The organism is Phaeobacter italicus (genome assembly GCF_001258055.1).
GTDB lineage: Bacteria > Pseudomonadota > Alphaproteobacteria > Rhodobacterales > Rhodobacteraceae > Phaeobacter > Phaeobacter italicus.
The window spans coordinates 171131-953738 of record NZ_CVRM01000011.1 but is presented as its reverse complement, the minus strand read 5'-3'; the positions used below and the strand labels follow the sequence as shown (position 1 = coordinate 953738).

Below are 782608 nucleotides of genomic sequence, written 5' to 3'. Positions count from 1 at the left end.
AGGGTGGGTCAAATCTCGGTGAAAATACCGGGTCAGTTCTCAGTGACAATCAACAAAAGGCCCTTGCGCTGTTGGTTGGGGGCATCTCTGTCACATTTGCGTAAGCAAGGGGGGCTCATGCAGCGGGGTGGCGGATCTAGGCCAGTGTTGTCGGTTTCTCATGCGGTGGGGTTGTCGTGCGTTATCTTATAACATATCACAGTGCGGGGCGGGTGGCTGTATAACGCGTCCTTGCCCCTTTCTCTGGCCCTTGCAGGATTTGACTGATGAAAACCACATTTTCTCTTATCGCGCTTCTGGCAGCAGCCCCGGCATTGGCAGAGGAGAGCCGACAGCTGGGGACCCACGAACATGGGGTTGGCCTGCTGAATATGGCGATTGATGGCGATGTTCTGGCGATTGAATTGAATGTGCCCGGTGCTGATATCGTCGGATTTGAACATGCCGCAACGGCGGAGGCGGATCGCGCCACTGTTGAGCGTGCGCTTGCTGTGCTGGCGGATCCTGCCAATCTGATTGCCCTGCCAGCGGCCGCAGCATGCCGCATGGATGAGGCCGTGGCCCATCTGCTTGGCGACACCGAGGCGGCGAGCGATGAACATGCCGCCCACGACGACCACGACCACGCCAACCACGACCACGCCAGCCACGACAACGCCAGCGAAGGGCACGACGACCATGAACATGACAGCCACGACCACGCCGCACATGACCATGACAGCCATGAACACGTTGACCACGGCGAAGCGGCCCACGCAGACCACGACGAGGCGCACCATGCTGAGCATCATGACACGGCCGGTGGGCATACCGAATTCCATGCGGCCTACAGGTGGACATGCACGAACCCGACAGGATTGACCTCTCTTGCGTTCCCGTATTTCACTGCCTTTGAAAACGCACGCGAGTTGGAGCTGCAGGTCATCACGCGCTCTGGCGCGCAGGCGTTCGAGGTGATGCGGGACACCCCGCAAGTGCAGTTGGATGGCCTGTTCTGAGGGCCTCAGACGGGGGATCTGCGGACATGGCGGCACCGGTACTGGCGCTAGAGGGGCTGGAGTTTCAATGGCCGGGCCGCGCGGGATTTGCCCTGCAGGTGCCCGGGTTCCAACTGCTGCCTGGCGAAACGGTCCTCCTGCTGGGAGAGAGCGGCTCTGGCAAATCAACCCTGTTGCCGCTGATCTGCGGCACACTTCTCGCCACCCGCGGCACGGTCCGCGTGGCGGGCACGGATTTGGCCGATCTGTCCGGTGGCCAGCGCGACCGGTTCAGGGCCGAGCAAATCGGTGTGATCTTTCAGCAGTTCAACCTGCTGCCTTTTGGCACTGTGGCTGACAATATCCTGTTGCCACTGCGCTTTGCCCCAGATCGACGGCGGCGGGCAGGAGACGGGCGGGCCAGGGCCTTGATGTTGTGTCGGGCGCTTGGCCTTCCAGAGGCGGTTTTGTCCGCCCGTGCAGGGACGCTCAGCGTGGGGCAGCAACAGCGTGTTGCGGTGGCGCGCGCGCTGATTGGAGAGCCGCCGCTGCTGGTCGCGGATGAGCCGACATCGGCCTTGGATGCCGGAACTCAGGCCGCGTTTCTTGATCTTTTGTTTGAACAGGCCCGCGCCTGTGGCAGCGCGTTGTTGATGGTCAGCCACGATCCCAGGCTGGCCGCGCGGTTTGACCGTGTGCTGCAAATGGAGGATATCGCCCACAGCAAAAGGGGGGGCGCATGATCCTGCGTCTTGCAATTGCGTCGCTTTTTGCCCGCGCCCTGACGGTGGGCATGACCATCCTTGCCATTGCCCTGTCGGTGGCGCTGTTTCTGGGTGTGGAAAAGGTCCGAACTGGCGCCAAGGCGAGCTTTGCGGACACGATCTCTGGCACCGATCTGATCGTGGGCGCCAGATCGGGAGCGGTGCAGCTGTTGCTGTATTCGGTGTTTCGGATCGGCAATGCCACCAACAACATCACCTGGGAGAGCTATCAGGACATCGCAGCGCGACCAGAGGTGAAATGGAGCGTCCCGATCTCGCTGGGTGACAGCCACCGGCAGTTTCGCGTGATGGGCACCACCACGGGCTTCTTTGACCATTACAGATACCGGCAGGGTCGTGCGCTCGCCCTGCGCGATGGCGCCGTGATGACTGATCTTTTTGATACGGTGATCGGGGCGGATGTGGCCGCGACGCTAGGCTATCGTCTGGGGGATCCGATCGTCGTGGCCCATGGGCTTGCATCCTTCGCAGAACATAAGGATCAGCCGTTTCGGGTCGCAGGCATTCTTGAAAAGACCGGTACGCCGGTTGATCGCACTGTCATTGTCAGCCTCGAAGCCATCGAGGCCATTCACGTCGACTGGCGCAGCGGCGCCAAGATCCCCGGACAAACCACGTCGGCCGAGGTTCTACGCGGCATGGACCTCCAGCCCAAGGCGGTGACGGCGGTTCTTTTGGGCGTTGAAAGCCCGCTGCGCACTTTTGCGTTGCAGCGCGCCATCAATGACTACCCCCAAGAGCCGCTGCTTGCGATCCTGCCGGGGGTTGCCCTGCAAGAGCTGTGGGGCATTGTCGGCATTGCCGAAACGGCCCTGCTGGCGGTGTCGGCGATGGTGGTGGTGACAGCGCTCATCGGGATGATGGCGACGATTTTCTCAAGCCTGAACGAACGCCGTCGCGAAATGGCGATCTTTCGGGCGATGGGGGCGCGGCCTGCGGTTATCCTTGCTCTTTTGGTGCTGGAGGCTGTTCTTATGGCCGCTTGCGGCGCAGGGGTTGGCCTTGGGCTGCTTTATGCCGGGCTGATTGTCGCCCAACCGATGGTCGATAGTGCTTTTGGCTTGTGGCTGCCGATCGAGGCACCGACACTGCGCGAACTCTGGGTGATGGGGGCGGTGGTCTGTGCTGGCGCAATTGTGAGCACGCTGCCTGCGATCCGGGCGTATCGGCTGTCGCTGGCCGATGGTATGATGGTCAGGACATGACACGCCCGATGTTTGCAGGCCCCGCAGCGCAATTTGCATTCGACCCAGAAACACGATCACAAAGACAAAGGAGCCGCCAAATGACCAACAACAGGCCCCTGACACGCCGCTCGGCGCTGGGTTTGATCGGGGCCGTGTCGACGATCCCCGCAAAGGGCTGGGCGAGCGCTGCGCGCGAAATCACCTGGGACGATCTGATCCCGCCGGGCGTGCCCTATTCGGAAATCATCGGTGAAGGCGAGATGGATGAGGCCGCAGACACCTGGTTTCCCGTCTATGACGAAAACGCCACCAAGCTGAACGAGACGCTGGATGGCGCGCGCATCCGGATGCCCGGCTTCATCATCCTCTTCAACGTCGCCGCGGATGGGGTGCGGGAATTCATGCTTGTGCCTTATGTCGGCGCCTGCATTCATACGCCGCCACCGCCCGCAAACCAGCTGGTCATGGTCAGCACGCAAACCCCTTGGCCGGGGGATGAGCTGTGGGATCCGGTCTGGGTCACGGGGGTCATGCACACTCAGTTGCAGTCGACATGGCTGGGGGAAACAGGATATGCCATCACCGCAGAGGAGATGGAAATCTACGAATGGTAAGCCGCACACCGCTTGATCGCCGATCTGTTTTGACGGGGCTTTTGGCAGGCCCTTTCCTGTTGACCAGCCCGATGTTGGCAGGCCCGGCGATGGCGGATGACGTGATCGACCTGAATTGGGAGGATCTGCGCCCGGATGCAGTGGACAGTTTGCCCAAGGTCCTGCGCGGCGTGCTGCAGCATGAAGAGGCCTCCCGCGTCAGTCAGCAGCCTGCGTCGACCGGCGTGCGCACGGACTGGAACGGTCAAACTGTGCGTCTGCCCGGCTATATCGTTCCGCTGGAATACAAAGGCAGCGGCGTCACTGCGTTTCTACTGGTTCCATTTGTTGGCGCCTGTGTGCATGTTCCGCCACCACCTGCCAATCAGCTGGTGTTCGTGACCACCCAAGATCCCTATGAATCCGCCGGGCTGTTTGAACCAGTCTATGTCACCGGCATGTTCGGCGTCTCGTCCCTGTCCACGCAGCTGGCCGATGTGGGCTATGCGCTCTCCGCAGATGAGATCGTGCCCTATCAGTTCTGATCGCCGCGCTTTCAGGGGGGGCATGAAGGGTCGGGCCGGCTGTGGGCTCACAGGCTGGGCTTACAGGGTCGGCTGTCAGGACAGGAGGGGGGCTCGCATCGCTGTGTGCGACAGCGCCGCTGATGATCCCTTTGGCCGTGACAGAAATGCACGAAGATGTCGAGCGGCCTGCGGGTAAAACCTCCCAGAATGGGCGCAGGCCGCTCCAATCCCGCCCCGGAAGTATCGGGATACGAGGACTATAGGGCACGCTTATCAGTTGTCATAGTGCTGGCAACACGTCCAATGCGTGTTTTCTGTGGATAACCGGCGAAAGCCTGCGCTGGGGGACAGCGCAGGCTTTGCGGCGGCAGAGCCGAGGCTCATGCAGATCTTTCACGAGTCAGTGTCACACACCGGATTTCACCGGCCAGGATTTCACCAGGCAGAATTTCACCGGCCAAATCAGGATGTGCGACAGGTCACGCGCTGCGGGGCAGGGCGGCCAGGTCATCCCAGCCCGCGTCATCGGACCAGCCATGTGCACTGTGGCTTTGCTCGGTCTCCCAGGCAGCGGCTCCGGCCGGGCGTTCCAAGGTAAAGCCCGATACCACGTCCACCAAGGTGCGGGCTTCGTCGCGCAGCATCTGGCCTGCGGCGGCGGTCTGCTCCAGCATGGCAGAGTTTTTCTGCGCATTCTGATCCAGGCTGACCATCGCGCCATTCACTTCGGACAGACCGTTCGACTGCTCCACGGTGTTGGCGGCGATTTCGTTCACCTTGTCCACCACCTCCTCGACAGAGGACTGGATGGAGTTCAGCGCTTCGCCGGTTCTGCCAACCAGCTGCACGCCCTGTGCAACCTCGTCGCCGCTGACCTGGATCAGGGTGTTGATCTCCTGCACGGCGTCGGCTGATCGCTGGGCAAGGCCGCGAACTTCGCTGGCGACCACTGCAAATCCACGACCCGCCTCACCTGCACGTGCGGCTTCCACCCCGGCATTCAGCGCAAGGAGGTTGGTCTGGAACGCCAGATCCTCGATCAGGTCGGTGATCTTGGCAATGGCGCCAGAGGAATCTTCGATCCGTCGCATGGCCTGTGCGGTCTGCTCTGCCAGATCCGACGTTGTGCGGGCCTTGGCATGGGCCTCGCGTACGATGTCCTTGGCAGCAGAGGCACCGCTTGCGGTGCCGCGCACAGTGTCATCCAGCGTCTGCAGCGCCGCCGCAGTTTCCTCCAGTGATCCGGCCGAAATCTCCCCCCGTTTGGAGGCATCCGCCGCCGCCGCCGCGATCTCTTCGGCGGTGGAGTTCAACACCGTGCTGGACTGCGACAGCTGGCCGACGATGGCGCGCAGATTGTCGGTCAGATTGTCGACAGTCTGTGCAATCTCGCCAAAAACGCCACGCTGACCTTCAGCCATGCGATGGGTCAGATCCCCGGCAGCCAGCTGTTCCAGGACGCGGCGGATATCGCCCAGCCCGGTTTCTGCGGCCTCACCGATGGAATTGACACCGCGCCCTAGCTCCGCAAATGAGCCGGAGGCAGAGCCAACCTGCAGGCGTTTGGAGAAATCCCCATCCGCGCAGGCCTGAATGACCTCGCCGATCTCGCGGGTAAGACGGTCCTTGACTTCATTGTCGGCGCGCAGCTCTTCGACCACAGTTGCGATGCCATGAACCTCTTTTAGGCGGGATTTCGGCGCCGAGGTAGAGAAATCTCCCTTCATGATCTTCTGCAGAACGATGTTCACCCTTTGCAGGGGCCGTGCGATGCCAAAGGCCAGCAGGAAGGCCACAACCACGAACAGCCCCAATCCGCCGGAACCAGCCAGCTGGGCGTTGGAATTGGCCTTTGCGATAGCGGTCTTCGCCTCTGCGTGGATCGCATTCAGTCGCGCTTCGCTCTGGGCGTCCAGGGCGGCCAGCAGCGGCATGGTTGTCGCTTCGATCTCTTCGAGATTGGCGTATTGCACCTCGTTGCGGGCAACCTCTTCGGCATAGGCGTTAAAGGCGTTCTGATAGGCTGTCAGCAGGCTGCCGATGCGGGCACGCTGCGAGATGTTCTTGTAGTAAGATCCGGGAAATGCACGAAACTCCTCCACACGTGCATTGAGCCGGTCCACATATTTCGCGGTGCGACGCATGATGAAATCTTTCTCATGGCGGCGCATCATCAGCATCTTGACCTGCATCTCCAGCGCTTCGCTCCCCTCGAGCGCCTTTTCGATCCCCTGAACAGAGCTGCGCAGGTTCCCCTGCAGGCCGGTCGTTTCATCAAATCCAAGCTGTTTGCGGCTGGCAACCGCAGCAGCGAACCCTTCCTCATAGGCAGCGATTGCCCCGGCAAAGGCCGTCAGCTCTGCCTGATCGAGCCCCATTTTCGCCAGTTCGGCCCCCTCTGCCTGAACTGCGGCCAGATCGGTTTTCAACTTTGCCATGGCAGCGGCATGTGCTGCGAGTTTTTCATCGCTCGGCCGCAGGCGAAAGCTCATCTCGATGAGGCGGGCATTTTGAAATTCGGCTTCCACAAAGCTCAGATGGCGCGAGAAGTCTTCGATGGCGGTGACATCCGCCTCGATTTCGGCGCGCAGCATGTCGGTATAGCGAGAGATGCCGATCAGCGCAGCCATCACCGCCGTTGCTAAGATAACGATCCCGAAGATCGCTGTCTTGATGGAGAGTTTTAAGGTCATTTTTGTTTCCAGTTTTGAGGAAACTTCTCTCTAGCGGATCGCCCTTAACAACTGGTGGATGGCGCGTGGGCTTGGCCCGGGAGCCGCTGGAAATCGGCCGCTTGGGGCCTAGATTTGCAGAATAATTGCGGGAAAGTGCCCATCAACCAACGATCCGCCACCTACACGGCTGGGCTCTGTGCAAGGCGGCACAGGTGCTGTGTGGCTGTGCAGGTCTGCAAGCGGGGGGTGAGTCGGGTTTTGGCGGCCTGAGGGGGTGTTTTTCAGGCCGAAACGCAGGTCTGTCAGGTCGATTGCGTTCTCCAACGGCGCCTGCGCCCGCGCGGGGCCTCAAATCACGAACACGAAGTGGCGAAATTTCGGGCAAACACTGGCAACGGGCAGGACGCGACATATTTCAAGTCTACAGCCCCGGATTCTGGCGTGATAGCCGCGGCTGTAGGTCAGAACCTCAGGGATGGAGAGGGATCTGGCCAAAACTCGATAGGAGTTTCTCCTCATGAACACCAAATTTGTAACTCAAATCGGGGTCACTGCCCTTGTTGCCGGTCTCGGCGCACCTGCATTTGCGGGCCCCACTTATGAAAATGCTTCTGGCGGGACGTTCCGTTTTTACGGTCAGTTCAACCTGCCTATCAATCCTTTGATGACGGGGTAGAGAGCTATGACGCGCTGGTGGACAGTGCGTCGTCCAACTCCCGCATTGGCTTCTGGCTGGTTCAGCCGTTTGGCGAGAACACGCTGCGCTTCAACTTTGAAACCGCGCTTGGCTTGCGCTCGTCTGATGGGGTGGACCAGAACGGCCGCCCCCAGAACATCAGCTGGGATCGCACACGGATCCGCAAGATCGATCTGCAGTATGAAACCGCACGCTATGGCACCTTCTCCTTTGGTCAGGGCGCGATGGCCTCTGACGGTCTGGCAGAAGAAGACCTGTCCGGCACGGGTGTTGTCCAGACCTCCTCGGTTGCCGATGCAGCGGGTGGTTTCCGGTTCCGCACCAGCGCGGGCGTTCTGTCCAATGTCACCATCGGCGACGCATTTGCGAGCCTGGATGGCGGACGTCTGGGCCGCATCCGCTATGACAGCCCGGAGGTCAGTGGTTTCACCATTTCCGCCTCTTACGGCGAGGACATCCTGAGCGACAACTCCGATCGCGAAGCCTATGATATCGCTGTGCGTTACGGCAATGATGACCTGGGCGACTTTGCGGTTCGCGGTGCGCTGGGTGTGGTCTGGAATGAAAACGGTCCGGGCACCAAAACCCGCGATGTCGTGGCCTCCTTTGCGGTTCTGCATGAACCCACCGGCCTGTCCTTTGCCGCAGCGGCAGGGGATCGCGACACGGGTGGCGACTATGGCTATGTGAAACTGGGCTATTCGGCAAATCTCGTCCCGGTCGGCGCAACCTCTGTTGCGGTCGACTACTATGACGGGTCCGACATGGTGAGCGCCGGGGATTCCTCTGATAGCTGGGGCATCACCGCGGTGCAGAACTTCGATCAGCAAAACGTCGAGGCGTATATCTCTTACCGCGACTACTCTTATGCGGATACCACCACCACCTACCTTGATGGGTCGTCCATCTTTGCAGGGGCACGCTGGAAATTCTGATCCTGCGGGGCTGGTCGGGGTCTGAACACCCCCGATCAAGCCGCAGCGCAGCAATGCCAAAAAACCGAAAACACGCCCCAAGCGGGCGTGTTTTTTGCGTCAATTCCCTCAAAAAACCGCGTCTTCCTGCCCATCCGCCCCTTCCTGCGGCCAATCCCCCTTGCGCCGCCGCGTTTGTGCAAATAGAAGGCCCCAAATTGTCTGGGGGAGTGCGTGCGCGCGCGCCCCGAATCTCTATGGGGAATATGATGCAGGTCACCGAGACGCTGAACGAAGGTCTGAAACGCGGCTACGCGATCACCGTTACCGCCGCCGAGCTGGACGAGAAGGTCAACGAGAAACTGGTCGAAGCACAGCCGGAAATCGAAATGAAAGGTTTCCGCAAAGGCAAAGTGCCGATGGCTATGCTGAAAAAGCAGTTTGGCCAGCGTCTGATCGGCGAAGCGATGCAGGAAACCATCGATGGTGCGATGAACAAGCACTTCGAGGAAACCGGTGATCGCCCGGCGATGCAGCCTGACGTCAAAATGACCAACGAAGACTGGAAAGAAGGCGACGACGTCAACGTCGAAATGTCCTATGAGGCACTGCCGGAAATCCCCGAAGTCGACCTGTCCGGCGTTGAGCTGGAAAAGCTGGTTGTCAAAGCAGACGACGCAGCCGTTGACGAAGCGCTGGCAAACCTGGCTGAAACCGCAACCTCGTTCGAAGCCCGCGAAGAGGGCGCCGCTGCTGAAGATGGCGACCAGGTCGTGATCGATTTCGTCGGCAAGATCGACGGCGAAGCGTTCGACGGTGGCGCAGGCGAGGACTACCCGCTGGTTCTGGGCTCCAACTCCTTCATCCCCGGTTTCGAAGACCAGCTGGTCGGCACCAAAGCCGGTGAAGAAAAAGACGTGACCGTTTCCTTCCCGGAAGAGTACGGCGCAGAGCACCTGGCAGGCAAAGAAGCTGTCTTCTCCTGCACCGTCAAGGAAGTCAAAGCTCCGAAAGCGGCTGAGATCAACGACGAGCTGGCACAGAAATTCGGTGCAGAAGACTTGGCCGGCCTGAAAGAGCAGATCTCCGAGCGTCTGGAAGCAGAATACGCCGGTGCTGCCCGCGCCGTGATGAAGCGTGGCCTTCTGGACAAACTGGACGCGCTGGTCTCCTTCGATCTGCCGCCGTCGCTGGTTGAAGCAGAAGCCAAGCAGATCGCACACCAGCTGTGGCACGAGGAAAACCCGGAAGTGCAGGGCCACGACCACGGTGAGATCGAGCCGACCGAAGAGCACAACAAACTGGCAGAGCGCCGCGTCCGTCTGGGCCTGCTGCTGGCCGAGCTGGGCCAGAAAGCCGAGGTCGAAGTGACCGACGCCGAAATGACCCAGGCGATCATGCAGCAAGCGCGTCAGTATCCGGGCCAGGAACGTCAGTTCTTTGAGTTCATCCAGCAGAACGCTCAGATGCAGCAGCAGTTGCGCGCACCGATCTTTGAAGACAAAGTTGTCGACCACATCGCCGAGCAGGCAAAAGTGAGCGAAAAAGAAGTCTCCAAAGACGATCTGCAGAAAGCTGTGGAAGCTCTGGAAGACGAATAAGCATCCGGCTGATCTGCCTCGTGCAGATCACCGATTGCTCAGATCGAAAGGGTCGCCTTTGGGCGGCCCTTTTTTTGTTTTGCTGATTGGGGACTGTGTGTTTCCCGCCCGATCACAGAACATGAAAAAGCCGCCTCCGGTTGGGGGCGGCTTTGATCGTTATTCGGGGCAGGGCGACTAGAACAGGAAGTTGTCGCCGCTTGTGAGCTGGTCGACCGTGACATTCTCGATGGTCACGACAGTGTTTTCAAAAGACATCACGACGTGGTTGTTCACGGTTTCAAACGTCAACTGGTTGATATTGTTGGCTCCGTTCAGGATGCTGATCTGGTCTTCACCCAGTTCAAAATCCTTGATCCGGGCGCGTCCGTGGTTTCCACCAAAACAGAAGCAGTCTTCGCCAGCTCCGCCAATCATCCGGTCGTTGCCTGCGCCACCGATCAGTTTGTCGTTGCCCGCACCGCCGCGCAGGGTGTCGTTGCCATATCCGCCACGCAATGTGTCGGCACCCCCAAGTTCGTCGTGACCATTTTGGCCGTTTACCCGATCCTTGCCGCCGCCGCCGCGCAATTCGTCATCGCCTGCGCGCCCGGAAAGTTTGTCATGGCCGGCCAAGCCCCGGATCACATCATCCGCGCCAGCGCCTTCCAGATCATCGCGGCTGCTGGTCCCAACCAGTGTCTGCCCGACAAGGACCAGCCCGGTGTCTGGCGTCTCGGGCTCTGTGCCCATGTCCAGTTCAGCCGTGCCACCGTTCTTGCGGTCCTGCCAATAGGTCATGAAGGCATCAATCGTGGGGCTGTCATAGCCGCCGAATTTCTCCATGTATTTGAGGATGGAGGTGCCGTATTCATCCGCCGAGGCGCCATCTCCGATCAGCAGCTGTGCAAGACCCCAGGCGCCTTGCAAATGGGCCGAGGCCAGCATTCCAGTCAGGGACAGCGTGACCTGCACCATAGACCCATCGACATCGGTGAATGTCTTGGTCTGCCCGACAAACTCCTCGATGCTGCGGCCTTCGCGGCCGAGGAAATAGTCAAGCAAGGTCAGATTGTAGCCAAAGGCCTCGTTGATGGCGGTGTCCTGAACCTCCTTGGTCATGAAGTCATCCAGACTGTTCACGCCATTCTTGCCGGTCCAGCTGCCGTCCCAGCGGTTCATCGTATCACCGCCTAGGTAGTAAAAGTCGTCCTGATAATAGCCAAGATCTATCAGCAGCGCCTCGCCGAACTGATAGCCCACAAAGCCGTAGCTGTTCATGGAGCGGTAGGCCATTGCCTCCCACTCGCTGTCGCTCAGCTGGCCCCAGCTGCTGTAGCCATCGTAAAAGTCGCTCACCGGGCCGCCGACCCATTGGGTCAGCTGTGCATCAGTGATCTGGCCCGCATCATAGCGGTCGCGATCCCAGCCAGATTCAAAGGCCAAAAGCGCACTGCGAAAGTCATAAAAACTGCCTGACGACATCTCAACTGCTCCTTCAACTCGTCAACCGTCTTGCTGCGGATCGCCGTTGGGCCAGCGTTAACTGACACTACACATCCAAGGGAAGGATGGTGCAAGAAATGGGCAGATTTTTGGCAAACAAGTGCTTAATTCGGGCAGGGCTCGGCGCCATTCCGCTCGAATTTTGTAAAATTTGAAGGCTAGATGGGGTCGCAACCGGTTGTGTATGTTTAAAGTGTGCAACTCTAGATCTGCTGCCCGACTGCGATTTTGGCGGGCAGCAGGATGGTTCGGATTTTCCCTAAATCAGAAACACACCGTTAAAGCGTGATCCGATAGCGTGCAAAGCCATCCGGCCCTTCACCCGCAGGTTCAATGCGGATGCTTTCCACGCTGTCGACATAGCTTTCGGCCTTGGGGCCCGTGTCAAACAGCACCGACGTGTCCTCCAACGGAGCAAAGCGCCAGTTGGCATCGGCGCGCGGGCTGATGGTGCCTTTCTCCACGATATAGCGGACAATGACGTCGCGGTTGGTGTCTGGGCCTTCAAACACGATGGTGTCGCCCATCGCCCCCGGAAACGCGCCACCGCCGCCTGCGCGGTAATTATTGGTGGCGATGATAAAGCTCTGCTCGGGATCAATCGGCGCCCCGTTGAAGCTGAGATTGACGATGCGGTTTGCCTCCGGATTTTCCAGTTCACCCTTGGGGCCGAACTTTGACGGCTGCGACAGGTCGATTTCATAGGTGACGCCGTCGATCACGTCAAAGTTGTAGCTGGGGAAGCTGGGATTGAGCAGAACCTGATCCACCTCACCGGGGGTGATCTGGTTGAACATCCCGGCAGAGCGTTCCAGCCAATCCTTGACCTGGGCGCCAGTGACTTTCACCGCCCGCGCGGTGTTGGGATAAAGATAGAGATCCGCGACATTCTTGATCGCCACATCGCCCTTGGGCACATCGGTATAATATTCGGGGCCACCGCGGCCACCGGCCTTGAACGGCGCGGCGGCGGACAGGATCGGCAGGCCCTCATATTCCGTGCCCTTCAGCATCTGCTCGATGTACCAGGTCTGCGCGATCGACACGATCTGAACAGATGGATCATCAGCGACCAGCGCAAAATAGCTGTGCAGCGGGGCATCCGTCTTGCCAACCGCGCGCCGGACATAGGCGAGTGTTTCGTCATGCTCGGTCTGCACAGATGCCAGAACCGCAGGCACGCTCTCGACCAGCGCAGTGATAGAGCGGTCCTCGTTGCGTTTGGAGATCGGGCGTGCTTGCGAGGCATGGCCGACCACGCGCCATCCCGCGCCATCGCGTTCCAGCATCAGATCGATCAACCCCATATGGCTGCCCCAGAACCCGCCCATCGTGGCGGGCTTGCCGTGGATGGTGCCCTGCTCGGCATCCACGCCCGCAAAGTCAGCATAGCCAGAGGAGGGGAAAACCAGATGCGAATGACCGGTCATGATGGCGTCGATGCCCTCAATCGATGCCAGCGGAACAGAGGCGTTCTCCATCCCGTCACTTTCCTGCGCACTGCCAATGCCGGAATGGGACAGGGCAATGATGATATCTGCGCCCTGTTCCTTCATCTGCGGAACATAGGCCCGCGCGGTCTCTAGGATGTCACGGGCCTGAACGTTGCCTTCCAGATGGCGACGATCCCAGTTCATGACCTGTGGTGGCACAAATCCGATAAGGCCGATCTTGATCGGATGGCGGGTGCCCGCCCCATCTGTCAGCTCCCGTTCCAGGATGACATAGGGCGGCAACAGGGTGGTGTCTTCACGTGGGCTGGCGCCCAGCTTCTTTGCGACATTGGCACAGACCACCGGAAAGCCGGCACCGGCGAGGGATTTCATCAGAAAGTCGAGCCCATAGTTGAACTCATGGTTGCCCAGGGTAGAGGCATCATATCCAACCGCATTCATGGCTTGGATGACCGGGTGGCTGTCGCCCTCCTTCATCCCGCGCTCATAGGCGATATAGTCGCCCATCGGATTGCCCTGAAGAAAATCACCGTTGTCCAGAAGCAGCGAGTTCGTGGCCTCGGCCCGGATATCGCCGATCAGTGCCGCAGTCCGCGCCAGACCAACAGTGTCGCGGGGTTTGTCGGCATAATAGTCATAAGGAAAGACATGCACGTGCAGGTCGGTGGTTTCCATCAGTCGCAGGTGCACCTGATTGGCAGCCGCCTGAACAGAAAACGGATGCAGGGCAATGAGGCCCGCAGACCCGGCCAGAAAGGACCGGCGATCGAGTTGAATTGGCATTTGTTCACTCCAAAGTCTTGGTCAGTGGCGCAAAGCTTAGCAGGGTTTCGTCACAACGCATGTGACAGTTTTGCGCTAACACCATGACAGGCCACTTCCCGCCCGCCGTGCCTGTTGTGCAGGTACAGGGCAGGCGGGCGCTGGCGGAGCTGGGGACCCGGGGCCGGTATGGGCCCGTCAGAGGTTGGAGATTGGGCTGACCCATCGGGGCCCGGGGCGTGTCATCACGGGCGCAGGCCTGTTTCGCGCAGCATCCCGCGGCGTTTGGCGGCGTAATAGTAGCCCCGCGAATAATGTTTGACCGCGGTGTCGAAACTGCCATCCGACAGCAACCAGGCGCCGCGCAGATATTTGACCGCGTATTTCAGATTGACGTCCGCATCGAGCAGATCCTTGGGTTTGCCCTGAAACCCCATAGAGCGTGCGGTGGCCGGAAGAATCTGCAACAGGCCATAGTAGGGCCGGTTCACGGCCCAGGGGCGATGGGTGCTTTCCCGCACCGCCAACCGGTGCACAAGCGCTCTTGGCACCTCGTAGTGGTCGGCCCAATAGTTGATTTTTTTGCGCAGCTCAGGTGTTTCGTTGGGAAACAGCGGCGGCTCTTTCTGGTCGGGGCGGGCCACAGGCCGCTTGGCGGCATCTGCGCAGGCCGAAAGGGCCGGTGTGCTCAGGATCATCGCCAGAGCGGTTCGTCGATCAATCATGCTGTCATGCCTGTCAGGGCCCGCAAGGCGGGCTATCGCGCAGAGCCTATGCGTGCAGCAGGCGGGCAGCAAATGTCTTGCCATGCCATAGGCGGATATCCCCCGCCTGCCGCGCAGCTGATGTCAGGCAAAGATCACCCGCTCCGGATAATGCTCGCGCAGCTCTCTGGTGATCAGTTCGGGCGGGACCAGTTCATTGATCGGTTCCCCCCTGAAACGCGGATTTTCAAAGCTGAACCCCCGCAACATGCGCAGCAACAGGCGCCGCCGCAGCGCGCGCTCTTCTCTCATCAATCTGTCTTCCATGAAGACCCCCCACAGGTTTCACACTCCGGCCCGTTAGCGAACCGCAACCCAGACTGCGCAAGAGGAGGAAAGGCGAGGTTACCGGCTGGGGGAAAAACTGCGCCGCATTTGAGCGGCATTTTCACGGCCTGCCGGGAGCGCGCAAAAAGAAAGGCCGCCCCGAAGGGCGACCTTTCAAAGTCGTAAAGGGTCCAAAGCCGATTAGGCGTTGGTTTCCTCGTCGCCTGCGGCCGGAGCTGCATCGTCGTCGTCGGATGCGGCAGAGCCGATATCGTCGAACAGTTCGGAGATCTCGAATTCAGCAGCGGCTTCCTCTTCGGCGGCCAGCTCTTGAATCGATTTGCCCGACGCCTGCAGTTCTGCCTCTTCGGCGGAACGTGCAACGTTCAGCTTGATTTCGACTTCAACTTCAGGGTGCAGTTTCACAGTGACAGAGTGCAGGCCCAGTTCCTTGATCGGGGAGATCAGAACAACCTGTTTCTTGTCGACGGAGAAACCTTCAGCAGTTGCGGCTTCTGCGGCGTCACGGGGGGTGACGGAACCGTAGAGAGCGCCGGCGTCAGACGCAGAGCGAATCACGACGAACTGCTGACCGTCCAGCTTTTCTGCCAGAGCTTCTGCTTCTTTCTTGGTCTCCAGGTTGCGCGCTTCCAGCTGCGCTTTCTGGGCTTCGAAAGAGGCGATGTTGCCCTGCGACGCGGTCAGCGCCTTGCCTTGCGGCAGCAGGAAGTTACGCGCGTAACCGGGCTTAACGTCAACGACGTCGCCCATTTGGCCCAGCTTGGCCACACGTTCCAGAAGGATAACTTGCATGTGCCTAACTCCTTACTTCACGGCGTAGGGCAGCAGGGCGAGGAAGCGGGCGCGCTTGATAGCACGGGCCAGCTCACGCTGCTTCTTGGCCGAAACGGCGGTGATGCGCGAAGGCACGATCTTGCCGCGTTCGGAGATGTAGCGCTGCAGAAGACGGGTGTCTTTGTAGTCGATTTTCGGCGCATTGTCGCCCGAGAACGGGCATACTTTGCGACGGCGGAAAAACGGTTTGGCTGCCATGGTTTAGCGTCCTTTTCTCAAGCGTTGATCAGCGGCGCTCACGACGCGAGTCGCGCTCGTCGCGCTTCTGCATCTGAACCGAGGGGCCGTCTTCGTGTGCGTCGACCTTGATGGTCAGAACGCGCATCACGTCGTCATGCAGGCGCATCAGACGCTCCATTTCCTGGATCGCCGCTGCGGATGCATCGGTTTTCAGGAAGGAGTAGTGACCCTTGCGGTTTTTGTTGATCTTGTAGGCCATGGTTTTCACGCCCCAGTACTCACTGTCGACCAGCTTACCGCCGTTGTCGGACAGAACAGCACCGAAGTGTTCGATGAGGCCTTCTGCTTGCGAGTTGGACAGGTCCTGACGCGCAATCATGACATGCTCATAGAGTGGCATGCGAACTCCTGTTTGTGTCTAGGCGCATTTCATAGACGGGGCATTTTGGCCTTCCGCTGCCCTGTCACGAGAGTCTGCGCGGATCGATAGTGTCGCGGAAGGATGCCCCCATATACAGGCTCGCGCCAAAAGGGCAAGGCTCGATTGCCGCGGGCGGTCGCACCGGTGAGGCCTGGGCGTGGCCTGTTGTGCGCCCCTGCATATGACGGCGGCTGGGAAGAGGGGGAGAGAGGGGTAGGATATTGTTAATGATTGCACGTTAGGGTTGTGGGTGCAGGCATTTCCCTGTGCGGCCCCGCAGGCCATTCCACATGAATATCCGCACGGATCAGGATGGGCACCTTTGCCTGATCTGCTGCAACTGCCGGGGCCGCTTTGCCGCAAATCCCTACGCGGCCTGCATTTTTCCTAACTCTGCCTCATTTCAGCCCGAATTTCGGGGTCAATGTTGGTTAACAAATCATTAATGCGTGGCGCAATGGCCACCTTGATACGACCGGACCGACCCATGTGCTGGACTGGACGGGCATCAAATCAGGGTCAGGCCGCCGGCATTGGCAACGGGCATGTGAAAGGAAAGCGGATGAGCATTCTGGAACCAAGCGAATTTGGATACCAACCAGTGGGATCTACGCCCAAATCGGCACGCTCATCCAAGCATGCGGCCAGCCGGGTCGACATTCTGCGCCAGCCTGTCGGCCCCCTTGCGGATGCGGCGGCGGCAAATCTTGGGGGCCGCGCCAGCCAGCGGATCGCCCAAATGGCACGGACCGCGCCCATGCATCTGCGACTTCAGGCCAATTGGCAGGTCCGCTCTGTGCTGCTGCGTTTGCTGGGGTTGTCGATGGTGCTCGGCTCCACCGGGCTTTGGCTGATGCCTGACGCCGGGGTCGACCCGCAGATGTCGCTGATCCGGATCGGGATTTCGGTGGCTTTCCTGTTTCTTGGTCTGATCCTGCTCACAACCCACAGCCGCGACCCCCAGCCAGAGGCCTGCTTTGACCCAATCCGCCGCGAACTGCGGATTTTGCGCAAAGGGGCAGATGGAACCCCACGGGTTGTCATGCGCCGCAGCTACCAGAGCCTCGGCGGCGTGCGGCTGAGCGCACGCTCCATCGCGGTTCTGGACGCCGATGGCTCCACCCTGATGGAACTGCCAATCGACAGCAACGAAACCCGGATGCGCCTGCGCGACCAACTAAGCGGGGCGCTTCAGATCGTCAGCTGATTGATCGCTGCGGGGGCGATTTCGGGCAGGGTTGAACCCGTCGATTCCGGCAGGGCAATCCGCACCAGGTTTTAAACCGGGGTCGAAACAGGGTTCTAAACTTGGGGCGAAACTGGGATCCGCACCGGGATCTGCGCCCCGGATCGGAAACGCTGAACTTTTTGAGACGCCTGACCTGCGATCTGACAAGCTGCCTGCACAGGCAGCATCACAGGCGGCATCGCCAATCCGGGCGTTCACATCTGCGCGAGAAAACGCCGAGTGCGGCGGGATGGCTTTGGTTGTTCATTTTAACACAGATAGTGTTGGCTTTTGTGGGCTTCCCTTTTGGGGCCCGTCGCCCTCAACTGTGATCCGATGCAATCTGGTCCAATGGAGCCATTATGATGAAAAATACTCTTTTCGCCGCTGCCCTGATGGGCGCCGCCGCCACCACCGCATTTGCCGCCCCCGAAGCCTACACCCTGGATGCAAGCCACAGCCAGATCGTGTTCAGCTACAACCACCTCGGTTTCTCCACCACCTATGGCATGTTCTCGGGTTTCGAAGGGGAAATCTCCTTTGACCAGGAAAACCCCGAAGCCTCCAGCGTTTCCGTCTCCATGCCAGCACGCTCCATGTTGACCGGTTGGGAAGGCCGCTTTGATCATTTCATGTCCAAGGATTTCTTTGGCGCAGACGATTCTGAAATGATCACCTTCACCTCGACCGGCATCAACGTGACCGGCGAAAACACCGCAGAGATCACCGGCGACCTGACCCTCAATGGCGTCACCAAATCCGTTGTTCTGGACGCCAAGCTGAACCAGACAGGCCAGCACCCGATGGCAGGCAAGCCCTGGGCCGGTTTTGACGCCACCACCACGCTGCTGCGGTCTGACTATGATCTGGGCAAATTCGCCCCCTTCGTCTCTGACGAGGTTGAGGTCAAGATCTCCATCGAGGCGATGAAAGCCGAGTAAGCCCGCCAACCGCAGGCGGGTGCGGCTCAGGCGCCCGCCACGTCAAACCAGAAACCGCTGCTTCGACCGAAGCGGCGGTTTTTTTGTGGGGCAGGTCCTTGCAACCGAAGACGCAGATACCGAAGGCGCAGTTATGGACAGGCAAATGGCTGCGGCGCTGACGGGGCGTTGGATTGGGCCAACTCCCTGAAACAGTTCCGCCTTTATCCGTGCGGGCTCTATCAGTGTGGCCCTGTATCAGTGTGGCCTGTACCAGTACGGCCTGTATCAGATCGCACCCAAGATGTTGAAACATCGCCGCGCTGCCGGATGGCAGAGAAGAAAATCGCCCTCCTGCAATCGTTCAAATGAGAGGAGGGAAAACCCTCGCTGGGGGCTGAGGGCGGGGTTCTGGGGGGGGCGCTGAGGTCCGGGCGCGGCGTGCCTTTGAACGCAAAAGACCCGGCGCATTGCGCCGGGTCCATAAAGCGGGATCTGTGCCCTGAGTTATTCGCTGCGGGTCGCTGTCAGATCGACGGAGATCTGCACCGCATAGGCCAGCGATCCCTCGTCCTGAACGCCCTGACCGATGTTGAAATCAAGCCGGTTGACCTCTGCCGTGCCCGACATGACGGCGGTATCGCCTGAAAGCTCCAGCGTGAAGGGCAGGCTCAGCGGCACCTCCTGGTCGCGAATGCGCAGCGTGCCGTTGGCCACATAACCCTCGGAGAGTTTCTCGATGTCGGCGGCAAACACAGCTGTGGGGTAGGTGGCGCTGTCGAAATAGTCCGGCCCCATTGCCTGATCGGTCACGGTGCCAAGCGACAGGGAGGCAATCGCGATCTCCACCTCGACACGGCCCGCAGGCCCCGGCGTCGCGGGCTCGTCAAAGCGGATGTCTGCCTGCCACTGGCTGAACTCGCCGCTTACGGCGCTGCCCATCTGGGTGATGGAAATGGCAAGCGTGCCGTCCTGAACAGTCCAGTTTCCGGTCGTCGCAGATCCGGCAGGCGCGGTAGGGGCCGGTGCTGTGTCAGCGGGTGCAGACCCCGCCGCCACCGCCGCCCCGTGCGGCGCCTTGGAGTAGACACCAAAGGCGCCACCGCCTGCCAGCACCAGAACCCAGATCGCAAGCGCGACAAAGGCGGGGGCCTTGCTGTGGTCTGCCCCGATCGAGGCGGCATCGACGGTCGGGGCCTTTCCTGGCAGCATTCGGGCCAGGGTGGCGTCCTTGTCGATCACCTGATGTTTCAAAGCCCCGGCAATATGCAGCCCCAGCGCAGCCGCAAGGGTCCAGACGAACAGCCAGTGCAGCCCGCCAAACACATCCGCAACGGCCTGAGATTTCGGCACAAACAGCAGATCCTGCCCAAAGGGCCACCAGATCGGTGCATAGCCCGTTGTGGCGGCGTGGTGGATCCAGCCGCTCAGCGGCGCAAGCACGAGCGACCCATAAAGAAGCCAATGCACCACCTCAGCCGCCAGCACCTCTGCCTTGCGGTCCGGGTGCAGGGGCGCAGGTTTTGGCTGGCGCAGCGCCCAGAGGATGCGCAGCAGCGCGGTGGCAAACAACGCCAGCCCCAGCGTCTTGTGCAGCGAGAACAGCAAAACAGCCCGTGAAATCACCGCCTGATCGCCGTTGAACTCCGGCCCGGTGATCTGATGCGCCAGATCGTTGGCAAAATAGCCCAGCGGAAAGACCGCAAACATCAACAGGGCGGTCAGCCAGTGAAAGGTCTTGGCGACGCTACCATAATAGAGTGAGGAGTTATGTCGGGGCACGGTTCGCACACCTTTTATCTGAGAGAGACATGTCACATCCTATCTGTGCGCTGATGTCACACAACCGCGAACTCTGTCCCTCAGCGCACAGAGCTGGTGCACAGGCGCAAGCCTTTGCTTGTACGCAGCGTCACCTGCGTCTAAACCCCTAGCAACGCATATGTGCAGACAGAAGAGGTCTCAGATGACAATTGCATTCGTGTTTCCCGGCCAGGGCGCGCAGACCATCGGGATGGGTAAGGCTCTCGCAGAGGCCTATCCGGCGGCCAAAGCCGTCTTTGACGAGGTGGACACCGCATTGGGCGAGGCGCTGAGCCAGCTGATCTGGGAAGGGGATATCGAAACCCTGACCCTGACACAGAACGCGCAACCGGCGCTGATGGCCACCTCGCTGGCCGCGATGCGCGCGCTGGAGGCCGAGGGCGTCTCTATCGACAAGGCAGGCTATGTCGCGGGTCACTCGCTGGGCGAATATTCGGCTCTGGCGGCGGCTGGTGCGATTTCTGTTGCCGACACTGCGCGCCTGCTGCGCACCCGTGGTCAGGCCATGCAAAGCGCCGTGCCGGTGGGCGAGGGCGCGATGGCGGCGATCCTTGGTCTTGATCTGGAAGCGGTGCGCGCCGTTGCAGAAGAGGCCGCACAGGGTGAGGTCTGTCAGGCCGCCAATGACAATGACCCGACCCAGGTTGTGGTCTCAGGGGCCAAGGCTGCGGTGGAACGCGCGGCCGAGATCGCAAAGGCCAAGGGGGCCAAACGCGCGGTCATGCTGCCTGTCTCGGCACCGTTTCACTGTGCGCTGATGCAGCCTGCTGCTGATGTGATGGCCGAGGCGCTGGCCGGTGTCGACATCAAATCCCCTGCCGTGCCGCTGATCGCCAATGTGCGCGCCGATGCGGTGAGCGACCCTGCCGAAATCCGCCAGCTGCTGGTGGAACAGGTGACGGGCTCCGTGCGCTGGCGTGAAAGCGTGCAGACCATGGCCGCCAAGGGCGTGAGCGAATTCTGGGAAATCGGCGCGGGCAAGGCGCTGTCTGGTATGATCCGCAAGATCGACCGCAGCCTGACCTGCCGCCAGGTTGGCACCCCCGAGGATGTCGCCGCCGCCACCTCGGCCGAGTAAGGCACGGCCAAACAAACACCTGCGGATCGCGCCCTGGGCCGCGGTCCGATGCAGAACATAAAGGACAAGACAATGTTTGATCTGACAGGAAAGACCGCGCTGATCACGGGCGCTTCGGGTGGTATCGGTGGCGAGATCGCCCGCGCCCTTCATGCCGCAGGCGCAACTGTTGCGCTCTCCGGTACGCGTGAGGCACCGCTGCAGGAGCTGGCGGCAGAACTGGGCGAGCGTGCGCATGTGCTGCCTTGCAACCTTTCGGATGCGGATGCCGTCGAGGCGCTGCCGAAACAGGCAGCAGAGGCAATGGGCTCTGTCGATATCCTGGTCAACAACGCAGGCATCACCCGCGACAACCTGTTCATGCGGATGAAGGATGACGAGTGGAACAGCGTTCTCGACATCAATCTCACCTCCACCATGCGGCTGTGCCGTGGCGTTCTGCGCGGCATGATGAAGGCGCGCTGGGGCCGTATCATCAACATCTCGTCCATCGTGGGCGCAACCGGCAACCCCGGTCAGGGCAACTATGCGGCGGCCAAGGCAGGCATGGTCGGCATGTCCAAATCGCTGGCCTATGAGGTTGCAAACCGTGGCATCACCGTAAATGCCGTTGCACCGGGCTTTATCGCGACAGCCATGACCGACAAGCTGAACGATGCCCAGAAAGATGGGATCCTGACCCAGATCCCGGCGGGTCGTATGGGTTCGCCCGAGGAAATCGCCTCTGCCGTGCTGTATCTTGCAAGCGCAGAGGCCGGGTATGTGACCGGCACCACGCTGCACGTGAACGGCGGCATGGCGATGCTCTGAGGCTTTTGCCTGTCTTGGGCGGCTGCGGTGATGGTGCACCGCGCTTGCCTTGGAATTTGCCCGCAACCAGATGGCTGGTTGCGGTTTTTTTCATGGCCCGCAGCAAGCGCGCCCGCACAGATGGGCGCAGACAGGTGGCCGCAGACAGGAGGGCACGCACAGGCGGGCACAGACAGCGAAAACACAAACGGGCGACGGGGCCAGATTCTCTGGCGGGCTGCGCCGTGCAAGCCCTGCAAGGCGGATATGTCAGGGGAGGTCCTGAGGTGTCTGCCGTGGCCTCTCACCCCGACCCGCGCCGCAATCTGATGCAGGGCGGGAACGCAAAACAACGGGGGTTCCGTCGGGTGACAGGGTGGTTTTCTGATAGGCTGGCCTGTAGGGGCTTGCCCCAAGTTGCGGCGAAGCTCTTGAGTTTGTGCAAAAATCTGCCATCCTCCGCACCGTGGCGCAAAAAACAGGCAGCCGGGACTTGCAGTTCGCGTCCGGGATGGCCAAATGCCCACTCTGCTGCGGCGATTTCCGCTAGGGCAGGTTCGAGGTGGTCGCGCGGCACTGATGCTGCGAAATCGTTTGCCTCAGCGTTCGTCTGTGTTATAGGCGGCGCATCTTTGCCAGCGGTCCCTCTGTTCTGGGGTGCCTTGGCATTCCCGCAGTGCGGGACACAACCGCCCGCTTCGGGCACAACCAAGCCGCCCCGAGCGGGCAAGGGCAGAACCGGGCACATGCCCTGAAATGATGAGGAATTGACATGAGCGACGTCGCAGACCGCGTAAAAAAGATCGTTGTGGAACACCTGGGTGTTGAAGAAGACAAAGTGACCGAAAACGCGTCGTTCATCGACGACCTGGGCGCAGACAGCCTGGACACCGTTGAGCTGGTCATGGCCTTCGAAGAAGAGTTCGGCATCGAGATCCCCGATGACGCGGCAGAGACCATCCAGACCTTTGGCGATGCGGTGAAGTTCATCAGCGAAGCGTCCTGATCCGATTTATCGATCAGAGATTTTCGAACGGCGTCTTCTGCGGAAGGCGCCGTTTTTCTTTGCTTGAGGGCGGTCAGATGCCGCCGCTATCCATGTGCCCGTTTCGCCGGATCCGGGTTCACCTTGCCATCGCTGTCTGATCAGGGTCAGTGGCGGCGTGCGCCCTGTTCGCCCTTGTCCATATCGGCACCATCGCTGGCAATCATCGCCGGGTCCGGATCCGGGGCGTAGGGGTCAAACACCTCTGACAGTTCGTTTTCGGCAATCGCCTCGACTTCGGTGCGCGACAGGATGCGCGAGAATTTGATGCCGAAATGATCGGCATTGACCCACAGGATCCGCCCCTCAAGTCGAGCGGGGTCAACCCCGTCGGGCATCTCCAGCGTGATCTTGGCGCCAACCTGGCTGTTGCAGTGGGCTTCGATCTTGGCGCCTTCCTGGCTGATGTCGAGGATTGCAGCCTCGGTTGCGACACCGCCGTCATGCAGGGTGCATTCCAGCGCACAGGTATAGCGTTTGCGCCGCGCATTCAGCATACGTGTGCGCCGCTCTGTGGCGATGAAGGCAAGGATCGCCAGAACCACCAGCCCCAGCGCGCCCGCGGTTGCCGTGCCTGCAGGAACGCCGCCGATAGACGGCAGCTGGCCGACAACGGTTGTCACGCCTTGCAGCTGGTTTTCATTGTAGCAGGCCGTCAGGGTCAGCGCCTGACGATAGGCGGCCAGGTTGCCATCGGCATTCATCCGCTGCGATGTCTGCAACGCCGCCTGGCGCCCCTGGCTGCGGTCGATCTGCAAGAGGGTGTTCTGCTGGGCGAGCAACCCGTCCGTGTCACGGGTCAGCTGGCCCATGTTGCCGGTGCGCAGCCCATTGTGCAGCTCGCGGCGGGATGTGCCCGCAATCACCCGCTCCATCTGTTGGGCAGTATCGGGGGCAAAGCCGCTTTGCAGGTAGCCGAGATAATTCTCGCTGACAGAGGTGAGGGTCATCAGATCCTCAAACACCTGACAATCAGCCGCCTCTGCGGTGGTGGCGAGTGGTGCAAGGCTTGCGCCTGCGAGCAATGCGGCTGCCACGCCCCGGCGCATCCGCGCCATCAGGCTGCAGCGCCCTTGCAGTGAAAGAGATGAGGTGCACGAGGGGGAGGGGTGTGCCCTCCGCACTCCCCCCCGCAGATACGAACCACGCAAACCGGGAATTTTCCCGCTGAAGTAAGAATGTGTCATCAACAAAGAACCGTCCCAATTTCCGTCATTAGCGATCTGGCGCCCGATCGAGTTTGGCGCCGCAAATCGGCCCGTCTGCGGTCATATGTGCCTGAACGCAGGCAAGGCGCGAAAACAACCGCAAGGTAGCACCCAAGTCTTAATGCCAGCCTAAAGGGTCCGCAGGTCAGCATAAAACCTGTCAGGATCAGGCCGGGGCAGCGGGCTCTTGCACCTTTGCGCCAATCCAAGCTATTTGGGGACAAATTGCCGAGGCAAAGGAGGGCAAGAAATGCGTCGAGTAGTTGTTACCGGACTGGGCTTGGTCACACCGCTGGCCAGCGGCGTCGAAGAAACATGGTCGCGGTTGCTGGACGGGCAGTCCGGCGCGGGGCCGATCACGCATTTTGATGCGGTCGAAAGCGGCGTGGCCACCACCTACGCCTGCGAAGTGCCCCGTGGCGACGGAACCGAAGGCACCTTCAACCCGGATGACTGGGTGGTGAAGAAAGACCAGAAAAAGATTGATGACTTCATCCTTTATGGCATCGCGGCTGCGGAAATGGCGGTCAAGGATGCGGGCTGGACGCCCGAGGACGAAGAGAGCCTGCTGCGCACTGGCGTGATGATCGGCTCTGGCATCGGTGGTCTGTCCTCGATTGCGGACACGGCCGTGATGATCAAGGAAAAAGGCCCCCGTCGGGTATCGCCCTTCTTTATTCCGGGCGCGCTGATCAACCTGATCTCTGGTCAGGTGTCGATCCGTCATGGCTTCAAGGGGCCGAACCATTCGGTTGTGACGGCCTGTTCCACCGGCGCTCATGCGATCGGGGATGCGGCACGTCTGATCCGTTCGGGTGATGCGGATGTCATGGTTGCCGGTGGCGCCGAAGCGGCCATCTGCGAGATCGGCATTGCGGGCTTTAACGCGTGCAAGGCGCTGTCCACCAAACGGGCAGACGACCCCAAGGCGGCATCGCGGCCCTATGATGCGGATCGTGACGGGTTTGTCATGGGCGAGGGTGCGGGCATCGTGGTTCTGGAAGACTACGATCACGCGGTGGCCCGTGGCGCCAAGATCTATGCCGAAGTGCTGGGCTATGGCCTGTCGGGCGATGCCTATCACATCACCGCGCCCTCCGAGGACGGTGAAGGTGGCGAACGCTCCATGCGGGCCGCGCTGAAGAACGCCGGGCTGGAGCCTGCCGACATCGACTATATCAACGCGCATGGCACATCGACCATGGCCGACACCATCGAACTGGGCGCGGTAGAGCGCATGATGGGCGACGCTGCGGGCAAGGTCACCATGTCCTCGACCAAATCCGCCACCGGCCACCTGTTGGGTGCGGCTGGCGCGATCGAGGCGATCTTCTCGATCCTGGCGATCCGCGATCAGGTGGCACCGCCCACCATCAACCTCGACAACCCGGCCGTTGAAACCGCCGTTGACCTGGCCCCCAACGCCAAGCGTGAGCGGGAAATCAACGTGGCGCTGTCCAACTCCTTTGGCTTTGGCGGCACCAACGCATCGGTGATCTTCGGGAAGCCCAAGTGATGTGGCGCAGCCTCGCCTCTAACATGCTGACAGTCCTGGTGGTGATGCTGTTCCTTTTGGGCGGCGTCATCCTCTGGGGCAAGTCGCAATACACCTCCGAAGGCCCGCTGGAGAGCGCGATCTGCCTGCGGGTGCCGTCGGGCACCAACATGACGCGGGTCAGCCGCAATCTGGCAGAGCAGGGCGCCATCAGCTCTGATGCGATGTTTCGCATTGGCGCGCGTTATGCGGACAAGACCAGCCAGTTGAAGGCCGGCAGCTACCTGCTGCAGCCGGGCGTGTCGATGGCAGAGATCACCGATCAGATCACCCGTGGTGGCGCCAGCAGCTGTGGCACCGAAATCGTCTATCGCGTGGGTGTGACCCGCGTGCTGGCAGAGGTGCGCGAGCTGGATCCTGCGACCAACAGCTTTGTCGAACGCGCCGAATTCGTGCCCGGCACTGATGAGGTTCCGGCGATCTACAACGAAAAGAAGGCCGAGGCCGACACCCGGTATCGGATCGCGCTGGCCGAAGGTGTCACCAGCTGGCAGGTGGTCGAGTCGCTCAAGGCGATGGATATCCTGCAAGGGGATCCCGGTGAGCGCCCGGCAGAGGGGCTCTTGGCGCCTGACAGCTACGAAGTGGCCCCCGGCGACAACCGCGCTGACATTCTGGCAGAGATGCAGGAACGTCAGATCCTGCGCATCAACGCCGCCTGGGAATCACGCTCTGATCGGGCTGCGGTCAATTCGCCCGAAGAGATGCTGATCCTTGCCTCGATCATCGAAAAGGAAACCGGCGTTGCAGAGGAACGGCCAGAGGTGGCAGCGGTCTTTACCAACCGCCTCAACCGCGGCATGCGTCTGCAGACGGACCCGACGGTGATCTATGGCGTCACCAAAGGTGAAGGTGTGCTGGGCCGCGGCCTGCGTCAGAGCGAACTGCGCCGCGCAACCCCTTGGAACACCTATGTGATTGAGGGATTGCCACCCACCCCGATTGCCAACCCCGGTCTTGCCAGCCTGCAGGCGGCGGTGAACCCGGCGGACAGCGACTATATCTTCTTTGTGGCCGATGGGACCGGCGGACATGCCTTTGCCGTCACCCTGGAAGAGCACAATCGCAATGTCGCCAAATGGCGCCAGATCGAAGCCGAGCGCAACAACAACTGATGCGCTGTGCATCGTTAAACCATTGGAAAGGGACGCCGTTGCGTCCCTTTTTTTATCTGCGATGCCTGCGCGTCGGGTTAACGACTTGGCAATGGGCTGACAGGAAAACCTAAGTGTTTCAATGCTCTGCGGTCTGTTGCTGGGTCGCTGAATTTGACGGATCTGCCGGGCCATGACAGTCTGATAGGGCAGCAGATCCGGACGGAGGCCCCCAACCAAAGAGGCCCCGACAGATGACAACCTACCACTCCAACAGCGGCCATAGGCCCCCGTCGCGCAGTGCGGCCCCGGCCCATCGCTCTGGGGCGCCCAGCATGCGCCCGGAGCACCGGCTGGCCAAGACCTCCGGCCTGTTGATGTCGCTCCATGATTCCATCGAACGGCTCCGTCAGGAGGCCGAAGCGATGCTCTACCGGTTGCAATGTGACAGCGAAGAAGAGGCGCTCAGCACGCCGCGCATTGCCAAGCTGGAAAGCCTGATCCGTGACAGTCAGAAAGTGGAGAAGACCCTTGTCGAACAAAGCCACGACCACCAGGCCGCTGCCGGTCTCGACCTTGATGCCGCCCGCGATGAAATCGAAAGCCGCCTGTCTCGCCTCGGCGCCAGTCTCGGCGCAGCAGGCCTTTCTGAACGGGCTGAGCGACCATGATCTTGCCGCGATGCCTTATGTCTTTGATCTGTGGTCCCTGCCGCATCAACGCGCCCCGAAAGGAGACTGGCGCAGCTGGGTCATCCTTGGTGGACGCGGCGCAGGAAAGACACGCGCAGGCGCCGAATGGGTGCGTGCGCTGGCCGAAGGGTCAACACCCCTGTCCGCAGGCCGCGCCCGGCGTATCGCCTTGCTTGGGGAAACCTACGATCAGGTGCGCGATGTCATGGTGCAGGGCGACAGTGGCATTCTCGCCTGTACCCCACCAGATCGCCGTCCCCAATGGAAAGCGACGGAGCGGCGGCTGATCTGGCCCAATGGTGCCACCGCGCAGGCCTTTTCCGCCCACGACCCGGAGGCCCTGCGCGGCCCGCAGTTTGACGCTGCCTGGGCGGATGAACTGGCGAAATGGAAGCGCGGGCAGGACAGTTGGGACATGCTGCAGTTTGCGTTGCGACTGGGCACGGATCCGCGCGTCTGTGTCACCACCACGCCGCGCAACGTGTCTGTGCTGCGGGATCTGCTGGCGAGCCCGTCCACCGTGCAGACCCATGCCGCAACAGAGGCCAATCGCGCCAACCTCGCCACCTCCTTCATCGAAGAGGTGCGCAACCGCTACGCGGGCTCACGTCTGGGGCGGCAGGAACTGGATGGGGTCCTTTTGCAGGATGTAGAGGGCGCATTGTGGTGCAACGCCGGTCTGGTGGGCGCGCAGGTGCGCAGCGCCCCGCCGCTGGACCGTGTGGTTGTGGCGGTTGACCCGGCGGTGAGCGCTGGCAAATCCTCTGACGCCTGCGGCATTCTCGTTGTGGGGGCCGTGCTGCAGGGGCCGCCACAGGACTGGCGGGCCTATGTGCTTGCTGATTGCACGGTGCAGGGGGCGCGGCCATTGGTCTGGGCACAGGCCGTGGTGGATGCCGCCCATCGCTTTGATGCGGATCGGGTGGTGGCGGAGGTCAATCAGGGCGGGGCGCTGGTGGAAAGCCTGCTGCGCCAGATTGATCCGCTGGTCCCATTCCGCCCACGTCACGCCGCGCGCAGCAAGGGCGCCCGCGCAGAGCCGGTGGCCGCCCTCTATGAACAGGGGCGGGTCCGCCATCTGCCGGGGCTTGGCGCGCTGGAGGATCAGATGTGTCAGATGACCCCGCGTGGCTATCTCGGGCAGGGCTCCCCGGACCGGCTGGACGCGCTGGTCTGGGCGGTGGACGAACTGCTGCTGACCCCGGCCGCACAGCACCGGATGCCACGAGTTCGGATGATCTGATAGCGACCCGTCCCTGACCCTCTGGCCCTGTGCCTGCACCTCTGGACCTGAGCCTGCCCCGGAACCACGCCTTGAAACGCCCGCCATGCAACGGGCGTTTCATGCGTTTTATCAACGGTTTGGGCCGGGTGTTGCATGGGGTGCGAACGCATCGCTCAAATTTCATTCAAATCTGCGCGGCATAAAGGTCTCACTCAAGACGCAACCGGCTCTCCGGCGATCAGACGCCCCGGACAGCCCGCCCGGCAAAAGGAATGGACCATGGTCTTTGACGTCCTGCGGCGCAAACCCAAGCCCGTTGAAACGAAGACAGCCGCCCCCGCGCGTGTGATCGGCTGGCACGGTGCATCTGCTCCGGGGTGGAGCCCACGGGACGCAGGGGCGCTCACTCGTAATGGCTTTGCTGCCAATCCCGTCGGCTACCGCGCGGTCAAGATGATCGCCGAGGCCGCCGCCGCCCTGCCGCTGGTTCTGCAGGATGACAATCGCCGCTATGACAGCCACCCGATCCTGGCCCTGTTGGACCGCCCCAACTGCGGGCAGGGCCGGGCCGAATTTCTGGAAGCGCTGTTTGGCCATCTGCTGCTGAGCGGCAATGCCTACATCGAAGGCGCGGGCAGTCAGGACATGGCGCAGTCCGCACTGCCGACTGAGCTGCATATCCTGCGCCCCGACCGGATGAGCGTGGTGCCCGGTGCCGATGGCTGGCCGGTGGCCTATGACTACGAGGTTTCGGGTCGCAGGCACCGCTATGATGTGCGCTCTGCCAGCGCGCCCATTTGCCATCTGCGCAGCTTTCACCCTCAGGATGACCACTACGGGTTTTCAGCGATGCAGGCTGCGGCGATGGCGGTGGATGTGCATACGTCGGCGTCGCGCTGGTCAAAGGCGCTCCTCGATAATGCAGCGCGTCCTTCGGGCGCGTTGGTGTGGAGCGGTGGTGACGGCCAGGGCCTGATGGCAGAGGATCAGTTCCGCCGCCTGAGCGAAGAGATCGAGGCCAACTATCAGGGCGCACGCAACGCCGGTCGCCCGATGGTTCTTGAGGGCGGGCTGGACTGGAAGCCGATGGGCTTTTCCCCGTCGGACATGGAATTTCAACAGACCAAAGAGGCCGCCGCCCGCGAGATCGCGTTGGCCTTTGGGGTGCCGCCCATGCTGATGGGGCTGCCGGGGGATGCGACCTATGCCAACTATCAGGAGGCCAACCGCGCCTTTTATCGCCTGACGGTTCTGCCCCTTGTGGCGCGGGTGACGGCGGCGCTGTCGGACTGGTTGTCGCGGGGTGGGGACGCTGCGCTGCGGCTGCGACCCGATCTTGATCAGGTGCCTGCACTTGCCGCCGAACGCGAGGCCCAGTGGCGCCGCGTCAGCAGCGCCGATTTCCTGACCGCCGCCGAAAAACGCAGCCTGCTGGGCCTGCCTCCCATAGCGGAGGGTGCAGGTGATGACTGACCTCAGCCCGCCGCCATTCGAATGCGCCCCCGGTCTGCGCCTCAGCGCCCATGAACGGATTGCAGAGGTGCAGCAGCAGGCCATGACGCGGCGCCAGGAACAGCTGGAAATGATGCTGGAGCGGATGGAGCGGCGGCTTTGGCTGACGGTCTATGGCGTTGCCGCAGTGATCCTTGCCCAGGCGTTTCAGTCCTTTTTGGCAGTGCAGTAATGCACATGGTTTCAATGAGATAACAGGAGAAGGTGATGCAGTTCTGTCCGCATTTGGAACATAAATTCGCACGCTTCGGCAGCGATCTCAGGATTGCAGAGGCGGCGGATGACACGGTGGAAATCACGGGCTATGCCAGCCTGTTTGGTCGTCCCGATCAAGGCGGTGATGTGGTGCGCCCGGGGGCCTATGCCGCCTCTCTCAAGGATCGCGCCGCGCTTGGCTCTTCGGTCAAGATGCTGTGGCAACATGATCCGGCCCAACCGATTGGCGTGTGGGACGAGATCACCGAAGACAGCCGTGGTCTGCATGTGAAAGGCCGCATCCTGACGCGCACCCACAAGGGCGCAGAGGCGGCGGCCCTGATCGCGGCGGGCGCATTGGACGGGCTGTCGATCGGCTATCGCACCCGCAAATCCAGCCCGCGGCCTGGCGGCGGGCGCGAACTGTGCGAGGTGGACCTTTGGGAGGTCTCGCTGGTCACCTTTCCGATGCTGTCATCTGCCCGGCTGAACCGCACGGACACCCAGCAAAAGGCCGCGCGACAGACCACGGAGCCGGACCCGCGCGAAACCCGGCTGTGGCTTGAAATCTGCGAGCTGCTTCGTGGCGCCTGCACTGGCACCACACGGCCCCAACCGGGCTGAGCGCGCTCACAAGCCCCTTCGGATCTGGCGCAATCAGATCCCCATGCTGCCCTGAAACCGCAAAGGACCATCGCGATGACCCACCATCCCCCAACACCGCAGTCGCCCGAAGCCAGCCTGCCACCCCTTCAGGAGGTGAAACAGGCGGTGGGTGAATTCATTCAGGAATTCAACGGCTTCAAAGGTGATGTTGCAGCCCGTTTGAAACAGACAGAGGACCGAATGACCATGCTGGATCGCAAATCCCATACCCCGCAGCGTCCACCGCTTGCCAGTTCCGAAATGGCCGCCGCGCCGCATCAAAAGGCCTTTGATGCCTATCTGCGCTCTGGCGATGATGGCGATCTGCGCGGGCTTGACCTGGATGCCAAAGCCATGAGCACAACCGTCAACGGCGATGGCGGCTATCTGGTCGACCCGCAGACAGCCGAGACGGTGAAATCCGTGCTCAGCAGCACCGCCTCCATCCGCGCCGTTGCGTCGGTGGTGACGGTTGAGGCGACCTCTTATGACGTGCTGATCGACCATGGCGATATCGGTCATGGCTGGGCCAATGAAACCGGCCCCGTGGCCGAAACCGCAACGCCGGTCATCGACCGGGTGACCATTCCGCTACATGAGCTGTCGGCGCTGCCCAAGGCGTCCCAGCGACTGCTGGATGACAGCGCCTTTGACATTGAGGGCTGGCTGGCGGGTCGGATCGCCGACAAATTCTCCCGCGCGGAGGCGGCCGCCTTTATCAACGGCGACGGCAACGACAAACCGACCGGCATTCTGTGGCACCCGACCATCGCCAACAACAGCTGGAGCTGGGGCAACATCGGCTACACGACCACCGGCGTCGAGGGCGACATCGGCAATGGCGATGCGATCATCGAGCTGGTCTATGCGCTGGGGGCGCAGTACCGCGCCAATGCCAGCTTCTTGATGAACTCCAAAACCGCGGGGATCCTGCGCAAGCTGAAGGACGCGGATGGCCGGTTTCTGTGGTCCGATGGTCTCGCCGCGGCAGAGCCTGCGCGGCTGATGGGGTATCGCGTGGTAATTGCCGAGGACATGCCGGACGCCGATGCAAATGCCTTTGCAGTGGCCTTCGGGGATTTTGCGGCAGGCTACACCATTGCCGAACGCCCCGACCTGCGGGTGCTGCGGGATCCCTTCAGCGCCAAGCCCCATGTTCTGTTTTATGCCACCAAACGGGTGGGCGGTGACGTCAGCGACTTTGCCGCGATCAAGCTGCTGAAATTCGGGCTGAGCTGACGCGCAGCCTGATGGCGGGGCACGACCCCGCCACCGGATGCGCGCGATCTGGGCTGGTGGTCTTGCTGCTCCTCCTTCGTCCGTCGCTGGTTCAGCGCGCGCATCCATCCCCCGCTTTTTTTCTGAAAACCGAAACCTGACAACCGTTTGGAGTGTGAAGATGATGTTGAGTGAACTGACACCCATCCCGGAGGAGGTGCTGCCCAAAGAGGCGTTCAAGGCGCATCTGCGGCTGGGGACAGGGTTTGACGAAAGCGGGCTGCAGGATGAGGTTCTGCTGGGCTATCTGCGCGCGGCGATCACCGCGATCGAGGCACGCACCGCCAAGGTGATCCTGGCCCGCGATTTTGCCCTCTTGGTCAGCCGCTGGCAGACACCGGCGGTGGATGTGCTGCCGCTGGCCCCGGTTCAGACCGTGGCAACCCTGACCGCGGTTGACGCCCAGGGCGCAGAGACAGAGATCCCCGCCAGCCACTACCGGCTGGAGCCGGACAGCCATCAGCCGCGCCTATGTGCAACCGGCACCACCCTGCCGGCCATTCCCCGCAACGGACAGATCCGCATTACGCTGCGCGCGGGGCTTGCCGGCAGCTGGGCCGCAGTGCCCGGCGATCTGGCACAGGCGGTCTTGATGCTGGCGGCGCATTACTACGAATACCGCGATGATCTGCGCCTGCAGGGGGGCTGTATGCCCTTTGGCGTCAGCTCCCTGATCGAACGCTATCGCCCGCTGCGGGTGACACTGGGCGCGCGTCCTATCCTGAAAGGAGGGCAGTGACATGGCTGGCAAACCCATCCCCTATCGCGCCCCGTTGAAACCCCGGCTGTCGCGCCGCCTGATGCTCGAAGATCCCCGCCGCACCTCGGATGGCGCGGGCGGTCATGTCGAGGCCTGGCAGGTGCTTGGTGAACATTGGTGCGAGATGCGCGCGCTCAGCGGGCGCAGCACCGATCGGCTGGGCACCAGCCTGTCGCTGCAACGCTACCGCATCACATTGCGCGCGGCTCCGGTGGGCCACAGCGCCAGACCACGCCCGGATCAGCGGTTTCGCGACGGGGGCCGGATCTTTCGCATTGATGCCGTGGCAGAGGGCGACCCCGATCAACGCTACCTGACCTGTTTCGTGACAGAGGAGACCACCGCATGACCTATGCCTTGGCCCTGCCGTTGCAGCAGGCAATCTATCAGCATCTGAGCACTGACGCCGCGCTTGCGGCGCAGGTGGGCACGGCGATCTATGATGCGCTGCCGGCCGGGGCGCTGCCCCAGACCTATGTGACCCTCGGCCCGGAGGATGTGCAGGACCGCTCTGATCGCAGTGGCGCAGGCGCGCGCCATCTGGTCGAGATCGCAATCCACACCGATACCGCAGGCTTCGCCGGGGCAAAGGGCATCGCAGCCACCATCTGCGACAGCCTGGCCGCGGCGCAGCTGACGCTCAGCCGGGGGCGGCTTGTCGGTCTCTGGTTTGACCGGGCCGTCGCCAATCGCACGAAATCCGGGGGCCGCCGCATCGCCCTGCGCTTTGCCGCACGGGTAGAGGACGGCTGACGCCCGCTGCCGGAAACTATGAAATCAAACCAATGGCTTGGCGCTCAATGTTCAGCTGAATTTGGCGCCGGTCAGACATCGCTAGATCAAAGGAGAACACCATGGGTGCCCAGAACGGCAAGGATCTGTTGGTCAAGGTGGATATGACCGCCGATGGCCAGTTCGAAACCATCGCAGGGCTGCGCGCCACGCGTATCAGCTTTAACGCCGAAAGCGTCGATGTCACCAGCCTGGAAAGCCAGGGTGGCTGGCGCGAGCTGCTGGCGGGGGCCGGGGTGCGCTCTGCCAATATTTCGGGCTCGGGTATTTTTCGCGATGCGGGCACGGATGAACGGGCCCGCCAGCTGTTCTTTGACGGGCTGACACCCGCCTTTCAGGTGATCATCCCGGATTTCGGCATCGTCGAGGGCCCGTTTCAGGTGACGGCGCTGGAATATGCAGGCAGCCACAACGGCGAAGCCACCTATGAGCTTTCGCTGGCCAGTGCCGGTGCGCTGGTCTTTACGGCGATTTGATGGGGGCCGGCATGGATCAGACAGCCCCCCGTAGCTTCGCCGCCCACAGGTTTATGTCCGCTGGGACACAGGCCAATCCCCACGCCGGAGAGGTCGCGCTGGAGATCAATGGCGTGGTGCATGTGCTGCGCCTGACGCTGGGTGCGCTGGCCGCGCTTGAGGCGCAGCTGGAGGAACCCTCTCTCATCGCGCTGGTTGCTCGGTTCGAAGAGGGTCGGTTTTCTGCCACCGATGTGCTGGCGCTTTTGGTGGCGGGGCTTCAGGGCGGTGGCCAGCCGCTTGATGCGGTCACTCTTGCCGAGGCCGAGATCACCGGCGGCCCTGTCCGTGCGGCGCAGGTTGCGGCCCAGCTGCTGGCGTTGAGCTTTGGCACCGGGGCAGCGGCATGAATGACGCCCGCGATGCACCGGCCCTGGACTGGCGTGCGCTGATGCGGGCGGGCCTGTGTCACCTGCGTCTGCCCCCTGCGGTGTTCTGGGCGCTGACCCCGGCAGAGCTGCGGCTGATGCTGGGGCAGGACAGCGGCGACAGGCCGCTGGCGCGCGACGGGCTGCAGGCGTTGATGCGCGCCTTTCCGGACGCAGCCCAAATGGATGATGACCCCGACCGCGATACCACACCACGAAAGGAGCCCGAGACATGGCCGACAGCGACTTGAGCGAGCTGGAACAGCGCAGTGATGCCCTTGGGGCAGCGCTGGGGGATGCGGCCTCTATGGCGGCAAGTTTCGATGCAGAGCTGCGCCGGGTGCGCGCGGCCTTTGCTGCCACCCAGCAGGATGCCCAGACCCTGGAACGCGGCATGTCCAAGGGGCTGCGCCGCGCCTTTGACGGGGTGGTCTTTGACGGCATGAAGCTGTCGGACGCGCTGGACACAATGGCGCGTTCGATGATCCAGACCACCTATTCCGCCGCCATCAAGCCCGTGACCCAACACGTCGGCGGGCTGCTGTCTGATGGCATGCAGTCGCTGGTTGGCGGTTTGCTGCCTTTTGCGGACGGGGCGGCGTTTTCGCAGGGGCGCGTGATGCCCTTTGCCCGTGGGGGCGTGGTTTCGGGGCCTGTGTCCTTTCCCATGCGCGGCGGAACCGGGTTGATGGGCGAAGCCGGACCCGAGGCGATCCTGCCGCTTGCGCGCACGGCGGATGGCGCGCTTGGAGTGCGGGCCGGGGGCGGTGGCACAACGCAGGTGGTGATGAACATTCAGACGCCCGATGTGCAGGGGTTTCAGCGCAGTCAGGGCCAGATCGCCGCCCAGCTGAGCCGCGCCCTGAGCCGGGGCAGTCGAAACCGCTAGCCTGCCAGATACGGCCCAAACTGCACGGCCCGGTCACCGCCCGGCCACCGCCCGGTCGCGGGCTTGCCCCTTCTTTCCACCGTATTCCGGAGATCTGACATGGACCAGACCGCCCCAATCGCCCCCAGCTTTCACGACGTACGCTTTCCCGCATCGCTGAGTTTTGGCTCCATCGGCGGGCCAGAGCGGCGCACCGATGTGGTGACGCTTGCCAATGGGTTTGAAGAACGCAACACCCCTTGGGCCCATTCGCGCCGCCGCTATGACGCGGGACTGGGGCTGCGCAGCCTCGAAGACATCGAGGCCCTGATCGCGTTTTTCGAGGCGCGCCAGGGCCAGATGTACGGGTTTCGCTGGAAAGACTGGTCCGACTACAAATCCTCTGCCGCGTCGCAGGAGGTGCGTTTTGACGATCAGGTCATCGGCATGGGGGATGGGGTCCGGCAGGATTTCCAACTGACCAAGAGCTATCGCTCTGGCGCACAAAGCTATGATCGCCCGATCAGCAAACCCGTGGTGGGGTCGGTGCGGGTGGGTGTCGAACAGGACGCGCTGCAGGAGGGGGTGGATTACACCCTTGATGCATCGACCGGCCTGATCCGGTTCACTCACCCGCCGGAATCCGGCCTCGCGGTGCGGGCGGGGTTCGAGTTTGACGTGCCGGTGCGGTTTGACACGGACCGCATCCAGACCAGCGTTGCCTCCTTTCAGGCCGGTGATGTGCCCAACGTCCCGGTCGTGGAGCTGCGGGTATGAGCGGGCCAGAGACACCAACCGCAGCCAAGGGCGGCATGAGCGCGGCGTTCCAGGCCCATCTCGCCACCGGGCTGACGACGCTGTGCCGCTGCTGGGCGGTGCGCCGCGTGGACGGGGCGCGCTATGGGTTTACCGATCACGACTGCGATCTGCAGTTTGGCGCCACTGGCGCGGATGCGGCGGGCTTTGAGGATCTGCGCTTTCGGGCGGGCACCGGGCTGAACGCGCGCAGTCTGGAACAGGCGACGGGGCTCGCCATCGACAACAGCGAGGCGCTTGGCGCGCTGAGCGATGTGGCGATTTCAGAAGCAGAGATCGACGCGGGCCGCTTTGATGGCGCCGAGGTGCGCTGCTGGCTGGTGAACTGGACGGATGTCTCGGTGCGCTGGTTGCAGTTTCGCGGCCATTTCGGCCAGATCCGCCGTGCAGGTGGTGCTTTTGAGGCAGAGCTGCGGGGCCTGACGGAGGTGTTGAACCAGCCGATGGGGCGGATCTACCAGAAACCGTGCACTGCGGTTCTGGGCGATCGGCAGTGTGGCTTTGATCTCAGCACGCCGGGGTATCGGCTGGAGACGACGGTTGCGGGTCTTGAGGATGCGCAGTTTCTGACGTTTGCAGCGCTTATGGGGTTTGAACCGGGCTGGTTTGCAGGCGGGCGCCTTGATGTGCTGAGCGGCGAGGCCCGTGGGCTCTGGGCGATGATCAAGAGCGACCAAACTGTGGCAGGCAGTCTTGGGGATGCGATCACCGCGCCTGACCCCCAGGGCAGCCACCGTCGTCTTACCCTGTGGGAGCCGATCCGCGCCGCGCTGAGGCCCGGAGACGCGATCCGCCTGACGGCAGGTTGCGACAAGCGGTTTGCCACCTGCAGGGCGCGATTTGACAATGTCACGAACTTTCAGGGGTTTCCCGACATTCCGGGCGAGGACTGGGTGATGAGCGTGCCGCGCCAGAGCGGCAGCAACACCGGGGGGAGCCGCAGATGAGCCAGCCAACAGGTGACACGATCGTTGCGGCTGCGCGCCAATGGCTTGGCACGCCTTATGTGCATCAGGCCTCTGCGCTGGGGGCCGGGTGCGACTGTCTGGGGCTGATCCGGGGTGTCTGGCGCAGCTGCTACGGAACAGAGCCCGAGCATCCGCCCGCCTATACAATGGATTGGTCCGAACCACAGGGCGAAGAGGCGCTGTGGCAGGCGGCTTTGCGCCATCTCGCGCCGAAACCGAGTGAGGCGGAGGCCATCGGGGATGTGATCCTGTTTCGCATGCGCGCGGGTGCAGTGGCCAAACATGTGGCGATCCAGACCGCCGTCGATGCGCCCGCGCGGTTCATCCACGCCTATTGCGGCCATGGCGTGGTGGAAACCGCGCTCAGCAGGCCCTGGCAGCGGCGGATCGTGGCGCGCTTTGCCTTTCCGATGCAGGTGCCTGCGGGGTGCAGCAACACGCGCGGCGAGGGCGATGCAGACAGTGACGCAGTTGGTGAAGAGGTGATGTGATGGCGACCATTCTTTTGTCGGCAGCGGGTGCTGCGCTTGGTGGATCTGTGGGTGGGGCTGTTGCGGGCCTGTCCTCGGTTGCGATTGGCCGCGCCCTTGGGGCCACTGTGGGGCGCGCCATTGACAGCCGTCTTTTTGGGGCAGGCAGCGAACCGGTAGAGACCGGCCGCGTCGAACGCTTTCGCCTCACCCATGCCAGCGACGGCCAGCCGGTGGCGCAGGTCTTTGGCCGGATGCGGGTTGGCGGGCAGGTGATCTGGGCCTCGCAGTTTCGCGAAACCACTACCACCACCGGGGGCGGCGGCAAGGGCGGCGGCGCGCGCCAGCCCCAGGTCACCAGCTACAGCTATGACGTCTCACTGGCGATTGCGGTCTGCGGGGGAGAGATTACCCATATCGGCCGTGTCTGGGCCGATGGCGAAGAGGTGGCGCCCAAGGATCTCAACATGACGGTCTACCGGGGCACCATGGATCAGGCGCCCGATCCGGTGATGGAGGCGATAGAGGGAGCAGGGCAGGTGCCAGCCTATCGCGGCACCGCCTATGTGGTGATGGAGAACCTGTCGCTGGAGCGCTTTGGCAACCGGGTGCCGCAGTTCTCGTTCGAAGTGCTGCGCGCCGAACAGCCCGACAGCAGCAGCTATGATCTGGACCTGCCACAACTGGTGCAGGGGGTGGCGCTGATGCCGGGCACGGGCGAATATGCCTTGGCCGCCACTCCGATGCATTACGATCACGGCCCCGGACAGGCCAAGCCTGCCAATTCTCACAGCCCCTCGGGAGAGAGCGACCTTGTCACCTCTCTCGATACGCTGGAGGCAGAGCTGCCAAACTGCGGTGCGGCCTCGCTGATCGTGTCGTGGTTTGGCAATGACCTGCGATGCAGTGCCTGTCAGATCCGCCCCAAGGTAGAACGGCACGAGGTCGAAGGCGCCAATATGCCGTGGGGCGTTGCCGGGATTGGTCGGGCCGAGGCAGAGTTGATCGCGCGGGTGGAAGACCGGCCCATCTATGGCGGCACCCCGACCGATCAGGCAGTGATGGAGGCCATCCATGCGCTGCAGGCGCGCGGCCAGCGGGTAATGTTCTATCCCTTCATCCTGATGGACCAGCTCGCAGGCAATGACCTGCCCGACCCCTGGACCGGTCAGACCGGCCAGCCGCATCTGCCCTGGCGGGGGCGGATCACCCTGTCTGTGGCTCCGGGGCAGACCGGCAGCCCCGATGGCAGTGCCGCTGCGCAGAGCGAGGTTGCGGCCTTCTTTGGTCAGGTGACAGCTGCGGATTTCACCATCACCGTGGGCAAGGCTGCGCAGAACGGCCAGCCTGCCAGCCCCGGCAGCGTCACCTATAGTGGCGATCCAGAGGATTGGGGGCTCGCGCGGTTCATCCTGCACAACGCCGCACTTTGTGCAGCGGCGGGTGGGGTAGAGGCCTTTTGCATCGGCTCAGAGATGCGCGCGTTGACCCAGATCCGCGATGATCAGGGCTTTCCCGCGGTTGCCGCGCTGCGCGATCTCACCCAGCAGGTGCGCCAGATACTGGGGGCAGAGACCAAGATCGGCTATGCAGCGGACTGGTCCGAATACTGGGGCTACAAAAGTCCGGAGGGAAACCGCTATTTCCACCTCGACCCGCTCTGGGCAGATCCGGAGATCGATTTCGTCGGGATCGACAACTACATGCCCCTGTCCGACTGGCGCGCAGGCGAGGATCATCTGGATGCTGAGGCCGGTGCGCCCAGCATCTATGATCTCGACTATCTGCGCGGCGGCATTGAAGGGGGCGAAGGCTATGAGTGGTATTACCACTCAACCGACGCCGAAGCGGCCCAGATCCGCACCCCGATCACCGATGGCGCCCATGATGAGGCCTGGGTGTGGCGTTACAAGGATATCCGCAACTGGTGGTCCAATCCCCATCATGACCGGATAGACGGAATGCGCGCAGCCTTGCCCACCGAATGGGAACCCAAAAGCAAACCCATCTGGTTCACCGAACTGGGATGCGCCGCCATCGACAAGGGCAGCAATCAACCCAACAAGTTTCTCGATCCCAAAAGCTCGGAATCCAAACTGCCAAAACATTCGGACGGTCAGCGTGACGACCTGATGCAACTGGCCTATCTGCGGGCCGTGTTGGGCTATTGGCAGGAAGAGGGCAGAAATCTGATCTCGGACATCTACGGCGGGCCCATGCTGGATATGTCCAATGCCTATGTCTGGGCCTGGGACGCGCGCCCCTTTCCCACCTTTCCCAATGCGCTGGGCATCTGGAGCGACGGAGATAACTATCTGCGCGGCCATTGGCTGAACGGACGGGTAGGGCAGCGCAGCCTTGCCTCGGTTCTTGAAGAAATCTGTCTCGGGGCCGGGCTCTCCCGCGATGCGCTGGCCCTGACGGGGGTCGAGGGTCTGGTGCGGGGCTACACTGTCAGTGACATCGCAGAGGCCCGCGCGGCCTTGCAGCCCTTGCTGCTGCGCCATGGGGTCGATGCCATCGAACGTGACGGGCTCTTGCAGTTTCGCGCACGATCAGGTCGCGGGGCGCAGCCGCTTGCTCTTGCCGCGCTGGTTGACGGCGAGGAGATCGACGGCACGGTTGAACGCACACGCGCCGCTCAGGCAGAGCTGTCCGGTCGGGTACGGCTGCGGTTTGTCGACTGGGGTGGCCCCCATGATCTGCGGGTGGAAGAGGCGATCCTGCCGGATGAAGCCACACATGGCGTGAGCGATACGGAATTGCCCATGGCGCTGTCCCGCACAGAGGGACGCCAGATCGTCCAGCGCTGGCTGAGCGAGGCCCGCATTGCCCGTGACAGCCTGCGCCTTGAGCTGCCGCCCTCAAAGATGCGCATCGGTGCGGGAGACGTGATCACCCTGCCGGTCCAAGACCCTGCCGCGCTGGGCCGGGATGGTCAGCCCCCCAATCCCACAGCGCAGTATCGCATCGACCGGGTGGAGCAGGGCCAGACCCAGCTGATAGAGGCGGTGCGGATCGACCCGGAGATCTACACCCGCCCCGCGCTGGAGGAAGAGCTGCCGGGCGTGACCCCCTTTGCCGCGCCCGTGCCGGTTTTGCCACTGTTCCTTGATCTGCCGCTCATCAGCGGGGACGAGCTGCCACATGCGCCCCATCTCGCGGTGGTCGCTGACCCCTGGCCAGGCCGCGTTGCGGTGTATGCTGCGCCCGGTGATGCAGACTATGGGCTGGAGGACATTCTGGCCGCGTCTGCCACGGTCGGGGTGACAAACACCGCCCTTGCGGCCGGGCCTTTGGGGCGGTGGGACCGGGGGGCTGCGCTGGAGGTCGACCTGATCCACGGCCAGCTTCATGGCCGCGACCCGCAGGCGGTCTTGAACGGGGCCAACCTGATGGCCATCGGGGATGGCAGCCCGGCCAACTGGGAGCTGTTCCAATTCACCACCGCCGAGCTGATTGCGCCCGGGCGCTATCTGCTCTCAAACCGTCTGCGCGGGCTGCAGGGCAGCGATGCCCGGATGCCGCCGCTTTGGCCCAAGGGGTCCTATGTCGTGGCCATGAACGGCGTGCCGGATCAAATCGAGCTGAGCGCCAATCAGCGCGGGCTCAATCGTCATTATCGCATCGGCTCTGCGGCGCGCCCCTATGATGATCCAAGCTACACCCATCTTGAGGCGGCTTTTGGTGGCGAGGGCCTGCGCCCCTACGCACCCGTGCATCTGCACCAGAGCGGCGCGCTGGGCGCAGGCGACGTGACCCTCAGCTGGATCCGGCGTGGACGGATCGACGCGGACCGCTGGGAGGGTGAGGACATTCCGCTGGGGGAAGATCTGGAACGCTATCGCCTGCGTCTGCTGCGCGGGGACAGGGTGCTGCGCGAAGAACGGCTGAGCCAGCCATCCTGGGTCTATGCGGTGTCTGATCAAACCACCGATGCCGTGGCCCCCGGCGACCAGATCGAAGTGGCGCAGATATCGGCGCGTTACGGCGCTGGGGCTGCGGGCCGTCTGAGGCTCTTGTGATGCGCCGTCCGGTTATGCCGATCGATGTGACCTCTGTTGCGCGGGCCCTGCTGGCGGTGGCCCCGGCGCAACGGCAGCGGCTGTGCAGGCGGATCTTTGCCGGGGCCGGGCTGGCGTTGCGCCACCACCAGCACACCGGTCGCTGCTGTCGCCTCTGGGGCGATGGCTCGCTCTCGGGAGCGGCGCGCCGCTTTACCCTCGCCGATGAACCCTTTCTGGATCATCCCGGCTATCTCGCCTGCACCCGCATGGTGCTGGCACATCTTGCAGATCATGCAAGCGCGGACCCATCACCGCCCGCCTGATGGGCCGGAGCACCGGGCACAGGGGCGCGTTCGTCCTGGGCGCGACCGTCATTGTCATCTTTCTGAAAATACTCAAAAAAACTCAAACCCCGGTCCGGTCGATCTGCACAGGGGGCGTGCAACGATGCACATGTCTCGGGTGAATGCTAATTAATCGCTTTGAAAACAATGGGTTGCGGTCGCTTCCGGAAGGAAATCCCCACCGCCGCATCTGCCCCCCCGTGCCGATTTCCCGACATATGAGCGTCGCTGATCCCCCTGATCACAATATTGCGGTTGGTGTTTTTTCGCTTAGATAGCTATCCTGCGAAGAGCACAGGAGGCCAAGCCATGCTTGAGACGCGCCAAGCCGTCAGTTCAGTCGACCCCGTCTGGGACAAGATCACCACCGAGGCGCAGGACGCCGTGACCCGTCAGCCGCTGATGGGTGGGTTGATCCACGCCTGTATCCTGCACCATAAGTCGCTGGAAAAGGCGCTGTCGTATCGGATCGCCGCGAAACTGTGCTCCAACGAGATGTCGATGGTGATCCTGCGCGAGATCGTCGATCGGGCCTATGACGAAAATCCCGATCTGGTTGCTGCAGGACGGGCCGATCTGATGGCGGTCTATGAACGCGATCCCGCCTGCCACCGGCTGTTGCAGCCGATCCTCTACTTCAAGGGCTATCAGGCGGTGCAATGCTATCGCGTGGCCCATTGGCTGTGGACGCAGGGAGATTACGACCTGGCCTATTTCTTCCAGATGCGGATCTCGGAGATTTTTGGCGTTGATACCCCCCCCGCCGCTCGCATCGGCCGCGGGATCATGATCGACCACGCCCATTCCATCGTGATCGGCGAAACCGCCGTGGTGGGGGACAATGTGTCGATGCTGCATTCTGTCACGCTTGGCGGGACCGGCAAAGAAGAGGAAGACCGCCACCCGAAGATCGGCGACGGTGTGCTGATCGGGGCAGGGGCCAAGGTGCTGGGCAACATCAAGATCGGCCATTGCTCGCGGATCGCTGCAGGCTCTGTGGTGCTGCAAGAGGTTCCTCCCTGCAAAACGGTTGCTGGCGTGCCGGCCAAGATCGTCGGCGAAGCAGGCTGCGATCAGCCCGCAGTCAGCATGAACCAGGTGCTGACAGGCGGCAGCAAAGACAGCTGACCCATCGCGCCCAGTCGATTCGAAAAGCCCGGATCTGATGATCCCGGCTTTTGTTTTTTGGGCGGTGGTTTTTGAGTATTTTTTGGAAAGATGACGGCGCTGGGGGCTCGGGCGGCGGTGTTTTTTGCGGGCGGGGTTGGCCAAATAAAAATGCTCCGGGATGAACTCCCGGAGCATTGAGGGGCGGGCGTGGTGCCTGCGGTTTTACAGCGGCTGATCAGGCCAGCATCGTCATCGGGTTTTCGAGGTTTTCGACGATGGCTTTCAGCAGGTCCGCGCCAAGGGCACCGTCGATGACACGGTGGTCAACGGACATGGTGACGCTCATGACGGTTGCGACTTTCAGCTCGCCGTCTGCCCCCACCACAGGTTTCTTGACGCCGGAGCCGACGGCCAGAATGCCTGCATGCGGCGGGTTCACGATGGCGTCGAAGTTGTCGATGCCGAACATGCCGAGGTTGGAGATCGCAAAAGAGCCGCCCTGGTATTCATGGGGCGCCAGTTTGCGGTCGCGGGCGCGCTTGGCGAGGTCTTTCATCTCGGCCGAGAGGGTCGAGAGGGACTTCATGTCGCTATCCTGCAGCACCGGTGTGAACAGCCCACCTTCGATGGCGACAGCAACCGCCACGTCGGAGGATTTCATCTTGAGCACGCGATCACCGGCCCAGACGGCATTGGCATCCGGCACGGCCTGCAGCGCCAGCGCCACGGCCTTGATGATGAAGTCGTTGACCGAGAGTTTCACACCACGGCCCTCGAGCTGCTTGTTCAGCTCAGCGCGGAACTTCAGCAGGGCATCCAGCTGGATGTCGCGGCGCAGGTAGAAGTGCGGGATGGTCTGCTTGGCTTCGCTCAGGCGCGCGGCAATGGTCTTGCGCATTCCGTCAAGCGCCACTTCCTCGTAGTCGCGGCCTTCGTACATGCGGGCCACCTGATCGGCTGTGGGCCCGGAAGCTGCGGCAGCGGCAGCCGGGGCTGCGGCTGCTGGCGCTGCGGCGGCGGGGGCTGCTGCGGCGGCCTTTGGTGCGGCGGTTGCGTTTTCTACATCGGCCTTGACGATACGACCGCGGGGGCCGGAGCCTGAGATATCCGCAAGGTCCAGACCCTTGTCAGCGGCAATGCGGCGCGCCAGGGGGGATGCGAAGATGCGCGAGCCATCTGCGCCAGCCGGAGCAGCCGGGGCAGGGGTCGCCGCGGCGGCGGCCTGTGCGGGGGCTGGGCTTGCGTCTTTGGACGCTGCCGGGGCGGTGTCTTCTGCTGCAGCCGGGGCCGCCGGGGTGGCGCCGATGTCATCGGCGCTTTCGCCGTCTTCCAGCAGGATGGCGATGGGGCTGTTGACCTTCACGCCTTCGCTGCCTTCTGCGATCAGGATCTTGCCGATCACGCCTTCGTCGACGGCCTCGAATTCCATCGTGGCCTTGTCGGTTTCGATTTCCGCCAGCAGGTCGCCGGAGGCGACAGTGTCGCCTTCCTTCACGAGCCATTTGGCGAGCGTGCCTTCCTCCATCGTGGGAGAGAGGGCGGGCATCAGGATTTCGGTGGGCATCGCTGTCTCTCCTTACCGGTAGGTCACTTGCTTCACGGCGGCGATCACCTCGTCGGTGGTGACCAGCGCGTGTTTTTCAAGGTTGGCGGCGTAGGGCATGGGCACGTCCTTGCCGGTGCAGTTGATGACGGGGGCATCAAGGTAGTCGAAGGCTTCCTGCATCACGACAGAGGAGATGTAGGAGCCGACAGAGCCTTGCGGCCAGCCTTCTTCAACGGTGACCAGGCGGTTGGTCTTCATCACCGATTTGATGATGGAGCCGGTGTCCATCGGGCGGATGGTGCGCAGGTCGATGACCTCGGCGCTGATGCCTTCCTCGGCCAGTTTGTCCGCCGCCTCAAGGGCGTAGGTCATGCCGATGCCGAAGGAGACAATCGTGACATCGCTGCCCTGGCGCCAGATGCGGGCTTTGCCGAAGGGCACGGTGAAGTCATCCATCTTCGGCACGTCAAAAGAGCGGCCATAGAGGATTTCGTTTTCCAGGAAGACAACGGGGTTGTTGTCGCGGATCGCGGTTTTCAGCAGGCCCTTCGCGTCAGACGCGGAGTAGGGCATCACCACCTTGAGACCCGGAACCTGCATGTACCATGCGGCGTAGTCCTGGCTGTGCTGGGCGGCAACGCGGGCGGCGGCACCGTTGGGGCCACGGAACACGATCGGGCAGCCCATCTGACCGCCGGACATGTAAAGCGTCTTGGCGGCAGAGTTGATGATGTGGTCAATGCCCTGCATCGCAAAGTTGAAGGTCATGAATTCCACGATCGGACGCAGCCCGCCAAAGGCGGCGCCAGAGGCGATGCCGGCAAAGCCATGTTCGGTGATCGGGGTGTCGATCACGCGCTTGGCGCCGAATTCGTCCAGAAGACCCTGCGAGATCTTGTAGGCGCCCTGGTACTCGGCGACTTCCTCGCCCATCAGGAAGACGTCTTCGTCACCGCGCATTTCTTCGGCCATCGCGTCGCGCAGAGCTTCGCGGACGGTGGTCTGCACCACCTCTGTGCCTTCGGGCCAGTCGGGGCTGTCGTCCACTTCCGGTGCGGCGGGCGCTGCTGCGGCTGCCGGGGCCGAAGCAGGCGCCGCTGTTTCAGCGGGGGCCGCGGCCGGGCTGTCAGCCTCTGCTGCTGCAGGTGCGGCGATATCGTCTGCGCTTTCGCCTTCCTCGACGAGGATCGCGATGGGTGCGTTGACTTTCACGTTTTCGGTGCCTTCGGCGACCAGGATCTTGCCAACGATGCCTTCATCGACGGCTTCGAATTCCATCGTGGCCTTGTCGGTTTCGATTTCGGCCAGGATATCGCCGGAGTTTACGGTGTCGCCCTCTTTGACCAGCCATTTGGCCAGGGTGCCTTCCTCCATGGTCGGCGACAGGGCGGGCATCAGGATTTCAGTTGCCATGTCTTGTTCTTCCCTCTCAGGCGTTGTCCTGCGGCAGCTCGTCCGCATAAATGTCGGTCCAGAGTTCCTCGAGCGCGGGCTCCGGGCTTTCCTTGGCGAAATCGGCGGACTTGTTCACGATGTCCTTGATTTCCTTGTCGATCGCCTTGAGGTCGTCTTCGCTGGCGTGGTTGCCGGTCAGCAGCATGTCGCGGACCTGCTCGATCGGGTCACGTTCCTCGCGCATTTTCTGCACCTCTTCACGGGTGCGGTACTTGGCGGGGTCGGACATGGAGTGGCCGCGGTAGCGGTAGGTTTTAACCTCAAGGATGTAGGGGCCTTTGCCTGCGCGGCAGTGGGCGACAGCGCGTTCGCCTGCCTCTTTCACGGCCAGGACATTCATGCCGTCCACTTCCTCGCCTGCGATGCCATAGGCTTCGCCGCGCTTCCAGAGGGCGGGGGATTTGGTCGAGCGCTGCACCGAGGTGCCCATGGCGTACTGGTTGTTCTCGATCACGAAGATGACCGGCAGATCCCAGAGCTGCGCCATGTTGTAGGTTTCATAGACCTGACCCTGGTTGGCCGCGCCGTCGCCAAAGTAGGTAAAGGTCACACGGTCGTTGCCTTTGTACTTGTCGGAGAAGGCAAGACCTGCCCCCAGGGGCACCTGTGCGCCAACGATGCCGTGGCCGCCGTAGAAATGTTTCTCCTTGGAGAACATGTGCATGGAGCCGCCTTTGCCCTTGGAGTAGCCGCCTTCACGACCTGTGAGCTCGGCCATGACGCCGTTGGGGTCCATGCCGCAGGCCAGCATGTGGCCGTGGTCGCGGTAAGAGGTGATGCGTTTGTCGCCTTCCTCGGCTGCGGCCTCCAGGCCGACAACCACGGCTTCCTGACCGATGTAGAGGTGGCAGAAGCCGCCGATCAGGCCCATGCCGTAGAGCTGGCCGGCCTTTTCCTCGAATCGCCGGATCAGAAGCATCTCGCGGTAGTATTCCAAGAGCTCTTCGGCAGAAACGTTTGGTTTCTTGACACTTTTTCTCGCAGCCATAGTGGCGGGCTCCCCCTTAAGGCTAGATAGTTTAATGCTAAACTAATTCATAAATCATTTTGCCAGATCATGCGAGCGTTATTATTACGCACCGTCACCAAGGGGTAAACCCGCGGTTTGTGGGGCGTTGCAAGGTATGGGCTGGGGCGCATGGTGGGGCAATTAAGCAGGGGTTTTGAGCGCGCGGAACTGGCGGGGTCAATTTCAAGCGGTCAAAGCCGCTGCTTCGCTGCGCTCCCTGCGTTTGCAAGATCAGGAAAACCAGTGGTGCCAGATCAATGCATCCTGACCCTACGCACCGTCACCAAGGGGTAAACCCGCGGTTTGTGGGGCGCCGCAAGGCATGGGCTGTGGCGCATGCTGGGGCATGGATCTGGGCGGAGGTTTGCCCGGCCCGGCAGGCGCATGATGATGATCCGAACCCAGATCTGCAACCAGATGCGTGAGGGCGGGCAGGGCTGTCTGCCGGGTCTTCGATGATGTTGGGATGCATTGCGCGGGGGCCAGGTGGAGGTATCCCTGGAGGGCGGGCACCTGGCCCTGCGCGAGCGGTGCGGCGGATGGACGCCGCAAGCCCCCGATCAGGTATCGGGTTGATCTGACGCCTGTGTCGGGGCTGCGCGCCCGGCGTCAGGTCGTAATCTTAGCGGATGACGATTTCATCCGCGCGCAGCAGGCCCAGAACGGTGCGGGCCTGTTCGTCCAGGAGGTCGAGGTCGAGATAATTATCCGACAGGCGGTGCGTCAGGTTCTCCATCCGCGCGGTTTCGCGCTTCAGCTCGTCAAGATCCTGGCGCAGGGCCTCTGCCTCTGCCTGAATTTCTACCCTGCGAAACAGCCCGAAATCGCCCTGCACGGCGGCAAAGGTGAAATACGCGCTAAGCGCGAATGCAATCGTGGAAAACGCGAATGCGCCAAGAGATGGCCGGGTGCTACGGGTCACGGTAGGTTTGCCTGTATGATCTTCTGCTCAATTTCTGTGCCGGTTGGTCCGGCATCTGCATTAATCATGACACAGGATTTCAGATTTTGGAAACCGAAAAAGTGCAAATAATGAACATTTACTGACAAAAAAGCGCCCCGATCCGGTGGGATGGGGCGCAATTGGTTAATTTTCTGTTAAGGTTTCTGTGGCTCCGCATCCGGTCTGGAGTGCGGTTTTGGCCTCGATCCTCAGCCTTCCAGAGCGGCGACGCCGGGCAGGGTTTTGCCTTCCATCCACTCAAGGAACGCTCCACCTGCGGTAGAGATATAGGTGAAGTCTGCCGCTGCACCGGCCTGATTGAGGGCGGCTACAGTGTCACCACCGCCTGCAACGCTGACGAGCTGGCCGGATTTGGTCAGGCTGGCGGCCTGTTGGGCGGCGGCATTGGTGGCCGCATCAAAAGGCGCGATTTCAAAGGCGCCCATCGGGCCATTCCAGATCAGCGTTTTGGAGTTGGCAAGCGTGTCTGCCACCGCAGCAACGGTTTCAGGGCCCGCATCAAGGATCATCGCATCGGCCGGGCAGGCATCGGCGGCTACGGTTTCGTTTTCGGCGCCTGCCTTGAACTCGCGTGCGACCACGACATCGACGGGCAGCAGGATCTTGCAGCCGGTCTCTTCTGCCTTGGCGAGGATCTCACGGGCGGTGTCGGCCATGTCGTGTTCACACAGCGATTTGCCAACATCAATGCCACGGGCCGCGAGGAAGGTATTGGCCATGCCGCCGCCGATGACCAGATTGTCGACCTTGCCGACGAGATTGCCCAGAAGCTCCAGCTTGGTCGACACCTTGGCGCCGCCAACAACAGCTGTGACCGGGCGTTCTGGCTGGCCCAGTGCGGATTCCAGCGCGGTCAGTTCGGCCTGCATCAGACGGCCGGCACAGGCGGGCAGCAGGCGCGCCAGTGCTTCGGTTGAGGCATGGGCGCGGTGGGCGGCAGAAAAGGCGTCGTTGCAGTAGATATCACCCAGTTGCGCCATTTCGGCGGCCAGATCTGCGTCGTTCTTTTCTTCACCCGGATGGAAGCGGGTGTTTTCCAGCAAAAGAACCGCCCCGTCCGCCAGCGCGGCAACGGCAGCTTCGGCAGCGGGGCCACGGCAATCGGCGACAAATGTGACCGGCGCGCCAAAGGCGGTTTCAAGCGCAGGCACCAGCGGGCGCAGGGACATGTCTTCGACAACCTTGCCCTTGGGGCGGCCGAAATGGGCCAGCAGGATCGGCTTGCCACCTGCGGCCAGGATATCCTTGATCGTGGGGGCGACGCGTTCGATGCGGGTGGCGTCGGTGACGCGGCCGTCTTCCACCGGGACATTGATGTCAACGCGCACCAGAACGCGCTTGCCTGTCAGGTCCATCGTGTCGAGTGCGTTCCAGCCCATGGTCGTATCCTTTTTGGTCGTGGTTTGTCGTCATCTCTGTGGCCGCGCGGGACCCTGTTGGCCCCGGTGGCGTCGGCGCGATGTTTCGGAGCTTTTTGCCGCTCAGTCAATGGCGCTGTGCAATGCTCCCTTGGCAATCTGGGGCTTGAGGCTTAACTATCGGGCAAATGCAAAGAACAGGAGGGCCTCATGGCCGAGATCAAAGATCCCGAAAACACCGTCATCATCGAACTGAAAGACGGCAATGTCGTCATCGAGCTGCTGCCCGATATCGCGCCGATGCACTGTGACCGGATGAAAGAGCTCGCGCGGGAAGGTCAGTATGACAACGTGGCTTTCCACCGGGTGATCGATGGCTTTATGGCGCAAACCGGTGACGTGCAGCACGGCGACATGGAAGACGGCTTTAACCTGCGTATGGCGGGCACCGGTGGCTCCGACAAGAAAGACCTGCCTGCGGAATTCTCTGGCATTCCCCATGACCGTGGCACCCTTGGTGCGGCACGTTCGGCCAACCCGAACTCGGCCAACTCGCAGTTCTTCATCAACTTCAAGGACAACCATTTCCTTAACCGTCAGTACACCGTCTATGGCCGTGTGATCGAAGGTATGGAACATGTCGATGCCATCACCCGTGGCGAGCCGCCTGCGAACCCGGATCGCATGATCTCGGTCAAGGTGGCTGCTGATGCATAAGGCGCTGTCTCTGGTGGCTCTGCTTGCGGCAGGGCCTGCCTTTGCCTCTGGCCTGGAGATCCAGGTCGAGGGGGAGGCCAATGGCACCATCAAGATCGACCTGTTTGAGGATGTTGCGCCCAAACATGTTGAGCAGATCACCGCACTGGCGGCAGAAGGTCAGTATGATGGCGTGGTGTTCCACCGGGTGATCGACGGTTTCATGGCGCAGACCGGCGACGTGCAATACGGCAAGCTGGGCGAAAACATGAGCTACGCGGGCCGTGGCGGTTCCGAGCGTCCCGACCTGCCGGCCGAATTCTCGGACCTGGCGTTTGATCGTGGCGTGGTCGGCATGGCCCGCTCGCAGAACCCCAACTCGGCGAATTCCCAGTTCTTTATCATGTTCGCACCGGGTCATTTCCTCAACGGTCAGTACACCGTTGTGGGTCAGGTGACCGAGGGCATGGATGTGGTTGACGCGATCAAGCGCGGCACCGGCGGCAATGGCGCCGTTGTCGGCCAGCCGGATCTGATGAAGACCGTGACTGTCACCGACTGAATTGTGGGCGACTGAATTGGGACTGATTGACCTCTGACGGTCTGAGCGGTCCCGTTCACGAGACAAACAAAAACGGCCTGCACCCAATTGGGCGCGGGCCGTTTTTTCGTGCAGCTGACCTGTGGGGCCACGCGTTGGCAGTTGAGATCAGCCAAGCCCCCGTTAGAACAGGAAATTATCCGCATCCATCAGGTCGGAAAGCGTCACGTTTTCTACCAGGATGGATACATTGGCAAAGGAAATGCGCACGTCACCGCCCAGTTCCTGAAAACCCAGTTGCTGCAGTCCGTTTGCGCCTCGGGTGATTTCGATCACGTCTTCGCCAATGCGGAAATCGGTGATGGTGTCGTGGCCATGGCCGCGGGAGAAGACAAAGGTATCGGCATGGCTGCCACCGGTCAGGCGGTCGTTGCCTGTCTGACCGATCAAACGGTCCGCACCGTCGCTGCCAAACAGCGTGTCTGCGCCGCGCCCACCAAGGATCAGATCATCGCCACCGTCGCCACGCAGCACGTCGCGGCCGTTGTTGCCCATGAGCGTGTCATCACCAGCATCGCCCAGAACCGTGTCGTTGCCCTGGCCTGCGCGCAAGAGATCGGCGTCAGCCCCGCCATCAAGGTGGTCGCGCCCGCGGCCTCCATCCAGCGTATCAGACCCAGCGCCGCCCAGCAGGTGATCGCGGCCATTGCCAGCCAGCAGCAGATCAGCCCCGTGATCACCGCGCACCACATCGCGGCCGCTGTTGCCGATCAATGTGTCATCGCCAAAGCCCCCTTCGATCAGGTCATGGTTGCTGCCGCCAGCGATACGGTCATGTCCTGCGCCGCCAATGAGAAAATCCTGACCTGCGCCGCCGGTGATGGTGTCATCTCCGTCGCGGCCGTGGATCATGTCGCGCATCCCACGGGGGGCGTTGATGGAGCTGGTCAGCAGATCATCCCCATCGCTGCCTTCGCGCAGGTGGAGCGTCTGGCCACCGATCTTCAGGATCTCTACCCCAAAGAGCATGTCGCGGCCTTCGCTGGTGGTCACGGTCGCACCAACGATGTCATTGAAGGCAAAGCTGTAGCCGGGCAGGCTGGGGGTGATCACAAAGCTGTCGATCCCCGCGCCGCCAAAGATGGTGTCATCGCCGCTGCCTGCACGGATGGTGTCATTGCCGTCAAATGTGATGATCCGCTCGCCACCATTCCAATGGGACGTGTAGCTGTCATCCCCGGCAAGGCCGATCTGCAGCAGCTCTGCGAAACTGCTGGTGGCGATCTGGGCGGAGGTCAGCATCAGATCGGTTGCTGAGATCAGCAGGCTGCTGTCGTGAAAAAGTTCGAAGCTGTGAACCGTGCTTGTCGGGGTCAGATTGCCCGCGCCGTCATAGCCAAGGACCCCCTGAAAGCGCAGTACATGAACGCCAGAGGCAAGAACGACCTGCGTGTCAGAGGCCGACAGGACCGTGACTTGGGTGAAGTCGAAGGATGAGAAATCAAAAGACGGTGCCGTATTGGCCGCCGCTGTAACGGTGACTTGTGCCATTGTCTGCCCTGATCTTTGCCTGCTGCACCTTAAGATGCTTTGGCAAGACCCTAGAGCGGTTCACTTTTTTCACAAAGTCATCGTTAATGTTTTGTTAACCAGTTGCCCCATCCTGTTGCACAGAGGGCGCAGAACAGGTGGTTGCGACGGCAAAAGGCGCCCGCTGTGGGGCGCCTTGCATGTCTTTGGTCTGGTCAATGCGGCGGCTGGCCGGGTCCGTCAGAACAGGAAGTTGTCGGCACTGTCCAGCTCTGCCAGGGTGGTGTTTTCGACCAGAATTGTCACATCCGCAAAGGTGATCTGGATGTCATCACCCGAGGTGTTGAACGTCAGATCATCCAGCCCATTCGCCCCACGGCCGATCTGAATGCGGTCCTGACCAACCGAGAAATCGGTGATCGTGTCGTTGCCATAGCCCTGGTGGAAGACAAAGGTATCGGCATAGGCGCCGCCGGTCAGTTGATCATCCCCGGCCTGACCCAGTAGTCGGTCGCGCCCGGTGCCACCCAGAAGGGTGTCGTTGCCACCACCGCCAAACAGAAGATCGTTGCCGGAGCCGCCATTCAGGAGGTCGGTGCCGGTGCCACCCTTGAGGGTGTCATTTCCGCCGCCACCAAGAAGACGGTCAGCATGGGCGCCGCCGTCCAGCACGTCAGCGCCACTGTGACCGGCAAGGTAATCGCGGCCATTGCCGCCACGCAGGAGGTCCCTGTCAGCCCCACCCAGGAGGCGATCCCAGCCGTTTCCGCCAAGCAGCGTGTCCTGGCCTGCATCTCCGCGAAGCGTGTCCTTGTCGATGCCGCCATTGAGGTAGTCAGCGCTGCGCTGGCCGACCAGCAAGTCCTTGCCAGCGCCCCCGTAAAGGCGATCGGCGGAATCGCTGTCGACGCTGTTTTCAAAGTCAGCGTAAAGCGTGTCGTTGCCAGCACCGCCATAGATGGTGTCACTGCCGCTGAACCCCCGGATTTTGTCGTTGCCAGCTTGGCCGTGCAGGATGTCGTTGCCGTCGCCGCCGGAAATGTAGTCGTGATTGGCCCCACCCTTGATCAGGTCATTCCCGCGCTCTCCGATCAGAAAGTCCCGGCCGCCACCGCCCTGAATGGTGTCATCGCCGCCCCGACCGTTCATCATGTCCCAAAGGGAATTTCCGATGACTGTCTGCGTGCTGATCAACCGGTCGTTGCCTGCGCCACCTTCAGCGATGAGGGCGGTTTGATCCTCGAACTGAACGCGTTCGACGTTCAGAAGCGTGTCTTCGCCATCCGGGGAGGATACCTCGACCCCGCGGGAATACCCCCAGGAGATCGACCATTCGTTACCTGTTGCCCGAACCATCACCGTGTCATAGCCCGTGCCACCATCGATGGTATCGTTTCCGCTTCCTGCGCGGATGGTGTCGTTGCCGCCCAACGTTTCGATATACTCGCCAGAGTTCCAGGCGGAGGTGAAGGTGTCGGCGCCTGCCATCTCGCGTGTGATCAGCGTGGCAAAGTCGTAACGGGAAAGGTCATAGCCACTCAGGCTGAACCCTGTCGCGGTGACGATCTGGCTGCCGCTGTACTGGAACGAGAACCCGCGTACCACACTGCTTTGTGTGAGCGCGCCATTGAAATCATATTGGAAAGAGCCCGTCAGCGTCAGGCTGAAGTCCCCGAACGCGGCGGTGATGGCCGAAGAGGTGGTGGAGACCAGCCGGACAGCGTCCAGATCAAGATTGTACAGGTCGTACTCTGGCACATAATTTGCGGTCGCTGTGACGACGATATTGACCATTCCCAAATTTCCTAAAGTCGAATGTTTTGAAGCTGTAAACGCTTATGGTTGAATTGTGGGATATCGTAAACTTTTCACAAAATAAATCGAAAACTGCACCCAACATGTGGGGATTTCAAAACAAAACGCCGCAGGGGGCCTGCGGCGTTTGATCTTGTGGGGGACATCCAGCGCCCTGCAGTGTGCAGGTCGGTTGCCCTGATGTTGCTTTTCCTCAGCCTTCGGCTTTGGGCGCCGGTGCGGCAGCGGGGGCTGCGGCGGGTGCAGCCGGGCGAGGGGCGGCGGCTTTGCCGGGGTTCAGCGGATCGTCCTGACGCTGAACAGAGCCCTCGAAATGCGCACCGCTTTCGATGGCGATGGTCTTGTGGATGATGTCGCCTTCGACCCGCGCGGTGGAGGTCAGACGGACCTTCAGACCACGTACACGGCCCACGATACGGCCGTTGATCACCACGTCATCGGCGGTCACTTCGCCCTTGATGGTCGCGCTTTCGCCGATGGTCAGCAGGTGGGCGCGGATGTCGCCTTCGACGGTGCCTTCGACCTGGATATCGCCGGTGGTCTTGAGATTGCCGGTGATGTGCAGATCAGAGCTGAGCACGGAGGCCGGCGGTTTGGCCTTGGGGGCTGTTGCCTTGAAATCGCTGGCAGGGGGCACCGGTGCCGAAGACGGCGCGGGGGCCGCAGGGGTTGCTTCAGCCGTTTTCTGGCCGGGCTCGTTGATTTTGCTCTTAGAAAACATTTCTCGCAGCCTTGATATAGATCATGGGGTTTACGGGTTGGCCGTTGACCCTGACCTCGTAATGGAGGTGGGTCCCGGTGGACCGTCCGGTGTTACCCATATCAGCAATGTGATCCCCGCGCGAGACCCTTTGGCCGACTTTGACACGCAGGTTGGAGTTATGGGCATATTTCGTCTCAATGCCGAAGGCATGTTTGATTGTGACCAGCTTGCCATAGCCGGATTGCCAGCCTGCATGGGTCACGACGCCATCCGCCGTGGCATAGATGTCGGTGCCTGTTCTGCCAGCAAAATCAGCGCCTTTGTGCAAACGGCGGCCGCCGGTCTTGGGGTCGCGGCGATAGCCAAAGCCGGAACTGCGGCGGACCAGGTTCTGATTGACCGGTGCGGCAAAAGGCGCCTTTTGTGCGGCCAGGCGATAGAGGTTCAGCTGATCCATCTGTTTCAGCAGCTCATTGGCGCGCACTTCCTCGCGGGAGGGTTCCTCACCGCGAGTGGACAGGGATAAAGGGGTCAGCGGACCGCCCTGACCGCTATAGCCGCGTCGCACCTGTTCTAGGATCCGGTCGGTGGGCATGCCGGCGCTGCGGAACATCTTGTCCAGCGGCTCTACGGAGATTTCCATCGCCTCTTCGAGCTGGCGGAAGATCTGGTCGTTGCGCTCGTCCATCAGGCGCAGTTCCAGTTCCAGTGCGTCGCGTTCATCAAGGGCCGATTGTGCATCTGCCTCGATCTGATCGCGTTCTGCTGCGGTTTCCGCCAATGCCTCGGCCATGAAGCCCATTTGCACAGGCGCGCTGGCCGCCATCAGCTGAGCAGGGCTGTCGGCGGCGGTTTCCTGTTTCAGCGCCACAAGCGCCTCGCGGGCGTTTTCACGCTCTTTCATGGTTTTGCGCAGGGTGGTCTGGATCACTTCGATGCCGGTTTCCAGCTCGCGGCGCCGGGTTTCAGAGGCCAGCAGTTCGGATTGCATCACCGAAATCTGCGTAAGGGCAGCGTTAAACCGTTCCTGCGCAGCCAGCGCCTCTGCCGCGCGGTCATCGCGTTCGACGGACAAGGCATTGAGACGGGCGCGATAGGTGATCTGATCGCGCTTGGCCTGTTCGCGGAAATTCCCGGACCCGATGCTGTCCATCAAGACGATGGCGGTTGCGACAATCGACCAGGCGACAAAGGCCGCGATGCCCACAAAAGCAAGCAGCTGGGTTTCAGAGCGCAGGCGGATGAACCGCGTGTCAGAGTCGGATTTCAGAAAGACGCGCCGTTCCGGAAAACGGCGTTCGAGAAACGAGTGAATTTTGATCGCCAGACGTGTGCGCACGCTTTGATCCCTGTCTTGTCCCAGTCTTTTGGCCATCCCTCAGGTCGGCCGAAGTCGCGGATGCGTGAGGCACCAGACAGGACAACGCGACATGGCGCAGGTCCCGCTGCGGCCAAATCCTCGCGTATGCAGTCCTCCTCGGTCTGGTCTGTGCCGCCGGGCGGCAACAGGCCAATGCCGCTGCATCCGGCGCGGGTCAGACCACGCCATGGCGAAAGGGAATAGCCAGCCGGGTCCAATTGGGCAAGCCTGTTGACCCAGTGCAGGGCGGTTGCGCGGCCCTTGCTGGCGGGCGGCGGCGCAATTGGCGGGGATATCAGCGAAAATCCGCTTATCCACAGGCTGCCGGTCGCGGGTGCGGGCAAAGACGGGACACAGGCAAGGCGCGTGGCACGCCTATCATGTCCATGCCCATTTTTGGGTCGTTTCCAGTGCCTGCTGGCGGTTCGATCGGCGTTTGATGCCGCGTGCAGGTCAGCGCAGGGCAGCGGGTTTTTCGGGGATTTCGTCCGCGAGCGGCCAGTAGAAATCCGGTGGCAAACCGGCTTCGGCGCGTTTTTCCTCGTTGAACGGGGGCTTCAGATGGCCGTGGAAGTATTTTCCGACAAGCTGGTGGAAGACCTCCTTGGGGTCGAGGTTGTCGCGCCCGCACAAAAAATGGAACCACTTGGACCCATAGGCGACGTGGCTTACCTCTTCGGCATAAATCACCTCCAGCGCGTCAACCGCCTGGGTCAGGTTGGCCTTGCGGAAAATTTCGATCATGCCTGGGGTAACATCCAGTCCGCGCGCCTCGAGCACCATCGGCACGACGGCCAATCTGCCCATCAGATCCTCGGCGGTGTCTTCGGCTGCGCGCCACATGCCTGCATGGGCAGGAAGGTCGCCATAGAAGCTGCCGAGCGCTTCAAGGCAGTCACACATCAGATTGAAATGTTTGGATTCTTCGTCAGCTGCCTTAACCCAGTCATCAAAGAAGCCAAGCGGCATCGGGACATGCGAAAACCGCGCGATGATATCCCAATGGAGATCAACGGCGTTCAGTTCGATATGGGCCACCGCATGCAGAAGCGCCTTGCGACCGGCCTCGGATCCGGGACGGCGACGGGGCACATCGCGGGGGTTCAGAAGTTCGGGTTTGTCCGGGCGCGCAGGGTGCAGCGGTGGGTTGGCCGTGCCGATGTCGATCTGGGGCGCATCTCCATTACGATAGGCAAACCAGCGCGCGGCGTGGCGGCGGGACAGGGCGGTTTTCTCGCGTCCGTCCGCGGTTGTCAGCACCTCCTGCGCCATCTGCGCAAGGCTGAGGGGGGGCGTGTCTGCTTGGTTCGAGGTGGCGGCGCTGGTCATGGTGTCGGGTCCGTTTCGGCGGTGTTCTGGTCTTGGCTGGATGGGGCCATTCCCTGCCACCCGGCGCGCTGAGCTGCAAGCGGATTGGTGCCTCTGCGCAGTGACGCGGCGCAGAGGTCAGGGATTTGACGCGATCAGAGCGCCTTTGCGGCCTCCAGAACCTCGGCAACATGGCCATCGACCTTAACCTTGCGCCAGATCTGGGCGATATTTCCCTCGGCGTCGATCAGGAAGGTCGAACGCTCAATCCCCCAATGTTTCTTGCCGTACATGTTCTTTTCTTTCCAGACGCCATAGTCCTCGCAGGTGGTGCCGTCTGCGTCAGACAGAAGCGGCGTCGTGAGGCTGTGTTTGGCGACGAATTTGTCGTGTTTTGCGACCGGATCCTTGGAGATGCCGTAAACCAGCGCCCCGGCATCGGCAAAGGCCTGCAGATGCTCTGAAAATCCGATGGATTCCTTGGTGCAGCCCGGGGTATCATCGCGCGGATAGAAGAACAGGACGACGGCCTTGCCGCGCAATGCCTCAAGCGAGACGGTTTCGCCGCCGTCGCGGGGCAGTGTGAACAGGGGCGCAGGGTCTTTGGGAGCGAGCATTATTGAGGTCTCCAAACGGTTTCGCAGGGTTTGCGTGCCATACATAGGCCATCACGGGCAAAGGGAAAGCAAGGATTAAACCGGCCTCATCCAAAGCGGCCGATCCTTCGCAGGTGACGAAGGAGACGGCAACCGACGCGGCTGCTGACACGGCGCGTGATCCGGCCCCTGACAGGGGCGCGGAGGAGGTTGCCGTGGCGGTGCCTGTTGCTCCGCCTGAGCTGGAGTTTGTCGACCCTGCCAGTGTGGTTGACGGGGCACCGGAGCAGGCCGAGCCTGCCGCGGTTGCAACACCTCTAGAGGGGCCGGGCGATGGGGACGGGATTGGAGCCGGTGATATCGCCGCCCGCGTCGAAGCAGAAGATCCTGCGCGGCAACCGCCCCTGAAACCTGCGCGCCGCAGACGTGGGATCGGCCACAGGATCCTGCGGGGGGTCACGGTTGTTGCGGTGGGTTTTGCCCTGCTGTTCGGCAGTTTCGTCTATCTCGGAATGGACACGCGCTTTAACGCGCCTGACTGGTTGCGTGAGCGGGTAGAGCGCCGGATTGAGCAGCACCTTGGCGGGCTGACCATCGAATTTGGTGGCATTCATCTGGTGGTGAACCGGGGCTGGCGACCGCGCGTCAGCCTGCGGGACGTGACATTGCGCGATGAAAACGGTGCGCGGGTCGCGCGGCTTGCGGATGCGCAGGCCTCTTTGGCGATGCGTCCGTTGTTGCGGGGGCAGGTCCGGCCCAAGTCCATCAGTCTCAGCGGTTTGTTTGGCACCTTGCGGCGCGGCGCAGACGGCAGCCTGCAGCTCAGCCTGGCCGAGGGAGAGGCGCCGCTGCGGCAGGCGGCGAACCTTGCGGATCTGATCGAACAATGGGAAAGCCAGCTGGAGCTGCCAGTCCTGTCAGCGCTGATTTCCGTCGAGACCGAGGCGCTGACCCTGCGTTATGAAGACGACCGGTTGGGGCGCGTCTGGACCTTGGATGGCGGCAGCGTCCGGATGAGCCGCGTGGGGCAGGACATTGACCTTGCAGGTGTTTTTTCCATTCTCAGTGGTCGGGGCTATGTCGGATCTGTCGAGGCCAATTATGCGTCGGCCATTGGCTCCAAGGCGGCTGAGTTTGGCATCCTGATCGATTCAGTCGCCAGCGAAGATATCGCGGCGCAGTCAGCGGCCCTTGGCTGGCTGGAGCCGCTGCGTGCGCCGATCTCGGGCTCGTTGCGTGGTGGGGTCGCGGCAGATGGCGGGCTGTTGCCGCTCTCGGCCAGTTTGCAGATCGGGGAGGGCGTGATCCAGCCGACCCCGACCGCACGGCCCGTTCCGATCAACGGCGCGCAGAGCTACTTTACCTATCTGCCCGACGTGCAGGAGCTGCAGTTCAACGAACTATCGGTGAATACCGGCTGGGGCTCTGGCGCGATGGAGGGGCGCGCGCGGCTGATGGGGGTCGAGGATGGCCAGCTCACCGATTTGGTGGGGCAGCTGCGGTTTCAGGATCTCAACCTCAACGATGACCGCCTGTTTCAGGTGCCCGTGGATCTGCAGGGGGTGAGCGCGGATTTCAAACTCGAAATGGACCCCTTCCGCCTGCGGCTTGGCGAAATGCTGGTGCGGGACGGTGAAACCCGGATCCTTCTGGATGGTCAGATCACCGCAGATGAGGGCGGATGGGAATATGCGCTCAACGGGTCGGCCAACAGGATCTCTGCCGAGCGGGTCAAACAGGTCTGGCCCCTGACAGCCCCCCCGAAACCGCGCGAATGGGTGCAGGAAAATCTGCTGGAAGGCTATGCGCGGGACGTCAATTTTGCGCTGCGCGGCAGTGGTGCGCAAAAACCGTTCGTCTATCTGGATCTTGCGTTCGAGGATGCTGCGGTCAAATTCCAGAAGTCGCTGCCCCCTTTGCGGGATGCGTCGGGTCAGTTCAGCCTTTATGGCAATCGCCTGGTGGTTATGGCGACCAAGGGCTGGGTCACTGCCGATCAGGGCGGGCGTGTGGATGCGGCCGGCACCTCGTTCATCATTCCCGACACATCGGTCAAGGATGGGGCGCCGGGGATTGCGCGGATCGTTGCAAACGGGTCGGTCACCGCGGCCCTGTCGCTGCTGAACCGCGAACCTTTGAAAGTGATGGACAAGGCGAACCTGCCGGTGGACATCGCGGATGGTCAGGTTGCGCTCGGCGGGACGCTGTCGCTGGCGCTGCGTCAGGGGCTTGCGCCAGAGGAAATCGACTATCACTACACCGGCCGGATCCGGAATGTCGGCAGTGATACGCTGGTGCCGGGTCAGTCCCTGTCTGCGCGGGAGCTGGCCATCAGCGGTGATCAGGATCATGTGCTGATCGAGGGTGCGGGGGCTTTGTCCGGGGTGCCTGCGACCGCACGATGGCGCCATCCGGTTGGCCCTGCGCTCAGCTCTCAGGAGGGCGGTGGCGCGGCGGTCCCCGTTCGCATCAGCGGCACAGTCGAGCTGTCACCGAATACGGTTGATGCGCTCAATATCGGTCTGCCTGCGGGATCCGTCTTTGGCGAGGGAGACGGGCAATATGAGGTTGTCATCGCCAAGGGGGCAGCGCCAAAGCTGAGCTTGACCAGCGATCTGGCCGGTCTGGGGCTGCGCATTCCTGCGCTCAGCTGGCAGTTGGGCGAGGGGGGGACAGGGCGTCTCGCGCTTGAGGCGACGCTGGCAGAGCCCCCGCGCGTGGATGCGCTGCGGCTAGATGCGGCGGGACTGGTGGCGGAAGGCACTGTAAGTCTCGCGGACAACGGCGGGCTGGAGCGTGCGCGTTTTGGCGCCGTCAATCTGCGCAACTGGTTCCGGGGCGCCGTCGATCTGATTGGTCGCGGTGGGCGGGCGCCTGCCATCAACGTGCTGAGCGGTGTGCTTGACCTGCGGCAGATGCCGGATGGGGGCGGTGCTGGTGGGGGCGGTTCGGCTGGCGCATCTGGTCCGATCACGCTTTCTCTTGATCGCATGCAGGTCACCGACAGCATCGCGCTCACCGGGTTTCAGGGGCGGTTTTCCACCACTGGGGGGCTGAACGGCGATTTCACTGCCGCGCTGAATGGCCAAACCCGCGTCAGCGGTGTGGTGGTGCCAAAGGACGGTGGGTTCGCCACGCGTATCCAGTCAGAGGATGCAGGCGGCGTGTTCCGTGCAGCGGGTGTGCTGCGGCATGGCTCGGGTGGGAGTTTCGACATGTCACTGGTGCCCGCTCCGGGCCAGCCGGGAGAATACGACGGTCAGATCCTTGTGCGGAACACCCGGATCAAGGACGCCCCTTCCATGGCGGCCCTTGTCAACGCGCTCAGCCTTGTGGGGCTTGTGGATGTTCTGGCCGGTCAGGGGATCCTGTTCACCACGGTCGAAGCGAACTTTCGCCTTGGGGCGACCCATCTCATCGTGCGCGAAAGTAGTGCAGTGGGCCCGTCGATCGGCTTGTCGATGGATGGCAACTACGACCTGAAGACAAGCGCGTTGAACATGCGGGGGGTATTGTCGCCCGTCTATATCCTGAATGCGATCGGCAGCGTTCTCACCCGCAAGGGGGAGGGGCTGATCGGATTCTCCTTTACTCTCAAGGGGACCGCTGACGACCCGAAGGTGCAGGTCAACCCATTGTCGGGTCTTGCACCTGGCATGTTCCGTGAACTGTTTCGCGGCCCCGCGCCAAGTCTTGCCGGGCAGGAGCCTGCAGAACCATCCCCGCCAAGCACAGAAGAGGTGAAGCCGCCTTACTCTGTCTCTCCGGGCGAGGATCGTTAAGCCCTGTGAAAGTGAGAGACATGGCCGCGTTGGAGGGGCTGTGAAAACCTGTTGGCCAAGCGCAGGACAACACCCTATATGGCGGCTCATGAAACTCAGTGATTTTGATTTTGACCTGCCCGACGATCTGATTGCGACACGCCCGGCGGTGCCGCGGACTTCTGCCCGCCTTCTTGTGGCCGAGGCAGATCAGATCAGTGATGCAACCGTTGCCGATCTGGGCCAATGGCTGCGGCCTGGCGACCGGCTGGTTTTGAATGACACCAAGGTGATCCCGGCGCGGCTGAGCGGGCAACGTCATCGCGACACCGCACAGGGGCCGATGGCCGCGAAGGTCGAAGTTACCTTGTTGGAACCTGGTGCCGATGGCAGCTGGAGCGCGCTTTTGAAGCCTTTGAAGAAGGTGAAGCTGGGTGAAGAGATCATCTTTTCCGATCAATTGAGCGCACGTCTGGACCGTGTAGAGGACGGGCAGGGCTATCTGGCATTCAATCTGAGCGGCGATGACTTTGACACTGCGCTGGCAGAGGCCGGAGCGATGCCGCTGCCGCCGTATATCGCGGCAAAGCGTGCAGCGGATGAGCAGGACAAGACCGACTATCAGACGGTATGGGCGCGTAATTCCGGTGCGGTGGCTGCTCCGACGGCCTCGCTGCATTTCGACGAGACGTTGCTGGCGCAGCTGCGCGAGATGGGTGTGAGTTTCAGCTATGTGACGCTGCATGTGGGGGCGGGTACGTTCCTACCGGTCAAGGTCGAGGATGTGACGACCCACAAGATGCACTCTGAATGGGGGCGGGTCAGCGCTGACGCAGCCGCAGAGATCGCCGCGACCAAGGCAGCTGGTGGCCGGGTGATCCCTGTGGGCACCACGGCGCTGCGCCTGATCGAGAGCGCTGCGCGCAGCGGTGCAATCGAGCCATGGGAAGGGGATACGGATATCTTTATCTACCCCGGCTTTACCTTCAACGTCGCGGATGCATTGATGACCAACTTTCACCTGCCGAAATCCACGCTGATGATGCTGGTCTCTGCGCTGATGGGTCAGGAGCGGATCCGCGAGATTTATGAACATGCGGTGTCACAACGATATCGCTTCTTCTCTTACGGGGATGCGTCGCTTTTGATCCCTGCGAAGACGCGGGTTTGACAGAAGAGCGGATGGCGATCTGCGAAGTGTGGAAAAGCCGGAGGTGATCCGGCCGTGGTCTGGCCCGCCGATGCGCGCTGGACCTTTGCCATTTTGGCAGGCTGCATGTTTGGCCTGTCACCGGCCACCGGGCCATGCCGCATGATGTATCCGCACCAGAGCCGACCCCGACTGCAACAAACTGTGCCCGCCCTGCGTTCCTCACTGGAAAAGGCGCGACACAGATAGCCAATGGCATTCATCGAGTGCAGAAATTTGCGTTGGGTCATGAAACTGCAATCAAATTCCCGCAGATGCGGGCCGGGGCGGTTTGCCGCTGATTTGACAATCGACATAGACTGGACCGGCGTTTGCCGGGGCGGCCATCAGATGGTCGTTGACTGAGAAAGACATAGGAGAGACGGGCAATGTGGCAGGTTCTTTCGAGCGCATGGGCTTTGTTGTTGGGCATGGGCATGCTGATGGTGGGCAACGGCCTGCAGGGCACGCTCTTGGGTGTGCGCGGCGATATCGAGGGGTTTTCGACCCTTGAGATGTCTTTTGTGATGTCTGCCTATTTTGTCGGCTTCCTTGGGGGCTCGCGCCTTGCGCCTGAAATGATCCGGCGGGTTGGCCATGTGCGGGTCTTTGCGGCGCTTGCGTCGTTCATTTCAGCCGTGATGATCCTGTATCCTGCGATCACCAGCCCCTGGGCCTGGGTTCTGGGGCGCGTTGTTATCGGCTTCTGTTTCTCTGGCGTGTATGTGACCGCCGAAAGCTGGCTGAACAATGCGTCTGACAACGCCAACCGCGGAAAGGCGCTGTCGCTTTACATGATCGTGCAGATGATCGGCATCGTGTCGGCGCAGGGCCTGTTTCTGGTTGCGGACCCGGCTGGTTATGAGACCTTTGTCATCGCGTCCGTTGTGGTTTCGGTCTCCTTTGCGCCCATTCTGCTGTCGATTTCGCCCACCCCGGCGTTTGATACGACCAAGCCGATGACGCTGAAGAACCTGATGAAGGCATCGCCGCTTGGCTGTGTGGGCATGTTCCTGCTTGGTGGTGTCTTCTCTGCCCAATTTGGCATGAGCGCGGTTTATGCGGCATCTGCGGGGCTGACCCTGACCCAGATTTCGATCTTTGTTGCGACCTTCTACGTCGGTGCGCTGCTGCTTCAATATCCGCTCGGTTGGTTCTCTGACCGGATGGACCGCCGTGTGCTGATCCTGTTTGGGGCTGCAAGCGGGGGTGGTGCTGCGTTGTTTGCCATGCTGATGGGCGGAAACTTTCTCTTCCTGCTGGCGGCGGCCTTTGTGATTGGCGGCATGACCAACCCGCTTTATTCGCTGCTGATTGCCCATACCAACGACTATCTCGACTACGATGACATGCCCGCCGCCTCCGGTGGTCTGGTGTTCATCAACGGTCTTGGTGCCGTTGCGGGGCCGGTCATCACCGGTTGGCTGATGGGGGACGGGGTGTTTGGCGCGCCTGGTTTCTTCCTGTTCATGGCGGTGCTGCTGCTGGCGCTTGGCATTTACGCGACCTACCGGATGACCCAGCGGGCCGCGATTCCGACCGAGGAAACCGGGACGATTTCGCCGATGTCGCCGACGGCCTCTCCGGTTGCGGTGGAATTTGCTCAGGAATATGCCATCGAAACCGAGATCGAAGAGCAGGAAGCCGCCAGCGAAGCCGCTGCAGAGGCGCGCTGATTGCGCTAACCTGTGGATTTCGCGCCCATATCTTCACAAAGATGTCGGGTCTGACGCAAAACGTGACGGGAAGCCTATTGTAAAAGATGCACAAAACGGACTGAATTTCAGGACGATGTTATCTTTGGAGGCTTCCCAATGACGGGTCCCGACGAAATCCTGGACTTCTGGCTCAACACGGTGGGCGAGCAGGGCTGGTACAAACAGGATGAGGCGCTGGATCAAGAGATCCGCACCCGGTTTGAAACCACCTGGGAGGCCGCATGTGCCGGTAAACTGAACCATTGGCGCAGCGGCCCCGAGGGTGTGCTGGCCTATATCATCCTGACGGATCAGTTTCCCCGCAACATGTACCGGGGCAAGGCGGCAGCCTTTGCCTCTGACGCGCTGGCGCTTGCCTCTGCCAAATGCGCGATCAGCAAATCCTGGGACATGAAGATCGCCGAGCCTGAGCGACAGTTCTTCTATCTTCCGCTCATGCATGCCGAGAACCTCTGCGATCAAGAGCGCTGTGTCCGGCTGATGCTGGAGCGGATGCCGCTTAGCGGGGCGTCGAACCTGCTGCATGCGCGGGCCCACCGCGAGGTGATCCGGCTGTTTGGTCGCTTCCCCTATCGCAACGAGGCGCTCGATCGCTCCAGCACGGCACCTGAAATGGATTATGTGATGGCAGGCGGTTACGGCAGCACCGTGCGGAGCCTGCAGGCCGTCAGCTGACCCTGCCAAAAACAGCGACAGCATCTTTCCCCCGCATCCTTATGGGTGCGGGGTTTTGTTTGGTCATCGCGCGGCGACAACCCGCCAGCAGCCACAAGGAGGGGGCGCCGCGGTTGATTGGGGGCCTTGAATGCGGGCAGGGGCGCTGGCATGGTTCCTGCATCCACAGGTTGCCGAGGGGGCAAAGGCGTCTTTGCGCCGCGCGTCCAACAGGGGCATTTTGCGTCATTGCCGCAGCGGCATGTGGGTGATTGCAGTGCAGAGAAAATTAGTTTAACGGTAAACTAGTTTTTGATCCAGTTTGGCGAGGAACCACCATGGCCGCAGAAACCTATGACGTGATCGTAATCGGCGCAGGCCCCGGCGGCTATGTGGCTGCCATCCGGGCAGCGCAGCTTGGCCTGAAGACCTGCGTGGTCGAGCGCGAGCACATGGGCGGCATCTGCCTGAACTGGGGGTGCATCCCGACCAAGGCATTGCTGCGCTCCTCCGAGGTGTTCCACCTGATGGAACGGGCCAAGGATTTCGGCCTGAAGGCGGAAAACATCGGCTATGATCTTGACGCGGTGGTGAAACGCTCGCGCGGGGTGGCAAAACAGCTGTCTTCGGGCATCGGCCACCTGATGAAGAAGAACAAGATCGATGTGGTGATGGGCGAGGCAACGATCCCCGCCAAGGGCAAGGTGTCGGTCAAGACCGACAAGGGCACGCAGGAGCTGTCGGGCAAGAATATCGTTCTGGCCACCGGCGCGCGCGCACGGGAACTGCCGGGGCTGGAAGCGGACGGCGATCTGGTCTGGACCTACAAGCACGCGCTGCAGCCTGTCCGCATGCCGAAGAAACTCCTGGTGATCGGCTCTGGCGCGATCGGCATCGAATTCGCCAGCTTCTACAACACGCTTGGCGCCGACACGACCGTTGTCGAAGTCATGGACCGGGTGCTGCCGGTTGAGGATGCGGAAATCTCCGCCTTTGCCAAGAAGGCCTTTGTCAAACAGGGCATGAAGATCATGGAGAAAGCCATGGTCAAGCAGCTGGATCGCGGTAAGGGCAAGGTAACGGCCCATATCGAGGTTGGCGGCAAGGTCGAGAAGCAGGAATTCGACACCGTGATCTCTGCCGTGGGCATCGTCGGCAACGTCGAAGGGCTGGGGCTGGAAGGTCTGGGCGTCAAGATCGACCGCACCCATGTGGTAACTGACGAATTCTGCCGCACCGGTGTTGATGGACTTTATGCCATCGGTGATATCGCGGGTGCCCCCTGGCTGGCCCATAAGGCATCGCACGAGGGCGTCATGGTGGCAGAGCTGATCGCAGGCAAGCACGCCCATCCGGTAAAACCCGAGAGCATCGCAGGCTGCACCTATTGCCATCCGCAGGTTGCCTCTGTCGGTTATACCGAGGCGAAGGCCAAGGAACTGGGCTACGATATCAAGGTCGGGCGCTTCCCCTTTATCGGCAACGGCAAAGCCATCGCGCTGGGTGAGCCAGAGGGTATGGTCAAAACCATCTTCGACGCCAAAACCGGTGAATTGCTGGGCGCCCATATGGTCGGTGCCGAAGTGACCGAGATGATCCAGGGTTATGTGGTGGGCCGTCAGCTGGAAACCACCGAAGAAGACCTGATGAACACTGTCTTCCCGCACCCGACGCTGAGCGAAATGATGCATGAAAGCGTGCTGGACGCCTTTGACCGGGTGATCCACATGTAAGCGGATCTGCACAGCAGAACGACAAGAGACCCCGGCCCGGTGCCGGGGTTTTTTTCGTTCCGGTGGGCTGGGGATTGTCGGTAGAGCACGGGATGCCTTCATTTTTAGAAGTTCAAAGTTGAACACTGGGTCGCAGTTTGGCGCGGCTGTTGCCACCGTCTTGCCCGAATTGGCGGGCGAATTGGACCTGTCCCCGCTGGCAGTGGGGCGGCGCTCAGAACGAGCTTGTGTTTCAACTGAGTTAGGCCCGGATTAGGGTCAGTATGGATTGATTTGGCACCACTGGCGCAGGAAGAGCAACTAAGCAGGGGGTTTGAACGCGCAGGAACTGGCGGGGTCAATTTCAAGCGGTCAAAGCCGCTGCTTTGCAGCGCTCCCTGCGTCTGCAAGATTTACCTGATCTTGCTCCTGAGCTGCGTTACATCACCTTGAAATACAACCAGTATTTCTGCGTTGATTTGCCTTGTCAGGAACAGGATCAGGTAAACCAGTGGTACCGAATCCATCCATACTGACCCTAGGGCGGAGGTTTCCAAATGAATTTCGAGAATGTTCTGAACTGGGGTTTCCTGCTGAGCTACAACCCGTTTGATGGCGCGACACAGACCAAGGGCGCGCAGCGTTAAGCAGGGCGCGATTGCGGACAGGGTCGTCTGCGCGCAAAGGCTGGTAACTTTGCCAAAGGGGGCGTAAGCACGGGGCTCGCATTTTAATCTGCCCCGGACCAGCCCCATGACCCAGACAGCTGAGAAACAGGCCCTTTCTGCCACGCGCTGGAGTGTGGTCTTGATTATCTGGGCAGCCGGTCTTGGGGCTGGCGCCCAATATGGCAAGATCAGCATTGTCTTTGATCGCCTGTCGGAGATGTATCCGGAGGCGGGAAACTCGTTAAGCCTGACCATGTCGATGGTCGGACTGATGGGGATCCTGCTGGGCGTGGTCGCGGGCGGCTTTGTCGCTGCATTTGGCTATCGCCGCAGCCTCGTCTGGGCGCTGTGGATCGGGGCGGCCATGTCGGCATTGCAGGCCATCCATCTGCCCTATGGGCTGTTCCTGGCCACCCGGCTGATCGAAGGTCTGTCGCATCTTGGGATTGTCGTGGCGGCGCCAACGCTGATCCCGCAGATCTGTATCCCGCGCCACCGCGGCACCGGGCTGTCGATCTGGAGCACCTTCTTTGGTGTATCCTACGCGCTGCTTGTCTGGTTTGGCCTGCCGCTGGTGGCGGGTTGGGGTGTGGCGGCGCTGTTTGCGGCCCATGCCGGGTTGATGGCGGTGCTTGCGCTGGTGCTGGGGCATATGCTGACCTCGGTTCAGGTGCCGCCTCGAGAGGCCTATCCGCGCCTGCAGGGGCTGCCACATCTGCATCTGTCGATCTACCGATCTCCCTTTCGGATCGCTCCAGCGGCGGGGTGGCTGTTCTACACCACCTGTTTTGTGGCCTTTCTGACGGTTTTGCCGCCGCATCTAGACCCATCGGTGCGCGTCAGCGTCATGAGCGCGCTGCCGCTGGTCAGCATCGCAACCTCCATGACGCTGGGTGTCTGGCTGCTGCGGCGTGTCGCGGCGGTCAAGGTGATCCTGACCGGATTTGCCCTGGCGGCGGCTGCCGCGGTGTGGCTGTGGATGATGCCGGGCCTGCCGCTGGCCTGCATGGGGCTGGCCGTGGCCTTTGGCCTTGTTCAGGGGGCAAGCTTTGCCTCGGTGCCACAGTTGAACGCGGACCCTTCCGAGCAGGCGCAGGCAAATGGCGCCATGAGCCAGGCAGGCAATCTGGGCAATGCGCTTGGCACTCCGCTGATGGTCGGTGCGGTGGCCTTTGCGGGCTATGATGGGTTGATGATGACGGCGCTATTGCTGTTCATCGGTGGCTTTCTTGTGCACCTCGTGCTGGGCCGGATGCGCCGCGAAACAGCGCCGATCTGATATTGTTCGCCTTTCGTTCTGATTTTTCTGTTGGAGACTCGCGCAGCAGTCCCTATCTGTAGGGCGAACATCACCCGCAGGGGTGGGTGACGTTGGATTTGGGGGCAGTATGGCTGAGTTGAAATCGATCGAAGTTCGCGGTGCGCGGGAACATAACCTCAAGGGCATCGACGTGGATATCCCGCGCGATCAGCTGGTGGTAATCACCGGCCTGTCCGGTTCGGGCAAGTCCAGCCTGGCGTTTGACACGATCTATGCAGAGGGGCAGCGCCGCTACGTCGAAAGCCTCTCGGCCTATGCGCGCCAGTTCCTCGACATGATGGAAAAGCCGGATGTGGATCACATCAGCGGCCTATCGCCTGCGATCTCCATCGAACAGAAAACCACCTCCAAGAACCCGCGCTCGACCGTGGGCACGGTGACAGAGATCTACGACTACCTGCGCCTGCTGTTTGCGCGTGCAGGCACGCCCTACAGCCCTGCAACCGGCATGCCCATCGAGGCCCAGCAGGTGCAGGACATGGTCGACCGGATCATGACCCTTGAGGAAGGCACGCGCGGCTACCTGCTGGCGCCCATCGTGCGCGACCGCAAGGGCGAGTATCGCAAAGAGTTTCTGGAACTGCGCAAGCAGGGGTTCCAGCGTGTGAAGGTGGATGGCGCGTTCTACGAGTTGGACGAACCGCCGACCCTGGACAAAAAGTTCCGCCATGACATCGACGTCGTGGTGGACCGTATCGTGGTGCGAGAGGGGCTGGAGACACGTCTGGCCGACAGTCTGCGCACTGCGCTGGATCTGGCCGACGGGATTGCCATTCTGGAGACGGCCCCGAAAGAAGGCGATCCCGAACGGATCACCTTTTCCGAGAATTTCGCCTGTCCTGTCAGCGGGTTCACCATCCCGGAAATCGAACCGCGTCTGTTTTCGTTCAACGCGCCCTTTGGGGCCTGCCCGGAATGTGATGGTCTGGGGGTCGAGCTGTTCTTTGACGAGCGGCTGGTGGTGCCGGATCAGACACTGAAAATCTATGACGGGGCGCTGGCCCCCTGGCGCAAGGGCAAATCGCCCTATTTCCTGCAGACCATCGAGGCCATCGCCAAACACTATCAGTTCGACAAGAACACCAAGTGGAAGGATCTGCCGAAAAAGGTGCAGCAGGTTTTCCTGCATGGCTCCGGGGATGAGGAAATCAAGTTCCGCTATGACGAGGGCGGTCGTGTCTATGAGGTCACGCGCGTCTTTGAAGGGGTGATCCCCAACATGGAGCGCCGCTACCGCGAGACCGACTCCAGCTGGATCCGCGAAGAATTTGAACGCTACCAGAACAACCGGCCCTGCGGCTCTTGCGGCGGCTATCGTTTGCGTGAAGAGGCGCTGGCGGTCAAGATCGGCTCTGGCGATCAGCTGCTGCATGTGGGGCAGGTGGTGCAGATGTCGATCCGCGAGGCGCTGGCCTGGATCGAGGATGTCCCGAACCACCTGTCTGCGCAGAAACAGGAAATCGCCCGCGCCATCGTCAAGGAAATCCGCGAACGTCTGGGGTTCCTCAACAATGTGGGGCTGGAATATCTGACGCTGAGCCGCAATGCGGGCACTCTCTCTGGTGGTGAAAGCCAGCGGATCCGTCTGGCATCGCAGATCGGCTCTGGCCTGACGGGTGTGCTCTATGTGCTGGACGAACCCTCGATCGGCCTGCATCAGCGCGACAATGATCGCCTGCTCGGCACGCTGAAGAACCTGCGTGATCAGGGCAATACGGTGATCGTGGTGGAGCATGACGAGGACGCCATCCGCGAGGCGGACTATGTATTTGATATTGGTCCCGGCGCTGGTGTTCACGGGGGGCAGGTGGTCAGCCACGGCACCCCGCAGCAGATCGCAGAGGATGCGGCCTCCATCACCGGCCAGTATCTCTCTGGCAAGCGCGAGATTGCAGTGCCAAGCGAGCGTCGCAAGGGCAACGGAAAGTCGGTCGAGGTCGTAAAGGCGACGGGCAACAACCTCAAAGAGGTGACCGCAAATTTCCCCCTTGGCAAGTTCCTCTGTGTGTCGGGCGTGTCGGGCGGCGGGAAATCGACGCTGACGATTGAAACGCTGTTCAAGACCGCCTCCATGCGGCTGAACGGTGCGCGCCAAACCCCGGCGCCCTGCGAGACCATCAAGGGGCTGGAACATCTGGACAAGGTGATCGACATCGACCAGCGCCCCATCGGCCGCACCCCGCGTTCGAACCCCGCCACCTACACCGGCGCCTTTACCCCGATCCGCGAGTGGTTCGCGGGCCTGCCGGAGGCCAAGACACGCGGTTACAAACCGGGGCGGTTCTCCTTCAACGTGAAGGGCGGGCGCTGTGAGGCCTGCCAGGGTGATGGTGTCATCAAGATCGAGATGCATTTCCTTCCCGATGTCTATGTGGAGTGCGAAACCTGCAAAGGTGCGCGCTATAACCGCGAGACGCTTGAAATTCAGTTCAAGGGCAAGAGCATTGCCGATGTGCTGGACATGACGGTGGAGGACGCCCAACAGTTCTTTAGCGCCGTGCCATCCATCCGCGACAAGATGGATGCGCTGATGCGGGTCGGGCTGGGCTATATCAAGGTTGGGCAGCAGGCGACCACCCTGTCCGGCGGCGAAGCGCAGCGGGTCAAACTCTCGAAGGAGCTGGCCAAACGCTCCACCGGACGCACACTCTATATTCTGGATGAGCCGACGACGGGTCTGCATTTCGAGGATGTGCGCAAGCTTTTGGAAGTGCTGCATGAACTCGTTGAGCAGGGCAATTCCGTCGTGGTGATCGAACACAATCTCGACGTGATCAAGACCGCAGATTGGATCATCGATATCGGTCCTGAGGGCGGCGATGGCGGCGGTGAGATTGTTGCCGAGGGAACGCCCGAGGATGTTGCGGCGGAGCCGCGCAGTCACACGGGCAGGTATCTCAAGGATATTCTGGCAGCACGCAAGGTTGCCGCAGAATAGGGGGCTGAGCGCCGCGCGGAGCCAAGGGGCGCTGCCCCTCTTGGCCGTTGGCCAATTCACCCCGGAGTATTTTTGAAAAGGTGATGGGTGCAGATTTGGCCGCAGCAGGCCGAAGACGGGCGGGATCGACATCATAAAGGGGCCGAGAGGCCCCTTTTCCGTTGCGGTGGCGGACGTGGGGGAGGCTTGTCGCGCGGACCTGGCACGCGGAGCTGGCGCGCAGACTTGGTGTGGGTGATCTTGCGGTTCGGAGGTTGGCCTGAAACGACAAGCACCGCCAACGTTCTGTCAGCGGTGCTCTCCACAGAGCTGGATCGGGACGGTGTTGGCCCTCGCCTGAGGGGGTGGGGGGTACATCTGCGAGACCTGAGGTCGCAGAACTGGAGGGCCGACCAATTTCAAAATCCAATTGGTGTGGATGTCTTCGTCATTTGGAGGGTCTGCCGCCGGGACCAAACCCCTGCCACATGTGGGGACCTGTGGCAGCGGATCAGCTGGTTGCAGATTTTGAAACAGATCCTTTCTTGCAAGGTGTGTTCAGTTTCAAAGTGGTCACTGTCCTCGTAACCGGGGTCACTTCGCAGCTGCCAGTTGCTGGGGGTGCAACCGTGAAAGATGCAGCCTGTGAAATGTCCGAATTTCTTTCGGATGGTTGGGCCTTTCTGGCCTCCAAGGCTCAGCAATTTTGTCATTCAGGTAGTGATGAAAAGGTGCCACAACAGCTATTTCGGGTCCATATGTAAGTTAATGCAACCTATGCGATAGTCTTGAAAATTTTAAAGACCTTGCTGTTTTGGTTTACCTCCTGGCCGGATCTGGCCGCCAGGATTTTCATGTAACATGCTGGTTTTTCGACGGTTTTTTGGGTGGCTGTGGGGGCATCCCCGATCTGGAAATGGAAAAATCCGCAGCCCCTTGGCAGAGCTGCGGATTTGTGAACCCTTTACGGAAGGGCCTGGATGTCTCGCTGGGGCCGGGTCAGGCTCAGCGGTCGTGTCGGCTGCTTTTTTCGAACCGGGGCAGCATGGCGCTGAAGTCTTTGCCCTTGCCATCCTCGTCCTCGACAAAGACCGCATAAAGCGCCTGGGCCAGAGCGCCCATCGGCGTGTCGGCATCCACGCTGTCAGCTGCCTGTTGGGACAGGCGCAGGTCCTTGAGCATCAGTTCCGAGGCGAAACCGGGCTTGTAGTCGTTGTCAGCGGGAGACTGCGGGCCAACACCCGGAGCGGGGCAGTAGGCGTTCATCGACCAGCTGTAGCCGGAGGAGGTGGAGACCACGTCAAACATCTTTTGGCGATCAAGGCCCAGCTTGTCAGCCAGTGCAAAGGCCTCGCAGGTACCGATCATGGTGATGCCAAGGATCATGTTGTTGCAGATCTTTGCTGCCTGACCGGCCCCTGCATCACCGCAATGCACGGCCTTTTGGCCCATGATATCAAACAGAGGTTTGGCCGCTTCAAAGGCGCCCTGGCTGCCGCCCGCCATAAAGGTCAGCGTGCCCGCAGCCGCACCACCAATGCCGCCAGAGACAGGGGCATCGACAAACTGCAACCCGGCGTCGGCGCATTGCTGGGCCACGGCCCGCGCGCTGTCGACATCAACGGTAGAGCAATCCACCAGCGTGGCGCCTTTTGTCATTGCAGGCACCAGATCCTCTGCGACTGAACGCAGGATCTGGCCGTTGGGCAGCATGGTGATCACCACATCGGCACCTGTTGCGGCCTCTGCCCCGGAGCCCGCCATCTGCACGCCATCGATCTGCACATCGGCCATGTCAAAGCCCATGACCTCGTGGCCCTCCTTGGCGAGGTTGGCGGCCATCGGCCCCCCCATGTTGCCAAGGCCGATAAATCCGATTTTCATGTGTTATTCCTCCTCAAATCGCAGCGTGTCTGCGCCAAGCGGCATCAGCATCTGGCTGACGGCGGTGGTGGGCACGTCGCGGTCGGCATATTGCCACTTGGGCTGGCGATCCTTGTCAATGATCTGGGCCCGAATTCCTTCCAGAAAGTCACCTTTTTCCATCGCGCGGTGGGTAAAGCGATATTCCAGTTCCAGCGCCTTGCGGATGCTCATGGTGCCTGCACGCAGCCGGTGCAGCATTTCGACGGTGGCCGCCATGGACAGGGGCGCATTGCGCTGCAGCAGTTTGAGGGTGTCCTGGGCAAAGGCGCTGTCAGCGTGGTCAAGGTCGGTCAGGATATCGCCAAGGGCTTCGCCACCGAAACAGCGATCGATCTCGGTCTGCTGGGCGGCAAGGGGGCTTTCGCCTGCGTCTTTGGCGGCCTCAACCAGGTTGTCGGTGCGACCTGTCTCCTCCAGTTGGCGGATCAGATCGGGCCAGGCGTCTTCGGGGATGTAGTGATCGGCAAACCCGGCATGAATGGCGTCTGCGGCGGCCATCCGGGCGCCCGTCAGGCCGAGGTATTCGCCAAGGCGGCCGGGCGCGAGCGCCAGCATCAGGGTGCCGCCCACATCCGGGATCAGACCAATGCCGACCTCGGGCATGGCAATCTTGGTGCTGTCGCCCACCACGCGATGGGTGCCATGACAGCCAAGGCCGACGCCGCCGCCCATCACAAACCCCTGCAGAAAGCTGACCACGGGTTTGGGATATTCAAAGATCCGCGCGTTCATGCGGTATTCATCGCGCCAGAACCGACGGCCATAGTCAAAATCGCCCTCGCGGCCGGTCTGGTAAAGCTCGGCAATGTCGCCACCCGCGCAGAAGGCTTTTTCACCCTCCGCATCCATGACCACCAGATCAATGGCGTCATCTGTGGCCCAGTCCTTTAACGCGGCATCCACCGCAAGGCACATGTCATAGCTTAGCGCATTGAGCGCCTTGGTGCGGGTCAGGGTGATCCGCCCGGCGCGGCCGGTGACACGGATATCAATGTCGCTCATGTCTGCCTCAGCGGTTTTCGGCCAACAGGTGGCGCGCGGTGATCACCCGCATGATTTCATTGGTGCCTTCCAGGATCTGGTGAACCCTGAGGTCACGCACCAGTTTTTCGATGCCGTAGTCCGCAAGGTAGCCGTAGCCGCCATGAAGTTGAAGGCATTGATCCACAATCTTGGAGCCTGCTTCGGTGACGAATTTCTTGGCCATCGCACAATGTTTGGAGGCATCAGGCGTGCCCTGATCCAGCTTCCAGGCGGCCTGGCGCAGAAAGACGCGGGCAGCTTGCAGTTCGATTTCCATATCAGCGAGGCGGAATTGCAGCCCCTGGAACTGATCGATGGATTTGCCGAAGGCCTTGCGCTCGGACATGTATTGCAGCGTCATGTTGAGCGCCTGCTGCGCGGCACCAAGCGAGCAGGACGCAATATTCAGACGCCCGCCATCCAGCCCCATCATCGCATATTTGAAGCCGCTGCCTTCTTCACCGACGAGGTTGTCCGCCGCGATCTTGCAGTCGTCAAACTGGACCTGGGCGGTGGGCTGGCTTTTCCAGCCCATCTTGTCCTCAAGCCCGCCAAAGCTGAGACCGGCTGTGCCGTCTTCGACATAGACCGTGGAAATACCCTTGGGGCCGTCTTCGCCGGTGCGCACCATGCAGACATAGGCGTCAGAATAGCCCCCGCCAGAGATGAACGCCTTGGTCCCGTTGAGCGTGTAGCCCTCGTTTGTCTTGGCTGCACGGGTCTTCAGGGCCGCAGCGTCAGAGCCGGAGCCCGGTTCGGTCAGGCAGTAGCTGAGGACAGTGTTCAAAGACAACACATCGGGCATGATGCGCGCCTTCATCTCGTCGCTGGCAAAGGTGTCCAGCATTTTGGCGCACATATTGTGGATGGACAGAAAGGCCGCAACGGACGGGCAGGCCATCGACAGCGCTTCGAAGACCAAGGTCGCATCAAGACGCGACAGGCCCGCACCGCCGGTTTCTTCGGACACGTAGAGCCCGCCGAAACCCAACTCTCCCACCTGCGGCCAGAGCGATTTCGGAATGGTGCCTTCGGCCTCCCACTGGCGGGCAAATGGCGCGATATTCTCCTGCCCAAAGGCATAGGCCATATCGAAGATGGCGGTCTGTTCCTCGGTCAATGCGAAATCCACGGCGTGTCCTCCCTCGTGTGAACGCAGCCCGGCCGGGATCTGACCCGGCGGGTCGTCATGAATTGAACGGTTGTTTATTTCTTAGCGGGGGATTGTCCACAGAGCAAGCGGCAGCTGCGCAAAGTAGCAGTGCAGAAATGTCGATATCCGCTCGCGAAGCCTGCTTTGATGCCTGCAGCGATGGAAGAGACTGGTGAACCGTTTCTTAGGTTTTTTCCGCCAAACTGATGGAAATTTGTCATAAGGCCGGAGCTTGAAGCCTCTGTGGCCATGTCAGCTGAGGGCAGACCGTCAATGAACAAACCATTGCGCAAGAACCAACTTTCCAAATCAGCGCGTCGGAAAATGGCAGCGGCACCTCCGTCTCCCGTGGATGTGTTCAAGGCCGAAGCTGCGAAGGCTTTTGTCGAAGGCGACTACCCGCGTGCGCGCCAGTTCATCACGCAGGCCCTGACCCTGGCACCTGAAGATGCGCTTCTTCATGCTGAACTTGCCTCCAATTTCATGCAGGAGGCAAAATATGATCTCGCTTTGCGGCACCTGATGGGGGCGCTGAAACGAGAACCGACCAACCCCAAATGGCTAAGCGGGATTGGCACCATTTTGATGCTTATGGAACGCTATGAGGACGCGGTCGGCTTTTTCGAGGCGGTCTATCAGCTGGACCCTGAAAACGCGATGAACGTGTCGCGGCTGGTGCAGCTGCAGATGGATCTCTGCAAGTGGGAGGTCTACGAGGATCAGAAAAACAAGCTGCGGATCCTGGATAATGATCCGGCGAATGGCGATCCCTTTACCACCCTTCTTTACGTGGATGATCCGGCCTTTCAGAAAAAACGGGCTGTGACAAAGATGAAAAAGCAGCTCCGGCTTGCCGATTTCAAACAGCGGAACGCTTTTGACCGGACCGCGACAGCAGGTCGCCGGATCCGTATCGGCTATTTTTCCAACGACTTTTTCAACCACGCCACCATGCTTTTGATGGCGCAGCACTTTGAGCTGCACAATTCAGACCGCTTCGAAGTGTTCATCTATGACTACAGCAACCAGCCGACCAACGCCTACCTTCAGAGGGTCGTGAAAGCGGCGGACCACTACAAGCCAGTTCACGCGATGAGGGATGAGGATGTCGCTGAACTGGCCCGGGACGATCAGCTGGATATCGCAATCGACCTCAAGGGCTATACCAAGGGCGCGCGCCCCGCGATCTTTGCCTTCCGCGCGGCGCCGGTTCAGATTTCCTATCTGGGGTACCCAGGCACGACGGGTTTGCCGACGATGGATTATTTTGTCGCGGATGCTGTCACCGTCCCGAAGGAAGGCCGCCGACATTTCTCTGAGAAAATCATTTATATGCCGGACTGTTACCAGGTGAACGACAACAGTCGTCCCCGCCCAGAACAGACCCCGACCCGCGCTGATATGGGACTGCCGCAAGACGGCGTGGTGTTTTGCGCCTTCAACAACCACAACAAGGTGTCGCCAGCGGAATTCGATATCTGGATGGATCTGCTGAAACAGGTTGATGGCAGCGTTCTGTGGTTCCTTGCTGGCGCGGAGCCACTGCGCGCGAACATCCGCAAGGAGGCAGAGGCGCGCGGCGTCAGCGCGGAGCGGATTGTCTTTGCGGATCGGTGCAGCACGCCGGATCACATCGCGCGGCTCCCCCTTGCAGATATCTTTCTCGACACTTTTGCCTGTAATGCCCACACCACCGCGAGTGAACTGATGTGGTCGGGCGTGCCGGTCGTGACGATGCCGGGCCAGCAATTCGCTGCTCGGGTGGCCGCCAGCATCGTATCGGCGGTGAACTGTCCCGAGCTGATCGCGCAGTCGGTTGATGAATACCGTGATATTGCCCTGCGTCTGGCACAAAACCCAAGCGAGCTGGCGGCCCTGCGCGCCAAGATCACACAGAACATCCCCCAGACGCCGCTTTATGATTCCGAAGGGTACATGAAGAACTTCGAAGCCCTTCTTGAGCTGGCAATCGAACGATATGACAACGGGCTGAAGCCCGATCATCTACACCTCGACTGACATCACCAGCCCCGCCTGCAAGCAGTGGTTAAACAGAGCGCAGGCAAGCACAAAAACAAAACGCGCCCCTGATTTCAGAGGCGCGTTTTTTGCGCGTCTTTGGCGGCAGTCAAAACCTGCCACCAAATGCGTATACCGGGGCCAGATCAGAGCAGGCGGATTTTGGTGCCAACCTGAACCAGGTCGTACAGCTCTTCCACGTGTTCGTTGTAAAGGCCGATGCAGCCAGAGCTGCTCTGCCGGCCGATCTTGCGGGTGTCATGGGTGCCGTGAACCAAATAGGCAGGCCAGGTCAGATACATGGCGCGCGTACCAAGCGGATTGCCCGGAACCCCACCTTCGATCCGGGTGGGGAGGCTGGGGTCACGTTCCCGCATGGATGCGGTCGGGGTCCAGCTGGGGTTTTCGCGCTTGCGCACGATTTCGGAATAGCCACGGCGGGTCAGTTCCTCGCTCATCGGAACGGAGGAGGGGAACAGGCGATAGGTTTCCCCGTCGCCACCCCAATAGTGCAACGCACGCGAGGAGATATCAGCCAGAATGCAGCCAACGCCCAACTCGTCAAAATGGTCACGCCAGTCCTGCTGCTGAAATGACGAAATGTTGCGGCGAACGGTGACCTCATCCTCGATCGGGGCCTCGTCGGCCGGGAACGCATCGCTCGATTGCGCGCGCAGGAGGGACGGGGTGGCAAGGGTGGCGCCAAGCCCGGTAAGGGCCGCGCGGCGGGTCATACGGAACGTGCTCATTGTGTCCTTCGCATCTTTGTTCGGCTTCAGACCACTCCGGTCTGCGTTATTTGCTCGAACATAGGGTTGCAGGGGCGCAGACCCAAGAGGGGGCAGACATGATTTGCCCCGCCTCACAGGGATGTGTAGCGGGGCTGTGGTGGGTCTGGGCAAATTCCCGCCGAATGTGGCGGACTATATAGTCAGAGGGCGCGGGCCTGAGAAAAGGACACCAGCCGCTTGGCGTCTTCGTCCCACAGATGCAGGCGCGCATTTGCAAGGCTTTCGCGGATGGTCATGCGGTTGCCCTCTGCCAGTTCGGCATGGTCGCGCAGCACCTGCGGCAACCGGTAGAACGGGATCCGGCTGTACAGGTGATGCACATGGTGGATGCCGATATTGGCGCTCAGCCATTGCAGCACCGGGGGCAAGACATAATGAGAGCTGCCGTGCAGAGCGGCGTCATGCAGCTGCCAGTTGCTGTCGTCTTCCCAGGTGGTGGCCTCGAACTGGTGCTGAACATAAAACAGCCACAGCCCCGCAGTGGCCGCAATCAGCGTTGCGGGCACAAAGATCAGCAACAGCGGCATCAAGCCGCCGAAATACCAGATCGCGGCAAGAGCCAGAACAATGGTCAGATTGGTGCCCATCGCGCTGATCCAGTAGCGGGCCTGACCCATCAGACCATAGGGGATCCGGTTTTGCAGGAAGAAAAGATAGCCAGGCCCAAAGCCGAACAGCGTGATGGGATGGCGGTAGAGCCGGTACATGAACTGGCCCCAACGCCCGGAGGCGCGGTATTCGGCCACGGTCATGGTGTGGATGTCGCCCATGCCACGTTTGCCGAGGTTGCCATGGGTGCTGTGGTGGATGGAATGCGTCCGGCGCCAGACATCATACGGGGTCAGCGTCAGCACGCCGATAATGCGGCCCACCCAGTCGCTGACATGGCGGTTGCGGAAAAACGAACCGTGGCCGCAGTCGTGCTGGATGGTGAACAGGCGCAGCAGAAACGCCGCGATCGGAAGGGACAGCGCAAGGGTGAGCCAATAGCTCACCGAAAGCGACCACCAGGCAAGCGCCCAAAGGGCAAGGAACGGAACCACAGTCACTGCCAGCTCAAAGCTGCTGCGCAGGTGGTTGGGTTCGCGGTATTGCGCGAGGATCTTGACCCAGTCGCGTGCGGATTTTCCAGCCGCCTTTGGCTGGGGGGATATCTCGGGTGTGCTCATCTGCCTGCCGTCGTTCTTTCTATGCTTCAAACCGGATAGACGACCCTAGGTAATGAGCAAGCAAAATTACGGTGATTGGCCAGAAAAATGGGCAAAAACTGCCCAAACGGCAGGGTTGGCGGGGCAGGCGACGGCGGCAGAGGGCGGGTATGAAAGAAAGGCCCCGGACATTGCCGGGGCCTTCGTGTTTGGGTGGTGATACCTATGGCGTGCGGCCAGATATCAGTCCATCGCCTTGAAGTTGAACTCGCCACCTTCCTTGATGCCCGAGGGCCAGCGGGAGGTCACGGTTTTGGTGCGGGTGTAGAACTTGAAGCTGTCCGGGCCATGCTGGTTCAGATCGCCGAACATGGATTTCTTCCAGCCGCCAAAGGTGTGGTAGGCCAGCGGCACCGGGATCGGCACGTTGATGCCCACCATGCCGATGTTCACGCGGGAGGCAAAGTCACGCGCAGTGTCGCCGTCACGGGTAAAGATCGCGGTGCCGTTGCCGTACTCGTGATCCATCGCCAGTTTCAGCGCGTCCTCATAGGTGGCTGCGCGGACGGTGGACAGAACCGGGCCAAAGATCTCTTGCTTGTAGATATCCATGTCGGTGGTCACGTTGTCAAACAGGTGCGGACCAACAAAGAAGCCGTCTTCATAGCCCTGCAGTTTGAAGTCGCGATTGTCGACAACCAGTGTCGCGCCCTGTTCCACACCAGAGTTGATGAGACCCAGAATGCGTTCCTTGGCGGCTGCGGTCACAACCGGGCCGAGGTCGACATCATCACCGGCGGTATAGGGGCCAACCTTGAGGTTTTCGATACGCGGGATCAGTTTTTCGATCAGCTTGTCGGCGGTTTCCTCGCCAACCGGAACCGCAACCGAGATCGCCATGCAGCGTTCGCCGGCCGCGCCGAAACCTGCGCCGACCAGCGCGTCAGCGGCCTGGTCCAGATCGGCGTCGGGCATCACGATCATGTGGTTCTTGGCGCCGCCAAAGCACTGGGCGCGCTTGCCGTTGGCGGTGGCGCGGGAATAGATGTACTGCGCAATCGGGGTGGAGCCCACAAAGGACACGCCCTGAATGATTTCGCTGTCCAGAATGGTGTCGACGGCTTCCTTGTCGCCGTTCACGACCTGGAACACGCCCTCGGGCAGGCCGGCCTCAACGAACAGCTCTGCGAGCATCAAGGGCACAGAGGGGTCACGCTCGGACGGTTTCAGAACAACCGCGTTGCCGCAGGCCAGCGCCGGGCCGACGTGCCACAGCGGCATCATGGCGGGGAAGTTGAACGGCATGATGGAGCCGACAACACCCAGCGGCTGGCGCATGGAGTACATGTCGATGCCGGGGCCTGCGCTGTCGGTGAACTCACCTTTCAGCATCTGGGGCGCGCCGACGCAGTATTCGATCACTTCCAGACCGCGCTGCAGATCGCCTTTGGCGTCGGGGATGGTCTTGCCGTGCTCGCGGCTCAGTGCCTCAGCCAGCTTGTCCATGTCGCGGTTCATCAGCGCGACCATCTTCATCATCACGCGGGCGCGTTTTTGCGGGTTGGTTGCGCCCCACTGCGGCTGAGCTGCGGCCGCTTTTTCAATGATGTCAGTGGTTTCTGCCGCACTCGCCATCGCGCATTTGTACTGCACTTCGCCTGTTGCGGGGTTGTAGACGTCGTCGCTGCGGCCAGAGGTGCCTGCGGTGATCTTGCCGTTGATAAAGTGACCGAGTTCTTCCATCGGATCCTCCTCTATTTGAGTTGGGGCAATCCTAGGCTTGCAAAAATCATCGCAAAAGAGGAAAGATCTCAAAGAGGCTTTGCAGGAACGCAAAGGGTTAACAGCGGATTAATGATCGGCTGTGGCGCAATGAGGAGAACAGGCTCATGGACCCACAATGGGATGATATGCGGGTGTTTCTAGCAGTGGCGCGCGAAAGCAGCCTGTCCGGGGCTGGTCGCGTCTTGAAGATGGACCCCGCAACTGTGGGCCGGCGCATTTCCCGCTTTGAAGAGGCACTGGATACGCCGCTGTTCGTGAAATCCCCACAAGGCTATGCGCTCAGCGCGGCGGGTGACAGGTTGCTGGGCCATGCCGAGGCGGCAGAGCAGGCGATGCGGGCCGGGCAGGAGGCGCTGGCGGGGCCCAGTGATACCCTGTCAGGCCAAATCCGGATTGGCGCACCGGACGGCAGCGCCAATTACCTGTTGCCACAGGTCTGCGCGCGCATCAGCGAGGACAACCCCGATCTTGATATCCAGATCGTCGCCCTGCCGCGCGTCATCAACCTAAGCCGCCGCGAGGCGGACATGGCTGTCACCGTCAGCGCGCCCACCGCAGGCCAGCTGCTGGTACAAAAGATCACCGACTACAAACTGCATCTCGTCGGCTCACGTCACTATCTGCGCGACCACCCCCCAATCGAAAAGTTGGAAGACCTGAAGAAACACAAAATGATCGGCTACATCCCGGACATGATTTTCGACCGGGAGCTGGATTATCTCAACAACCTCGGCATCGAACGGGTGGCGCTGGCGTCAAATTCCGTATCGGTACAGATCAAACTGGCCGCAGAAGGCACGGCTCTTTGTGTTGCCCATGATTTCACGCTGCCTGCGCATCGGTCGTTGCGCAAGGTTCTGACCGACAAGATCAGTCTCACGCGGAGTTTCTATCTTGTGCGCCATCAGGGCGATCAGCGCAGCGAGCGGCTCAACCGGTTTGCACAGGCGCTGTCAAAAGGGATCCGCGACGAGGTGATCCGACTGGAAGGCTTGACTTGATGTCGGGATCCGGCAACGCTTGGGTTACGCAATAAAATTACAAAAACAGAGGAGCGCCCATGCTGATTCAATTCATTCTGAAATCCAAGGCAAGCTCTGGTGTGGTGACGATTGCACCAAATGCGACGATTTCTGAAGCGGCCAAGCTGCTGGGTGAGCACAAGATCGGGACCGTGGTGGTGTCGAGCGACGGAGAAACCGCAGAAGGGATCCTGTCCGAACGTGATATCGTGCGTGAATTGGCGCGCACGGGCCCCAGCTGCCTGAGCGACTGCGCCAAGAATTACATGACGCGCAAGCTTGTGACCTGTACCAGCCAATCCAACGTGGAAGAGGTGCTGCAGCAGATGACAGAGGGCCGTTTCCGCCACATGCCAGTGGTCGAAGAGGGCAAGCTGATCGGGCTGGTGTCCCTTGGGGATGTGGTCAAGGCCCAGCTGGCTGAGGTCGCGATGGAGAAGGACGCGCTGGAAGGCATGATCATGGGCCACTGATGGCGCATGGCCCCGGGGCGCTGACACAGGCGTGGCGCCCCTGGCCGAGGATTGCATCCTGACGTTGCGGCGTTGCAGCAATTGCCTAAGACTTCGGTATTTTCACGCTCTTGCGCCCGGCGTGTAAAACATGTTTGCCTGCGCGCAACCAACCAGCAGGCAGGAGGGGCCCTATGCGTATTGGCTTGTATCCCGGAACATTCGACCCGATTACCCTGGGACATATCGACATTATCCGCCGTGCCAGCGCGCTGGTGGACAAACTGGTGATCGGCGTTGCGATCAACCGCGACAAGGGACCGCTGTTTTCGCTGGAAGAGCGTGTCGCCATGATCGAGGCGGAATGCGCCAAGCTGAGCGAACAGACCGGCACAGAGATCGTGGCCCACCCGTTTGAAAATCTGCTGATTGATTGTGCCCGCGACGTGGGTGCACAGATCATCGTGCGCGGCCTGCGGGCGGTTGCGGATTTCGAGTATGAATTCCAGATGGTTGGCATGAACCGCGCGCTCGACAGCTCGGTTGAGACGGTGTTTCTGATGGCAGAGGCGCGCCATCAGGCGATTGCCTCAAAGCTGGTGAAGGAAATCGCGCGCCTTGGGGGGGATGTGTCGAACTTTGTCACCCCTCTGGTCGAGGAAGAGCTGAGCAAACGGTTGAACGGCTGATCAGATCACATTCCGCTGTCGCAAGAGATCAGGGCGGCGTCCGAATGGGCGCCGTCTTTTGGTGTTGTGGGGGGCGGAAAGCGGGCCAAAAGGTCAACGCCAGAAGGCAATCCAGTCGATCAGTTCGAGCATACGTTTGCCGAGGAAGATCATGTGCACATCGCCAAACAGGGCGATGTCGATGGCGATGGCCGCAATCAGAAAACCGCCTAAAACAACTGCAATTGTGTTGGTCATCCATCTGGCCCAAAAGAGAAAACGCCCGCCCAGATATGCCTGAGCGAGCGTTTCAAAACAAGGGCTGCGTCTGCCAGGGGTCAGCTGAAGATCAGCTGAGGCGCGCCATCGCAACCGCAACATCAGCCATGCGGACAGAGAAGGCCCATTCGTTGTCATACCACGCCAGAACGCGCACCAGCTGGTCTTCGACAACGCGGGTCTGATCCGGCGCAAAGATAGAGCTCTGCTCTGTGTGGTTGAAATCGATCGAAACCAGCGGTGCAGGCTCGTAGCCCAGCACGCGGGACATGTGCCCATTGGCCGCTTCGCTCATGATCGCGTTGATTTCGGTCACCGAGGTCTTCTTGGACGCGCGGAAGGTCAGATCCACAGCCGAGACATTCGGGGTGGGCACGCGGATGGCAGAACCGTCAAGACGCCCCTTTAGGTTCGGCAGCACCTCACCCAGCGCCTTGGCTGCACCCGTGGAGGTCGGGATCATCGCCATGGCTGCCGCACGCGCGCGATACAGATCGCTGTGGCGGCGGTCCAGCGTCGGCTGGTCGCCGGTATAGGCGTGGATCGTGGTCATGATGCCGCTTTCGATACCGACGGTCTCGTCCAGGACTTTGGCAAGCGGGGCAAGGCAGTTGGTGGTGCAGGAGCCGTTGGAAACCATCACGTCGCCCGCTTCCAGCTTGTCGTCGTTCACGCCGAAAACGATGGTCTTGTCGACGTTCTTGCCCGGTGCCGACAGCAGCACCTTCTTGGCACCGCGCTCCAGATGCGCCTTGGCTTTTTCGCCGTCGTTGAATTTGCCGGTACACTCCAGAACAACGTCACAGCCGGACCAGTCCAGCTCGTTCATGTCGTAGGTCGAGAACATCTGCATGTCACCGCGGCCCAGGTTCATGGTGCCTTCGCCGATGGTCACGTCGTTTGGAAAACGACCGTGCACGCTGTCATACTTCAGCAGGTGGGCTGCAGTTTCCAGGGGGCCAGTGGCATTGACCTTGACCACTTCGATATCGTCGCGGCCCGAGGCTGCGATATGCGCCAGAGTGCAGCGCCCGATGCGGCCGAACCCGTTGATCCCGACTTTGATGGTCATGTGCGTCTCTCCAAACGTGCAGAACTTGCCCTCGCTATAGCGGTCATTTCCCGTCACCAAAAGTGCGAAAAGGTATATAAAACCAGACTGTTAGCGCAAAACATGGATGGTTGCGGTAACGAAAATCACTGGTTGCGTTAACAGATTTTGCCGCCACCGCGCGGGCGCTTTTGCCCTGCGTCATTCGCATCGGAATTTGCGACAGGTGCCTGGACCGGTGTCAGTCCGGTCATATGGATCTGGGAACAATCCGGGGCTTGCGCGACTTGTACCTGAAAGGCGAATGGTTACTGTGGGCGCAACACGCGCAAGATGAAGAGGATCCCCCATGAGCGGTTTGTTGGCTTTGCTGGATGATGTCGCAGGCATTGCCAAGGTTGCGGCAACATCGGTTGACGATGTGGCGGCAGCTGCGGGCAAGGCCGGGGCCAAGACGGCGGGGGTGATCATCGACGATGCAGCCGTGACCCCGAAATATGTTCAGGGGTTCGAGCCCGCCCGCGAACTGCCGATCATCTGGCGCATTGCGCGAGGGTCGTTTTTCAACAAGCTGATCCTGCTTCTGCCGGTCGCGATGCTGCTCGCGAATTTTGCCCCCTGGCTGATTACGCCCCTCCTTATGCTGGGGGGCAGTTACCTGTGTTTTGAGGGGGCCGAGAAGATCTTTCACGTGCTCTTTCCCCACGCCAGCCACGAGATCGAAGAAGACATGTCGGTAAAGGATCCGGGCCATCTGGAAGAGCAGAAGGTCAAGGGGGCGATCAAAACCGATTTCATCCTGTCGGCGGAAATCATGACAATCGCGCTGGCCGCGATCGAGGCGCCCAATGTCTGGATGCAGGCGGCGACCCTTGCGGTTGTCGGCATTGGCGTGACCGTTGCGGTTTATGGATCTGTGGCGCTGATCGTGAAGATGGACGATGTGGGGCTTTACCTCACCAACAACGCACTGACCCCGGTTGGGCGGGGAATTGGTCGCGGGCTGGTGAAATTCATGCCGGTTCTGATGTGGATCCTGTCGGTGGTCGGAACCGCTGCGATGCTGTGGGTCGGTGGCTCCATCATCATCCACGGGCTGGAAGAGCTGGGCTTTGGTTGGCTGGGTCACCACATTCACGACTGGGCCTATGCCGTCGGTCACGCGGTCCCCGCCGCATGGGAGGGTTTTGCCGAATGGGTCGCCAAGGCCACGATGGACGGCGTGTTTGGGCTGGCCTACGGTCTGCTGCTGATCCCGCTGGCGACGAAGGTTGTGGGACCGGTGATTGCGGCAGTGTCAGGGAAGAAGGCTGCGCACTGATCGCCAATCGGTGATTGGAAAGATGTCTGTTGTGAGCCCAGAGTGACGGATGCTGCAATTCTCTCCAACGTCCGGTATCCCGATGGCGAACACGTTTGAAATCCTGAACGTAGGGCGAAAGTTAGACCAAATTTCGGAAATCCATTGATTAAAGGATAGCTGATGACATTTGCTGATTTCGGCGAACCAGAAATTCCGGACGATCTTTTTGAATGCGCGCTGCTTTTAAAAAACAACTGCGTTGGTCTTACGACCGAGGGTGGTTCGGAGCGTGAGTACAAAATGGCCAGAAAGAAGTTGATGGACGATCCAGCAAGCAAACGGCTTCTGCCAGATTTTGTGCGCTTTTCGAATGATGCCGCATCGGTGCGGTCTGCATTGTCAAGCGTTGCAAGTGGCTCAGGTTCCTGGGCTATACGTCGAGGACATGTAGAAGATTCTTTTAAACCGCTATTGGCCTTCCTTGAGTCAGGAGGTGGTGCGGCAGATGCCGTGATCACAGAAGGTCTTGATGTCTATGATGCTCCTGCCGTCCAAGCTTTTTGGGCCAAAGCGCTAGAAAGGCGATCAACGGACCCAGACGGTGCCGTGACCGCCTCAAGTACGCTACTTGAAGAGGTCTGCAAACACATCATCGAGGACAGCGGCGCAACTTGGGAGCCAAAATGGAATGTGCCGAAGCTATACTCTGAAGCGTCAAAGGTGATGAACCTGGCACCATCGCAGCATCAGGAAGAAGTGTTTAAGACGATTTTGGGAAACTGCCAAAGCGTCGTTCAGAGTATTGGTTCTTTACGCAACAAAGGTGGTGATGCCCATGCTGGAGGGCGCTCACGAGTTTCATTTAAGCCACGTCATGCCGCCTTGACGGTTAACCTTGCTGGGTCAATGGCTTTGTTTTTGATTGAGACTTGGCAAGCGAGAATTGAAACAAAAAAGAGCGGCGATCAATAGCCGCAGCATACTCCCACGCAGCCCTTCGCGCAACCGCAGCGAATTCACACTTTGTCCGCACAGCAGCCATTCCACGACAAAAAGGGCACCCGGTTGGGTGCCCTTCCTCTTTTTGCATTGTAGCGAGACTTAACCCAGCAGTTCTTTCACCTTCGCAACGGTGTTGTCGGCCGTGATGCCGAACTTCTCGAACAGCTCGCCCGCGGGGGCGGAGGCGCCGAAGCGGTCCATGCCGACAAATGCGGCTTTCTTCTCCTGGCCGCGCTCGCCCAACAGCCAGCGGTCCCAGCCGCCTGCGCGCATGGCGGCTTCGATACCAACGCGCACCGGACCTGCGGGCAGGACCTTGCGGCGGTAGGCCTCGTCCTGCTGTGCGAACAGCTCCATGCAGGGCATGGAGACCACACGGGTGCCGATGCCTTCTGCTTCCAGCTTGGCCTTTGCGTCCATTGCAACCGACACCTCGGAACCGGTGGCGATCAAGATGACCTGACGCTTGCCCTCGGCCTCTGCCAGAACATAGGCGCCCTTGGAGGTGAGGTTGTTCAGCTTGTGCTCGGTGCGCACGGTCGGCAGGTTCTGACGGGTCAGCGTCATGACCGAGGGGGTTTCTTTCTCGGTCAGGGCGATTTCCCAGGCTTCTGCGGTTTCCACGGCGTCAGCGGGACGGAACACATAGGTGTTCGGGGTCGCGCGGCAGATGGCCAGATGCTCAACCGGCTGGTGGGTCGGGCCGTCTTCGCCAACACCGATGGAGTCGTGGGTCATCACGAACACCGACGGGATCTTCATCAGGGCAGCCAGACGCATTGCCGGGCGGGCGTAGTCGGTGAAGCAGAAGAAGGTGCCGCCATAGGGGCGAATACCACCATGCAGCGCCATGCCGTTCATCGCCGAAGCCATGCCGTGCTCGCGGATACCCCAATAGACGTAACGACCCTTGCGGTTGTCGATGTCAAAGATACCCAGATCGCCGGTTTTGGTGTTGTTGGAACCGGTCAGGTCCGCAGAGCCACCGACAGTTTCAGGCATAAGCGGGTTGATGACGGCCAGCGCCATTTCCGATGCCTTGCGGGTTGCGACCTTGGGCTGGTCTTCGCTCACCTGCTTTTTCAGCGCTTTGACAGCGGCGGACAGCTTCTTGGGGGCGTCCAGCGCATAGGCGCGGTTAAAGCGGTCCTGCTTCTGCTGGGAGGCTTCGGCAAAGCGCGCTTCCCAGGCTTCACGCTCGGCTGCGCCGCGCTGGCCGATGGCTTCCCACTGGGCTTTGATGTCTGCGGGCACCTCGAATGCGCCGCCGGTCCAGCCATAGGCGTCCTTGGCCGCTTTCAGCTGTTCCGCGTCCGTCAGGGCGCCGTGGCCTTTGGATGTGTCCTGCGCTGCGTGCCCCAGGGCGATGTGGGTTTTGCAGGCAATCATGGACGGCTTCTTGGTCTTTTTCGCGGCTTCGATCGCGGCATCAATCGCCTTGGGATCGTGACCGTCGATTTCCTGAACATGCCAGCCCGACGCCTTGAAGCGCTGCACCTGGTTGGTGCGGTCCGACAGCTCAACAGTGCCGTCGATGGTGATGTTGTTGTTGTCCCACAGAACAATCAGCTTGCCGAGCGAGTGACGACCAGCAAGACCGATGGCTTCCTGGCTGACACCTTCCATCAGGCAGCCGTCGCCTGCGATCACATAGGTGTGGTGATCCACCAGCTTGCGGCCGTACTGGGCGCGCTGCATTTCCTCTGCCATGGCAAAACCAACGGCATTGGCGATGCCCTGGCCCAGCGGACCGGTGGTGGTTTCCACCGCATCGATAAGGAAGTTTTCCGGGTGGCCTGCAGTCAGGGCGCCCATCTGGCGGAAGTTCTTGATCTGCTCAAGCGTGACCTGTGCGTCGCCCATGAGATAGAGCAGCGAATAGATCAGCATGGAGCCGTGACCGGCGGACAGGATAAAGCGGTCGCGGTCCGGCCACTTTGGGTTCGCCACGTCGAACTTCATGTGTTTTTCAAACAGGACGGTCGCGACATCGGCCATGCCGATGGGCATGCCGGTATGGCCCGAATTGGCCGCAGCAACGGCATCGAGGGCCAGGGCACGGATGGCCGCAGCCTTGGTCCAATGTTCGGGGTTTGCGTTGCGCAGGGCAGTCAGATCCACTGGATTTTTCCTCTGGGTTTTAGGCAGACTGGTGGCTCAATAACAGTGATGTGGCAAAGATCAAGCGTTTGCGCGGCTTCTTGCGCGAACTATGTGCCGCAAGTGCTTGAAAGCAAACAGGGGGTAATTTATCCCTGCATGAACTAAGTTGGTTGCACAGCCGCTGGTCCGTTCTGATTCGCGCAAATTGCGCCTGAATCGGGCGATGTTAGCGCTGTAGACGGAACCGGCAGATAAATACCGGCAGATACATCACGGGGTCGCAAAGGGACAGGCATGGAGCAGATCGAAGAATTGCAGGGTCGGATCCTGGCCGCGATGGAGCGGATCGGTGCGGGGGCCGCAGCCTTGCAGGAGACTGCACGCACCGCAACCGAAGCACGCGTTCAGGCCGAAGCAGAGGCGCAGTCGCAATCCAACGCTGCCCATGAAACGCTGAGCCGTGAACTGGATGAAGAACGGCTGGCCAACGCCCAGTTGGAAGAGCGGTTGAAAGTCCTGCGCAATCAGCTACAGGAAGCCGAGGCCAAGACCGCGGCACCGGCCACCGACGATGTTGGAGAGCTCGCAGCCCTTCAAGCCGAGGTGGAGCTGCTGCGCAACGAGGTTGGCAACACCGCTGAGCGCGACGCATTGCAGGCCGAAGTGGCCAGGTTGAAACAGGAACTTGAAGTCCACGGCAACGAGGCCGCCTCGGCCCGCGAGGCGCTGCAGGATCAGCTGGACGAAGCCCTGGCAACCAACGCCCGTTTGAGCGAACAGCTGCAGGAAGAACCCGACGATCTGGGCGCGGCTGTAGATGCGGCGGCCCTGAATGCCGAGGTCGAAGCGCTGCGTCACCAGTTGGAGGAGGCCAACGCCGCGGTTTCAGCGGCTCAGGCGGCGGAACAGGCCGCGAGAGAGGCCGCTGCAGTTGGCCCCAGCGCCGATGAATTCGCCAATCAGAACGATATGTTGGTGCAGCTTGACCATGCCCAGCAGGAGCTGCGCGCGACAGCGGATCAGCTGCGCGCCTCGAACGCCGCCCTGCGAGATGCAAACGCCGAAGGTGTCGGCAATCCTGACCTGATCAACGCGGCTCTGCAGTCCGAAGTGGACACATTGCGCGCGTCTTTTGCCGCCGAGCAGGCGCATGTGACGGCGATCCTTGCAAAGCTGGAGCCGTTGCTGGCGCAAGCCGGACAAGAGGGCAGCGATCAGCAAGACAGCCCGGCAGAAGAGCCCTCGGTCGAGATCCCAATGATGGATGGCGCGCCGGTTGACACGCTGGCTGACACGATGGCGAGCGCCCGAACAGCCCAACCGATGCCCGAAGGAGAAGATATCTGATGCCCGAAGTCACAATTCACATCGGCGGTCGCGGGTTTGAAGTATCCTGTCAGGAGGGCGAAGAAAGCTATCTGCATTCTGCGGCCAAGATGCTTGACGATGAGGCGCAGGTTCTGTCCGATCAGATCGGTCGGATGCCCGAATCCCGGATGCTGTTGATGGCGGGGTTGATGCTGGCGGATAAAACGGCAGCGGTCGAGGACCGTATCAAAGAAGTCGAAGCCGAGCTGGCGGCGCGCGATGCCGAACTGGCCGAGCTGCGCGCCGCGCCCGCGCCAGAGCCTGAACGGATCGAAGTGCCGGTTGTTCCGCCGCTTGTGACCGAGACGCTCGCAGAGCTGGCCGCCCGCACAGAGGCGCTGGCGCAGGAGATCGAAGAGCAGGCCGCCAGCTGATCAAGCGGCCTCTGCACGGGTTGGAAATATAGGTTCAAATCACCCCGTAACCCCATGCGGTTGCGGGGTTTTTTGTGTCTCGCCACCCGATAGATACACGAGCATCAGCTCGCCCATGATCTGGGCCAGGACCTGCTCTGATCGGGTCTCTCCCACGATTGCGGCCACCGCGCCGCGATAGGCGGAAAGCGCCAGCTGCATGGCCTCATCCTGGGCAATCTCTGCTTGGGATTTTCCCCTGAGATAGTCGAAAATCAACGCCATTTCAGCGGCAAAATCCTGTCCCATCATCTCCTTCAAGGCCTGCAAACGGTCCGTTTCGCTACCGGTGGCGTTTTGGGGCAGGGCGTCCTCGCCCGGCATCACCTGCCTTGTGCAGGCAAGAAACAGCGCCTCTTTGGTGGGAAAGTAATGATAGAGCGCGCTTTTGGACAGGCCGAGGTGTTGCGCGATCTTGCGCATGCTCGTCCCGCCATAACCATGCTGAGAGAAATACGCCGCAGCCCGGCGGGCGAGGTCCTGGCTATGGGCGTCGTGATCGATGATCTTTGGCATCTAATTTCGTCCGTTTGGTCGAAATAGAATTGACATGGAACCGCCCTCCCGTCCAATTGTTTAAATAGTCCAGTTGGACGAAAACAGTTTGGACGAAAATGGATTGACGCATCAAGGGGTGACAAGAATGGCTGGCAAAGCAGGTGGGGTGGACCGCACACATGGGCGGTCGATTGAGGTGAAACTTGGGTTTGCAGCCTTGCATGGGCTGTCGGTGTTGGTCTGTCTTTGGCTTGCCTTTGGCAGATGGGACTGGCCGGATCCGATGCGCGCTAAGGTCATGGCAGGGGCGGCGGTTTTGTATTTTCTGCGCCATCTCGTGACCCTCTTCGTGCTGCTGCATCGCAGGGTGGAGCTGTCCGAGGGGTTGGGCCTCGCGGCATTTATCGCGAGTTTCGAAATCGGGTTTCTCCTTCTCGGCGCCGGGGTTGTGGCGGGGGAGGCCCGCGCCTTTGACCTATGGGATGTGGTTGGGGGGTCCCTTTTGCTGATTGGATCTGCGATCAACACCGGTTCAGAACTGCAGCGTTGGGCCTGGAAAAAACAGCCAAGCAGCAAGGGGCATTGCTATACCGGCGGGCTGTTTGCCTATTCGATGCATGTAAACTACCTCGGTGACAGCATCCTGTTCACAGGCTGGGCAATTCTCGCGGCCTCCATCTGGGCTGGAGTGGTGCCGCTGATGATGACCCTGATGTTTGTCTTCTATCACATCCCCGCGTTGGACCGGTATCTTGCCGACCGCTATGGGGCCGAGTTTTCGGCCTATGCCGCGCGCACCGCCAAATTTGTTCCGGGGATTTACTAGGCGGGGCACAGCGCAGCCCCTTCCACAGAAAAAGCCTGCCACGATGATCGCGGCAGGCTTTTGTTTTGTGACGGGTGCCCGGCAAGCGCCAGGCCGTCAGGTCAGCCGTTGGCTTCGCGGATCTTGTCCGCAGCTGCCTTGTCAAAGGCGACGCCGTTTTCTTCAAACATGCCGTCCAGCTCGCCCGAGAGGGTCATCTCGGTGATGATGTCGCATCCGCCCACGAACTCGCCCTTGACGTAGAGCTGGGGAATGGTCGGCCAGTCGGAATAGTCCTTGATACCCTGACGGATTTCTTCGTCAGCCAGAACGTTCACGTCGGTGTAGTCGACACCGATGTAGTTCAAAACGCCAGCAACGCGCGAGGAAAAGCCACACTGCGGCATATCCTTGGTGCCCTTCATGTAGAGCACAACGTCGTTGCTTTTGACGGTTTCGTCGATGCGGGTTTTTGCGTCGGTCATGTTGCGTTTCCTTTCGGCGGGTGGGCCGTTGTTCCGTTAGCCGAGATATAGGGAAAATCGAGGGGAATGCCAATCCGGACTGATCCGGGCTGTTGGCAGGGGCGGAAGAGGGTTATTTCTTGCCCTTCGGGACAAAGAAACGGGCGTATTCGTCCGGGTCTTTGGGCACCTTCCAGGTCCGCATGGATCCCCCGCCCATACCCGACTGATAGTCAGATCGCAGGGTGTGGTAGTTGGGATCGTTGTCATCGTCCTCCAGCGGTGCCCGGCGTTGACCGATGACCGCGACAATCGCGGTCATGACGATGATGCCGAAGATGAGGAGCGACAGAAACAACGACATCTTGGGTTACTCGGGCGCTTTGGTCGTCAGGGCGAGCGCGTGCAGCTCACCGTTGGAGCCATCCATCTTGCCCTTGAGAGCGGCGTAGACCGCGCGCTGCTGCTGGACGCGGTTTTTGCCGCGGAAGCTCTCGTCGATGACCATCGCGGACATATGCACACCGTCGTGGCCACCGACCTGAATTTCCGCATCCGGAAAGCTCTGGCGCAGCAGCTCTTCGATTTCGTGGGCTTGCATCGGCATGGGTGAAGTATCCTTATTTCTAGCTGATACAAAATGTAGGGTGCGGTCGGGGCCTCTGCAAGCAGATTAGGCGGTCAGATGGCCGGGTCTTTGCGCACGTATGGGGCAAGGCGGGGAACGAAGTCGGGAACAGAGGCGAGCGCCTCCTGCACCTCGGCTTCCTCAAAATCCCAGATCGTGGTCCCATCGGCAACCGCAAGCGTCGTCATCAATCCATTCAGCGCGTGGCGAATGTCTTGGGGCAGATCCAGATTTGACGCCTCGCGCAGGATCAGCAGGGCCTCGTGGATGGGGCGCAGAACCCGCAGCGCGTGGGTCATATGGGGCAGAAGATCGGGATCGTCCCGCCAGGTTTCGCCCGCAAACAACACCTGCGTGACCCGCTGGCCGGCACCTGCACAGGAATAGGCGATGCAGCCGCCAAAACCACGGCTGTTCAGATCGGCATGGATGGTGCAGCCAAAACAGGATTGAGAAAGGTTGGGGCAGGGGTGATCCGCCTCCTTCAGGATCGCGAAATCCTCACCCTCCTCAAACGGGTAGGCCACACAGCACAGCGCAGCGCAGCGGCTGCAATCGGCTGTCAGGTCGAGAGCAGGCGAGGAGGAACTGGCAGGCTGGGAATGGGTCATCGGATCACCTGTGAGATCTCGAAACAAAATGGGTGGGGTGACAGCGCCACCCCACCCGATATGTCGTGTTGAGGACCAAGCCCCAACGCAGTCCAGTCCTTAGGCCACAGCAGCGGCAAAGCTGGAGCGGAAGATCTCCGACAGCTCTGCCAGCGGTGCTTCGGAGCCACCGATTTTCACGGTGTCGCCGCCGAATTTGCCAACGGTTGTCACGGTCACACCCGCCTGACCTGCGGCCATCATAAGACCCTCGGCCTGATCAAAGTTGCAGGCCACCAGATAGCGTGCCTGATCTTCGCCAAACAGGGTAGGGGTATCGCCCGCATCGATCTGAACGCCAACGCCTGCGCCTTCGGCCATTTCAAATGCCGCCAGAGCAAGGCCGCCATCACCAAGGTCGGTGCAGGCCTTGATCAGATCGCGGTTGGCGCGGATGAATTCGCCGTTGCGCTTCTCTGCTGCCAGATCCACGGTGGGTGCGTCGCCGTCCTCGCGGTTGAAGACCTCGGCCAGAAGGGCCGACTGACCAAGGTGGCCGATGGTGTCTCCAATGAGCAGGGCAATATGGCCGTCGCGGGCTTCGCCGATGATCGGCTCTTCGTCCGCGGCAATCAGGCCAACCGCACCGATGGTCGGTGTTGGCAGGATCCCCTGACCGTCGGTCTCGTTGTAAAGCGAGACGTTGCCAGACACGATTGGAACGTCCAGCGCCGCGACCGCTTCGCCGATGCCTTTGATGGCGCCGACGAACTGGCCCATGATTTCGGGCTTTTCGGGGTTGCCAAAGTTCAGGTTGTCGGTTGTTGCCAAGGGCTTGGCGCCAACAGCGGTCAGGTTGCGATAGGCCTCAGCCACCGCCTGTTTGCCGCCCTCGAACGGGTTTGCCTTAACGTAGCGCGGGGTCACGTCAGAGGTGAAGGCCAGCTGTTTGTCGGTGCCATGCACGCGCACGATGCCAGAGCCTGCACCGGGCCGGCGGGCGGTGTCGCCCATGACCGTGGTGTCGTATTGTTCATAGACCCACTGCTTGCCTGCGTAGTTCGGGCTGGAGATCAGCGCCTTGAGACCGTCAATCGGGTCGATTGTCGGCACATCTGCGTCGGTCAGCGCCTCAGGGGCCGGTGTCTCGATCCAGGGGCGGTCATATTCCGGCGCAGAGGAAGACAGCTTTGACAGCGGCAGATCGGCTTTGACCTCGCCGTTGTGCATGATGAGGAAGCGGTCTTCGGCGATGGTTTCACCGACGATGGCAAAATCCAGATCCCATTTCTCGAACACGGCCTTGGCTTCGGCCTCCAGTTCGGGCTTCAGCACCATCAGCATCCGTTCCTGGGATTCCGACAGCATCATTTCATAGGCTGTCATGTCCACTTCGCGCTGCGGCACGTTTTCAAGATCCAGACGAACCCCAAGGCCGCCTTTGTCACCCATCTCGACTGCCGAACAGGTCAGACCAGCGGCCCCCATGTCCTGGATGGAGATCACGGCGCCGGTCTGCATCAGCTCCAGCGTCGCTTCCATCAGGCGTTTTTCGGTGAAGGGGTCGCCAACCTGAACAGTTGGGCGCTTTTCCTCGATGGTGTCGTCGAATTCGGCCGATGCCATCGTCGCACCACCCACACCGTCGCGACCGGTCTTGGCGCCAAGGTAGACAACCGGCATTCCGACGCCGGAGGCCGCGGAATAAAAAATGCCGTCGGTCTTGGCCAGACCGGCGGCAAAGGCATTCACCAGACAGTTGCCGTTGTAGGCCGGATGGAAACGGACCTCGCCACCAACGCAAGGCACACCGAAACAGTTGCCGTAGCCGCCGATGCCCTCAACCACACCGTTGACCAGCTGGCGGGTCTTGTGGTGGGAGGGCTCGCCAAAGGACAGCGCGTTCATCGACGCGATGGGGCGGGCACCCATGGTGAACACGTCGCGCAAGATCCCGCCAACCCCGGTCGCCGCACCCTGATAGGGTTCGATGTAAGAGGGGTGGTTGTGGCTTTCCATCTTGAAGACAACCGCATCACCATCGCCAATATCAACGATGCCTGCGTTCTCACCGGGGCCACAGATCACCTGCGGACCATCGGTGGGCAGGGTGCGGAGCCACTTTTTGGAGGATTTGTAGGAACAGTGTTCGTTCCACATGGCTGAGAAGATGCCCAGCTCGGTGAAGGTCGGCTCCCGCCCGATGATTTCCAGGATAAGATCGTATTCCTCGGGCTTGAGCCCGTGGTTGGCAATCAGTTCAGGCGTGATGGCAGGTTCCTGCATCCGTTTTACGTCCCCAATGGCTGCGATTGCGCGCCTTTTAGGGCAAGGAGGGCTGGGGGGGAAGAAAAAAGAGCAGGCATTCGTGCGCGCGCAGCATTGCTGCGACCCGATCACGCATCACAGCGCGTGAAGCCGGGGGAAATGGCACGAAAAAACAGGCCAGAGTGGCTCTGGCCTGTTTTTGGACTGCGCGTCTGCGCGGACGGGTCGGTTATTTGTTCAGGATCGACTCGTCGTGCAGTTTGTCAGGGTTGTTCTGGGCGTAGGTCTCCAGCATGGTTTCCAGTTCGTCAGTGGTCTGACCCATCTGCAGCACGCCGTCGGTTTCCCACATGCCGTCCAGCGTGAACAGCATACCGCTCAGCTCGTCAGAAAAACCTTCGGTAAAGTTGACGAGGATCTTGCGCTGTTCGCCCGGTTCTGCGGTGACTTCGATCACGGTGCCGATAGGCGCGCCGTTTACGTCAACCACGGGGGCACCGATGAATTCGGCGTTTTCTTCAATGAAGCTCTCGCCCTTGTCGTTTGGAGTCGCGCTTTCAGTCAGCACCAATGCATTTGCAGCACCGGTCATGGCGATAAGGGCGGCGATAGAGGTCATGCGAAGCATATCCAAGTCTCCTGTCTGTTCCGTGTTTTGCATCTTCATGCGGTTCGCTGACACAACGATCGCTGTGCGTGATGGTTCCGAAAAATTTGAGACAAGGCGGCGGAATGGTGATGATGTTAACGTGGTATTTACCGTTCAACCTGTTGATATAGCGCAAGGAACCATTTTCGGTTTTGGGCTATGTTTGCCGCATCCCTGACCGGTGACCGGGTCCACTGCATTCCTGTCCTGCCTAATTTGGCGGCAGGTGGAAGCCGGTCAGCTGATCCTTTGGGCAGGGGGAGTGGATGTGAAGGGGATATTGGCGCAACAGGTTGATCTCGGGCCTGCCGCAGTGCAGCGTTAGCGCATCAGGAAATGGAACGGGCCGGATCCCGAGTTGGATCAACGTCCCGGCAGGATGGAAACTGTCGGAGGACAGCAGGGCAATGCGTTTGGCCAAAAAAAGGCCGAGCACTAAGCTCGGCCGAAGTCCAACAGGGAGGTATGAAGGGCGACAGTGTCGCTGCCTTCGAGATGTGATTTAGGGGCGCATGCCCCCCGGATCAAGGGTAATCCTGCACACGTCATGGCATTCCTGCCATGCAATTTTTGCATGGCTAGATTTTGCCGAGCTCTTTCATGTGCTTGCGGTGGGCGATAATTTCGTTCTGAACGAAGTCCCGAAATGCCGAAATGCGACGTGAATGGCGCAATTCTTCTGGGTAGGCGAGGTAGACAGGCACATCGCTGGTGTCCTCATCCGGCAGGACCGGAACGAGGTCGGGGAAGTCCTCTGTCACGTAATCTGGCAGCACGCCGATGCCCAGATCGTGGATAACGCCCTGCAAAACCCCAAAGTAGTTGTTCACGGTCAGCAAAGAGGACGGGTTATGTGTCATCAGTTTCTGCACCAGAACCGCGGCTGAGCCGACCTGGGCCGAACGCGGGTTCTGGCAGATCAGCCGGTGGGCGCCGATGTCTTCGATCACCTCGGGCATGCCATTACGTTCAACATAGTTGCGCGACGCGTATAGCTTCATCTGAACGGACATCAGCCGCTTGCGGATCAGATCGGCCTGGCTCGGCTCTTTCATGCGGATCGCCACGTCGGCTTCGCGCATCGGCAGGTCCAGAACCCGCTCTTCCAGCATCAGATCAACCTTGAGGTCGGGGTATTGCTCGTAAAGCTTGGTCAGACGCGGGGCCAGCCAAAGGGTGCCAAAACCAAAGGTGGTGGTCACCCGCAATTCGCCAAAGACCTCTTCCTCGCTGTCGCGGATGCGCGCTGAGGCGGCTTCGAGCCTCTTGGACATGGATTTGGTGGCATCAAACAGCAGTTCACCCTGCTCGGTGAGAATCAGCCCCCGGGCATGCCGGTGAAACAGGGTCGAGTTCAGGCTCTCCTCCAGCGCCCGGATCTGACGGCTGACCGCCGATTGCGACAGATTCAACTTGTCGCCCGCATGGGTCAGGCTGCCTGCGTCAGCCACTGCGTGAAATATTCTTAGCTTGTCCCAGTCCATACCTGTCACTTTCGATGCCTCAATCCAACCCTATATGAAATGTATCGATACTTTCAATTTCATAGGGCCAAGTGAAACACATTCTGACAGAAAACAGTATACAGGTCAGCAATTATGACCTATTATTGAGCGCAGATGAGCAAGCTAGTCATGGTTGGGGAGGCCAAGAATGAGCACGCAGAAGATTTCACTGAACGACAAATATGACCTGACCAAATCGCCGGTCATGCTGAATGGTACGCAGGCGCTGGTGCGGCTGATGCTGATGCAAAAACACCGTGACGTTCAGGCCGGTCTGAACACCGCAGGTCTGGTGACGGGGTATCGCGGCTCGCCTCTTGGTGCGGTCGATATGCAGATGAAGCGGGCAGAGAAACACCTGACCGCCAGCGATATCACCTTTCAATACGGTCTGAACGAAGATCTCGCCGTGACGGCCCTGTGGGGCGCCCAGCAGGCCGAAGTCCGCGGCGAGGGCAAATACGACGGCGTGTTTGGCCTGTGGTACGGCAAGGGGCCGGGCGTTGACCGCTCTGGCGATGCCATCCGCCATGCCAATATGGCCGGCTCGTCCAAATACGGTGGCGTCCTGATGGCGATGGGCGACGACCACACCGGCGAAAGCTCTACCGTGCTGCACCAGTCCGAATGGTCGCTGATGGATTGCTACCTTCCCATCGTCAGCCCGGCAGGCGTTCAGGAAATCCTGGATTACGGCATCTACGGGATTGGTCTCAGCCGGTTCTCGGGCCTGTGGACGGGGCTCAAAACCATGAAGGATACGATCGAGGTGACATCGGTCGTGGACGGCAATCCCGACCGGATGCAGCTTGTCACACCCGAATTTGATATGCCGGCGGACGGGTTGAACATTCGCCTGGATGACGACCGTTTCCGCCAGGAAAACCGCATCATCGACTACAAGCGCTTTGCGGCAGAGGCCTACAGCCACGCCAACAAGATGGACAAGCGGATGTGGGGCAAGCCGGGCGCCAAGATCGGTTTTGTTGCGGCTGGCAAGAACTGGCTGGATCTGGTCCATGCGATGTCGCTGCTGAACATCGACGAAAACATGGCCGAACGGCTGGGCATCACCACCTATAAGGTGGGCCAGACCTGGCCACTGGACATGAAGGGCTTCAACGATTGGGCGGAGGGGCTGGACCTGATCGTAGTGGTCGAGGAAAAGCGCAAGCTGATCGAGATCCAGATCAAGGAAGCCATCTTTGATGACCGTCGGGGCCGCCGGGTTTATGGCTGGTACAAGGGCGGCGCAGGCGGCATGCACCGCGACGAGCTGTTCCCGACCAAATACGCGCTCGACCCGATCATGATCGCTGAAAAACTGGGGCAGATCCTGATCGAAGAGGGTCGCGAGACCGAGGCAATCCGCGCCGGGCTTTCGGCGCTGGAAGATGCCAAGCGCGCAGACAATGCCGAGGAGATCGCCGCGCGTCTGCCGTACTTCTGCTCGGGCTGTCCGCATAACTCCTCCACCAAGCTGCCTGATGGCTCGCGTGCTTATGCGGGGATCGGCTGTCACTTCATGGTGCAGTGGATGGACCGCGAAACGACCGGCTTTACCCATATGGGCGGCGAGGGCGTGAACTGGGTCGGCGAGGCGCCGTTCTCGAACCGCAAACATGTGTTCCAGAACCTCGGCGATGGCACCTACAACCACTCAGGCGTGCAGGCTATCCGCGCGGCGCTGGCTGAGGGCACCAATATCACTTTCAAGATCCTCTATAATGACGCGGTCGCGATGACCGGCGGGCAAGAGGCCGAGGGCGGGCTGACAGCGCAGCAGATCGCGCATGAGCTGACAGCGATGGGGGTGAAAACCATCGCCGTGGTCTATGATGAAAAGGAAGACGTCGACGCCAAGCTGTTCCCGGCAGGCATGCGGATGCACGAACGCGCAGAGCTGATGGTGGTGCAGAAGGAGTTTGAGCAGGTCGAGGGCGTCTCTGCCATCATCTATATTCAAACCTGCGCCGCCGAAAAACGCCGCCGCCGCAAAAAGGGCCTGTTCCCTGATCCCGACCAGCGGGTGTTCATCAACTCTGATGTCTGCGAGGGCTGCGGCGATTGCGGGGTGCAATCAAACTGCGTCTCTATCGTGCCCAAGGAAACGGAGCTCGGCCGAAAACGGGCGATTGACCAGTCCTCCTGCAACAAGGATTTCAGCTGCGTCAAAGGCTTCTGCCCGTCGTTCCTGACCATCGAAGGGGCAAAGATCCGCAAGGAGCCAACCGCCGCACTGGACCTGCCGGACCTGCCCACGCCTGAGCTGCCAAGCATCAATGGCACCCATAACGTGGTCATCACCGGCGTGGGTGGCACTGGCGTTGTCACCATCGGTGCAGTGCTGGCGCAGGCCGCGCAGATTGATGGCAAGGGGGCTGGCATGATGGAAATGGCCGGTCTCGCCCAGAAGGGTGGCGCGGTCCATATCCACTGCCGTATTGCCAACACGCCCGAGGACATCAGTGCGATCCGCGTTGCCACCGGCGAATGTGACGCGCTGATCGGGGGTGATCTGGTGGTGTCGGCGGGGGCCAAAACCATTGGCCTGATGAAGACCGGCAAGACCGGTGCGGTGGTCAACAGCCATGAAATCATCACCGGCGACTTTACCCGCGACACGGAATTCCAGATCCCGAGCGACCGTCTGCAGGTGGCGCTGGAAGCGCGTCTGCGCGAGCGTCTGGACCTGTTTGACGCCTCTGAACTGGCGCGCGCCAGCATGGGGGATTCCATCTTTTCCAACATGATGGTCTTTGGCGCGGCCTGGCAGCGCGGCTTGCTGCCGATCAGCCTGGAGGCGATCCAGGAGGCGATCACCCTGAATGGCGCGGCGGTGGAACGCAACCTGCGCGCCTTCGATATCGGTCGCTGGGCCGTGCTTTACCCGCAGGAGGCCGCGCGCCTGGCAGAGCCCAATGTGGTCGAACTGCCCAAGACGCTGGACGAGAAAATCACCTTCCGCAAGGCGCATCTGACCGACTATCAGGGCCCGCGCCTGGCCAAGCGTTACGCCAAGATGCTGGATGGCATTTCCGACAAGGCGCTGAAGGAAGCGGTGGCCAAGGGCTATCACAAGCTGTTGTCCTACAAGGACGAATATGAAGTCGCCCGTCTGCTGCTGTCGAGCCGACAGAAGGCCGAGGCCGAATTTGAGGGTGATCTCAAGATCTCCTACAATCTCGCGCCGCCGATGCTGACAGGCACCGACCCCAATGGCCGCCCGAAAAAGCGCAAATTCGGTCCGGGTATGGAACGTTGGTTGCGCCTGCTGGCGAAGTTCAAAGGACTGCGTGGCACCCCGCTGGATCTGTTTGGCTACACTGCCGAGCGCAAGATGGAGCGGGCGTTGATCAAACAGTATGAGAGCGACATGAAGGAATGGCTGCCCAAGGCATCGCCTGAGATCATGGAACCTCTCATCGCACTGGCAGAGCTGCCGCTGGAAATCCGTGGCTTTGGCCCGGTCAAGCAGGCCAATGAGGCAAAAGGCGCGAAAAGGCGCGAGGAAATCCTCTCGGTGTTGCGCCAAGGGGGCGAGCCGATGAAAACCGCCGCGCAGTAAGCCATGCGGCGAGCCGGATGATTTTTCAGGGCGCTCCCACGTGGGGCGCCCTGATGTGTTTGATGGCAGTTTGCCGCGCCCTGTCACACCTTTGTCATGGATCTGTCGCATAGAGCGCTTCCGGTCTAGACAGACCCTGCGACATCAGACGGAGACGCGACAATGCAGGCTCAGCGCCATCTTGCCCGTGACATTTCCTACGCGCATTCCGCCTCGACCCGCGCCGGGCGCGCGATGATCCGGCTCATGGAAAACTCGACTGGCCGGCTCAGCCTTATCCGGCGCGCAGCAGGCTACGAGCAGGAGGTCGCTGCCGGGCGGAGTTTTTGGGGCGTGATGGCAGAACGCTATGGGCTGACGCTTGATGTCGTTGGCGGTTCGCTGAGCCATATCCCCACCGACCAACCTGTCATCCTGATCGCAAACCACCCCTATGGCATTCTTGATGGGTTGATGATGGGGCATATTCTGGCGGAAACACGCGGCGACTTTCGCATTCTTGCCCATCAGGTGTTTCGCCGGGCCGAAGATCTCAGCAAGGTGATCCTGCCGGTTGATTTCGCTGAAACCAAAGATGCGCTACGCACCAATCTGGCGACCCGCAAGACTGCGCTCGACTATCTGGGGCAGGGCGGCGCTATCGGCATTTTCCCGGGCGGAACGGTCTCCACCGGTGTGACGCCTTTTGCACATCCGATGGATCCGGGCTGGCGGGGGTTCACGGCCCGGATGATCGCCAAATCAGATGCGGTGGTGGTGCCGGTGTTTTTTGACGGTCACACCTCGCGGCTGTTCCAGATTGCCAGCCACATGCACGCAACACTGCGCATGGGTTTGTTGATCCAGCAGTTCAAAAAGCGCGTGGACACGCCGGTTCGCGTGGTCATCGGCAGGCCGATCGGGCGCGATGTGCTTGATCCGCTTGCAGGTGAGACAAAAGCAATGATGGATTTCCTGCGCAAAGCAACGTATGAGCTGTCTCCGACGCCGCTTAAATCCGTGGACTACGGGTATGAGTTCGAGCAAAAACACCGCGCCTGAGCGGGCAATGAGAGAGACAGATGGCTGTAGGTATCTTCGATTCCGGCCTGGGCGGGCTGACCGTCCTGGATGCCGCGCAACGGCGGCTCCCCGATGTGGATTTTCTCTACTATGGTGACAACGCGCGCGCGCCCTACGGCGTGCGGGACGCAGAGGATGTGTTCCAGCTCACCAACAACGCGGTCAATGCGATGTGGGAGCGCGGCTGTGATCTGGTGATCCTGGCGTGCAACACCGCCTCGGCGGCGGCGCTGCGCCGGATGCAAGAGGCAGGCGTGCCCGAAGGCAAGCGTGTGCTGGGGGTGTTTGTCCCGCTGATCGAAGCGCTGACCGAACGGGAATGGGGCGACAATTCCCCCCCGCGTGAAGTTGAAACAAAACATGTCGCGCTGTTTGCGACCCCGGCAACCGTGGCCAGCCGCGCGTTCCAGCGTGAACTGGCGTTTCGCGCCATTGGCGTTGACGTCGAGGCGCAGTCCTGCGGCGGTCTGGTGGATGCCATTGAAGATGGCGACATGATCCTTGCCGATGCGCTGGTCAAAAGCCACGTTGATGCGCTGCTGCGCAAGATGCCCAACCCGCAGGCGGCCATTCTGGGCTGTACCCATTATCCGCTCATGGAGGACGCCTTTCAGGCCGCACTCGGCCCCAAGGTCAAGGTCTTCAGCCAGGGGGCATTGGTTGCCGAAAGTCTCGCCGACTATCTGACCCGCCATCCGCAGATGCTGGGCACCGGTGGCAGTGCCTATCTGACCACGGGCGACGCAAATCGCGTCAGCACCCGCGCAACGCAGTTCCTGCGACGAGAAATCACCTTTCAGGCGGCCTGATCCGGGCGTTCCCGCACGGATTTTCTGCCGGTCCTTGACCTCAGACAAATCCGGTCGGGACCATTCCCTGTTATCACCGCCGCAAGCCTGCGTTTGCGGACACTGCATTTACCCACAGGTCAAAGAGGTCTCACATGACCCATAAAGTAGCTATCCTTGGTGCCTCCGGATACACTGGCGCCGAACTGGTGCGGCTGATCGCCCAGCACCCGAACATTGAAATCGCGGCCCTGTCTGCGGAACGTAAGGCCGGTATGACCATGGCCGAAGTGTTCCCGCACCTGCGCCACATGGATCTGCCTGTTCTGTGCAAGATCGATGAAATCGACTTTACCGGCATCGACCTGTGTTTTTGCGCACTGCCGCACAAAACCAGCCAAGAGGTGATCGCAGCCCTGCCAAAAACGCTGAAGATCGTCGATCTGTCAGCGGACTTCAGGCTGCGCGACCCGGCAGAGTATGAAAAATGGTACGGCAACGCCCATGCGGCCCTCGACCAGCAGAAAGAGGCGGTTTATGGCCTGACCGAATTCTACCGGGAAGAGATCAAATCCGCCCGGCTCGTTGCGGGCACAGGCTGCAACGCGGCCACCGGTCAGTTTGCGCTGCGCCCGCTGATTGCGGCTGGTGTGATTGATCTGGACGACATCATTCTCGATCTGAAGTGCGCGGTTTCGGGGGCGGGGCGTTCGCTCAAGGAAAATCTGCTGCACGCAGAACTGAGCGAGGGCTACAACGCCTACGCGATTGGTGGCACCCACCGGCATTTGGGCGAATTCGATCAGGAGTTCTCCAAACTCGCAGGCCGCCCGGTCAAGGTGCAGTTCACGCCGCATCTGGTGCCCGCCAACCGCGGCATTCTGGCGACTGTCTATGTCAAAGGCGATGCACAGGCGATTTATGACACCTTTGCCAAAGCCTACGCGGATGAACCCTTTATCGAGCTTTTGCCATTTGGCGAGGCGCCGTCCTCGCACCATGTGCGCGGCTCCAACTTCTGCCATATTGGCGTGACACAGGACCGGATCGAAGGCCGCGCCATCGTGATTGCGGCGCTGGATAACCTGACAAAAGGTAGCAGCGGTCAGGCCTTGCAGAATGCCAACCTGATGTTAGGTGAGGATGAAACAACCGGCCTGATGATGGCGCCACTGTTCCCGTAAGGGGACAGCCGCCATGTCAGTGCCGTTTGCAAACAGGACAAAGAGGCCCCGATGAAGTCGCTCAAGAAACAACGCCGGATCCAGGTCATCGCGCTGACGGTTGTCGCGCTGGTGGTTGCGACGGGGCTGATTGGCTATGCGATGCGCGACGGGATCAACTTCTTCCGCTCGCCCAGCCAGGTTGTTGCCGAACCGCCCGCGGCGAGCGAGGTTTTCCGTATTGGCGGTCTTGTCGAGGAAGGCAGCATCGTGCGCGGTCAGGGCGAAACCGTGCGGTTTTCCGTCACCGACGGCGGGGCCAGCGTTGCGGTGTCCTACACCGGCGTCCTGCCTGATCTGTTTTCCGAAAACGAGGGCATGGTCGGAACCGGCCGCTACGTGAACGGTGTGTTCGAAGCCTCTGAAATCCTTGCCAAACATGACGAAACCTACATGCCGAAGGAAGTGGTCGACGCGTTGAAGGAACAGGGCGTCTACAAGGAACCCGAAGGCAGCTAGCGCCCGCCAATTCCTACCCGTTGCCATATGAGCGTACGCCCTGGTCGGAGTACGCTCATTTTTGTTTGCGATCCTGTCTGTCTCACCCCGTTTGAAAGGGACAGAACATGCAGGACATCAAGGCAATTGCCGAAGACATCATCACCCGCGAAGGCGGCTATGTGGATGACCCCGATGATCCGGGCGGCGCGACAAAATACGGCGTCACCCTTGCGACGCTGCGCAGGCTGGGGCTGGATTTGACCGGTGACGGGCAGGTGGACAGGCGCGACGTGGCCTCTGTGAGCCGGAGCCAGGCTGTTGATCTTTTCATCCGACATTTCTTTGACAAGCCCCGCATCTCGGCCCTGCCGGAGGTTCTGCAGCCATCGGTGTTTGATATGTATGTGAACGCAGGTGACAACGCCGTGCGCATCCTGCAGCGGTTGCTGGCGACGATGGGATATGAGGTGGCGGTCGACGGCCGCATCGGCCCGCAAACCGCAAGCGCGGCCCGCGCCGCCGCAGAGATCGGGCGAACTTCGCTGCGCGATGCCTATGGCGTGGCCCGGCGCAATTACTACTTTCGCATCGCCGATCGCAGACCCGCCAGCCGCAAGTATGCCCGCACCCGCAAAGGGGGCAAAGGCGGCTGGATCTTGCGGGCCGAGGCATTTGTTTCGCCGCGCTATCATCTCAGCCCGGCTGAATTTCAGGCCCGTGTGGCAGAATGGGAGTAGGGGTGATGCGGCTGTTGTCCGGACTGATTGCCGACACGCTGCGGGCGCTGTTTGGTGGGGGGCGCAATGTGGTGGCTGAAACGATCGAGGTGTTTCGCGAAAACGCCGAAGGGGCAGCGCTGCGCAGTGAGGCCCGCCATGGGGCCGCGATGGAGCAGTTCGCGGCCGAGTTTTCCCGCGACCGGCGCAGTTGGTTTGACCGGCTGATGGATGGGATGAACCGCCTGCCGCGCCCTTTGCTTGCGCTGTCGACCCTGGGGCTCTTGGCGGCTGCGATGGTTGATCCCTTGTGGTTTGCAGCCCGTATGCGCGGCCTTGCGTTGGTGCCAGAACCCCTGTGGTGGCTTTTGGGCGTTGTGGTGTCGTTTTACTTTGGCGCGCGCCAGCAGGTGAAACACCAGAGCTTTCAGCGCGATATTGCCGCGCAACTGGCACAGGCCCGCCGCGTGGCAGACGATATCGCCGAGATCGACACCCTTCGCACAACCGCGAAAGACGCAGCAATGCCGCCGCCGCCGCAGGCGCCGATAGCCGCTGCCAATCCCGCCCTTGGCCAGTGGTTGCGAGACCGCGATGAGACGAGATGACCCGCCTGTACCACCCGGCAAGCTGTGCTAAATTACGCGCAATGGCCAACCCCTTGTCCGGGGTTGGTTCCCTCTCACTGCGGCGTGAGGACGCGCCGATTGCGATTGGCGGCCATTTCGCTTCGCCCTATAGATAGCCCATGATTACAGAACTCGGTCACTTCGCCCTCATCCTCGCTTTTGTGATTGCCATCGTTCAGATGGTGGTCCCGCTTATCGGTGCGCATTTCCGCTGGCCCGGCTGGATGTCGGTAGCAGAGCCCGCTGCGCAGGCGCAGTTTTTCTTTACGGCCTTCGCCTTTGGCGCGTTGACCTGGGCGTTTGTTACCTCGGATTTTTCGCTGCGCTTGGTGACGCTCAACAGCCATTCCGCAAAACCGATGCTCTACAAGATCTCGGGCACTTGGGGCAACCACGAGGGCTCCATGCTATTGTGGGTGCTGATTGTGAGCCTGTTTGGCGCGGTCGCGTCGGTGTTCGGCGGTGGCTTGCCACCCACGCTCAAGGCGCGGGTGCTGGCGGTGCAGGCCGCGATTGGCGTGGCGTTCTTTGCCTTTATCCTGTTCACCTCAAACCCGTTTCTGCGGCTGGCGGTGCCGCCCTTTGACGGGCAGGATCTGAACCCGCTGTTGCAGGATCCCGGTCTCGCCTTTCACCCGCCGTTTCTGTACCTCGGCTATGTGGGCCTTTCGATGGCGTTTTCCTTTGCCGTTGCGGCCCTGATCGAGGGGCGCGTGGATGCTGCATGGGGGCGTTGGGTGCGTCCCTGGACGCTGGCGGCGTGGATCTTTTTGACCATTGGCATCGCTCTTGGCTCGTGGTGGGCCTACTACGAGCTGGGCTGGGGTGGCTTCTGGTTCTGGGATCCCGTGGAAAACGCGTCCTTCATGCCCTGGCTATTGGCGGCGGCGCTGCTGCATTCCGCGATTGTGGTCGAAAAACGCGAGAGCCTCAAAAGCTGGACCATCCTCTTGGCGATCCTCGCGTTTGGCTTTTCGCTGATCGGGACATTCATCGTCCGTTCCGGCCTTCTGACGTCGGTTCACGCCTTTGCCAACGACCCGGAGCGCGGTGTCTTCATTCTGATCATCCTGGCGTTCTTTACCGGTGGCGCGCTGACCCTGTTCGCGGCCCGCGCGCAGGCCATGCAGGCCAAAGGCGTCTTTGGCGTCGTGAGCCGGGAGACAGCGCTGGTTGCCAACAACATCCTGCTGGCGGTCAGCTGTTTCGTGGTGTTCTTTGGCACGCTATGGCCGGTGGTGGCTGAAATGGCCTTTGACCGCAAGCTGAGCGTTGGCCCGCCGTTCTTTGATGCAGCCTTTACCCCCTTCATGGTGGTTTTGGGGCTGATCCTGCCTGTGGGCTCCATGTTGCCGTGGAAACGGGGCGTGCTGGGGCGCACCATGTGGCGGTTGCGGTTTGTCTTTGTGCTGGCTGTCGCGCTTGGTGTGCTGGCCTGGGCGATGCAGACCGGACGCTCCGGGCTTGGGCCAATCGGGCTGTTCCTGGGCGCCTGGGTGGTGTTTGGGGCGTTTGCCGATCTTTGGCTGCGGGCGGGCAGCTCCAACCGGTTGGGGCGTCTGATCCGGATGCCGCGCGCTGACTGGGGCAAGGCGGTTGCCCATGCTGGCCTTGGGGTCACGATCTTTGCCATTGCGGGTTTGACCGCATGGGAAGCCGAAGATATTCGCGTGGCTGAGCTGAACAAACCCTTCAACGTCGGCAGCTATACGCTGGAGTTGCAGGACGTGCGCCGGGTCCGTGGCCCGAATTACATCAGCACCATGGCCGATATCGAAGTCACCCGCGCAGGCAAATTCGTGGCGTTGCTGAACCCGGAAAAACGCGACTATCCCGTCGCGCAGATGCCCACGACAGAGGCGGCCATCGATTACCGTTTCCTGCGGGATCTTTATGTCGTCATCGGCGATCAGCAGGACAACGGCGGCTGGACCGTGCGGACCTATATCAAACCGCTGGCCAACTGGATCTGGGGCGGCAGCCTGTTGATGGCGCTTGGCGGTCTGCTGAGCCTGAGTGACCGGCGTTTCCGGGTTGCAGCTGGCGCCCGCCGCAGCCCCCGCGAAGGAGTACCTGCAGAATGATCCGTTCTCTGTTGCGTGCCGCGGCGGTTGCCGCGCTTGTCCTGCAGCCGATCGCACCTACCTATGCCGTCCAACCCGATGAGGTGCTGGCAGATCCCGCGCTAGAGGCGCGGGCGCGGGAACTGTCCAAAGACCTGCGCTGTCTGGTCTGCCGCAATGAAAGCATCGACGAGAGCAACGCCGATCTGGCCCGCGACCTGCGGCTTTTGGTGCGTGAACGTCTGGTGGCAGGCGACAGCAATGAAGAGGCGATGGACTTCATTGTGGATCGCTACGGTGAATATGTGCTGCTGAGCCCACGCGCGACCGGTGCCAACTGGCTGCTTTACGCAGCCGGGCCGATCATGCTTGTGCTGGCGCTGATCATGGCGGGCGTGTACCTGCGCGGGCGCAGCAATACCAAAGCCGAAGAGGACGCGGTGCAGGCGCTGAGCGAACAGGAAAAAGCACAGCTTGATCGCATCCTGAAGGACTGAGGGCAGGGCGATGTTGGGCCAAGTTGGGGCCGCCGTGACAACGGCGGCTCTTTTCGGTTGGGGTTACGCGGCGTTTGCCTTTTCCTGCCGGGCTCCTTAGGCAAATCTGCGACAAACGATTAACGGCGAGGCCCATTGATGGATTACAAGGAAATTCAGTATTCGCTGGCGGATGGTCTGGCCATCGTCACGCTGAACCGCCCGGCAAAGATGAATGCGTTGACGGGCCTGATGCGGGCTGAAATCACCCATGCGATGCAACGCGCAGGCAAGGAAGCACGGGCGGTGGTCATCACCGGGTCCGGCAAATCCTTCTGCTCCGGTCAGGATCTGTCGGATGCTGCGAGCCAGGGCAAGCTGGATCTGGAACGCACACTGCGCGATGAATATACCCCGATGCTGGAGGCGATCTATAACTGCCCGGTTCCGACCATCGCCGCCGTCAACGGCCCGGCTGCGGGGGCAGGTGCCAACCTTGCCCTTGCTGCGGATGTGGTGATCGCCAGCGAGAGCGCCTATTTCATGCAGGCTTTTGCCCGTATCGGCCTGATGCCTGATGCGGGGGGCACCTGGTTCCTGCCGCGTCAGATGGGTATGGCCAAGGCGATGGGCGCGGCGCTGTTTGCCGACAAGATCACGGCCCAGCAGGCCAGCGATTGGGGAATGATCTGGGAAGCTGTGGCTGACGACAGTTTTGACGCCCATTGGCGCGCCCGTGCGGCCTATCTTGCTGGTGGTCCGACGCGTGCCTTTGCTGCGATCAAAACCGCGATCCGCGATGGCTATGGCAACTCTCTGCCGGAACAGCTGTCCGAAGAAGCCCACCTGCAGGGGGAATGCGGCAAGACCCGTGACTTTATGGAAGGTGTCACGGCCTTTATGGAAAAACGGCCCGCGAAATTCGAAGGCCGCTGATCCGGGATCAATTCAGCGCTGAACAAAAAAGCCGCCTTTCCAGCTGGAAGGGCGGCCTTTTTTATCTTTAGCTGCTGGTTGGATCAGGATGCGAGCTCAACCAGGGAGACGTGATCTTCGACGTTGAAGTCGCTGCCTGCATTGACCAGGCGGACCACTTCCACACCATCGGCAACAAGGAATGCGTCGGTGCCGCCGTCGTCGTTGTCGCGTGTCACGACGTCCAGCTCGGGTGCGGCTTCGCCAGCGACATAGTAATAGATCATCCGGTCATCACTGGCGGTGAAATCCGTGATGGTGGCCTGATCGCTCTCGTCATTCATCCAGACGCCTGTCTCAAAGACATCATCGCCCAGACCGCCTGTTACGGTGTCGTCCTTGCCAAAGACCACGGCATCATCGCCAGCACCGGCATTGATGGTGTCGCCCTGATCGTCGGTGTCATTGCGAATGTCATACTCCAGCGTGCTGATGACTTCTTCCTGGGATGACGCCGTCAGACGACCCTGAAGCAGGTCCTCATATTTGCCTTCGTCAAAAATGCCCGAGCCAACGATGGTGTCATTGCCCTGACCGCCCACCAGGTGGTCTTCGCCGCGGCCATCAACGAGGATATCGTCACCGGCATTGCCGCGCATGAAATCATCACCGTTGCCACCGACGATCACATCATTGCCCTCGCCGCCAAACAGATTGTCATTGGCAGAGCCGCCATCAATGGAGTCGTTGCCTTCGCCACCTTCAACGGTGTCGTTGCCGCCGCGTGCGTCTATGTTGTCGTCGCCTTCGCCGCCCGAGATGACTTCGTTACCGGAGGTGCCCAGCAAGAGATCACCAAGCTCGCTGCCGTTGATTGCCGGGCTCTCGTTCTGGCCGGTTTCGGATTCATTATTGCTGGCGTCGCTGGTATCGTCATCACCGCTTTCGTGAAGAATGATACCCGCAAGAAGGCCGACACCAAGCATGGTCATGAGTGCAATCACCGGAGCATCTCCCGCTAAGGTTTAAATAAAAATGTACCTAGGTGGTAAGGTTGTTCTGCCCTGCAGTCAAAGAAAACGGGGCGTAAGCCCCTAAAATCGTGGAAAAGAGGTTAATCAGGTTTCCAATCTGCGAACAATATTGCGGCCGCACGGGGATTGTTTGGGTTTATCTTTCCTGATGTCCGCTCACCCACAGATTGAAGGGTGAGGCATAAAAAAACGCTGCCCCAAACAAGGGACAGCGTTGCAATCAAATCGGGGTCGAAACCTTAGCGGTTTTCGATGTCCACGTAGTCGCGCATGGTTTCGCCAAGATAGAGCTGGCGCGGGCGACCGATCTTGTTCTGTGGGTCTGCGATCATCTCTTTCCACTGCGAGATCCAGCCGACGGTGCGCGACAGCGCGAAGATCGGGGTGAACATCGAGGTCGGGAAACCCATCGCTTCCAGAATGATGCCGGAATAGAAGTCGACGTTGGGGAACAGTTTCTTCTCGATGAAATACTCATCGTTCAGGGCGGTCTGTTCCAGTTCCTTGGCGACCTGCAGTAGCGGGTTGTTTTCGACGCCCAGCAGTTCCAGAACCTCGTCGGCGGACTGCTTCAGCACCTTGGCGCGCGGGTCGGTGTTTTTGTAGACGCGGTGACCAAAGCCCATCAGGCGGAACGGATCGTTCTTGTCCTTGGCGCGGGCGATGAACTCAGGGATGCGATCGACGGTGCCGATTTCCTTGAGCATTTCCAAGCATGCCTGGTTCGCACCACCATGTGCCGGACCCCAGAGGCAGGCAATACCGGCAGCAATACAGGCAAACGGGTTCGCCCCGGACGAGGACGCCAGACGCACGGTCGAGGTCGAGGCGTTCTGTTCGTGATCTGCGTGCAGGATAAAGATGCGGTCCATCGCGCGGGCGAGGATCGGATCAACATGGTATTCTTCTGCGGGAACAGAGAAGCACATGTGCAGGAAGTTTGCCGCATAATCCAGATCGTTGCGCGGATACACGAAGGGCTGGCCGATCGAGTATTTATAGGCCATGGCGGCAATGGTCGGCAGCTTGGCGATCAGACGGATCGCAGCCACTTCGCGCTGCCAGGGGTCGTTGATGTCGGTGGAGTCGTGGTAGAAGGCAGACATTGCACCAACAACGCCAACCAGGGTCGCCATCGGGTGCGCATCCCGGCGGAAGCCGCGGAAGAAGTTGTGCATCTGCTCATGCACCATTGTGTGACGGGTCACACGGGTTTCGAAATCTTCCAGCTGCGCTGCGGTCGGCAGTTCACCGTAAAGCAGCAGATAGCACACTTCGAGATGATGGGATTTGGATGCCAGTTGGTCGATCGGGTAGCCGCGGTGCAGCAGCTCGCCCTTGCCACCGTCGATGTAGGTGATGGTGCTGTCGCAGCTCGCGGTCGAGGTAAAGCCCGGATCGTATGTGAACACACCGGCCTGGCCATAGAGCTTGCGGATATCCAGAACATCGGGCCCGGCGGTCGGCGAGAAAATGGGAAGCTCGTAAGTTTCGCCATTCAGGCTGAGCTGGGCGGTTTTCTGTGTATCGGTCATCGATATCCCTTCCTGATACAGGCACGAAGGCGGCGTCAATTCCGCCTCGTGCAGGCGCACCTGCACGATAATTCGCGCAGGTGAGGTCATAGCGGCCACAGCTTACCCGGCAGTTAATGCGGTGGGCTCAGCCGGTGGCGTCGGAGAGTCGGGCCAGCGTTTCGTCCTGGCCCAGAATCAGCATCATGTCGAAAACTGAAGGGGTTACCGCACGACCGGCCAGCAAAGCCCGCAAGGGGGCGGCCAGCTTGCCGAACTTGGTTCCCTGCGCTTCTGCAAATGCGTTCAGCAGCGCCTCCAGATCGTCTCGGGTCCAGCTAGCATTTTGCAGCTGCGGCGTCAATTCTTTCAGTATACCGTCGGATACATTTGCCAGCGCTTTTGCCGCTTTCTCATCCTGCTCAACCGGGCGGGATGTCAGGAGAAAATGCGCCTTTTCAAGGAGCTCTGGGAACGTCTTGGCGCGATCCTTCAAGCAGTACATGCCCCGTTCAATATCATTTGACTGAACGTCACTCAGTTGTGGCTTGCCTGCCGCTGCGAGATAGGCCTGAATTTCATTCCGCAACGCAGCATCGTCGCTGATCGCGATGTGCTGACCGCAGAGATTTTCCAGCTTCTTGGTGTCGAAACGGGCAGGGCTCTTGCCGATGCCGTCGAGGTCAAACCATTCGCGTGCCTGGGCATCGGTGAAGAATTCATCGTCGCCGTGGCTCCAGCCCAGACGGGCCAGATAGTTGCGCATACCAGCGGCTGGATAACCCATCGCCTGATATTCCTGCGCGCCAAGTGCGCCGTGGCGTTTGGACAGTTTCTTGCCATCGGGGCCGTGGATCAGGGGGATATGGGCCCAAACCGGGATATCCCAGCCCATCGCCTGATAAATCATCATCTGGCGCGCCGCATTGTTGAGATGGTCATCGCCGCGGATCACATGGGTGACACCCATGTCATAGTCATCCACGACAACCGCCAGCATATAAACCGGTGTTCCGTCCGAACGCAGCAGGATCATGTCGTCCAGCTGGTCATTGCGGATGGTCACATCACCCTGCACTTCGTCCTTGATGACGGTGACGCCATCCTGCGGGGCCTTGATGCGGATCACGTAGGGCGCATCTGGGTGATCGGCCTCTGCCGCATCCCGCCAGGGCGAACGGTAAAGCGTTGATTTGCCTGCGGCCTTGGCCTCTTCGCGGAAGGCGGCAATTTCGTCCTGCGTGGCAAAACACTTATATGCCTTGCCTTCAGCCAGCAGCTGCTTGGCCACCTCGGCGTGGCGGTCTGCGCGTTCAAACTGGCTGATCACCTCACCATCATGATCCAGACCCAGCCAGGACATGCCTTGCAGGATGGCTGCTGTCGCTTCCGGGGTTGAGCGTTCACGGTCGGTGTCTTCGATCCGCAGCAGGAACTTGCCGCCGCGACCACGGGCGTACAGCCAGTTGAACAGCGCAGTGCGCGCGCCACCGATGTGCAGATAGCCGGTGGGAGAAGGGGCGAAGCGGGTGACGACCGGTTTGGACATTTGGGTGATTTACCTTTTGGAAACCATAAGAGAGCTAGTTTTGTCGCCTGTCTACCGAGCCAAACGGCAAGGAGCAAGCATGGGCGCCCTGAGTGGTCTGGAACGGCTGCTGCAATCCCAGCGCGGGGACCTGTTTCCTTGGGTTCCGGTCCTGTTCGGCTGCGGCATTTTGTGGTTCTTCTCGCTTAAGCATGATCCAACACAGACAGAGCTGTGCCTTATTGCAGCGAGCGCCGCGCTGGCCTGTGTCGTCCTGGCAATTCGTCGTGGTCGCGGGCTCAGCGCCTTTGCTGCCATGGCGCTTTTGGTGGGGGTGGCGGGCTTTGGTGCGGCCCAGCTGCGCGCCTCCCTGGTTGCCGCGCCAGTTCTGGAGTTCCGGCTTTATGGCGCGGTAGAGGGCAGGGTGGTCGGCACCGATCGCTCTGTTCGTGACCGTCTGCGGGTAACGCTCGATCAGCTCCGTATCGATCGGTTGTCGCCGCAGGATACCCCCGCGCGTGTTCGGATCAGTCTTGCTGACGGGGTTTTTGCGCCTGCAATTGGCGCCAGGGTGATGACCACCGCCCATCTGATGCCACCGCAAGGCCCGGTTGAACCGCGCGGGTTTGATTTTCGCAGGCATGCGTGGTTTCAGAAATTGGGGGCGGTCGGCTACACGCGGGTGCCTGTTTTGCTGGTGGAGGAACCGGGGGCCGATCTTGCCATTGCGCGGATGCGGGCGGCGCTCTCTGGCGCGATCCGCAGCCGCATGGCGCCCGAGACCGCAGGTTTTGCCGCAGCAATCACGACGGGCGAGCGTGCAGATATACCGCAAGCAGAGCTCGACGCCCTGCGCGCCAGCAATCTGGCCCATCTTCTGGCGATTTCCGGCTTGCACATGGGTCTGCTGGCTGGGGTGGTGTTTGGCGGGATCCGTCTGGGCTTTGCCCTGATGCCGCCAGTTGCGATGCGTCTTTCTGTCAAGAAACTGGCGGCTCTTGTGGCCCTTGCAGCGGCCGCATCCTACCTGCTGATCTCTGGGGGTCAGGTTGCTAGCACGCGGGCTTTTGTCATGGTTGCGGTCATGCTGTGCGCGGTGGTGCTGGATCGTCGGGCGCTGTCCCTGCGGGCCGTGGCCCTGGCGGCGTTGCTGATCCTTGCGTTACGCCCCGAGAGCCTGCTGGGCCCCGGCTTTCAGATGAGCTTTGCCGCGACAACGGCGTTGATCGCGGTGTTTTCGGCCCTGCAGGCATGGCAGTTGCCGCCCTCTCTGTGGTGGGCGCGGGGTGCTGTCGGCGTTGTTCTGTCGTCGGTGGTGGCCGGGATCGCAACGGCGCCCTTTGCTGCGGCCCATTTCAACCAGCTGTCGCAGTTCGGGCTGCTTGCCAATGTTCTGGCGGTGCCGGTGATGGGGCTTTTGGTGGTGCCCTCTGCGGTTCTGGCGCTGTGTCTGGCGCCTATTGGTGGTGGCTGGATTGGTCTGTGGGGCATGGACCTTGGGATCCGCTGGATCCTGTGGGTTGCGGGTTGGGTCGCGGGCATGGATGGCGCGGTGCGACCGGTGGAAATGCCGCCCCCATCGGTGCTGGGGCTGATTGCATTTGGGGGTATCATGCTTGCCGTCTGGCGCGGGCCTTTGCGATGGAGCGGCACCATCGCCATCTGCGGCGGGTTGCTGATCTGGGCGCAGGCCGGCCGACCCGTCGTGCTGATTTCTCCGGAAGGCGGGTTGGTTGGCGTCATGACAGAGCAGGGGCGCGCACTGTCGCGCAGCCGTGGGCAGGGGTTTGCGGCGAGCCGTTGGGCAGAAAACGACGGGACCTTGTTGACACAAGAGGATGCCGCCGCGCTTTGGCCTGATCCGGCTGTGGTGCCGGATTGGGGCCATACCCTAAAGGGGCGGCACGCGGTTCTGGCACTGCCTGATGGGGCGTGGCTGATCCACGTCATGGGAAAGGCCGCCCACGCAGCGCCAATTCCCTGCGTGCCTGACATCATCTTGGTCAGCGATCGGGCTGATAAATTGCCGCTGACTGGCGGCTGCCGAGTTATGGATGCGATCACGCTTCGAAAAACCGGATCTCTCGCGCTGCTTGCAGATGGGCGCTGGCTGACCGCGCGGGAGGTTGCCGGTGATCGGGCCTGGACGCTGCGCGACCAAGGAGAGTGAGGCGTGACCACGGTGAGCGGTACAAAGGCGCGCCAATAGGACGGCACCGCGGGCCGTTTGCTGCAGTTTGGCTGTGGCGGGGCAAGGGCGGATGACGAACAAAGCGCGGATGACGACCGCTGTGTCAGGATGCCGGACTGCTGCGCCAGTCACAGCAGTCTTTATCGCCCTGCAGGCAGATCGTCCCAGCTGCCTGCGCATTCTATCCGCCAACTCCGCGGCCGCAGAAATCAGCGCGGGCTGTGAGCAAAACCAATCAGCCCCAATCAGCCAAGGGGCAGATCAATAGGTTCGGATCAATCCGACAAGACGGCCCTGCACCTTGACCTGATCCTGACGATAGCGCCGGGTTTCATAGGCGGGGTTGGCCGCTTCAAGGGCGACAGACGTGCCTTTGCGATAGATCCGCTTCAGCGTGGCCTCTTGCCCCTCAACAAGGGCAACAACCACATCGCCATCATCCGCGACAGAGGTTTCGCGGATCACCACGATATCCCCATCATTGATGCCCGCCTCGATCATGGAATCCCCCCGTACCTCCAGCGCAAAGTGCTGGCCCTGGGCCGACAACATAGAGGCAGGTACAGCGACCTGATGCGAAATCTGGTTGATTGCCTCGATCGGGACACCGGCAGCGATACGGCCCATCACCGGCAGTTCCATCGCTGCAATGGTTGCAGCGGCGGGCGCGGTGCCCTGATTTGCGGGGGTGGGTGCCTCGGCCACGTCTTCGACCGTGCCGCCCAGACTGTCCGGAAGGCGAATGATCTCAATCGCGCGGGCGCGATGGGCGAGGCGGCGGATAAAGCCCCGCTCCTCCAACGCGGTGATCAGCCTGTGTATCCCCGATTTTGATCGCAGGTCCAGCGCAACCTTCATCTCGTCGAAACTGGGCGGAACACCATCTTTTTGCAGGCGGGTGTGGATGAAATCCAGCAAATCCAATTGCTTCTTCGTCAGCATGACGTTCCTCTCACAGCTCGATGTTTCCTTTTGTTCTACGCATGTTCCCGTTTTGTGTCAACGCCTGCCGCCAGAAAACCTGCACAAAAGCGTGCAGTTGACCTGCGATCCTGCGGGTCATTCTGTGGTTCAGGCGGGGATAGAGGCGCGGCGCCGGCAGGTTTTAAGGATCGGCGCTGGCGTCTGGCGTTTAGATCGGCAGGTAATTGACGCGCTCGCCAGTGGCGCGGGCGCCATCCTTGGGCGGGCGGACAACCAGCACATTTGCCTCTGCCAAAAGGGTCAGTCGCGCGCTGTCCTGATCGTCGAATACGTGCACTGACTGGCCATCGAACCGACCACGCATATAATGCTGTCGCGGGCCGTTTTCCGATACGGGATGGGCAAGCGGTGCGGTGAGCAGCGCAGGTGTATCTGTCGCGAGACCGAGCATGGCGCGCAACATCGGCAGGATGAAGATGTGGCCGCAAACCATTGCTGAGACGGGATTTCCGGGCAATCCCACCATGGCGCTTTGGCCAAGTGTTCCGGCCATCAGTGGTTTGCCCGGCCGCATCGCCACCTTGTAAAAGGCGCGGGACATACCAAGGGTTTCGGTGACACCCGCGACCAGATCGTGATCGCCGACAGATGCACCTCCGATGGTCACGATCAGGTCCGCGTCCTGCGCCAGTTCAAATGCAGTGCGAAGATCGCTTTCCGTGTCCCGTGCAATGGGCAGGATGCGGACCCGCGCCCCTGCGGCTGTCAGCAATGCGTCAAGCCCAAAGGTGTTGGACGCGATGATCTGATCCGGTCCGGGTGTGTCGCCAGGCAGGACCAGTTCGTCACCGGTAGAGATGAGGGCGACCGTTGGCTGTTTGCGCACCGGCACCTGGGCAATGTTCATGGCAGCGAGCAGGGCGATATCGGCCGAGCCCAGCACACGGGGGGCATCCATGGTGGTGCCGATCTGGAAATCGCCGCCCTTGGGGCGAATGTTGGTCGATGTTCCCGGGTGATCTGCGATGGTGATCAGGTTTCCGCTTCGGCTGATATCTTCCTGAATGACAACGAAATCCGCCCCTTCAGGAATTGGAGCGCCAGTGAAAATCCGAACGGCCTGACCGGCGCCGACACGCCCGGTAAACCCGTGGCCCGCCGCGCTTTCGCCAATGACCTTGAACATCGCGTCTTTCTCGACCTCAGCCGACTTGAGCGCGTAGCCGTCCATGGCTGATGCGGCGAATGGGGGTTGATCGCGCTTGGCCGAGACGGGCTCTGCCAGAACCCGACCTGCGGCAGCGCGCAGCGGCACAGTCTCTGCCGCCATCGGGGAAACCAGATCAAGAAGCGTGTCGAGGGCGTCGGAAACTGAGATCATTTATGCCTCGTATCGTCCTGATTTTCCGCCATCTTTTAGGATCACGCGGATGCCGCCAATCTCCATCGCCTTATCAACCGCTTTGGCCATGTCGTAGACTGTCAAGGCTGCGGTTGAGACGGCGGTGAGGGCTTCCATCTCAACTCCGGTTTGGCCGGTGGTTTTTACGGTGGCTTCCACGCGCACACCGGGCAGATCTGGGTCGAGGGTCAGCTCGACCGCAACCTTGGTCACCGGAAGCGGGTGGCAGAGCGGGATGAGATCCGGCGTCTTTTTTGCACCCATGATCCCCGCGAGGCGGGCAACAGACAGAACATCGCCTTTTTTCGCGCGACCTTCTGAAATGATATCAAAGGTTTCTTGCGCCATCGTGATGTGGCCTTCGGCAGTAGCGATGCGGGACGTCACGGCCTTGTCCGAGACATCAACCATATGGGCATCGCCCTTGCCATCAAAATGGGTCAGCGCCATCACATTGCTCCCGGCATCAGCGGATTGGCAAGGATTTCGCGGGTGGCGGCGGTCACGTCGTCTTTGCGCATCAGGCTTTCACCGATCAGGAACGTGCGTGCGCCATAGCGGGCCATATCCGCCAGATCGGCGGGAGTGGACAGCGCGCTTTCGCACACGATTGTGCGGTCCACCGGAACCAGGCGCGACAGCGTGCGGGTGGTGTCGAGCGTTGTCTCAAATGTCTTGAGATTGCGGTTGTTGATGCCAAGCAGAGGTGATTTCAGTTTGCAGGCCCGATGCAGTTCTTCCTCGTCATGGACCTCCAGCAGGACATCCATATCCCATTCAAAGGCAGCGGCTTCCAGTTCAGCGGCCTGGGCATCGGACACAGAGGCGAGGATGATCAGGATACAATCCGCCCCCAGCGCACGGGCCTCTGCGACCTGATAGGTATCATACATGAAATCCTTGCGCAGGGCTGGCAGAGAGCAGGCATCGCGCGCCTCGGTCAGGAAGGATTTGGCCCCCTGAAAGCTGGGCGTGTCGGTCAGGACAGACAGACAAGTGGCACCACCGGCTTCATAGGCCTTCGCAAGCGCAGCCGGATGAAAATCCTCGCGGATCAACCCCTTGGAAGGGCTGGCCTTTTTGATTTCGGCAATCAGACCATAACCGTCGCGGCTGGCGTTCATCAGCGACTTGGCAAAGCCGCGAACGGGGCTGGCCTCGCGGGCTTCTGCCTCAACCGCTTCGAGCGGTTTGGCGGCCTTGTCGGCGGCGACCTCTTCCAGCTTGTAGGCCTTGATCTTGTCCAGCACTGTTTCAGTCATCTTGACGCCTCCGGTCACGCGTTCCAGTCGATGGTTGGCTGATCCTGCTCTGTCAGCCAACGGTTTACTGTCGAAAAGGGGCGCGAGCCAAAAAAGCCGCGCCGGGCTGACAGCGGTGAGGGGTGAGCGGTCCTCAGGATCAGGTGATCGCCCGGTTGAATATATTTTTCAAGCCCTTGGGCCTGTTTCCCCCACAGAATATAAGCGGTTGGGCGGCGACTGGACAGGGCCAGCACCTCATGTGCGAGCCGCTGCCAGCCAAGCGCCTTGTGCCCGTTGGCTTCCCCTGCAGGCACCGACAGAACGGTGTTGAGCAGCAAGACACCTTGGCGGGCCCAGCCGCGCAGGTCGCCAGACGGTTTCACGACACCAACATCATCCTGCAACTCTTTGAAAATATTATTCAAAGACCGGGGGAGCGGGCGCACGTCAGGCGCAACGGAAAAGGCCAGCCCGTGGGCGTGGCCGGGGGTCGGATAGGGATCTTGGCCCAAGATGACAACGCGGGTTGCCTCGGGCGGTGTCAGGGACAATGCCGCGAGCCGCTGCTCTGTCGGTGGCAGGATGACGCGCGGATCTTCAGCTACCGCTTGCGCGATAGCTGGGTAACTCTCGGTGAAAAACGGCAGTTCGGACCAGCCGCCCAGGCCCGCCAGCTCGGCGCTCATTTGTTGGCGGCGGCCGTGGTGATGCGGGCGACGGCCTCGATCTTGCCGCGAGCAGCGCCGCTGTCGATGCTGGTGCGGGCCATCTCGGCGCCGGTTTTCAGATCGCTTGCTGCACCCGCAACCACCAAGGCCGCGGCAGAGTTCAGCAATACGGCATCGCGATAGGCCGAGGGTTCACCAGCCAGAAGGGCCTCAAACGCCTTGGCGTTTTCTTCGGGCGTTCCGCCGATGATGGCCTCGAACGGGTGGGGCGGCAGGCCTGCGTCTTCGGGATGGATTTCCATTTCTGTCACGCTGCCATCGGGGTTCAGGGCGGCAACCCAGCTGACGCCGGTGATTGTCAGCTCATCTGTACCATCCGAGCCATGCACCAGCCAGGCCTGCTCTGATCCCAGTTTGCCGAGCGTTTCAGCCATCGGGCGGATCAGATCGCGGCTGAACGCGCCGGTCAGCTGGCGTTTGACACCGGCTGGGTTAGTGAGCGGGCCAAGAATGTTGAAAATCGTCCGCGTGCCAAGTTCCTGCCGCGTCGGCATCACATGGGCGATGGCCGGGTGATGCATGGGCGCCATCATGAAACAGATGCCCGCTTCGCGCAGGGCCTGTTCGGCCACCTTTGGCCCGACCATGACGTTGATGCCCATCTGGCCAAGCGCATCCGCTGCGCCGGATTTCGACGACAGGTTGCGGTTGCCGTGTTTTGCAACAACGGTCCCGGCCCCCGCGACGACAAAGGCGGTCGCGGTTGAGATATTGAGCGTGCCCTTGCCATCACCGCCAGTGCCGACGATGTCCATCGCACCCGCTGGGGCCACGACAGGGGTGCATTTGGCGCGCATCACGGCGGCGGCGGCGGCATATTCATCCACCGTTTCACCACGGGTGCGCAGGGCCATCAGCAGGCCGCCCATCTGGCTGGGTGTGGCGTTGCCTTCAAACAGGTGTGTAAAGGCGGCTTCGGCTTCGTCGCGGCTCAGAGCGCGATCCGCTGCAGCGTCGATCAGCGGCTTCATCTCATTGCTCATGCGGGCACCTTCATCACATCGAGGAAATTCTGCAGCAGCTTGTGGCCGTGCTCTGAGGCGATGGATTCCGGGTGGAACTGCACGCCGTGGATTGGCAGGCTCTTGTGCTGGAGCCCCATGATGGTGCCGTCTTCCAGCTCTGCCGTGATTTCCAGACTGTCAGGCAGCGTGTCGCGGTCCACCACGAGAGAGTGATAGCGCGTGGCCTCAAACGGTGTGGGCAGACCCGCAAACAGACCGATGTTCTTGTGGTGCATGGTTCCCATCTTGCCGTGGACGATGTCCTTGCAGCGCACAACATTGCCGCCAAATGCCTGACCGATGGTTTGATGGCCCAGACAAACCCCCATCAATGGTGTCTTGGTTTCTGCTGCGGCTTCGGTCAGAGCCAGGCAGATGCCCGCCTGATCCGGATCACAGGGGCCGGGGGACAGCAGGATGCCCGCTGGCTTCAGCGCCATCGCCTCCTGAACGTTGAGCGCGTCATTGCGGTGGACCTGCACATCAGCGCCCAGTTCCCCCAGATAATGCACGAGGTTGTAGGTAAAGGAGTCATAGTTGTCGATCAGCAGCAGCATAGTCGCGGGGCTCGTTTAAGGGCTGGCGGGCCGGGGCCGCGCCGCAGTATAGTGGTCGGGACATACATGTTCAGGGTTGCGCGGCAGCGTCAAGTCCACATCACTGCATCTGGGGCCGCATCGGGGTTCTTGACGCAGAGGTGAGCGTCTGACCAAAAGAACGCAACCGTTCCAGAAGGCAGCGAGAGGCAGATCAGACATGCGAGGGTTTCTTGGAGGCGTGAGTTTCGGGGCCTTGGTGGCCGCAGTTGGTGCGGTTGCCTGGTCGCTGTCGGTGCCGCTTCCGCAATCCGTTGAGGTGAGCGTTGCCGAACCTGCCCGCGCACCGGTGACAGATCCGGCAGACAGCAGCCCGGTCGAGGATGTGGGCGCAGATCCTGATCTGGTTGAAACGCCTCCCGCGGCGCTGGATCCGCAGGTGGTGGGCGATGATCTGACAGCCCTTTCTGAGGCCGAGACCGCAGGTGCCGCGCGCCCGCAGGTCGGCACCACCGCAGGAAGCGTTGGCGACGCGCCTGGTGGCGTTGGCGCGCCAGCGATCGATATCGCCCGCGATGCCCCCGTGACCCCCGTTGATGCACTGCCCGCGCCAGATGCTCCGGGGCAGGAGCAGGATCTGGTGGTCTCTACCGAGCCCGCCCAACCCCCAGCACCGACAAGCCCGGCGCAGGATCAAAACCCGCTTGGCGAGACCACGGCGGAACCACGGCCAGAAAGCCCCGGTGAGACGGTCACTGATCCATCGACATCACCAGCGTCATCTGATGGCACCCAGGGTGCGACGGCCTTGCCCGCGCCGGATGTGGCGAGCAGCACCCCCGGTCTGGCCGCGCCTGATCTTGGCGGGCCGAGCCTGGGCTCTGCGCCCGATCCGACCGCGACGCCGCTTTTGCCCGGCCAGGGCCAGCCCGCACCTGAACAGGTGGGCACCCAGACACCAGAGGTAGCCGCGCAGGAGAGCGATGACAGCGGTGCCCAGCCGAGCCGGATCGCCGCCCTGCCGACCACAACCAATACCGGCGAAGCGGTAGAAACCACGCGCCCCCGCATCGGGACGCCTGCCGGTTCGCTGGTGGACCGCGACCGGACGGACGAGGGGACAGAGCCTGCAAGCGTCTCGCCCCGTGGGCTTGATCCATTTGTGGCCAATGCCGAAGCGTTTACCCCCGAAGAGGGTCGCGCCCTGATGTCGATCGTCTTGATCGATGATGCCGATGCCATCGGCGCCGAGGCGCTGCAGGATTTCCCCTATCCGCTGACCTTTGCGCTGGATCCCAACGATCCGCGCGCAGTGGAAAAGATGCGCGCGCACCGCGCTGCGGGGTTTGAGGTTATGGTGATGGCGGATCTGGCGCGTGATGCCTCTCCGCAGGATGCAGAGACGGCACTGGCTGTCTGGCTGGATCAGCTGCCGTCCTCCGTTGCGGTGCTGGAAGGCGTTCAGACCGGCTTTCAGGGCAATCGCCCGCTGGCAGACCAGATGGCGGCAGCGCTGGATGCAATGGGCTACGGAATGGTGACGCAGGATGCTGGGCTGAACACTGTCCAGAAACTGGCGCTGCGCAACGGGATGCCGGCAGGTGTAGTGTTCCGCGACTTTGACGGGGCTGGGCAGGATCCGCGTGCAATCCGCCGGTTTCTGGATCAGGCCGCGTTTCGTGCGGGGCAGGAGGGGGCTGTGATCATGCTGGGGCGTGTGCAGCCCGATACGATTTCCGCGCTCTTGCTTTGGGGGCTGCAGGATCGGGCGAGCCGGGTGTCCCTTGCGCCGGTGTCCGCCAGTCTGCGGGCGAAGCTGCCCACCGAGTAAATCGGCTGTTGTCCGTGCGGATGACAGTTGGACCAGATCGACCAGAAAAAAGGCGCCGCTCCGATTGGAGCGGCGCCTTTTGCCTTCGGCGAGAGTATTTGGGGAAAGATGACAGGGCGCCGGCGTGGCCCCTGTCAGCCTTGTGTCTCAGCTATTTCCGTTGCCGGTAAAGCGCGCGGCATCTGCCGCGGCGCGGCGGATGGCGTTGGATTTATGGACGGTCTCCATATACTCGGCCTCCGGGTCGCTGTCGTAGACGACACCGCCGCCAGCCTGGATGTAGAGGTTCTGATCCTTGACGATGGCGGTGCGCAGCGCGATGCACATGTCCATGTCGCCGCCTGCCGAGAAATAGCCGACGCCGCCGCCGTAGATGCCGCGTTTTTCCGGCTCCAGCTCGTCGATGATTTCCATTGCGCGGACCTTGGGCGCGCCGGAGACGGTGCCTGCGGGCATGCCCGCGAAGAATGCGTCCAGCGCGTCCTTGTCCTCTGCCAGTTCGCCCACGACATTGGAAACGATGTGCATCACGTGGCTGTAACGCTCGATGATGAACTTTTCGGTCGGGCGGACGGTGCCGATTTTGGCGACCCGTCCGGTGTCGTTGCGGCCCAGATCCAGCAGCATCAGATGCTCTGCCAGCTCTTTCTTGTCGGCCAGCAGATCGGCCTCCAGCGCCTTGTCCTCTTCCGGGGTGGCACCGCGGGGGCGGGTGCCTGCGATGGGGCGGATGGTGACCTCCTGCCCGAAGACGCGGACCAGAATTTCAGGGCTTGCGCCAATCACCTGAAAGCCGCCGAAGTTGAAGTAGAACATGAAGGGCGACGGGTTGGTGCGCCGCAGCGAGCGGTAGAGCGCAAAGGGCGGCTGGGGGAACGCTTGCGTCCAGCGCTGTGCCGGCACCACCTGGAAGATGTCGCCTGCGCGGATATAGCCCTTGGCCTTTTCCACCGCAGCCATATAGCCATCCTTGGTGAAGTTGCTCACCGGTGGGGCCACCTCATGGGCATCGCCCAGATCGCGGCTTTCGGCGGGCATGGCGCGTTCAAGATCACGCACGGCATCCATCACCCGCTCAGCGGCCTGGGCGTAGGCGGCCTTGGCTGTCTGGCCTTCGCTGACCCAGGCAGGAGAAACCACCGTGACCTCGCCCTTGACGCCATCCAGCACCGCAATCACCGAGGGCCGCAGCATCAGCGCATCAGGCAGGCCAAGCGGATCGGGGTTCACGTCGGGCAGATGCTCTACCAGACGGATCATGTCGTAGCCAAGATAGCCAAAGAGGCCCGCCGCCGCCTGAGGCAGGTCATCAGGCAGGTTGATCCGGCTTTCAGCGATGATGTCGCGCAGCCGGTCCAGCGGGTTGCCGTCCAAGGGGGTAAAGGCATCGGCATCAAAGCGGGCATCGCGGTTCAGTTCAGCCAGCTCGCCCCGGCACCGCCAGACCAGATCGGGTTTCATGCCGATGATGGAGTAACGTCCACGCACCTCTCCGCCGGTCACGGATTCCAGCATGAAGGCGTCTTTCTGCGCGCCTGTCAGCTTGAGCATCAGCGACACAGGTGTGTCGAGATCGGCGGCAAGGCGGGTGTAGACAACCTGGTTTTCACCGGCCTCGTAGGCTTTGGCGAAAGTGTCGAAATCGGGGGTCAGGGCCATGGGTCGCGTGCCTTGATTACTGGAAGTTCGCGTGAACAGCGCTCAGCGCCTGCGGGTCAATGCGCGGCGCGGCGCGGGTCTGGACATCCTGCACGAAGGCTTCGAACAGGGCCTGAGCCAGCGCCTGATCCAGCTGGGTGCCCATCGCCTCGGAGAGAGCCGCCATTTCCGGGGTTTCGGCCACCGGCAGCTCTTCGATCAGACGGACCACAGCAGTGGCGCGCGGGTCGGAGACGACGGCCACATCGCCCGGTGCCATGTCAAAGACACGGATCATCATTTCCTGTGGTGCTGCCTCGATAAAGGCGGTTCGTGTCAGCCCCTCTTCTGAGGTGAGGATCAGATCTTCGGGCAGGTCGTCACCGCTGCGCAGAAGAGCGGCCACGCGGTCTGCTTCGGCCTTCATCGCCTCTTGCAGGCGGTTGTCCTGCCAGGCCGCGCGCAGCTTGTCCTGTGCGTCCTCAAACGGTTCGGGGCGCGGCTCCAGCTCTTCGTCAAGGCGCAGGGCAAACAGGCTGCCATCTTCGAGGAACTCCACTTCGGGGAAGTCTTCGATGGTGACAGCGGAGGCCACGCTGCGGAAGCCGTCATAAGCTGCGATGCCATCCGAGCTGCCTGTGTGCCAGTCGATCTGGCCCAGTTCCATGCCGGGTTCCTGCTCCAGCTCTTCCAGCGTGGCGCCACCGGCCAACATGTCGTTGATGTCTTCGGCACGGGTTTCGATCAGGCGGCGGGCGCGGTCGGTTGCCAGTTCTGCGCGCAGTTCGTCGCGCACATCATCAAGCTGGGTCACGCGGGCCTCAAGACGGCCGTTGACCCGGTAAAGCGCGGGGCCAAGGTCGCTGTCGAGAGGGCCGACGACAGTGCCGACCTCAGCGGAAAAGACATCCTGCGCAGCCGTGCCAAGATCGCCCATGGTCACATCGCCCATGTCGATATCCTGCAGGGTCAGACCGCGGTTTTCGACCAATGCCTCAAAGGTGGTGCCGTTGATATCAAGCTGGGCCTTGGCGCTGGCGGCGGCGTCCTGATCGGCGAAAACAAGACGTTCGACGAGACGGCGCTCTGGCACCTGGTATTCGTCGCTGCGGTCGTTGAAGAGCTGCTGAAGGGCGGCCTCATCCACCTCGATTTCATCGACCAGCGCATCGGGGCGCAGGGCGGCGTAAGTGATGACCTTGGTGCGGGGCAGGGTGAACTGGTCGATATTGGCGTCATAAAAGGCGCGCAGCTCTTCCTCGGTCGGCTCAACCGCTGTCAGGGCGATGGAGGCAGGATCGATCACCAGCCAGTCAAAGCTGCGGCGCGCACCGATGTAGTTGGTCAGGGTATCGCGCAGGGTGTCGGGCATCTCGGTTCCAACCATGACGGCGCCTTGAACCAGCGTGCGTGCGGACTCGCGGCGCAGATCCGCCTCAAAGGCGCGTTCGTTCAGGCCGATGTTTTCCAACGCGAACTGATAGTTCTCGCGGCTGAAGTTGCCCGCTGGATCCTGAAAGGCCTCAATGCGGCTGATTTCTTCAAACAGGTTTTCGTCACCGATGGACAGGCCAAGATCGCTGCTTTCCTGATCAAGCGCGGCGATTGCGATCAGCCGTCCCAGAACCACACGGTCAAGGCCAAGGGTGGTCAGCTGGGCGATGGGCATACGCTGGCCTGTCTGCGCCTCGAGCGCGCGCTGTTCCCGCTGCAATTCGCGGGCATAGTCATCAACCGAGACCTCTTGCTCGCCCACGACGGCAACAGAGCCGACGGACCCGGTGAAATTCACCGCGCCAAACCCCGCGAGGCCGACAATCAGCATCCCCATCAGGATCCAGACAAAGGTTTTTGATAGTTTTTTCATGCCTGCGGCCATGCTGTCCTCGTAAGTCGGTCTGCGATCTGCGCGGGGCAGATGGAATGCCAGAATATGTTTGGCTCTGAATACGCTGCGGGTCGGTCCGGGGCAAGTGACCTCTGCCTTGGGCGCGATCAGAGAAAAGGGAGCGGGCGGGGAAAGCCCGATCAGGTGGGTGCTGGTTCTAGGGGTGCCAGCCCGCCAATCGATCAAACAGCATCTGGATGCCGTCTTCATCGACATTGGCAAAGGCGATGCGGAACTGGCGGTGACCGGCTGTTTCACTTTTGGGTGTGAACATGCTGCCGGGCAGCATCATGACCCCCAGTTCGCGCACCAGCCGTTTCGCCAGATCCTCGGAATGCTGCGAAAACGGGTGTTCGACGTAGGCGAAATAGGCACCACAGCCCAACAGCTTCCAGCCGCGCTCTGCCAGGGGGCCAAAGCCTGTTTCGATGGCGGCGCGCCGGTTCAGGAGTTCTTGCCGTTCCCCCGCCAGCCAGTCGTCCAGGTTCTGCAACCCCCAAAGCGCACCAACCTGGCCGAGCTGTGCGGGGCAGATGGCAACGGTGTCCAGGAACTTCTCCATCTCGTAGAGGTGATCCGGATGGGCTGCGATCGCGCCAAGGCGGTGGCCCGTCAGGCGATAGGCCTTGGAAAAGGAATAAAGGTGGATCAGCGTGTCGGACCAGTCGGGAACCTGAAACAGCGCGTGGGGCGCACCGTCGCGGCTGTCGAAATCCCGGTAGGTTTCATCCACGATCAGCGTCAGGCCACGGTCACGCGCCAGGTCAAAGAACCGGCGCACCAGCCCGTCGGGGAATTCCACACCGCAGGGGTTGTTCGGTGTGACCAGAACGATGGCGCGGGTGCGGTCGGTGATCAGTTCTGCCGCGGCATCCGGGCAGGGAAGCATGGCCTCGCCAACGGGAAGCGGGCAGGTTTCGACCCCTTCCAAATCGAGCCACATCTTGTGATTGAAGTACCACGGCGTCGGCAGGATGACCTGATCGCCGTCCTTGCAGATCGCGGCGATGGTGGCCGCAAAGGCCTGATTGCAACCTGCAGTGATCGCCACCTGCTGGGCTGAAATCTCGGCGGCGTAGTGGTCGGACATCTTGCGCGCAAGCTCTGCGCGAAGCGCGTCCTGACCGAGAACAGCACCATAAAGATGGCTTGCGTCATCGTTCAGCGCGGCCTCGGCAATGGCGCGGCGCAGCCCTTCAGGCGGTGGGTCGGCAGGGGCGGCCTGACTGAGGTTCAGCAGCGGCAGATCATCCGGCAGAGACAGCCCCTCCAGCCATCGGCGCGACTCCACGATGGGGGACACGAATGTGTCCATGGTGCGGGAGTGCTGTCGCGTTGGTCCCTTCTGAACAGAGGAGCTGCGGGTCTGGGCCATAATTCGGATGTTGCCTTATGTGATCGTGGGTCTTTTCGGCCCGGGGTTGGGCAGGGCCGCGCATACTCCGCCGCAAGCGGTAGGGATTTGCAAGGGCAGAAGCGTGCATCGGGCGATTTTTCCACTCATGGACGGGCCGATTGGGGCAGGGCCATGAAAAAAGGCGCGCCCGATTACTTCGGTGCGCGCCTTTGTGGTCTGGCGTTGGGGGTCGATCAGTCGGTCCCGCGGTAGGGCTCGACGTATTGCAGCGCCATGTCCCACGGGAAGAAAATCCAGGTGTCCTGGCTGACCTCGGTGATGAAGGTATCAACCATCGGGCGGCCCTTGGGTTTGGCGTAGACGGTTGCAAAATGTGCTTTGGGATACATTTCCCGCACCAGTTCCAGGGTTTTGCCGCTGTCGACCAGATCGTCGATGATCAGCACGCCTTCTCCGTCGCCCATCAGCTCGGCGTCCGGGGCTTTCAGCACCTCGGCCTTGCCCTGTTCCTGGTGGTGGTAGGACTTGACGCCGATGGTGTCGACCACCCGGATGTCCAGCTCGCGGCTGACGATCATCGCGGGCGCCATGCCGCCCCGTGTGATCGCCACAACAGCGCGCCATGCGCCATCATCGGGGCCTTGGCCATCCAGACGCCACGCCAGCGCACGGCTGTCGCGGTGGATTTGGTCCCAGGAAATATGAAAGCCTTTTTCATGAGGCAGACGGTCGGTCATTTTTGATGCTCCTGCTTGGATCCGGCGGGCGTCAGACGGCGGCGATCTTGACGCCGAGAGCAGCCAGCAGGCCGCCAAAGATCCGGTCGATCACATGTTTGAGGTTGATATACCCGCGTCGCGTTTTCTCAAAGGAGAAGATGCGCGCGACAAAAGTGTTCCAGGTGACTTCACCCAGAAAGATGCAGAACAGAAGCGCGGCGAGGGCCAGCGCGCTGCTGTCTTCGGGGACGGTGCCGACAAAAACGGCACCAAAAAATGCGGCGGGCTTTGGGTTTGACATCTGGGTCAGGATCCCGAGGCGGAACGCGGCAAATGCGGTTTGGGGCAGGCGGGCGTCGCTTTCTTCCGACATGGGCTCGCTCGCGTGACGCCACATGTTCCAGGCCATGTAGATCAGAAACGCAGCGCCGCCGATCTTGAGAAGCGTCAACAGGAAGGGGGCGTAATCAAACAGGAGGTTCAGCCCAAACAGCGCGGCGCCTGCCCACATGATGGCGCCGGTGCCGATACCAACGGCCAGCGCCAGTCCGCTGCGCCAGCCGCGCGCAAGGCCAACGCGTGCGGCCATCAGGACGGCTGGGCCGGGGCTGATCGCAGCCATGAAACACAGCAGCACAGAGGCTGTAAAAGCGGCAAAGGTCATGGCCTGTCAGTCCTTGTTGTGGGCGCGGTTTTCTGCGGCGCCTTCTGTATGTTTCATCATATCCCAGCGGGCCGCCCATCCAAAGACGGCTGGATGGCCCGGGGGTTTGCGCAGATGGACGGTTATTTGCGTCCGGTGGCGGCCTCGATGTCGGGTGCATCAACGGCCTTCATGCCAACAATGTGATAGCCCGCATCGACGTGCAGGTTTTCGCCAGTGACACCGGCAGACATGTCCGACAGCAGGTAAAGCGCGGAATTGCCCACATCATCAATGGTCACGTTGCGGCGCAGAGGCGAATTCAGCTCGTTCCACTTCATGATGTAGCGGAAATCACCGATGCCCGAAGCGGCGAGGGTCTTGATCGGCCCGGCCGAGATGGCATTGACACGGATACCGTCCTTGCCCAGATCTTCGGCCAGATACTTGACCGATGCCTCAAGCGCGGCCTTGGCGACGCCCATCACATTGTAATGCGGCATCACCTGTTCTGCGCCATAATACGTGAGCGTCAGGGCACTGCCCCCGTCGGTCATCAGCTTTTCTGCACGCTTCATCACGGCGGTGAACGAAAAGACGGAGATATCCATCGTCATCTGGAAGTTCGACCGGCTGGTGTCGACGTAGCGGCCGCGCAGTTCGTTCTTGTCAGAAAAGCCGATGGCGTGGACCACAAAGTCCAGCTTGCCCCATTTTTCCTCCAATGCGTCAAACAACGCATCGATGGATCCTTCGTCGGACACATCGCAGGGAAGAACGATATCGCTGCCCAGTTGCTCTGCCAGCGGATCGACGCGCTTTTTCAGCGCCTCTCCCTGATATGAGAATGCCAGATCTGCCCCGGCATCGGCACAGGCCTTGGCAATGCCCCACGCAATGGATTTGTCGTTGGCCAGGCCCATGATAAGGCCGCGTTTGCCGGCCATCAGTTGACTAGACATGCAGGATCTCCGCCCCTGAACTGTGAATTTGATGACCTTTAATATGTCGCGCGCGGCGCATCAAGGGCGCAGTCCCTTGTCGCGGCAGCGAACCGGCCCTAGGTTGCCGCAGACGCAGATGAAATTCACCAACACAACGAAAGAGGTGTGCCATGTCCGATCGCAGCGGGATCTTTGCCGGAGACGACCCATTTGCCATTGCGCGCAGCTGGTTGAGCGAGGCCGAAGAAAGCGAGATCAATGATCCCAACGCGATTGCCCTGTCGACGGTCGATCCTGACGGTCTGCCCAATTGCCGGATGGTGCTGTTGAAGGAAATCGAGGACGGCGCCTTTGTCTTTTATACCAACTATGAAAGCGCAAAAGCGGGCGAGCTGGACAGCGCGGGCAAGGCGGCGTTTGTGATGCACTGGAAGTCGCTGCGGCGTCAGGTCCGTGCCCGCGGCATCATCACCCGAGAAGATGGCCCGCAGGCGGATGAGTATTACAAATCCCGCTCGTTGAAGTCGCGCCTTGGGGCCTGGGCCTCGGCGCAGTCGCGCCCGCTGTCGAGCCGGGGGGCATTGATGGCAGAGGTGGCCAAAGTCACCGCAACCAAGGGGTCCAACCCCGATCGGCCGCCATTTTGGGGTGGATACCGGCTGACACCTTTGGAGATCGAGTTCTGGGCTGACGGTGCATTTCGCCTGCATGATCGCTTTGTCTGGCGGCGTGAAAGCCCTGACTCTCCCTGGGCAACCACCCGCCTATGCCCCTAGGTCAAGAGCGAAGAATAGCAGAATTGTGACAATGATGTTTGTTTTTGGCTTGAACTTGGCTTGGAGATTAGAGCATCACACACGGACCTATAAAAAAATCAAATGGTGGTAAACGACCGTGGCAGAAGACTTGAGCAGTTTGCAGCAGATACGCGGACTGGTGAAATGGTTCGATCCAACAAAAGGTTTCGGCTTTGTCGTCTCCGATGAGGGCGGGCCGGATATTCTTTTGCATGTCAACGTGTTGCGCAATTTCGGGCAGAGCTCGATCGCGGATGGCGCGCAGGTTGAACTGGTTACGCACCGCACAGAGCGCGGTGTTCAGGCCGTCGAGGTGATCTCTATCACCCCGCCTGAGCGTGACGACAGCCCAGTCCTGAGCGATTTCGCGGAAATGGACCCAAAGGCCCTCTATGCAGAGCCGCTGCTGCCCGCGCGGGTGAAGTGGTTCGACAAGGGCAAGGGGTTTGGTTTTGCCAATGTATTCGGGCGCCCCGAAGACGTGTTCCTGCATGTCGAAGTGCTGCGCCAGTCTGGCTTGTCCGAACTGCAGCCCGGCGAAGCGCTGGGAATGCGCGTGATTGAAGGCAAACGAGGTCGGATGGCTGTCGAAGTCCTGGCCTGGGAGGCCGCACTTCAGGCCGATCAGGAGTAACACAACGTGCCCAGCCTTTGGTCCCGACTGACGCAATTCGTGACTACCGGGGCCGGGGCTGTTGTTCTGTCGCTCTCTCTGAGCGGGGCAGTCGCTGCCGAGACAGCCTGCAACCCGGATCAGATTTCGCTGCGCGGTCCCTGGGGATCCGCGCAGTTTTCCATTGAAATAGCCGACACTGCCGAGGAACGGGCGCAGGGATTGATGCATCGCGCGTCGATGCCGCGTGGGGCAGGGATGTTGTTTGTCTACGACTATCCCCAGCGCACGGCGTTCTGGATGAAGAACACCCTCATCCCGTTGGATATGTTGTTTATCGACAAATCCGGCGTGGTGACTCGCATTCATGAAAACGCAATTCCCGGTGATCTGACCCCGATTGAAGGGGGCGACAAGGTGTTTGCCGTCCTCGAAATCAACGGTGGACTGGCTGCGCGCTATGGCATGACAGAGGGTACACAGACCCGGCACGAAATTTTTTCCAAATTTGGTGCGATTTGGGCCTGTTAGGGCTTTTCAAATCAGAAAGTCGGCGGTAGGAAGGCGCACGGTCCGGGGCGTGGCGCAGTCTGGTAGCGCACCTGTTTTGGGTACAGGGGGTCGTGAGTTCGAATCTCGCCGCCCCGACCATTTCCTCTAACGAGGATCAAAAACACCGCGCGTTATGCGCGGTTTTTTTGTGTCTGTTTACCTGGTTGAAAGGGGTTCGGGGTCACGCCTCAGAATCGCGTTCTCCGGTTTCCGGGCCGCGATCTTGACGGTGGTTTTCCTCCGCAGGCGGGGTGGCGTTAATAGACTGTTAACCAACTGTTGCGGGTTGGCGTCGGATCGGTTTTACGGTAGCGCCTGCTTGGCGAAAAAAGTGGCGGAAGAAACGCTGTGCGACCTAGGGGTGAATTGGGATTTTGCCAATCATCTTTAAGGGTATGACCTGTGGATGAAACCACTGCAGGTACGCGCGGGTTTGATGGGTATAATTGGGGCAAACCCCTCTCTGCCCGTCAGAAATTTGTCGCGGCTTCACCTGCCGCTGTTGCGGAAACCTGTGGATGAAATCGAGCTGAATCGAGCGCGTTCGTCTTTCAAAAAAACCGTTAAAACAACGTCAATAGAAAAGATGCTCACAGAGCCCTAACTTTTGCGTTGACCCCCTATGGTCGAATACGTCAAATTGTGGATGTCAGAGCGTGCAGCACAAAATATGGTGGGTTCCACCTCCTCCCTGCACCAGAGAGACACCTATATCATTGGCCCGCGTCGCGGAGGCAGCCGCCTCGGTTCGCATCTTTCACAAGGTGCGTCAGCAGCGTTTTTCGGAGTCCTGTGATGCTGCCACGTCGCCGCAGAAAGGCGCGTTTTGTGAAATTTGGACTGCAAGAAAGAGGCAGACGGCATGAAGATTGAACGGAAATTCACAAAATCTGGGCAGGACGCTTACGCCGATCTGGAATTTGTTCCAGCCACATCGGAGATCCGAAATCCCGATGGCACCATCGTGTTCCGTCAGGAAAACATCGAGGTGCCCGCGAGCTGGAGCCAGGTCGCAAGCGACGTCATCGCACAGAAGTATTTCCGCAAAGCCGGCGTGCCGAGCAAACTGAAAAAGGTCCGTGAAAAAGGCGTGCCTGAGTTCCTCTGGCGCTCGGTCCCGGCTGAAGACGACACCCCCTGCGGTGGCGAGGTTTCTTCCAAACAGGTGTTCGACCGTCTTGCCGGTGCCTGGGCATACTGGGGCTGGAAGGGGGGCTATTTCTCTTCCGAGGATGATGCGCGCGCCTATTTCGACGAGATGCGCTATATGCTCGCAACCCAGCGCGCGGCGCCGAACTCTCCGCAGTGGTTCAACACCGGTCTTCACTGGGCTTATGGCATCAACGGTCCGGCGCAAGGCCACCACTATGTGGACTACAAGACAGGCAAGCTGACCAAGTCCGATAATGCCTATGAACACCCGCAGCCGCATGCCTGCTTTATCCAGTCGGTCGAAGATGATCTGGTCAATGAGGGCGGCATCATGGACCTGTGGGTGCGCGAGGCGCGCCTGTTCAAATACGGCTCCGGCACTGGCACCAACTTCAGCCATCTGCGTGGCGAAGGCGAGGCGCTGTCGGGGGGCGGAAAATCCTCGGGTCTGATGGGTTTCCTCAAGATTGGTGACCGGGCGGCCGGCGCGATCAAATCCGGCGGCACCACACGCCGTGCCGCGAAAATGGTGATCGTTGACGCGGATCATCCAGATATCGAGCAGTTCATCGAATGGAAAGTGATCGAAGAGCAGAAAGTGGCGTCCATCGTTGCTGGCTCCAAGATGCACGAGAAGATGCTCAATGGCCTGTTCGAGGCCATCCGCAGCTGGGACGGTGCAGAGGCAGACGCCTATGATCCCGCGGTGAACGAAGGTCTGAAAAAGGCAATTCGCGAGGCCAAGAAGGTTGCGATCCCGGAAACCTATATCAAGCGGGTTCTGGATTACGCAAAACAGGGTCACACCTCGATCGAGTTCCCGACCTATGACACCGATTGGGACAGCGACGCCTACAGCTCTGTTTCGGGTCAGAATTCCAACAACTCCATTCGCGTGACCAACGCGTTCCTGCATGCGGTGCAGAAAGATGCCGATTGGGAACTGATCAACCGGGTGGACGGCAAAGTTGCCAAAACCGTGCGGGCCCGTGACCTGTGGGAAAAGGTCGGCCATGCGGCCTGGGCCTGTGCCGATCCGGGCATCCAGTTCCATGACACCGTAAACGAATGGCACACCTGTCCGGCGGACGGAGAGATCCGTGGCTCCAACCCCTGTTCGGAGTACATGTTCCTTGACGATACCGCCTGCAACCTCGCATCGCTGAACCTGCTGACCTTCCTCAAGGACGGCGAGTTCCAGGCCGAGGACTACATGCACGCCTGCCGTCTGTGGACCGTGACACTGGAAATTTCGGTCATGATGGCCCAGTTCCCGTCCAAGGAGATCGCGCAGCGGTCATATGATTTCCGCACGCTGGGTCTGGGTTACGCCAACATCGGCGGGCTGCTGATGAACATGGGCTTTGGCTATGACAGCATCGAGGGGCGCGCCCTGTGTGGGGCCCTGACGGCGATCATGACCGGCGTCTCTTATGCGACTTCGGCTGAAATGGCGTCAGAACTGGGCCCGTTTGCCCGCTACGAGGCCAACGCCAACCACATGCTGCGGGTGATCCGCAACCACCGCGCAGCGGCGCATGGCTCTGTGGATGGCTATGAAGGTCTGGCAGTCAAACCCGTGCCGCTTGATATCGCGAACTGCCCGGACCCGCGTCTGGCGGAACTGGCGATGAGCAGCTGGGACGAAGCGCTGGATCTGGGTGAAAAGCACGGCTATCGCAACGCACAGGCCACCGTTGTGGCGCCGACGGGCACCATCGGTCTGGTGATGGATTGCGACACCACCGGGATCGAACCTGATTTTGCGCTGGTGAAGTTCAAAAAGCTCGCAGGTGGCGGCTATTTCAAGATCATCAACCGCTCTGTTCCTGCCGCTCTTGAAGGGCTGGGCTACAGCACGGCGCAGATCGGCGAGATCGTGTCTTATGCGGTGGGCCACGGCTCTATCGGCAATGCGCCGGCGATCAACCACACCTCGCTGGCCGGACACGGCTTTGGCCCCAATGAGCTGGCCAAGATCGACGCCGCCCTGGAGAGCGCCTTTGACATCCGTTTCGTGTTCAACCAATGGACCCTCGGTGAAGATTTCTGCACGGGCGTTCTGGGTATTCCGGGCACCAAGCTGAACGATCCGACCTTCGATCTGCTGCGCCACCTTGGCTACACCAAGGCAGAGATCGAAGCCGCGAATGATCACGTCTGTGGTTCCATGACGCTTGAGGGTGCGCCGCACCTGAAAGAAGAGCACTACAGCATCTTCGACTGCGCGAACCCGTGCGGGAAAAAAGGCAAGCGTTATCTGAGTGTTGATAGCCACATTCACATGATGGCAGCGGCCCAGTCGTTCATCTCTGGGGCGATTTCCAAAACGATCAACATGCCAAATGACGCCACCATCGAGGACTGTCAGGCCGCTTATGAGCTGAGCTGGTCGCTGGGGGTGAAGGCAAATGCGCTTTATCGTGATGGCTCCAAGCTCAGCCAGCCGCTGGCGGCTGCGCTGGTCGAGGATGATGACGAAGCGGCTGAAATCCTTGAAAGCGGTTCGCAGCAGGAAAAGGCTGTGACGCTGGCAGAGAAGATCGTCGAAAAGGTTGTGGTGAAGGAAGTCATCAAATCCCACCGCACCAAGATGCCGCAGCGCCGGAAAGGGTACACCCAAAAGGCGGTTGTGGGCGGTCACAAGGTCTATCTGCGGACCGGCGAATACGAAGACGGCAACCTCGGCGAGATCTTCATCGATATGCATAAGGAAGGTGCTGGCTTCCGGGCGATGATGAACAACTTTGCCATCGCGGTGTCCGTTGGCCTGCAATACGGTGTCCCGCTGGAAGAGTTCGTGGATGCCTTCACCTTCACCAAGTTCGAGCCGGCAGGCATGGTTCAGGGCAACGACTCGATCAAGAGCGCGACGTCGATCCTCGACTATGTGTTCCGCGAGCTGGCGGTCAGCTATCTGGATCGCACCGACCTGGCACATGTCAAACCGGAAGGCGCGACATTTGACGACCTGGGCCGGGGCGAAGAAGAGGGCGTGTCCAACGTCTCCGAGCTGAGCGAAACCGCGGCAACCCGTTCGCTGGAAGTGCTGAAGCAGATTTCTTCGACCGGATATCTGCGCAAACGTCTCCCGCAGGAGCTGGTGGTTCTGCAAGGTGGCCAGACCGCAAGCGACCTCTTGGCAAGTGGCACGGATACTGTCGCGGCCCTGCAATCGCTGGTGCCTGAAACCTCTGCTGTTGCGGCGCAGGCTGTCACCGGCGGTATGGACGCACGGACAAAGGCCAAGATGCAGGGCTATGAAGGCGAGGCCTGCGGGGATTGCGGCAACTACACGCTGGTGCGCAATGGCACCTGCATGAAGTGCAACACCTGCGGGGCGACCTCTGGCTGCAGCTGATCCGGCGGATCAGCCCTGCACAAGGCAAGAACATCGATCTGCGCTGCATCGGTTGGCGCGGGTCAGCTAACTCGGGATGGGTGCGCTCGTCCCGCCACGGACCGGGCACAGGCAACGACCTCGGGCGGTAATCAAAACCACCGGTTCCGTGTACCTCGAAGGGGAGACACAGGCTGTCTCCCCTCTTTCTTTTGGATGAGGTGCGCTGTTTAATTAATTGATCTTGTGAGGTTATACCCGTGCGGGCGCGACGGCGTGCGCCGGTCTTTCTGCGCAACTGTCTGCCTGCATTTCGCGAAGATGCACGCCAAGCATCACAAGACCCGGCCAAAGCATGTAGGCTTCGATCTCGATATTCTCGCCAAAAGACAACAGCACCATGGTCATCAAGATACCAAGCGGCAGGCGCCCTCGGGGATTGCGGGCAGCGTCAGCCATCACAACGCAGATGTGCAGGCCTAATGGCACCGCAAGCGCGAGAAACCCGACCACGCCCTTGACGAACAGCAGGCCGAACCAGGTGTGATGGCTGCCGATGGGCATGTATTCCACCAGATGCGGACCGGGCTGGACGGTGCCGTGACCAAACCAGAAGGCATCGTTCTGCCAGCGTTCCTCGGCGATGCGCTGAAGGGTTTCGCGCACCCGCGTGCTGTCTGCGCGCGCCTCTTTGAAGGCGGTGATCCCGTTTTGCACAAAACTCAACAGCGCGGTGCCCACCACAGCAAGCGAAGCGGTCAAGGCAGCGGTGACATGCCAGGCCCATCCCTTGAGAACAAGAGGCAAGAGCCGCGGGCCAACTGTACAGGCCACCAGCCCGACCAGCCCCATTCGCGATTTTGACGCCAAGATCATCAAGACGCCTGCGGCAATCCCCGCCGCCTTCCAGTTGCGGTTCTCCTCTTCGATCGCGAACAGCACCATAATGACCCCCAGCAAGGCGGCAAAGGGCGACCAGGGGGCGTAGAACTGCCAGCGCGGTGTCCAGCTGGAGGGGTCATAGGTGAAGAAATAGACGCTGAAATACTCTGGTCCCGGTCCCCCCAGCACCTTGAAGGGAGAGGTGAAGATTTTCTCCGGCAGACCAATGTATGGCGCAATCAACAGGATCGGCGCGAGCGCGAGTGTCCAGGCTCCGACAACACATTGGCCACGGATCAGGAGCGTGCGGCGGATCGGCAGGATTGCCCCAACCAGTGGAAACAACGCCAAAAGCGCCCAGCCTTTTGCCCAGCCGATGCTTGATTTGATGGTCTGCTTGGTGCCAAGGCCCCAGTCCAGATGGCCCACCCAAAGCGCCAGCAACATGACCGCCATGCCCAGCCCCCAGATCCAGATCAGACCGGGCACTGTGGTTGCGGGCTGCAGGTCCTCTCGCATTGCAGGCCCAAGGTAGGCCGCGAGCAGCGCCAGTGCCCCGGCCGTCCAGCCCAGCACCGGGCCGACGGCGTAGAGGGCACCAATGGCATAGAACGGCCAGGTCCAGATCAGCGCCTTGTAAAGGAGGCTCTCTGCCGGGTTTTGCGGGCTCATCCTGCAACCCCCTTGGTTTTTTCGCGCCGCATGATCAGCTTGTCGATCAGTGCAGAGCGGCCCCAGCCAAGCGCCAGACCAATGATCAGCATCAACGTGGCGGCGCCTCCGGCAGCCAGCGCCAGTTTGCGATTGGGCGAAGAGGGGCGATCAGGCAGGGACGGGTTTTCCAGAACCTGCACCAACGGGTAGGAGGCATAGACATCCGATTTGGTCGATTGGCTACGTGCGATAGCGCTGGCAAACACCGCCTCTGCAACGGAAAAATCCCTTTGCAGATCTTCAAGCCGGGCCGCAGCTGGGGCAAGACGCGCGAGGGTGGCCTGTTCCTGCTGCAGGCGGGTTTTCATGGTTTTCAGCTGTTCGGCTGTGCCTGCACGGGTGGCATCCAGCTGAACGAGGCGCGACAGCAGTTCGGCCCTTGCCCCGGCGGGGGCCACGTCCAGCGTGGCCAGTTGGCTAAGGGGCAGGCCGGTCACGGCACTGGCGCGGATCCGTGCTGTCTTGAGGGCGGTTTCATGGGCCTGGAAAGCGGTACGCACCTTGGGGTGTTGTTCACCGAAACTTGCCCGCGCTTCGGCCAGCGCCGCAGCATGGGTGCCGACCTCGTCGATCAGGGCCACAAATTCACTGTCGGCATATTGTTTAAGTGTTGCAGCGGCGGCTGCAGCGCTGAGACCAAGGCTCGCCTCAAGGGCTGCGACGCCTTCAGTTGCATCATTCAACTGCGCGATCAGATCCTCGACACGGCCGCTCAGGCCGCGGGTGGCCTCTGCCATTGCGTCGTAGTCCTCGGCGGACAGCAGACCGGTTTCGTTCTGCAGGGCAACGATTTCCTGCCGGGTCCCGGCAACTGAGGTGCGGTATTCATCAATCGCCCCCAATCCGCTGTCCTCGCGGGTGTTCTGTTCATCGGCGCGCAGGGCATCCAACTCGCTCAGGAAGGCCGCAATCAGCGCATCGCCTCGGGCCTGTGCGTCCTCTGGCGAACGGCCCGTGACCTCCAGATGGATCAGGCCCGTTTGATCGACCAGTTTGATCCGGGGCTTTCCAAACGCCTCACGGCTGAGATCGAGCGAAGCCGCCGCCGCCGCGAGAATGCGATCGGCGCCAAGCAGACGCTTGTAGGTTTCGGTTGGGCTGACGGAGTTGGAGGCAAAGGCCGAATTCGCATAGGACGTGGCCTGACCGATCCCGTTGAGGTTCAAGGAGGCCGAGGCACCGGACCCCGGCAGGATCAGTGAGGTGTGCGAACGAAAGGTCAGAGGCGCCGTTTTAAGATATCCGCTGATGGGGGCCCAGATCAGCGCAGAGCCCAAAATCAGGCTGGCGGTGTAGCGCGGCAGGCGCCCCAGATCGTTCAGACGCCCCCCTTTCAGGGCGCGGATCGCGTTGTGGCGAAAGCTGTGCTTTGGCTTGGCGAGAAAGTTGTAGCGAAGCTGTTCGGGGGTCATTGCGGCTCTCCTTTCTCTAAAGAATACAGGAAGCTAAGCCGCGTTTCGGCAACCCCGATGGGCAGTCACGCAGGGCGTTTGTGCGCGCGCCTATCCGTCTGGATAGTCAAAACAACCCTTTGTCACGAGCAACCAGCGCTGCCTGCGTTCGGTTGCTGACCTTCATTTTGCGATAAAGCGACTTCATGTGCAGTTTGACAGTGGGTTCCGCGATATTGAGATCACGGGCGATTTCCTTGTTGGCCTTGCCTTCGCTCAAACCCCGCAGCATCTCGATCTCGCGAGGAGAGAGTGTGGAGGTCAGCGGGCAGGGCGTGTCTTCGACTGCGGTCATAAAGTCGATGGGCGCATATTGTTCGCCCATTGCCATGAACCGGACAGCATTGATCATTGATTTTGCGGGCAGTGTCTTGGGCACAAACCCTGCGGCGCCCGCATCCAGCGCCTGTTCCGCAACCTCGCGGCTGGCCTGGCCCGAGATCAGCGCAACCCGCTGGCCGCCGTTCATGGCCATCGTGTCAAACAGACCTTGCAGCCCATCCATCCCCGGCATGTTGTAATCCAGCAGGATCAGATCAAAGGGGCCATCTGTCTCCATCCGTTCCTGCGCCGCAGGCAGGCTATTGGCGGCGCATGTGCTCATGCCGCCTTCGCTTTCGAGAAACATCACCAATGTGTCTCGCAGAAGGTCGTGATCATCGGCAATCAATACGCGCATGCTGGGTCTCCCTCGCTGTGCAATCCGTTCAGATGCCCGGATCCGGTCGGGCGCGGTTTGTCTTTTTAGATTAGGCGCGGGCCGGGCCATCGCACCAGCGCGAAAGGGGAGAGCCTGCTGTCTCTTTGGTATGGGGCATACCCCCTTGGATAGGGGCCCTGTTCGAAGTTGAAAATCGCTGTCCCTATGTCCTCCAAACCTGTCCGTCCGCTGCGTTGAGCCACTGCGCATCATTCGACACCCTGAAGACAACCAACGTCTTATCAAGGAGTTGCATGATGAGCTTCCAGTTCCCTTTGCTGCACACCACACCGGTGACACCTGTGTCCCGCCCCGCTCTGGCAACCCAGTATCTGCCAGCGCTTGACCTTAACCTGGTTGATGAAACCGCCGACAAAACCGTTCGGGCTCTGCTCGCTCCGGGCCGTCGGCGGGTGTTCTTCATGAACGCCCATTGCTGCAACATTCGCCGCCAGGATCGTGGCTATGCAGATGCGGTGGCGCGCGCGGACATGTTGTTGCCCGATGGCGCGGGCATCGAACTGGCGGCCCGCTTTACCGGGCAGAAACTGGCCGCGAACCTCAACGGGACCGATCTGCTGCCAAAGCTGCTGGAGCAGGCCGCGACCCGCGGCAAGTGGGTCTATCTGTTTGGTGGCAAGCCGGGTGTCGCGGATGCGGCAGCCACGCAGTTGATCCTGAGCACGCCGAACCTGCGCATTGCCGGGACACGGGATGGCTACGGCGGCGCAGCGGACCCCGAGGCGGTGATTGCAGATATCAACGAGAGTGGCGCAGATATCGTGCTGGTCGCAATGGGCGTGCCGCTGCAGGAGATGTGGCTGGATCGTTACGCCGATCGCCTGGCGGCTGACCTGACGCTGGCTGTTGGCGCGTTTCTTGATTTCAGTGCAGGTGTCATTGACCGGGCTCCGCGCCTTGTCCGTCAGGCCCGGATGGAATGGGGCTGGCGCCTGATGAAAGAGCCGCGCCGTCTCGCCAAACGGTATCTGGTGGGGAATTTTACCTTTGTCGCCAATGCCGCAAGACGCGCCTTCGCCACTGCCGAAAACCGGGCAAAGCGGCGCATCGCGGCCAAACGGGTGCTGGACGTGGCAACGGCCGCAACTGCGCTGGTTCTGCTGGCACCTGTCTTTGCCCTGACAGCCCTTGCCATTCGCGCCGAAAGCCGGGGGCCCGTTATCTTTCGCCAGACCCGTGTAGGTCAGAACGGTGAGACATTCACGATGTTCAAGTTCCGCTCCATGAGCCAGGACGCCGAGGCCCGCAGGGCGGCCGTCCTGTCGCAATCGGATCGCGATGGTGTGTGCTTCAAGGCCAAGGCGGATCCGCGCATCACCCGGGTTGGACGGTTCATCCGTCGCGCCTCAATCGACGAGCTGCCGCAAATCTTCAATGTGCTGCGCGGGGATATGTCCATTGTCGGTCCCCGTCCGGCCCTGCCGGTCGAGGTCGATGCCTATCCGCCGCGGGCGCTGCGCAGGCTGGCGGTAAAGCCCGGCATCACGGGTGTGTGGCAGGTCTCTGGGCGCGCGGATGTCGGGTTTGACGAGATGGTCGAAATGGATATCGCCTATGCCAAAGAGGCCTCTGTCGGGCTGGATCTGGCGCTGATGTATCGCACGATCGGAGCTGTTCTGTCGGGTCGGGGGGCCTACTGACAGACCGCGCATCCGAACGGTCGCGCCCTGCAAGCCACCTGCTGGTGCTTGCGGGGCGCGCTAGGTTTTTGCGGGCAGATCACGGTTTCTTGTGCAGAAGATACCCCGCAGACTATCCTTTAGGATAGGGCACGATACCTCTGTCCACGTGCAAGGTGGTCCATCTCATGGAATAAATTTCCCAGACACCAAAAGGGATGCGCCATGTTTCGTTTTCTGATGATGACTGTTTTCGCCGTTGCCTTCACCGCAACCCCGATCGCTGTGCCTGTCGCGGCCAAGGATCTTGGCAAGCCGCAGGAAGAGGTTGTTCTGACCGTATCCAACGCAGCTGTGACCAACATGGACGGCGCAGCGGTTCTGGATCTGGCGATGCTGGAACAGCTGGGTGCCCGCAGCTTTGAAACCACGACAATCTGGACGGATGGCCCGCAGCAGTTTGACGGTGTGTCCCTGGCCACGTTGATTGATGCCTTGGGAATGCAGGGCGATGCGCTCCGGGCGACTGCGATCAACGACTATTCCGTCACCATCCCGCTTGAGGACATCTCGGACGAGGGCGCGATGATCGCCTTTCGCATGAACGGGGCCCCGATGTCGGTGCGCGACAAGGGTCCGCTTTGGATTGTCTATCCTTATGACTCCGATCCTCGCTTTCAGACAGAGATCATCTATTCCCGCAGCATCTGGCAGCTGGATCGGTTGGAAGTGCTGAACTGATCCCGCCAGACAGCCCGACCCACAGACGTTCCCAAGACAAAGAGACATCACCACACGACTGAACCCACCCAGCAGGAGGCGGCAGCATGACTGGCAGTGCACCTATGACACCGCGCGTACGCATCCTGATTCCGGCAGTGTTGTTTTCCCTGGCCTTTGCAGCTGTCGCGGTCTTCGGCTCGCACATCTTGCGGGATGTGCAGGATCTGAACGCAGCCCATAAGGACAACCTGCAATGGTCGCTCTCGCAGACCGATGTGGAGTTCCTGGAATTCTACACCGCGCTGGTGGCGGCCGAGGGCGACGGTGATGGCGATCTCAACACACTGCGCCGCGAGTTTGATATATTCTACAGCCGCATCCGGATCTTGAACGAAGCAGAACTGTACGCGCCGCTGCGCGAGTTGCCGCGCCTTCGCACGGCATTGGGCCGGGTGGACGGGTTTCTGCAAGCGGCCCTGCCAGCGATTGATGCGAGCAACGTCGAGCTGAGGCAGAACCTCCCCGACCTTGCGGAACAAGCGGCTGAAATACGCCCGGTGGTCCGTGATCTTTCGATCTCTGCGCTGGGGCATCTTGTGGCACTGACGGACGCGCGCCGCGAACAGACGGGTCGGACGCTGGTGTGGCTTGGCCTTTCCGTGGGCGGGCTGATTGTGGCCCTGCTTGCACTGGCAGGATATCTCAATCACCTCAACTCCCAGAACGTGCGCCGGCGCGCCGAAGTTGTCGAGGCCAGTCGCCGTATGAATGTGGTCATGGGGACGTCGCTTGATGGGGTCATCATAAGCGATACAACTGGCCGCATCCTTGAGTTCAACGCGGCAGCTGAGCAGATCTTTGCAATCCCCGCGCAAGAGGTGATTGGCCGGGATCTGGCGGATGTGATCGTGCCGGACCACCACAAGGCAGCCCATGCCGCAGGCATGGCGCGGCTGCGCAACGGGGGCACCCGGCGGGTTGTTGGCTCTGGCCGAGTCCGCCTTGAGGCCAAGCGCGCGACCGGCGAGGTCTTTCCGGTCGAGCTGGCCATTCAGAGCGCAGAAACCGCTCAGGGTGAGATCTTTGTCGCCTTTCTGCGCGATATCTCCGCTCAGGTCGCGGCAGAAGAAGAGCTCGTCTCCGCCCGCGATTTGGCGCTGGCTGGCGAAAAGGCCAAAACCAACTTTCTTGCGACCATGAGCCATGAAATTCGCACGCCGCTGAACGGTCTTCTAGGGAATCTGACGCTGCTGCAGGACACGCGGCTCACGGCACGTCAGCGCCGTTATATCGGCAATATGGAAACCTCCGGCAAACTCTTGCTGAGCCACATCAATGGCGTTCTTGATATCACTAAATACGATGCAGGGCGCCTGCATCTGCGACCCGTTGTGATGAATATCAGTGATCTGGTTCAGGACATCATCGACAACCAGAGCGCCTCTGCCGCTGCCAATCAGTCGGTTCTGGAGTGGCAATGGGATGGACCGGCCAAGAACTGGATCCGTGCTGACAAGGACCGTCTTCAGGACATATTGATGAACCTCGTGGGTAACGCGGTCAAGTTCACCCACAACGGACGCATCCGTGTGACGCTGGCCTGCCTGGGGCGCGAAAACGGGTTGCAGATCGTGGTGGAGGATACCGGCATCGGGATCACCCCTGACCAGATCCGCCATGTGTTTGAGGATTTCGTGACGGGCGACAGCTCATATGCGCGAAATGTCGGCGGGACCGGACTTGGGCTGGCGCTGACCAAACGCTTTGTCACCGCGCTTGGCGGACATATCGATGTCGAAAGCACGCCGGGGCAGGGCAGCAGCTTTATCGTGGAGCTGCCGGTGGAAGAGGCCGAGCCGCCGCAGCCTGCCGGTCCGATCCACGCAAGGCAGGCCCGTGGCAATCCGATCACCGGCCCCCGCAAGGTGTTGCTGGTCGAGGATAACCCGATCAACCGTGACGTCGCGCGGGAGATGCTGCGCGCCGCCGGGCACTATGTGGTCGAGGCACATAACGGGCGCGAGGCGGTTGATTTGGCCAGGGCCGGGCGGTTCGATCTGATCCTGATGGATATCAGCATGCCGGTCATGGACAGACGCAGCGCCACAAGGGCAATCCGCGCCTTGAACGGACCGGCCAGCCTGACCCCGATTGTTGCGCTGACAGCCAATGTGATGGCAGAGGAGCAGGCCGCCTTTCTGGAAGACGGGATGGACGGCATTCTGACCAAGCCTCTGTCCAAAGATGCCTTGCTGGGGCTGTTCAGCAGCGGCGCCTTGCCGGAGCAGGTGGACGAGATCTGCGACCAGAAGGAGCCCGCGGTCTCAGACGAGCATTTGCAATCCCTCAAACAGGCGCTGAGCCCGGATGGCGCCCGCGTGATTGTCGCCCGGTTTTGCAAAGAGATAGACGAGTTGATTGGCTGGCTCGGGCAAGAAGAGGGCGAGCAGCGGCAGGATTTGCCGCGCATCGCGGCCGAAGCCCACAAAAGCGCGGGCAGCGCCGCAACGATCGGTGCGCTGTGCCTGCGTCGTCAGCTGATCGCCATTGAAGAGGCGGCCAAATCTGGTAGCCCGACTGATCTTGCACTGGCGATTGACGGCCTGCCAGCGATCTGGCTGGCCACGCAATCTGCTCTCAAGTCAGCGGCATGACCTCCGCGCTTCAGCGCGCGACAAGCCCCAGAACCCGGCCGATTTCGCCGATATTGGTGATAGTGCTGTCATAGCACGCGATGGAGTCGCCAGGAAGGAGATAGGGGTCATAATCGTCCCGATCCGCCCGGCGCAGCATGTTTTCAATGCCGCGTTCGATGACGACCGAAACTTTGGTCACCGGATTGCGTGAAAACAGGACTGCAGAGCGGTTGGCCGATGTGGCGCGCGCCCCGCCAACGCAGTTGGTGTCAATCACGGCCTGCATGTAGCGCGTCCCATACGGGATTTCACGCACTTCACGCCCGATGGCAGAAGGCGCGTTGCCGGTTGCGGGCTGGGTGAGATTGGACAGGAACAAGGTAACCCCCGGCGGGCTGATCGGACTGGGGCGCATCAGATCATCCTGAAAACAGCCGCGGCTTGGGACGTTGATTTCATCGCCTGTCAGCAGCATCACATCCACGGCATTCTGGCCCTCGAAAACCCCGCGCATATCAAGCGTGTAAACCTTCGAGCCCCGGCGCAGCTGGATCGCTGAAATGTCAGCGTCGGGGCGCACGCCGCCCGTCGCCCGCAAGGCGGCTGAGAGATTGCGGGCCTCGGTTGATGCCCCCAGCGCCTCTTGTCTGCGGCTGTCGACCTGATCACCCGCGATCCCGCCAATTTCCACGGCCTTGGGCTCAAACACCGCGCCGGAAACGCCGACGGTCACAGATGCAAAATCCGCAACCCGAACGGAGATCCGGGGGATCGCATCATAAAACCCGTTCTTCACCAGCTGGGTTGCAAGATCGGCCTCAACGTCGCGCACCAGCCGCCCTTGTGCCCGGATGGGCCGCAGGTAAGGCAGGTTCAACGTGCCGTCGCGTGAGACCACATAATCACCGCTAAAGGTGTCGTCTTCTGCCACGCGGATATCGATCAGATCGTTGCGCGACAGCCGCTCTCCCCGCAAAGAGGCGCTGGCAAGACCGCCGAATTTGCTGCCATTGCCCTCGGCACCGCCGATAAGAGGGCGGCATTTGAGACGGTTGATTTCTTCGGACCGCAGGAACGTCTGTTCGCGGATGTCACGTTTTGGTTCGCGGTATTGGGCCTGATACCCGTTTCCGACCGCAACCGGTTCCAGGTTGCGGGGCTGGTTGATGGCGGTACAGGCGGCCACGCTCATCAGGGCCAGCAGGGCAGTTCCGGTCCGTAGCGTTGAATTCATTTCGCGATCCAAACGGTTAGCTGTTCTGACCTTGATAAGACAAGCGCACTCATCTTGCGAGAGATTTTGACGGGGATCGACCTCTCCTTTGGTGTAGGTCTGTGATCTTTCGCCCCGTGATCCTGTCCGGGGGTGCGCAGGACACAGCCAAGGGGGCTGGGCTACCAAGGAAGGGACCGAAAATCATGGACCTTTCCGATGGCACAGCCCCGTTTCTCAAAAGCACTGTTTCCCACCCGGTTGCCCAAGGTGCCGGCGCTTGCGCAGAACGTCTTTGCCTATGTCGGCTCCGAGGTTGCCAGCAAGGCGTCTCGCCTTTTGGTTGTCGTAACCGTCGCACGCACACTGGATCTGGCGCATATCGGGATCGCAGCCGCGGCACTGGCGGCGGCGGACATTCTGAAATCGCTGACTGAAAACGGGATCGGCCAGCGCATCATGGCCGCGCGGGACGAGGATCTGGAGGCGACCTGCAAGACGGCTCATCGGCTGTTCTGGATCTGGTGCACCGGGCTGTTTGTGTTTCAGGCGCTGGTTGGCGTGGCACTTTATGCCCTTGGAGGCAGCACAATGCTCTTGCTGCTGATCCTGCTTTTGGCGGGGGAATACCTGTTCATGCCGGCCGGTCTGGTGCAATGCGCGCTTGCCATGCGGGCCGGGCGGATGAAACGCACGGCGTTGATTGCCGGGACACAGGTTGTTGGTGCCAACCTTCTGTCGGTTGCGCTCGCTCTGGTTTGGGCATCGCCACTTGCGCTGATCCTGCCCCGCCTTGTGACCGCGCCTTACTGGTTGCTGGCAATGCGACGGCTGCACCCCTGGACCGCCAACCCCGAGGTTCACCCAGCGCCGGTGCGTCCGTTTGTGCGGTTTGGGGCAACTGTCCTGGGGGTGGAACTGGTCAAAGCGCTGCGCCTGCAGATCGACAAGGTGATCGTCGGGGCGTTGATGGGGGCCGAGGTGCTGGGTCTTTACTTCATGGCGTTCAACGCGGGTCTGGGGCTTGCGAATTCCTTCTCCACAGCGTTTGCGACGGTTCTGTTTCCGCATCTGTGTGCAAGCAAAGACAAGCTCGCGGCGCTGAGCCAAAGCATCCTGCTCGCGCTTGGGATCATCACCCCGGCGGTGATCCTGCAAGCGCTGTTGGCCCCCGTCTATGTTCCGGTCCTCTTTGGGGCGGGCTGGGAGGCGCTGGATGGGATCGTGTCGATCCTGTGCCTCGTGGCAATTCCGACGACGCTCTGGTCGGCCTGTGCAGGCTACCTGCGTGCCACGGGGCGGGCTGGGCAGGAGTTTCGGATCACGGCGCTTCTGACTGTCGCGCTGTCGCTCAATACCGCGCTTCTGGCGCCTCAGGGATTGTTGGCAGTTGCCATTGGCTATGCGCTTGTTGCGTCGGCCGTGATGATCCTTGGTTCTTTTCCCCTCGTTCAACGTGCCTTCGCGCACAAACTGGCAAAGGTCTGAAACGATGATGAAATTCTCTGTAGTCATTCCCTGCTTCAACGCCGCGAAAACCATCACGGGCACCATCGAAAGCCTGCAGGCCCAGTGCTATCCGAATTGGGAAGCAATCTGTGTAGATGACGGGTCGACCGACCCGACCTGGGTGCAGATCCGCTGCATGGCCGCCGGGGACAGCCGGATCAGGCTTTATCGCAACCCTAGCAAGGGGCCGAGTGCGGCGCGCAACTTTGGTGCCTTGGACATCGCAGACGGTGACGTGATTGCGTTTTGCGACGCGGATGACGAATGGGCCCCATCCAAGCTGCGCGAGCTGTCGATGATCTTTGCTGATCCTTCGGTTGCGGGGGCCTATGGTCAGATCGCCTTTTTCTCGCACCGACCGTGCGATGCCAGAACCCTGTCCACGGTTCCGGAGACAGACCTGAGCGTTGACATTCTGATGGGGGAAAACCCGGTCTGCACCATGTCCAACATGTCGGTGCGCCGTGACGTGATGCAGAGCGCGGGCGGCTTTGACGAAACCATGCTGCACAACGAAGATCTGGAGTGGCTGATCCGCCTTGTCGCGCAGGGCGCGCGGATTGTGGGGATGCCGATGCTGCAGACCTACTACCGGCGCAGCACCGGCGGCCTGTCAACCGATCTGGACGCGATGGAGGCGGGGCGCGAACGGGCGCTGCAAACGGCCATCGCCATGGGCCATCGCCCGTCGCGGCGTTCCCATGCCATCTATCACCGCTATCTGGCCCGCCGCGCCCTGCGGCTCGGGATGGGGCGCACGACTGCCCTGCGACACGTGCTGTTGGGGCTGGGCCAGTCTCCACGCGGGTTTCTGTCCCCTGTGCGCCGTGGCGCGCTCACGCTGCTTGGCTCGGTCTGTGCCGCGCTCATCCCGCGCCGCTTCAGCCGCAGCCTGTTTTCCTGACCCCGCAGAGGAGAAGTTTCATGACATTTGCTTCGATCATTGTTCCTGCATTCAACGTTGCTGACACTCTGCCGCAGACACTGGATGCGCTCTTAGCCCAGAGCTGGCGGGATTTCGAAATCATCGTGGTGGATGATGGATCCACCGACGCCACGGTGCAGGTGGTGAAATCCTATAGCCATGATCGTCGTCTGCGTCTGATCAGCCAGGCAAACCGGGGGCTGGCCGGGGCGCGCAACACGGGGATCTACGCGGCGAAGGGAGATGTCATCGGGTTTTGCGACGCCGATGACCTGTGGGAGCCCACCAAACTGGCCGAACATATCTGGCATCTGCGTGAAAATCCGCATGTCGGAGTGAGCTACTCGGGCTCTCTTTTGATTGATGATGATGGTCAGCCCACCGGTCATGCACAGCGCCCACGGCTGAGCCGTGTCAGTGCCGCTCATGTGTTCAAGCGCAACCCTGTCGGCAATGGCTCGGCGCCGGTGATCCGTCGGGCTGCGCTGGCAGATGTGTCCTACATGCCACCAAGCGAGAGCGAGCGGCCGTGGTATTTCGACGAGACCTTTCGCCAGTCCGAAGACATTGAAATGTGGCTGCGCATGGCGCTGGTGACGGATTGGGCGTTCGAGGGCGTGCCGGGTCTGCTGACACGCTATCGGGTGAATTCTGGCGGGTTGTCGGCGGCGACGGATCGCCAGCTGGAAGCCTGGGAGCGGATGGTGGCCAAGCTAACCCCCCTTGCGCCCGAGTTTTTTGCACGCCACACCCGCGAAGCGCGGGCCTATCAGCTGCGCTACCTCTCCCGTCGCGCAATTGTCGAAATGGACCGGGGGCGCACGCTCACCTTGACCCGCCGCTGGTTGGAACAGTCAAAACTGCCGCTCATCAAGGAGCCGGTGAAATCCACGGCAACCCTCGCAGCGGCTGCGGTTCTGGCGCTGTGCGGTGAGGGGTCGCTGCGCCGCCTGATGCAGCTGGCCTCGAAATTCAACCGTGCCGGAGGGCAGGCGTGATGCTGAACGAAACCCGCCCCCGTGTTCTGCACCTTGTTGACGATACCACCGCAGGTGGCGTCATGCGCGTCGTGGACTTTATCCTGTCCTCACCCGAACTCAGCGTCACCGCTGACCACCAGTTGGCCGAAGTCGGTAATCACCCGCTGACCTTTGGCCGCTACGAGGCGGATGTGATCGTGTCCCACCTGTCGATCAACTGGCGCAACCTGCCGCGGTTCCTTGCGCTTCGGGGGCAACATCCGATGAGCCGTCTCATTCATGTCGAACACAGCTACACCGAAGAATTCGTTGCCTTGAACGTGCCGTCCAAGCGGCGCTTTGCTCAGCTGCTGCGGTTGTCTTATCGCGTGTTCGATACGGTTGTCGGCGTCAGCGATGCGCAGTCCAGCTGGCTGGTGGACAGCGGCTTTGTCAGCCCCGACGCAATCACAACGATCCGCTCTTGTGTAGATCTCTCGGCCTTTCGCAAGGTGAGCCCGGCCCAGGGAAAGCCACGGATCATCGGGGCCATCGGGCGGCTGCATCGGCAAAAGGGGTTTGATGTGCTGATCAAGGCGCTGCGCAAATGCCGACGGGCGGACATCGAACTGCATGTTTATGGCACCGGCGAAGATGAACCCTACCTGCGTCGGCTTGCAGCGGGTGATGAACGGATCCACTTCAAGGGGTTCGCGGCTGATCCGGTTGCCGCCATCGGCGCGGTGGATGTTGTGGCGATGCCATCCCGCTGGGAGGCATACGGCCTGGTGGCGATCGAAGCTCTGGCTGCAGGTCGGCATCTGTTGGTGAGCGAGATAGACGGTCTGCGCGATCACCTCCGCATTGGGGCGGCACCGGTTTGCGATCTGACGCCGGATTGCTGGGAAGCGGCGCTGGAAGGGCTGTTTGAGCGGGCAGAGGACTGCACCGCGACACGCGCAGATCCTGCGCTGGAGCGGGATTTCATCCGCGGCTGGCGGGCGCTCCTTGCTGGATGACAAGAAAAAGCGCCGGCCCCCACGCGACAAAGGGGCCGGCGCTGCGCCCACATCCGGTTGACAGAGCAGGGGCGTCAATCCGGTCTTGTGATGCGCACAACCGCAGTTGCGGCCTGTCGGGGCAGGCAGAACGCGGCTGTATTGGGTCGGGCGAACCTGCACACCAAAGGTGGAAGACAACTTGCAAGGCTCGCCCGGGCACAGGCAGGGGGACTGCCGTGTCGGGGGGCTACTGGGCCGCGTTGAACTCTGAGGTCAGGGCCTTGAGTGCTGAGGCATGACAGGCGCAGACCGGCGCGACTTGGCCACCATCAATCAGCGATATCGTCGGGCGACCGACCAATGTGTCCGCCGTTGGCGAGGGGCTTGCGTAGGCAGGGGCCGAGAATGTCAGCGCCATGACGACGCCACCGGTTGCCAGTGCAGCCGCAGCTGCGGTGATGAGGAGAGAGGTCATGTCGTTCATGGCGAATTTCCGGGCAATTGATGGAACCAAAACGCGGTTCCGTTGGGAACAAATGGCCCTGAAACACGGGCCGGGTGAAATCTGTCGGATCCTGCGGCAGGCCGGTGGTGGAGGTCATTGCCAGCCGACCTGCCCGTCGTCTCCGTAACTCATGTCTAGCAGGCATTCATCTGTGCGGTCTTGGCAGGGCCTGCCAGGGTTTTGGCAGTTCCGGCCATCCCGGCCGGGGCTGCAGCAAGCGCCGGTTTTCGCGGGCTTGTGACCGCCGCACGAAACTGCGCGGGCGCCTGTCCTACATGACGTTTGAACGCACGGCTGAAGGTGCTTTGTTCGGAAAACCCGGTGAGAAAGGCGATCTCGGCAATGCTGCAATCGCCCCCCTGCAACAGGGATTGGGCAAGGGTCATCTGTGCCTCTGTCAGCACATCGCGGTAGCTGCGCCCTTCGGCGGCCAGGCGACGATAAAGCGTGCGCTCACTCATCCCCATGTCGCGGGCGATCTCGCTTGCCTGCGGCGCGCCGTTTTGCAGCAGGTGGGTCATCCTGCGCAGAAGATCGCGCAGCAGCGGTGGCTCTCGGCGCAGTCGGCCATAGCTTTCCTGCAGGTGGGCCAGCATATAGTCCGACACAGCCGCATCCCCCAGCCGATTGGACAGATCAAGCGCGGAGCTGGGCAGGGTGATGGCATCGAATTCCGCGCCAAAGACCACATCACACCCAAACACAGCCTGGTATTCCTCAGGCGACGCGGCAGGGGCGTGGCGGAACGAGACCTGGCTGACTGCAAGCGATCCGTCCAGCAACTTGCGCAGGTTGCTCAGGACACCCGCAAGCGCACATTCGTTGCGAAAGCCAAGGGCGGGATGGGGGGCACAGCGCCCTTCGATGCGAAAAACAGACAGTTCGCTGCCTTCGTCCAAACGATAGATCGCGGTTTCCGTAATCAGCCGGTAGTAGCGTTCAATCAGCTTGAGAGAGCTGCGCAGATCCGGGGCGGTTTTGACCGCAAGGCCCAGAACCCCCAGCGCATCCGGAGAAATGGAGCGGGCGTAATCGGCAACCAGACGGGCCTGATTGGGATGGCCTGCGCGCACGCGCTCGATCAGGTCCATATACTCGCTGTTGGCAATATAGCCGTCCGCTTCCGCGTGCAGCTGTCCGATGGGCGTGCCGTCAGACAAAAGCGTGCCCTCGTCGGTCAGGCTCCAGCCGTTCGCGCGCGCCATGGCTTTGGCAAATGCAATGGTAACATTGGTCATGATGGCCTCCCCTCGTGACGTTTCGGGGATGCTTTTGGCCCCCGTTTCGTGGGCGGAACCGGGACAGGCAGGCAGTCCGGTTCCGCCGATGGGTCAGGGCAGGTCTGCCCCGACCGCAGTCAAGCGCGTCTCCAGCTCCTGGATGCGCCGTTCAAGACGGGTGCGATCCTCGGCGTGGATGTGCGCGTATTCTTCTGCCGTAAAGCGCAGGGGCAGATGCTGGGGGCAATTCCAGTCAAAGGCCTCCACGCGGATCAGCACAGCCCGTTCCGCCGACGCCTGATCTGCGCTCTGCAATTGGCGGATCACCTCAGCGTCCTCGACCAAAACAGCGCGCCCCCAGATCTTCAGCCGCTTGCGTCGGCTCCAATCCACCAGGATCAGCGACACCCGGTCGTTGCCCCGCAGATTGCCGGTGGAGATATACTGCCGGTTGCCGCTCAGGTCCGCATAGCCGATGGTCTGTGCGTCCAGCACCCGCAAAAAGCCGGGCTGGCCGCCGCGATGCTGGACATAGGGCCAGCCGGTTTCCGATACCGTGGCCTGAAACATGCTGTCACGCGCCGCGATAAATGCGCTCTCGCGCAGGCCCAGAAGGCGGCCGCCATCGCGGTCAGGATCCAGCGCAACGCTGTAGGCCTCGGCCGAGCCATGGCGGGCCTGCTCTGCCTGAACAGCCGGTGTAAAGGCGATTTCAGCAAATCCAAGTGGCATGGTTGCGGGCTCCGCTCATAGGCCAAGGTCGCTCAAGCCCGGATGATTATCCGGACGGCGCCCCTGCGGCCAGTGAAACAGACGGTCTTCCTCGCGGATCGCCAGATCGTTGATAGAGGCAATGCGATGGCGCATCAGCCCGTCTTCGCCAAATTCCCAGTTTTCGTTGCCATAGGCGCGAAACCAGGCACCGGCATCGTCGCGGAACTCATAGGCAAATCGCACGGCAATGCGGTTGTCCGTGTAGGCCCACAGTTCCTTGATTAGACGGTAGTCATGTTCGCGATCCCACTTGCGGGTCAGGAATTCGACAATCGCATCGCGGCCTTGAAAAATCTCGGCGCGATTGCGCCATTTGCAGTCGACTGTGTAGGCCAGCGCAACTTTCTCCGGGTCGCGGCTGTTCCAGCCATCTTCGGCCAGCCGGACCTTTTTGGCGGCGCTTTCTGCATCAAACGGGGGGAGGGGCGGACGTGTCATCGGGTGTATCTCTTGTCGGAAAGGAGGAGGGAGAGGTAAGAAAAATGGGCGCCCCGGTTTTCGGGACAGGGGTGGGGCGCCCGGGGACGTCAGGCCGCATCGGCTCCGACGACTGGGAAATCAATGGGCGTGCCAAGCGCCTCGTTCAGGTAATTGGTCAAGGTATTGAGCGCGACATGGGCGATGATCTCGACGATATCGCTGTTGGTGTATCCGGCATGGCGCAGAGCCCGCACATCAGCGTCCTGGACCTGGCCGCGTTCATCCACCAGCTTGACGGCGAATTGCACCGCAACATCGGCCTTGCTGTTCAGGGACTGCCCGCGTCGGTTGGCGAGGATCTCATCCGCATCCAGCTTGGCGCGGTTGCGTCCAAGATAGCTATGCGCCGCAACACAATAGCCGCAGCCATTGGCCTGTGCGACCGCCAGGGCGATCCGCTCTCGCGTCGCTGGATGCAGGGTTCCGTTTGCCAGCGCCCCGGTCAGCCCAAGGTAGCCCTGCAGCGCTGCCGGGCTGTTTGAGGCAATCCGAAACAGATTTGGCACGCTGCCCATGGCGCGATTGATCTCCTGCAGGAGGGGTTTGGAGCGGGCCGGTGCGGTGTCAACGGTGGCGGGCAGGGGGATCCGGGTCATGGCGTATCTCTTTCCTTTGGCGGGCTGATAGGCAGGCTGAACAGGGTGGGTCAGAACCTGCATTCAGCATAGACAGACAGATCTGTATATATCAAGCCCCCGCTGCTCACAAAAAGATGTTGGCCCTTGGGCGCGCGGTGTTTGCATTCTGCGCAGATATGCGGCAAGGGTAGACAGAATAGTCTGATTTGCTGGGAAATCTCATGCGTTCGCGCCGCGATGATCTGATCGAAACTGCCCTGAAACTTTTTTATACCGGCGGCTTCAATGCCACCGGAATTGACAAGATTTTGGCAGAATCCGGCGTCGCAAAGATGACCCTCTACAAGCATTTCGGCTCCAAGGACGAGCTGATTCTGGCTGTGTTGAAACGTCGGGACGAGCAATTTCGCGGCTGGCTCAGTGGCGAAATGGCCAAGGCCGGTCCGTCCCCCAAGGCACAGCTTCTGCAGATGTTCGATGCGCTTGAAATCTGGTTCAGCGGCAAGGCTTTTCCGGGCCTTGGCTTTTCCGGTTGCGCCTTCATCAACGCAGCGGGGGAGTTTTCAGATCCCGCGCATCCAGCCCATCAGATCGCGGCCGAGCACAAAGAGATGCTGGTTCGCCAGTTCACCGAGCTCTGCGCCGAAGCCGGCGCAGCTGATCCTGCAAGCCTTGCCGAAGAAATCGCCCTGTTGAAAGAGGGCGCGATTGCGACCGCCCATGTCCGCAACAAGCCCGAAGCCGCAAAGATCGCCAAAGCGATGGCAGAGCGGCTCTTGGCGGATCTTGACTGACAGGCGCGACGGGAAGGGCTATGACGGGCAGGGCCTGGCGTCGCACGACTTGGCGCGCCATACGGATCGGCCCTGTCCTGTATCCCCCGGCTAGATAATCCGGCCTGTCTGGTCTGATCCAACCATTCCTTAACAGAGCGCGCGCAAATCAGGTGTTTCTGCAACGGGCTGTGCATGTGATGTATAGTGGATTTTGTGAGAGTGTCTTTCCATCCTCGACCCTTTTGTTAGGGGTGGATGGCTCCGGCGGTAGGGATCGAACCTACGACCAATTGATTAACAGTCAACTGCTCTACCGCTGAGCTACGCCGGAATATGGGGGCGGTATAGGCATTGCGATCTGGCGCGTCCAGAGGAAAATTGCATTGAGCTGAGATTTTTTGTGGATAACGCGAAAAAATGCCAAGCTGTGGTTCTGTCAGGGTTTTTCGGCCTGGCCCGGCGGCGCTTTGGTCGTGGGAAAGACAACATATGGCTCGTTTGCGACATGGGTTTTGGGGAAATGCCGCTTTTCGACATGGGCGGTTGCGGTGGGTGACGCAGCCTGCAGGCGAGACAGCAGAAGGCGCAGAATATGACACAGACTGCCAAGGGTAGGGCGACATCACCGGATGCCCCGTCGACGGGCTTCGCGAAATCGGAATACAGAGCGCGCGTCGCTGCGCTGCAGGCCCGCATGGCACAAAGCGGTATGGATGTGCTGCTGCTGACCACCGCGGCGGATTTCTACTATGTCGCGGGGTTTCTGACCCGGTTTTGGGAAAGCCCGGCGCGGCCTTGGTTTCTGTGTGTGCCGGCCTCGGGCGATCCGGTTGCGGTCATCCCCGCGATCGGTGCAGAGCTGATGGGGCGGGGCTGGATCGAAGACATCCGGACGTGGGACGCGCCTTTTCCGGGCGATGACGGCGTGAGCCTTCTGGCAGAGACCCTGCGAGAGTTGAGCGCCACCGGCCCGGCGCCCCGGATCGGCCTGCCAATGGGGCTTGAAACCCAGTTGCGGATGCCGATTGGTGACTATCTGCGTCTGACGGCCATGATTGCGCCCGCTCAATGTGTCGATGCAACCGATGTCGTGCAACGTGTGCGGGAAATCAAATCCGAGGCTGAAATTGCCAAGATCCGGGCGGCCTGTGGTGTTGCTGACAGGGCATTTGCACGGGTGGGAGAATATGCCTGTCTGGGTGCGCGGCTCGACGAGGTGTTTCGCCGCTTTCAGATGTCCCTCCTTGAGGAGGGGGCGGATTGGGTCAGCTACACTGCAGGGGGCGCCGGGCCGGGCGGATATGGGGATGTGATTTCTCCTGCAGATGATCGACGGCTTGCACCGGGGGATGTGCTGATGCTGGACACAGGCGCGGTGCTGGATGGTTATTTCTGTGATTTTGATCGCAACTACGCCATTTCCCATGTCGCCAAAGATACGGCTGCGGCGCAAGCGGCGCTGATGGCGGCGACGGATCATGTCCTTGGTCATTTGCGGCCCGGCCATCTGGCCTGTGATGTGCACCGCATGTTTGCAGAGCAGTTGCGCGCGCAGGGTGCCGTTCCGGGTGGCGGCCGGCTGGGGCACGGTCTGGGGCTTACGCTGACGGAATGGCCCTCTTTCACGCCCCATGACAAGACGGAGCTGCGGGCCGGTATGGTTCTGACGCTGGAACCCGGCGTTGAAATCGCACCGGGTCGCTGTCTCGTGCATGAAGAAAACATCGTCCTGCGTGAAAGCGGGCCTGAACTGCTCTCAGCTCGCGCACCAAGGGACCTGCCGATCCTCAGCGGGGGTGCGACATGAGCCAGACACGCCAGCCTTTTCCCTATGATCTTGCCGGGCCAATTGGCAGCCGGGCGACGCTGGGTCTGGTGGTGCTGCAGGTGGACGAAACGCTGGAGCAGGATTTTCGTCAGATGTTTCCGTCTGATGACGTCGCGATCTATGTCAGCCGCATCCCTTCGGGGGATGACCTGACACCCGACACCATTGCAACGATGGAAACCACAATGACGGCGGCGGCCTCGCTTCTGCCGGCGGCGGCGCCTTTTGATGTGGTCGGCTATGGCTGCACGTCGGGAACCACGTTGATCGGTCAGGCCCGCGTGGCAGAGCTGCTGCGTGCAGGTGTCAGCACCCCAGAGGTGAGCGACCCGCTGACCGCGACGCTTGCTGCCTTGGCAGCGTTGAACATTACAGGGCTTGGGCTTGTCACGCCATATGTCGACAGTGTCAGCGAACCGATGCGACGGGCCTTTGAGGGGGCCGGTTTTGACGTGCGCGCAGGCGTTTCCTTCGGAGAGGAGGTCGAGGCGCGAGTGGCGCGCATTGATCCGGCTTCGACCTATGCCGCGGCGCTTGAGGTTGGGCGACAAAGCGATGTCGAGGCGGTGTTTCTCTCCTGCACGAACCTCCGCACCCTTGGTATCATTGCGCCGCTTGAGGAAGAGCTGGGCAAACCAGTCCTGAGCAGCAATCAGGCCTTGGCCTGGCACATGGCACGCTATGCGGGCTGTCTTGATCTCTGCCGTGGGCCTGGCGTGCTGTTTGATCGGGGCTGACCGCGGCGAAAGCAGGGCTGCGAAATGTCGTGTCCTGTGTTAGGCTGATCTTGGAAAGACCATGACAATTGACCGTCCGGGAACCGGGGCCCGGCACCGAGAGGGACGCCTGACGCGGCAGCGCAGGCGGCGCTTTGGGCAGGTGCAGATGGCGCCCCGGCCAACGCGCCCGCCGTGGCCCGCTGTGTTTGCGCACAGGCCCCGAAGGGGGACGAAATGGCTGAGATCACCCTGCCAGAGAACTGGCCACCGGCACCGGAGGCAACGGCGGATCATCCAGAAAGCTGGCTGCGCTATGAACGGGAATATCCCGGATCGAATAGGATTTCGCGGCTGATCGCGCATCCCACGGTGCCGTTCGTCGCGGGCGTCTCGTCGGGTGATGCCCCGCTTGATCTGGCCGATTTTTCAACTGTCGCAGAGGCTTATCTCAACAAGCTGGCGAACTATGTGAACGGGGATACACGTCCCCTGGGGCAGGCCGACCCTGTTCTGAACTGGCTGCGAGCGGTTGCGGATGTCGAGGCCAGTGCCGTCTTGCAATGGTGCCCGATCTGGCCTGCGATAGATGGCAGTGGTGCGGGGCTTCAGGGGCCGATCGCCAGCTGGAACCTGTCGCCACGCCCGGATGCAGCTTTGCCTGCCACCGTGGTTCTGGTCGCGGCAGAGGCCCTGCCGCTTGGTGCTGTGCCGGGCGCTGTGGCGCGGCTTCGTGGGGCGGGGTTTCGGGTGCCGATAGAGGTGCGCCGCACCGCTGAGGCCTATGAATTGATCCTGCGGGGGCTGACAGCCGAGTTTCCGGGCGGCACGCATCAGTCCCTGTCCGAGGCGCTTGCCGGTGCCTCTGCACGCAACCGCGAGACGGTGCTGGAAAATTTGGGACAGATCCTGCCGGGAGCACCTTTTGGGCTGGCCGCTGCGGATGACCCCAACCGTGGACAAGCCAGTCGCGTTTCCGCGCTTGAGCGTATTGCAGAAAAGAGCGGGACAACCGCGCGCTCGCTTTTGCTTCAGGACTTGCGGGTTGCGGGCAGCGTTGATGATCTGGTTGCGGGCAGGGGGCGGCTGCGCGTGCAACTGCTGGGGCGCGGCTCGGCGGCTGGGGCCTCGTCCGCCGATGGGCTGAGCTACCGGGTGGATGCGCGTTTGACCCTCAGGGACAAGCAGGCTGACGTGGCGGCGGTGCAGCGCCAACCGCTCGTGACCCACGCCGTAGCGGGAAACGAGGGCATCGCGCAGGGCCAGCCACATCCAGCTGTCGGGCAGGATCAGCCGCGCATTCCGCCAATCGAAATCCCGCTCAGGGTGTTCCCTGTCCCACCGCCAGATTGGCAGGGGGACGGGGGGATACCGCGCCCGCCGCTTGCCTGGCGCAGACCTTCCCGGATTGATCCCATTCTGGATGCCTTTCGTGACGATGTGGCCTTTTCCCTGGGCGGCGGTCTTGAGCTGGCGCGCCCGGCCTTTGTGGTTCGCAATTGCCCCCGGTTTGTGCCCGGCGATGGGCCGGCAAATCTGGCAAAAGTGCTGCCCCACGGTCCTCTCGAACATCTGCCGCCGCGCCGGGATGTGTCGACGGCGATCAGCGCCTATTGGCATTGCCAGCAGATGTTTGCGTTGATGGAGAGCGCAGGGCTGCATCCCGATCACTACGTGGCGACCGCAGAAGGGCCATTGTCGGTCCATTATCGATCGGGGATCACGCCGGGGCCGGGCCGCAGTGGGCGGACCATCAACGCGCAGGTCCGCTATGAGGTGGCAGAAGATGCAGCCAGCCAGCCGCGGCCTGCGATCGACATGCATCTGGCATTGGCGACGTTGAACAGGTGGTCTCGGCCGACCCCGCCTAGCCACGGGCGCAACCTGTCCGCGCGACGTGCGCAGCCCCTTGGCTTTGCCAACAGCGGGCGGTGGATGATGCATGAATTTGCCCACTATCTGTTGGCGACGCGCATCGGTCAGCTGGAATTCGACTTTGCCCACAGTCCCGGCGATGGCATGGCCGCGGTCTATTTTGATCCGCTTTCGCAACTTGCAGAGCCCGACTATTCTGGAAATCCGCAGATGCGGGGGTGGACCTATCCCTTTGTTTTTGCGCCGCGCCGGCATGACCGCAGCCCGCTCAGGGGTTGGGGGTGGTATGGCCTGATGAACCGCGCCGTTGTTGAGGACCCCCCAAGCGGAGGTGACATCCACAAGGGGTATCTGAGCGAACAGATCCTCTCGTCCTCCTTGTTTCTTCTGTACCGGTGCCTTGGTGGCGACAGCGTGCAGGACGGACGCGCAGCGCAGGCGCAAAGGCTGCGGGCCTCGGATGGGGCTCTGTACCTGCTGTTGCAGGCGATTGCCGCGCTGGCGCAGCCGCCGTCTCGGGCGGAGATGTTGGAAGTGGGGATGGAGGCGGCAGCTTGGCTTGCGTCCTCTCCCGTGGTGTTGCAGCGCGGCGGGGGCGAATGGCAACCTGCAACGTCGCACAAGGTGGTTCGCTGGGCCTTTGAGCAGATGGGGATGTTTCCGCTGGATCCTACCAAGGTCTGCCGCTCTGCTGGGGCGCCACCGTTGATCGATCTCTACATCCGTGATCGCCGTCCTCTGCGGTTCCCGACCGCTGTGGGGGATATGCCGGTGGGACCGGGGAGCTATGTGCCCGTCTCGCTGACATGGGAGGAGGCCGGCGCATGGATGATGCCGGGGCCATTGCCGTTGATTGGAAACAGGGGCCGGGTCACGGCAGAAGAAGTCATGCTGCGCGGCTGGGTTGGAATTGAACTGGCAAGCCACATATCCTGGCCCTTGCCGGGTCTTGCCCTGCCGGTTGGCCCGGTCAATAGCAGTGCCGTTCAGGATCTGGCCGTAGGGGCGGCCCTTGCGAGTGCGGTGAACGAACAGGTGGCGCTGGCGCAGGCCAATGCAAACGCTGGGTCATCCATCTTGCTTCTCTATGAGCTCACGGCGCCCGGAGACAGGGCCAACACCGACCCCGCCGCAGCGCTAGCCTGCGCGGTGGATGACACCGCAGACCTGCCCGCCACGCAGCAGGCCCTGATCGATCTGGTGGCTGGGGACAATAATCTGGGGCTTTACCGGTTCGCATCCTGACCCTAGCCGAGGCTCACAGCAGACCAGGGCGTTGGCCATTCCGTTGCGGCCTTATCCAGCAGCCGGTGCAGGGTCGGGACGGCAATGGGCTGCCACGGCGTTCCGTCAGGCGCGGCAGGCGCAGGGGTCATCAAACACGTCCAAATGCCCGCGGCGATATGGCGTCCGGCCATCGAATCCGATGGATAATGCACTCCGATCCGCTCTCTGTTGACGGCGATGCGATGGGCCACCGTCAAAAGCGGGGAGGGCACGACATGCTCGCCCGTCATGTCCTCGTAGGTGGGTTTTCGCAAAAGGGCCCCATCCGGGTTTTGAACGGAGGTGCCGGATCCATCTGCCTTGTATCCGCTGACCACACCGAACCGCTGCGCGATGCCTGGAATTTCCAGCAGTAGCAATGACAGGAAATGGGCCAGAAATCCGTGACCGCTGGGAAAGGCCGGATGGGCGGGCGGGCCAAAGGGCACGGTGAGACCGGGCCGCAGAACCGACGGGCGCACCCTTTTGAAGTAGGCCTTGTAGCTCATGTAGGCGACATTGCCGAGCGCGAGCCCCATATCGATGAGCTTGAGCGTGAAGGGATGATCAAAACTGTTCGCGCCAAGAAAATGGATCAGATAGGCCGGTAGCCCATCTGCCTGAACATCGCATTCCACGAGATACTGCTGGCGGTCATCTTCCATGTACATCTTCAGGATCTCAAGCTCTGCCTTGATGATGTCAAAGGCCTCCCCAGCCCTTGTTCGGGACACGGCCACGGTCGGGCCGGGTTGGTAGCGCCACAAGAGATCGCGGTCTTCCAGCCAGCGGGTGCCGACGTGATCGGGATGCCAGCGCTCTGGCTGGCTGGCGAATTCCAGCGCGGCCAGCGTCGCAGGCTCAGAGCGATCCGCCGCGCGCAGCCATTCGCCCAGATGCGGATCAAACGGCAACGCCCAGAACCGCAAGGCAGGATCCCAATCCTCGGTCGTCCATTCCAGAACAACTGGCGCTGCGGCCGGATCCTGGGGCAGCTGGTAGGGGTTGATGATCATCGACAGTGGAAAGGGATCACCGCCTGCATTTTCGGGGGTAAAGTCGAGCGTCCAGGGCAAGAGGCCCAATTCGGCCGGTGTGGCGTAGTAGCTGCGGATGCTGCCAACGCCCGCATCCGCGCCATTGCCCAAGAGATAACCGTTGTCCTCCAGCCCGAGGCCAAGCCCGTTGCCCAGTCCGCTGCCAAGCCCCAATCCCAGACCGAGACCAAGGCCCTGACCATTGCCCAACCCCAAACCAAGGCCGAGTCCCTGACCCAAGCCGAGCCCCTGACCCAGGCCAAGCCCGTTTCCGAGGCCAAGACCAGAGCCAAGTCCCAACCCACGACCAAGGCCCAAACCCAGACCGTTGCCCAATCCATTGCCCAGTCCATTACCAAGCCCGAGCCCCAATCCAAGGCCGAGCCCGTTGGCCGCTTGTCCGCCCCTTGCGGTACCCGCGTTTTGTCCAGTCATCGTAAATCCCCCCAAACACTCATCAATAAACGCAACAATATCTCTCAGCCGCCCTGCACCTGGCCGAGCGCCCTGCCGTTTTCCTGCTCTGCCTTGTCTTGATCCTTCCTGATCGGGGTTCTGGGTCATATGCCCGGTTTGCCCCGCAAAATGGCGATCAGCCTCAGGCGGGCAGCCCCGCGAGGAGCAGCCCCTTGGTGAGTTGTTCAAGTGCGGATTTCGATTTCAATGGATACCACGTTGCGAGTTTGGAAACGGAATAGTTGGGATCGAGCGCCAGCAGTTCCTTGCCGACTTCCTGCGCTTCTTCTGTCTGGCCCAGCAGGGCCAGTGCCGCCGCCAATAGGCGAAGCGCCGCGATAAATCGTGGCTTGTTCCTGCGGGCGTTTTTCAGAAAACGGACGGCTTCTTCGTAGTCCTCTTCGACAAACTCCGCGAGGCCGGCAGCCGTGAGGAAAAAGAAGTTGAGTGGGTCGTTAGGGGTCAGCCGCCAGACGTTCAACAGGCGCTTGCGGGCCTCCTTGCCATCGCCAAGATAGGCATAGGTCGTCGCACTCAAGCCCCAGGCAATGGGCAGGTTCATATTGCGCGACAATGCGTCCTCGAACAGTTCCAGCGCGTCTTCGGGTTTGTTTTCATGCAGGCTGAGCACATGGGCGCGCACCGAAAGCGTGAGCGCATCTTCCGGGTCCAGTTCGACTGCGCGACGGGAATGTTTGATGAGGGTCAGAATGTCATTGCGCAGATCCTTGGAATGCCCCTCGGCCAGCCAGAAATTCATGCACCACGCGAGATAGGCATGGGCCTGGGCATAATGCGGGTCCAGTTTGACCGCGCGGCGCAGCAACTCGATCGCCTCGTCATAGCTTCCGTCGTCAAGCTGGTAGAGACGGGACAAGGCGCGAAGAACACATTTGTAGGCATCCAGACTGTCTGGCGTGCGCCCGCCGATGTGTTCGGCCTCTGTGGACAGGACTTTGGGCTCCAGCATGGCGAGGATGGAGGAGGAGATTTCGTCCTGAAAGGAAAACAGATCATCCAGCGCGCCACGGTAGGTCTGGGCCCAGATGGCGCGATTGTGGAGTACATCCATCAGTTCAGCGAAGATGCGCAGCTGGTCCCCGTGGCGTTCCACCGCCCCGGTCAACAGATATGACACGCCCAGCTTGCGACCGATATCGGCAGGTGTTTCCTGGGTGCCGCGAAATTCCAGCGTTGAGGTGCGGGCCATGACAAACATGGCCCTGCTGCGCGAAACGCCAGAGATGATTTCTTCGGTGATCCCATCGCCAAAGTAATGTTCGTTACCGTTGCTGCTGCGATCGTCGAATGGCAGCACCGCGAGGGTGGGGCGATTTGACCAGTCGATGTGGGGTTGCAGCGGGCGCTGGTCTGCATCTGCGGCGCTGACCTGATAGACCTGCACGGTGCGGTCGATGTTTTTCAACAGCGGCGCGCCAAGGTCGTGAAACCGCAGCTGCATCTTGCGCCGCACGATATCGCGGACCAGCTGTGTGACCACAACCATTCCCGGCTCGGCCATCTGCTGGATGCGCGCGGCGACAACCACCCCATCTGATTGCACAGTGCCCGCGTCGTCGATCACGTCGTCGATGTTGACGCCGATCCGCAGCTGCATGGGGTTGTCGGTGGGTTGCTCTTGCGCGGCGCGGGACTGAACCCTGAGCGCCCATTGAACCGCTTCGGTGGCGCTGGCAAATTCCAGCAGCAACGCATCCCCCGCATCAGAGCGACGAATGCCGTGGTAGTTGCGCATCTCGCGCAACAGAACCGTGTCGCGCAGATCCTTCCAGCGCCGGACGGTTTCCGGCGTGTTTGCCTCCATATGGCGCGTGTACCCCGCAACATCGGCAAAGGCGAATGCCGTCAGCCGAGTGGTGAGTTTCTGCATTGATGTCTGGATTGGCCCCTGCATGGAAGTAGTCCCGCCGCCTAAGGCCTTAGTATACTCAAATGTGGAGAATTTGAAAGAATGCGGCGGTGTTAATTATGTAAGTGCCTGCTATTGGGGCGCCATTTTCCACTCGGGCGGCGATGTTAGCGATGGACATTGCCGACATCCGGGAAAACTGCCGTCTTTTTCACCGTTCCATAGACAAAACTCGTGTCGATAGAGCTGATGCCGCCGATCGGGTGCAGGCGGGCGCGGACGAAACGTTCGTAATCTTCGAGGTCGGCGACAACCACGCGCAGCAGATAGTCGGCAAGGCCGGTCATCACGTAGCACTCCAGCACCTCGGGCGTGTCGCGGATGTGGCGTTCGAAATTGGCAACCACGCCCTCTGTGTGGTTCTCCAGGCTGACGCGAACGAAAACAGTCACGGGAAGACCGTAGATGCGTGCGTCCACGTCAATGCTGTAGCCGGTAATCACACCGTCCTTTTCCAGATTGCGCAATCGGCGCAGGCAGGGAGAGGGCGAAAGATTGACGGCAGCAGCAAGGTCGAGGTTGGTCATGCGCCCGTTGCTTTGCAGCGCGCGAATGATGCGACGGTCGGTTGAGTCCAGCTTGGGTGTTTGTGGCATAATATGCCAATCCGTTCGTGATTTGGGGTGAAAATAGCAACTAATCGCCTTTGGTACCAGCGTAGAATTGCGGAAACACGAGGGAGATTTCCATGACCAAACCTGGTTCCAGCTTTGCCACCCGCGCCATTCACCACGGCTATGACACCCAATCGCAGCAGGGCGCGTTGAACCCGCCGCTCTATCTGACCTCGACCTTCACGTTTGAATCGGCCGAGGCCGGCGGAGAGATGTTCACAGGCGAGCGGGAAGGGCATTTCTACACCCGGATTTCCAACCCGACGCTTGATCACCTGGAGCAACGGATTGCCAACCTTGAGGGGGCTGAGGCGGGGCTTGCGACGGCCTCTGGCATGGGCGCGATCACGTCGACGCTGTGGTCGTTTCTTGCTGCCGGGGATGAGATCATCCTGGATAAGACGCTATATGGCTGCACATTTGCCTTTATGACCCACGGCTTGCCGCGCTTTGGCGTGAAGGTGCGGCTGGTGGATATGACCGATCCCGCCAATCTGGTCGAGGCAATCAGCACCAAGACCAAGCTGGTCTATTTTGAAACCCCGGCAAACCCGAACAACCGTCTGATCGATATCGCGGCAATTTCTGAAATCGCCCATAAGGTTGGTGCCAAGGTCGTGGTCGACAACACCTTTGCCACGCCGGTCATCACCCGGCCAATCGAGTTGGGCGCAGATATCGTGGTGCATTCGGCCACCAAATTCATCAGCGGCCATGGCGATGTGATCGCCGGTCTGGTTGTTGGCTCCAAGGAGGATATCACCCAGATCCGTCTGGTGGGGCTGAAAGACATGACAGGCGCCGTGATGTCGCCCTTTAGCGCGATGCTGCTGATGCGCGGCCTGAAAACGTTGGAGCTGCGGATGGAACGACACTGCGCAAACGCGCAGAAGGTGGCAGAGGCGCTGCAATCCCACCCGGCGGTAGAGCGGGTTTATTATCCGGGTCTGGACGGGTTTGCCCAAAACGATCTTGCCAAGCGGCAGATGGCTGGTTTTGGCGGCATGATCCCGTTTGAGGTTGTCGGTGGCAAGGCGGGTGGTATTGCCATGATGAACCGCCTGGAGATGATCCAGCGCGCCGTGTCTCTGGGCGATGCGGAAACGCTGATCCAACACCCGGCGAGCATGACGCATTCGACCTACACTCCGGAAGAACGCGCCGAACACGGCATCGCCGAAGGCCTGGTGCGGATGTCCGTTGGCCTGGAAGGGGTCGATGATATCATTGATGACCTGATGCAGGCGCTGTCGTCCCATAACGCCTACGCCGCCTGATGGTGTGGGGTGGGCGCGCAGTCTGCGGGCCCATCCCATACCCTGATCCACCCCAGCCTTGCCCTGACCAGCCCCTGCGCCAATTCTATGTCGAATGGTGCAGCCGGGAGCGGTGCGTCCTGACTAACAGGGCAACAGCCCGCGTGCCGGTCAGCCTATCTTTGTCGTGATGAGGTTCCCCATGGCCCATAATGCCCAAACTCCCGTGCCCCCTTCAGCAACTCTCAAGACCATTGAACAGCGGCTTTTGTGGCTGTCCCATTGGATGATCCACAACGCCAACCACCTGCGCGCCAAGGAAGACGGCATCAAGATCGGCGGCCATCAGGCCAGCTCTGCCTCTATGGTGTCGATCATGACCGCACTGTATTTCAGCGCCCTGCGCCCAGAGGATCGGGTGGCGGTGAAACCTCATGCGTCGCCCATCTTTCATGCGATCCAGTATCTGATGGGCAACCAGACCCGCGAGAAGATGGAGAATTTCCGCGGCTTCGGCGGAGTGCAGAGCTACCCAAGCCGCACCAAGGATATTGACGACGTGGATTTCTCTACCGGGTCTGTTGGCCTTGGTGTTGCGATCACCTCCTTTGCCTCGATGGTTCAGGACTACATCACCGCGAAATCCTGGGGGGCGGATGCGCCACAGGGGCGGATGGTGGCGCTGGTTGGTGACGCTGAGCTGGACGAGGGCAACGTCTATGAATGCCTGCAGGAAGGCTGGAAAAACGATCTGCGCAACACCTGGTGGATCATCGACTACAACCGCCAGTCCCTTGACGGGATCGTGCGGGAAGGGCTGTTTCAGCGGATCGAGAAGATCTTTGACGCCTTCGGCTGGGATGTGGTGAAGGTAAAATATGGCGCCCTGCAGCGCGCGGCCTTTGAAGAGCCGGGCGGCGACAAGCTGCGCCAGTGGATCGATGATTGCCCCAATCAGACCTATTCTGCGCTGACCTTCATGGGCGGGGCGGTTTGGCGTGCGCGCCTGATGGAGGATCTTGGCGATCAGGGAGAGGTCAGCGCATTGATCGACCGGCGCTCTGATACAGAGCTGGCGGCGCTGATGGAAAACCTTGGCGGCAACTGTGTGAGCACGATGGCAGAGACCTTTGCCGCCATCGACCATGACCGCCCGGTCTGTTTTCTGGCCTATACGGTCAAGGGCTGGGGCACGCCAATCGCGGGCCACAAGGACAATCACGGCGGCCTGATGAACAAGAGTCAGATGGCGGAATGGCAGCGCTATATGGGGGTGGCCGAAGGCGAAGAATGGGAGCCCTTTGCCACGGTCAAGGATCCTGCGGCGCTGCAGGGGTTTCTGGATCAGGTGCCGTTCTTTGCAAAGGGCGCGCGTCGCTACAATGACGCCCATCTTTCTGTTCCAGCGGTCGAGGTAAAGACGGATCGGGAAATGTCGACCCAGATGGGGTTTGGCAAGATACTTGATGATCTGTCCAAAGGGGATAGCGATCTGGCTGCGCGGATCGTCACCATGTCACCGGATGTGACGGGGACCACAAACCTTGGGCCTTGGGTCAACCGGCGCAAGCTGTTTGCCCGCACTCCCCAAGCCGATGCCTTTATCGAACACAAGATCCCCTCTACTGCGAAATGGGAATTCACCCCCGACGGTCAGCACATCGAACTGGGCATTGCGGAGATGAACCTGTTCCTGCTGCTTGGGGCTGCGGGGCTGTCCCATTCGCTGTTTGGCAAGCGGCTGATCCCGATTGGCACGGTCTATGACCCGTTTGTGGCGCGCGGTCTCGATGCGCTGAATTATGCCTGCTATCAGGATGCGCGCTTCATGATTGTTGGCACGCCATCCGGGGTGACGCTGGCGCCGGAAGGCGGAGCGCATCAATCCGTCGGATCACCGCTGATCGGGATGAGCCAGGATGGCCTCGCGGCCTTTGAGCCTGCCTTTGTCGATGAGCTGGCGGTCATCATGGAATGGGCCTTCGACTATCTGCAACGGGACGGAGACGGCGACCCGGACGAGCGCACGTGGCTGCGCGATGAAACTGGCGGTTCGGTCTATCTGCGGCTGACCACCAACCCGATTGAACAGCCCGGCAAACGCGTCGACGATGATTTCCGGCAGGGGGCGATTGATGGGGCGTACTGGTTGAAAAAGCCCGGCCCCAACTGCGATGTGGTCATTGCCTATCAGGGGGCGGTCGCGCCGGAGGCGATCAAGGCGGCTGCCGCAATTGGTGAGGGGCGCCGGGATGTCGGGGTTTTGGCTGTCACCTCGGCCGACCGGCTGAATGCAGGCTGGACCGCCGCCCAGCGGGCCCGCGCCCGTGGCGTGGCGCAGGCGCAAAGCCACATCGAGACGCTGATGGCGGGCTTGCCTGCGCATTGCAAGGTCATCACGGTGATCGACGGCCACCCGGCGACCCTGGCATGGCTGGGCAGCGTATGGGGGCACCAGTCGATCCCCCTTGGTGTTGAGCATTTCGGCCAGACCGGCACCATTGGCGATCTCTACCACCACTTTGGCATTGATGCAGAGGCGATCGTGCATGCCGCTGATGGTCTGACAGCGGGGCGTCGGCTGAAAGCCGTCTAGCAGGCCCGACGATGGCAAAGCAAAAAGGCGCAGAACTCTGCGCCTTTTTTGTTGGGTCAAACACCGCGCCGGATCAGGGGTGCGCGTGGGGTTCCGCCTCGCGGAAGATGCCAACCAGGTCGGTGGTATTTCCATCCTCGCCCTTCATCGCAATCCCTTGGCTTTCCACCCAAACGATGGTGCCGTCAGGTTGGCGCAGTCGTTTGATAAAGGAAAAGCTGCCACCGGCCTCGATGGCTTTCGCCACAGATCGCTCGACGTCCGGGGCGTCTTCTGGATGGAACAAGTCAATCGCGGATCCGAGTTCAGGCGTGTACTCCTCCGGCTTCAGTCCGTGGATGTCATAGACCCGCGGTGACCAATAGATCTCCTGCTTTTTGCCGGTGATGGACCAGAAGCCAATTCCGGCCATATCGGTGACCAGCTTGGCCTGTGCCAGTTGACCTTCTGCGGCTTTGCGGGCGTTCACGGTTTCGGTGACATCTGTGCCGATGGTAAAGATTGTCGGGTCGCCATTGGTGGGGTGCGGGATCTGATGCCGGGCCATGTTGATCCAACGGACGTCTTTCTTGCCGGGCATTGTGAGCTGCACCAGATCCTGCGTGAAGCCGCTACTGTCGCTGAGCACTTTGGTGTCATCTTCGAACAGCTTGCGACGGGCTGCACTGATGCCAAGGGAGAAGACGTTGCGCGCCAGCGCGTCCTCTCGCTTGATGCCGAGAAGTTCGGCATAGGAGGCGCTCATCCGCAGGATATCACCATCGCGGCTGCGGTTCATGAGGAACAGGCCGGAGTTCTCCAGGATCATCTCCATCTCATGGGCCATGGCCGGGAATTCCGACACAACCATCGTCACGCCGAGGATTTTGCCGTTCACGTCGAAGTAAGGCGAACAGTTGATGCGTACCTGTTTGCCACCGGCTGTGAACTCCTCCGTCACGGTTTGGCCAAGCCGGAGCGCATCGTTGCACATTGGGGCAAGCGGTGGATAGCCGTCAGGACATTCGCATTGGCTGATATGCGGGCTGGAAATCGGCCGACGGATGCCAAACAGGCGAGTTGCAGCTGCTGTCGCCTGCGTGATCTGAAGCGCGCTGTCCGCAACGACAATCGCCAGTGGTGTGCTTTCCAGAACAGAAATCAGCTCGCCTGTGCGACCGTTCAGTTCGGTTGCGGTGACCTGCAATTCTTCGTTGACGGTGATCAGCTCTTCGTTGGTGGATTGCAGCTCTTCGTTGGAGGTTTCCAACTCTTCGTTTGTGGCCTGTAGTTCCTCGTTGGTGGACTGCAGCTCTTCGTTCAGGGATTGCAGTTCCTCGTTGGAGGTTTCCAGTTCCTCGATGGTCTGCTGCAGCGCCTCGCGGGTGGTCGCGACCTCGTTCTCCAGCATCCGGATCCGCTCGTAGTTGGGATCGCCGGGGTTCTGTTCTGCCGCGGTCTCTGCCAGTTTTGCACGGTCGACCGTGACGGGGGTAAAGACGACAAGCGCTGCACGCTCGCTGATTTCCTTGGCGACGATGGGAAAGACGTCGAGCCGGATTTCTTCATCGTCGTTTTCCGCCAGCAGATGACGAACGCCCCCCTTGCGGGCCCCGTTCTTGAGCGCGATGGTTATGAGACTGCGGGCTTCCTCGCGCAGCGGACTGCGCAGAAGATCAAGATGCATCCGGAGCGAGCTTTTCTCGCTGACCTCGATGAACGGGCTGACGTTGCCGTAGACCCGTGCGATCGAGAAATCCTCGGTCACCAGGATCGAGTTCTTGCCGAGCGACTGCGCCAGCGCCTCAAACAGCTGCCGGTCCGTTGAGGGGCCGGGGTCAACAGGGGGTTTGATGACCGGACGCTGGACCATGAGCGGCAGATTGGGCATCGAGTAGGGCTGGCCGGACGTCGCCCGGAGCGAACGCTTGTGGTAGACATGCGTGGCCTCGCGGTCCTGCACAAATAGCTCATCGGATCCCGCGATGCTTTCAGCGGTGCCGAGAAACAAAAGCCCGTGGGGCGCCAAGGCATAGTGAAAGCGCGACATCACCCGTTGTTGCAGCGCGGTGCCGAAGTAGATCAGCAAGTTGCGGCAACAAATCAGATCCACCTTCTGAAAGGGCGGATCCTGACAGACGTTGTGGTCGGAAAACAGAACCGCATTGCGCAGGTTGTCGATGACCTTCACGCCGTCGGTCTGCCGGACCAGGTATTTATCTGCCAGCTCGGACGGGATGTCGTTCAGGGCTGACAGCGGATAAACGCCCGTTCGGGCAACGCGCAGCGCGTCTTTGTCGATGTCGGTCGCAAAAATCTGCACATTGGATTTGAACTGGCTTGTCGGCTCGCCCAGAACCTCGGCCAGAACCATCGCCACCGAATAGGCCTCTTCGCCGGTGGCACAGCCGGCAATCCAGATCCGCAATGGGCCGGGGCCTCGGTCCTTCAGGAGCTGCTGCAGCATCTTGCGCAGATGTTTGAATTCTTCCTTGTCGCGGAAAAAGCGGGTGACCGAAATCAACAGATCCTTGAAAAGGGCATCCACCGCCTGTGGGTTTGCCCTGCAGAACTGGGTGTAGTCCTCCTGGCTTTCGATCCCAAGCGCCAGCATGCGCCGTTCGATGCGACGGTTGATGGTGGTCTGCTTGTAGTCGCGAAAGTCGACGCGGGTGCGGGCCAGCAGGATCTGCAGCAGGTCAGCCAGAGGCCCGTCATTGTTCGCAGTTTCAGAACGGAATTCGGCAAAATCCCGTGGGCTGGACAGAATTTTGGAAATATTGCCGCCAATCTGGCTTGGCCGCAAAATCAGATCCACGCACCCGCTTTGGATGGCAGCGACAGGCATGCCGTCGTATTTCGCGCTTTCTGCCTCCTGGGCAATGGTAATGCCACCGGATTCCCGGATCGCCTGGATCCCGTAGGCGCCATCGCTGCCGGTTCCCGACAGGATCACCCCGGCAGAACGCGCGCCGCGATCTTCGGCAAGCGAGACGAGAAAACGGTCGACAGAGGGGCAGGGGGTTCCCGGCTCTGAATTGGGATCTGCCAGCAGGACCAGTTTGCCTTCCCGGCAGATGACATCATGCTTGGGAGGGGTGATGTAAATCACGTTGGCCTCTGGTGTTGTTCCGCTTGCAAGCGTTTCAACGGTGAGGTCCGTCTGGCGCGCAACCAATTCAGCCAAAAGGCTTTTGTGGGTTGGCGACATATGCTGCACGACGACATAGGCGGCTGGCAGATTGCCCGGCAACGCGCTGACCAGCTCCCGGATGGCTTCCAATCCGCCAGCTGAGGATCCGATCCCGATCAATGTCAGGTTGTCGCTTGATTGCGTTGTCATTTGGCTGCCTATCTCTTAAAGTATCAAAACCTGTCTGAAGCATTCACCTTCCCGGGTCTATGGGCATCTGACGACTGGCGTGGTTTTTTCTGGTTGCTTCGGTCGGTGCGAGTTCGTGTTATGATTGTTTAACGCTTGACGTTAGTCTGAATTGGAAATTACGCTTTGTAAACGAAATGTTTAACCTTCCTAATTATAGGTTAAATATATAACGGCGTGAGTTAGGTTGGTTGACATGAATATTTCCAGAATTTCAGACGTGGCTGACCGCGCAGATGGTCACAGACGTTTCGTCGTAAACCTGACGGAGCGGGGCGCAGATGATATCATTCTGAAATCCTGCGAAGTCCTGTCGCACAGCTTTCGCAACCGCGTCTCCTTTAGTGCGCAAATGCGTTGCAGTGAAATCTTTCATGAGCAGATCAGCACCGCCATAGACGAATGCCTGCAAGGGCTGGGCGAAGGGCACCAGGTGCTGTCGCTGCCCTCTCTTGTCGTTGAATTGCCCGGATTAATCATGGCTGGCGCTCATGTCATCGCCTCTGCCGAGGAAGATGGCGTTCGTGCCATTATCGTGCGGTTCCGGATCAGCGTTGGCAGCATGGCCCATGCGTTCCTGCAGGACGTGGGGTTTGGCGCTGGACTGGAGGAAACCACCCGCGAGCTGAGCGCGCAGGTGCTGAGCGAGATCGCCATGCCGCTGCTGAATGTGCTGGCCGCGTCGGACACGGGCCTGGTCGACAGCGAGCGGGCGATTGGTGTTCTGGGGCAGCAATTGTCTGAACGGGTGCACGAGATTCGGTTTAATATCGAGATGGTGAAACGGTTCACCGAGCAGCTTGAAAGAGACCGAAGCGGTGCGCGCGTTGGATTTATTGAATTCCAATCGAATGAAAATTTGACCTCGAACTGAGGTTTTTTATTTTTCTTTTACGGTCCCAAAAAAATCCAAAAACAGTTTCCGTCTTGGGTTTGGCCCGGCATTCGGGTCGTCCCCTGAGCGTGCGTTGCTGCCCAGATTGAGCAGCGGCTCCATGCGGTTTGTCCGCCACCTATGAGGGCGATCCGGCGACCGGTTGATTTTCCGTCGCGCGCTGGTTCGCGGTGGGAAAGCTTTAAGGTTGGATATTTTAAGCTTGAACCAAATCACCTGATCAGCCTAGGCTCGACTCAGAGGCCGGTGAACCGGCCCATTGGACCTGTGCATTCTGGAGGGATGATGGGGTGTTCTGGCAGAGCGCGTGCAAGACGGTGCGGGCTGTGCTGATGGGCAACTGTCGGAAATCTTTCACAAAGACCGGCAAAATGCTGGCGCCGCGCGGTTCAATCGGAAAGAGTAAGCTGCGAGGAGCTGCCATCAGAAGCGGCCCTCTTTGCTCAGACAGACCAGGGAGATGGACCTATGAAGACCCTCACTACAATGGCGCTGGCGACAGCGGTATCCGCGCTGGCAATGTCCGCGGCAGCAGAGACCAAGATTGGCATGATCACAACCCTGTCAGGCGGTGGCGCGGGCCTGGGTGTTGATGTGCGCGATGGTTTTATGCTGGCGATGGAACAGGCCGGACGCGACGATATCGAGGTGGTGATCGAGGACGATCAGCGCAAACCCGAAAGCGCCGTGCAGATTGCCGACCGCATGATCCAGTCCGAAAAAGTCGACATCATGACCGGCATCATCTGGTCCAACCTCGCGATGGCGGTTGTGCCCGCAGCAACGGCGCAGGGTGTTTTCTACCTGTCACCAAACGCAGGCCCTTCTGCGCTGGCCGGTAAACGCTGCCACGAGAATTATTTCAACGTGGCATGGCAGAACGACAACCTGCACGAGGCCGCAGGCGCCTATGCAAATGATGCGGGTCTGAAAAACAGCTATATCCTTGCGCCGAACTATCCGGCGGGCAAGGACGCGCTGACCGGGTACAAACGGATGTACCAAGGCGATCTGGCGGGCGAGACATACACCAAGATGGGCCAGACCGACTATGCCGCCGAGATTGCCCAGATCCGGGCCTCTGGCGCCGATAGTGTTTACTTTTTCCTGCCCGGTGGCATGGGGATTTCCTTCCTCAAGCAATATGCCGACAGCGGCGTTGATCTGCCGGTTGTTGGCCCTGCCTTCAGCTTTGATCAGGGCATCCTGCAGGCAGTCGGCGGCGCGGCCCTGGGGATCAAGAACACCTCGCAGTGGAACAAGGATCTCGACAATCCGGCCAACACGGCCTTTGTCGCCGCCTTCGAGCAGAAATACGAACGTCTGCCGTCGCTTTATGCAAGCCAGGGCTACGACACCGCAAACCTGATCCTCAGCGCGCTGAACAAGGCAGATGTCGATGACAAAGACGCCTTCCGTGCGGCGCTGAAAGCGGCTGAGTTCGACTCGGTCCGGGGGGATTTCAAGTTCGGTGACAACCACCATCCGATCCAGAACATCTATGTTCGCGAAGTCATTCAGGAAGGCGATGTTTTCACCAACAAGATCATCGCAACCGGTCTGGAAAACCATGCAGATGCCTACGCGGCAGAGTGCAAGATGTAAGACCGCTTGAACCGTGCGGGGCGATTGAAACGTCGGCCCGCACGTGACCTATACCCAAATGTCGTGGGGGCCCCGTGTGCCTCTGCCTTGGTGGAACTAACTCATGTCCCTCATTCTTATACTGGAGCAGATCCTGAACGGGTTACAGTTCGGGGTGATGCTCTTTCTCATGGCGGCCGGGCTGACGCTTGTTTTTGGCGTTATGGGGCTGATCAATCTGGCGCATGGTGCGCTTTATATGGTGGGTGCTTTTGCGGCGGCGATCGTTGCGGCCTGGACCGGCTCTTTTGTGCTGGCGTTGGTTGCCAGTCTGGCGGCGGCTGCTGCGGCGGGTGCGCTGGTCGAACTGCTGGTGATACGCAAGCTGTATGACCGGGATCACCTCGATCAGGTTCTGGCCACCTTTGCGCTGATCCTGATCTTCTCCGAAGGCACGCGCTGGGTCTTTGGCTCTTTTCCGCTGTTTCTTGACGTGCCGAGCTATCTGTCCGGCCCGATCAGCCTGCCGGGGGGCATTGAGTATCCGCTTTACCGTTTGACCATCATTGCGATTGGTCTGGTCGTGGCGGCAGGGTTGTTCTGGCTGATTGCCCGCACTCGCATTGGTATTCAGATCCGTGCCGGAGAAAGCGACCGCGAAATGATTGCGGCCCTTGGTGTCGATATTTCAAAGCTTTACACGCTGGTCTTCGCCTTGGGCGCGGCGCTTGCGGGGCTGGCTGGTGCGCTGGTCGGCGCGATCCAGTCGGTGCAGGTGGGCATGGGCGAACCCGTGCTGATCCTGGCCTTTGTTGTGATCGTGATCGGCGGCATCGGCTCGATCAAGGGGGCCATGGTCGGTGCGCTGCTTGTTGGGCTGACCGATACCCTGGGCGGGGTGTTCCTGCCGCAGCTCTTTGGTCTCTTCATGGAGCCAGCCAGCGCCACATCGGTCGGCGCGTCGCTGGCCTCGATGCTGATTTACATCCTGATGGCAGCCATCCTGTTGGTGCGCCCGTCCGGTCTCTATGGGGGGCAGCACTGATGAACAGGGAAAAACTGTTGAATACGGCGGTGATCCTTCTGCTGCTTGCAATCCCGTTGTGGGCGCATATGGCGGAAGAGCCGTTTCTGATCACGCTGGCGACGAAGGTTGCCATCCTCGCCCTTGCTGGCGTCGGTCTTAACATTGCATTGGGGATCGGTGGCCTTGTCAGTTTGGGCCATGCGGCATTCTTTGGCATTGGGGGCTACGCGATGGGGATCCTCGCGGCTCACGCGCAGAACTATGAACCGCTGGCCGAGTGGCCAATGCTGATCGAAGGCACCAATCAGATGCCGGTGATCTGGCTGGTTGCGGTTGTCGCCAGCGCGCTGGCGGCGCTTGTGATCGGCGCGCTGTCGCTGCGCACGTCGGGTGTCTACTTCATCATGATCACCTTGGCCTTTGGGCAGATGCTCTATTACTTTGCAATCAGCTGGACGGCTTATGGTGGCGAAGATGGTCTGTCTATCTGGGTCCGCAATGAGTTTCCGGGATTGAACACATTGGTTCCGCTAGAGTTTTTCCTGATCTGCTATGTGATCCTTTGTGCCGCTTTGTGGTTCGCAGCGCGTCTGGCGCGTGCGCCCTTCGGCCTTGCGCTGTCGGCGGCGCGCCAATGCGAGGCACGGGTCGAAACCGTTGGCATCACCCCCTATCAACTGCGTCTGACCGCTTTTGTGATCTCCGGGGCAATCACCGGTCTGGCCGGGGCGCTGTTTGCCGATCTGAACCGCTTCGTCAGCCCCACGATGCTCAGCTGGCACACCAGCGGCGAGATCATGATTTTTGTCATCATCGGCGGCGTTGGACGGCTGTTTGGTCCGGTCATCGGCGCTGCGCTGTTCATTTTGCTGGAACATCTTCTGGGCGGGATCAGCGACTATTGGCAGATCTATCTTGGCGGTCTGTTGCTCATCATCGTGCTTTACGCCCGTGGTGGCGTGATCGGTGCGATCAGCGGACGGGAGGTGGCCCATGACTGACATGACTGATCCATCAGGGGCAGGTCAGGTGCTGAAGGTCAGCGATCTGAGCAAATCCTTTGGGGCATTGCAGGCCAGCAAGAACATCACGTTGGACCTGCGGGCTGGCGAAATCCATGCGCTGATCGGCCCAAACGGTGCAGGAAAATCCACACTTATCAAGCAGATATCAGGCGAACTTCGCCCAGATAGCGGATCTGTGTCTTTGCTCGGACGGCCGGTGGATGATCTGGACCGCGTCGCACGGGCCCGGATGGGGCTTGGGCGGACTTTTCAGATCTCGGCCCTGGCAATGGAATTCACCGTGCTGCAAAACGCCGTGCTGGGCGCCCTTGGCGCGAGAGGTGGCGTGTTTCGGTTCCTGGGCAATGTGATGCGCGACAAGGCGTTGGTTGCGCAAGCAGAACACGCCTTGGAACGCGTCGGTCTGTTGAGTGATGCAAAACGGCGGACTGCCGATCTGTCACACGGCCAGCGGCGTCAGCTGGAGGTTGCGGTCGCTCTCACCTTGCAGCCAAAGCTGTTTTTGATGGACGAACCCATGGCAGGTCTTGGGGCAGGTGGATCGCAGGCGCTGACCGGGTTTCTGGATACGCTGCGACATGAGGCGCCGATCCTTTTGGTTGAACATGACATGGATGCGGTCTTTGCCTTGGCGGACCGGATCAGCGTGCTGGTCTATGGCGAGGTCATCGCCACCGGCACCACAGAAGAGATCCGCAACAACGCAGAGGTGCAGCGCGCCTATCTGGGTGAGGAGGAGCCGGTATGACGCTGTTAAAAATGGAAAAAATCACGGCGTCCTACGGCCCTTCGCAAGCCTTGTTTGGCGTTGATCTTGAGATCGGCGAGGGCGAAGTTGTCGCCCTGATGGGTCGCAACGGCATGGGCAAATCGACCACGATCAAGACAATCTGCGGAATGTTGCCTGCCAGCGGCGGGGCTCTGACGTTCGCCGGAACGGATCTGCGCAAACTGCCCTCGCACAAGATTGCGCGGCTTGGGGTCGGGCTGGTGCCTGAAGGCCGGCGCTGTTTTGCGCCCCTGACTGTCGAGGAAAATCTGACTGCTGCCGCCCGTCCGGGGCCGTGGGATTTTGCGATGGTGGCAGAGTTGTTTCCCCGTCTTGCAGAGCGACGGGATCAGACGGCTTCGTCCCTATCTGGCGGCGAGCAACAGATGCTGGCCATTGGCCGCGCCCTGATGATCAATCCTCGGCTCCTGATCCTGGATGAGGCCACAGAGGGGCTGGCGCCAGTGGTGCGGCAGGAGATCTGGGCCGCCATTGCCCGGCTCAAGGCAGAAAGCGGCCTGTCGATCCTGGTGGTGGACAAAACCCTGCGCGAACTGGCTGCCGTGGCGGATCGGGCTGTGATTTTGAACAAGGGCACATCGGTCTGGGCTGGCCCTATGGATGGTTTGAGCGACGAGTTGAAGGACAGCTATCTCGGCGTGTAGAAGAAATAAAACAACCCGGATAATTGTCTATCCGGGGTATTTTTCAATGCCTTACGCGGGCAAGTGAATGTTGAACCTCTCCCGCAATGCCTGATCCAGTATTGGATCGAATTGCGCTTGTGATGCTTGGCTCAGGATCTGCTCTTTGCGCGCGATTGCCTTTTCGATCAGATCGGGTTTGTCCAGCTCAGCCCATTCCTTTGGTGAGGTACGATCGCCAAAGGTCGGGTAGACAAAATCCTGCTGCATCCGGCTGAGCGTGGCATCTGTGCCGAGGTAGTGACCAGTCCCACCCAGGCAGACCTCGGCAATCTGGTCGACGGCGAGGGTGTCCTCTGTCACCTCGATCCCGCGAACACAGCGCATGGCCTGGCCGATCAAATCGTCGCTCAGGATCAGGGATTCCAGACAAAATCCCAAGAGCGAGGCATGCATGCCCGCCGCTTCGTAGATCATATTGCAACCAGACAACCCGGCCATCACGTTAGAGCACATCTGCTCCCACCCTGCCTGCATGTCCGGAAGCTTGCTGTCTGAGGCACCGGCCGCAGCGCCGCCCGGCAGGTCGTAGTAGCGATGCATCTGCGCACAGCCCGCCGTGAGCAGCGCCTGCTCTCCCGAGCCGATGGACATGGCCCCTGTCCGCAGATCCAGCCCGAAGGGCCATGTGCCAAAGATGGCAGGCGCGCCGGGTTGGACGGCGTTCACATAAACCAGCCCTGCAAGGCATTCCGCAACCGCCTGGACAATTGCGCCGGCAATCGTTGAGGGGGCCGTGGCCCCGGCCATGCCCGCGGACAGCAAGAGGACAGGCATCCCCCCCTTGATGCACAGTTCCATCACCTCGCAGCTTTCGGTCGCAAACTTCATCGGTGGCACAACAAAGCAGTTGGAATTGGACACAAACGGGCGCGCGCGCCATTTGTCTTCGCCTCCCGCAATCATGTGCAGCATCTCAAGTGCGGGGGCCACATGGCTTGGCTCGGTAAACGAGGTGCCGATGTGTTTCATCGTGCCAGAGCAGCTCGCGTAGACGGTATTGAGATCCATTTCCATGTTATCGAGGATGTCGCGGCAGACCATCGGACGTTGCAGGAAATGGACGTTGTCCAGCTGGTCGGTAATGCGGGCGGCATCGTGCAGATCCTGCACAGTGGAATCGCGGTATTCCTTCCCGTGGACGTCCACAACATGAACCGCAGCCCCCGCGGTGCCATAGTGCACCCGCGTCCCGGAGAGATCGAGATCGTTCTTGCCATCGCGGCTGTACAGCGTGATCGACCTGTTTGCCTTGGCAATCGTGTCCTCCACCAGCGCGCGGGGAAAACGGATGCGGCCATCATCGCCCAGAATTGCGCCAGCCTGCGTGAGATAGGCGATGCCGCTCTCTGGGGCGTCGGCCAGGCCGATCCGCTCAAGCGCATCAAGGGCGGCGTGGTGGATTTTGTCCATGTCGGCAGCGGACAGCGGATTGAGGGTGCCCCCCTCAAGCCCTGCGCGGATGGGGCGCAGATGGTCGGGCAGGGCCGAGGCGCGCGCAGCGCGGCGCGCAGAACGTCCGCCGGAGCGCGCAGCCCGGGGAGAATTGGATTGGTCAGTCATGTAAGGTCTCGTTGGGTTGGCAAAAGGGTCTTGAATTGCTCAACCCGGAAACGGTCGGCCTCTGGCTGCGCGACCACGCGCGGCACCAATCGTGCGCCCGATCAGCGAGATCATCCAGCGATCGCCAGTGGCAGGGGCTCTCATGCCGCTCTCCTCGTTTCCTATAGGAATGCTGGCACTTTTGACGACGGATTCTATCCTGTTTGCGACCTACGTGAAATTTGCGACCTCTTTTTCAGGGTTTTACGGTTGATTGGTCAGCATGAGGGGGGGCGCCCGCGATCCGGTCATGGGCCGATCACATGAAAACAAGGACTTGGATCCTCGCGGCCAACCTGCCACGGAAATAGCCGGGGCATGCAGGATTTTACGTCCTCGCGGGGCCGCGTCACAACCGACTGTTAAGCTTTTGTGCGGATAATGACTGTTGCGGACGGACGCATGCCAAAACGGCGTGTCCCAACATGGGGTCGAGACGATGAAACCTGTCTCTTGCAACACGGTACAGACAATACCAGCCCGAAAAATGGGCCGTTTTCTGCGTGTGGTGGCTGCGTCCCTGTTGTCTTCCGGGGTAATCCTGACACCTCCGTCAGTGCAGGCTGGCGATTGGGGGCGTTTCATCATTGGTGGGGCGCAGGCACCTGCGGGGCAACAGCAGGGCATCGGCGCCACCCCGGGGCAGAGTTTTCATCTGGAATATGACCATGACTTTGGCCGCTTGGTCATAGGTGGTGATCTCGCCGTTGACGGCGGGCCGGGCAGCAGTGTGGAGGATACGGTGCCAGAGCTGCGTCTGCGGGCCGGATATGATCTGGGCGATACCCTTGGCTATGTGACTGTTGGCACCGAAACCCAGGGGGAGCCGGGTGAAAGAGAGGAGCGCGCAGTGGTTGGCGTTGGCCTCACATACTCTCTGAACCGTGCCCTTCGGCTGAGCGGGGAATACCTGCATGAAACCGACCGCTCTGCGCGCCCTGACACCGCTGGCGGTGACCGGATTTCTCTGACTGCGTCGTTCAGTTTCTGACCCTGCTCTGTCCTCTCGCACCTGATCCCAGCCGCGCCGTTTCAAGAGATGCGGTGACATTGTGAATGTTGATCGGCTGATAGTAGCCGGGTGACATCGCGGGCGAGCAATGGCCCGCTGATGGCCGAAAAACCCCTGAAAACATGGGCCAATTGCTGCCGAGGAGCGGCCTGTTTCGGCCAGACCATGCGCAGAAATTCAATAAATTCGCGTCCCCTCTGGAACAAAAGGCGGCCCGTGTTTCTTTAGGTGGGGCAGGCGCCAGAGTGGGGCGCCTTCTGAATGACAATGTCGAACGACGAATAAGGAGAAATCGACATGACCCGTATCGTATCCATGGCAGCCATCGCCGCCGCACTGAGCACCCCTGCCTTTGCCGGCAACCTCGAAGAGCCGGTTGTGGAGCCCGTACCAGCGCCCGTCACCGTGGTTCAAACCGGCACAGACTGGACCGGCGCCTACATCGGTGGCCAGATCGGTCAGCTGGATGCAGACACCAGCAATGGTCTGTCGGGGGATGATGTCTCTTATGGTATTCACGCCGGTTACAACTATGACTTCGGTCAGTTCGTTCTGGGCGGTGAACTCGATTATGACGCGACCGACACGGACCTGGGCGGCGCAACAGTGGATTCCGTGGCCCGTGCCAAGGTAAAGGCCGGCTACGAATTTGGCCCGGTTCTGGCCTATGTGACCGGTGGTGTTGCGCAGGTCGACACTTCTGTCGGGGATGAAACCGGCGAATTCTACGGCATCGGCATGGCCTACCGTGTGAATGAACAGTGGACCGTTGGCGGCGAGATCCTGGAACACGACTTTGACGATCTGGGCGGCAGCGGCATCAGCGCGGACGCAACCACCGTGTCCCTGCGGGCGTCCTATCGCTTCTGATCCTAGATGATCCCGATCCCTCACACCTGAGGGCAGGCGCGGCGTATCCTTCGGGATGCGCCGCGTTTCTTTTGGTCGACCTGTTTATTTGCAGGCTTGGCGGCGGATTTGGGCTGTGATACGCAAAGCTCATGAACCGGCTGTGCAACATTATTACCTGCTGCATTACCTGCTGAAATACTCAGCGGGCTGGTTTCTGTCGTTCCCTTCTTTTGAACAACTTGCTAAGCCCGCGCTGCGCGCCGCTATCTTGCGGCACCCGTTGGGAGATCGGCCAGAGGCGCATGCGCTGCGGTCAGACGAAGGATTTGTGATGACGACGATCAAGCTGCACAACACCCGCACCCGAGGCAAAGAGGTGCTGGACCCGATCAATCCCGACGATGTGCGTCTCTACCTCTGTGGGCCGACGGTTTACGACCGCGCCCATCTGGGCAATGCGCGCCCGGTGGTGGTGTTTGATGTGCTCTATCGCCTCTTGCGCGAGGTCTACGGCCCCGATCACGTCAGTTATGCCCGCAACTTCACCGATGTGGATGACAAGATCAACGCAACCGCAGTTGCGCGCAAGGAGGCAGGCGCGCCGGGCACGCTGGAAGAGCTGGTGCAGGAGCGGACAGAGGAAACCATCAGCTGGTATCTGGCCGACATGGCCGAGCTGGGCGCGCTGGAGCCCGATCACATGCCGCGCGCAACCGCCTATATCCCGCAGATGATCGCGATGATCGAAGAGCTGATCGCCAAAGGCCATGCCTATCCCGATGGCGCGGGACATGTGCTGTTTTCGGTCAAGAGCTACAAGGACTATGGCGCACTGTCGGGCCGGTCCGTGGATGCCATGATTGCCGGTGCGCGGGTCGAAGTGGCCGACAACAAGCGTGACCCGATGGATTTCGTACTGTGGAAGCCCTCCACGGATGAGCTGCCGGGCTGGGACAGCCCCTGGGGGCGTGGACGTCCGGGCTGGCACATCGAATGCTCTGCCATGAGCCACGAGCTGTTTGGTGAAAGTTTCGACATTCACGGCGGCGGCAATGATCTGATGTTCCCGCATCACGAAAATGAAATCGCCCAAAGCTGCTGCGCCCACCCGGAAGGCGATTTTGCCAAGATCTGGCTGCACAACGAGATGCTGCAGGTCGAGGGCAAGAAAATGTCCAAATCGCTCGGTAACTTTTTCACCGTCCGCGACCTGCTTGAACAGGGTTATCCGGGTGAGGTCATCCGCTTTGTGTTCCTGCAAACACATTACCGCAAGCCGATGGACTGGACCGACAAAAAGGCAAAAGAGGCCGAGGCCACCTTGCGCAAGTGGCGGGCACTGACCGCGGGCATCGAGCCCGCGCCCAGTGCTGCTGCCGCGGTGATTGCCGCGCTGTCTGATGATCTCAACACCGCAGGGGCAGTGGCAGAGTTGCATAAACTGGCCTCAGGAGGTGATGCAGCATCGCTTCTGGCATCCGCCCAATTGATGGGCCTTCTGACGGAGGAGCTGGGCGCCTGGGCGAAGGGTGAAGAAGTTGATCTAAGTGTTTATGAAAAATCACTTTTTGATGCGCGCACCGTTGCGATGGAGAGCAAGGATTTTGCCGAGGTTGACCGGCTCAAATCCGCGTATCTTGAAGCGGGCGTTGAGGTTCGCATGTCAAAAGCTGGCGTCGAGCTGGTGCCCGGCGCGGGATTTGATGCCTCGAAACTGGAAGCCGCTTTGAAGCCATGATGACGCCAGCCCGATCCGGGGCGCCTGCTTATTTTGCCAAGCCATAAGGCCAGCCAATGACAAAAGAACGTCTTTACCTCTACGACACCACGCTGCGCGACGGGCAGCAGACCCAGGGCGTCCAGTTTTCCACGGCCGAGAAAACCCAGATTGCCGAGGCGCTGGATGCACTGGGCGTCGACTATATCGAGGGCGGCTGGCCCGGCGCAAACCCGACGGACAGCGGCTTTTTCGACGAAGCCCCCAGGACACGCGCCACCATGACCGCCTTTGGCATGACCAAGCGGGCCGGGCGCTCTGCAGCCAATGACGAGGTTCTGGCAGCGGTGATGAACGCGGGTACGGCTGCGGTGTGTCTGGTGGGCAAGAGCCATGACTACCATGTGACCCATGCGCTTGGCATCGAACTGGAGGAAAACCTCGACAATATCCGCGCCTCGATCCGCCATATCAAGGATCAGGGACGCGAGGCGCTGTTTGACGCCGAACATTTCTTTGATGGGTACAAGGACAACCCGGAGTATGCGCTTGCCGCGTGCCGCGCGGCCTATGACGAAGGCGCGCGCTGGGTGGTTTTGTGTGACACCAATGGCGGCACCCTGCCAGAGGAAGTTGGGCGCATCGTGGCGGCGGTTGTTGCAGCGGGTATTCCGGGCAGCCATCTGGGCATCCACACCCATAACGACACGGAAAACGCCGTGGCCTGTTCGCTTGCCGCCGTTGATGCAGGGGCGCGTCAGATCCAGGGGACATTGAATGGCCTGGGCGAGCGCTGCGGCAACGCCAATCTGACAACGCTGATCCCGACACTTCTGCTGAAACAGCCCTATGCGGATCAGTTCGACATCGGCGTGAGCCGCGAAGGGCTGGCGGGATTGACCAAGCTCAGCCGGATGCTGGACGAGATCCTGAACCGCGTGCCGATGAAGCAGGCAGCCTATGTGGGGGCATCTGCCTTTGCCCATAAGGCGGGGCTCCATGCCAGCGCGATCCTGAAAGATCCAAGCACCTACGAGCACATCGACCCCGCACTGGTCGGCAACGCGCGTATCATCCCAATGTCCAATCAGGCAGGGCAGTCCAATCTGCGCAAACGCCTGTCCGAGGCGGGCCTGTCCGTCGAAAAGGGCGACCCTGCGCTGGCGCGGATCCTTGACCGGATCAAGACCCGCGAGGCAGAGGGCTATTCCTATGACACCGCGCAGGCCTCCTTTGAGATCCTGGCGCGCGAAGAACTTGGCCAGCTGCCCACCTTCTTTGAGGTGAAACGCTACAAGGTGACGGTGGAGCGGCGCAAAAACAAATACGACAAGATGGTGTCGCTCTCTGAGGCGGTTGTCGTGGTTAAGGTCGATGGAGAAAAGCTGCTGTCGGTCAGTGAATCGATGGACGAAACCGGCAGTGATCGCGGCCCCGTGAATGCGCTGGCCAAAGCGTTGATAAAGGATTTGGGGCGCTATTCCAAAGCGTTGGATGATATGCGGCTTGTCGACTTCAAGGTGCGGATCACCCAAGGCGGCACCGAGGCCGTGACCCGTGTCATCATCGACAGCGAAGACGGAAAGGGCCGGCGTTGGTCCACTGTCGGGGTGAGCCCGAACATAATAGACGCCTCCTTTGAGGCGCTTCTGGATGCGATCCGCTGGAAGCTGTTGCGCGATGACGCCTGAGCGCCGCGTGCAGGTTCTGCCCACTCTTTCTGCCTGAGAGATAGGTCTTCACGATGGACTTTGATGATGATCTGATTGCCTGTGCCGAACTGGTGCAGAAGGGGGATCCAGACCGGTTTCAAACCGTCATGGCCTCGCCGGTCAAGGTGCGGGGCGCGTTGTTTGCGCTCTATGCCTTTAACCTGGAACTGGCGCGCGCGCCCTGGGCGTCGGCGGAGTCGATGATTGCCGAAATGCGGGTGCAATGGTGGCGTGATGTTGGCGCAGAAATCGCCGCAGGCGGGCCTGTGCGACGGCACTTCGTGGCGACCCCTCTGGGCCAAGTGCTGCGCCCGGATCTGGCGGCGCATATCGATGCAATGGCCGAGGCCCGCCGTTGGGACATCTATCGCGACCCGTTCGAGGATGCGGCCGCACTTGCCGATCATATCGACAAGACCAGTGGCTCGCTGATGTGGATGGCTGCGGCGACCCTTGGGGCAACTGACGAGACAGTCGTGCGTCGCTTCGGCTTTGGCGTTGGTGTGGCGAATTGGCTGCGGGCGATCCCCAAGCTGGAAGCGGAAAAACGTGTTCCGCTGCTTGATGGGACAGAGGTCGGGGTCAAGGCGCTCGCACAGTCCGGCCTTGAGGCCCTGCGGGAGGCCCGCCAACAGCGAACAAAGGTGGCGCGATCTGCACTGCCTGCGATGCTGCCGGGCTGGCAGGCAGAGGCGATCCTGCGACAGGCCATCGCAGAACCCCAACGTGTGGCAGCGGGAGAGCTGGGCACCAGCGAGTTTCGCCGCCGTGCAGGGCTGATCTGGCGGGTGAGCACAGGTCGCTGGTGATTTTTCCAGCGACATCTGTGTGAAAACCAGATTTCCGCAAAAAAACGCCCGCGCAGACCTGCGCGGGCGGTTCTGTTTCAGCAATCGGTGGTGCCGTCAGGCATCGCGCAGCGCCCGTGGCCGCAGAACCAGCCACAGCAGCGCGCCCCCGGCAAGGGCCAGGAAGGGTGCCATCGCCATATTGACAGCGGTCCAGCCCTCGACCGGCGAGCCGCCAGAGCAGTTCATCAAACCACCTGAGGCCAGCGAGGCAAAGGTCACGCCGCCAAACACCAGAAGATCGTTCAACCCCTGCATGCGGCCACGCTCATAGCTTTCATGGGCACCAGCGAGCATGGTCGTCGCCCCGATGAAACCAAAGTTCCACCCGATCCCAAGCAGGATCAACGCGATAAAGAAGTTCTCAAGATCAACACCTTGAAGGGCAACAGCGCCTGCACCAGCAAGAATGAAGAGGCCAGCGCCGACAATCTTTTCCACCCCAAAGCGGGCGATCAGGTGACCGGTAAAGAAAGACGGCACATACATCGCCAGAACGTGGGCAGTGACCACATCTGCCGCGTTTCCTTCGTCAAAACCGCAGCCGACCACCGCAAGCGGGGTGGAGGTCATCACGAGGTTCATCAACGCATAGGACACCATCGCGCAGATCACGGCGACCGCAATCGTTGGGGTGCGCAGCATCTCCATCCGGCTGCGCCCTTTGGGGGCGTCCTCGGCCGGGCGGGGCGGTTTCGGGATCTTGAGGAAGACAAACAACAGCGAGCCAATCACATTGATCGCAATCACCGCCATATAGGTGCCGAGAAACGGAATAACAAAGGCCTGGCTTGTCGCCTTGACCAGCTGGGGCCCGATGATGGCGGCAAGAAGCCCACCAGCCATCACATAGGAAATCGCTTTTGGCCGGAACGCCTCTGACGCGGTATCGGTGGCGGCAAAGCGGTAAAAGCCGTGGGCGCTCATGTAGATGCCGGTCATGAAGCTGCCGAGAAGGAAAATCGGGAAGGAGCCCAGGTAAAGGCCATACGCCCCGATCAGACCGCCAATCGCGCCGGCCGTGGTTCCGACAAGAAAACCGGCCCGCCGTCCGTAGCGTTGCATGATGGCGGAAATCGGGGTCGCTGCCAGCATGGAGCCCGCGACCAAAAGGGAAATAGGCAATGTTGCAAAACAGGCATTGCTGGCAAGCGATTGACCTGCAAGACCACCAATGGTGAAGATCATCGGCATCTGCGCGCCCAAAAACGCCTGCGCAAGCACCAGAATGACGACATTGCGCTTGGCAATCCGGTCGTCGTGAAGGGGAAGGCTGTCAGTCATGACAGATGGGTAGCCGTGAAAATCGGACGGGGCAAGAATGATGATGGTTGGGTGCGCTATGCGCGCGAAAAAGACGCAAGGAACGGCAGATGGCGGGACAGACGGACAAGGGCGATGTGGGACGGATCATTCTGTCAGACAGCTGTGTGAACGAAGGCGCGATGTGGTTGGCCGGCCAAGACCCCCGATTTGCAGACGCGCTGGCGCAATGCGGGCCACTGCCACTGCGGCGCAAGCCCGAAGGATTTGCCGAATTATTGAGCGCGATCGTCAGTCAACAGGTCAGCGTCGCCTCGGCCAATGCGATTTGGGGGCGCATGGTGGCGGCAGGGCTTGACCGGGCTGCGGCGATACAGGTGGCAAGCGACGAGGATCTGCGCGTTGCCGGGCTCAGTCGGCAGAAAATGCGATACGCCCGCGCCCTGGCAGAGGCCGAGATTGATTTTGACGCCCTGCGCCACGCCCCGGATGATGAGGTGATCGCCACCTTGACCCAGGTTTCGGGGATTGGCACCTGGACAGCAGAAATCTATGCGATGTTCTCTTTGGGGCGGGCGGATGTGTTTGCTCATGGCGATCTTGCCCTTCAGGAAGGGGCGCGACTGCTCTTGGGGCTGGCGGATCGGCCGACGCCGGCCAAGATGCGCAAGATCGCAGAAGCCTGGTCGCCGTGGCGTTCGGTTGCGGCGCGCGTGCTCTGGGCCTATTACCGTGTGGCAAAGGACAGGGAAGGGATCCGATGACACGAGTTTTGAAAGCCGAACGCAAGGAGCCGCTGTCAGGTCAGACACGCTCGGTTGTGGTGTTTCTGCACGGCTATGGCGCCAATGGCGCTGATCTTCTGGGGCTTGCGGATCCGCTGAGCGAGCATCTACCAGACACGCTGTTTGTGGCACCTGATGCCCCCGAACGCTGCGCCGGTGCGCCATTTGGCTTCCAGTGGTTTCCGATCCCCTGGATTGATGGCTCCTCGGAAGAGGAATCCATGCGTGGGATGATGTCGGCAACCGAGGATCTGAACGCGTTTCTGGATGCCTTGATGGTGGACGAGGATGTGCTGCCGGAGCAGGTCGTTTTGTTCGGGTTTTCGCAGGGCACAATGATGAGCCTGCATGTCGCGCCGCGTCGCGAAGATGCGATTGCGGGGATTGTTGCCTTCTCGGGTCGGCTCCTGTCGCCTGAGACTTTCAGCGACGAGGTGATCTCCAAGATGCCGGTTTTGCTGGTTCACGGGGATGCGGATGATGTTGTTCCGCCCCAGTCCCTGCCAGAAGCTGCAGAAGCCCTGCAGGAAGCCGGGTTTCAGGATGTTTTCGCCCATATCATGAAGGGGACCGGACACGGCATTGCGCCCGACGGGCTGAGCGTGGCGCTGGCGTTCATGCGGGACAAGCTGAGCCTCTGATCACCAAGATCGCAGACACGAGAGCAAAGCCGCGCGAGGATCAGCCCTTGCGCGGCTTTCTTGGTTTTCGGGGTTTGGCGCTGCCTGCTTTGGCGCTGCCTGCTTTGGTGCCCGTGGATTTGCCGGGCTTTGGACGCGAAACGCGCGCCTCTTGTTTGGCTTCGGCCTCTTCTCGGGCGTGACGGCGGGCGATGGCCTGACGGTTGGGCACGTGTTTGGGTCTGGGCGGACCGGGAATGTTGGGCACCTCCAGATCCTCCCATTGTCCCTGACCCAGGCCATTGAGGGTCCACGCGCCGATTGCGGCGCGGATCAGGCGCAATGTGGGATGGCCGACCGCTGCCGTCATCCGCCGGACCTGCCGGTTGCGCCCTTCGCGGATCGTCAGCTCTATCCAGCTGTCAGGGACGGATTTTCGCACCCGGATCGGTGGGTTGCGCGCCCACAGGCCTTCGGGCTCGGCAATCAGTCGCGCTTTGGCGGGGCGGGTCAGCCCATCTTTCAGCTCAACCCCTTCGGCGAGCGCAGTGATGGCCGCCGCGTCTGGCGTGCCCTCGACCTGAACCCAATAGGTTTTTGGCATCTTGTGCTGCGGGTCGGAAATCCAGGCCTGCAGACGCCCCTGATCCGTCAGGAGCATCAGCCCCTCGCTGTCCCGATCCAGTCGCCCGGCAGGGTAAACCCCGGGCAGATCGATCCAATCGCTGAGCGTCGCGCGTGGGCTGTCGGTGCTGCCGCGATCTGTGAACTGCGGCAGGACATCATAGGGTTTGTTGAAACGGATCAGACGGGTCATGGGCCTGCAATAGGCAGCACAGAGCAGCCACGCAAGGGGATCCTCCTGTCATGGGGGTGTCATGGAATCATCCTAGCGATGACAGGACCGGCTTGGTTGGGCGCAGATGCGGGCTTGATAATGGGGCTTGCCAGCTTGCTGACACGATATATAGTTGAATTCAGGCAGGGGCGGGCTCCCCGCCCTGGCGTCGAACCACAGACTGACCGGGCAGTAGGACCGTTGCAGAACATGCCAGACCACGATGATATCCGCACAGACATCAGCCAGCCGGGCCGGGCCCGGCTGTTGGCGTTGTCCTGTGTCGCGTGGCGGGATGATCCGCACCATGGTGTCAGGGTGCGTCCGCTGAGTGGCCTGCGAATACGTGCAGCCCTGAGCAGGAGCCCCCTTTGGACGCAGGTCCTGGTTCTGTTGAGCATGTTGAATTTTGAGACAAGCGCGTGGTTTCCACGCGCTTTTGTTTTTTCTGAAACCGTTGGTGTGTCGGGTCGTGCTGCGGCGCGGGGGCAGGGCAACGGACAATGGCAGGGGCCTTGGCGCGGACCTCAGCTGTTGCAACGAGGAGGTGAAGTATGACGGTCGCCGTTGGCAATCTGAGGACATTGATCCTGAATGCAGATATGCAACCCCTAAGCTGGGCTCCGCTGTCCGTGTGCAATTGGCAGGATGCCTTTGTCGCGGTCCATCAGGAACGCGTGATCCAGGTCAAGACCTATGAGGATGTGGAGGTCCATTCCGCGACCCAGTCATTTGAGGTGCCGGCCGTTGTCGCCCTCAAACGCTATCGCAAGCGCAAGAAGGTCGCCTTTACCCGGTACAACGTGTTCCTGCGGGATGAGTTTTGCTGCCAGTACTGCGGCAAACGGTTCCCCGCCAAAGAGCTGACCTTTGACCACGTGATCCCGCGGAGCCGGGGTGGTGAATCCTCCTGGACCAATATCGTGGCCTGTTGCAGTGCCGACAATTTGCGCAAGGGCAATCTGACCCCGCAGCAGGTGGGGCTGAAGTTGCGGCGCAAACCCTATGCGCCCAGCCCGCATGAACTGGACAACATCGCCCGACGCCTACCGCGGCCAAAGCCAGAGCTGCACCAGACATGGATGGATTTTCTTTATTGGGACAGTGAGTTGGACAGCTAAGTTCCACCGATATGCAAACGTAAAACGGCCCCGACCAGTTGTGCTGGCGGGGCCGCTTGTCGTCTTTCCTGCGCCGCTTAGGGTTTGGCGCGCTGAACCATGCCAAACAGATCACGCGGATCATCGGGATCGGCCAGCATGTCGAGATCAAAGAAGAAATCGGTGCCCTTGATGCGATCACGGATGTAGCGCAGGGCCGAGAAATCTTCGATGGCAAAGCCAACGCTGTCAAAAAGGGTGATCTGCTTGTCGTCGCGGCGGCCCGGTTTCTCGCCCAGGATCACCTGCCACAGCTCGGTCACTTCGAAATCTTCGGGCATCTGCTGGATTTCGCCTTCGACGCGGGTCTGGGGCGGAAACTCGACAAACACGTCAGAGCGGGTGAGGATGCCGGGCGCCAGTTCGGTCTTGCCGGGGCAGTCGCCGCCGATGGCGTTGATGTGAACACCGCTGCCGACCATGTTGTCGGTCAGGATGGTGGCATATTGCTTGTCTGCGGTGCAGGTCGTCAGGATCTGCGCCCCTTCGATTGCTTCTTCGGGGCTCTTGCAGACCACAACCTCAAGGCCGCTGCCTTGCAGGTTGGCGGCGCATTTTGCGGTTGCTGCCGGATCCACGTCATAGAGCCGCACGGATTTCAATCCGCAGATCGCCTGCATTGCGAGGCTTTGAAACTCTGATTGCGCGCCATTGCCGATCATCGCCATTGTGGTTGCGCCTTTGGGGGCCAGGTGTTTTGCCACCATGGCAGAGGTTGCAGCAGTGCGCAGCGCAGTCAGGATGGTCATTTCGGTCAACAGAACCGGATAGCCGGTGTAGACATCCGCCAACAGACCAAAGGCCGTGACGGTCTGCAGCCCCTCAGAGGTGTTTTTCGGATGGCCGTTCACGTATTTGAAGCCATAGGCCTCGCCATCTGAGGTTGGCATCAGCTCAATCACGCCGACGTCGGAGTGGCTCGCGACGCGCGGGGTTTTGTCGAACAATTCCCAGCGTTTGAAATCTTCCTCGATATAGGCGGCAAGATCCTTCAGCACCGTGTCGATGCCGATGGTGTGGATCAGGCGCATCATGTTGTCGACGCTTACAAAAGGGACAAGAGCCTTGTCTGAGGGTTGGGTCATGACACAGTCCTTTCACGGGGGCTGAGGTGGATGCCTGCCAGCATGCAGCGCACCGACCCGCCTGCGGTTTCAATAGTTGGAATGTTGAGCGGCAGCAGCGTGGCGCTCTGCTCGATGAGGGCGATCTGATCCGGGCGCAGCACTTCGGCTGCACGCGCAGACAGCGCCAAAAGTCGTTTGCGGCCCTTCAGCTCAAGCGCGTTACCGGCAAATCCGGCAATCTGCTCTGGCGTCAGGTCGATCACTGTACGTCCGGTTTCCTCCAGCCGTTGTTTCACCTCGGCCCGGCGGACCGGGTTGGTGATCATCTCAAGGCAGATCAGCGCATAGTCGGTCCCGATGCCCATCAGCACATTGGTGTGATACACATCGCGTCCCGCCGCATCCTTGGCTTCAAACACCATGGGTTCAAAGTTGAAATGGGTGCAGAAGCGTTCCAACAGCACAGGATCTGCGCGATTGGATTTGACGGTATAGGCGATGCGCCCGATGTGATCGAGCACCATCGCGCCGGTGCCTTCCAGTGCGAGATTGTCCTGTTCCAGCCCGGAATAGTCGATCACATCCTGTACACGGTAATCCCGTTTCAGCAGTTCGATCACGTCCCAGCGGCGTTCTTTCCGGCGGTTGGGCGCATACATGGGATAGACCGCAACATGGCCACCTGCGTGGGTCGAAAACCAGTTGTTCGGAAACACGCTGTCGGGCGTGTCGCGGCTGGTGTCATCAAAGACATGCACGGTGACACCGGCCGCGCGCAGGGTTTCGACTGCGCCATCGAACTCCGCAAGAGCCTGCGCGGATGTCACTTCGGCTGTTTGATCTGCCAGGGTTTGAAAGGCGTTGTCGTCACGTGTTTCCGGGTTGGAGCAGAAATGATGCGGCCGGATCATGACCACGGCCGATGGGGCCTGCAACAGCGTCATTGATAGCTCCGGGTCGGGCGATCGAACACGCGGCGGCCCAGTGCCGAAGCGCAGAGATCAACCATCAGGTGGGCGGTGCGGCCACGTTCATCAAGGAACGGGTTCAGCTCTACCAGATCAAGCGAGGTCATCAGCCCGGAATCGTGCAGCATCTCGCAGACCAGATGGCCTTCACGCACCGTGGCGCCCCCCGGAACGGTGGTGCCCACGGCAGGTGCGACAGACGGGTCAAGGAAGTCGACATCCAACGACACATGCAACATGCCATTGGCGTCTTTGACACGTTGCAGGAACACAGAAAGCGGACCGGCGATGCCGTTTTCATCAATGTCGCGCATGTCATGGCGGTGGATCTGGCTGTCTTCCAGCGCCAGGCGTTCGGGAGTATCGACAGAGCGCAGGCCGATCATGCAGACGTTTTCCTGCGGCACGGGGTTTGCGACCTTGGGAAAGCCCGCAAAATCAGGGCGACCTGTGAAATAGCCGACGGGCGTGCCGTGCAGATTTCCGCTGTCCGTCGTGGCGGGGGTGTGGAAATCGGTGTGGGCATCAAGCCAGAGAACAAACTGCGGGCGCCCGACTTTTGCTGCGTGGTTTGCCACCCCGACAACAGAGCCGAGCGACAGCGAATGATCGCCGCCCAGAAAAATCGGCAAGCCATCTTTCATCGCTTCTTCCGCAGCGCGGATCAGTCGATTGGTCCAGCCGATGGTTTCATTGCGGGCAAAGATCAGCTCTTCGCCGCTGTCAGGGGCATGATCGGCAGGGCGCAGGTTGCCCTGGTCGATCACCTTGTGGCCCAGGCTTTGGATTGCGCGCGCCAGCCCTGCCGTGCGATAGGCGTCTGGGCCCATCAGACACCCTGCGCGTCGCTTACCACTGTCTACGGGGGCGCCGATCAGAATACAGGTCTTGGATGTCACGCGCATATCTCCTCTGCGAAAAGTGAATAGCCTAGAGAAATCTCCGATTTGAGGTGGATTCCAGCGATCAATTTGCCCATATAGTAGGTCAAATAATCAAGGTGGACAGAAAATTGGACAAAACGGACGAAAGGCTGATCGCCGCATTGCGCCACAATGCCCGCGCGTCTCTGTCGGATCTGGCGTTGCAACTTGATCTGTCGCGGACCACGGTCCGGGCGCGGATCGAGCGGCTTCAGGCCCGCGGGGATATCCTTGGGTTTTCAGTGGTTCTGAAGGAGGATGTCCTACGCGATCCGGTGCGGGGGCTGATGATGATCGGCATCGAAGGCCGCGGAACCAGCCGGATCCTGCGCCAGCTTCAGGGCCTGCCAGAGGTGCGGGCGATCCACACCACCAACGGGCGCTGGGATCTGATCGTGGAGCTGGGCACCGAAACGCTTGAGACACTGGACACAGCGCTCGCGAAAATCCGGACTTTTGAGGGGGTTGTGAGCAGCGAGACCAATCTGCTGCTTGCCACCAAGAAAGACAGCTAAGACTGCTGTTTCAACAGTGGAATGTAAAAAGACCGCCCTTGGGCGGTCTTTGTGTTTTCTGGCGTGGTTCAGGCCTTGCGCATGTGATTGGCAGCGGCGATCCAAAGCAGCGCAAGGACAAAGGATGCGATCGCATTCCAGCTGGCCATCGACAGACCCAGCATCTCCCACGGGACATCATCGCATCGTACCAGCGGTGCGGACATGATTTGCTGCATCAGCTCATCCGCGCTGAGGTTGCCAATCGGCCCAGAGGTGCAGGTGCTTGGCCCTTCCCACCAGCCGCGCTCCACCCCTGTGTGATAGGCCCCGACACCTGCGGTTGCCAAGGCGGCAAGCGCGCCAAGATAGGGCAGGATCAGGAGTGGAAATGCCAGCGCGACAGCGCCAATCACCACGGCCGCCCCATGTGGGTAGCGTTGCCAGATGCAAAGTTTGCACGGTGCCATTTCACCGATGTACTGAAAGCCAAAGGCCCCAAGAAGGAGCGCAGCAGAGCCTGCGCTGGCGAGGATGATGAGAAGTCTGCTCATGTTCAGAATGCCTTAAGTGCGAGAAAGCCACCGAACAGCGCCACCACGAAAACCGTGAAGACGAGGCCGAGGCGTTTTTCGATAAAGTCCCGGATGGGCGCGCCGAATTTCCACAACAGCCCTGCAACAAGAAAGAACCGCAGCGCTCGTGCAAGGATTGAGGTGGCGATAAAGGTGCCAAGGGGCATGCCGGTCCAGCCGGACATGATGGTGATGACCTTGTAGGGGAACGGGGTGACACCGGCCCCAAGGACGGCCCAGAACCCGAAATCATTGAAACGTGTGTTGAATTCGGCCATGGCGTCCGCCTTGCCCATAGCTGCCAGCACGGGCTGGCCGATGCTGTCGTAGAAAAACGCACCGATCGCATAGCCAAGCACCCCACCCGCGACCGATGCAATCAGGGCGACCAGCGCAATGAGCCAGGCCCGGTTGGGGCGCGCCAGGATCATCGGGATCATCAGCACATCCGGCGGGATCGGAAAGACCGAGCTTTCAACAAAGGCGACGGCACCTAGCCACCATAGGGCCCGCGGATGATCGGCCAGGGCCATGGTTCGGTCATATAGCGCGCGCAACATTGTGTGGGGGCTCTCCTCGTCAGTTGCCAAAGCGGTGCCACGTGGTCGCTGAAAGGTCAACCATTGCAATCACGCCCTTCCAGGAAGGGGCGTAGGGCAGGACCGCAGCTGGCAGATCCTTGCCTGCCGGTTCGCAAAATTTCCGTTGATCAGACGTGATTTGCCTCTGGACCTCCCCGCGCCGCTTGGGTAGGAGTGTGGAAGTTGCCCAAGTGGCGGAATGGTAGACGCAGGGGATTCAAAATCCCCCGCTGGTGACAGCGTGCCGGTTCGAGTCCGGCCTTGGGTACCATCGCAAAAACAGAGAGTTAGCTTTGGCTGCTCTCTGTTTTTTCATTTCTGGATCTCGCAAAACCTATGGCGTTGTGACGGGCAAAACCGGTTGCTGGTTTGTGGCCCGCTGTGCTGGCCTGGTGCTGCAATTCACTCTGCTCGCCATGATTGCGTCCTGTTGGGATGCTCTGCTGAAAAAGTGCATCTGCTTGACGTTGGGATCGACTGGGCGACATGCTGATGGAAACTGCGTTAACCAGAAGCTGATATTCTGGGGCAGCTAATCAAAGTAAGAGGTGAGCGTCATGGAATTGGGATCAGTCGGAGGACAGCCAACAGGCGGTCAGTTTGCGCAACCGTCTCTCATGCCTGTGACCGGCGATCTGGAACGGTTGTCGGCAAGTTCCGGGCAGGAGTTCCTGCAGACCTTTGTCGATATTCTGCAGGACGTGTTGCAAAACGACTTTATGGCCATCAGCGAGCTGCGTGTCGTTGAAAGAGAACGGATTCAGGTCAAAGCAGGCTGGATGGACGGCGAAAACATCGAGAATTTCGAGTATGATGCCTGTTTTACGCCCTGTCTCGACGCGATCCGAAGCGCCCAGATCATCATCACGCACAAGGGCGTACAGGACGCATATCCCGAAGACGACCTGCTGCGCCACAAGGGATTGGAGAGCTTTATTGGCTTTCCCGTTGTCAACGTCCACGGAGAGGTGATCGGCCTGATCCAACTTGGCTGGAAACACCAGATCGAAGAGGAAGAGAGCCAGCAGATTGTTGAGCTGATCGCGGATTTCGCCCGTCGGATTGCAACCGAGCTGGAAAACCTCCGCACCGTGCGAATCCTCAAGGCGCTGGCGCGAGGGCCTTCAGAGCCGTCAAAGGACGTGTTCCGTCTGGTGGCCGAGCAGGTGCAGCTGCTGCTGGGTGTTCGTGCGGTGATGATCGCAGAATGCTCGCAGGATGATGCCGATTACTTCAAGATTCTGTCCTATTGCGAAGGCAATGATTGGCTGACGGACATGGAAGGTCAGTTGATGACCTATGAGGGGCGGCCCTGTCATAACCTCAAATCCCAGCCAGAAGAGCGGATCGACTCTGGCCTTGCAGAGGCCTATCCCCATCATCCGCGCTACCGTGAGGCGAATTTCAACGCCTATCTCGGCATTCGGGTGAACGATACCGAGGGGGAAATGATCGGCCACATCGTGGTGTTCAACCACGAAGGCGTGATCACCCATACCCTCGAGACAGAGCTGCTGTCCGTTCTGCGCGACCGGCTGGGGTTTGAAATCATGCGCCAACGGACCCTGGAACAAGAATAGCAGCCCGGTTTGAGCCACAGGGCGGTCGGCCCCGTCAAAGATGAGACAGCAGGTTTGTCCGGGGCGGATTTGCCGGATGGTTTAGGGTCTGGGCGGGCCAACACGGGCCGTGCTCAGGCGTGATCGGCTCCGCGCACACAATTGCGCCCGGCGGCCTTGGCCGCATATAGCGCGCGGTCGGCGGCGGTCAGCAGATCCTGCGGCAGTTCTCCGTGATCGGGGTAGCTGGCGGTGCCGATGGAGACGGTGACACGGGGCAGGGTGGCCGCACCGTAGCGGATCGACGTGTCCTCAATCGCAAGGCGCAGCGCCTCTGCCATGTTTGCAGCAGTGGCCTGATCTGCGCCCGGCAGCAGAACCGAAAATTCCTCTCCTCCAAAGCGGCAGGGCGTTTCGCCATTGCGAAACACCTCCTGCATCTTGTCGCCGATGGCGCGCAGAACCATGTCGCCTGCGTCATGGCCGTGATTGTCGTTGAAGGCTTTGAACTTGTCAGCGTCAAACGACAGGATCGAGAAAGGCGTATTCTTGCGGGCGGCCATTGTGTGTTCTGCTCGCAGGGCCTCAAGAAAATAGCGCCGGTTGAAAAGCCGGGTCAGCGGGTCACGGGTGCTTTGGTCATGGAGCTCATCGCGCAGTTTCACATTGGCAATGGCAAGGCTGATGTGTTCGCCGCATTGAAGCGCGAGTTCAAACCCCTTCTCTGCGGCGTCTTTCGTGGTTTCGGGCGGATAGGTGACATGCAAAAGGCCCACGGTGTCACCATGGGCGACGATGGGAATGCACAAGGCATCTTCTACGGTGCGCAGGATCGGGTGATCCCGCACATGACCGCATTCAAAGGAAAACCCATCCGCATCAAAGCGGTAGCCCCGCCCGCGTCGCAGTGCCCAACAGCTATCTGGCGCAATGTGTTCCTGCAGATGCGCATCACCCCAGGAACAGGCGCCATCCAGCACATCCCGGGAGTTGGAATAGATATACAGCTCTCCCTGCGTGTTCGGCAGGGCCTTGGTCATGAATTTTGAAACGACCGTAAACAGCTCTTCGAGCGACTTGCAGCATTGCAGCCATTCATCAAGCTCCGCCAGCGCCTTTGCCTCTGTTCGCCACTGCTGTTCCTTGGCAAGCATCGCCTTTGCCTGCTGCTCTGCCTCTTCGGCCTGGTGTTTGGCGGCAGCCAGGTCTGCGGCGTCGCGGCGAAACTGTGTGACGTCGGTGAATGTCACGACGTAGCCGCCATCCCGAAGGGGGCGGGCGAAGGAGTTGATGACCTTGCCCGATGCCATGTCGCGGTCGAAATGAAACGGTTGGCCGGTGGTAAACAGCTGCTGCACCTCTGCCTTGCGGTCGGCCGTGATGACCCCTTGCGCCACAGTGATGGACAAAAAGGCTTCGCGCGTCATGCCAACGCAAAGGTCATGTGGGCCAAGTTCGAGGACCTGAAAGATGCGTTCGTTATGCAGCGTGCAGACCCCATCAGAGGACCACACCAAGATCCCCTGTTCCATCTGGTTGAGAACATCCCGCATCTGTGCCAGCAGCGCGTCATTTGGCGCCGCGGCCTCGTGCCGTTCAAATGCACTGGGGGTTTCTAGTACCATACCGATCTCCATTCCACCGGACCAAGTCTATCAGCCAACCTTGACCAAGCGTTAAATCGCTGGCCGGAGAATGTATAAAATGCCATCAACCGCCGCTCGCCCCTGCGCCGCGCCCCAGGATCAGTTGACGGGATCATGCCGGCTGTTGCCGCGCGCAGGCCACTGGCTGGCGGCGATGGCGTCTTTCAACGCCTGGTAGGCGACGTCGTCAATTGCGGTGCCGGTCATGTCATCCATGATTGCAAACGCCTTTTCCAGCGGCATGGCGGCGCGATAGGGGCGGTCTGCCGTAAGCGCATCAAAGATGTCGGCAACGGTGAGGATGCGCATATCCATGCTGAGCTGTTCTGCGCTGAGCCCGTAGGGGTAGCCACGCCCATCGAGCCGTTCGTGGTGTGCGGCGGCCACCTCTGCGACGTCCTCAAAGACCGAAACACGCCGCAACACGGCGTGGCCCAGAACAGGGTGGCTCTTCATGATGTCGAACTCTTCATCTGTCAGCTTGTCGGGTTTGTCGAGGATGGTGTTGGAAACCCCAAGTTTGCCGATGTCATGCAGCAAACCTGCGCGCATCATCCAGCGACGGTGGGCGCGATCATGGCCAAGCTGGGCGCAGATCATGTCGGTATAATCCGCAACGCGTTCCGAATGGCCGTAGGTGAAGGGGCTCTTGGCGTCGATGACGCGGGAAAACGCATGCGAGATTTCATCAAGGTATTGTTCATCCACCTCGATCGTCGCCTGGGCTGGGCTGCGCGACAGAACACGGTGTTCGAGCATATCGCTTTGCAAACTGGCGGTGAAATCTGGCTGGCGGATCACCTCGCAGAACAGGGGAACCAGGTCTGGGTCGAACCAGCTTCCTGCGCGGCTTTCCAGTTCGGCGGCGGCGGCGTCTGCGCCGGATTGCATCGTAAAGACATCGGTGACCTGCGCCATGAGGGCGATGCGTGAATAAAGAGGAATGGCAGAGCCGTGCCGCCCCTCTGGCTGGCCACCGCCGTTCCAGTGTTCATCGAGGCTGGCAATGCCCGCTGCCACGGCATCGGAAAATCGCATCATCCGTGCGATATCTGCCCGGCGCGTACAGCGGGTCTGGATCAGCTCTGTTGCGAGGGCCGAGGATTGGGCGATGACCGATGCGATGGTTTTCATCCGCCGGATCGTGTTGTCGCTGACACCGGTGTTGCGCGCCACAAACCCCAGTTTGTGATGTGTCGCCGCACCTATCACCTTGAAATTGCGCTTAAAGGCGAGGTCATCCGTGCGGTATAATTCGCAGATCCGGGCGGCATTTGAACTGCAGCCAAGATCCTTGAGCAGCAGTGTGAAATAAAGATCGGCGCGTTCATCAGCGCTGAGGTCCAGCGCATCGGCCACCTGCATCCCGATCCAGCAACAGCGAATGCAATGTCCTTCGGGCTGGCCTTCTGTCAGGTCAAGCGCATGACTCAATGCGCCCAGCAGTTCCGCCAGGCGAATGCTGCGCGGGTCGCCTGCTACGGAGGGTGAGGCGGCTTGGGGATCAATATGTCCGGCTGTCAGGGCCATTGGCGCGTATCCTCATCAACGAGAAAGACAAGGATACGCGATTGCGCCGAATGCATTGCTAACAATCGGAGCGGTTGGTTTACCCTAAGTTAAGCCACCCGATTGGCCGAGGCGTCCAACAGTGTCCGGGTATAGGGGTGGGCGGTCTGGCCTGCGCGCATGGCATCGATGCTGAGAACCTCAAGAATTTCGCCATGCTGCATCACAGCCGCCTGATCGCACATATGCGCCACCACTGCGAGATCATGAGACACCATCACAAAGGTCAGCCCATGGGCCGCGCGCAAATCACTGAGCAGGTTCAGGATTTCGGCCTGCACCGAGACATCCAGCGCCGATGTCGGCTCATCCAGCAGCAGGATATCCGGCTGCGGCGCCAGCGCGCGTGCAATCGCAACACGCTGACGTTGACCACCGGACAGCTGATGCGGATAGCGAAAGCGGAAAGCAGGGCCAAGCCCCACGTCCTGCAAGAGCTGGTTCACACGATCGTCAATGTCGCGAAAGCCATGCAGGTAAAGAGTTTCCGACAACACCTGATCCACTGATTGGCGCGGATGGAGCGAGGCGTAGGGATCCTGAAACACCATCTGCACGGTCTTGTAGAAATTCCGATCCCGCTTGGCACCAAGGGGGCGGCCTTCGACCTTGATCTCGCCGTTCCATTGTGGCGCAAGGCCGGTGATGGCCTTGAGAATGGTTGACTTGCCAGACCCGCTTTCCCCGACAAGGCCAAAGCTGGCGCCCTTGGCGACTGTCAGGCTGGCGGATTTGACCGCATGCACCAATGCACCGTGATCTCCGAAATAGACGTTCAGAGCGTTGATCTCCAAGGCGGCGTTCATGTGCGACCCTCCACGCTGGGGGCATCGCGCCAACTGGGGTCGCGCTGCAACACCTCAAGCCGTGGACGCGGCGCATCAAATCGGGGCAGGCTGCCAAGGAGCCCGCGGGTGTAGGGGTGTTGCGCCTCGTGCAGGCGATTGGCGTCGCAGACCTCAACGATGCGACCGGCATACATGATCAGAACCCGGTCGCAGAACTGGGACACCAGATTGAGATCATGGCTGATAAAGATCAGCCCCATGCCGCGTTCCTTCACCAGACGATCCATGATCGACAACACCTGGCCCTGCACCGAGACGTCCAATGCCGAGGTCGGCTCGTCCGCGATCAGGATTTCTGGGTTGGGGATCAGCATCATCGCAATCATGATACGCTGCCCCATACCGCCTGACATCTCATGGGGATAGGCGCCCATGACGCGCTCTGGGTCACGGATCGACACCGCCTCCAGCATCTCAAGCGCCTTCTTGCGGGCTTCGGCCTTTGTGGCCTTGGCATGCAGACGGTGCGCTTCGATCAGCTGATCGCCGATCGTCATGACCGGGTTGAGAGAGAATTTGGGATCCTGCATCACCATCGAAATCTGCTCTCCGCGGACCTTGCGCATGTCGCGCTCGGACTTTGCCAGGAGGTTTTCCCCGTGAAGGTTGATGTGATCGGCCTCCACGATGCCGGGATGGCGGATCAGACGCAGGATCGCGCGGCCGGTCATCGATTTGCCCGACCCGCTTTCACCAACGATGCCAAGCCGTTCTCGGCCAAGCGAAAATGACACGCCGCGCACCGCGTCGAAAATGCCATTGCGGGTGGGAAACCGCACCCAGAGGTTTTCAATATCCAGAAGCGTGCTCATGAGGCGCTGTCCTTGGGGTCCAATACGTCGCGCAAGCCATCGCCCAATAGGTTGAAGGCGAGCGAAACGGCAAAAATGGCGAGACCGGGCATGGTGGCAACCCACCAGTGATCCAGAATGAAACGGCGGCCCTCGGAAATCATGGCGCCCCATTCCGGGCTTGGGGGCTGTGCGCCAAGACCAAGGAAGCCAAGACCCGCCGCGGCCAGAATGATGCCGGCCATATCCAGCGTAACCCGCACGATGAGCGAGGAGATGCACAGTGGCCAGATATGTTTGATGATGATGCGCAGCGGACCTGCGCCTTGCAGGCGGATCGCACTGATGTAGTCGGAGGACCGGATCGTCAGCGTCTCTGCCCGTGCCATCCGCGCATAAGGCGGCCAGGCGGTGAGTGAAATCGCCAGAACCGCGTTTTCGATCCCCGCGCCAAGCGCCGCCACAAAGGCCAGCGCCAGAACCAGTCGGGGAAAGGCGAGAAAGATATCGGTAATCCGCATCAGGATCACATCGGTCCAGCCCCCGGCGTAGCCCGAGATGGTCCCCACCAAAAGGCCGACAACCGGTGCAATCAGGGCAACCAGCGCGACAATATAGAGGGTAATGCGGGCGCCATAGATCAGTCGGCTCAGGATGTCGCGGCCCAGAGAGTCGGTGCCAAGCAAATGCCCTTCGCTGCCCAGCGGTTGCAGGCGGTTTGCCAGATCCTGAACAAACGGGTCATGCGGTGCGATCAGGGGCGCAAAGAGGGCGATGGAAATCAACACCACAAGGATGGCCAGTCCGACCATTGCCATATGGTTCTGACGCAGGGCCAACCAGCCCTGATAAAGGGCTGAGAGGCGGGCCTGCCGGCGTGAGGTCGGCGTATCACTGAGCAACCATTGCCGCAGGCTCTGGCCGCCGGATGACGGCGGGGTTTGCGATGTCATGCTCATTTCGACCTCGGATCAAAGACTTTGTAGAGAAGATCAGAGAAGATGTTCAGGCAGATGAACACGAGGCCGACGACAACAGTGCCCCCCAGAACCGCGTTCATATCCGCCGACAAAAGGGCCGTCGTGATGTAGCTGCCGATACCGGGCCATGCAAAAATGATCTCTGTCAGCACCGACCCTTCCAGGAGGTTCGCATAGCTGAGCGCGATGACGGTAATCAGCTGCACCCGGATGTTGCGGAATGCGTGCGACCAGATCACTGCCCATTCGCTCATGCCTTTGACGCGCGCGGTGGTGATATATTCCGCCGAAAGCTGCTCAAGCATGAAAGAGCGAGTCATGCGGCTGATGTAGGCAAGACTGTAGTAGCCCAGAAGAGAGGCCGGCAGAACGATGTGGGAGAAGGCATCGCGAAACGCCCCCCAATCCCCGGCAATCAGTGAATCGATCAGGATCATGCCCGTGACGGAAGGGATCATGTCCTCGTAAAAGATGCCCTGACGTCCGGGTCCGCCGACCCATCCAAGGATCCCGTAAAACAGCAAGAGCCCCATGAGGCCAAGCCAGAAAATGGGCATTGAATAGCCAACAAGCGCAATCACCCGGGCGATCTGGTCGATCCAGCTGCCCCGGCGGACGGCTGCAATGACGCCCAGTGGCACGCCCAGAATGCAGCCAAAGAGAATGCCAATCGTTGCCAACTCGAATGTGGCGGGGAATACGCGGGCTATGTCGCTTGATACATCCCGCGCCGTCAGCAGCGAGGTTCCGAAATCACCACGCAGGACATCGCTGACGTAGTAGAAAAACTGGACCGCCAGAGATCGGTCGAGACCGAGTTCACGGTAGGCGGCATTATACTGTTCCTCTGTTGCCCGCTCGCCCACTATGGCCAGCACCGGATCGATGGGCATCACCCGACCGATCAGAAAGGTGACAAACAACAGGCCCAGCATCGTGACCGCAATAGAGGACAACGTCACCAGTGTGCCGCGTGCCCAGGGAGGGAGGGGCAGCCAGGGCCGCCTCTCCGTTTCTGTCGCGAAATTCGCCATCTTACTTGGTCACGTTCCAATAGGACGCAGCGGTGATCGCGGCACCAAGGCTGAGGCCCTCGACCTCTTCTGCAACGCCGGCCTGTTCGATCAGCTGGAACATCACCGCAAACGGCGCGGTTTCACGGAACTGCGCCTGGATGTCGTGATACATTTCCGCGCGCTTCTCGGTGTCACCTTCGACCACAGCGGCGGCGACCTTTTCTGTCAGCCCACCGGTGTCCCAGCTGTTGCGCCATGCCAGAAGGCCCGTCGCCTGTGCCTCGTCAGAGTTGTCGGGGTTGTAGGCAAACGTGCCTGCATTGGTGTGCGGATCGGGATAATCCGGACCCCAGGCACCAAGATAGATGTCCAGTTCGCGGGCGCGGTATTTGCCAAGGATCTGTTTGCCGGTGCCCACCTCAAGGTTCAGCGTGATGCCTGCCTGCGCAAAGGTGTTCTGCAGCGATTGTGCGATTTCCAGACGTTCCTGCGCCTCGCGCACGCCGACTGTCAGCTCCATGCCCTCGACACCTGCTTCTGCCAGCAGGGCCTTGGCCTTTTCGATGTCCAGCGAAAACGGATTTTCGTCAACCGACCCAAGGTAGGTTTTGGGCAGGAAGTTCTGATGACCGACATACCAGTTCTTGAGGAAACTGTTTTCCATTCCTTCGTAGTCGATCAGGTATTTCAACGCCTGACGGACCTGCGGTTTGGACAGTTCGGGGTGTTTCTGGTTGAAGGAGACATACATCAGGCGGCCACGCATTTCGCGCACCACTTCGACGCCCTCCACGCCTTCCATGCCCTCGACATCAGAGGGGGTGAGATCACGAGCCACGTCGACGTCGCCGCGTTCCAGCATCAGGCGCTGGGTCGCGCTTTCCTGAACATGGCGCACGATCACGCGCTTCATCGCAGGCTCACCACCATAAAAACCGGGGTTGGCTGTAAGGGTCACGCTTTCCTTGGGTTTCCAGCTGGCAAGGGTGAAGGGGCCGGAGCCTGCGGAGTTGGTCGCCAGCCACTGGTTGCCCATGTCGCCATCAACCTCATTGGCCATGACGGTCTTTTCATCCAGGATCGAGCCGATGGTGGCGGTCAGGCAGTTCAGAACAAAAGAGGTCGCGTACCGTTTGTCCGTGGTAATGGAGAGCGTGTTGCCATCCACCGTGATGGTCTCGTCGACATTTTCCGGGGTAAAGCCGAACTGCGTGATGATGAACGACGGGGTTTTGTTCAGGATCACGGCGCGCTTCAGCGAAAAGGCTGCATCCTCTGCGCGGACGGGATTGCCTGACTGGAAGGTCACCCCTTCGCGCATGGTAAAGGTGATGGTGCGGCCATCTTCGGAGACGGTCCAGCTTTCGGCCAGATCCGGCTGGTAGCCCGCATCCAGATTGGCAGGATCAAAATTGACCAGTTTGCCATAGATGTTGCGGATCACATCGGCGCCCGCGAATTCAAAGCTCTGGGCGGGATCCAGGGTCGTGATGTCATCGATGCGGTTTGCAATCACAAGCATGTTTGCAGGTGTTTCCGCCATGCCGGCAATCGGGGTCACGCCCAGAGCCAGGCCAAGGGCGGCAGAGCCGAACAGGGTACGAATGGTCTTCATTACTAAACTCCCAGTCAAAGTGGTTTTTTGTTGTGGCGCGCTGTGGGCAGCGTCTTGTTATCGCTCGAAATAAACGGGGGCTCTGGCGGCGCGTAATGCTGCGCTGACCAAAGGTTTCAGCTATCCTTCCAGGTGAGGTTCAAAACCCTGAGCCAGTTGTCCTGACAGAGTTTTTGCATCAGCGCATCGTCAACGCCGTGGGCCCGCAAGGCGGCCCGTAGCGCTGGTAGTCCCGCGATGGTTTCAATGTCCTTTGGCACAACCGCGCCATCGAAATCAGAACCAAAACCGACGCGGTCTTCTCCGAGGTGTTCGATCAGGTGGTCCAGATGGCGCAGCATACGGTCAATTGGAGTGTCTGCATCCATCCGCCCGTCCTCTCGCAGGAAGGCAACGGCGAAATTCAGGCCCACCATCCCGTCACTGTCGCGGATGGCATGCAGCTGGCGATCGGTGAGGTTGCGGCTGTGAGGTGTCAGGGCGTGCGCATTGGAATGTGTCGCAACCAGTGGCGCCTGACTGAGAGAGGCGATGTCCCAGAAACCAGCCTCATTGAGATGCGACAGATCCAGCATCACCCCCAATGCATTGCAGCGTGCCACCAGACGTCGGCCATCTGCCGTCAGTCCCGGACCGGTATCGGGCGTGCTGGGAAAGCGGAACGGAACTCCGTGGCCAAAGCGGGTCGGACGGCTCCAGACTGGCCCGAGAGAGCGCAGCCCCGCCGCATAGAGCACATCAAGACAGGCCATATCGCGGTCGATCGCCTCGGCGCCTTCCATGTGCATGACGGCGGCCATGATGCCATCCGCCAGGGCTGCGCGAATGTCTGCGACGGTTTTGCAGATCCGCAGGGCACCGTCGCGCTCCAGATCAAGAAGAATGGCGGCCTGGGCCATCGCGACCTTGCTTGCGTCAGACCAGGGGATTTCTGATGGTAACGGCAGGTCATAACTCGTGGCCATCATGTCATCATCATTCCCGAGCGATGTGCTGTCGGGGACATAGATCGCAAAAAAACCACCACCAAAGCCGCCGGTTTTGGCCTTGGAAAGATCAATCTGACGCCCGCCGCTGCCCTGAAACCCGTCCGCGCCGGGAAGAACATCGTTGTTGTAAATCCGCAAAAGCAGATCATTGTGTCCGTCAAAAATGAGTGGATCAGTCATAACTTTCTTCCAATTCGAATTTATGAGGACGTGTTTTTTGCGCTAACGCAAGAGAATTTACGCACGTGACCTGCAACCTCCGCCTGTTTGCCCAAAATGAAGCGCCTTCACGCAAGGGCACACACCAAAAGGGACAGGCTGCACCTTGGCGGCCTGTCCCAATGATCAATATGTTCGGATAACGCCCGTCTGGGCGACTCAGCCGCTGTTTTGGCTGTGCTTGGAGCTCAGGCCGGTTTCAGCCCGTAGTTTGCAAATGCGGCCAGCGCGTCGTCCATCTGTTCGGCTGTCAGCAACACGGGCGTGCCGATGCTGCGGGCCAGGATGTAGGTTTTTGCAAGGCTCTCCAGCTCGACCATCCGCCACATCGCGCGCGCCAGTGTGTCGCCGGTGACGATTGCGCCATGATTGGCCATCAAACAGCCGTGTCGGTCCTTCATTGCTGTCACAACATGACGAGACAGGTCAGCAGTGCCATACAGCGCGTAGTCCGCAAGCGGAACATCATGACCGCCAAAGGCCGCAACCATATAGTGGCAGGGCGGGATGGACATGTGATTGACCGCCAGTGCGCAGCAGTTCACCGGATGGGCGTGCACAACCGCCATTGTCTCTGGCTTTGCCGCCATAAGCGCCTGGTGAAACTGCCACTCGGACGACGGGGCGCGTTGACCATCGTTCGGATCAGGGTCGCCGGACAGGGGCATCCGGACAATCATGTCAGGTGTCATCTGTTCGTAGGGAACACCGGACGGCGTGATCAGCATTTCCTCGCCTGCAAGGCGCAGGGAAATATTGCCGGAGGTGCCTTGATTGATACCTGTCCGGTTCATCTCCAGACAGGCATCAATGATGGATTGGCGCAGGGCGCGGCTATCTTCGGGCGCGGTGGGCATGTCGCGTCCTTACTGTTTGGCCAGATCAGGGAAAAGCGCAGCAAGCCCGTCTTCGCTGGCGTCACAGATGCCGCGCTCTGTGATGAGGCCGGTGACCAGCCGGTTCGGCGTCACATCAAAGGCCGGGTTGCTGCAATCTGTTCCTTCGGGGGTGACACGTGCGAGGCCAATGTCGCCATTTTCCAGGACACCTTGCACATGGCTGACTTCGCGACTGTCGCGATCCTCGATCGGGATTTCGCGCACACCATCACTCACGGTCCAGTCGATCGTGGGCGAGGGCAGGGCGACATAGAAGGGCACGCCATTGTCGTGGGCCGCGAGCGCCTTGAGATATGTGCCGATCTTGTTGCAGACATCGCCCCGCCGGGTGGTGCGATCGGTGCCGGTGATGACGAGATCAACCTGGCCATGCTGCATCAGATGGCCGCCGGCGTTGTCGGTAATGTAGCTATGGCTGATGCCATGGCTGCCGAGCTCCCAAGCGGTCAGCGCACCCTGATTGCGGGGGCGGGTTTCATCCACCCAAACGTGGATCGGCAGGCCTGCATCATGTGCCTGATACATCGGGCTGGTGGCGGTGCCCCAGTCGACGGTCGCAATCCAGCCGGCATTGCAATGGGTCAGCAGGCGCACCGGCTCTCCCGCTGGTTTCTTGGCGGCGATCTTGCGGATCAGCTCCAGACCATGTGCACCGATCTGGCGGTTGATCTCTACGTCTTCATCCGCGATCTCATGCGCCAGGGCCAGCGCCGCTGACGCGCGTTCTGCTTCGGGCAGGGGGCGCAGGGCTGCAAGGCAGCGGTTCAGTGCCCAGCGCAGGTTGATTGCCGTGGGGCGGGTTGCATTCAGCATCTGCCAGGCGGCTTCCAGCGCGCGATCAGAGGGGTCAAGCTGCGCGGCCAGCGCCATGCCATATGCGGCAGTCGCACCAATCAACGGAGCGCCGCGCACGCGCATCTCGACGATGGCGGTTGCATAGTCCTCAAGGGTTTCGACAGGCTGAATGCGAAAGTCATGCGGCAACCAGCGTTGATCGATGATCATCAGGACCGATTTGTCATGGTCCCACCAAAGCGAACGATAATGCGTGCCATTGACCTTCATACGGTATGTCTCCTGCGCAAAATGGACGGATGTGTTGCTGTTCTCCTAGCGAATTGCACGCAGAGTGCAACGGAATTGGTATTTCTGCCAAGCCATCGACCGCAGTCTTGCCGGGCCGTTAAGTATTTGTGCTGCAAGGCAGCATTTCTCGCTTGAAGGGAGTGGAGGGCTGACATAATTCAGCGCCGAACCCAGCCAGAGGCGGGTCAGTCAAAAGATCAACTGCATGGATTGTTTATTGATGCCATCTTGCGCTCAGGTGCGGCATTCTGACACAGTGTCGCGAATCCTGCGGTTCGTGTCGCACGGGGAAAATTCGGAGTTTGGCACCAGATACGCCAAATCCCCGTCATTCTGGCGATGCAGATCATGGGGGTGCCTTGACTTGGCATCTGGTGACTGAAACGCTTTTTGCACGGACCGGTGTGGCCACCGGAAAAAAGTGGCGCCAAGGCGCGACAATCCAAATCCGGCAGCTACATGTCCCGAAGGGTTCTAGACCCCCGCCGCAGATTTTGCGGCATTTCGGTTTCGACGATAAAATACGTGGGAGAACAACGAACATGACCAAAACGAAACTGGCCGTTAGCGCCCTGGTCGCAAGCGCATTCATGGCGCCTGCTGCTATGGCAGAAGAATTCATCACCATCGGCACCGGCGGTGTGACCGGTGTGTACTACCCGACCGGTGGCGCGATCTGCCGTCTGGTCAACAAAGGCCGCAAAGAGCACGGTATCCGCTGCTCCGTGGAATCCACCGGTGGCTCCGTTTACAACATCAACACCATCCGCGACGGCGAGCTGGAGTTTGGTGTGGCGCAGTCCGACTGGCAGTACCACGCCTACAACGGCACCTCCAAGTTCGAAGAGCAGGGCGCCTTTGAAGATCTGCGCGCTGTGTTCTCCGTCCACCCGGAGCCGTTCACCGTGGTTGCACGTGCCGACGCAGGCATCAGCAACTTTGACGATCTGCAAGGCAAGCGCGTCAACATCGGCAACCCCGGTTCCGGTCAGCGTGGCACCATGGAAGTGCTGATGGAAGCAAAAGGCTGGGGCATGGACGCCTTTGCACTGGCAACAGAGCTGAAAGCCGCAGAGCAGTCCGCAGCGCTGTGCGACAACCAGATCGACGCGATGGTTTACACCGTTGGTCACCCCTCCGGTTCCATCCAGGAAGCCACCACTGCATGTGACTCCGTACTGGTGACTGTTGATGGCGAAGCTGTTGAGCAGCTGATTGCTGACAACTCCTTCTACCGCTCGGCAACCATCCCCGGCGGCATGTACCGTGGTTCGGACGCAGACACCGCGACCTTTGGTGTGGGCGCAACCTTCGTGACCTCTGATGCGGTCTCCGAAGAAGCGGTTTACACTGTGGTAAAGTCGGTCTTTGAAAACTTCGAAGACTTCAAAAAGCTGCACCCGGCATTTGCCAACCTGAAGCCGGAAGAAATGGCGACCGCCGGTCTGTCCGCTCCGCTGCATGCAGGTGCTGCAAAGTACTACAAAGAACAGGGCTGGATCGAATAATTCAGACCAGTTGAACGAACGGGGCGCCAAGGCGCCCCGTTTTGCACCTGCGGTCCCCACGTCCGCTGACCGGGGTGTCAAAAACAAGTGAAGCAGTGCCATCATTCCGGGGCACCAGCTTTCGAGGGGAAACCATCATGACAAGTGAAACACAGGGCAACCGTCCGCTGTCAGAGGAAGAGCTTCAGGCTCTTGTGGCCTCATCCGACTCCGGTGCCCGCAACCCGATGGGCAGCGTTGGGCTGTTCCTGGCGATCGTGGCCTGTATCTGGTCCATCTTTCAGGTGCTTCTGGCATCGCCGGTTGCCAATCTCGTGCTGCCCGGCAGCGTTGTAAACAACTCCCGCCAGATCCATCTGGCGTTTGCGATTTTTCTGGCTTACGCGGCCTATCCTGCGTTGAAAACCAGCCCGACAGATCGGATCCCGGTGCAGGATTGGATCCTTGCCCTGATGGGCACCTTCACCGCACTGTATGGCTATATCTTTTACGAAAAGATCGTGAATGCCGGCGGCAAGGGGGATGATATCGACACCATCTTTGCCGCAATCGGTCTTGTCTTGCTGTTTGAAGGCGCGCGTCGGGCCCTTGGCCCTGCGATGGCAATCGTGGCGTCGGTGTTCCTGCTGTATGTCTTCTTCGGCTCCTCTGAACTGGTGCCTGACGTGATCCGCTGGAAAGGCGCATCGCTTGACCGCGCGATGGAACAGATGTGGATCACCTCTGAAGGGGTGTTCGGCATTGCCCTTGGCGTGTCGACAAAATTCGTCTTTCTCTTCGTGCTGTTTGGTGCGCTGCTGGATAAGGCCGGGGCTGGCAATTATTTCATCAAAATGGCGTTTGGTGCGCTTGGCCACCTGCGGGGCGGCCCGGCCAAGGCGGCTGTTGTCGGCTCTGCCGCAACCGGCCTGATTTCCGGCTCATCCATTGCCAACGTGGTCACAACCGGCACCTTTACCATCCCGCTGATGAAGCGGGTCGGATTCAGCTCTGAACAGGCTGGCTCGGTAGAGGTCGCCTCTTCGGTGAATGGTCAGATCATGCCACCGGTCATGGGGGCTGCGGCCTTTCTAATGGTGGAATATGTCGGCATCTCGTACGTCGAGGTGATCACCCACGCCTTCCTGCCGGCCGCGATTTCCTACATCGCGCTGATCTATATCGTACACCTTGAGGCGGTGAAGCGGAACATGCCGACCCTTGGCAATCGCGAAGTCAACCTGATGCGCACCGCGCTTGGGATGCTGAGCTTTTTCCTGGTGTTTGCCGGCCTGTGTTACGGCACCCAGTTCCCGGTGGACGCGATCGAAGCAACCGCACCGGATGCGGCTGGTCTGATCATCACAGTCCTGGTTGCGCTGGTCTATATCGCGCTGGTTTATATGGCCGCACAGGTCCCCGATCTGGAGCCCGATGACCCGAACGCCAAGGAAGTTGAGCTGCCGGACGTTGGAAAGATCTACAAGGCTGGTCTGCATTACCTGCTGCCGATTGTGGTTCTGGTCTACTTCCTGATGATCGAACAGAAATCGCCGGGTCTGTCGGCCTTCTGGGCGACCGCATTGCTGTTTGTGATCCTGCTGACGCAGAAACCGCTGAAGGCGCTGTTCCGCGGTCAGAGCAACCTGCTGCACAACTTCATTGATGGTGTGAATGACCTGTGGCACGGCATGGTGGATGGCGCCCGCAACATGATCGGCATCGCTCTGGCGACTGCAACCGCCGGTGTTATCGTCGGGACCGTTACGCTGACGGGCGTTGGTCAGGTGATGGCTGATCTGGTCGAGTTCCTGTCCGGCGGCAACCTGATCCTGATGCTGGTGATGGTCGGTCTGTTGTCGCTCATCCTGGGGATGGGCCTGCCGACAACGGCCAACTACATTGTCGTGTCGTCTCTCATGGCGGGTGTCGTCGTGGAACTGGGCGCGCAATCCGGCCTGATCGTGCCGCTGATCGCGGTGCACCTGTTTGTGTTCTACTTTGGCATCATGGCGGATGTGACCCCACCGGTGGGGCTTGCGAGCTTTGCCGCTGCGGCCGTTTCGGGCGGGGATGCAATTCGCACGGGCTTTACCGCGTTCTTCTACAGCCTGCGGACTGTGGCGCTGCCCTTCGTGTTCATCTTCAACACCGATCTTCTGTTGATTGATGTCACTTGGGTTGAGGGGATTTTGGTGGCTGTAACAGCGACCATCGCGATCCTCGTGTTCACTGCGGGCACAATGGGGTATTTCCTGACACGCAGCCGCATCTATGAAAGCGTGGCGCTAGTGGCGATTGCATTTGCGATCTTCCGTCCGGGCTTTTTCATGGACTACATCCAACCTCCATTCACGCAGGTGCAACCTGCAGAGCTGGTCAGCGCGCTGGACGAGGCACCTGAGGGCACAGAGGTGCGTCTGAAAGTGGCGGGCCCCGACTTCGACACTGGCGAGATGACCGAAACCACCCTGGTTCTGACCGTGGGTGCTGGCGGGGGTCAGGCAAGTGTGGATCAGTTCGGTCTGCTGCTTCTTGAAGAGGACGGAACCGTCAAGCTGGAAGAGCCGATGTTTGGCACCCCGGCGCAGCCGATGATGGATGGGTTTGATTTCTATCTGGATGACCCTGTATCCTTGACCTCAGTCAAGGTGCCTGCGGATCAGCTGCCCAAGGAGCTGATCTTCATTCCGGCGCTGCTGCTGCTGGGGCTTATCGCTCTGATGCAAACCGGTCGCGCCCGCAAAGAGGAGGCAATGGCATGAGCAAATCTGTTCTCTGCGCTTTGGAGCTGAATGGCGATGCGACAGACCGCAAGGTGCTGACAGAGGCCGCCCGGATGGCGGAGCTGGATGGCGCGCAGTTGGATGTTGTCAACGTGCTGCCCGATTTCGGCGAGAGCTGGGTCAGCGGCTTTTTCGAAGAACATCACCACGAACGCGCCATCAAGGAGGCAAACGATCGCCTCCAGACGCTGTGCAAGGAGGTGTTGGGCGAAGACCGCAATGCCAAGGTGCGCCACCTCGTCGCTACCGGAAAGGCCTATCAGGAGATCCTGAAGGTTGCCGACAAGGCGGGCAGCGATCTGATCGTCATCGGGGCTCACAAGCCGGAGCTGACGGATTACCTGCTTGGCCCAAATGCGGCGCGGGTGATCCGCCATTCCAGCTGCTCGGTCTACGTCGTGCGCTGAGCAGTGCTCAGGACTAAATCAAAAGGGGCGTCCGTATCGGGCGCCCCAATTGTTTTTCCATTCGTGTTGCCCTCAGGTCTTCGCTTCAGTTGCCGTCGGGCGCATAGCCTGTCATCTCCAGATAGCCGATCCCGGTTTGATTGCCGCTGATCCGGACCGGACCCTCCCAATATGGAAATGAGGTGCCCATCCAGGCGTTGGGGTTGATTGCGTCAACTTCGATATCGAGGTCCCTTTCGGCCAAGGTCAGCCGCCAGCCTGTCGGGATGGTCCTGCCTTCGATACTTGTGTGCCTCAGCGGTTCGGCCTGCAGCGCGCCGGGGGGCAGGGGCACGGCCGATCCATCGGGCTCGATCCAGGTGCCAGAGGTGTAAACCTCCCGACCGCGAAGCTGAAAGCCCATCATCTTTGCACCATTGTCAAACCGCAGGGAAAACCAGTCCCAGCCGCTTTGATCGGGGGCCAGGGGCTGGCTGGACCATTCGCGATCAAGCCAGCCATCGCCCTGAACGGTGACAGGCCCATCCGGCAGATTAAGCGTCCCGCTGACCTGGTAATGCGGTTGCGAATAATAATAGCTGGCCTGCCCGGTCGCGGATTTGACGGAATATCCCTGTTCACCCTGCAAGACCAACGGGCCGTCCGCCTGCAGGTTCAGTTGATAGGAAAAATCAGCGCCACGGGCCGACAGGCGCAAACTGTCCAATGCGTCCCTTTGGTCTGGTTTGCGCGGCTCAGCAACCATGTTCCAATCATCAATATAGGCGGCAAAGGGCTCTGCCGTGACACCGGCCTGTCCAATCCCGCCCCGCGCGATCCGCTCGGCGTGGAAATGCTGATCTGGCGTCGTAAGCCCGGCGTGACCCAGCCAGATCTGAGGATCACCCCAAACGCCCTCAAGGGTGGCCGTTTCATGATTGGTGGTGCGCAGCGCAGAGCGGAACAAGGTCCACTGGATGCCGTAGTCCTGCCCGTCATCGCCCTGCAAATTTGCGGTCAGATACCACCACTCGATCCGGTAGTCCGGATGCGGGCCGTGGTCGGTGGGAAACTGCAGCGCGACGCCACGCTCCGGTATCGCAAACCCCTCTGCATCAGTGCCAAGCCCTGCATAACCCTGTGCTGCGGCTGCGTGCGGTATGGCGAGCGCAAAGGACAGCAGAGAGACCGTCAGAGATTTAGCGTTCATTGGCAAAGACCCTCAGCAAGTCAGCAGGTTTCAATCGGGCGAGCCGCAGGGCCGGCAAGGCGGCAGCCAGCGCCGCCGCCATCAGCGCCATCGCGAAAAGCCGCAGCCACTCCATCGGGAACAGGACCATCGGCAACCGCCATCCAAACGCCTCGACGTTCACAACCGCCAATAGCGCCCATCCAAGCATCAGGCCAAGGGGCAGGGCCAGAACTGCGGTTAATGCGGCCAGACACACACTGCGCAGGACCTCAAGGCGGGCAAGTTTGTGGCGCGTGACGCCCATCGCCCAGATCGGGGCGAGCTGTGGCAGGCGCTGGCTCCATAGGGTCAAAAGGCTCGTCAACATGGCAAACCCCGCAACACCAAAGGTGAGGAGATTGAGCGCGCCGGTCACCACGAAGGTCCTTTCAAAAATCGCCAAGGAACGATCCTTGAGCGCGCGCTGATCGATGAAGGCGGTCGCGGGCAAATCAAATGCCTCTTGCAGGTCGGCACGCAGACCTTGGGCCTTATCTGCATCTACACGCAGACCAAAGCGGCGGTTTTCGATCTGGGGACGTTCTGCCAGCAGACGATCCAGCCCAACGATTGCCTGCGGATGAGGGTTGCCATAGTCCGAATAGACGCCTGCAATCGTCATCTGCCAATCCGCGGCGATCTGCAGGGGATCGCCGGGCGCCAGATCTGCCCGGCGGGCCAACTGCTCGTTGATCAATACGCCGGTTCCTTGCGCTATCTGGTCCCAGGCCTGCCTCTGGGCAGCGATCAGCGGCCAGTTGTCACGGTAGGTCGCATCATCGGCCACGCCATAGACCTCCACCGGGGCGCCATTGAACCGCTCGTCACTGTGACGAATGGGAAGAACACGAACACCGCGTTCTTCCAGCCAGGGAGTGACCTTCCTTGCGTCATCGCTATTGGGGAGGGTCATGTAGAGCTCTGACGCCAGACGCTGATCGAGCCAGCCGACAAAGGTGAGGCGAAAGCTCGAAACCATTGTTCCAACACCAATATTCGTGGCGAGCGCGAGCAGAAGGGCCATCAGAGCAAGGGAAAGCCCCGGCAATTGTGCACGCATGTCGGCCCAAAGCCATTGGCTGAGCGGCCGTCTTGCGAGCCGTCCGCCCAGTGTCGCCAAGAGCGACAACAGCAGCGGCAGCAAAAGTGCCGCGCCTATCATCAGCGCGCCAAGAAACAGAAACCCTGCGAAGAGACCATCGAAGGCAATTGGTATGACAGCGGCCGCAAAAAGAAGAAGGCCACCCGCAGCTGCAGACCAGCGATGGCCGCGCAATGTCTGCTGGCCGCGCGCGGCAGAGGCCGGTGGCGCAAGAATGGGAAGCGTTCGGATGCTCCATGCGCTTTGCACGCCAGCCATCAACATCCCGGCAAGAGCCATGCCAAACCCAGACAGCACCCAACTGGGTCGCAGGCGCAGGCTGCCCGGCAGATCAGCACCGTAAAGGCCAGAGAGCGTGGCCCCAACCCCCGGCATCAGCGCGGCCGCAATGAGATAACCAAGGGCCAAACCAATAAGTGCAGCAAGGGTCGTGATGATCGCGAGTTCAGTAAATATGACTGATATCAGGGTCTTGATAGGAATACCTAAGCTGCGCAGGGTGCGAAACATTCCGCGTCTTTGTTCGATGCCAAGTGCAATCGTGCCCTGAACGATGAACAGTCCGACAGCAAAGGCGAGCAGGCCAAAGGCCGTCAGATTCAGATGAAAGCTGCGCGTCAGTTGCTCGGTGTCGGCTCCGGTGGATCCGCTCTGTCGGATTAGATCTGGCGCGATGTCCCGCAATGGCGGCAGGCCGACTGGTTGCTGCGGCAAGATCACCAACCGGCTAATCCTGCTGCCTGACTGCAAAAGCCGGGCGACCGTCCCGATATCCCCAACTGCGGGACCGGGTGGGACATTGGCGTTCGCAATGACTGGCGGCAGGTCTGTGTCGGGCAGCTTGGTTTCCGGGTGCACAAACAGACGGCCCGGCGGCAACAGGAGATCGGCAGGTTGCAGCGGCTCCGCCTGCTGCGGCGTGTTCACCTCTGTGAGGGTTTCGGCCATCGGATGGGTCAGGATGTCAATGCCAAGCAGTTCGATCCTGCTGCCCGGGTCACCGAATTCTCCGATCAGGAGTGGAGAGACCTGCCAACCTGCACGTCGCAGTGCAACATACTGTGATAATTCAATAAAGCCTGCATCACCGATCAGATAATCCTCTTGGTCTGGGGAAATCTGAGCGGCGGCCTCGGCATAGCTGGCGCGGGCTTCGCTGTTGATTGCCTGCACCGCGGACCACAAGGCGGTGGCGAGGGCCAAGCCGATCACCAGCATACCAAGCTGAAGGGGTTGGCGGCGCCAATGAGACAGCACCGCCATCAGGGTTGCAGCGATCATGGGGCGGGATCCGACAGCTTGCCCTCACGCAGGTGGAGCCGCCGATCCAAGCGACCTGCGATGTCTTGGGAATGGGTCACCAGCAGCAGTGCACTGCCGTTGTCGCGGCTCAAATCCAGCATCAACTCCAGAACCGAAGCTCCTGTTTTCTCGTCCAAATTTCCCGTTGGCTCATCGGCCAAAAGCAGCTTGGGTCGCAGGGCCAATGCGCGGGCGATCGCCACACGTTGCTGTTGGCCGCCCGACAGTTGTTCCGGAAAACGCCCTGTCAGCTCGGCAAGGCCCAGGCGCGAGCTGAGCTCTGCCAGCCAGTCGCGATCCAATCGACCTGCGAGGCGGGCGTGCAGGGCGATGTTCTGGCCCACGGTCAGGGATGGGATGAGGTTGAACTGCTGAAACACCAGCGCAACCTGATCGCGCCTGAGCGCGGCGCGTCCATCTTCGTCCAGGTGCTGAAGCGCGATGCCATCGACTGAAATCTCTCCGCTGTCGGCTTCGTCCAGCGCGCCGGCGAGATGTAGCAATGTGCTCTTTCCCGATCCGCTTTCACCGGTAAGGGCGAGGCTTTGCCCCGAACGAAGGTGGAGCGACACCTGATCCAGGACTTGCACGGGGCCGCTTGGGGAATGGTAAGATTTCGTGACCTTGGCCATCTTTAGCATTTCGCCATAACCCTTTGCCTCGTTTTGTTTTTCTTCCAAACCATCTTGCATCTGGAGCAGCGGATCCAGCGCGACGCCTGATGGCGGGACAGTTGCGCAACCGCCACTCCGCCAATGTAGCCCTTTGATCCCATTTGCCAATGTGACATGACAGGTTAGCAAGGAGCAGCGCGCACTACGATGCGGGCAGACCGGTATTTCGAGAGCAAGACAATGGGGGCCGCACGATGACGCTATTTCAGCAACTGCTGTTGGGCAGCCTGTACCTTGGGATCTGTCTGGCGGTTGAGGCAGGTCTGCTGGTGTTCTGCGTTCATATCCTGCGCCACCGTCTGGATGCGCTCAAGCGGATTTGGCGGTTCTGGCGGATGGCGGCTGTGCTGGCGGTTGCGATCGGTCTGATCGTGTTTGCCCATACCGTGCAGGTCTGGATCTGGGCCTCTGCCGTGATCATGGCGGGCGCGATCGGGGATTGGAACACGGCAGTCTACTTCTCCCTCGCGACCTATACGACCTTGGGCTACGGCGATGTGGTTCTGGGGGAAGGGATGCGGATTTTTGCCGCTTTCGGTGCGGTGACGGGGTTGTTTGCCTTTGGGATCAGCACCGCGTTTCTGGTTGCCGCACTACGCGAGGTCTTCGCATTGGATCGCGAGAACGGGCGCTGACCCTAGAGGACAGGCGCCAGAAGCCGGGCAACCGGTGCGCCAAACCTGATCTGCCAGGTCTGTTCATCCAGCGTCTCCTTGATCAGCGCGGCCTCTGCAAAATCCGTATCCAGCATGGCCGCGACGGCGTCGCAGGTTTCGCCATCAAAGCACAGCGCCATGGTTTCGAAATTCAGCCGGAAAGACCGGTTGTCGAGGTTCATCGTACCCACTGCGGCGATACAGTCATCGACGACAAACACCTTCTGATGAAGAAAGCCACCAGTGTATCTGAAGATCTGCACGCCAGCTGCGCGCAGGTCGTCAAAGTAGGAAAACGCCGCCAGCCACGGGGCGTAATGGTCAATGATGCCGGGGAGGAGGATGCGCACCTCTACACCCCGCATGGCCGCATTCTTGAGCGCGGCGACCACGTCCTGATCGGGCACAAAATAGGGCGAGGCGATCCAGATACGTGTCCGGGCTGCCGAGATGGCAGAAAAATACATCATGGACCCGTTCTGGTTCGGTTCACCCGGCCCGGTGCCGATGACCAGTGCGGGCTTGCCGGGCGAGGAAACTTTGGGACACTCCCAACTTAGCAGGTCAAGGATCGGGTCCTCGGTCAGCCAGAACCAGTCTTCGCAATACCCAAGCTGCAGCTGCTGCACCACGGGCCCCTCCAGCCGGACCTGCGTGTCCCGCCAGCGGCCATAGTGCGGATCGCGGCCCATGTATTCATCACCGATGTTCATGCCACCGGTAAAACCAATCTGCCCGTCGACAATCACGGTTTTTCTGTGGTTGCGGAAATTCAGATGAAAGCGGTGCTTTGGGCCGGGCCGTGTGTCTGGATCGACCAGATTGACGCCGGCTTTCTCCAGATCCCGGCGAAATGTGGTCGACAGGCTGTGGCTGCCTACTGCATCCGTCATGAACCAGACGGCAACGCCGCGGTTGCGGGCATCGATCAAGGCGTCTTTCAGCTGTCGGCCATGGTTGTCATCGCGAACGATATAGAACTGCACCAAGACATAATCGCTCGCTTCGCGAATTGCCGCGAGCATGGCCTCGGTGATTGCGGGCCCATCCACCAACAGATCAAATCGATTGCCGTTGCAGATAGGATAGCCCGCCAGACGTTCAAACGGGGCCTCGTTCAGGGGCAATGCATCGCGGTCCTGGGTGTGGCTGTCTGAATAGACCCGCAGTGCGTTGAGGATCTTGTCGGCCTTTTGCCGGGTGTCGCGATAGCGCGAAAACTTGCGATGCCCGAAAATGAGATAAAGGGGCAGGGCAAGGAGCGGCGCCGACAAGAGAAAGACAACCCAGCCTATCGCACCCTGTGGGGTACGTGCGGTTCTGGCTGCCTGCAGCGAGGCAAGCCCAGCCAAGACCCACATGGAGATCACAGCAGCCGTGCTAAGGATGAGCCAAACCATATGTTCCCGGATCCCCAATCAATGCTGAACTGCCTTGCAGCGCAGCCCAGAGCTTAGTCCGATGCAGGCCGCTTTCCAACAACAGGACGTTCGGGTGAAAACGCAATAGGCAGGCACATTGTTTCGAAAAATGGAACAATAAGGCAGGTTTGCCACAATTGCGCCCATATGCGGACCCACTGAACCGCTAGACCATGGTTAACCGGGATGGTCCGGCAAGAAATTTATGAGGGTCAGATGCGCGTGTTGCAATCGAAATTCCGCAAGCCCGAGCTTTTGAACAAGCTCGCCAAACGCCTCAGCTCCAAAGAGGTGGAGGGCGGCGATAGTGCCGACCTGCGCGTCAGCCTGCGCGCCGATGGTGCGGCTCATGAAACGATTGCCCTACAGGCGATGGCGATCCGCTCGATCACTCCAACTCAGCCGCGCCTCGGCTAAGTTTTTGAAATAGTTAAACCACCCAAGTTCCTCCCGAACTCGTTTCAATACCTACCTCGCACTAAAAAGCCGGATCAAGGCTGGGCTGGGCGCCCGTCTTGATCCGGCTCTTTTTTTGTTCGGTTTTGCCTCGGTTCAGAGCGAGTCGTCGTCTTCGTTCTCGTCCTCAAGCTGGGCGTTGCCGCGGAAACCAGTCGCCACCACAAATTTCTCCGAACTGTCAGAGCGGGAGGAGGGCGGTTTGACGTGGTAAACCTTGGTGAACTTCTGCTTCAGCAGCTTTTGCAGTTCACCCTCTGCGCCGCCGGCCAGAACCTTGGCGACAAAGGTGCCGCCTTCTTCAAGAACGTCAAAGGCGAAATATGCTGCGGTTTCACAGAGCGAGATGATCCGCAGGTGATCGGTCTGCTTGTGGCCGGAACTGGCCGCCGCCATGTCCGACATCACGACATCTGCCTTGCCACCCAGCCATTCCTTGACCTTGTCGTCTGCGCCATCGCTCATGAAATCGAGCTGGTGGAACTCGGCCCCTGCAAGCGGTTCGACCTCTTGCAGGTCAACGCCGATGATACGGCCGACAGACTTGCCTGGCTTCTCGCCAAGGGCGTTGATCCGCTTGACAGCAACCTGCGCCCAGCCACCGGGTGCACACCCCAAGTCGACAACCCGCGCGCCATTGACGAGGAAGCGGAACTTATCGTCGACTTCCATGATCTTATAGGCCGCACGTCCACGATAGCCTTCTGCTTGGGCGCGCTTGACATAGGGGTCATTCAGCTGCCGCTGAAGCCAGCGGGTAGAGCTGAGCTTTCGCCCGCGGGCCGATTTTACCTTGACCTTCAGCTCGCGCTGGCCGCGACCGGAGGTATTCTTGCCGGTCGGTGTCTTGCCGGTGGGTGACTTTGCCATATCCGTCGTTCCTTGCCGTCGCACGAGACCTTGCCCCGGATGGGCAGGCGGCGCGGACGCTCATATCCAAATCTTTGCCGTTCTTTAAAACGGTCCGTCTTCCAAAACGCCGTCGGCGCTCATTTGTGCATAAAGCAGCCCTTCACGCAGGCCGCGATCCGCAACCGACAACCGATCTGTCGGCCAGCATCGCAACAATGCCTGCAGGATGGCCGCGCCCGACATGATCAGCGCCTGGCGGTCTTCGCCGATGCGCGGGTCGCTGCGTCGTCCCTGAGGGCCGAGTTCTAGATAAGAGCGGATCACCTTGTCAATCTGATCGCTGGTCATCCGCAACCCATCCACTTTCGTGCGATCATAGCGCTTCAGGCCAAGATGCGAGGCGGCAACCGTCGTGACCGTCCCGGAGGTGCCAACAATCTGAAACCCTTCACGGGTCTGTTCGTCCTTGTAAGGGGCGAAATCCGCGAGGTTTTCCTCGAAAAACCAGCTCATCAGAGCAAAACGCGCGGCATCGTCTTCGACGTCGTGGAACTGATCCCGCAGCGTCGCAACACCAAGCGGGACCGAGATCCAGTCAACGACCTTTGCCGCGGGAAACGGGCTGTCTGCAGTGTGAAACCCGGCATGCAGCCGCATGATGGCCGAGGGCCGATCCCGGCGTGGCACCGAAGAAATGTCAATCCAGACCAGTTCCGTTGAGCCGCCCCCGATATCCACCACGAGCAGCTGGTCGGTTTTGGTCGACACAAGCGGCGCGCAGGAAATCACGGCCAGGCGGGCTTCTTCCTCTGGCTGGATGATTTCAAGCGTCAGCCCGGTTTCGCGGCGCACCTGACGGATGAAATCGCGCGCATTCTTGGCACGGCGGCAGGCTTCTGTTGCGACCAGCCGCATCCGTTTGACGCGATTTCGTTTCAGTTTCTGCTGACAAATTCTGAGGGCCTGTATCGTGCGCGTCATCGATGCGCGCGACAAACGCCCGGTACGCTCCAGCCCGGCGCCCAGTTGCACCGACCTTGAGAAGCTGTCCACCACATGAAAGCCGCTGCCCTTTGGCTGGGCAATCAGCATCCTGCAGCTATTTGTACCCAGATCCAGCGCCGCATAAAGCGCATCAGGATCCGGTCGGGCAGGTGCCGGGCTCTCGACCGCGCGGGGAAACGCGCCAGCACCTTTTGAACGCCTGGGCGCCATGACTCACGCCCTCCGATTATCGTGTTACCCCAAGCATATGGTCGCGGCGCCATACGCGCAAGATGGGCTGAACACCGGACAGACGATTTGCGGCGACCCATTTCAGCGATGCGAACAATGGAATTCATAAAGCTGTTGAAAATTTTGACGGCTGGCAGCTGTGGTCACACAGTGCATGCGAATGTATCCAAGAGCGACCCGAAAAGGTCGCTCAACATCATTGTGAGGTCGAAATCCGGCGAACATCGTTGTCGGCGGCGCTCTAGAACCACAGATACCCAGACGCAAAGGAAGGCCAAGGCAATGCCCGACGTCACACTCGTTTACTGGCGCGACATCCCCGCACAAGTCATCGTCGGCAAAGGCCGTCGCGGGGCAAAACGCCAACTGGAAGAACGGTTTGAGCAAGCAATCGACCGTGCCGCCATGAAGGTGAACGCAAAGGATGCCGATGCCTATCTCGCGGAATGGCGCAAAGCAGCCCCCTACAGCGTAGAGGGCGAAGCAGCCGAAATCGCCGAGGCAGAAGCCCAGCGTCTGGAGGCGGAATACGATCAGGATCGCCTTAAGGCCCTGATTGCAAACGACGGATGGGCATGAGCCTGACATCTTTTTGGGAGGCCACGATGGCTTTGTTGAACTTCAAAAAACGCGACGCCGGGGCGGCACAGACATCTTCCCCCGAGGTCGAGGCCTTTCTGCAAAACTACTCGATCGAGGTGATGCCGCGCACGGCGGCCAAGGTCGACGATTTCCGTGATCTGCTGCCAGCGGGCACCCGCGTCTACATCGCCCACATCGAAGGCACTCCGATTGAAGAGATGGTCGCGACAGCCAAACGTCTGAACGACGAGGGCTTTCCTGTGATGCCGCACTTCCCTGCGCGGATCATCAAGGATGAGGCAACGCTCGCGGATTGGATCGCACGTTACCAGGGCGAGGCCGACGTCAAGCAGGCGCTGATGCTGGCGGGTGGCGTTGCCAAACCTCATGGTGCCTTCGACAGCTCCATGCAGCTCTTGGAAACCGGTCTGTTCGACAAGGCTGGGTTTACCAACCTGCACGTGGCGGGCCATCCGGAAGGCAACAAGGACATCGACCCCGACGGCAGCTCCAAGAACGTCGACGAAGCACTTCAGTGGAAACAGAAATTCTCTGAGCGCACAGATGCAAGCATGGCGCTGGCAACTCAGTTCGCTTTTGATGCCAAGCCGATCATCGAATGGGCAGACGGTCTGAAAGCCGCTGGCGTCGATCTGCCGATCCATATCGGTATCGCAGGCCCTGCCAAGCTGCAGACGCTGATCAAATTCGCGATTGCCTGTGGTGTCGGCCCGTCTCTGAAGGTGCTGCAGAAACGCGCGATGGATGTCTCCAAACTGCTGCTGCCGTACGAGCCGACAGACGTGATTGCAGAGCTGGCCGCGCACAAAGCCGCGAACCCGGACTTCAACATCACCAACGTCCACTTCTTCCCGCTGGGTGGTATCAAAACCAACGCCAACTGGGCCATCAACAACGGCGGCGACGCAGCCAAGCCGGTCAATTCCTAAGGATCAACTATGACCCGTACCATCATTGAATCAAAAACAAAAACCACGATCATGGGTTTTGATCAGCCGTTCACCGTTATCGGCGAGCGCATCAACCCGACCGGTCGTAAAATCCTGAACGAAGAGCTGGAGCGCGGTGATTTCTCTCGCGTTGAAGCGGACGCACTGGCGCAGGTCGCTGCAGGCGCCACTGTTCTAGACATCAACTCTGGCGCGGTCTTTTCCAACAAGATGGCCGAAGACCCGCGTTATGCCGACAACAACTTTGTTGAACCGGACCTGATGCGTGAGCTGGTCAAGCGTGTGCAGGCTGTCACCGACTGCCCGCTGTGTATCGACAGCTCCGTTCCCGGTGCGCTTGAGGCCGGTCTTGAAGCCGCCGAAGGCCGCCCGCTGCTGAACTCTGTTACCGGCGAAGAAGAGCGTCTTGAGATCGTTCTGCCGCTGGTCAAGAAATACAACGTCCCTGTTGTTGCGATTTCCAACGACGACACCGGCATTTCCGAGGATCCCGAAGTCCGTTTTGCCGTGGCCAAAAAGATTGTTGAGCGCGCAGCTGACTTTGGCATCCCGGCGCATGATATCGTCGTTGACCCGCTGGTCATGCCGATCGGCGCAATGGGCACCGCGGGTCTGCAGGTGTTTGAACTGAACCGCCGTCTGCGCAACGAGCTGGGTGTGAACACCACCTGTGGCGCATCCAACATCTCTTTCGGTCTGCCCAATCGCCACGGCATCAACAATGCCTTCCTGCCGATGGCTATGGCGACCGGCATGACTTCTGCGATCATGAACCCGGTGGCCCTGCCCATCGGTCCGAAGAAGATCGCCGAGAAGAAAGCAGAAGTCGAAGCGGCAGGCATCATCATCCCCGAAGGCATGGATGACGAGGCCTTTGTTCAGCTGTTCGGCATGGGCTCCACCAAGCCGCGTCCCGGCAAGGAGATGGAGGCGATCCGCGCTGCCAACTTCCTCACCAACAACGACGAAGGTGGCGCTGAGTGGATCAAGTTCAACAAGGTCCCTGCTAAAGCCGGTGAAGAGGGTCGTGGTCGCGGTGGCCGTGGCGGACGTCGTCGTCGCGCCTGATCCTCTCAGGACTATGACAATAGAAAAGGCCGGGATGATCCCGGCCTTTTTTATTCGAACCAAGGCCTTATGCCGGTTGACGGGTCGGTCCGACCACAACTTCACGAATGTTCATCCCTTGCGGCTGGCCATACATGAACTCTGCGGTTCGGGCGATGTCGTCAGGTTCCAGCGCGCCACCGATGCTCTCGCGCCAGTCCGCGTAGTCGGATTTGATCTGCTCATCCGTTGTATGGTCGATCAGCTCTGTGCCAACCACACCTGGGCAGATCGTCATGACGCGGACGTTGTCGTCTGCCACTTCTTCCCGGATGTTCTCACTCATGGCGGAGACCGCAAATTTCGTGCCCACATAGGCCGCGTGGTTCGGGAACGACTTGCGTCCTGCAATGGAACTGATGTTGAGAATGGTCCCGCCTTTGCGGGCCTTCATGTCTGACAGCACCGACTGCACCCCATGAAGCAGACCGATAACATTGACATCAAACATCTTTTTCCATTCCGTCGGATCTTGGGTGTCGATCTGACCCAGCAACATGACACCGGCGTTGTTCACCATGAGATCGACGGGGCCATAGATCTCTTCTGCCTCTCGAATGGCGGATTGCAAGGCGTCGGGATTGGTCACATCAACCGCGCGGCACAGCGTGTTGGGGAGGTCAAGGGCCTCCAGCTTTTCGACCCGGCGCGCCAGCAGCAGCAAGGGGTGGCCCGCGTCAGAAAACCGTTTGGCCATCGCGGCCCCGATGCCAGAGCTTGCGCCTGTGATTGCGATCAGCGGTTTGGTTGTCATGTCTAACTCCTGTCGATTGAGCCCAAGGGGCCATTGTTTGCGTCTGGACAAGACATAGGGCTGGCGATTAGCTGGTTCGATACCGTTAATCTGAAATCAGTGTCAGGTAAAAATGAACAATGTATCTTGGCGGGGCATCCGTGCCTTTCTGCTTGTCGCGGAACATGGCAGTTTTACGGCTGCTGCACGGGCCTCGAATATGTCTAAGGCCAACATCAGCCAGTTGGTGAGCGAACTGGAAGAAGCGCTCAGCGTGCAGCTTTTGGTCCGCACCACCCGCAGCTTGCGTCTGACCGAGGTGGGTGAAGGCTATGCAGACCAATGTCGCAAAGCGATGAACCAGCTTGACGCTGCTGCGGACTGGGCAAGTCAATCCACCCGCACATTGAAGGGCGCGATCCGGATGAACTCTGTTGGTGGGCTGATCGGAGAGGACCTCGTGGCGCCGCTGATCATGTCGTTTCAACAGGCGCATCCGGATGTGACCGTCCGCCTTGATTTTTCCAGTGCGCGGGTGGATCTGGTTGATGGGCCCTATGATATCGTCCTGCGGATGGGCGAATTGCCGGATTCCTCACTCATTGCGCGGGGGCTGCGAACCATTCGGACCCGATATGTCGCCAGCCCGGCCTTTGTCGCCGCCCGCGGGCCCATCAACACCCCCTCTGATCTTGTTGATCTGCCGCTCATCTACGGCAGCGTCGATCATTGGCAGATGTCACGAAACGGAGAGGAGCAGACCATCCAGGCCCGCCGCGGCCTGCGCATTGCAAGCGGCAGAGTCATGCGCCGCGCCGCCATTGAAGGCCACGGCGTCGCCAGGATCGGGGATGTCTACTGTGATGCGGATATCAAGGCCGGCCGATTGGTAGAGGTCCTGCCAGATTGGGCAGAGGAAACGCCACTGTCCCTTGTCTGCCCACCGATGCGCCATCAACTGGCCCGTGTCAGGTCGCTGATGGACTGGCTCTGCAGCCACTTTCCAGCCCACTACCGCGCCGCTCTGAATGGCGAGCTAACCGAGTGGAGAGAAGCACAGGCATACCCGCACGCAGGCTCTCACAGGGGGGAGGCAGATGGTGGAACGCTGTGATGAAAAGTGGCGCACCTGAGAGGATTCGAACCTCTGGCCTCTGCCTTCGGAGGGCAGCGCTCTATCCAGCTGAGCTACAGGTGCCTATGCCGGTCGTATAGCCATGCCTGCCGGTCACTGCAATCACAAAAAACACCGGAACCATAATTCATTTCAGGCGTTTGTCTTGCGAGTGACAAATCGTGAATGCACCGCAAACGGAACTGGGAATGTTGCAAGAGGCCATCAACGCACAAGAAAAAACCCGCAGCGGCGATGCATGCGGGTTCTTCGTGGATGGGGAAATCGGCGGTGTTTCAGCCGTTCCAGCTGCGGACCACGCCACAGTCCATGTGGACGAAATTGGACCTGCGGTATTTGCCGACACCACCAGCGCGGCACGCGATTGCAGCGTTCGCCATCTGGGTGACAGAGCGCGAAGACAGCCGCAGATCGGCCGCCTGACCGCGCATGTGCAGGGAGTTCTTTGCAACCCCGCGCGAGCGGCTGCGCAGCATCGCGTTGGTTTTCGGGCTGCGATAGCCCGACAGCATCATGTAGGGCTCGTTCACATCCAGGAGGTTATGCGAAGCGGCCATGATGTCGATGGTGCGCAGGTCGATTTCCTTAACGTCGTCGCTGCGCCAGTCACGCATGAAGTAGTTGATCTCCTTCACGGCGTCTTTGATGTATTTGCCGTCAATCCAGTAGACCATATCGATCCGCTCGCCGGTGCGACCGGAGAACATGCGGATGCGGCGGATGTCGCCTGCGCCCCGCAAGAAGCCTGCTGCATTGGAAAAGGTGGGGGCCGCCGTCAAAGTGGTCGCCGCGAACGCACCCAAAAGGGCCCGACGGGAAAGTCCCGATTTGTCCGTCTTTGCTAGTGTCACTGCGCTGTCCCGTACGCCTGAAGTCTCTGCCTGTTGTCCGATGTTACGGACTTTCATGTGATCCTCTGTTCACGCAACGAATGTATGGCACATACAGAATCGTGAGCCAAGTTTTGAATGTTGCAGTGCGACATGAACCGTGAATTTAGGCAATTTTTTGCTGAAAAGGGAAATAAAGCGTTAATTTCCCCGTTCCTTAACCAGTTTTCCAAGGCCAGAGAGGTGCGGCTGCGACCCATATGTCGCAGGGCTCTGTTGCCTTTATGCGCTGATTGAAAAGTGAGTGGACAACCAGGGCTAGCGTTTACCAGGATTTCATATAGGCAGGCGCAACCTGTTATAATCCAAATACGATTTGAGGACCGAAACTGATGTCGCCCGTGATGATGACCCGAGCCATTCCAGCGCTGAAAGCAGGCGTTTTCGCCTTGGCCCTTGGGGGCATGACAGGACTGGCTGCACCAGCGCAGGCGCAGGTCGGTGCGTTCAAACAGGCGGTGGCGGAGGCTGCCTCTGCAAGCGAGCCTGTGGCGCAGTTCTATCGTGATACGAAATTCGAACCCATCTGGACGGGCAGTGACGAATCTTCGCGGCTGCGCCGTGCGGCGCTGTTTCGTGCGTTGGAAGAGGCAGGCACACATGGCTTGCCGGACCGTTCGGCCGAAATTGCCGACCTGATGAATATCCTGCGCAATGTGCAGACAACCCGCGACCTGGGTCGTGCCGAAGTCGCCATGAGCCGCGCTCTTGTTAACTATGCGGCTGATCTGCAGACCGGCCTTTTGGAGCCGCGCCGGATTGACGAGGGCATCGTCCGCAAGAAGCATCAGCCCGATTTCGCCTCTTACCTGACCGGCATTCGCGACCAGGCGCCTGTGGCGTTCCTGCGGAGTCTTGCGCCGCAGAACCCGCAATACCAGGCCTTGCTGCGCGAAAAGATGCGGCTGGAGGCCCTGCAGGCGGCAGGCGGCTGGGGGCCCACCGTTTCTGCCAAGAAACTGGAGCGGGGCGATCAGGGGGGCGCAGTGATTGCCTTGCGCAACCGGCTGATCGAAATGGGCTACCTGGAGCGCAGCGCATCTCTTCGTTATGACACAGCGCTTGAAGGGGCGGTGCAGAAATTTCAGGCGGCCCACGGGCTTGAGGCGGACGGCGTTGCCGGGGCAGGCACCATTTCGGAAATCAACAAACCTGTGTCTGCGCGGCTCAAATCGGTTCTCGTCGCGATGGAGCGGGAACGCTGGCTGACGCCCGATCGGGGTGAGCGCCATATCCTGGTGAACCAGACCGACTTTACCGCCAAGATCATCGACAATGGCGAGGTCACATTTCAGACCCGCTCTGTGATCGGCAAGGACCATTCAGATCGCCGCTCCCCCGAATTCTCGGACGTCATGGAGCATATGGTCATCAACCCAAGCTGGTATGTCCCGCGCTCTATCATCACCAAGGAATATCTGCCCAAGCTGAAGGCAAACCCCAATGCCGTTGGCCACATTGAGATCACCGACAGCCGTGGCCGCAAGGTGAACCGCAGCACTGCAGATTTTTCGCAGTATACCGCTCGGAATTTCCCCTATGCGATGCGCCAGCCCCCCAGCCGCAAAAACGCGCTTGGGCTGGTGAAGTTCATGTTCCCGAACAAGTATAACATCTACCTGCATGACACACCGCAAAAGAGCCTGTTTCAGCGTGAGGTCCGGGCGTTCTCGCACGGCTGCATCCGCTTGGCCCAACCCTTTGAATTTGCGTATGCTTTGCTCGCCAAGCAGACAGAGAACCCCAAGCAGTTCTTTGACCGTATCCTGAGCAGTGGCAAGGAAACCAAGGTGGATCTGGAACAACAGGTGCCCGTGCATCTGATCTATCGCACCGCCTTTGTCACGCCTGAGGGTCGGGCAGAGTATCGCCGCGATGTCTATGGTCGTGACGCAAAGGTATGGGCCGCGCTTGAACGGGCAGGGGTGGTGTTGCCGGGCGTACAAGGGTAATCCTCGGGCCCAAAGGCAGTTAACCGGAAGGGCCCGACATGTTTACAGTGCGCGAGATTGCCGCCTCTCTTGGAGCAGAGGCTGAAGGGGATCTGGATCTCACCATTTCGCGGGCGGCAGAGCCGCAGGACGCCGGGCCGGATGATCTCGCCATGGCGATGGCCCCGAAATATGCCGAAAACCTCTCTGATGGCTCTGCGCGTGTTGCGCTTGTGTGGGAGGGGGCAGATTGGCAATCAATGGGGCTGAAGGCCGCCATTTTTGCACCCCGTCCGCGTCTGGCTATGGGCGGAGTGACCCGGCTTCTGGATCCGGGCCAGGGGTTTGATGATTTTGGCATTGGGGTCCATCCCAGTGCTGTCGTCCACCCAGAGGCCGAGCTGGCAGCGGATGTAATCGTTGGCCCCATGAGCGTTGTTGCGCGTGGCGCAAAGATCGCCAGCGGATCGGTGATCGGGCCGCAGTGCTATATCGGCGCTGATGTGGTGATCGGCGAAGGGGCTCAGCTGCGCGAAGGCGTCACGATCGGCGCCCGTGCCACCATTGGTGCACGGTTTCGCGCCCAACCGGGCGCGCGTGTTGGCGGGGACGGTTTTTCCTATGTCACGCCCGAGGTGTCCGGTGTCGAGACCGCCCGCAAGACCATGGGGGATCAGGGCGAAAGCAAAGCGCAGAGCTGGCTGCGGATCCACTCGCTCGGCGCGGTCGAGATCGGGGACGACGTTGAACTGGGCATGAACTCCACCGTCGATAATGGCACCATCCGCAACACCGTGATCGGTGATGGCAGCAAGCTCGACAACCTTGTTCACGTCGGCCACAACACCCGTGTCGGTCGGGACTGTCTGCTGTGTGGGCAGACCGGAATTTCCGGCTCGGTCGAGATCGGCAACAATGTCGTTCTTGGCGGGCAGACCGGTGTTGCAGACAATCTGTTCATTGGCGACGGCGTGATTGCAGGCGGCGGGACCAAGATCCTGTCGAATGTTCCCGCGGGCCGCGTGGTCATGGGCTATCCAGCTGTCAAAATGGAGACACATACCGAAATGTATAAGGCGCAGAGGCGTCTTGGCCGACTGATGCGCGACATTGATGCGCTGAAGAAGGCAGTTTTCAAATAACGGCGCTGTCACTACATGAGCAACTGAACCACAACTGGGGACCGTTATGAGCACACAGGACAAGGTCATCGCCATTATTGCCGAACAGGCCGTGCTGGAACCGTCGGATGTCGCGCTGGACAGCACACTCGAAGATCTGGGGATTGACAGCCTCGGCCTGGTAGAGAGCATCTTTGCCATTGAGGAAGAGTTCGACATCACCATCCCGTTCAACGCAAATGAACCGGAAAAAAGCGAGTTCGACATCTCCAACGTTGCCGCGATCATCGCCGGCATTGAAAAGCTGATTGCAGAGAAATGATCGCGGCTCGGTTCGGCGAGGGCCCAGCATGAAACGGGTTGTGATTACCGGCATGGGGACGATCAATGCCCTCGGCCACACCGTTGCCGAGACGATGACCTCTCTTGCTGAGGGACGTTGCGGGATTGGCGAACTGGATTTTCAGGACGTTGACCGCCTGTCGATCCGGATCGGTGGGCAGGTGCACGGATTTGAAGCGGAAGGCAGGTTCAACCGCCAGCAGATGAGCCTCTATGATCGCTTCACCCAGTTCACGCTGACAGCGGCCAAGGAGGCGATCCAGCAATCCGGGCTGGAGTTCCATGGAGAGCTCTCTCAGAAATCGGGCGTTGTGCTTGGGACTGCAGGCGGTGGCGTCTCGACCTGGGATGACAACTACCGCTCTGTTTATGAGGCGGGCAAAAACCGGGTCCATCCTTTTGTTGTGCCCAAGCTCATGAACAACGCGGCCGCAAGCCACGTCTCGATGGAGCATAACCTAAAGGGGCCCAGCTTTACCGTTTCGACGGCTTGTGCGTCCTCCAATCATGCGATGGCACAGGCGTTTCAGATGGTGCGGAGCGGGATGAGCCCGGTCATGGTCACCGGCGGATCTGAATCCATGCTGTGCTTCGGTGGTGTCAAGGCGTGGGAAGGTTTGCGCGTCATGTCACGGGATGCCTGTCGGCCCTTTAGCGCCAACCGCAATGGCATGGTCCAGGGCGAGGGGGCGGGGATTTTCGTGTTTGAGGAATATGAACACGCGCGTGCCCGTGGTGCGGATATCATCTGCGAAGTCATCGGCTTTGCCATGTCCTCGGATGCGGCCGACATCGTGATGCCCAGCAAGCAAGGCGCTGCCCGTGCAATTGCGGGTGCCTTGCAGGACGCCCGCCTCAATCCCGAAGATGTGGCCTACATCAATGCCCACGGCACCGGGACAGCGGCCAATGACAAAACCGAATGCGCAGCCGTTGCAGATGTGTTCGGCCCACATGCTGACAATCTGATGATGTCCTCGACAAAATCGATGCATGGGCATTTGATTGGTGGAACTGGGGCCGTGGAACTGTTGGCCTGCATCATGGCATTGCGCGACGGGATCGTTGCGCCCACCATCGGCTATGAGGAACCAGACCCCGAATGTGCGCTTGATGTGGTGCCGAACACCGCCCGCGAAGCAAAGGTCGATGTCGCACTTAGCAATGCGTTTGCCTTTGGCGGGCTGAACGCGGTTCTGGCATTGCGCAAGGTCTGAACCGATTGCACCGGACAAAAGAAAACCGCCGCCTCCGAGATCCGGGGGCGGCGGTTTCCTGTTTTTGGCAAAAGCCTGCGTTTACTGCTTTACCACATCCACGACGTTGTAGCCGGCGGTAAAGCCGCTCAGCGACATTTCCATGTTGATCACCTGATCCGGCGCCGGTGCCGGACGCAGGCTCAGCGTGGCAACCTTGCCCTTTTTCATGGCGTCGATGTCACCCTGCGTCAGACCAATCTGCGCAACGCAGCCGGTCGGGTTGCAGAACGAGTAATTGTAACGCTTGGCAGGACCGCCATCGACGGAAATGGTCAGGGCTGCAGGCAGCAGCGTTTCCAAAGGAACGATCACAGTCGCGCCGGCCACGGCCTGGCTGCCCTCCTGATCGATCCGGAACATCGAAAACTCAGCCATCGGGCTGCCGTTTTCGTCGGTCATGATCTGCAGCAACGAGCAGGGATCCTGCTCCTGTTCCGTTTTCACGCAGGCCAGATCCCAATCGCCATGTGTTTCCTTGGAATACCGCTGACCCAGACGCGGGCCTTCTTGCACAGGCTGGCCCAGATCCAGAACGTCGTCAGCCGTCGGGGCTTCGGCGTTTTCTGCTGCGGGCTGGCTCTCTTCGGTCGCAACCGCCCCAGAGCTGTCCTGCGCCATCAGGGGCAGGGGCAGAGCCATCAGCGCTGCCAGGGTCATCGGGGTCAGGGACTTCATCATGATTGCCTCATATATCCTTGCTTGGTGAAATTGATGTAGCACGCCAAGATTGGGCTGTCAGGGGAATAACCACCAGAACCGGCATCGATGGCGGGGAATTGAGCGGGAAGTTTCTCACTGGCGCAAGGGATTGTTCAAAAAACAAAAAAGGGAGCAGAGCGCCCCCTTTTTCGTATAGTCTCTCCCCGTCGGACTGGCCGACTTAGTTATTGGGTAGGACGTTACGAAAGGGTCGGCCATCGGTCAACATGCAATGAGAAAAAAATGTGGTTAGCGCAAATTTTATCGACACGCGCGCGCATTCCGCGCAGGTTTCCCGCTCTGGTTGCCCCGGCGGAATGTGATATGCCTAAATGATAGGCATTCAGGGCAGAAACACGGCAGAATTTCCACGCCATCCAATCACTTACATGTATCAGATAGTCACGAAAAAAGGCCGTGCCAAGGGCACGGCCAGTCTGACAGGGAGGAAATGTCCACCAACACAACCGCATGATGGTCGGTGGGCAAGTATGACGGTCGCATGAAAAGGTTAATTTTGTATTTTCATTGAAACGATCGCCGCCTCTGCGCAGGATTGGTGACAGCACAAGGTCGACAGACCAAATTCAAAGGAACACAGGCAGCCATGACAGAGACCATTTTCATCGGAGGCGGCGGCGAGTCTTATGCTGAACCGCAGGAGATGACCCTGAAATACGCCAACCGCCACGGCCTGATCGCCGGCGCAACTGGCACCGGCAAAACAGTCACCTTGCAGATCCTGGCGGAAAGCTTCTCGAACGCGGGCGTCCCGGTGATCCTGTCTGACGTTAAGGGGGATCTGTCCGGCCTCGCCAAAGCGGGGAGCGCGACGCATAAACTGCATGGCCCCTTTATGGAACGTGCGGCCAAAATCGGGTTTGCAGATTACAGCTATCACGCAACGCCAGTGACATTCTGGGATCTCTACGGAGAGCAAGGCCATCCCGTCCGGACCACTGTTGCAGAAATGGGGCCGTTGCTGCTTGCTCGTCTGCTGGAGCTGAGCGAGGCGCAGGAGGGTATCCTGAACATCGCCTTTCGACTGGCCGATGAAGAAGGTCTGGCGCTGCTTGATCTGAAGGATCTTCAGGCATTGCTGGTCTGGGTTGGTGAAAACCGTGCCGAATTGTCGTTGCGCTACGGCAATGTCTCTACCGCCTCCATTGGCGCGATCCAGCGGCGCCTGCTGGTGCTGGAAAATCAGGGCGGCGCGCAGCTGTTTGGCGAACCTGCGCTGGAGCTGTCGGACCTGATGCGCTGTGACGCTGACGGGCGGGGAATGGTGAACATTCTGGCGGCTGACAAGTTGATGGCTGCGCCGGGCCTTTATGCGACTTTCCTTCTGTGGCTGTTGTCCGAACTGTTTGAGGAATTGCCAGAGGTTGGTGATCCGGACAAACCCAAGCTGGTGTTCTTCTTTGACGAGGCCCACCTGCTGTTTGACGACGCGCCAAAGGCCCTCATAGATAAGGTCGAGCAGGTCGCGCGCCTGATCCGTTCCAAGGGGGTTGGCGTCTATTTCATCACGCAGTCACCTGCCGACGTGCCAGAGGACATCCTTGGCCAGCTTGGCAACCGGATCCAGCACGCCTTGCGGGCCTTTACGGCCCGTGATCGCAAAAACCTGCGCCTGGCCGCCGAGACCTACCGCGAAAACCCAAGGTTCTCGACCGAGGACGCCATTCGCGAGGTCGGTGTCGGTGAAGCGGTGACCTCGATGCTGCAAAAGAAAGGTGTGCCCGGCATAGTCGAGCGGACATTGATCCGCCCGCCGAGCTCCCAGCTTGGCCCGATTTCCCCATCCGAGCGCGCGGAGTTTCTGCGCCAATCCGATATGGCCGGAAAATATGACCAACCTGCGGACCGACGGTCAGCCTATGAAATTCTGGCGGAGCGCGCTGCCAAGGCCGCAGCCGAGGCCGAAGCCGCAGAAGACGCGGCCGAGATCGCACCAGAGCCCATGGCACGGGAATACAACGCCGCCCGTCGCTATAGCGGTGCGCGGGTCAGCCGCTCCAGCGCGCGTCGTGTCAAGCCGCGCGACAGCTTTGGGTCGGCAATTGGCGAGGCGGTCATCAAAGAACTGAAGGGCACAACCGGTCGCCGCATCGTGCGCGGGATCCTGGGCAGTTTGTTCAAAGGGCGCTGAGCCCAGCAAAGCCCAGAATGCAAAACGCCGCCAGATCTCTCTGGCGGCGTTTTTTGTCGTTTGTGGCGATTGGCCTTAGCGTTCCGGCAACAGGCCCCGTGGGCTGAACCGCAGGACAAGCAACAGGATCAAACCCATCGTCAGCAGGCGCATATGCGCGGCGCTGTCCAGAAGATGTGCCTTTACTGCGCTGCCGTCGGAGAGCCCCGCAGTGATGGTTTCGATCAGGAGGAGCCCCATAGGCTCTACCTTGATCCACAGGAACCAGATCAGCAGCCCGCCAAGAACCGAGCCAAAGTTGTTGCCCGACCCGCCGACGATCACCATTACCCAGATAAGGAAGGTAAAGCGCAGCGGGTTGTAGGTGCCGGGTGTCAACTGGCTGTCCAGCGTTGTCATCATTGCACCGGCGATGCCGCAGATCGCGGAGCCCAGAACAAAGATCTGCAGATGGCGACGGGTGACGTTCTTGCCCATTGCTTCGGCGGCGACCTCATTGTCGCGGATCGCACGCATCATGCGGCCCCACGGGCTCTTGAGCGCCATCTGCGCCATCCACAACAGCACCAACAGCACAACAGTGAACATGAGCGAGTAGCCCAGCTTGACATAAAGCGTGGATGCCAGAACCGGATCCAGACCATAGTCTGCCGCCTTTGCCACGAACTCTGCATCGTTTTGCAGGTCCACTTCATAGGGCATGGGGCGGGGCAGGCCGATGACGTTCTTGACGCCACGCGACAGCCAGTCCTCGTTTTTCATCACGGCAATGATGATCTCGGCAATGCCAAGGGTGGCAATCGCCAGGTAATCAGACCGCAGCCCAAGCGCCGTCTTGCCGATCAACCAGGCGGCGCCCGCCGCCAGCAGACCGCCGGCAGGCCATGCCAGAAGAACCGGCAGACCCAGACCACCAAGGTTGCCTGCAAGGGCAGGGTCAATGGCCTCGACACCGGCAACCGACGGGTCAAAGATCGCGCGGTAAACCACAAAGCCAACGGCAAGCACCGCAATCATCACGACGCTGCGCAGCTTGCCCGGCTCCATCATGCGGAACACGGCAATCGCGGCAACCAGCGTCATCGCGCCCATCACAAGGGCCATGATGATGCCAACGCCGCCCTGGCTCCATGCGCCGGGGGTCGGGGCACTGGAGACCAGCACAACAGCCAGACCACCAAGAGCGACAAAGCCCATGATGCCGACATTGAACAGACCGGCAAAGCCCCACTGCAGATTGACCCCAAGAGCCATGATGGCCGACACCAGCCCCATGTTCAGGATCAACAGGGCCGAGTTCCACGACCCGGAGAAGAACAACGCATTGGTGGAGCCCTCAAGCAGGATCAGAACACCAACAAAGAGGAAGAGAAGCGAGGTTTTTACTGTATCGCTCATACCGCTTTTCCTTTGAATAGGCCCGTGGGCTTGAACAGAAGCACAATCACCAGGATGGTGAACGAGACGGCAAATTTGTAGTCCGTGCTCAGCAGCTGGACGAGACCATCAGGTTTCAGGCTTTCAGGCAGCACATAGGTGAGCACCTTTTTCCACGCATAGGTGATTGTCACCTCGGAGAAGGCGATGATGAAGCCGCCGGCAATCGCGCCAATAGGGCTCCCCAGACCGCCAACGATCGCTGCCGCAAAGATCGGCAGCAGCAGCTGGAAATAGGTGAAAGGTTTGAACGACTTGTCCAGACCATACAGCACACCTGCAATGGTCGCGAGGCTGGCGACGATCAGCCATGTGTACATCACCACCCGCTCCGGGTTGATCCCGGAGAGCAGCGCCAGATCTTCGTTGTCGGAATAGGCACGCATGGATTTGCCGGTGCGGGTCTTGTTCAGGAACCAGAACAGGAGGGCCACCACGATCACCGCAGTGATAACGGTGATCCCTTGGGTGGTTTTGATGGCAAGACCTTCACGCAGGCCGGTCATGGCCTTGAAATCGCGTGCAGAAATCAGGAACCGTTCGCCATCCGCAAAACGCTGGTCACCCGGGCCGATCACAAAACGGACAAGCCCGTTCATCATGAACATCACACCAAGCGAGACCATTACAAAAACCACCGGCTTGGCTTTTTGTGCGCGGTAGAATTTGTAGACGGTGCGGTCGGTAAACAGCATCAGCGCCATGGTCGCTGCGATCCCTGCAGGGAGCGCAAGCAGCGCGGTCGGCAGCGGGCCGAAGCTCACGCCGAGGGACTGAAGCCACCAAGTGACAAGGATGGTGATCATCGTTCCAAACGCCATGGTGTCACCATGGGCAAAGTTCGAAAACCGCAGGACAGAGTAGACCAGCGTCACACCAAGCGCGCCGATCGCGAGTTGGCTGCCATAGGCAATGGCGGGCACGCCAACAAAATTGACAAATGCCACTAGGGCGTTGAGGAAATCCATCTCTTAGCCCCCCAGGAAAGATTTGCGCACTTCGGGATCGGCCAGCAGCTCTTGGCCGGTGCCGGTATAGGCATTGCGCCCCTGCACCAGAACATAGCCTTTGTCTGCGATCTCAAGCGCTTGCTTGGCGTTCTGTTCCACCATCAGGATCGGCAGACCTGTGCGCGATACCTCGATGATCCGGTCAAACAGCTCGTCCATCACGATGGGGGACACACCAGCGGTCGGTTCATCCAGCATCAGCACCTTGGGCTTGGTCATCAGTGCACGGCCCACGGCCACCTGCTGACGTTGACCGCCTGACAATTCACCCGCCGGCTGATTGCGTTTGTCGCGCAGGATCGGGAACAGATCATAGACTTGCTCCATCGTGTCGCGAATATCATCGGTCCGGATGAAGCCCCCCATTTCCAGGTTTTCCTCAACCGTCATGGAGGTGAAGATGTTCTGGGTCTGCGGAACAAAGCCCATGCCCTTTACGACGCGATCCTGCGGAGACAGGGACGTGATGTCCTCGCCATCCAGCCGGACCGCGCCCGAGCGGACGTTGAGAAGGCCGAAGACGGCTTTCATCGCGGTGGATTTGCCAGCGCCATTCGGGCCGACGATAACGGCGATTTCGCCGGGGTTCACGGCGATCGTGCATTCATGCAGGATGTCCGGCCCCTTGCCGTAACCGCCTGTCATGGCATCGCCAATCAGAAAGGGTTCAGACATTATGCCTGCTCCAGTTTATCTTTGTTTTTCAGACCAGTGCCGAGGTAGGCCTCGATCACCTGCTCATTTGCCTTGATCTCGTCCAGCGTGCCTTCGGCAAGTTTCTTGCCCTCGGCCATGCAGATGACCGGATCACAAAGGCGGCCGATGAATTCCATGTCGTGTTCGATGACGACAAAGGTATATCCGCGTTCCTCATTGAGGCGCTTGATGGCGTCGGCAATGGTGTAGAGCAGGGTGCGGTTCACCCCGGCGCCCACCTCGTCGAGAAAGACGATCTTGGCATCCACCATCATCGTGCGACCAAGCTCCAGGAGCTTTTTTTGGCCACCGGAGATTTCGCCGGCCTTCAGGTCCGCGATATGGCTGATGGTAAGAAACTCCAGAACCTCATCTGCCTTGGCGCGCAGGGCGCGTTCCTCATCAGCGATCCGCTTGCGGCCAAACCACGTGTTCCAGAGGCTTTCGCCAGACTGGTTGGCCGGCACCATCATCAGGTTTTCCCGGCACGTCATGGTCGAAAACTCATGCGCGATCTGGAAGGTGCGCAAGAGCCCCTTGTGGAACAGCTCGTGCGGGGGCAATCCGGTGATATCCTCGCCATCCATGGTCACCCGGCCGGAGGTCGGTTGAAGCACGCCAGCGATGACGTTGAAAAGAGTGGTTTTTCCGGCACCGTTTGGCCCGATCAAACCGGTTATGGAGCCCTTTGCGATTTCCAGCGACGCGCCATCTACCGCGTGGAACCCGCCGAAGTGCTTGTGCAAGTCCTCGACGACGATCATGTCATTTCATCCCCTGCCGCAGTTTCACGGCTTTTGAATTTGGAACAGCCCGGGCAGAACCCGGGCTGATCATAGGTTAACATCTGAAAGAAATCAGAGTTAGCGGTACTTAACCGTGGTTACAGCACCGTCCTTGATTTCGATTTCACGGTAAGAGCCTGCGCTTTCACCCGGGCCAATCAGCTCAACGCCGGTTGCGCCCTGATAGTCGATCTGACCACCTGCAGCGAGGATCTCAAGCGCCTTGCCCAGCTCACCCGGATTGATCGGCTCGCCCGGTGCGTTAGCAACGTCGAGGATCTTGCCAGCGTAATCGGCCGGGTTCATGGAGCCCGCAGCCTGCATCGCCAGCAGGATCAGCGCAGCTGCGTCGTAGGATTCACCCACGTATGCAGAAGAGCCGTCAAAGTCAGCGTCTTTGGTCATTTCGGCAAAGATATCAGCACCTTGGCTCTGGGAGCCGGGGAACTGGCCGAAGGAGCCGTCGAGATCCGGACCGACGTTCTGCGGAAGGGAGTCACCAACCATGCCGTCGGGCAGGCCGAAGGTGTCGAATGCACCGGTGTCAAGTGCACCCTGGATGATGCCCAGACCACCCTGGTCGAGGTAGCCCGCAACAACCAGAACGTCGCCGCCGGCAGAGGCCAGTGCGCCAACTTCAGCAGAGTAGTCACCTTTGCCGTCTTCATGTGCAGCAACGATGGTCACTTCACCGCCCGCCGCCTCAAAAGAGGTTTTGATCGCGTCGGACAGGCCTTTACCATAGTCGTTGTTGGTGTAGGTCAGCGCGATGGAGTTCACGCCGCGATCCTTCAGCACTTCGGCCATGATCTGACCCTGACGGGCGTCAGACGGCGTGGTGCGGAAGAACAGACCGTTGTCTTCCATGGTCGACAGACCCGGCGAAGACGCCGACGGCGACACCATGACCATGCCGTTTGGCACAGCAACGTTCTGCAGAACCGCGCCGGTCACGCCGGAACAGTCAGAGCCCATGATGCCGTTGACACCATCGGAGAGCAGTTTTTCCGCGCTTGCGGTGGCGATGCCGTTGTCGATACAGGCAGAGTCACCACGCATGGTGGTCACTTTTGCGCCGTCCAGCAGCTTGCCAGATGCGCTGACCTCAGCGGCGGCCATTTCAGCAGCGCCAGCCATATGCGGTGTCAGCGATTCAATCGGACCGGTGAACCCCAGCAGAATGCCCAGCTTCACTTCTTTTGCATGACCGCCTGCAAACGCGGTGCCCGCAGTCAGGGCAGCGGCGGCGGTCGCCATCATGAGTTTTTTCATTTTTTTTGAACTCCCAATGTTGGAACAAAATGTTCAGATCGGACCCTAGGCAAGCAGGAATGGAAAGGGAAGGGCTTCTGCACAAAACCGAGGCAGGTTTTTTGGCGTTTCGTGGCGTTTTTTCGCCTCATCAATCCCGTGGGACGGATCGGGCGAGCAAACTGTCGGAAACCTTCACGCTACACATGTTCAGGACTGCCGGTTTCCCCCATTTCAGCGTCGCAACAGGTTCCCCACAGGTTCAGTGGGCGCAGGGGTGGATCTATGTGGTGAGTGCACTAGTTGAGAATATGCAAGGCCGCAGATTGTCATGCGGGGAAATATGCAGACTTATCATAAGTGCCCCTGAAACCGTTCTGAGAGAAGTATCGATATTATGCTCTTTGCTCCATTGGTCCGGATGCTGCGCACTGTCAGTTTATGTCGCGGCATGGCTGTGTGCGTCACCCTGGGTTTTGCGGCGTCAGCGCAAGCAGAGGACATCCAAACAAGCGAGGGGCCGCTTCAGCTCACGCAGGTCGCGCAGGGGTTTGATGTTCCCTGGGGTCTGGGTCTGTTGCCGGGCGGGGGCAGTCTGGTCACCGAACGCGACGGCAGGCTTCTATTCGTCGAAAACGGCACCGTGACAGAGGTCAAGGGCGTCCCACGGGTTGCCGCACAGGGGCAGGGTGGTCTTCTTGATGTGCTTGTTCCCCATGATTTTTCCTCGCACCGGGTGATTTTCTGGAGCTATTCAAAACGGGTGGGCCACGGCGCCACCACAGCGGTTGCGCGCGGCAAACTCAGCCGTCGCAACACTGCGCTGACTGATGTGCGCGACATCTTTGTGGCGAGCCCCGCCTCCACCACCGGGCGGCATTTTGGCTCTCGGCTGGCAGAAGGGCCTGATGGGGCCATCTACGTCACAATTGGTGACAGGGGGGATCGCCCGTCCGCGCAGGAAGTCGGCTCCCACAATGGATCTGTGGTGCGGATCAACCCCGATGGCTCTGTGCCACGCGACAATCCCCTGGTGGGGCGCACTGGGGCGCAGCCTGAGATCTGGAGCTACGGCCATCGCAATCCCCAGGGGCTCGCCTTTGATACGCAAGGGCGGCTGTGGTCCGCCGAACATGGCGCGCGCGGTGGGGATGAGATCAACCTGATCGGCAGGGGGCTGAACTATGGCTGGCCTGTCATCGCTTATGGGCGTCATTATTCGGGGCTCAAGATCGGGGAAGGCACCAGCCGTGCGGGAATGGAACAGCCAATGCACTACTGGGACCCGTCAATCGCGCCTTCCAACCTTCTGATTTATTCCGGAAAAATGTGGCCCGACTGGCGTGGGGATATCCTGGTCGGGTCGTTGAAGTTTGACTATATCGCCCGCCTCTCCGGCACGCCACTGACAGAGGTGGAGCAGATCAAAAGCGATGAGACCGGCCGGATCCGCGATATAGAAGAGGCCGCAGATGGCAGCATCTGGTTCCTCTCTGAAACCGAGGGAGCGCTATACCGCCTCTCCAGGTGATTTTGACAAAAATGGCCGGGCACGTCGGCCCGACCTGTTCATTGCAAAACTCTTGCCTCAGGCGTTATTCGCTGGCCCCTTTGGTGCCGCGCTCACGGTAGGGGGTGGTGTTGTAATGTGCCCGGTAGCATTTGGAGAAATGCGACGGCGAGGCAAAGCCACATGCAAGCGCCACGTTGATCACGCTCATGTCGGTCTGCATCAACAGGTTGCGGGCTTTTTGAAGCCGCAGTTCCATGTAATAGCGCTTGGGCGAGCGATTGAGATACCGCCGGAACAGCCGCTCTAGCTGGCGCGTCGACATGCCCACATTCTGCGCAAGAATTGACGGGCTGATCGGCTCTTCGATATTGGCTTCCATCATCTGGATGACCATCGACAGTTTCGGATGGCGTACCCCAATGCGGGTCGGGATGGACAGGCGCTGGGTGTCCTGATCTGTTCGGATGGAGGAATAGATCAGCTGATCCGCAACCGCATTTGCCAGGTCTTCGCCGTGATCATTGGCAATCAGTTTCAGCATCAGATCGATAGAGGATGTCCCGCCGGCGGTGGACAGGCGGTTTCCGTCGATCACAAAGACAGATTTGGTCAGGTCGACTTCATCGAACTCTTCATTGAAACTGTCGGAGTTTTCCCAGTGAATCGTCGCGCGCTTTCCATCCAGAAGACCCGCGCGCGCCAATGCATAGGACGCCGTGCAGAGCCCGCCAACAACCAAACCTTTGCGCGCTTCACGGCGCAGCCAGGACAGCAGGCGTTTGGTGGTGGCATCCTGAACGGCAATACCGGCGCATACCAAAATCGTATCATCGCGCTGCAGTTCGATCAGGTCTTCATCCACCTGAAAGGAGGTGCCAGCCGAACAGGAAACAGTCCCGCCGCCCTCACTCAGCAATGTCCACTTATAGACCTCACGTCCGACCATCCGGTTGGCAATGCGCAGACATTCCACGGCAGAGGCGAAAGACAGCATCGAAAAACTGTCCAAAAGCACAAACGCAAAGCGTTTCAGCTGGGGCTCAGAAGCCGGGGAATGTCTTGGCGTGCTTGGCTGTCGCATGGCCAGAGTCCTTGTTGTCGCATTTACTTCTGTTGGTGACTTTTTCAGCCACGAAATTTATCGCCCGTTTTCATAGCTTCGCGGTGTCGTCAAGACTTTGCAAATCTAAACTGGTCAGAAGCGGTGCGATTTCGTATAGGTACCGCTCACATTACAAGACTCTATCGGAGAAACAGCTATGAGTGAGTGGCAAAAATCGACCTGGCGCCAGAAACCGCGGGTACAGATGCCAGACTATACCGACGCCGACGCCCTGTCGGCTGTTGAGGCTCAGCTGTCCAAGTATCCGCCGTTGGTCTTTGCCGGTGAAGCACGTCGTCTCAAACAGCACCTTGGTGCGGCCGGTCGTGGCGAGGCGTTTCTGCTTCAGGGCGGCGACTGCGCCGAAAGCTTTGATCAGTTCAGTGCCGACGCAATCCGCGACACCTTTAAGGTGATGCTGCAAATGGCGATGGTGCTGACCTATGGCGCCAAGGTTCCGGTTATCAAGGTGGGCCGCATGGCCGGCCAGTTTGCCAAACCGCGCAGCGCACCCACCGAAACCGTGAACGGTGTCGAACTGCCGAGCTACCGTGGTGACATCATCAATGATCTCGCCTTTACCGAAGCCGCGCGTATCCCAGACCCAAAGCGGATGCTGCAGGCCTACACTCAGGCCGCTGCAACCCTGAACCTGTTGCGCGCATTCTCGACCGGCGGTTATGCGGATGTGAACCAGGTGCACGCTTGGACCCTCGGCTTTACCGAAGGGGAAAAGGCCGAACGCTACCGCGAACTGGCAAACCGCATCACCGATACGCTCGATTTCATGAAAGCGGCCGGTGTGAACAACGACACCGCCCACACGCTGCAAAGCGTCGAGTTTTACACCAGCCACGAAGGGCTGTTGCTGGAATATGAAGAGGCATTGACGCGTCTGGATTCGACCTCCGGCAAATGGCTGGCCGGATCGGGCCACATGCTGTGGATCGGCGATCGCACCCGTCAGCCTGATGGTGCGCATGTCGAATTCTGCAGCGGCGTGCAAAACCCCATCGGTCTGAAATGTGGCCCAACCACCACTGCCGATGATCTGAAGGTTCTGATGTCCAAGCTGAACCCGGAAAACGAAGAAGGCAAACTGACCCTGATCGCCCGTTTCGGTGCAGGGAAAGCAGGTGAGCACCTGCCGCGCCTGGTCAAGGCCGTCAAGGAAGAGGGTGCCAACGTGACATGGGTCTGTGACCCGATGCACGGCAACACCATCAAATCCGCGACTGGCTATAAGACCCGTCCGTTTGAAAGCGTTCTGCGCGAAGTGCGCGACTTCTTTGGCGTTCACGAAGCAGAAGGCACCATCCCGGGTGGCGTTCACTTTGAAATGACCGGTCAGGACGTGACCGAGTGCACCGGTGGCGTCCGCGCAGTCACGGACGAAGATCTGAGCGATCGTTACCACACCGCCTGTGACCCGCGCCTGAACGCAAGCCAGTCGCTCGAACTCGCGTTCCTGGTCGCTGAAGAGGTGTCTCAACTGCGCGCCCGCACGACGGCTCGCGCGGCAGGCTGATCGGCCAGCCTTTGCAGGGCTGACCCCGAAACATGAATAGCCCCTGCGCCGATGGCGTGGGGGCTTTTTTCTGCTCTCAGTTCTGACAGGAAGGCCGGGCTGGGAATGGATCGAAAAGGGAAACGCCCCGGACGTTCTGTCACGGGGCGGGGAATTTTGGGCTATGTCCAGTAGCGCAAAATAAACTGTTAGGAAGTCCTTAACCGATTCAGTCGCGGCTGACCACCAGTCGCAGGTGGCTTCCACGCGCGGGGCGTTCTTTTTTCTCACCGCGCTCATCCTTGTCCGCAGCGATGCCACGGTTTTCGATAAATGCGCGCGCTTCGCTCATGATGGATGGTTCGTCTTTGAAACGCGCCTGAGTTTCCGCAAAACCCGGATTGGGTGTGTTCACACCCGCAGCAGGTTTTGCATCCTCGCCACGCGGTTTGGCCTTAAACGCGGGGTCTGCGCCATGTTCGGCAACCGGGCGGATCTGGGTTTCTGTGACAGAGAACCGCTGGGAGACACCAGTTGGGTTGCCTTCGGAGATGAACACGCCAAGCGCACGGCTCACATCCCCCAGATCGCTGCGCAGCGGCAGCAGGAGCATCCGTGCTTCACGCGAACCGCGCAGGCGGTTGTTTTCCGTCTTCAGCGTCAGTTCAATGATTGCGGGCGTGTCGAACATGTTTTCCAGCGCGCTGCTGACCTGTTTGCGGGCCTGCGGTGTGAAAAACGCCGTGATCGGCATGCCGCGCACTTCCATGCCGGCCATTTCGTTGACCTTCTGCCCTGCAAGGCGGAAGCGGGCGATGCCAGGCGCAATACGTTCAAGGATAAAGGTCTGGGGCAGAATGTTTTCCAGGCCGCGTGGGTCGATCTGGGACCGGCTGGGGATGTCATCGCCCCGACGCAGTGCGGTCCAGTAGGATTCAGCCTGCCGCATCGGCGAGAGAGAGCCGGAGGAGCGGAAACGGTCCATCTTCACGACTTTCTGCTGACCAGTGCTGTTGTTGTCTTTGCGGCCGCCAAAAAACATAGGTGTCATCCTTGTTGGATCCGGCTGGTGAGGTCCAAGTGATCTTGGTTAGTCAACTCTTAATGCCGGATTGGTTATCCTGAAGTTAACATGACACAATCTAATTCAATTTTGGACTACTTCTTTAACGAATGGTTAACACATCCACTTGACACGTCGCGCAGGTGGACTTGGCCTGCAAGTCCTTGTAATCCGGGAAGGCTCGCACAGCTGTGCGCCACAATCGGGGGAGAGCACCACAGATGACCATCCATTCGATGACCGGATTTGCCGCTGCACAGGGGACGACGGGCGCCCACAGCTGGTCCTGTGAGCTGCGATCGGTGAATGCCAAGGGCTTGGACCTTCGGTTGCGTATTCCCGAGTGGCTGGAAGGGTTTGAGCCCTTTGTGCGTGGTGAGTTGGGCAAGGCGTTGGCGCGTGGGAATGTGTCGATGACCCTGCGCATAAACCGCAACGAGGACGCAGGCGCAGACCTGACCATAAACGAGGCGATGCTGGCCACTGTCCTGTCATCAATGGCAAAGATCGAAGCAGCCGCGAAGGTGGCGGGCGTTGATCTTGCCCCCAGTACCAGCGCAGAGATCCTCTCGCAAAGGGGGGTCTTGGAACAGGGCAACACCGCGGATGACCCCGCACCAATTGTGGCAGCGCTGAAAGGCGCCTTTGCCGCAATTCTGTCCGACTTTGTTAACATGCGCGCATCGGAAGGGTCGGCACTAAAGGCCGTGCTCCTTGATCAGCTGGACGAGATTGACACCCTGCAAAGCCGCGCAGCAGCCCTCGCAGAGGCCCGCAAACCGCAAATGGCCGCAACCCTGCGCACCAATCTGGCACGGGTTCTGGACAACGCAGACAAAGTAGACGAGGCCCGTGTCGCCCAGGAACTTGCGCTTCTGGCGGTCAAGGCTGATGTCACCGAAGAAATTGACCGCCTCAAGGCCCATGTTTCGGCAGCCCGCGACTTGCTCGCCAAGGGCGGCGCAGTTGGCCGCAAATTGGATTTCCTGATGCAGGAATTCAACCGCGAGGCCAACACCTTGTGCTCCAAGGCGCAAAACAGCGACCTCACGGCAATCGGTCTCGATCTTAAATCGGTCATTGATCAGATGCGCGAGCAGGTCCAGAACATCGAATAACCGTCACACGCGATGTGGCGCACACATAATATATAGGAGAGCACGCCATGGCAGACCGGCGCGGCCTTTTGATCATCCTGTCTTCGCCATCGGGTGCGGGGAAATCCACACTGGCAAAACGCCTGCGGGCCTGGGACCCGAGCATTCAGTTCTCGGTTTCGGCCACCACGCGCGATCCGCGTCCGGGCGAAGTGAACGGGCAGGACTACCACTTTATTTCGACAGACCAGTTCAAGACAGACGTCACAAACGGCGACATGCTGGAACACGCCCATGTCTTTGGCAACTTCTACGGCTCTCCCAAGGGGCCCGTGCAGGGCGCGATTGATGCGGGGCAGGATGTTCTGTTTGATATCGACTGGCAGGGCGCGCAGCAGATCCGCAACTCGGATCTCGGCCAGCACACGTTGTCGATTTTCCTGTTGCCGCCCTCGATCCATGAGTTGCGTCGCCGTCTGGAAAGCCGCGCACAGGATGACGCAGAGACGATCAGCCGCCGCATGCAGAAAAGCTGGGACGAAATCAGCCACTGGGGCAGCTATGACCATGTGCTGATCAACGACGATCTCGATGCCACTGAAGAGCAGCTGAAAACCATCATCACCGCCACGCGCCTGCGTCGCATCCAACAGCCCCACCTGATGGATCACGTGCGCGCCCTGCAAACGGAGTTTGAAGACCTGTCATGACCATCTACGCGCTCGGAACCTCCAAACCGCAGATCCACGAAGACACCTGGGTCGCGCCTGACGCGAACCTGATCGGCAAGGTCGTCCTGGAGGAGGGCGCGTCAATCTGGTTTGGCACCACCATTCGTGCAGAACACGAAGAGATCCGGATCGGGCGGGGCTCCAACGTACAGGAACAATGCGTCCTGCACATCGACCCCGGCTATCCGCTCACCATTGGTGAAAACTGCACCATTGGCCACAAGGCCATGCTGCATGGGTGCACCATTGGCGAAAACACCTTGATCGGGATGGGCGCGACCGTTCTGAATGGCGCGAAAATTGGCAAGAACTGCCTGATCGGGGCAGGTGCCCTGATCACCGAGAACAAGGAGATTCCCGACAACTCTCTCGTTATGGGGGCGCCGGGCAAAATCGTGCGGGACGTGGATGAGGCTCTTGTCGCCTCGCTTCGTCAAAGTGCGGTCCATTACCAAAAAAATATGCGTCGCTTCCGCGATGAATTAACAGAGGTCTAACACGTGAGAAATTCCAAAGGGTCGCTGATGCGGCCAGATCCGCTGCCGTCCAGTGCAAGCCACCCGGTTGTCACCCCGCTGAGCCCGTCGGTGGTATACGCAAGCGAAACCCCCGACGCGCTGGACGATCAGTACGAGGGCCGCGTCCACGGCTATACCTATTCGCGCGAGGGGCATCCGAACGCTGATGTCGTGGCCAAGCGGCTGGACGCGATGGAAGGGGCCACAGGCGGTGTTGTGACCGGCTCCGGCATGGCAGCCGTTACCGCCGTCGTCATGGGCCTTTTGAAATCCGGCGATCACGTTGTTGGCGGCAATCAGCTTTATGGTCGCTCGCTGCGCCTGATGGCCGAGGATCTGCCGCGTCTGGGAATTGAAACCTCTCTGGCTGATCCCGGTGACATTGCCGCTGTCGAGGCCGCGCTGCGTCCGGAAACCAAGATGATCCTGGTTGAGGCCGTTTCCAACCCGACACTCGCGATCGCCGACATCGATGGGCTGGCAAAGCTGTGCAAGGACCGCGACATCCTGCTTGTGGTCGACAACACCTTTACCACTCCGCGGGGGTTCCGTCCGTTTGAACGTGGCGCTGACATCGTGATCCACTCGATCACGAAGCTGCTGGCGGGTCACTCCGACGTGATGCTGGGCTATGTCGTTGCCAAAGATCAGGCGCTGAATGATCGGTTGCGTGTCTTTGCCGTCACCACCGGCCTGACGCCAAGCCCGTTTGATTGCTGGCTGGCAGAGCGTGGGATGCTGTCATTTGAACTGCGGTTTGATCGCGCGCAATCCACTGCTGTCACATTGGCCGATCACCTGTCCGCGCTGCCCGGCGTCAAGCGGGTGATTTACCCGACCCGCGCCGACCATCCCGATCACGACCGCGCGATGGCGCTGCTGGACGGGCAGGGCTGCAATATGGTGAGCTTTGAACTGGATGGCGGCCGTGAGGCGGCCAACGCCTTTACCCGTGCAGCGGACGGGCTGAGCTTTGCCCCGACCCTGGGCGATGTGGCCACCACGCTGTCGCATCCCGCGTCGTCGTCTCATCGCGCACTGAGTGCAGAGCGTCGGGCAGAGCTGGGCCTTCATGAAGGGTTCTTCCGGGTTTCTGTGGGTCTTGAAGATCCCAAGGAGCTTTGCGCAGTCTTTACGGACGCAGTTGCAGCTGCCACGTCGTAGTTACAATTGACCGCTAAACCCACCAGCAGGGCAGCTACGGAGGCGACGGATGGCACAGGATCTGATTGATGGCTTCATGGAAGCCATGCCTCTGCCTGCCGTGCTGGTGGATCAAAGTGAACGCTTCATCGCTGCAAATGCGGCGGCGAAGACCCTTTTGGGCGCCCATCTTGTCGGGCGCCATTTCGCCACCATCCTGCGCCAACCCAGTGTTGCGGCTGCGATTGAGGGCTGTCTTCACGACCGGCAGCCAAGATCGGCGCGTCATCTGTCCAATGACGGTGCGCAAGACACCACGTTTGAGGTTTGCCTGCGCTATATCCCGGGAATTGGGGCAGTCAACGGGGGCGCGGCCCTCGTCAGTCTCACCGATATCACAGAACGTGAGCAGGCCAGCCAGATGCGGCGGGATTTCGTAGCAAACGTCAGCCACGAGCTGCGCACGCCGTTGACGGCGCTGATGGGGTTTATCGAAACCCTGCGTGGCCCGGCGCGCGATGATGCCGCCGCACGCGAACGGTTCCTTGAGATCATGCAGGGGGAAGCCAACCGCATGAACCGCTTGGTTGGTGACCTGTTGTCGTTGAACCGTGTGGAAAGCGAAGAGCGCGTGCGCCCGCGCGAGCAGCTGGATCTGGGCGCACATCTTGCCTCAACACTGAAATCGCTCGAACCGGTGGCCCAAGGCAAAGAGGTTTCCCTGGCGCTTGAGGTTCCGCAGACGCCCACCTTGGTGACCGGCGATCCGGATCAGCTGCAGCAGGTTTTCACCAATCTGGTGGAAAACGCGATCAAATATGGGGGCAATCAGGTGCTGGTCCGTCTGTCCCTGTCAGACCGCGACCCCGCCGTGCGCTCGGCTGCCGTGCGGGTTCAGGTCATCGACAATGGGGCGGGCATTGACCCTATCCATCTGCCGCGATTGACCGAACGGTTTTACCGTGTCGACACCCATCGCTCTCGCGAACAGGGGGGCACCGGGCTCGGGCTTGCGATTGTAAAGCACATCGTCAATCGCCATCGCGGCCGGATGCGAGTCGAAAGCAGTGCCGGCAAGGGCACAACCTTCACTGTCATATTGCCCCGCTGATTTTTCCGGCGCTGCCTTACCCGCGACAAGAGGTGTCACAAAGACCTTTTCCGGTCGAGACGGGGCGGCTGACCTAGATTGCGCGTGCCAAGCAACTGACATCGCTATATAATATCTGAAAACCCGCAAGCGACGGGCAGGGGATTTCCCCCTCTTCCAAGCCGGAAATAGTTAACGCTGCATCTGAATATCTGCGTTTTTTGTCATGAAAACCGCCTCCTCGCGCGGATTGTCATACAGCTGTTACATACCTGTCACAAAAGGCACATGCGCGGCCCTTAGGTCAGGGCGCAAGATCATCAGGGGATGGTCCTGAAAATTGACACCCAAGGAGACAACAGATGTCCTTTGTGAAATTTACCGCTTCCGCCCTGGCTATTTCGGCCGTTTCTGCAACCGCCGCTGCTGCGCGCGATCAGGTGCAGGTTGCCGGTTCTTCGACCGTTCTGCCCTACGCTTCGATCGTAGCCGAAGCTTTTGGCGAGAACTTTGACTTCCCGACACCTGTTGTTGAATCCGGCGGGTCCTCGGCTGGTCTGAAGCGGTTCTGCGAAGGTGTGGGCGAAAACACCATCGACGTCGCAAACGCATCGCGCCGCATCAAGGACAAAGAAATCAAAGCCTGCGCCGAAAACGGCGTGACCGATATCATCGAAGTCCAGATCGGCTATGACGGCATCGTCTTTGCATCGGACATCAACGGCAACGGTTTCGAATACACCCCGAGCGATTGGTTCCTGGCCCTGTCCGACGAGATCCTCGTTGACGGCAAGATGGTTGCCAACCCGAACAAGACCTGGGCTGACGTGAACACCGCGTTCCCGGCACAGGACATCCAGGCCTTTATCCCCGGCACCAAGCACGGCACCCGTGAAGTGTTCGAAGACAAGGTGATCCTGGCGGGTTGCGAAGCCACAGGCGCATTCGACGTCCTGCTGGCGGCTGCTGAAGGCGACAGCGACAAGGCCAAGCACAAGGCGGCTGAAAAGGCCTGTATCTCCCTGCGCACCGATGGTGTGTCCGTGGACATCGACGGTGACTACACCGAAACCCTGGCACGCATCGAAAGCAACAAGGACGGCATCGGCGTCTTTGGCCTGGCGTTCTATGAGAACAACACCGACAAGCTGCAGGTCGCGACCATGTCTGGCGTCGTGCCCTCCACCGAGAGCATCGCAACCGGCGAATACCCCGTATCCCGCCCGCTGTTCTTCTACGTGAAAAAAGCGCACATCGGCGTCATTCCCGGCCTGAAAGAATATGCTGAATTCTTCGTCGCGGACGAAGTGGCAGGCCCCGATGGCCCGCTGGCAGAATACGGTCTGGTATCCGATCCGGAACTCAGCAAGACCCAGGCTGCCGTTGCAGAGGAAGCCGTGATGGGCGGCAATTCCTAAGCGCTCTGGCAAGAATGAAAATCGGGCCGGGGCAGAGTGTTGCCCCGGCTCTTGTTGTTACCCCTCTGGCCATGCGCCGGATCCCGCGTCGCAGTTTTTCTGACCTATCCGTCCCACCGAAACGGAGACTTTGATGCCGACACTATGGCTCGTATTTACCCTGATTGCCCTCGCGGCTCTGGGTTTTGTGCTGGGGCGCCAACGCGCGCTTGCCTCAGCCGGAGGCGATGTGAAGCTTCTGCATTCCCTGCCGGCCTACTACGGCCACAATGTCGCGCTCAGCGCGATTGTCCCGGCCATTGCTGTGCTGGCGATCTGGTCTTTGGCCCAGCCAATGATGATCGAAAGCCGCGTCGCTGCGATGATCCCGGCCGAGAGCATTGCAGAAAACACCACCGTCTCGCTGGTGATGAGCGATGTGCGCCGCCTTGCCGAAGGTCTGGATCAGGCTGTGGAAGCAGGGGTTCTGGATGCCGCGGGCGCCAATGCGCTTGAGGCACAAACCATCGACGTGCGGGCGCTGCTTGCTCAGGTTGGTGTCGCGCTTGGCTCCGAAGTAAGCCCGGAGGTGCTGGCTGCAGCCCAACGCTATCGGAGCCTGACAGCAACAGGCAGCATATTGAAAACCGTTGTGGTTCTTTTGCTGTCCCTGGGCGGATTTGCCTGGGCCTACGGGCGCACGCACAAGGATTTTCGAGCCCGCAACGTGGTCGAGCAGGGCATCATGGCGCTGCTGATCCTGGCCGCGAGCCTCGCAATCCTGACCACTGTTGGCATCGTGTTCTCCATGCTGTTTGAGAGCCTGAACTTCTTTGGTCTGCACAGCTGGAGCGACTTCTTCTTTGGCTCGACATGGGCTCCGAACTTTCGCGGGGACAGTGAACTGTCAATCCTGCCGCTGCTGTGGGGCACGCTCTATATCTCTTTGATTGCGCTGCTTGTTGCTGTTCCGGTTGGTTTGTTTGCTGCCATCTACCTTTCCGAATACGCCAGCGGCGCCGTGCGCTCCTTTGCCAAGCCGCTGCTTGAAATCCTCGCAGGCATCCCGACCATCGTCTATGGCCTTTTTGCGCTGTTGACGGTGGGGCCGATGTTGGTGCGCATCTTCGGGCAGGGCGAAGACGGTCTGCTGGGCGTCGAATGGATGAGCGGTGCAACCTCTGTTCTGACAGCGGGTCTGGTCATGGGCATCATGCTGATCCCCTTTGTGTCCTCGCTGTCCGATGACATCATCAATGCGGTGCCGCAGTCGATGCGCGATGGCTCTCTCGGGCTGGGTGCGACCAAGTCTGAAACCATCCGTCAGGTGGTCCTACCGGCCGCGCTTCCCGGGATTGTTGGCGCCATCCTGCTGGCCGCGTCTCGCGCGATCGGGGAAACCATGATCGTGGTGATGGGCGCTGGCGCGATTGCCAAATTCTCGCTCAACCCGCTGGAATCCATGACAACGATCACCACCCGGATCGTCAGCCAGCTGACCGGCGATACCGATTTTGCCAGCCCCGAAACCCTTGTTGCCTTTGCCCTTGGTCTGACGCTGTTCGTTCTGACCCTCGGGCTCAATGTCCTGGCGCTGTACATCGTGCGCAAATACCGGGAGCAGTATGACTAATGACCGACACCCGTCAAAATCCCGCAAACAATAAGGGCGGCTCACTGTTGCAGCACAGCGCCCGCACACGCAAACGCAATGCCGCAGAGCGCCGGTTCCGCGCCTATGGTATCGCTGCGATCTCGGTCGGCCTCTTGATGCTCTGTGTCCTGGTGACAACCATCGTGGGGCGTGGCACCGGTGCATTCCAACAGACCTTTGTGACGCTCGAGGTTGAGCTGCTGGAGAGCAAGCTGGACAAATCCGGCACCCGCGACATCGATGCAATCAAGAAGGTCACGACCTTTGGCTATGCGCCGATCATCCGGGCCGCGGTAGAGGCCAAAGTGGCCGAACTCGGCATCGACAGCCCGCTGAAAGCCAAGGAAATGGCCGGGATCCTGTCAAAGGACGCAGCCGCGACACTGCGCGAATTTGTTATCGCAAACCCGGATCAGATTGGCGAAACCGTAGAATTCCGCTTTCTGGCCTCCAGCCGCGTTGACGGCTACATGAAGGGCCGTGTGAGCCGAGACAGCATCGCCAATGACAAGAGCATTTCGCCGGAACAACTGGATCTGGTCGATGCACTGGTGAGCGCGGGCGTGGTTGAAAAGACATTCAACCTAGCCTTCATCACCGGCGCAGATGCCTCTGACGCGCGTCCCGAAGCCGCAGGCATGGGGGTCTCCATGCTGGGATCACTGTTCATGATGTTGGTGGTCCTTGCACTGGCGCTGCCCATCGGTGTCGCCGCGTCCATCTATCTGGAAGAGTTCGCGCCCAAAAACTGGCTGACCGATATCATTGAGGTGAACATTTCCAACCTCGCCGCGGTTCCGTCGATCGTGTTTGGTATTCTCGGCCTTGCGGTATTCATCAACTACATGCACCTGCCGATGTCCGCGCCTTTGGTGGGTGGTCTGGTCCTTACGCTGATGACCCTGCCCACGGTCATCATTTCGACCCGCGCCGCGCTCAAGGCCGTGCCGCCCTCGATCCGTGATGCGGCTCTTGGGGTAGGGGCGTCGCGGATGCAGGCGGTGTTTCACCATGTGCTGCCGCTCGCAGCACCCGGTATCCTGACAGGGACCATCATCGGTCTGGCGCAGGCCCTTGGCGAAACCGCACCGCTTTTGTTGATTGGTATGGTTGGCTTCATCGCATCCAACGCACCGGAAACCATTGCCGATGGCTTGCTGTCGCCAAACTCTGCCATGCCTGCTCAGATCTATGAATGGGCCAAACGTGCCGATCCGGCCTTTTACGAACGCGCTTGGGGTGGGATCATCATTCTGTTGATCTTCCTCGTAACCATGAACACAGTGGCTGTGATCCTGCGCCGCCGCTTTGAACGCCGCTGGTAAGTGGGGGCTGAAATGAACCAGATGACTGCATTGGAAAAAGACGTGGAAACACAAAAAACCAAGATCGCCGCCAAGAACGTGAATGTCTATTACGGCGAGTCCCACGCGATCAAGGACGTGAACGTCGAGATCGAAGACAACACGGTCACCGCTTTCATCGGCCCGTCAGGCTGCGGCAAGTCGACATTCCTGCGCTGCCTCAACCGGATGAACGACACCATCGACATCTGCCGTGTGACCGGTGATATCGAAATCGACGGCGAAGACATCTATGACAGCCGCGTGGACCCTGTGCAGCTGCGCGCGAAGGTTGGGATGGTGTTTCAGAAACCCAACCCGTTCCCCAAGTCGATTTATGACAATGTGGCCTATGGCCCGCGCATTCATGGCCTGGCCGCCAACAAGGCGGAGCTGGACGAGATCGTTGAAAAATCCCTGCGCCGTGGCGCCATCTGGGACGAGGTGAAAGATCGTCTTGATGCACCGGGCACTGGTCTGTCGGGTGGCCAGCAGCAGCGCCTGTGCATTGCACGCGCAGTTGCGACAGAGCCCGAAGTCCTGCTGATGGACGAGCCATGTTCGGCGCTGGACCCCATTGCGACGGCCCAGATCGAAGAGCTGATCGACGAGCTGCGCGACAGCTATTCGGTTGTGATCGTGACCCACTCCATGCAGCAGGCCGCCCGTGTCAGCCAGAAAACCGCCTTCTTCCACCTTGGCAATCTGGTGGAATTTGGCGCAACCGGCCAGATCTTTACCAACCCCGAAGATCCACGCACCGAAAGCTACATCACCGGCCGCATCGGCTGATCGAGGACAAGATTATGGTAGAACAACATATTGCATCCGCGTTTGACCGCGACCTCGAAGCGATCCAGGCCCAGATCATGAAAATGGGTGGTTTGGTCGAAGCAGCCATCATGGATGCCGCTCGCGCATTGGAAACCCGCGACGAAGAGCTGGCCCAGCAGGTGCGCCAGGGCGACAAGGCAATTGATGGTCTGGAAGAGCTGATCAACGAAGAGGCCGCCCGCGTCATCGCGATCCGTGCCCCCGCAGCCGTTGACCTGCGTCTGGTTCTGTCAGTCATGAAGATTTCTGGCAACCTGGAGCGGATCGGCGACTACGCCAAGAACATCGCCAAGCGGACGGCCGTTCTCGCTCAGGGGCCAAATGTGTCTGAGAGTGCCGCCGCCATGCGCCGGATGGCCCGCGAGGTAGAGTTGATGCTGAAAGATGCGCTGGATTCCTATATCCAGCGCGATGTGGAACTGGCCCATGATGTCATCGCCCGCGACAAGGACGTCGACCAGATGTACAACGCCCTGTTCCGCGAGTTTCTGACCTTCATGATGGAAGACCCGCGCAACATCACCCCCTGCATGCATCTGCACTTCATCGCCAAAAACGTCGAACGGATGGGCGATCATGTCACCTCGATTGCAGAGCAGGTTGTCTATCTCGTGACCGGCGACAAGCCAGAAGATGACCGCCAGAAGGCTGATACCACCTCTTCCATTCCGCAGCAGGGAGTGTGATCCATGTCTGCGGACCAACCAACGGTACTGGTTGTCGAGGATGAGCTGGCCCAGCGAGAGGTGCTGGCCTACAATCTGGAAGCCGACGGATTTCGCGTGCTGCGCGCCGAAAACGGCGAAGAGGCGCTTTTGATCGTTGAAGAGGACACGCCGGACATCATCGTTCTGGATTGGATGATGCCGAACCTCAGCGGGATAGAGGTCTGCCGTCGGCTGAAGTCGCGCACAGAAACCCGCAATATCCCGATCATCATGCTATCCGCCCGGTCGGAAGAGGTCGACAAGGTGCGTGGTCTGGAAACCGGCGCGGATGACTATGTCGTCAAGCCGTACTCTGTCGTGGAACTGATGGCCCGCGTCCGGACCCAGTTGCGCCGGGTCCGTCCGTCAACGGTTGGTGTTCGGCTGGAGTTTGACGATATCGTTCTGGACGCTGAAACCCACAAGGTCAGCCGTGCCGATACGCAATTGAAGCTTGGCCCGACAGAGTTTCGTCTTCTGTCCACCTTCATGGAAAAACCCGGCCGCGTCTGGAGCCGTGAACAGCTTTTGGATCGGGTCTGGGGCAGGGACATCTATGTCGACACCCGCACTGTCGATGTCCACATCGGTCGGCTGCGCAAGGCGCTGACCCAGCACGGCGGCTCTGACCCGGTGCGCACTGTGCGGGGTGCAGGTTACGCTCTGGGATAGAATGTGCGTCCGCCATGACATCTGGCACCCCCTGGCGATCCAGGGGGTGTTTTTGTGGGCTCAGCGTGGCAGCGGATCCTCTGGCTGGGCCTGACCTGCCAGCCAATCGCGAAATTTGACAAGCGCCGGGTCCTTGGACCGGGTTGCAGGCCAAACCAGGTAATAGGCGCCGCGACTCTCTGTTGGAGAGGGGTGCAGCGCCACAAGCCTGCCTGTCGCAATGTCCTGTTCAACCAGATAATCCGGCATCAAGGCCACACCCAGGCCATGCAAAGCCGCCTGAGTGATGGTTGAGAATTGGTCATACATTGTGCCGGACAAACCCGTGGATGCCGGAACCCCGTGGCTTTCAAACCATTGGGCCCAGGCCTTGGGGCGGGTCTGAATGTGCAAAAGGGGCAGGGACAGAATGGCCGCCGGATCCGGTATATCGCGACCATTGAGCAGATCAGGTGCGCAAACCGGCAGCATCTGCTCGTGTTTCAGCAACAGCGCCTCGGTTCCGGGCCAATCTGCCGATCCGAAATGTATCGCAGCATCAAAGCCTTCACCAACAAAGTTGAACGGTTCCAGCCGGGTAGACATGTTGATTGTCACATCCGGATGGAGACGCGCAAATTCTGGCAGTCGGGGCATCAGCCAACGCATTCCAAAGGCAGGCAGAATGGCCAGGTTCAGCGTACCCGCAAGCGGAGCTGCCTGCACCCGCAGGGTTGATTGCGCAATCTGATTGAGCGCCTGCCGCACCTCTGATGCATAGGTTTGCGCCTCTGCGGAGAGGGTGAGACGTTTCTGATCGCGCCGCACCAGATCAACGCCCAATTGCCGTTCCAGCGCCTGCAGCTGCCTGCTGACGGCGCCCTGTGTCAACGACAGCTCATCTGCCGCAGCCGAGGCGCTGCCAAGCCGGTCGAGGGCCTCAAGCGCACGCAGCGCTGCAATTGATGGAAGAAATCGCCTTGGTGTCGCCATTCAGAACCACATCAAAGTATGAGCTTTTGTCATGTTTCCTTGTGGTTCTATCGCTGTTTTTCACCTTACCGCAAGGTTAAACTCTGGCCCAGACACAAGGACCAAAAGGTGGACCAATGACCGACAAACCGACCCTGCGCGCCAAAGACGCCCCCGATCTGGGCAAGTTCAATTGGGAAGACCCCCTGCGTCTTGACGAACAATTGACCGAAGACGAACGCATGATCGCGGCATCTGCACGCTCTTATGCTCAGGAAAAACTTCAACCTCGCATTCTAAGTGCTTATGAAAACGAGGAAACTGATCCTGAAATCTTCCGCGAGATGGGCGAGATGGGCCTTCTTGGCACCACCATCCCCGAAGAATACGGCGGGCTTGGCGCGGGCTATGTCTCTTATGGTCTGGTCGCGCGCGAGGTCGAACGCGTCGACAGCGGCTACCGCTCCATGATGTCGGTGCAAAGCTCGCTCGTGATGTATCCCATTTACGCATATGGCAGCGAAGAACAGCGCCAGAAATACCTGCCAAAGCTTTCTTCCGGAGAATGGATTGGCTGCTTTGGCCTGACCGAGCCGGACGCCGGATCTGACCCCGCAGGCATGAAAACCCGCGCAGAAAAGACTGATGGCGGTTACCGTCTGACCGGGTCCAAAATGTGGATCTCCAACGCACCCATCGCCGATGTCTTTGTTGTTTGGGCCAAATCCGAAGCACACGGCGGAAAAATCCGTGGTTTTGTGCTGGAAAAAGGCATGAAGGGGCTGTCGGCACCCAAGATCGGCAACAAGGCATCGCTGCGCGCGTCGATCACCGGTGAAATCGTAATGGACGGCGTCGAAGTCGGCGAAGACGCGCTGCTGCCCCATGTCGAAGGCCTGAAAGGTCCGTTCGGCTGTTTGAACCGGGCACGTTACGGCATCAGCTGGGGCGCGATGGGGGCTGCAGAATTCTGCTGGCATGCCGCCCGTCAATATGGGCTCGACCGCAAACAGTTTGGCCGCCCGCTTGCAAATACCCAGCTGTTTCAGTTGAAACTTGCCAACATGCAGACCGAAATCACCCTTGGCCTGCAGGCCTCTCTTCAGGTCGGTCGCCTGATGGATGCGGCAAACGCGGCGCCCGAGATGATTTCGATCGTCAAGCGCAACAACTGCGGCAAGGCACTGGAAATTGCTCGCAATGCACGCGACATGCACGGTGGCAATGGGATCAGCCTGGAATTCGGCGTCATCCGTCACATGGTGAACCTGGAGACAGTCAACACCTACGAGGGCACCCACGACGTTCACGCCCTGATCCTTGGTCGCGCACAAACGGGCCTGCAGGCGTTTTTCTAAACTCCACGTCTGACGGATAAAATTAAACAAACCGCGCTTTTGGGATGCCAAAGGCGCGGTTTTTTTTGTTAAGATCCTTGCAATATTGTTAATGGATTCAGATGTTTACCGTTGGCGGACCCTTTGAATTCATGCAAGGGTGCTGGGCAAATTCGCAAACCCCGAACGCTCTGCAATTAGCGCAATGACCTGTGCTGCAAATTGCTGGGCTGACTGAGGCCAGGTCTGGCCGAAACGGTTGACGCCCAGCCTGCGCAAATACCTACAATAACTAACGATCGCGCCAGGCTGGGGTTAACGTGCTCTGGAAACCGCGCCAAGCGAGGCCAGTGATCGCCAGAGCAGCCCGCATTTTTGCAGACCCCGTGCAGCGCGGGAGATTTTCCGCACAAGCAGGAGTTTTCGCAAAGCCAAAGCGGGGTGATCAGCAGGCTTTGCAGAAATGCAGGTAAACAGATTTGCGCCCACACAGCCATAACCTCGCTGAGCAGGCGGTCGCACCGGAGCTATCACAAAACTCTCCATGAATGCGTGCCATTTTTTAGCACGCCAGGGATCCACGCCTCAACCTGTGTTGAAAAAAGATGAATCGAAAATCTTAAGGAAATCCCGACCGGGTTTCCAAACCGGCGCAGGTGATTGTTCAGGGATGTTGGCCCACAAACGCTGCTTCCACGCAAGGCAATTGCCGGTGGAAAAACACGACAGAAGGATGACTACAGAACAGAGAGAGCGAAGCGAACTGCTCGTTTCAGCGTGTTTTATAATCTGTATTATGGTAATTAAGAGCGCTATAAAGAACCCTGGAACCCGTTGACCTGGCTTAGGTTTTGGTAATTGGGCGCATCAGCCCTTCCTGAGCGACGCTGGCGACCAATCGGCCATCTTCCGTGAAAATGGATCCTCGGTTGAACCCTCGACCACCGCCAGCAAAGGGAGAATCCATCGTATAGAGATGCCAGGCGTCAAACTGTACCGGCGCATGAAACCACATCGCGTGATCAAGGCTCGCTGTCATGGCTTCGCCTTTGAGAAAGCTGAGCCCATGCGGCCGTAGCGCAGATCCAAGCAAGCCGTAGTCAGACACATAGGCCATCAACACATGTTGCAGCTGCGGACTGGCGTTCTTGGCCGCTTTCATCCGAACCCACATATGATTGATGTCGCTGGCTTTTCCAGGATCGACAGGATGGCGCGGGTCGATGTCTCTAATTTCGAAAGGTCGTTCACGGGTGAATTCAACGCGGATTTTCTCGCTGACTTCGCTGGCAAATTTCTTGTGGAGATCCTCGCGCGAGACCAGCTGCTCAGGGCTTGGAACCTGGGGAATGTCGTGCTGATGTTCCCAGCCAGGTTCGTTGATGTGAAAAGATGCGGCGAGGTTCAGGATCTGCTTGCCGTTTTGCATCGCCGTTACGCGCCGCGTCGTGAAGCTGCCGCCATCTCGTGCAGGATCGACCACATAGATCACCGGCTTGGATGGATCACCGGGACGGATAAAATAGGCATGAAGCGAGTGGCACAGCCGGTCCGGCACGGTCAGATACGCCGCCATCAACGCCTGAGCGATGACCTGACCGCCGTAAATACGCGTTGGCGTTTCACCGCCAGAGCCGACCCCGCGAAACAGATTGCGATCCAGTTCCTCGAGGTTCAGGAGATTGAGAAGAACATCAGCAGCTTCAGGCATTTACGTGGCGACTTTCATCTGGATATTGGTGCAACGGCCACGCGCAAATCGCGGCGCCTTGCGCTCTCCTGTTTCGTTAATTCGTAAGCGCGCCGTGAACCAGCGCTTTCAGCTCCGCCCGCGACGGATATGAGCTTGAGGGCGCGAGCTGGGTAAAGAAAACCACGCTGAGATCCAGAACAGGATCAACCCAGAAAAACGTGGACGCCATTCCACCCCAGCTGAAGTCGCCGGGCGAACCCGGACAGCGCGCGCGTGCAGGATCAAGGACAACCGCGCCCCCAAGACCAAACCCCATTCCTTCCATTGGCTGTTCAGCGAAACTTTGCGGACCCATCGATGCGATGTCACCCGAAAGGTGGTTTCGCACCATGAAATCAACTGTTTGCGGGGAAATGATAAAGCCGTCATCGGCGCGGCCTTTTCGGCGGATCATCTCTGCAAATCGCATGTAATCGTCGATGGTGCCGACCAAGCCACCGCCACCGGAATGCATCTGTGTCCTGTGAAATGGGCTGGTATGATAGTCATCCGTCAGGCGAAGCGGATTGCCTCCGCGCTGCGCTTCGTTCAGCGCCATCGCGTCGCCCGCCAAGGGTGAATAAAGCGAGGCAAATTTGTCGCCGATGCCTTCCGGGGTCTGAAACCCTGTCATGGCCATATCCAAGGGATCAAAGATCTCGCGTTGGAAGAAATCTTCCAATGTCCGCCCACTTACCACTTCGATCACGCGGCCAAGGACGTCGATACTGACGGAATACTCCCACCGGGTGCCGGGCTGGAATGCCAGAGGCAGCTGCGCCAGCTCTCTGACTTGAGGGGCAAGCGCACCCTGCCCCGGTTTGAACATCAGATCAGCCTCAGCCATTGCTTCCGCCAGGATACCGGGATTGAACGGATAACTCAGCCCGCTGGTGTGCGTCAGCAGCTCATGCAAGGTCGGCGCGCGGCTTGCCTCGGTCTGGCCGATATGTTCCGCGCCCGCAACAAGGGCCTGCATCTCTTTGAATTCAGGTATGAAATCACTGACGGGTGCATCCAGATGCATCAGCCCACGCTCGACCAGCATCATCAGAGCAACAGATGTGATGGGCTTGGTCATCGAATAGATCCGGGCGACGGTGTCCCGGGTCCATGCAAGATCCTCCTCGATGTTGCGCGCGCCAACCTCACTATAATAGAGCTCCGCACCATGCCGGTTGATCAAAACGGCGCTGCCAGCGTATTTCTTTTGATCGACGTAGCGGTGTTGCCAATCCCTGATCCGGTTCAACCTGTTAACGGTCATGGGCGGTGCTCCTGTTGCGGGTGATCAGCCGATCACCTTGGTCATGGCCGGGACGGTTTCTTCGGTAAACCAACCATTTGCGGGTTCGTTTGCGCCTGCGGCCATCGCGGTTTCAATCTTGGTGATCGTGTCACCGCGCAGCTGGCGCTTGATCGAGGCAAAGGCGCCCGCTGGCAGCTCGGCCAATGTGCGGGCCTCTTTAAGGGCATATCCCATCAGATCCTCGGCGTCGTCTGCGATGATATCGACCAGATTGAAATTGCGCGCCGCAATCGGACCAATGGTCTGTCCTGTCAGCATCAGACGACGCGCGATATTCCCATCCAGCGTCGCACGGGCAATTTCGAGCGGACCAACTGGGAAATCGACACCGACCTGCACTTCTGCAAGGCCGAACTTGGTCTTGGCCATGGCCACCCTGACATCACTGCAAAGGACAAAGAACATGCCGCCCGCAATCGCAGCGCCATTGATGGCAGCGACCACAGGTTTGGGACAGGCATAGATCGCAAGAAACGCCTCGTTCAGTCCGCGCACAACAGCCTGCTGTCGTGGAATGTCAAATTCACGTGCGGCTTTCAAATCCATCCCGGCCGAAAACACCTTGAACGGGCTCGTCAGGATGACGGCGCGAATGTCCGGGTCAACCGCAATCGCGTCAAACTCTACCTTGATTTGATTGAGAAATTCCGGCGTCAAAGCGTTGACCGGGCCTCGGCCAAGCCGAATTTCAAAGACACCGCCGCCGTGGTCTTTGCGGGTGATCCATTCACTGTCGGACATAATATTCTTGGTCTCCAATTGGCTCCGGTTCTGAAGGCGGAGCAGTCAATTCATCATGCGCCTGCCACGCAGCCGGGTCGAGCGTTTTTGCCTCCGTATTACTACGGAGCCCACGTTGCCAGGCGCAGATCAGGGCCTCATGCTGAGCGTTTCGGCAGCCGATATCAGTTGATCCGCATACGTGTTTTCAAGGGTTTGACGGCTGACATGAAAGGAAGGCCCGCCAACATTCAGGCCGTAAACCCGCATTCCATTCAATGAAACAACCGGCACGGCGATACCATTCACATCCTCGCGCCAGTCACCATAGCCGGTGCAAAACCCCCGCGAGGTGTATTCTTCCTGCGCCCGTCCCAGGCTGTCCTGACGGGCCTGCCTGCTGGTTGGGTCAAGCCGGTCTGCCACGGCCAGCGCCTCTGCCTGCTGATCTGCGGACATGCCCGCAAGAACCGCGCGGCCAATTGCAGAGAAAAACAACGGCAACCGCATCCCGACATGGGCCGCAAGCGAGACATCCTCGCGAGAGCGATGCACCGCGATATAGATCACATCTGCATGATGTGCCTCTCCCAACGCGCTGGTAATATAGGAATTTTCCCCGTTGCGCAGATCCCGCAGTATTTGGGACGCACGCTCCGATATGTCCATGCCCGCCAGAACGCCATAGCCCAGACGCAGCACCCCTGCCCCCAGCCGATAGCTGCCGGATCGCTCATCCTGCACCAGATAGCCCAGCTGACACAGCGTATAGGTCAGCCGCGATACCGTGGGTTTGGGCAAGTTCGTCCGCTCTGCGAGATCGGTATTCGTCAGCTCCAGCTCATTGCGGCGAAAAGCCCGCAAAACATCCAGGCCACGCGCCAGTGCGGTGACGAAATTCCGGTCTTTTTCACCGCCTGCATCTGCTTCGGTTTCGCTCATTTCTGCCTGTCCTTGCGCAACGTGCCCTCGGCGAATGTTTTGCCTTTATCCTCAGGCCCTGGCCAATGCCGCCAGGCCCGCCCGCGCAAACTCCGGCACATAAGCCCCTAATCTTGCGGCATGTTCTGGGTTTGATGCGTTTCCGTCCAGCCCTCTTTTGCGGACACCTTGCAATATGGCAGCCATCCGGAAAAAGCTGAAGGCAAGATAATAGCCAAACCTGTCGATCCCTGCGAGACCGCGGCGGGCGCAGTAGCGATCGATGAACTCTGCATCACTCGGCAATCCCAAAGCCGCGCGGTCCACCCCCGCAAGGCCCCGCCCCTCGCGGCCTGGTGGCATTTGCCACTGCATGATGACCCCGGCCAAATCTGCAAAAGGGTGGCCCAGTGTGGACAGCTCCCAGTCCAGGACCGCGCGACAATCCGCACCATCAGGCGCAAAGATCATGTTGTCGATCCGATAATCCCCATGCACCAGTCCGCTTTGCCCGTCATCCTCTGGCAAATCAGCATCAAGCGCCGCGATAAGAGCATCCATGTCCTCGATGGGCTCAACCTCGCTTGCGCGGTATTGTTTGCTCCAACGGCCAAGCTGGCGCGCGAAATAGTTGCCTTGCGGGCCATAGTCCTCCAGGCCGACCTCGCCGATCTTCACATCGTGGAGCGCAGCCAGAACGCGGCTCATTTCCTCTATCACGGCGCCTCGCTCGGCAGGGGAAATATCGCCCATCACAGGGTCTGAGAAGTTCCGGCCAACGACATGTTCCATAACATAAAAATCAGATCCTATCACCTCTGGATCCTGGCAGAGGTGATAGACTTTCGCGACCGGAACATCACTGCCTGACAGTGCGGACTGCACACGAAATTCCCGGTCCACCGCATGTGCAGATTTCAGTAGCGCCCCCGCCGGTTTCCGGCGCAGGACATAGTTTCCAGCACTTGTGGTGATCAGAAACGTCGGGTTTGATTGCCCCGTCTGGAATTTCTCGGCTGTGATGGTGCTGTCAAACCCCGCGAGCCGGCCCGCCATATAGCGCTGAACAGCGTCCAAATCGATGCCTTGCGCTCTGCTCATCTGTTCGCCTCGTTGTTTGCGAACTCTGCAGCAAGGGACCGGCACGCCGCGCGGTAGCCCTGGTCGATTTCGGAAATCAATTCAGCGGCGGGCTTCACGGCCGTAACGCCACCAATCCCCTGACCCGACCCCCAGATTTCTTTCCAGGCTTTGGGCTTTGAGGAGCCGCCAGAAAAATTCATCTTGCTCGCATCCGCCGAGGGCAGATCATCCGGATCCAACCCCGCAGCCTTGATTGATGGCTTGAGGTAATTCCCTGAAACCCCTGTAAAAAATGAGGAATAAACAATATCATCAGCGGTGCTGTCGACGATCATCTGCTTATATGCAGTTTCGGCGTTGGCCTCCTTTGTGGCGATAAAGGGGGAACCCGCATAGCCGAAATCAGCCCCCAACGCCCGCGCCGCCAAAAGCGAGCGGCCATTTGCAATCGCGCCGGAAAGGGCCAATGGCCCCTCAAACCACGTCCGTATTTCCGAAATGAGCGCGAAAGGTGACAAAACACCTGCGTGCCCGCCAGCACCAGCCGCAACAGCGATCAACCCATCCGCGCCTTTTTCGATGGCCTTGCGCGCAAATTTATCGTTGATCACATCATGCAGAACAACGCCGCCGCAATCATGCGCGGCGTCATTCACTTCGGGCCGCGCGCCAAGGGATGTGATCCAGATCGGCACTTTCCAGCGATGACAGATTTCCAGGTCACGCTCTAGCCTGGCATTGGAGCGATGGACGATCTGATTCACGGCGAATGGCGCCGCCGGGGTGTCGGGGTTGGCCTGGTTGTATCGGTCGAGCTCCTCCGTGATCCGTTCCAGCCAACTCTCCAGCAACGGAGGCTCTCCCTCCTGCTCGCGCGCATTGAGCGCAGGGAAGGATCCCACGATCCCGGCCTTGCACTGGGCGATCACCAGATCAGGGTTTGAAATGATGAAAAGCGGCGCACCGAACAAAGGTAGCCGCAGTTTTTGCAGGGCGTCCGGCATCGCCTGACCAGCCTGCGTGAATTCCAAAGCCTTCATAATCAACACCTTACCCTGCACTTCTGACATATGCGCCGCTTGGCGCACAGCTCTTTTGCATAGCAGACTTACATTTCGCAATTTCGTTGACAACGGGGCATCTGCGCAGAAGACTTCACGTCATATGGCCCGCGCGGCGGGTGTTTGCACAGGGAAATGCCAATGCACGCCATGCTCTCGATCACGCCCGGAGGCCCGGAAACACTGGAGTGGGCGGAGGCCCAAACGCCAGAATCTGGCCCCTCGCAGATACTGGTCGCGATCCGCGCCGCAGGTGTGAACTACCCTGACACACTGATGATCCGTGACCTCTACCAGTTCAAACCACCGCGCCCGTTTGCCCCTGGCGGGGAAATCGCAGGTGTGGTGGTCAGCACCGGCCCAGAGGTCACCGATTTTGCCGTTGGCGATCGCGTCATGGCGCTGAGCGGCCATGGTGGATTTGCAACGCATATCTGTATCGACGCCGCAGATGCGCTGCGTATCCCGGATGCGATGCCAGACACCGATGCCGCGGCGTTCGTTTTCACCTATGGCACCTCGTACCACGCGTTGATGGAACGCGGGGTGTTGCGTTCTGGCGAAACCGTTCTGATCCTTGGCGCCGCCGGTGGGGTCGGCACCGCCGCCATCCAAATCGCCAAAGCGGTCGGCGCCCGTGTGATCGCGGCGGTCTCAGATGCGGGCAAGGCAGAGGTCTGCAAGGCCCTTGGCGCCGACGATACGGTGATTTACGGACGCAACCCAGACAAGGAAGAGCAGATCTCTTTCTCACGTAATATCAAGGCCCTGGCCGGGAAAGCTGGCGTCGATGTCATCTATGACGCGGTGGGGGGCTCTTATGCTGAACCCGCGCTGCGCGCCATCGCCTGGCAGGGGCGATATCTGGTTGTCGGCTTTCCGGCCGGCATTCCCAAGATCCCGCTCAATCTGCCACTTTTGAAGGGGTGCCAGATTGTAGGTGTGTTCTGGGGCGCCGCGGTGGAGCGTGATCCAAAGGGCCATCAGGCCAACATGCAGGCGCTGTTCGATCTATACGCAAGTGGGCAGGTCAAACCCCTGATCCACGCGACCCACCCGATGAAAGACGCAGCAAAAGTGTTGGAAGAGATGCAAAACAGGCAGGTCATGGGCAAGGTGGTCATGGTAAACGATCAGTAAGCCCCCCCCTTCATTACGGTCGGATTGCGCACTGCGCGCTTGCAAAGATAGTAGAAATACTTATCAATATGAGGGTATTACGTGAGGAAACGAAGGGAGCCGTCATCGGCTTCACCGTCAACTCATCATAAAACCAACCGCCGCGACCAAAGACAGCGCTCCTGATCCGGTCACAGGCAATGTCACCAGAGCAGGACCACAAAATGCATAAGATCCTCGTCATGAATGGTCCGAACCTGAACCTTCTTGGCACGCGCCAGCCAGAGGTCTACGGCAGCGAGACCCTCACGATGGTCGAAGAGCGCTGCGTTGCCTACGGCAAGCAGGTCGGCATGGAGGTCACCTGCATGCAGTCCAACCACGAAGGTGTGCTCCTTGATGCCATTCACGCGGCGAAAGGCGTCTATGACGCGGTGATCCTTAACGCCGGTGCTTACACCCATACGTCGATCGCCCTGATGGATGCGATCTACTCCGTCGAGCTGCCCGTGGTCGAAGTTCATCTCTCCAACATCCACGCACGCGAGTCCTTTCGCCATACGTCCTATATTTCAAAAGCGGCGTTGGGGCAGATCTGCGGCTTTGGCTCGCAGGGCTATCTTATGGCGCTGGATGCGCTCAGGGCACATCTCAATCCCGCGACATACGGATGAAACTGCGCGCCTACCTCGATTTTATCTGTGCGGCCAAAACCCTTGAGGAGCTTTGGCTCGAACATGTGCGCCAAATGGGCGACTATAAATTCGACAAGCTTCTCTACGGCTATACCCGCCAAAAAACTAAGACCTCTCTGGGCGATCCTGAGGATTTCGTCATCCTGTCCAACCATTGCAGCGAATACGTCGAAGGGTTCGTGAATTCCGGGCTTTATTTCGACGCCCCGATGCTGCATTGGGCGCTGGAAAACGACGGCCCCGGAAGCTGGACCCTCGTGCAGGACCAAATCAGCAATGGCGGGCTCTCAGAGAGTGCGCAGAAGGTGCTGGAATTCAATGCAAAACATGGTGTTACCGCCGGCTACACGGTGAGCTTCAACTCCTCCTCCGACCGCTTCAAGGGGGCGATTTCGCTCGCTGCCTGCGATGGGCTCAACCAGGATGATGTCGAGGACATCTGGCGCGAACACGGCCGCGATATCACCTTGATGAACAACATGGCCCATCTCAAGATCCTGACCCTGCCCTATCAGCCTCCCAATCGCAGCCTGACCCGCCGTCAGCGCGAAGCGTTGCAATGGGTTGGGGATGGCAAGACGACCCAGGACATTGCCGTTTTGATGGGGCTGACCACAGCAACGGTCGAAAAGCACCTCCGCCTCGCACGCGAGGCCCTGTCGGTGGAAACCACCGCCCACGCGGTCCTCAAGGCAGCGCTGCACAACCAGATGTACACTATGGAAAACGAGTGAGTTTTCTTTAGGGCGTGCAATACCGGCGTAATTATCAATAGTTTTACCGCACCAATTCGTTTGCGAAAATTTGAATTGGTATGGAATTCATGACTTCCATCCCGCCCAATTTATAGGCATACTTAACATGTTCCGTGAGTGGGGCTTTGGCCTGGGACTGCAGGGTATGATCCTTGGAATTGCAAGGCGCTCAGACCTGTCCGGTGGCTACGTCTATTCTTCGACGCAAGTGCCGGCATGATTTTGGGGCTCTTATCCGTTTGGGTAAGGGCCCTTTTTCGTATCCACCTTCTTAGTATCCACCTTTTGTGTCTCGCGGCCGGATCTCTCAGCCGAATTTCTCAGGCGCACATCACACATGAAAAAGGCCGGTGATCCCGCGGATCACCGGCCCCATCAAAACATAAGTCGAAAAGACTTAGCCCTGAGCAGCTTTTGCCACTTCAGCAGCGAAGTCTTCTTTTTCGACTTCGATGCCTTCGCCGACTTCCAGACGCACGAAACCGGTGATGGTTGCGCCTGCTTCTTTTGCAGCCGCTTCAACGGTCAGGTCCGGGTTCACAACGAACTGCTGGTTCAGCAGGGTGGATTCAGCAACGAACTTCTTCATGCGGCCAACGATCATCTTTTCGATGACCTGCTCAGGCTTGCCGGACTCGCGCGCGATGTCCATCTGAACCTGCTTTTCTTTCTCGACGACAGATGCGTCCAGATCAGCTTCGGACAGAGCGGCAGGGTTCACAGCTGCGATGTGCATTGCGATCTGCTTGCCGATGGCTTCGTCGCCACCTTCCATTGCAACGAGAACACCGATCTTGCCCATGCCTGCGGTTGCAGCATTGTGGACGTAGGACACAACGTTGGTGCCTTCGATCGACGCCATGCGACGGACGGACATGTTTTCGCCGATGGTGGCGATTTTGTCGGTGATGGTTGCTTCGACGGTCTTGCCGCCCAGGTCAGCCGCTTTCAGCGCGTCAACGTCGTCAACAGACAGAGCTGCTTTTGCAATGCTGGACACCATTTCCTGGAAGTCCGCGTTTTTCGCAACGAAGTCGGTTTCGGAGTTCACTTCAACAGCAACACCTTTGCCGCCTTCGACGACAACTGCGACCAGACCTTCAGCCGCGGTACGGCCAGATTTCTTGGCTGCTTTTGCGAGACCCTTGGTGCGCAGCCAGTCAACAGCGGCTTCCATGTTGCCGTCGTTTTCGACCAGTGCTTTTTTCGCGTCCATCATGCCTGCGCCGGTGGATTCGCGCAGTTCTTTCACCATTGCTGCAGTGATTGCCATCTTAGGCTCTCCTCAAGTCAAATACGGTTTGGGGCAGGTCTACCCTGCCCCTCATGTCAAATCGATGACACGAAGATCAGGCGTCGGCTTCAGCCGCAACAGCCTCTTCTTCCGGCGCTTCTTCCAGAGCACCCAGGTCAACGCCTGCAGCACCCAGCTGGGCGGTCATGCCGTCCAGAGCGGCGCGAGCGACCAGATCACAGTACAGCGCGATTGCGCGTGCCGCGTCGTCGTTGCCGGGGATGATGTAGTCAACGCCCTCGGGGGAGCAGTTGGTGTCAACAACAGCCACAACCGGGATACCCAGTTTGTTGGCTTCTGCGATGGCCAGCGCTTCTTTTTTCACGTCGATGACGAACAGCAGATCCGGAACACCGCCCATTTCGCTGATACCACCCAGAGACGCTTGCAGCTTCTCCTGGTCACGCTCCATGCCCAGACGCTCTTTCTTGGTCAGGCCTTCGGCGCCGGATGCCATGCGCTCGTCGATGTCTTTCAGACGCTGGATCGACTGGGAAACGGTTTTCCAGTTGGTCAGCGTGCCGCCCAGCCAGCGGTGGTTCATGAAGTACTGAGCGGATTTCTCAGCGGCTTCTGCGATCGGTCCAGCTGCCTGGCGCTTGGTGCCAACGAACAGAACGCGGCCGCCTTTTGCAACGGTGTCACGGACAGCGGTCAGAGCCTGGTCCAGCATGGGAACGGTTTGGGTCAGGTCCATGATGTGGATGCCGTTGCGCGCACCGTAGATGAAAGGTGCCATGCGCGGGTTCCAGCGCTGGGTTTGGTGACCAAAGTGTACGCCTGCTTCAAGCAGCTGACGCATGGTGAACTCGGGAAGAGCCATGTATCTTTTCCTTTTCCGGTTTCGTGCCTTGGCGGGGGTCTCAGAGCGGATGCTCCAACCGGCGGTCTACCGGGGATGTCTCCCCCGGACAGGCCAATCCCCACCTGCGGATTGAATGGCGCGCGTATAAGTCAGCTGGGAGAGATGCGCAAGGCCTAAAAGGACCAAGCTGACCCAGACCCACCATTTGGTGGGAAATCAGGGCTGACGTTCGGCCCAAATCGCCTCATGTCCCTTGCGGACCGCCCCCTCACAGGCCGCCGCCAATGCCTTGCGGTCTGCAAAATCAGCAACCTTCAACGCAGGGTGATAGGTCAGAACCACCCGACCCTGCCGCGGCGACGCCAAGGTCTGCAGCAAATGGCTGGCAAAATCCATGTCTCCCCACCAGCCATAGAAATTCCGATCGCCCCCCTTGGGCGGCAGGAATACCACCGATACTGGCTGGACCGAGATCTCATCCCGCAGGGTGGGATGAAAGAACGCCGCAAACAAAGTGGTCTTGAATGGCAGCACCCGCAGCCCGTCGGTCGATGTCCCTTCCGGGAAAAACAGCAACTTGTGGCCAGCCATCAGGCGCTGCTGAAACAGCACGGTCTGGTTGCGGGCCTCGCGGGCGTCACGTTTGATAAAAACGGTCCCCGTCGCTCGTGCAAGCCATCCGATGCCGGGCCAATTGGCCACCTCTGCCTTTGAAACGAAATAGATCCGTTTGCGCGCGTTCAGGGCAAAGATATCAAGCCAGGACGTATGGTTCGCGACCACTGCGCCCCGCTCTGCCATCAGCTTGCCCCTTGTCTCAAACCCCATTCCCAGAATGCGGAACGCATTGCGGCAGACAAACTGTGTGATGAAGGGCGTCACTGGCCTGTGCAGCCCGAAAACCGGCCGCTCTACCAGACGTATCAGCAGCAGAACCAATAGGCCGCCAAACACCAACATTCCCAGGGCCAGCCCGCGCACCCCCACCAGGACCCACCCCAAGGCCGTTATCCGCGGCGCGTCGGGGGTTTGTTCGTCGTTCCAGGTGCTCATGCGGAGTTTCGCCCACCCTCATAAATCCGACGCTGGCGCTCGTTCATCTTGGCGGTATCAAGAACCAGACAGACATCCGTGGTGTTAAAGGCGTGGTCGACATAAGCGCCATCCCCCACAACCCCACCAAGACGCAGATACGCCTTTATCAAGGCAGGCGTGTCCAGCATCGCCTTGCGCCGATCAACGGCCTCCTTGGGCATCAGATCCATTGCTTGGTATGTTTTTGCGACCGGACGCAGCTCTTCTGGGGCCAGGTGGTTGTGATGCAGCATCGACAGCGCATCAGAGAGCGGTCCCACGTCTGTGCCGTGAAAACTGGCAACGCCAAACAGGACTTCGATGTCATGGGCTGCGACATATTCCGCAAGAGCCGACCAAAGGTGGAACATCGCCATGCCGCCGCGATATTCGGGGTGAAGACAGGATCGCCCCAGTTCCAACAGCTTGCGACCGGACTGAACAAGGGCCGACAGATCATATTCATCGGCTGAGTAGAACTGCCCCGCCTGCGCGGCCTGATCCGATCGCAGAACCCGGTAAACACCCACGACCTCTGCGCGTTTCAAATCCCGCAGCAAGAGATGGTCACAGTAGGGATCGAACCGATCCCGCTCTAGCCCGGCCTGATGGTCAACCATCTCTCCGCTGCCACCCAGCTCGCGCACAAAAACTGCGTAGCGCAACGCCTGAGCTGCGCGCAGGTCGTCGTCAGTTCTGGCCAAGGTGACCTGAAATTGAGGGGATTGCGTTGACATAAAACCGCCCAAAGCTGATTTGCCTTGCGCGCAGCTAGCCGATAAGGCAGGCCATGTGCAAGTTTGGTTCAAATTTTCGATAGCTTGTTAACCGTTCATAAATGCTTATGACGGATCAAAGACTGGAATAAGGGCCACCTGGGCGCTGTTGAACACCACTTTTCCCTGATCGGGGAAATTGACGGTGATCCTGCCGCCTGCGTTCGATTGCACCTGTCCCTTGCCCCATTCGGGGTGGTTTGGATGGGTCACAAGCATTCCAGGGGCAAGTATGGCGTTGAGGTCGTTCATGCGTGAAGGCCCAATTCGGAGGAAAGATATGTCTGTAGATAACGCTAATCTCGCGGCTTTGGTAGGGTCGCGCATCTGCCACGACCTGATCAGCCCGATCGGCGCGATCAACAACGGATTGGAGCTGCTTGGAATGTCCGGCGACATGTCCGGTCCCGAGCTGGAACTGATCTCTGACAGCGTGGCGAATGCAAACGCCAGGATCCGGTTTTTCCGCATCGCCTTTGGCGCGGCCAGCGAACAGCAGATCAGCCGGGCCGAGGTGGTTTCCGTGCTCGAGGACATCTCCAAGGGTGGCCGTTTGAAATACCAATGGACACCGCAGGAACCCGCAACCCGCGCTGAGGTGCGTCTGGCGCTTTTGGCTGGTCTTTGCCTTGAAACCGGACTGCCCTACGGCGGCAACGTCAATATCCTCTGCGCAGATGGCAAATGGACCGTCATTGGCGAGGGGAGCAAGTTGAACATCGATGACGAACTTTGGGCCCGTGTAAGTGGTGGCAGCTCATCTGCAACAGTGACACCCGCGCTGGTCCAGTTTGCTATGCTGCCGGAGGCCGCGCGCGACTTGGGCCGCACAGTTCGGGTGGAACAGACGCTTGAACGTGTGACCATTCACTTCTGACGCTTCACGAAACTGGAAAAAATCAAGGCGCCGCAATCTCTTGCGACGCCTTTTTCATGTTCATCCGTTGCGTGGTGTTAGGCCCGTACGGCGCCGTTGCCACGCACAAGATACTTAAAACTGGTCAGTTGTGCCGCACCAACAGGCCCGCGCGCATGCATTTTGCCAGTTGCGATCCCGATCTCTGCACCCATGCCAAATTCCCCGCCATCTGCGAACTGGGTTGAGGCATTGTGCATCAGGATGGCACTGTCCAGCTCGGCAAAGAACTGTTCTACCGCGCGACCGTCCTCGGTGATGATGCAGTCGGTGTGCTGCGAGTGATGGGTTCGGATGTGGGCAATCGCATCATCAATGCTGTCCACCTGCTTGGCCGCGATGATGGAATCCAGGTATTCCCGCCCCCAATCATCCGCATTTGCAGCGACCATTCCGTCGGGCCCCGGCAGGCCACTTTCGGCGCGAATTTCGACCCCGGCTGCCGCGAGCGCTGCCAGCACCTCTGCACCGAGCGTCGCTGCAATTTCGCGATGGATCAGGAGACATTCGGCAGCACCACAAATCCCGGTGCGGCGGGTCTTTGCGTTCAGCACGACATCCAGCGCCTTTTGCGGATCTGCAGCCTTGTCGAGGTAGATATGCACAATCCCCTCCAAATGCGCAAAGACCGGCACACGGGCTTCACGCTGGACGAGACCAACCAACCCCTTGCCACCACGGGGCACAATCACATCCACCGTGTCCGTCATGGTCAGCAGGCACTGCACCGCTGCACGGTCCCGCGTTGGCACCAGTTGCACTGCATCCTCCGGCAGATCCGCCGCGCGCAGCCCTTCGACGAGACAGCGGTGAATGGCCTGGCTGGAGTGAAAGCTCTCTGACCCGCCCCGCAAGATCACCGCGTTGCCCGATTTCAGGCACAGCGCGCCGGCATCGGCGGTCACGTTCGGTCGGCTTTCGTAGATCACACCAATAACGCCAAGCGGTGTACGCACCCGCTGAATGTTCAGACCAGAGGGCTGCGTCCATTCCGCCAGCACCTCGCCAACAGGATCAGCTTGAGCTCCAACCGCACGCAGACCCGCGACGATGCCGCCAATGCGCTCTTCATCCAGGGCAAGGCGATCCATCATTGCGGGCGACAGGCCCTTGTTGCGGCCAAATTCCAGATCCTTGGCGTTCTCCGCCATAATGTCCGCGCGGTTGGCCCAAACAGCATCTGCTGCGGCATTCAGTGCTTTTTCTTTGCAATCTGCGGATGCTGTAGCCAGTTTTGCAGCCGCCTGCTTTGCACGTTTGCCGATGTCGGCCATCAACGCGGCAATATCTTGTGCGTCAGTCATTCTTAGAAACCCTTGTTGGACCCAATTCGCCACCGTCGGTGGTCAGGCTGGGACAGCCCTATCACGGAAACCGCTCACAGCGCCATATCATCGCGATGGATGACAGCCGCGCGCCCGGCATAGCCCAGAATTGCCTCGATCTCGCTCGACTGGCAGCCCCGGATGGCAGCGGCCTCTTCCGACGTATACCGGCTGAGCCCCTGCCCCAATTTCCGCCCGTCTGGGCCCAGGATGGCCAGCGGATCACCGCGGCCAAAGTCTCCTTCGATATGCAAAATACCAGCAGGCAAAAGGCTGTTGCCGTTCAGCAGCGCCTTTGCAGCGCCGGCATCAACAGCCAATACGCCACGCGTTTTCATTGCCGCGATCCAGCGTTTGCGGGCAAGATGGGGATCGTCCTGCGCTGTGAACCATGTGCACGCAGCACCGTTTTCCAGCATTTTCAGAGGGTTATCAGGCGAACCTTCTGTGATTGCCATAGCGCAGCCAGCCGCCGTCGCCATCTTGGCTGCCAGCAGCTTGGTGATCATGCCCCCTTTGGACAGCCCGGAAACACCATCCCCGGCCATTGCCTCAATCTCAGGCGTGATCACATCAATCTGGTCATAGCGGCGGGCGCTGGGATCCAGAACCGGATTGGCGGTGTAGAACCCATCAACATCCGACAACAGGATCAACGCATCTGCGCCGACCGTCACCGCGACCTGCGCGGCCAGGCGGTCGTTGTCGCCATAGCGAATTTCATCGGTCGCGATGGTGTCGTTTTCGTTGACGATGGGCACGACGCCCAGTCCAATCAGCGTCTCAAGTGTTGCGCGCGAATTGAGATACCGGCGCCGGTTTTCGCTGTCTTCCAGCGTAACAAGAACCTGCGCGGTCGTGATGTCATGCGGGGCCAGAGCCTCTTCGTAAGCGCGGGCAAGCCGGATCTGGCCCACCGCAGCCGCGGCCTGCGATTGTTCAAGCGGCAGATCCTGCGACGGCAGACCAAGGGCGCCGCGCCCCAGCGCGATAGAGCCCGACGAAACAAGGATCACATCCTTGCCCATCCCCTTGAGCCACGCCACGTCCTCGGCCAATGCATGCAGCCAAGACGCCCGCAATGTGCCGGTTGACCGGTCGACCAAAAGGGCCGAGCCGATCTTTACGACAACGCGTTTCGCATCGCTCAGGGTTGCCAAGAGCCCTGCTCCTCCTGAGGTTTCTGACGCAGACGATCCTCGTCGATCTCGGTCCGCATCGCCCGCAGAACCTCGTTCAGCCCTTCACGGCTCACGCCCGACATCATGAAGACTGGGCCGCCAACTGCGGCTTCCAGCTCTGCTTTTGCGGCGGCGCGCTCTTCGTCATCAAGGCTGTCCACCTTGTTCAGCGCGGTAATGCGCGGCTTGTCAGCCAGCTCCCCGCCGTAGGCTTCCAGCTCGTTGATGATGGTCTCGTAATCCTCGGCAACGGTATCCGATGTGCCATCAACCAGATGCAAGAGCACAGCGCAGCGTTCCACATGACCAAGGAAACGGTCGCCGATACCACGCCCCTCATGGGCGCCGGCAATCAGGCCGGGAATGTCGGCAACCACAAATTCAACGCCATCAATGCCGACAACGCCAAGGTTGGGGTGCAGCGTGGTAAAGGGATAGTCAGCGATCTTTGGCCGCGCGTTGGAGGTCGCAGACAGGAACGTGGATTTGCCTGCGTTCGGCAGACCCAAAAGGCCCACATCCGCGATCAGCTTCAGCCGCAGCCAAATGGTGCGATCGATGCCTTCCTGACCGGGGTTTGCACGCCGCGGCGCCTGGTTGGTCGCGCTTTTGAAATGCAGGTTGCCAAAGCCGCCGTTGCCACCCTTGGCCAACAGAAAACGCTCGCCAACCTCGGTCAGGTCCGCCAGTACGGTTTCCTGATCTTCGTCCATGATTTCTGTGCCGACAGGAACCCGCAGAACGATGTCATCGCCATCCTTGCCGGTGCGCTGACGGCCCATGCCGGACTGGCCGTTTTTGGCAAAGAAATGCTGCTGGTAACGGAAGTCGATGAGGGTATTGAGCCCCTCAGTCACCTCAACCCAGACAGATCCACCCCGGCCGCCGTCGCCACCATCGGGACCACCGTATTCCATAAACTTTTCGCGGCGAAAGCTGACGCAGCCGTTCCCGCCCGAACCGGAGCGAATGTAGACTTTGGCCAGATCGAGGAATTTCATGTCAGCTCCTTGCTGATGATCCTACCGCTGTACGGCAGGGTGATTTGGGGCTGGCCCAAACTTGGGCCGGTTGCCCCGACTTAACGCAAACGCTGCGGCGCGCCAATCAGAGTTTTCGGCTGTAGGTCCAGGTTGGAACCGTGGCATCGCGCGCAACGGAGTATGTTTCGGCATCACCGAGGTATTCAAACCCGCAATGCGTCAGCACGCGCGCTGCGGCCGGGTTGTCCTGAAAGGCCGTCGCAAACAGCGTGCTGCAATTCTGTGGGTTGGTTTCGACAAGTGTCTGCAACGCCGCCGAAGCCAGGCCGTTGTTCCAAAACACCGGAGCGATCCAATAGCCAACCTCGCTTTGGTCACGGTCCAGCCGTTTGAGGCTGATGATGCCCTTCAGCTCTTCACCACCTTCGGACGTGCTGTCGATGGCCCAGACATCCTCTTCACGGGTGGGATCCATCGCGCGTGTCACAAAGGCCTCGATCGCTCCGGGCGGGAGCGGATGGGGAATGGCGCTGGTCATCCGAGCCACGCGTTCGTCGCTGACGTAATGCGCAATCAGCCCCTCATCGGATTTGCGCAGCGGGCGTAGCACAAAGCGACCGGCATCAATGACCTTCTGTTCCATAACACTCTCATCCAAACTCATGTCCTCGCTCCTCTCGAAGACGACCAAAGGCGCGCCAGAAACGATCCAATGCCGCGCAGATAACACGGTGCCATTGATATCTCGTTAGGCAAATTCGCCAAATACGGGTCAAAACAAAAAAGGGACCGGCGGTATCGCCGATCCCCTGATTTTCATCCACCTTGCGGGTCGGCTTATTCAGCGGCCTCCGCCACTGGCAGAACCGATACGAAAGTGCGGCCTTTCAGGCCTTTGTGGAAGGTGACTGCACCATCGGTGGTCGCAAAGATGGTGTGATCTTTGCCCAGACCAACGCCTTCGCCCGGCCAGAACTTGGTGCCGCGCTGACGAATGATGATGTTGCCTGCGATGGCCGCCTGGCCACCGTACAGTTTCACGCCAAGGCGGCGACCAGCTGAGTCGCGACCGTTACGGGAGGAACCGCCAGCTTTTTTATGTGCCATTCTGTCTCTCCTTAGCCTTTAGCCAGTTCTTTGGCTTGCTCAACCCACTCGGGCTTCACTTTGATGCCTTCGATACCAGCAATGTCTGCTTCAGACAAGGCTGCGATCTGGGCGAAGGTGGTCAGACCAGCTTCTTCCAGCTTCTTGGCAGCAGCCGGACCAACACCGTTCAGGTCGGTCAGTTTGTCGCCAGCAGCAGGTGCTGCTTTAGCTGCAGGAGCGGCTTTGCCAGCTGCCGGAGCAGCGCCTTGGCCGGATGCAGCTTTTACGCCGGATTTGTCAGCGCCGGATGCCAGGATCTCGGTGATCTTGACCAGAGTCAGCTTCTGACGGTGACCTTTGGTGCGCTTGGAGGAGTGCTTACGACGGCGCTTCACAAAGTGAATGACCTTCTCGCCTTTGATCTGATCGACAACTTCGGCCTGAACCGCAGCACCGTCAACAAAAGGCGCACCCACAACCGGTGCATCACCACCGAGCATCAGAATGTCGTTGAACTGGATTGTTTCGCCAGCATCAGCAGCCAGTTTTTCAACACGCAGCAGGTCGCCGGGTTGAACTTTGTACTGCTTGCCGCCGGTTTTGAGGACCGCAAACATATGCGTCTTTCCTTTTCTACCCGCGTCCTACGGTCCCTTTCGCATCAGATGCGTCCAGTGTTTCGGCCCAGGGCCACCTCGAACAGCGCGCCCCCCTCGGGGCGTATGACAAATAAACCCCGGCACAGAGATTCCGGGCCGGGATGCGGGCTTATGCGGTGATCGTGTGGATAAGTCAACCCGTTTTCGGCGGCAATTGCGCCACCACGGTGATGGCGTCAGATCACAGATCCTGCGCGGGCTGCAGATCCTGCAGACGATAGGCCAAAGCCTCAAATCGGTTGGCCGTAATCTCATACTGGACCGCATTCAGCAGCGCATAAACCTGTTGCATCAGCGGATGCTCCAACGCGTCAATGTACTGGTCAAGCTCGGCATCGCTGAAACCCTGGTAGGTATAGGCGCTTGCGGCCATGTTTGCAGCCTGCATCGCCATGCGTGTTGCCCCCTCCTGATCGGCCATGAACGCACGCAAGCCATCGCCATCCAGCTGCAGGTCAATGACCCCCGCAGCGCTGGCCGCCATGAGAAAGCGGAACTGGATTTCCTGCAGCGCCTTCACACCGGCATCAGCGGCATCAATCGCCTCTCCCATCCGCTGAAACAACTGTGGTCTGCTGCTGCCATCGGCCACAAGATCGCTGATGATCCGCATCCCTGCCTGCTGTTTGGCGTCATCATCTTCAACCCGGTGCGAGGCGTTCTCTGCGGCAACCAGCCGCGCGCCCAGGGGACTGGCATAGAAATCCGCAGCATGAGCCAGCGCCTCTTCTGCCAGGGTCTCCTCCAGAATGGTGATCGCCGTTTCGCGCATCTCATCGCGGTCAAAGACATCCTGCGACAGACGCACCCAGGCGGAACCAAAGGCGCCGGCATCAATCCCCAGCATATCCGGCGCAAGCTCTGCCGAATGGGCAATACTATCAAGTGCCACGTCGAACCCGGTCGTTTCGAGAAAGGCAATCACCTTTGCCCGATCCGCTGCCTGTGCAGCAACGGCTGAGAAAAAGAATGCAAGAACAAGGGCTAGCGCCCCTACTCCCTGGATTAGGCGGGTTCGAGAAGCATAGGTCATACCAGAAACCTAAGCGTTTTCGCCCCCGAGACAATCAAAATTGAAAATTCCCGCCAAAAGCGCGAATTCCCCCCTTGCGCCCCTGCTCAATCCTCTTTAAACGCGCTCTCACCCCCCGCGGAGAGGTGCCGGAGTGGTCGAACGGGGCGGTCTCGAAAACCGTTGTCCCTTCACGGGGACCCAGGGTTCGAATCCCTGTCTCTCCGCCATTTTTCCTCAGATTGAGAATGACCGCCACCGGACGTGCCCGTGCCGTCGCGATCGTAATCGCGGACAGGCTGCTGCCGGGCTCGATGTCGACCTCCCCCAGCGCGCGGTCAGAAATTACCTAAAAAGGCCGATCTCGCCCCTACCCTCGCGGATCAAGCCCTGCCTAAGCACGGCTCTCTTGATACACCGCCTCCAACAGCCCCTCGAAATCGCGGGTCCATGTCTGGGTATCAAACAGCGGCAGCTGGTCTCTTTCCTCCTTGAGTTGGCGTTTGATCCGGGAAAGACGCTCCGGATCCTTGGCGAGCGCGGCTGCTAATTGAACATATTCAGCCACAGACGTGACAGACAGCTCGGCCAAATTTGCAGCATGCAGAATGCTGGTGGCGACGCGGGCGGCGAACTGCTCTCCACATAATGTGAGGATTGGCACCCCGCACCAGATCGCATCCGAAGCGGTGGTATGGGCGTTGTAGCTGAAACAATCCAGACAAAGGTCGACCTGAGAGATCCGGTCCAAGTGGTCTTTCTGGGGCAGCGGTCCCGTCAGGATCACACGATCAGGGGCAACCCCTGCGGCCTTGACCTTGGCAATCAACCTGTCTTTCAGATCAAGATTGCTGAGATAGAACAACAAAACAGAGTTAGGCGCGGCCTTCAGGATCTCCATCCAGGTTGCAAACTCCCGCGGACCGATCTTGTAGATGTTGTTGAACGTCGCAAAGACAAACCGATCCTGCGGAATGCCGAAACGGTCACGCATATTCGTGTCTGCAGGGCTGTAGCGCGGATTGGTGTTGGGTTGATAGCACTGCGGCATCCGCAGAATGCGTTCGCTATAGCAGTGCTCCGCCTCTGGCGGGATGGTGATGGGGTCGGCAACCATGAAATCCATGTCGGCCATCCCCGAGGTGCCGGGAAAGCCCAGAAATGACACCTGCACTGGCGCCGCGCGGTGGGCAAAAATCTCCGGTCGGGACTGAAACGTGTCTCCCTTCAGATCAACCGCAATGTCGATCTGATCGCGCCGCGCAACCTCAGCAATCTGCCCCGCAGAAATGGCCGAGATGTCCCGGTAGGTGTCAGCGATCTCCTGTACCAGCTGCTGATAGCCGCCCTCTCGCGGGGCCAGATCGTAGACAAAGAACTCAAACCGGTCACGATCATGGGCACGCAACGCGCCCTCGAACAGATGCATGGTCGGGTGATCGTAAATATCCGCTGAAAAATAGCCAACCCGGATCCTGTCGCTGGGTGGATGGGGGCGCAGGTCAATTTGGCGGCTCACAGGCGCAGCAAGTCGAGCGTTCGCCAGTTGCAACTCTGGGTCGTCGATCAGCGTCAGCAATGTCAGAGATGCGAATTTGTGCTGGTGGGACAGCTGGCGCTGCAGGGTCGCGGTTTCCTGTTCCGCATCAGTCCAGGCAAGAAACTGTCGCCTGAGCCGCAAGATAAGCGGCAAGGCAATTGCATTGTTCTCATCCACCTCAAGCGCATATTCGAGGACCTCAAGCGCCTCCTTCTCAAGCCCGCCATCCCTGAGCCGCGAGCCAAGCGCCGCGATGAACACGGAATTATGTGGCGCCAGAGACAGCGCCTTTTGCTGCCAGCCAATCGCCTCACGGATACGCGCCGGATCAGAGGCCACGATTTCGGCCAGATAGTGATAGCTGATTGCCGTTTCCCCCTCGCTTTGAAGGGATTGGCGCATCAGCGCCTCTGCAGAGGGAAACTCAGCACTGCGCATCATCGCGACGGCATGGGTGTAGAGCGGGCAATTGACCCCGTTTGGAAAGGCGACAGTCACAGCGAGCTCCTTTGCGGACAGATCGCTTCAATCTTTCGGAAATTTCTTAAGATCCGCTTAGGTTGCGACAGCCGCTGAACCAATTTGCGGGCTTTTATCCGTCGCGATAGCCCTGCCGATCCCTCCACGCGCGCCGTCCCGCCGTAAGGCCGACCTAACAAAAAATCGCCACCCAAAGGATGGCGATTTTAAGATGCGATTTTTGCAGCGATTGATCCTTTTCAGGTCAGGCAAATAGCTCATGCGCCAGTTCAAGAGCATCAACCAGAACGTCCACCTCTGCCCGCGTGTTGTACATCCCAAAGGACGCCCGGCAGGTCGCGGCAACGCCAAGATGCTCCATCAACGGGCCGGCGCAATGTTGACCTGCCCGGACCGCGACACCTTTTTTGTCGAGAATGGTAGAGATGTCATGTGCATGCGCCGCCCCTTCCAACGTAAAGCTAAAAATCGCCGCCTTTTCAGGGGCCTGCCCCTGAACGCTCACCCAGTTCAGACCGGACAGTCGTTCGCTGGCATAGGATTTCAGATCCGCCTCATGGGCTGCAATCTTATCCATCCCAACACCCATCATGTAGTCCAGTGCAACCCCCAGGCCGATCATCTGCACAATACCGGGTGTACCGGCCTCAAACTTCATCGGGGCGTCATTGTAGATGACACGGTCGCGGCTGACTTCCTTGATCATGTCGCCGCCACCCATAAACGGCCGCATCTCGGCCATCCGCTCTGGCCGGACGTAGATGGCGCCTGATGACGACGGACCATAAAGCTTGTGCCCAGTGATCGCGTAGAAATCACAGCCGATATCCTGTACATCCACCGGCATGTGGACGGCGCCCTGTGATCCATCCACCAGCGTCGCCACGCCGCGGTCTCGTGCGGCATGACAGATGGATTTCACATCAACAATCGTGCCCAAGACGTTGGAACATTGGGTGATTGCGATGAGCTTTGTCTTGGGCGTGATGGCATCGATCACCGACTGTGGGTCCAGGCTACCATCTGGGGCGGTCTCAACCCATTTGATCACCACCCCCTGCCGTTCGCGCAAGAAATGCCAGGGCACGATGTTGGCGTGATGCTCCATCACGCTCAGAATGATCTCGTCACCCGCTTCCAGATTGGGCATCGCCCAGCCATAGGCGATGGTGTTGATGCCCTCGGTGGTCCCGGAGTTCATGACAATGTGGTCTTCGTGGCCGGCATTCAGAAACCGCGCGATGGTGCCCCTGACGGTTTCGTATTTCTCTGTCGCGAGATTAGAAAGATAGTGCAAGCCACGGTGAACATTGGAATATTCCTCGGCATAGGCTCGCGTGATCGCGTCGATCACGACCTGGGGTTTCTGCGCAGACGCCCCGTTGTCGAGATAGGTCAGCGGTTTGCCATTCACCTCACGCGACAGGATCGGGAAATCGGAACGGATTTTTTCGACGTCATACATGGTCGGGTAGCCCCAGAATTTCAGGGGCCTGCGCCCCAACAAGGAATGTCAGAAGGAACAGAACGATCAACGCCGACATGAACACGGTGCCGATGGCCCGCCAGATCGACGCAAATTGATGTGCTTCCTTGATGAACAACATAAAGATCGCCAGCATGGCGAAATTTGTCAGCAACGCAATCAGCGAGGCGGCAAGCGGCAGGATCCCATGCAACAGGATCACGGCGACCAGCAGTCCGATCTGCAACGCATTGAGCCAGACAGTCAGCGCCAGAAGATCGCTGAACCGCGCTTTTCCACCCAGCCAACGCCCGGTCCAGGTCATCAGCGCACAGGTCGCCACATGCAGACCAAAGACCGCGCCGGCATATGCCACAGCCGGAATCGCAGAGGTAAGCCCTGCCTGCGCGGGCGACATCGCGTCTGCAACCCGCAGCACCAGCGTATTCACGACAGCCGTCAGCGCGAGCCCCAGCCACAAGGCCTCGCGCGGCCAGTTCACCGACAGGATTTGCCGGGCTGCCTCGGTCGGGGCCTGAAATGTCAGACCCACAAGGGTTTGAAACGGAACCATCCGATCACTCACCTGTCTTTGCCCAGTAGGACTGCGCCATGCCACTGATCCAGAACCACATGAACGCTGCAAACCACAGGCCGCCCACGAGGGTTAGCTCGACCCCGCTTCCGATAAAGCCTGCAACCAGACCGTTCAGCAGCATCAGCGGGCTGGCCGCGAGAAAGGCCCAGAACAGCGCAAAACGGGCTTGCGCGCTGTCACCTTTTCCACCCAGAACCTTTGCAATCCAATGGGTTACAAGGGAAAGCGTATAGAAAAGCAAGGGCGCAATAAAGATAAGCCCGAGCAGCGAGCCGCCCAGAAGCATGTTCAACTCCTGCCCGGTCAGATGCGCCTCACGCGCACGGACAGGCATCTGCGCGATGAAGGCCAGCGCACATCCCGCCATGAGGATCGCCAGCAGCCGATCCTCTCGCAACCCCATGGCAAGACGCCGCGCAATTACCTTGCGCGGCCCCTTGTAGGTTGCAACGATGTCCTGCGTTATGGACATCAGCGGCGGCGGGCCAGCCAGCCCTCGAGACGCGCAACAAGCGCTGCGGCGATCTCGTCGTCTTCGATCTCTTCCACAGCCTCGGCCAGGAATGCGAGTGTCAGAAGATCGGCTGCAACATCCGTCGGCACACCGCGCGAGCGGAGGTAGAACAGGCCTTCCTCATCGATCGCACCCGAGGTGGAGCCATGCGAGCAGGCAACGTCATCGGCATAGATTTCCAGCTCAGGCTTGGCGAGGAACTGACTGTCGTCATCCAACAGCAACGACTGGGAAATCTGATATCCATCAGTCTTTTGCGCGCCTTCCTTCACCAGGATCTTGCCCTGGAACACACCGGTTGCCCCGTTGCGCAGCACCTTCTTGAACACCTGGCGGCTTTCGCAGTTCACCGCGTCATGGGTGATGAACACGGTGTCGTCGTGATGAAAATCACCGTCCCCGACACAGGCACCTGCGATATGCGCAACAGCATCGTCGCCGGTCAGTTCGATCACGGCCTCATTGCGGGTCAGGACGCCATTCACAGTCAGCGTGAAGGCCTTGAACACGGATTCCGTACCGAGGCGTGCAAACAGATGCGTTGCAGCGCGGCGTTCGTGATCGCGCCCTTGCGCACGGACCAGATGCAGGGCGCCACCGTCCGCGACGTCGACTTCCATACATTTGTTAAAGCGCGACGCAGCGGGGCCGTTTTCCAGAATGGTCGCAGACGCGCCGCTTTCGACACGCACAACATGGTGCAGGATCGCGTCGGAACTGTCCGAGCCGTGCCGATACACCAGGTTCACCGGCTTCGAAGGGGTGCCAGTCACGCGGATCACAACGCCATCCTGGGCGAAGGCCGTGTTCAGAGCCGCCAGCGGACGGGCCACCGGGGTTTGACCGCGGGCTTCAAGAACACCGTACAAGTCCTTGGCCCAATGGATATCTTTGTCACAGATATCAGCGATCCGTTCGATGCTGATGCCTTCAAGGCTCAGATCATCAGAGGCCTCTGCGTCAAACACACCATCGACAAAAACCACTTTGAGGCGGTCAAACTCGTCAAACATCGGGGCTTCGCCCGCGTCAAAGACGGCCGCTGTCGGCGCGTCGGCCTGCACCAGCGTGTCGGGACGGGTGTATTTCCAATATTCATCGCGGCGGTTGGGCAGACCCATGGTCTGCACACGCGACAGGGCGGCCTTGCGTGCCTCTGCCAGACAGCCACCTTCCGGCAGCGTCATCGCTGCCAGACGGGCGTCGGTATCGCTTTGCTTGCGTTCGGGAAGCGCCATTTACACACCCTCTTCCGCCAGAATGTCCGCATAGCCGTTGTTTTCAACTTCCAGCGCCAGCTCGGGGCCACCGGTCTTGATGATACGGCCGTCTGCCATGATGTGAACGACATCAGGTTTGATGTGGTCCAGCAGACGCTGATAGTGGGTGATGACGAGGAAGCCACGGCCTTCGTCGCGCAGCGCGTTCACGCCTTCGGAAACCAGTTTCATCGCGTCCACGTCAAGACCGGAGTCGGTCTCGTCCAGGATGCACATCTTCGGTTCCAGCATCGCCATCTGCAGGATTTCGTTGCGCTTTTTCTCACCACCGGAGAAGCCGACGTTGACCGGACGCTTCAGCATTTCCGCATCGATCTTCAGGGTCTTGGCCTTTGCGCGCACGTCCTTCAGGAAATCAGATGCGCTCAGCTCTTCTTCACCACGGGCCTTGCGCTGCGCGTTTACGGCAGTGCGCAGGAAGGTCATGTTGCCAACGCCCGGGATTTCCACAGGGTATTGGAATGCAAGGAAAATACCGGCTGCGGCGCGCTCTTCCGGCTCCATTTCCAGAATGTCTTCACCCGCGAGCGTTGCTTCACCGTCGGTGACTTCATAGCCGTCACGACCGGACAGAACATAGGACAGCGTGGACTTGCCAGAGCCGTTCGGACCCATGATGGCATGCACCTTACCCGCTTCCACGGTGAGGTTGACGCCCTTGAGGATCTGCTTGTCCTCTTCTTCAAGTTTGACGTGCAGGTTTTTGATTTCGAGCATTTTTTCCTCGTTTATATCTCTTCGGGGCGAACCCCGGTTGTTCCTGTGCCCCGAAGGGCGAATTCCTTAGCCGAGCACCACGGCTGTTCCGCTGGCCGAGACCATCAGCATGGATTGGCCGACCACTTCGTAATCCAGATCGACACCGACAACCGCATTGGCACCTTTGGCGCGGGCGCGGTCCTCGAGCTCTGCCAGCGCGGTTTCGCGCGCGTCCTGCAGCTTGCTTTCATAAGCGCCAGAGCGGCCGCCCACGATGTCGGTAATCGAGGCAAAGACATCGCGCACAACATTGGCGCCCATGATTGCCTCACCCACCACGATGCCCTTGTATTCGGCGATCTGGTAGCCTTCGACGTTTGGTGTGGTTGTGACAATCATGCCATTGCCTCCATGCGTTGATGCCCAGGGGCCTGTCATTATCCGACAGACCCTTCCAGCGAGATCGCGACCAGCTGCTGCGCTTCCATGGCGAACTCCATCGGCAGCGCCTGCAGCACGTCCTTGCAGAAACCGTTGACCACCAGGGCCACCGCTTCTTCCTCGTCCATGCCGCGCTGGCGGCAGTAGAACAGCTGGTCATCATCCACCTTGGAGGTGGTCGCCTCGTGCTCCACGCGCGATGAGTTGTTCTTGACCTCGATATAGGGAACCGTGTGCGCCCCGCATTTGTCGCCGATCAGCAAGCTGTCACACTGGGTGTAGTTGCGGCTGTCCTTGGCTTTGGGGTGCATCGACACCAGACCACGATAGGTGTTCTGGGCCTTGCCGGCAGAAATGCCCTTGGACACGATGCGCGACTTGGTGTTTTTGCCCAGGTGCACCATCTTGGTGCCGGTGTCCGCCTGCTGCATGTTGTTGGCAATCGCGATCGAGTAGAACTCGCCCTGGCTTTCCTCGCCGCGCAGGATGCAGGAGGGGTATTTCCAGGTCACGGCAGAGCCGGTTTCCACCTGGGTCCACATCACCTTGGAGCGGTCGCCGCGGCAGTCAGCGCGCTTGGTCACAAAGTTATAGATACCGCCCTTGCCGTTCTCATCACCCGGATACCAGTTCTGAACGGTGGAGTATTTCACTTCGGCGTCTTCTTCGATGATGATTTCCACCACCGCAGCGTGCAGCTGTGCGGTGTCGCGCTGGGGTGCGGTGCAGCCTTCGAGGTAGGACACGTAAGAGCCCTTGTCCGCAATGATCAACGTGCGTTCGAACTGGCCCGTGTTTTCGGCGTTGATGCGGAAATAGGTCGACAGCTCCATCGGGCAGCGCACGCCCGGCGGCACGTAGACGAACGAACCATCGGAGAACACGGCAGAGTTCAGCGTCGCATAGAAGTTGTCGGTAACCGGAACAACAGAGCCGAGGTATTTCTTGACCAGCTCGGGATGCTCGCGGATGGCTTCGGAGATGGAGCAGAAAATAACGCCTGCCTTCTTCAGCTCCGCCTGAAAGGTGGTGCCGACCGAAACGGAATCAAACACCGCATCCACAGCAACCTTGCGGCCTTCGGCGGGCATGTCTTCTGCGCCTTCGACACCTGCAAGGATCATCTGCTCTTTCAGGGGGATACCCAGCTTTTCGTAGGTGGCCAGCAGCTTGGGGTCGACCTCATCCAGCGACTTGGGCTTCACTTCCATCGACTTGGGACGGGCATAGTAATACTGGTCCTGAAAGTCGATTTCCGGGTAATTCACCATCGCCCAGTTCGGCTCGTCCATCTTCTCCCAACGCTCAAAGGCCTGCAGACGCCATTCGGTCATCCACTCGGGCTCTTCGTTCTTGTCGGAAATCAGGCGCACGATATCGGGGTTCACGCCCTTGGGGGCATATTCCATCTCGATGTCGGTTTCCCAACCGTATTTATAGGCGCCACCAACTTCGCGCACGGCATCGACAGTTTCCTGATCAACGCCTTCTTTTACCTGAACATCATCCAAAGCGGCCATGGTCATCTCCTGCAGTCACGCCACGCGGGCGCGGTGTTTCTTCTGTTTGGCGCACCACGCTTCAGCAAAGCGCAGCACATCTGTTTCTGTTGTCTCGGGGCCCAGGGACACGCGCACGGCGCTCTGGGCTGTTGTCTCGTCATACCCCATCGAAGTCAGAACGGCGCTTGCGCGCACCTTTCCGCTGGAACAGGCGCTACCCGCGCTGATCGCGAAACCGGCCAGATCCATTTGCATGACCTGTGTCTCGCCCTTCCATCCCGGGGTTGCAAAGCAGCTGGTGTTGGGCAGCCGTTTTGCAGATTTCCCTACGAAAATAGTCTCGGGGCTACCCTCTGCAAGGGCCGCCTCCATAATGTCGCGCAGCGCGGCAACCTGCTCCCAGACGCCGTCCGCCAGCAGTTTCGCCGCCGCCTCCGCAGCGGCGCCAAAACCTGCGATACCGACAACATTTTCCGTACCAGAGCGGCGGCCCATTTCCTGTCCGCCCCCCTTGATCTGTGCTGCCAGATCCGTGCCGCGTTTCAAAACGACAGCACCGACACCCTTGGGTCCACCCAGTTTATGCGCCGAAATCAGCGCCATGGTTGCCCCCATCCAGTTGAACGCGACCGGCAGCTTGCCAAAGGCCTGTGTCGCATCCGTGACAGCCAGCCCCTGCGGCAGGGTCTGGATCACGCCGGTTTCTGAATTTGCCAGTTGAAGCGCAGAGATTGCCGGGTCGAGAACGCTGACTGCGCCTGTATCGGAAACCTGCAGATCCTCGACAGACCAGGCCCTTACAGCGTCATGTTCAACTGCAGCGGCGTGCAGATTTCGCCCCGCCATCGCCAGCTGCGCCCCTTCGGTTGACCCGGAGGTAAACACGATATCCGCGCCATCTGCACCAAAGGCCGCGGCAATCTGCGCGCGGGCCCGTTCGATCACGGCCTTGGCAGCGCGACCTTCGGCGTGCACCGAAGATGGATTTCCGCAAACCTCCATCGCGTCGACCATCGCAGCCTTTGCAGCAGCGCAAATTGGCGTTGTGGCGTTATGATCTAGATAGAGGCGCGACATTGCGTGTCTGTCTGTCCTGTGGCTGACCCGCTCTTGGCGGGCAGGGAACAAAAATTACACCTGATTTGGCAGGGGTTGTGCGGGGATCAATCGTCCACCACGGCGAAAAGGTTCGGCACCGCGGGGCATGGCGCAAGGTCGTTCTTGATCACATCAGAGAGCCGGGTCTGATGAAGGAACACATAGACATGTGCGCTCAACCCTTCCCAAAGCCGATTGGTCAGCGACTGCGCCCGACTTCCCGACAAACCACCAGAGGCCCCCGCCCCCTTGTGCATCGCATCCACGGTCTCATCCACGGCGCCAAGCACATCGACAACCCGGATTTCAGATGCCGGGCGGGCAAGCCGATAGCCGCCACCCGGACCCCGGACAGAGTCAACAAGGCCGGCACGCCGCAGTTTCACGAATAGCTGCTCAAGATACGGCAGAGAGATATCCTGGCGCTTGGAAATATCCCCCAAAACCACCAAATGACCCTCTGGCTGAAGCGCGATGTCAGCCAGCGCCACCATCGCATACCGTCCTTTCGTCGAAAGTTTCATGTTTTCAAATCTCCAGAACGGGACAAAGCAGCGAAAAGATTGACCTTGAACGCTGCAATGCGTATCTCAGCGGGACGGCAGCGTGACTTGGCCTCTGCCATCAATTAGAACCGTTCTAAGGTGCCCGACGGAATTCGTCAAGTTTTCCCGAACAGCATCCGCAGAAAATAAGAGTAGGATTCACTCACCCATGCCTGAGGTCATTTTTCCCGGACCCGAAGGCCGCCTGGAAGGCCGCTATCACCCGCAAAAAGAAAGAGACGCGCCGATCGCCATTGTGCTGCATCCGCACCCGCAGTTTGGCGGGACGATGAACAACAAGGTCGTCTACAACCTGCATTACGCCTTTTACAACATGGGCTTCACGGTTCTGCGGTTCAACTTCCGCGGCGTTGGCCGCTCGCAAGGCGAATATGATCAGGGTGTGGGCGAGCTGTCCGATGCTGCATCGGCCCTTGATTACCTGCAGTCCATGAACTCCAACTCCAAACACTGCTGGGTTGCCGGCTTTTCCTTTGGGGCCTGGATTGGCATGCAGCTGTTGATGCGTCGTCCTGAAATCACCGGGTTCATCTCTGTTGCGCCGCCGGCCAACATGTATGACTTCTCCTTCCTCGCGCCCTGCCCGTCTTCTGGCCTGATCATCAACGGTACAGCCGACCGTGTGGCGCCTCCTGCAGACACCACCAATCTGGTGAACAAACTGCACGAGCAGAAGGGGATCACCATCACCCACACCGAAATCGAGGGCGCTGATCACTTCTTCCAGGATCCCCACATGGATCCGATGATCAACAATGTCTCCGATTACGTCAAACGCCGTCTGACTGAGAACTCCCGCTGATGAGCACGATCGAGACGCTGGCACAGAAACTGGCGGCGGACACCCTCAAGGTGCAGGACGCCACCGGCGAAGAGCGCCTGTATATGGAGGTGAGCCAGGTTCTTGGGGCCGCGTCTCAATCGTTGGAAGAGGCATTTCTGACAGAAATGCGCGTGCGCCTTGCCGAGCGTAAGGCGCGCGCGTTTCTCAATGACAAGATCAACGCCGCAAAGGCGAAAATAGCATCCAAGGCACCAGAGCATGACTGACCCACAAGCGCGACTTGACCGCCAATTCCAATTTCTCCTGGAGGCGGACAAGCTGCGAAGGGTAAAACGGCAAAACCTTATTCTGGATGGCTCTCGCGAGGAAAACGCCGCCGAACATAGCTGGCACCTCGCGCTCTATGCGCTCGCCTTTGCGCCATTTGCTCCTGCAGATGTGTCGATTTCTCGCGTGGTGCAGATGCTGCTGCTCCATGACCTGGTTGAGATTGACGCAGGCGACCATCCAATTGGCGATGACATCGACTGGACCGCCGTCGCAGATGCCGAAGCCGCAGCGGCCACGCGCCTGTTTGCCCTTTTGCCAGCAGATCAGTCCGTTTTCATGCATGGTCTGTGGCGCGAATTTGACGCCGCTGAGACAGCTGATGCCCGCTGGGCCAAGCGGATCGATCACTGCCAGCCAATTTTCCAGACCTTGTGCAATGCGGACGTGCCTGACTTTCACGTCGAAATTGTTCGCAACAACCTGTTTGGGGGCCGTGCGGCGGCACTGAAGGACCATTTTCCCGAGGTATATCATCACGCGGTTGCGCTTCTTGAAGGGGCCAAACCCGATGATCGGATCACACAGCCGCTGGCCTTCCTGAACGCGGCCGACGCCCTCAAAGGCGTTAACAGGGCCACAAAGATCGGCGATGGCAGCCGTCGTGAAAACTCGGCTGAACACAGCTGGCACATCATGCTTTATGCTTGGGTTCTTGCCGAACACAGCCACGCGCCCATCGATATGGCCAAGGTTCTGCAGATGCTGTTGCTGCATGACATTGTCGAGATCGACGCCGGTGATGTCCCGATCCACTCTGGCCTGACCGCAGAACAATTGGCAGAAATCGAAGCCCGCGAAGAGGCCGCAGCCAAGCGCCTGTTTGGGCTTTTGCCCGATGCACAGGCGGCCGCCTTCCGGCACATCTGGCAGGAATTTGAGGCCGCCGAAACAAACGAGGCGATCTATGCCAAGGCCGTCGACCGGGTGCAGCCCGTTCTGTTGAACCTGCTGACGGGCGGTGGCAGCTGGATCGACTATGACGTGACGCTTGAGCAGCTTGACACCCGCGTCGGCCAAAAGGTGACACGCGGCGCGCCAGCTGTCTGGACCTATGTTCACAACCGCGTCGCCCCGTGGTTTGCCGAAAACGCCCGCGACTGACCTTTTCCTTCAGGCCTGCTCGAGCCTAACTCACCCGGAGAGTCTGATGCCGCTCCATTATGTGTATCTTGTCTTTGCCGTGATCGCAGAGACGATCGGAACCACGGCCCTGCAGGCAAGCCAGCAGTTCACCCGCCTCGGCCCCTCCATCCTGGTGGTGATCGGCTACGGGCTGGCATTTTACCTGATGGCGCTGACGCTCCGGCATATGCCGGTGGGTATCGTCTACGCGATCTGGTCGGGCCTTGGGATTTTCTTTATTGCGGTCATCGGTTGGCTGGTATTTGGTCAGAAACTGGACCTGCCTGCTGTCCTTGGTCTTGGGTTGATCATGGCAGGCATTCTGATCATCCATCTTTTCTCGAAAACCTCAGGTCACTGAGGCAAGGCAAAGCCGGGATTTTGCGCGTCGGCGCAACGCTGCCGCCTCTTGGGCGGCAAAAAGATGCATTTGCTCTGGCCTTTGTCCCGGTATCGCGCTATGCGCGCGGCAACTTCCTTACAAAGGCTGACACCTATGGACCTGCGCAATATTGCGATCATCGCGCACGTTGACCACGGCAAAACCACGCTGGTTGACGAGCTTCTGAAACAATCCGGTGCCTTCCGCGAAAACCAGGCTGTGGCGGAACGCGCCATGGACAGCAACGATCTGGAACGCGAGCGCGGCATCACCATTCTGGCCAAAGCAACCTCGGTCGAATGGAACGGCACCCGCATCAATATCGTCGACACCCCCGGCCACGCCGACTTTGGTGGCGAAGTTGAACGCATCCTGTCCATGGTGGACGGTGTGGTTCTGCTTGTGGACGCCGCTGAAGGCCCGATGCCGCAAACCAAGTTCGTGACCTCCAAGGCGCTGGCCCTGGGTCTGCGCCCGATCGTGGTGGTGAACAAGGTCGACAAACCCGATGGTGAGCCTGATCGCGCGCTGGACCAGTGTTTTGACCTTTTTGCAAACCTGGGCGCCGATGACGAACAGCTGGACTTCCCGTCCATGTATGCCTCTGGCCGTGCCGGCTGGGCCGACATGGAGCTTGACGGCCCGCGCAAGGATCTCTCTGCCCTTTTCAACCTGATCGTTGAACATGTACCCGCCCCCAAACAGCTGGAGCGCAAGGACGAGCCGTTCCAGATGCTGGCAACCACGCTTGGCTCTGATCCGTTCATGGGCCGCATCCTGACCGGTCGTGTCGAAGCGGGTACATTGAAAGCTGGCGATAGCCTCAAGGCGCTGAGCCGCGAGGGCGAGCTGATCGAAAACTTCCGCTGCACCAAGGTTCTGGCGTTCCGCGGTCTGTCGCAGCAGCCGATCGACGTGGCAGAGGCCGGCGACATCGTGTCGATTGCGGGCATGAGCAAGGCAACCGTTGCGGACTCTCTGCTCGACACCTCCGTGAACGAGCCCCTGCCCGCCCAGCCGATCGATCCGCCGACCATCACCGTGACCTTTGGCATCAACGACAGCCCGCTGGCTGGTCGTGACGGCAAAAAAGTCCAGTCCCGTGTGATCCGCGACCGTCTGCTGAAGGAAGCGGAATCCAATGTCGCCATTCAGGTCACCGACACCCCCGGCGGTGAAGCCTTTGAAGTCGCCGGTCGCGGTGAACTTCAGATGGGTGTTCTGATCGAAAACATGCGTCGCGAAGGCTTTGAGCTGTCCATCTCGCGTCCGCAGGTTCTCTTCAAGGAAGAAGACGGCGTTCGCATGGAGCCGGTCGAAGAAGCCACCATCGACGTGGATGACGAATACTCTGGCGTCGTGATCGAAAAACTCACCGGTCACCGCAAAGGTGAACTGGTAGAGATGAAGCCCGCCGGCGCAGGCAAGACCCGCATCATCGCCCATGTCCCGTCGCGTGGCCTGATCGGCTATCACGGTGAGTTCCTCACAGACACCCGCGGCACCGGCGTCTTGAACCGCGTGTTCCACGGCTGGACCCCTCACAAGGGCACCATCCCCGGTCGTCGCGCAGGCGTTCTGATCTCCATGGAAAACGGCACCTCGGTGGCCTATGCTCTGTGGAACCTCGAAGAGCGTGGCAAGATGATGATCGGCGCGCAGGAAGACGTGTATCAGGGGATGATCATCGGCGAGCACAGCCGTGACAACGACCTGGAAGTGAACCCGCTGAAAGGCAAGAAGCTCACCAACGTGCGGGCCTCTGGTTCCGACGACGCGGTGCGCCTGACCACGCCGATGACGCTCAGCCTTGAAGAAGCCATCGCCTATATCGATGACGACGAACTGGTAGAGGTCACCCCCAACACTGTGCGTCTGCGCAAGCGTTACCTCGACCCGCACGAGCGCAAGCGCATGGCCAAAGCCAACGCGTAACGTCACGCAGATTTGACATTGAGAAAGGCCGCCTGCCAGGGCGGCCTTTTTGCTATCCAGCAGCGGCGTGCTACCGTTGTCACACAACCCGTTTGGCAAAGGGCACAGAATGCGGAAAATTCAGGTTCAGGGTGTTCACCATATCACCCTCACCGGCGCAGACCGGCAAACGTCTATTGATTTCTGGGAAGGCGTGCTGGGCATGCCCTTCATATTTGATCAACCCAATCTGGATGATCCGGATGAGGGGCATTTGTATTTTGATCCGGGTGATGGGCGGCTGATCACGGTCTTTACCAATGAAAACCGCACCCCTGACCGCAAGCGGACCCCGACGGATCCCGGCTGTGTGCATCATTTGGCCTTTAACGTGTCAAAAGCCACCTTCAGCCAGGCGGTCGAACGATTGGAGGAACGGGGTATTGGCCATTCCGGTCCGCGTGATCGCGGGTTCATGGATTCCATCTACTTCAAGGATCCGATGGGATTGCTGATTGAATTGGCCTGCTACCGGTTTGAACCCCCTGTCGGCTGTACCCATGCAGATGTCATGATCGCCGCACACCGGATCCGGGTTGCCAGCGGCGACTACAACATTCAGGAAAAACACCTGGCAGAGGCGATCGAAGATCTCGTCCAGCGCAGCCAATCGAGCCTTTCAGAAGACCGATCCGCCAAAAACCCCTACGCCTGAGGCGCCTCAATCCTTCAAAAGAAAAAGAGCGACCGCAAATCTTGTTGGTCAGTAAGTCAGGACTATGTTTCCACTGCTCACATTTGATGTGAGAAATACTCGGGAATGCAACATCGGGGGCTTTCATGGAGATCGTATTGGGGGCGCTGATGGACTACATCCATCAGAACATGAAAAGGCGACGAATTCTAAAGATCTGCCTTCTGGTCCTGATCGTCATTGTAGGATGCGGTTTCGCTTACATTGAGTGGGCCGCACGTTGAAGCTCCGAGCTTGATCAGATTTTACAGCAGAAGCCTTTGAAATGCTTCGGCAGATGAAAAGTCTCCGATGCGCGCAAGGAACCATTGAATATAACACGAGAGATTCTTGGAGGCCGGGCCACGAAACGGTCGAAGAAAATCTCTGAAGCGCGAATGCAGAGAATTGACGTTCTGGATGTGATACGAGGCCGACATGGTCTTTTGACCTGGTTTGCTTCGAACGATGAAATGTTCAATGCCTTGGGCCTTTGAAAGCGCTCTATAAGCAGGGTGAGCGTCGCTGCAAAGCACCGCATCGGTAGCCAGCATCGGAGAAAGTGTTCGGTTGATGGTTGAATGATTACGATTGGGAATACGCTCGAAGCAGCGGGCACCGCTGCGATCTGCAACAGTGAGAATGGGTAGCTGCCACTTGGATAGACCGCGCAGCATGGGCACGCCTTTCTTGCCATATTCATACCAACGCATTCTGGGAGGCTTGGGGTTGGTGAGCGGATCGCGCTGATGTCTGACCCACTCACGACTGCCTTTGCGGGATTCCTTCTGGTATGTTTCGTCGGCCTCAACGATGCCTGAAAAGGCCTTATCGGAGATGCCAGAAAGAGCGGAGAGTGCAATCAAACGCCAGCGCCATACTGTGTGTTTGTTGAGCCCAAGGCGTCTTGCCAGCACGCGAACGGATGATGGCGGGCGTGTCCCCAGCATATCCCTCAACACATCAAAGAACAGCCCTGGCCGATGAATGCGCGCAATCCGTGTGCCAGTGCGTCCAGTGAAGGTCCTTCTGCAGTTACCACATCGGTAACGTTGCACATTTGTGGGTGTCTTGCCCCATTTTTGGCGCTTGCCGCATCCACAGTGGGGACATTCGCGGGCGCCGCTTCCCTCGATTTGAGCGAGTGCTTCCTTCCTCCTGCGAGCATCGGAAATCCGAGCTCTGGCTTCTTCAATCTGCGCAGGGTCCAGCAAATCAAAATGCTTGAGGAACTGGGTAAATTCGTGATGATGCATATTCGGCTCCTTTCAAAAAGCCGAATAATATTGGCCACTTATGCCGAAAACGAAGAGGGCCAACACGATTTGCGGACACTACTAAAGAAAAAGAGCGACCGCAAAAGGCCGCTCTTTCAAAAGGTCTAAAATAGTGCGTGGCTTAGGCCGTGGTTTCAACGACCATCAATTCGCGCTCGGACGCACCTTTGGCATGGCTCAGCGCCTCTTGGTATTCCGGGCTGTTGTAGCAATCGACAGCCGCCTCGACGCTTGCGAACTTTGCCACAACATTGCGCGGCCGTTCCTTTCCCTCGAGCTGCACGAATTTACCACCCCGCGCGATGAACTCTCCGCCGTGTTTGGCAATCGCCGGACCCGCCAGCTCGGCGTATTTGCCGTATGCATCGGCGTCGGTCACGGTCACATGGGCAATCCAGAGTGCGGGCATTGGGGGCTTCCTTTGTCAAACGATCTTTCCGGCAGGTTACGATGTTTGCCGGAAAGACCAAGTGTTTTTTGACCTATTGGTCAATTCAGGCTCAGCCCGCGAGGAATGCCTCTGCGGCCTTCAGCGCGTCTTGCGCACCAGAGAAGTCCTTGCCGCCGCCTTGCGCCATGTCAGGACGGCCACCGCCCCCCTTGCCGCCAACCGCCGGAACGGCCGCTTTCAGAACGTCAACGGCGGAAACCTCAGCCGTCAGATCGTCGGTGACACCTGCGGCGACCGCGACCTTACCGCCGTCGTTGGCAATCAGCAGGATGACGCCAGAACCGATCTTTTGCTTGTGCGCATCGATCAGACCACGCAGATCCTTGCCAGAGACACCTTCGAGCGCCTGACCAAGGAAGGTCTTGCCGCCGATGTCTTTGGTCTCGACTCCGCCACCAGCGCCGCCACCCATTGCAACCTGCTGTTTCAGCTGGGAAACTTCGTTTTGCAATGCCTTGCGTTCATCCAGCAGCGCCTTGATGCGCTCTGGCACATCGCCGGGCTGTGCCTTCAGCTCCAGCGCCGCCTGAGCCAGAAGGTTATCCTGACCCGTCAGGTATTGGAACGCCTCTGCGCCGGTCAGTGCCTCAATGCGGCGCACGCCTGCGCTGCTGGCGCTGTCACCCAACACAACAAATGTCCCGATATCACCGGTCTGTTTGACATGCGTACCGCCACACAGCTCCAGCGACCAGGTTTGGCCGTCCTGACCCTTGCCAGTGGGCGCCTTACCCATCGACACCACGCGAACCTCGTCGCCGTATTTCTCGCCAAACAACGCCTGCGCGCCAAGCGCACGTGCATCATCGGGGGTCATGATACGGGTTTCCACGGTCGAGTTCTGGCGGATGAAGTGGTTCACCTGCTGCTCCACGGTCCGGATCTCATCCAGGCTCAGCGCCTTGTTGTGGCTGAAATCGAACCGCAGACGATCATCCGCGTTCAGCGAGCCGCGCTGTGCCACATGCTCACCCAGCACCTCGCGCAGCGCCTCGTGCAGGAGGTGGGTCGCCGAGTGGTTCGAGCGGATCGCAGAGCGGCGCGCGTGATCCACCTCAAGCTGGGCAGCAGCCCCCTTGGTGATCATGCCGCTTTCCACCTTGCCAAAGTGGATGAACACGCCAGCAGCCTTCTTGGTGTCACTGACACGCACAACGCCACCGTCCACACGGATTTCACCGCTGTCGCCAACCTGACCACCGGATTCTGCATAGAACGGCGTCTGGTTCAGAACGACCTGCACATCCGTGCCCGCACCGGCCTCGGACACTTGGGCACCGTCAACGACCAGCGCCATGACCTGACCCTCTGCGGCCTCGGTCTCATAGCCAAGGAAATCGGTGGTACCGGCCTGATCGGCAACATCGAACCAGATCGTGCTATCCGCGCTTTCACCAGAGCCCGCCCAGGCGGCGCGCGCCTTGGCCTTTTGCTCGGCCATCGCGCTGTCAAAGCCGTCGGTGTCAACAGTGCGGCCCTTTTCGCGCAACGCATCCTGTGTCAGATCAAGCGGAAAGCCGTATGTGTCGTAGAGTTTGAACGCAGCCTCACCCGGCAGCGGCGCGCCCTCATCAAGGTCGGCCAGTTCATCATCCAGCAGTTTCAGACCGCGATCCAGCGTCTGTTTGAAGCGCGTTTCTTCCTGCAACAGCGTCTCTTCGATCATCGACTGCGCCCGACCCAGCTCCGGATAGGCTGCGCCCATCTGCTGAACCAACGCAGGCACAAGGCGGTGCATGACCGGATCCTTGGCGCCAAGAAGATGCGCATGGCGCATCGCCCGGCGCATGATGCGGCGCAGCACGTAGCCGCGGCCATCATTGGACGGCATCACACCATCCGAGATCAGGAAGGAGGTCGACCGCAGGTGATCTGCGATGACCCGGTGATGGACGTTCTGGTCGCCATAAGGATCGACATTGGTCACGTCAGCCGAGGCTTCGATCAGCGCCTTGAACAGGTCGGTGTCGTAGTTGTCATGGCTGCCCTGCAGCAATGCGCCAATCCGCTCCAGCCCCATGCCGGTGTCGATCGACTGCATGTCCAGCGCCTTCATCGAGCCGTCTTCGAACTGCTCATTCTGCATGAACACGACGTTCCAGATTTCGATGAAACGGTCGCCGTCCTCATCCGCGCTGCCCGGAGGGCCACCCCAGATGTGATCACCGTGGTCATAAAAGATCTCGGTGCAGGGACCACAGGGTCCGGTCGGCCCCATCTGCCAGAAGTTGTCAGAGGTATCGATGCGGATGATGCGATCTTCCGGGACACCGACCTTTTTCCAGATCTCAAAGGCTTCGTCATCGGTGTGGTAGACGGTCGTCAGCAGCTTTGACTTGTCGATCCCGAATTCCTTGGTGATCAGTTCCCATGCAAACGGGATCGCCTCTTCCTTGAAGTAGTCACCAAAGGAGAAGTTCCCGAGCATCTCAAAGAATGTGTGGTGGCGCGCGGTATAACCCACATTGTCGAGGTCATTGTGCTTGCCCCCGGCGCGGACGCATTTCTGCGAGGTTGTTGCGCGGGTGTAGTCGCGGGTTTCAAGCCCTGTGAACAGGTTCTTGAACTGCACCATGCCCGAGTTGGTGAACATCAGGGTCGGGTCATTGCGCGGAACCAACGGGCTGGAGGACACAACCTCGTGGCCCTGTTTGGCAAAGTAGTTCAGAAAGGTTGAACGGATATCATTGAGCGTCGGCATATACGGGATCTCTTTGCTGGCTGTCTCAGCGGTCCCGGCAGGTGTAGCCCCAGCCTTCCGGCCTGTCCAGCACTGCAAGGCGCAAAACCAAGGGTGAATTCGAACGAAAAAGGGCGCGGAAGCCTCCACGCCCTGATTTGATCAAAATTTCATGCGGTTTTCGGCGTTTACGCCTCAAGGATATCGTCGTCACCGCCCTCGGGTCGGTCGAATTCCAGACCATGCGCCGCGCGGATCTTGTCCTCGATATCATAGGCGATATGGGGGTTTTCCCGCAGAAACGTCTTGGCATTCTCGCGGCCCTGCCCGATCCGTTCGTCCCCGTAAGAGAACCAGGCACCGGATTTTGCAACCACACCAGCCGCAACACCAAGATCAAGCAGCTCACCCATCTTCGAGATGCCTTCGCCATACATGATGTCGAATTCAACCTGCTTGAAGGGCGGTGCGACCTTGTTCTTGACCACCTTGACGCGGGTCGCGTTGCCGACCACCTCGTCGCGGTCCTTGATGGCACCGATCCGGCGGATGTCCAGACGGACGGATGAATAGAACTTCAGTGCGTTACCGCCAGTTGTGGTTTCGGGCGAGCCGAACATCACGCCGATTTTCATCCGGATCTGGTTGATGAAGATCACCATACAGTTGGAGCGGCTGATGGAACCGGTCAGCTTGCGCATGGCCTGGCTCATTAGGCGGGCCTGAACGCCCACATTGCTGTCGCCCATGTCGCCTTCCAGCTCCGACTTGGGTGTCAGTGCAGCAACAGAGTCGACGATAACCATGTTGACCGCGCCCGACCGCACCAGCGTGTCGGTGATTTCCAGGGCCTGTTCGCCGGTATCGGGTTGCGAAATCAGCAGTTCGTCCAGATCAACGCCCAGCTTGGCCGCATATTGCGGGTCCAGCGCGTGTTCCGCATCCACAAAGGCGCAAACGCCGCCTTTCTTTTGTTGTTCTGCGATGCAGTGCAACGTCAGCGTGGTCTTGCCCGAGCTTTCAGGACCGTAGATTTCAACGATCCGTCCCATCGGCAGGCCACCAATGCCAAGTGCGATATCAAGCCCCAGCGAGCCGGTCGAAGACGCCTCGATCTCGTTCAGGGGGTTGCCATCGCCGAGCTTCATGATGGAGCCCTTGCCGAACTGCCGTTCAATCTGCGCCAGGGCGCTGTCGAGCGCCTTTTGTTTGTCGCCGCTTTTCTTGTTGTCTTTCATGGTCAAAAGATCCGCCATAGTCCCTTGTCCCTTCCTATGTGTCACACCCGCAGGCGGGCGGCAATCACTGCTTTGTTCACCTCATGTTCTATATGAGATCAAAACAGGAACATTGCAAGAAGAACTTCACTGGATGTTCTTCTTTGTTCTCTCTCCGAGTTGGTAGCCAACATGGTTAAGAGAGTGTTATTGAAAGGAGAACCACGGGTATTTGAGCAGGCTTTTCACGGTATGCTGATCTTTTTCAAAGAACGTCTGGCGCTGCTTTCGGTGCCGAAAACCGGCACCACGGCCTATCACGCCGCCTTGGCGAGCCGGGCGGATGTGGCGATTTCAAACCCGCCCGAGCTGAAACACGCCCCGGTCTATCGCTACAACCGCTGGATTCGGCCGATGTTTGACAAGGTGTGCAACGCCGAGATGGAGCTGGTCGCGGTCATGCGAGAGCCGATCAGCTGGCTGGGGTCATGGTATCGCTTTCGCCAACGCGACGCACTGGCAGGCCATCCCAACAGCACGGCCGACATTTCGTTTGACGCGTTCCTGCGGGATGCCTGCCGTGGCAAACCGCCCCGCCACGCAGATGTCGGAAGCCAGGCCAGGTTCCTTGCGCCCCAACCCAATGGCTGCGCCGTGCGTCATTTGTTTCGATATGAAGAGCCGCAGAAGCTGCAGGCCTTTCTTGAGACGCGGCTTGGCTACCGTTTTGAGCTGCCGCAGCTGAACGTGAGCCCTACCCGGAACCTTGCACCCAGTGACGAGACGCTTGCCCTTGTCCGGCGCAAGCGGGCGGAGGAATTTGCCCTTTACGACAGCATCAGCTGATCTGGGCACCCCGCAGAAACAAAAAACGCGCCATCCGTCCGGACCGCGCGTTTTTTTTCATGCCAGATGGTCGCTAGTGCAGCTGTTCGTGAACCGTTTCGGTCAACTGGTTGAGCGAGAAGGGTTTGGGAAGGAAGACCGAGTTCGGCACCGACGGCTCTTCTTCGCCAAAGGCGCCTTCGGCGTATCCCGAGACAAAGACGACCCGCGTGTCCGGTCGGGTTTTCAGCGCCTCGCGCACCCAGCTGGGCCCGTCCATTCCCGGCATCACCACATCAGTGACAAAGACATCCACTGTCAGACCGGGGTCTTCCAACGTGCGCAGCGCATCCTCGGCAGAGTCGGCTTCCAGTACGGTATAGCCGCGCATCCGCAACGCACGGGATGCAAAGGCGCGGACCGGGGCCTCGTCCTCGACCAGCAGCACGACACCCTCGCCATGCTGGGCCGCGGGGGAGGGCTTTGCTCCGACTTCGGCCTCTGGCTTCACAACTTCCGGTTCGGCTTGGCTGTTCACCGGGAAATACAACGTGAACTGGGTGCCCTGATCCTTGATCGAGTCGACAAAGATATAGCCGCCAGTCTGTTTGATGATCCCGTAGGCGGTCGACAGACCAAGACCTGTCCCCTCGCCGGTGCGTTTGGTGGTGTAGAAGGGTTCAAACACCTTCTGCAGTTTGTCCGGCGCGATCCCGACCCCTTCGTCAGACACCTTCACGGTGACCCAGTCACCGGGGGGCACAACGGCGCGATCACGCTCCAGCGGTTCGTCCAGAACAACGGCTTCTGTCTCAACCCGGATTTCACCACCCTGTGGCATCGCATCGCGCGCGTTTACCACAAGGTTCATCAGCACCTGTTCCAGCTGGCGCTTGTCCGCCCGGATCGAGCGCATGACCGGATCATGGCTGAGCGTCAGAGTGATCTTTTCACCCACAAGGCGGTTCAGCAGATGGGTAAGGTCAGACAGCGTGTCACGCACGTCCAGCACTTCCGGCTGCAAGGTCTGCTTGCGCGAGAAGGCGAGAAGCTGGCTCACCAATGCGGCGGCACGGTTGGCGTTTTCGTGGATCTGGATCAGATCACCGAAATCCTGATCGCCCTGATCGTGCCGAAGAAGCAAGAGGTCACAATGGCCTGAAATCGCCGTCAGCAGGTTGTTGAAGTCATGCGCAACACCGCCCGCCAGCTGACCGATAGCCTGCATTTTCTGGCTTTGAACAAACTGCGCCTCGAGGGTCTTCAGTTCAGTGGCGTCATTCAACACCGCGATCAGAACTGTTTCGCCCTCTTCCACGACACGGGTCAGCGTCACCTGGACAAAGACCTCCTTGTCGCGACGCGAAAGACGCAGGAACTCTGATTTATGCGAGGCATGGCCCTCGGCAGTGTCCCGCAGCCAATCGGCCATCGGGCGACCAAGGCCCTCCATCAGCTGGCCAATCTTCAGGTTCTTCGTGGTTTTGGTGCCAAGAAGCTGCATGCCGAGCTTGTTGGCGGACAACACGGTGCCATCCGGCGACACCTTTACAAAGGGAACCGGCAGGCTTTCCAGCGGTGCCTTGCCACTGTTGGCTTCGGATGGATCAAGCGCGAGGAAATAGAGTTCGCTGCGGCCCTGGCTGCGGTTCTTTTCCTGAACGAGAACCTCAACCGGACCGGATTTCGTGCTCATGGTGTTGATTTGCCCCGACAGCACCGGCAGCGACGTGAACAGTCGATCTGTCGACTTCACCCGTTCACCGATCAGAGCGCGCGCGGCTTCGTTCATGAACAGAACGGTCCCGGTGCGGCCGACGGTCAGCATCGGGATCGGCACATTGTCGGCATTGCGCCCTGTTGTCGGGCGATCAGCGATTTCCTCTACCCGCCACAAAAAGCTGCCGCCTTGCATTTGGTGCACTGCCAGACGGACATGTCCACGGCGCGTCACGATATCTTCGCGCGCGGCCCCTTCTACGCGAGCCCGGCTTTGCAGTCGGAACAGAACCGCAGAGGGGTTGGCAAGGATAGAGCGCATGGTCCCAGCCAGGGTTTCGGTGTCGCCATCTTCAAACCGCTTGGCCGCGGCCCCGTTGGAGGCATGCACGACGCCATCTTCATCGGTGACAAAAGTGGGCGTCGCATCCTTGTCGATGAAGCCGGTCAAAAGCTCCGTCGCCATTGCGCGGGCTTTCAGGCGCGTCCGGGCCTGGATCAGCATCAACAGCGCCACCGCCACCAGCGTCAGACCAACAGCAATCAACCCGCGAGTGATCCACTCGGGCGTGTTCAACACCCAAGGCGCGGTGATCACCATCGCAGACAAAACCAGCACAGCCGCAAGACGTGCATGTTCAGGCGTGTAAACGCGCAACTCGGGAACGGGGGAAGTTCGACGTCCGTTCATTGCGGCTCCCTCAATGGATCAAGTGCGCCCATATCGCGACGAATAAGGTTAAGACTGCGTTAAGGTTGCAGTAATTTTATTGGATCTCTCTGGGTTTAATCGTTGCCGATACGGCGCAGTACCGCAACATAGAAACCGTCGGTGCCGCCCTGCACCTGCCAGCCGTGATCGCTCTGCAACTGCCAGCCAGAGCGGCGTGCGAGAAAATCATCAACCTGCTTGCGGTTTTCGACCGACAGCATGGAGCATGTGGCATAGGCCAAAACGCCGCCGTCAGCGACCAGTTCAGCGGCCTCATCAAGAATGGCGCTTTGGGTCTGGCACAAAGTGTCGAGCTGGGACTGGCTGAGCCGCCACTTGCCCTCGGGGGCGCGGCGCCAAGATCCGGAGCCAGAACAAGGTGCATCACACAGCACCAGGTCATAGGGGGCCTTTGCGCCGGTTTTCCGCGGCTCCAGCAGGGTTACCTTGACGCCCGCACGCTCTGCACGGACTGGCAGATCTTTCATCCGTTGTGCCGCAATATCATGGGCATAAAGGTCGATCTTTGCCCGCGCCGCCAGCGCCAAGCTTTTGCCACCACCGCCGGCGCAATAGTCCAGCACCCGCATCCCATCGGCAAGCGGCAGCGCCTCGATCACCGCCTGACTGGCAGCATCCTGCAGCTCTACCAACCCATGAGCATAGGCAAGAGAGTTGCGCAGCTTTCGGGCACCTTCGGTGACGTTCAATGCAGTGTCCGCCGCAGGGTGCGGCTCCGCCAGGATGCCTTCGGATGCGAGCCGGGCAACCGCCTCTGCCTGATCCGGATGACGGCGGTTGACGCGCAAATGCACTGGCGCCCGGCTCTGCAGGGCCCGGCCTGCCGCCTCAACCCCATCGCCCAGGCTCTCAGAAAACAACGGCCAGAGCCATTGGGGAATATCCAGCCGTTCCGCATCGGACAGCTCTGGCACCCGCGCGAGCGCAGCACGTTCATCATCGTTAAGTGCAGAAGGCCCATGACCTTCACCCGTGAACAGCGTGTCGGGCTCCACACCTTCGGCGCGCAATGCGCCCAGCATCAGCTGGCGACCGGTGGTGGTTGTGTGATCGATCAGATCCACCCTGCCCCCGCCACCAAGGGCCGCAAAGGAACGCAAGCACCGCAGCGCGTCAAATACGTGGTCGCGCACCGCTGCCCGATCCTTGGATCCGGCAAAGCGGCTACGTCGCGCCCAGGCTGTCAGCTGTTTCTCCGCAGGTTCCCCGGCCAGGATCTGGTCGAGGATTTCGATTGCGGCCTGTCGGCGGGCTGCCGGGGTCATGCCCCGGCCTCATGGCGATGCATCACGGTCATCCGGCAGCGCTCCTGTTTTTTAGCCGATACGGTAGTTCGGGCTTTCACGCGTGATCTGCACGTCATGGACGTGGCTTTCCTTGAGGCCGGCACCGGTGATACGGACGAACTCGCAGTTCTTGCGCATCTCATCTACGGTCGCACAGCCTGTGTAGCCCATCGCTGCACGCAGACCGCCAACCAGCTGATGAATCACCGCACCTGCAGCCCCTTTGTAGGCCACCTGCCCCTCGATGCCTTCGGGCACGAGTTTGTCACTGGCGGCATCCTTCTGGAAATACCGATCAGCAGAGCCACGCGCCATCGCGCCGAGCGATCCCATGCCGCGGTAGGATTTGAAGGAACGGCCCTGATATAGGATCACTTCGCCCGGCGATTCATCCGTTCCCGCGATCATCGAACCAACCATCGCGCAGGACGCGCCGGCGGCAATGGCCTTGGCGAAATCACCTGAGAATTTGATGCCACCATCCGCGATGATCGGAATGTCACCAGCGGCGCCGGCACAATCCATGATCGCGGTCAGCTGCGGAACACCGACACCTGCAACCATCCGGGTGGTGCAGATGGAGCCCGGACCAATCCCGACCTTGACGGCATCCGCGCCCGCATCGATCAGCGCCTTGGTGGCTGCGGCTGTCGCGACGTTACCCGCAACGACCTGTACCTTGGACGACAGCGCCTTGATGCGCTTGACCGCCTCGATCACCCCTTCGGAGTGTCCATGCGCGGTGTCCACCACCACGATATCGACACCAGCATCAATCAGCGCCTCAGAGCGGGCAAAACCGCTCTCACCAACAGAGCTGGCGGCAGCAACGCGCAGACGACCCAGCTCATCCTTGCAGGCAGTGGGGTTGAGAACGGCCTGCTCAGTGTCTTTCAGCGTCAGAAGACCGGTCAACTTGCCGCTCTTGTCGGTCACCAGCAGCTTTTCGATGCGGCGCGCCTTCATCATCGATTTGGCTTCTTCCAACTCGGCCGGCTCTTGCATCACGGCGAGGTTGTCAGAGGTCATCATCACCGAGACAGGCGTGTTGTCATCGGTGGCAAAGCGCATGTCGCGATTGGTCACGATGCCAACAACACGGCCCTCGCCATCAACGACCGGGAAACCGGTCACGCGGTAACGTTCCTGCAGCGCCTTGGCGTCCGCCAGCGTCTGATCTGCCGTCAGGGTGATCGGGTTGTAGACGATCCCGCTCTCGAAACGCTTGACGCGGCGGACCTGGCGGGCCTGCTCTTCCAGATCAAGGTTCTTGTGAATGACGCCCATGCCGCCAGCCTGCGCCATGGCGATCGCCATGCGGGATTCCGTCACCGTATCCATCGCCGAGCTGAGCAGCGGAATGTTGAGGGAGATGGAATTTGTCACCCGCGTGCGCGTGTCAGCCGTGCTCGGCAGAACGCTGGACGCACCTGGTACCAGAAGAACATCGTCGAATGTGAGAGCCTCACGAATCTGCATTTGCTATCCCCATGCAAAACCCCGTTGGCGATGACCCTATGGCACAGATGCCGCAGATGGGAAAGAGCCCGATTCGAGAAAAACCGGAGAATTCACGCCCCTGCGCCGAAACGATCCGTTTGCCTGTCACGGGGCCGCCGATCTTTGCTGACATGGATCAAGGCGGTGCGGCTCTCCTGCTGTCAGCATGGGATACGCGAACAGATCAGATCGGAACCCCAGAGCCATGCCAGACGACACATGCTGCCGCCCATTGGAGGGGGTCGTTGTCCTTGACCTTACCCATGTCCTCGCCGGGCCCTATGCCTCTATGGGTCTGCAGGATCTGGGTGCGCGCATCATCAAGGTAGAGCGTCCCGGCCTTGGCGACGATACCCGCGCCTTTCCGCCGTTCAAGGATGGCGCAAGCGCCTATTTTGCGACCATCAACCACGGCAAGGAAAGCATCGCGCTGGACCTGCGGGCCGAAACCGATCGGGTGATCTTTGATCAGCTGCTGGAGCGCGCCGATGTGATCCTTGAGAATTTTCGCCCCGGCGTCATGGAGCGGCTCGGTTATGGGTGGGAGGCGCTGCATGCGCGGTTTCCAAACCTGATCTATGGCGCTGTCTCAGGTTTTGGCCACACCGGCCCGGACCGGTTGCGCCCTGCCTATGACATGGTGGTTCAGGCCCGCGGAGGCGTCATGTCGATCACCGGGGAAAAAGACCGCGACCCAGTGCGCGTCGGGGCCTCTATCGGCGATATCGCAGCGGGCATGTTCCTGTGTCAGGGGGTTCTTGCTGCGCTCTATGCCGTCAAATCCGGCGCGCCCGGACAGAAGGTTGACGTGTCCATGCTCGACAGCCAGCTCGCGTTGCTGGAACATGCGGTCGCCATCACCTCTGTGACGGGCCATTCCCCCCGCCCGTCCGGTGCGCGCCATCCGTCGATCACGCCATTTGAGACCTTTCATGCCCGCGACGGGCTGTTTGTGATTGCCGCGGGCAATGACGCGCTTTTCGCGAGCCTGTGCAAGACGCTTGGCCTGCCTCTTGCAGAAGATCCGCGATTTGCCACCAACTTGGCCCGCTGTGAAAATGCGCGGCTGTTGAAACGGCTGATTGAGGCAGTGACGCTGGACCAGCCCAAACAGCACTGGATCCAAGAGCTGCAGCGTGCAGGCATCCCCACCGGTCCCATTCAGGATGTGGCGCAGGTCATGCAGGATCCTCAGATCCTTGCCCGCAATATGGTGGTCGATGTGTGCGACGCAGACGGCCATCCGCAGTACAAGGCAGCAGGCAATCCGGTCAAACTCTCAGCCCTGCCCGATCCTGTGACCCGCAGACCCGCCCCCAGCCTTGATGGCAATCGCAAAGACATCCTGAAATGGCTCGCCAATGGCGCGACACAAGACGACCATAGCGACACCTGAGCGCTAAACTGCGCCAAAACCAGACATAAATGACGCCAGCGGGCATGAAAATGACGCGGCCCGGCTTTCCCTGCGCGCAAAACGCCATATGCTCCCGCAAAATGCGCACGAACATAGGTAGAGGCATGGCAAACGATCCCGTCACCGACCCGACCCAGGCATCCGCAACCGATCCGTTGGTGGTGTTCACCCCATCGGGCAAGCGCGGCCGCTTTCCCGTTGGAACGCCCGTCCTGACAGCGGCCCGCCAACTTGGGGTCGATCTCGACTCTGTCTGCGGCGGTCGCGGCATCTGCTCCAAGTGCCAGATCACCCCGTCGTACGGAGAGTTTTCCAAGCACGGGGTAAGCGTTTCGGATGATGCGCTGAGCGAGTGGAACAAGGTCGAACAGCGCTACAAGGACAAACGCGGGCTGATCGACGGGCGCCGACTTGGCTGTCAGGCAACCGTTCAGGGGGATGTGGTGATTGACGTCCCGCCAGAAAGCCAGGTGCACCGCCAAGTGGTGCGCAAGCGGGCCGAAGCGCGTGAAGTCACCATGAACCCGTCGACGCGGCTGTATTATGTCGAGGTTGAAGAGCCCGACATGCACAAGCCGACCGGCGACATGGAGCGGCTGATCGAGGCGCTGGACAGCCAGTGGGGTCTGAAGGGCGTGCAAACCGATCTTCATATCCTGCAGTGCCTGCAGCCGGCCCTGCGCAAGGGCAACTGGAAGGTGACAGTCGCCGTGCATCTGGGCGACGCCAGCCAGTCCCCCAAGATCATGCACATCTGGCCCGGCTATTACGAAGGCTCTGTCTATGGTCTTGCGGTGGATCTTGGCTCTACCACCATCGCGGCCCATCTGTGCGACCTGAAAACCGGCCAGGTGGTTGCCTCCTCCGGGATCATGAACCCGCAGATCCGTTTTGGCGAAGACCTGATGAGCCGGGTGTCCTATTCCATGATGAACAAGGGCGGCGATCAGGAAATGACAGCCGCCGTGCGCGAGGGCATGAACGCGCTGTTCACCCAAATCGCCGCCGAAGCGGAAATCGACAAGGCGTTGATCGTGGATGCGGTGTTTGTCTGCAATCCGGTGATGCATCACCTGTTCCTCGGCATCGACCCGTTTGAGCTGGGTCAGGCCCCTTTTGCGCTGGCAACCTCCAACGCGCTGTCGCTGCGGGCGATTGAACTGAACCTCAACATTCATCCGGCCGCCCGTGTCTATCTACTGCCCTGCATCGCCGGTCACGTCGGCGCGGATGCTGCGGCGGTCGCCCTTTCCGAGGCGCCGGACAAATCAGAGGATCTGGTGCTGGTTGTTGACGTGGGCACCAACGCCGAGATCCTACTTGGCAACAAGGAAAAGGTTCTGGCCTGTTCCTCTCCCACTGGTCCTGCGTTTGAAGGCGCCCAGATCTCCAGCGGTCAGCGCGCCGCCCCGGGCGCCATCGAACGCGTCGAAATCAACCCGGAAACCAAAGAGCCACGTTTCCGCGTGATCGGTTCAGATGTGTGGTCGGATGAAGAGGGCTTTGCCCAGTCTATCGCGACGACCGGCATCACCGGCATCTGCGGTTCCGGCATCATCGAGGCAATCGCCGAAATGCGCATGGCTGGCGTGCTGGATGCCTCTGGCCTGATCGGCTCGGCCGAACAAACCGGCACGGCACGCTGCATTCAGGATGGGCGCACCAATGCCTACATGCTGTGGGACGGCTCCGCCGAGGGCGGCCCGACGATCACCGTCACCAACCCCGACATCCGCGCAATCCAGATGGCAAAGGCTGCGCTTTATTCCGGCGCCCGGCTCCTGATGGACAAATTCGGCGTGGAAAAGGTCGACCGCGTTGTGCTCGCCGGTGCCTTTGGGGCGCATATCTCAGCCAAACACGCCATGGTTCTTGGCATGATCCCAGATTGCGAACTGGACAAGGTCACATCGGCAGGCAACGCCGCTGGCACCGGCGCACGGATTGCCTTGCTGAACCTCGAAGCGCGCGGCGAAATCGAGGAAACCGTCCGCAACATCGAAAAGATCGAAACCGCAGTGGAGCCGCGTTTCCAAGAGCATTTCGTCAACGCGTCTGCCATCCCCAACTCTGCCGAGCCCTTCCCGATCCTGGGCACGGTCGTGACACTGCCGCAGGTTAATTTCAACAGCGGTGGCGGTGACGCAGCTGAGGACGGAGGGCGCCGCCGTCGCCGCCGTCGCGGCTAGGTAAGGGAAAACGATTTTGCCGGGGCAATCAGCGTGTTGTGCGCTTGACCCGCCCCGGCGAATTCGCTACTCCCAGCAGCACGGATGCGGGTATGGTGAAAAGGTATCACGGCAGCTTCCCAAGCTTTAGTTACGGGTTCGATTCCCGTTACCCGCTCCAGTAAACACCCTAGGGTCCATTCGAGGGTCCATTCCAGCGCAGATCACGGACATTACGTAGCCGACTGAAATCAGTCGGTTTTTTTGTGTGCCGATCATATTCGTCCACCCCGACGCCGATCAGCATACCGGATCGGTGCATGAAGCCCGCCAGCCCTTGCGCCGCTCGGACATTCCGCCTAGGCAGGCGCAATGGAGCTGATTTATCACACCCCACTCAGCGCTGAAGCGCAGATCGAACATGGCCTGACAGAGCCTCAGCCGCTGGCAATGGCCGACCGGGTGCGGTTTTCCGAACTGGATATCCTGCACCACGTCAACAACAAGGCCTATCTCAGCTGGTTTGAAACCCTGCGCGTGGCGTATTTCAACCGCTTCTTCGCACCCTTCTTTGACGGGATGCCAGCCCCGCGCAATGTCGTGCGCAACGCCAATATCCACTACGTCAAGGAAATGGTGCTGGACGAGGATTACATCACCACTGCCCGCGTCGTTTCGTTTCGCCGCACCTCTTACATCATGGAGCAGCAGATCTGGTCCGGCGATCTGCGCGCAACAATGACCGGTGTGATGGTGTTGCGCACGCCAGATGGACAATCAGGCTATCCCCTGCCCGACCCCTTGCGCCAATCCCTTATCGAACGTGACGGCGCCGTCGCCGAAGGCTGAGCATAAAAATAGGCCCTCCCAAACGGGACGGCCCATATTTGCGAACATGTTCTGCAAACATGCGTAAAGGCACCGCGCACACGCGCATGCGTTGCTTGCGCGCTGGCTCAGGGGGCCCAGTGCACTGTCATTTCTGACAAGACGGCCTGAATTGGCGCCTCTTCCGGTGGCAGCGACTTGGCGCGCTCCAACGCTTCGCGCTTGGCATCGCCGTAGATCACCAGATGTTTGGAAATCGCAGCATCCAGCACACGGGCTGACAGGCTGATGCGGGGCTCTGGCTGGCTGTCAGGGCGCATGACCGCAAGGATGGGCGCAGTCGCGGCCAGCGCAGCCTCCAGCCCGCCAACCCCCGGAAACAGCGAGGCGGTGTGCATGTCTTCGCCCATACCAAGCAGGACAACCGACAGCGGCAGCTCAGGCTCGATCATGCTTTCAACCTCGGCCAGAACATCTTCGGGCGCACGCGCGGGAACATGGAACGGCAGGAACCGGGCCGCGGCAGCGCGATCAACAAGGAGCCGCTCGCGGATCATGCGAGCATTCGAACGCTCGCTGTCGGCAGGCACCCAGCGTTCATCGGTTGCCATCAGGCGCACGCGATCCCAGTCGATGTCTGCGGCGCAAAGGTCGTCAAAAATCGGGGCTGGGGTTGTTCCGCCCGCCACCGCAATCGACGCGCTGTCATGGTGCAGCAAATGCGTCTTGAGGTCGCCCGCAATCTGATTGGCCACATCGATGGCCAGCATGTCACGGTCTGCGTATTCGGAAATTTTCATGGGTTGATCCCCCGCCAGTCTCGTTGGTCACGGCGCATCAGCAGATCGGCGTCGCCGGGGCCGGTGCTACCGCTATCATAGGGTTTTGGCACATCCCCACGAGATGTCCAGCCCGCAATGATCGGATCCGTCCAGGCCCAGGCGGCCTCGACCTCATCGTCGCGCATGAACAAGGTCTGATTGCCCCGTATCACATCGGTGATCAGCCGCTCATAGGCGTCCGGTGCGCCGTGAATGTTGTCCCCCAGGGCCTGGGCGAAGCTCATGTCCAAGGGCACGTCCATCAACCGCATCCCGCCCGGCCCCGGCTCTTTGATGGTCACTTTCAGGGTGATCCCCTCGTCGGGCTGCAGGCGGATTGTCAGCAGGTTCGCGTGCCGCCCCGCATCCGCACCAAAGATCGAGTGCGGCGCATCCTTGAAGAAGACGTTGATAACAGAAGACCGCGCCACCAGACGTTTGCCCGTCCGCAGGTAAAACGGCGTCCCCGCCCACCGCCAGTTGCTGATATGCGCCTTCAGCGCGACATAGCTCTCTGTGGTGCTGCGTGGCGCGCCCACGGTTTCGCGGTACGTCAGATCCGTACCGGTTACACCACTTGGGGCAACATATTGTCCGCGCACGATATGATGCGGCTCAACAGGCTCCAGCGCGCGGATCACCTTCAGCTTTTCATCGCGCACGGCATCGGGGTCGAATTTGGCCGGTGGCTCCATCGCGATGAGACAGAGAAGCTGCATCAGGTGGTTCTGCATCATGTCCCGCATCGCACCGGATTTGTCGTAATACGCCTCACGCCCGCCAACGCCCACGGTCTCTGCCACCGTGATCTGGATGTGGTCGACATATTGGCTGTTCCAAAGCGGCTCAAACAACATATTGCCAAACCGGATCGCCATGAGGTTCTGAACGGTTTCCTTGCCCAGATAATGGTCGATCCGGTAAATCTGGCTTTCGTCGAAATGACTGGCAAGGGTTTGGTTCAAGGCCCGCGCAGACGCGAGGTCATGACCAAAGGGCTTTTCGACCACGATCCGGGTCTGATCGTCGGCCAACTCATGCGCCCAGATCTGTTCCGCCAGCGGCGCAAACAGCGATGGGCCAACAGAAAAATAGAACACCCGCACCCGATCCTGGCGTGGCTTGCCCAATTCCTGTGTGAGCGCCTGCCAACCTGCCGGGTCGGTTGCATCAACCCTGAGATAAAGGACGCGATCCAGAAACCGGGCCAGCTGCTCCGGCCCTAATGCGCCGCAATGGGTTTGCAGCGCCTCGGCCACCAGCGCCTGATAGCTTTCGCGGGTCAAATCGCTGCGCGCGGCACCAATGATGCGGGCGCCATCGGGTAGCTGCTCGTCACAGTGGCGCCGAAACAGGGCCGGCAGGATCTTGCGCTGTGCCAGATCGCCAGTTCCCCCAAAAACCACCAGATCAAATGGGTCGACCGGAATAACTCGGGAAACCATGGGCCTGCCTCTTTGCCGCGGGGCGCGCCTGCTGCGCCGGATAGATCAAAGACAGCCTGACAAATCAGGACCATAGCGCAGGGCTGCCAGCTTAGTCCGTGACAGTATAAGCGACTGAGGGCAAAAGAAAACAGATCAGAAGCCCACGCATGCCGTATGGTCAGAATTATGCCTTACATTCCAGCAAAGCGGTCACGAATGAAGATGCAGCACGCCCTTGACGTTGCGCCATTCACCGGGGCTGATCATTTTGCGATGGGTAAAGCGGACCGAATGCAACGGGCCCTCGATCTCGCGCTGCCAGAACTCGATAAACTCAAACAGGCGCGGATGATCGGGCGCCAGATCATAGTCCTGCCAGACAAAGGTATTGAGCACGTGGATGTGGTCGGGCATGTGATATGTCATCTCGGCCGTGGTCAGACCGTAGCCCTTCAACATCAGCTCTGTTTCGCTTTTCTCCATTTCAGGTCTCCTCTACGGACACCCCCCATGTCGTAAGCATATCATAAAATTCGTTAATCTCGTACAAATACAGCCGCTTGGCAGAAATACAGCGAGGAATGACGCCAAGATCAGCCAGCTTGCTTGCGCCTTATATGCCCTTGCTGTTAAGGTGCAGACACAAGATATAGACCCAGCAATAACTACGGGCAGCCAACGTGAGCGATACGCCGGAAACTCCTGAAAACATGGACGAAAATAAACCTGAGCGGCCTCAGTATGATGGCCCGACGGTTTCCATTGAAACCGAGATGCGCAACTCGTATCTCGACTATGCGATGTCGGTTATTGTCAGCCGCGCCATTCCCGACCTGCGTGATGGTCTGAAACCGGTTCACCGCCGGATTCTGTACGCCATGCACGAAGTCGGCAACAGCCATGACAAACCCTATCGCAAGTCGGCCCGTCCGGTTGGCGATGTCATGGGTAAATACCACCCCCATGGTGACAGCGCGATCTATGACGCCCTTGTGCGGATGGCGCAGGACTTCTCCATGTCGCTGCCGCTTCTGGACGGTCAGGGCAACTTTGGCTCGATGGACGGCGATAACCCGGCGGCGATGCGTTACACCGAAGTCCGCATGGACAAGCCGGCCGCGTCGATCCTGGCCGACATCGAAAAAGACACGGTTGATTTCCAGGACAACTACGATGGCAAGGACCGTGAACCAACGGTCCTCCCCGCCCGCTTCCCGAACATGCTGGTCAACGGCGCCGGGGGTATTGCGGTTGGCATGGCGACCAACATCCCGCCTCACAACCTCGGCGAGGTGGTGGATGCCACCCTGGCCCTTATTGAGGACCCGGACCTGACCAGCGAACAGCTGATCGAGTACATTCCCGGCCCCGATTTCCCCACCGGTGGTGTGATGCTGGGCCGCTCTGGTGCGCGCAAGGCGTATCTGGAGGGCCGTGGCAGTGTCATCATCCGGGCCAAGACCAAGGTCGAGGAGATCCGCAAGGACCGCTATGCGATCGTGGTCGAAGAAATCCCCTATCAGGTCAACAAGGCCGCGATGATCGAAAAGATCGCCGAGCAGGTCCGCGAAAAACGGATCGAAGGCGTGGCCCACGTTCAGGATGAATCCGACCGCAACGGTGTGCGGGTTGTTGTCGAACTCAAGCGCGACGCAACCCCCGAGGTGGTGCTGAACCAGCTGTATCGCTTCTCGCCCATGCAGACGTCGTTCGGCTGCAACATGCTGGCGTTGAATGGTGGCCGGCCAGAACAGCTGACCCTGCGCCGTTTCCTGTCGTCCTTCATCGACTTCCGCGAAGACGTGGTTGCCCGCCGCACCGCATATGACCTGCGCAAGGCCCGTGAACGCAGCCACATCCTGTGCGGCCTCGCTGTGGCAGTATCCAATGTGGACGAGGTGGTTGCGACCATCCGCGCCTCTGCCGATGCCGCTGAGGCCCGTCACAAGCTGATGACACGCCGCTGGCCTGCGAGCGATATCGCACCCTACATCCGCCTGATCGACGATCCGACCCACACCATGAATGACGATGGCACCTATAACCTCTCTGAGGTGCAGGCCCGTGCCATTCTGGAACTTCGGTTGCAGCGTCTGACGCAGATCGGTGTCAAGGAAGTCACCGATGAGCTGGAAGAACTGGCAGGCAAGATCAAGGAATACCTTGAAATCCTGTCCTCCCGCGAGCGGATCCTGGGCATCATCTCGGACGAGCTGCGCGAAGTGCGCGACAACTTCGCCGTTCCCCGTCGCACCGAGATCGTCGACTGGTCCGGCGACATGGAAGACGAGGATCTGATCGAGCGCGAAGATATGGTCGTGACGATCACATCTGGCGGCTACATCAAACGGACCCCGCTGGCCGATTTCCGCGCGCAAAAACGCGGTGGCAAGGGGCTGTCTGGGATGCAGACCAAAGAAGAGGATGTTGTTACCAACCTCTTCGTGGCCAACACCCACACCCAGCTGCTGTTCTTCACCACCGATGGGATGGTCTACAAGCTCAAGACCTGGCGTCTGCCGCAGGGCGGCCGCACTTCCAAGGGCAAGGCGATCGTGAATATCCTGCCGATCCCCACAGGGGTGTCCATTGCAGCGATCATGCCGGTCGATGTGCCGGACGAAGATTGGGAAAAACTGCAGGTGATCTTTGCCACCAGCGCAGGTGACGTGCGGCGTAACCGCCTGTCGGACTTCACCAATGTCCGCCGCAACGGCAAGATCGCGATGAAACTGCCAGAGGACGGCTCTGTCAAACTGGTCAATGCGCGCATCTGTTCCGAAGATGACGACGTGATGCTGTTCACCGATTCCGGTCGTGCGATCCGCTTCCGCACCACGGATGTTCGTGTCTTCAACAGCCGTGAATCCACCGGTGTACGGGGCATCAGGCTCAACGGTGACGATCACGTTGTCTCGATGTCGGTGATCCGCCATTTCGAAGCCTCCCCCGAGGAACGCGCAGCCTATCTCAAGATGCGCCGCGCCGTGGCCGGGATTGCCGACGATGGCGAGAGCGACGACGAAGACGTGGTTGCAGGTGCCATCAGCCAGGACCGCTATGCCGAAATGTCAGCAGCAGAAAACCTGATCCTGACCATCACATCCGGTGGTTCGGGCAAGCTGAGCTCAAGCCACGACTATCCGGTACGTGGGCGCGGCGGCATGGGCGTCACTGCAATGGACAAGGCAATGCGCGGTGGTGCTATCGTGGCTTCCTTCCCTGTTGAGATGGACGACCAAATCATGCTCGCGACCTCGAAAGGGCAGTCGATCCGGGTGCCGATTGATGGCATTTCCTTCCGCTCCCGCTCTGCCGGTGGCGTGCGGGTCTTCAATACAGGCAAGGGCGAAGAGGTCGTCTCTGTTGCCTGGATTGCCGAGCAATCGGACGAGGATGAGGCGGACACCAGCGAAAGCTGAGGCCCGTAAGACAAACCCAGTCAAAACGCCGCCCCAACCGGGCGGCGTATTTGTTAATCAAAGGCTAATCAGTTTCGGGCAGCCTTTCATGTCGTGGAAACGCCATCGGGAAAGGAAGGCGACGCATGAATCTCTATCACTGCTCGATTGATCTTCACCACGAGGCCAAGGCCCTCGTCTTTGCCAACGCGGTAGACCAGTGGATGGGATACCTCAAGGAACGTGGTGTCATTCAGACTTGGCGTCTGTTGCGTCGGAAACTGAACCTTGCCAGCGATACAAATCGCGACTTTCTGCTGGAGATCGAGTTCACGGATATGTCGCAACTTGACCAGGCATTCCGCGTCCTTGGTGAGATGGACGAAAATGTCGAACGGCTTTATGCCAATGTGAACACATTGATCGCAGCGGCAGACTTTGGACTTTACCGCCCCTTTCCTGATCCGGAACGGGCAGAGCGTATGGCATTGATCTGACGCTAAAAACACAAAACCCCTGCCAAATAGCAGGGGTTTTCTGGTTTACGTGCGCTGCGATCAAAGACCGTAGAGCGCGCCGAATTTCTCTTCCAGATAGGCAAGCAGGGGTTCCGGGCTCGGCGGCATGCCTGCGGCGTGGGTGATGGTCTCGACCGGATTGCGCAGGCCACCATGCGTTTGCAGATTGTCCCGCAGCCAGCTGGTCGCAGCCACGGTATCGCCTGACGCAAGCTGGGCATCCAAATCCGGCACCGCCTGACGCAGCGCCTGATACAGACACCCCGCATAGACATTGCCGAGGCTGTAGGTCGGGAAATAACCAAACAGCCCAACCGACCAATGGACATCCTGCAGGCAGCCGTTTGACGGCTTGTCTACGTCATAGCCGAAATCAGCGGCAAAGCGATCATTCCAGGCGGCTTCCAGATCCTGGACCTGCAGATCACCCGACATCAACGCACGCTCCAGATCAAAGCGCAGCATCACATGCAGGTTATACTGCAGCTCGTCCGCTTCGGTCCGGATATAGCCGTTCTGCACGGCATTCACCGCCGCATAAAAGGCATCTGCATCCGCGATACCGAACTCGCCAAACTCCGCACGCATCTGATCGAACAACCAACCGGTAAAGGCGCGGCTGCGGCCGAGCTGGTTTTCGTAGATCCGGCTCTGGCTCTCGTGCACACCCATCGACACGCCGCGACCCAATGGGGTCAGCAGATAGGCGTGATCGATGTTCTGCTCATAAGCAGCATGACCGACCTCGTGGATGGTCGAGTAAAAGCAATTGAACGGATCGTCGTCACTGGTCCGGGTGGTGACGCGCACGTCAAGGCCGCTGCCCGAACAGAAAGGATGGACCGCCTTGTCCACCCGTCCGTGGCTCATCTTGTAGCCAAACGTCTCTGCCAACGTGGTGGTCAGCGCCATCTGCTTGTCAGCGTCGAAATGGCCGCTGACACCTTGGGGCGCGGGTTTGTCCAGTACACGGGCCCGCAGGTCCACCAGACGCGGGCGCATTGCATCAAAGAGATCCGCGATCTCGGCACCGGTTGTTCCGTGTTCGTAGTCGGCGACCATCGCATCATAGACGTCACCGCCTGCGGCCAGCGCCTGTCCTTCTTCCCGTTTGAGAGAGACCACCTCTTCCAGAACCGGCAGGAATGCGGCCACGTCTTCTGCCGCGCGGGCCGCTGCCCATTTGCCCTGCGCCTCAGAGGTCACACGCGCAATCCGCTTGGCCAAATCGGCGGGAACCTTGACCGCCCGGTCATAACTGCGGCGGATTTCGCGCAGCTGGGCCTCGCCAACCTCATCCGGGGCGACCGCAGCGGCCAGCCAGTCTGCCACCCGCGGATCTGACCGCCGGGCATGAAGAACCGCTTCGATTGCGGCCATCTCTTCGCCGCGTTGGGGCGCGGCACCGCGGGGCATCATGGTTTCCTGATCCCAGCCGAGGCGACCAGCAATCTGGCCCAAGGCCTGTGTGTCGCGTTCAAAGGCCATCAGTTCATCAAATGCGGTCATGCTCAGTAATCCTTGATCGAAGTGGCAATCGGGTATGCCGACAGGAACCGGGCGCGCAGGATCAGCACCCAAAGGCAAACGGCCATCAGCTGGTGCAAGATCGCAATCTGCCACGGTGCGGCGTAGAGCACGGTCACGATGCCAAGCACCATTTGCAACAGCAAGGCCGCAAATACCGCGTTAAAGGCAAATTGCGTGCGCGGATGGGCGCTGTTTCGCCCTCGCAGCCAGACCACAACGCCAAAGGCAAGGAGGAGATAGCCGCTCACACGGTGGATGAACTGCACAAGGCCGGGGTTTTCAAAGAAGTTCTTCCACAGCGGCTCGATCATGAAGGGATCCGGCGGAATGATCTGCCCCCCCATCAGCGGCCAGTCTGTGTATGACCGCCCTGCGTCGATACCTGCAACCAAAGCGCCAAGGATGATCTGCAAAAAGCTGAAGTGCAAAAGCCCGGTGGAAAGGCTGAACAGCTTGCTTTCTTTGGCACGCCGCGCCTGCATCAGGTCGCGTTCTTCCCGACCAAGCTGGAACATATACCAGGAAATCACCCCAAGGATCACAAAGGCAAGGCCAAGGTGTGTGGCCAGACGATAAGAGGCAACCGCAGTCATCCCCTCGCCCTGTGTCACGCCAGAGGCCACCATCCACCAGCCGATACCGCCCTGCAGCCCGCCCAGGAGACCGGGCAGCAACAGCTTGCCAGCCCAACCAACTGGGATCTGGCGCGCGACCGCAAAGCCGAGGAAGCCAACAGCCCAGATCAGCCCGATCACACGGCCAAGCTGACGATGACCCCATTCCCACCAATAGATGACCTTGAAGTCCTCAAGCTGCATCCACTGGTTCTGGATGCGCCATTGGTCGATCTGTTTGTACTTTTCGAACTCAGCCTGCCAGTCGGCCTCGCTCAGGGGTGGGATTGCACCGGTGACGGGCCGCCATTCGGTGATCGACAACCCGCTGTCGGTCAACCGTGTCAGCCCCCCCACGACGATCATCGCCACGACCAGAGCGAACAGAACCGACAGCCAGGCACGTATGGCGCCCCGTGCGCCGCGACGGGCGCGATCGATCCCACCGGGTTGGGCTTGCGGGCGCTCCTGCGGCTGATCACCAGAGACGTCCTCGAAAATGCTGCGCTTGCTCATGCTTGCCTCTTCCAATTTCCCGTCAAGCTAGGCCGCAGGTCAGCCCCCGTCCAGTGCAGGGTTCGCGGCCAAATGACCGTTCAGTCGCGTTTTTCTTTCCAACGGACCATCTGTCGCATCACGCCGTGCAGCATCTGCACATCCGCCCGGGTCAGCGGCAGGCGGCTGAACAAGTTGCGAAAGACCACCTTCATGCCCGGTGCCTTTTCTGGCGGAAAGAAAAAGCCCGCCTCTTCCAGCCGACCCTCGTAGTGATTGACCAGCGCATCCACATCCGCGTGGTTGGCCCAGTCGGATTTGCCGAGGTCGGTGGTCACGTCCACGACCTCTTCCACCTGACGACGCCATTCATAGGCGGTCAGCAAGACGCACTGACCAAGGTTGAGCGACGCGAATTCAGGATTGACCGGCACAGTGATAATGGCGTTTGCCCGCGCGACATCCTCGTTTTCCAGACCCGCGCGTTCCGGGCCGAACATCACCGCGACCTTCTGGCCGGCGGCGGTTTTCTCTGCGGCCAGCTTCATCGCTGCTTCCGGGCTGTAGACCGGTTTCGTCAGCTCGCGCGGACGCGCGGTGGTGGCAAAGACGAAATCGCAATCTTCCAGACTGTCGGCCAGCGTCGCTGACAGCTGCGCCTCGTCCAGCAGGCGCCCCGCCCCGGAGGCCATGGCAACCGCCTTTTGATTGGGCCAGCCATCACGCGGCGCCACAATGCGCATCCGGTCGAGACCAAAATTCCACATCGCCCGGGCAGCTGCTCCGATGTTTTCACCCATCTGGGGGCGGACAAGGACAAAGGCGGGTTGAGGTGTGTCGCTTGGCATCCATCTCTCCAAAAAATCTGCTTTGCTCTAATCGGCAGGCGCCAAATGGGCAAGAGCAAGGGGGCGACTTCTCGGCCAAAGCGGCTATATCTTGGACAGAACCGTCAGATGACTGCGCCGAAGCTGCCACGGGATCTGGATTTTCGCGCCCCAGGTTGTCGCCAAATCCTTGCGTCCGGTGGCAAATGCGCTAAACACCGTCAACCACTGAACAGGAGCCCTCCCCATGGACAGCCCCGCTGACGCCCCCGAAACGCCGCAGATCTATCTGACCACACCGGCGAGCTTTGAGCTTGGCCGGTTCCCCGACCAGCTGGCCCGTGTATTGGACGAGGTCGAGATCGCCTGTGTGCGCCTTGAACTGGCCAGCCGGGATGAAGACACGCTGAGCCGTGCAGGTGACGCTCTTCGCGCTGTGGCCCATGCCCGCGATGTTGCGATTGTCATCACCGACCATCAGATCCTCGCAGAGCGTCTGGGGCTGGATGGCGTGCATCTGTCCGACGCAGCGCGCCCCGTCCGCACGGCGCGCAAGGCGCTTGGGCCGGATGCAATTGTCGGCAGCTTCTGCGCCGCGTCTCGCCACGATGGCCTGACGGCAGCTGAGGCGGGTGCGGACTACGTGAGCTTTGGCCCCGTTGGCACCTCTGGTCTGGGTGACGGCAATCAAGCACAGAAAGATCTGTTTGAGTGGTGGTCGCAGATGATCGAGGTGCCGGTCGTGGCCGAAGGTGGACTGACCGTTGATATCGTTCGCGAGCTCGCGCCTTACACCGATTTCTTCGGCATCGGGGACGAGATCTGGCGCGAGGAAGACCACATCGCAAGCCTGCGCAAGCTGATGGCCGCGATGGAGGGCTGATCGCCCCCGTACTCAAATCCATTTATCGAAAAACAGGGCCGCCCAGCACATGCTGACGCGGCCCTTTTTTCATCCCGGCGCGACAGTCCGGGTTTGTTAGAGAAACACCCGTTCAGCAAACCAATAGGCACCGATAAGAGCGATCGTGAAGCTCGCAGGGATTGCAACTCTGCCCCGGTACTTGGGATGGCCCCAGAACCAAAATCCAAACAGCACATAGGCCACACCAACCACCGTGAGCTGGCCCAGCTCCACCCCCACATTAAAGCCAAGAAGCGCCGGCAGAAACTGGGCGTCAGGCAGGCCGAACTCTGCCAGGACAGAGGCAAAGCCAAGCCCATGCAACAATCCAAATCCGAAGATCACCAACGTGCGCCAGCTGTGCAATTTTCGGGCAAAAACGTTTTCGACCGCGACAAAAACGATGGATGCAGCGATGAGCGGCTCAACGATGGCCGGATCTATCCTGATCCAGCCAAGCGCCCCAAGCGCCAGGGTGATTGTATGCGCCACCGTAAACGCGCTGATTTGCCAAATCAGCGGACGCAGCCGCGTGCTGAAAAAGAAAAGCCCCAGAACAAACAGAATATGATCCAGCCCCTTGGGCAGGATGTGGGTGTAGCCGACGGGAATATAGTCGACGAACGCCTGCTGCGGGCTCTGGGCCAGACCGCCTGAAATCGGGATCGTCGGCGTCACCTCCCCACCCTGCAGATAGCCTGTATAGGGGTCTTCCACCCCATTCTGGCGCAGAACCACGCCACCGGACCCCTTGGGCCAGCCAATCTTCAACCCGCGGGCGGCGCCATCAACCGGCCCGGTCACGATCAACGCACTGCTGCGAGGCAATTCCACTTCGCCGACTTCTGGAATGGTCACGGACTGAAGGCTGAGCGGGATATCCTCATCGGCGTATACCTCCAGCGTGCTTAGCCAATCCTCCGCAAAAAGCGCCACCATGGGCTTTAATTCGGCCTCGCTGAGAGCGCGCAAGCTGTCATAGTCCTGCGCCTGTGCAGCTGTGTCCGTATTCTCCATCCCATCAAGGTTGATCCCGGCCACGAATGCCTCGATGTTGAGACGCAGTTCGAGGGTCAGCTGACCATCCGCAATCTCGAAATCCGCAATCGTCGGCGTGACTTCGTGGGCTGCTCCGCTAGAGTAAGCTGCAAGAAAGGTGCTGATTGTCAGCGCAAAACACAGCACAAAAGACCGTAGCGTCTGCGTCACGTTTGCAGGTCCAGACCGCGCGCTGCGCACCGCCAGAGCCAGAGCCAGAGGTTCCATCCACGCCATGTCCATCCTCCGCCCCATCGTTGCAGCCGTCGCGGGTGTTCTCACCCTTCCCATTGCAGGTGCGGCTCTTTCACATGAGTTTTGGATCGCTCCGGAAAAATATCAAGTGGAATTAGGCGGATCTCTTCAGGCAGACCTGAAAAACGGGCAACGGTTCAAGGGATTTCGCCTCCCCTATCTGACGCAGGACATCGACCGGTTTGACATCAGGACATCCGCAGGCGTTGTGCCTTATGTTGGGCGGCTGGGGGACACGCCTGCGCTCCAGCTTGACGATCCCGCACCCGGTTTGACCGTTCTTCTTCATGAAACACAGCCCGACAGCCTGACCTATGACACATGGGAGGAATTTGCAGAGTTCGCCCGCCACAAGGGATTTACCAACGTCGAGGCCCGCCACACCGCGCGAGGGTTGCCGCGCGACGGGTTTTCAGAAATCTACACCCGCCACGCAAAATCCCTTGTCGCCGTGGGGGATGGCGCGGGACAGGACCAACCAGAGGGGCTGCTGGTGGAGTTCGTGGCGTTGAAAAATCCCTACATCGACAACCTGGACGACGGGCTGCCTGTGCGCCTTTACTATCAAACCGCGCCCCGCCCCGATGCCCAGATCGAAGTCTTTGAACGCACAGAGACAGGCGGTGTGACCATCACGAAGCTCAAGACAAATGCAGATGGCATCGCCGTGATACCCGTCAGTCGGGGCAACAGCTATCTTCTGGATGCGGTTATGCTTGACCCCCGGGATCCCGCCAGTGGCACTGGCGCAGTCTGGGCCACCCATTGGGCAGCGCTCACCTTCGCGGTCCCGAACTGACAGGCCAAGGCGGCCGGACCAATGGTGCAGACCACAACGGCGTCAGGCACCAATACATCTGCCCCCATGACATCTGGTCCCAAGACAACAGGCCCCATGACAACAGGCCCAAGGCATAACCCTGTTCTGCGCACCCGCCTTTTTCAGGGCGGAAAATCCACCAATGCGATGAACTGGAATAAAACGGTCTGTTACCGCACACGGTTGCGCCTTGCAGGAGCCAGAAAAACGCGGCAATACAGCCGCCATGACACATCCCTCTCACTCTCCCGCCGAGACCCCGGATCAGACCATGTCCCAGGCTGCCGCGCCGCAGCCCGATATCCTGTGCATCGGTTCTGTTCTGTGGGATATCATCGGCCGTTGTCCTGCAGAGATGCAGCGCGGTTCTGACATGCCGGGCCGGATCACCCGCTTGCCCGGTGGTGTTGCGATGAACATCGCCATGACCCTTGCCCGCTTTGGCCTGCGCCCTGCCCTGCTCAGCGCAGTTGGCCGCGATGCCGAAGGCGATGAGCTGGTCAATGCCTGCACCCACCTTGGCCTGATCACCGACCACCTCTACCGTTCCGAAGATCTGCCAACGGATCGCTACATGGCGGTTGAGGGCGCCAACGGGTTGATTGCGGCGATTGCGGATGCCCATTCGCTTGAGGCGGCCGGCGCCAAGATCCTGCGCCCCCTTGGTGATGGCAGCCTGGGCCATGCAGATGCACCCTATGCCGGACCAATCGCGCTGGATGGCAACCTCACGCTGTCGCTGCTGGACGATATCGTCGCCGATCCCCTGTTTGCCAAGGCCGACCTGCGTGTTGCCCCCGCATCGCCCGGCAAGGCCGAACGCTTGCGCCCCTTCCTTACCCGCAGTCACGGAACGCTTTATGTGAACCTCGAAGAGGCAGGGCTGCTTTGTCAGGAGGAATTCACCGACAGTGCCACCGCCGCGCGCGCCATGCTGGATCGCGGCGCTGCCCGCGTTCTGGTGACCGACGGCGGCAGCAGTGCCACCGAAGCCGACCAGAACGGTCTCATCACCCAGACGCCCCCGCGCGTCACCGTTGCCCGCGTCACAGGCGCAGGCGATACCTTCATGGCTGCGCATATCGCAGCAGAGGCCCGCGGCGAAGACCGCGCCACCTCGCTGGCGTCCGCATTGAAGGCCGCCGCCACCTATGTTTCAGGAGAACCCCCGCTTTGATCAACATGACATTCTCGGCCGAAGTTGCCGCCGCCCGTGAGGCAGGCCAAGCCATCGTCGCGCTGGAAAGCACCATCATCACCCATGGCATGCCCTACCCGCAAAACGTCGAGGTCGCAGCCCAGGTCGAGGACGATATCCGCGCCGCAGGTGCCGTGCCTGCAACCATGGCCGTGATCGACGGAGTTCTGCACATCGGCCTTGAGGCGGATCAGCTGCAGGCGCTTGGCCAGGCCAAGAACGTCGCCAAGATCTCGCGTGCAGACATGCCCGCCTGTATTGCCACCGGCGGCACCGGGGCGACCACTGTCGCTGCAACCATGATCGCTGCGCGCATGGCAGGCATCAGCGTCTTTGCGACCGGCGGCATCGGTGGTGTGCACAAGGGCGCCGAAACCAGCTTTGACATCTCCGCCGACCTGATGGAGCTGGCCCAAACACCGGTCACCGTCGTCGCGGCTGGCGCCAAGGCGATCCTTGACCTTCCCAAAACTCTTGAGGTTCTGGAAACACAGGGGGTACCGGTTATCGCCTACGGGCAGGACAGCTTCCCTGCGTTCTGGTCTGCAACCTCCGATCTCGCGGCGCCGCTGCGGATGGACAGCGCCGCAGAAATCGCACGCGCCCATGCCACCCGTCAGGCGATGGACCTGCCTGGTGGTCAGCTGATCGCAAACCCGATCCCGGCAGATGACCAGATCGCAGCCGAGGCCCTCGCGCCTATCTTGGCTCAGGCCCAGGCCGAAGCGGATTCACAGGGCGTCGTCGGCAAAGCCGTGACCCCCTTTCTGCTGCAACGTATCTTTGAGCTGACAGATGGTCGTTCCTTGAAGGCAAACATTGCCCTTGTTCGCAACAATGCCCGCCTTGCTGCAGAAATCGCCAAGGAATTGGTCACTCTGAAGCAATAATGCGTGTTTCTGCGCAGCTGCCCATTGCGGTTGCGCAGAACCCTGCCTAGCTTCCTTTTGTTCCTCACTGGTATTTGACAACGATGACCACACCCTTTGATGATGAAACTGCACCGCGCCGTCCCGGTCTGTTTGCCCGACTGCGCTCATCATTCTTTACCGGGATTGTTGTCATCGCTCCTGTGGGCCTGACGATCTGGCTGCTTTGGACAGTCATGGGATGGATCGACGGGGTTGTTCTGCCGCTGGTGCCACAGACCTTCCGTCCCGAACAGTATATCGGCATCAACCTGCGCGGTGTTGGCCTGATCATCTTTTTGCTGTTCACCATCATCGTCGGCTGGATCGCAAAAGGCATCATTGGCCGCTCTCTGATCGGGTTTGCCGAAAGCCTGGTGGATCGGATGCCGGTCGTGCGGTCGATCTACTCGGGGATCAAGCAGATCTCCGAAACCGTCTTTGCGCAAAGCGAACGCAGCTTTGAAACCGCCTGCCTGATCCAGTACCCCCGCCGTGGCATCTGGGCGATCGGCTTTGTGTCGACCACCGCCAAGGGCGAGATTTCGGGCCGCGCTGAAACCGGTGGCAAGCTGCTCAGCATCTTTGTCCCAACAACGCCCAACCCAACCTCCGGCTTTCTTCTCTTTTTCCCGGAAGAGGATGTGATCATCCTCGATATGTCGGTCGAAGATGCCGCCAAACTGGTGATTTCGGCGGGGCTTGTTTACCCCAACGCCAAGGATCCGACCCAGCCCCCTGAACTGGTCGAGACCTGATCCAGGGGCACCAGCACAACGGCGGACAAGCCGATGCAGCGGCTAGCCGAACATCTCAGTCAGATCGACAGTGGAGCGCGCGCCGATATGCGCGGCGTCCCCTTCCAGAAAGCGCTCGGCAGCGGCCCGACCGGCTGTCTTCAGCTTGGCCAGGATCTGCGGGATCGGGATCAGCTTGGTGTGAACCGACAGCTGCCGCATCAGATCATCATCCGCGATCCGGTGCACCAGAACCCGTTTCATCTGACCCGCCTCCATTCGCCCCTCGGCCAGCAATCGCTGCACAAAGGCAATGGCACGCAGCTCCCGCAGGAGCGATGAGTTGAAACTGATTTCGTTGATCCGGTTCTGAATCTGCTGCGGCGTGCGCGGCAGTTCATCGCGTTCCAACGGATTGATGCTCACGATCACCACATCTGACGGCAGTTCAGGCTGATAGAGCGGAAACAGCGCAGGATTGCCGGTGTAGCCACCATCCCAATAAGGCTCCATCCGACCGGTTGCTGGATCCTCGATTTCGACCGCCTGAAACAGGTTCGGCAGACAGGCAGAGGCAAGGATTGCGTCGGTGCTGACCTCGTCGCCGGAAAACACCCGCACCTTACCGGTCCTGACCGAGGTCGCGCAGATAAACAGCTGCGGCCCCTCGGCGGCGCAGACTTCGGCGAAATTGAACCCCTCCACCACGGGCCGCAACGGATTGCGGTAAAACGGCCCATAGCTGTAGGGCGACAGCAGCTGTCCCATTGTCTCACGCGGGGAAAACGGCGCGATCCAGTCCAGCATTCCAAGGATCGGCGCCGCGTCCAGCCCAGCCAGCCAGTGGGCAAAGCGCATGTCTCCGACTGCGCCCATCCGCTGCCACAGATGATCCAGACAAGACCGCGCGCCCTCTCTGCCACCATGCGCCAGCCCCGCCTTGAGTGCCGCGCCGTTCAGCGCCCCCGCAGACGTGCCGGTGATGGCCGCAATCTCAAGGTCATCCACCTCCAGCAGGCGGTCCAACACACCCCAAGTAAAGGCCCCATGCGCTCCGCCGCCCTGAAGGGCCAGATTGATCCGCCGTGTCATGCGAGCTCCTTAAAATGTGTGACGCACTATGTGTGGCGCGCCGTGACCTGCCGGGTCCAGCGCCCAAGGCCCGTTGCCCATCATCTTTCCCGAAATACTCCGGGGGTGAATTGCCCAGCGGGCAAGAGGGGGCTGGCCCCCTCTCCACCGTGGATCAAAGCGCAGTCCAGCCGCCATCCACGCTCAGGGTTGTCCCGGTCATCTGCGCAGCCGCATCTGAGCACAGGAACACCGCTGTGCCCCCCAGCTGCTCAACGGTTGCAAATTCACGGCTCGGCTGCCGCTCCAGCATGACCTTTTTGATGACCTCTTCCCGGCCCATATTGTATTTTTCCATCGTGTCCGGGATTTGCGCCTCAACCAGTGGGGTGAGCACATAGCCCGGGCAAATCGCGTTTGCGGTGATCGGCTCTTCTGCGGTTTCCAGTGCGATGGTCTTGGTCAGTCCGACAACGCCGTGTTTTGCCGCCACATAGGCCGATTTATAGGGCGAGGCCGTCAACCCGTGCGCCGAAGCAATATTGATGACGCGCCCCCAGCCTGCCTCTCGCATCATTGGCAGGGCGGCGGCGGCCGTGTGGAACGCAGACGACAGGTTGATTGCAAGAATGGCGTTCCATTTGTCGACCGGGAACTCATCGACCGGGGCGACATGCTGAATGCCTGCATTGTTGATCAGGATGTCGCAGCGTCCCGCCTGGGTGATCAATGCACGGCAGGCCTCTGCACCGGACATATCAGCCTGAATATAGCGCGCGTCCACGTCAAATTCCTTGGCGATCTCGGCTGCCAGCGCATGGTCTTCTTCCCGATCGGTGAAGGAGTTCAAAACCACATCCGCCCCAGCCCGCGCCATCTCCCGCGCAACCCCAAGCCCGATCCCAGAGTTCGACCCGGTGATCACTGCACATTTGCCCTTCAGCGTCATTCCACTCATCCCTTTTTGCGAAAATGTATCTGTGCAACTGTGGCATGCTGCACCTGCAAAGGGAACGTCTGTCGTAACCTGAAAGTTGCACAGAAATTGTGCGAATTCCCTCTGGCATCCCGCGCAGGAAACCTGCAAAAGGAGCCTCCGCAATGCAGCGTCTCCCGCACATCGCAGATGAATCCTGTCGGCATGATGGCGTGTTCAGCCGCCGATAGGCCAAAAAAAACGCCCGCACGAAGCGGGCGTTAAGTTATTGAGGCAGGTTTCATACAGGCAAGAAACCTATCGAGCAGTGACTCATGTATAAGCAATTTCTCTCTTTCATCCAAGCTAAAAGTTTGAATTGCCGCGCAAGCAGGGCTAGCGTCTGACTTCATGAAAATAAGGGCAGAGCGGGGTTGCTAAAAAAGTGCGACATAAATTTTTCTCTTTAGTTCGGCCAGCCTTGGCGGGAATCATGCTGATGGCGGGCTCAAATCTGGCGTCAGCCGAATCAGCACATGGCATAGCTATGTATGGCCAGCCCGCCCTTCCACCGGATTTTGTGTCTTTACCCTACGCAAACCCGGATGCCCCCAAGGGCGGCACCGTCGTGTTTGGCAACACCGGAGGCTTTGACACGCTGAACCCCTTTGCACAGAAAGGCACGCCCCCCTGGCAGATGCGGTTCTGGGGCTATGAAAGCCTGATGGGACGCTCGCAGGATGAGGCTTTCACCCTCTATGGCCTCTTGGCGGAGTCGATCGAGGTGCCAGATGATCGCTCCTGGGTTGAATTCACCCTGCGGCCAGAGGCCCGATTCTCTGACGGCTCGCCAGTCACGGTTGAGGATGTCCTGTGGTCCTATGAAACGCTCGGTACCGAAGGTCATATCCGCTATCGCCGGTTCTGGAACCAGATCGACAGCATTGAACAGACGGGCGAACGCAGCCTGCGCATCACCTTCAACGAAGAAAACAGGGAACTGGCCTTGATCGCGGGCCTGCGCCCCATCCTGAAGAAATCGCAGTGGGCAACAAAGGACTTTGCCGACTCCGGTCTGGACGAGGCCCCAATCGGATCAGGCCCCTATGTGGTCGCTGGCTTTGAGCCCGGCCGTTACATCACCTTCGAACGGAACAAGGACTATTGGGGCAATGACCTGCCGTTCCGTCGGGGGACCAACAATTTTGACGAAATCCGGCTGGATTTCTACGGCGACCAAACCGTGCTGCTAGAGGCCTTCAAGGCGGGCGAGATTTCGGCGATCCGCGAATTCAATGCCGCCAAATGGGATCGCGCCTATGATTTCCCCGCGGTCACAAATGGCGATGTCGTCAAGACCCTCGTGCCCAACGGCAAGCCATCGGGGATGACCGGTCTTGGCTTCAACACCCGCCGCGCCCCTTTGGATGACTGGCGCGTCCGCGAAGCGCTGATCCTCGCCTTCAACTTTGAATATATGAACGAGACCCTGACTGGCGGCACCCAGCCCCGTATCTCGTCCTACTTCTCCAACTCCTATCTTGCGATGCAGCCCGGCGCGGCTGAGGGGAAGGTCGCGGATCTGCTCTCCCCGTTCGCAGACACGCTGGTTCCCGGGGTGATGGAAGGCTACCGCTTTCCCGAAAGCGATGGCAGCGAACGCAATCGCAAGAACCTCAGGGCCGCAACCAAGCTGATGGCAGAAGCGGGCTGGACCGTTGTTGACGGTGTCATGCGCAATGCTAGCGGCGAAGCGTTGGAGCTGCAGGTGCTTCTGACGCCGGGGAACCTCGGCGAAGGCGAAATGCGGTCGGTCGTCGAAATCTACGCCCGCGCCCTGGAGCGTCTTGGCGTCACTCTCATCGCTGATGTGGTGGACAGCGCCCAGTTCGTCGAACGCCAGCGTGCCTTTGATTTTGACCTGACGTTCTTCCGCAGGGCCATGTCGCTCAGCCCCGGCAATGAACAGTATCTCTATTGGGGGAGCGCAAGTGCGGATCAGGAAGGCTCGCGCAACCTGACTGGCGTGTCGGATCCGGCCGTGGATGCAATGATTGACGCGATGTTGATCTCCAAAAGCCGCGAGGACTTCATCGCTGCGGCCCGCGCGCTGGATCGCCTGCTGACCGCCGGCCGCTATGTCATCCCGATCTGGCAGTATTCCGAAGGGCGCATCGCCCATGTCAAGGAACTGAAGTTCCCCCAAACCCTGCCCGTCAGCGGAGACGGCATCGGTTATATGCCCGAAGTCTGGTGGTATGAGGGCAAGTAAACCCTCAGCCGCGACCTAAGCGCCTTACCCGTCACGCTGAAATGTGTGGCGGGTTTTCTTTTGCCCGATACCGATGCCTGCTGCCGCGTAGCTGCGCAATCAGTCAAATCCTGCCGACGCCCCTTGGCACAAAAGCCACACGTTTCAAATTTCACAAAAAAGTGTTAGGCTGGGCATCCACTCATAAGAACAACCCTAACCCCGAACCCCAAGGGAGCCCCTCAAATGCCTGTTCAAACAGCCTGCCGCAGCTGGTTCGACAGGATGCCCCGTATCAAACAACGGTTTCCGCATCTCGAGACCCGCCAAGCGCCCTCTCTGCTAGATGACAAGGACAAGTTCGTCGCATATCTCGCCCGCACGCATCATCTTACCCTGAATGAAGCCCGCGAGGAGGTTGATGACTTTCTTTACACCGAAAGCCTGCACCGCGAACTGGAACGCCAGGTCAGCTGATCGCCACGCCTGATCAGGCCAGCGACGTCACCCAAAGAATGGTGGCGTCTTCGTCGCTCAGCGAAATCACGTTATGGCCCATCGCGGCGTCGTAATAGGCGCTGTCACCCCGGCGCATTTCGATCGGCTCGTAGAATTCGGTATAGAGCCTGACCACCCCGGTCAGAACATACAGGAATTCCTCCCCGTCATGTCGCACCCAACCGTCGAATTCATCCATCGACCGGGCACGCACCCTTGCGCGATAGGGCAGCATCTGCTTGCGGCTCAGGCTGTCAGCAAGCAGTTCGTGTTCGTAGGTCGCGGTAGCATGGGCAGAGCCCTGACCCAGCTTTGTGACAGACAGTCGCCCGTTGATCTGATCACGCTGTGGCTGTGTGAACAGCTGCGGAATGGTGATCTGCAACCCTTCAGCCAGCTTTTTCAGCGCCTCATAAGTCGGTGACATCTGGCCGTTTTCAATCTTGGACAGAGTCGATCGGGCCAGCCCCGCCTGATTGGCGGCATATTCCAGTGTCCAGTCACGGGCCTTGCGCAGCTCGCGGACACGCGCGCCCAGATCCAGAGGCTCTGCCGAGACATCCTCGCCCGAAGCGCGGGCGATAGTGATGAGCGATTTGGGATCACGAGAGGTCATTGTGACCCTATAGGGTGCTGTGGACAATCTTGCAACGTAGGGATTGAGCCGTTAGCCAAACAACATGCTTTCGCTTTTTGATGACGGGGCGCATCCGCCCTGCCCCGATCCTTTCAACCTGGCTGATTATGTCCTCAATCAAGGGGCCTCGGGCCGCGTTGCCGCGGACGACGCCCCTGCACTGGATCTGCTTGGGCCTGACCACGTCGAGAGCTGGACCTATGGCGCGCTGCGCCAGGCGGTACTGGGGACAGGCACGGGCCTTCTTGGTGAGGGGCTAGAGCCGGGTGATCGGGTTCTTTTGCGGCTCGGAAACGACCCGCTGTTTCCGATCGCCTATCTGGGGGCCATTGCTGTCGGGCTGGTGCCAGTGCCCACCTCGTCTCAGCTGACAGAGCCCGAAGTCCAGCGCATGATCGACGAACTGGCCCCACGCGCCATTCTGCGCGACCCGGCCGTAGCGTCACCTGATCACCCAAGGGAGATCCCCGCCGACTCACTCAGGCAGATGCAATCCCTGCCACCTTGCGAATTTGCCTACGGTGCGCCGGATCGCCCCGCCTATATTGTCTACACCTCCGGCACCGGCGGAAATCCGCGCGCAGTTGTTCACGCCCACCGCGCAATCTGGGCACGGCAGATGATGATCCGCCATTGGTACGACCTTGGCGCAGACGATCGTCTGATGCACGCAGGTGCGTTCAACTGGACCTTCACCCTTGGCACCGGATTGATGGACCCGTGGAGCATGGGGGCCACCTCGCTGATCCCAAGGGCAGGCACCGCGCTGGAGGCGCTGCCGGATCTGATGGCACATCACCGTGCCACGCTTGTTGCCGCTGCGCCGGGGGTGTACCGCAAAATGCTCAAATCCCGGGCGATGCCGAAAATGCCGAGCCTGCGCCATGCGCTATCTGCCGGGGAAAAACTGCCTGCGCCCCTTGCTGCCGACTGGCAGGCCACCACCGGTACGCCCATCTACGAGGCATTCGGAATGTCCGAATGCTCCACCTTCATCTCTGCCAGCCCCACCAACCCGGCCCCTGTTTCGGCACTGGGGCGGCCACAACCCGGTCGCCGGATCGCGGTGCTGGATGACACGGGCGCGCCTGTGCCGCTGGACACCCCCGGGATCATCGCGATCGACCAGAGCGACCCGGGCCTCATGATCGGCTATTTCAACGCCCCAGAAGCCACAAAGGCACGGCTCTGCAATGGCTGGTTTTTGACCGGCGATCGCGGCACCATGAGCCATGATGGGCTGATCCACTACCTCGGCCGCAATGATGACATGATGAACGCGGGCGGCTATCGTGTTTCGCCGATGGAAGTGGAAGCAACCCTGATGCGCCACCCCGGCCTGACCCAGATCGCAGTCGCCGCGGTTTCTGTCGCACAAGACACCCAGATCATTGCCGCGTTTTTTAACGGTGCCGAGGATGTGACTGCCGACACGCTGCTGGCTTTTGCAAATCAGCATCTCGCACGTTACAAGCAGCCCCGCGCCTATGTGCGCGTGGACCAGCTGCCCACCGGGGCAAATGGGAAACTCCTGCGTCGGGCCCTGCCCGATCTCTACACCCGCCTGATGCAAAGGACACCAACATGAGCGTCGTGAAGCTTGATATCCTGTCTGACCCGATCTGCCCCTGGTGCTACATCGGCAAGACCCATCTGGACAAAGCGCTGGCAGAGGCGGGCGACCATCCGTTTGTGATCGAATGGCACCCTTTCCAGCTGAACCCCGACATGCCCCGCGAGGGTATGGATCGCCGCGCCTATCTTGAGGGCAAGTTCGGCGGCAAAGAGGGCGCTGTACGGGCCTATGCCCCGGTGGTGGAACATGCAGAAAAAGCCGGGCTGACCATCAATTTCGAAGCCATGCAGCGCACTCCCAACACATTGGATGCCCACCGCCTGATTCATTGGGCCGGGATCGAGGGCAAGCAAAACGATGTGGTTGACGCCTTGTTCCAGGCGTATTTCGTGGATGCAAAAGACATCGGCGATCATGAGGTTTTGGCCGATATTGCCGCTGCCTGCGGGATGGAACGCGATGTGACGCTGCGCCTGCTGCAAGGCGATACAGAGGTCGGTGAAATCCGCGACCGCGACGCGCATTCCCGCAAGATGGGGGTAAGCTCGGTGCCCACCTATATCGTTGCAAATCAACATGCCGTCCCCGGTGCCCAGCCTCCCGAACTGTGGAAGCAGGTGATCGCAGACATTCAGTCACAATTGGCCGCAGACCAGGGCTGACCCCAGCCCATCTGCCTGCCCCTGTTCAAAAACCACACTCCCGGCGCCTCACCGCGCCGGTTGTCGGCCTGATGCGCTGAAGGCCCGACACGGATGCACAGTCACCTGTGCATGACCTGCGCTGGCCCCATCTGCCAAGATGTGTTAGCGCAAGACACGGCGACGCCCAGATAGCCCCCGATGACCGGGTCTCCTGAAGTGTCGCGAAAGGTTTCAAATGACAGAGAATACAAAACACGCCATGTCCAGGGCGGAGTTCATTGCATTGATCGCGATGATGTTCGCAACGGTCGCATTTTCGATCGACGCCATGCTGCCTGCCCTGCCGGAAATCGGCCAAACCCTGAGCCCGGACAACGTCAACCGGGCACAGTTGGTCATTGCCGCTTTTGCCCTTGGGATGGGGATTGGTACATTTTTCACAGGCCCGCTGTCCGATGCGTTTGGCCGAAAGAACGTGATTTTTGCCGCAGCCCTCCTTTACATCGGAGCAGCCGTCACTGCCTGGGCAAGTTCGTCGGTTGAAATGCTGCTGCTGAGCCGCGTCGTCATGGGCCTTGGGGCCGCAGGGCCGCGGGTGGTGGCGCTGGCCATTGTGCGCGATCTCTATTCGGGCCGGGAAATGGCCAAGATGATGTCCATTGCGATGATGATCTTTACCCTTGTCCCGGCAATCGCGCCGATGCTTGGCGCCGGTATCATCTTTCTGACCAGCTGGCGCGCGATCTTCCTCGCCTTTGCGCTTTTTGCGCTGATCATTATTCTGTGGATGGGCCTGCGCCTGCCTGAACCGCTTGCAGTTGAAAGCCGCCGGCCTTTCCGTCTGCCACAGCTGATGGCGGCTCTGGTTGAGATGATCCAACATCCGACAGTACGGCTGTCGATGCTGGTCCAGTGCCTGTGTCTGGCAATGCTGTTTTGCATGATCACGCTGGTGCAGCCGATCTATGATGTCGTCTTTGACCGCGCAGAGAGCTTTCCGTTCTGGTTTGGCTTCATTGCGTTGATGTCGGGCACAGGCAGCCTGATCAATGCCTCTGTCGTCGTCCGCCTTGGCATGCGGCGGATGGTGACCTGGGCGCTGTGTGGCCAGATCGGGCTGTCTGCTCTGATGTTGCTGCTGGAGAGCCTGCATCTGCCCAATGATACGATGTTCGGTCTGTTTGTTGCCTGGCAGACCAGCGTCTTCTTCATGGCAGGCCTTACATTGGGCAACCTCAACGCCATGGCGATGGAACCGATGGGGCATATCGCAGGCATGGCCGCATCGATTGTTGGTGGTGTCTCTACCATCTTTGCGGCGGCGGCCGCCGCGACCGTTGGTCTGCTGTTCGACGGATCCATTGCGCCACTCACCGGTGCCATCCTGTTGATGGTCGCATTGGCCTTTCTGATCATGCTGCACATGGCGCGGGTCGAGATGCGCCATCCGGCCGAGTAACCCAGCCACGTCCCCCAAAAAACCAAAGCCCCGCCATATGTTGGCGAGGCTTTTTCATGTCGGGCTGGTCAGACGCACAGCAGCCCGAACGTCAGCTGCTTTTGGCTTTGCTGCGCTTCTTTTCCGCGACAACCTTCTCAGCAAGATCCCGTGCGATCGCAAAGGCCCCTTTGATTTTGTCGCTGTCCTTTTTCCAATCACGCCGCACAACGATTTTGTTGTCCTTCACCTTGGCCAAACCATCCTGGGCCTGAATGAACTCCACCAGCCCCTGGGGCGAGGCAAATTTGTCGTTGTGGAACTGTATGGTTGCACCTTTGGGGCCACCGTCCAGCTTGGCAATGCCCGCGCGTTTGCACATCGCCTTGATCCGCACGACGAGCATCAGGGTGTTGACCTCCTTGGGCAGCGGGCCAAAGCGGTCGATCAACTCGGCGGCAAAGCCTTCAAGCTCCACCTTGGTGCTGAGATCCGACAGGCGCCGGTACAAGCCAAGACGCACATCCAGATCCGGCACGTAGTCTTCGGGGATTAGAACAGGCACCCCCAGGTTGATCTGCGGCGCCCATTGGTCGTCCGCCGCGCTAAGCCCTTCCAGCTCGCCGGATTTGATCTTGGCAATCGCCTCCTCCAGCATGGACTGATAGAGCTCATAGCCGACATCGCGCATCTGCCCGGACTGTTCCTCTCCCAACAGGTTGCCCGCCCCACGAATGTCGAGATCCTGCGACGCAAGCGAGAAACCTGCCCCCAACGTATCAAGCGACCCCAGAACCCGCAGACGCTTTTCTGCGCCGGGGGTCAGGCGCACGCGCGGTTTGGTGGTGAGATAGGCATAGGCCCGCGTCTTAGAGCGCCCCACCCGGCCCCGGATCTGATAGAGCTGCGCGAGGCCAAACATATCGGCCCGGTGCACAACCATCGTGTTGGCCGTTGGGATATCCAGCCCGGATTCCACAATCGTGGTGGCAAGCAGAACGTCGTATTTTCCGTCGTAGAACGCATTCATGCGCTCATCCAGATCGCCCGCAGCAAGCTGACCGTGCGCCACAACATAGCTCAGTTCCGGCAGTTGCTCCTGCAGGAAGGCTTCGATCTCTGGCAGGTCCGTGATCCGGGGAACGACATAAAAGCTCTGCCCGCCCCGGTAATGTTCACGCAGGAGCGCCTCCCGGATCGTCACCGCATCAAATTCGCTCACATAGGTTCGGATCGCCAGCCGGTCGACAGGCGGCGTGCCGATGATCGACAGATCGCGCACCCCCGTCAGGCTGAGCTGCAGCGTGCGCGGGATCGGGGTAGCTGTCAGCGTCAGCACATGAATGTCGCTGCGCATCTGTTTCAGCCGTTCCTTATGCGCCACGCCAAAGTGCTGTTCTTCATCAATGATCAGCAGGCCAAGGTTTTGAAACTTGACGGTCTTGGCCAACAAGGCATGGGTGCCGACCACGATGTCCACCGTCCCGTTGGCAAGGCCCTCGCGGGTCTTTGCCGCCTCCTTTGCTGTAACAAAGCGGGACAACTGTCTGACTTCCAAAGGAAACCCGCGAAAGCGCTGCGCAAAGCCAGCAGCATGCTGGCGGGCCAACAACGTGGTCGGTGCCACAACTGCAACCTGAACCCCCGACATGGCCGCAACAAAAGCTGCGCGCATGGCAACCTCAGTCTTGCCAAAGCCCACATCGCCACAGATCAGACGATCCATCGGCATGCCAGAGTTCAGATCCGCCATCACCTCGCCAATCGCGCGCAGCTGATCGTCGGTTTCCTGATAGGGAAAGCGGGCCGAGAACTCTTCCCACGCATGTGGCGGCGGGTCCATCATCGGCGCCTTGCGCAGGGCCCGTTCTGCGGCCACCCGGATCAGCCGGTCTGCCATCTCGCGGATGCGCTCTTTCAGCTTGGCCTTCTTGGCCTGCCACGCGCCGCCACCAAGCCGATCCAAGAGACCTTCATCATGGCCGTATTTCGACAGCAGTTCGATGTTCTCAACCGGCAGGTAGAGCTTTGCCTGTTCAGCGTATTCCAGGAGAATACATTCATGCGCCGCCCCGGCGGCGGTCACCACCTCCAGCCCCTTGTAGCGGCCGATCCCGTGGTCGACATGCACCACAAGATCGCCGGGCGACAAGGACTGCGTTTCAGTCAGAAAATTCTCGGCCTTGCGGCGTTTCTTCGGGGCGCGGATCAGGCGATCCCCCAGCACGTCCTGTTCTGAAATCACGGTAAGATCGTCAGTCTCAAACCCGTGTTCCAGCGCCCAGACAGCGAGGTGCAGACCGGATTTGCCGATCCGCGTGCCATCACGGATTGCGATAACCTCCGCCAGCCCCTCATCCTCGATCAGCCCGGTCAGACGTTCCCTCGCACCTTCGGAATAAGAGGCAACAACCACAGGGCCAACCTGCATCCGCGCCTTAATATGATCCGCCAGCGTTTTGAAAAGACTCACATTTTCCAACTGCCGTTCGGGCGAAAAATTGCGCCCGATCCGTCCGCCTGCGTCAATCACCCCCGGTCCAGTAGCCTGGGGCAGCGGATGGAACTGGATCACCCTGTGGCTTGCGACCGCGGCCTCCCATGCGGGATCATCAAGATACAAAAGCCCCGGCGGCACCGGTTTATAGACCGTATCCATCCGCCCCTTCTGGGCCATCGCGATCTTGCGCGTCTCATATTGGTCAGTGATGCTATCCCAACGCGCCAGACGGGCGGGCGTCACCTGATCGTCCAGCGTGACCGTTGCGCCCGGCAGATAGTCAAACAGGGTTTCCAGCTCTTCGTGGAAGAACGGCAACCAATGCTCCAACCCCTGATATTTGCGTCCGGCCGACACCGCTTCGTAAAGCGGATCATCGGTTCCGGCAGCGCCAAACTCAATTCGGTAGTTTTGGCGGAACCGGGTAATCGCCGCCTCGTCAAGGATCACCTCGGACACCGGCGCCAGCTCGATCAGGTCCAGCTTCTCGGTGGTGCGCTGCGTGGCGGGATCAAACCGGCGCGCGCCATCCAGGACATCCCCAAAAAGATCAAGCCGAACGGGCCCAGCTTGCCCCGGAGGAAAGATGTCAATGATGCCGCCCCGAACCGCGAAATCGCCGGGTTCCATGACAGTTGGGCTCTTGGTGAAACCCATACGTGTCAGATAGTTACGCAGCGCTCCTTCATCAATTCGATGATCCACCTGCGCAGTGAACGCCGCGTCGCGCAACACCTGCCGGGCGGGCACGCGCTGGGTGGCGGCATTAAGCGTGGTCAACAAAACGAACTGACCCGGCATCTGATGCACCAAGGCTGCAAGCGTCGCCATCCGCGCCGCTGCGATATCCGCATTGGGCGAAACGCGATCATACGGCAGACAATCCCAACCGGGGAAGGAAATCACCGGCATGTCGGGCGCAAAAAATGCCAGCGCCGCACGCATCGCCTCCATCCGCTTGTCGTCTCGCGCCACATGGACCACCGGCCCGCCGGATTTAGCGAGTTCTTTCAGGATCAGCTTGGCATCAAACCCTTCCGGGGCGCCGCCTGCAATGATCGCCTGTTGCGCCATGCTACGTCTCTCTCTCTTCCGGTTCAGGGCAGGACGCCCCATCATGCAATATGGATGAGCCCAGCTCTCTGCCGATCAGCCAAGAAAGCCGATCTGCAGGTTCTGATACATGCCCCAAAGGGCTGTCACGAAAATCGCCAGCATCCCGACCAACTGGACAAACAGCCGGGTCAGGCTCAGCTGCCGCGCGAGTGCCTCACCTTCCAGCCCATCGCGATTGATGCGACGGGCCGCGGCCCAGTTAATTAGGCCGACAAAAGCCATCGGAAAGGCCAAAAGAAAAACAGCCTGAGCAAATTCGACGCTGTAGACAAACCCCAACATGCCCAGCATCGCCAGCACGAAACAGCTGACACCCAGCACCCAATGCCCAGACATTTCAGTGATATACATCATTCTGTTCACGTTGACGCGCACGATCGCCTCAAGATCATCCATTGGCTGACCACCCTGCTTGCGCGAGCGGTAAACCATGTCAAATGGCACCCCCAGGATCCAATGGCTCGCCGACGACCACACGACAGCGAGCGCGATCCAGTACCACAGATTGGAAAAGGACCGCATATCGATCAGCTCGGTCAAGGTGTGAAACAGATCCAAAGCATGGCCCTTCTGTTGTGCTGTCGGTGGCCCCTATATCCACTGCACAGCCTGTCGGCACAAGGGGTTGGGCCATGCAACGAAGCTCTCGTCTGGCGTGGCGCGGCGAATGTGCCACTTGTGATGCCGGGCGTTCCGTGTCACGCAGGGGAAAATACGCCTGCGAACGCGGGCAGATCCGCAGACATGAGGACGAAATGAAGCCCACCGTTGCCGCCTTTCCCGCTGCCCGCCCGCGCCGCCTGCGCGCGACGCCTGCCCTTCGCAATCTGGTGCGGGAGAACACGCTGACAACGGATGATCTGATCTGGCCGGTGTTCGTACGCGACGGCGACGGCATCGAAGAGCCGATCCCCTCCATGCCCGGTGTGACCCGCCGCAGCATCGACAAGATCAAGGAGGCCGCGCAAGAGGCTCAGGCGCTTGGCATTCCCGCAATCTGCCTGTTTCCCTACACCGATCCTGCGCTCAAGACCGAAGACTGTGCCGAGGCATGGAGCCCCGACAATCTGGTCAACCGGGCGATCCGCGCCATCAAATCCGTCGCGCCCGATGTCGCGGTCATGACCGATGTCGCCTTGGATCCCTACAATATCAACGGCCATGACGGGTATGTTGTGGATGGCGAAATCGTCAATGACGAAACCGTCGAAGCCCTGGTCAAGATGACCCTCGCGCAGGCCGATGCTGGCGCCGATATAATCGGCCCCTCCGACATGATGGATGGCCGTATTGGCGCCATGCGCCGCGCCCTTGAAACAGCGGGCCACCGCAACGTCACCATCCTGTCTTATGCTGCCAAATACGCCTCGGCCTATTACGGTCCGTTCCGCGATGCGGTTGGGGCATCTGGTGCGCTGAAAGGGGACAAGAAGACCTATCAAATGGACCCCGGCAATACGGACGAGGCCCTGCGGATGATCGAACGCGACCTTAGCGAGGGCGCCGATATGGTCATGATCAAGCCGGGTATTGCCTATCTCGACATTTGTCAGCGGGTCAAATCCACCTTTGGCGCTCCGACCTTTGCCTATCAGGTGTCTGGCGAATACGCGATGATCGAGGCCGCCGCCCAGAACGGGTGGATTGACGGTGAGCGGATCATGCTTGAGAGCCTCATGGCCTTCAAACGCGCAGGCTGTGACGGCATCCTGACCTACTATGCGCCCGCCGCTGCGCGGCTGCTGAACAGCTGACGACGTTAAGAAATCACGTTAAATTGCAGGCAGGAAGCCGCTGATCTCTCTTGGGAGATGGATGACAGGCGGCAGCTTTCCGCGTATACATTGGCGCAGAGCCAGGCAACTGGCCGGTTTCAATAACGTGAACGGCCCACAGGGCCCGCCCAGACAAACAGGCAACCACGATGAGCAGCTCTTTTTCTTCCCGTATGACACGGCGCGGTTTCGCGCTTGGTGCGCTTGCCGGTGCTGGCGTTACCGCCGCATGTGGCAACGGCATCGGCAATTCCAACGCCTCCAAGATCGACGCCCGTGTCGACGCCACTCTGAGCCAGATGTACAGCCAATACCCAGGCGCCGTCACCTTGGCCGAAAAATCCACTGGTATGTTGATCATGCCGCTCGTGACAGAAGCAGGCTTTTTCGTCGGTGGTGCCTTTGGGCGCGGGGCGCTGCGCATTGATGGCGTGACCGTGGATTATTATTCCACCGTAAAGGGCAACGCCGGTCTGCAAATCGGCGCGCAGCAATACGCCCATGTCCTGTTCTTCATGACCCAGGACGCGCTGTCGAACTTCCGCCGCTCCTCTGGCTGGGCGGCTGGTGCGGATCTGGAATATGTTCTGCGCGACGAAGGCAATTCGCTGGCCGCAGACACCAATACGCTGAACGCGCCGATCCTGGCGGCGGTTTTTGCTCAGGCCGGCCTGCGCCTCGGTGCGACGCTTGAGGGAACCAAATACACCCGTATCATTCCCTGATCGCTGTTGCAGCGCCTGAAATTGAAATGGCCTTTCCGTCGGGAAAGGCCATTTTTGTTTGTGTGTCGCAGCGCGGGCCAGATACCTTTTAATCCAGCGCTTTCAGACGCTTATAAAGGCTAGAGGTGTCCCAGCGACCACCGCCCAGTTTCTGAACGTCCTTATAGAACTGATCGACCAGCGCCGTGACCGGCAGGCTGGCCCCGGTTTCATCGGCAGCGTCCAGACAGATCCCAAGATCCTTGCGCATCCAGTCCACTGCAAAGCCGTGCTCGAAATGATCGTCAAGCATGGTCTCGTGGCGGTTCACCATCTGCCAGCTTCCTGCAGCGCCCTGGCTGATGACCTCAACCACCGCGCGCCCGTCCAGACCCGCCTTGTCCGCGAAATGCAGCGCCTCACTCAGGCCCTGAACCAGCCCCGCAATGGCAATCTGGTTGCACATCTTGGTCATCTGACCTGCACCGCTGTCGCCAATCCGACGACAGATCCGGGCATAGGCATCAATGATGGGTTCTGCCTTGTCATAGGCCGCCTGATCGCCACCACACATGACGGACAGAACCCCGTTCTCGGCACCAGCCTGCCCGCCTGAAATCGGCGCATCGACAAACGAAAGCCCCGCCTCTGCGGCTGCGGAAAACAGCTCGCGCGTCACCTTGGCCGACACTGTCGTGTGGTCGACAAAAATCGCCCCCTCCGACATCGCGCCAAACGCACCGGTCTCTCCAAGACAGACGCTGCGCAGGTCGTCATCATTGCCAACGCAGGCCATGACGAAATCAGCGCCTTTCGCCGCCTCTGCCGGGGTTGCGCCCAAGGTGCCGCCGTGTTCCTTGACCCAAGCCTCCGCCTTGGCGGTTGTCCGGTTGTAGACAGTGACCTCATGGCCTGCCTTCACCAGATGTCCTGCCATCGGGTATCCCATGACACCCAAACCCAAGAATGCAACCTTTGCCATCTGCTTTTCCCCTGATGCGTCTTGTCCTATGTTGGCGTCACCCTAACAGCCGGGCGCTGCGGCGCAATCTGCACGGGCAAAAAATATGCGCCGCAATCAGGCAAATAACATCAAATTCCTGAGGAACTGCACCACCGATGCAACTGCTCTTTCGCTGGCTTCTCCGCTTCGCCGCTGGCCTGATTCTGCTATCTGTTCTGGGGCTTGGCCTGATCTATTTCCTGGCCGCTCAATCCTTGCCCGATTATGACAAGGAAATCGCCCTGCCCGGGCTGCTCGCCCCGGTCGAGATCGTGCGCGACAATGCCAATGTGCCACATATCTTTGGCAGCTATGGCGCCAGCGACGAAGACGTCTATTTCGGGCTGGGCTATGCCCATGCGCAGGATCGGCTGTGGCAGATGACCGTTCTGCGGCGCACCGCCAAGGGGCGGCTTTCTGAAATCTTCGGCAGCCGCACCGTTCCTGTCGACACGCTGGTGCGCAGGCTCGATATCTATCGCCTCGCCCAGCAATCGGTTTCGGCCCAGACACCCGAAGCGATGACCGCGCTGCAGGCCTATTCTGCCGGGGTCAACGCGCGGCTTCAGGAAATCAACGACGACGCGCTGGGTCGCGGCGCGCCAGAGATGTTCCTGTTCAACGTCCCGATGGCGCCGTGGCAGCCGGCAGACAGCATTGCACTGATGAAGCTCATGGCACTGAAGCTGTCCGGCCATATGCAGGAAGAGATCCTGCGCGCCCGCGTCTCGCTCGCCCTTCCTGATCCAGAGCGGCTGCGCGACATCCTCCCCGATGCCCCCGGCAAGGGCATTGCCGCCCTGCCCGAATACGCCGCGCTTTTTCCCAGCCTCAATCGCCATGCGGCAGCGACCGCGCCCTTTCCCGATCTGCCGCTGATGCCCGTTGCGCCGCGTGGTCAGGCGGGCGCCTCAAACGCCTGGGCCGCAGCCCCCAATCGGTCCGCCGCTGGCGGGACGCTCCTTGCCAATGATCCCCATCTGGAGCTCACGGCTCCGGGCATCTGGTATTTGGCCCGTCTCGAACTTGGCACCGGCGGGATCATCGGCGCCACAATCCCCGGTATCCCCGCGGTCCTGACGGGGCGCTCTGATCTGATGGGCTGGGGGGTGACCTCTTCGTATATGGACGATCAGGATCTGTTCATCGAACAACTAAACCCGGAAAACCCCGAAGAATACCTGACACCGAATGGCTACAAACGGTTTGAAACACGCCCCTCGATCATCAACATCAAGGACGGAACACCCGTCACGCTGACGCTGCGATGGACTGACAACGGACCTGTCCTGCCGCGGTCGCTCTTTAACCTTGCCAGCATCACACCGCCGGGCCATGTCATCAGCCTTGGCTGGACTGGCCTCAGCCCGCAAGACACGTCTGTCAGCGCAGCACTTGCGCTGATGCGCGCGAACTCCGTCGAGGAAGCTATTGAAATCGGGGAAGGTTTCATCGCTCCGTCGCAAAACATCACGCTTGCGGACCGCAACAGTATCGCGCTGAAAACCGTCGGAGCCATCCCGGCCCGTGACGCCCGCCACCAAAGCCAGGGACGCCTGCCCAGTCAGGGCTGGCGCGCCGAAAATCGCTGGCTGGGCCGCGCGCCATACGCGGCGAACCCTGAATTTGTCGAACCGGTTGGCGGCATTCTGGGCAATACCAACAACAAGCTGCTGGACCGCCCATTCCCCAATCACGTCTCGTTTGAATGGGGCGACACCCAGCGGATCAACAGATGGCAACGGTTGATGCAGGATCGTCAGGTTCACACCCGCGACAGTTTCATTGAGGCGCAGCTCGATACCGTCTCCTACACGGCGCGCACCCTATTGCCGCTGATTGGTGCAGATCTGTGGTTCACCGGAGAGGCCGCCGCCGAAGGCACCCGCGAGCGTCAACGCCAGATCGCACTGTCCCTGCTGTCTGAATGGAACGGCGAGATGAACGAGCACCTGCCAGAGCCGCTCATCTATGCGGCCTGGGTCCGAGCTTTGCAAAAACGCCTGATCACCGACGATCTCGGCCCTCTGGAAGCGGAGTTCAAGCACGTCGACCCGCTATTCCTTGAACGCGTTTATCGCAATGTCCAGGGTGCCGCGGAATGGTGCGACGTCCGCCAGAGCGCCCCGCGTGAGAGCTGCACCGACATTGCCCGCCTTGCGCTGGATGATGCGCTGATCTGGATCGAAGAAACCTATGGAACGGCCTTGGAATCCTTACGCTGGGGGGATGCCCACCAAGCCACCCAGAACCATGAGGTCCTGGGCGAAGTGCCGTTCCTGCGGGTCTTTTTGAACATCACGCAGTCCACCAGCGGTGGCGACAACACGCTCCAGCGTGGCCGCACATCTGGAGAGGCTCCCACCCCCTTCCACAACGTTCACGCAGCGGGCTATCGCGGCGTCTATGATTTTGCCGATCCGGACAGTTCGGTCTTTATCCTGTCAACCGGACAGTCCGGTCATTTCCTGTCCCGCCACTACGATGACATGTCGCAACTGTGGCGTCGGGGCGAATATATTCCAATGTCTCTGGATGAAGATCTGGCACGTGCTGCCGCCGTTGGCATCACCAGATTGCTGCCAGTGAATTAAGTATCACGCATAACAATCTGATAAAAAATAAAAACCCCCACCGACACATCTGTCAGCGGGGGTTTTTTCAATGGTATTGCGGCCCGATGTCAGAGCCCGGCAAACCGTTTTTTCTGCGTCTCTGTCCACAAAACGGTCAGTTCAAAACCGGTTTCGGTCTGCACTTCCTTTTGCACGACATCCTGTTCAAACAGCCACGCCCGCTGTTTGCCTTGCGCAAATGTCAGGGTGATATCATCTTCATGACGAACCGATCGCAGCTTTTCCGCGATGTCTGCAAGAAGACGGGGCAATCCCTCTCCACTGATCGCTGAGATCGCATGAATGCCGTCTTCGCGCTCGGCTCTCTGACGTCTGGCTTCCGCTTCGTCCTCGCTCAGGAGATCCAGCTTGTTCCAGACCTCGATCCGCGCACGGCTGTCATCGACCCCAAGGGACGTCAGGATCGCCTCAACATCATCCGCCTGGTTCTGGCTTTCCTCATGGCTGATGTCGCGCACATGGACGACCACATCCGCGGCCAGAACTTCTTCCAACGTGGCGCGGAACGCCGCGACCAGCTCGGTCGGCAGGTCAGAAATGAACCCAACAGTGTCCGACAGGATGATCTCCGGCCCGTCCGGCAGTTCAACCCGGCGCATGGTCGGGTCAAGCGTGGCAAACAGCATGTCCTTCGCCATCACCTCAGCGCCCGTAAGCCTGTTGAACAGCGTCGATTTGCCTGCGTTGGTATAGCCGACAAGCGCAACAATCGGATACGGTACCTTGGCGCGCGCAGCCCGGTGCAGCGTCCGTGTCTTGACCACCTTGTCCAGCTGACGGCGCAGGCGCACCAGCTGTTCATCAATGGCGCGACGGTCCGCTTCGATCTGGGTTTCACCGGGACCGCCGACAAACCCCAAACCGCCCCGCTGGCGTTCAAGGTGGGTCCAGGCCCGAACCAGACGGGTGCGTTGGTAACTCAGCGCGGCCATCTCCACCTGCAGCACACCCTCACGGGTGCGCGCCCGGTCCGAGAAGATCTCAAGGATCAGCCCGGTCCGGTCGAGGATCTTGACTTTCCACGCCTTTTCCAGATTGCGCTGCTGAACCGGGGATACCGGTCCGTCAATCAGGACCAGCTCAACCTCATTGGCTTTGAACTGGTCCCGCAATTCTTCAATCTTGCCCGAGCCAAACAGCATCCCCGCGTGCGCCTTGGGCAGGCGCACGACGTCAGAGCCGATCACTTCGATATCGGGCAAGGCTTTTGCAAGTGCCACGCCTTCTTCGAGGGCGGACACCGCATCGCGACGATCGCGATCAGATTTGATATCAGGATGCACCACCCAGGCACGGGTGGGCGTCCGGTCATGCTCCATCAAGAGGCGTCTTCACCTTCATAGAGGCTGATCGGCTGGGCGGGCATGATTGTCGAAATGGCGTGCTTATAAACCAATTGCGATTGCCCGTCCCGACGCAGCAGGACACAGAAATTGTCAAACCATGTGATCACGCCCTGCAGCTTGACGCCGTTGATCAGGAAAATTGTGACCGGAACCTTGGTTTTACGAACGTGGTTCAGGAAGGCATCCTGAAGATTCTGTCTGTCCGAAGCCATTATTGTTATCTCGCCTTTTTTCTTGCTGCGCTGCGGACCAGCGCGTCGTGTCAAAATACTATGAACGCAGAAATGGGGACTTTCCACCGGAAAATCACGCGCGCTCAACCCACGTTAACCACGAACTCCTAGCTACGCCAGAGGTTTGGTGTCATCAGCGCGATGATTGCGAGGGTTTCAAGGCGCCCCAAGACCATCGCAAAACAAAGGATTAATTTTGCAGCAGCTGTCAGTTCAATCAGGTTGATCGGCGCGGTGCCTGCGATTTCTGTCAGCGGCCCGGTGGTCGACAGCGTTGCAATGGTCAGAATCATCGCCTGCTCGAAATCTGCACCCACCGCCGCCAGAGCGATACTGATGACCGCAAGCGACACCGCAAACAGCATGAAAAACACCCAAGCCACAAAGGCACCGCCCTTTTGCAGGCGCCGGTTTCCCCGCCCCTCGTTGCTGACAGAGGACGGGTGAACCAACCGCTCCATTTCCCGCAGACCATTGAGATATAGGGCATAAACGCGCAGCAGCTTGACCCCGCCAGCGGTCGTTGCGACGCCTCCGCCGATCACGGACAACCCCAAGAGGATCATGCCGGGTGTATTGAGCCCGGACCACTGGCGCGCGGTTTCCCAATCAGCGCTCTCAAACCCGGTGGTCGACAGGAAAGACAACACCGTAAAGGTCGCCCCCCAAAGGGATCGCAGCGCCTGCTCCAGCTCATTGGTGTTTGTCGACACCTCAAACGTCGCGATCCAGTGACGCAGGAACAACAGCAGCGGCACGCCACAGACGATCAGCAGACCGATCCGGAACTCCGGGTCGCGATCAAGACGGCTGTGACCACTTGTCACGGTGTCAGAGGAAAACGTCAGACGCGACAGGGCGAAGAACATGAACAAAAACATGACCATCTCGCCGCCCAGCCCGCTGGATCCATTCTCGACCCCACCAACCGCCGAAATCCCCGACGTCGCCATCACCGACATCGCATGGCTCAGAGCAGACAGCGCGCCCTCTCCCGTCACGATCAGAAGGATCCACAAAACCAGCGTCAAACCCGCATAAAGCGGCGCAAGCGTTTGGGTCACAACAACAAGTTTACGTCGCGGATCGGCCCGTTGCATATGCAGCGGTGTGGCTGTCCCCCGCCCCGGTTCGCCCTTGGCCGTGACCTCAAATCCACCCAGCGAGAGCGGGGCCAAAATGGCCGAGGCTGCGACCCACATCAAAAGCCCGCCAAGCCAGCCAACCAGAGCGCGCCACAGATGCACGCTCGGCGGAAGGCGGCCAGGATCAGAAAACACATCAAGCCCGGTGGTGGTAATGGCGCCGACCATATCGACATAGGCGTTCAGATAGGTGGTGTTGCCGATAGCCTCGTAAACCGGAACGGCAAGAAAGGCCGGCAAAACCGCAAAGCTCGCCAAGAGCGACGTCAGCTGGCCGGGCATCGAATAGCGCGGGACGCGGTTGCCCATCGACAGGCCCACAAGAACCACAACCATGATCCCGATAATGCCCGCGTAAAAGAAACTGCGCGATGTCTTGTGATCGTCCAGGATCAGCCCGTGCAGGGCCGGCACCCACATCGCCAGCGAGGCAACGCCAAGGATCAGCAGAAACAGCGGCAACCGCAGGATGCCGCGGTCCTTTGATTTCTGCAGATGTCGGGGCCGGGCCATTTAGAAGAAATCGATCGAGACCTGCATCAGGCGCTCGACCTCTGGCACGTCGTCGGCCATCGCAAACAGGGCAATCACATCGCCCTCGTCAATCCGCATTCCCCCCGTCGGGCGCATGACCTCACCATTTTTGCTGACGGCCCCAACCAGAACCCCTTCGGGAAAGTCGATATCGCGGATCATCTGCCCCGCCATGGGCGAGGTCGACATGACCTCTGCTTCGATCACCTCTGCCTCGGCGTCGCCGATGGAGTAGACCTGCCGCACGCGACCATAGCGGATATGGCGCAGGATTGAGCTCACGGTGGTGGCACGCGGGTTGATATAGGCGTCAATCCCAAGCGGCGCCATCAACGGCACCAGCGTAGGGTCGTTGATCAGCGCAATGGCAAAGGGGCACCCTTCGGCCTTGGCGCGCACTGCGGCAAGCATATTGACCTTGTCATCATCCGTCACCGCCAGCATCGCATCCGCCCGGTCGATCCCCGCCTCGATCATAAGACTGCGGTCAAGACCGTCGCCGTTCAGAACAATCGTACGCTCCAGCGTTTCGGCAGCTTTTTCGGCACATGTGCGGTTGCGTTCGATCATCTTGGCGCGCACGCGGCCAGTCCGGGCCTCTAGCGCCTTGGCAACCTCCAGCCCGACGTTACCGCCACCGACAATCACCATCCGATCCTGTTTTTTCTGATGCTTGCCAAATACTTCGATGGTGCGGCTCACGTCATCGACATGGGCGAACACATAGGCGCTGTCGCCCACAAACAACTGGTCTCCCGGCTCTGGCGCAAACAGCGTCCCATCGCGGCGGATCCCGACCACGATGGCGCGCAGCGTGGAAAACAGATCCGTCAACTGGCGCAGCGGAGTGTTCACCACCGGGCAGTCCTCGTCGATGTGCACACCAAGAAGCTGGGCCTTGCCCTCCATGAACATCTCAGTGTCAAACGCCGCAGGGGCAGACAGGCGCTGCATTGCCGCGGCAGCGACTTCACGTTCCGGGCTGATCACTACATCAATCGGCAGGTGATCGCGGCGATACAGATCAGAGTAGATCGCCTCCAGATAGCTTTTTGAACGAAGGCGCGCGATCTTGCGCTGGATCGAAAACACCGAATGGGCCATCTGGCAGATGACCATGTTGACCTCATCCGAATGGGTCGCCGCGATGATCATGTCAGCATCACGCGCACCTGCGCGTGTCAGCACGTCCGGATAAGAGGCAAAGCCAGCAATCCCTTGAACATCAAGGGTATCTGTTGCACGCCGCACCAGTTCGGGGTTGTTGTCGACAACGGTGACATCGTTGTGCTCTCCCGACAGATGGCGGGCAATCTGCCAGCCAACCTGGCCTGCGCCACAGATAATAACCTTCATGTGCCTGTCCCCTGGTGCGCCACATAGGGCGCCAAAGCCCAAAACTGCCTGATTTGAATGACAGAAGCCGCCGACACGGTCAATTCAATTGTCTTATGCCAGCAATTGGTCCAAGCTCCTCCTATGTCCATGCGAAATCATATGTTTGCCGGGCTATCCTTGGCGATGCTCCTTGCGGGTTGCGGGCCTGTCCCGGTCTATTGGAAAGATGGCGCTGAGGTCTCGCGCCGCGATGCTGACCTGCTCGCATGCGAGGTGGAAGCCTTGAAAGACGCCCCCGTTGCCAACCAGATCCGGCAACGCCCGCCAGTGTTTTACCCAGGGCGGGAAATCTGCAGGCAAGGCCGCTGCTACCGGACCGCCGGGTATTGGGAGGACGGCGAAATCTACACCGTCGATGTCAATGCCGATTTGCGCAAACGGGTCGAGCTGTCCTGCATGGCGGCGAAGGGTTATCAAAGCGTCGCCCTGAAACGCTGCCCTCAGAAACTGGCGGATCAACTGGCCACCTATCAGAGCCGTACTCTGCCACCGATTGGTCCGGCGTCCTGTGCGATCCCCCAAAGGGGCCAGCAACCGAAAATCGCAATAGCCCCAGAATGAAAAACGGGCCGAAGAACGACCCGTAATCCATTGTTTCTTTGCGATTTTACGAGATCACTCGGCCATGTCTTCTTCTTTTTCGACATGGGCGATCCGCGCGCCAGCCTTGTTGGAGGTCACAACCCCCAGCGATTTCAGCTTTCGGTGCAGGGCAGAACGCTCCATCCCGACAAATGATGCCGTGCGGCTGATATTGCCACCAAAGCGGTTGATCTGGGTCAGAAGATACTCTCGCTCAAACGCCTCACGCGCCTCGCGCAGCGGCAGGGTTGCAAGCGCACCGGACAGCACCACCCGGCCCTGATCTTCCTGCGGCTCTTCCTCCCGCGGGAGATCTTTGGGCTCGATCGGGCCGGAGCTGTCGCCAAGGATCAGCACCCGTTCGACCATGTTCTTCAGCTGCCGCACGTTGCCGGGCCAGATCATGGTTTGCATCAACGCTACCGCATCATCGCTCAACATGCGCAGCGGCAGGCCCTGATGTTCGTTGAAGTGGCGGATGAAGTGATCGGCCAACAGGGGAATATCCTCGCGCCGATCTGCCAACGAAGGCACCGGGATCGGCACGACGTTCAGGCGATGATACAGCTCCTGGCGGAAGCGATCCGCTTCAATCTCGCGCTCCAAGTCCTTGTTCGTGGACGAAATAACCCGAAGATCAACCTTGATCTTGTCGCTGCCGCCCACCCGCTGGAATTGCTGGTCAACCAGCACACGCAGGATCTTGGACTGGGTGCCAAGGGGCATATCGGCCACTTCGTCAAAGAAGACGACCCCACCGTGGGCCTGCTCAAGAAGCCCTGGCTCAACTCCGCGCTCTGCGCTCTCGCGCCCAAACAGCACCTCTTCCATGCGGTCCGGCTCAATGCTTGCGCAGTTCACAGTCACAAACGGCGCCGAGGCGCGGTTGGATTGCATATGGATATAGCGCGCAGCGATCTCCTTGCCGCTGCCTGCCGGTCCTGTCAGCATCACCCGGCCGTTGGATTTCGTCACCTTGTCCAACTGCCCGACCAGCGCCCGGAATGCGGCAGAGGCCCCGATCATTTCGGTGACGCCAGAGTCCTTGCGCTTCAGGTCAGAGTTTTCACGCCGCAACTGCGACGTCTCCATCGCCCGGCGAATAACAACCAGCAACTGATCGATGTTGAACGGTTTTTCAATGAAATCATAGGCGCCCTGCTTGATCGCGGCCACTGCGATTTCAATGTTCCCGTGACCGGAAATGATGACCACAGGAATGTCGGGCATGTCCCGTTTGACGACCTTGAGGATATCGATGCCATCCATCTGGCTGTCCTTTAGCCAGATATCCAGGATCAGGAGCGCAGGCGCCTCCTCGTTGAGGGCTGCCATACATTCTTCAGAACTCCCGGCCTTGCGCGTGGCATAGCCCTCATCCTCAAGAATATCGGAAACCAGCTCGCGGATGTCCCGTTCATCATCAACAATCAGAATATCACTCATGTCAGACCTGCTTTCACTGTACTCTTCTGTTGGCCTGCAACCTCACTCTTTGCAGGCAGGCGGATGACGGCCATGGCACCAAAATGGCTCTGACCGTCAAAGACCGGCGCATCCTCCAGCGCCAGCGTACCGCCGTGTTCTTCGATAATTTTCTTTACAATCGGCAGGCCAAGGCCGGTGCCCTCGTCCCGCGTTGTCACATAGGGTTCGAACAACCGTGCCCGATCCTCCGGCAGACCGATGCCATTGTCGGCGATGGTCACCTCATAGCCCGATTTCTGCGCCGAAACCGCGATACGGATCTCTGGCTTCAGATCTGGCACTGTTCCCTTTTTGGAAAGGCTTTCAACGGCTTCCCCGGCGTTCTTGATCAAATTGGTCAGCGCTTGGCCAATCATCGTCGCGTCAAGATCCGCCATCATCGGCGCGTTCGGCAGATCCGCCGTGATGGTCAGATCCGGCTGCCCGGCTTTCTGCAATGTCACCGCCTCGCGCAGAAGCTGGACCAGATCCTCCTCGCGGCGATCAGGTTCGGGCATGCGCGCGAACTTTGAAAACTCATCAACAATCCGGCGCAGGTCATTGGTCTGGCGCACGATCACATCCGTCATCGATTGCAGCAAATCGCTGTTTTCCTCGCCCAGCTTGGGTGCGAATTTGCGTTTGATGCGTTCAGCGCTCAGCTGGATCGGGGTAAGCGGGTTCTTGATCTCATGGGCGATCCTGCGCGCAACATCGCCCCACGCCGCCATCCGCTGGGCGCTGACAAGATCCGTCACATCGTCAAAGGCCACTACATAGCCTTCCAGGTTGCCCTCTCCGCTGCGACGCGGCGACATGCGAACCAGGAGATTTTCCAGCTGGCCCTGACGGGTCACCTTGACCTCTCCCTGCACGACATCGCTGCCGCTCTCGCTCAGCTCCTGAAACAGGGGGCCGAATTCAGGCACCGCAACCGCCAAGGCAAGAGATTGCCGATCCTCGTTCCAATCCAGCAAGCGCTCTGCCGAGCGGTTCACAAAGGTCACGCGCCCCTCGTCATCCAGACCGACAACGCCGGAGGTGACGGACATCAGAACGGAGTCAAACAACCGACGACGCCGTTCAATCTGGCGGGTGTTCTCCAGCAGCTCATCTCGCTGCCCGCGCAGTTCTTCGGTCATCTGGTTGAAATAGCGACCAAGCTGGGCAATCTCGTCATCGCCCTCTTCTTCCGGAACCTGCACATTCAGATTGCCCGTCCCAACCCGGCGCGCCGCGATGGTCAGACGCCCCACCGGCCGGGACAGCCGCTCTGCGAACCACATCCCAAGCCACATCGCCGCAAGGATCAAGATCACCGCAAAGCCCAGATACAAAAGGCCGAATTCAAACAGGACCCGCCCGCGTTCGTTTTCCAACTGCTGATAAAGATGCGCAGTTTCCTTGGTATCATCCAAAAGGCTGAGCAGTTCGCCATCGACGTCACGGCTGACATACAAAAAGCGGTCCACAAAGGCATCCAACCGAACCAGGGCCCGGAATTCGTTGTTGTCCCAGTCCTGAACCAGTTTCAGCCCGTCAAAAGTTGCCTCGCTGATGTCGCCTGCGTCCGGGGTCTCAAAATCGAACTCATAGGACCGCTCCCCGCGGGCGCGGATGTTTCCCGCGCCGTCGATGACATAGGCTTCCTGCAATCCACGCTGGATCTGCAGCTGCCCCTGTGTCAGCACCTGCCGCAGCTGCCCATCAGAAATAAAGAAGTTCCGATTCCGGCTGTTGTCGATATAGCGGGCAAGCGCGCTGGCATCCTCTGACAGGTCGCGTTCCTGCTGCGCCTGATACGCCTCTGCTGCGGCAAGCGAACTGCCGACCACCTGTCGCACCCGGTCCGAAAACCAGCCCTCAAGCCCGACATTCACCGTCAGACCCGCAAAAAGTGCCACGATGACCGTGGGTGTCAACGCAAGGAAGGCAAACGCCCCGATCAACCGCAAGTGCAGCCGCGATCCAGCAGATTTGGCCCGGCGCGCTGCAATAAGCCGTCCCACCTGCGTCAGAACCAGCGCGGCAATCGCCAGCACATAGATCAAATCGGCCAGCAGGATCAGCCGCAGCGACAGCGACGCGGCCCCTTGGGAAAACGGCCCGATAATGAGAAATGTCGCCACCGCCAAGACGGGGCCAAGCACCACAAGCCCAAGCGCGCCGAAATTGCGCGCCCTGCGTGTTCTGCGCCACCGGTCAAGGGCAGCAAACGGCCCATATGCCGAGCGAAGATGTGACCTCTGCGCCACGTACTGCCCTCATCCTGATGTGTGGCCATTCTGGCCAACCGCCATATCTCGTGATCGAAACCAGCACCTTCACTGATTTGCCACGGTTCTGTGGCGATATTACATCAGTTTGCGACGGCGTGTCACCTCAATATCAAGGTCCGTGATCTTCTTGCGCAACGTATTGCGGTTAATGCCAAGTAAATCCGCGCATTTGGCCTGATTTCCGCCGGTCATCGCCAGCGAAATTTCGATCAACGGCGTCTCAACTTCGCGCAGAATACGGGCGTAGAGCCCCGGAGGCGGCAGCATATCGCCGTGCAGATCAAAATAGCGCTGCAGATGGCGTGCCACTGATTCCGAGAGTTTTTCGGTGCTGAGCGGCGCGCCTCCCGCGGCAACTGGTTCGCCGCCAGATTGCGCGCCCAGCGCCGACTGGACCTCTTCGACCGTGATCTCCTCGCTGCGCGCGGTCAGGGCAAGACGCCGCACCACATTCTCCAGCTGGCGCACGTTTCCGGGCCAGGGGAATTGGCGCAGTGGTTCGCGGGCAGTCTCGCCCAACTGACGATGCGGCGCGCCTTCGTTTTCGGCCCGTGTCAGGAAATGTGCACAGAGCCGCGGAATATCATCGACCCGCGCCCGCAGCGCAGGCACCGCAAGTTCGGTGCCACTGATCCGGTAATAGAGATCCTGACGCAGTTTGCCTGCCTCCATCGCCGCAGCAGGGTTTTCCTGACTGGTAGCAATAAAGCGGGGCTGACGATCGCCGGGGGCATCCATCATGCGCACCACCCGCGCCTGCGCCTCTTCCGGCAGATCGGCGATTTCATCCAGCAACAGCGTCCCACCACGCGCTTCGTTCAGCAGCCGTGCGGGACCATCAAGCGCAATGAGATCCGCCGCCTCTGCGCGCACAAACGGTAGGGTCCGGCGATCAGACAGATCGTGGATCGACCGGGCGATCAGTGATTTTCCGGTTCCGCTCTCCCCCGTGATCATCAGCGGGATATCCGTGTTCATCACCCGCGCCACCAGCCGATAAAGCGCCTGCATCACTTCGGTCCGCCCAACCAGCGGCAGATCTTCCGCGCTTTCGCCAACCGTATCCGCCTGGCTGAGCGGCTCGGTGCGCCCAGCGCCCTGCGGCGACCGTTTTTCCGACAGAGCCTTGGCCGTGCGCTTCATCAATTCCGGCAAATCAAATGGCTTGGGCAGGTAATCATAGGCCTCCGCCTCGGCCGCCTTGATCGCTGTCATGATGGTGTTTTGCGCAGAAATCACGATCACCGGCAGGCCGGGTCGATCTTCGGCAATCTTCGGCAGCATCTCCAGCCCGTTTCCGTCCGGCATCATGACATCCGAGATGACGACATCGCCTTTGCCCTCTCCCACCCAGCGCATCAAAGTGGTGAGAGAGGAGGTCGCGTGGACCTTGCACCCTGCCCGCGTCAGGGCCTGGGTCAGGACCGTGCGAATGGTGCGATCATCATCTGCGACAAGAACGGTGCCGTCCATGGTCTGTTACTCCTGCGGTATGGGTATGGGTGTGGGCCGGGCCTTGGGCGTGGTTGGCACACGCGACAGGGACAGGCGGAATACGGTTTTGCCAGGTTCGGATGTGACAGAGATCCACCCCTGATGATCGGCAATGATCTTGCTCACCAGTGCGAGCCCCAGACCGGTGCCGTTCTCGCGGCCCGACACAAAGGGGTCAAAGATATCATCGCGGATACTATCAGGCAGGCCCGGACCATCATCCGATATTTCAATCTGCAACGGCAGCAGCTTGCCCGAGCCGTCACTGCGGCGCAGGCGAAAGGAATGCTCATAGAAGGTCCGGATCCGAATGGTCCCGCCCACAGGATCAGCCGCCTCAGAGGCGTTTTTGAGCAGGTTCAAGACAACCTGCAACAGCTGATCTGCATCCCCCCACGCCATCGGCAGAGAGGGGTCATAATCCTCGATGATGGTCATATGCGCCCCAAACCCCAGCAACGCAGAGCGACGGGCGCGATCCAGCACGTCGTGGAGATTGACCTCCTGAAAGGCGGGTTCGGAGTGATTGCCGAATTGTTCGACCTGCTCCAGCAGCTTAACAATGCGTCGGCTTTCACTCACGATGAGATCGGTAAGCTCAAGATCCCCACCACTCAGCCCCATCGACAACAGCTGGGCCGCACCGGTAATCCCGGCCAGGGGGTTCTTGATCTCATGGGCCAGCATCTCTGCCATCCCGATCGCGGATTGGGCTGCGGACTTCGCCGAATGGTTCTGGGTCATCCGTGCGGCCAGCTCGCGGGGCGACATCAGGATCAGCATATGCCCCGCAATCGCACCCTGCCCCTGCACCCGGGCGACCTGCACATTGCATTGCAGCGGCGCGCGTCCCGGTGCCCCCACGTCGATATCATTTACAAACAGTGGCGTTCCCGCCTCTCTTGCACGGTCAACGGCTTCGTCAATCTTTGGCGCGATGATGACATGATCCCAGATCGGCTTGCCCCGCAGCGCCTTTTGGGAGGTGTTCAAAAACCCCTCGGCGGCGGAGTTCACATCGACGATACAGGCCGCATCATCAATCAGAAACGCAGGCACCGGAAGGGCCGCCCAAAGCGCACTGTCCGACCCGTTCCAATCCGATGGCGCCTGCTCTGTCATCGCTTTGCCGCCCTCTGTCATGCTGCGGCCCCTCCCGTCGCGGGGGCAGAGCCCAGCAGCGCATCGGGCAAAAGTCGCAGAACATCCTTTGGATCCTTGGCCGTCAGGATGTCGCGGCGCAACGGCGCGGGCGTTGCCGCCTCGTCCATATACCAACCCAGATGTTTGCGGGCGACGCGGATCCCAAGGTCCAGACCGTAAAAGGCCAGCATCGCCTCATAGTGGTCGCTCACCAGTCGCACCAGATCAGTGCCTGTCGGGATCTGTGGCGCCTCGCTTCCCCAGATGTCATGCGCCACCTGAGCCAAGAGCCACGGTTTGCCCTGCGCGCCACGACCAATCATCACCCCATCGGCACCAGAGCGTTTCAGCGCCTCGCGGGCAGTGGCGGTGTCGATGATATCGCCATTGGCCAACAGCGGCACATCCAATGCCGCCTTCACCTCGGAGATTGCCCCCCAGTCGGCAGAGCCCTTGTAGAACTGGCACCGCGTGCGTCCGTGGATCGTGACCATCTGCACCCCCGCATTTTGCGCACGGCGGGCCACGTCGGCGGCGTTGAGACTGTTGTCGTCCCACCCCAGCCGCGTCTTTAGCGTGACAGGCACAGACACCGCCCCGACAACCGCCTCGATAAGCGAGAGCGCATGATCTGGCGTCTTGAGCAGGGCAGAGCCGGAATAGCCGTTTGTCACCTTCTTTGCGGGACACCCCATGTTGATATCGATGACCTTGGCGCCACGGTCTTCGACCTGGCGCGCCGCCTCTGCCATCCAATAGGCATCACGACCCGCCAGCTGCACGGCCGTGTTTTCCACATCTGCGCTCAGTTCGGCCCGTTCCCGCACGCCCGGCTTGGCCTGCACCATTTCCTGGCTTGCCACCATTTCGCTCACCATGAGCCCCACGCCAAAGCCGCGCACCAGATCGCGAAACGGGCGATCCGTGATTCCGGCCATCGGAGCCAGAGCAATCGGGGGCGTGAGAGAGGTGGTACCCAGTGTAAAGGACAACTGCCTAATCCTTGTGCATATGGTTGATATTTAGCGGAGGGCTCAGCTATGCGACAATGAAGCCCCCGGCTGCAAGGCTACATAAAGTGGCATTTGCCTAATTTTTAGGCAGTCGACAGGGGGTGATTGCCTCCGTCTGCATCACCTCCTAAACAATTCCCAAAACGGAAAGAGCCTGACCATGCCTGCCGATACGCCCCTTCCCGACGCGACACAACCTGCCGCTTCAGTCGATCCTACTGTCGGATTTGCCCACCAAATGGACACCACAGCCGCCCTGATCGTTGCAGCCGGGCGCGGAACGCGCGCGGGGGGTGGGGTGCCGAAACAATGGCGACCGCTGGCCGGAAAGCGGGTGATCGACTGGACATTGGCCGCCTTTCGCACTGCCGGCGTGCGCCAGATTGTCCTCGTTCTGTCCCCTGATGACGACCAGGCCTGGGCCGAATTCGGCTCTGTTGCCGATATCACCCTGGCGAAAGGGGGCCAGACCCGCGCCCAATCCGTGGCCAACGGTCTCGCTACCCTGAAAGACAGCCCGATCCAGAAGGTGCTCATTCATGACGCCGCGCGCCCCTGTGTCTCCTCCCGCGTCATCCACGCGGTATGCGCGGCGCTTGACACCGGTCTTGCCGCCGCGCCTGCTCTGCCTGTCACGGATGCCCTGTGGCGCGGTGCAGAGGCCAAGGTGACTGGCACAGAAGATCGCACGGGCCTTTATGGCGCGCAGACACCACAGGGGTTTCGCCTGGATGCGATCATCTCTGCCCATGCGGCCCTTGCCGAAACGGGGGCTGATGCCGCCGACGACGTCGAAGTGGCGCGTGCTGCGGGGCTTGACGTCGCCATCATTCCGGGCGACCCCGACAATATGAAAATCACCCGCCCGGAAGATTTTGACCGGGCCGCACGCATTTTAGGGGGCGACATGGATGTAAGGCTTGGTAATGGCTATGATGTTCACCGGTTCGGAGCGGGGGATGAGGTCATTCTCTGCGGGGTGCCCATCGCCCATGATCGCGGCCTTCAGGGCCACTCGGACGCGGACGTAGGACTGCATGCCATCACCGACGCCCTCTATGGTGCGCTGGCAGAGGGCGACATTGGCCGCCACTTTCCACCCAGCGATCCGCAGTGGAAAGGCGCAGCCAGCGATATCTTCCTGTGCCACGCCGCCGAGCTTGCCCGCTCCAAGGGCTATCAGATCTCCAACGTGGACTGCACCCTGGTGTGCGAGTTCCCCAAAATCACCCCTCACGCCCCAGCCATGCGCGCCGCAGTAGCAGAGATCCTGTCGATCGATATCTCTCGGGTGTCGATCAAGGCAACCACATCAGAACGGCTGGGCTTTACCGGTCGCTCAGAAGGCATCGCAGCCATCGCAACCGCCTGTGTGGTGAAACCATGAAGACCTCGCGCCTTGCCTTTCTGATCGGTACTGTCGGCGGTGTCGGGTATCTGCGCCCTGCCCCCGGCACTTGGGGATCGCTCGCCGCTTTGCCGATGGCCTATGCGCTGCATCAGCTCGGTGGCTTTCTGCTTCTGGCTCTGGCCACAGTGATCTGTATGGTTGTCGGGGTCTGGGCGGCCGAGGCCATGACCCGCAATCGCGAAAACATGGATCCGTCCGAATTTGTCCTGGACGAGGTCGCAGGCCAGTTCATCGCGCTTTGGGCGATTTCCTATCCCGCCTGGGCCCATGACATCGCAATCACGGCGCTTTGGCCCGGCTGGATCGCTGCCTTTGGTCTGTTCCGCCTGTTTGATGTCTGGAAACCCGGCCCCGTGGGCTGGGCCGACCGCCAGAAAGGCGCGACAGGTGTGATGATGGACGACATCATCGCGGGCATCCTTGCCGCTATTGGTGTTGCAGTGCTTGCCGGTATTTTCCACGGCCTCCTTGGCCTCTGACAGGAGCAATAGACATGCGTGACGCCGAGATCTCACCGCTGGCCATCGACATCATCCAGCGCGCCAATACAGAAGGCGTCACCATTGCCACCGCCGAAAGCTGTACCGCCGGCATGATTTCAGCGGCACTGACCGATGTTGCGGGCTCCTCCGCTGTGGTGGACCGGGGGTATGTCACCTATTCCAATCAGGCCAAGATGGACATGCTGGGCGTGTCCTCTGCCACGCTGGAGGCGGTGGGCGCCGTCAGCGAAGAGGTCGCGGTCCAGATGGCCGAAGGCGCGCTGAGCCGTGCTGGCACCACCCTTGCAGTCGCTGTAACCGGGATCGCAGGCCCCGGCGGGTCAGAGCATAAGCCAGAGGGGCGGGTCTGCTTTGGCCTTGCCCAACGCGGGCAGGATACTCTGGTCGAGACAGTCGAGTTTGGCGCGCTTGGCCGCGCTGGCGTGCGTGCAGCGACCCGTGACCACGCGCTGGCGCTGGTCCTCTCGGCCCTCACCCGAGCGGGCTGACCCCACCACAACCGGCAAGACGCAAAGGCGCAACAGCCGCAATCGTCACCATTTGCGCCCCGACGCCTGCCGCAAACGACAGCCCAATCGGCGCAATTCCAATCCGGACTGCATTTTGTGCACCCGCACCCGGTTTGCGCCCAATTTCCGGGCATTTTAACAAAAGCCTGTTTTTCAGGCGACCAAATCGCAGCTGCCGCTTTTTTCAACGCCCTGCATCCGGTTTGAACGTCCGCAGTTCGATCAACCCAGCGAGACGCGCGGAAGGAAAAGCGGATGAACGCAGCCGATACAGCATGGATCATCGTGGCCACGGCCCTGGTCCTCTTCATGACACTGCCGGGGCTCGCCCTGTTTTATGGCGGACTGGTACGTGCCCGAAATGTACTCAGCGTCTTTATGCAGTGCTACGCCATTGCCTGTTTGATGAGCGTTCTGTGGCTCGCCTTCGGCTACTCCATCGCCTTCGGAAGCGGCACCTCCGGCATCTGGGGCGGTCTGGACAAGATGTTCCTGACCGGTGTCACCGCCGACAGCCTGTCTGGCACCCTGCCCGAAGTGCTGTTCTTTGCCTTTCAGATGACATTTGCGATCATCACCCCTGCGCTGATCGTCGGCGCCTATGTCGAACGTGTGGGCTTTGGCTTCGTGCTGGTGTTCTCCGGTCTCTGGATGCTGCTGTGCTACGCGCCTGTCGTCCACTGGATCTGGGGCGGCGGCATGATGGCCGATGGCGGCATCTTTGGCGAAATCGGCGTGCGCGACTTTGCCGGGGGTATCGTGGTGCATGAAACCGCAGGTCTCGCAGCGTTGATCATCGCCGTCTTCCTCGGCCCGCGCAAAAACCGCACCACACCACCCCATAATCCCGGCTACGTCTTTATTGGCGCGGCCATGCTGTGGGTGGGCTGGTTCGGCTTTAACGGTGGCTCGCAACTGGCGGCAGATGGCGGGGCCGCAATGGCGCTGACCGTCACCCATATCTCAGCGGCGACCGCCTCTCTGACCTGGGCGCTGTGGGAAAAGATCAAATACGGCAAGGCATCGATGGTGGGCCTGGTCACCGGTACCATTGCGGGTCTTGCCTCTATCACGCCGGCTTCCGGCTTTGTTGGCCCGGTTGAGGCGCTGGTGATCGGCGCGGTTGCAGGCATCCTCTGCCAGGAGGCTGTGAACCTGGTCCGCAACCTCCTGAAGATCGACGATACGCTTGATGTTTTTGCGGTGCATGGTGTTGGCGGCATCTTCGGCACCATCATGATCGCGGTCTTTGGTCAGGGCACCTGGATTGCCCAGCTGGGCGGTCTTGCGGTGGTGGGGATCTTCACGGCGGTCGTGACCGTGGTGCTGGTCAAACTGGTGGCTGCCATCACACCGCTGCGCGTGGATCTGGAGACAGAGACAAACGGTCTGGATATCTCTGTCCACGGTGAACGCGCCTATGACATGACCAGCTAAATCACAGTATCACAAACAAGAAACGGGCCTGCACTGCGGGCCCGTTTTTTTTGCATTCCCTTATGGAATCAACGGATTACGACGCACATTTCAGTGCACGCAGATCATTACCCGTATAGCTCGGCCGCGCGCCGCTCAAAGGCGCGCACGATCCGCTGCATCGCCTCGTTGAACACCACACCAATGATGCCCTGCAGCACTGCGTTCTTGAATTCAAAATCCACAAAGAACGACACATCACAGCCGCCATCTTCACGATCGGCAAAGGCCCAGTTCGATTTCATGTATCGAAACGGTCCATCCAGATATTCTGTGTCGATCTTCTTTTCGCCCGGAAACAGCGTCACCCTGCTGCCGAACCGTTCGCGAAACACCTTGAAGGAGATAACCAGATCCGCCTCCATAACCTCCGCATCCCCCGCACCACCGGCCAGCGGGGTCCGGCTGCGGATCCGTGCGGCAGCGCACCAGGGCAGAAACTTCGGGTACTCAGCCACATCAGCAACCAGATCATACATCTGCTGCGCGGTGTAAGGCATTGGCCGGGTTTCTGAATGGGTAGGCATCTGTGGCAAATTTCCTGCTATGATCGTCGGGCGTCATGTCATATGAACGCGCGGGAATTTCAAGGGGGCACCCATGACACAGCGGCCATATGTCATCGATGTGATGATCTCAGCCAAAGCCATTGCAGCGCGGATCGAAGAGCTCAGCGCCGAAATCAAACGTGAATTCAAAGGCACCGACAAGCTGGTTGTTGTTGGTCTTTTGCGCGGCAGTTTCGTCTTTATCGCCGATCTCGTGCGCGAGTTGGATCTGCCGATCGAAGTCGACTTTCTTGAGGCGTCTTCTTACGGTGATGCCATGGAAAGCAGTCGAGAAGTGCGCATTCTCAAGGACTTGCGCGGCGCAATTGAAGGGCGTGACGTGTTGGTCGTTGAGGATATTGTCGATACCGGCCACACACTGAACCACGTCACACAGCTTTTGCGCAGCCGCCAGCCCGCGCGCCTGAAATCGATCGCATTGCTGGACAAACCGTCGCGCCGCGAGGTTGATTTCCGCTCCGACTGGATCGGCTTTGAGATCCCTGACGAATTTGTGGTGGGTTACGGAATCGACTACGCTCAACGCAACCGCAACCTACCCTTTATCGGCAAGGTCCGCTTTACCGACGAAGGCTGAGACCGGCCGCCGTGGCGGTCTGTCAAAGCCCCCCGGCACTGCTGATTGTTGAAAGGCGCGCACAGTCCGCGCCTTTTTTTCTTGCGCACGGGAACCGGCAACCGCTCGCCGATCCGCCGCCCCTCATCAGCACAAAGCAGCGCAGGCAATTTGCCATTCACAGCAGACACCCCCATGTGATGTCCAAACGCAGAGATCACAAGGAGATCCGCAATGTCCATGAAGCATTTTGCCGCCGCAGCAACCGCGGCAGCCCTGACACTGACGCCCGCCCTTGCCCCGACCGCCGTCAACGCGGCTCCGCCGAAATGGGCGCCCGGCCACAACAACAGCGCCGCACAACACGCCCCCGGCCAGATCAAAAAGCAGTATAAGAAGCGGCACAAGGGGACAGAGCGGATCAGCGGTGACTATGTTTACATCGACGATTACGCCCGCTGGGGGCTCGCCCCGCCAGAGCCGGGCCATCGTTACGTGCGCAAGGATGACCGCATCTACGAGGTGGTGCGTGACACGCTCGCCATTGTAGGTGCCGTCGCCCTGGTTGATGCGCTGACCAACTGACACGCGCATCCGCGAACATTAGCAGGCCCTGCCAAGAGCCTGTTAAAAATGAATTTTCAGAAAATCAGCCGTCTAGAAGCTCTGACACAACCGCCCGGAACAGGCCAGCCCCAACGGGGATGGCCGCATCCGGGAAATCATAATCAGGGTTGTGCAATTGTGGCTGATCCTCGCCCGCGCCCAGCCAGAACATCGCGGCCTTCGCCCCCTTGCCGAACTGGCCAAAGTCCTCGGACCAGCGCTGTGGGCGATCCTGCATCGCGACCCCCAGCCCGACCCGTTCGCAGGCTTTCTGCAACACGGCAACGGCCTCAGGGTTGTTGGTGCAGGCCTCAAACACATCATCAAAACTGATCTCATGACCAAGACCCTGCTCTGCGCAGACCTTGCCGACCAGGGCCGTGGCCTCTTCGATCAGCTGCGCCATGCGGGTGTCATTGACCGTTCGCAGCGTCGCCCAGACCTCTCCCTCACCGGGGGCGATCCCGAATGTGGCCTCTCCCAGGCGCGCGTGGGTCAGCGTCACAAGCGCGTAGTCAGGTCCAAGGTCCGTCCCACCGCCAAGCGCCACCAGCCCCGGCAACAGCTGCGCCATCGCACCGGCGGGCGACACGCCGTCCTGAGGTGCAGCAGCATGAGAAGTGCGACCGCTCAGCCGGATCCGCATCCCGCGCGACGCGCAATTGGCAGGCCCGCTGCACAGGGCAATCTGGCCAACTGCCAGGCCCGGAAGATTATGAAGGGAAAACGCATAATCCGGTGCAATCTCGCCAAAGGCCGGATCCGCAACAATCGCGGGTGCGCCCTTGCCGGTTTCTTCGGCCGGCTGGAACATCAGCACAACACGGCCCCGCGCTGGACGTTCTGCTGCCAGATCTTCTGCCAAGGCGGCAACCATGGTCATATGGCCATCATGCCCGCACAGATGCCCACGCCCTGCATGGGTCGACTGATAGGGCTGATCGGACAGCTCCTCGATCGGCAGGCCATCCAGCTCGCACCGGATCATGACCGTCGGCCCGTCTGCCGCGCCATCATAGACCGCAGCCACACCATGACCGCCAAGCCCGGTCAGCAGGCGATCTGGCGCAAACGCGCGCAGATAGGTGGTGATATAGGCGGCGGTCTTTTCCTCTGCCCCCGACACCTCCGGGATCTGGTGCAGAGCATGGCGCAGCCCGGTCAGCTGCGCCAGACGGTCCGGCGTCATGCCAGGCCGAGCTTGTTGTTGCGGGCCTCGCGCAGGCGGGCAAAGTCATCGCCCGCATGGTAGGACGAGCGTGTGAGCGGCGTCGCCGAAACCATGAGGAAGCCCTTGCCATAGGCGGCTTTTTCATAGGCCGCGAACTCCTCTGGCGTCACGAACCGATCCACTGCGTGGTGTTTCGGTGTCGGCTGCAGGTATTGGCCAATGGTCAGGAAATCGACATCCGCTGCGCGCATGTCATCCATCACCTGCTTCACCTCCTGCGCATTTTCGCCAAGGCCAACCATGATGCCCGATTTGGTAAAGATCGACGGATCCAGTTCCTTGACCCGCTGCAACAGACGAAGAGAGTGGAAATACCGCGCACCGGGACGCACACCGGGGTATAGCCCCGGCACGGTTTCCAGGTTGTGGTTAAACACATCGGGCTTTGCCTCGACCACGGTTTCCAGCACCTCAGGCGCGCATTTCAGGAAATCGGGTGTCAGGATCTCGATTGTGGTAGAGGGGCTGCGGTGACGCACGGCCCGGATGGTCTGTGCAAAATGGTCAGCACCACCATCTTCAAGATCGTCACGGTCGACCGAGGTGATGACGACATGGTTCAACCCCAGTTTCTGCACCGCATGGGCCACACGACCCGGTTCAAATGCGTCCAGCGTGTCGGGACGACCGGTCGCAATGTTGCAGAAGGTGCACCCGCGGGTACAAATCTCGCCCATGATCATCATGGTTGCGTGGCCCTGGCTCCAACATTCACCAACGTTGGGGCAGCCTGCCTCTTCACAGACGGTGACGAGGTTATTTTCGCGCATGATCTTATGCGTTTCAGCATAGCCTTTGCCCCCTGGCGCCTTGACGCGGATCCAGCTTGGCTTTTTCGGCTGAGCATTGTCAGGGCGATGGGCCTTTTCCGGGTGGCGTTGCTCGGGGATTTTTAGGTCTCTCACGGGATGTTCCCTTGCGGCATGTTTTCTTGGCTGATTGGTAACATAGACGCTCGTTGTTGACACGACCAGTCTTGTGCACAAGGTTTCACAAAACTAACCGCCCGATGCAGTGCCTGTAACCTCCTGTTTCCGTTTGCAAAACCTTTCCGCATAGCAGCCGTGCATGACCTGCATTGCTGCCTTGCGTCGCAGTCCAGCCCACAGATCTGCGCAGGGCCTGGCGGTTTTGGCGCGCGCTTGGGGCAACAGGTGCGACAAAACACGAGACGAGTCGCATAGCCGCCCGCTATTGCCGCATTGCAAAATACGTGCCCAAGCCGCGTCACGCGCGCGCAGAAAAACGGCATCTCATCCTGGGGAATTTACAAACTGCAACATAAGGATAGCCGCAATCCGCAATACCGTGCAGATGCGGCGATTATCCCGTTGCGGGCGATTTAGAACTATTATAAGTCCGGGCCAAACCCATCTGATTTGAAGGAGCTTGATGATGAAAGCTGGCGTAAAACTGCCCGACGTTACCTTCCGCACCCGTGTACGTGACGAGTCCATCGGCGGCGACAACCCGTTCCGCTGGGAAGACAAGACCACTGCCGACTATTTTGCTGGCAAACGCGTGGTTCTGTTCTCGCTGCCGGGCGCTTTCACCCCGACCTGCTCCACCTACCAGCTGCCCGGCTTTGAAAAAGGCTATGGCGATTTCACCGCAGAAGGCATCGACGCGGTTTACTGCATGTCCGTCAACGACAGCTTTGTGATGAACGCCTGGGCGCGCGCACAGAACCTGGAAAACGTGCAGGTGATCCCGGATGGCTCTGGTGAGTTCACCCGCCGCATCGGCATGCTGGTCGCCAAGGACAACCTGGGCTTTGGCAACCGCTCCTGGCGCTATGCTGCCATCGTCAACGACGGCGTTGTCGAAGCATGGTTCGAAGAGCCGGGCCTGTGCGACAACCACGGCGAAGACCCCTATGGCGTGTCCTCCCCGGAAAACGTGCTGAAGCACCTGAAAGAAGCCAAGGCAGAAGTCGCAGCCTAAGCGTTTCTTGGGCCAGATGGCCTGCAATCACTACGGAAAGCGGGCGCTGTGCGATCAGCGCCCGTTTTTCATTGCGTGCCCATCAGCTCGGCCCCATCCGCATGGCCCTGTCGGATTGGCCCTGTCAGCTCGGCCCTGTCAGCTTGCCACTTTGCGGCTGTCCTGTACGATGGCTTCCCCCACATCCCGCACCACATCCGCCAGCTGATCGAACCACTCGCCGCCACTGCTTGAGCGGCGGCGCACCAGTCCGATCCGGCGAAACGGTTCCGGATTTGGAAACCGTTGAACCGCAAGCCCTTGGGCGGCCTCGCATTCGGCCCGCACGGCCAGTTCTGGCATCAGCGTCAGACCAAAGCCTGCAGCCACCAGTCGAGACAACGTCCCCAGCGACCCTGCCCCCATGTTGATGCCCGGCGCCGCACGCTGCATGCCGCAGACCTCCAGCGCCTGATCGGTCAAACAATGACCATCCTCCAGCAGCATCAGCTGTTCGGTGCGCAGATCACTGGGCCGCAGCTGGGCCTTGCCTGCCTCCATCTGCGCCAACCGCCCGGCGGAACCGGCCAGCAGGAACCGGTCGGTGAACAGCTCCACCTCCACCAGGTCTGCCGCGCCACTGGGCAGCGCAAGGATCGCGGCGTCCAACTCTCCCGCCTGCAACAGCGACAGCAACCGTTCGGTGCGTGCTTCGCGCACCTGCACCGTCAGCTGCACATCGCGCGCCCGCAGATTGGCAAGCGTTCCGGGCAGCAGATAGGGCGCCAGCGTCGGGATCACCCCCAGCGCAAGGCTGCGCTGCCCCACCCCCTGATCTCGCGCCAAGCGGTCCAGACTGCGGGCCGCGTCCAGCACGGTATCGGCCATCTCCAGAACCTGTCGGCCAAGAGGCGTCAGGATAACGTCCCGCGCCCTGCGTTCCACAAGCGCACCCCCCATCGCCTCTTCCAGACTTCGGATTTGCACGGACAAGGCAGGTTGCGACACATGCGATGCCTCAGCCGCACGCCCGAAATTGCGGTGCTGGCTGAGGGACTTGAAATAGCTGAGCTGACGAAGCGTAAAGTTCATAGGCGTGAGTTATCACAAACAACCCCACCAACAACCCTGAATTATCAGCCGATCAGCTCATCCGGGGTTTGCTGCCTGTCGTAGTGCAGCCTTAGCTGTTGCAAAGCGATCCGCAGCACCACCTTGCCCGAGCGCGCCGACCAGCCCAGTTGCCGTTCTGCCGCCTCCAGCCCCTCCAACTGGCAACAGCAGCGCACCACGATGTCACTCAGCCCCTCCCCAAGCGCTGACATCGCCTGTGCGGCCCGCTCCTTTGCTGCAACCGCCGCCTGCCCCGGTCCGCGCCGGTTGTGGCCGATCCCGATGGGTGCACTCACACGCTCACCCAGATGTTCGGCGACCTCGGCCAGTTCGAAATCTTCGCGAAACCGCTCTCCCGCGCGGACCAGATCCGGTGTCAGAAAAGGGGCGCCCTTTTCATCAAGGCGGCGGGCCAGCATGTGCAACGGGGTTTCCGCCAAGCCATAGCGCACCCGGCGGCGACGTTTGCGCAGGCGGGCTGCAGCGCGGCTGGCATTGACGGCACTGTCGCGTTGCGCGCGCGCCCGGTTTTCGCAGCCGGCCACGATCCGGCTCAGCGCATTGCGTCCCTCCTGCGTGATCCGGTAGCGGCTGATCCGACCGCGGCATGGGCAGGCGATCCAGTTTCGCAGAGCCAGCGCCTCGGCCAGGGTCCGCTCCACCACCAAGCGCGCTTCGCCTCCCTGTTCGGTGATCGCCGCCATGTCACGCACGACCACGGCCTTGTCCATGCCATCCGCAACCGCCAGCACCGCACCCTTGGGGCTGAGACAGGTCAGTGTTTCCACCACTTCCAGCTCAAACGCCTCCTCACTTCCAAGTGCTGCCCCAAAGGCCAGCGCCCGCGCCGACAGGGGGTGTGGCCCCGTCCGCTCTGCTGTCGGGGTCTCTGACCCATAGTGCTGGGCGGCAAGATTGCTGAGCGCACCGTCCACCAGCGGATCTTCGCGTCGCCGTTCAATGCGCCGCACCTGACGGAGGATTGTTGACGGGTGGCAACCCGCCTGTTTGGCCAGCAGCCGGATAGAGCGGCCCGCGAGCGTGTGTTCAAGATAGCGGGTCGCCTCGTCGGGCACCCACTCTGGCAGATTCGACACATCCATAGTTTGCATTTTCTCACCCCACTTTTGAACAGACGGGACCATCCTCCCAGCGGTCTCCTGCGTATATCCACCACCCTCCTTTCACCTACTGACCTGATTTCAAACAACAGTCCCAGGTAGGTCATCATTATTTTCAAATTTGTCTCAATCAATATTCAACAGTGCGTTCGCCAAACGGACCACCGCCGCAACACCCGCTTTGGTTGTGGTAGGATCGGCCAAATTCAGCCTGAGAGAGGAGAGGAAAATGCAAGATGTTCTGACCCAATTGAGCCAGCTGTCACGCCCCCGCCTGCTGGTCCAGGCCGCCAAAGCAGGGCTTTGCCACTATCACCGCGATCGCCATCTTGGCCCTATTTTGGGGGCAAATCCGCTGCCTCGCCCAGCAGCGGCTGCCGTGCTGCTGCTGGATCTGGAACGCCAATGCAATCACCTGCGCTGCGGCAAGGATCCGGCCTATTCGGCACGCTCCCATATCGGCGTGCTGATCGCCCTGATGGGAGAGGCTGAAAATCTCCGCAAAATCGGGACGGCTGATGCGCAAAGCGACTGATGAGGCCAGATTTTCCCTGACTTCCGAACAGGAAATCCCGCCACGGCAAAACAAAAACGGCGGCCCTAAGGACCGCCGCATGTTTGCAAGGACGCACCAGCCGGAGACATCCGGCCAGCGCTGTCGTGCCTTAGATAAAGGCGTCCGGCATGGAGGCCTTCTTCTCGGCCACATAGGCTTCGAGCTTGGCCAGGATCTCCGGATCGATGGCCGGCGCCTGATAGGCGTTCAGCAGCGTTTCAACACGGTTGCTCGCCAGGGCGATGGTGTCGCGCGCGCCTTCTTCTTCCCAGGTCTCAAACGGCTTGTAGTCCAGAAGCTCTGTCTTCCAGAAGGCATCCTTGAAGTTCGCCTGAGTGTGGGCACAGCCGAGATAGTGACCACCGGGGCCCACTTCGCGGATCGCATCCATTGCTTGCGCGTTTTCGTCGATCTCGACGCCCTTGGCGAGCCCGTGAAGCACACCCAGCTGATCGGCGTCCATGACGAACTTTTCAAAGTCGGCCACAAGACCACCTTCGAGCCAACCACAAGAGTGCAGCTGGAAGTTCACACCGGACAGAAGGCCCATGTTCAGCGAGTTCGCGGTCTCATAGGCGGCCTGCGCATCCGGCAGTTTGGAGCCACAGAAAGACCCGGCCGAACGATACGGCAGGTTCATGCGACGTGCCAGCTGACCTGCGCCATAGGTGATATGCGAGGTTTCGGGCGTGCCAAAGGTCGGCGCACCAGAGTTCATGTCGATCGATGTCACCATCGCGCCAAAGATCACCGGCGCACCCGGACGCACCAGCTGGCTATAGGCCACACCGGCCAGAACTTCGGCCAGAACCTGTGTCAGGGTGCCGGCAATCGACACCGGCGCCATTGCACCGCCCACGATGAAGGGCGAGATGATGCAGGCCTGATTGTGCTCGGCATAGACTTCCAGAGCGCCCATCATCACATCATCAAAGGTCATCGGCGAGTTGATGTTGATGAGCGAGGTCATCACCGTGTTGTCGCGCACGAATTCCTTGCCGAACAGGATTTCGCACATCTCGACGGAATCCTTGGCGCGGCTCGGGTCGGTCACAGAGCCCATGAACGGCTTGTCGCTCAGGGTCATATGGGCCATCAGCATGTCGAGGTGACGCTTGTTCACCGGCACATCGGTCGGCTCGCAAACGGTGCCACCAGAGTGGTGCAACCACTTCGACATATAGCCGAGTTTCACGAACTTCTGGAAATCATCCAGCGTCGCGTAACGGCGGCCACCTTTGGCATCGCGCACGAACGGAGGGCCGTAGACAGGCGCCAGCACCATGTTCTTGCCGCCAACCACAACCGATTTTTCGGGGTTGCGGGCGTGCTGGGTGAACTCGGAAGGGGCGGTTTTGCACAGTTCGCGGGCCAGGCCACGCGGGATGCGCACGCGTTCGCCTTCAACTATTGCACCTGCTGCGCGCCAGCGCTCCAATGCGGCCGGGTTGTCAACAAAGTTGACGCCGACTTCTTCCAGAATGATATCTGCGTTGGTCTCGATGACCTGCAGCGCTTCCTCGCTCAGAACTTCAAAGTTCGGGATGTTGCGCTCGATGTACTTTGCGGTCTCGATCTTGACGCCAGTGCGCTCAGCGCGGCGCGCGGCACCACCGCCTCCACGGGCGCGACGACGGGGGGCTGCAGAAGCTGCATCTGTCATGGTTTTTCCTCACCACAGGCATTTCGTTGCATCGGTGATTATCCCGCCACGCCAAACAAGCGCCGCAGATTTACGTCCTCTGGCGTTGAAAAGCGACATTTCGGTCAGGTTTCCCACAATTTCCGACAGGTTCGCGCAGGATCGCGCCGCAAAACCTGGCCCCCTTGCTGTTCCGTGCTGCGGTCGGTCGAATTGATCCGCGATCATGGCGCGCAACCGCGAAAATACCTTGCGAAATCCGCGCCGCTGCCCTATGGCGCGTGCATGACAGAGACATCCCACGACCGCCTTCTCATCATCGACTTTGGCAGCCAGGTCACGCAGCTGATTGCGCGCCGTCTGCGCGAGCTGAACGTCTATTGCGAAATCCACCCCTATCAGAATGTCACGATGGACTTTGTGCGCGAGATGGCGCCCAAAGCCGTGATCTTTTCTGGTGGCCCCGACAGCGTGACCCGCGAGGGCAGCCCCCGTGCGCCACAGGAGATCTTTGATCTGGGTGTGCCGATCCTCGGGATCTGCTATGGCCAGCAGGTGATGATGCACCAGCTCGGCGGCAAAGTGCTGTCGGGTCATGGCACCGCTGAATTTGGTCGTGCCTATGTCACCCCCACGGTCGACAGCCTGCCGCTTTTGGATGGCTGGTTTGCAGATGACAGCGACCGCGAACAGGTCTGGATGTCTCATGGCGACCACGTCAGTGAAATCGCACCCGGCTTTGAGGTCTATGGCACCTCCCCCAACGCGCCTTTTGCGATCACCGCAGATGTGTCGCGCAACTTCTACGCAGTTCAGTTCCACCCGGAAGTGCATCACACCCCGAATGGTGCGAAACTCTATGAGAACTTTGTCAAAATCGCGGGCTTCACCGGCGATTGGACGATGGGTGCCTACCGCGAGCAGGCGATCCAGGCGATCCGCGATCAGGTTGGCGACAAGAAAGTCATCTGCGGCCTCTCCGGCGGCGTTGACAGCTCGGTTGCAGCGATCCTGATCCACGAGGCGATTGGCGATCAGCTGACCTGTGTGTTCGTCGACCACGGCCTTCTGCGCAAGAACGAGGCCGAAGAGGTCGTCACGATGTTCCGTGACAACTACAACATCCAGCTGATCCACGCAGATGAAAGCGACCTGTTCCTGGGTGAACTGGATGGCCAGTCGGACCCGGAAACCAAGCGCAAGATCATCGGCAAGCTGTTCATCGACGTGTTCCAGAAACACGCCGACACCATCGAGGGTGCCGAGTTCCTGGCGCAGGGCACGCTTTACCCCGATGTGATTGAATCGGTGTCCTTCTCGGGCGGGCCTTCGGTCACCATCAAATCCCACCACAACGTGGGCGGCCTGCCGGAAAAGATGGGTCTGAAACTGGTCGAGCCGCTGCGCGAGCTGTTCAAGGACGAGGTCCGCGCGCTTGGCCGCGAATTGGGTCTGCCCCAGAGCTTCATCGGCCGCCACCCCTTCCCCGGACCGGGTCTGGCGATCCGCTGCCCCGGCGAGATCACCCGCGAAAAGCTGGAGATCCTGCGCGAGGCGGATGCGATCTATATCGACCAGATCCGCAAGCACGGTCTTTACGACGAAATCTGGCAGGCGTTTGTGGCCATCCTGCCGGTTCGCACCGTTGGCGTGATGGGCGACGGGCGCACCTATGATTATGCCTGTGCGCTGCGCGCGGTGACCTCGGTTGATGGCATGACCGCGGATTACTACCCGTTCAGCCACGAGTTCCTCGGCGAGACCGCGACCCGGATCATCAACGAAGTCAAAGGCATCAACCGCTGCACCTATGACATCACCTCGAAGCCTCCCGGCACCATCGAGTGGGAATGATCTGATCCTACAAAACCCCGGCCCCCGCGGCCGGGGTTTTTCTTTGGAGCCCCGGTGGTCCTATCGGGGCCGATGGAATGAAATTCACTTCGATATTAGTAAAATAGTTACGACCTTCGGAGAAAATCGGAGCAGTCGCTTTGGATCTTGGCCACTCAGGCCGTTGGGGTCTCCGGCGTCGTGCGAAGCGGAGCAGTGTAGCTGGAAGGTTAATTGAGTGAACGACACGGATTATGACCGCAACGGCTGGCATCTTTCAAAGGGTCTTCTTGCGCCTGAAGATTTATCGGCAATTGATACACTTATCCTGGACAAAATTCGGGAGCATTTGCCCCAAGCGAAGTCCATTCAGGATCGCGCCTGGGTTGAATTTGCAATTCGGAAACCAGAGGTTGTCACCTTGGTTTACGACTCGATCAGAGACCACCCGGCCATCCTTGACCTCGGGCGCAATCCTAAGATCACAGCAGTGGTTAAGGATTTCCTTGACGCCCCTGTGTTGTACCGAAAGGTTCCACTTAGAATTGACGTTCCCTTTGAGAACAAAGAGCTCGCTTTCTGGCATCAGGATGACTTCTACGTACAAGGAAACAAAAAAGAGCTAACGGTCTGGATACCGTTGCAAGATACGTATGCACATACCGGTGCGCTCTCGGTAATGACGTCCAGCCATAAAACAGGCCCCATCCCCCATACCTATAAAGTCGGCAAGAAATCACTACCGACGGGGATCTTTGATCAGCCAATAAGTATTGTCGAAATGGAACGCGGCGGTGCCTTGTTCTTCAGCTCATATCTGGTCCACTCATCAAACTTGAACATTTCAGATCAGATCCGCTACTCAATTCAACTACGTTACTCATCCTCGAACGCCGGATCGCATTCGAAGTTGATGAAAGGAACAATAAATGTCTGAAACCATGGTGAAACATAGCCGGGAACCTCGCAACCAATCAGCAGGCGACTTGAACCAATTTGCAGCTATGGAGAATCTATTTCTCTCGGACACCGACAGCGTTGTTGACCGCCTTGATGCATTTCCCAAATACGCCTCAAGGCAGTCCATTGCAAAGTTCCTGACAAAATATGAACTTTTTCAGAAAGTTCTTCACGTGAATGGCTCCATTGTCGAGGGCGGGGTGCTTCACGGAGGTGGGACGATGGCTTGGGCAAAATTATCATCGATCCTGGAACCAGCCAACCACACCCGCAAGGTAATCGGCTTTGATACATTCGGTGGATTTCCATCGGTAGATGCCAAAGATTTGCGTGGCAACGACGGCACATTGACCAAAGTTGGCGAGCTCAAAGGCTCTCCATTAGACCGGGTGAACGAGGCGGTCCGCACCTACGATCTAAATCGCCCGCTAAATCACATACCGAAAGTTGAGTTGGTTCAGGGTGACATTGCAGAGACTGCGCCAGCCTACCTTGAAGATAACCCACATTTGGTTGTGAGTCTGCTTTATCTGGATGTCGATCTTTACGAGCCAACCAAAGTACTACTGGAAACCTTTGTTCCGCGAATGCCTAAAGGTGCGGTCATTGTTTTTGATGAACTGAACGCAAAGATGTTTCCAGGTGAGACTCGCGCGGTGGATGAAGTGCTCGGGCTAAAAAATATCCGGATAAAGCGTTTCAGTTTCGATAGTTATGTGTCATATGCCGTGATCGAATAAACGGACGTCCTCTGCCTGATCGCTGCGTGTAGACACACATAGACCGTCACGAGAGACGCCACAGCTACCCATTTCTGACAGCAACTATTGACCCAACATCGGTTTTACCCCTTTCTCCTGCTAAAAGAAGATCGGGGGCACAATGGCAGAGCAGGACGCGCAGATTGGCAAGGCCGCGCTTTGGATGGTGGGGGCGATTGTGTCGTTTTCGTCCATGGCCATTGCAGGCCGTGAAGCGGGGCTGACGCTTGATACGTTTGAGATCATGACCTACCGCAGTCTGGTGGGGCTGGTCATCGTCGTGGCGATCCTTACGATCAGCCAATCCTGGCACAAGGTGCGCCGGGACAGGCTGGGGCTGCATCTGATCCGCAATGCTGCTCATTTCACTGGCCAGAACCTCTGGTTTTTTGCGGTGACGCTGATCCCGCTGGCGCAGGTTTTTGCGCTGGAGTTCACCTCTCCCCTCTGGGTGCTGATCCTGTCTCCGCTTCTGCTGGGAGAGCGGATGACGCGCCCGAAAGTGCTGGCAGCGACCCTTGGGTTCATCGGGATCCTGATTGTGGCCCGCCCCAGCCCGGAAACCCTGAATGCAGGGATCGTGACCGCTGCGGGTTCTGCAATCTTCTTTGCGCTGACCATCATCTTTACCAAGCGGCTGACCCGCCATGAAGGGATTGCCTCTATCCTGCTGTGGCTGACGCTGATGCAACTGGTGATGGGGGGGGCAATGGCAGGCTGGGATGGCAACATTGCTTTGCCTGATGCCGCAACGTCGCCTTGGCTGCTGGTGATCGGCTGTGCAGGTCTGGCGGCACATTTCTGCATGACCAACGCGCTATCTGTTGCGCCTGCGACGGTTGTTGTTCCGGTGGATTTTGCGCGCCTGCCAACAATCGCGATCCTTGGAATGATCCTTTATGGTGAGGCACTTGACCTGTGGATCCTGCTTGGTGCCTGCGTGATCTTTGCGGCGAACTACATCAATATTCTCGATGCAGCCGGCCGGTTGTCGGGTGCAAATGGCGCCAAAAAATCACACTGACAGAGCGGTTTGCACCCTGCCGCTAATTGCCTCTGCGTCAACGTTGACCGAAAAAAACGCCCTTGCTAGCGTCCCAAGCTAGTTACAACCAGGCAGATATGGCCTGGACAGGGAGGAACAATGAAACGCTATCTTGCAACATCAGCGGCTCTTGCGCTGGTTTCCGCCGGCACGGCCATGGCGAGCGGCCTGGACCGCACCGGCCAGCCCATCGGCATCATCTTTGAAGAGGGCAACTACGCGGAGTTTTCCGTCGCGACCACATCCGTGGACCTTTCGGGCAATGACCGCGCCACCAGCACCGCGGGCACCACGCTCAACCCGTTCCGCTCTGCGACCGGTGATGTTGGCGACCGTTTCAACATGTTTGGCGCAGGCTACAAACGTGACCTGAACGAGCAGCTGTCCTTTGCGCTGATCTTCGACCAGCCCTGGGGTGTTGACGTGAACTACCCCGTTGGCAGCTCTGCGCTGCTGGGCGGTACCACGGCGGTTGCAGATTCCAACTCGCTCACGGCTCTGCTGCGCTACAAGTTCAATGACAACTTCAGCGTTCACGGCGGGATCCGCTATCAGGAAATCGACGGTGCGATCAACCTCGCAGGTGGCGCCTACAGCTCGATCGGTAGCCAGTACAACGTGCGGGTCAACAAAGACGGAGCCTTTGGCTGGGTCGCAGGCGTTGCTTATGAAATCCCCGAAATCGCGCTGCGCGCTGCTCTGACCTACTCCTCTGAAATCGAACATGATTTCAGCCTGACGGAAACATTTGCAACGGGCGCATCGGTTGGAACCTCGACCAAGACCAAGACGCCGCAGTCCGTCAATCTGGACCTTCAGACCGGCATCGCCGAAGACACGCTGCTGTTTGGTGGCATTCGCTGGGCCGAGCACAGCGTCACCGATCTCGTCGTGCCGGGCCTCAGCACCCAAGCGAGCCGCTCCATCGATCTGATCGATCTTGACGATTCCGTCACCTACACATTGGGTGTCGGCCGCAAGTTCAACGAGAACTGGTCTGCCTCTATCGCGGTGATCTACGCTGATGTGGACGGCGACAACCTGGTGTCCCCTCTCGCGCCGACCCACGGCTACGAGGCGATCCGCCTGGGCGTTCAGTACACTCAGGACAAGATGAAGATCTCTGCGGGCATCCGCTACACCCGTCTGGGTGACGCAATCGCAGCGCCCGGTGGCGTTGGCGTTGCAGACTTCAGCGACAATGACGCGGTCAGCTTTGGCGTGAAAGTCGGCTACAGCTTCTGATCCCGTGACAGGCCGCGCCCCAGCGCGGTAACCAGACAGCCCCCGCATCCCGGTGATGCGGGGGTTTTCATTTGTCCGCAGCTTGGGCAGGCGAACGCGGGACATCTGGTCGCGATTGACCCACGCGACATTGGTCAGTAGCAAGGCAAAGAACCAAAAGGGACCGGATTTCAGATGCTTTATTCCTCTGCCGAAGAGTGGCGCAACGCGCCCCAGAAACGGGTTTTATTCTTTGGCATGTCCGGTCTGGGCAAAACATATATCTCCAACATCCTGCGGGGTTCGGGGAGCTGGTTTCACTATTCGATCGATTACCGCATCGGCACCCGCTACATGGGCGAATACATCGCCGACAATGCCAAGGCAGAGGCGATGAAAGTCCCGTTTCTGCGCGATCTGCTGCTGTCGGATTCCATCTATATCGGCTCAAACATCAGCTTCGAAAATCTCACCCCCGTTGCCTCTTATCTTGGCAAACCCGGCAACCCGGACAAAGGCGGGCTGCCGATGGCGGAATATACCCGCCGTCAGGACCAGTTCCGCACCGCCGAGCTGAATGCGCTGCGCGACACCGGCTATTTCATCGACCGGGCCGAACGGCTTTACGATTATCCCAACTTCATCTGTGACACCGGTGGCAGCATCTGCGAATGGGTAGAGGCCGACGATCCGAGCGATCCGCTGCTGACGCAGCTGTCGCAGCAGACCCTGATGGTCTGGATCAAAGGGGACGAGGCCCACACCCAGGAATTGATCCGCCGCTTTGACAGAGCCCCCAAGCCGATGGCCTATCAGCCGGCCTTTCTCGCGCGGGTCTGGCAAGAGTATCTAAAGGAAAACGCCCTATCCGAGGAACAGGTCGACCCCGACACCTTTATCCGCTGGACCTATGCCCAGGCCCTGGCACACCGCCAGCCCCGCTATGAGGCGATGGCGAAAAACTGGGGGGTTACGGTCACCGCCGACCAGATTGCCTCGGTTCGAAGTGAGGCTGATTTCACAGACGTGATCGCCAACGCTCTTGAGCTTCGGGCACAGGCCTTCTAGATCTCACCATCCCGGACCTCAGAACGAGGCCGCCATACGACGAAAAAGGATAAGACATGCCGATCAAGATCCCCGCTGACCTGCCCGCCTATGACGTTCTCACGAACGAAGGCGTGATGGTCATGTCGCCGGATCAGGCGGCACGTCAGGACATCCGCCCCCTGCGCATCGGTTTGCTGAACCTGATGCCCAAGAAAATCCAGACGGAAAACCAGTTTGCCCGCCTGATCGGTGCAACGCCGCTGCAGATTGAACTGTCACTGATCCGCATGACAGAACATCAGACCCGCAATACTGCCGCCGAGCATATGGCAGAGTTCTACCGCCCGTTTCAGGAGATCAAGGACGAACGATTTGACGGGCTCATCATCACCGGCGCCCCGATTGAGCACCTGCCGTTTGACGATGTGACCTATTGGGACGAACTGCGCGAGGTCTTTGACTGGACCCAGACCAATGTCCACTCCACCTTTGGCGTCTGCTGGGGTGGGATGGCGATGATCAACTACTTCCACGGCGTGAAAAAACACATGCTGGATCACAAGGCATTCGGCTGTTTCCGTCACCAGAACATGGACCCCGCATCCCCCTATCTGCGCGGGTTCTCTGATGACTGTGTGATCCCCGTCTCGCGCTGGACCGAAATCCGCCAGGATGAAATTGATGCGCGCCCCGGTCTGACCACTCTTCTCGGCAGCCCCGAAGTCGGCCCCTGTCTGGTGCAGGATCCGGGTCATCGTGCGCTCTATATTTTCAATCACTTCGAATACGACAGTGATACGTTGAAACAGGAATATGATCGTGATGTCGAAAGCGGCACGCCGATCAATGTTCCGATCAACTACTACCCTGACGACGACCCGAGCCGCAAACCCCAGAACAGATGGCGCAGCCATGCCCATCTTCTTTATGGCAACTGGATCAATGACATCTACCAGTCGACCCCCTTCGATCTGGCAGAGATCGGCCGCTAAGGCCGTGCTGGCGACATCACTTGTCCTCGCACTGGGTGCGGGCGTCACATTGTGGCGGGCGTCGGTGCGCGAGGCGGTGGCGGTGGCAAACTACCCACCGCAAGGCCAGTTTCTGGAGGTCACAGGCGAACAGGTCCATGTTCTGGACTTGGGCCAGCCTGCCGGATGGTCGTCTGACGCCCCTGCCCCTGACCTGGTCCTGATCCACGGCGCCAGCGGCCATATCCGCGATATGAGTTTCCGGCTCGCCCCGGCGCTGCGCGATCGCTACCGCATCGTGATCGTTGACCGCCCCGGCCTGGGCTACAGCAGCCGGGCCGACCACACCGGCGCGAGCCTGGCCGAACAGGCCCGACTGATCCGCGGTGCCGTTGCCCAACTCGACGTGCGGGCGCCAATCGTTCTGGGCCAGAGCTATGGTGGCGGGGTTGCGCTTGCCTGGGCGCTGGATGCGCCTGGCTCTCTCTCTGCGCTGGTGACTGTCGGGGGGGTATCCCACCCCTGGCCCACACCCCTCAGCCGGTTTTACAAGATCACATCGTCGCCTTTGGGTCAGGCGCTGGTGGTCCCCCTGCTGACGGCCTTTGTGCCGCGCCAGACCATCCGCGACACCCTGACCGAAGTGTTTGAACCCCAGCCGGTTCCAGAGGGTTATTTCGACCACTTTGGCCCGGGGCTCACCTTGCGCCGCTCTGTCATGCGGGCCAATGCGCTGCAACGGGCAAACCTGCTGGCAGAAATCACCGCAATGGCCCCCCGTTACCCAGCGCTCCGCCTCCCGATCGAGGCCGTCCACGGCAGCGCAGACACAACTGTCAGCCTTGATCTGCACGCCCGGCAATTGGAACGCGATGCGCAGGCGGTCAACCTCACGGTGCTGGATGGGATTGGCCATATGCCCCATCAGGTCGCGACCGACGCCGTCGCCGCCGCGGTCGATCGTGCCGCAGAGCGGGCAGCAGCGCAGGCACGTCTTCGTTAAAACGATTCACATTTCGCGCCAAAGCCCCATATAAGGGTTAGAAGACAGAAGGAATTTCATATGCCCCTGCCCTTTGACGGTGCCATCAGCCGCTTTTACGAAGAGGATGCGCCACAGGACATCCGTGACGCGATTGGCGCCGCCGACAAGGACGACGTTCTGGACCCCAGCTATCCCTATGACGAGCGGATGGGGCGCAAGGCGTATGAAAAACAGATGCAGGCGCTGCAGATCGAATTGGTAAAGCTCCAGTCCTGGGTGCGCGACAGCGGTGCGCGGATTGCGATCCTGTTTGAGGGGCGCGACGCGGCTGGCAAAGGGGGCACGATCAAGCGGTTTCGCGAAAACCTGAACCCGCGTGGCGCCCGGATCGTGGCCCTGTCCAAACCCACAGAGCAAGAGCGCAGCCAATGGTATTTCCAGCGCTATATCGCCCATCTCCCCTCTGCCGGAGAGCTGACGTTCTTTGATCGCAGCTGGTACAATCGCGGTGTGGTCGAACCTGTTTTCGGCTTTTGCACCGAAGCCCAGAAAGAACACTTCTTTCATCAGGTTGGCGGCTTTGAAGAGGCGCTGACAGAGGATGGCATCCAGCTGTTCAAGATCTGGCTGAATGTGGGTCGCGCAGAGCAGCTGCGCCGGTTTCTTGCCCGCGAGCGCGACCCGCTGAAGCAATGGAAGCTGAGTTCCATTGACGTCAAGGGGCTGTCCCTTTGGGAGGAATACACAGCCGCGATTGGCGACACACTCAGCCGCAGCCATACGCCCCATGCGCCCTGGACCATTGTCCGCTCTGACGACAAACGCCGCGCCCGCCTCGCGGCCATCCGCAGTGTCCTGAGCCGCATCGACTATGCCAACAAAGACCACGAGGCGCTTGGCACGATTGACGCGGGCATCTGCGGCGGACCGGATCTGTGGAATGCCTAAACGCGGCTATCATCACGGCAACCTCCGGCAGGCGCTGGTCGAGGCCGCGCTCCACCTAATCGAGGCAAAGGGCCCCACGGGCTTTACCCTGTCGGAAGCCGCAAAACAGGCCGGGGTGACGCCCGCTGCCGTTTATCGCCATTTCGATGGGCGTGAGGATCTGATCGCAGAAGCCGGCCGACAGGGTTACATCATGTTTGCCGATCTGATGCAGCACGCCTACGACAAATACCAGCCCTCTGCACTGGCCGCATTTGAGGCAACCGGGCGGGCCTATCTCGCCTTTGCACGCAAACATCCGGGCCATTACATCGCAATGTTTGAAAGCGGCATATCCGTCAACCGCACCCCGGAGCTGGCCGAGGCCGCGGCCCGCGCGCGCGGCATCCTTGAGCGCGCGGCCTCTGATCTGAGCCAGCACATCCCCGCCGAGAAACGCCCACCCGCATCGATGTTTTCGGCACATGTCATGGCCATGAGCCACGGGGTGGTCGAGCTATATGCGCGCAACTCTCCCGGCGCCGCCTCCCCCTTCCCCCCCGAAGATCTTTTGGAGAGCGGCATCGGCATCTATCTGCGCGGACTGGGCCTGATTGAACCGGACAGGTGAACCTGCTACTGCCATCTGATAGGGCAGACGAAACGGGCCCGGCACGCGCCACCAACGCATCAACCACGCCCAGCATTTGCACCTGACATACCTCATAGAAAACAAGGCCTAAGATGAAGAGCTTGCTGTCGAAATGGAACCACCGGCGGAAGTTTCTCCGGGGAGAGAAGCGCGCCAACGAGACCGCGAAGGCAATCGAAGCCAAGCTGACACCGGGCGAGCGGGCTGAAATTGAGACCCTGATGTCTCGGTTCTCACCTTGGGAGAGCGGCCTTCCTTTGGTTCGTGTGGGCGGCGATCTCGATGGCGGCTATCTGCTTCCCGACGACTTTGACGGCATCCAAGCGCTCTACTCTCCCGGTGTGGATGAGACCGTTGGGTTTGACTTAGAAATCGCATCGCGGGGTATCGAGTGTTTTCTGGCCGATGGAACCGTCGAAGAACCCCGTAACCTTGCCCCCAATATGCACTTTGAAAAGATGATGATCGGCAATGGTCCGGCCGAGACCTTCATGTCGTTTGACTCTTGGGTCAACCGCACATCTCCCTCGGGTGATTTGTTGCTGCAGATGGACATCGAAGGCTTTGAATACAGCGTCCTGCCAGCGACACCGCGCGCTCTTCTGGATCGGTTCCGGATCATCGCCATTGAGCTGCACGAAATCGATAGGATGTTGCTTGGATCACGCCGGTCGGAACTGGCGTCTTTCATGGACTTGCTGTGCGAGAATCACGTTATTTGTCATCTTCACCCAAATACGGTCACGCCTCCTGTAACGATTCTTGGTCGTCAGATCCCACCACTGCTGGAACTCACTTTGATCCGGAAGGATCGGATAAAGGCCAAGCCGCTGTCGCCTGCCCCTTATCCGCACCCACTTGACGCGCCAAACAGTCACGATCTGCCAGTTCGTGATTTTCCAAAGTTCTGGTGACTCAACATGAACGTTTTTCTGATCAACCTTGACCGGGCACCGGATCGACGCGCTCATATGCTGAGCGAACTGTCGCGTCTGCTGCCAGGCACTGAGGTTCAACGCGCCCTTTGCGTGGACATCAAGGCTCCAGACTGGACGCCTCCTGCGGAATTCACCCCAGGCCGCTGGATGAGCGATCGCTGGGATCTCCCGGCAAGCGATATCGAAATCTTCCGCAGTCACATGGACTGTTGGAAGCGGATTGCTGCGTCTGGCCAGCCTGGACTGGTGCTTGAGGATGATCTTCTGTTTTCGGATGATTTTGGCCGGATCGCGTCAGAGTTGATGGCCAACGCACCGAAGGGAATTGTCAGACTGGACGCCGTTTCAACCCCCATGTTGCGCCGCGCGGGCACCGCCACAGATTGCGGATATCAGCTCAACCAGATCAAAACACTGGCACCAAGCGCGGCCGCATATGTCGTCGATCCTGACACAGCAGCCAACATGGCAGCGACGGCCCGCATTGAACGGACAGTTGATGATTATCTGTTCGACCCAGATCCAGCCGCTCGTGGTGCCCGAGGGCACACCCACCCGATTTATCAGATCGAGCCTGCCGCAGCTGTTCAGGCCCAATTCGGCTCTTACGCAGATTCGAGCCGTGACATTCCCGATTTCCTCAAGGCAACCAAGCGGACAGATGTCAGAACCCGCAAGGACCGTCAGTTTTCCGGTCCCCTGCTGTATCGTCTTCGCAAAGAGATCCTACGGATGCGCCACCGAAAGAAAGCCGCAGCTGAGATAAAGAAGGCGGACCAGTCCAAATACCGGTGGGGTCGTCCAGATTTAAACAAACAGCTCAGGTGGGATTGATCCCATAAGAGAAAACCGCCCATCTGGGCGGTTTTTTTCACCCCGCCAGCAGCCGACATGGCTGGGGATTGCCGGGTGGGCGCAAAAGAAAAAGGCCGCAGAGTGCTGCGGCCTTTTCCAAAATCTTGGTCCGTAAGCTTAACGCTTGGAGAACTGGAAGGAACGACGGGCCTTGCGGCGGCCGAACTTCTTACGCTCAACAACGCGGCTGTCGCGGGTCAGGAAGCCAGCGGCTTTCAGTGCGCCACGCAGGGACGGATCATAAAGCTGCAGCGCTTTGGAGATACCGTGCTTGACCGCACCGGCCTGACCGGACAGGCCACCGCCTTTGACGGTTGCGTAGACGTCGAACTGGTCCTCGACACCGGCAACCTGGAACGGCTGGCGCAGGATCATCTGCAGAACGGGACGTGCGAAATATGCGTTCAGCTCTTTGCCGTTCACAGAGACCTTGCCGGAGCCCGGCTTGATCCAGACACGGGCAACAGCGTCTTTACGCTTGCCGGTCGCATAGGCGCGGCCCAGTTCGTCACGAACGGGTTCACGAACGATGGTTTCTTCAGCGACTGCTTCCACACCGGTTGCAGCTGCGAGCTCTTCGAGAGTGTTGATCTGATCAGCCATCGGTCTCAGCTCCGGGTGTTTTTCTTGTTCATGGACTTGACGTCCAGAACTTCGGGGGCCTGGGCTTCGTGCGGGTGCTGGGCACCAGCGTAGATACGCAGGTTGGTCATTTGCTGACGGGACAGACGGTTGCCGGGCAGCATGCGCTTAACAGCCTGGTAAACCACGCGCTCAGGGTGCGCGCCTTCCAGGATCTGCTGTTTGGTGCGGGATTTGATGCCGCCGGGGTGGCCAGTGTGCCAGTAGAAGTGCTCTTCGCGCTTCTTGCCGGTCATCTGAACCTTGTCAGCGTTGATCACGATGACGTTGTCGCCCATGTCCATGTGCGGAGTGAAGGACGGCTTGTGCTTGCCACGCAGACGCATGGCGACGATCGATGCAAGACGGCCCAGCACCACGCCCTCGGCGTCGATGATGATCCACTTCTTGTCGATGTCTGCCGGGGTAGCAGAGAAGGTTTTCATATCAGGTAAATCCTGTTTGACGTTAAGGGCAAACCCATCACGGGCCACCCGAATTCGATGGACGGGGTTTACGGTGGATAAAAGCGCAGGTCAACACCCCAAACCTACATAAAATCATGCGTTTTCAAAGTCTTAAAAAATAGGTAATATAATACCCCACGCTTAAACGCTGATTTGCTCCGGCGGATTGTCCAAAAGGGTTCTGAGACGGGTCATCGCGTCCTCAAAGCGGGCTGTGGTGACATGGCCATTGATAGCGATGCGCACCGCATTGGGCGCGCGGCCATCCCGCAGGGCAAATTCATCTGCCGACCTGATCTGCACCCCTTGTGCCTCGGCAGCGCGGGTAAAGGCCGCCGCACGCCAGCCAGAGGGAAGCATCAACCACAAAAACGGCACGCTGTCCGACCAGACCAGCTCAAAACTGCCAAGCGCATTGACGGCGATGCGGACATATTTGGCCATCTCTTTGCGCACATCGCGCACCAGCTGCGGTGTACGGGGATCGGACAGCAGGATGCGGGTCAGTTCTGCCAGCGGCTGGGCAATACCGAAGTAGCTGTATTCAGCCGTGCGTCGCAGATCGGCTGCGCGCCCCTTTGGGGCCAGTGCAAAACCCACCCGCAATGCCGGGGTGATGGTCTTTGAAAAAGAGGTCACATGCCAACCCAGCTCTGGCGCAAGCACACGGTAGCTCGGCGCACGCGCCTCGCCCATACGATAGCAATCATCTTCGATGATCTGCACCTCATGGCGGCGGGCAATCTCGACGATCTGTTTGCGCCGCTCCAGCGGGGTATAGAGCCCCGTTGGATTGTGCACTTCCGGGCTGGTGCACAAAACGGTGGCGCCGGTCTTGCGGATCGCCAGCTCCAGTGACTCGGGCAGGATGCCCTTTTCATCCATTGCCACCCCAACAACCCGCGCCCGTGCCAGGTCTGCCGCGCGGCGAAAACCGGCATAAGACAGATCTTCGACAAGGATGGTCGGCTGCGCGCCTTCCAGCACAGTCTGCAGTACCGTCAGGATCCCGTTCTGGCCCCCATGCGTCAGCACGACGTCATTTTGATGGACATTGCCCAGCAGATCATCCGACAGCCACTCTGCCACCACTTCGCGCACCGGCTCATAGGCGTCGCGGGTTGGATAGTTCAGAAACAGCAGCGGATCTGCCTGGGACACCTTGACCATCGCTTCGCGCAGCGCAGCCACCTGGCCCACATCCACCAGGCGCGGGCTGAACAGGCTGACATGACCCGGATTTTGCGCCTCAAGCAGGTGAAGCTGCCGCGACCAGACATCATCTGGCACTTTGTTTTCCGGCTCTGCCACAAATGTCCCGCGCCCCACCTCTGCCTGCAAGAGCCCGGCATCCGTCAGCATGGTGTAAGCGCGTGCAACGGTCCCAGGGGTGATCTTCAGCTGATAGGCCAGCTCTCGCACCGGGGGCAGCTTTGTACCGATACAAAGCGTACCATCCTCGATCGCACCTCGGATTGTATCAGCGACACGCTGGTATTTCGGACCAGCCCGACCAGAAAGGTCCGATGTGAGCGCATTTGGCCAAATTGTACCCATTACAATCCTTCCTTAGACAATGTAGTCCGCAAATTGTACGCAGTAATTGTTACATTAACACAGGATTGTATCAGTACAATAGGAAATTACCATGACACAGTACACAAAGACGACATCCCCAGACATGCTTTACCTTTCCAGCCGCCCTGCCCTGCCGGTGCTGGCAGAGGCAGCCGTCGCCTTTGCGGTCCTGATCACGAAATGGACGGTCCGACAGCGGACCCGCCGTGCCCTTGCTGCGCTGAGCCAGGAACAGCTCGATGATGTCGGGCTGAGCCGCGCCGAGGCACATTACCAAGCCACTCTTCCGTTCTGGCGCCCATGATCCCCGGGCAACGGAACCACCTCATGGCCGGGGCCCGCCCCCGGCCTTTTTTATTTTCGTAAAAAAAGTCTTGAAAGAATCCCGCACCCACAATAGATGCCCCCTCACTTTCGGTACCGATCCCAACCCCGGACTCTTATCCGGGGGGGCGCTAAGGGCCGGCTGGATTGTCATCTACTGGAACGAAGGGGAGTGTCATGAAAGACGCCAACCTCTTCCAACTGGGGATCGGTCTGGAGACAGGCGCCCATGAGGAAGATACCGCCCGCGGTGTAACACCCGCGAATCTCGACGCTATTGTGGAATCGGATCGCGAAGACCATTTCATCCGCAAGGATGGCAAGGTTTTTGCAGGCACCCATCTGATCATCGAAGTGATGAACGGCACCGGCCTGGACTGCGAAACCCGCATCCAGAATGCCTTCCGCAAATGTGTTGAGGTCTGCGGCGCAACTCTGCTGCACATTCACACCCATAAATTCTCGCCCCAAGGCGTCTCTGGCGTGGCCGTGCTCGCCGAGAGCCACATCTCCGTACACACCTGGCCGGAAATCGGCTATGGCGCGTTTGACGTCTTTATGTGTGGCGATGCAGAGCCTTGGAAGGCTGTCGATGTGCTGAAAGACGCCTTTGACACCGACACCGTGGAAGTGCGCGAACTGCTGCGCGGCGAAGAGCTGATTGCGAAAGAGGTGGCGGCATGACCACCTCTGACAAGCAGGAGTGGGTCACCGAAGGTCTGCACGCGCATTACGCCCAGCGTCTGCGCGTGGACGAGATGCTGTATGACAGCAACACCGAACACCAGCGCCTGAAGGTGTTTCAGAACGGTCAGTTCGGCCGCATTCTGACGCTGGATGACGTGGTTCAGACCACCGAGGGTGACAACTTTATCTACCACGAGATGCTGACCCATGTGCCGATCCTGGCCCATGGCAATGCAAAACGTGTGCTGATCATCGGTGGCGGCGACGGCGGCATGGCCCGCGAGGCGCTGCGCCACACGTCGGTCGAACATGTCACCATGGTCGAGATCGACGCAGGCGTGGTGGATTTCTCCAAAGAATATCTGCCGATGCTGAGCGACGGCGCCTTTGACGATCCGCGCCTCAATCTGGTGATCAATGACGGTGCGCTCTTCATGAAAGAGAACACCGAGAAATTTGACGTGATCATCGTCGATTCGACCGACCCCATCGGCCCCGGTGAAGTGCTGTTCACAGATACCTTCTATGGCCACGCAGCGCGGTCGCTCACTGAGGACGGCATCATCGTCACCCAGAACGGCGTTCCCTTTATGCAGGGCGACGAACTGACCGGCACACTGCGCGCCTTTCAGGCGTTGTTTGCAGATGCGTCCTGCTATCTTGCTTCGGTTCCGACCTATGCCGGCGGCCCGATGGCCTTTGGCTGGGGCAGCCACTCCGACAAGGCCCGTCTGGTGAGCCTTGAGGATCTGGAGGCCCGCTTTGCTGCGGCCGGCTTTGACACCGGGTATTACAACCCGGAGGTTCACAAGGCTGCGTTTGCCTTGCCGAACTACGTGAAAAAGCTGTTCCCGTAAGGGACAGGCATCAGCGGGCTTCGGCCCCCTTTTTCTTTGGCTTGACCGCCACTCCTGCCCCTTGGACGGTCCCGCCCCTCTGGGCGCGCACCAATCCCCCTTGGCCTGACTGCCAGTCTTTGCTAGGCGCGACGGGAGCGAAACAAAATCTGGCAGACCCTCAATGCAGCGCGATCCGATCCTTGTTGTAGACCGTGAGACCGGCGAAACCTTTGAAGAGGTGGTGCTGGGCGAAAAATGGATCCGCTGGGCCTATCAGAACGCCAGTGCCAAGCCGGTTGAGAAACTGCTGTTCCGCTCGGCCCTTATCAGCCGCATCATGGGGGCTTGGTTTGACTCCCGCCTGTCGCGGGGCAAGATCTCTGCGGTGGTGGACGAGCTGTCAATCGACATGAAAGAGGCCACGCAAGCCGTTGAAAAGTATCAAAATTTCAATGACTTCTTCGCACGAAACCTGAAACCGGAAGCCCGCCCCTTTGATCCCGATCCCAAGCAGGTTGTCAGCCCCGCCGATGGGCGTGTGCTGGTGTTTCCCGAACTGGCCGAGGATGTGTTTGTCCCCGTCAAGGGCCATCCGATGTCGGTGCGCAGCATGCTGCCGCAGATCGGGGACCGGTTCATCGGCGGGGCCCTGGCCATCGTGCGGCTGTGCCCGGCAGACTATCATCGCTACCACTTTCCGGCATCGGGCCGGATCACGGCAGCGCAGGACCTTTCTGGCGCGCTGCATTCGGTGAACCCCATTGCGCTGGGGGCCGGACCAGATGTCTTTGGCGAAAACAAGCGCAGCTGGACCCTGATCGAGACCGACATGATCGGCACCTACGCCTTTGTCGAGGTCGGCGCGTTTGGTGTGGGCTCCATCGTCAATACCCGCACCAGCGGCGCGGTCGAGAAGATGGACGAAAAGGGCTATTTCAAATTCGGCGGCTCGACCGTGGTTGTGGTGTTTGAACCGGGCCGCGTGCAGTTCAGCGACGATCTGGTCGCCAACAGTGCCAAGGGTCGCGAAACACTGGTGAAAGTGGGCCAACCCCTCGCCACTGCGATCTAGGGTCAGACGGTGCCTGCCTTTTTGGGTGGAATTGCGTAGGTCATGGTAGAGCGCGCGACGGGCCGCGGATCCCCTTGCGAGTAGATCAGCACGTCGCCAACCGCCAACTGACGCCCCAGCTTGAGCAGCTTGCCCTCGGCCACCAATGGGGTGCCGCCTGCAGGTTTACGCATGAAATCAAAGGAGGCATTGGTCGTCACTGCCAGCGCCTCTCGCCCGATGCGCGACAAGACCAGCGCGTAGATCGTCACATCCGCCAGCGCAAACATCGAAGGTCCGGAAATGGTGCCCCCCGGACGCAGGTGCCGATCATCCACAACCAGGCGCATGGTGATGCCGTCTTCATCCAGCCGCTCAATGACAAAATCATTTGCCACCTCGGCAAACACCTCGTGCAGGTAATCACCCAACCCTGCGGCATCAAATGCCAGACCCATGGTTTTCCTTCCCAGAATTGTTCTCTTTGCCTAACGTTGGCCTCAATCCGAGGGAGGACACAAGATGGCAATTCTGGAACGTCACGACAGCAACGGGATCGCGACCCTGCATCTGAATGCGCCCGAGCGGCTGAACGCACTGTCTGACGAAATGCTGGCAGCCCTGAAGGCCGAGATTGATAGCCTGCACAAGGACACGGACACACGTGTTGTGGTGATCGCCGGGCGGGGCAAGGCATTCTGCGCGGGCCATGACCTGCGCGAGATGACAGCCGGGCGGCAGGCAGAGGATGGCGGCGCAGCCTATTTTGCCGATCTCTTCTCTCGCTGCACCGAGGTGATGCTGGGCCTGCAACAGATCCCCCAGCCCGTTATCGCCCAGGTCCACGGGATCGCAACCGCCGCTGGTTGCCAGCTTGTCGCCTCCTGCGATCTGGCGGTGGCAGCAGAGGGCACGCGCTTTGGCGTGAACGGCGTCAACATCGGGCTGTTCTGTTCAACGCCGATGGTGGCGCTCAGCCGCAACATCCACCGCAAGCAGGCCTTCGAGATGCTGACCACGGGCGAATTCATTGATGCAAGCCGGGCCGCAGAGCTGGGCCTTATCAATCGCACGGCCCCACCCGAACAGCTGGAAGCCGAAACCCGCGCCCTTGCCGAGACTGTCGCCAGCAAATTGGGGGCTGCCGTGCGAATTGGCAAACGGGCGTTTTATGACCAACTGTCGCTGCCCACAGCAGACGCCTATGCCTACACCGGCGCGGTCATGGTCGAGAATCTGATGCTGGATGACACCATCGAGGGCATCGACGCATTCCTGCAAAAACGCCCCCCAAGCTGGAGCAAAGCCTGAGTTTTGGGAAAATAAATCTCAAAGGTCTGCAAAATTTTAGGCTTTGTTTACCAATCGGGATTTATTGTTTCCATGTCGGGTCTTTCAAACAAGGCAAGATCATGGCAAAGATTGGGCAGGGTTTATGGCAAATTTTCGTAAACTCGGTCACAATTAGGGTCGCTGATGCGGACCGTCCCTCCAACCGGATCTCTCCTCCGGCCAGACAGTTCCCCAGCGACCCCAATTCACCCAGCTTTCCCTGACACAGCATTCACGCTGCCGCATCGTGCGATGATGGTCCGCCTGTGGTGCAGATTTCAGACCAAAAGCCCACCCAAACGCACCGGAAATATTGCGCGAGGCGCGCCACTGCCCTATGTGGCGCAACATGACAAAACAATTGCATATCGTGGGCGGCGGCATGGCCGGCTCGGAGGCGGCCTGGCAGGCGGCTCATATGGGCGTGGACGTGGTGCTGCATGAAATGCGCCCCAAGGTGGAAACCTTTGCGCATCAAACCGGCAACCTTGGCGAGATGGTCTGCTCCAACTCCTTCCGCTCGGACGATGATGAACAGAACGCCGTCGGGCTGCTGCATTGGGAAATGCGGGCGGCAAACGGCCTGATCATGTCCACCGCAGAGCAGCATCGCCTGCCCGCTGGTGGCGCGCTTGCCGTGGACCGCGACCCCTTTGCCGAAACCGTTACCGCACGGCTGAAGGCGCTGCCGAATGTCACGGTGTCTTATGAAGAAGTGACAGAACTGCCGGAAGACGGCCACTGGATCTTTGCAACCGGGCCGCTGACCTCTCCCAGCCTGGGACAGGCCATCCAGCGTGAAACCGGGACCGAGGCGCTGGCCTTCTTTGATGCAATCGCGCCAATCGTCTACGCCGAGAGCATCGACATGTCGAAGGCCTGGATGCAATCGCGCTATGACAAGGGTGAGACCGAGGAAGAGCGCACGGCCTATCTCAACTGCCCGATGGACAAGGACCAGTACGAGGCGTTCATCGACGCCCTCTTGGCGGCAGACAAAACAGAATTCCACGAAGGTGAGACCGCAGGCTATTTCGACGGCTGCCTGCCGATCGAGGTGATGGCCGAACGCGGGCGCGAGACCCTGCGCCACGGCCCGATGAAGCCTGTCGGCCTGACCAACCCGCATCAACCCGACGTCAAGGCCCATGCGGTTGTCCAGCTGCGCCGGGACAATGCGCTTGGCACGCTGTTCAACATTGTCGGCTTTCAGACCAAAATGAAATACGGCGCCCAGACCGAAGTGTTGCGGATGATTCCGGGGCTGGAGAACGCGAGCTTTGCCCGCCTTGGCGGCATTCATCGCAATACCTTCCTCAACTCGCCCACCCTGCTGGACAGCGAAATGCGCCTGAAGTCCAAGCCCCATATCCGGTTTGCCGGCCAAATCACCGGGGTTGAGGGCTATGTCGAAAGCGCGGCCATGGGGCTGCTGGCTGGCCGTCTTGCGGCGGCTGAGATCCTGGGCAAGACCCTGCCGGTCGTGCCCCAGGACAGCGCGATGGGGGCGTTGATCCATCACATCACCGGCGGTGCCGAGGCCAAGACCTTTCAGCCGATGAACGTGAACTTTGGCCTGTTCCAGCCTGTTGACGGCCTGAAAGGCGGGCGGCGCGGACGCAAGGACCGCTATAAAGCCTATACCGACCGGGCCAAACTGGCCTGGCAGGATTGGCTTGCAAACTTTTCCTAGACGCTGGTTGCAGGCAGCGCCTAAGCTGCCTGCATGACGGACAAGTTTCTGGACAAGGCCTATGGCCTTGAAACACCGGAAGCGACCATGGAGCACTACAACCAATGGGCCGCTTCCTACGACAGCGAAATTGCTGAAAACGGGTACGCAACGCCGGGCCGCATTGCTGCGGCCTGGGCCCGCTATGCAAAGGATCGCGCTGAGCCGATCCTTGATTTCGGCTGCGGGACGGGGCTCTCTGGACTCGCGCTGCGTGCAGCGGGGTTTTCTACCCTCGACGGGATGGAGCCCGCGTCAGAAATGCGCGCCGAAGCCGAGGCCAAGGGCATCTATCGCCGCCTTATCGCCATTGACGTGGCCGATCCCAGCCCGATCCCCAAAGGCGCCTATCGTCAGATCAGCGGCTGCGGCGTCCTGGGCACCGGCGCGGCGCCTCCGCAGGTCTTTGACATGATCCTGCACGCGCTGCCAAAGGGCGGTCTGTTTGTGTTTTCACTGAACGATCACGCGCTTGCGGATCCCGCTTACACCGGCAAGCTGAATGAATGGCTGGACTGTTGTGCTGCACGGCTGCTATTTCGGGATTACGGGGATCATCTCCCCGGCCTGAACCTTAAGTCGACCGTCTATGTGATTGAGAAAGCGTGACATTCACTACCCGATTTGCGCCATCCCCAACCGGACCTCTCCATCTGGGGCATGCCTATTCCGCCTTGCTCGCTGCGGATATGGCCCGGGCCGCAGGCGGGCGGTTTCTGTTGCGGATCGAGGATATCGACACCTCCCGATCGCGCGCCTCCTGGACCCAACAGATCTATGACGATCTGCATTGGCTTGGCCTCAGCTGGCCAGAGCCGGTGATGCAACAATCCCTGCGCCTGCCGCGCTACAGCGCCGCTCTGGCGCAGCTCACGGCGCTCGGCCTGACCTATCCCTGCCGCTGCAATCGCCGCGACATCGAGGCAGCCGCCGGTGCACCACAGGAAGGGGTGCCGAAATTCGGCCCTGATGGACGCATCTATCCGGGCACCTGCCGGGACCGCAACATGGCAGATGCCGGCCCTCAGGATGTGATCCGACTGAATATGGAAAAGGCGGTCAAGGCCGCGCCGCTGCGCCATTTCCAGGAAACCGGAGAGGCCCATGCCGGCCAACACATGCTGGAGCCCGAACAACTGATTGCCGCGGTTGGCGACATCATCCTGGTGCGCCGCGGCATGGGCAGCGCCTATCACCTGTCTGTCGTGGTGGATGACAGCGATCAGAACATCACCCATGTGGTGCGGGGAAAGGATCTGTTTGAGGCAACGCAGATCCATGTGCTCTTGCAGGCGCTGCTTGGCCTGCCGACACCCGTCTACCACCACCATGGGCTGATACGGGACGATCAGGGCAAACGGCTTGCCAAACGCGATGATGCCCGTGCTATTGCAAAATATCGCCGCGAAGATGGTGCGCGCCCGCAGGACATTCGCGCCATGGTCGGCCTGCCACAGGCCCCCCTGTAGGTCGCAACAGACAGCCTATCAGGGGGCTTTATCGCCGCAGCAGCCTCAGACCATCGGCTTCATCAGCTCGACTTCTTCGCCATCCCGGATCGCGGTATAGAAACAGCTGCGGCGGTTGGTGTGACAGGCAGGCCCGGTCTGACGGACCACCGCCAGAAGGCAGTCGCGGTCACAATCGACCCGCAGATCAACCAGTTCCTGAACATGGCCCGAGCTCTCACCCTTGATCCAGAATGCCTGCCGCGAGCGGGACCAATAGGTGACCTTTTTTGTCTCAAGCGTCTTGGTGACGGCATCCGCATTCATCCACGCCATCATAAGCACCTCGCCGGTTTCGTCGTCCTGCGCGATGCAGGGCACCAGACCGGCCTCGTTGTACTTTAGGCTAAGAGGATCAAAGGACATGACAAAAACCTTTTGCATCTGGAAACTGGCCCCCTATGTATGAGGAACAGCGAGCAAGGGAAAGGCCGAGGTGCACTCATGTCCGGCGAAACCGATCTGATCAAACTCTACTCCGGGCGTATCCTGGCACTGGCCGCAGATATTCCGCATCTTGATCGGCTGGAGAGCCCAGACGTTTCGGTCAAGAAACGTTCGCCCTTGTGCGGCTCAACCGTCACCGTGGATTTGCAGATCGAGGACAACACGATCACCGGATTTGGTCAGGATGTGAAGGCCTGTGCCCTTGGTCAGGCAGCCGCTGCTGTGGTGGGCGAGGTCATCATTGGATGTACGCTCGATCAGGTAGAGACCGGCCGCCAGCAGCTCAAGGCGATGCTGACAGAAAACGGTCCCGTGCCGGATGCCCCTTTTGATGGGTTCGAGGTTTTGATCCCGGCCCGCGATTTCAAAAACCGCCATGCGTCTATCATGCTGGCGCTGGATGCCACGCTTGAGGCGATGCAGTCCTACCGCGAACAAACCTGCGCCTGATCGCAGCCCAACACGCTGTTGTTGTTCTGAACCTACGCCCATTTTGGTTGCCCCATCTGGCGTGGTGGGTGCCCCATCTGGCGTGGCCCCGTCTTGCGGTGGGTTTTCGAGACTGACACACCCGCAGACCGTGCATCAGCTGATCTGGGCCTCCCGTCCAAAAAAACCGCCGCTGACCCAAATGGGCAGCGGCGGCAGGTCAGCTCTCTTATGCGGGACCCGGATGGAACCATTAAGGCCTGAGGCAGGCCCACCAGAACAGACAGGCGATCCATTCTGGTTCTTCGGGACATGCGGCCCCACCCGGCATGAAGAGTGCGATCAGGAAAAAGAGAAATCAGGGAAAATCGGCGTCTTGGGCGTATTGCACTTCGAACACGCCCTGCAGGCAGACGGTCAAAGCAGGCCCGGCAGATGCAACCCCGCCAGCAACATCACAACAAGCGCGGCCGCGCCAATGGCGTCCTGCAGCAAAGTCGAGTGGGCATTCTGAACAGTTGTCTTGATCTGGGCAATCATGGCTCTGGCCTCCTGTCTGTCTTGCGTTCGCTCTCTGGCGGTGTTGTTGCCTATTTGTTCTCACATACAGGCCGACATGTAAAGAACTTTATGAGAACATTTGCGAACACAGGAGAACATCTTGTTCCGGACATCGCAACCGCACGACCGGAACAAATGAGGAACAGGCCCTAACCCACAGAAATCAAACGGATCGCCTGATCCTGTTTCATCAGCCACAACAGAACACGCGCCGCCTGCCCCCGCGGGCTGGACAGATCGGGGTCACTCGCCAATAGGGCGCGGGCATCGCTTTGGGCCACTGACATCAGCCCTGCCTGACGCTCCAGATCGGCGATGCGGAATCGCGGCAGGCCGGACTGCGCCGTGCCGATGACATCACCGGCCCCGCGCATTTCAAGGTCGGTTTCCGAAATCCGGAAGCCGTCTTCTGTTTCGCGCAGGATTTCCAGCCGCTTCTGCCCGCCTTTGCTGAGCGGCGCCTGATAAAGCAGCAGACAAGTGGAATCCGCACTGCCCCGCCCGACCCGTCCGCGCAGCTGGTGCAATTGAGCCAGGCCAAAAATCTCCGCCCGCTCAATCACCATGATAGAGGCATTGGGCACGTTCACACCGACCTCGATCACCGTTGTCGCAACCAGCACCTTGGTTTCGCCCGCCTGAAAGGCCGCCATCGCAGCGTCTTTTTCAGCTGGGGGCATCTGGCCGTGAACAAGCCCGACAACCCCATCCCCCAACACCGCACGGAGCCGCTTGAACCGTTCCTCGGCAGCGGTGAGGTCCATCACCTCGGATTCCTCCACCAGCGGGCAAACCCAATAGCATTGGCGCCCCTCATCAATCGCGCGGCGCAGATGGCTGACCACCTCGTCCATCCGCTCCGTGCTGATGATGGCGGTCTTGATCGGTTTGCGCCCCGGCGGTTTTTCGTCCAGCACCGAGACTTCCATATCGCCATATTGGGTCAGCGCAAGCGAGCGGGGAATGGGCGTGGCTGTCATGACCAGAACATCTGCGCCCTTGCCTTTCTCTGCCAGCTCCATCCGTTGGCGCACGCCAAACCGGTGCTGTTCGTCAACGATAGCCAGCCGCAGATCACGGAAGGCGACATCAGGCTGGAACAGCGCATGGGTGCCGACCAGAATGTGAATGTCCCCACGGGCAAGAGCGGCGCATTTTGCCTTGCGTTCGCGCCCCTTGTCACGGCCGGTCAGGATCTCCAGCACGACACCTGCGTCTTCGGCAAGCGGGCGCAGCGCCTCTAGGTGCTGGCGGGCGAGGATCTCGGTCGGGGCCATCATCACCCCCTGCCCGCCTGCTTCAACTGCGACCAGCAACGCCATGAAAGCAACCAAGGTTTTACCCGCGCCAACATCGCCCTGAAGCAGTCGGTTCATCCGTTCAGGCCGGGCCATATCGGCGCTGATCTCTTCAATTGCGCGCGCCTGTGCCCCGGTCGGTCGATACGGCAGCGCCGAAAGCACCCGCGACTGCAACTGCCCTGTCGCAAGAGACACCCGGCCCGGCAAAGCCCGGTCCTGTTGTCGGGCCAGCGCCAGCGTCAACTGATGAGAGAACAGTTCATCATACGCCAACCGCGCCCTTGCGGGCGCCTCTGCCATCAGATCATCAGGCCCTTCAGGGCTGTGCGATTTTGTCAGGGCGTCCTGCCATGCAGGCCACTCTTCTTTGCGCATTTGCGATGGGTCGATCCACTCCGGCAGATCCGGAAGCCGCTGCAGAGCGCTTTGCGCGGCCTTGAACATCGTCTTCTGCGAAACCCCGTGGGTGAGATGGTAAACCGGTTCGAAATCGGGGATGTCATCGGCGTCAGCCAGCGCAACCATGTGATCCGGGTGGACCATCTGCGCAAGCCCGTCAAACAGCTCCAGCTTTCCCGAAACCACCCGGCGTGACCCTTCCGGCAACTGCGCCTCAAGATAGCGGCTGCGGCCGTGAAAAAAGACCAGCTGAAATTCCGTTTCCGCATCTGTCACATTGATCCGGTAGGCGCCCCCCTTGTTGCGGGCCGGGCGATGGGTGCCGATCGTGACCTCAACGGTTGCAACAGATGGAAAATCAAGCCCCTGGATGGTCGTGCGTCGCCGCCTGTCCACAACGGAATAAGGCAAGGAATACAACAGGTCACGGGGCGACTCTATGGCAATCTGGGAGAGGTGCTGGGCGGTCTTTGGCCCAACCCCTTGCAAGGTTTCCACACCCGCAAAAAGCGGAAACAGGATCTCCGGTCTGCCGCTCATGCGCCCTCGATCAATGTAAGCCAGCCGTCCTCGTCAAGGATACGAATTCCCAGATCGCGGGCCTTTTGCTCCTTTGATCCGGCGCCGGGGCCTGCCACCAGAATATCCGTTTTCTTGGACACAGACCCGGCAACCTTGGCGCCAAGCCCTTCTGCGCGGGCCTTTGCCTCGGCGCGGGTCATTTTTTCCAAGGTGCCGGTAAACACAACGGTTTTACCTGCGACCGGGCTGTCCTTTTGCGGGGCTTCTGGCGGTACGATGGTCAGATAGGCCCGCAATGCATCAAACGCCGCCCGTTCATCGGCATTGGCAAAGGCATCCGACAACGACAGGCCCAGGGTCGCACCGATACCATCAATCCCGGTGAGATCCTCCCAGGCTGCCCGGGCAGCGGGGGGAACGTCACATTGGGCGATGGCACTGTCGCGCACCTCTTTGATGCGGGCGCGCCTGTTGGCCTGAGCCGCTGCAATTCGCTCGGCGTCCTCTGCCTCGTCAGCCGCGCGGTGGGCCAAGGCGGCCGGGCGCGCCGTATCGACCGCCTCCGCCATCGCATCCCAATCCATGTAATGCAGCGCCAGATCGCGCGCGCCGACCTCGCCCACATGGCGGATACCAAGACCGAAAATCAGCCGGGCCAGCGCAATCTCCCGCTTGTCTTCAATCGCGGCAAAGAGATTGGCGGCAGAGGTCTCGCCCCAGCCATCGCGGTTCTTCAGCTTGGTCAGGTTCTGAGCATCGCGGGCCTGCAGGGAAAAGATATCGGCAGGCGTTTTGATCGCCAATGTCTCGTCCCCATAGAACATTTCAATCTGCTTGGCCCCAAGCCCGTCGATGTCAAACGCCTTGCGGGATACGAAATGCTTCAGTTTTTCAACGGCTTGCGCAGGGCAGATCAAGCCACCGGTGCACCGGCGCACGGCGTCCCCCTCCTCGCGGACAGCGGGGCTGTCGCATTGCGGGCAAGTGGTTGGAAAGGCATAGGCTTCTGCCCCGTCAGGTCGCTTGGACAGGTCGACATCCGCGATTTTGGGGATCACATCGCCCGCACGATAGACCTGCACCCAATCCCCGATGCGAATGTCCTTGCCATCGCGGATCTCTTCCCCCTTGGAATCCAGACCGGCAATGTAATCTTCGTTGTGCAGCGTCGCGTTAGACACCACGACGCCGCCAACGGTGACCGGCTGCAGCCGGGCAACCGGGCTCAATGCACCGGTGCGGCCAACCTGAATGTCGATCCCCTCAAGCCGGGTCCAGGCCAGTTCCGCAGGGAATTTATGCGCAATCGCCCACCGCGGTGTCGTCGAGCGGAACCCGAGACGGTCCTGCAAGGCAAGCGCATCGACCTTGTAGACCACCCCGTCAATGTCATAGCCCAGCGTTGCGCGCTGTTCCTCGATCTGACGGTAATGGGCAATAAGATCCGCAACCGAGGTGCAATGCCGGGTCAGCGGGTTGGTCTGAAACCCCATCTTCCGCAACCGCGCCAGCGCATCGAACTGCGTTTCGCCCAAAGGTTCAGACAGCTCTCCCCAGCTGTAGGCAAAGAACCGCAGCGGACGGGCCCGGGTGATTTCGGCGTCCAGCTGCCGCAGAGAGCCGGCGGCTGCGTTGCGGGGGTTGGCGAATGTCTTGCCACCGCGGGCCTCGTGGCGTTCGTTGAGGGCTGCGAAATCCTCGTGGCTCATGTAGACTTCGCCGCGCACCTCAAGGATTGCCGGGGCGTTCGGGATTTCCTGCGGAATGTCGTCGATGGTGCGGGCGTTTGCGGTGACATTTTCGCCCACCGCCCCATCGCCGCGGGTTGCTGCGTGAACAAGGGTGCCGTTCTCATATCGCAGCGACAGTGACAGCCCGTCAATCTTTGGCTCGGCGGTATAGGCCAGAGGCTCAGATGCCGAAAGACCAAGGTATTTCCGCAACCCCTTGTCGAAATCGGCAACATCATCGTCGTCAAAGGCATTGCCAAGCGACATCATTCGCTGGGCATGGGTGATCTTGCCAAAGCCGGAGGCCACGGGCGCCCCCACTGTGTCAAGTTCGGTGGCCTCGGCTGCGAGGTTGGGAAAAGCCTCTGCCAGCGCGCGATACTGGCGCTTTTTCGCGTCGTAGTCGGCATCGCTGATTTCAGGCGCATCTTTCTGGTGATAGGCCAGATCAGCGGCGCGCAGCTCGTCTTGCAGCTGCTCAAACAGCGGGCGGGCCTCTTCCAGAGTGAGAGATTGGGGATCCATATCGCCTTGCTGTGTCACGTCCGTCGCCTCTTTCTTGTCTTTGCTTAGGTGATAGGGCGATGGTGGGGACAGGTCCAGACGCGGCCTGCGCAAAATGGGTGTGGCGAACACGAAAAATCCCGCCGAAGCGGGATTGTTCCGATCTACATCTGCAGAAGATGGGAGGGGAGCGCCGGATCAGGCGCCCACTGCCATGCGATGACCGCCGGTCATCTGGTCGTCCTGCGGATCGCGCAGCACATAGCCACGGCCCCAGACGGTTTCGATGTAGTTCTCGCCACCGGTTGCGGTGCTCAGTTTCTTGCGCAGTTTGCAGATGAAGACGTCGATAATCTTCAGCTCTGGCTCGTCCATACCGCCATAAAGGTGGTTCAGGAACATCTCCTTGGTCAGGGTCGTCCCCTTGCGCAGGCTCAGAAGCTCCAGCATCTGGTATTCCTTGCCGGTCAGATGCACGGCCTTGCCGCCCACTTCCACGGTTTTGGCATCCAGATTAACCGAGATCTTGCCGGTGTTGATGATCGACTGCGAATGTCCTTTGGAACGACGGATAATCGCATGGATACGGGCCACCAGCTCTTCGCGGTGGAACGGTTTGGTCAGGTAATCGTCCGCACCAAAACCAAATCCCTTGATCTTGTTCTCGGTGTCATCTGCACCGGACAGGATCAGGATCGGGGTTTCGATACGTGCCATCCGCAGCTGACGCAGCACCTCGTGGCCGTTCATATCCGGCAAGCCCAGATCCAGCAGGATCAGGTCATAGTCATAGAGCTTTGCAAGATCGATCCCCTCTTCGCCGAGATCGGTCGAATACACGTTGAGGTTCGCATGAGTCAGCATCAACTCAATGCTCTTCGCCGTTGTCGGATCATCCTCAACAAGAAGAATGCGCATATTATTTTCTCCGCCTGTACACTGTTTCCCTCAGGTCGAGTTAACCTTGATGGAAAAAAGTTAACGGCCCGTTACCATGATGGTTAATTTGCGCCTTTAGCTCAAGACTGATTAAAATTTTTGCGTCATTGTTTGCGGTAGTCTTTCAATCGGGTTGCCTTCAGCGCGTCTTCGCCAAAGTCGGCGACGGCTGAAACCCAGCTGCGAAATTCCTCTTCGCTCAGCCCGTAGCGGCGCATCGCCTCGTTTTGGGGGATCAATCCATAGAGCACACCGCGCACGACCGCGGCCTTTCGTGACGCAACCCAGCGTCTGGTCGTCTCAGGCGGCAGATCCGCACGTGTCATCACCGTGCCATCCGGCAAGGTCACAGCGCGCGGGCCATCAACTTTCTTCAAGAACATCACCGTTTCCTTCGTGTGGATCAACGAATGTGGTTCGCCATGTTTCACCCAAACGCCTTAAGGACCGGTGAAGCTCACCCCTTGAGGATCGTTAGGATTTTCCTATATTCTGCGGCGTCTATCCCCCTGATTTCGAGGAGTGCCTGATGGCGCAGGAGTCCAATCCCCCGCTGAATTCGCTTGGCTTTGCCAAACCCCCGTCCGAAACACGGGTGGTCGTGGCCATGTCGGGTGGCGTCGACAGCTCTGTAGTTGCTGCATATTTGGCCGATCAGGGCTATGATGTGGTGGGTGTGACGCTGCAGCTTTACGACCACGGAGCGGCGCTAGCAAAAAAGGGCGCCTGCTGTGCCGGCATCGATATTCACGATGCCCGCCGCGTGGCGGAGGAACGGGGATTCCCGCATTATGTTCTCGATTATGAGAACATTTTTAAGGATGCCGTTATCGATGAATTCGCTGACAGCTATCTGGCTGGTGCAACCCCGGTCCCCTGCATCCGCTGTAACGAGCGAGTGAAATTCAAGGATCTTCTGGAAACCGCGCGCGATCTGGAAGCCGATTGCATGGCCACCGGACATTATATTCAGCGCAAGATGGGCGCCCACGGACCGGAACTGCATTCCGCCGAAGACGCCAATCGCGACCAGAGCTATTTCCTGTTTTCCACGACACCTGAGCAGCTGGATTACCTGCGCTTTCCGCTGGGCCATCTGCCGTCCAAGGATGCCACCCGCGAAATGGCCGCGCAGTACGGCCTGGCCGTGGCCGACAAACCTGACAGTCAGGATATCTGTTTCGTGCCAAACGGCGATTATGCCAGCGTGATCGAAAAATTGCGTCCCGGTGCGGCGGAACCGGGTGAAATCGTTCATGCCGATGGCCGCGTGTTGGGTCAGCACAACGGGGTGATTCACTATACGATCGGCCAACGCCGTGGCCTTGGGATCGGCGGGCTGAGCGAACCGCTATACGTGGTCAAGCTGGATGTGGATAACAAGCAAGTTGTTGTGGGGCCAAAAGAAATGCTGGCGACCCGCACCATCCCCGTGCGCGAGATCAACTGGCTTGGAGACGCTCCGTTTACCAGCCAGCCGGAGTGGCACCTGAAGGTCAAAGTCCGCTCCACCCGCCCCCCGCGTGAGGCCATCATCCGCCCGATTTCCGAAACCGAGGCCGAGGTCGAGCTTTTGACGCCAGAGGAAGGCGTATCCCCCGGCCAGGCCTGTGTTTTCTATGCTGGTGAAGGCTCTCGCATCTATGGCGGCGGCTGGATCTGGAAAGGTAACTGAGTCGTTTACTAAGATGAGGTTAACGCCCTGCTCCGCTGCAGGTCGGGGCGTTAACACTTTGGTCAGGATTTATCTCTGAGCGGCCGTGGAAATTTACCAGTCTGTTTCCAAAATCGCATCAAACACACCAAATCTGGCTAGCCACATTCGTTGTGCCACCAGATATCAGGTTAGCCCATAGACAGTTTTAGAATTGCGCGCAGACCGTCAGCTATGCGGCAGACGCGCCAGTACCGCGCGCGCGGCGCGCAGGCCCGGTGCCTCTCCGCCTTCTCCCAGACGGTCCATCGTGGTGGCCATCGCAGCGGCCTGCGCCGTCGGGTCTGCCTTCACTTTTTTCAGCGCTCTGGCGATCTTGTCAGGGGTGCAGTCCGGGCCAAGCCGCTCTGGAACCACGCGGGTGTCACTGACCAGATTGACCAGCGTCACGGTGTCAATCAGCGCCATCCGGCGCATGATCTGCCAGGTCAGCCACTGGAATTTATAGGCAATCACCATCGGTGTGCGGGCTGCCGCAAGTTCGAGAGAGACGGTCCCAGACGCTGCAAGGGCCAGCTCTGCCTCGGCGAAGGCTGCACGTTTGTGGGCCTTGGCTACCTCAGGCTCCAGCGTGTTGGGGTCGATCACCAGTGCGGTATCTGACCATTCGCTCAGCTCTGCGCGCACCAGATCGGCAACCGGCGCGGCGGCAGGCACCACGATGCGGTATTCGGCATGGGTCTGCTGAAACTGGCGCAGAGCGGCGCCGAAAACCGGTGCAAGGCGGCTCACCTCAGAGCGACGCGATCCGGGCAAGGCCAGAACAAACGGCGCATCCTCCAGATCATACGCCGCGCGAAATGCTGCAATCTCTGCTGCACTGGCCTGCGGTTCCGCAACCACCGGATGGCCGACAAAATCACATTCCATGCCCGCAGCCTCCATATAAGGGGGCTCAAACGGGAGCAGGGCCAGAACATGGTCGATCACCTTGGCCATCTTCTGGGCGCGTTTCGGGCGCCATGCCCAGACAGATGGGGCAACGTAGTGAACAGTGCGCACGTTGCAGGCGTCTTTCACCAGTGCCGCAACCCGCAGGGAGAAGTCGGGACTGTCGATGGTGATCATCACATCCGGCCGACTTTCGATCACCGCATCGGCGGTTTCGCGGATCCGGCGTTTGAGATGACGATATTTCGGCAGCACCTCTGCCAGCCCCATGACCGACAGTTCGGACATATCGAACCGCGAGGTCAGGCCCTGCTCTGCCATGAGCGGCCCGCCAATGCCCTCAAAGGTCACATCAGGGCGCAATGCGCGCAGACCCGCCATCAGGGCCCCACCCAGACGGTCGCCCGAAGGCTCCCCCGCAAGGATGAAAACCCGCAAGCTCATGCTGCGGGGCGCAGCCAGAGAAACAGGCCCAGACGATTGCAGGCTGCAATCACCTCGTCCTGTGACAAGACGATCACCCCGCCGGCCTCCAGCACAATGCCAGAGAGCCCGGCCTGCGCGGCAAGTTCAACAGTCTGCGGCCCAATCGTGGGCAAATCGGCGCGCCGGTCCTGGTCGGGTTTGGGCGCCTTGAACAGCAAGCCGCCAGTCCCATCCGGACGTTGGGCCAGGGCGCGCAACATCCAGTCGGTGCCAAAAAGATTCTCGACGGAAATGGCCTGGCCACGGCGGATGGCACAGGATTGACCAACATCTGCCCGGCTCATTGCCTCAACAACTTCGGCGCCACGGTCGGCGTCCGGGCGATCCAGCTCACCTGGCTGGATTTCCGTCGGAACGCCCTCGCCCATCAGCAGATCCGGTGCCACCTCATGCGCGGCGCGCACGCTCAGCCCGGCCTGCTCGAAAATCCCGATGATCGCCCTCAGCGCGCCATCATCACCGGCGGCAATCGCGCCCTGCAGGATCGGCACCAATGGCATGGTTTCGGCATCAATTTCCGACGGATCAATCGCCGGTCTGCGCACGGCGCCAGCGAGGCAAATCTCTGTCACCCCCGAGGCGGTCAGCCGGGCGATAAAGCTGCCCAGCTGTTCAAGGCGAAAAGTCAGCTCTGCCTCGATGTGGTCCGGTTCTGAGCCGCGCATTGCACAGACCAGCGGACGGTCTTTCAGACGGTGGGCCAGTTCAGCAGGCAATGCCCCCTGGCCCGCAATAAGTGCCAGCACCTGCTCAGCCCCCCGGAGTCAGGAAAGAACGATCGCTCTCGCCCGTGATGAATTCGACGATTTCCTGCACATAGGCGCTTTCGGTTTCAGCGCCCAGTCGGCGGGCGCGTTCCTGAAAGGTGCCTTCACCCTGCGCCAGCATCTGAAAGGCCGCACGCAGCGCCGTAATGTCAGAGCGCTGCACACCACGCCGTTTGAGACCAACAAGGTTGAGACCATCCAGTTCACCGCGCGGAGCCTGCACAAGACCGTATGGGATCACATCGTTTGTCACCATGGTCACCGCGCCGATAATGGCGCCCCGACCGATGCGGACCCATTGGTGGATCCCGGAAAGCCCCCCGATGATCACGTCATCTTCCAGCACACAGTGCCCGGCCACAGCCGCCGAATTCACCACGATCACCCGATCGCCGATCTGCGCATCATGGGCGATGTGGCAACCGGCCATGAACAGACCGTCGTCCCCAATACGTGTCACGCCGCCGCCACCTTCGGTGCCGGCATTTACCGTCACATGCTCGCGGATCCGATTGCGCTCCCCAATCACGGTGCGGCTCTTCTCGCCCTTGAACTTCAGATCCTGCGGCACCTCGCCCAGCACGGCGAAGGGAAAGACGATGGTGTCGGCCCCTATTTCGGTATCGCCGGTGACGACTACATGGCTTTTCAGCTCAACCCGGTCACCAAGAACAACCTCGGCGCCAACCAGACAGAACGGACCGATGATACAGTCCGCGCCGATCTTGGCCCCCTCTTCGACCACCGCGCTGGGATGGATCTGGCTCATGCGATCAGTCCTTTTGCAGATCGACCATGGCAGAGAACTCGGCCTCTGCTGCGACTTCGCCATCCACGGTTGCGACACCCTTGAATTTGAAAATCTTGCCGCCCGGCTTGCCACGGGTGGTTTCAACCCGCATTTCCAGAACATCACCGGGGATGACCTTGCGGCGGAATTTACACTTGTCGATGTTCATGAAGTAGATCAGCAGCTCGGTGTCGATCATGTCCATGCCAACGCCCAGCATCACGCCGGCGGTCTGGGCCATCGCTTCGACGATGGTGACGCCCGGCATGATCGGCGTTCCCGGGAAATGCCCCTGAAAATGCGGCTCGTTCATGGTGACATTCTTGATGCCGCAGGCCGAGGAATAGCCATCGATCTCGACAACCTTGTCCACCAGGAGGAACGGGTAGCGGTGCGGCAGGATCCGTTGGATCAGATGAATGTCGGCGCTTTTCAGCTCGGTTGTCATTGCGGTTTTCCCGTTTTCTGAATGTTGACTATGTCCTAGCAACTGCCCGCCGCCGGGGCAAGCGTAGGCCGCCCTGCCACGACGCAGCAGCGGTGACAGTGTGCAGGCTATTCGTTGCCGTCTTCCGGTGCTGTCCCATCGCCCAGGACGTCATTGATGCGAGCGATTGCCAGATCCGTCACATCCGACGCATCCGAGCTGAGAAACACGCTGGCGTGTTCGAGGATCGCACCGGCCCCTGCCTCACGCATGATCTGCTGAAGGATGGGCAATGAGGCGGCAAAAAACTCGCGACGGGCATCCTCGCCCATCTGATTGATCTCCCGCAGTTTGCGGTCCTGGCTGCGGCGGGTTTCCTGAACCTTCTCGTCAAAGGCATCAGCCAGCGCACGAAAGGCCGCTGGGTCCATTTCGGTCCGACGCGCGGTAAGGTCCAGTTCCTCCGCCCGCAGTTCGGCCTCGATACGGCGGTTTTCTGCAGTAAGAACAGCGCCTTCTGCTTCCAGCTCGCGGGCGATGCGCTTACCAAAGGCGCTCTCGGCATAAAGCCGGTCAGACTGAATCGTCAAAAGCCCCGTTTGTGGCGCACCCAGCTGATATGGTTCTCCCATGGAGAAGCCCACGCCGGGCAGCCCCGGAGACTGTGCATTTGCCACCGTACCGGAAACCGTCGCAACCGCGCACACAAAAGGCGCCAGCCATCCCGCCAGCGCCCTCATGTGCCGTGTGTCCACAGCCATCTTCATTACGATCAGAACCGCGCCTGCAAGGTCAGGTCAAAGTTCTGTTCTTCATCGAAGTCTTCTTTCTTGAGCGCTTTGGAGAAGTTAAAGCGCAGCGGGCCAAAGCCGGTGGTCCACAGAAGCGAGAATCCGACGACGTGGCGGAACGACCCTTCACGCCCGACAATTGCACTGGATGCGCCGGTGTTGGCGTTGTTCAGCCCCCACAGGTTGCCGACGTCATAGAAAAGACCACCCCGCAGACCGATCTCTTCAGGAAGACCCAGCGGGAACTCTGCATCAAGACGCGCGACCGCGTAATAGTTGCCGCCGAGGAAGTCGTTGTAATTGCCACCCGCCCCATTGGAGGACTGATCGCGCGGACCAACACCACCAGGTTCAAAGCCGCGCAGAATGCTGGGGGACAGAACAAATCGATCAATCGACCGGCTAAAGCCATCACCCTGCCAGCTGAAGGCACCTGCTTCGATGGTTGCCCGCAGAGTGACTTCATCGTTCAGGATGCGGCGCTGCGCAACAATCTTGGCTGTGGTGCGCACATACTCCTGATCGCCGCCAAGCCCGGCGTAATCGGCGCCAACCTCAAACAAGAAACTGCGGTTGGAATCCAACCCGTTCAGGCGGCTGTCGTAGGTGTAAGTAAAGCCAATGGTGCTGGCGTTTTGTTCGCCCTGCGCAATTTCGCTGCGAACGACCGGGCCTGCAAGCGGTGTCCCGTTCGTGTCATTCCCCCGGCTGATCATCTCATCCATATCCCAGGTATAGCGGACCTGAAGACGGGTGCTTTCCGAGGTATTGAATGTCAGCGCAGGCGAGAAGAATGCCCGTTTGGTGTCATACTCCGAGAAGCTGGAGTCCGTTTCGGCCAGACCGAGATCCAAGTCAAACCGCAGATCGCGGCCAAGCAGGAAGGGTTCGGTGAAGCCAAGAGTGTATTCCTCGGCGTCCTGCGCTGTCGAGATATTGAAAGACAGACGCTGCCCGCGACCCAGGAAGTTGTTTTCCGACAACCCCAAAGCCAGACCAAAACCATCATCGACGGAATACGCGCCGCCAAGGCTCAACGAGCCGGTTGGTTGTTCGACCACGTCCACATCAACGACAACCTCGCTGGGCGAGCTGCCTTCGCGAACTTCGACCTCTGCAGTTTCAAAGAAACCGAGCGCGCGGATGCGTTCTGCGCTTTCGCGGATTTCGCGAGGGTTGAAGGGATCGCCCTCAACCGTGCGGAATTGGCGGCGGATGACGCGATCCAGCGTGGTTGTGTTTCCTTCAATGTCGATCCGCTCGACAAAGACGCGGGGTCCACGGGTCAGGACAAACTCGACATCCAGCGTCAGATCACGGTCATTGCGCGTGACCCGCGGCTCGGCACGCAGGAAGTCGATCCCCTTGCGGATTGCGAGCGTCTCCAGTCGGGTGATCGCGTTTTCGACAAGCGCTGGATTGTAGACAACGCCGGGGCGCAGACGCAGGACCTCGCGGAACTCATCCGCGTCTGCCTCTGACATCTCGCTGGTGACGGAAATCTCACCAAAGGTGAACTGCTGGCCTTCGGTGATATCAACCACAAGGAACACACCATCGCGCTCTTCGGTGACTTCGGCGTTGGTGCTGTTGACCCGCACATCGACATAACCGCGCGACAGGTAGAAATCGCGCAGGACCTGGCGGTCGAACTGCAGGCGATCCTCAATCAGGGTATCAGCGCGAATGAAAGTGCGCAGCAGGCCTGCCTGTTTGGTCTCCAGAACCCGACGCAGCCGGCGGTCAGAGAACACCCGGTTGCCCACAAAGGACACGCGCTCCACCTCAGTGGTGTCGCCTTCAGAGATCTCAAACACCAGATCGACGCGGTTGTCGCTGCGGCGGATGATGCGCGGCGTCACGGTCGAAGCAAGACGCCCCTGGGCACCATAGGCCTCTGCCAGGGCGGCAGCGTCGCGCTCTGCGACGGTCGGATTGAAGACCCGGCGCGGCGAAGACTCGATCAGCGCCAGCAGCGCGTCATCCTTGATGCGGCGGTTGCCTTCAAAGCTGATCCGGCTGATGGTCGGGAATTCGGTGACTTTGATGACCAGCGTGTTGCCGCGCGGCACGATTTCCACACTCTCGAACACACCGCTGTCCAGAATGCGCTGGTAGGCGTCATTCAACTCGCCCGCGCTTACGGATTTGCCACGCTCGATGCCGGTGTAGGCAACGATTGTCGAGGTCTGAATGCGCTGATTGCCCTCAACCTGAACGTTTGTGAAACTATAGCTCTGAGCGGCCGCAAAATCAGGCGCCAGGGCAAATCCCAGGGCAACAGCCAGCGCTGCCGCAGATACGTTTTTATACAAAATATGGGCACCCAATGTGCGCCCTCCACAGGATTTACCCGCGACTTTCCCCCGAACCATCGTTCAAAACCCGATTTTTTAACAGCTTTGAAACGTGCGTATCGGGTTTATTCGCTGTTGTCAAAACCAACAAAAAGGCGCGTGGGTTCAACCCACGCGCCAAAGAGCGTCCAACAGCTTGAAAAGTCAGAGACTGCCGATCCATGCACCTGCAACCAGCGCCCCAAGAATTGTCGCAACCGACAGTGCGCGGTCCCAATTCAGGCGTACAAACAGGCCAAATCCCGTATTGGTGATATGCAGGCTACTCATGGCGTCCACTCTCCCCCGTTGATGTCAACTTTCCCACATCTGCCACAGCGCAAAACCGGCAAAGACCCGCCCATGCGCTGCCCACCAGCAGATTACCAAAGGGTTAATCGGGGAATGTGGCGACAGTTGGGCGCAGAGGGCCACAGCCCTGGATGAGATCGTTAAAGTTCTATCCAATTCCCTGACGCTCAGTGCCTTGCGCCCCTATCACCCCTGGCGCCGACCGGTCCCAAACGCGACCTTTCATGACGGGCCATGAATGCCCCCCACGAAAGATCACCTACGAAAAAGGGCCACCGATTGCTCGGCAGCCCTCACTAAGTCGTCTGGTTTCCCGCTCAGCAGAACAGATCATTGCCCAAAGCAAACAGCATCAGTGTCAGGATTGCGGCGATGCCAAAGGTCATCAGCACGCGCATCACACCATCACTTGGCGGTTTGCCGGTGACTGCCTCGTAGGCGTAAAACATCAAATGCCCACCATCCAGCGCCGGGATAGGAAAGAGGTTCAGCAAACCTACAGCCGTCGACAGGACCGCAATAAACCGAATGAAGCTCTCTGCGCCCTGGCTGGCCATCGCGCCAGAGGTTTCCGCAATACCAATGGGGCCGGACAGATTACAGGTGCTGATCGCGCCGGTGATCATATGCGTCAGGCCGGACAGGGACATGTCCACTACGCCCCAAACCTGCGCGCCCCCGGCAATGATTGCATCGCTCAGGCTGACGGCCTCGGAGGCCGGTTCAAAGGCCAGACCACCGACGATGCCCATCCGCCACTGGGTCGCAAACCCGCCATCTGCCTGTGGTTCATCCACCCGGCGCGGCGTCAGTGCGGTGGCAAAGGTGTCTCCATCACGCCAGATCTCCAGCTGCAACTCAGCACCCTCGCCGCCCTCAACTGCCCGTTTGAGCTGGTCAAAGGCAAAGATCGGCGCGCCGTTTACCGCGACAATCACATCACCCGGCTGCAGATCTGCATCTGCCGCTGCGCTGCGGGGGGCGACACCCCGCACATGCGGCGGCCAGGGATAAGGGCCCTGTACCTCTGCCTGCTGGCCATCGCGCAGCACGGTATAGCGCAGCGGCTGCTGTTCCGGCACAGACGTGCGGAAGCCTTCCCAGGCGGCACTATCTTCAAGCGAGGGCACCGAGATGCCTTCGACCTGCAACAGCTGGTCGCCCGCCTGCAAATCCTGCTCCAACCCCGGAAGCGGCATCACATCTGCAACCGTCAGCGGGTTGCGGATGGTGCCAGAGGCAAAAAACACACCAGCGAAAATAACTGCGGACATGACAAAATTGAACACCGGCCCCGCAGCAACGGTTGCCGCACGGGCCCACAGGGGGGCGCCATGCATGGTACGTCGCAGCGCAGCCGGATCAGCCGACGCCTCCGCCATTGCGGCAGCGTCCTTGCCTGACGCCGCATCGGAATCGCCAAGGAATTTCACGTAGCCGCCAAACGGCAACAAGGCGATCTGCCAGCGGGTGCCGCGCTTGTCCACGCGGCTGAACAGAACGGGGCCAAACCCCAGCGAAAACACCTCGGCGTGGATGCCAGACCAACGGCCGACAATGTAGTGGCCATATTCGTGCACTGCCACGATCACCGAAAGCGCAACCACGAAGCTGGCAATCACATAGAAGAAACCGCCGAGTTGCGGCAGGAAGGAAACAAGATCCAATGGTTTACCCTGTCTGTTTCAAAATTGCGTTGTCGACCTCACCTCTGGCGAGATGGTCCATGCGGGTCACGGTATCAAGGGTCATGGCATCATCAATGCCGTGCTCGCCTGCTCGCTCGTCCACTTGCGCCAACACCTGTGCCACCAATGTGGCCATATCAAGAAATCCGATACGCCCGGCGATAAAATGATCGAGAGCCCGTTCTTTGGCCGCGTTAAAGACCGCTCCCATCAGACCTCCGCGCGCCATCACATCATAGGCAAGCTGCAGGGCGGGATAGCGGGCAGGATCCGGCGCGCGGAATGTCAGCTGTGCGAGCTTTGCCAGGTCGAGACGCTCCACCGGCAGATCGCGACGGTCAGGCCAGTGCAGCGCATAGCCGATGGCATGGCGCATATCCGGCGCGCCTAGATGCGCCATCAAGGCGCCATCGTTGAACCCCACCAGCGCATGGACGATGGATTCAGGATGAACCACCACCTCGATCTGCTCTGGGCGCACATCGAAAAACTCACGTGTTTCAATAACTTCCAGCGCCTTGTTGAACATGGACGCGCTGTCGATCGTGATGCGCTGCCCCATATCCCAATTGGGGTGAGAGGACGCCTGCGCCACAGTGGCGGTTTTCAGATCCGCAAGTGGCCAATCGCGGAAGGCCCCGCCAGAGGCGGTGATGACGATCCGCTCAACCGCGGCCATGTCCTCGCCCACCAGCCCCTGAAACACCGCCGAGTGTTCGCTGTCGACCGGCAGGATGCGCGCATTGTGCCGCCGCGCCGTATCCAGCAAGAGAGATCCGGCACAGACCAGCGACTCCTTGTTGGCAAGCGCCAGCGTTGCCCCCTGCTTCAGCGCTTCCAGACCAGGGGCAAGCCCCGCCGCGCCGACAATGGCAGACATCACCCAATCTGCGGGCCGCTGCGCAGCCTCGATCAGGGCTGATGGCCCAGCCGCGGCCTCGATATCATGGCCGGCCAGGGCCGCGCGCAGTGCATCCAGCTGATCCGGATAGGCGGTAACGGCCACATCTGCCCGCAGCGCAATCGCATCACGCGCCAGCTGCCCAATATTGCCACCGCCTGTCAGGGCTACCACATCATAGGCATCAGGGGCCCGCCGGATCAGATCGATCGTGCTTTGACCGATGGATCCGGTGGCCCCGAAAATAGAGATCTTTCGCATTACATTGCCCCGCCGGGCAGCCCCCAGATGCTCAGCACCAGCAGCACCATCGCCGCCGCACCCAGCATACCGTCGAAACGGTCAAACAGACCGCCATGACCGGGGATCAGCCCGCTTGAATCCTTGACGCCCATCTTGCGTTTGAGCGCGCTTTCAGCAACGTCGCCTGCCTGGCTCGCCATAGAGACAAGAACCGACAACACCACCACACCAAGGCCGATGCCCGCCTCGGCGGCAAATACCGCGCCCACCGCCGCTGCGGCCAGCCATCCGGCAGCGGTGCCAGACCATGTCTTCTTGGGGCTGACACGGGGCCAGAACTTGGGTCCGCCAAGCGCCTTGCCTGCGAAATAGCCCGCAACATCGGTTGCGACCACAACCGCGACCAGCCAGACCATCCAGTCCAGCCCAAGGGCGCTGCGCATCCAGATAAAGGCAAAGGCGGCAAACATCACCCAAAGACCAAAGCCTGCGAATGTGCCACGCCGCTGATCCAGCCCGATCACCCCCAGCAGCACAGGCACCAGCAACATCGCCAGCCCATAGGTTCCGCCAAGAAGCGACGCCGCCAGGACAGCCCCCATCGCCAAAACGCCAAGCGGCAGTGCAAGCCCCTGCCGATGCGGCGCAACCATCCGCAAGAGTTCCCACATCATGCCGCCGCAGGAGGCGGCAATCAGCACATCAAAGATCACCCCACCGCGCCAGACGGCAAAGCCGCCAACCGCAATCATCACCACTGCAGAAATCAGCCGCGGCATCAGATCGGCCCAACGCTCCGCCCGGCTCATGGTTTCACCGCACCAAATCGGCGGTCCCGCTGACCGTAGGCATCGCACAGGCGCTTTAGCTCCTCGGCAGAGAAGTCCGGCCACAGCGTGTCGATGAACTCGTACTCTGCATAGGCGGATTGCCACAGCAGGAAGTTCGAAATCCGCGCTTCTCCACTGGTGCGGATCACCAGATCGGGATCGGGCAACACATGGGTATCAAGGTATTTCGGAAGGGTTTCTTCATCCACATCATCGGGATTGAGCCGCCCTTCAGCCACGTCGCGCGCCAGACGCTTGGTGGCGCGCGCCACCTCGTCCCGCCCGCCATAATTCAACGCGATGGTCAGATGGGTGCCGTCATTGCAGGAGGTTTCCTGCTCCAGCTGATCCATCAGACCCACCAGTTTCTTGTCGAGCCGAACCCGATCGCCGATGAAGCGCACCCGCACATTGCGCTGTGACAGCGCCTTCATCTCCTTGGAGATGTAGCGGCGAAACAGGCTCATCAGGCCCGCAACCTCAACCTGAGTTCGTTTCCAGTTCTCGGTAGAGAAGGCAAAGATGGTGAGGTATTTCACCCCGAGTGCGGGGCAGCATTCCACCACCTCCCGCACACGTTTGGCACCGGCATGATGCCCGAACAAACGCGGCCGACCCCGCGCCTGGGCCCAGCGTCCGTTGCCATCCATGATGATCGCAACATGTTTGGGGCCCCGATCCGGTGTCTGAGCAACCGGATCAGGCGCCAAGGCGGTGTCTGTTCTCTGTGACATCAATCAGGATCAGACCTGCATGATTTCGGCTTGTTTCACTTCAAGAGCCGCATCAACCGCTTTGATCATCTTGTCGGTCAGCTCCTGAACTTCGCCTTCCCACAGTTTCTGATCGTCTTCGGACATGCCGTCGGCTTTTGCCTTCTTGATCTGGTCCATACCATCACGGCGCACGTTGCGGATCGCAACACGCGCGCTTTCGGCGTATTGACCTGCAACCTTGCCCAGCTCGCGGCGACGCTCTTCGTTCAGCTCAGGGATTGGCAGCATGATGATGGTGCCGTTGAGCTGCGGATTGATGCCCAAACCGGATTCGCGGATGGCCTTTTCAACCTTGCCAACCAGGGCCTTGTCCCAGACGTTCACGGTAACCATGCGTGGTTCGGGCACGTTGACGGTGCCAACCTGGTTGATCGGCGTCATGGAGCCATAGGCATCCACCATGACCGGCTCCAGCATGGAGGCAGACGCACGACCGGTCCGCAGCGAGGCGAATTCGGTTTTCAGGTTGCCCATTGCGCCATCCATGCGGCGCTGAAGATCATCGGTATCAAGAATAAAATCGTCAGACATTCTGCTCTCTCCCCTGACTTGAGGCGGTGTTTGCTATGCTCATAAGCCATTGCCAAGGCGTTGTATAGCGATCATGCGGCGGTTTTCACCCCGGGGTTTGCCCGAATTGGGCCACTTTGGGCCCATCTCCCCGCCAAGGCAGACAGGAAAAAACCGCGTTACGGCCGGGGCTGCAACGCGGTTTGATCAACTTCGCAAAAGCGGCGCTTTGGCGGCGTCAGCCCTGCACCTTCGTGTAGGTGCCCTGCCCGGCCAGAATGCCACGGAACCCGCCCGGCTCATCCAGCGGGAACACGATGAGCGGCAGATTGTTGTCACGCGCCAGCGCGATGGCAGATGCATCCATGACCTTCAGGCGCTTGGCCAGCACTTCGTCATAGCTGATCTCATCATAGCGAACTGCGTCGTCATGCTCTTTGGGGTCCTTGTCATAAACCCCGTCGACGCCGTTCTTGCCCATGAAGATCGCTTCGCAGGCCATTTCATTGGCGCGCAGTGTCGCAGCTGTATCCGTCGTGAAATAGGGGTTGCCGGTGCCAGCGGCAAAGATGCAGACCCGCTTCTTTTCAAGGTGGCGCACCGCGCGGCGGCGGATGTAGGGCTCTGCCACCTCATCCATGCGAATTGCCGAAATCACCCGCGTGAAAACACCAAGACCTTCCAGCGCAGACTGCATCGCAAGCGCGTTCATCACCGTTGCGAGCATTCCCATATAGTCTGCCGTTGTGCGCTCCATCCCCTGCGCCGAGCCGGACAGCCCGCGGAAAATGTTGCCACCGCCGATGACCATGCAGATCTCGACCCCCATGTCGCGGACCGATTTGACCTCTTGCGCGATGCGCTGAACGGTCGGCGGATGCAGGCCAAACCCCTGATCCCCCATGAGCGCCTCGCCCGAGATTTTCAGCATCACACGTTTATAGGTTGCCGCCGGCGTGGCCTCCGGCTGATCGATGTTATGGGGCATGTTGCGCTCCGGAATATGACGGGGTTAATTTGGCCGCAAAATGAAGCAAATCGGCGGCGGGATCAATGCGCTGCCGGGATGTTTTTCGTGCCTTTGCCGCAAGAACCATCATCGGGCCGGAACATCCAAGGAACAGGACACAACCCATGCGCTTGTCAGCGACGCTGCCCCAGATTGACCCGGACAAGCCCGTCCTGATTGCCGGCCCCACTGCATCGGGAAAATCGGCTCTCGCGCTGGAGATTGCAACAACCCAAGGCGGTGTGATCATCAATGCCGATGCGAGCCAAGTCTATGACTGCTGGCGCATCATTACGGCCCGCCCCTCGGCGGAGGAAGAGGCCCTCGCGCCGCATCGCCTCTACGGGCACCTGCCATATGATGCGGAATACTCCGCCGGTCACTGGCTGCGGGAGGTTCTTCCCCTTCTCAAATCTGGCCCCCGCCCGATCATTGTTGGCGGCACCGGGCTCTATTTCTCGGCGCTCACACAAGGGCTCGCCGATATTCCCGCAACCCCGCCAGAGGTTCGCGCGGCAGGCGATGCCCTTTCCCTGGAAGAATTGCGCGCCGCCCTGGACGCGCCGACAGCCGCCAAGATCGACCTTTTGAACCGCGCCCGTGTTCAACGTGCCTGGGAGGTTTTGACGGCCACTGGACGCGGCCTGGCAGACTGGCAAGCGGACACCCCGCCGCCGCATCTCTCCGTGGCGGATTGCACCGCAATCGTCTTTGACACTGACAAAAGCTGGCTGGAAGACCGTATCCGGCGCCGCTTTGACCTGATGATGGCGGCCGGTGCGATGGCGGAGATCGCAGCGATGGCAGACCGCTACGATCCTGCTCTGCCATCGTGCAAAGCCATCGGCGTGCCCGAGTTGATGGCGTTCTACCGTGGAGAGATCAGCGAAGACGACGCCCGCGAACGGGCCTCTGTTGCCACCCGACAGTTCGCCAAACGCCAACGCACATGGTTTCGCGGTCGCATGAAGGACTGGATCCACCACCGACCGGCGTAACTCAGCATTTTCAGATAGTTATACGCCAAGCCTCCACACCAATGGGCTGCATCGATCTTTTCAAATAAATTTTTGCGCGCATATCGCACCCTAAGTGCGTGAAATATTACTTTCTTGACTAAATCCAAGATTGTGCAGCACAAGGGGCCTCATAAACTTGCAAGAATCATTTTTTCGTGTCCTTGTGCGGTCAGAAATTTGAATGCCACACATATAATCAGTGAACTTATGCCTTTTGACCCGACCAATATTGGAGAGATCAAAGTCAGCCCCCTCGCCCAGCTTTGCGCTGACGGCGCCTGGCAGTTGGAACTGGCCCACGATCTGAACGATCACCTACTCATCTGGATCACACGCGGACAGGGTCGGGTTTTTCTGAACGGCCAGCAACGCGGGTTCGGGCCCAATAGTGCGATCTTTGTTCCTGCGGGCACACTATGGTCCATGGAAATGGGTCGCCAATGTATCGGTCAGGCGATGATCATCCCGGCATCAACCCCGATGGACTTTCCAGAACAGGCTGTCGCGCTGCGCATTCCGGACGCTCAGGATCAGGCCGTGATAAACGCCGCAATCCAAGCCATGCAGAATGAGCAGCAGACCCGCCCTGCGCTTTGGTACCGGGCCATGCAGGCACATGGCGCGCTACTGGCGATCCATATCCGTCGGCTGCTGTCCGCGCAGGACACGGCTCAGCCGAAACTGACCGCAGCCCAGCGGCTGGCGCAGGGTTATTGCGCCCGGATCGTTCAGTGCTATGCACAGCATGCCAGCATGGCCGACCACGCCACCGAGCTGAATGTCACGCCGACCCATTTGACGCGGGTCTGCAAGGCTGAAACCGGGAAAACAGCGGGTGCCCTGCTGACAGAGCGTCAGTTGCATGCTGCGCGAAGCTTGCTGGTTTCAACCGACCTCCCGATGCGCGACATTGCGGCCACCCTTGGCTTTGGCAGTGCGGCCTATTTCACGCGGTTCATCACCCAGCATACTGGCGAAACCCCAAGCCGATTGCGCAAACAGGCCCGTGAGCGTCTGAAAAAGGCGGCTTGAGCGCGCCCACAAATCACTCCGACCGGACCACAGAGCTGCTCTGGCAGGCCGCAACGCATGAGCCGCGCAACCAGCCAAACAGACTTCCCTAAAATGCGCGAGAATCTCCACTCCAATCAGCCGCATCGAACTGGGCACATCTGCCCAGTTCCAGACAAAAACGACACGTCCTAGGTCGCAAAAACCAAAAAGCGACCCCTGAAATGTCGGAAAAATATGTGAAAACGTCGATTTCGCGCATTGACGTGACACCGCATCTGGGGCCGAATGTCGTCACGGGGCAACAATTGTTGACAACAGCACCACGTCAGGCGCCAGGCAGATGACCAGGCACCTAGCCGTCCCAGAGGAAAGATACGTGGCGCGACAGGGAGAGTTACATGACAAACGACACCATCACCGGGACCGCGATCCACCCGGCCGCAAAGATGTATGCCTCTGAAGCACTTGCGGGGAAGATGGACAGACGCGAATTTCTGACCCGCGCCACTGCGCTCGGTGTCACCGCCTCTGCCGCCTATGGGCTGATCGGTCTGGACAGTCCGGTTCAGGCCGCCGGCCACATGAAGGAAGGCGGCACCATGCGCTGCCAGATGGAGGTCCGTCCTCTCAAGGATCCGCGCACCTACGACTGGTCCCAGATGGGCAACCTGACCCGCGGCACAATGGAATATCTGGTAGAGTACAACAACGACGGCTCCATCCGTGGCATGTTGCTCGACAGCTGGGAGATCAACGACGACGCCACCGTCTACACGTTGAATGTCCGCAAGGGCGTGAAGTGGAACAACGGGGATGACTTCACCGCCGAGGACGTTGCGCGCAACATCGCGGGCTGGTGTGAAAAGGACGTGGAAGGCAACTCCATGGCCGGCCGCTTTGGCACGCTTGTAGACGGCAATACCGGCAAGGCAATTGATGGCGCAATCGAGGTGGTCGACAGCCATACCGTCCGGCTGACCCTGCCAACATCCGACATCTCACTGATCCCCGGCATGGCCGATTATCCGGCGGCAATCGTCCACAGCAGTTTTCAGACCGACGATTTCACCCAGAATGTCGGCACGGGCCCCTATGTGCTGAGCGAGCTGGAGGTTGGCGTCAAGGCCGCACTGGATCGCAATACTGACCACACTTGGTGGGGCGAAGAGGTCTTTGGCCGGCCAGCGCTAGATCGGATCGAATATGTCGATTTCGGCACCGACTCCGCGTCTTGGCTCGCAGCGCTGGAATCCGACGAGGTTGATCTGCTGTATGAATCCGTTGGAGAGTTCATCGACGTGATGGACGGCCTCGGCTACGTAAAATCCGAAGTTGTCACAATGTCTACCATCGTCGTGCGCCCCAATCAGCTCGCAGAGGTGGACGGCAAGAAACCCTATGCCGACAAGCGTGTTCGTCAGGCGCTGGCGATGGCCGTCGACAACAACGTGTGCCTGGAACTGGGCTATGGTGGTCGCGGCCAGCCAGCCGAAAACCACCACGTCGGTCCGATCCATCCGGAATACGCCGAACTGCCAGCACGCAAGGTGGATCCCGCAGCGGCAAAGGCCTTGATGGAAGAGGCGGGCATGCTCGACTTTGAGCATGAGATCATCTCGATTGACGATGATTGGCGCAAGAACACCACCGACGCGGTGGCGGCACAGCTGCGTGACGCGGGTTTCAAGGTCAAACGCACCGTTCTGCCTGGCTCCACCTTCTGGAATGACTGGGTGAAATACCCCTTCAGCTCCACCAACTGGAACCACCGCCCGCTGGGCGTGCAGATCCATGCGCTGGCCTATCGCTCGGGTGAGGCATGGAATGAGTTCGGCTGGTCCAACGCAGAGTTTGACGCCCTGCTCGCCGAAGCGCTGTCCATCGCAGACGCCGACAAGCGGCGCGAGGTGATGGCCAAGATGGAAGCCATCATCCAGGACGAAGGCGTGACCATCCAGCCCTACTGGCGCTCGCTTTATCGCCACATGCGCGAAGGCGTCAGCGGTGCCGACATGCACATCTCGTTTGAGCACCACCACTACAAATGGGGTTGGGCCGCCTGAACTGTCCGGGTTGAACCAGCCACCGGCCTGCCCCAACGGGGCAGGCTGCCAGCCCAAACGCAGCTGGCCGATGATGCGCGGCGCAACTCATCGCGCGCGGCCCCGATCTGCGTGACAGACCAACAGGACATTCCATGGCACTCTTCATTCTACGCCGAACGGGCGTGATGATCCTGACGGCCCTGTGCCTCACGTTCATCGTGTTCTTCCTCACCAATCTTTACCCGAACCTCGAAAAACTGGCGAAAACCGAAGGCAACTTCCGCATGTCGGACGAAGCCGTCGCCAGCTGGCTCGACAAGAACGGGTATCTGCAGCCAATGCCGGTCAAATACGGCCAATGGCTGGGGATTCTGCCGGGCTGGCGGGGTGCAACCGAGGACGGGATCACCGGCCGATGCATCACCGGTGCGGTCTCACAGGAGGAGGCGGACAACGCCCCGCGTTTTTGTGGGGTGCTACAGGGGGACTGGGGCTATTCCACCCGCTTCAAGGATAGTGTCTGGAACATCATCGAGGTTCGCCTTGGCAATACCGGCTATCTGATGATGTGGGTTCTGATTGTCATGATCCCCACGGCGCTGGTGATCGGCGTTCTTGCCGGGATGCGCGAAGGCTCTGTGACGGACCGGTCGCTGTCTACTGCGTCGATCCTGACAACGGCCACGCCTGAATATGTCTCTGGCGTGATTTTCATTGCTGTGTTCACCTCTTCCACCGTTGGGCTGAAGTGGTTCAAGGGGACCGCGAACTCCGCAATGACAGAGCCGACGATCGAAAATTTCTTTCTGCCGGTCATCACAATCGCCCTGTACGGGATCGGCTATATCGCGCGAATGACCCGCGCCTCCATGACAGAGGTCATGACCGCCCAATACATCCGCACCGCGCGGCTCAAGGGGGTGTCATTTCCCAACATCGTCATGCGTCATGCCCTGCGCAATGCCCTGATTGCGCCCTTTACCGTCATCATGTTGCAATTCCCCTGGCTCCTGAGCGGCGTCGTCATTGTCGAGACACTGTTCAACTACAAGGGCTTTGGCTGGTCGCTGGTCGAAGCGGCAGGCAACAACGATATCGAACTCCTGCTGGGGATATCCGTCATCTCCGTTGTCATCGTGCTGCTCACGCAGCTGATTTCCGACATCGGCTATGTCTACCTGAACCCCCGCATCCGGATTTCCTGAGAGAGGACGCCCCATGGAACCCCTTAGCTGGACCGGAAGCCTGTCCTTCCTCACCCCGATCCTTTTTCTCAGTCTCGCCGCCCTCGGTGTCAGCATCATCGCCTGGATGGTCCTCAGCGTTGCGGGCGGAATGCGGGCCAGCGCGCAGGGCCCCTATGGTGCCCCTGCCCTGACCGCCACACCCGAAGGGCTGGCCGCACTGGGCGTGCGCCTGTCCCTTCTGGCGGCGGTGGCCATCGTGCTGATCCACATCGTCTTTGGCATCCTGTTTGGAACCGCAGGCGGCATCATTGGCGCGATGTCGCAGCTGATGTTGCCGGTGTGGATTGCCCTTGCCCTGCTGTTTTTCGTCTCGATCAGCTTCAAACGCAGGCTGGGCCTTTACGGCAAACTGTTTGACAGCCCCATCGGCATGATCGGTTTCGGGCTGGTGATGTTCTGGGTCTTTACCGGCATTCTTGGCGCGCTGGACCTGATTGCCCCCCATGACTCTGTTGCTCAGGTCTCGGGCATGAAGAACAAGCTGCCCGGCACTCCGATCCCAGGTGCCAGTGAAGACGCGGGCGTGGCGGCGTGGTATCTGCTGGGCGGAGACAATCTGGCCCGCGACGTTTTCAGCCGCCTGATTGATGGGGCCTGGGTGGTGGTGCAGATCGCACCGCTTGCGACCCTGTTTGCCTTTATGGTCGGCATCACCCTTGGGCTGCCTGCAGGCTACTATGGTGGGCGGCTGGATACCTTTCTGTCGTTCCTTGCCAATCTCGTGCTCGCCTTTCCGGTGATCCTGCTGTTCTATCTCTTGGTCACGCCAGAGATCGTAGCGACCGGGTTGCCGCAGTATATCGCGGTTGTGCTCTTTGCCTTCCCGCTGGTTTTTGCCGGTGTCCTGCTGCATTCGCGCTACCGCACCCGCCCACAAGCCAACATGCTGTGGCTGGCCCTGGTGCTGATCCCTGGCTTTCTGGGCTACATGTCGCTGATCAACGAGGCGGGATCCAAGATTTCCTTCTGGCCGCTCGATTTCTTTGACGTGCCGGGCGGCATTCTGGTCGTGTTCGTGTCGGTTGTTTTCGTGAACTCCCCCACCGTGTTTCGCATCGTCCGGGGCCTGACGCTGGACATCAAGACCCGCGACTATGTGGCTGCGGCCCAGACCCGTGGAGAACGGCCCTGGTACATCATGCTGTGGGAAATCCTGCCAAATGCGCGCGGACCGCTGATCGTCGATTTCTGCCTGCGCATCGGCTACACGACCATCCTCCTTGGCACCTTGGGGTTCTTTGGTCTCGGTCTGCCACCGGAAAGCCCGGATTGGGGCAGCACGATCAACGACGGGCGCAAACTGTTGGCGATCTACCTGCATCCGCCGCTGCCACCGGCGCTGGCCCTGCTGAGCCTGGTTCTGGGCCTCAACCTCTTGGCCGACGGGCTGCGCGAAGAAAGCCTGCGTGATTGATCCGAACCGACAGGACCGGGGGCCGGCCCCGCCGCCATCTGGGTTTGAACCAGCGGCGCTACAGTTGGCAGCCCCCGGGATATTTGGAGCAGAGGAAAGACGGATTTCCCGCTCCAACAAGGAGAAAAGACAATGAACAAACTGGCAGATTATGACGGTCCGATCCTAGAAATCGACAAGCTGTCGATCTCGTTTTTCACCCGCCTGCGCGAAATCCCTGCGGTGATGGATTTTTCGGTTGCCGTGCAACCCGGCGAGGCAGTGGGCCTCGTAGGCGAAAGCGGCTGCGGCAAATCCACTGTCGCGCTTGGGGTCATGCAGGATCTGGGCAAGAACGGCCGCATCGTGGGCGGCTCAATCAAGTTCAAGGGCCGTGATCTTGCAGAGATGACCGCCGAAGAACTGCGCGATGTGCGCGGCAATGAAATCGCCATGATCTATCAGGAACCGATGGCCTCGCTCAATCCGGCGATGAAGATCGGCAAGCAGCTGATGGAAGTGCCGATGATCCACGAGGGGGTCAGCAAGGCCGAAGCCTACAGGCGCGCGCTTGAGGTGGTCACGGATGTGCGCCTGCCCGACCCGGAAAGGATGCTGAACTCCTTTCCCCATCAGCTGTCGGGTGGTCAGCAACAGCGCATCGTGATCGCGATGGCGCTGATGTCCAAGCCATCGCTGTTGATCCTGGATGAGCCCACCACCGCGCTTGATGTGACGGTAGAGGCCGCTGTGGTGGAACTGGTCAAGGATCTGGGCAAGAAATACGGCACCTCGATGCTGTTCATCTCACACAACCTTGGCCTGGTGCTGGAAACCTGTGACAGGCTCTGCGTGATGTATTCCGGCGAAGCGGTAGAGCGCGGCTCAATCCACGACGTCTTTGACGAGATGCGCCACCCTTACACACAGGCGCTGTTCCGTTCGATCCCGCTGCCGGGCGCGGACAAGAATGCCCGCCCACTGGTGGCGATCCCCGGCAATTTCCCCCTGCCCCACGAACGCCCACCCGGCTGCAACTTTGGCCCGCGGTGCGACTATTTCGAACCGGGGCGCTGTGATGCAGGCGACATCCAGATGGCGGCAATCTCCGGAAATGACCGCCACCACACCCGCTGTCTGCGCCATGACGAAATCGATTGGGCCGCACCGCTGAGTGTCGGTGATCAAAAGGCCCGCGCCGACGTTGGAGACGTGGTGCTCAAAATCGACGATCTGCGCAAATACTATGAGGTCTCGGCCAATGCGCTGTTTGACAATGGTGCGCGCAAGGTGGTGAAGGCCAATGAGACCCTCAGTTTCGAAGCCCGCGAAAGCGAAACGCTCGCCATCGTCGGCGAGAGCGGCTGTGGCAAATCCACATTTGCCAAGGTGCTGATGGGATTGGAAACCGCCACCAGCGGCCAAATCCAGCTGGATGGGCAGAATATCGAATCCACCCCGATCGAGGCGCGCGATGCCAAGACCATTTCAGACGTGCAAATGGTGTTCCAGAACCCCTTTGACACGCTGAACCCTTCCATGACCGTGGGGCGTCAGATCCAGCGCGCGCTGGAGATCTTTGGCATCGGATCCTCCGAGGCAGATCGCAAACAGCGAATGCTGGAGCTATTGGATCTGGTCAAGCTGCCACGCGCCTTTGCCGACCGGATGCCACGTCAGCTCTCGGGTGGGCAGAAACAACGGGTCGGCATTGCGCGGGCCTTTGCAGGAGATGCGCGCATCGTGGTCGCGGACGAACCTGTTTCGGCGCTGGATGTCTCTGTTCAGGCGGCCGTCACCGATCTGCTGATGGAGATCCAGCGCGAACAGAAGACGACGCTGCTGTTCATCTCGCATGATCTGTCGATCGTGCGCTACCTGTCCGATCGGGTGATGGTGATGTATCTTGGCCATGTGGTCGAACTGGGGACCACCGATCAGGTCTTTGCCCCGCCCTATCACCCCTATACCGAAGCCCTGCTGAGCGCCGTGCCGATTGCCGACACCAAGGTAGAGAAACGCCACATCGTGCTGGAGGGCGATATTCCATCCGCAATGAACCCGCCGCCGGGCTGCCCATTCCAGACACGCTGTCGCTGGAAATCCAAAGTGGGCGATGGCCTGTGTGAACGCGACGTGCCGCCAATGCGTCAACTGGCGGACGGACATCAGGTGAAATGCCACCTGAGCGCGGCAGATCTGGACGAAATGGAACCCGTGATCAAGATCGCGGCAGAGTAAGCCAATCGCCTGGCAATATCGTCCGGCAACCAAAACAAACGGCGCGACAGCTCTCCTCTGTCGCGCCGTTTTTCATGGCCGGGTCTAAGCCCAGCCAGATGTCATGGTCCCGATCAGCTCAGCAACAGCATCACGATCATCAGCAGGTTCATCGACGCAAACTGCATCAGCCGTGGCATCTCACGGTGCCGCAGCATCGCAACCACAGCCGCCACCAGCGACAAAGCCGCCCCCCCAATGGCAGCACCCCCCACCAGAAGACCGGTCAAACCGCTCTCCGGCCCCCACGGCGCGCCAGGGGTGTAGATGCCTTTCAGCCCCACACCAATCAAAATGCCCAGGATTGCACCGGCCAGCGTGAACTCCACCCCGCGAATGGTGATCGGGTGACGTTCGGCAATGACGCTGTCCACGATCTGCGGCGACGGACCAGCCTGCGGCTGCCATTGCATCTGAGTGAGACGTTCGTCAAAGCGCTTGTAAGACACTGGGTTTCCTCCTGGTTTCGCCAATAGTTGACAAATGATTAAGGCAACTTTCTGGCGGCTTGGCGGAGTTAACACGGCATTAAGGAAAATTATCAGAAGATTAATCCCGGCGTAGGGATTGACAGCGTTCCCCCGCGCAGCACCTGGCTGGGATGCGCAAAAAACTGCTCATACTCAATGGGCTAGGCATCAGATAAGGGCGCAAGGGCGAGCTGCCCGATCAGCTGCCCCAGATTTTCTTCACGTAATTCTGGGTCTCGCGGTACGGTGGCACGCCACCATGTTTGCGCACGGCCTCAGGACCTGCGTTATAGGCCGCAAGCGCCAGCCGCCAGGAACCGAATTTGCGGTATTGCTGCGCCAGATAGCGCGCCCCGCCTTCAAGGTTCTGCTTGGGATCATGGGGGTCCACCCCAAGCGCCCGCGCCGTCCCCGGCATCAGCTGCGCAAGACCAAGAGCCCCCTTGTGCGACTTGGCGGTCGCGTTCCAGTTGCTTTCCTGCTGGACCAGCCGCAGAAACAGATCCTCCGGCACGCCGTGTTTCTTGGCGGCGGCACGCGCAGTCTGCAGGTACTGGCCCCGGTATTTGCCGGTATAGGGAAGACTGCCGTATTTGGACGGCGTGTGGATCGTAGGCGGCTGCAGGCGCACAGAGTTCTTGTATTGACCCGCCGCACGACTGTCCAAGACCCGCGCATGCGAGGCGAACAATTGACGCTGGCTTTTGGTGCTAAACATATCCGCGGTCGCAACCTGGGCCGACGCAACGCCAACCAACACAACCCCCACCAACAGCTTCCGCATGAAAAATGCCTTACCCTGTCCCTGATTGCGCGAAACTATATCCGGATTGACTAAAAAGAAAAGCACCTTCGCGCCGATCTGCACAGAACCGCCTGCAACCATCGATGGCAAGGCAGGCGCGCCCTTGGCCCAGCCGCATCGCAAAATGGCCAGCCCGGCCCGATATATCCCCATCTAGCTGGTTTTCAGCCTCCCCGCGGAACGATACTGTGGCCCCCAACGCGCCGCGTCCAGATTCGTGGTGCCTCTGATTTACGCCCTCGGGGACATGATGCAGCAAGGTCGGGCAGCCCCCTGCCTGACAGCGGCATCGCTCTCCGCACACAGAACAAAAAGGACAGATCCCATGGCAGGCTCAGTCAACAAAGTCATCCTGATCGGCAACCTTGGCCGCGACCCCGAAGTGCGCAGCTTCCAGAACGGCGGCAAGGTCTGCAACCTGCGGATCGCGACCTCCGAAACCTGGAAAGACCGCAACACCGGCGAACGCCGCGAAAAGACCGAGTGGCATTCGGTCGCGATCTTCTCCGAAGGTCTCGTCCGCGTCGCAGAGCAATATCTGCGCAAGGGCTCCAAGGTGTATATCGAAGGCCAGCTGCAGACCCGCAAATGGCAGGACCAGAATGGGCAGGACCGCTATTCCACCGAGGTTGTTCTGCAGGGCCTTGGCGGCACGCTGACCATGCTGGATGGCCGCAATGATGGCGGACAGGGCGGTGGCGGTGGCTACGGCGGCGGCCAGGGTGGCGGCTATGGCGGTGGTCAGGGCGGCGGCTATGGCGGTGGCGGCTACGACAGCGGCAACCAGGGCGGTGGCTTTGGCGGCGGCAATCAGGGTGGCGCCTCGCACAACATCGACGACGACGAAATCCCGTTCTAAGTCACCCGCCAACAACGTCAGATTGCAACCGATTTCACGGCTGCATCTTCAAGGAAAAGCCGGTTCCCGAGGGAGCCGGCTTTTTTTCAGTAAAATTTGATCGAATACCTATGCAAAGCCGTCGGCAGCACAGGTCGCTGTGGCCCCTATTTTTATGGACACTTTCCATTTCAACCGGATTTTTCGTTCGTTTTCCGTCACCTAACAAAATCCTAAACCCCTGTTCGTTAAACAGTTCGTTAGGACTTCAGCCGCTAGGCCCGTTCAGTGACCTAAAGTTAGGCGGAGCGTTCCAGTATGGTTTCTCGGGTACTACATTCATTCTCGATCAGATCAAAAATCCTCTTTCTGATCGGCATTCCTCTCCTCATCATCATGGGGATTTCCGGGGTTGTTCTATACAATCTCAACAAACGGGCGAGTTTCGACACCACCCAGACTCAAGAGATCATGTTGGTGACGTCTGATCTTGTGCGCCAATTGCAGGAGGAACGCGGCACGACAGCGCATTTCCTGGCCTCGGACACCACCCAAGTTCCAGCAACGCTGAAAGAGAACCGCGAGATCGTTGAAGAACGCCGCGCACAGATGCTGGCGCTGATCGAAGCCGCAGATCTGTCGCAGCTTCATGAAAACACCCGCGTGTTTGTCAAAAAAGCCCACCACGAACTGGAGCAGCTGACCGCCATTCGCGCCGATGTGGACGCGCGCCGCCTGACCGCAAGCGACGCCAAGGAGTTCTACACCCTTTTGAACCTGCACCTGCTTGAAACCGCCCTGGCGTTTGAGGTGCTGGTGCATGACACAGAGCTGGCCGAACGCGCGATGGCCCTCACCTATCTTCAGATGGCCAAGGACGCCTACAAACTTCAACGCTCCATCGGGGTTGTCGGCTATAGCCTGGGCTGGAGCGCAGACCACTCCGCCCAGATGACAATTGCCTACCTGCAGTCCAAGGAACGGCTACGGGTGTTTCACGAGCTGTCGGATGCCAAAAGCGTGGCCCTGTTCGATGCCCGTCTGGAAACCAAGGGCTACAAGGCTTTTGACACCGCCAGAAAGGCAATCAAGGCAGGCACCCCGCCGGAGAACCTGAATACGCAAAGCTGGGACAAACTGGCCTCTGCCGCCATTGACGAGGTTCAGGCGATCGAGCAACAGATTTCCGCACAGCTGATGGAGGACTTCCACGCGTTTGACGCCCGCAATCAACAGGCGTTCTATCAGACGCTTGCCGGGCTCTCAGCCGTACTGGCCTTGATGTTGATCAGCGCCTATCTGGTGGCACGGGACATCACCGGCAGTCTCAAGACAGTGACCACCGCACTTGAGGAAATTGGCGCGGGCGATCTCGACCATGAGGTCAGCGGCAAGAAACGCGGGGACGAGATCGGCAGCATCGCCCGTCAGGCAGAGATCCTGCGCGGTCACGCGATCAAGAAACGCGAAACAGACGAGGCCCTGGCACGCTCCTCGCAGGAACAGCAGTTCGTCTCCAACGAAATTGCCGTTGCCTTGAACCAGGTCAGCAACAAGGCGTTGACCTATCGGCTGGACAAGGATTTCCCGGAAGACTTCCAAAGCCTGTAGGTCGACTTCAACGCGCTGGCAGAAACCCTGCAGGACGCAATGAGCACCGTGCGCGAGGCGGCCCTGTCGGTTGGCGAAAACAGCCAAACCATCGCCGCCAACATGGACGACCTGTCACGCCGCACGGAATCGCAGGCGGCAGCGCTTGAACGCTCCTCCGAGGCGATGGACAGCATCACCGAAAGTGTCGGCCAATCCGCTCAAAGCGCCAAACAGGCCGAAGGGCTGAGCGAAACCACCCAGAACAAGGTGCAGGATTGCGAAAACATCGTCCAACAGACAGTGGGCGCGATGGAAGAAATCCGCACCTCTTCCAATGAGATCTCTCAGATCACCAAGGTGATTGAGGACATCGCCTTTCAGACCAACCTCCTTGCGCTCAATGCCGGGGTTGAGGCCGCGCGCGCAGGCGAAGCCGGCCGTGGTTTTGCGGTCGTCGCCTCAGAGGTCCAGCGTCTCGCACAGCGGTGTTCGGATGCGGTTTCACAGATCGACGAAATCACCGCCCGCAGTTCCAACCAGGTCAAGACCGGCTCGCGGCTGGTCACTTCGGCGGGACAGGCAATGGCCGATGTCAGCAGCCAGGTCAGAGAGATCTCTCATCTGGTGGTCTCCATCGCTCAGGGGCTGGAATCCCAGTCCAGCCAGCTGAGCGAGGTCAACCACGCAGTAAGCGACATGGAGCGGATGACCCAGAACAATGTCGCCATGACTGAGGAAACCTCCGCCTCTGCCAGCCATCTGTTCCAACAATCCAGTGATCTCAATCACATGATCGGAGAGTTCAAACTGGACGCCGCCGAGACGACCCAGCCCCACGGGGCAGAGCCCCTGGACGACTGGGGAATGGCAGAGCCGGCCGCTTCCTATGACGACGACGTCCGCGTCGCCTGAACAAACTGGCCCAAACATAAAACAGCCCCCGACACGGCGGGGGCTGTTTTGACATTCGATCTGGTCTTTGTTGTCAGGCTGCGGTCTTGTCGGCCAATGCATCCTGCAAGACCTCCAGAACGGCCTCCCTTGGCACGTCAGAGGTCACAAATGCCTGACCAATTCCCCGCGCAAGGATAAAGCGCAACTGGCCGTCCACGACCTTTTTATCCTGCCCCATCAGCTCCAACAGCGCCGCCGCATCCGGCAAATCGCCCGGGATGTCGGCAAGGTCGGTCTTCATGCCCATCTCTTTCAGATGCGCCCGCACCCGGCTGGGGTCTTCCTGACTGCACAGCCCCATGCGCGACGACAGCTCAAACGCCAGCGCACAGCCAATCGCAACACCTTCGCCGTGCAACAGCCGATCGCCATAGCCCGTCGCCGCCTCCAACGCGTGGCAGAACGTATGGCCAAGGTTCAAAAGGGCGCGGTCCCCCTGCTCTGTTTCATCGCGCACGACGATATCCGCCTTCATCTGAACAGAGCGTCTGACCGCCTCGACACGGGCATCCATATCCCCGGCCGCAAGCGCAGGGCCGTTTGTTTCCAGCCAATCGAAAAACGCCGCATCCCCCAAAAGGCCGTATTTCACCACTTCGCCATAACCGGCGAGGAAATCACGCGCTGTCAGCGTCCCAAGAAGCGCGGTGTCAGCAAGCACCAGAGACGGCTGATGAAACGCGCCAATCAGGTTTTTGCCCTGGGGCGCGTTGATCCCAGTCTTGCCACCCACCGAACTGTCCACCTGCGCCAGCAGAGAGGTCGGGATCTGCACAAACCTGACACCACGACGCAGAACCGCCGCGGCAAAACCGGCCAGATCACCGATCACGCCGCCACCAAAGGCGATGACGATGTCATTGCGCTCGACCTTCTGCTCCAGCAGCCATTCCACCGCGCGGGTGAACTGCGGCCAGCCCTTGGTCGCCTCTCCCGGCGGCAGGGCGAGCGCCTCCATCTCGATCTCAGCTGCCGCAAGCCCCGCGCGCAGGGCATCCAGATGGTGGCTGGCCACGGTTTCGTCCGTCAACACAGCGACCCGCCGACGGCGCAGCATCGGCTTTAGCCGCGCGCCAATTCCAGCCAAGAGATCAGGCCCGATCACCACGTCATAGGCGCGATCGCCCAGTGGCACATGTACCACCTGTTCCATTACGTCCACTCCAACACGTCCGGGCGCGCCTTGAGCGCTTCGATCACCCGGCTCACCATTTCTTCAATCGATGCCTTGCCGTCAGACACAACCGCCAGATCCGCCTGCGCATAAAACGGGACCCGCTCGGCGTAGATCGCAGACAGCGTGGCATGCGGATCGGCGGTGCGCAGCAGGGGGCGGGTGTCGCGGTGCTTGACCCGGTTCCACAGCACGTCAAGATCTGCCTTCAGCCAGACCGACACACCTTTTTCGGAAATTGTCCGGCGATTTTCCTCCGCCAGAAACGCGCCTCCCCCGGTAGAGAGAACCCCACGTTCCTCCTCCAGCAGGCGGCTGATCACTTGCCGTTCCTTCTGGCGAAAGAATGGCTCGCCGTCGCGGGCAAAGATTTCCGGGATCGTGCGGTTTGCGGCCACTTCGATTTCGTGATCGCTGTCGAGGAAGGGCACATCCAGCCGAGCCGCCAGCCCACGACCCACGGCCGTCTTGCCAGCGCCCATCATCCCCACCATGACAATGGTCTTTTTCAGCCGCCACTGACCCGGATTCTCCGCCGGGCGGCTTGGTGTTTGCTCTTTTTCGCTCATAACTTAGTGAATGACGTGATATTCCGCAAAAGGCCATATATAACTTGCACAAAAGCCAAAGAAGCAAGTGAGCGGGACACCCATGGGGCGATTGATCAAATACCTACTTTACATTGTTATCCTCGCAGCGATTGGTCTGGTGGTTTATGCCTATGTCGGCCCCTGGTTCGGTGCCGATTTTGATGCCCCAACCGAGGAAGTGCGCAAACCGGTGGTGTTGAATGCCGATTGAACCGGGACAGCCTGTCCCAACGCAGGCGCGCGCTGCCCTGCCCGCCTCTTCTCTCTCCTGCCCCCCTGATGGCGACCCTGCGTCCCATCTGACCCCGCGATCCGGCGGGTTTCGTGCGCGGTTTTGCACAGGGGTGAGCCTGTGTGTGCTGGCCTCTGCCCTGATGGCCGCCCCTACGCTGGCACGGGCGGAAACCGCAACGGTTGCCCCCGCCGAAAACCGCGAGCAAAAAACGGGCCAGCCACAGCCCGGCTCGCCGCAGGCCAGCCCGCAACAATCCAACCCTGCCAAACCCAACGCGCGCGGCAGCAATCCGTTGTCGGCCATTGACTGGCTCGCCACGCCAGCGCCAGACCCCGGCCTGCCGGGAACCGTCCTGCTGGAGCCGCCAGTCACCGGATCAGCCAGCCTGCCAGAGGTGACGGTCACCCCCCTGACCAGCCTCACGCCCCCGATTGGCCTTGTGTCACCTGCCAGCACGGGGTTGCCTGTCGATCTGTGGCGCGGCAGCGACGCGCAGGTTCTGGCCCGTCTCCTGCACGCAATCCCCGTCGAACGCTCTCCCGCGATGCAGTCGCTCATGTTCACGCTGTTGCTGTCGGAAACCCGCGCCCCCGCAGAGGGCGCCGAAACGCTGCTGCTGGCCCGTCTTGACCGTCTGATGGATCTGGGTGCCCCCGATCCGGCCCAGGCGCTGGCCGAGCAGGCAGGCCCGACCAAAACCAAGGCCCGTTTTCGCCGCTGGCTGAACGCCACGCTTCTGACCGGAGACGAACAGATTGCCTGCTCCACGCTGCAGCGCCAGCCCCATCTCGCCCCGGATTATGCCGCGCGCATCTTCTGCGCGGCCCGGCTTGGCGATTGGCAGACAGCCGCACTCTTGTGGGAGGCCGCGCAGGCTCTGGAGCTGTTGTCCAAGGCACAGCTCGACCTTCTCGATCGCTTCCTCAATCCCGACTTCTACGAAGACGCAGCCCCGCTGCCAGCGCCCAAACACCCCGATCCGCTGACGTTCCGCCTGTTTGAAGCCATCGGAGAACGTCGCCCGACCGCCACCCTGCCCCGCGCCTTTGCCGCCGCCGATCTGCGTGACATCGCAGGCTGGAAGGCCCAGCTCGAAGCCGCAGAACGGCTGACCCGGATTGGTGCGCTCAATCCCAATCACCTGCTTGGTCTATATAGTGAACGCAGCCCTGCCGCCTCTGGTGGTGTCTGGGATCGGGTCGCAGCCCTGCAACGCTTTGAAACCGCCCTGCAGACGGGTAGCAGCGAAGCGGTGGCCAAGACCCTGCCAACCGCCTGGCGCGCCATGCAGACCGCGCGGATCGAAACCGCATTTGCCGATCTCTTCGCGGATCAGCTCGCCCGGATCCCGCTGGAGGGAGACGCCGCAGAGCTGGCCTGGCGCGCCCGATTGCTGGCCCCGACCTATGAAACCGCCTCGCATGAGGCGCCAAGCGGATCGGATCAGGCCGCGTTCTGGGCGTCGATCGCGCAGGGCGTCCCCGACATGGCGCGCGCCCGCACAGGTCGCGATCAGGCCATTGCAGCGGCATTTGCAGACGGCAGCGAACCCCCGGCAGAGCTGCAGGCGCTGTTGAAAGACGGCCAGCTGGGAGAGGCGATCCTGCGCGCAATGATCCTGTTTGGACGGGGCGCAGATGGCAATCTTGGCGATCTGACCGATGCGCTGGCGATGTTCCGCGCAGTTGGGCTAGAGGACACCGCCCGCCGCGCCGCCCTGCAACTGATGCTGTTGGAGCGGCACTGACCGCCACATCCTGGTATCATCGTTTCGATACATGTGCTCTGATCTCAGCCACCCGCCCGGCCAAAGGATACCGCACCCCAGATGCCCGCCCCACGTGATGACCTTCAGTGGATCTCCACCTTTCTTGATGCGCAGGCTGCCGATCTTGGCGCCGCACATAACACGCTGCTGGCCTATGGTCGCGATCTCAAGGATGTGGCAGCTTGGCTCGCCGCGCGACAAATCGGATTTGAAACCGCCAGCCGGGATCAGATCGAATCCTATCTGATCGCCTGTGACGCCGAAGGCCTGTCGCGCGCCACCCGTGCCCGCAGGCTCTCGGCCATCAAACAGATCTACCGCTTCGCCTTTGACGAAGGCTGGCGGGACGACAACCCGGCGATCCAGATCAAGGGGCCGGGGCGACAGAAATCACTGCCCAAGACGCTGGAGGTGATCGAGGTCGACAAACTCTTGGACGCCGCGCGCCAGTCTGGTCGCAACCTGCCTGACCGGATCCGAAACACCTGCCTGATGGAACTGCTTTACGCCACCGGCATGCGGGTGAGCGAACTGGTGGGCCTGCCTGTGACCGCAGCCCGAGGAGATCCGCGGATGCTGCTGGTGCTTGGCAAGGGCGGCAAGGAACGGATGGTGCCCCTGTCGCCGCCCGCCCGCGATGCGCTTGCCGCTTGGCTGGCACATCGCGACAAGGCAGAGGAGGCCGCTGTCGCCAAGGGCGCGCCGCCATCGCGATACCTGTTTCCCTCGCGCGGGAAATCCGGCCACCTGACGCGGCACCGGTTCTATCTGCTGATAAAAGAGTTCGCGGTCACCGCAGGCATCTCCCCCGAGGCGGTGTCCCCACACACCTTGCGCCACGCCTTTGCCACGCATCTGTTGGCCAATGGCGCAGACCTGCGCGCCATTCAGGCGCTTTTGGGACATGCCGATATCGCCACAACCGAAATCTACACCCATGTCCTTGACGCCCGGCTGAGCGAACTGGTGCTGGAACACCATCCACTCGCCCGGGGCAGCGCCGCAGCCAGCAAGGGTGGCGCGCCTGACACCGACACTGACGCCGACACCAACGACTGAGCCCGGCGCGGTAAGGCCGAATATTTGCCCTTCACCTGCGACACAGGCGCAGCTGCCCCTTGCGACATGGCCCTACGCACCCCATAACCATGGGGATCTCAACACACTTTCGGGAACATGATGGACAGCACATCCACCTTTGCCGATTCCGCTTTCTGGACCACAGCAGGCGCAATTGTCTTTCTTTTGGTTCTTTCCGGCTTCTTTTCCGGCTCTGAAACCGCGCTGACGGCCTCCTCGCGTGGCAAATTGCGCAGCCAGGCCGACAAGGGCTCCAAGGGGGCGAAACGCGCCCTTGCCATTACCGAAGACAGCGAACGCCTGATCGGCTCCATCCTGCTGGGCAACAACCTGGTCAATATCCTCGCCACCTCCCTCGCCACCGCGCTGTTCACCCGCGCCCTTGGCGAAAGCGGCGTGGCTCTTGCGACGTTGGTGATGACCCTGCTGGTTCTGATCTTTGCCGAGGTTCTGCCCAAGACCTACGCCATCTCCAACGCCGAAAAGGCGGCTTCTGCCGTGGCGCCTCCGATCGGGGTTCTGGTCACGGTGCTGGCGCCTGTGGTGGGGGCGGTCCGCCTGCTTGTCCGCGGCGTGCTGCGCCTGTTTGGGGTGCGGATTGATCCCGACAGCCACATCATGGCGGTGCGCGAAGAGATCGCAGGCGCGCTGCACCTTGGTCACTCCGAAGGTGTGGTGGAAAAGGAAGACCGCGACCGTATCCTCGGCGCGCTCGACCTCTCCGACCGTTTTGTCGAAGAAATCATGCTGCATCGCTCCAACATCGAGATGATCGATGCCAATCTCGACCCGCAGAAGATCCTGGAACAATGCCTCACCTCGCCCCACACCCGCCTGCCGGTGTTCAAGGACGAGCCAGAGAACATCATCGGCGTGGTCCACGCCAAGGATCTCTTGCGCGAGATGTATGCCCAGATCGGTGGCCCGGATGGCGATGCCGCCTCCTTGCGCAACTTCAAGATCACCAGCGTGACCAAACCGCCCTATTTCGTCCCGGAAACCACAACGCTTGATGATCAGATGCGCCAGTTCCTGCGCGCGCGTACCCATTTTGCGCTGGTCGTGGACGAATACGGCACCCTTCAGGGGCTCATCACTCTGGAAGACATCCTCGAAGAAATCGTCGGCGAGATCACCGATGAATTCGACCCGGATGAAGAAACCGTCGTCAAAAAAGCACCCGATGGCCATTACCTGGTGGATGGGGCGACCACCATTCGCGACCTCAATCGCGCGACCGACTGGAATCTCCCCGACGAAGAGGCCAACACCATCGCAGGCCTCGTCATCCACGAGGCGCAGACCATTCCGGTGGTGGGACAGGTGTTTTCCTTCCACAACTTCCGCTTCGAGGTCACCGCCCGCGAGGGCAACCGCGTGACAGAGCTGAAGATCCGCCCGCTGCGCTGATCCCAAAGCCAGCTGTCGCCTGCGATCTGAATGGCCGCTGCTCCAACTGGGCAGCGGCCTTTTTCATGCGCTTTTTGCGAAAAGCCACGCAAAACCCGCCGCAAATACCCGGTTCCCGACCCGGAGTGTCGTTTTTCCACTGGACTACTGTTCACATGTGTCCAGAATATATCCAACGAGTGCATACACGACACAACGGGGACGGCGATGAAAACAACCACACGGGTAGCAGTGATCGGCGGCGGTGTCGTCGGGTGTTCGGTTCTCTACCATCTGACCAAACTCGGCTGGTCCGATGTCATGCTGATCGAACGCTCCGAACTGACGTCTGGCTCCACCTGGCACGCCGCCGGCGGCTTTCATACGCTCAATGGCGACACCAACATGGCCGCGCTGCAGGGCTATACGATCAAACTCTATCGCGAACTCGAAGAAATCACCGGCATGTCCTGCGGTCTCCACCACGTTGGCGGCGTCACCCTGGCCGAAGATCAGGAACGGTTCGACATGCTGAAGGCCGAACGCGCCAAGCACCGTTTCATGGGACTGGAAACAGAGATCGTCTCTCCCGAAGACATCGCCAAGATCGCGCCAGTGACCAATATCGACAGCATTGTTGGCGGGCTTTATGATCCGCTCGACGGCCACCTTGACCCCTCCGGCACCACCCACGCCTACGCCAAGGCCGCGCGCATGGGCGGCGCCACGATCGAAACCCACTGCAAGGTGCTAGAGACCAACCAGCGCCCCGACGGCAGTTGGGATGTGGTCACGAACAAGGGCACCGTGCACGCCGAACATATCGTCAACGCAGGCGGTCTTTGGGCGCGCGAGGTCGGTGCAATGGCCGGCGTCTACTTCCCGCTGCACCCGATGGAGCACCAGTATATCGTCACCGATGAGGTGCCGGAAATCGCCGCGATCATCGACGCAGGCGGCGAACATCCGCATGTGATGGACCCGGCTGGCGAAAGCTACCTCAGGCAAGAGGGCCGCGGCCTCTGCATCGGGTTTTACGAACAGCCCTGCAAACCCTGGGCCGTTGACGGCACGCCGTGGGACTTTGGCCATGAACTGCTGCCCGATGACTTCGACAAGATCGAGGACAGCATTGCCTTTGCCTACAACCGCTTTCCCGCGCTGGAACGCGCAGGCGTCAAATCGGTGATCCACGGCCCCTTCACCTTTGCGCCTGACGGCAACCCGCTGGTCGGCCCGGTGCCCGGCATGCGCAACTACTGGTCCGCCTGCGCCGTGATGGCCGGCTTCTCGCAGGGCGGCGGTGTCGGCCTGATGCTGGCCCAGTGGATGGTCGAGGGCGAATGCGAGCGTGACACATTCGCGATGGACTGCGCCCGCTTTGGCAACTGGATCACCCCGGGCTACACCCGGCCGAAAGTCATTGAAAACTATCAGAAACGCTTCTCCATCGCCTACCCGAACGAGGAACTGCCCGCCGCCCGCCCGTTCCGCACAACGCCGATGTACGACATCTTTGATGGCATGGGCGCGGTCTGGGGCGCGCAATACGGGCTAGAGGTGCCGAACTACTTCGCTGAAGGGGATGAACCGCGGTATGAGACCCCCTCCTTCCGCCGCTCCAACGCCTTTGACGCCACCGCGCGCGAGGTGAAGGCCGTGCGCGAAAACGTCGGCATCAACGAGGTCCACAACTTCGGCAAATACCTGGTCAAAGGCACCGGCGCCCGTGCGTGGCTCGACCGGATCATGGCCGGCCGGGTGCCGCAGGTGGGCCGCCTGTCGCTGACACCGATGCTGTCGCCCAAGGGCCGGTTGATCGGCGATTTCACCATCTCCTGCCTTTGTGAGGAAGAATTCCAGCTCACCGCCTCCTACGGCTCACAGGCCTACCACATGCGCTGGTTCCTGCAGAACATGGACGCGGGCGTTCACCTCGAAAACATCTCCGACACCCGCAACGGTTTTCAGATCGCAGGCCCCAAGGCCCGCGATGTGCTGCAGGCCTGCACCCGGTCCGATGTCTCGGACATGCGCTTCATGGATGTGCGCCGCCTCACCGTGGGCATGGCCGACTGCATCGTGCAGCGCGTCAGCTACACCGGTGATCTAGGGTATGAGATCTACTGCGACCTGCCCAGCCAGCGCGCCCTGTGGGACAGCCTTTGGTCTGCGGGTCAAGAACACAGCATGAAACCTTTTGGGATGCGCGCGATGATGTCGCTGCGTCTGGACAAATTCTTCGGCTCTTGGCTGAGTGAATTCTCGCCCGACTACACCGCTGCGGAGACCGGGCTGGATCGCTTTATCTCCTTCAGGAAACCCGTTGATTTCATTGGCCGTACCGCAGCAGAGGCTGAACGCGACGCTGGCCCTTCACGCAAGCTCTGCGCCTTTGAGGTCGACGCGGACGACGCCGATGCGGTCGCCTATGAACCGATCTGGCTGGATGGCGCGGTGGTCGGCTTTTGCACCTCCGGCGGCTATTCGCATCACGCGCAAAAATCCGTCGCACTGGGGTTTGTCCCGGTAGAGCGCGCGCAGGAGGGGCTGGAGGTGGAGATCGAAATCCTCGGCAGTCGCCGCCGGGCCCGGTTGATCACATCGCCACTCTTTGACGCAGACGGGACCCGGATGCGCGGCTAACCCCCGGCAGAGGGTCAGCCACGCTGACCTTCTGCGCCCCCCGTTGCACAGGCTGCGACCGCTTCCCCCACGTCACAGGCGCAACACTTGGGTCACAGGTCGGCCCCAATGTTTCGCACGCGAAACATTCCGTCAGCTAGACTGACCTTTCACCGCCTTTTGCTGGACCTGTTTCTTCTTCTTGCCCAAAATGTCCCGACCGGAGGCCCCAACCGCCGGTCCAGACCCCGGGGAGACAACCACCATGACCGCTATCGCCATTCTGCTCCTTGCGGCCGGGGCCTCCCGTCGGATGCAGGGGCGCGACAAGCTGATGGAAATGGTGCCCACCCCAGACGGCCCGCTCCCCCTGATCCGGGCGCGCTGCGATGTGGCGCAGGCCACCGGGCTTGCGACCTATGTCACCCTCCCCGCCCCGGACCATCCCCGCGCAGCTGTGCTGGATGCCTCTGTCACCCCCATCCATGTGCCCGACGCAGCAGAGGGCATGGCCGCGTCGATCCGCGCGGGTATCAGGGAAATTGGGTCTGACATCGACGGGGTGATGATCGTGCCTGCCGACATGCCGGATCTGACCACTGCGGACCTGAGCACGATGGCAGATGCATTCTGCGCAGCCCCGGACCACATCCACCGCGCCACCAGTGCAGAAGGCGCAATGGGCCACCCTGTTGTCTTTCCCAGCCGCTGTTTCAAAGCGCTGTTGCACATTCAGGGCGACGCGGGCGCGCGGTCTGTTCTGCGCGGCGAAGAGATCCTGCCGCACCCCCTGCCGGGCTCCCATGCGCTCACCGATCTGGATACGCCAGAATCCTGGGCCAGCTGGCGCGCGGCACAGAACCAGACCGACGCGCCCTAGCGCGACATCAATGAATCAGCCACTGCGCCTCGCCTGCGCGGGCGCGCCGACCGATCTGTGGGCTGGCGGTTTTCGGGGTCAGCGTCTTCAGTTCGGGAAACAGCTCCAGCACCTCCTGCCGCTGCGCCCGATCCAACCCACGCAAGGATTGGTCGGCTGGCTGAAAGCTCTCGATCCAGGCCCCATCGGAGAGCACCACCTCATGACGGTCAAAGACGAAATGGATGTATTCGATACTGCTGGTTTCCACCGCATCCACACCGTTCAGACCGGTCAGATGTTTCGCCGCGATCAGGATCTCGTGGTTTTCAAAGTAGAATGCAGTCTTGTCATTGGCGATCAGAACCCGGTGATTGGGGCTGACCAGCAGATCGCGCTCCGGCATCCCATCGCCAAGCGCGCCTTCGGCAATCAGAACGGGCTGAAACTCGCCCGCGTCCTTCAGCTTTTTATGGTCAAGGTGACGCGAGCCGATCCAGCGGATTGTCTGCAGGCCGTTGTCGCGGGTCACGACCCTGTCCCCCACATTCAGGGCTTCAACCGCACAGGCACCAAAGGGGGTCGCAATATGTGTTCCGGGCGTAAAACAGGGCACGTCACGGTCTCCGTCTAAAAGCCCGACCACCTCGGTTGCGCGCAATGGGCAACCGGCCAATGGCCTGCTTTCGCTGGTTTGATCTGGGCTGCAACACTCTGCGCAGCAATGAAGAGAGCGCCGGGACAAATCCGGCCGCGTTGGACACAGGTTACTTCACGCCGATGTGTCCAAAAAAGAACAAAATCTTAACGATCATGGATCACAGCAGCCCATCTGCCGTCAGGGAAACAGGTCTGAGGCCAACCTATTGTTTCCATTTCCCGCAGCCTGCACCCAGCCGGGCGCCTGCATCTGTGGAATTTGGGGCCAGCCGTTTCCATAGCGCAGACAATTGGTCGGGGTGGTGGCCCCTCTCGCGCCAGTGATCCGTCACCGCCATCGGCAAGGGTCCGCACGGGGTTGTCGCGCCACCGGCAACAATCCACACAATTTTAGACAACTTGAATCCTTCGCCCCGATCAATCGGCACATCCGCTGCGGCAATTGCGCCGAATCAAATGAAATCAAGCGACTGGCTTCAACCGCTCGGCGGTTTGTCTGCGAAACAGCTGATAGCGGGCCTCATATTGCTCGCGCAGTGCGGCCTCGGGCTCGATCACCTGGGCAATCTCTGGCGTCAACAGGACCTCTGAGGGGGGCTCGCCCGTCACGGCAAGACGCGCCAAACGCGCCGCCCCCAAAGCGGCACCGAATTCGCCATCTTTGGGCAGGCAAAGCGGCAGGTTCAAAACCGTTGCCAGCAGACGCCCCCAGTAAAGGGACTTGCTGCCACCTCCGATGACCAGACAGCGCTCAAGCCCGGCTCCCGTGGCCTTCAGCGCCTCAAGACAATCGCGCAATCCGAAGCTGACCCCTTCCATCACCGCCCGCGCGAGATCGTCTGTGGTCGTTTGGACGCCAAGTCCCTCAAAGCCACCACGCAACTTGGCAGAGTTATGTGGTGTGCGCTCACCTGACAGGTAGGGAAAGAAGGTGGCCGTGCCGGGTGGGCCAAGCTGGTCTCCGATGGGCGCTGTCAGCTCTGCAGGGCTGCGCCCGGTGATGCGCCCCAGCCAGTTCATGCAATCGGTTGCCGACAGCATGACGCCCATCTGATACCAGCGATCCGGGATGGCGTGGCAGAAGGTATGCACCGCCGTTGCCGGATCAGGGTGAAACCCGTCACGGGCGGCCAGCACCACGCCTGAGGTGCCGAGAGAGACAAACCCCTGCCCTTCGGCCATCACGCCCGTACCACAGGCCGCAGCGGCATTGTCACCTGCGCCGCCAGAAACCACCACGTCAGGGCGAAGCCCCCAGTGCGCGGCCAGTTCTGCGCGCAGGGTGCCCGCCGCCGTGCAGCCCTCGACCAGATCGGGCATCTGATCGCGCCGCATGTGCCCTGCACTCAGCAGGCGTTCCGACCAGTCCCGCGCGCCAACATCCAGCCACGAGGTGCCCGCACTGTCGGACATGTCCGCCACATGCCGCCCGGTCAGATGCAGATTGAGATAGGCCGCAGGCAAAAGCACCTTGGCGGTTTTGGCAAAGATCTCGGGCTCGTGACGCTGCACCCACAAAAGCTTTGGCGCGGTGAAACCCGGGAAGACGATATTGCCGCTGAGGCTGCGCACCTCATCTGTCGCGTCCAGCTCTGCCGCCTCTGCCGCAGAACGGGTGTCGTTCCACAGGATGCAGGGCCGCAGCACCTGATCGGCGCGATCCAGCAGGACTGCCCCGTGCATGTGACCTGCCACCGCGATCCCGCGAATATCGCTGTATCCGGGGGTGTACCGCAACTGTGCCATCGCCTGATCCAGCGCAGCGATCCAGCTGCCGGGATCCTGCTCTGACCAACCGGGATGGGGGTGCTGCGCAGAATACTGCGCCTCGGCTGAGGCAACGGGTTGACCGGAGGCGTCCGTCATCAGCGCCCGCAGGCCGGATGTGCCAAGATCAATGCCTAGATACATGTCTGTCCCCTCTCCCGGTTGTGGCGCTCTGGTCTGTCGCTTCAGACGAAGCGGTTGACCAGGGCCTCCAGCTGTTCCTGACGGCCAGAAACTGGCTGCGGATTAAGCGCCTTGGCCTCGGCCTGATCGGCGATGGCGTCCAGCGTCGCGCCCTTGGCCAGATAGCCCTGCGCCTCGGGACTGTCCCAACCCGCGTAGCGCGCGCGGCGCTTCATCTCCAGACTGTCACTCTCCAGCATGGCGGCGGCTGCACGCAGGCCGCGGGCGCAGACATCCATCGCCCCCACATGGGCGGCAATCAGATCCTCGGCATCCAGGGACTGGCGGCGCAGCTTGGCGTCGAAATTGGTGCCGCCGCTGCCAAAGCCGCAGCCGCGCAGGATTTCGTAATAGGCCAGCGCCACCTCTGGCACGTTGTTGGGGAACTGATCGGTGTCCCAGCCGGACTGGTAGTCGTTGCGGTTCATGTCGATGGACCCAAAGATCCCCAACGCATTGGCCATGGCGATTTCATGTTCAAAACTGTGACCCGCGAGGATGGCATGGCCCTGTTCGATATTGACCTTCACCTCGTCCTCAAGGCCAAAGCGTTTGAGAAAGCCGTAAACGGTGGCGACGTCATAGTCATACTGGTGCTTGGTCGGCTCCTGCGGTTTGGGTTCGATCAGGATCGCGCCTTGAAAGCCGATCTTGTGTTTGTAGTCGACCACCATAGACAGGAAACGGCCCATCTGCTCCAGCTCGCGCGACAGATCGGTGTTGAGCAGCGTTTCATAGCCCTCGCGCCCGCCCCAAAGGACATAGTTCTCGCCCTCCAGACGGTGGGTCAGATCCATACAGGCCCGCACGGTAGAGGCGCAGTAGGCAAAGACGTCCGGATCGGGATTGGTGCTGGCCCCGGCCATATAGCGGCGGTTGGAAAACATGTTTGCGGTCCCCCACAGAAGTTTCGGGCCACCATCGGCCATCTTCTGTTCCAGCACATCGCCCATGGCGTTCAGCCGGGCATGGCTTTCTGCGAGGCTGTCGCCCTCTGGCCGGATGTCGTGGTCATGGAAACAGTAATAGGGCACGCCAAGGATGCGGAACATGTCAAAGGCGGCATCTGCCTTTTTGCGTGCCAGATCCATCGTGTCGGCCGGGAACCAAGGCCGATCAAACGTCTGCCCGCCAAAGGGATCGTTCCCTTCCCACACGAAATTATGCCAGTAGCACACGGCAAAGCGCAGGTGATCCTCCATCCGCTTGCCCATGACGATTTCGTCGGGGTTGTAGTGGCGATAGGCCAGCCCGTCGCTGTCGGGATCGTAGGAAATCGGCGCGATATGATCGAAGTAACCAGCCATGGTCAGGCCCCTTTGTTTGGCCCGGCCGCAGGCTGCGGGGGCATGTTGTGTTTGAAATGAACCGCCGGAGTGATCTGTCCGGCAGTGGGATCCAGCGCCAGCCCGTCGCTGAGCGCGATCAAGGCAGCGAGCGCCTGTGACAGTTCCTGTGCGGGTTTTTGATCGATCACCGCATCAATCAGCCCGTCAGCGACGGCCTTGCGGGTCGCATTACAGAGTTCGTGGCTCACCACCACGGGGCGCCCGGCGATGTTGTCGCTGCCCCGGTGGTCCAATGCTGCAATCAGGCCCGGAACCCCGGCCCCCAGATTGTATAGTCCGGTAATCCCCGGCTCTGCGGCGAGGGCTGCAGTCAGAAGCTGGTTCAACCGCGTTGGATCATCGCCCGTCTCCAGTGGCGGCAAAACAGCCATCTGATCTGCAACCACCTCGCAGAAGCCCGCGTAGCGTTCGGCGTGGTCGCGGGCCTGCAGGCTGCCCATCACCGGCAGAATGAGGCCGCGCTGGGCGTGGCGGCGATGAGAAAGCAGGATGAGATCTGCCGCCGTGCGCCCTGCGGTGCGGTTATCAATCCCTACATAGCAGTCACGATCGCCCTCTGCGCTGTCTGCCACCAAGGTCACCACCGGGATCGACTGCGCCCGTGCCCGGCCCAAGGCGGCGGATACCTCTGGGTGGTTCACAGCCACCACGCACAGCCCGTCACAGCCCGCCCCCACCGCGCGGTCAATTTCCAGCGCGAGCGCTGTGGGGTCAAAGGGCGGCACGGGCGTGATCGTGATCGCCTGCCGCGCCTTGCGCTGGGCCTCTTCCTGTTCGCTCAGCAACTGGCGCAGCGAGGCAAAAAAGCCCCCCGCCGCATTGGGCAGCAGGACATGGAACCGGTAAAGACGCCTGCGGGACAGGTTGGCTGCGGTTATGTCGCGCTGATAGCCCAGCTTGGCGATTGCCGCCTCTACGCGGGTTTGGGATTTCTTGGCGACCCCACCGCGTTTGTTCAGCACGCGATCAGCTGTGGCATAGCTCACCCCGGCCTCGGCAGCGACATCGTGAAGGGTTGGTTTGCGCATGGCGGGATCCGGCGGTTGCGTCGTTGTGATAATGATAGACGTATATCATTTAATGATAGACGTCCATCATTTCCTGCAAGCGTCGCATTTCATCGCCCCCTGTTCCGAAATCCCGGGCAAATTCTGCCTGCGTGTCGGAACCCGATCTTAACCCTGATGGCGCATCACATGTCACAGTCTTCGCCCAGCCATTGCCATGATCGGCCCGCCCTGATCTGCGCAGAGGAGAGCGGAGAAACTTGCATGTTGCTTCGGGATGGTATACGGCGGCATACAAAATGCGAAGGAGTCGCGTGTCGCCCTTATTTTCAGGGCTTTCGTCTCCGGCGTTTCATCTGAACCATATCAAATTGTAGGGATCGTCATGAGCTTGTACACCGACTACCTAAAAGAGATCGAGGCGCGCAAAGAGCAGGATCTGCACCCCAAGCCCATCGACGATGGCGCACTGGTTGCCGAACTGATCGAGCAGATCAAGGACAGCGACAATGCGCACCGCGAAGACTCCCTTCAGTTCTTCATCTACAACACCCTGCCCGGCACCACCAGCGCGGCCGGCGTCAAGGCGGCCTTTCTCAAGGAGATCATCCTGGGCCAGGCAGTGGTTGCGGAAATCACCCCTGATTTTGCCTTTGAGCTGCTGTCGCACATGAAAGGCGGCCCTTCGGTTGAGGTGCTTTTGGATCTGGCGCTGGGTGAAGACGCGAAAATTGCTGCGCAGGCCGGTGAAGTGCTGAAAACGCAGGTATTCCTGTATGACGCGGATCTGGAGCGTCTGGCGGATGCGTTCAAGGCAGGCAATGCTGTCGCCAAGGACATCCTCGAAAGCTACTCTGACGCCGAGTTCTTTACCAAACTGCCGGAGATCGACGAGGAAATCGAAGTCGTCACCTATATCGCGGCCGAAGGCGACATCTCGACCGACCTGCTGTCTCCGGGCAACCAGGCGCACTCTCGTGCGGACCGTGAACTGCACGGCAAATGCATGATCACCCCGGAAGCGCAGGAAGAGATCAACGCGCTGAAGCTGCAGCATCCGACCAAGCAGGTCATGCTGATTGCGGAAAAAGGCACCATGGGCGTTGGCTCGTCGCGGATGTCGGGCGTGAACAACGTGGCGCTGTGGACCGGCAAACAGGCATCGCCCTATGTTCCCTTTGTGAACTACGCCCCGATCGTGGCAGGCACCAACGGCATCTCGCCGATCTTTCTGACCACCGTGGGCGTGACCGGCGGCATCGGCATCGACCTGAAAAACTGGGTCAAAAAGGTCGACGCGGACGGCAAGGCGATCCTCAACAACGACGGCAACCCGATCCTGGAACAGAAATATTCTGTTGCGACCGGCACCGTTTTGAAGATCAACACCAAGGAAAAGAAACTCTACAGTGCGGACGGCGAAGAGCTGGTCGGGCTTGAGAGCTCCTTTACCCCGCAGAAGCTGGAATTCATCAAGGCTGGCGGCTCTTATGCCATCGTCTTTGGCAAGAAACTGCAGACATTTGCCTGCGAAACCCTTGGCGTGCCGCTGAAATCCGCATTTGCCCCCTCCAAGGAGATCCACAACGACGGTCAGGGCCTGACCGCTGTTGAAAAGATCTTCAACCGCAATGCGGTGGGTGTGAAATCCGACAAGCCGCTGCACGCAGGCTCTGACGTGCGCGTCAAAGTGAACATCGTCGGCTCGCAGGACACCACCGGCCTGATGACCATGCAGGAACTCGAAGCGATGGCGGCAACCGTTGTCTCGCCCATCGTGGATGGTGCCTATCAGTCGGGCTGTCACACTGCATCGGTCTGGGATCTGAAAGCGCAGGCCAACACGCCGCGCCTGATGAAGTTCATGAACGACTTTGGTCTGGTGACCGGTCGCGACCCCAAAGGTGTCTATCACCCGATGACTGACGTCATTCACAAGGTTCTGAACGACCTGACAGTGGATGACCGCGCGATCATCATCGGCGGCGACAGCCACACCCGCATGTCCAAAGGCGTGGCCTTTGGCGCCGACTCCGGCACCGTGGCGCTGGCCCTGGCAACCGGTGAGGCCTCCATGCCGATCCCGGAATCTGTCAAAGTGACCTTCAAAGGTCAGATGGCCGATCACATGGATTTCCGCGATGTCGTGCACGCAACCCAGGCGCAGATGCTGGAACAGCACGGTGACAACGTGTTCCAGGGCCGCGTGATCGAGGTGCATATCGGCACGCTGCTGGCTGACCAGGCGTTCACCTTCACCGACTGGACCGCGGAAATGAAGGCCAAGGCCTCTGTCTGTATCTCCAACGACGACACGCTGATCGGCTCTCTGGAACTGGCGAAATCGCGCATCCAGATCATGATCGACAAGGGCATGGAGCATGAAAACGGCACCCTTGGCCGTCTTCTGGAGATCGCAGACAAGCGCATTGCCGAGATCAAGTCTGGTGACGTTCCGGCCCTGACCCCGGATGACAACGCCAAGTATTTCGCCGAAGTCGTGGTTGATCTGGATGCCATCAACGAACCGATGATTGCGGACCCCGACGTTCACAACCCGGACGTCTCCAAGCGCTACACCCACGATACAATCCGCCCGATTTCCTACTACAAGGCGGAGAAGAAGGTGGATCTGGGCTTTGTTGGCTCCTGCATGGTGCACAAGGGCGACATCAAGATCGTGGCTCAGATGCTGCGCAACCTGGAAGCGGCCAATGGCTCTGTCGAGTTCAAGGCACCGCTGGTTGTGACCGCGCCGACCTACAACATCATTGATGAGCTGAAGGAAGAAGGCGACTGGGCGATCCTGCAGAAATACTCGGGCTTTGAGTTCGACGATGCGGCGCCAAAGACCAGCGCACGGACAGAGTATGACAACATCCTCTATCTGGAGCGTCCGGGCTGTAACCTTTGCATGGGCAACCAGGAAAAGGCCGCTAAGGGCGACACCGTTCTGGCAACCTCGACCCGCCTGTTCCAAGGCCGCGTTGTGGCGGACCTGCCCGAGAAGAAGGGCGAGTCGCTGCTGGGTTCGACCCCGGTTGTTGTCCTCTCCGCGATCCTGGGCCGCACGCCCACGCTGGAAGAGTACAAGACCGCCGTTGAAGGCATCGACCTGACCAAATTTGCACCGCCGGTCGAAAAACCTGCGGGCAGCCGTTCGGTCCATTTCTAAGCTGCGCCCTCCCCGCCTGCGGGGAGCGGACAAAAAATCAGGGCGTCGACATCTGTCGGCGCCCTTTTTTGATTCTGCCTTGATTCTGCGCCGGTTGATTCTTGGATCTTTTTCGCTGAGGCTGCGATGGGCGGAATCGGGGGGCAAACCAGATGATACCGGATGATTCTGCGGGCGCCCCGCCTCGCGATTCCCCGTTGCGCGAGAGCAGGCTTGGCGCGGGTCTGGTTGCCCCCGACACGGACACCACGCCACATGCTGAAATCGGACAATTGAGGCGGTGACAGCGCCAACGCCAAATGGCGCGCAGAGAGCCCCCGTGAGGGGTGAAAACCAACTGCGCCGCACACCATCAACAAGCGGCAAAACAGCCCTGTGGCGCGCGCCTGAAGCGGCCTGCGGGCATAGGATGGATATCATGGGGTGAAAAACGCCAAACCCCGACATCATGTTTGAAATCAAACGCTTACGCGAAGATCTTCAAGCGATACGGCGCTGCCGTTGTCGCGAAACATGATGCCATTTGGGGGTTATGGCGGAGAGACAGGGATTCGAACCCTGGAGACGGTTTCCCGCCTACACACTTTCCAGGCGTGCGCCTTCGACCACTCGGCCACCTCTCCGTTGGGCGGACTTTTGACGGATCACGGGGGGGATTGCAAGAGCGAAAACAGCAAAAAATTCACTTTCCTGCAAAGAACTTGTTACGCGACCAAATGGATGTAGACGCGACGGTTCTGTTTCCCCTTTTTTTCAACCTTTCCAAGGCGGATAGCCCCGATTTCGCCGGTCCGGTTGACGTGGGTTCCCCCGCAGGGTTGTAGGTCGATCTGATCGGATTGGGTTCCGATGCGAACAAGGCGGATGCGGCCGCTGCCACGGGGTGGTGAAACCGACATGGTTTTCACCAGATCGGGCTGGGCATCCAGCTCTGCGTCGGTGATCCAGCGCTCTGTTACCTCCAGATCGCGGGCAATCAGCGCATTGAGCGCATCTTCGAGCGCCTGCTTGTCTTCGGGCGCCTCTGGCATGTTGAAATCCAGCCGGCCCTTCTCGGCCCCGATCGCACCGCCAGAGACCGGCAACGGCAGGACAACGGACAACAGATGCAATGCTGTGTGGATGCGCATGTGGCCCATGCGACGGTCCCAGTCGAGGCTCTGGCTGACGGCAGCGCCCACAGGTGGCAGGGCCGCGTCTGGCTCGGGGATCAGGACAATCTCACCTGCCTCGCCCTTGACCGTGTTGATGATGCTCAGATGACCGCCATCCCAGCTTAGCGCGCCGGTGTCGCCGGGCTGACCACCCCCAGTTGGATAAAAGACGGACTGGTTCAGAACCAGCCCGCCTTCTTCGGTGTGAGAGATGACCTGACCTGCCGCTGTGCGCAGGTAGGCATCTTGTTGGAACAAGGGATCAGTCATCACCGTCGTCTCCGTCGTCTTTTGTCGTGCTGTCGCTGTCATCGCGCTGTGTCAGATCGTCCAGATCCGGCTTTGGCGGTTTCGAGCTGCCACCGGACCATGCGGAGCCGGATTTGCCGCTGGATGCGCCCTGCCCCGCGGCTGGCGCCTGGCCTGCGGCCTGGGCCAGCGTTTCGGGGTTGCGGATCCAGATGTCGCGTTGTGCAAACGGGATCTCGATCCCCGCCTCTTCAAAGCGGCGGGCGATGTCATAGTTCATGTCGGATTTCACCGACAGAACCCAGTTCACATCACGCAGGATGGCGCGGATTTCGAAATCAAGGCTATCGGCGCCAAAGCCCTGGAACACCACCGAAGGTGCCGGGTTCATCAGCACCATCGGATGGGACTTTGCGACCTCGATCAAAATCGCCTCGACCTTGCGGGGGTCTGTGCCATAGGCAACCCCAACCGGCACGATCACCCGGCCCACGGTGTTGCCACGGGTGTAGTTCGTGACGGTTCCGGTAATCAGGTCCGAGTTCGGCACAATCACGTCGGTGCGGTCAAAGGTCTCGATGCGGGTGGAGCGCACGGAGATATCGCGCACGTAGCCCATGAGCCCCCCGACTTCGATCCAGTCGCCCTTGGACACCGGACGTTCCACCAACAGGATGATGCCGGAGACAAAGTTCGACACGATGGTCTGCAGGCCAAAACCGATGCCAACCGACAGCGCACCAGCAACAATGGCGAGCGATGACAGATCAAGCCCGGCCATCGAAATGGCGATCAGCGCTGCGAGGAAGATCCCCACATAGCCCATCCCCGACACGATGGCATTCTGGCCGCCAAGGTCGATGCGTGTCTTGGGCAGGAGCGTGTTGCGCAGGCTGCCCTGTACCATGCGTGTGACGGCATAGCCGATGGCAAAAACCGCAACAAAGGTGATGAAGGCCGTCGGAGAGATATTGGTATCCCCGATCTGGAACCCCTTGAGGAAGTTCGACCACAGCTCTGTCAGGTCCGCGACCCGCGCGCCCCAGATGAGCGCCAGCACCGGCAACGCCAAAAGCGCCAGCGCAAAACCGATCAGGGCGCTGAACAGTGTGTCACTTGCTGCTGCTCCCTTGCCGGTGACAAACCCGTAGAGGTCAGAGAAGAACCGCTGCAACACGAACAGCCCGGCCAGCACAGCCAGCGTCAGCATGGCCGGGTAGATCAGCGCCTCGGCCGCGTTCATATACCCAAGAGCCGCAAGCACCGGTGCCGCAAAGCCAAGGAGATAGGTGGCCCGCCGGATCACCGAAATCACCCGGTTGGCGCCGGCTGCAATGGCGCTCTCGTCGCCCTCTTCGCTCTGGGCCTCTTGCGCCTGTCGCTGCTTGCTGCCGATGCGGTTCAGCCGCAGCAGGATCAGCGCCGCGGCGACGATCAGCGGAAAGCTGAAGACCGCGATGCTGCTCTCGGTGATGTTCTGGATGCCCTCCAGCGTTGCCAAGGCGTCCTGCACGACAAGGACCACCGCCATCGCCCAGATCAGGAACCGGGTTTCCGACTGGTACCGATCGTCGATCGGGAACAGGTCGTTTTCAATGCGCGCCGCATAGAGCCGCTCGCCCATCCAGTGGAAGGACAGGATGATAAAGGCCCAGGCGGGCATCGCGTCGAGGAAAATACTGCCCCGCACCCCCAGAATGCCCGACAGATCAATGGCAGCGGCGAGGATGATGATGCCAACCAGCGGCAAGAACACCTGTAGGAGCGAGACCACGAAGGTCCAGACCCCAGTGCCCTTTGCCCCGTAGCCACGCAGAAAATCACCGGCCCGGTGGGCCCAGGGGCGCCCCCGCAGGATCAGCAGCACGGCGAGGATCAGCAGCGCCAGAATACCGACGAGATCGCCACGAATGCGCTCCCCCGTCGTATCACTGCGCAGCTGTGACACGGTTTCATTGCCGATCGACCGGATCGCCACCCCCATGTCGCGCAGCGCCTGCTGCCAGTGTTCGGGGTTCAGCGGGGATGGCCCGCGCTCCAACAGCCGTCTGGTCAGCCGGTCCCGAACGATCTTGTCGATTTCGTTGATCAGGCCGTCGGCGCGGCTGTAGGCCTCTTCGGCGACGATGCGGGGCACGCGCAGCTGGTTGAGCTGCTTGGTCAGAGCCTCGCGCAGCAGCGCGATATCTTCCGGCTCGCTCTCGCCTTCGGCGGGGGCCGGTCCAAGGGCATCAAGCTGGCCCTGCAATGTCTGAATGCGGTCACCGTTTTCGCTGCGCTTGGTCTGGAAGGTCTGCCGGTAGTCGGTCAGATCCTTGCGCAGCTGTTCCAGCGCGATGTTGGAGGCGCGGCTGGTGTCGATGACATCCTCGGCGCGTTCTGCGGTCCGCAACCAGCTATCGTAGTAGCTGCGCGCCTGTTCAGAGGTCTGGGCCGAGAGTGGGAAAGCGAGGCCAATCACCAGGATCAGCCCCGCCATCATGTTGAAAAACAGATTTTTTAAAGGTGTCATACGTCCTCGAATACACCGGGAATTGAAGCCGGTGTATGGGTCATCCAATCAGGCACCGGCAGATTTTTCTCGCGCAGGAAGTCCGGGTTGAAGAGCTTGGACTGATAGCGGGTGCCATAGTCACACAGCACCGTCACGATCGTTTTGCCCGGCCCAAGATCCTTTGCCATGCGCACCGCACCTGCGATGTTGATCGCAGAGGAGCCGCCCAGCACCAGACCTTCTTCGTGCAGCAGATCAAACACATAGGGCAGCGCATCCTCGTCGGCCACCTGATAGGCAAAATCAGGCTTAAATCCGTCAAGATTTTTGGTGATGCGCACCTGACCGATGCCCTCGGCGATGGAGCCACCTTCAGAGGCGAGCTCGCCCGTGGTGTAGTAGGAATAAAGCGCAGCCCCCATCGGATCTGCCAGACCAATCTTTACACCCTTAGGCTGGAGCGCCTCGGCCACACCCGCCAAGGTGCCGCCAGAACCAACCGCACAGACAAAGCCATCAACCTTGCCGTCGGTCTGTTCCCAGATCTCGGGGCCGGTGGTTTCGACGTGGGCCTGACGGTTCGCCACGTTGTCAAACTGGTTGGCCCAGATCGCGCCGTTGGGTTCGGTCTTGGCCAGTTCCTTGGCCAGACGTTCCGAATAGCGCACAAAGTTGTTGGGGTTGCGATAGGGCGCCGCAGGCACCTGCACCAGCTGTGCCCCGGCCAGACGCAGCATGTCCTTTTTTTCTTCGGACTGGGTTTCGGGGATCACGATCACGGTCTTGAAGCCCATCGAGGCACCGACCAGCGCAAGGCCGATCCCGGTGTTGCCTGCCGTCCCCTCAACGATGGTTCCGCCGGGTTTCAGATCACCGCGGGCGATGGCATCCTTGATGATGTAGAGCGCGGCGCGGTCCTTGACCGATTGGCCGGGGTTCATGAACTCGGCTTTTCCCAGAATCTCGCATCCGGTTTCATCGCTGACGCGGTTCAGACGGATCAGAGGCGTGTGGCCGATCGCATCGGCCAGATCATGTGCAATGCGCATGGTATCCCTTTCGATCATTCCCTTGAGGTGTAGCCAAGGGGCAGTTGGACCACAAGCCGTCAGTCCGGCTTGCAGGTCGTGTTACATGGTCTGCGCGCGGCGCAGGCGGTCGCGGTGACGGGCAAGCCAGAGCGCCGCCGTGACCAATGGCATGTCCTGATAGATCTGGGCGTCGATGCCCTCCATCAGAGCGTCAAAACTCAGGATCTGGCTGCGAATGTCCTCGTTTTCGCTATCAAGGCCACCGCCCTCTCCGACGGTGTCCAGATCGCAGATCCCCACGAAGATATGCAGGAATTCGCCCGATGCTCCGCTTGACGGATAGGCCCGTGTAACCGTCTCCAGCGACGTGAGAGACAGGCCCGCCTCCTCCTGCGCCTCGCGGTGGGCGGCCTGCTCTGCGGTTTCGCCCGGATCAATCAGCCCCGCAACCGGCTCCCACATCCAAGGGGTCCGACAGCCCGCGATATAGGTCGCCGCGCGGAACTGTTCGATCAGCAAAACAGCATCGCGGCGCGGATCATAGGGCAGAACGACAGAGGCCTGCCCCACCAGCGCCGCCCCACGGTTGACCACCGGGCTGAGGCTGCCATCGTAGCGACGGAATTGCAGATCCATCTCTTCCATCGCGAAGAAATTCACATAGGCGCGTTTATGGGCATGGACCACGACATCACGGCTCAGGTCGTGGTCTGGATCAGCCGGTCGGTCCTGCGCAGCAAGCCAGGCCGCTGCCCGGATACGGATCGGGCGGAACCGCTCGGCCACCTCGGCGGCGGTCAGCCGTCCACGATAGGCCATGACCTCTTCGGCGGCGCGCAGCGACAGGGCGCCCCATTTGTCTTGCCACTGCTCCAGATCCCAGACATCGCCCGTGTGCCAAAGCCCCGGTTCGGGAAAATAGACATCCGCCGGGCAAACCGTGCCATCCTGCAGCGTCACGTTCATCCGGCGCAGCGTGTAATCAAAACCACCTTCGTAGAAGTTGAGCGCATCCATGTCGTCCTGACTCAGCCCCCGCAGCAGCAGCCCCGGCGCCCTGTGGCCCTCTCGCTCCTCGATGGCCGGAAATGGCTGATCCACAACAGCAAAGGCACCATGTCCGGGCAGATGGGCCTCGCGCACGTCAAGGTCCGGACCGGTGCGGCCCAGGATCAGTTCCAAAAGAGGCACATGGCGCAGCGTGCCATAGACAAAAAGATCAACCAAAATCGCAGTCCCGTTGGAGTTCAAGCCCTCAACGCCAGCGTCTTGCGGCGTTTTCGGTCAACAAAGCCGAGAACACGCCGCCAATCACAAGCGCCAGCCACACATGTGGCACCGCCATGACAAAAAAGAAATCCAGAGCGATCACAAAAATCGCTGAAAGCGCCTCAAAAGGACCATCGTATCGGTTTCGCATGGCAAGGCGGAACATTTCCCACGCGCCTTGCAGGAACAGACCCCAAAGGACCAGCAAAGCCACGCCAGTCAGGCCATTGTTGATCGCGTTCACCAATCCGTGGCCGGTTTTGCGGCCAACCCAGATCCAACCGACCAGCAAACCAAGCCCTGCATTGAGCGGAACAAAGTAGCCAAAATCGGTTCCCTCTGGCAGCAGAGGCATGATGAGGTAGGAGGCAACAATCGCAACCAGAGCCATAGAGATAGCGGCGATCAAACGGGCGGCAGTGGGCATTGTGTCGGCTTCCGTATCAGCGGTGAGAGATCGTGACCTGCGTCACATCACAAGTGCCCGCCCGAAAGGCCGAGGCGCAAGAGGTTAGATAGAAGTTCCACATTTTTCTAAAGCGATCGTCAAAGCCCATGGCGGCAACTTCGTCCCAACGGTCGTTGAAGGTATGGTGCCACCGCCGCAGCGTCTGGTCATAGCTGTCACCGAATTCCAGTGATTTGACGATCTGCAACCCTGCGTTTTCCACCTGTTCGCGCAGAATCTTTGGCGCAGGCAGCATGCCGCCGGGAAAGATGTGTTTCTGAATGAAATCAACCCCGCGTTTATAGACCTCCCAGCGGTGGTCCCCGACGGTGATGATCTGCAGCGTCGCCCGTGCGCCGGGGCGCAGCCGGTCGCGGATCATCTTGAAATAGGCAGGCCAGTATTTTTCCCCGACCGCCTCGAACATCTCGATCGAGGCAATGCCATCGAACTCTCCCTTGCAGTCGCGGTAGTCCTGCATCCGCAGCTCTACCTGACCTGAAAGGCCTGCCTTATCAATGCGCTCGCGCGCGAACTTCAACTGTTCTTCGCTGATGGTCAGCCCCGTCACCCGCAAGCCGCGTTCGCGCGCCGCATATTCCGCAAAACCGCCCCAGCCACAGCCGACCTCCAGCACGTGATCACCGGGTTTGACGCCCATCTGATCCACCATTGAGGCGTATTTTGCGGTTTGGGCTGCCTCCAGACTTTCCTGGCCGGTTTCAAAGATTGCGCTGGAATAGGTCATCGTGTCGTCAAGCCAGAGCGCGTAGAAATCATTCCCAAGGTCATAGTGATAGGAAATGTTTGCCCGCGCCTGGGTTCGGTGATTGCGCTGCAGCCAGAAACGGAACTGTTCATAGGCCCGGATCAGGGCGCTGCCCGGAAAGCCGTCATAGACCGGTTCATAGCCCAGATGCACCAGATCCATGAAATCCTGCAGATCCGATGTGCTCCACCACCCTTCGAGATACGCATCCGAGAACCCCAGATCCCCCTCGCGGATCAGCCGGGTAAAGCTGTCATCGTTGTGAATGATCAGATCTGCCGCAGGTCCGGGTTCGCGCCCCACAACCCGAAACACCCGCCCATCCGAAAGCTTGATGTCCAGCTGCCCCACCTCCAGCGCCTGCAGCCGCTCAAAGATGGCCGCGAAATAGCGCGGCAGGTTGCTCTGTCCTTCGGTCGTTGTGAGCAGCATGTGGCGCGACCCCCTTTCCCTTCAAATGACAAGATTTGAAAAAGGCTAGGCCAAATCAGGCGTTTCTGGCAAGGGATCTGTCGGAAACGCCGATGGGGTCGGGCTGGCCGCCCTACCCTTTGTCGCGGTTGTGATAAGCCTCCAGAGCGCGCTCGCGCCCGGCCTTAAGATCAAGGATGGGCCGGGGGCGGGCCATATCCGCAGAGAGCTGCCAGGATTTGGGGCAAGCCGTGAAAAAGGCGCGCGCCGTGTCTGGCGGTTTGGGGTTTCCTTCGGCGATCCATTGCGCCTGATAGCGCCCCTTGGGGTCGAATTTGTCCAATTGGCCATCCGGGTTGAAAACCCGAAAAAAAGGCGCGGCGTCCGGCCCGGAGCCTGCCACCCACTGCCAGCCCATCGCATTGGAGGCCGGATCCCAATCCACAAGGCAATGCTCAAACCACTTCTGGCCGATCCGCCAATGGGTGAGCATGTGTTTGGTCAGAAAGCTCGCAACGATCATGCGTGCCCGGTTATGCATCTTGCCGGTCACATACAGCTCACGCATCGCGGCGTCGACAAAGCGGTAGCCAGTGCGCCCCTGTTTCCAGGCCAGCACCTCTGGGGTGTCTTCGTTCTCTGACCACGCAAAGGACTGCCATTCCTCGCGCCAGCTCTTGGTCAGGATATGGGGGGTGTGGAACATGAGGTGATAGGCAAACTCGCGCCAGACCACCTCCTTGAGGAAGGTTTCCGCCCCCGCAGCGCCCTGCGCCATTGCCTCTGCCCCTCGGTGCCACATGCGTTGCGGGCTGATCTCTCCCCAGGCGAGATTTTCCGACAGACCAGATGTGCCATCCACGGCGGGCAGATCGCGCAGATCCTGATAGCGGGCGATGCCGGTTTCGATAAATTCATCCAGCCGGTCCTGCGCCGCCTCTTCCCCGACCCGGCAATGGGCCGCCAGCACAGGCGCGCCCCGGCGCATGGCAGCGGCCAATTTCCATGTGTCCAGCTGGTCGGAGTTTGGCCACTGCTCTGGCGCGGGGATCGTCCCGGGTGCCACCAAGAGACCCGGCACATCACGGCCCCGCACCGCGCGCCAGAACGGGGTATAGACACGGTACATCCCCCCCGTCTTGGTTTCCACAGTCCAGGGTTCAAACAGGAGATTTCCACTGTAAGAATGCGCTGCAACACCTTGGGATTTTAAGGTTTCTTTAATCAGCGTGTCGCGCGCCCGGCTGGCCGGATCATAGGCGCGGGTCCAGTGAACGGCCTGCGCGCCCGTCTCTTTCAGCAGATCCTGCAACACCTGAAGCGCCGAGCCGCGCCGCAGGATCAGCCGACTGCCCAGCCTCTCCAGCCGCTGCGCCAGGTGTTCAAGCCCGAGCCCCAGACGAAACCGTGGGGCAGCGCCGAGATCTTCATCCTGGCTGTCAAAGATGAACACCGGCAGCACCGGCGCGCCGCTGTCGACGGCGGCGGTCAGGGCTGCGTTGTCGGACAGGCGCAAATCGCGCCTGATCCACCAGATCACCGGCGCATTTGCCGGAATTCCATCAGTCATGGAGCGGTCAAGGTCCCTTGTTCACACGTGTTTACAACACGCGATCTAGGGCCTCCATCAACTGTGTCACCTCCTTTTCAGAGGTATAATGTGTGAAACTCAACCGCAGCACACCTTTGTCCGTATCCACACCCATCGCCTTGAGCGCACGTACCGCGTAGAAATCACCGCCGCCTGCCATGATGCCGTGCTGTGACAGCTCGGCTGCGACCTCTGCGCCCGCGCGGTTGAGCGAGAGCGCAACGGTTGGCGCGCGCCTCTGCGCATCCGTTGGACCAAGAAGGCGCACATCGTTGCGGTCCTTCACCATATCCAGAAGCGGTTGCAGCAGCGCGACCTCATGGGCGCGCATGAGATCATGAACAAAGGCGCCCTGCTCTGCGCCTTCGGTCTCTGGCCCGCCGTGATGATGAGCCAGCGCCGAGATGTAATCAGCCATGCCCGCGCTTGCAGCAATCTGCGCGTGGTCGGGTCCGGCTGGGGTAAAGCGTTTGTAGAGAACGTCGGCGTTGAAGTAATGCGCCTGATTGGGCAACAGCGCGCCCAATTCGCGCCGGATCACCATGATGCCCTGATGCGGTCCATAGGTCTTGTAGGCTGAAAACAGATAGATATCCGGACCCAGCTCTCCCACGTTGGGCAGGCCGTGGGGCGCATATGAAACCCCATCCACACAGACAAAAGCCCCGGCAGCATGGGCCAGCGCGGTGATTTCCGTGACCGGGTTCAGCTCTCCCACGACGTTGGAGCAATGCGGAAAACAGACGAGGCGGACGTTTTCATCCAAGAGGGTCTCAAGATCGGCGGTGTCAAGATGACCGGTCTGCGGGTTGATCGCCCATTCGCGGATCTCGATCCCCTCGTCTGCAAGGCGACGCCAGGGGCCGGTGTTGGCTTCGTGGTCCTGATTGGTGACGATGATCGCCTCACCCGGTTTCATGAACTGACGAAACGCCTGCGCCAGAACATAGGTGTTCTGGGTTGTGGAGGGGCCAAAGCTCAGCTCTTCGGTGGCAACCCCCATGATCGCGGCAAGGCGGCTGCGCGCCTCGTCCATTTCGGCGCCCGCCAGTTGGGAGGCGGCATAGGGCGCATAGGGCTGGACCTTGCGTTCGACATAGTAGCGATTGAGCCGGTCGATCACAGGCTGGCAGGTGTAAGAGCCCCCCGCGTTTTCAAAGAAGGCCTGGCCCCGAAGGCTGTCGGCGCGGAATGCCGGGAACTGACTGCGGACAAAGTCGATATCGAGGGCCATGATCACTCCATTCATTTTGCTGAGAAAATCAGTGCAGCCCTTCCCCATGCAGGTCAAGGACTGAGGTGACGTTTGGCCCGATCTAACGCCGGGCCACCCCGTTCAGACAAAAACGCCCCGCACCGTTTGGTGCGAGGCGTTGATTTTCAAAATGGCTGGCAGATTCAGCGCATCTGGTCGCGCTCTCCCTGCAGGCCGCGCGCGATGGCCCAGCACATCAAGAGCAGCACAATAGTGAACAACAGTCCGGTTGAAATCACCATCGCCTGCAAGGCGGCCAGACCGCCACCCAAAAGCAGCACGATCGCAACGGCCCCTTCGAACACGCACCAGAACACGCGCTGGGGCATCGGTGCATCGACCTTGCCCCCGGCGGTGATCGTATCGATCACCAGCGAGCCGGAGTCCGATGAGGTGACAAAGAACACAACCACCAGGACGATCCCGACAAAGGAGGTCAAGGACGCCAGGGGCAGCTCGCCCAGCATCTTGAACAGTTTCAGCTCAAGCGCGGCATCCTGCGCACCGGTGTAGCCGTCTGCGATCACCTGATGGATCGCGGTGCCGCCAAAGACGCTCATCCACAGAACACAGACCAGGCTGGGGATCAGCAGAACGCAGATCACGAACTCACGGACGGTGCGGCCACGGCTGACACGGGCGATAAACATACCCACAAACGGCGACCAGCTGATCCACCACGCCCAGTAGAACGCGGTCCAGCCCTGGCTGAAGTTCACGTCTTCGCGGCCGAAAGGCATGGAAAGGGCCGGCAGATACTGCACATAGGCCACCAGGCTGTCGACAAATCCGCTGAGGATCAGCAGCGTCGGCCCAACAAGGAGCACGAACAGCAACAGCAGAAAAGCAAGCCCCATGTTCAGCTCGCTCAGCACCTTCACCCCGCCATCAAGGCCCCGGACAACCGAAACCAAAGCAACAGCGGTGATGGCCGAGATCAGGACCACTTCGGTTGTCGAGCCGAGTGGCACGCCGAACAGCTCGTTCAGACCCGCATTGGCCTGTGTCGCGCCAAACCCAAGAGAGGTCGCCAGACCAAAGAGGGTCGCAAACACCGCCACGATGTCGATGACATGGCCGGTCCAGCCCCAGACACGTTCGCCGAAGATCGGGTAAAAGGCAGAGCGAATGGTCAGCGGCAGGCCCTTATTGTAGGAAAACAGCGCCAGAGACAGCGCCACGATTGCATAGATCGCCCAAGGGTGCAGGCCCCAGTGATAGATCGTCGCCGCCATGCCAAGGCGCACCGCCTCTGCCTGATCGCCAGCAGCTGCGCCAAGCGGCGCCCAGTCGGTTCTGACGCCATCCTCACCAACGCTGATGCCACCCATCGCGGTGGAATAGTGGCTCATCGGTTCGCTGACGCCGTAAAACATCAGCCCGATGCCCATGCCTGCCGCAAACAGCATCGCAAACCAGCCCAGGTAGTTGTAGTCGGGTTCGGCCTCGTCCCCGCCAAGGCGCACACTGCCCCAGGGCGTTACGATCAGCGCAAAGCAGAACAGCACAAAGATGTTGCCAGCGCTTAGGAAGAACCAGTCGAAACTGCTGGTCACGGTGCCGCGCAGCCAGCCAAACAACGCATCAGCCTGCTCTGGCAGCACCAATGCGTAGAATACAAACATCATCACGGCGATGCCGGAGATCATGAATACAGGATTGTGGATGTCGAACCCGATGGGCCCAACCGAGCCCTCAAGGTTGTCCTGACCGATTTCATAGTCGGTCTCGATTACATCAGCGCTTCCGTCCGGGGTCGGGATGCCCTGATTGTTCGTTTCATCAGTCATACGCGTTCCAGTCTTGTTATTGTGAACGTCCACAAACCCAACAAGTGAAAGCTGCGCAGGTTCCCGCCGAAGTGAAATTTTTTCTGGAACCGATCCGGATGCCCCGCGTTAGTTGCGTCTTTTCAGCGCGCTAGCAGATAAAACTGACCCTGTTGAAACAGAAAATGCGCGCAAAACCTGCGCGCATTTTCAAGACTGTCACATCGGCCCGGCGGCTCAGGCGTTCACGTCGACCACAACGCGGCCCTTGACCTGGCCTTTCAGGATGTCCTTGCCCAGTTGCGGCAGATCCGACAGGGTTGCGGGCTGAACCATCGCCTCCAGTTTGTCCATCGGCAGATCCTTGGCGATGCGCTGCCAGGCCCGCAGGCGATTGTCATAGGGCTGCATTACGCTGTCGATCCCAAGGAGGTTCACCCCTCGCAGCAGGAACGGAATGACCGTGGCTGGCAGTCCGGCACCACCGGCCAGACCGACCGCAGAAACCGAGGCGCCATATTTCATCTGGCCGAGAACCCGTGCGAGCATATCGCCGCCCACCGCATCAATGCAGCCTGCCCAGGTTTCGCTTTCCAGCGGGCGTTTGACCGTCTCGTTGATCTCTTCCCGGGCGACGATCTGGGTCGCGCCGAGGGATTTCAGATAGTCGGCTGTTTCCGGTCGGCCGGTGACGGCCGCAACCTCATAGCCGAGGTTGGCCAGGATGGCGGTCGCAACCGAACCCACGCCCCCCGCAGCACCCGTTACCAGAACCGGACCGTGCCCCGGAACCAGCCCGTGATCTTCCAGCGCCATCACGGCCAGCATTGCGGTAAAACCGGCCGTGCCCACCGCCATTGCCTGACGGGTATCAAGCCCCTCGGGCAGCGGCACCAGCCAGTCGGCGCGCACGTTGGCCTTTTGGGAATAGCCGCCCCAATGAGCTTCGCCGACGCGCCAGCCGGTCAGGACAACCTTGTCGCCCGGCTTGTAACGCTCATCAGAGGACGTCTCTACCGTACCGGCAAAATCGATGCCGGGCACGTGGGGGTATTTGCGCACCAGACCACCGCCCGGCCCGATGCACAGCCCGTCCTTGTAGTTCACGGTGGAATAGTCCACCGCCACCGTCACCTCGCCGTCGGGCAGCTGATCGAGGCTGATCTGTTCCACCGCGGCAGAAGTCTTGCCGCTTTCTTCATCCTTGTTCACGACCAATGCATTGAACATGTCGTCTCTCCCTTAAATCCAGAATTTTTCCTGCACTGTCGCGGCGCGCATGCCGTCCGGTGTTTCCACCTCCAGCGCGGTGCCCGCATCCCAGTGCGTCATGCGGACCATGCCAATGGCCACGTTGGTGTTGAAATCGGGCGACCACGCCGCTGAGGACACCTGCCCCACCTTGCGCCCGTTTGCGAAGACAGGCCACAGCCGGTCACAGGGACCCACGGCATCGCCTTTGATCGCGATGGGGCGGATCTGCTGAACCGGGCCTTCCTTAGCGACCCGCAACAGCGCATCGCGACCGATGCAGCCGATTGCGGTGTGGGTGTTGCAGAACTTGCCCAGACCGCATTCATGCGGGGTGTTATCGTCGGTCATGTCGTTGCCGTAGCTCAGCAAGCCACCTTCGATCCGCTCAATGAGATTGGGGCAGCCTGCCCGCACCTCAAGATCTGCGCCCAGCTCAAAAAGCCGGTTCCACAAGGGCATACCCATATCGCTGCCCTCCAGGTAGATCTCGTAGCCGCCCTGTTTGGAGTAACCAGAGCGCGCGATCACCAGGTCGCGGCCCTCGAACTGGTAGATGCCAAAGCGAAAGAACCGCAGGGATCGAATGTCCTCACCGAACAGGCGCGCCATCAGATCGTCTGCTTTTGGGCCTTGAATTGCCAGAGGTGACACATCCGGCTCATCCACCAGAACATCCAGCCGCCAGCCATTTGCGATCCCCTTGACCCAAAGCAGCAGGTCGCTGTCTGCAATCGAGATCCACCAGCGGTCCTCTGACAGTTTGACCGCCACAGGATCATTCAGCATTCCCCCGGTTTCATCGACGATGGGGACATAGAAACACTGGCCCGCCGTCATGCCGCGCAGATCGCGCGGTGTCAGCATCTGCATCAGACGGGCCGCATCCGGGCCACGCAGCTCGACCTGGCGCTCGCAAGAGACATCCCAGACCTGAACGTGACGCTTGAGATGGTGATAATCTGCCTCGACGCTTTCAAAGACGGTGGGCAGCAGCATCCGGTTGTAGACGGTGTATCCTTTGACGCCTGCGGCCTCGACCCCGTCCGAAAACGGTGTGCGACGCAGGCGGCGGGATGGTGCGATCAAGGCCATGGCAATTCCTCCCTACCAGGCGCAGCCGGGGCGATACGGCGGCGGTCCCACCCGCCGCCTGCCCCAAGATCAGCGTGGACCGTGCCAGTCGATCTGGCAGATTTCAGCTGAACGGTTTTCAAAATCCCAGACACGGCCAAAGGCGCGCACGCGGCCCTTGGTTGCCTTGGCAACGGTGATGTCGGGGCCCATCCAGTATTCGGTGTTGGTGACGACAATGTCCTTGCCATCCTTGCCCTCAACCGGAACAACCGCGCCCTGGATCTTTTTGCCGACCATGAGACGGCGTTCCTTACCTTCGGTTTCAAAGACAACCGGTGCCCGCTCTGCGCCGAGGAATTCGCTCACCAGGAGCGAAAACAGACCCGTGGTGCCGCGTGCGGCCCCGGAGAAGATGTTGACCAGGCCGTCATAGGCTGCGTCAGAGGCACGATCATCAATGAACGCCGCAGCTTTCCAGTTGCCGCGCCCCATGTTGCCCGGAATTTCCAGGAACAGGCCGACGTTCAGACCTGACAGATCTTCGTCCCCATATTGCCCCTCGTCGATGCGCACACCGGCCCAGGCCTGACAGTGGCCCTCGGTCGGCGGGTGCTGACCCAGCGACACCACACAGGGGCAGAAGACAGTACAGTTACAATTGAGGATCAGCTCCCCCTTGATGGTCCAGGGAACCGTCCCGACCGCAGCATCCAAAGCCATTTTTTCTCTCCCTTAGTAATCTCAGATAAGTGTGAGCCCGATCCACACGGACCAGCCCAGAAGCAGCACGCCCAGAGGTCGTGTCAGGTACCGGCCCAGATCGGGCAGTTTTTCAAAAACCATGATGAGGGTTGCGAGCCCCATGAAAGCGACGTTCATGACCCCGCCGACAAAGGCCAGCAGCATCAGCGCCCAGCAACACCCAAGACATACCAATCCCAGCCGCACACCATTGCGAAAGGCCCCCTCGTCCCAGTGCTGCATGAAAAAGACCAGCGGACGGCGGCATTTGCTGAGGCAGGCCTCCTTGGCGCTGGAAAACTGATAAAGCCCCGCAATCAGCAGCAGTGCCGCGCTGAGCCCTGCAGAGAGGCTGTCGCCGAACGCAGAAATCAGCCCCAGCTGAAACAACAGCATCTGCAGCGCGGCCGCGACGATGGAAAACCCACCCCAAACTAGCAGATACCCACCAACCAGATCACCAAACCGGGTATCCGGCGCGGCGTGGCTGAGGTCATCATAGGTCGCGAAAGCTGGCAGTGCGGTCGGCGCCATCATTGCAGCCGACATCAAGGACCACATCAGAACCATCCGCAGATAGCCCGCCGCATCCGGGGTCATCGTGCACAGGTCCCGCCAGAAATCTGCGCCATAGATCTGGCCCGCCTCGCGCAGATCCGCAGGCACCGCCATCAAATACAGCACGATCCAGGCCCCCAGGATCACGGCAAAAAGGCCCAGCCAATGCCAGCCCTGCATCATGCGGATCTTTTGGGTCAGGACAGCTTTCATTGCGGGCGCCCCTTGCTCGGATGGGTTGCGTTCATGCGTCGAGTGCAGGAGTTGCTTGCCAATCTTACGACTCAACCCCTATGAATCAAATGTCAGACTTTTAAATGTCTGACAAATGATTTCTTGCAGCCGGAGCCCCGAAATGAAACTTGACCCCAACAGCGCAGCCGACCTGTCGGCGCAAATTGCGCAGGCCATTCGCGATGCCATTGTGGCCGGGGATCTGATCGTGGATGAGCGTCTGCCGTCCGAGGCGGAGTTGTCCGAACAGTTTCAGGTTTCGCGCCCCACTGTGCGCGAGGCGTTGAAACGGCTTGCTGCGCAGTCGCTGATCCGGACTCAGCGGGGGGCGACAGGCGGTGCCTTTGTGAACCGTCTGAACTACGAAGATGCCTATTCCCAGCAGATCACCACCTCTACCCTGCTGCTCAGCATGAACGCCGTGAGTTTCGACACGGCCTGCGAAGCGCGCTATGCGCTGGAGCGGGCCTGTGCGCCCCTTTCGGCCACCCGCCGCAGCGCCGACCAGCTAGCAACCATGCGCGCAGAGATCTTTCGCCAGGGCCAGCCCGGTCTGACGGATGAGGCATTCTGCGCGTCTGATGTGGCCTTTCACAGGGCGCTGGTCGACGGGGCGGGCAATCCGGTTCTGTCCTATCAGCTTGCAGGCGCGGTTGAAGCGATGCAGCCGCTGATGAACATGATCACCTTTACCGCCCGTGACCGGCAGATCATTCTAGCGCTGCACACGCGGATCGCTGACGCAATCGAAGCGGGCGATGGGCCTGATGCGGTTCAGGGGCTGAGCGCGCTGGAAGACGAAACCCGCAAACTGGCTGCGGATGTCTTTGCCGCGCGCGCCAAACGCTAGGGTCAGGATGCATTGATTGCGGGCGTCATAATGCGCAGGAAAGCAACAGAATTTCCTGCAGGATTTCCCTCTGCCCCCCTTTGCAAGCAGCCGTTTGCCGCCTATATAAGAGCTGTCCTTCGGGACTATGGACATAAACGCGCTCGTAATAAGCGGATCGGACCCGGGGGCGGTACCCGGCGGCTCCACCATAACACCACTGGGGTATCCTTCGTTTGGGGGTATTTTCAGGTTCTGGGGGCCGAAATAGGATCGACGAACGTCTAAAGGGGTTAGCTTTGTCTCGGCTGTCTGCCACCGTTACCGGCGAAAACAGTACAATTGCAAACGACAATCGTGCTCCGGTTGCTCTGGCTGCGTAAGCAGTCCGAGTCGAACCGACTTTAAGCCCTAGCGCCTAGCCGCGTTAGGCGGGGTTCGCAGGTACCTGGCAACAGAAACCTGCACTTCCCCTCTCCAACCATGAATTCTTGCGGCCATTCGACGTGACCGGGCATACCCCCTGCGCCAAAGGCCAAATTCTGCACCCCCTCGCATGAAGTGCTGCCGTCGCTTCATTGGGGTCAGTTGACGGATCCAGATACGTCCCAACCGCGACCTGCGACATTCCGCAGTTCAGCGCAAATTTTACGTTGAATTTTTCGTAAACTCTGTGGTTCAGTTTTCCGTGAACGCTCTAGCACATCGGTCAAGGTTGCATGAAAAACCACGAACGCCTTTACACCTGGTTCCATGACGTCTGGATCAATGGTCGAACTGAGCTGATCGAGCCGATGTTTCATCCTGATTTGAATATGAAAGGCCCGCTGCATGGCGCTGTCACCGCAGCCGAGGACTATGCCGAAGTCGTCATGACACTGAAGGCCCGCCTGACCGGGCTGGAACTGGAAAAGACCCATGGGCTTGACGATGGCAACCTGAGCTGTGTGCGCATCCATGTCACCGGGACCGGGTTTGGCGGCGCAGGGCCGCTGGACTATTTCGGCGTTTTGGTTGTTGAATTCAAAGATGGTCAGATCCGCGATTTTCTGTCGAACTTTGATTATGTGACCATGCTGGAGCAACTGGGCCAGTTGCCACCGGAATGCCTGCCGATCTGCATGACAGGCGAGCGGCTGATCTGGGCAAGCGATGCTGGCAAATCCGGCAGCAGCCCCGACGACGAGCGCGCCCAAACACCTGCGCAACGCACCTGAGGCAAACGGTCTTTTCTCAGATTCCGTCGCTTTCCCGCTGGTTCTGGGCTGTGCGGATGTTATGGCTGTGACGAACGCAGGTAGCTCCATGATTTTGCCATGACACAGCATTCCCCTTCTCCACGCTCCAACGCAGAGGCGACGACCCATCCGTCATTGAGAGAGCTTTTTCAGGTCTTTGGCCGGATCGGTGTTCTGTCCTTTGGCGGGCCTGCGGCGCAAATTGCGTTGATGCACAAGGAACTGGTGGAAGACCGCCCCTGGCTGAGCGAGGACCAGTTCCTGCGGGCCCTGTCGTTTTGCATGATGCTGCCGGGCCCTGAGGCGATGCAGCTTGCAACCTACGCAGGCTGGCGTCTGCGCGGCGTTCCCGGCGGATTGATCGGCGGGCTTCTGTTTGTCCTTCCCGGTGCGGCGGTGATTGCAGCGCTGGTATTCCTATATGTCAGCTATGGCGCGCAACCTATTGTTCAGGATGGATTTCTGGGCATCAAGGCCGCTGTTGTCGTGATCGTTTTCCAGGCCCTTATTCGACTGCGGAAGAAGGCCCTGAAGGGCCCATTTGATCTGGCGCTTGCGGGGCTTGGATTTGCGGCCCTGTTCGTCTTTGGCCTGCCATTTCCATTGGTGGTTCTGACCGCCGGTCTGATTGGCGCCTTTGCTCTGCACGGCAGTGCCCCAGTGGAACAGGCCGCGGTAAAGACCGCGCCCTTGAAAGACCCGGCCATCACATTGCGCCCGATCGCGCTGTGGGGTGCGCTATGGCTGATGCCGCTGGCCGCGCTCAGCATTGCCGGGCCACAGATTCTTGCCGATATCGGCTGGTTCTTTGCCAAACTGGCAGTGGTCACCTTTGGCGGAGCCTATGCCGTTCTCGCCTATATGTCCCAAACTGTTGTCGACGATTTCGGCTGGATCGACACAGGCCAGATGATTGATGCGCTTGGCCTTGCCGAAACAACCCCGGGTCCGCTGATTCTTGTCACGCAGTTTGTTGCCATGCTGGCCGGTGCGCTGGCGGCCGGTGTCTGGATGGCACTTGCGGCCGGTGTTGTGGCCCTTTGGGCGACCTTCGTGCCATGTTTTCTATGGATCTTTGCCGCCGCTCCACATGTCGAGCGGATCACCAACCATCCACGCCTTGGTGCCGCGCTCAGAGCCATCACCGCTGCGGTGGTCGGGGTGATCCTCAACCTGTCTGCATGGTTTCTGATGCATGTGATTTTCCGCGAGATCACAGCGAGTGAGAGCGCATGGCTGGCCCTGCCCCATCCGCAAATTGCCAGCCTCGATGTTGCGGCGCTGATGCTGGTGCTGATTGCGCCTGCCGTTTGGGTGATCTGCCGCGGGCGGCTGAGCCTTATCCTGCCGGTCATGGCCACCCTTGGCGTTGCGGTGTCGCACATCGTTTAAACACCGCCAGCCTGCGACGCAAACGTCCCAAATAATTTACGAAAGCTTGCGGAGCGGCTCTTTAGTTTCCCCCAGAAATCCGTATTCTGAAGCAAATCGAACAAGGGTATCGGAATGTCCCGCGAAATTGACTATGGAAATCTGATGCATTCAGCCATGCGTGGGCTGATCCGCTCGGTTCTGGAGGGCGTGGCCAAGGATGGTCTGCCCGGCAACCACCATTTCTTCATCACCTTTGACACATCCCACCCGGACGCCGAATTGGCGGATTGGCTGTCTGATCGCTATCCCGGCGAAATGACTGTTGTGATGCAGCATTGGTTCGACAACCTGAATGTGGGCGAAGACGGGTTTGCCATCACGCTGAACTTTGGCGACGCGCCCGAGCCTCTTTATATCCCTTACGACGCGATCAAGACCTTTGTTGATCCATCGGTCGAATTTGGCCTGCGCTTTGAATCGCCCGATGATGACGACATGGACGATGTTGCCGAAGACGGGCTGGATGATGACATCGAGATCGAGGTGCAGGAAGATACTGCAGAAAAGAAAGAGGCAGATGTTGTCTCTCTCGACAGCTTCCGCAAGTAAGCCGATCAGCTGCAATTCCATCAAACGCCCTGCCAGATAGGTGGGGCGTTTTTTTTGCGGACCATGCGCGATCAAGAGCGAGAGTGGCTGGCCAAAAACGGGCGGGAACGGCGCATTGGCACACCGTTTTCATCCAAGAAGAACAACATGAAAATCAGACCCCAACCATTTGCAAAAAAATGGTTTATCTGCTGATTTACTGCCGCTCCAGGAAGGTTTTCAAACGCTTCAACGGGAAGCCGTTGCGGTGGGACGAATAAACCAGCTCCAAGCCGCCATCCGCCAGCGTCCGGTCATACTGCTGGATTTCATAGTCGCCATTCGGGCCGACAAACATCGAAAACACCGTCAAAGTATCGCCCACGATCCGTCCCCAGACATAGGGTTCCCCCTTCATCGGGTCGAGCTGCACGGTATGGCCAAACACGTTGCGCTTCATCGCTGCGGCGAAAATGTCATCGCGCCCTGTTGGCGTGAACTCGATGGCATAGGATTTGGCTTTGCGACGCCCGTCAGGTTTGATCGAGGTGGTGGTCCACTGCACGTAGAACCCATCCTCATTATCCTCGACCGGGCCGATCTTCACAGCCGCATCGCGCCGCTCGCGGGTGCCGTCCGCCTTTGGCACCACAAGCGAGCCACGGTATTGGCCAAAGAAAGGCTCCACCTCTGCGGCACAAAGCGAGCCGGCCTGCACTGCAACCAGCGCCAGCACCGCAGCAAAGCCACCAAGACTGCGGCGCAGCGGTGCAGAAATCTGCGGCATTTTCAGAGATCGCAATAGGCTCAAGGGCATGTCCTCGTGACGGTCCGGATTTAAGTGGCTCGATGTTGGGTAATCTAAGCTTCTTTTGGCGCTGTGCAATGGGTCATGGCCTATTGGGCCTGTACCCGCCAGCCGGAATGACTATGCTGCGCGCAACTGCGCAATTGCCACCGCAGCCCGCAACGGTTAGACGGCATACCGACGCATACATTCAGTCACTGGTTATAGTATCAGACGGAGAGACAGACATGTCCGCAACCCGCACCGAAACCGACAGCTTCGGCCCGCTTGAAGTTCCCGCAGACAAATACTGGGGTGCCCAGACCCAACGCTCGATCATGAATTTCCCGATCGGCTGGGAAAAGCAGCCGGTGGCCATCGTGCGCGCGCTTGGCGTGATCAAGCAGGCCTGCGCCATGGCCAACAAGGCGTCGGGCAAGCTGGACGCCAAGATCGCGGATGCGGTCATTCAGGCAGCAAGCGAGGTGGTTGCAGGCAAGTTTGACGACAACTTCCCGCTGGTGGTGTGGCAGACGGGTTCTGGCACCCAGTCCAACATGAACTCCAACGAGGTGATCGCCAACCGCGCCATCGAGATCCTCGGAGGTGTCATTGGCTCCAAGGATCCGGTGCACCCGAACGATCACTGCAACATGGGCCAGTCGTCCAACGACACCTTCCCGACCGCCATGCATATCGCCACCGCGATGTCCGTGCGCGACGTGCTGGTGCCCGGACTGACCAAGCTGGCCGAAGGGCTGGAAGCCAAGGCGGAAGAGTTCAAGGACATCATCAAGATCGGCCGCACCCACACGCAGGACGCGACCCCGCTGACGCTCGGCCAGGAATTCGGCGGCTACGCCCATCAGATCCGTCAGGGTCTGGCGCGGGTCGAGGCGGCGATGCCCGGCATCTATGAGCTGGCACAGGGCGGCACCGCTGTCGGCACTGGCCTGAATACCCAGAAAGGCTGGGGAGAGACCGTGGCCGCCAACATGGCCGAGATCACCGGCCTGCCCTTTGTCACCGCACCCAATAAGTTCGAAGCACTGGCCGCGCATGACGCAATGGTGTTCCTGTCCGGCGCGCTCGCGACCATTGCGGGCAGTTGCTACAAGATCGCCAACGACATCCGTTTCCTCGGCTCTGGCCCCCGCTCTGGTCTGGGTGAGCTGATCCTGCCGGAAAACGAACCGGGCTCTTCGATCATGCCGGGCAAGGTGAACCCGACCCAGGCAGAGGCGCTGACCCAGGTAGCCGCCCACGTCATGGGCAACGACGCGGCGATCAAGTTCGCAGGCTCGCAGGGTCATTTTGAGCTGAACGTCTACAACCCGATGATGTCCTACAACCTGCTGCAGTCGATCCAGCTGTTGGGTGATGCGGCGGACAGCTTTACCGAGCGGATGCTGAACGGCATCCAAGCCAACGAGCCGCGCATCGACAAGCTGATGAAGGAAAGCCTGATGCTGGTCACCGCGCTGGCGCCCACCATCGGTTATGACAACGCCACCAAGGTCGCCAAGACCGCCCACAAGAACGGCACCACGCTGAAAGAAGAAGCGATTGCACTGGGTTTTGTGGACGAGGCGACGTTTGACGCCGTGGTTCGCCCGGAACAGATGATCGGCCCCAAGGACTGATCCTGCGCCAAGCAGACAGACATGACAAACGCGCCCGGCCCTCGTCCGGGCGCGTTTTCTTTGGTCACTGGTAATCCGCTGCGAGCAGAGTATTCTGGCACAATGGCAGACATCGTGAACCTCAACCAATTTCGCAAATCCAAGGCCCGGACCGACAAGAAGGTTCAGGCCGATCGCAATGCGGTAAAATTCGGTCGCACCAAGGCAGAGAAACAGCGCGACAAGGCGGTGCAGGACCAGGACAGTCGGCGCCTCGACAGCCACAAGCGCGACGACTGATCAGGATGAGCCAAAGGCCACGCAAACATTCGCTCACCTTGCGGGGGCATCGGACCTCTGTTTCGCTGGAGGACGAGTTCTGGGACGCGTTTCGCGAGATTGCGGCAGCCGACGGGCGCGCCATAAACGACCTTGCGGCGGAGATCGATGAAACACGCGGGGTTGATTGCGGGCTGGCCTCTGCCATACGGCTGCATGTGCTGCGGCGCTTAAGGTCACGTTGATCGGACTTCGGCGTCGCATTGCCATGCCGAAACCCCGCCCCCCGTTATCCCCGATGGCGTATTGGTGCGGCTGTTTTCGGCGCGAGTTGAAACACCGGGGGTTTCATTCAGTCCATACGCGGGCCAAATCATCATGGCTGCAATCGGGAGGCTGCGCCCATCATCCAGTGCTGCGAATGTCTTGGATGACGTTTCCGAATGTTCACGGCTCGCGCCGCGTCAGCTGCAGCCAGATCCCGTTTTTCGACCGCACTGTCAGATGCGCCGCTGGGACAGGTGTTTTGCCCGGAACCGGTGAGATCCGAAACTGCCGCAGGATCATCGACAGCATCAGCACCCCTTCAACCATGGCAAACCCGGCACCGGTGCAAACCCTGGGACCCGCAGAAAAAGGCATGTAGGCGCTGCGCTGACAGCTTTTGCCATTTTCTGTCTGCCAGCGACCGGGATCAAAGCCATCTGGATCGCTCCACAGGCGTTCGTGACGGTGCAGGTGCCACGGGCTGAGAACAATCTGCGCGCCTTTGGGGACCTTTCTGTTGCGGAATGTCCGGGGCTCTGCCGCCTCGCGCACCATCATCGGCACCGGCGGATACAGCCGCAGCGCCTCGCGGAACACATCCCGGCTGATCCTTAGCGAGGACATCGCTGCAAACTCGCTCAGATCGGCGCCCCGGGCCTCTTCTGCCACGGCCTCCTGCCAGTCAGGCGCGCAGGCCAGAAGGAAAAGCGCCCAGGCCAGGGCAGAGGCGCTGGTTTCGTGGCCTGCGAGGAAAAAGATCGCGACCTGATCCACCATTTCGTCAGCTGAAAAGCACTGCCCGGTTTGGGGGTCGGGCGTGGTCATGATCTTGGTCGCCAGATCCCGGGGCGCGCAACCTTCTGCGATTTGCCGTTGCCTTTCTTCGGTGAGGGCTGTGATCAAGCCACGGATATGGCGCGCATGTTCGCGGCTTCTGCGCCGGTGAAATCGGGGGAACCAACGCGGCAGTCGCAGGAAGGCCGCAAGATTGAGGATCGGTTGGTCCTGCTGATAGGCGCGGAAGCTGTGAAAAACCTCTTGCGCCAGTTGGTCCTCGATCGGGATGGAAAACAGCGTGCGAAAGATCACATCGGCGGCAGCATGGGAGGCCTCTGCCTCGATCTCGACCGGTTGCCTTGGATCCAGGGACGCCAGACGCGCAACGGTGGCTTCGGCGGCCGCATGGATCGACGGATAACTGTCGCGCAGCCGTCCGCCTTCAAACGCGGGATCGATGATGCGGCGCTGACGCTTCCACTGCGCGCCATTGGTCAGGAATACAGAGTTCCCCAACAGCGGCCGCAGACCCTCGCTCACCCTGTCGGATTTCGGAAATGTCTCGGCTTCAGTCTTCAACACCCGATCAATGAGATCGGGCTGATTGACCAAAAAGGACCTGAAGAAGGGCGTGCGAAACTCTGCCATCCAGGCCCGGTAGAGCCGAGCGGGCTGCGCCGACAAAAGATCGGCGCGAAACAGGCGGAGGTAGCGCCAAAGCGACACGCGGTCGGGTCGTGGCTCCGGCTTGGGCGGGGCGGTGTTGGTTGCCTTGGACAGGTGCGGACAGGCGACACCAACCGCCGGGTCTGGCGCCGGAGCATCACAGGGCGGCAGTGGGTGTCGTTGGGGCGCGGGCGCTGTCATGGCTCGACCGAGGTGTATTTCGACGCCGTCACATCAATACGGGAGCGCGATGGCGCCCGCCCCTCATACCGATCCTGCAAGCTGCGCGGACCTGCGGTGATCTGAAAATAATCGTAATCTCCTGGGGCATCAAAGGCGCAGAGATACTGGAAATGCAGGCGGAAAAACCGCCAGCGCAGCTCGGCCCACCGCTCTGGGCTCAGCGTCTGGCTAAAGGCCGCAGAGATGACCAATGGCCCCTGGGTGGCCCCGTCTGCCACCCCGCTGACTGCAACCGGATCACAAAGGGCAAAGGAACAGCCGTCACCGGGCGCAGACACATCAACCCAGGTCAGATCCCTGCGCCGCGACAGATCGCGCAGATCCCGGCGCAGACGCGTGGCGTGCGGCAGAAAGGACACCATCGGCACCACCTGCCCAAGGCTGAGGAACCCAAGCGCGGCATGACCGCTGCGGGTGCCAATGCGCAGAACATCCGCCAGCACACTCACTCCGACGTGCGCACCAGAGGAATGACCTACCACCAGCACCTCGTCATATTGCGGATCATTGAGCGCAACCGCGATGTCCCCTGCGAAACGGGCAATCCTCTCTTCCAGTTCGGGTGCATAGGCCCCCGACAGGGCCGCGGAATGGGCGTAGTCATGCATGAGATAATAGGCATAGATCTTGCCATCCATCCGTCGAAACCACCGCAGCAGCGCAACGCCCAGCCCAAGGCCAATCCCCCAGAACACCAGCTGTGCCGCCGCAGCGACCCAGCTGGTGTCGCTGATGCGCGCCACCGCTGCCTGCCCGCTGCGCGCAATAAGCAGCGCGACAAGAAACGCCAGAACCGCCTGCAGGATCAAGACCCCAACGGGGTAAAGCGCCGCAATCACGGGCCCCTTGCGCAGCCACATCAAACGTCTCAGCGTTCCGGTTGAGATGTAGATCCAAGCGGTTCGGATCAGCTGCCAGTAGGTCTGCGCAATCGACGGCGCCATAGAGCCACGCACGATGTCGGACCAAACCAGAACCTCAACATCGGTGGTGGTGTGCAGATCATCGATGGTGGCCTCCACCTTCCAGCCGTATCGGGGACCGTCGTCCGTGGCCACGCCATCTGCGGATTTGGCGTTCAGCGCGATTTCATAGCCGCTGATTGCAGCCTGGGCAGCCCCTTCGCTTCGGTACAGCTCGCGGTAGCGACGCGGATGGATGGGATCATAGCCGGGGATATAGAACATCTTGCGCCGCCGCACGGGTCTTGCGGGTTCAATTTGCCCTTGTTGTGCTGTGCCTGTCGCTGGATCACGATCGCTGTTCTGGGTCACGGCCTGCCCGACCTGTTCTTGATGATGCTGTCCTTCGCAGCTTAGCCAAGGCACCCACAAAGAGTAAGCCCCGCCGGGCATTTGCCGGGCGGGGCTTTCATCTTTCGGATGTCACGCCAAATCAGCCGAGGGCAGCCAACGCCGGGAATGTCTCCAGCAGCCAGAACGAGAAGGTCGAGAACAACCCTGTCACCAGCATCAGACCCACAAAGATCAACAGCGCACCCATCGCCTTCTCGATGATGCCCATGTAGGGCTTGATCCGGTTCATCACCACCATAGAGCGGTTGAGGAACATCGCGGCCAAAAGAAATGGCACGCCAAGACCAAGCGCATAGACACCAAGCAGGACCGTACCGCGCGTCACAGAGGCCTCTGTCGCCGCGATTGACAAGATCGCCCCCAGCTGCGGGCCGATGCACGGCGTCCAGCCAAAGGCAAAGGCCAGACCAAGAATATAGGCCCCGACCGCCGAGCCACCGGATTGGCCGGCATCCATTCGGGCCTCGCGGTCGAGGATGGGAATACGGAACACCGACAGGAAATGCAGGCCGAAGACAATCACGACCACGCCGGCGATTTGTGCAAACAACTCCTGATTTTGCAGGACAAACGCCCCAAAGGCCGACGCCGTGAACCCCAACAGCAGGAACACGGTCGAAAGCCCCATGACAAAGAACAACGCTGCCACGATTGCCTTGCGCCGGGCGGCGGCTGTGCCTTGGATTTCACCCAGAGACACCCCGCTCATATAGGCGAGATACGGCGGCACAATTGGCAGCACACAGGGCGACAGAAAGCTGATCAATCCAGCGGTCAGCGCCACGAGCATGGCAGGGATCAAACCTGCGTCGATGATTTCAATACCAAACATGCAGACTACTTAGACCACGCCTAGGCAAAGGTCACGGGGGGCGCAGGTCACATCCTTGTGGACAGGATGAAACAACCGCCTTATCTGCAAGGTATGACTGATACGACTGAGACCCTAGACGCCATTGGCCTGCTGTGCCCCCTGCCCGTCCTCAAGGCGCGCAAGCGGCTGAAACCATTGACAACTGGCAGCATTCTTGAGGTCCACGCCGATGATCCGGCGGCGGTCGTGGATATCCCGCACTTCTGTCAGGAAGCCGGTCACGAGCTGGTCGAGATCCGCGACAATTCCGCTCATCAAGTCTATCTGATCCGCAAAGGCGGCTGAGCAGGCTTTCCCCCGCACCTGCAACACCGCGCCGGTCACACGGATGATCACGAAACCGGCACTGTGACCCGCATTCAGGGAAGTGGATTTTCCGCCCCGTCCGGCAATGCCTCGCAGTCCTGGCTGAAGATATTGAGCCAGCCTGACGTGCCGCGCTGCCAGATCGAACTGACATACATCGCTGCGGGCTCATCGGTCCCGACACGGGTATACTGCGCCTTGTAGGCAAGCAGCACACAGTCCGGAGCAATCCGCAAAATGCGGGGCTGTTCGATCCGATACGTCGATACCGATGGCCCGCCAGCCAATTGCGCGGCGTGGTCGGCCCGACCAGCAAAACCCGATGGGTAAACACCAAGGAAATCCGGATGCAATGCGGCCAGGTCCGCAGCAGCGTCACCTTTGACCAACGCCTCCCAGACGGAGGTTTCGCAGGCGATGAGTTCGTTCAGAAGCAGGGTGTCGACAGCAGGCTGTTGCGTCATGTGTTCTCCAGTTGAGGGGGTGAAAAAGAAAAAGGCGAGCCCTGAGCCCGCCTTCTTCGAATTGATATCAGCTACCGATTGACCACCAGCCGCGTTTTTTCGGCTTGGGCGGAGAGGCCGGTTCCGGCTCTGCCTCGGCCAATGCTGGCTCTGATGTTTCGACCGCAACCTCGACCGGGCTGACCTCTTCGGCGAGGGTTTCCTCGGCCTTGATGTCCGCAACCTCGGGGCTGGCGCTCTCTGCCTCGGGGGCTTCTGCGGCCTCGGGGGCGGCAGCTTCGGGCGCCTCTGCAACTTCTGCGACCTCAGCTGGAGCAGCCGCGCCATTCAGCGGTGCCGCCTCCGGTGCAGCGGCGTCCTCTGCCGGTGCATCTGCCTCTGGCGTGGGCTCAGCTACGGCTTCTGCAGGTGCATCGGCAGCGTCGTCCTTGACCTCCGCCGCGGCCGCAACCTCAGCAGTCTCAGCTTCCTTCGGCTCATCGTCCGTCTTCGGCGCGTCAGCTGCAGCAGTGTCCTCGGATGCGTCTGCGGCGACCTCATCCGATTTCTTCTTGCGGCTGCGCGAGCGGGTGCGGGTTCGGGTGCGTTTCTTCTTTTCACCTTCACCGTCTTCCGCGTCAGCGGTCTTTGCCTCGGCTGCGTCTGCCTCTGCGGCATCATCCTGAGCGGCATCGGCATCTTTGCCGTCTGCGGCCTCTGCGTCAGCTTGCGCCTCTGCGTCGCCCTCTGCAGACTGCGCTGCGTTTTCATCCCCTTCACCGGAAGAAGATTTCCGACGACGACGACGACGGCGCTTGCGTTTGGGTTTGGTCTCCCCTTCGCCCTCGGCCTCGACTGCGACCTCTGCAGCCTCTGCCTCACTTGCCTCTGCGGCTTCCGCCTCTTCCGCCTCGTCAGCGTCAACCTGATCCATGATGGATGTATCGACAGAAACGACGGGCGCCGTGGCAACCGGCACCACGCGGGACGCGGTTTTGAACTTCTCAAGGGTGAAGTCCGGGCTCACCAGATGCGCGTCGCCTTCGATCCGCACGGACAGGCCGTAACGGGCTTCAATCTGGGCGATATGCTCGCGTTTCTGGTTCATCAGGTAGTTCGCGATAGAAACCGGGCAGCGGACCAGCACCTCGCGCGAGCGGCGGCGTGTGCCTTCCTCTTCGATCTGGCGCAGGATCGACAGCGCAAGCGAGTCATCCGAGCGGATCAGACCGGTGCCGTGGCAATGCGGGCATGGTGCGGTGGTGGCCTCGATCATGCCGGGGCGCAGACGCTGACGGGACATTTCCATCAGACCAAAGCCCGAGATGCGGCCCACCTGAATGCGGGCGCGGTCGGTCTTCAGCTTGTCTTTCATCCGCTTTTCGACGGCAGCGTTGTTCTTGCGCTCGTCCATGTCGATGAAATCGATGACGATCAGACCTGCAAGGTCACGCAAACGCAGCTGGCGCGCCACCTCTTCGGCGGCCTCAAGGTTGGTCTTGAGCGCGGTTTCTTCGATCGAGCCTTCCTTGGTGGCACGACCGGAGTTCACGTCGATTGCCACCAGCGCCTCGGTCACACCGATCACGATGTAGCCACCGGATTTCAGCTGCACGGTCGGGTTGAACATGCCACCGAGATAGGTTTCCACCTGATAGCGGGCAAACAGCGGCAGCTGGTCCTGGTAGTTTTTCACGTTCTTTGCGTGGGACGGCATGATCATTTTCATGAAGTCCTTGGCGATGCGGTAACCGCGCTCGCCCTCAACCAGAACCTCGTCAATCTCGCGACTATAGAGATCGCGGATGGAGCGTTTGATCAGGTCGCCCTCTTCGTAGATCTTGGCAGGCGCGATGGACTTCAGCGTCAGCTCGCGGATCTGTTCCCACAGGCGCTGGAGGTATTCGTAATCACGCTTGATCTCGGACTTGGTGCGCTTGGCACCGGCGGTGCGCACGATCAGGCCCGCACCTGTCGGCACGTCCAACTCAGTGGCGATTTCCTTCAGCTTCTTGCGGTCTGCAGCATTGGTGATCTTGCGAGAGATACCGCCACCGCGTGCGGTGTTCGGCATCAGGACGCAGTAACGACCAGCCAGCGACAGATATGTGGTGAGAGCGGCGCCTTTGTTGCCGCGCTCTTCCTTGACGACCTGAACCAGCAGAACCTGGCGGACCTTGATCACTTCCTGGATCTTGTAGCGGCGCGGACGTGGTTTGCGCGGCGGACGAATGTCTTCGCTGTCATCTTCATCCGCGACGGATTCGATGTTCTCGTCCTTGGAGGTCGCATCTGCGGCGCGGGACACGTCGCCATCAGCGGCCTCTTCGTCGTCGGCCTTTACGTCGTCGTCAGAGCCGTCCGCTGCGGTGATGTCATCTGCAGCGCCATCTTCTGCCGCGTCATCTGCCGCCGCTTCGACAGCTGTCTCTGCGTCCTGGACCTCAGGCGCGTCGGAGGCATCTTTGACGGCTTCCTCGACCACGGGGGCCTCTGCTGCGGTCTCTGGATCGGCCGCAACGGTTGCATCCTCTGCGGCTGCATCGGACTCTTGTGCCTGAACTGGCGCTTCAGCCTCAGCTGCCAGTTTTTCAACCTCGTCCGTCCCATCAGAGGTCAGATCGATGGTCTCCATCCCAGCGATTGCTGCGGCGGGCTCTGCGGTGGTCGGATCGTCGCCTTCGGGCGTGACGTCCTTGGTTTCCACCACATCTGCAGATTTGACCTCTGCGGCCTTGGTGCGGCTGCGACGGGACCGCGAGGAGCGCTTGGGTTTGGTTTCCTCTTCCTCGTCACGTGCGCGCATCGCTTCGGCATAGGCGCGCTCTTCCTCCATCAGGGCCTCACGGTCCGCGACGGGGATCTGGTAGTAATCCGGATGGATCTCGGAAAACGCGAGGAAGCCATGGCGGTTACCGCCATAGTCCACAAAAGCCGCCTGCAGCGAGGGTTCGACGCGGGTTACTTTTGCGAGATAAATGTTGCCAGCGAGCTGGCGCTTGTTTTCGGACTCAAAGTCAAATTCCTCGACCTTGTTTCCATCGACCACCACGACGCGGGTTTCCTCCGCGTGGGTGGCATCAATAAGCATCTTCTTTGCCATGTTTCCTTGGTGCACCTACCGCGCACGCGCGCATCTGGCCCGTTACCGGGCGGACGTGAACGATTGGGGTGGTGACTTGTCTGGGCGATGTGAACTGGCGCACGAAGGGACATGTCAGTACAGCGGTTAGCCCCGGAACTGTGCTCCGGCCCTCCTGCCTGTCTGCTGTTCTCGCTCGCGCGCGTCATCGCGTTTCTTCTCCGACAGGTGGGAATATCCGCGCCCTGCCCTGATTATATGCCTGCGGGGACGTGCCCAGCAGGAGGTAAGCTGCCCCGGAAATTGCGGGGCCAATCGGTCTGTCTTTGCTTTCTCGGATCTGGCCGGACAAAAGCAAAAGCAGCGAATCTCATGATGTGGGGCCCGGTCACGACGGACTTGTCCCCATTTCTGCAGCATAAGACCTGTGGATAGGTAATGACAATGGTCATTCGTCACAGGGCCGTTGCGAAAGTGTATTCCGAACGGTTTTGCCGTGAACTGGGTAATTTTTCGTTAAAATTCGACAGGCTGCGCTCTCTGGCTCCCTTGCCGCGCAGCTTTTGGAACAGCCTAAGCGCCATTTTCGGGCCACAACAGACAACTGTGTGGCCCGAAAATGTTCGATCAAGACAAGTAATCAGAGCGCTGCAGGCCATATTTGGCCATTTTTTCGTTCAACGTCCGCCGCGGCAGGCACAGCTCTTCCATCACACTGGCGATAGAGCCCTTGTGACGGCGCATGGTGTTGTCGATCAGCATCCGCTCGAAGGCTTCGACATATTCCTTGAGCGGCTTGCCCTCGGTTGTCATCACGGGCTGCATTTCTTCATGATCGGACATCAGAAGGGACGCGATCGTGCCAGAGCCGCGACGCGACTGCAGGACAGCGCGTTCTGCAATGTTGATCAGCTGGCGGACATTGCCCGGCCAGGGCGCCTGCAACAGCTGGGCCGCTTCCTGGGCGCTGACCTGGGGTGCATCACAGCCGTATTCTTCAGAGAACTGCTCGGACAGCCGGGTGAACAGCGTCAGAATATCCTCGCCACGCTGGCGCAGCGGCGGCACGGTGATCCGCAGGGCCGCAAGCCGGTAAAACAGATCCGGCCGCAGAACATCCTCGCAGGTCTTGCCTGCCTCCTGAAGGTTCGAGATGGCGATGATGCGGGTCTCGCCGGGGATGCCCTGCTCGTTGATGACGCTCAAAAGCTTTGCCTGCAGTGGCTCGCTCAATGCCTCGACGTCTTCCAGCACAAGGGTACCACCACGGGCCTCTTCGATCGCAGGCAGCATGCTGTCTTCCGGCAGCATCGGCCCAAAGAGCCGTTTGGAGAGCGCATCCTCTTCCAGCGCAGCACAGGAAACCAGGACGAATTTCTTGCCCGCCCGGCTGCCGACCGCGTGCAGCGCATGGGCAACCAGCGTCTTGCCGGTGCCGGTCTCGCCGTCGATCAGCACATGGCCGTCGGCCTGACCCAGATCAAGAATATCCTCGCGCAGCCGCTCCATCACCGGGCTGGACCCGATGAGCTTTTTCATGATGGTGCTGCCATCCGACAATTCGCGACGCAACACCCGGTTGTCGAGCGTCAGACGGCGTGCGCCGGTTGCGCGCTTGGCCAGTTCAGACATGCGGTCGGGATTGAAGGGTTTTTCCAAGAAGTCAAAGGCGCCAACGCGCATCGCCTCAACCGCCATCGGCACGTCACCGTGGCCGGTGATCATGATGACAGGCAATGCACTGTCGCTGCCCATCAGCTTTTTGAGGAACTGCATGCCATCCATGCCCGGCATCTTGATATCAGAGATCACGATACCCGGATAATCCGGCCCGAGCACCTTGAGGGCATCCTCGGCGCTGGCAAAGGTTTCCGTGTCATAGCCCGACAGTGCCAGCCACTGGCTGATCGACTGGCGCATATCCTGTTCATCATCGACGATCGCGATTTTCATGGCCTGTGCCATTCGCGTGCCCTCCATCACGTGACGCCGCGCTATTCTGCGGCCTCGATGCCATCCACAAGGATCGGCAATTGCATTTCAAAAACGGCCCCACCGTTCTGCCCGTTGCGGGCGGTGAGCCGACCGCCTAGGTCGTTTACGATACCCGAAGAGATGGCAAGCCCCAAACCGACACCGTCTCCGGGCTGCTTGGTGGTGTAGAAAGGTTCGAAAAGGCTCTCGAATTCCTTGATGCCCACCCCATTGTCGCGCACGGACAAGGTCGCGGTTTCCCCTGCGGCCAGCAGGACTTCGACCTCTGGGTCATCCACTGATTTGGTAGCATCTAGCGCGTTGCGCAAGAGGTTCACCATCACCTGTTCGATCCGCATCCTGTCGCCCATCACATAGACCGGCTGTTCGGGCAGCGTTCGGGTGATCTTGACGTGGCGCTGCCGAAGCTGTGGCTCCATCATCGACAGGCTCGAAGCCAGCGCATCCCCCATGTTTACCGGGCTGAACGCATCGCCGCCCTTGCGGGCATAGGACTTCAGCTGGCGCGTAATCGCCCCCATCCGTTCGATCAGATCATCAATCCGGCCAAAGGAGGCGAGCGCCTCTTCGGGGCGGTTGCGATTGAGCAGAAGTCGCGCGCCCGCCAGATAGGTTTTCATCGCGGCCAGCGGCTGGTTCAGCTCGTGGCTGACGGCGGCGGACATCTCCCCCAGAGCGGCCAGTTTCGAGCTCTGCGCGAGGCTTTGTTCGGCCACCGCAAGTGTCTCCTGCATGCGCTCACGCTCGGCGATTTCCCGCTGCAGGCGGGCGTTCAATACGCGAAGCTCTGCCGACTCGCGCTGAAACAATGCCATGCGCAACGCCGTGCGTCGGCTAAGCGCATAGAAAGCCAGCGCCAGAAGAATGGCGAATCCCATGATTTCGAGCGCCAGAACAGTGTTCACCCGCTCTCTGATCGAGGCGTAGGTGGTAAACGACGTGAGCCGCCAACCCTGAAAGGGAATACGTGACTCCAGCCGCATCACGGCTTCGCCCTGCAGGTAGGCATCCGCGGGCAGCGCGGTCCAGTCGGTTGTGGCGCGGATGGCCCGCTGGATGGCCCCAACCGGCGGCTGCAGTTCGAGTGCGTCCTTCTCTGCCAGCCCCCGCCAACGGGATTCCGTCGACAAGATGATGGTGCCGGTGCTGTCGGTCACCATGACTGCGTCGGAGATCCCTGCCCAAGCCCGTTCGAACTTTTGCAGGTCCACCTCGACCACGATCACGCCCAACACCCCCGAGGTGTCGACGATACGCCGCGAGTAGGTAAAGCGATAGCCGCCAACCTCGCGTTCTATAACAGAAAACACGGTGGATTTGGCCCGAAGCGCATCCACGAAATAGGCGGCGTTGCGGTGGGTCTCTCCCAGACGGTTGCGATCGGTCGCCGCCACGGTGCGCCCGTCGCTTGCCATCAGCATGATGGATGCGGCCCCGATTTCCTCTACAAAGGAGATCAGCCGCTGCGTGGACAGCGAAAAGTCGTTGGATTGCAGCGCCGCAATCAGCGCCTGATCGCGCGCCAGAAGCTGTGGGACGATCGCATGGCGCCCCAGTTCGCTGACCAGGTTGCCGGAATAAAGCGCCAGGCGCAGCTCGGCGCGGTTGCGGGTGCTTTCGGTAAAACGGTGGGTCAGCGCGCGGTTCGTGACCCAAACAGTCACCGCAGCCACCACCATCAACAGCAGCAACGCAAAGCGCACCCGCCACGAGGTCGTGCGGGAGCGGTTCTTATCCGGTCCGGAAGATGCGTCACGCGCAGCAGTCATGGTCAAAACCTAACGCAACCCGCTGCGCGTCCACAAGTCACGCAGCAGTGACGAGCCCTGCCAATGCGCGGAAGACTGCCGCCCCGTCGGTGCCGCCGTGACCTTCGTCAGCGGCGCGTTCCGGGTGAGGCATCATGCCAAGCACACGGCGGTTTTCGGACAGGATGCCTGCGATATCGGCAATGGATCCGTTCGGGTTGTCCACATAGCGGAAGGCCACGCGATCCTGATCTTCCAGCATCGCAACGGTTTCCGCGTCGGCAAAGTAGTTGCCGTCGTGGTGGGCAATCGGCACGCCAATCACGTCACCGGCCTTGTACCCTTCGGTGAAGACGCTGTTCGATGTCGCCACCTGCAGATCAACCGTGCGGCAGATGTACTTCAGACCCGCATTGCGCAACAGCGCCCCTGGCAGAACGCCGGTCTCTGTCAGGATCTGAAACCCATTGCAGACACCGATGGCATATCCACCGCGATTGGTGTGCTCTACCACGGCCTTGCAAATCGGCGACTGGGCCGCGATGGCACCGCAGCGCAGATAATCACCGTAGGAAAAACCACCGGGCACGCCGACAATATCGACACCTTCGGGAAGGGCACTGTCCTTGTGCCAGACCATCGACACCTCACAGCCCGCCTGTTCAAACGCAACCGCAAGATCGCGGTCACAGTTCGAACCGGGAAAGACAACTACAGCCGCCTTCATCACTGCATCTCGATGCTGTAGGATTCGATCACGGTGTTGGCGAGCAGCTTTTCGCACATCTCGGCAACATCCGCCTCGGTTGCGTCGTCGGCCAGATCCAGATCGATCACCTTGCCCTGGCGCACGCCGCCCACCTTGTCAAAGCCAAGAGCGCCAAGCGCGTGGCGGACCGCCTCGCCCTGCGGATCCAGAACTCCGTTTTTCAGCATCACATGCACACGTGCCTTCATCGTGTTTTCCCTCAGGTTTCGATGACAAAGCCCGGCATCGGGCCTTTTCGTTGGACAGATAGTCAAAATCCCGCCCCTCGTCAGGGCGGGATCTTGGGCAGTTCTAAATCAGTTCACCAGCGTCGGCTTGCCGGGCGCGGGCGGATTGTTGGGCATCACACCCAGACGCCGCGCGACTTCGGTATAGGCGTCGGTCAGGCTGCCAAGATCACGGCGGAACACATCCTTGTCGAGCTTCTGGCCGGTCTTCAGATCCCACAGGCGGCAGCTGTCGGGGCTGATTTCGTCAGCAACAACCAGTCGCTGGAAATCGCCATCATAGATGCGGCCGATCTCGATCTTGAAGTCCACCAGCTTGATGCCGACAGCCAGCATCACGCCGGACATGAAATCATTGACGCGCAGCGCGAGGCTCAGGATGTCGTCCATGTCCTGCTGGCTGGCCCAGCCAAAGGCGGCGATATGCTCTTCGGTGACCAGCGGATCGCCAAGCGCATCGTCCTTGTAGCAATATTCGACGATCGGGCGCGGCAGCTGGGTGCCCTCTTCCAGACCAAGACGCTTGCAGATGGAGCCTGCGGCATAGTTGCGCACGATGACCTCAAGCGGGATGATCTCGCAGCTGCGCACCAGCTGTTCGCGCATGTTCAGCCGCTTAAGGAAATGGGTCGGTACGCCGATCTGGCCCAGACCCTGCATGAAGAATTCACTCAGGATGTTGTTGAGAACGCCTTTGCCCTCGATCACATCGTGCTTTTCCGCGTTGAATGCTGTGGCATCGTCTTTGAAATACTGCACGATAGTGCCTGGTTCAGGCCCTTCGTAAAGCGTCTTTGCCTTGCCTTCGTAGATCTTCTTGCGACGTGCCATGCAGAGCCTTTCGGGAAAAGAGCGGGAATCTGATCCCGCGATCTGCCGCCCTCATAAGGCAAGGGAGGCGTTGCCGCAAGGTTGCTGCCACATTCTCGCATCAATGCAGGTGGTTCACCCCACCCGCCCCCTTTCTGCTGGCGCTTTGACAGGAAGGAAGGCGGTTTTCCTTGCAGCAGGGCCAGCGCGTGCACATATTTGAAAGGTAAGTGTTTTCATCTGTATTGTGGGAGGGGTTATGACCACATTTGACAATCGCGAACAGGCGTTCGAGAACAAATTCGCACATGATGAGGAAATGCAGTTCAAGGCCGAGGCCCGATGCAACAGGTTGCTGGGCCTTTGGGCGGCGGATCTGCTGGGCAAATCCGGGGCAGACGCCGAAAGCTATGCCCAGGAGGTTGTGAAGGCCGATTTTGAGGAAGCCGGCTTTGAGGATGTGCTTCGCAAGGTCAACAGCGATCTGGAGGGCAAGGCCAGTGACGCCGACGTGCGCGCAAAACGGGCAGAGCTGCTGCTTGAGGCCAAGGCGCAGATCCTGAACGCCCTCGACTGAGGACCAGCCAAGACCACCTTGGGTGGCTGCGCGCATTCTGGACGGATTTGCGGCTGGATTTGCGCGCAGTTTACGCAGTTAACACTGTAACAATCTCCCTGGACTATAGCTTTTGGCTATAACCAATTGTGCCCAGGGACAGTCATGCCACTCACTCGGCTCAGCCGCGCGCGACATGCGCGTTGGCACGTACCACAGTTTATCCGCATTCTGCTGCCGCTGGTAGTCACCATTGCCTGCCTCGACATCCTGCAGCGCACCGTCGCCCTGCCCGATCTTGCCGAGCTCGGCGCGACCTTGGGCGCGTTTTCCCTGCATCAATGGCTTGGCGCTTTGATCGCCACGGCAATCAGTTTCTGGGCGCTTGGCCGCTATGACAGCGTTGCCCACAGGCATCTGCAAACCGGGCTGAATGGACGCGGGGCGCGACGGGCGGGAATGGCAGCTATTGCCTTGTCCCAGACCATCGGGTTCGGGTTGATCACCGGAGCCTTTGCGCGTTGGCGCCTGATGCCGGGGCTTGGCCCCGTGACCGCAACACGCCTGACGGCGATGGTATCTGTCAGTTTCATGCTGGCGTTGGCGGCGATTTGCGCGACGGCGCTCGTGATGGTTGGTGACACCTCCCAAATGCGCCTGATTGGCACACTGATGTTGGCCGCACTGGCAACGGGTCTGGTCCTGAGTGCCGTTTTTCCGGTGATGCGAATGGGGCCGGTAGCTTTGCGCTGGCCCTCGCTCACCGCGCAGCTTGCATTTGCGGGGTGGGCGCTGATTGACGTGACCGCCGCGGGCACTGCGCTGTGGCTTCTTCTTCCAGCTGGAAGCGAGATCGCCCTGACGGCGCTGCTGCCAGCCTATTTCATTGCGCTTGGCGTGGCGTTGCTTTCATCAGCGCCGGGCGGTGCAGGCGCGTTTGAGCTGGCGCTCTGCGCTCTTTTGCCGACCACAGCAGGGGCTGACATCATCGCAGCGATCGTGGCCTTTCGCCTCATCTACTATGCGCTGCCCGCCTGCGTTGCAGGGGCCACACTCCTGTTCCCGCGCGCCTTTTCGAAAGAGGGGTCTGTTGATGAACTGGGGCACGACATTCGCGACGCGGCCCACCTGCCCCATCACCGAACCTGCGCGGAAACCCAGGTCATCGCCCAGAACGGTGGCCGGATCCATGCCTTTGGCCTGAACCAACTGGCCGTTCTGGATACAACACAGGCGAGCATTGCCCTTTTTGGCCCGATCTCTGGCCGGATCAGCGAAACCCTCGATGGGCTGCGTCACCACGCCAGATCGCGCAACAGCGCAGCGTGCCTTTATAAATGTGACGCAGTCTGTGCTCAGGCCACCCGCAGGGCTGGTTGGCGTGTTCTGCGCATCGCAAGCGAGGCCGTGCTGAGCCCGAACCGTTTTCAGGATCAAGGCCCGCGCCTGCGCCAACTGCGTCGCAAGCTGCGTCAGGCCGAAAAAGCGGGCGTTGTTGTTCTGCCCGCCTCCGATGCGCTGCCACTTGAGCAGATGAGCCACGTTGATGCAGCCTGGCGCGCACGGCACGGACGGGCCAGGGGCACGACAATGGGCCGGTTTGAGCCCGGCTATCTTCAGCGCCAGGAGGTGTTTCTTGCCTGGCAGGACGACGAGATCGTCGGCTTCATGAGCTTTCATGCCGCCGCTGAGGAATGGTGTCTGGATCTTGTTCGCCTGCGCCCCGACGCCCCTGATGGCACTGGCCACGCCCTGATCCGGGCTGCCTTGACCGATGCGGCTGCACGCGCCATCCCTCGCCTGTCGCTTGCTGCGGTTCCCGATCACCTGCTGGCACGGCATTTCGACAAGGGCCTGCGCCGCTTCAAAGAGAGCTTTGCCCCCACCTGGGAGCCGCGCTATGCCGCTGCCCCCAATTGGACCCAGATGGCACTGGCGCTGGCCGATCTGATCCGCCTGGTGCATTGGCCCGAGCCAATCCGGACACCCCCCGCCAGCATTTCGCAGCAGCAGGCCCTCAGCCAAGAGGATCTCGCCGACATGACGTGGGAGGCCGCAGCCGCATATGTCGCAAACCTGCCCTCCAGCGGCGTGGAACAGACGATCTCGCAGCCGCCTCATAATGAACTTGAAGAAAATGCATTTGCCCTCTCCCGCAGGGCATGAAAGACCGAACCATTCTCCATTTTCCGGCGGATCCGCCGCCGCCCCCGTTGACAGGACGAGATCATGACCAACACTTTCATCACCCTGCTCGAAAGCAAGGACGCGCTGCTGGCTGATGGTGCCACCGGCACCAACCTGTTCAACATGGGTCTGCAGTCTGGCGACGCGCCGGAACTGTGGAACGTAGACGAACCCAAAAAGATCGAAGCACTGTATCAGGGCTCTGTTGATGCAGGCAGCGATCTGTTCCTGACCAACACCTTTGGTGGCACCGCTGCCCGCCTGAAGCTGCACGACGCACAGCGCCGTGTGCGCGAGCTGAACATGGCGGGGGCCGAGCTTGGCCGCAATGTCGCAGATCGCGCAGAGCGCAAGATCGCGGTGGCGGGCTCTGTCGGTCCGACCGGGGAAATCATGGAACCGGTGGGAGAGCTGAGCCATGCTCTCGCCGTTGAAATGTTCCACGAACAGGCCGAAGCCCTGAAAGAGGGCGGTGTTGACGTGCTGTGGCTCGAAACGATTTCTGCACCAGAAGAATTCCGCGCCGCCGCAGAGGCGTTCAAGCTGGCGGATATGCCCTGGTGCGGCACCATGAGCTTTGACACCGCCGGGCGCACCATGATGGGCGTGACCTCTGCTGATATGGCCAAGCTGGTCGAGGATTTCGACCCGGCGCCGCTTGCATATGGTGCCAACTGCGGCACTGGCGCTTCGGATATCCTGCGCACCGTGCTTGGGTTTGCCGCACAGGGCACAACCCGGCCAATCATCTCCAAGGGCAACGCGGGCATCCCCAAGTATGTCGACGGCCACATCCACTATGACGGCACGCCGGAACTGATGGGCGAATACGCAGCAATGGCCCGCGACTGTGGCGCCAAGATCATTGGCGGCTGCTGTGGCACCATGCCGGAACACCTGCGCGCCATGCGCGAGGCACTGGATACCCGCTCGCGGGGAGATGCCCCAACCCTCGATCAGATCGTTTCGGTTCTCGGCCCGTTTTCGTCCGACAGTGATGGCACCGGTGACGATGCCAGCGCCGGTGGTGAGCGTCGTCGCGGACGCGGACGCCGCCGCGCATAATCGGCGCTGAACTGACGGGCCAACAGGCCCACACCCAAAGCCCAAGGGCCCGCAGAGGCACGTCGGCACAAATGCCGCGCTGTGTCTGCGGGCCTTTTTGCTGCGCGGGCGCGTGACGGACGCGAAAATCCGCTCCCGTTCAGAACAATGCCAACTGATCGCCAGCCTGCGGCGGGCGGGCAAACAGATCACTGCGCAGAGGCTCCGAACGCTGATTGAGCCCCAGACGCTTGCACGCCGCCTTGAACCGGTTGGAGATCACATCGGCATAGGGCCCCTCGCCCCGCATCCGCTGCCCCCAGCGCGGGTCATAGTCCCGTCCACCGTGCATTTCCCGAAGCCTGTTCATGACCTTTTCCGCGCGCAAAGGGGCATGTTCGGCCAGCCATTCCTGCCAGAGCGTTGACACCTCGCGCGGCAGGCGCAGCATGATCCAACTTGCGGCATCCGCCCCGACCTCAGCCCCAGCTGCCAGCATCGCCTCAAGCTCATGATCGGTGAGCCCCGGCACCAAGGGCGAACACATGATGCGCACGGGTATACCGGCGTCCCGCAGTCTGCGGATGGCAGCCAGACGCCGTGCAGGAGACGGCGCGCGGGGCTCCATCCGTCGCGACAGGTCAGGGTCAAGCGTGGTGACGGAAATCCCGACACGCACCAAATCCCGCGCGGCCATTGGCGCAAGGATGTCGATATCCCGCTCCACCAGCGCGCCCTTGGTTACGATGGCAACCGGATGGGCGAACTCTGACAGAACCTGAAGGCAATCCCGCGTCAGCTTCAGATCCCGTTCGCAGGGCTGATAGGGATCGGTATTGGTCCCTATCGCCAGCGTCGCAACCTTGTAGCGCGGCGACGACAGCTCGTGTCGCAAGACCTCTGCTGCGTTGGGCCGCGCAATCAGCCGGGTTTCGAAATCAAGTCCCGGCGAAAGGCCGAGGTAGGCATGTGTGGGTCTCGCAAAGCAATAGATGCACCCGTGTTCACACCCCCTGTAGGTGTTAATTGACCTGTCAAAGGGCAGATCCGGGGATTTGTTGTAGTTGATCAGGCTACGGGCCTGCTCAAAACGGATGTCGGTTTCGATCTTCGGGACCTCCCGCTCGTCCGAATCTGTCGTGTTTGACCAACCGTCATCAACAGCCGCGCGCTGCAAATCAAAGCGGCCTGCCGCATTGCTGAGACTGGCGCGCGCTTTGCGACGCAGGGGGGATTGGTCGGAAAACTCGGTCATGGTGTCTATATGGGACATGCGGGAGAACAAATAAAGAACAAACAAGCAGAACCGAACATCTGCATGCGAAATCTTCATTATTAATCCGCTAGTTTTGCGCCTATAGGTCGGTTCGGAACTTGGCAATGTCGCAAATAATGCAGTCACCTTGCGACAATCTGGACCAATACGGAAAAAAGATGCCACGCCGGGGAGACTCCCCCGCCTAGTAAGGAATACGCCCATGTCGGACGACGCAGATGACATCATCCTGGCAGAACTGAACGACGAAGAACTCGTTCAGCAGATGTTTGATGACCTCTACGATGGTCTCAAAGAAGAAATCGAAGAAGGTGTGAACATCCTTCTGGAGCGCGGCTGGGCCCCCTACAAGATCCTGACCGAAGCACTGGTTGGCGGTATGACCATCGTTGGCGCCGACTTCCGTGACGGCATCCTGTTCGTCCCCGAAGTGCTGCTTGCGGCAAACGCGATGAAGGGCGGCATGGCGATCCTGAAGCCGCTGCTGGCTGAAACCGGTGCGCCGCGCATGGGCTCCATGGTCATTGGCACCGTCAAGGGCGACATCCACGACATCGGCAAGAACCTGGTATCCATGATGATGGAAGGCGCAGGCTTTGAGGTGGTCGACATCGGCATCAACAACCCGGTTGAAAACTACCTGGAAGCGCTTGAAGAGCACAAGCCCGACATCCTCGGCATGTCTGCTCTGCTGACCACCACCATGCCCTACATGAAGGTCGTGATCGACACGATGGTCGAGCAAGGCAAGCGCGATGACTACATCGTTCTGGTTGGCGGCGCGCCGCTCAACGAAGAGTTTGGCAAGGCAATCGGTGCTGACGGCTACTGCCGTGATGCCGCCGTTGCAGTTGAAATGGCCAAGGACTTTGTTTCGCGCAAGCACAACCAGATGAGCGCCTGATTTGGCACGCAAAGGACGCGCCGCCCGCCTGACTGAGCGGGCGGCGTTCCAACCGCCCTCAGGGCGTTCGCTTGAGGAAAGCTCCCTCACCGAACGGGGTCTGGCAGCCCCGGAGAAAAAGACCGGCCGTATCCTGTTGATTGCCTGTGGGGCGCTTGCCCGTGAAATCCTTGCCATCAAGGATGCAAATCAACTGGATCACATCGACCTGACCTGCCTGCCTGCGAAACTGCACCTTTATCCTGAACAGATTGTCGATGCTGTCGAAGGGGCTGTCGCGAAACATCGCATGACCTACGACACCATTCATGTGGTCTACGCCGACTGCGGGACCGGCGGAGTGCTGGAGCGCAAATGCGCGGAGCTTGGTGTCGAGATGATCGCAGGGCCGCATTGCTATTCCTTCTTTGAAGGCAACGAGACCTTTGCCCGCCACACCGATGAGGGCGAAATCACCGCCTTTTACCTGACCGATTTCCTGGTGAAACAGTTTGATGCCTTTGTCTGGCGACCAATGGGCCTCGATAAGCATCCGGAACTGCGGGACATGGTGTTCGGGAATTACACCAAGCTGGTCTACCAGTCACAGATCACCGACGCTGATCTTCTTGCCAAGGCGAAAGACTGCGCCGACCGGATGGGGCTGGCGTTTGAGCATCGCCACACCGGCTATGGCGACCTTGAGGGGGCGATGTTGCAGTGGGGTGGCGGCGCGCGGGACTGATCCCGCACACCCCCCTTTTTTTGCCGTCGCGCTTCAGGCGTCTTCCAGCGCGCTCAGCTCTTTCATTGCCTCGGCCTCGAACGCCGCGATTGCGTCACCATCAAGACGCTCATCGACCCGTTTCACCCAAGCCTTGATCGCAGGGCTGTCCGGCATCAGGTGCGGCGCCCACTGGAAAGGCGATGCCAGCAGAATATCCGCAACGCAGAGCGCATCACCCAAGAGAAAGCAGCCCCCCTCCAGCGCTGTCTCCAGCGCTGTGCAGACCTCTTCCATGCTGCGGAACGTGCTCTTGAATGCGGCGTGATCCAGACCGGAAAAGGCCGCCACCAGAACCGGTTCCAGCACCCCACCGGAGTAGGCCATCCAGCTGAGATAGCGGCCCCGATCAGGCGTGCCGATCTGCGGGCTGAACGGCTGTCCAAAGAGTTCATCCAGATACATCATGATCGCCGCGCTCTCGCGGATGCCCTGCCCTTCATCGGTGACAAGATAGGGCACCTTGCCTTCGGGATGGGGGTTGCGCGGGTCACGGCGACCGGCGCCGTCATGGCGGGGCACATCGACGGTTACAATCTCGACCGCGTCCAGCTTTTTCATGAGCATGAGCTGTGCGATCACACGGGAGGACCGGCTGTTGGGAGAGTGGTAAAGCGTTGGCATATCAATGACCTTTCAAACTTCGCTGTTGCTGATGATCGGCTTATGTGGCTAGGCTCCTGCCAATTCCTGTCAGGATGGATCTGCGATAGAAAGCCATGGCCAAAACAGACCGCCTCTTTCGTCTTCTGCACCTTATCCGGGGCCTCAGACCGCCCGTGACGGCCGCGCGGCTTGCCGCCGCGATGGAGGTCTCTGAACGCACGATTTATCGTGACATCGACAGCCTGCGCGCAGCAGGTGCCCGGATCGAGGGCGAGGCAGGTCTTGGCTATACAATGGTCGAAGATCCCGCATTGCCCCCGCAGACCTTTACCCAGATCGAACTGGAGGCGCTGACGCTTGGTCTGGCGGATGTAAACCAGCGTGGCGATGCAGATCTCGCGCAAGCCGCCAATGATGCCCTGGTCAAGATCCTCGCCACCCTTCCCGAACGCCAGCAGCGACAGGCCATGCATGCGGTCAATCTGGTCCAGCGGTTTAACACGCCCGCCACACCCACAATTGACATGACCCTCTTGCGAGAAGCCATGTGGGCCGAAGAGGCGCTGGACATCGGCTACCGCGACCTGAAAGACGCACGAACCGAACGGCGGATCTATCCGCTTGCCCTGTCATATTATGATCGCAGTGTCATGCTGCTTGCCTGGTGCTGCAAACGACAGGATTTTCGCAGCTTTCACGTCACCCGCATCGACGGATACAAAAATACCGACGAGAGCTTTCGCCCTCGCCGGGTGACACTCCTGCGGGAGTTCATAGCAAAATTGCGCGCCCGTGAAGAAGCCTGGCTGGCCGAGAATGACCAATACAGTTGCAGCTGGTCCCCGGGATCAGGGGGTTAGGCGGCTGCAGCGGCGGTTTCGCGAATGCGCTGCACCATCGCGGTCAGCCCATTTGAGCGTTGCGCAGACAGGTGTTCATTCAGGCCAAGGCGCCCCATCTCTGCCCGCGCATCCACCTGCAGCACCTCTGCGACGCTCAGCCCGTTGTAAAGCGCGCGCAACACCGCGATCAGGCCCCGAACGATCATCGCATCGCTTTCGCCATCAAAGTGGAACACGCCGTTTTCGATGGTCGGGTGCAGCCAAACCTGGCTGGCGCAACCATCCACCTTGGTGGCCGGCACCTTCAACGCATCATCCAGAGGCGCCATCGCCTTGCCCTGTTCGATCACGTGGCGATAGCGATCTTCCCAATCCTCGAGAAACTCGAAATCCTCGACAATCTCTTCAAAGGCTGCACTGGCCATGACGGTTTTTCCTCATTTCGTTTCTGCCCGGCGACACAGGTGGACCTAAGCCGCAAACAATGGCTTTTCAACAGCTTTTCAAGTGGTCTGCAATCGGGTAGCACTAGCGTGGACATATTGAACGGGTGAACCATCATGCAAAGATCAATCGCAGTCCTCCTGATCGGGGCCGTGGCACTGTCTGGCTGTGGCTTTCGCGACTCGCGCGTCAACCCACTGAACTGGTTCGGTGGATCGGATGAGGTCGAAGTGGTTGAGGACAGCAGCGCACCGGTTAACCCGCTGATCCCGCAAAAAGACCGGGTCAGTGTCTTTGCCCGCCCCGAGGCCGTTGACCAGACCGTTCTGGTCCAAAGCGTAAGCGACATGCGCGTGGAGCGGACGCCAACAGGGGCCATCGTTTATGCCACCGGGATCGCTGCACGTCAGGGCGCCTACGGGGTTGAGCTGCGCCTGGACGAGGCTGACCGCGATGAACGGACCAAGGACGCGACACTGGATTTCACGTTCCGCGCCATCTATCCCGGGTATAGAACGCCTGTCGGCAGTGATCGCACCCGCACCCTCCGGGCCGCTGTCAGCCTGAGCCGTCAGCAGCTGGCCGGTGTGCGCAGCATCCGTGTCGTTGCCGAGCAGAACGCAAGGGAAAGCCGCCGCTGAGGGACCCCGACCTGAAACGAAAAAAGGCGCCCGTTGCGGCGCCTTTTTTCGTTTGAGCCCGATGATGGGCTGTCAGAGCGTGACAACCTTTACCGATTGGCCCTTGGCTGCCAGCGCAATCTCGCCGTTGCACAGGCGAAGCGCATCTGCGCCAAACACCTCAAGGCGCCATCCATTAAGGGCAGGAACATTGCGCTGACCCGCTGCAATCGCATCCAGATCCGCGCTCGGCGCGATCAGTTTTGCGGCAACACCAGAGGCTTCGGTCTTGGCCTTCAACAGAACCCGCAGCAGATCTGCAAGTGCGGGATTTACCTGCATCTTTTCGCGGCTTTTATCGACCTGCGGCAGATCACTTGCCCGGCACGCAACGCCTTTTGCGATGGCCTCAAGGATGCCATCGGCAATCGCGCCCTTGCGCGCCTCTCTCAGCAGGAGCCGTGAATTGCCCAGATCTGACGCTGAGCGTGGTTTGGTCGAGGCAAGCTCAACCAGTGCATCGTCCTTGAAAACCCGGTTACGGGGCACGTTGTTTGTTTTGGCATAGGTTTCGCGAAAGGCTGCCAGCTCGCGCACAACGGCGAGAAACTTGCCGGAATTGGTACGCGTCTTGACCCGACGCCAGGCATCGCGGGGATTGATTTCATATGTGGCAGGATCGGTCAGAACCTGCAGTTCCTCCGCCACCCAATGAGACCGCTCCGTCCGCTTGAGTTCAGCTGCGAGATGTTCGTAAATCTGCCGCAGATGGGTCACATCCGCCAGCGCATAGGTTTTCTGCGCATCGCTCAGCGGGCGGCGTGACCAGTCCGTAAAGCGAGAGGTCTTGTCCAAGCCCTGCTTCACGATCTTGCGCACCAGCGTCTCATATCCGACCTGCTCGCCAAAGCCGCAGACCATCGCAGCGACCTGCGTGTCAAACAGCGGCGTCGGAAAGACCTGCGCATCAACCCAGAAGATTTCCAGATCCTGGCGGGCGGCATGAAAGACCTTGACCACGGACTCGTTTCGAAACAGCGCATAAAGCGGCTCAAGTGACAGGCCATCCGCCAGCGGGTCCACCAGGACAGCGTTTTCGTTATCTTTGCCGGGATAGGCCAGCTGGACGAGACAGAGTTTGGAAAAATACGTGCGTTCGCGGAGAAACTCCGTGTCCACCGTCACATATGGGTGCTGGGCGGCCTCCTGACAGAAGGTTTCCAATTCATCGGTGGTCGTGATCGTTTTCATAAAGCGAAGATATCCAGATATTCAGGTCATCATATGCATCGGTGATACGCGCTCGCCTTGCGCAATGCAATTGGGCGCCAGCTGCGGGATGCAGCTGACGCCCTTGTGTGACATTTAGCCGAGAATTACAGGGGTGCGATCCCCTGCCGCATAGCGGCGCAGCACCGCGGGGTAGAGTTTGTGCTCCTCCACCAACACCTTGGCCGCCAGGGTTTCGGGCGTATCATCCGCTGCTACATCCACGCGCGCCTGCCCCAGGATCGGTCCGTCATCCAGAACGGCCGTGACCTCGTGAACGGTACAGCCATGCTGGCGATCACCTGCCTCCAGCGCCCGTGCATGGGTGTTCAGACCTGTGTACTTGGGCAACAGCGAGGGATGAATATTCAGCATCCGCCCCTGAAACTGCGACACGAAACCGTCTGTCAGCACGCGCATGAAACCGGCGAGGCAAACGATGTCGGCGCCAGCGTCAAGGATCGGTTTGACCAACTCTGCCTCAAACGCCGCGCGGTCCTTGCCGAAGGGTTTGTGATCCACCACAGCGGTCGGGATGCCAGCTGCGGCAGCTTTTGTCAGCCCGCCAGCACTGGCAATGTTCGACAACACAAGACAGGGCCGCGCTGGATGATCGCCGGTCATGCTCTCGACCAGCGACACCATATTGGAGCCGCCGCCCGAAATCAAAATCGCGACGCGCTTGTGGCTCACAGCAGCTTGCCCGAGTAGCGCATCCCCGCACCAGCCGTCACAGTGCCCAGACGCGAGACTGTTTCGCCCTCGGCTTCCAGCACCTGAACCAGTTCATCTGCGCGCTCTGCAGAAATGGACAGGATCATGCCAATGCCGCAGTTGAAGGTCTTCAGCATCTCCGCCTCGGCGATACCGCCGGTTTCAGCCATCCATTTGAAGACGGGCGGCAGCTCCCAGGCGTTCAGGTCAATGTCCGCGCCCAGATCTTCGGGCAGCACACGAGGCAGGTTTTCGGTCAGACCGCCGCCGGTGATATGGGCCAGCGCATGCACGCCCCCTGCCCGCACCGCTGCAAGGCACTGTTTGACGTAAAGCCGGGTTGGCGTCAGGAGCGCCTCCCCCAATGTGCCCTCGCCGAATGGGCAGTCTGCGTCCCAGCCAAGGCCAGAAACCTCAACCAGCTTGCGCACCAAAGAATACCCGTTGGAATGAACCCCGTCAGAAGCGAGCCCCAGAAGAACATCCCCCTCCTGCACATCAGCAGGCAGCGCAGTGCCGCGCTCCATTGCGCCGACGGCAAAGCCTGCGAGGTCAAAATCGCCCTTGGGGTACATGCCCGGCATTTCAGCCGTCTCACCACCGATCAGCGCGCAGCCGGAGCGCACGCAGCCCTCGGCGATGCCTTCGATGATGCGGGCAGCCGTTTCTGTTTCCAGCTTTCCAGTTGCGAAATAGTCGAGGAAGAACAGCGGTTCTGCGCCTTGGCAAACCAGATCGTTGACACACATCGCAACCAGATCGATGCCCACACCGTCCACGACACCGGTGTCGATGGCGATGCGCAGCTTGGTGCCAACACCGTCCGTTGCGCCGACCAGGATGGGATCGTTGTATCCGGCGTCCTTCAGATCGAACAGCGCGCCAAAACCACCCAGCCCGCTCATCACGCCAGAACGGTTGGTCCGTTTCGCGGCGGGTTTGATGCGATCCACCAAAGCGTTGCCTGCATCAATATCCACCCCCGCGTCTGCGTAGGTCAAACCGTTCTTGCCGCTGGTCATCTCAGTGCTCCTTCAAAGACGTTGCGCAGCCTTTAGCGCAAGGCAGGGAAGAAAGAAACAGGGGAATCTGCCACATGCCCAGACGTGGCCGACAGTCCGCATTTTCACCGCGGCGTGCTGGGAAACCGCCCCATGATCGGGCAACAGCATCCGTTGCGTTAGGCAAGAGGGCAAAGCGCCTGTTTCCCCTTGGGGAAAGAAGACCCGTCTGGCGCGATCTCGGCTTGACCTCTTCGCCGCGATTACATAACCAAACCGTGGCGGGCCTGTAGCTCAACGGTTAGAGCAGAGCGCTCATAACGCTTTGGTTGCAGGTTCGAATCCTGCCGGGCCTACCATTTCATCACATCCCCCTCCCGCCATCGCGCTGCAGTCGCGACAGATCGTCGTGGCGGTCCACCTCTGGCCCTTGACACGAAAAAGGGTCAGGCAGTTACCCACCTGACCCACAGTTTTGTTAGCTCACTCAAACGGCTGCTACGCCGCTCAATCGGGCGATCAGGCGCCTGTCAGCTCTGCCGTGACATCCACCGGACGGCCAGACTGCAGCGACTGATTTGCAGCCTCAGCAAGGGCAAGCGCATTCACGCCGTCCTGAATGCCTGCGGGGACCGACTTTCCGTCCACAACGGCGTCGACAAAGGCAGACCATTCAATGCCGTAGGCCCGCATGTAGCGTTCGAGGAAGAAATAGACCGGCTTGGCTGAGGTAACGCCGGAGGTGGTGGATTTCACAACGGTGTTTTCCAGCTCATTTTCGGCCGCAAGCGTCCCGTCAGATCCCAGCACCTCAACTCTCTGGTCATAGCCATAAGGCGCACGGCGCGAGTTGCGGATGGTTGCAATCCGGCCATCTTCATACGTCAGAACAACGACCGCCGTGTCGATGTCGCCTGCTTCACCAATCTGCGGATCAACAAGGCACGAGCCGTGAGCCATGACGCTCTTGGGCATCCCGAAGAGATAAGAGCACATGTCGAAATCGTGGATCATCATGTCCCGATAAAGGCCGCCAGAGACCTTGATGTAGCTCACCGGAGGTGGCGCGGGGTCATAGGAGGTAACGGCCAGCATTTCCCACTTGCCGATTTCGCCCGCCTCAAGCGCCGCCTTGAGCGCCATGAAGTTCGGATCAAAACGACGGTTGAAGCCCATCATCATCGGCTTGTCATGGCTGGCCGCGATCTTGAGGACCTGATGCGCCCGCTCCAGTGACAGATCGATCGGCTTTTCACAGAAAATCGCCTTGCCCGCCTTAACACCTGCCTCGATCAGATCGGAATGCGTGTTTGTGGAGGATGCAATCAAGATAGCGTCGATGCTGCTGTCTGCTAGGATTTCGTCGGCAGAACAGGCCTTGATCCCGTATTCCGCTGCAAGCGCCTCGGCGGCTTCGGTCATGACATCGGTCACCGCGACGAGCTCGGAGCGCGGGTCGATTTTGATAGATGCGGCATGGACCTTGCCAATGCGCCCCGCACCAAAGAGAGCAACTTTCATGATTTGTCCTTTCAAGGAACTCAGAGGGATACACGTGCGCCGTCACGGGCGGATGTGTCGATTGCATGAATGACACGCTCAATGGCAAGCGCGTCCGTGAAATTCGGATATGTTTCCTGTCCGGCCGCAACAGCGCGCAGGAAATTTGCAACCTCGATGGTCTTTAGATCGCCAAACCCCAGCTGGTGGCCCGGCGCAGGACAAAAGGCGGCATAGGGCGGGTGATCGGCGCCCGTCAGGATCGTGCGGAACCCCTGCTCGGCCCGCGGGCCTTCATTGGTGAAAAGCTGCAGCTCATTCAGTCGTTCCTGGCTGAAGGTGATCATCCCCTTTGTGCCGTGGACTTCCCAATCCAGCTTGTTCTTGCGCCCCCAGGCAGAGCGCGAGGTACACATCGTCCCCTGTGCACCGTTTTTGTAGCGCAGGATGGCCGAAGCGGTATCTTCGTTTTCAACCGTACCATGACCAGAGCCATCAGGCATGGAGCGGGTTTTGTGAATGATCTGAGTGTCCGCGATGAGGCTGTCAATTTCACCCATCAGGACTTGCGACATCGACACCAGATGGCAGCCGAGATCCCCCAGCGTGCCCAGCCCCGCATCCGCGCGTCGCGCCCGCCAGGTCCAGGGCAAATTCGGGTCGGCTTGATAGTCCTCATCCACCCATCCCCGGAAATGGACCGGGGTGCCGATGACACCATCCGCGATCAGCTTGCGCGCATGTCCCACCGCTGGATTGTGGATGTAGTTGTATCCCACCATCGTATGAACGCCGGCTGTCCGCGCGGCGGCTTCCATCTCTTCGGCGTCTTCAATCGTCAACGCCATGGGTTTTTCACAATGGACATGTTTGCCAGCCGCAATCGCCGCCAGCGCCATCTCCTTGTGTAGGCCGTTTGGCGTGGTGATCGAAACAATGTCAACGTCAGGGGATGCCACCAGCGCGCGCCAGTCATCAGTGGGGCGGGCAAAACCGAACTGTCGTGCGTATTTCTGCGCACTTGCAGCTGGTGTATCGCAGAGGACGGACAGCTGCACCTCTGGCAGATCCCCAAAAACTGCGCCAGCCGCGCGATAGGCAAGCGCGTGGGCCTTGCCCATAAATCCGGTACCAATCAGACCAAGGCGTAGAATCACAACTCCCTCCCATATGGAATTTTTGTTCCATTTTTGGTGATGAGCGATTAAACTAAGCCTGTCAAGCAAGAGGACAGCCCGTGACAGAAAATGACCAGCAAGCGCAGCCGCCAGCAACCATCACTGCCGCGATTAACCGGCTGGATGAAATCATCGGAACCCTGCCGAAGCGGATGGATCAATGCGCCACATTCACCCGCCGCAATCTCCACCTTGTTGCCGTCTCGACTGTCTCCGATATGGCCAAGGCAGCGGGCGTTGCGCCCTCTGTCTACATGCGCTTCTGTCAGGTCTTCGGCTTTGGCGGCTATTCCGATATGCAGGCCCTTTTTCGCGAGCAGTACACCAGTTTTCGCCCCGACTACGAGGAACGGCTTGCCACACTGCGATCCGATCAGGACCACAGCAGCGGTCAACTGCTCGCCGATTTCGCCGAAGCTGGACAGAAATCGCTCATCTCTCTTGGAAATTCCGTTGCAAATGATGGCCTTATAAAGGTAGCAGAGGGCCTGTCCCAAGCCAGAATTGTTCACCTGATCGGTGCGAGACGGGCGTTTGCCGTGGTCAGCAACATGGCTTATCTTCTGGAAAACCTGGACGTGCCCACGCATCTGCACACCCACGTGGGCCACCTGAGCAATCACCACCTGGTCAGCCCCGAAGACGCCATGCTTGCAGTGACTTTCGCCCCCTTTTCGCAGACCACGATCAACGATGCCCGGATCGCAGCCGAACGTGGGGCGACGGTCTTTGGGCTGACCGATTCAGAAAAATGCCCCCTCTTCGAATTCGCGACCGAAACCCTTGTTGTGCGCGAACACGAGGTCGCGGGCTTCCGTTCCCTCAACGCCTCCCTCACCCTCACCACGGCGCTCTCCGTTCTGACCGCAGAAAAGCGGAAGGCAACTTGACTCAGCCTTTTCAAAAATGGAATAAATTTTCCACGGTTGCGATTCGAGACGGATCCACCCCTCGGCTGAAGGCCGAAAAGAGAGGGGCACCGTAGCCAAGATTTGTCGCTACGGACCTGATGGCCAGACGTATGGCCAACACATATGGGAGGAAGAATTGAAGACTTTGGTTAAAACAGCGGCTGTTGCCGCAACACTCGCATTGGCAGCACCCGCAATGGCGCAGGACATCATTGTTGTCGCCCACGGCCAGGCTAACGACCCGTTCTGGTCGGTTGTCAAAAACGGCGTCGACAAGGCGGCAGAACACACCGGTGCGAACGTTGATTTCCGTTCGCCCGAGACCTTTGACATGGTTCAGATGAGCCAGCTGATCGACGCAGCTGTGAACCAAGAGCCCGATGGGCTGGTCGTGTCCATCCCTGACGCCGACGCACTGGCACCGTCCATCAAGCGCGCGGTCGAGGCAGGTATTCCCGTGATTTCCATGAACTCCGGCTCTGACGTGTCCAAAGAGCTTGGCGCGCTGCTGCATGTTGGTCAGGACGAATACACCGCCGGCAAGGCCGCGGGCGAGAAACTGGCCTCTATGGGTGGCACCGTTGGCATCTGTGTGAACCAGGAGGTCGGCAACGTTGCGCTCGACCTGCGCTGCCAGGGTTTCTCTGACGGTTTTGGCGGGTCCGTTGACGTGATCCCGACGCAAAACGACCCCGCAGAAGTCGAAGCAAAGGTGAAAGCCGCTCTGGAATCCAACCCCGACATCGACACCGTGATGGGTCTTGGCGCGTCGCTGGTTGGTGAGCCTGCAATCCGTGCGGTTGCATCGGTTGGCCGGACCGGGGAAGTCAATGTTGCGACCTTTGACCTCTCCGCAAACTTCCTCGAAAGCGTCTCCAAGGGCGAAGCCGCCTTCGCAATCGACCAGCAGCAGTTCCTGCAAGGTTACCTGCCGGTCTCCTTCCTGGCGCTGAACGCAAGCTATGGCCTGATCCCCGGCGGCAACGTGCCTTCCGGCCCGAACCTGATCACCGCGGACAAAGCGTCCCAAGTGGTTGAGCTGAGCGCTGAAGGCATCCGCTAAGCCTTTTTCGCAAAACGTTTAATCCATTCAGGGGGCCGTGGCGCATTCTGCCGCGCCACGGCCTCTCTTTGTCTGAAGGGAGTGCCTGAGATGGCCAACATGGCCCAAACCGTCCAAGACGAACGTCTAAAACAAGAAGGCCTGGGAGCGCGGCTGATGAAGCGGCCCGAACTGGGTGCAATCGCCGGGGTTATCCTGGTAACCGCCTTCTTCCTGATCACCGCCGACAGCGCCATGTTCACGCTGTCTGGCATCATGAACTTCATGACCCCCGCAGCCCAGCTGGGCATCCTCGCGATCGGCGCCGCCATGCTGATGATCGGGGGGGAGTTTGACCTCTCCATCGGCTCCATGGTGGCTTTTGCAGGTCTCATTTTTGGCGCAAGTGTCGTCACCTTTGGCCTGCCCCTTATTGTGGCGATCCCGCTGACCATGGCGGTGGCGGCTGGTCTTGGCGCAATGAATGGCATGATCGTCCTGCGCACCGGCCTGCCCTCCTTTATCGTGACCTTGGCGTTTCTCTTCGTCCTGCGTGGCGCGTCGCTTGTTGGTCTGAAACTTGCGTCGGGCGGCTCTACCCAGCTGCGAGGCGTCCGTGACGCAGTTCAGGACGACTGGCTCGCGCCCTTCTTTTCCGGCGATGCCTTCGGTCCGATTTTCGTCGCGCTGGCAGAAATTGGCCTGATCGACACCTTCAAGAACGGCACCCCCAAGGTGCCCGGAATTCCGGTCGAAATCCTGTGGTTCATCGCGCTGTCGCTGGTTGCCACCTACGTTTTGCTGCGCACACCGCAAGGCAACTGGGTGTTTGCATCAGGCGGGGACCGCAACGCCGCTGCAAATTCCGGTGTTCCGGTGCGAAAGGTCAAGATCTCGCTCTTCATGGTGACAGCGATCTGTGCCGCATTGGTTGCCATCATCACCGTGATGGATGCAGGGTCGACCGACGCCCGCCGCGGGTTCATGAAAGAGTTCGAAGCCATCATCGCGGCGGTTATCGGCGGCTGTCTCCTTACCGGGGGCTACGGCTCGGCGATCGGGGCATTCTTTGGCGCCATCATCTTTGGCATGGTGACCATCGGGCTGACCTACACCGACTTTGACCAGGACTGGTTCCAGATCTTCCTTGGCGGCATGCTGCTGATCGCGGTTCTGTTCAACAACTATATCCGCAAGCGCGTGACGGGGGAGCGTTGATATGACCCAGGACACGACATTCCACCACGGTGATCCGCAGCGCGAAGCCAAGCCGATCATCCAGATGAAAAACATCGAAAAGCACTTTGGCAACATCATCGCCCTGGCTGGCGTCAGCTTTGACGTAAGGCCCGGAGAATGCCACTGCCTGCTGGGCGATAACGGCGCCGGAAAATCGACATTTATCAAAACGATGTCGGGCGTTCATCAACCAACCAAGGGTGAAATCACCATCGACGGCAAGCCGATGAACTTCACCAGCCCACGTGACGCGATGGAGGCCGGGATCGCTACGGTTTTCCAGGATCTTGCAATGATCCCCCTGATGAGCGTCACGCGTAACTTCTTCATGGGCCGCGAGCCGGTGAAGGGGCGCAGACCCTTCCGGCGGATGGACGTCGAAAAGATGAACGAGACCGCCGTCGAGGAAATGCGCAAGATGGGCATCAACCTGCGTGGCCCCGACCAGGCGGTTGGCACATTGTCCGGTGGCGAACGCCAAACGGTTGCCATCGCACGTGCCGTATACTTTGGCGCGCGAGTGCTGATCCTGGACGAGCCGACCTCTGCACTTGGCGTGCGCCAGACCTCCAATGTTCTGGCCACCATCGACCGGGTGCGCAAACAGGGCGTCGGGGTCGTCTTTATCTCACACAACGTCCGCCACGCGCTGGCAGTTGGCGATCGTTTCACCGTGCTTAACCGCGGTCAGACGCTTGGCACTGCCACGCGCGGCGATATTACCCCCGAAGAACTGCAGGATCTGATGGCAGGTGGTCAGGAATTGGCCCAGCTTGAAGGTTCTCTGGAAGGAACTGTCTGATGACAAAAGATCTTGATCTCATCACGATCGGTCGCTCCTCTGTGGACCTGTACGGAGCACAGATTGGCGGTCGGCTTGAGGACATGCGCTCGTTCGAAAAATATGTCGGCGGCTCACCCACCAATATGGCCACAGGAACGGCTCGGCTCGGCTTGCGCTCTGCCTTGCTGACCAAGGTCGGGGATGAGCACATGGGCCGTTTCCTGCGTGAAGAACTGATCAAGGAAGGTGTGGACGTCACGGGCGTCCTCACCGATCCCGACCGCCTGACCGCGCTTGTGCTTTTGGGCATTCGGGATGAAGAACAGTTTCCGCTGATTTTCTACCGCGAAAACTGTGCCGATATGGCGCTGAGTGTTGACGACGTGGATGAGGCATTCATCGCCCGCGCCCGGGCCGTTGTGGCAACCGGCACCCATCTGAGCAACCCACGCACCGAAGCCGCGGTTCTCAAAGCGCTGGAACTGGCGCGCAAACACGGCGCACAAACCGCGCTCGATATCGATTTTCGCCCCAACCTTTGGGGGCTGTCCGGGCACGGAGATGGCGAAAACCGTTTCATCGCCTCGGATGCCGTGACAGCAAAGCTCCAGTCGACATTGCATCTGTTCGATCTGATCGTCGGCACGGAGGAAGAATTCCACATCGCAGGCGGAACCACAGACACCATTGCTGCGCTGCGCGCGGTGCGCGCCGTATCCGGCGCGGTGCTGGTCTGCAAACGCGGTGCAGACGGGGCGGCTGCCTTTGTTGGTGATATTCCCGACAGCCTGAATGATGGGCAGACCGGCCCCGGCTTTCCCATCGAGGTGTTCAATGTCCTCGGCGCTGGTGATGGCTTCATGTCCGGTCTTCTCAAGGGTTGGCTCGACAACGAAGACTGGCCCACGTCGCTGAAATACGCCAACGCCTGCGGTGCGTTTGCTGTCAGCCGCCACGGCTGCACCCCGGCCTATCCAAGCTGGGAGGAACTGCTGTTCTTCCTCGACCGTGGGATCCAGGAAAAGGCCCTGCGCAAAGACCAGGCACTGGAGCAGATCCACTGGTCAACCACCCGCAAACTGGACTGGGACGACATCCGCGTCTTTGCGTTTGATCATCGCAGTCAGATGGAAGAGATGGAGGGCGCGACGCCCGAAAAGATCAGCGCCTTCAAAGAGCTGTGTCTGGAAGCTGCAGTTGCGCAGGCCGCCGGGCGCGGGGGCCACGGCATTCTGTGCGACGGTCGTGTCGGCACCCGCGCGCTCCATGCAGCTGCAGACCAGGGTCTTTGGATCGGACGTCCGGTGGAATGGCCGGGCTCGCGCCCCTTGCGGTTGGAGCCGCAGGTCGGAGAAGACTGCGGCGGGTTGAAGGAATGGCCTACGAATCACGTTGTGAAATGCCTGTGTTTTCCGCACCCGGACGATGATGATGCCATGTGGGAGGATCACCTCTCGACCGTCCGTCGCCTGTTCCAATCCTGTCGTCGAAACGGGCTGGAGTTCCTGCTGGAGGTCATCCCCTCCAAGGTGGGTGCGGTTGATGACACAACCACCCCAACCGTGATCCAGCGCATCTATGATGCCGGGATTTATCCCGATTGGTGGAAGCTGGAACCCTTCCGCACCGAAGCGGCCTGGGCTGCAAGCTGTGAGGCGATCGAACGCAATGACAAGCGGACACGCGGCATCGTGGTTCTCGGGCTGGACGCCCCGGAAGACGATCTGCGCGAGAGCTTTGCCCTTGCAACACGCTTCCCGCTGGTCAAAGGCTTTGCCGTGGGTCGGACCATCTTTGGCCAGGTGGCACGGGACTGGTTTGCAGGCAAGCTGGACGATCGTGAGGCCGTGAGCCGGATGACAGAGAACTACGCACGCCTCTGCGACATTTGGGGCGACGCGCGTGATAGCGTTCAAAAACAAAAAGCACAGGGAGCCGTTTGATGACAATGATCCGACTGACCGCCGCACAGGCCATGGTTCGCTATCTGGCGGCGCAGCTGAACGAAGATGGCGTGCCGTTCCTTGACGGCATCTGGGCCATCTTTGGTCATGGCAACGTCGCTGGCCTGGGCGAAGCGCTCTATGCTGAACGCGAGAGCTTTCGCACCTATCGTGGTCACAATGAGCAAACCATGGCCCATGCGGCCATCGCCTATGCCAAACAATCCGGCCGCAAACGTGCCATGGCTGTGACCTCGTCAATCGGGCCTGGCGCGACCAACATGGTCACGGCTGCCGCCCTTGCCCATGTCAATCGCCTCCCCCTGCTGCTGATCCCCGGTGATGTCTTTGCAGGGCGCGGCCCGGACCCCGTGTTGCAGCAGGTCGAGAATTTCAACGACGGCACCATCAGCGCCAATGACTGCTTTAAACCGGTTAGCCGTTATTTCGACCGGATCACCCGACCAGAGCAGCTGCTGACTGCCTTGCCGCGCGCCTTTCGCACGATGACGGACCCTGCCGACTGTGGCCCGGTGACACTGGCGTTCTGTCAGGACGTTCAGGCCGAGGCCTACGACTGGCCCGAGGCGTTTTTTGAGCCGCGCACGTGGTACATTCGCCGGGCTCTCCCGGATGCCCGAGAACTTGCACATGCGGCAGAGTTGATCAGGGCAGCGAAGAAACCCGTGATCGTCGCCGGTGGCGGGGCGCATTATTCAGGTGCCTGCGATGCACTGCGCGCCTTTGCCGAAACGCATCAGATCCCTGTGGTGGAGAGCCAAGCCGGCAAATCCGCCCTTGCCTGGGACCATCCTCTGAACCTGGGCCCCGTTGGTGTAACCGGCGCCGGGTCGGCAAACGAGATCTGCACGGATGCGGATGTGGTGCTGGGCGTTGGGACCCGCTTTCAGGATTTCACCACGGGATCCTGGAACCTGTTTCAGAACCCTGCTCGCAAACTCATCTCGCTCAATGTGGCCGCATATGATGCGATGAAGCACGGCGCAGAACCACTGTGCTGTGATGCGCTGATCGGGTTGGAACAGCTGAGCGAGGCGCTTGGCGACCATTGCGCAGAAGCGCCGCCTTCAGCCCTGAAGGAAGCATGGTTCGCGGCCGTCGACCCTCTGACCGCCGCCCCGCGAGACGACATTCAGTCGCCAAGCGACCAGCATGTGATCGGCGCAGTCCAGCGCAGTTCCGGCCCCGACACGGTCGTCATGTGCGCTGCGGGCACCATGCCGGGAGAGCTGCATAAACTCTGGAAGGCCCCCCGCCCCGGTGCCTACCACATGGAGTACGGCTATTCCTGCATGGGATATGAAATCGCAGGCGCCATGGGCATCAAGATGGCCCAGCCTGACCGCGAGGTGATCTGCATGATCGGCGATGGCAGCTACATGATGGCCAACTCCGAATTGGCCACCGCAGCCATGCTCGGCATCGATATGACTGTCGTGATCACCGACAATCGGGGTTATGGCTGTATCAACCGGCTGCAAATGGGCACCGGCGGAGCCGAGTTCAACAACCTGCTGGATCACAGCTATCACGTGAACCCAGCCAATATCGACTTCGCCGCCCATGCCGCCTCTATGGGGGCTGCGTCGGTTCACGTCTCTTCGATCGCGGAACTTGAAGACGCGCTGCAGCGATCGAAATCGGCAAAAGGTCCGTTTGTGATCGTGATCGATACAGATCCCTACCCCTCCACCCCGGATGGTGGGTTCTGGTGGGACGTCGCAGTGCCCGAGGTCTCGGCGCGCGAAGAGGTCCGCGCCAAGCGGGCGGAGTACGAAAAACAGATCAAAGCCCGCGCCTTGAATTGAGCGCCCACCCCGTGTCGCTGACCTGCGCGACGCGGGGGACCGAAGTATCAAGACAACAGACATTGGCGCGTTGAGCCGCGTCACAACAGAAAGACCACGACCATGAGCGTCAAGATTGGTATCTCCCCCATCGCCTGGCAGAACGACGACCTGCCGGACCTGACCGCAGCCTACACAATGGAACAGGCCCTGAGCGAGGCACGCGACATCGGCTACACCGGCGTTGAGCGCGGCCGCCGTATGCCGCAAGACACCGAAGGCCTGCGCAAATACTTGAACGAGTATGACATTGCCCTGTGTGGCGGTTGGTGCTCTGGCAATCTTTTGGTCAATGATGTCGCCACCGAAAAGGCCGCCATTCAGGAACAGGTGGAGCAATTTGCAGCCCTTGGCGCGCCTTGTCTGGTCTATGCCGAATGCTCAAACACCGTTCAGGGCGATCAGGGCACACCGGTCAACAACCGCCCCAAGCTGAGCCGTGACGACGTGCACGGCTATGCCGCCAAACTGTCGGAGATCGCCAAATGGATGACGGACAAGGGCCTGCCGCTTGCCTATCATCACCACATGGGCGCCTTTATCGAGGATCAACAGGACATCGACTGGCTGATGGAGGCCAGCAGCCCCGAGGTCACGCTGCTTTATGATACAGGTCATCTGGTCTTTGGCGGCGGTGATCTGTTGGGGACGTTGGACAAATGGGGCGACCGGATTCACCACGTCCATTACAAGGATCTGCGCGCCAACATCGCCTCGCAGGCGCGGGCTGAAAACTGGTCCTTCTTGGATGCCGTCATCGCAGGTGCCTTTACCGTCCCGGGCGATGCCGAGGGTTCCATTGACTTTGCGGCTGTCACGGAAAAACTGGCCAAGATGGACTATGCTGGCTGGATCGTGGTTGAGGCTGAACAGGATCCCGCAAAGGTCGCCCCATATGAGGCGTCCAAACTGGGCTATGAAACGATCCGCGATCTGTGCACCCGCTACGGCCTGACCGTAGAGGCATGATGCACCTCAAAACACAGGAGGCAAAGCCATGAGCGATCTGCTCAGAAAACCCTTTGGCACCCACGGCGAAGTGCATCGCATCACCCCGGAAAGCGCAGGTTGGCGTTATGTCGGTTTTGCGCTGCACCGTTTGCGGGCGGGCGAAACCGCGGCCGATGTGACTGGCGACCGTGAGGTCATTCTGGTCATGGTCGAAGGCAAGGCAAACATCACTGGCGCAGGTCAGGATTGGGGCGAGCTTGGCGACCGGATGAACGTCTTTGAAAAGACGCCGCCGCATTGTCTCTATCTGCCCAATGGCAGTGACTGGACCGCTGAGGCGACGACGGACTGCACCATTGCCGTCTGTTCAGCCCCGGGCAAGGGCGGGCACGACGCACGCCGAATCGGCCCTGACGGCATCACCCTGACAGAGCGTGGCAAAGGCACAAATACGCGGTACATCAACAATATCGCGATGGAAGCCGAAGACTATTGTGACAGCCTGTTGGTGACAGAGGTCTTTACCCCCGCAGGTCATTGGTCCTCCTTTCCCAGCCATCGCCATGACGAAGACGACTACCCCCGGATCACCTATCTGGAAGAGACCTATTATCACCGGCTCAATCCGGCCAATGGCTTTGGTATTCAGCGCGTCTACACCGATGACGGGCAGTTGGATGAAACCATGGCTGTGGCAGATGGCGATGTCGTCCTTGTTCCGCGCGGTCATCACCCCTGCGGCGCGCCTTACGGGTTTGAGATGTACTATCTCAACGTGATGGCCGGCCCCTTGCGCAAATGGCGTTTTGTGGCAGCGCCTGAGGTGGAATGGATCATGGAACGCGACGCAAAGTGAGATCCGCGCAAAGCGGTACAAAATGACGGGCGCGGGATCATCTCAGATGGTCCCGCGTCTTTTTCAACTAACGATCAACAGGCAAACCGCTGGGCACGCTGTCCGGAACACGCGAACGCTGCTCTCGGGCGGCCTTTCCCGTCAGGGACGTCAAAAAGCTGACCAATGCGTCGATGTCGTCATCGCTCAGGTCATTGCGCAGATAGATATCGCGGGTGCGCGCCTGCCGCGCCATTTCCAGACGGTCGCTCTGGATGACAAAATCAATCGGCGCAAGCCAGTCCACCTGCGGCAATGTCAGATCAGCCGGTGTCCAGGATGCCCTGCCCTCTTCCGGGTCAAGATGATGGCGCACCATTCGCTCAAGCGTGGAATAGGCCCCATTGTGACCATAAGGCCCGGTCAATTCGACGTTGCGCAGCATCGGGGTTCTGAACCGATAGGCGTCTGCGAGATCATCACTCTCGCCCATGCGGCCCACATCCCGCGCATAGGGATCAAACCGGCGTGCGCGACCTGGGCCAAACGCAGGCAATCCAAGTGCATGAAATTTCTGATCCGACAACAGAGCCCCCGCATGGCAGCCGCTGCAGCCCGCCGAGCCGAAAAACAAATCGGCGCCCCTTCGCTGCAAGGGTGAGAGCGCGGCCTGATCTCCGGCCAGAAATGCGTCAAACGGGCTGTCGAACGAGGTAAAGTCTTGCACCATGAAATGGGCCAGCGCCTCTGCTATGTCGGTGATCTGCACCTGCTCTGCTGTGGTTACGTGGTCAAATGCTTCAACAAACGCCTGCCCATAATCCGGCACTGCACGCACACGTTTGGCGATGATTGGCCAGCCAAGATCGATCCGGTCCCTGACGGCTCCGATGACTTCGTTCTCTCCCACATTGCCCGCCATTTCAAAGCCGCTGGTCATCGGAAACAATGCCTGCGCCGCCAGAACCGATTGCAGCCCCTGCGGCAACCATTCCTCGGCCGGGGTGTTAAAGCCGTTGCCATAGATCGGATCGCGGCTGATGCGGCCATCGTGCATCAAGACGGCAATCGACGTCGCGCCAAGGTTCCAAAGCGCCGGAGCGTTTCGCGGAATGCGTTTCTGTATCCGGTCGACGCCCTCACCCGAGCGCCGTTCCTGCCCCAGCCCAGATGCCCCCTCACCGAGGCCCAGCGAGAGACCATCAGAGGTGCCAAACCTCGGATTATGACAGGTTCCGCAGCTGATGTTTCTGTTCCCAGACAGGATCTTGTCGTAAAATAGCAGCCGCCCCAACTCGGCCTTGGCTGGATTGGTGGGCATAAAATCACGCGCCCGCAGCGGGGCGGGAAACCCAGGGCGGGTGACAACCGGTTCTGCGCCGTCCGCAAAAGAGGCACCCGCCGCCAGACCGGTGGCAACCGCCCCCGACGCCAAGGCACAACGAAGGGAAATGAGATGCGCCAACACCTGCTGAAACTGGCCACCGCTGCGATGATGTCGCTGTGTACGCCCCTGCCTGCCCTGGCCGAAATTGAAGCGGCGCGCGATCTGATGGAAGCAGGCCAGTTTGAGGAGGCCAGAGCCGCGCTCTGGCCTGCGGCCCGGTCCGGGAATGCCGACGCCGAAGAGCTGATTGGTGTGATGTATGCCATGGGGCTTGGCGTTGAGCGAGACGACCAGCGCGCCTTTGAGTGGTATCTTCGGTCTGCGATGAAAGGACACCCCGGCGCCCAGTCTGGCATCGGTTGGTACTATGAGATCGGCCGCGGCATGCCTGCCCCCGATCTTGTCCGCGCGTATATGTGGTACACGCTTTCGGCCATCGGAGGAGACCCCGATGCCGCCATCAGCCTTGAGGAAGTGGTGAAGAAAATGACGCAGGACGAGATTGAGAAAGCGCATGTTCTTGTCGAAGATTACAAGGTCTGGATGTACCCGTTCCGCTGAGCGCTCAGCATTGGTCGGACACATGCTGCAGGAAACCAAAAGAGAAAACGGCGCGAGGTGATCCCCGCGCCGTTTCCTTTGGTTTGGCTCAGTTCAGGTCCGCTGCGCGGGCTGCGCTGACGTCTGCCTCAGCTTCTGCGACCGCGTCGGTCAGTGCGGTAAAGATCTCATCCCCGCGGGTCACGTTCGACTTGAACCAGTCATAGACCGGCTCCGCTGCGGTTTTGAAGGCCGCCTTCTGTTCGGGTGTCGGAACATAGAGATCGCCACCCCCTGCAACAAAATCCTCATAGGCCTGGATCGACTTGCGCTTGGGCGAGGCAAAGGTTGCCTGCTGCAAGGCATAGAAGCCGTCAACAACAACCTGGCGCATGTCTTCGGGCATGTTCATGAATGTCTGGTTCGACATCCACCACAGCGCCCCCATGTAGGCGTGCCCATCAAGGGTCACATATTGCAGACCAGCATCCGGGAACTTCATCCCCATGATGTCGGTAATTCCGTTTTTGGAGCCCTCAACCACACCGGTCTGGAAGGAGGTGAACAGCTCTGGCCACGGGATCGGCGTCGGCGACGCACCAAGGGCCTTCACCAGTTCCTGCGGAAGATCGGCGACAACGGTCCGGATTTTCAGGCCTTCCATGTCAGACGGCTCTGCGACGCGGCGTTTCGTGTTGGCAAAGTTGCGCCAGCCGCCGGTGTTGCCAATCGTCATCAGGCGGATGGCATCACCGGAATCCTCCAACGCCATCTTGCGCATCTGGCGGGTGAAATCGCCCGACAGAACATGTTCTGCAATCCGGTCATCCGCCATCAGATAAGGCAGATCGAGAACCTGCACATATGGGAACAGGCCAGAGGCGCCGCCAGATGTGGAGATATAGACGTCGATGGATCCATCCGCCACGCCCTGAAGGCATTCCGCCCCGTTGGAGCAAAGCTGCGTACCGATGAACAGCTCAACCTCGATCGCACCGTTTGACGCGGCTTCGACGTAGTTCTTGAACACGACCAGACCGTCATAATCCTCGTCGTTTTCGTTCGAGTTTGCAGTCGCACGGATGGTGTAGTCAGCGGCATATGCCGACAGAGCAGTTCCTGCCATCAGGGCCGACAGGGCCACCGTCTTTACCAAATTCCTGAGCATCGTTTCTCCTCCTGTTGCTCTTTTATTCTGGTTTATTCGCTTGATCTGTCAGGCCCCTAGTTCAGGAACCCGGTCAATTTCGGCACCGTCAGCGAAATCGCTGGCACAAAGGTGATCAGGAAGATCACGGCGATTTCGATGGCAAGGAACGGCAGGATGGCCTTGGCGATGGTCGTCACGCGCTCTTGCGACACAGCGGCCGCAACGAACAACACCAGCCCCATCGGCGGTGTCGCGAGCCCCACAGTCAGGTTCACGCACATGATGATGGCGAAATGCACGGGCTCAACCCCGAGCCCTTCGAAAACCGGGCCAAGGATCGGGCCGAGGATGATGATTGCGGGCCCTGCATCCAGAAACATCCCGACCACAAACAACAGCAGATTGATCAGAAACAGCAGGATCAGCGGGTTTTCAGACAGGGTCAGGATGAACCCAGCCAGCTGTTCTGGCGCGTGGCTGAGGCTCACGACGGTTTTGAACGACATCGCGGCCCCAACCAGCAGCAGGACCACAGCCGAGGTGATCCCCGCCCGAGAAAAGACCTCCGGCAGGTCCGACAGCCGCATGGAGCCAAGAATGCCAAAGCTGATCAACAGCGCATACGCCACGGCGACTGCGGCCGCCTCTGTCGGGGTGAACACTCCCGCCAGAATGCCACCAAGGATCAGCACGGGCGTCTGCAAAGGCACCACCGCGCGCTTGCACACGACGCGGAAGTCTGCGCTGACCACACGGCGCAAACCCAGCATCAAACCATGTGCCAGCAGCACCCCCCCCAGAAAGCTGAGCCATGCCCCCTGCGCACCGGCGCTGTCGCTGAGTGGGACAAACTGGGAAAACAACAGACCAAGGTTCAGCCGCACCAGTGCAAAGGAGAACCACGCTTCAACCGCGCCGATCTCCACCTTGTCAAACACCACACGCCGGGCGGCAGGCAGCTCATACCGATCCGCCATCATCCGCACCATCACCATCAGACCTATGCCCACCAGAATACCCGGCACGATCCCCGCAAGAAACAGCGCAGCGACACTCTCGCCCATGACATAGGCGTAGATGATCATGATGCCGGAGGGCGGGATAATCGGCCCGATCACCGAACTGGCCGCTGTGACTGCTGCGGCGAATTTACGGCTGTAGCCTTCCTTCTCCATCGCTGGGATCAGCATGGAGCCAAGGGCAGAGGTATCCGCCACAGCAGAACCTGACAGCCCTGCAAACAGGATCGACGACAGGATATTCACCTGTGCCAAGCCCCCCCGCAGATGGCCCATCAGCGCCTGCGAAAACTCAACCAGGCGCACGGTGATACCACCGCGGTTCATCAATTCACCCGCCAGCATGAAAAACGGGATCGCCATGAGCGGAAAACTGTCCATCCCGTTGTAAAGATTGCGATACAGCAGGGTCAGATCCCGTTCCTGACCGTTTAGCCACAACAGGGCTCCGGGGGCTGCCAACAGGCAAAAGAACACCGGCAGGCCAACCATCAAGAGAAACAGGAACAGCGGCAGGAACCAGATCAGCATTATTCTGCGCCCCCCATGGTCAGCCCGGGCCGCGGCGGGATGCGATCCCCCCGCCCAAACAGCCGCACGATGCGTTCCAGGATCAGCTCAACATTGACGAGGATCAACAGCGCAACACCAACCAATAGCGACAGCATCATCCAGCTGCGCGGAACACGGTACCATTCGTCAAAACCAAGCGATGTCGGCACATAAAGCGAGGCGGTTGCAAAGCGCCCGCCAAGGCCCATCACCTCCTTGTAGCCGATCTGAACCCCGACGATCAGAACCGCCAGGCAGATCGCCAAAAGAACCAGCTGCAGCAGGTGAAAGGCCGCCCCGCGCAGCACGTTGTCCATCACGTCGATCGCAACAAACCCGCCGCTGCGAAAAGCGGTGGGCGCCATCAGGCCCGTCATCCACAACATGCAGAACCGCGCCGCCTCGTCCGGCCAAGGCAATGCGCTGCCCAGAACATATCTGAAAAACACCTGGATCAGGATTGCCGCCACCATGAGACCAATGGCAAAAACGCCCACCCAACGGCCGACTGCAAGCAGGCCGGTGTTGAGCGGGCGCAGAAAGTTCAGCACAGACAGGATCGCCGTCATCCCGGCGCCCCCCTATTGTTTCCTCCCAATGTCATCTCCCTTCTGACATTTCGCCCTGCGGCGTCTGGCTCATGGGCCTTTTGGCTCTTTTGTCTTGCTGGCCCCGCCCTCCCCGGCGCGGCGCAGGTGCGTCGTACTTTGTCCCAACGGGCTGCGGGTCATTCGGCGGCGATCTGGCCCATTTGACCGTTGTAGAATGTCAGCGCATCGCCACCTTCGCGCATGGTCGCGCGATCGACATGGCCCAGAACAATCATATGATCGCCGGCGTCATGCAGCGCAGATCGTGTGCATTCGAACCGTGCCAGGCAGTTGTCCAGCAACGGCACGCCATCGGTGTTGCGCTCCAGAACCAATTGGTTCAGCCCAAAGGCATCTTTTGCCACCTGCCAACACAGGTCATCCTGATCCGCAGCCAGCACATGGATCGCAAAATGCTGAGCGGTTTCAAAATACGGGAAACGCCGCGATGTCTTGTCTGGCGACCATAAAACCAATGGCGGTGAAAGCGAGACCGAGGAAAAACTGTTCGCGGTGATGGCCACCGTCCCCTTGTCACAGGCAGCGGTGACGATGGTCACCCCTGTCGCAAAGCGGCCAAACGCATCGCGCAGCAGTCGCGTGTTGTCAGGCGCCGGGACAAAGCTCTGTTTGCCCGCACCCGTGTTCGCAGCCATCATGGAACCTCCTGACCAAGCGCAGCCTCGTAGAGGCTGAACCAAGTTTCGCGGTCCAGATCGACTTTCAGCGCATCCGACGCCCGCTTGATCCGGTCGAGGTTGTTCGTCCCAAGAACAGGCAAGATATGAGCCGGATGGCGCAGGAGAAAGGCAATCGCAACCGCAGCTCTATCCACCCCCTGCTGCGAGGCAATCGCGTCTAGGCGATCGGCAACGCCACCGCTGCTGGTCATCAGCCCACCACCACCAAGCGGTGACCAGGCCATCAGGGGATGATCCTGGCGCTGATGAAATGCCAGATCTCCATTGGTGAACGGGCGGATTTCAGAGAGCGAAATCTCAATCTGGTTGGTCGCAAGTGGCGTTTTCATTGCCGACTGCAGCAATTCCCAGTCCCAGGGGCGGAAATTCGACACACCAACCGCCCGCACCTTGCCCGAGGCAACAACCTCGTCCAGCACCGCGCCGGTTTCGCGGTGATCCATCAATGGATCCGGCCGGTGGATCAACAAAAGGTCAATATGGTCCACCGCCATTTCCTGAAGCGATGTATCAACTGACGACAAAATATGAGCCCGGCTGGTGTCGTAGTATTTGACCCGCTTATCTGCATAGCGTCCCATCGGCGCAACGATGTCGCATTTGGTGACGATTTCCATTTGCGCCCGCAGGGCCGGATTGGCCTTGATTGCCTGTCCCAAAATGCCCTCAGCAGCATAGCCACCATAGATGTCAGCCTGATCAAAGGTGGTGATCCCCTGCTCAAGACAGGCGTTGATCTTGGCTTCGACATGCGCGGTCGAGGTGTCGCTATCGTCTCCCAGACGCCACATTCCATAAACCAAACGGCTCAGGCTCAGGCCCGGTGCGATTTCGATCCGTTCCATCAACGACGTACTCCATTCCCGAGAGGTGTGGCCGGAACCGTTGCAGGCACCCGGCCATATTCATGCGGCAGCGAACAGGTTTTCAGATGCGGCATGACCCGTGTCCCGAAATGTCGCGCCTCTTCCAGATGCGGGTAGCCTGACAGCACAAAGGCCCGGATCCCCATTTTCTGATATGCGTCCAGTTTTGACATAACCTGATCCGTTGACCCGACCAGTGCCGCCCCACAGCCAGAACGCGCCCGGCCAACCCCGGTCCAGAGGTGTGGTTCGATGTAGCCGTATTCATCCGCGACTTCGCGGTTCTTGGCCTGATGAGCAACGCCAAGCGAGGTGGCATCAAGGGCACGGTCGCGGATCGCCTTGCCCTGTGCTTCGTCCAGTTTGGAGACGATATACTCAGCGTATTCGTTCGCCTCTGCCTCTGTGTCACGCACAATCATATGAACCCGCAGACCGTAATCCAGCGTTCGTCCATATTGCTCTGCAACGGCATGGACCGCTTTCATCCGGCCTTCCAGCTCTTCCATCTTTTCCGGCCACATCAGGTAGACGTCGCAATGCTCTCCGCACAGATCCAGCGCCGAAGGGGAATAGCCACCGAAATACAAAAGCGGGCCACCGGTCTGATAGGGTTTTGCCGGATCTGTCGTCAGCCCGTTGAAGGAATAGACTTCTCCCTCGTGGTTGATTTCATCCTGCGTCCAGGCCTGCTTGAGAATTTCCACAACCTCGCGCGACCGCTGATAGCGAAACGCGCTGTCGGCCTTCTCGCCCGGAAAATCAGAGGAGATGATGTTGACGGTCAGACGCCCCTCCAGCATGTGATCCAGAGTCGCCAGCGTGCGCGCCAGCATGATGGGCTGCATTTCACCACAGCGAACCGCTGCCAACATGTTGATCTTGCTGGTGATCGGCGCGCAGCCCGCAACAAAGCTGAGCGTATCCTGCCCCACCTGATAGGACGACGGACACAGGATGTTGCGAAACCCCTGCGCCTCTGCCTCTTTCACGATGTCAGAGCAATGAGCCCAGGATGATCGCAGATCCCCATCTGGCACGCCGAGAAACTGATAATCGTCCGAGCAAAGCGCCGCGAACCACGACACCTCCACAGCGTCAAGATCTGCCGACGTAATGGGAACAACGCTCATCAACCTCTCCCTCGCGTTTCGCAACTTAACTCTTGCATAGCCTGCGCCTTGATGTATATCAATGGTGTATCAATTTTTTGACTTCAGCGACCATTAGCCCCATGCCAAACACCCGCGCCACCGGCTCTGCCCTGCCTCTCTATCTCCAAATCAGCGAGGCCCTGACCCGGGAAATCGCCTCTGGCCGCCTGGCTGACGGCGAACGTCTCGCGCCGGAACGCCAGCTGGCGCAACAGTATGGAACAACCGTAAGAACGCTGCGCAAGTCACTGGCAGAAATGGAAAAACAGGGGATGCTGGAACGCATCCAAGGGTCCGGAAACTACATCCGCTCGACCCAAAGCGCCCAAAGCATCTATTCCATGTTCCGCCTTGAACTACACAGCGGAGGCGGACTGCCGACCGCGGATATCCTATCTGTAGAAGAATGCCCAAAACCGGCGGATCTACCGGCCTTTGGCACTGCCGAGACCGGCACCAGAATCCGTCGCTTGCGCTATCTTGACGATGTCATAATCGCGGTAGAGGAAATCTGGCTGGACCGCGACGCAGGTCAGGTAAAGGCCGATCAGCTGTCCGATTCTCTTTATAGATATTACCGCATGGCTCTCGGCTTCTGGATCACCCGTGCCGAAGACAGGGTATCGCTTGGCCCGGTCCCGGACTGGGCGCCAGCGCATTTTTCCAAACCTGCCGGAACCACCGTGGGCTATATCGAACGGCTCAGCTGGGCGCAGGTCTCTGCCCCGGTGGAATTTTCGCGCACCTGGTTTGACCCCGACAAAGCACTCTATGTGCAGCGCCTGACTTAGGAGGAAACATGTCAGACCCCATCACCTACGGGATCATCGGCTGCGGCATGATGGGCCAAGAGCATCTGCGAAATATCGCCCTGCTCGACAACACACGCGTCGGCGCGATCTACGAGCCCAATCCCGCCATGCGTGAGATTTCAGCGCAGTTTGCGCCGGATGCCACCTTTACCGACAGTATCGAAGACCTGATGAAGATCGGGGATCTGGATTGTCTCCTGATTGCCAGCCCCAATTTCCGGCATCTCGAACAGCTGGAGCTGCTGGCCCGAACCCGGCCACTGCCAGTGTTGGTGGAAAAACCGCTATTCACCAGCCTCGACGACCGTGCCCGTCTGGCCGCGTTTGAGACCACATATCCGGCGCCCGTCTGGGTTGCGATGGAATATCGCTACATGCCGCCAATCGCGACGTTTTTGCGTGACGCTGTTGACGCGACTGGCGGCATCAAGATGCTCACCGTGCGCGAACACCGCTTTCCGTTTCTGGAGAAGGTCGATGACTGGAACCGATTTGACGCCAAATCCGGCGGCACCTTCGTAGAGAAATGCTGCCATTTCTTCGATCTCATGCGGTTGACGCTTGGATCGGAACCCGTGCGCGTGATGGCCAGCGGCGGTCAGGATGCCAACCATCTGGATGAACGCTATAGCGATGGCGTGCCGGACATCCTGGACAATGGATATGTGATTGTCGACTTCAGCTGCGGCGCCCGTGCCATGCTGGAACTCTGCATGTTTGCCGAAGGCGCAGAATATCAGGAAGAGGTGACGGCAATTGGCCCAAGAGGAAAGATCGAGGCGTTTGTACCCGGTCCCGGGCGATTTTGGCCCGAACATCTGGGGGCTGCCCCTGTGCCCAAGGTTGTGACATCCCTGCGAGAGCCACGTGGCCCTGTTGAGATCGAGGTACCGGTCGACCCTGACCTTCTGGAGGCTGGCGATCACAACGGCTCGACCTTCTATCAACACCGCAAGTTTCTTGAACTGGTGCGTGGCACGCGCCCAACCCCGGAGGTCACCCTTAAAGACGGTCGTATGGCTGTGCTGATGGGGCTGGCTGCTCAGATCTCGATCAAGGAACACAGGGTCGTGGAGATGTCGGAACTGCTCTGATCTCTGTGTCACGCCCTGATCGGGGCGGGTCTCAGATGCCGATCACGATATCCGCCTGCAGCCCGCCCAGATCTTCGCTCTTGCCAAGGCGCAGCATCCCGCCGTGGGCCCGCGCAATGTCAGTGACAATCGCAAGGCCAAGGCCAACACCGCTGCCCAGATCCTGATTGCGGGCCGGATCGAGCCGGGTGAAGGGGCGCATTGCCTCTGCTCGGTCCGCCTCCGGGATACCAGGCCCATCGTCTTCCACACGGATCCGCAAGAAACGCTCTGTCAAAGCCACCGACACCCGCGCCCGCGAGCCGTAGCGCACGGCGTTTGAGATCAGGTTTTCGATTGCGCGGCGCAGCGCCGCCTTGCGCAGCATGACCTCACCCTCTCCGCTCATCTCTCCCAGCATCACGTCCTTGCCCTGCCGACGCCAGCCATCCACCGCCACTGTGACCAACACATGCGGATCCACCGCTTCCGGCTCGCTGGTGGACACCCCGCGGGAGAAATCCAAAAACGCATCAAGAAGCGCCTGCATCTCGTCGACGTCCTGGCGCAACGGTTCAGCCTCTTCATCTTCCAGCATGGAAAGGCCCAGCTTCATTCTGGTCAGCGGGGTGCGCAGGTCATGGCTGACACCAGAAAGCATGAGCGTGCGCTGCTCGATCTGGCGTTCGATACGGGCGCGCATGTCCAGAAACGCATGACCCGCAGCGCGGACCTCATTTGCCCCACGGGGGGCATAGGCCACCGTGCGGCCTCGACCAAAGGCCTGAGCGGCATCGGCCAGCTGTTTGATCGGACGCAGCTGATTGCGCATGTAGACGAAGGCGATGACCGTCATCAGAAAGCCAAAAACAATCACCGTCACAATCAGCTGATGCGGTGCGGCAGCTGTGACACGGCGCCGATCCTGCACCAATGCGAGCGGTCCCAGGTCGGTTTGCATCACCAACTGAAACTGGCGCGTGTCAGGGAATTGCGCCGAAACAAAGGACGGCAGGTTATTTTCCAGCGTGTCACGCACCACCCGTCCGGAAAACTCCAGCACCCCCATCCGGTCCTGCGGCAACGGCTGAGTGTTATCCAAGAACCGCGCCTCGACCTGCAGTGGCTCCAGCAGCGGCATCAGCCGTTCCATGGCCATCTCTTGTGTCGTTGCCGGGGCGATGGTCTGCTCAATCAATCGCAGTTCACGCAGAATGGTGAGCGTCATCTGAACCGTCAGATCCTCCAGATCACGCTTGATGAACACGACAGAGACAACCAGCTGCAGGGTCACGATCGGAACCAGCAGGATCAAAGCCGCCCGTGCATAAAGACTGCGCGGCATATACTGTTTGAGCCATTGAAAGAACATGGGCTACACCTACCCTGCGCCCCGCTCGCTGAAAAGCAAAACGCACAACGCGGCCGGCAAGCAGAGACAAAAAGGACAGGCAGATGCAGGCACCCGATGATTTCAATCCGCAAACTGGCGTGCCTGAGGTGCTGGAACCCGGCCTCCGCCGCATCCTGGCGCCGAACCCTTCTCCGATGACGTATCGGGGAACAAACACCTATCTGATCGGCACCCAGGACCTGGCGGTGATAGACCCCGGCCCCAAGGATGCGCGCCATTTGCAAGCCATCCTGGATGCCGTCGCCCCCGACCAGAGCATCAGCCACATCCTGGTCAGCCACAGCCATCTTGACCACTCCCCCCTCGCGCGCGACCTTTCTGATGCAACCGGCGCGCCGATCTACGCGTTTGGCGGACCCGTGGCTGGCCGCAGCGCCGTCATGGCGCAATTGGCAGAGGCCGGGCTTGCAGGTGGTGGGGAAGGCATTGATCAGGGCTTCGCCCCCGATATCTGCCTTGCAGATGGGGATATCCTGCGCGGCAGCGACTGGGAGCTGGAGGCAATTCACACCCCCGGCCACCTGGGCAACCATCTCGCCTTTGGATGGGGAGATATCTGTTTCACCGCAGATCACGTCATGGGCTGGGCCAGCTCTCTTGTGTCGCCGCCAGATGGCGACCTGACCGATTTCATGGCCTCTTGTCGTCGCCTCGCTGCACGGTCCTGGCGCGTGTTCTATCCAGGCCACGGGGCCGCGATTGATGACCCGGCAGGACGGCTTGACTGGCTCATCGCTCACCGGCTGATGCGCGAGACGGCCATTCTGGATATCCTGGGCAAGAAAGCCGCCACTGCCGCGACATTGGCACGGACAATCTACACAGAAACCCCAGCCGCTTTGCTGCCCGCTGCAGAGCGCAATGTTTTTGCCCACCTCGTTGATCTTACATCGCAATCCCGCATTCAGCCTGTCGGCCAGCTCTCTGTTGACGCGCAGTTTCAACTCAATCCTGACGCCTGCGAAAGCCCGTGAACTTTTTTCCAAAAAATCGCAAAACGGCTCTGGACGCCACCGTTCGGCACCGTTATACGACCCCACATGTTCCGGCGTAGCTCAGCGGTAGAGCAGTTGACTGTTAATCAATTGGTCGTAGGTTCGATCCCTACCGCCGGAGCCATAAAAAGCCCTCTGACCAGATTGGTCTGAGGGCTTTTTTGTATTCTACGGAAACGCGCGCTACTGGCAGTGGCGTGCTTCGATCGAGACCCGGCGATTTTCGCGGGCGGTGGATGGCCAGCCCTCAAGCGGTGTTTCTTCTCCCACGCCATGGACCTCTTCCACACGGTCGCCCCTATCAAGCCTGAGACGCAGGGCTGCGGCAACCACCTCTGCACGCTGTTCAGACAGTCGACGGTTCGCATCGCGCCCCCCGCTGGCATCCGAATGGCCGGTCAACCGCAGACAGGCGTCCTTCATCGGTGCGGTGTTCAGCACACCGGCCAGCAGAACAACCTGCCGCTCCATCTGAGGGCTTAGCCGGCTGCCACCTGACAGAAAAAAGATATGGCTTTCTCTGTCCTGTGCGGTCAGCTCCCTGTCCGGCTGCGGCTTGGGCTGCGGTGCATTACAAACCTCTGATCGGACACCATATTCCCGAAAGACAGCCTCACAAAGTTCGGCATCCTGCATCTCTTGTGCGTGGCTCTCACGGACCAGGGCCCAGATGCCCATCGCAAAAACTGCAAAAAAAACAAAACATCTCAACATAGACGCAACCTCCGGATGCAAGCTTATTAACGACGTGATAAAAATTCGATAACGCGCGCCTCTGTTTATCTGTAAAAATATTCATAATTCATTTTCACCATTTATTTCCATTTACGATTCTACACTCTTAGCGTGTAATAAGAGGTCACGTGATGAGTGAAACTGTCAGGGCAAGGCTGGAGTGGATAGATGCGTTGCGTCTCGTCGCCGGGCTTTCGATGGTGGGGCTTCATGCAACGGCCGATGCGACCGGCCAGCCGTTTGTCACCGCCCTCCCCGAGGAGCGGATCATTCCGATGATGCTTCGTGCGGTTCTGTATATCGCCCGGACAGAACTGTTCCTGATCATCTCTATCTTTCTGCTGCTGATGGCCCAACATCGCAGCGGGCGGGGCTATGCGGCGACAATTGCACTGCAAGCGCGGCGGCTCTTGCTCCCCTTCCTGTTCTGGACGGTGTTTTATGCAGTCTTCAATCTGATCAAGGCTGGGCACTTTGGCTATCTAGATGCTGTTCTGGAAGAGCTTGGCACCCCGGTGAAATGGGTTGGCTTCCTCCTTTTGGGGGATGTGAAATATCACATGCACTTTATCCCGACGCTGTTTGCGCTGGTGCTGATGTTCCCCCTTTATCGCGCCGCCTATCGCTGGCCTGTGCTGGGCGCGCTGATCCTGATCTGCCTGATGTTCAAACGACAGGCAGATCTCTTTGTCTATGCGCAGTTCTGGGGGGATGACGCGCTGCCCTACCTTGTGCGGGCCATCAAGATTGCGAGCTACACGGGCTATGGCATGGTAGCGGCCGCTTGCCTGGCGCTTTGGCAGCGAGATGCGCCGCGCCAGATTGCACCTTGGTATTTTGCGCTGGGGGCCGTTGCGATTGTTCTTCTGCAGGCAAAGTGGGATGCCACCTGGCAGACGATCCAAACGGGACGCTGGCCCTATGACCACACTGCGGGCTACTGGGCCGATTTTCTGATGCCTGTGCTGCTTTTTGCATTGTGCATTTGTCTTGCCCGGCAAGGATGGGCGCCCCGAATTGGCAGATATGCGCGCTATTCCTTTGGGATCTACCTGTGCCATCCGATCTTTCTCGACCTTGCGGAGATCCTTTTGGCAGGCAGCACATGGACCCCTGCCATTATCGTCCTGACCAAAGTGGCGATCGCCCTGCCCTGTGCCTGTCTTCTTACCCTCGGGCTGGCCCGCAGCCGCCATCTTGGCTGGAGTGTCGGGCTTGGCTCCCTGCCGTGGCAACCCACTGCACTTCCTCAATTTTCCTCCCGACCCTCATGAGGTATGCGGCATGAATTACGGTTTCACCTGCCCTGATAACATTCCAGTTCTGCATCTGAACTGCCGCCGCCTGAACGCGCAGGCGGCGCAGGCGCTGCACAAGGCTGTCCGCGAAACCCGCGACGCTGGCCGTGCTGCGATGCTGATCGACATGAGCGGGGTCAGCAGGCTCACCCATTGCGGGCTCGCTGCGCTGGTGGAATGTTACGGGCAGAACGGCGGCGCTATCACCTTGGGATTTTTTGGTATCACCCCCAAGGTTCTGGGACGAATAAACAAATTCGGTCTGGGCCAGCAGCTACCGATCTATGCAACCAAGACCGACGCGCTGGAGGCTAACGTGTTTCGCCGCCATCTCCTCGCCGGGAGCCGTGCAGTGATCCTTGCGGCCGATGCGCCACGTGATCTCGCCCCGCTCAGCTGGGACCATGCAACCACCATGCTGGATTTGCTTGGGCAGCCAGTCCTGTCGCATCTGACTGCCGGACTGCGCCGGTTTGGTCTCCGGGATGTCTGCATCGCAGCAGGACACAATGCGCAGGACATCAGTCACCACCTGGACGCATATCCCGACAGCCGCGTGATCCTCAGCAAACAGGGCAAGGATGGCACCGACGGCTGGGAGGCGGCACCGCTTGGAACAGCCAGCACCTTGGCCTACCTGCAGCGGGAAATCAGCTATTGTCAGAATGATCTGATTGTTCTGCACGGCGATACGGTCGGTGACATCGATCTCCCCGCGATGATGGAACACCATCGCCGATCCGGTGCGCTTGCCACTGTGGCCGCATTCCTGACAGAGCAAAGCGATCATGCCCACCACGGCTGGGTGCGGTCATCACCAACCGGTCTGGTGCTGGGACTTGGCAGTCCTGACACCGTCATCGCCACCTCAAAGGCGCTTGCCTTGGGGGGAATATACATCCTTTCGCCCAGCGCCATCCGCATGGTTGCCGATAGACCGGCCCAGGATTTGGAGCGGGATCTGCTGCCTTCCCTGCTGGCCCATCGGGCATCGATCCAGATCTTTGAAAGCGAACGGCGCCACCGGATCCGCACGGGGCGGGACTATGCCGCAGTGCTACAGGCGGTGCTGCGCGGCGAAATCGCAGGGCTGACCCCAGATGCGCAGGAGGTAGAACCAGGCAAATGGATCGCCAAGGGCGCAGAAGTTTCGCGCACAGCCAAACTGCGTGCGCCCTGTTTTGTCGGCAGGAACAGCATCATAGGCGCGCATGCAACCCTCAGCGGCGGCACGATCATTGGCGCAGACAGCTATGTGGGCGCAGGCGCGCAGATCGATGGCAGTATCATCATGCCCAAAAGCCACGTGGTCGAAGGAAGTGAGCTGACAGGCCAACTGGCCAGCCCGTTCTGGGCCGTCGAAACAGCCATTGCCGACGGGCGCAGCGAAGGATGCGAACCCCTTGATGCCGTCAGGCCCCTGAGCAGCCCACAACCCGCAACAACCGTCTGGCGCCATCTGATCAGGGGCGTGTCATGAAAGATGACAGCCAAACCCCAGCACCACGGCCCCCGCGCGCCCGTGCGTCGCTGTGGAGCCTCGGCTTGGTCCTGATTACGGGGCTATTGCTCCCCTTGCAGGGCCCGCTTGGCGCACAGGAACGGCGCACTTCGATCGATCGGTTCTGGATTTTGTGGGAACGAACGGATGTCAGCGGCGAAAACTGCCCGAACGGCCCGCGCTGCATCCGAACCAGCAATTACACCAGCCGTCTCTTTTCGCCAGAGAACCGGCAGCAGATCTACCGCCTCTTCGGGATGCTTGATGGCAACGCACTGGTAAAAGGCCAACTGGCGGAGCATCCCGATGCGCCGCGCATCTGTCAGCATAACGCAGCCGAGGTCGCGCTTGGCTTCAATCCTGAGCGGCTGGCAAGGGGGGAAAAGTTGGACGTTCTGCACGGGCTGCGCGCCTTTGGCATGGATTTGCGCAATCTGAAGCCGCCGCCTGGGTCGTCTGATACCTTCGGAACCACGCTGCAGGCGGAAATGACTGCGCTTTTTCAGCAGGCCGGGATCCGCATTGTTCACCCGCGTGAGGCTCGCGATCTCCCGGGAGAGCCGGTGCTCAAGGTGTTCTTTTCCCATACCGGAGGAAATGACCGCTGTGACTACAGCTTCTCTGTCTTCGCCAGTCTGACACAGACCGTACTGCTGTCGCGTGACATCCGGGTCAAGGTGGATGCTGGCGTGTGGTCCTATTCGACGAACTCAACCTCCTTTGCCGCAGGGGACGAAGCCGCCGCCATACGTTCCGTCGCCGCCGCGCTCATCACAGACATCAACCGGGTCAATTAGACCACCTGCAGGGATCACCTCGCCATGCCCGAACCCTATTTCCAGAAATTCGCCCAGCGCCGTCCGCCGCGTTTTCCGGCCATGTCGCAGCGGCGCACGTTGGCCTGGCATTTCATGGCCGGCCTGACGATTGGCGTGGGGGGCTGGTATCTGCAATGGCGCTGGTTGCAATCACTGAACCCGGACGCGCTGTTTTTTTCCGTTGCCGTTGTCAGCGCTGAGACCCTTTTGTTTCTCGGCACGCTTCTGTTCTACTTCGATATCTGGGCAGAACAGGACACCCCGCAAAAACCGCCGCCGCTCACACGGGACGACGCGCATCTGGACGGGTCGGGCCCTATCGGCGTTGACCTCTATATCACCACCTACGACGAAGATCCTGAGGTTCTGATCCCGACCATTGCAGCCGCCCAGCAGGTGATGTGCCCCCCCAATGTCTCTCCCCAGATTTATCTGCTGGATGATGGCAACCGCCCCCATATCGCAGCGCTCGCTCACCGGAGCGGAATTGGCTATCTCGCGCGCAGCTCCAACGAAGGTTTCAAGGCCGGCAACCTGCGCAACGCGCTGATGCAGACGGCCGGTGATTTCATCGTGATCTGCGATGCTGATACCCGGCTGGAGCCGACGTTCCTGCAAAACACACTTGGATATTTCCGCAATCCAAAGGTGGCATGGGTTCAGACCCCTCATTGGTTCTATGACATCCCCGAAGGTCAGGCTTGGGAAAGCTGGTTAAAGACCCGTCTGGGCCAGATGGCGCAGCCCATTTTGCCCGCATTGGCGACATCCCTGCAGTGGCTGACCGGTCGCGACCGTGTCGGAGCGGACCCGTTTCTGTCCGAACCAACGGTGTTCTTTGACATCATCCAACGCAGGCGCAACCGCAATGGCGCTTCTTTTTGCTGCGGTGCCGGGTCCGTCCACCGGCGCGAGGCCATCTTTGCATCCGCGCTGAAACGCAAGAGCGCGGCGGTCGACAAGGCTCATGGTCACCCCCCCGGCCCTGCCAGCCCCATCTGGATCAACAGCATCCCGCTGCAACCCTTCCGGTTTCATGTGAGCGAGGACATCTATACCTCTATCCTATTGCAGGAGGACCGGGAGGAGGGCTGGACATCGGTTTACCACCCAAAGGTCGAGGCTCGCATGTTGTCCCCCTGGACGATGGAGGCCTGGGCAACCCAACGGTTGAAATACGCAGGTGGCACCTTTGACATCATGCTGCGCGACAACCCCCTGTTTCGCCGCGGCCTGCCCTGGCGGCACAAGCTCCATTACGGTGCGACGTTCTGGTCCTACCTCACGACCTTGTGGTTGCCGGTTCTGTTGCTTGCACCGGTCATATCGCTCGTGACGGGCATCGCCCCGGTCGAGGCCTATTCAGCGGAGTTTTTTCTTCATTTCCTGCCGGTGATCTTTCTGAGCGAAATCGCGATGGTGCTGGCATGCAAGGGGTATGCAATCCAGCCCGGCCGCGCCCTTGCGCTGTCCACGCTTCCGATCCAGCTGCGCGCATTGTGGTTGGTTCTGCAGGGCAAACGCCCCCGTTTTCCCCCCACCCCGAAGACGCCTGTTTTCGGTCAGGGTCGCCATCACATCCTGCCCAATCTTTGCCTGATGTTCATGATGGCCGGTGCCGGGATCTACGGCACTGTGCAAACTCTGCGCGGCGCCGAGAGCCACGACATGGCGCTGCTCATCACCAATCTCTTCTGGCTCGTCTGGAACATGGCTGCGGTCGGACGCATCGCCCTGGCAGCCAGCTGGTCACCTGACACCGCCCCTTCCCCCGCCCCAACTGAGGAGACAGCCAATGTCCACGACTTCTCGCTCTACCGGTAACCGAAGCAGCCTCGTCTTCCTCGCAGGGCTCGCCCTTGCTGCCGGGATCGCCGTTTCTGGCGACGGATTGCAGCACTATCTGCTGTCACGTGGCGGTGTCGCCATCGATCTCGACAGTGCCTATCAGCGCCAGCAGGAGCGAAGCCTGACACCACAGGACATTCACGCAGCCAAAGTGGCCTGGCGCTATTTTGAAACGAACTACAGATCAGAAAGCGGCTTTGTCGATGCCGTTGCTGGTTTCCCGTCCGGCACCCTTTGGGATCAGGGCTCGTATCTCTTTGCGCTTCTTGCGGCTGAGGGGCTGGGCATCATTGATCCTGCGCATTTTGGGGTGCGTGTCGACCATCTGCTGACGGCCCTCGAACGTATGCCGCTGTTTGACAACCGCCTGCCCAACAAGGTGTATGATTCACGCAGCCTTGCGATGGTGAACTACAAAAACGATCCCGTGCCGGACGGGGTTGGCTGGTCTGCGCTCGACAATGCCCGGATGTTGACGGCGCTGCGTGTTCTCGAACACCGCCGCCCCGATCACGGCCCCCGCATCCGCGCGTTGCTGCGGGACTGGGATCTGGCGGCCATGGCAGATGAAGGTCGCCTGCAAGGCGCCCAGCGTGATGGATCCGATGTGCTTTACCGGCAGGAGGGGCGGATCGGATATGAACAATATGGGGCGCGCGCTGCAGCCATGTGGGGGCTGGACACGCTGGCCGCGGGGAGCGCGCGCAATATCATGGAGTGGTATGAGGTTTCAGGCATAGACGTGCCCGTCGACCTGCGCCGCGCCAGCGCCTTTCGCGCCATCACCCCAACGCTGAGTGAGCCATTTTTCCTACAAGGGCTTGAGCTTGGCTTTGACCGCGAGGGGGCCACATTGGCAAAGCGGGTTTATGCCGCGCAGGAACGTCGGCACCAGGACACAGGCCAGATCACCATGGTGTCAGAAGACAATGTGAACCAAGATCCGTTTTTTCTCTATTCCTCTGTCTACAGCAACGGCAGCCCCTGGGCCGTGGTCTCCGAAGACGGAGATCTCTACCCCGAGCTGCGCACAGTGAGCCTTAAGGCCGCGTTTGCCTGGGATGCTCTGTTTGCGACGGACTACACCGCCCTTGCCCGCAGCAGCCTTGCAGATCTTGAAACAGATGGCGGCTGGGCCTCTGGCCGCTACGAGGTCGATGGCCGGATCAATGATGTCGTGACAGCAAATACAAATGCCGTGGTGCTGGAGGCGATCCATTTCATCGCCCACGGACCGCTCTGGTCGCTGCGCTGAAACGGCTGAAAACTGACCCGTTGGGCGCAGATCACCCTGACAAGCCAGAGCCCCCCCGGCACCGGGCGGCCGACCCAACCCATCGGGCGGCGCCATCCCGGCTCACTTGGCTTTCGCATCCGCCAAAACTCAGACTGATTGGTTTTGCCCTGCGCAGGCCAAGGGTGCCGTTTGCAGCCAGCGATGCTCAGAACCCCACATCTTCCTTGATGAAATCATAGAGGTTTTTGTAAATCCCCTCACATTCCTGCCCACCTTGCGCCTGCCCGTCTTGACAGCGTGGCGACTGAGCAGGCGCAATTTCTGGCGTGCGTGGCGCAGTTGGAGAGGTCACAGGTGCTGGTGTTGCCGTCTGTGGCTTCGGCACGAGGGCTCTGCGCGTTCCGGATGGCGTCTTCGCCGGGGCAACCGCGGGCTTTGCACCAGCGGGGGCAGTCTCCTGCCGGGTTGCCGTCTTTTCGCCAAGACGGTCGATCAGATCAAAATCCACCTCACCACTTGGCACCAGATTCTGATCTGCCTGAAACCGGCTGATGGCCCGGCGGGTCGCCGCATCCAGCGTGCCGCTTGCGGGGGCATTCAGATATCCAAGCGCCGCCAATTGCGTCTGTACCTCCGCAATATCCTCGCGGCCAAGAACATGGCGCCTCTCCCGCCGCTCCGCAGCGCGGGCATCCACTGATGGCGCCTCCAGACACTGCCAATAGGGCACACCTGCATGCTTGCCCAGCAGTTCGATCAAACCCAGCTCAATCAGGTTACGCACCGCCTGCCCCTGGCTTTCTATCCGTTCCACCGAAATCGGCACGCCGCCGGTCACGCTGTCGATGATGCCCGTCACGGTACCGTTCAGCCCCCGGCGCACCACCACCATCGAATTTGCCACCGATGCCCCCGGCACAACCCTCCGGCTTGGGTACTCGACCAGATGCAGATCAACCGAGACCACCGACAGTTTTCGAAACCCCTTGTAAAGCGATTTGGTCAGACCTGATGACCCCTCTGTCGAATGAACCGCGCCAACCTCGGCATCGACCGTGTCGGAATCCAGCTGCGAGATTGAGCCACGGATATAGAGCTGCGGCTTGACCTCCCCCTTCTTGCGGGTGGTCGTCAGCTCCAGCTGGCCAAAGCCGGATATACGGGCCTGATCCAGAAACACATACCTCTGACTGCGCCGGTTCATCTGGTTCATCGCATTGATCAGCATGTCGTCGGCCCCGACAGAAACCCGGCGGGTTTCATCCGGGATATCGGAGGAGGACACCAGATAGCTCTGCCGCGGCAATTGCGCAAACAACCCATCCATGCACCGCAGGGGTTCAGAAAAAGAGGTCAAGTTGCGCGCGGCCCTGGCATTTGGCTGGGCAATCGCCGGGGTCAGCGCAGGATACCGTGCGCCACAGCCCGCAAGCGTAAGCGCAAGTACAAGACTTCCAACGACCAAAGAACATCCCCGCATGGGCACCCTAACAACACCTATACCTGCACATCGATAAGCAGATACAACCAATGATAAGATTACATTGGGTTAATTTGGCTTATTAACTGAATTGATTTTTATGTTTTTCACCTCTTGGTTGCAGCGCCTCGTTAACAAATATGAACTACACTTCCTTGGTGGTAGGTAATGTTTGGAGGACCAGTTATGCGCCTCATACGCCGGAACGCCTCATGTTGGACTGGGGCATGGGCCGCAGCTGTGGCTATCGTCTTCACCTTCGCACAGGCCCCTGTCCGCGCGGCACCGGTTGTGTCGCCTGGCGGCTTGGCTGAGCTGCCGATTTCAGCCGATCGCTGCGCCATTTCGCTGGCCTTGACCGGGCGACATATACCGGGTTGCGGGGGCCACCCAGAAACGGATCTGGGTGCAGCCCGCCGATTGCCGCCCTCGGGATTTGATGTGGCAGCAGCACCGTTGGACAGTGCCCCAGCCGAGCAAGGTTATTTCATCCGCTTTCCGTTCAATTCCAACGCTTTAACCCCGGAATACGAGGCCCATCTGGCCCGGCTCGCTGCCGTCTTGTCATCGGCGCAGCTGCAAAACAGCTGTGTGAAACTGGTCGGGCACACGGACAGCATCGGATCTGATCAATTCAACATGCGGCTGTCGAAAACTCGGGCGCAACGGGTGGCCGCCTATCTTGCCCTTGAAGGCGGCGTCGCGATGGAGCGTATTCAGACGGCCTCGCTTGGCGAAAAGCACCTCATCAAGGGGTTGCCCGGCCCACACCCGCTCAATCGGCGGGTCGAAATCCTGGCGCGCCACAACACTGGCAAAGGGTGCAAATGACGCAACCGGGCCAGCTGTCGTTTGGGCCATTGTTTGTCGCCTGCCTTCTCTGGCTGGTGACAAGCCTGCCCATCAGCGCAGGCACAGGCGTCACCACGTCCGACACGCGCAAAGACAGCCATGTGGCCCTTGTCATCGGCATAAGCGCCTATGATCAACTGCCCGATCTGGCCAATGCCGCAGCTGATGCAAGGGCCGTGGCCGCGCGGCTTTCGGCGCTGGGTTATCGTGTGATCGCGCTTCAGGATGCAACCGGGCAGGACATTTTGCGCGGATTGGCGGGGCTCAGACTGGCGGCGCGCGATGCCTCGCAGGTGGTGATTTATCTCGCAGGGCACGGGCTCCAGTCTGGCGGCGCAGCCTATTTCCTTGCCGCTGATGCCCCCGCGCGCACGGCTGACATGGCTCCGGGCAAGGCACTGCCATTGGGCATCTTTGCCACTGCAGTCTCTGACCAGCCGCGCCAAAAAATCATCTTCTTTGACGCCTGCAGAGATCTGCCCCTGACGGGCCTCCCGCCCCACCCGCAAAAGCCGTCATATGGCTCCATGCCTGCGGGGCTTCTCATTGCCTTTGCGGCAGGCCCGGGTGCGCCCTCCTATGACGGAGCAGGGCTGCACAGCCCCTTTACGGCCGCGGTTTTGCATGAACTGGAGCAGCCAGATCATCCACTGGAGGAAATCCTGCGCCGGGTGCGTCTGCGTGTGGTGCAGTCAACGCAGGGCCAGCAGATCCCCTGGATCCGTTCTTCCCTGCTTCGCCCTGCCTGGCTGAAGGGGCAGTTTGAGCGGCATGGACATGTATCTGCGCATCACTAAAGGGGCGGTAGCGTATTTCTGACACCAAAGCCGTGCGCGCCACTCCAGGATCGGCCAGACCGGCCCAGCCCTCCAGTACCGGATCGGCGGCCCAAATATTGGCAAACAGATACCCCGGAACTTTTGGCAGCGGACCATCCTGTGCGGTTGTTTCAAAAATCAGTTTGCCCTCGACAAACCAACGCAGCCGGTCAGGCCACCATTCAAACGCGTAGCGGCGCGGACGATCTGCAGCATCAAAGCCAAGATCGATGAACCGATTGCGCATGGCACCATCCACGAACCAGGCCAGATGCAGTTTTGTCGTGTCTTTTCCCAGAAATTCAATATCGATCTCATCGTGGCGCCTGCCGTAATAGGGGCCGCTGTATGTAAAAAACCCAGTCACCACGCCAGCGCCCCTTGCCGGTTGGAGGGTGATTTCATAGCGCCCATAATGGCTTGGCTCAGGCCGCCGCATGGAAGCCCCGTCAAAACGGTTCGCGCCTCCCGCCTTGGGGGATAAAGTCAGCTGCAGGCCAAATGCGCTCGCGCTGATCTGATCGCGGCGCCAGTCGGTATCAAATTTTGGGTGGGAAAAATCGTAATGCGCAACAGACCAGCCCAATTTGCTCGGGTGAAAGCCGGAGCCAAACACCTGAGAAAACCCATGCTGCGTACCCCCGGTATCAGGCAGTTTTCCCGTCACGATGCGCCCTTTTTCTGGATCGACAAGCGGTGATGTCTGCGCCCAGGCCTGCTGCACGGCGCTCACAATCAGGACGGCGGCGACCAGAAAAAGAGCGGCACAGCCCCGCCCGACCGCACCCAGCCAGCGCTGCAGCGAGCCGCGTTGTGCCGGGCTCAGACACGGCCCCATTACCCCACCGTTTGCCACGGCTCACCCCAATTAAGGTTAATCCCCATTAACCTTAATTGTCAGACTTCCTGCAAAAGATCAGCCCCCTTGCCTGGCCGCGTTTGTGTCAGGCTCGACATTTGACAAGGCGCATTTTGCCCCTTCAGCCCGATTTTGCCCCGCGGGCAACAACCCGGATATATGACACAGGTCACGGTACAGACAGCGGGCTCCGCCCTTCTGGGGTGGCGCGCAATCTCAGGGACGCAGTTGCCTGCGTCCTGCGAAGGGGCCGCGTGAAAGGGCTTCGACCCGCAAATGACGATAGTTTTCATTTCAGACACGGGCCATTCACAGGTCAAGAACGGCCCAGTTGGCCACCAGCCGACCAGACCGATTTGCCAATCAAAAGACCAGAGCGAGAAAAGGCACGCCAGGCTGCGCGCCTTTTCCTGTCAGAGCCTGTCCTGTTCTCAGATTATTGCGGCGAAACAAGGTCCGGCAAGACGGCCGATTTGAAATAGTCTGACAGCAACTGATATTCCTGTTCCGTTGCAGCGGGCATGGGGGCCGTGTCTGGCTCTGCCGCCGGGGTCACCCCCAGTTCTGCTTCCAACTCTCGCAGGATCTCGGACACGACATCCCCCTGGTAAAGCCCCGCACCGACACCTGCCGCCCCTTGCGCAGGCGGCGCGGGGGGCAACACTGTTGGAGCGGCCGCAGGGCTTTCTTCTCGCTCGCGCAAAACGGCCAGGGCGGTTTCGGGGGCCAAGCCTATCTCTTCGATGAGATAGGCAAGTTGCCGCGCAAAATCAGCACCTTGCGGGCTTGTATCAGATCCGCTCGCAGGCAAACGTGCAAGCTGCAGCTGCCCAGGCTGGCCTGCCTGGCCCGGCTGCGCCCAGCTCTGCATCTCTGCGTCAGTGGGGGCTGTTCCGGTTTCCGAAAAGACCCCAACCGCTGGCGGACGATAGGCGGCTGCGCCCCCCGCCTGTTGCAGCGCCTCGATTTCAGCCCGGATTTCTTCTGCGACAGTCTGAAGGTTCTGTAACCGTGCAGCCAGTGCCGGGTCTGATGGCGGCGCCGCAGATGAGGGCCAATCGTCGGTGTTTCCGGTCATCCCTGCAATCTGCTGCTCGCGTTGCAGCAACAGTTCGCGCATCAACTTCAGCTCCCCCCGGACTTCGGCAACTTCCTCGTTCACGCGGCTATCAGCCGTGGGATAGGAGGCGGTCGATTGGGGGGAATTTGGCGAATACACCGGCGGATTCTGCGCAGCAAAACCGCCCCCGGCAATCACCTGTGGCTGCGGCATCGGAGATTGCCAGCTGGCCGGGCGGGTCATGTCCCCCTGCCCCTGGCTGTTTTTGGAGTTCGGCACGGGCCAGCCGCGTGGCATAACGGTATAGTCCTGCCGCGCCAGCACCCACCGCAGATAGGTCGACACGGCGCTGAACCCGCGCAGCGAAACATTGGCAATGGTTTGATCGCCGCGCCGCACCATCAGCTCTCCACCCGTGGACAGCAACGCTTCCAGCTGGTGATCAAGAGGCTGCAGAATGCGGGGCGGCACCTGAATTTCTGATACGCCTTCAGAGACATAGAAGGCGTCCCCCTCGGCGACATCTTCGAACTTCAGTTGCAGTTGCCCCCGGTTGGTCAGCATCATCGTCATGCTGTCCTTTCGCCCCTCACAGGCATAAGTGCGGGGTCGGCAGATGACCTCGAACACATCGGTGTCTAGCCGCGGAGACGGTGAAAACCGCGCATAGCCGTCCGGGTCAAAGCGAAAGTAGACCCCTTCCACCAAGCCTTCTTGAAAGGTTGGCCAGCCAAAAGAGCCGCGCAGCGCCTGCTGTGCCTCACGTGCCCCGATCGCAAAGGGCAGCGAAGTGTCCAGGATTGCATTTTCGGAGGCAAAGACCTCGGGCCCCCGTGGCGGAGCCTGAACCTGTGCAGACGCGGGCTGGCTCAGCAATTGGGTCGCCAGAATGGTGGCAAAGATTGCAATCGGTCGCATCAGAAATCTTCCCTCAGTTGAACAGAATGGCGCAGGGCCGGAAGCCAGTCTTCCTCCTGCGGGGGATCGGGATAATTGCGGCGCTCGCGGATATCCTGATCGCGAAAGGCCGTGTACCAGACCTCTGTGTCACCGGCGAACGGCGTCAGGATCTTGCCCTGCACCTTGTGCAGGAGAGAGGTCAGAATGATCCCGTTGTTGTTGGCCGTAAAGATCGCAACCCGCCCTTGCCCGCGTTCATAAAGCCCTTCAAACATTCCGTTTTCCGGATCGTAAAGTTCAATGATCGCGTCATACAGAACGTCGGTGTAATCCGTATCCCACAAGGCCCAGAGACCAAGCGCCGCCTTGGAGGCAACCGCCGCATGGTCTGGCACATAGTCGCCGCGCGGGGTGACCGTGTTCCACGGATAGCCATCCGAGAAAATCGTGTCATAGGTGAAATAAGGCGGCCCCTTGACGTTGTGTTCTGAACGCGCGGTCATGAACCCAGTGTGGCGCCAACGGTTTTCCTGAACCTGATAGATCCGGTCTGCAAATTCCGCCCGCCAGCCGTCGCTATGGAGCCAGTCGGGAGAGCTGTCATCATGGGGCATGTCAAAGCCCAACTCCAGCCCATCCTGCAGATAGGATTCCGTCACAACATAGTTTTGTGAATGGAAAATCCGTGGATCCCGCCCGTCATACGGCACCTGCACCCCATAGATGGAGGCCGTCAAAAACGGCTCTGCCCGATGCGCCAAAAGCGGACGAAACCCCCACAACGCAAAACCCTTTGCAGCATATTCCTCATACCCCAGCCGCCCCTCCTGGACGTAAACTGTTTCACCCGTTTCCTTGTCGACGTAAGAGCCCATCAAAAGGCCCTCGCTGTCGATCACATTGCTGAAGTCCCATTTCAGCAGGACGGAGTCGACGGTATTTCCCAGGTAGGGATAGCGGTTTTTGATGATCCGCATCCAAACCAGAAACCGGCCGATATCCAGCGCGGAGAAGCCGATTTCCCCGGGTTTGTTGGTATAGTCCACCTTGGCTCCGGTCTTGGTGTGATACACCTTGTTCGGCAGCTCTTTCCGGAACAGCTCCAAACCCTTGACCGTAGTCAGCAACTGGGTCATCCGGCGGTCAAACTCCGGCTTTTCGATCAGGCACAGTTCATATGCTGCCACCGCGCCGGCGATGTAGGATGCGGTGTCCCACAGCGTGGTGGAGGGATAATTCCCGACCGAATTCGCCAGCCCTGTGGTTTCTTGTGTAAATTTTTCGAAATAATGCCAGGCCACCCGCGCAGCCCGTAACTCGCGTTCGCTCAAAAACCCGCGCCGTGGCGCGTAACGGCGCACGTAGGCACCGCGCGCATCATAGCCCTGGGGGCGATCCGTAAGATCATTGAGCGTGTCAAAATAGTCTTCCGGCATCTCGCACATCCGGGGCGGTTTGGTGCGTGCAGCCTCTCCCCGGATCAGACTGGTGGTGGCAACAGGGAGGTTCCCCCGCATCAGCGCAGGAATATCATCCAGATCACCACCCGCGAAAATCGGAATGATTTCATCCTCTTGCGCGAGAAAAATAGAGCGCGCAGTCACACTGACAGAATAGGCCGCACCGCCAAGAAGCAGGGTCAACCCAGAGAGCAGCAATGCACCAAAGAGCGCTGATTTTCGTTTCGGTCTGTTCTTTTCCGGCATCTAGACCACCTCAAATCAATTCAACGCTACTTTTACGTGCAATGAGTTTATATCCGGTAAATCAGCCATTAACGCTAAATTATACAATCCAGGGCAGACTGATAAAAAGTATGATTATCGCTATTTTTGCGGAGCGGCCATGCAGCATGCGAGAGACGTGTCGGTCACGACGGATCCGACCACCCCCAATCGGGAAGAGGCGGCCAAGGTGCGTATTCTTCCCGGACCACAGGCGCGCGACAGAACGGCTCCGGCCTGGCTGATGCCCCTGTCTGTCCTGTTCACCCTCGCCAGCGAGGGCTGCGCGGCGGCAATCGCAATCTTGCCGATATTCTTCCACTCCCTTGTCGCGGTCGGCGGGGAGACCCTGCTTGCGCCCTTGTTGCTGTTCCTGGCGGTCGTGCCGCTTGTGGGGATACTTGTGTTTGATTTCGGCTACGCGCGGGCGTTTGGCGGGTTCAGGCAGGCCCGAACGCGGGCCGCCGCCATTGTGCGCGCGGCACTTGCCGTTGTGGTTGCCCTTGCGCTGACCGCAATGCACCCGATCCTTGCAGCTCCCTTTACGTTGGCCGCTTTGATGGGTCTGCTGCTGTCGTGGGGCGCAAACCGCCTTGTGGCGCGCGAACCGGGGTGGGATACCCTCCCCCAAGAGGCCGTGAGCGTTCTTGCCGGTCGGGATGCAACCGGCTGGCGCCTTGCAACCACGACGCCCGGACGCTCCACAATTGCTGATAGTGCGGGCCGCGTGACCGCCCTTTTTGCCCTTGCGTCCGGATTTGCCACCGCCAGCTGGCTGACGGCGACAGGGGTCATGAACGGCGCGGCCGTCGCCTCGGCGGGTTTGCTGTGTTACTGGGCGGCGCGCGCATTTTCGGGCTTTTTCGATCAGCTTTTTGCCCCTTCTGACGAACAAGCAACCTCTGCAATCAGCGTTGCCGAACTGCCGCTTGCGCAGGACCAGGGCGACAGTGATGGGCTGACAATCGCACGGCTATCGGCCTTTGACCGGGATGGCCGTGCGGTCCTCTCGGATGTCAATCTTGACATTGCGCCGGGCCAGATCGTCGGACTGACGGGTGGAAATTTCGCAGGAAAATCCCTGCTCCTGCGGGCGATTGCCGCGCCATTCGATCTGACCGATCTGGACGTGCGCGGCGCGGTCACCATCGGCGGACAGTCTCCCTGGCAGCGCAGCGGACGGGACAGACAGGTTCCTGCGGTCCTGATCCCGCCCTCGCCGCTTTGGCTGCCGGGAACGGCTGCGGACAATCTGTGCTGCTTTGGGGATGATCTTGACCTCCAGCAGGCCATGCAGGCGCTGAAACAACTCGTCTACACCACCGACACGGTGGATCGGGTTTCCGCAGGCACGGCAGTCGGCATGCTCTCCACCTCGGAGCAGAAGGCGCTGAGCCTTGCGCGCGGTTTCTACCTGCGACCACGGGTTTACCTCATGGATCGGCCAGAAGACGGTGCAACGCCTGCGTTGACCGCTGCGCTTGCCCGTCGGATCCAGCAGGAATGCAGGATGGGCGCCATTTTCCTTATTGCCAGCGACAACCGCGAAATCATGGACCTGTGCGATCAGGTCGTCGTGATGCAAGGCGGGCGCATCATCGATGTGGGCACGGCTGAGGACATCCGCACCCAAAAAGACATCGGCTGGCGACGGCTGCGGGCTGCGCGGTCATTGGAAAGCGAGGAAGCCCTAGACAGTTGGCTCAGGTCGCAATTTCGCCGTGATGGCGATGACGGCAATCGCAGGAACGTCTGTGTGATCGCCAGCGAGCTGCTTGCATTTTCCTGTCAGGATCTCGCGCCAGGTGAAACAGGTGGAAAAGTCACCTTTGAATTCAAGCACTTTGAATCCTATTGCATGGTTCGGATGCTGGATAGCGGCCAGCCTGTCTCCAGCGGGTATCTGGAAAAAATGCAGTCGCAGGCCGAACAGGGCGATGGGGTACAACGGCTTGCGCCATTGGCCGCGGTCATGCGGGATGCCCTGTCGGTTGAGCCGCGCCGGGAGCGTCAGGATAGCACAACAGAGGACGACGGAGAGGCCGCTCATCGTGTGATTGAGGTCAAGATTGCGACTTACGATCCCCGCAAGCCCCGCAGCCAAGGGGAACAGGCGGGATGACCGGACAGCTTGGCAACCTGCCCCCCCGGGAACGCGGCGGATGGGGGCGATGGCTGTGGTTGATGGCAGCCTGCGCAGTAATGGCCCTGCTCATTGCTCCTGCCGCACAATGGCTGGTCGAGGCAAAGGCACCGGGCCAACGCCGGTTCGACGGAACATTGAGCCCAGGCACCCATCAGATAGACCTGCGACTGCCCGCAGGCGTTCCGCTGACGGCGGTTCTCACCTCTGCCGGACAGGAGGTGAGTGCCGGAGAAACCATTGCCCTTCTCGACTTGCCGAAAATCACCGCCCGGGCGGATATGCTGCGCCGTCACATCAGGGTGAATGCGGCGCTTCGCGCCTGTCTCATGGATGCGGGCCATGCAGACGTTCTGCTGCAACAGATCCGGGAAGAACAAAGTGCACCCACCGCCGGGACCGCAAGCCCCTTGCCCGAAAGCGGGGCGCGTCACGCCGTCGGTTCCGATCTGCCGCTCAACCAGCAAGAGCTGTCATTGCAACTCCAGCGCACTGCTGAGACCTGCAAGAACACGCATAACGAAGCCGCGCTGCATCAACGCAAGCTTTTGAATGCGCTTGAAGATTTGCGGGCCAAATCGCGTCGTCTTGCGCTGCGCGCGGCCACTCCGCCAACCGGCGACGAGGATGTGCGCAGTCAGAGGCTCCGGTTGATTTCGCTCGCGCTGGATCGGGAGCAGACCAGCAAATCCATCGCCCAAATGGAACTGCAGCTGAGCGCATTGGCGACAGAACAGACGCGCGCCAACCTGCGGCGTGTCCAGCAACTGGAGCAGGATGCACAGCGCCAGATTGGTGAGCTGGAAATCCTGATGTCCTACGCCGCGACGCCCCGGCTTTATGCGCCGCAATCGGGGATCATCCTGCGCACCCGTCCCCTGCCTGAAAGCGGCACCTTTCAGCAGGATGTCGTCTTTGCGACCTTACAGCTAGGCGCCAGCGATCTGCATCGCGCGGTGTTTACCGCATCAGAGGATGCCCTGCCCTATTTGAAACCCGGCGATCCCATCACCATCACGCTGAGCGGGATTGGCCTGCACTCACAATTGCTGGACGGTGAAATTCGCACGCTGCGCCCCTTTGCCGACACCGGAGACGGGACGCCCGCCCAGCATCTTGTCGATGTCCGCCTCAGCGCTGAAAGCGAGGCATTTCTCGCCTCCAAAAGCGCAGAAACAGCCTATGCCGGGGCGACAAGCAGTGCCCACATCACCGTCACCCTGCCAGAACGCCCCTTGGTTCAGGCGTTGTGGCGCAGTCTTGAACAAGTCAGCCAAACGGCCGGGATCTGGTGACAGGCCAGAGCCTATGCATCCGCCAGCTGATCCCCTGGGATCACGAGAGTGCGGTGGGTGAGCGGGGATTTGGAAACACAGCAGGACCGGGAAGAGGATTGAGCGCGCCTGCAGGTCCCGGCGCTCAGGATTTCGATGGCGCCATGCCCGGCGGAAAAGAGACCTGTACCGTCAGCCCGACACCACCGGGGCCGAACATAAGCTGCAGATCGGCCTCATGCAGATCGGCAATCGCCTTGACCATAGCCAACCCCAGACCCGCGCCTGCGGTGGTTCGGCTGCGGTCCAACCGATAAAGCGGATCCAGAACACGGTCGCGCTCGTCCTCGGGGATACCGGGGCCGGTGTCCGACAGGCTGAGGACGTTGCCGACCACTTTCAGCGTGATCACGGCGCCCTCTCCCGCATGGCGGATGGCGTTTTCGATGAGATTGGCAAGCAGCTGCATCACCAGACTCTGGTCGCCTTGGATCGTTGCATCCTCTTCCACCCTAAGCGATAGATCCTGCCCCGCGTCCTGCGCCACCGCCTCGTAGATGTCATGCGCCTGCACCGCAACCGCCGCGAGAGAGAAGGTGCGAAAGCCATCACGCCGATCATGCCCCTTGAGGCGCGCAATACGCTGAATGGCGGCAAAGATCGCAATGATATTGTCCATCTGCTCAATTGCGGCGGCACTATGGGCCTGCGGATCTTCGGCCCGTTCGCTTTCTTCAAGATGCAGGCGCAACCGTGTCAGAGGCGTACGCAGGTCATGCGCGATATTGGCCGAAAAATCAGACATCTGCCGGATCGATGCCGCCAGCTTTTCAGTCGCGCCATCGATGCGGACCGTCAGTTCGTCGATATCATCCCGGACCCGTGCCGGTGCCAGCCGCACGGACAGATCACCATCGGCAATCCGGTCGAACCCGGCACCGATGTGGTTGAGGCGACGCTGCGCGCGCAGCCCGAAAATCAACCCGACCACGATTGCCGGAAGGGACAGCAGGATCACAAAGAACAAAATGACGGTGGTAAGGTCAGAGCCAAACGCAGAGATCCCAGGCGCATAGACGATCAGCACGCCGTCCAGCACAGGCCCCGCATAAATGCGCCAGCCCAAATCGGCCTCGGCTTCGAATTCGACATCAAAGAGCTCCTGCTGCGGCGCGATCGGCTGGCCGTCGCTGTCGTCCTCCTCCAGCAGCTCAAAAATCCGCTCCAGCGCCTCGTAGGCCTCTGGCTCGAACAGCGCCTCGCCCTCAAGAATATCGAAACCGCGCAGGTCAAACGCCTCTGGCTGCACTGGCCCCAGAACCGTACCGTCCGCCAGCAAAACCGCATAACCGATGCCGCGATCTGAAAACACATGCGCGGTGTCGATCTCTCTTGGAAAGGCGCCATCGCGGCGAAACCCTGCGCTGATCTGCTGGAACTCTTCGCGCAAATCAGCCTCTGTTTCTGCGCGGAACTCCTCGGTCACGATGTCATCAAGGACCAACCCGCCAATGCTCAGCAGGACAAGGAATGCCAGCGACAGCGCCATGGCCTGGCGCAGCGCGCTCATGCGGATCAGCCGTTTAATCAATGAACATATACCCCGAGCCCCGGATGGTGCGGATGTACTCTGCATCAAAGGGTTTTTCGATCTTGTTGCGCAGGCGGCTCATGTGCGTTTCGACCACGCTGGTCGAAGGTTCGAAATTGATGTCCCAGACGCGCTCCAGCAGCATTGCACGGGTTTGGATGCGTCCCTTTGAGCGCATCAAGACCTCTAGCAGGCGAAACTCCTTGGGGTTCAGGGGAACAGCCGTTCCGTGGCAGGTACAGGTCTGGCTGAGCAGATCCAGCTCCAGCCCGCGATGGGACAATTTGGTTGCAGGCGCGTCCCCTTCGCCGTGCCCGCGGCGGGACAGGGCCGTGATCCGCGCCAGCAGCTCGCTCATGGCGAAGGGTTTGCTCAGGTAGTCATCTGCGCCAGCCTCCAGCCCCTCAACCCGGTCTTCCACGGCGCCAAGGGCAGTCAACAGGATCATGGGAGTGTTGATGCGGGCGCCGCGCAGAGTGCGCAGCGCCGACAATCCATCCAGATCCGGCACCATGCGGTCAAAAACCAACACGTCATAGTCGCGCGTGCTGGCCGCAATCAGCGCCTCGCGTCCGTTTTCGATCCAGTCGACAACATGACCTGCCGCGCCCAGGCCCTTGGAGGTCCAGGCACCGATGTCGGCATCATCTTCCAGCAAAAGGATCCTCATCAGACGCTCCTGATCGTTTCAGTCTCAGGCCAGAACCTTATGGCCCCGCCCCTGCATGCAGCGAATGAGGATTTCGCGGCGCGCTTCATCAGCTTCGCTTGCGCCTTCCAGCGCACCGATACCGCTGCCGATAACGGCGCCGACCAATGCATCATCTACGCGATCCCCATCCTTGCTGTCCGCAACGCCGATGATGCCACCGATGACAGCCCCTTGAACAGCGCCAGATTGCACAGTTTTTTCAGTGTGTTGTTCTGCCAACGCCCGGCAGGCTCCAAGATCCGCCTGAAACCCGATCTGCTGTGGGCCATCTGTCAGCAGGGGTTCGTCAAAACTGTTGCTGCACGCACCAAGGGCCACAGCGGCAAGGCAGCCAAGAATTACTTTTGTCATGAATGATCTCCTGAGTGTCGCCGCTTTGCGTTTGTCCTGTGACGACATGAGTTTGGGTGATATTTGGAAAGGGGTCAGGCCGGGGCATATGCCCCGACCGTTGTGACAAGGGACAAGGGGATCAGCCTTTGTGATCGTCATCCTCGTCGTCGTCGTCGCAATCGCAGTCGTCCTCGTCCAGCTCATCAACCAGGCTTGCGAATTCCAAGGCGTCTTCGAATTCCTCGTCGAGCAGTTGCTGCATCATCTCTGGCGTTGCGGCCGTCTGGGTTGCGGTGTTCAGGATCGTGCCGTCCATTGCAGAAACAGTGAGTTCGCTGATGCTGGTCGGGCTTGCGACGACCGCAACAAAGACCGGCAGATTATTGAAATCATCAAGGCTGATCTCGACCAGGCGGCCCTCGGCATTTTCCAGAGCGGTGCGCATGACCTGATCGAAGGTGACCGGCACGGCCAGCATGTCGGCATAGGTCAGCTCAGGCTTTTCCGCTTCGACTGCAGGCACCACTGGCGCGCTCTGGGCCTGCAGGCTTTGCGCGGCAAAGCCGCCTGCGATCAGGGTGGCGGTCATTACGATGCCGGTCATTGTCTTGGTAATCATGGGTCATTCCTCTCATCCGTTGCGCCAGGGCGGTGGACGCCGTGTCTGGCTGATGAGACGAATATGCGGGGCCAGTCTTACAAGGTCTCCGCCTGGACCTTACAATTCTGTAAGGAAGATATTTTTTGGGCCACGGCAGGTTTTGCCGTGGCCCATTGTCTGTGTGCTCCTGTGGGCAGCCGCGCTAGGCGAGGCTGGGAAGCCAAAGCACAATTGAGGGGAAAGCGACCAGCAGCGCGATGGTGATGCCGTCTGCGATGAAAAACGGTGTGACGCCTTTGAACACGTCCTGCACGGTCAGATCGTCCCGCACCCCCGCAACAACAAAACAGTTGAGCCCAATGGGCGGTGTGATGAGACAGAACTCGGCCATTTTTACAACCAGAATGCCAAACCAGATCGCACACATCGGACCGGACATGCCAAAGGTGCTGTCAGCCGCGGAGACATATTCGCCGCCATTAAGCGCCATGACCGCTGGGTAAACGACGGGCAGCGTCAGCAGCAACATACCGATGGCATCCATGAACATACCCAGCACCGCATAGGCCAGCAGGATGCAGATCAAGATCAGCATCGGCGAGAGGGTCAGCGAGGTGATCCAATCGGAAAAGGCTGTCGGCAGTTCGGCAAAGCCCAGAAAGCGCACGTAGATCAGCACGCCCCAGATGATGGTAAAGATCATCACCGACAGCTTTGCCGTTTCCAGCAGCGCATCCTTCAGTTCGGCCCACCGCATGCCGCGATACAGCGCCATCAAAAAGACCACAAAGGCGCCAATTGCGCCCCCCTCGGTCGGCGTGCCCCAAGCGTCTCCGCCAAAGGGGTTGTAGACAAACAGAATAATCGTCGCGACCACAAACAGGATCGGCAGCGCCGGGGGCAAGGAGACAAAGCGCTCGCGCCAGGTAAAACCGGTGACCGCAGGCCCAAAGCCCTTGATCGTCATGGCCATGCCGATGATCAAAAGCCCGTAGATCAACGCCGAAAACGCACCAGGAATAAAGCCTGCCAGCAGCAGTTTGCCCACATCCTGTTCAACGATGATGGCATAGATCACCAAGATGGCAGAGGGCGGGATGAGCGAGGCCAGCGTGCCCCCCGCAGCCACGACCCCAGCTGCAAAGCGTTTGTCATAGCCGATTTTCAGCATCTCGGGGATGGCGATACGGGCAAACACGGCCGAGGTCGCAACCGATGCCCCGGATACGGCGGCAAACCCTGCCGTGGCAAAAACGGTCGATACCGCCAACCCGCCCGGCACCCAGGCAAGCCAACGCTTTGCTGCCTCGAACAGTGCCTTGGTAAGCCCGGCATAGTAAGCCAGATAGCCAATCAGGATGAAGGTCGGAATGAGGCTCAGCGCCTGGCTGGACACCTTGGAATGGGGCACCTGCCCTGCCGTTTTCACCGCAATGGTCAGTGCCTTGGTAAAGCGTGCCGGATCATAGCCGAATTTTGCCCAGAAGATCCAAACAAGGCCAATCAGCCCTGCAAGACCCGCCGCAAAGGCCACCCGCATTCCCAGAACAACCGTGACCAGAAGAAAACCGCTGACCCAGAGGCCAATCTCGATCGGTTCCATTGTCTGTCCTCCGCCTTAAGTGTCGTTGCCGGAGGCGGAGACGCCACCGAGATGTTCAGCTTCGGCTGCGGCCTGCTCTGCAGCGCTAAGCACAAGCGGCACAGCAACCGGCTGTTCCAGCCCCAGAACAAAGGCGCGACCATATCCCCAGACCTGCAGCAAAAGGCGCAGGACCAGAACCGCAAAGGCCACTGGCGCCAACAGCTTGGCAGGCCAGATCGGCAAGCCGATATCAATGGAACTGTCGCGGCTCCACAGAGGGGCGGCAAAATCAAAAGAGCGCAGAAAATGGGACCAGCTGCCCCACAGCAACGCCAGCACAAGCGCAAGGATCAGAACCACTGAGAACAGCTCAAACAGCCAAAGCGCGCGACCGCGCAGCGCCGAGATCACCAAATCCATCCGGATATGACTGCCATCGCGCTGCACAAAGGAAATCCCCATGAAAGCGATCAGCGGCATAACCTGTTCGATCCAATCGACATAGCCCGGCAAAGGCGCGTTAAAGGCGTTGCGCCCGCCGACTGATACCACTGCCAGCAGCATCAACGAAAACACCGCCAAACCACTGACCAACGCCAAGGCGCGTTCAACTGTCAGCAATTTCCGGTCTATCCGGCTGATCAGGCTGCCATCTTCCAGCACTGCTGCACTGCTTGCCATGCTCTGCCCCCCTTACTTATTTGCATTGATGCAAAAAGGGCCGGAACGATATGCCCGGCCCTTTCTGTGGTCTGCGTCAGATCAGCTGCCCGCGCGCACGTCGGCGAGGGTTTTCTGAACCAGATCATAAAGCTCCTGCGCTGGCAGGCCCTGTGCGGTCATGTCCGCGATCCACTGCTCGCGGATCGGATCCGCTGCAACCTTGCGGAACTCGGCCAGCTGGTCGTCAGAGATTTCGACCTTCTGCACGCCTTTTTCTTCCAGCACGCTGTCCCATTTCGTCAGCAGTTCGCCGTAGTTTGCCAGGTAATGTGCGATGGCTTCGTCAATGGAACTGTCAAGCGCTGCGCGTTCCTCATCGCTGAGGGCATCATAGGCGTCGGTGTTGACGACAACCGGGCAGTTCACCGTGCCGGGGTTGAGGTTGGCTGTCCACCAGTCAGCTTTGTTGATGGTGCCAAAGCTGAGATGCGCGTGCTGGGCAAAGGCAACGGTGTCGACAACGCCGGATTCCATCGCGTTATAGGCCTCTGTTGCGGTCACGGATGTGGGCACGGCTCCAACGGCAGAGAAAGCCTTGCCGATGCCACCGGTCGCACGCACCCGCATGTCCTTGAACTCTGCCAGTTCGTCCCGCGGCTCGCCTGTGCCCACGATGTTGTACTGAGGCATCGGCGACGTCATCAGCAGCTTGGCATTCCAGCGCGCCAGATCCTTCTGGACGGCAGGGTGGGCATAGACCGCATGGCTGACGGCCACTTCCTCTTCGAGATTGGCAACCCCAAGGAACGGCAGTTCCAGAACGGTGATGGACGGATTTTTGTCGCGATGGTAGCCCGCGCAGAACTGTGCCATCTCAAAGGCGCCGATGGAAATGCCGTCCAGGTTTTCCTTGTTCTTGGACAGACCGCCGTAGCTGATGTTCATGGTGAACGCGCCATCGGTTTTTTCTGACACCAGCTCTGCCAGCTTTTCCACATGCTCCGTAAAGGCGCGGCGCTTGCCCCAGACCGAAACATTCCATTCGGTCGCAGCAGCGCTGCCTGCAATCGACAAGCCAGCGATCGCCGCGGTTGCGGCGGTGAGATAAGTCTTCATGGTATCCTCCCAATTTGTGCCCTTCGCCGACGATCCTGCCCTACCCCAACAGGGTCTGACAGGCCGCAAGGCGGGCATCTTCGTTGAAGCTAGCGCCAAGGGCGCCACCTGCCAACCCCAAGGCGTACCGGGGAGTCGGACAGCCTGTCGCGCCCGCGCACAGAAGCGGACAATTCGGTCGCACTGCGCACATTTTAAGCCATCCAGACGGCCTTCACCTGCGCGTTGCTCTTCCTGAACTTGCGGGCCCGGTTGGGGCAACCCGGGGCGACTTTGGTCGCAGAGAGGCACAAGATGCCGCAGGCGATGACGCCAGTCCGCCCACCTTGATAGCGCCACCTTTACGATGCACTCGCGCAGCGACGGCTAGCTGCCGCCCTATACGTTTACAGACAAGCCATTGCCAAACATACATATTTACGGGTGCCGGGACATTTTATTTACGGATTGCGGCGGAAATCGGAAATAGGTTTACAGGTAAATCCTTATTCCTTAGTCACTTATTTCCTTATTTTCAGCCTCGGGTATTATCGCATCCGAGGATGGAAAAGATTTGACACCCACAGCCTGTCGCTGTGGTGTGCAGGTCAAAGAAGACTTTTAGGGAGGGAACCAGCATGACCCAAGAGAGGGACAGCACCACCTATGCGCCGTCGGCAGAGACCGTCGCCCGCGCGCATGTGACAGCCGCACAATATGACGAGATGTATGCCGCCTCCATGCAGGATCCCGAAGGATTCTGGGCCAAACAGGCGGAGCGGATCGACTGGATCAAGCCGTTTTCCCAAGTGAAAGACGTCAACTATGATTTTGGCAATGTCTCGATCAAATGGTTCGCTGACGGCTCCTTGAATGTTGCGGCCAACTGTATCGACCGCCACCTGGCAACCCGTGGCGATCAGACCGCCATCATCTGGGAGCCGGACGACCCACAGGATGCCGCGCAGCACATCACCTACTCGGAACTGCATGGCAGCGTCTGCCGCATGGCAAATGTTCTGCAGTCGATGGGTGTGGGCAAAGGCGACCGTGTCGTCATCTACCTGCCGATGATCCCGGAAGCCGCCTATGCCATGCTGGCCTGTGCCCGTATCGGTGCGATCCATTCGATCGTGTTTGCAGGCTTCTCCCCCGACGCATTGGCGGCGCGGATCAATGGCTGTGACGCCAAGGTCATCATCACCGCGGACGAGGCCCCCCGTGGTGGCCGCAAAACACCGCTGAAGTCCAACGCAGACGCCGCTCTGCTGCATACCAAAGACACGGTGAAATGCCTTGTGGTAAAGCGCACGGGCGGGCAGACCACTTGGATCGACGGGCGTGATCACGACTATAACGCGCTGGCGGCCGAGGCATCAGACAGCTTTGAGCCTGCGGAAATGAACGCAGAAGATCCGCTGTTCATCCTTTATACCTCCGGCTCTACCGGCCAGCCCAAAGGGGTTGTGCATACAACCGGCGGCTATCTGACCTATGCGGCGATGACGCATGAGATCACGTTTGATTACCACGATGGCGATATCTACTGGTGTACGGCCGATGTGGGCTGGGTCACGGGCCACAGCTATATCGTCTATGGCCCGCTGGCCAATGGTGCCACAACCCTGATGTTTGAAGGCGTGCCGACCTACCCCGATGCCGGCCGTTTCTGGGAGGTCTGCGCCAAGCATAAGGTGAACCAGTTCTACACCGCCCCCACCGCAATCCGCGCCTTGATGGGTCAGGGTCCGGAATGGGTGGAAAAGCACGACCTGAGCGATCTGCGCACCCTCGGAACTGTGGGCGAGCCGATCAACCCTGAGGCCTGGAACTGGTACAACGACGTTGTCGGCAAGGGCAAATGCCCGATCGTCGACACCTGGTGGCAGACTGAAACTGGCGGTCATCTGATGACCCCGCTGCCCGGTGCCCATGCAACCAAACCAGGGGCTGCGATGAAACCGTTCTTTGGTATTGCACCGGTGGTTCTGGATCCGCAGACCGGTGTGGAAATCGAAGGCAACGGCGTTGAGGGCGTCCTGTGCATCAAGGACAGCTGGCCCGGCCAGATGCGCACTGTCTGGGGCGACCATGAACGTTTCGAGAAGACCTATTTCTCTGACTACAAGGGCTATTACTTCACCGGTGATGGCTGCCGCCGCGATGAGGATGGTGATTATTGGATCACCGGCCGTGTTGATGACGTGATCAATGTCTCTGGTCACCGCATGGGCACAGCCGAGGTCGAAAGCGCACTGGTGGCCCATGCCGCCGTGGCCGAGGCCGCGGTTGTTGGCTACCCGCACGAAATCAAGGGACAGGGCATCTATTGCTATGTGACCCTGATGAACGACCGCGAGCCCTCGGACGAGCTGATGAAGGAGCTGCGCACGTGGGTGCGCACCGAGATCGGCCCGATTGCCTCCCCGGACGTCATTCAGTGGGCACCGGGCCTGCCGAAAACCCGGTCTGGCAAGATTATGCGCCGCATCCTGCGCAAGATCGCCGAGAACGATTTCGGCTCTCTTGGCGACACCTCCACCCTGGCGGATCCGTCGGTTGTGGATGACCTGATCGAAAACCGGGCCAACAAGGGATGAGCACCGAAATGGACACCACAGTTCTCACCCGCCCTGCCGTATTGATCCTGCTGGGCCCTCCGGGGGCCGGCAAGGGCACGCAGGCCCGCAAACTCGAGAGCCATTTTGGCTTTGTTCAACTGTCCACTGGCGACCTGCTGCGCGCAGCGGTGGCGGCCGGGACCGAGGCAGGCAAGGCCGCCAAGGCGGTGATGGCGGCCGGCGGGCTGGTCAGCGACGAGATCGTCATCAACATCCTGCGCGACCGCCTGGCAGAGCCGGACTGTGCCAAGGGCGTTATCCTGGACGGCTTTCCCCGTACAACGGTTCAGGCAGAGGCGCTGGATGCGCTGCTGGCCGAGACCGGCCAACGCATCAATGCGGCAATCAGCCTGGAGGTGGATGACGCTGCGATGGTCGCGCGCGTCGCCGGGCGCTACACCTGCGCCAAATGCGGCGAAGGGTATCACGACGATTTCAAACAGCCCAGTGTTGCAGGCACCTGTGACAACTGCGGCAGCACCGAGATGTCGCGCCGCGCCGACGACAATGCCGAAACCGTCGGCAGCCGTCTTGCGGCCTATCATGCGCAAACCGCCCCGCTGATCGACTATTACGACGGAAAATCCGTTCTGAAGCGAATCGACGCGATGGGCGAGATCGACGCGATTGCGAGCGCCATGCAGCAGGTCGTACAGGCCGCAACAGACTAGGCGCGCAGCGCAGAGCCAAACACGGCACTGCCCGGATCAAAAGCGTCCTATCCCCGATCAGGCCCGCAGAAAAATGCGGGCCTGATGTCATTCAGGGGTGGCATTCGCTGCCCTTTGGCCCACATTTCAAAGCGGTAGACAGTGCGACTGGTTTTATGGCACCCAGCCGCGCAGAACGTGACAGATCAAAGGGACGCGACATGTCCGAAACAACCTTTACTCCCGGACCCGATAGCCTGCGCGCCTATCGCGACGCGCTGGGATGTTTCGGCACCGGTGTCACCGTTGTCACCACCGTGACAGACCGCGGCCCGCTTGCGATTACGGCAAACAGTTTCACCTCTGTCTCGATGGATCCCCCGCTTCTTTTGTGGTGTCCGGCCCGCCAGTCCAAACGGCATGATCCCTTTGTTCAGGCTGGGCATTTCTCTATTCATGTGATGGCAGAGGAACAGCTGGATCTGGCTATGCATTTTGCCCGCAACGGAGAGGATTTTTCCATCGTTGCGGACCAACGCACCGATCACGGCATTCCTGTCCTGCCGGGCACCGTCGCCCGCTTTGATTGCCGTCACCACGCCTGTCACGATGGCGGCGACCACAGCATTCTAGTGGGCCACGTCGAAGCGGTCACAGCCCGCCCCGGCATGGGCCTCATCTTTAAACGTGGCCAATACGGCGGCTTTCTGGAAAAGTGACAGGCGCCCACTGCGGCGCCAGGGTCAGGCCCCTAAAGCGTGAACAGAGCGCAAAATCTGGCTGACCGCCGGACCGCCCGACCTGCAATTGCCGCAGATGGCAGCCCCAGCCGGATAACCGCCTCCTGCAGGACATGCTGCACAAAGCGGCCCACGCCGACAAACCCAGCGTGACCTGATCGGCTATGCGGGCCATCCCCAAGCCATTGTGGGCTGGCCTCTGCCTCTGCCCCCCCATCACTGTCCCCGTCATCGTCGTCTTTTTGTCCGCGATCATCACCCGCCAGCCAGCCAAGCCCCGCTGTGAACGCGGTCGCCGCTGCGAGGCCTCCCTCCTCCAGTTGTTGCGGAGTATCTGCCCCCACCAATCGCAAGCGTGGTGACAGGGACAATGCATCGCTTTCGCAGATGGATACGCAAAGACCGCATTGCACGCAGTCCGGCTCTGCCAGCACCAGACCGACATCCGCATCTTCCAGTTTCAGCGCTTGGGTCGGGCAGATCCAGGTACAGGCCTTGCAATGCTCACAGCGGGTCGCATCCAATTTGAGCGTGCCGTAAGGGGCGTTGTCTGGCAGTGGGATCTGGTCGGTCTCCAGCCCCATCTTACCTGCAAACTGTCGCAACCCGTCATGTCGCCTTGTCCCGCTTCCCGGCGCAACGGTCGCACCGACACTGCGAAACAGGGGCGCGCGCGTGCCGACCACCCGCAAAAGAATATGTTCAAGATGGGTCGTTGAGCGGAACAGCTCCGCCCTGTCCTCGATCCCGAAACAGCGTGCAAGGGCGAGCTCTGACAACGGGGCCTGCTTGTTCTCCCGCTCCTTCTGCGCGCCAATCAAAACCCAGTCGAATCCAGACGCAATGGCCTGCACCAGATCCGCATGCCCGAGATCGCCCAGAACATCCACCGCGACCGCCGTGACATGGGCGTGTTCCAGCAAGAGACGTTTGCGCAGCTCGATGATGCCTGCACGTTCTGCCGCATCATAGAGGATCAAGACCTGCTCTGCCTTGCTGCGGCTGGCTTGGCGTCTGACTTGCGCTGCCGCAGCAAGATCGGCAAGCGGCCAGCACGTCTGGCTGTCTGGGTCGAAGCGGCGGTATGCCCCGCCCGGATGGGACACCCGGTCAACCCGATGCCCCAGTGCCAGCATCTGACGCAGGTCCTGCCCACGCAGCAACAGTTGAGTGTCTTCCCACACAGCCATGCTCCCTCCCTCTGGTCGAGAACCGAAACAAAATCGAGACACCCCATCGTCTTAGGAAGAGAAGTTAGCACAGGATTTTCAATTTAAAGGCGTGAAAACCAATGTGCATCAACTTTTAACTGAAGGTTAACCAGTTTGCCTTTCTGGTTTGCGCCCCTCGCGGTGCAACGAAAAACCCCGCCTGCACTGCTGCGGACGGGGCCAGCCAGAGCAAGGACGCTCTGGCGATTGTTATGAAACCAAATGGTTACTTCAGGGCAGCATCGGTGATGATGTGGGTCCAGGCGCCAACCGGTTCCTTGGTGATGACCGGGCTCGACCCGCCATCCAGAAGCGTTTTGACAGTGCGCTGATAGTCCGCCTCGCTCAGCGCGCCATTGCTGCCTGCGGTCAGCTTGGCCACTTCGGACATCATCCGTTTTTGGTGCTCTTCGGTTTGTGCACCAGAGGCATCATTGTCCAGCACGATTTCAGCCGCAGCGTCCGGGTTTTCCTCGGCCCATTTCCAGCCCTTCATAGAGGCGCGCACAAAGCGCTCCATCTTGTTGACGAACTCCGGATCCTTCAGGTTGTCCTCCAGAACATAGAGACCATCCTCAAGCGTTGCGACACCTTGGTCTTCGTATTTGAAGGTGATCAGCTCGTCCGGGCTGACGCCTGCATCGATGACCTGCCAGTATTCATTGTAGGTCATGGTCGAGATGCAGTCTGCCTGACGCTGCAACAGCGGATCGACGTTAAAGCCCTGCTTGAGGACTTCCACACCGCTCTCGCCTTTGCCTTCGGTGGAAATGCCCAGCTGGCTCATCCAGCTCATGAAGGGGAATTCATTGCCAAAGAACCAGACCCCCAGCGTGCGGTTGGCGAGATCCTCAGGCGCAGAAATGCCGGTGTCTTTCCAGCAGGTCAGCATCATGCCCGAAGATTTATAGGGCTGTGCGATGTTGACCAGCGGCAGACCCTTTTCACGCGCTGCCAGAGCGGCGGGCATCCACTCTACCGTGACATCGGCGCCACCGCCTGCAATCACCTGGGTGGGGGCGATATCGGGGCCACCGGGCAGGATTGTCACATCCAGATCTTCGGCCTCGTAAAAGCCCTGATCCAGCGCGACGTAGTAGCCCGCAAACTGCGCTTGCGTGACCCATTTCAGTTGCAGCTTCACCTCATCCGCGGCCTGCGCGGCACCTGCTGTTGTCAGTGCCATGGCGGCGGCTGTGAGCACATTCTTCATTGTCAGACTCCCTGTTGTCCTTATGTTGAAAACTCTGCGCCAAGGCCGCCTGCAAACAAAGATCTTTCTGTCTTTTCTGTCATGCGGCCGTGGCGCTTGCTTATGAATTGGGCGATGTGTCCTTATGGTTTTTCCATCTTATTCAGCCACATAGACCAACAAGTTAACCCGCCCGAAACCAATCGGGCGGGCGGTGTTTTTATCCTCTTTGCGACGGGTGCCAGAAGGTCAGTGTCTTTTCGATCAGGACCATCCCCCCATAAAAGGCAGAGCCGGCAAGGGCGGCGACGAGGATCTCTGCCCAGACCATATCCAGCGCCAACTGCCCCACGGAGGTCGAGATCCGGAACCCCATTCCCACGGTGGGTGAGCCGAAGAACTCCGCAACGATCGCGCCAACAAGTGCAAGCGTCGTGGCGATCTTCAGACCGTTGAAAATGAACGGCAGGGCCGCAGGCAGGCGCAGCTTGAAAAAGCTCTGCCAGTAGCTTGCGGCATAGGTCTGCATCAGGTCGCGCTGCATCTGGTCGGTTTCACGCAAGCCTGCGACGGTGTTTACCAGCACAGGAAAGAACACCATCACCACGACAACCGCCGCTTTGGACTGCCAATCGAAACCGAACCACATCACGAGGATCGGTGCGGTGCCGACAATCGGGAGCGCTGCAACAAAGTTCCCGACCGGCAACAGCCCCCGTCGCAGGAAGTCGCTTCGATCCACGGCAACTGCGGTGAGCAAAGCAGCACCGCAGCCGATCACATAGCCGGACAATGCCCCCTTGACGATGGTCTGCATGAAATCCGCCCAAAGGATCGGCAGGCTTTCGGCAAACCGCGCAGCGATCACGGATGGTGCGGGCAAGATCACCAGCGACACATCCAACCCGCGCACCAGCAGCTCCCAAACCAGCAGGATGGTGAGGCCGAAAATCCCGGGCACCAACAGCTGCACGAGGCGAGTTTGCGATTGTGGGCTATTGGCAAGGCGGGAATTCACCCACCAGCCCGCGCACCACACGATGACGGCAAGCACAACCATTATCATGACCGCACCCCCATGCGCCCGAGAAGGACACGTTCAATCACCCCCAGCAATGCGACCAGCGCCGCCGCCAGCAGTGCCGCTGCAAAGAGCGCGGACCAGATCTGGACCGTCTGCCCATAGTAGCTGCCCGCCAGCAGACGCGCACCAAGGCCTGCAACCGCACCGGTTGGCAGCTCACCAACGATGGCCCCCACAAGAGAGGCGGCAATGCCAATTTTGAGGGACGCGAACAGATATGGCATGGAGGACGGCAAACGCAGTTTCCAAAACCCCTGAGCCGTCGAGGCGTTATAGGTCTTGAGCAGATCAAGCTGCATGTGATCGGGACTGCGCAGCCCCTTCACCATACCCACCACAACGGGAAAGAAACTTAGATAGGCCGAGATGATTGCCTTTGGCAAAAGGCCCTGCACTCCGATGGAATAGAGCACGACGATAATCATGGGAGCCAGTGCAATGATCGGGATGGTCTGACTGACGATCGCCCAGGGCATCACCGACATGTCCATCACCTTGGAATGCACAATCCCCACTGCCAGCAGAATGCCAAGCCCAGTGCCGATAGCAAACCCAAGAAGGGTTGCCGAAAGGGTAACCTGGCCGTGGTAGATCAGGCTGCGTTTTGACGTGATTTTCTTCTCGACCGTGGTGTTCCATAGCTCAACGGCCACCTGATGGGGCGCTGGCAGGCGGGGCCGATCCTGGACCCACGTGTCTGCAATGGCAAAACTGTTGCCAGCGACCAGTCCGAACTCTCCCATGTCGCGCCGCTCTCGTGCGGTGGCGGGGGTCACCTCGGCCCCTGCCCGTTCGGCCGCATCCAGCACGCCCTTGATGTTCATGGGAACACAGGCCGCATACCAAAGCCCAATGATGGCGGCGACAACTGTCAGGATTGCAGTCAGGCTCTTCATGACAGCGGTCTCCCCTTGGTGGGATGACAGGATTTGTGTCTTGCCCTAGTCATAGCCATGCCCCGCCCGCAGGCCGTCGCGCACGCGATGGGCGATTTCGATGAACTCCGGACTGTCACGGATGTCGAGCGGGCGCTCTTTGGGCAATGTGCTGTCAATCACGTCATGGATCCGCCCCGGCCGCGGGGACATCACGACAATCTTGGTCGACAGATACACCGCCTCTGGAATGGAATGGGTCACAAAGCCGATGGTCTTGTTTGTGCGCGCCCACAGCTTCAACAGCTGTTCATTCAGGTGATCGCGCACAATTTCATCAAGCGCGCCAAACGGTTCATCCATCAGGAGAATGTCGGCATCAAAGGCCAGTGCCCGCGCAATCGAGGCCCGCTGCTGCATGCCGCCCGAAAGCTGCCAGGGAAATTTACCCCCAAAGCCGGACAGTTCAACCAGATCCAGAACCTGCTCAACCCGCTTGTCCTGTTCCGCCTTCGAATAGCCCATGATTTCCAGCGGCAGCTTGATGTTCTTGGCAATCGTACGCCACGGATAAAGCCCGGCAGCCTGAAATACATAGCCATAGGCACGCTGCCTGCGGGCCTCATCCGGGGTCATGCCGTTCACGGTCAATGTCCCACCGGTCGGCTGCTCAAGCGCCGCGATACAGCGCAAGAATGTCGTCTTGCCACAACCGGATGGGCCGATGAACGAAACAAAATCGCCACGATTGATGTTGAGGCTCACATCCTTGAGGGCGTGAACCGGCCCGTCGTTGGTTTGAAAGGTCAGGTCGAGGTTCTTGGCCTCGATGACGGATGCCTGAGCAGAGATCCCGGAATCGCCGGCCTGGGTCTCAAGAGCCTGGGGTGTCGTTTCCATATTCATGTCTTCGCCTTAAATTCGCACAAGTGTGATGAAAAAACGGGCCACCATCGCTGGTAGCCCGTTCGAAATCTCACACACCTGTTGCCGGAATGCCGGTCCGCTCTACGGGACGCGGCGCGGTCAGCTCTTTCCAGGTGCTCAGCGCCTTGTTCACGGTGGTGTTGGCCTCGCGCTCAACAAATTTACCGTGACCTTCCTGGGTGCGGATTTCACCGTCGTGCACCGCAACATGGCCCCGCGTCAGGGTAAAGCGCGGCAGACCTTTGACCTCGTGCCCCTCAAAGACGTTGTAGTCGATCGAGGACTGCTGGCTCTCGGCAGAGATGACCTTTGTTTTTTCCGGATCCCAAACCACCAGGTCCGCATCAGCGCCAACCAAAACGGCGCCTTTCTTGGGATAGCAGTTCAGGATCTTGGCGATATTGGTGGAGGTGACCGCCACAAATTCATTGGGCGTCAGACGACCGGTGTTCACACCATGTGTCCACAGCATCGGCATCCGATCCTCAAGACCGCCGGTCCCGTTGGGGATTTTGGTGAAATCACCCACGCCATAGCGCTTTTGATCAGTCGTAAAGGCGCAGTGATCTGTCGCCACAACAGAGAGAGAGCCGGACTGCAGGCCGTTCCAGAGGCTGTTCTGGTGCTGCTTGTTGCGGAACGGCGGTGACATCACCCGGCGGGCGGCGTGATCCCAGTCTTGGTTGAAATACTCGCTTTCATCCAGCGTGAGATGCTGGATCAGCGGCTCACCCCAGACGCGCTTGCCCTGCATACGTGCCCGGCGGATGGCCTCGTGACTTTCTTCGCATGAGGTGTGCACAACATACAGCGGCACGCCAGCCATGTCGGCAATCATGATCGCGCGGTTTGTCGCCTCGCCCTCCACCTGCGGTGGGCGTGAATAGGCATGTGCTTCGGGGCCGGTATTGCCCTCTGCAAGCAGCTTGGCCGACAGCTCTGCCACGACATCGCCGTTTTCGGCGTGGACCATCGCAATGCCACCCAGCTCTGCAAGACGCTGGAACGACGCATAAAGTTCGTCATCGTTGACCATCAAAGCGCCCTTGTAGGCCATGAAATGCTTGAAGGTGTTGATGCCGCGCGTCTCGATGACGGTTTTCATGTCGTCAAAGACCTGCTCTCCCCACCAGGTCACAGCCATATGGAAAGAGTAGTCGCAATTGGCGCGGGTGGATTTGTTGTCCCAACGCTTGAGCGCGTCCAGAAGGCTCTCGCCCGGGTTGGGCAGCGCAAAGTCGACAACCATCGTGGTCCCGCCAGCCAGACCCGCGCGGGTGCCGGATTCAAAATCATCCGAGCTGTAGGTCCCCATGAAAGGCATCTCAAGATGAGTGTGCGGGTCGATCCCGCCCGGCATCACATAGCACCCGGTCGCATCCAGCTCTTCGTCGCCCCGCAGCCCCTGACCGATCTGCGTGATGACACCGTTTTCGATCAGTACATCTGCCTTATAAGTCAGATCAGCGGTCACAATTGTGCCGTTCTTGATGACTTTCGTCATGTCTCTTCTCCCTGTGAGAGCGCGGTCATTGCCGCATTTTTATGAGTATCCCCCGGCCCGGAACTCTTTTGGTCCGTGTTTGCCGGGGGAGCCGCCAAAGGCGACCGAGGCGATGCCCCTATTCCACGATTTCCGCTGTCTCCAGAACCGCATGCAGCATGACATCGGTGCCTGCAGCAGCCCATTCCTTGGAAATATCTTCGGCCTCGTTGTGGCTGAGACCATCAACGCAGGGGCACATGATCATAGCCGTGGGCGCCAGATCATTGATCCAGCAGGCGTCGTGCCCCGCCCCCGAGACGATATCCATATGGCTGTAGCCCAACCGCTCTGCTGCCGAGCGCACCGCCGAGACGCACCCTTTGTCAAAGGTGACGGGATCGAAATGGCCAACCGGCTCGATCTCAAGCCCAAGGCCCAATTCCTCTGCAATTTCCTTGGCTTTCGCCTCATACTGGCTGCGCATGGAAGTCAGTTTTTCCAGATCCGGCGAACGGAAATCGACCGTAAACACCACCTTGCCGGGGATCACATTGCGAGAGTTCGGATAAACGTCACAATGGCCGACCGCCCCCACCGCATGAGGCTGATGTGCCATTGCGATCTGATGGGCTGCTTCGGTCATCCGCGCCATGCCAAGGCCTGCGTTGACCCGCATGTTCATCGGGGTGGAGCCGGTGTGCGCATCCTTGCCGGTCACGGTGCACTGCAACCACCACAGGCCCTGCCCGTGGGTCACAACCCCAATGTCCTTGCCCTCAGCCTCCAGGATCGGGCCCTGTTCGATGTGCAACTCGAACATCGCGTGCATCTTACGCGCGCCAACCTCTTCATCCCCGACCCAGCCGATGCGCTTCAGCTCATCGCCAAAGGACTTGCCCTCTGCATCCTCTCGGGCATAGGCCCAATCCTGGCTGTGCTTGCCTGCAAAAACACCAGAGGCCAGCATCGCAGGCGCAAAGCGCGTGCCTTCTTCGTTGGTCCAGTTGGTCACAACAATTGGGTGTTTTGTCTTGATGCCAAGATCATTGAGCGTGCGCACCACTTCCAGCCCGCCAAGGACCCCCAGGACACCGTCGTATTTGCCGCCGGTTGGTTGGGTGTCGAGATGCGAACCCATATAGACCGGCAACGCGTCGGGGTCTTCGCCCGGCCGGGTGGCAAACATGTTGCCCATGGTATCAACACCCATGGTACAGCCTGCGGCTTCGCACCAGCTTTGGAACAGGGCACGGCCTTCGGCATCTTCATCGGTGAGGGTCTGGCGGTTGTTCCCACCAGCGACACCGGGGCCGATCTTTGCCATGTCCATAAGACTGTCCCACAGCCTGTCGCCATTGATTTTCAGATTCTGTCCAAGCGACGTCATCTCAGCTTCCTTCCCTGTTGCCCGGCTTTTTGTCGGGTCATCTTGGCTTTGCGCCTTATCGGTGGCTTTGAAACGCTGGTCATGATTTGACCAACTGGTCAAACTCACGCTATCACGGGTGGACATTCAGTCAAGAAATTGCGTCTAACTGAACAAGAAAACCCCCAACCTGTTCAAAGGTTGACCGAAATTCAGGCGTGCCGTGCTCGCGATGGCCCCTGACACTGCCGCAAGAGACCGATGCCCAAAGACCGCAACCCGACCCGCATCCAGAAAAAGAATCGCGCCACCATTTTGGAGGCCGCGCTTGAGGTGTTTTCCACCAGCGGATTTCGCGGTGCTACCGTCGACCAAATCGCCCGCGCAGCTGGTTTGAGCAAACCCAACCTGCTTTATTACTTCCCGTCGAAGGAGGCGATTTTCACAGAGCTTCTGTCGGGCCTTCTTGACACCTGGCTGGATCCGCTGCGCGCCATTGATCCGCAGGGCGATCCGCTGGAAGAGTTTCTCGCCTACGTTCAGCGCAAGCTGCAGATGAGCCGCGATTTCCCCCGCGAAAGCCGTCTCTTTGCCAATGAAATCGTGCAGGGCGCACCTCGAATGTTGGAAACCTTATCCAAGGATCTCAAACCTTTGCTTGAGGAAAAGGCAGATTTGATCGAGGGGTGGATGGCAGATGGAAAGCTGAACAGAACCCACCCGAAACACCTGCTGTTTTCGGTCTGGTCTCTCACCCAGCACTATGCGGATTTTGATGTTCAGGTGCGCACGCTGATGGGGGATGAAGACCCCTTTGATGCTGCCCCCGCGCATCTGGAGCAGATGTTTCGCCGCATGCTGACACCAGCGCCCAAGATCTGAAATCAGCGCTTTTCGATCCCCCAAAACACCGCGTTCAAATGCAAACGACGCGCCTCGGCAAAGGCGCGTCGCATTGGTTTTTCCAAACAGGTCTGCACAGTGTGAAAAGACGCGCCCCCGAAGGGGCGCGAGGGATCACTCCGCGGCTGTAGCGGATGGGTTGTTGGGGTGGGTTGTCCAGTTGGCGTATTCGTCGGACACAACCTTGCCCGTGCGTTCATCGATCTGACCCGCTGGCACCTGCTCCATCGTGATGCAGCCTTCGACCGGGCAGACATTGACGCAGAGATTACAGGCCACGCATTCATCGTCTTTGACGGTGAAGACACGATCTTCGCTCATGGCGATGGCCTGGTGCGAGGTGTCCTCGCAGGCTGCAAAACACCGGCCACATTTGATGCAGTCGTCCTGGCTGATCTTGGCTTTGGCAACGTAGTTCAGGTTCAGATACTGCCAATCAGTGACATTCGGCACAGCCTTACCGACGAAATCGTCCAGCGTCTTGTAGCCTTTGTCATCCATCCACTGGTTCAGGCCAGAGATCATTTCCTTGACCACATTGAAGCCATAGGTCATCGCCGCAGTGCAAACCTGCACGTTGCCAGCACCCATGGTCATGAACTCGGCCGCGTCACGCCAGGTGGTGACACCACCAATGGCAGAGATCGGCAAACCATGGGTCTGCGGGCAGCGGGCGATTTCCGCAACCATATTCAGCGCGATCGGTTTGACCGCCGGGCCGCAATAGCCGCCATGCGTGCCCTTGTCACCGATGGTCGGCTCTGGCGCCATTGCGTCCAGATCCACCGAAACGATCGAGTTGATGGTGTTGATGAGGCTGACGGCATCCGCACCACCCGCCTTGGCTGCGCGCGCAGGGTGGCGAATGTCGGTGATGTTCGGTGTCAGCTTTACGATCACCGGCTTGGAATAGTATTTCTTGCACCATTCCGTGACCATCTGGATGTACTCAGGCACCTGCCCCACGGCAGAGCCCATGCCGCGTTCGGCCATCCCGTGTGGGCAGCCAAAGTTCAGCTCGATACCATCTGCGCCCGTTGCTTCGACACGCGGCAGGATGTCCTTCCAGGCCTGCTCTTCGCAAGGCACCATGATCGAAACGATGATGGCGCGGTCGGGATAATCCTTTTTCACGCGGGTGATCTCTTCGAGGTTCACCTCCAGCGGGCGGTCTGTGATCAGCTCAATATTGTTGAGCCCAAGCAGACGGCGATCCGCACCCCAGATTGCGCCATAGCGGGGGCCGTTGACATTGACGACTGGCGGCCCTTCAGAGCCCAGCGTCTTCCAGACCACGCCCCCCCAGCCGGCCTCAAAGGCGCGGCGCACGTTGTATTCCTTATCCGTCGGCGGCGCAGAGGCGAGCCAGAACGGGTTCGGGGATTTAATCCCCAGAAAATCTGCTGTCAAATCAGCCATTTGTCTGTTCCTTACACTGGCAACGCAGGGCCCAACCCGGCCCCGCGGCTGGCTTAGCCCATCAGGCTGGCGTGGATATCCATGGCCGCGTCACGGCCCTCGGCTACGGCGGTCACGGTGAGGTCTTCTCCGCCTGATGCGCAGTCGCCCCCGGCCCAGACACCCTCGACCGAGGTCCGGCCATTTTCGTCGACCTTGATCTTGCGCCCTTCAAGCGCCAGCGCACCCGGTTGCCCCTCAAGGGTCTGACCAATCGCCTTGTAGACCTGATCCGCTGCAATCCGCACGGTCTCGCCGGTTCCGGTCAATGTGCCGCCTTCGCTGCGGGTGTATTCCAGCTCGATTTCCGCACAAGCGCCGTTTCCGTGGATTGCAACCGGCTGGACGTTGAACATCAGCTTGACGCCCTTGGTCGCTGCAAGATCCTGTTCAAACCGGCTCGCGCCCATGGCGTCACGGCCCCGGCGGTATGCGATGGTCACATTCTCAGAGCCAAGAAGCTTGGACTGAACCGCCGCGTCAACAGCCGTCATACCACCGCCGATGACCACGACATTGCGCCCGACAGCGAGGTTGGTGAGGTCATCCGCCTGACGCAGTTCCGCGATAAAGTCGACTGCATCCCGCACACCGTCCTTGTCCTCCCCATCGGCGCGCAGGGCATTCACCCCGGCCAGGCCGATCGACAGGAAAACAGCGTCATAGTCCGCCTTCAGCGCATCAAGGCTCAGCTCTGCGCCAAGTTTCTTGCCGTACTCCATGGTGATGCCACCGATCTGCAGAAGCCAGTCGACCTCTTTCGCGGCGAAATCGTTGGTTGATTTATACGCTGCGATCCCGAACTCATTCAGGCCGCCTGCCTTGGATTTTGCGTCATAGACCACAACATCATGGCCCAACATCGCCAGCCGGTGCGCCGCCGACAGGCCCGCTGGCCCAGCACCGACAATGGCGACTTTTTTGCCGGTCGCCTCTGCGCGGCCGAATGGGTGTACACCCTTTTCCATCAGCGTATCCGTCGCATAGCGCTGAAGTCGGCCGATTTCGACTGGCTTGCCCTCGGCGGCCTCACGAACGCAGGCCTCCTCGCACAGGGTTTCGGTCGGACAGACCCGCGCGCACATGCCGCCCAGAATATTCTGCTCCAGGATCGTCTTGGCCGCGCTCTCGGGGTGGCCCGCCTGAATTTCACGGATGAACTGCGGAATGTCGATGGATGTCGGACATGCTGTCATACAGGGCGCGTCGTAGCAGAAATAGCAGCGATCCGCCGCCACTGCTGCCTCGTGCGCCTCATACTGTGGGTGCAAGTCACCAAAGTTATCGGCGATCTCCGAGGCGGACAAACGTCCCGCTTCGATGCCGGATGCCTGATGGCTGGTCGCCATTGGGTGTCTCCCTGGATGTGTTTTATTATGGAATCAAGACTGCCACAGTTTGATTTTTTATCAACTGGTAAAATTTTTGAACGGCGAGATTTCTGCGGCGATGCGACCAGCCAATCAGCGCAAGAAATTGAAACCTATAGCAAAAAACGACTTGCTCAGATTATGGGCGGTCGACTGCCACCCGCTGTTTCCGCCCCAAACGCTGTATTTCGCCACCAGCGCAACGTCAGTATTTCTGACCTGAAATCACAAAAAAACCGCCCCACCACCCGCTCTACGCTGGCAGTGAAAGACGGTTCGAATGCAGGTTTGTTGAGGGCCCTCAGGGCCCGTCAGGCGATCATGGCTGTGGCTTCGATTTCGATCTTGGCGCGGTCTTCCACCAGCCCCGCAACCACGACCATTGTCATCGCCGGGAAATGATAGCCCATGACTGCGCGATAGGCCGCGCCAACTTCACGTTGGTGGGCCAGATACTCTGCCTTGTCGGTGACATACCACGTCAGCCGGGTGATATCGCTCGCCTCTCCCCCCGCTTCCTTGACCACGGCCAGAATATTCTCGAGCGCCTGGCTCATCTGGCCGATGAAGTCGTCGGTTTCGAATTCCTGATTGGCATTCCAGCCGATCTGCCCGCCGACAAACAGCATGCGCCCCTCGCCGATCATCCCGTTGGCGTAACCTTTGGCCGGTTTCCAGCCATCTGGGTGCACATTCACTGTTGGCATATCGGGCTCCTGTCCTCGGCGCAAAAGCGCGCCATCATTGTTGGGGCAATATCAGCCAGAAACAAAATTACTTCAAGCTTAAAATATGCAAACATAAAGAATACAAAAAAAGCCCCCTGCCGAGGCAGAGGGCCATTGGGACCGCAATCATGGAAGCGGTGATCCCGACCAAACGGTCGATCACATACCCAACGCTTCCTTGTACATCTCCAGTACCGCCTCTTCTTCGGCGATGTCGTCCTTGTCACGCTTGCGCAGCGCGATCACCTTGCGGATGACTTTGGTGTCGTAGCCACGCGCCTTGGCTTCGGCCATGATCTCTTTTTGCTGATCGGCCAGTTCTTTCTTTTCCGCATCAAGACGCTCGAAGCGTTCGATAAACTGGCGCAGCTCGCCCGCGGTTACACGGTAGCTGTCGCTTTTTTCGTCTTCGGTCATATCCATCGTGGGCTCCGTCAGCATTGGTGGAAAATCAGGTTGGCCTCTCAGATACAATCGCACATCGCCTGCCGCAAGCAGTGATGCGCCACAGGCGGCGGATGCCCGCAGCCTTGCCCTGCAGCTGACAATCGGATAGGCGCAGATCGAAGGAAAACACCGCCTGCCCCGGCGGATCGATCATCGGAGAACACGATGTATGAACTTCTGGTTTGGGCTGGTGCAGCCCTTTCTGTTGTCGGCCTGGCAGGTCTGATCTGGAGCGTCGTGCGCGTTGCCAGCGCCAAGCGTCAGAAACTTGCAGACGAAGAGCTGCGCGCAGTGATCCAAGGGGTCCTGCCCTATAACCTCGGCGCGCTGTTTTTGTCGGTAATCGGCCTTATGCTGGTCATGCTCGGCCTGACACTCGGCGCGTAACTTCAGACAAGACAACACGCAGGCGCGCCCCAATCGGCCGACGCCTGCCTGTCATCTCTATCCGGACAATTCACGCTGATTGCCCGGCGTCGGGATTAAACGGCGCCGGGATCAAACCGGCATATTGTCGAACATATCTTCCGCGGCTTCCTCGCTCAGCATCTGGTCAAGGCGGACCATTCGCATGGGAACCCGCGCACCACTGGCGCGCAAACGCGACAGCGCCTTGGAAAAATCTGCCCTCAGCGACAGCCTGTCCGCCCGATGCGAGCCGAGAATGCGCTGTTCCAGCCCTTCGGCGGCCAGCATCAGTGTTTGATCGACTTTGGTCATGTCATCTCCTCCCATTTTCACCAGCGGCAAGGCTGTTTTGTCCTTTGCCGCCCCCGTGACGTGGTCATCAGGCTGGCCTGCCAGCCAACCCCGCGAGACCGGGACAACACCCTCCCGCGTGTCTGCCCTGTGACCCACCATGTCACAGCAGCAGTCTGGCACAATTTCCGCCACGTCACCTTGAGATAAATCAACCCTAACGTGAAACCCGCAGATTTGAAACCGGTGGCGGGCCATTGTGACGATGACCTCAGGAATTTTAACGGTTGGGCTTGTACATATTCATTTTCAGTAATATGTTTTTCCCGTAGCCAGGAGGACCAAACATGACGCCCCTCGTAAAAGCGTTTTTTGATGAGCAGACCAATACCGTCTCCTACGTCGTTCAGGAGCCCCAAGGGCAAGCCTGCGCCATTGTGGATTCCGTGCTTGATTTTGATCATGCAGCAGGCCGGACCGACACCCGGTCCGCGGATGAAATCATCGCCTGGATCACAGAGCAGAACCTGAAGGTTGACTGGATCCTCGAAAGCCACGTGCACGCTGACCACCTGTCTGCGGCGCCCTATCTGCAGGAAAAGTTGGGCGGCAAGATCGGGATTGGCGCAAATATCACTGTGGTTCAGGACACCTTTGGCAAAGTGTTCAACGAAGGCACGGAGTTCCAACGTGACGGCAGCCAGTTTGACGCGCTGTTCAAGGACGGTGACAGCTTTCACATCGGTCAGATGCGTGGCGATGTGATGCATACGCCCGGTCACACTCCGGCCTGTCTCACCTATGTGATTGGCGATGCGGCATTTGTCGGCGACACGTTGTTCATGCCCGATTTCGGCACGGCGCGCTGCGATTTTCCCGGTGGCTCCTCCGAGGCGCTGTTCCAGTCGATCCAGAAAATCCTGTCCCTGCCAGATGAGACCCGGATTTTTGTCGGCCACGACTACAAGGCTCCGGGGCGTGACGAATTTGCCTGGGAAACCACGGTAGGAGAGCAAAAAGCCCTTAATGTTCACATCGGGCAAGGTCGCCCGGTCGAAGAATTCGTCGCCATGCGCGATGCGCGGGATGCGACACTGGCCATGCCACGGCTCATTCTGCCCTCGCTGCAGGTAAATATGCGCGCTGGCCAGATGCCCGAACCGGATGCACAGGGCGATGTCTTTCTAAAGGTCCCGATCAACAAAATTTGATCGCAATATCAGCCCCCTGTCCCGTTCTGACCGGCGGGGCAGAACACCCATAGCGCGAGTAACGGTCACAACCGGCGGCTTGCGGGCAAAGGATTATGAATATGGAAACAGACTGGATTTGGGGGCTCATCGGTGGAGGGCTGATTGGCCTTGGCGGTGCCGTCTTTCTACTGGGTAATGGCCGCATCATGGGCGCAAGCGGCATCCTTGGCGGGTTGCTGGACGGCAGCGGCCGCGGCAATACGGCGGAGCGGATCGCCTTTATCGCCGGGGTTGTCCTGATCCCGATGATCGCGGTCGTGTTTACCTCGGCGGAGGCACAGACCCATCTGACGCCCAACCTGGCCGTCGTCGTGATCGCAGGCCTGCTTGTGGGTCTTGGCACACGGATCGCAAACGGCTGCACCTCCGGCCACGGGGTTTGCGGCATCTCGCGCCTGTCCTGGCGCGGCCTGATCGCCACCATCATCTATATTCTCGCAGGCGCCGCGACCCTCGCCGTCCTGCGCCATGTCTGGAGCCTGATCTGATGCGTCTCGTTCTTTCATTTTCCGCTGGCGGCCTATTCGGGCTGGGCCTGTTTCTGTCCGGCATGACAGACACCCGCAAAGTTCAGGGTTGGCTTGATATCTTTGGCAATTGGGATCCGACACTTGCGTTTGTCATGGGCGGGGCCATCATTCCGATGGCAATCGCCTGGCAACTGACCCGCGGTCGCCGTCCCCTGGTTGGAGGCAGTTTTCCGACACCGCCCCGTCAAGAACTCGACCGTCGCCTTGTTATCGGCTCGGTCCTGTTCGGCATGGGCTGGGGCCTGGCCGGTTTGTGCCCCGGTCCTGCCATGGCGTCGCTCAGCTACGGGGGCACTGGCGGAATTGTGTTCATGATTGCGATGGCAGCAGGCATGATTGCGGCGCCTCCGGTCGTTCAGCGGCTAGACCACACCGCAGCAAAGGCCTAAAAGATACGTCATGGATGCACGCACATTGACCCCCCGCTATGCCGTCTCGCCGCAGATTTCGGTCGAAGACTTGCCGCAAATCGCAGAGGCTGGATTTACCACCGTGATCTGCAATCGTCCTGATGAGGAAGTTCCACCCAGCCATCAGGCCGAGACAATCGGCGCCGCTGCCAAAGAGCTTGGCCTCAAGTTTGAGGTGCTGCCTCTGACCCATCAGACCATGACACCAGAGAATGTTGGCCGCCAAAAGGAGCTGATTGCGAACTCCGACGGACCGGTCTTTGCCTACTGCGCGTCTGGCACGCGCTGTTCCGTGGTCTGGGCCTTGGGTCAGGCGGGAGAGATGGAGGTCGATGACATCCTGAACACCACATCAAATGCCGGCTACCAGCTGGACGGTCTGCGCCCCACCTTGCACGCAGTTGCGGTGCAACAGGCCGAAAACGGCTAACAGTCCAGCGGCGAACACCACATGAGCTTTGCCACGTAAGCCATTGACAAAAAAGCAGGCCAGTTTGGCCTGCTTTTTTCTTGAACCTGTGGCACGTCGCGCTGCTGGTGTCAGGTTCCGGTATTCAAACCTGCGAGTTCCGACACCTCGTCTTCGTTCAGCTCGGCCGAAAAATCTCCAAGCCCGTCGCCCATCGGCAGGGCACCAAGATCCGGCAGATCGCTGCCAAGCGTATCGCCCATTCCATCACCAAGCCCATCACCCAGACCATCTCCCAGGCCGCCACCCATAGGCAGACCGCCCAGGTCACCACCAAGATCGCCGCCTAGGTCGCCGCCAAACTCCGCTTCGAAGTCAGCGCCGAGATCGCCAAGATCGCCCATGCCAGCCATAGGCTCGCCTAGGCCGCCGCCAAGGTCACCACCGAGCGTATCCATCGGATCCTGCAAACCATCCGCAGCAACCGAGAGATCAAGCATTGGGGCGTCATCTTCAAGCGCGTGTGGCGCCCCGCCCATGTCGGTCGAGAATGCAGTGTCATCTGCAGCGGTTTCGCTCACCAACTTGGTCTTTGGGTCCGTCAGGCGCACCGCGCGTGCACCGTTCATCTGGCCCAATCTGCCCTGAGCGATGACCTGACCACTGATTGCGACCATTTCCGTTTCGTAGAGATAGGCCTGATCCAGCGGCAAGAGATCCCCCTTGGCAAGGGAGGTGAAGGCATTTGCGGGCACACGCATCTTGCATAGAACCGCCTGCAACTCAGCCCGCATCGCGCCCAGATTGCTGCCAAGCGAGGGACCGGCGTGCTGACTTCCGTTTGCCTTGCCCAGATCCTCTGCTGTGGGTTCCGGCAGGATCAGGGTCATATTCCCCTGCATCGCGCCGCAAGCCAGATCAACAGTCAGATCGATCAGGCGATAGTCTTCTGCCTCCAGCCCAAGCACCAGACTGCGGACGTTTTCGACCTGCGCCCCGAACCGGTAGCCGGAAAAGATCACCTCATCCTTTTGGCCCGACAACATGGACACGACCTTGCCGAAGGTGCGTTCCAGAAAATCCGCAACCATAGCGGCGTCTGTCGGTGTGTAGTGGCGTTCGCTGGGCGCCTTGCCCAGCACCTGCCCCATGGTTTGCTGCTGGATCAGAGCCGTGACCAGCGGTGCATCCAGCGTTGCCGCACCGATGCGTCCGGCTGGTCCATCCAGAACAACAAGGAGGTGTTTGTCAGACAGATGCGCGGCCAGGTCCTCTGGCACGCGATTGGCCTGCCGGGCGGCAAGAACGGCAACGGGAAGATCGCACAAATCGGCTGCCGCACGCGCGATAGAGCGACGCAACGCCTTGAGGGTCAGCGAGCTGGTAAGCGCGCCTTTGCCCTCTTTCGTGGCGGCCAGTTTACGGGCAATTACCCCGCCGCCGCCATGTGCTGCCGTGTCCTTAGCTGTGTCCGACATAGGTTATGAGCCTGCCCCTCTCGCGCCGCATTGCCCTATGTCTAACGCAGAAATGGTTACCAGAAACTTTACAAACCTTCGCTTAGGCAGCAATTTCCCGCCGCAGCGACAGGGACACCCGGAACGCGCCCCCCTCCTGTCCCGCAAGGTAGCCCACATCACCGCCAAGGCGCTGCATGATCTCGCGACAAATCGCAAGTCCGAGCCCCGCCCCGCCAGCCCGTTCCGGGCTAACTCGCGAAAATTTCTCAAAAATTGTGGTCCGGTATTCCGGGGGGATGCCCGCACCATTGTCGATGAAATCAATGAACAGCCAGTCACCGCTCTCCTGCGCGACAATCCGCAACTGCGGCTGTTCTGCAGTGCAGTATTTCTCTGCATTGGCGATCAGATTGATAAAGACCTGAGACAGTCGGTCGAGATCGGTCGAGAGCCTCAGATCGTCTGTCGCGTCATCGCGCAGAACCCGCAGGTCCGCGCTGCCATCCGCCAGCGCAGTCGCCACCGCGTGATCCAGAACATCCCCCAAACGGCCAGCGCTGAAATTCAGCGTCACCTGCCCGTTCTCCAAGACGCTCAGATCCAGAAGGTCATTCAGCAACCGGGTCAGTCGCAGGGCTTCATCATGGATGATACCCGCATAGCGCGTGTGGTCTGTCGCGCTCAGATGATCGGCGTCCCGCAGGATTTCAGAGAACGCCCGGATCGAGGTCATGGGCGTGCGCAGTTCATGACTGACCTGACTGAGGAACGCATCCTTCTGCTGTGAGATCTGCGTGAGCTTCTCGTTTGTTTCCTGCAACTTGCGGGCCGTTCTTGACAGCTCTTCGGATTGCATTTCAAGGCGGCTGGAATATTCCAGGATTTGCGCCGTCTCGTCCGCAACTGCCATCAGATCCTGCACGGAGACGGACGATCCGCCAACGATCTGCCCCACCATGGCATGGGCAGCAGCAGCGCCGATAGAGGCGCTCAACTCCCGTTCGAGCCGCTCAAGAAATGCAGGCGTTGGTTCAGGCAAGGGACCGCGACCGCCCTGCCGGGCTAGCTCTGCCTGAAAAAAGCGCTGCGCCTCGCCTGCGCCAAGGATGCGCTGGGACATGATCATCAGGTCTTCGGCCTGAGCAACCGAGCCAAGCCAGCCGCGTGGTCCCGAAGAATGTTCAAACACATCAACAAATTGCGCGCCCTGCAGGCGCTCCAGCGGACTGGGAAAGGTGGCCAGCGATCCGATCAGGAAAGCGCCGGTGTTCAGCAGCATCGACCACAGGACCGCATGCACAGTTTCATCGAGGCCCTCGATTCCGAACAACGCATGCGGCTTTAACCAACCAATACCGAACAATCCTTCGGCCAGAATATGGGTCGGCAGAACCCCGCCCCCAAGGGCAGGCAGCAGCATCGTGTACAACCAAACAGCAAAACCAACGGTGAGCCCCGCAAGGGCCCCCGCACGGGTGGCGCCACGCCAGAACAAACCGCCAACCAGACTTGGCAACATCTGCGCCACGCCAGCAAAGGCGATCAGGCCAATTGCAGCCAGTGCCGCGCCGCCACCGGATATCGTGTAGTACAGATAACCAAGCGCCATGATCCCCGCGATCGACAGGCGGCGCGCCAGCAAGACAACATCGCGCACATCACCGGAGACAGAGGCCCCCACCTCCTGCCAGCGCAACCAGATCGGCATGACGATGTGGTTTGACACCATGGTAGACAGGGCCATCGCTGCGACGATCGCCATCGACGTCGCAGAGGAAAACCCACCGATAAAGGACAAAACCGCAAGCCCCTGCTGCCCTTCGGCCAAGGGCAGCGTCAGCACAAAGAGGTCAGGATTTGACCCCTGCGGCAACAGCTCCAGACCGATGGCTGCAATCGGAACAACAAAGATTGAGATCAGCAACAGATAGAGCGGAAACGCCCAAGCCGCGATGCGCAGATGCCGCTCGTCTTCGTTTTCCACCACCATAACCTGAAACATGCGCGGCAGGCACACAAAGGCTGCCGCAGACAAAAAGGTGATCGCCGCCCATCGCCCGCCATCGACCTGCCATTGCCCGATGCTGGATGCATCGATCCGCTGCAAGGTCTGCGAAAGCCCCCCCGCGATCCCCCAAACAACAAAGATCCCCACAGCAAGCAGCGACACCAGCTTGACCACCGCCTCAAGCGCAACAGCCGTTACAACCCCGTGGTGGCGTTCATTTGCGTTAAGGTTTCGCGTCCCGAACAGGATGGCGAACACCGCAAGCCCCAGCGCGACCCAGAAAACCGTCTGCGTCTCGTTCACGCTGCGCAGTGGATCCGCCTCTGCAAAAATCGCAAAGGAAAGGGTAATCGATTGTAGCTGCAGGGAAATATAGGGGGTGGTCCCTATGACAGCGAGAATGGTCACACCAATCGCCAAGAGGTTGGATTTGCCATAACGCGCGGACAGGAGATCCGCGATGGAGGTTACCCGTTGGCTGCGACCGATCCGCACCAGCTTGCGCAGGCCCCACCACCAGCCGATCATCACCAATGTGGGGCCCAGATAGATCGTGATATATTCCAGCCCCGATCGCGCGGCATATCCAACCGCGCCATAAAACGTCCAGGCGGTGCAATAGATCGACAGGGACAGCGTATAAACCAAGGGGGATCGCAGCCAGCGCGCGCTGTGGCCGCGACTGGCCATGCGGTCGGCAAGAAAGGCCACAAGGAACAGCAGGGCCACATAGCCAAGACAGACCACCGCCAGCACATTGAGCGACGCCATCAGTCCCCGCCCCCCTCCTGCGGGCCTTCGTTGACACCGGTCCAATGATCGGCCCATCGCCGCACCGCCAGCCCAAAGACGAAACTAGCAAGGATCAGCATCGCCCAGACGCTGAGAACATAAATCATCGCACGCGACAAAGGCATTCCGCCCATGCTGTCAGGGGCGGGATAGGGGTCTGGTGACGGCCACATAAGAGGAATGGCAAACAACACTGCGCCGACGATGGGCAGGAGCCGGGCAACATCCATGAGCCGTCGGCGGCGATAGGTCTTGCGCGCGACAAATGGCGCGGTGGTTTCACCCTGCCCTTCGGCGCCATCGCCGCGGATCATCCCTGTCCGGCCCGCTCAGCCAGATCTGTCCTCTCCCCTTCGCGCCCACCGGCAGCGGCCCTGTTCAGGCCGGCCTGGGCATGCAGGTCACGCACAGCAGTCAGCACCTCTGTGTTCGAAAAAGGCTTGGTCATGAAACGGGTAACCCCCGCCCGCTCGGCCATTTCCCGGTCCTTGAGCTGGCCACGCGCGGTCAGCATCAGCACGGGCAAGCCGGGCAGCTCATCGCTATCTCGCAGCTCTTTGATGATTTCCAGACCGCTTTTGCCGGGAAGCATAAGGTCAAGGATCACCAGATCCGGTTTGGCCGCACGGATCACATCAACCGCATCGGTCCCATCCGCATGGCTGTCAACTTTCCAGCCATCGCGGGTCAGCAGAAACCGGATTGCTTCCGTAATATTCGGCTCGTCTTCGACGAGAACAACATGCCTGCCCATCTTGTTGATTATCCTCCCATACGCCGCAACCCTCCGGAATTCCTTCCGGGCGGCGCCTCCTTCCCTGCGACCACAGTAGCGCCGGGATTACGCTGCTGTCAAAACCCTTCCTTGAGCAGCGAGGGCTCTCTCCGGGCCGCGCAGGCAGCCATCGGACATATCCGGCAGCTTGCACCCACTGATTGCGCGACATCAGACGCCTCACGCTTGGGGAGAATCAGCATGACAGCGTGATAGAGCGGATCGCGGTCGAAATCCGCGCTCAACCGGGGCCATGAAACAGCGTAGCAGTCAAATCCAACCGAGCTGCGCCCCTGTTGAACGACCTCCCGGTGAATTGGCTGCTGCGGCCGTGAAAGCGCGGTGTACAGCGGCCAAAGCGGACAGGACGCGCCAAAACGAGGCAATGCAAACCCGGCGACGGGTTTGTGAAACAGGATCGAGCCGGACCCATCGCAGACAACCAGCCCGGCCTCTTGCCCCAGAACTTCTGGCGGCAACGCACCCAGCCTGCGCAGGACAGTGGGCAGATCGACGCCAAAGGCGCGCGCAATCGCAGACGGGTCGCTGCCATGTTCGCTCAGGACATCGGACAAGGCCGCGAGCGGCAGGGCGCGTGCATCCGCGCAATACTGGCGCAGAGCCTCGCGTGCGATTGTCCGGGCGGCGTCTGCGACCAGCGCGCCGCTCTCCTCTATCAAAGTTTGCAACGCAACTTCCTGCGCCGCAGCATCTGGGGTTTCAAGTTCCGCAAAGTGATGCCCCGCCTCGAGAAAGAAGCGTTCCACCTCTTCCTGTGGGACACCGCGACGGTCAGCGGACGTATTGCCCTCGTCCAGAAAATTCACCAATGCCCGGCTGCTTTCTGCAAGGCGTTGGGAATCTTCATTGAGGTTTTTGTGGAACCGGTCGCGCCACTCGGCCTCCAGTTCGCCGGTTTCCGCCAAGATCGACGCGGTGGAGCGGATCGCGGCCGCAGTGGACAGGACCTCATGAAGGGACGCGGCCAGATGGGGGTCATGCGTCAATCGGTCAGAAAGCGTCTGGACCGTCTGTTCAAGACTGCTGATCCGTTTCTGCGCATGCGCGAGCACCTCTGCCCAGCCGGGAAAACGGCCTGCAAATTCGTCCACCCGATCCAGTTCGGCAACCGGGCGCGACAGCGCAGCGGCGGCTTCGCGTAGGGTCGACAACAATGCAACCTCGGCCCCTTCGGTCAGCATCGAAGGTTCGACCGCCAGGACGCGGGCCAGATCAACCAACAGCTTGCCACCGATTCTGCGGCGGTTGTGTTCGATAAGATTAAGGTAGGAGGCAGAGATATCCACCTGACGCGCCAACTCTGCCTGACGCAAGCCCAGCATCAATCTGCGTTCGCGGATCCGGCTGCCTGTCAATGTGTCCCGTCCCATCGCGGACTGCACTCCCTAAACCACTACGCATCAAGGGGTTTCTGCATCGCAACATAAGTTTATTTACAAAAACACCCGACCTTCTGTTCATTTGTTTACAGAATAAACCAGTATTTCAAGGGTTTTATTGCGCGATTTTACAGGTCGCCCACATACTGGTTTTGCACGAAAACGTGCTGACGCCAGCGGAAGTGAGGAGCTGCTGCCGTCGTTACACACTAGGGAGGATTACATGTCCAAGACTGACGTAAGCCGTCGCGGCCTGCTGAAAACCGGTGCACTTGCCGGTTCCGGCCTGGCGCTGCCGACGATCTTCACAGCGCAAAGCGCACATGCGTATACCAACGAACCCACCGGCAGCAGCGTGACGCTGGGCTTCAACGTGCCCCAGACAGGCCCCTATGCCGACGAAGGCGCAGACGAGCTGCGCGCGTATCAGCTGGCGATCGAACACCTGAACGGTGGCGGCGACGGCGGTATGCTGAACACCTTCAGCTCCAAGGCGCTGCAGGGTAACGGCATCCTGGGCAAAGAGGTGAAATACGTCACCGGCGACACCCAGACCAAATCGGACGCGGCACGCGCATCTGCCAAGTCGATGATCGAAAAAGACGGCGCTGTCATGATCACCGGTGGTTCGTCCTCTGGTGTGGCCGTGGCCGTGCAGGCGCTCTGCCAAGAGGCGGGCGTGATCTTCATGGCGGGCCTGACGCACTCCAACGACACCACTGGCAAAGACAAACGCGCCAATGGCTTCCGTCACTTCTTCAACTCCTACATGTCGGGCGCAGCCCTGGCACCGGTGCTGGCAAACGCGTACGGCAAAGACCGCAAGGCCTATCACCTGACAGCGGACTACAACTGGGGTTACACCACAGAAGAAGCCGTCCGCTCTTCGACCGAGGCGATGGGCTGGGAAACTGTTGCGGCGGTCAAAACCCCGCTGACCCAGACCGACTTCTCGTCCTACATTGCTCCGGTCCTGCAGTCGGGCGCCGATACGCTGATTCTGAACCACTACGGCGGCAACATGGTGAACTCTCTCACCAACGCGGTGCAGTTCGGCCTGCGCGACAAGCAGGTAAACGGCAAGGACTTCCAGATCGTTGTTCCGCTCTACTCCCGCCTGATGGCAAAAGGTGCGGGCGCCAACGTGAAGGGCATCTTTGGCTCCACCAACTGGCACTGGTCGCTGCAGGACGAAGGCTCCAAGGCCTTTGTGCGCTCCTTCGGCACCAAATACGGCTTCCCGCCGAGCCAGGCTGCGCACACCTGCTATGTGCAAACCCTGCTCTATGCTGACGCTGTGCAGCGTGCAGGCTCCTTTGCGCCTTGTGCGGTGGCAGAAGCGCTGGAAGGCTATGAGTTCGACGGTCTGGGCAACGGCAAGACGCTGTATCGCGCCGAAGACCACCAGTGCTTCAAGGACGTGCTGGTTGTGAAGGGTAAAGAAAACCCGACATCCGAGTTCGACCTTCTGGAAATCGTCGAAGTCACCCCGGTTGAGCAGGTCACCTATGCGCCTGACCATCCGCAGTTCTCCGGCGGTGCACTCGGCACCTGCAACAACGGGGCGTAACCCCCGGGCGCCATCAGGCGCTGCATGAACTGGCGGGCGGCGGGCCCGGTTTGACAGGCCCCCGCCCCACGTTGCCGCTCCCCACAATCTGGCCGCTTCCGGCTTCAATCGCTTTACGCACTCACACTCTCAAAGGGTGGGACAATGGACGCTATAATCCTTCAAATCCTGAACGGGCTCGACAAGGGCTCGGCCTATGCGCTGATTGCGCTGGGTCTGACACTTATCTTCGGCACGCTTGGTGTTGTGAACTTTGCCCATGGCGCGCTGTTCATGATCGGCGCTTTCTGCGCTGTGACCCTGTCGCGCATTCTGACACTCAGCCATACGGTGATCGACGAAACCAAGACCGACTTTCTCGGCAACCCGCTGAAGGTAGACGTGCCCTATGTGCATGACATCTTTGGCATTGCGGCCGGCAATGCGATCATCGACTGGGCTGTTCCGCTGGCGATCCTCTTTGCGATCCCGGTGATGATCCTGGTCGGCGTCGTCATGGAACGTGGCCTCATCAAACATTTCTACAAGCGTCCCCACGCAGACCAGATCCTCGTGACCTTTGGTCTGGCGATCGTGCTGCAGGAAGTCATCAAGTATTTCTACGGCGCAAACCCGATCCCGACCCCCGCGCCCGCGGCGTTCAAGGGCTCCTTTGATTTTGGGGCCGCCATCGGATTTGATCCCAACCTGATCATCTATCCATACTGGCGGATCATCTATTTCCTCTTTGCAACGCTGATTATCGGTGGCGTCTTTGCCTTCCTGCAGTTCACCACCTTCGGCATGGTGGTTCGTGCCGGGATGGCCGACCGCGAGACTGTTGGCCTTCTGGGTATCAACATCGACAAGCGCTTCACCATCATGTTCGGCATCGCTGCTGCTGTCGCGGGGCTTGCAGGTGTGATGTACACACCCATCAACTCTCCCAATTACCACATGGGCATGGACTTCCTGGTCCTCAGCTTTGTTGTGGTGGTTGTGGGTGGCATGGGCTCCCTTCCTGGCGCGGTGCTTGCAGGGTTCCTGCTGGGTGTGCTCGAGAGCTTTGCCTCCATGCGTGAGGTCATCGACATCATCCCCGGCATCAACCAGATCATCATCTATCTGGTCGCAATCATCATTCTGCTCACCCGCCCCCGAGGCCTGATGGGCCGCAAGGGTGTGATGGAGGACTAAGCCATGAAAAGCCTGACAAAAAACGATCTTACTCTCCTGGTTGCCGTGGCGTTTCTGACCCTGTTTGCACCCTTTATCCTGAACCCCTTCCCCGAAGGCAGCGCCATGGCGCAGTTCAATGCGGGCTATCCTGACCTGATGCAGCGCTTTGTGATCTTTGGGATCTTTGCGATTGGCTTCAACATCCTGTTCGGCCTGACCGGTTACCTTTCCTTTGGACATGCCGCCTTTCTGGGTGTCGGGTCCTATGCGGCGGTGTGGATGTTCAAACTGCTGAGCATGAATGTCATTCCCGCAATCATCCTGTCGGTCATCGTGGCGGGCCTGTTTTCCCTGCTGATCGGCTTTGTGAGCCTGCGCCGCTCTGGAATCTACTTCTCCATCCTGACCTTGGCCTTTGCTCAGATGATGTTTGCGCTTGCCTATTCGGTTCTGACACCGATCACGGGCGGTGAAACCGGCTTGCAGCTGGCGCTGGATGATCCGCGTATTCTGGGCTCCAGCCAGACACCCGAAGGCAACATCCCTGTGCCGGGCCTGTTCGGCATGGAAATGCGCGACAGCTTTGATCTTGAGCTGGGCAGCTGGGTCTTTACCTTCAACATCGGGTACTACTTCTGCGCGCTGGTGCTGATCGCCTCCTTCTATCTGGCCATCCGCATCTTCCGGTCCCCTTTTGGCATGATGCTGCGGGCTGTGAAGTCCAACCAGCAGCGCATGAACTACACCGGCCTGAACACCCGCCCCTACACCCTGGCAGCATTTGTCATCTCCGGGATGTACGCAGGGCTTGCCGGTGGCCTGATGGCCTCCATGGACCCGCTGGCCGGCGCCGAGCGCATGCAGTGGACCGCATCTGGTGAAGTTGTCCTGATGACCATCCTCGGGGGGGCCGGCACGCTGATCGGTCCGGTACTTGGGGCAGGTTTCATCAAGTATTTCGAGAACATCTTCTCCAAGATCAATGCAACGATCCTGCACGAATGGTTCGCCTTTCTGCCAGACGGGCTTGAGGATTTCATCGTCGCCATCCTCTATCCCTTCATCGGCAAAGGCTGGCATCTGACCCTCGGCATTCTGTTCATGATGGTCGTGATCTTCCTGCCCGGTGGTCTGGTCGAAGGCGGGCAGCGCATCCGCAGCTGGTTGCAGGCGCGCAAGTCCAAGAACGGCCGCCCCAACGGCACAACCGAACCCGCGGAATAAGGAGCAAAACCAATGGGTATCCTTGAAGTCAAAAACGTGGGCAAACGGTTTGGTGGCCTGCAGGCCCTGTCCGAAGTGAACCTGAGCGTGCGCGAAAACAGCGTGCACGCCATCATCGGCCCCAATGGCGCAGGCAAGTCCACCCTGCTGAACTGCCTGGTGGGCAAGCTGATCCCTGACACCGGATCGGTGATGTTCGACGGCAAATCGGTCCTGGGACGTGCCCCTTACGAAATCAACCAGATGGGAATTTCGCGGGTGTTCCAGACCCCGGAGATCTTTGGTGATCTGACCGTGTTGGAAAACATGCTGATCCCGTGCTTTGCCAAACGGGACGGCGCGTTTGAACTGAACGCGATTTCTTCGGTCATGGATCAGAAAGAGGTGCTGGAAAAAGCCGAACATATGCTGGAAGAGATGAACATGGCAGACAAGCGGCATATGCATGCTGCGGCCATGTCTCGGGGGGACAAACGCCGCCTGGAAATCGGCATGTGTCTCAGCCAGGAGCCGCGCCTGCTGCTCTTGGATGAACCGACAGCGGGCATGGCACGCGCTGACACCAACAACACCATCGACCTGCTGAAACAGATCTCTGACGAACGCGACATCACCATCGCGATCATCGAACATGACATGCACGTCGTGTTCTCGCTTGCAGATCGCATCACTGTTCTGGCCCAGGGCACGCCCCTTGTCGAAGACGATCCCCAGAACATTAAAGGCAACCCGAAGGTCCGTGAAGCCTACCTCGGCGAGTCGGCGTAAGGAGACCGAAAATGAACGTCAAACCTGACTTTTCCAAACACGCCAATCACGCAACCACTGCCCCGGCGTTTCTGTCGATCTGGGACATGCACGCCTACTACGGTGAGAGCTACATCGTGCAGGGCGTGTCCTTCAACGTCCACGAGGGTGAAATTCTTGCACTGCTGGGCCGCAACGGCGCCGGCAAGACATCTACCCTGCGGTCCATTGCCCGCACCGGTTCCCCCATGGTGACCAAGGGCGAGATCTGGCTCGACCATCAGCCATTGCACAAGATGAGCTCGCACGAGGCTTCGGCCGCCGGGCTTGGCCTGGTGCCGGAAGATCGCCGCATCATTCCCGGCCTCACGGTTGAGGAAAACCTGCAGCTGGCCCAGATTGCACCGCCCATAGGCTGGTCAATCGAGCGTCTTTATGAGCTCTTCCCCCGCCTTGGCGAGCGCCGCAAGCAGGAGGGCGTCACACTGTCCGGGGGTGAGCAGCAGATGTTGGCGATTGCCCGCGCTCTGGCGCGCGACATCAAGGTTCTGCTGCTGGATGAACCCTACGAAGGCCTGGCACCTGTGATCGTGGACGAGATCGAAAAGACGCTCGTGCACATCAAGGAACAGGGCATCACCACGATCATCGTCGAGCAGAACGCCGTGCGAGCGCTGGAACTGGCGGATCGTGCCGTGATCCTCGACACCGGCGGCATCGTCTTTGATGGCTCCGCTGCCGAAGTGCTGGAAAATGAAGAGCTGCGCGCAGAGTATCTGGCCATCTGATCCGAACACTCCCCGTCAGACCGGATTGGTCTCCGGTCTTGGCTGACTTCGGGCCGATGCGCGCATCGGCCCATTTTTCTTTGTCATCCCTGCCAAGAGATTCGCTTGGCTTTGGTTGGATCCAGCGTTTATCTGCACACATGACCGATCTTGCATTTGAATTCGCCCCTGTCGGCATCGCCCTACTGGACCGCCGCGTCATCCAACACTGCAATCGCCAGTTTGCAGAGACATTCGGCGGCGTGCCTTCCGCCTATGAAGGCGTCCCCATTGCTGAACTCTACCCGAGCCAGGAGGATTTCCAGCGCATCGGCGATCGGCTGCAGCGAGAAGACGCAAAATCGGGCCAATACAACGATGAACGGATCATGCGCAGACGCGATGGCACCCTGTTTTGGTGCCGGGTGCGTGGACAGTCCCTTTCAACGGAAGAGCCTTTCCGGACAGGGGTTTGGACCTTCGCCGACATCTCGGATGATCGGCCTGTCGTCACCCTGACCCCCCGCGAGAGGGATGTTGCGATCCTGACCTGCCGGGGTCTCTCGGCCAAGGAAATCGGTGCCGAGCTCAATCTTTCCTACCGCACGATCGAAACCCATCGCGCGCATCTTCTGGAAAAGTTCTCAGCCCGCAAACTCCCGGAATTGGTGGCAAAACTGAGCGGCATGCCGCTTTGAGGCCCAATTTGAGGGACCGGATTGCAAACCGGCGCATCCCGGCCCATGTTGGTGTCAGCCTTGTGAGTGCTTTCCTTGTGGTAAAGCATACCCTATAAGCGCCATCAAAACTTATGCCCGCAGGCCTTTGCGGGCCTGTCGGAACCGGCTGAGGACAAAAATGACAAACAAAACTCACGAAGCAGATGTTTCTTTCATCAAGGCACTGGCGGAGCTTCTGCGCGACAACGACCTGACCGAGCTGCAGGTAAAACGTGACTACGGCGAAGATGACAGCCTGAACGTGCGCGTCTCGCGCCAGATCATGGCTGCTCCGGCCGCCCCCGTTCAGGCCTATGCTGCGCCTGCCGCGGCCCCCGCTGCTGCACCTGCCCCCGCTGCTGCACCTGCTGCCGCGCCCGCGGCATCGGATGACCCGGCAAGCCACCCTGGCGCAGTGACCTCGCCGATGGTTGGCACCGTCTACACCCAGCCCGAACCCGGCGCACCGACTTTTGTCAAAGTGGGCGACCAGGTTGCTGAAGGCGATACCCTGCTGATCGTCGAAGCGATGAAGACCATGAACCACATCCCGGCCCCCAAGGCTGGCACGATCAAGCGTATCCTCGTGGAAGACGGCGCAGCGGTCGAATTTGGATCTCCGCTGGTTATCATCGAGTAAGGATCCGCCATGTTTGACAAGATCCTGATTGCCAACCGTGGTGAGATCGCGCTGCGCGTGATCCGCGCCTGTCGCGAGATGGGCATCCAGTCGGTTGCGGTCCACTCCACTGCGGATGCAGACGCGATGCACGTGCGCATGGCCGATGAATCCGTCTGCATCGGCCCGCCTTCCGGGACGCAAAGCTACCTGTCGATTCCGGCGATCATCTCGGCTTGTGAAATCACTGGCGCGCAGGCGATCCACCCCGGCTATGGCTTCCTGTCCGAGAACGCGAACTTTGTGCAGATCGTCGAAGATCACGGCCTGACCTTCATCGGCCCGACCGCGGAACATATCCGCATCATGGGCGACAAGATCACCGCGAAAGACACCATGAAGGAACTGGGCGTGCCCTGCGTTCCCGGCTCTGATGGCGGCGTTCCTGATCTGGCTGCTGCCAAGAAGATCGGCGAAGAGATCGGCTATCCGGTCATCATCAAGGCAACAGCCGGTGGTGGTGGCCGCGGCATGAAGGTGGCGAAGACCGCTGCCGACATGGAACAGGCCTTCATGACCGCCCGGGCCGAGGGCAAGGCCGCCTTTGGCAACGACGAAGTCTATATCGAAAAATACCTGACCACCCCCCGCCACATCGAGATTCAGGTCTTTGGTGACGGTAAGGGCAAGGCGGTTCATCTGGGTGAGCGCGACTGTTCTCTGCAGCGCCGTCACCAGAAGGTGTTCGAAGAGGCACCGGGCCCCTGCATCACCGAGGAAGAGCGCGCCCGTATCGGCAAGATCTGTGCGGATGCGGTTGCCAAGATCAACTACATCGGCGCAGGCACCATCGAGTTCCTCTATGAAAACGGCGAGTTCTATTTCATCGAGATGAACACACGTCTGCAGGTGGAACACCCTGTGACCGAAGGCATCTTTGGTGTCGATCTCGTGCGCGAACAGATCCGTGTTGCCGCCGGTCTGCCGATGTCTTTTGGCCAGGATGATCTGGTCATCAACGGCCACTCCATCGAGGTCCGGATCAACGCGGAAAAGCTGCCGAACTTTGCGCCCTGCCCCGGCAAGATTACCCAGTATCACGCCCCCGGCGGCCTGGGTGTTCGGATGGATTCCGCGCTGTATGATGGCTATTCGATCCCGCCCTACTACGACAGCCTGATCGGCAAGCTGATCGTGCACGGGCGCGACCGCCCCGAGGCGCTGGCCCGTCTGAGCCGCGCATTGGGTGAGCTGATCGTGGATGGTATCGACACCACTGTGCCGCTGTTTCACGCGCTGCTGGAAGAGAAAGACATCCATACCGGTGAATACAACATTCACTGGCTTGAGAAATGGCTGGAAAGCAACCTCGGCAATAGCTGAGGAATTGACTAGCATGACGGGGCGGCCCACTGGGCTGCCCCGTTTCTTATTGACCCATGCTCAGCCCCAACAACGTCTGACCACTCCCTATCGCCATGATGACCCTGACCCCAGACCTGCTGCTGCACGCCTATTCTGTCGGCGTCTTCCCCATGGCAGAAAGCCGGGACGATCCAGAGGTGTTCTGGGTGGACCCCAAACGCCGTGGCGTGTTTCCGATTGGTGGATTTCGCCTTTCACGCTCATTGGCCAAAACCATCCGCAAGGGCGACTATGAAGTCAGAGTGAACCACGATTTCGCCGCCGTGGTTGATGGCTGTGCAGACCGCGAAGAGACCTGGATCAACCCTGAAATCCGCGACCGTTACATCGATCTGCACGAGCAGGGAAATGCGCATTCAGTGGAAATCTATCACGACGGAGATCTGAGCGGCGGCGTCTATGGCGTGTCACTGGCAGGTGCATTCTTTGGCGAGAGCATGTTTTCCAGGCGGCGTGACGCATCAAAGATTGCCCTGGCCTATCTTCTCGACCGGCTGGAGATCTCAGGCTTTATCCTGTGTGACACACAGTTCCTGACAGCCCATCTGGCGTCCCTCGGCGCTGTGGAAATCAGCCGTGCCAGCTATCGCCGCCAGCTTGCGTCTGCGCTTGAAGTTGAAGCCGATTTCACCGCCGCAGCAGTGCCGAGCCCTCAGGCGCTGGTGCAGCGCATGACCCAGATATCATAGCGACTGTGATCAAGAGCGTTCAGCGCCGGGCTTGAGGCGATCATCCAGCCATCAAAAAACACGGTGCCGTCATTGGGATCGCGCACTGTGAGATAGGCAAAGGCATCGCCGGTCGGGTTGTCCGCAGGGTAGCGACAGTCCATCACATTCACGATGACGCCAAAGATTTCCGCGCTGCTGCCGACCGGGACCTCAAGATCCTGCGTCTGCCCGTTCACCTTATCCAGGCCACGCAGAATGGCCGATTGACCCTGCACCGCATCCCCCTGCTGGGAGAGGGCCGCACTTGCCCCCAGTGCAAGGGCCGCAAAACAGGCAAGCAGCCGACGCATCAGGATTCGTCCCCGCTACCGGCCACGAATTTCACCAGAAGAGATATCAAGCTGACCGCGCCCTGCGTGTCCTCGATCGCATCACCAGGCTCAAACGCGAAGGGAGAGCCACCAGGCATCACCTCGACAAAGTTGCCGCCCAGAAGCCCCTCGGAGGAGATCACGATGGCACTATCATCCGGGATTTCGATCCCGTCTTGAACGGAAAACCGCGTATCTGCACGAAAGGTCTGCGGGTTCAGATCTACGCCTGTGACAGTCCCGATCTTCACGCCCGCCAGCCGCACATCCGTGCCGACGCTCACCCCTTCGAGCGAGCGGAAAGAGGCGTTCAGCTCATAAGAGCTCCCTCCGCTGGAAATACCAGCAGCCTGCCCTGCGTAAACGGCAAAACCGATGGCGGCGGCCAGAACCAAACCGCCTGCGAGAACCTCAGTGGTATTGTGTGACATGCCGCTTCTGCCTCTGTGCGAAGATCACCCTGCCGCTACGGACAGGAAAACGGCGCCTCAATACTGGCGCCGCAAACTGTGGTCGTCCGGAGCTTATTCCGGCGACCATGCCTCGTAGTCGCTGCGCTCTTTCGGGGCACCACCTGCGCGGATGGAGCCAGCAGGCGCATAGGCCATCATGGTGCCGGTCAGGTTTTCCTGATGCGGCTTTTCCCAGGATTTATGGGCCAGCGGCTTCTCGCTTGGCAGCTCGTCAAAAGTGCGGTGCAGCCAGCCGTGCCAATCAGCGCTGATGCGCGAGGCCTCGACCTCACCGTTGAACATGACCCAGCGACGGCTGTCATCGTGGTTGCGATAGAACACATTGCCCTGATCGTCCTCACCCACTTTGATACCCTTGCGGGCGGTGAAGATACGTGTGTTCAGGGTTGCGCCATTCCACCAGGTCACGGCACCCAGGATAGAGTTCAGGATTCCCATCGGTTCCTCCGAAAATTTCGCTTCTGATATGGCGCAATTTCATCCCAAGGTCCAGACACCCTGCGCCCTGGGAGCAAGAACTGGCAAAACTTCTGGCCAATTACACATTCTGGCCACATTCATGCGCCATAGTCTTGGCAATTCATTAAATGACGATTGAGCTGCCCCATGCGTACACTAGCGCTGCTTGTTTCAATGATGGCCCTGTCCATCGCCGTTCTCGACCTGATCGATAGCACCGACCGTGTTGTCACCCATAGGTACGACACCAACGGGGTGAAACTGGTGCGCAACAGTCAAGCCGATCGCCACCCTATCGCAAGAGCTGCAAGTGAGACTGTGGATGCTGTGCGCTCAGTCATCGGGCTGTCACCTGAACCACAGCTGAGCCCGCTGCAGCAGCTGATGAAGCAACGCCGGGAAGATACCCAGAAAACTGACGTGCTAAAGTTCTGATCCCCAGCACGTCACGCCCATCGCACAGCTATTCAGTCATTGGCCGGTGCCAGTGCTGTCACTTCGATCTCGATCCGGAACTTGGGATCGATCAGATCGCATGCGATCATGGTTGCCGCAGGCGGGTTGTCACCAAAGGTTTCTGCCAGAATGGGCCAGCAGGGCTCAAATTCGGCAGCATCCGGCAGATAGTAGTTAACGCGCACCACATCCGCAAAGCTCGCGCCGGCCTTTTCCAGGGCCGCCCCGATGGTTTCGAGCGCCGACTTGCATTGCGCCACCACATCGTCGCCCTGCCCCACGGTTCCCGCCACATGCACAAAGCCGCCAGCAACAACCGCACGGCAATAGCCGATCTTGGCCTCAAACTCACCGCCTGAAGAAATACGTTTGATCACCTGTTCGTCCTTTCCAACGAAAAACGGCACGGGAATATCCCATGCCGTTTTCCATGTCTCTAAAATTCTTGAGAGAAATCAGCCGGCAGTGGCTGGCTCTTTCTCGGCATCTGCGTGGATCATCAGCGGCTGTGCGTCCGAGGTCACGGCCTCTTCGTTTACAACGACCTTCTCCACGCTCTCCATGCCCGGAAGATCAAACATGGTGTCCAGCAGGATGTCCTCGAGGATGGAACGCAGACCACGGGCGCCGGTTTTGCGTTCGATTGCACGTTTCGCAATCGCGCTCAGCGCTTCGTCGGTAAAGTCCAGCTCGGTATCTTCCAGCTCGAACAGACGCTGATACTGCTTGACCAGAGCATTCTTCGGCTTGGTCAGGATGGTGATCAGCGCATCTTCGTCCAGATCTTCCAGAGTTGCCAGAACCGGCAGACGGCCCACGAATTCCGGGATCAGACCGAACTTCAGCAGATCTTCCGGCTCCAGGTCCTTGAAGGTCTCGCCGACGCCTGCGTCGCTTTCTTCACGGACGTCCGCGCCAAAGCCCATGGCAGAGCCTTTGCCACGCTGTTTGATGATCTTGTCCAGACCCGCAAAAGCGCCGCCGCAGATGAACAGGATGTTCGTTGTGTCAACCTGCAGGAACTCCTGCTGCGGGTGCTTGCGGCCGCCCTGCGGCGGAACCGAGGCAACAGTGCCTTCCATCAACTTCAGCAGCGCCTGCTGTACGCCCTCGCCCGACACGTCACGGGTGATGGAGGGGTTTTCAGACTTGCGGGTGATCTTGTCGACCTCGTCGATGTAAACGATGCCGCGCTGTGCGCGTTCAACGTTGTACTCCGATGCCTGCAACAGCTTCAGGATGATGTTTTCGACATCTTCACCAACGTACCCCGCCTCGGTGAGGGTGGTGGCATCCGCCATGGTGAACGGCACGTCCAGAATGCGCGCCAATGTCTGGGCAAGAAGCGTCTTGCCGCAACCGGTCGGGCCGATCAGCAGGATGTTCGACTTCGAAAGCTCAATGTCGTTGCCCGCTTTTTGCACGTGGTTCAGACGCTTGTAGTGGTTGTGCACCGCAACCGACAGAACGCGCTTGGCCATTGCCTGACCGATCACGTAATCGTCCAGAACCTCGCAAATGTCCTTTGGTGTGGGAACTCCGTCGGTGGACTTCAGGCCAGAAGCCTTCGTCTCTTCGCGGATGATGTCCATGCACAGTTCGACGCATTCGTCGCAGATGAACACGGTTGGGCCCGCAATTAGCTTGCGCACCTCATGCTGGCTCTTGCCGCAGAAGCTGCAGTAAAGCGTGTTCTTGCTGTCGCCGCTTGAGTTCGTTGCCATGGTCTACCTTTCCGTCCGGGGCGTGCATGCGCCTCCTGCGCCACCCGTATTCTTGACAGCTTATGCCACCGGCACAGCCGCCACAATCGCAAAGTGTGCCCTGACGCCCGGAGGGCACACCCTAGTTCGCACCGCCTATCAGCTGTCGTCGCTGTCCAGCTTGCTGCGGTTCTCGACGATCTCGTCGATGAGGCCAAATTCCTTGGCTTCTTCCGGAGACATGAAGTTGTCACGCTCTAGCGCGTTGACAATGCTGTCATAATCCTGGCCGGTGTGTTTGACGTAGATCTCGTTCAGACGCTTCTTGAGCTTCAGGGTCTCTTCGGCGTGGATCATGATGTCGGTGGCCTGCCCCTGGAAGCCGCCGGAGGGCTGGTGCACCATCACACGAGAGTTCGGCAGCGAGAAACGCATGCCAGGCTCACCCGCGGTCAGCAGCAGCGACCCCATCGAAGCCGCCTGACCAATCACCAGGGTGGAAACCTTGGGTTTGATGTACTGCATGGTGTCGTAGATCGACAGACCAGACGTCACCACACCACCCGGGCTGTTGATGTACATGGAGATTTCCTTGGACGGGTTTTCCGCCTCAAGGTGCAGCAGCTGCGCCACGATCAGAGAGGACATCCCGTCATGAACCGGACCGTTCAGGAAGATGATCCGCTCCTTCAGCAGGCGCGAAAAGATGTCATAGGCGCGTTCACCGCGGCTGGTCTGCTCAACCACCATCGGCACCAGCGTGTTCATGTATGTTTCTCTTGGATCGACCATTTTGACCTGCCTGCTTTCAAATACGTCGGCACCATAGCCGACTAGGTGTTACCTGAGTCTTAGTGCCGCCACATTTGGGCTGCAAGGGGGCCGAATGAATTTGCCCCATCCTGACCTGCAGGCAACAGACCAGTTAAAATTTGCGCAAAATTTCGCGCGCCCTGCGCAGGGCCCGTGGTTCAGCCCCGCTTTCTGTCGAAATACGTCGGTTTGCGGTCGCAATTTGTTGGCTGACCTGCGGCCCTAGGGTTTACTTGTCGAAAATCAATGATCCCCTGCCCCAGCAGGCCTGTTTCGGGCTCCTGACATGACCGACAACTATTTCGTGCAGAAGGGGGCATCAGCCAAGCTGAATGTCCCATTCCATGGCAAGACGCAGGACTTCTATTTCCTGTTGCTGCCCAAGGCGACCATGTTGCCCGTTGCTGCGGCGGTTGAACCGCTGCGCATTGCAAATCAGGTGACCAACTCACAGCTCTATCGCTGGTATGTGATGACACCCGATGGCGCGCCCATCCGCTGCTCAAACGGGATGACGATCACACCGGACCTGCCGATGGGCTCGCTACCGGCAGAAGCCTCAGCCTTTGTTTGCGCAGGGGTCGAGCCCCAGAATGCAGCAAATGAATCGGTTTTGAACTGGCTCAGACGGGAACGCCGATTTGGTCGCTCCATCGGCGGGATCTGTACCGGGGCTTTTGCGCTCGCCCAAGCCGGGCTTCTTGGACAGGAACGGTTTACGCTGCATTGGGAAAACCAACCGGGGTTTGTCGAACGGTTCCCCGATCTCCTGCCCTCTCCCCGGATTTTTGAGATCAGCAACAAGCTGATGACATGTGGCGGCGGCAATGCGGCAACCGACATGATGCTGAACCTGATCGAAGAACAGCACGGCAAGCAGCTGGCCATTATCGTGGCCGACATGTGCCTGCATGTCCGCAATGGCGGCCAAAGCACGCCGCAGAAATCCAACTATGCCGTGGCAATCGGTAGCCGCAATCAGCGACTGCTGAACGCGCTGCAGCTGATGCAGGAATCAATCGAAGAACCGCTGTCCATCGCTGAGCTTTGCGACCGCCTCGATATTTCCAGACGCCAGCTGGAACGCCTGTTCTCGCGCTATCTGAACCAAAGCCCGATGCATGTGTACTTCGACATGCGGCTCAGCCACGCTTTTGCCCTGATGAACGAAACCTCCATGTCAGTGACAGAGATCGCGCTCGCATCAGGGTTCAACTCTGCCACGCATTTCTCCCGCCAGTTCAAGCGCAAGTTCGGCGCCAGCCCGCATTTCTTCCGCAAGGGGTGGAACTGAAAGGGGCGCGTTGCGCGCACAGGGACCCCGCTGGAAGGCCCAGATCAGGCAAACGCCTCTGCTGCAGCGAGCGCCAGGCCATCGGCAACCGCAGTCATGGCATTGTCGCAGCGCAAATCTGCATAGGGGCAGAGTAACCGCATCTGCGACTGCACCGCCCCCAAAAGAGCAGAGCCGCCGACCAAAACGATCTGCTCCACTTGCGAGGGCGCAAGACCGGCGCGCGACAGCGTTTCTTCCGCACATGCACCGATCGCAGCCACGTCATCTGCAAGGCTGCCCATCATATCGGGTTTGCTCAGCGGGACAGACAGCCCCCGTTCCAGAACCTTGAGATCAATGACCGCAGCCTCCCTATCAGGTTGATTGGCGGCGATTTTCCCGCGTTCAACCGCAAATGCGAGGTCATGGCCCAGTTCATCTTCCAGCACCGCAACAAGACGCGAAAGCTTCTCTGGCTCGACAGCGTTCTTCAGCAGATCCGCAGCCGCACGGCGGCTGTCAGCGGCGTAGAGAAAGGGGATCATCTGCCAGGTCGCGAGGTCGTTGAAGATACGGTTTGGGGCAGGCAATGCGCCATCGCCAAATGTGTTCCGGATCGCCGTTCCGCGCCCCAACAGCGGCATGACATGATCGATGCTCAGCTGTCGGTCAAAATCGGTCCCGCCCAGTCGCACACCATGTGAGGCAAGAATGCGAGTGGACCCATCCGGTTTTTGGTCAAAGGCCGTAAAGTCCGAGGTGCCGCCGCCGATGTCGACGATCAAACCAATGCCCGGGTGGACCTGCGCCGAACGCAATGCGGCTTCCGGCTCTAGCATGAACCGCACGTCTTCAAAACCTGCCGCAAGATAGCAGGCCCGCAAATCCACTTCTGCCTGCGCATTGCGGTCTGCATCCTTGCTATGAAACAAAACCGGTCGCCCCGACAACGCATGGGTGAAGGTCTGGCCGGTTGCGGCCTCGGCGCGGGATTTCAGATCGCCCAGAAATCGGGCGACAACAGTGATGAAATCCACCAACTCGCCACCCAGACGGCGTTTTTCCCGCATCAAAGGCGTGCCCAGCAGGCTCTTCAATGCGCGCATGAAACGTCCTTCATCGCCGTTGATCAGCGCGCGCGTTGCCCGCCGTCCGATCACCATCTTGTGCGTGTCCACATCAAAGAAAACAGCTGTGGGCAAAGTGGTTTCGCCCGGCTCCACCTCAATCAGCCAAGCTGCGCCGTTGACCGCCACCCCAGCAGCGGAGTTGGAGGTGCCAAAGTCGATACCAAGCGTATTGGGAGAAGTCATGAAGGCACCTGCTACAAATCCGCCAAAAGAAGGACGACGTGGCTATCCGATGGCCTGAACAGAAACAAGAGCAAAAGGTCAAAGACATAAAACAGCCCCCCGGTCGCAGACCGAGGGGCCAACGGCGTTGTCTACCGCTACTGCGAGTGAGACTGCAGATAGGCGATGATTGCCTCGATATCCGCGTCCTTCTTCAGCCCGGCAAAGGCCATCTTGGTGCCCTTCATGTAGGCTTTGGGTTTGGCAAGGAACGCTGCCAGTTCTTCTTCGTTCCAGACCAGACCGGCATCACCTGCGGTCACCATCGCCTTGGAATAGCGAAAGCCCTCTGCCGCCCCGGCCTGGGCCCCGATAATGCCATTCAGAACCGGACCTGTTTTGGACTTTGCCCCCTCACCCACCTGATGGCAGGCCTTGCATTTCTTGAAGGTTTTTTCCCCCTTCGCAACCAGCTCCGGATCCAGCGCAACGACCTCGGGTTGCTCCGGCGTGGCCTCGGGTTCTGCCTCTGTCTCTGCACTGGCGAGTAAAACGTCGTCACCGGTCTCGGCTGGCGGTTCGTCGGCTGTGGCCTCCTGCGGCGTGACGTCCAGAACACGTGCGCGCATCGTGATCTCAACGTTGTCTTTGCAGTTTTCCATGCAGGGGCTGTCTGTCCAGAAATGCTTCTCGGCTTGCAGACGGTCGTCCAGAATGAACCCATCTGCATTGGGCAGCTGAATTTCGGCAAACGTCGCATCCGACAGCACGAAGTCGTCATCCACCAGATCGTTGGAATAAAGGATGTAGGCCACGATGGCATAAACCTCATCCGGCGTCAGCGACTGCGCATCGCCAAACGGCATGGAGCGGTTCACATAGTCCCAGGTGGTCGACAGATAAGGCCAGTAGCTGCCCACTGTCTTCAGCGGGTCCTCGTGGTCCAACGTGCCCTGCCCGCCCGCGAGTTTGGGCCAATTGCCCACGCCCTCGGCAAAATCGCCATGGCAGACCGCGCATTTCTCGGCAAAGACCTCTTCGCCGGTGAACACATCACCCGAGCCCGCAGGCAAGCCGGTGCCATCCGGCGCCACGTCCAGATCCCAAGCCGCGATTTCCTCCGGCAAGGCGGGACGGCCGAGGCCGAATTTCTCTGCGGCAACGGGCGAGGCAACCGCCATAGATAAAACAGCCGCTGCAACAACGTTCCGCCTGCTCTCAGTGGGTATCGTCAACACTTCAAGAAACCTCGACATTTTCCGCCTCCCCGTTTGCCTTGACCCACCAGGTCTGGATGGCGTTGTTGTGATAGATGGAATTCAACCCACGCACCTCGCGCAACTGTGCCTTGGTGGGCTGCACATAGCCCGACGTGTCGCGCGCGCGGCTTTGCAGCAGCATCTCGGAGCCATCCCAATTGATGTCGAGGTAAAACCGGGTCAGCGCCTTGTCAGTACCGGGCGCCGCCAGCCGCGCCTCCTGCCAGTTCTTGCCACCGTCCAGCGAAACATCAACGCCAGCGATCGCGCCGCGACCGGACCATGCCAGCCCAGTGATGACCAAGGGCCCTGGGCCATGAGTGATCGGCGCCTGTGGGCTGGGGCTGGTGACGACGGATTTTGCATCCATCTCCCAGGTCCATTTGCGGCTGACCCCATTGGCGAGTGTGTCGGTGTATTTCGATGTCTCCTCGCGGCTTTCGACCGGCTGGTCCATGACCTCAACCCGGCGCAGCCATTTGACCCACATGTTGCCCTCCCAACCGGGCACCACCAGACGAACGGGATAGCCGTGTTCCTTGCGCAGCGCCTCGCCATTGGCCTTGAAGGCGACCAGCACGTCATCCATCGCTTTTTCCAGCGGGATCGACCGCCCGTTAGAGGACGCATCCGCGCCTTCCACGTAGACCCATTTGCCCTCAGGTTTGACGCCTGCCTCCTCCAGCAGGGTCCGAAGGGACACACCGGAATATTCCATGTTGTGGATCATGCCGTGGGTGAACTGCGCGCCATTCAGCTGCGCACCAGCCCATTCCATGCCGGAATTCGCCGCGCATTCGCAGAAATAGACGCGGTTTTCGCGCGGGAAGCGTTCCAGATCCGCATAGGTGAACACCAATGGGGTGTCGACCAGGCCGTTGATCATCAGCCTATAGTCTTCCTTGCGCAGTTCAATCGCGCCAGAATGGTGGCGTTCGAACGCACAGCCCTGCGGTGTGATGGTGCCATCCAGCGCATGGATCGGCGTGAAATTGATCGAACTGATCGTGTCCGCCGTCAGCCATTCCACATTGCGACGCACCACATCGCTTTCGTATTGGATCGGCAGGCCATAGGGGGTCGCATCTACCCCGTCCCCCAGACCAGAGGCCCAGTCCTGCACCTGCGTAATCAGCGGGTCGGGCGTGGCAGCCGAAGCAGAGCCGCCCGCCACCGCCCCTGCCCCAACCGCAGCAGCACCGGCCAGAAACTGGCGGCGCGACGGTTTGGCGTCATGTGTCTTATCAGTCATTTCTGATCGTCTCCTTACATCGAAAAATTCACTTTCATGAATTTTTCAGCGCAAAAATTTTTGGCGAGTGCCGGGCTTATGCGCCCGACACCTGCACGGAATTGTTCGGGGAAAGAGTGACAGTGCCCATCTTGCGAATGTGGCTTTCGACCACATCCCAGATCTGCGGACCTTCGGTCCCTTCATTCACACTGGCCCAGCCAGCCACGGTATAGGTCTTGGCCGGATCAATCGCCTCTCCGGTCTTCAGCAATGTCATATTGCTGATCCGTTCGCCCTGCGGCTTGGTGATGTCGATATGGTAGCCCATGCCACCGACCCGCACCATGTCACCGCCCTGCTGGTAATAGGGGTCGGGGTTAAAGATGTTGTCGGCCACGTCTTCCATCACGACCTTCAGGAACTCGCCTGTCATTTCATTGCGATAGGCCGCACCGTAGCTCATGGAGGTGACGTTCCAGATATCTTCGCGGGTGATGTCATCGCCCGGCAGCAAGGATGGCCCCCAGCGTACACCGGGCGACAGGGCAATATCAGCCTCTCGCTCGCTCAGCAGCGCGTCGCAGATGAGATCATCCCAGGTGCCGTTGAAATTGCCACGCCGATAAAGCAGCTCATCCGTCTGGCCAATCACCTCTGCCAGCTCTGCCTCATACGGCGCGCGCTGTTCATCTATCAGTTTGGAAATCACCGGGTCGGGCGCGATTACGTCCGCAAACACCGGGATCAGCTTGTGCCGCAGCCCCCTCAGCTGGCTGTCGCGCACGTCCAGATCCACCCGAGAGACGAATTTGCCGTTGGAGCCGGATGCGATGATATGCGTCTTTCCCACCAGAACCGGTTCGGGCAACGCATCATGGGTATGACCGGACAGGATCACGTCGATACCGCTGACCACACCGGCCATCTTCTTGTCGACGTCAAACCCGTTGTGAGACAGAACCACGACAACATCCGCGCCAGCGGCGCGCACTTCGTCAACCATGTCCTGCATATGCTCATCACGGATCCCGAAGGAGTATTCCGGGAACATCCAGCCGGGGTTTGCAATCGGCATGTACGGGAACGCCTGGCCGATCACCGCAACCTTTGCGCCGCCACGGTCGAAGAACTTGTAAGGTTTGAACAGCTCGGCCGGTTCATCCCATTCCGCATCGAAAATATTCTGGCCAAGAGCCGCAAAAGGCAGCCCTTCGACGATCTCGTTCACCCGGTCCGACCCCAGCGTGAATTCCCAGTGAAAGGTCATCGCATCCGGTTTTAGCGCGTTCATCACATTGACCATGTCCTGGCCTTCGGTGTGATGGCAGGTGTAGGACCCATGCCAGGTGTCACCGCCATCCAGCAAAAGCGCATCAGGCCGATCGGCGCGGATCGCGTTGATTATGGTGGAGACCCGGTCAAGCCCACCCACCCGGCCATAGCCTTCGGCAAGGGACGCAAAATCGTTATAGGTCAGCGCATAGGCGGACGGGCTGCCATCAGCGATGCCATAGGCCTTGCGAAAGTCTGCGCCGGTGATGTGCGGCACATGACCTTTGTTCGCACCGACCCCCAGATTGATGGATGGTTCGCGGAAATAGATCGGTTTCAGCTGCGCATGAATGTCGGTCACATGGATCAGGCTGATGTTGCCATAGGTGTCAAACTGCAAGAGCTGATCCTGTGTCAGTTTTTGCTGCGCTGCCAGCCGCGCCCAGTTGCCAAAACCAGAGGCCCCAACAAGAGCGGAGGCCGCCATTGAGACCTGCAAGAAATCACGCCGCGAAATCATGGGTTGTTCTTTCTGCTGCTTCACGCGATATATTCGCATGTTTGAATGAAATAGAGGGAAGCGCGCCCCGCATCATGCCTGACGCGGGGCCACGAAAATCAGTTGCGAACAGACGGTGCCTCGACCGACAGACCGTTCCCGCGGGACGCAACGTAAAGCTCCAGCGCAACGAATTCTGCCGAACCCGGGCTGTAGGTTTCGGCCCGAGTGTCGCGCACGCAGCCCTTGAAGCGGGCATGCGCGGTGTTCAGCTTGGTGTTTTTCAGACGGTACACCGGAAAGCCATTGATCTGACCCTGACTGAGATGGTCCGCACGGATCATGTTGCCATAGTTGTCTTCGTGGCAATTGGCACAGGAAAGCTCCAGCTGACCGGTCCGGGTATAGTAGAGCTCCTTGCCCTGCTCCCAGGTGGATTGGACCGGCCCGTCAATAGCCACGTTGACGGGCATCCCGCGCGACTGCACCGAAATCAGCGCCTCCATCGCAGACATCTTGCCGCCGGTGTATTTCCACTTTTCCGCGCCCATCTGGTTTTCACGGCAGTCATTGATCTGCATGGCGAGGGTCCGCACCTCACCTGCGGCTTCGTTCCACTTGGGATAGACCGCGCGCACACCGGCCATGCTGTCTTCGACATCGTCATGGCAAGAGGCACAGGATTTTTCTGCGCTGCCCTCTACCGTGGTCCAGGTGTCCATTGCCTGATCAACAAAGACCATCGCCGGATTGTCAAAGTCATCCATCTGCAACGCCTGGGTCTCATCAGAGCGGAAATGCCAACCAGACATCACCTCATCCAGAGTGTCCGCAAGATGGGCTGGCGCCGCCGCCTTGGTGACCATTTCGATCTCTTCATTGACGACCAGCGTGTCGTCATCCGCCTCTGCGTAGGCGGCGACGGGCAAGGCCAGCGCCATGGCAATTGCTGTGATTGCCTTATTGTTCATGATGTTTCCTCCCTTGGGTGGTCGCCCTACCCGACCAATGGCCGGACCGGGCGCTTGCCTATGGATCCGGAAGGGATCAGCCGATCGCGATCGACTTTTGCTCTGTGTAGACGGACCCGTCATCGTCGTACCAGGTAAAGACAAAGTCACCTGCTTCGGGGACTGTGGCTTCGAACTGGAAATACGGGTTGGTCGAAATCGCGGGCTCCATGGTCACATCGACCACGCTCTCGCCGTTGAACTCGCAGGTGAAGCGGTTGATGATCGAACGCGGAATGACGTTGCCTTCCTTGTCCTTACGCTGACCGCTTTCCATCTTGTGGCTGATGAGGGTCTTGATAGTGACCGCCTCACCGGCTGCGGCTTTCTTGGGGACTTTGACGCGGGGTTTTACACCGGATGCCATGTCGTGAACTCCTGAATTGATTGGGGCGAACCTGAAACCGGCTCGCGCTTAGCCGCCGCAGCCGCCGATGGTCACTTTTACCGTTGCGCTGGCCTTGGCAAAGCTGCCGTCCGCCATCTTTGCCACAGCAACAACGTCCTGCGTGCCTGCCAGACGGATACGGGTCGAAGCCGCCTGAACCGCTGCGAGCGGACCAAAGTTGAAGGTCGCCACGCCCGGCTCCGGGTTGCCGGTTGCCAGCACGAGGATCGCAGTTGCGCCCGGTGCGCTCACCTCGATCGGAACGGTATTGCCGTTTTCGGCGATTTCCGGCGCTGTCAGGGTCAGACCGCTGTCAGCCATATCCGCACCACCGGTAAACTCGGCAATGCGGTCGTCCGCAGCAGCGACCACCGGCATCGGCAGCATGGTCAGGGCAACGGCGCCCAGGCCCAGGCCAAGCGTGTCGCGACGAGAGAACTCCATCTTATGTCTCCTTTGACGTTGATGGCGCTTGGGGATGCAATGACCCTAAGCGTCAGTCTTCCTTGAGGGTCGCCAGAAACGCGACCACATCTTCGATTTCCTGCGCCGTCAAAATGGGCGGCAGCGGTTCCGCACCTGCTTTGCCGGTATAGGCATCGCCCGGGCGGATATAGCCATCGACCTTGTAGAATGCGGGCATCATGGTGCCCTCAAAGGTCTTCTTTGCGTTGGCAACCAGTCCGCGCAGCTCTGCTTCGTTCCAGCGATCGGCAGCCCCGTCAAGCGACGGGCCGATCTCGCCGTGGAACGGCACATCGGCCAGCGCGCTCACCTGATGGCAGGCCACACAGTTTCCTTTGGACTTGTCGCCAACCAGCAGCGCACCACTTGCGGCATCACCTGCCACCCCGCTGAGCGAGGTCTCAACGGCGCCATACTCATCGTAGACAACCTCTTTGGGCGCGGTCTCGCCCGCCAGCGCAACCGTGCCGACAAGGCACGCCGCCAGTGTCAGAGATATATGCTTCATGTTTCCTCCCATTGGCTTTTCACGCGCTGTCGGCGTGCTTCGCTGCCCCTTACCCTAGGCGAGGCACGCTGCGCAACGCAACATCAAATTCATTAATTTGAATTTTTATTTCTCCCCACGACAATCCCCTGACGCGCGCGTCCCACCCCGCCATCAACCGGGGCAACGATCACCACTTTGGGTCTACGTCAATCCGTCGATCCGTTGTCCCGCTCTTGAATTCGGCGGGCATGATAACGCTGGAAATCTTCACCGTTATCAATCGCATACCGCTCTTCGTTCACCCAGGTGAACATATCAAGTGTCGTCCCCACGCCAAAGGCCCCAGGCATTGTAGCGACCGCAGCCTGAGGGGCCGGAACATCACCTACCTCCTGTGGCAGAAACAGGATCGTCGGGGTGAACAGAACGCCCCACTTGCGCGCCATGTCCTTTTCCGAGAGCGTCTCTCCGTCAAAATCCGTGACCTCGACATCGCCATAAAGGTTCAGCTGCACGACAAAGAAATTCTCGGTGATGTAGCTGGCAACATCGGGATGCGGAAACACTGTTTCGTGCATCTTCGTGCAGTAGACACAGCCGCGTTGTTCAAAGAACAGGGCAAGTCGCTTGCCCTCGCTATTGGCTTCTTCCAGGTCTTCCCGCAGGTCCTTGAACGTCTCGCGCATCCAAGGCGCCTTGTGCAGGCCATCGTCCCCCAGTTCCGCCGCCACAACGCGCCCGCTGTCGCCCACCAGCCCAAGCAAGGGCAAAGCCAGGGCTGCGCCAACAATTGCTGCAAAGATATGCTTCATCTGATCAACTCCTCTCAGCTTTTCGCGGATCAATAGACCTCAGCCGATGGCTGCAAATCCGGGAAACCAGCGGATCATTGCCTCGGCAATGTAACGCACGCCGCCTGTGGCAATGAGCACTGCAAACAGGATCAGCATAACGCCCATCCCCTTTTCCACCCACACAAAGGCCGCCCGGTGACGCGAAACGAACGATAAGAATGGCCCTGCAAACAAAGCCGCCACAACAAACGGCGTCGTCATCGCAGCACCATAGACAAACAGCAACACCCCGCCGCGCCAAACATCCCCCATCCCCGACGCAATCATCAGGATCGACGCAAGCGCCGGCCCGACACAGGGGGTCCAGCCAAACCCAAATGCAAGCCCCATCAAATAGGCACCCGCCAATGTCGACGGCTCTGCGGTACTGTCGATCCGGGCCTCACGGTACAGCAGGGGAATGCGGACAACGCCGAGAAAATGCAGCCCAAATGCCAGCAAGATGACCGCCGCCACATAGGAGAGCACGTCCATATACTGACCAAAAAGCTGACCAAGCGCAGTCGCACCCATCCCCATCAGCACGAAAACCGTCGTCACCCCGGCGGCAAAAACAAGGGACGCCAGCACAAGCCTGCGTTGGGCACCGGGGGCTATCACGGCCTTGCCGCGCAGCTCTGCCATCGACAAGCCACCCATGTAGGAAAGATAGAAAGGCACCATCGGCAGGACGCAGGGTGTGAAAAAGCTCAGCAACCCAGCAAAGAGCGCCCCCGCAAGGGAAATTTCCAGCATGACCCTCTTGCCCTCTCTCGCCTTCCGCTGCCCGGACACCACTGTAACAAATCCGCGATCTCACACTGTGAAAAACGCTTCACTATTCACATATTCAAATTTTGTAGTACATATAGGCACAGCGATAAGATCATCGTCAACGACCATCTGGATTGGTAGCTGTGTCATCAACGTACCTTCTGGGCGGCAATGGTCTATGTCTTTTAGCAGTCGGCGGCCATTCAAGCCGCCCAAAACCGTAACCTTGCAAGAGGTCAGCTCAAGATGTTTCACCCGCTTCGCAAGACCGCGCGCCGCCTGGCCACTGCTGCTGCGGTCTTGTGCGCAACGATCGGGGGAACGGCACCGGTGTGGGCCGCAGAGCTTTTGATGGTTGAGCAACCCGGCTGTTCCTGGTGCGCCCGATGGAACGAGGAAATCGCCCCGATCTACCCCAAGACAGCCGAAGGCGCCTTTGCTCCACTGCGCCGGGCGGATCTGCGGGCCCTGCCCGATGATGTCGCCTTGTCACGGCGGGTCACATTTACGCCAACCTTCTTGATCGTGGATCAGGGACGTGAGATGGCCAGACTGGAAGGCTACCCGGGCGAAGATTTCTTTTGGCCCCTGCTGACACAGCTGCTACAGCAGCACACCAGCTTTGACCCGGAGACGGCCCAGCGCCCGACGCCTGCGCCCGATACTGCCGCTGACCACAATGGTTGAACCAGGAAAGACAAACGACATGGCCCTGCCTCAGTTCTCAGCCGACATGGCACCCGAAGATCTCGACACGATGGTGGACAACGCCACCCGCGCATCCAACTTTCTCAAGGCCATCAGCCATGAGGGACGATTGATGATCTTGTGCCACTTGGTCTCGGGCGAGAAATCGGTGACCGAGCTGGAAGAGCTGCTGTCAGCGCGTCAGGCTGCGGTGTCGCAACAATTGTCGCGCTTGCGCCTGGAGGGGCTCGTCATCCCCCGCCGCGAGGGCAAGGCAATTTACTACCGACTTGCCGATGACCGCCCACGCCGCATTCTCGAAGTTGTCTACGAATTGTTCTGCAAAGACAGCTGAGAAACGTGATACCTGCCTTTGCAACAGACCACCTTAGTGATGCGCATCTTACGGCGCTTGTCGGTCTATTCGGAGGCATTCTGCTGGGGCTCGCTGCCCGGCTTGGCCGGTTCTGCACCTTAGGCGCGATCGAAGACCTGTTGTACGGCGGAAGCAGCCTGCGCATGCGCACCTGGGGCATGGCCATCGGCCTGTCCATTCTCGGCAGTTTCTCCCTGATCGCATTTGGCTGGCTGGATCCCGTGCAGTCGCAATATCTCGCGGTCCGCTGGATGCCCATGGCGTCCATTCTGGGCGGATTGATGTTTGGCTATGGCATGGCGCTGTCCGGCATGTGCGGCTATGGCGCGATTGCCCGACTGGGCGGGGGGGATCTGCGCAGTTTTGTGATCGTACTGGTGATGGGTGTGTCCACCTATGTGGTTCTGACGGGCCCGCTTGCGCCGCTAAGGGATGCGGTCTTTCATCAGGAAGAAATCACCAGCCACACCGCCCAGGGGATTGCGCAACAGCTGTCAGCAATCACAGGCCTGTCCGTTCCCGCCGTCGGTCTGATAATCGGTGCGCTCATCCTGGCTTTCTCTGCCAAAAGCCGTGAAGTCATCGCAACCCCATCCTCTATCGGCTGGGCCGCGCTGGTTGCCCTTGCCGTGATAAGTGGCTGGGCTGGCACCTCCTACATCGCCCGCACCGGGTTTGATGCGATCCCCGTTGTGTCACACTCCTTTTCCGCCCCCCTTGGCGAAACCATTCTTTGGACAATGACCGGGAGCCTGCGCCCACTCAGCTTTGCCGTGGGGTCGGTAGCTGGTGTCTGGTTCGGCGCCTTTATCGGATCGCTCCTCAAGGGGCATTTCAGGTGGGAAGCCTGTGATGACCCCCGCGAACTGCGCCGCCAGATCATAGGGGCCGCGATCATGGGGGCGGGCGCCGTCATTGCAATGGGTTGCACAGTCGGGCAAGGCCTGAGCGCATTTTCACTGTTGGCTGTCTCGGCCCCCGTGACATTTGTGGCCATTCTGGTCGGAGCGGCCATCGGCTTGCGACAGCTGATCGAGGGCTTTCGCCGCGCCGCGTGACAAACCGGCCTGCCCGCGCGCGCAAACGGCAATGTGATTTTGCCCCAACCGCAAACCAGCTAAGTTTGATACAGGCATACACGGCGGCAGGCGGAGTTTAGCGATGTTCCATGATGTTCGGCCCAATGCAGAACGACCTGTCCCAATGGGGCGCTCGGGTCATCAGGCGCGCGCCATCACTGCAGATCGCGGCAACGGGTCTCACCTGACACTGGCCGCGCTATGCGGTGTTTGCGCGCTTTTGCTGCTGGTCGCCCTGCCCCGTCTCGCCCATGGTGGTGACATGGCGGCGCGACAGGGGTGGGCGGTGCATCCATCGGCCAAGGATTTCCCAACCCTCGTCCAGGACGTGATCGCGGCAACCAAGGAAGAGGGTCTGATTGTTGTAACACAGGCAGGCCCGACCAAGGCAGCAGCGGCCCGTGGTATCACCATCCCCGGAAATCGGGTCATTGGCGTTTTCAACAATGACTTTGCCGTGCGGATCTTGGCGCATTCGACCCCAGCCATGATCGAAGCACCTGTCCGGCTCTATGTCACCGAAAACACCGACGGAAGCGCAACACTTTCCTACAAGACCGCCACCCACGTCTTTGCCCCCTACTTCGACGACGGCGGCGCTGAGCTCGCTGACATAGCAGCGGAACTGGACCGCTATCTTGCAGCAATTGCGCAAAAATCTGTAACAACTCGGCCTTGATGCGCGCAAATCCTCACACCCGCGTGAGAAGCCTTGCACTTACACAGGGTTCCGGCAATTTGGCCCCATCAGATTGACCACGACGCGACCACAAGGGGTTTTCCCAGATGACTGAAACCACCACCACCGATGGCGGTGACACCGCTCCATTGCGTGCCGCCGATGTGCTGGCACAGCGCCTTTATGATGCGGGGTGCCGCCATGCGTTTGGCATGCCCGGCGGAGAAGTGCTGACATTGGTGGATGCACTGACAAAGGCCGGGATCACCTTTCATCTGGCAAAGCACGAAAACAGTGCAGGTTTCATGGGCGAAGGTGTGCATCACAGCGACGGGGCCCCGGCCATTCTTGTCGCAACCCTCGGGCCGGGTGCGCTCAACGGTGTGAATGTGGTTGCAAATGCCCATCAGGACCGGGTGCCGATGGTGGTGCTGACAGGGTGTGTCGATGCCGCCGAAGCCGCAACCTATACCCATCAGGTGCTTGATCATCAGGCGGTTTTTTCTGCCATCACCAAGGCCAGTTTTCGCCTGGATGCAGAGGCGGCCGGGGTCATTGCAGACAAGGCCCTGCGCATCGCAACAGCCGAGCGCAACGGCCCGGTGCATATTGACGTGCCGATCTCTGTCGCCGACACCCCCGCAGGCAGCCACCGCCCCCGCATCGCGCCTGCAAGAGCGACGCAGGCAGCGCCCGCAGACCTTGCGCAGGCGCGCGGCTGGCTGGAAGAGGCAGAGCGCCCGCTCGCGATCGTCGGCCTCGATGCGCTGACCCAAAACGCCGGTCCCGCGCTGCAGGCATTTCTGGAACACCACCAGATCCCGTTTGTCACGACGTACAAAGCCAAGGGCATTCTGCCAGAGGACCATCCTTTGTGTCTGGGTGGGGCCGGGTTGTCTCCCCTCGCCGACCGGCATTTGCTGCCGCTTGTGCAGGACGCCGATCTGATCCTCGCCCTCGGTTACGACCCCATCGAAATGCGCCCCGGCTGGCGAAATGCCTGGGATTGCGGCCAGCAGCGTGTGATCGATATCGCGGCTGAGGACAACACGCACTACATGCACGATGCCACCCTCACAGTGGTTGCAGGTCTCGCCCCCACGTTGCGGGCTCTGACGGTTGGCGCACAACTCGCTGATCAACCAGATGCTACCCCTGACCGCTGGCCCGACGGACAGATTGCCAAGGCACGCGCTGGCCTTGCGGCAGCGTTTGCGCGCGATCAGGCATGGGGCCCGGCTGCCATCATCGATGAATGCCAAAAGGCGCTGCCCGCAAACACGCTTGCAACAGCAGACAGCGGCGCCCATCGGATCCTGCTGTCGCAGATGTGGCACTGCCACGAGCCACGGGCATTGATCCAATCTTCCGGTCTTTGCACCATGGGCTGTGCCGTTCCCATGGCGATCGGGCGCAAACTCGCACAGCCAGACCGCCCGGTTGTCAGCTTTTCGGGTGACGCAGGTTTCCTGATGGTGGCAGGTGAATTGTCGACCGCTGCTGAACTTGGCGTTGCGCCGATCTTCGTGGTTTTTGTCGACGCCAGCCTTGCGCTCATCGATCTCAAGCAACGCCAGCGCAAGCTGGACAATGCAGGAGTTGACTTTGGCCAACATGATTTTGCATCCATTGGCGCCGCCTTTGGTGGTCACGGCGTCCGTGTCCGCGACCGCGACAGCCTGCGATCGGCCCTTGCCGCAGCCCAAAAAGCAGATCGTTTCACCGTGATTGCCGCGGAATTTGACCGGGAGGCATATGATGGCCTCATCTGATACCCTCCCTCATGGCCCCCTGAGCGGGGTGAAGGTCCTGGATCTGTCGCGCATTCTTGCGGGGCCCACCTGTACCCAGATGCTGGGGGATCTCGGCGCCACGGTCCTGAAGATCGAAAACCCGCGCAGCGGAGGGGATGACACCCGTCAATGGGGCCCGCCCTATGTTGTCGATGCCAAGGGCAATCAATCAGACCTGTCCGCTTATTTCATGTCCGCAAACCGCAACAAGCGTTCGGTCGAAGTCGACATCACCACCTCTGACGGCCAAGCCACGATCCGCCGTCTTGCCGCCCATGCCGATATTCTTCTGGAGAACTTCAAGCCGGGTGGTCTGCGAAAATACGGCCTCGACTATGACAGCCTGCGCAAGGATTTTCCGCATCTGGTTTATGGGTCGATCTCCGGATACGGCCAGACCGGCCCCAACGCCCATAAGCCCGGCTATGATTTGATGGCCCAAGGATACGGCGGCATCATGTCCCTGACCGGTGAACCTGATGGCCGCCCCATGAAGGTTGGCGTTGGCATCGCAGATGTCATGTGCGGAATGTATGCCTGTGTCGGCATCCTCGCCGCCCTGCGCCACAAGGAGCAGACAGGTGAAGGTCAGCAGGTCGACATTGCCCTCGTCGATGCCCAGATCGCCTGGCTGATCAACGAAGGGGTGGCAACGCTGAACACTGGCAGTGCCCCCAAGCGGCGCGGCAACGAGCATCCCAGCATTGTGCCCTATGGGCTTTATGAGACCGCTGATGGTCATGTGATCCTCGCCGTCGGCAACGACTCCCAGTTCGGCCGCTTTCTGCAGTTTCTCGGTCTGGAGGGACTGGCCCGGGATCCTCGTTTTGCCACCAACCCGGCCAGACTGGAGCACCGCGACGCCCTGGCGGACATCATCGTGCCTGCGATCCGCCAGCACACGACCGACGCGGTAATCGCCGCAATGGAAGAGAGAAAAGTGCCAGCAGGCCCAGTGCAAACGCTGGACCAGGTCTTTGCCTCCGACCAGGTGGCGGCCCGCAAAATGGCGATTGAAATGCAGTCCGAGGCTGGCCCGGTCCAATTGCTTGGCAACCCGCTCAAACTGTCCCGCACCCCCGTAACCTATCGTCATGCACCGCCGACATGTGGCAGCAGCACTGACGTTCTGGAGCAAGACGGCGACCCGTTTGATGCGCTGTGACAACGACAGAACCCGGACAAAGATTCGAACAGCAAACGCAGCAGCGACCCCTGGGTCGCTGTTTTGCATTTGCGGCGCCCGAATGTTTCAGAAAACGTCGTGCTATCCCCCTGAAATCATGCATTTAACCGGCGACTTTTGGCCGAGTGTTACAGAAACAGGCAGGCTTTGGCCAAACGCCTGCGATACCCCCTTGCCAGAACGTCAAAAATGCAGGAAATCGCCCGAAATTGTCACAGTTAGTGGCTGAAAACCGCTATTTCACACACGGCACATCACCAAACCGCGAGCGGGCATCGCGAGAGGCTATTTCGTGCTTTAACCTCGGATCAAAGCACCCCTGCTTTCGTTTTTTACACGGATCGGACAGACGATGATGCAAGATATTTTTGGCCAGGAGACCAGCCTCAAGACCGCGGCCGCGCTGGAAAGTTGGAACGGCGTGCAGATGGCTGTTCTGGCGCATTCCGCCGCCGCGCCCCAGCATTTGGGTGCTCTTCTGGAAGCCGAACCAGAATTTGCCATGGCACAGGCAGCAAAAGGCATGTTCCTTCTGCTGTTGGGCCGGTCCGAACTGATCCCGACGGCCCATGAAGCGTATGCCGCAGCCAAGGCAACAGAGGAAGCCGCTTTGCCGCGCGAGCGCCATTTCATTGCGGCGCTGGGTGCATGGCTTGATGGCCGCCCCTCTGCCGCAATTGCCGAAATGGAGGCCGTGCTGGCCAAGCACCCTCAGGACTCTCTCGCCATGAAGATGAGCCACGCGATCCGGTTTATTCTGGGTGACAGCGCAGGCATGCGTCGGTCGATCGAACGTGTGCTGCCCTCTTATGACCCGGCCCACAAGGGACGTGGTTACCTGCTTGGCTGTCACGCCTTCGCCTTGGAAGAGACCGGCGCATATGAACTGGCAGAGGCCACAGGTCGCCAGGCCCTTTGGATGGCGCCAGACGATGCCTGGGGACTGCATGCTGTCGCCCATGTCCATGACATGACGGGCAACTCCAAAGCTGGGCTTGATTGGTTGTCCGGTCGCGAGGAGGCCTGGGCACATTGCAACAACTTCCGCTACCACGTCTGGTGGCACAAGGCGTTGATGCATCTCGATCAGGGCCAGACCGACGAGGTGCTCGCGCTTTATGATCGGGAAATTCGCCAGGACAAAACCGATGACTATCGCGACATTTCCAACGCGACATCACTCTTGATGCGGCTGGAGCTTGAGGGGGTCGCCATCGGCGACCGCTGGGAAGAGCTGGCTGAACTTTGCGCCAACCGGACCGAGGATGGCTGTCTGATCTTTGCCGATCTGCATTACCTCCTGGCGCTGGTTGGTGACAATCGCAAGGCGGACACAGGCAAACTGGTCCAACGCATCCACGCAGATGCCCGCCGCGGCGCCAGCGAGAGCGATGGGCGCATGGCAACCCCCGGCTGCAGCCTCGCACTTGGGCTCGAAGCCTTTGGCGAAGGGGACTACAAAGACGCCTTCATCCATCTCTCTCACGGTCGTTCCAGCCTGCAGCTGGCAGGTGGCAGCCACGCCCAGCGTGATGTCTTTGAGCGCGTCACCATTGATGCGGGCCTGCGGGCGGGCCGCCTGGATGCGGTCGAAGCCATCTTGAACGACCGCCGCACCCAACGCGGAGGCGCCGAAGACAGCTTTGCCCTCGCCCGCCGCGCGCTGATCGCAGAAGGCCGTGGGTCCTCCACCGCCCAAAGCGTTCCAGCCGAATAACCAAGTAAGGACACGGACACAGATGGCGAACATCTCGCCCTTCCCCGCCAATCAAAGTGGCGATGCAACAGAGGTTGCCAATCGCTTGGCACCTCCTCAGGTTCCGGCGCCTCAGCGTCGGGCACGCGACCCGCGACTGGATTTCTTTCGCGGCATTGCGATGTTCATCATTCTGTGCGCCCACATCCCCGGCAACCGCTGGACCGGCTGGATCCCCGCCCGGTTCGGCTTTTCTGACGCCACAGAGATCTTTGTTTTCTGCTCGGGAATGGCTTCGGCCGTTGCCTTTGGCAGCACCTTTGCACGCCGCGGCTGGCTGATTGGCACGGCGCGCGTCATCTTCCGCTGCTGGCAAGTTTACTGGGCCCATATCGGGCTGTTTGTTTTCATCGCAACGACGATGGCGGCACTCGATCTCTACGGCGGCTTCGACAAGAGCTATATCGGCTCGCTCAATCTCAAACCTTTTTTTGAAAACCCCGTCCCCCAGCTCGTTGGCCTGATGACACTGGCCTATGTGCCCAACTATTTTGACATTCTGCCAATGTATCTGGTGGTGCTTGGGTTGATGCCTGTCATGATGGGGCTCGAGCGGATCGGTTTTTGGGCTGTGGCCGCTGCGTCCATCGGCATCTGGCTCCTTGCCAATCCCTATATGGCCGGCTTTGGCCCCGACGGCATTGGCCTTTCCGCCGAGCCCTGGTCGCAGCGCGAGTGGTTCTTCAACCCCTTCGGCTGGCAGTTGCTGTTTTTTACCGGCTTTGCCTTTATGGCAGGCTGGCTGCCTGCTCCGCCGGTTTCCAAATGGCTCATTGGACTGAGCGCAGCCTATCTGGTTCTGCTTGCCCCCTTCGGATCCTGGAAGGTGTTCCTGTGGGTGGACGCCGCCATGCCTGCCTTGGGTGATCTTATCCGCCCCACATGGGCAGTGACGTCTGAATGGCGCGAAAAAACAGATTTCGGCTTGCTGCGCTATGGCCACTTCCTGGCGCTCGCCTATCTGGCGTGGGTGGCGGCAGGAGAAGGAGGCAAACACCTGATCGCGACCGGCCACAGCCTGGCTGCGCGGATCTGGGCAGGTCTTTTGCGGATTATTTCCAAGGTTGGCCAGCAATCGCTCGCGGTTTTTGTTTTCTCGATGGCACTGGCCCGTCTGCTGGGGCTCGGGCTTGATCTCACCAACCGGTCGGTGCTGACCACCGCCTTTTTCAACCTTCTCGGTTTTGCCCTGATCATCGGCTGCGCCTATACCGCCGCCTGGTTCAAATCACACCCTTGGAAGACCAAAAAATGAGCACAGTAACGCGACGCGCTTTTTTGACGATGGCCCTGGCAAGCACCGCACCCATTGCGCTTGGCGCCTTTGCGGCACCTGCCCGCGCCACAGGTCTTCCCGCGTTTTCACAGGATATGGTCGTTGCCATGGCCCGTGACCTGGCTGGCCAGGACTACACCCCACGGCCAAGCGTGCCCCAGGATTGGCTCAACCTCACCTATGAGGAATACCAAACACGCTGGTTCCGCAGCCATGACGCCCTGTGGTCCAAAACCCCGCGCAGCTACAACGTCGATTTCTTCCTGCCGGGGCTCTATTTCCCGCGCCCGATTGAAATCAACACAGTGATTGATGGCGTCGCAGAGAATGTCGCCTTTGATCTGTCGCTGTTTGACAAAACAGACATGGCCCCCGATCTCAGCCTTGACGACACCCTTGGTTATTCCGGCTTTCGTCTTCGCACCGAGCTGAAAGAGCCGGGCAAGAAAAACGAATTCTGCGTCTTTCAGGGCGCCAGCTATTTCCGCGCAATTGGATCAAACAACAACTATGGCCTGTCTGCACGTGGTCTTGCTGTGAAAACAGCAGATCCCGCTGGCGAGGAGTTCCCCGAGTTCACCAAGTTCTGGCTGGAAGCCCCGGTACCCGGACAGAAAAACATGGTCGTCCATGCACTGATGGACTCTCCCTCTGTGACGGGAGCTTATCGCTTTGACATTCTGCCGGGCCAAGACACGGTGATGGAGGTCGAGGCCACCCTGTTTGCACGTGAAGAACTGGACAATATCGGGCTGGGGCCTTTGACGTCCATGTTCCTTTACGATCAGACAAACCGGGACCGGTTCGACGATTTCCGCCCTGCGGTGCACGACAGCGACGGCCTCTTGGTCGTCAACGGCAACGGCGAAACCCTGTGGCGGCCGCTTGCAAACCCGACCAAGCTCCAGCTGTCGTCCTTTGTGGACGAGAACCCCCGCGGGTTTGGCCTGATGCAGCGGCCACGCCTGTTGTCGGACTACGAAGACTTCGAAGCCCATTACCACAAACGCCCCTCGCTTTGGGTAGAGCCCAAGGGCGACTGGGGCAAAGGGTCGGTGACCTTGGTCGAAATCCCCGCTGACAAGGAAATCTACGACAATATCGTAGCTTACTGGCGGCCGCGCGACACCTATGCGCCGGGGTCCGAGATTTCGATAGCCTACCGTCTGACGTGGGGCGCGGATCCCGAACTGGCAGCTCCACGGGTCATCAACACCGCCTCCGGCGCGCGGATCTTTGGCGATCCGGGGCGGATCATGACCATCGATTTTGCAGCGCATCCTTTGTTTGCCGATGGGGCCGACATGCTGACGGCCCATGTCAGCTCACCGCATGTGGAAACATCTGCCGGTGTATTGCAAGACAACCCTGAAACGGGCGGTGTCCGGCTTGCGTTCTCCTTCGACCCCGGTGAACGAGATCACGTCGAACTGCGCGCGGAACTGCGCAAGGACGGAGAACCGGCGTCCGAAGTTTGGCTATACCGGTGGACCAGATGACCCCAACCGACCCTTTCACTGCCTCTGCGGCACTGACCCCGCCCGAGCAACCGCTTGCCATGCCAGAGCAGGATTTCGCGGTGCGCTTTCAGGACAGCGCAGCCCCGGCCGGTGCGACGGACGGAAACGCACGCAATGTGGCGATTTGGCGGATCCTGGCCTTTTCGCCGGCAATGGCAGCAACTGGGCTGCTGACCTGGGGCATGAAGGACTGGTTTGCTGCAGACGGGTTTTCTGCGCTGGAAGTTGTCCTGTTGGTGCTGATCGCCTTCAATTTCTTCTGGATCAGCTTCTCTGTCTCGACCGTCTTGCTTGGCCTTTGGGGGCTGTCACGCCGCCCACGGGCCCGTGGACGCGGACGCACGGAACCGATGAAAGTGGCCCTTCTTGTGCCGGTCTACAACGAGGTCCCCTGGTATGTGCTGGGCAATGCGCATTCCATGCTGGAAGAACTGCAGGAACGCGGCGGCGCACATCAGTACGCAATGTTCATCCTCTCTGACACTCGCGATGATGCAATTGCGGAGCAAGAGCGCGCCAGTGTCGAAGCGCTGCGGGCGATGCTGCCGGATGGCGCACAGCTCTACTATCGCCGTCGCCCCGACAATCAGGGCCGCAAGGTCGGCAACATCACCGACTGGGTCCGCCGCTGGGGCGCTGGCTGGGACGCGATGCTGGTTCTGGATGCAGACAGTCTGATGACCGGGCGCGCCATTGCTCATCTGGCGGATGCGTTGTCACGCGATCCCGGGGCAGGGCTGATCCAGAGCTATCCGCAGCTCATCGGTGCGCAATCGGTGTTTGGCCGGATGCAGCAGTTCGCCAATGGTGTTTACGGCCTTGCCTTGGCTGAAGGGCTTGCTCGCTGGGCCGGTCACGAAGGCAACTACTGGGGTCACAACGCGATCATCCGCACCCGGGCCTTTGCGACTTGCGCGGGCTTGCCCCCGCTTAGATCTGCCTTTGGTGGCGAAAAGCTGATCATGAGCCACGACTTTGTCGAAGCCGGTCTGCTGCGTCGCGCCGGGTGGAGCGTGAAATTCCTGCCGCGCATCCGCGGGTCTTACGAGGAAACCCCACAGACGCTAGTCGATCACGTCCTGCGGGACCGCCGCTGGTGCCAGGGCAATCTGCAGCACCTGAATCTTTTGAACGCCAAGGGCTTTCGCGCCCTGTCCCGCTTCCATCTTCTGCATGGTGCGATCGGGTATCTGATGGCACCTGTCTGGTTTGCTCTCTTGGTGATCTGGGCGCTGATCGGCACAGGAGAGGACACATCTGTCCTGACCTATTTCAGCGAAGCAAACCCCACCATGCCGTCCTGGCCTGATATGTCAGAGCCGCGCCATGTGCTGGTCATTTTGCTGATCTACGCAATGCTGCTGGCGCCAAAGCTGCTGGCAGTGGCCGCCCTACCCATGACCGGGGCGCGGTTTTCTGAGTATGGCGGTGGCGGGCGATTCTCCCTGTCGCTCATGGCAGAGATCCTTCTCGCGATCCTCTATGCCCCCATCTTGATGGTGCAGCAGATGATCGCAGTCTTTCGCACGGCACTTGGCCTGCAAAAAGGCTGGTCCCCGCAGGCCCGCGATGGCGGCAGCTATTCCTGGCGCACCCTTGCCACGTGCCACGCGCTCGAAACGGTGAGCGGGCTTATCCTCTGGGCCGGGATCATCGCAGGGGTCGTTTCCCTCTGGTTGTTGCCGATTGCGATTTCACTGGTTCTGGCAATCCCGCTGTCTGCTCTTTCGGGTGTCCCCTTGCAACGCTACGCAAAAGCCCTCCTGGCGACGCGAGAGGTTTATGCAGAACCACGGATCACGAGATTGGCCAGAGCCCGCCGTCAAACCCTGCGGCTGGCACTGGAAACCGCAGCCGCCCGCCGCACCGCAGCGGAATAATCGGCAATTGTTCTATTTGTGAAATCACGTCCGCTCAACAGAGGAAATCCCGGAACTTCACGAATACATTAGACAAGCAAAGGCAGCGTTCTACTGGGATAGATCGCTGCCTTCGTACCAGTCCAGCATCCAATTTCCCCACCCTTTGGGGACACTGTGGCCGCCCGGGACCAAAATCAGTTCAATGTCCCGACCTTCTCCGCAGTCCCAGGCACGGCGTAGCTGGTCGCCGGTCTTCCATCGCCGGTCTGGCGCGTGGGTCGTGCATTCGTTCGTCTGTCGCCACAATTCCAGACCAGCGAAAATATCGCCCTGCTGGAAGCGACCGCCACCGATGTAGCGCCCTTCCAGCGGTACGACCTGATCGGCCCAGCCATGCGTGTGCAGCAACCGGACGGGGCCCGCACAGCTTTCGGGTTGCGGGCGCCAAAACCCACCAGAGACAGGAGCGTAGGCACGAAATTGGTCCGGATGCGCGCAGGCCAGATAGACCGTCATGAAGCCACCCGCCGAAAACCCCGCAAGAACAACATCTTCTTGATCGACATTGAACCGTCCGGCAACGTCCTCCATCACGTCTTCAAAAAACGCACCTTCGTCCCGTCGGCCAAAACTGGACAAGAACGCCCAGGATCGGGGGCCGTCTTCCTCCCGAGGGAGTGCCGTGGGCGCGATCACCGCATAACCGCGATCCGTCAGCTCAGATATCATCGTCTCGTTGCGCAGAACTGCTGCGCCAGAGCTACCATAGCCATGCAGAAACATGACTGCCGGGATCCGGGCGCGGCCTGCGCGCTCGGGGAGCGCAATGTGATAGGTGCCGCTTTCGATCTCGCAAGCGGCATCAACCGTGCCGCAATCGGCCCAGACTGGGCTTGCTGAAATTGCCCCTGCGGCCAACAAAGCCATGCCGGCAACCCCTTGGGTGATGCTGCGGGTCAGGGCGATCCTCATGCCTGCCCCTCCCACCGGGCCACAGGCAGGTTGCTCCGCAGCCAACCGGGCCCCGCAGCCGAGCCAAGCATGCCTTCCGGGACATCGATCACATTCGTGTAGCCCGCTTCAGCCAGCGCCAAGGTCACCCGCGCAGACCGCACACCCCGTGCACAGATAAGGGCAATGGCCGCAGCCTGGCTGCCACCTGTGACCTCGTTCAAGGCTGTGAGAAAATCATCCCTGCGCATGTCAATCTGATGGCTACCAACCGGCACCCCAGAGGCGCGCCATTCCCGCGGCGTTCTGATGTCAATCAGGTAAATCTCACCAGCCTGCGCCTTTGCAAAGGCCTCGGCAACGCCGAGGCGGGGATGATCATGATCGGGCGCCTGCCGACGCCACCAAAGATAGCCACCAGTTGAAACCGCCGCCAATCCAGCTGCGCCAAAGAGAAAACGACGCCGTCCCAAAAGCGGTTGAACTGCGGACTGCTCATCATTTGGGCGCATGTTGCCCTTTTCCGCAGCATTTTCCGTCCTAGTTGACGATTTTGATCGAGATTGCGGCATTCGGCCTCTCCCAAGGGGGCAATTTCGTTCCTATATCCGCCAAGTCCTAGCAGGTTCCTGTCTAGTGTTCAGCATGCGATACCCCAGACGGTGATCAAGTTCTTGTCAACCTGACACCAAGCTGCCCCCATCGGGGACGGCATAGGAAAATCTAACCCCACCGCCGCTTTTGCAGGGTTTGCAGGCGCAGTGGGGGCTGGCACTGTTGCGAAAAATTGCTTAGGCACCACAACATCTGGCCCTGTGCATGGAGGAGAAGCGCACGTGTCCCTGTTCCTGATTGCAGCCCTGCCCTTTCTAGGCGCGGTGTTTCCCGCGCTATTGATCCGCGCCGGCCGCAACGCCTCGGCTTCGGCAGCCGGGTTGACGACCCTTTTGGCCTTTGTCGGCCTGATGCTTCACGCCCCAGCTGTTTTGCGCGGTGACGTGATCCAGGCCCAATTCGACTGGCTTCCCGGACTGGGGCTCAACGCGAATTTCTTTCTCGATGGGCTCGGTTTTCTGTTTGCAAGCCTGATCCTTGGCATTGGCTTGCTCATCATTCTTTACGCGCGTTTCTATCTCTCGCGAGAAGATCCGATGGGCAATTTCTACACCTATCTGCTGCTGTTTCAGGGCGCGATGGTGGGGATCGTTACATCCGACAACATCCTGTTGTTGTTGATCTTCTGGGAACTGACGTCGCTTAGCTCGTTCTTGCTGATCGGGTTCTGGAAACATCTGCCAGAGGGCCGACAAGGCGCGCGCATGGCCCTTACCGTCACGGGTGCGGGCGGGCTTGCCATGATCGGGGGCATGTTGATCCTCGGCAATATCGCGGGATCTTATGATCTCACCGTGATCCTTTCGTCCAAAGAGGCCATTCAGGCATCCCCGCTTTATTTGCCCGCTCTGATCCTGATCCTGATTGGTGCCTTTACAAAGTCGGCGCAATTCCCGTTTCACTTCTGGCTGCCGCATGCGATGGCGGCACCGACCCCTGTGTCGGCCTATCTGCACTCCGCAACGATGGTGAAGGCAGGTTTGTTCCTGCTGGCCCGACTGTGGCCGGTTCTCGCAGGCACGCCTGAATGGTTCTACATCGTGGCCACCACCGGTCTGATCACCATGGTTCTCGGCGCCATCATCGCCCTGTTCAAGGATGATCTGAAGGCGCTGCTGGCGTTTTCCACCGTCAGCCACCTTGGCCTGATCACCATGCTGTTGGGTTTCGGGACAAAGTTCGCGGCCGTTGCAGCGGTTTTTCACATCATCAACCATGCGACCTTTAAGGCGGCCCTGTTCATGAGCGCAGGCATCGTCGATCACGAGGCACACACCCGAGACATCAAACGCCTCGGCGGTCTGCGTCATCTGATGCCGATTACCTTTGCCATTGCGACCGTTGCGGCGCTGTCCATGGCTGGTATCCCGCCATTCAACGGCTTCCTGTCAAAGGAAATGATGCTGGAAGAGACAGTCCACACCGCCTGGGGTGGCTCAGCCTATCTTGTGCCGGGGCTTGCTCTGATTGGTGCGCTGTTTTCCGCGGCCTATTCCTTCCGCTATATCGTGCATGTTTTCCTTGGCCCCAAGCGGAGCGACTATCCTGCCAAACCGCATGATCCGGGCGTTGGAATGTGGCTGGCTCCGGCCTTCCTCGTGGGGCTGGTGATCCTGATCGGGCTGTTCTCTGCCAAGATCGTCGGCCCGCTGGTTGCCACTGCGGCCGGTGCGGTGATCGGAGGGGAGAAGCTGCCGTATTACTCCCTCAAACTGTGGCACGGGTTTACACCTGCGCTCTATATGTCGATCGTGGCCGTTGCCGGGGGCGCAGTTCTCCTGATGCTGCACAAGCCCCTTGCCCGGATGTGGGACAACGCGCCCCGGCCCGAGGCAAAGGTAATCTTTGAGGCGCTGATCGCAGCGCTGACCCGGCTTGCTCGCACGATCACCGATGGTCTGCACAACGGGGCAATGCCGCGCTACGCGGCGATCATGATCGCCTTTACCGTCGCGCTGTCATTCTATGCCTACCAATCCGGCACACTGGCGGCACCTACGCGCACGTTGCAGGATGTCGGGCTGATCCCGATCCTTGGCTGGGCCAGCCTGTTGATCGCCACGGGCTTTATGGTGGCAATGCATCGCAACCGCCTGCTGGCACTGGTGTTGATCGGTGTGGTTGGTCTGGTCGTGTCGATGGGCTTCAACTACCTGTCCGCACCCGACCTTGCGCTGACACAGATTTCGGTCGAAGTGGTCACCATCATTCTGATGCTCCTTGCGCTGAATTTCATGCCCAAGGAAACCCCGATCGAGAGCAGCGCAGGCGCGCGCCTGCGCGACATCTCCATCGCGAGCGTTGCAGGTCTGGGCGTGGGTGGTCTGATCTATGCGCTGATGACACGTGATTTCATTGGCGAGACGATCTCTGGCTTCCACCTCGAAAACTCGTACAAGGGCGGCGGCGGCACCAATGTGGTGAACGTCATCCTGGTCGATTTCCGGGGCTTTGATACCTTTGGCGAGATCATCGTTCTGGGCATCGCGGCGCTGGTCATCTTTGCCCTGACCGAAGCGGTCCTTGGCACGCGCGTGCGCGCCTACCTGTTGAACCGCAAACCAGATCTGCCGCAGGCAGGTGACTCTCATCCGATGATGATGGTTGTGGCAACGCGGGTGATGATGCCACTCGCGCTGATGGTTGCAGCCTACATCTTCTTCCGCGGTCACAACCTGCCGGGTGGCGGATTTATTGCAGGCCTCATCGCTGCAATCGCGATCATCATGCAATACATGGCATCCGGCTTTGCCTGGGCAACCGAGCGGCAGCGCTACCCGTACCACGCCATCATCGGCTCTGGTGTGCTGATTGCTGCCGCAACCGGCCTTGGGTCGTGGTTCAGCGGCACGCCCTTCCTGACAAGCGCCTTTGGCTACATCCACTGGGCGCCGCTGGAAGAGTTCGAATGGGCGACCGCTGCGCTGTTTGATCTCGGCGTGTTCCTAGCGGTTGTCGGGGCCGTGCTGCTGGCGCTGGAAAGCCTGTCGCGCTTTGCCTGGCAGCCGGGAGCCAACACCGACCACGCCATGGATATCAACCCGGCCCGCGACGACGTGGCCAAGACTGAAAACGAGGGCTGAGTATGGAAATCCTAGTCGCCTCTGCTGTGGGCGTTCTGACCGCAGCCGGCATCTATCTGATCCTGCGCCGCCGCAGCTTTCCCGTCATCCTGGGACTGTCGCTGCTGTCCTATGCTGTGAACGTGTTCCTGTTCGCCACCGGGCGCCTGATGTCAGGCGCTCCACCGATCCTGAACAAATACGAAGAGGTCGCCTATACCGACCCCCTGCCCCAGGCGCTGGTGCTGACGGCGATCGTGATCTCTTTTGGTATGACGGCCGTGGTCGTCATGATCGCGCTGGGGGCATTCCTGTCCTCGCGTGACGACAGCATCAACCTGAGCGAAGACGGCACCGCCGCAGGAGATGACGCATGAACCACCTCGTCATTGCGCCGATCGTGCTGCCTGCACTCGTCGCCCCCTTTATCATCATGGTCCTGCGCTATCACATGGACCTGCAGCGGATCTTTTCTGTTGCCAGCACACTTTTGATCCTGGCGATCACCATCGCGCTTGGCGTGCAGGCTGCTGACGGCACTGTTCAGGTCTATGAGCTTGGCGATTGGCCTGCGCCCTTTGGTATCGTCCTCGTGCTGGACCGGCTGTCGGCGATGATGATCGTTTTGACCTCTGTTTTGGCGCTTGCCGTAGTGCTTTATGCCATTGGCACCGGCTGGGACGAACGCGGCGCAAACTTCCACGCCCTGTTCCAGTTCCAGATCATGGGCATCATCGGTGCCTTCCTGACCGGCGATGCCTTCAACCTGTTCGTATTCTTCGAAGTGCTGTTGATCGCCTCCTATGGTCTGATGATCCACGCTGGCGGCGCAAAGCGTTTTCAGGCGGGCGTGCAATATGTGGTCTATAACCTCCTTGGCTCCACCCTGTTCCTGTTTGCGCTTGGCACGCTTTATGCGGTGACCGGCACGTTGAACATGGCTGACCTTGCAGTCCGGGTGGCAGAGATGCCTGCCGAAGAAACTGCACTTCTGCGTGTGGGTGCGGTCATGCTGCTGCTGGTTTTCGCAATCAAAGCTGCGGTTCTGCCGCTGCATTTCTGGTTGCCTGCCTCCTACAGCAACGCCCCCCTGCCCGTCGCCGCCTTGTTTGCGATCATGACCAAGGTTGGTGCATACGCCATCCTGCGGGTCTACACGCTGATCTTTGGCCCGGATGTCGAGGTCACGGCCGGGCTTGCTGGCGATTGGCTGTTGCCCGCCGCCATGATCACCCTCGCAGTCGGCGCCATTGGCGTCCTCGGCTCGCGCGAGATCGGGCGCATGGTGGCATTTGCAGCGATCACCTCGATGGGGACTTTGCTGATCGCCATCGCGCTGTTCACACCCGCATCCGCGGGAGCCGCGCTCTATTACATCGTGCATTCGACACTTGCGACAGCGCTGATGTTCCTGATTGCCGATCAGGTCATGGAACGTCAGGGAGGCCGCATTGCAGCGCGACCTGTCATGCAGCAAAGCGGCCTGTTGTCCGTGCTGTTCTTTGTCGCCGCGATCGCGATGGCGGGCATGCCGCCTCTGTCGGGATTCGTTGGAAAACTGCTGGTTATGGATGCCGCGCGGGACCATGATCTGGTCTGGTGGATCTGGGCCGTCATCCTGATTGGCTCTCTCGTCACGATCATTGGTCTGGCACGAGCGGGCACATTGATCTTCTGGAAGAGCCACGGCCTGCAAGACACTGCAGATCAGGCCGTAGTGGTGGATGACAGTGAAGACCTGCTGGACGGAACGTCTCAGGCCCATGCGGCCCAGGCAGCGCCCTCTGCTTTGCCGCTGGTGGTCTGCTTTGGCTTGATCGGCGCGATTGTGCTGCTGACCGTCTTTGCGGGTCCACTGACGCGCTACGCTGACGCCACAGCAGATCAGCTGTTCACGCCGACCGCCTATATCGAAACCGTTCTTGGAGGGGGCCAGAAATGAAGCTGATGCGCCGCATTTTCCCACACCCGATCCTGACCGTCGTCCTGACGGTGACCTGGTTGCTGCTGGTCAATGGCTGGTCTTTGAACTCTCTTGTGTTCGGCTTCATGTTGGGGGTTCTGATCCCCTTCCTGACCCAGCCCTACTGGCCGCAACAATCCAAGATGAAGCACCCGGGCAAGATCCTCGCCTATATTGGCGTCGTGCTTTACGACATCGTTGTCGCCAATGTGATCGTTGCCAAGATCGTGTTGTTCAAATCCAACGCCAAACGTCACCCGGCCTGGGTGACCATCCCGCTGGACCTGCGCACCCCCGAGGCGATCACCCTGCTCGCAGGGACCATCACCATGACGCCCGGCACCGTTTCAGCGGATCTGTCTGCGGAAGGTCATGCCCTGCTGGTTCACTGCCTTGACGCACCTGACCCCGACGCCGTGCGCGACGAGATCAAGGTCCGTTACGAAAGCCGTCTGAAGGAGATCTTCGAATGATCGAAACTGCTGCAATCTTTGCCTTCGTCTGCTTTGCCCTTGGGCTGGTCATGAACTTGTGGAAGGTCGTCACGGCCGAGGATGTGGCCGACCGCATTCTGGCGCTCGACACGATGTTCATCAACGCAATCGCGCTGCTGGTGCTTTATGGGCTCGCACTTGGCTCAGACATCTTCTTTGAGGCCGCAATGATCATCGCGATGCTCGGCTTTGTGTCCACCGTGGCCTATGCGCGCTTTATTCTGCGCGGCAACATCATCGAGTGAGGACGACATGGAATTCTTCTTTGAACTCATCATTGCCGCATTTCTGGTGATCGGGGGCATCTTCGGCATCGTCGGCTCCTTTGGCCTTATCAAGCTGAATGACCGCATGTCCCGCCTGCACGCCCCGACCAAGGCCACGACGTTGGGTGTTGGGGGCGTCCTGCTTGCCTCGATGGCTCATGCGGCGTTCTTTGAGACATATGTCTCGATCCACGAGCTGATGATCACCCTCTTCCTGTTCCTGACCGCCCCAATCACGGCGAATTTCATTGCCAAGGTGCACATCCATCGGCATGACACGCCTGACAGCCTGCCAGAGCCGGGCGAGGACAAGATCTGGGCAACCCACAAGAAGCCCGAAAACGAAGTGATCGGCCCGCAGGTCTGATCCACTCTTGCCCCCGCCTCTCGGCGGGGGTTTTCCGTTTCCGCCGCGCGCCCCTATTTCTGAACAGCCACGAGTTTTCCCATGCAGCCATCCCCCCTCCCCCTCACCAAAGACGTGGTGCTGATCGGAGGCGGGCATACCCATGCGCTGGTTCTGCGCAAATGGGGGATGCGCCCTCTCGCTGGGGCCCGGTTGACGGTGATCAATCCCGGACCAACAGCCCCCTACTCCGGAATGCTGCCGGGTTTTGTTGCCGGTCACTATGGACGCGACGCGCTTGATATCGATCTGGTCCAGCTGGCCCGGTTTGCCGGGGCACGGGTTGTGCTGGGGGCTGTCGAACACATTGATCCCATTGGTCGCCTTGTCCATGTCCCTGGACGCCCCCCGATCGCCTATGACATCGCTGCGGTCAACGTCGGGATCACCTCGACGATGCCCGATCTTGCCGGATTTCGCGAGCACGCCATCCCTGCCAAACCGCTGGGGCGATTTGCGGCCGAGTGGGACAGCTATCGCAGCCAAAGCGGCCCCGCCCATGTCGCGGTACTGGGGGGCGGCGTCGCGGGGGTTGAACTGGTTCTGGCAATGGCCCACGCCCTGCGCAATGCAGGGCGCGACATGCAGGCGACACTGATCGACCGCAGCGAGATCCTTTCTGATACCGGATCAAAAGCCCGCGACCGGCTGCGCCGCGCGCTGACAGAGCTGGGTGTCACCGTGATTGAACAGGCCAAAGTTGCGCGGCTAGAGCCGACCCAAGTGGTACTGGAAGACGGGCGCCTGGTTCGCTCGGACTTTACGACCGGCGCGGCCGGGGCACGGGCCTATTCGTGGCTTGAAACCAGCGGGCTCTCTCACAATGACGGGTTCCTGCGTGTGGACGAATATCTGCAAACCAGCACCGCTGACCTATTTGCCAGCGGTGACTGCGCGGAGTTTTCACCCTCCCCGCGCCCCAAGGCCGGCGTCTATGCTGTGCGGCAGGCCCCGGTTCTGTTTCATAACATCCGCGCCCGGCTGACTGGCGATCCGATGCGGGCCTACCGGCCGCAAAAGGACTATCTGAAACTGATCTCGATGGGCGGCAGGACCGCCGTTGGCGAGCGGTTTGGCCAGACGTTTTCCGGCGGGCTGATCTGGCGTTGGAAGGACCACATCGACCAGACCTTCATGGACCAGTTCCGCGATCTCCCCGAAATGGACGGTCCGACGCTTCCGGCTGAACACACTGCTGATCTGCCAGACGCGCTTGGCGACAAGCCGATGTGCGGAGGCTGTGGCGCCAAGGTTGGGGGCAGCGCGCTCAAGGAAAGCCTGCGCAGCCTTCCTGGCACTTACCGCGAAGATATCACGCCCCTTCCCGGTGACGATGCTGCGCTGCTCACCACAGGTGGAAAGAAGCAAGTGCTCAGCACTGACCACCTGCGTGCCTTTACCCTCGACCCGGTTGTCATGACGCGGATCGCGGCGGTGCATGCTTTGGGGGATATCTGGGCGATGGGGGCAAACCCGCAGGCCGCGACAGCCATTCTGATCCTGCCCAAGATGTCCGCAAACCTGCAGGCCCGAACCCTGCGGGAAATGATGGCAGCTGCGACAGAGGTCATGCGCGATGCGGGAGCCGAAATTGTCGGTGGGCACACGTCGCTTGGCGCAGAAATGACGGTTGGCTTTTCGGTAACGGGCCTTTGTGATGATGCGCCGATAACCCTGGCCGGCGGCAAGCCAGGGGACGCATTGATCCTGACCAAGCCATTGGGCACTGGCGTCATCATGGCGGCGGAAATGCAGGGCAAGGCAAAGGGCGCGTGGGTGGCAGAAGCCCTCGAAAGCATGAGCCAATCGCAGGCAGCCTCTGCTGAGGTTTTGCGTGTTGCCAATGCAATGACCGATGTCACGGGCTTTGGCCTGCTTGGGCATCTGTTGGGGATGTGCGACGCGTCCACAACCGGGGCAGAGCTGGTGTTTGATGCGATCCCGACCCTGACGGGGGCCAAAGAGCTCGCAGCGACAGGTATCCGGTCTTCGCTCTTTGTGGATAACGCAGCGCTTTTGCCGCAAATCCAGACTGCAGGCGCCCAGGATCTCCTGTTTGATCCACAAACCGCAGGCGGATTGCTGGCAGCCGTGCCCGCTGATCAGGCCTCCAAGGTGGTTGAAAAACTGAAATCACACGCCCCGCATACGGCAGTCATCGGGCGGCTCAGTGACCTGCCCGGATCCATCATCCTGAGCTGATGTTCTGGCGGGTTTCCGGGGGTATCTCGGCCTAAAACTTGTCCAGTTCGCGCAGCAGATCTGCGGCAATTCGATCCAGGTCTTCCGGCTGCAAATCCGGCGTTTCCAGCGTCATCCGCACTTCTGCGCCAATCGCTTTGCGGGCGGTTTCGTAGGCCGGATCGTAATGCTGAATCATCAACGCCTCGGTTAAGCCTGCCTTGTCACCGGCTGCGATCAGCTCCAGCCAGCCGTCGACCACCGCGTTCGAGCGATGAGCCCGCAAACCATCCAAGCGCGTGCGCAACATTTCGCCGTTAGACAGAATATCGTCGTAGCCCGCCTGCAGATACCGGCAACGCGCCGAGACCGGCGCCCGCAATTCAATCCGCGGTGCCTGCTTCATAGCAGTCCAGACAGTTGGGGGAATGATGCGACTGCCGATCTTGCTGGATTCGGCCTCTACCAACACCGGCTTGGTGGGGTCCATGGCCGCCAACTTTCCCGCAACCCGGGATTCAAACGCCTTCTGGCTGGGCTGTGGCGTCGGGTAATCACCCAGCAGAGACCCGCGGTGATGGGCCATCCCCTCAAGATCCAGAACCTGACCGCCGAGGGCTTCAACCCTCTGCAAGATATCCGTTTTTGCAGTTCCAGTATAACCATCAAGGGCGACCAGCCGGTGCGGAATTTCTCCGTTGTAGAGAAAATCATGTACCAAACGGCGGTAGCTTTGATAACCGCCCTGCACCACATCGGCCCGCCATCCGATCTGCTGAAGAAGCCAGGTAAAACTGCCCGATCGCTGGCCACCGCGCCAGCAATAGACGAGCGGTCGCCAAGAGCCCTCATGGTGGCTCAGCTGTTGTTCGACATGATTCGCTGCATTGCGAAATACCATCGCCGCACCGATCTTGCGCGCCAGAAACGGGCTTTCCTGAACGTAGATCGTCCCAACCTTGGCCCGTTCCTCATTATCGAGAACAGGCAAATTGATGGCGCCAGGCAGATGATCCTCTGCGAACTCGGCGGGACTCCGCACGTCAATAATACAATCGTATCGCTGCGCGTATATTTCGGATAGCGATGAGAAACAAATGGCCATGCCACTGATCTACAGCGCGCCAAGACCAAGCGAAAGCTGCATTTCCTTTGATTGCCGCACAATTTATTATGGATTGAAAATTGATAGCACTTTAAAGGCTATTTCAGCTTGTGGGTTTGCCATTCGGGCGCTCATCGGTTCCTGCACCAGTAGGGAGGCAGAATAATGTCTGAACGTGATGTTGATACAATGCAATTCCCCGGTCATCTGATCCGGCGGTTGCACCAGATTTCCGTGGCGCTGTTTGCAGAACATATGGCGCGCCACAATATTGATCTGACGCCGGTCCAGTTTTCGGCGATGGATGCCATCGCCCGCGAACCGGGCGTGGACCAGGCCACGATTGCGGCCCGTATCGCCTATGACCGCGCCACGCTTGGCAAAGTGATCGACCGGCTTGAGCTGAAGGGATTGGTGTTGCGTACGGTTTCACCGTCGGACCGGCGCGCGCGTCTTGTGGCCCTGTCACGCGCAGGCGAAACGCTGCTTGCGCAGGCCATACCCGTTGCCGCCGCATTGCAGCCCAAAATCCTCGCAGGGCTGAGCACGGAAGAGCAGGACCAGATGACCCGTCTGCTGGCCAAGGCCACGCGCGACATCGAGGATATGGAGCAGAGCGCCGCACAGCCCGTCTGAGCGGCCACAAGACCGGGGAATGATCAGCCGCCAACTGCACTATGCCGCTGAGCCATATCGCTGACCCCACACCCTATTTGGCGTAGGCCTTGCGCGCGAGATCAATGCGCGCTTCCAGCATCGACATTTCTTTCATGATTTGCCGCCGTTCGGTCCGGTCGCCAGTCTCGGCGAGCTGCTGGCGCAGTTCAGTAATCGTGCGCGACAGGCTGACAAATTCCGGCACGCCTCCGCTTTCCCGCACGAGCCGATTGACCAGCTCGTTTTCGGGGTCGTCGACCTTTGGCAAAGGCTTTCCAGCCCCAGCCAGATTGTCAAAGGCGCCTTCGGCCTCGGCCTTTTCGATGCGGGCGTTGATGAGGTCAAGCAGCGGATGGTCCATAGGCCGACTATGCCCCAGCCAGCTGGAAAAACAAAGACCGCGCCGAAGATCCGGCGCGGTCTGGATTAGTCTGCTCAGCCAATCAGCCGGGCTAGATCACTTCTGGCTGATACGGCCATCGGTGTAGGGCGTATAGGGGCCCTGCTCTGCCAGGTATTCGGCCAGCACATCCGCCAGATCCGGGCCAAAGTCGTAGGCGTTCTTGTCGTCGCCTGCGAACACCTTGTAGCCGTCACCGCCATTGCGGACGTAGTTGTTGGTCACGACCACATAGGTCTTGGCCGGGTCAATCGCGACATAGCCGTCACCCTCTGCAACCATGACCTCCTGTACGCGGCCCTCATTCGGCGCGACAGAGGGATCCCAGGTGAACTTCAGACCCGCCACCTGCGGGAAGCGGCCTTTGACCTCTTCGACCTGGCTCACGCCATTTTCCAGCGCAGCCACAACACCTTCGCCTGAAATTTCAAAGGTCGACAGGGTGTTCTGGAACGGCAGGATGGTCAGGACTTCGCCCATGGTCACTTCGCCGGGCTCCAGGCTCGCACGAATACCACCAGAGTTCGCGATCGCGATGCTCACGCCCTGATCCTTCACGCGGTCCAGCATGGCGTCCGCAACGAGATTGCCCATTTCGCATTCCTGCACGCGGCAGATGCTGCGATCGCCTTCCACAGCAGCGGAGGCCTCTGCAACCACCTTGGTGCGGATTTCATCAAGCGGCTTTGCCAGCTCTGCGATGCGGGCAACGGTTTCGGCATCTTCTGCCACGTTGCCATCCATGATGAGCGGCTCGCCCTTGGCTTCGATCACGTTGCCTTCGTCGTCAAAGGTCACGTTCAGCTCGCCCAGAAATTTACCGTAAGCATAGGCCTGAACGATCGCGACATCATTGACCATGGTCGGGTATGGGCCCGCAGCCTTATCCGAGACGTTGGACAGATAGGTGTTGCTGTGGCCACCGACGATCACATCGACACCGGTGGTGTTGGCAGCAACCTTCTGGTCAACGGCATAGCCGGAGTGGCTGAGGACGATGATCTTGTTCACGCCTTCGGCGGTCAGCTTGTCGACTTCGCCCTGAACCGCATCAACCGGGTTGGTGAAGGTGATATTCTTGCCGGGGCTGGCCAGATCGGGGGTGTCTTCAGGCGTCAGGCCGATCAGACCGATCTTCTCACCACCACGTTCGATGACGATGGATTTTTTCAGAACATCCGCAAGCGCGGGCTCGGCGCTGACATCGGCGTTGGACATCAGGACCGGAAATTCGACCGAATCCATGAACCCACGCAACACTTCGGGACCATCGTCGAATTCATGGTTGCCGACTGTCATGCCGTCATAGCCGAGCTTGTTCATCATCTCGGCTGCGACCTTGCCCTTGTAGTAGGTGTAATAAAGCGAGCCCTGGAACTGGTCGCCACCATCTACGAGGATGCTGTTGTTGCTGCGGGCACGTGCCTCGGCAAGGGCGGTCACCAGACGGGCGGAGCCGCCAAAGCACTTGCCCTCGGCATTGTCGCCCTCGCGGCAGCCGCTGTCATATTTGCTGATCGGCTCAAAGCGGGAATGGAAATCGTTGGTGTGAAGAATGGTCAGCTGGTATTCCGCTGCCGCGACACCGGCTGTCAGGCCAAGCGCGGCAACAGACGTCAAAAGACGTGTGAACATCGGAAGAGACTCCCCTCTTGTTTTTGTATTGTCCAAATGGTGATAGCAAATCGCACCACAGTCAAAGGGGAAAAAATGCCGCTCGCCTTTGTCTTTGCGTCAGCCTGTGCGATATTCGCCCTTGATTAAGGCATGGCAGCAGGGCATCACCCCGCCATGCTGATCTACAAGATTTTCCGCTCCGACGAATGGGACCACCTTCAGGCAGAGGGCGAGACCCTTGGCGCACCGATCGACCTGAGCGATGGCTATATTCATTTCTCAACCGCAACGCAGGCCGCCGAAACGGCAGCCAAGCATTTCGCCGGTGCAGAAGGCCTCTGGTTGATCGCGGTCGAAACCAAACCCCTTGGTGATGATCTGCGATGGGAAGTGTCACGCGGCGGCGCCGAATTTCCCCATCTCTATCGCAGCATGACCATGCAGGATGTGGCTTGGGCGACCCCTCTGCCGCTCGTTGATGGGGTTCACCAGTTCCCGGAGGATATGGCGTGAGCCTGATTGAACGTCTTGGGCTTGGCGCCCTGCACCGATTTGATCCCGAAACCGCCCATGGCCTGTCGATCAAGGCCCTGAAGATGGGGCTGGCACCCACACCCGGCCCGGTGACCTCTGCTCGGCTCGCAACCCAGGTTGCAGGCATCGCCCTTCCCAACCCTGTGGGTCTGGCTGCAGGTTTTGACAAGAACGCCGAGGCGCTCGCGCCGCTGAGCCGCGCTGGATTCGGGTTTATCGAGGTCGGCGCCGCAACGCCCCGCCCACAGCCCGGCAACCCCAAGCCCCGGTTGTTCCGCCTGAGCGAAGACAAGGCCGCGATCAATCGCTTTGGCTTTAACAACGAAGGAATGGAGATCATCGCGTCACGTCTGGCAAACCGCCCCAAGGACGCTGTGATCGGTCTCAACCTTGGTGCCAACAAAGACAGCGAAGACCGCTCAGCGGATTTCGCCAAGGTCCTCGCACATTGCGGCGCGCATCTGGATTTTGCGACGGTGAATGTCTCTTCCCCCAACACTGAGAAACTGCGCGATCTTCAGGGCAAGGCGGCGTTGTCTGCTTTGCTCAACGGTGTCATCGCCACTCGTGAAGAGATGGCGACCCGCGTCCCCGTGTTCCTCAAGATTGCACCGGATCTCGACCGTGCAGGGATCGAAGATATTGCCGAAGTTGCGGTTGAATGCGGCATTGATGCTGTGATCGCCACCAATACTACCCTCGCCCGCGACGGTCTGCAAAGCGCACACAGGGACGAAGCAGGCGGGCTCTCTGGGGCGCCGCTGTTTGAAAAATCCACCCGCGTTCTGGCTCAGCTGTCTGAGCTGCTGGATGGGCGCGTTCCGCTGATTGGGGTTGGCGGGATCTCCAATGCCGAGCAAGCCTATGCAAAGATCTGCGCGGGTGCCTCTGCTGTCCAGTTCTACACGGCAATGGTCTATGGCGGCCTGTCACTGGCTGGTGAAATCGCAAGGGGGCTCGACGCCCTGCTGGCAAGGGATGGTTTCGGCAATGTGGCGCAGGCTGTTGGCAGCAAACGAGGAGACTGGCTTTGATCACCTACTGGCACAATCCGCGTTGTTCCAAATCTCGCGCGGGCCTCGCCCTGCTTGAAGACTGCGGCGCGCAGGTCCAAGTGCGCCTTTATCTCAAGGACATTCCAAACGAGGAAGAGCTGCGCGAGGTTCAGGCCAAACTGGGTCTGCGTGCAATCGACATGATGCGCACAGGCGAAAAGACGTTCAAAGAGCTTGGTTTGACCAAGACGGACGATGACGCCGCGCTGGTTGCGGCGATGGCTGCCCATCCGATCCTGATCGAACGCCCTATCGCCATCACCCATGATGCCGCCGCGATTGGGCGCCCGACTGAGGCAATCAAAACCCTGCTTTGACGCCTCCGGCTCAGCGGTCGATCTGCGCCTCAAGACGGGGATAACGCAGCCCAAGCGTTGCGCCGCGTGCGAGGTTCAACACCACCAATGCCGCCCAAAGCCCGTGATTGCCCATCAGCGGCACCAGGATCACCAGCGCTCCGACGTACAAGGCAACGGACTGGATCATCGCGATGCGCATGTCGCGGGTCCAGGTCGCACCGATGAAGATCCCATCGAACATATAGCTTGCGACGCTCAACAACGGCAGTGCAGCCGCCCAGAGCAAATAGTCCCGCCCTGCCGCGCGCACCTCGGGTGATGTCGACATCAGATCAATCAACCAGCCGCCACCAATCCAGAACACCAACCCCAGCAAGACCGCTGTCGCGACGCCCCACTGGCTGGTCAGGATTGCGGCCTGACGCATGTGGCTGCGTGAGCGCGCACCAACAGCGCTGCCCACCATCGCCTCCGCCGTGAAGGCAAAGCCATCCATCGCAAAGGCCGTGATTTCGACGAACTGCAGCAAAACCTGATTGGCCGCCAGCGTGACGTCTCCCAGATCGGCTCCGATAAACAGAAACGTGGTGAATGACCCGGTCAGCAAAACCGAGCGCACCATGATGTCCCCGTTGACCTGCATCATCCGCTTGAGGCGCGCAGGGTCAAACACCCGCCCCCAATCACGCCATTGATCGCCCGCAAAAGCATCGCGACAGAACCAAAGCCCCAGTGCCAGCCCCGACCATTCGGCCATCAGCGTCGCTATGGCAACGCCCTCGACCCCCCAACCGAGCCCGAGGACAAACCACAGGTCCAGCACGATATTGAGACCATTCATCCAGACCTGCAGCAGGAACACCGCTCTGGTCCGCTCCACCGCAATCAGCCAACCTGTCACCGCATAAAGCGCAATGGTCGCGGGCGCGCCCCAGATCCGGATCTCCAGATAACTTCTGGCAAGCCCCTCAACCTCGGCGCTGGCAGGCGCAAGGGCAAAGGCCCCCCAGAACACAGCCGCCTGCGCGATGATGAAGACCGCACCCGCAGCAAAGGCCAGAAGGATGCCGCGCATCAGCAACGCGCCGGTCTCGCCCCAGTCCCCTGCCCCCCGCGCCTGGGCCGCGAGGCCCGTCGTGCCCATCCGCAAAAACCCAAAAATCCAGTAGATCGTGGCAAGGATCACCGCCCCGATGCCAACCGCGCCGATTGGTGCCGCCTCTCCCATCTGCCCGACAACACCCGTGTCCACCGCCCCGAGAATGGGCACGGTTGCGTTTGAAAGAACAATGGGCAGCGCAATCTTCAGCACGCGCGCGTGGCTGATCTCCTGCGGCGCGGTAGCGCTGGCGTCTGACATGATTGGTTACCCCTTGGGCGGCGTCGCCTCGCGGGCCACAAAATCCTGATCTGCGGTTTTTTGCTTGGCCGCATCCTGTGGCATCAGAAAATGCCCCGTCGCCTGCGCAAACAGTTTGTCCTTGTGATCCTGCCAGGCCTCTACATGCACCGAGGCATACCGCCGTCCTGACCGCGAAACGGTTGCGCGCGCATAGGCATCCCGCGGCAGGCCGGACCGCAGGTAATCCACGGTAAAGTCGATGGTCTTTGGCTGACGCGGCAGTTTTCCAGCCGCCAGTTCATCGACATCAAGACTGCCGCTCTCGATCCGTTCCCACAGATTGGCCCAGGTCAGTGTCATCACGGCCGTCACCTCAAGAAAGGCGGCCGTGACGCCACCGTGGATCGCAGGCAAAAACGGATTCCCGATCAGTTTTTCATCAAAGTTCAGCTGCGCGGTCAGCTCATCCCCGCGCCGATCAAAGGTGATGTTGAGGAAACGAGCATAAGGGACAGAGGCCACAAGCGCGGCAAGAGCTGCATCGCGACGTTGCTTGACCACCTGTACGGGTTCTGGACGGGGACGGCTCAAAACTTTCTCTCCACGGTAAAGGCGCCAACGGCGGTTGCAACTGGGTTGTCTTGATCGTCATCCATCGCCACAGCGCGCACAAAGGCGACGTTGCGGGTCATGTGGTGACAGGTCGCGCGAGTTACGATGGACTGACCCGGCGTGGCCGCCCGCATGTAGTCGATCCGCAGGTCGATGGTTGCCGTGCCCCCCGGGGCCGCGGGGTGTGACATGACCGCGGCACCACAGCAGGTGTCCATCAGGGCAGAGACTGCCCCACCGTGAATGACCCCCGTTTCCGGATCACCAATCAGCTTTTCATCATAAGGCATCACGATCTGCGCCGAGCCATCTCCCAGCTCTGTCAGGGTCATCCCCAGCTCCCGCGCATGAGGGATCGCTTCGATGAACTGTCGTGCAAGTTGCTTCTTGTCGGCCATGCGGCCCCCCGTCATATTGTTTTACTCTTTATCAGCCATACCTTGGTGGAAGAGCAACCCTGCGGTTGAACCCTCCGCGCCTTGCGCATAACCTGCCCGAGAGGGAGAAATCGGATGACCGAACAGAAATTGTCATTCAAGGAAATGTGCGCCGAGTTTGACGTAACTCCGCGCACACTTCGTTATTACGAGTATATTGAGTTGCTGCAGCCGGACCGCGAAGGCCGGTCGCGTTATTATGGTCCGCGCGAGCGTGCCCGGATGAAACTGATCATGCGGGGACGCAAGTTTGGCTTTCAGCTGGAAGAGATCCGCCAATGGCTGCTGATCTATGAAAACGAAGGCGATGAGGCCCAAAACCGCGCCTTTGTCGAAATGGCCGATCGCCAGATGGAAGAACTGCGCAAACAGCGCGAGCAGATCGACGAAGCGATGCAGGAACTGACCGATCTGCGGGCCACGACGCTGGGCCTTTTGGGGCAAGACGCCTGACCTGGCCACCCCGACACCGGCCTTTCACCACATTGTGAAAACCACTCCAATGCCCTGCCGATCTGGCGGGGCATTGCTGTTCTGACAGGCAGGTCAGGCCGCAACCCAGCCAAACAAAACCACAATTCCACGCCAAGACGTTGCGTCACGCGGCCAGCCCCCACGTCACCCCAGAAAGTGACGCAGCGTCTAACTTACGTCAACGTCAAGTTCTTGTTGTAAACGCTCTGCAAGCTGCTCACTTTAAGCTCACCAACAGCAGTTTATGAGTTATGACGATGACTGAAGAGACCAAAACCATCCGCGAGATGTGCGATGAGTTCGGCGTCACGCCACGTACATTGCGGTTTTATGAGGCCAAGGAACTCTTGTTTCCGATCCGCGAGGGTCAGAAACGCCTGTTCACCAAACGGGATCAGGCACGACTGAAGCTGATCCTGCGCGGCAAGCGCTTTGGCTTCAGCCTGGAAGAGATCCGCCAACTCCTGAACCTGTATCACATGGGTGATCAACAGCTGACCCAGCTGACCCGCACCTATGAGATCGCATGTGAGCGTCTGGCCGACATGGAACGTCAGCGCGATGAGCTGACCGAAGCCATTGACGACCTGAAGGAGCAGCTTCGGTGGGGGGATCGCGTGATCGCCTCCATGACCGCAAAGAAGGACGCTGCCGAGTAATCCGCAGCGCCCGCCCTGCCCGTCGTGGCCGGGTTTTCAGACAGACACCGCAGAACCACAGCGAGGACCGCGATGCCCAGTTATTCCGCCCCGATCAAGGACACACAGTTCATCCTGCATGACGTGCTGAAGATCACCGAAACGCAGATCCCCGGCTATGACGAGCTGGAAGCAGAGTTCACATCCGCCGTTCTGGAAGAGGCAGGCAAAATCGCCGGTGAAGTTCTGCACCCGCTGAACACTGTCGGTGACACCGAAGGCTGCCGCCTTGAAAACGGCGTGGTCTACACCCCCACCGGCTTCAAAGCGGCCTTTGAACAGGTAAAAGAAGGCGGCTGGACCGGCCTTGATATGCCCGAACAATACGGCGGCCAGAACATGCCGTATGTGATGGGCACCGCCGTGGGAGAGTTCTTCTCTGCTGCCAACCAGGCATTTACCATGTATCAGGGCCTGACCCATGGTGCGGCATCCGCCATCCTCGCCCATGGCACCGACGCGCAGAAAGACACCTTCCTGCCGAAAATGGTGTCCTGCGAGTGGACCGGCACCATGAACTTGACAGAGCCCCACTGCGGCACCGATCTGGGCCTGATGCGCACCAAGGCAGAGCCGCAGGACGACGGCTCCTACAAGATCACCGGACAGAAGATCTTCATCTCTTCCGGTGACCATGACATGGCCGACAACATCATCCATCTGGTTCTCGCCAAGATCCCCGGTGGTCCCGATGGCATCAAAGGTGTGTCGCTGTTCATCGTGCCGAAGTTCATCGTGAAGGACGACGGCTCGCTTGGCGACCGTAACGGTGTTTCGGTTGGCAAGATCGAAGAAAAGATGGGCATCCACGGCAATTCGACCTGTGTGATGAACTACGACAGCGCAACCGGCTACCTGCTCGGCACCGAACACAAAGGCATGCGCGCCATGTTCACCATGATGAACGAAGCCCGTCTGGGCGTTGGCATGCAGGGTCTGGCACAGGCCGAAGCCGCCTATCAGAACGCTTTGGAATATGCCAAGGACCGTCTGCAGGGCCGTGACGTGACCGGCGCGAAAAACCCGGAAGGCCCGGCAGATCCCCTGATCGTGCACCCTGACATCCGTCGCAACCTGATGGACCAGAAGAGCTTTGCCGAAGGCGCGCGGGCCTTCATCCTGTGGGGGGCCAAGATGCTCGACCAGGCGCACCGCTCCGAGGACAAGGACGCAGACGGCCTCATTTCGCTGCTGACCCCGGTTATCAAGGGCTTCCTCACTGACCAGGGCTATGACATGACCGTACAGGCCCAGCAGGTCTATGGTGGTCATGGCTACATCGAAGAATGGGGCATGTCCCAATACACCCGCGACGCCCGCATCGCGATGATCTACGAGGGCGCGAATGGCGTCCAGGCGCTGGATCTGGTCGGCCGCAAGCTGGCACAGGACGGTGGCAAGCACGTCATGGCGTTCTTCGAGATGATCAAGAATTTCTGCAAGGAAAACGGCGACATTTCCGACGCTTACAGCAAGGAATTCATCGAACCTCTGAAGGCCGCATCGAAGGATCTGCAGGCTGCGGGGATGTATTTCATGCAAAACGGCATGAAGAACCCCAACCATGCGCTCGCAGGCTCCTATGACTTCATGCACATGTTTGGCCACGTCTGCCTTGGCCTGATGTGGGCCGAGATGGCCAAAGCCGCACAAGCCGCGCTTGACGCCGGGTCCTCTGACGCCGCGTTCTACGAGACAAAAATCGCGACCGGCCGCTATTACATGGCACGCAGACTGCCTGCGACCGCGCTGCATCTCGCGCGCATCCAGACCGGTGCCGACACCGTGATGGCGCTGGACGCGGACCAGTTCTGAGGCACGCTGCCCAAGACAACTGACGGGTGCCCTGCGGGGCTCCCGTCTTGCGCCGATGCACACCGCACATGAGGAGAGACAATGCCCAAACGCTTTCGCCTCACCCGTCGTCTGCCGATCGCCATGACCGAAGACGGCTACCGCCGCCTGCGCCGGTTTGCCCAAGAGGCCGGGCTCGACGAGGGAGAAGCCCTGTCCTTTCTGTTTGAGAACTTCGACAGCGTGACAAACCACGAAAACCTCAGCCACCGCCTGCGCCTCTTCAATTCCGACCTAGAGGCACGCAAACGCTAAGGCCGCATCAGACGGCCACGCACAGCCAACAACAGCCAGCCGGCACACACAGAAAGGGAGCCCATGACCGCAGAGCAGAAATCCAGCTGGATGACCGACGAGCACCAGATGCTGGCCGACATGACAGCACAGTTCATCACCCGCGAATGGGCACCCAAGTTCGAAACCTGGCGCAAGCAGGGGATGATGGATCGCTCCACCTGGCAGGAAGCCGGTGAACTGGGCCTGCTGTGCCCTTCTGTTCCTGAAGAATACGGCGGTGTCGGTGGTGATTTCGGCCACGAGGCCGCCATCCTGATCGAAGGCAGCCGTGCAAATCTCGCAAGCTGGGGCCACGGCATCCACTCTGGCATCGTCGCGCATTACATTCTGGCCTACGGCACCGAAGAGCAGAAACAGCGCTGGCTGCCAAAAATGATCACCGGCGAGCTGGTCGGCGCGCTGGCGATGACCGAACCCTCGACCGGCTCGGATGTGCAGCGGATCAAGACCAAGGCCGTCAAGGATGGCAATGTGTATCGCCTGTCCGGACAGAAAACCTTCATCACCAACGGGCAGCACGCCAACCTGATCCTGGTTGCCGCAAAGACCGATCCGAGCGAAGGCTCGAAAGGCATATCGCTGGTCGCCCTGGAAACAGATGGCGCAGACGGTTTCACCCGTGGGCGCAACCTGGAAAAGGTCGGCCTGCATGCAGCCGACACCTCCGAGCTGTTCTTTGACAATATTGCCGTTCCTCCAGAGAACATCCTTGGCGGAGCCGAAGGCCAGGGTTTCTATCAGATGATGCAGCAGCTGCCGCAGGAACGGCTGATCATCGCCTGTGGGGCCGTGGGCGCCATGGAAGGCGCCGTCGAGCGCACCATCGCCTACTGCAAGGAACGAGAGGCCTTTGGCGGCCCGCTCACACAGTTTCAGAACACCCGCTTCAAACTGGTCGAATGCCAGACCAAAACCAAAGTGGCGCGCGCCTTTCTTGATGAATGCATGGTTGAACACCTGCAGGGCAAGCTGAGTGTCGAGAAGGCCGCGATGGCGAAATACTGGATCACCGACACCCAGGGCGAAGTGCTTGATGAATGTGTTCAGCTGCATGGTGGCTACGGTTTCATGCAGGAATATGCCGTTGCAGAGATGTGGGCAGATGCCCGTGTCCAGCGGATCTATGGCGGCACCAATGAGATCATGAAGGAACTGATCGCGAGGTCACTGTGACGCACAGGCTGGCATACCATGCTGCAAGGCCAGGATGCCTCCGGCGGGAGTATTTGGGGAAAGATGACAGGCGTCGACGCGCCAACCCTCGAGCTCTCCGCCTAATGGGCCAGCGCGCCGTCACCTTTCACGGCCATCGGCTCTCCAGCCTGTGCCGCACCGATATCGTCGCTTCATTTATCTTAATGCGGAGTGAAGGCTCCGTCATCTTTCCACAAATACTCCACGGGGGTGTGGGGGTGTGAAACCCCCACCGTTTTGAGCAAGAGGAAACAATATGACACTCCAACTCTATTGCTTTGGGGAGAGCGGCCATTCCTACAAGGTGGCCCTTGCGCTGGAACTGGCAGGGATCGCTTGGGAGCCGGTGTTTGTTGATTTTTTCAGCGGCACAACGCGAGGTGATGCCTTCCGTGCGGATGTAAACGAGATGGGGGAATGCCCTGTTCTTGTCGACGGCGATCTCACGCTGAGCCAATCCGGTGTCATCCAGCAGTACCTGTCTGACACCTACGGCCATTTTGGCGGCTCCACCCCAGAAGAAAAGCGCGAGATTCTGCGTTGGCAGCTGTGGGACAATCACAAACTGTCCTCCAACGCAGGTCTTTGCCGTTTTCTCATGAATTTCCTGCCCGAAGACAAACGCCCGCAGGAGGTCATTGCCTTCCTGCAGGGGCGCCTGAAGGCTGCCTATGCCATTTTGGACAAACACCTTGAAAAACGGGACTGGATTGTCGGCGATGCGCTCAGCAACGCTGATCTGACCTGCTGTTCCTATCTCTATTACCCAGAACCCTTCGGCTTTGAACGAGCCGAATGGCCCAATATCGACGCCTGGCTGTCACGGCTGAGCGCGCAACCGGGCTGGAAAGCCCCTTACGATCTGATGCCCGGCAACCCGTCGGACCGAGCCTGAGGAGACCCCGATGACCGAAGCTTACATCTATGACGCCGTCCGCACGCCGCGCGGCAAGGGCCGCAAGGACGGCTCCCTTCATGAAGTCACTGCCGCCCGCCTGTCGGCTGTTGCACTCAATGCTCTGAAAGACCGCAACAACCTCGAAGGTCACGCTGTCGAAGACGTTATCTGGGGAAATGTGACCCAGGTTGGCGAACAGGGCGCCTGCCTGGCGCGCACCGCTGTTCTGGCCTCTGATCTTGATGAATCGATCCCTGGCGTGTCGATCAACCGGTTCTGTGCCTCTGGCCTGGAAGCCGTGAACATGGCCGCCAACCAGGTCCGTGGCCGGGCCGGTCATGCCTATATCGCAGGTGGCGTGGAATCGATGAGCCGGGTGCCCATGGGCATGGATGGGGGCGCAATCGCCGTTGATCCCTCGATCGCGATCGACAACTACTTTGTTCCGCAAGGGATTTCTGCCGATATCATCGCAACCGAATACGGGTTTTCGCGCGATGCCGCCGATGAGATGGCTGTCGAATCCCAGCGCCGGGCCAAGGCGGCGTGGGACGACAACCGCTTTGCCCGCAGCATCGTGCCCGTGCGCGACATCAATGGGCTGACCATTCTGGATCACGACGAATATATGCGCCCCGGCACCGACATGCAGTCGCTGGGCGGTCTGAACCCGTCGTTCCAGATGATGGGCGAACAGATGCCCGGTTTCGACAAGATCGCGATGCTGAAATATCCGCATCTGGAGCGCATCAACCATATCCACCACGCGGGCAACTCTTCCGGGATCGTGGATGGCGCCGCTGCGGTCCTGATCGGCGACAAGGAGTTCGGCGAGGCGATGGGCCTGAAACCGCGCGCGCGCATCAAGGCAACCGCTAAGATCGGCACAGATCCGACCATCATGCTCACCGGGCCGGTCCCCGTGACGGAGAAGATCCTGCGCGACAACGGCATGGAGATTGGCGACATTGATCTGTTCGAGGTCAACGAAGCCTTTGCCAGCGTCGTGATGCGGTTTGAGCAGGCCTTTGGCGTGGATCATGACAAGGTCAATGTGAACGGCGGTTCCATCGCGATGGGTCACCCGCTGGGGGCAACCGGGGCAATGATCCTTGGCGCGCTGCTGGACGAGCTGGAGCGCAGCGACCGTGAAACCGGTCTGGCGACGCTTTGCATCGGCTCCGGCATGGGTGCCGCGACCATCATCGAACGTGTGTAACAAAGGCGCCTGGAGAGAAAGATATGTCTGATTTCACAATGAAAAAAGACGCCGACGGCGTCGCAATCATCACCTGGGACTGCCCGGGTAAAACCATGAACGTCCTGAATGGTCAGGCCATGCAGGATCTGGACGGGCTGATCGACGACGCGCTTGCTGACGAGGCGGTCAAGGGCATCGTGATCACTTCTGGCAAGAAGGACTTTGCCGGTGGCATGGACCTCAACGTGCTGGCGAAGATGAAAGAAGATGCAGGCGACGAACCGGCTCGCGGTCTGTTCGAAGGCATCATGAAAATGCACGAGGGCCTGCGCAAGATCGAACGGGCAGGTATGGATGCGAAGACCAATAAAGGCGGCAAGCCGATTGCCACTGCCCTGCCCGGCACGGCGGTCGGAATTGGCCTGGAGCTGCCACTGTCCACGCACCGTATTTTTGCGGCCGATAACCCGAAGGCCAAGATCGGCCTGCCCGAAATCATGGTCGGCATTTTCCCCGGCGCAGGTGGCACGACCCGTCTTGTGCGGAAGTTGGGCGCCATGGCCGCTGCTCCCTTCCTGTTGGAAGGTAAGCTGGTTGATCCGAAGAAAGCAAAGGCTGCCGGGCTTATTGATGAGGTGGTCGAAGATCCGCTTGCCGCGGCCCGTGCCTGGGTTCTGGAAGCCAAGGATGCAGACATCGTCAAACCCTGGGATCAAAAGGGCTACAAGATGCCAGGTGGCGCGCCCTATCATCCGTCGGGCTTCATGACGTTCCTCGGTGCCGCTGCCATGGTGCACGGCAAGACATTTGGTGCATTCCCTGCTGCCAAGGCGCTGCTGAGCGCGGTTTACGAGGGCGCGATCGTGCCTTTTGACACCGCACTGAAGATCGAGGCGCGTTGGTTCACCCATGTTCTGATGAACCCCTCCTCCGAGGCGATGATCCGTTCGCTCTTCCTCAACAAGGAAGCGCTGGAAAAGGGCGCGGTTCGCCCTGCAGGTATCGAAGATCAGTCGGTGAAGAAAATCGGTGTGCTGGGTGCTGGCATGATGGGTGCTGGCATCGCGCTGGTTTCGGCACAGGCGGGCATGGAGGTCGTTCTCATCGACCGTGATCAGGACGCCGCCGACAAGGGCAAGGCCTATTCCGCATCTTACATGGACAAAGGCATCAAGCGCGGAAAGGCGACCGAAGAGAAGAAAGACGCTCTCTTGTCGCGCATCACGGCGACGCCCGATCTGGAACAGTTGAAAGGCTGCGACCTGATCATCGAAGCGGTGTTCGAGGACCCGGGTGTGAAGGCCGAGATGACCAAGAAGGTTGAGGCGATCATCCCTGAAGACTGCATCTTTGCCTCCAACACCTCGACCCTGCCGATCACCGGCCTGGCCGAAGCCTCGGTGCGCCCTGAGCAGTTCATCGGCATTCACTTCTTCTCGCCGGTGGAAAAGATGTTCCTTGTCGAGATCATCAAGGGGAAAGAGACCGGCGACCGTGCGGTGGCCAAGGCGCTGGATTATGTCCGCCAGATCCGCAAGACCCCGATCGTGGTGAATGACGCGCGCTTCTTCTACTGCAACCGTTGCATCATCCCTTACGTGAACGAAGGCGCACGCATGATCACCGAAGGCGTGACACCGGCGCTGATCGACAATGCCGCACGCCAGTTGGGTTTCCCGGTTGGGCCGATCCAGCTGACCGACGAGACGTCCATTGATCTTGGCGCCAAGATCGCCCGCGCGACCAAGGCCGCAATGGGGGATGCCTATCCTGAGAGCCCGGCTGACGATCTGATCTTCTGGATGGAAGAACAGGGCCGTCTGGGCCGCAAGGCCAACGCTGGGTTCTTTGACTACGACGACAAGGGCAAGCGTCAGGGATACTGGAAAGGTATGCAGGAGAAATATCCTCTGGCCGATGAACAGCCTGACCTGATCGAGGTCCAGGAACGCCTGATGTTTGCGCAGGTTCTGGAAGCTGTGCGTGCGCTGGAAGAGGGCGTTCTGATGGACATCCGCGAGGGCGATGTGGGCGCTATCCTGGCCTGGGGCTTTGCGCCGTGGTCCGGTGGCCCGCTGAGCTGGCTGGACATCATCGGCACGCCTTATGCTGCCGAGCGCTGCGATCAGCTGAGCGAAAAATATGGCGAGCGATTTGCCTGCCCGCCGCTGCTGCGCGAGATGGCGGAAAAGGGTCAAACCTTCTACGGCCGGTTCAATCCTGGCGCGGAAAAAGCTGCCTGAAACGGCGATACCTGACATGGGGAAGCGGCGCCTGCGGGCGTCGCTTTTTTCGCACCCCAACATGAGAAATGCACGGTAGGCACCTCATCAAAAAAGAAAAACCGCCCAGACATCCGAGCGGTTTGCATATCTGGATCTGGCTTGCGCGATCAGATCATCACGGCGTATTCCGCAGCGCCATGCCCACCCGGCCCCATTGGCAGGCTGCTGGCCCAGGCCGTTTCTTCCGTGATCATGTCAATGACCAGCTCGCGCGCGACCTGCGGATCCAAAATCGGATAAAGCTCTTTCTCGGCGGTGGTGTCAAAGGCCAGGATATCGCGTGGTGTCACGCTCAGGCCAAGCATGCCTGCCTCAAGATAGATCACCTCATCTTGGGCAAACCGCGGCACCACGATGTCCAGCTTTGTTTCAGGTTCAGCGCGGGCAATGCCACGATACCCCTCCAGTGCGCAGGCCGGAACAACAACAAAGGGATCGCCCATCTCCACGTCGGCAATGTCGCTTTCGATCAGGACGCCCTGATCCGGCATGACCCAAAGAGCGGTGCGATTGTTCAGTGCATCCTGTGGAATGTACACGGGGCAGCGCAGCGGATCAGGAAGGCCCGGGCGCAGCAACAGGGTTTCGCGGTGAAGTTCGACAATCGGCTGCATGCCGTGGTCAAAGGTGAGTGCAAGATCACCAACCGCCAGCGCCTCGATCGGGCGCCAGCCAAGATGCGAGGCCACATGCGTGCCTGACAGGATACCGCCCTGCCCGGCTGCGACCAACGGGTACTCTGTTTCCAGAGCCTCGGCCATCGGAGAGAGCTTGCGTTTCAGCAGCCAATCCAGCATCGGTTTTCCCTTTCACCAAGGCAGCTGCACCTTCTGCGCAGCCCGTCAAGTTACCCGTCCGCACATCGGCCTGACGCCCAAATGCGGGAGAGGGATACGCAGCATTGGCTGGCGATGGGCCGTTTTGGCGATGCGCCGTCTGCCCTGCGATTCCGTCTCTCGCTTACCGGTCTATCGGTGAATCGTTAAAAGAGTATTCAAATCGCGCGATATCTTCGGCGCAGGCCTCGGCAACCGCGTCTCTTGCCTTTTGGTCATAGAGCGGCTGCCACTCTGCCGGACGGCCGGATTGATTGGCGCGGGGCAAGGTCAGATCAAACCCCAGATGATCGAACAGCGGCTGCGCGTCGCGCGAAAACTGCTCCAGCCGGATAAACAGATCGCAGCGCTCCTGTCCCTGCGAGGTCTGCATGTACGACCCGGCGGGCGTTGCACGCAGGCTTGCCAAAATGCGCGGATGCGATGCGAACTCGTTAAACGTCAGCGCCTTTGCCAGTGGGATCGACGGATGATCAAAGCTCTGTTTTCGCAGCCAATGATAGAGGCTCAGCACACGGTCCCAAGGGTTGCGCACCAGTGTGAATGCAAACAGCCGTTCCATCCGGGATTGCGGCACAAGGCCCTCCAGATCTGCCAGCGTCGAATGTTTCCACAGCCGACCACGCGCCTGCGCGCCCTGTAGTCGCCGCCGCCGTTTGCTCGCCTTTGGGGTGTCGCCAAGCATCATGTCATCGGCCATCGCCCGCTCTTCCAAAGCAAGCGCCATTGCTGTCCCACCCGTCTTGGGGATGTGAATAAAGACATAGGAACGGCCGGGCGACAGGATCATGTTCGCAAGCTAAGCGGTTTTGCCACCAATGAAAACCGAGACTTCGCGCTGCAATAATGTCATAGATCTTTCAATGCGCGCAACTTTGCGCAATATCTTGGACAAAACGCGCATGAATCATCTTGGGAGGGCAGGATATGGGCTGGATGGCAGATGAGACGGGTCTGGAGAAGACCGCTGCAAACTATGTGCCGCTGACACCACTGTCGCATCTGCGCCGCGCGGCGCATGTCTTTGCCGATGTGCCCGCCGTTGTCTACGGCTCGCACCGCAAGACCTATGCCGCCTACTATGACCGTTGCACCCGGCTGGCATCAGCGCTCGCAGGTATGGGGGTTCGCCCTGGCGATGTGGTCGCAACCTTGATTCCCAACCTTCCAGCGCAGGCAGAGGCCCATTTCGGTGTGCCTGCCTGCGGTGGCGTTCTGAATACGATCAACACGCGCCTCGATGTGGGCACGGTGGCCTATATCTTTGACCACGGCGAAGCAAAGATTGTTCTGGTCGACAGCCAGTTCCTGTCGCTCGCAGAACAGGCAAAACAAGACTGCGAGGGCAAAGGCCCCCTGATCATCGAAGTACCAGATGAGCAGGCCGGTTATCCGGCTTCGGGCCGCCATCCGGTCTATGAGGATGTGCTGTCTGCCGCGTCTCATGATTTCGACTGGATCATGCCGCAGGACGAATGGGAAAGCCTTGCGCTGAATTATACCTCCGGGACAACCGGACGGCCCAAAGGTGTCGTCTATCATCACCGGGGCGCCTATCTGATGACAATGGGAACGGTCATCTCATGGCGGATGGTCATGCAGCCAAAGTACCTGGCGATCGTTCCGCTGTTCCATTGCAACGGCTGGAACCACACCTGGATGATGCCGGTTCTTGGCGGCACGCTGGTGTGCTGCCGCGACATCACGGCCCCTGCCATCTACGATGCCATCGCAGACGAAGGGGTCACCCATTTCGGCGGTGCGCCCATCGTTCTCAACATGATCGTAAACGCCCCACAGGACCAACGACGCAGTTTCGACCACACCGTGGAAGTCTTCACCGCAGGCGCCCCGCCCGCGCCCGCCACCCTGGAAAAGATCGAAGCACTCGGCTTTCATGTGACGCAGGTCTATGGGCTGACGGAAACCTATGGCCACGTCACCGAATGTCTCTGGAAAGGGGGCAGCTGGGACAATCTTGACCAGCAAGGGCGCGCAACGATCAAGGCGCGGCAGGGTGTGGCCTTTCCAATGATGGATCATATCACCGTCATGGACGAAACGATGTCGCAGATCCCGATGAACGGTCAGGATCAAGGTGAGATCGTGATGCGGGGCAATTCGGTGATGAAGGGTTACCTGAAGAACCCCGACGCAACGCAAGAGGCGTTCAAGGGCGGTTATTTCCATTCAGGTGATATCGCCGTGCAGCACCCCGACGGTTATATCCAGATTGCCGACCGGGCGAAGGACATCATCATTTCCGGCGGCGAAAACATCTCCTCTGTGGAGGTTGAGGGCGTTCTCATGGCGCATCCGGCCGTCAACCTGGCGGCAGTTGTTGCAAAACCTGACGACAAATGGGGGGAAGTCCCCTGCGCCTTTGTCGAACTGAAACCGGGAGAAGACGTGGATGAAGCTGCGCTGATTGCATTCAGCCGCGACACCCTCGCAGGTTTCAAAGCCCCGAAAAAGGTCGTCTTTCAAGAGCTTCCGAAGACGTCGACCGGCAAAATCCAGAAATTTGAACTGCGCAGCATCGCGCGCAAGCTATAAATGCTCCAAGTGCATTGAAGCGCGCGAAAAACCCGGCGGAAGTCAATTGCTGACGCCGGGTCTGGCGTGCTATTTGGGCGCTGTACTCTGAACGGTAAGGACGCCTCTCATAGATGACGGCATTGCGGGAATACCAACGACTTGAAGCAGCGGCGCTGTGGCGGCCGGGTCCGGATGCGCAACGGCGCGACGTGATCATTTCAGTTGGCGATGCAACGCTGACCATTGCGGACATGAATGACCGCCCGCTCGCGCATTGGTCTCTTGCCGCGCTGGAGCGGCAGAACCCCGGTGCCTACCCTGCCCTTTTCCACCCCTATGGTGATCCCGACGAAACACTGGAAATCGGTGAAGATGAAACCGCCATGCTGGAGGCGATCGACAGGCTACAGGCCGCGCTGTCACGCGCGCGCGCCCACCCCGGACGGCTGCGCAGCGCGACACTTCTCTCAGGCCTTGCCGTTTTCGCCGCAGCCGCCGTCTTTTGGCTGCCCGGCGCGCTGATGTCGCACACCGTCAACGTGGTACCAGACATCAAGCGCAAGGCGTTGGGTCAGGCCCTTCTGGGGCGGATTGAGCGCCTGTCAGGGCAAGCCTGCAACACGCCGGAAGCAGCCCCCATCCTGACCCGCCTCGCGGACCGCCTGGATGTGCGTCAGATTGTTGTCCTGCGCAGCGGTGTGGCAAGCAGCCTGTATCTGCCCGGTGGCATCGTCGCACTGAACCGCAGTTTCGTGGAAGATCACGAAGACCCCGCTGTTGCCGCCGGCGCGGTTCTGGTCGAACGGGTCCGCGCCGCTGAACAGGATCCGCTTGCTGATCTCCTTTCTGCCGGCGGTATTCGCGCGACATTTCGGATGCTCACCACGGGCGAGATGACCCGGGCCACCCTTGACCGATACGCAGAAACTGTGGTGACCGCTCCGCGCCCCATGCCCACCGAAGAGGCCATCCTGGAAGAATTCGGCCGCGCAGCTGTCCCCTCGACACCCTATGCGTATGCACAGGACATCACAGGCGAGACGACCCTCGGTCTGATCGAAGCGGATCCGATGGCGGGGCGAGATCTGGAGCCAGTTCTAAATGATCGTGATTGGGTGCAACTGCAAAATATCTGCAGCTGAACCTCCTCATCTCTGTACAAAAAAACGCGCCCTGAATGGCGCGTTTTTCATTTTATCCGTGGCACCTTACAGGAACGAGCTCACCTGCTGATCCGTGCGCCCGCATATCCGGCAGAACGGACCTTCGCCAGCGCGGCCTCTGCTGCTGCAGGACCGGCGAAGGGACCCGCCAGCACCACCTGATGGGTGACGCCTGCACGTTCAACCTGGCCCAGGCGGACAGGCAGACCATGTTTGCGCAGCGACTGCGCGACGGCCTCTGCCTTGGCCCGATCTGAGACGGTTGCAGCCCGCACATATTTCTGCTGCACAACCACCGGCGCCTGCCCGTCCTCCGGAGAGGAGCGGGTCGAAAGCCGGGTGACCAACTGATCCTGATCGCCCGCGCTTTCCCGGCTCTCGGACAGACGGACCACCGGGCGATTGACGGGTTGCTTTATGCCTTGGCGCGGAACGCTGCGGGTCCAGATTTGCCCGGACGCGCCGGATACAGCATCACCGTTCTCGACAACCACCGCCTGACGGCCTGATTGCACCTCTAATTGGCGCAAAGACATCTCTGCCCGGCGCGGATTTAGGCGGTCATCCTCCCAGACCTTGCGGTAGCCATCCGGCACCGACAGGCCACGGCTCAGCTGTCGTTCTTCGTAAACATGTTTGGGCATCACGCGCGTGTTCGCATCCAGCGCGCCATACCCGCCAGCAAAACCGTCCTGCGGGCCACAACGGACTCCGCTGCCGCGGTTGATGTACTGACGGCTCAGCTCAGACGCGCCTTCGCAAGGGCCAGACGACCAGTTCGGCGTGAGGATCGTCAGCGGCACGTCATCCCGGCGATAGGCGTCGTTATAGGCAGGGCGTGGGCGTCGCGGGCTTGCCTTTGCGGTGCGGACGGGAATGGGTTTTGCCACCCGTGCCGGTTCGCGCTGGGGCTTCGTTGTCGTCACCACGCGGGGTGCTGTGGGCGTTGGCACGGGTTCTGACGGCGCAACGCTGCCTCCATCAGCCACGACCGGATCATTGGCACGCTGCCCCTCGGGCAGAGTGATCAACTCTGCGGTTGGTGGGACCACAGCCTTTGGCGCGGCGTCATCGGCTGCAATCTGGGTCGGCTGGAACCCACAGAGCTGCTTGCGACTGCGCGTCACTCGCGGAATCCACGTGACATTGCCGTCAATCCCTGCCCGAATAAACACGCAACCACGGCTATCGACATATTGTTTGCCGGAAAAGGAGGCAGGCGGGAACTCTGCCGGAGTGGCGGCTTCTCGGGCCGACTGGGCCGCCGCAGAGCCCGCTCCAAATGCAGCAAATCCTGCTGCGGCGAGCAATGCACTTGCAATAATTCTAGTAAGCATCATCAGAAGGCCCCACAATATATGGCGGCATGATGCCCGAAAACGAATTCTTAGTAAAGCTGACGCTCTGGGAATTTATGAAAGAAGTCAGTGGGATCCTGCACGCTGTCGGACGAGGGCCCGCATCCGGTGCGATGGCAGTTTGCCGGACGCCCCGTCACGAAAAAAGGCGCCCCGATACCGGAGCGCCCGCAATATCAAATGCCGAGCATCAGTGGCTCGCGGCACCGTTGGCCAACGGCAGGTCCCGCGAACCGCTGGCACCGCATTACTTGGTGCCGAACATCCGGTCGCCTGCGTCGCCGAGACCGGGCAGGATGTAGCCCTTTTCGTTCAGCTGACGATCCAGAGAGGCCGTCACGATCGGCACGTCCGGGTGCTTTTCTTTCATCAGCGCGACACCTTCAGGGGACGCCAGCAAGCAGAGGAAGCGGATATCATTTGCGCCGGCCTCTTTCAGCAGATCAATCGCAGCGGCCGAGCTGTTGCCGGTGGCAAGCATCGGGTCAACAGCGATGACAGTGCGATCCTTCAGACCCTCAGGCGCCTTGAAGTAGTATTGAACCGGCTGCAGTGTTTCCTCGTCACGGTACAGACCCACAAAGCCCACACGCGCAGACGGGATCAATTCCAGAACGCCGTCAAGCATACCGTTGCCTGCGCGCAGGATCGAAACCAGAGCCAGCTTCTTGCCCGCCAGGATCGGCGCTTCCATTTCTTCCATCGGCGTGTCGATGGTGGTGGTGGTCAGCGGCATCTCGCGGGTGATCTCATAGGCCAGCAGCTGGGTGATTTCACGCAGCAGACGGCGGAACCCGGCAGTCGATGTGCCCTTGTCGCGCATCAGGGTCAGCTTGTGCTGCACCAGCGGATGATCAACGACGGTCAGATGTTCGGACATAGGGCGCTCCTTTCAGGCAAAATCAAACTCTCATAGTCCTTGGGGCCACAGAGGGGCAAGGCAGATCTGCCGAAATTTTCGGCAAATCTGCGGATCTCTGCGGGGAAACCTGCGGCGTCAGGCCCGATCAAAGCACCGAACGGCCAGGCCCGGCAGACGGCACCTCCAGATGCGCGGCAACGGTTGCGGCCACATCGACAAAACCCAGACGTCCCAAAGGCCCGCTGCCCCTGCCTGCCATCAGGACAGGAACCTGCTCACGGGTGTGATCGGTGCCCGGCCAAGAGGGATCATTGCCGTGATCTGCAGTAAGAACCAAGAGATCGCCATCGCGCAGCTTCGGCAAGAGCGCCGCAATCTCGGCGTCAAACCACTCCAACGCGCGAGCATAGCCCGAGATGTCGCGGCGGTGGCCGTACAGGCTGTCGAACTCGACGAAATTGGCGAAGGTCAGGCTGCCCTCTTCGGCCTGCTCTACGGCGTCATGGAGATGCGCCATCAGGGTGGCGTCGTCGCCCTTGGCGAGGGTATCAATCCCCTGCATGGAGAAGATGTCACCAATTTTGCCAATGCCGTGGACGGTGCGCCCCGCGTCCTGCACCCAGTTGGTCAGAATCGGAGCCGGCGGTGTAATCGCATAATCGCGCCGGTTCGTCGTGCGGCTAAAGCCGCTTTCGGCGTCACCGACGAAGGGGCGCGCAATCACCCGACCAACCTTCATCGCATGCAGGTAAGGCGCTACCGCCTCACAAAGCGCCAGCAACCGCTCAAGGCCAAATGTTTCTTCATGGGCCGCGATCTGAAAGACACTATCCGCAGAGGTATAACAAATCGGCTGGCCGCTCTTCATATGCGCTGCCCCGTGCTCTGCGATGATCGCCGTACCCGAGGCGTGACAATTGCCAAGGATCGCATCGGTTCCGGCCGCATTGCAGACATGTGCGACCAGATCGTCTGGAAAGGCGGGGGTCTTGTCAGGAAAATAACACCAATCCCACGGCACCGGCAGGCCCGCCAGTTCCCAATGGCCAGACGGCGTGTCCTTGCCCCGGCTCTGCTCAACCGCAGCCCCCCAACGGCCCATCGGCGCCCGTTTGCCTGCGCCGAGATCGGGACAGGGCACTGCAGAAGCCTGCGCCACAGCCGCCCCCAGCCCAAGTGCATCAAGGGTCGGCAACCGCAAAGGGCCACTGCGCCCCTCCTCGGCCAGTCCAGCCGCACAGGCTTGGGCGATATGCGCCAGTGTATTGGCACCCAGATCGGCCAAGTCGCCGTTGAAATACTGCCCTGCATCAGGGGCACCACCGATGCCCACGGAATCCATCACGACAAGAAAGGCACGGGCCATCAGGAAATCCTCTCATGGATGAGCGAAGGCACAACCGGAGCCGTTTGCGACAGCGTATAGGCTGCCCGCAGGCTTTTCTCTGCGATGTCGGCTGCAGCCTCGTCAGCGGCATGGACGACGCCGATCACCCCACCTCGGGACAGCTGTGCCCCCAGTGGCGCCAACTCGGCGAGGCCGACAGCCGGATCCACGATATCGCTTTCGACCATGCGACCGCCTCCAAGACGGACAACGGCAAGACCAAGCGCCTCACCTTCGATTGCGGAAACATAGCCCGCCGTTTCGGCCAGAACAGGGCGCCTGACCGGGGCCTCTGGCAGGACGCTCTGCCATGTCGTCGCAAAATCCGCAGGTCCGCCCATCGCCGCCACCATGCGCGCAAACCTGTCCGCCACCGCACCGCTGGCAATTGCTGCGCGAATTTTCGCGGCCCCGTCTTCGGGATCCAAGGCAAGGCCACCATGGGCAAGCAGGACACCACCTTGGACTTCGGTCAATCGCGCCAGGGCGCTGTCGCGCCCCCCCTGCCCGGTCAGGATGCGCACGACCTCGGCCACCTCAAGCGCATTGCCAAGCGCCGGGGCCAACGGCTGGTTCATATCCGTGATCAATGCAGAGGTTCGGCAACCTGCCGCATTTGCGGTCTCGCTCAGACTGCGCGCCAATGCTTCAGCCTCGGCGCGTGTTTTCATGAACGCTCCGCTGCCTAGCTTAACATCAAGCACCAGCGCATCCGTCCCGGCGGCAAGCTTCTTGGACAGGATCGAAGCGGTGATCAGATCAAGGCTCTCGACCGTCGCTGTCACATCCCGGATCGCATAAAGCCGCTTGTCGGCCGGGGCGATCTGCGCAGTTGCGCCCACGATCGCACAGCCCACATCGCGCATCATCGCCTGCAGTGCATCCTGCGACACCTGCGTGCTGACGCCCGGGATCGCCTCCATCTTATCTAGCGTTCCGCCCGTGTGGCCCAGACCGCGGCCAGAGATCATCGGGACATAAGCCCCGCATTCTGCCAGCGCAGGTGCCAGCAGAAGCGACACGCAATCCCCGACACCGCCGGTAGAATGCTTGTCGAGGACGGGACCATCCAGATCCCATTGCAGCACATCGCCACTGTCCCGCATGGCCAGCGTGAGGGCACGGCGTGCCTCTACGTCCAACCCCTGCAAGCAAACGGCCATCGCAAAGGCACCTGCTTGCGCGTCGCTGACCTGACCATTTGCCAAACCTTCGGCAAACCAGCGCATCTCAGCGTCGCTTGGTGTCTTTCCCTGCCGCAGAGCAGCAATGATGGCGCGTGCGTCCATGGCTCAGCTCCGCTCCATGTGGTCCGCACCAAAGGCACCCGGCAGCAGCGCCCCAATCGTGGTGACCTGTTCGGCCCCATCCGTGGTGGCCAGCGTCACCTCGGCATCGGCCGCACCGAATTCGGCCAGTTTCTGGCGGCAACCGCCACAGGGCGGAATGGGGCTTGGGCAATCAGCGATCACATAGGCGGCTTCCAGCTTGGTTTCACCTGCCGCCACCATTGCGGCAATTGCCCCGGCTTCGGCACAGGTGCCTTCTGGATAGGCGACGTTTTCAACATTGCAGCCCACATAGACCTTGCCAGAGGCCGCACGGATGGCTGCGCCGACCTTGAAGTTGGAATAGGGTGCGTGCGCGTTTTCGCGTACGGCGGCTGCGGCGTCTTTCAGGCTCATGGCGATTCCCCGATTTTTGATCATCTGGTCAAGATGACGCAGAATAACGATAGCACGGGGGGAAGGTGAAGCCCTGCATCAGCAATTTCTGCCATGCCCTCGCGGCGGGTAACCGCCTGCCCCCAGATCCACGCCATCCCACGATCACGCGTGTCGCAATCGGTGGTTTCCCTGACGTAAAAAGTCGTTTAACACTAAACTAAAGTCTCTGGAGCCCCTGAGGACATTCATTCCAATGACCAAAAACCCCAAATCCGATACCCAAACCCTGCGCGAAGCGGCGTTGCATTATCACGCTTATCCGAACCCCGGTAAGCTGGAGATCCGAGCCACAAAACCGATGGCCAATGGCCGCGATCTGGCGCGGGCCTATTCGCCGGGTGTTGCCGAGGCCTGTATCGAGATCAAATCGGACCCGGCTGACGCAGCAAAATACACCTCGCGCGGCAATCTGGTGGCAGTTGTCACCAACGGCTCTGCGGTTCTGGGTCTTGGCAATATTGGCGCGCTGGCCTCCAAACCGGTCATGGAAGGCAAGGCCGTTCTGTTCAAGAACTTCGCCGGTATCGACTGTTTCGACATCGAACTGGATGAAGCCGACCCCGAAAAATTGGCCGAAATCGTCTGCGCGTTGGAGCCCACCTTTGGCGCCATCAATCTGGAAGACATCAAGGCTCCTGATTGTTTCATCGTAGAGAAAATCTGTCGCGAGCGGATGAACATCCCGGTTTTCCACGACGACCAGCACGGCACCGCAATTGTAGTCGGCGCGGCTGCAAAGAACGCTCTTCATGTCGCGGGCAAGAAATTCGAAGATATCAAGATCGTGTCGACCGGCGGCGGCGCGGCGGGTATCGCCTGCCTCAACATGCTCGTGAAACTTGGCGTCAAGCGGGAAAACATCTGGTTGTGCGACCTGCATGGGCTTGTCTACGAGGGGCGCACCGAGGACATGAACCCGCACAAGGCCGCGTTTGCGCAAAACACCGATCTGCGCACTCTGGATGAGGTGATTGATGGCGCGGATCTGTTCCTTGGCTTGTCGGGACCAAATGTTCTGAAACCCGAAATGGTCGCCAAGATGACCAAACGGCCCATCATCTTTGCCTTGGCCAATCCCAACCCGGAAATCCTGCCCGACGTCGCCCGCGAGGTCGCGCCGGATGCCATTATCGCCACCGGCCGCAGCGATTTTCCCAATCAGGTCAATAACGTCCTTTGCTTCCCCTTCATCTTCCGGGGCGCGCTGGATGTGGGGGCAACGGAAATCAACGACGAGATGCAGATTGCCTGTGTCGAAGGCATCGCAGAGATGGCCCGCATGACCACCTCGGCCGAAGCGGCCGCTGCGTATCAGGGCGAACAGCTGAACTTCGGGGCTGATTACCTGATCCCCAAGCCTTTTGATCCACGCCTTGTCGGTGTCGTATCCTCGGCTGTTGCAAAGGCCGCGATGGACAGTGGTGTTGCCACCCGCCCGATCGACAATCTGGACGCCTATCGCGCCAAGCTGAATGAAACGGTTTTCAAATCCGCCCTTCTCATGAAGCCGGTATTTGAATCGGCCAAGGCGGCAGCCCGCCGCATCGTCTTTGCCGAGGGCGAGGACGAGCGCGTTCTGCGCACAGCGCAGGGTATCCTTGAAGAGACAACCGAAACGCCGATCCTGATCGGTCGCCCCGAGGTCATCGAAAAGCGTTGTGAACGGTTGGGCCTGCACATCCGTCCCGGCACGGATTTCCAGATCGTGAACCCGGAAAACGACCCCCGCTACTATGACTACTGGACCAGCTATCACCGCTTGATGCAGCGCGATGGGGTGACCCCTGACCTCGCCAAGGCGATCATGCGCACCAACACCACGGCCATTGGCGCCATCATGGTGCATCGCGGCGAAGCCGACAGTCTGATCTGTGGCACGTTTGGGGAATACCGCTGGCACATGAACTACGTGCAGCAGGTTCTTGGTGGCGGCACCTATGAACCCCACGGCGCGTTGTCCATGATGATCCTCGAAGATGGCCCCCTCTTCATCGGCGACACCCATGTCCGGATCGAGCCCACACCAGAACAGATCGCCCAGACCGTTCTTGGTGCGGCGCGCCACGTCCGCCGCTTTGGCCTGGAGCCGCGCATTGCGCTGTGCTCGCAATCCCAGTTTGGCAACACCACCTGTGATTCCGGCGCCCGCCTGCGCGCCGCGCTGAAGATCCTCGACGATAAGCCACGGGATTTCGTCTACGAAGGCGAAATGAACATCGACACTGCGCTGGACCCGGAGCTTCGCGCACGTATCTTCCCGAACTCTCGTCTGGATGGCGAGGCAAATGTGCTGATCTTTGCCCACGCTGACGCCGCAAGCGGTGTGCGCAACATCCTGAAAATGCGCGCCGGTGGGCTGGAAGTCGGCCCAATCCTGATGGGCATGGGCAACCGCGCCCATATCGTTTCCCCTTCGATCACTGCCCGCGGCCTGTTGAACATGGCTGCCATCGCAGGAACGCCTGTGGCCCATTACGGCTAGGCGCGTTTCGGGGCGCGAACAGCGCAGAATCACAGGCTGTACACAGTGAAGAAGCGCAGCTGTCTGGTTTGCCAACCAATCGGGGCGGAGTTTGCAAACTCTGCCCCGTCTTGCTGTAAACTTGCGCTAACCGAAGTGGTTTGCAAAACTTTGCAAGGCTGAAACGTCAAATTCTGCAAATAAATTGCGCCAATCTGACGCGACGTCCCTTCCGGAGCTTGCCCGATCCCGCGCCATGGTCCTAACTCGGCTCAAGGACGAGGAGGAGGAACCATGTCGTATTCTGAGGTCTATGAGAGCTGGAAAGCCAACCCCGAACAGTTCTGGATGGAAGCAGCCAAGGCAATCAGCTGGGACAGCGCCCCGACAAAGGCCCTGACCGACAAAGGCGATGGCCTCTACGAATGGTTCGCAGATGCCAAGGTCAACACCTGCTACAACGCTGTTGACCGCCACGTCGAACAGGGCCGCGGAGAGCAGACCGCGATCATTTACGACAGCCCCATCACCCAGACCAAGCGTGAAATCTCCTACGTCGAATTGCGCAATCGCGTCGCCACCTTGGCCGGTGCCCTGCGCGCAAAAGGTGTTGAAAAAGGTGACCGGGTCATCATCTACATGCCGATGATCCCAGAGGCCCTTGAGGCGATGCTCGCCTGCGCCCGCCTTGGCGCGGTGCACTCGGTGGTCTTTGGTGGATTTGCCGCAAACGAACTGGCCGTGCGGATTGACGACGCCAAACCCAAGGCGATCATCGCTGCCTCCTGCGGTTTGGAGCCGGGCCGCACGGTGCACTACAAACCGCTGCTGGATGGCGCGATCGACCTCGCCACCCACAAGCCCGACTTCTGCGTGATCTTCCAACGCGAACAGGAAGTCGCAGAGCTGGTGCCGGGCCGCGATGTGAACTGGCACGGTTTTCAGTACGGCGTGGAGCCAGCCGAATGTGTCCCGGTCGAGGGCAACCACCCCTCTTATATCCTCTACACCTCTGGCACCACGGGCCAGCCCAAGGGGGTGATCCGTCACACCGCGGGTCAGTTGGTGGCGCTGAACTGGACCATGAAAAACATCTACAACGTCGATCCCGGCGATGTGTTCTGGGCCGCGTCCGATGTGGGCTGGGTCGTGGGCCACAGCTATATCTGCTACGGGCCGCTCATTCATGGCAACACCACCATCGTGTTCGAGGGCAAGCCCGTGGGCACCCCTGATGCGGGCACCTTCTGGCGGGTGATCTCGGAGCATAAGGTCAAAAGCTTCTTCACTGCGCCCACCGCCTTCCGCGCCGTGAAACGCGAGGACCCCAAGGGCGAGTACGTCAAGAAATACGACCTCAGCTGCCTTGAGCAGGTGTATCTGGCGGGGGAGCGCGCGGATCCCGACACCATCACCTGGGCGCAGGAACAGCTGCAGGTGCCGGTGGTCGACCACTGGTGGCAGACAGAAACCGGCTGGTCGATCGCGGCGAACCCGCTGGGCATCGAGGAACTTCCGACCAAACTCGGTTCCCCCGCTGTGCCAATGCCCGGCTACGACGTGGAGATCCTTGATGAGGGCGGCAATCCGGTCGCGGCCGGCGAACTGGGCGCGATTGCGGTGAAACTGCCGCTGCCTCCGGGCACCCTGCCGACCCTATGGAACGCCGAAGAGCGGTTCAAGAAAAGCTACCTCAACACCTTTCCCGGATATTACGAAACGGGCGATGCGGGCATGAAGGACGAGGATGGCTATCTCTACATCATGGCGCGCACCGATGATGTCATCAACGTCGCAGGTCATCGCCTGTCCACCGGCGCGATGGAGGAAGTGCTTGCAGGGCACCCCGATGTCGCCGAATGCGCAGTGATCGGTGTTTCTGACAGTCTCAAGGGGCAGATGCCTGTGGGCTTTCTCTGCCTCAACTCAGGCTGCGAAACCGCCCATGAGGATGTCGTTTCACAGGTCGTCAAACTGGTGCGCGAAAAAATCGGGCCGGTGGCTGCGTTCAAACTGGCCTGTGTCGTTGATCGCCTGCCCAAGACCCGCTCTGGCAAGATCCTGCGCGGCACGATGGTGAACATCGCAGATGGCACCCCGTGGAAGATGCCCGCGACCATTGATGATCCCGCGATCCTCGACGAGATCACCACCGCGCTGCAGGGCCTTGGCTACGCAAAACAGTAATCCCCCTTATCCTCCCCACCAACTGCAGGCTCCCCGCAAGGCGGAGCCTGTTTTTTGCCGTTTGTGCCGCCCGGTTTCTCTTGCAACTCTGACTTGCCTGCCTACCCTGCCATCAGGGAGGCATCATCATGACAGAGACCGAAATTTGGCGCCTGAGCGGGACAGATCTGGCAGCACGGACACGCGCAGGGGATCTGACGGCAGAGGATGCTGTTACCGCCTCCATCAAGCGCATGGCAGAGATCAATCCCGACCTGAACGCCGTCGTGGAAGACCTGAGCAGCGAGGCACTGGAACGCGCCCGAAATCTCGATTTGGCGCGCAAAAATGGCGCCACGCCCGGCCCCCTGCACGGTGTTCCCGTCACCATCAAGATCAACATTGATCAGGCCGGACATGCGACCTCAAACGGCGTCAGCGCGCTAAAGGATCTGATCGCGCCAGATGATGCGCCGGTGGTAAAGAACCTGCAGGATGCCGGCGCAGTCGTCATTGGCCGTACCAATACGCCCGAGTTTTCCTTTCGCGCAGATACTGACAACCCGCTCCATGGCCGCACCCATAATCCGTGGGGCCGACACATCTCTCCCGGCGGCTCCTCCGGCGGTGCTGGTGCGGCCGTGATGGCGGGGATTGGTGCGCTGGCCCACGGGAATGATATTGGCGGCTCTCTCCGGTTTCCGGCCGCCGCAAACGGGGCTGTCACGGTAAAACCGGGTCTGGGGCGTGTGCCTGCATGGAACCCCAGTCAGTCTGCCGAACGGGGCATTCTGGCGCAGAACATGTCTGTGCAGGGCCTCATCACCCGCACAGCGCAGGATTTGCATCTGGCGATGCCCAGTCTGATCGCGACCGATCCGCGTGATCCGTTTCATGTTCCGATGCCGTGGCGCGGTGAAGCCGTCGCTGGGCCTATCCGGGTTGCCTTTTCCAAGGAGACCTATGGCTATGACCTCCACCCTCAGGTGGACGCCGCGCTGGAAGACGCCCGCGCAGCGCTCGTGGATGCGGGTTATCTGGTTGAGGAGATCCAGCTGCCAGATGTCTTCGATGCCGGGCGGACGGGCTACCGCGCCTTGATGGGTGAAGTCTATGCGCTGATGAAGTCCGATATCGACGCGGCCGGCTCCCAGACCGTGCGTGACATCTTTTCGGTCTACTTCGAGGAATTCCCCCCCTTCGCCGGTCAGGAACTGCTGCAGATGAAGGCCAAGCGCACACATTACGCGCGCGAGTGGTCCCTGTTCATGCAGGATTACCCGCTGGTTCTGACCCCTTTCCTGCCACAGCCCTTCTTCAAGCCAGACCGCGATACAGAAGGGGCAGAGGGCGTGCATGAGGTTTTGGGCTGCGCGGTCTATTCCTATGCGATGAATTTCCTCGGCCTGCCTGCGGCCTCCGTCCCGGCCCGATTGGCAGAGCTGCCCAACGGACCACAGCCCATCAACGTACAGATTGCCGCCCCGCGCTGGCGCGAAGATCTGGCCGTCGATGCCTGCCAAGCCATCGAATCACGAATCGGGCGCATGTGTGATGTCCTGTGGAAGAAGATGGCCGACCGCGGGTGACCGCGCCCTGCCTGAGCCCCTGCCTTAGCCCCTGGCCCATATCCGACGGGCCCGCCCGAGAAATGAAACCAATCGGGGTGAGACACGCTGAAAGGTCGCTGCCGCATCGCAGATGCACAGCGAACCGTCTTCACTGACGGCAGACTTCAGATAAGGCTGCACGAAAACCCGGGGATCGGCCGCGCCGCCCCCGGACTTTCCGAAACAACCGGAAACTCGTTCACAAACATCCCCAAAGCCACGCGGCCTCAGAACCCCGGCAGAGGCCGCAATTTGGGTGAAAACGACGTCCCCGATAAGGGGGCGCAGTCCGGTTCATGTAAAAACGTAGGTGCTTTAAAATAAGCGGCCGATGGCCATCCCGGTAGATCGCGGCGCCTCACGTTGTGGAGACGCAATGCCCTTTGGCTGTCACCGCTGGCATCGGCCTGTTCTAGAGTTCTAATATCGCACAAATCGGCCGTTTTGTCACCAAAAACCTGAAAAGCCCCTAAATCCCCAAGTGGTTATCAGGTGAACTGTTCGGAAATCAGCCGTTCCTCCAGCCCGTGGCCGGGGTCAAACAGGATCTTGTGGCGGATCTTTTTCTGGGTCGAGATTTCAACGCGCACCACATTCGGGAAGGAAACAGAATCCGCATCCGCCATCACGGGCCGCTTGTCAGGTTCCAGAACATCGAAACGCACGGTCGCATTGCTGGGCAGCAATGCCCCGCGCCAGCGTCGCGGACGAAAAGCGGCAATCGCCGTCAATGCCAGAACATCCGATCCGATGGGCAGGATCGGCCCATGAGCGGAGTAGTTATAGGCGGTAGACCCCGCAGGCGTAGACACCAAGGCCCCGTCGCAGACCAATTCTGCCATACGCTCCCGGTCATCCACGGAAATCTTCAGCTTGGCCGCCTGTGGACCCGCCCGCAGCAGTGACACTTCGTTGATTGCAAGAGCCCGATGCACCCGCCCCTCTGCATCCATCGCACGCATCGACAGCGGATTGATGATTTCTTCTTCCGCCGCCTCCAACCGCGCGATCAGGCCGCTTTCGCTATATTCATTCATCAGAAAGCCGATGGTTCCGCGGTTCATTCCATAAACCGGAGCATCCAGATCGATGGTGTCATGCAGCGTATCCAGCATGAAGCCATCGCCGCCAAGGGCCACGATCACCTCTGCCTCTTCCTTGGCCACATTTCCATATCGGGAAACCATCGCGGTTTTTGCAGTCTGCGCCACCGGTGCGCGGCTGGCCAGAAAGGCGATTCTAATGCTCATCAAATCTGTTTCCGGAGTTACCCAATTCGTTCCGAAACAATCATAGCTTTCCCGGGAATGCCAGTCTTGCCGTTCTGAGCAGGGGATTCGTCGCATTCCGGGCTTTCAGCGCGAAAGTGTTTCCGATAGGAAATCTCACAAATGGAACACCTACACTGACGGAGCCAGCATGACCGAGACCACCTCCCGCGACCCCGGTTTTTTCACCCAATCCCTCGCTGATCGCGATCCGGAACTGTTCGGCTCGATCACCAACGAACTTGGCCGCCAGCGCGATGAAATCGAGCTGATCGCCTCCGAGAATATCGTCTCTGCCGCCGTGATGGAAGCGCAGGGCTCGGTTCTGACCAACAAATACGCCGAAGGCTACCCGGGTCGCCGCTACTATGGCGGTTGCCAGTACGTCGACGTTGCCGAGAACCTGGCCATCGACCGCGCCAAGCAGCTGTTTGGCTGTGAATTCGCCAACGTCCAGCCGAACTCCGGCTCGCAGGCCAACCAGGGTGTTTTCCAGGCGCTGATCCAGCCCGGCGACACCATTCTGGGTATGGACCTGTCCGCAGGTGGTCACCTGACCCACGGCGCACGTCCCAACCAGTCCGGCAAATGGTTCAACGCCGTTCACTACGGTGTGCGCCGCGAAGACAACCTGATCGACTATGACCAGATCCAGGAACTGGCAAACGAGCACAAGCCTGCCCTGATCATCGCTGGCGGCTCGGCCATCCCGCGTCAGATCGACTTTGCCAAGTTCCGCGAGATTGCCGACAGCGTTGGCGCCTATCTGCTGGTCGACATGGCCCACATCGCTGGTCTGGTTGCCGCAGGCGAGCACCCCTCGCCCTTCCCGCACGCTCATGTTGCGACCACCACCACCCACAAGACCCTGCGTGGTCCGCGCGGTGGTATGATCCTCACCAACGACGAAGCACTGGCGAAAAAGTTCAACTCCGCGATCTTCCCCGGCATCCAGGGCGGCCCGCTGATGCACGTCATCGCTGGTAAGGCAGCAGCCTTTGGCGAAGCACTGCGTCCCGAGTTCAAAGAGTACCAGAAGCAGGTGCGTGCAAATGCCGTGGCTCTGGCAGACCAGCTGATCAAAGGCGGTCTGGACATCGTGACCGGTGGCACCGACACCCACGTTCTTCTGGTCGACCTGCGCCCCAAGGGCGTGACCGGCAACATCGTGGACGCTGCTCTGGGCCGCGCTCACATCACCACCAACAAGAACGGCATCCCGTTTGACCCGGAAAAGCCCACTGTGACCTCGGGCATCCGTCTGGGCACACCGGCGGGCACCACCCGTGGCTTTGGTGAAGCAGAATTCCGCGAAATCGCGGACCTGATCATCGAAGTGGTCGATGGCCTGGCTGCAAACGGTCCGGACGGCAACGCAGAGGCCGAAGCCTCTGTACGTGGAAAAGTGGCAGCTCTCTGCGCCCGCTTCCCGCTGTATCCGAACCTGTAAGTCGAAGCCGACTTTGAAAAACAAACCGCCGCGAAGCACCCTTCGCGGCGGTTTTCATTTATGAGCCAGTCATGGGCGCGTGTGCGGATCAGAGGGGTTTGCTGTCAGTCAGCGCCTCTTCCAGCATCTTTTCATTTCGCGCTTCTTCGATGCGGCGGATGCGGTCTTCACTGGAGCGGATGTCGAAGCGATATTTGACAAGGTTGATCAGGCTCAGCGTCAACAGCATGATCCCCATGCCCCAGAACCCCTTGGTCGCCAGCGGCACCTCGGTAGAGAGCCAGAGCGAAATCCCCAGCATGCCGTAAGCCACGGCCACACCGGCCACGTTGAGGGTGATAATCAGGTTGTTGTCATTGCGTGCATTGGTCATTGGGTCTCTCCCCGTTGGTCGTCGTGATTTTTCAAATGATTAAAAAACTTGCGCCGGATTCTGGCGCATGCGCTGTGTCAGCTCTTTGGCGTCAGCCGCGCCAGAACATCAGCGGCTGTACTGCGTGTCGGCGCGCCAAAGCCCGCATCCGCCAGATCGTCCGCCACCGTGCCGTGGCTCAGACCGGCTTCGATGTCTTTCAAGATTTCGCTTTGTTCAAACGGATCCTCGGCAGACATCACCCGGTTGATCAGCGCCTCCGCCTCCCCCAGCGTGTCGCCCGCAGCCGCGCCCCGCACCAGTCCAACATGCGCGCCCTGCGCCCTACGGGTGGCCCGCGCGGCAACTGCGCCTTGTTTCAGGTCGATCAACCGGCGATGGCTGGCCTCTACGGATTGGCGCAGCTGCAGACTGCGCTGTTCCAGCATGTCGACAGTGCGGCGGCGCGTGACATGCTCATTTTCCAGCTCTGCAATGGCCGTGGCCGCAGCCTGCGCCAGATCCTGGCGGTCCTGCGCAAGAGCCGCCTGTGCCCGCTCCGTCAGATCGCTGATCCGCGCCGCGACCGCCTCCAACTGGCGGCTCTCCATTCGGGACTTCTGGATCAAGCCGGCCAGCGCCTGTTTCGCGCGGGTCAGATCGGCCTCGCCGCTGCGGATTTTCTGATCGATCAACTCTATCGCATATGCGTCGGTCAACCGCTCTTCGGCGCGGGCGTCGACCCCTCGGATCAATGTCTTAATCGTTGCAAACATAGCTTCCTCCAAATCCGTGAACATCGTTCATAAACTTGGTATAAGGAAATCATGAACAGCGTTCAAGAATTTTTTTGAACGACGTTCAGGAAATCATGTAAGCCGCGATAATACCTCGGAAATCATTCGCTCGATCTGATCCACCGGCACACCTGAGATGCGGTTTTCCAGCCCGAGAAGCACGATTCCATGCACCGCCGAGAACAACGCCCGGACCATAAGCACGAGGTCTTCGGGGGCTTTATCGGGATAAATCTCTGCGACCGGCGCCGCGATGTTGGAAAACAGATCATCAAGAGCAGCGCGGTACCAGTCCGGGACCTCGGCCTCCTCCGCCTGCACGTCGAACAAGGCGCGCCACAACCGGGTATTTTCAGCCGCAAACGCCAAATACGCATTGCTCATCAGGATCAACCGCCTGGTTGGTGCAGCCGCCTCTGCCCCGTCAAGAGATTGGCGAACGGCCTGCCCCAGCGCTTGAAAGGTTCGCCCGTTCACCGCCATGACGATGGCGTTCATATCATCAAATGCGTTGTAGATGGCGCCGACAGCACAGCCCGCATCAGCCGCAAGATCGCGGGCGCGCAGGGCACCTGCCCCGTCACGGCGAATGCGGACCTGGGCCGCGACGATCAATTTGTCGCGCAGCTCCTGCTTGCGGATTTCGGCCTTGCTCGCCATTTGGTCTGCCCCTTCACACTTGAACCACGTTCAAGATACCGGGACCCAGCGGGAAGCGAAAGAGGGGCCGTGTTCAAACAAATCCGCGCCAGCGCAGGACAACAATCAGCAGCACAGCGACCACAATCAACGCAAAGGCCATGCTTGCAAAGATATCCAGCACCCGCCCCCGACGTCGATCCGCGAGGTCGATGGATTTCAGGTGTTTGATGACCTCATCCGCCGAACGCGAGAGCTTTGCCTCTTCGACAGTCATGCGCAGCTTTGGATGCTCCAACAGGGGTTGCACCGCTGCCAACTCCTGCCCGAGCCGGTAAATGCGGCGCGGCAGGCGGCGGCGAGCGCGTTTCAGTGCGAGCGCAAGATCCCCGCCTGCATGTTCACGGTCTTTCAACAGCTCGCGCAGCTCTGCAATCTTGTGAATGAGTGTATCTGCCATCGCGCTGCCTGCCTGCGTTTGGGTGACGGTCTTTCACCCCAAAGGGCGGTTTGTGTTGCCCCAAGCATAGGGACCACCACGCAGAGCCTCAATCCCGATGGTGAGGTTCACCTCCCCCACCGGCACCTTTGTGCCATCCAATCCGGCAATGGGGCTGGCGAAGCCTGACAGGCGAAGCTATCAAAAGGCCATGCTGAACATCCTCCGCCATGGTGCCCCGACCGACAAACCCACTTTGATGATCGCCCATGGGCTTTATGGGTCTGCGCGCAACTGGGGGGCCATTGCCAAGCGGCTTTGTGATGATCGACAGGTTATCGCCGTCGACATGCGAAACCACGGCGACAGCCCGTGGACAGACAGCCACAGCTACAGCGACATGGCTGCGGACCTGGCCGAGGTGATCGCGGCAGAGGGTGGCCCTGTTGACCTGATCGGGCATTCCATGGGCGGCAAGGCCTCCATGACTTTGGCCCTGCAACACCCCGATCTGCTGCGTCGTCTCCTGGTTGCTGACATTGCCCCGGTTCAATACAGCCACAGCCAGATTCAGTTCATCCACGCCATGCGCGGTGTCGATCTCAACCAGGTTGAGCGCCGCTCTGACGCGGAAGAGCAATTGGCCCGGCAAGGGGTCGAGAAAGCGCTGCAGAGCTTTTTCACCCAATCCCTGGATCTGCCGAACAAACGCTGGCGACTGAACCTGGATACGCTGGAACGGGACATGCCACTGGTCATGGGCTTTCCCGATCTGACCAAAGCCGGATCACCGCCAGTGTTTGAGGGTCCGACCCTGTTTCTGTCGGGGGCCAATTCGGACTATGTGCTGGCGGAACACCGCCCCATCATCAAGGCGATGTTCAGCCAGTCTCATTTCGCCAAACTGCCTGACAGTGGCCATTGGCTGCACGCAGAAAACCCGCGCGCCTTTGTTGCGACAGCGCGCAGCTTTTTCGACGCCTGAGCTGTCAGCCCTGATAAAGCCTGCGCGCGACAAGATAGGCCACCGGCATCGCCACCACCGCACCAGCCGCCGCTGCCGCAAGGATGGCGGGCACTGTCAGGTAGCCTGCCACCAGAACCGCAATGACGGCGGCACCGGCCATGCTGCTGCCGATCAGGGAATAAAGAATAGAGGCGAGGCGGATCATGGAGAACTCCGTATCTTGATATCTGCACCTGTCCGACCACCTGACCGGACACCTTCTGGGTCCAGAAATCACGCTTTGCCCTCTTCCTCTTTGATCGTGATCAGTTTCTATCCGCCCCTCACAAAGAAATCGCCGCCGCACCGGGCGGGTGCAGCGGCGGCGGAGAGCGCGAGGCACTGACGGCTCTCCGGGCTGTTACGCGGCGCTTGTCCGAACCCATGGCACTGACAGGGACAGGCGCGGGCACATTCGCGTCTTCAGCCGATTGCGCGGGCTTTGTGATCGTGGCTGCCGGTGGCAGAGCGCCCAAGCGCAACCACCTGCCCACCGCCACTGAGCTGAAAGCGCGACATCTGTCGCATCAGTTCATTGGCGTCATTTGATAGCGTCTGGCTTGCGGCCGTCGCCTCCTCCACCATCGCGGCATTGTGCTGGGTCACCTGATCCAGCTGGCTCACGCCCGTGTTGATCTCAACCAGTGTCACGGACTGCTCTGCCGCGCCGGTTGCGATCTGGCTGACGTGGCCGGAAATGGTGCTGACGCTTGCGATGATCTTCTGCAATTCATCCCCTGCCCGGCTGACCAGCTGCACGCCATTGCCAACGTATTGCGAGCTTTCGGTGATCAGCTGCTTGATTTCCCCTGCCGCGTCCGAGGAACGCTGCGCAAGCGCTCGCACCTCGGAAGCGACAACCGCAAATCCGCGACCTGCTTCGCCAGCACGTGCAGCTTCAACTCCGGCATTAAGCGCGAGGAGGTTCGTCTGAAATGCGATATCGTCGATCACTGAGATGATCTGCGAAATCCGGCCCGAAGATTCCTCGATCTGAGACATCGCCGTCACCGCACTGCTCACCACTTCACCGCTTCCTTCAGCGGCGCTACGGGCATTGCTGACGATCCCCTCCACTTCACGCGCCCCATCAGCGGCAGAGCGAACGGTTGACGTCAGCTCTTCGATAGCGGCGGCGGTTTGCTCCAGCGTGGCCGCCTGGGTTTCCGTGCGGTGGGACAATTCCGAAGAAGACTGGCTGATTTCACCAGAAGTCCGCTCCACTGCCTGCGCCACCTCGGCAACGGTCTGCAAGGCAGAGCTCAGCGTCTCCTGCGCGCGGTTGAAGGCATTGGTGAGCGCCGCCATATCCGGCAGATCGCTGGTGGCGACACGATGGCTCAGATCGCCCCGGCTCAACACCTCTAGCCCCTCTGCAATCTCGGAAATCGACCGCTGCCGCGCGGTGATATCCGTCGCCAGTTTGACCACCCGAACAGGTTTGCCGGTCTCATCCACGACAGGTGCATAGGTTGCCTGAATCCAGATCACCTCCCCTGTCTTGCGAATGCGTGGATATTGGTCGGTGAAAAACTTGCCAGCAGCAAGATCGGCCCAGAATGACTTGTACTCGGGGCTTTTGGCATAGCTTGGTTCCACGAACATGGAATGATGCTTGCCGACGATCTCCTGCAGCTCATAGCCGACCGCCGCAAGAAAGTTGGAGTTTGCCTCCAGGATTGTGCCGTCTGGCTCGAACTGGATCACAGCCTGCGTGCGGTTGATCATATCGAGCAACGCCTGTTCCTGTGCAAACCCGGAAGACCGGCGATCTTTTCCCATTAATTTAGCGAGCATCTTTACCTCGAATATGATCGTTAAAGTACTTGCCATATTCAATAAGCCTGGTGTCTTTTCGGAATGATTAATTTTTAGGCGATCAATGGGAATTTTTGATGGAAAATCTATTTTAGATGGCTTCCTGATACATTGCCCCGCAATCCCAAAACCTATTGGAGAAACTATCCAAGCAAACTCGCCCAACATAGCGTGCTGCTTTCTTGAGGCCTAAAATGCGGACCACTCAACCTTAATGACAAAATGCGTCGCATTCTAATCAACCCAGAGCCCTTCAAACAGGTCAAAAGCCAATAAAACAAGGCCAACCAGGGTGTCTCTTTTATGACAACACCCGTGACAAAAACGACGGGATGTTAACGAGAACTGAAGAGTTTCAGAGTCATCTTATCTCTATAAAAGAATGTGAATGATAACGATGCTCGGAACCGCTCATGAGTTTTGCCCCCATTACCTGGGTTAGGTCGCTCAATAATAAGACATATCTGCCCTCTCTCGTGGCGTTGATTGCGATAGTCTGGGCCGGAATCTATGCCGAGATCCAGAACAACGTCATTTCGGAACAGCAACTGCGCGCTGATGTGCAATACGAGGCCGGGCTGGTGCGTGCCCGCCTTGAAGGTAATCTTGCTGCAGACATTCAGCTGGTGCGCGGCATGAAAGCTGTCATTTCAACAGAGCCAAACATCTCCCAAGACCGCTTTGCGGTCCTTGCATCCAAGCTGCTGATGGAACGCACCGATCTGCGAAATATCGCCGGGGCGCCGGATCTGGTCATCTCACTCATGTACCCGATGGAGGGCAATGAGGCGGCGATGGGGCTGGATTACAACAAGAACGAAGCGCAACGCGCAGCTGCCTTCCGGGCCCGTGACAGCGGGGATCTGGTTGTTGCCGGTCCTGTCAATCTTATGCAGGGGGGCCAAGGCCTTATCAGTCGCTTTCCGATTTTCACCGGACCTGCCGACGACAAAACCTTTTGGGGCATCCTTTCGGCGGTCATCGATGTCGAAAAGGTCTACAAGGCCGCTGGTCTTCTGGATGACGACCTGATGATCGATGTCGCCCTTGTCGGAAGGGATGGCACCGGCGCGGGAGGAGAGCATTTCTACGGCGATCCCGCGATTCTCACGGACAATCCTGTCTTGATGAACATCGCTCTGCCTGTTGGCAATTGGCAGCTCGCCGCGCGTCCGCGTGGTGGCTGGCCTGCTCAGGCGGCGAACACCTGGCAGCTGCGAGTGACGGTCCTTCTTGCCGGAGCCTTTATCCTGTTTCCAACCATCATGGCCGGGCGCCTGTCTGCGGCGCGCCGTTTGATCATTCGCACCCTGAAGCGGCGCGAACGGGATCTCGAGACACTGTCGCGCAGGCTCGAAATGGCGGTGGAGACCTCCAAGATCGGCATCTGGGAAATCCATGAAGACGACGATATGGCGATCTGGGATCTTCGTATGCGCACGCTCTATGATGATCCGACCGGCAGCGGTGACGTTCCCCTCAGCACATGGCGGAGCTTTATTCTGCCCGCTGATCGGGACGCCGTAATCGAAGGTTTTCAGAAGTCCTTGCACAATGGGACCGGTCATTCTGTGGATTTCACCGTGCAGCTGCCGGACGGGACGCGCAAGAACATCCGCGCAATGGGGCGCGCCTATCGCGATGAGCGCGGTCGCAATTGCATGATCGGGGTGGAATGGGACGTCACGCGCGATGTGGAACTGTCCAATGATCTCAAGCGCGCCAACCTCACCCTCACCAAACGCAACACCGAACTGACACAGGCCAAGCTGGCCGCTGAAAAGGCAGATCAGGCGAAATCAGAGTTCCTCGCCAACATGAGCCACGAGATCCGCACGCCGATGAACGGAATTGTGGGCATGGCCGATATCCTCGCCAATACCGATCTCTCCGCCGAACAACAGCAATGCGTCGACACGGTGCGCGAGTCCTCCAGCGCCCTGCTCAAGATCATTAACGACATTCTCGATCTTTCCCGGCTCGAGGCCGGGAAAATGGAAATCAGCCCGATTGATTTTGACCTGCGCAAATGTGTGGACGGCGTGGTCGATACTCTGCGTCCAAGAATGGTCGAAAAGGGGCTGACGTTCACTCAGACCTATACCGCCGACCTGCCCGAACTGGCACACGGGGACAATGGCCGACTGCGCCAGATCCTGCTGAACCTGCTTGGAAATGCGGTCAAATTCACCAAGGAAGGCAGCGTCGGGCTGCATGTGTCACGCGACAAGAGTGATCCCTATCGGATGTGTTTTGAAGTCAAGGACACCGGGATCGGCATTTCCGAGGATCAGGCTGAACATATCTTCGAGCGGTTTTCCCAAGCGGATGCGGCAACCACGCGCCACTTTGGCGGTACCGGGCTTGGGCTGACCATCTCCAACATTCTGGCAGAGCGGATGGGGGGGCAGATCACCCTGGCATCCGAGCCGGGCAAGGGGGCGACCTTCCGCCTTGAAATACGGCTTGAGCCGCCGAAGGCAGCACAGAACGCCCCGCACGCACCCACCTCTTCTGTTGTGGCAGAGGTCCGGCCTGCAACGCTGATCCTCGCGGATGACAACCAGACCAACCGCCTGCTGATCAACAAGTACCTGCAGAGCACGCCCCTGGACATCATCGAGGCCACGAATGGCCGCGAGGCGGTTGATCTGTGTCGAACACATGCCCCGGATATCATCCTGATGGATATGTCCATGCCCGAGGTGGACGGCATCGAAGCCACCCGCCAGATCCGCGCAGATGCCGACATCAACCAGCCCATCATCATTGCGCTGACAGCAAACGCCTTTGAAAGCGATCGGCGGGCCTGTCTGGATGCTGGCATGAACCATTTCCTGCAAAAGCCGATCCGCAAGGCCCTTTTGCTAGAGACGATTGCCACAGTGCAGGCCGATCAGGCCGAGACGACAGAAGAGGCACCCGCCCGCTCTATTGGCTCATGATCCCTGCCGCATCTGCGCTTGGGCCTACCGGATCAAAGCTGGGTATCACGAGAGTCTAGGTGTTGCGGACCATGAAAAGGGTGGTACGGGCGGTGGGACTCGAACCCACACGGGGCAACACCCCAACAGATTTTAAGTCTGGTATGTCTACCATTCCATCACGCCCGCCCGAGAGGGGCTTTCGCCCCCTCTTGCGGCACAAGACCTAACCAGAGCCGCGATCAGGTACAATCATTTTTTTGCGGCACAAGACCTAACCAGAGCCGCGATCAGGTACAATCATTTTCCTGTGGATTTTTCGCGTGCTGCGCATTTTGGCAAACATGGACGTCGATCTCGCTGCCCCGACGCCAGCCGGCCCCGCTCTAAAGCTCCACCTCAGGCCCTGTTTCGGTCAATGGTGCGCCTTCTGTTCTGGGCGCCAATGGACCACCCGGCGCCCGCAGATGCCGTTCCGGCAGCCAGGGGTTAAGCGCCAGCGCCTTATCAAGCACCTGCCCGGCCTCCTCTAGCCGTCCCAAACCATAAAGCGACAGCGCCTTGCCGCTTAGCGCGCCAAGATGGGTTGGCGTCAGCGCAAGCGCCCTGTCCAGATCAGCAAGCGCTGCAGAAAAATCGCGGCGCAGATATTGCACAAAGGCGCGCTGATTGTAGCCCTCTGCGTACTCCGGACAATAGGCAACCAGCCGATCAAGCGCCTGAAGAGCCCCAAGAAAATCAAAAACCGCCCTCCGCGACATCCCCTGATCCAGCAGCGCCTGGGCCTGTTCGTTGGGCGCATCCGTCCACAGCTCCCACAGCTGATTGGACACCCCCTGCGCCGCGGCGTCACTGCCTGCGGACTGAAGTTTCGCAAACAGCGCCCGCGTTGCCGCCTCATGGTCCTTTGGCGCTGGACAGCTCGCGGCAGTATCTTCGACGCCATCCCCCGCATCCTGCGCCAACGCCTGCCATGAAAATCCAGCAGCCACGATCGCAGCAAAAACCGCAGGTTTGGCAAAACCCACGGGAAACAGAGAGAGTGTCGGGATCTGTCGCATATTTCAACAGTGGTCCAAACCGGCGCGCAGGCAAGTCACGATTTCGCGCAGACGGCCAAACAATCCCAGATCACGGCGCCAGCGCACTGTCCTCGATCACCGCCTGCATGGCGACATAAGTCGAGGTAGACGCCACATGAGGCAGCGCAGAGATCTTCTCTCCCAGAACGGCGCGATAGGCCGACATAGAGCGGGTTCGCACCTTGAGCAGGTAGTCAAAATGCGACGCCATCAGATGCGCCTGCTCGATTTCCGGCACCTTGGCCAGCGCTGCGTTGAACTTGGCCAGCGCCTCCTCGCGGGTATCGGTCAGCTTCACTTCGACAAAGGCCACATGATCCAATCCGAGCCGAATGGGATCTATCAGCGCGCGATAGCCTGTGATGATCCCTTCTTTTTCCAGACGGCGCAGCCGGGCCTGTGTCGGCGTTTTGGAAAGCCCGATCCGGCGGGCGAGATCAGCAATTGAGATCCGCCCATCCTCTCCCAGCGCATGTAGAATCGCCTGATCGAACTTATCAAGGCCGGGAAAGTCCATTTGCATCGAAAAACTCCGCCATTTTGGGTGCTCCGCCTACAATTCCCACATCTTTAGGCGAATGTCCCGAATTTTTCAGAGTAAAATGCACATATAGACCACCCCCGACCGCAAATCGGGGCTTTTCGGAGATTTCCCAAATGACCGCTCAATCGATCCCAGCCACAGGATTCGTGCTCTCTGCCGAGGCCGATCAGGCTCCCACCACCCTGCCCTTGCGTCTGCAGATTGACGCAGGAACCTACGCCGATCAGGCGCAGATGCGCGATCAGCTGTTTGCGCTTGCAGACCTGAGCGATGCAGATCGCAAGACCATCTCTGCCAATGCCGCCGCGCTGGTGCGTGACATCCGCGGCCACTCCTCTCCCGGCTTGATGGAGGTATTTCTGGCGGAATATGGCCTCTCGACCGATGAAGGGGTTGCCCTGATGTGTCTGGCCGAGGCGTTGTTGCGGGTGCCGGACGCCGACACGATTGACGCGCTGATCGAGGACAAGATCGCCCCCTCTGACTGGGGCAAGCACCTTGGGAAATCAACATCTTCTCTGGTCAACGCGTCCACCTGGGCCTTGATGCTGACTGGCAAGGTTCTGGACGAGGACCGCAGCCCGGTTTCCGCTCTCAGAGGCGCGATCAAGCGCCTCGGCGAGCCTGTGATCCGCACCGCCGTCAGCCGCGCGATGAAGGAAATGGGTCGGCAGTTCGTCCTTGGGGAAACCATCGAAAGCGCCATGAAACGGGCCTCTGCGATGGAGGCCAAGGGCTACACCTACTCCTATGACATGCTGGGAGAGGCTGCCCGCACAGAGGCCGACGCCGCCCGCTACCACCTGGCCTATTCTCGCGCCATCTCTGCGATTGCGGTGGCATGCAACAGCGACGACATCCGCCAGAACCCCGGCATCTCTGTCAAACTTTCGGCGCTGCACCCGCGATACGAGCTCGCGCAGGAAACCAGTGTGCGCAACGAGTTGGTCCCGCGCCTGCAGGCGCTTGCGCTCTTGGCAAAAGCCGCTGGCATGGGGCTCAATGTCGATGCCGAGGAGGCAGACCGCCTGTCGCTCTCTCTTGAGGTGATCGAAGAGGTGATCTCTGATCCCGCACTGGCGGGCTGGGACGGCTTCGGGATTGTCGTTCAGGCCTATGGCCCCCGCACGGGTGCGGCGCTGGACGCCCTTTACGACATGGCGGACCGCTATGATCGCCGCCTGATGGTGCGTCTCGTGAAAGGCGCCTATTGGGACACAGAGGTAAAGCGCGCCCAGGTCGAAGGCGTCGATGGCTTTCCGGTCTACACCAACAAGGCCCTGACCGATGTGTCCTACATCGCCAATGCCCGCAAACTGCTGCAGATGACGGATCGGATCTATCCACAGTTTGCGACCCATAACGCCCATACCGTCTCTGCGATCCTGCACATGGCCCGCGACGCCAACAAAGGCGACTATGAGTTCCAGCGCCTGCATGGCATGGGGGAAACCCTGCATCAGATGGTTCTGGAGCAGAATCAAACGAACTGCCGGATTTATGCACCGGTTGGGGCGCATCGTGACCTCCTGGCCTATCTGGTGCGCCGTCTGCTGGAAAACGGTGCCAACAGCTCGTTTGTAAACCAGATCGTCGACGAAAACGTGCCCCCAGAGGTGGTCGCAGCCGATCCTTTCACCAAGGTTGATGATCTCAGCAACACCCTGCGCAAAGGCCCCGATCTGTTCCAGCCAGAGCGCACGAATTCCAAGGGGTTTGATCTGGGGCACGCCCCGACCCTTGCAGCCATCGACACCGCCCGCGCGCCCTATGCGGCTCATCAATGGGCGGCCGCGCCGCTGATCGCGTCCCCCCTGAGCGCAGCTGGTGGCGCAGAGCATCCGGTAACAAACCCTGCCAATCTCACGCAGGTGGGAACTGTGCGCCTGCCGTCAGATGCAGATCTCGACAGCGCGCTTGCAGCCGCGACGCCCTGGCAGGCAAGCGCAACCGAGCGCGCAGATGTACTGAACCGAGCGGCCGATCTTTACGAAGAAAACTATGGAGAGCTGTTTGCCCTCCTGGCGCGCGAGGCAGGCAAGACCCTGCCCGACTGCGTGGCTGAACTGCGCGAAGCGGTGGATTTCCTGCGCTACTATGCGGCTCGCATCCCCGCAGAAGACCCGGTTGGCGTCTTTACCTGCATTTCGCCCTGGAACTTCCCGCTGGCAATCTTCTCTGGCCAGATCGCGGCGGCGCTGGCCGTGGGCAATGCCGTGCTTGCAAAACCCGCAGAACAGACCCCGCTGATTGCCTATCGCGCTGTATCGCTCCTGCATGAGGCCGGTGTCCCCGTCAGCGCGTTGCAGCTGCTGCCCGGTGGGGGAGAGGTCGGCGCTGCGCTGACTTCAGATCCGCGCGTCGGTGGCGTGGCCTTCACCGGGTCAACCGCGACAGCACTGAAGATCCGCGCAAGCATGGCCGACAACCTGCGCCCCGGCGCCCCCCTGATTGCCGAGACCGGTGGCCTCAACGCCATGATCGTGGACAGCACCGCCTTGCCGGAACAGGCCGTCCAGTCGATCATCGAAAGCGCCTTCCAGTCGGCCGGTCAGCGGTGTTCGGCGCTGCGGTGTCTCTATCTGCAGGATGATATCGCGGATACAGTCCTGAAGATGCTGAAGGGCGCGATGGATGCGCTGAACCTTGGCGATCCGTGGCATCTGACCACAGACAGCGGCCCGGTCATCGACGACACCGCCCGCGCAGGCATTCTGGCGCATATCGACACCGCCCGCGCCGAAGGCCGTGTTCTGAAAGAGATGCAAGCCCCACAGGGCGGCACCTTTGTCGCGCCGACGCTGATTTCGGTTCCCGGGATTTCTGCGCTGAAGCAAGAGATCTTTGGCCCGGTCCTGCATGTCGCGCGCTTCAAATCGCAAGAGCTGGACAAGGTGATCGATGACATCAATGCCACTGGGTATGGTCTGACATTTGGCCTGCACACCCGGATCGATGACCGGGTGCAGTACATCTGTGACCGGATCCATGCAGGCAACCTTTACGTCAACCGCAACCAGATCGGCGCCATTGTCGGCAGCCAGCCCTTTGGCGGTGAAGGACTGTCAGGCACTGGCCCCAAGGCGGGTGGTCCGCTGTATCTCAGCCGGTTCTGCGCCCCGGACCGCCAGCGCGTGGACAGCAACTGGGCAGAAGGTGCCAGCGAAATGTCCTCCCTGCCCGCGCCCAGCGGTCAGCCAATGGTTCAAACCAGCCAGAGCCTGCCCGGTCCGACAGGTGAATCCAATCGCCTGTCGCAAAGTGCTCGCCCACCGGTTCTGTGTCTTGGACCGGGCGAGACCACGGCACAGGCGCAGGCCCGCGCTGTACAGGATCATGGTGGCACTGCGATCATCGCAACCGGCCCCGTCCCTGCGGAACTGCTGCAAACCGCAGACGGTTTCTCTGGTGTGATCTGGTGGGGGAGCGACGCAGATGCCCGCTCCATCGAACAGGCACTGGCACAGCGCGATGGCCCGATCCTGCCATTGATCCCCGGCCTGCCGGATGTGGCCCGTGTTCAGGCAGAACGGCACGTTTGCGTCGACACAACCGCCGCAGGTGGCAATGCCGCGCTCTTGGGCGGGATGAGCTGATCACAAGACAGACGCCGCAGCATCAAGCTGCGGCACTTTTGCCAGAACCCTTGACGCTGGGCCGAGAAAGGCCCAGCGTTTTCATATGTTTCCGCTCAGAGATCACAACCCGTCCGGCCGCACCCCCTATGTCGTCTATGCGCTGATGGCGGCCAATATCGCCATCTTTGCGATCACTTTCTTTGGCTACGACACGCCTCGCAGTCTTCAATCGCTTTACAACGCCTACGCGCTTCTGCCCGCCGAAGTGACGGCAGGCTATGATCTCAAGACCCTCGTGACCTCAACCTTCCTGCACGGAAGCTGGATGCATCTGGGGGGCAACATGCTGTTTCTTTGGATCTTTGGCGACAATATGGAAGATGAGATGGGGCATCTGCCCTTTTTGATCTTCTACCTCGTCAGCGGGGTTGGCGCGGGCCTGTTGCATATTGCAAGCGCCCCGGACTCACTGGTTCCACTGGTTGGCGCCTCCGGTGCCATCGCAGGTGTCATGGGCGGCTACCTGCTGCTCTTCCCCAAGGCACGGGTGGACATCCTTCTGATCTTCATCGTCTTTTTCCGCATCATCTCGATCCCCGCTTTTGTCATGCTGGGTGTCTGGCTGGGCTTGCAGTTCATCGGGGGCTTTGGGTCCGACCCCACGCAAGGTGGGGTTGCCTACTGGGCCCATGCGGGTGGTTTTGGGGTCGGTATCGTTCTGACCCTGCCCCTGTGGCTCCGGCGCGGTGGCCCCGCGTATTGGAACCGCATGCGCGGTCGTCCGCCCCATCCGGAAGGCCGCTATTCGCTCACCCGCGTGCCGAAAGTGCGGGCCAAGCCCCTGAACCACAGGGGCCCCGGTCGGCACAATGGCCCTTGGGGTAGATGAACCTCGCACCCGGCGCCAGACATGCCCAACAAAAAACGCGGCCCGAGGGGACCGCGTTTTCCGTCGTCCAGATGATCGACGCTGGCCTTAGCCGCGGATCACCTTGGAGAAGTTCTCAAAGATCGGTTCGTTCGAGCAGATCACGTCACCGGCTTCAAGAATGTTGCTTTCGGGATCAATCGCCTCAACCAGGCCACCGGCCTCTTGCACGATGATGATGCCTGCCGCCAGATCCCAGGCGTTCAGACGACGCTCCCAGTATCCCTCGTAGCGGCCCGCCGCCACATAGGCCAGATCCAGCGCCGCAGCACCCCAACGACGCACGCCAGCGCAGGCAGGCATCAGACGCGCCAGATCCTGCAGGGTCGCAGGCAGATCAGAGCGACCGGCAAAGGGTAGGCCTGTTGCAAAGATGGATTCGATCATGCGGTGACGACCAGACACACGGATACGAGTGTCATTCATCCACGCGCCAGCGCCCTTTTCGGCAAAGAACATCTCGTCCTTGGCGGCGTCATAGACCACACCAGCCACAACCTTGCCCTTGTGTTCCAGAGCGATGGAAATCGCCCAATGCGGCAGACCGTGCAAAAAGTTGGTGGTGCCATCCAGCGGATCAACGATCCAGCGACGGGTCGGATCTGCGCCGTCTTCCTCGCCCCCTTCTTCGGCCAGCCAGCCGTAGGTGGGACGCGCGCCCATCAGCTCGTCCTTCAGGATCTTTTCAGCCGCGATATCGGCCTTGGAGACAAAGTCCCCCGCGCCCTTTCTCGACACCTGAAGGTTTTCAACTTCGCGAAAATCCTTGACCAGCGACCGCCCCGCCTTGCGGGCAGCTTTGATCATGATGTTGAGGTTTGCGCTGCCAATCATGCGAAAGACTCCTGTGCACCAAAGGGGGAGATGTCGGTCAAACCGTGCCTATACGCGCCTGATTGCCGCTTGCCAAGGCCCAATAAAGCCGAACCTGCACCCCTTATGCGCATGAGAGCTATGCCGCAGGCGCATAAGGGCGTTTTCACGGGGTTTCAGTGAAAACAGGCGTCGGTCGCGCGCATCACTGCTGCTGCAGACGCCGCGCTTCGACCTTTGCCAGACGGATCAACTCCTGCATGTAGGGCTTGTCACGATCCTCCGAACGGATCGCCGCATAAAGCCGCCGGGTGATCCCCTTGGCTGTCAGCGGTCTGGTCACGTAATCAGAGGAGTATTTCACCTCTCGCACCACCCAGTCAGGCAGCACCGAAATCCCCCGGTTTGAAGCGACCAACAGCAAAATGACGGCGGTCAGCTCCACCTGCCGGATATGGGCAGGCTCAACTCCTGCCGGGGTAAGAAGCTGATTGAAGATATCCAGCCGCGCCTTTTCCACCGGATAGGTAATGAGCGTCTGGCCACGAAAATCTTCGGCATCGACATAGGGTTTTTCGGCCAATGGATGCTGGGCAGAGGCCACGAACACGGGATTGTAGTCGAACAGCTCGATGAACTCGACACCGGGGAGATCTTCCGGGTCGGACGACACCACCAGATCCACCTCCTCCTTCTGAAGCGCAGGCAGCGCATCAAATGCCAGCCCCGGTCGGATATCCACATCCACATCTGACCAGTTTTTCCGCAGCCCCTCCAGCACCGGGAACAGCCACTCGAAACAGGCATGGCATTCGATCGCGATATACATCCGTCCCGTGTTGCCATCCCGCAGCGCAGAAAACTCGGCCTGAATCGCCTCGACCTGCGGCAACACCTGTTCTGCCAGCCGCAACAGCCGCAGCCCAGCCGCCGAAAGTTTCATCGGTTTTGAACGCCGCAGGAACAGCTCCACCCCCGCCTGATCCTCCAAACCCTTGATTTGGTGGCTCAACGCACTCTGTGTGATGTTCAACATGTCGGCGGCACGGGCCAGCCCACCCTCCTGATGGATCGCCTTGATCGTGCGGAGGTGTCGGAATTCGATGTGCATCTGTCGGATCGCTCATGTTGTTCTTGAGTATTATGAAATTGTTTCACAATTGCTGCTATGCAACAAGAGACGAAATCAAGCGGAGTTCTGTTCATGACGACCCCAGAAATTTCATTCGAGTTTTTCCCGCCGCAGACGCTGGAAGCGTCTTTCCGTCTCTGGGACACCGTTCAAACCCTCGCCCCCCTTGGGCCGCGTTTCGTGTCGGTAACCTATGGCGCGGGGGGAACCACCCGGGATCTCACCCGCGAGGCGGTGGCGACGCTGCACAAATCATCCGGCCTGAATGTCGCTGCACATCTGACCTGTGTGAACGCAACCCGCAACGAAACCATGGAGATCGCCGACCAGTTCGCCGCAGCTGGTGTGCGCGAAATCGTTGCGCTGCGTGGCGATCCACCAAAGGGCTCTGGCGGGTTTGTGCCGCACCCGGATGGCTTTGCCAACTCGGTCGAGCTGATTGCAGCGCTGGCGGAGCGGGATCAATTCTCCATTCGCGTCGGCGCCTACCCTGACCGTCACCCCGAAGCCGCAAGCGACCGGGCCGACGTCGAATGGCTCAAGCGCAAGCTTGACGCCGGCGCGGACGAGGCGCTGACGCAGTTCTTCTTTGAGGCGGACACCTTCTTCCGGTTCCGCGATGACTGCGCCAAGGCCGGTATCGACACCAGCCGCATCACACCCGGCATCCTGCCCATCGAAAACTGGAAGGGCGCCCGCAATTTCGCCAAGCGCTGCGGCACCAAAATCCCGGCCTGGGTCGAGGAGGCTTTTGACAAGGCTGTGCGCGACAACCGCGAGGATCTTCTGGCCACGGCGCTCTGCTCTGAGCTTTGCTGCGACCTGATGGAAGGTGGCGTCGAAAAGCTCCATTTCTACACGCTGAACCGCCCGGAACTGACCCGCGATGTCTGTTTTGCTCTTGGCATCACACCAAAAGTTCAGCTGGAGAACGTGGCGTAGCGCTTGCCGCTCAATACGCCCCCACATAGCCTGTGCACCATGCGCCCCTGCTGATCCCGGCGGGGGCGCTTTATTTTGCCGCGCCTCACCAAGGACCAGCCCATGACGACGCAAGCCGCCCCCAGCCCTTCTGTTTATCAGCGCCCCGACACCCTGCGCGTTGCCCGCTCCCCCCAAGAGCTGCTGCGCATGGACGAAATCGCCAATATCTCCGGGCTGGAATTCATGCAGGGCATCCTGACCGGCCGCCTGCCCGGCCCCCCAATCGGCGAAACCCTTGGCTATCACCTCCACAGTGTCGAAGAGGGAAAGGTGGTTTTTCGCGGCACACCTGAATTTGGCGTCACCAACCCGATGGGCACGGTGCACGGTGGCTGGTACGGCACCCTTCTGGACAGCGCGATGGCCTGCGCCGTGATGACCCGCGTGCCCAAGGGATCTGTCTATACAACCTTGGAATTCAAGGTGAACATCCTGCGATCCATCCCACTTGGCACGACCATTGACTGTGTCGGCACCACCGATCACGTCGGCCGCTCAACCGGGGTTGCTCATGGCGAATTGCGCGGGGTGGAAGATGGCCGTCTTTATGCAACCGGCTCTACGACCTGTATCGTGATGAAAGTCGCCGCAGACTGATCCGCGACACAGCCGCAGACCAATAAAGCCGGGTCTTCCACACGCTGGTCCGCTCACAGCAGATTTTTTGACATCCTGCGCAGGCTTTGCCGTTTGCGCCCCATGTCGATCTCGCCGCGCACCCCGGTGTCGCGAAAACCCTCGCGCAGCCAAAAGGCCCGTGCCCGCGGATTTTCATCAAGGACAGCAAGATAAATCCGAGCCGCGCCCCGTGTCCGGGCGCGCAGCTCTGCGGCGCGCAAAAAGGTCGCTCCATTCCCCGCACCCCGCGCCCAAGGCCCCAGCATCATGAAACCAAGATAGGCATCTTCCGGGTCAGGAAACCCAAATGACACCTCCGCCAGACCGGACAATCTCGGACCAAGGAAAAGGCCCAATCGATAGGACAGCTCCGGGTCGCAACCTGGCGGGCCGTCGGTGAAAAAGGCCGCAGCCTTGGCCAGATTGGGCGCCTGCCCCTCGGCCAGCAGCCAATAATCCGGCGCGTCCCGGTAGAACTGCGCAACCAGCTCCAGATCAGCATCTGGCGACAGGTCTCGGATGCGGATGTCAGACTGCATCTGCACAGCAGATCCTCCTAGGGTCAGTATGGATTGATTTGGCACCACTGGTTTACCTGATCTTGTTCCTGACAAGGCACATCGACGCAGAAATACTGGTTGTATTTCAAGGTGGTGTAATGCAGCTCAGGAGCAAGATCAGGTAAATCTTGCAGACGCAGGGAGCGCTGCAAAGCAGCGGCTTTGACCGCTTGAAATTGACCCCGCCAGTTCCTGCGCGCTCAAAACCCCTGCTAAATTGCCCTTCCTGCGCCAGTAACGCCAAATCAATCCATACTGACCCTAGGGCCGGGACAGCGCCGACTGCCAGTCTGCCAGTTTCTTGCTACTGGAATTTGCGCCAACGCTGCTGTGCAGCCGCTCGCTGTTGTCCAGACCAACGCGGCGCTTGCCCCGCAGAAGAAAGATCTTGCCCCACCCCCGCCAGGTCCCGACGGATGGTGCCCCGGGATCGACAGCAAAGCGCATGCGCCAGTCCCGCGGCAGCGGCAATCCACAGTCCTCTGCCCGCTCAAGCATCCAGATCAGTGACACATTGGCGAGGGGGCGCGCCTCCTCAAATCCGCCAAGCTGGCCGCCCACATCCCCGTGGCTGCCACGAAACCAGACCTGTTCAACTTTCCCATCATGGCCGTGGGGGCATTCCCAAAGCACCGGCGCAAAGACCTGACGTGTCTCATCCAGCGCCAGGGCGTGATAACCGTGTTTGACGTGCCGACCCAGCTGATGGTTGTGGAAGCCATGTCGCCGCTCCGCCCAGCGCCACAAAAGGGGGAGCCGCAGGCCCAGCGCCTTGACCGTGTCCCAGACGCCGACCATTTCGATCTCGACATCCTTGTGGCAGTAGCGCGCGGCAAAGGCGGCAGCAGCGCCCCCCTGCCCGATCGGCGCCCCGTCGGTGGCATCAACAGACACATCGCGGGTTGCGCCATCTTCTGCGCTGATTTCAACGCGCCCCTGAACCGCAGGGCTGCCACATTGATAATGGCGATAGGCCGTGCGGATATTGCGCACGGTGGCATGTTCCGCCGTCAGCAGCCCCACCTCGTCAATCACCCCGGCAAGCGAGCGCACGGCATAGGCGCCACGGGAATAGCCCATCAGATAGATGCGATCTCCCGGGCGGTAGCGGGAGGCCAGGTAACCATAGGCACGCCGAATCTGACGGTTGATTCCGCGCCCGATCATCACATCAGGCGTGGTGCGCCAACTGTGCCATTGGATGCCCGCTTCGTAGAAAACAGAAACTTGCGCGCCCATTTCCCGGCACAAACGGTACAGCTGGCCTGCGTGGGTTTCGCGGCCCGGTTCCAACGTGGACATGGTCCCGTCAAGAATGATGACATGGGCCACCGGCCCGCGCAGCTTGGCTTCCGCAGAATGCTCGGAGCGCAGTGGCCGACCGAGCCATCCCAGTATCCGTTTACTCAGCTGCGTCAGCGACATCCCTCAACACTTCCCATAGTCTCAGTGGTGTGTACGGCATTTCAACCTGCCGCACGCCGCGCGCCCAGACAGCGTCCTGCACGGCATTGGCAACAGCGGCAAGCGCACCCACGGTGCCCGCTTCGCCACAGCCCTTCATCCCCATCGGGTTTTCGGTGGACGGTACCGGAGCAAAGCCTACTTCGATCATTGGCACATCCGCCGCGCGCGGCAAGGCATAATCCATGAACGATGCCGTGAGCAGTTGTCCATCTTCATCGTAGACAACCCGCTCCATCATGGCCTGTCCGATGCCCTGAACCACCCCGCCATGCACCTGACCTTCGGCCAGCAACGGGTTGATAAGATTTCCGAAATCATCCACGACCGTGTAACGGTCAATGGTGCTGATGCCGGTGTCGGGATCAATCACGATTTCGGCAACATGTGCACCGTTGGGAAACGAACGCCCGGGCAGTTTCGCGGTCGCCTTGTGACGCAGGAGATCTTCACGCCCCTGCTGTCGCGCCAGCTCTGCGGCTTCAACCATGCTCGGGCGCTGGTTGCTTCCTGGAGCGCTAAAGGTTTCGGCGTCAAAGGTGATGGTCTGGGGATCAACCCCCATATGGTCGGCCAGAAACGGCGTAAATGCCTCGACCATCTTGTCGACGGTTGCCAATGTGGCGTTGGCCTGCGTGGTGACAGAGCGCGACCCACCAGTGCCGCCGCCCTGTGCAATCCGGTCGCTGTCGCCCTGGATGACGGTGATATCTTCCGCCGGAATGCCGGTCTGGTCCGCCAGAAACTGTGCATAGACCGTTTCATGGCCCTGCCCGTTGCTTTGCGTTCCGACATAGATGCTCACCCGACCATCCTCCTCAAAGGCGACGTCTGCGCTTTCTGAAGGATCACCCAAAATACTTTCGATATAGTAACACAAGCCGATGCCGCGCAGTTTGCCCTTGGCTGCGTCTGCCGCCTTGCGCGCAGCAAAGCCATCAAGATCTGCGGCGACCCCCATCCGTTCGAGCACGTGATGAAAATCTCCCACGTCGTAGGTTTCATCGGTTGCCGTCTTGTAGGGAAACTGCTCCGGACGGATGAAATTGCGGCGGCGCAGCTCCCACGGATCGACGCCCAGTTCGCGGGCCGCCTGATCCATCACCCGTTCCAGAACATAGATCGCTTCGGGGCGACCGGCCCCCCGGTAGGCATCGACCTGAACCGTGTTGGTATAGATCCCTTCAACCCGCAGCCAGGTGGTCTGAATGTCATAAACACCGGCCAGAACACGGCTGAACAGCTGGGTCTGGATGGGCTGGCCGAAATGCGAGTTGTAGGCCCCCAGGTTGCACTGCGTGTGCACACGGTAGCCTGTGATCCGCAGATCGTCGTCAAAGGCCAGCTCTGCCAGAGACGTCAGATCGCGCCCGCCATTGTCGCTCAGCATCGCTTCGCTCCGGTCTGAAACCCAGACCACAGGCTGCTCGAGCAGACGCGCGGCATGGGCCACGACGAAATATTCCGGATATGGCATCGCCTTCATTCCGAACCCACCACCCACATCAGGCGTGGTGACATGAACGGCGTCCTCCGGCAGGTTCAGTTTCTCGACCAGTTGGCGCTTCATCGCCCAGACGCCCTGCCCACCATAGGTGAAATGCAAACGGCCCTCGCGCCAATCAGCAAAACAGCCGCGCGGCTCCATCGAATTGACGATGATCCTGTTGTCGTCCACCTGCAACGACACACGATGGGCCGCCGCGGAAAAGGCCGCTTCGGTTTTGGCCTCATTCCCAAGACCCCAGTCAAAGGCGCGATTGTCAGGCGCCTCTTGATGCAGGGCTGTGCCACCGGGAGCGAGATCGGTCTTGGCTGGCAGATCGTCAATCTCCAGCTCGATCATCTCCGCGGCATCTCTGGCCTGTGTCGATGTCTCGGCAATCACGACCGCCACAGGCTCGCCGACATAACGCACCTTGTCGCGGGCAAGGATCGGACGTTCCGGAGACGCAGCATCGCTGCCGTCGCGGTTCTTGACCAACGCGCCATCCATTCCAACCCGAAGCCCTGCAGCCTCAAGATCGGCAAGCGTGAGAACAGCCCGGACCCCATCGCTGTCGCGCGCCATCTCCAGATCCAGACCAGTGATGGTGCCGTGGGCAACAGGGCTGCGCAGAACATAAGCACGCAACGCGCCGTCTGGTGCGATGTCGTCGATATAGCGGCCCTGGCCTGTCAGAAACCTGACATCTTCCACCCGCTTAACCGATTGGCTCTTGCCGAATTTTTCCATCTTCGCACCTGCTTCTGTCGTCGTTGGACCAAGCACTCCCGCAATTGGCAGCACATCGGGCGACACACCAAACGGCGGGCTGACGCGTTCTGTCGGCCCACCGTTCGATCCGTTCAAATGCGACAGTAGCTTCAGGAGCTGGCTTGTCCAGACAGCTCGATCACAGTGGCCACATCAGACAGGCCATAGCCGTTGAATTGCGTGCTCATGGCCGAAGAATAGGCACCAAGCCCCGGAAACAGAACATAGTCACCAATCCGGGTTTCCTCCGGCAGCGGCAGGCCATCCGGCAGCCGGTCAAGGCTGTCGCAGGTCGGACCGAAGACAACCCGCGGGCGGCGATCCCCCTGCCGACGGGTGCCATTCGCGGCAACCACTTCCACCCGACCCGGAAGCCCCATGTCCCGGATATCGACCAGCCCGCCGTAAATCCCGTCATTCAGGAACACGACCTCGCCCGCCTTTCGCATCCCCTTGATGCGGGCCGCGAGGGTAAAGCTCTCAGACACCATTGCCCGTCCGGGCTCACAGATCAGCAACGGCTTGTCGTCGCCGAACGCGGCATCAGCTGCGCGGGCGATAGCCTCAAAGACGCGTTCCAGGTCCGGTGCAACGCCATCGCGGTTCGCCGCAAATCCGCCGCCAACATTGAGGCGCGCGATCTCGACACCCGCCGCAGCAATGATGTCCTTGGCCGCATAAATATACTCGACCCAGGCGCTTTCGTCCTCGCATTGGGTGCCGGGGTGGAAACACAGGGCCGGCGTCCAGCCGCCCTCAGTCACCGCTTTCAAGAGCGCGACCGCCTCCTCTGGGCTTGCGCCAAACTTGCTGCCAAAGTCATAGGCCGCACCCGCAACCGGCAGGGCAAAACGCACGGCGATCTCGCAGCTCTTGGGAACATCTGCCAGTTTGGCCAGCTCGCTTGCGTCATCCACCGACCAACTGGCCACCCCGTGGTCGATCCCTGCCGCAATTTCCGCGTCGGAGCGTACAGGGTTGTTGTAATGCATGACCGCATCGGGGCTGGCTGCACGCACCGCATCCATCTCTGCGGGCGAAGCCACGTCAAAGGCAGTGATCCCTGCGGCGACCAGATTGGACAGAACCGCCGGATGTGGATTGGCCTTTACCGCATAGGTGACAAGACCCGGAAACCCTGTCTGAAACCGATTTGCCACCTCATGCAGAACGCGCGGCGAGAAGTACAGGATCGGATGATCCGGTGTGCTGCGCGCCAGATGCGTTTCGGGAGAAAGCCAGAGAGGTGGAATCTGCTGCATGAAAAAAGGCCCTGTCATCGTGTTTCTATCAGTTTCGGCCAGTTTCCCGTCGATATCGCTCGGCACAATGACTATAGTGACGAAAACACACGACATATCGCAGGCCAAATATGCAGAACGACGAAACAGATCAGCAACTCCTCGCGCTGTTGCGGGAAAACGCCCGCCGCCCGGTGGCAGATCTGGCACGCAGGTTGGGGCTGGCGCGGACGACCGTTCAGGCCCGTCTGGAACGTCTGGAAACAACCGGCGTCATCACCGGCTACACGCTGCGCACATCGGTCAATGCACGACCTCCATTGCAAGCCACTGTCCTGATTTCAATCGAGCCCCGCACCGGACCAGAGGTGCTGGCCCGTCTGCGCAGCCTGCCGGGGGTCGAGGTGGTCCACACCACATCAGGCCGGTTTGATCTTTTGGCGCAGGTTGTGGCCCATACCACAAGCGAGCTGGACGAAACCATCGACCGCATCGGAGAAGCGCGCGGCGTCAGATCATCGGAAAGCCTGATCCACCTCGCAACAAAATTGGACCGTCAGGGGCATTAGGGTCAGAGCACCTGCACTGTCATGTCGGGAAAATCGTGCGCCCGGCCCACCCTGCGGTATCCGCATCAAGGGCAGCCGGGCGACTTGAAACCAAAGCCATCGGCACACCGGCCCGAGGGAGAAGGCCGGACAAACACTTCAGTGCCACACCGCAGCAGTGCGATCCCAAAGTGGCAAACAGTTAAGGGGTCTTGGAACACCCCCCGGCAAGGTGCTGCGCGGCATCACTCACTACCATATGCGCAGTCCCCACCTGTCACCCACCGTGGCAACTTATGCTTAAAACGCGGTTAGCAGCGCGTTCGTTCCATTCGTTTTTGATTTTTTTCAATCTGTCAGCATTGCCCCGTGGTTCTGCGCGCGCCCACTGCTCGCCTTGCGCGGTCCGGATCACAGCGCAGATCCGTTAAGGAGCCTTTCCCTTTCCCTCCCCTTTCGGTATGGGAAAGGCCGATCAGATGATACGCAGGCAGGACAATCCGATGGCGATGGACAAGACATTTAACGCAGCCGAAGCCGAAACCCGGCTCTCCAAGGCCTGGGAAGAGGCCGGTTGCTTCCGCGCGGGCGCAAACGCCAAGCGCAGCGACACCTACAGCATCATGATCCCCCCGCCGAACGTTACCGGCGTCCTGCACATGGGTCATGCCTTCAACAACACGCTGCAGGACATCCTGATCCGCTGGAAGCGGATGCAGGGCTATGACACGCTCTGGCAGCCCGGCACCGACCACGCAGGCATCGCAACCCAAATGGTGGTAGAGCGTGAACTGGCCAAGGACGGCAAGAAACGCACCGATTTCTCCCGCCCCGAGTTCCTTCAGAAGATCTGGGAATGGAAAGAGAAATCCGGCGGCACCATCATCGAACAGCTGAAGCGTCTCGGCGCCTCCTGTGATTTTGAGCGTACCGCCTTCACCATGGCAGGCGCCCAGGGCGACACCCGCACCGGGCACGAGAACTCGCCCAATTTCCACGACGCCGTCATCAAGGTCTTTGTTGAGATGTACAACAAGGGTCTGATCTACCGCGGCAAGCGGCTGGTGAACTGGGATCCGCATTTTGAAACCGCGATCTCCGACCTTGAGGTAGAGAATATCGAGGTCGCAGGCCACATGTGGCACTTCAAATACCCGCTCGCAGGCGGGGCGACCTACACCTATGTGGAGAAGGACGAGGACGGCAACGTCACGCTTGAGGAAGAGCGCGACTATATCTCCATCGCCACCACCCGCCCCGAAACCATGCTGGGCGACGGCGCGGTGGCTGTGCACCCATCGGACGAGCGTTATGCCCCCATCGTGGGCAAGCTGGTCGAAATCCCGGTCGGCCCCAAGGAACACCGCCGCCTGATCCCGATCATCACCGATGAATACCCGGACAAGGACTTTGGTTCAGGTGCCGTGAAGATCACCGGCGCGCATGATTTCAACGACTATCAGGTCGCCAAACGCGGTGGCATTCCGATGTACCGCCTGATGGACACCAAAGGCGCGATGCGCGCAGATGGTGCGTCTTATGATGAGGCCGCGACCATTGCGATGGCCGTCGCCAAAGGCGAGAAAACCCTGACCGAGGCAGAGACCGACGCCATCAACCTGGTGCCCGACGATCTGCGCGGCCTGGACCGGTTTGAGGCGCGCAAATTGGTGGTCGATCAGATCACCGCCGAAGGTCTTGCCGTGATGACCACCGTTACCACCAAGGTAAAGGATGAAGACGGCAACGAGAGCGAGGTCACCGAGACCGTGCCCTACGTCGAAAACAAGCCGATCATGCAGCCCTTTGGCGACCGCTCCAAAGTGGTGATCGAGCCGATGCTGACCGACCAGTGGTTCGTGGACGCCGCCAAAATCGTTGGCCCGGCGCTGGACGCCGTGAAAGACGGCACCGTCAAGATCCTGCCGGAAAGCGGCGAGAAGACCTATTACCACTGGCTGGAAAACATCGAGCCCTGGTGCATCTCGCGCCAGCTGTGGTGGGGCCATCAGATCCCGGTGTGGTTCGGGCCAACCATCGAAGACGGTCGTGCCCGACATCCGAACGAGCTACAGTTCTGTGCATCTAGCGCCGAAGAAGCACAACAAAAAGCAAAAGAGTACTACGACCAAGTACTTGGATACGAAATCAGCGTACACGTTCAGGACGTCGCTGAAGATGCCATCTCCGCAATGCAGACCGAGAAAGGACGCAATCCAGCTTCATCTGGAACTTCCGTCAGCTTTGACGGAACAGGGAAGATCTGTGAAATTACAATAACCCGCGACCCCGACGTGCTGGACACCTGGTTCTCCTCCGGCCTCTGGCCCATCGGCACCCTCGGCTGGCCGGAAGACACCGCCGAGATGCAGAAATACTTCCCGACCTCGACCCTCGTCACCGGTCAGGACATTCTGTTCTTCTGGGTTGCCCGGATGATGATGATGCAGCTGGCGGTTCTGGATCAGGATCTGCCGGTTGAACAGCGCATCCCGTTTGACACGGTTTACCTGCATGGCCTCGTCCGCGACGCCAAGGGCAAGAAGATGTCGAAATCCACCGGCAACGTCGTCGATCCGCTGGATATCATCGATGAATACGGCGCCGACGCGCTGCGCTTTACCAATGCGGCGATGGCCAGCCTTGGTGGCGTGCTGAAGCTCGACATGCAGCGGATCGCAGGCTACCGCAACTTTGGCACCAAACTGTGGAATGCGGTGAACTTTGCCCATTTCAACAACGTCTATGACGCCGACACCCCGGCCTATGACATCCCCGATGCCAAGGCTGCCGTGAACCAGTGGATCATCGGCGAAACCGCCAAGGTCCGGGTCGAAGTGGACGCCGCCCTGGACGCCTACCGCTTCAACGATGCGGCCCTCGGTCTCTATGCCTTTGTCTGGGGCAAGGTCTGCGACTGGTATATCGAACTCAGCAAACCGCTGTTCAACTCTGATGATGAGGCAGTGATCGCCGAGACCCGCCAGACGCTGGGTTGGGTGCTGGATCAGTGCATGATCCTTCTGCATCCGATCATGCCGTTCATCACCGAAGAGCTGTGGGGCAATACCGCCAAGCGCGACACCATGCTGGCCCATGCCGAGTGGCCGACCTACGGCACCGAACTGGTCAACGCCGATGCCGACGCCGAAATGAACTGGGTGATCACCGCGATCGAGAACATCCGCTCCACCCGCGCACAGATGCATGTGCCGGCCGGTGCCAAGATCCCGATGGTGGTGACCGAATTCTCAGATCAGGCGCGCACCGCCTGGGAAAAGAACGAGGCGATGATCCAGAAACTTGCGCGGATCACCACGCTGGAGCAGGTCGAGAGCTTCCCCAAAGGCTGCGCAAGCGTTGCGGCCCCCGGTGCCTCCTTCGGCCTGCCGCTGGCGGACGTGATCGACGTCGAAGCGGAAAAGGCACGGCTTGAGAAAACCCTCGGCAAGCTCGCCAAGGAGCTGGGTGGCCTGCGCGGGCGGCTGAACAACCCGAAATTCGCGGCCTCCGCCCCCGAAGAGGTCGTGGCGGAAGCCCGTGAAAACCTTGCCCTGCGCGAGGAAGAAGAAGCCAAGATCAAAGAGGCGCTGGCCCGCCTTGCCGAAATCGGCTGACACATGCGTGATTTGACAGGGCCGGCGATGATCCGGCCCTGTCACCACTTTCGGATGCTTCGCAGCCAATTGGCCCAATCCCGCGACATCCGGCACCTGATTTCCCATCCCTGAAATCCCCCACATCACGGCGCCGTGGTGCCAATCCTGCTTGTACACAGGCGAAACGCAGGCGGTCTTTGCGCCTAGGAAAATCTCCTGAAATTACGGTGAGATAACGTTACTTCAGTCTGTGCGAACCTTCGCTAACTTGAGGTCATTCCTGCCGGAACAACCCTGGCAGGTCGGGAAACTGATGGAGGATCCACCCCAATGAAGAAGACCTATTTTGCCGCGATGACCGCCGCCGCAGTAACAGCATTCAGCGCGCCCGCATTTGCCGGAAACACCCTTGGAACAGCATTTGGCGGTTATGATCCCGTGACCTATTCCCAGGGCGCGCCGGAACATGGCAAGGCAAAATTCTTCCACCTGTGGGATGGCGCCCTCTGGACCTTCAGCTCCGAGGAAAATCGCGACACCTTCAAGGCGGATCCAGCGGCCTACGCACCCCAATTCGACGCCTATTGCGCATGGGCCGCGTCGCAGGGCTACAAGCGTCCGGGCGATCCGAACGTCACCGAAATGGTCGACGGCAAGCTCTATACCTTCGTGCATGAAGGCGCGCGGGACAAATGGCGTGCAGATGTTGCCAAACACATCGCCGATGGCGAGGCCAACTGGGTCCGCATCGAACCCTTCTGATCGCCCATCACCTCAAAGACCCCAGCGGCCTTCAACGGTCGCTGCTTTTCTTGACGGGGGACGGATAACCCCTCCCCCTTCATTGATACCGCTACCCCACAGGCCTGCTCCCCAGGGGGTGGGTTGGGCATCAGCCCTGACCGGCAGCTTTGTGCGCAGCCTGCACAAATCCGCCAAGATGCGGCAATTTCTCCATGAAATCTGCGGCATAAGGGGAAAATCCCCGAAATGCAGTCATTGCCTTTGATCGCATTCTGTATCAGCCTGTCGCAAATCACGCCTTTCAGACGCGCAAGGGGAACCACCATGCCCAAAGGTTACTGGGTCGCTCATGTCGATGTGGACGATATGGAGCGCTACAAGGACTACATCGCCGCCAATGCAGCCCCTTTTGCAGAGTTCGGCGCCCGCTTTCTGGTCCGCGGCGGCCCCAAGGAGGTGCGCGAAGGTCAGACCCGCGCCCGCACCGTCGTCATCGAGTTCAAGGATTTCGCCACCGCCAAAGCCTGTTACGACTCGGTGTCCTATCAGCAGGCCAAGGCACTCCGAGATCCTGTATCGACGGGGGATATGGAAATCGTCGAAGGCTACGGTGGCTAAGGGCCACTTGGTATAGGGGCTGTTCAGGGATAGACTGTTGCCATGCTGAAGAAACTCTTTCAGGTCTTTCGACCACCGCAAACCCCGGCGACGCCCGATCCTGATGCGGAACTGGCGCTTGGTGCGCTGTTGGTGCGTGTCGCACAGTCGGATCGCGATTATCAGCTGGAAGAGATCAGCCTGATCGACCGCATTCTGGCCCGACTGTACCAGCATAACGCCATCGAGGCCGCCAAGGTCCGCGCGGCCTGTGAGAAACTGCACGCCGCCGCGCCCGAAACCGACACCTTTGGCAAGCTGATCCGCGAGACCACTGGGCTGGAGGAACGTCTGGCCGCGCTGGATGCCCTGTGGGAGGTGGTTCTGGCAGACGAACGCGAACACCCCGGCGAAATCCGCATCGTCGAAGATGCCCGCAAGGCCATGGGGCTGTCGCGCAACGACAGCGACAAAGCCCGAAAACGCGCACAAGACAAGCTGCTGGCCGTGCCGGACACCGCCGCTGCCTCAGCCATCGCCACGGACGACACCACCCCACAGGAGCCGCAATCATGATCAAGGAACTCCTGGGCAAGTTGCTGGCCCCGGCCCCTGCTCCGCTGGACGATCAGGATGCCCGCCTCGCGCTCAGCGCGCTGTTGGTCCGGGTAGGCCGCTCTGATCACAATTACTCTGATGTGGAACGAGACCGCATCGACCGCATTCTGCGCACCCGCTACGGTCTGGATGTGGGCGGGGCCATCCTGTTGCGTGAACAGGCCGAAGCACTGGAGGCAGAGGCCCCCGACACGGTCCGCTTTACCCGCGCGATCAAGGATGCCGTTCCTTACGAAAACCGCATGGGCGTTGTTGAGGCGCTCTGGCAGGTGGTTCTGGCCGATGGTGAGCGCGACGCCGCCGAAGACGCGCTGCTGCGACTGTCGACCAACCTGCTGGGCGTCAGCGACGTTGACAGCGCCCGCGCCCGCCAGCGCGCCGAGAAAGCCCTATGATCGCAAGCCTCACGATGTACGAGCGCCCCGAAACCACCGCGGCGCTTGATGCATTGTGGCAGGCCATCCGGGCAGAGCTGAACGACAGCGAGGCGCCTGAGACGCTGACACGGGGCAAGGATCTGTGGGAGGTCTGGACCTCCCCCCATCTGCTGCTTGGCCAGACCTGCGGCATGCCGTTTCGCACTCGCCTGTACGATCAGGTGACCCTGGTTGCGACCCTGGATCACGGCATAGCCGAAGCACCGCCCGGGCATTACAACAGCGTCATCGTCACCCATCGCGACAAGGGCACCCCATCCCTGTCACAGCTGGCCGGTGCGCGATTTGCCTATAACGAGGCGCTGTCACAGTCAGGTTGGGCCGCGCCCATGCACCATATGCGCGACCTTGGTATCCTGCCGGGAGAGCTGATCGCGACGGGGGCCCATGTCGCCTCTGCCCGTTCCGTGGCAGAGGGGCGCGCCGATTTTGCCGCGCTCGATGCCATGAGCTGGGCGCTGATGCGGGAATATGACGACTTTGCCGGGGATCTGGTTGTGATCGACCGAACCAGGGCAACCCCGGGCCTGCCGCTGATTACAGCGCGCCACCGCGACCCCGCCCCGCTGCGCGCAGCGCTCTACCGCGCCGTCGACCAGCTCGCGGATGACCATCGCAAAACGCTGCATCTGCGCGGCGTCTGCGACATTCCCGCAGCAGAGTATCTGGCGGTTTCCACCCCTCTTGGTCCCGTGCTGACAGAACAGACCATCCGCCAGTCCGCCGCCCGGTAACGCGAAATCGCGCCACTGCTGCGCGAACCCCGCTTGCCGTTTTCCCCCGCACTGCTGACGCGCAGGGCCATACCCCCTGCCTCTGCCCCTTTGCGGAGTGACGAGCAAGGCATCAAAATCCGAACAATTCGACCAGTTCACCTGTCAAAATGCCGAATTACGTCCCGCACCAATCGGTTTGCACGTTGCATCCATTCTTTTTTTCGGTCCAATAAGGACCAATTCAACGACAATTGTACGAGAGACACCTTGACCGACACGAGCCCAGTTCTGGAAATCCGCGGCCTGCACAAGTCTTATGGCGAGCTGGAAGTCATCAAGGGCGTCGACATCACCGCCCGTCGCGGCGATGTGGTGTCTCTGATCGGCTCTTCCGGCTCAGGCAAGTCGACGCTCCTGCGGTGCTGCAACCTGCTCGAAGACAGCCAGCAGGGCGACATCCTGTTCAAGGGCGAACCGATCAGCTGGGTCGGCAGCGGCCTGAACCGACGCCCCTCTGACCCCAAACAGGTGCTGCGCATCCGCACCAACCTGTCGATGGTGTTCCAGCAGTTCAATCTCTGGGCCCATATGACCATCCTCGAAAACGTGATGGAGGCCCCGCTGACCGTGTTGGGCCGCGACCGCGACGAGGTGGAAGCCTCTGCGCGCAAATATCTCGACAAGGTTGGCATCGGTGACAAATGCGATGCTTATCCCGCGCAGCTCTCTGGCGGTCAGCAACAGCGCGCGGCCATCGCACGGGCGCTCTGCATGGAGCCCGAGGCACTGCTGTTTGACGAACCGACATCCGCGCTCGACCCTGAGCTGGAGCAGGAAGTGGTCCGCGTCATCAAGGATCTGGCTGCCGAAGGGCGCACCATGATCATCGTGACCCACGACATGAACATGGCCGCAGATGTGTCCAGCCATATCGTTTTCCTGCACAAAGGTCTGATCGAGGAACAAGGCCCGCCAGAAGAGGTGTTCGGAAACACACAATCCGAACGTCTTCGCGGCTTCCTTGCCTCGACGCATCATGGCAAATAACCAAAACCAAAAACCAACCTAAACGGGAGTTATCACATGAAATCTCTTTTCCTCGGCACCGCTGCCCTGGCTCTGACCGCCGGCGTTGCAATGGCAGACACCGTCCGTCTCGGCACCGAAGGCGCCTACCCTCCGTACAACTTCCTCAACGATGCAGGCGAAGTGGACGGTTTTGAGCGCGAGCTGGGCGACGAGCTGTGCAAGCGCGCCGAGCTGGACTGTGAATGGGTCACCAACGACTGGGATTCCATCATCCCCAACCTGCTGTCCGGCAACTACGACACCATCATCGCAGGCATGTCGATCACCGAAGAGCGCAAGGAAGTCGTCAGCTTCACCCAGGGCTACACCCGTCCGTCGCCCTCCGCCTACGCGGCTCTGTCCGATGTTGACGTGAACTCCGCTGTGGTGTCCGCTCAGGCCTCCACCATCCAGTCCTCCCACGTGGCCTCCACCGGTGCGACCCTGGTTGAATTCCCGACTCCGGATGAAACCATCGCAGCCGTGACCGCGGGCGAAGTCGACGCCGTGATGGCCGACAAGGACTTCCTGACCCCGATCGTTGAAGAAACCGAACTGCAGTTCATCGCAGAAGACGTGTTCCTGGGCGACGGCATCGGCATGGCGTTCCGCCAGTCCGACGACGAACTGCGCGCCAAGTTCGACGCAGCGATCGACACCATGAAAGCAGACGGTTCGCTGAACGCGCTGCTGGACAAGTGGGAAATCGAAGGCAAGTTCTGAGCCACGGCCAGACCCTGCAAACTATCGAAGGGGGGCTGCGTGCCCCCCTTCACCCTTGACCGGTTTCGCTGTTGCGCCCCTCTCCCGGTCCCAATCTGAAAGAGGTCCGCCATTTTCTCCTTTTGCTCTGACCCGGCCATTCTGGAGGGCATCCAGTGGCTGAGCTGTTACCTGACCACCGGAAAGCACTTTGCTTTCTACATGTCCTTTGGAACGGTTCTGTTGCTGCTGGCCATCACCGCCCCGGCGGCGTTGCTGTTCGGCTTTGGCGGCGCCATGGCCGCCCGCGCCCGCTTTGCGCCGCTCTCGTGGATCGGCCGCGCCTATATCGCCGTTGTGCGTGGCGTGCCGGATATCGCCTTCTTCCTGTTCTTCGTGATCGCCTTGGATCAGGGCATCGAATTCCTGCGCCACAAGGTGAAATGCCCAGACTGGGACGCACCTGTGCGGCAGGGCAATGATTTTGTCGTCTGCGATATCGCTAAGATGCCGCTGAGCAGCTCCGATCAATGGATCCACGAAGTCTACGGCTTCTCGCTCGCGGTGATCACCTTTGCCATCGTGTTCGGCGCCTTTGCCGCCAACGTCCTGTTCGGTGCCATGCGCGCAGTACCACGCGCCCAGATCGAAACGGCCGAGGCCTACGGCATGACCCACCGCCAGGCGTTCTGGCGCATTCTGGTGCCGCAGATGTGGACCTATGCGCTGCCCGGCCTGTCGAACCTGTGGATGGTGCTAATCAAGGCAACGCCGCTGCTGTTCCTCCTCGGGGTAGAAGATATCGTCTATTGGGCCCGCGAGCTGGGCGGCTCCAAGACGGCACGATTCACCGACTACCCGCATGGCGACTGGCGGATGTGGTACTTCTTTGGGCTGCTGGTGTTCTATCTGTTGTTCACCAAGGTCTCCGAAGTGGTGCTTGAGCGGATCAGCCGGCGCCTTTCCCACGGTCAGGCAACCCTTGCTGGCGAAGCACAAAGGAAAGCGGCATGAGCTGTCTTCAGACCCTGCAGGATTACGGCCTGCGCTCGCTTGGCTATGGCGAACGGATGCTGCCGCGCACCGATTTCACGCTCTGCGACCAGTTTGTCCTGATCGGTTCCGGCATGATCTGGAACATCTACTTTGGTGCATTGGCCGTCATGGCCGGTTTCGTGATGGCAAACGGCATTGCGCTGGCAAAGAATTCTGCCAACAAACCGATCCGCAAATCCGCCGAATGGTTCATTTTCCTGTTCCGTGGCTCGCCGCTGTTCATCCAGTTCTTCTTTGCCTACTTCCTGTTCCTGCAGCTGAAATCGGTGTCGTCTGTCTTTGATCCGTTCTCTGCGGCCTGGCTTGGCGCCCTGATTGTTCTGATCCTGAACACAGCCGCCTACTCGGCAGAGATCTTCTATGGCGCGCTGCGCTCCATCCCCAAGGGCGATATCGAAGCAGCGGATGCCTATGGTCTGTCCGGCTGGACGCGGTTTCGTCGAATCATGTGGCCGACGATGATGCGACTGGCCTGGCCGTCCTACACGAACGAGGCGATCTTTCTGTTCCATGCCACGACGCTGGTGTTCTTCTCCGGCTTCCCGGCTTGGCGCCAGCAGGGCGATGCGCTCTACTACGCGAACTATTTTGCGGACAAGACGTTCAACCCCTTCGTGCCCTACCCGATCCTCGCGTTCTATTTCATTCTGCTGACGCTTTGCATCATCGGGCTGTTTGGCATCATCAACCGCCGCCTGAATGCGCATCTGCCGCAGGAGAAAAAGGCCAAGATGCGGTTGCGGATGAACCTTATCCGCTAAGATCGCACACTTGATCAAAACCTGATCACAAAAGGCGCCCCCGCGGCGCCTTTTTCTTTGCGCCCAGATCCCTGAAACCGCTGCAAAACAAGGCAATCCTCTCGGCCTGATGCGGATACACCAAGCGATCAGATCCACTTTTGATCAAATTTCCTTTGCGTCTTGCAAATCCTGCAGTAGAACAGAGGCAACCAATAAGGGAGCCCTCCGATGGATCTGTCGAAACTGCGCACAATCCGCATTGCCGCCTGCGATCTCAATGGCCAGATGCGTGGCAAGCGTATGCCCGTTGGGCTGGCAGACAAGCTGGACGATGGATCAGCCCGCATGCCGATCTCGACCCTGAACGTGGATCTCTGGGGCCGCGATGTGGAAGACAACCCGCTGGTCTTTGAAACCGGAGACGCCGACGGAATCATGCTGCCGACAGACCGGGGTCCGGTGCCGATGCCCTGGCTCACCAGTCCTTCTGCGCTGGTGCCGATGTCGATGTACTGGGAAGATGGCCGTCCCTTCATGGGCGATCCACGCCACGTTCTGTCCCATGTGCTCGCCCGCTATGAGGCGCGCGGCTGGCAGGTCATGGCCGCGACCGAGATGGAGTTCAGCCTGATTGATGACAGCGGTGCACAGCCTGCTCCGCCCATCGATCCGCTGACAGGGCGCGAGCTGGACCAGCAGTCGGTGCTCTCGGTGGCTGAACTTGATGCCTTTGATGCCTTCTTCACCGACCTCTATGCAGGCGCCGACGCGATGGGCATCCCCGCCCAGTCCGCAATTTCCGAGGCCGGGCTTGGCCAGTTCGAGATCAACCTCAATCACCAGAACGCCCTGCGCGCTGCGGATGATGCCTGGTTGTTCAAGGCTCTGGTGCGCGGCCTTGCCCGCAAACACGGCTTTGCAGCGACCTTCATGGCAAAACCCTACGCCGAAGAGGCGGGCAACGGGATGCATGTGCATTTTTCGGTGGTCGACAAGGATGGCAACAACATCTTTGATGACGGCACCGAACGGGGCTCTGATCTGTTGCTGAATGCAGTGGCCGGCTGCCTCAATGCGATGCCCGCCAGCACGCTGATCCTTGCCCCCCACGGCAATTCCTATGACCGCCTTGTGCCCGGTGCCCACGCTCCGGTCAGCGCGGCCTGGGCTTATGAAAACCGCACCGCAGCCATCCGCATTCCCGGCGGCAGCCCCAAGGCCCGGCGGATCGAACACCGCGTCGCAGGTGGTGACATCAACCCCTACCTGATGCTTGCTGTCGTCCTTGGTGCCGCGCTTGTCGGCATCGAAGACAACGCCCAGCCACCCGCGCCATCCGAAGGCAACATCTACGACATCCAGGGCTTGCCCCAGCTCGCCCCCAGCTGGCAGGCCGCCGTCGATCTGTTCGACACGGACCCGATGATCGCTCGCATCCTGCCAGACCGCGTCATCCGCAACCTCGTGATGATGAAACGTCAGGAAATCGCCGGATTTGCAGAGCGCCCGGCCGAGACACATTGGCTCTCGTGGCTGGAAGCCGTATGAAGCCCTGTCGGCCAACCCGTCGCCCCCTGTGAACGTCTTTGCGCCGGGGGCCGGGATGCGCCACGACCTTCCAACGGGTGCTTGCCTGTCCGGGGAGGCTCAGCTAGGCTAAATTTGATCAAATCTGGTGAACCATGAAAATCGGCATTCTGCAAACCGGCCACGCGCCCGAAAACCTGATCGACAGCGCAGGCAATTATGACGAGATGTTCCGGACCCTCCTGGCCGATGGCGGGTTTGAGTTTGAAACCTTCGCCGTCGTGGACAACCAGTTTCCCTCTGGCCCCGAGGCGGCGGATGGGTGGCTCATCACCGGCTCCAAACATGGCGCCTACGAAGACCACGACTGGATCCCGCCGCTCGAGGATCTGATCCGCCAGATCCACGCCCGCAAGCAGCCGCTTGTCGGCATCTGTTTCGGCCATCAGATCATTGCGCAGGCGCTGGGGGGCAAGGTCGAGAAATTCGCTGGCGGCTGGGCCGTCGGCCCCGTGACCTATGAACAGGACGGCAAGCCCCTGCGCCTGAATGCCTGGCATCAGGATCAAGTCACCGCACTGCCAGAGGGTGCGCGCGTGCTGGCCGGAAACGATCACTGCAAGCACGGCATCCTGGCCTATGGCGATCACATCTGGACCGCCCAACCCCACCCCGAATTCGCCAGCAGCTTTGTCGACGGACTGATCGACAGCCGCGGGCGTGGCGTCGTTCCCGACGCATTGCTGGACGCCGCCAAGGACCAGCTTCACCACCCCATCCAATCGGATGAAATCGCAACCTTCCTCAATGCATTTTTCGTGAAAGAGAGGACCTGATGTCAGCCTGGCTCGACACCCTTCCTGAAGCAGCACAATCCTATCTGGAGGGCCGTCGTCTCGACGAGGTTGAATGCGTTATCTCGGACCTGCCGGGCATTGCCCGAGGCAAGGCCGTGCCCGCGTCGAAATTTGCCAAGCAAGACTACTTTCATCTGCCCGACAGCATTTTCTATCAGACGATCACCGGCGACTGGGCCGATGCGGCTGATGAAGACGGCTGGATCGAAAAGGACATGACGCTCAAGCCCGACATGTCCACCGCGACCGCCGCACCCTGGACCGGTGACTGGACGCTGCAGGTGATCCATGACGCCTATGACCGCGACGACAACCCCGTCCCCTTTAGCCCGCGCAATGTATTGAAACGCGTGGTCGGCCTTTATGAGGCGAAGGGCTGGAAACCGGTCGTGGCGCCCGAGATGGAGTTCTTTCTCGTTGCGCGCAATATCGACCCTGCCCGCGATATTGAGCCGATGATGGGCCGGTCCGGCCGACCGGCTGCCGCCCGTCAGGCCTATTCGATGACCGCCGTTGATGAATTCGGCCCGGTGATTGACGATATCTACGACTTTGCCGAAGCGCAGGGATTTGAGATCGACGGCATCACCCAGGAAGGCGGCGCAGGCCAGCTGGAAATCAACCTGCGTCACGGCAACCCCGTGAAACTGGCAGACGAAGTGTTCTATTTCAAACGCCTGATCCGCGAAGCCGCGCTGCGCCACGATTGTTTTGCCACCTTCATGGCCAAACCGATCGCCGATGAACCCGGCTCTGCCATGCATATCCACCACTCTATTCTGGATACCGAAACCGGAGAGAACATCTTCTCCGGCCCGCAAGGTGGCGAGACGGATGCCTTCTACCACTTTATCGCCGGCCTGCAGAACCATCTGCCCGCGGGTCTGGCGGTGATGGCCCCCTATGTGAACTCCTACCGCCGCTACGTGAAGGATCACGCCGCCCCGATCAATCTGGAATGGGCACGTGACAACCGCACCACCGGCATTCGCGTCCCGCTGTCCGGGCCCGAAGCACGGCGGGTGGAAAACCGGATCGCCGGCATGGACTGCAACCCATATCTCGGCATCGCGGTCTCCCTTGCCTGTGGCTATCTCGGCCTCATCCAGGAAGAACGCCCCACCCGCCAATTCAAGGGGGACGCCTATGAGGGAGAAGGCGACATCCCGCAGGTGATGGGTCAGGCGCTAGACCTGTTTGAAGAGGCAACAGCCCTGCACGAGGTGCTCGGCCCGGAATTCGCCCGTGTCTACAGCTGTGTGAAACGGGCAGAATACGAAGAGTTCCTGCAGGTGATCTCTCCCTGGGAGCGGGAACATCTCTTGCTGAACGTCTGAGACCCCGGTCCAGCGTTGCCCTGCGGGGCGACGCTCGCAGATTTGAGTATTTCTGGAAAGATGACAGGCATATCCGTCCCCCGCGGACGGCATGCCCGGAATTGAGGTGTGCAATGGCGCTGAACCTTCTCTACTCCAACGACCGCAAGGGGCAGTATCCCGCCAGCTGGTATGCTGCCACCGCCACGCCGCTTGCCCCGTTTGCGCCATTGCAGGGCGAGGCAAAGGCCGATGTCTGCATCATCGGCGGCGGCTACACGGGCCTGTCTGCCGCGCTGCATCTGGCAGAGGCGGGCCGCTCGGTGATCCTGCTGGAAGCCAACCGCGTGGGCTTTGGCGCCTCTGGACGCAATGGCGGCCAGTTGGGCAGCGGGCAACGCATGGATCAGGAAGGTCTTGAGGGGCTGATGGGGCGCGAGGACGCTGCAAAGCTCTGGCAACTGGGGGAAGAGGCCAAGGATCTGGTCAAATCGCTGATTGCCCGCCACGGCACCGACTGCCATCTGAAACCGGGCGTGGCCTGGACCGGCTCGTCCCCATCAGAAGCCCGCGACCTGCATGACTACGGCCACTTTCTTGAGGATCGCTATGGCTATGACCAGATCGAGCAGCTGGATGAGGAGGCGTGTTTTGCGCTGTGTCCCTCGCCGGATTACAAAGGCGGCTTTCTCGACCATGGCGCGGCTCATCTCCACCCGTTGAACTATGCGCTCAGCCTTGCGCGCGCGGCAGCGGCAGCTGGTGTCCGGATCTGCGAAACCAGCGAAGTGACCGCAATCGAAGACGGCAGCCCCGTCCTCGTCAGAACCGAACAGGGGCATGTGTGGGCTGACCAGCTGATCCTTGCCTGCAATGGCTATATGGGCGGGCTGAACCGTCAGGTGGCCGCCAAAGTCATGCCGATCAACAACTTCATTGCCGCGACCGAACCGCTGGGTGAAGACACGGCGCGCGTTCTGAACCGCGACGTTGCGGTGGCCGATAGCAAATTTGTGGTGAACTATTTCCGTCTCAGCCACGATGGCCGCCTGCTGTTTGGCGGCGGAGAGAGCTATGGCTATCGCTTCCCCTCTGATATCGCCGCCACCGTGCGCAAACCCATGAGCCAGATTTTTCCGCATCTGAAGGATGTGAAAATCGACTACGCCTGGGGCGGGACGCTTGCCATCACCATGAAACGAATGCCCTATCTGGCCCGTCTTGCCCCCAATATCCTCAGCGCCTCTGGCTATTCGGGCCACGGCGTTGGCACCGCAACCCACGCCGGTCAGCTGATGGCGTTGGCGTTGCAGGGCGAAAGCGATGGCTTTGACACCATGTCGCGCGTACCTGCCCCCGCCTTTCCCGGAGGCCCGGCCATGCGCAACCCGCTCCTTGTGCTGGCGATGACGTGGTTTTCGCTGAGGGATCGGCTGGGGATCTAATTCCCCGCAACAGTTCTGTGAAAATCCACGCCGGGGTGGCCATTTCTGGCTGGTTGGCTTTGCATTCTCCTGCCGCTTATTTTACATTTCCCAAAGGACAACTTCAGGATTTTGAAATATGAGCCAGTCTTCCGTGCAAACCGTTCCGAATGTCCATGAGGCAGAGCCCATCCCCGAGGCCGCGCGCGCAGCCATCGAGGCACTGATGCAATCGGGAGATCTGTTTCGCTACACCGCCCCGCAGGATGCTCCGGTGGCCCTGCTGGAATCGGAATTCGCCCAGCTTCTGGGCAGCAAATATGCGCTGGCCGTGTCGTCCTGCTCTGCGGCGCTGTTTCTGTCCCTGAAGGCGCTGGACCTGCCGCGCGACGCCCGTGTGCTGATACCGGGCTTTACCTTTGCCGCCGTGCCCTCTTCTGTCGTGCATGCCGACTGCGTGCCCGTCCTGTGCGAGGTCAAGGACAACTACCGCATCGACATGGCCGATTTCGAGGCCAAGCTGGATGATGTGCAAGCGGTCATCATCAGCCATATGCGCGGCCACACCTCTGATATGGATGCCATCATGGCGCTGTGCCAGGCCCGCAACATTCCGGTCATCGAAGACGCCGCCCATTCGCTTGGCACCACCTGGCATGGCCGCAACATCGGCACGCTTGGCGCCATCGGCTGCTTTTCCTTCCAGTCCTACAAGATGATCAACGCAGGCGAAGGTGGCATTCTGGTCACCGATGATGCCGATCTGGTGGCCCGTGCCGTCATCATGTCGGGCGCCTACGAACACAACTGGAAAAAACACAAACCCGCGCCGGGGGACAATACCGACGATTTGGCCCAGGCCTTTGCCAAATGGCAGAACCAGCTGCCGCTCTATAACCTGCGGATGAGCAACCTATCCGCGGCGGTGATCCGCCCGCAGTTGCCGGAACTTGCCCGCCGCGTCCGGGACGGGCTGGAAAACCACGACTATGTCGCCGACCAGCTGAACCAATCGCCCTATATCACCGTCCCTGCCCCCTTGGCGCCGGAACAACGCGCGCCGGATTCGATCCAGTTTAATCTGGTCGGCATGAGCAGCGAGGACATCGCCCGCTTTGCCGCCACATCAGAGACCAAGGGCGTGAAGGTGCAGATCTTTGGCCTGTCCGAGGACAACGCCCGCGCCTTCTGGAACTGGCAGTTCATGAAAGACGTGCCCGAACTGCCGCAGACCCGTGCCATGCTGATGCAGGCCTGCGATGTGCGCCTGCCTGTGCGGCTCAGCAAGGACGAGCTTGACGTGATCGCAGGCGTTCTCCTGTCTGCGATGGAAGAGACGATGGGCGCCGCAGCCGCCTGATCGCAGCCATCCAGTCAGCCAGACGCTGAAAACCCATGGCGCGCCTCGGCAGAGGGGCGCCATTTTCATATCCGCCCCCCGGCTCATGAGCGGGGAAATTCCGACCACAGCCGCAGCGACGCTGGACATCCGCCGCCGCCCTTGCGAGGGTCGCGCAATACCCAATCAAGGACCATCCCCCATGAGCGACCAAAGCCAGAGCCGCCCGCGCAAGATCATCATCGACACCGATCCCGGACAGGATGATGCGGTTGCCATTCTCCTGGCGCTTGGTAGCCCGCAAGAGATTGATCTTCTTGGGATTACCTGTGTCGCTGGCAATGTGCCCCTGGCGCTGACCCAGACCAATGCCCGCCGCGTCTGCGAGGTTGCGGGCCGCTCTGATGTGGCTGTCCATGCCGGTCGCGATGCCCCGCTGCGCCGCCCGCTTGTCACGGCTGAACATGTCCATGGCAAGACCGGTCTGGACGGGCCAGAGCTGTGGGAGCCCACCATGCCGCTGGCGGAAATCAACGGTGTCGATTTCATCATCGACACCCTGCGCCGCGAACCTGCAGGCACGGTCACGCTTTGTCCTCTTGGTCCTCTCAGCAATATCGCAGCCGCCTTTGAACAGGCGCCCGACATCGTGGAGCGCGTGCAGGAAATCGTTCTGATGGGCGGCGCCTATTTCGAGGTCGGCAACATCACCCCCGCAGCAGAGTTCAACATCTACGTCGACCCCGAAGCCGCCGAGATCGTTCTGACCTCTGGCGTGCCAGTCACCATGATGCCCCTTGATGTGACGCACAAGGCCTTGGCCACGCGCCCAAGGATCGAGGCGATCCGCGCCCTCGACACCCGCGTCGGTCATTTCACCGCAGAGATGCTGGATTTCTTCGAACGCTTCGATGTCGAGAAATACGGCTCTGAGGGCGGGCCGTTGCACGACCCCTGTGTCATCGCCTATCTGATCCAGCCAGAGCTGTTTTCGGGGCGCAGGATCAATGTCATGGTCGAAACATCCTCTGACCTGACGCTGGGCATGACCGTTGCAGACTGGTGGGGCGTGACGGACCGTGCGGCCAATGCCCTGTTTATCGGCGATGTGGACAGCGATGGGTTTTTCGCACTGATCACCGAACGGCTGGGCCGTCTATGACGCAGATCCACGCCCCCGATCCCGGCTGGCCTGCGCTGTTTGAGCTGGAGGCAACTCGCTGGCGCGCGGCGGGCGTGGAGGGGCTGATCGATATCCATCACATCGGCTCGACAGCTGTCGCCGGATTGCCCGCGAAACCGATCATCGACATGCTGCCGGTCTTTTCCAGCACAGAAAGACTGGAGCAGGCCCGCGCCCCGCTAGAGGCCCTGGGCTATGATTGGATGGGCCCTTATGGCCTGCCCGCGCGGCGGTATTGCCGCCGCGATGACCCGGAAAGCGGCACGCGCCTGTTTCACGCCCACTGCTATGTCATCGGCGCACCCGACATTGACCGCCATCTGGCCTTTCGCGATGCTCTCAGGGGCAATGGCGCGCTGCGGGCGGGTTACAGCGCGGTCAAGGGGCGATGCGCTGCGCTCCATCCCGGCGACGCAGAAGGCTATGGTGCCTGCAAATCCGACTGGATCGCCAAGGTCGAAGCCCGCGCCCTGGCTGATGCCACCCAATTGGGGCAACGCCCTGCCCCCTCCCTATCCGCTGAAAAGGACACGCCATGAGCGCCGCCCTGCACCTTGCCCGCCCCGAAGATCTGGATCGCGTTCTGGATCTCGTCGCTGCCTTTCACGGCGAAATGGGGATCACCTCAGATGATGCCACCCGCCGCGCCGGTGTCGAACCTTTGTTGGCGGGCATGCCATATGGCGCGATCTACCTGATTGGCCCGACCCGCGCGCCTGTGGGCTATATCGTCGTCACCTTTAGCTGGTCGGTCGAATTTGGCGGCATGGACGGCTATATCGACGAGCTGTTCATCCGCCCGCCCGTGCGCGGCCGCGGCATCGCAACCGAGGTGCTCTTTGCCCTGCCCCGCACCTTGGCAGAGGCCGGGATCACCGCGCTGCATCTTGAGGTGAGCCAGGAAAACGAAAAGGCCCGCAGCCTCTATGCCCGCGCCCGGTTCCAGCCGAACTCCGATATTCTGGTGATGAGCCGACGCCTCTAACCGTCTGGCAAGGATATACTTTTTCACTTTCACGGTAATTTATCGCGCGCTCCGGGAACCACCTGGCACAACGCGCGTTACCCCTTCACATCGGCGGTGGCTGACCAGCATGGCGCCGGCACCCGGACAGGCAGTCTCTCCCTCACGGATCCTGACGATCTGCCCGCATCAAACTGGTCGGCCATCCCGAATGAACGCGCCCTGATTGGCGCAGGAGATTTTCCGCCGCCGCCCCGCGTCTCAGGGGCAGGCAGGCGCCGCGTTTTGACAGTTACGCCGTGGGACGGTGGAGCCGCGCAGCCATTCGGTATGGCAGCGCAACGTCGTCGGCAGAAGCCGCGACCCTGACAGCGCGACAGATTTGTAGCCACCGGGCAAAGCCCGGACACGTGCCGCATCAGTCGCCTTTCCGTGGGAGTAAGGCGCGCGGCCAGGCCGGGGCATGGGGGCCCCGCCAATCAGCCAGGTCGCCTGCGCCTTCAGGTGCTTTTGCGCGGGCGACCTGCTGCAGATTTCAGATCAAAAGCCGACCATTCCCATCGTGCCGCCGGTCATTGACAGCTGATGCACCGGATCACTGGCCGACACCGCAAGCCCCGACAACGGGTAATGCGCCGTGTCCGCACAGCCTGCAACAATTGCCAGAACCCCAAGCGCCGCAACCACATAGACCGCGTGCAAGGCCTGCCCGGACAGATCGCGAGCAGATGCACAAGGATCCAGATATGCCATGATATTTCCCCCTCCTGTGCCAGCACCACCACCGTGGCACCTGTGCTTAGGATAGGGGCCGCCTCCTCACGTGTCTGTGAGCGGGATCACACAGATCGGCCGTACCACAGCCGCGCAGACCTGCGTTGGCCCGTCAAAGCGGCAGATAATCCCGAAAGGTCGCCGCCTCGCCGCGCAGCACCCCATCAGCGTCCACCAGACGCCAGATCACGGCCTCGCGGATCTCAAACCGTTTGCCCGTCGCGCTGATCCGGACACCGGCATAGTTCTCGATACATCCCTTTTCACGCATCTGCGCAAACATCGCATCGCGCTGGCCCCGATGGCCGGGCTCTGCCGTCAACCGCGAAGGCATGGACGTCAGCTGCGCCCAATCCATCTCCCACAGCGCCTGCGCCGCAAGATTGCCGTAGGTCAGCACAGGATCGGCCGCCGTGTCATGCGACAGCACCGGAAAAGGCGCATGATAAAGCCGCCGCGCATCCGCCCCCGGCAACAGCCCCCGCCCGGTCGCCGCCTCAAAGGAGGCCATCAGCAAGGCCGCATGCGCCGACTGAAACTCATTGTCCGGGGATGGTTCGTTCATATTGGCGCTCCTGTGTCTTGGCATCTCCGCTCTACACCGCGGATAAGATAAAAGCCCCGCCAAAATGACGGGGCTTTCCAGAATGTGAACCCAACAGGCTCAGCAGATCACTTCAGGATAGAGCGACCTGCGTATTCGGCGGTTTCGCCCAGCAGCTCTTCGATACGGATCAGCTGGTTGTATTTTGCCAGACGGTCCGAGCGCGACAGAGAGCCGGTCTTGATCTGACCGCAGTTGGTGGCAACGGCCAGATCAGCGATGGTTGCATCTTCGGTCTCGCCCGAGCGGTGCGACATCACGTTGGTGTAACGCGCGCGGTGGGCCATATCGACAGCCTTCAGCGTCTCGCTCAAAGAGCCGATCTGGTTCACCTTGACCAGCATGGAATTCGCAACACCCTGACGGATGCCATCTGCCAGACGCTCGGGATTGGTCACGAACAGGTCATCACCAACCAGCTGCACCTTGTCACCGATCTTGTCGGTCAGCAGTTTCCAGCCTTCCCAATCATCCTCGGCCATGCCGTCTTCGATCGAGATGATCGGGTAGTCGGCGCACAGGGCAGCCAGGTAGTCCGCGTTTTCAGCAGAGCTGAGCGACGCGCCCTCGCCCTTCATCTCGTATTTGCCGTCGACGTAATACTCGGTCGAGGCACAGTCGAGCGCCAGATAGATGTCCTCGCCCGGCTTGTAACCGGCCTTTTCGATCGAGGTCATGACAAAATCCAGCGCCTTGCGGGTGCTTTCCAGCGCCGGAGCAAAGCCGCCCTCGTCACCGATACCGGTATTGTAACCAGCGGCAGACAGCTCTTTTTTCAGGGTGTGAAAGACTTCCGCGCCCATGCGGATTGCTTCCTTCACGTTCTCTGCCGACACCGGCATGATCATGAATTCCTGAATGTCGATCGGGTTGTCGGCGTGCTCGCCGCCATTGATGATGTTCATCATCGGAACCGGCAGAACACGGGCAGAGGTGCCGCCAACATAGCGGAACAGCGGCTGAGCGGTGAAATCAGCTGCGGCCTTGGCCACGGCCAGCGAGACACCCAGAATGGCGTTGGCGCCAAGACGGCCCTTGTTGGGGGTTCCGTCCAGTTCGATCATCGCCGCGTCGATGGCGACCTGCTCTGTCACATCAAAGCCGACCAGCGCCTCGGCGATTTCGCCATTCACGGCTGCAACCGCTTCCAGAACGCCCTTGCCAAGGTAGCGCGACGCATCGCCATCGCGTTTCTCCACGGCTTCGTGCGCGCCGGTAGAGGCGCCGGAGGGCACAGCCGCGCGGCCAAGGGTGCCGTCTTCGAGGATCACGTCGACCTCAACGGTGGGGTTTCCCCGGCTGTCCAGAATTTCGCGGGCGTGGATATCGATAATGGTGCTCATCACTCAGGTTCCTGATGTTGGCAAATGTCGTCTGCGTCATAGCAGCAACCAGCAAAAAGTAAACCATGAGCGTTATCGCTAACGTCACTTATTTTACTGGGTTAGGGCTAACACGGCGCTGTTTGCGCAACCATCCAACAGGGTGATCATCGGTTGCAGTTCAGGCGCTGGCCTGCAGTTCTGCCCCGATCTGTGCCGCCCGCGCGCGCCGTGCCAGACGCCGTTCGCGCACAAAGGCATAAAGCCCGGACCCGATGATCAATGCAGATCCGCCCAGCGTCATCATATCCGGCTGCTCACCAAAGATCACAACGCCCACGGCAATCGAAAACACCAGCCGGGTATAGCGGAACGGCGTCACAACCGCCGCATCACCAATGCGCGTCGCGGTGACGATGCAGGAATACGCCAGCACGCCAAAGCCGATGCCGGCTGCCAGCAGCAACCAGTCATTCTGGCCCAGCGCCACGGGCTCTCCCGGCAGGGTCCACAGCATGACCATCCCCCCCACCACCAGAGAGCCAAACGCCTGCGAGCTGACCACGGTCGAGGGCACCGCGCTGTCCATCACCCGCGTCATCAGGTCGCGCGCGGCAACGGCAACCACCGCCACCAGCACCAGCAGCACGTTGGGTTCAAACCCGGCAAGGCCGGGCCGCACGATCATCAACACACCAAGGAAGCCGACAAGGATCGCACTCCAGCGCCGCCAGCCGACCTCTTCGCCCAGAAACAGCGCAGCCCCCATTGTCACCGCAAGGGGCATCGCCTGAAACACCGCCGCAACAGTAGAGATGTCGACGGTTGCCAGAGCTGTTGCAAATGAAACCGCTGCCAGCGCCTCGGTCGAGGCCCGCAGAACCGGCCGCCAGCGCCAGTTGTGGCGTGCCAGAACCCGATGGCCCTGCAGCTTGGCCCAGATCACGAATACCGCGCCACTGCCGATCCCCAGCATCACAAGGATCTGGCCAACCGGCATCGTCTTGGCCAGTTGTTTGATCACCGTATCCTCCAGCGTGAACCCCGCCATAGAGACAATGATCAGCAAAATCGCTGTAACGTTATTCATGTCGGTCGGTCCTTTGATCTCGGCGCAGTCGCAACAGGCCGCAGCGCGACCCGGATCCGATGCACCAAACATGCTCTGTCAGCGTCAAACAACACCATTTGCGACACGCCCCAATGACATGCTGTTGGGCCGACCATCACAAAAATTGATACATCACCCGGCATCCAGCAGAAATGCTTGCATTCACAGCGAAAGCCGCTAGCCATTTTCATATTTGGAATTCAACGCAATGGTATTTGCGACAAAGACGAGAGACGGCATGGTCGAAGATATCTGCGGCTGGAGCGCACTGGCGGGAGCCCTCCCGCAACACCCCATTCTCCGCGGCGCTCAGCAGGCGGATGTGGCCATCATCGGCGGGGGCTTTACCGGGCTTGCAGCCGCCCGCCAGATGGCGAACCTGCGCCCCAATGCCCGGATCCTGCTGCTGGACGGAAAACGCATCGCTCAAGGCGCCAGCGCCCGCAACTCCGGCTTTGCCGTCGCAAACGAAAGCCCCGGTCACGCCCAGCTGCACACCGATCAGGGGCTCAAGAGCTACCGCACCATGAACCGGCTGGACCACGCAGGCGTCGCAGAACTGCGCCAGCTGACCCAGACCCACGGGATTGATTGCCAGTGGGAGGACACAGGCTCCATCCACGCCGCCCACGACCCCGCAAACTTCGCAAAGCTGCGCCAGCATGCCGACAGTTTCCAGCGCCTCGGAATTGACGCTCGCCTCATCGAGGGGCCAGAGCTGCACAGCAGACTGGGCACATCATTCTACGGTCTTGGCGTATTGTCCCGTGGTGGCGCCCTGCTGCAGCCTGCCATGCTGGCGCAGGGGCTCGCGGCCAGCCTGCCGGACACTGTCGCATGTTTTGAAAACAGCCCCGTGCGCCGCATCCACCGGGCCGCGAATGGCTGGCAGCTTGACCTGACCACAGGGACCGTGACGGCCCCGCAGGTGATCGTCGCGGTCAATGCCTTCTTTCCCCGCCTTGGCCTGAAATCGCTGCGGGTCTTTCCGCTTGCGTTGACCGCATCGCTCACCCGCCCCCTGAGCGAAGCGGAAGAACAGGACATCAACCGCCCCGCCAGCTGGGGCATTCTCAGCCCGCGCTCGCTTGGCGCAACCATGCGGCTGACACAGGACCGCCGGATCCTGATCCGCAACACAGCCGAATACCGCCCCGGCGGCATCAACAGGACGCAGCTGTCTGACCGCATCGACATCCACGCGGACGGGCTGCAAAAACGCTTTGGTTTTCTGGACCGCAGCGCCATCGCCTATTCCTGGTCCGGCAATATCTGCATCAGCCGCAACGCAAAACCGGTCTTTGAGGAAACCCAGCCAGGTCTGTTCCTGTGTGGTGGCTACAACGCCTCGGGCGTGTCTCGCGGCAGCATCATGGGCAAGCTGATTGCCGATCTCGCCTGCCGTCAGGATGGGGATCTGCTGTCAGATGCGCTGGCGCTGACAAAGCCCAACCTGATCCCGCCCCGTCCCTTCCTTGATCTGGGCGTCAGGGTCCGCACGGCAGGAGAGCGGCGCGCAGCCCGGTCCGAGCGCTAGGCGCGGATCAGCTTTTCTTGACCGGCACGCCATAGAGCTCCAGCTTGTGGCCACGCAGCTCATAGCCCAGCTTCTCGGCGATCTTTTCCTGCAACGCTTCGATTTCGGGGTCGCAGAATTCAATCACCTCGCCCGAGTTCATGTCGATCAGATGATCGTGGTGCTCGCGGTCGGCATCCTCGTAGCGCGCCCGCCCGTCCCCGAACTCCAGCCGGTCCAGAATCCCTGCCTCATCAAAAAGCTTGACGGTCCGGTACACAGTGGCGAGCGAAATCGCGCCGTCCAGCGCGCTGGCACGGGCATAAAGCTCCTCCACATCGGGGTGATCCTCGCTCTCCTGCAGCACGCGGGCAATCACCCGACGCTGGCCTGTCATCCGCAGACCTTTTGCTTCACATCGTGCGATAATCGTCTCGCGCATAGCCGTCCCTTCTTCAGCATGGCTCTCTTGTTTAAACAAAGCAGCGGCAGCTGCAAACCGGGTTTTCGCACCACTTTGGCAGGAATATGCACATGACGACCATTGACTTTGCCGCACAGGAGGGCCATCTGCGGCTCAGGCATCCCTCCCTGCCGCGTGAGCAGAGGGCGTCGGGCCGCCCCCAAGGAAGACGGGGCAGACATGACCGGAGACCCAGCAAGACGCTGACCGGCCATGCGGCACACCACCGACCCCTGACAGGATATGCCACCGTTCCCAATATCACGCGTGGGGCATTCGCAGCGACCAGCGGGCTGACATTCTGTCAGACCGCCTGAGGTTCCTGCCCCAACGACAGACCGCCCGCACCTGTGGGGCGGCACCGGCCGTGGCATCCGCTCCGGCTGCGAAAGGACGATACGTGACTGAATTTTCAACCATGGGGCTGCCCGAAAAGCTCCTGTCCCGCATTGACGAAATGGGCTTCAAAGAGCCCACCCCGATCCAGGCCCGCGCAATCCCCCACGCGCTGAATGGCAAGGACGTTCTGGGTCTGGCCCAGACCGGCACCGGCAAGACCGCTGCCTTTGGCGTGCCGCTGATTGCGCAGATGATGCAATACGGCCGCAAGCCCGCCGCCAAGACCGTGCGCGGTCTGGTGCTGGCACCGACCCGCGAGCTGGCAAACCAGATTGCCGCCACGCTCAAGGGCCTGACCGAAGGCACCCCGCTCAAGACCGGTCTGGTCGTTGGCGGCGTCTCGATCAACCCGCAGATCTCCCGCCTGTCGCGCGGCACCGATATCCTGATCGCCACACCGGGCCGTCTGCTCGACATCCTGGACCGCGGCGCGCTGGACCTTGGCTCCTGCGACTTCCTCGTTCTGGACGAGGCCGACCAGATGCTGGACCTCGGCTTTATCCACGCCCTGCGCAAAATCTCGTCCCTGCTGCCGCAGGAACGTCAGACCATGCTGTTCTCGGCCACCATGCCCAAGCAGATGAACGAGATCGCGAATTCCTATCTGAACGCCCCGGTCCGGATCGAGGTCTCCCCTCCCGGCAAGGCCGCAGACAAGATCACCCAATCGGTGCATTTCATCGCCAAGGCCGAAAAACTGTCCCTGCTGAAAGAGCTTCTGGCCGAACACAAGGACGAGCGCACGCTGGTCTTTGGCCGCACCAAACACGGCATGGAAAAACTGATGAAGACCCTTTCCGCTGCTGGGTTTTCCGCCGCTGCCATCCACGGCAACAAATCCCAGGGCCAGCGCGAGCGGGCACTGGCGGCCTTCAAATCCGGCGAGGTCAAGATCCTGGTGGCAACCGATGTTGCGGCCCGTGGTCTTGATATCCCGGACGTGAAATTCGTCTACAACTACGAACTGCCCAACGTGCCGGACGCCTATGTCCACCGCATCGGGCGCACCGCCCGCGCAGGCAAGGACGGTCAGGCCGTGGCCTTCTGTGCGCCGGATGAAATGGACGAACTGAAAGCGATCCAGAAAACCATGAAGATCACCATCCCCGTGGCCTCTGGCCGCCCGTGGGAGGCGATGCCGGACCCGACCGCACCTGCGAACCGTCGCGGTGGCGGTGGCAAACCCGGTGGCGGCAAACCCGGCGGTCATCGCCGTCGCCGCAGCGGTGGTGGTGGCGCAGGCCAGCAAAGCCGTGCAGGTGGCGGACAGGGTGCCGGGCAAGGTCGCGGTCAGGGCCGTGGCAAGGGCAAGGCAGGCGGCGGCCAGCGTCGCAGCGCGCAGTAACCCCTGTCCCACAAGGGATCAGACAAAAACAGTAACGCCGGGGTGGATACGACCGCCCCGGCGTTTTCATGTGTCCTGTCGGGCAATGCGCATCCCCTCAGCCGCTCTCGGCCTCAAGGTCTGCCCAGACCGGCAAATGGTCCGAGGCAACATGTGCAGGCCGGGCGCGGTAGACACCGCTTTCGACCACCCGCAAACCCCGGCTGACAGCAATCCTGTCCAGCGCACCAATCGGACGCAGCGCGGGAAAGCTGGCTTTTGGGGGCACAAACCGCAGCTGCGGCGCGATATGGTCCAGCACCGGCTGGCGCGACCATTCGTTAAAATCGCCGGCGCAGACGGTGGGCAGATCCGGCTCGCTTGCGATATGACGCGCCAGATGATGCACCTGCTCATGCCGCGCCCTGGTGGTCAGCCCCAGATGCGCCCCCACCACCCTCAGCGGGCCTAGCGCTGTTTCAAACCGGGCCCAGACAGCACCGCGCGGCTCCAGCCCCGGCAGCGGGATATGGCCCTGATCCACCAGCCTCAGCGCATCGCCCCGCCAGATCACCGCATTGCCATGCCAGCCCAGCGACCCCGCGCCGCCCAGATCCACGATATGCCAGCCTGCCTCATCCAGCACGAAATGAGGCAACGCAGCAGGGCGCGGCGGCAGACGCTTGTCCGCCTCCTGCAGCAACACCAGATCCGCGCCTGTCCCCTCAATCACCTTGAGCGTGCGACGCGGCCGTCGACGCAGGTCCATCCCCACTGACTTCTGGATGTTGTATGTGGCCAGCCTCAGCCGTCCCATCACGTTGCCCTGCCCCGGTTTCCTGGTCATCTCACCTGCTTCCGCCCCCGCCATTTGGTGCGGGATACGGTCACAGCATGGCGCAAATCGCAAGCCCGGACCAGAGGACGCCCCGTCACACCGCAAATGGCCTAAACCTCTGTAAATGGCCTAAGCATCTGTTTTGCCACCTTGACTCTGCCAGCGGCGGGATTTCCTGTGGCGCCATGAGTGAAAAACGCGCAATGGACGGCCTTGGCGCCGCGATGCTGATCGGCTTCAGCGGGCTGATGGGGCTCAATCAGGTGGTGATCAAGGTCTCCAACGGGGGCTTTGGCCCGGTGTTTCAGGCTGGCCTGCGCTCCTTGATCGGGCTTGCGGTTCTGCTTGCATGGCTGGGGTTTCGCGGCCAGCTAAAGCGCGCAACCGCGCCAACCCCGCCAGAAACCGCTGCGACACCGGTCCACTGGAGCCGCTCTGTCCATTTCTGGGGGCTGGTGTCCGGATCACTGTTCACGGCAGAGTTCATCTGCCTCTACATCGCCCTTGATCTGTCATCGGTGTCACGGGTGACGATCATCTTCAACTCAATGCCCGTCTGGCTGGCGCTGGCAGGTCACCTGCTGCTGCCAGGGGAACGGCTGAGCCCGATCAGGATGCTTGGTCTGGTGCTGGCAATGGGTGGCGTTGTGCTGGCAGTCCTGCACCGGGGCAGCGGTGATGCCTCGCTTTTGGGGGATGTGCTGGCGCTGGTCTCAACGCTGGCCTGGGCGGGCATTGCGCTTTGTGCGCGCCTGTCGCCGCTGGCGGCCGTGCCGCCCATCCGTCAGCTGACCTATCAGCTTGCCACATCTGCGGTGGTCCTGCTTGCAATCTCGCCGCTGTTTGGCCCATTGCTGCGCGCGCCCACCGCGCTGCATATCGCGGGCGTTCTGTTCCAGTCGGTCGCCATTGCCAGCCTCGGCTATCTTCTGTGGCTCTGGCTGATCAGCATCTACCGCGCCAACGCCGTCGCCTCCTTCAGCTTTCTGTCACCGGTGATTGCCGCCATCCTCGGCTGGCTGCTCTTGAACGAAGTCATCTACCCGCAGGTCTGGGCCGCGCTGGCACTGGTCGCCGTCGGTATCGTGCTGATCAACCGCAAATAACCACGCGCCGTCAGGTCCCGCAGAAAGTCGCGGTGACGATCTCACTTTCCGCTGGCGGGCGACGCAGATCCTCGGCGCCGTCCTGCACGGTGTAAGGGTCCGCCAGAACCGTATTGAGCCGCTCAAATGGCGCCATTTCACCGGCCACCGCCGCTTCGATCATGGCCTCGATCCGGTGATTGCGCGGGATGTAAACAGGGTTGGCCGCCGCCATCACCGCCGCCGGATCCGCCTCCTGCTCCAGTCGCGCGCGCCAGCCGCTCACCCAGCTATCAAAGGCCTCTGGCTCCAGAAACTCATCCCGCGCCGGTCCGCCATCTGGCGACACAGTATCCACCAGGGCCCGGAACGTATTGGTAAAATCCGCCTGCCCCGCAGCCATGCGCTGCATCAGATCGGTGATCAGCCCCATATCCTCGCGGGTTGCCTCGGCAATGCCGATCTTGGCGCCAAAGCGGCGCAACCAGGCGGCCTCTGTCAGCGCGGGCATCGCGTGCACGATCTCGGTTGCCTCCTCCACCATCGCCTGCGGATCCTCCGCCTGCTGGATCAACGCGGTCGCCAGCTGCGCCAGGTTCCAGACCGCAATATCGGGCTGGTTGGAATAGGCATAGCGCCCCATGCGGTCGATTGAGCTGAACACCGTGCTGGGATGGTAGACATCCATAAAGGCGCATGGCCCGTAGTCGATCGTCTCGCCGGAAATGGACGAGTTATCGGTATTCATCACCCCGTGAATGAACCCCACCGACATCCAGGCCGCGATCAGCTCTGACTGGCGATCACGCACCGCCCGCAGCAACCCCATCGGACCCTCTGCCTCTGGATAGTGGCGCTGGATCGCGTAGTCCGTCAGCTGGCGCAGCGCCGCCGTCTCACCGCGCGCGGCAAAGATCTGGAACGTCCCGACCCGCAAGTGGCTGGAGGCCACCCGCGTCAGCACCGCGCCCGGCAGCCCGCCCTGTTCGCGCCAGACCAGCTCTCCCGTTGTCACCGCTGCCAGCGCGCGGGTAGTCGGAATGCCAAGCGCATGCATCGCCTCGCTCACCACATATTCCCGCAGGACCGGCCCAAGCCAGGCCCGCCCGTCGCCGCCGCGCGAATAGGGCGTGCGCCCCGATCCCTTCAGCTGGATATCGCGACGCGCGCCGTCAGCGCCAACCGTCTCTCCCAGCAGGATCGCGCGCCCATCGCCAAGCTGCGGATTGTAGTTGCCAAACTGATGCCCGGCATAAAGCTGCGCCAGGGGCGCGGCCCCCTCCGGCACACGATTGCCCGCAAAGACCTCTGCCAGCTCGGCCTGCTCGCCTGCGGTGATGCCCAGCTCCTCCCCAAGCGCAGCGTTATAGGCCAGCAGCTCAGGTGCCTTGACCGGCACAGGGGCCTGTTTCGTGTAGAACACCGGCGGCAGCGCGGCATATGTATTGTCAAAGGGGATATGCAATGTCATGGCCCAAACATATGCGGCAGATACCAAATTGCCAGAGCCAACAGACAAAACGGAGCCCGGACATGACCGCTGACGAGATCATCGCCAAGCTGAACCTCCAGCCGCACCCCGAAGGGGGCTATTATCGCCAGACATGGATTGCCGAAAACGCCGATCGCCACAATGGCCGCGCCACCGGCACCTGCATCTACTTTCTGCTGAAGGCCGGCGAAAGCAGCCATTGGCACAGGGTCGATGCCACCGAGATCTGGCTTTATCACGCAGGCGCGCCGCTGGTGCTGTCCCTCTCTGCCAGCGACGCGGGGCCGGCGCAGGATCACCTCCTGTCCCCCGACCTGACAAAGGGAGAGCCCCAGTTGATTGTGCCGGAAGGCCACTGGCAGGCGGCCCGCACAACAGGGGATTACACGCTGGTCAGCTGCACAGTGTCACCCGGATTTCAGTTCGAAGGCTTTGAACTGGCCGCACCCGGTTTTGATATCCCCCGCGCCTGACCCCGGATTTTTCCCCCGGACATTTGCCAAGAAACTCAGACGTTTCCTGTCCCGGGCTCAGCTCCCCGGCTCAGTCCGACGTTCCCGGCACGCTCACCACGCCGCCGCCCACGCAGGCGCGCACGCCGGTGGTGCCGGGACAGGACGTCGGCAGACCCCGCGCCACCCGCACCGCCAGATGGGCAAAAGCCTGCGCCTCCAGCATGTCACCGTCCAGTCCGACGCTTTCAATCGGGGCGACCGGGCAATCCAGTGACACGCGCAGCATCTCCATCAGCACCGGATTATGGCGCCCGCCACCCGTAACCAGCACCACCTCCGGCGCCTCGGGGCAATGTTCCATTCCCTGCGCCACAGCGGCGGCGCACATGCCCGTTAGCGTGGCGGTGGCGTCGCGGTCGCTCAGCTCGGACACAAGGTCGATCATCTCAGAAAAGTCGTTTCGGTCCAGAGATTTGGGCGGCATCCGGGCAAAATAGGGCTCGGCCAGAAACAACTCCAACGCCCCCGTCTCCACCTCACCGCCAAGCGCGATCCGGCCACCCTCGTCCATCGGCTGGCCACAGCGCGCCTGCACCAGATCATTGATCGGCGCATTGGCAGGCCCGGTATCAAACGCAAGCAGCGCGCCGGGCTCTTCAGGCGCATCAAAACGCGGATCGACATAGGTGATATTGCCAACCCCGCCGAGGTTCAGGAAACACAGGGGCTTGTCCCGCTTCAGGTATTTGGCGCAGGCAAAGTGGAAAAACGGCGCCAGCGGCGCCCCCTCTCCGCCCAGGCGCACATCGTCACTGCGGAAATCCCAGACCACGGGCACACCCAACGTCTGCGCAAGCGCCGCACCATCGCCCACCTGCAACGTCCCCTGCTGCCGTGGCGCATGGGCCAGGGTCTGGCCGTGAAAGCCAATCACATCCACAGGCGCGCTGCGCGACGGATCCACGCCCGCCTCTGCATCGGCCAGATCTGCATCGGCCTGTTCCGCCAGAAAGCGTTTCAGCAGATCCGCATGGGCGCGCGTCACGATCTCACCCGCCGCGTCCACCTGCGGGCCATGCCACTGCCCCAGCGCCGAGGCCAGCTGCGCGCGTTCAACCGGCTCATAGGCATGATAGCAGCTGGCTCCGAATCCGTGGATCGACACACCATCAGTGACCACGATGGCCGCATCCACCCCATCCAGCGAGGTGCCGCTCATCGTGCCAAGAGCCCGCAGAGGGCCGGTTTTCGCAATGGCTCGGTTTGAGGTTCTGGACATGCTGTTCTTGCCTGCTCGCATTGCGACCGGTTTCACGGATCGCGGTTTCATCGCATCATTGGAAAGCGACACGGGGGACAAATGACCAGGAGATCCCCCCGCCAGCGCAACCCCGTCGCCACACCCTAAAGATACCGCAGGGATTTTCTGCCGCAAAGCGGTTCAGACTGCTTTCCCCCGCGCAAATTGCGTTTTATACAGCACCGCGCAATTTAGAAAGCCGAGGCACGTCATGACCTACCACCCGAAATCGGACTTCATCTCTGTAATGATGGAACGCGGCTATCTGGCCGACTGCACCGATTATCAGGGCCTGGACGAGGCACTGATGACCCCCGGCCAGTCCGCCTACATCGGCTTTGACGCCACCGCGACCTCGCTGCATGTCGGCTCGCTCATCCAGATCATGATGCTGCGCTGGTTCCAGAAAACCGGTCACAAACCGATCACCCTGATGGGCGGCGGCACCACCAAGGTCGGGGATCCCTCCTTCCGCGCGGACGAACGCCCGCTGCTGACCGACGATCAGATCGATTCCAATATTGCAGGCATCAAGAAAGTTTTTGCCGCCTATATCGACTACGACACAGGCGCCGAAAACTCTGCCATGATGCTCAACAACGCAGAATGGCTGGATGATCTGAACTACCTCACCTTCCTGCGCGACATCGGCCGCCACTTCTCGGTGAACCGGATGCTGTCGTTTGAAAGCGTGAAATCGCGTCTGGACCGCGAACAGTCCCTGTCGTTCCTGGAATTCAACTACATGATTCTCCAGGCCTACGACTTCCTTGAACTGAACCGTCGCTATGGCTGTGTGCTGCAGATGGGCGGGTCGGACCAATGGGGCAATATCGTCAACGGCATCGACCTGACGCGCCGAGTTCTGGACCACGAAATCTATGGCCTCACCTCGCCGCTTCTGACCACGTCGGATGGCAAGAAGATGGGCAAGTCCCAGAACGGGGCGATCTGGCTCAACTCCGACATGCTGTCGCCCTATGAATTCTGGCAGTTCTGGCGCAACACCACCGACGCAGACGTGGGCCGCTTCCTCAAGCTGTACACCGAGCTGCCGGTGGATGAATGCAACCGCCTTGGCGCGCTCGAAGGCTCTGAGGTGAACGCCGCCAAGGTGATCCTCGCCAATGAGGTCACAGCCCTTCTGCACGGCCGCGCCGCTGCCGAAGCCGCAGAGGCCACAGCCCGCGAAGTCTTTGAAAAAGGCGGCGTTGGCGACGACCTGCCGACCCTGTCGCTGTCCTCTGCAGATCTGGGCGATGGTATTTCCATCGTGCAGCTGATCGTGAAATCGGGTCTTGCGAAATCCGGCAAGGACGCCAAGCGCCTGATCGCCGAGAATGGCGCCAAGATCGATGACAAACCGCTGACAGATGCGGGCCTCATGATCGACGCTGCCGCGCTCGCCTCCCCGATCAAACTGTCTGCGGGCAAAAAACGCCACGCACTGGTGCAGCTGGACGGCTAAGGCCGCTGTCGCCCTCAGACACACACAACACTCGGATCAGGGGGCCAGCGGCCCCCTTTTTCATGGGCATATCCCCGGTAGACCCCCGCAGGTTCCCGCTCAAATCAGCAGCAGATCAACCAAAAGCAGGACCAGCCCAACCGGAACGGACAGCGCAACAGCCAGCAGAAAAGCGGCGGATCGTGTCATTCGGGCACCGGGTGCATGTTGCTTCAAAATTTTATTCGCATTTTTCATATCTCCATTAACCATCATTTAGGTTTCCCTGCGGTTAATGGCGCCATGTTCGATTTTATGCCTGCTGATGTCATGCCCCGCCCAATTCTGCGCGACGAGACCATCTCCGCGCTGCCCCAAACCCCGGAATTCGCCCGCGCCCTTGCTGCCACCGGCAAGGAGCCGATGGTGCTCAGCCAGCTGAAGGACACCGTCGTGATGCGCCGCAAGCTGCTGGGCCGTATCGACGTGGCCATGGTAAACCGCGCCCGCATCGACAAACCGCTGCGCCTGATCGAACAAATCAGCGAACAGGGCCTGCACCGCACCCCGGTGATCCTGTCGCCAGAAACCCCCACACCCGCGCTCGCCCGCCACGGTGCCGTTCCGCTGGTCAGCCCCGCGTATGTCGGTCTTGTCGATCTGACCGGTGACCACGACCAGCGCCGCGCACGGCTGCATCAGAAATGGCGCAACCGTCTGGTCCATGCAGAACGCCAAGGCCTGCGCGTCACCCGCCAGTCGCTGCCGCAAACCCCGGCGCATTGGCTGTTTGCTGCGGATGCCGCACAACAGGCCCGCCGTGGCTATCGCAGCTGGCCTGTCGACCTGACCCTCGCCTATGCCCGTGAAAACAAGGGCATGGCCAAGGTTTTTGAAGCCCATGAAGGCAAGGATATCGTCGCAGGCATTCTTGTTCTGCGCCACGGACGCGGTGCGACCTATCACATCGCCCACACCACCGAGCGCGGCAAGGCGCTGTCGGCACATAACCTGTTGATGTGGGAAGCAATGAACTGGCTGGCCAAACAGGGCTGCGAACAGCTGGATCTTGGCGTCATCAACACCGAAGACGCCCCCGGACTTGCCCGGTTCAAACTGGGCAGCGGCGCCCGCCTGCATCAGCTGGGCGGAACATGGGCCTATTGGGCCCCGATGGGGCGCCTGCTCCGCCCCATCGCCGCGCTGGACAAACGCCTGATGAGCACGGGCATCTCCGGCTACTGCTGATCCAAGGGACCGATGGCGCCAATGGCGCAGCGGAACTCTCTCTGGACACTGCCGAGGGGACGTGATTATCTGAACACACGTTCAGATACTGATGTTCTCATGCATTGATCCTTGGGAGGGGACAGCCTCATGAAATTGTCGCAAACCGCCGCCGTCATCACCGGCGGCGCGTCGGGCCTCGGAGAGGCCACAGCCCGCCACTTTGCCGCCAATGGCGCACAGGTCACACTGCTGGACCGCGATGTGGACCGCGGGCAGGCCGTTGCCGCAGAAATCGGCGGGCATTTTGCCGAAACCGACGTCACCAGCGAGGATTCGGTGGCCGCTGCCATTGCTCTGGCCAGCGAGAAGATGGGCAAGATCAATGCCTGTGTGAACTGTGCAGGCATCGCGCTTGGCATCAAAACCGTTGGCCGCGATGGCGCCCATCCGCTTGATGCCTATCAGCGCACCATCGACATCAACCTCGTCGGCACCTTCAATGTCGCCCGTCTCGCAGCCGTGGAAATCGCCAAATGCGAGGCAGAGGCAGATGGCGGTCGTGGTGTGATCATCAACACAGCTTCAATTGCCGCCTTTGACGGACAAAAGGGCCAAGCCGCCTATGCGGCCTCCAAAGGGGGTGTTGTGGGCATGTGCCTGCCGATGGCGCGCGATTTGGCGTCTTCGGGCGTGCGGGTCATGACCATCGCTCCGGGGATCTTCATGACGCCGATGCTCGCAGGCCTGCCCGAAGAGGTGCAACAACAGCTGGCCGCCGATGTGCCCAACCCCGCCCGCCTTGGCGATCCTGCCGAATACGGCCGGCTTGCGGGCTTCATCGTGGAGATGGGTTATCTCAACGGCGAGGTGATCCGCCTTGATGGCGCATTGCGGATGCGCTGAGCCATCACCAGCCGCAAAACATAGCGTGCGGAGCCGGGCAGATTGTTAACCCTTTCTGCCCCGCCCCCAAATGGCGCAGGCTGCGCTACAAAATCCGGTAGAACGCGGCCCCGCGCCACAAGATACCCTGTCGACCCGTTGCGTGCGCCGCGTTAACCGCCGCGCAACATATTGCGGCAGGGTTTCGTTATTTATCAGCTATTTACGGCACGTTCTTTGACCCAATGTTTCGCGTGCGAAACATTGGGTCAGACAGGTTTACCCTTATCCGCCCTCAGCCAGCGGCTTTATCTTCCAGCTCCAGCCACTCTTCCTCGGCAGCCGACAGCTTTTCCTGACGCTCCACAAGGGCTTCGGTGGCTTTCTTGAACTTGACCGGCTCGCGCGTGAACAGCTCGGGATCCGCCATCAGCTCCTGCAACTTGGCGATCTCTGCCTCCAGGCGTTCAATCTCGCCCGGCAGCGCCTCAAGCCGGTGCTTTTCCTTAAAGCTCAAACCCTCTTTCGGGGCCTGCTCCTGCTTGGGTTTGGGCTTGGCCGTTTTGACCTTTTCAGCCTTTTCAGCCGCCCCCGCCACAGGGCCACGTTGCGAGAGATAATCGCTCCACCCGCCCGCATAGGCCGTGGCGCGCCCGCCCCCTTCCATGGCGATTGTGGTGGTCGCAACCCGGTCGAGAAAATCCCGGTCGTGGCTCACCAAGAGAACGGTGCCGTCGTAGTTGTCCAACAGCTCCTGCAACAGATCGAGCGTTTCAACGTCCAGATCGTTTGTCGGTTCATCAAGCACCAGGAGGTTCGAGGACCGCGCCATCAGCCGCGCCAGCAATAGCCGCGCCTTTTCGCCCCCCGACAGCGATCGCACCGGCGCGCGCGCCTGCGCCTCGTCAAACAGGAACTCCTTGAGGTAGCCCACCACATGTTTGGGCTGGCCCCGCACCATCACCTGATCGGCCTTGCCGGAAATCCCCAGCAAAGGATCAGAGGTCAGGTTTTCCCACAGGCTCGCATCGCCATCCAGCTGGTCGCGGGTCTGGTCAAACAGGGCGATTTCCAGATTGGTTCCCAGCTGCACGCTGCCCGTATCCGGCTGCTCCATCCCCAACAGCATCTTCAACAGCGTGGTCTTGCCCGCGCCATTTGGTCCGACAAAGGCCACGCGGTCGCCGCGCTGCACCTTGATCGAAAAGTCCCGCACGATGGGTTTGTCACCAAACGCCTTGGAGAGCCCCTCCGCCTCGATCACCTTGCGGCCGGACTTCGGACCGGACTCCAGTGCCAGTTCCGCTGTCCCCTGCCGTTTGATCTGGCTGGCGCGCTCTGCCTTCAGATCCTGCAGCGCGCGCACCCGGCCCATATTGCGTTTGCGACGGGCAGAGATGCCTTCGACAGCCCAGCGACTTTCGGATTTGATCAGGCGGTTCAGCTTGTGGCGCTGCTGGTCTTCCTCGTCCCAGATCTTGTCGCGCCAGGCCTCGAAATCCTCAAACCCCTTGTCCTGCCGGCGCACCTGTCCCCGATCCACCCAAAGCGTCGCACGGGTCAGGGCCCGCAGAAACGCCCGGTCGTGCGAGATCAGCACAAAGGCCGCGCGGGTGGATTTCAGCTCGTCTTCAAGCCAGGTGATCGCCTCGATATCCAGGTGGTTGGTCGGCTCGTCCAAGAGCATCAGATCCGGCGCCTCGGCCATCAGCTTGGCCAGGGCCGCACGGCGACGTTCCCCCCCTGATGCGGTTTCTACCGGGCGGGCGGGGTCAAACTTCAGCCCCTCGCCTGCGCGCTCCACCTTGTACAGCTCGCCCGGCTCCAGCCCGCTGGCGGCAAAATCCCCCAATGTGGCGAACCCCTCCATCTTGGGATCCTGCTCCATGTAGCCCACGGATTTTCCCGGCGGGATGACAATGCTGCCCTGATCGGCTTCGACCAGACCGGCCATCACCTTCATCAGGGTGGATTTGCCCGATCCATTGCGCCCGACCAAAGCGACCCGGTCGCCAGGTTGCACCACCAGATCAAGATCCGCGAACACCGGATCGCCCCCAAACGTGAGGGAAATGCCGGACATCTGTAAGAGAGGAATACGTGCCATGAAAGCCAGCTAAACCGGCAAGGGCAGCGCGTCAAGAATGGCTCAGCCCGTGGCGCTGACCGCACGCAGCAGACGCTTGCGATTGTCGGGGATGGCGGCGATATCGACCGCGGTAAAGATATGCAGGGTATTGAGCGCGCGGTCCACCACCAGATGGTCGCCAACCCAGCCCCCCATCATCAGATAGGTCCGCAAAAGGGCGGGCATCTGCAGCGCCGCCAGTTTGGGATCGGGGGTTGGCGGAAGGTCAAGATCGCACAGCATCCGCCGCTCTGCCGTCTGCGGGCTGACGACCTGCCCGCCGGGTGGCTGATGGCGCAGGGACAGTTGCGCCAATGCATGGGCATAGGGGCCTGGATCAACGCCTGCAAAGGAACTGCACCCAAGAAGCAGTCCAATCCCTTCTTCGTCCACAAGCTGTGTCAGCGCGCCCCAGGCCAGTCGCAAAATATCGGCGTCCCGCCAGTCTGGATGGATGCAAAAGCGGCCCAGCTCCATCACCGGGCCCTCTCCCAGGGGCAGGCGGCTCAGATCGTAGTGGGTGCCGGTATAGCTGCGCAGCAGCGCCGTGCGATCGCGCAGAAGGCTCAGCCGACAACAGCTGACCAGCTGGCCTGTCTCTGCCTCCTCTACCAGAAGATGCAGGCAGGTGGCGTCAAACGCATCCGCGTCCCGCTGGGCGAGCCCAAAGCAAAGCGCCCGCAGATCCTGCGCGCGCGCCAGATCCTCGCCCGCAGTGGCAGGGATCAGGCGCAGCCGGTAGCGCCCGCGCGCCAGCAGCTGACGCCCCTGTGGGGATGGCAGGGAGGCAGACAGGGAATATTCGGGCTTTGATCGGGTCATGGTGGCGCTGGTCTGGCTCTGACACATAAATCCACAGAAAACCGCAACCCATCACGCCGTGGCGCGGGCAGCGGGGTCTTCTGCAGCTAGCACAGAGCGCATGTCAGGCAAATGACGGGGGATGGCAGGCCGATTTATTCGACCAGACCACCGGGGCCAAAGTTGCCAAGGCTGCCCAGAAGCTGACGCAGGAATGTTTTGTCCTGAATGTTGGAGCTGGTCACGCGGCGCTGCAGCGGAATCACCTTGCCCTGCTCCAGACCATAGCGTTCGATGCCCGACACCACGCCCTGCTGGTTGAAGGTCACCGCCACCAATTCGCGCGAGACCGGCTTGAGCGCGGACGGCCCGCGGCGGCGCATCAGGGTAGAGACGTAATAGTAGCCGCCATCGCTCAGCACGCCCTCTGCGGCGGGAACGCCGATGGTTTCGGCCACTGTATCCTTGGTGTCGACACCCACCACAACCTCGGCCAGCTGTTCCTCTGTCGGGACATAGCCGTGTTTGCGATACATCGGCGCACAAGCCGTAACGGCGAAGCCGGCAACAAGGAAGACCGTGACCTTTGCCGCTGCCTTCAGCGACCGTGCGTGTTTGGATACCATAACTACTCTCATGCCCCCCGGCTTGAATACGCCTTGCAACCGGATTACCTAAACCCAGCCTCCGGTTCAAGAAACGAAAGTCCCCCAAATGTCTGAGAGCACCGCTTTTCGCGTCGCTGACCTGCCCCAGAACCGCCCGACCCGGTTTGAACTCCGCCCTGATGCCCCCGCAATGGCGGCCCTCGCACAGGAGCTAGGGCTGAACGAATTGCGCAAGCTGCGCTTTGCCGGCGAGATCCGCGCAATGGGCAAACGCGACTGGGAAGTCGTGGCCGAACTGGGGGCCACAGTGGTGCAGGATTGCGTTGTCACGCTTGATCCGGTCACCACCCGCATCGACCAGAAACTGCGCCGCAGCTTTATCGCGGGCATGGAATATGCCGAAAGCGAAGAAGAGGTAGAGATGCCCGAGGACGACAGCAGCGAACCTCTGGGCAGTCACATTGACGTGCAGGAGATCATGGAAGAGGCGCTGGCGCTGTTTGTGCCGCAATACCCCCGCAAGGACGGTGCCGTTCTGGGAGAATCGGTCCACGCTGAACCGGGCGTTGCGCCGATGCGGGACGAAGACACCCGCCCCTTTGCCGGGCTTGCCGCCCTGCGCGACCAGCTTGACGGCGGGCGTGAAGACTGAAAAGAGAGCGGGAAGTCGATTCCGACGAGCCAACCCGGCGGGTTCGGACAAAAAACCGCTTGCGCAGACGATAATTCCCAGTATTTTCGCGCGCTCATCGGAATTTTGGTTGGACATCGGCTTAGCCTGGGCCTAAACGCTCGGCAGACCGATCGAAACACAAACGAAACGCGCCGCGGGAACAGCCCCAAGGCCCCAAGTTACAAAGGTTGAGACATGGCTGTCCAACAGAACAAAGTATCCAAGTCGCGCCGCAACAACCGCCGCGCGCACGATGCACTGGTTGCTGCAAACCCGAACGAATGCTCCAACTGCGGTGAGCTGCGTCGTCCCCACCACGTTTGCCCCTCCTGCGGCCACTACGACGACAAAGAGATCGTTGCAGCAGCCAACGAGATCGACATGGACGAAGACGCAGCCTAAGCTGCGTCTGAATCAGAGTTATGTCAGGCAGGCTTTTTCATGGCGGGTAATGCCCATCAAAATCAGAAGAATGCCGGCCGCATAATCATCTCGGTTGACGCCATGGGCGGAGATGCCGGCCCCGCGGTTGTGGTGGCCGGTATTGCCATGTCTGCGGACAAGAATCCGGACATCGGGTTCATCCTGCATGGCCCGGAAGACGAGCTGAAAGCGCTGGTTGCCAAGAAACGCGTCCTGGATGGGCGGGTTGAATTCCGGGACGCCCGGGATGTGGTGACCATGCATGACAAGCCAAGCCAGGTGATGCGCAACGGCAAGGGCACGTCCATGTGGTCGGCCCTTGATAGCGTGAAGCAGGGCGAAGCGGCGGGCGCCGTGTCCTGCGGCAACACCGGCGCGCTGATGGCGCTGTCCATGCTGCGGCTGCGCAAGCTGCCTGGCGTCAATCGCCCGGCCATTGCGATTCTGTGGCCGTCTCTCAATCCGCAGGGCTTTAACGTCATGCTGGATGTGGGGGCCGATGTGCGCGCCGACGCGCAGGATTTGCTGCAATATGCCCTGATGGGCACCTCCTATGTTCGCAACTCAATGGATATTGCCCGCCCCCGCGTCGGTCTGCTGAATGTCGGCACCGAAGAGCACAAGGGCAATGCCGAACTGAAAGAAGCCCACGGGCTGATCGCGTCCTATGCTGAGGATGCGAGTTTTGATTTCGTGGGTTTCGTCGAAGGCAGTGACATTCCCGGTGATGTGGCCGATGTGATCGTCACCGACGGCTTTACCGGCAATGTCGCGATCAAGACAGGCGAAGGCACCGCAAGCCTGATGCGCACTGCATTGCGGGATGCGTTTTCCTATTCGATCCTGTCCAAATTCGCGGCCCTTCTGGCGATGACCTCGCTCAAGCGGCTGTCCAAGCGGCTTGACCCCCGCCGTGTCAACGGTGGTGTGTTCCTCGGCCTGAATGGCACCGTGGTCAAATCCCATGGCGGCGCCGATGCAACCGGCGTCTCTGCCGCGGTCAAACTGGCCTTTCGCCTGGCGCAGCAGGGCTTTGCAGAAAAACTCGCGGCACGGGTTGCATCCTCCGTTGCGCTTACCCAAGATGACGTAGCGCAAACGTCCGACACAGCAGCGGACAAGGCGACCACCAAAAAAGACTTATAAAGGCAGGCAGCAGAATGACGCGACGCGCAGTTATTGCCGGGATCGGGCACTACCTCCCAGAACGCATTGTTGAGAACGCGGAATTCGAAGCCACGCTAGACACCTCCGATGAATGGATTCGCAGCCGCTCCGGGATCGAGCGCCGCCATTTCGCTGCGGAAGGTGAAACCACATCGAACATGGCCACCAAGGCCGCGCAAAACGCGCTGGCCGACGCAGGCATGACCGCAGATGACATCGACGCCATCGTCGTGGCCACATCGACCGCTGATCTGACCTTTCCCTCTGCTGCGACCATGGTGCAGGCGCAATTGGGCATGACCAAGGGCTTTGCCTTTGATGTGCAGGCGGTCTGTGCAGGCTTTGTTTATGCGCTCAGCAATGCCAACGCGCTGGTTGCATCCGGTCAGGCAGACAAGGTTCTGGTGATCGGGGCGGAAACCTTTAGCAAGATCATGGACTGGACCGACCGCTCTACCTGCGTGTTGTTTGGCGATGGCGCAGGCGCGCTGGTGCTCGAGGCCCAAGAGGGCGCAGGCACCAGTGATGATCGCGGCATCCTCGCAACCGACCTGAACTCTGACGGGCGGTTCAAGGATCTTCTGTACGTCGATGGCGGCGTATCGACCCAGAACACAGGTCATCTGCGTATGCAGGGCAATCAGGTGTTCCGCCACGCTGTCGAGAAACTGGCCTCAACCGCCCATACCTCGCTGGAACGGGCAGGTCTGGGCGCCGATGATGTCGACTGGATCGTGCCCCATCAGGCCAACATCCGCATCATTCAGGGCACCGCCAAGAAAATGGGCCTGCCGATGGACAAGGTGGTTGTCACCGTCCAGGACCACGGCAATACCTCGGCGGCGTCAATTCCGCTGGCGCTGTCCGTGGGCAAGGCACGGGGCCAGATCAAACAGGGCGATCTGATCGTGACCGAAGCCATCGGCGGCGGTCTTGCCTGGGGGTCTGTGGTTCTGCGCTGGTAAGCGCCAGAGCACGAAATCGGGGTTAGCGCCCCACTCATCCTTTGATTGTGATTTGACGGTTGGATCAGGCGATCCAGCGCCGTGATGCAATTCATTGATATTGACAGCTAAATTCCCCACGCCATATGGTTTACCAAACAATGGGGATAGTCATGGGCGAAAAAACACTTACACGTATGGATCTGAGCGAAGCCGTCTTCCGTGAGGTTGGACTGTCGCGAAACGAGAGCGCACAGCTGGTAGAGAGCATGCTGCAACACATGTCCGACGCACTGGTGCGCGGCGAGCAGGTCAAGATTTCCTCTTTCGGAACCTTCAGCGTACGTGATAAATCAGCCCGTGTCGGACGTAACCCGAAGACCGGCGAAGAGGTGCCTATTCAGCCTCGTCGTGTTCTCACCTTTCGGCCCTCGCATTTGATGAAGGACCGGGTGGCTGACGGCAACCGTAAGTAACGGTCTGAAACCACAGGACAATATTTCCAATGTCAAAATCACCGGACGCCTTCCGCACCATTAGTGAAGTCGCGGAATGGCTGGGGATCCAGGCGCATGTTCTGCGTTTCTGGGAAAGCAAGTTCACCCAGATCAAACCGGTGAAGCGTGCAGGCGGGCGACGGTATTATCGGCCCGCTGACGTGGACCTCTTGGGCAGCATCAAGGTGCTGCTGCACGATCAGGGCATGGCGATCAAGGACGTGCAGGCGCTGCTGCGCGAACATGGTGCGGCGCATGTTGCCTCTCTCGCAGATCCGGATGCCCCGTCCGCTGCACAGGGTAGTGCGGCTGCATCGGATGTTGAGCCGATCGAGAATGCGTCAGCTGATCCAGTCCAAGGTGATGTGATCGAGGCAACAGTTGAGGCTACATTCGAGCCTGTTGAACCAGCCGCAGCGCCCGCCCCCACGCCCCCTGCCCCTGCGGCGCCCCCCGGCGCTTGGGCAGAGCCCGCATCCCCCGCCCCGGCAACCGCTGCGCCAACTCCTGCTCCTGCTCCTGCTCCTGCTCCTCAGGTGATGCCCCCGGCCGCTGAGGCGCCGCAATCCGCGCCAACTCCGGTGCAGGCAGATCCGGCCCAGCCAGTTCAAACCCAGCCAGTCCAGACTCAGCCAGTCCAAACCCAACCGGTACAGCCCCAACCGGTACAGACCCAGCCGCAGATGCAGGCGCAGCCACAGGTGCAACCCACAGTGCAGCCCCCGGCGGCCCCTCCTGCAGCTGCAAGTGATGCGGCAGAGCAGGCCCAGCCAACAGCAACACCAACACCAACGCCCGCTGCTCCGACCTATGCCGCCCCGGTCCAAGATGGCGTGACGCAGGCCGCTGCGGGTGCCTCACCCCCAGCCGCGCCCGGCCCCGCGCCGATTGTTCCGACGGCTTCTCCTTCTGTTTCTGTGGATCCGGTGCAGGCAGCGGTGTCCGAGACCGGAGACATCCACCCGCCAGAGCCGCAGAGCGAAACCGCATTGCCGCAGACCAGCTTTGGCGCGGCGGCGGGCTCGTCTGCTGCGGTGCCTGCTTATGACAGCGCACCGACCGCGCCGCAGCCTGCGCAAAGCACCCTGTTTGGCGAGAGCACCGAGGCGCCCGCGCCCTCCCCCGCAGCACCCGTTTCTGCTGCGCCTTCCACCGCTGTACCCGTGTCTGCTGCACCCAGCTCTGCTGAACCTGTTGCCGCGCCGCCTGCGCAACCGGCCACGTCTGAGGGTGCGGGCGAACATTTGCAGCCCGATCTCTTGGGGGACCTGCCGCAGATCAACGAGCCTGCCGAGTTGATCGAAGCCGCAGATAGCCCGCCCTCGGATCTGCCCCCCGTGGCTGAGGTGGACAGGCTGGCCCCTGCGCCCGAGGACGTGGAGGCCGCAGCGGTCGAGGCCCCGTCTGCGCCGCAGAGCCCCTTGCCACAGGATACCGCCCCGGCGACGCCCTTTGCCGATGCGGCAGATGAGCCCCCGGCCCCCAATGTCACGGATGCGCCCACCTTTGCGGCGGACATGCCTGCGCAGACTGCCCCGCAGGAGGCCCCGCAGGAGGCCCCGGCCACAGATATCTTTGCGGCTGAGACCGCAGTGGATGCGCCCGCTGACCTGACTGAGCCGGCGCAACCTGTTGATGAGGTTTCAGATTTCACACAAGCACCGGCTATGGATCCCGATCTGGGTGCCAATCCGGCTGAGGTGGAGATTGATCTGGCGGATCGCACAGACGCGCCGGTTTTTGACGCAGAGGCCGACCTGGACGACAACCCGCTTGCCGTTGCGGGCGCGTTGGATCAGGAACCGGCAGATGTTGCGCCGCTGGATGTGGCCGAAGCCCCCGCAGCCGCGCTGGTTGACGATCTGGGCGATGATCTTGGCGGCCATGCGGACCCCCTTGCCGAACCGCTTGCCGAAACAGAAGACCTGCCGGATCTCGCGGCCCTTGATGGGGTGGACGTGGACCAAGCGCTTCACGACGCGCCCTATGAAAGCGAAGAGCCGACGCCCGAGGATGCGCCGCTTGATATGTTTGACGCGCCGCAGGAGCAAGAAGCGGAGTTCGCGGCCGACATGGAAGCGGCAGCCGAGCCAATGGCAGCTGAGGACAGCGCATTGGATGACAGCGCGGCAGAATACCTGCTTGCTGTTGATCCGGTCGAAACGGTGGGGGCAGAGACAGAGACTGTTGCCCCGGATGATGCGCTGCACGATGCCGCGCAGGATCTGACCGCCCCGATGGAGCAGTTGGCAGAGATCAGCCAGCCCATCGCAGGTGCAGAGGATGCGGGCAGTCTGGCAGAGGAGCCCGCACAGGAGCTGGAGCTGGAGCTGGAGCTGGGCGATAGCGCAGATGTGGCGTCTGACGCGGTTGCGTTCGAACTTGACCTGACAGAGGCAGGCGCTGACCAGCAAGACGCGGAGGCAGAGACCCAAGCGCCCGTTGTGACGCCCGCGTCCGAGGACGTGGCCGAGGTCGAGGCACCGGTGGAGGAGATCCCGAAAGAAGACATGTCCGTGGATATGGCAACAGAGTCTGCGGGCGCATCTGATAATGCCCCCCTGTCCGATGAAGTGTCCATCGATCTGACTGACGATCTACAGGGCGATCTGCCAGACGATCTGCAGGACGACATGTCAGCGCCTCTCGCAGATGAGGGTGTGGCAGCTGAGGCCGAGACGGTTGAGGTTGCGGTGGACGCGGCTGAGACTGACGCGGGTGATCCCCTCGCAGACGGGCTGGGCGCAGAGCTGGTGGCAGAACCTGGGTCAGACGCGCTGGCGGATATGGCACCGCTGTCTGAGCCGGTGTCAGACGCAGAACCTGAGGCCATCGCGGAAGACCCTGCCCCGCAAGAGCATACACTGGAATCGACCGTCGCGGACGACGCGGTGGAGGAGTCGACGGATTCGCAGGGCGATCAATCCCAGGCCCAGCCGCTGCGGGCGCGTGTGGTGATTGTGCCGGACCTTCGCGACGGTGTGCCGGAACCGCGCGCAGCCGTGCTGAGCCATCTGGCCGGTCTGGAGCGCGTGCCTGCCCATCTGCAGGACGAGATTGCCGATTGCCTGCGCGCATTGCGCGGCTGATCCCAACAGCGCGCGGGTGCTGCCCAGAAACTTGCAGATGTGGCGAAAAAATTTGGGTTTTTCGCTTGCCACTGCCGGAAAAAAGGGTAGAAACCAGCTCAACGGGCTATAGCGCAGCCTGGTAGCGCGTCCGTCTGGGGGACGGAAGGTCGCAGGTTCGAGTCCTGCTAGCCCGACCAAAATACCCCGCCCTCGCAAGGGGCTAAAAAACGCCCGCCCCTTTCTGGGGTGGGTGTTTTTGTATCTGCCTTTCGTGCAAGGTGTTGATAATTAAGCGTTGGGAGGATGGGATGACATCTGAGGGACAGACGAGCAGCGGCCTGACACAGGGCGTGCTGTCGGACCGGCAAATCCGGCAGATGATCACCGAGTGCGCGATTGGCGCCTCTTCCCCGATCCTGAACGATCAGATCCAACCTGCGAGCCTTGATTTGCGGCTGAGCGACTGCGCCTACCGGGTGCGAGCCTCCTTTCTGCCGGGCCGCGGGCGCACTGTGGCAGAGCGGCTGGAAGATCTGACCATGCATAAGGTGGCCCTGACAGGGGGCGCTGTGCTGGAAAAAGGCTGCGTTTATGTCGTGCCGTTGATGGAACGGATCCGCCTGCCCCAAGGCATGACCGCTGCAGCCAGCGCCAAATCCTCGATCGGGCGGCTGGATGTGATGACACGGGTGATCACCGACCAGGGGGTCGAGTTCGACCGGGTGCCGGATGGCTATGACGGCCCGCTTTATGCCGAGATCTGCCCGCAGAGTTTCTCTGTCGTGGTGCAGCCCGGACAGCTGCTGACGCAGATCATCTTTCGTCAGGGGCGCACCTTTCTCAGCGATGCGGATTTGCGCGCCGTTCACGATGAGACCCCGATCGTCTCGGGCACGCCGGTGATTTCGGACGGTCTTGGCTTCTCTGTCGATCTGCGCCCCGAAAGCGGCGATCTGGTGGGCTATCGAGCAAAGCACCACACCGGCGTCGTCGATCTTTCCCGGCTGGGGCACTATGATCCGGCGGAATACTGGGAAGAGGTGCGCACAACCAAGGGGCAGATCATTCTGGACCCCGGTGCGTTCTACATTCTGATGAGCCGTGAAGCGATAGCGATCCCGCCGCTTTATGCCGCGGAGATGGCGCCCTATCTCGCCATGGTGGGAGAGTTCCGAGTGCACTATGCGGGGTTCTTCGATCCCGGATTTGGCTATGCGGCTGCTGGCGGTGCCGGGTCGCGCGGAGTTCTGGAAGTGCGCTGCCACGATGCGCCCTTTGTGCTGGAGCATGGGCAGATCGTCGGGCGTCTGGTTTACGAGCGGATGTCAGAGATGCCACAGCAGCTATATGGCGCAGAGATTGCATCCAACTATCAGGGTCAGGGGCTGAAGCTGTCGAAGCACTTTCGCAGCTAAGCGGTCCTGACAGCTGACAGCACACCCGGGACAATCTACTGAGATAGGCTACTGAGACAGCCGACTGGCTACAGGCTGCGGTGCAATCAGTCAGAGCCCTGATCGCGTTTGGCGCGGCGGGCCTGACGGATCGCGCGGATGCGCTCGCGCTCTTCGATGGCGGCGCGTTCTTCTTCGGTCATGGGTTGGCTTTTGCCACGCCCCTTGCCGCGCGCACGTTTGCTGACGGCATCTAGCCCTGCATCAACGCCTGCGTTCACGGCACGCCCGACAACGCGGCGCAGGATCATGCGGAAAATCTGCTCAATGTTCATGATGCGGGCTCCTTGGTCTGCTCTGCCCGCTGACGCGGGTCGTTGTGACGGGCTCTGTCAGGCGACCTAGCCCAGAAATGTGGTGATTTCCAGGCACGGCTGCGTCATCCGCTCTGCCCGCCCCTGCCCGGATGCAAAAACGGGGCCCCTGTTGAGGGCCCCGCCTGTCTGAGGGGGCTGATGGCTGACCCTAGTCTTCGAACAGTTCTGGCTGTTCCTCGATCTCGTCGCTGTCGCCGCGTCCACCCAGCGGCAGGCTGCCCGGTGGTGGGCGGTTTTCCAACAGACCGGCGGCGCGCAACTCCTTGAGGCCGGGCAGATCGCGGGCGCTTTCCAGTCCGAAGTGGTCAAGGAAAGTGGGCGTCACGACAAATGTCACCGGTCTGCCCGGTGTCATTTTGCGGCGGCCAAGGCGGATCCAGTCCATCTCTAGCAGTTGGTCGATGGTGCCACGCGAGACCGAGACGCCGCGCACCTCTTCGATTTCGGCGCGCGTGACGGGCTGATGGTAGGCGATGATCGCCAGTGTTTCGATCGCCGCACGAGAGAGTTTGCGGGTCTCGACCGTTTCCTTTTGCATCAGAAAGCCGAGGTCGGCAGCGGTGCGCATTGCCCATGCGTCACCAATGCGGACCACATGCACGCCGCGCCCTTCGTAGCGTTTGCGCAGATGCTCCATCGCGGTGCCCGGTTCGCAGCCGTGAGGCATGCGGGCTTCGAGATCGCGGATGGTGACCGGTTCGGCGCTGGCAAACAGCACCGCCTCGACCATGCGCTCCTGTTCGGCCATCGGCGGTGCCTCAAACAGGGTTTGGGTTTCTTCCCCAGCGGTGTTCTGGCTGTGGTCGTCCATCAGGTATCCTTGTCACGAATGCGCAGCTGGATGGGCGCATAGGTCTCGCTCTGTCGCAGTTCCAGGTGGCCTTCCTTTACCAATTGCAGCGAAGCCGCAAAGGTGGAGGCCGTGGCGGAGCGGCGTTTCATCGGGTCGGAATGCCAGCCCTCGGGCAGATAGGTCAGCATGTCGGTCCAGCTGCCGGTGTAGCCGATCAGATGGCGCATCCGGTCAAGCGCCTGTTCCATCGTAAAGATCGCCTCGCGGTCCAGCACGAACGGGCGGAAATCATCGCGGGTGCGAATGCGGGCATATGCCTGCATCAGATCCAGAAGATTGGCCGAATAGCTGACGGTGCGGATGCGGGTCACATCCTCGCCCTGACCGCGGGCAAAGAAGTTGCGCCCCAATTGGTCGCGCGCCATCAGCTTTGCGGCGCAGTCGCGCATCGCTTGCAGACGCTCCAGCTGAAAGGCCAGATGCGCGGCCAGTTCCTCGCCTGAGGGGCCTTCTTCTGTTGGGTCGGGCGGCAGCAGCAGGCGGGATTTCAGGTAGGCGAGCCAGGCCGCCATCACCAGATAATCGGCGGCCAGCTCGATGCGCAGCTCATGCGCCTTTTCCACAAACGCAAGATACTGGCGGGCCAGTTCCAGCACGGAGATGCGGCGCAGGTCGACCTTTTGCGTGCGCGACAGAGACAGGAGCACGTCCAACGGCCCCTCATACCCGTCCACATCCACAATCAGCGCTTCGGCGGCGAGCCGCTCTTCGACGCTAACCTCTTCGTCTTCAAACAGTGTTTCAGCCATATACCTGTCCGCCCATGAGGGCTGATAGTTCGGCCTCAGCCGCCGCTGTGTCAAGCATGGCGGGGCTGCGGCGGGCTGCTTCGGCACGTTCAGCGCGCGCCTGAGCTGCCGGTGTCATCTCGCCTGCGGCCTCGGCCACGGCGGTGCGTTGATCGAGCGGGGCATTGCAGAACAACACAACGTCACAACCGGCCGCGATAGTGTCGCGGGCAATATCTGCGGCTGTCCCCTGCAGCGCCTTCATCGAGATGTCGTCGCTCATGATGAGGCCGTCAAAACCGATATCTTCGCGCACCACCTGCATCACCGTCGGCGAGAGCGTGGCGGGGCGTTCATCAAGGGCCTCATAGACCAGATGGGCCGTCATCCCCATCGGCAGATCGTTCAGAGCGCGGAAGGCTGCGAAATCCTCTTGGCGCAGCTGATCCAGTGGCGCGCTGATCCGGGGCAGATCAAAGTGGCTGTCCATGCTGGCGCGACCGTGGCCGGGGATGTGTTTCACCACCGGCACCACACCGCCATCAAGCAGACCGTCAGCGGTGGCGCGGGCGTTGGCGACAACGGCCGCAAGGTCGCGACCGTAGCAGCGGTTTTGCAAGAAGGGATGGGTGTCCTTGCTGGCGACATCCGCCAAGGGTGCACAATTGCTGTCGATCCCCACCTCGCGCAGCTCTTGTGCGATCAGCCGGGCGCGCAGATACATGGCGCGGCTTGACCCCTCGCCTGCGGCCTGCACGTGATCCAAAGCGGGCTGCCACTGGCGCGCAAGTGGCGGGCGCAGGCGCTGCACACGTCCACCTTCCTGATCCACGGTTATCAGACAGTCACGCCCAACCGCCTCGCGCAGCTCATCACACAGCGCTTGCGTTTGCGCAGCGCTTTCGATGTTGCGGGCAAACAGGATGAACCCAAAGGGATTGACCCGCTGAAACAACGCCTTTTCCTCGGCGCTGAGGCGGGTGCCTTCGGCATCTAGAATTGTGGCTCCGTATGGCATTGCTGTCCTCTTGTGCTGGGGCGCTGATACATCAGCGCAGGTCGGTGCGCCATGGCAGGATCGTTAAAACAGACAGGGTTACGGCAAGAGATTGCCATCTTTGCCGTCAGACCCAACGACAAACGCCCGGCTGGAGCCGGGCGCGAGAGAGCTTGAGGCTTGGCATGGGCCTAGCGGGTTGTGACCGGGATGCAGTCGGCGTTGCCTGCAACCAATGCAGAGCAGAAGCGTCGTGCATCGGACAGATCCGCAAACCCCATTGCCCGCAGCCGGTAGAAGGTCCGCCCGCCGCTTTCGGCGCGCTGGATCACCCGTTTCTTGCCTTCGAGGTAGTCGCCAAACCGGCCAGAGATTCGATCCCATTCCGCGCGGGCGACCTCTGCGCTTTCATATGCGCCGAGCTGCGCCAGTCGCGTGCCTGCAGGCAGGCTGTCGGGCGACACTTCCTGGGTGCTGCGGCTGACCGGCGCGGGAGCAGCTGAGCGGGTGGGCGAGAACCGAGCAGGACGGGCAGCCGGGCGCAGCGAAACGCGCACGCCGGGGGCATTCAGCAGCGCCTGATTGGGAGCCGGGGCAACTGCGGCCACGGTGACCGGCTGGATCGGCTCTGGCTGAACGATGACAGGTGCTGCGAATGCAGAGAGTTCCTCGGCGCCTTGCAGCGTCGCATTATCAAGCGGCTCCACACCATCGGTGAGCTGCGCGACAAGCGCGTCGATTTCACCGCCCTGATAGGCGGCAACCGCCTCTTCGGACAGGTCTGCGGATGTGGCAGGGGCGGCAGTCTGCGGCGCATCAACGCGCAAAGAGGCCTGCATGGGCTGGTCGTCTTCGGCCAGATCCACAGCCGGTGGCGCCAGTGTCAGCCGGTCCGCCGGGCTTTCGACGTTGCCGTTTGCGGCCACCGCGTTCACGGCGAGCCCCTGATGATCGGCAGGGCGACCACCGGGGTTTTCGGGCTGCACACGCAGCGGTCCCTCAACCGCGCGCACAACCGGCACGCCAGAGACATCGCGCGAAATCAGCTGGTAGCCCCAAAGGCCGATCCCAACCACAAGCGCCAAGGAGGCAACGGCGCCCAGAACACTGAACGCCTTTGACAGACCGGCACGCCCTGCCCCTGCGGGTTCGGGGGTAAAGCCGTATTCGTCATAGCGGTGCCCCTGCTCCATCCCCGGTCCGCTGTAAGCCTCATGACCATCGGCGTTGTACTGCGGCGGTTCGGGCTGGGCGAAATAATTGACGGCAGGCGCCGGTTCCACACGTGGGGCGACATAGGCATCAGCCTGCGCTTGCGGCTGCGGCTGATCTGTCAGGCCAGGCTGAAACGGTGTGGTGGGTTGCTGCGCAAAGATGCGCAGATTGCCCGTGCTTTGGGACTGCGCTGCCTGGAACTGGGTGTTCACCGGCTGCTGCGGTTCAAGCGGGGCCTGGGTGTTCAGAGGCTGAGGCTTGCCAAAGATGTGGCGCGGATCTGACGGATGGAGCTGGGATTCGCGGGTGTCATGGGAGGGGGCCGCATCGCGGTCCTCTCCAACATTGGAATACGACTGGCCGTGACCTGCCTGCGTAAAATACGCCATTTCCGCCTCACTGCCCGGCAACGGCGCGCTGACGCGCCGACCACGGGTTCTAATTGATGATCTGCCTCGATCCGGCGGCCTGGGCGATTTTGTTACCGCATCTCCTGCGCCGGTGTGACCCCAAGAATACCAAGACCGGCAGAAATGACAATGGAAACGGTTTTTGCCAGAGCCATTTTCGCATGTGTTGCAGAAGCGCTGCTCTCATTAACAAAACGTAAACCTTCATTCGTTTTGCCAAGGTGGTAGAGACCGTGCAGTTCGGATGCGAGATCATAGAGGTAGAAGGCGACGCGGTGGGGTTCGTTTGTGCGCGCTGCAATTTCCACCAGACGCGGCCATTCCGCGATCTTTTTGGCAACCGCCAGCTGGGCGTCGTCGTCCAGAAGGCTCAGGTCTGCGGCCGCGAGGGTTGCGTCATCGACGGCAATCCCGGCCTCTTCGGCCTTGCGCAGGCTCGAGCAGATCCGCGCGTTGGCGTATTGCACGTAAAAGACCGGGTTGTCCTTGGACTGCTCAAGCGCCTTGTCCAGATCAAAGTCAAAGCCCTGATCGTTCTTGCGGGTGAGCAGCATGAAGCGGGTCACATCCGGGCCGACCGCATCCACCACGTCACGCAGGGTGACAAAGGTGCCTGCCCGCTTGGACATTTTGAATTCCTGACCGTCCTTGAACAGCTTGACCAACTGACACAGTTTGATGTCCAGCGGCACTTTGCCTTCGGACAGGGCCGAAACTGCGGCCTTCATCCGTTTGACATAGCCGCCGTGGTCGGCGCCAAAGACGTCGATCAGCATGTCAAAGCCGCGCTCTACCTTATCGTAGTGATAGGCGATATCCGGCGCGAAATAGGTCCAGGCGCCATCGGATTTCTTGACCGGGCGGTCCACGTCATCGCCGTGATCGGTGGATTTGAACAGGGTCTGCTCGCGCGGTTCCCAATCGTCGGGCTTCTTGCCTTTCGGCGGCTCCAGCACGCCCTCGTAGATCAGCCCCTTGTCATCGAGGCTCTTCAGCGCGGCTTCGATCAGACCGGTTCCGTACAGGGATTTTTCCGAGAAGAATTTATCCATCTTCACACCGAGAGAGGCCAGATCCTCGCGGATCAGGTCCATCATCGCATCGGTGGCGAAGTTGCGGATTTCTTCCAGCCAGACCTCTTCGGGCTGGCCCACGTAGGCATCGCCCACCTTGGCCTTCAGCGCCTCGCCTACCGGGACGAGATAATCGCCGGGATAGGTGCCGTCGACAAAGGCGACCTCTTGCCCGTGGGCTTCGAGGTAGCGCAGGTAGACGGAGCGTGCGAGCACATCAACCTGCCCGCCGCCATCGTTGATGTAATATTCGCGCGTGACGTCAAAGCCCACGAAATCCAGCAGGCTTGCCAGCGCGTCGCCAAAGACCGCGCCGCGGGTGTGGCCGACGTGAAGCGGGCCAGTCGGGTTGGCCGAGACGTATTCGACGTTGACCTTTTTGCCCTCGCCCATGTTGGAACGGCCAAAGTTGGTGCCTTCGGCCAGAACATTGGACAGCACCGCCTGCCAGCTGCCCTGGTCCAGACGCAGGTTCAAAAAGCCGGGGCCTGCGACCTCTGCCGAGGTGACACGTGCGTCAGCGGCCAGTTTGGTGGCGAGCGCCTCAGCGATATCGCGCGGCTTCATCTTGGCGGGTTTGGCCAGCACCATTGCGGCGTTGGTCGCCATGTCCCCATGCGCCGCATCACGCGGTGGCTCTACCGCGACATTGGCAAAATCGAGCCCTTCGGGCAGGGTGCCCTCGGCCACCATTGCATTGAGGCAGTCAAGCACAAGCGAGCGGATATCGGTAAAGAGGTTCATGTCTGGCGTCCCATTGGTTCGGCTTTGCGGATTATCACGCCCAGCCCAATGGTCAACCCCGCAGCCACGCCGAGGGGCCTGCAGACAGGGGTGGCGGCCGCAAAATGGGGTGCAAAGCGGCAGGAACTGCGGTGGAGTATCGCCGTGCTCAGGCCACCGGCGTGCCGGTCACGGGCAGGCGTCCCCATTCGGTGATCTGATAGCGGCGCAGCGAGGCGACGTAGTAGGGATCACGCAGGATCAGGCGCTCGACCTCATCGCGGCTTTCGGCCTCGACGTTCCAGATGGCGCCCGGGAAATCCTGCTGCGGGCGCATGGCAAGCGCGCCACCGATTTGCAGCTGCGGGTTGGCACGAACAAAAGCGATATGGGCATCACGGCGGGCGCGGTCGGCCCGGATCCGGGCCATTTCGGGGGCGTCCTGAAACGTTACGGTCCAATGTGTCATGCGTCTGCTCTTGCTGCTGGCGGTTGGGTCGCGGTCTTTCCTGTTAGAAAAAGGAGAAACGTGGCGCATCGGTAGGGCCAGTTTGCGCAGGTCTTACCGCCAGTCGGCAATCAGCGCCCGCGCAGACGCGACGTCAGCCAGCCTCACCCGCCGCCAGCTGCCATCCCGTTTCAAGCGGCCCGGCCCTGTCCTGCCATATCCTGTGCTGTCCCGCCCTGTCCCGTCCCGTCCTGTCTTGCCCTGCCCCGTGCGACCCGGACGCACCCCAGCGATCAGCGGTGCAGCTCTGCCTCGGCGCGGGCGGCCTCTTCGGGAAACAGGCGGCGGTGCTCTTGCAGGGCGAAACGGTCTGTCATCCCGGCGATGTAGTCAGACACCACCCGCGCCAATGCGGTTTCATCCCCCGCTGCCGCGATATCGCCCTGCCAGCGATCCGGCATGTCCTGCGGATTGGCCAGAAAGTGGGGAAACAGGGTTTCCACGACCTTGGAGACCTGCGCGCGTTTCCGCATGACGCTGGGCGCCCGGTACATGCGCGTGAACAGAAAGGCCCGGATTTCCTTCAGATCCGGCCAGAGCCTGTCGGAAAACACCACCACCGGCGCGCCGAGATTGCGCACGTCTTCGACGCTTTGTGCGCCGCTGTCGGACAGGCGCTGTCTGGCGCCATCGATCACGTCGCTGACCATCACGCCAAAAACCCGGCGCAGCGCTTCATGTCTGCGGCGGCGACGATCCAGCCCCGGATAGCGGCTGTCCACTGCGCGATAGGCTGCACCGATCACCGGCAGGTCAGCGATATCATCGTCAGTAAACAGCCCCGCCCGCAGCCCGTCGTGCAGATCGTGGTTGTTGTAGGCGATATCATCTGCCAGCGCGGCCACCTGCGCCTCTGCGCTGGCGTGGGTGTGCAATTCCAGATCGACGGCGGCATTACATTCCGCAAGCGCCCACGGCAGGTCTCCCACGACGGGGCCGTTGTGTTTGGCGATGGCCTCCAGCGTTTCCCACGTGAGGTTGAGCCCGTCGAATTCTGCGTAGTGGCGTTCCAGCGAGGTGACGATGCGGATGGCCTGTGCGTTGTGGTCAAAGCCACCATAAGGCGCCATCAGCGCATGCAGCGCGTCCTCGCCCGTGTGACCAAAGGGCGTGTGGCCCAGATCATGCGCCAGCGCGACCGCCTCTGTCAGTTCCTGATTAAGCCCAAGCGCCCCCGCGATGGTGCGCCCCACCTGCCCCACCTCGATCGAATGGGTGAGCCGGGTGCGATAGCTGTCGCCTTCGTGTTCCACAAAGACCTGTGTCTTGTGCTTGAGGCGACGAAAGGCGCTGGCGTGGATGATGCGGTCGCGGTCCCGTTGGTAGGGAGAGCGGAAACTGCTTTCTTCTTCGGGGACTTGCCGGCCGCGGCTGCGGTCGGGCATTGTCGCATAAGGCGCGTAGCTCACTAATCTTTTCCCGGTCAATCTTGTCCCTTTGACAACACCTTTCTATATTATGGGGGCTGCTGCAACTGGGCAGTGACTGGCTTTGGAGACCTGACATGCAATTGCCCCCGAAAGTGACCGAGCGCGCCTTTGCACGGCTGGCCGAGATTGGGGCCGCCGATCAGGGCAAAGCGCTGCGCGTGGCTGTAGAAGGCGGCGGGTGTTCGGGATTTCAGTATGAAATCGCGCTGGACGCCCCGCAGTCCGATGATCTTGTGCTGGAAGGCCAGGGTGAAAAAGTCGTGGTGGATGAAGTCTCGCTGCCGTTTCTGGAAAACGCAGTGATCGATTTCACCGAAGAGCTGATCGGCGCGCGATTTGTGATCGAAAACCCCAATGCGACCTCCAGCTGTGGGTGCGGCACGTCGTTTTCGATGTAAGCCACAGCTGCCTGGCGTGGGCGCGGGATGACTATGGGCTGCCCTTTGGGTGGCCCTTCTGCATTGAACGGCGCGGTTTTTCATCATGCAGATGTTTTTGCCCCTGGGCCGTTATGACATGCGCCTTGGCCGTGGCCTCGCCCTGCCTGCAGAAATGATGCCAGAAGCGGGCGAAGTGATCGCTGCTGTGTTTTGTTTCGGCCAGATGGGCGGCGGCGGTCTGTCCCATCGTGGTGGTGATATGCGCAATGGCGTCGTCCACGCGGGCAGATCCCCCCTGCAAGAGCCACAGGGACAACGGTGCCAGCAAGCCCGTCGCTTGAGAGGCGCGCACGCTCAGCGGGCCGCCGCGCCACCCCGTCAGGTCGGCAAACGCGCCTTGCCCGGCCTGTCCCCGTGCCGCCACAGCGCGCCACCAGTGGCCTACGAAAAACGCGTGGTAGTCATCCGCCCCCACAACCGGCGTTGCGAGCAGGCGATACGCCCCAAGGCTGCGCTGCAATGCCGCCTCCCATAGCGGCGGTGGGGGCTGGTCGAGATAGCGCAAGGCTATGCAGACCTCTGCCACCAGATCCCAGTCACAGTCGAGATAGGCCCAGAGCCCCACATGGATCAGGCTTTGTGTCGCCGTTTCAGGCAGCGCGGCGCATCTGCGGCCATAGTCTGTCAGGTAAAACACCACATGGGTCAGCTCATAGGCGCGGCGACGGTCGGGGATGGCAAAGCCTGCCGTATCGCTCGCAAAGCGGCGAAGACGGCTGCGCAGGCCTGCATGTTTCCCACCCGGATCCGGCAGCAGCACAGCCCGGCGCGCCAGCAGGTGCTGCGCTTCGGCGCGCTGCAGATCGGACAGTTCACCACAGACCAGCCCGCGCGTCGCGATCCAATGCGCCAGTTGGCTGCCCGTGTCGGTCGCGCCGCCTGTCAGATCCTCGTAATCCAGACAGATCGACAGGATGAAACGATAGTATTGCGGGAAAAATTGCAGGCGGCGGGGGGCGGTTTCAACGAAGGGCCGCAGATGCGCGAGGGCTGCCTCTCCCCCGTCGCATCTGCTGTGCCCGGTGCTGTTGAGGATCCCCAACAGCTCGGCGTTTTCCTTGAGCCAACCGACCTCCAGCTCATCCCGGCGGTGGCGTGCCATGCTTTCCACCAAGGGGGCCCAGGGCGCGCTGCTCTGACCTTTGCGAGTGAGGGGGTGCCCCACGTGTGCAGGACCTGCGTCGAGGGCCGCATCTGTGTCCTGCCGCTCAGGGCGCTTTGGAAAGGTCAGAATGGTCGCCATGTCAGAAAACGCCGCACTTGCGCCTGATGGATCAGCTCCCCGACGAAAAGAGACCGCTGGCGTCCCCTGTCAGGGCGGCCTGATCGTCGGCGGGTGCGGACCCTGATGAAAACAGCCCCGTTCCCCCGCCCTGATGCAGGGCTGTATCTGCCCTGTCTGAGCCGGACGAAAACAGGCCAGTGGCGGCGCCCGTCAACAATGAGGCGCCTGCCCCTCGCGAAGAGAGGGCGGGTAGTGTGGCAGCGGTTTGTTGTGGTTTCATTTTTGGTCTCCCCCAGAACAGAGTGATGCGGCCAAGAGCAACAGGCAGCCCGTCACCGCAAGCGGAGCCGACAGATGATCTGCGAATGGCCCTGCTCCCTTCAAGGTTGAGTTGCCGCGGGCGCCCCACAAGCCAGAACCGTACGAGCCGGGTTATTTTATGCTGCGCTGATGGTGCAGCTTCTTTTGCTAAAGTGCCCCGCAGCCGTCAAAACCCCGGCTGCATACAGGTTGATCACAGCTTGCCCACAGAACCATCCACAGCCGCACCAGCACAAAGGGGCGCCTGCCGGTGCCTTCCTGTCCTGTCAGCAATGCAAAACGCTGGGTGTCAGCGCCGCGTGTTGAGGGGATCGATTCGGCGCCGCCTGTTTGGTCCGCCCGCCAGTCTGGTCCACGTCTGGTCCGCCAGTCCGGTCCGCGGCACACCAGCAGAGCCACTTGCCCCGCAGTGTCAATTGGGCGATAGATCGGGGCCAATTGCGCGACAGATCGGGCACCCCGACCCAGGCAGGAGACCGGATATGAAAATTGCCACGTTCAACATCAACGGCATCAAGGCCCGCATCAACGCCCTGCCCGAATGGCTGGACGATGCGCAGCCCGATGTGGTTGTGCTGCAAGAGATCAAATCCGTGGACGAGGCCTTTCCGCGCGAGCTGTTTGAAGATCGCGGCTATAATGTCGAAACCCATGGCCAAAAGAGCTTTAACGGCGTTGCCATCCTGTCAAAGCTGCCGCTGGAAGATGTGCGCCGGGGCCTGCCGGGGGACGACAGCGACGAACAGGCGCGCTGGATCGAGGCCACCGTGGTGGGCAAACAGGCGATCCGGATCTGCGGGCTTTACCTGCCCAATGGCAACCCTGTTGAGCTGAACGCCGATGGAACCCCGGTCGAGGGGGGCAAATACGCCTACAAGCTGGCCTGGATGGAACGGATGCGGGCCCGTGCGCAAGCGCTTTTGGATGAGGAAATGCCTGCGCTGATGGCCGGAGATTACAACATCATCCCGCAGGCCGAAGACGCCAAGAAGCCAGAAGCCTGGCTTGAAGATGCCCTGCATCGCCCCGAAAGCCGCGCCGCGTTTCAGCGCATCGTCAACCTCGGCTTTACCGAGGCCTTTCGCGCCCGCCACCAGGGCCCGGGTCATTATTCATTCTGGGATTATCAGGCCGGAGCCTGGCAGCGCAACAATGGCATCCGCATCGACCATTTCCTGCTGAGCCCGCAAGCAGCAGATCTGATGCTGGATTGCCAGATCGACAAGGATGTGCGCGGCCGCGACAAACCTTCAGACCATGTGCCGGTCTGGGTGGAACTGGATATCTGAGGTGAAAACAGCCCCTGCTTAGGCAGGGGTGACAACCGGACCGCTGGAATCTGCGTCCCCGTCTTCGCCGAGCGGCTGATGCCCGGCGGTGACGTCATGGCCGTAGATCCAGTCGAACTGGCGCACCATTCGTTCCGGCGCAAGACGCCCGCCAAGGCGCAGGATCTGATGCGCAGGCCAGGCCAGCGGCTGGCGCAGATGGTACTTCCATGCATTGCCCGTGGCAGCATCCACCACTTTGGCGGCGCGCTCGCGGCGGCGCAGTTGATAGCTGGCCAGCCCCTCTTCGAGCGTCGCAGCGCTGCGCAGGGCATCCACCAGCACCCAGGAATCTTCCAGCGCGAGATTGGCCCCCTGAGCCATGAACGGCAGTGTTGGGTGAGCGGCATCACCCAGAATCGCAAGATTGCCCTTGTGCCAGTTCTCGGCCACCGGATGGCGGAACAGGCCCCAAAGCGCCACGTCCTCGACCTGCTCCAGCAGGCCCGCAGCATGACCGCCGAACCCGGCAAAAGCGGCGCGCAGGTTTTCGGGATCGTCCTTGTGGCTCCAGCTTTCTTCGGCCCAGCCCTTGCGTTCCTGCACGGCGACAAGGTTCATCAGCCCGCCGTCGCGCAGCGGATAGGTCACAAGATGACGACCGGGGCCCATGTAGACCTGTGCCTCTGGCGGATGGTTGTTGAGATTGGCAACCGTCGCGCGCCAGGCCACCTGACCGGTGAACCGGGGGGCAGACGCCCCGTTCAGCGCGATGCGTGCGCGGGAATGAAGACCATCGGCACCAACAACCAGATCACCGCCACATTGTGCACCGTTGGCCAGATGCACGACAGACCGCTGCGCGACGCTGATCCGGTCCACCTTTTGCAGCAGACGCACCCGCACCCCGCGGCGGCGCACCGCATCGGCGAACAGTCCGATGAGGTCGGCGCGATGCACAAAATAGAAATTCTGCCCCGGCGAATAATGATCGAGATCGAGCCGCAGCACCTCGCGGCCATAGCGATGGCTGCGCAACACGACAGCGCGGCCGCGCTGGGAACACCAGGCCAGATCGTCGGCCAGCCCCAACGCGCGCAGCACGGCAACGCCATTTGGGCTCACCTGGATGCCGGCGCCCACCTCCGCGATGGCGTCCGCCTGCTCCAGAACAGTCACCTTTGCGCCCTGCTGGCTGAACGCAAGCGCCGCCGCCAGGCCACCGATGCCCGCACCGATGATGGTGATTTTCTGGTCCTTGAGCTTCATTCTGTCCTGTTACCCGTGTGTTCCACCTGCCCCGCGCGGCGAAACGATGCCCCCAGATATACGAAAAACGCCGGAGCAAAAGGCCCCGGCGTCAGAATTTTTTCAGATTCGCAAGAAAATCAATCGTCGCGGTGCACTTTTTCGCGACGCTCGTGTCTTTCTTGTGCTTCGAGGCTCATTGTGGCGATCGGGCGTGCGTCCAGTCGCTTCAGCGAGATCGGCTCGCCGGTGACTTCGCAATAGCCGTATTCGCCTTCGTCGATGCGGCGCAGGGCTGCGTCGATCTTGGCCACGAGCTTGCGCTGGCGATCCCGGGTGCGCAGCTCCAGTGCTCGGTCGGTTTCTTCGCTGGCGCGGTCCGCAACATCGGGGATATTGCGGGTGTTATCCTGCAGGCCCTCGATTGTGTCGCGACTGTCGGACAGAAGATCCTGTTTCCATTCGTGCAGCTTGCGTCGGAAATACTCAAGCTGACGGTCGTTCATGAAGGGTTCATCGTCAGCTGGACGATAGTCATCCGGTAGAAACAGCTCTTGCTTCATCTCACTACCTTTGGTCTGCCCCATTCTGCCGGTCTCTCTCAGTATTAATTACAAAACACAGCGGTCTCCCCCCGCATGTCGCAGCGTTTATCCCCAAAGCGGCCGATTGTCACTACACAATAGTACGCACAAAAGGGTAAAACCGCCGCAGAAACGCCACCGTGCGTTGTGGACAGGCAGAAGGCGAGAAAGTGATGCAGTTTCAGGGCACAAAGGATTACGTAGCGACAGATGACCTCAAGATTGCGGTCAATGCGGCGGTCACGTTGGAACGTCCGCTGCTGGTCAAGGGCGAACCGGGCACCGGAAAAACGGAATTGGCACGCCAGGTCGCCGATGCGCTGGGGCTGCGGATGATCGAATGGAACGTCAAATCCACCACCCGCGCGCAGCAGGGTCTGTATGAATATGACGCCGTCAGCCGCCTGCGGGACAGCCAGCTGGGCGATGAGCGCGTTCACGACGTCAAGAACTACATCAAAAAGGGCAAGCTCTGGGAAGCCTTCGAGGCGGATGAAAAGGTCGTGCTGCTGATTGACGAGATCGACAAGGCCGATATCGAATTCCCCAATGACCTTTTGCAGGAACTCGACAAGATGGAGTTCCATGTCTACGAGACCGGCGAGACGATCCGCGCGCGCCAGCGCCCGATCATGATCATCACCTCCAACAATGAAAAGGAACTGCCGGACGCGTTTCTGCGCCGCTGTTTCTTTCACTACATCCAGTTTCCCGATGCCGACACCATGCGCAAGATCGTCGAGGTCCATCACCCCGGCATCAAGGACAGCCTGCTGACCACCGCGCTGACACAGTTCTATGAGATCCGCGACACTGCCGGGCTGAAGAAGAAGCCGTCGACATCAGAGGTGCTGGACTGGCTGAAGCTGCTCCTGGCGGAGGATCTGAGCGCTGAGGATCTCAAACGCGACGGCGCAGACGCGCTGCCGAAACTGCACGGCGCGCTGCTGAAGAACGAACAGGACGTGCATCTCTTTGAACGGCTCGCCTTCATGGCCCGCGGCCGCCGCTGACCTGCCCGACAGCATGACAGACAAAAAGGCCCGCCCCCGTCGCGGGCCTTACTTGTTCGCGGGGGCCTGTGGCGCACTGGGATGGGGCTGGGAGAGGACTGGGATGGGATTGGGCATCCGCAGCTACTCCGCCAAGGCACCTTGGGTGAGGCCCGTCGGGATAGAGCGTTCCGGGTTCAGAGTGACGGAAGCGGATAGGTTTGTGGTGCCCAACGGCAGCGGGACGTTCACAGTTTGTGGTCAGCCAACCTTTACGCGAACAAGCGATAGCTGACCTTCGTCACGCAGGTTGCAAAGGGTTTTGATGCGGGACACAAGAGTCGTCGCTGCACGTCTTATCAACTGGTGTGATGTGAAGACGAAGCAGCTCTGCCCTCCCGCCAGCTTCCAGTTTCTTATCCTCATGACAAATTATCCTAGCACACACAATTAGGCCATATAATCAAGAAGGGATCGCGACTAGGTTGAGTGGGAATCTCTAGGTTTGTGGTATGACACTTCGTTTCAGGCAGACATTTACACTTTTCCCCGGCGTTCGCATAAACATCGGCAAGCGTGGCATCAGCACGAGCATTGGCGATCCGGGTGCCTCCGTCAACATCGGTCGGCAAGGCGTCCGCACTACGGTCGGAGCACCGGGAACCAGCTCGTCCTACAGCACTCTCTTGGTTCCCGTCGGCAAGACACCTCGCGCTCCAGCCCCACAGCCTGACCCTGAGCCAGAGAGTTTCACCCATCCACCTGTGGGAAATCCTGCGGCTGGTAATAACCCAGCGTCGGCAAAGGTCTACATGCCCCAAGCGGAGATGAACGAAATTGCCAGCGCTTCGGTCGAAGTACTAACCAGCAGTTCGCTGATCCCTTTGCGTGACCTGATAGCGAAAGCGCGCGAACAGCAGTCGCAGGTCAAGTCTGACTTGAAGGAGGCCCGCGATGAGGAAGCGAAGCAGCAAGGCGAACTGAACCGCCGCGAAACGAGCTTGTTCCGTTGGTTCTACAAGAAGCGCATTGCTGACCTGCCTTGCGCCCCATGTTGTGGCCGGGGCGGTCTGGGGGGCTCAGTAGGCCTCGCGCAGGAAGCGTTCTACACGCTCGGGGTCGTCCTCGATCATGCGCAAGAGGATGCGGGCGGGGCGTTCGGGCAGGCGGCGGCCCTGTTCCCAGTTGCGCACCGAGCCGAGGCGAAAGCCGAAGTGGCTGCAAAACCGCTCCTGCGACATGCCAAGCGATTTGCGCAGGCGTACGACATCGACCATAGGCACTTCGCGGCTGGCGACGGTTTCCAGCGGCGCGGTGCCTGCAATATCCGCCTCCATCTCGTGCAGGGCCTGCGCATCACGCGCCGCCTCGCGTGACTGGGACGCCTGGGGCGCGGAGATCTCTGCCGTGTGTTTATCCGGTCTTGCTGTTTTTGCCGTTTTTGCCATGTCAGCCCCCCTCCTTCAGCAGGGACACGATCCGTGACTTAACCACATCAACCGCGATATCGCGGACCAGCTTGGCCCCATCTGCCATGCGACCACCCAAACCGCTGGCCGGTGTGCGGCGGTGAAGGCGCAGGATGTAGACCAGCAAGAGATCCGGGCTGGCCTGATAAAGCCGGTAGCGCAACACCAGATCGCCGCTGTGGTGATGGTAATCCTCGTCCGTTTTGCGCCCGATCGTGGGGTCGCGCACCAGGGTGGCGATCAGGCGGGCCAGCTCATCCTCGTCCAGATAGGCATGGATCGCATCCTCGATCGCGACCTGTGTGATGCGGTAATCCACCCGCAGGCAGTTGTGGTTCTCTTTGCGAATATACGCCATTGGCGTAGCCTTTTCAACCTGCGTGCATCGGCGACCCTGAGGACGGTTGGGGCGCTTTCATCAAATATCCGTGGCACCGGGGTCCGGTGGGTGGCAAAATCAGCCAAGTATCTGCATGGTCATAGCATTGATTTTTAACCCTGTCTTGGCACAAGCTTGGGCCACAGCAACAGGAGATGCGGCTTGCCTGCCACCTGCACCACCCCTGCCCCACGCCACGCCCTGCCCCGCAGGCTTGCCGCTTTGGCGTTGTGTTGCGCGATGGCTGTGGCAGGCTGCGCACCCCAAGGCGGCACCCCGCCTGACCGGGCACGTCGGGATCTGGCGCCTTTGGCACCAGCCAAGAGCTTTGCCCGTGCGCACCCGGTCGCACCTGCACGGGCCAATGCCGATATTGCCCGCGATTTCCTTGATCTGCATTTCCGCCTGGAAAGCGGCACGGAGCTGGCGGTCTTCAGCCGCTTTGAAGGGCCCATCACGCTGCGTGTGACGGGGCGGCCCTCTGCCGGGCTGATGCGGGACCTTGAGGGGCTGATTGCCCGGTTGCGCCGCGAGGCCGGGCTCCGCATCAGTCTGACCACGGCAGAGGACGCCAACATCACGATCGAGGCGGTTTCGCGCAAGGCGATCCGCCAGGCCTCGCCGCGGGCGGCCTGTTTCGTGGTGCCGAACGTGACCTCGCTCAAGGAGTTTCGCCGCAACAAGCGACGTCCGGCCACCAATTGGGCCAATCTGCGCCAGCGCACACGGCTGGCGATCTTTGTTCCAAATGACGTGAGCGCGCAGGAAACCCGCGACTGCCTGCATGAAGAGATTGCCCAGGCCATTGGCCCGCTGAACGATCTCTACCGGCTGTCGGATTCGGTGTTCAACGACGACAACGTGCATACCGTTCTGACGGGTTTTGACATGCTGATCCTGCGGGCCACCTACGCACCAGAGCTGCGCACCGGGATGCGCCGGGCAGAGGTTGCCGCCCGGCTGCCTGCGATCCTGGCGCGGATGAACCCGGCCGGACACAACCGTGCCGCCCGTCCGCTACCGGCGACCCCACGCAGCTGGATCCGCGCGACCGAAGGCGCCCTGAGCCCCAGCGTGTCCCGCGAGGCGCGTCTGGCCGCAGCCCATCGCGGGGCCGCCATTGCGCGCGATCTTGGCTGGCAGGATCATCGCCGCGCCTTTAACCACTATATTCTGGGGCGCATCCTGCAACGCGAAGACCCGGTTCTGGCGCAACGCCATTTTGAAACCGCGCTCAGCTATCTGCAGGGCAGCCACGACAGCCCGATCTTGCGCGCCCGCATCGCGACGCGCATGGCGGCCTTTGACATCACCCGCGGGGCGGGCCGTCAGGCGCTGGCACGCATCACGCCGTCGCTGCCGGTCGCGGCGCGCAGTGAAAATGCGGTTCTGTTGTCGACCCTGATGCTGTTGCAGGCCGAGGCGCTGGATCTGGAAGGGCAAACTGACGCTGCGCGCGCGGTCAGGCTGGACAGCGAAGGGTGGGCGCGATACGGCTTCGGCTCCGATTGGGCGGTACGCGGCGCCATGCGCGAGATCGCAGCCCTGGCTCCGCCACGCTGATCGGAAGGGGCCAGGTCTGGTGGGCGCAGCTGCGCTTGACCTGCTGGCGCAGGGCCCCATCTGAGACACGAATGTTCAAATAGACGGACCTTGGCATGATCGTAATCGGCGCACTGATCCTTGGCGCAATCCTGGGGGCCCTTTCGGCCAAAAAACGCGGCGGCAACACCGCTGATTTGCTGCAATATGGCGCTGTATATGCCATCGGCTTTGGTATTGTCGGGCTGCTTGTGACGATTTTCGTCGACCGCGCGCTGATGTGATCCCCTTTGGGGCTGCGCGCCTGACCTGACGCCGCCGAACGGAGACATCCATGTTTCAGCCCTTCTTTGAAAACCTGCGCAAGGCCGCGATCCCGGTGTCGTTGCGGGAATATCTGACCTTTCTCGAAGGACTGAAGGCGGGTCTTGCGACCTATGACATCGAGGCGTTCTATTTTCTGGCCCGCGCTGCGATGGTCAAGGATGAGCGCAACATCGACAAATTTGACCGGGCGTTTTCGGCCTCCTTCTCCGGGCTGGAAGAGCTGCCCGCCGAGGCCGTTCTGAATGCTGTCGACATCCCCGAAGAGTGGATCCGCAAGATGGCGGAAAAACACCTGAGCGAGGAAGAGCGCCGCGAGATCGAGGCGCTTGGCGGGTTCGACAAGCTGATGGAGACGTTGAAGGAGCGGCTGAAGGAGCAGGAAGGCCGCCATCAGGGTGGCAGCAAGTGGATCGGCACTGCAGGCACCTCTCCCTTTGGGGCCTATGGCTATAATCCCGAAGGGGTGCGCATCGGCCAGAAGGAAAGCCGCCATCAGCGCGCTGTAAAAGTCTGGGACAAGCGCGAATTCAAGAACCTGGATGGCGATGTCGAACTGGGCACCCGCAACATCAAGGTCGCGCTGAAACGCCTGCGTCGCTGGGTGCGCGAAGGCGCGGCGGAAGAGCTGGACCTTTCGGGCACCATTCGCGCCACTGCGGAACACGGCTATCTCGACGTGAAAACCCGCCCCGAACGCCACAATGCCGTAAAGGTGCTGCTGTTTCTGGATGTGGGCGGGTCGATGGATCCGCATATCAAGGTGGTTGAAGAGCTGTTCTCTGCCGCGCGCAGCGAGTTCAAGCATCTTGAATATTTCTATTTCCACAACTGTCTTTACGAGGGGGTCTGGCGCGACAACCGCCGTCGCTGGGACGCGCAGACCCCAACCCATGAGGTGCTGCGCACCTATGGGCCGGACTACAAGTGCATCTTTGTGGGCGATGCCTCTATGTCGCCTTACGAAATTGCCTACCCCGGCGGGGCCAACGAACATTGGAACAAGGAAGCGGGCCAGGTCTGGCTGGAGCGTGCCCGCGCGCAATGGTCCTCGAACCTGTGGATCAACCCGGTGCCAGAGGCATATTGGGGCCACACCCATTCGATTCAGATGATCCGCGAGATTTTCAACGACCAGATGGTGCCGATGACCTTGGCCGGGCTGGAGCGCGGGATGCGCGAGTTGACGCGCTGACCGGCAGCACCGCGCCACCCGACTTGCCAAGTTGGCCGCCCTCGGCTAGATCAGTCGCAGCGAATTGGAGATTTTATGTCCTGGTGAAAATGGGGCGGCAGAGGCCTCCCCGGATTGCAGATTGCTCCGGAGTTGACGCGCTGCCCTGTCGGGCAGGCGACAGGAGTGGTTTGCGCACGCTTCACCTGACACCTAGATCCAGGCCAGACCTGCGATCCGATCATGAAAGATTTTCCCAATGATCCGGGATTACTCCCAATTCCTCTCTTCCGCTGAGAGCACGAAACCCGCCCCTTCACCGCTGGAACAGCTGGGGTGGCAATCATTTTTTGCCCGCCAGACCGATCTGGATGAAATGGCCAGCGCCCCGCCTGTGCGCATCACCGAAGTCAACCGCAACGGGCTGCGCGCCCTGGGCGATGGCGTGGATCTTGTGATCCCGCCCGGACCCGAGGCAACGGTGGGCGACTGGTTGATGCTGAACAGGGAACTGCCGACCCACAGCCGCATTCTGGAACGCAAAAGCCTGATCCGGCGACGCGCCCCCGGCAAGGATCGCAAGATCCAGCTGATTGCGGCCAATATCGACACGATGTTTGTCGTGACCTCCTGCAATGCCGATTTCAATATCGCCCGACTGGAACGGTTCATCGCTATGGCCTTTGACGCCGAGGTCTCGCCGGTCATCATCCTGACAAAGATCGACAAATGTGATGACCCGCAACCCTATATCACCGAGGCGGAGACCCTGTCGGATCATGTGCCTGTTGTGGCATTGAACGCCAAGGCCGATGATGTGGGCGAAAAACTGGGGGCTTGGGTCAAACCGGGCCAGACCATTGCGTTTCTCGGGACGTCCGGGGTTGGAAAATCCACTTTGACCAAGGCGTTGGGCGACGATCTTGATATCGAAACCCAAGGCATTCGCGAAGATGATGCCCGTGGGCGGCACACCACCACGCGACGGCAGCTTTACTTTATCGAAGGGGGCTGTGGGGTGTTGGATACACCTGGGATGCGCGAATTGCAGCTCACCGATGCTGCGGCCGGGGTCAGCGACGTTTTTGCCGACCTCGAAGACCTGGCCACCCAGTGCCGGTTCCGCAACTGCGCCCATGAGGGCGAGCCGGGCTGCGCTGTTCAGGCTGGCATCCAGGCCGGAGAGGTAGACCCTGCCCGCCTGGATCGCTGGCGCAAGCTGGCAGCGGAAGAAGCGCACAACTCGGCCTCGCTTGCCCAGCGACGGGCCAAGGACAAGAGCTTTGGCAAGATGGTGAAAAGCGCAAAGACCGCAAAAGCCGCCAAGAAACGCAATCGCAAGTAGCGCCTTTGCTCAGGGACTAATCAGCGTCTGCTGCCAGCATGGACAGCAGGCGCTGCTTTTCCCCGGTGTCGCCCTCGTCACTGAGGGCGGCCGCCAGATCATCCAGAGCTGCAATCGAATGGCCTGCGCGAAAGCTGTCGACATGCGGCAGCATCGCCTGAATGCCGCGCGCCTTGGGCGCAAAGCCGTCAAAGCGTAGCAATGGATTGAGCCAGATCAGCCGCCTTGACGAGAGGTGCAGGCGCTGCATTTCAGCGCTGAGCTGGTCAGGATCGTCCCGGTCCAACCCGTCCGTAATCAGCAGGACAACGGCCCCCTGCCCCATCACCCTGCGGGACCAGTCGCGGTTGAAGTCATGCAGGCAAGCCCCGATCCGGGTGCCGCCCTCCCAGTCCTGGGCCTCGGCCCCTGCGGCGGCGAGCGCTGCGTCCACATCGCGCTCTGCCAGGTGACGGGTAATGTTGGTGAGCCGCGTGCCAAAGGTGAACCCATGCACCCGCGCCCAGCCCGGCCCTTTGCGATTGGCCACCGCATGCAGGAAATGCAGGATCAGCCGGGAATATTGGCTCATCGAGCCGGAGATATCGCAGATAACCACCAGATTTGGCCAGCGCAGGCGCTGATCGGCGCGCGCCAATGTGGTGATTTCGCCCCCCTTGCGCGCCGCCGCCTGCATGGTGCGACGCCAATTGATCCGGCGGCCCTGCCCTGACGGCACCAGACGCCGCGAGCGGATCGGACGGATCGGCAGCTGCATCTTCGCCAGCATGCGTTTGGCGTCTGCGATTTCAGCGGTGCTCATCTGTTCGAAATCCAGCTGGCGCAGCCGTTCCTCGCTGGACATGGTCAATTCGGCATTCAAGTCCAGCTGCGCGGGCGGTTCCGGCTGTTCAGTGTCTGGCAGATCCGGCGCGCCAGCCCCATCTAGCAGCGCCTCAGCCGCGCGTTTCTGCGCTGGTTTCGCTGGCTTTTCTTCCTGCGTGCCGCGGATCGCAGGCAGCATCGCCGCCATCATATGTTCAAGAAACCGGGGATCACGCCAGTAAAGACGGAAGATCTGCGCAAAGACGGTCCTATGTTCCGGTTTTGACACAAAACAGGCATGCAAGGTCCAGTAAAAATCCTGCCGGGAGGTAAAGCCCGCAGCGGCAACAGCCGCGACCGCCTCGCTGACGCGGCCGGGGCTGATCGGCAGGCCCGCCCTGCGCAAAGCCCGCGCAAAATGGGTAATGTTCTGTGCCAGGCGTGGGTTCTCTGGCAGGGGGAGCGGCGGATACTCGGGCATCAGGTCCGATCTTGGCGAGACGGATCCACGCTCGCCTCGTTGATATTGGCGCGAGCCTGATCGAGGATGCGTTTGGCTTCGGAGCCCTGCAGCCGGGTGATATCATCCTGATATTTCAGAATCGCGCCAAGAGTGTCGGCAATCACTTCGGGCGAAAGGTCAATCACATCAAGGGCCAGCAAGCAGTTCGCCCAATCTATGGTTTCTGCGATACCGGGATGTTTGAACAGATCTTCGGTGCGCAACGCCTGCACAAAGGCCACCACCTCCTGCGAGAGGCGGGGCGCCAGATCCGGGGCGCGGGCGGTCAGGATCTGCATTTCACGGTCAAAATCCGGATAATCCACCCAATGATAAAGACAGCGCCGTTTCAGGGCGTCGTGCACCTCGCGGGTGCGGTTGGATGTTACGATCACGATGGGGGGCTCTGGGGCCTTGACGGTGCCAAGTTCGGGGATCGTCACCTGAAAATCAGACAGCGCCTCAAGAAGGAACGCCTCGAAGGGTTCATCCGTGCGGTCCAGCTCGTCAATCAGCAGCACGGGCGCGCCGCGCGGGTCGGGTTGCATTGCCTCCAACAGAGGGCGGCGGATGAGATAATCATCGCCAAAGAGTTCCGCCTGCAATGCATCGCGGTCCGCGCCTGTGTTGCTTGCCTCGGCGGTGCGGATCGCGATCATCTGAGCGGCGAAATTCCACTCGTACACAGCGCTTGCCGCATCCAGCCCCTCGTAGCATTGCAACCGGATCAGACGGCGACCCAAAGCCGTGGCGAGAGTTTTGGCAATCTCTGTTTTGCCGACGCCCGCCTCGCCCTCCAGAAACAGGGGACGGCCGAGTTTGAGAGACAGGAACACCACAGTGGCGAGCCCCCGGTCTGCAACATAGCCCTGCGCAGCCAGCATCTGTTCGACCGCATCAATTGACCCGGGCAGATCCGTTGATCCACCCACCCCGGTTTCTGACTGCCCGCTGGCAGCGCGGCCCTGCGTCATCTGTGCTCTCCTCCACGTTTGATGGCAGTGGGCCATGCCACCACCCACCGGTCAAGCGTTTGCGCCTGCCACTTTGGTCCAATAGGCAACACCAGCAGGCCAACCGAATGCAGCAGACCGAGGTTGCATTGACCCCTGACCATGCCGATGCGATGACGGGGGCAAGCAACTGAAATGCAACGTCTTCGCCACCTGACGCCCGCCACAGGAGAGCCCCGCTCGCCGCTGCGGTCCAGACCTGGGCGGGATGTCATCGGCAGGCAGACCCGGAAAAACCGGTCGCGAGCAGGAGAGAGCATGCGCATCGCCGCAGTGACATGTGTCAAGAACGAAGGCCCCTTCCTGTTGGAATGGATCGCCTATCATCGCCTCCTCGGGGTTAGCGATTTTCTGTTTTATTCCAACGATTGCAGTGACGGGACCGACCTTCTTTTGACGGCGCTCGCAGAGCGCGGACTGGTGCAGCATCTTCCCAACCCGGCGGAGGGGCGCAACTATCAGATGGAGGCGCTGAAACACGCCCGCCATCAGCCGGTTGTGGAAGGTGCTGATTGGGTCTGGATTGCGGATGTGGACGAGTTCGTGAACATTCATGTGGGCGATCATAGCTTTGCCGCCCTGATCGAAGCCGCAGGAGACGTGCAGGCGATCTCTGTCACCTTCCAGTTCTTTGCCAACTGCAGCATCCAAAGGTTTGAAGACAGGCCCGTGATTGCGCAGTTTGATCGCTCTCACACTCCGGATCTGTGGAACGGACAGACCGCAATCGAGGTCAAAACCCTCGTGCGCAAGGATTTTCCGCTGCAGTACTACGGCGCGCATCGTCCGTTCTTTTCGGCCAAACTTGCCAAGTCCGAGCGCCCCCGCTGGGCCGATGGATCCGGTCGCGGGGTGCCACATCGTTTCCTGATGACGTCCTCACAGGACTGGATCCGCAAATTTCCAGCACGGGGTGCGCGTCGTCTTGCGACACTGAACCATTATGCGCTGCGGTCTCTCGACAGCTATCTGGTCAAAAACGATCGGGGTGACGTGAACCGCGAGCATCGTGATTTTGATCTTGGCTACTGGCAGGCGCGCAATGATCCGGCCTGGCAGGACCGCTCTATCCAACGGCATCTGCCTGCCCTGACAGACGCGCTTGCAGATCTGATGGCGGATCCAGAGATCGCCCGGCTGCACCACCTCTGTGTGGATCGCCACCGGGCGCGCTGTGCCGAATTGATGCAGATGCCCGCGTACCGCAGCCTGCGCCAGTCGCTGCTGGACACCCCCGCCATGCCCGCTGCGGAATGCGCCCTGATCAAGGAACTGGAGGCCACGACATGAGCCTGAAGGTCATCAACCTTGGCCTGCCGAAATCCGGCACCACGACACTTGGCAAGGCACTGGAGGCGGCGGGTTATCGCGTGGCCGATCACCGCTTGCGCGCCCGTGAAGAAGACACGCCGGGCAAGCGGCGCATTTTTGTTGGCGGTCTGCTTTATCGCGGGCTCTACGATCACGGAGATCCGATGGCGCTGATGCGGGAGTACAATGCGCTTGCAGAAATCTCCTTTATTCACGGCAAGTTCTCGGTCTGGCCGCAGTTCGACTTTGCCATGCTGCAAGCCATCCGTGCCTGCCATCCCGACGTCAGGTTCATCGCAACGCGCCGCGATCCTGTTGCCCATTCCAAGTCGATCATGCGCTGGAACAACCTCGGCAGCCGTCGTCTGCCCGCCAGCACCGTGCCCGGCCTGCCCATTGGCTATGGCAAGTCAGAGGAACAGCAGCAGCGCTGGATTGAGGGCCATTACGAGGCGCTTGCGCATTGGTTCCGCGATGATCCTGCCTACCTAGAAGTCGACGTCAGCGCCCCCGACGCCCAATCGCAGGTCGCCGCCCATGTGGGCCGGGATCTGCCGTGGTGGGGCAAGGCCAATGTCAACCGCAAGGCAGAGGGCCACAGCTGATGCGCATCGATCTTCATATCGGGCCTGACCACCTTGGCGCGGGGCGTTTCCAGCGGATGCTGGCAGACCGGCGAGACCTTCTGCTGAAAGGGGGCGTTCTATTTCCCCGTGCCCCCGGCAGGCGCAATCACACCCGCTTGTTCATGGCCACTACCGACCCCGACCACATTGACCCGCTACGGTACAATCGCGGGTTTCGCGACGGCGACACCCAGGCCGCGCTGCGGGCTGCGCTGAAAGATGATCTGTCGCGGGAGATAGACGCTGCCCGGCCTCAGCGCCTGATCCTGTCTGCGGCCCAGCTGGCCAGTCAACTGCACCGCCCTACAGAGATTGAGCGTCTGTTCGAGTTTCTGCGCCAGTTTGGGGACGACATCCGCATCACCGCAATTGTCCCCAGCGCCTCTGAAGGCGTGCTGCGCACCTATGCGGCCCAATTGCAGGAGGGGCGCGCAGTCGGACTGGACCGTGATCTGGCGCTTTTGGAGACGGGTGCGGGTTGGTGGCAGTCCTGCATTGACGATATGTCCAGCCGCAAGGTGAATCCGCGGGCCGGGCTGTTTGAGGCCACCCAGATTGCGCCATTCTGGCTTGACTACCATGCGATGGAACAGGCCTGGGCGGCGGTATTTGGGGCAGATGCCGTGCGGCTTTTCAGCCATGACGCCGCGCAGATCTACGATCGTTCGGCAACCGATCATCTGGCGGCGTGTTTTGACCTAACGATGCCTCTTGGTCGCGCAGGCAAGGCAGTGCAGCCAGATGTTCCCTCCTGGGCCACGCTGACGCGGTGGCGGCGATTGAACCAGCGCATCCTGCAGTTGCTGCAGGCCAGACCGGATATGATTGTCCCGCGCGCAACCTGGCGCACTGTGCTGGCGGATCAGGCACTTGCAGGCAACGGCCCTTCTGCGGCAGATCTGTCTGCGCTTGACCGTCATTTTGCAGATCAGAACCGCGCCCTTGTGCAGGCTCATCCCGGATTGCGCCCCGCGCTGCTGTTGGGCTTTGCGGACACTATGGATGCAGATGGCCCCCTCAGCTGGACAGAGGCAGACGCCGAAGAGGGGTATCGCGCAAGTCACGCCCTGCTTGCAGCCCTGCCCCGCCTTGAAAAAGCCAGTGCCGAAGCGCGCGACGCGCGGGGACTTGCCCCTGTGAAGACGCCCGCGACCGCAAAAGCCAAACCCGCCACAGCCGCCCAGCGCCTCGCCCCGCTGTCAGACGGTGCAAGGGACCTCTTGCCGCCACAGGCACTCGCCAACCTGGACAAGCTGCGTCAATCACCACTTGCGCCCCACAATACGATGGGTCAGCTGGATGAAACTGTTGAGCGCCCGCCCTTTGCCCCGCTGAGCCCCCGCGCGCTGCCTGAGGGCAGCACAGGCGCCGTAATTGTCGGCTGCATGAAGAACGAAGCGCCCTATATCGTTGAATGGGTCGCCTATCACCGCGCGATTGGTGTGGACAACTTTCTGATTTACACCAACGGCTGTGAGGACGGCACCAGCGAGATCCTTGATCGCTTGCAGGACATGGGCGTTGTGCAGCATCGCAACAATGACGACTGGCGCGGCAATTCTCCGCAGCAATTTGCCCTGAACCAATCGCTGAAAGAACCGCTGATCCGCAATGCAGACTGGGTCATTCACATTGACGTGGATGAGTTCATGAATATTCGCTGCGGCAACGGCACCCTGCCCGATCTGTTTGCCGCAGTGCCAGATGCCAGCAATATTGCTATGACCTGGCGGCTGTTTGGTCACAACGACCAGACCACGCTGCGCGATGATTTCGTGATCGACCAATTCGACAGCTGCGCGCCCAAATTCTGCCCCAAGCCACACACGGTCTGGGGGTTCAAAACCATGTTCCGCAACATTGGCGCCTATCAGAAGATCAGCTGCCACCGGCCCAACAAGCTGCTGGAAGATCAGCGTGGCGCCGTAAAATGGGTCAATGGTTCAGGTCAGGACATGACCGAGGAGGCCGTGGACAATGGCTGGCGCAACTCCCGGCGCAGCATCGGCTATGACCTGATCCAGCTCAATCACTATGCGCTGCGGTCGGCAGAGAGTTTTCTGATCAAACGCCAGCGCGGCCGCGCGCTGCATGTGGACCGCTCGATCGGGCTAAACTACTGGATCCGGATGGATTGGAACGACCACAAGGATCTGACCATCAAACGCAACCTGCCGCGGCTTCGCGCGGAATATGACCGCTTGATGCAGGATGATATCCTGCGCAATCTGCATGAGGACGGTCTGAACTGGCATCGTGCAAAGGTCGCAGAGCTGCACAAGACCCCAGAATTCGAAGAGCTGTTCTGTCAGGCTCTCAAGGTCAAGCTGCGAGCAGATGAGCGGGTCGCCTATGCGTTGGCCCTGGATATGGAGAGCTGAGACATGGCTGAGGCAGAAATCGAGACGTCATCCGAGCGGCAGAAAAAAGGCCAGTCCGGCGCTGCTGAAAAGCATCTCAAATGTCTTGGCATGCGCTTTCCCTGGGCGCCGGACATCGTGCCGCCACGGGTGCGCAAGATGCTGCGAGCGGGCACCTACGAGGCTAAGGAGGCACAGGCCGCTCAGCAGCTCATCAAACCGGGTGATGTGGTGATGGAGCTTGGTGGTGGCATCGGCTTCATGTCCACCCTGGTCGCCACCAAGACAGAAGCTGCATCTGTCCATTCCTACGAGGCAAACCCCCACCTCATCCCCTACATCCAGCGCGTTCATGCAGCCAATGGCGTCACCAATGCCTATCTGACCCACGCTGTTCTGGCCCCCAAAGCGGGCAAGCAGACCTTTTATGTGCGGGAGAATTTTCTCGCATCCTCGCTCTCTGCGATGGAGGATGAGCCGCATCAGGAGGAGGTCGAGGTTCCGGCGCTCGACATGAATGCGGTGATTGCCGACCTGAAGCCCAGCGTTCTGATCTGCGATATCGAAGGCGCCGAGGCGGATCTATTGCCACAGATGGATCTGAGCGGCTTGCGCGCGGTTCTGATCGAAACCCACCCTCAGTGGATTGGCAAAGAGGGCATCCGACGGCTGTTTGCCTGTCTGGATGCTGCCGGGTTGGTGTTCTATCCGCGCTGGTCGCATGGCAAGGTAGCGGTCTTCCGCTCTGATTGGTGATCCGATGCGCAGCCTCGCCATTCTGACCCAACGCAACGAAGGCGCGTTTCTGCTGGAATGGATCGCCCACCACAAGGCCGTCGGCTTTAGCGATATTCTGGTGCTGTCCAATGATTGCCAGGATGGCAGCGACCGGATGCTCGACCGTCTGGAAGACCTGGGCCATATCACCCACCTGCGGAACGATCCCCCCTATGACAAGAGCGGGATCCAGTTCGCGGCTCTGAAAAAGGCAGACAAGCACCGGCTGACCCGCAAGGCAGACTGGGTCCTTGCGCTGGACATCGATGAGTTCGTCAACATCCACACGGGCAACGGGCAGATCAGCGACCTGTTGGAGGCCCTGCCGGATGCAGATTCCGTGACATTGACCTGGCGTCTGTTCGGCAATGGGGACACCATCCGCTACGAAGACCGCCCCGTGACCGAGCAGTTTTTACGCTGTGCTCCGGAGGTGATCCACTGGCCGTGGCGGGCTGCGATGTTCAAGACGCTTTATCGCAACAACGGCACCTATCGCAAAACCGGTGTGCACCGCCCCCGCAGCCCCGCCGACGAGGCCGCGCTTGACAGCTATCGCTGGTTTGACGGCTCGGGCCGCGAACTCGACAGCAGTTTCAAGACGCAGCGGGTGTTTTCCAACTACGGGCAAGCCAACTTTGATCTGGTGCAACTCAACCACTATCCGCTTGGCGCGATGGAAAGTTATGTGCTCAAGGCGGATCGTGGCCGTGCCGTTCACAGCAGTGACCAACTTGGCATGGATTACTGGGTCGAGCGCAATTTCAACACGGACGAGGACAACAGCATCAGCCGCTATGCACCAGCACGCCGGGCCATCAGTGATCTGCTGTTTGCCGATGGCAAGCTCGCCAAGCTGCACGCCCGCGCGGTCGACTGGCGCCATGGCCGATTTCGTCAGCTGATGCAGCAAGACCAGTACCGGACCTTGTTTTCGCGCCTCATGATGACGCCACCCTCGCGTCTGATCAGCCCAACCACTGCCCAGACATTGGCAGGATTTGCCGCCCTGGCCCGCCAGGCTGGCCCCGACCCTCAGGACAGCGCAGACGGCTGAGGTCCCCCCGCCCGACGGGCGCGCAGTGCTGCTCCCCGGCACCGGAGGCCTGCAAAGCGGCCTTACAATTTCCAATTTTAGCCTTATTTCGCCCTTAGAAATGAACGGCGAAACCCATCCATGCGCGGCCCCCTTCCGTGCAGGGCAAAAGGACAAGGCAATGCAGCAGGATACGATGGACACGCTGGACGAGGATCTGTCCGGGCTGAAACCCGTCCAGTGGCAGGCCCGCATGGCTGCGCTGGCCGAAGAAAACGGCATGTATCAGCCGCTGGGAAATCGCCATTTCGCCACGTTCATTGATCAGGGAAACACGCTCCTGGTCAGCTTTGAAACGATCCAGGGCATTCACAACCTCTCTGACGTGGCACAGCCTTTGGGCTTTGATCTGGTCAAGAACCTCGGCTGGTCGCATCTGTGCCTTGTCTCCAACGGGGACACCTGGTTTCGCAACGAACGCATCTTTGGATTTTTCGACCAGCTGATCGACGACGGCTTTTTCGAGGAATTCGACAAGGTCGTATTCTACGGCGCTGGCCCCTGCGGTTATGCGGCGGCCGCCTTTTCGGTTGCTGCACCTGGTGCGACGGTTGTTGCGATCCAGCCTCAGGCCACGTTGGATCCGGCAATCGCGGGCTGGGACGAGCGCTTTAGCGAAGAACGTCGCCTCGATTTCACCAGCCGCTATGGCTATGCGCCAGACATGATGGATGCAGCGCAGGAGGGGTTTGTCCTTTATGATCCACACCAGCACCTCGACGCCATGCACGCAGCGCTTTTTGCGCGCAAGAATGTAACCCGGCTGGCGCTGCCAAATCTCGGTGGCACGGTGCAAACCCGCCTGATCGAGATGGAGATCCTCTACAACACCATCGCCCTCGCCGGGGCAGGCAAGCTCACCAAGCGTCGGTTCTTTCAGCTTTACCGCGCGCGGCGCAACAATGCGGCCTACCTGCGCAACGTGATGGCGCGGCTTGATCAGGATGACAGGCCCTATCTGGTCACGCTTCTGTGTCGCAACGTGGCCCAAAGAATGCGGGCACCCAGGTTCCGCCGTCGCCTGCAGAACCTGGAAAAACGTGCCGAAGCGGGCGAATTCAGACTGCCGCCAAGCCGATGAGCCGCGTTTACTGAGCCCGCAGCAAACGCTGCGTCAAAAGCCTCGCTTCCCTCATGGGCAACCTTGTGCTACGCGAGCGCCATGACCGTTCAGCTCACCATCCCCCGCCCCGATGACTGGCACCTGCACCTGCGCGACGGCGCCATGCTGCAGGCCGTCCTGCCCGAAACTGCCCGTGATTTTGCCCGTGCGATCATCATGCCAAACCTGGTGCCCCCGGTGGTGAAAGGTGCAGATGCGGCAGCATATCGCGACCGGATCCTGGCCGCCCTGCCCGAGGGGATGACCTTTGAGCCGTTGATGACGCTCTACCTCACCGAAGATACCGATCCCGAGGATCTGGCGGCAGCCCATGCATCGGGCCTGGTGAAGGCAGTCAAACTGTACCCGGCGGGGGCCACCACCAACTCGGCCTCTGGTGTGCGTGACTTCGACAAGGTGCGCCCGGTTCTGGACAAGATGGCAGAGATCGGCCTGCCACTGTGCACCCATGGCGAGGTGACAGACCACGACATCGACATCTTCGACCGCGAAGCCGTTTTCATTGACCGTGTGCTGGACCCGATCCGCCGCTCAACCCCCGGCCTGCGCGTGGTGATGGAACATATCACCACCAAAAACGCAGTCGATTATGTGGCAAGCCAAGACAAGGATCTGGGTGCGACGATCACCACGCACCACCTGATCATCAACCGCAACCACATCCTGGTTGGTGGCATCAAACCCCACTACTATTGCCTGCCCGTGGCCAAACGCGAAGAACACCGTATGGCGTTGCGAGCCGCCGCCACCTCAGGCGACAGGCGCTATTTCCTCGGCACCGACTCTGCCCCGCACACCGACCCCAACAAGCTCAGCGAATGCGGCTGTGCCGGCTGCTTTACGGCACCCAACACAATGCCGTTGCTCGCCCATGTGTTCGAAGAAGAAAACGCGCTCGACAAACTGGCAGGCTTTGCCTCTGAAAACGGCCCGGCCTTCTACCGCCTGCCAGTCAACAACGAAAGCCTGACGCTGGAAAAACAGGCCACGCCCGTTGCCTTCCCCCAGAAGATCGAAACCAAAGACGGCCCTGTCACGGTGTTCGACCCCGGCTTTGACGTGTTCTGGAAAGTCGCCTGATCTACCACCTGCCAAAATTATCCCCGCCGGAGGCCGATGCCACCGGCGGCCCGCGCTGCCCCAAAGGATGAGCCCATGATCCCTACCTCCTACCCCTCCCGCGAAGAGATTGCGCGTCTTTCGGCGCGTATGCTGCTGGAAATCGGTGCCGTGAACTTCAACACGGAAACGCCCTATACGCTCGCATCGGGTCTGCCCTCACCGAGCTACATCGACTGCCGCAAGCTGATCTCCTTTCCTCGCATCCGTACCACGCTGATGGATTTCCTGACCGTGACCGTGATGCGCAATGCGGGTTTTGAAGCGTTTGACAATATCGCAGGCGGTGAAACGGCAGGCATTCCCTTTGGTGCGCTGGTCGCCGAGCGGATGGCGCTGCCGATGACCTATGTGCGCAAAAAACCCAAAGGCTATGGCCGCAATGCGCGCATCGAAGGGGTGATGAGCGAAGGCCAACGCGTGCTGCTGGTCGAGGACATGACCACCGATGGCGGCTCTAAACTGTCCTTTGTCGATGCGATCCGTGAAACCGGCGCAGACTGCGGCCATACTGCAGTGATTTTCTATTACGACATCTTCCCCGAAACCACCAAACGCCTGGGCGACCACGGTGTGGAGCTGCACTATCTGTGCACCTGGTGGGATGTTCTGGCCGAAGCCAAGGCACAGAAGAGCTTTAGCGAAGAGACGCTGAATGAGGTCGAGAAATTCCTGAACGATCCGCGCGCCTGGCAGGATGCGCATAAATCCGCCTGATGCACCCAGGCGGCCCGGCGTGGCCGCCTCATCAGGTTCAGTGACAGACGGGCGGCGCAACACCTGTGTCGCCCGTATTCATTGAGCCAACCCGCTGCGCCCTGGATGCAGGCCAAGGCGCAGACACCTTTGTCACCACATATCGGCGCTGATGGCGGCACCTCTCGCTAGATGCTGATCGCCCGCACCGACGGAGCACCAAGGCACGGCAATCCTGCGCGCGGACAGATTTGCGTGGATGAGCAGCCCGCAGAAGGTTTTCCACAGATGCCCCACAGGGCCGCCCCCGAGTTATTCATAGGGTTGCGCACAGGTCAAAGGCACCTTACCCACACAAAACCCACAGGGTTTTCCAGATAGCCAGACCGGGGCCTGATCCTCTATAAATCGGGTCCAACAACGAGAGCCGCAATGAACGACATCACGCCTTTTGACCCCAATCTGCCCGCCGCCCCCAAGGGCGAAGACGCCGCAGAAGATGATGCCAGCATCCTGCCCCACTCTGTTGAGGCCGAACAGCAGCTTCTGGGCGCGATCCTGACCAACAACGATATCTACGACCGGGTGGCCTCTATCATCAACTCGGCGCATTTCTACGATCCGGTCCACGCCAGAATCTATGAAATCGCGGCCGCTCGCATTTCCAAGAACGCGCTCGCCTCTCCCGTGACCCTCAAGGCGTTCATGGAGGACGACGAAGGGCTCAAGGAACTGGGCGGTCCGGCCTATCTGGCAAAGCTCGCTGGCGCGTCGATCTCCGCCTTTGCGGTGCGGGACTATGCACAGATGATCTATGATCTGGCGATCCGGCGCGAGCTGATTGCCCTGGGACGCAGCATCGCAGACAAGGCGCGCCGCGTCGATGTCGCGTCCGAGCCAAAGGAACAGATCGTCGAGGCGGAACAATCGCTTTACCAGCTGGCAGAACAGGGCCAGACGGAAAGCGGCTTCAAATCCTTCCTCAAGGCCGTAACCGAGGCGGTCAACGTCACCAATGAGGCCTATCAGCGCGGCGGCGGCATGGCGGGGATTTCCACCGGCCTTGCCGACCTCGACAAACAACTTGGTGGCCTGCACCCATCGGACCTTTTGATCCTTGCGGGCCGTCCTTCGATGGGGAAAACCTCGCTGGCAACCAACATCGCCTTCAACGTGGCAAAGGCCTACAAACGGGGCGTGAAGCAGGATGGCAGCGAGGGCGCCGTTGATGGTGGCGTGGTCGGCTTCTTCTCGCTCGAAATGTCGGCAGAACAGCTGGCGGGCCGTATTTTGGCGGAAGCCTCCGAGATCTCCTCTCACAAGATCCGTCAGGGTGACATGACAGAGGAAGAGTTCCGCCGCTTTGTGCAGGCGGCAAAGGATCTCGAAAGTTGCCCGCTGTTTATCGACGACACGCCTGCCATCCCGATCTCGCAGCTGGCGGCCCGCGCACGACGTCTGAAGCGGACGCATGGGCTAGATCTTCTGGTGATCGACTATTTGCAGCTGTGCCGTGGTATGTCTGACAACCGGGTGAACGAGATTGCAGAAATCTCCATGGGGATGAAAGCCATCGCCAAGGAGCTGAACATCCCGGTGATCGCGCTGTCGCAGCTGTCGCGTCAGGTGGAAAGCCGGGAAGATAAACGCCCGCAGCTGTCTGACCTGCGTGAATCGGGCTCGATCGAACAGGATGCCGACGTCGTCATGTTCGTGTTCCGTGAAGAATACTACAAGGAACGGGAAAAGCCGGGCGATCACGAGCTGGACAAGATGGAAGAATGGAAGCAGGCGATGGAGCGACTGCACGCCAAGGCCGAAGTTATTGTCGGCAAACAGCGTCACGGTCCCATCGGCACGGTGGAGCTGTCCTTTGAGGCGCAGTTCACCCGCTTTGGCAACCTGGCCAAGGCCTGGCAGCAGGAACACGCCCCAGAGTATTGATCGTGCCATTGGCACACACAGTGCAGTCCAACCGGCGCAGCCCAACCGACCACGAGTTCGGATTGGGCTGCTCTTCTGGCTTGACAGAATCTCGTCCACGCGGCCTTTTTCTTTCATGTGCTTGCAACGGTCACATAAAAATCGCCGTGTCATTCTGGAACGGCATTTCGGTCATCGCCGGAAACGCTTTGCGGGTTAGCGAGGGGCAATAGCGCCCCCTCTCCTTCCCTCAAAGCAAAAGGCAGTTCCTTGACAGAATTTACTGAAATCCCGGTCCTTTCACTGGGTGCGCGCAGCGACGCAGAGCTTGCGTCTGCGTTTCGTGAGGCCTACGGCACCACCGGCTTTGGCTACATCAGCGACCACGGCGTTCCACAGACGCTGATTGATGCGATGTTCGACGCAGCGCGCCAGTTTCACGCAATGCCGATGGACAAGAAGATGGCCGTCGCCGTCAACAAGACCCATCGTGGCTACATCCCGATCAACACCTCGACTGACGTGAACTCGACCCTTGCGGATGTGACGAAACCCAATCAGTCCGCCAGCTTCATGATGATGCGTGAAGATGCGATCGAGGATCCAGCGGTCTATCTGAGCGGGCCGAACCAATGGCCGGATCTCGACGGGTTTCGCCCAGTGCTCGAGGCTTATGCCCAAGCCATGACCCGCCTTGGTCGCCGCCTGATGCGCGTTGCGCTCTTGGCGGCTGAGGTGCGCGACCACAGCATCATGGATGCCTTTGACACGCCGACCATCTGGCTTCGGCTTTTGCACTATCCGCCCCAACCGGAACGCAGCCCCGATGACCTTTACGGCTCGGCACCGCATACGGATTTCGGATGTCTGACCCTGCTGGCGCAGGATCAGGTCGGCGGGCTGCAGGTTCGCACGCCCGCAGGTCACTGGGTCGATGCGCCCTACAAGGCTGGCACATTGGTGGTGAATGTCGGCGATATGCTGCACCGGATGAGCAACGGGCGGCTCTTGTCCACGCCCCACCGTGTCATCAACCGCTCCGGACGAGAGCGCCACTCCATCCCGTTTTTCTTTGATCCGCATGTGAACACGCAGATCGCTCCGCTCCCCGGCACCGGAGAGGCGCAGTTTGCCCCGATCCGTTTCGCCGATTTCCTGCGCGCTGAGCTGGAAGCGGCCTATGAGGTGCACCAGCAGGAGCGCGATGAGGTGAATTCCACTTGACCCTCGCCGCCTGCATGTCATGAACACCTCATGAGTACGGCAAAACTGACAATCAATCTGGACGCGCTGGTGACCAACTGGCGCAATCTCGACGCGCTGACCAATTGCGAGACCGCAGCAGTGGTCAAAGCCAACGGCTATGGGCTGGATGCAGGCCGTGTCGGCCAGGCGCTGGCCAAGGCCGGTGCGCGCAATTTCTTTGTGGCGATCGCCGAAGAAGGCGTGGCCTTGCGCCGCGCGCTCGGGCCTGGCCCCGGCATTTCGGTTTTTGCAGGTCATATGGAGGGCGACGCCAAATTGCTGCGCGACTTTCAGCTGACGCCGATGCTCAACTCGCTTGACCAGATGCTGCGCCATTTCGAGAGCCTCCCGGGCCATGCCTTTGGCGTGCAACTTGACAGCGGAATGAACCGGCTTGGCATGGAAGCCGCCGAATGGGCAGCGGTGCGAGACATCGCATTGGGCCAGGGCCCGGTGCTGGTGATGTCGCATCTCGCCTGTGCGGATGAGCCGTCGCATCCGATGAATGCACAGCAGCTGCAGACATTCAGCGAACTGACTGATGGGCTGGATGTGCCGCGGTCACTGTCGGCAACCGGTGGCTTGCTGCTGGGGCGCAACTACCACTTTGATCTGTGCCGCCCCGGTATCGGCCTTTATGGCGGCCAGCCCTTTGGCGACGCCTTGCCTGTGGCTCAGCTAGACCTGCCGGTGATCCAGATTCGTGATCTGGATGTGGGCGAAACCGTTGGCTATGGCAATGCCTGGAGCGCGCAACGCCCAAGCCGCATCGCGACGTTGGCGGCGGGTTATGCCGATGGGCTGCACCGTGCGCTTGGAAATGGCGGGATTTCTGTCTTTGCAGGTGACACCCCCTGCCCTGTTGCGGGCCGGGTGTCGATGGATCTGATTACCGTGGACATCACGGATTTGCCTGACAGCCCCAGCCATCTGACGATCCTGAACGAACAACAGACCGTTGACATGCTGGCCGACGCAGGCGGCACCATCGGCTATGAGATCCTGACGTCTCTCGGCAGCCGCTACGCACGGAGCTACACCGGATGAGCCATCCTTCGCCGCTCTCGCCCCTCGCACTTTTGGCGCGTCTGGGGCAAATGGTTCTGGGCGCGCTTGGCGCTGTTGGCCGGGTGGCGATCTTTGGCCTGTCGACCTTCAGCCATATGGTGCGCCCGCCCTATTACCCGCGCGAAGTGCTGAATGCGCTGCTCCAGGTCGGCTGGCTTTCGCTGCCGGTTGTGGGGCTCACGGCGATCTTTACTGGTGGCGCGCTGGCGCTGCAAATCTATGCTGGCGGGGCGCGGTTCAATGCCGAAGCCGTGGTGCCGCAGATCGTGGCGATCGGCATGGTGCGCGAACTTGGCCCTGTTCTCGTGGGTCTGATGATCGCCGCCCGCGTCACCTCTTCCATTGCGGCCGAAATCGCCACGATGAAGGTAACCGAACAGATCGACGCGCTGGTCACCCTGTCGACCCACCCGATGAAATACCTGGTCGCGCCACGGGTGCTGGCGGCGCTGCTGACGGTTCCGGTTCTCGTCGGTGTGGGTGATATCATCGGCATCATGGGCGGCTATGTGGTTGCAACGCAGAACCTGGGTTTCAACCCCGCGGCCTATCTCAAGAACACGGTTGATTTCCTCGAAGCCCGCGACATCATCTCGTCGCTGGTCAAGGGTGCGGCCTTTGGCACCATCGCCGCGACCATGGGCTGCTACTACGGTATGCAGTCCGGCCGGGGCGCCCAGGGCGTTGGACGTGCCACCAAAGGCTCGGTTGAAGCCGCAGCCGTCCTGATCCTCGCTGCCAACTTCGTTCTGACCGGGGTGTTCTTTTCGCTATGATCCGTCTGGAAAACGTCCACAAAGCCTTTGGCGACAACAAGGTGCTGCAAGGCATGACGCTGGAGATACCCAAGGGGTCCTCCATGGTGATCATCGGCGGTTCCGGCACTGGCAAATCCGTCGCACTGAAGAGCATTCTGGGGCTGATCAAACCCGATAGCGGTGAAATTCTTGTCGATGGTAAACCCGCAGACAGTGGCGATCGCGATGCCTTTCTGGCCCGCTTCGGCATGCTGTTTCAGGGGGCTGCGCTGTTTGACTCCCTCCCCGTCTGGCAGAATGTGGCCTTCCGCCTGCTGCGCGGCTCTCTCAAACGCCCGGTAGAGGAAGCCCGCGAGATCGCCATTGAAAAGCTGCGCCGCGTCGGGCTGAAGGCCGATGTCGCGGATCGCCTGCCTGCGGAACTGTCTGGCGGCATGCAGAAACGTGTGGGCCTGGCGCGCGCCATTGCAGCCGAGCCGGAGATCATTTTCTTTGACGAGCCCACCACCGGCCTCGACCCGATCATGTCGGGCGTGATCAACGACCTGATCCGCGAGATCGTGGTTGAGATGGGCGCGACGGCCATGACCATCACCCACGACATGACCTCTGTCCGCGCGATTGCCGACAATGTGGCGATGCTACATGCAGGCGTGATCCAGTGGACTGGCCCCGTGGCCGAGATGGACCAATCCGGTGACCCCTACATGGAGCAATTCATCCACGGCCGCGCGGAGGGCCCGATCGAGGCGGTGCGGTGAGGCTTGGCTAAGGATTGCCTTCCACTTTATCACCTTTTTGGCTCCCCACCGAACCCTTATGCGGTTGCGATGTCCTACATCATCCTGGCCCTGCCTGTGGTCGTCGGCCTTTCCCTGATTGCTAAACGACTGAATGGGCAAGCCTCACCCCGTGTTGCAATCGGGATCGTCTCTGCACTTCTCTGGTCCGGCCTGCTAGCGGCAAATTGGGGTATCGCCCGGAGTTAGCAGCCAACTCCTGCCACAAGGCCTGAACGCATTGGTTTTTGTGCTGTTGTTCGCCAGCACCATGCTAGACTGGATCGTCCAAGCGTTTCGCAGCAAGCTGCGCCCAAGCTTGAGCGATGCGTTTGTCTTCCTCCTCATTGCTGCCCTGCCCCCTGTGGCCTACGCCGCGTCCCACTTTGCTAGACCGGTCTGTCAAGACAGCTTCCAGTAAGAAACCCTGCCACCCTTTCACCTGCTCAAAATACTTCCGCCGGACCGCAAGCGAGCCGACTGGTGTGCGCGCATCTGTTTTCCCCCTTTCAAAACCCGCGGCGAACACACAAGTCTTGGCGAAACCGATTGAAAACGAGCCGCCATGATCCTCCGCCTCCTCACCCTCTCCCTGCTGATCCTCTACCCCATCGCCTGGTTTGCACCGCTGCTGCGGGCGGGGTTGCTGCCGATTTTCGGGCTGAGCGAAATCTCGGTAATCACCGGCCTGCAGAGCCTTTGGGGAAGTGACGTGATCCTGGCCCTCACGGTGACAGTTTTTGCAATCTTTGCGCCCTACCTCAAAACCATCGGGCTGGCGCTCGTGCAGTGGGACCTGTTGGACGCCAAGGTGCAGCCGGTGCTGCAGGTCTTGGGCAAACTGGCGATGGCGGATGTGTTTCTCATCGCGCTTTATATCACCCTGGCCAAAGGCATCGGCTATGCCACGGTTGAGACCGCCTGGGGGCTTTATCTGTTTACGGGCTGTATTCTGGCGTCAATTGCCCTGTCACTGTGGACCGCCCGCCAGCTGCGCCAAAAGGACGGCTAGACCGGGGCGCTGCCCCCGGCCTTCGGCCTCCCCCGGGATACTTATGGCCAGAAGATGATCTGCGTGCCCCTTCTTCTGGCCCCAAATATCCCGGAGCGCGAGGCAGCGCCTCGCATGACCGGTTTGGGGCGCCGCAGCGCTTGAACAAACCGGAAACATCTGCCACAGCTAGCGCATGGCTAAGACAACATTTTCCTGCTCTGCCTGCGGAGCCTCCTTCTCAAAATGGTCCGGGCGCTGCGATGGCTGCGGCGAGTGGAACACGATCACCGAAGACAAGGGTCTGTCCAAGGGCGGGCCTGCGTCCAAATCCCTTGGCATGCGGCGCGGCAAGACCATCCCGCTGAGCGATCTGGCAACAGAGGAAACACCGCCGCCGCGCACCTGTTGTGGTGTGGGCGAGCTGGACCGTGTTCTGGGGGGCGGGCTTGTGCCGGCCTCGGCCATTTTGGTGGGCGGCGATCCGGGGATCGGTAAGTCCACATTGCTGCTGCAGGCCGCCGCGCAGTTTGCGCGTTCAGGGCTGAAGACGATTTATGTCAGCGGCGAAGAGGCCAGCGCACAGGTTCGGATGCGTGCGCAACGCCTTGGGCTGGCAGAAGCACCTGTAAAGCTCGCTGCGGAAACCAATCTGCGCGACATCCTGACGACGCTGGAGGCCGAAAGGCCGCAGCTTGCGATCATCGACTCGATCCAGACAATGTGGGCCGATCATGTGGACAGCGCGCCAGGTTCGGTGAGCCAGGTGCGCGCCGCTGCGCATGAGCTGACCACATTCGCCAAGACCAATGGCATTTCCATCATCATGGTCGGCCATGTGACCAAGGAAGGCCAGATTGCGGGCCCTCGGGTTGTTGAACATATGGTCGACACGGTTCTTTATTTCGAAGGCGAGCGCGGCCATCAGTTCCGCATCCTGCGGGCGGTCAAAAACCGCTTTGGCCCGGCAGATGAGATCGGCGTTTTCGAGATGACCGGCGGCGGGTTGAGCGAAGTTCGCAACCCCTCTGCCCTGTTTCTGTCGGAACGTGGCACGCCCTCGCCCGGCTCGGTCGTGTTTTCCGGCATCGAAGGCACCCGTCCGGTTCTGGTGGAAATGCAGGCATTGGTCGCGCCTTCCCCCCACTCCCAGCCTCGCCGGGCAGTGGTCGGCTGGGATTCCTCGCGCCTTGCAATGATCCTTGCGGTGCTTGAAGCGCGCTGCGGGATTCCCTTTGCCGGGCTTGATGTCTATCTCAACGTCGCAGGCGGCATGAAAATCTCCGAACCGGCAGCAGATCTGGCTGTCGCCGCCGCCCTGCTGAGTGCGCGCGAAGACACCGCCCTGCCCGCCGATACGGTGGTATTCGGAGAAATATCGCTCTCTGGCGCCCTACGACCGGCCCCTCAGACCGAAAACCGGTTGAAAGAAGCGCAAAAACTTGGTTTCACGGCAGCCATAGCTCCAAGTGGTGGTAAATCCGTCGCGGTTGAGGGTCTTGCACTGCGGCAGGCCTCCGATCTGGCCGGTTTTGTTGGCGAATACTTCGGAGCTGGCTAAAGTCGCAGAAAATACGGATCGCAGGTTAACGGGCGAGGGACATGGAAGGTTTCACCATTATCGACGGGGTTGTGGCCCTGGTCATTGTTGTATCGGCACTGCTGGCCTATTCGCGCGGGCTGGTGCGTGAAGCAATGGCAATCGCCGGTTGGATTGCAGCCGCTATTCTGGCCTTTTTGTTTGCACCACAGGTCGAACCCCTGATGGCAGAGATCCCGGTCATCGGCGAATTCATCGCAGACAGCTGCGAATTGTCGATCATCGCGGCCTTTGCGGCGGTATTTGCCCTGGCGTTGATTGTGGTGTCGTTCTTTACGCCACTTTTCTCTTCTCTCGTCCAGCGTTCGGCCCTTGGCGGGCTGGATCAGGGCGCAGGCTTCTTCTTTGGGGTTCTGCGCGGCATCCTGTTGGTGGCGATTGCCTTCTTCCTTTATAATGTCGTGATGACGGGTCAGAGCTTTACCATCGTGGATGAGAGCCGCTCTGCAGTGGTATTCGAGCGCATGATCGGCAAGATCGAAGAGCGCAACCCCGAAGAAGCCCTGGGCTGGGTCACCGCGCAATATGAAACCCTGATTGGCGCCTGCAACCAGTAAGGCCTTCCGGTTCACTCCCGGTTGAGACTGACGCCATTCACCAACGCAATTCCAAGAGCGCCCAACCGGGCGCTCTTTTCTTTTGCACCGCGCGTTGCGTGCTGTCAGGTGTGGCGACGATGCTGCCGTGCTCAGCCGGGGATTGCACATTGGCGACCTAGGTGGCCCACGCTCTCCCCTGTGGATCTTTACTTTCGTTAACACGAAAATGCCCAATTAACGCTTTATTAACCAACAGGAATCACCAGATTCCGAGCGCCTTAGGGTGCCTACGCTCCCTCATCATCGGGCTCGCAGACGCATAAAAGTTAACAAATCTTGAGATTGCGGCGTGTTTTTTGCCCCAATTTCGTAAATGAGGCGCGATTTCGGGGCGAAAACCCCGGTCTTGTCCCAATCGGCCCAAAGCTTGCCCCATTTCCGTCCCAATTCGCAGCGCACATTGGTGTCAGACAGAACGTCAGGCACTCGCTCAGAAGGACAACACTCATGCTGCTGGATCACTCGACATCTTTCGCCGACTGTCAGCCCGTTGGTCTGCTGATGGATTTTCCGGCAGCCGTTGCAGCGCCTGCACCCCGCAGCCGTCCGCGTCCCCGCACCGGTGGCCTGTTGCCGCACATGATGGTTGAGACCGACCGTGGGTTTGTTCAGGCACGCCACATCAAGCCCGGCGACATGGTCTACACCCTCGATGGTGGCGCACAGGAAGTGCTGAGTGTGAAGCAATCCATCCCCCGCCTGACCTCTCTTGTGCATGTGCCTGCCGGCGCTCTGGGCAATGACGACGATCTCATGCTTCCTGCGGATCAGAAGGTTGGTCTGGAACTGGACGCAATCGAGCGCCTTTTTGACGTACCGACAGCCGTGACCAAGGTTATCTCTCTGGTTGGTTACAACGGTATTACCGCAGCGATGCCCGAAAAGATGGCGCGCATCTTCATCACCTTTGCAGAAGAAGAGATGATCTGGGCCGAATGTGGCATGTTGGTCCACATCCCGGCGGCGGACAGCGCGGACGACAGCGCATTCCGCGACCTGTCGCTGAGCGAAACCCGTCAGATCCTCGCAAGCGAAGAAGGCCGTGCGCTGGTCGACGCAGGCAAGGCCGAAGACGAAACCACCGATGAAGACAGCGACGACATCCTGTCTGCCTTTGATATGCTGCGGGGTCTGCTGGCCGCGTAACATTCCGCTGGCGCCACATCCGCGTTACGAAACCAATGCCTTCGCTGCCGACAGACCTGCGCTTGCGCGGGTCTTTTTCGTTCTGGGTGGGTGCAACTGGCAAAGCGGATGCCTTGAAAGCATGCGGTTTTTTCACCCAACTGTCGTGAAAGCGTGATCCTTTGGTGACACGGCGCGATTGAGGCTCTATGTGGGTGGCATCCTCAAAACCGGATTCGGAGCCACACCGCCTTGCCGATGCCGCAGATGCCCCCCGCCCACCCGTTTGATGATGACAAGCTACGCGAAGAATGTGGCGTCTTTGGCGTCGTCGGCGTCCAAGACGCAGCAAACTTCGTCGCCCTAGGCCTGCACGCGCTGCAGCACCGGGGACAGGAAGCCGGAGGGATCGTCACACACGACCCCGTCGAAGGTTTCCAGAGCGCCCGCCGCTTTGGCTATGTCCGCGACAACTTTACCTCACAGGATGTGATGTCTACCCTGCCCGGCCCGATCGGGATTGGTCATGTCCGCTACTCCACTGCCGGATCCAAGGGCCAGACCGCGATCCGTGATGTGCAGCCCTTCTTTGGCGAATTCGCCATGGGTGGCGCAGCCATTGCCCATAACGGCAACATCACGAATGCAGATGCCCTGCGCAAAGAGCTGATTGAACGTGGCTCCATCTTCCAAAGCTCATCTGACAGTGAATGTATCATTCACCTGATGGCCCGGTCCCTGCAGCGCAATATCCCCGAACGGATGGAAGACGCGCTGCGCCGGGTTGAAGGGGCTTTCTCTGTTGTCGCCATGACCCGGACCAAGCTGATCGGCGTGCGTGACCCACTTGGTGTTCGCCCGCTTGTTCTTGGCAAGATTGGCGATGGGTACGCGCTCAGCTCTGAAACCTGTGCGCTGGACATCATCGGGGCCGAGTTCATTCGTGAAATCGAACCTGGCGAGATGGTGGTCATCACCGGCGAAGGGGTCCAGAGCCATTTCCCGTTCCGTCCCCAGCCGTCGAAATTCTGCATCTTTGAACATGTTTATTTCTCCCGCCCTGATTCGATCTTGGGCGGGCGTTCTGTTTATGAGACCCGCGAAGCGATCGGCCGTGAGTTGGCCAAGGAAAACCCGATCGAAGCCGATCTGGTTTGCCCGGTGCCGGACAGCGGCACGCCTGCTGCGATTGGCTACTCTCTGGAATCGGGCATCCCCTACGCGATGGGGATCATCCGCAACCAGTACATGGGCCGCACCTTCATCGAGCCAACAGAGCAGATCCGCAACATGGGTGTGCGTCTGAAGCTGAACGTGAACCGCGCCCTGATCGAAGGCAAGCGGGTGATCCTGGTGGACGACTCTGTTGTGCGCGGGACAACCTCGCGCAAAATCAAGGAGATGATCCTGGATGCAGGCGCGAGCGAAGTGCACTTCCGGATTGCGTCTCCGCCGACAGCATGGCCCTGTTTTTATGGCGTGGACACGCCCGACCGGGACAAGCTGTTGGCCGCCACCATGACCGAGGACGAGATGGCAAAACACCTCGCAGTGGACAGTCTGAAGTTCATCTCGCTTGACGGGCTTTATCACGCGGTTGGTCAGGATCAGGGCCGCAACAACAGCTGTCCGCAGTACTGCGACGCCTGTTTCTCTGGCGAATATCCCGTCGTTCCATCCGATATGATGGAACGGGGGTTTGAAATGAAGCGCCCGGCAGAGTAAGAGCGCAGCCGATATCAGACCGACTCGGATATGAGGCGCTGATCCCCGATCGGCGCCTCTTGCCGTTTTTGTTGCCACTGCCGCCACTGAAAGGCCGACCCTTGGATCCACATCTCGCCCGCATGTTAGGCTCGCAGCGCCAATGCCGCTGTTGCGGGGCGACCTTTGCCCAGCTGCTCAGCCTGAGCTGCGACCGCCCGGATATCTGCCCGGACGACATGTTCGTGCACGACAATTCTGCTTTGAACGCGCAGACTGGCGATATCCTGACAGAGGATTTCTGCCGCTTGGGCGATCTGCGTTTTGTGCGGGCGGTTCTGGCTGTTCCTCTTGCCGACACTCGGGGGGAGGAATTCATCCTGGGCACCTGGGCTCGGCTGGAGCGCGAGGATTTCGATGCATTTATCGAGCGGTTTGAAATCGGCGAAACAGAAGAGCTGGGAAGCCGCCGGGCAGAGCTGGCCAATGCCATCCCACCAGATGGCACCCCCGGCATCGAGGCGATGTTGCACATGCGCCCTGAAGGCCAGTACCCGGATTTGCAGGTTTCTGACCCACAGCACCCGTTGTACAACCTGCAAATGGTCGGCGCCCAACTGGAAGAGCTGTTGAGCCTTCTTTACGCCTATGGCCACGATCTGCCGTCGCTGGTTTACGACGCCTGATCTGACGCATCCCCTATGACCTCGCCGCCCCCGCGCCGCCTTCTCGCGGCTTCAAGGGGGGTGTGCGGAAATCGCACAGGTCAGCGGCACGGGCTGCGCAATCCTCCGCCAAGACGACATCCCAGATCCAGCAAGGGATCGCCTGCCACCTGCAGGGGGCCTGTTGCAGGACAAACAGGCCTGATAGCTGCGCGCTGCTGAGCCAACACCAATCAAAACGAAAGACGAGCAAACCCAGATGGCAAACAGTGAACGCAACGGAAAAACTCCGGCCAATGTTGCAGGACATGCCACCCAGGAAGGCGCGCTGCCGCGCAACGGGATCAGTCTGCTTGGCCTTTACGGAGACAGCACCGATCTCAACGCGATGGTCCGCCTGCCAGGCGGGCGCACGCGGGTGGTCAAACGCGGCAGTCGCCTCTCCGGGTCTGAAGTCGTGGCAATCGACGCAGACGGCCTGGTCCTGCAGAAAAACGGCAAGGCCACCCGCCTCGGCATGCCCGGCAGCTGATCTCCCCCGCTGCTGTGCCGCTTTGGCCTCTTGACCCGAAGCCCCCAGCGCCGCACAAGGCGCGTATGACACAGAAACTCGCTCTCATCACCGGGGCCTCTCGGGGCCTGGGCGCCGCCCTCGCAGAGGCTCTGGCGCCAACGCATCACATCGTTGCCGTGGCACGCACCACAGGCGCCTTGGAAGAGCTGGACGACCGCATCAAGGCCGCTGGCGGCTCGGCGACGCTGGCGCCGATGGACATCACCGTTCCCGAAGCCATGGCAACGCTCTGCCGGGGCATCCACGACCGTTGGGGGCACCTTGATCTTTGGCTACACACAGCGATCCACGCCGCTCCTCTGAGCCCGGCGAATTTTGTCGCTGCCAAGGACTGGGACAAGTCGATGGCCGTCAACGCCAAGGCAACGTCGGTTCTGATCCCCTATGTCTCCCCCCTGCTTGGTCAGACCGGCAAGGCGGTTTTCTTTGATGATCCGCGCAGTGGCGAGAAGTTCTTTGGCGCCTATGGCGCAACCAAGGCCGCGCAGATGTCGCTGGCAAACAGCTGGCAGGTCGAAACAGCCAAGACCGGACCACGGGTGGATATCCTGACACCTGCTCCGATGGCCACTGCCGTGCGCGCCCGCTTCTTCCCCGGCGAAGACCGGGCACCTCTTGCCTCTCCGCAGGACGAAGCCGCCCGCCTGCTGCCCCAGATCCTGGGGGATGCGTCCTGATCCGTGGCGCTGCCACGCGATGACACCTGATCCGAAGACCGGCGCCTGATCCATCAGCGCCGGTCTTTTTCTTTAGCGATCCGCTCACCAACCTGTGACCTCTGTGCCGCCATGGCATCGTACTGACACCTGGCAGCCCCGTCACGGCGGGGAAAGGCTTGCCCCCTTTTCCCCCGCGTCCTATTCAGGTCACAACAAATCCGCGCGGAAATCTCAGACATAAAAGGCCATTCAGGGCCAGGTAAGGGGCGTAGCTCATGCGAATTCTGATCACCAATGACGATGGCATCAGCGCCCCCGGTCTCGCCGTTCTGGAGCAAATCGCGCAGGCGGTTGCCGGGCCGGACGGCGAGGTCTGGACCGTCGCCCCTGCCTTTGAACAATCCGGCGTCGGTCATTGTATCAGCTACACCCGTCCCTTCATGCTCAGCCAGCTGAGCGAACGCCGCTTTGCAGCCGAGGGCTCTCCGGCGGATTGTGTTCTGGCGGGGCTGCATGTGGTGATGAAAGATGCGCTGCCGGATCTGGTATTGTCGGGCGTCAACCGCGGCAACAACTCAGCTGAGAATGCGCTCTACTCCGGCACCCTTGGTGGGGCGATGGAGGCCGCGTTGCAGGGAATCCCTGCAATGGCATTGTCACAGTATTTCGGCCCCCAAAACGCCAATATCGAAAACCCGTTCGAAGCCGCCGCCCACCACGGGGCGGAGCTGATCCGGGCCATTCTGGAAACCCAGCCCAGCGAAGCGGCGGATTACCGCCTGTTCTACAACATCAACTTCCCGCCGGTTCCAGCCGCATCGGTCAAGGGTCGCCGGATCTCCCAACAGGGCTTTCGCCGGGGCAGCCATTTTTCTGCAGAGGAACAGACCTCTCCCAATGGGCGCCGGTATCTGTGGATTCGAGGCGGCAATCAGCACGTCGAAACCGCGCCCGGAACCGATGCGTCACAGAACCTCGATGGCTATATTTCCGTCACCCCCATGCGGGCAGACCTGACCGCTCATGACGCGCTTGACGCGCTGAAGGGCATTGAATGAGCGACCCGACAGCAGAAACCAAGATGCAGTTCCTGTTCGCCTTGCGCTCGCGCGGGGTGACAGACTCGCAAGTTCTTGATGCGATGGAGCAAATTGATCGCGGCCCCTTTGTCAGGGGGCTGTTTTCCAACCGCGCCTACGAAGACATGCCGCTGCCGATTGCCTGCGGTCAGACGATCTCGCAGCCGTCGGTCGTGGGGCTGATGACGCAGGCCCTGCAGATATCTCCGCGCGACACCGTTTTGGAGGTCGGGACAGGATCCGGCTATCAGGCGGCAATCCTCAGCAAACTTGCCCGCAGGGTTTACACCGTAGATCGCCACGCCCGTCTTGTGCGCGAAGCACGGCAGGTTTTTGAGCAGCTGCATCTGGCCAATATCACCTCGCTTGTGGGGGACGGCAGCCATGGTCTGCCGGATCAGGCGCCCTTTGATCGAATCATTGTGACAGCGGCTGCCGAAGACCCGCCCGGACCGCTCTTGGCGCAGCTGAAGACCGGCGGTATTATGGTCGTGCCCGTTGGCCAATCCGACACCGTTCAGACCCTGATCCGCGTCCACAAGACTGAGAGCGGTCTGGAATACGACGAATTGCGCCCGGTGCGTTTTGTTCCCCTCCTTGAGGGGATTGGCAAAGACACGTAAGGGAGGGGCGAAAGGCCCACCCCAAGGCGTTTCCGACGCAGCAGCCTGCACCCCGGTGCAGCGTTTGCAGAATGTCACCCCCTGGGACAAGGGGGGCCATTTGTTCGGGAACGCTGTTCCGAGGAGAGCGAGATGACTGCGACTTCCCCCATCCATCCGGCGCGCAAAGCGTTGCTGGTGTTTCCCTTCGCCGCTTTGCTCGCGGCCTGTGAGGGACCGCTGGATTATGATCTGCGCGGGCAGATCGGTGCATTCAACACCACGAAAGCGGCTCAGACCGCAACGACCAACCGCCCAAAGCCGGACAGCCGCGGCCTGATTACATATCCGTCCTATCAGGTCGCTGTTGCACGGCGCGGTGACACGCTGGGAGATGTCGCGCAACGCATCGGAATGCCAGTGCAGGAGCTGTCGCGTTTCAATGGGATCAAGGCCTCTGATCCCCTGCGCGAGGGTGAGATCATCGCACTACCCCGCCGTGCGCCGTCACAGTCGCCCACGCAGGCACCGAGCCAGATCAACAACGGCGGAGTGGATATCGCGTCGCTTGCCGGTCAGGCCATCGACAGCGCACCAACCACCACGCCAAGCGCGCCTTCCGGTGGCGTGGACACAACCCCGCTGACGCCCGTTGCAAAGCCTGCAGAGCCTGCCAAGGTTCAAAGCGGACCAGAACCCGTTCGACACAAGGTCAAGCGCGGCGAGACGGCCTATACGATCTCCCGTCTCTATCAGGTTCCTGTCAAATCACTGGCAGAATGGAACGGGCTCGGCAGCGACTTTGCGATCCGCGAGGGCCAGTTCCTGCTGATCCCTCTGAAAGATCAAAAACCCGCAGCCCAGCGTGAAACCACAGCCAGCGCCGCCCCCGCCGTCACCGCGCCTGGTGAAGGCAGCGCAACGCCGACGCCGCCGAGTGCAACAAAACCTCTCCCCCAAGAGACCGTCACTGCCGCGGCAGAGCCCCCCAAAGAGCTGCCAAAGGTTGAGGTGCCGGAACCCACCCGCAGCAGCAGCGCGCAGATGGTCTATCCCGTTCAGGGCAAAATCATCCGCACCTATGCCAAGGGCAAGAACGATGGCATCGATATCGCAGCCGCGGCGGGCACTGCGGTCAAGGCCGCTGATAGTGGCACCGTGGCCGCCATCACCAAGGATTCGAACAATGTCCCCATCATCGTGATCCGTCATGATGCAAAGCTGCTGAGCGTCTACGCCAATGTCGACCAGATTTCGGTGAACAAGGGCGACACGGTTTCGCGGGGCCAGTCGATCGCCACCTTGCGCGATGAACCATCCCCCTACGTGCATTTCGAAGTGCGCAACGGCTTTGAAAGCGTGGATCCACTGCCATTCCTGCAGTGATCGCATACGACGCAATGTGAAAAGGAAAACGGCGCCGCGGATCTCTCCCGGCGCCGTTTTTCTATCAGACCAATCCAGGTGATCAGCCGAGGCTGACCCCGTGCCGACCGGCCAGATCGGTAAAGAACTGCCACGCGACCCTGCCAGAGCGCGACCCGCGCGTCGCCTGCCATTCGATGGCTTCCGCGCGCAGCGTTTCGGCATCAATGGTCACACCATAGGCTGAACAGTAGCCTGCAATCATCGACAGATACTCATCCTGATCGCAAGGATGGAAGCCAAGCCACAATCCGAACCGGTCGGACAACGAGACCTTTTCCTCTACGGCCTCGGATGGATTGATGGCGCTGGAGCGTTCGTTTTCGATCATATCCCGCGGCATCAGGTGGCGACGGTTTGATGTGGCATAAAACAGCACATTGTCCGGCCTCCCCTCGATGCCGCCATCCAGCACCGCCTTCAAGCTCTTGTAGTGCTGATCATCGTGACCAAAGGACAAGTCATCACAGAAGAGAATGAAGCGTTCCTTTGCGGTGCGCAGGTGGTTCAGCAGACGCGCAACAGACGGCAGATCCTCGCGCTGCAGCTCAACCAGTTTGAGGTCCGGATGATCTGGCGACAGCCGTCCGTGGATGGCCTTGACCAGGCTCGATTTTCCCATGCCGCGTGCGCCCCACAAAAGCGCATTGTTGGCTGCAAACCCTTCGGCAAACCGCCGGGTGTTGGCCAAAAGCGTCTCGCGGGACCGGTCAATCCCCACGAGCAGATCCAGATCAACCCGGCTGACGGCCGTGACCGGTTCAAGCCGATCCGGTGCGACATGCCAGACAAAGGCCGAGGCCGCAGAAAAATCAGGCGCCTTCAGCGGAGCAGGTGACATCCGTTCAAGGGCCTCGGCGATGCGGGTCAATGCGGTCTCATCCATAGCGGCGTCCTTAGTCGTGTTGTCGAAAAATCCGATCGATTTCAAAGCACGTTCAGACGCCCCCGACAACCCCGACAAGGATTGGCCGGCTCGACATGGCCCACCTCTGACCGGCCCCAAAAATAAAGCAGGGCCGCGATTGCGCACCCTGCTTTGTGATGTCAGTCATGGGCCGAGCCCTTGGCTGGCCGTCGAATGGATCAGTTCGCTTCGATCATGTCCACACGGGTGGCGTGGCGGCCACCTTCGAACTCTGCGCCAAGGAAGGCATCGACGATCTCAAGCGCGAGCCCCTCACCAACGACACGTGCCCCGATGGAGAGCATGTTGGCGTTGTTGTGCTGACGGATCATCGCCGCAGAGAACGTGTCAGAGCAGACGCCACAGCGGATGCCCTTCACTTTGTTCGCGGCCATCATGATCCCCTGCCCGGTCCCGCAGAGGATAATGCCGAGATCACAGTCACCAGAGGCCACGCGCTCTGCAGCGGCGGCGCCGTGGATCGGGTAATGGGTGCTCTCCGGCGTGGTTGGGCCGATGTCCACCACTTCCCAGCCTTGCTGCGCGATGTGGTCGGCTACGGCCTGGCGAAGCGGGATGGCAGCGTGGTCGCTGGAGAGAACGATGCGTTTGCTGGTGGTCATGGTGTCATGTTCCGTATGGCGAGATCAAAGGCATGCGGCAGGCCCGGCGCATCATCAAGGTGGTGACAACGGCCGGTGCGGGGCCAATCGGTCAATATCAGACCATCCGTGTTTCGCAACATCCACCAGCAAAAAAGCGCGCCGTTTCCGGCGCGCCTTTCCAGCTATCAGCCATTTGAGGCTGGGCGTTTATTTTTTGTCCGCGTCCTCATCGAACTCAGCCATCAGCGGGTCATCCTCTGGATGGGCCTCCATCTCGTCCTCGTCGTCATAGTACCCTTCAGCGCGCAGCTTGGCCTCGCGCTTGGTTTCCACCCGACGCACCAGCAGGATCGACAGCTCATAGAGCCCGTAGACCACCACAAACAGAATGATCTGGGTAATGACATCAGGCGGCGTTACGAGGGCCGCGAGCACGAGGATCGCAACAACTGCGTATTTGCGCACAGAGCCAAGCCCCTCGGCACTGACCAGTCCCGCCTGCCCCATGAGGGTCAAGAGAACCGGCAACTGAAAGCACAGACCGAATGCCACGATGAACTTGATCGTAAGGTTCAGATACTCCTGTGCGGAGCCCTGAAACACCACGCTGAGGCCCTGATTGACCTGTTCGCCCACGACAGCCTCGCCTGAGGCGCCGAACTGCTGGAACCCAAGAAAGAAATCATAGGCCAGCGGCGTAACGACATAAAACGCAAAGCTCGCGCCCAGAAGGAACATGAACGGCGAGGCGACCAAAAACGGCAGGAACGCACCTTTTTCGTTTTTATACAGCCCCGGCGCCACGAAACGCCACATCTGAAACCCGATATAGGGAAACGCCAAGATAAAGCCCCCGAGGAAGGAGATCTTGATCGCGACAAAGAAACCCTCCTGTGGACTGATGAAGATCAGTGCACAGTCCTGACCACCCTCTGCCAATACCTGACACAGCGGAGCGGTAAGAAAGTTGAAGATCGGCGTAGCGACAGTAAAGCAGATGATCATGCCAACCAGAAACGCCGCGACTGAATGGATCAGACGCGAGCGCAGCTCGGCCAGATGCTCGATCAGCGGCGCGGTTGAGTCGTCGATCTCATCCGTGTTGCTCATGATTTGGCCTCGTCACTCTGTTTCAGGGCCGCTTCCGCCTCGTCGGCCTTGGCGAGCGCTTCCTGTGCTTCACGCGCCTTGCGTTCGGCTGCTGCCCGCGCTGTTGCCGCCTGGATCTTTTTTGCGGCTTCGGCGCGTTCAGCCGACAATTTGCCCGTCTCGCTGTCGGGGTCAAACTTGGTCGGATCGATGGACTTTGCCATGTCCTGTGCCGCCTGTTTGACGCCATCCATTGCGGTGTTCATAGGATTTGCCGCAGCTTTGAGCCCCTGGGCCACGTCCTTGACCCCGGCCTCATCGGCCGCGTCATTCATGGCCCGTGAGAATTCCCGCGCCATACCCTTGGCCTTGCCGACGAAGCGGCCCACGTTGCGGAACAGAACCGGCAGGTCCTTTGGCCCCACAACAATGAGCGCGACAACGCCGATCACCAGGAGTTCGGTCCACCCGAGATCGAACATCCGTGCCTCAGACCTTGTCTTTGTCAGCTGCCGGGGTCACGTCGCGCGCGGCTTCTGCGTTTGCGTCATCTTCCAGCTCTTTGGTGCCATCGCTGACGCCTTTCTTGAAAGCGGTGATGCCCTTGCCGACTTCACCCATCAGCGAAGAAATCTTGCCACGGCCAAACAGGACCAGAACGACAACGGCGATGAGCAGCAGGCCGGGAAGGCCGATATTATTGAGCATGAGCAGGGTCTCCTTCTGCGGCAGCGCCGTCATTGGCCGGGCTGCAGTGTTGTTTGATCCGTTTTTACGCCCGCATGATGCTGGCAGCAAAGAGACGTGGCCCGACAAGAGCCGCCGATTTACACCGGAATCGCAGTTTCCTGTTGAGCGCATCATCCAACTGACAGGTTTATGTCAGTTGGATACCTCTAAACAGCGGGCATCACAGCAATCAAGGAGAGACGTGATGACCAAACATGTTGCAGAGATCGTGACCTTTAAATTGGCCGATGGAATCAAGACCGAGAACTTCGTGGCTCTGATGCAGAAAACCGAGGCCTTTGTGCGGGCACAGGACGGGTTTCTTCATCGCCAGCTGAGCCAGGGTGAAGATGGCAGCTGGACCGACTATGTGATCTGGAAGGATCTCGCGACCGCGCAAAAGGTGGCACAGGCGTTCATGCAACAGGACTTTACCCCGAATGTCATGGCCGCGATTGCACCGGAAACCGCCAATATGCGCCACGAGGAGGTGCAGTGGAGCATGGCGGCCTGACTTGGGCGCCGTAATCCGGGCAACCTGCGGGCGGGTGCAATGCACCCGTCCCACGGACATCGGGCAGGCAAAGGCCGCCGGGCGGGACTTGACCTCCCCCGCCCGCCGTACCAAGGCTAGACCATGCGCCGCACCGATCGCCTTTTTGATATCATCCAGATCCTGCGGGACGGAAAACTGCATCGCGCAAAGGATATTGCCGAGCGGCTGGAGGTCTCTGTCCGCACGATCTATCGCGACATGGACACCCTCATCGCATCCGGTGTTCCGGTCGAGGGGGAGCGCGGTGTCGGCTATATGGTCAGAGAGGCAATCACCTTGCCGCCCCTGACCCTGACCGCCGAGGAGCTGGAAGCGCTGAACCTCGGCATGGCCATTGTAGCAGAGGCGGCTGATCCAGACCTCAAGGCAGCGGCCCAGTCGCTTGCGTCGAAAATCGATGCCGTATTGCCTGAACAGACCATTGCCGAAGCGGATGCATGGAAATTTGCAGTCTATCCGTTTGCTGATATCGCGCGGGGCTTTGCCCAGATGCCAATCCTGCGCGCGGCCATCAAGGCGCGCCAGAAACTGCAGCTCGTCTACCGACGCATTGACGGCACAGTGACAGAGCGTGTCATCCGCCCCCTGCATATGGAGTATTGGGGGCGGGTCTGGACGCTCACGGCCTGGTGCGAGACGCGCGACGATTTCCGCGTCTTTCGGGTCGATCTGATCGACAGCGCCAAACCTCTGCCCGAGTTGTTTGTGGATGAACCCGGCAAGCGGCTTCAGGACTATGATCCAATGGCCAGTGACCAGCCCAAGACGGTCAAATCCGTTCAGTCGCCCGACTGACCCTGATCCTGTTCAGCCCCCGGTGGGAAAGACAAAACAGCGGTCTCTGCGGACGGTCAACCACATCACGCGCCCTGCTTCCGGCAGGAAGACATTTGGCACGGTCGCCTTCAGCACACAGCCGTCAAAGTCCATACGGAATTCCACGAGGCTCTCGTTGCCAAGAAACCGCGCCCGCTGCACCACGCCGCGCGCGGCGACGCCGTCTGTCGCAGTCGGATTGGGCCCGCGTCCATTTCGGTCAAAGTCGATCTTCACGTGCTGCGGGCGAAAGACGATATCGACCTCCGTGCCATCAGGCAGACCCGGAGCGAGAAACTGGCCAAATGGGGTCTGTGCCAGGGCGCCATTCACTTCCGATCGCAAAACGTTGGTATCACTGAAAAAACTGACTGCAGCGCGATCTGCTGGTCGGGTGTAGACGTTATAGGGCGCGCCCTGCTGCACGATCTTGCCTGCCCGCATCAGCGCGATTTCATCAGCCATCCGCATGGCCTCCTCCGGCTCATGCGTAACCAACAGGACAGCGGCGTCTTCTTCTTTCAGCAACGCGAGTGTCTCATCGCGGATCCCATCACGCAAACGGTTGTCGAGCCCTGAGAACGGCTCGTCCATCAGCATTATGCGTGGCTTGGGCGCAAGGGCCCGCGCCAATGCAACCCGCTGCTGCTCCCCTCCCGAGAGTTGATGGGGGAACTCATCAATGTACTGCGCAAGAGAGACCTTGGACAAAAGCTCTTGGACACGGGCGCGCTTTTCATCTTTGCTGCCCTTCAGGCCAAAGGCGACATTGTCCGCGACGCTCAGGTGCGGAAAAAGCGCAAAGTCCTGAAAGATCAGCCCGATTTCACGCCGTTCCGGTGGAACCCGAAACACGGTGTCGCAGATCAGCTTGCCGTCGACATAGATTTCGCCGCTGTCTTGCATTTCCACCCCGGCGATCATTCGCAACGTCGTGGATTTGCCGCAGCCCGACGGCCCAAGAAGACACATCACCTGCCCCGCCTCGATCTGAAGCGAAACATCATCGACAACTGCCCGCCCGTCAAAGAAGCGGCGCAGGTTGCGGATCTCAAGCCGCGGCGGCCGTGCATCGGCGGTGGGATATCCCGAAGGTGTCTGCGGATCAGCAGGTGCGGATGTCATGCGGCCTCTTCAACAGTTTTCCGTCGTTCCGGCGGGGCATGCCGAATTGAACTGGCCAACCGGATACCAACCCGCCCCCCAACACGCAAGAGACGGGCAAAGACCTGCGACACAGGCGCCATCGGCGACCGCGGGAACCTCGCGCCAGATTACTCTGTCTGGGCCAGCAGATCAAAGGTCAGGCTGCCCCGTTCAATCCCATTCACCAACAGATCCAACCGGTGCAGGCCCGGAACGAGGGTAAAGGTGCTTGCCCCCGCTTTCAGCGGATGACGTTTTGAGAGCCGGGCAGCGCCGCCCTTTAAGCGGGTTTGCTTTAGCTTGAACACTTTGGCGGACAGTTTCCCTCCCGGCCGCTGAAAATGGAGCCGGTAGTCAACCAGCACAGGCGCGTCGCTTGGCCCCTGTAGCATACAGTCAAATTCAAGTGCGCCGCCGATACGGACAGGGCCGGACCCCAGTTGCAGATGCGCGGTGACTGGGGCGGCAGGGTCATACCCCAACATCTCCATCGCGCCACTGTGGCCCTGCTTGACCAAGCCGCGCAGCGCATGGGTGGTGATCCAGTCGAGCTCGCTTTGCGACTGCACCCCCTCTGCCTGCCACTGGCGCAAGCGAGTGAGAACCAACTCAGGATCCTTTTTGGAGATGTCGTTAAGGTGGTTCGCGACGGAACGCGTCACATAGCGTGTCGGGTCGCCAGAAAGACGATCCAGAAGCGGCAATGGCTGCGAGAGGGCAAGGGGGACTGCCTGCCCCCATGGCAACCGCGGCCGTGTCCCCTCGCTCACCAAGCGGCGCAGATGATAGTTCTCATCCTCGGCCCAGACCTCCATCCGTGCGAGCGTCTTGTCGGTCCAATGCACCAGATAAGGCCGGATCGCCCATTCCATGGAGAACCGTTTGGTGATCTCTGCCAGAACATCCAGCGACAGATCCGGCGCCGTCTCCAACGCCCGCAGCCCCACCAGTTCGCCCAGCGGGGCAAAGATGAAATCGCCAAAGTCATCATCACTCAGCGACGGATCCAGTGGCGGTGGCAGCGCATTCAAGATCGCAGCTGCCATCCCCCCGGGATCCTGCGGCAAATGGCGCGACAAGACCTCGGCTATCAAGGAAATCCGCTGCTTAAGCTCCAGCGCGGGGAGTTCGGCCATCACCTCGGCTTCAAACCGATCCGGGTCAAACCCCGCATGAGATGCTGCAAAAAGCCCCGCCAGATAGCGGGTCTTTTCACGGTTGAACAACTGATCCTTGAGGGAAAACCCCGATGCCACGCGCCCGGCCCTTACATCGTTGAATTGACGGCGCCACCGTCAAGAAGGATGTTCTGGCCAACGATAAAGCCTGCGTGCTGCGAGCAAAGGAAAGCGCAGGTCGCCCCGAATTCCTGACGGGTGCCATACCGCCCGGCGGGGATGGTTGCCGCGCGTTGCTTTGCCGCGTCTTCGATCGAAATGCCCTGTTGGTCCGCAACCCCCTGATCAAGCGAAATCGCGCGGTCGGTTGCGTGAATGCCCGGCAACAGGTTGTTGATGGTGACCCCCTTGGAAGCGACCTGGCGCGACGTCCCGGCAACGTATCCTGTCAGACCGGCGCGGGCAGAGTTGGACAACCCCAGAACAGGGATTGGCGCCTTGACCGATTGCGAGGTGATATTGACGACACGTCCCCAGCCGCGATCCATCATGGCAGGCACCAGCGCCTTGATCAGCGCAATCGGGGCCAGCATGTTTGCGTCGAGCGCGGCGATAAAGTCATCGCGGTCCCAGTCGCTCCACATGCCGGGAGGCGGACCGCCTGCGTTGTTGACCAGAATATCGACACCTTCTGCGGCTTTGATCACCTTGGCCTGGCCCTCTGGCGTGGTGACATCCGCAGCAACGGTGACGACCTCAACACCATAGGCATCCCGGATTGCCTGTGCAGATGCTTCCAGCGCCTCGACGCCGCGTGCATTCATCACCAGGTTCACACCTGCCTCGGCCAATGCCTCCGCGCACCCAAGACCAAGCCCCTTGCTGCTTGCACACACCAAGGCGCGCTTGCCTGACAATCCCAAATCCATCTGCGTCGTCTCCTTGCTGACTCTGTG

707 protein-coding genes, 11 tRNA genes, 1 other RNA gene and 5 pseudogenes are annotated in these 782608 nt (G+C 60.3%); 374 read left to right on the top strand and 350 right to left on the bottom strand.

Annotated elements, in window-relative coordinates; genetic code table 11:
• Nucleotides 1–266 precede the first annotated feature (266 nt).
• From zrgA to NIT7645_RS07685, 5 genes are all read left to right on the top strand, one after another.
• Nucleotides 267–998, top strand: coding sequence for a zinc uptake protein ZrgA (gene zrgA / locus NIT7645_RS07705; RefSeq protein ID WP_050686428.1), 732 nt, complete (start codon nt 267–269; stop codon nt 996–998).
• A gap of 26 nt (nt 999–1024) precedes the next feature.
• Complete coding sequence (locus NIT7645_RS07700) at nt 1025–1720, top strand: ABC transporter ATP-binding protein (protein ID WP_050686426.1); 696 nt, start codon at nt 1025–1027, stop codon at nt 1718–1720.
• Nucleotides 1717–2967, top strand: a complete 1251-nt coding sequence (locus tag NIT7645_RS07695) for an ABC transporter permease (RefSeq protein ID WP_008559664.1) — start codon at nt 1717–1719, stop codon at nt 2965–2967. Before NIT7645_RS07700 ends, NIT7645_RS07695 begins: the two co-directional genes overlap by 4 nt.
• 80 nt (nt 2968–3047) lie before the next feature.
• On the top strand, nt 3048–3563 hold the full coding sequence (locus tag NIT7645_RS07690; RefSeq protein ID WP_050686482.1) for a DUF3299 domain-containing protein: 516 nt from the start codon (nt 3048–3050) through the stop codon (nt 3561–3563).
• On the top strand, nt 3557–4087 hold the full coding sequence (locus tag NIT7645_RS07685) for a DUF3299 domain-containing protein (RefSeq protein ID WP_050686424.1): 531 nt from the start codon (nt 3557–3559) through the stop codon (nt 4085–4087). Before NIT7645_RS07690 ends, NIT7645_RS07685 begins: the two co-directional genes overlap by 7 nt.
• Before the next feature lie 461 nt (nt 4088–4548).
• Here NIT7645_RS07685 and NIT7645_RS07680 read toward each other — a convergent pair whose 3' ends face one another.
• Entirely contained in the window at nt 4549–6762 is a 2214-nt protein-coding gene (locus NIT7645_RS07680) for a methyl-accepting chemotaxis protein (RefSeq protein WP_008562259.1), read from the bottom strand.
• 499 nt (nt 6763–7261) lie between these two features.
• On the opposite strand from NIT7645_RS07680, the pseudogene NIT7645_RS07670 reads away from it, so the two are divergent.
• Nucleotides 7262–8376: pseudogene (locus NIT7645_RS07670) on the top strand (porin).
• A 248-nt stretch (nt 8377–8624) separates the two neighbouring features.
• On the top strand, nt 8625–9956 hold the full coding sequence (gene tig, locus NIT7645_RS07665; protein ID WP_037302797.1) for a trigger factor: 1332 nt from the start codon (nt 8625–8627) through the stop codon (nt 9954–9956).
• Nucleotides 9957–10133: 177 nt separating this feature from the next.
• Here tig and NIT7645_RS07660 read toward each other — a convergent pair whose 3' ends face one another.
• From NIT7645_RS07660 to rpsF, 7 genes are all read right to left on the bottom strand, one after another.
• Nucleotides 10134–11420: a calcium-binding protein gene (locus NIT7645_RS07660; protein ID WP_050686423.1), complete on the bottom strand. Its 1287-nt coding sequence runs from the start codon at nt 11418–11420 to the stop codon at nt 10134–10136.
• A 299-nt stretch (nt 11421–11719) separates the two neighbouring features.
• Nucleotides 11720–13678: a bifunctional 2',3'-cyclic-nucleotide 2'-phosphodiesterase/3'-nucleotidase gene (locus tag NIT7645_RS07655; RefSeq protein ID WP_008560838.1), complete on the bottom strand. Its 1959-nt coding sequence runs from the start codon at nt 13676–13678 to the stop codon at nt 11720–11722.
• Between the two features lie 224 nt (nt 13679–13902).
• Entirely contained in the window at nt 13903–14382 is a 480-nt protein-coding gene (locus NIT7645_RS07650) for a lytic transglycosylase domain-containing protein (RefSeq protein ID WP_008559585.1), read from the bottom strand.
• A gap of 123 nt (nt 14383–14505) precedes the next feature.
• The gene (locus tag NIT7645_RS07645; protein ID WP_008559953.1) at nt 14506–14688 is read right to left on the bottom strand and encodes a hypothetical protein; all 183 of its coding nucleotides are present in this window, start codon (nt 14686–14688) and stop codon (nt 14506–14508) included.
• Nucleotides 14689–14889: 201 nt separating this feature from the next.
• On the bottom strand, nt 14890–15501 hold the full coding sequence (gene rplI / locus NIT7645_RS07640; RefSeq protein ID WP_008562795.1) for a 50S ribosomal protein L9: 612 nt from the start codon (nt 15499–15501) through the stop codon (nt 14890–14892).
• Between the two features lie 12 nt (nt 15502–15513).
• Entirely contained in the window at nt 15514–15741 is a 228-nt protein-coding gene (rpsR, locus tag NIT7645_RS07635; protein ID WP_005982441.1) for a 30S ribosomal protein S18, read from the bottom strand.
• Nucleotides 15742–15769: 28 nt separating this feature from the next.
• Nucleotides 15770–16123 carry a 30S ribosomal protein S6 gene (gene rpsF, locus NIT7645_RS07630; RefSeq protein WP_008562342.1) on the bottom strand — a complete coding sequence of 118 codons (354 nt, stop codon included), beginning with the start codon at nt 16121–16123 and terminating at the stop codon, nt 15770–15772.
• A gap of 583 nt (nt 16124–16706) precedes the next feature.
• On the opposite strand from rpsF, the gene NIT7645_RS07625 reads away from it, so the two are divergent.
• Nucleotides 16707–17351: a hypothetical protein gene (locus NIT7645_RS07625; protein ID WP_008563136.1), complete on the top strand. Its 645-nt coding sequence runs from the start codon at nt 16707–16709 to the stop codon at nt 17349–17351.
• Between the two features lie 386 nt (nt 17352–17737).
• Complete coding sequence (locus NIT7645_RS07620; RefSeq protein ID WP_037302800.1) at nt 17738–18313, top strand: YceI family protein; 576 nt, start codon at nt 17738–17740, stop codon at nt 18311–18313.
• Nucleotides 18314–18799: 486 nt separating this feature from the next.
• Here NIT7645_RS07620 and NIT7645_RS07615 read toward each other — a convergent pair whose 3' ends face one another.
• Nucleotides 18800–20074 (bottom strand): cytochrome b/b6 domain-containing protein, encoded by a 1275-nt coding sequence (locus NIT7645_RS07615; RefSeq protein ID WP_037302801.1) that lies wholly within the window; start codon nt 20072–20074, stop codon nt 18800–18802.
• 184 nt (nt 20075–20258) lie between these two features.
• On the opposite strand from NIT7645_RS07615, the gene fabD reads away from it, so the two are divergent.
• The 3 genes from fabD to NIT7645_RS07600 all read left to right on the top strand — a co-directional run bounded on the left by fabD (nt 20259) and on the right by NIT7645_RS07600 (nt 22989).
• Nucleotides 20259–21194, top strand: coding sequence for an ACP S-malonyltransferase (gene fabD / locus NIT7645_RS07610; protein ID WP_008559669.1), 936 nt, complete (start codon nt 20259–20261; stop codon nt 21192–21194).
• 72 nt (nt 21195–21266) lie between these two features.
• Nucleotides 21267–22004, top strand: coding sequence for a 3-oxoacyl-ACP reductase FabG (gene fabG, locus NIT7645_RS07605; RefSeq protein ID WP_008563285.1), 738 nt, complete (start codon nt 21267–21269; stop codon nt 22002–22004).
• Between the two features lie 751 nt (nt 22005–22755).
• Nucleotides 22756–22989, top strand: coding sequence for an acyl carrier protein (locus tag NIT7645_RS07600; protein ID WP_005982462.1), 234 nt, complete (start codon nt 22756–22758; stop codon nt 22987–22989).
• A gap of 146 nt (nt 22990–23135) precedes the next feature.
• Here the strand turns inward: NIT7645_RS07600 and NIT7645_RS07595 are convergent, their stop codons facing one another.
• Entirely contained in the window at nt 23136–24086 is a 951-nt protein-coding gene (locus NIT7645_RS07595; protein WP_008562848.1) for a PilZ domain-containing protein, read from the bottom strand.
• Between the two features lie 400 nt (nt 24087–24486).
• Between NIT7645_RS07595 and fabF the strand changes: the two genes are divergently transcribed.
• The 21 genes from fabF to cysE all read left to right on the top strand — a co-directional run bounded on the left by fabF (nt 24487) and on the right by cysE (nt 43468).
• Nucleotides 24487–25752 (top strand): beta-ketoacyl-ACP synthase II, encoded by a 1266-nt coding sequence (fabF, locus tag NIT7645_RS07590; protein ID WP_008561921.1) that lies wholly within the window; start codon nt 24487–24489, stop codon nt 25750–25752.
• Nucleotides 25752–26906, top strand: a complete 1155-nt coding sequence (gene mltG, locus NIT7645_RS07585; protein ID WP_008563272.1) for an endolytic transglycosylase MltG — start codon at nt 25752–25754, stop codon at nt 26904–26906. The genes fabF and mltG overlap by 1 nt, the downstream gene beginning before the upstream one ends.
• A 233-nt stretch (nt 26907–27139) precedes the next feature.
• Nucleotides 27140–27556: a recombinase gene (locus tag NIT7645_RS07580; RefSeq protein WP_242656094.1), complete on the top strand. Its 417-nt coding sequence runs from the start codon at nt 27140–27142 to the stop codon at nt 27554–27556.
• A complete protein-coding gene (locus NIT7645_RS07575; protein ID WP_082204841.1) occupies nt 27477–28820 on the top strand; it encodes a DNA-packaging protein in 1344 nt (447 codons plus the stop codon). Before NIT7645_RS07580 ends, NIT7645_RS07575 begins: the two co-directional genes overlap by 80 nt.
• Nucleotides 28821–29081: 261 nt before the next feature.
• Nucleotides 29082–30275, top strand: a complete 1194-nt coding sequence (locus NIT7645_RS07570) for a phage portal protein (RefSeq protein WP_008560300.1) — start codon at nt 29082–29084, stop codon at nt 30273–30275.
• Nucleotides 30268–30486 carry a GTA head formation protein, RCAP_rcc01685 family gene (locus tag NIT7645_RS07565; RefSeq protein ID WP_037302322.1) on the top strand — a complete coding sequence of 73 codons (219 nt, stop codon included), beginning with the start codon at nt 30268–30270 and terminating at the stop codon, nt 30484–30486. The genes NIT7645_RS07570 and NIT7645_RS07565 overlap by 8 nt, the downstream gene beginning before the upstream one ends.
• A 35-nt stretch (nt 30487–30521) precedes the next feature.
• Nucleotides 30522–31133, top strand: coding sequence for an HK97 family phage prohead protease (locus NIT7645_RS07560; protein ID WP_008563011.1), 612 nt, complete (start codon nt 30522–30524; stop codon nt 31131–31133).
• Nucleotides 31134–31208: 75 nt separating this feature from the next.
• Nucleotides 31209–32393: a phage major capsid protein gene (locus tag NIT7645_RS07555; protein ID WP_008563051.1), complete on the top strand. Its 1185-nt coding sequence runs from the start codon at nt 31209–31211 to the stop codon at nt 32391–32393.
• 160 nt (nt 32394–32553) lie between these two features.
• On the top strand, nt 32554–33171 hold the full coding sequence (locus NIT7645_RS07550; RefSeq protein WP_037302803.1) for a head-tail connector protein: 618 nt from the start codon (nt 32554–32556) through the stop codon (nt 33169–33171).
• Nucleotide 33172: 1 nt separating this feature from the next.
• Nucleotides 33173–33541 carry a head-tail adaptor protein gene (locus NIT7645_RS07545; RefSeq protein WP_008562123.1) on the top strand — a complete coding sequence of 123 codons (369 nt, stop codon included), beginning with the start codon at nt 33173–33175 and terminating at the stop codon, nt 33539–33541.
• Nucleotides 33538–33945, top strand: coding sequence for a DUF3168 domain-containing protein (locus NIT7645_RS07540; RefSeq protein WP_037302324.1), 408 nt, complete (start codon nt 33538–33540; stop codon nt 33943–33945). Before NIT7645_RS07545 ends, NIT7645_RS07540 begins: the two co-directional genes overlap by 4 nt.
• Before the next feature lie 101 nt (nt 33946–34046).
• Entirely contained in the window at nt 34047–34460 is a 414-nt protein-coding gene (locus NIT7645_RS07535) for a phage major tail protein, TP901-1 family (RefSeq protein WP_008560508.1), read from the top strand.
• A 53-nt stretch (nt 34461–34513) separates the two neighbouring features.
• Nucleotides 34514–34849, top strand: a complete 336-nt coding sequence (locus NIT7645_RS07530; RefSeq protein WP_008560222.1) for a gene transfer agent family protein — start codon at nt 34514–34516, stop codon at nt 34847–34849.
• A complete protein-coding gene (locus NIT7645_RS07525; RefSeq protein WP_008560061.1) occupies nt 34846–35118 on the top strand; it encodes a rcc01693 family protein in 273 nt (90 codons plus the stop codon). The genes NIT7645_RS07530 and NIT7645_RS07525 overlap by 4 nt, the downstream gene beginning before the upstream one ends.
• On the top strand, nt 35100–35756 hold the full coding sequence (locus NIT7645_RS07520) for an RcGTA-type gene transfer agent tail tape measure protein (RefSeq protein WP_008562193.1): 657 nt from the start codon (nt 35100–35102) through the stop codon (nt 35754–35756). The genes NIT7645_RS07525 and NIT7645_RS07520 overlap by 19 nt, the downstream gene beginning before the upstream one ends.
• A 99-nt stretch (nt 35757–35855) precedes the next feature.
• Complete coding sequence (locus NIT7645_RS07515; protein ID WP_008562155.1) at nt 35856–36512, top strand: DUF2460 domain-containing protein; 657 nt, start codon at nt 35856–35858, stop codon at nt 36510–36512.
• Entirely contained in the window at nt 36509–37498 is a 990-nt protein-coding gene (locus NIT7645_RS07510; protein WP_008558879.1) for a phage/gene transfer agent baseplate hub protein, read from the top strand. Before NIT7645_RS07515 ends, NIT7645_RS07510 begins: the two co-directional genes overlap by 4 nt.
• Nucleotides 37495–38010 carry an NlpC/P60 family protein gene (locus tag NIT7645_RS07505; RefSeq protein ID WP_008560647.1) on the top strand — a complete coding sequence of 172 codons (516 nt, stop codon included), beginning with the start codon at nt 37495–37497 and terminating at the stop codon, nt 38008–38010. Before NIT7645_RS07510 ends, NIT7645_RS07505 begins: the two co-directional genes overlap by 4 nt.
• Entirely contained in the window at nt 38010–42014 is a 4005-nt protein-coding gene (locus tag NIT7645_RS07500; RefSeq protein WP_050686421.1) for a baseplate multidomain protein megatron, read from the top strand. Before NIT7645_RS07505 ends, NIT7645_RS07500 begins: the two co-directional genes overlap by 1 nt.
• On the top strand, nt 42014–42319 hold the full coding sequence (locus NIT7645_RS07495; RefSeq protein WP_037302327.1) for a DUF7742 family protein: 306 nt from the start codon (nt 42014–42016) through the stop codon (nt 42317–42319). Before NIT7645_RS07500 ends, NIT7645_RS07495 begins: the two co-directional genes overlap by 1 nt.
• 330 nt (nt 42320–42649) lie before the next feature.
• Nucleotides 42650–43468, top strand: coding sequence for a serine O-acetyltransferase (gene cysE / locus NIT7645_RS07490; RefSeq protein ID WP_050686419.1), 819 nt, complete (start codon nt 42650–42652; stop codon nt 43466–43468).
• 217 nt (nt 43469–43685) lie between these two features.
• Here cysE and NIT7645_RS07485 read toward each other — a convergent pair whose 3' ends face one another.
• From NIT7645_RS07485 to NIT7645_RS07465, 5 genes are all read right to left on the bottom strand, one after another.
• A complete protein-coding gene (locus NIT7645_RS07485) occupies nt 43686–45014 on the bottom strand; it encodes a pyruvate dehydrogenase complex dihydrolipoamide acetyltransferase (RefSeq protein WP_008559507.1) in 1329 nt (442 codons plus the stop codon).
• A gap of 12 nt (nt 45015–45026) precedes the next feature.
• Nucleotides 45027–46409 carry a pyruvate dehydrogenase complex E1 component subunit beta gene (locus NIT7645_RS07480; protein WP_008562425.1) on the bottom strand — a complete coding sequence of 461 codons (1383 nt, stop codon included), beginning with the start codon at nt 46407–46409 and terminating at the stop codon, nt 45027–45029.
• A gap of 16 nt (nt 46410–46425) precedes the next feature.
• Entirely contained in the window at nt 46426–47439 is a 1014-nt protein-coding gene (pdhA, locus tag NIT7645_RS07475) for a pyruvate dehydrogenase (acetyl-transferring) E1 component subunit alpha (RefSeq protein ID WP_008559129.1), read from the bottom strand.
• A gap of 643 nt (nt 47440–48082) precedes the next feature.
• The gene (locus tag NIT7645_RS07470; protein ID WP_008562084.1) at nt 48083–48382 is read right to left on the bottom strand and encodes an FtsB family cell division protein; all 300 of its coding nucleotides are present in this window, start codon (nt 48380–48382) and stop codon (nt 48083–48085) included.
• A gap of 230 nt (nt 48383–48612) precedes the next feature.
• The gene (locus NIT7645_RS07465) at nt 48613–49803 is read right to left on the bottom strand and encodes a phosphoglycerate kinase (protein WP_008560767.1); all 1191 of its coding nucleotides are present in this window, start codon (nt 49801–49803) and stop codon (nt 48613–48615) included.
• Nucleotides 49804–49992: 189 nt separating this feature from the next.
• On the opposite strand from NIT7645_RS07465, the gene NIT7645_RS07460 reads away from it, so the two are divergent.
• Both NIT7645_RS07460 and NIT7645_RS07455 read left to right on the top strand, forming a co-directional pair.
• Nucleotides 49993–50499, top strand: coding sequence for a peptidylprolyl isomerase (locus NIT7645_RS07460; protein WP_008559671.1), 507 nt, complete (start codon nt 49993–49995; stop codon nt 50497–50499).
• Nucleotides 50492–51040 carry a peptidylprolyl isomerase gene (locus tag NIT7645_RS07455; protein WP_008561680.1) on the top strand — a complete coding sequence of 183 codons (549 nt, stop codon included), beginning with the start codon at nt 50492–50494 and terminating at the stop codon, nt 51038–51040. Before NIT7645_RS07460 ends, NIT7645_RS07455 begins: the two co-directional genes overlap by 8 nt.
• Nucleotides 51041–51202: 162 nt before the next feature.
• Here NIT7645_RS07455 and NIT7645_RS07450 read toward each other — a convergent pair whose 3' ends face one another.
• From NIT7645_RS07450 to NIT7645_RS07425, 6 genes are all read right to left on the bottom strand, one after another.
• The gene (locus NIT7645_RS07450) at nt 51203–52570 is read right to left on the bottom strand and encodes a calcium-binding protein (RefSeq protein ID WP_008559795.1); all 1368 of its coding nucleotides are present in this window, start codon (nt 52568–52570) and stop codon (nt 51203–51205) included.
• Between the two features lie 219 nt (nt 52571–52789).
• The gene (locus tag NIT7645_RS07445; RefSeq protein WP_008559759.1) at nt 52790–54343 is read right to left on the bottom strand and encodes a calcium-binding protein; all 1554 of its coding nucleotides are present in this window, start codon (nt 54341–54343) and stop codon (nt 52790–52792) included.
• Between the two features lie 214 nt (nt 54344–54557).
• Entirely contained in the window at nt 54558–55085 is a 528-nt protein-coding gene (locus NIT7645_RS07440) for a bactofilin family protein (RefSeq protein WP_008560707.1), read from the bottom strand.
• Entirely contained in the window at nt 55075–56406 is a 1332-nt protein-coding gene (locus tag NIT7645_RS07435) for a DUF5930 domain-containing protein (protein WP_008561820.1), read from the bottom strand. The genes NIT7645_RS07440 and NIT7645_RS07435 overlap by 11 nt, the downstream gene beginning before the upstream one ends.
• Before the next feature lie 474 nt (nt 56407–56880).
• Complete coding sequence (locus NIT7645_RS07430; protein WP_008561726.1) at nt 56881–57756, bottom strand: ferritin-like domain-containing protein; 876 nt, start codon at nt 57754–57756, stop codon at nt 56881–56883.
• 134 nt (nt 57757–57890) lie between these two features.
• Nucleotides 57891–58352 carry a peroxiredoxin gene (locus tag NIT7645_RS07425; RefSeq protein WP_008558848.1) on the bottom strand — a complete coding sequence of 154 codons (462 nt, stop codon included), beginning with the start codon at nt 58350–58352 and terminating at the stop codon, nt 57891–57893.
• 194 nt (nt 58353–58546) lie between these two features.
• Between NIT7645_RS07425 and NIT7645_RS07420 the strand changes: the two genes are divergently transcribed.
• The 7 genes from NIT7645_RS07420 to uvrA all read left to right on the top strand — a co-directional run bounded on the left by NIT7645_RS07420 (nt 58547) and on the right by uvrA (nt 72292).
• Nucleotides 58547–62113: a YhdP family protein gene (locus tag NIT7645_RS07420; RefSeq protein WP_050686480.1), complete on the top strand. Its 3567-nt coding sequence runs from the start codon at nt 58547–58549 to the stop codon at nt 62111–62113.
• Between the two features lie 88 nt (nt 62114–62201).
• Nucleotides 62202–63263 carry a tRNA preQ1(34) S-adenosylmethionine ribosyltransferase-isomerase QueA gene (gene queA, locus NIT7645_RS07415; protein ID WP_008561222.1) on the top strand — a complete coding sequence of 354 codons (1062 nt, stop codon included), beginning with the start codon at nt 62202–62204 and terminating at the stop codon, nt 63261–63263.
• Between the two features lie 407 nt (nt 63264–63670).
• Nucleotides 63671–64957, top strand: coding sequence for an MFS transporter (locus tag NIT7645_RS07405; protein ID WP_008560712.1), 1287 nt, complete (start codon nt 63671–63673; stop codon nt 64955–64957).
• 138 nt (nt 64958–65095) lie between these two features.
• Nucleotides 65096–65674 carry a DUF924 family protein gene (locus NIT7645_RS07400; protein WP_008562197.1) on the top strand — a complete coding sequence of 193 codons (579 nt, stop codon included), beginning with the start codon at nt 65096–65098 and terminating at the stop codon, nt 65672–65674.
• A 317-nt stretch (nt 65675–65991) separates the two neighbouring features.
• Entirely contained in the window at nt 65992–67386 is a 1395-nt protein-coding gene (gene lpdA / locus NIT7645_RS07395) for a dihydrolipoyl dehydrogenase (RefSeq protein ID WP_008561191.1), read from the top strand.
• 732 nt (nt 67387–68118) lie between these two features.
• Nucleotides 68119–69312, top strand: a complete 1194-nt coding sequence (locus NIT7645_RS07390) for an MFS transporter (RefSeq protein ID WP_008562424.1) — start codon at nt 68119–68121, stop codon at nt 69310–69312.
• Between the two features lie 109 nt (nt 69313–69421).
• Nucleotides 69422–72292 carry an excinuclease ABC subunit UvrA gene (gene uvrA, locus NIT7645_RS07385; RefSeq protein WP_050686415.1) on the top strand — a complete coding sequence of 957 codons (2871 nt, stop codon included), beginning with the start codon at nt 69422–69424 and terminating at the stop codon, nt 72290–72292.
• 984 nt (nt 72293–73276) lie between these two features.
• Here the strand turns inward: uvrA and mmsB are convergent.
• The 3 genes from mmsB to NIT7645_RS07365 are packed head-to-tail and all read right to left on the bottom strand — an operon-like array spanning nt 73277 to nt 76352.
• A complete protein-coding gene (gene mmsB, locus NIT7645_RS07375; protein WP_008563041.1) occupies nt 73277–74155 on the bottom strand; it encodes a 3-hydroxyisobutyrate dehydrogenase in 879 nt (292 codons plus the stop codon).
• A 3-nt stretch (nt 74156–74158) separates the two neighbouring features.
• On the bottom strand, nt 74159–75199 hold the full coding sequence (locus tag NIT7645_RS07370; RefSeq protein WP_008561032.1) for an enoyl-CoA hydratase/isomerase family protein: 1041 nt from the start codon (nt 75197–75199) through the stop codon (nt 74159–74161).
• Nucleotides 75200–75206: 7 nt separating this feature from the next.
• Entirely contained in the window at nt 75207–76352 is a 1146-nt protein-coding gene (locus NIT7645_RS07365) for an acyl-CoA dehydrogenase family protein (protein WP_050686413.1), read from the bottom strand.
• 294 nt (nt 76353–76646) lie between these two features.
• Between NIT7645_RS07365 and NIT7645_RS07360 the strand changes: the two genes are divergently transcribed.
• Nucleotides 76647–78392 (top strand): O-linked N-acetylglucosamine transferase, SPINDLY family protein, encoded by a 1746-nt coding sequence (locus NIT7645_RS07360; RefSeq protein WP_050686405.1) that lies wholly within the window; start codon nt 76647–76649, stop codon nt 78390–78392.
• A gap of 146 nt (nt 78393–78538) precedes the next feature.
• On the opposite strand, the gene NIT7645_RS07355 is transcribed toward NIT7645_RS07360, so the two are convergent.
• The 3 genes from NIT7645_RS07355 to NIT7645_RS07345 all read right to left on the bottom strand — a co-directional run bounded on the left by NIT7645_RS07355 (nt 78539) and on the right by NIT7645_RS07345 (nt 82074).
• The gene (locus NIT7645_RS07355; RefSeq protein ID WP_037302331.1) at nt 78539–79141 is read right to left on the bottom strand and encodes a L,D-transpeptidase; all 603 of its coding nucleotides are present in this window, start codon (nt 79139–79141) and stop codon (nt 78539–78541) included.
• 182 nt (nt 79142–79323) lie between these two features.
• The gene (locus NIT7645_RS07350) at nt 79324–80352 is read right to left on the bottom strand and encodes a fatty acid desaturase (protein ID WP_008561202.1); all 1029 of its coding nucleotides are present in this window, start codon (nt 80350–80352) and stop codon (nt 79324–79326) included.
• Between the two features lie 222 nt (nt 80353–80574).
• On the bottom strand, nt 80575–82074 hold the full coding sequence (locus NIT7645_RS07345; RefSeq protein WP_008560322.1) for a CoA-acylating methylmalonate-semialdehyde dehydrogenase: 1500 nt from the start codon (nt 82072–82074) through the stop codon (nt 80575–80577).
• 146 nt (nt 82075–82220) lie between these two features.
• Between NIT7645_RS07345 and NIT7645_RS07340 the strand changes: the two genes are divergently transcribed.
• The 3 genes from NIT7645_RS07340 to coaD all read left to right on the top strand — a co-directional run bounded on the left by NIT7645_RS07340 (nt 82221) and on the right by coaD (nt 84279).
• Nucleotides 82221–83117: a LysR family transcriptional regulator gene (locus NIT7645_RS07340; protein WP_008559041.1), complete on the top strand. Its 897-nt coding sequence runs from the start codon at nt 82221–82223 to the stop codon at nt 83115–83117.
• A 59-nt stretch (nt 83118–83176) separates the two neighbouring features.
• Nucleotides 83177–83611 (top strand): CBS domain-containing protein, encoded by a 435-nt coding sequence (locus tag NIT7645_RS07335; protein WP_008561930.1) that lies wholly within the window; start codon nt 83177–83179, stop codon nt 83609–83611.
• Nucleotides 83612–83784: 173 nt separating this feature from the next.
• Nucleotides 83785–84279: a pantetheine-phosphate adenylyltransferase gene (gene coaD, locus NIT7645_RS07330; RefSeq protein ID WP_008560023.1), complete on the top strand. Its 495-nt coding sequence runs from the start codon at nt 83785–83787 to the stop codon at nt 84277–84279.
• Between the two features lie 93 nt (nt 84280–84372).
• Here the strand turns inward: coaD and NIT7645_RS19500 are convergent, their stop codons facing one another.
• Nucleotides 84373–84516 (bottom strand): hypothetical protein, encoded by a 144-nt coding sequence (locus tag NIT7645_RS19500; protein WP_008560108.1) that lies wholly within the window; start codon nt 84514–84516, stop codon nt 84373–84375.
• Nucleotides 84517–84607: 91 nt separating this feature from the next.
• The gene (gap, locus tag NIT7645_RS07320; protein ID WP_008558955.1) at nt 84608–85609 is read right to left on the bottom strand and encodes a type I glyceraldehyde-3-phosphate dehydrogenase; all 1002 of its coding nucleotides are present in this window, start codon (nt 85607–85609) and stop codon (nt 84608–84610) included.
• Between the two features lie 328 nt (nt 85610–85937).
• On the opposite strand from gap, the gene NIT7645_RS07315 reads away from it, so the two are divergent.
• Nucleotides 85938–86909 carry a DUF808 domain-containing protein gene (locus tag NIT7645_RS07315; protein ID WP_008561910.1) on the top strand — a complete coding sequence of 324 codons (972 nt, stop codon included), beginning with the start codon at nt 85938–85940 and terminating at the stop codon, nt 86907–86909.
• Nucleotides 86910–87071: 162 nt separating this feature from the next.
• A complete protein-coding gene (locus NIT7645_RS07310; RefSeq protein ID WP_037302333.1) occupies nt 87072–87863 on the top strand; it encodes an abortive infection family protein in 792 nt (263 codons plus the stop codon).
• A gap of 129 nt (nt 87864–87992) precedes the next feature.
• On the opposite strand, the gene tkt is transcribed toward NIT7645_RS07310, so the two are convergent.
• The gene (gene tkt, locus NIT7645_RS07305; protein ID WP_008562829.1) at nt 87993–90014 is read right to left on the bottom strand and encodes a transketolase; all 2022 of its coding nucleotides are present in this window, start codon (nt 90012–90014) and stop codon (nt 87993–87995) included.
• 276 nt (nt 90015–90290) lie between these two features.
• Here tkt and NIT7645_RS07300 point away from each other — a divergent pair, with 276 nt between their 5' ends.
• Nucleotides 90291–91343: a coiled-coil domain-containing protein gene (locus NIT7645_RS07300; RefSeq protein ID WP_050686404.1), complete on the top strand. Its 1053-nt coding sequence runs from the start codon at nt 90291–90293 to the stop codon at nt 91341–91343.
• Nucleotides 91343–91738, top strand: coding sequence for a cell division protein ZapA (locus NIT7645_RS07295; protein ID WP_008560751.1), 396 nt, complete (start codon nt 91343–91345; stop codon nt 91736–91738). The genes NIT7645_RS07300 and NIT7645_RS07295 overlap by 1 nt, the downstream gene beginning before the upstream one ends.
• 39 nt (nt 91739–91777) lie before the next feature.
• On the opposite strand, the gene NIT7645_RS07290 is transcribed toward NIT7645_RS07295, so the two are convergent.
• Nucleotides 91778–92293 carry a TetR/AcrR family transcriptional regulator gene (locus tag NIT7645_RS07290; RefSeq protein ID WP_008560510.1) on the bottom strand — a complete coding sequence of 172 codons (516 nt, stop codon included), beginning with the start codon at nt 92291–92293 and terminating at the stop codon, nt 91778–91780.
• Nucleotides 92294–92420: 127 nt separating this feature from the next.
• Here NIT7645_RS07290 and NIT7645_RS07285 point away from each other — a divergent pair, with 127 nt between their 5' ends.
• Complete coding sequence (locus NIT7645_RS07285) at nt 92421–93101, top strand: DUF1295 domain-containing protein (RefSeq protein WP_008559466.1); 681 nt, start codon at nt 92421–92423, stop codon at nt 93099–93101.
• Between the two features lie 101 nt (nt 93102–93202).
• Here NIT7645_RS07285 and grxD read toward each other — a convergent pair whose 3' ends face one another.
• The 7 genes from grxD to NIT7645_RS07250 all read right to left on the bottom strand — a co-directional run bounded on the left by grxD (nt 93203) and on the right by NIT7645_RS07250 (nt 99163).
• Nucleotides 93203–93565 (bottom strand): Grx4 family monothiol glutaredoxin, encoded by a 363-nt coding sequence (grxD, locus tag NIT7645_RS07280; protein ID WP_008559558.1) that lies wholly within the window; start codon nt 93563–93565, stop codon nt 93203–93205.
• Nucleotides 93566–93677: 112 nt separating this feature from the next.
• Complete coding sequence (locus tag NIT7645_RS07275) at nt 93678–93908, bottom strand: hypothetical protein (protein ID WP_008559505.1); 231 nt, start codon at nt 93906–93908, stop codon at nt 93678–93680.
• Between the two features lie 6 nt (nt 93909–93914).
• Complete coding sequence (locus NIT7645_RS07270) at nt 93915–94151, bottom strand: BolA/IbaG family iron-sulfur metabolism protein (protein WP_008559374.1); 237 nt, start codon at nt 94149–94151, stop codon at nt 93915–93917.
• Nucleotides 94152–94225: 74 nt separating this feature from the next.
• Nucleotides 94226–94783 (bottom strand): hypothetical protein, encoded by a 558-nt coding sequence (locus NIT7645_RS07265; protein WP_082204840.1) that lies wholly within the window; start codon nt 94781–94783, stop codon nt 94226–94228.
• Between the two features lie 99 nt (nt 94784–94882).
• Nucleotides 94883–97048 carry a phosphoribosylformylglycinamidine synthase subunit PurL gene (purL, locus tag NIT7645_RS07260; RefSeq protein ID WP_008560979.1) on the bottom strand — a complete coding sequence of 722 codons (2166 nt, stop codon included), beginning with the start codon at nt 97046–97048 and terminating at the stop codon, nt 94883–94885.
• A 211-nt stretch (nt 97049–97259) separates the two neighbouring features.
• Nucleotides 97260–97658: a hypothetical protein gene (locus tag NIT7645_RS07255; RefSeq protein ID WP_050686477.1), complete on the bottom strand. Its 399-nt coding sequence runs from the start codon at nt 97656–97658 to the stop codon at nt 97260–97262.
• Nucleotides 97659–98257: 599 nt separating this feature from the next.
• On the bottom strand, nt 98258–99163 hold the full coding sequence (locus tag NIT7645_RS07250; protein WP_037302339.1) for a LysR family transcriptional regulator: 906 nt from the start codon (nt 99161–99163) through the stop codon (nt 98258–98260).
• Between the two features lie 169 nt (nt 99164–99332).
• On the opposite strand from NIT7645_RS07250, the gene NIT7645_RS07245 reads away from it, so the two are divergent.
• The 10 genes from NIT7645_RS07245 (at nt 99333) to NIT7645_RS07200 (ending at nt 111086) form a co-directional block, all read left to right on the top strand.
• Nucleotides 99333–102752: an indolepyruvate ferredoxin oxidoreductase family protein gene (locus tag NIT7645_RS07245; RefSeq protein WP_050686402.1), complete on the top strand. Its 3420-nt coding sequence runs from the start codon at nt 99333–99335 to the stop codon at nt 102750–102752.
• 162 nt (nt 102753–102914) lie between these two features.
• On the top strand, nt 102915–103793 hold the full coding sequence (locus tag NIT7645_RS07240) for a lysophospholipid acyltransferase family protein (RefSeq protein WP_050672320.1): 879 nt from the start codon (nt 102915–102917) through the stop codon (nt 103791–103793).
• A 20-nt stretch (nt 103794–103813) separates the two neighbouring features.
• Nucleotides 103814–104623: a glutamate racemase gene (murI, locus tag NIT7645_RS07235; RefSeq protein ID WP_008560884.1), complete on the top strand. Its 810-nt coding sequence runs from the start codon at nt 103814–103816 to the stop codon at nt 104621–104623.
• A 134-nt stretch (nt 104624–104757) separates the two neighbouring features.
• Nucleotides 104758–105786 carry an N-acetyl-gamma-glutamyl-phosphate reductase gene (gene argC / locus NIT7645_RS07230; protein ID WP_008561179.1) on the top strand — a complete coding sequence of 343 codons (1029 nt, stop codon included), beginning with the start codon at nt 104758–104760 and terminating at the stop codon, nt 105784–105786.
• 51 nt (nt 105787–105837) lie between these two features.
• Nucleotides 105838–106284, top strand: a complete 447-nt coding sequence (ccmE, locus tag NIT7645_RS07225; RefSeq protein ID WP_008561762.1) for a cytochrome c maturation protein CcmE — start codon at nt 105838–105840, stop codon at nt 106282–106284.
• Between the two features lie 107 nt (nt 106285–106391).
• Nucleotides 106392–107003 carry a holin-associated N-acetylmuramidase gene (locus NIT7645_RS07220; protein ID WP_008559907.1) on the top strand — a complete coding sequence of 204 codons (612 nt, stop codon included), beginning with the start codon at nt 106392–106394 and terminating at the stop codon, nt 107001–107003.
• A 5-nt stretch (nt 107004–107008) separates the two neighbouring features.
• Entirely contained in the window at nt 107009–107590 is a 582-nt protein-coding gene (locus tag NIT7645_RS07215; RefSeq protein WP_008559523.1) for a holin family protein, read from the top strand.
• A 140-nt stretch (nt 107591–107730) separates the two neighbouring features.
• Nucleotides 107731–109695, top strand: coding sequence for a heme lyase CcmF/NrfE family subunit (locus tag NIT7645_RS07210; protein ID WP_008559146.1), 1965 nt, complete (start codon nt 107731–107733; stop codon nt 109693–109695).
• On the top strand, nt 109692–110171 hold the full coding sequence (locus tag NIT7645_RS07205) for a cytochrome c-type biogenesis protein (protein WP_008559976.1): 480 nt from the start codon (nt 109692–109694) through the stop codon (nt 110169–110171). Before NIT7645_RS07210 ends, NIT7645_RS07205 begins: the two co-directional genes overlap by 4 nt.
• Before the next feature lie 138 nt (nt 110172–110309).
• Complete coding sequence (locus NIT7645_RS07200; protein WP_008561226.1) at nt 110310–111086, top strand: enoyl-CoA hydratase-related protein; 777 nt, start codon at nt 110310–110312, stop codon at nt 111084–111086.
• Nucleotides 111087–111169: 83 nt separating this feature from the next.
• Here the strand turns inward: NIT7645_RS07200 and NIT7645_RS07195 are convergent, their stop codons facing one another.
• From NIT7645_RS07195 to gltX, 3 genes are all read right to left on the bottom strand, one after another.
• Entirely contained in the window at nt 111170–112069 is a 900-nt protein-coding gene (locus NIT7645_RS07195; protein ID WP_008562467.1) for a calcium-binding protein, read from the bottom strand.
• A 269-nt stretch (nt 112070–112338) separates the two neighbouring features.
• Complete coding sequence (locus NIT7645_RS07190) at nt 112339–113634, bottom strand: citrate synthase (RefSeq protein WP_008563188.1); 1296 nt, start codon at nt 113632–113634, stop codon at nt 112339–112341.
• Nucleotides 113635–113761: 127 nt separating this feature from the next.
• The gene (gene gltX / locus NIT7645_RS07185) at nt 113762–115162 is read right to left on the bottom strand and encodes a glutamate--tRNA ligase (protein WP_008561986.1); all 1401 of its coding nucleotides are present in this window, start codon (nt 115160–115162) and stop codon (nt 113762–113764) included.
• A 79-nt stretch (nt 115163–115241) separates the two neighbouring features.
• Here gltX and NIT7645_RS07180 point away from each other — a divergent pair, with 79 nt between their 5' ends.
• On the top strand, nt 115242–117311 hold the full coding sequence (locus tag NIT7645_RS07180; protein ID WP_008560660.1) for a ComEC/Rec2 family competence protein: 2070 nt from the start codon (nt 115242–115244) through the stop codon (nt 117309–117311).
• A 282-nt stretch (nt 117312–117593) separates the two neighbouring features.
• On the opposite strand, the gene lexA is transcribed toward NIT7645_RS07180, so the two are convergent.
• The 7 genes from lexA to NIT7645_RS07140 all read right to left on the bottom strand — a co-directional run bounded on the left by lexA (nt 117594) and on the right by NIT7645_RS07140 (nt 123191).
• Complete coding sequence (gene lexA / locus NIT7645_RS07170; protein ID WP_008559459.1) at nt 117594–118274, bottom strand: transcriptional repressor LexA; 681 nt, start codon at nt 118272–118274, stop codon at nt 117594–117596.
• Between the two features lie 190 nt (nt 118275–118464).
• Nucleotides 118465–119637: a molybdopterin molybdotransferase MoeA gene (locus NIT7645_RS07165; protein ID WP_050686401.1), complete on the bottom strand. Its 1173-nt coding sequence runs from the start codon at nt 119635–119637 to the stop codon at nt 118465–118467.
• Entirely contained in the window at nt 119638–120108 is a 471-nt protein-coding gene (moaC, locus tag NIT7645_RS07160; RefSeq protein ID WP_037302343.1) for a cyclic pyranopterin monophosphate synthase MoaC, read from the bottom strand.
• Nucleotides 120108–120920: an indole-3-glycerol phosphate synthase TrpC gene (gene trpC / locus NIT7645_RS07155; protein WP_008561865.1), complete on the bottom strand. Its 813-nt coding sequence runs from the start codon at nt 120918–120920 to the stop codon at nt 120108–120110. Before trpC ends, moaC begins: the two co-directional genes overlap by 1 nt.
• 14 nt (nt 120921–120934) lie before the next feature.
• Nucleotides 120935–121588 carry a uracil-DNA glycosylase gene (locus NIT7645_RS07150; RefSeq protein ID WP_008562062.1) on the bottom strand — a complete coding sequence of 218 codons (654 nt, stop codon included), beginning with the start codon at nt 121586–121588 and terminating at the stop codon, nt 120935–120937.
• Entirely contained in the window at nt 121585–122613 is a 1029-nt protein-coding gene (trpD, locus tag NIT7645_RS07145; protein ID WP_050686398.1) for an anthranilate phosphoribosyltransferase, read from the bottom strand. The genes NIT7645_RS07150 and trpD overlap by 4 nt, the downstream gene beginning before the upstream one ends.
• Entirely contained in the window at nt 122610–123191 is a 582-nt protein-coding gene (locus NIT7645_RS07140; protein WP_008562635.1) for an anthranilate synthase component II, read from the bottom strand. The genes trpD and NIT7645_RS07140 overlap by 4 nt, the downstream gene beginning before the upstream one ends.
• Before the next feature lie 199 nt (nt 123192–123390).
• On the opposite strand from NIT7645_RS07140, the gene NIT7645_RS07135 reads away from it, so the two are divergent.
• A complete protein-coding gene (locus NIT7645_RS07135) occupies nt 123391–125001 on the top strand; it encodes a divergent polysaccharide deacetylase family protein (RefSeq protein WP_008562856.1) in 1611 nt (536 codons plus the stop codon).
• Between the two features lie 147 nt (nt 125002–125148).
• Here NIT7645_RS07135 and trpE read toward each other — a convergent pair whose 3' ends face one another.
• The 6 genes from trpE to fabI form a co-directional block, all read right to left on the bottom strand.
• On the bottom strand, nt 125149–126660 hold the full coding sequence (trpE, locus tag NIT7645_RS07130; protein ID WP_008561181.1) for an anthranilate synthase component I: 1512 nt from the start codon (nt 126658–126660) through the stop codon (nt 125149–125151).
• A 16-nt stretch (nt 126661–126676) separates the two neighbouring features.
• Nucleotides 126677–128518: a peptidylprolyl isomerase gene (locus NIT7645_RS07125; RefSeq protein WP_008561992.1), complete on the bottom strand. Its 1842-nt coding sequence runs from the start codon at nt 128516–128518 to the stop codon at nt 126677–126679.
• A 166-nt stretch (nt 128519–128684) separates the two neighbouring features.
• Complete coding sequence (locus tag NIT7645_RS07120) at nt 128685–129842, bottom strand: aminotransferase (protein WP_008563223.1); 1158 nt, start codon at nt 129840–129842, stop codon at nt 128685–128687.
• Nucleotides 129843–130117: 275 nt separating this feature from the next.
• Complete coding sequence (gene gpt, locus NIT7645_RS07115) at nt 130118–130621, bottom strand: xanthine phosphoribosyltransferase (RefSeq protein ID WP_008559751.1); 504 nt, start codon at nt 130619–130621, stop codon at nt 130118–130120.
• Between the two features lie 31 nt (nt 130622–130652).
• On the bottom strand, nt 130653–131267 hold the full coding sequence (locus NIT7645_RS07110) for a LysE family translocator (RefSeq protein ID WP_008559331.1): 615 nt from the start codon (nt 131265–131267) through the stop codon (nt 130653–130655).
• Nucleotides 131268–131389: 122 nt separating this feature from the next.
• Entirely contained in the window at nt 131390–132208 is an 819-nt protein-coding gene (gene fabI, locus NIT7645_RS07105) for an enoyl-ACP reductase FabI (RefSeq protein ID WP_008561571.1), read from the bottom strand.
• 152 nt (nt 132209–132360) lie between these two features.
• Between fabI and pdxH the strand changes: the two genes are divergently transcribed.
• The 5 genes from pdxH to NIT7645_RS07075 all read left to right on the top strand — a co-directional run bounded on the left by pdxH (nt 132361) and on the right by NIT7645_RS07075 (nt 138665).
• Nucleotides 132361–132966, top strand: a complete 606-nt coding sequence (pdxH, locus tag NIT7645_RS07100) for a pyridoxamine 5'-phosphate oxidase (protein ID WP_008559500.1) — start codon at nt 132361–132363, stop codon at nt 132964–132966.
• Between the two features lie 118 nt (nt 132967–133084).
• Nucleotides 133085–133621 carry a cold-shock protein gene (locus tag NIT7645_RS07095; RefSeq protein ID WP_037302346.1) on the top strand — a complete coding sequence of 179 codons (537 nt, stop codon included), beginning with the start codon at nt 133085–133087 and terminating at the stop codon, nt 133619–133621.
• Between the two features lie 6 nt (nt 133622–133627).
• On the top strand, nt 133628–134131 hold the full coding sequence (locus NIT7645_RS07090; protein WP_008561911.1) for a DUF192 domain-containing protein: 504 nt from the start codon (nt 133628–133630) through the stop codon (nt 134129–134131).
• A 43-nt stretch (nt 134132–134174) separates the two neighbouring features.
• A tRNA-Pro gene (locus NIT7645_RS07085) sits at nt 134175–134251 on the top strand.
• Between the two features lie 763 nt (nt 134252–135014).
• Nucleotides 135015–138665 (top strand): vitamin B12-dependent ribonucleotide reductase, encoded by a 3651-nt coding sequence (locus NIT7645_RS07075; RefSeq protein ID WP_008561728.1) that lies wholly within the window; start codon nt 135015–135017, stop codon nt 138663–138665.
• Nucleotides 138666–138896: 231 nt separating this feature from the next.
• Here the strand turns inward: NIT7645_RS07075 and NIT7645_RS07070 are convergent, their stop codons facing one another.
• The 3 genes from NIT7645_RS07070 to NIT7645_RS07060 all read right to left on the bottom strand — a co-directional run bounded on the left by NIT7645_RS07070 (nt 138897) and on the right by NIT7645_RS07060 (nt 142370).
• A complete protein-coding gene (locus tag NIT7645_RS07070) occupies nt 138897–140198 on the bottom strand; it encodes an O-antigen ligase family protein (RefSeq protein WP_008563100.1) in 1302 nt (433 codons plus the stop codon).
• Nucleotides 140195–141652 carry a GumC domain-containing protein gene (locus tag NIT7645_RS07065; protein WP_037302348.1) on the bottom strand — a complete coding sequence of 486 codons (1458 nt, stop codon included), beginning with the start codon at nt 141650–141652 and terminating at the stop codon, nt 140195–140197. Before NIT7645_RS07065 ends, NIT7645_RS07070 begins: the two co-directional genes overlap by 4 nt.
• 106 nt (nt 141653–141758) lie before the next feature.
• On the bottom strand, nt 141759–142370 hold the full coding sequence (locus NIT7645_RS07060) for a response regulator transcription factor (RefSeq protein ID WP_008562125.1): 612 nt from the start codon (nt 142368–142370) through the stop codon (nt 141759–141761).
• A gap of 275 nt (nt 142371–142645) precedes the next feature.
• On the opposite strand from NIT7645_RS07060, the gene NIT7645_RS07055 reads away from it, so the two are divergent.
• The 3 genes from NIT7645_RS07055 (at nt 142646) to NIT7645_RS07045 (ending at nt 147408) form a co-directional block, all read left to right on the top strand.
• Complete coding sequence (locus tag NIT7645_RS07055; protein WP_082204839.1) at nt 142646–144052, top strand: WecB/TagA/CpsF family glycosyltransferase; 1407 nt, start codon at nt 142646–142648, stop codon at nt 144050–144052.
• Between the two features lie 204 nt (nt 144053–144256).
• Nucleotides 144257–144772 carry a putative pterin-binding protein gene (locus NIT7645_RS07050; protein ID WP_008560244.1) on the top strand — a complete coding sequence of 172 codons (516 nt, stop codon included), beginning with the start codon at nt 144257–144259 and terminating at the stop codon, nt 144770–144772.
• A gap of 86 nt (nt 144773–144858) precedes the next feature.
• Entirely contained in the window at nt 144859–147408 is a 2550-nt protein-coding gene (locus tag NIT7645_RS07045) for a hybrid sensor histidine kinase/response regulator (protein WP_050686392.1), read from the top strand.
• Nucleotides 147409–147418: 10 nt separating this feature from the next.
• Here NIT7645_RS07045 and NIT7645_RS07040 read toward each other — a convergent pair whose 3' ends face one another.
• Entirely contained in the window at nt 147419–148624 is a 1206-nt protein-coding gene (locus tag NIT7645_RS07040) for a polysaccharide biosynthesis/export family protein (protein ID WP_037302349.1), read from the bottom strand.
• Between the two features lie 198 nt (nt 148625–148822).
• Here NIT7645_RS07040 and NIT7645_RS07035 point away from each other — a divergent pair, with 198 nt between their 5' ends.
• Genes NIT7645_RS07035 through NIT7645_RS07020 form a run of 4 tightly spaced genes read left to right on the top strand, consistent with a single transcriptional unit; the run spans nt 148823 to nt 153015 of the window.
• Nucleotides 148823–150091, top strand: a complete 1269-nt coding sequence (locus NIT7645_RS07035) for an oligosaccharide flippase family protein (protein ID WP_008559550.1) — start codon at nt 148823–148825, stop codon at nt 150089–150091.
• Nucleotides 150092–150095: 4 nt separating this feature from the next.
• Nucleotides 150096–151016, top strand: a complete 921-nt coding sequence (locus tag NIT7645_RS07030; RefSeq protein WP_037302351.1) for a glycosyltransferase family 2 protein — start codon at nt 150096–150098, stop codon at nt 151014–151016.
• Between the two features lie 20 nt (nt 151017–151036).
• Nucleotides 151037–152035 carry a glycosyltransferase family 2 protein gene (locus NIT7645_RS07025; protein ID WP_008563257.1) on the top strand — a complete coding sequence of 333 codons (999 nt, stop codon included), beginning with the start codon at nt 151037–151039 and terminating at the stop codon, nt 152033–152035.
• Nucleotides 152035–153015, top strand: a complete 981-nt coding sequence (locus NIT7645_RS07020; protein ID WP_008559238.1) for a glycosyltransferase — start codon at nt 152035–152037, stop codon at nt 153013–153015. The genes NIT7645_RS07025 and NIT7645_RS07020 overlap by 1 nt, the downstream gene beginning before the upstream one ends.
• A 229-nt stretch (nt 153016–153244) precedes the next feature.
• Here NIT7645_RS07020 and NIT7645_RS07015 read toward each other — a convergent pair whose 3' ends face one another.
• The 5 genes from NIT7645_RS07015 to NIT7645_RS06995 form a co-directional block, all read right to left on the bottom strand.
• A complete protein-coding gene (locus NIT7645_RS07015; protein WP_037302353.1) occupies nt 153245–153481 on the bottom strand; it encodes a hypothetical protein in 237 nt (78 codons plus the stop codon).
• A 155-nt stretch (nt 153482–153636) separates the two neighbouring features.
• A complete protein-coding gene (locus NIT7645_RS07010) occupies nt 153637–154740 on the bottom strand; it encodes an AraC family transcriptional regulator (protein WP_008563154.1) in 1104 nt (367 codons plus the stop codon).
• Between the two features lie 93 nt (nt 154741–154833).
• The gene (locus tag NIT7645_RS07005; protein ID WP_008562530.1) at nt 154834–155454 is read right to left on the bottom strand and encodes a pyridoxamine 5'-phosphate oxidase family protein; all 621 of its coding nucleotides are present in this window, start codon (nt 155452–155454) and stop codon (nt 154834–154836) included.
• A 15-nt stretch (nt 155455–155469) separates the two neighbouring features.
• Nucleotides 155470–155934: a nuclear transport factor 2 family protein gene (locus NIT7645_RS07000; protein WP_008559059.1), complete on the bottom strand. Its 465-nt coding sequence runs from the start codon at nt 155932–155934 to the stop codon at nt 155470–155472.
• A gap of 89 nt (nt 155935–156023) precedes the next feature.
• Nucleotides 156024–156572 carry a carboxymuconolactone decarboxylase family protein gene (locus tag NIT7645_RS06995; protein WP_037302812.1) on the bottom strand — a complete coding sequence of 183 codons (549 nt, stop codon included), beginning with the start codon at nt 156570–156572 and terminating at the stop codon, nt 156024–156026.
• Nucleotides 156573–156775: 203 nt separating this feature from the next.
• On the opposite strand from NIT7645_RS06995, the gene NIT7645_RS06990 reads away from it, so the two are divergent.
• The gene (locus NIT7645_RS06990) at nt 156776–157348 is read left to right on the top strand and encodes a TetR/AcrR family transcriptional regulator (protein WP_008562161.1); all 573 of its coding nucleotides are present in this window, start codon (nt 156776–156778) and stop codon (nt 157346–157348) included.
• A gap of 238 nt (nt 157349–157586) precedes the next feature.
• On the opposite strand, the gene NIT7645_RS06985 is transcribed toward NIT7645_RS06990, so the two are convergent.
• Nucleotides 157587–157661 (bottom strand) — tRNA-Asn (locus tag NIT7645_RS06985).
• Nucleotides 157662–157922: 261 nt separating this feature from the next.
• Between NIT7645_RS06985 and NIT7645_RS06980 the strand changes: the two genes are divergently transcribed.
• The 3 genes from NIT7645_RS06980 (at nt 157923) to NIT7645_RS06970 (ending at nt 162994) form a co-directional block, all read left to right on the top strand.
• Entirely contained in the window at nt 157923–159137 is a 1215-nt protein-coding gene (locus NIT7645_RS06980; protein ID WP_050686390.1) for a M24 family metallopeptidase, read from the top strand.
• The gene (locus NIT7645_RS06975; RefSeq protein ID WP_050686388.1) at nt 159134–159895 is read left to right on the top strand and encodes a maleate cis-trans isomerase family protein; all 762 of its coding nucleotides are present in this window, start codon (nt 159134–159136) and stop codon (nt 159893–159895) included. Before NIT7645_RS06980 ends, NIT7645_RS06975 begins: the two co-directional genes overlap by 4 nt.
• Before the next feature lie 216 nt (nt 159896–160111).
• Nucleotides 160112–162994 (top strand): hypothetical protein, encoded by a 2883-nt coding sequence (locus NIT7645_RS06970; RefSeq protein ID WP_008560519.1) that lies wholly within the window; start codon nt 160112–160114, stop codon nt 162992–162994.
• A 2-nt stretch (nt 162995–162996) separates the two neighbouring features.
• Here the strand turns inward: NIT7645_RS06970 and NIT7645_RS06965 are convergent, their stop codons facing one another.
• The 3 genes from NIT7645_RS06965 to NIT7645_RS06955 form a co-directional block, all read right to left on the bottom strand.
• Entirely contained in the window at nt 162997–164487 is a 1491-nt protein-coding gene (locus tag NIT7645_RS06965; RefSeq protein ID WP_173644442.1) for a phosphatase PAP2 family protein, read from the bottom strand.
• Between the two features lie 163 nt (nt 164488–164650).
• Complete coding sequence (locus NIT7645_RS06960) at nt 164651–166423, bottom strand: adenylate/guanylate cyclase domain-containing protein (protein WP_008561945.1); 1773 nt, start codon at nt 166421–166423, stop codon at nt 164651–164653.
• Between the two features lie 122 nt (nt 166424–166545).
• Nucleotides 166546–167034 carry an Lrp/AsnC family transcriptional regulator gene (locus tag NIT7645_RS06955; protein ID WP_008561839.1) on the bottom strand — a complete coding sequence of 163 codons (489 nt, stop codon included), beginning with the start codon at nt 167032–167034 and terminating at the stop codon, nt 166546–166548.
• Nucleotides 167035–167126: 92 nt separating this feature from the next.
• On the opposite strand from NIT7645_RS06955, the gene NIT7645_RS06950 reads away from it, so the two are divergent.
• Nucleotides 167127–168329 (top strand): methionine gamma-lyase, encoded by a 1203-nt coding sequence (locus tag NIT7645_RS06950; protein WP_008561282.1) that lies wholly within the window; start codon nt 167127–167129, stop codon nt 168327–168329.
• 181 nt (nt 168330–168510) lie between these two features.
• On the top strand, nt 168511–170904 hold the full coding sequence (locus tag NIT7645_RS06945; RefSeq protein ID WP_008559857.1) for a thiamine pyrophosphate-binding protein: 2394 nt from the start codon (nt 168511–168513) through the stop codon (nt 170902–170904).
• A 73-nt stretch (nt 170905–170977) separates the two neighbouring features.
• Here NIT7645_RS06945 and NIT7645_RS06940 read toward each other — a convergent pair whose 3' ends face one another.
• Nucleotides 170978–174226 (bottom strand): chemotaxis protein CheB, encoded by a 3249-nt coding sequence (locus tag NIT7645_RS06940; RefSeq protein ID WP_008559729.1) that lies wholly within the window; start codon nt 174224–174226, stop codon nt 170978–170980.
• 235 nt (nt 174227–174461) lie between these two features.
• On the opposite strand from NIT7645_RS06940, the gene NIT7645_RS06935 reads away from it, so the two are divergent.
• The 7 genes and pseudogenes from NIT7645_RS06935 to NIT7645_RS06910 all read left to right on the top strand — a co-directional run bounded on the left by NIT7645_RS06935 (nt 174462) and on the right by NIT7645_RS06910 (nt 180230).
• On the top strand, nt 174462–175139 hold the full coding sequence (locus NIT7645_RS06935; protein WP_008561522.1) for a hypothetical protein: 678 nt from the start codon (nt 174462–174464) through the stop codon (nt 175137–175139).
• A 489-nt stretch (nt 175140–175628) separates the two neighbouring features.
• Nucleotides 175629–176765 (top strand): ABC transporter substrate-binding protein, encoded by a 1137-nt coding sequence (locus NIT7645_RS06930; protein ID WP_050686386.1) that lies wholly within the window; start codon nt 175629–175631, stop codon nt 176763–176765.
• A gap of 103 nt (nt 176766–176868) precedes the next feature.
• Nucleotides 176869–177789, top strand: a complete 921-nt coding sequence (locus tag NIT7645_RS06925) for a branched-chain amino acid ABC transporter permease (RefSeq protein ID WP_008560713.1) — start codon at nt 176869–176871, stop codon at nt 177787–177789.
• On the top strand, nt 177789–178772 hold the full coding sequence (locus tag NIT7645_RS06920; protein ID WP_008563006.1) for a branched-chain amino acid ABC transporter permease: 984 nt from the start codon (nt 177789–177791) through the stop codon (nt 178770–178772). The genes NIT7645_RS06925 and NIT7645_RS06920 overlap by 1 nt, the downstream gene beginning before the upstream one ends.
• Before the next feature lie 88 nt (nt 178773–178860).
• A pseudogene (locus tag NIT7645_RS19855) lies at nt 178861–179307 on the top strand (ATP-binding cassette domain-containing protein); the annotation flags it as partial.
• Entirely contained in the window at nt 179302–179544 is a 243-nt protein-coding gene (locus NIT7645_RS19850; protein ID WP_423226863.1) for an ABC transporter ATP-binding protein C-terminal domain-containing protein, read from the top strand. The pseudogene NIT7645_RS19855 and the gene NIT7645_RS19850, both read left to right, overlap by 6 nt.
• Nucleotides 179541–180230: an ABC transporter ATP-binding protein gene (locus NIT7645_RS06910; protein ID WP_008560709.1), complete on the top strand. Its 690-nt coding sequence runs from the start codon at nt 179541–179543 to the stop codon at nt 180228–180230. Before NIT7645_RS19850 ends, NIT7645_RS06910 begins: the two co-directional genes overlap by 4 nt.
• A 51-nt stretch (nt 180231–180281) precedes the next feature.
• Here the strand turns inward: NIT7645_RS06910 and NIT7645_RS06905 are convergent, their stop codons facing one another.
• The gene (locus NIT7645_RS06905) at nt 180282–181832 is read right to left on the bottom strand and encodes a trimethylamine methyltransferase family protein (protein WP_008562761.1); all 1551 of its coding nucleotides are present in this window, start codon (nt 181830–181832) and stop codon (nt 180282–180284) included.
• A 526-nt stretch (nt 181833–182358) separates the two neighbouring features.
• Here NIT7645_RS06905 and NIT7645_RS06900 point away from each other — a divergent pair.
• From NIT7645_RS06900 to NIT7645_RS06880, 5 genes are all read left to right on the top strand, one after another.
• Nucleotides 182359–182862 carry an outer membrane protein, putative gene (locus NIT7645_RS06900; protein ID WP_008560134.1) on the top strand — a complete coding sequence of 168 codons (504 nt, stop codon included), beginning with the start codon at nt 182359–182361 and terminating at the stop codon, nt 182860–182862.
• A 318-nt stretch (nt 182863–183180) separates the two neighbouring features.
• Nucleotides 183181–183753 carry an outer membrane protein gene (locus NIT7645_RS06895; protein WP_008560021.1) on the top strand — a complete coding sequence of 191 codons (573 nt, stop codon included), beginning with the start codon at nt 183181–183183 and terminating at the stop codon, nt 183751–183753.
• Between the two features lie 313 nt (nt 183754–184066).
• Nucleotides 184067–185473 (top strand): cysteine--tRNA ligase, encoded by a 1407-nt coding sequence (gene cysS / locus NIT7645_RS06890; protein WP_050686471.1) that lies wholly within the window; start codon nt 184067–184069, stop codon nt 185471–185473.
• Between the two features lie 56 nt (nt 185474–185529).
• Complete coding sequence (gene cimA, locus NIT7645_RS06885; protein ID WP_008560777.1) at nt 185530–187143, top strand: citramalate synthase; 1614 nt, start codon at nt 185530–185532, stop codon at nt 187141–187143.
• Nucleotides 187144–187196: 53 nt separating this feature from the next.
• Nucleotides 187197–187973, top strand: coding sequence for a squalene/phytoene synthase family protein (locus tag NIT7645_RS06880; RefSeq protein ID WP_008559748.1), 777 nt, complete (start codon nt 187197–187199; stop codon nt 187971–187973).
• 96 nt (nt 187974–188069) lie between these two features.
• On the opposite strand, the gene NIT7645_RS06875 is transcribed toward NIT7645_RS06880, so the two are convergent.
• Nucleotides 188070–189296: an MFS transporter gene (locus NIT7645_RS06875; protein WP_008559674.1), complete on the bottom strand. Its 1227-nt coding sequence runs from the start codon at nt 189294–189296 to the stop codon at nt 188070–188072.
• A gap of 89 nt (nt 189297–189385) precedes the next feature.
• Between NIT7645_RS06875 and NIT7645_RS06870 the strand changes: the two genes are divergently transcribed.
• Nucleotides 189386–190039 carry a DNA-3-methyladenine glycosylase family protein gene (locus NIT7645_RS06870; protein WP_008563255.1) on the top strand — a complete coding sequence of 218 codons (654 nt, stop codon included), beginning with the start codon at nt 189386–189388 and terminating at the stop codon, nt 190037–190039.
• Nucleotides 190036–190701 (top strand): alpha/beta hydrolase, encoded by a 666-nt coding sequence (locus tag NIT7645_RS06865; protein ID WP_037302356.1) that lies wholly within the window; start codon nt 190036–190038, stop codon nt 190699–190701. The genes NIT7645_RS06870 and NIT7645_RS06865 overlap by 4 nt, the downstream gene beginning before the upstream one ends.
• Before the next feature lie 40 nt (nt 190702–190741).
• Here NIT7645_RS06865 and NIT7645_RS06860 read toward each other — a convergent pair whose 3' ends face one another.
• On the bottom strand, nt 190742–191497 hold the full coding sequence (locus NIT7645_RS06860; protein ID WP_008558973.1) for a pseudouridine synthase: 756 nt from the start codon (nt 191495–191497) through the stop codon (nt 190742–190744).
• A 575-nt stretch (nt 191498–192072) separates the two neighbouring features.
• On the opposite strand from NIT7645_RS06860, the gene NIT7645_RS06855 reads away from it, so the two are divergent.
• Entirely contained in the window at nt 192073–192639 is a 567-nt protein-coding gene (locus NIT7645_RS06855) for an HNH endonuclease (protein ID WP_008562607.1), read from the top strand.
• 77 nt (nt 192640–192716) lie between these two features.
• Here the strand turns inward: NIT7645_RS06855 and ocd are convergent, their stop codons facing one another.
• From ocd to rocF, 3 genes are read right to left on the bottom strand one after another with little or no spacing between them, the layout of a single operon-like run.
• Nucleotides 192717–193763 (bottom strand): ornithine cyclodeaminase, encoded by a 1047-nt coding sequence (gene ocd / locus NIT7645_RS06850; RefSeq protein ID WP_008559992.1) that lies wholly within the window; start codon nt 193761–193763, stop codon nt 192717–192719.
• Entirely contained in the window at nt 193760–194689 is a 930-nt protein-coding gene (gene ctlX, locus NIT7645_RS06845) for a citrulline utilization hydrolase CtlX (protein WP_037302358.1), read from the bottom strand. The genes ocd and ctlX overlap by 4 nt, the downstream gene beginning before the upstream one ends.
• On the bottom strand, nt 194686–195612 hold the full coding sequence (gene rocF, locus NIT7645_RS06840) for an arginase (RefSeq protein WP_008559411.1): 927 nt from the start codon (nt 195610–195612) through the stop codon (nt 194686–194688). Before rocF ends, ctlX begins: the two co-directional genes overlap by 4 nt.
• A gap of 113 nt (nt 195613–195725) precedes the next feature.
• Between rocF and NIT7645_RS06835 the strand changes: the two genes are divergently transcribed.
• On the top strand, nt 195726–196151 hold the full coding sequence (locus tag NIT7645_RS06835; protein ID WP_037302819.1) for an Lrp/AsnC family transcriptional regulator: 426 nt from the start codon (nt 195726–195728) through the stop codon (nt 196149–196151).
• Nucleotides 196152–196219: 68 nt separating this feature from the next.
• On the opposite strand, the gene NIT7645_RS06830 is transcribed toward NIT7645_RS06835, so the two are convergent.
• Both NIT7645_RS06830 and NIT7645_RS06825 read right to left on the bottom strand, forming a co-directional pair.
• Entirely contained in the window at nt 196220–196684 is a 465-nt protein-coding gene (locus tag NIT7645_RS06830; RefSeq protein ID WP_008562019.1) for a disulfide bond formation protein B, read from the bottom strand.
• Between the two features lie 2 nt (nt 196685–196686).
• Nucleotides 196687–197265, bottom strand: coding sequence for a YqaA family protein (locus NIT7645_RS06825; protein WP_008561793.1), 579 nt, complete (start codon nt 197263–197265; stop codon nt 196687–196689).
• A 206-nt stretch (nt 197266–197471) separates the two neighbouring features.
• Between NIT7645_RS06825 and NIT7645_RS06820 the strand changes: the two genes are divergently transcribed.
• A tRNA-Leu gene (locus tag NIT7645_RS06820) sits at nt 197472–197557 on the top strand.
• Between the two features lie 286 nt (nt 197558–197843).
• Nucleotides 197844–198866: a GAF domain-containing protein gene (locus NIT7645_RS06810; protein ID WP_082204836.1), complete on the top strand. Its 1023-nt coding sequence runs from the start codon at nt 197844–197846 to the stop codon at nt 198864–198866.
• A gap of 113 nt (nt 198867–198979) precedes the next feature.
• On the opposite strand, the gene NIT7645_RS06805 is transcribed toward NIT7645_RS06810, so the two are convergent.
• The 10 genes from NIT7645_RS06805 to mtnA form a co-directional block, all read right to left on the bottom strand.
• Complete coding sequence (locus NIT7645_RS06805) at nt 198980–200470, bottom strand: diguanylate cyclase (protein ID WP_008559502.1); 1491 nt, start codon at nt 200468–200470, stop codon at nt 198980–198982.
• Between the two features lie 120 nt (nt 200471–200590).
• Entirely contained in the window at nt 200591–202021 is a 1431-nt protein-coding gene (locus NIT7645_RS06800; protein ID WP_110732313.1) for an HD-GYP domain-containing protein, read from the bottom strand.
• Nucleotides 202022–202110: 89 nt separating this feature from the next.
• The gene (locus NIT7645_RS06795; RefSeq protein ID WP_008561753.1) at nt 202111–202866 is read right to left on the bottom strand and encodes an ABC transporter ATP-binding protein; all 756 of its coding nucleotides are present in this window, start codon (nt 202864–202866) and stop codon (nt 202111–202113) included.
• Complete coding sequence (locus NIT7645_RS06790) at nt 202863–203720, bottom strand: ABC transporter ATP-binding protein (protein ID WP_046210298.1); 858 nt, start codon at nt 203718–203720, stop codon at nt 202863–202865. The genes NIT7645_RS06795 and NIT7645_RS06790 overlap by 4 nt, the downstream gene beginning before the upstream one ends.
• Nucleotides 203717–204658: a nickel transporter permease gene (gene nikC, locus NIT7645_RS06785; protein ID WP_008561177.1), complete on the bottom strand. Its 942-nt coding sequence runs from the start codon at nt 204656–204658 to the stop codon at nt 203717–203719. Before nikC ends, NIT7645_RS06790 begins: the two co-directional genes overlap by 4 nt.
• Complete coding sequence (locus tag NIT7645_RS06780; protein ID WP_037302362.1) at nt 204655–205713, bottom strand: ABC transporter permease; 1059 nt, start codon at nt 205711–205713, stop codon at nt 204655–204657. The genes nikC and NIT7645_RS06780 overlap by 4 nt, the downstream gene beginning before the upstream one ends.
• A 1-nt stretch (nt 205714) precedes the next feature.
• A complete protein-coding gene (locus tag NIT7645_RS06775; RefSeq protein WP_008562138.1) occupies nt 205715–207310 on the bottom strand; it encodes an ABC transporter substrate-binding protein in 1596 nt (531 codons plus the stop codon).
• A gap of 116 nt (nt 207311–207426) precedes the next feature.
• Nucleotides 207427–208479 (bottom strand): dipeptidase, encoded by a 1053-nt coding sequence (locus tag NIT7645_RS06770; RefSeq protein WP_050672600.1) that lies wholly within the window; start codon nt 208477–208479, stop codon nt 207427–207429.
• A gap of 227 nt (nt 208480–208706) precedes the next feature.
• Nucleotides 208707–209375: a class II aldolase/adducin family protein gene (locus NIT7645_RS06765; protein ID WP_008562151.1), complete on the bottom strand. Its 669-nt coding sequence runs from the start codon at nt 209373–209375 to the stop codon at nt 208707–208709.
• Nucleotides 209376–209384: 9 nt separating this feature from the next.
• Nucleotides 209385–210482, bottom strand: a complete 1098-nt coding sequence (gene mtnA / locus NIT7645_RS06760; protein WP_008558751.1) for an S-methyl-5-thioribose-1-phosphate isomerase — start codon at nt 210480–210482, stop codon at nt 209385–209387.
• A gap of 563 nt (nt 210483–211045) precedes the next feature.
• On the opposite strand from mtnA, the gene NIT7645_RS06755 reads away from it, so the two are divergent.
• From NIT7645_RS06755 to NIT7645_RS06745, 3 genes are all read left to right on the top strand, one after another.
• A complete protein-coding gene (locus NIT7645_RS06755) occupies nt 211046–212011 on the top strand; it encodes a TAXI family TRAP transporter solute-binding subunit (protein WP_050686382.1) in 966 nt (321 codons plus the stop codon).
• 137 nt (nt 212012–212148) lie between these two features.
• Nucleotides 212149–214755 (top strand): TRAP transporter permease, encoded by a 2607-nt coding sequence (locus tag NIT7645_RS06750; RefSeq protein ID WP_008563083.1) that lies wholly within the window; start codon nt 212149–212151, stop codon nt 214753–214755.
• Entirely contained in the window at nt 214752–215183 is a 432-nt protein-coding gene (locus NIT7645_RS06745) for a universal stress protein (protein ID WP_008561584.1), read from the top strand. The genes NIT7645_RS06750 and NIT7645_RS06745 overlap by 4 nt, the downstream gene beginning before the upstream one ends.
• 85 nt (nt 215184–215268) lie before the next feature.
• Here the strand turns inward: NIT7645_RS06745 and NIT7645_RS06740 are convergent, their stop codons facing one another.
• From NIT7645_RS06740 to NIT7645_RS06730, 3 genes are read right to left on the bottom strand one after another with little or no spacing between them, the layout of a single operon-like run.
• Nucleotides 215269–216372, bottom strand: a complete 1104-nt coding sequence (locus tag NIT7645_RS06740; RefSeq protein ID WP_008560070.1) for a lipocalin-like domain-containing protein — start codon at nt 216370–216372, stop codon at nt 215269–215271.
• The gene (locus NIT7645_RS06735; protein ID WP_008561306.1) at nt 216362–218776 is read right to left on the bottom strand and encodes an ABC transporter permease; all 2415 of its coding nucleotides are present in this window, start codon (nt 218774–218776) and stop codon (nt 216362–216364) included. The genes NIT7645_RS06740 and NIT7645_RS06735 overlap by 11 nt, the downstream gene beginning before the upstream one ends.
• A complete protein-coding gene (locus NIT7645_RS06730) occupies nt 218773–219438 on the bottom strand; it encodes an ABC transporter ATP-binding protein (RefSeq protein WP_037302822.1) in 666 nt (221 codons plus the stop codon). The genes NIT7645_RS06735 and NIT7645_RS06730 overlap by 4 nt, the downstream gene beginning before the upstream one ends.
• Nucleotides 219439–219665: 227 nt before the next feature.
• On the opposite strand from NIT7645_RS06730, the gene NIT7645_RS06725 reads away from it, so the two are divergent.
• The gene (locus tag NIT7645_RS06725) at nt 219666–220106 is read left to right on the top strand and encodes a potassium channel family protein (protein WP_008559612.1); all 441 of its coding nucleotides are present in this window, start codon (nt 219666–219668) and stop codon (nt 220104–220106) included.
• Nucleotides 220107–220108: 2 nt separating this feature from the next.
• Here the strand turns inward: NIT7645_RS06725 and cls are convergent, their stop codons facing one another.
• The gene (cls, locus tag NIT7645_RS06720) at nt 220109–221527 is read right to left on the bottom strand and encodes a cardiolipin synthase (protein ID WP_008559690.1); all 1419 of its coding nucleotides are present in this window, start codon (nt 221525–221527) and stop codon (nt 220109–220111) included.
• A 237-nt stretch (nt 221528–221764) separates the two neighbouring features.
• On the opposite strand from cls, the gene NIT7645_RS06715 reads away from it, so the two are divergent.
• Complete coding sequence (locus tag NIT7645_RS06715) at nt 221765–221965, top strand: hypothetical protein (RefSeq protein WP_008561976.1); 201 nt, start codon at nt 221765–221767, stop codon at nt 221963–221965.
• Nucleotides 221966–222100: 135 nt separating this feature from the next.
• Here NIT7645_RS06715 and NIT7645_RS06710 read toward each other — a convergent pair whose 3' ends face one another.
• Together NIT7645_RS06710 and NIT7645_RS06705 are read right to left on the bottom strand one after the other, a co-directional pair.
• Complete coding sequence (locus NIT7645_RS06710; protein ID WP_008560729.1) at nt 222101–222874, bottom strand: RlmE family RNA methyltransferase; 774 nt, start codon at nt 222872–222874, stop codon at nt 222101–222103.
• Nucleotides 222875–222958: 84 nt separating this feature from the next.
• A complete protein-coding gene (locus NIT7645_RS06705; RefSeq protein WP_050686380.1) occupies nt 222959–224071 on the bottom strand; it encodes a Ppx/GppA phosphatase family protein in 1113 nt (370 codons plus the stop codon).
• Between the two features lie 303 nt (nt 224072–224374).
• Here NIT7645_RS06705 and NIT7645_RS06700 point away from each other — a divergent pair, with 303 nt between their 5' ends.
• The 3 genes from NIT7645_RS06700 to NIT7645_RS06690 are packed head-to-tail and all read left to right on the top strand — an operon-like array spanning nt 224375 to nt 226713.
• Nucleotides 224375–224671: a virulence factor gene (locus NIT7645_RS06700; RefSeq protein ID WP_008561827.1), complete on the top strand. Its 297-nt coding sequence runs from the start codon at nt 224375–224377 to the stop codon at nt 224669–224671.
• 26 nt (nt 224672–224697) lie between these two features.
• Entirely contained in the window at nt 224698–225624 is a 927-nt protein-coding gene (locus tag NIT7645_RS06695) for a methylenetetrahydrofolate reductase (RefSeq protein ID WP_037302823.1), read from the top strand.
• A 9-nt stretch (nt 225625–225633) separates the two neighbouring features.
• Nucleotides 225634–226713 carry a methyltetrahydrofolate cobalamin methyltransferase gene (locus NIT7645_RS06690; RefSeq protein WP_008561041.1) on the top strand — a complete coding sequence of 360 codons (1080 nt, stop codon included), beginning with the start codon at nt 225634–225636 and terminating at the stop codon, nt 226711–226713.
• Between the two features lie 67 nt (nt 226714–226780).
• Here NIT7645_RS06690 and NIT7645_RS06685 read toward each other — a convergent pair whose 3' ends face one another.
• Nucleotides 226781–227506 carry an SDR family oxidoreductase gene (locus NIT7645_RS06685; protein WP_008561207.1) on the bottom strand — a complete coding sequence of 242 codons (726 nt, stop codon included), beginning with the start codon at nt 227504–227506 and terminating at the stop codon, nt 226781–226783.
• Nucleotides 227507–227618: 112 nt separating this feature from the next.
• Between NIT7645_RS06685 and NIT7645_RS06680 the strand changes: the two genes are divergently transcribed.
• On the top strand, nt 227619–228599 hold the full coding sequence (locus NIT7645_RS06680) for a LysR family transcriptional regulator (protein ID WP_008562796.1): 981 nt from the start codon (nt 227619–227621) through the stop codon (nt 228597–228599).
• Nucleotides 228600–228606: 7 nt separating this feature from the next.
• Here the strand turns inward: NIT7645_RS06680 and NIT7645_RS06675 are convergent.
• Together NIT7645_RS06675 and mepK are read right to left on the bottom strand one after the other, a co-directional pair.
• A tRNA-Arg gene (locus NIT7645_RS06675) sits at nt 228607–228683 on the bottom strand.
• Between the two features lie 212 nt (nt 228684–228895).
• Nucleotides 228896–229528 carry a peptidoglycan L,D-endopeptidase MepK gene (gene mepK / locus NIT7645_RS06670; protein WP_008562079.1) on the bottom strand — a complete coding sequence of 211 codons (633 nt, stop codon included), beginning with the start codon at nt 229526–229528 and terminating at the stop codon, nt 228896–228898.
• 314 nt (nt 229529–229842) lie between these two features.
• Between mepK and NIT7645_RS06665 the strand changes: the two genes are divergently transcribed.
• Genes NIT7645_RS06665 through NIT7645_RS06650 form a run of 4 tightly spaced genes read left to right on the top strand, consistent with a single transcriptional unit; the run spans nt 229843 to nt 234121 of the window.
• A complete protein-coding gene (locus NIT7645_RS06665) occupies nt 229843–231462 on the top strand; it encodes a L,D-transpeptidase family protein (protein WP_173644441.1) in 1620 nt (539 codons plus the stop codon).
• A gap of 38 nt (nt 231463–231500) precedes the next feature.
• The gene (lpxD, locus tag NIT7645_RS06660; RefSeq protein WP_050686378.1) at nt 231501–232583 is read left to right on the top strand and encodes a UDP-3-O-(3-hydroxymyristoyl)glucosamine N-acyltransferase; all 1083 of its coding nucleotides are present in this window, start codon (nt 231501–231503) and stop codon (nt 232581–232583) included.
• A gap of 46 nt (nt 232584–232629) precedes the next feature.
• Nucleotides 232630–232884: an acyl carrier protein gene (locus NIT7645_RS06655; protein ID WP_008561957.1), complete on the top strand. Its 255-nt coding sequence runs from the start codon at nt 232630–232632 to the stop codon at nt 232882–232884.
• A gap of 28 nt (nt 232885–232912) precedes the next feature.
• Nucleotides 232913–234121: a beta-ketoacyl-[acyl-carrier-protein] synthase family protein gene (locus tag NIT7645_RS06650; protein ID WP_008562611.1), complete on the top strand. Its 1209-nt coding sequence runs from the start codon at nt 232913–232915 to the stop codon at nt 234119–234121.
• Between the two features lie 81 nt (nt 234122–234202).
• Here NIT7645_RS06650 and NIT7645_RS06645 read toward each other — a convergent pair whose 3' ends face one another.
• Complete coding sequence (locus NIT7645_RS06645) at nt 234203–234841, bottom strand: invasion associated locus B family protein (protein WP_008559785.1); 639 nt, start codon at nt 234839–234841, stop codon at nt 234203–234205.
• A gap of 628 nt (nt 234842–235469) precedes the next feature.
• On the opposite strand from NIT7645_RS06645, the gene NIT7645_RS06640 reads away from it, so the two are divergent.
• Nucleotides 235470–237014 carry a helicase HerA-like domain-containing protein gene (locus tag NIT7645_RS06640; protein ID WP_037302367.1) on the top strand — a complete coding sequence of 515 codons (1545 nt, stop codon included), beginning with the start codon at nt 235470–235472 and terminating at the stop codon, nt 237012–237014.
• Nucleotides 237015–237089: 75 nt separating this feature from the next.
• Here the strand turns inward: NIT7645_RS06640 and NIT7645_RS06635 are convergent, their stop codons facing one another.
• The 5 genes from NIT7645_RS06635 to NIT7645_RS06615 all read right to left on the bottom strand — a co-directional run bounded on the left by NIT7645_RS06635 (nt 237090) and on the right by NIT7645_RS06615 (nt 242214).
• A complete protein-coding gene (locus NIT7645_RS06635; RefSeq protein WP_008559723.1) occupies nt 237090–238412 on the bottom strand; it encodes a branched-chain amino acid ABC transporter permease in 1323 nt (440 codons plus the stop codon).
• Nucleotides 238409–239419 (bottom strand): branched-chain amino acid ABC transporter permease, encoded by a 1011-nt coding sequence (locus tag NIT7645_RS06630; RefSeq protein ID WP_008559545.1) that lies wholly within the window; start codon nt 239417–239419, stop codon nt 238409–238411. The genes NIT7645_RS06635 and NIT7645_RS06630 overlap by 4 nt, the downstream gene beginning before the upstream one ends.
• Nucleotides 239420–239422: 3 nt before the next feature.
• Nucleotides 239423–240136: an ABC transporter ATP-binding protein gene (locus tag NIT7645_RS06625; protein ID WP_008559445.1), complete on the bottom strand. Its 714-nt coding sequence runs from the start codon at nt 240134–240136 to the stop codon at nt 239423–239425.
• Entirely contained in the window at nt 240136–240921 is a 786-nt protein-coding gene (locus NIT7645_RS06620) for an ABC transporter ATP-binding protein (RefSeq protein ID WP_008560112.1), read from the bottom strand. Before NIT7645_RS06620 ends, NIT7645_RS06625 begins: the two co-directional genes overlap by 1 nt.
• Before the next feature lie 99 nt (nt 240922–241020).
• Entirely contained in the window at nt 241021–242214 is a 1194-nt protein-coding gene (locus NIT7645_RS06615) for an ABC transporter substrate-binding protein (protein WP_037302369.1), read from the bottom strand.
• A gap of 376 nt (nt 242215–242590) precedes the next feature.
• Between NIT7645_RS06615 and NIT7645_RS06610 the strand changes: the two genes are divergently transcribed.
• Complete coding sequence (locus NIT7645_RS06610) at nt 242591–243724, top strand: PQQ-dependent sugar dehydrogenase (protein ID WP_008559101.1); 1134 nt, start codon at nt 242591–242593, stop codon at nt 243722–243724.
• 64 nt (nt 243725–243788) lie between these two features.
• On the opposite strand, the gene NIT7645_RS06605 is transcribed toward NIT7645_RS06610, so the two are convergent.
• The gene (locus tag NIT7645_RS06605; protein WP_008559098.1) at nt 243789–244787 is read right to left on the bottom strand and encodes a GlxA family transcriptional regulator; all 999 of its coding nucleotides are present in this window, start codon (nt 244785–244787) and stop codon (nt 243789–243791) included.
• A gap of 178 nt (nt 244788–244965) precedes the next feature.
• Between NIT7645_RS06605 and NIT7645_RS06600 the strand changes: the two genes are divergently transcribed.
• Nucleotides 244966–246336, top strand: coding sequence for a class II 3-deoxy-7-phosphoheptulonate synthase (locus NIT7645_RS06600; protein WP_008561851.1), 1371 nt, complete (start codon nt 244966–244968; stop codon nt 246334–246336).
• A gap of 208 nt (nt 246337–246544) precedes the next feature.
• Here the strand turns inward: NIT7645_RS06600 and NIT7645_RS06595 are convergent, their stop codons facing one another.
• Nucleotides 246545–247357: a PAS domain-containing protein gene (locus NIT7645_RS06595; protein ID WP_050686376.1), complete on the bottom strand. Its 813-nt coding sequence runs from the start codon at nt 247355–247357 to the stop codon at nt 246545–246547.
• Nucleotides 247358–247599: 242 nt separating this feature from the next.
• Here NIT7645_RS06595 and NIT7645_RS06590 point away from each other — a divergent pair, with 242 nt between their 5' ends.
• The 11 genes from NIT7645_RS06590 to phoB all read left to right on the top strand — a co-directional run bounded on the left by NIT7645_RS06590 (nt 247600) and on the right by phoB (nt 258564).
• Complete coding sequence (locus NIT7645_RS06590; protein WP_050686374.1) at nt 247600–248496, top strand: YicC/YloC family endoribonuclease; 897 nt, start codon at nt 247600–247602, stop codon at nt 248494–248496.
• 47 nt (nt 248497–248543) lie between these two features.
• Nucleotides 248544–249185, top strand: a complete 642-nt coding sequence (gene gmk, locus NIT7645_RS06585) for a guanylate kinase (RefSeq protein WP_008559769.1) — start codon at nt 248544–248546, stop codon at nt 249183–249185.
• A complete protein-coding gene (locus NIT7645_RS06580) occupies nt 249182–249703 on the top strand; it encodes a gamma carbonic anhydrase family protein (protein WP_050686372.1) in 522 nt (173 codons plus the stop codon). Before gmk ends, NIT7645_RS06580 begins: the two co-directional genes overlap by 4 nt.
• 27 nt (nt 249704–249730) lie before the next feature.
• On the top strand, nt 249731–250888 hold the full coding sequence (locus NIT7645_RS06575) for a trans-sulfuration enzyme family protein (RefSeq protein ID WP_037302372.1): 1158 nt from the start codon (nt 249731–249733) through the stop codon (nt 250886–250888).
• A gap of 49 nt (nt 250889–250937) precedes the next feature.
• Nucleotides 250938–251978 (top strand): ATP-binding protein, encoded by a 1041-nt coding sequence (locus NIT7645_RS06570; RefSeq protein WP_008560492.1) that lies wholly within the window; start codon nt 250938–250940, stop codon nt 251976–251978.
• 341 nt (nt 251979–252319) lie between these two features.
• Nucleotides 252320–253375 (top strand): substrate-binding domain-containing protein, encoded by a 1056-nt coding sequence (locus NIT7645_RS06565; RefSeq protein ID WP_008560323.1) that lies wholly within the window; start codon nt 252320–252322, stop codon nt 253373–253375.
• 133 nt (nt 253376–253508) lie between these two features.
• On the top strand, nt 253509–254987 hold the full coding sequence (gene pstC, locus NIT7645_RS06560) for a phosphate ABC transporter permease subunit PstC (protein WP_008559680.1): 1479 nt from the start codon (nt 253509–253511) through the stop codon (nt 254985–254987).
• The gene (pstA, locus tag NIT7645_RS06555) at nt 254987–256333 is read left to right on the top strand and encodes a phosphate ABC transporter permease PstA (RefSeq protein WP_008561750.1); all 1347 of its coding nucleotides are present in this window, start codon (nt 254987–254989) and stop codon (nt 256331–256333) included. The genes pstC and pstA overlap by 1 nt, the downstream gene beginning before the upstream one ends.
• 12 nt (nt 256334–256345) lie before the next feature.
• The gene (gene pstB, locus NIT7645_RS06550) at nt 256346–257143 is read left to right on the top strand and encodes a phosphate ABC transporter ATP-binding protein PstB (protein ID WP_008561093.1); all 798 of its coding nucleotides are present in this window, start codon (nt 256346–256348) and stop codon (nt 257141–257143) included.
• Between the two features lie 14 nt (nt 257144–257157).
• A complete protein-coding gene (gene phoU / locus NIT7645_RS06545) occupies nt 257158–257871 on the top strand; it encodes a phosphate signaling complex protein PhoU (protein WP_008561430.1) in 714 nt (237 codons plus the stop codon).
• Nucleotides 257872–257874: 3 nt separating this feature from the next.
• Nucleotides 257875–258564: a phosphate regulon transcriptional regulator PhoB gene (gene phoB / locus NIT7645_RS06540; RefSeq protein WP_008562255.1), complete on the top strand. Its 690-nt coding sequence runs from the start codon at nt 257875–257877 to the stop codon at nt 258562–258564.
• A gap of 60 nt (nt 258565–258624) precedes the next feature.
• Here the strand turns inward: phoB and NIT7645_RS06535 are convergent, their stop codons facing one another.
• Complete coding sequence (locus NIT7645_RS06535) at nt 258625–259536, bottom strand: LysR family transcriptional regulator (protein WP_008559489.1); 912 nt, start codon at nt 259534–259536, stop codon at nt 258625–258627.
• Nucleotides 259537–259652: 116 nt separating this feature from the next.
• On the opposite strand from NIT7645_RS06535, the gene NIT7645_RS06530 reads away from it, so the two are divergent.
• Nucleotides 259653–260873, top strand: coding sequence for an acyl-CoA dehydrogenase (locus NIT7645_RS06530; RefSeq protein WP_008563184.1), 1221 nt, complete (start codon nt 259653–259655; stop codon nt 260871–260873).
• A gap of 823 nt (nt 260874–261696) precedes the next feature.
• Here NIT7645_RS06530 and NIT7645_RS06525 read toward each other — a convergent pair.
• From NIT7645_RS06525 to NIT7645_RS06500, 6 genes are all read right to left on the bottom strand, one after another.
• Nucleotides 261697–262563: an acyl-CoA thioesterase gene (locus tag NIT7645_RS06525; RefSeq protein WP_008561308.1), complete on the bottom strand. Its 867-nt coding sequence runs from the start codon at nt 262561–262563 to the stop codon at nt 261697–261699.
• 76 nt (nt 262564–262639) lie between these two features.
• Entirely contained in the window at nt 262640–263851 is a 1212-nt protein-coding gene (locus NIT7645_RS06520; protein ID WP_008559830.1) for a serine hydrolase domain-containing protein, read from the bottom strand.
• Nucleotides 263852–263875: 24 nt separating this feature from the next.
• Entirely contained in the window at nt 263876–264634 is a 759-nt protein-coding gene (locus tag NIT7645_RS06515; RefSeq protein ID WP_037302374.1) for an enoyl-CoA hydratase/isomerase family protein, read from the bottom strand.
• A gap of 129 nt (nt 264635–264763) precedes the next feature.
• Nucleotides 264764–265555, bottom strand: a complete 792-nt coding sequence (locus NIT7645_RS06510) for an IclR family transcriptional regulator (protein WP_008559201.1) — start codon at nt 265553–265555, stop codon at nt 264764–264766.
• Between the two features lie 51 nt (nt 265556–265606).
• Nucleotides 265607–266635 carry a phosphotransferase family protein gene (locus NIT7645_RS06505; RefSeq protein ID WP_008562578.1) on the bottom strand — a complete coding sequence of 343 codons (1029 nt, stop codon included), beginning with the start codon at nt 266633–266635 and terminating at the stop codon, nt 265607–265609.
• Entirely contained in the window at nt 266632–267657 is a 1026-nt protein-coding gene (locus tag NIT7645_RS06500) for an NAD(P)H-dependent flavin oxidoreductase (RefSeq protein WP_050686464.1), read from the bottom strand. Before NIT7645_RS06500 ends, NIT7645_RS06505 begins: the two co-directional genes overlap by 4 nt.
• A gap of 162 nt (nt 267658–267819) precedes the next feature.
• Between NIT7645_RS06500 and NIT7645_RS06495 the strand changes: the two genes are divergently transcribed.
• The 3 genes from NIT7645_RS06495 (at nt 267820) to NIT7645_RS06485 (ending at nt 270226) form a co-directional block, all read left to right on the top strand.
• Nucleotides 267820–268818, top strand: coding sequence for an NADPH:quinone oxidoreductase family protein (locus NIT7645_RS06495; RefSeq protein WP_050686370.1), 999 nt, complete (start codon nt 267820–267822; stop codon nt 268816–268818).
• Between the two features lie 203 nt (nt 268819–269021).
• Complete coding sequence (aroQ, locus tag NIT7645_RS06490; RefSeq protein ID WP_050686462.1) at nt 269022–269471, top strand: type II 3-dehydroquinate dehydratase; 450 nt, start codon at nt 269022–269024, stop codon at nt 269469–269471.
• Nucleotides 269468–270226 carry a LuxR family transcriptional regulator gene (locus NIT7645_RS06485; RefSeq protein WP_008561551.1) on the top strand — a complete coding sequence of 253 codons (759 nt, stop codon included), beginning with the start codon at nt 269468–269470 and terminating at the stop codon, nt 270224–270226. The genes aroQ and NIT7645_RS06485 overlap by 4 nt, the downstream gene beginning before the upstream one ends.
• A 418-nt stretch (nt 270227–270644) precedes the next feature.
• Here NIT7645_RS06485 and tsf read toward each other — a convergent pair whose 3' ends face one another.
• The 5 genes from tsf to NIT7645_RS06460 all read right to left on the bottom strand — a co-directional run bounded on the left by tsf (nt 270645) and on the right by NIT7645_RS06460 (nt 274448).
• The gene (tsf, locus tag NIT7645_RS06480) at nt 270645–271520 is read right to left on the bottom strand and encodes a translation elongation factor Ts (protein ID WP_008561467.1); all 876 of its coding nucleotides are present in this window, start codon (nt 271518–271520) and stop codon (nt 270645–270647) included.
• A 76-nt stretch (nt 271521–271596) separates the two neighbouring features.
• Entirely contained in the window at nt 271597–272364 is a 768-nt protein-coding gene (gene rpsB / locus NIT7645_RS06475) for a 30S ribosomal protein S2 (protein ID WP_050686368.1), read from the bottom strand.
• Between the two features lie 198 nt (nt 272365–272562).
• Nucleotides 272563–273399: a lyso-ornithine lipid O-acyltransferase gene (olsA, locus tag NIT7645_RS06470; RefSeq protein ID WP_008560646.1), complete on the bottom strand. Its 837-nt coding sequence runs from the start codon at nt 273397–273399 to the stop codon at nt 272563–272565.
• A complete protein-coding gene (gene olsB, locus NIT7645_RS06465; RefSeq protein ID WP_050686365.1) occupies nt 273396–274157 on the bottom strand; it encodes an L-ornithine N(alpha)-acyltransferase in 762 nt (253 codons plus the stop codon). Before olsB ends, olsA begins: the two co-directional genes overlap by 4 nt.
• 105 nt (nt 274158–274262) lie before the next feature.
• Complete coding sequence (locus tag NIT7645_RS06460) at nt 274263–274448, bottom strand: DUF3553 domain-containing protein (RefSeq protein WP_008561317.1); 186 nt, start codon at nt 274446–274448, stop codon at nt 274263–274265.
• Nucleotides 274449–274476: 28 nt separating this feature from the next.
• Here NIT7645_RS06460 and NIT7645_RS06455 point away from each other — a divergent pair, with 28 nt between their 5' ends.
• Nucleotides 274477–275073 carry a histidine phosphotransferase family protein gene (locus NIT7645_RS06455; protein ID WP_008562428.1) on the top strand — a complete coding sequence of 199 codons (597 nt, stop codon included), beginning with the start codon at nt 274477–274479 and terminating at the stop codon, nt 275071–275073.
• Between the two features lie 77 nt (nt 275074–275150).
• Here the strand turns inward: NIT7645_RS06455 and NIT7645_RS06450 are convergent, their stop codons facing one another.
• The 7 genes from NIT7645_RS06450 to NIT7645_RS06420 all read right to left on the bottom strand — a co-directional run bounded on the left by NIT7645_RS06450 (nt 275151) and on the right by NIT7645_RS06420 (nt 281382).
• Nucleotides 275151–276416, bottom strand: a complete 1266-nt coding sequence (locus NIT7645_RS06450) for a glutamate-5-semialdehyde dehydrogenase (protein WP_008562223.1) — start codon at nt 276414–276416, stop codon at nt 275151–275153.
• A gap of 74 nt (nt 276417–276490) precedes the next feature.
• Complete coding sequence (gene proB / locus NIT7645_RS06445) at nt 276491–277597, bottom strand: glutamate 5-kinase (RefSeq protein ID WP_008559711.1); 1107 nt, start codon at nt 277595–277597, stop codon at nt 276491–276493.
• Nucleotides 277585–278619 carry a GTPase ObgE gene (gene obgE / locus NIT7645_RS06440; protein WP_008562209.1) on the bottom strand — a complete coding sequence of 345 codons (1035 nt, stop codon included), beginning with the start codon at nt 278617–278619 and terminating at the stop codon, nt 277585–277587. The genes proB and obgE overlap by 13 nt, the downstream gene beginning before the upstream one ends.
• A gap of 106 nt (nt 278620–278725) precedes the next feature.
• Nucleotides 278726–279265, bottom strand: a complete 540-nt coding sequence (locus NIT7645_RS06435) for a GNAT family N-acetyltransferase (protein ID WP_037302379.1) — start codon at nt 279263–279265, stop codon at nt 278726–278728.
• Between the two features lie 173 nt (nt 279266–279438).
• Nucleotides 279439–279708, bottom strand: coding sequence for a 50S ribosomal protein L27 (gene rpmA, locus NIT7645_RS06430; protein ID WP_008561540.1), 270 nt, complete (start codon nt 279706–279708; stop codon nt 279439–279441).
• A gap of 11 nt (nt 279709–279719) precedes the next feature.
• The gene (locus tag NIT7645_RS06425) at nt 279720–280307 is read right to left on the bottom strand and encodes a 50S ribosomal protein L21 (protein WP_008562449.1); all 588 of its coding nucleotides are present in this window, start codon (nt 280305–280307) and stop codon (nt 279720–279722) included.
• Between the two features lie 223 nt (nt 280308–280530).
• Nucleotides 280531–281382, bottom strand: a complete 852-nt coding sequence (locus NIT7645_RS06420; protein ID WP_008559135.1) for a DUF2059 domain-containing protein — start codon at nt 281380–281382, stop codon at nt 280531–280533.
• 119 nt (nt 281383–281501) lie between these two features.
• On the opposite strand from NIT7645_RS06420, the gene NIT7645_RS06415 reads away from it, so the two are divergent.
• Nucleotides 281502–281591, top strand: a tRNA-Ser gene (locus NIT7645_RS06415).
• A 164-nt stretch (nt 281592–281755) separates the two neighbouring features.
• Here NIT7645_RS06415 and NIT7645_RS06410 read toward each other — a convergent pair.
• From NIT7645_RS06410 to iscR, 10 genes are all read right to left on the bottom strand, one after another.
• Entirely contained in the window at nt 281756–283399 is a 1644-nt protein-coding gene (locus NIT7645_RS06410; RefSeq protein ID WP_050686363.1) for an O-linked N-acetylglucosamine transferase, SPINDLY family protein, read from the bottom strand.
• A 226-nt stretch (nt 283400–283625) separates the two neighbouring features.
• Nucleotides 283626–284846 (bottom strand): cysteine desulfurase, encoded by a 1221-nt coding sequence (locus tag NIT7645_RS06405; protein WP_008560199.1) that lies wholly within the window; start codon nt 284844–284846, stop codon nt 283626–283628.
• Nucleotides 284839–285420, bottom strand: coding sequence for a Yip1 family protein (locus NIT7645_RS06400; RefSeq protein WP_037302381.1), 582 nt, complete (start codon nt 285418–285420; stop codon nt 284839–284841). Before NIT7645_RS06400 ends, NIT7645_RS06405 begins: the two co-directional genes overlap by 8 nt.
• A gap of 4 nt (nt 285421–285424) precedes the next feature.
• Nucleotides 285425–285916, bottom strand: coding sequence for a hypothetical protein (locus tag NIT7645_RS06395; protein ID WP_037302383.1), 492 nt, complete (start codon nt 285914–285916; stop codon nt 285425–285427).
• Nucleotides 285916–287196, bottom strand: a complete 1281-nt coding sequence (locus NIT7645_RS06390) for a SufB/SufD family protein (RefSeq protein ID WP_050686361.1) — start codon at nt 287194–287196, stop codon at nt 285916–285918. Before NIT7645_RS06390 ends, NIT7645_RS06395 begins: the two co-directional genes overlap by 1 nt.
• Entirely contained in the window at nt 287197–287955 is a 759-nt protein-coding gene (sufC, locus tag NIT7645_RS06385) for a Fe-S cluster assembly ATPase SufC (RefSeq protein ID WP_037302389.1), read from the bottom strand. It abuts the gene before it with no gap.
• A 66-nt stretch (nt 287956–288021) separates the two neighbouring features.
• Nucleotides 288022–288336 (bottom strand): heavy metal-binding domain-containing protein, encoded by a 315-nt coding sequence (locus tag NIT7645_RS06380; RefSeq protein WP_008560327.1) that lies wholly within the window; start codon nt 288334–288336, stop codon nt 288022–288024.
• 38 nt (nt 288337–288374) lie between these two features.
• Entirely contained in the window at nt 288375–289898 is a 1524-nt protein-coding gene (sufB, locus tag NIT7645_RS06375) for a Fe-S cluster assembly protein SufB (protein ID WP_008561837.1), read from the bottom strand.
• 15 nt (nt 289899–289913) lie between these two features.
• The gene (locus NIT7645_RS06370; protein ID WP_008560228.1) at nt 289914–290957 is read right to left on the bottom strand and encodes a cysteine desulfurase family protein; all 1044 of its coding nucleotides are present in this window, start codon (nt 290955–290957) and stop codon (nt 289914–289916) included.
• 86 nt (nt 290958–291043) lie between these two features.
• Entirely contained in the window at nt 291044–291502 is a 459-nt protein-coding gene (gene iscR, locus NIT7645_RS06365) for a Fe-S cluster assembly transcriptional regulator IscR (RefSeq protein WP_037302391.1), read from the bottom strand.
• A gap of 190 nt (nt 291503–291692) precedes the next feature.
• Between iscR and NIT7645_RS06360 the strand changes: the two genes are divergently transcribed.
• The 6 genes from NIT7645_RS06360 to NIT7645_RS06335 all read left to right on the top strand — a co-directional run bounded on the left by NIT7645_RS06360 (nt 291693) and on the right by NIT7645_RS06335 (nt 296791).
• The gene (locus NIT7645_RS06360) at nt 291693–292346 is read left to right on the top strand and encodes an alpha/beta hydrolase (RefSeq protein ID WP_008559513.1); all 654 of its coding nucleotides are present in this window, start codon (nt 291693–291695) and stop codon (nt 292344–292346) included.
• Nucleotides 292346–292594 (top strand): hypothetical protein, encoded by a 249-nt coding sequence (locus NIT7645_RS06355; protein WP_008561023.1) that lies wholly within the window; start codon nt 292346–292348, stop codon nt 292592–292594. Before NIT7645_RS06360 ends, NIT7645_RS06355 begins: the two co-directional genes overlap by 1 nt.
• Complete coding sequence (locus tag NIT7645_RS06350; RefSeq protein ID WP_008560406.1) at nt 292587–293759, top strand: HD domain-containing protein; 1173 nt, start codon at nt 292587–292589, stop codon at nt 293757–293759. Before NIT7645_RS06355 ends, NIT7645_RS06350 begins: the two co-directional genes overlap by 8 nt.
• A gap of 46 nt (nt 293760–293805) precedes the next feature.
• Complete coding sequence (locus NIT7645_RS06345; RefSeq protein WP_008562763.1) at nt 293806–294141, top strand: SMR family transporter; 336 nt, start codon at nt 293806–293808, stop codon at nt 294139–294141.
• Between the two features lie 135 nt (nt 294142–294276).
• A complete protein-coding gene (gene typA / locus NIT7645_RS06340) occupies nt 294277–296097 on the top strand; it encodes a translational GTPase TypA (protein WP_008559472.1) in 1821 nt (606 codons plus the stop codon).
• A gap of 109 nt (nt 296098–296206) precedes the next feature.
• Nucleotides 296207–296791, top strand: a complete 585-nt coding sequence (locus NIT7645_RS06335) for a VOC family protein (protein ID WP_008560834.1) — start codon at nt 296207–296209, stop codon at nt 296789–296791.
• 284 nt (nt 296792–297075) lie between these two features.
• On the opposite strand, the gene NIT7645_RS06330 is transcribed toward NIT7645_RS06335, so the two are convergent.
• The 4 genes from NIT7645_RS06330 to recA form a co-directional block, all read right to left on the bottom strand.
• Entirely contained in the window at nt 297076–298065 is a 990-nt protein-coding gene (locus NIT7645_RS06330) for an IS1595 family transposase (protein WP_082204834.1), read from the bottom strand.
• Between the two features lie 142 nt (nt 298066–298207).
• Nucleotides 298208–298495: a DUF1330 domain-containing protein gene (locus tag NIT7645_RS06320; protein WP_008561696.1), complete on the bottom strand. Its 288-nt coding sequence runs from the start codon at nt 298493–298495 to the stop codon at nt 298208–298210.
• Between the two features lie 91 nt (nt 298496–298586).
• A complete protein-coding gene (gene alaS, locus NIT7645_RS06315; RefSeq protein ID WP_008559073.1) occupies nt 298587–301238 on the bottom strand; it encodes an alanine--tRNA ligase in 2652 nt (883 codons plus the stop codon).
• 167 nt (nt 301239–301405) lie between these two features.
• Nucleotides 301406–302473 carry a recombinase RecA gene (gene recA, locus NIT7645_RS06310; RefSeq protein ID WP_008560254.1) on the bottom strand — a complete coding sequence of 356 codons (1068 nt, stop codon included), beginning with the start codon at nt 302471–302473 and terminating at the stop codon, nt 301406–301408.
• Between the two features lie 213 nt (nt 302474–302686).
• Between recA and NIT7645_RS06305 the strand changes: the two genes are divergently transcribed.
• The gene (locus tag NIT7645_RS06305) at nt 302687–303280 is read left to right on the top strand and encodes a hypothetical protein (protein WP_008559853.1); all 594 of its coding nucleotides are present in this window, start codon (nt 302687–302689) and stop codon (nt 303278–303280) included.
• 73 nt (nt 303281–303353) lie between these two features.
• Here the strand turns inward: NIT7645_RS06305 and NIT7645_RS06300 are convergent, their stop codons facing one another.
• The 3 genes from NIT7645_RS06300 to guaB all read right to left on the bottom strand — a co-directional run bounded on the left by NIT7645_RS06300 (nt 303354) and on the right by guaB (nt 308476).
• Nucleotides 303354–305669, bottom strand: a complete 2316-nt coding sequence (locus NIT7645_RS06300; protein ID WP_037302397.1) for an ATP-binding response regulator — start codon at nt 305667–305669, stop codon at nt 303354–303356.
• Between the two features lie 95 nt (nt 305670–305764).
• Complete coding sequence (locus NIT7645_RS06295) at nt 305765–306976, bottom strand: RsmB/NOP family class I SAM-dependent RNA methyltransferase (protein WP_008562838.1); 1212 nt, start codon at nt 306974–306976, stop codon at nt 305765–305767.
• 51 nt (nt 306977–307027) lie between these two features.
• Entirely contained in the window at nt 307028–308476 is a 1449-nt protein-coding gene (gene guaB / locus NIT7645_RS06290; protein WP_008559278.1) for an IMP dehydrogenase, read from the bottom strand.
• A 226-nt stretch (nt 308477–308702) separates the two neighbouring features.
• On the opposite strand from guaB, the gene NIT7645_RS06285 reads away from it, so the two are divergent.
• The 4 genes from NIT7645_RS06285 (at nt 308703) to NIT7645_RS06270 (ending at nt 312931) form a co-directional block, all read left to right on the top strand.
• Nucleotides 308703–309893 carry a CaiB/BaiF CoA transferase family protein gene (locus NIT7645_RS06285; protein WP_037302398.1) on the top strand — a complete coding sequence of 397 codons (1191 nt, stop codon included), beginning with the start codon at nt 308703–308705 and terminating at the stop codon, nt 309891–309893.
• 125 nt (nt 309894–310018) lie between these two features.
• Nucleotides 310019–312103 (top strand): ASKHA domain-containing protein, encoded by a 2085-nt coding sequence (locus NIT7645_RS06280; protein ID WP_008562388.1) that lies wholly within the window; start codon nt 310019–310021, stop codon nt 312101–312103.
• Nucleotides 312104–312189: 86 nt separating this feature from the next.
• A tRNA-Gly gene (locus NIT7645_RS06275) sits at nt 312190–312263 on the top strand.
• A 191-nt stretch (nt 312264–312454) separates the two neighbouring features.
• A complete protein-coding gene (locus NIT7645_RS06270; protein ID WP_008561909.1) occupies nt 312455–312931 on the top strand; it encodes an acyl-CoA thioesterase in 477 nt (158 codons plus the stop codon).
• 107 nt (nt 312932–313038) lie between these two features.
• Here NIT7645_RS06270 and pgl read toward each other — a convergent pair whose 3' ends face one another.
• From pgl to NIT7645_RS06255, 3 genes are all read right to left on the bottom strand, one after another.
• The gene (gene pgl, locus NIT7645_RS06265) at nt 313039–313710 is read right to left on the bottom strand and encodes a 6-phosphogluconolactonase (protein ID WP_008561220.1); all 672 of its coding nucleotides are present in this window, start codon (nt 313708–313710) and stop codon (nt 313039–313041) included.
• Nucleotides 313707–315176 carry a glucose-6-phosphate dehydrogenase gene (gene zwf, locus NIT7645_RS06260; protein ID WP_050686357.1) on the bottom strand — a complete coding sequence of 490 codons (1470 nt, stop codon included), beginning with the start codon at nt 315174–315176 and terminating at the stop codon, nt 313707–313709. Before zwf ends, pgl begins: the two co-directional genes overlap by 4 nt.
• 192 nt (nt 315177–315368) lie before the next feature.
• Nucleotides 315369–315641 carry an usg protein gene (locus NIT7645_RS06255; RefSeq protein ID WP_008561063.1) on the bottom strand — a complete coding sequence of 91 codons (273 nt, stop codon included), beginning with the start codon at nt 315639–315641 and terminating at the stop codon, nt 315369–315371.
• Between the two features lie 227 nt (nt 315642–315868).
• Here NIT7645_RS06255 and gyrA point away from each other — a divergent pair, with 227 nt between their 5' ends.
• Nucleotides 315869–318580 (top strand): DNA gyrase subunit A, encoded by a 2712-nt coding sequence (gene gyrA, locus NIT7645_RS06250; RefSeq protein WP_173644446.1) that lies wholly within the window; start codon nt 315869–315871, stop codon nt 318578–318580.
• Between the two features lie 125 nt (nt 318581–318705).
• On the top strand, nt 318706–319056 hold the full coding sequence (locus tag NIT7645_RS06245) for a DUF6614 family protein (RefSeq protein ID WP_008560954.1): 351 nt from the start codon (nt 318706–318708) through the stop codon (nt 319054–319056).
• Nucleotides 319057–319116: 60 nt separating this feature from the next.
• Here the strand turns inward: NIT7645_RS06245 and NIT7645_RS06240 are convergent, their stop codons facing one another.
• The 3 genes from NIT7645_RS06240 to NIT7645_RS06230 form a co-directional block, all read right to left on the bottom strand.
• Entirely contained in the window at nt 319117–320586 is a 1470-nt protein-coding gene (locus NIT7645_RS06240) for a carboxypeptidase M32 (RefSeq protein ID WP_008561425.1), read from the bottom strand.
• A 2-nt stretch (nt 320587–320588) separates the two neighbouring features.
• Nucleotides 320589–321737, bottom strand: coding sequence for a heme A synthase (gene ctaA, locus NIT7645_RS06235; protein ID WP_008561337.1), 1149 nt, complete (start codon nt 321735–321737; stop codon nt 320589–320591).
• Between the two features lie 80 nt (nt 321738–321817).
• The gene (locus NIT7645_RS06230) at nt 321818–322564 is read right to left on the bottom strand and encodes an RNA methyltransferase (RefSeq protein ID WP_008560503.1); all 747 of its coding nucleotides are present in this window, start codon (nt 322562–322564) and stop codon (nt 321818–321820) included.
• A 226-nt stretch (nt 322565–322790) separates the two neighbouring features.
• Between NIT7645_RS06230 and NIT7645_RS06225 the strand changes: the two genes are divergently transcribed.
• A complete protein-coding gene (locus NIT7645_RS06225; RefSeq protein ID WP_008560632.1) occupies nt 322791–323426 on the top strand; it encodes a thiamine phosphate synthase in 636 nt (211 codons plus the stop codon).
• A 96-nt stretch (nt 323427–323522) separates the two neighbouring features.
• Here the strand turns inward: NIT7645_RS06225 and NIT7645_RS06220 are convergent, their stop codons facing one another.
• Nucleotides 323523–324713, bottom strand: coding sequence for a HupE/UreJ family protein (locus NIT7645_RS06220; RefSeq protein WP_008563201.1), 1191 nt, complete (start codon nt 324711–324713; stop codon nt 323523–323525).
• Between the two features lie 7 nt (nt 324714–324720).
• On the opposite strand from NIT7645_RS06220, the gene NIT7645_RS06215 reads away from it, so the two are divergent.
• The 4 genes from NIT7645_RS06215 (at nt 324721) to NIT7645_RS06200 (ending at nt 328424) form a co-directional block, all read left to right on the top strand.
• Nucleotides 324721–325539, top strand: a complete 819-nt coding sequence (locus NIT7645_RS06215; protein WP_050686355.1) for a DUF4198 domain-containing protein — start codon at nt 324721–324723, stop codon at nt 325537–325539.
• Nucleotides 325540–325831: 292 nt separating this feature from the next.
• A complete protein-coding gene (locus NIT7645_RS06210; protein ID WP_008562565.1) occupies nt 325832–326737 on the top strand; it encodes a PfkB family carbohydrate kinase in 906 nt (301 codons plus the stop codon).
• Complete coding sequence (locus NIT7645_RS06205; protein ID WP_008561036.1) at nt 326734–327648, top strand: pseudouridine-5'-phosphate glycosidase; 915 nt, start codon at nt 326734–326736, stop codon at nt 327646–327648. Before NIT7645_RS06210 ends, NIT7645_RS06205 begins: the two co-directional genes overlap by 4 nt.
• Before the next feature lie 83 nt (nt 327649–327731).
• On the top strand, nt 327732–328424 hold the full coding sequence (locus NIT7645_RS06200) for a DUF502 domain-containing protein (RefSeq protein WP_008559618.1): 693 nt from the start codon (nt 327732–327734) through the stop codon (nt 328422–328424).
• Nucleotides 328425–328466: 42 nt separating this feature from the next.
• Here the strand turns inward: NIT7645_RS06200 and NIT7645_RS06195 are convergent, their stop codons facing one another.
• Together NIT7645_RS06195 and NIT7645_RS06190 are read right to left on the bottom strand one after the other, a co-directional pair.
• Nucleotides 328467–329495: a patatin-like phospholipase family protein gene (locus NIT7645_RS06195; protein WP_008561344.1), complete on the bottom strand. Its 1029-nt coding sequence runs from the start codon at nt 329493–329495 to the stop codon at nt 328467–328469.
• A 154-nt stretch (nt 329496–329649) separates the two neighbouring features.
• Complete coding sequence (locus NIT7645_RS06190; RefSeq protein WP_008560910.1) at nt 329650–330423, bottom strand: 3-hydroxybutyrate dehydrogenase; 774 nt, start codon at nt 330421–330423, stop codon at nt 329650–329652.
• A gap of 412 nt (nt 330424–330835) precedes the next feature.
• Here NIT7645_RS06190 and NIT7645_RS06185 point away from each other — a divergent pair, with 412 nt between their 5' ends.
• Nucleotides 330836–332662 (top strand): extracellular solute-binding protein, encoded by a 1827-nt coding sequence (locus tag NIT7645_RS06185; RefSeq protein WP_037302399.1) that lies wholly within the window; start codon nt 330836–330838, stop codon nt 332660–332662.
• 225 nt (nt 332663–332887) lie between these two features.
• Nucleotides 332888–333118 carry a hypothetical protein gene (locus tag NIT7645_RS06180; RefSeq protein ID WP_008560703.1) on the top strand — a complete coding sequence of 77 codons (231 nt, stop codon included), beginning with the start codon at nt 332888–332890 and terminating at the stop codon, nt 333116–333118.
• A 13-nt stretch (nt 333119–333131) separates the two neighbouring features.
• On the opposite strand, the gene NIT7645_RS06175 is transcribed toward NIT7645_RS06180, so the two are convergent.
• The gene (locus NIT7645_RS06175) at nt 333132–333755 is read right to left on the bottom strand and encodes a helix-turn-helix domain-containing protein (RefSeq protein WP_008561209.1); all 624 of its coding nucleotides are present in this window, start codon (nt 333753–333755) and stop codon (nt 333132–333134) included.
• 64 nt (nt 333756–333819) lie between these two features.
• On the opposite strand from NIT7645_RS06175, the gene NIT7645_RS06170 reads away from it, so the two are divergent.
• The 3 genes from NIT7645_RS06170 (at nt 333820) to NIT7645_RS06160 (ending at nt 337455) form a co-directional block, all read left to right on the top strand.
• A complete protein-coding gene (locus tag NIT7645_RS06170; RefSeq protein ID WP_008558960.1) occupies nt 333820–335364 on the top strand; it encodes a class I adenylate-forming enzyme family protein in 1545 nt (514 codons plus the stop codon).
• Nucleotides 335361–336014 (top strand): DsbA family oxidoreductase, encoded by a 654-nt coding sequence (locus NIT7645_RS06165; protein ID WP_008558981.1) that lies wholly within the window; start codon nt 335361–335363, stop codon nt 336012–336014. Before NIT7645_RS06170 ends, NIT7645_RS06165 begins: the two co-directional genes overlap by 4 nt.
• A gap of 217 nt (nt 336015–336231) precedes the next feature.
• Nucleotides 336232–337455, top strand: a complete 1224-nt coding sequence (locus NIT7645_RS06160; RefSeq protein ID WP_008562100.1) for a multidrug effflux MFS transporter — start codon at nt 336232–336234, stop codon at nt 337453–337455.
• 91 nt (nt 337456–337546) lie between these two features.
• Here NIT7645_RS06160 and mfd read toward each other — a convergent pair whose 3' ends face one another.
• Together mfd and NIT7645_RS06150 are read right to left on the bottom strand one after the other, a co-directional pair.
• A complete protein-coding gene (gene mfd, locus NIT7645_RS06155) occupies nt 337547–341008 on the bottom strand; it encodes a transcription-repair coupling factor (protein ID WP_008560587.1) in 3462 nt (1153 codons plus the stop codon).
• Nucleotides 341009–341083: 75 nt separating this feature from the next.
• Nucleotides 341084–341608, bottom strand: a complete 525-nt coding sequence (locus NIT7645_RS06150; RefSeq protein ID WP_050686353.1) for a hypothetical protein — start codon at nt 341606–341608, stop codon at nt 341084–341086.
• Between the two features lie 197 nt (nt 341609–341805).
• Here NIT7645_RS06150 and hemB point away from each other — a divergent pair, with 197 nt between their 5' ends.
• Together hemB and NIT7645_RS06140 are read left to right on the top strand one after the other, a co-directional pair.
• Nucleotides 341806–342804, top strand: coding sequence for a porphobilinogen synthase (gene hemB, locus NIT7645_RS06145; RefSeq protein ID WP_037302400.1), 999 nt, complete (start codon nt 341806–341808; stop codon nt 342802–342804).
• A 170-nt stretch (nt 342805–342974) separates the two neighbouring features.
• Nucleotides 342975–343550 carry a lipid-binding SYLF domain-containing protein gene (locus NIT7645_RS06140; protein WP_037302401.1) on the top strand — a complete coding sequence of 192 codons (576 nt, stop codon included), beginning with the start codon at nt 342975–342977 and terminating at the stop codon, nt 343548–343550.
• 88 nt (nt 343551–343638) lie between these two features.
• Here NIT7645_RS06140 and NIT7645_RS06135 read toward each other — a convergent pair whose 3' ends face one another.
• Nucleotides 343639–344541 (bottom strand): NAD(P)-dependent oxidoreductase, encoded by a 903-nt coding sequence (locus NIT7645_RS06135; protein ID WP_278245769.1) that lies wholly within the window; start codon nt 344539–344541, stop codon nt 343639–343641.
• Nucleotides 344542–344648: 107 nt separating this feature from the next.
• Between NIT7645_RS06135 and NIT7645_RS06130 the strand changes: the two genes are divergently transcribed.
• Nucleotides 344649–347126, top strand: a complete 2478-nt coding sequence (locus tag NIT7645_RS06130; protein WP_008561507.1) for a penicillin acylase family protein — start codon at nt 344649–344651, stop codon at nt 347124–347126.
• A gap of 89 nt (nt 347127–347215) precedes the next feature.
• Here NIT7645_RS06130 and hflX read toward each other — a convergent pair whose 3' ends face one another.
• The 4 genes from hflX to trkA form a co-directional block, all read right to left on the bottom strand.
• Nucleotides 347216–348487, bottom strand: a complete 1272-nt coding sequence (gene hflX, locus NIT7645_RS06125) for a GTPase HflX (RefSeq protein ID WP_008560146.1) — start codon at nt 348485–348487, stop codon at nt 347216–347218.
• Complete coding sequence (hfq, locus tag NIT7645_RS06120) at nt 348487–348726, bottom strand: RNA chaperone Hfq (protein WP_008204623.1); 240 nt, start codon at nt 348724–348726, stop codon at nt 348487–348489. The genes hflX and hfq overlap by 1 nt, the downstream gene beginning before the upstream one ends.
• Nucleotides 348727–348854: 128 nt before the next feature.
• A complete protein-coding gene (locus NIT7645_RS06115; protein WP_008562261.1) occupies nt 348855–350405 on the bottom strand; it encodes a TrkH family potassium uptake protein in 1551 nt (516 codons plus the stop codon).
• Nucleotides 350406–351824 carry a Trk system potassium transporter TrkA gene (trkA, locus tag NIT7645_RS06110; RefSeq protein ID WP_333695216.1) on the bottom strand — a complete coding sequence of 473 codons (1419 nt, stop codon included), beginning with the start codon at nt 351822–351824 and terminating at the stop codon, nt 350406–350408.
• A gap of 15 nt (nt 351825–351839) precedes the next feature.
• Here trkA and NIT7645_RS06105 point away from each other — a divergent pair, with 15 nt between their 5' ends.
• Complete coding sequence (locus NIT7645_RS06105; protein WP_050686351.1) at nt 351840–352385, top strand: hypothetical protein; 546 nt, start codon at nt 351840–351842, stop codon at nt 352383–352385.
• Nucleotides 352386–352439: 54 nt separating this feature from the next.
• Here NIT7645_RS06105 and ntrX read toward each other — a convergent pair whose 3' ends face one another.
• The 5 genes from ntrX to dusB form a co-directional block, all read right to left on the bottom strand.
• Nucleotides 352440–353852 carry a nitrogen assimilation response regulator NtrX gene (ntrX, locus tag NIT7645_RS06100; RefSeq protein ID WP_008558742.1) on the bottom strand — a complete coding sequence of 471 codons (1413 nt, stop codon included), beginning with the start codon at nt 353850–353852 and terminating at the stop codon, nt 352440–352442.
• Nucleotides 353849–356128: a sensor histidine kinase NtrY-like gene (locus NIT7645_RS06095; RefSeq protein ID WP_008560049.1), complete on the bottom strand. Its 2280-nt coding sequence runs from the start codon at nt 356126–356128 to the stop codon at nt 353849–353851. Before NIT7645_RS06095 ends, ntrX begins: the two co-directional genes overlap by 4 nt.
• Before the next feature lie 99 nt (nt 356129–356227).
• Nucleotides 356228–357625: a sigma-54-dependent Fis family transcriptional regulator gene (locus NIT7645_RS06090; RefSeq protein WP_050686350.1), complete on the bottom strand. Its 1398-nt coding sequence runs from the start codon at nt 357623–357625 to the stop codon at nt 356228–356230.
• 6 nt (nt 357626–357631) lie between these two features.
• Nucleotides 357632–358789, bottom strand: a complete 1158-nt coding sequence (locus NIT7645_RS06085; RefSeq protein WP_008560315.1) for a two-component system sensor histidine kinase NtrB — start codon at nt 358787–358789, stop codon at nt 357632–357634.
• A complete protein-coding gene (gene dusB, locus NIT7645_RS06080) occupies nt 358786–359781 on the bottom strand; it encodes a tRNA dihydrouridine synthase DusB (RefSeq protein ID WP_008560890.1) in 996 nt (331 codons plus the stop codon). Before dusB ends, NIT7645_RS06085 begins: the two co-directional genes overlap by 4 nt.
• A gap of 181 nt (nt 359782–359962) precedes the next feature.
• On the opposite strand from dusB, the gene NIT7645_RS06075 reads away from it, so the two are divergent.
• From NIT7645_RS06075 to NIT7645_RS06055, 4 genes are all read left to right on the top strand, one after another.
• Nucleotides 359963–361189: a bifunctional 2-C-methyl-D-erythritol 4-phosphate cytidylyltransferase/2-C-methyl-D-erythritol 2,4-cyclodiphosphate synthase gene (locus NIT7645_RS06075; protein WP_082204832.1), complete on the top strand. Its 1227-nt coding sequence runs from the start codon at nt 359963–359965 to the stop codon at nt 361187–361189.
• On the top strand, nt 361186–361692 hold the full coding sequence (locus NIT7645_RS06070) for a phosphatidylglycerophosphatase A family protein (RefSeq protein ID WP_008559227.1): 507 nt from the start codon (nt 361186–361188) through the stop codon (nt 361690–361692). The genes NIT7645_RS06075 and NIT7645_RS06070 overlap by 4 nt, the downstream gene beginning before the upstream one ends.
• Before the next feature lie 14 nt (nt 361693–361706).
• The gene (locus NIT7645_RS06065; RefSeq protein ID WP_008559330.1) at nt 361707–362204 is read left to right on the top strand and encodes a CinA family protein; all 498 of its coding nucleotides are present in this window, start codon (nt 361707–361709) and stop codon (nt 362202–362204) included.
• Between the two features lie 276 nt (nt 362205–362480).
• Nucleotides 362481–363662 (top strand): ammonium transporter, encoded by a 1182-nt coding sequence (locus tag NIT7645_RS06055; RefSeq protein WP_008560905.1) that lies wholly within the window; start codon nt 362481–362483, stop codon nt 363660–363662.
• Nucleotides 363663–363769: 107 nt separating this feature from the next.
• Here NIT7645_RS06055 and NIT7645_RS06050 read toward each other — a convergent pair whose 3' ends face one another.
• Nucleotides 363770–364228 (bottom strand): type II toxin-antitoxin system RatA family toxin, encoded by a 459-nt coding sequence (locus NIT7645_RS06050; protein WP_037302406.1) that lies wholly within the window; start codon nt 364226–364228, stop codon nt 363770–363772.
• 73 nt (nt 364229–364301) lie between these two features.
• Between NIT7645_RS06050 and hpt the strand changes: the two genes are divergently transcribed.
• A complete protein-coding gene (gene hpt / locus NIT7645_RS06045) occupies nt 364302–364847 on the top strand; it encodes a hypoxanthine phosphoribosyltransferase (RefSeq protein ID WP_008560618.1) in 546 nt (181 codons plus the stop codon).
• A 213-nt stretch (nt 364848–365060) separates the two neighbouring features.
• Nucleotides 365061–365411 carry a hypothetical protein gene (locus NIT7645_RS06040; RefSeq protein ID WP_008559862.1) on the top strand — a complete coding sequence of 117 codons (351 nt, stop codon included), beginning with the start codon at nt 365061–365063 and terminating at the stop codon, nt 365409–365411.
• A gap of 64 nt (nt 365412–365475) precedes the next feature.
• On the opposite strand, the gene NIT7645_RS06035 is transcribed toward NIT7645_RS06040, so the two are convergent.
• Together NIT7645_RS06035 and lipA are read right to left on the bottom strand one after the other, a co-directional pair.
• Nucleotides 365476–366621, bottom strand: coding sequence for an amidohydrolase (locus tag NIT7645_RS06035; protein WP_008561896.1), 1146 nt, complete (start codon nt 366619–366621; stop codon nt 365476–365478).
• Nucleotides 366618–367568 (bottom strand): lipoyl synthase, encoded by a 951-nt coding sequence (gene lipA, locus NIT7645_RS06030; protein ID WP_008561482.1) that lies wholly within the window; start codon nt 367566–367568, stop codon nt 366618–366620. Before lipA ends, NIT7645_RS06035 begins: the two co-directional genes overlap by 4 nt.
• Before the next feature lie 490 nt (nt 367569–368058).
• On the opposite strand from lipA, the gene NIT7645_RS06025 reads away from it, so the two are divergent.
• Entirely contained in the window at nt 368059–368607 is a 549-nt protein-coding gene (locus NIT7645_RS06025; RefSeq protein ID WP_037302831.1) for a peroxiredoxin, read from the top strand.
• Nucleotides 368608–368745: 138 nt separating this feature from the next.
• Here the strand turns inward: NIT7645_RS06025 and NIT7645_RS06020 are convergent, their stop codons facing one another.
• Nucleotides 368746–369678 carry a LysR substrate-binding domain-containing protein gene (locus NIT7645_RS06020; RefSeq protein ID WP_008560091.1) on the bottom strand — a complete coding sequence of 311 codons (933 nt, stop codon included), beginning with the start codon at nt 369676–369678 and terminating at the stop codon, nt 368746–368748.
• A 44-nt stretch (nt 369679–369722) separates the two neighbouring features.
• Entirely contained in the window at nt 369723–370811 is a 1089-nt protein-coding gene (locus NIT7645_RS06015) for a DUF6456 domain-containing protein (protein WP_050686344.1), read from the bottom strand.
• 238 nt (nt 370812–371049) lie between these two features.
• Between NIT7645_RS06015 and NIT7645_RS06010 the strand changes: the two genes are divergently transcribed.
• Nucleotides 371050–371355 (top strand): DUF6477 family protein, encoded by a 306-nt coding sequence (locus tag NIT7645_RS06010; protein WP_050686342.1) that lies wholly within the window; start codon nt 371050–371052, stop codon nt 371353–371355.
• Between the two features lie 130 nt (nt 371356–371485).
• Here the strand turns inward: NIT7645_RS06010 and NIT7645_RS06005 are convergent, their stop codons facing one another.
• Nucleotides 371486–373039, bottom strand: coding sequence for a trimethylamine methyltransferase family protein (locus tag NIT7645_RS06005; protein WP_008560992.1), 1554 nt, complete (start codon nt 373037–373039; stop codon nt 371486–371488).
• A 264-nt stretch (nt 373040–373303) separates the two neighbouring features.
• On the opposite strand from NIT7645_RS06005, the gene guaA reads away from it, so the two are divergent.
• From guaA to NIT7645_RS05945, 12 genes are all read left to right on the top strand, one after another.
• Nucleotides 373304–374872 (top strand): glutamine-hydrolyzing GMP synthase, encoded by a 1569-nt coding sequence (gene guaA / locus NIT7645_RS06000; protein ID WP_037302832.1) that lies wholly within the window; start codon nt 373304–373306, stop codon nt 374870–374872.
• Nucleotides 374873–375089: 217 nt separating this feature from the next.
• The gene (locus NIT7645_RS05995) at nt 375090–375788 is read left to right on the top strand and encodes a phytanoyl-CoA dioxygenase family protein (RefSeq protein ID WP_008558902.1); all 699 of its coding nucleotides are present in this window, start codon (nt 375090–375092) and stop codon (nt 375786–375788) included.
• Nucleotides 375781–376551: a TylF/MycF/NovP-related O-methyltransferase gene (locus NIT7645_RS05990; protein ID WP_207509028.1), complete on the top strand. Its 771-nt coding sequence runs from the start codon at nt 375781–375783 to the stop codon at nt 376549–376551. The genes NIT7645_RS05995 and NIT7645_RS05990 overlap by 8 nt, the downstream gene beginning before the upstream one ends.
• A gap of 142 nt (nt 376552–376693) precedes the next feature.
• Nucleotides 376694–377596: a DMT family transporter gene (locus NIT7645_RS05985; RefSeq protein ID WP_008562689.1), complete on the top strand. Its 903-nt coding sequence runs from the start codon at nt 376694–376696 to the stop codon at nt 377594–377596.
• 120 nt (nt 377597–377716) lie between these two features.
• On the top strand, nt 377717–378862 hold the full coding sequence (locus tag NIT7645_RS05980) for an OmpP1/FadL family transporter (protein ID WP_008561143.1): 1146 nt from the start codon (nt 377717–377719) through the stop codon (nt 378860–378862).
• Between the two features lie 174 nt (nt 378863–379036).
• Nucleotides 379037–379909: a hypothetical protein gene (locus NIT7645_RS05975; RefSeq protein WP_008558961.1), complete on the top strand. Its 873-nt coding sequence runs from the start codon at nt 379037–379039 to the stop codon at nt 379907–379909.
• 56 nt (nt 379910–379965) lie between these two features.
• Nucleotides 379966–380883 carry a homoserine O-acetyltransferase MetA gene (metA, locus tag NIT7645_RS05970; RefSeq protein ID WP_008562987.1) on the top strand — a complete coding sequence of 306 codons (918 nt, stop codon included), beginning with the start codon at nt 379966–379968 and terminating at the stop codon, nt 380881–380883.
• Complete coding sequence (locus NIT7645_RS05965) at nt 380834–381865, top strand: alpha/beta fold hydrolase (protein ID WP_050686340.1); 1032 nt, start codon at nt 380834–380836, stop codon at nt 381863–381865. Before metA ends, NIT7645_RS05965 begins: the two co-directional genes overlap by 50 nt.
• Nucleotides 381866–381925: 60 nt before the next feature.
• The gene (gene ppk2 / locus NIT7645_RS05960) at nt 381926–382795 is read left to right on the top strand and encodes a polyphosphate kinase 2 (protein ID WP_008560418.1); all 870 of its coding nucleotides are present in this window, start codon (nt 381926–381928) and stop codon (nt 382793–382795) included.
• Nucleotides 382788–383405: a TetR/AcrR family transcriptional regulator gene (locus NIT7645_RS05955; protein ID WP_008560159.1), complete on the top strand. Its 618-nt coding sequence runs from the start codon at nt 382788–382790 to the stop codon at nt 383403–383405. Before ppk2 ends, NIT7645_RS05955 begins: the two co-directional genes overlap by 8 nt.
• Nucleotides 383406–383518: 113 nt before the next feature.
• Entirely contained in the window at nt 383519–384340 is an 822-nt protein-coding gene (locus NIT7645_RS05950; protein WP_050686338.1) for a class I SAM-dependent methyltransferase, read from the top strand.
• A gap of 6 nt (nt 384341–384346) precedes the next feature.
• Nucleotides 384347–385198, top strand: a complete 852-nt coding sequence (locus NIT7645_RS05945; protein ID WP_008558750.1) for a glycosyltransferase family 25 protein — start codon at nt 384347–384349, stop codon at nt 385196–385198.
• 138 nt (nt 385199–385336) lie between these two features.
• On the opposite strand, the gene rpsI is transcribed toward NIT7645_RS05945, so the two are convergent.
• From rpsI to NIT7645_RS05930, 3 genes are all read right to left on the bottom strand, one after another.
• A complete protein-coding gene (gene rpsI / locus NIT7645_RS05940) occupies nt 385337–385822 on the bottom strand; it encodes a 30S ribosomal protein S9 (RefSeq protein WP_008559248.1) in 486 nt (161 codons plus the stop codon).
• Nucleotides 385823–385827: 5 nt separating this feature from the next.
• Nucleotides 385828–386286: a 50S ribosomal protein L13 gene (rplM, locus tag NIT7645_RS05935; RefSeq protein ID WP_037302410.1), complete on the bottom strand. Its 459-nt coding sequence runs from the start codon at nt 386284–386286 to the stop codon at nt 385828–385830.
• A gap of 162 nt (nt 386287–386448) precedes the next feature.
• Entirely contained in the window at nt 386449–387864 is a 1416-nt protein-coding gene (locus tag NIT7645_RS05930; RefSeq protein ID WP_008559743.1) for an aminotransferase-like domain-containing protein, read from the bottom strand.
• A 91-nt stretch (nt 387865–387955) separates the two neighbouring features.
• Here NIT7645_RS05930 and NIT7645_RS05925 point away from each other — a divergent pair, with 91 nt between their 5' ends.
• From NIT7645_RS05925 to asd, 4 genes are all read left to right on the top strand, one after another.
• Complete coding sequence (locus NIT7645_RS05925) at nt 387956–388189, top strand: DUF1127 domain-containing protein (protein WP_037302412.1); 234 nt, start codon at nt 387956–387958, stop codon at nt 388187–388189.
• 197 nt (nt 388190–388386) lie between these two features.
• On the top strand, nt 388387–388893 hold the full coding sequence (speD, locus tag NIT7645_RS05920) for an adenosylmethionine decarboxylase (protein WP_046210205.1): 507 nt from the start codon (nt 388387–388389) through the stop codon (nt 388891–388893).
• On the top strand, nt 388890–389753 hold the full coding sequence (speE, locus tag NIT7645_RS05915; RefSeq protein WP_008560412.1) for a polyamine aminopropyltransferase: 864 nt from the start codon (nt 388890–388892) through the stop codon (nt 389751–389753). The genes speD and speE overlap by 4 nt, the downstream gene beginning before the upstream one ends.
• Before the next feature lie 163 nt (nt 389754–389916).
• A complete protein-coding gene (asd, locus tag NIT7645_RS05910; protein ID WP_008560204.1) occupies nt 389917–390807 on the top strand; it encodes an archaetidylserine decarboxylase in 891 nt (296 codons plus the stop codon).
• 2 nt (nt 390808–390809) lie between these two features.
• On the opposite strand, the gene NIT7645_RS05905 is transcribed toward asd, so the two are convergent.
• Nucleotides 390810–391244 (bottom strand): PaaI family thioesterase, encoded by a 435-nt coding sequence (locus NIT7645_RS05905; RefSeq protein WP_008561549.1) that lies wholly within the window; start codon nt 391242–391244, stop codon nt 390810–390812.
• 64 nt (nt 391245–391308) lie between these two features.
• Here NIT7645_RS05905 and NIT7645_RS05900 point away from each other — a divergent pair, with 64 nt between their 5' ends.
• The 4 genes from NIT7645_RS05900 (at nt 391309) to gluQRS (ending at nt 395319) form a co-directional block, all read left to right on the top strand.
• Nucleotides 391309–392097: an enoyl-CoA hydratase gene (locus NIT7645_RS05900; protein WP_008560419.1), complete on the top strand. Its 789-nt coding sequence runs from the start codon at nt 391309–391311 to the stop codon at nt 392095–392097.
• A 370-nt stretch (nt 392098–392467) separates the two neighbouring features.
• Nucleotides 392468–393811: a methylenetetrahydrofolate--tRNA-(uracil(54)-C(5))-methyltransferase (FADH(2)-oxidizing) TrmFO gene (trmFO, locus tag NIT7645_RS05895; RefSeq protein WP_050673501.1), complete on the top strand. Its 1344-nt coding sequence runs from the start codon at nt 392468–392470 to the stop codon at nt 393809–393811.
• 33 nt (nt 393812–393844) lie between these two features.
• Entirely contained in the window at nt 393845–394459 is a 615-nt protein-coding gene (locus NIT7645_RS05890; protein WP_008561564.1) for a class I SAM-dependent DNA methyltransferase, read from the top strand.
• On the top strand, nt 394456–395319 hold the full coding sequence (gene gluQRS, locus NIT7645_RS05885) for a tRNA glutamyl-Q(34) synthetase GluQRS (RefSeq protein WP_050686336.1): 864 nt from the start codon (nt 394456–394458) through the stop codon (nt 395317–395319). Before NIT7645_RS05890 ends, gluQRS begins: the two co-directional genes overlap by 4 nt.
• A 45-nt stretch (nt 395320–395364) precedes the next feature.
• On the opposite strand, the gene hisI is transcribed toward gluQRS, so the two are convergent.
• Complete coding sequence (gene hisI, locus NIT7645_RS05880; protein WP_008561098.1) at nt 395365–395742, bottom strand: phosphoribosyl-AMP cyclohydrolase; 378 nt, start codon at nt 395740–395742, stop codon at nt 395365–395367.
• Nucleotides 395743–395802: 60 nt separating this feature from the next.
• On the opposite strand from hisI, the gene NIT7645_RS05875 reads away from it, so the two are divergent.
• Nucleotides 395803–396255 (top strand): iron-sulfur cluster assembly scaffold protein, encoded by a 453-nt coding sequence (locus NIT7645_RS05875; protein ID WP_050686460.1) that lies wholly within the window; start codon nt 395803–395805, stop codon nt 396253–396255.
• Between the two features lie 396 nt (nt 396256–396651).
• Here NIT7645_RS05875 and NIT7645_RS19745 read toward each other — a convergent pair whose 3' ends face one another.
• From NIT7645_RS19745 to sciP, 5 genes are all read right to left on the bottom strand, one after another.
• A complete protein-coding gene (locus tag NIT7645_RS19745) occupies nt 396652–396774 on the bottom strand; it encodes a hypothetical protein (RefSeq protein WP_008560580.1) in 123 nt (40 codons plus the stop codon).
• A 170-nt stretch (nt 396775–396944) separates the two neighbouring features.
• Complete coding sequence (gene recG, locus NIT7645_RS05870; protein WP_008562729.1) at nt 396945–399035, bottom strand: ATP-dependent DNA helicase RecG; 2091 nt, start codon at nt 399033–399035, stop codon at nt 396945–396947.
• On the bottom strand, nt 399032–401272 hold the full coding sequence (gene ligA / locus NIT7645_RS05865; protein ID WP_173644444.1) for an NAD-dependent DNA ligase LigA: 2241 nt from the start codon (nt 401270–401272) through the stop codon (nt 399032–399034). The genes recG and ligA overlap by 4 nt, the downstream gene beginning before the upstream one ends.
• A 177-nt stretch (nt 401273–401449) precedes the next feature.
• Nucleotides 401450–402169 (bottom strand): response regulator transcription factor CtrA, encoded by a 720-nt coding sequence (ctrA, locus tag NIT7645_RS05860; protein WP_008561700.1) that lies wholly within the window; start codon nt 402167–402169, stop codon nt 401450–401452.
• Between the two features lie 125 nt (nt 402170–402294).
• Nucleotides 402295–402573, bottom strand: a complete 279-nt coding sequence (gene sciP, locus NIT7645_RS05855; RefSeq protein ID WP_008561967.1) for a CtrA inhibitor SciP — start codon at nt 402571–402573, stop codon at nt 402295–402297.
• A 146-nt stretch (nt 402574–402719) separates the two neighbouring features.
• Here sciP and mnmA point away from each other — a divergent pair, with 146 nt between their 5' ends.
• Nucleotides 402720–403865 carry a tRNA 2-thiouridine(34) synthase MnmA gene (mnmA, locus tag NIT7645_RS05850; protein WP_008560559.1) on the top strand — a complete coding sequence of 382 codons (1146 nt, stop codon included), beginning with the start codon at nt 402720–402722 and terminating at the stop codon, nt 403863–403865.
• A gap of 207 nt (nt 403866–404072) precedes the next feature.
• Here the strand turns inward: mnmA and lpxB are convergent, their stop codons facing one another.
• The 13 genes from lpxB to pyrH form a co-directional block, all read right to left on the bottom strand.
• Nucleotides 404073–405239 carry a lipid-A-disaccharide synthase gene (lpxB, locus tag NIT7645_RS05845; RefSeq protein WP_008563128.1) on the bottom strand — a complete coding sequence of 389 codons (1167 nt, stop codon included), beginning with the start codon at nt 405237–405239 and terminating at the stop codon, nt 404073–404075.
• Complete coding sequence (locus NIT7645_RS05840; RefSeq protein ID WP_037302415.1) at nt 405236–406027, bottom strand: LpxI family protein; 792 nt, start codon at nt 406025–406027, stop codon at nt 405236–405238. Before NIT7645_RS05840 ends, lpxB begins: the two co-directional genes overlap by 4 nt.
• A 4-nt stretch (nt 406028–406031) precedes the next feature.
• On the bottom strand, nt 406032–406817 hold the full coding sequence (lpxA, locus tag NIT7645_RS05835) for an acyl-ACP--UDP-N-acetylglucosamine O-acyltransferase (protein WP_008560764.1): 786 nt from the start codon (nt 406815–406817) through the stop codon (nt 406032–406034).
• 4 nt (nt 406818–406821) lie between these two features.
• Complete coding sequence (gene fabZ, locus NIT7645_RS05830; protein ID WP_008558920.1) at nt 406822–407286, bottom strand: 3-hydroxyacyl-ACP dehydratase FabZ; 465 nt, start codon at nt 407284–407286, stop codon at nt 406822–406824.
• Nucleotides 407287–407393: 107 nt separating this feature from the next.
• Nucleotides 407394–408032, bottom strand: a complete 639-nt coding sequence (locus NIT7645_RS05825) for an OmpH/Skp family outer membrane protein (protein ID WP_037302424.1) — start codon at nt 408030–408032, stop codon at nt 407394–407396.
• A 5-nt stretch (nt 408033–408037) separates the two neighbouring features.
• A complete protein-coding gene (bamA, locus tag NIT7645_RS05820) occupies nt 408038–410431 on the bottom strand; it encodes an outer membrane protein assembly factor BamA (RefSeq protein WP_037302427.1) in 2394 nt (797 codons plus the stop codon).
• Between the two features lie 126 nt (nt 410432–410557).
• Nucleotides 410558–410683 carry a hypothetical protein gene (locus NIT7645_RS19740; protein ID WP_261394468.1) on the bottom strand — a complete coding sequence of 42 codons (126 nt, stop codon included), beginning with the start codon at nt 410681–410683 and terminating at the stop codon, nt 410558–410560.
• Between the two features lie 338 nt (nt 410684–411021).
• Nucleotides 411022–412371 carry an RIP metalloprotease RseP gene (gene rseP / locus NIT7645_RS05815; protein ID WP_050686334.1) on the bottom strand — a complete coding sequence of 450 codons (1350 nt, stop codon included), beginning with the start codon at nt 412369–412371 and terminating at the stop codon, nt 411022–411024.
• 4 nt (nt 412372–412375) lie between these two features.
• Nucleotides 412376–413554 (bottom strand): 1-deoxy-D-xylulose-5-phosphate reductoisomerase, encoded by a 1179-nt coding sequence (gene dxr, locus NIT7645_RS05810; RefSeq protein WP_008561873.1) that lies wholly within the window; start codon nt 413552–413554, stop codon nt 412376–412378.
• Nucleotides 413554–414345, bottom strand: coding sequence for a phosphatidate cytidylyltransferase (locus NIT7645_RS05805; RefSeq protein WP_008561828.1), 792 nt, complete (start codon nt 414343–414345; stop codon nt 413554–413556). The genes dxr and NIT7645_RS05805 overlap by 1 nt, the downstream gene beginning before the upstream one ends.
• Nucleotides 414342–415100 carry an undecaprenyl pyrophosphate synthase gene (uppS, locus tag NIT7645_RS05800; RefSeq protein ID WP_037302429.1) on the bottom strand — a complete coding sequence of 253 codons (759 nt, stop codon included), beginning with the start codon at nt 415098–415100 and terminating at the stop codon, nt 414342–414344. Before uppS ends, NIT7645_RS05805 begins: the two co-directional genes overlap by 4 nt.
• A 9-nt stretch (nt 415101–415109) precedes the next feature.
• Nucleotides 415110–415673, bottom strand: a complete 564-nt coding sequence (frr, locus tag NIT7645_RS05795) for a ribosome recycling factor (RefSeq protein ID WP_008562913.1) — start codon at nt 415671–415673, stop codon at nt 415110–415112.
• Between the two features lie 217 nt (nt 415674–415890).
• Nucleotides 415891–416640: a UMP kinase gene (gene pyrH / locus NIT7645_RS05790; RefSeq protein WP_008561591.1), complete on the bottom strand. Its 750-nt coding sequence runs from the start codon at nt 416638–416640 to the stop codon at nt 415891–415893.
• A gap of 146 nt (nt 416641–416786) precedes the next feature.
• Between pyrH and miaA the strand changes: the two genes are divergently transcribed.
• The 6 genes from miaA to NIT7645_RS05760 all read left to right on the top strand — a co-directional run bounded on the left by miaA (nt 416787) and on the right by NIT7645_RS05760 (nt 425620).
• A complete protein-coding gene (gene miaA, locus NIT7645_RS05785) occupies nt 416787–417659 on the top strand; it encodes a tRNA (adenosine(37)-N6)-dimethylallyltransferase MiaA (protein WP_050686456.1) in 873 nt (290 codons plus the stop codon).
• A gap of 228 nt (nt 417660–417887) precedes the next feature.
• A complete protein-coding gene (locus NIT7645_RS05780; protein WP_008563124.1) occupies nt 417888–418712 on the top strand; it encodes a helix-turn-helix domain-containing protein in 825 nt (274 codons plus the stop codon).
• Between the two features lie 380 nt (nt 418713–419092).
• The gene (locus NIT7645_RS05775) at nt 419093–420757 is read left to right on the top strand and encodes an ABC transporter substrate-binding protein (RefSeq protein ID WP_008560268.1); all 1665 of its coding nucleotides are present in this window, start codon (nt 419093–419095) and stop codon (nt 420755–420757) included.
• 134 nt (nt 420758–420891) lie between these two features.
• Nucleotides 420892–421944, top strand: a complete 1053-nt coding sequence (locus tag NIT7645_RS05770; RefSeq protein WP_008560528.1) for an ABC transporter permease — start codon at nt 420892–420894, stop codon at nt 421942–421944.
• 13 nt (nt 421945–421957) lie between these two features.
• Nucleotides 421958–423400: an ABC transporter permease gene (locus tag NIT7645_RS05765; RefSeq protein ID WP_008561387.1), complete on the top strand. Its 1443-nt coding sequence runs from the start codon at nt 421958–421960 to the stop codon at nt 423398–423400.
• A gap of 132 nt (nt 423401–423532) precedes the next feature.
• Entirely contained in the window at nt 423533–425620 is a 2088-nt protein-coding gene (locus tag NIT7645_RS05760) for a dipeptide ABC transporter ATP-binding protein (RefSeq protein ID WP_008559474.1), read from the top strand.
• Between the two features lie 113 nt (nt 425621–425733).
• On the opposite strand, the gene NIT7645_RS05755 is transcribed toward NIT7645_RS05760, so the two are convergent.
• Both NIT7645_RS05755 and NIT7645_RS05750 read right to left on the bottom strand, forming a co-directional pair.
• On the bottom strand, nt 425734–426108 hold the full coding sequence (locus NIT7645_RS05755; protein ID WP_046210187.1) for a hypothetical protein: 375 nt from the start codon (nt 426106–426108) through the stop codon (nt 425734–425736).
• Between the two features lie 220 nt (nt 426109–426328).
• A complete protein-coding gene (locus NIT7645_RS05750; RefSeq protein ID WP_046210484.1) occupies nt 426329–426913 on the bottom strand; it encodes a lytic transglycosylase domain-containing protein in 585 nt (194 codons plus the stop codon).
• Nucleotides 426914–427259: 346 nt separating this feature from the next.
• Here NIT7645_RS05750 and ssb point away from each other — a divergent pair, with 346 nt between their 5' ends.
• The 3 genes from ssb to NIT7645_RS19655 all read left to right on the top strand — a co-directional run bounded on the left by ssb (nt 427260) and on the right by NIT7645_RS19655 (nt 430277).
• Entirely contained in the window at nt 427260–427793 is a 534-nt protein-coding gene (gene ssb, locus NIT7645_RS05745; protein ID WP_008561849.1) for a single-stranded DNA-binding protein, read from the top strand.
• Nucleotides 427794–428090: 297 nt separating this feature from the next.
• Nucleotides 428091–429383, top strand: a complete 1293-nt coding sequence (locus tag NIT7645_RS19660; protein ID WP_242656091.1) for a nitrate- and nitrite sensing domain-containing protein — start codon at nt 428091–428093, stop codon at nt 429381–429383.
• Nucleotides 429384–429422: 39 nt separating this feature from the next.
• Complete coding sequence (locus NIT7645_RS19655; protein ID WP_050686328.1) at nt 429423–430277, top strand: methyl-accepting chemotaxis protein; 855 nt, start codon at nt 429423–429425, stop codon at nt 430275–430277.
• Nucleotides 430278–430350: 73 nt separating this feature from the next.
• Here NIT7645_RS19655 and aroB read toward each other — a convergent pair whose 3' ends face one another.
• Both aroB and NIT7645_RS05725 read right to left on the bottom strand, forming a co-directional pair.
• Nucleotides 430351–431472, bottom strand: coding sequence for a 3-dehydroquinate synthase (aroB, locus tag NIT7645_RS05730; protein ID WP_008562409.1), 1122 nt, complete (start codon nt 431470–431472; stop codon nt 430351–430353).
• On the bottom strand, nt 431472–432062 hold the full coding sequence (locus NIT7645_RS05725; RefSeq protein WP_050686326.1) for a shikimate kinase: 591 nt from the start codon (nt 432060–432062) through the stop codon (nt 431472–431474). The genes aroB and NIT7645_RS05725 overlap by 1 nt, the downstream gene beginning before the upstream one ends.
• 82 nt (nt 432063–432144) lie before the next feature.
• On the opposite strand from NIT7645_RS05725, the gene NIT7645_RS19495 reads away from it, so the two are divergent.
• The 6 genes from NIT7645_RS19495 to NIT7645_RS05700 all read left to right on the top strand — a co-directional run bounded on the left by NIT7645_RS19495 (nt 432145) and on the right by NIT7645_RS05700 (nt 440060).
• Nucleotides 432145–432294 carry a hypothetical protein gene (locus NIT7645_RS19495; RefSeq protein WP_008558764.1) on the top strand — a complete coding sequence of 50 codons (150 nt, stop codon included), beginning with the start codon at nt 432145–432147 and terminating at the stop codon, nt 432292–432294.
• A complete protein-coding gene (locus tag NIT7645_RS05720) occupies nt 432284–434065 on the top strand; it encodes a hypothetical protein (RefSeq protein WP_008563193.1) in 1782 nt (593 codons plus the stop codon). The genes NIT7645_RS19495 and NIT7645_RS05720 overlap by 11 nt, the downstream gene beginning before the upstream one ends.
• 81 nt (nt 434066–434146) lie before the next feature.
• The gene (locus NIT7645_RS05715; protein WP_008560960.1) at nt 434147–435145 is read left to right on the top strand and encodes a site-specific tyrosine recombinase XerD; all 999 of its coding nucleotides are present in this window, start codon (nt 434147–434149) and stop codon (nt 435143–435145) included.
• Between the two features lie 120 nt (nt 435146–435265).
• Nucleotides 435266–436576: an HlyC/CorC family transporter gene (locus NIT7645_RS05710; protein WP_037302840.1), complete on the top strand. Its 1311-nt coding sequence runs from the start codon at nt 435266–435268 to the stop codon at nt 436574–436576.
• A 207-nt stretch (nt 436577–436783) separates the two neighbouring features.
• Entirely contained in the window at nt 436784–439201 is a 2418-nt protein-coding gene (locus NIT7645_RS05705) for a GcvT family protein (protein ID WP_050686325.1), read from the top strand.
• 244 nt (nt 439202–439445) lie between these two features.
• The gene (locus tag NIT7645_RS05700) at nt 439446–440060 is read left to right on the top strand and encodes a nucleotidyltransferase family protein (protein WP_008560356.1); all 615 of its coding nucleotides are present in this window, start codon (nt 439446–439448) and stop codon (nt 440058–440060) included.
• 7 nt (nt 440061–440067) lie between these two features.
• Here NIT7645_RS05700 and NIT7645_RS05695 read toward each other — a convergent pair whose 3' ends face one another.
• From NIT7645_RS05695 to NIT7645_RS05675, 4 genes are all read right to left on the bottom strand, one after another.
• Nucleotides 440068–440655, bottom strand: a complete 588-nt coding sequence (locus NIT7645_RS05695; RefSeq protein WP_242656090.1) for a Hint domain-containing protein — start codon at nt 440653–440655, stop codon at nt 440068–440070.
• Between the two features lie 506 nt (nt 440656–441161).
• Complete coding sequence (gene xylB / locus NIT7645_RS05685; protein WP_008562596.1) at nt 441162–442610, bottom strand: xylulokinase; 1449 nt, start codon at nt 442608–442610, stop codon at nt 441162–441164.
• 41 nt (nt 442611–442651) lie between these two features.
• Nucleotides 442652–443956: a xylose isomerase gene (gene xylA / locus NIT7645_RS05680; RefSeq protein ID WP_008560431.1), complete on the bottom strand. Its 1305-nt coding sequence runs from the start codon at nt 443954–443956 to the stop codon at nt 442652–442654.
• Between the two features lie 2 nt (nt 443957–443958).
• A complete protein-coding gene (locus NIT7645_RS05675) occupies nt 443959–445026 on the bottom strand; it encodes a LacI family DNA-binding transcriptional regulator (protein ID WP_008559130.1) in 1068 nt (355 codons plus the stop codon).
• Between the two features lie 364 nt (nt 445027–445390).
• On the opposite strand from NIT7645_RS05675, the gene NIT7645_RS05670 reads away from it, so the two are divergent.
• The gene (locus NIT7645_RS05670) at nt 445391–448180 is read left to right on the top strand and encodes a bifunctional aconitate hydratase 2/2-methylisocitrate dehydratase (protein ID WP_008559280.1); all 2790 of its coding nucleotides are present in this window, start codon (nt 445391–445393) and stop codon (nt 448178–448180) included.
• Nucleotides 448181–448713: 533 nt separating this feature from the next.
• Here the strand turns inward: NIT7645_RS05670 and NIT7645_RS05660 are convergent.
• From NIT7645_RS05660 to NIT7645_RS05595, 14 genes are all read right to left on the bottom strand, one after another.
• A tRNA-Ser gene (locus NIT7645_RS05660) sits at nt 448714–448803 on the bottom strand.
• 81 nt (nt 448804–448884) lie between these two features.
• Nucleotides 448885–449604 (bottom strand): alanyl-tRNA editing protein, encoded by a 720-nt coding sequence (locus NIT7645_RS05655; protein ID WP_008558977.1) that lies wholly within the window; start codon nt 449602–449604, stop codon nt 448885–448887.
• A complete protein-coding gene (locus NIT7645_RS05650) occupies nt 449597–452095 on the bottom strand; it encodes a DUF3772 domain-containing protein (protein ID WP_008562465.1) in 2499 nt (832 codons plus the stop codon). The genes NIT7645_RS05655 and NIT7645_RS05650 overlap by 8 nt, the downstream gene beginning before the upstream one ends.
• Nucleotides 452092–453126 carry a cysteine synthase A gene (locus NIT7645_RS05645; RefSeq protein WP_008561129.1) on the bottom strand — a complete coding sequence of 345 codons (1035 nt, stop codon included), beginning with the start codon at nt 453124–453126 and terminating at the stop codon, nt 452092–452094. The genes NIT7645_RS05650 and NIT7645_RS05645 overlap by 4 nt, the downstream gene beginning before the upstream one ends.
• Nucleotides 453127–453207: 81 nt before the next feature.
• A complete protein-coding gene (locus tag NIT7645_RS05640) occupies nt 453208–454335 on the bottom strand; it encodes an NUDIX domain-containing protein (RefSeq protein ID WP_050686454.1) in 1128 nt (375 codons plus the stop codon).
• Nucleotides 454336–454363: 28 nt separating this feature from the next.
• A complete protein-coding gene (locus NIT7645_RS05635; protein ID WP_008560129.1) occupies nt 454364–454804 on the bottom strand; it encodes a TrgA family protein in 441 nt (146 codons plus the stop codon).
• 16 nt (nt 454805–454820) lie between these two features.
• The gene (locus NIT7645_RS05630; RefSeq protein WP_008562372.1) at nt 454821–456026 is read right to left on the bottom strand and encodes an SAM-dependent methyltransferase; all 1206 of its coding nucleotides are present in this window, start codon (nt 456024–456026) and stop codon (nt 454821–454823) included.
• Nucleotides 456027–456138: 112 nt separating this feature from the next.
• Entirely contained in the window at nt 456139–457575 is a 1437-nt protein-coding gene (locus NIT7645_RS05625; protein WP_008561009.1) for a cryptochrome/photolyase family protein, read from the bottom strand.
• 31 nt (nt 457576–457606) lie between these two features.
• Nucleotides 457607–458830, bottom strand: a complete 1224-nt coding sequence (locus NIT7645_RS05620; RefSeq protein ID WP_008561162.1) for an aminotransferase class V-fold PLP-dependent enzyme — start codon at nt 458828–458830, stop codon at nt 457607–457609.
• 164 nt (nt 458831–458994) lie between these two features.
• Nucleotides 458995–460641 (bottom strand): BCCT family transporter, encoded by a 1647-nt coding sequence (locus tag NIT7645_RS05615; protein ID WP_008559339.1) that lies wholly within the window; start codon nt 460639–460641, stop codon nt 458995–458997.
• A gap of 216 nt (nt 460642–460857) precedes the next feature.
• Nucleotides 460858–461850: an acryloyl-CoA reductase gene (acuI, locus tag NIT7645_RS05610; RefSeq protein WP_046210171.1), complete on the bottom strand. Its 993-nt coding sequence runs from the start codon at nt 461848–461850 to the stop codon at nt 460858–460860.
• A 12-nt stretch (nt 461851–461862) separates the two neighbouring features.
• Nucleotides 461863–462966, bottom strand: a complete 1104-nt coding sequence (locus NIT7645_RS05605; protein ID WP_008563007.1) for a dimethylsulfoniopropionate demethylase — start codon at nt 462964–462966, stop codon at nt 461863–461865.
• A 69-nt stretch (nt 462967–463035) separates the two neighbouring features.
• Complete coding sequence (locus tag NIT7645_RS05600) at nt 463036–463668, bottom strand: DUF1326 domain-containing protein (RefSeq protein WP_008559879.1); 633 nt, start codon at nt 463666–463668, stop codon at nt 463036–463038.
• A 21-nt stretch (nt 463669–463689) separates the two neighbouring features.
• Nucleotides 463690–464460, bottom strand: a complete 771-nt coding sequence (locus tag NIT7645_RS05595) for a DUF2182 domain-containing protein (RefSeq protein ID WP_008559757.1) — start codon at nt 464458–464460, stop codon at nt 463690–463692.
• A 142-nt stretch (nt 464461–464602) separates the two neighbouring features.
• Here NIT7645_RS05595 and NIT7645_RS05590 point away from each other — a divergent pair, with 142 nt between their 5' ends.
• From NIT7645_RS05590 to NIT7645_RS05575, 5 genes are all read left to right on the top strand, one after another.
• Nucleotides 464603–465331 (top strand): FadR/GntR family transcriptional regulator, encoded by a 729-nt coding sequence (locus NIT7645_RS05590; RefSeq protein WP_008561332.1) that lies wholly within the window; start codon nt 464603–464605, stop codon nt 465329–465331.
• A 75-nt stretch (nt 465332–465406) separates the two neighbouring features.
• Nucleotides 465407–465779, top strand: a transfer-messenger RNA (tmRNA) gene (gene ssrA / locus NIT7645_RS19160).
• Nucleotides 465780–466029: 250 nt separating this feature from the next.
• Nucleotides 466030–466527 carry a nuclear transport factor 2 family protein gene (locus NIT7645_RS05585; RefSeq protein ID WP_008562526.1) on the top strand — a complete coding sequence of 166 codons (498 nt, stop codon included), beginning with the start codon at nt 466030–466032 and terminating at the stop codon, nt 466525–466527.
• Nucleotides 466528–466626: 99 nt separating this feature from the next.
• Entirely contained in the window at nt 466627–467940 is a 1314-nt protein-coding gene (chrA, locus tag NIT7645_RS05580) for a chromate efflux transporter (RefSeq protein WP_008561227.1), read from the top strand.
• 114 nt (nt 467941–468054) lie between these two features.
• On the top strand, nt 468055–468531 hold the full coding sequence (locus NIT7645_RS05575) for an SspB family protein (protein ID WP_008563250.1): 477 nt from the start codon (nt 468055–468057) through the stop codon (nt 468529–468531).
• A 196-nt stretch (nt 468532–468727) separates the two neighbouring features.
• On the opposite strand, the gene NIT7645_RS05570 is transcribed toward NIT7645_RS05575, so the two are convergent.
• Nucleotides 468728–469297, bottom strand: a complete 570-nt coding sequence (locus NIT7645_RS05570) for a hypothetical protein (RefSeq protein ID WP_110732311.1) — start codon at nt 469295–469297, stop codon at nt 468728–468730.
• A gap of 248 nt (nt 469298–469545) precedes the next feature.
• Between NIT7645_RS05570 and fumC the strand changes: the two genes are divergently transcribed.
• From fumC to NIT7645_RS19155, 3 genes are read left to right on the top strand one after another with little or no spacing between them, the layout of a single operon-like run.
• Nucleotides 469546–470940, top strand: coding sequence for a class II fumarate hydratase (gene fumC, locus NIT7645_RS05565; RefSeq protein ID WP_008558880.1), 1395 nt, complete (start codon nt 469546–469548; stop codon nt 470938–470940).
• A 21-nt stretch (nt 470941–470961) separates the two neighbouring features.
• On the top strand, nt 470962–471219 hold the full coding sequence (locus NIT7645_RS05560) for a DUF4169 family protein (RefSeq protein ID WP_008560690.1): 258 nt from the start codon (nt 470962–470964) through the stop codon (nt 471217–471219).
• 5 nt (nt 471220–471224) lie between these two features.
• Nucleotides 471225–471443 (top strand): ribbon-helix-helix domain-containing protein, encoded by a 219-nt coding sequence (locus NIT7645_RS19155; protein ID WP_008561834.1) that lies wholly within the window; start codon nt 471225–471227, stop codon nt 471441–471443.
• A gap of 202 nt (nt 471444–471645) precedes the next feature.
• Here NIT7645_RS19155 and NIT7645_RS05555 read toward each other — a convergent pair whose 3' ends face one another.
• The 3 genes from NIT7645_RS05555 to NIT7645_RS05545 form a co-directional block, all read right to left on the bottom strand.
• Nucleotides 471646–473109 carry a cytochrome P450 gene (locus NIT7645_RS05555; protein WP_008562621.1) on the bottom strand — a complete coding sequence of 488 codons (1464 nt, stop codon included), beginning with the start codon at nt 473107–473109 and terminating at the stop codon, nt 471646–471648.
• A complete protein-coding gene (locus NIT7645_RS05550; RefSeq protein WP_050686321.1) occupies nt 473106–474338 on the bottom strand; it encodes a hypothetical protein in 1233 nt (410 codons plus the stop codon). The genes NIT7645_RS05555 and NIT7645_RS05550 overlap by 4 nt, the downstream gene beginning before the upstream one ends.
• 208 nt (nt 474339–474546) lie before the next feature.
• Complete coding sequence (locus NIT7645_RS05545; RefSeq protein ID WP_008559388.1) at nt 474547–475299, bottom strand: cytochrome c biogenesis CcdA family protein; 753 nt, start codon at nt 475297–475299, stop codon at nt 474547–474549.
• Between the two features lie 93 nt (nt 475300–475392).
• Here NIT7645_RS05545 and NIT7645_RS19150 point away from each other — a divergent pair, with 93 nt between their 5' ends.
• Entirely contained in the window at nt 475393–475626 is a 234-nt protein-coding gene (locus tag NIT7645_RS19150; protein ID WP_074964229.1) for a sulfurtransferase TusA family protein, read from the top strand.
• Between the two features lie 74 nt (nt 475627–475700).
• Here NIT7645_RS19150 and NIT7645_RS05535 read toward each other — a convergent pair whose 3' ends face one another.
• The 7 genes from NIT7645_RS05535 to purC all read right to left on the bottom strand — a co-directional run bounded on the left by NIT7645_RS05535 (nt 475701) and on the right by purC (nt 484742).
• Nucleotides 475701–476111, bottom strand: a complete 411-nt coding sequence (locus tag NIT7645_RS05535; RefSeq protein WP_008562404.1) for a nuclear transport factor 2 family protein — start codon at nt 476109–476111, stop codon at nt 475701–475703.
• A 67-nt stretch (nt 476112–476178) separates the two neighbouring features.
• Nucleotides 476179–479193 (bottom strand): Rne/Rng family ribonuclease, encoded by a 3015-nt coding sequence (locus tag NIT7645_RS05530; RefSeq protein ID WP_008562534.1) that lies wholly within the window; start codon nt 479191–479193, stop codon nt 476179–476181.
• Nucleotides 479194–479799: 606 nt separating this feature from the next.
• The gene (locus tag NIT7645_RS05525) at nt 479800–481137 is read right to left on the bottom strand and encodes a sigma-54-dependent transcriptional regulator (protein ID WP_008562880.1); all 1338 of its coding nucleotides are present in this window, start codon (nt 481135–481137) and stop codon (nt 479800–479802) included.
• Between the two features lie 29 nt (nt 481138–481166).
• Nucleotides 481167–482936 (bottom strand): sensor histidine kinase, encoded by a 1770-nt coding sequence (locus NIT7645_RS05520; protein WP_008563116.1) that lies wholly within the window; start codon nt 482934–482936, stop codon nt 481167–481169.
• A gap of 37 nt (nt 482937–482973) precedes the next feature.
• Nucleotides 482974–483642, bottom strand: a complete 669-nt coding sequence (gene purQ, locus NIT7645_RS05515) for a phosphoribosylformylglycinamidine synthase subunit PurQ (RefSeq protein ID WP_008560842.1) — start codon at nt 483640–483642, stop codon at nt 482974–482976.
• Nucleotides 483642–483872, bottom strand: coding sequence for a phosphoribosylformylglycinamidine synthase subunit PurS (gene purS / locus NIT7645_RS05510; RefSeq protein WP_008560144.1), 231 nt, complete (start codon nt 483870–483872; stop codon nt 483642–483644). The genes purQ and purS overlap by 1 nt, the downstream gene beginning before the upstream one ends.
• A gap of 108 nt (nt 483873–483980) precedes the next feature.
• Nucleotides 483981–484742: a phosphoribosylaminoimidazolesuccinocarboxamide synthase gene (purC, locus tag NIT7645_RS05505; protein WP_008561816.1), complete on the bottom strand. Its 762-nt coding sequence runs from the start codon at nt 484740–484742 to the stop codon at nt 483981–483983.
• 238 nt (nt 484743–484980) lie between these two features.
• On the opposite strand from purC, the gene NIT7645_RS05500 reads away from it, so the two are divergent.
• From NIT7645_RS05500 to bmt, 3 genes are all read left to right on the top strand, one after another.
• Nucleotides 484981–485298: a DUF1476 domain-containing protein gene (locus NIT7645_RS05500; RefSeq protein WP_008562506.1), complete on the top strand. Its 318-nt coding sequence runs from the start codon at nt 484981–484983 to the stop codon at nt 485296–485298.
• A 144-nt stretch (nt 485299–485442) separates the two neighbouring features.
• Nucleotides 485443–487443: a phosphatidylglycerol lysyltransferase domain-containing protein gene (locus tag NIT7645_RS05495; RefSeq protein ID WP_050686318.1), complete on the top strand. Its 2001-nt coding sequence runs from the start codon at nt 485443–485445 to the stop codon at nt 487441–487443.
• 63 nt (nt 487444–487506) lie between these two features.
• Entirely contained in the window at nt 487507–488529 is a 1023-nt protein-coding gene (gene bmt / locus NIT7645_RS05490; RefSeq protein WP_008561333.1) for a betaine--homocysteine S-methyltransferase, read from the top strand.
• Between the two features lie 139 nt (nt 488530–488668).
• Here the strand turns inward: bmt and NIT7645_RS05485 are convergent, their stop codons facing one another.
• Nucleotides 488669–489781: a PA0069 family radical SAM protein gene (locus NIT7645_RS05485; protein WP_370728116.1), complete on the bottom strand. Its 1113-nt coding sequence runs from the start codon at nt 489779–489781 to the stop codon at nt 488669–488671.
• A 205-nt stretch (nt 489782–489986) separates the two neighbouring features.
• On the opposite strand from NIT7645_RS05485, the gene NIT7645_RS05480 reads away from it, so the two are divergent.
• Together NIT7645_RS05480 and NIT7645_RS05475 are read left to right on the top strand one after the other, a co-directional pair.
• A complete protein-coding gene (locus NIT7645_RS05480) occupies nt 489987–490688 on the top strand; it encodes a cobalamin B12-binding domain-containing protein (RefSeq protein WP_008560558.1) in 702 nt (233 codons plus the stop codon).
• A gap of 1 nt (nt 490689) precedes the next feature.
• Entirely contained in the window at nt 490690–491412 is a 723-nt protein-coding gene (locus NIT7645_RS05475) for a DUF1638 domain-containing protein (RefSeq protein WP_008562207.1), read from the top strand.
• A 33-nt stretch (nt 491413–491445) separates the two neighbouring features.
• Here NIT7645_RS05475 and NIT7645_RS05470 read toward each other — a convergent pair whose 3' ends face one another.
• Nucleotides 491446–492075 (bottom strand): glutathione S-transferase family protein, encoded by a 630-nt coding sequence (locus NIT7645_RS05470; protein WP_050686316.1) that lies wholly within the window; start codon nt 492073–492075, stop codon nt 491446–491448.
• A 95-nt stretch (nt 492076–492170) separates the two neighbouring features.
• On the opposite strand from NIT7645_RS05470, the gene NIT7645_RS05465 reads away from it, so the two are divergent.
• Nucleotides 492171–492917 (top strand): helix-turn-helix transcriptional regulator, encoded by a 747-nt coding sequence (locus NIT7645_RS05465; RefSeq protein WP_008558789.1) that lies wholly within the window; start codon nt 492171–492173, stop codon nt 492915–492917.
• On the opposite strand, the gene NIT7645_RS05460 is transcribed toward NIT7645_RS05465, so the two are convergent.
• On the bottom strand, nt 492914–493324 hold the full coding sequence (locus NIT7645_RS05460; RefSeq protein WP_008559927.1) for a SufE family protein: 411 nt from the start codon (nt 493322–493324) through the stop codon (nt 492914–492916). The genes NIT7645_RS05465 and NIT7645_RS05460 overlap by 4 nt on opposite strands.
• A 135-nt stretch (nt 493325–493459) precedes the next feature.
• On the opposite strand from NIT7645_RS05460, the gene NIT7645_RS05455 reads away from it, so the two are divergent.
• On the top strand, nt 493460–493984 hold the full coding sequence (locus tag NIT7645_RS05455; RefSeq protein ID WP_037302439.1) for a hypothetical protein: 525 nt from the start codon (nt 493460–493462) through the stop codon (nt 493982–493984).
• Between the two features lie 72 nt (nt 493985–494056).
• Here the strand turns inward: NIT7645_RS05455 and rnd are convergent, their stop codons facing one another.
• The 3 genes from rnd to purM all read right to left on the bottom strand — a co-directional run bounded on the left by rnd (nt 494057) and on the right by purM (nt 496968).
• Complete coding sequence (rnd, locus tag NIT7645_RS05450; RefSeq protein WP_008559387.1) at nt 494057–495214, bottom strand: ribonuclease D; 1158 nt, start codon at nt 495212–495214, stop codon at nt 494057–494059.
• Between the two features lie 114 nt (nt 495215–495328).
• Nucleotides 495329–495925 (bottom strand): phosphoribosylglycinamide formyltransferase, encoded by a 597-nt coding sequence (gene purN, locus NIT7645_RS05445; RefSeq protein ID WP_008562939.1) that lies wholly within the window; start codon nt 495923–495925, stop codon nt 495329–495331.
• Complete coding sequence (gene purM / locus NIT7645_RS05440; RefSeq protein ID WP_008563220.1) at nt 495922–496968, bottom strand: phosphoribosylformylglycinamidine cyclo-ligase; 1047 nt, start codon at nt 496966–496968, stop codon at nt 495922–495924. Before purM ends, purN begins: the two co-directional genes overlap by 4 nt.
• A 262-nt stretch (nt 496969–497230) precedes the next feature.
• On the opposite strand from purM, the gene NIT7645_RS05435 reads away from it, so the two are divergent.
• Nucleotides 497231–497306, top strand: a tRNA-Ile gene (locus tag NIT7645_RS05435).
• A gap of 160 nt (nt 497307–497466) precedes the next feature.
• Here NIT7645_RS05435 and iolG read toward each other — a convergent pair.
• Together iolG and NIT7645_RS05425 are read right to left on the bottom strand one after the other, a co-directional pair.
• Nucleotides 497467–498468 (bottom strand): inositol 2-dehydrogenase, encoded by a 1002-nt coding sequence (iolG, locus tag NIT7645_RS05430; protein ID WP_050686314.1) that lies wholly within the window; start codon nt 498466–498468, stop codon nt 497467–497469.
• Nucleotides 498469–498488: 20 nt separating this feature from the next.
• Complete coding sequence (locus NIT7645_RS05425; RefSeq protein WP_074964227.1) at nt 498489–499604, bottom strand: Gfo/Idh/MocA family protein; 1116 nt, start codon at nt 499602–499604, stop codon at nt 498489–498491.
• A gap of 80 nt (nt 499605–499684) precedes the next feature.
• Between NIT7645_RS05425 and NIT7645_RS05420 the strand changes: the two genes are divergently transcribed.
• The 8 genes from NIT7645_RS05420 to iolB all read left to right on the top strand — a co-directional run bounded on the left by NIT7645_RS05420 (nt 499685) and on the right by iolB (nt 509219).
• Complete coding sequence (locus tag NIT7645_RS05420; RefSeq protein WP_008560784.1) at nt 499685–500515, top strand: MurR/RpiR family transcriptional regulator; 831 nt, start codon at nt 499685–499687, stop codon at nt 500513–500515.
• A 157-nt stretch (nt 500516–500672) separates the two neighbouring features.
• Nucleotides 500673–501599 carry a sugar ABC transporter substrate-binding protein gene (locus tag NIT7645_RS05415; RefSeq protein ID WP_050686310.1) on the top strand — a complete coding sequence of 309 codons (927 nt, stop codon included), beginning with the start codon at nt 500673–500675 and terminating at the stop codon, nt 501597–501599.
• Between the two features lie 90 nt (nt 501600–501689).
• The gene (locus tag NIT7645_RS05410; RefSeq protein WP_008560832.1) at nt 501690–502796 is read left to right on the top strand and encodes an ABC transporter permease; all 1107 of its coding nucleotides are present in this window, start codon (nt 501690–501692) and stop codon (nt 502794–502796) included.
• Nucleotide 502797: 1 nt separating this feature from the next.
• On the top strand, nt 502798–503619 hold the full coding sequence (locus NIT7645_RS05405) for an ATP-binding cassette domain-containing protein (RefSeq protein ID WP_008560427.1): 822 nt from the start codon (nt 502798–502800) through the stop codon (nt 503617–503619).
• The gene (locus tag NIT7645_RS05400) at nt 503619–505544 is read left to right on the top strand and encodes a bifunctional 5-dehydro-2-deoxygluconokinase/5-dehydro-2-deoxyphosphogluconate aldolase (RefSeq protein ID WP_008562381.1); all 1926 of its coding nucleotides are present in this window, start codon (nt 503619–503621) and stop codon (nt 505542–505544) included. The genes NIT7645_RS05405 and NIT7645_RS05400 overlap by 1 nt, the downstream gene beginning before the upstream one ends.
• A complete protein-coding gene (iolD, locus tag NIT7645_RS05395; protein ID WP_008561214.1) occupies nt 505544–507373 on the top strand; it encodes a 3D-(3,5/4)-trihydroxycyclohexane-1,2-dione acylhydrolase (decyclizing) in 1830 nt (609 codons plus the stop codon). The genes NIT7645_RS05400 and iolD overlap by 1 nt, the downstream gene beginning before the upstream one ends.
• Before the next feature lie 102 nt (nt 507374–507475).
• Nucleotides 507476–508381, top strand: coding sequence for a myo-inosose-2 dehydratase (gene iolE / locus NIT7645_RS05390; RefSeq protein ID WP_008559975.1), 906 nt, complete (start codon nt 507476–507478; stop codon nt 508379–508381).
• Nucleotides 508382–508409: 28 nt separating this feature from the next.
• Nucleotides 508410–509219, top strand: coding sequence for a 5-deoxy-glucuronate isomerase (gene iolB, locus NIT7645_RS05385; protein WP_008562824.1), 810 nt, complete (start codon nt 508410–508412; stop codon nt 509217–509219).
• Between the two features lie 67 nt (nt 509220–509286).
• On the opposite strand, the gene NIT7645_RS05380 is transcribed toward iolB, so the two are convergent.
• Nucleotides 509287–510519, bottom strand: coding sequence for a cytochrome-c peroxidase (locus NIT7645_RS05380; RefSeq protein WP_110732320.1), 1233 nt, complete (start codon nt 510517–510519; stop codon nt 509287–509289).
• 171 nt (nt 510520–510690) lie between these two features.
• On the opposite strand from NIT7645_RS05380, the gene NIT7645_RS05375 reads away from it, so the two are divergent.
• Nucleotides 510691–511146 carry a tetratricopeptide repeat protein gene (locus tag NIT7645_RS05375; RefSeq protein ID WP_037302441.1) on the top strand — a complete coding sequence of 152 codons (456 nt, stop codon included), beginning with the start codon at nt 510691–510693 and terminating at the stop codon, nt 511144–511146.
• Between the two features lie 88 nt (nt 511147–511234).
• Here NIT7645_RS05375 and NIT7645_RS05370 read toward each other — a convergent pair whose 3' ends face one another.
• The 6 genes from NIT7645_RS05370 to NIT7645_RS05345 form a co-directional block, all read right to left on the bottom strand.
• A complete protein-coding gene (locus tag NIT7645_RS05370) occupies nt 511235–512293 on the bottom strand; it encodes a TRAP transporter substrate-binding protein (RefSeq protein WP_008561604.1) in 1059 nt (352 codons plus the stop codon).
• Between the two features lie 56 nt (nt 512294–512349).
• Nucleotides 512350–513825: a TRAP transporter large permease gene (locus NIT7645_RS05365; protein WP_008559007.1), complete on the bottom strand. Its 1476-nt coding sequence runs from the start codon at nt 513823–513825 to the stop codon at nt 512350–512352.
• The gene (locus tag NIT7645_RS05360; RefSeq protein ID WP_037302444.1) at nt 513825–514415 is read right to left on the bottom strand and encodes a TRAP transporter small permease; all 591 of its coding nucleotides are present in this window, start codon (nt 514413–514415) and stop codon (nt 513825–513827) included. The genes NIT7645_RS05365 and NIT7645_RS05360 overlap by 1 nt, the downstream gene beginning before the upstream one ends.
• 158 nt (nt 514416–514573) lie before the next feature.
• Entirely contained in the window at nt 514574–515092 is a 519-nt protein-coding gene (locus NIT7645_RS05355) for a flavin reductase family protein (protein ID WP_037302850.1), read from the bottom strand.
• Nucleotides 515092–515982, bottom strand: coding sequence for an aldo/keto reductase (locus NIT7645_RS05350; RefSeq protein ID WP_008559597.1), 891 nt, complete (start codon nt 515980–515982; stop codon nt 515092–515094). The genes NIT7645_RS05355 and NIT7645_RS05350 overlap by 1 nt, the downstream gene beginning before the upstream one ends.
• The gene (locus NIT7645_RS05345) at nt 515982–517136 is read right to left on the bottom strand and encodes an LLM class flavin-dependent oxidoreductase (RefSeq protein WP_008559901.1); all 1155 of its coding nucleotides are present in this window, start codon (nt 517134–517136) and stop codon (nt 515982–515984) included. The genes NIT7645_RS05350 and NIT7645_RS05345 overlap by 1 nt, the downstream gene beginning before the upstream one ends.
• Nucleotides 517137–517237: 101 nt before the next feature.
• On the opposite strand from NIT7645_RS05345, the gene NIT7645_RS05340 reads away from it, so the two are divergent.
• Together NIT7645_RS05340 and NIT7645_RS05335 are read left to right on the top strand one after the other, a co-directional pair.
• Complete coding sequence (locus NIT7645_RS05340; protein WP_008560310.1) at nt 517238–517948, top strand: GntR family transcriptional regulator; 711 nt, start codon at nt 517238–517240, stop codon at nt 517946–517948.
• A gap of 8 nt (nt 517949–517956) precedes the next feature.
• Entirely contained in the window at nt 517957–519063 is a 1107-nt protein-coding gene (locus NIT7645_RS05335) for a Gfo/Idh/MocA family protein (protein ID WP_008563266.1), read from the top strand.
• Between the two features lie 31 nt (nt 519064–519094).
• On the opposite strand, the gene NIT7645_RS05330 is transcribed toward NIT7645_RS05335, so the two are convergent.
• Nucleotides 519095–520414: an ATP-binding protein gene (locus NIT7645_RS05330; RefSeq protein ID WP_008561671.1), complete on the bottom strand. Its 1320-nt coding sequence runs from the start codon at nt 520412–520414 to the stop codon at nt 519095–519097.
• Nucleotides 520415–520497: 83 nt separating this feature from the next.
• Between NIT7645_RS05330 and NIT7645_RS05325 the strand changes: the two genes are divergently transcribed.
• Entirely contained in the window at nt 520498–521430 is a 933-nt protein-coding gene (locus tag NIT7645_RS05325) for an MBL fold metallo-hydrolase (protein ID WP_050686308.1), read from the top strand.
• A 70-nt stretch (nt 521431–521500) separates the two neighbouring features.
• A tRNA-Asn gene (locus tag NIT7645_RS05320) sits at nt 521501–521575 on the top strand.
• Nucleotides 521576–521634: 59 nt separating this feature from the next.
• Here the strand turns inward: NIT7645_RS05320 and NIT7645_RS05315 are convergent.
• Entirely contained in the window at nt 521635–522129 is a 495-nt protein-coding gene (locus NIT7645_RS05315; RefSeq protein WP_159420181.1) for an OmpA family protein, read from the bottom strand.
• Nucleotides 522130–522317: 188 nt separating this feature from the next.
• Between NIT7645_RS05315 and NIT7645_RS05310 the strand changes: the two genes are divergently transcribed.
• The 5 genes from NIT7645_RS05310 to NIT7645_RS05290 are packed head-to-tail and all read left to right on the top strand — an operon-like array spanning nt 522318 to nt 528906.
• Nucleotides 522318–523460: an acyltransferase gene (locus NIT7645_RS05310; protein ID WP_074964225.1), complete on the top strand. Its 1143-nt coding sequence runs from the start codon at nt 522318–522320 to the stop codon at nt 523458–523460.
• Between the two features lie 10 nt (nt 523461–523470).
• A complete protein-coding gene (locus NIT7645_RS05305) occupies nt 523471–524964 on the top strand; it encodes a sugar phosphate nucleotidyltransferase (protein ID WP_050686289.1) in 1494 nt (497 codons plus the stop codon).
• Nucleotides 524961–525782 (top strand): hypothetical protein, encoded by an 822-nt coding sequence (locus tag NIT7645_RS05300; protein ID WP_050686287.1) that lies wholly within the window; start codon nt 524961–524963, stop codon nt 525780–525782. Before NIT7645_RS05305 ends, NIT7645_RS05300 begins: the two co-directional genes overlap by 4 nt.
• A 24-nt stretch (nt 525783–525806) precedes the next feature.
• Nucleotides 525807–527627 carry a glycosyltransferase family 2 protein gene (locus NIT7645_RS05295; RefSeq protein WP_050686284.1) on the top strand — a complete coding sequence of 607 codons (1821 nt, stop codon included), beginning with the start codon at nt 525807–525809 and terminating at the stop codon, nt 527625–527627.
• On the top strand, nt 527599–528906 hold the full coding sequence (locus NIT7645_RS05290) for a DUF3131 domain-containing protein (RefSeq protein ID WP_074964224.1): 1308 nt from the start codon (nt 527599–527601) through the stop codon (nt 528904–528906). Before NIT7645_RS05295 ends, NIT7645_RS05290 begins: the two co-directional genes overlap by 29 nt.
• Nucleotides 528907–529093: 187 nt before the next feature.
• Here NIT7645_RS05290 and NIT7645_RS05285 read toward each other — a convergent pair whose 3' ends face one another.
• Nucleotides 529094–530215 carry a peptidoglycan-binding domain-containing protein gene (locus NIT7645_RS05285; RefSeq protein ID WP_050686272.1) on the bottom strand — a complete coding sequence of 374 codons (1122 nt, stop codon included), beginning with the start codon at nt 530213–530215 and terminating at the stop codon, nt 529094–529096.
• Nucleotides 530216–530608: 393 nt separating this feature from the next.
• Between NIT7645_RS05285 and NIT7645_RS05280 the strand changes: the two genes are divergently transcribed.
• Both NIT7645_RS05280 and NIT7645_RS19650 read left to right on the top strand, forming a co-directional pair.
• Entirely contained in the window at nt 530609–531199 is a 591-nt protein-coding gene (locus NIT7645_RS05280) for an OmpA family protein (protein ID WP_008561024.1), read from the top strand.
• Nucleotides 531196–532017, top strand: coding sequence for a caspase family protein (locus NIT7645_RS19650; RefSeq protein ID WP_008559741.1), 822 nt, complete (start codon nt 531196–531198; stop codon nt 532015–532017). Before NIT7645_RS05280 ends, NIT7645_RS19650 begins: the two co-directional genes overlap by 4 nt.
• 91 nt (nt 532018–532108) lie before the next feature.
• On the opposite strand, the pseudogene NIT7645_RS19820 reads toward NIT7645_RS19650, so the two are convergent.
• The 3 genes and pseudogenes from NIT7645_RS19820 to NIT7645_RS05265 form a co-directional block, all read right to left on the bottom strand.
• Nucleotides 532109–532876 (bottom strand): annotated as a pseudogene (locus tag NIT7645_RS19820) (family 16 glycosylhydrolase); the annotation flags it as partial.
• Between the two features lie 457 nt (nt 532877–533333).
• Entirely contained in the window at nt 533334–534875 is a 1542-nt protein-coding gene (locus NIT7645_RS05270; protein WP_008559726.1) for a hypothetical protein, read from the bottom strand.
• Nucleotides 534875–536563: a DUF3131 domain-containing protein gene (locus NIT7645_RS05265; protein ID WP_037302453.1), complete on the bottom strand. Its 1689-nt coding sequence runs from the start codon at nt 536561–536563 to the stop codon at nt 534875–534877. Before NIT7645_RS05265 ends, NIT7645_RS05270 begins: the two co-directional genes overlap by 1 nt.
• A gap of 139 nt (nt 536564–536702) precedes the next feature.
• On the opposite strand from NIT7645_RS05265, the gene NIT7645_RS05260 reads away from it, so the two are divergent.
• The gene (locus NIT7645_RS05260; RefSeq protein ID WP_050686271.1) at nt 536703–538703 is read left to right on the top strand and encodes an ATP-binding cassette domain-containing protein; all 2001 of its coding nucleotides are present in this window, start codon (nt 536703–536705) and stop codon (nt 538701–538703) included.
• Nucleotides 538700–540019, top strand: coding sequence for an efflux RND transporter periplasmic adaptor subunit (locus NIT7645_RS05255; protein WP_008559918.1), 1320 nt, complete (start codon nt 538700–538702; stop codon nt 540017–540019). The genes NIT7645_RS05260 and NIT7645_RS05255 overlap by 4 nt, the downstream gene beginning before the upstream one ends.
• Nucleotides 540020–540143: 124 nt before the next feature.
• On the opposite strand, the gene NIT7645_RS05250 is transcribed toward NIT7645_RS05255, so the two are convergent.
• From NIT7645_RS05250 to NIT7645_RS05220, 7 genes are all read right to left on the bottom strand, one after another.
• Nucleotides 540144–541568, bottom strand: a complete 1425-nt coding sequence (locus tag NIT7645_RS05250; protein ID WP_050686270.1) for a sensor histidine kinase — start codon at nt 541566–541568, stop codon at nt 540144–540146.
• A gap of 13 nt (nt 541569–541581) precedes the next feature.
• Complete coding sequence (locus tag NIT7645_RS05245) at nt 541582–542259, bottom strand: response regulator transcription factor (protein ID WP_050686268.1); 678 nt, start codon at nt 542257–542259, stop codon at nt 541582–541584.
• A gap of 24 nt (nt 542260–542283) precedes the next feature.
• Nucleotides 542284–542652, bottom strand: coding sequence for a glycine zipper domain-containing protein (locus tag NIT7645_RS19140; protein ID WP_008562486.1), 369 nt, complete (start codon nt 542650–542652; stop codon nt 542284–542286).
• A gap of 121 nt (nt 542653–542773) precedes the next feature.
• Nucleotides 542774–543253 carry a hypothetical protein gene (locus NIT7645_RS19490; protein WP_008561253.1) on the bottom strand — a complete coding sequence of 160 codons (480 nt, stop codon included), beginning with the start codon at nt 543251–543253 and terminating at the stop codon, nt 542774–542776.
• Nucleotides 543254–543437: 184 nt separating this feature from the next.
• Nucleotides 543438–544838 (bottom strand): TRAP transporter large permease, encoded by a 1401-nt coding sequence (locus NIT7645_RS05230; RefSeq protein WP_008561751.1) that lies wholly within the window; start codon nt 544836–544838, stop codon nt 543438–543440.
• A 15-nt stretch (nt 544839–544853) separates the two neighbouring features.
• Nucleotides 544854–545501, bottom strand: a complete 648-nt coding sequence (locus NIT7645_RS05225; protein WP_008561298.1) for a TRAP transporter small permease subunit — start codon at nt 545499–545501, stop codon at nt 544854–544856.
• A gap of 81 nt (nt 545502–545582) precedes the next feature.
• Complete coding sequence (locus NIT7645_RS05220; RefSeq protein WP_008562218.1) at nt 545583–546599, bottom strand: C4-dicarboxylate TRAP transporter substrate-binding protein; 1017 nt, start codon at nt 546597–546599, stop codon at nt 545583–545585.
• A gap of 617 nt (nt 546600–547216) precedes the next feature.
• Between NIT7645_RS05220 and acs the strand changes: the two genes are divergently transcribed.
• From acs to NIT7645_RS05205, 3 genes are all read left to right on the top strand, one after another.
• Complete coding sequence (acs, locus tag NIT7645_RS05215; RefSeq protein WP_008562049.1) at nt 547217–549178, top strand: acetate--CoA ligase; 1962 nt, start codon at nt 547217–547219, stop codon at nt 549176–549178.
• 8 nt (nt 549179–549186) lie between these two features.
• On the top strand, nt 549187–549870 hold the full coding sequence (locus NIT7645_RS05210) for an adenylate kinase (protein WP_008559347.1): 684 nt from the start codon (nt 549187–549189) through the stop codon (nt 549868–549870).
• A 200-nt stretch (nt 549871–550070) separates the two neighbouring features.
• Nucleotides 550071–550568 carry a flavin reductase family protein gene (locus NIT7645_RS05205; RefSeq protein WP_008559491.1) on the top strand — a complete coding sequence of 166 codons (498 nt, stop codon included), beginning with the start codon at nt 550071–550073 and terminating at the stop codon, nt 550566–550568.
• Between the two features lie 32 nt (nt 550569–550600).
• Here NIT7645_RS05205 and NIT7645_RS05200 read toward each other — a convergent pair whose 3' ends face one another.
• The 7 genes from NIT7645_RS05200 to NIT7645_RS05170 all read right to left on the bottom strand — a co-directional run bounded on the left by NIT7645_RS05200 (nt 550601) and on the right by NIT7645_RS05170 (nt 558751).
• Entirely contained in the window at nt 550601–551779 is a 1179-nt protein-coding gene (locus tag NIT7645_RS05200; RefSeq protein ID WP_050686267.1) for a 4Fe-4S dicluster domain-containing protein, read from the bottom strand.
• Nucleotides 551780–552026: 247 nt separating this feature from the next.
• Nucleotides 552027–553013 carry an ABC transporter substrate-binding protein gene (locus tag NIT7645_RS05195; protein ID WP_008562933.1) on the bottom strand — a complete coding sequence of 329 codons (987 nt, stop codon included), beginning with the start codon at nt 553011–553013 and terminating at the stop codon, nt 552027–552029.
• A gap of 199 nt (nt 553014–553212) precedes the next feature.
• Nucleotides 553213–554058, bottom strand: a complete 846-nt coding sequence (locus tag NIT7645_RS05190; RefSeq protein ID WP_008559425.1) for an ABC transporter permease — start codon at nt 554056–554058, stop codon at nt 553213–553215.
• The gene (locus NIT7645_RS05185) at nt 554055–554972 is read right to left on the bottom strand and encodes an ABC transporter permease (protein WP_008562375.1); all 918 of its coding nucleotides are present in this window, start codon (nt 554970–554972) and stop codon (nt 554055–554057) included. The genes NIT7645_RS05190 and NIT7645_RS05185 overlap by 4 nt, the downstream gene beginning before the upstream one ends.
• 45 nt (nt 554973–555017) lie before the next feature.
• Nucleotides 555018–555857 (bottom strand): ABC transporter ATP-binding protein, encoded by an 840-nt coding sequence (locus NIT7645_RS05180; protein WP_008562911.1) that lies wholly within the window; start codon nt 555855–555857, stop codon nt 555018–555020.
• Nucleotides 555858–555927: 70 nt separating this feature from the next.
• Nucleotides 555928–557382 carry a dihydropyrimidinase gene (gene hydA / locus NIT7645_RS05175; protein ID WP_008559888.1) on the bottom strand — a complete coding sequence of 485 codons (1455 nt, stop codon included), beginning with the start codon at nt 557380–557382 and terminating at the stop codon, nt 555928–555930.
• 118 nt (nt 557383–557500) lie between these two features.
• Nucleotides 557501–558751, bottom strand: coding sequence for a Zn-dependent hydrolase (locus tag NIT7645_RS05170; protein WP_037302855.1), 1251 nt, complete (start codon nt 558749–558751; stop codon nt 557501–557503).
• A gap of 240 nt (nt 558752–558991) precedes the next feature.
• On the opposite strand from NIT7645_RS05170, the gene NIT7645_RS05165 reads away from it, so the two are divergent.
• The gene (locus NIT7645_RS05165) at nt 558992–559612 is read left to right on the top strand and encodes a TetR family transcriptional regulator C-terminal domain-containing protein (protein ID WP_008561684.1); all 621 of its coding nucleotides are present in this window, start codon (nt 558992–558994) and stop codon (nt 559610–559612) included.
• A 135-nt stretch (nt 559613–559747) separates the two neighbouring features.
• Here the strand turns inward: NIT7645_RS05165 and preA are convergent, their stop codons facing one another.
• From preA to NIT7645_RS05145, 4 genes are all read right to left on the bottom strand, one after another.
• Complete coding sequence (gene preA / locus NIT7645_RS05160) at nt 559748–561052, bottom strand: NAD-dependent dihydropyrimidine dehydrogenase subunit PreA (protein WP_008559752.1); 1305 nt, start codon at nt 561050–561052, stop codon at nt 559748–559750.
• 53 nt (nt 561053–561105) lie between these two features.
• Nucleotides 561106–562440 (bottom strand): NAD(P)-dependent oxidoreductase, encoded by a 1335-nt coding sequence (locus tag NIT7645_RS05155; RefSeq protein WP_008563012.1) that lies wholly within the window; start codon nt 562438–562440, stop codon nt 561106–561108.
• Between the two features lie 332 nt (nt 562441–562772).
• Nucleotides 562773–563168 carry a RidA family protein gene (locus NIT7645_RS05150; protein WP_008560957.1) on the bottom strand — a complete coding sequence of 132 codons (396 nt, stop codon included), beginning with the start codon at nt 563166–563168 and terminating at the stop codon, nt 562773–562775.
• 180 nt (nt 563169–563348) lie between these two features.
• Nucleotides 563349–563612, bottom strand: coding sequence for a DUF2312 domain-containing protein (locus NIT7645_RS05145; RefSeq protein ID WP_008561160.1), 264 nt, complete (start codon nt 563610–563612; stop codon nt 563349–563351).
• Nucleotides 563613–563801: 189 nt separating this feature from the next.
• Here NIT7645_RS05145 and NIT7645_RS05140 point away from each other — a divergent pair, with 189 nt between their 5' ends.
• On the top strand, nt 563802–564023 hold the full coding sequence (locus NIT7645_RS05140) for a hypothetical protein (protein WP_008560727.1): 222 nt from the start codon (nt 563802–563804) through the stop codon (nt 564021–564023).
• A gap of 111 nt (nt 564024–564134) precedes the next feature.
• Here NIT7645_RS05140 and NIT7645_RS05135 read toward each other — a convergent pair whose 3' ends face one another.
• Nucleotides 564135–564356 (bottom strand): hypothetical protein, encoded by a 222-nt coding sequence (locus NIT7645_RS05135; RefSeq protein WP_008559120.1) that lies wholly within the window; start codon nt 564354–564356, stop codon nt 564135–564137.
• 326 nt (nt 564357–564682) lie between these two features.
• Here NIT7645_RS05135 and NIT7645_RS05130 point away from each other — a divergent pair, with 326 nt between their 5' ends.
• The 4 genes from NIT7645_RS05130 (at nt 564683) to NIT7645_RS05115 (ending at nt 566958) form a co-directional block, all read left to right on the top strand.
• Nucleotides 564683–565546 (top strand): MBL fold metallo-hydrolase, encoded by an 864-nt coding sequence (locus NIT7645_RS05130; protein ID WP_037302456.1) that lies wholly within the window; start codon nt 564683–564685, stop codon nt 565544–565546.
• A gap of 101 nt (nt 565547–565647) precedes the next feature.
• Entirely contained in the window at nt 565648–566076 is a 429-nt protein-coding gene (locus NIT7645_RS05125; RefSeq protein ID WP_008562745.1) for a YeeE/YedE family protein, read from the top strand.
• Nucleotides 566076–566507, top strand: a complete 432-nt coding sequence (locus NIT7645_RS05120; RefSeq protein ID WP_008562422.1) for a DUF6691 family protein — start codon at nt 566076–566078, stop codon at nt 566505–566507. The genes NIT7645_RS05125 and NIT7645_RS05120 overlap by 1 nt, the downstream gene beginning before the upstream one ends.
• 10 nt (nt 566508–566517) lie before the next feature.
• Nucleotides 566518–566958: a protein tyrosine phosphatase family protein gene (locus NIT7645_RS05115; RefSeq protein ID WP_008559758.1), complete on the top strand. Its 441-nt coding sequence runs from the start codon at nt 566518–566520 to the stop codon at nt 566956–566958.
• A gap of 110 nt (nt 566959–567068) precedes the next feature.
• Here NIT7645_RS05115 and NIT7645_RS05110 read toward each other — a convergent pair whose 3' ends face one another.
• From NIT7645_RS05110 to NIT7645_RS05090, 5 genes are all read right to left on the bottom strand, one after another.
• Nucleotides 567069–568415 carry a FliM/FliN family flagellar motor C-terminal domain-containing protein gene (locus NIT7645_RS05110; protein WP_008563224.1) on the bottom strand — a complete coding sequence of 449 codons (1347 nt, stop codon included), beginning with the start codon at nt 568413–568415 and terminating at the stop codon, nt 567069–567071.
• A gap of 82 nt (nt 568416–568497) precedes the next feature.
• On the bottom strand, nt 568498–571176 hold the full coding sequence (locus NIT7645_RS05105; RefSeq protein ID WP_008561808.1) for an ATP-binding protein: 2679 nt from the start codon (nt 571174–571176) through the stop codon (nt 568498–568500).
• Nucleotides 571176–571511, bottom strand: coding sequence for a hypothetical protein (locus NIT7645_RS05100; protein WP_037302457.1), 336 nt, complete (start codon nt 571509–571511; stop codon nt 571176–571178). Before NIT7645_RS05100 ends, NIT7645_RS05105 begins: the two co-directional genes overlap by 1 nt.
• Nucleotides 571508–571951 carry a response regulator transcription factor gene (locus NIT7645_RS05095; protein ID WP_008560094.1) on the bottom strand — a complete coding sequence of 148 codons (444 nt, stop codon included), beginning with the start codon at nt 571949–571951 and terminating at the stop codon, nt 571508–571510. Before NIT7645_RS05095 ends, NIT7645_RS05100 begins: the two co-directional genes overlap by 4 nt.
• Before the next feature lie 98 nt (nt 571952–572049).
• Nucleotides 572050–573363 carry an XRE family transcriptional regulator gene (locus NIT7645_RS05090; RefSeq protein WP_008562624.1) on the bottom strand — a complete coding sequence of 438 codons (1314 nt, stop codon included), beginning with the start codon at nt 573361–573363 and terminating at the stop codon, nt 572050–572052.
• Between the two features lie 232 nt (nt 573364–573595).
• On the opposite strand from NIT7645_RS05090, the gene NIT7645_RS05085 reads away from it, so the two are divergent.
• The 9 genes from NIT7645_RS05085 to aat all read left to right on the top strand — a co-directional run bounded on the left by NIT7645_RS05085 (nt 573596) and on the right by aat (nt 582290).
• Nucleotides 573596–574942: a substrate-binding protein gene (locus NIT7645_RS05085; RefSeq protein ID WP_008562839.1), complete on the top strand. Its 1347-nt coding sequence runs from the start codon at nt 573596–573598 to the stop codon at nt 574940–574942.
• 144 nt (nt 574943–575086) lie between these two features.
• A complete protein-coding gene (locus NIT7645_RS05080) occupies nt 575087–576118 on the top strand; it encodes a branched-chain amino acid ABC transporter permease (RefSeq protein WP_008560032.1) in 1032 nt (343 codons plus the stop codon).
• Nucleotides 576119–576121: 3 nt separating this feature from the next.
• Nucleotides 576122–577324 carry a branched-chain amino acid ABC transporter permease gene (locus NIT7645_RS05075; protein ID WP_008558736.1) on the top strand — a complete coding sequence of 401 codons (1203 nt, stop codon included), beginning with the start codon at nt 576122–576124 and terminating at the stop codon, nt 577322–577324.
• Nucleotides 577325–577336: 12 nt separating this feature from the next.
• Entirely contained in the window at nt 577337–578092 is a 756-nt protein-coding gene (locus NIT7645_RS05070; protein ID WP_008558818.1) for an ABC transporter ATP-binding protein, read from the top strand.
• A gap of 11 nt (nt 578093–578103) precedes the next feature.
• Nucleotides 578104–578859 (top strand): ABC transporter ATP-binding protein, encoded by a 756-nt coding sequence (locus NIT7645_RS05065; protein ID WP_008559605.1) that lies wholly within the window; start codon nt 578104–578106, stop codon nt 578857–578859.
• Between the two features lie 140 nt (nt 578860–578999).
• Complete coding sequence (locus tag NIT7645_RS05060) at nt 579000–579536, top strand: PAS and helix-turn-helix domain-containing protein (RefSeq protein WP_037302458.1); 537 nt, start codon at nt 579000–579002, stop codon at nt 579534–579536.
• 160 nt (nt 579537–579696) lie between these two features.
• Nucleotides 579697–580197, top strand: a complete 501-nt coding sequence (gene accB / locus NIT7645_RS05055) for an acetyl-CoA carboxylase biotin carboxyl carrier protein (RefSeq protein WP_008559452.1) — start codon at nt 579697–579699, stop codon at nt 580195–580197.
• Between the two features lie 9 nt (nt 580198–580206).
• Nucleotides 580207–581559 (top strand): acetyl-CoA carboxylase biotin carboxylase subunit, encoded by a 1353-nt coding sequence (accC, locus tag NIT7645_RS05050; protein WP_008560017.1) that lies wholly within the window; start codon nt 580207–580209, stop codon nt 581557–581559.
• 98 nt (nt 581560–581657) lie between these two features.
• Nucleotides 581658–582290: a leucyl/phenylalanyl-tRNA--protein transferase gene (gene aat, locus NIT7645_RS05045; RefSeq protein ID WP_037302856.1), complete on the top strand. Its 633-nt coding sequence runs from the start codon at nt 581658–581660 to the stop codon at nt 582288–582290.
• On the opposite strand, the gene NIT7645_RS05040 is transcribed toward aat, so the two are convergent.
• From NIT7645_RS05040 to NIT7645_RS05030, 3 genes are all read right to left on the bottom strand, one after another.
• Nucleotides 582254–582622 carry a DUF2155 domain-containing protein gene (locus NIT7645_RS05040; protein ID WP_008560351.1) on the bottom strand — a complete coding sequence of 123 codons (369 nt, stop codon included), beginning with the start codon at nt 582620–582622 and terminating at the stop codon, nt 582254–582256. The genes aat and NIT7645_RS05040 overlap by 37 nt on opposite strands.
• Nucleotides 582622–583074: an outer membrane lipid asymmetry maintenance protein MlaD gene (gene mlaD / locus NIT7645_RS05035; protein WP_008560191.1), complete on the bottom strand. Its 453-nt coding sequence runs from the start codon at nt 583072–583074 to the stop codon at nt 582622–582624. Before mlaD ends, NIT7645_RS05040 begins: the two co-directional genes overlap by 1 nt.
• 93 nt (nt 583075–583167) lie before the next feature.
• Nucleotides 583168–583554 (bottom strand): NADH:ubiquinone oxidoreductase subunit NDUFA12, encoded by a 387-nt coding sequence (locus NIT7645_RS05030; RefSeq protein WP_008562098.1) that lies wholly within the window; start codon nt 583552–583554, stop codon nt 583168–583170.
• Between the two features lie 168 nt (nt 583555–583722).
• Between NIT7645_RS05030 and NIT7645_RS05025 the strand changes: the two genes are divergently transcribed.
• Nucleotides 583723–584010: a hypothetical protein gene (locus tag NIT7645_RS05025; protein ID WP_037302459.1), complete on the top strand. Its 288-nt coding sequence runs from the start codon at nt 583723–583725 to the stop codon at nt 584008–584010.
• 32 nt (nt 584011–584042) lie between these two features.
• On the opposite strand, the gene NIT7645_RS05020 is transcribed toward NIT7645_RS05025, so the two are convergent.
• The 3 genes from NIT7645_RS05020 to NIT7645_RS05010 all read right to left on the bottom strand — a co-directional run bounded on the left by NIT7645_RS05020 (nt 584043) and on the right by NIT7645_RS05010 (nt 586526).
• The gene (locus tag NIT7645_RS05020) at nt 584043–584408 is read right to left on the bottom strand and encodes a RidA family protein (protein WP_037302857.1); all 366 of its coding nucleotides are present in this window, start codon (nt 584406–584408) and stop codon (nt 584043–584045) included.
• Between the two features lie 78 nt (nt 584409–584486).
• Nucleotides 584487–585755, bottom strand: coding sequence for an ATP-dependent Clp protease ATP-binding subunit ClpX (clpX, locus tag NIT7645_RS05015; protein ID WP_050686248.1), 1269 nt, complete (start codon nt 585753–585755; stop codon nt 584487–584489).
• A gap of 138 nt (nt 585756–585893) precedes the next feature.
• The gene (locus NIT7645_RS05010; protein ID WP_037302460.1) at nt 585894–586526 is read right to left on the bottom strand and encodes an ATP-dependent Clp protease proteolytic subunit; all 633 of its coding nucleotides are present in this window, start codon (nt 586524–586526) and stop codon (nt 585894–585896) included.
• Between the two features lie 307 nt (nt 586527–586833).
• Here NIT7645_RS05010 and NIT7645_RS05005 point away from each other — a divergent pair, with 307 nt between their 5' ends.
• Nucleotides 586834–587841, top strand: coding sequence for a GlxA family transcriptional regulator (locus NIT7645_RS05005; RefSeq protein ID WP_008562145.1), 1008 nt, complete (start codon nt 586834–586836; stop codon nt 587839–587841).
• 44 nt (nt 587842–587885) lie between these two features.
• On the opposite strand, the gene NIT7645_RS05000 is transcribed toward NIT7645_RS05005, so the two are convergent.
• The 10 genes from NIT7645_RS05000 to NIT7645_RS04955 form a co-directional block, all read right to left on the bottom strand.
• The gene (locus NIT7645_RS05000; RefSeq protein WP_008560892.1) at nt 587886–589136 is read right to left on the bottom strand and encodes an Hsp70 family protein; all 1251 of its coding nucleotides are present in this window, start codon (nt 589134–589136) and stop codon (nt 587886–587888) included.
• A gap of 137 nt (nt 589137–589273) precedes the next feature.
• Nucleotides 589274–590296 carry a c-type cytochrome gene (locus NIT7645_RS04995; protein ID WP_008561475.1) on the bottom strand — a complete coding sequence of 341 codons (1023 nt, stop codon included), beginning with the start codon at nt 590294–590296 and terminating at the stop codon, nt 589274–589276.
• Nucleotides 590297–590354: 58 nt separating this feature from the next.
• On the bottom strand, nt 590355–591626 hold the full coding sequence (gene soxC, locus NIT7645_RS04990; RefSeq protein ID WP_008558749.1) for a sulfite dehydrogenase: 1272 nt from the start codon (nt 591624–591626) through the stop codon (nt 590355–590357).
• A gap of 76 nt (nt 591627–591702) precedes the next feature.
• Nucleotides 591703–593400, bottom strand: a complete 1698-nt coding sequence (gene soxB / locus NIT7645_RS04985) for a thiosulfohydrolase SoxB (RefSeq protein WP_008559152.1) — start codon at nt 593398–593400, stop codon at nt 591703–591705.
• A gap of 98 nt (nt 593401–593498) precedes the next feature.
• Nucleotides 593499–594350: a sulfur oxidation c-type cytochrome SoxA gene (soxA, locus tag NIT7645_RS04980; protein ID WP_008558825.1), complete on the bottom strand. Its 852-nt coding sequence runs from the start codon at nt 594348–594350 to the stop codon at nt 593499–593501.
• 76 nt (nt 594351–594426) lie between these two features.
• Nucleotides 594427–594756, bottom strand: coding sequence for a thiosulfate oxidation carrier complex protein SoxZ (gene soxZ, locus NIT7645_RS04975; protein ID WP_008558797.1), 330 nt, complete (start codon nt 594754–594756; stop codon nt 594427–594429).
• 48 nt (nt 594757–594804) lie between these two features.
• The gene (gene soxY / locus NIT7645_RS04970; RefSeq protein WP_008561156.1) at nt 594805–595221 is read right to left on the bottom strand and encodes a thiosulfate oxidation carrier protein SoxY; all 417 of its coding nucleotides are present in this window, start codon (nt 595219–595221) and stop codon (nt 594805–594807) included.
• A 52-nt stretch (nt 595222–595273) separates the two neighbouring features.
• The gene (gene soxX, locus NIT7645_RS04965) at nt 595274–595750 is read right to left on the bottom strand and encodes a sulfur oxidation c-type cytochrome SoxX (RefSeq protein ID WP_037302462.1); all 477 of its coding nucleotides are present in this window, start codon (nt 595748–595750) and stop codon (nt 595274–595276) included.
• A 188-nt stretch (nt 595751–595938) separates the two neighbouring features.
• Nucleotides 595939–596544, bottom strand: coding sequence for a thioredoxin family protein (locus NIT7645_RS04960; protein WP_008559567.1), 606 nt, complete (start codon nt 596542–596544; stop codon nt 595939–595941).
• A gap of 39 nt (nt 596545–596583) precedes the next feature.
• Nucleotides 596584–597321, bottom strand: a complete 738-nt coding sequence (locus tag NIT7645_RS04955) for a cytochrome c biogenesis CcdA family protein (RefSeq protein WP_008561092.1) — start codon at nt 597319–597321, stop codon at nt 596584–596586.
• A 264-nt stretch (nt 597322–597585) separates the two neighbouring features.
• Here NIT7645_RS04955 and NIT7645_RS04950 point away from each other — a divergent pair, with 264 nt between their 5' ends.
• The 10 genes from NIT7645_RS04950 to mdoH all read left to right on the top strand — a co-directional run bounded on the left by NIT7645_RS04950 (nt 597586) and on the right by mdoH (nt 609571).
• Nucleotides 597586–598026, top strand: a complete 441-nt coding sequence (locus NIT7645_RS04950) for a thioredoxin fold domain-containing protein (RefSeq protein ID WP_008559323.1) — start codon at nt 597586–597588, stop codon at nt 598024–598026.
• Nucleotides 598027–598045: 19 nt separating this feature from the next.
• The gene (locus NIT7645_RS04945) at nt 598046–598381 is read left to right on the top strand and encodes an ArsR/SmtB family transcription factor (RefSeq protein ID WP_008563162.1); all 336 of its coding nucleotides are present in this window, start codon (nt 598046–598048) and stop codon (nt 598379–598381) included.
• A gap of 8 nt (nt 598382–598389) precedes the next feature.
• Nucleotides 598390–599460: a YeeE/YedE family protein gene (locus tag NIT7645_RS04940; RefSeq protein WP_037302858.1), complete on the top strand. Its 1071-nt coding sequence runs from the start codon at nt 598390–598392 to the stop codon at nt 599458–599460.
• A 103-nt stretch (nt 599461–599563) separates the two neighbouring features.
• Entirely contained in the window at nt 599564–600160 is a 597-nt protein-coding gene (locus tag NIT7645_RS04935) for a DUF302 domain-containing protein (protein WP_370728091.1), read from the top strand.
• 107 nt (nt 600161–600267) lie between these two features.
• A complete protein-coding gene (locus NIT7645_RS04930) occupies nt 600268–601932 on the top strand; it encodes a thiamine pyrophosphate-binding protein (protein WP_050686243.1) in 1665 nt (554 codons plus the stop codon).
• Nucleotides 601919–603118 (top strand): CaiB/BaiF CoA transferase family protein, encoded by a 1200-nt coding sequence (locus tag NIT7645_RS04925; protein WP_037302861.1) that lies wholly within the window; start codon nt 601919–601921, stop codon nt 603116–603118. The genes NIT7645_RS04930 and NIT7645_RS04925 overlap by 14 nt, the downstream gene beginning before the upstream one ends.
• Nucleotides 603119–603491: 373 nt before the next feature.
• Nucleotides 603492–604856: a tetratricopeptide repeat protein gene (locus NIT7645_RS04920; protein WP_008560993.1), complete on the top strand. Its 1365-nt coding sequence runs from the start codon at nt 603492–603494 to the stop codon at nt 604854–604856.
• Nucleotides 604857–604878: 22 nt separating this feature from the next.
• On the top strand, nt 604879–606150 hold the full coding sequence (locus tag NIT7645_RS04915; RefSeq protein WP_008560116.1) for an OpgC family protein: 1272 nt from the start codon (nt 604879–604881) through the stop codon (nt 606148–606150).
• Entirely contained in the window at nt 606147–607670 is a 1524-nt protein-coding gene (locus tag NIT7645_RS04910) for an OpgD/OpgG family glucan biosynthesis protein (RefSeq protein WP_037302463.1), read from the top strand. The genes NIT7645_RS04915 and NIT7645_RS04910 overlap by 4 nt, the downstream gene beginning before the upstream one ends.
• Entirely contained in the window at nt 607667–609571 is a 1905-nt protein-coding gene (gene mdoH, locus NIT7645_RS04905) for a glucans biosynthesis glucosyltransferase MdoH (RefSeq protein ID WP_008562012.1), read from the top strand. Before NIT7645_RS04910 ends, mdoH begins: the two co-directional genes overlap by 4 nt.
• Nucleotides 609572–609661: 90 nt before the next feature.
• Here the strand turns inward: mdoH and NIT7645_RS04900 are convergent, their stop codons facing one another.
• A complete protein-coding gene (locus NIT7645_RS04900; protein WP_008559820.1) occupies nt 609662–610525 on the bottom strand; it encodes a CE1 family esterase in 864 nt (287 codons plus the stop codon).
• Nucleotides 610522–611016, bottom strand: a complete 495-nt coding sequence (locus NIT7645_RS04895; RefSeq protein ID WP_008562859.1) for a rhodanese-like domain-containing protein — start codon at nt 611014–611016, stop codon at nt 610522–610524. The genes NIT7645_RS04900 and NIT7645_RS04895 overlap by 4 nt, the downstream gene beginning before the upstream one ends.
• Before the next feature lie 324 nt (nt 611017–611340).
• Here NIT7645_RS04895 and NIT7645_RS04890 point away from each other — a divergent pair, with 324 nt between their 5' ends.
• The 7 genes from NIT7645_RS04890 to selD all read left to right on the top strand — a co-directional run bounded on the left by NIT7645_RS04890 (nt 611341) and on the right by selD (nt 619512).
• Complete coding sequence (locus tag NIT7645_RS04890) at nt 611341–614202, top strand: monovalent cation/H+ antiporter subunit A (RefSeq protein ID WP_008558990.1); 2862 nt, start codon at nt 611341–611343, stop codon at nt 614200–614202.
• Nucleotides 614203–614204: 2 nt separating this feature from the next.
• Nucleotides 614205–614558 carry a Na+/H+ antiporter subunit C gene (locus NIT7645_RS04885; RefSeq protein WP_008559877.1) on the top strand — a complete coding sequence of 118 codons (354 nt, stop codon included), beginning with the start codon at nt 614205–614207 and terminating at the stop codon, nt 614556–614558.
• The gene (locus NIT7645_RS04880) at nt 614555–616123 is read left to right on the top strand and encodes a monovalent cation/H+ antiporter subunit D (protein WP_008559391.1); all 1569 of its coding nucleotides are present in this window, start codon (nt 614555–614557) and stop codon (nt 616121–616123) included. Before NIT7645_RS04885 ends, NIT7645_RS04880 begins: the two co-directional genes overlap by 4 nt.
• Entirely contained in the window at nt 616120–616617 is a 498-nt protein-coding gene (locus tag NIT7645_RS04875) for a Na+/H+ antiporter subunit E (protein ID WP_008560186.1), read from the top strand. The genes NIT7645_RS04880 and NIT7645_RS04875 overlap by 4 nt, the downstream gene beginning before the upstream one ends.
• Nucleotides 616614–616883 carry a K+/H+ antiporter subunit F gene (locus NIT7645_RS04870; protein WP_008561262.1) on the top strand — a complete coding sequence of 90 codons (270 nt, stop codon included), beginning with the start codon at nt 616614–616616 and terminating at the stop codon, nt 616881–616883. The genes NIT7645_RS04875 and NIT7645_RS04870 overlap by 4 nt, the downstream gene beginning before the upstream one ends.
• Before the next feature lie 7 nt (nt 616884–616890).
• Complete coding sequence (locus NIT7645_RS04865) at nt 616891–617271, top strand: Na+/H+ antiporter subunit G (RefSeq protein WP_008560521.1); 381 nt, start codon at nt 616891–616893, stop codon at nt 617269–617271.
• Nucleotides 617272–617352: 81 nt separating this feature from the next.
• Entirely contained in the window at nt 617353–619512 is a 2160-nt protein-coding gene (selD, locus tag NIT7645_RS04860; protein WP_008560319.1) for a selenide, water dikinase SelD, read from the top strand.
• Nucleotides 619513–619543: 31 nt separating this feature from the next.
• Here the strand turns inward: selD and mnmH are convergent, their stop codons facing one another.
• Nucleotides 619544–620596 carry a tRNA 2-selenouridine(34) synthase MnmH gene (gene mnmH / locus NIT7645_RS04855; RefSeq protein ID WP_037302465.1) on the bottom strand — a complete coding sequence of 351 codons (1053 nt, stop codon included), beginning with the start codon at nt 620594–620596 and terminating at the stop codon, nt 619544–619546.
• A 165-nt stretch (nt 620597–620761) separates the two neighbouring features.
• On the opposite strand from mnmH, the gene NIT7645_RS04850 reads away from it, so the two are divergent.
• Complete coding sequence (locus NIT7645_RS04850) at nt 620762–621232, top strand: MarR family winged helix-turn-helix transcriptional regulator (protein WP_008560578.1); 471 nt, start codon at nt 620762–620764, stop codon at nt 621230–621232.
• A 73-nt stretch (nt 621233–621305) separates the two neighbouring features.
• Here NIT7645_RS04850 and NIT7645_RS04845 read toward each other — a convergent pair whose 3' ends face one another.
• The gene (locus NIT7645_RS04845; protein ID WP_050686241.1) at nt 621306–621614 is read right to left on the bottom strand and encodes a DnaJ family domain-containing protein; all 309 of its coding nucleotides are present in this window, start codon (nt 621612–621614) and stop codon (nt 621306–621308) included.
• 96 nt (nt 621615–621710) lie between these two features.
• Complete coding sequence (locus NIT7645_RS04840) at nt 621711–623288, bottom strand: bifunctional metallophosphatase/5'-nucleotidase (protein ID WP_008561980.1); 1578 nt, start codon at nt 623286–623288, stop codon at nt 621711–621713.
• Nucleotides 623289–623444: 156 nt separating this feature from the next.
• On the opposite strand from NIT7645_RS04840, the gene NIT7645_RS04835 reads away from it, so the two are divergent.
• From NIT7645_RS04835 to arsC, 3 genes are read left to right on the top strand one after another with little or no spacing between them, the layout of a single operon-like run.
• Nucleotides 623445–623783, top strand: a complete 339-nt coding sequence (locus NIT7645_RS04835) for a DUF952 domain-containing protein (RefSeq protein ID WP_037302862.1) — start codon at nt 623445–623447, stop codon at nt 623781–623783.
• Nucleotides 623780–624838 (top strand): quinone-dependent dihydroorotate dehydrogenase, encoded by a 1059-nt coding sequence (locus NIT7645_RS04830; RefSeq protein ID WP_008561438.1) that lies wholly within the window; start codon nt 623780–623782, stop codon nt 624836–624838. Before NIT7645_RS04835 ends, NIT7645_RS04830 begins: the two co-directional genes overlap by 4 nt.
• Entirely contained in the window at nt 624835–625176 is a 342-nt protein-coding gene (gene arsC, locus NIT7645_RS04825; RefSeq protein ID WP_008560185.1) for an arsenate reductase (glutaredoxin), read from the top strand. Before NIT7645_RS04830 ends, arsC begins: the two co-directional genes overlap by 4 nt.
• Before the next feature lie 10 nt (nt 625177–625186).
• Here the strand turns inward: arsC and NIT7645_RS04820 are convergent, their stop codons facing one another.
• Genes NIT7645_RS04820 through NIT7645_RS04810 form a run of 3 tightly spaced genes read right to left on the bottom strand, consistent with a single transcriptional unit; the run spans nt 625187 to nt 627510 of the window.
• Nucleotides 625187–626518, bottom strand: a complete 1332-nt coding sequence (locus NIT7645_RS04820; RefSeq protein WP_008561599.1) for an MATE family efflux transporter — start codon at nt 626516–626518, stop codon at nt 625187–625189.
• A gap of 6 nt (nt 626519–626524) precedes the next feature.
• A complete protein-coding gene (locus tag NIT7645_RS04815) occupies nt 626525–627091 on the bottom strand; it encodes a PaaI family thioesterase (protein WP_037302466.1) in 567 nt (188 codons plus the stop codon).
• Nucleotides 627088–627510: a PaaI family thioesterase gene (locus NIT7645_RS04810; protein WP_037302467.1), complete on the bottom strand. Its 423-nt coding sequence runs from the start codon at nt 627508–627510 to the stop codon at nt 627088–627090. The genes NIT7645_RS04815 and NIT7645_RS04810 overlap by 4 nt, the downstream gene beginning before the upstream one ends.
• Before the next feature lie 114 nt (nt 627511–627624).
• Between NIT7645_RS04810 and NIT7645_RS04805 the strand changes: the two genes are divergently transcribed.
• The 8 genes from NIT7645_RS04805 (at nt 627625) to NIT7645_RS04770 (ending at nt 636408) form a co-directional block, all read left to right on the top strand.
• Nucleotides 627625–628002: a MerR family transcriptional regulator gene (locus NIT7645_RS04805; RefSeq protein WP_008562131.1), complete on the top strand. Its 378-nt coding sequence runs from the start codon at nt 627625–627627 to the stop codon at nt 628000–628002.
• Nucleotides 628003–628280: 278 nt separating this feature from the next.
• The gene (locus NIT7645_RS04800; protein WP_037302863.1) at nt 628281–628682 is read left to right on the top strand and encodes a MerR family transcriptional regulator; all 402 of its coding nucleotides are present in this window, start codon (nt 628281–628283) and stop codon (nt 628680–628682) included.
• A gap of 72 nt (nt 628683–628754) precedes the next feature.
• Nucleotides 628755–630536, top strand: a complete 1782-nt coding sequence (locus NIT7645_RS04795) for an acyl-CoA dehydrogenase C-terminal domain-containing protein (RefSeq protein WP_008561657.1) — start codon at nt 628755–628757, stop codon at nt 630534–630536.
• A gap of 81 nt (nt 630537–630617) precedes the next feature.
• The gene (locus NIT7645_RS04790) at nt 630618–630830 is read left to right on the top strand and encodes a hypothetical protein (RefSeq protein WP_008560251.1); all 213 of its coding nucleotides are present in this window, start codon (nt 630618–630620) and stop codon (nt 630828–630830) included.
• Between the two features lie 63 nt (nt 630831–630893).
• A complete protein-coding gene (locus NIT7645_RS04785; protein ID WP_008559511.1) occupies nt 630894–632045 on the top strand; it encodes an acyl-CoA dehydrogenase family protein in 1152 nt (383 codons plus the stop codon).
• A 277-nt stretch (nt 632046–632322) separates the two neighbouring features.
• Nucleotides 632323–632961, top strand: a complete 639-nt coding sequence (locus NIT7645_RS04780; RefSeq protein ID WP_008561941.1) for a glutathione S-transferase family protein — start codon at nt 632323–632325, stop codon at nt 632959–632961.
• A 10-nt stretch (nt 632962–632971) separates the two neighbouring features.
• Nucleotides 632972–634183, top strand: coding sequence for an acetyl-CoA C-acetyltransferase (locus NIT7645_RS04775; protein WP_008562840.1), 1212 nt, complete (start codon nt 632972–632974; stop codon nt 634181–634183).
• A gap of 23 nt (nt 634184–634206) precedes the next feature.
• The gene (locus tag NIT7645_RS04770; RefSeq protein ID WP_050686240.1) at nt 634207–636408 is read left to right on the top strand and encodes a 3-hydroxyacyl-CoA dehydrogenase NAD-binding domain-containing protein; all 2202 of its coding nucleotides are present in this window, start codon (nt 634207–634209) and stop codon (nt 636406–636408) included.
• Between the two features lie 149 nt (nt 636409–636557).
• Here the strand turns inward: NIT7645_RS04770 and NIT7645_RS04765 are convergent, their stop codons facing one another.
• Nucleotides 636558–637247: a Hint domain-containing protein gene (locus NIT7645_RS04765; RefSeq protein WP_008560320.1), complete on the bottom strand. Its 690-nt coding sequence runs from the start codon at nt 637245–637247 to the stop codon at nt 636558–636560.
• 163 nt (nt 637248–637410) lie between these two features.
• On the bottom strand, nt 637411–638076 hold the full coding sequence (locus NIT7645_RS04760) for a sulfotransferase family 2 domain-containing protein (protein ID WP_008559329.1): 666 nt from the start codon (nt 638074–638076) through the stop codon (nt 637411–637413).
• 137 nt (nt 638077–638213) lie between these two features.
• Between NIT7645_RS04760 and NIT7645_RS04755 the strand changes: the two genes are divergently transcribed.
• Both NIT7645_RS04755 and NIT7645_RS04750 read left to right on the top strand, forming a co-directional pair.
• Nucleotides 638214–639842: an AMP-binding protein gene (locus NIT7645_RS04755; RefSeq protein ID WP_008559750.1), complete on the top strand. Its 1629-nt coding sequence runs from the start codon at nt 638214–638216 to the stop codon at nt 639840–639842.
• A gap of 113 nt (nt 639843–639955) precedes the next feature.
• Complete coding sequence (locus tag NIT7645_RS04750; RefSeq protein WP_008562476.1) at nt 639956–640966, top strand: hypothetical protein; 1011 nt, start codon at nt 639956–639958, stop codon at nt 640964–640966.
• 80 nt (nt 640967–641046) lie between these two features.
• On the opposite strand, the gene NIT7645_RS04745 is transcribed toward NIT7645_RS04750, so the two are convergent.
• The 5 genes from NIT7645_RS04745 to NIT7645_RS04725 all read right to left on the bottom strand — a co-directional run bounded on the left by NIT7645_RS04745 (nt 641047) and on the right by NIT7645_RS04725 (nt 646279).
• Nucleotides 641047–642327: an SPOR domain-containing protein gene (locus tag NIT7645_RS04745; RefSeq protein ID WP_050686238.1), complete on the bottom strand. Its 1281-nt coding sequence runs from the start codon at nt 642325–642327 to the stop codon at nt 641047–641049.
• Nucleotides 642328–642592: 265 nt separating this feature from the next.
• Nucleotides 642593–643225 (bottom strand): uracil phosphoribosyltransferase, encoded by a 633-nt coding sequence (gene upp, locus NIT7645_RS04740; RefSeq protein ID WP_008559490.1) that lies wholly within the window; start codon nt 643223–643225, stop codon nt 642593–642595.
• Nucleotides 643226–643352: 127 nt separating this feature from the next.
• Entirely contained in the window at nt 643353–644573 is a 1221-nt protein-coding gene (locus tag NIT7645_RS04735; RefSeq protein WP_008559845.1) for a phosphopentomutase, read from the bottom strand.
• Complete coding sequence (locus NIT7645_RS04730) at nt 644573–645883, bottom strand: thymidine phosphorylase (RefSeq protein WP_008559164.1); 1311 nt, start codon at nt 645881–645883, stop codon at nt 644573–644575. Before NIT7645_RS04730 ends, NIT7645_RS04735 begins: the two co-directional genes overlap by 1 nt.
• A 3-nt stretch (nt 645884–645886) precedes the next feature.
• Nucleotides 645887–646279, bottom strand: coding sequence for a cytidine deaminase (locus NIT7645_RS04725; protein ID WP_037302864.1), 393 nt, complete (start codon nt 646277–646279; stop codon nt 645887–645889).
• A 235-nt stretch (nt 646280–646514) separates the two neighbouring features.
• On the opposite strand from NIT7645_RS04725, the gene NIT7645_RS04720 reads away from it, so the two are divergent.
• The 3 genes from NIT7645_RS04720 to NIT7645_RS04710 all read left to right on the top strand — a co-directional run bounded on the left by NIT7645_RS04720 (nt 646515) and on the right by NIT7645_RS04710 (nt 652537).
• Complete coding sequence (locus tag NIT7645_RS04720; protein WP_008558855.1) at nt 646515–648803, top strand: NADP-dependent malic enzyme; 2289 nt, start codon at nt 646515–646517, stop codon at nt 648801–648803.
• 273 nt (nt 648804–649076) lie between these two features.
• On the top strand, nt 649077–650969 hold the full coding sequence (gene prpE, locus NIT7645_RS04715) for a propionate-CoA ligase PrpE (protein WP_050686237.1): 1893 nt from the start codon (nt 649077–649079) through the stop codon (nt 650967–650969).
• Between the two features lie 128 nt (nt 650970–651097).
• On the top strand, nt 651098–652537 hold the full coding sequence (locus tag NIT7645_RS04710; RefSeq protein ID WP_050686236.1) for an amidase family protein: 1440 nt from the start codon (nt 651098–651100) through the stop codon (nt 652535–652537).
• A 509-nt stretch (nt 652538–653046) separates the two neighbouring features.
• Here the strand turns inward: NIT7645_RS04710 and NIT7645_RS04705 are convergent.
• Nucleotides 653047–653808: an NAD kinase gene (locus NIT7645_RS04705; RefSeq protein ID WP_008561605.1), complete on the bottom strand. Its 762-nt coding sequence runs from the start codon at nt 653806–653808 to the stop codon at nt 653047–653049.
• A gap of 169 nt (nt 653809–653977) precedes the next feature.
• On the opposite strand from NIT7645_RS04705, the gene glyA reads away from it, so the two are divergent.
• Nucleotides 653978–655276 carry a serine hydroxymethyltransferase gene (gene glyA / locus NIT7645_RS04700; RefSeq protein ID WP_008560943.1) on the top strand — a complete coding sequence of 433 codons (1299 nt, stop codon included), beginning with the start codon at nt 653978–653980 and terminating at the stop codon, nt 655274–655276.
• Nucleotides 655277–655364: 88 nt separating this feature from the next.
• Here the strand turns inward: glyA and NIT7645_RS04695 are convergent, their stop codons facing one another.
• From NIT7645_RS04695 to NIT7645_RS04680, 4 genes are all read right to left on the bottom strand, one after another.
• Nucleotides 655365–655649 (bottom strand): YiaA/YiaB family inner membrane protein, encoded by a 285-nt coding sequence (locus tag NIT7645_RS04695; protein WP_050686235.1) that lies wholly within the window; start codon nt 655647–655649, stop codon nt 655365–655367.
• 77 nt (nt 655650–655726) lie between these two features.
• Nucleotides 655727–656404, bottom strand: a complete 678-nt coding sequence (locus tag NIT7645_RS04690) for a PspA/IM30 family protein (protein ID WP_008559942.1) — start codon at nt 656402–656404, stop codon at nt 655727–655729.
• A 93-nt stretch (nt 656405–656497) separates the two neighbouring features.
• The gene (locus NIT7645_RS04685; RefSeq protein ID WP_050686234.1) at nt 656498–657085 is read right to left on the bottom strand and encodes a TetR/AcrR family transcriptional regulator; all 588 of its coding nucleotides are present in this window, start codon (nt 657083–657085) and stop codon (nt 656498–656500) included.
• A gap of 73 nt (nt 657086–657158) precedes the next feature.
• The gene (locus NIT7645_RS04680; RefSeq protein WP_050686232.1) at nt 657159–657524 is read right to left on the bottom strand and encodes a hypothetical protein; all 366 of its coding nucleotides are present in this window, start codon (nt 657522–657524) and stop codon (nt 657159–657161) included.
• 190 nt (nt 657525–657714) lie between these two features.
• On the opposite strand from NIT7645_RS04680, the gene NIT7645_RS04675 reads away from it, so the two are divergent.
• Entirely contained in the window at nt 657715–658488 is a 774-nt protein-coding gene (locus NIT7645_RS04675) for an alpha/beta fold hydrolase (protein WP_037302865.1), read from the top strand.
• 4 nt (nt 658489–658492) lie between these two features.
• Here the strand turns inward: NIT7645_RS04675 and NIT7645_RS04670 are convergent, their stop codons facing one another.
• Together NIT7645_RS04670 and NIT7645_RS04665 are read right to left on the bottom strand one after the other, a co-directional pair.
• Nucleotides 658493–658675, bottom strand: a complete 183-nt coding sequence (locus tag NIT7645_RS04670; protein ID WP_008562720.1) for a hypothetical protein — start codon at nt 658673–658675, stop codon at nt 658493–658495.
• A 257-nt stretch (nt 658676–658932) separates the two neighbouring features.
• Nucleotides 658933–660291 carry a methyl-accepting chemotaxis protein gene (locus NIT7645_RS04665; RefSeq protein ID WP_008560872.1) on the bottom strand — a complete coding sequence of 453 codons (1359 nt, stop codon included), beginning with the start codon at nt 660289–660291 and terminating at the stop codon, nt 658933–658935.
• A gap of 449 nt (nt 660292–660740) precedes the next feature.
• Between NIT7645_RS04665 and NIT7645_RS04660 the strand changes: the two genes are divergently transcribed.
• Nucleotides 660741–663272 (top strand): ATP-binding protein, encoded by a 2532-nt coding sequence (locus tag NIT7645_RS04660; RefSeq protein WP_008559695.1) that lies wholly within the window; start codon nt 660741–660743, stop codon nt 663270–663272.
• 81 nt (nt 663273–663353) lie between these two features.
• Here NIT7645_RS04660 and NIT7645_RS04655 read toward each other — a convergent pair.
• The 3 genes from NIT7645_RS04655 to NIT7645_RS04645 all read right to left on the bottom strand — a co-directional run bounded on the left by NIT7645_RS04655 (nt 663354) and on the right by NIT7645_RS04645 (nt 664856).
• Nucleotides 663354–663440 (bottom strand) — tRNA-Leu (locus NIT7645_RS04655).
• A gap of 197 nt (nt 663441–663637) precedes the next feature.
• On the bottom strand, nt 663638–664312 hold the full coding sequence (locus NIT7645_RS04650; RefSeq protein ID WP_050686229.1) for a tetratricopeptide repeat protein: 675 nt from the start codon (nt 664310–664312) through the stop codon (nt 663638–663640).
• 70 nt (nt 664313–664382) lie between these two features.
• Nucleotides 664383–664856, bottom strand: a complete 474-nt coding sequence (locus NIT7645_RS04645; RefSeq protein WP_008560930.1) for an Lrp/AsnC family transcriptional regulator — start codon at nt 664854–664856, stop codon at nt 664383–664385.
• A 254-nt stretch (nt 664857–665110) separates the two neighbouring features.
• Here NIT7645_RS04645 and putA point away from each other — a divergent pair, with 254 nt between their 5' ends.
• Nucleotides 665111–668473 carry a bifunctional proline dehydrogenase/L-glutamate gamma-semialdehyde dehydrogenase PutA gene (gene putA, locus NIT7645_RS04640; RefSeq protein WP_242656095.1) on the top strand — a complete coding sequence of 1121 codons (3363 nt, stop codon included), beginning with the start codon at nt 665111–665113 and terminating at the stop codon, nt 668471–668473.
• An 85-nt stretch (nt 668474–668558) separates the two neighbouring features.
• Nucleotides 668559–669344 (top strand): rhomboid family intramembrane serine protease, encoded by a 786-nt coding sequence (locus tag NIT7645_RS04635; RefSeq protein WP_008559667.1) that lies wholly within the window; start codon nt 668559–668561, stop codon nt 669342–669344.
• A gap of 87 nt (nt 669345–669431) precedes the next feature.
• On the opposite strand, the gene NIT7645_RS04630 is transcribed toward NIT7645_RS04635, so the two are convergent.
• On the bottom strand, nt 669432–670217 hold the full coding sequence (locus NIT7645_RS04630; protein WP_008560405.1) for an inositol monophosphatase family protein: 786 nt from the start codon (nt 670215–670217) through the stop codon (nt 669432–669434).
• A 184-nt stretch (nt 670218–670401) separates the two neighbouring features.
• Nucleotides 670402–671307, bottom strand: a complete 906-nt coding sequence (locus NIT7645_RS04625) for a LysR family transcriptional regulator (RefSeq protein ID WP_008562274.1) — start codon at nt 671305–671307, stop codon at nt 670402–670404.
• Nucleotides 671308–671400: 93 nt separating this feature from the next.
• Between NIT7645_RS04625 and metF the strand changes: the two genes are divergently transcribed.
• Both metF and NIT7645_RS04615 read left to right on the top strand, forming a co-directional pair.
• Nucleotides 671401–672270: a methylenetetrahydrofolate reductase [NAD(P)H] gene (gene metF / locus NIT7645_RS04620; RefSeq protein WP_037302868.1), complete on the top strand. Its 870-nt coding sequence runs from the start codon at nt 671401–671403 to the stop codon at nt 672268–672270.
• A 102-nt stretch (nt 672271–672372) separates the two neighbouring features.
• Nucleotides 672373–672909 (top strand): PaaI family thioesterase, encoded by a 537-nt coding sequence (locus NIT7645_RS04615; RefSeq protein WP_008561935.1) that lies wholly within the window; start codon nt 672373–672375, stop codon nt 672907–672909.
• Between the two features lie 53 nt (nt 672910–672962).
• Here the strand turns inward: NIT7645_RS04615 and NIT7645_RS04610 are convergent, their stop codons facing one another.
• From NIT7645_RS04610 to NIT7645_RS04595, 4 genes are all read right to left on the bottom strand, one after another.
• Nucleotides 672963–673469, bottom strand: a complete 507-nt coding sequence (locus NIT7645_RS04610; protein WP_050686227.1) for a GNAT family N-acetyltransferase — start codon at nt 673467–673469, stop codon at nt 672963–672965.
• A gap of 282 nt (nt 673470–673751) precedes the next feature.
• A complete protein-coding gene (locus NIT7645_RS04605; RefSeq protein ID WP_046210064.1) occupies nt 673752–674915 on the bottom strand; it encodes a T6SS phospholipase effector Tle1-like catalytic domain-containing protein in 1164 nt (387 codons plus the stop codon).
• The gene (locus tag NIT7645_RS04600) at nt 674893–677190 is read right to left on the bottom strand and encodes a xanthine dehydrogenase family protein molybdopterin-binding subunit (RefSeq protein ID WP_037302871.1); all 2298 of its coding nucleotides are present in this window, start codon (nt 677188–677190) and stop codon (nt 674893–674895) included. The genes NIT7645_RS04605 and NIT7645_RS04600 overlap by 23 nt, the downstream gene beginning before the upstream one ends.
• Before the next feature lie 131 nt (nt 677191–677321).
• Nucleotides 677322–678473, bottom strand: coding sequence for a type III PLP-dependent enzyme (locus tag NIT7645_RS04595; protein ID WP_037302873.1), 1152 nt, complete (start codon nt 678471–678473; stop codon nt 677322–677324).
• A gap of 110 nt (nt 678474–678583) precedes the next feature.
• On the opposite strand from NIT7645_RS04595, the gene NIT7645_RS04590 reads away from it, so the two are divergent.
• The 19 genes from NIT7645_RS04590 (at nt 678584) to NIT7645_RS04500 (ending at nt 697911) form a co-directional block, all read left to right on the top strand.
• On the top strand, nt 678584–679021 hold the full coding sequence (locus NIT7645_RS04590) for an Lrp/AsnC family transcriptional regulator (RefSeq protein ID WP_008562940.1): 438 nt from the start codon (nt 678584–678586) through the stop codon (nt 679019–679021).
• A gap of 482 nt (nt 679022–679503) precedes the next feature.
• Nucleotides 679504–682617, top strand: coding sequence for a valine--tRNA ligase (locus tag NIT7645_RS04585; RefSeq protein WP_008561524.1), 3114 nt, complete (start codon nt 679504–679506; stop codon nt 682615–682617).
• A 312-nt stretch (nt 682618–682929) separates the two neighbouring features.
• Nucleotides 682930–683361, top strand: coding sequence for a YHS domain-containing (seleno)protein (locus NIT7645_RS04580; protein WP_008562008.1), 432 nt, complete (start codon nt 682930–682932; stop codon nt 683359–683361).
• Nucleotides 683362–683667: 306 nt separating this feature from the next.
• Nucleotides 683668–683961 (top strand): DUF1330 domain-containing protein, encoded by a 294-nt coding sequence (locus tag NIT7645_RS04575; protein WP_050673644.1) that lies wholly within the window; start codon nt 683668–683670, stop codon nt 683959–683961.
• Nucleotides 683962–684003: 42 nt separating this feature from the next.
• Complete coding sequence (locus NIT7645_RS04570; RefSeq protein ID WP_008560629.1) at nt 684004–684516, top strand: tellurite resistance TerB family protein; 513 nt, start codon at nt 684004–684006, stop codon at nt 684514–684516.
• A complete protein-coding gene (locus NIT7645_RS04565; RefSeq protein ID WP_008560818.1) occupies nt 684513–684953 on the top strand; it encodes a tellurite resistance TerB family protein in 441 nt (146 codons plus the stop codon). The genes NIT7645_RS04570 and NIT7645_RS04565 overlap by 4 nt, the downstream gene beginning before the upstream one ends.
• A complete protein-coding gene (locus NIT7645_RS04560) occupies nt 684950–685729 on the top strand; it encodes a phosphate/phosphite/phosphonate ABC transporter substrate-binding protein (protein ID WP_008562020.1) in 780 nt (259 codons plus the stop codon). The genes NIT7645_RS04565 and NIT7645_RS04560 overlap by 4 nt, the downstream gene beginning before the upstream one ends.
• Nucleotides 685730–685978: 249 nt before the next feature.
• Nucleotides 685979–686758, top strand: coding sequence for an ABC transporter ATP-binding protein (locus tag NIT7645_RS04555; protein WP_008559477.1), 780 nt, complete (start codon nt 685979–685981; stop codon nt 686756–686758).
• A gap of 36 nt (nt 686759–686794) precedes the next feature.
• A complete protein-coding gene (locus tag NIT7645_RS04550; protein WP_008558796.1) occupies nt 686795–687502 on the top strand; it encodes a transporter substrate-binding domain-containing protein in 708 nt (235 codons plus the stop codon).
• A 111-nt stretch (nt 687503–687613) separates the two neighbouring features.
• On the top strand, nt 687614–688495 hold the full coding sequence (locus NIT7645_RS04545; protein ID WP_074964220.1) for an ABC transporter permease: 882 nt from the start codon (nt 687614–687616) through the stop codon (nt 688493–688495).
• A complete protein-coding gene (locus NIT7645_RS04540; protein ID WP_008560387.1) occupies nt 688492–689298 on the top strand; it encodes an ABC transporter permease in 807 nt (268 codons plus the stop codon). Before NIT7645_RS04545 ends, NIT7645_RS04540 begins: the two co-directional genes overlap by 4 nt.
• A gap of 210 nt (nt 689299–689508) precedes the next feature.
• The gene (locus NIT7645_RS04535) at nt 689509–690828 is read left to right on the top strand and encodes a glutamine synthetase family protein (RefSeq protein ID WP_008560326.1); all 1320 of its coding nucleotides are present in this window, start codon (nt 689509–689511) and stop codon (nt 690826–690828) included.
• Nucleotides 690829–690962: 134 nt separating this feature from the next.
• A complete protein-coding gene (locus tag NIT7645_RS04530; protein WP_008562330.1) occupies nt 690963–691643 on the top strand; it encodes a type 1 glutamine amidotransferase in 681 nt (226 codons plus the stop codon).
• Entirely contained in the window at nt 691643–693001 is a 1359-nt protein-coding gene (locus tag NIT7645_RS04525; protein ID WP_008563094.1) for a glutamine synthetase family protein, read from the top strand. The genes NIT7645_RS04530 and NIT7645_RS04525 overlap by 1 nt, the downstream gene beginning before the upstream one ends.
• 113 nt (nt 693002–693114) lie before the next feature.
• Nucleotides 693115–694425: an NAD(P)/FAD-dependent oxidoreductase gene (locus tag NIT7645_RS04520; RefSeq protein ID WP_008560862.1), complete on the top strand. Its 1311-nt coding sequence runs from the start codon at nt 693115–693117 to the stop codon at nt 694423–694425.
• A 118-nt stretch (nt 694426–694543) separates the two neighbouring features.
• Entirely contained in the window at nt 694544–695764 is a 1221-nt protein-coding gene (locus NIT7645_RS04515) for a DegT/DnrJ/EryC1/StrS family aminotransferase (protein WP_008559456.1), read from the top strand.
• A 181-nt stretch (nt 695765–695945) separates the two neighbouring features.
• Entirely contained in the window at nt 695946–696905 is a 960-nt protein-coding gene (locus NIT7645_RS04510) for a nucleoside hydrolase (RefSeq protein ID WP_008559390.1), read from the top strand.
• On the top strand, nt 696902–697465 hold the full coding sequence (locus NIT7645_RS04505; RefSeq protein ID WP_050686225.1) for a GrpB family protein: 564 nt from the start codon (nt 696902–696904) through the stop codon (nt 697463–697465). The genes NIT7645_RS04510 and NIT7645_RS04505 overlap by 4 nt, the downstream gene beginning before the upstream one ends.
• Nucleotides 697462–697911, top strand: a complete 450-nt coding sequence (locus NIT7645_RS04500) for a GNAT family N-acetyltransferase (protein WP_008559968.1) — start codon at nt 697462–697464, stop codon at nt 697909–697911. Before NIT7645_RS04505 ends, NIT7645_RS04500 begins: the two co-directional genes overlap by 4 nt.
• Before the next feature lie 519 nt (nt 697912–698430).
• Here the strand turns inward: NIT7645_RS04500 and NIT7645_RS04495 are convergent.
• From NIT7645_RS04495 to NIT7645_RS04480, 4 genes are all read right to left on the bottom strand, one after another.
• Nucleotides 698431–698643: a hypothetical protein gene (locus NIT7645_RS04495; protein ID WP_037302470.1), complete on the bottom strand. Its 213-nt coding sequence runs from the start codon at nt 698641–698643 to the stop codon at nt 698431–698433.
• A 133-nt stretch (nt 698644–698776) separates the two neighbouring features.
• Nucleotides 698777–699229: an MEKHLA domain-containing protein gene (locus NIT7645_RS04490; protein ID WP_050686223.1), complete on the bottom strand. Its 453-nt coding sequence runs from the start codon at nt 699227–699229 to the stop codon at nt 698777–698779.
• A 107-nt stretch (nt 699230–699336) separates the two neighbouring features.
• On the bottom strand, nt 699337–700611 hold the full coding sequence (eno, locus tag NIT7645_RS04485) for a phosphopyruvate hydratase (protein WP_008559407.1): 1275 nt from the start codon (nt 700609–700611) through the stop codon (nt 699337–699339).
• A gap of 160 nt (nt 700612–700771) precedes the next feature.
• On the bottom strand, nt 700772–701680 hold the full coding sequence (locus tag NIT7645_RS04480; RefSeq protein WP_037302876.1) for a DMT family transporter: 909 nt from the start codon (nt 701678–701680) through the stop codon (nt 700772–700774).
• A 229-nt stretch (nt 701681–701909) separates the two neighbouring features.
• On the opposite strand from NIT7645_RS04480, the gene NIT7645_RS04475 reads away from it, so the two are divergent.
• On the top strand, nt 701910–703238 hold the full coding sequence (locus tag NIT7645_RS04475) for an NAD(P)/FAD-dependent oxidoreductase (protein WP_082204824.1): 1329 nt from the start codon (nt 701910–701912) through the stop codon (nt 703236–703238).
• A gap of 7 nt (nt 703239–703245) precedes the next feature.
• Here the strand turns inward: NIT7645_RS04475 and NIT7645_RS04470 are convergent, their stop codons facing one another.
• Nucleotides 703246–703659: a Fur family transcriptional regulator gene (locus NIT7645_RS04470; RefSeq protein ID WP_008559180.1), complete on the bottom strand. Its 414-nt coding sequence runs from the start codon at nt 703657–703659 to the stop codon at nt 703246–703248.
• Nucleotides 703660–704080: 421 nt separating this feature from the next.
• Here NIT7645_RS04470 and NIT7645_RS04465 point away from each other — a divergent pair, with 421 nt between their 5' ends.
• Entirely contained in the window at nt 704081–705424 is a 1344-nt protein-coding gene (locus NIT7645_RS04465; protein WP_008561959.1) for a DEAD/DEAH box helicase, read from the top strand.
• A gap of 97 nt (nt 705425–705521) precedes the next feature.
• Here NIT7645_RS04465 and NIT7645_RS04460 read toward each other — a convergent pair whose 3' ends face one another.
• Nucleotides 705522–706250, bottom strand: coding sequence for an endonuclease/exonuclease/phosphatase family protein (locus NIT7645_RS04460; protein WP_008562328.1), 729 nt, complete (start codon nt 706248–706250; stop codon nt 705522–705524).
• A 176-nt stretch (nt 706251–706426) separates the two neighbouring features.
• On the opposite strand from NIT7645_RS04460, the gene NIT7645_RS04455 reads away from it, so the two are divergent.
• Nucleotides 706427–707347 (top strand): DMT family transporter, encoded by a 921-nt coding sequence (locus NIT7645_RS04455; protein WP_037302471.1) that lies wholly within the window; start codon nt 706427–706429, stop codon nt 707345–707347.
• 10 nt (nt 707348–707357) lie between these two features.
• Here the strand turns inward: NIT7645_RS04455 and NIT7645_RS04450 are convergent, their stop codons facing one another.
• Nucleotides 707358–708797 (bottom strand): protein adenylyltransferase SelO, encoded by a 1440-nt coding sequence (locus NIT7645_RS04450; RefSeq protein ID WP_037302472.1) that lies wholly within the window; start codon nt 708795–708797, stop codon nt 707358–707360.
• Nucleotides 708798–708859: 62 nt separating this feature from the next.
• Here NIT7645_RS04450 and NIT7645_RS04445 point away from each other — a divergent pair, with 62 nt between their 5' ends.
• The gene (locus tag NIT7645_RS04445) at nt 708860–709291 is read left to right on the top strand and encodes a cupin domain-containing protein (protein WP_008560750.1); all 432 of its coding nucleotides are present in this window, start codon (nt 708860–708862) and stop codon (nt 709289–709291) included.
• A 70-nt stretch (nt 709292–709361) separates the two neighbouring features.
• Here the strand turns inward: NIT7645_RS04445 and NIT7645_RS04440 are convergent, their stop codons facing one another.
• Nucleotides 709362–710552 carry an anhydro-N-acetylmuramic acid kinase gene (locus NIT7645_RS04440; protein WP_037302877.1) on the bottom strand — a complete coding sequence of 397 codons (1191 nt, stop codon included), beginning with the start codon at nt 710550–710552 and terminating at the stop codon, nt 709362–709364.
• 232 nt (nt 710553–710784) lie between these two features.
• On the opposite strand from NIT7645_RS04440, the gene tyrS reads away from it, so the two are divergent.
• A complete protein-coding gene (gene tyrS, locus NIT7645_RS04435; RefSeq protein WP_008559444.1) occupies nt 710785–712041 on the top strand; it encodes a tyrosine--tRNA ligase in 1257 nt (418 codons plus the stop codon).
• A gap of 99 nt (nt 712042–712140) precedes the next feature.
• Here the strand turns inward: tyrS and NIT7645_RS19485 are convergent, their stop codons facing one another.
• A complete protein-coding gene (locus NIT7645_RS19485) occupies nt 712141–712296 on the bottom strand; it encodes a hypothetical protein (RefSeq protein ID WP_159420180.1) in 156 nt (51 codons plus the stop codon).
• A 27-nt stretch (nt 712297–712323) separates the two neighbouring features.
• Here NIT7645_RS19485 and NIT7645_RS04430 point away from each other — a divergent pair, with 27 nt between their 5' ends.
• Together NIT7645_RS04430 and NIT7645_RS04425 are read left to right on the top strand one after the other, a co-directional pair.
• Nucleotides 712324–713268: a GNAT family N-acetyltransferase gene (locus NIT7645_RS04430; RefSeq protein WP_008560468.1), complete on the top strand. Its 945-nt coding sequence runs from the start codon at nt 712324–712326 to the stop codon at nt 713266–713268.
• A 129-nt stretch (nt 713269–713397) separates the two neighbouring features.
• Entirely contained in the window at nt 713398–714153 is a 756-nt protein-coding gene (locus NIT7645_RS04425) for an SDR family NAD(P)-dependent oxidoreductase (RefSeq protein ID WP_008561310.1), read from the top strand.
• A gap of 274 nt (nt 714154–714427) precedes the next feature.
• Here the strand turns inward: NIT7645_RS04425 and NIT7645_RS04420 are convergent, their stop codons facing one another.
• The 3 genes from NIT7645_RS04420 to NIT7645_RS04410 form a co-directional block, all read right to left on the bottom strand.
• Nucleotides 714428–716239: an ABC-F family ATP-binding cassette domain-containing protein gene (locus NIT7645_RS04420; protein WP_074964217.1), complete on the bottom strand. Its 1812-nt coding sequence runs from the start codon at nt 716237–716239 to the stop codon at nt 714428–714430.
• A 42-nt stretch (nt 716240–716281) separates the two neighbouring features.
• Complete coding sequence (locus NIT7645_RS04415) at nt 716282–717082, bottom strand: GNAT family N-acetyltransferase (protein ID WP_110732319.1); 801 nt, start codon at nt 717080–717082, stop codon at nt 716282–716284.
• A 134-nt stretch (nt 717083–717216) separates the two neighbouring features.
• On the bottom strand, nt 717217–717687 hold the full coding sequence (locus tag NIT7645_RS04410) for an outer membrane protein assembly factor BamE (RefSeq protein ID WP_008561981.1): 471 nt from the start codon (nt 717685–717687) through the stop codon (nt 717217–717219).
• 88 nt (nt 717688–717775) lie between these two features.
• On the opposite strand from NIT7645_RS04410, the gene NIT7645_RS04405 reads away from it, so the two are divergent.
• From NIT7645_RS04405 to NIT7645_RS04370, 8 genes are all read left to right on the top strand, one after another.
• Nucleotides 717776–718321, top strand: a complete 546-nt coding sequence (locus NIT7645_RS04405; RefSeq protein WP_008563079.1) for a YceD family protein — start codon at nt 717776–717778, stop codon at nt 718319–718321.
• 216 nt (nt 718322–718537) lie between these two features.
• On the top strand, nt 718538–718744 hold the full coding sequence (gene rpmF, locus NIT7645_RS04400) for a 50S ribosomal protein L32 (RefSeq protein ID WP_008561999.1): 207 nt from the start codon (nt 718538–718540) through the stop codon (nt 718742–718744).
• Nucleotides 718745–718783: 39 nt separating this feature from the next.
• On the top strand, nt 718784–719911 hold the full coding sequence (plsX, locus tag NIT7645_RS04395; protein WP_037302473.1) for a phosphate acyltransferase PlsX: 1128 nt from the start codon (nt 718784–718786) through the stop codon (nt 719909–719911).
• Nucleotides 719912–719925: 14 nt separating this feature from the next.
• Nucleotides 719926–720897: a beta-ketoacyl-ACP synthase III gene (locus tag NIT7645_RS04390; protein ID WP_008563073.1), complete on the top strand. Its 972-nt coding sequence runs from the start codon at nt 719926–719928 to the stop codon at nt 720895–720897.
• 152 nt (nt 720898–721049) lie between these two features.
• Complete coding sequence (gene ihfA, locus NIT7645_RS04385; protein WP_008207184.1) at nt 721050–721352, top strand: integration host factor subunit alpha; 303 nt, start codon at nt 721050–721052, stop codon at nt 721350–721352.
• A gap of 29 nt (nt 721353–721381) precedes the next feature.
• Nucleotides 721382–724462 carry a MerR family transcriptional regulator gene (locus tag NIT7645_RS19595; protein WP_050686221.1) on the top strand — a complete coding sequence of 1027 codons (3081 nt, stop codon included), beginning with the start codon at nt 721382–721384 and terminating at the stop codon, nt 724460–724462.
• 102 nt (nt 724463–724564) lie between these two features.
• Nucleotides 724565–724641 (top strand) — tRNA-Pro (locus tag NIT7645_RS04375).
• A 111-nt stretch (nt 724642–724752) separates the two neighbouring features.
• Nucleotides 724753–725859, top strand: coding sequence for a 2'-deoxycytidine 5'-triphosphate deaminase (locus NIT7645_RS04370; protein ID WP_037302474.1), 1107 nt, complete (start codon nt 724753–724755; stop codon nt 725857–725859).
• A gap of 86 nt (nt 725860–725945) precedes the next feature.
• On the opposite strand, the gene NIT7645_RS04365 is transcribed toward NIT7645_RS04370, so the two are convergent.
• The 8 genes from NIT7645_RS04365 to NIT7645_RS04330 form a co-directional block, all read right to left on the bottom strand.
• The gene (locus NIT7645_RS04365; protein ID WP_008561385.1) at nt 725946–726173 is read right to left on the bottom strand and encodes a hypothetical protein; all 228 of its coding nucleotides are present in this window, start codon (nt 726171–726173) and stop codon (nt 725946–725948) included.
• Between the two features lie 190 nt (nt 726174–726363).
• On the bottom strand, nt 726364–727026 hold the full coding sequence (gene scpB / locus NIT7645_RS04360) for an SMC-Scp complex subunit ScpB (RefSeq protein WP_008562046.1): 663 nt from the start codon (nt 727024–727026) through the stop codon (nt 726364–726366).
• Entirely contained in the window at nt 727026–727817 is a 792-nt protein-coding gene (locus NIT7645_RS04355) for a segregation and condensation protein A (protein ID WP_050686219.1), read from the bottom strand. The genes scpB and NIT7645_RS04355 overlap by 1 nt, the downstream gene beginning before the upstream one ends.
• Entirely contained in the window at nt 727810–728814 is a 1005-nt protein-coding gene (gene nagZ, locus NIT7645_RS04350) for a beta-N-acetylhexosaminidase (protein WP_008562536.1), read from the bottom strand. Before nagZ ends, NIT7645_RS04355 begins: the two co-directional genes overlap by 8 nt.
• A gap of 170 nt (nt 728815–728984) precedes the next feature.
• A complete protein-coding gene (locus NIT7645_RS04345; protein WP_008561525.1) occupies nt 728985–730397 on the bottom strand; it encodes an SPOR domain-containing protein in 1413 nt (470 codons plus the stop codon).
• A gap of 92 nt (nt 730398–730489) precedes the next feature.
• Nucleotides 730490–732235, bottom strand: coding sequence for an arginine--tRNA ligase (argS, locus tag NIT7645_RS04340; protein WP_008562941.1), 1746 nt, complete (start codon nt 732233–732235; stop codon nt 730490–730492).
• A 148-nt stretch (nt 732236–732383) separates the two neighbouring features.
• Nucleotides 732384–732683: a YciI family protein gene (locus tag NIT7645_RS04335; RefSeq protein WP_037302475.1), complete on the bottom strand. Its 300-nt coding sequence runs from the start codon at nt 732681–732683 to the stop codon at nt 732384–732386.
• Nucleotides 732684–732955: 272 nt separating this feature from the next.
• Nucleotides 732956–734131 carry a deoxyguanosinetriphosphate triphosphohydrolase gene (locus NIT7645_RS04330; protein WP_074964214.1) on the bottom strand — a complete coding sequence of 392 codons (1176 nt, stop codon included), beginning with the start codon at nt 734129–734131 and terminating at the stop codon, nt 732956–732958.
• 95 nt (nt 734132–734226) lie between these two features.
• Between NIT7645_RS04330 and NIT7645_RS04325 the strand changes: the two genes are divergently transcribed.
• Entirely contained in the window at nt 734227–734550 is a 324-nt protein-coding gene (locus NIT7645_RS04325) for a HesB/IscA family protein (RefSeq protein ID WP_008560721.1), read from the top strand.
• A 31-nt stretch (nt 734551–734581) separates the two neighbouring features.
• On the opposite strand, the gene NIT7645_RS04320 is transcribed toward NIT7645_RS04325, so the two are convergent.
• Nucleotides 734582–735835: a DUF6902 family protein gene (locus tag NIT7645_RS04320; RefSeq protein WP_050686217.1), complete on the bottom strand. Its 1254-nt coding sequence runs from the start codon at nt 735833–735835 to the stop codon at nt 734582–734584.
• Nucleotides 735836–736620: 785 nt separating this feature from the next.
• On the opposite strand from NIT7645_RS04320, the gene xth reads away from it, so the two are divergent.
• On the top strand, nt 736621–737427 hold the full coding sequence (gene xth, locus NIT7645_RS04310) for an exodeoxyribonuclease III (protein WP_046210039.1): 807 nt from the start codon (nt 736621–736623) through the stop codon (nt 737425–737427).
• An 18-nt stretch (nt 737428–737445) separates the two neighbouring features.
• Here xth and NIT7645_RS04305 read toward each other — a convergent pair whose 3' ends face one another.
• The gene (locus tag NIT7645_RS04305; RefSeq protein WP_050686215.1) at nt 737446–738675 is read right to left on the bottom strand and encodes an FAD-dependent monooxygenase; all 1230 of its coding nucleotides are present in this window, start codon (nt 738673–738675) and stop codon (nt 737446–737448) included.
• 119 nt (nt 738676–738794) lie between these two features.
• A complete protein-coding gene (gene dksA, locus NIT7645_RS04300; RefSeq protein ID WP_037302882.1) occupies nt 738795–739217 on the bottom strand; it encodes an RNA polymerase-binding protein DksA in 423 nt (140 codons plus the stop codon).
• A 194-nt stretch (nt 739218–739411) separates the two neighbouring features.
• On the opposite strand from dksA, the gene NIT7645_RS04295 reads away from it, so the two are divergent.
• Both NIT7645_RS04295 and NIT7645_RS19645 read left to right on the top strand, forming a co-directional pair.
• Nucleotides 739412–740251, top strand: coding sequence for an AAA family ATPase (locus NIT7645_RS04295; protein WP_008562943.1), 840 nt, complete (start codon nt 739412–739414; stop codon nt 740249–740251).
• A gap of 491 nt (nt 740252–740742) precedes the next feature.
• A pseudogene (locus NIT7645_RS19645) lies at nt 740743–740847 on the top strand (DUF4236 domain-containing protein); the annotation flags it as partial.
• Nucleotides 740848–741309: 462 nt separating this feature from the next.
• Here the strand turns inward: NIT7645_RS19645 and NIT7645_RS04290 are convergent.
• Both NIT7645_RS04290 and NIT7645_RS04285 read right to left on the bottom strand, forming a co-directional pair.
• Nucleotides 741310–741678 carry a helix-turn-helix domain-containing protein gene (locus tag NIT7645_RS04290; RefSeq protein ID WP_008561644.1) on the bottom strand — a complete coding sequence of 123 codons (369 nt, stop codon included), beginning with the start codon at nt 741676–741678 and terminating at the stop codon, nt 741310–741312.
• A 1-nt stretch (nt 741679) separates the two neighbouring features.
• On the bottom strand, nt 741680–742057 hold the full coding sequence (locus NIT7645_RS04285; protein ID WP_008562373.1) for a hypothetical protein: 378 nt from the start codon (nt 742055–742057) through the stop codon (nt 741680–741682).
• A 183-nt stretch (nt 742058–742240) separates the two neighbouring features.
• Here NIT7645_RS04285 and NIT7645_RS04280 point away from each other — a divergent pair, with 183 nt between their 5' ends.
• The 4 genes from NIT7645_RS04280 (at nt 742241) to rsgA (ending at nt 746463) form a co-directional block, all read left to right on the top strand.
• Nucleotides 742241–743641: a DUF2927 domain-containing protein gene (locus tag NIT7645_RS04280; RefSeq protein WP_008561699.1), complete on the top strand. Its 1401-nt coding sequence runs from the start codon at nt 742241–742243 to the stop codon at nt 743639–743641.
• A 95-nt stretch (nt 743642–743736) separates the two neighbouring features.
• Nucleotides 743737–743904 carry a hypothetical protein gene (locus NIT7645_RS19480; RefSeq protein WP_008561732.1) on the top strand — a complete coding sequence of 56 codons (168 nt, stop codon included), beginning with the start codon at nt 743737–743739 and terminating at the stop codon, nt 743902–743904.
• Between the two features lie 50 nt (nt 743905–743954).
• On the top strand, nt 743955–745139 hold the full coding sequence (locus tag NIT7645_RS04270) for a vWA domain-containing protein (protein WP_008559592.1): 1185 nt from the start codon (nt 743955–743957) through the stop codon (nt 745137–745139).
• Nucleotides 745140–745377: 238 nt separating this feature from the next.
• Nucleotides 745378–746463, top strand: coding sequence for a ribosome small subunit-dependent GTPase A (gene rsgA, locus NIT7645_RS04265; RefSeq protein ID WP_008560817.1), 1086 nt, complete (start codon nt 745378–745380; stop codon nt 746461–746463).
• A gap of 16 nt (nt 746464–746479) precedes the next feature.
• On the opposite strand, the gene NIT7645_RS04260 is transcribed toward rsgA, so the two are convergent.
• Nucleotides 746480–747748: a vWA domain-containing protein gene (locus NIT7645_RS04260; protein WP_008560860.1), complete on the bottom strand. Its 1269-nt coding sequence runs from the start codon at nt 747746–747748 to the stop codon at nt 746480–746482.
• Nucleotides 747748–748653: an AAA family ATPase gene (locus NIT7645_RS04255; protein ID WP_050673666.1), complete on the bottom strand. Its 906-nt coding sequence runs from the start codon at nt 748651–748653 to the stop codon at nt 747748–747750. The genes NIT7645_RS04260 and NIT7645_RS04255 overlap by 1 nt, the downstream gene beginning before the upstream one ends.
• A gap of 387 nt (nt 748654–749040) precedes the next feature.
• Between NIT7645_RS04255 and NIT7645_RS04250 the strand changes: the two genes are divergently transcribed.
• From NIT7645_RS04250 to NIT7645_RS04130, 24 genes are all read left to right on the top strand, one after another.
• Nucleotides 749041–750072, top strand: a complete 1032-nt coding sequence (locus NIT7645_RS04250) for a glycosyltransferase family 2 protein (RefSeq protein ID WP_008562423.1) — start codon at nt 749041–749043, stop codon at nt 750070–750072.
• Complete coding sequence (locus tag NIT7645_RS04245) at nt 750069–750698, top strand: sulfotransferase (RefSeq protein WP_008559487.1); 630 nt, start codon at nt 750069–750071, stop codon at nt 750696–750698. The genes NIT7645_RS04250 and NIT7645_RS04245 overlap by 4 nt, the downstream gene beginning before the upstream one ends.
• Nucleotides 750698–753100 (top strand): glycosyltransferase family 2 protein, encoded by a 2403-nt coding sequence (locus NIT7645_RS04240; protein ID WP_008563233.1) that lies wholly within the window; start codon nt 750698–750700, stop codon nt 753098–753100. The genes NIT7645_RS04245 and NIT7645_RS04240 overlap by 1 nt, the downstream gene beginning before the upstream one ends.
• Nucleotides 753101–753103: 3 nt before the next feature.
• Complete coding sequence (locus NIT7645_RS04235; RefSeq protein ID WP_008561782.1) at nt 753104–753835, top strand: FkbM family methyltransferase; 732 nt, start codon at nt 753104–753106, stop codon at nt 753833–753835.
• Nucleotides 753836–753839: 4 nt separating this feature from the next.
• Complete coding sequence (locus tag NIT7645_RS04230; RefSeq protein WP_008559951.1) at nt 753840–754913, top strand: glycosyltransferase family 2 protein; 1074 nt, start codon at nt 753840–753842, stop codon at nt 754911–754913.
• A 160-nt stretch (nt 754914–755073) separates the two neighbouring features.
• A complete protein-coding gene (locus NIT7645_RS04225) occupies nt 755074–756033 on the top strand; it encodes a hypothetical protein (RefSeq protein WP_008559883.1) in 960 nt (319 codons plus the stop codon).
• Between the two features lie 81 nt (nt 756034–756114).
• Nucleotides 756115–757155 (top strand): dihydroorotase, encoded by a 1041-nt coding sequence (gene pyrC, locus NIT7645_RS04220; RefSeq protein WP_008562654.1) that lies wholly within the window; start codon nt 756115–756117, stop codon nt 757153–757155.
• Nucleotides 757156–757230: 75 nt separating this feature from the next.
• Nucleotides 757231–757911: an orotate phosphoribosyltransferase gene (locus NIT7645_RS04215; protein WP_037302886.1), complete on the top strand. Its 681-nt coding sequence runs from the start codon at nt 757231–757233 to the stop codon at nt 757909–757911.
• A 411-nt stretch (nt 757912–758322) separates the two neighbouring features.
• On the top strand, nt 758323–759834 hold the full coding sequence (locus NIT7645_RS04210) for a replicative DNA helicase (protein WP_008563008.1): 1512 nt from the start codon (nt 758323–758325) through the stop codon (nt 759832–759834).
• Between the two features lie 249 nt (nt 759835–760083).
• Nucleotides 760084–761037 carry an isopenicillin N synthase family dioxygenase gene (locus NIT7645_RS04205; RefSeq protein WP_008562826.1) on the top strand — a complete coding sequence of 318 codons (954 nt, stop codon included), beginning with the start codon at nt 760084–760086 and terminating at the stop codon, nt 761035–761037.
• 30 nt (nt 761038–761067) lie between these two features.
• The gene (gene alr, locus NIT7645_RS04200) at nt 761068–762105 is read left to right on the top strand and encodes an alanine racemase (RefSeq protein WP_050686213.1); all 1038 of its coding nucleotides are present in this window, start codon (nt 761068–761070) and stop codon (nt 762103–762105) included.
• Nucleotides 762102–762902 (top strand): MlaE family ABC transporter permease, encoded by an 801-nt coding sequence (locus NIT7645_RS04195; RefSeq protein WP_008562082.1) that lies wholly within the window; start codon nt 762102–762104, stop codon nt 762900–762902. Before alr ends, NIT7645_RS04195 begins: the two co-directional genes overlap by 4 nt.
• Entirely contained in the window at nt 762899–763645 is a 747-nt protein-coding gene (locus NIT7645_RS04190; RefSeq protein WP_008562136.1) for an ABC transporter ATP-binding protein, read from the top strand. Before NIT7645_RS04195 ends, NIT7645_RS04190 begins: the two co-directional genes overlap by 4 nt.
• Nucleotides 763646–764228: 583 nt before the next feature.
• Nucleotides 764229–764675, top strand: coding sequence for a paraquat-inducible protein A (locus tag NIT7645_RS04180; protein WP_008558964.1), 447 nt, complete (start codon nt 764229–764231; stop codon nt 764673–764675).
• Nucleotides 764676–764850: 175 nt separating this feature from the next.
• Nucleotides 764851–766215, top strand: coding sequence for a DNA repair protein RadA (gene radA / locus NIT7645_RS04175; protein WP_008561284.1), 1365 nt, complete (start codon nt 764851–764853; stop codon nt 766213–766215).
• A 41-nt stretch (nt 766216–766256) separates the two neighbouring features.
• A complete protein-coding gene (locus NIT7645_RS04170; RefSeq protein ID WP_008559231.1) occupies nt 766257–766811 on the top strand; it encodes a CvpA family protein in 555 nt (184 codons plus the stop codon).
• A 489-nt stretch (nt 766812–767300) separates the two neighbouring features.
• A complete protein-coding gene (locus tag NIT7645_RS04165) occupies nt 767301–767999 on the top strand; it encodes a Hint domain-containing protein (protein ID WP_008559315.1) in 699 nt (232 codons plus the stop codon).
• A 246-nt stretch (nt 768000–768245) separates the two neighbouring features.
• On the top strand, nt 768246–769703 hold the full coding sequence (purF, locus tag NIT7645_RS04160; protein WP_037302887.1) for an amidophosphoribosyltransferase: 1458 nt from the start codon (nt 768246–768248) through the stop codon (nt 769701–769703).
• 122 nt (nt 769704–769825) lie between these two features.
• Complete coding sequence (locus NIT7645_RS04155) at nt 769826–770368, top strand: DUF2199 domain-containing protein (protein WP_037302479.1); 543 nt, start codon at nt 769826–769828, stop codon at nt 770366–770368.
• 238 nt (nt 770369–770606) lie between these two features.
• Nucleotides 770607–770879 (top strand): hypothetical protein, encoded by a 273-nt coding sequence (locus NIT7645_RS04150; protein ID WP_008559818.1) that lies wholly within the window; start codon nt 770607–770609, stop codon nt 770877–770879.
• Nucleotides 770880–770944: 65 nt separating this feature from the next.
• Nucleotides 770945–771598 (top strand): SDR family NAD(P)-dependent oxidoreductase, encoded by a 654-nt coding sequence (locus NIT7645_RS04145; protein WP_008562579.1) that lies wholly within the window; start codon nt 770945–770947, stop codon nt 771596–771598.
• A 257-nt stretch (nt 771599–771855) separates the two neighbouring features.
• The gene (gene surE, locus NIT7645_RS04140; RefSeq protein WP_008562269.1) at nt 771856–772638 is read left to right on the top strand and encodes a 5'/3'-nucleotidase SurE; all 783 of its coding nucleotides are present in this window, start codon (nt 771856–771858) and stop codon (nt 772636–772638) included.
• On the top strand, nt 772635–773282 hold the full coding sequence (locus NIT7645_RS04135) for a protein-L-isoaspartate(D-aspartate) O-methyltransferase (RefSeq protein WP_008563139.1): 648 nt from the start codon (nt 772635–772637) through the stop codon (nt 773280–773282). Before surE ends, NIT7645_RS04135 begins: the two co-directional genes overlap by 4 nt.
• A gap of 132 nt (nt 773283–773414) precedes the next feature.
• Nucleotides 773415–774647: a LysM peptidoglycan-binding domain-containing protein gene (locus NIT7645_RS04130; protein ID WP_008559069.1), complete on the top strand. Its 1233-nt coding sequence runs from the start codon at nt 773415–773417 to the stop codon at nt 774645–774647.
• An 82-nt stretch (nt 774648–774729) separates the two neighbouring features.
• Here NIT7645_RS04130 and NIT7645_RS04125 read toward each other — a convergent pair whose 3' ends face one another.
• From NIT7645_RS04125 to NIT7645_RS04105, 5 genes are all read right to left on the bottom strand, one after another.
• Nucleotides 774730–775572: an ATP-binding protein gene (locus NIT7645_RS04125; protein ID WP_008560361.1), complete on the bottom strand. Its 843-nt coding sequence runs from the start codon at nt 775570–775572 to the stop codon at nt 774730–774732.
• 200 nt (nt 775573–775772) lie between these two features.
• A complete protein-coding gene (rpiB, locus tag NIT7645_RS04120; protein WP_008559012.1) occupies nt 775773–776216 on the bottom strand; it encodes a ribose 5-phosphate isomerase B in 444 nt (147 codons plus the stop codon).
• 189 nt (nt 776217–776405) lie between these two features.
• A complete protein-coding gene (tatC, locus tag NIT7645_RS04115; protein ID WP_008560553.1) occupies nt 776406–777308 on the bottom strand; it encodes a twin-arginine translocase subunit TatC in 903 nt (300 codons plus the stop codon).
• Entirely contained in the window at nt 777305–777769 is a 465-nt protein-coding gene (gene tatB, locus NIT7645_RS04110; RefSeq protein WP_008562990.1) for a Sec-independent protein translocase protein TatB, read from the bottom strand. The genes tatC and tatB overlap by 4 nt, the downstream gene beginning before the upstream one ends.
• A 7-nt stretch (nt 777770–777776) precedes the next feature.
• Nucleotides 777777–777995 (bottom strand): twin-arginine translocase TatA/TatE family subunit, encoded by a 219-nt coding sequence (locus NIT7645_RS04105; RefSeq protein ID WP_008560324.1) that lies wholly within the window; start codon nt 777993–777995, stop codon nt 777777–777779.
• Nucleotides 777996–778221: 226 nt separating this feature from the next.
• Here NIT7645_RS04105 and NIT7645_RS04100 point away from each other — a divergent pair, with 226 nt between their 5' ends.
• Both NIT7645_RS04100 and NIT7645_RS04095 read left to right on the top strand, forming a co-directional pair.
• Nucleotides 778222–778530: a hypothetical protein gene (locus NIT7645_RS04100; protein WP_050686211.1), complete on the top strand. Its 309-nt coding sequence runs from the start codon at nt 778222–778224 to the stop codon at nt 778528–778530.
• A gap of 123 nt (nt 778531–778653) precedes the next feature.
• Nucleotides 778654–779367, top strand: coding sequence for a helix-turn-helix transcriptional regulator (locus NIT7645_RS04095; RefSeq protein ID WP_008560546.1), 714 nt, complete (start codon nt 778654–778656; stop codon nt 779365–779367).
• 12 nt (nt 779368–779379) lie between these two features.
• On the opposite strand, the gene NIT7645_RS04090 is transcribed toward NIT7645_RS04095, so the two are convergent.
• The gene (locus NIT7645_RS04090; RefSeq protein WP_050673604.1) at nt 779380–780513 is read right to left on the bottom strand and encodes an ABC transporter ATP-binding protein; all 1134 of its coding nucleotides are present in this window, start codon (nt 780511–780513) and stop codon (nt 779380–779382) included.
• A gap of 104 nt (nt 780514–780617) precedes the next feature.
• On the opposite strand from NIT7645_RS04090, the pseudogene NIT7645_RS19815 reads away from it, so the two are divergent.
• Nucleotides 780618–780680, top strand: a pseudogene (locus NIT7645_RS19815) (hypothetical protein); the annotation flags it as partial.
• Here the strand turns inward: NIT7645_RS19815 and NIT7645_RS04085 are convergent.
• Both NIT7645_RS04085 and NIT7645_RS04080 read right to left on the bottom strand, forming a co-directional pair.
• Nucleotides 780663–781790 carry a YhaZ family DNA alkylation repair protein gene (locus tag NIT7645_RS04085; protein WP_050686208.1) on the bottom strand — a complete coding sequence of 376 codons (1128 nt, stop codon included), beginning with the start codon at nt 781788–781790 and terminating at the stop codon, nt 780663–780665. The pseudogene NIT7645_RS19815 and the gene NIT7645_RS04085 sit on opposite strands and share 18 nt — an antisense overlap.
• 11 nt (nt 781791–781801) lie before the next feature.
• A complete protein-coding gene (locus NIT7645_RS04080; RefSeq protein WP_008561351.1) occupies nt 781802–782581 on the bottom strand; it encodes an SDR family oxidoreductase in 780 nt (259 codons plus the stop codon).
• Nucleotides 782582–782608 lie beyond the last annotated feature (27 nt).

What these genes read in the sequence shown, in the direction of transcription:
- NIT7645_RS07055 (WP_082204839.1), top strand. Translation starts at nt 142,646, where the DNA reads ATGATGAGCTTCCAGTTCCCTTTGCTGCACACCACACCGGTGACACCT.
- NIT7645_RS04725 (WP_037302864.1), bottom strand. Translation starts at nt 646,279, where the DNA reads ATGAGCCTGAAAGACGCCGCAGCCGCCGTACGCGAAAACGCGCACGCA.
- soxB (WP_008559152.1), bottom strand. Translation starts at nt 593,400, where the DNA reads ATGATTTCGCGGCGTGATTTCTTGCAGGTCTCAATGGCGGCCTCCGCT.
- NIT7645_RS06875 (WP_008559674.1), bottom strand. Translation starts at nt 189,296, where the DNA reads ATGACTGACAGCCTTCCCCTTCACGACGACCGGATTGCCAAGCGCAAT.
- NIT7645_RS04720 (WP_008558855.1), top strand. Translation starts at nt 646,515, where the DNA reads ATGACCAAAAACCCCAAATCCGATACCCAAACCCTGCGCGAAGCGGCG.
- NIT7645_RS07220 (WP_008559907.1), top strand. Translation starts at nt 106,392, where the DNA reads ATGCAGGACATCAAGGCAATTGCCGAAGACATCATCACCCGCGAAGGC.
- NIT7645_RS07000 (WP_008559059.1), bottom strand. Translation starts at nt 155,934, where the DNA reads ATGACACGTCCGCCCCTCCCCCCGTTTGATGCAGAAAGCGCCGCCAAA.
- NIT7645_RS05530 (WP_008562534.1), bottom strand. Translation starts at nt 479,193, where the DNA reads ATGGCAAAGAAGATGCTTATTGATGCCACCCACGCGGAGGAAACCCGC.
- NIT7645_RS04650 (WP_050686229.1), bottom strand. Translation starts at nt 664,312, where the DNA reads ATGCGACAGATCCCGACACTCTCTCTGTTTCCCGTGGGTTTTGCCAAA.
- NIT7645_RS04370 (WP_037302474.1), top strand. Translation starts at nt 724,753, where the DNA reads ATGACATCTGAGGGACAGACGAGCAGCGGCCTGACACAGGGCGTGCTG.
- NIT7645_RS04480 (WP_037302876.1), bottom strand. Translation starts at nt 701,680, where the DNA reads ATGAATAACGTTACAGCGATTTTGCTGATCATTGTCTCTATGGCGGGG.
- NIT7645_RS05400 (WP_008562381.1), top strand. Translation starts at nt 503,619, where the DNA reads ATGACAAAAGATCTTGATCTCATCACGATCGGTCGCTCCTCTGTGGAC.
- NIT7645_RS05190 (WP_008559425.1), bottom strand. Translation starts at nt 554,058, where the DNA reads ATGATAATGGTTGTGCTTGCCGTCATCGTGTGGTGCGCGGGCTGGTGG.
- NIT7645_RS04945 (WP_008563162.1), top strand. Translation starts at nt 598,046, where the DNA reads ATGGCCCTGCCTCAGTTCTCAGCCGACATGGCACCCGAAGATCTCGAC.
- NIT7645_RS04125 (WP_008560361.1), bottom strand. Translation starts at nt 775,572, where the DNA reads ATGGATGAGACCGCATTGACCCGCATCGCCGAGGCCCTTGAACGGATG.
- NIT7645_RS04675 (WP_037302865.1), top strand. Translation starts at nt 657,715, where the DNA reads ATGCTGAACATCCTCCGCCATGGTGCCCCGACCGACAAACCCACTTTG.
- NIT7645_RS06495 (WP_050686370.1), top strand. Translation starts at nt 267,820, where the DNA reads ATGCACGCCATGCTCTCGATCACGCCCGGAGGCCCGGAAACACTGGAG.
- NIT7645_RS06190 (WP_008560910.1), bottom strand. Translation starts at nt 330,423, where the DNA reads ATGACGCTGAAGGGCAAATGTGCAGTGATCACCGGGTCGAACTCTGGG.
- gltX (WP_008561986.1), bottom strand. Translation starts at nt 115,162, where the DNA reads ATGTCCAAACCGGTCGTCACCCGCTTCGCCCCTTCTCCCACCGGCTAT.
- rpmA (WP_008561540.1), bottom strand. Translation starts at nt 279,708, where the DNA reads ATGGCACATAAAAAAGCTGGCGGTTCCTCCCGTAACGGTCGCGACTCA.
- NIT7645_RS05670 (WP_008559280.1), top strand. Translation starts at nt 445,391, where the DNA reads ATGAGCTTGTACACCGACTACCTAAAAGAGATCGAGGCGCGCAAAGAG.
- NIT7645_RS07560 (WP_008563011.1), top strand. Translation starts at nt 30,522, where the DNA reads ATGCAGTTCTGTCCGCATTTGGAACATAAATTCGCACGCTTCGGCAGC.
- NIT7645_RS05650 (WP_008562465.1), bottom strand. Translation starts at nt 452,095, where the DNA reads ATGACACCTTTAAAAAATCTGTTTTTCAACATGATGGCGGGGCTGATC.
- NIT7645_RS06510 (WP_008559201.1), bottom strand. Translation starts at nt 265,555, where the DNA reads ATGAGCGAAACCGAAGCAGATGCAGGCGGTGAAAAAGACCGGAATTTC.
- NIT7645_RS07025 (WP_008563257.1), top strand. Translation starts at nt 151,037, where the DNA reads ATGACATTTGCTTCGATCATTGTTCCTGCATTCAACGTTGCTGACACT.
- recA (WP_008560254.1), bottom strand. Translation starts at nt 302,473, where the DNA reads ATGGCGGATCTTTTGACCATGAAAGACAACAAGAAAAGCGGCGACAAA.
- NIT7645_RS06930 (WP_050686386.1), top strand. Translation starts at nt 175,629, where the DNA reads ATGAAGACCCTCACTACAATGGCGCTGGCGACAGCGGTATCCGCGCTG.
- NIT7645_RS06765 (WP_008562151.1), bottom strand. Translation starts at nt 209,375, where the DNA reads ATGCCCACCGCGCCCGAAGATAGCCGCGCCCTGCGCCAATCCATCATT.
- NIT7645_RS04490 (WP_050686223.1), bottom strand. Translation starts at nt 699,229, where the DNA reads ATGAACGAACCATCCCCGGACAATGAGTTTCAGTCGGCGCATGCGGCC.
- NIT7645_RS06130 (WP_008561507.1), top strand. Translation starts at nt 344,649, where the DNA reads ATGCAACTGCTCTTTCGCTGGCTTCTCCGCTTCGCCGCTGGCCTGATT.
- NIT7645_RS06140 (WP_037302401.1), top strand. Translation starts at nt 342,975, where the DNA reads ATGAGCAGCTCTTTTTCTTCCCGTATGACACGGCGCGGTTTCGCGCTT.
- plsX (WP_037302473.1), top strand. Translation starts at nt 718,784, where the DNA reads ATGGCGGGTAATGCCCATCAAAATCAGAAGAATGCCGGCCGCATAATC.
- trpC (WP_008561865.1), bottom strand. Translation starts at nt 120,920, where the DNA reads ATGACTGAAACAGTGCTGGACAAGATCAAGGCCTACAAGCTGGAAGAG.
- NIT7645_RS04500 (WP_008559968.1), top strand. Translation starts at nt 697,462, where the DNA reads ATGAGCGCCGCCCTGCACCTTGCCCGCCCCGAAGATCTGGATCGCGTT.
- NIT7645_RS07065 (WP_037302348.1), bottom strand. Translation starts at nt 141,652, where the DNA reads ATGACCCCCGAACAGCTTCGCTACAACTTTCTCGCCAAGCCAAAGCAC.
- typA (WP_008559472.1), top strand. Translation starts at nt 294,277, where the DNA reads ATGGACCTGCGCAATATTGCGATCATCGCGCACGTTGACCACGGCAAA.
- NIT7645_RS04900 (WP_008559820.1), bottom strand. Translation starts at nt 610,525, where the DNA reads ATGAGGATCGCCCTGACCCGCAGCATCACCCAAGGGGTTGCCGGCATG.
- NIT7645_RS05085 (WP_008562839.1), top strand. Translation starts at nt 573,596, where the DNA reads ATGTCCAAGACTGACGTAAGCCGTCGCGGCCTGCTGAAAACCGGTGCA.
- NIT7645_RS04455 (WP_037302471.1), top strand. Translation starts at nt 706,427, where the DNA reads ATGAGTGAAAAACGCGCAATGGACGGCCTTGGCGCCGCGATGCTGATC.
- NIT7645_RS06360 (WP_008559513.1), top strand. Translation starts at nt 291,693, where the DNA reads ATGCCTGAGGTCATTTTTCCCGGACCCGAAGGCCGCCTGGAAGGCCGC.
- NIT7645_RS07465 (WP_008560767.1), bottom strand. Translation starts at nt 49,803, where the DNA reads ATGGGCTGGAACGCACTCGACACGATGGACCTGACAGGCAAGCGCGTT.
- NIT7645_RS04550 (WP_008558796.1), top strand. Translation starts at nt 686,795, where the DNA reads ATGAAATCTCTTTTCCTCGGCACCGCTGCCCTGGCTCTGACCGCCGGC.
- NIT7645_RS07030 (WP_037302351.1), top strand. Translation starts at nt 150,096, where the DNA reads ATGATGAAATTCTCTGTAGTCATTCCCTGCTTCAACGCCGCGAAAACC.
- NIT7645_RS07565 (WP_037302322.1), top strand. Translation starts at nt 30,268, where the DNA reads ATGACTGACCTCAGCCCGCCGCCATTCGAATGCGCCCCCGGTCTGCGC.
- NIT7645_RS19745 (WP_008560580.1), bottom strand. Translation starts at nt 396,774, where the DNA reads ATGATTGCCCAGATCAAGACAACTGTTCAGAATGCCCACTCGACTTTG.
- NIT7645_RS05110 (WP_008563224.1), bottom strand. Translation starts at nt 568,415, where the DNA reads ATGTCGGACACAGCTAAGGACACGGCAGCACATGGCGGCGGCGGGGTA.
- NIT7645_RS06305 (WP_008559853.1), top strand. Translation starts at nt 302,687, where the DNA reads ATGCTGATCTTTTTCAAAGAACGTCTGGCGCTGCTTTCGGTGCCGAAA.
- phoU (WP_008561430.1), top strand. Translation starts at nt 257,158, where the DNA reads ATGGTAGAACAACATATTGCATCCGCGTTTGACCGCGACCTCGAAGCG.
- NIT7645_RS07140 (WP_008562635.1), bottom strand. Translation starts at nt 123,191, where the DNA reads ATGCTGCTGCTGATCGACAACTATGACTCCTTTACCTACAACCTCGTG.
- NIT7645_RS04365 (WP_008561385.1), bottom strand. Translation starts at nt 726,173, where the DNA reads ATGAACATTGAGCAGATTTTCCGCATGATCCTGCGCCGCGTTGTCGGG.
- NIT7645_RS07655 (WP_008560838.1), bottom strand. Translation starts at nt 13,678, where the DNA reads ATGCCAATTCAACTCGATCGCCGGTCCTTTCTGGCCGGGTCTGCGGGC.
- NIT7645_RS07210 (WP_008559146.1), top strand. Translation starts at nt 107,731, where the DNA reads ATGATTACAGAACTCGGTCACTTCGCCCTCATCCTCGCTTTTGTGATT.
- NIT7645_RS06015 (WP_050686344.1), bottom strand. Translation starts at nt 370,811, where the DNA reads ATGCAAACTATGGATGTGTCGAATCTGCCAGAGTGGGTGCCCGACGAG.
- NIT7645_RS04250 (WP_008562423.1), top strand. Translation starts at nt 749,041, where the DNA reads ATGCGCATCGCCGCAGTGACATGTGTCAAGAACGAAGGCCCCTTCCTG.
- NIT7645_RS04625 (WP_008562274.1), bottom strand. Translation starts at nt 671,307, where the DNA reads ATGCACATCGAATTCCGACACCTCCGCACGATCAAGGCGATCCATCAG.
- putA (WP_242656095.1), top strand. Translation starts at nt 665,111, where the DNA reads ATGCGCGATCAGCTGTTTGCGCTTGCAGACCTGAGCGATGCAGATCGC.
- NIT7645_RS05480 (WP_008560558.1), top strand. Translation starts at nt 489,987, where the DNA reads ATGTCGGACGACGCAGATGACATCATCCTGGCAGAACTGAACGACGAA.
- NIT7645_RS05030 (WP_008562098.1), bottom strand. Translation starts at nt 583,554, where the DNA reads ATGGGAATCCTGAACTCTATCCTGGGTGCCGTGACCTGGTGGAATGGC.
- NIT7645_RS06400 (WP_037302381.1), bottom strand. Translation starts at nt 285,420, where the DNA reads ATGGTTCCGTTTCAAACCCTTGTGGGTCTGACATTTCAGGCCCCGACC.
- NIT7645_RS05255 (WP_008559918.1), top strand. Translation starts at nt 538,700, where the DNA reads ATGACCGGACAGCTTGGCAACCTGCCCCCCCGGGAACGCGGCGGATGG.
- bamA (WP_037302427.1), bottom strand. Translation starts at nt 410,431, where the DNA reads ATGGTTCGGGGGAAAGTCGCGGGTAAATCCTGTGGAGGGCGCACATTG.
- NIT7645_RS04960 (WP_008559567.1), bottom strand. Translation starts at nt 596,544, where the DNA reads ATGAAGCATATCTTTGCAGCAATTGTTGGCGCAGCCCTGGCTTTGCCC.
- iolE (WP_008559975.1), top strand. Translation starts at nt 507,476, where the DNA reads ATGAGCGTCAAGATTGGTATCTCCCCCATCGCCTGGCAGAACGACGAC.
- NIT7645_RS07645 (WP_008559953.1), bottom strand. Translation starts at nt 14,688, where the DNA reads ATGGAAGACAGATTGATGAGAGAAGAGCGCGCGCTGCGGCGGCGCCTG.
- NIT7645_RS05120 (WP_008562422.1), top strand. Translation starts at nt 566,076, where the DNA reads ATGCGTCTCGTTCTTTCATTTTCCGCTGGCGGCCTATTCGGGCTGGGC.
- NIT7645_RS05345 (WP_008559901.1), bottom strand. Translation starts at nt 517,136, where the DNA reads ATGAGCGTTGTTCCCATTACGTCGGCAGATCTTGACGCTGTGGAGGTG.
- NIT7645_RS04875 (WP_008560186.1), top strand. Translation starts at nt 616,120, where the DNA reads ATGAAGCTGATGCGCCGCATTTTCCCACACCCGATCCTGACCGTCGTC.
- gap (WP_008558955.1), bottom strand. Translation starts at nt 85,609, where the DNA reads ATGACCATCAAAGTCGGGATCAACGGGTTCGGCCGCATCGGGCGCTGC.
- rpiB (WP_008559012.1), bottom strand. Translation starts at nt 776,216, where the DNA reads ATGACCACCAGCAAACGCATCGTTCTCTCCAGCGACCACGCTGCCATC.
- NIT7645_RS04795 (WP_008561657.1), top strand. Translation starts at nt 628,755, where the DNA reads ATGCCCAGTTATTCCGCCCCGATCAAGGACACACAGTTCATCCTGCAT.
- NIT7645_RS06595 (WP_050686376.1), bottom strand. Translation starts at nt 247,357, where the DNA reads ATGTTTTTTGGCGGCCGCAAAGACAACAACAGCACTGGTCAGCAGAAA.
- scpB (WP_008562046.1), bottom strand. Translation starts at nt 727,026, where the DNA reads ATGGACGACCACAGCCAGAACACCGCTGGGGAAGAAACCCAAACCCTG.
- NIT7645_RS04665 (WP_008560872.1), bottom strand. Translation starts at nt 660,291, where the DNA reads ATGGGAAAAGATCGCCGGTCTTCCGGGTTTGCACAGGAACAGGCGTTG.
- NIT7645_RS07215 (WP_008559523.1), top strand. Translation starts at nt 107,009, where the DNA reads ATGCGGCTGTTGTCCGGACTGATTGCCGACACGCTGCGGGCGCTGTTT.
- pgl (WP_008561220.1), bottom strand. Translation starts at nt 313,710, where the DNA reads ATGAAAATTTCCGAATACGCAGACCGTGACATGCTGGCCATCGATGTG.
- NIT7645_RS04570 (WP_008560629.1), top strand. Translation starts at nt 684,004, where the DNA reads ATGCTGAAGAAACTCTTTCAGGTCTTTCGACCACCGCAAACCCCGGCG.
- NIT7645_RS06705 (WP_050686380.1), bottom strand. Translation starts at nt 224,071, where the DNA reads ATGGCGCCCAGGCGTTCAAAAGGTGCTGGCGCGTTTCCCCGCGCGGTC.
- NIT7645_RS05705 (WP_050686325.1), top strand. Translation starts at nt 436,784, where the DNA reads ATGAAAACAACCACACGGGTAGCAGTGATCGGCGGCGGTGTCGTCGGG.
- uppS (WP_037302429.1), bottom strand. Translation starts at nt 415,100, where the DNA reads ATGTCACAGAGAACAGACACCGCCTTGGCGCCTGATCCGGTTGCTCAG.
- NIT7645_RS04870 (WP_008561262.1), top strand. Translation starts at nt 616,614, where the DNA reads ATGATCGAAACTGCTGCAATCTTTGCCTTCGTCTGCTTTGCCCTTGGG.
- soxZ (WP_008558797.1), bottom strand. Translation starts at nt 594,756, where the DNA reads ATGGCATCCGGTGTAAAACCCCGCGTCAAAGTCCCCAAGAAAGCCGCA.
- NIT7645_RS04995 (WP_008561475.1), bottom strand. Translation starts at nt 590,296, where the DNA reads ATGGCGGTTGCCTCGCCCGTTGCCGCAGAGAAATTCGGCCTCGGCCGT.
- NIT7645_RS04575 (WP_050673644.1), top strand. Translation starts at nt 683,668, where the DNA reads ATGCCCAAAGGTTACTGGGTCGCTCATGTCGATGTGGACGATATGGAG.
- NIT7645_RS07595 (WP_008562848.1), bottom strand. Translation starts at nt 24,086, where the DNA reads ATGGCGCGGATGCGCCGGGGCGTGGCAGCCGCATTGCTCGCAGGCGCA.
- NIT7645_RS05925 (WP_037302412.1), top strand. Translation starts at nt 387,956, where the DNA reads ATGACACAGTACACAAAGACGACATCCCCAGACATGCTTTACCTTTCC.
- NIT7645_RS04865 (WP_008560521.1), top strand. Translation starts at nt 616,891, where the DNA reads ATGGAATTCTTCTTTGAACTCATCATTGCCGCATTTCTGGTGATCGGG.
- tyrS (WP_008559444.1), top strand. Translation starts at nt 710,785, where the DNA reads ATGACCTACCACCCGAAATCGGACTTCATCTCTGTAATGATGGAACGC.
- NIT7645_RS07445 (WP_008559759.1), bottom strand. Translation starts at nt 54,343, where the DNA reads ATGGTCAATATCGTCGTCACAGCGACCGCAAATTATGTGCCAGAGTAC.
- NIT7645_RS06575 (WP_037302372.1), top strand. Translation starts at nt 249,731, where the DNA reads ATGCGGCCAGATCCGCTGCCGTCCAGTGCAAGCCACCCGGTTGTCACC.
- NIT7645_RS04785 (WP_008559511.1), top strand. Translation starts at nt 630,894, where the DNA reads ATGACCGCAGAGCAGAAATCCAGCTGGATGACCGACGAGCACCAGATG.
- gyrA (WP_173644446.1), top strand. Translation starts at nt 315,869, where the DNA reads ATGGACGAAAATAAACCTGAGCGGCCTCAGTATGATGGCCCGACGGTT.
- rplI (WP_008562795.1), bottom strand. Translation starts at nt 15,501, where the DNA reads ATGCAAGTTATCCTTCTGGAACGTGTGGCCAAGCTGGGCCAAATGGGC.
- NIT7645_RS04410 (WP_008561981.1), bottom strand. Translation starts at nt 717,687, where the DNA reads ATGGTATCCAAACACGCACGGTCGCTGAAGGCAGCGGCAAAGGTCACG.
- NIT7645_RS07150 (WP_008562062.1), bottom strand. Translation starts at nt 121,588, where the DNA reads ATGAGCGCCGAGCTGGCGGGCCTGGGCGGCTGGTCCGAACTGCCGTTT.
- NIT7645_RS05410 (WP_008560832.1), top strand. Translation starts at nt 501,690, where the DNA reads ATGGCCAACATGGCCCAAACCGTCCAAGACGAACGTCTAAAACAAGAA.
- ctaA (WP_008561337.1), bottom strand. Translation starts at nt 321,737, where the DNA reads ATGAGCAAGCGCAGCATTTTCGAGGACGTCTCTGGTGATCAGCCGCAG.
- zrgA (WP_050686428.1), top strand. Translation starts at nt 267, where the DNA reads ATGAAAACCACATTTTCTCTTATCGCGCTTCTGGCAGCAGCCCCGGCA.
- NIT7645_RS04440 (WP_037302877.1), bottom strand. Translation starts at nt 710,552, where the DNA reads ATGTCCAGAACCTCAAACCGAGCCATTGCGAAAACCGGCCCTCTGCGG.
- NIT7645_RS04195 (WP_008562082.1), top strand. Translation starts at nt 762,102, where the DNA reads ATGAGCCATCCTTCGCCGCTCTCGCCCCTCGCACTTTTGGCGCGTCTG.
- NIT7645_RS05605 (WP_008563007.1), bottom strand. Translation starts at nt 462,966, where the DNA reads ATGGCCTTGATCGCACCATCCCGCCGCCTGCGTCGCACACCGTTTTCG.
- NIT7645_RS05315 (WP_159420181.1), bottom strand. Translation starts at nt 522,129, where the DNA reads ATGGGCATCTGGGCCCTGGTCCGTGAGAGCCACGCACAAGAGATGCAG.
- pstA (WP_008561750.1), top strand. Translation starts at nt 254,987, where the DNA reads ATGACCGACACCCGTCAAAATCCCGCAAACAATAAGGGCGGCTCACTG.
- NIT7645_RS07425 (WP_008558848.1), bottom strand. Translation starts at nt 58,352, where the DNA reads ATGCTCGCTCCCAAAGACCCTGCGCCCCTGTTCACACTGCCCCGCGAC.
- NIT7645_RS04415 (WP_110732319.1), bottom strand. Translation starts at nt 717,082, where the DNA reads ATGACCCGATCAAAGCCCGAATATTCCCTGTCTGCCTCCCTGCCATCC.
- NIT7645_RS06530 (WP_008563184.1), top strand. Translation starts at nt 259,653, where the DNA reads ATGACCGACAAACCGACCCTGCGCGCCAAAGACGCCCCCGATCTGGGC.
- NIT7645_RS07135 (WP_008562856.1), top strand. Translation starts at nt 123,391, where the DNA reads ATGCGAGGGTTTCTTGGAGGCGTGAGTTTCGGGGCCTTGGTGGCCGCA.
- guaB (WP_008559278.1), bottom strand. Translation starts at nt 308,476, where the DNA reads ATGCAGATTCGTGAGGCTCTCACATTCGACGATGTTCTTCTGGTACCA.
- NIT7645_RS06870 (WP_008563255.1), top strand. Translation starts at nt 189,386, where the DNA reads ATGGCGGGACAGACGGACAAGGGCGATGTGGGACGGATCATTCTGTCA.
- gmk (WP_008559769.1), top strand. Translation starts at nt 248,544, where the DNA reads ATGGCAGACCGGCGCGGCCTTTTGATCATCCTGTCTTCGCCATCGGGT.
- NIT7645_RS06520 (WP_008559830.1), bottom strand. Translation starts at nt 263,851, where the DNA reads ATGACCGTTAACAGGTTGAACCGGATCAGGGATTGGCAACACCGCTAC.
- NIT7645_RS07650 (WP_008559585.1), bottom strand. Translation starts at nt 14,382, where the DNA reads ATGATTGATCGACGAACCGCTCTGGCGATGATCCTGAGCACACCGGCC.
- NIT7645_RS06940 (WP_008559729.1), bottom strand. Translation starts at nt 174,226, where the DNA reads ATGACAACGCAATCAAGCGACAACCTGACATTGATCGGGATCGGATCC.
- NIT7645_RS06500 (WP_050686464.1), bottom strand. Translation starts at nt 267,657, where the DNA reads ATGAAGGCTTTGGAATTCACGCAGGCTGGTCAGGCGATGCCGGACGCC.
- NIT7645_RS04105 (WP_008560324.1), bottom strand. Translation starts at nt 777,995, where the DNA reads ATGCTCAATAATATCGGCCTTCCCGGCCTGCTGCTCATCGCCGTTGTC.
- NIT7645_RS06700 (WP_008561827.1), top strand. Translation starts at nt 224,375, where the DNA reads ATGCCCGACGTCACACTCGTTTACTGGCGCGACATCCCCGCACAAGTC.
- NIT7645_RS19140 (WP_008562486.1), bottom strand. Translation starts at nt 542,652, where the DNA reads ATGACAAAAGTAATTCTTGGCTGCCTTGCCGCTGTGGCCCTTGGTGCG.
- NIT7645_RS04510 (WP_008559390.1), top strand. Translation starts at nt 695,946, where the DNA reads ATGAGCGACCAAAGCCAGAGCCGCCCGCGCAAGATCATCATCGACACC.
- NIT7645_RS06295 (WP_008562838.1), bottom strand. Translation starts at nt 306,976, where the DNA reads ATGACCCCGGCAGCCCGCCGACAGGCCGCAATCGAAATCCTCGACCAG.
- NIT7645_RS07510 (WP_008558879.1), top strand. Translation starts at nt 36,509, where the DNA reads ATGAGCGGGCCAGAGACACCAACCGCAGCCAAGGGCGGCATGAGCGCG.
- trpE (WP_008561181.1), bottom strand. Translation starts at nt 126,660, where the DNA reads ATGGCCCTGACCCCCGATTTCGACACTTTCGCCAAAGCCTACGAGGCC.
- NIT7645_RS07685 (WP_050686424.1), top strand. Translation starts at nt 3,557, where the DNA reads ATGGTAAGCCGCACACCGCTTGATCGCCGATCTGTTTTGACGGGGCTT.
- NIT7645_RS07015 (WP_037302353.1), bottom strand. Translation starts at nt 153,481, where the DNA reads ATGAACGACATGACCTCTCTCCTCATCACCGCAGCTGCGGCTGCACTG.
- alr (WP_050686213.1), top strand. Translation starts at nt 761,068, where the DNA reads ATGAGTACGGCAAAACTGACAATCAATCTGGACGCGCTGGTGACCAAC.
- NIT7645_RS06460 (WP_008561317.1), bottom strand. Translation starts at nt 274,448, where the DNA reads ATGAACGACCTCAACGCCATACTTGCCCCTGGAATGCTTGTGACCCAT.
- NIT7645_RS04580 (WP_008562008.1), top strand. Translation starts at nt 682,930, where the DNA reads ATGAAGAAGACCTATTTTGCCGCGATGACCGCCGCCGCAGTAACAGCA.
- surE (WP_008562269.1), top strand. Translation starts at nt 771,856, where the DNA reads ATGCGAATTCTGATCACCAATGACGATGGCATCAGCGCCCCCGGTCTC.
- NIT7645_RS05145 (WP_008561160.1), bottom strand. Translation starts at nt 563,612, where the DNA reads ATGGATATGACCGAAGACGAAAAAAGCGACAGCTACCGTGTAACCGCG.
- sciP (WP_008561967.1), bottom strand. Translation starts at nt 402,573, where the DNA reads ATGTTCTTGAAGAAAGTTGATGGCCCGCGCGCTGTGACCTTGCCGGAT.
- NIT7645_RS05150 (WP_008560957.1), bottom strand. Translation starts at nt 563,168, where the DNA reads ATGCCAACAGTGAATGTGCACCCAGATGGCTGGAAACCGGCCAAAGGT.
- NIT7645_RS05305 (WP_050686289.1), top strand. Translation starts at nt 523,471, where the DNA reads ATGAATTACGGTTTCACCTGCCCTGATAACATTCCAGTTCTGCATCTG.
- NIT7645_RS06630 (WP_008559545.1), bottom strand. Translation starts at nt 239,419, where the DNA reads ATGGATTTCCTCAACGCCCTAGTGGCATTTGTCAATTTTGTTGGCGTG.
- NIT7645_RS06075 (WP_082204832.1), top strand. Translation starts at nt 359,963, where the DNA reads ATGCCTGCCGATACGCCCCTTCCCGACGCGACACAACCTGCCGCTTCA.
- NIT7645_RS06615 (WP_037302369.1), bottom strand. Translation starts at nt 242,214, where the DNA reads ATGAAAAAACTCATGATGGCGACCGCCGCCGCTGCCCTGACTGCGGGC.
- fabI (WP_008561571.1), bottom strand. Translation starts at nt 132,208, where the DNA reads ATGTCTAGTCAACTGATGGCCGGCAAACGCGGCCTTATCATGGGCCTG.
- chrA (WP_008561227.1), top strand. Translation starts at nt 466,627, where the DNA reads ATGACACAGCATTCCCCTTCTCCACGCTCCAACGCAGAGGCGACGACC.
- mnmH (WP_037302465.1), bottom strand. Translation starts at nt 620,596, where the DNA reads ATGGCCATTTGTTTCTCATCGCTATCCGAAATATACGCGCAGCGATAC.
- NIT7645_RS04335 (WP_037302475.1), bottom strand. Translation starts at nt 732,683, where the DNA reads ATGACACATTGGACCGTAACGTTTCAGGACGCCCCCGAAATGGCCCGG.
- NIT7645_RS19485 (WP_159420180.1), bottom strand. Translation starts at nt 712,296, where the DNA reads ATGATGGTTAATGGAGATATGAAAAATGCGAATAAAATTTTGAAGCAA.
- NIT7645_RS05265 (WP_037302453.1), bottom strand. Translation starts at nt 536,563, where the DNA reads ATGCCGGAAAAGAACAGACCGAAACGAAAATCAGCGCTCTTTGGTGCA.
- NIT7645_RS06455 (WP_008562428.1), top strand. Translation starts at nt 274,477, where the DNA reads ATGTCTGTAGATAACGCTAATCTCGCGGCTTTGGTAGGGTCGCGCATC.
- NIT7645_RS05890 (WP_008561564.1), top strand. Translation starts at nt 393,845, where the DNA reads ATGACGGACAAGTTTCTGGACAAGGCCTATGGCCTTGAAACACCGGAA.
- NIT7645_RS05545 (WP_008559388.1), bottom strand. Translation starts at nt 475,299, where the DNA reads ATGTTTGGTATTGAAATCATCGACGCAGGTTTGATCCCTGCCATGCTC.
- NIT7645_RS06070 (WP_008559227.1), top strand. Translation starts at nt 361,186, where the DNA reads ATGAAGACCTCGCGCCTTGCCTTTCTGATCGGTACTGTCGGCGGTGTC.
- NIT7645_RS05220 (WP_008562218.1), bottom strand. Translation starts at nt 546,599, where the DNA reads ATGAAGACTTATCTCACCGCCGCAACCGCGGCGATCGCTGGCTTGTCG.
- NIT7645_RS06025 (WP_037302831.1), top strand. Translation starts at nt 368,059, where the DNA reads ATGAAAGCTGGCGTAAAACTGCCCGACGTTACCTTCCGCACCCGTGTA.
- hisI (WP_008561098.1), bottom strand. Translation starts at nt 395,742, where the DNA reads ATGCAAAAGGTTTTTGTCATGTCCTTTGATCCTCTTAGCCTAAAGTAC.
- NIT7645_RS19490 (WP_008561253.1), bottom strand. Translation starts at nt 543,253, where the DNA reads ATGATTACCAAGACAATGACCGGCATCGTAATGACCGCCACCCTGATC.
- NIT7645_RS07600 (WP_005982462.1), top strand. Translation starts at nt 22,756, where the DNA reads ATGAGCGACGTCGCAGACCGCGTAAAAAAGATCGTTGTGGAACACCTG.
- NIT7645_RS05630 (WP_008562372.1), bottom strand. Translation starts at nt 456,026, where the DNA reads ATGCTGCTCACAACGACCGAAGGACAGAGCAACCTGCCGCGCTATTTC.
- NIT7645_RS05140 (WP_008560727.1), top strand. Translation starts at nt 563,802, where the DNA reads ATGTATGAACTTCTGGTTTGGGCTGGTGCAGCCCTTTCTGTTGTCGGC.
- NIT7645_RS05205 (WP_008559491.1), top strand. Translation starts at nt 550,071, where the DNA reads ATGTCCGAAACAACCTTTACTCCCGGACCCGATAGCCTGCGCGCCTAT.
- phoB (WP_008562255.1), top strand. Translation starts at nt 257,875, where the DNA reads ATGTCTGCGGACCAACCAACGGTACTGGTTGTCGAGGATGAGCTGGCC.
- NIT7645_RS06790 (WP_046210298.1), bottom strand. Translation starts at nt 203,720, where the DNA reads ATGAGCACGCTTCTGGATATTGAAAACCTCTGGGTGCGGTTTCCCACC.
- NIT7645_RS05155 (WP_008563012.1), bottom strand. Translation starts at nt 562,440, where the DNA reads ATGGCGACCAGCCATCAGGCATCCGGCATCGAAGCGGGACGTTTGTCC.
- NIT7645_RS04930 (WP_050686243.1), top strand. Translation starts at nt 600,268, where the DNA reads ATGACTGAAACCACCACCACCGATGGCGGTGACACCGCTCCATTGCGT.
- purS (WP_008560144.1), bottom strand. Translation starts at nt 483,872, where the DNA reads ATGAAGGCACGTGTGCATGTGATGCTGAAAAACGGAGTTCTGGATCCG.
- rpsR (WP_005982441.1), bottom strand. Translation starts at nt 15,741, where the DNA reads ATGGCAGCCAAACCGTTTTTCCGCCGTCGCAAAGTATGCCCGTTCTCG.
- NIT7645_RS06995 (WP_037302812.1), bottom strand. Translation starts at nt 156,572, where the DNA reads ATGACCCGGATCCCCCTGCCCGCCACCGTTGACACCGCACCGGCCCGC.
- rpmF (WP_008561999.1), top strand. Translation starts at nt 718,538, where the DNA reads ATGGCTGTCCAACAGAACAAAGTATCCAAGTCGCGCCGCAACAACCGC.
- NIT7645_RS07570 (WP_008560300.1), top strand. Translation starts at nt 29,082, where the DNA reads ATGGTCTTTGACGTCCTGCGGCGCAAACCCAAGCCCGTTGAAACGAAG.
- NIT7645_RS04690 (WP_008559942.1), bottom strand. Translation starts at nt 656,404, where the DNA reads ATGTTTGCAACGATTAAGACATTGATCCGAGGGGTCGACGCCCGCGCC.
- NIT7645_RS04820 (WP_008561599.1), bottom strand. Translation starts at nt 626,518, where the DNA reads ATGTCAGACGCCAGCGCTACCGCGCCGCAGGAGATCAGCCACGCGCGC.
- NIT7645_RS06830 (WP_008562019.1), bottom strand. Translation starts at nt 196,684, where the DNA reads ATGAGCAGACTTCTCATCATCCTCGCCAGCGCAGGCTCTGCTGCGCTC.
- NIT7645_RS07440 (WP_008560707.1), bottom strand. Translation starts at nt 55,085, where the DNA reads ATGTTTTCTAAGAGCAAAATCAACGAGCCCGGCCAGAAAACGGCTGAA.
- NIT7645_RS07035 (WP_008559550.1), top strand. Translation starts at nt 148,823, where the DNA reads ATGGCACAGCCCCGTTTCTCAAAAGCACTGTTTCCCACCCGGTTGCCC.
- hflX (WP_008560146.1), bottom strand. Translation starts at nt 348,487, where the DNA reads ATGGAGCATGACCGGACGCCCACCCGTGCCTGGGTGGTGCATCCTGAT.
- NIT7645_RS06285 (WP_037302398.1), top strand. Translation starts at nt 308,703, where the DNA reads ATGCCAGACGACACATGCTGCCGCCCATTGGAGGGGGTCGTTGTCCTT.
- NIT7645_RS04835 (WP_037302862.1), top strand. Translation starts at nt 623,445, where the DNA reads ATGCTGATCTACAAGATTTTCCGCTCCGACGAATGGGACCACCTTCAG.
- NIT7645_RS04230 (WP_008559951.1), top strand. Translation starts at nt 753,840, where the DNA reads ATGCGCAGCCTCGCCATTCTGACCCAACGCAACGAAGGCGCGTTTCTG.
- NIT7645_RS19495 (WP_008558764.1), top strand. Translation starts at nt 432,145, where the DNA reads ATGGGGCGATTGATCAAATACCTACTTTACATTGTTATCCTCGCAGCG.
- NIT7645_RS06945 (WP_008559857.1), top strand. Translation starts at nt 168,511, where the DNA reads ATGGCCCATAATGCCCAAACTCCCGTGCCCCCTTCAGCAACTCTCAAG.
- NIT7645_RS05875 (WP_050686460.1), top strand. Translation starts at nt 395,803, where the DNA reads ATGTCCGGCGAAACCGATCTGATCAAACTCTACTCCGGGCGTATCCTG.
- NIT7645_RS05210 (WP_008559347.1), top strand. Translation starts at nt 549,187, where the DNA reads ATGGACACCACAGTTCTCACCCGCCCTGCCGTATTGATCCTGCTGGGC.
- NIT7645_RS04260 (WP_008560860.1), bottom strand. Translation starts at nt 747,748, where the DNA reads ATGCCCGAGTATCCGCCGCTCCCCCTGCCAGAGAACCCACGCCTGGCA.
- NIT7645_RS05520 (WP_008563116.1), bottom strand. Translation starts at nt 482,936, where the DNA reads ATGACTGCTGCGCGTGACGCATCTTCCGGACCGGATAAGAACCGCTCC.
- lpxB (WP_008563128.1), bottom strand. Translation starts at nt 405,239, where the DNA reads ATGAGCTTGCGGGTTTTCATCCTTGCGGGGGAGCCTTCGGGCGACCGT.
- NIT7645_RS06245 (WP_008560954.1), top strand. Translation starts at nt 318,706, where the DNA reads ATGAATCTCTATCACTGCTCGATTGATCTTCACCACGAGGCCAAGGCC.
- NIT7645_RS06180 (WP_008560703.1), top strand. Translation starts at nt 332,888, where the DNA reads ATGCCTGTTCAAACAGCCTGCCGCAGCTGGTTCGACAGGATGCCCCGT.
- NIT7645_RS06380 (WP_008560327.1), bottom strand. Translation starts at nt 288,336, where the DNA reads ATGATTGTCACAACCACACCAAACGTCGAAGGCTACCAGATCGCCGAA.
- NIT7645_RS06160 (WP_008562100.1), top strand. Translation starts at nt 336,232, where the DNA reads ATGACAGAGAATACAAAACACGCCATGTCCAGGGCGGAGTTCATTGCA.
- NIT7645_RS19655 (WP_050686328.1), top strand. Translation starts at nt 429,423, where the DNA reads ATGAGCACCGTGCGCGAGGCGGCCCTGTCGGTTGGCGAAAACAGCCAA.
- NIT7645_RS04915 (WP_008560116.1), top strand. Translation starts at nt 604,879, where the DNA reads ATGGCGAACATCTCGCCCTTCCCCGCCAATCAAAGTGGCGATGCAACA.
- NIT7645_RS07405 (WP_008560712.1), top strand. Translation starts at nt 63,671, where the DNA reads ATGTGGCAGGTTCTTTCGAGCGCATGGGCTTTGTTGTTGGGCATGGGC.
- NIT7645_RS06270 (WP_008561909.1), top strand. Translation starts at nt 312,455, where the DNA reads ATGGAGCTGATTTATCACACCCCACTCAGCGCTGAAGCGCAGATCGAA.
- NIT7645_RS05900 (WP_008560419.1), top strand. Translation starts at nt 391,309, where the DNA reads ATGGCAATTCTGGAACGTCACGACAGCAACGGGATCGCGACCCTGCAT.
- NIT7645_RS07430 (WP_008561726.1), bottom strand. Translation starts at nt 57,756, where the DNA reads ATGACCAGCGCCGCCACCTCGAACCAAGCAGACACGCCCCCCCTCAGC.
- NIT7645_RS07500 (WP_050686421.1), top strand. Translation starts at nt 38,010, where the DNA reads ATGGCGACCATTCTTTTGTCGGCAGCGGGTGCTGCGCTTGGTGGATCT.
- cysS (WP_050686471.1), top strand. Translation starts at nt 184,067, where the DNA reads ATGACGACGATCAAGCTGCACAACACCCGCACCCGAGGCAAAGAGGTG.
- NIT7645_RS04770 (WP_050686240.1), top strand. Translation starts at nt 634,207, where the DNA reads ATGTCTGATTTCACAATGAAAAAAGACGCCGACGGCGTCGCAATCATC.
- NIT7645_RS06565 (WP_008560323.1), top strand. Translation starts at nt 252,320, where the DNA reads ATGTCCTTTGTGAAATTTACCGCTTCCGCCCTGGCTATTTCGGCCGTT.
- NIT7645_RS04520 (WP_008560862.1), top strand. Translation starts at nt 693,115, where the DNA reads ATGGCGCTGAACCTTCTCTACTCCAACGACCGCAAGGGGCAGTATCCC.
- NIT7645_RS06955 (WP_008561839.1), bottom strand. Translation starts at nt 167,034, where the DNA reads ATGCCACAAACACCCAAGCTGGACTCAACCGACCGTCGCATCATTCGC.
- NIT7645_RS06175 (WP_008561209.1), bottom strand. Translation starts at nt 333,755, where the DNA reads ATGACCTCTCGTGATCCCAAATCGCTCATCACTATCGCCCGCGCTTCG.
- NIT7645_RS19850 (WP_423226863.1), top strand. Translation starts at nt 179,302, where the DNA reads ATGGACGAACCCATGGCAGGTCTTGGGGCAGGTGGATCGCAGGCGCTG.
- fabG (WP_008563285.1), top strand. Translation starts at nt 21,267, where the DNA reads ATGTTTGATCTGACAGGAAAGACCGCGCTGATCACGGGCGCTTCGGGT.
- NIT7645_RS07660 (WP_050686423.1), bottom strand. Translation starts at nt 11,420, where the DNA reads ATGTCGTCAGGCAGTTTTTATGACTTTCGCAGTGCGCTTTTGGCCTTT.
- olsA (WP_008560646.1), bottom strand. Translation starts at nt 273,399, where the DNA reads ATGAGCACCTGGAACGACGAACAAACCCCCGACGCGCCGCGGATAACG.
- ccmE (WP_008561762.1), top strand. Translation starts at nt 105,838, where the DNA reads ATGAAGTCGCTCAAGAAACAACGCCGGATCCAGGTCATCGCGCTGACG.
- NIT7645_RS05330 (WP_008561671.1), bottom strand. Translation starts at nt 520,414, where the DNA reads ATGTTCTTTCAATGGCTCAAACAGTATATGCCGCGCAGTCTTTATGCA.
- murI (WP_008560884.1), top strand. Translation starts at nt 103,814, where the DNA reads ATGGCTGTAGGTATCTTCGATTCCGGCCTGGGCGGGCTGACCGTCCTG.
- NIT7645_RS05635 (WP_008560129.1), bottom strand. Translation starts at nt 454,804, where the DNA reads ATGCCCACTGCCGCCCGTTTGATCGCCGCTATCTCTATGGCTCTGGTT.
- NIT7645_RS04405 (WP_008563079.1), top strand. Translation starts at nt 717,776, where the DNA reads ATGTCTGAGAGCACCGCTTTTCGCGTCGCTGACCTGCCCCAGAACCGC.
- NIT7645_RS07250 (WP_037302339.1), bottom strand. Translation starts at nt 99,163, where the DNA reads ATGGACTGGGACAAGCTAAGAATATTTCACGCAGTGGCTGACGCAGGC.
- NIT7645_RS04535 (WP_008560326.1), top strand. Translation starts at nt 689,509, where the DNA reads ATGGATCTGTCGAAACTGCGCACAATCCGCATTGCCGCCTGCGATCTC.
- bmt (WP_008561333.1), top strand. Translation starts at nt 487,507, where the DNA reads ATGACCAACACTTTCATCACCCTGCTCGAAAGCAAGGACGCGCTGCTG.
- NIT7645_RS04095 (WP_008560546.1), top strand. Translation starts at nt 778,654, where the DNA reads ATGCGCCGCACCGATCGCCTTTTTGATATCATCCAGATCCTGCGGGAC.
- iolD (WP_008561214.1), top strand. Translation starts at nt 505,544, where the DNA reads ATGACAATGATCCGACTGACCGCCGCACAGGCCATGGTTCGCTATCTG.
- NIT7645_RS06280 (WP_008562388.1), top strand. Translation starts at nt 310,019, where the DNA reads ATGGCAAACGATCCCGTCACCGACCCGACCCAGGCATCCGCAACCGAT.
- NIT7645_RS04645 (WP_008560930.1), bottom strand. Translation starts at nt 664,856, where the DNA reads ATGCAAATGGACTTTCCCGGCCTTGATAAGTTCGATCAGGCGATTCTA.
- NIT7645_RS06905 (WP_008562761.1), bottom strand. Translation starts at nt 181,832, where the DNA reads ATGACTGACCAATCCAATTCTCCCCGGGCTGCGCGCTCCGGCGGACGT.
- rpsF (WP_008562342.1), bottom strand. Translation starts at nt 16,123, where the DNA reads ATGCCACTCTATGAGCATGTCATGATTGCGCGTCAGGACCTGTCCAAC.
- NIT7645_RS06960 (WP_008561945.1), bottom strand. Translation starts at nt 166,423, where the DNA reads ATGCAGGGGCCAATCCAGACATCAATGCAGAAACTCACCACTCGGCTG.
- NIT7645_RS04345 (WP_008561525.1), bottom strand. Translation starts at nt 730,397, where the DNA reads ATGGCGTATTTTACGCAGGCAGGTCACGGCCAGTCGTATTCCAATGTT.
- NIT7645_RS06650 (WP_008562611.1), top strand. Translation starts at nt 232,913, where the DNA reads ATGAAACGGGTTGTGATTACCGGCATGGGGACGATCAATGCCCTCGGC.
- preA (WP_008559752.1), bottom strand. Translation starts at nt 561,052, where the DNA reads ATGGCTGATTTGACAGCAGATTTTCTGGGGATTAAATCCCCGAACCCG.
- NIT7645_RS06685 (WP_008561207.1), bottom strand. Translation starts at nt 227,506, where the DNA reads ATGACAACCAAACCGCTGATCGCAATCACAGGCGCAAGCTCTGGCATC.
- speD (WP_046210205.1), top strand. Translation starts at nt 388,387, where the DNA reads ATGAAAGACGCCAACCTCTTCCAACTGGGGATCGGTCTGGAGACAGGC.
- mnmA (WP_008560559.1), top strand. Translation starts at nt 402,720, where the DNA reads ATGGCGCAGGAGTCCAATCCCCCGCTGAATTCGCTTGGCTTTGCCAAA.
- NIT7645_RS19650 (WP_008559741.1), top strand. Translation starts at nt 531,196, where the DNA reads ATGACGCAACCGGGCCAGCTGTCGTTTGGGCCATTGTTTGTCGCCTGC.
- NIT7645_RS06920 (WP_008563006.1), top strand. Translation starts at nt 177,789, where the DNA reads ATGAACAGGGAAAAACTGTTGAATACGGCGGTGATCCTTCTGCTGCTT.
- NIT7645_RS05980 (WP_008561143.1), top strand. Translation starts at nt 377,717, where the DNA reads ATGAAACGCTATCTTGCAACATCAGCGGCTCTTGCGCTGGTTTCCGCC.
- NIT7645_RS06750 (WP_008563083.1), top strand. Translation starts at nt 212,149, where the DNA reads ATGACAAGTGAAACACAGGGCAACCGTCCGCTGTCAGAGGAAGAGCTT.
- NIT7645_RS06605 (WP_008559098.1), bottom strand. Translation starts at nt 244,787, where the DNA reads ATGCGACAGCCAAGCACGCCAAGACATTCCCCGGCTTCTGAGCCCCAG.
- NIT7645_RS04425 (WP_008561310.1), top strand. Translation starts at nt 713,398, where the DNA reads ATGAAATTGTCGCAAACCGCCGCCGTCATCACCGGCGGCGCGTCGGGC.
- moaC (WP_037302343.1), bottom strand. Translation starts at nt 120,108, where the DNA reads ATGGCGCTGACCCATTTTGATGGCAAGGGCGATGCCCATATGGTTGAT.
- dksA (WP_037302882.1), bottom strand. Translation starts at nt 739,217, where the DNA reads ATGAAGCAAGAGCTGTTTCTACCGGATGACTATCGTCCAGCTGACGAT.
- iolG (WP_050686314.1), bottom strand. Translation starts at nt 498,468, where the DNA reads ATGAAAGTTGCTCTCTTTGGTGCGGGGCGCATTGGCAAGGTCCATGCC.
- NIT7645_RS04515 (WP_008559456.1), top strand. Translation starts at nt 694,544, where the DNA reads ATGAGCCAGTCTTCCGTGCAAACCGTTCCGAATGTCCATGAGGCAGAG.
- NIT7645_RS05825 (WP_037302424.1), bottom strand. Translation starts at nt 408,032, where the DNA reads ATGAAGATGGCTGTGGACACACGGCACATGAGGGCGCTGGCGGGATGG.
- NIT7645_RS06085 (WP_008560315.1), bottom strand. Translation starts at nt 358,789, where the DNA reads ATGACAGAGGGCGGCAAAGCGATGACAGAGCAGGCGCCATCGGATTGG.
- acs (WP_008562049.1), top strand. Translation starts at nt 547,217, where the DNA reads ATGACCCAAGAGAGGGACAGCACCACCTATGCGCCGTCGGCAGAGACC.
- NIT7645_RS05080 (WP_008560032.1), top strand. Translation starts at nt 575,087, where the DNA reads ATGGACGCTATAATCCTTCAAATCCTGAACGGGCTCGACAAGGGCTCG.
- NIT7645_RS05620 (WP_008561162.1), bottom strand. Translation starts at nt 458,830, where the DNA reads ATGGCCCTCGATATCGACTTTGTCCGCAGTCAGTTCCCGGCATTCCGC.
- NIT7645_RS06665 (WP_173644441.1), top strand. Translation starts at nt 229,843, where the DNA reads ATGTCGCCCGTGATGATGACCCGAGCCATTCCAGCGCTGAAAGCAGGC.
- NIT7645_RS05090 (WP_008562624.1), bottom strand. Translation starts at nt 573,363, where the DNA reads ATGGGACGGGACACATTGACAGGCAGCCGGATCCGCGAACGCAGATTG.
- NIT7645_RS04685 (WP_050686234.1), bottom strand. Translation starts at nt 657,085, where the DNA reads ATGGCGAGCAAGGCCGAAATCCGCAAGCAGGAGCTGCGCGACAAATTG.
- NIT7645_RS05585 (WP_008562526.1), top strand. Translation starts at nt 466,030, where the DNA reads ATGAAAAACCACGAACGCCTTTACACCTGGTTCCATGACGTCTGGATC.
- eno (WP_008559407.1), bottom strand. Translation starts at nt 700,611, where the DNA reads ATGAGCACCATTATCGATATCCACGCCCGCGAAATTCTGGACAGCCGG.
- purF (WP_037302887.1), top strand. Translation starts at nt 768,246, where the DNA reads ATGCCCCCCGCCCACCCGTTTGATGATGACAAGCTACGCGAAGAATGT.
- NIT7645_RS06935 (WP_008561522.1), top strand. Translation starts at nt 174,462, where the DNA reads ATGAATATTTCCAGAATTTCAGACGTGGCTGACCGCGCAGATGGTCAC.
- NIT7645_RS05095 (WP_008560094.1), bottom strand. Translation starts at nt 571,951, where the DNA reads ATGGGCAGGCATGTTGTTCTCGTCGAAGACGAGCCGAATATTACGGAA.
- NIT7645_RS07480 (WP_008562425.1), bottom strand. Translation starts at nt 46,409, where the DNA reads ATGGCAACTGAAATCCTGATGCCCGCCCTGTCGCCGACCATGGAGGAA.
- NIT7645_RS06965 (WP_173644442.1), bottom strand. Translation starts at nt 164,487, where the DNA reads ATGACTGGACAAAACGCGGGTACCGCAAGGGGCGGACAAGCGGCCAAC.
- NIT7645_RS05125 (WP_008562745.1), top strand. Translation starts at nt 565,648, where the DNA reads ATGGAAACAGACTGGATTTGGGGGCTCATCGGTGGAGGGCTGATTGGC.
- NIT7645_RS05165 (WP_008561684.1), top strand. Translation starts at nt 558,992, where the DNA reads ATGCCCAAAGACCGCAACCCGACCCGCATCCAGAAAAAGAATCGCGCC.
- NIT7645_RS05040 (WP_008560351.1), bottom strand. Translation starts at nt 582,622, where the DNA reads ATGCGTCGGCTGCTTGCCTGTTTTGCGGCCCTTGCACTGGGGGCAAGT.
- argC (WP_008561179.1), top strand. Translation starts at nt 104,758, where the DNA reads ATGACCCATAAAGTAGCTATCCTTGGTGCCTCCGGATACACTGGCGCC.
- NIT7645_RS04925 (WP_037302861.1), top strand. Translation starts at nt 601,919, where the DNA reads ATGGCCTCATCTGATACCCTCCCTCATGGCCCCCTGAGCGGGGTGAAG.
- NIT7645_RS05615 (WP_008559339.1), bottom strand. Translation starts at nt 460,641, where the DNA reads ATGACTGATGAAACGAACAATCAGGGCATCCCGACCCCGGACGGAAGC.
- NIT7645_RS06535 (WP_008559489.1), bottom strand. Translation starts at nt 259,536, where the DNA reads ATGGCGACACCAAGGCGATTTCTTCCATCAATTGCAGCGCTGCGTGCG.
- rnd (WP_008559387.1), bottom strand. Translation starts at nt 495,214, where the DNA reads ATGAAAACGATCACGACCACCGATGAATTGGAAACCTTCTGTCAGGAG.
- NIT7645_RS04445 (WP_008560750.1), top strand. Translation starts at nt 708,860, where the DNA reads ATGACCGCTGACGAGATCATCGCCAAGCTGAACCTCCAGCCGCACCCC.
- pstB (WP_008561093.1), top strand. Translation starts at nt 256,346, where the DNA reads ATGAACCAGATGACTGCATTGGAAAAAGACGTGGAAACACAAAAAACC.
- NIT7645_RS06730 (WP_037302822.1), bottom strand. Translation starts at nt 219,438, where the DNA reads ATGCTAAAGATGGCCAAGGTCACGAAATCTTACCATTCCCCAAGCGGC.
- NIT7645_RS04430 (WP_008560468.1), top strand. Translation starts at nt 712,324, where the DNA reads ATGTTCGATTTTATGCCTGCTGATGTCATGCCCCGCCCAATTCTGCGC.
- NIT7645_RS05965 (WP_050686340.1), top strand. Translation starts at nt 380,834, where the DNA reads ATGACATCTACCAGTCGACCCCCTTCGATCTGGCAGAGATCGGCCGCT.
- NIT7645_RS06450 (WP_008562223.1), bottom strand. Translation starts at nt 276,416, where the DNA reads ATGACTGACGCACAAGATATTGCCGCGTTGATGGCCGACATCGGCAAA.
- rplM (WP_037302410.1), bottom strand. Translation starts at nt 386,286, where the DNA reads ATGAAAACCTTCTCTGCTACCCCGGCAGACATCGACAAGAAGTGGATC.
- clpX (WP_050686248.1), bottom strand. Translation starts at nt 585,755, where the DNA reads ATGGCAACGAACTCAAGCGGCGACAGCAAGAACACGCTTTACTGCAGC.
- NIT7645_RS05950 (WP_050686338.1), top strand. Translation starts at nt 383,519, where the DNA reads ATGAAGAGCTTGCTGTCGAAATGGAACCACCGGCGGAAGTTTCTCCGG.
- grxD (WP_008559558.1), bottom strand. Translation starts at nt 93,565, where the DNA reads ATGACCGACGCAAAAACCCGCATCGACGAAACCGTCAAAAGCAACGAC.
- asd (WP_008560204.1), top strand. Translation starts at nt 389,917, where the DNA reads ATGCAGCGCGATCCGATCCTTGTTGTAGACCGTGAGACCGGCGAAACC.
- NIT7645_RS04245 (WP_008559487.1), top strand. Translation starts at nt 750,069, where the DNA reads ATGAGCCTGAAGGTCATCAACCTTGGCCTGCCGAAATCCGGCACCACG.
- NIT7645_RS07070 (WP_008563100.1), bottom strand. Translation starts at nt 140,198, where the DNA reads ATGAGCCCGCAAAACCCGGCAGAGAGCCTCCTTTACAAGGCGCTGATC.
- NIT7645_RS05575 (WP_008563250.1), top strand. Translation starts at nt 468,055, where the DNA reads ATGTCCCGCGAAATTGACTATGGAAATCTGATGCATTCAGCCATGCGT.
- NIT7645_RS07290 (WP_008560510.1), bottom strand. Translation starts at nt 92,293, where the DNA reads ATGCCAAAGATCATCGATCACGACGCCCATAGCCAGGACCTCGCCCGC.
- mtnA (WP_008558751.1), bottom strand. Translation starts at nt 210,482, where the DNA reads ATGAAGGTCAATGGCACGCATTATCGTTCGCTTTGGTGGGACCATGAC.
- NIT7645_RS05185 (WP_008562375.1), bottom strand. Translation starts at nt 554,972, where the DNA reads ATGAAGAGCCTGACTGCAATCCTGACAGTTGTCGCCGCCATCATTGGG.
- NIT7645_RS06800 (WP_110732313.1), bottom strand. Translation starts at nt 202,021, where the DNA reads ATGGCCCTGACAGCCGGACATATTGATCCCCAAGCCGCCTCACCCTCC.
- fumC (WP_008558880.1), top strand. Translation starts at nt 469,546, where the DNA reads ATGTCCGCAACCCGCACCGAAACCGACAGCTTCGGCCCGCTTGAAGTT.
- NIT7645_RS05325 (WP_050686308.1), top strand. Translation starts at nt 520,498, where the DNA reads ATGCAGGCACCCGATGATTTCAATCCGCAAACTGGCGTGCCTGAGGTG.
- NIT7645_RS05535 (WP_008562404.1), bottom strand. Translation starts at nt 476,111, where the DNA reads ATGACGCAACAGCCTGCTGTCGACACCCTGCTTCTGAACGAACTCATC.
- NIT7645_RS05005 (WP_008562145.1), top strand. Translation starts at nt 586,834, where the DNA reads ATGACCGACAACTATTTCGTGCAGAAGGGGGCATCAGCCAAGCTGAAT.
- NIT7645_RS05245 (WP_050686268.1), bottom strand. Translation starts at nt 542,259, where the DNA reads ATGAGGATCCTTTTGCTGGAAGATGATGCCGACATCGGTGCCTGGACC.
- NIT7645_RS06775 (WP_008562138.1), bottom strand. Translation starts at nt 207,310, where the DNA reads ATGAAGACCATTCGTACCCTGTTCGGCTCTGCCGCCCTTGGCCTGGCT.
- NIT7645_RS06215 (WP_050686355.1), top strand. Translation starts at nt 324,721, where the DNA reads ATGTCCATCCTCCGCCCCATCGTTGCAGCCGTCGCGGGTGTTCTCACC.
- mlaD (WP_008560191.1), bottom strand. Translation starts at nt 583,074, where the DNA reads ATGTCACACAATACCACTGAGGTTCTCGCAGGCGGTTTGGTTCTGGCC.
- xylA (WP_008560431.1), bottom strand. Translation starts at nt 443,956, where the DNA reads ATGGCTGGTTACTTCGATCATATCGCGCCGATTTCCTACGATCCCGAC.
- NIT7645_RS04805 (WP_008562131.1), top strand. Translation starts at nt 627,625, where the DNA reads ATGACCGAACAGAAATTGTCATTCAAGGAAATGTGCGCCGAGTTTGAC.
- NIT7645_RS07680 (WP_008562259.1), bottom strand. Translation starts at nt 6,762, where the DNA reads ATGACCTTAAAACTCTCCATCAAGACAGCGATCTTCGGGATCGTTATC.
- NIT7645_RS05405 (WP_008560427.1), top strand. Translation starts at nt 502,798, where the DNA reads ATGACCCAGGACACGACATTCCACCACGGTGATCCGCAGCGCGAAGCC.
- NIT7645_RS05975 (WP_008558961.1), top strand. Translation starts at nt 379,037, where the DNA reads ATGCTTTATTCCTCTGCCGAAGAGTGGCGCAACGCGCCCCAGAAACGG.
- NIT7645_RS06640 (WP_037302367.1), top strand. Translation starts at nt 235,470, where the DNA reads ATGACAGAGACCATTTTCATCGGAGGCGGCGGCGAGTCTTATGCTGAA.
- NIT7645_RS07125 (WP_008561992.1), bottom strand. Translation starts at nt 128,518, where the DNA reads ATGGCCGCAGGCATGAAAAAACTATCAAAAACCTTTGTCTGGATCCTG.
- NIT7645_RS05775 (WP_008560268.1), top strand. Translation starts at nt 419,093, where the DNA reads ATGACAAACGACACCATCACCGGGACCGCGATCCACCCGGCCGCAAAG.
- NIT7645_RS19480 (WP_008561732.1), top strand. Translation starts at nt 743,737, where the DNA reads ATGATCGTAATCGGCGCACTGATCCTTGGCGCAATCCTGGGGGCCCTT.
- NIT7645_RS06645 (WP_008559785.1), bottom strand. Translation starts at nt 234,841, where the DNA reads ATGATGAAGTCCCTGACCCCGATGACCCTGGCAGCGCTGATGGCTCTG.
- NIT7645_RS07550 (WP_037302803.1), top strand. Translation starts at nt 32,554, where the DNA reads ATGATGTTGAGTGAACTGACACCCATCCCGGAGGAGGTGCTGCCCAAA.
- NIT7645_RS06515 (WP_037302374.1), bottom strand. Translation starts at nt 264,634, where the DNA reads ATGTCCGACAGTGAATGGATCACCCGCAAAGACCACGGCGGCGGTGTC.
- hpt (WP_008560618.1), top strand. Translation starts at nt 364,302, where the DNA reads ATGACACAGCGGCCATATGTCATCGATGTGATGATCTCAGCCAAAGCC.
- NIT7645_RS05060 (WP_037302458.1), top strand. Translation starts at nt 579,000, where the DNA reads ATGACCGATCTTGCATTTGAATTCGCCCCTGTCGGCATCGCCCTACTG.
- NIT7645_RS06040 (WP_008559862.1), top strand. Translation starts at nt 365,061, where the DNA reads ATGTCCATGAAGCATTTTGCCGCCGCAGCAACCGCGGCAGCCCTGACA.
- NIT7645_RS06055 (WP_008560905.1), top strand. Translation starts at nt 362,481, where the DNA reads ATGAACGCAGCCGATACAGCATGGATCATCGTGGCCACGGCCCTGGTC.
- NIT7645_RS05335 (WP_008563266.1), top strand. Translation starts at nt 517,957, where the DNA reads ATGTCAGACCCCATCACCTACGGGATCATCGGCTGCGGCATGATGGGC.
- NIT7645_RS05365 (WP_008559007.1), bottom strand. Translation starts at nt 513,825, where the DNA reads ATGCTGATCTGGTTCCTGCCGCTGTTCCTGTTTCTCTTGATGGTTGGC.
- NIT7645_RS06395 (WP_037302383.1), bottom strand. Translation starts at nt 285,916, where the DNA reads ATGTCCATAACGCAGGACATCGTTGCAACCTACAAGGGGCCGCGCAAG.
- NIT7645_RS07575 (WP_082204841.1), top strand. Translation starts at nt 27,477, where the DNA reads ATGAAATCGAAAGCCGCCTGTCTCGCCTCGGCGCCAGTCTCGGCGCAG.
- NIT7645_RS04145 (WP_008562579.1), top strand. Translation starts at nt 770,945, where the DNA reads ATGACACAGAAACTCGCTCTCATCACCGGGGCCTCTCGGGGCCTGGGC.
- nagZ (WP_008562536.1), bottom strand. Translation starts at nt 728,814, where the DNA reads ATGCCATACGGAGCCACAATTCTAGATGCCGAAGGCACCCGCCTCAGC.
- NIT7645_RS04910 (WP_037302463.1), top strand. Translation starts at nt 606,147, where the DNA reads ATGAGCACAGTAACGCGACGCGCTTTTTTGACGATGGCCCTGGCAAGC.
- NIT7645_RS04660 (WP_008559695.1), top strand. Translation starts at nt 660,741, where the DNA reads ATGAGTTTTGCCCCCATTACCTGGGTTAGGTCGCTCAATAATAAGACA.
- NIT7645_RS04150 (WP_008559818.1), top strand. Translation starts at nt 770,607, where the DNA reads ATGGCAAACAGTGAACGCAACGGAAAAACTCCGGCCAATGTTGCAGGA.
- NIT7645_RS06300 (WP_037302397.1), bottom strand. Translation starts at nt 305,669, where the DNA reads ATGAACGGACGTCGAACTTCCCCCGTTCCCGAGTTGCGCGTTTACACG.
- NIT7645_RS05805 (WP_008561828.1), bottom strand. Translation starts at nt 414,345, where the DNA reads ATGAGCCGGGCGGAGCGTTGGGCCGATCTGATGCCGCGGCTGATTTCT.
- mmsB (WP_008563041.1), bottom strand. Translation starts at nt 74,155, where the DNA reads ATGAAAATCGGATTTATCGGCCTTGGCAACATGGGGGGGCCGATGGCC.
- NIT7645_RS05750 (WP_046210484.1), bottom strand. Translation starts at nt 426,913, where the DNA reads ATGCGGAAGCTGTTGGTGGGGGTTGTGTTGGTTGGCGTTGCGTCGGCC.
- aroQ (WP_050686462.1), top strand. Translation starts at nt 269,022, where the DNA reads ATGCATAAGATCCTCGTCATGAATGGTCCGAACCTGAACCTTCTTGGC.
- NIT7645_RS07625 (WP_008563136.1), top strand. Translation starts at nt 16,707, where the DNA reads ATGAGCATTCTGGAACCAAGCGAATTTGGATACCAACCAGTGGGATCT.
- iscR (WP_037302391.1), bottom strand. Translation starts at nt 291,502, where the DNA reads ATGAAACTTTCGACGAAAGGACGGTATGCGATGGTGGCGCTGGCTGAC.
- NIT7645_RS06330 (WP_082204834.1), bottom strand. Translation starts at nt 298,065, where the DNA reads ATGCATCATCACGAATTTACCCAGTTCCTCAAGCATTTTGATTTGCTG.
- NIT7645_RS07700 (WP_050686426.1), top strand. Translation starts at nt 1,025, where the DNA reads ATGGCGGCACCGGTACTGGCGCTAGAGGGGCTGGAGTTTCAATGGCCG.
- NIT7645_RS06210 (WP_008562565.1), top strand. Translation starts at nt 325,832, where the DNA reads ATGTCCCAGGCTGCCGCGCCGCAGCCCGATATCCTGTGCATCGGTTCT.
- NIT7645_RS06975 (WP_050686388.1), top strand. Translation starts at nt 159,134, where the DNA reads ATGAGCCAGACACGCCAGCCTTTTCCCTATGATCTTGCCGGGCCAATT.
- NIT7645_RS07455 (WP_008561680.1), top strand. Translation starts at nt 50,492, where the DNA reads ATGCATAAGGCGCTGTCTCTGGTGGCTCTGCTTGCGGCAGGGCCTGCC.
- soxY (WP_008561156.1), bottom strand. Translation starts at nt 595,221, where the DNA reads ATGGAGTTCTCTCGTCGCGACACGCTTGGCCTGGGCCTGGGCGCCGTT.
- NIT7645_RS07285 (WP_008559466.1), top strand. Translation starts at nt 92,421, where the DNA reads ATGGCTGGCAAAGCAGGTGGGGTGGACCGCACACATGGGCGGTCGATT.
- NIT7645_RS04470 (WP_008559180.1), bottom strand. Translation starts at nt 703,659, where the DNA reads ATGCGCGAGACGATTATCGCACGATGTGAAGCAAAAGGTCTGCGGATG.
- sufC (WP_037302389.1), bottom strand. Translation starts at nt 287,955, where the DNA reads ATGCTCGAAATCAAAAACCTGCACGTCAAACTTGAAGAAGAGGACAAG.
- prpE (WP_050686237.1), top strand. Translation starts at nt 649,077, where the DNA reads ATGTCGTATTCTGAGGTCTATGAGAGCTGGAAAGCCAACCCCGAACAG.
- NIT7645_RS07690 (WP_050686482.1), top strand. Translation starts at nt 3,048, where the DNA reads ATGACCAACAACAGGCCCCTGACACGCCGCTCGGCGCTGGGTTTGATC.
- mfd (WP_008560587.1), bottom strand. Translation starts at nt 341,008, where the DNA reads ATGGCGCAACAGGCGATCATTGCAGGCGGCGCCCCGGAAGGGTTTGAT.
- NIT7645_RS07245 (WP_050686402.1), top strand. Translation starts at nt 99,333, where the DNA reads ATGAGCACGCAGAAGATTTCACTGAACGACAAATATGACCTGACCAAA.
- NIT7645_RS07520 (WP_008562193.1), top strand. Translation starts at nt 35,100, where the DNA reads ATGGCCGACAGCGACTTGAGCGAGCTGGAACAGCGCAGTGATGCCCTT.
- NIT7645_RS04320 (WP_050686217.1), bottom strand. Translation starts at nt 735,835, where the DNA reads ATGGCGACCATTCTGACCTTTCCAAAGCGCCCTGAGCGGCAGGACACA.
- NIT7645_RS07010 (WP_008563154.1), bottom strand. Translation starts at nt 154,740, where the DNA reads ATGACCAATGTTACCATTGCATTTGCCAAAGCCATGGCGCGCGCGAAC.
- NIT7645_RS06865 (WP_037302356.1), top strand. Translation starts at nt 190,036, where the DNA reads ATGACACGAGTTTTGAAAGCCGAACGCAAGGAGCCGCTGTCAGGTCAG.
- NIT7645_RS04840 (WP_008561980.1), bottom strand. Translation starts at nt 623,288, where the DNA reads ATGTTCACACGTCTTTTGACGTCTGTTGCCGCGCTTGGCCTGACAGCC.
- NIT7645_RS04730 (WP_008559164.1), bottom strand. Translation starts at nt 645,883, where the DNA reads ATGGACGCACGCGCCATCATTGCTGCTCTGCGGCAGGGAAAGACACCA.
- NIT7645_RS05465 (WP_008558789.1), top strand. Translation starts at nt 492,171, where the DNA reads ATGGCCAAAACAGACCGCCTCTTTCGTCTTCTGCACCTTATCCGGGGC.
- NIT7645_RS19740 (WP_261394468.1), bottom strand. Translation starts at nt 410,683, where the DNA reads ATGAGTAGCCTGCATATCACCAATACGGGATTTGGCCTGTTTGTACGC.
- NIT7645_RS06635 (WP_008559723.1), bottom strand. Translation starts at nt 238,412, where the DNA reads ATGAGCGATACAGTAAAAACCTCGCTTCTCTTCCTCTTTGTTGGTGTT.
- NIT7645_RS05100 (WP_037302457.1), bottom strand. Translation starts at nt 571,511, where the DNA reads ATGATCCGCGGCGATGGCGCCGAAGGGCAGGGTGAAACCACCGCGCCA.
- NIT7645_RS05130 (WP_037302456.1), top strand. Translation starts at nt 564,683, where the DNA reads ATGACGCCCCTCGTAAAAGCGTTTTTTGATGAGCAGACCAATACCGTC.
- lpxA (WP_008560764.1), bottom strand. Translation starts at nt 406,817, where the DNA reads ATGAGCCAGATCCATCCCAGCGCGGTGGTCGAAGAGGGGGCCAAGATC.
- NIT7645_RS06485 (WP_008561551.1), top strand. Translation starts at nt 269,468, where the DNA reads ATGAAACTGCGCGCCTACCTCGATTTTATCTGTGCGGCCAAAACCCTT.
- recG (WP_008562729.1), bottom strand. Translation starts at nt 399,035, where the DNA reads ATGAGCGGCAGACCGGAGATCCTGTTTCCGCTTTTTGCGGGTGTGGAA.
- NIT7645_RS04155 (WP_037302479.1), top strand. Translation starts at nt 769,826, where the DNA reads ATGTTAGGCTCGCAGCGCCAATGCCGCTGTTGCGGGGCGACCTTTGCC.
- metA (WP_008562987.1), top strand. Translation starts at nt 379,966, where the DNA reads ATGCCGATCAAGATCCCCGCTGACCTGCCCGCCTATGACGTTCTCACG.
- NIT7645_RS07120 (WP_008563223.1), bottom strand. Translation starts at nt 129,842, where the DNA reads ATGGACACATTCGTGTCCCCCATCGTGGAGTCGCGCCGATGGCTGGAG.
- tig (WP_037302797.1), top strand. Translation starts at nt 8,625, where the DNA reads ATGCAGGTCACCGAGACGCTGAACGAAGGTCTGAAACGCGGCTACGCG.
- NIT7645_RS07535 (WP_008560508.1), top strand. Translation starts at nt 34,047, where the DNA reads ATGGGTGCCCAGAACGGCAAGGATCTGTTGGTCAAGGTGGATATGACC.
- fabD (WP_008559669.1), top strand. Translation starts at nt 20,259, where the DNA reads ATGACAATTGCATTCGTGTTTCCCGGCCAGGGCGCGCAGACCATCGGG.
- metF (WP_037302868.1), top strand. Translation starts at nt 671,401, where the DNA reads ATGACGACCCCAGAAATTTCATTCGAGTTTTTCCCGCCGCAGACGCTG.
- NIT7645_RS06620 (WP_008560112.1), bottom strand. Translation starts at nt 240,921, where the DNA reads ATGATCGTCGTCGAGGACTTGCACAAGCACTTCGGCGGGTTCCACGCG.
- NIT7645_RS05700 (WP_008560356.1), top strand. Translation starts at nt 439,446, where the DNA reads ATGACCGCTATCGCCATTCTGCTCCTTGCGGCCGGGGCCTCCCGTCGG.
- NIT7645_RS04215 (WP_037302886.1), top strand. Translation starts at nt 757,231, where the DNA reads ATGATCCCTACCTCCTACCCCTCCCGCGAAGAGATTGCGCGTCTTTCG.
- NIT7645_RS05720 (WP_008563193.1), top strand. Translation starts at nt 432,284, where the DNA reads ATGCCGATTGAACCGGGACAGCCTGTCCCAACGCAGGCGCGCGCTGCC.
- NIT7645_RS06115 (WP_008562261.1), bottom strand. Translation starts at nt 350,405, where the DNA reads ATGGCCCGGCCCCGACATCTGCAGAAATCAAAGGACCGCGGCATCCTG.
- NIT7645_RS05590 (WP_008561332.1), top strand. Translation starts at nt 464,603, where the DNA reads ATGAAACTTGACCCCAACAGCGCAGCCGACCTGTCGGCGCAAATTGCG.
- frr (WP_008562913.1), bottom strand. Translation starts at nt 415,673, where the DNA reads ATGTCTGACGATTTTATTCTTGATACCGATGATCTTCAGCGCCGCATG.
- NIT7645_RS06725 (WP_008559612.1), top strand. Translation starts at nt 219,666, where the DNA reads ATGACGCTATTTCAGCAACTGCTGTTGGGCAGCCTGTACCTTGGGATC.
- NIT7645_RS04100 (WP_050686211.1), top strand. Translation starts at nt 778,222, where the DNA reads ATGACCAAACATGTTGCAGAGATCGTGACCTTTAAATTGGCCGATGGA.
- NIT7645_RS05010 (WP_037302460.1), bottom strand. Translation starts at nt 586,526, where the DNA reads ATGGTCGATCCAAGAGAAACATACATGAACACGCTGGTGCCGATGGTG.
- NIT7645_RS04585 (WP_008561524.1), top strand. Translation starts at nt 679,504, where the DNA reads ATGGCGATGGACAAGACATTTAACGCAGCCGAAGCCGAAACCCGGCTC.
- NIT7645_RS05370 (WP_008561604.1), bottom strand. Translation starts at nt 512,293, where the DNA reads ATGCTCAGGAATTTGGTAAAGACGGTGGCCCTGTCGGCCCTGATGGCA.
- NIT7645_RS05290 (WP_074964224.1), top strand. Translation starts at nt 527,599, where the DNA reads ATGTCCACGACTTCTCGCTCTACCGGTAACCGAAGCAGCCTCGTCTTC.
- hemB (WP_037302400.1), top strand. Translation starts at nt 341,806, where the DNA reads ATGAAGCCCACCGTTGCCGCCTTTCCCGCTGCCCGCCCGCGCCGCCTG.
- fabZ (WP_008558920.1), bottom strand. Translation starts at nt 407,286, where the DNA reads ATGACAACCGAGCTGAAAAGCGCCGACATTCATCTGATCCAACGGATC.
- NIT7645_RS05460 (WP_008559927.1), bottom strand. Translation starts at nt 493,324, where the DNA reads ATGGCCAGTGCAGCCTTTGAAGAGATTGTCGAGGATTTCGAGTTTCTC.
- NIT7645_RS04290 (WP_008561644.1), bottom strand. Translation starts at nt 741,678, where the DNA reads ATGGCAAAAACGGCAAAAACAGCAAGACCGGATAAACACACGGCAGAG.
- cysE (WP_050686419.1), top strand. Translation starts at nt 42,650, where the DNA reads ATGCTTGAGACGCGCCAAGCCGTCAGTTCAGTCGACCCCGTCTGGGAC.
- NIT7645_RS05525 (WP_008562880.1), bottom strand. Translation starts at nt 481,137, where the DNA reads ATGGCACAGGCCATGAAAATCGCGATCGTCGATGATGAACAGGATATG.
- soxA (WP_008558825.1), bottom strand. Translation starts at nt 594,350, where the DNA reads ATGAACAATAAGGCAATCACAGCAATTGCCATGGCGCTGGCCTTGCCC.
- NIT7645_RS06005 (WP_008560992.1), bottom strand. Translation starts at nt 373,039, where the DNA reads ATGACAGATGCAGCTTCTGCAGCCCCCCGTCGTCGCGCCCGTGGAGGC.
- NIT7645_RS05550 (WP_050686321.1), bottom strand. Translation starts at nt 474,338, where the DNA reads ATGTTCTATATCCCCGGCTATGATCCCATCCATCCGCGTCGCTACCGC.
- aat (WP_037302856.1), top strand. Translation starts at nt 581,658, where the DNA reads ATGACCCTGACCCCAGACCTGCTGCTGCACGCCTATTCTGTCGGCGTC.
- NIT7645_RS04850 (WP_008560578.1), top strand. Translation starts at nt 620,762, where the DNA reads ATGTCTGAACGTGATGTTGATACAATGCAATTCCCCGGTCATCTGATC.
- NIT7645_RS07580 (WP_242656094.1), top strand. Translation starts at nt 27,140, where the DNA reads ATGACAACCTACCACTCCAACAGCGGCCATAGGCCCCCGTCGCGCAGT.
- NIT7645_RS05555 (WP_008562621.1), bottom strand. Translation starts at nt 473,109, where the DNA reads ATGACAGCGCCCGCGCCCCAACGACACCCACTGCCGCCCTGTGATGCT.
- NIT7645_RS07190 (WP_008563188.1), bottom strand. Translation starts at nt 113,634, where the DNA reads ATGACCGATACACAGAAAACCGCCCAGCTCAGCCTGAATGGCGAAACT.
- NIT7645_RS07390 (WP_008562424.1), top strand. Translation starts at nt 68,119, where the DNA reads ATGACCCAGACAGCTGAGAAACAGGCCCTTTCTGCCACGCGCTGGAGT.
- NIT7645_RS06805 (WP_008559502.1), bottom strand. Translation starts at nt 200,470, where the DNA reads ATGGTACTAGAAACCCCCAGTGCATTTGAACGGCACGAGGCCGCGGCG.
- NIT7645_RS04170 (WP_008559231.1), top strand. Translation starts at nt 766,257, where the DNA reads ATGGAAGGTTTCACCATTATCGACGGGGTTGTGGCCCTGGTCATTGTT.
- NIT7645_RS04270 (WP_008559592.1), top strand. Translation starts at nt 743,955, where the DNA reads ATGTTTCAGCCCTTCTTTGAAAACCTGCGCAAGGCCGCGATCCCGGTG.
- NIT7645_RS04735 (WP_008559845.1), bottom strand. Translation starts at nt 644,573, where the DNA reads ATGGCCCGTGCCTTTCTTGTCGTGATGGATTCCGTGGGCATCGGTGGT.
- NIT7645_RS07460 (WP_008559671.1), top strand. Translation starts at nt 49,993, where the DNA reads ATGGCCGAGATCAAAGATCCCGAAAACACCGTCATCATCGAACTGAAA.
- NIT7645_RS04450 (WP_037302472.1), bottom strand. Translation starts at nt 708,797, where the DNA reads ATGACATTGCATATCCCCTTTGACAATACATATGCCGCGCTGCCGCCG.
- NIT7645_RS05270 (WP_008559726.1), bottom strand. Translation starts at nt 534,875, where the DNA reads ATGCGACCGATTGCAATCTTTGCCACCATTCTGGCGACCCAATTGCTG.
- ihfA (WP_008207184.1), top strand. Translation starts at nt 721,050, where the DNA reads ATGGGCGAAAAAACACTTACACGTATGGATCTGAGCGAAGCCGTCTTC.
- NIT7645_RS04950 (WP_008559323.1), top strand. Translation starts at nt 597,586, where the DNA reads ATGTTTCACCCGCTTCGCAAGACCGCGCGCCGCCTGGCCACTGCTGCT.
- NIT7645_RS06425 (WP_008562449.1), bottom strand. Translation starts at nt 280,307, where the DNA reads ATGTTTGCGGTCCTCAAAACCGGCGGCAAGCAGTACAAAGTTCAACCC.
- lpxD (WP_050686378.1), top strand. Translation starts at nt 231,501, where the DNA reads ATGTTTACAGTGCGCGAGATTGCCGCCTCTCTTGGAGCAGAGGCTGAA.
- NIT7645_RS04495 (WP_037302470.1), bottom strand. Translation starts at nt 698,643, where the DNA reads ATGGCATATCTGGATCCTTGTGCATCTGCTCGCGATCTGTCCGGGCAG.
- NIT7645_RS04705 (WP_008561605.1), bottom strand. Translation starts at nt 653,808, where the DNA reads ATGAGCATTAGAATCGCCTTTCTGGCCAGCCGCGCACCGGTGGCGCAG.
- NIT7645_RS07205 (WP_008559976.1), top strand. Translation starts at nt 109,692, where the DNA reads ATGATCCGTTCTCTGTTGCGTGCCGCGGCGGTTGCCGCGCTTGTCCTG.
- glyA (WP_008560943.1), top strand. Translation starts at nt 653,978, where the DNA reads ATGACCGAGACCACCTCCCGCGACCCCGGTTTTTTCACCCAATCCCTC.
- alaS (WP_008559073.1), bottom strand. Translation starts at nt 301,238, where the DNA reads ATGCCGACGCTCAATGATATCCGTTCAACCTTTCTGAACTACTTTGCC.
- NIT7645_RS05570 (WP_110732311.1), bottom strand. Translation starts at nt 469,297, where the DNA reads ATGCCGCAGATTTCTGCACCGCTGCGCCGCAGTCTTGGTGGCTTTGCT.
- hydA (WP_008559888.1), bottom strand. Translation starts at nt 557,382, where the DNA reads ATGACGAAAGTCATCAAGAACGGCACAATTGTGACCGCTGATCTGACT.
- accB (WP_008559452.1), top strand. Translation starts at nt 579,697, where the DNA reads ATGACAAACAAAACTCACGAAGCAGATGTTTCTTTCATCAAGGCACTG.
- NIT7645_RS04605 (WP_046210064.1), bottom strand. Translation starts at nt 674,915, where the DNA reads ATGTCGCTGACGCAGCTGAGTAAACGGATACTGGGATGGCTCGGTCGG.
- NIT7645_RS06910 (WP_008560709.1), top strand. Translation starts at nt 179,541, where the DNA reads ATGACGCTGTTAAAAATGGAAAAAATCACGGCGTCCTACGGCCCTTCG.
- speE (WP_008560412.1), top strand. Translation starts at nt 388,890, where the DNA reads ATGACCACCTCTGACAAGCAGGAGTGGGTCACCGAAGGTCTGCACGCG.
- nikC (WP_008561177.1), bottom strand. Translation starts at nt 204,658, where the DNA reads ATGAGCATGACATCGCAAACCCCGCCGTCATCCGGCGGCCAGAGCCTG.
- NIT7645_RS05230 (WP_008561751.1), bottom strand. Translation starts at nt 544,838, where the DNA reads ATGGAACCGATCGAGATTGGCCTCTGGGTCAGCGGTTTTCTTCTGGTC.
- NIT7645_RS06970 (WP_008560519.1), top strand. Translation starts at nt 160,112, where the DNA reads ATGGCTGAGATCACCCTGCCAGAGAACTGGCCACCGGCACCGGAGGCA.
- NIT7645_RS19595 (WP_050686221.1), top strand. Translation starts at nt 721,382, where the DNA reads ATGTCAAAATCACCGGACGCCTTCCGCACCATTAGTGAAGTCGCGGAA.
- NIT7645_RS07270 (WP_008559374.1), bottom strand. Translation starts at nt 94,151, where the DNA reads ATGCCGATGCAAGCCCACGAAATCGAAGAGCTGCTGCGCCAGAGCTTT.
- NIT7645_RS04285 (WP_008562373.1), bottom strand. Translation starts at nt 742,057, where the DNA reads ATGGCGTATATTCGCAAAGAGAACCACAACTGCCTGCGGGTGGATTAC.
- NIT7645_RS07240 (WP_050672320.1), top strand. Translation starts at nt 102,915, where the DNA reads ATGCAGGCTCAGCGCCATCTTGCCCGTGACATTTCCTACGCGCATTCC.
- NIT7645_RS07370 (WP_008561032.1), bottom strand. Translation starts at nt 75,199, where the DNA reads ATGAGCGACATTGATATCCGTGTCACCGGCCGCGCCGGGCGGATCACC.
- purQ (WP_008560842.1), bottom strand. Translation starts at nt 483,642, where the DNA reads ATGAAGGCGGCTGTAGTTGTCTTTCCCGGTTCGAACTGTGACCGCGAT.
- NIT7645_RS05495 (WP_050686318.1), top strand. Translation starts at nt 485,443, where the DNA reads ATGCCACTCACTCGGCTCAGCCGCGCGCGACATGCGCGTTGGCACGTA.
- NIT7645_RS04420 (WP_074964217.1), bottom strand. Translation starts at nt 716,239, where the DNA reads ATGGCACGTATTCCTCTCTTACAGATGTCCGGCATTTCCCTCACGTTT.
- NIT7645_RS05780 (WP_008563124.1), top strand. Translation starts at nt 417,888, where the DNA reads ATGCCTTTTGACCCGACCAATATTGGAGAGATCAAAGTCAGCCCCCTC.
- NIT7645_RS06090 (WP_050686350.1), bottom strand. Translation starts at nt 357,625, where the DNA reads ATGGACGGCACCGTTCTTGTCGCAGATGATGATCGCACCATTCGCACG.
- NIT7645_RS07695 (WP_008559664.1), top strand. Translation starts at nt 1,717, where the DNA reads ATGATCCTGCGTCTTGCAATTGCGTCGCTTTTTGCCCGCGCCCTGACG.
- NIT7645_RS07200 (WP_008561226.1), top strand. Translation starts at nt 110,310, where the DNA reads ATGGATTACAAGGAAATTCAGTATTCGCTGGCGGATGGTCTGGCCATC.
- NIT7645_RS06350 (WP_008560406.1), top strand. Translation starts at nt 292,587, where the DNA reads ATGACTGACCCACAAGCGCGACTTGACCGCCAATTCCAATTTCTCCTG.
- NIT7645_RS06505 (WP_008562578.1), bottom strand. Translation starts at nt 266,635, where the DNA reads ATGAGCAGAGCGCAAGGCATCGATTTGGACGCTGTTCAGCGCTATATG.
- NIT7645_RS05000 (WP_008560892.1), bottom strand. Translation starts at nt 589,136, where the DNA reads ATGACTTCTCCCAATACGCTTGGTATCGACTTTGGCACCTCCAACTCC.
- NIT7645_RS07360 (WP_050686405.1), top strand. Translation starts at nt 76,647, where the DNA reads ATGAACAAACCATTGCGCAAGAACCAACTTTCCAAATCAGCGCGTCGG.
- NIT7645_RS05500 (WP_008562506.1), top strand. Translation starts at nt 484,981, where the DNA reads ATGACCACATTTGACAATCGCGAACAGGCGTTCGAGAACAAATTCGCA.
- NIT7645_RS04295 (WP_008562943.1), top strand. Translation starts at nt 739,412, where the DNA reads ATGCAGTTTCAGGGCACAAAGGATTACGTAGCGACAGATGACCTCAAG.
- tsf (WP_008561467.1), bottom strand. Translation starts at nt 271,520, where the DNA reads ATGGCAATCACTGCAGCAATGGTGAAAGAACTGCGCGAATCCACCGGC.
- NIT7645_RS04460 (WP_008562328.1), bottom strand. Translation starts at nt 706,250, where the DNA reads ATGACCAGGAAACCGGGGCAGGGCAACGTGATGGGACGGCTGAGGCTG.
- NIT7645_RS06065 (WP_008559330.1), top strand. Translation starts at nt 361,707, where the DNA reads ATGCGTGACGCCGAGATCTCACCGCTGGCCATCGACATCATCCAGCGC.
- NIT7645_RS06695 (WP_037302823.1), top strand. Translation starts at nt 224,698, where the DNA reads ATGGCTTTGTTGAACTTCAAAAAACGCGACGCCGGGGCGGCACAGACA.
- NIT7645_RS06050 (WP_037302406.1), bottom strand. Translation starts at nt 364,228, where the DNA reads ATGCCTACCCATTCAGAAACCCGGCCAATGCCTTACACCGCGCAGCAG.
- NIT7645_RS06610 (WP_008559101.1), top strand. Translation starts at nt 242,591, where the DNA reads ATGCTCTTTGCTCCATTGGTCCGGATGCTGCGCACTGTCAGTTTATGT.
- NIT7645_RS05355 (WP_037302850.1), bottom strand. Translation starts at nt 515,092, where the DNA reads ATGGCTGCGAACACGGGTGCGGGCAAACAGAGCTTTGTCCCGGCGCCT.
- mltG (WP_008563272.1), top strand. Translation starts at nt 25,752, where the DNA reads ATGTGGCGCAGCCTCGCCTCTAACATGCTGACAGTCCTGGTGGTGATG.
- coaD (WP_008560023.1), top strand. Translation starts at nt 83,785, where the DNA reads ATGCGTATTGGCTTGTATCCCGGAACATTCGACCCGATTACCCTGGGA.
- NIT7645_RS06020 (WP_008560091.1), bottom strand. Translation starts at nt 369,678, where the DNA reads ATGAACTTTACGCTTCGTCAGCTCAGCTATTTCAAGTCCCTCAGCCAG.
- NIT7645_RS04505 (WP_050686225.1), top strand. Translation starts at nt 696,902, where the DNA reads ATGACGCAGATCCACGCCCCCGATCCCGGCTGGCCTGCGCTGTTTGAG.
- NIT7645_RS04325 (WP_008560721.1), top strand. Translation starts at nt 734,227, where the DNA reads ATGCAATTGCCCCCGAAAGTGACCGAGCGCGCCTTTGCACGGCTGGCC.
- NIT7645_RS05675 (WP_008559130.1), bottom strand. Translation starts at nt 445,026, where the DNA reads ATGCGCAAACCAACCCTTCACGATGTCGCTGCCGAGGCCGGGGTGAGC.
- NIT7645_RS04765 (WP_008560320.1), bottom strand. Translation starts at nt 637,247, where the DNA reads ATGCTGGATTGGCTGCTGAAACGCAAGCTCTCTCCGATGGCCGAGGCT.
- NIT7645_RS06950 (WP_008561282.1), top strand. Translation starts at nt 167,127, where the DNA reads ATGACCAAACCTGGTTCCAGCTTTGCCACCCGCGCCATTCACCACGGC.
- argS (WP_008562941.1), bottom strand. Translation starts at nt 732,235, where the DNA reads ATGAACCTCTTTACCGATATCCGCTCGCTTGTGCTTGACTGCCTCAAT.
- NIT7645_RS06195 (WP_008561344.1), bottom strand. Translation starts at nt 329,495, where the DNA reads ATGACACGGCGGATCAATCTGGCCCTTCAGGGCGGCGGAGCGCATGGG.
- NIT7645_RS07485 (WP_008559507.1), bottom strand. Translation starts at nt 45,014, where the DNA reads ATGCCCACCGAAATCCTGATGCCCGCCCTCTCTCCCACGATGGAGGAA.
- NIT7645_RS05600 (WP_008559879.1), bottom strand. Translation starts at nt 463,668, where the DNA reads ATGGCTTTGGATGCTGCGGTCGGGACGGTTCCCTGGACCATCAAGGGG.
- NIT7645_RS06335 (WP_008560834.1), top strand. Translation starts at nt 296,207, where the DNA reads ATGCGGAAAATTCAGGTTCAGGGTGTTCACCATATCACCCTCACCGGC.
- NIT7645_RS05655 (WP_008558977.1), bottom strand. Translation starts at nt 449,604, where the DNA reads ATGACTGATCCCTTGTTCCAACAAGATGCCTACCTGCGCACAGCGGCA.
- ppk2 (WP_008560418.1), top strand. Translation starts at nt 381,926, where the DNA reads ATGCCCCTGCCCTTTGACGGTGCCATCAGCCGCTTTTACGAAGAGGAT.
- olsB (WP_050686365.1), bottom strand. Translation starts at nt 274,157, where the DNA reads ATGTCAACGCAATCCCCTCAATTTCAGGTCACCTTGGCCAGAACTGAC.
- NIT7645_RS05945 (WP_008558750.1), top strand. Translation starts at nt 384,347, where the DNA reads ATGAACGTTTTTCTGATCAACCTTGACCGGGCACCGGATCGACGCGCT.
- NIT7645_RS07515 (WP_008562155.1), top strand. Translation starts at nt 35,856, where the DNA reads ATGGACCAGACCGCCCCAATCGCCCCCAGCTTTCACGACGTACGCTTT.
- NIT7645_RS06240 (WP_008561425.1), bottom strand. Translation starts at nt 320,586, where the DNA reads ATGACCGCATTTGATGAACTGATGGCCTTTGAACGCGACACACAGGCC.
- NIT7645_RS05485 (WP_370728116.1), bottom strand. Translation starts at nt 489,781, where the DNA reads ATGTCCCATATAGACACCATGACCGAGTTTTCCGACCAATCCCCCCTG.
- NIT7645_RS04540 (WP_008560387.1), top strand. Translation starts at nt 688,492, where the DNA reads ATGAGCTGTCTTCAGACCCTGCAGGATTACGGCCTGCGCTCGCTTGGC.
- NIT7645_RS04190 (WP_008562136.1), top strand. Translation starts at nt 762,899, where the DNA reads ATGATCCGTCTGGAAAACGTCCACAAAGCCTTTGGCGACAACAAGGTG.
- NIT7645_RS06825 (WP_008561793.1), bottom strand. Translation starts at nt 197,265, where the DNA reads ATGTTGCGCGCGCTATATGACCGAACCATGGCCCTGGCCGATCATCCG.
- NIT7645_RS07300 (WP_050686404.1), top strand. Translation starts at nt 90,291, where the DNA reads ATGGAGCAGATCGAAGAATTGCAGGGTCGGATCCTGGCCGCGATGGAG.
- NIT7645_RS04920 (WP_008560993.1), top strand. Translation starts at nt 603,492, where the DNA reads ATGATGCAAGATATTTTTGGCCAGGAGACCAGCCTCAAGACCGCGGCC.
- NIT7645_RS07530 (WP_008560222.1), top strand. Translation starts at nt 34,514, where the DNA reads ATGTCCGCTGGGACACAGGCCAATCCCCACGCCGGAGAGGTCGCGCTG.
- NIT7645_RS06740 (WP_008560070.1), bottom strand. Translation starts at nt 216,372, where the DNA reads ATGAACGCTAAATCTCTGACGGTCTCTCTGCTGTCCTTTGCGCTCGCC.
- NIT7645_RS05625 (WP_008561009.1), bottom strand. Translation starts at nt 457,575, where the DNA reads ATGACTGATGGAATTCCGGCAAATGCGCCGGTGATCTGGTGGATCAGG.
- NIT7645_RS06580 (WP_050686372.1), top strand. Translation starts at nt 249,182, where the DNA reads ATGACCATCTACGCGCTCGGAACCTCCAAACCGCAGATCCACGAAGAC.
- NIT7645_RS05065 (WP_008559605.1), top strand. Translation starts at nt 578,104, where the DNA reads ATGAACGTCAAACCTGACTTTTCCAAACACGCCAATCACGCAACCACT.
- NIT7645_RS06225 (WP_008560632.1), top strand. Translation starts at nt 322,791, where the DNA reads ATGGACAGCCCCGCTGACGCCCCCGAAACGCCGCAGATCTATCTGACC.
- NIT7645_RS06625 (WP_008559445.1), bottom strand. Translation starts at nt 240,136, where the DNA reads ATGTCTGAACCCTTTCTGATTGGCGATGCCATGACAGGCGGTTACGGC.
- NIT7645_RS06220 (WP_008563201.1), bottom strand. Translation starts at nt 324,713, where the DNA reads ATGGAACCTCTGGCTCTGGCTCTGGCGGTGCGCAGCGCGCGGTCTGGA.
- NIT7645_RS07315 (WP_008561910.1), top strand. Translation starts at nt 85,938, where the DNA reads ATGAGCGGTTTGTTGGCTTTGCTGGATGATGTCGCAGGCATTGCCAAG.
- NIT7645_RS06010 (WP_050686342.1), top strand. Translation starts at nt 371,050, where the DNA reads ATGCAAGATGTTCTGACCCAATTGAGCCAGCTGTCACGCCCCCGCCTG.
- NIT7645_RS07355 (WP_037302331.1), bottom strand. Translation starts at nt 79,141, where the DNA reads ATGAGCACGTTCCGTATGACCCGCCGCGCGGCCCTTACCGGGCTTGGC.
- NIT7645_RS04845 (WP_050686241.1), bottom strand. Translation starts at nt 621,614, where the DNA reads ATGGACCATCCGCTGCTTGACCTCATCAACGCCCGCATCGAAAAGGCC.
- NIT7645_RS07045 (WP_050686392.1), top strand. Translation starts at nt 144,859, where the DNA reads ATGACTGGCAGTGCACCTATGACACCGCGCGTACGCATCCTGATTCCG.
- NIT7645_RS05380 (WP_110732320.1), bottom strand. Translation starts at nt 510,519, where the DNA reads ATGCCCACCAATCCAGCCAAGGCCGAGTTGGGGCGGCTGCTATTTTAC.
- NIT7645_RS06230 (WP_008560503.1), bottom strand. Translation starts at nt 322,564, where the DNA reads ATGCCAAGCGACACACCTCAACCCGCCTTTGTCCTTGTCCGCCCCCAG.
- NIT7645_RS04565 (WP_008560818.1), top strand. Translation starts at nt 684,513, where the DNA reads ATGATCAAGGAACTCCTGGGCAAGTTGCTGGCCCCGGCCCCTGCTCCG.
- dxr (WP_008561873.1), bottom strand. Translation starts at nt 413,554, where the DNA reads ATGCGAAAGATCTCTATTTTCGGGGCCACCGGATCCATCGGTCAAAGC.
- NIT7645_RS04955 (WP_008561092.1), bottom strand. Translation starts at nt 597,321, where the DNA reads ATGCTGGAAATTTCCCTTGCGGGGGCGCTCTTTGCTGGGTTGCTGAGC.
- NIT7645_RS06355 (WP_008561023.1), top strand. Translation starts at nt 292,346, where the DNA reads ATGAGCACGATCGAGACGCTGGCACAGAAACTGGCGGCGGACACCCTC.
- NIT7645_RS07265 (WP_082204840.1), bottom strand. Translation starts at nt 94,783, where the DNA reads ATGACCCATTCCCAGCCTGCCAGTTCCTCCTCGCCTGCTCTCGACCTG.
- NIT7645_RS07525 (WP_008560061.1), top strand. Translation starts at nt 34,846, where the DNA reads ATGAATGACGCCCGCGATGCACCGGCCCTGGACTGGCGTGCGCTGATG.
- NIT7645_RS05300 (WP_050686287.1), top strand. Translation starts at nt 524,961, where the DNA reads ATGAAAGATGACAGCCAAACCCCAGCACCACGGCCCCCGCGCGCCCGT.
- NIT7645_RS04780 (WP_008561941.1), top strand. Translation starts at nt 632,323, where the DNA reads ATGACACTCCAACTCTATTGCTTTGGGGAGAGCGGCCATTCCTACAAG.
- NIT7645_RS05340 (WP_008560310.1), top strand. Translation starts at nt 517,238, where the DNA reads ATGCCAAACACCCGCGCCACCGGCTCTGCCCTGCCTCTCTATCTCCAA.
- NIT7645_RS05645 (WP_008561129.1), bottom strand. Translation starts at nt 453,126, where the DNA reads ATGCGCATTGCACATGATCTGGCCGATGCGATCGGCCACACGCCTCTG.
- NIT7645_RS05710 (WP_037302840.1), top strand. Translation starts at nt 435,266, where the DNA reads ATGGACAGCACATCCACCTTTGCCGATTCCGCTTTCTGGACCACAGCA.
- tatC (WP_008560553.1), bottom strand. Translation starts at nt 777,308, where the DNA reads ATGAGCAACACGGATGAGATCGACGACTCAACCGCGCCGCTGATCGAG.
- tatB (WP_008562990.1), bottom strand. Translation starts at nt 777,769, where the DNA reads ATGTTCGATCTCGGGTGGACCGAACTCCTGGTGATCGGCGTTGTCGCG.
- gpt (WP_008559751.1), bottom strand. Translation starts at nt 130,621, where the DNA reads ATGACCGACCGTCTGCCTCATGAAAAAGGCTTTCATATTTCCTGGGAC.
- NIT7645_RS04210 (WP_008563008.1), top strand. Translation starts at nt 758,323, where the DNA reads ATGAACGACATCACGCCTTTTGACCCCAATCTGCCCGCCGCCCCCAAG.
- ctlX (WP_037302358.1), bottom strand. Translation starts at nt 194,689, where the DNA reads ATGACGCTGTTGCAGGCCCCATCGGCCGTGGTCATGATCCGGCCGCAT.
- NIT7645_RS06810 (WP_082204836.1), top strand. Translation starts at nt 197,844, where the DNA reads ATGGAATTGGGATCAGTCGGAGGACAGCCAACAGGCGGTCAGTTTGCG.
- NIT7645_RS05595 (WP_008559757.1), bottom strand. Translation starts at nt 464,460, where the DNA reads ATGAAAGCTGTCCTGACCCAAAAGATCCGCATGATGCAGGGCTGGCAT.
- NIT7645_RS04670 (WP_008562720.1), bottom strand. Translation starts at nt 658,675, where the DNA reads ATGATCCGCCTCGCCTCTATTCTTTATTCCCTGATCGGCAGCAGCATG.
- NIT7645_RS06170 (WP_008558960.1), top strand. Translation starts at nt 333,820, where the DNA reads ATGCTTTCGCTTTTTGATGACGGGGCGCATCCGCCCTGCCCCGATCCT.
- NIT7645_RS05135 (WP_008559120.1), bottom strand. Translation starts at nt 564,356, where the DNA reads ATGACCAAAGTCGATCAAACACTGATGCTGGCCGCCGAAGGGCTGGAA.
- NIT7645_RS07310 (WP_037302333.1), top strand. Translation starts at nt 87,072, where the DNA reads ATGACATTTGCTGATTTCGGCGAACCAGAAATTCCGGACGATCTTTTT.
- NIT7645_RS06680 (WP_008562796.1), top strand. Translation starts at nt 227,619, where the DNA reads ATGAACAATGTATCTTGGCGGGGCATCCGTGCCTTTCTGCTTGTCGCG.
- NIT7645_RS06925 (WP_008560713.1), top strand. Translation starts at nt 176,869, where the DNA reads ATGTCCCTCATTCTTATACTGGAGCAGATCCTGAACGGGTTACAGTTC.
- purL (WP_008560979.1), bottom strand. Translation starts at nt 97,048, where the DNA reads ATGCAGGAACCTGCCATCACGCCTGAACTGATTGCCAACCACGGGCTC.
- NIT7645_RS04710 (WP_050686236.1), top strand. Translation starts at nt 651,098, where the DNA reads ATGACAGAGACCGAAATTTGGCGCCTGAGCGGGACAGATCTGGCAGCA.
- aroB (WP_008562409.1), bottom strand. Translation starts at nt 431,472, where the DNA reads ATGGAACAGGTGGTACATGTGCCACTGGGCGATCGCGCCTATGACGTG.
- NIT7645_RS05070 (WP_008558818.1), top strand. Translation starts at nt 577,337, where the DNA reads ATGGGTATCCTTGAAGTCAAAAACGTGGGCAAACGGTTTGGTGGCCTG.
- NIT7645_RS07505 (WP_008560647.1), top strand. Translation starts at nt 37,495, where the DNA reads ATGAGCCAGCCAACAGGTGACACGATCGTTGCGGCTGCGCGCCAATGG.
- guaA (WP_037302832.1), top strand. Translation starts at nt 373,304, where the DNA reads ATGACAGAGACATCCCACGACCGCCTTCTCATCATCGACTTTGGCAGC.
- NIT7645_RS05930 (WP_008559743.1), bottom strand. Translation starts at nt 387,864, where the DNA reads ATGGGTACAATTTGGCCAAATGCGCTCACATCGGACCTTTCTGGTCGG.
- NIT7645_RS04810 (WP_037302467.1), bottom strand. Translation starts at nt 627,510, where the DNA reads ATGGCCGACAAGAAGCAACTTGCACGACAGTTCATCGAAGCGATCCCT.
- NIT7645_RS06370 (WP_008560228.1), bottom strand. Translation starts at nt 290,957, where the DNA reads ATGTCGCGCCTCTATCTAGATCATAACGCCACAACGCCAATTTGCGCT.
- fabF (WP_008561921.1), top strand. Translation starts at nt 24,487, where the DNA reads ATGCGTCGAGTAGTTGTTACCGGACTGGGCTTGGTCACACCGCTGGCC.
- NIT7645_RS07555 (WP_008563051.1), top strand. Translation starts at nt 31,209, where the DNA reads ATGACCCACCATCCCCCAACACCGCAGTCGCCCGAAGCCAGCCTGCCA.
- NIT7645_RS07075 (WP_008561728.1), top strand. Translation starts at nt 135,015, where the DNA reads ATGAAGATTGAACGGAAATTCACAAAATCTGGGCAGGACGCTTACGCC.
- NIT7645_RS05285 (WP_050686272.1), bottom strand. Translation starts at nt 530,215, where the DNA reads ATGGATGGGTTGTTTGCGCAATTGCCGCGGCAGAGCTATCTGGTGTCC.
- cls (WP_008559690.1), bottom strand. Translation starts at nt 221,527, where the DNA reads ATGGTTTGGCTCATCCTTAGCACGGCTGCTGTGATCTCCATGTGGGTC.
- NIT7645_RS04255 (WP_050673666.1), bottom strand. Translation starts at nt 748,653, where the DNA reads ATGCTGGCTGCGCAGGGCTATGTTGCAGACCGGGGGCTCGCCACTGTG.
- NIT7645_RS06745 (WP_008561584.1), top strand. Translation starts at nt 214,752, where the DNA reads ATGAGCAAATCTGTTCTCTGCGCTTTGGAGCTGAATGGCGATGCGACA.
- NIT7645_RS07450 (WP_008559795.1), bottom strand. Translation starts at nt 52,570, where the DNA reads ATGGCACAAGTCACCGTTACAGCGGCGGCCAATACGGCACCGTCTTTT.
- NIT7645_RS05985 (WP_008562689.1), top strand. Translation starts at nt 376,694, where the DNA reads ATGGCAGAGCAGGACGCGCAGATTGGCAAGGCCGCGCTTTGGATGGTG.
- NIT7645_RS06715 (WP_008561976.1), top strand. Translation starts at nt 221,765, where the DNA reads ATGCGCGTGTTGCAATCGAAATTCCGCAAGCCCGAGCTTTTGAACAAG.
- NIT7645_RS04180 (WP_008558964.1), top strand. Translation starts at nt 764,229, where the DNA reads ATGATCCTCCGCCTCCTCACCCTCTCCCTGCTGATCCTCTACCCCATC.
- NIT7645_RS06600 (WP_008561851.1), top strand. Translation starts at nt 244,966, where the DNA reads ATGAGTGAGTGGCAAAAATCGACCTGGCGCCAGAAACCGCGGGTACAG.
- rsgA (WP_008560817.1), top strand. Translation starts at nt 745,378, where the DNA reads ATGATCCGGGATTACTCCCAATTCCTCTCTTCCGCTGAGAGCACGAAA.
- NIT7645_RS04530 (WP_008562330.1), top strand. Translation starts at nt 690,963, where the DNA reads ATGAAAATCGGCATTCTGCAAACCGGCCACGCGCCCGAAAACCTGATC.
- NIT7645_RS07540 (WP_037302324.1), top strand. Translation starts at nt 33,538, where the DNA reads ATGACCTATGCCTTGGCCCTGCCGTTGCAGCAGGCAATCTATCAGCAT.
- NIT7645_RS07620 (WP_037302800.1), top strand. Translation starts at nt 17,738, where the DNA reads ATGAAAAATACTCTTTTCGCCGCTGCCCTGATGGGCGCCGCCGCCACC.
- NIT7645_RS04600 (WP_037302871.1), bottom strand. Translation starts at nt 677,190, where the DNA reads ATGGAAAAATTCGGCAAGAGCCAATCGGTTAAGCGGGTGGAAGATGTC.
- NIT7645_RS06900 (WP_008560134.1), top strand. Translation starts at nt 182,359, where the DNA reads ATGGGCCGTTTTCTGCGTGTGGTGGCTGCGTCCCTGTTGTCTTCCGGG.
- NIT7645_RS04390 (WP_008563073.1), top strand. Translation starts at nt 719,926, where the DNA reads ATGACGCGACGCGCAGTTATTGCCGGGATCGGGCACTACCTCCCAGAA.
- acuI (WP_046210171.1), bottom strand. Translation starts at nt 461,850, where the DNA reads ATGTTCAATGCATTGGTCGTGAACAAGGATGAAGAAAGCGGCAAGACT.
- pyrC (WP_008562654.1), top strand. Translation starts at nt 756,115, where the DNA reads ATGACCGTTCAGCTCACCATCCCCCGCCCCGATGACTGGCACCTGCAC.
- NIT7645_RS07165 (WP_050686401.1), bottom strand. Translation starts at nt 119,637, where the DNA reads ATGATCTCAGTTTCCGACGCCCTCGACACGCTTCTTGATCTGGTTTCC.
- NIT7645_RS05375 (WP_037302441.1), top strand. Translation starts at nt 510,691, where the DNA reads ATGATGTCGCTGTGTACGCCCCTGCCTGCCCTGGCCGAAATTGAAGCG.
- upp (WP_008559490.1), bottom strand. Translation starts at nt 643,225, where the DNA reads ATGTCCGAACATCTGACCGTCGTTGATCATCCGCTGGTGCAGCACAAG.
- NIT7645_RS05195 (WP_008562933.1), bottom strand. Translation starts at nt 553,013, where the DNA reads ATGAAGAATGTGCTCACAGCCGCCGCCATGGCACTGACAACAGCAGGT.
- NIT7645_RS07255 (WP_050686477.1), bottom strand. Translation starts at nt 97,658, where the DNA reads ATGCTTCGCATGACCTCTATCGCCGCCCTTATCGCCATGACCGGTGCT.
- NIT7645_RS04235 (WP_008561782.1), top strand. Translation starts at nt 753,104, where the DNA reads ATGGCTGAGGCAGAAATCGAGACGTCATCCGAGCGGCAGAAAAAAGGC.
- pstC (WP_008559680.1), top strand. Translation starts at nt 253,509, where the DNA reads ATGCCGACACTATGGCTCGTATTTACCCTGATTGCCCTCGCGGCTCTG.
- NIT7645_RS04935 (WP_370728091.1), top strand. Translation starts at nt 599,564, where the DNA reads ATGTTCCATGATGTTCGGCCCAATGCAGAACGACCTGTCCCAATGGGG.
- NIT7645_RS07545 (WP_008562123.1), top strand. Translation starts at nt 33,173, where the DNA reads ATGGCTGGCAAACCCATCCCCTATCGCGCCCCGTTGAAACCCCGGCTG.
- NIT7645_RS04090 (WP_050673604.1), bottom strand. Translation starts at nt 780,513, where the DNA reads ATGACATCCGCACCTGCTGATCCGCAGACACCTTCGGGATATCCCACC.
- NIT7645_RS19660 (WP_242656091.1), top strand. Translation starts at nt 428,091, where the DNA reads ATGGTTTCTCGGGTACTACATTCATTCTCGATCAGATCAAAAATCCTC.
- NIT7645_RS05760 (WP_008559474.1), top strand. Translation starts at nt 423,533, where the DNA reads ATGAACAAACTGGCAGATTATGACGGTCCGATCCTAGAAATCGACAAG.
- pdhA (WP_008559129.1), bottom strand. Translation starts at nt 47,439, where the DNA reads ATGGCTGCGAGAAAAAGTGTCAAGAAACCAAACGTTTCTGCCGAAGAG.
- lexA (WP_008559459.1), bottom strand. Translation starts at nt 118,274, where the DNA reads ATGCTGACGAAGAAGCAATTGGATTTGCTGGATTTCATCCACACCCGC.
- NIT7645_RS07020 (WP_008559238.1), top strand. Translation starts at nt 152,035, where the DNA reads ATGCTGAACGAAACCCGCCCCCGTGTTCTGCACCTTGTTGACGATACC.
- obgE (WP_008562209.1), bottom strand. Translation starts at nt 278,619, where the DNA reads ATGAAATTCCTCGATCTGGCCAAAGTCTACATTCGCTCCGGTTCGGGC.
- pdxH (WP_008559500.1), top strand. Translation starts at nt 132,361, where the DNA reads ATGTCCGATCGCAGCGGGATCTTTGCCGGAGACGACCCATTTGCCATT.
- NIT7645_RS07495 (WP_037302327.1), top strand. Translation starts at nt 42,014, where the DNA reads ATGCGCCGTCCGGTTATGCCGATCGATGTGACCTCTGTTGCGCGGGCC.
- NIT7645_RS04885 (WP_008559877.1), top strand. Translation starts at nt 614,205, where the DNA reads ATGGAAATCCTAGTCGCCTCTGCTGTGGGCGTTCTGACCGCAGCCGGC.
- NIT7645_RS04755 (WP_008559750.1), top strand. Translation starts at nt 638,214, where the DNA reads ATGGGCTGGATGGCAGATGAGACGGGTCTGGAGAAGACCGCTGCAAAC.
- NIT7645_RS05470 (WP_050686316.1), bottom strand. Translation starts at nt 492,075, where the DNA reads ATGCCAACGCTTTACCACTCTCCCAACAGCCGGTCCTCCCGTGTGATC.
- NIT7645_RS07005 (WP_008562530.1), bottom strand. Translation starts at nt 155,454, where the DNA reads ATGCCACTTGGATTTGCTGAAATCGCCTTTACACCGGCTGTTCAGGCA.
- NIT7645_RS04525 (WP_008563094.1), top strand. Translation starts at nt 691,643, where the DNA reads ATGTCAGCCTGGCTCGACACCCTTCCTGAAGCAGCACAATCCTATCTG.
- NIT7645_RS06035 (WP_008561896.1), bottom strand. Translation starts at nt 366,621, where the DNA reads ATGACGCCGGACCGTCTGGCGCAGCTGACCGGGCTGCGCCATGCTCTG.
- NIT7645_RS05075 (WP_008558736.1), top strand. Translation starts at nt 576,122, where the DNA reads ATGAAAAGCCTGACAAAAAACGATCTTACTCTCCTGGTTGCCGTGGCG.
- NIT7645_RS19155 (WP_008561834.1), top strand. Translation starts at nt 471,225, where the DNA reads ATGAGCCAAAGGCCACGCAAACATTCGCTCACCTTGCGGGGGCATCGG.
- NIT7645_RS06420 (WP_008559135.1), bottom strand. Translation starts at nt 281,382, where the DNA reads ATGACCTATGCTTCTCGAACCCGCCTAATCCAGGGAGTAGGGGCGCTA.
- lpdA (WP_008561191.1), top strand. Translation starts at nt 65,992, where the DNA reads ATGGCCGCAGAAACCTATGACGTGATCGTAATCGGCGCAGGCCCCGGC.
- NIT7645_RS07180 (WP_008560660.1), top strand. Translation starts at nt 115,242, where the DNA reads ATGGGCGCCCTGAGTGGTCTGGAACGGCTGCTGCAATCCCAGCGCGGG.
- NIT7645_RS04880 (WP_008559391.1), top strand. Translation starts at nt 614,555, where the DNA reads ATGAACCACCTCGTCATTGCGCCGATCGTGCTGCCTGCACTCGTCGCC.
- NIT7645_RS06770 (WP_050672600.1), bottom strand. Translation starts at nt 208,479, where the DNA reads ATGACTGATCCACTCATTTTTGACGGACACAATGATCTGCTTTTGCGG.
- NIT7645_RS06895 (WP_008560021.1), top strand. Translation starts at nt 183,181, where the DNA reads ATGACCCGTATCGTATCCATGGCAGCCATCGCCGCCGCACTGAGCACC.
- rpsI (WP_008559248.1), bottom strand. Translation starts at nt 385,822, where the DNA reads ATGGCTGATCAGATCAACACTCTCGAAGAGCTCGCAGCTGCAACCGGT.
- NIT7645_RS04630 (WP_008560405.1), bottom strand. Translation starts at nt 670,217, where the DNA reads ATGATTGGCAGCGCAAACCTCAACATCATGATCAAAGCTGCCCGCAAG.
- NIT7645_RS05350 (WP_008559597.1), bottom strand. Translation starts at nt 515,982, where the DNA reads ATGGAACGGATCGAAATCGCACCGGGCCTGAGCCTGAGCCGTTTGGTT.
- NIT7645_RS04225 (WP_008559883.1), top strand. Translation starts at nt 755,074, where the DNA reads ATGCAGCAGGATACGATGGACACGCTGGACGAGGATCTGTCCGGGCTG.
- NIT7645_RS05295 (WP_050686284.1), top strand. Translation starts at nt 525,807, where the DNA reads ATGCCCGAACCCTATTTCCAGAAATTCGCCCAGCGCCGTCCGCCGCGT.
- NIT7645_RS04790 (WP_008560251.1), top strand. Translation starts at nt 630,618, where the DNA reads ATGCCCAAACGCTTTCGCCTCACCCGTCGTCTGCCGATCGCCATGACC.
- NIT7645_RS04130 (WP_008559069.1), top strand. Translation starts at nt 773,415, where the DNA reads ATGACTGCGACTTCCCCCATCCATCCGGCGCGCAAAGCGTTGCTGGTG.
- NIT7645_RS06860 (WP_008558973.1), bottom strand. Translation starts at nt 191,497, where the DNA reads ATGACCCGTCTGATCCGTTTCAACAAACCCTATGATGTCCTGCCGCAG.
- NIT7645_RS05225 (WP_008561298.1), bottom strand. Translation starts at nt 545,501, where the DNA reads ATGGCAAGCAGTGCAGCAGTGCTGGAAGATGGCAGCCTGATCAGCCGG.
- NIT7645_RS07350 (WP_008561202.1), bottom strand. Translation starts at nt 80,352, where the DNA reads ATGAGCACACCCGAGATATCCCCCCAGCCAAAGGCGGCTGGAAAATCC.
- NIT7645_RS05455 (WP_037302439.1), top strand. Translation starts at nt 493,460, where the DNA reads ATGCAAAGATCAATCGCAGTCCTCCTGATCGGGGCCGTGGCACTGTCT.
- NIT7645_RS04240 (WP_008563233.1), top strand. Translation starts at nt 750,698, where the DNA reads ATGCGCATCGATCTTCATATCGGGCCTGACCACCTTGGCGCGGGGCGT.
- NIT7645_RS05250 (WP_050686270.1), bottom strand. Translation starts at nt 541,568, where the DNA reads ATGAGCGCGCTGCGCCAGGCCATGGCGCTGTCGCTGGCATTCCTTGTC.
- NIT7645_RS19150 (WP_074964229.1), top strand. Translation starts at nt 475,393, where the DNA reads ATGACTGATACGACTGAGACCCTAGACGCCATTGGCCTGCTGTGCCCC.
- NIT7645_RS06880 (WP_008559748.1), top strand. Translation starts at nt 187,197, where the DNA reads ATGGACTTTGATGATGATCTGATTGCCTGTGCCGAACTGGTGCAGAAG.
- ntrX (WP_008558742.1), bottom strand. Translation starts at nt 353,852, where the DNA reads ATGAGTGATATTCTGATTGTTGATGATGAACGGGACATCCGCGAGCTG.
- iolB (WP_008562824.1), top strand. Translation starts at nt 508,410, where the DNA reads ATGAGCGATCTGCTCAGAAAACCCTTTGGCACCCACGGCGAAGTGCAT.
- trpD (WP_050686398.1), bottom strand. Translation starts at nt 122,613, where the DNA reads ATGAGCAATGAGATGAAGCCGCTGATCGACGCTGCAGCGGATCGCGCT.
- NIT7645_RS07040 (WP_037302349.1), bottom strand. Translation starts at nt 148,624, where the DNA reads ATGAATTCAACGCTACGGACCGGAACTGCCCTGCTGGCCCTGATGAGC.
- NIT7645_RS06165 (WP_008558981.1), top strand. Translation starts at nt 335,361, where the DNA reads ATGAGCGTCGTGAAGCTTGATATCCTGTCTGACCCGATCTGCCCCTGG.
- NIT7645_RS05260 (WP_050686271.1), top strand. Translation starts at nt 536,703, where the DNA reads ATGCAGCATGCGAGAGACGTGTCGGTCACGACGGATCCGACCACCCCC.
- mepK (WP_008562079.1), bottom strand. Translation starts at nt 229,528, where the DNA reads ATGAAAGTCCGTAACATCGGACAACAGGCAGAGACTTCAGGCGTACGG.
- NIT7645_RS07400 (WP_008562197.1), top strand. Translation starts at nt 65,096, where the DNA reads ATGACGGGTCCCGACGAAATCCTGGACTTCTGGCTCAACACGGTGGGC.
- purC (WP_008561816.1), bottom strand. Translation starts at nt 484,742, where the DNA reads ATGGCACGTCGCAAGAAGATCTACGAAGGCAAGGCAAAGACGCTTTAC.
- zwf (WP_050686357.1), bottom strand. Translation starts at nt 315,176, where the DNA reads ATGGTTTCCCGAGTTATTCCGGTCGACCCATTTGATCTGGTGGTTTTT.
- NIT7645_RS04615 (WP_008561935.1), top strand. Translation starts at nt 672,373, where the DNA reads ATGACGACGCAAGCCGCCCCCAGCCCTTCTGTTTATCAGCGCCCCGAC.
- NIT7645_RS07060 (WP_008562125.1), bottom strand. Translation starts at nt 142,370, where the DNA reads ATGCGCGTATTGATTGCCGATGATCACGACCTTCTGCGAGACACATTG.
- NIT7645_RS04305 (WP_050686215.1), bottom strand. Translation starts at nt 738,675, where the DNA reads ATGAAGCTCAAGGACCAGAAAATCACCATCATCGGTGCGGGCATCGGT.
- NIT7645_RS05105 (WP_008561808.1), bottom strand. Translation starts at nt 571,176, where the DNA reads ATGGCGTCGCTCAATGTGCTGGCGGTGGTCTGTCTTGGCTATGTGGCC.
- NIT7645_RS04895 (WP_008562859.1), bottom strand. Translation starts at nt 611,016, where the DNA reads ATGCGCCCAAATGATGAGCAGTCCGCAGTTCAACCGCTTTTGGGACGG.
- NIT7645_RS06710 (WP_008560729.1), bottom strand. Translation starts at nt 222,874, where the DNA reads ATGGCAAAGTCACCCACCGGCAAGACACCGACCGGCAAGAATACCTCC.
- NIT7645_RS07340 (WP_008559041.1), top strand. Translation starts at nt 82,221, where the DNA reads ATGGACCCACAATGGGATGATATGCGGGTGTTTCTAGCAGTGGCGCGC.
- NIT7645_RS05170 (WP_037302855.1), bottom strand. Translation starts at nt 558,751, where the DNA reads ATGACGTCGCTTGGACAGAATCTGAAAATCAATGGCGACAGGCTGTGG.
- NIT7645_RS06570 (WP_008560492.1), top strand. Translation starts at nt 250,938, where the DNA reads ATGGCACAGGATCTGATTGATGGCTTCATGGAAGCCATGCCTCTGCCT.
- xth (WP_046210039.1), top strand. Translation starts at nt 736,621, where the DNA reads ATGAAAATTGCCACGTTCAACATCAACGGCATCAAGGCCCGCATCAAC.
- NIT7645_RS05725 (WP_050686326.1), bottom strand. Translation starts at nt 432,062, where the DNA reads ATGAGCGAAAAAGAGCAAACACCAAGCCGCCCGGCGGAGAATCCGGGT.
- NIT7645_RS05025 (WP_037302459.1), top strand. Translation starts at nt 583,723, where the DNA reads ATGCGTACACTAGCGCTGCTTGTTTCAATGATGGCCCTGTCCATCGCC.
- NIT7645_RS06200 (WP_008559618.1), top strand. Translation starts at nt 327,732, where the DNA reads ATGACCACACCCTTTGATGATGAAACTGCACCGCGCCGTCCCGGTCTG.
- NIT7645_RS06435 (WP_037302379.1), bottom strand. Translation starts at nt 279,265, where the DNA reads ATGAGTTTGGATGAGAGTGTTATGGAACAGAAGGTCATTGATGCCGGT.
- NIT7645_RS04475 (WP_082204824.1), top strand. Translation starts at nt 701,910, where the DNA reads ATGGTATTTGCGACAAAGACGAGAGACGGCATGGTCGAAGATATCTGC.
- NIT7645_RS04560 (WP_008562020.1), top strand. Translation starts at nt 684,950, where the DNA reads ATGATCGCAAGCCTCACGATGTACGAGCGCCCCGAAACCACCGCGGCG.
- mdoH (WP_008562012.1), top strand. Translation starts at nt 607,667, where the DNA reads ATGACCCCAACCGACCCTTTCACTGCCTCTGCGGCACTGACCCCGCCC.
- NIT7645_RS07050 (WP_008560244.1), top strand. Translation starts at nt 144,257, where the DNA reads ATGTTTCGTTTTCTGATGATGACTGTTTTCGCCGTTGCCTTCACCGCA.
- NIT7645_RS07345 (WP_008560322.1), bottom strand. Translation starts at nt 82,074, where the DNA reads ATGGAAGAACTCGGTCACTTTATCAACGGCAAGATCACCGCAGGCACC.
- NIT7645_RS04695 (WP_050686235.1), bottom strand. Translation starts at nt 655,649, where the DNA reads ATGACCAATGCACGCAATGACAACAACCTGATTATCACCCTCAACGTG.
- ctrA (WP_008561700.1), bottom strand. Translation starts at nt 402,169, where the DNA reads ATGCGCATTCTTCTTGTTGAGGATGATCCGACAACGGCGAAGAGCATT.
- rpsB (WP_050686368.1), bottom strand. Translation starts at nt 272,364, where the DNA reads ATGGCTCTTCCCGAGTTCACCATGCGTCAGCTGCTTGAAGCAGGCGTA.
- NIT7645_RS06590 (WP_050686374.1), top strand. Translation starts at nt 247,600, where the DNA reads ATGACCATCCATTCGATGACCGGATTTGCCGCTGCACAGGGGACGACG.
- NIT7645_RS06735 (WP_008561306.1), bottom strand. Translation starts at nt 218,776, where the DNA reads ATGATCGCTGCAACCCTGATGGCGGTGCTGTCTCATTGGCGCCGCCAA.
- accC (WP_008560017.1), top strand. Translation starts at nt 580,207, where the DNA reads ATGTTTGACAAGATCCTGATTGCCAACCGTGGTGAGATCGCGCTGCGC.
- selD (WP_008560319.1), top strand. Translation starts at nt 617,353, where the DNA reads ATGCAGCCATCCCCCCTCCCCCTCACCAAAGACGTGGTGCTGATCGGA.
- radA (WP_008561284.1), top strand. Translation starts at nt 764,851, where the DNA reads ATGGCTAAGACAACATTTTCCTGCTCTGCCTGCGGAGCCTCCTTCTCA.
- NIT7645_RS05955 (WP_008560159.1), top strand. Translation starts at nt 382,788, where the DNA reads ATGCCTAAACGCGGCTATCATCACGGCAACCTCCGGCAGGCGCTGGTC.
- ligA (WP_173644444.1), bottom strand. Translation starts at nt 401,272, where the DNA reads ATGGATCCCCAATCTCTCACTCTGGAAGAGGCCCGCCCGCTGTTTGAG.
- NIT7645_RS06255 (WP_008561063.1), bottom strand. Translation starts at nt 315,641, where the DNA reads ATGGAGAAAAGCGAAACAGAGCTGATGTTGAAGGGCTACGGTCTGACC.
- NIT7645_RS04760 (WP_008559329.1), bottom strand. Translation starts at nt 638,076, where the DNA reads ATGATCCTGTCGCCCGGCCGTTCCTATGTCTTTATTCACATCCCCAAG.
- NIT7645_RS04355 (WP_050686219.1), bottom strand. Translation starts at nt 727,817, where the DNA reads ATGGCTGAAACACTGTTTGAAGACGAAGAGGTTAGCGTCGAAGAGCGG.
- NIT7645_RS06345 (WP_008562763.1), top strand. Translation starts at nt 293,806, where the DNA reads ATGCCGCTCCATTATGTGTATCTTGTCTTTGCCGTGATCGCAGAGACG.
- NIT7645_RS05360 (WP_037302444.1), bottom strand. Translation starts at nt 514,415, where the DNA reads ATGACGGCGATCCTGTCTGTGCTGAACTTTCTGCGCCCGCTCAACACC.
- NIT7645_RS05990 (WP_207509028.1), top strand. Translation starts at nt 375,781, where the DNA reads ATGTCTGAAACCATGGTGAAACATAGCCGGGAACCTCGCAACCAATCA.
- uvrA (WP_050686415.1), top strand. Translation starts at nt 69,422, where the DNA reads ATGGCTGAGTTGAAATCGATCGAAGTTCGCGGTGCGCGGGAACATAAC.
- miaA (WP_050686456.1), top strand. Translation starts at nt 416,787, where the DNA reads ATGCGCTTGTCAGCGACGCTGCCCCAGATTGACCCGGACAAGCCCGTC.
- soxX (WP_037302462.1), bottom strand. Translation starts at nt 595,750, where the DNA reads ATGAAGCATATATCTCTGACACTGGCGGCGTGCCTTGTCGGCACGGTT.
- NIT7645_RS19500 (WP_008560108.1), bottom strand. Translation starts at nt 84,516, where the DNA reads ATGACCAACACAATTGCAGTTGTTTTAGGCGGTTTTCTGATTGCGGCC.
- NIT7645_RS04135 (WP_008563139.1), top strand. Translation starts at nt 772,635, where the DNA reads ATGAGCGACCCGACAGCAGAAACCAAGATGCAGTTCCTGTTCGCCTTG.
- ssb (WP_008561849.1), top strand. Translation starts at nt 427,260, where the DNA reads ATGGCAGGCTCAGTCAACAAAGTCATCCTGATCGGCAACCTTGGCCGC.
- NIT7645_RS07110 (WP_008559331.1), bottom strand. Translation starts at nt 131,267, where the DNA reads ATGACCTTTGCCGCTTTTACAGCCTCTGTGCTGCTGTGTTTCATGGCT.
- NIT7645_RS04750 (WP_008562476.1), top strand. Translation starts at nt 639,956, where the DNA reads ATGACGGCATTGCGGGAATACCAACGACTTGAAGCAGCGGCGCTGTGG.
- queA (WP_008561222.1), top strand. Translation starts at nt 62,202, where the DNA reads ATGAAACTCAGTGATTTTGATTTTGACCTGCCCGACGATCTGATTGCG.
- NIT7645_RS04590 (WP_008562940.1), top strand. Translation starts at nt 678,584, where the DNA reads ATGCAGAACGACGAAACAGATCAGCAACTCCTCGCGCTGTTGCGGGAA.
- purM (WP_008563220.1), bottom strand. Translation starts at nt 496,968, where the DNA reads ATGACCAGCGGCAAGAACGGTTTGACCTACGCAGACGCGGGGGTGGAT.
- NIT7645_RS04165 (WP_008559315.1), top strand. Translation starts at nt 767,301, where the DNA reads ATGCTGCTGGATCACTCGACATCTTTCGCCGACTGTCAGCCCGTTGGT.
- cimA (WP_008560777.1), top strand. Translation starts at nt 185,530, where the DNA reads ATGACAAAAGAACGTCTTTACCTCTACGACACCACGCTGCGCGACGGG.
- NIT7645_RS06390 (WP_050686361.1), bottom strand. Translation starts at nt 287,196, where the DNA reads ATGGCGCTTCCCGAACGCAAGCAAAGCGATACCGACGCCCGTCTGGCA.
- NIT7645_RS05770 (WP_008560528.1), top strand. Translation starts at nt 420,892, where the DNA reads ATGGCACTCTTCATTCTACGCCGAACGGGCGTGATGATCCTGACGGCC.
- trmFO (WP_050673501.1), top strand. Translation starts at nt 392,468, where the DNA reads ATGACAAAACAATTGCATATCGTGGGCGGCGGCATGGCCGGCTCGGAG.
- NIT7645_RS04775 (WP_008562840.1), top strand. Translation starts at nt 632,972, where the DNA reads ATGACCGAAGCTTACATCTATGACGCCGTCCGCACGCCGCGCGGCAAG.
- NIT7645_RS06525 (WP_008561308.1), bottom strand. Translation starts at nt 262,563, where the DNA reads ATGCCTGAAGCTGCTGATGTTCTTCTCAATCTCCTGAACCTCGAGGAA.
- NIT7645_RS06855 (WP_008562607.1), top strand. Translation starts at nt 192,073, where the DNA reads ATGACGGTCGCCGTTGGCAATCTGAGGACATTGATCCTGAATGCAGAT.
- NIT7645_RS04610 (WP_050686227.1), bottom strand. Translation starts at nt 673,469, where the DNA reads ATGCAGTCTGACATCCGCATCCGAGACCTGTCGCCAGATGCTGATCTG.
- NIT7645_RS06780 (WP_037302362.1), bottom strand. Translation starts at nt 205,713, where the DNA reads ATGGCGAATTTCGCGACAGAAACGGAGAGGCGGCCCTGGCTGCCCCTC.
- NIT7645_RS06405 (WP_008560199.1), bottom strand. Translation starts at nt 284,846, where the DNA reads ATGTATGACGTCGAAAAAATCCGTTCCGATTTCCCGATCCTGTCGCGT.
- NIT7645_RS05180 (WP_008562911.1), bottom strand. Translation starts at nt 555,857, where the DNA reads ATGAATATGGAAACGACACCCCAGGCTCTTGAGACCCAGGCCGGCGAT.
- NIT7645_RS05310 (WP_074964225.1), top strand. Translation starts at nt 522,318, where the DNA reads ATGAGTGAAACTGTCAGGGCAAGGCTGGAGTGGATAGATGCGTTGCGT.
- hfq (WP_008204623.1), bottom strand. Translation starts at nt 348,726, where the DNA reads ATGGCTTCGGACAGACAGAATCTTCAGGATGCCTTCCTGAACCACGTT.
- NIT7645_RS04800 (WP_037302863.1), top strand. Translation starts at nt 628,281, where the DNA reads ATGACTGAAGAGACCAAAACCATCCGCGAGATGTGCGATGAGTTCGGC.
- NIT7645_RS07335 (WP_008561930.1), top strand. Translation starts at nt 83,177, where the DNA reads ATGCTGATTCAATTCATTCTGAAATCCAAGGCAAGCTCTGGTGTGGTG.
- NIT7645_RS04745 (WP_050686238.1), bottom strand. Translation starts at nt 642,327, where the DNA reads ATGATGCTTACTAGAATTATTGCAAGTGCATTGCTCGCCGCAGCAGGA.
- NIT7645_RS06320 (WP_008561696.1), bottom strand. Translation starts at nt 298,495, where the DNA reads ATGCCCGCACTCTGGATTGCCCATGTGACCGTGACCGACGCCGATGCA.
- NIT7645_RS05115 (WP_008559758.1), top strand. Translation starts at nt 566,518, where the DNA reads ATGGATGCACGCACATTGACCCCCCGCTATGCCGTCTCGCCGCAGATT.
- NIT7645_RS04595 (WP_037302873.1), bottom strand. Translation starts at nt 678,473, where the DNA reads ATGCAGCAGATTCCACCTCTCTGGCTTTCTCCCGAAACGCATCTGGCG.
- NIT7645_RS04080 (WP_008561351.1), bottom strand. Translation starts at nt 782,581, where the DNA reads ATGGATTTGGGATTGTCAGGCAAGCGCGCCTTGGTGTGTGCAAGCAGC.
- NIT7645_RS05905 (WP_008561549.1), bottom strand. Translation starts at nt 391,244, where the DNA reads ATGGGTCTGGCATTTGATGCCGCAGGGTTGGGTGATTACCTGCACGAG.
- NIT7645_RS05560 (WP_008560690.1), top strand. Translation starts at nt 470,962, where the DNA reads ATGACAAACGCGCCCGGCCCTCGTCCGGGCGCGTTTTCTTTGGTCACT.
- NIT7645_RS07295 (WP_008560751.1), top strand. Translation starts at nt 91,343, where the DNA reads ATGCCCGAAGTCACAATTCACATCGGCGGTCGCGGGTTTGAAGTATCC.
- NIT7645_RS05715 (WP_008560960.1), top strand. Translation starts at nt 434,147, where the DNA reads ATGCCCGCCCCACGTGATGACCTTCAGTGGATCTCCACCTTTCTTGAT.
- ocd (WP_008559992.1), bottom strand. Translation starts at nt 193,763, where the DNA reads ATGACCCAACCCTCAGACAAGGCTCTTGTCCCTTTTGTAAGCGTCGAC.
- NIT7645_RS04635 (WP_008559667.1), top strand. Translation starts at nt 668,559, where the DNA reads ATGTTTCCGCTCAGAGATCACAACCCGTCCGGCCGCACCCCCTATGTC.
- NIT7645_RS06990 (WP_008562161.1), top strand. Translation starts at nt 156,776, where the DNA reads ATGCGTTCGCGCCGCGATGATCTGATCGAAACTGCCCTGAAACTTTTT.
- NIT7645_RS06655 (WP_008561957.1), top strand. Translation starts at nt 232,630, where the DNA reads ATGAGCACACAGGACAAGGTCATCGCCATTATTGCCGAACAGGCCGTG.
- pyrH (WP_008561591.1), bottom strand. Translation starts at nt 416,640, where the DNA reads ATGCCCCATAACATCGATCAGCCGGAGGCCACGCCGGCGGCAACCTAT.
- NIT7645_RS06795 (WP_008561753.1), bottom strand. Translation starts at nt 202,866, where the DNA reads ATGAACGCCGCCTTGGAGATCAACGCTCTGAACGTCTATTTCGGAGAT.
- NIT7645_RS06105 (WP_050686351.1), top strand. Translation starts at nt 351,840, where the DNA reads ATGACAGAAGCCGCCGACACGGTCAATTCAATTGTCTTATGCCAGCAA.
- NIT7645_RS07275 (WP_008559505.1), bottom strand. Translation starts at nt 93,908, where the DNA reads ATGTCGTTGTTTCTGTCGCTCCTCATCTTCGGCATCATCGTCATGACC.
- soxC (WP_008558749.1), bottom strand. Translation starts at nt 591,626, where the DNA reads ATGACTGATAAGACACATGACGCCAAACCGTCGCGCCGCCAGTTTCTG.
- NIT7645_RS06755 (WP_050686382.1), top strand. Translation starts at nt 211,046, where the DNA reads ATGACCAAAACGAAACTGGCCGTTAGCGCCCTGGTCGCAAGCGCATTC.
- NIT7645_RS06980 (WP_050686390.1), top strand. Translation starts at nt 157,923, where the DNA reads ATGACACAGACTGCCAAGGGTAGGGCGACATCACCGGATGCCCCGTCG.
- NIT7645_RS04680 (WP_050686232.1), bottom strand. Translation starts at nt 657,524, where the DNA reads ATGGCAGATACACTCATTCACAAGATTGCAGAGCTGCGCGAGCTGTTG.
- NIT7645_RS06690 (WP_008561041.1), top strand. Translation starts at nt 225,634, where the DNA reads ATGACCCGTACCATCATTGAATCAAAAACAAAAACCACGATCATGGGT.
- sufB (WP_008561837.1), bottom strand. Translation starts at nt 289,898, where the DNA reads ATGGCCGCTTTGGATGATGTTCAGGTAAAAGAAGGCGTTGATCAGGAA.
- NIT7645_RS05200 (WP_050686267.1), bottom strand. Translation starts at nt 551,779, where the DNA reads ATGGCTGTGTGGGAAGACACTCAACTGTTGCTGCGTGGGCAGGACCTG.
- xylB (WP_008562596.1), bottom strand. Translation starts at nt 442,610, where the DNA reads ATGTATCTAGGCATTGATCTTGGCACATCCGGCCTGCGGGCGCTGATG.
- NIT7645_RS05765 (WP_008561387.1), top strand. Translation starts at nt 421,958, where the DNA reads ATGGAACCCCTTAGCTGGACCGGAAGCCTGTCCTTCCTCACCCCGATC.